The 919767-nt window shown below is 55.2% G+C and carries 855 protein-coding genes, 6 tRNA genes, 3 pseudogenes and 4 riboswitches (2 of these 868 cut by a window edge); of the genes and pseudogenes, 401 read left to right on the top strand and 463 right to left on the bottom strand.

All coding sequences use genetic code 11. The features are described from left to right. A protein-coding gene (locus ACOOFE_RS17470) for a tetratricopeptide repeat protein (protein WP_420411229.1) crosses the window boundary here: on the top strand, positions 1-1323 show its 3' portion. The gene continues 66 nt to the left of window position 1, outside the view; only the last 1323 of its 1389 coding nucleotides appear in the window; its start codon lies off the left edge, out of view; the stop codon is at positions 1321-1323. A 56-nt stretch (positions 1324-1379) separates the two neighbouring features. Here ACOOFE_RS17470 and ACOOFE_RS17475 read toward each other — a convergent pair whose 3' ends face one another. From ACOOFE_RS17475 to ACOOFE_RS17520, 10 genes are all read right to left on the bottom strand, one after another. Then, positions 1380-1973 (bottom strand): class I SAM-dependent methyltransferase, encoded by a 594-nt coding sequence (locus tag ACOOFE_RS17475; RefSeq protein WP_420411230.1) that lies wholly within the window; start codon positions 1971-1973, stop codon positions 1380-1382. Positions 1974-2035: 62 nt separating this feature from the next. After that, the gene (locus ACOOFE_RS17480) at positions 2036-3217 is read right to left on the bottom strand and encodes an ABC transporter permease (RefSeq protein WP_420411231.1); all 1182 of its coding nucleotides are present in this window, start codon (positions 3215-3217) and stop codon (positions 2036-2038) included. Further along, positions 3214-4239, bottom strand: a complete 1026-nt coding sequence (locus ACOOFE_RS17485) for an ABC transporter permease (protein ID WP_141187496.1) — start codon at positions 4237-4239, stop codon at positions 3214-3216. The genes ACOOFE_RS17480 and ACOOFE_RS17485 overlap by 4 nt, the downstream gene beginning before the upstream one ends. A gap of 71 nt (positions 4240-4310) precedes the next feature. Continuing rightward, positions 4311-4973: an O-methyltransferase gene (locus ACOOFE_RS17490; protein ID WP_420411232.1), complete on the bottom strand. Its 663-nt coding sequence runs from the start codon at positions 4971-4973 to the stop codon at positions 4311-4313. A 50-nt stretch (positions 4974-5023) separates the two neighbouring features. After that, positions 5024-6910, bottom strand: a complete 1887-nt coding sequence (locus tag ACOOFE_RS17495) for an ABC transporter substrate-binding protein (protein ID WP_420411233.1) — start codon at positions 6908-6910, stop codon at positions 5024-5026. After that, the gene (locus tag ACOOFE_RS17500; protein WP_420411234.1) at positions 6907-8799 is read right to left on the bottom strand and encodes an ABC transporter ATP-binding protein; all 1893 of its coding nucleotides are present in this window, start codon (positions 8797-8799) and stop codon (positions 6907-6909) included. Before ACOOFE_RS17500 ends, ACOOFE_RS17495 begins: the two co-directional genes overlap by 4 nt. A gap of 183 nt (positions 8800-8982) precedes the next feature. Beyond that, positions 8983-10863: an adenylate/guanylate cyclase domain-containing protein gene (locus ACOOFE_RS17505; RefSeq protein ID WP_420411235.1), complete on the bottom strand. Its 1881-nt coding sequence runs from the start codon at positions 10861-10863 to the stop codon at positions 8983-8985. 89 nt (positions 10864-10952) lie between these two features. After that, a complete protein-coding gene (locus tag ACOOFE_RS17510) occupies positions 10953-11552 on the bottom strand; it encodes an NUDIX domain-containing protein (RefSeq protein WP_420411236.1) in 600 nt (199 codons plus the stop codon). A gap of 14 nt (positions 11553-11566) precedes the next feature. Continuing rightward, a complete protein-coding gene (locus ACOOFE_RS17515) occupies positions 11567-12745 on the bottom strand; it encodes a CaiB/BaiF CoA transferase family protein (protein ID WP_420411237.1) in 1179 nt (392 codons plus the stop codon). A 25-nt stretch (positions 12746-12770) separates the two neighbouring features. Beyond that, on the bottom strand, positions 12771-13268 hold the full coding sequence (locus tag ACOOFE_RS17520; RefSeq protein WP_420411238.1) for a class I SAM-dependent methyltransferase: 498 nt from the start codon (positions 13266-13268) through the stop codon (positions 12771-12773). Between the two features lie 216 nt (positions 13269-13484). On the opposite strand from ACOOFE_RS17520, the gene pepN reads away from it, so the two are divergent. Both pepN and ACOOFE_RS17530 read left to right on the top strand, forming a co-directional pair. Continuing rightward, positions 13485-16130, top strand: coding sequence for an aminopeptidase N (pepN, locus tag ACOOFE_RS17525; protein WP_420411239.1), 2646 nt, complete (start codon positions 13485-13487; stop codon positions 16128-16130). Between the two features lie 157 nt (positions 16131-16287). After that, positions 16288-18663, top strand: a complete 2376-nt coding sequence (locus ACOOFE_RS17530; RefSeq protein WP_420411240.1) for an ATP-binding protein — start codon at positions 16288-16290, stop codon at positions 18661-18663. A gap of 61 nt (positions 18664-18724) precedes the next feature. Here the strand turns inward: ACOOFE_RS17530 and ACOOFE_RS17535 are convergent, their stop codons facing one another. The 6 genes from ACOOFE_RS17535 to ACOOFE_RS17560 all read right to left on the bottom strand — a co-directional run bounded on the left by ACOOFE_RS17535 (position 18725) and on the right by ACOOFE_RS17560 (position 27344). Then, complete coding sequence (locus ACOOFE_RS17535) at positions 18725-19615, bottom strand: alpha/beta fold hydrolase (RefSeq protein WP_420411241.1); 891 nt, start codon at positions 19613-19615, stop codon at positions 18725-18727. Positions 19616-19738: 123 nt separating this feature from the next. Beyond that, positions 19739-22738, bottom strand: coding sequence for a bifunctional [glutamine synthetase] adenylyltransferase/[glutamine synthetase]-adenylyl-L-tyrosine phosphorylase (locus tag ACOOFE_RS17540; protein ID WP_420411242.1), 3000 nt, complete (start codon positions 22736-22738; stop codon positions 19739-19741). Next, entirely contained in the window at positions 22689-24149 is a 1461-nt protein-coding gene (locus tag ACOOFE_RS17545) for an ATP-binding protein (protein WP_420411243.1), read from the bottom strand. Before ACOOFE_RS17545 ends, ACOOFE_RS17540 begins: the two co-directional genes overlap by 50 nt. Continuing rightward, positions 24133-24819, bottom strand: a complete 687-nt coding sequence (locus ACOOFE_RS17550) for a response regulator transcription factor (protein WP_420411244.1) — start codon at positions 24817-24819, stop codon at positions 24133-24135. Before ACOOFE_RS17550 ends, ACOOFE_RS17545 begins: the two co-directional genes overlap by 17 nt. Positions 24820-24992: 173 nt before the next feature. Next, the gene (locus ACOOFE_RS17555) at positions 24993-26522 is read right to left on the bottom strand and encodes a Do family serine endopeptidase (RefSeq protein ID WP_420411245.1); all 1530 of its coding nucleotides are present in this window, start codon (positions 26520-26522) and stop codon (positions 24993-24995) included. A gap of 177 nt (positions 26523-26699) precedes the next feature. Continuing rightward, the gene (locus tag ACOOFE_RS17560) at positions 26700-27344 is read right to left on the bottom strand and encodes a glutathione S-transferase (RefSeq protein WP_420411246.1); all 645 of its coding nucleotides are present in this window, start codon (positions 27342-27344) and stop codon (positions 26700-26702) included. A 122-nt stretch (positions 27345-27466) separates the two neighbouring features. Here ACOOFE_RS17560 and ACOOFE_RS17565 point away from each other — a divergent pair, with 122 nt between their 5' ends. Together ACOOFE_RS17565 and ACOOFE_RS17570 are read left to right on the top strand one after the other, a co-directional pair. Then, positions 27467-28468 carry a DUF2336 domain-containing protein gene (locus tag ACOOFE_RS17565; protein WP_420411247.1) on the top strand — a complete coding sequence of 334 codons (1002 nt, stop codon included), beginning with the start codon at positions 27467-27469 and terminating at the stop codon, positions 28466-28468. A 166-nt stretch (positions 28469-28634) separates the two neighbouring features. Next, positions 28635-29714: a DUF2336 domain-containing protein gene (locus ACOOFE_RS17570; protein ID WP_420411248.1), complete on the top strand. Its 1080-nt coding sequence runs from the start codon at positions 28635-28637 to the stop codon at positions 29712-29714. 15 nt (positions 29715-29729) lie between these two features. On the opposite strand, the gene ACOOFE_RS17575 is transcribed toward ACOOFE_RS17570, so the two are convergent. From ACOOFE_RS17575 to ACOOFE_RS17625, 11 genes are all read right to left on the bottom strand, one after another. Beyond that, positions 29730-30965: an alpha/beta fold hydrolase gene (locus ACOOFE_RS17575; protein ID WP_420411249.1), complete on the bottom strand. Its 1236-nt coding sequence runs from the start codon at positions 30963-30965 to the stop codon at positions 29730-29732. Positions 30966-31068: 103 nt separating this feature from the next. After that, positions 31069-31557, bottom strand: coding sequence for a cytochrome c-type biogenesis protein (locus tag ACOOFE_RS17580; protein ID WP_420411250.1), 489 nt, complete (start codon positions 31555-31557; stop codon positions 31069-31071). Positions 31558-31566: 9 nt separating this feature from the next. Then, on the bottom strand, positions 31567-33555 hold the full coding sequence (locus ACOOFE_RS17585) for a heme lyase CcmF/NrfE family subunit (protein ID WP_420411251.1): 1989 nt from the start codon (positions 33553-33555) through the stop codon (positions 31567-31569). A gap of 66 nt (positions 33556-33621) precedes the next feature. After that, positions 33622-34071, bottom strand: a complete 450-nt coding sequence (gene ccmE, locus ACOOFE_RS17590) for a cytochrome c maturation protein CcmE (RefSeq protein WP_420411252.1) — start codon at positions 34069-34071, stop codon at positions 33622-33624. Between the two features lie 67 nt (positions 34072-34138). Beyond that, positions 34139-35275, bottom strand: coding sequence for a c-type cytochrome biogenesis protein CcmI (gene ccmI, locus ACOOFE_RS17595; protein WP_420411253.1), 1137 nt, complete (start codon positions 35273-35275; stop codon positions 34139-34141). Between the two features lie 333 nt (positions 35276-35608). Beyond that, the gene (locus ACOOFE_RS17600) at positions 35609-37090 is read right to left on the bottom strand and encodes a hypothetical protein (RefSeq protein ID WP_141187517.1); all 1482 of its coding nucleotides are present in this window, start codon (positions 37088-37090) and stop codon (positions 35609-35611) included. A gap of 176 nt (positions 37091-37266) precedes the next feature. Continuing rightward, positions 37267-37704 carry an RT0821/Lpp0805 family surface protein gene (locus tag ACOOFE_RS17605; RefSeq protein ID WP_420411254.1) on the bottom strand — a complete coding sequence of 146 codons (438 nt, stop codon included), beginning with the start codon at positions 37702-37704 and terminating at the stop codon, positions 37267-37269. Between the two features lie 180 nt (positions 37705-37884). After that, a complete protein-coding gene (locus tag ACOOFE_RS17610; RefSeq protein WP_420411255.1) occupies positions 37885-39306 on the bottom strand; it encodes an ATP-binding protein in 1422 nt (473 codons plus the stop codon). Beyond that, a complete protein-coding gene (locus ACOOFE_RS17615; protein ID WP_420411256.1) occupies positions 39296-39964 on the bottom strand; it encodes a response regulator transcription factor in 669 nt (222 codons plus the stop codon). The genes ACOOFE_RS17610 and ACOOFE_RS17615 overlap by 11 nt, the downstream gene beginning before the upstream one ends. A gap of 58 nt (positions 39965-40022) precedes the next feature. Further along, positions 40023-40277 carry a PepSY domain-containing protein gene (locus ACOOFE_RS17620; RefSeq protein ID WP_420411257.1) on the bottom strand — a complete coding sequence of 85 codons (255 nt, stop codon included), beginning with the start codon at positions 40275-40277 and terminating at the stop codon, positions 40023-40025. Between the two features lie 115 nt (positions 40278-40392). Beyond that, on the bottom strand, positions 40393-40995 hold the full coding sequence (locus tag ACOOFE_RS17625; protein ID WP_420411258.1) for a TetR/AcrR family transcriptional regulator: 603 nt from the start codon (positions 40993-40995) through the stop codon (positions 40393-40395). A gap of 323 nt (positions 40996-41318) precedes the next feature. On the opposite strand from ACOOFE_RS17625, the gene ACOOFE_RS17630 reads away from it, so the two are divergent. Both ACOOFE_RS17630 and ACOOFE_RS17635 read left to right on the top strand, forming a co-directional pair. Further along, complete coding sequence (locus tag ACOOFE_RS17630) at positions 41319-42404, top strand: alpha/beta hydrolase (RefSeq protein WP_420411259.1); 1086 nt, start codon at positions 41319-41321, stop codon at positions 42402-42404. Positions 42405-42568: 164 nt separating this feature from the next. Next, positions 42569-43231, top strand: coding sequence for a DUF1194 domain-containing protein (locus ACOOFE_RS17635; RefSeq protein ID WP_420411260.1), 663 nt, complete (start codon positions 42569-42571; stop codon positions 43229-43231). An 18-nt stretch (positions 43232-43249) separates the two neighbouring features. On the opposite strand, the gene ACOOFE_RS17640 is transcribed toward ACOOFE_RS17635, so the two are convergent. Beyond that, positions 43250-44425, bottom strand: coding sequence for a phytanoyl-CoA dioxygenase family protein (locus ACOOFE_RS17640; protein ID WP_420411261.1), 1176 nt, complete (start codon positions 44423-44425; stop codon positions 43250-43252). A gap of 85 nt (positions 44426-44510) precedes the next feature. On the opposite strand from ACOOFE_RS17640, the gene ACOOFE_RS17645 reads away from it, so the two are divergent. After that, positions 44511-45536: a LacI family DNA-binding transcriptional regulator gene (locus ACOOFE_RS17645; protein WP_420411262.1), complete on the top strand. Its 1026-nt coding sequence runs from the start codon at positions 44511-44513 to the stop codon at positions 45534-45536. Positions 45537-45557: 21 nt separating this feature from the next. Here the strand turns inward: ACOOFE_RS17645 and ACOOFE_RS17650 are convergent, their stop codons facing one another. The 10 genes from ACOOFE_RS17650 to ACOOFE_RS17695 form a co-directional block, all read right to left on the bottom strand. After that, entirely contained in the window at positions 45558-46256 is a 699-nt protein-coding gene (locus tag ACOOFE_RS17650; protein ID WP_420411263.1) for a helix-turn-helix transcriptional regulator, read from the bottom strand. Between the two features lie 12 nt (positions 46257-46268). Then, positions 46269-46649: a VOC family protein gene (locus ACOOFE_RS17655; protein WP_420411264.1), complete on the bottom strand. Its 381-nt coding sequence runs from the start codon at positions 46647-46649 to the stop codon at positions 46269-46271. Positions 46650-46773: 124 nt separating this feature from the next. After that, entirely contained in the window at positions 46774-47172 is a 399-nt protein-coding gene (locus tag ACOOFE_RS17660; RefSeq protein ID WP_420411265.1) for a hypothetical protein, read from the bottom strand. Then, positions 47169-47381 (bottom strand): hypothetical protein, encoded by a 213-nt coding sequence (locus tag ACOOFE_RS17665; RefSeq protein ID WP_420411266.1) that lies wholly within the window; start codon positions 47379-47381, stop codon positions 47169-47171. The genes ACOOFE_RS17660 and ACOOFE_RS17665 overlap by 4 nt, the downstream gene beginning before the upstream one ends. 339 nt (positions 47382-47720) lie before the next feature. Further along, positions 47721-48611 carry a glycoside hydrolase family protein gene (locus tag ACOOFE_RS17670; protein WP_420411267.1) on the bottom strand — a complete coding sequence of 297 codons (891 nt, stop codon included), beginning with the start codon at positions 48609-48611 and terminating at the stop codon, positions 47721-47723. Positions 48612-48688: 77 nt separating this feature from the next. Beyond that, the gene (locus tag ACOOFE_RS17675; protein WP_420411268.1) at positions 48689-49414 is read right to left on the bottom strand and encodes a DUF2793 domain-containing protein; all 726 of its coding nucleotides are present in this window, start codon (positions 49412-49414) and stop codon (positions 48689-48691) included. Next, entirely contained in the window at positions 49407-53294 is a 3888-nt protein-coding gene (locus ACOOFE_RS17680) for a baseplate multidomain protein megatron (RefSeq protein WP_420411269.1), read from the bottom strand. Before ACOOFE_RS17680 ends, ACOOFE_RS17675 begins: the two co-directional genes overlap by 8 nt. Further along, on the bottom strand, positions 53294-53770 hold the full coding sequence (locus ACOOFE_RS17685) for a peptidase P60 (RefSeq protein ID WP_420411270.1): 477 nt from the start codon (positions 53768-53770) through the stop codon (positions 53294-53296). The genes ACOOFE_RS17680 and ACOOFE_RS17685 overlap by 1 nt, the downstream gene beginning before the upstream one ends. Then, positions 53760-54650 carry a DUF2163 domain-containing protein gene (locus tag ACOOFE_RS17690; RefSeq protein ID WP_420411271.1) on the bottom strand — a complete coding sequence of 297 codons (891 nt, stop codon included), beginning with the start codon at positions 54648-54650 and terminating at the stop codon, positions 53760-53762. Before ACOOFE_RS17690 ends, ACOOFE_RS17685 begins: the two co-directional genes overlap by 11 nt. A gap of 39 nt (positions 54651-54689) precedes the next feature. Next, entirely contained in the window at positions 54690-55325 is a 636-nt protein-coding gene (locus ACOOFE_RS17695; RefSeq protein ID WP_420411272.1) for a phage distal tail protein, Rcc01695 family, read from the bottom strand. Between the two features lie 98 nt (positions 55326-55423). Between ACOOFE_RS17695 and ACOOFE_RS17700 the strand changes: the two genes are divergently transcribed. Further along, entirely contained in the window at positions 55424-55678 is a 255-nt protein-coding gene (locus ACOOFE_RS17700; RefSeq protein ID WP_141187535.1) for a YdcH family protein, read from the top strand. Between the two features lie 22 nt (positions 55679-55700). On the opposite strand, the gene ACOOFE_RS17705 is transcribed toward ACOOFE_RS17700, so the two are convergent. From ACOOFE_RS17705 to ACOOFE_RS17715, 3 genes are read right to left on the bottom strand one after another with little or no spacing between them, the layout of a single operon-like run. Next, complete coding sequence (locus ACOOFE_RS17705; protein ID WP_420411273.1) at positions 55701-56234, bottom strand: phage tail tape measure protein; 534 nt, start codon at positions 56232-56234, stop codon at positions 55701-55703. A 15-nt stretch (positions 56235-56249) separates the two neighbouring features. Next, complete coding sequence (locus ACOOFE_RS17710) at positions 56250-56441, bottom strand: phage tail assembly chaperone (RefSeq protein WP_420411274.1); 192 nt, start codon at positions 56439-56441, stop codon at positions 56250-56252. Further along, entirely contained in the window at positions 56441-56788 is a 348-nt protein-coding gene (locus tag ACOOFE_RS17715) for a gene transfer agent family protein (protein ID WP_420411275.1), read from the bottom strand. Before ACOOFE_RS17715 ends, ACOOFE_RS17710 begins: the two co-directional genes overlap by 1 nt. Positions 56789-56884: 96 nt before the next feature. On the opposite strand from ACOOFE_RS17715, the gene ACOOFE_RS17720 reads away from it, so the two are divergent. Then, positions 56885-57895 (top strand): DUF2235 domain-containing protein, encoded by a 1011-nt coding sequence (locus ACOOFE_RS17720; RefSeq protein ID WP_420411276.1) that lies wholly within the window; start codon positions 56885-56887, stop codon positions 57893-57895. Positions 57896-57904: 9 nt separating this feature from the next. On the opposite strand, the gene ACOOFE_RS17725 is transcribed toward ACOOFE_RS17720, so the two are convergent. The 10 genes from ACOOFE_RS17725 to ACOOFE_RS17770 all read right to left on the bottom strand — a co-directional run bounded on the left by ACOOFE_RS17725 (position 57905) and on the right by ACOOFE_RS17770 (position 65265). Next, positions 57905-58318 carry a phage major tail protein, TP901-1 family gene (locus ACOOFE_RS17725; RefSeq protein ID WP_420411277.1) on the bottom strand — a complete coding sequence of 138 codons (414 nt, stop codon included), beginning with the start codon at positions 58316-58318 and terminating at the stop codon, positions 57905-57907. A 161-nt stretch (positions 58319-58479) separates the two neighbouring features. Continuing rightward, a complete protein-coding gene (locus ACOOFE_RS17730) occupies positions 58480-58896 on the bottom strand; it encodes a DUF3168 domain-containing protein (protein ID WP_420411278.1) in 417 nt (138 codons plus the stop codon). After that, the gene (locus ACOOFE_RS17735; RefSeq protein WP_420411279.1) at positions 58893-59213 is read right to left on the bottom strand and encodes a head-tail adaptor protein; all 321 of its coding nucleotides are present in this window, start codon (positions 59211-59213) and stop codon (positions 58893-58895) included. The genes ACOOFE_RS17730 and ACOOFE_RS17735 overlap by 4 nt, the downstream gene beginning before the upstream one ends. Further along, complete coding sequence (locus ACOOFE_RS17740; RefSeq protein WP_420411280.1) at positions 59210-59779, bottom strand: head-tail connector protein; 570 nt, start codon at positions 59777-59779, stop codon at positions 59210-59212. The genes ACOOFE_RS17735 and ACOOFE_RS17740 overlap by 4 nt, the downstream gene beginning before the upstream one ends. A gap of 148 nt (positions 59780-59927) precedes the next feature. After that, positions 59928-61157: a phage major capsid protein gene (locus ACOOFE_RS17745; RefSeq protein ID WP_420415602.1), complete on the bottom strand. Its 1230-nt coding sequence runs from the start codon at positions 61155-61157 to the stop codon at positions 59928-59930. A 98-nt stretch (positions 61158-61255) separates the two neighbouring features. Beyond that, positions 61256-61771 carry an HK97 family phage prohead protease gene (locus ACOOFE_RS17750; protein ID WP_420411281.1) on the bottom strand — a complete coding sequence of 172 codons (516 nt, stop codon included), beginning with the start codon at positions 61769-61771 and terminating at the stop codon, positions 61256-61258. Positions 61772-62027: 256 nt separating this feature from the next. Beyond that, positions 62028-62225, bottom strand: a complete 198-nt coding sequence (locus ACOOFE_RS17755) for a hypothetical protein (protein WP_420411282.1) — start codon at positions 62223-62225, stop codon at positions 62028-62030. Next, positions 62218-63426, bottom strand: a complete 1209-nt coding sequence (locus ACOOFE_RS17760; RefSeq protein ID WP_420411283.1) for a phage portal protein — start codon at positions 63424-63426, stop codon at positions 62218-62220. Before ACOOFE_RS17760 ends, ACOOFE_RS17755 begins: the two co-directional genes overlap by 8 nt. 92 nt (positions 63427-63518) lie before the next feature. Continuing rightward, positions 63519-64835: a DNA-packaging protein gene (locus ACOOFE_RS17765; RefSeq protein WP_420411284.1), complete on the bottom strand. Its 1317-nt coding sequence runs from the start codon at positions 64833-64835 to the stop codon at positions 63519-63521. After that, the gene (locus tag ACOOFE_RS17770; RefSeq protein ID WP_420411285.1) at positions 64792-65265 is read right to left on the bottom strand and encodes a hypothetical protein; all 474 of its coding nucleotides are present in this window, start codon (positions 65263-65265) and stop codon (positions 64792-64794) included. The genes ACOOFE_RS17765 and ACOOFE_RS17770 overlap by 44 nt, the downstream gene beginning before the upstream one ends. A gap of 409 nt (positions 65266-65674) precedes the next feature. On the opposite strand from ACOOFE_RS17770, the gene ACOOFE_RS17775 reads away from it, so the two are divergent. After that, entirely contained in the window at positions 65675-66124 is a 450-nt protein-coding gene (locus tag ACOOFE_RS17775; protein WP_420411286.1) for a hypothetical protein, read from the top strand. Positions 66125-66527: 403 nt separating this feature from the next. Here ACOOFE_RS17775 and ACOOFE_RS17780 read toward each other — a convergent pair whose 3' ends face one another. After that, positions 66528-67073, bottom strand: coding sequence for a hypothetical protein (locus tag ACOOFE_RS17780; protein ID WP_420411287.1), 546 nt, complete (start codon positions 67071-67073; stop codon positions 66528-66530). Positions 67074-67241: 168 nt separating this feature from the next. Between ACOOFE_RS17780 and ACOOFE_RS17785 the strand changes: the two genes are divergently transcribed. The 3 genes from ACOOFE_RS17785 to ACOOFE_RS17795 all read left to right on the top strand — a co-directional run bounded on the left by ACOOFE_RS17785 (position 67242) and on the right by ACOOFE_RS17795 (position 68910). Next, positions 67242-67586 (top strand): hypothetical protein, encoded by a 345-nt coding sequence (locus ACOOFE_RS17785; protein ID WP_420411288.1) that lies wholly within the window; start codon positions 67242-67244, stop codon positions 67584-67586. Beyond that, the gene (locus tag ACOOFE_RS17790; RefSeq protein WP_420411289.1) at positions 67573-68058 is read left to right on the top strand and encodes an ImmA/IrrE family metallo-endopeptidase; all 486 of its coding nucleotides are present in this window, start codon (positions 67573-67575) and stop codon (positions 68056-68058) included. The genes ACOOFE_RS17785 and ACOOFE_RS17790 overlap by 14 nt, the downstream gene beginning before the upstream one ends. Positions 68059-68157: 99 nt before the next feature. Next, the gene (locus ACOOFE_RS17795; protein ID WP_420411290.1) at positions 68158-68910 is read left to right on the top strand and encodes an SDR family NAD(P)-dependent oxidoreductase; all 753 of its coding nucleotides are present in this window, start codon (positions 68158-68160) and stop codon (positions 68908-68910) included. A 9-nt stretch (positions 68911-68919) separates the two neighbouring features. On the opposite strand, the gene ACOOFE_RS17800 is transcribed toward ACOOFE_RS17795, so the two are convergent. Next, entirely contained in the window at positions 68920-69345 is a 426-nt protein-coding gene (locus ACOOFE_RS17800) for a secondary thiamine-phosphate synthase enzyme YjbQ (protein ID WP_420411291.1), read from the bottom strand. A 56-nt stretch (positions 69346-69401) separates the two neighbouring features. Beyond that, positions 69402-70145, bottom strand: coding sequence for a substrate-binding periplasmic protein (locus ACOOFE_RS17805; protein ID WP_420415603.1), 744 nt, complete (start codon positions 70143-70145; stop codon positions 69402-69404). Between the two features lie 212 nt (positions 70146-70357). Here ACOOFE_RS17805 and ACOOFE_RS17810 point away from each other — a divergent pair, with 212 nt between their 5' ends. Beyond that, a complete protein-coding gene (locus tag ACOOFE_RS17810; RefSeq protein WP_420411292.1) occupies positions 70358-71680 on the top strand; it encodes a glycosyltransferase in 1323 nt (440 codons plus the stop codon). Between the two features lie 41 nt (positions 71681-71721). Here the strand turns inward: ACOOFE_RS17810 and ACOOFE_RS17815 are convergent, their stop codons facing one another. Beyond that, a complete protein-coding gene (locus ACOOFE_RS17815) occupies positions 71722-72486 on the bottom strand; it encodes a substrate-binding periplasmic protein (RefSeq protein ID WP_420411293.1) in 765 nt (254 codons plus the stop codon). A 234-nt stretch (positions 72487-72720) separates the two neighbouring features. On the opposite strand from ACOOFE_RS17815, the gene ACOOFE_RS17820 reads away from it, so the two are divergent. Beyond that, positions 72721-74370: an FMN-binding glutamate synthase family protein gene (locus tag ACOOFE_RS17820; protein WP_420411294.1), complete on the top strand. Its 1650-nt coding sequence runs from the start codon at positions 72721-72723 to the stop codon at positions 74368-74370. 106 nt (positions 74371-74476) lie between these two features. Here ACOOFE_RS17820 and ACOOFE_RS17825 read toward each other — a convergent pair whose 3' ends face one another. From ACOOFE_RS17825 to ACOOFE_RS17835, 3 genes are all read right to left on the bottom strand, one after another. After that, on the bottom strand, positions 74477-75289 hold the full coding sequence (locus ACOOFE_RS17825; RefSeq protein WP_420411295.1) for a substrate-binding periplasmic protein: 813 nt from the start codon (positions 75287-75289) through the stop codon (positions 74477-74479). Between the two features lie 126 nt (positions 75290-75415). Continuing rightward, the gene (locus ACOOFE_RS17830) at positions 75416-76054 is read right to left on the bottom strand and encodes a 2-hydroxychromene-2-carboxylate isomerase (protein ID WP_420411296.1); all 639 of its coding nucleotides are present in this window, start codon (positions 76052-76054) and stop codon (positions 75416-75418) included. 71 nt (positions 76055-76125) lie between these two features. Then, a complete protein-coding gene (locus ACOOFE_RS17835; RefSeq protein WP_420411297.1) occupies positions 76126-76905 on the bottom strand; it encodes a helix-turn-helix domain-containing protein in 780 nt (259 codons plus the stop codon). A gap of 376 nt (positions 76906-77281) precedes the next feature. Here ACOOFE_RS17835 and ACOOFE_RS17840 point away from each other — a divergent pair, with 376 nt between their 5' ends. Further along, a complete protein-coding gene (locus ACOOFE_RS17840) occupies positions 77282-79291 on the top strand; it encodes a putative bifunctional diguanylate cyclase/phosphodiesterase (RefSeq protein WP_420411298.1) in 2010 nt (669 codons plus the stop codon). A gap of 333 nt (positions 79292-79624) precedes the next feature. Beyond that, positions 79625-81658, top strand: coding sequence for a putative bifunctional diguanylate cyclase/phosphodiesterase (locus ACOOFE_RS17845; protein WP_420411299.1), 2034 nt, complete (start codon positions 79625-79627; stop codon positions 81656-81658). A gap of 16 nt (positions 81659-81674) precedes the next feature. On the opposite strand, the gene ACOOFE_RS17850 is transcribed toward ACOOFE_RS17845, so the two are convergent. After that, positions 81675-82301, bottom strand: coding sequence for a helix-turn-helix transcriptional regulator (locus ACOOFE_RS17850; protein ID WP_420411300.1), 627 nt, complete (start codon positions 82299-82301; stop codon positions 81675-81677). A 107-nt stretch (positions 82302-82408) separates the two neighbouring features. On the opposite strand from ACOOFE_RS17850, the gene ACOOFE_RS17855 reads away from it, so the two are divergent. The 4 genes from ACOOFE_RS17855 (at position 82409) to ACOOFE_RS17870 (ending at position 85063) form a co-directional block, all read left to right on the top strand. Next, positions 82409-82726 (top strand): DUF2293 domain-containing protein, encoded by a 318-nt coding sequence (locus tag ACOOFE_RS17855; RefSeq protein WP_420411301.1) that lies wholly within the window; start codon positions 82409-82411, stop codon positions 82724-82726. 104 nt (positions 82727-82830) lie between these two features. Beyond that, positions 82831-84150 (top strand): alpha/beta hydrolase family protein, encoded by a 1320-nt coding sequence (locus ACOOFE_RS17860; protein WP_420411302.1) that lies wholly within the window; start codon positions 82831-82833, stop codon positions 84148-84150. A 202-nt stretch (positions 84151-84352) separates the two neighbouring features. Continuing rightward, a complete protein-coding gene (locus ACOOFE_RS17865; RefSeq protein ID WP_420411303.1) occupies positions 84353-84763 on the top strand; it encodes a transporter substrate-binding domain-containing protein in 411 nt (136 codons plus the stop codon). A gap of 63 nt (positions 84764-84826) precedes the next feature. After that, a complete protein-coding gene (locus tag ACOOFE_RS17870; RefSeq protein WP_420411304.1) occupies positions 84827-85063 on the top strand; it encodes a hypothetical protein in 237 nt (78 codons plus the stop codon). Between the two features lie 69 nt (positions 85064-85132). On the opposite strand, the gene ACOOFE_RS17875 is transcribed toward ACOOFE_RS17870, so the two are convergent. Continuing rightward, positions 85133-85525: a RidA family protein gene (locus ACOOFE_RS17875; RefSeq protein WP_420411305.1), complete on the bottom strand. Its 393-nt coding sequence runs from the start codon at positions 85523-85525 to the stop codon at positions 85133-85135. A 14-nt stretch (positions 85526-85539) separates the two neighbouring features. Next, on the bottom strand, positions 85540-86160 hold the full coding sequence (locus tag ACOOFE_RS17880; protein ID WP_420411306.1) for an MOSC domain-containing protein: 621 nt from the start codon (positions 86158-86160) through the stop codon (positions 85540-85542). A gap of 163 nt (positions 86161-86323) precedes the next feature. Between ACOOFE_RS17880 and ACOOFE_RS17885 the strand changes: the two genes are divergently transcribed. From ACOOFE_RS17885 to ACOOFE_RS17900, 4 genes are all read left to right on the top strand, one after another. Further along, positions 86324-87112 (top strand): substrate-binding periplasmic protein, encoded by a 789-nt coding sequence (locus ACOOFE_RS17885; protein ID WP_420411307.1) that lies wholly within the window; start codon positions 86324-86326, stop codon positions 87110-87112. A gap of 240 nt (positions 87113-87352) precedes the next feature. After that, positions 87353-88144 (top strand): substrate-binding periplasmic protein, encoded by a 792-nt coding sequence (locus tag ACOOFE_RS17890; protein ID WP_420411308.1) that lies wholly within the window; start codon positions 87353-87355, stop codon positions 88142-88144. Positions 88145-88306: 162 nt separating this feature from the next. Next, entirely contained in the window at positions 88307-89017 is a 711-nt protein-coding gene (locus tag ACOOFE_RS17895; protein ID WP_420411309.1) for a type IV pili methyl-accepting chemotaxis transducer N-terminal domain-containing protein, read from the top strand. A 190-nt stretch (positions 89018-89207) separates the two neighbouring features. After that, complete coding sequence (locus ACOOFE_RS17900; protein ID WP_420411310.1) at positions 89208-90593, top strand: hypothetical protein; 1386 nt, start codon at positions 89208-89210, stop codon at positions 90591-90593. A 60-nt stretch (positions 90594-90653) separates the two neighbouring features. Here ACOOFE_RS17900 and ACOOFE_RS17905 read toward each other — a convergent pair whose 3' ends face one another. Together ACOOFE_RS17905 and ACOOFE_RS17910 are read right to left on the bottom strand one after the other, a co-directional pair. Then, the gene (locus tag ACOOFE_RS17905; RefSeq protein ID WP_420411311.1) at positions 90654-91820 is read right to left on the bottom strand and encodes a hypothetical protein; all 1167 of its coding nucleotides are present in this window, start codon (positions 91818-91820) and stop codon (positions 90654-90656) included. A 152-nt stretch (positions 91821-91972) separates the two neighbouring features. Further along, on the bottom strand, positions 91973-92755 hold the full coding sequence (locus ACOOFE_RS17910) for a hypothetical protein (RefSeq protein WP_420411312.1): 783 nt from the start codon (positions 92753-92755) through the stop codon (positions 91973-91975). Between the two features lie 242 nt (positions 92756-92997). Between ACOOFE_RS17910 and ACOOFE_RS17915 the strand changes: the two genes are divergently transcribed. The 3 genes from ACOOFE_RS17915 to ACOOFE_RS17925 all read left to right on the top strand — a co-directional run bounded on the left by ACOOFE_RS17915 (position 92998) and on the right by ACOOFE_RS17925 (position 95565). Beyond that, positions 92998-93564, top strand: a complete 567-nt coding sequence (locus tag ACOOFE_RS17915) for a hypothetical protein (RefSeq protein ID WP_420411313.1) — start codon at positions 92998-93000, stop codon at positions 93562-93564. A gap of 209 nt (positions 93565-93773) precedes the next feature. After that, complete coding sequence (locus ACOOFE_RS17920; protein ID WP_420411314.1) at positions 93774-94535, top strand: substrate-binding periplasmic protein; 762 nt, start codon at positions 93774-93776, stop codon at positions 94533-94535. A 277-nt stretch (positions 94536-94812) separates the two neighbouring features. Beyond that, the gene (locus ACOOFE_RS17925; protein WP_420411315.1) at positions 94813-95565 is read left to right on the top strand and encodes a substrate-binding periplasmic protein; all 753 of its coding nucleotides are present in this window, start codon (positions 94813-94815) and stop codon (positions 95563-95565) included. Positions 95566-95801: 236 nt separating this feature from the next. Here the strand turns inward: ACOOFE_RS17925 and ACOOFE_RS17930 are convergent, their stop codons facing one another. From ACOOFE_RS17930 to ACOOFE_RS17945, 4 genes are all read right to left on the bottom strand, one after another. Then, positions 95802-96944 carry a glycine cleavage T C-terminal barrel domain-containing protein gene (locus ACOOFE_RS17930; protein ID WP_420411316.1) on the bottom strand — a complete coding sequence of 381 codons (1143 nt, stop codon included), beginning with the start codon at positions 96942-96944 and terminating at the stop codon, positions 95802-95804. Between the two features lie 655 nt (positions 96945-97599). Then, positions 97600-99249, bottom strand: a complete 1650-nt coding sequence (gene ettA / locus ACOOFE_RS17935; protein WP_420411317.1) for an energy-dependent translational throttle protein EttA — start codon at positions 99247-99249, stop codon at positions 97600-97602. A gap of 146 nt (positions 99250-99395) precedes the next feature. Further along, positions 99396-100448 (bottom strand): hypothetical protein, encoded by a 1053-nt coding sequence (locus ACOOFE_RS17940; RefSeq protein WP_420411318.1) that lies wholly within the window; start codon positions 100446-100448, stop codon positions 99396-99398. A 452-nt stretch (positions 100449-100900) separates the two neighbouring features. Then, on the bottom strand, positions 100901-101770 hold the full coding sequence (locus ACOOFE_RS17945) for a LysR substrate-binding domain-containing protein (RefSeq protein WP_420411319.1): 870 nt from the start codon (positions 101768-101770) through the stop codon (positions 100901-100903). A 128-nt stretch (positions 101771-101898) separates the two neighbouring features. On the opposite strand from ACOOFE_RS17945, the gene ACOOFE_RS17950 reads away from it, so the two are divergent. After that, positions 101899-102561, top strand: coding sequence for an FMN-dependent NADH-azoreductase (locus ACOOFE_RS17950; protein ID WP_420411320.1), 663 nt, complete (start codon positions 101899-101901; stop codon positions 102559-102561). 339 nt (positions 102562-102900) lie between these two features. On the opposite strand, the gene ACOOFE_RS17955 is transcribed toward ACOOFE_RS17950, so the two are convergent. Beyond that, positions 102901-104067, bottom strand: a complete 1167-nt coding sequence (locus ACOOFE_RS17955) for a sirohydrochlorin chelatase (protein ID WP_420411321.1) — start codon at positions 104065-104067, stop codon at positions 102901-102903. 260 nt (positions 104068-104327) lie between these two features. On the opposite strand from ACOOFE_RS17955, the gene ACOOFE_RS17960 reads away from it, so the two are divergent. Next, entirely contained in the window at positions 104328-105284 is a 957-nt protein-coding gene (locus tag ACOOFE_RS17960; protein WP_420411322.1) for a 2-hydroxyacid dehydrogenase, read from the top strand. Between the two features lie 76 nt (positions 105285-105360). On the opposite strand, the gene ACOOFE_RS17965 is transcribed toward ACOOFE_RS17960, so the two are convergent. Then, a complete protein-coding gene (locus ACOOFE_RS17965) occupies positions 105361-105669 on the bottom strand; it encodes an EthD family reductase (protein WP_420411323.1) in 309 nt (102 codons plus the stop codon). A 335-nt stretch (positions 105670-106004) separates the two neighbouring features. Between ACOOFE_RS17965 and ACOOFE_RS17970 the strand changes: the two genes are divergently transcribed. Beyond that, entirely contained in the window at positions 106005-108440 is a 2436-nt protein-coding gene (locus tag ACOOFE_RS17970) for an EAL domain-containing protein (RefSeq protein ID WP_420411324.1), read from the top strand. Between the two features lie 23 nt (positions 108441-108463). On the opposite strand, the gene mnmD is transcribed toward ACOOFE_RS17970, so the two are convergent. Next, the gene (gene mnmD, locus ACOOFE_RS17975) at positions 108464-109216 is read right to left on the bottom strand and encodes a tRNA (5-methylaminomethyl-2-thiouridine)(34)-methyltransferase MnmD (RefSeq protein WP_420411325.1); all 753 of its coding nucleotides are present in this window, start codon (positions 109214-109216) and stop codon (positions 108464-108466) included. Between the two features lie 74 nt (positions 109217-109290). Between mnmD and ACOOFE_RS17980 the strand changes: the two genes are divergently transcribed. Continuing rightward, positions 109291-110445 carry an NAD(P)/FAD-dependent oxidoreductase gene (locus tag ACOOFE_RS17980; RefSeq protein WP_420411326.1) on the top strand — a complete coding sequence of 385 codons (1155 nt, stop codon included), beginning with the start codon at positions 109291-109293 and terminating at the stop codon, positions 110443-110445. Positions 110446-110489: 44 nt separating this feature from the next. Here the strand turns inward: ACOOFE_RS17980 and ACOOFE_RS17985 are convergent, their stop codons facing one another. Next, positions 110490-110681: a hypothetical protein gene (locus tag ACOOFE_RS17985; protein ID WP_420411327.1), complete on the bottom strand. Its 192-nt coding sequence runs from the start codon at positions 110679-110681 to the stop codon at positions 110490-110492. A 244-nt stretch (positions 110682-110925) separates the two neighbouring features. Between ACOOFE_RS17985 and ACOOFE_RS17990 the strand changes: the two genes are divergently transcribed. After that, the gene (locus ACOOFE_RS17990; protein WP_141187584.1) at positions 110926-111399 is read left to right on the top strand and encodes a YbaK/EbsC family protein; all 474 of its coding nucleotides are present in this window, start codon (positions 110926-110928) and stop codon (positions 111397-111399) included. 90 nt (positions 111400-111489) lie between these two features. Here the strand turns inward: ACOOFE_RS17990 and ACOOFE_RS17995 are convergent, their stop codons facing one another. The 3 genes from ACOOFE_RS17995 to cysD form a co-directional block, all read right to left on the bottom strand. Continuing rightward, positions 111490-113334 carry a PHA/PHB synthase family protein gene (locus ACOOFE_RS17995; protein WP_420411328.1) on the bottom strand — a complete coding sequence of 615 codons (1845 nt, stop codon included), beginning with the start codon at positions 113332-113334 and terminating at the stop codon, positions 111490-111492. Between the two features lie 186 nt (positions 113335-113520). Then, positions 113521-115455 (bottom strand): sulfate adenylyltransferase subunit CysN, encoded by a 1935-nt coding sequence (gene cysN, locus ACOOFE_RS18000; protein WP_420411329.1) that lies wholly within the window; start codon positions 115453-115455, stop codon positions 113521-113523. Beyond that, positions 115455-116384 (bottom strand): sulfate adenylyltransferase subunit CysD, encoded by a 930-nt coding sequence (gene cysD, locus ACOOFE_RS18005; protein WP_420411330.1) that lies wholly within the window; start codon positions 116382-116384, stop codon positions 115455-115457. The genes cysN and cysD overlap by 1 nt, the downstream gene beginning before the upstream one ends. 403 nt (positions 116385-116787) lie before the next feature. Here cysD and ACOOFE_RS18010 point away from each other — a divergent pair, with 403 nt between their 5' ends. From ACOOFE_RS18010 to ACOOFE_RS18020, 3 genes are all read left to right on the top strand, one after another. Next, the gene (locus ACOOFE_RS18010; protein WP_420411331.1) at positions 116788-117288 is read left to right on the top strand and encodes a PilZ domain-containing protein; all 501 of its coding nucleotides are present in this window, start codon (positions 116788-116790) and stop codon (positions 117286-117288) included. A gap of 590 nt (positions 117289-117878) precedes the next feature. Next, a complete protein-coding gene (locus tag ACOOFE_RS18015) occupies positions 117879-119429 on the top strand; it encodes a PAS-domain containing protein (RefSeq protein ID WP_420411332.1) in 1551 nt (516 codons plus the stop codon). A 59-nt stretch (positions 119430-119488) separates the two neighbouring features. Then, the gene (locus ACOOFE_RS18020) at positions 119489-120355 is read left to right on the top strand and encodes a response regulator transcription factor (protein ID WP_420411333.1); all 867 of its coding nucleotides are present in this window, start codon (positions 119489-119491) and stop codon (positions 120353-120355) included. A 122-nt stretch (positions 120356-120477) separates the two neighbouring features. On the opposite strand, the gene ACOOFE_RS18025 is transcribed toward ACOOFE_RS18020, so the two are convergent. Together ACOOFE_RS18025 and ACOOFE_RS18030 are read right to left on the bottom strand one after the other, a co-directional pair. Continuing rightward, a complete protein-coding gene (locus tag ACOOFE_RS18025; RefSeq protein ID WP_420411334.1) occupies positions 120478-121281 on the bottom strand; it encodes an SDR family NAD(P)-dependent oxidoreductase in 804 nt (267 codons plus the stop codon). Continuing rightward, positions 121278-122810: a class I adenylate-forming enzyme family protein gene (locus tag ACOOFE_RS18030; RefSeq protein ID WP_420411335.1), complete on the bottom strand. Its 1533-nt coding sequence runs from the start codon at positions 122808-122810 to the stop codon at positions 121278-121280. The genes ACOOFE_RS18025 and ACOOFE_RS18030 overlap by 4 nt, the downstream gene beginning before the upstream one ends. Positions 122811-122893: 83 nt before the next feature. Between ACOOFE_RS18030 and ACOOFE_RS18035 the strand changes: the two genes are divergently transcribed. The 9 genes from ACOOFE_RS18035 to ACOOFE_RS18075 all read left to right on the top strand — a co-directional run bounded on the left by ACOOFE_RS18035 (position 122894) and on the right by ACOOFE_RS18075 (position 135384). Further along, positions 122894-123439, top strand: coding sequence for a LuxR C-terminal-related transcriptional regulator (locus ACOOFE_RS18035; protein WP_420411336.1), 546 nt, complete (start codon positions 122894-122896; stop codon positions 123437-123439). After that, complete coding sequence (locus ACOOFE_RS18040; protein ID WP_420411337.1) at positions 123436-123615, top strand: hypothetical protein; 180 nt, start codon at positions 123436-123438, stop codon at positions 123613-123615. Before ACOOFE_RS18035 ends, ACOOFE_RS18040 begins: the two co-directional genes overlap by 4 nt. Before the next feature lie 638 nt (positions 123616-124253). After that, positions 124254-126407, top strand: a complete 2154-nt coding sequence (locus ACOOFE_RS18045) for a multiheme c-type cytochrome (RefSeq protein WP_420411338.1) — start codon at positions 124254-124256, stop codon at positions 126405-126407. Further along, entirely contained in the window at positions 126404-127894 is a 1491-nt protein-coding gene (locus ACOOFE_RS18050) for a hypothetical protein (protein ID WP_420411339.1), read from the top strand. Before ACOOFE_RS18045 ends, ACOOFE_RS18050 begins: the two co-directional genes overlap by 4 nt. Before the next feature lie 43 nt (positions 127895-127937). Beyond that, on the top strand, positions 127938-129215 hold the full coding sequence (locus tag ACOOFE_RS18055) for a 2Fe-2S iron-sulfur cluster-binding protein (protein WP_420411340.1): 1278 nt from the start codon (positions 127938-127940) through the stop codon (positions 129213-129215). A 50-nt stretch (positions 129216-129265) separates the two neighbouring features. Beyond that, positions 129266-130285: a cytochrome c family protein gene (locus tag ACOOFE_RS18060; RefSeq protein ID WP_420411341.1), complete on the top strand. Its 1020-nt coding sequence runs from the start codon at positions 129266-129268 to the stop codon at positions 130283-130285. A gap of 365 nt (positions 130286-130650) precedes the next feature. Then, complete coding sequence (locus tag ACOOFE_RS18065) at positions 130651-132018, top strand: cyclic nucleotide-binding domain-containing protein (protein WP_420411342.1); 1368 nt, start codon at positions 130651-130653, stop codon at positions 132016-132018. Beyond that, a complete protein-coding gene (locus ACOOFE_RS18070) occupies positions 132015-132842 on the top strand; it encodes a hypothetical protein (protein ID WP_420411343.1) in 828 nt (275 codons plus the stop codon). Before ACOOFE_RS18065 ends, ACOOFE_RS18070 begins: the two co-directional genes overlap by 4 nt. Before the next feature lie 979 nt (positions 132843-133821). Next, a complete protein-coding gene (locus ACOOFE_RS18075) occupies positions 133822-135384 on the top strand; it encodes a hypothetical protein (RefSeq protein ID WP_420411344.1) in 1563 nt (520 codons plus the stop codon). Positions 135385-135404: 20 nt separating this feature from the next. Here the strand turns inward: ACOOFE_RS18075 and ACOOFE_RS18080 are convergent, their stop codons facing one another. Beyond that, complete coding sequence (locus ACOOFE_RS18080; protein WP_420411345.1) at positions 135405-136718, bottom strand: tetratricopeptide repeat protein; 1314 nt, start codon at positions 136716-136718, stop codon at positions 135405-135407. Positions 136719-137170: 452 nt separating this feature from the next. Here ACOOFE_RS18080 and ACOOFE_RS18085 point away from each other — a divergent pair, with 452 nt between their 5' ends. From ACOOFE_RS18085 to ACOOFE_RS18095, 3 genes are read left to right on the top strand one after another with little or no spacing between them, the layout of a single operon-like run. After that, positions 137171-137878: a methyltransferase gene (locus tag ACOOFE_RS18085; protein ID WP_420411346.1), complete on the top strand. Its 708-nt coding sequence runs from the start codon at positions 137171-137173 to the stop codon at positions 137876-137878. Positions 137879-137892: 14 nt separating this feature from the next. Further along, the gene (locus ACOOFE_RS18090; RefSeq protein WP_420411347.1) at positions 137893-139500 is read left to right on the top strand and encodes a transporter substrate-binding domain-containing protein; all 1608 of its coding nucleotides are present in this window, start codon (positions 137893-137895) and stop codon (positions 139498-139500) included. 4 nt (positions 139501-139504) lie between these two features. After that, on the top strand, positions 139505-140143 hold the full coding sequence (locus ACOOFE_RS18095; protein ID WP_420411348.1) for a hypothetical protein: 639 nt from the start codon (positions 139505-139507) through the stop codon (positions 140141-140143). Here ACOOFE_RS18095 and ACOOFE_RS18100 read toward each other — a convergent pair. Then, positions 140140-142236, bottom strand: a complete 2097-nt coding sequence (locus tag ACOOFE_RS18100) for an adenylate/guanylate cyclase domain-containing protein (protein ID WP_420411349.1) — start codon at positions 142234-142236, stop codon at positions 140140-140142. The genes ACOOFE_RS18095 and ACOOFE_RS18100 overlap by 4 nt on opposite strands. A 427-nt stretch (positions 142237-142663) precedes the next feature. Between ACOOFE_RS18100 and ACOOFE_RS18105 the strand changes: the two genes are divergently transcribed. Together ACOOFE_RS18105 and ACOOFE_RS18110 are read left to right on the top strand one after the other, a co-directional pair. Continuing rightward, positions 142664-143425, top strand: a complete 762-nt coding sequence (locus tag ACOOFE_RS18105) for a UDP-2,3-diacylglucosamine diphosphatase (RefSeq protein WP_420411350.1) — start codon at positions 142664-142666, stop codon at positions 143423-143425. Further along, positions 143422-144453 carry a glycosyltransferase family 4 protein gene (locus tag ACOOFE_RS18110; RefSeq protein WP_420411351.1) on the top strand — a complete coding sequence of 344 codons (1032 nt, stop codon included), beginning with the start codon at positions 143422-143424 and terminating at the stop codon, positions 144451-144453. Before ACOOFE_RS18105 ends, ACOOFE_RS18110 begins: the two co-directional genes overlap by 4 nt. Positions 144454-144462: 9 nt before the next feature. Here ACOOFE_RS18110 and ACOOFE_RS18115 read toward each other — a convergent pair whose 3' ends face one another. After that, positions 144463-145992: a B12-binding domain-containing radical SAM protein gene (locus ACOOFE_RS18115; RefSeq protein WP_420411352.1), complete on the bottom strand. Its 1530-nt coding sequence runs from the start codon at positions 145990-145992 to the stop codon at positions 144463-144465. 278 nt (positions 145993-146270) lie between these two features. On the opposite strand from ACOOFE_RS18115, the gene ACOOFE_RS18120 reads away from it, so the two are divergent. Next, positions 146271-147365, top strand: coding sequence for a cyclic nucleotide-binding domain-containing protein (locus ACOOFE_RS18120; RefSeq protein WP_420411353.1), 1095 nt, complete (start codon positions 146271-146273; stop codon positions 147363-147365). A 165-nt stretch (positions 147366-147530) separates the two neighbouring features. After that, positions 147531-147671, top strand: a pseudogene (locus ACOOFE_RS18125) (transposase); the annotation flags it as partial. Between the two features lie 485 nt (positions 147672-148156). Here the strand turns inward: ACOOFE_RS18125 and ACOOFE_RS18130 are convergent. Next, positions 148157-148231: transfer RNA gene (locus ACOOFE_RS18130), tRNA-Gln, on the bottom strand. A 339-nt stretch (positions 148232-148570) separates the two neighbouring features. Here ACOOFE_RS18130 and ACOOFE_RS18135 point away from each other — a divergent pair. After that, a tRNA-Pro gene (locus ACOOFE_RS18135) sits at positions 148571-148647 on the top strand. Between the two features lie 28 nt (positions 148648-148675). On the opposite strand, the gene ACOOFE_RS18140 is transcribed toward ACOOFE_RS18135, so the two are convergent. Beyond that, a complete protein-coding gene (locus ACOOFE_RS18140; protein ID WP_420411354.1) occupies positions 148676-148855 on the bottom strand; it encodes a hypothetical protein in 180 nt (59 codons plus the stop codon). Between the two features lie 3 nt (positions 148856-148858). Beyond that, positions 148859-149629: an IclR family transcriptional regulator gene (locus ACOOFE_RS18145; RefSeq protein ID WP_420411355.1), complete on the bottom strand. Its 771-nt coding sequence runs from the start codon at positions 149627-149629 to the stop codon at positions 148859-148861. Positions 149630-150134: 505 nt separating this feature from the next. On the opposite strand from ACOOFE_RS18145, the gene ACOOFE_RS18150 reads away from it, so the two are divergent. From ACOOFE_RS18150 to ACOOFE_RS18185, 8 genes are all read left to right on the top strand, one after another. Beyond that, positions 150135-151115, top strand: coding sequence for a sialic acid TRAP transporter substrate-binding protein SiaP (locus ACOOFE_RS18150; RefSeq protein WP_420411356.1), 981 nt, complete (start codon positions 150135-150137; stop codon positions 151113-151115). A 61-nt stretch (positions 151116-151176) separates the two neighbouring features. Further along, complete coding sequence (locus tag ACOOFE_RS18155) at positions 151177-151704, top strand: TRAP transporter small permease (RefSeq protein ID WP_420411357.1); 528 nt, start codon at positions 151177-151179, stop codon at positions 151702-151704. A gap of 4 nt (positions 151705-151708) precedes the next feature. Then, entirely contained in the window at positions 151709-152989 is a 1281-nt protein-coding gene (locus tag ACOOFE_RS18160) for a TRAP transporter large permease (protein ID WP_420411358.1), read from the top strand. Positions 152990-153099: 110 nt separating this feature from the next. Further along, entirely contained in the window at positions 153100-154215 is a 1116-nt protein-coding gene (locus ACOOFE_RS18165) for a mandelate racemase/muconate lactonizing enzyme family protein (RefSeq protein ID WP_420411359.1), read from the top strand. Positions 154216-154344: 129 nt separating this feature from the next. Further along, positions 154345-154656, top strand: a complete 312-nt coding sequence (locus ACOOFE_RS18170; protein ID WP_420411360.1) for a UxaA family hydrolase — start codon at positions 154345-154347, stop codon at positions 154654-154656. After that, entirely contained in the window at positions 154649-155851 is a 1203-nt protein-coding gene (locus tag ACOOFE_RS18175; protein ID WP_420411361.1) for a UxaA family hydrolase, read from the top strand. The genes ACOOFE_RS18170 and ACOOFE_RS18175 overlap by 8 nt, the downstream gene beginning before the upstream one ends. Positions 155852-155865: 14 nt before the next feature. Continuing rightward, on the top strand, positions 155866-156594 hold the full coding sequence (locus ACOOFE_RS18180) for an SDR family oxidoreductase (protein WP_420411362.1): 729 nt from the start codon (positions 155866-155868) through the stop codon (positions 156592-156594). 24 nt (positions 156595-156618) lie between these two features. Continuing rightward, a complete protein-coding gene (locus ACOOFE_RS18185) occupies positions 156619-157458 on the top strand; it encodes a fumarylacetoacetate hydrolase family protein (RefSeq protein WP_420411363.1) in 840 nt (279 codons plus the stop codon). Between the two features lie 169 nt (positions 157459-157627). On the opposite strand, the gene ACOOFE_RS18190 is transcribed toward ACOOFE_RS18185, so the two are convergent. The 6 genes from ACOOFE_RS18190 to ACOOFE_RS18215 all read right to left on the bottom strand — a co-directional run bounded on the left by ACOOFE_RS18190 (position 157628) and on the right by ACOOFE_RS18215 (position 162380). Next, entirely contained in the window at positions 157628-157849 is a 222-nt protein-coding gene (locus ACOOFE_RS18190) for a hypothetical protein (protein WP_420411364.1), read from the bottom strand. A gap of 113 nt (positions 157850-157962) precedes the next feature. Beyond that, a riboswitch (cobalamin riboswitch) is annotated at positions 157963-158173 on the bottom strand. 86 nt (positions 158174-158259) lie between these two features. After that, positions 158260-159156, bottom strand: coding sequence for a metal ABC transporter solute-binding protein, Zn/Mn family (locus ACOOFE_RS18195; protein ID WP_420411365.1), 897 nt, complete (start codon positions 159154-159156; stop codon positions 158260-158262). Continuing rightward, the gene (locus tag ACOOFE_RS18200) at positions 159153-160055 is read right to left on the bottom strand and encodes a metal ABC transporter permease (RefSeq protein ID WP_209010791.1); all 903 of its coding nucleotides are present in this window, start codon (positions 160053-160055) and stop codon (positions 159153-159155) included. The genes ACOOFE_RS18195 and ACOOFE_RS18200 overlap by 4 nt, the downstream gene beginning before the upstream one ends. Continuing rightward, the gene (locus ACOOFE_RS18205) at positions 160048-160806 is read right to left on the bottom strand and encodes a metal ABC transporter ATP-binding protein (RefSeq protein WP_420411366.1); all 759 of its coding nucleotides are present in this window, start codon (positions 160804-160806) and stop codon (positions 160048-160050) included. The genes ACOOFE_RS18200 and ACOOFE_RS18205 overlap by 8 nt, the downstream gene beginning before the upstream one ends. Next, the gene (locus tag ACOOFE_RS18210; RefSeq protein WP_420411367.1) at positions 160806-160943 is read right to left on the bottom strand and encodes a hypothetical protein; all 138 of its coding nucleotides are present in this window, start codon (positions 160941-160943) and stop codon (positions 160806-160808) included. Before ACOOFE_RS18210 ends, ACOOFE_RS18205 begins: the two co-directional genes overlap by 1 nt. A gap of 202 nt (positions 160944-161145) precedes the next feature. Further along, a riboswitch (cobalamin riboswitch) is annotated at positions 161146-161377 on the bottom strand. A 319-nt stretch (positions 161378-161696) separates the two neighbouring features. Continuing rightward, the gene (locus ACOOFE_RS18215) at positions 161697-162380 is read right to left on the bottom strand and encodes a TetR family transcriptional regulator (protein WP_420411368.1); all 684 of its coding nucleotides are present in this window, start codon (positions 162378-162380) and stop codon (positions 161697-161699) included. Between the two features lie 74 nt (positions 162381-162454). Between ACOOFE_RS18215 and ACOOFE_RS18220 the strand changes: the two genes are divergently transcribed. The 5 genes from ACOOFE_RS18220 (at position 162455) to ACOOFE_RS18240 (ending at position 167727) form a co-directional block, all read left to right on the top strand. Continuing rightward, the gene (locus tag ACOOFE_RS18220) at positions 162455-163801 is read left to right on the top strand and encodes a flavin-containing monooxygenase (protein WP_420411369.1); all 1347 of its coding nucleotides are present in this window, start codon (positions 162455-162457) and stop codon (positions 163799-163801) included. Further along, a complete protein-coding gene (locus tag ACOOFE_RS18225) occupies positions 163798-164700 on the top strand; it encodes a bile acid:sodium symporter family protein (RefSeq protein ID WP_420411370.1) in 903 nt (300 codons plus the stop codon). The genes ACOOFE_RS18220 and ACOOFE_RS18225 overlap by 4 nt, the downstream gene beginning before the upstream one ends. Continuing rightward, positions 164697-165623 (top strand): SDR family oxidoreductase, encoded by a 927-nt coding sequence (locus ACOOFE_RS18230; protein ID WP_420411371.1) that lies wholly within the window; start codon positions 164697-164699, stop codon positions 165621-165623. Before ACOOFE_RS18225 ends, ACOOFE_RS18230 begins: the two co-directional genes overlap by 4 nt. Beyond that, positions 165620-166432 (top strand): SDR family NAD(P)-dependent oxidoreductase, encoded by an 813-nt coding sequence (locus ACOOFE_RS18235; RefSeq protein ID WP_420411372.1) that lies wholly within the window; start codon positions 165620-165622, stop codon positions 166430-166432. The genes ACOOFE_RS18230 and ACOOFE_RS18235 overlap by 4 nt, the downstream gene beginning before the upstream one ends. Before the next feature lie 98 nt (positions 166433-166530). After that, positions 166531-167727 (top strand): OmpP1/FadL family transporter, encoded by a 1197-nt coding sequence (locus tag ACOOFE_RS18240; protein WP_420411373.1) that lies wholly within the window; start codon positions 166531-166533, stop codon positions 167725-167727. Between the two features lie 92 nt (positions 167728-167819). On the opposite strand, the gene ACOOFE_RS18245 is transcribed toward ACOOFE_RS18240, so the two are convergent. Continuing rightward, entirely contained in the window at positions 167820-168143 is a 324-nt protein-coding gene (locus tag ACOOFE_RS18245) for a helix-turn-helix domain-containing protein (protein WP_141187668.1), read from the bottom strand. Between the two features lie 122 nt (positions 168144-168265). Between ACOOFE_RS18245 and ACOOFE_RS18250 the strand changes: the two genes are divergently transcribed. Beyond that, on the top strand, positions 168266-169705 hold the full coding sequence (locus ACOOFE_RS18250; RefSeq protein ID WP_420411374.1) for a helix-turn-helix domain-containing protein: 1440 nt from the start codon (positions 168266-168268) through the stop codon (positions 169703-169705). 122 nt (positions 169706-169827) lie between these two features. On the opposite strand, the gene ACOOFE_RS18255 is transcribed toward ACOOFE_RS18250, so the two are convergent. From ACOOFE_RS18255 to hmgA, 8 genes are all read right to left on the bottom strand, one after another. Then, positions 169828-170034, bottom strand: a complete 207-nt coding sequence (locus tag ACOOFE_RS18255) for a DUF2783 domain-containing protein (RefSeq protein WP_420411375.1) — start codon at positions 170032-170034, stop codon at positions 169828-169830. Beyond that, positions 170034-171650, bottom strand: coding sequence for an FAD-dependent oxidoreductase (locus ACOOFE_RS18260; protein ID WP_420411376.1), 1617 nt, complete (start codon positions 171648-171650; stop codon positions 170034-170036). The genes ACOOFE_RS18255 and ACOOFE_RS18260 overlap by 1 nt, the downstream gene beginning before the upstream one ends. Further along, positions 171647-172198, bottom strand: coding sequence for a DinB family protein (locus tag ACOOFE_RS18265; RefSeq protein ID WP_420411377.1), 552 nt, complete (start codon positions 172196-172198; stop codon positions 171647-171649). The genes ACOOFE_RS18260 and ACOOFE_RS18265 overlap by 4 nt, the downstream gene beginning before the upstream one ends. A gap of 1 nt (position 172199) precedes the next feature. Next, on the bottom strand, positions 172200-173159 hold the full coding sequence (locus ACOOFE_RS18270) for an MBL fold metallo-hydrolase (RefSeq protein ID WP_141187672.1): 960 nt from the start codon (positions 173157-173159) through the stop codon (positions 172200-172202). Between the two features lie 19 nt (positions 173160-173178). Further along, positions 173179-174051: a penicillin-binding transpeptidase domain-containing protein gene (locus tag ACOOFE_RS18275; RefSeq protein ID WP_420411378.1), complete on the bottom strand. Its 873-nt coding sequence runs from the start codon at positions 174049-174051 to the stop codon at positions 173179-173181. Between the two features lie 158 nt (positions 174052-174209). Further along, complete coding sequence (locus ACOOFE_RS18280; protein WP_420411379.1) at positions 174210-175217, bottom strand: fumarylacetoacetate hydrolase family protein; 1008 nt, start codon at positions 175215-175217, stop codon at positions 174210-174212. Between the two features lie 18 nt (positions 175218-175235). Continuing rightward, positions 175236-176105 carry an MBL fold metallo-hydrolase gene (locus ACOOFE_RS18285; RefSeq protein WP_420411380.1) on the bottom strand — a complete coding sequence of 290 codons (870 nt, stop codon included), beginning with the start codon at positions 176103-176105 and terminating at the stop codon, positions 175236-175238. A gap of 249 nt (positions 176106-176354) precedes the next feature. Continuing rightward, positions 176355-177725, bottom strand: a complete 1371-nt coding sequence (gene hmgA / locus ACOOFE_RS18290) for a homogentisate 1,2-dioxygenase (protein WP_420411381.1) — start codon at positions 177723-177725, stop codon at positions 176355-176357. Between the two features lie 204 nt (positions 177726-177929). Between hmgA and ACOOFE_RS18295 the strand changes: the two genes are divergently transcribed. The 4 genes from ACOOFE_RS18295 to ACOOFE_RS18310 all read left to right on the top strand — a co-directional run bounded on the left by ACOOFE_RS18295 (position 177930) and on the right by ACOOFE_RS18310 (position 182191). Next, complete coding sequence (locus tag ACOOFE_RS18295; protein WP_420411382.1) at positions 177930-178241, top strand: hypothetical protein; 312 nt, start codon at positions 177930-177932, stop codon at positions 178239-178241. 122 nt (positions 178242-178363) lie between these two features. Continuing rightward, positions 178364-179905: an acetolactate synthase large subunit gene (locus tag ACOOFE_RS18300; RefSeq protein ID WP_420411383.1), complete on the top strand. Its 1542-nt coding sequence runs from the start codon at positions 178364-178366 to the stop codon at positions 179903-179905. A gap of 296 nt (positions 179906-180201) precedes the next feature. Then, a complete protein-coding gene (locus ACOOFE_RS18305) occupies positions 180202-181608 on the top strand; it encodes a hypothetical protein (RefSeq protein ID WP_420411384.1) in 1407 nt (468 codons plus the stop codon). Between the two features lie 157 nt (positions 181609-181765). Then, entirely contained in the window at positions 181766-182191 is a 426-nt protein-coding gene (locus ACOOFE_RS18310; protein WP_420411385.1) for a GFA family protein, read from the top strand. Between the two features lie 56 nt (positions 182192-182247). Here ACOOFE_RS18310 and ACOOFE_RS18315 read toward each other — a convergent pair whose 3' ends face one another. The 3 genes from ACOOFE_RS18315 to ACOOFE_RS18325 form a co-directional block, all read right to left on the bottom strand. Beyond that, positions 182248-182796: a hypothetical protein gene (locus tag ACOOFE_RS18315; RefSeq protein WP_420411386.1), complete on the bottom strand. Its 549-nt coding sequence runs from the start codon at positions 182794-182796 to the stop codon at positions 182248-182250. 364 nt (positions 182797-183160) lie between these two features. Continuing rightward, a complete protein-coding gene (locus ACOOFE_RS18320) occupies positions 183161-184063 on the bottom strand; it encodes an N-acyl homoserine lactonase family protein (RefSeq protein ID WP_420411387.1) in 903 nt (300 codons plus the stop codon). A 234-nt stretch (positions 184064-184297) separates the two neighbouring features. Further along, on the bottom strand, positions 184298-184894 hold the full coding sequence (locus tag ACOOFE_RS18325) for a LysE family translocator (protein WP_420411388.1): 597 nt from the start codon (positions 184892-184894) through the stop codon (positions 184298-184300). Positions 184895-184984: 90 nt separating this feature from the next. Here ACOOFE_RS18325 and ACOOFE_RS18330 point away from each other — a divergent pair, with 90 nt between their 5' ends. Continuing rightward, complete coding sequence (locus tag ACOOFE_RS18330) at positions 184985-185893, top strand: LysR family transcriptional regulator (RefSeq protein ID WP_420411389.1); 909 nt, start codon at positions 184985-184987, stop codon at positions 185891-185893. Between the two features lie 115 nt (positions 185894-186008). On the opposite strand, the gene ACOOFE_RS18335 is transcribed toward ACOOFE_RS18330, so the two are convergent. After that, positions 186009-186479: a DM13 domain-containing protein gene (locus ACOOFE_RS18335; RefSeq protein WP_420411390.1), complete on the bottom strand. Its 471-nt coding sequence runs from the start codon at positions 186477-186479 to the stop codon at positions 186009-186011. Between the two features lie 268 nt (positions 186480-186747). Between ACOOFE_RS18335 and ACOOFE_RS18340 the strand changes: the two genes are divergently transcribed. Further along, positions 186748-187155 carry a GFA family protein gene (locus tag ACOOFE_RS18340; RefSeq protein ID WP_420411391.1) on the top strand — a complete coding sequence of 136 codons (408 nt, stop codon included), beginning with the start codon at positions 186748-186750 and terminating at the stop codon, positions 187153-187155. 34 nt (positions 187156-187189) lie between these two features. Here ACOOFE_RS18340 and ACOOFE_RS18345 read toward each other — a convergent pair whose 3' ends face one another. Further along, positions 187190-188662: a helicase HerA domain-containing protein gene (locus ACOOFE_RS18345; protein WP_420411392.1), complete on the bottom strand. Its 1473-nt coding sequence runs from the start codon at positions 188660-188662 to the stop codon at positions 187190-187192. Between the two features lie 294 nt (positions 188663-188956). On the opposite strand from ACOOFE_RS18345, the gene ACOOFE_RS18350 reads away from it, so the two are divergent. Further along, a complete protein-coding gene (locus ACOOFE_RS18350; protein ID WP_420411393.1) occupies positions 188957-189769 on the top strand; it encodes a substrate-binding periplasmic protein in 813 nt (270 codons plus the stop codon). A gap of 116 nt (positions 189770-189885) precedes the next feature. Further along, on the top strand, positions 189886-190545 hold the full coding sequence (locus ACOOFE_RS18355) for a cupin domain-containing protein (protein WP_420411394.1): 660 nt from the start codon (positions 189886-189888) through the stop codon (positions 190543-190545). Here the strand turns inward: ACOOFE_RS18355 and ACOOFE_RS18360 are convergent. Further along, a complete protein-coding gene (locus ACOOFE_RS18360; RefSeq protein ID WP_420411395.1) occupies positions 190542-191144 on the bottom strand; it encodes a nitroreductase family protein in 603 nt (200 codons plus the stop codon). The two genes, ACOOFE_RS18355 and ACOOFE_RS18360, sit on opposite strands and share 4 nt — an antisense overlap. Positions 191145-191361: 217 nt before the next feature. On the opposite strand from ACOOFE_RS18360, the gene ACOOFE_RS18365 reads away from it, so the two are divergent. Beyond that, positions 191362-192726, top strand: coding sequence for an MFS transporter (locus ACOOFE_RS18365; RefSeq protein WP_420411396.1), 1365 nt, complete (start codon positions 191362-191364; stop codon positions 192724-192726). A 96-nt stretch (positions 192727-192822) separates the two neighbouring features. Beyond that, a complete protein-coding gene (gene trhA / locus ACOOFE_RS18370; RefSeq protein ID WP_420411397.1) occupies positions 192823-193491 on the top strand; it encodes a PAQR family membrane homeostasis protein TrhA in 669 nt (222 codons plus the stop codon). A 25-nt stretch (positions 193492-193516) separates the two neighbouring features. On the opposite strand, the gene ACOOFE_RS18375 is transcribed toward trhA, so the two are convergent. Beyond that, entirely contained in the window at positions 193517-194257 is a 741-nt protein-coding gene (locus tag ACOOFE_RS18375; protein WP_420411398.1) for a L,D-transpeptidase, read from the bottom strand. Between the two features lie 172 nt (positions 194258-194429). Between ACOOFE_RS18375 and ACOOFE_RS18380 the strand changes: the two genes are divergently transcribed. After that, entirely contained in the window at positions 194430-195482 is a 1053-nt protein-coding gene (locus ACOOFE_RS18380; RefSeq protein WP_420411399.1) for a dipeptidase, read from the top strand. A gap of 317 nt (positions 195483-195799) precedes the next feature. Beyond that, the gene (locus ACOOFE_RS18385; protein ID WP_420411400.1) at positions 195800-196642 is read left to right on the top strand and encodes a GntR family transcriptional regulator; all 843 of its coding nucleotides are present in this window, start codon (positions 195800-195802) and stop codon (positions 196640-196642) included. A gap of 17 nt (positions 196643-196659) precedes the next feature. On the opposite strand, the gene ACOOFE_RS18390 is transcribed toward ACOOFE_RS18385, so the two are convergent. The 5 genes from ACOOFE_RS18390 to ACOOFE_RS18410 form a co-directional block, all read right to left on the bottom strand. Further along, positions 196660-198285, bottom strand: coding sequence for an ABC transporter ATP-binding protein (locus ACOOFE_RS18390; RefSeq protein WP_420411401.1), 1626 nt, complete (start codon positions 198283-198285; stop codon positions 196660-196662). 12 nt (positions 198286-198297) lie between these two features. Next, positions 198298-199425, bottom strand: a complete 1128-nt coding sequence (locus tag ACOOFE_RS18395; RefSeq protein ID WP_420411402.1) for an ABC transporter permease subunit — start codon at positions 199423-199425, stop codon at positions 198298-198300. Positions 199426-199439: 14 nt separating this feature from the next. Then, entirely contained in the window at positions 199440-200363 is a 924-nt protein-coding gene (gene oppB / locus ACOOFE_RS18400; protein WP_141187696.1) for an oligopeptide ABC transporter permease OppB, read from the bottom strand. A gap of 92 nt (positions 200364-200455) precedes the next feature. Next, positions 200456-202042: a peptide ABC transporter substrate-binding protein gene (locus tag ACOOFE_RS18405; protein WP_420411403.1), complete on the bottom strand. Its 1587-nt coding sequence runs from the start codon at positions 202040-202042 to the stop codon at positions 200456-200458. Between the two features lie 216 nt (positions 202043-202258). Further along, on the bottom strand, positions 202259-202798 hold the full coding sequence (locus ACOOFE_RS18410) for a BA14K family protein (protein ID WP_420411404.1): 540 nt from the start codon (positions 202796-202798) through the stop codon (positions 202259-202261). 185 nt (positions 202799-202983) lie between these two features. On the opposite strand from ACOOFE_RS18410, the gene ACOOFE_RS18415 reads away from it, so the two are divergent. Then, complete coding sequence (locus tag ACOOFE_RS18415; RefSeq protein WP_420411405.1) at positions 202984-204795, top strand: ABC-F family ATP-binding cassette domain-containing protein; 1812 nt, start codon at positions 202984-202986, stop codon at positions 204793-204795. A gap of 462 nt (positions 204796-205257) precedes the next feature. On the opposite strand, the gene ACOOFE_RS18420 is transcribed toward ACOOFE_RS18415, so the two are convergent. The 6 genes from ACOOFE_RS18420 to ACOOFE_RS18445 all read right to left on the bottom strand — a co-directional run bounded on the left by ACOOFE_RS18420 (position 205258) and on the right by ACOOFE_RS18445 (position 210224). After that, positions 205258-205998, bottom strand: a complete 741-nt coding sequence (locus ACOOFE_RS18420; protein ID WP_420411406.1) for a hypothetical protein — start codon at positions 205996-205998, stop codon at positions 205258-205260. Positions 205999-206348: 350 nt separating this feature from the next. Then, positions 206349-206936: a GNAT family N-acetyltransferase gene (locus ACOOFE_RS18425; protein ID WP_420411407.1), complete on the bottom strand. Its 588-nt coding sequence runs from the start codon at positions 206934-206936 to the stop codon at positions 206349-206351. Then, complete coding sequence (locus tag ACOOFE_RS18430; RefSeq protein WP_420411408.1) at positions 206933-207490, bottom strand: helix-turn-helix domain-containing protein; 558 nt, start codon at positions 207488-207490, stop codon at positions 206933-206935. Before ACOOFE_RS18430 ends, ACOOFE_RS18425 begins: the two co-directional genes overlap by 4 nt. 182 nt (positions 207491-207672) lie before the next feature. Continuing rightward, a complete protein-coding gene (locus ACOOFE_RS18435) occupies positions 207673-208245 on the bottom strand; it encodes a rhodanese-like domain-containing protein (RefSeq protein ID WP_420411409.1) in 573 nt (190 codons plus the stop codon). A 155-nt stretch (positions 208246-208400) separates the two neighbouring features. Beyond that, positions 208401-209663 (bottom strand): beta-ketoacyl-ACP synthase II, encoded by a 1263-nt coding sequence (fabF, locus tag ACOOFE_RS18440; protein WP_420411410.1) that lies wholly within the window; start codon positions 209661-209663, stop codon positions 208401-208403. Positions 209664-209756: 93 nt separating this feature from the next. Continuing rightward, positions 209757-210224 (bottom strand): MarR family winged helix-turn-helix transcriptional regulator, encoded by a 468-nt coding sequence (locus ACOOFE_RS18445; protein WP_420411411.1) that lies wholly within the window; start codon positions 210222-210224, stop codon positions 209757-209759. Between the two features lie 80 nt (positions 210225-210304). On the opposite strand from ACOOFE_RS18445, the gene ACOOFE_RS18450 reads away from it, so the two are divergent. Both ACOOFE_RS18450 and ACOOFE_RS18455 read left to right on the top strand, forming a co-directional pair. Beyond that, positions 210305-210868 (top strand): HdeD family acid-resistance protein, encoded by a 564-nt coding sequence (locus ACOOFE_RS18450; RefSeq protein ID WP_420411412.1) that lies wholly within the window; start codon positions 210305-210307, stop codon positions 210866-210868. A 261-nt stretch (positions 210869-211129) separates the two neighbouring features. After that, positions 211130-212239, top strand: a complete 1110-nt coding sequence (locus ACOOFE_RS18455) for a TauD/TfdA family dioxygenase (RefSeq protein WP_420411413.1) — start codon at positions 211130-211132, stop codon at positions 212237-212239. Between the two features lie 200 nt (positions 212240-212439). On the opposite strand, the gene ACOOFE_RS18460 is transcribed toward ACOOFE_RS18455, so the two are convergent. From ACOOFE_RS18460 to ACOOFE_RS18475, 4 genes are read right to left on the bottom strand one after another with little or no spacing between them, the layout of a single operon-like run. After that, positions 212440-213138 (bottom strand): pseudouridine synthase, encoded by a 699-nt coding sequence (locus ACOOFE_RS18460; protein ID WP_420411414.1) that lies wholly within the window; start codon positions 213136-213138, stop codon positions 212440-212442. A 1-nt stretch (position 213139) separates the two neighbouring features. Then, a complete protein-coding gene (locus ACOOFE_RS18465) occupies positions 213140-214183 on the bottom strand; it encodes a class I SAM-dependent methyltransferase (protein ID WP_420411415.1) in 1044 nt (347 codons plus the stop codon). A 57-nt stretch (positions 214184-214240) separates the two neighbouring features. Next, on the bottom strand, positions 214241-214819 hold the full coding sequence (locus ACOOFE_RS18470) for a GDYXXLXY domain-containing protein (protein ID WP_420411416.1): 579 nt from the start codon (positions 214817-214819) through the stop codon (positions 214241-214243). Next, entirely contained in the window at positions 214816-216165 is a 1350-nt protein-coding gene (locus ACOOFE_RS18475; RefSeq protein ID WP_420411417.1) for a DUF2157 domain-containing protein, read from the bottom strand. Before ACOOFE_RS18475 ends, ACOOFE_RS18470 begins: the two co-directional genes overlap by 4 nt. Positions 216166-216532: 367 nt before the next feature. Between ACOOFE_RS18475 and ACOOFE_RS18480 the strand changes: the two genes are divergently transcribed. The 4 genes from ACOOFE_RS18480 to ACOOFE_RS18495 all read left to right on the top strand — a co-directional run bounded on the left by ACOOFE_RS18480 (position 216533) and on the right by ACOOFE_RS18495 (position 219751). Beyond that, the gene (locus tag ACOOFE_RS18480; protein ID WP_420411418.1) at positions 216533-217543 is read left to right on the top strand and encodes an ABC transporter substrate-binding protein; all 1011 of its coding nucleotides are present in this window, start codon (positions 216533-216535) and stop codon (positions 217541-217543) included. Between the two features lie 156 nt (positions 217544-217699). Continuing rightward, positions 217700-218407 carry an ABC transporter ATP-binding protein gene (locus ACOOFE_RS18485; RefSeq protein ID WP_420415604.1) on the top strand — a complete coding sequence of 236 codons (708 nt, stop codon included), beginning with the start codon at positions 217700-217702 and terminating at the stop codon, positions 218405-218407. After that, positions 218404-219168 carry an ABC transporter permease gene (locus tag ACOOFE_RS18490; protein WP_420411419.1) on the top strand — a complete coding sequence of 255 codons (765 nt, stop codon included), beginning with the start codon at positions 218404-218406 and terminating at the stop codon, positions 219166-219168. The genes ACOOFE_RS18485 and ACOOFE_RS18490 overlap by 4 nt, the downstream gene beginning before the upstream one ends. Positions 219169-219484: 316 nt before the next feature. Further along, complete coding sequence (locus ACOOFE_RS18495) at positions 219485-219751, top strand: GIY-YIG nuclease family protein (protein ID WP_420415605.1); 267 nt, start codon at positions 219485-219487, stop codon at positions 219749-219751. Between the two features lie 133 nt (positions 219752-219884). Here the strand turns inward: ACOOFE_RS18495 and ACOOFE_RS18500 are convergent, their stop codons facing one another. The 4 genes from ACOOFE_RS18500 to katG all read right to left on the bottom strand — a co-directional run bounded on the left by ACOOFE_RS18500 (position 219885) and on the right by katG (position 227523). Next, positions 219885-222497, bottom strand: coding sequence for a DUF3141 domain-containing protein (locus tag ACOOFE_RS18500; RefSeq protein ID WP_420411420.1), 2613 nt, complete (start codon positions 222495-222497; stop codon positions 219885-219887). Positions 222498-222509: 12 nt separating this feature from the next. Beyond that, complete coding sequence (gene fabI / locus ACOOFE_RS18505; protein WP_420411421.1) at positions 222510-223271, bottom strand: enoyl-ACP reductase FabI; 762 nt, start codon at positions 223269-223271, stop codon at positions 222510-222512. A gap of 446 nt (positions 223272-223717) precedes the next feature. Then, positions 223718-225241, bottom strand: a complete 1524-nt coding sequence (locus ACOOFE_RS18510; RefSeq protein ID WP_420411422.1) for a vWA domain-containing protein — start codon at positions 225239-225241, stop codon at positions 223718-223720. 110 nt (positions 225242-225351) lie between these two features. Beyond that, positions 225352-227523 (bottom strand): catalase/peroxidase HPI, encoded by a 2172-nt coding sequence (katG, locus tag ACOOFE_RS18515; protein ID WP_420411423.1) that lies wholly within the window; start codon positions 227521-227523, stop codon positions 225352-225354. Positions 227524-227718: 195 nt separating this feature from the next. On the opposite strand from katG, the gene ACOOFE_RS18520 reads away from it, so the two are divergent. Beyond that, a complete protein-coding gene (locus ACOOFE_RS18520; RefSeq protein WP_420411424.1) occupies positions 227719-228615 on the top strand; it encodes a LysR substrate-binding domain-containing protein in 897 nt (298 codons plus the stop codon). 105 nt (positions 228616-228720) lie between these two features. Then, on the top strand, positions 228721-229086 hold the full coding sequence (locus tag ACOOFE_RS18525; RefSeq protein ID WP_420411425.1) for a hypothetical protein: 366 nt from the start codon (positions 228721-228723) through the stop codon (positions 229084-229086). A 20-nt stretch (positions 229087-229106) separates the two neighbouring features. On the opposite strand, the gene ACOOFE_RS18530 is transcribed toward ACOOFE_RS18525, so the two are convergent. Continuing rightward, positions 229107-229778, bottom strand: a complete 672-nt coding sequence (locus tag ACOOFE_RS18530; RefSeq protein WP_420411426.1) for a class I SAM-dependent methyltransferase — start codon at positions 229776-229778, stop codon at positions 229107-229109. 120 nt (positions 229779-229898) lie between these two features. Next, the gene (locus ACOOFE_RS18535) at positions 229899-230045 is read right to left on the bottom strand and encodes a hypothetical protein (protein WP_168206472.1); all 147 of its coding nucleotides are present in this window, start codon (positions 230043-230045) and stop codon (positions 229899-229901) included. An 86-nt stretch (positions 230046-230131) separates the two neighbouring features. On the opposite strand from ACOOFE_RS18535, the gene ACOOFE_RS18540 reads away from it, so the two are divergent. Together ACOOFE_RS18540 and ACOOFE_RS18545 are read left to right on the top strand one after the other, a co-directional pair. Further along, complete coding sequence (locus ACOOFE_RS18540) at positions 230132-231022, top strand: LysR family transcriptional regulator (RefSeq protein WP_420411427.1); 891 nt, start codon at positions 230132-230134, stop codon at positions 231020-231022. A gap of 146 nt (positions 231023-231168) precedes the next feature. Beyond that, positions 231169-233922, top strand: coding sequence for an EAL domain-containing protein (locus ACOOFE_RS18545; RefSeq protein ID WP_420411428.1), 2754 nt, complete (start codon positions 231169-231171; stop codon positions 233920-233922). Positions 233923-233935: 13 nt separating this feature from the next. On the opposite strand, the gene ACOOFE_RS18550 is transcribed toward ACOOFE_RS18545, so the two are convergent. Continuing rightward, positions 233936-234841, bottom strand: a complete 906-nt coding sequence (locus ACOOFE_RS18550; RefSeq protein ID WP_420411429.1) for an alpha/beta hydrolase — start codon at positions 234839-234841, stop codon at positions 233936-233938. Between the two features lie 385 nt (positions 234842-235226). Here ACOOFE_RS18550 and ACOOFE_RS18555 point away from each other — a divergent pair, with 385 nt between their 5' ends. From ACOOFE_RS18555 to ACOOFE_RS18570, 4 genes are all read left to right on the top strand, one after another. After that, a complete protein-coding gene (locus ACOOFE_RS18555; protein WP_141187725.1) occupies positions 235227-235931 on the top strand; it encodes a ParA family protein in 705 nt (234 codons plus the stop codon). A 146-nt stretch (positions 235932-236077) separates the two neighbouring features. Further along, entirely contained in the window at positions 236078-237031 is a 954-nt protein-coding gene (locus ACOOFE_RS18560; RefSeq protein ID WP_420411430.1) for an HlyD family secretion protein, read from the top strand. A gap of 2 nt (positions 237032-237033) precedes the next feature. After that, the gene (locus ACOOFE_RS18565) at positions 237034-237960 is read left to right on the top strand and encodes an ABC transporter ATP-binding protein (protein WP_420415606.1); all 927 of its coding nucleotides are present in this window, start codon (positions 237034-237036) and stop codon (positions 237958-237960) included. Then, the gene (locus tag ACOOFE_RS18570; RefSeq protein WP_420411431.1) at positions 237957-239102 is read left to right on the top strand and encodes an ABC transporter permease; all 1146 of its coding nucleotides are present in this window, start codon (positions 237957-237959) and stop codon (positions 239100-239102) included. Before ACOOFE_RS18565 ends, ACOOFE_RS18570 begins: the two co-directional genes overlap by 4 nt. Before the next feature lie 98 nt (positions 239103-239200). Here the strand turns inward: ACOOFE_RS18570 and ACOOFE_RS18575 are convergent, their stop codons facing one another. Further along, positions 239201-239788, bottom strand: a complete 588-nt coding sequence (locus ACOOFE_RS18575; RefSeq protein WP_420411432.1) for a TetR/AcrR family transcriptional regulator — start codon at positions 239786-239788, stop codon at positions 239201-239203. 95 nt (positions 239789-239883) lie between these two features. Between ACOOFE_RS18575 and ACOOFE_RS18580 the strand changes: the two genes are divergently transcribed. The 3 genes from ACOOFE_RS18580 to ACOOFE_RS18590 all read left to right on the top strand — a co-directional run bounded on the left by ACOOFE_RS18580 (position 239884) and on the right by ACOOFE_RS18590 (position 243994). Then, positions 239884-241032, top strand: coding sequence for an aromatic ring-hydroxylating oxygenase subunit alpha (locus tag ACOOFE_RS18580; RefSeq protein WP_420411433.1), 1149 nt, complete (start codon positions 239884-239886; stop codon positions 241030-241032). A 348-nt stretch (positions 241033-241380) separates the two neighbouring features. Then, complete coding sequence (locus tag ACOOFE_RS18585; RefSeq protein ID WP_420411434.1) at positions 241381-242460, top strand: OmpA family protein; 1080 nt, start codon at positions 241381-241383, stop codon at positions 242458-242460. Beyond that, positions 242447-243994, top strand: a complete 1548-nt coding sequence (locus ACOOFE_RS18590) for a caspase family protein (protein ID WP_420411435.1) — start codon at positions 242447-242449, stop codon at positions 243992-243994. Before ACOOFE_RS18585 ends, ACOOFE_RS18590 begins: the two co-directional genes overlap by 14 nt. A gap of 59 nt (positions 243995-244053) precedes the next feature. On the opposite strand, the gene ACOOFE_RS18595 is transcribed toward ACOOFE_RS18590, so the two are convergent. Then, the gene (locus tag ACOOFE_RS18595; RefSeq protein ID WP_420411436.1) at positions 244054-244515 is read right to left on the bottom strand and encodes an Lrp/AsnC family transcriptional regulator; all 462 of its coding nucleotides are present in this window, start codon (positions 244513-244515) and stop codon (positions 244054-244056) included. A gap of 138 nt (positions 244516-244653) precedes the next feature. Between ACOOFE_RS18595 and ACOOFE_RS18600 the strand changes: the two genes are divergently transcribed. Then, entirely contained in the window at positions 244654-244887 is a 234-nt protein-coding gene (locus ACOOFE_RS18600) for a hypothetical protein (protein ID WP_420411437.1), read from the top strand. 59 nt (positions 244888-244946) lie between these two features. Here ACOOFE_RS18600 and ACOOFE_RS18605 read toward each other — a convergent pair whose 3' ends face one another. Beyond that, complete coding sequence (locus tag ACOOFE_RS18605) at positions 244947-245522, bottom strand: TetR/AcrR family transcriptional regulator (RefSeq protein WP_420411438.1); 576 nt, start codon at positions 245520-245522, stop codon at positions 244947-244949. A gap of 124 nt (positions 245523-245646) precedes the next feature. On the opposite strand from ACOOFE_RS18605, the gene ACOOFE_RS18610 reads away from it, so the two are divergent. Beyond that, positions 245647-246378 carry an antibiotic biosynthesis monooxygenase family protein gene (locus tag ACOOFE_RS18610; RefSeq protein WP_420411439.1) on the top strand — a complete coding sequence of 244 codons (732 nt, stop codon included), beginning with the start codon at positions 245647-245649 and terminating at the stop codon, positions 246376-246378. 70 nt (positions 246379-246448) lie between these two features. Here the strand turns inward: ACOOFE_RS18610 and ACOOFE_RS18615 are convergent, their stop codons facing one another. Continuing rightward, positions 246449-246967, bottom strand: coding sequence for a DUF2585 domain-containing protein (locus ACOOFE_RS18615; protein WP_420415607.1), 519 nt, complete (start codon positions 246965-246967; stop codon positions 246449-246451). Between the two features lie 198 nt (positions 246968-247165). Here ACOOFE_RS18615 and ACOOFE_RS18620 point away from each other — a divergent pair, with 198 nt between their 5' ends. Both ACOOFE_RS18620 and ACOOFE_RS18625 read left to right on the top strand, forming a co-directional pair. Beyond that, positions 247166-248236 carry an alpha/beta hydrolase gene (locus ACOOFE_RS18620; protein ID WP_420411440.1) on the top strand — a complete coding sequence of 357 codons (1071 nt, stop codon included), beginning with the start codon at positions 247166-247168 and terminating at the stop codon, positions 248234-248236. A gap of 8 nt (positions 248237-248244) precedes the next feature. Next, a complete protein-coding gene (locus ACOOFE_RS18625; protein ID WP_420411441.1) occupies positions 248245-249501 on the top strand; it encodes an MFS transporter in 1257 nt (418 codons plus the stop codon). A 14-nt stretch (positions 249502-249515) separates the two neighbouring features. Here the strand turns inward: ACOOFE_RS18625 and ACOOFE_RS18630 are convergent, their stop codons facing one another. The 3 genes from ACOOFE_RS18630 to ACOOFE_RS18640 all read right to left on the bottom strand — a co-directional run bounded on the left by ACOOFE_RS18630 (position 249516) and on the right by ACOOFE_RS18640 (position 252299). Then, positions 249516-251318, bottom strand: a complete 1803-nt coding sequence (locus ACOOFE_RS18630) for a putative bifunctional diguanylate cyclase/phosphodiesterase (RefSeq protein WP_420411442.1) — start codon at positions 251316-251318, stop codon at positions 249516-249518. After that, on the bottom strand, positions 251315-251899 hold the full coding sequence (locus ACOOFE_RS18635; protein WP_420411443.1) for a heme NO-binding domain-containing protein: 585 nt from the start codon (positions 251897-251899) through the stop codon (positions 251315-251317). Before ACOOFE_RS18635 ends, ACOOFE_RS18630 begins: the two co-directional genes overlap by 4 nt. 121 nt (positions 251900-252020) lie before the next feature. After that, positions 252021-252299 carry a hypothetical protein gene (locus tag ACOOFE_RS18640; protein ID WP_420411444.1) on the bottom strand — a complete coding sequence of 93 codons (279 nt, stop codon included), beginning with the start codon at positions 252297-252299 and terminating at the stop codon, positions 252021-252023. Between ACOOFE_RS18640 and ACOOFE_RS18645 the strand changes: the two genes are divergently transcribed. Continuing rightward, the gene (locus ACOOFE_RS18645) at positions 252289-253887 is read left to right on the top strand and encodes a peptide chain release factor 3 (RefSeq protein ID WP_420411445.1); all 1599 of its coding nucleotides are present in this window, start codon (positions 252289-252291) and stop codon (positions 253885-253887) included. The two genes, ACOOFE_RS18640 and ACOOFE_RS18645, sit on opposite strands and share 11 nt — an antisense overlap. Before the next feature lie 23 nt (positions 253888-253910). After that, positions 253911-254372 carry a GNAT family N-acetyltransferase gene (locus ACOOFE_RS18650; protein WP_420411446.1) on the top strand — a complete coding sequence of 154 codons (462 nt, stop codon included), beginning with the start codon at positions 253911-253913 and terminating at the stop codon, positions 254370-254372. A 157-nt stretch (positions 254373-254529) separates the two neighbouring features. Here the strand turns inward: ACOOFE_RS18650 and ACOOFE_RS18655 are convergent, their stop codons facing one another. The 5 genes from ACOOFE_RS18655 to ACOOFE_RS18675 all read right to left on the bottom strand — a co-directional run bounded on the left by ACOOFE_RS18655 (position 254530) and on the right by ACOOFE_RS18675 (position 256663). Continuing rightward, positions 254530-254961, bottom strand: a complete 432-nt coding sequence (locus ACOOFE_RS18655) for a CopD family protein (protein ID WP_420411447.1) — start codon at positions 254959-254961, stop codon at positions 254530-254532. A gap of 6 nt (positions 254962-254967) precedes the next feature. Beyond that, positions 254968-255300: a DUF3817 domain-containing protein gene (locus ACOOFE_RS18660; RefSeq protein WP_420411448.1), complete on the bottom strand. Its 333-nt coding sequence runs from the start codon at positions 255298-255300 to the stop codon at positions 254968-254970. Beyond that, a complete protein-coding gene (locus ACOOFE_RS18665) occupies positions 255300-255563 on the bottom strand; it encodes a hypothetical protein (protein WP_420411449.1) in 264 nt (87 codons plus the stop codon). The genes ACOOFE_RS18660 and ACOOFE_RS18665 overlap by 1 nt, the downstream gene beginning before the upstream one ends. 12 nt (positions 255564-255575) lie before the next feature. Next, positions 255576-255914: an ArsR/SmtB family transcription factor gene (locus ACOOFE_RS18670; protein ID WP_420411450.1), complete on the bottom strand. Its 339-nt coding sequence runs from the start codon at positions 255912-255914 to the stop codon at positions 255576-255578. Between the two features lie 182 nt (positions 255915-256096). Further along, a complete protein-coding gene (locus ACOOFE_RS18675; protein WP_420411451.1) occupies positions 256097-256663 on the bottom strand; it encodes a hypothetical protein in 567 nt (188 codons plus the stop codon). Between the two features lie 344 nt (positions 256664-257007). Here ACOOFE_RS18675 and ACOOFE_RS18680 point away from each other — a divergent pair, with 344 nt between their 5' ends. Beyond that, complete coding sequence (locus ACOOFE_RS18680; RefSeq protein ID WP_420411452.1) at positions 257008-258498, top strand: sensor domain-containing diguanylate cyclase; 1491 nt, start codon at positions 257008-257010, stop codon at positions 258496-258498. A 12-nt stretch (positions 258499-258510) separates the two neighbouring features. Here the strand turns inward: ACOOFE_RS18680 and ACOOFE_RS18685 are convergent, their stop codons facing one another. Continuing rightward, a complete protein-coding gene (locus ACOOFE_RS18685) occupies positions 258511-259428 on the bottom strand; it encodes a DMT family transporter (protein ID WP_420411453.1) in 918 nt (305 codons plus the stop codon). Positions 259429-259492: 64 nt separating this feature from the next. Between ACOOFE_RS18685 and ACOOFE_RS18690 the strand changes: the two genes are divergently transcribed. Further along, positions 259493-259888, top strand: a complete 396-nt coding sequence (locus tag ACOOFE_RS18690; RefSeq protein WP_420411454.1) for a winged helix-turn-helix transcriptional regulator — start codon at positions 259493-259495, stop codon at positions 259886-259888. Between the two features lie 68 nt (positions 259889-259956). Then, entirely contained in the window at positions 259957-260196 is a 240-nt protein-coding gene (locus ACOOFE_RS18695; protein ID WP_420411455.1) for a CDGSH iron-sulfur domain-containing protein, read from the top strand. Between the two features lie 42 nt (positions 260197-260238). On the opposite strand, the gene ACOOFE_RS18700 is transcribed toward ACOOFE_RS18695, so the two are convergent. The 8 genes from ACOOFE_RS18700 to minC all read right to left on the bottom strand — a co-directional run bounded on the left by ACOOFE_RS18700 (position 260239) and on the right by minC (position 266151). Beyond that, positions 260239-260868: a hypothetical protein gene (locus tag ACOOFE_RS18700; RefSeq protein ID WP_420411456.1), complete on the bottom strand. Its 630-nt coding sequence runs from the start codon at positions 260866-260868 to the stop codon at positions 260239-260241. Further along, positions 260865-261692: a carbohydrate ABC transporter permease gene (locus ACOOFE_RS18705; RefSeq protein WP_420411457.1), complete on the bottom strand. Its 828-nt coding sequence runs from the start codon at positions 261690-261692 to the stop codon at positions 260865-260867. The genes ACOOFE_RS18700 and ACOOFE_RS18705 overlap by 4 nt, the downstream gene beginning before the upstream one ends. Next, positions 261685-262545 (bottom strand): carbohydrate ABC transporter permease, encoded by an 861-nt coding sequence (locus ACOOFE_RS18710; protein ID WP_420411458.1) that lies wholly within the window; start codon positions 262543-262545, stop codon positions 261685-261687. Before ACOOFE_RS18710 ends, ACOOFE_RS18705 begins: the two co-directional genes overlap by 8 nt. A 42-nt stretch (positions 262546-262587) precedes the next feature. After that, positions 262588-263625, bottom strand: coding sequence for a M56 family metallopeptidase (locus ACOOFE_RS18715; protein WP_420411459.1), 1038 nt, complete (start codon positions 263623-263625; stop codon positions 262588-262590). After that, on the bottom strand, positions 263622-264008 hold the full coding sequence (locus ACOOFE_RS18720; protein ID WP_420411460.1) for a BlaI/MecI/CopY family transcriptional regulator: 387 nt from the start codon (positions 264006-264008) through the stop codon (positions 263622-263624). Before ACOOFE_RS18720 ends, ACOOFE_RS18715 begins: the two co-directional genes overlap by 4 nt. Before the next feature lie 188 nt (positions 264009-264196). Beyond that, the gene (minE, locus tag ACOOFE_RS18725; RefSeq protein WP_141187750.1) at positions 264197-264460 is read right to left on the bottom strand and encodes a cell division topological specificity factor MinE; all 264 of its coding nucleotides are present in this window, start codon (positions 264458-264460) and stop codon (positions 264197-264199) included. Continuing rightward, positions 264457-265278 carry a septum site-determining protein MinD gene (minD, locus tag ACOOFE_RS18730; protein ID WP_141187751.1) on the bottom strand — a complete coding sequence of 274 codons (822 nt, stop codon included), beginning with the start codon at positions 265276-265278 and terminating at the stop codon, positions 264457-264459. Before minD ends, minE begins: the two co-directional genes overlap by 4 nt. Before the next feature lie 54 nt (positions 265279-265332). Then, complete coding sequence (gene minC, locus ACOOFE_RS18735) at positions 265333-266151, bottom strand: septum site-determining protein MinC (protein ID WP_420411461.1); 819 nt, start codon at positions 266149-266151, stop codon at positions 265333-265335. Positions 266152-266496: 345 nt separating this feature from the next. On the opposite strand from minC, the gene ACOOFE_RS18740 reads away from it, so the two are divergent. Next, on the top strand, positions 266497-266829 hold the full coding sequence (locus ACOOFE_RS18740) for a hypothetical protein (protein ID WP_141187753.1): 333 nt from the start codon (positions 266497-266499) through the stop codon (positions 266827-266829). 849 nt (positions 266830-267678) lie between these two features. Next, positions 267679-268641 (top strand): DMT family transporter, encoded by a 963-nt coding sequence (locus tag ACOOFE_RS18745; protein ID WP_420411462.1) that lies wholly within the window; start codon positions 267679-267681, stop codon positions 268639-268641. A gap of 21 nt (positions 268642-268662) precedes the next feature. On the opposite strand, the gene ACOOFE_RS18750 is transcribed toward ACOOFE_RS18745, so the two are convergent. The 4 genes from ACOOFE_RS18750 to ACOOFE_RS18765 all read right to left on the bottom strand — a co-directional run bounded on the left by ACOOFE_RS18750 (position 268663) and on the right by ACOOFE_RS18765 (position 272317). After that, the gene (locus tag ACOOFE_RS18750; protein WP_420411463.1) at positions 268663-269328 is read right to left on the bottom strand and encodes an imm11 family protein; all 666 of its coding nucleotides are present in this window, start codon (positions 269326-269328) and stop codon (positions 268663-268665) included. A 4-nt stretch (positions 269329-269332) separates the two neighbouring features. Continuing rightward, complete coding sequence (locus tag ACOOFE_RS18755; RefSeq protein ID WP_420411464.1) at positions 269333-270607, bottom strand: amidase family protein; 1275 nt, start codon at positions 270605-270607, stop codon at positions 269333-269335. Positions 270608-271472: 865 nt separating this feature from the next. Then, positions 271473-271880, bottom strand: a complete 408-nt coding sequence (locus ACOOFE_RS18760; protein ID WP_141187757.1) for a DUF4332 domain-containing protein — start codon at positions 271878-271880, stop codon at positions 271473-271475. A gap of 44 nt (positions 271881-271924) precedes the next feature. After that, positions 271925-272317: a DUF2780 domain-containing protein gene (locus ACOOFE_RS18765; RefSeq protein ID WP_420411465.1), complete on the bottom strand. Its 393-nt coding sequence runs from the start codon at positions 272315-272317 to the stop codon at positions 271925-271927. A 209-nt stretch (positions 272318-272526) separates the two neighbouring features. Here ACOOFE_RS18765 and ACOOFE_RS18770 point away from each other — a divergent pair, with 209 nt between their 5' ends. From ACOOFE_RS18770 to ACOOFE_RS18785, 4 genes are all read left to right on the top strand, one after another. Then, positions 272527-274086 carry a helicase HerA-like domain-containing protein gene (locus ACOOFE_RS18770; protein WP_420411466.1) on the top strand — a complete coding sequence of 520 codons (1560 nt, stop codon included), beginning with the start codon at positions 272527-272529 and terminating at the stop codon, positions 274084-274086. Between the two features lie 17 nt (positions 274087-274103). After that, on the top strand, positions 274104-275054 hold the full coding sequence (locus ACOOFE_RS18775) for a cation transporter (protein WP_420411467.1): 951 nt from the start codon (positions 274104-274106) through the stop codon (positions 275052-275054). 105 nt (positions 275055-275159) lie between these two features. Then, positions 275160-276548, top strand: coding sequence for a dipeptidase (locus tag ACOOFE_RS18780; RefSeq protein ID WP_420411468.1), 1389 nt, complete (start codon positions 275160-275162; stop codon positions 276546-276548). Between the two features lie 144 nt (positions 276549-276692). Further along, a complete protein-coding gene (locus ACOOFE_RS18785; RefSeq protein WP_420411469.1) occupies positions 276693-277274 on the top strand; it encodes a TIGR00730 family Rossman fold protein in 582 nt (193 codons plus the stop codon). Positions 277275-277315: 41 nt separating this feature from the next. Here ACOOFE_RS18785 and ACOOFE_RS18790 read toward each other — a convergent pair whose 3' ends face one another. Beyond that, positions 277316-278041, bottom strand: coding sequence for a hypothetical protein (locus tag ACOOFE_RS18790; protein ID WP_420411470.1), 726 nt, complete (start codon positions 278039-278041; stop codon positions 277316-277318). 197 nt (positions 278042-278238) lie between these two features. Here ACOOFE_RS18790 and ACOOFE_RS18795 point away from each other — a divergent pair, with 197 nt between their 5' ends. Continuing rightward, positions 278239-278826: a DUF1131 family protein gene (locus ACOOFE_RS18795; RefSeq protein ID WP_141187764.1), complete on the top strand. Its 588-nt coding sequence runs from the start codon at positions 278239-278241 to the stop codon at positions 278824-278826. Positions 278827-278888: 62 nt separating this feature from the next. Here ACOOFE_RS18795 and ACOOFE_RS18800 read toward each other — a convergent pair whose 3' ends face one another. Then, positions 278889-279254, bottom strand: coding sequence for a YybH family protein (locus tag ACOOFE_RS18800; RefSeq protein ID WP_420411471.1), 366 nt, complete (start codon positions 279252-279254; stop codon positions 278889-278891). 130 nt (positions 279255-279384) lie between these two features. On the opposite strand from ACOOFE_RS18800, the gene ACOOFE_RS18805 reads away from it, so the two are divergent. The 3 genes from ACOOFE_RS18805 to ACOOFE_RS18815 all read left to right on the top strand — a co-directional run bounded on the left by ACOOFE_RS18805 (position 279385) and on the right by ACOOFE_RS18815 (position 282002). Continuing rightward, complete coding sequence (locus ACOOFE_RS18805) at positions 279385-280323, top strand: GlxA family transcriptional regulator (protein WP_420411472.1); 939 nt, start codon at positions 279385-279387, stop codon at positions 280321-280323. A gap of 63 nt (positions 280324-280386) precedes the next feature. Beyond that, positions 280387-281385 (top strand): methylmalonyl Co-A mutase-associated GTPase MeaB, encoded by a 999-nt coding sequence (meaB, locus tag ACOOFE_RS18810; RefSeq protein WP_420411473.1) that lies wholly within the window; start codon positions 280387-280389, stop codon positions 281383-281385. Between the two features lie 8 nt (positions 281386-281393). Next, on the top strand, positions 281394-282002 hold the full coding sequence (locus ACOOFE_RS18815; protein ID WP_420411474.1) for a peptidase C15: 609 nt from the start codon (positions 281394-281396) through the stop codon (positions 282000-282002). On the opposite strand, the gene ACOOFE_RS18820 is transcribed toward ACOOFE_RS18815, so the two are convergent. Then, positions 281965-282597, bottom strand: a complete 633-nt coding sequence (locus ACOOFE_RS18820) for a TetR/AcrR family transcriptional regulator (RefSeq protein WP_420411475.1) — start codon at positions 282595-282597, stop codon at positions 281965-281967. The two genes, ACOOFE_RS18815 and ACOOFE_RS18820, sit on opposite strands and share 38 nt — an antisense overlap. A gap of 311 nt (positions 282598-282908) precedes the next feature. Between ACOOFE_RS18820 and ACOOFE_RS18825 the strand changes: the two genes are divergently transcribed. Next, positions 282909-283382: a YHS domain-containing (seleno)protein gene (locus ACOOFE_RS18825; protein ID WP_141187770.1), complete on the top strand. Its 474-nt coding sequence runs from the start codon at positions 282909-282911 to the stop codon at positions 283380-283382. A 70-nt stretch (positions 283383-283452) separates the two neighbouring features. Here ACOOFE_RS18825 and ACOOFE_RS18830 read toward each other — a convergent pair whose 3' ends face one another. Further along, entirely contained in the window at positions 283453-283743 is a 291-nt protein-coding gene (locus ACOOFE_RS18830; protein WP_420411476.1) for a hypothetical protein, read from the bottom strand. Positions 283744-283996: 253 nt separating this feature from the next. On the opposite strand from ACOOFE_RS18830, the gene ACOOFE_RS18835 reads away from it, so the two are divergent. Further along, the gene (locus ACOOFE_RS18835) at positions 283997-285289 is read left to right on the top strand and encodes a TIGR03808 family TAT-translocated repetitive protein (protein ID WP_420411477.1); all 1293 of its coding nucleotides are present in this window, start codon (positions 283997-283999) and stop codon (positions 285287-285289) included. Between the two features lie 44 nt (positions 285290-285333). On the opposite strand, the gene ACOOFE_RS18840 is transcribed toward ACOOFE_RS18835, so the two are convergent. Both ACOOFE_RS18840 and ACOOFE_RS18845 read right to left on the bottom strand, forming a co-directional pair. After that, positions 285334-286896, bottom strand: coding sequence for a diguanylate cyclase (locus ACOOFE_RS18840; RefSeq protein WP_420411478.1), 1563 nt, complete (start codon positions 286894-286896; stop codon positions 285334-285336). Positions 286897-287129: 233 nt separating this feature from the next. Next, positions 287130-287927: a dimethylarginine dimethylaminohydrolase family protein gene (locus ACOOFE_RS18845; protein WP_420411479.1), complete on the bottom strand. Its 798-nt coding sequence runs from the start codon at positions 287925-287927 to the stop codon at positions 287130-287132. Between the two features lie 13 nt (positions 287928-287940). On the opposite strand from ACOOFE_RS18845, the gene ACOOFE_RS18850 reads away from it, so the two are divergent. Further along, positions 287941-288405, top strand: coding sequence for a GNAT family N-acetyltransferase (locus tag ACOOFE_RS18850; RefSeq protein ID WP_420411480.1), 465 nt, complete (start codon positions 287941-287943; stop codon positions 288403-288405). Positions 288406-288417: 12 nt separating this feature from the next. On the opposite strand, the gene ACOOFE_RS18855 is transcribed toward ACOOFE_RS18850, so the two are convergent. The 3 genes from ACOOFE_RS18855 to ACOOFE_RS18865 all read right to left on the bottom strand — a co-directional run bounded on the left by ACOOFE_RS18855 (position 288418) and on the right by ACOOFE_RS18865 (position 291495). Beyond that, the gene (locus ACOOFE_RS18855; RefSeq protein WP_420411481.1) at positions 288418-289452 is read right to left on the bottom strand and encodes an asparaginase; all 1035 of its coding nucleotides are present in this window, start codon (positions 289450-289452) and stop codon (positions 288418-288420) included. A gap of 39 nt (positions 289453-289491) precedes the next feature. Next, positions 289492-290670 carry an aminotransferase gene (locus tag ACOOFE_RS18860; protein WP_420411482.1) on the bottom strand — a complete coding sequence of 393 codons (1179 nt, stop codon included), beginning with the start codon at positions 290668-290670 and terminating at the stop codon, positions 289492-289494. A gap of 129 nt (positions 290671-290799) precedes the next feature. Then, on the bottom strand, positions 290800-291495 hold the full coding sequence (locus ACOOFE_RS18865) for a hypothetical protein (RefSeq protein WP_420411483.1): 696 nt from the start codon (positions 291493-291495) through the stop codon (positions 290800-290802). 373 nt (positions 291496-291868) lie between these two features. Between ACOOFE_RS18865 and ACOOFE_RS18870 the strand changes: the two genes are divergently transcribed. Together ACOOFE_RS18870 and ACOOFE_RS18875 are read left to right on the top strand one after the other, a co-directional pair. Continuing rightward, the gene (locus ACOOFE_RS18870; protein WP_420411484.1) at positions 291869-293650 is read left to right on the top strand and encodes an SPFH domain-containing protein; all 1782 of its coding nucleotides are present in this window, start codon (positions 291869-291871) and stop codon (positions 293648-293650) included. Between the two features lie 441 nt (positions 293651-294091). Next, on the top strand, positions 294092-295111 hold the full coding sequence (locus ACOOFE_RS18875; protein ID WP_420411485.1) for a caspase family protein: 1020 nt from the start codon (positions 294092-294094) through the stop codon (positions 295109-295111). An 85-nt stretch (positions 295112-295196) separates the two neighbouring features. Here ACOOFE_RS18875 and ACOOFE_RS18880 read toward each other — a convergent pair whose 3' ends face one another. Then, positions 295197-295937, bottom strand: coding sequence for a substrate-binding periplasmic protein (locus ACOOFE_RS18880; RefSeq protein ID WP_420411486.1), 741 nt, complete (start codon positions 295935-295937; stop codon positions 295197-295199). A 31-nt stretch (positions 295938-295968) separates the two neighbouring features. Next, entirely contained in the window at positions 295969-296709 is a 741-nt protein-coding gene (locus ACOOFE_RS18885; RefSeq protein ID WP_420411487.1) for a substrate-binding periplasmic protein, read from the bottom strand. 289 nt (positions 296710-296998) lie between these two features. Between ACOOFE_RS18885 and ACOOFE_RS18890 the strand changes: the two genes are divergently transcribed. The 6 genes from ACOOFE_RS18890 to ACOOFE_RS18915 all read left to right on the top strand — a co-directional run bounded on the left by ACOOFE_RS18890 (position 296999) and on the right by ACOOFE_RS18915 (position 305874). Beyond that, positions 296999-298597: a SulP family inorganic anion transporter gene (locus tag ACOOFE_RS18890; RefSeq protein WP_420411488.1), complete on the top strand. Its 1599-nt coding sequence runs from the start codon at positions 296999-297001 to the stop codon at positions 298595-298597. Between the two features lie 144 nt (positions 298598-298741). Next, positions 298742-300571, top strand: a complete 1830-nt coding sequence (locus ACOOFE_RS18895) for an adenylate/guanylate cyclase domain-containing protein (RefSeq protein WP_420411489.1) — start codon at positions 298742-298744, stop codon at positions 300569-300571. Positions 300572-300743: 172 nt separating this feature from the next. Further along, the gene (locus ACOOFE_RS18900) at positions 300744-302807 is read left to right on the top strand and encodes an EAL domain-containing protein (RefSeq protein ID WP_420411490.1); all 2064 of its coding nucleotides are present in this window, start codon (positions 300744-300746) and stop codon (positions 302805-302807) included. A gap of 94 nt (positions 302808-302901) precedes the next feature. Further along, complete coding sequence (locus tag ACOOFE_RS18905) at positions 302902-303663, top strand: Stf0 family sulfotransferase (RefSeq protein WP_420411491.1); 762 nt, start codon at positions 302902-302904, stop codon at positions 303661-303663. Positions 303664-303808: 145 nt separating this feature from the next. Then, positions 303809-305215, top strand: a complete 1407-nt coding sequence (locus tag ACOOFE_RS18910; protein WP_420411492.1) for a selenium-binding protein SBP56-related protein — start codon at positions 303809-303811, stop codon at positions 305213-305215. Then, positions 305215-305874 (top strand): hypothetical protein, encoded by a 660-nt coding sequence (locus tag ACOOFE_RS18915; protein ID WP_420411493.1) that lies wholly within the window; start codon positions 305215-305217, stop codon positions 305872-305874. Before ACOOFE_RS18910 ends, ACOOFE_RS18915 begins: the two co-directional genes overlap by 1 nt. Positions 305875-306042: 168 nt before the next feature. On the opposite strand, the gene ACOOFE_RS18920 is transcribed toward ACOOFE_RS18915, so the two are convergent. Next, positions 306043-307428 carry a homospermidine synthase gene (locus ACOOFE_RS18920; protein WP_420411494.1) on the bottom strand — a complete coding sequence of 462 codons (1386 nt, stop codon included), beginning with the start codon at positions 307426-307428 and terminating at the stop codon, positions 306043-306045. On the opposite strand from ACOOFE_RS18920, the gene ACOOFE_RS18925 reads away from it, so the two are divergent. Continuing rightward, on the top strand, positions 307403-308323 hold the full coding sequence (locus ACOOFE_RS18925) for a hypothetical protein (RefSeq protein ID WP_420411495.1): 921 nt from the start codon (positions 307403-307405) through the stop codon (positions 308321-308323). The two genes, ACOOFE_RS18920 and ACOOFE_RS18925, sit on opposite strands and share 26 nt — an antisense overlap. Positions 308324-308483: 160 nt before the next feature. On the opposite strand, the gene ACOOFE_RS18930 is transcribed toward ACOOFE_RS18925, so the two are convergent. Next, complete coding sequence (locus tag ACOOFE_RS18930) at positions 308484-309614, bottom strand: type III PLP-dependent enzyme (protein ID WP_420411496.1); 1131 nt, start codon at positions 309612-309614, stop codon at positions 308484-308486. Positions 309615-309655: 41 nt separating this feature from the next. Here ACOOFE_RS18930 and ACOOFE_RS18935 point away from each other — a divergent pair, with 41 nt between their 5' ends. Further along, positions 309656-309862 (top strand): hypothetical protein, encoded by a 207-nt coding sequence (locus ACOOFE_RS18935; RefSeq protein WP_420411497.1) that lies wholly within the window; start codon positions 309656-309658, stop codon positions 309860-309862. A gap of 437 nt (positions 309863-310299) precedes the next feature. Further along, positions 310300-310902 carry a YceI family protein gene (locus tag ACOOFE_RS18940; protein WP_420411498.1) on the top strand — a complete coding sequence of 201 codons (603 nt, stop codon included), beginning with the start codon at positions 310300-310302 and terminating at the stop codon, positions 310900-310902. Between the two features lie 146 nt (positions 310903-311048). Here the strand turns inward: ACOOFE_RS18940 and ACOOFE_RS18945 are convergent, their stop codons facing one another. Next, the gene (locus ACOOFE_RS18945) at positions 311049-312023 is read right to left on the bottom strand and encodes an EF-hand domain-containing protein (protein WP_420411499.1); all 975 of its coding nucleotides are present in this window, start codon (positions 312021-312023) and stop codon (positions 311049-311051) included. A 224-nt stretch (positions 312024-312247) separates the two neighbouring features. On the opposite strand from ACOOFE_RS18945, the gene ACOOFE_RS18950 reads away from it, so the two are divergent. Both ACOOFE_RS18950 and ACOOFE_RS18955 read left to right on the top strand, forming a co-directional pair. Further along, entirely contained in the window at positions 312248-312976 is a 729-nt protein-coding gene (locus tag ACOOFE_RS18950; protein ID WP_420411500.1) for a response regulator, read from the top strand. Continuing rightward, positions 312973-314406 (top strand): ATP-binding protein, encoded by a 1434-nt coding sequence (locus ACOOFE_RS18955; protein ID WP_420411501.1) that lies wholly within the window; start codon positions 312973-312975, stop codon positions 314404-314406. The genes ACOOFE_RS18950 and ACOOFE_RS18955 overlap by 4 nt, the downstream gene beginning before the upstream one ends. Before the next feature lie 16 nt (positions 314407-314422). Here ACOOFE_RS18955 and ACOOFE_RS18960 read toward each other — a convergent pair whose 3' ends face one another. Continuing rightward, positions 314423-315601, bottom strand: coding sequence for an alpha/beta fold hydrolase (locus ACOOFE_RS18960; protein WP_420411502.1), 1179 nt, complete (start codon positions 315599-315601; stop codon positions 314423-314425). 168 nt (positions 315602-315769) lie between these two features. Between ACOOFE_RS18960 and ACOOFE_RS18965 the strand changes: the two genes are divergently transcribed. The 4 genes from ACOOFE_RS18965 to ACOOFE_RS18980 all read left to right on the top strand — a co-directional run bounded on the left by ACOOFE_RS18965 (position 315770) and on the right by ACOOFE_RS18980 (position 318823). Beyond that, on the top strand, positions 315770-316030 hold the full coding sequence (locus ACOOFE_RS18965) for a hypothetical protein (RefSeq protein ID WP_420411503.1): 261 nt from the start codon (positions 315770-315772) through the stop codon (positions 316028-316030). Positions 316031-316169: 139 nt separating this feature from the next. Next, a complete protein-coding gene (locus ACOOFE_RS18970; protein WP_420411504.1) occupies positions 316170-317192 on the top strand; it encodes an ABC transporter substrate-binding protein in 1023 nt (340 codons plus the stop codon). A 49-nt stretch (positions 317193-317241) separates the two neighbouring features. Next, a complete protein-coding gene (locus ACOOFE_RS18975) occupies positions 317242-318009 on the top strand; it encodes an ABC transporter ATP-binding protein (RefSeq protein WP_420411505.1) in 768 nt (255 codons plus the stop codon). Then, positions 318002-318823 carry an ABC transporter permease gene (locus tag ACOOFE_RS18980; RefSeq protein WP_420411506.1) on the top strand — a complete coding sequence of 274 codons (822 nt, stop codon included), beginning with the start codon at positions 318002-318004 and terminating at the stop codon, positions 318821-318823. The genes ACOOFE_RS18975 and ACOOFE_RS18980 overlap by 8 nt, the downstream gene beginning before the upstream one ends. Before the next feature lie 7 nt (positions 318824-318830). On the opposite strand, the gene ACOOFE_RS18985 is transcribed toward ACOOFE_RS18980, so the two are convergent. From ACOOFE_RS18985 to ACOOFE_RS19000, 4 genes are read right to left on the bottom strand one after another with little or no spacing between them, the layout of a single operon-like run. After that, positions 318831-319253: a (R)-mandelonitrile lyase gene (locus ACOOFE_RS18985; protein WP_420411507.1), complete on the bottom strand. Its 423-nt coding sequence runs from the start codon at positions 319251-319253 to the stop codon at positions 318831-318833. After that, positions 319250-320170 carry a DMT family transporter gene (locus ACOOFE_RS18990; protein ID WP_420411508.1) on the bottom strand — a complete coding sequence of 307 codons (921 nt, stop codon included), beginning with the start codon at positions 320168-320170 and terminating at the stop codon, positions 319250-319252. The genes ACOOFE_RS18985 and ACOOFE_RS18990 overlap by 4 nt, the downstream gene beginning before the upstream one ends. Continuing rightward, entirely contained in the window at positions 320170-320523 is a 354-nt protein-coding gene (locus ACOOFE_RS18995; RefSeq protein ID WP_420411509.1) for an antibiotic biosynthesis monooxygenase family protein, read from the bottom strand. The genes ACOOFE_RS18990 and ACOOFE_RS18995 overlap by 1 nt, the downstream gene beginning before the upstream one ends. Continuing rightward, positions 320520-320864 (bottom strand): NIPSNAP family protein, encoded by a 345-nt coding sequence (locus ACOOFE_RS19000; RefSeq protein ID WP_420411510.1) that lies wholly within the window; start codon positions 320862-320864, stop codon positions 320520-320522. The genes ACOOFE_RS18995 and ACOOFE_RS19000 overlap by 4 nt, the downstream gene beginning before the upstream one ends. Positions 320865-321012: 148 nt before the next feature. Between ACOOFE_RS19000 and ACOOFE_RS19005 the strand changes: the two genes are divergently transcribed. Then, on the top strand, positions 321013-321702 hold the full coding sequence (locus ACOOFE_RS19005; protein WP_420411511.1) for an ArsR/SmtB family transcription factor: 690 nt from the start codon (positions 321013-321015) through the stop codon (positions 321700-321702). A 116-nt stretch (positions 321703-321818) separates the two neighbouring features. On the opposite strand, the gene ACOOFE_RS19010 is transcribed toward ACOOFE_RS19005, so the two are convergent. From ACOOFE_RS19010 to ACOOFE_RS19030, 5 genes are all read right to left on the bottom strand, one after another. Continuing rightward, the gene (locus ACOOFE_RS19010; protein ID WP_420411512.1) at positions 321819-321950 is read right to left on the bottom strand and encodes a hypothetical protein; all 132 of its coding nucleotides are present in this window, start codon (positions 321948-321950) and stop codon (positions 321819-321821) included. A gap of 244 nt (positions 321951-322194) precedes the next feature. Then, positions 322195-325923, bottom strand: a complete 3729-nt coding sequence (metH, locus tag ACOOFE_RS19015; RefSeq protein ID WP_420411513.1) for a methionine synthase — start codon at positions 325921-325923, stop codon at positions 322195-322197. A gap of 150 nt (positions 325924-326073) precedes the next feature. Beyond that, positions 326074-326985 (bottom strand): methylenetetrahydrofolate reductase [NAD(P)H], encoded by a 912-nt coding sequence (metF, locus tag ACOOFE_RS19020; protein ID WP_420411514.1) that lies wholly within the window; start codon positions 326983-326985, stop codon positions 326074-326076. 1 nt (position 326986) lies between these two features. Next, the gene (locus ACOOFE_RS19025) at positions 326987-327997 is read right to left on the bottom strand and encodes an ArsR/SmtB family transcription factor (protein ID WP_420411515.1); all 1011 of its coding nucleotides are present in this window, start codon (positions 327995-327997) and stop codon (positions 326987-326989) included. Positions 327998-328130: 133 nt separating this feature from the next. Then, positions 328131-329009: a LysR family transcriptional regulator gene (locus ACOOFE_RS19030; protein ID WP_420411516.1), complete on the bottom strand. Its 879-nt coding sequence runs from the start codon at positions 329007-329009 to the stop codon at positions 328131-328133. 255 nt (positions 329010-329264) lie between these two features. On the opposite strand from ACOOFE_RS19030, the gene ACOOFE_RS19035 reads away from it, so the two are divergent. Both ACOOFE_RS19035 and ACOOFE_RS19040 read left to right on the top strand, forming a co-directional pair. After that, a complete protein-coding gene (locus tag ACOOFE_RS19035; RefSeq protein ID WP_420411517.1) occupies positions 329265-329558 on the top strand; it encodes a hypothetical protein in 294 nt (97 codons plus the stop codon). A 273-nt stretch (positions 329559-329831) separates the two neighbouring features. Beyond that, positions 329832-331943: a PQQ-dependent dehydrogenase, methanol/ethanol family gene (locus tag ACOOFE_RS19040; RefSeq protein ID WP_420411518.1), complete on the top strand. Its 2112-nt coding sequence runs from the start codon at positions 329832-329834 to the stop codon at positions 331941-331943. A 118-nt stretch (positions 331944-332061) separates the two neighbouring features. On the opposite strand, the gene ACOOFE_RS19045 is transcribed toward ACOOFE_RS19040, so the two are convergent. The 3 genes from ACOOFE_RS19045 to ACOOFE_RS19055 form a co-directional block, all read right to left on the bottom strand. Next, entirely contained in the window at positions 332062-334461 is a 2400-nt protein-coding gene (locus ACOOFE_RS19045) for a mechanosensitive ion channel family protein (protein WP_420411519.1), read from the bottom strand. 151 nt (positions 334462-334612) lie between these two features. Further along, positions 334613-335698, bottom strand: a complete 1086-nt coding sequence (locus tag ACOOFE_RS19050; RefSeq protein WP_141187809.1) for a DUF2336 domain-containing protein — start codon at positions 335696-335698, stop codon at positions 334613-334615. A gap of 810 nt (positions 335699-336508) precedes the next feature. Continuing rightward, the gene (locus ACOOFE_RS19055; protein ID WP_420411520.1) at positions 336509-340030 is read right to left on the bottom strand and encodes an indolepyruvate ferredoxin oxidoreductase family protein; all 3522 of its coding nucleotides are present in this window, start codon (positions 340028-340030) and stop codon (positions 336509-336511) included. A 145-nt stretch (positions 340031-340175) separates the two neighbouring features. On the opposite strand from ACOOFE_RS19055, the gene ACOOFE_RS19060 reads away from it, so the two are divergent. Beyond that, positions 340176-340655 carry an Lrp/AsnC family transcriptional regulator gene (locus ACOOFE_RS19060; RefSeq protein WP_141187812.1) on the top strand — a complete coding sequence of 160 codons (480 nt, stop codon included), beginning with the start codon at positions 340176-340178 and terminating at the stop codon, positions 340653-340655. 86 nt (positions 340656-340741) lie between these two features. Beyond that, positions 340742-341506 carry a substrate-binding periplasmic protein gene (locus ACOOFE_RS19065; protein WP_420411521.1) on the top strand — a complete coding sequence of 255 codons (765 nt, stop codon included), beginning with the start codon at positions 340742-340744 and terminating at the stop codon, positions 341504-341506. A gap of 279 nt (positions 341507-341785) precedes the next feature. On the opposite strand, the gene ACOOFE_RS19070 is transcribed toward ACOOFE_RS19065, so the two are convergent. From ACOOFE_RS19070 to ACOOFE_RS19080, 3 genes are all read right to left on the bottom strand, one after another. Further along, positions 341786-342361, bottom strand: a complete 576-nt coding sequence (locus ACOOFE_RS19070) for a helix-turn-helix transcriptional regulator (protein ID WP_420411522.1) — start codon at positions 342359-342361, stop codon at positions 341786-341788. Positions 342362-342506: 145 nt separating this feature from the next. After that, positions 342507-342815 (bottom strand): PepSY domain-containing protein, encoded by a 309-nt coding sequence (locus ACOOFE_RS19075; RefSeq protein ID WP_420411523.1) that lies wholly within the window; start codon positions 342813-342815, stop codon positions 342507-342509. Between the two features lie 188 nt (positions 342816-343003). Beyond that, positions 343004-344269 carry an NAD(P)/FAD-dependent oxidoreductase gene (locus tag ACOOFE_RS19080; RefSeq protein WP_420411524.1) on the bottom strand — a complete coding sequence of 422 codons (1266 nt, stop codon included), beginning with the start codon at positions 344267-344269 and terminating at the stop codon, positions 343004-343006. Positions 344270-344380: 111 nt separating this feature from the next. Here ACOOFE_RS19080 and ACOOFE_RS19085 point away from each other — a divergent pair, with 111 nt between their 5' ends. The 3 genes from ACOOFE_RS19085 to rpe all read left to right on the top strand — a co-directional run bounded on the left by ACOOFE_RS19085 (position 344381) and on the right by rpe (position 346928). Then, a complete protein-coding gene (locus tag ACOOFE_RS19085; RefSeq protein WP_420411525.1) occupies positions 344381-345355 on the top strand; it encodes a sodium:proton symporter in 975 nt (324 codons plus the stop codon). A 51-nt stretch (positions 345356-345406) separates the two neighbouring features. Continuing rightward, positions 345407-346144, top strand: coding sequence for a DUF2259 domain-containing protein (locus ACOOFE_RS19090; protein WP_420411526.1), 738 nt, complete (start codon positions 345407-345409; stop codon positions 346142-346144). 112 nt (positions 346145-346256) lie between these two features. Beyond that, a complete protein-coding gene (gene rpe, locus ACOOFE_RS19095) occupies positions 346257-346928 on the top strand; it encodes a ribulose-phosphate 3-epimerase (RefSeq protein WP_420411527.1) in 672 nt (223 codons plus the stop codon). Positions 346929-346994: 66 nt separating this feature from the next. Here the strand turns inward: rpe and ACOOFE_RS19100 are convergent, their stop codons facing one another. Beyond that, on the bottom strand, positions 346995-348623 hold the full coding sequence (locus ACOOFE_RS19100; protein WP_420411528.1) for a hypothetical protein: 1629 nt from the start codon (positions 348621-348623) through the stop codon (positions 346995-346997). Positions 348624-348733: 110 nt separating this feature from the next. Beyond that, positions 348734-349213: an NUDIX hydrolase gene (locus ACOOFE_RS19105; RefSeq protein ID WP_420411529.1), complete on the bottom strand. Its 480-nt coding sequence runs from the start codon at positions 349211-349213 to the stop codon at positions 348734-348736. A 152-nt stretch (positions 349214-349365) separates the two neighbouring features. Here ACOOFE_RS19105 and purB point away from each other — a divergent pair, with 152 nt between their 5' ends. Both purB and ACOOFE_RS19115 read left to right on the top strand, forming a co-directional pair. Continuing rightward, positions 349366-350694 (top strand): adenylosuccinate lyase, encoded by a 1329-nt coding sequence (gene purB / locus ACOOFE_RS19110; RefSeq protein WP_420411530.1) that lies wholly within the window; start codon positions 349366-349368, stop codon positions 350692-350694. A gap of 200 nt (positions 350695-350894) precedes the next feature. Then, on the top strand, positions 350895-351644 hold the full coding sequence (locus tag ACOOFE_RS19115; RefSeq protein ID WP_420411531.1) for a metallophosphoesterase family protein: 750 nt from the start codon (positions 350895-350897) through the stop codon (positions 351642-351644). Positions 351645-351707: 63 nt separating this feature from the next. Here the strand turns inward: ACOOFE_RS19115 and ACOOFE_RS19120 are convergent, their stop codons facing one another. The 3 genes from ACOOFE_RS19120 to cysQ all read right to left on the bottom strand — a co-directional run bounded on the left by ACOOFE_RS19120 (position 351708) and on the right by cysQ (position 354103). Next, entirely contained in the window at positions 351708-352004 is a 297-nt protein-coding gene (locus tag ACOOFE_RS19120) for an Imm53 family immunity protein (RefSeq protein WP_420411532.1), read from the bottom strand. Between the two features lie 93 nt (positions 352005-352097). After that, complete coding sequence (gene galE, locus ACOOFE_RS19125; RefSeq protein WP_420411533.1) at positions 352098-353129, bottom strand: UDP-glucose 4-epimerase GalE; 1032 nt, start codon at positions 353127-353129, stop codon at positions 352098-352100. Between the two features lie 125 nt (positions 353130-353254). Next, positions 353255-354103 (bottom strand): 3'(2'),5'-bisphosphate nucleotidase CysQ, encoded by an 849-nt coding sequence (gene cysQ / locus ACOOFE_RS19130; RefSeq protein WP_420411534.1) that lies wholly within the window; start codon positions 354101-354103, stop codon positions 353255-353257. A gap of 323 nt (positions 354104-354426) precedes the next feature. Here cysQ and ACOOFE_RS19135 point away from each other — a divergent pair, with 323 nt between their 5' ends. The 22 genes from ACOOFE_RS19135 (at position 354427) to hypF (ending at position 376318) form a co-directional block, all read left to right on the top strand. Further along, positions 354427-355506, top strand: coding sequence for a hydrogenase small subunit (locus tag ACOOFE_RS19135; RefSeq protein ID WP_420411535.1), 1080 nt, complete (start codon positions 354427-354429; stop codon positions 355504-355506). Further along, the gene (locus ACOOFE_RS19140; RefSeq protein ID WP_420411536.1) at positions 355506-357305 is read left to right on the top strand and encodes a nickel-dependent hydrogenase large subunit; all 1800 of its coding nucleotides are present in this window, start codon (positions 355506-355508) and stop codon (positions 357303-357305) included. The genes ACOOFE_RS19135 and ACOOFE_RS19140 overlap by 1 nt, the downstream gene beginning before the upstream one ends. Positions 357306-357320: 15 nt before the next feature. Further along, entirely contained in the window at positions 357321-357887 is a 567-nt protein-coding gene (locus ACOOFE_RS19145) for a HupE/UreJ family protein (protein ID WP_420411537.1), read from the top strand. 9 nt (positions 357888-357896) lie between these two features. Further along, on the top strand, positions 357897-358652 hold the full coding sequence (cybH, locus tag ACOOFE_RS19150) for a Ni/Fe-hydrogenase, b-type cytochrome subunit (RefSeq protein ID WP_420411538.1): 756 nt from the start codon (positions 357897-357899) through the stop codon (positions 358650-358652). A gap of 355 nt (positions 358653-359007) precedes the next feature. Further along, positions 359008-359700, top strand: coding sequence for a HyaD/HybD family hydrogenase maturation endopeptidase (locus tag ACOOFE_RS19155; protein WP_420411539.1), 693 nt, complete (start codon positions 359008-359010; stop codon positions 359698-359700). After that, positions 359700-360050 (top strand): HypC/HybG/HupF family hydrogenase formation chaperone, encoded by a 351-nt coding sequence (locus ACOOFE_RS19160; RefSeq protein ID WP_420411540.1) that lies wholly within the window; start codon positions 359700-359702, stop codon positions 360048-360050. The genes ACOOFE_RS19155 and ACOOFE_RS19160 overlap by 1 nt, the downstream gene beginning before the upstream one ends. Further along, a complete protein-coding gene (locus tag ACOOFE_RS19165; protein WP_420411541.1) occupies positions 360019-360453 on the top strand; it encodes a hydrogenase-1 expression HyaE in 435 nt (144 codons plus the stop codon). Before ACOOFE_RS19160 ends, ACOOFE_RS19165 begins: the two co-directional genes overlap by 32 nt. 23 nt (positions 360454-360476) lie before the next feature. Beyond that, complete coding sequence (locus ACOOFE_RS19170) at positions 360477-361346, top strand: hydrogenase expression/formation protein (RefSeq protein WP_420411542.1); 870 nt, start codon at positions 360477-360479, stop codon at positions 361344-361346. Continuing rightward, positions 361343-361567, top strand: coding sequence for a rubredoxin (locus ACOOFE_RS19175; RefSeq protein ID WP_420411543.1), 225 nt, complete (start codon positions 361343-361345; stop codon positions 361565-361567). Before ACOOFE_RS19170 ends, ACOOFE_RS19175 begins: the two co-directional genes overlap by 4 nt. Continuing rightward, complete coding sequence (gene hybE, locus ACOOFE_RS19180; protein ID WP_420411544.1) at positions 361568-362212, top strand: [NiFe]-hydrogenase assembly chaperone HybE; 645 nt, start codon at positions 361568-361570, stop codon at positions 362210-362212. Further along, positions 362202-363308 (top strand): nickel-dependent hydrogenase large subunit, encoded by a 1107-nt coding sequence (locus tag ACOOFE_RS19185; RefSeq protein WP_420411545.1) that lies wholly within the window; start codon positions 362202-362204, stop codon positions 363306-363308. The genes hybE and ACOOFE_RS19185 overlap by 11 nt, the downstream gene beginning before the upstream one ends. After that, complete coding sequence (gene hypA, locus ACOOFE_RS19190) at positions 363308-363649, top strand: hydrogenase maturation nickel metallochaperone HypA (protein WP_420411546.1); 342 nt, start codon at positions 363308-363310, stop codon at positions 363647-363649. Before ACOOFE_RS19185 ends, hypA begins: the two co-directional genes overlap by 1 nt. Beyond that, on the top strand, positions 363649-364506 hold the full coding sequence (gene hypB / locus ACOOFE_RS19195; protein WP_420411547.1) for a hydrogenase nickel incorporation protein HypB: 858 nt from the start codon (positions 363649-363651) through the stop codon (positions 364504-364506). The genes hypA and hypB overlap by 1 nt, the downstream gene beginning before the upstream one ends. Positions 364507-364515: 9 nt before the next feature. Continuing rightward, positions 364516-364770 carry a HypC/HybG/HupF family hydrogenase formation chaperone gene (locus ACOOFE_RS19200; protein WP_420411548.1) on the top strand — a complete coding sequence of 85 codons (255 nt, stop codon included), beginning with the start codon at positions 364516-364518 and terminating at the stop codon, positions 364768-364770. Further along, complete coding sequence (hypD, locus tag ACOOFE_RS19205; RefSeq protein WP_420411549.1) at positions 364767-365921, top strand: hydrogenase formation protein HypD; 1155 nt, start codon at positions 364767-364769, stop codon at positions 365919-365921. The genes ACOOFE_RS19200 and hypD overlap by 4 nt, the downstream gene beginning before the upstream one ends. Continuing rightward, the gene (hypE, locus tag ACOOFE_RS19210; protein ID WP_420411550.1) at positions 365918-366955 is read left to right on the top strand and encodes a hydrogenase expression/formation protein HypE; all 1038 of its coding nucleotides are present in this window, start codon (positions 365918-365920) and stop codon (positions 366953-366955) included. The genes hypD and hypE overlap by 4 nt, the downstream gene beginning before the upstream one ends. A gap of 3 nt (positions 366956-366958) precedes the next feature. After that, positions 366959-368653, top strand: coding sequence for an enoyl-CoA hydratase-related protein (locus ACOOFE_RS19215; RefSeq protein ID WP_420411551.1), 1695 nt, complete (start codon positions 366959-366961; stop codon positions 368651-368653). After that, complete coding sequence (locus tag ACOOFE_RS19220; protein ID WP_420411552.1) at positions 368650-370146, top strand: sigma-54-dependent transcriptional regulator; 1497 nt, start codon at positions 368650-368652, stop codon at positions 370144-370146. The genes ACOOFE_RS19215 and ACOOFE_RS19220 overlap by 4 nt, the downstream gene beginning before the upstream one ends. 3 nt (positions 370147-370149) lie before the next feature. Further along, positions 370150-371517 (top strand): sensor histidine kinase, encoded by a 1368-nt coding sequence (locus ACOOFE_RS19225; RefSeq protein WP_420411553.1) that lies wholly within the window; start codon positions 370150-370152, stop codon positions 371515-371517. After that, positions 371498-372526 (top strand): HupU protein, encoded by a 1029-nt coding sequence (locus ACOOFE_RS19230; RefSeq protein ID WP_420411554.1) that lies wholly within the window; start codon positions 371498-371500, stop codon positions 372524-372526. The genes ACOOFE_RS19225 and ACOOFE_RS19230 overlap by 20 nt, the downstream gene beginning before the upstream one ends. Then, positions 372523-373971 carry a nickel-dependent hydrogenase large subunit gene (locus ACOOFE_RS19235; RefSeq protein WP_420411555.1) on the top strand — a complete coding sequence of 483 codons (1449 nt, stop codon included), beginning with the start codon at positions 372523-372525 and terminating at the stop codon, positions 373969-373971. Before ACOOFE_RS19230 ends, ACOOFE_RS19235 begins: the two co-directional genes overlap by 4 nt. Position 373972: 1 nt before the next feature. Further along, entirely contained in the window at positions 373973-376318 is a 2346-nt protein-coding gene (gene hypF, locus ACOOFE_RS19240) for a carbamoyltransferase HypF (RefSeq protein ID WP_420411556.1), read from the top strand. 65 nt (positions 376319-376383) lie between these two features. Here hypF and ACOOFE_RS19245 read toward each other — a convergent pair whose 3' ends face one another. The 3 genes from ACOOFE_RS19245 to yegS form a co-directional block, all read right to left on the bottom strand. Then, positions 376384-377160: an SDR family oxidoreductase gene (locus ACOOFE_RS19245; RefSeq protein ID WP_420411557.1), complete on the bottom strand. Its 777-nt coding sequence runs from the start codon at positions 377158-377160 to the stop codon at positions 376384-376386. Beyond that, positions 377157-378143: a D-erythronate dehydrogenase gene (denD, locus tag ACOOFE_RS19250; RefSeq protein WP_420411558.1), complete on the bottom strand. Its 987-nt coding sequence runs from the start codon at positions 378141-378143 to the stop codon at positions 377157-377159. Before denD ends, ACOOFE_RS19245 begins: the two co-directional genes overlap by 4 nt. 241 nt (positions 378144-378384) lie before the next feature. Beyond that, positions 378385-379278 (bottom strand): lipid kinase YegS, encoded by an 894-nt coding sequence (gene yegS, locus ACOOFE_RS19255; protein ID WP_420411008.1) that lies wholly within the window; start codon positions 379276-379278, stop codon positions 378385-378387. A gap of 299 nt (positions 379279-379577) precedes the next feature. On the opposite strand from yegS, the gene ACOOFE_RS19260 reads away from it, so the two are divergent. The 11 genes from ACOOFE_RS19260 (at position 379578) to ACOOFE_RS19310 (ending at position 392147) form a co-directional block, all read left to right on the top strand. After that, positions 379578-379769, top strand: a complete 192-nt coding sequence (locus tag ACOOFE_RS19260) for a hypothetical protein (protein WP_420411025.1) — start codon at positions 379578-379580, stop codon at positions 379767-379769. 116 nt (positions 379770-379885) lie between these two features. Beyond that, on the top strand, positions 379886-381454 hold the full coding sequence (locus tag ACOOFE_RS19265; protein WP_420411026.1) for an arylsulfatase: 1569 nt from the start codon (positions 379886-379888) through the stop codon (positions 381452-381454). A gap of 58 nt (positions 381455-381512) precedes the next feature. After that, a complete protein-coding gene (locus tag ACOOFE_RS19270; protein ID WP_420411559.1) occupies positions 381513-381749 on the top strand; it encodes a hypothetical protein in 237 nt (78 codons plus the stop codon). A 2-nt stretch (positions 381750-381751) separates the two neighbouring features. Next, on the top strand, positions 381752-383443 hold the full coding sequence (locus tag ACOOFE_RS19275) for an alkaline phosphatase family protein (RefSeq protein ID WP_420411560.1): 1692 nt from the start codon (positions 381752-381754) through the stop codon (positions 383441-383443). A gap of 27 nt (positions 383444-383470) precedes the next feature. Beyond that, positions 383471-384481 carry an AAA family ATPase gene (locus tag ACOOFE_RS19280; RefSeq protein WP_420411561.1) on the top strand — a complete coding sequence of 337 codons (1011 nt, stop codon included), beginning with the start codon at positions 383471-383473 and terminating at the stop codon, positions 384479-384481. A 23-nt stretch (positions 384482-384504) separates the two neighbouring features. Next, the gene (locus tag ACOOFE_RS19285; protein WP_420411562.1) at positions 384505-385500 is read left to right on the top strand and encodes a DUF58 domain-containing protein; all 996 of its coding nucleotides are present in this window, start codon (positions 384505-384507) and stop codon (positions 385498-385500) included. 4 nt (positions 385501-385504) lie between these two features. Next, positions 385505-385975 (top strand): DUF4381 domain-containing protein, encoded by a 471-nt coding sequence (locus ACOOFE_RS19290; RefSeq protein WP_420411563.1) that lies wholly within the window; start codon positions 385505-385507, stop codon positions 385973-385975. Continuing rightward, on the top strand, positions 385972-386955 hold the full coding sequence (locus tag ACOOFE_RS19295) for a VWA domain-containing protein (protein ID WP_420411564.1): 984 nt from the start codon (positions 385972-385974) through the stop codon (positions 386953-386955). Before ACOOFE_RS19290 ends, ACOOFE_RS19295 begins: the two co-directional genes overlap by 4 nt. Beyond that, positions 386952-388493 (top strand): VWA domain-containing protein, encoded by a 1542-nt coding sequence (locus ACOOFE_RS19300; protein ID WP_420411565.1) that lies wholly within the window; start codon positions 386952-386954, stop codon positions 388491-388493. Before ACOOFE_RS19295 ends, ACOOFE_RS19300 begins: the two co-directional genes overlap by 4 nt. Then, entirely contained in the window at positions 388490-389794 is a 1305-nt protein-coding gene (locus tag ACOOFE_RS19305) for a hypothetical protein (protein WP_420411566.1), read from the top strand. The genes ACOOFE_RS19300 and ACOOFE_RS19305 overlap by 4 nt, the downstream gene beginning before the upstream one ends. Before the next feature lie 832 nt (positions 389795-390626). Next, complete coding sequence (locus tag ACOOFE_RS19310; RefSeq protein ID WP_420411567.1) at positions 390627-392147, top strand: M10 family metallopeptidase C-terminal domain-containing protein; 1521 nt, start codon at positions 390627-390629, stop codon at positions 392145-392147. Between the two features lie 615 nt (positions 392148-392762). Here ACOOFE_RS19310 and ACOOFE_RS19315 read toward each other — a convergent pair. The 12 genes from ACOOFE_RS19315 to ACOOFE_RS19370 form a co-directional block, all read right to left on the bottom strand. After that, positions 392763-392838: transfer RNA gene (locus ACOOFE_RS19315), tRNA-Phe, on the bottom strand. Between the two features lie 299 nt (positions 392839-393137). Next, on the bottom strand, positions 393138-396239 hold the full coding sequence (locus ACOOFE_RS19320; RefSeq protein ID WP_420411568.1) for a FecR domain-containing protein: 3102 nt from the start codon (positions 396237-396239) through the stop codon (positions 393138-393140). 16 nt (positions 396240-396255) lie between these two features. Then, positions 396256-397614 (bottom strand): tetratricopeptide repeat protein, encoded by a 1359-nt coding sequence (locus ACOOFE_RS19325; protein WP_420411569.1) that lies wholly within the window; start codon positions 397612-397614, stop codon positions 396256-396258. A 239-nt stretch (positions 397615-397853) separates the two neighbouring features. Next, complete coding sequence (locus ACOOFE_RS19330; RefSeq protein ID WP_420411570.1) at positions 397854-399461, bottom strand: bifunctional metallophosphatase/5'-nucleotidase; 1608 nt, start codon at positions 399459-399461, stop codon at positions 397854-397856. A gap of 307 nt (positions 399462-399768) precedes the next feature. Then, the gene (yacG, locus tag ACOOFE_RS19335) at positions 399769-399972 is read right to left on the bottom strand and encodes a DNA gyrase inhibitor YacG (protein WP_420411571.1); all 204 of its coding nucleotides are present in this window, start codon (positions 399970-399972) and stop codon (positions 399769-399771) included. A gap of 57 nt (positions 399973-400029) precedes the next feature. Further along, complete coding sequence (locus ACOOFE_RS19340; protein ID WP_420411572.1) at positions 400030-400650, bottom strand: Maf-like protein; 621 nt, start codon at positions 400648-400650, stop codon at positions 400030-400032. A 41-nt stretch (positions 400651-400691) separates the two neighbouring features. Continuing rightward, positions 400692-400910 (bottom strand): translation initiation factor IF-1, encoded by a 219-nt coding sequence (gene infA, locus ACOOFE_RS19345; protein ID WP_006939340.1) that lies wholly within the window; start codon positions 400908-400910, stop codon positions 400692-400694. A gap of 111 nt (positions 400911-401021) precedes the next feature. After that, positions 401022-401627 (bottom strand): GNAT family N-acetyltransferase, encoded by a 606-nt coding sequence (locus tag ACOOFE_RS19350; protein ID WP_420411573.1) that lies wholly within the window; start codon positions 401625-401627, stop codon positions 401022-401024. 320 nt (positions 401628-401947) lie between these two features. Continuing rightward, positions 401948-402352, bottom strand: a complete 405-nt coding sequence (locus ACOOFE_RS19355; RefSeq protein WP_420411574.1) for an arsenate reductase ArsC — start codon at positions 402350-402352, stop codon at positions 401948-401950. Positions 402353-402405: 53 nt separating this feature from the next. After that, positions 402406-402909 carry a UPF0262 family protein gene (locus ACOOFE_RS19360; RefSeq protein ID WP_420411575.1) on the bottom strand — a complete coding sequence of 168 codons (504 nt, stop codon included), beginning with the start codon at positions 402907-402909 and terminating at the stop codon, positions 402406-402408. 30 nt (positions 402910-402939) lie between these two features. After that, entirely contained in the window at positions 402940-404247 is a 1308-nt protein-coding gene (hisD, locus tag ACOOFE_RS19365) for a histidinol dehydrogenase (RefSeq protein WP_420415608.1), read from the bottom strand. 36 nt (positions 404248-404283) lie between these two features. Beyond that, entirely contained in the window at positions 404284-404721 is a 438-nt protein-coding gene (locus ACOOFE_RS19370) for a DUF2948 family protein (protein ID WP_141188912.1), read from the bottom strand. Between the two features lie 240 nt (positions 404722-404961). On the opposite strand from ACOOFE_RS19370, the gene ACOOFE_RS19375 reads away from it, so the two are divergent. Beyond that, complete coding sequence (locus ACOOFE_RS19375) at positions 404962-405444, top strand: DUF3124 domain-containing protein (RefSeq protein ID WP_420411576.1); 483 nt, start codon at positions 404962-404964, stop codon at positions 405442-405444. Positions 405445-405495: 51 nt separating this feature from the next. Here the strand turns inward: ACOOFE_RS19375 and ACOOFE_RS19380 are convergent, their stop codons facing one another. The 4 genes from ACOOFE_RS19380 to ACOOFE_RS19395 all read right to left on the bottom strand — a co-directional run bounded on the left by ACOOFE_RS19380 (position 405496) and on the right by ACOOFE_RS19395 (position 408345). Continuing rightward, positions 405496-405774: a hypothetical protein gene (locus ACOOFE_RS19380; RefSeq protein ID WP_420411577.1), complete on the bottom strand. Its 279-nt coding sequence runs from the start codon at positions 405772-405774 to the stop codon at positions 405496-405498. Positions 405775-406274: 500 nt separating this feature from the next. After that, the gene (locus tag ACOOFE_RS19385) at positions 406275-406688 is read right to left on the bottom strand and encodes a toxin-activating lysine-acyltransferase (protein WP_420411578.1); all 414 of its coding nucleotides are present in this window, start codon (positions 406686-406688) and stop codon (positions 406275-406277) included. 34 nt (positions 406689-406722) lie between these two features. Continuing rightward, complete coding sequence (gene murA, locus ACOOFE_RS19390; RefSeq protein ID WP_420411579.1) at positions 406723-408012, bottom strand: UDP-N-acetylglucosamine 1-carboxyvinyltransferase; 1290 nt, start codon at positions 408010-408012, stop codon at positions 406723-406725. Positions 408013-408165: 153 nt separating this feature from the next. Next, on the bottom strand, positions 408166-408345 hold the full coding sequence (locus tag ACOOFE_RS19395) for a hypothetical protein (protein ID WP_420411580.1): 180 nt from the start codon (positions 408343-408345) through the stop codon (positions 408166-408168). A gap of 419 nt (positions 408346-408764) precedes the next feature. On the opposite strand from ACOOFE_RS19395, the gene ACOOFE_RS19400 reads away from it, so the two are divergent. From ACOOFE_RS19400 to ACOOFE_RS19415, 4 genes are all read left to right on the top strand, one after another. After that, a tRNA-Thr gene (locus tag ACOOFE_RS19400) sits at positions 408765-408839 on the top strand. Between the two features lie 494 nt (positions 408840-409333). Further along, positions 409334-409612 carry a hypothetical protein gene (locus tag ACOOFE_RS19405; RefSeq protein WP_420411581.1) on the top strand — a complete coding sequence of 93 codons (279 nt, stop codon included), beginning with the start codon at positions 409334-409336 and terminating at the stop codon, positions 409610-409612. After that, positions 409612-409818, top strand: a complete 207-nt coding sequence (locus ACOOFE_RS19410; RefSeq protein ID WP_420411582.1) for a hypothetical protein — start codon at positions 409612-409614, stop codon at positions 409816-409818. Before ACOOFE_RS19405 ends, ACOOFE_RS19410 begins: the two co-directional genes overlap by 1 nt. Before the next feature lie 12 nt (positions 409819-409830). After that, positions 409831-410370: a hypothetical protein gene (locus ACOOFE_RS19415; RefSeq protein WP_420411583.1), complete on the top strand. Its 540-nt coding sequence runs from the start codon at positions 409831-409833 to the stop codon at positions 410368-410370. Here the strand turns inward: ACOOFE_RS19415 and ACOOFE_RS19420 are convergent. Continuing rightward, positions 410288-410971, bottom strand: a complete 684-nt coding sequence (locus tag ACOOFE_RS19420; protein ID WP_420411584.1) for a hypothetical protein — start codon at positions 410969-410971, stop codon at positions 410288-410290. The genes ACOOFE_RS19415 and ACOOFE_RS19420 overlap by 83 nt on opposite strands. A 162-nt stretch (positions 410972-411133) precedes the next feature. Between ACOOFE_RS19420 and ACOOFE_RS19425 the strand changes: the two genes are divergently transcribed. Further along, a complete protein-coding gene (locus ACOOFE_RS19425; RefSeq protein WP_420411585.1) occupies positions 411134-411343 on the top strand; it encodes a hypothetical protein in 210 nt (69 codons plus the stop codon). Between the two features lie 102 nt (positions 411344-411445). Here ACOOFE_RS19425 and ACOOFE_RS19430 read toward each other — a convergent pair whose 3' ends face one another. The 4 genes from ACOOFE_RS19430 to ACOOFE_RS19445 form a co-directional block, all read right to left on the bottom strand. Next, complete coding sequence (locus ACOOFE_RS19430; RefSeq protein ID WP_420411586.1) at positions 411446-411757, bottom strand: hypothetical protein; 312 nt, start codon at positions 411755-411757, stop codon at positions 411446-411448. A 138-nt stretch (positions 411758-411895) separates the two neighbouring features. Beyond that, positions 411896-412123: a transcriptional regulator gene (locus ACOOFE_RS19435; RefSeq protein WP_420411587.1), complete on the bottom strand. Its 228-nt coding sequence runs from the start codon at positions 412121-412123 to the stop codon at positions 411896-411898. Continuing rightward, positions 412120-412608 (bottom strand): inadl protein, encoded by a 489-nt coding sequence (locus tag ACOOFE_RS19440; protein ID WP_420411588.1) that lies wholly within the window; start codon positions 412606-412608, stop codon positions 412120-412122. Before ACOOFE_RS19440 ends, ACOOFE_RS19435 begins: the two co-directional genes overlap by 4 nt. A gap of 53 nt (positions 412609-412661) precedes the next feature. Beyond that, positions 412662-413426 (bottom strand): N-acetylmuramoyl-L-alanine amidase, encoded by a 765-nt coding sequence (locus ACOOFE_RS19445; protein WP_420411589.1) that lies wholly within the window; start codon positions 413424-413426, stop codon positions 412662-412664. A 127-nt stretch (positions 413427-413553) separates the two neighbouring features. Here ACOOFE_RS19445 and ACOOFE_RS19450 point away from each other — a divergent pair, with 127 nt between their 5' ends. Both ACOOFE_RS19450 and ACOOFE_RS19455 read left to right on the top strand, forming a co-directional pair. Further along, complete coding sequence (locus tag ACOOFE_RS19450; protein WP_420411590.1) at positions 413554-414072, top strand: hypothetical protein; 519 nt, start codon at positions 413554-413556, stop codon at positions 414070-414072. Positions 414073-414084: 12 nt separating this feature from the next. Then, positions 414085-414294, top strand: coding sequence for a hypothetical protein (locus ACOOFE_RS19455; RefSeq protein ID WP_420411591.1), 210 nt, complete (start codon positions 414085-414087; stop codon positions 414292-414294). Here the strand turns inward: ACOOFE_RS19455 and ACOOFE_RS19460 are convergent. The 24 genes from ACOOFE_RS19460 to ACOOFE_RS19575 form a co-directional block, all read right to left on the bottom strand. Beyond that, complete coding sequence (locus ACOOFE_RS19460; RefSeq protein ID WP_420411592.1) at positions 414291-416543, bottom strand: hypothetical protein; 2253 nt, start codon at positions 416541-416543, stop codon at positions 414291-414293. The genes ACOOFE_RS19455 and ACOOFE_RS19460 overlap by 4 nt on opposite strands. 3 nt (positions 416544-416546) lie before the next feature. Beyond that, a complete protein-coding gene (locus ACOOFE_RS19465; protein WP_420411593.1) occupies positions 416547-417500 on the bottom strand; it encodes a hypothetical protein in 954 nt (317 codons plus the stop codon). A gap of 157 nt (positions 417501-417657) precedes the next feature. Next, positions 417658-418287 carry a hypothetical protein gene (locus tag ACOOFE_RS19470; protein WP_420411594.1) on the bottom strand — a complete coding sequence of 210 codons (630 nt, stop codon included), beginning with the start codon at positions 418285-418287 and terminating at the stop codon, positions 417658-417660. 101 nt (positions 418288-418388) lie between these two features. Next, entirely contained in the window at positions 418389-418994 is a 606-nt protein-coding gene (locus ACOOFE_RS19475) for a hypothetical protein (protein ID WP_420411595.1), read from the bottom strand. Positions 418995-418997: 3 nt separating this feature from the next. Further along, on the bottom strand, positions 418998-420899 hold the full coding sequence (locus ACOOFE_RS19480) for a hypothetical protein (protein WP_420411596.1): 1902 nt from the start codon (positions 420897-420899) through the stop codon (positions 418998-419000). Further along, positions 420900-421301 (bottom strand): toxin-activating lysine-acyltransferase, encoded by a 402-nt coding sequence (locus ACOOFE_RS19485; RefSeq protein ID WP_420411597.1) that lies wholly within the window; start codon positions 421299-421301, stop codon positions 420900-420902. It abuts the gene before it with no gap. Continuing rightward, positions 421298-422095: a hypothetical protein gene (locus tag ACOOFE_RS19490; protein WP_420411598.1), complete on the bottom strand. Its 798-nt coding sequence runs from the start codon at positions 422093-422095 to the stop codon at positions 421298-421300. The genes ACOOFE_RS19485 and ACOOFE_RS19490 overlap by 4 nt, the downstream gene beginning before the upstream one ends. After that, positions 422092-422544: a hypothetical protein gene (locus ACOOFE_RS19495; RefSeq protein WP_420411599.1), complete on the bottom strand. Its 453-nt coding sequence runs from the start codon at positions 422542-422544 to the stop codon at positions 422092-422094. Before ACOOFE_RS19495 ends, ACOOFE_RS19490 begins: the two co-directional genes overlap by 4 nt. A 14-nt stretch (positions 422545-422558) precedes the next feature. After that, entirely contained in the window at positions 422559-423866 is a 1308-nt protein-coding gene (locus ACOOFE_RS19500; RefSeq protein WP_420411600.1) for a hypothetical protein, read from the bottom strand. Between the two features lie 71 nt (positions 423867-423937). After that, positions 423938-424420, bottom strand: a complete 483-nt coding sequence (locus ACOOFE_RS19505; RefSeq protein ID WP_420411601.1) for a hypothetical protein — start codon at positions 424418-424420, stop codon at positions 423938-423940. Continuing rightward, positions 424421-425122, bottom strand: a complete 702-nt coding sequence (locus ACOOFE_RS19510) for a hypothetical protein (RefSeq protein ID WP_420411602.1) — start codon at positions 425120-425122, stop codon at positions 424421-424423. Then, the gene (locus ACOOFE_RS19515; RefSeq protein ID WP_420411603.1) at positions 425122-427644 is read right to left on the bottom strand and encodes a hypothetical protein; all 2523 of its coding nucleotides are present in this window, start codon (positions 427642-427644) and stop codon (positions 425122-425124) included. The genes ACOOFE_RS19510 and ACOOFE_RS19515 overlap by 1 nt, the downstream gene beginning before the upstream one ends. Continuing rightward, positions 427641-428333 carry a hypothetical protein gene (locus ACOOFE_RS19520; RefSeq protein WP_420411604.1) on the bottom strand — a complete coding sequence of 231 codons (693 nt, stop codon included), beginning with the start codon at positions 428331-428333 and terminating at the stop codon, positions 427641-427643. Before ACOOFE_RS19520 ends, ACOOFE_RS19515 begins: the two co-directional genes overlap by 4 nt. After that, complete coding sequence (locus ACOOFE_RS19525; protein WP_420411605.1) at positions 428330-430405, bottom strand: hypothetical protein; 2076 nt, start codon at positions 430403-430405, stop codon at positions 428330-428332. Before ACOOFE_RS19525 ends, ACOOFE_RS19520 begins: the two co-directional genes overlap by 4 nt. A gap of 4 nt (positions 430406-430409) precedes the next feature. Next, positions 430410-431108: a hypothetical protein gene (locus tag ACOOFE_RS19530; protein WP_420411606.1), complete on the bottom strand. Its 699-nt coding sequence runs from the start codon at positions 431106-431108 to the stop codon at positions 430410-430412. A gap of 15 nt (positions 431109-431123) precedes the next feature. Next, positions 431124-431630, bottom strand: coding sequence for a hypothetical protein (locus tag ACOOFE_RS19535; RefSeq protein ID WP_420411607.1), 507 nt, complete (start codon positions 431628-431630; stop codon positions 431124-431126). 59 nt (positions 431631-431689) lie between these two features. After that, positions 431690-432691 (bottom strand): N4-gp56 family major capsid protein, encoded by a 1002-nt coding sequence (locus tag ACOOFE_RS19540; protein ID WP_420411608.1) that lies wholly within the window; start codon positions 432689-432691, stop codon positions 431690-431692. 29 nt (positions 432692-432720) lie between these two features. Then, positions 432721-433821, bottom strand: a complete 1101-nt coding sequence (locus ACOOFE_RS19545; RefSeq protein ID WP_420411609.1) for a hypothetical protein — start codon at positions 433819-433821, stop codon at positions 432721-432723. A 68-nt stretch (positions 433822-433889) separates the two neighbouring features. Continuing rightward, a complete protein-coding gene (locus ACOOFE_RS19550) occupies positions 433890-434069 on the bottom strand; it encodes a hypothetical protein (protein ID WP_420411610.1) in 180 nt (59 codons plus the stop codon). After that, the gene (locus ACOOFE_RS19555; protein ID WP_420411611.1) at positions 434069-436303 is read right to left on the bottom strand and encodes a hypothetical protein; all 2235 of its coding nucleotides are present in this window, start codon (positions 436301-436303) and stop codon (positions 434069-434071) included. The genes ACOOFE_RS19550 and ACOOFE_RS19555 overlap by 1 nt, the downstream gene beginning before the upstream one ends. Before the next feature lie 2 nt (positions 436304-436305). Further along, positions 436306-438339: a phage terminase large subunit gene (terL, locus tag ACOOFE_RS19560; RefSeq protein ID WP_420411612.1), complete on the bottom strand. Its 2034-nt coding sequence runs from the start codon at positions 438337-438339 to the stop codon at positions 436306-436308. Next, positions 438299-438766: a hypothetical protein gene (locus ACOOFE_RS19565; RefSeq protein ID WP_420411613.1), complete on the bottom strand. Its 468-nt coding sequence runs from the start codon at positions 438764-438766 to the stop codon at positions 438299-438301. Before ACOOFE_RS19565 ends, terL begins: the two co-directional genes overlap by 41 nt. 325 nt (positions 438767-439091) lie before the next feature. Next, positions 439092-440015: a hypothetical protein gene (locus tag ACOOFE_RS19570; protein WP_420411614.1), complete on the bottom strand. Its 924-nt coding sequence runs from the start codon at positions 440013-440015 to the stop codon at positions 439092-439094. Then, a complete protein-coding gene (locus tag ACOOFE_RS19575; RefSeq protein WP_420411615.1) occupies positions 439999-440715 on the bottom strand; it encodes a ParB N-terminal domain-containing protein in 717 nt (238 codons plus the stop codon). Before ACOOFE_RS19575 ends, ACOOFE_RS19570 begins: the two co-directional genes overlap by 17 nt. Before the next feature lie 227 nt (positions 440716-440942). Here ACOOFE_RS19575 and ACOOFE_RS19580 point away from each other — a divergent pair, with 227 nt between their 5' ends. Continuing rightward, positions 440943-441197: a hypothetical protein gene (locus tag ACOOFE_RS19580; RefSeq protein WP_420411616.1), complete on the top strand. Its 255-nt coding sequence runs from the start codon at positions 440943-440945 to the stop codon at positions 441195-441197. A gap of 71 nt (positions 441198-441268) precedes the next feature. Here ACOOFE_RS19580 and ACOOFE_RS19585 read toward each other — a convergent pair whose 3' ends face one another. The 21 genes from ACOOFE_RS19585 to ACOOFE_RS19685 form a co-directional block, all read right to left on the bottom strand. Continuing rightward, positions 441269-441499: a hypothetical protein gene (locus tag ACOOFE_RS19585; RefSeq protein WP_420411617.1), complete on the bottom strand. Its 231-nt coding sequence runs from the start codon at positions 441497-441499 to the stop codon at positions 441269-441271. A 4-nt stretch (positions 441500-441503) separates the two neighbouring features. Next, positions 441504-442373 (bottom strand): hypothetical protein, encoded by an 870-nt coding sequence (locus ACOOFE_RS19590; RefSeq protein ID WP_420411618.1) that lies wholly within the window; start codon positions 442371-442373, stop codon positions 441504-441506. A 14-nt stretch (positions 442374-442387) separates the two neighbouring features. Further along, positions 442388-442693, bottom strand: coding sequence for a Gp49 family protein (locus ACOOFE_RS19595; RefSeq protein ID WP_420411619.1), 306 nt, complete (start codon positions 442691-442693; stop codon positions 442388-442390). 166 nt (positions 442694-442859) lie between these two features. Continuing rightward, positions 442860-442936: transfer RNA gene (locus ACOOFE_RS19600), tRNA-Met, on the bottom strand. A 307-nt stretch (positions 442937-443243) separates the two neighbouring features. Next, complete coding sequence (locus ACOOFE_RS19605; protein ID WP_420411620.1) at positions 443244-443567, bottom strand: hypothetical protein; 324 nt, start codon at positions 443565-443567, stop codon at positions 443244-443246. A 13-nt stretch (positions 443568-443580) separates the two neighbouring features. Then, a complete protein-coding gene (locus ACOOFE_RS19610) occupies positions 443581-444111 on the bottom strand; it encodes a DUF6362 family protein (RefSeq protein WP_420411621.1) in 531 nt (176 codons plus the stop codon). A gap of 19 nt (positions 444112-444130) precedes the next feature. Then, a complete protein-coding gene (locus ACOOFE_RS19615) occupies positions 444131-444328 on the bottom strand; it encodes a hypothetical protein (protein ID WP_420411622.1) in 198 nt (65 codons plus the stop codon). A gap of 197 nt (positions 444329-444525) precedes the next feature. Then, the gene (locus ACOOFE_RS19620; protein ID WP_420411623.1) at positions 444526-444801 is read right to left on the bottom strand and encodes a hypothetical protein; all 276 of its coding nucleotides are present in this window, start codon (positions 444799-444801) and stop codon (positions 444526-444528) included. After that, positions 444798-445265 (bottom strand): hypothetical protein, encoded by a 468-nt coding sequence (locus ACOOFE_RS19625; protein ID WP_420411624.1) that lies wholly within the window; start codon positions 445263-445265, stop codon positions 444798-444800. Before ACOOFE_RS19625 ends, ACOOFE_RS19620 begins: the two co-directional genes overlap by 4 nt. 186 nt (positions 445266-445451) lie before the next feature. Continuing rightward, positions 445452-446849, bottom strand: a complete 1398-nt coding sequence (locus ACOOFE_RS19630; protein WP_420411625.1) for a DnaB-like helicase C-terminal domain-containing protein — start codon at positions 446847-446849, stop codon at positions 445452-445454. Then, positions 446846-447940: a DUF7146 domain-containing protein gene (locus tag ACOOFE_RS19635; RefSeq protein WP_420411626.1), complete on the bottom strand. Its 1095-nt coding sequence runs from the start codon at positions 447938-447940 to the stop codon at positions 446846-446848. The genes ACOOFE_RS19630 and ACOOFE_RS19635 overlap by 4 nt, the downstream gene beginning before the upstream one ends. After that, positions 447937-448110 carry a hypothetical protein gene (locus ACOOFE_RS19640; RefSeq protein WP_420411627.1) on the bottom strand — a complete coding sequence of 58 codons (174 nt, stop codon included), beginning with the start codon at positions 448108-448110 and terminating at the stop codon, positions 447937-447939. Before ACOOFE_RS19640 ends, ACOOFE_RS19635 begins: the two co-directional genes overlap by 4 nt. Beyond that, on the bottom strand, positions 448107-448844 hold the full coding sequence (locus tag ACOOFE_RS19645; protein ID WP_420411628.1) for a hypothetical protein: 738 nt from the start codon (positions 448842-448844) through the stop codon (positions 448107-448109). The genes ACOOFE_RS19640 and ACOOFE_RS19645 overlap by 4 nt, the downstream gene beginning before the upstream one ends. Continuing rightward, positions 448844-450670: a DNA cytosine methyltransferase gene (locus ACOOFE_RS19650; protein WP_420411629.1), complete on the bottom strand. Its 1827-nt coding sequence runs from the start codon at positions 450668-450670 to the stop codon at positions 448844-448846. The genes ACOOFE_RS19645 and ACOOFE_RS19650 overlap by 1 nt, the downstream gene beginning before the upstream one ends. Then, positions 450667-451245 (bottom strand): MT-A70 family methyltransferase, encoded by a 579-nt coding sequence (locus tag ACOOFE_RS19655; protein WP_420411630.1) that lies wholly within the window; start codon positions 451243-451245, stop codon positions 450667-450669. Before ACOOFE_RS19655 ends, ACOOFE_RS19650 begins: the two co-directional genes overlap by 4 nt. Then, positions 451242-451484, bottom strand: coding sequence for a hypothetical protein (locus ACOOFE_RS19660; RefSeq protein ID WP_420411631.1), 243 nt, complete (start codon positions 451482-451484; stop codon positions 451242-451244). Before ACOOFE_RS19660 ends, ACOOFE_RS19655 begins: the two co-directional genes overlap by 4 nt. Continuing rightward, entirely contained in the window at positions 451481-451633 is a 153-nt protein-coding gene (locus tag ACOOFE_RS19665) for a hypothetical protein (protein WP_420411632.1), read from the bottom strand. The genes ACOOFE_RS19660 and ACOOFE_RS19665 overlap by 4 nt, the downstream gene beginning before the upstream one ends. Then, positions 451630-452190 (bottom strand): hypothetical protein, encoded by a 561-nt coding sequence (locus tag ACOOFE_RS19670; protein WP_420411633.1) that lies wholly within the window; start codon positions 452188-452190, stop codon positions 451630-451632. Before ACOOFE_RS19670 ends, ACOOFE_RS19665 begins: the two co-directional genes overlap by 4 nt. Positions 452191-452672: 482 nt before the next feature. Then, positions 452673-453221 carry a hypothetical protein gene (locus ACOOFE_RS19675; protein WP_420411634.1) on the bottom strand — a complete coding sequence of 183 codons (549 nt, stop codon included), beginning with the start codon at positions 453219-453221 and terminating at the stop codon, positions 452673-452675. Between the two features lie 21 nt (positions 453222-453242). Next, positions 453243-453731, bottom strand: a complete 489-nt coding sequence (locus tag ACOOFE_RS19680) for a hypothetical protein (protein ID WP_420411635.1) — start codon at positions 453729-453731, stop codon at positions 453243-453245. Positions 453732-453960: 229 nt separating this feature from the next. Next, positions 453961-454212 (bottom strand): carph-isopro domain-containing protein, encoded by a 252-nt coding sequence (locus ACOOFE_RS19685; RefSeq protein WP_420411636.1) that lies wholly within the window; start codon positions 454210-454212, stop codon positions 453961-453963. 103 nt (positions 454213-454315) lie between these two features. Here ACOOFE_RS19685 and ACOOFE_RS19690 point away from each other — a divergent pair, with 103 nt between their 5' ends. The 21 genes from ACOOFE_RS19690 to ACOOFE_RS19790 all read left to right on the top strand — a co-directional run bounded on the left by ACOOFE_RS19690 (position 454316) and on the right by ACOOFE_RS19790 (position 468366). Beyond that, complete coding sequence (locus tag ACOOFE_RS19690; protein WP_420411637.1) at positions 454316-455065, top strand: LexA family protein; 750 nt, start codon at positions 454316-454318, stop codon at positions 455063-455065. 430 nt (positions 455066-455495) lie between these two features. Continuing rightward, on the top strand, positions 455496-455825 hold the full coding sequence (locus tag ACOOFE_RS19695; protein ID WP_420411638.1) for a hypothetical protein: 330 nt from the start codon (positions 455496-455498) through the stop codon (positions 455823-455825). Then, positions 455822-455959, top strand: coding sequence for a hypothetical protein (locus ACOOFE_RS19700; protein WP_420411639.1), 138 nt, complete (start codon positions 455822-455824; stop codon positions 455957-455959). Before ACOOFE_RS19695 ends, ACOOFE_RS19700 begins: the two co-directional genes overlap by 4 nt. A 313-nt stretch (positions 455960-456272) precedes the next feature. Next, positions 456273-456548, top strand: coding sequence for a hypothetical protein (locus ACOOFE_RS19705; RefSeq protein ID WP_420411640.1), 276 nt, complete (start codon positions 456273-456275; stop codon positions 456546-456548). A 95-nt stretch (positions 456549-456643) separates the two neighbouring features. After that, positions 456644-457054, top strand: coding sequence for a helix-turn-helix domain-containing protein (locus ACOOFE_RS19710; protein WP_420411641.1), 411 nt, complete (start codon positions 456644-456646; stop codon positions 457052-457054). Between the two features lie 106 nt (positions 457055-457160). Next, entirely contained in the window at positions 457161-457580 is a 420-nt protein-coding gene (locus ACOOFE_RS19715; protein WP_420411642.1) for a hypothetical protein, read from the top strand. Between the two features lie 350 nt (positions 457581-457930). After that, positions 457931-458221, top strand: coding sequence for a hypothetical protein (locus ACOOFE_RS19720; protein WP_420411643.1), 291 nt, complete (start codon positions 457931-457933; stop codon positions 458219-458221). Then, positions 458218-458463, top strand: coding sequence for a hypothetical protein (locus ACOOFE_RS19725; protein WP_420411644.1), 246 nt, complete (start codon positions 458218-458220; stop codon positions 458461-458463). Before ACOOFE_RS19720 ends, ACOOFE_RS19725 begins: the two co-directional genes overlap by 4 nt. A gap of 2 nt (positions 458464-458465) precedes the next feature. After that, entirely contained in the window at positions 458466-459440 is a 975-nt protein-coding gene (locus ACOOFE_RS19730; protein WP_420411645.1) for a PD-(D/E)XK nuclease-like domain-containing protein, read from the top strand. Then, complete coding sequence (locus tag ACOOFE_RS19735; protein WP_420411646.1) at positions 459437-460444, top strand: recombinase RecT; 1008 nt, start codon at positions 459437-459439, stop codon at positions 460442-460444. Before ACOOFE_RS19730 ends, ACOOFE_RS19735 begins: the two co-directional genes overlap by 4 nt. Beyond that, on the top strand, positions 460437-461429 hold the full coding sequence (locus ACOOFE_RS19740) for a DUF5131 family protein (RefSeq protein WP_420411647.1): 993 nt from the start codon (positions 460437-460439) through the stop codon (positions 461427-461429). Before ACOOFE_RS19735 ends, ACOOFE_RS19740 begins: the two co-directional genes overlap by 8 nt. Beyond that, complete coding sequence (locus ACOOFE_RS19745; protein ID WP_420411648.1) at positions 461426-462034, top strand: exonuclease domain-containing protein; 609 nt, start codon at positions 461426-461428, stop codon at positions 462032-462034. The genes ACOOFE_RS19740 and ACOOFE_RS19745 overlap by 4 nt, the downstream gene beginning before the upstream one ends. Continuing rightward, positions 462034-462228, top strand: coding sequence for a hypothetical protein (locus ACOOFE_RS19750; protein ID WP_420411649.1), 195 nt, complete (start codon positions 462034-462036; stop codon positions 462226-462228). Before ACOOFE_RS19745 ends, ACOOFE_RS19750 begins: the two co-directional genes overlap by 1 nt. Continuing rightward, the gene (locus ACOOFE_RS19755; RefSeq protein WP_420411650.1) at positions 462228-462668 is read left to right on the top strand and encodes a hypothetical protein; all 441 of its coding nucleotides are present in this window, start codon (positions 462228-462230) and stop codon (positions 462666-462668) included. The genes ACOOFE_RS19750 and ACOOFE_RS19755 overlap by 1 nt, the downstream gene beginning before the upstream one ends. 229 nt (positions 462669-462897) lie before the next feature. Next, on the top strand, positions 462898-463269 hold the full coding sequence (locus tag ACOOFE_RS19760) for an HNH endonuclease (protein ID WP_420411651.1): 372 nt from the start codon (positions 462898-462900) through the stop codon (positions 463267-463269). Further along, positions 463269-463655: a hypothetical protein gene (locus ACOOFE_RS19765; RefSeq protein WP_420411652.1), complete on the top strand. Its 387-nt coding sequence runs from the start codon at positions 463269-463271 to the stop codon at positions 463653-463655. The genes ACOOFE_RS19760 and ACOOFE_RS19765 overlap by 1 nt, the downstream gene beginning before the upstream one ends. Before the next feature lie 129 nt (positions 463656-463784). Further along, positions 463785-463964, top strand: coding sequence for a hypothetical protein (locus ACOOFE_RS19770; RefSeq protein ID WP_420411653.1), 180 nt, complete (start codon positions 463785-463787; stop codon positions 463962-463964). 125 nt (positions 463965-464089) lie between these two features. Beyond that, complete coding sequence (locus ACOOFE_RS19775) at positions 464090-464308, top strand: hypothetical protein (protein WP_420411654.1); 219 nt, start codon at positions 464090-464092, stop codon at positions 464306-464308. Between the two features lie 205 nt (positions 464309-464513). Continuing rightward, the gene (locus tag ACOOFE_RS19780) at positions 464514-465569 is read left to right on the top strand and encodes a tyrosine-type recombinase/integrase (protein WP_420411655.1); all 1056 of its coding nucleotides are present in this window, start codon (positions 464514-464516) and stop codon (positions 465567-465569) included. Positions 465570-466036: 467 nt separating this feature from the next. After that, entirely contained in the window at positions 466037-467146 is a 1110-nt protein-coding gene (locus ACOOFE_RS19785; protein ID WP_420411656.1) for a hypothetical protein, read from the top strand. A 230-nt stretch (positions 467147-467376) separates the two neighbouring features. Next, positions 467377-468366, top strand: a complete 990-nt coding sequence (locus tag ACOOFE_RS19790; protein ID WP_420411657.1) for a hypothetical protein — start codon at positions 467377-467379, stop codon at positions 468364-468366. 116 nt (positions 468367-468482) lie between these two features. Here ACOOFE_RS19790 and ACOOFE_RS19795 read toward each other — a convergent pair whose 3' ends face one another. After that, on the bottom strand, positions 468483-469031 hold the full coding sequence (locus tag ACOOFE_RS19795) for a helix-turn-helix domain-containing protein (RefSeq protein ID WP_420411658.1): 549 nt from the start codon (positions 469029-469031) through the stop codon (positions 468483-468485). Positions 469032-469194: 163 nt separating this feature from the next. On the opposite strand from ACOOFE_RS19795, the gene ACOOFE_RS19800 reads away from it, so the two are divergent. The 3 genes from ACOOFE_RS19800 to ACOOFE_RS19810 are packed head-to-tail and all read left to right on the top strand — an operon-like array spanning position 469195 to position 470995. Further along, entirely contained in the window at positions 469195-469947 is a 753-nt protein-coding gene (locus ACOOFE_RS19800; protein ID WP_420411659.1) for an AzlC family ABC transporter permease, read from the top strand. After that, a complete protein-coding gene (locus ACOOFE_RS19805) occupies positions 469940-470236 on the top strand; it encodes an AzlD family protein (protein WP_420411660.1) in 297 nt (98 codons plus the stop codon). The genes ACOOFE_RS19800 and ACOOFE_RS19805 overlap by 8 nt, the downstream gene beginning before the upstream one ends. 12 nt (positions 470237-470248) lie before the next feature. Beyond that, a complete protein-coding gene (locus ACOOFE_RS19810) occupies positions 470249-470995 on the top strand; it encodes an alpha/beta fold hydrolase (protein WP_420411661.1) in 747 nt (248 codons plus the stop codon). A gap of 67 nt (positions 470996-471062) precedes the next feature. Here the strand turns inward: ACOOFE_RS19810 and ACOOFE_RS19815 are convergent, their stop codons facing one another. Beyond that, positions 471063-472148, bottom strand: a complete 1086-nt coding sequence (locus ACOOFE_RS19815; RefSeq protein WP_420415609.1) for an acyl-CoA dehydrogenase family protein — start codon at positions 472146-472148, stop codon at positions 471063-471065. 140 nt (positions 472149-472288) lie between these two features. Then, positions 472289-473317: an AraC family transcriptional regulator ligand-binding domain-containing protein gene (locus tag ACOOFE_RS19820; RefSeq protein WP_420411662.1), complete on the bottom strand. Its 1029-nt coding sequence runs from the start codon at positions 473315-473317 to the stop codon at positions 472289-472291. 273 nt (positions 473318-473590) lie between these two features. Here ACOOFE_RS19820 and ACOOFE_RS19825 point away from each other — a divergent pair, with 273 nt between their 5' ends. The 3 genes from ACOOFE_RS19825 to ACOOFE_RS19835 are packed head-to-tail and all read left to right on the top strand — an operon-like array spanning position 473591 to position 477072. After that, positions 473591-474517 carry a TAXI family TRAP transporter solute-binding subunit gene (locus ACOOFE_RS19825; RefSeq protein WP_420411663.1) on the top strand — a complete coding sequence of 309 codons (927 nt, stop codon included), beginning with the start codon at positions 473591-473593 and terminating at the stop codon, positions 474515-474517. Positions 474518-474559: 42 nt separating this feature from the next. Continuing rightward, positions 474560-476479, top strand: a complete 1920-nt coding sequence (locus ACOOFE_RS19830) for a TRAP transporter permease (protein WP_420411664.1) — start codon at positions 474560-474562, stop codon at positions 476477-476479. Positions 476480-476496: 17 nt separating this feature from the next. Beyond that, positions 476497-477072, top strand: a complete 576-nt coding sequence (locus tag ACOOFE_RS19835; protein ID WP_420411665.1) for a cupin domain-containing protein — start codon at positions 476497-476499, stop codon at positions 477070-477072. A 9-nt stretch (positions 477073-477081) separates the two neighbouring features. On the opposite strand, the gene ACOOFE_RS19840 is transcribed toward ACOOFE_RS19835, so the two are convergent. Further along, complete coding sequence (locus ACOOFE_RS19840) at positions 477082-477990, bottom strand: response regulator (RefSeq protein ID WP_420411666.1); 909 nt, start codon at positions 477988-477990, stop codon at positions 477082-477084. After that, positions 477983-481375 carry an ATP-binding protein gene (locus ACOOFE_RS19845; protein WP_420411667.1) on the bottom strand — a complete coding sequence of 1131 codons (3393 nt, stop codon included), beginning with the start codon at positions 481373-481375 and terminating at the stop codon, positions 477983-477985. The genes ACOOFE_RS19840 and ACOOFE_RS19845 overlap by 8 nt, the downstream gene beginning before the upstream one ends. 507 nt (positions 481376-481882) lie before the next feature. Here ACOOFE_RS19845 and ACOOFE_RS19850 point away from each other — a divergent pair. Further along, a complete protein-coding gene (locus ACOOFE_RS19850; protein WP_420411668.1) occupies positions 481883-483379 on the top strand; it encodes a 3-keto-5-aminohexanoate cleavage protein in 1497 nt (498 codons plus the stop codon). 114 nt (positions 483380-483493) lie between these two features. Here the strand turns inward: ACOOFE_RS19850 and ACOOFE_RS19855 are convergent, their stop codons facing one another. Further along, positions 483494-485086, bottom strand: a complete 1593-nt coding sequence (locus tag ACOOFE_RS19855; protein ID WP_420411669.1) for a BCCT family transporter — start codon at positions 485084-485086, stop codon at positions 483494-483496. Between the two features lie 373 nt (positions 485087-485459). Here ACOOFE_RS19855 and urtA point away from each other — a divergent pair, with 373 nt between their 5' ends. From urtA to ACOOFE_RS19890, 7 genes are all read left to right on the top strand, one after another. Then, a complete protein-coding gene (gene urtA / locus ACOOFE_RS19860) occupies positions 485460-486749 on the top strand; it encodes an urea ABC transporter substrate-binding protein (protein WP_420411670.1) in 1290 nt (429 codons plus the stop codon). Between the two features lie 301 nt (positions 486750-487050). After that, a complete protein-coding gene (urtB, locus tag ACOOFE_RS19865) occupies positions 487051-488670 on the top strand; it encodes an urea ABC transporter permease subunit UrtB (protein ID WP_420411671.1) in 1620 nt (539 codons plus the stop codon). Beyond that, on the top strand, positions 488667-489899 hold the full coding sequence (urtC, locus tag ACOOFE_RS19870) for an urea ABC transporter permease subunit UrtC (RefSeq protein WP_420411672.1): 1233 nt from the start codon (positions 488667-488669) through the stop codon (positions 489897-489899). The genes urtB and urtC overlap by 4 nt, the downstream gene beginning before the upstream one ends. A 3-nt stretch (positions 489900-489902) precedes the next feature. After that, positions 489903-490649 carry an urea ABC transporter ATP-binding protein UrtD gene (gene urtD, locus ACOOFE_RS19875; RefSeq protein WP_420411673.1) on the top strand — a complete coding sequence of 249 codons (747 nt, stop codon included), beginning with the start codon at positions 489903-489905 and terminating at the stop codon, positions 490647-490649. A gap of 190 nt (positions 490650-490839) precedes the next feature. Then, a complete protein-coding gene (gene urtE / locus ACOOFE_RS19880; RefSeq protein ID WP_420411674.1) occupies positions 490840-491535 on the top strand; it encodes an urea ABC transporter ATP-binding subunit UrtE in 696 nt (231 codons plus the stop codon). A 242-nt stretch (positions 491536-491777) separates the two neighbouring features. Continuing rightward, positions 491778-493085, top strand: coding sequence for a UDP-glucose dehydrogenase family protein (locus ACOOFE_RS19885; protein WP_420411675.1), 1308 nt, complete (start codon positions 491778-491780; stop codon positions 493083-493085). A 504-nt stretch (positions 493086-493589) separates the two neighbouring features. After that, positions 493590-494180: a sugar transferase gene (locus tag ACOOFE_RS19890; RefSeq protein WP_420411676.1), complete on the top strand. Its 591-nt coding sequence runs from the start codon at positions 493590-493592 to the stop codon at positions 494178-494180. A gap of 35 nt (positions 494181-494215) precedes the next feature. Here the strand turns inward: ACOOFE_RS19890 and aroQ are convergent, their stop codons facing one another. Then, positions 494216-494665 (bottom strand): type II 3-dehydroquinate dehydratase, encoded by a 450-nt coding sequence (gene aroQ, locus ACOOFE_RS19895; protein ID WP_420411677.1) that lies wholly within the window; start codon positions 494663-494665, stop codon positions 494216-494218. A 202-nt stretch (positions 494666-494867) separates the two neighbouring features. Here aroQ and ACOOFE_RS19900 point away from each other — a divergent pair, with 202 nt between their 5' ends. Beyond that, on the top strand, positions 494868-495089 hold the full coding sequence (locus ACOOFE_RS19900; RefSeq protein WP_420411678.1) for a hypothetical protein: 222 nt from the start codon (positions 494868-494870) through the stop codon (positions 495087-495089). Positions 495090-495106: 17 nt separating this feature from the next. Here the strand turns inward: ACOOFE_RS19900 and ACOOFE_RS19905 are convergent, their stop codons facing one another. Next, entirely contained in the window at positions 495107-495586 is a 480-nt protein-coding gene (locus ACOOFE_RS19905) for a response regulator (protein ID WP_420415610.1), read from the bottom strand. 311 nt (positions 495587-495897) lie between these two features. Here ACOOFE_RS19905 and ACOOFE_RS19910 point away from each other — a divergent pair, with 311 nt between their 5' ends. Next, on the top strand, positions 495898-496077 hold the full coding sequence (locus ACOOFE_RS19910) for a hypothetical protein (protein WP_420411679.1): 180 nt from the start codon (positions 495898-495900) through the stop codon (positions 496075-496077). Between the two features lie 203 nt (positions 496078-496280). Here the strand turns inward: ACOOFE_RS19910 and ccoS are convergent, their stop codons facing one another. The 11 genes from ccoS to ACOOFE_RS19965 form a co-directional block, all read right to left on the bottom strand. Then, the gene (gene ccoS, locus ACOOFE_RS19915; RefSeq protein ID WP_420411680.1) at positions 496281-496433 is read right to left on the bottom strand and encodes a cbb3-type cytochrome oxidase assembly protein CcoS; all 153 of its coding nucleotides are present in this window, start codon (positions 496431-496433) and stop codon (positions 496281-496283) included. Positions 496434-496436: 3 nt separating this feature from the next. After that, entirely contained in the window at positions 496437-498686 is a 2250-nt protein-coding gene (locus ACOOFE_RS19920) for a heavy metal translocating P-type ATPase (protein WP_420411681.1), read from the bottom strand. 10 nt (positions 498687-498696) lie between these two features. Further along, entirely contained in the window at positions 498697-499209 is a 513-nt protein-coding gene (locus tag ACOOFE_RS19925) for a FixH family protein (RefSeq protein WP_420411682.1), read from the bottom strand. Positions 499210-499345: 136 nt separating this feature from the next. Beyond that, on the bottom strand, positions 499346-500809 hold the full coding sequence (ccoG, locus tag ACOOFE_RS19930) for a cytochrome c oxidase accessory protein CcoG (protein ID WP_420411683.1): 1464 nt from the start codon (positions 500807-500809) through the stop codon (positions 499346-499348). Between the two features lie 164 nt (positions 500810-500973). Then, positions 500974-501852, bottom strand: coding sequence for a cytochrome-c oxidase, cbb3-type subunit III (gene ccoP / locus ACOOFE_RS19935; protein WP_420411684.1), 879 nt, complete (start codon positions 501850-501852; stop codon positions 500974-500976). A gap of 3 nt (positions 501853-501855) precedes the next feature. Next, positions 501856-502011: a cbb3-type cytochrome c oxidase subunit 3 gene (locus ACOOFE_RS19940; protein ID WP_141187900.1), complete on the bottom strand. Its 156-nt coding sequence runs from the start codon at positions 502009-502011 to the stop codon at positions 501856-501858. Positions 502012-502016: 5 nt separating this feature from the next. Continuing rightward, a complete protein-coding gene (gene ccoO, locus ACOOFE_RS19945; protein WP_420411685.1) occupies positions 502017-502751 on the bottom strand; it encodes a cytochrome-c oxidase, cbb3-type subunit II in 735 nt (244 codons plus the stop codon). A gap of 14 nt (positions 502752-502765) precedes the next feature. After that, entirely contained in the window at positions 502766-504421 is a 1656-nt protein-coding gene (gene ccoN / locus ACOOFE_RS19950; RefSeq protein ID WP_141187902.1) for a cytochrome-c oxidase, cbb3-type subunit I, read from the bottom strand. Between the two features lie 189 nt (positions 504422-504610). Next, positions 504611-505414, bottom strand: coding sequence for an outer membrane protein (locus tag ACOOFE_RS19955; protein ID WP_420411686.1), 804 nt, complete (start codon positions 505412-505414; stop codon positions 504611-504613). A gap of 134 nt (positions 505415-505548) precedes the next feature. Beyond that, complete coding sequence (locus ACOOFE_RS19960) at positions 505549-506607, bottom strand: AbrB family transcriptional regulator (RefSeq protein ID WP_420411687.1); 1059 nt, start codon at positions 506605-506607, stop codon at positions 505549-505551. 187 nt (positions 506608-506794) lie between these two features. Then, a complete protein-coding gene (locus ACOOFE_RS19965) occupies positions 506795-508663 on the bottom strand; it encodes an Ig-like domain-containing protein (protein WP_420411688.1) in 1869 nt (622 codons plus the stop codon). A gap of 334 nt (positions 508664-508997) precedes the next feature. On the opposite strand from ACOOFE_RS19965, the gene hemN reads away from it, so the two are divergent. Further along, on the top strand, positions 508998-510374 hold the full coding sequence (gene hemN / locus ACOOFE_RS19970) for an oxygen-independent coproporphyrinogen III oxidase (RefSeq protein ID WP_420411689.1): 1377 nt from the start codon (positions 508998-509000) through the stop codon (positions 510372-510374). A gap of 82 nt (positions 510375-510456) precedes the next feature. Here the strand turns inward: hemN and ACOOFE_RS19975 are convergent, their stop codons facing one another. From ACOOFE_RS19975 to ACOOFE_RS19995, 5 genes are all read right to left on the bottom strand, one after another. Then, positions 510457-511170 carry a Crp/Fnr family transcriptional regulator gene (locus ACOOFE_RS19975; RefSeq protein WP_420411690.1) on the bottom strand — a complete coding sequence of 238 codons (714 nt, stop codon included), beginning with the start codon at positions 511168-511170 and terminating at the stop codon, positions 510457-510459. A gap of 229 nt (positions 511171-511399) precedes the next feature. Continuing rightward, complete coding sequence (locus ACOOFE_RS19980) at positions 511400-511741, bottom strand: response regulator (protein WP_420411691.1); 342 nt, start codon at positions 511739-511741, stop codon at positions 511400-511402. A 138-nt stretch (positions 511742-511879) separates the two neighbouring features. After that, positions 511880-512491 (bottom strand): response regulator transcription factor, encoded by a 612-nt coding sequence (locus ACOOFE_RS19985; protein WP_420411692.1) that lies wholly within the window; start codon positions 512489-512491, stop codon positions 511880-511882. Between the two features lie 43 nt (positions 512492-512534). Continuing rightward, a complete protein-coding gene (locus ACOOFE_RS19990; RefSeq protein WP_420411693.1) occupies positions 512535-513689 on the bottom strand; it encodes a two-component system sensor histidine kinase NtrB in 1155 nt (384 codons plus the stop codon). Positions 513690-513763: 74 nt separating this feature from the next. Further along, positions 513764-514936 carry a pyridoxal phosphate-dependent aminotransferase gene (locus ACOOFE_RS19995; protein ID WP_420411694.1) on the bottom strand — a complete coding sequence of 391 codons (1173 nt, stop codon included), beginning with the start codon at positions 514934-514936 and terminating at the stop codon, positions 513764-513766. Positions 514937-515220: 284 nt separating this feature from the next. Between ACOOFE_RS19995 and ACOOFE_RS20000 the strand changes: the two genes are divergently transcribed. Beyond that, positions 515221-518748 (top strand): PAS domain-containing hybrid sensor histidine kinase/response regulator, encoded by a 3528-nt coding sequence (locus tag ACOOFE_RS20000; protein ID WP_420411695.1) that lies wholly within the window; start codon positions 515221-515223, stop codon positions 518746-518748. A gap of 65 nt (positions 518749-518813) precedes the next feature. Here ACOOFE_RS20000 and ACOOFE_RS20005 read toward each other — a convergent pair whose 3' ends face one another. Further along, positions 518814-521309 carry a putative bifunctional diguanylate cyclase/phosphodiesterase gene (locus tag ACOOFE_RS20005; RefSeq protein ID WP_420411696.1) on the bottom strand — a complete coding sequence of 832 codons (2496 nt, stop codon included), beginning with the start codon at positions 521307-521309 and terminating at the stop codon, positions 518814-518816. Positions 521310-521672: 363 nt separating this feature from the next. Then, entirely contained in the window at positions 521673-522353 is a 681-nt protein-coding gene (locus tag ACOOFE_RS20010) for a response regulator transcription factor (RefSeq protein ID WP_141187913.1), read from the bottom strand. A gap of 468 nt (positions 522354-522821) precedes the next feature. On the opposite strand from ACOOFE_RS20010, the gene ACOOFE_RS20015 reads away from it, so the two are divergent. Next, positions 522822-523691 (top strand): acyl-CoA thioesterase, encoded by an 870-nt coding sequence (locus ACOOFE_RS20015; RefSeq protein ID WP_420411697.1) that lies wholly within the window; start codon positions 522822-522824, stop codon positions 523689-523691. Positions 523692-523755: 64 nt separating this feature from the next. On the opposite strand, the gene ACOOFE_RS20020 is transcribed toward ACOOFE_RS20015, so the two are convergent. The 3 genes from ACOOFE_RS20020 to ACOOFE_RS20030 all read right to left on the bottom strand — a co-directional run bounded on the left by ACOOFE_RS20020 (position 523756) and on the right by ACOOFE_RS20030 (position 528485). After that, positions 523756-524295, bottom strand: a complete 540-nt coding sequence (locus ACOOFE_RS20020; RefSeq protein WP_420411698.1) for a hypothetical protein — start codon at positions 524293-524295, stop codon at positions 523756-523758. Positions 524296-524415: 120 nt separating this feature from the next. Further along, positions 524416-526080 carry a cisplatin damage response ATP-dependent DNA ligase gene (locus ACOOFE_RS20025; protein WP_420411699.1) on the bottom strand — a complete coding sequence of 555 codons (1665 nt, stop codon included), beginning with the start codon at positions 526078-526080 and terminating at the stop codon, positions 524416-524418. Between the two features lie 83 nt (positions 526081-526163). Next, positions 526164-528485, bottom strand: a complete 2322-nt coding sequence (locus ACOOFE_RS20030; protein ID WP_420411700.1) for a methyl-accepting chemotaxis protein — start codon at positions 528483-528485, stop codon at positions 526164-526166. A gap of 306 nt (positions 528486-528791) precedes the next feature. On the opposite strand from ACOOFE_RS20030, the gene ACOOFE_RS20035 reads away from it, so the two are divergent. After that, positions 528792-530924 carry a DEAD/DEAH box helicase gene (locus ACOOFE_RS20035; RefSeq protein WP_420411701.1) on the top strand — a complete coding sequence of 711 codons (2133 nt, stop codon included), beginning with the start codon at positions 528792-528794 and terminating at the stop codon, positions 530922-530924. Positions 530925-530977: 53 nt separating this feature from the next. Here the strand turns inward: ACOOFE_RS20035 and ACOOFE_RS20040 are convergent, their stop codons facing one another. Continuing rightward, the gene (locus ACOOFE_RS20040) at positions 530978-531826 is read right to left on the bottom strand and encodes a MipA/OmpV family protein (RefSeq protein ID WP_420411702.1); all 849 of its coding nucleotides are present in this window, start codon (positions 531824-531826) and stop codon (positions 530978-530980) included. A gap of 281 nt (positions 531827-532107) precedes the next feature. On the opposite strand from ACOOFE_RS20040, the gene ACOOFE_RS20045 reads away from it, so the two are divergent. After that, complete coding sequence (locus ACOOFE_RS20045) at positions 532108-532743, top strand: TetR/AcrR family transcriptional regulator (protein ID WP_141187920.1); 636 nt, start codon at positions 532108-532110, stop codon at positions 532741-532743. Positions 532744-532747: 4 nt separating this feature from the next. Here ACOOFE_RS20045 and ACOOFE_RS20050 read toward each other — a convergent pair whose 3' ends face one another. Beyond that, positions 532748-533191, bottom strand: a complete 444-nt coding sequence (locus tag ACOOFE_RS20050) for a DUF4440 domain-containing protein (protein WP_420411703.1) — start codon at positions 533189-533191, stop codon at positions 532748-532750. 39 nt (positions 533192-533230) lie between these two features. Continuing rightward, on the bottom strand, positions 533231-534268 hold the full coding sequence (locus tag ACOOFE_RS20055) for a ligase-associated DNA damage response exonuclease (RefSeq protein ID WP_420411704.1): 1038 nt from the start codon (positions 534266-534268) through the stop codon (positions 533231-533233). 63 nt (positions 534269-534331) lie between these two features. Here ACOOFE_RS20055 and ACOOFE_RS20060 point away from each other — a divergent pair, with 63 nt between their 5' ends. Together ACOOFE_RS20060 and pdeM are read left to right on the top strand one after the other, a co-directional pair. Continuing rightward, positions 534332-536845 (top strand): ligase-associated DNA damage response DEXH box helicase, encoded by a 2514-nt coding sequence (locus ACOOFE_RS20060; RefSeq protein ID WP_420411705.1) that lies wholly within the window; start codon positions 534332-534334, stop codon positions 536843-536845. After that, positions 536842-537579, top strand: coding sequence for a ligase-associated DNA damage response endonuclease PdeM (gene pdeM, locus ACOOFE_RS20065; RefSeq protein WP_420411706.1), 738 nt, complete (start codon positions 536842-536844; stop codon positions 537577-537579). The genes ACOOFE_RS20060 and pdeM overlap by 4 nt, the downstream gene beginning before the upstream one ends. Here the strand turns inward: pdeM and ACOOFE_RS20070 are convergent. The 4 genes from ACOOFE_RS20070 to ACOOFE_RS20085 form a co-directional block, all read right to left on the bottom strand. Continuing rightward, positions 537576-538676, bottom strand: coding sequence for an AI-2E family transporter (locus ACOOFE_RS20070; protein ID WP_420411707.1), 1101 nt, complete (start codon positions 538674-538676; stop codon positions 537576-537578). The two genes, pdeM and ACOOFE_RS20070, sit on opposite strands and share 4 nt — an antisense overlap. A 237-nt stretch (positions 538677-538913) precedes the next feature. Continuing rightward, the gene (locus ACOOFE_RS20075; RefSeq protein ID WP_420411708.1) at positions 538914-539693 is read right to left on the bottom strand and encodes a TIGR02186 family protein; all 780 of its coding nucleotides are present in this window, start codon (positions 539691-539693) and stop codon (positions 538914-538916) included. Then, complete coding sequence (locus tag ACOOFE_RS20080; protein ID WP_420411709.1) at positions 539690-540619, bottom strand: sulfite exporter TauE/SafE family protein; 930 nt, start codon at positions 540617-540619, stop codon at positions 539690-539692. Before ACOOFE_RS20080 ends, ACOOFE_RS20075 begins: the two co-directional genes overlap by 4 nt. Positions 540620-540876: 257 nt before the next feature. After that, the gene (locus ACOOFE_RS20085) at positions 540877-544938 is read right to left on the bottom strand and encodes a peptidoglycan-binding protein (protein ID WP_420411710.1); all 4062 of its coding nucleotides are present in this window, start codon (positions 544936-544938) and stop codon (positions 540877-540879) included. A gap of 424 nt (positions 544939-545362) precedes the next feature. Between ACOOFE_RS20085 and ACOOFE_RS20090 the strand changes: the two genes are divergently transcribed. From ACOOFE_RS20090 to ACOOFE_RS20125, 8 genes are all read left to right on the top strand, one after another. Next, the gene (locus tag ACOOFE_RS20090; protein WP_420411711.1) at positions 545363-545827 is read left to right on the top strand and encodes a MerR family transcriptional regulator; all 465 of its coding nucleotides are present in this window, start codon (positions 545363-545365) and stop codon (positions 545825-545827) included. Between the two features lie 340 nt (positions 545828-546167). Continuing rightward, positions 546168-547964, top strand: a complete 1797-nt coding sequence (locus ACOOFE_RS20095) for an acyl-CoA dehydrogenase C-terminal domain-containing protein (protein WP_420411712.1) — start codon at positions 546168-546170, stop codon at positions 547962-547964. Positions 547965-548069: 105 nt separating this feature from the next. Beyond that, positions 548070-548708 carry a glutathione S-transferase family protein gene (locus tag ACOOFE_RS20100; RefSeq protein ID WP_141187931.1) on the top strand — a complete coding sequence of 213 codons (639 nt, stop codon included), beginning with the start codon at positions 548070-548072 and terminating at the stop codon, positions 548706-548708. A 27-nt stretch (positions 548709-548735) separates the two neighbouring features. Further along, complete coding sequence (locus ACOOFE_RS20105) at positions 548736-549944, top strand: acetyl-CoA C-acetyltransferase (RefSeq protein WP_420411713.1); 1209 nt, start codon at positions 548736-548738, stop codon at positions 549942-549944. 21 nt (positions 549945-549965) lie between these two features. Continuing rightward, positions 549966-552176 (top strand): 3-hydroxyacyl-CoA dehydrogenase NAD-binding domain-containing protein, encoded by a 2211-nt coding sequence (locus ACOOFE_RS20110; RefSeq protein WP_420411714.1) that lies wholly within the window; start codon positions 549966-549968, stop codon positions 552174-552176. 162 nt (positions 552177-552338) lie between these two features. Further along, entirely contained in the window at positions 552339-553454 is a 1116-nt protein-coding gene (locus ACOOFE_RS20115) for an AraC family transcriptional regulator ligand-binding domain-containing protein (protein ID WP_420411715.1), read from the top strand. Between the two features lie 605 nt (positions 553455-554059). After that, positions 554060-554335 carry a DUF6460 domain-containing protein gene (locus ACOOFE_RS20120; RefSeq protein ID WP_141187934.1) on the top strand — a complete coding sequence of 92 codons (276 nt, stop codon included), beginning with the start codon at positions 554060-554062 and terminating at the stop codon, positions 554333-554335. A 319-nt stretch (positions 554336-554654) separates the two neighbouring features. Continuing rightward, positions 554655-555476, top strand: a complete 822-nt coding sequence (locus ACOOFE_RS20125) for a hypothetical protein (RefSeq protein WP_420411716.1) — start codon at positions 554655-554657, stop codon at positions 555474-555476. Here ACOOFE_RS20125 and ACOOFE_RS20130 read toward each other — a convergent pair. After that, on the bottom strand, positions 555473-556420 hold the full coding sequence (locus tag ACOOFE_RS20130) for a histone deacetylase (RefSeq protein WP_420411717.1): 948 nt from the start codon (positions 556418-556420) through the stop codon (positions 555473-555475). The genes ACOOFE_RS20125 and ACOOFE_RS20130 overlap by 4 nt on opposite strands. 118 nt (positions 556421-556538) lie before the next feature. On the opposite strand from ACOOFE_RS20130, the gene ACOOFE_RS20135 reads away from it, so the two are divergent. Continuing rightward, positions 556539-557888 (top strand): MATE family efflux transporter, encoded by a 1350-nt coding sequence (locus ACOOFE_RS20135; RefSeq protein ID WP_420411718.1) that lies wholly within the window; start codon positions 556539-556541, stop codon positions 557886-557888. 2 nt (positions 557889-557890) lie between these two features. Here the strand turns inward: ACOOFE_RS20135 and ACOOFE_RS20140 are convergent, their stop codons facing one another. Both ACOOFE_RS20140 and ACOOFE_RS20145 read right to left on the bottom strand, forming a co-directional pair. Beyond that, entirely contained in the window at positions 557891-558985 is a 1095-nt protein-coding gene (locus tag ACOOFE_RS20140) for a quinone-dependent dihydroorotate dehydrogenase (RefSeq protein ID WP_420411719.1), read from the bottom strand. Further along, entirely contained in the window at positions 558982-559326 is a 345-nt protein-coding gene (locus ACOOFE_RS20145; RefSeq protein ID WP_420411720.1) for a DUF952 domain-containing protein, read from the bottom strand. The genes ACOOFE_RS20140 and ACOOFE_RS20145 overlap by 4 nt, the downstream gene beginning before the upstream one ends. 218 nt (positions 559327-559544) lie before the next feature. Between ACOOFE_RS20145 and ACOOFE_RS20150 the strand changes: the two genes are divergently transcribed. Further along, the gene (locus tag ACOOFE_RS20150) at positions 559545-560183 is read left to right on the top strand and encodes a S24 family peptidase (RefSeq protein ID WP_420411721.1); all 639 of its coding nucleotides are present in this window, start codon (positions 559545-559547) and stop codon (positions 560181-560183) included. 18 nt (positions 560184-560201) lie between these two features. Continuing rightward, entirely contained in the window at positions 560202-561110 is a 909-nt protein-coding gene (locus tag ACOOFE_RS20155; RefSeq protein ID WP_420411722.1) for a thermonuclease family protein, read from the top strand. Positions 561111-561196: 86 nt separating this feature from the next. Here ACOOFE_RS20155 and ACOOFE_RS20160 read toward each other — a convergent pair whose 3' ends face one another. Further along, positions 561197-562855: a lysine--tRNA ligase gene (locus ACOOFE_RS20160; RefSeq protein ID WP_420411723.1), complete on the bottom strand. Its 1659-nt coding sequence runs from the start codon at positions 562853-562855 to the stop codon at positions 561197-561199. Positions 562856-563113: 258 nt separating this feature from the next. On the opposite strand from ACOOFE_RS20160, the gene ACOOFE_RS20165 reads away from it, so the two are divergent. The 3 genes from ACOOFE_RS20165 (at position 563114) to ACOOFE_RS20175 (ending at position 565139) form a co-directional block, all read left to right on the top strand. Beyond that, positions 563114-563485 carry a tellurite resistance TerB family protein gene (locus tag ACOOFE_RS20165; RefSeq protein WP_141188918.1) on the top strand — a complete coding sequence of 124 codons (372 nt, stop codon included), beginning with the start codon at positions 563114-563116 and terminating at the stop codon, positions 563483-563485. Positions 563486-563499: 14 nt separating this feature from the next. Continuing rightward, on the top strand, positions 563500-564579 hold the full coding sequence (locus ACOOFE_RS20170; protein WP_420411724.1) for an alpha/beta hydrolase family protein: 1080 nt from the start codon (positions 563500-563502) through the stop codon (positions 564577-564579). A gap of 152 nt (positions 564580-564731) precedes the next feature. Continuing rightward, positions 564732-565139 (top strand): hypothetical protein, encoded by a 408-nt coding sequence (locus ACOOFE_RS20175; protein WP_420411725.1) that lies wholly within the window; start codon positions 564732-564734, stop codon positions 565137-565139. 20 nt (positions 565140-565159) lie between these two features. On the opposite strand, the gene apaG is transcribed toward ACOOFE_RS20175, so the two are convergent. Further along, positions 565160-565561 carry a Co2+/Mg2+ efflux protein ApaG gene (gene apaG / locus ACOOFE_RS20180; RefSeq protein WP_168206480.1) on the bottom strand — a complete coding sequence of 134 codons (402 nt, stop codon included), beginning with the start codon at positions 565559-565561 and terminating at the stop codon, positions 565160-565162. Positions 565562-565707: 146 nt separating this feature from the next. On the opposite strand from apaG, the gene ACOOFE_RS20185 reads away from it, so the two are divergent. Beyond that, positions 565708-566316 carry a CDP-alcohol phosphatidyltransferase family protein gene (locus ACOOFE_RS20185; protein ID WP_420411726.1) on the top strand — a complete coding sequence of 203 codons (609 nt, stop codon included), beginning with the start codon at positions 565708-565710 and terminating at the stop codon, positions 566314-566316. A 2-nt stretch (positions 566317-566318) separates the two neighbouring features. Here the strand turns inward: ACOOFE_RS20185 and ACOOFE_RS20190 are convergent, their stop codons facing one another. Then, entirely contained in the window at positions 566319-567212 is an 894-nt protein-coding gene (locus tag ACOOFE_RS20190) for a LysR family transcriptional regulator (RefSeq protein WP_420411727.1), read from the bottom strand. An 88-nt stretch (positions 567213-567300) separates the two neighbouring features. On the opposite strand from ACOOFE_RS20190, the gene ACOOFE_RS20195 reads away from it, so the two are divergent. Further along, on the top strand, positions 567301-567912 hold the full coding sequence (locus ACOOFE_RS20195; RefSeq protein ID WP_420411728.1) for a LysE family translocator: 612 nt from the start codon (positions 567301-567303) through the stop codon (positions 567910-567912). A gap of 15 nt (positions 567913-567927) precedes the next feature. Here ACOOFE_RS20195 and ACOOFE_RS20200 read toward each other — a convergent pair whose 3' ends face one another. Further along, the gene (locus tag ACOOFE_RS20200) at positions 567928-569127 is read right to left on the bottom strand and encodes an O-succinylhomoserine sulfhydrylase (RefSeq protein ID WP_420411729.1); all 1200 of its coding nucleotides are present in this window, start codon (positions 569125-569127) and stop codon (positions 567928-567930) included. Between the two features lie 43 nt (positions 569128-569170). Then, a riboswitch (SAM riboswitch) is annotated at positions 569171-569250 on the bottom strand. Between the two features lie 127 nt (positions 569251-569377). Here ACOOFE_RS20200 and ACOOFE_RS20205 point away from each other — a divergent pair. From ACOOFE_RS20205 to ACOOFE_RS20230, 6 genes are all read left to right on the top strand, one after another. After that, positions 569378-570514: a 2'-deoxycytidine 5'-triphosphate deaminase gene (locus tag ACOOFE_RS20205; protein WP_420411730.1), complete on the top strand. Its 1137-nt coding sequence runs from the start codon at positions 569378-569380 to the stop codon at positions 570512-570514. A 171-nt stretch (positions 570515-570685) separates the two neighbouring features. Beyond that, on the top strand, positions 570686-571234 hold the full coding sequence (locus ACOOFE_RS20210) for an IMPACT family protein (RefSeq protein ID WP_420411731.1): 549 nt from the start codon (positions 570686-570688) through the stop codon (positions 571232-571234). A gap of 148 nt (positions 571235-571382) precedes the next feature. Continuing rightward, positions 571383-572660 carry a caspase family protein gene (locus ACOOFE_RS20215; RefSeq protein ID WP_420411732.1) on the top strand — a complete coding sequence of 426 codons (1278 nt, stop codon included), beginning with the start codon at positions 571383-571385 and terminating at the stop codon, positions 572658-572660. Between the two features lie 639 nt (positions 572661-573299). Then, positions 573300-573770: a hypothetical protein gene (locus tag ACOOFE_RS20220; protein WP_420411733.1), complete on the top strand. Its 471-nt coding sequence runs from the start codon at positions 573300-573302 to the stop codon at positions 573768-573770. Positions 573771-573794: 24 nt separating this feature from the next. Beyond that, positions 573795-575234 (top strand): hypothetical protein, encoded by a 1440-nt coding sequence (locus ACOOFE_RS20225; RefSeq protein ID WP_420411734.1) that lies wholly within the window; start codon positions 573795-573797, stop codon positions 575232-575234. A 114-nt stretch (positions 575235-575348) separates the two neighbouring features. Further along, the gene (locus tag ACOOFE_RS20230; protein ID WP_420411735.1) at positions 575349-576521 is read left to right on the top strand and encodes a glycoside hydrolase family 3 N-terminal domain-containing protein; all 1173 of its coding nucleotides are present in this window, start codon (positions 575349-575351) and stop codon (positions 576519-576521) included. A gap of 90 nt (positions 576522-576611) precedes the next feature. Here the strand turns inward: ACOOFE_RS20230 and ACOOFE_RS20235 are convergent, their stop codons facing one another. Then, positions 576612-577406 (bottom strand): ion transporter, encoded by a 795-nt coding sequence (locus ACOOFE_RS20235; protein WP_420411736.1) that lies wholly within the window; start codon positions 577404-577406, stop codon positions 576612-576614. Positions 577407-577751: 345 nt separating this feature from the next. On the opposite strand from ACOOFE_RS20235, the gene ACOOFE_RS20240 reads away from it, so the two are divergent. Together ACOOFE_RS20240 and ACOOFE_RS20245 are read left to right on the top strand one after the other, a co-directional pair. Beyond that, positions 577752-578465 (top strand): substrate-binding periplasmic protein, encoded by a 714-nt coding sequence (locus tag ACOOFE_RS20240; RefSeq protein ID WP_420411737.1) that lies wholly within the window; start codon positions 577752-577754, stop codon positions 578463-578465. Between the two features lie 95 nt (positions 578466-578560). Next, a tRNA-Gly gene (locus ACOOFE_RS20245) sits at positions 578561-578634 on the top strand. A 506-nt stretch (positions 578635-579140) separates the two neighbouring features. On the opposite strand, the gene ACOOFE_RS20250 is transcribed toward ACOOFE_RS20245, so the two are convergent. Both ACOOFE_RS20250 and ACOOFE_RS20255 read right to left on the bottom strand, forming a co-directional pair. Next, complete coding sequence (locus tag ACOOFE_RS20250) at positions 579141-580505, bottom strand: putative bifunctional diguanylate cyclase/phosphodiesterase (protein WP_420411738.1); 1365 nt, start codon at positions 580503-580505, stop codon at positions 579141-579143. Beyond that, on the bottom strand, positions 580506-581690 hold the full coding sequence (locus tag ACOOFE_RS20255; RefSeq protein ID WP_420411739.1) for a PAS domain-containing protein: 1185 nt from the start codon (positions 581688-581690) through the stop codon (positions 580506-580508). Between the two features lie 619 nt (positions 581691-582309). Here ACOOFE_RS20255 and ACOOFE_RS20260 point away from each other — a divergent pair. After that, the gene (locus ACOOFE_RS20260; RefSeq protein ID WP_420411740.1) at positions 582310-584745 is read left to right on the top strand and encodes a methyl-accepting chemotaxis protein; all 2436 of its coding nucleotides are present in this window, start codon (positions 582310-582312) and stop codon (positions 584743-584745) included. A 477-nt stretch (positions 584746-585222) separates the two neighbouring features. Here ACOOFE_RS20260 and ACOOFE_RS20265 read toward each other — a convergent pair whose 3' ends face one another. From ACOOFE_RS20265 to ACOOFE_RS20320, 12 genes are all read right to left on the bottom strand, one after another. Continuing rightward, entirely contained in the window at positions 585223-585810 is a 588-nt protein-coding gene (locus ACOOFE_RS20265; protein ID WP_420411741.1) for an ATP-binding protein, read from the bottom strand. 21 nt (positions 585811-585831) lie between these two features. After that, entirely contained in the window at positions 585832-587040 is a 1209-nt protein-coding gene (locus ACOOFE_RS20270; RefSeq protein ID WP_420411742.1) for a PP2C family protein-serine/threonine phosphatase, read from the bottom strand. Beyond that, complete coding sequence (locus ACOOFE_RS20275) at positions 587041-587352, bottom strand: STAS domain-containing protein (RefSeq protein WP_420411743.1); 312 nt, start codon at positions 587350-587352, stop codon at positions 587041-587043. It lies immediately after the preceding gene. Positions 587353-587450: 98 nt separating this feature from the next. Then, positions 587451-588614, bottom strand: a complete 1164-nt coding sequence (locus ACOOFE_RS20280) for a methyl-accepting chemotaxis protein (RefSeq protein ID WP_420411744.1) — start codon at positions 588612-588614, stop codon at positions 587451-587453. A gap of 86 nt (positions 588615-588700) precedes the next feature. Beyond that, entirely contained in the window at positions 588701-589771 is a 1071-nt protein-coding gene (locus tag ACOOFE_RS20285) for a protein-glutamate methylesterase/protein-glutamine glutaminase (protein ID WP_420411745.1), read from the bottom strand. Between the two features lie 14 nt (positions 589772-589785). Then, positions 589786-590427, bottom strand: a complete 642-nt coding sequence (locus ACOOFE_RS20290; RefSeq protein WP_420411746.1) for a chemoreceptor glutamine deamidase CheD — start codon at positions 590425-590427, stop codon at positions 589786-589788. Next, complete coding sequence (locus ACOOFE_RS20295; protein WP_420411747.1) at positions 590427-591281, bottom strand: CheR family methyltransferase; 855 nt, start codon at positions 591279-591281, stop codon at positions 590427-590429. Before ACOOFE_RS20295 ends, ACOOFE_RS20290 begins: the two co-directional genes overlap by 1 nt. A 75-nt stretch (positions 591282-591356) precedes the next feature. Next, the gene (locus ACOOFE_RS20300; RefSeq protein ID WP_420411748.1) at positions 591357-594533 is read right to left on the bottom strand and encodes a methyl-accepting chemotaxis protein; all 3177 of its coding nucleotides are present in this window, start codon (positions 594531-594533) and stop codon (positions 591357-591359) included. A 31-nt stretch (positions 594534-594564) separates the two neighbouring features. Then, on the bottom strand, positions 594565-595086 hold the full coding sequence (locus tag ACOOFE_RS20305) for a chemotaxis protein CheW (protein WP_420411749.1): 522 nt from the start codon (positions 595084-595086) through the stop codon (positions 594565-594567). A gap of 20 nt (positions 595087-595106) precedes the next feature. Beyond that, entirely contained in the window at positions 595107-597329 is a 2223-nt protein-coding gene (locus tag ACOOFE_RS20310) for a chemotaxis protein CheA (protein ID WP_420411750.1), read from the bottom strand. Between the two features lie 19 nt (positions 597330-597348). After that, positions 597349-597717: a response regulator gene (locus ACOOFE_RS20315; protein WP_141188017.1), complete on the bottom strand. Its 369-nt coding sequence runs from the start codon at positions 597715-597717 to the stop codon at positions 597349-597351. Continuing rightward, positions 597717-598010: an STAS domain-containing protein gene (locus tag ACOOFE_RS20320; RefSeq protein ID WP_420411751.1), complete on the bottom strand. Its 294-nt coding sequence runs from the start codon at positions 598008-598010 to the stop codon at positions 597717-597719. Before ACOOFE_RS20320 ends, ACOOFE_RS20315 begins: the two co-directional genes overlap by 1 nt. A 317-nt stretch (positions 598011-598327) precedes the next feature. Here ACOOFE_RS20320 and ACOOFE_RS20325 point away from each other — a divergent pair. Together ACOOFE_RS20325 and ACOOFE_RS20330 are read left to right on the top strand one after the other, a co-directional pair. Beyond that, a pseudogene (locus tag ACOOFE_RS20325) lies at positions 598328-598582 on the top strand (hypothetical protein); the annotation flags it as partial. Between the two features lie 132 nt (positions 598583-598714). Then, positions 598715-600709: an ATP-binding protein gene (locus ACOOFE_RS20330; RefSeq protein WP_420415611.1), complete on the top strand. Its 1995-nt coding sequence runs from the start codon at positions 598715-598717 to the stop codon at positions 600707-600709. 68 nt (positions 600710-600777) lie between these two features. Here the strand turns inward: ACOOFE_RS20330 and ACOOFE_RS20335 are convergent, their stop codons facing one another. From ACOOFE_RS20335 to ACOOFE_RS20365, 7 genes are read right to left on the bottom strand one after another with little or no spacing between them, the layout of a single operon-like run. Continuing rightward, positions 600778-602031: an ABC transporter substrate-binding protein gene (locus tag ACOOFE_RS20335; RefSeq protein WP_420411752.1), complete on the bottom strand. Its 1254-nt coding sequence runs from the start codon at positions 602029-602031 to the stop codon at positions 600778-600780. After that, positions 602028-603008: a branched-chain amino acid ABC transporter permease gene (locus tag ACOOFE_RS20340; protein ID WP_420411753.1), complete on the bottom strand. Its 981-nt coding sequence runs from the start codon at positions 603006-603008 to the stop codon at positions 602028-602030. Before ACOOFE_RS20340 ends, ACOOFE_RS20335 begins: the two co-directional genes overlap by 4 nt. Further along, on the bottom strand, positions 603005-603919 hold the full coding sequence (locus tag ACOOFE_RS20345) for a branched-chain amino acid ABC transporter permease (protein ID WP_420411754.1): 915 nt from the start codon (positions 603917-603919) through the stop codon (positions 603005-603007). Before ACOOFE_RS20345 ends, ACOOFE_RS20340 begins: the two co-directional genes overlap by 4 nt. Continuing rightward, entirely contained in the window at positions 603916-604644 is a 729-nt protein-coding gene (locus ACOOFE_RS20350) for an ABC transporter ATP-binding protein (protein ID WP_420411755.1), read from the bottom strand. The genes ACOOFE_RS20345 and ACOOFE_RS20350 overlap by 4 nt, the downstream gene beginning before the upstream one ends. Beyond that, positions 604637-605410, bottom strand: coding sequence for an ABC transporter ATP-binding protein (locus ACOOFE_RS20355; protein ID WP_420411756.1), 774 nt, complete (start codon positions 605408-605410; stop codon positions 604637-604639). Before ACOOFE_RS20355 ends, ACOOFE_RS20350 begins: the two co-directional genes overlap by 8 nt. Continuing rightward, positions 605403-606485 (bottom strand): aldo/keto reductase, encoded by a 1083-nt coding sequence (locus ACOOFE_RS20360; protein ID WP_420411757.1) that lies wholly within the window; start codon positions 606483-606485, stop codon positions 605403-605405. The genes ACOOFE_RS20355 and ACOOFE_RS20360 overlap by 8 nt, the downstream gene beginning before the upstream one ends. Then, a complete protein-coding gene (locus ACOOFE_RS20365; protein WP_420411758.1) occupies positions 606482-606904 on the bottom strand; it encodes a TIGR04076 family protein in 423 nt (140 codons plus the stop codon). The genes ACOOFE_RS20360 and ACOOFE_RS20365 overlap by 4 nt, the downstream gene beginning before the upstream one ends. Positions 606905-607004: 100 nt before the next feature. On the opposite strand from ACOOFE_RS20365, the gene ACOOFE_RS20370 reads away from it, so the two are divergent. Together ACOOFE_RS20370 and ACOOFE_RS20375 are read left to right on the top strand one after the other, a co-directional pair. Next, the gene (locus ACOOFE_RS20370; RefSeq protein ID WP_420411759.1) at positions 607005-607655 is read left to right on the top strand and encodes a GntR family transcriptional regulator; all 651 of its coding nucleotides are present in this window, start codon (positions 607005-607007) and stop codon (positions 607653-607655) included. Positions 607656-607666: 11 nt separating this feature from the next. Continuing rightward, positions 607667-609148 (top strand): aldo/keto reductase, encoded by a 1482-nt coding sequence (locus tag ACOOFE_RS20375; RefSeq protein WP_420411760.1) that lies wholly within the window; start codon positions 607667-607669, stop codon positions 609146-609148. Positions 609149-609282: 134 nt separating this feature from the next. On the opposite strand, the gene ACOOFE_RS20380 is transcribed toward ACOOFE_RS20375, so the two are convergent. Next, positions 609283-609813, bottom strand: coding sequence for a TRAP transporter large permease subunit (locus tag ACOOFE_RS20380; RefSeq protein ID WP_420411761.1), 531 nt, complete (start codon positions 609811-609813; stop codon positions 609283-609285). Between the two features lie 44 nt (positions 609814-609857). On the opposite strand from ACOOFE_RS20380, the pseudogene ACOOFE_RS20385 reads away from it, so the two are divergent. Further along, a pseudogene (locus ACOOFE_RS20385) lies at positions 609858-610007 on the top strand (carboxymuconolactone decarboxylase family protein); the annotation flags it as partial. 780 nt (positions 610008-610787) lie between these two features. Further along, positions 610788-612881, top strand: coding sequence for a peroxidase family protein (locus ACOOFE_RS20390; protein WP_420411762.1), 2094 nt, complete (start codon positions 610788-610790; stop codon positions 612879-612881). 113 nt (positions 612882-612994) lie between these two features. Here ACOOFE_RS20390 and ACOOFE_RS20395 read toward each other — a convergent pair whose 3' ends face one another. Both ACOOFE_RS20395 and ACOOFE_RS20400 read right to left on the bottom strand, forming a co-directional pair. After that, on the bottom strand, positions 612995-614695 hold the full coding sequence (locus tag ACOOFE_RS20395; protein WP_420411763.1) for an AMP-binding protein: 1701 nt from the start codon (positions 614693-614695) through the stop codon (positions 612995-612997). Positions 614696-614985: 290 nt separating this feature from the next. Continuing rightward, a complete protein-coding gene (locus ACOOFE_RS20400; RefSeq protein ID WP_420411764.1) occupies positions 614986-616245 on the bottom strand; it encodes a urate hydroxylase PuuD in 1260 nt (419 codons plus the stop codon). Between the two features lie 103 nt (positions 616246-616348). Between ACOOFE_RS20400 and ACOOFE_RS20405 the strand changes: the two genes are divergently transcribed. The 3 genes from ACOOFE_RS20405 (at position 616349) to ACOOFE_RS20415 (ending at position 619265) form a co-directional block, all read left to right on the top strand. Next, a complete protein-coding gene (locus ACOOFE_RS20405; RefSeq protein WP_420411765.1) occupies positions 616349-617266 on the top strand; it encodes a LysR family transcriptional regulator in 918 nt (305 codons plus the stop codon). Positions 617267-617364: 98 nt separating this feature from the next. After that, positions 617365-618780, top strand: coding sequence for an allantoinase PuuE (gene puuE / locus ACOOFE_RS20410; RefSeq protein ID WP_420411766.1), 1416 nt, complete (start codon positions 617365-617367; stop codon positions 618778-618780). After that, the gene (locus ACOOFE_RS20415) at positions 618777-619265 is read left to right on the top strand and encodes an ureidoglycolate lyase (protein WP_420411767.1); all 489 of its coding nucleotides are present in this window, start codon (positions 618777-618779) and stop codon (positions 619263-619265) included. Before puuE ends, ACOOFE_RS20415 begins: the two co-directional genes overlap by 4 nt. 41 nt (positions 619266-619306) lie before the next feature. Here the strand turns inward: ACOOFE_RS20415 and ACOOFE_RS20420 are convergent, their stop codons facing one another. The 4 genes from ACOOFE_RS20420 to ACOOFE_RS20435 form a co-directional block, all read right to left on the bottom strand. Then, positions 619307-620290 (bottom strand): type I glyceraldehyde-3-phosphate dehydrogenase, encoded by a 984-nt coding sequence (locus ACOOFE_RS20420; protein ID WP_420411768.1) that lies wholly within the window; start codon positions 620288-620290, stop codon positions 619307-619309. 278 nt (positions 620291-620568) lie between these two features. After that, the gene (locus ACOOFE_RS20425; protein ID WP_420411769.1) at positions 620569-622338 is read right to left on the bottom strand and encodes a B12-binding domain-containing radical SAM protein; all 1770 of its coding nucleotides are present in this window, start codon (positions 622336-622338) and stop codon (positions 620569-620571) included. 384 nt (positions 622339-622722) lie between these two features. After that, positions 622723-623538 carry a bifunctional allantoicase/(S)-ureidoglycine aminohydrolase gene (locus ACOOFE_RS20430; protein WP_420411770.1) on the bottom strand — a complete coding sequence of 272 codons (816 nt, stop codon included), beginning with the start codon at positions 623536-623538 and terminating at the stop codon, positions 622723-622725. 135 nt (positions 623539-623673) lie between these two features. After that, a complete protein-coding gene (locus ACOOFE_RS20435; RefSeq protein ID WP_420411771.1) occupies positions 623674-625527 on the bottom strand; it encodes a glycosyltransferase family 2 protein in 1854 nt (617 codons plus the stop codon). 143 nt (positions 625528-625670) lie between these two features. Between ACOOFE_RS20435 and ACOOFE_RS20440 the strand changes: the two genes are divergently transcribed. Continuing rightward, positions 625671-626468 carry a transporter substrate-binding domain-containing protein gene (locus tag ACOOFE_RS20440; RefSeq protein ID WP_420411772.1) on the top strand — a complete coding sequence of 266 codons (798 nt, stop codon included), beginning with the start codon at positions 625671-625673 and terminating at the stop codon, positions 626466-626468. Here ACOOFE_RS20440 and ACOOFE_RS20445 read toward each other — a convergent pair. Beyond that, positions 626465-627226 carry a sterol desaturase family protein gene (locus tag ACOOFE_RS20445; protein WP_420415612.1) on the bottom strand — a complete coding sequence of 254 codons (762 nt, stop codon included), beginning with the start codon at positions 627224-627226 and terminating at the stop codon, positions 626465-626467. The genes ACOOFE_RS20440 and ACOOFE_RS20445 overlap by 4 nt on opposite strands. 177 nt (positions 627227-627403) lie before the next feature. Here ACOOFE_RS20445 and ACOOFE_RS20450 point away from each other — a divergent pair, with 177 nt between their 5' ends. Beyond that, positions 627404-628045: an alpha/beta family hydrolase gene (locus ACOOFE_RS20450; RefSeq protein ID WP_420411773.1), complete on the top strand. Its 642-nt coding sequence runs from the start codon at positions 627404-627406 to the stop codon at positions 628043-628045. A gap of 2 nt (positions 628046-628047) precedes the next feature. Here the strand turns inward: ACOOFE_RS20450 and ACOOFE_RS20455 are convergent, their stop codons facing one another. The 5 genes from ACOOFE_RS20455 to ACOOFE_RS20475 form a co-directional block, all read right to left on the bottom strand. After that, positions 628048-631449, bottom strand: coding sequence for an efflux RND transporter permease subunit (locus ACOOFE_RS20455; protein WP_420411774.1), 3402 nt, complete (start codon positions 631447-631449; stop codon positions 628048-628050). Between the two features lie 11 nt (positions 631450-631460). Next, positions 631461-632873, bottom strand: coding sequence for an efflux RND transporter periplasmic adaptor subunit (locus tag ACOOFE_RS20460; RefSeq protein ID WP_420411775.1), 1413 nt, complete (start codon positions 632871-632873; stop codon positions 631461-631463). A gap of 194 nt (positions 632874-633067) precedes the next feature. Next, on the bottom strand, positions 633068-634042 hold the full coding sequence (locus ACOOFE_RS20465; RefSeq protein ID WP_141188060.1) for an Hsp33 family molecular chaperone: 975 nt from the start codon (positions 634040-634042) through the stop codon (positions 633068-633070). Between the two features lie 12 nt (positions 634043-634054). Then, positions 634055-634984 (bottom strand): ornithine carbamoyltransferase, encoded by a 930-nt coding sequence (gene argF, locus ACOOFE_RS20470; RefSeq protein WP_420411776.1) that lies wholly within the window; start codon positions 634982-634984, stop codon positions 634055-634057. Further along, positions 634981-636180 carry an aspartate aminotransferase family protein gene (locus ACOOFE_RS20475; RefSeq protein WP_420411777.1) on the bottom strand — a complete coding sequence of 400 codons (1200 nt, stop codon included), beginning with the start codon at positions 636178-636180 and terminating at the stop codon, positions 634981-634983. Before ACOOFE_RS20475 ends, argF begins: the two co-directional genes overlap by 4 nt. A gap of 424 nt (positions 636181-636604) precedes the next feature. On the opposite strand from ACOOFE_RS20475, the gene ACOOFE_RS20480 reads away from it, so the two are divergent. Further along, entirely contained in the window at positions 636605-637141 is a 537-nt protein-coding gene (locus ACOOFE_RS20480) for a GcrA family cell cycle regulator (protein WP_420411778.1), read from the top strand. Positions 637142-637554: 413 nt separating this feature from the next. Further along, the gene (locus ACOOFE_RS20485; RefSeq protein WP_420411779.1) at positions 637555-639204 is read left to right on the top strand and encodes a vWA domain-containing protein; all 1650 of its coding nucleotides are present in this window, start codon (positions 637555-637557) and stop codon (positions 639202-639204) included. Between the two features lie 61 nt (positions 639205-639265). On the opposite strand, the gene phoB is transcribed toward ACOOFE_RS20485, so the two are convergent. The 6 genes from phoB to ACOOFE_RS20515 all read right to left on the bottom strand — a co-directional run bounded on the left by phoB (position 639266) and on the right by ACOOFE_RS20515 (position 645548). Then, positions 639266-639961 carry a phosphate regulon transcriptional regulator PhoB gene (phoB, locus tag ACOOFE_RS20490; protein WP_420411780.1) on the bottom strand — a complete coding sequence of 232 codons (696 nt, stop codon included), beginning with the start codon at positions 639959-639961 and terminating at the stop codon, positions 639266-639268. A gap of 88 nt (positions 639962-640049) precedes the next feature. Next, a complete protein-coding gene (gene phoU, locus ACOOFE_RS20495; RefSeq protein ID WP_420411781.1) occupies positions 640050-640745 on the bottom strand; it encodes a phosphate signaling complex protein PhoU in 696 nt (231 codons plus the stop codon). 31 nt (positions 640746-640776) lie between these two features. Further along, a complete protein-coding gene (gene pstB, locus ACOOFE_RS20500) occupies positions 640777-641574 on the bottom strand; it encodes a phosphate ABC transporter ATP-binding protein PstB (RefSeq protein ID WP_141188067.1) in 798 nt (265 codons plus the stop codon). 13 nt (positions 641575-641587) lie between these two features. After that, entirely contained in the window at positions 641588-642937 is a 1350-nt protein-coding gene (gene pstA, locus ACOOFE_RS20505; protein WP_420411782.1) for a phosphate ABC transporter permease PstA, read from the bottom strand. Beyond that, positions 642937-644409 (bottom strand): phosphate ABC transporter permease subunit PstC, encoded by a 1473-nt coding sequence (gene pstC / locus ACOOFE_RS20510; RefSeq protein ID WP_141188069.1) that lies wholly within the window; start codon positions 644407-644409, stop codon positions 642937-642939. The genes pstA and pstC overlap by 1 nt, the downstream gene beginning before the upstream one ends. Before the next feature lie 83 nt (positions 644410-644492). Continuing rightward, complete coding sequence (locus ACOOFE_RS20515; protein ID WP_141188070.1) at positions 644493-645548, bottom strand: substrate-binding domain-containing protein; 1056 nt, start codon at positions 645546-645548, stop codon at positions 644493-644495. Between the two features lie 631 nt (positions 645549-646179). Here ACOOFE_RS20515 and ACOOFE_RS20520 point away from each other — a divergent pair. Further along, positions 646180-646866: a substrate-binding periplasmic protein gene (locus tag ACOOFE_RS20520; protein ID WP_420411783.1), complete on the top strand. Its 687-nt coding sequence runs from the start codon at positions 646180-646182 to the stop codon at positions 646864-646866. A gap of 42 nt (positions 646867-646908) precedes the next feature. After that, positions 646909-647547, top strand: coding sequence for a hypothetical protein (locus ACOOFE_RS20525; RefSeq protein ID WP_420411784.1), 639 nt, complete (start codon positions 646909-646911; stop codon positions 647545-647547). Positions 647548-647583: 36 nt separating this feature from the next. Here ACOOFE_RS20525 and ACOOFE_RS20530 read toward each other — a convergent pair whose 3' ends face one another. Together ACOOFE_RS20530 and ACOOFE_RS20535 are read right to left on the bottom strand one after the other, a co-directional pair. After that, on the bottom strand, positions 647584-648726 hold the full coding sequence (locus tag ACOOFE_RS20530; RefSeq protein WP_420411785.1) for an ATP-binding protein: 1143 nt from the start codon (positions 648724-648726) through the stop codon (positions 647584-647586). 359 nt (positions 648727-649085) lie between these two features. After that, entirely contained in the window at positions 649086-649571 is a 486-nt protein-coding gene (locus tag ACOOFE_RS20535) for an SRPBCC family protein (RefSeq protein ID WP_420411786.1), read from the bottom strand. Between the two features lie 176 nt (positions 649572-649747). Between ACOOFE_RS20535 and ACOOFE_RS20540 the strand changes: the two genes are divergently transcribed. Further along, positions 649748-650650 (top strand): MBL fold metallo-hydrolase, encoded by a 903-nt coding sequence (locus ACOOFE_RS20540; protein WP_420411787.1) that lies wholly within the window; start codon positions 649748-649750, stop codon positions 650648-650650. Between the two features lie 10 nt (positions 650651-650660). Here the strand turns inward: ACOOFE_RS20540 and ACOOFE_RS20545 are convergent, their stop codons facing one another. Next, positions 650661-651647: a DUF1499 domain-containing protein gene (locus ACOOFE_RS20545; RefSeq protein ID WP_420411788.1), complete on the bottom strand. Its 987-nt coding sequence runs from the start codon at positions 651645-651647 to the stop codon at positions 650661-650663. A gap of 776 nt (positions 651648-652423) precedes the next feature. Between ACOOFE_RS20545 and ACOOFE_RS20550 the strand changes: the two genes are divergently transcribed. Further along, positions 652424-653398, top strand: a complete 975-nt coding sequence (locus ACOOFE_RS20550) for a CorA family divalent cation transporter (RefSeq protein ID WP_420411789.1) — start codon at positions 652424-652426, stop codon at positions 653396-653398. A 13-nt stretch (positions 653399-653411) separates the two neighbouring features. On the opposite strand, the gene pdxH is transcribed toward ACOOFE_RS20550, so the two are convergent. Further along, on the bottom strand, positions 653412-654047 hold the full coding sequence (pdxH, locus tag ACOOFE_RS20555) for a pyridoxamine 5'-phosphate oxidase (RefSeq protein ID WP_420411790.1): 636 nt from the start codon (positions 654045-654047) through the stop codon (positions 653412-653414). Between the two features lie 82 nt (positions 654048-654129). On the opposite strand from pdxH, the gene ACOOFE_RS20560 reads away from it, so the two are divergent. Together ACOOFE_RS20560 and ACOOFE_RS20565 are read left to right on the top strand one after the other, a co-directional pair. After that, positions 654130-654612, top strand: a complete 483-nt coding sequence (locus ACOOFE_RS20560; RefSeq protein ID WP_420411791.1) for an RT0821/Lpp0805 family surface protein — start codon at positions 654130-654132, stop codon at positions 654610-654612. Positions 654613-654798: 186 nt separating this feature from the next. Continuing rightward, positions 654799-655800, top strand: a complete 1002-nt coding sequence (locus ACOOFE_RS20565) for a DnaJ C-terminal domain-containing protein (protein WP_420411792.1) — start codon at positions 654799-654801, stop codon at positions 655798-655800. Between the two features lie 15 nt (positions 655801-655815). Here the strand turns inward: ACOOFE_RS20565 and ACOOFE_RS20570 are convergent, their stop codons facing one another. The 3 genes from ACOOFE_RS20570 to ACOOFE_RS20580 form a co-directional block, all read right to left on the bottom strand. Beyond that, positions 655816-656709, bottom strand: coding sequence for a DMT family transporter (locus tag ACOOFE_RS20570; protein WP_420411793.1), 894 nt, complete (start codon positions 656707-656709; stop codon positions 655816-655818). Positions 656710-656897: 188 nt separating this feature from the next. Further along, complete coding sequence (locus tag ACOOFE_RS20575) at positions 656898-657401, bottom strand: SRPBCC family protein (protein WP_420411794.1); 504 nt, start codon at positions 657399-657401, stop codon at positions 656898-656900. Then, entirely contained in the window at positions 657394-657768 is a 375-nt protein-coding gene (locus tag ACOOFE_RS20580; RefSeq protein ID WP_420415613.1) for an ArsR/SmtB family transcription factor, read from the bottom strand. Before ACOOFE_RS20580 ends, ACOOFE_RS20575 begins: the two co-directional genes overlap by 8 nt. Positions 657769-658005: 237 nt before the next feature. On the opposite strand from ACOOFE_RS20580, the gene ACOOFE_RS20585 reads away from it, so the two are divergent. Continuing rightward, positions 658006-658536 carry a MarR family winged helix-turn-helix transcriptional regulator gene (locus tag ACOOFE_RS20585; protein ID WP_420411795.1) on the top strand — a complete coding sequence of 177 codons (531 nt, stop codon included), beginning with the start codon at positions 658006-658008 and terminating at the stop codon, positions 658534-658536. After that, positions 658533-659216, top strand: a complete 684-nt coding sequence (locus tag ACOOFE_RS20590; RefSeq protein ID WP_420411796.1) for a GNAT family N-acetyltransferase — start codon at positions 658533-658535, stop codon at positions 659214-659216. Before ACOOFE_RS20585 ends, ACOOFE_RS20590 begins: the two co-directional genes overlap by 4 nt. Positions 659217-659219: 3 nt before the next feature. Here the strand turns inward: ACOOFE_RS20590 and ACOOFE_RS20595 are convergent, their stop codons facing one another. From ACOOFE_RS20595 to ACOOFE_RS20605, 3 genes are read right to left on the bottom strand one after another with little or no spacing between them, the layout of a single operon-like run. Beyond that, complete coding sequence (locus ACOOFE_RS20595; RefSeq protein ID WP_420411797.1) at positions 659220-659726, bottom strand: ClbS/DfsB family four-helix bundle protein; 507 nt, start codon at positions 659724-659726, stop codon at positions 659220-659222. Positions 659727-659764: 38 nt separating this feature from the next. Next, a complete protein-coding gene (locus tag ACOOFE_RS20600) occupies positions 659765-661084 on the bottom strand; it encodes an NAD(P)/FAD-dependent oxidoreductase (protein ID WP_420411798.1) in 1320 nt (439 codons plus the stop codon). A 4-nt stretch (positions 661085-661088) separates the two neighbouring features. After that, complete coding sequence (locus ACOOFE_RS20605; protein ID WP_420411799.1) at positions 661089-662414, bottom strand: NAD(P)/FAD-dependent oxidoreductase; 1326 nt, start codon at positions 662412-662414, stop codon at positions 661089-661091. Positions 662415-662618: 204 nt separating this feature from the next. Here ACOOFE_RS20605 and ACOOFE_RS20610 point away from each other — a divergent pair, with 204 nt between their 5' ends. Beyond that, positions 662619-662840: a hypothetical protein gene (locus ACOOFE_RS20610; RefSeq protein WP_420411800.1), complete on the top strand. Its 222-nt coding sequence runs from the start codon at positions 662619-662621 to the stop codon at positions 662838-662840. A gap of 2 nt (positions 662841-662842) precedes the next feature. On the opposite strand, the gene ACOOFE_RS20615 is transcribed toward ACOOFE_RS20610, so the two are convergent. Next, positions 662843-663727: a LysR family transcriptional regulator gene (locus ACOOFE_RS20615; RefSeq protein WP_420411801.1), complete on the bottom strand. Its 885-nt coding sequence runs from the start codon at positions 663725-663727 to the stop codon at positions 662843-662845. Between the two features lie 440 nt (positions 663728-664167). Between ACOOFE_RS20615 and ACOOFE_RS20620 the strand changes: the two genes are divergently transcribed. The 3 genes from ACOOFE_RS20620 to ACOOFE_RS20630 are packed head-to-tail and all read left to right on the top strand — an operon-like array spanning position 664168 to position 668491. Further along, complete coding sequence (locus ACOOFE_RS20620) at positions 664168-665784, top strand: GMC family oxidoreductase (protein ID WP_420411802.1); 1617 nt, start codon at positions 664168-664170, stop codon at positions 665782-665784. After that, positions 665781-667268 (top strand): aldehyde dehydrogenase family protein, encoded by a 1488-nt coding sequence (locus ACOOFE_RS20625; protein ID WP_420411803.1) that lies wholly within the window; start codon positions 665781-665783, stop codon positions 667266-667268. The genes ACOOFE_RS20620 and ACOOFE_RS20625 overlap by 4 nt, the downstream gene beginning before the upstream one ends. Before the next feature lie 11 nt (positions 667269-667279). Beyond that, positions 667280-668491, top strand: a complete 1212-nt coding sequence (locus ACOOFE_RS20630; protein WP_420411804.1) for a mandelate racemase/muconate lactonizing enzyme family protein — start codon at positions 667280-667282, stop codon at positions 668489-668491. Between the two features lie 34 nt (positions 668492-668525). Here ACOOFE_RS20630 and ACOOFE_RS20635 read toward each other — a convergent pair whose 3' ends face one another. From ACOOFE_RS20635 to ACOOFE_RS20660, 6 genes are all read right to left on the bottom strand, one after another. Next, on the bottom strand, positions 668526-671354 hold the full coding sequence (locus ACOOFE_RS20635) for an EAL domain-containing protein (protein WP_420411805.1): 2829 nt from the start codon (positions 671352-671354) through the stop codon (positions 668526-668528). A gap of 807 nt (positions 671355-672161) precedes the next feature. Then, the gene (locus ACOOFE_RS20640; RefSeq protein ID WP_420411806.1) at positions 672162-672650 is read right to left on the bottom strand and encodes a c-type cytochrome; all 489 of its coding nucleotides are present in this window, start codon (positions 672648-672650) and stop codon (positions 672162-672164) included. Positions 672651-672892: 242 nt separating this feature from the next. Then, positions 672893-673363, bottom strand: coding sequence for a DUF411 domain-containing protein (locus tag ACOOFE_RS20645; RefSeq protein WP_420411807.1), 471 nt, complete (start codon positions 673361-673363; stop codon positions 672893-672895). Beyond that, positions 673356-673565: a hypothetical protein gene (locus ACOOFE_RS20650; RefSeq protein ID WP_420411808.1), complete on the bottom strand. Its 210-nt coding sequence runs from the start codon at positions 673563-673565 to the stop codon at positions 673356-673358. The genes ACOOFE_RS20645 and ACOOFE_RS20650 overlap by 8 nt, the downstream gene beginning before the upstream one ends. A gap of 168 nt (positions 673566-673733) precedes the next feature. Further along, positions 673734-674111, bottom strand: coding sequence for a hypothetical protein (locus ACOOFE_RS20655; RefSeq protein WP_420411809.1), 378 nt, complete (start codon positions 674109-674111; stop codon positions 673734-673736). Positions 674112-674260: 149 nt separating this feature from the next. Beyond that, entirely contained in the window at positions 674261-676423 is a 2163-nt protein-coding gene (locus ACOOFE_RS20660; RefSeq protein ID WP_420411810.1) for a malate synthase G, read from the bottom strand. 245 nt (positions 676424-676668) lie between these two features. On the opposite strand from ACOOFE_RS20660, the gene ACOOFE_RS20665 reads away from it, so the two are divergent. Then, positions 676669-677583: a DMT family transporter gene (locus ACOOFE_RS20665; protein ID WP_420411811.1), complete on the top strand. Its 915-nt coding sequence runs from the start codon at positions 676669-676671 to the stop codon at positions 677581-677583. A 101-nt stretch (positions 677584-677684) separates the two neighbouring features. Beyond that, positions 677685-680369, top strand: a complete 2685-nt coding sequence (locus ACOOFE_RS20670; protein ID WP_420411812.1) for a cation:proton antiporter — start codon at positions 677685-677687, stop codon at positions 680367-680369. 464 nt (positions 680370-680833) lie between these two features. Here ACOOFE_RS20670 and ACOOFE_RS20675 read toward each other — a convergent pair whose 3' ends face one another. Continuing rightward, positions 680834-681829 (bottom strand): L-threonylcarbamoyladenylate synthase, encoded by a 996-nt coding sequence (locus tag ACOOFE_RS20675; RefSeq protein ID WP_420411813.1) that lies wholly within the window; start codon positions 681827-681829, stop codon positions 680834-680836. A gap of 216 nt (positions 681830-682045) precedes the next feature. On the opposite strand from ACOOFE_RS20675, the gene ACOOFE_RS20680 reads away from it, so the two are divergent. The 5 genes from ACOOFE_RS20680 (at position 682046) to ACOOFE_RS20700 (ending at position 688121) form a co-directional block, all read left to right on the top strand. Continuing rightward, positions 682046-683827, top strand: coding sequence for an acyl-CoA dehydrogenase (locus ACOOFE_RS20680; RefSeq protein ID WP_420411814.1), 1782 nt, complete (start codon positions 682046-682048; stop codon positions 683825-683827). Positions 683828-683850: 23 nt separating this feature from the next. Further along, positions 683851-684597 carry a crotonase/enoyl-CoA hydratase family protein gene (locus tag ACOOFE_RS20685; protein WP_420411815.1) on the top strand — a complete coding sequence of 249 codons (747 nt, stop codon included), beginning with the start codon at positions 683851-683853 and terminating at the stop codon, positions 684595-684597. A gap of 32 nt (positions 684598-684629) precedes the next feature. Beyond that, positions 684630-685493 carry an SDR family oxidoreductase gene (locus tag ACOOFE_RS20690; protein WP_420411816.1) on the top strand — a complete coding sequence of 288 codons (864 nt, stop codon included), beginning with the start codon at positions 684630-684632 and terminating at the stop codon, positions 685491-685493. 180 nt (positions 685494-685673) lie between these two features. Beyond that, positions 685674-687206, top strand: a complete 1533-nt coding sequence (locus ACOOFE_RS20695) for an ankyrin repeat domain-containing protein (protein WP_420411817.1) — start codon at positions 685674-685676, stop codon at positions 687204-687206. A gap of 129 nt (positions 687207-687335) precedes the next feature. Beyond that, complete coding sequence (locus ACOOFE_RS20700; RefSeq protein ID WP_420411818.1) at positions 687336-688121, top strand: mechanosensitive ion channel family protein; 786 nt, start codon at positions 687336-687338, stop codon at positions 688119-688121. Between the two features lie 94 nt (positions 688122-688215). Here ACOOFE_RS20700 and ACOOFE_RS20705 read toward each other — a convergent pair whose 3' ends face one another. Next, on the bottom strand, positions 688216-688989 hold the full coding sequence (locus tag ACOOFE_RS20705) for a substrate-binding periplasmic protein (protein ID WP_420411819.1): 774 nt from the start codon (positions 688987-688989) through the stop codon (positions 688216-688218). 250 nt (positions 688990-689239) lie between these two features. Between ACOOFE_RS20705 and ACOOFE_RS20710 the strand changes: the two genes are divergently transcribed. The 19 genes from ACOOFE_RS20710 (at position 689240) to ACOOFE_RS20800 (ending at position 708108) form a co-directional block, all read left to right on the top strand. Continuing rightward, positions 689240-690169: a histone deacetylase family protein gene (locus ACOOFE_RS20710; protein ID WP_420411820.1), complete on the top strand. Its 930-nt coding sequence runs from the start codon at positions 689240-689242 to the stop codon at positions 690167-690169. A gap of 121 nt (positions 690170-690290) precedes the next feature. Then, positions 690291-690545: an exodeoxyribonuclease VII small subunit gene (locus ACOOFE_RS20715; protein WP_420411821.1), complete on the top strand. Its 255-nt coding sequence runs from the start codon at positions 690291-690293 to the stop codon at positions 690543-690545. A 331-nt stretch (positions 690546-690876) separates the two neighbouring features. Then, on the top strand, positions 690877-692064 hold the full coding sequence (locus tag ACOOFE_RS20720) for a helix-turn-helix transcriptional regulator (protein WP_420411822.1): 1188 nt from the start codon (positions 690877-690879) through the stop codon (positions 692062-692064). Between the two features lie 374 nt (positions 692065-692438). Beyond that, positions 692439-694358 carry a 1-deoxy-D-xylulose-5-phosphate synthase gene (dxs, locus tag ACOOFE_RS20725; RefSeq protein WP_420411823.1) on the top strand — a complete coding sequence of 640 codons (1920 nt, stop codon included), beginning with the start codon at positions 692439-692441 and terminating at the stop codon, positions 694356-694358. A gap of 194 nt (positions 694359-694552) precedes the next feature. Beyond that, a complete protein-coding gene (locus ACOOFE_RS20730; protein WP_420411824.1) occupies positions 694553-695998 on the top strand; it encodes an MFS transporter in 1446 nt (481 codons plus the stop codon). A 108-nt stretch (positions 695999-696106) separates the two neighbouring features. Next, positions 696107-696493 (top strand): hypothetical protein, encoded by a 387-nt coding sequence (locus ACOOFE_RS20735; protein WP_141188109.1) that lies wholly within the window; start codon positions 696107-696109, stop codon positions 696491-696493. Positions 696494-696532: 39 nt separating this feature from the next. Beyond that, complete coding sequence (locus ACOOFE_RS20740) at positions 696533-697048, top strand: copper chaperone PCu(A)C (protein WP_420411825.1); 516 nt, start codon at positions 696533-696535, stop codon at positions 697046-697048. A gap of 21 nt (positions 697049-697069) precedes the next feature. Beyond that, positions 697070-697696, top strand: coding sequence for an SCO family protein (locus tag ACOOFE_RS20745; RefSeq protein ID WP_420411826.1), 627 nt, complete (start codon positions 697070-697072; stop codon positions 697694-697696). Positions 697697-697721: 25 nt separating this feature from the next. Next, a complete protein-coding gene (locus ACOOFE_RS20750) occupies positions 697722-697856 on the top strand; it encodes a hypothetical protein (protein ID WP_256370138.1) in 135 nt (44 codons plus the stop codon). Positions 697857-697859: 3 nt separating this feature from the next. Continuing rightward, positions 697860-698600 (top strand): TlyA family RNA methyltransferase, encoded by a 741-nt coding sequence (locus ACOOFE_RS20755; RefSeq protein WP_420411827.1) that lies wholly within the window; start codon positions 697860-697862, stop codon positions 698598-698600. Positions 698601-698676: 76 nt separating this feature from the next. After that, positions 698677-699303 (top strand): LysE family translocator, encoded by a 627-nt coding sequence (locus tag ACOOFE_RS20760; RefSeq protein WP_420411828.1) that lies wholly within the window; start codon positions 698677-698679, stop codon positions 699301-699303. A gap of 116 nt (positions 699304-699419) precedes the next feature. Continuing rightward, positions 699420-699947 (top strand): DUF805 domain-containing protein, encoded by a 528-nt coding sequence (locus ACOOFE_RS20765; RefSeq protein WP_420411829.1) that lies wholly within the window; start codon positions 699420-699422, stop codon positions 699945-699947. A gap of 68 nt (positions 699948-700015) precedes the next feature. Continuing rightward, on the top strand, positions 700016-701248 hold the full coding sequence (locus ACOOFE_RS20770) for a class I SAM-dependent RNA methyltransferase (protein ID WP_420411830.1): 1233 nt from the start codon (positions 700016-700018) through the stop codon (positions 701246-701248). Between the two features lie 3 nt (positions 701249-701251). After that, the gene (locus ACOOFE_RS20775; RefSeq protein WP_420411831.1) at positions 701252-702370 is read left to right on the top strand and encodes a class I SAM-dependent methyltransferase; all 1119 of its coding nucleotides are present in this window, start codon (positions 701252-701254) and stop codon (positions 702368-702370) included. A gap of 74 nt (positions 702371-702444) precedes the next feature. Next, complete coding sequence (gene ribB, locus ACOOFE_RS20780; RefSeq protein WP_420411832.1) at positions 702445-703764, top strand: 3,4-dihydroxy-2-butanone-4-phosphate synthase; 1320 nt, start codon at positions 702445-702447, stop codon at positions 703762-703764. 24 nt (positions 703765-703788) lie between these two features. Then, positions 703789-704352 carry a hypothetical protein gene (locus ACOOFE_RS20785; protein ID WP_420411833.1) on the top strand — a complete coding sequence of 188 codons (564 nt, stop codon included), beginning with the start codon at positions 703789-703791 and terminating at the stop codon, positions 704350-704352. 141 nt (positions 704353-704493) lie between these two features. Beyond that, the gene (locus ACOOFE_RS20790; protein ID WP_420411834.1) at positions 704494-705642 is read left to right on the top strand and encodes a patatin-like phospholipase family protein; all 1149 of its coding nucleotides are present in this window, start codon (positions 704494-704496) and stop codon (positions 705640-705642) included. Positions 705643-705677: 35 nt separating this feature from the next. Then, positions 705678-706565, top strand: a complete 888-nt coding sequence (locus ACOOFE_RS20795) for an alpha/beta fold hydrolase (protein ID WP_420411835.1) — start codon at positions 705678-705680, stop codon at positions 706563-706565. Between the two features lie 19 nt (positions 706566-706584). Then, entirely contained in the window at positions 706585-708108 is a 1524-nt protein-coding gene (locus ACOOFE_RS20800; RefSeq protein ID WP_420411836.1) for an MFS transporter, read from the top strand. A 29-nt stretch (positions 708109-708137) separates the two neighbouring features. On the opposite strand, the gene ACOOFE_RS20805 is transcribed toward ACOOFE_RS20800, so the two are convergent. After that, positions 708138-709001 carry a LysR family transcriptional regulator gene (locus ACOOFE_RS20805; protein ID WP_420411837.1) on the bottom strand — a complete coding sequence of 288 codons (864 nt, stop codon included), beginning with the start codon at positions 708999-709001 and terminating at the stop codon, positions 708138-708140. A gap of 87 nt (positions 709002-709088) precedes the next feature. Between ACOOFE_RS20805 and ACOOFE_RS20810 the strand changes: the two genes are divergently transcribed. Then, positions 709089-709847, top strand: a complete 759-nt coding sequence (locus ACOOFE_RS20810) for a sulfite exporter TauE/SafE family protein (RefSeq protein WP_420411838.1) — start codon at positions 709089-709091, stop codon at positions 709845-709847. Between the two features lie 158 nt (positions 709848-710005). On the opposite strand, the gene yghX is transcribed toward ACOOFE_RS20810, so the two are convergent. Together yghX and aroC are read right to left on the bottom strand one after the other, a co-directional pair. Beyond that, complete coding sequence (gene yghX, locus ACOOFE_RS20815; RefSeq protein ID WP_420411839.1) at positions 710006-710911, bottom strand: YghX family hydrolase; 906 nt, start codon at positions 710909-710911, stop codon at positions 710006-710008. A gap of 119 nt (positions 710912-711030) precedes the next feature. Further along, a complete protein-coding gene (gene aroC, locus ACOOFE_RS20820) occupies positions 711031-712116 on the bottom strand; it encodes a chorismate synthase (RefSeq protein ID WP_420411840.1) in 1086 nt (361 codons plus the stop codon). Positions 712117-712553: 437 nt separating this feature from the next. Here aroC and ACOOFE_RS20825 point away from each other — a divergent pair, with 437 nt between their 5' ends. Continuing rightward, positions 712554-714656 (top strand): putative bifunctional diguanylate cyclase/phosphodiesterase, encoded by a 2103-nt coding sequence (locus tag ACOOFE_RS20825; RefSeq protein ID WP_420411841.1) that lies wholly within the window; start codon positions 712554-712556, stop codon positions 714654-714656. Here the strand turns inward: ACOOFE_RS20825 and ACOOFE_RS20830 are convergent. From ACOOFE_RS20830 to fabI (ACOOFE_RS20840), 3 genes are all read right to left on the bottom strand, one after another. Then, a complete protein-coding gene (locus ACOOFE_RS20830; protein ID WP_420411842.1) occupies positions 714638-715828 on the bottom strand; it encodes a DUF3095 family protein in 1191 nt (396 codons plus the stop codon). The two genes, ACOOFE_RS20825 and ACOOFE_RS20830, sit on opposite strands and share 19 nt — an antisense overlap. A 121-nt stretch (positions 715829-715949) precedes the next feature. Beyond that, complete coding sequence (locus ACOOFE_RS20835; protein ID WP_420411843.1) at positions 715950-716600, bottom strand: histidine phosphatase family protein; 651 nt, start codon at positions 716598-716600, stop codon at positions 715950-715952. A gap of 92 nt (positions 716601-716692) precedes the next feature. Beyond that, complete coding sequence (fabI, locus tag ACOOFE_RS20840) at positions 716693-717511, bottom strand: enoyl-ACP reductase FabI (protein WP_141188129.1); 819 nt, start codon at positions 717509-717511, stop codon at positions 716693-716695. A 171-nt stretch (positions 717512-717682) separates the two neighbouring features. On the opposite strand from fabI (ACOOFE_RS20840), the gene ACOOFE_RS20845 reads away from it, so the two are divergent. The 3 genes from ACOOFE_RS20845 (at position 717683) to ACOOFE_RS20855 (ending at position 722404) form a co-directional block, all read left to right on the top strand. Then, entirely contained in the window at positions 717683-719095 is a 1413-nt protein-coding gene (locus tag ACOOFE_RS20845; protein WP_420411844.1) for an FAD-binding oxidoreductase, read from the top strand. A 1055-nt stretch (positions 719096-720150) separates the two neighbouring features. Continuing rightward, the gene (gene dnaA / locus ACOOFE_RS20850; protein ID WP_420411845.1) at positions 720151-721611 is read left to right on the top strand and encodes a chromosomal replication initiator protein DnaA; all 1461 of its coding nucleotides are present in this window, start codon (positions 720151-720153) and stop codon (positions 721609-721611) included. Between the two features lie 358 nt (positions 721612-721969). After that, positions 721970-722404: a glyoxalase superfamily protein gene (locus ACOOFE_RS20855; RefSeq protein ID WP_420411846.1), complete on the top strand. Its 435-nt coding sequence runs from the start codon at positions 721970-721972 to the stop codon at positions 722402-722404. Between the two features lie 10 nt (positions 722405-722414). Here the strand turns inward: ACOOFE_RS20855 and ACOOFE_RS20860 are convergent, their stop codons facing one another. Beyond that, entirely contained in the window at positions 722415-723284 is an 870-nt protein-coding gene (locus ACOOFE_RS20860) for a class I SAM-dependent DNA methyltransferase (RefSeq protein WP_420411847.1), read from the bottom strand. Between the two features lie 79 nt (positions 723285-723363). Further along, on the bottom strand, positions 723364-724119 hold the full coding sequence (locus tag ACOOFE_RS20865) for an SOS response-associated peptidase (RefSeq protein WP_420411848.1): 756 nt from the start codon (positions 724117-724119) through the stop codon (positions 723364-723366). Positions 724120-724236: 117 nt separating this feature from the next. Between ACOOFE_RS20865 and ACOOFE_RS20870 the strand changes: the two genes are divergently transcribed. The 5 genes from ACOOFE_RS20870 (at position 724237) to ACOOFE_RS20890 (ending at position 727267) form a co-directional block, all read left to right on the top strand. Next, positions 724237-724749, top strand: a complete 513-nt coding sequence (locus ACOOFE_RS20870) for a hypothetical protein (RefSeq protein ID WP_420411849.1) — start codon at positions 724237-724239, stop codon at positions 724747-724749. A gap of 42 nt (positions 724750-724791) precedes the next feature. Beyond that, entirely contained in the window at positions 724792-725211 is a 420-nt protein-coding gene (locus ACOOFE_RS20875) for an NUDIX hydrolase (protein ID WP_420411850.1), read from the top strand. 96 nt (positions 725212-725307) lie between these two features. Continuing rightward, positions 725308-726351 (top strand): DUF3179 domain-containing protein, encoded by a 1044-nt coding sequence (locus tag ACOOFE_RS20880; protein WP_420411851.1) that lies wholly within the window; start codon positions 725308-725310, stop codon positions 726349-726351. Positions 726352-726389: 38 nt separating this feature from the next. Continuing rightward, positions 726390-726803: a TIGR02301 family protein gene (locus tag ACOOFE_RS20885; RefSeq protein ID WP_420411852.1), complete on the top strand. Its 414-nt coding sequence runs from the start codon at positions 726390-726392 to the stop codon at positions 726801-726803. A 191-nt stretch (positions 726804-726994) separates the two neighbouring features. Further along, the gene (locus ACOOFE_RS20890) at positions 726995-727267 is read left to right on the top strand and encodes a hypothetical protein (RefSeq protein ID WP_141188139.1); all 273 of its coding nucleotides are present in this window, start codon (positions 726995-726997) and stop codon (positions 727265-727267) included. Positions 727268-727354: 87 nt separating this feature from the next. Here the strand turns inward: ACOOFE_RS20890 and ACOOFE_RS20895 are convergent, their stop codons facing one another. After that, positions 727355-727993: a LysE family translocator gene (locus ACOOFE_RS20895; RefSeq protein WP_420411853.1), complete on the bottom strand. Its 639-nt coding sequence runs from the start codon at positions 727991-727993 to the stop codon at positions 727355-727357. 174 nt (positions 727994-728167) lie between these two features. Between ACOOFE_RS20895 and ACOOFE_RS20900 the strand changes: the two genes are divergently transcribed. After that, a complete protein-coding gene (locus tag ACOOFE_RS20900) occupies positions 728168-728854 on the top strand; it encodes a hypothetical protein (RefSeq protein WP_420411854.1) in 687 nt (228 codons plus the stop codon). 8 nt (positions 728855-728862) lie between these two features. Here the strand turns inward: ACOOFE_RS20900 and ACOOFE_RS20905 are convergent, their stop codons facing one another. The 3 genes from ACOOFE_RS20905 to ACOOFE_RS20915 all read right to left on the bottom strand — a co-directional run bounded on the left by ACOOFE_RS20905 (position 728863) and on the right by ACOOFE_RS20915 (position 732695). Continuing rightward, positions 728863-729519 (bottom strand): class I SAM-dependent methyltransferase, encoded by a 657-nt coding sequence (locus ACOOFE_RS20905; RefSeq protein WP_420411855.1) that lies wholly within the window; start codon positions 729517-729519, stop codon positions 728863-728865. A gap of 17 nt (positions 729520-729536) precedes the next feature. Next, the gene (locus ACOOFE_RS20910) at positions 729537-730799 is read right to left on the bottom strand and encodes a DUF3419 family protein (protein ID WP_420411856.1); all 1263 of its coding nucleotides are present in this window, start codon (positions 730797-730799) and stop codon (positions 729537-729539) included. 654 nt (positions 730800-731453) lie between these two features. Next, complete coding sequence (locus ACOOFE_RS20915) at positions 731454-732695, bottom strand: L,D-transpeptidase family protein (RefSeq protein ID WP_420411857.1); 1242 nt, start codon at positions 732693-732695, stop codon at positions 731454-731456. A 963-nt stretch (positions 732696-733658) separates the two neighbouring features. Here ACOOFE_RS20915 and ACOOFE_RS20920 point away from each other — a divergent pair. Then, positions 733659-733898, top strand: a complete 240-nt coding sequence (locus ACOOFE_RS20920) for a DUF2061 domain-containing protein (RefSeq protein WP_420415614.1) — start codon at positions 733659-733661, stop codon at positions 733896-733898. Here ACOOFE_RS20920 and ACOOFE_RS20925 read toward each other — a convergent pair. Further along, entirely contained in the window at positions 733825-735156 is a 1332-nt protein-coding gene (locus ACOOFE_RS20925) for a dihydroorotase (protein ID WP_420411858.1), read from the bottom strand. The genes ACOOFE_RS20920 and ACOOFE_RS20925 overlap by 74 nt on opposite strands. A 173-nt stretch (positions 735157-735329) precedes the next feature. Between ACOOFE_RS20925 and ACOOFE_RS20930 the strand changes: the two genes are divergently transcribed. From ACOOFE_RS20930 to ACOOFE_RS20955, 6 genes are all read left to right on the top strand, one after another. Next, positions 735330-736220, top strand: coding sequence for a YgfZ/GcvT domain-containing protein (locus ACOOFE_RS20930; protein ID WP_420411859.1), 891 nt, complete (start codon positions 735330-735332; stop codon positions 736218-736220). A 26-nt stretch (positions 736221-736246) separates the two neighbouring features. Beyond that, positions 736247-736909, top strand: coding sequence for a YfbR-like 5'-deoxynucleotidase (locus ACOOFE_RS20935; RefSeq protein ID WP_420411860.1), 663 nt, complete (start codon positions 736247-736249; stop codon positions 736907-736909). 55 nt (positions 736910-736964) lie between these two features. Next, on the top strand, positions 736965-737468 hold the full coding sequence (locus tag ACOOFE_RS20940; protein WP_420411861.1) for a tyrosine phosphatase family protein: 504 nt from the start codon (positions 736965-736967) through the stop codon (positions 737466-737468). A 17-nt stretch (positions 737469-737485) separates the two neighbouring features. Beyond that, on the top strand, positions 737486-738469 hold the full coding sequence (locus ACOOFE_RS20945) for an NUDIX hydrolase (protein ID WP_420411862.1): 984 nt from the start codon (positions 737486-737488) through the stop codon (positions 738467-738469). Between the two features lie 297 nt (positions 738470-738766). Then, a complete protein-coding gene (locus tag ACOOFE_RS20950; protein WP_420411863.1) occupies positions 738767-739873 on the top strand; it encodes a cell wall hydrolase in 1107 nt (368 codons plus the stop codon). A gap of 261 nt (positions 739874-740134) precedes the next feature. After that, positions 740135-740650 carry a GNAT family N-acetyltransferase gene (locus tag ACOOFE_RS20955; RefSeq protein ID WP_420411864.1) on the top strand — a complete coding sequence of 172 codons (516 nt, stop codon included), beginning with the start codon at positions 740135-740137 and terminating at the stop codon, positions 740648-740650. Between the two features lie 3 nt (positions 740651-740653). Here the strand turns inward: ACOOFE_RS20955 and ACOOFE_RS20960 are convergent, their stop codons facing one another. Beyond that, on the bottom strand, positions 740654-741709 hold the full coding sequence (locus ACOOFE_RS20960) for a GlxA family transcriptional regulator (RefSeq protein WP_420411865.1): 1056 nt from the start codon (positions 741707-741709) through the stop codon (positions 740654-740656). 40 nt (positions 741710-741749) lie between these two features. Next, positions 741750-742256 (bottom strand): YqhA family protein, encoded by a 507-nt coding sequence (locus tag ACOOFE_RS20965; RefSeq protein ID WP_420411866.1) that lies wholly within the window; start codon positions 742254-742256, stop codon positions 741750-741752. 210 nt (positions 742257-742466) lie between these two features. On the opposite strand from ACOOFE_RS20965, the gene ACOOFE_RS20970 reads away from it, so the two are divergent. Continuing rightward, the gene (locus tag ACOOFE_RS20970) at positions 742467-743060 is read left to right on the top strand and encodes a HupE/UreJ family protein (RefSeq protein ID WP_420411867.1); all 594 of its coding nucleotides are present in this window, start codon (positions 742467-742469) and stop codon (positions 743058-743060) included. Here the strand turns inward: ACOOFE_RS20970 and nadC are convergent. The 3 genes from nadC to nadA form a co-directional block, all read right to left on the bottom strand. After that, positions 743053-743913, bottom strand: coding sequence for a carboxylating nicotinate-nucleotide diphosphorylase (gene nadC / locus ACOOFE_RS20975; RefSeq protein WP_420411868.1), 861 nt, complete (start codon positions 743911-743913; stop codon positions 743053-743055). The genes ACOOFE_RS20970 and nadC overlap by 8 nt on opposite strands. A 14-nt stretch (positions 743914-743927) precedes the next feature. Next, complete coding sequence (locus tag ACOOFE_RS20980; protein ID WP_420411869.1) at positions 743928-745532, bottom strand: L-aspartate oxidase; 1605 nt, start codon at positions 745530-745532, stop codon at positions 743928-743930. 99 nt (positions 745533-745631) lie between these two features. Further along, complete coding sequence (nadA, locus tag ACOOFE_RS20985) at positions 745632-746714, bottom strand: quinolinate synthase NadA (RefSeq protein ID WP_420411870.1); 1083 nt, start codon at positions 746712-746714, stop codon at positions 745632-745634. A gap of 416 nt (positions 746715-747130) precedes the next feature. Between nadA and ACOOFE_RS20990 the strand changes: the two genes are divergently transcribed. After that, positions 747131-748366: an MFS transporter gene (locus ACOOFE_RS20990; RefSeq protein WP_420411871.1), complete on the top strand. Its 1236-nt coding sequence runs from the start codon at positions 747131-747133 to the stop codon at positions 748364-748366. Between the two features lie 42 nt (positions 748367-748408). On the opposite strand, the gene ACOOFE_RS20995 is transcribed toward ACOOFE_RS20990, so the two are convergent. The 9 genes from ACOOFE_RS20995 to ACOOFE_RS21035 all read right to left on the bottom strand — a co-directional run bounded on the left by ACOOFE_RS20995 (position 748409) and on the right by ACOOFE_RS21035 (position 761081). Next, positions 748409-749047 (bottom strand): hypothetical protein, encoded by a 639-nt coding sequence (locus ACOOFE_RS20995; RefSeq protein ID WP_420411872.1) that lies wholly within the window; start codon positions 749045-749047, stop codon positions 748409-748411. Positions 749048-749498: 451 nt separating this feature from the next. Continuing rightward, complete coding sequence (locus ACOOFE_RS21000) at positions 749499-749939, bottom strand: 6,7-dimethyl-8-ribityllumazine synthase (protein ID WP_420411873.1); 441 nt, start codon at positions 749937-749939, stop codon at positions 749499-749501. 60 nt (positions 749940-749999) lie between these two features. Continuing rightward, entirely contained in the window at positions 750000-752087 is a 2088-nt protein-coding gene (gene glyS / locus ACOOFE_RS21005; protein ID WP_420411874.1) for a glycine--tRNA ligase subunit beta, read from the bottom strand. A 558-nt stretch (positions 752088-752645) separates the two neighbouring features. Continuing rightward, positions 752646-753866 carry a sodium/glutamate symporter gene (gene gltS / locus ACOOFE_RS21010; protein ID WP_420411875.1) on the bottom strand — a complete coding sequence of 407 codons (1221 nt, stop codon included), beginning with the start codon at positions 753864-753866 and terminating at the stop codon, positions 752646-752648. A 415-nt stretch (positions 753867-754281) separates the two neighbouring features. Then, positions 754282-756231 (bottom strand): DUF2207 domain-containing protein, encoded by a 1950-nt coding sequence (locus ACOOFE_RS21015; RefSeq protein ID WP_420411876.1) that lies wholly within the window; start codon positions 756229-756231, stop codon positions 754282-754284. A gap of 21 nt (positions 756232-756252) precedes the next feature. Next, positions 756253-756810 carry a LemA family protein gene (locus ACOOFE_RS21020; protein ID WP_420411877.1) on the bottom strand — a complete coding sequence of 186 codons (558 nt, stop codon included), beginning with the start codon at positions 756808-756810 and terminating at the stop codon, positions 756253-756255. A 365-nt stretch (positions 756811-757175) separates the two neighbouring features. Beyond that, entirely contained in the window at positions 757176-758141 is a 966-nt protein-coding gene (locus ACOOFE_RS21025) for a glycine--tRNA ligase subunit alpha (protein WP_420411878.1), read from the bottom strand. 210 nt (positions 758142-758351) lie between these two features. Further along, positions 758352-760199, bottom strand: a complete 1848-nt coding sequence (locus ACOOFE_RS21030) for a putative bifunctional diguanylate cyclase/phosphodiesterase (protein ID WP_420411879.1) — start codon at positions 760197-760199, stop codon at positions 758352-758354. An 18-nt stretch (positions 760200-760217) separates the two neighbouring features. Next, positions 760218-761081, bottom strand: coding sequence for a PstS family phosphate ABC transporter substrate-binding protein (locus ACOOFE_RS21035; RefSeq protein ID WP_420411880.1), 864 nt, complete (start codon positions 761079-761081; stop codon positions 760218-760220). 514 nt (positions 761082-761595) lie between these two features. Between ACOOFE_RS21035 and ACOOFE_RS21040 the strand changes: the two genes are divergently transcribed. Together ACOOFE_RS21040 and ACOOFE_RS21045 are read left to right on the top strand one after the other, a co-directional pair. Further along, positions 761596-762048: a GNAT family N-acetyltransferase gene (locus tag ACOOFE_RS21040; RefSeq protein ID WP_420411881.1), complete on the top strand. Its 453-nt coding sequence runs from the start codon at positions 761596-761598 to the stop codon at positions 762046-762048. Positions 762049-762322: 274 nt separating this feature from the next. Next, positions 762323-762712: a VOC family protein gene (locus ACOOFE_RS21045; RefSeq protein WP_420411882.1), complete on the top strand. Its 390-nt coding sequence runs from the start codon at positions 762323-762325 to the stop codon at positions 762710-762712. Positions 762713-763123: 411 nt separating this feature from the next. On the opposite strand, the gene ACOOFE_RS21050 is transcribed toward ACOOFE_RS21045, so the two are convergent. Then, positions 763124-764068 (bottom strand): alpha/beta hydrolase, encoded by a 945-nt coding sequence (locus ACOOFE_RS21050; RefSeq protein WP_420411883.1) that lies wholly within the window; start codon positions 764066-764068, stop codon positions 763124-763126. 128 nt (positions 764069-764196) lie between these two features. Here ACOOFE_RS21050 and ACOOFE_RS21055 point away from each other — a divergent pair, with 128 nt between their 5' ends. After that, positions 764197-764787, top strand: coding sequence for a TetR/AcrR family transcriptional regulator (locus ACOOFE_RS21055; RefSeq protein WP_420411884.1), 591 nt, complete (start codon positions 764197-764199; stop codon positions 764785-764787). A 307-nt stretch (positions 764788-765094) separates the two neighbouring features. On the opposite strand, the gene ACOOFE_RS21060 is transcribed toward ACOOFE_RS21055, so the two are convergent. The 3 genes from ACOOFE_RS21060 to ACOOFE_RS21070 form a co-directional block, all read right to left on the bottom strand. Beyond that, positions 765095-765328: a hypothetical protein gene (locus ACOOFE_RS21060; protein ID WP_141188170.1), complete on the bottom strand. Its 234-nt coding sequence runs from the start codon at positions 765326-765328 to the stop codon at positions 765095-765097. Positions 765329-765532: 204 nt separating this feature from the next. Continuing rightward, positions 765533-766954 carry a phosphatidylserine decarboxylase gene (locus ACOOFE_RS21065; protein WP_420411885.1) on the bottom strand — a complete coding sequence of 474 codons (1422 nt, stop codon included), beginning with the start codon at positions 766952-766954 and terminating at the stop codon, positions 765533-765535. 233 nt (positions 766955-767187) lie between these two features. Beyond that, the gene (locus ACOOFE_RS21070; RefSeq protein ID WP_420411886.1) at positions 767188-768135 is read right to left on the bottom strand and encodes a helix-turn-helix domain-containing protein; all 948 of its coding nucleotides are present in this window, start codon (positions 768133-768135) and stop codon (positions 767188-767190) included. Positions 768136-768272: 137 nt separating this feature from the next. On the opposite strand from ACOOFE_RS21070, the gene ACOOFE_RS21075 reads away from it, so the two are divergent. Together ACOOFE_RS21075 and ACOOFE_RS21080 are read left to right on the top strand one after the other, a co-directional pair. Further along, complete coding sequence (locus tag ACOOFE_RS21075) at positions 768273-769547, top strand: arginase family protein (protein ID WP_420411887.1); 1275 nt, start codon at positions 768273-768275, stop codon at positions 769545-769547. Positions 769548-769870: 323 nt separating this feature from the next. After that, complete coding sequence (locus ACOOFE_RS21080; RefSeq protein ID WP_420411888.1) at positions 769871-771274, top strand: MATE family efflux transporter; 1404 nt, start codon at positions 769871-769873, stop codon at positions 771272-771274. A 35-nt stretch (positions 771275-771309) separates the two neighbouring features. On the opposite strand, the gene ACOOFE_RS21085 is transcribed toward ACOOFE_RS21080, so the two are convergent. The 4 genes from ACOOFE_RS21085 to ACOOFE_RS21100 all read right to left on the bottom strand — a co-directional run bounded on the left by ACOOFE_RS21085 (position 771310) and on the right by ACOOFE_RS21100 (position 774374). After that, positions 771310-771495, bottom strand: coding sequence for a hypothetical protein (locus ACOOFE_RS21085; protein ID WP_420411889.1), 186 nt, complete (start codon positions 771493-771495; stop codon positions 771310-771312). Positions 771496-771543: 48 nt separating this feature from the next. Continuing rightward, positions 771544-772401 carry a S49 family peptidase gene (locus ACOOFE_RS21090; protein ID WP_420411890.1) on the bottom strand — a complete coding sequence of 286 codons (858 nt, stop codon included), beginning with the start codon at positions 772399-772401 and terminating at the stop codon, positions 771544-771546. An 87-nt stretch (positions 772402-772488) separates the two neighbouring features. Further along, on the bottom strand, positions 772489-773133 hold the full coding sequence (locus tag ACOOFE_RS21095; RefSeq protein ID WP_420411891.1) for a PilZ domain-containing protein: 645 nt from the start codon (positions 773131-773133) through the stop codon (positions 772489-772491). A 317-nt stretch (positions 773134-773450) separates the two neighbouring features. Next, positions 773451-774374, bottom strand: a complete 924-nt coding sequence (locus ACOOFE_RS21100; protein WP_420411892.1) for a uracil-DNA glycosylase — start codon at positions 774372-774374, stop codon at positions 773451-773453. A gap of 412 nt (positions 774375-774786) precedes the next feature. On the opposite strand from ACOOFE_RS21100, the gene ACOOFE_RS21105 reads away from it, so the two are divergent. After that, on the top strand, positions 774787-776463 hold the full coding sequence (locus ACOOFE_RS21105) for an electron transfer flavoprotein-ubiquinone oxidoreductase (protein ID WP_420411893.1): 1677 nt from the start codon (positions 774787-774789) through the stop codon (positions 776461-776463). Between the two features lie 177 nt (positions 776464-776640). Next, on the top strand, positions 776641-776952 hold the full coding sequence (locus tag ACOOFE_RS21110; protein WP_141188180.1) for a hypothetical protein: 312 nt from the start codon (positions 776641-776643) through the stop codon (positions 776950-776952). A gap of 911 nt (positions 776953-777863) precedes the next feature. Here ACOOFE_RS21110 and ACOOFE_RS21115 read toward each other — a convergent pair. Further along, entirely contained in the window at positions 777864-779156 is a 1293-nt protein-coding gene (locus tag ACOOFE_RS21115; protein ID WP_420411894.1) for a DEAD/DEAH box helicase, read from the bottom strand. A gap of 440 nt (positions 779157-779596) precedes the next feature. Between ACOOFE_RS21115 and ACOOFE_RS21120 the strand changes: the two genes are divergently transcribed. After that, a complete protein-coding gene (locus ACOOFE_RS21120) occupies positions 779597-781171 on the top strand; it encodes a putative bifunctional diguanylate cyclase/phosphodiesterase (RefSeq protein WP_420411895.1) in 1575 nt (524 codons plus the stop codon). Between the two features lie 12 nt (positions 781172-781183). Here ACOOFE_RS21120 and ACOOFE_RS21125 read toward each other — a convergent pair whose 3' ends face one another. The 5 genes from ACOOFE_RS21125 to ACOOFE_RS21145 all read right to left on the bottom strand — a co-directional run bounded on the left by ACOOFE_RS21125 (position 781184) and on the right by ACOOFE_RS21145 (position 787524). Beyond that, complete coding sequence (locus tag ACOOFE_RS21125; protein WP_420415615.1) at positions 781184-782287, bottom strand: PQQ-dependent sugar dehydrogenase; 1104 nt, start codon at positions 782285-782287, stop codon at positions 781184-781186. Positions 782288-782648: 361 nt separating this feature from the next. Next, positions 782649-782972 (bottom strand): chorismate mutase, encoded by a 324-nt coding sequence (locus ACOOFE_RS21130; protein WP_420411896.1) that lies wholly within the window; start codon positions 782970-782972, stop codon positions 782649-782651. A 237-nt stretch (positions 782973-783209) separates the two neighbouring features. Next, complete coding sequence (locus ACOOFE_RS21135; RefSeq protein WP_420411897.1) at positions 783210-785504, bottom strand: NADP-dependent malic enzyme; 2295 nt, start codon at positions 785502-785504, stop codon at positions 783210-783212. 110 nt (positions 785505-785614) lie between these two features. After that, entirely contained in the window at positions 785615-786259 is a 645-nt protein-coding gene (locus tag ACOOFE_RS21140; protein ID WP_420411898.1) for a hypothetical protein, read from the bottom strand. Between the two features lie 38 nt (positions 786260-786297). Further along, positions 786298-787524, bottom strand: a complete 1227-nt coding sequence (locus ACOOFE_RS21145) for a PLP-dependent aminotransferase family protein (protein ID WP_420411899.1) — start codon at positions 787522-787524, stop codon at positions 786298-786300. A 126-nt stretch (positions 787525-787650) separates the two neighbouring features. Here ACOOFE_RS21145 and ACOOFE_RS21150 point away from each other — a divergent pair, with 126 nt between their 5' ends. The 3 genes from ACOOFE_RS21150 to ACOOFE_RS21160 all read left to right on the top strand — a co-directional run bounded on the left by ACOOFE_RS21150 (position 787651) and on the right by ACOOFE_RS21160 (position 789035). Then, a complete protein-coding gene (locus ACOOFE_RS21150) occupies positions 787651-787830 on the top strand; it encodes a hypothetical protein (protein WP_420411900.1) in 180 nt (59 codons plus the stop codon). 141 nt (positions 787831-787971) lie between these two features. Then, positions 787972-788529, top strand: a complete 558-nt coding sequence (moaB, locus tag ACOOFE_RS21155; RefSeq protein WP_420411901.1) for a molybdenum cofactor biosynthesis protein B — start codon at positions 787972-787974, stop codon at positions 788527-788529. Positions 788530-788534: 5 nt separating this feature from the next. Beyond that, positions 788535-789035 carry a GNAT family N-acetyltransferase gene (locus ACOOFE_RS21160; protein ID WP_420411902.1) on the top strand — a complete coding sequence of 167 codons (501 nt, stop codon included), beginning with the start codon at positions 788535-788537 and terminating at the stop codon, positions 789033-789035. Positions 789036-789221: 186 nt separating this feature from the next. Here the strand turns inward: ACOOFE_RS21160 and ACOOFE_RS21165 are convergent, their stop codons facing one another. The 3 genes from ACOOFE_RS21165 to ACOOFE_RS21175 all read right to left on the bottom strand — a co-directional run bounded on the left by ACOOFE_RS21165 (position 789222) and on the right by ACOOFE_RS21175 (position 791257). After that, positions 789222-790073, bottom strand: a complete 852-nt coding sequence (locus tag ACOOFE_RS21165; protein ID WP_420411903.1) for a nuclear transport factor 2 family protein — start codon at positions 790071-790073, stop codon at positions 789222-789224. A 116-nt stretch (positions 790074-790189) separates the two neighbouring features. Continuing rightward, positions 790190-790765, bottom strand: a complete 576-nt coding sequence (locus tag ACOOFE_RS21170) for a TetR/AcrR family transcriptional regulator (RefSeq protein ID WP_420411904.1) — start codon at positions 790763-790765, stop codon at positions 790190-790192. Between the two features lie 66 nt (positions 790766-790831). Beyond that, on the bottom strand, positions 790832-791257 hold the full coding sequence (locus tag ACOOFE_RS21175) for an Lrp/AsnC family transcriptional regulator (RefSeq protein WP_420411905.1): 426 nt from the start codon (positions 791255-791257) through the stop codon (positions 790832-790834). A gap of 410 nt (positions 791258-791667) precedes the next feature. Between ACOOFE_RS21175 and ACOOFE_RS21180 the strand changes: the two genes are divergently transcribed. Next, on the top strand, positions 791668-792726 hold the full coding sequence (locus ACOOFE_RS21180; RefSeq protein ID WP_420411906.1) for a saccharopine dehydrogenase C-terminal domain-containing protein: 1059 nt from the start codon (positions 791668-791670) through the stop codon (positions 792724-792726). Between the two features lie 69 nt (positions 792727-792795). Here the strand turns inward: ACOOFE_RS21180 and ACOOFE_RS21185 are convergent, their stop codons facing one another. From ACOOFE_RS21185 to ACOOFE_RS21195, 3 genes are all read right to left on the bottom strand, one after another. After that, positions 792796-793434, bottom strand: coding sequence for a VOC family protein (locus ACOOFE_RS21185; RefSeq protein WP_420411907.1), 639 nt, complete (start codon positions 793432-793434; stop codon positions 792796-792798). A 163-nt stretch (positions 793435-793597) separates the two neighbouring features. Continuing rightward, positions 793598-794344: an SDR family oxidoreductase gene (locus ACOOFE_RS21190; protein ID WP_420411908.1), complete on the bottom strand. Its 747-nt coding sequence runs from the start codon at positions 794342-794344 to the stop codon at positions 793598-793600. 67 nt (positions 794345-794411) lie between these two features. After that, positions 794412-795104, bottom strand: coding sequence for a glycosyltransferase (locus ACOOFE_RS21195; RefSeq protein WP_420411909.1), 693 nt, complete (start codon positions 795102-795104; stop codon positions 794412-794414). 106 nt (positions 795105-795210) lie between these two features. Between ACOOFE_RS21195 and ACOOFE_RS21200 the strand changes: the two genes are divergently transcribed. Beyond that, positions 795211-796347: a PA0069 family radical SAM protein gene (locus tag ACOOFE_RS21200; protein WP_420411910.1), complete on the top strand. Its 1137-nt coding sequence runs from the start codon at positions 795211-795213 to the stop codon at positions 796345-796347. An 11-nt stretch (positions 796348-796358) separates the two neighbouring features. Here the strand turns inward: ACOOFE_RS21200 and ACOOFE_RS21205 are convergent, their stop codons facing one another. Next, positions 796359-797138: a substrate-binding periplasmic protein gene (locus ACOOFE_RS21205; RefSeq protein ID WP_420411911.1), complete on the bottom strand. Its 780-nt coding sequence runs from the start codon at positions 797136-797138 to the stop codon at positions 796359-796361. A gap of 188 nt (positions 797139-797326) precedes the next feature. On the opposite strand from ACOOFE_RS21205, the gene ACOOFE_RS21210 reads away from it, so the two are divergent. Then, positions 797327-797977, top strand: coding sequence for a ribonuclease HII (locus tag ACOOFE_RS21210; RefSeq protein ID WP_420411912.1), 651 nt, complete (start codon positions 797327-797329; stop codon positions 797975-797977). 7 nt (positions 797978-797984) lie between these two features. Beyond that, entirely contained in the window at positions 797985-798959 is a 975-nt protein-coding gene (locus ACOOFE_RS21215; protein WP_420411913.1) for a GNAT family N-acetyltransferase, read from the top strand. Between the two features lie 239 nt (positions 798960-799198). Here ACOOFE_RS21215 and ACOOFE_RS21220 read toward each other — a convergent pair whose 3' ends face one another. The 8 genes from ACOOFE_RS21220 to ACOOFE_RS21255 all read right to left on the bottom strand — a co-directional run bounded on the left by ACOOFE_RS21220 (position 799199) and on the right by ACOOFE_RS21255 (position 806872). Next, positions 799199-799678: a F0F1 ATP synthase subunit B gene (locus tag ACOOFE_RS21220; RefSeq protein WP_209010822.1), complete on the bottom strand. Its 480-nt coding sequence runs from the start codon at positions 799676-799678 to the stop codon at positions 799199-799201. A gap of 10 nt (positions 799679-799688) precedes the next feature. Further along, positions 799689-800234: a F0F1 ATP synthase subunit B gene (locus ACOOFE_RS21225; protein WP_141188201.1), complete on the bottom strand. Its 546-nt coding sequence runs from the start codon at positions 800232-800234 to the stop codon at positions 799689-799691. Positions 800235-800312: 78 nt separating this feature from the next. Continuing rightward, positions 800313-800540: a F0F1 ATP synthase subunit C gene (locus ACOOFE_RS21230; protein WP_008191441.1), complete on the bottom strand. Its 228-nt coding sequence runs from the start codon at positions 800538-800540 to the stop codon at positions 800313-800315. Positions 800541-800622: 82 nt separating this feature from the next. After that, positions 800623-801372, bottom strand: a complete 750-nt coding sequence (locus ACOOFE_RS21235) for a F0F1 ATP synthase subunit A (protein ID WP_141188202.1) — start codon at positions 801370-801372, stop codon at positions 800623-800625. Between the two features lie 64 nt (positions 801373-801436). Continuing rightward, entirely contained in the window at positions 801437-801826 is a 390-nt protein-coding gene (locus ACOOFE_RS21240) for an AtpZ/AtpI family protein (protein ID WP_420411914.1), read from the bottom strand. Between the two features lie 207 nt (positions 801827-802033). Then, complete coding sequence (gene smc / locus ACOOFE_RS21245; RefSeq protein ID WP_420411915.1) at positions 802034-805492, bottom strand: chromosome segregation protein SMC; 3459 nt, start codon at positions 805490-805492, stop codon at positions 802034-802036. 87 nt (positions 805493-805579) lie between these two features. Beyond that, on the bottom strand, positions 805580-806215 hold the full coding sequence (locus tag ACOOFE_RS21250; protein ID WP_141188205.1) for a DsbA family protein: 636 nt from the start codon (positions 806213-806215) through the stop codon (positions 805580-805582). Between the two features lie 171 nt (positions 806216-806386). Continuing rightward, the gene (locus ACOOFE_RS21255; protein ID WP_420411916.1) at positions 806387-806872 is read right to left on the bottom strand and encodes a DUF721 domain-containing protein; all 486 of its coding nucleotides are present in this window, start codon (positions 806870-806872) and stop codon (positions 806387-806389) included. 234 nt (positions 806873-807106) lie between these two features. On the opposite strand from ACOOFE_RS21255, the gene mutY reads away from it, so the two are divergent. From mutY to bcmE, 6 genes are all read left to right on the top strand, one after another. Beyond that, positions 807107-808171: an A/G-specific adenine glycosylase gene (gene mutY, locus ACOOFE_RS21260; protein WP_420411917.1), complete on the top strand. Its 1065-nt coding sequence runs from the start codon at positions 807107-807109 to the stop codon at positions 808169-808171. A 383-nt stretch (positions 808172-808554) separates the two neighbouring features. Beyond that, entirely contained in the window at positions 808555-809037 is a 483-nt protein-coding gene (locus ACOOFE_RS21265; protein WP_420411918.1) for a fasciclin domain-containing protein, read from the top strand. 236 nt (positions 809038-809273) lie between these two features. Beyond that, positions 809274-809759, top strand: coding sequence for a bacterioferritin (gene bfr, locus ACOOFE_RS21270; protein ID WP_141188209.1), 486 nt, complete (start codon positions 809274-809276; stop codon positions 809757-809759). Between the two features lie 288 nt (positions 809760-810047). Further along, positions 810048-811142, top strand: a complete 1095-nt coding sequence (locus ACOOFE_RS21275; protein ID WP_420411919.1) for a PKD domain-containing protein — start codon at positions 810048-810050, stop codon at positions 811140-811142. Next, positions 811133-812146, top strand: a complete 1014-nt coding sequence (locus tag ACOOFE_RS21280; protein ID WP_420411920.1) for a TRAP transporter substrate-binding protein — start codon at positions 811133-811135, stop codon at positions 812144-812146. The genes ACOOFE_RS21275 and ACOOFE_RS21280 overlap by 10 nt, the downstream gene beginning before the upstream one ends. 296 nt (positions 812147-812442) lie before the next feature. Beyond that, positions 812443-813927 carry a thiamine pyridinylase gene (bcmE, locus tag ACOOFE_RS21285; protein ID WP_420411921.1) on the top strand — a complete coding sequence of 495 codons (1485 nt, stop codon included), beginning with the start codon at positions 812443-812445 and terminating at the stop codon, positions 813925-813927. A 65-nt stretch (positions 813928-813992) separates the two neighbouring features. On the opposite strand, the gene ACOOFE_RS21290 is transcribed toward bcmE, so the two are convergent. Beyond that, complete coding sequence (locus tag ACOOFE_RS21290; RefSeq protein ID WP_420411922.1) at positions 813993-815504, bottom strand: AMP nucleosidase; 1512 nt, start codon at positions 815502-815504, stop codon at positions 813993-813995. Positions 815505-815699: 195 nt separating this feature from the next. Here ACOOFE_RS21290 and ACOOFE_RS21295 point away from each other — a divergent pair, with 195 nt between their 5' ends. From ACOOFE_RS21295 to adh, 7 genes are all read left to right on the top strand, one after another. Then, positions 815700-816500, top strand: a complete 801-nt coding sequence (locus ACOOFE_RS21295; RefSeq protein WP_420415616.1) for a transporter substrate-binding domain-containing protein — start codon at positions 815700-815702, stop codon at positions 816498-816500. A 378-nt stretch (positions 816501-816878) separates the two neighbouring features. After that, positions 816879-817685, top strand: a complete 807-nt coding sequence (locus ACOOFE_RS21300) for an amino acid ABC transporter permease (RefSeq protein WP_420411923.1) — start codon at positions 816879-816881, stop codon at positions 817683-817685. 18 nt (positions 817686-817703) lie between these two features. Beyond that, entirely contained in the window at positions 817704-818108 is a 405-nt protein-coding gene (locus tag ACOOFE_RS21305; protein WP_420411924.1) for a hypothetical protein, read from the top strand. A 75-nt stretch (positions 818109-818183) separates the two neighbouring features. Beyond that, positions 818184-818870: a DNA-3-methyladenine glycosylase I gene (locus ACOOFE_RS21310; RefSeq protein ID WP_420411925.1), complete on the top strand. Its 687-nt coding sequence runs from the start codon at positions 818184-818186 to the stop codon at positions 818868-818870. A gap of 131 nt (positions 818871-819001) precedes the next feature. Continuing rightward, entirely contained in the window at positions 819002-820141 is a 1140-nt protein-coding gene (locus ACOOFE_RS21315) for a site-specific DNA-methyltransferase (RefSeq protein WP_420411926.1), read from the top strand. Positions 820142-820684: 543 nt separating this feature from the next. Beyond that, on the top strand, positions 820685-821599 hold the full coding sequence (locus ACOOFE_RS21320) for a helix-turn-helix domain-containing protein (protein ID WP_420411927.1): 915 nt from the start codon (positions 820685-820687) through the stop codon (positions 821597-821599). 105 nt (positions 821600-821704) lie between these two features. Then, the gene (gene adh, locus ACOOFE_RS21325) at positions 821705-823225 is read left to right on the top strand and encodes an aldehyde dehydrogenase (protein WP_420411928.1); all 1521 of its coding nucleotides are present in this window, start codon (positions 821705-821707) and stop codon (positions 823223-823225) included. A 777-nt stretch (positions 823226-824002) separates the two neighbouring features. Here adh and ACOOFE_RS21330 read toward each other — a convergent pair. Next, positions 824003-824395 (bottom strand): winged helix-turn-helix transcriptional regulator, encoded by a 393-nt coding sequence (locus tag ACOOFE_RS21330; protein ID WP_420411929.1) that lies wholly within the window; start codon positions 824393-824395, stop codon positions 824003-824005. A gap of 153 nt (positions 824396-824548) precedes the next feature. On the opposite strand from ACOOFE_RS21330, the gene ACOOFE_RS21335 reads away from it, so the two are divergent. Genes ACOOFE_RS21335 through ACOOFE_RS21345 form a run of 3 tightly spaced genes read left to right on the top strand, consistent with a single transcriptional unit; the run spans position 824549 to position 825759 of the window. Further along, positions 824549-825163: a glutathione S-transferase C-terminal domain-containing protein gene (locus ACOOFE_RS21335; protein WP_420411930.1), complete on the top strand. Its 615-nt coding sequence runs from the start codon at positions 824549-824551 to the stop codon at positions 825161-825163. Continuing rightward, positions 825160-825546 (top strand): nuclear transport factor 2 family protein, encoded by a 387-nt coding sequence (locus ACOOFE_RS21340; protein WP_420411931.1) that lies wholly within the window; start codon positions 825160-825162, stop codon positions 825544-825546. The genes ACOOFE_RS21335 and ACOOFE_RS21340 overlap by 4 nt, the downstream gene beginning before the upstream one ends. 3 nt (positions 825547-825549) lie before the next feature. Beyond that, a complete protein-coding gene (locus ACOOFE_RS21345) occupies positions 825550-825759 on the top strand; it encodes a tautomerase family protein (RefSeq protein ID WP_420411932.1) in 210 nt (69 codons plus the stop codon). Between the two features lie 59 nt (positions 825760-825818). Here the strand turns inward: ACOOFE_RS21345 and folE are convergent, their stop codons facing one another. From folE to ACOOFE_RS21360, 3 genes are all read right to left on the bottom strand, one after another. Further along, entirely contained in the window at positions 825819-826472 is a 654-nt protein-coding gene (gene folE / locus ACOOFE_RS21350) for a GTP cyclohydrolase I FolE (RefSeq protein ID WP_420411933.1), read from the bottom strand. 243 nt (positions 826473-826715) lie between these two features. Continuing rightward, a complete protein-coding gene (tyrS, locus tag ACOOFE_RS21355; protein WP_420411934.1) occupies positions 826716-827993 on the bottom strand; it encodes a tyrosine--tRNA ligase in 1278 nt (425 codons plus the stop codon). A 277-nt stretch (positions 827994-828270) separates the two neighbouring features. Then, positions 828271-828720, bottom strand: a complete 450-nt coding sequence (locus ACOOFE_RS21360; RefSeq protein WP_420411935.1) for a MarR family winged helix-turn-helix transcriptional regulator — start codon at positions 828718-828720, stop codon at positions 828271-828273. Between the two features lie 95 nt (positions 828721-828815). On the opposite strand from ACOOFE_RS21360, the gene ACOOFE_RS21365 reads away from it, so the two are divergent. Continuing rightward, a complete protein-coding gene (locus ACOOFE_RS21365; RefSeq protein ID WP_420411936.1) occupies positions 828816-829514 on the top strand; it encodes a glutathione S-transferase family protein in 699 nt (232 codons plus the stop codon). A gap of 5 nt (positions 829515-829519) precedes the next feature. Here ACOOFE_RS21365 and ACOOFE_RS21370 read toward each other — a convergent pair whose 3' ends face one another. The 7 genes from ACOOFE_RS21370 to ACOOFE_RS21400 all read right to left on the bottom strand — a co-directional run bounded on the left by ACOOFE_RS21370 (position 829520) and on the right by ACOOFE_RS21400 (position 835275). Beyond that, entirely contained in the window at positions 829520-830176 is a 657-nt protein-coding gene (locus tag ACOOFE_RS21370; RefSeq protein ID WP_420411937.1) for a cysteine hydrolase family protein, read from the bottom strand. A 24-nt stretch (positions 830177-830200) separates the two neighbouring features. Beyond that, entirely contained in the window at positions 830201-830683 is a 483-nt protein-coding gene (locus tag ACOOFE_RS21375; RefSeq protein WP_420411938.1) for a MarR family winged helix-turn-helix transcriptional regulator, read from the bottom strand. Positions 830684-830783: 100 nt separating this feature from the next. Next, positions 830784-831731 carry a glycoside hydrolase family 18 protein gene (locus tag ACOOFE_RS21380; protein ID WP_420411939.1) on the bottom strand — a complete coding sequence of 316 codons (948 nt, stop codon included), beginning with the start codon at positions 831729-831731 and terminating at the stop codon, positions 830784-830786. Positions 831732-832226: 495 nt separating this feature from the next. Further along, positions 832227-832712: an OsmC family protein gene (locus ACOOFE_RS21385; RefSeq protein ID WP_420411940.1), complete on the bottom strand. Its 486-nt coding sequence runs from the start codon at positions 832710-832712 to the stop codon at positions 832227-832229. 3 nt (positions 832713-832715) lie between these two features. Further along, a complete protein-coding gene (gene gcvH / locus ACOOFE_RS21390; protein ID WP_420411941.1) occupies positions 832716-833087 on the bottom strand; it encodes a glycine cleavage system protein GcvH in 372 nt (123 codons plus the stop codon). Between the two features lie 26 nt (positions 833088-833113). Beyond that, complete coding sequence (gcvT, locus tag ACOOFE_RS21395) at positions 833114-834268, bottom strand: glycine cleavage system aminomethyltransferase GcvT (RefSeq protein WP_420411942.1); 1155 nt, start codon at positions 834266-834268, stop codon at positions 833114-833116. 184 nt (positions 834269-834452) lie between these two features. Further along, a riboswitch (glycine riboswitch) is annotated at positions 834453-834545 on the bottom strand. A gap of 145 nt (positions 834546-834690) precedes the next feature. After that, a complete protein-coding gene (locus ACOOFE_RS21400) occupies positions 834691-835275 on the bottom strand; it encodes a hypothetical protein (protein ID WP_141188940.1) in 585 nt (194 codons plus the stop codon). 177 nt (positions 835276-835452) lie between these two features. On the opposite strand from ACOOFE_RS21400, the gene ispH reads away from it, so the two are divergent. Genes ispH through ACOOFE_RS21420 form a run of 4 tightly spaced genes read left to right on the top strand, consistent with a single transcriptional unit; the run spans position 835453 to position 838817 of the window. Beyond that, on the top strand, positions 835453-836427 hold the full coding sequence (gene ispH / locus ACOOFE_RS21405) for a 4-hydroxy-3-methylbut-2-enyl diphosphate reductase (protein ID WP_420411943.1): 975 nt from the start codon (positions 835453-835455) through the stop codon (positions 836425-836427). A gap of 16 nt (positions 836428-836443) precedes the next feature. Continuing rightward, entirely contained in the window at positions 836444-837409 is a 966-nt protein-coding gene (thrB, locus tag ACOOFE_RS21410; protein ID WP_420411944.1) for a homoserine kinase, read from the top strand. Continuing rightward, a complete protein-coding gene (gene rnhA / locus ACOOFE_RS21415; RefSeq protein WP_141188239.1) occupies positions 837406-837855 on the top strand; it encodes a ribonuclease HI in 450 nt (149 codons plus the stop codon). The genes thrB and rnhA overlap by 4 nt, the downstream gene beginning before the upstream one ends. Before the next feature lie 35 nt (positions 837856-837890). Beyond that, a complete protein-coding gene (locus ACOOFE_RS21420) occupies positions 837891-838817 on the top strand; it encodes a diacylglycerol/lipid kinase family protein (protein WP_420411945.1) in 927 nt (308 codons plus the stop codon). Positions 838818-838822: 5 nt separating this feature from the next. On the opposite strand, the gene ACOOFE_RS21425 is transcribed toward ACOOFE_RS21420, so the two are convergent. The 5 genes from ACOOFE_RS21425 to ACOOFE_RS21445 form a co-directional block, all read right to left on the bottom strand. Next, entirely contained in the window at positions 838823-841735 is a 2913-nt protein-coding gene (locus ACOOFE_RS21425) for an EAL domain-containing protein (RefSeq protein ID WP_420411946.1), read from the bottom strand. A gap of 31 nt (positions 841736-841766) precedes the next feature. Beyond that, positions 841767-842405, bottom strand: a complete 639-nt coding sequence (locus tag ACOOFE_RS21430) for a GNAT family N-acetyltransferase (protein WP_420411947.1) — start codon at positions 842403-842405, stop codon at positions 841767-841769. Between the two features lie 19 nt (positions 842406-842424). After that, entirely contained in the window at positions 842425-843714 is a 1290-nt protein-coding gene (locus ACOOFE_RS21435; RefSeq protein WP_420411948.1) for a M16 family metallopeptidase, read from the bottom strand. A 4-nt stretch (positions 843715-843718) separates the two neighbouring features. Continuing rightward, on the bottom strand, positions 843719-845125 hold the full coding sequence (thrC, locus tag ACOOFE_RS21440) for a threonine synthase (protein ID WP_420411949.1): 1407 nt from the start codon (positions 845123-845125) through the stop codon (positions 843719-843721). Positions 845126-845471: 346 nt separating this feature from the next. Then, positions 845472-846068 carry a YqgE/AlgH family protein gene (locus ACOOFE_RS21445; protein WP_141188244.1) on the bottom strand — a complete coding sequence of 199 codons (597 nt, stop codon included), beginning with the start codon at positions 846066-846068 and terminating at the stop codon, positions 845472-845474. Between the two features lie 188 nt (positions 846069-846256). On the opposite strand from ACOOFE_RS21445, the gene ACOOFE_RS21450 reads away from it, so the two are divergent. Both ACOOFE_RS21450 and ACOOFE_RS21455 read left to right on the top strand, forming a co-directional pair. Next, positions 846257-847078 carry a protein-disulfide reductase DsbD domain-containing protein gene (locus tag ACOOFE_RS21450; RefSeq protein WP_420411950.1) on the top strand — a complete coding sequence of 274 codons (822 nt, stop codon included), beginning with the start codon at positions 846257-846259 and terminating at the stop codon, positions 847076-847078. 153 nt (positions 847079-847231) lie between these two features. Then, on the top strand, positions 847232-847714 hold the full coding sequence (locus ACOOFE_RS21455) for a peroxiredoxin (protein WP_420411951.1): 483 nt from the start codon (positions 847232-847234) through the stop codon (positions 847712-847714). On the opposite strand, the gene ACOOFE_RS21460 is transcribed toward ACOOFE_RS21455, so the two are convergent. The 8 genes from ACOOFE_RS21460 to coxB all read right to left on the bottom strand — a co-directional run bounded on the left by ACOOFE_RS21460 (position 847711) and on the right by coxB (position 854336). Continuing rightward, complete coding sequence (locus ACOOFE_RS21460; RefSeq protein ID WP_420411952.1) at positions 847711-848478, bottom strand: SURF1 family protein; 768 nt, start codon at positions 848476-848478, stop codon at positions 847711-847713. The genes ACOOFE_RS21455 and ACOOFE_RS21460 overlap by 4 nt on opposite strands. Before the next feature lie 14 nt (positions 848479-848492). Next, entirely contained in the window at positions 848493-848894 is a 402-nt protein-coding gene (locus tag ACOOFE_RS21465; RefSeq protein WP_420411953.1) for a DUF983 domain-containing protein, read from the bottom strand. 92 nt (positions 848895-848986) lie between these two features. Next, the gene (locus tag ACOOFE_RS21470) at positions 848987-849841 is read right to left on the bottom strand and encodes a cytochrome c oxidase subunit 3 (protein ID WP_141188248.1); all 855 of its coding nucleotides are present in this window, start codon (positions 849839-849841) and stop codon (positions 848987-848989) included. A 48-nt stretch (positions 849842-849889) separates the two neighbouring features. Further along, entirely contained in the window at positions 849890-850477 is a 588-nt protein-coding gene (locus tag ACOOFE_RS21475) for a cytochrome c oxidase assembly protein (protein ID WP_420415617.1), read from the bottom strand. A gap of 28 nt (positions 850478-850505) precedes the next feature. Next, positions 850506-850673 carry a DUF1129 domain-containing protein gene (locus ACOOFE_RS21480; protein WP_141188249.1) on the bottom strand — a complete coding sequence of 56 codons (168 nt, stop codon included), beginning with the start codon at positions 850671-850673 and terminating at the stop codon, positions 850506-850508. Continuing rightward, positions 850673-851608, bottom strand: coding sequence for a heme o synthase (locus ACOOFE_RS21485; RefSeq protein WP_420411954.1), 936 nt, complete (start codon positions 851606-851608; stop codon positions 850673-850675). The genes ACOOFE_RS21480 and ACOOFE_RS21485 overlap by 1 nt, the downstream gene beginning before the upstream one ends. Before the next feature lie 150 nt (positions 851609-851758). Beyond that, positions 851759-853354 carry a cytochrome c oxidase subunit I gene (gene ctaD, locus ACOOFE_RS21490; protein WP_141188251.1) on the bottom strand — a complete coding sequence of 532 codons (1596 nt, stop codon included), beginning with the start codon at positions 853352-853354 and terminating at the stop codon, positions 851759-851761. Between the two features lie 79 nt (positions 853355-853433). Beyond that, positions 853434-854336, bottom strand: coding sequence for a cytochrome c oxidase subunit II (gene coxB / locus ACOOFE_RS21495; protein WP_420415618.1), 903 nt, complete (start codon positions 854334-854336; stop codon positions 853434-853436). Positions 854337-854873: 537 nt separating this feature from the next. On the opposite strand from coxB, the gene ACOOFE_RS21500 reads away from it, so the two are divergent. Then, a complete protein-coding gene (locus ACOOFE_RS21500; protein ID WP_420411955.1) occupies positions 854874-855425 on the top strand; it encodes an invasion associated locus B family protein in 552 nt (183 codons plus the stop codon). Between the two features lie 44 nt (positions 855426-855469). On the opposite strand, the gene ACOOFE_RS21505 is transcribed toward ACOOFE_RS21500, so the two are convergent. From ACOOFE_RS21505 to tldD, 3 genes are all read right to left on the bottom strand, one after another. Next, entirely contained in the window at positions 855470-857260 is a 1791-nt protein-coding gene (locus ACOOFE_RS21505) for a monovalent cation:proton antiporter-2 (CPA2) family protein (RefSeq protein WP_420411956.1), read from the bottom strand. Between the two features lie 235 nt (positions 857261-857495). Next, complete coding sequence (locus ACOOFE_RS21510; RefSeq protein ID WP_420411957.1) at positions 857496-858125, bottom strand: glutathione S-transferase family protein; 630 nt, start codon at positions 858123-858125, stop codon at positions 857496-857498. Positions 858126-858311: 186 nt separating this feature from the next. Next, positions 858312-859736, bottom strand: coding sequence for a metalloprotease TldD (gene tldD / locus ACOOFE_RS21515; RefSeq protein WP_420411958.1), 1425 nt, complete (start codon positions 859734-859736; stop codon positions 858312-858314). 296 nt (positions 859737-860032) lie between these two features. Here tldD and ACOOFE_RS21520 point away from each other — a divergent pair, with 296 nt between their 5' ends. The 3 genes from ACOOFE_RS21520 (at position 860033) to ACOOFE_RS21530 (ending at position 860811) form a co-directional block, all read left to right on the top strand. Then, the gene (locus ACOOFE_RS21520; RefSeq protein WP_420411959.1) at positions 860033-860260 is read left to right on the top strand and encodes a hypothetical protein; all 228 of its coding nucleotides are present in this window, start codon (positions 860033-860035) and stop codon (positions 860258-860260) included. Beyond that, entirely contained in the window at positions 860257-860484 is a 228-nt protein-coding gene (locus ACOOFE_RS21525) for a hypothetical protein (protein WP_420411960.1), read from the top strand. The genes ACOOFE_RS21520 and ACOOFE_RS21525 overlap by 4 nt, the downstream gene beginning before the upstream one ends. 108 nt (positions 860485-860592) lie before the next feature. Continuing rightward, a complete protein-coding gene (locus ACOOFE_RS21530; RefSeq protein WP_420411961.1) occupies positions 860593-860811 on the top strand; it encodes a DUF2093 domain-containing protein in 219 nt (72 codons plus the stop codon). A gap of 11 nt (positions 860812-860822) precedes the next feature. Here the strand turns inward: ACOOFE_RS21530 and lpxK are convergent, their stop codons facing one another. The 6 genes from lpxK to ACOOFE_RS21560 are packed head-to-tail and all read right to left on the bottom strand — an operon-like array spanning position 860823 to position 866276. After that, positions 860823-861845 (bottom strand): tetraacyldisaccharide 4'-kinase, encoded by a 1023-nt coding sequence (gene lpxK, locus ACOOFE_RS21535; protein WP_420411962.1) that lies wholly within the window; start codon positions 861843-861845, stop codon positions 860823-860825. After that, on the bottom strand, positions 861829-863148 hold the full coding sequence (locus tag ACOOFE_RS21540) for a 3-deoxy-D-manno-octulosonic acid transferase (protein WP_420411963.1): 1320 nt from the start codon (positions 863146-863148) through the stop codon (positions 861829-861831). Before ACOOFE_RS21540 ends, lpxK begins: the two co-directional genes overlap by 17 nt. Further along, positions 863141-863839 (bottom strand): lysophospholipid acyltransferase family protein, encoded by a 699-nt coding sequence (locus ACOOFE_RS21545; RefSeq protein WP_420411964.1) that lies wholly within the window; start codon positions 863837-863839, stop codon positions 863141-863143. Before ACOOFE_RS21545 ends, ACOOFE_RS21540 begins: the two co-directional genes overlap by 8 nt. Positions 863840-863871: 32 nt before the next feature. After that, complete coding sequence (locus ACOOFE_RS21550) at positions 863872-864111, bottom strand: DUF4170 domain-containing protein (protein ID WP_420411965.1); 240 nt, start codon at positions 864109-864111, stop codon at positions 863872-863874. Positions 864112-864145: 34 nt separating this feature from the next. Then, the gene (locus ACOOFE_RS21555) at positions 864146-864946 is read right to left on the bottom strand and encodes a 3'(2'),5'-bisphosphate nucleotidase CysQ (RefSeq protein WP_420411966.1); all 801 of its coding nucleotides are present in this window, start codon (positions 864944-864946) and stop codon (positions 864146-864148) included. Further along, positions 864933-866276: a TldD/PmbA family protein gene (locus ACOOFE_RS21560; RefSeq protein ID WP_420411967.1), complete on the bottom strand. Its 1344-nt coding sequence runs from the start codon at positions 866274-866276 to the stop codon at positions 864933-864935. Before ACOOFE_RS21560 ends, ACOOFE_RS21555 begins: the two co-directional genes overlap by 14 nt. Before the next feature lie 290 nt (positions 866277-866566). On the opposite strand from ACOOFE_RS21560, the gene ACOOFE_RS21565 reads away from it, so the two are divergent. Continuing rightward, complete coding sequence (locus ACOOFE_RS21565) at positions 866567-867157, top strand: DUF6101 family protein (RefSeq protein ID WP_420411968.1); 591 nt, start codon at positions 866567-866569, stop codon at positions 867155-867157. A gap of 77 nt (positions 867158-867234) precedes the next feature. Here ACOOFE_RS21565 and ubiA read toward each other — a convergent pair whose 3' ends face one another. Further along, positions 867235-868185, bottom strand: a complete 951-nt coding sequence (ubiA, locus tag ACOOFE_RS21570) for a 4-hydroxybenzoate octaprenyltransferase (RefSeq protein WP_420411969.1) — start codon at positions 868183-868185, stop codon at positions 867235-867237. 180 nt (positions 868186-868365) lie between these two features. Further along, complete coding sequence (locus ACOOFE_RS21575) at positions 868366-868896, bottom strand: GNAT family N-acetyltransferase (RefSeq protein WP_420411970.1); 531 nt, start codon at positions 868894-868896, stop codon at positions 868366-868368. 108 nt (positions 868897-869004) lie between these two features. Here ACOOFE_RS21575 and purD point away from each other — a divergent pair, with 108 nt between their 5' ends. The 6 genes from purD to ACOOFE_RS21605 all read left to right on the top strand — a co-directional run bounded on the left by purD (position 869005) and on the right by ACOOFE_RS21605 (position 877278). After that, complete coding sequence (gene purD / locus ACOOFE_RS21580) at positions 869005-870282, top strand: phosphoribosylamine--glycine ligase (protein ID WP_420411971.1); 1278 nt, start codon at positions 869005-869007, stop codon at positions 870280-870282. Positions 870283-870366: 84 nt separating this feature from the next. Continuing rightward, the gene (locus ACOOFE_RS21585) at positions 870367-871272 is read left to right on the top strand and encodes an alpha/beta fold hydrolase (RefSeq protein ID WP_420411972.1); all 906 of its coding nucleotides are present in this window, start codon (positions 870367-870369) and stop codon (positions 871270-871272) included. 275 nt (positions 871273-871547) lie between these two features. Beyond that, the gene (locus ACOOFE_RS21590) at positions 871548-874754 is read left to right on the top strand and encodes an EAL domain-containing protein (RefSeq protein WP_420411973.1); all 3207 of its coding nucleotides are present in this window, start codon (positions 871548-871550) and stop codon (positions 874752-874754) included. 131 nt (positions 874755-874885) lie between these two features. Beyond that, positions 874886-875740: a patatin-like phospholipase family protein gene (locus tag ACOOFE_RS21595; protein WP_420411974.1), complete on the top strand. Its 855-nt coding sequence runs from the start codon at positions 874886-874888 to the stop codon at positions 875738-875740. Between the two features lie 114 nt (positions 875741-875854). Beyond that, on the top strand, positions 875855-876196 hold the full coding sequence (locus tag ACOOFE_RS21600; protein ID WP_141188273.1) for a hypothetical protein: 342 nt from the start codon (positions 875855-875857) through the stop codon (positions 876194-876196). 293 nt (positions 876197-876489) lie between these two features. Further along, a complete protein-coding gene (locus tag ACOOFE_RS21605) occupies positions 876490-877278 on the top strand; it encodes an MBL fold metallo-hydrolase (RefSeq protein ID WP_420411975.1) in 789 nt (262 codons plus the stop codon). 2 nt (positions 877279-877280) lie between these two features. Here the strand turns inward: ACOOFE_RS21605 and rsmD are convergent, their stop codons facing one another. Both rsmD and ACOOFE_RS21615 read right to left on the bottom strand, forming a co-directional pair. Continuing rightward, positions 877281-877850, bottom strand: a complete 570-nt coding sequence (gene rsmD, locus ACOOFE_RS21610) for a 16S rRNA (guanine(966)-N(2))-methyltransferase RsmD (RefSeq protein WP_420411976.1) — start codon at positions 877848-877850, stop codon at positions 877281-877283. Continuing rightward, a complete protein-coding gene (locus ACOOFE_RS21615; protein WP_420411977.1) occupies positions 877847-879184 on the bottom strand; it encodes a pseudouridine synthase in 1338 nt (445 codons plus the stop codon). Before ACOOFE_RS21615 ends, rsmD begins: the two co-directional genes overlap by 4 nt. A gap of 162 nt (positions 879185-879346) precedes the next feature. Here ACOOFE_RS21615 and ACOOFE_RS21620 point away from each other — a divergent pair, with 162 nt between their 5' ends. Further along, positions 879347-879814 carry a nucleoside deaminase gene (locus ACOOFE_RS21620; RefSeq protein ID WP_420411978.1) on the top strand — a complete coding sequence of 156 codons (468 nt, stop codon included), beginning with the start codon at positions 879347-879349 and terminating at the stop codon, positions 879812-879814. A 145-nt stretch (positions 879815-879959) separates the two neighbouring features. Beyond that, positions 879960-881132, top strand: a complete 1173-nt coding sequence (locus tag ACOOFE_RS21625; protein ID WP_420411979.1) for a porin — start codon at positions 879960-879962, stop codon at positions 881130-881132. An 89-nt stretch (positions 881133-881221) separates the two neighbouring features. On the opposite strand, the gene ACOOFE_RS21630 is transcribed toward ACOOFE_RS21625, so the two are convergent. Continuing rightward, positions 881222-882106 (bottom strand): alpha/beta hydrolase, encoded by an 885-nt coding sequence (locus ACOOFE_RS21630; RefSeq protein ID WP_420411980.1) that lies wholly within the window; start codon positions 882104-882106, stop codon positions 881222-881224. A 57-nt stretch (positions 882107-882163) separates the two neighbouring features. Next, positions 882164-884059: a DNA mismatch repair endonuclease MutL gene (mutL, locus tag ACOOFE_RS21635; RefSeq protein WP_420411981.1), complete on the bottom strand. Its 1896-nt coding sequence runs from the start codon at positions 884057-884059 to the stop codon at positions 882164-882166. A 112-nt stretch (positions 884060-884171) separates the two neighbouring features. Between mutL and ACOOFE_RS21640 the strand changes: the two genes are divergently transcribed. Further along, positions 884172-885047, top strand: coding sequence for a TIGR01459 family HAD-type hydrolase (locus ACOOFE_RS21640; protein WP_420411982.1), 876 nt, complete (start codon positions 884172-884174; stop codon positions 885045-885047). 813 nt (positions 885048-885860) lie between these two features. Here the strand turns inward: ACOOFE_RS21640 and ACOOFE_RS21645 are convergent. Both ACOOFE_RS21645 and ACOOFE_RS21650 read right to left on the bottom strand, forming a co-directional pair. Further along, a complete protein-coding gene (locus ACOOFE_RS21645; protein ID WP_420411983.1) occupies positions 885861-888077 on the bottom strand; it encodes a molybdopterin cofactor-binding domain-containing protein in 2217 nt (738 codons plus the stop codon). After that, positions 888074-888544, bottom strand: a complete 471-nt coding sequence (locus ACOOFE_RS21650; RefSeq protein ID WP_420411984.1) for a (2Fe-2S)-binding protein — start codon at positions 888542-888544, stop codon at positions 888074-888076. The genes ACOOFE_RS21645 and ACOOFE_RS21650 overlap by 4 nt, the downstream gene beginning before the upstream one ends. Positions 888545-888775: 231 nt before the next feature. Here ACOOFE_RS21650 and ACOOFE_RS21655 point away from each other — a divergent pair, with 231 nt between their 5' ends. After that, complete coding sequence (locus ACOOFE_RS21655) at positions 888776-889339, top strand: Crp/Fnr family transcriptional regulator (RefSeq protein ID WP_420411985.1); 564 nt, start codon at positions 888776-888778, stop codon at positions 889337-889339. Positions 889340-890033: 694 nt separating this feature from the next. Here ACOOFE_RS21655 and ACOOFE_RS21660 read toward each other — a convergent pair. Beyond that, on the bottom strand, positions 890034-890735 hold the full coding sequence (locus ACOOFE_RS21660; protein WP_420411986.1) for a chemotaxis protein: 702 nt from the start codon (positions 890733-890735) through the stop codon (positions 890034-890036). Between the two features lie 172 nt (positions 890736-890907). Continuing rightward, positions 890908-891291 carry a response regulator gene (locus tag ACOOFE_RS21665; RefSeq protein WP_006935666.1) on the bottom strand — a complete coding sequence of 128 codons (384 nt, stop codon included), beginning with the start codon at positions 891289-891291 and terminating at the stop codon, positions 890908-890910. Between the two features lie 251 nt (positions 891292-891542). On the opposite strand from ACOOFE_RS21665, the gene ACOOFE_RS21670 reads away from it, so the two are divergent. From ACOOFE_RS21670 to ACOOFE_RS21680, 3 genes are all read left to right on the top strand, one after another. Beyond that, the gene (locus ACOOFE_RS21670; protein ID WP_420411987.1) at positions 891543-891989 is read left to right on the top strand and encodes a MaoC family dehydratase; all 447 of its coding nucleotides are present in this window, start codon (positions 891543-891545) and stop codon (positions 891987-891989) included. 141 nt (positions 891990-892130) lie between these two features. Next, on the top strand, positions 892131-893129 hold the full coding sequence (locus ACOOFE_RS21675) for a bifunctional riboflavin kinase/FAD synthetase (protein WP_420411988.1): 999 nt from the start codon (positions 892131-892133) through the stop codon (positions 893127-893129). Then, positions 893126-894046 (top strand): DMT family transporter, encoded by a 921-nt coding sequence (locus ACOOFE_RS21680; RefSeq protein WP_420411989.1) that lies wholly within the window; start codon positions 893126-893128, stop codon positions 894044-894046. Before ACOOFE_RS21675 ends, ACOOFE_RS21680 begins: the two co-directional genes overlap by 4 nt. On the opposite strand, the gene ACOOFE_RS21685 is transcribed toward ACOOFE_RS21680, so the two are convergent. Continuing rightward, on the bottom strand, positions 894009-895250 hold the full coding sequence (locus ACOOFE_RS21685) for a glycosyltransferase family 87 protein (protein ID WP_420411990.1): 1242 nt from the start codon (positions 895248-895250) through the stop codon (positions 894009-894011). The genes ACOOFE_RS21680 and ACOOFE_RS21685 overlap by 38 nt on opposite strands. 407 nt (positions 895251-895657) lie before the next feature. On the opposite strand from ACOOFE_RS21685, the gene ileS reads away from it, so the two are divergent. From ileS to ACOOFE_RS21710, 5 genes are all read left to right on the top strand, one after another. Then, on the top strand, positions 895658-898618 hold the full coding sequence (gene ileS, locus ACOOFE_RS21690) for an isoleucine--tRNA ligase (RefSeq protein WP_420411991.1): 2961 nt from the start codon (positions 895658-895660) through the stop codon (positions 898616-898618). A 21-nt stretch (positions 898619-898639) separates the two neighbouring features. Beyond that, positions 898640-899176, top strand: coding sequence for a signal peptidase II (gene lspA / locus ACOOFE_RS21695; protein WP_420411992.1), 537 nt, complete (start codon positions 898640-898642; stop codon positions 899174-899176). 74 nt (positions 899177-899250) lie between these two features. Continuing rightward, entirely contained in the window at positions 899251-899964 is a 714-nt protein-coding gene (locus ACOOFE_RS21700) for a hypothetical protein (protein WP_420411993.1), read from the top strand. A 201-nt stretch (positions 899965-900165) separates the two neighbouring features. Then, entirely contained in the window at positions 900166-901560 is a 1395-nt protein-coding gene (locus ACOOFE_RS21705; protein ID WP_420411994.1) for a M16 family metallopeptidase, read from the top strand. 2 nt (positions 901561-901562) lie between these two features. Next, a complete protein-coding gene (locus tag ACOOFE_RS21710; protein WP_420411995.1) occupies positions 901563-902897 on the top strand; it encodes a M16 family metallopeptidase in 1335 nt (444 codons plus the stop codon). Between the two features lie 33 nt (positions 902898-902930). Here the strand turns inward: ACOOFE_RS21710 and ACOOFE_RS21715 are convergent, their stop codons facing one another. Continuing rightward, positions 902931-904445 (bottom strand): EAL domain-containing protein, encoded by a 1515-nt coding sequence (locus ACOOFE_RS21715; RefSeq protein WP_420411996.1) that lies wholly within the window; start codon positions 904443-904445, stop codon positions 902931-902933. A 254-nt stretch (positions 904446-904699) separates the two neighbouring features. On the opposite strand from ACOOFE_RS21715, the gene ACOOFE_RS21720 reads away from it, so the two are divergent. The 5 genes from ACOOFE_RS21720 (at position 904700) to groL (ending at position 910287) form a co-directional block, all read left to right on the top strand. After that, on the top strand, positions 904700-905638 hold the full coding sequence (locus tag ACOOFE_RS21720; protein ID WP_420411997.1) for a hypothetical protein: 939 nt from the start codon (positions 904700-904702) through the stop codon (positions 905636-905638). A 146-nt stretch (positions 905639-905784) separates the two neighbouring features. Beyond that, a complete protein-coding gene (locus tag ACOOFE_RS21725; RefSeq protein WP_420411998.1) occupies positions 905785-907275 on the top strand; it encodes a sigma-54 dependent transcriptional regulator in 1491 nt (496 codons plus the stop codon). A gap of 146 nt (positions 907276-907421) precedes the next feature. After that, positions 907422-907997, top strand: coding sequence for a hypothetical protein (locus ACOOFE_RS21730; protein ID WP_420411999.1), 576 nt, complete (start codon positions 907422-907424; stop codon positions 907995-907997). A gap of 302 nt (positions 907998-908299) precedes the next feature. Beyond that, positions 908300-908587, top strand: a complete 288-nt coding sequence (gene groES, locus ACOOFE_RS21735; protein ID WP_141188295.1) for a co-chaperone GroES — start codon at positions 908300-908302, stop codon at positions 908585-908587. Between the two features lie 53 nt (positions 908588-908640). After that, positions 908641-910287: a chaperonin GroEL gene (gene groL, locus ACOOFE_RS21740; RefSeq protein ID WP_420412000.1), complete on the top strand. Its 1647-nt coding sequence runs from the start codon at positions 908641-908643 to the stop codon at positions 910285-910287. A 205-nt stretch (positions 910288-910492) separates the two neighbouring features. Here groL and ACOOFE_RS21745 read toward each other — a convergent pair whose 3' ends face one another. The 3 genes from ACOOFE_RS21745 to ACOOFE_RS21755 form a co-directional block, all read right to left on the bottom strand. Beyond that, complete coding sequence (locus ACOOFE_RS21745) at positions 910493-911197, bottom strand: glutathione binding-like protein (protein WP_420412001.1); 705 nt, start codon at positions 911195-911197, stop codon at positions 910493-910495. Between the two features lie 158 nt (positions 911198-911355). Beyond that, positions 911356-913056 (bottom strand): methyl-accepting chemotaxis protein, encoded by a 1701-nt coding sequence (locus ACOOFE_RS21750; protein ID WP_420412002.1) that lies wholly within the window; start codon positions 913054-913056, stop codon positions 911356-911358. Positions 913057-913143: 87 nt separating this feature from the next. After that, positions 913144-913602: a cache domain-containing protein gene (locus ACOOFE_RS21755; protein WP_420412003.1), complete on the bottom strand. Its 459-nt coding sequence runs from the start codon at positions 913600-913602 to the stop codon at positions 913144-913146. Positions 913603-914265: 663 nt separating this feature from the next. Here ACOOFE_RS21755 and ACOOFE_RS21760 point away from each other — a divergent pair. The 6 genes from ACOOFE_RS21760 to ACOOFE_RS21785 all read left to right on the top strand — a co-directional run. Continuing rightward, on the top strand, positions 914266-914478 hold the full coding sequence (locus ACOOFE_RS21760; protein ID WP_420412004.1) for a SlyX family protein: 213 nt from the start codon (positions 914266-914268) through the stop codon (positions 914476-914478). 152 nt (positions 914479-914630) lie between these two features. Then, complete coding sequence (locus tag ACOOFE_RS21765) at positions 914631-915635, top strand: NADP-dependent oxidoreductase (RefSeq protein ID WP_420412005.1); 1005 nt, start codon at positions 914631-914633, stop codon at positions 915633-915635. 159 nt (positions 915636-915794) lie between these two features. After that, on the top strand, positions 915795-917129 hold the full coding sequence (locus ACOOFE_RS21770; RefSeq protein ID WP_420412006.1) for an NAD(P)/FAD-dependent oxidoreductase: 1335 nt from the start codon (positions 915795-915797) through the stop codon (positions 917127-917129). Positions 917130-917299: 170 nt separating this feature from the next. After that, positions 917300-918313 carry an efflux RND transporter periplasmic adaptor subunit gene (locus ACOOFE_RS21775; RefSeq protein WP_420412007.1) on the top strand — a complete coding sequence of 338 codons (1014 nt, stop codon included), beginning with the start codon at positions 917300-917302 and terminating at the stop codon, positions 918311-918313. Continuing rightward, positions 918310-919548, top strand: a complete 1239-nt coding sequence (locus ACOOFE_RS21780; protein WP_420412008.1) for an ABC transporter permease — start codon at positions 918310-918312, stop codon at positions 919546-919548. Before ACOOFE_RS21775 ends, ACOOFE_RS21780 begins: the two co-directional genes overlap by 4 nt. Before the next feature lies 1 nt (position 919549). Then, positions 919550-919767 carry the 5' portion of an ABC transporter ATP-binding protein gene (locus tag ACOOFE_RS21785; protein WP_420412009.1) on the top strand. 499 nt of this gene lie beyond the right edge of the window, so only the first 218 of its 717 coding nucleotides appear in the window; its start codon is at positions 919550-919552; the stop codon falls past the right edge of the window.

Below are 919767 nucleotides of genomic sequence, written 5' to 3' on the forward strand. Positions count from 1 at the left end.
GCGCTGAATGATGTCTTGTCCAGTTCAAGCTTTGCCAATGCCGATCGGCTGAAAAACTTTCTTGAATATGTGGTGCAAGAAACCCTCAAGGGCCGCGCCGAAGCCATAAAGGGCAAAACAATTGCCCAAGATGTCTATGGACGCAGCGCGGCAACGGATGGTGATCCGGAGAATGTCGTCAGGGTGGATGCCCGCAGGCTGCGCCGCAAGCTCGCCGATTACTACAATTCCGAAGGGAAAACGGCTGCAATCCGCATTCACATCGACAGTGGCGGCTATGCGCCCCGCTTCGAAACCGTTGATAGCGTCGAAGATCCACCGGAAGAAACCCAAGCAGATGCAGCCACTCCGGCCCGGAAACATCTCTCTATTCCGACTTCAAGACTTATGGTCGTGGCGTTGCTTGGTGCCATCTTCGCTGCGGTCCTTGGCTCTGGATTTCTGTTTCTTTCCAAGCCGGTCGAGAAACAACAGGCCGCAAGTGGCACCGGCGATTTGTCTTTGGAGCGCCAGGCCCTCTTGGAAAAATCCCCGGCGACGCTGCAAGCATTCAATATGATCGAGCAGGCCCGCCAACTGCTCTTTCCAATTTTCGATCTGGAGCGGCAGCAACTGGCTTTGGGTTTCTTCAAGAAAGCGATCCAGCTAGATCCGGGATATTATCGCGGTTATGCAGGCGCAGGCCTGACAATGGGTACCCTAGCGTTGTTAAGCCCTGGCGGCCCGCAAAAGGAAGAACTCAGGGCATCGGCAACCGAATATGCGCAAAAGGCCGTCGAGCTGAACCCGACAAGTGCCGTGTCTCAATCATCGGCCTCCTGGGTTGCACTAGCAAATGGACAACACGAAGACGCACTACGGTTGTCCAAACGGGCACATGCCCTGGCACCGGATGATCTCAATGTGCTCGGGATTTACGGGATCATTGCGCTTGCCAATGGAGACCCTCAGCTGGCATTCGAGCTCTCCAAGAAACCTATTGAACAAGAAGTGGCGTTGCAAAGGACTGCCATTCGAAATGTCTATGCGGTGGCCAACTATTTCCTTGGCGATTATCACGAAACTTTAGAGGCACTCCAAATCGCTGCGGAACGCGGCGAACCGGTCAGTTCAGGCATGTTGGCCTTTCGGGTCGTTGCTCATCATGCCCTTGGCGAGATGGAAATGGCCCACAAACATGCCAAGGTGCTGCAGGAAAACTGGCCAGTGGCAATTGACAAAGCCTTTGAGCGGATTCTCCGCAACCCAGAACAATCCGCAGACATTGCCCGCCGGCTGCGGGCCTCCGGGTGGAGCCCGCCCGCCAGCGGCACAACTAACTAGCCTGTATCAGTCTGCAAGACTCGGACGGCGCCTTTAAGCAAACCTGACCGGAAAAATCAAACAACCGGCTTCACCAGTCGCATGCGCCAAGTCACATTCTTCTTGTCAGACTGAAGCCGGTAATCGTCCAGAACGTCCCATTTACTGTTATCGCTGGTGGCGTCCCACAGCTTGGCGATCAGCTTGTTGGCACCGGACTCCGGCTTGTTCGGTGCATACATGGAAAGCGCAATGACACCGTCCTTTTTCAAGAAAGGCACATAACGGGAAACAACTGCAGCAGGATCTTCAGCAAAATGCAAAACTTCGTTGAAAACAATCGCTGAGAACTGCTCACCTTCGTTTGGTTCAAACGTGTGCATATCGCCCGCGCGCAAAGAGGCAATCGCCGGATCGACGTCTGCGATTTCCAATGAGGCCGGTGACAGGTCCATACCGACATACCGTTTGACACCCATCGGCTGAAGCCGCTCATAAAGCAAACCTTCGCCACAGCCGATATCCAACACTTCATCCATGGAGTTGGTCAGCGTCAACCACATGCCGATGATGCCATAACGGCCGCTTTCCGGCAGCGAGCGCAAAAAGGCCCAGCGCCCGGCCTCGTATTCTTCATCCCAGCCTTCGGCAGTGCTCGCGTTTTTCGACATGTCTACTCCAATGGACAGAGCGGGCCAAACCGGCCCGCCAGTACAAATCATTTCTCAAGGGATCACTTATAGGGATCGGCGGCGTCGCGCAAACCATCCCCGAGGAAATTAAACGCCAAAACCACAATGATGATCGGGATCACCGGCGCCATCAGCCAGGGATAGACCGTCACAACAGAGATGTTCTGCGCTTCGTTCAGCAGAACACCCCAGGAGATCGCAGGACGGCGAAGCCCCAGATTGAGATAGGACAGCGCGGTTTCACCCAAGATCATCGCCGGGATCGACAGGGTCGCCGACGCAATGATGTGGCTGGTGAAACCTGGTAGAAGGTGTCGTGTTATGACCCGCTTCGGCTTAGCCCCCATCATGACGGCTGCCTTGGCGTATTCTTCCTCGCGAAGTGACAACAGTTTGGAACGCACGGCCCGCGCAAGCCCCGGCCAGTCGAGCAGCCCCAAAATAATGGTCAGGCCGAAATAAACCCACACCGGGCTCCAGGTGACCGGCAGTGCCGCCGACAGTGCCATCCACAAGGGCAATTCCGGCAGGGACCGCATAATCTCGATCAGCCGTTGGATCAGAGTGTCGGCAATACCGCCGAAGTACCCGGCAATGCCGCCAAAAAACAGGCCCAAAACAATCGAGATGGTCACCCCAACCAGACCGATGGTCAGCGAAAGTCTGGCGCCATAGACAAGGCCGGAGAATTGATCACGCCCAAGCCGATCTGTGCCGAGGAGAAAAGCTGTGCCCCCTTCGGCTGCGCAGAACAGGCGGAACTTGGCCGGAAAGAGCCCCCAGAATTCGTAGGTATCTCCACTACAGAAAAACCGTAGTTTTTGAACTTTTTCCGGATCGGGAGAATATTCCCACTGCAGGGTTTCCATATTGATTTCGGACTTCAGGCCGTAAACGAACGGGCCGACGAATTGGCCCTCATGGAACAGGTGTAGCGGCTGCGGCGGCGCATAGAGGTGATAACTGTCCCGGCTGTTCGGCGTGTAGGGCGCAATCACTTCGGCAAACGGAACGCAGAGGTAAAACAGCAGTAAGACCACACCAGACCAGACGGCCAGTTTGTGGCGTTTGAACTTCCACCACATGATCTGCCACTGGGAGGCCTGATAAAACCGCTCCTGCTCCGGGCTCAATTCTTCGACAACGGCCGGATTGAACGGCGCCGGATCGACATAGTGGCCGGCCTCGCGCGTGCCGTCCTTGGTTTTGACATCCTCCGTCATGACGCTGCCCCCCCGCCAAGACGGATCCTTGGATCCAGCACCGCCAGGAGGAGATCGGAAATCAGCATCCCGATCAGAGTGAGTATGGCAACGAACAGCAGCACAAATCCGGCCAAAAACTGATCTTGCGATTGCAAGGCCGACAAAAGAACCGGGCCTACAGTCGGTAAGCTCATGACAACCGAAACAATGACCGAACCGGAGACCAGAGACGGGATCAGGTTCCCGATATCGGCAATAAAGGGGTTGATCGCCATGCGCAGCGGATATTTCACCAACAGCTGGCCTTCCTTCAAGCCTTTGGCCCGGCCCGTAGTGACATATTGCTTGTGAAGTTCATCCAGAAGATTTGCGCGCAGACGCCGGATCATGCCGGCCGTACCGGATGTTCCGATCACGACAGTTGGCACGATCAGATGGGCCAGAACCGACATCGCCTTGTCGAAACTCCAAGGTTGATCGATGTATTCGGGGGACATCAGCCCTCCGACGGACAGGCCGAACCAGCGATTGAAAAAATAAAGGAGGATCAGCGCCAGCAGAAAGTTGGGTGTTGCCAGTCCAACATAGCCGATGAACGTAAACCCATAATCACCCCAGGAGTACTGCCGGGTGGCCGAATAAATCCCGATTGGAAACGACACCACATAAACAAACAAGATGGTCGCGAAATTGAGAACAACGGTCAGCGGCAGTGTCGGGCCGATCACGTCAGCAACGGGTTTGTCGAATTCAAATGACCAGCCCCAATTGCCTTGCAAAAGGCCGTCAAAACCGTGCGGGCCCGGCCACATGCCGATCCAGATCAGGTACCGCTCAAAAAACGGCCGATCGAGGGAAAATTCCTTACGCAAAAATTCCAGCTTGGCGATGGAGGATTGTTCACCAGACGTCTTCAGCGCGGCGATCTGATTGGAAATGTAATCACCGGTTGGCAATTCAATAATGAAGAACACCAGAAAGCTGATCACGAACAAGGTCGGGACCATCATCAATATCCGGCGCGAAATATAGTACAGCACCTACAATTCCCCTCAGCCCAATCCCTGCACGGGTTTCGCCAACCCGCGCACAGCACCTTACAGCCTTATCTCTAAGACGTCTTTAGAGCGAGCGTCAGCCCATCAGAAAACGGCAGCATTGATATTACGACCCGTTCGTCCTGATTGAGTTTCTGGTTTAGCTCGCGGATATCGTCAACAGCCGGATCGCTCACCGATGAATTGATGACGTCGCCAAGGCGCAACATATTGTCGAAAACCAGGATCCCGCCAGTGCGCAGCAGTTTCAACGCCAACTCGTAGTAGCGTGTGTAACTCTTCTTATCGGCGTCGATAAAGATCAGATCAAAGGTGCCGCCTTCTCCCGCATCGAGCAGCGCTTCGATCACCTTTTCTGCCCGCCCGACGCGAAAGTCGACCTTGTTCCGAACCCCGGCTTCCTGCCAATGGCTTTCAGCAATCGTCTGCCAATCCGGGCGTTTGTCGATCGCGATCAGTTTGCCGTCGTCGGGCAGCGCAGACGCCATCCACAAGCTGCTGTATCCGGTGAAAACACCGAGTTCCATGACCTTCTTTGCGTTTAAAGTCCGGATCAGGAAATGCAGCAGCTGCCCCTGCTCCTGCGGCACACGCATATCTGCCTCTTGGAGGCTTTGCGTGCGTTGCCGCAGTTTGGCCAAGGCCGGCGTTTCTCGTGTGCCAACCTCACACACATAGTCAATCAGCTCTGACGTCATTTCCAGCCGGTCAGCCATAGTTCGCCCTTTGGAGTCGCGTAGGGGTGGATCCAGGTCTCGTTCAGACCTTACTTAGCCATATAAAACTCATCCATGCGATGAATTCCATAATGCGCACCCGGATCCCAGCCATAGATGCCTTCAAGCGGAACGTTTTTGACACCCTTGACCACCACAGGCTGGCGCACCCCAGAAACCAAGCCTATCCGGATGGTTTCGTCCGCATGGATCTGGAGCATTTCCTGCCAAATCGCCGTGCGCTCGTCCGGTGTCTTGGAAACCAGCCAGGCTTCATAAAGCTCCATCAACCGCTTGGCGGGCGCCCAATCCATTGGTTCACCGCCAGATCCCTTGGTTTCATAGTGATCGCCCCAGGCATGCCAAGTCAGGCTTTCCGATTGCACCGGAGCAAGCTCTTCTGGGTCCATATCAGCGGTCGGAATACCATTATCCATGCCCCACCAAACCGACATCACCAGATCACCGGTGATCGCGCGTTCACGCAGATTGTCGCGCTGGCTCGGCTTGGCAAACAGTTTGACGCCGATGTCTTTCCAGTTCTCAGCAATCAGTTCAAGAGCATCGGATTGGGTTTCGCTCTCGCCGGACGTCTCAACAATGATCTCCAGCGGCCGGCCGTCGGGCATCAGGCGGATACCCTTGCCGTTCCGCTCCGTGAGGCCAATTTCATCCAGCAGCGCATTGGCTTTTTCTGGATCGTATTCGGCCCACTTCCTGGTGTATTCCGGCAAATAAAGCGGGCTCATGGTCAACACGGTGTCGTTGCCCGGTGTTCCGAGGCCGAAAAACAGAACCCGGTTCAGGAGGTTCCGGTCGATCCCGATCGACAGCGCATGCCGGAAACGGGTGTCGCGCAAAAGCTTCCGCCAAACCGGGTCTTTAACCGTCAGATTGGGCAGGATCGACATTTCCGACCCCTTGGCATTGGACCAGAGCGCGGTCACATAATCGTTCAGCTTTTCACCCTTTTTCAGCACGGTGATGTCAGAAAAGCTCAAATTACGCGCCTGAAGATTGCTTTCACCGGCTTGGGTCTTTGCCGGGATCAGCTTGCCATCGGCAACAGTCATAATCACTTCGTCAATATACGGCAGTTGCTGACCGGTGCTGTCGATGCGGTGGTAGTACGGATTTCGTTCCAAAATGAACCGCAGGTCGCTGTTGTCATTGCTGCGCACCCAAGGCTGAAGTGTCGGCAGGTCCACATTGCGGGCGCTGTACATTTCGTCTTTCTTGCCGTGCAGAGGCGCCCAGCTGCGGGCTTTTACCTTGGCAGCCTCGGAGGCAATGAAATCCGGGTCGCCGTATTTCTCATGGTATTGCTTCAAATAATGCGCCGGACGGTAGATGAACGGCGGACGCGCCTTGGCAAGATGCGGCAAGAACAAGGGATTGGGAGCATCCCAAGTAAAGCGGACAGAAGTCTCGTCAATTACTTCGAATTTCGGACCTTTGCCATCCGCCAGAAGAAACGGCGGCAGGCCGGATGGAGTCAGCTTCTCGTTGGTGACAACATCTTCAAAATAGTAGCGGAAGTCTTCAGCCCCAAAAGGATGCCCGTCAGACCATTTGTGGCCTTCCCGGGTATGCAGCGTAAAGATACGCCCGTCCTCGACTTCAACACTCTCCAGCAGATCTGGAACCAGTTCCAGCTTGTCATTGTAGCCCATCAGACGGGCATAGCCCCAGACATTGATCAGCCGAACGTCTTTAGCACGCCCAATCAAAGTATTCAGAGAACCGCCATGTTTGCCGATGGTGCGCCCTTTGGCTTCCAAATCCACGACCAGCGGTTCAGTTGGCACACGCTCAGCAACAGGCGGCAAGTTCGGATCGAGCCCCGGAATTTCTTTCAATTCCAAGGCGGCCACAGGCCCGGCGAGCGCAAAGGCAGACAGGAAGACACCTGACGCCAAGGCTTTTTTAAAGTTCATGCTGCAGTCCCCTCAAGCGCCCCGGCATTCTTAAGGCCAGGTGCGCAGACATAATGTTCTGGTTCTATTTCAAAGAGCGACGGACGGTCACCGCCGGTCAGCCGGAAGGGTTCCGGCCAAAGGTGCGGTTCAGATGCGCGATTGGCATCGAGAGCCGCAAAATCTAAAGGCGCCGACAGATCTGGCTCCGGAACAGCCGACAACAGCGCCTTTGTGTAAGGATGAAGCGGATTGGAGACGACTTCCCGGGTTTCTCCAAGCTCCACCAGCCGGCCTCGGCACATCACGGCGATCCGGTCGGCGATGTAGTCGACGACCGCCAGATTGTGACTGACGAACAGGTACGTGAGATTGAGGTCCCGCTTCAGATCTTGAAGCAAGTTCAAAATCTGCGCCTGTACCGACACGTCCAGCGCGGACGTCGGCTCATCGCACAGTATAAATTCCGGATTGAGCGCAAGCGCTCGGGCGATTCCGATCCGCTGACGCTGGCCGCCGGAGAAGGAATGCGGATACCGGCGCAGGAACCTTGGATCGAGCCCTACGAGTGTCATGAGACCGCGGACACGCTCGGCCCGTTCTTCCGCGGTGCCGATGTTATGCACCTCGAACGGTTCGGACAGGATGTCGTTGACGGTCATACGCGGGTTCAGCGAGGAAAACGGATCCTGGAAAATCAGCTGAACCCGGCGGCGGTAATCCATCAGATCCGCACCGGACAGATCAGCAATGTTTTCAAGCCCATGGCCGCGATTGTAGACGACTTCGCCGTGCTCCAGGCCAATCGCCCGCAGGATCGCCTTAGCAGCCGTCGTTTTACCCGATCCCGATTCACCAACCAAACCAAGGCATTCGCCGCGTTTGATGGTCAAATTGATGCAATCCAGCGCTGTCAGGGTTTTGGGTTTCGACCCGAAAAAAGATCCCTTGCGAAGGGTGAATTCCTTGGTTGCGTTGCGCATTTCGACCAGTGTCTCACCCGGCAACACATCACACTTCGGCCGGTTTTTTGTCAGGTCATCCGACTTTACTTCAATTGGACGGATCGGCACCAGCCGCTCGTTTTTGTCCATATGAAAGCCTGGAACCGCGTTCAAAAGCGCCTTCAGGTAATCATGCTGCGGGTTGGAAAAGAGCTGCTCTGCGGTGCCTTTTTCCATGATCCGGCCGTGATAAATCACGGCAATCTCGTCTGCCATGTTGGCGACCACACCAAAATCATGGGTGATCATCAGAACTGACATCCTGAGTTCTGATTGCACATCGCGGATGAGTTTTAAGATCTCCGCCTGGATCGTTACATCAAGAGCGGTGGTCGGCTCGTCAGCGATCAACAGCGCTGGCCGGCAAATCATGGCCATCGATATCATCGCACGTTGGCGCAAACCGCCAGACAATTCGAACGGATAGGTGTCCAGAGCCCGTGCCGGGTCTGGAAACTGAACCAAACGCAGCATTTCTTGTGTCAGTTCACGGGCTTCGGCTCCAGAAACGTTGCGGTGGAGCATGGCCGCTTCGCCGATCTGATCGCCAATCGTATGCAGCGGCGACAAAGATGTCATCGGCTCTTGGAAAATGATCGCGACCCGATTGCCGCGCAGATGGCGCATTTGCGGACCCTTACGGTCCAATGCAGCAATGTCGATTGGCTGCTCGGCGCCGGTAGGATCAGACAGGATTACTTTGCCGGCGGTTACTGATGCCGCTTGCGGCAGCAATCCCATGATTGTCTGGGAAATCACAGTTTTTCCGGAACCTGACTCTCCCACGAGAGCTACGGTCTTGTTCTCCGGCACAACGAAAGAGACATCGTCGACGGCCTGCGTCCGGCCTTCGGCAGTATTAAACTCTACTGTCAGCCCCTCGATGGAGAGAACATTCACCGTCATTTACCTCCCAGCGCCCGGATTGTCCGCGAGACCTACTAAGCCCATGTTGCAAAACAAAGACAATCAAATTCGTGCTGCATTAGCAACGCAATAATCCAGTATCGGGCGCTGTGATCTAAATCACATGTTCAGAATAATCTTTTGAAAGGCATATTATGCCCACAGGTAAGGACAAAATCGCCCTTACTCTGCGGCGGAAACCGGGGCAATGCCGGGCTCTTCTTCCTGCGGAGACACCGCTCCCACTGGGTCGAGCCAATAGACATCCATTCGACCGCTGCGGCCGCGCAAGTGGTGCGCACCCACTTCTTTCTGGCTCCGCTCATTGGGAAGGCGGCGCACGGTTTCAGCGCTGGCAAGAATCGTGACCTCTGGATCCCCTGCCACCTCGCGGCCCAAATGCTGCAGCCGTTCAGCAGCATTCACCGTATCGCCCACAACCGTGTAGTTCCAGCGATCAAGGGCGCCGACATTGCCGACCAAGGCTGGACCAGTGTGAATACCGATACGCATGCGAATCTGCGGCAGGCCTTCCGCTTGTGCCGCTTCATTGGCCTCTTTCAACGCAGCCGCGATCCGGCGGGCCGTCCGCACAGCCGCTTCCGCATGATCCGGCTGGTCATCCGGCGCGCCCCAGAAGGCAAGCATACCGTCGCCCAAGAATTTGTCGACAGTCCCACCTTCACTCTCAACCGCTTCCACCAGGATCGCAAAATGCTGGTTGAGCAAAGCAGCTGCCTGCTCAGCGCTCATGTTTTCAGAAAGCGCGGTGAAACCGACAATATCGCTGAACAGGATCGTCAGCTCCGCTTTGCGGGCTTCAGCAGCCTTCTCTCCCCCAAGCCGCATCAACTTGATGAACAAAGACCGGGGCACATAGGTGTTCATGGCTTTTAGGCCTTCAACCATCGCGTTGAAAGCCGACGCCACCTGATCCATTTCGGCGATCCGGCTCCTCGGCAATGGCTCAACGTCATGCAGAGACAACGTTGCCACCTTTTCAGATTGCCGCGACAGGTTCCGCAAAGGCCTTGAAAACCGGCGGCCGAGCCAGATGGCGATCAGAACAGAAACAACAAGCGCTCCAAGTCCGACAAATCCGGACCCGGCCAAACGCTCGACTTCCCGTGAGACGGTCGCGCCCAAATAATACTGTCCGACGGTCAACGGTTCGGCACTGAAACCGGAAACCATACTCCGCATCATCAGGTAAACATCGGCTTCCGTCTCGATAACCGAAACTTCGATTCCAAGTTCCGAGGCGCGCCCAAATTCATCCAGCGGATCTTCTTGGCCGATGGCTGCTAAAACCGGATCCCCAACGGTTTCCCAGGATCCAGGCAAATTTTGAGATATGCTTCCGCCGGTCTGTATCCAGTCGGCGTCAGAGTGCATCAGCACCTCGCCATCACCACCGAGTATGAAAACCGTGTTGTCGACACCCTCATCTTGCCCGGCAACAATCTGCGCCAGGTTTTCCATCGAGCTTGCAGCGGTTAAGGCGGCAAACATTTCGCCTTCATACACCAAAGGCACCGTCACATTGGCGAACAAGCCCACCTCGTGGCGCATAATCGGGCCCCAAACCGGACCGCTTTCTGCAGTGATCTCCGGAAAATTCTCCGGTTTCATTCCCGGTGCTGGCACATCGGAATTGATCCGCCACAGTTTTCCGCTTGGAGCACGGTAAACACCAATTCGCCGCCCTTCACTGTCTGTAACGGCAAGAGTGGTCAAATCCGTGTTGGTTTTGAGGGCAATGGAAAAGTCCTCAAAAATGCGCTTGCGATCTTCAAGGGATAGAGTGCCGTCTTCAAAAAACGGCTTGAGCCCAACCACTGCATTTTCAACGGACTGAAAATGGGTCTGGATTTGGCTTTCAAGCGCTTGGGTGCTCAAGATCGTCTTGTCGTTCAACAAAGAGAACGTATTCTTGATATTCGCCGACACTGACAAGGCCAGCACAAGCCCGATAGCGATAGCAACAAAACCGCCAAAGCCCAGCCCGACGATCGTCGCCAGCTTCAGCCGAAACCGGCTGGGTTTGCGGAAAATGCGCACCATCGGGCTTTGTCCTTTCATAACTTCAGTGTTTCATTGCCTGACAGTTGCCGTCAAATTATGGCAATCAACACAACAAAGCCTTGCCAATTTCACTTCGCACCTGAGGTAGCGAGTGTTTTGCTCAGTGCAAGATCTTGCAGGAGAATCACGGTTTTTGCATCCCGGATCCGGCCGTCGCCGATCATTTTGAGGGCGTCCTTCAGTGGAATATGAAGCACTTCAATATCTTCGCCTTCATGTTCCGCACCGCCGCCCTCTCCCTTTTTGTGGCCATCGTGGTAGTTGCCACGGAAGAAGGATAGAAATTCGGTGACCGACCCGGGGCTCATTTGCAAGTCATAGAGATGTTCTAACTCTGACACCTCAAAGCCAGTCTCTTCCATCAATTCCGACCGTATACGCTCTTCCGGATGAGCCCCTTCCAAGAGCCCGGCGGGCGCTTCGATGAAGGTTTCCGTGCCGTCGACCAGCCAAACCGGCAGACGGAACTGGCTGGTTAGAAGAACACAATCTGTCTCTGGATTATGGAGCAAGCAGACTGCGCCGTGGCCTCGGTCGTAAACTTCGCGGGTTTGCTGCTGCCACGCGCCGTCCCGCCGCCGGTAATTCAGCGTGTAGTTGGTCAGTTTGCCCCAGTTTTGCGACAAAACCTCGGATTGGAGGATTTTCAGTTTTTCTTCATTGCTCATGAAAACTCCAAAAATCAGTCCTTTTCCGCCAAACCCAATTCCTTGAGAATTTCTGCCGTGTGTTCTCCAAGCGCTGGTGCGGCTCTTTCCAGAACAAGATTGCCGTTTTTGAAACGGATCGGCGAACGGACCGACGCCACAGAACCACCCTCAACATCAGTGGCAGGCAGTTCCACTTTCATGGCGCGATGCTGGATCTGCTTGTCTTCGAAAACGTCTTCGACAGAGTTGATCGGCCCGGCCGGCACGCCTTCCAGTTCCAACGCCGCCAAAAGGTCGTCGCGCGTCCTTGCCGCGGTCTCAGCGACCAGAATCTCAACCAGCTCAGTCCGGGAAGCGACACGTGCCGCGTTTGTGGCGTACTTTGGATCTTCAGCCAGCTCCGGCCTTCCAAGCACGCCACACAATCGCCGGTATTGGCTATCATTGCCAACTGCAATGATCAGATGGCCGTCTTTTGCCGGAAACACCTGATAAGGCACGATGTTGGGATGGGCATTGCCAAGGCGCTTTGGCGTCTTGCCGGAAACAAAATAATTAAGGGCCTGGTTCGCCAGAACACTGACCTGCGCATCCAATAGCGCCATGTCGACCCATTCCCCTTCACCGGTTTCATCCCGGCGGCGGAGCGCAGCCAGAACCCCGATCACGCCATAAAGGCCGGTAAAAATATCGGCAAAGGCAACGCCGATTTTTTGCGGATCACCGTCCGGGTCACCGGTGAGGTCCATAATCCCCCCCATGCCCTGGATCATGAAGTCATAGCCGGCCCGGTGCGCATACGGCCCCTCTTGGCCAAATCCGGTGACCGAGCAATAGACCAGCTTCGGGTTGACGGCAGAAAGATGCTCGTAGTCGAGCCCGTATTTCGCCAGGCCGCCGACCTTAAAATTCTCAACCAAAACATCTGCGTCCGCGACGAGTTTGCGGACAATTTCTTGCCCCTCCTCGGTGCGGAAGTCGACCGTAATCGAGCGTTTGCCGCGATTGCACGAGTGAAAATAGGCTGCATCGCCTGCTTCGCCCTCGGACGTTGTCAAGAAAGGCGGGCCCCAACCACGGGTATCATCGCCTTGTGGACTTTCAACCTTGATCACTTCGGCGCCGAGATCAGCAAGCGTCTGACCAATCCAGGGGCCGGCGAGAATACGGGCCAATTCTACGACCTTGATGCCTTTGAGCGGCGCAGTCATTCGTTATGTCCTTGAAGTTCCGGTATCAGGCTTCGGATGTCTTGCGATAGATGAAGTTGCGGTCTGCCTTGATCCCTTCCGGGTTTTCCAAAAGTTCGAAGTTGGCCAGTTTCAACTCCAGCCCCGTTAAAACATAGCCGCCAACCGCCATGCGGTCGTTGATCAAGGGCGCCAGCCAATGAACCGTTGCAAGATCCGTTGTCGGGTCGCCGGAGCCCAAATCAATGTGGGCAAAAGACGCCTTGCCGCCGACACGCGGCTCGCAGAAGCCCAATGTGTCGCGGATATCTCCCTGGATCATATGCTCGGCATCCGGCGCGCAGCTCGGATGGCACGTCAAAGCATGATCAAAAACGAAGATTTCCTTATTTGGATAAATCTCGCGCAGGTGATCATAGGTCCGGCCGTTGCCCAGTCCCAATTCAAGGATTGGGCCTTCGACCTCGTTCACCTTGTCGACAAGGTATTCAAGGATGATTTTCTGGGAAGTCATACGGCGGATGAAGCTGTCCAAACGGCTCATTTAAAAAAGTCCTGACTGTGCAACACGGTTGCACTGCATAGACCGTGTCCTGCATCAGGTCAAAGCCGATAAGGCGCAGTTTTCTAAGTATTGCTCCGCAAACACTTCAACTGCAGGGTAAAGGCAGCCTTGCCCCGTTGACGAACCGCCACAATGTCTGCAAACGGGACAGCTAACAAAAACCGCACGCATGCGGAGCACTTCGGGGAGACATCGATGCAATCCAAAACGGCGCCCGCCATCCGCTTGGAAGACTATCAGCCGCCGGCCTACCGCATCGAAACCGTTGATCTCGATATCCGTCTTGATCCCAAGGCCACGATCGTCGTCACAGAGCTGTCGGTCATCCGTCAGCCGGAAACAGCCGGCCATGTGCCGCTGGTGCTGGATGGCGACAATTTGAAATTGCTGTCGCTTGAGCTAAACGGCAAAGCCGTTCCGGAAGACCACTACAAAATATCAAAAACGGCGTTGGAACTGGCCGCGCCGGAAGAAGATCGTTTCACACTGACGATCACCACAGAAGTCAACCCGGATGCCAACACCCAGCTGATGGGGCTTTACCGCTCGTCTGGAACCTATTGCACCCAATGCGAAGCTGATGGGTTCCGCCGGATCACATACTTTCCGGACCGTCCGGATGTTCTGTCGGTCTACACCGTGCGCCTGGAAGCGCCCAAGGATAGCTGCCCGGTTCTGCTCGCCAACGGCAATTTGAAAGAAACCGGAGAAATCGCCGGGACCGGCAATCATTTTGCCATTTGGCACGATCCGCACCCCAAACCGGCGTACCTGTTTGCGCTGGTCGCGGGTGATCTCGCCAAGGTACCAGACAGCTTTACAACGGCGTCAGGAGATACCGTTGAACTGAACATTTATGTCGAACACGGCAAAGAAGATCTCTGCGATTGGGCGATGGATTCGCTCAAACGGTCCATGCGCTGGGATGAAGACGCCTTCGGGCGCGAATATGACCTTGATGTCTTCAACATCGTTGCCGTCTCGGACTTCAACATGGGCGCGATGGAGAACAAGGGCCTCAACATCTTCAACGACAAATATGTGCTGGCCGACCCGGAAACGGCAACAGATCAGGACTATGCCAACATCGAAGCGGTGATCGCCCACGAATACTTCCACAATTGGACGGGCAACCGCATCACCTGCCGGGACTGGTTCCAGCTGTGCCTGAAGGAAGGCCTGACTGTCTTCCGCGATCAAGAATTTTCAGCGGACATGCGCTCGCGCCCTGTAAAACGCATTTCCGATGTCAAACTTTTGAAAATGCATCAGTTTCCGGAAGACGCCGGTCCGCTCGCCCACCCGGTCCGGCCGCGCGCCTATCAGGAAATCAACAACTTCTACACGGCCACGGTCTATGAAAAGGGTGCGGAAATCATCCGCATGCTCAAAACCTATCTTGGAGCGGAGAAATTCCGGGCTGGTCTTGATCTATATTTCGACCGCCATGACGGCGAAGCAACAACGATCGAAGCGTTTCTCACCTGCTTTCAAGACGCCACAGGGACCGATCTCGACCAGTTCTCTCTCTGGTACGAGCAGGCCGGCACGCCTTTGGTCACGGCTGACACCAAATACGATCCGGACAAGCAAACCCTCACTGTGTCGCTCTCTCAGGAATTCCCGCCTCTTCCTGGCCAGAAGAAAGCAAGACCATCTGTCATTCCGCTGCGCTTTGGACTGATCTGCGCCAATGGCCAGGATCTTGAGATTTCCGAGTGCGACGGCGCCGACGTTTCAGGCGATGTGTTGGTGCTCAACAAGGCGCGCCAGAAAGTCACTTTTAAACAGATCCCGGACGCCCCGGTTTTGTCGCTCCTCAGGGACTTTTCAGCACCTGTCCGCCTGACCCAGACCCTACCCTCAGAGGATCTGGCGTTCCTCGCCCGTCATGACACTGATCCCTACAACCGTTGGCAGGCGGTCCAGACCCTTGCGACACAAACTCTGATTGCCCGCACAGAGGCCATGCAGCAAGGCACCCGTCATACAGACACGGACAGTTTGATTGATGTTTTGCGGGGCATTCTCGACGACCAGCAGCTGGACTCTGCCCTGAAAGCCCAGGCACTAACCCTGCCGACCGAAGCCGACATTGCCCAGGAAATTGGCAAGAACGTTGACCCGGACGCCATTCATAAGGCGCGCAACAGCCTGCGCTCCGACATTGGGAGCGGCTTGAGCCAGCATTTCCGTACGATCGCTGAAGATTTTTCTGCAACGGATAAGTTCACTCCGGACGCCGAATCTGCCGGAAAGCGCGCCCTCTCTAACCGCGCACTGCACTATTATGCGCTGTCCGGTGATGCATCCGCCAGCGCATTGGTCTCAGACCGGTTTGCGGCCGCCAACAACATGACCGACCGGCTGGCCGCTCTCACCATCCTGGTGCATGAGGCGATGACTGGGTCTGCGGAGGCTTTGACGGCCTTCCGCAACCGGCACCAATCCAGTGCATTGGCGATGGACAAGTGGTTCATGACCCAGGCAACGGCGCCGCAAGACGGAACGCTGGATGCGATTTCCAAGTTGAGGACTGATCCGCTTTATGAGGCGACCAACCCCAACCGGGTTCGTGCTGTCTTACATTCTTTTGCCACCGGAAATCCTACCCAATTTGCCCGCCCTGATGGCAAAGGTTTTGAGCTCATTGCCGAATCAGTTCTTGAAATCGACAAGCGAAACCCGCAGGTCGCCTCCCGACTTTTGACAAGTTTCCGCTCTTGGAGGGCTTTGGAGAACCACCGGTCAGCCCTTGCAGAATCTGCGCTCCTGAGGATTTCATCAAGCGAAGAACTGTCGAGAGACTGCCGCGACATTGTCGACAGGACCCTGCAATAAACTTCAATACTGAAAAGTGTTAATGTAGCCGCTCGTATAAGACGGCTTTGTTAACCATTTTCTTCTTGGCCGACTCTAGACAAATACTGGCGTATTGATTCAAATGGAAGTGATTCGGGGCCTTGCTCCGGACCGGCGGTATTGAGGCACACTTCCAATGTCAAGAGCACTGGCTGGCTCCACTTCAGAGCGGAGCGGCACTAAGGATTCAGGAAGCAAAACAGAGGCAGTCGCACCAAAAGCGGCTTGGCCGGATCTGTTGAGTGCGGCCCGCTTCCAGCTCGAACGCTCCGACGGCTTGATGCGCCGCCTCATCCCTGCTCTGGCAATCTTCTTTCTCCTCATTCTGGCCGCTTACCGCATCGCCGAATTGGCGGGTGATTACACCGACACCCGTATCGAAGCCGAAACAACGCTCGAACTGATGGCGTCGGTCGCCGCAGCCCCTCTCAATGCAGCCAGTACGGAGATGCCGGAGGCGGGGTATCAAACCACGTTAAAACGCGTCCTGGCCGACAGCTTACCGGCAGGCGCGACCAGCAGCGGCCGGGTCTTTCTGATTTCAGGTGCTGACGGCAAAATCGCTGCCTCCGCGCCCTTGCAGCCATCTCTGGAAGGCCGCCCTCTTACGGACCTGCTCGGCCCATCCCAACCGCTGACCGTCTTTGGTGCCCGTGCCGGTGTTTTGTCCATTCCGATCGACCTGGATGGCCGGGACGACGCGGAGCAAGTTCTGGCGACCGTGCGCCACCTGGATGGCCAGTTGGGCATGATCGCCGCGCTTCAGCCTGAAGCTGCCGTGTTTGCCAAATGGCGCAGCGCGCTTTCGGCCAATGTGACCATGTTCGTCGGCACATCGCTGGTGCTGCTCGCGGTCATCTACGGTTTCTTCAGCCAGGCAACCCGGGCCGAACAAGCGGACGAGCACTACGCTGCAACACGGGCCCGCATCGACACTGCACTGACCCATGGCCGCTGCGGCTTGTTTGACTGGGATCTGTCGCGCGGACGGATCTTCTGGTCGTCTTCGCTGTATGAATTGCTCGGCCGCGAACCCAAAGACGATATTTTGAGTTTCGCGGATGTCGCGGACATTACCCACCCGGACGACATCGACCTCTTGGGCCTTGCCGAACATCTTCTGGAAAGCGGCGAAACCCTGGTCGATGAAACTTTCCGCATGCGCCATGCCGACGGCAGCTGGATCTGGCTGCGCGCCCGCGGCGAAATCCAGCCGGAACCCGGCCGCGCCGAACCTCATCTGATCGGCATCTGCATCGACATCACCGAACAGCATCAACTGGCCGAACAAAGCCAGATGGCGGACCTGCGCCTGCGCGATGCGATCGAAACGATCTCCGAGGCTTTCGTGCTTTGGAACGCCAGCAACGAGCTGGTGATTTGCAACTCCAACTATCAGGCCTTGCACAATCTACCCGCCCATGCGGTCAAGCCGGGCACGCCCTATAAGACCGTCATGGCATCGGCCGAAAACGGCGCAGTTTCTCCGCAGCCGGTTCAAACCAGCCAGCGCCCAGGCGGCCCGGAAGGCGCTTATGAAGCCCAATTGGAAGATGGCCGCTGGCTGCAGATCTCGGAACGCCGGACCAAAGACGGCGGTTTCGTCTCGGTCGGCACGGACATTACCGCACTCAAAAAACACGAAGAGCGGCTGACAGATTCCGAAAAACGCCTGAAAGCCTCCGTTGCCGATTTGCAGCGCTCCCGGAAAACGCTGGAAACGCAGACACAGCAGCTGTCAGAAATGGCGGAGAAGTACCAGGAAGAAAAGACCCGTGCGGAAGCTGCCAACCAGGCAAAATCCGAGTTCCTCGCCAATATCTCCCACGAGCTTCGCACACCGCTTAATGCGATCATCGGCTTCTCCGATATCATGACGCAGGAGATGTTTGGACCGGTTGGAACCGATCGTTACGCCGATTACTGCAAGGATATCTATTCCTCCGGCACATATCTGCTCAATGTGATCAACGACATCCTGGATATGTCGAAGATCGAAGCCGGCCGCATGCAAATCGAAACGGAAGTCGTGAACGCCTTCGAAGCGACCCTGGATGCGGCCCGGATCGTCACCGGAGCGGCGACCGAAAAGAACATCACCGTCATCACCGATGTCGCCGAAGACCTTCATGTCGATGCAGACAAACGCGCCCTGAAACAGGTGCTGTTGAACCTTCTGGCCAACGCCGTGAAATTTACGCCGGACAATGGCACCGTCAGCCTGAAAGTCCGGCCACGTGGCGATAAGCTGCGGTTTGAGGTTACCGATACCGGCATTGGCATTTCCGAGCGGGATATCGAACGGCTGGCGCAGCCGTTTGTGCAAGTGGAAAACCAGTTTACGAAAACCCACCAAGGCTCCGGACTTGGTCTTGCCATTGCCCGCTCTCTGGTGGAAATGCACGGCGGCAAGCTGAACATTCAGTCTGAGGTGAAAAAAGGCACCGTCGTCAGCTTCTCCTTGCCCTTGGTGGACGAAGACAGCTGCGAAGCAACTGCCCAATCCGCCTGATCTCTTTTTTCAAATACTTTTCAGACCACCTAGCTCCATCCGCGATCTGAGGTGCCGAAACCTAATTCTCGTTAGTCGCCACAAGATCTGACAAAATGTCCCGGGCACGGGTCCAGAGCAGGGAGCCGCCCTCGTCTTCAAAGAAGTGCCGGGAGGCGTTTTGGAGCCGGGTTTCCAAGAAGGCACCACCGTCCGGCGAGTGCACCGGGCTGGCATCCTGGCCGCCATACCAGAGGCTGACCGGGCATGAGATGGCCTTCCATTCAAACGTCCAGGGCGCCATCGCCGCAACGGTGTCCAGCGCATAACCTTTCGGGCCTTGCTGAAAACCGGCTTTGAGCCCTCGTCTGAACGCCGACAGGAACGGTTCGGCGCTATAGAACGCCTTATCCAGATCCGAACTTGTCGATACGATGAACTCCAGAAAGCTCTCAGGTTCGGCGAAACCTTCCAGCATCGCGATCAATCCGGCCGGATCGGCTTCGGCTTGCTCGACCATCTGGCGGAGCTGATCGGGCAGTCCGGACAAGAATTCCGGCCGGCAGAGTTCATCCTGCCCGGAGACAATTGCCAGTTTGCTCACCGGACCCGTCGCGGCAAGCGCCAGGGCAAAGGGCACACCTTGGGACACCGCCGCAACCGGGGTCTTTGCCGGGCTCAACCGGTTGATCAGTTCAGAAAAATCGCTGGCAACAGACAGCAAGGTCTTGTCCGGATCGAAGTCAGAACGTCCAAGACCGGGCCGGTCTGGCGCGATCATGCGGATGTTCAATTCCTCCAAAGCATCCAGGCCAAAGGCAAATACACCCGCCGTCCCGGCGCCAGATATATAGAGAACGGGTTGTCCGGCCTCCGGGCCCCATTCGGACCAAGCCAGAGTGCGGCCATCTTGAAGAGTCATTTCAGCTATGCGGTCCGGCTGGCGGACGGCTTCGAGAGAGAGGGAATTCATTGTAAATCTCCGGGCAACAGAAAAGGTTCACTCGCTAGGAGTGATCAAAATCAATATTCAGGCCGCCGGCGCGGTGTGCTTCTACACCACTTTTCGATTCACTTCACCTGTAATAGTTATTTTTTACGAGGCTTCCACCACCTCAACAGGCCCGACTAGCCGTTCAAACACCGCCCTCACCTGCTGCTGCAACTCGCCCAATTCGGCTTCAAGCCGCTCAAAAGCCGGACTGCCGGAGGCCTGGAGCAACAGATCCAGAACGCCGCGCGGCGCGTCTGCCGGAACGAATTTGCCAGACAGTGCCAGCCGGAGAACCTGGGTCAAGCGGTGATAGAGGCGCAATGCCTCCAGAAGCAGGCCGGAATCACCGCTCTCCAGACACCCGGCATCGCGAAGGTTTTCCAGAGCCTGTTCCGTGCCCTGCGCCAGAACCTCAGGATGATCATGAGCATGGGCCAGTTGCAAGTACTGAGCTATGAACTCGATATCGACGAGGCCTCCGGCCACCTGCTTCAAATCCCAGATGTCCTTGGTGCCTTTTTCCTTCTCGATCTTGGCCCGCATGGTCCGGACATCATCTGCAAGCTTTGGAATGTCCCGCGGCTGAACCAAAGTGCTGCAAATGCTGTCGTGGATTTTGTTTGAATAGGCCTCAGAGGTGGAGGCGATCACCCGCCCTCGGGTCAGAGCCATATGTTCCCAGGTCCAGGCCTCGTTCTTCTGATAGGAAATGAAGCCGTCAAGGTTGGTCGCCAAAGGACCGGCATTGCCGGACGGGCGCAGCCGGAAATCAACTTCATATAGCGCGCCCTCTGCGGTTGGCGCTGATAAGGCCGTTACCAGCCGCTGGGTCAGCCGGGTGTAATACTGACTAATCGCCAGCGGGCGCTTGCCGTCCGATTGTTTGACCTCTTCCGGCGCTTCATAGAGCAAGATCAGATCAAGGTCAGACGCCGCCGTCATTTCACGGCCACCAAGTTTGCCCATGGCCAAAACCGCGACCTCTCCCCCCGGCACCGAGCCGTGGCTTTCGCCCACATGATCAACTACCTGGGTCATCAGCCGGTCGACGACAACTTCCGCAAGCCGGGCAAGCGCGAAGCCGACCCGGTCTGCAGACAGGGTGTCAGAGATCAGACGGAGGCCAATCAGGAACTGCTGCTCCTGGGCAAAGATCCGCGCCCGGTCGAGCGCTTCTTCATAAAATTGGGATTGAGAAAGCGTTCGGTCGAGCCCCACCCGGAACTCCTCCACGCTTGGCATGGCGCCAAAAAACGCCGGATCCAAAACGGTGTCGAGCACATGGACACGCTTTGACACAATATCAGCCATCCGAGGCGCAGCGCCCATGGTCGTTGCCAGAAGCGTCAGCAGTTGCGGGTTTGATCTGAGCAGCGAGAACAACTGCACGCCCGCCGGCAGTTTGGCCATGAAGCTGTCAAACGCCCGCAAGGCAGCATCCGCGTTGTCCGTTGCAGCGAGCGCGTTAAGCAGGACCGGGTGCATTTCGGTCAGCCGTTCACGTGCTTTTGTCGACCGGGTGCAGGGATAGCGGCCAAAGTGCCAGGATTTAACGATTCCCGCCGCTTCGGCTGGTTGCTGAAATCCAAGTTTCGACAATGTTTCCAGTGTGTCCGGGTCATGATCATCGCCGGTGAAGACCAGATTGCCGGTTTCGGATGCAAGCGCCGGTTCGTCTTCAAACAATTCTGAATAATGATGCTGGACCTTGCGGAAATGGCCGAGAAGTTCCGTTTCGAAAGCGTCCAGCGTATCGAACCCCATCAGGGCGGATATCCGATTCAGGCCTTCCTCATCCTTCGGCAGAAGCTGCGTTTGTTCATCGTTCAGCATCTGAATTCGGTGTTCGACGGTGCGCAAAAATGTATAGGCGGCGCCCATTTCATCCCGAGCCTGCGGCCGGATCCAATCTGTCTCGGTCAGTGCGTCCAGCATGTCGAGCGTGCGCCGTCCGCGCAGGGCGGGATTGCGCCCGCCGGCAATCAACTGCTGGGTTTGGACGAAAAACTCCACTTCGCGGATACCGCCGCGGCCAAGTTTGACGTTGTGGCCCGCGACCGCAATGGCGCCATGGCCTTTATGCATATGGATCTGCCGCTTGATCGATTGCACATCGGCGATGGCAGCAAAGTCGAGATATTTGCGCCAGATGAACGGTGTGATTTCCTTTAAAAAGGCCTCCCCGGCCGGGATATCGCCTGCACAGGGCCGCGCCTTGATCAAGGCTGCCCGCTCCCAGTTCTGGCCGAGAGACTCGTAATAAACCAGCGCCGCAGGCATCGACATGGCCAGCGGGGTCGCGCCGGGGTCCGGGCGCAGCCGCAGATCCGTGCGGAAGACATAACCGTCCGCAGTCCGGTCCTGCATGATCTTGACCAGCCGCCGGGTCATGCGCACGAATTCCACCGGCGCTTCGGCAGATCCGGCCATCGGCGCCTTGTCCGGGTCGTAGAGCACGATCAAATCGATATCGGAAGAGTAATTCAGCTCATTGGCGCCGTGTTTACCCATGGCCAGCACGATCAAACCGGAGTCGAGTTCCGGCTTCTCCGGATCTTTCGGTTCGAATTTTCCCCGCCGCGTCAGATCGCTGAGGCAGAACCGGATTGCGGCGGTCAGTGCCGCATCTGCAAATCCCGCAAGGGCTTTTGTGACCCGGTTAAGGCCAATCGCGCCGCAGATGTCGGCAAGGCCAAGCGTCAACGCCAAATCCTGTTTCAACAACCGAAGATCCCGGGTGATTCCGGCTTCATCATCGGCCTGGGCATTGCAGGCATTTTCCAAAATAGCCGCCAGGCGGCGTTCCGGCGCATCTGAAACGATCTCCAGCAGCCGGACCGGATCCGCCATGATCAAATCGCGCAGATAGGAGGAGTTGCAGATGATCCCGGCCAGCAGCTCTTCCAGCTCCGGCGTTTTATTCAAAAGGGTTTTGAGGGGCTCACCGGATTCGGGATGCGCCAAAAGATCGGCTATGAAAAGACTGGCCCGGTCAAGGTCCGTCACCAGCGGAATGATCGCGATCCGGTCGGCAAGCGAACCGGCCTGTCCGTCATCCGTCTGTTGATGTGTCCCGTCCGTCGCCATGCCCGTCTTGTCCATTACTGTTTCCGCCGCTTCCCGGCTCAGCCGGGGAAAGATCAATCCGGGCTATCAGACCCGGGTTTCCATTTGTGAAACGCAAGTTTCCACCATGCAAGCGGGCAACGGCTTTGACTAGGCTCAATCCCAAGCCAGTTCCAGGTTCTGAACGGCTTTCGTCCAGGCGCACGAACCGGTCCTGAACCCTTTCCTGTTGCTCATCGGGAATACCGGAACCATTGTCTTCAACACTCAAGACGATCCGGGCGTCTTTTTCTTTTGCGGACAGACGGATCTTGAGATCGCCTTCTGACGGCCGGCCATATTTCAAAGCATTTTCGATCAGGTTCACCAGACCTTGAACAACCAGTTCTTTCTGACAGCTGGCAAACACTCCATCTGTGACATTGATCTCCAGAACACCACCCTCGTCTTCGATCAGCGGTTCATAAAGCTCAGCGATTTCGCTGACCAAACTCTTGACGTCAACACGTTCCAGACCGTCGCCCGGTGCCATGGCTTCGATGCGAGCGATACGCAGAAGGGCATTAAAAACCCTGAGCAATTGATCGGTTTCTGAGAGCGTATCCTCTAGAGCTGCGCGGTATCCTTCACCGCTCTCCGCATCGCGCAAGGCACTTTCGACCCGGATTTGCAGCCGGGTGAGTGGCGTCTTCAAGTCGTGCGCGATGTTGTCGGTCACGTCTTTCATGGATCGCATCAGGAGTTCGATCCGGTCCAGCATCGTGTTCAAACTGACAGCAAGCCGGTCAAATTCATCATCATTTCCAGCGACCGGAAGCCGTTCGGTCAGATCCCCGGTCATGATGGTGCGGCTGGTATCGGTGATTTCATCGATCCGCTTCATCACCCGCCGGCTGACAAAAATCCAGGTGATCGCGGCCATGACAACAACCACGATGAGCCACAATCGCAAAGCATTTGCCAACAGGTTTGAGAACCTGAGCTGCTCGCCCAAATCGCGCCCGACCAACAGGCGGAAACCACCCCGCAGCTCGAAAGTGCGAACCATGGCCTGGCGTTCAACATCGGAGATATCCTGCCCTTGCCGTGTGTAATGCACTCGGCGCAAACCGCCATCAGCTTCTTCCAAAACAAGCGTAGGCAGACGGGCGATGTTGCCGGCCAGGGCATTTCCGGCAAAGTCGACAAGAAGGTAGAGGCTGGCATCGGGATGCCGGGAGCGCCGGTCGATGGTTTGCACCAGATCCCGGACACCGCCGCGGACATAGATATCCGACAGGCCGTTGAGTTCGGCATCGATGGTTTGCACCACTTGTTCCGACATCAGATTGTCGGTGTTCTGGGAAATATAGACCAGCAGGAACCCGGACAGCAGCGTGAACACTGCGATATAGAGCAGTGACAGCTTAAAAGCTGTGGTGCGGGTTACCCTACTGAGCCGCGTCACGGATCGTATATCCAGCACCACGGATTGTGTGTAGCAACGGCGCTCCGAACCCTTTGTCGATCTTGCCGCGCAGCCTTGAAATATGCACGTCGATCACATTGGTCTGCGGATCGAAATGATACTCCCAGACGTTTTCCAACAGCATGGTCCGGGTGACCACCTGACCGGCGTTCTGCATCAGATACTCCAGCAGACGGAATTCGCGTGGCTGCAATGGAATTTCAGTTTCGCCGCGCCGGCAGGAGTGGGCCATGCGGTCCAGCGTCAAGTCACCAACCGTATAGGTCGTTTCTATCTGACTGGCTGTTTTCGGGCGCCGTGCCAGCGCTTCGACCCGTGCCTGAAGTTCGGTAAACGCATAGGGCTTCGGCAGATAGTCGTCTCCGCCTGCTTTCAGACCTGTCACCCGATCATCGACTTGCCCCAGCGCAGACAGGATCAGAACCGATGTGTGATTGCCGCTTTTACGCAGCTCCTCAATGACTGACAGTCCGTCGCGCTTAGGCAGCATGCGATCAACAATCAGGATGTCATATTCGCTCTCAAGCGCCATTTGCAGGCCGGTTTCGCCGTCTCCGGCTTTGTCGGCCGTATGCCCCAGCTCGCTCAATCCCTTGACGAGATAGTTCGCAGCTTCGGGGTCATCTTCAATTACAAGAATCCGCAACATGGCTTTGTTGTACCGTGTGAGCGTTGAGAAGAAAATGGGCTGGCAACAACGTGGATGTGAAACGCTGCTGCCAGCCGTCATGCGCAAGACCGGCCCGTCGGGGTTGGGGGCAGAGGGCAGACCGGCCTTGCTCTCAAGAGCGGGAACAGGACCCGCTCCTGATCAGTGTTGGTTTACGCCAGCTTCATAGGCAGGGCGACGAACCTTGTGGTTTCGTTGGTCTCGACCCGGAACAGCACCGCTTTACGGCCGTCCTCTTCCGCTTTCTTGACCGCTTTCAGAACGTCTTCCGGTGAGTTCACCTTCATGCCTGCGACTTCCAGGATCACATCCCCTTCACGCAGGCGCTTTTCTGCTGCCGGACCATCTGGATCGATTTCAGCGATCACCACACCGTTGCCATCAAGACCAGCTTCGGCTTTGGTGGTCAGGACAAGGCCCATGTCATCAAGACTGGTTGTTTCCTCCTCAACAGCCTCAGATACGGCGGCAGCTTGCTGCTGATCCTGTAGGCGGCCAAGAGTTACGGCAATGTCCTGTTCCTTCCCATCGCGCCAGATAGTGAGGTCAACCTTGGTGTCCGGGCTGAAAGCAGCGATGATCTTGGACAGGTCCCGAGGGCCTTCGACTTTTGTGCCTTCAACGGCCAGGATTGTGTCTCCCGAGCGCAGGCCAGCCTTCTGAGCCGGGCTGTTATCCTGCGCCTCCGCGACAATAGCACCGCGGGTCTCGCCTAGGCCGAGGCTCTCTGCGATGTCGTCAGTGACGTTCTGGATCTGAACCCCAAGCCAGCCACGGACAACAGTCCCGCCGTCTTTGAGTTCCATGATGACGTCTTGAGCGGTGGACGCCGGGATCGCAAAGGCAATACCGACATTGCCGCCGGATGGTGAGAAGATCGCGGCATTCACACCAATGACTTCACCGTTCATGTTGAACGCAGGACCACCGGAGTTGCCGCGGTTTACCGGCGCGTCGATCTGAATGAAATCGTCGTACGGTCCGGCACCGATGTCACGGCCGCGGGCAGAGACGATGCCAGCTGTCACAGAGCCGCCAAGACCGAAGGGATTTCCGATCGCCACCGTCCATTCACCAACGTCCGGCGCCTCATCGGCAAAGTCGACATAGGTGAAATCCTTGCCGCCTTCGATTTTCAACAGCGCCAGATCTGTGCGCTTGTCTGCACCGATCAAGACGGCATCATACTCTTCACCCTCATGATCAATAACTGTGAACTCAGTTCCCTTTTCGATCACATGCTGGTTCGTGACGACATACCCATCGCCTGTGATGAAGAAGCCGGACCCTTGCGACATGCCATAAGAACGCGGAGAGCGTTTGTTTGGACGGGCGTCATCGCCGCCGCGGCCGCCGAAGTCACGGAAAAACTTTTCAAAGGGATGGCCATTCGGCAGATCTTCAAAAAAGTCGCGGAAGTTGTTGCGGCCTTCGAAGTTCATCATGCGCGGTTCGGCAGCCTGCTTCACCCGGACGCTAACCACCGCCGGGCTGACCGCACCAACGACGTCAGAGAAATCGACCGGGGCGGCTGCATCGACCCGGACCGGGGTTGCCTGCGCCAACTGCGCCGGAACAACGGTTTGCAGGGTCATCAAGCCAGCTGTGCCGAGCACAACCGCACCTGCCAACAGTTTGGCGCGGCGGGAGCGCAGCGGAGAGCGAGACGGACGGTTTTCCATATTATCTTCCTTTTTCGACGTCTTGACTGGAGGTCATCTCTGTCCGGAACACGCGGGGACATGTTCCCTTGTCGAATAGGAAGATAGGAAAGCCTGCCTTACAGGCGCCTGACGGTGAGATTACGGTTTTGTAATCTGGCTATTTTTCATCCCGATTGAGCTGATTGCATACCGAATTTAGGGGAAAACAATTGGCTCGTCCCCTGCCTGCCACTTTGCAAATTTCGGCATGATGGCAGCAAAATCCGGTGACTGTTCAAATCGAACCAACCAGTCTCTCAACGCCTGCCAGTCTTGTGTATCGAACCACTCACGGCCTGCATTTGCGAACTGGCGGACAAAGGGCAGAATCGCAAAATCCGCGAGACAGGGCCGCGATCCGAACAGCCAATCAGACGCCTCCAAACGCGTGTTGAGGCCGCAAAGAAACTCCGATGCGGCCGTCCGCTCAGAGACTTTGTCAGCATCGGCGTAGCGGGTATCATACTTGTAGCGGTCCAAATGGGTTTTAAAGGGGCCATCACACGCTTTGATCAGCGAAAACATGTCTTCCACACCACCCGTTTCCGGCTTCAACCAGAGTTCCGGATCGGACCTCTCTAAAACCCACAGCATGATGTCGAGGCTTTCGTCGATCACCAGATCGCCAGATTTCAGGCATGGAACGGTGGCAGAGGGCGACGTCTCCAAAAACTCCGGCGCTTTGTCGCGCAGAACAATCTCGCGCAATTCCACTTCTTGGCCGCTCGATAAAAGCGCAAGGCGGGCCCGCATGGCATAAGGACAGCGGCGGAACGAATATAGGGTCGGTCTATTGATCATACCGATCCCTTGGCGCATCCGCTCGCCGAGGTCAACCAAAGCCCCAAAACTAACGCAACGGAAGATCTCGCTTAGACATTTTTTTACAACTTCAGGCAATAATCCTGGCAACAGGTATTGTAATGGACAACTCACTTCTCAAACTCGCAAAAGCAAGTTCTTCGGAAAAGAAACACGAGCTAGCAGCCCATATGACCGGGCTTCTTGCTGCCCGTGACGGTGATGCTACCGATTCCGAAGAATCTCAGCTAATGAACTCGATGCTGGAAGGCGTCTACACATCCCTTTCTGATGAAGCCAAACAGCAAATGTCAGATACCCTGGCAGATGCGACCGCCATGTCCGCGGGACTTGCTGCGGCCCTTGCGAATGAAGAGTTGCCAATCGCCAAAGCTGTTCTGGAACGCTCGGGCTCCCTCACCGAAAAAGACATCCTCAAACTCGCGGAAACGAAGGGCCAGGACTTTCTGCTGGCGCTCGCCAAGCGGGATCATGTCAGTAAGGATGTCACCAAGATCCTACTCAATCGGGGCGGAAAGGAAGTTAAACACACCGTTGCCGCAAATCTTGGTGCTGAAATCGAGATGCCGGAGTTCGAGGCCCTGGTCAAGGATATGCCCAAGCAATTGGGTGACCGGATCCGGCACTTGCGCAAATCCAATGAAGAGCTGCTTGAGGACTTGTTTAAGGACGACGGCGAAATTGCTGCCGGGACAGAACTCGAACCGAAACAGGCAAAAATGAGCCCCAAAGGCTGGCTGGTGGGCATCAAGATGGGCAAGACCACGCTCAATAAAGCTGTCTACCAGTGTGCTCAGGAGCACAATCTGCTTGATGCCGTTGCTCTGCTCGCTTTCTTCTCTGGAATGCAGACCAAATACGTCCACAACTTGATGGTCCGATTCGATTCCACCGGGATTGCCACCATTTGCCGGGCAACCGGTATTGGCGCCATGGAATTTCAGGCGATCTGCAAAGAGCGCTGTAAACATCTGAAGTTTCCGGAGACCACTGGCAGCAAATGGCTGACCAACTATCACATGTTGGATGAGACCGACGCTAAGCGGCTGCTGGCACTGATGAAGATTAAACTGAAGGCAACCGCACGCGCCGAAGCAGCATGATTAAAGTCCTTTGCGTGGACCTCACCCGGAAAGAAGAACAACTCAGTAAATACCATTGACACTATTACCAATCACCAAAATCTATTACGCTTTTCTTTGTTTCTTTAGACAAGTGTAAACTGTCCCCGCGGTAGCTATTGTAAGCCCTCAAGAGAACGGTCCGACAATGCTTAAAGAACTTATCGAACTGGCCAATGGCAGCACGCCGGAAAAACGGCATCAGCTTGTCGAGCATGTCACCGATCTATTCATCAATGGTGCTGACAGTTACCAAACCGAGGAAATCACGCTCTTCAATACGCTTTTGGAAAACATGCTGCCGACCATGGAGGCAGAGCAAAAGCAGAAAGTCTCTGAACAACTTGCGCCAATCCCGTCGACCTCACATGATTTGGCGGTATCGCTCGCCGGAGAACAGATCGAGATTGCCCGGCCGATGCTAACGCAGTCGGAAGTTCTGAAGAACGAAGATATTCTCAAACTGGCCAAAACCATGGGCCAAAGCCACTTACTTGCAATATCTCAGCGCAAACATCTGGAATCCAACGTGACCGACGTTCTCTTGGAACGCGGCGAACAGCCGGTCAAACGTTCGGTCGCAGCCAACACCGGCGCGGAGATTTCAGACTGGGGTTCTCGACTTCTGGTGAAACTTGCCGAAAGTGACGACCAAATCCGCGATTCCATGATGGAACGCTCCGACATAACTGAAGCAGAGCTCGAAAAACTCATCAATCAGATGCCCGGCAAACAACAAGACGCTGTCCGGCTCTTGCGCAAACAGAACGAAGACCTGGTCAACGAACTTTTCCAGAAAGCCAGCCGCGCGGTGGCGGCGACCAAACTGGAACGCAAAGCGACGCGGATTGATGCCAAAGTGATGCTCAAGGATATCCGGGCAGAAGAGATGCAGCTTGGCCAGGCGATCACCCAATTGGCCTTGTCCAACAACCTGTTTGATATCTGCTTTCTGTTATCCGAGCTGTCCGGGCTGGAGCAGAAGTATGTCACCAATGTCATGGTGCGTTACGATGCAACGGGCATTGCCGTCTTGTGCAAATCTCTTGGGATTACAGACAACGAATACTCTGCTGTTTGCAAGGCGAAAGCGACACACAACAAGCAGCCTGCAACTACGGTCAATAATTGGATTGCCGATTACCAAACCTTGTCCGACCGCGATGCCCGCAGACTGTTGTCCTTCATGAAGATCCGTCTCAGCACCCTTGAGGAACAAGCAGCCTGACGATACCGGAATTCATCAGGTCTCCACTTCCCGGGTGACAACAGCTGCGCCGGCTTCCAATGTCCGGTGGACCGGGCATTTGTCCGCAATTTCAAGCATCCTGACCCTTGTTGCCGCGTCCAAGTCGCCCTCAAGTGTGATCAGGCGTTCAAATCGGTCGATCCGCCCACCTTTGGCTTTCACCTCATCGGAACAATCTTCACAGTCCGCCGCATGCACCTTGCCGTGCAGCACCTTGGTGCCGATCCGGTCAACATCCAAGCCCTTCCGGTCGGCGTACATGCGCAGGGTCATCACGGTACAGGCGCCTAGTGCGGCTGACAAATACCCGTAAGGGGACGGCCCGCTGTCCAACCCGCCGACACCAACCGGCTCATCCGCCAGCAGCCGATGCGGACCGCTGGCAACCATCGTCTGGAATTTCCCCTGCCCTGTCTCGATTACTTCGACGCCGTCCCCACCTGAACTCGCTTCCGGCTCCGCCATTGGATCCAGATAGCCGCTTGCCCAGCCTGCAATCACCTTGGCCGCGTAGGCAGCATCGCTGGCCCTCGACAGCAGGTGATCGGCCTTATCGAGCGAAACAAAACTCTTTGGGTGTTTGGCCGCTACGAAAATATCGGTGGCATTGCCGACCCCCACCGTTTCATCCAGCGGTGCATGCATCACCAGAAGCGCTCTTCCAAGTTTTGACGCGTGATCAAGGACTGATTGCTGTTCAAGATCCTCCAAAAACTCCGGGCGGATGGTGAATGGCCGTCCGGCAAGACTGACTTCAACGGCGCCACTTTCTCGAATGTCCTCAACTGCAGATCCGAAGTTATGGGTGACATGGGCAGCGTCGGACGGTGCGCCAATGGTGACGACTGCGCGGGCCTCTGGGATGTCGCCGGCAACAGACAATACAGCCGCACCACCCAGCGAATGGCCGATGAGTAGCTGAGGCGCTTCATAGTTCCGACGCAGGAAATCCGCTGCTAGCTTTAGATCTTCTAGATTTGAGGAAAAGCCAGTTGAGGAAAAGTCGCCGCCGCTGCCGCCGAGGCCCGTGAAATCAAAGCGCAGGACCGCAATGCCTTCCGCACTCAAGGCGCTGGCAATGTGGCGAGCAGCCGCAATGTCCTTTGAGCATGTAAAACAATGGGCGAACAACGCAAAGGCTCGAATTGGACCAGCTGGCAGATCTAGCCGCGCCGCAAGTTTTGCACCGAGCGATCCGTCAAATTCGAGTTTTAATGGCAGCCGTGACATCTTAATCCCTCCAGCATCGTCTTTGCCAGAGGTAAGCCTGCAGCTGCCCCATGCAAATCACGCCTTGGTGTCTGCGGCGTGACTTATTTGATCAAAATGCGTGTTAGTTTTGCTCGTCAGACTTGAGCAACTCGCTTAGGCGTTTTTCTTCCTCTGGCGACAATTTCCCGCCGGTTGGTGCGGCCGCATCAAGTCGGCTTCCAGACCGTCGGCGCAGCGCAATTACAACGGCCGCTAGCCCTGCAATCAACGCCAACGGGCCTGCCGCCCAGAGCACCAGCGTGTGCCAGGCAAACCGCGGCTTTAGAAGCACAAATTCGCCATAGCGGTCGACGAGATAGTTGATCACCTGGCTGTCACTGTCACCAGCCACCAAACGTTCGCGCACCAAGACCCGCAGATCCTTGGCCAACGGGGCATCGCTGTCGTCGATCGACTGGTTCTGACAGACCATGCAGCGCAATTCGGCCGACAGGGCCCTCGCCCGGGCTTCAAGCGCCGGATCTTTGAGCACCTCATCCGGTGTCACAGCCAGAACCGGCGCTGCGAAGAGCGAAACCAACAATGACAGGATTGCAAGAAAACGTGTCATGTACCCGCCCTACTCTGCCGGAACGCCGGAAGGGATCTTCTTTTTAGCCGCGGGTTTCGGAGCCCCGACCCGCAAGCGCCGATCGGCTACGGAGAACACTGCGCCAATCGCCATGATCACACTGCCGATCCAGATCAACGTAATCAGAGGTTTGAAATAAACCCGAACGTCAACGGCGCCATCGCCGCGGCTTTCGCCAAGCGACAGATAGAGCTGGGAAAACCCAACAGTATGGATTGCCGCTTCTGTGGTTGGCATCTGACGCGCGGTATAAACCCGTTTCGACGGTTCGAGATCGGTGACCAGAGCTCCACCCTGACGGATGGTGAAGTGGCCAACTTCCTCGGTAAAGTTCGGCCCTTGGCGCGGCGCGGCGCCATCAAAGGTCACTTCATACCCGGCAAGGTCGACTTGATCGCCGGGGCGCATGGTTTCAATGCGCTCTTCCTGAAAGGCGGAGGCAGTCACAATGCCAAGCACGGTTACCCCGATGCCGAAGTGGGCAGTCGCCGTTCCCCAAGCGGACCCAGGCAAGCCAACCAGCCGGGAAAATCCGCGTTTCGGACCGATTTCAAAGAATTTCACTCTTGTGAGAATTTCGGCAATCGCCCCGGTCATGACCCAAACAGCCAGTCCCACACCGAGAGGTGCCAGTACCTTTTCCATGCCCCAGAGCCAGAAGGTGAACAGGGTCATCAGCAAAGCCAGGCCCATGGCCGCATAGAGCCGTTGGCAAGCAGCAAGCAAATCACCGCGTTTCCAGGAAAGCACCGGCCCAAAGGGCACAGCGATCAGCAGTGGGATCATCAACGGACCGAAAGTCAGGTTGAAGAATGGCGCACCGACGGAAATCATTTCACCGGTGATCGCATCCAACACCAGCGGATAAAGCGTGCCGACCAGAACCGCCGCCGTTGCTGCCGTCAGGAACAGGTTGTTGAGCACAAGCCCGCCTTCCCGGCTGATCGGCGCGAACAGGCCGCCTTGTTTCAGCATTGGGGCCCGCCAGGCAAACAACGTCAACGAACCGCCGATAAAGAGCATCAACAAGGCCAGGATGAAGACGCCACGAGCCGGGTCAGTGGCAAAGGCATGAACGGAGGTCAAAACGCCGGAGCGAACCAGGAAGGTGCCAAGCAGCGATAGGGAGAAGGTGAAAATCGCCAGAAGAACGGTCCAGACCTTCAACGCCTCGCGCTTTTCCATAACGATCGCCGAATGCAGCAAGGCAGTACCAGCCAGCCACGGCATGAAGGAGGCGTTTTCCACCGGATCCCAGAACCACCAGCCACCCCAGCCGAGCTCGTAGTAAGCCCAGTAAGAGCCCATGGCGATACCAAGGGTCAGGAAACTCCAGGCGATCAAAGCCCAGGGCCGCACCCAGCGAGCCCAAGCTGCATCCGTCCGCCCCAGAATGAGCGCCGCGACCGCAAAAGAAAAGGTAATGGAGAAGCCGACATAACCGACATAAAGCAGCGGCGGATGGATCGCCAAGCCGATGTCCTGAAGGATCGGGTTGAGGTCATTGCCCTCAATCGGCGGATTGGGAATTCGAGCAAACGGGTTCGAGGTCGCAAGAAGAAATAGCAGGAAACCAGCGCTGATCCAGCCTTGGACCGCGAGCGCTGTCGCCTTTAGATCCTTCGGCAGGTTCGCTCCGAAAACACCGACCAAGGCACCAAAAAACACCAGGATCAACACCCACAGAAGCATGGAGCCTTCGTGGTTGCCCCAAACACCTGTGAATTTATAGAGGAGTGGTTTGGCGGAGTGGGAGTTTTCCCAAACATTGGCGACCGAAAAATCCGAAACCAAATAGGCCGCTGTCAAAGCTATGAAGGACAGAAGCACAAATCCGAAAATCGCGATCGAAGTTGGTGCTGCAACCGCCATCAGCCGGTCGTCGCCTGTCAGCGCCCCCCACAAGGGCACGACCGACAGAATGAGCGTCAGCGCAAATGCCAACACAAGCGCGTAATGTCCGATTTCGACAATCATGGTGTCTCGCGTCCCGTCCCTCGGTTTAACTGGCGCAGGCTCCTACTGCGCCAGACCTATTCAGCTCTAGTTGGCGGCGCCCTCTTCGCCTTGCCAATGGCCTTGATCTTTCAAGGCTTCTGCCACTTCTTTGGGCATATAGTTCTCATCGTGTTTTGCCAAAACACTATCGGCCACAAACGTGCCGTCAGCGCCCAAAACACCCTCCGTAACCACACCTTGCCCCTCGCGGAACAGGTCTGGCAGAATACCTTTATAGGTCACGGAGACTGCATTGGCAGTGTCGGTGACCCGGAACGTCACTTCCGCATTGTCAGACCGCTCCACAGAACCTTCTTCGACCAATCCGCCCAAACGGATGCGCTGGCCAGAAGGAATGTCCTTGCTGGCGATGTCTGTCGGGCTTTGGAAAAAGACGATCTGATCGTTGAGAGCAAATAGGATCAAGCCAAGCGCCACGGCCAAAACCGCGCCTGCGGATCCAATCAAGGTCAACCGCCGTTGCTTGCGTGTCATTTTGTGTTCCGTCCTATATTAACGTCTTGCGTTTTCCGTCCTCCCCCTCAGGACGGGAAAGCTCGGATTAGGAGCCAGTTAGTCCTAGGTCTATGGCTGCGTCCTTGATCCGTGCCAAGTCGGCGGGCTTTTCAGCAAAAACTTTTTCCGCACGCTGGAGAGTTTCATTTGCTTTGACCCGATCGTCGAGGACCACATAGGACCTCATGAGCTGTTCCCATTCGGCAACCGTTCCGCCATTGGCATCAATGCGGGCGGCAAGACCGTGAACCATACTCTTGATCATGATTTGGCGATCGCCGGCGCTCATTTCGCTGGCTGCGGCTACTTCTTCCTCGCTCGGCCCGCGCAGCGCTGGCATCAATGCCGGAGTTTTACCGGTTAAATTGGCAAGCTCCCGCCGGGCAACAGCCACCCAGGCTGCTTGAGGATCGGCGCCCTCCAGCAGTGTTTCCCAGGCCGAAATTGCCGCATCATTGCGGCCTTCCTGACCGAGCGCTATTGCAAGAAAGAAATGCGGTTTGACAGCGCGCGGCTCCAATTCAACTGCGTGTTCGAAGGCTGATCTTGCCCGGTCGGTAACCACGCCCTCATTCGCAACGGTCAGAGCTTCACCCAAATCTGTCAGCCAGTCGGCACGTGGACCAAGCAGACGAATCGCATTGGCGTAGGCCTGCGCTGATCGTTGCGGCTGGCCAAGCCTCATATAAACCGGCGCGATCACAGCCCAGCCTTGACCATCTTCTGGATCGTCTGCCAGGTGCCGTTCCACCCTGGCAACCAGCACCTCAACCGGCTGTTCTTCTGCCGGCTGATCGAAACGGGCAGCCAAAGGCTGATCTTCAAGTTCCGGCGAGCCGATGGCGAGATAGAGACCAAGCGCTGCGGCCGGCAATGCAATCAATGCAGCAAGCTGGACGGACCGGGTTCGCAGTTTGGAAACCGTTTGATGCGCGCCCGCTTCCGACCGGTCGTGGACAGATAGGAGCCGCCGGGCTGTTTCTGTGCGCGCTGCTTCAGCCGCTTCCGGGTCTATCAAGCCTTGTGCAAGTTCCCGGTCAATCGCAGCAAGCTGCTCCCGGTAAACGGCTTCGTCCGCATTGGCGTTGGCTTCAGTGGCTGCGGCCCGCGATCTGGTCAGCGGAACAAGAACAGACAATGCGGCCAGCGCTGTCAGGACAGATATGAGGATCCAAAAAATCATGGGCGCATATAGACAACTGAATGTGTCGAAATGCAAGCAGCCCACTGTGTGACCGGCGGTCGCGGGATGATCCCTTGTTTATTTCTTTTCACGTTTGCTGCTCTGTTGCTTTCTTAAGGCCCGTTTCTCAGGCCGTGTGGACGCATTAGAGATATATTTCTCCGGCACCGCATTGTTCAAGGTCAAGGACGACCGGTATTGGTGATGCTGGCGCATCATCCAAGTGGATATGTACTGGGATGTAGCGATATAGGTCCAAGCCTCAAAACGCGAAAATGAGCTCCCTCATGCCGCTCGCTGATTCACGAATTGGGTCCTGGCCGTCCGAACGGCCTAAGCCCGCCTGAGCGCTTTGTTGATCAACCGCCGTTCTGGAGTTGACTTGGCCAACTCATCGCTCGCCCGGGTCTTGGCTTTGGCGAGGGCGGCATGACGGCTACGGCGCAATTGAGCGGCGTAATCCGCGCCGAAGTAAATCTCCGACAACATGATTGCCACATCGGCGGCGGCTTGATGGGCCTCCAATTGCTGACTGTTCGACTTTCCAAGGTCGGTAATCAGAGACCGAGTAACAATCTCCAGGGTCTGCTCGACTGCCTGGCGCGTGCGCTTGCTGACATCATTGACGGCAAACGTTTCCGATCCGCTACGCACCATGGTCACCACACGCAACGCCCGGACTGCATCATCAATCGCTGATTGATTGACGTTCAGTTTTCCGTCCTGGCCGACCTTGGGCACCTGCAAGGCCCGGCGCACAGCGCTGTGCGCATTGTTCAACTCGCGCGTTACCACATCTGAGATGCTCCGCTTGGTATCTGCCAAGCGCCGGTGCCATTTCCCGGTGACCGATAGGTCCATATCCCGCTCAATGCCTTTGACGAGCGTGTTGTAATCCGACAAGGCGTTGGAGAAAGCAACTGGATCCGGATTGTTGTTGCGATGGTCGATCGCCAGGATGTTCAGACGCTCCGCTTCACTCATGACCACATCGACAAACGGAGCGAATTGGGAACTGGCAATTGCCTTGGGATCATCATCACCTGCCAAACGGCCAGCAAAAGAACACAGCGCCGACGGTGTATCCGCCCGGTCGACCAGGGCAGCCGCCAGAACCGGAACATGATCCGGGAAACGGGCCGTACATTTGTCCACCATTCGCAGGACGTCGTGATCTTGTTTCAGCCGCCGCTCATTGATCCGTTCTGGAATGGCCTGCAGAAACGGCATAAGCCAGCGTTCTGAAGAGAAAACCTTCTGAATGTCCCGCAATTCGGAAATGCCGCGTTCGCCGCCAAGCTCAATGCCCATGCGGCGATGTTCCTTTTCCTCGATCTCTCCACGCCGCAAGGCTTCGCCGATCGCGTCCACAGACCGGGTGCGCAAAGCCTGAACCAAGGTGTCGACACGTTCACCGCTCACCGCTGCATTGCTGGCTTGTTCCAGAACCAACTGAACGTCCATCGACATGACATCACGGCCGAGCCATTTCCAGACCTTATCGAGCATGTCCCGGTTGATCCGGCCTTCCTGACGGATCGGCAAAAACTCGTCGATCAGAAACGCATCCAACGGCGAAAAGAACATGCGCTGTATCTGGCCGCGCCGGATTTCTCCAGCTTCGATGTCCAAACCTTTTGGAAGCGGCTTGCGCAGGATTTCCAACGCAGACGCCAAAACCAATTCTATGTGCGGATCACTGTTGTTCTGAATCTTGGCGCGCTCAAGATTACGCACCAGCGCCTCAATCGCTCTAGGGCTGAGGCTGCTCAGATAGGTCCTGATTTTGGTTTCAATCTGGTCCGGTTGAGTCATTCACGTCATTCTGCGCGCAAGGTTTCTTGCGGCATGGTAAATGCCGATCCTTAAACAAGTATGTAGAAAAACGGTGGAATTAACGGATTGATATCCATCATCTGACTGCGCGAGAGCACTGCTCTTTTGCATCTGGAAGGCATAATACAGACTAGACGCTTCGAAATTCGCGGTTATTAGCCGATGACCTTCCATCTGCCTTGTTTGACTTCACACGCCGTCCCGCGCGCTTGCAGAACCCGGCCTTGCAAAACCATTTCATGCGTGAATTCCCGGCACCGGGTTTCGTTAACCGAATAAACCGGCCCTGGCCGGACTTTGCCGCTCCGGCCAGTCCGTTCGTTTTGCCAGGCGACAGAAACCCCAACGCCCCGTGCCTTCAAAGCCCGGTCTTGCGCTTTTTCCGCTGCCTTTTTATCGGACGGTTCCAGCGCTTCTCCAAGTTCATTATTCACAAAAACAGAAATTGCTTTGTTGGCTTCCGACCCGGCAACGCTCGCCCGCGGATCGCCAAACGACGATCCCCAGCCTCCGACGCCATTTGCCCCGGAAGCAATGGAACATCCACCCAAAAGGACGGCGGTCATCAGACAAATGGTATTGCGCAACTTCATGCGGCTGCACTCCAGAACGGCTTTGCGGTCCGAGGACCCCGGCAGGTGAATCAGTCGTAACGTGACTTTGTGGCCGAACTTGGCCACAAATGAGAATCACAGCCTGTGATTTGCATCACATATAATCATGGACTGATTAAAATCATCCTCCCCATCCACAGGGGCCTTGTTTCCAATCACTTAACTGTCACCCAGCAAGGGTAAGACCAGCCGGGCTTTTAGGCCGCCAAGGTCTGACCTGTCGAGCTCCAGGCGGCCACCATAAAGGGCGGCAAGATCGGCCACAATCGACAGCCCCAAGCCAGTCCCCGGCACGGTTTCGTCCAAGCGGCGGCCGCGTTTGACCGCTTCGGCCCGCTCTTCCTTGGTCAAGCCAGGACCATCATCTTCCACCAGGACTTCAAACATCTCCCGGCCGCTTACCGCACCAGAAATTGGCCCAGCGGTGACCTGAACCGATGAATGCGCCCATTTGCAGGCGTTGTCGATCAGGTTTCCGCTCATTTCCTCAAGGTCTTGGCTTTCCCCCCGAAATCGCAAATCCACATCCTGAGGACAATCCATATGGATGTCGCGTTCGCGGTAGATCTTGGTCATGGCGCGCACCAATCGCTCCAGAACCGGCCGTGCATCACAAGATACACCGATGACCCGGCGCTGTGCCGCCATGCGGGCCCGCTCCAGGTGGTGCTGGATCTGGTCCGACATGATGCCGGCCTGTTCAGTAACTTTGTCTGCCAAAGGCCCGTCTGTCGCCCGAGCTTCATTGGAAATCACTGACAATGGGGTTTTCAGTCCGTGGGCCAGATTGCCGACATGTGTGCGGGCACGTTCAACGATCTCGCGGTTGGAGCCGATCAGTGAATTCAATTCCACAGCAAGCGGGGCAATCTCACGCGGCAGTTCCTCGTCAATCCGGTCTGCCTCACCCTGGCGGACAGCACTCAAGGAGGCCCGCAACCGAACCAGTGGTTTCAAACCGACACGGACCTGCAGAAATATCGCCAGGATCAATCCAAGCCCGACGATGCACAGCGTTAGAGCAACAAGCCTGGCAAATTCGTTGATGTCTGCCCAAAATCCCGCGGTGGCGGCTCCAACCGCAATGACATAGGGCGTATCGCCAACGGAAATCCGCTGCTGCATGACCCGGATTTCATCACCGGTCGGCCCAGCAACAAAGCCGGCAATCTTCTCACCCGACCCGATCTCCGGCACTGGCAAGGGATCACCAACAAGAGACTCTGAGGCATAGAGAATGTCCGGGCTGTCCGCACGCCGGACTGTCCAGTACCAGCCAGACAGTGGCAAGGAAAATCGCGGATCCCCTTGGTAACTTGGCTGACGGACAGAGGGCACGGACCGCACCGTCACCTCTTCGCCGCTTTCCAGCATTTCAGAAATCAAGGCTTTGATGTGGATTTCCAGCTGGGCATCAAAGGCACGTTCACTGGCGCGTTGATAGAGGCTGACCAGAAACACACCGGCAACAGCCAAAGCCACGGTTGACCACACGGCTGCGACCAAAACCAAACGCCCGGCCAGCGACCGCTGCGGTTTGGGCTGGCTTGGCTCCTCCCGTTCAGACGGGTCAGTCGTCACTTGCATCCCCCAGGCGATACCCAAGGCCGCGGATGGTCTCGATCAGGTCAGCGCCGATTTTCTTGCGCAGCCGGCCGACAAACACTTCGACCGTGTTGGAATCGCGATCAAAGTCCTGATCATAGAGATGTTCGGTCAGCTCGGTGCGCGAGATGACCTTTCCCTGGTGGTGCAGCAAATAGGACAAGAGCCGGTATTCATGAGACGTCAATTTGATCGGTGCACCATCGACCGTAACCCGCCCGGCACGCAAGTCCAGCCGCACGCCGCCGCACGTCAATTCATTGGAAGCATGTCCGGCCGCCCGGCGGACAAGCGCCCTCACCCGGGCTAGAACCTCCTCCATGTGAAAGGGTTTGGCGACATAATCATCTGCTCCAGCGTCGATTCCAGCCACCTTGTCCGACCAGCGGTCACGCGCAGTTAAGATCAAAACCGGCATTGTGCGTCCGTCGCGGCGCCATTTCTCCAATACCGACAAGCCATCAAGGGTCGGTAAACCGAGATCAAGCACAACGGCGTCGTAGGGCTCGGTATCTCCAAGGAAATGGCCCTCTTCGCCATCAAAGGCGCTATCGACCACATACCCGGCTTCTTCCAATGCCGTGACAAGCTGGCGGTTCAGATCCTTGTCGTCTTCAACAATAAGCAGGCGCATTTTTCTATGATTTCAACTGACATGAGGGCGGGGTGGATTAAACTAGGCCATGTGGACACTACCGGCTGGCATTGACTGTGACGTTGGTCACCTTCCCGTTTTTTAAAACCGACAAAACATAGACATAACCTCCGCCCTGGCGGCACAATTGGGCTTTGATGATCTCACCACCCGCCTGCCCAGCAACCGAGCCAAGCGATTTCGCCTGACCGCTGGCCACCACAGAGCGCGCCTCGGCCTGCGACAAGCAATTGGCGCTCGCAGGGCCAATGGCGGCCAGAAACAGGACAATGGCGGCAATCAACACTTTCACAGAACGAATCCTTCAGACGGCGGCATTTGATTTGGAAAGGTGTAATCAATTGTTCCTGAACGCAAGCTGAACCACATGCCAGACGGCCACCAGGAATTCTATTCCAATTCGCTATTTAGCGGTTCCGATCCGGCCCAATTGCCCGGCCCAAGAATTCAAGCATTGTTGAATACAACAGAGTTTGCTGGGCCTTTTTTTGGCCAATTGCATTCACACCTGCACCTTCAATCAGATCCACGATCAATCCTGCGGTCACTGATGGATGGGGCAAGTCAGCGGGCAAATGCCGTGCGACTGCAGAAATCACACGGTGTCTGGTTTCCAGAAAATCATTCGCGATTGACGGGTTTCGGAACACTTCTGCCGTGATTTCGGCAGCCAAGGCTGCATAAGCCGGTTCAGCGTTCAACTGATAATATGCTGTTGCAAACTCTTTCAGCGCCCCAAAGTCTCCTGGCTCTGCCTGCAAAAGCTTTTCGAGAAGAGGTGTTAAACCATCGGCCTCCAGCTCGCTGATGGCCGCAATAATCTCATATTTTCCTTTGAAATGATTATAGAGGTTGCCGAGACTAATTCCCGCCTCGCCGGCAATGTCGCGCATGCCGGCCTGATGGAACCCTTTCTCAATAAAGAGCTTCGCGGCCGCTTCAACAATCTTCAACCGGCGTTCTTTTAGTTGCTCGGACCGTTTGACCGGTTTTTCCCGTTTATCAGCCACGCATCCACCTTCAGTACACTTGTGCAAATCGTCCTTGGACAGAAACGCCGTTCCCTTCTTGAAATCACCGATTTCAACGTCAAGAACAGTGCTTTCTGTTGCCAATTAAACACGACACGCTTTAATCCAAGCGGCAAGATCCCCAGCCAGCCCTTTCATTGTCTTTTCAGGTTCCGCTCTCACTTGCAATCATCAACTCAATTCACATATTACGAACGAACGTTCATTCATATAAGATTGAATATCGATGTACGCGGATGTTGAGGCGCATTTGGCGGTACTGATACTCAATCCTTCATTCCCCTCAAAACCATAGAGGTCACATGAGACTTGATGCGCTCTTTGCCACCCTGTCTGGATATCTGGCAGTGTTTGGTGTTTTGGACCGGCCACAAACACCTCAAACACGAGATTACGTGGTTGAACATGTCCGCATCCCGGGCGGCGAAAAAGGCGTGGTGCTTGATGGAGAACTGACACTCCCCAAGGGAAGCGGAAAGGTTCCAGGGCTCGTTCTGATCACCGGTTCTGGTCCGCAAAACAAAAACGAAGAAATTGTCGGCCACAAGCCGTTTCTGGTGCTGTCCGATCATCTGACAAACGCGGGTTATGGTGTTCTGCGGTACGACGATCGCGGTGTTGGAAAGAGCACCGGAGATCATTCAGCAGCGACACCGACCGATCTGGCGGCTGACGCCGCTGCTGCCATGACTTACCTGAAGTCCCATCCTAGGATCTTACCCACAACCACCGGATATCTCGGGCATTCAGAAGGCGGATATCTCGCGCCGAGAGCCCATGAAGTGAGCCGATCAGCCTTCCAGATATACCTCGCCGGCCCGGCGCTTCCACTTGTACCGGATGTGATGCTGGCCCAGACGGTCGATATCACGCTGGCCGAAGGCGGCACACAGGCGGATGCGGACCGGGAAGAACGCTTGGTGAGAGCGTTGACCGAGCTCCTGAAAACGGCAACCAGCCCGGAGGAGGTACGGGTCAAACTGACGGAGAGCTTGAAGCAACATGGCGCCAAGAAGAAAGATATTCAGGCAAATCTTTCAGTTTGGGCCACGCCCTGGGCGCTGGAATACGCGCATTATCAACCAGCCGAAACCTTCAAGGAACTGGAAGTTCCGGTTCTGGCGCTCTTTGGCGGAAAAGACCTTCAGGTGGCCGCGAACGCCAACGCAGATAAGATGCGGAGTTTCTTGACTCATCCGGTTTCCGAAGTCGACATTTTATCGGGTCTCAACCACCTCTTTCAGCCGACAAAGACCGGCAAGGTTTCTGAGTATTTGACGATCAAAACCACCATTGATCCACTGGCTCTCAACCGGATCACCAGCTGGTTGGATTATGTCACGGGAAAGTCCGGCGATCTGAAAAGCGGTGCCAAAGACGCAAACTGAACTGACCAGCCCTCATTTGGGAAGCACAAGCGAACGGAAAAATGTCTTCACCTCCGCTCATTTGTTGCTAGGCTGCAAAAATGGCAGAGGCAAAACTCCAGAGGTTTCATTCGAAGTATCTCCGATCCGGGCGCCGGAAAGGTCCTCTATCCTTCTGGAAAACGATGATCGGTGGATTGGCCATCCTAGTCTCGTCTACTACCGGCCATGCCTGTTCTCTGGCTTTGGTTCTGGCGATGGACAGCTCCGCCAGTGTCGATGCACGAGAATATCACTTGCAGATCAACGGCTTGGCGGATGCGGTTCAAGATCCGGATGTGATCAACGCAATCGAAGCCGTTGGCGGGATTTACCTTACAAGCTTTGAATGGAGCGGGCGGTATCAACAGGTGGAGCAATTGGGCTGGCGTTTCCTGGATAATAAGGACAGCGCCCTCACAGCGGCATCCATCATCCGCCAGGCCCCTCGCGGGTATACGGAGTTTCCAACAGCGCTTGGGTACGCCCTGGGCCATGCGGCAGTTCTCATGCAGCGGGCGCCAACCCATTGCCGGCGGAAAGTCATCGATGTTGCAGGGGACGGCATCAACAACGACGGTTTTGGCCCGGACAGTGCCTACAAGGCCTTCGACTTTGAAAATGTGACCGTCAATGGCTTGGTAATTGGCACCCCAGACACGATCCCCGTGGACTATTATTACCGTGAAGTCATCAAGGGCCCCGGAGCCTTTGTTGAGATTGCCAGCACTTTCGATGACTACGCGGACGCGATGAAACGCAAGCTGATCCGGGAAATCATCGGCAACGGACTTGCCGCTGCCGATTAAGAATTAGCGTTGAGCCACTCACGGTTGACGGCGGTCCGCTTGTTCCAAGAGCGCGATTCCAAATGCTTCACTGGTCCATTTTTCCCTCAAAGCGCGCAGCATCAACTGCTTCTGTGTTTCCGGGGCCAGGCCTCCTGCCGGAGGATCGCGATCCAGATTGGTGGGAAATGAATAGCCTTCCGCGCAGGCCGACACGGCCGCTTCCAGCAACTTACTATCCATGCCGCCTGCCATCACTCTTTCGAGCAACACAGGATAAAGCGCCCGGCACATTGCCAAGCGGTCCAAGGTCTCCATCGCCCGGCCGAAAGTGGATGAGACCTGCAAGAGGTTCGCCATCCTCTGAATATTCTGGCTGGAGTTTGCCCCGGCGGCATGAAACAGAGCAGGATTGAAGAACACCGCATCGCCTTTGGACAAAGGCAGTTGGACACAAGTATCTTCAAAATAGTCCGCAAAGGCCTGCAGCCTGTAGGCGGCGTATCCAGGCCTGTAAAGCTGAGAGAACGGCAGAAGTTTCGTCGGGCCACTTTCCACCGGCATATCAGTGTGCGCAACAGCCCCCTGCAGCGTCATGACAGGCGAAAGGTCGTGGACATGCGCCGGATAGCGCGCGCAATCCTCCGCTGTCTGAAACCCAAGGTGATAATCCCGGTGGGCTTGTTGTGCAGCCCCACCCGGCCGGACCAGATTGACCTGGGCGGTCATTTGATAATTCGGGCCGAGCCAGGCTTCACAAACCGTATCAAGCGCCGGGTTTGCAAAATAATCCGCAAAGACATCCGGAGCCGCCAGACACAGTTTTTGCAATGAATTCCAAATCCGGTCATTCGACCCCGCGGCTGCAAAGTGATCCGCACCGCCGCCGCGTGCCTTTTCATCGGCAATAATCCGATTGTAGACGTCTGTTGCCCGGTCGACCGATGAGGTATCGGCAAACGCGCCTTCGAGAACCAGAACGCCAGACAGGTCTTTGAGAACGCGGGCCCATTCGGCCATCAAACCCCGGCGTTTGTTGGGATCGGAGAGCATGGACTGCAAATTGGTCAGCCGGTAGATCGGGATATTCGCCACAATGCGGTCCGCATACAAAACGTCTGCTGCAGCAAGTCTGCGCTGTGTCAGTGCCTTAAATGCTTCCAGGTCGCAGCTGGTTTCATCAAAATAATCACTTGGCCCGGCTTGAAGATCCATGATGCCCTCCCTGATCCGATCTTTCATCGACCGTAGCAGAGACAGGTCTTGCAAGCGGACACAAAAACCATCAAGAATCCATCAAATGACACATCGCTTCCCAGTCAAGGAAATCGCTCTTCAATCCGGACTCAGTACGGCAACCGTGGACCGTGTCCTCAACAATCGCGCCCATGTCAGTCCGCAGACCCGCCGCCGGGTACAAGATGCGATTGAGGAGCTCAGCCGTCAGGAGGGGCAGCTGGCCGCCCGAGGCCGGCGGGTGTTTATTGATGTACTTGTCGAAGCACCCAACCGTTTTAATCGCGAAGTTCAAAATGCTTGCGAAACCATCCTGGGTGAATTCAGACCGCTCGCCATCCGGCCACGGTTCAAGCTGTTTGAGACGATGACACCAGAAGACTGCGCTCTGGAACTGGACAGGGTCAGCAAACGGGGCAGCCAAGGCGTTTGCCTCAAGGCCCGCGACACCGAATTAACCCGGTCGGCGATAGACAATCTGCTGGCAAAAGGCATTCCTGTCGTAACCATCTTCACCGACAATCCGGGATCCAAGCGTTTGGCCTATGCCGGGCTCAACAACAAAAGGGCTGGGGAAACTGCGGCTTATTTGATGCATCAATGGCTTCCGCTTCAAGCCCGCACAGTACTCACCACCTTGAGCCAGCACAGTTTTCAAGGCGAAGAAGACCGGTACTCCGGGTTCCGCTCCAGTTTGCTTGCCTTGCGCCCCGGCCTCTCTCTCATCGACGCAAGCGGCGGCGGGGGCCATAATCCGGCCACTGGCCGGGAAGTCGCCGGCAAGATCCGGCCAGGCCATCCAATTGATGGTGTCTATTCCATGGGCGGTGGCAACCGTGCGATCCTCACCGCGCTAAACGATGCAGGTATCTCACCTGCGGTCTTCATCGCGCACGATCTGGACGAAGACAATCTCGATCTGTTGAAGCAAGGAAAGCTATCGATCGTGCTCTACCACGATCTCGAAAGCGACATGCGGGCGGCCTTCCGGGTATGCCTTGCCCATCATGAGATCGTAGAAGCACCGACACAAACGGAGAGCGATATCCAAATCGTCACGCCGATGAACATTCCTGCCCGCAGTTTCTAACCACCGGGCCGGGTACAGTCCTCAATACTCCGGCTTGCCGTGCTCCTCTTCCATTTGCCGGTAAAAATCCTTGAGTGTGGTGCCCGGTTCCGGGCGGAACTTGTCGCCGGTTTCCTTCACATCCGTCATCCGGTCGAGCCGGAACATGCGAAAATCGTTCCGAAGTTCGCACCAGGCGACCAGGGTCCACACCTTGCCCCAGAACCACAGGCCGAGCGGCCGAAGCACGCGTTCTGATGACTGCTCCTTGGCATCGATGTAAGTGACCGACAGGCATTTGCGCTTGTCGGAGGCCAATTCCAGAAAATCGATCAGCGCCCGGACCTCTTCGGTCATTTCCGGGGCAAAGGCGTGGATCTCCACTTCGTTCTGCCGCACCCGCATTTTTTCCGGAATCACGGCATCGATTTTGATCATCGCCTCTTCCGCAGAACGGGCCATCGCCGCCCCGCCCCACGCCCGAATGAGCCGGGCGCCGGCAAGAAGAGCAACGATTTCGTCCCGGGTGAACATGAGCGGGGGCAGATCATAGCCATCACGCAGGATATAACCGACCCCGGCCGCGCCCTCGATGGGCACACCAGAGGCCTGCAGATCGGCGATATCCCGGTAGATGGTCCGTTCAGAGACTTCCAGCCATTCAGACAGCTGGCGGGCCCTGACGAGGCGGCCGCCGCGCAGATACTGAACAATCTGAAACAGGCGGTCGGCGCGCCTCATGGCAAAAGCACCTTACGCGTTGACGGCAAACATGCCGATGGAATTGCCGTCCAAATCTTCGCCATAAGCAAAGCGGCCGGCTGGAATCGGGATCGGATCGGACAAAACCTCACCGCCCGCCTTGGCAAAGCGCTCCATGGTTTCTTCCAAAGTATCCGGGCAGGCAAGATGGATGGTTGGGCCAGTGCCCTTTGGCGCAGGTTTGCCGGGATAGAGATGTCCGGCAATTCCGTTTTCACAGTTGCATGGGAACATGGCAATGTGGTTGGGGCCCATATCGGTGATGAGATTGAGTTCGGTCTTAAAAACGTTGTTGTAGAACTCGATCGCCTTGTCCAGATCAGAAACGGGGATTTCCATCCAGACAGTGAAATTGTCGGGCTTGAAGGTCATGGGTAACTCCTGAATTGCGTTAACAGGAGGGACACTAGCAGCCCCCTCCTGACAGCTTCCTGTCAGGAGGTTTCAGGAAATATCTGTTTTGTTTTGACCACAGCTTCCGATTTCCAACCCTTGATCATTTTCGGATGGACAATCCACGCGCAAGGCTCGTTGCGCCATCAACCAGGAAGAGGCTGGTGACAATCGCCCCACCCCAATCGCGCAACACCGGCACTTCACCAATCTGCCAGCCAAAGTGAAACACACTGTCGAAGCAGACCGCCGCCCACCACAAGCCAAGCGGCAGAACAAAGACCAGCCGCCCCAACCGGCCAGCCGACCAGAAATGGCCGGTTCCTGCGATGAGCACCGCGCGGGCCTGCTGGCGCGCGGTAATTTCGGCCCGGATTTCTTCCGCCGCAAGATCTGCCTCGATCCGGCGGGTTTCTATTTGGGTAGCCGTCCGTTTTTCCAGATGCCGCAGCAAGCGGTCCAGAAATCCGGAACTGAGAATTTGCAGCAGACAGCCGATCACTTGCCGTTGTCCTTACGCCAGCCAGCCGGGCCGGACGTGACGTGGCGCAGCACAATATTTGCCAGTCCAATCCCCAGCATCACCAGCGCCGCCCGTTCCGGTGGCAAGATTGCCTTCCAGTCGGCAGCCCCCAAAAATGTCAGCATCTCAAGAAGCACGACAGCCGCACCAACAGCGCCGTTCAAGGCAAGCGTTTTCCAGCCACGCATAGGGATCTCCGGTGTTTTTGAAGGGAAGGGATTTGATTTATTGGCGGATATAGCTGCGGCACAAAACAGTGCGCCCCAGCTTTCACATCTCCCGAGGCGGAGATGTCGCGGCACCCAGCCAGTGAGTTCTTAGTAAGATTTTGTTGGTTGGATCTCTTCGACACGGTCATCCCTGCCCCAAGAAGCCGAAGTGGGCGGGAAACTACTCGCGATCCCACTTGCCGCAGGTTATGCGCGTTTGAAGGTAGGCTCTGCAAACGAGTGGATCCCCGGTCTACGCTGCGCTGCGCCGGGGATGACCGCCGTAGAAGGTGGGAAACTTGATCAAAGACACACGTGTCAAAACCGGCCGAGCCGGTGTTTTAATTCCAGAAGGAGTGCCCCGCGCTGGGTCCAGAGCCACAGCATCGCGGCGCCGGTTGCCGCCACGCCGGCGAGTAGCAGCAGCGTCAGCGGGCCCGGCACCTTTTCCAGCAACAGACCGCCGCCGGTTAGGAGGGTCAGCACCCCGACAAGGCCGGTGCCGTTGCGCAGGGCGCTGGTCCGCTCTAACGCCGCGCGGGTTGCTGGGCCGGGAATACCGTCCACCACCAGGGGCGGATTGGCTTTTTGAAAGGCGCGCACTGCCGCCTTCGTCAGAGGCCCAAAATAGCCATCGATCGGGCCGGGATCACAACCAAGGGCTTTCAAGGCGCGTTGCAGGTCGATGATATCGCTGCCGGGGGCGGGCGCGGACGCAACTGCTGCCAGGCCATAATCGCCGTGCTCCAACAATCTGGCTTCAGCGGCCCGGCGTTTGACGAGGCCTTGTAGCCGGCGCCCGCCTGCAGTGGTTCCCGTCTGGCTCAAGAGGCGGGCTGCCTCACCGGTGCGGCCGTCTTTTAGTTTAACGGCCCAACGCCAGGACAGCGCCCGGGAACCGAGATTGTAGACCACCGACACACAGGCATCGAACTGCTCCTGGGTCAACTTCGGCAGGGTCTTGCGCACCGGCGGAGCGTATTCCTGGTCCAGCAGGGTTAGAAGCAGTTTGTTGGCCTGTTCGCGGGACAACCGGTCCCCCACGGCCAGACGTTTGCCGTGGCGTTTGCGCCACCAGCCGGAAAAGATCCGGCTGCGCATGGTAAACCCATACCCAATCGTGACAATCCCGGCGGGGTCGAGATATCCGCGGGACACAAACCCTTCGTGCGCTGCTAAAAAGGCAAGCCCCTGATCACTGACCTTCATAAAAAGCCCCCTCCTGGACTGTGCAGTTGGACATAAAGACGCGATGAAGCTGCGACTGTGATCGTGCACGCCGCGGCCTAAGCCGAGGGCGCTACCGGTACAAAACAGTGGACCGCCAACCGCACGGTGCCGCCTGAAAAACTGCCGCCATTGGCGGTGAGGCGCACGGCAGTATCGGAATAAAAAGCCGTCGGGCCGATCACCCCAAGATTGCTGCTGCCAGCGGCGGCGCCAAGAGATCCGCCGAATTTGGATTGTTCACCAGCCAAGCCGCAGTCGTAGGATGTAGCCCCGGTTACGGTAGCGATGGTGCGGGTCGACACACAAAAGACAATGGCCCGGTCCGGGATGATTGCAGCCGTTTCCACATAAGTGCCTGACAGCGCCGTGAGTTCTGCTTCAATCACCCGGTGTTCGCTCTGCGCACCAAAACTGCCGCGCGCCAAAAGACGTGTGTCAGAGAAGACCCCATCCATCTCTTGCCAGGCACCGGATAGATATTTCAGGCCAATGCCTTCCACGGTTACATGGACAGCCAGTCCCTCAAAGGGAGCATAAAACTCCCAAACGCCATTGCGCCATTCAGCGATTTGACCATCCCGGCCTGCCCATTCGGCTGTTGCAGAAGCTGCCACCAAATAAAGATCGCCCTCTGTCGCGACTGGCGGCACTGTCAGCGTGCGCGATTTCACAGCAGGATGGCTGAGTGCATCCATTCGCAAGAGGGATTCATTGTGGGTGACATGCTTTTGGGCTTGGGCGGCAGCCAGCAGCGGCAGCGCTAGGCGGGATGTCTCAGACATGACAGGTGGCCTTTCGTTCAAAGCCGCGCCCGGTGCTGCGGGACAGCTGGGCAACGGCGAAATTCAAACTGGTCACCGGACTGCCGAAATCCAGGAGTTCATCTGCCGCGGAATAAAGAACCTCGGACGTTCCGCTGGTCAGCGTCCGCAAAACGGCATCAGCCGGTGATAGAATGTCGACCTCATAGGCTTCCAACTCTTCACCGAGCGGTACATCGCTTTGCTCCCAGCTGACGCCACCTTTTCGCGTTTGGCGGATCCAGGACAAAGAAACACCGCCCGCTGTCCGTCTGGCTTTCAAATGCACCGGCGCCAGCGGTTTAGCCGCCCGCTGAGTGCTGGTGTGCGAGAGCGCAACGGCCGCCGGGTCATCCAGCGCGCGGCCTTGCGGCACGAGCCGGTAGTTTAGGCTAAGCCCCGACTGCTCCGCTGAGAGCGGCACCAACGGCACACGGTCTTCGGACAAGATAACGACATCCGCGTCGGAGGCTGCGCCCGATAGCATCTCAGTCTCTGTGCCACGCTGCGCCCGCAACAATGTGCTCAGCCGGTAGGTGATTGTCCCCGTGAGTTCCGCGGTTTGGAACTGCAGGACTTCCCAGCCGCCATTTTGACAGCGCACGGCCAGCGCATTGGCACCTGCCAGAACATCGGTTTCCGTCCGGCTCTGCAGCTGACCTTCAAAGAGGTCCACGTCCAGCAGATTTGCCCGGTCGAAGACCCAAAGTGGACCAGCGCTCAAAGGCGCGGTCAATTTGCCCATCACGGCGGGCGCATCGAGTGTCATGACCGGGGCAAATCCGCTTGCCGAGGCACTGCGCATCACGTTCAAGGCTCCAGGCCAGGGTTTTGCGCGCGCGGCCAGTCGCACCGCGTCGTCCGGATCGCTCTCTTTGAGCTTCGGCAGATCCAGAAAGACGGCATGAGCTGGACTGAGATCGCTGTTTTGAAAAACGGTTCCGGGCCTGTCACTGGCACTTGCTGCAGGCGATAAGTCCGCCGCAACCCGAACCGCCTCAATCCGGCGCAACCCGGCGTCTTCGATCGCGGTCACCCGCACCATCAACGGCGGATCGAATGTGGCCGTTGGCGTGCCGTTTATCGCAACAACATCGCCTGGCTCCAGGCCGATCCGGTCCGGTCCGACGGCAAAGGTCACCCGCTCACGCTCCGACCAGATCCGGTAGAGCCGCCTGTCAGCAGCAATATGCAAAGGCTCGGTCATGGAACTGGCTGGCAGGTTCCGCGTTTCAACCTGCCGGCTGCCGCCTTCGAGCCGCCGGGAGGCGGCAACCCGGCGCCGGAAATCACTTACCGGATCATCCGCCCCAAGCCGGATTTCGGCGGACAGTTCATTGGCCTGCGCCCGTGTCCGCGACAAGAGCGGTTCGTCTTCGCTCGGCTCGGCCAGATCCGCGGCGTTTAGAGCAATCGCGGCTTCCGGCGGTATGGACGAGAGCTCCACATGAGTGCCCCGGTCGGACGCCAATCCGGAAAAGGCGGTCAGAACCGGTTCCAGAACGTCGCGGGCGCTTACCGGACCGCTCAAGAGATATCCGTCAAGACTTCCCCCAAGCCCGGTCACTTTTACGTCTGCATCAGAAATACCGTAGTCGGCCAGCACTGCTTTGCAGAGCCCCTGAATGCTGATCGCACCAAAACGCCCGGAAAGCCAATGGCCAAGCCGCCAATTGCCGCCGTCCGCCCAGACATCTGAAAACATCGGAAATGCCGGAAACGGCCGCGCATCCCAGGTCCAAAGGTAAATCCCGTCCGGATCTACCATTGGCCCGCCATAAACGGCGGACACCGGATTGTCACCAGCAACCACTTCCGGATGGCTGTTGGACCACCAGCTCAAAGAGGCTTCCAGCGCCCGGCGCTGGCTGACGTCATCACGAAAGCCCCTGGAAAAATGCGGCACGGCACTTTCCGAAGATTTTGGATCCACAAAGACATTCGGTTGATTGGAGCCCCGGTCCACCGCCGGAAACCCCAGTTCGGTCATGCGGATCGGCTTGGATTGAGGCACCCAAGCTGTCGGCGATCCAACTTCGGTGCCGCCGGTACGCTCATAATGGAGATTTTGCCAAAAGCCCCAAAGATCCTTGGTCCGGTAGACCCAAGGTTTGTTATGCGCCCCATCGGTAATGGCGGTGCGCTGGCCAGAAGTGCGGTCAGCCTCAGAGGCGTAATACCAGTCATAATACTCACCGCCTTGAACACCTGCGCGCAAGTCGTTGAGATCATAGGGGTTGACGCCGCCTTCCGGATCACCGCCATCGCGCACATCTGTGAGCGGCAGGTAGTTGTCGATGCCTATGAAATCGACGTCCGGTGAGGACCAGACGGTATCAAGCGGAAACCGCAATTCGGTTCCCGACACCTGATGGGCACCATACTCGGACCAATCGGCGGCATAGGAGATTTTCGTGCCACTGCCCACGAGTGCCCTGACATCTGCCGCGAGCGCCCGCAAAGCATCGGCAAACGGATAACTGCCGCCGCCCGCATGAGATCGTGTCAGCCCGCGCAGTTCCGATCCGATCAAAATGCTCTCCACCCCGCCCGCCGCCTTGGAGAGCGCGGCGCAATGGAGGATATGGCGGCGGAAGGACCATTCGGCCGGACCTGAATAGGAAATGCTGCTGCCGGAAATGGAAAAGTCGGCCGCCGTTGCCGTGCCAACAAAGTTCGCAACATCCGCCGCGACTGTTCCGCTGGTCATGATCCGGCCCCGCCAGGGGTACGGCGCTTGTTCGGCACCTCCGTGGGGATCCGGCAAGCCGTTGCCAGCCGGAACATCCATCATGATGAACGGATACAGCATCACGTCCAGTCCGCGGCTTTTCAGGTCCTGAATTGCGGCAATGACCGTGTCGTCAGCCGGCGTTCCGCCATAGGAGGGCCGTCCATCAATTCTTGAAACTTCGTCTGCATCTGCCCGGCTGAGACCGGCAACGCTCCAGGTGGCGCCTTCCGTGACCGTGCCGTTGGCTTCCACCTTTGGACGAACGGTGCACTGGCCCGCGCGCAAATCATCGCTGAACCAGGAGACAACCAGAGCCACCCGTTTCAAGTTCGGACAGAGCGCTTGGAGCTCATCTATGCTTTCACGCCAGTCAGACTCTGCGGCCACCACATGGTGGTTGATCGAGCGCTGTTCTCCGGGCCCCAAAACTTCAGAGACCACGGTCGGCGAATAAGCAAATTCCCCGGCGCCCGGAATGATGGTTATGGCCCGAACCTGCGTTTCAAGCGGCTCCACCGGCCGGATCACCTCAAAGCTCAGCTGCGGCAAGCGGTTGCCGAATTGCTCCAGCGCCAACCGCTCAAACACCACATAGGCAGTGCCCCGATAGGCTGGAGCGGCCGTTTGATGCGCCGAGATCAGCGGATCGGGCATTTGATCCTCCGATCCATTGTAGACCCGCATCACAATCTGACGGGTGTCGAGCACTTTTCCGTCGGCCCAGATTCGGCCGATACGGGCGACCTTTCCGGAGCACAGGCCGACAGCGAAATTGGCAAAGTAGCTGTAGGTGGTGACCGTTGACGTGCTGCGGCTGCCGCCGGCCTTGCCGCCCTGTTCTTCCGTCGTGATGACTTCCTCAAAACTGGTCGCCCAGATCAGCTGGCCCGCCAGCCGGACCCGGCCATAGACTCTCGGCAAGGACGCGCCTTCACTCGACGATTGGACGGAGAGATCAGCCAGCCGCGCGCCTTCAACATTTCTGGACGCCCCGCCTCCAAACAAGGATTGGTCAATAAGATTGCCGGCAAGCGACCCTGCAGCCTTGCCGATGACACCGCCAATACCGCCCAAACCAAGGGCACCGCCGACGGCCTTTCCGGCCGCAGCCAAAACAAGTGTTGCCATCAGATGTCCCCTTTGGAAAAGGAAAATACGGCCGCGATGCGCCTGCCCCAGGTCGGCACCAGCGGGCTTTCGATGACACCGACGCGCTCATAAGCGTGGATGATCGCCGGGCTCGTTGTCAGCGATTTGCTTAAGATGCCGACATGTTTTGCCGGAACGCCATCGCGCCAGCGGAACACCAGGACATCCCCGGGCCGAGCAACTTCAAGCGTGATTTCCTGCAGCCAGGTCCGCCCGGCTTCTATCAGGGTCTCCGCGCCACCGGTTTCCGCCCAATCGGCCGAATAGCTCGGGAGATCCTGCGGCTCAGAGCCGTAGAGCGTGTGCCAGATGCCACGGAGCAATCCAAGACAATCGCAGCCTCCCCGCTTGCAGCTCGCCTGGTGCCGGTATGGGGTTCCAATCCAGGTCCGGGCCTCGGTAAGAACGGCAGCACGAACTGTCTCGGCGGCAACGCTGCTTGGTCTAGGGAACAAGGGCACTGCCATCATTTTCCCCTGTGTTGCTGCCCGGATAAGACAAGGCAAAGTCGCTGCCCGGCATGTGCGGAAAACCTTGGTAATTCAGATGATTGGCAAACTTGGCTCGACACGTTTCCAAGTCTTTCGCGCAGCCGGCCCGGACTTGAACCTGTGTGCCGGGTTCCAAAGACGTTGGTGCAGGCTGGAACAGGGATAGCACGGCTGCGCCATTTTCCATGCGGTGGCTGGCGACTTCCGAGGCAAATCCTGTCCAATGTCCGCTTTGAACCACGATCCGGCCACGGCTGAACCAACCTTCGGAAAAAGCTTCCAAACCACTGACGCGAAGCCATTCGCGGGCGGCCGTCAGCACGGTTCCTGTGCCCTGGTAGGCGGCAGTCTCCAAATTGACTTTGCAGCGGCTGTCGCCAAGATCCGCATCGCAGCCCCGGGCAAACACCCGGCCCTGCCGGGCTTCCAGAAGATGGGCCAGCCCGCGCAACTCGGACCGGAACACATCGCCGGACCGGCTGACTTCGCCGATCCGGGCGCGCCGCATCAAGAGATGGTCCGCAGGAGATTGCCAGTTGACCCGGTAGACTTGAACTTCGGCGTTGTCCCAAAGCCCAGCCTCCAGATCGATCTCCGATAAGACGGGGCTGGCAATTGTTCCGGAGACATCTCCTCCCCCGGTTGCCAAATCCGGGCCATCCGTAGTCGCCGATGCGGTCAAACCGTTTTGCGGTTCACATAAAACACCTGAGACCGTGAGCGGCCGGTCGTGATCGGTAAAGCCGAGTTTGACCGCATCCTGACGCACTATGATCCAGCAGGATGAAAGCGTGGTAATCCGGCCAGCGACATGCGCAGCCAGGCTTTCAGGTAGAACTTTCATGTGGGTTCTCTAGATAAAGAGCTCCGCAGACAGTCCGGCCTAGAGCCGGATTTCGATCAGCGGAATGGACGGAATGTCGCCGGCTTCAAAGTGGGTCAGACTGAGGTCCAATCGGTCGGTGTCGAACCGGACCGGCACATCGAACAGGAATCCCCCGGTCAAGACGCTGTCAGTGGCAGGCGCCAGGTTAAAAACGATGTCACCAGTGGCTTCCTCCACCTGAAAATCGGTCCCTTCTGACTGCTCAATGCCATCAAGCGCCACCCGGACGGTTCCTGTCACCGGCAAGCGGATGTCGCGGGAATAGGCCAGAACGCCCGATCCATACGTCTTGATCAGAGGAAACCGGGCAGCAGTCCCGTCACCGGATCCCAGCGATTGGTCGAAAACACCGGGTGCCGCAGTTCCTGGGGCCGTGCTGTGGTCAAAGGGATCACGCAGGCGGAAGCCATATAAACGGCCGCGCGCCTTTTCAAAAAGCGCGACGACCGCTTTCAGATCGTCCAGCGATCTGATCCCGGTTGCCGCATCATAACGCCGCCGGCTGTCAGCCCAGCGCGCATTGCGGGTCTCATAACCGGTGGCCAGCTGGACAATTTCCGTCCGCCACTCAGGCCCTCCCAACACGCCAAAGGCGATCGCGCCGGGAAAATTCTCGTTCAAGAAGGCTTCCATTGAATTCTCCGGCGCAAATCAGACCGAGATTGATCTTGCTCAAGGAGTTTAAAATCGCGGGGCGGCACTTTGTGAGCCTCTAAAGGAGGCAAATAAGAATGAGTCACGTTCCTCACGAACTGCATGAAGAATTCCCGGAAGCTACGGAAGTGCTTCACACCCTGAAAACCAGCGATGCGCACTTCAGCCGCCTTGCTGACGAATACCACACGGTCAACCGCGAAGTGCACCGCATTGAAACCGACGTCGCGCCAGCTTCCGATGAAGTTCTGGAAGATCTGAAGAAGAAACGTCTTCACTTGAAGGATCAAATCGCCGCCATGATTGCGGCTGCGGCAAACACCGCGTCCTGAGCCCCTCCTTTTCAGGCCGGTGTTAGAGCCCGCGTCGTCCCCGTCCGACGGCGCGGGCCACCATCGCCGAGACCTGTGCTTCAGATCTCCGGAAGCTCTCCGCGTCCTGTGTATTCACTGTGATTTGCACAGCTGGCATGGGGGTCTGCCCGCGTCCCGCGGACCTCACCCCCAGGCGCCCATCGGCACCGCGCGCGAGCGGCAAGATCGCTTCGGCTCCGGCTTCTCCCATTAGCCCAGAAGCCCCATTTCCCAGACCGAACATCGTTGGCGCCGTGACGACACCCCCCTTGGCAAACGGCAATATGGTGTCAAAGAGGTTCCCGGCGGCCCTTTCCAGCGGCTGTAAAGCCGAATTCAAAAGCCGGGACGAGGCCGATAGGGCAATTTTCTTGAATACGCTTTCAAGGGATTTTCCATCGACTAAGGCAGATCTGAGCCCACTGACCAGGCTGCGGGAAATATTCTGCGCGCTCCGGTCGATGTCTTCCATCTGAAGCCGGAAGTCTGCGATCTCCTGCAAAGGAATATCGAACTCTAAAGACCGGTCCGTCATATCCTACTCCCCAACCTATCCGGCTGTCTCGATATCATCCGGGTGCTGTTTCATCAGTGTTGTCAATTCATTCCGGTCCAATAGCGTTATCCGGCCGCACAGGCCGAGCGCCAGGTCCAATTCTTTTGGTGTTGCACTCCAGAATACTTTGGGAGGCCAGAAGAGCTTTTGCGCCGCAAGCTGAAAGAGAAGTGCCCAGGGAAGCATCAGTATCCGGCGCCCTCTTCGCTCTCATCTGACACGTCCTGATCGCCGAAGGTCGCACGCAGCAAATCCGCAGCAATTGCGGCAAACCCGGCCGCTCCCCCCGCCGTTTGCATCATAGCGACCTGATCATCAGAGACATCATTGCCTGCGCCCCGCAACCCCGCCCCCAAAAGGGTGATGATGTCCTTCGCCGATAAGGTTTCCGCGGAAAACCGAGAGAGCAGGTCAGTAAGGCTCTTACAGGAAAACGCCTCTTCCAATTCCGCCAATGCGCCCAATGTCAGCACCAGGGTCCATTTGCGGCCATCCAATGCGGCCGAAATCTCCCCCCTCAACCGGTTCACCATCGTTTTTTCTCCTTCACGGGAACGGATATTCACCTACCCTCATTGGTTGAATTAAGGTATTCTTCCACTCATTGTTAAAGTTGTTGGGAGGATAGAATGAAGCGTCTTATTATCTGCGCAGATGGAACCTGGAACAAACCTGAATCCGAAGGAGCCGAAAGCGGCAGTTCCACAAATGTCTTGAAGATCATGCGGGCAATCAAAACCACCGCGTCTGAAAACATCCCCCAAATTCGTTATTATTGCCAAGGTGTTGGCACTGGAAACTTCATTGACAAGATCAAGGGCGGCGCTTTTGGCGTTGGCCTTAGCGCCAATGTGATCGAGTGCTACCGGTTCTTGGCCAACAACTACAATGAAGGCGATGAAATCTACATCTTCGGATTTTCACGCGGGGCATTCACGGCTCGGAGCCTTGCTGGGTTCATTGGCACGATCGGTCTTGTTCATCCGCGAGATCTTGGCACATTACCAGAAGGCTGGGCTTACTACCGGATTCCACACCCCGAGCGCGATACCGCAAAGGCAAAAGCCCACTTGGCTGCCCTTGGAGAACGGGTAACTGATGTGCCGATCAAATGCATTGGCGTCTGGGACACTGTTGGGTCCATGGGCATTCCCGGAACGCTCTTAAACGGATACCGGGCAAGCGACTTTCAGTTTCACAACACGGAACTTGGCAAAGACGTTGAAGTTGCTCTCCATGCTGTGGCGATCGACGAGCGGCGCAAGAATTTCGCACCGACATTGTGGGACGAAGATAAAAAGCTCTCCAACCGGGTTCTCGAACAGGTCTTTTTCCCTGGCGTCCATTCCAATGTTGGCGGCGGTTATCCCGACCAAGGGTTATCGGACGGCGCCTTGGCCTGGATGACCGAACGGCTTCAGAGATATACAAGTCTGGAGTTCGACCCGGAATATCTACAGAAACACATTGATCGAAACCCACGAGGAAAACTGTATGATTCCAAAGGTGGAAACATATTGTGGCGTTTCCTTCCGGAACATATCCGGAATATTCCCGGGGATGCCGAATTGCATGAATCGGTACAAGATAGGATGAACGCCGATTTGGATCCGCCCTACCGGCCGAAGCAGCTGAATTGACGGACTTTGTCACTCGGCCGTGAAGCCCAGCTCCCCGGCCGACGACAGGGCGATCTCAAAGGTCACCTCGCTGTCGTGGCGCCCGGCATATTCCAGGGCTGTGACCTGAAACAGGCCTTCTAAGGTCCCGAAATCGGGAATGACCACCTGCCAAGGACGGATGGCGCCATCGAAGAACAATTGGCGCACGGCGGCATCGCTGGCGCCATCGCGGAAGAGACCGGATCCGGACAGGCTTGCTGCCCGGGTTCCGGCACCTTCCAGCAATTCCCGCCAACGCCCAGCGCTTTCGGACGTAGTGATGTCGACACTGGTGGCGTTGAGGGCAATCTGGCGCGCCCTCAAACCAGCAACTGTGACAAAAGATCCGTTCGGTTCCGCATCCAGTTTCAACAACAGATCACGTCCGCGCTGTGCGCCCATCTCGGCTGCCTCCCATTTTTCAAATTCAGGTACAAGAATCGCCGATGCCAGGATTTGCGACCTTCGCGTGGCCGTCCCGGCCTCGAGCCGGGATCTGCATCCCAAAGGCCCTCACGCGAAGCCCTGGGTGGCAACGACGATCGCCTGTGTGCGAACACAATTCAGGTCAGCGGTTCGGTGACCGCGCGCAGGGAACTGGTCGCTCTATAGCCACGGCCATCGCGCAGCCGGCGGCTTGAAATCGTGGTCATGGTTAGGTTGACCAGTCGATGGCCGGTGAGCGCAATTGGCCCGTTCATCAGAACCTCTGCGGCACGACCCGCGGCTGACGCGGCTTCATCCCGGCTACGCTCACGGGAAAAAACGCTCAAGCTTAAAGCATGGACAGCCCCCTCACCGATTTCGGCGAGCAGCGGACGGGTCTCCAGTGCTTCCAAGACCAAATAGGGAAAGGCTTCCGCCCGTGGCGGGGCTTCAAAAATCCGGTCACTGCCCAGCAGGCTTTGAAGCACTCCATCGGCTACCAACAGGCTGAAGAACCCCGCCCGGAGCGCCGTTTGTACATCGGCAAGGCTCATGGGCTCTCCTCCTCTGCATCACATAGAAGCTCGCGGCCGCGGCCATCCGGGTCAGAAACAGACAGCACGCGGAAAACTCTTGTCCCGGACACGATCCGCCAGCCGCCGGTCATGCTGGAAAAGGGCCGCAGCCGGATTTCCCAAAGTTTCCTAGACAATAGGCGCTCACCGTCAAACCGCTCGGCCTGACTTTTGAGTCGAAGAGCTGCAAAGCCAGTCCCGGCGGTCTCAAACGTGAGCGTGACTTCGCCGGACGCCGCACGCACCTCCACGGGCCTTTGCAAGACGATGGGCAGCCGGTAATCGCCGGCCCTCATAGGAGCGGCACCCGGGCTGTCGACAAAAGCCGGTCGAGCCCTTGAGGCAGGCTCGCGACCGCCAGATCGCTTCCCGCTTCCCGGTGTTCGAACCAATGTCCGGCAAGCAAACGTACCGCCTGACGGAACTCTTCCGGGATATCAGCGGCAGTGGCGCCATATCCGGCGGTGAAGTCGATTTCCGCCGCCATCAACTGGTTCACCGGTAGCCCGGCGCCGAGCTTGATCTTCACCCGTTCCGGCTGCACCGACCGGTCGAGCTGCCAATCGTCCGTTGCCAGCTGGGACGCATTGCCGTCCGTGTCGTAGACCGTAATTTGGTCAACCGACAGCACCGGGCACACCGGCAGGCGGACAATCCGGCCGCCCGGCCAGCCATCTAGGTAAAGCCGCCACGTTTGTGAAATCAGCGCACGGCGGGTGGATTGCTCAATGTGGCTGCGGGCGGCTTTCAAGAAACCGGCAAGACTGTTGTCTTCGTCTGAGCCGTTCAGCCGCAAATGGGCGCGCATTTCTTCCACGGTCACCGGCTCGGTGGCCGGGTCCGTCAAACGGATCGATGTCATGGGAGGCTCCCAAAAAAGAAGGCGCCGCGTACTCAACATGGAGCGCGGCGCCAGTCTGGGGAGGAACGACCCTCATCGTTCATAAGAACATGTGGGTCTGCGAGTTAAGACTTACAAGGCACCATTTTGTGACCCCGGCGTGAGACAATCACGCAGAGAACATCAACAATTTGATCGCATCGAAGTCTTGAACGCCACCGCCGACACGCTTGGTGGTGTAGAACAAGACGTAGGGTTTGGCCGAATAAGGATCGCGCAGGAGGCGCACGCCCATGCGGTCAACCACCAGATACCCGCGCCGGAAATCACCGAACGCAATCGCCGGAGCATCCGTCGCAATGTCCGGCATGTCTTCGGCTTCGGTAATCGGGAAATTGAGCAAGGTTGCTGCGCCCTCAGTTCCGGCTGGCGGCTGCCAGAGGTAATTGCCGTCACCGTCCTTGAGCTTGCGGATTTCGCTCTGGGTCTTGCGGTTCATGACAAACCGGCCGTTTTGCCGGTAACCGCTCTTAGCCGAATAGATCAGGTCAATCAGCGTGTCCGCTGGAGCAGAGGCAGGAAAAGCCCCGGCTGCGCCCGTCGACACCGTTCCAAGGGATCCCCAGGCCCAGCTCGCCTCTGCGACGCGCGGTACTTGCAGAAATCCAACCGGCTTGTTGGTGCCATCCCCGTTGATGAAGGCGGCGCCCTCCTGTTCGGCAAAGACGGTTTCCACTTCTTCGGCAATCCATTGATCCATATCGATGGCCGCATCGTCCAAGAGCGAGGAGGTCGCCGCCGGCATGGCGTAAAGCTCCATCGCCGGGAAAGTCAGTTCAGCCAGTTGCGGGCTGGTGGTCTGAGGCCGAACATCGGTTTCCCCAACCCAGCCTGATTGCGGCCCAGAGACGGCAAAGGGTTTTTTATAAGTCGATGACGACACTTGGCGGTTTCCGGCAATCGCCCGGATTGGCGAAACCTGGGACAAGCGCCGCATGATCCCAGCTTCGGTTTCTTCCGGAACCAAATACCCGCCGTCCGGGTCAGATCCGGCCGACAGGGCTTTTGTTTCCAAGGGGCGCAGGATCTGCTCCTGTCCGGAGCGGACGTAGGCTTCAAATGCAGCTTTATGCTCCAATGCCGCAGAGGTGAGCTGACGCGGCTCGCGGGTTCCAATCTGCGGACGGCGGCTTTTGAGCGTGAGATTATCAAGCCGCCGCTGGGTGGCATCAAGTGCCGCATCCAGCCGGTCGAGCTTTTCCAGCGAGATCACATCCGCGCTGCCCCGGTTTTCGATTTCGGCAAGCCGCGCGTCATTCACCGCCCGGTAGCTCTCGAACGTGCGGAAGAATTCATCAAACGTGCGCGCCACCTCGCCACCATCAACACCATCCGGCATCGCGGGCGGAATCGGTGCTGCCGGTGGCAGGCTACCTGGCAAATCCGCCTTGATTTCAAAAGGCTGCGCCTGCGCTTTCAACTCAGAAGCTCCTGTCATCATGCATACTCCCTGGATCTGGCTCGAACTGATTGCGGCCAATGGGCCATTGTGGGTGGCGATGGGGATAAAAGACGCACGCGCGCCTCATCGGCTTGCGGAAAGGTCACCAATGAAATTTCCCAAAGATCGATGTCCTGAAGGATCCGGCCAGCGCAGTAAGCAGTGGTCCGTCCCAGGCCCCGTCCCATGTGGCGGGCTTTGCGCGCTTTGAAGCCGATGGACAGCCCGCTTAAGGCACCAGAGGCAATCAGGCTGGCAGCTTCCTGTGCCGCCTTAACCCCGGCGGTCAATTCGCCTTCGGCCCAGAGCCCGTGACGGGTTTCCAGAAGCCTCGTCCAGCGGCCGATGGGGCGGGTGGGATAGTGCTGCCACAACAATGCGATGCGCGCGGGCGGACGTTGGGCCAAGGATCTGCGGAATGCGCCGGGAACAACGGTGTCGCCCGCACCGTCCGGTTTGCCAAACACGCTGGCATAGCCAGCGATCCGGATTTGGTTGGTGTCGCCGCTCACGTTTGGCGGTCCTGAGCGGGGCTAAGTGCATCTGCCTGAACAGAAACGGCGAGCTGATAGAGGCGGCCGGAGAAATCGCGGAATACCGGCAGATGTTCCGTACGGCGGTTTTCCCACCCAGTAAATGACCGCTGCGAAACATCCCTTGCGCGTAAACGGTGCACGCAGTTACCCGTCCGCACGCTCCTTATGGACCTGCGTTGAAGGCTCATTCGGCCCTCCTTCTCAAATGTCAGTGTTTTCGGCAGTCTTGGATCTAAAGAGTACTCAACTCGGCCAGATAGCGGTTCAGCCGAGCGACTTCGCTGACGAAGTCAGAAAAGCGCCGATTGGAGAGGCTCAGTTCGCGCACTAGAACGAGACCGATCAGCGTAGCGGTCACGGCCCAGAGAAACAGAGCCAAATGCGCCAAATCCCCGCGGGTGAGGACGCTGGCCACAAGGTCGTCAAGCATTTCCGGCTTCCCCTCCGTCTGGGTCCCGCGCGCCATATCCGACGGCGATGCGTTTTTCATCCTTTGAGAGGAAGCCAGCTTCCCCAACCCGGCGCCATAAGGCTTCGCGTTCGGACGACAGCGCCTCAATGGCATCGAGATCCGGCTCCAGCCTGAGCTCCTCGCCGAAAGCTGGTCCGAGCCAGGCCGCAAGGTGGGACGCCGTCCGGCGGACCAGCGGCAGAACGGCGCCACGCCACAACGCCCGCCCTGCTTCCTGATAATTGGCGTAAGTGTTGTCGCCCGGAATTCCGAGCAGCATGGGCGGCACCCCGAATGCCAGCGCGATCTCCCGCGCGGCCTGGTTTTTGGCTTCTATGAAATCCATGTCCTTGGGTGTCAGGCCCATCGGCTTCCAGTCGAGCCCGCCTTCCAGCAGCAAGGGCCGGCCTGCGTTGCGCGCGCCCTGATAACCATCCTCAAGTTCCGCCTTTAAGCGATCGAACTGATCGCTTGTCAGATTGAGAGCATCGCCAGCGCCATAGATCAACGCGCCAGACGGGCGGGCCGCATTGTCCAACAGCGCCTTGTTCCAGCTGGCTGCCGCATTGTGAATGTCGAGCGCCATTTGCGCCGCTTCCACCGGGGCAAAGCCATAATGATCGTTGAGCGGATGAAACAGCTTCAGGTGCCTCACGGCAGATACTCCGCCGTCGCCGTCCGCAGGAAGGCGAACCGTGCGTCCGCCCACGGTGTAGTCAAACGCCTCCGGCCAGCCTTCCGTGCCCGGCACCACCTTCACCCGGTCGGGCCGAAGCGCATAAAGCTCTCTGGGCACACCATCGACCGGGACTTGTTCCAGATAAGCGTTGCCGGAAACCAGCAGATAACCGTAGAGCGCTTCCAGAAAATCCGCTCCGGTTTCATAGGCATTAGGCCGGGCCAGCAGCGACAGCAGCGGGTGCCTGGTCAGTTCTTCATCGTCTTCGAACAGCAGCAGCGGCACGGCAGCTGCCGTTTCCGAAAGCAGCCGGACGGCCCGGTGCACCACCGGGTTTTTGGCAAAACCTTCGCGCGCAAGGGCTGCATAGTCCCGCGGGCTCCAGACAGGCTGCGCGGTGCCTTGAATTGCCAACAGCGGCCCGGTGCGCGATGCCTTTTCCTCAAGTGCCGCAACGGGAATTGTCCGGAAAATTGATTCAATTGCTTGTCTTAAGCGCATGTTTTATCGGCCCTTTCAGCGCCCGTTAAAGCGCTCCCTCAAGACTTTCAGAAACGGATTCAATTTCTTGGCAAAGTGATACAAATAGAACCTCACAGCCCCCGCACTTTTGGCTCAGCTTTCGGACCCAGCATCAACTCGGAGACCGCCCAAACCAGCGCGTCGAGCCTATCGGGGGAGCGGCGCGAGGTGAGCCCGCCAGGGCCGAAGTCGGCCATCTCATCTTCGAGTTCGGGAAAGGCACCGGCATGAAACACCTTGCTCTGGTCATAAAGCATGGCGACCGGCTCAGCCCTTGAGAACTTGCCACGTGTTGCCCGCACTTGTTTGACGGGAACAGACGGATCGGCACTGGCAATGACTTCGGACACCATGTCGCCGCCCTGATTGACCTCGGCGATCAGGCAATCGGCCTTCAGTCCATGCCACAGGCCAATCGCCGCTTCCGCCCAGTCGGACGGTTTGGCGGGACGGCGGCTGCGGTCGGCCAGAACATAGGCCTTGCCGTCCGCGCCCAGCCCTGCGGCGACAATGCCGCACGCATCGGAAGTCTTGTGTGCGGTCACTGGCGGATCGATGGCGATGACGATCCGGGTCAGGCTGTCCGGCGCCGCGTCCACCCGAACCGCTTCCAGACGTTCCCGCAACCAGAGTGCATCGGGCCGGTCCTCGATCAATTCGCCGTCAAGCTCCTGACGGCCAAGGCGCGTGCCGCCATAGCGGCCCACCACCGTTTCCAGAAATCCGGGCGCCAGAAACAACGCATTTGCCTTGGTCGGCGCATGAGTGATCGCGGTGCCCGCCTGTTTCATCAGGCGTTTGAGGAGCGGCACCGGCTTCGGGGTGGTGGTCACCAGCTGGCGGGGTTTTTGGCCCAATCTCAAGCCGAATTGCAACATATCAAAAGTCTCCTCGGCATAGGTCCATTTGGCAAGTTCATCACACCAGGCGATGTCGAATTGCGGGCCTCTCAAGGCCTCCGGGTCTTCAGCGGAAAAGGCCTGCGCCACCGCGCCGTTCGGCCATTCCAATCTGCGCCGCGTCGGGGTCCACTGCGGCCGTTCTTCTTTCGGATGCACCGTCAAAAGGCCGGACACGCCTTCCACCATCACCTCGCGCACATCAGCAAAGGTTTCGCCGATCAAGGCAATCCGCCCGGCAAACTCAGGTTCGCACCAGCCATGGCCCAAGGCCCGTGCCCGGATCCATTCCGCACCGGCCCGGGTTTTGCCGGCGCCGCGCCCGCCCATGAGCAGCCACAGCGACCAGTTGGTTTGAGGGGGCAGCTGATGCGCATGGGCAAACACCGGCCAGTCAAACGCCAGAAATCTCAGCTCTTCATCCGACAGTGCGGACAGAACCTCTTCAATCTTCCGATCGTCCGCCCAAGCGCTCAAGACGGCACGCAAGCGCCGCGCGCAGCTCCTCCCGGTCGTCAAGGTTTTTGCCCTCCCCGTCCGGTTCGGTGTCCGATTTCAAATCCATCAAGGCTCCAAGCGTTTTGGCAAGGCTTGCGAGCGTTTTGACGGTCTTGTCGATCTCCTGGAGACCGGCCGCCCCCTCCCGGCCTGCCTCAGCAAAGAGATCCTTCAGGTGGGCCTCAAGCTGGTCTATCTGCCCGGCGAAGGCCCGGTAGAGCCTAATGGCCATATCGCGCGGGCTCTGCGTATCCAAGGGTTCCTCAAGTGGCGGACTGGCAGACGGCGGTTCGGCGCATGGCGCTGGTTCCCATCGCTTCTTCTCTTTGCGCGCCTGCGCCCTTTCCCGCTTGAGCGTATCCACCAGCCCCTGCCCGGAAAACCGCTGTTTAACCGATAGATGCTCACGTTCTGCTGTCAATGAGACCTCCAAACCGAAGAGTGAGCCAGGGCGGTCAAAACCACTCCTGCTGTCCTCCCCGGCGCGACCGGGGTTCCACGCGCTGTTCCACATTCCGAAGCGTCGGCCAATTTCACTTTATGCTCTTCACGTGAGGAAGCCTCGGATCTCTGATTTCCAGCTTCCGGGACGACGAAATGTGTTCTGACACCTCGATACTCCCACCAACGTCATCCCATGGCTTGACCATGGGATCCATGCCGTTCTCGTGCCTCACGATGGGCGGTACTTGATGCAAGGTTACGGAATGGATTGCCGGATCAAGTCATCGCAAGACGGAAGACGCGGCAGAGAAGAACTACCCCATTTCTCTTGACGGTTCGGCCTCAGCTCCGCCATTCTTCCGCAGCGTCATTCATCGGATTTCATCATGCTGACCTTCCGCATCCCCCAACTTGTGCTGGCTGCCCTTCTTTTCACGGTCCCAGGTTCATGGGCGGCAGATCACTGCGCGGCGGTCAATTCGCAAATAGGCTGGCAGACGCTCAATCTACCAAATGGCAAAATTCGAAAGGTCGGATATTCCGGCAAATGGACCGTGATCAACGGGCTCTATAAGCCCGTCGGCCCGCGCGGGTACTCCGGCAAGGACGCCAAGGCGCTTGGCCCGCTTTACGGCTACAAGTTCGATCAATCCTATGCCTTTGGCGAGATGCTGGTGCGCGATCAAGCTGGCCGGATCGTTCCCTTCGCCGAGTTCGCCGCCTTGGCGGTCAACGCCCGCGATCCTGAAGGCACCTACGCGTTCCGGATCAACGACAAGAACATCGCGCTTTGGGATAACAAGGGCACCATCCGGGTCTGCATCTCCATGCGCTGAACTCCTTGCCTCCTGCGACCCAACGGTCAGCGCCGGGTACCCACGTGCCAGTCAGCCGTGATCAAATCTCAAAAACCTTATCCACGCCCCCGCCGCCGCATGCGATACTGCAGTTCTGGTGCGACGGGTAGTTAGCCCTTTGCCTGGCGGTTCAAACTCAGGTGCAACACAGGATTTCACCGGCCAGCTCCTCACCAGAGGCCAACAAAAAAGGCCTCCATGCCATCGCCGGAAGCCTTGCCCGATCCGCAACTATCGGATCATGACAAAACCATGCCACATCACCGTTACGGTGTCAAGGAATTTTTTCCTATTTTTTGCATGACGCAAGAGAAACATGACAGATGAAGAAAAGCAGGCAGCTCCCGAAAAAGAGGAATTGGTTAGGAAGGTGGCTAGGCGCCTAACCCAGTGGGAAAATAGTGATGTCCTCCCCAGTGAGTTCGCTGAGGATCTTATCAATCTCATCCTTGGAGCCAATATTGAGAGCTTGGATTCCGAGGAAGAGTAGGTTGAGAGACAATGTCAGGGCGTCATCTGCGGTCTCGTAGATATCCTCAATCGAGATACCTTTAGAATTAGGCGACTGATCTGAGCGCCAAGAATACTTGATGAAGGTAGCGAGATTGCCGGTAAGTTCAGGGTGGGAGAGCATGGTCCCATGAATGACCCAGTGGCGTTTATCGGAGAGGGCGGAAACCTCATGAAGGTCTTGGTCTAAATGGTCGTAAAACGGTAAGAGCTCATGGTGCGCTTTAAATGCCTTTCTAAGGTATGGGCCTTTCCTGTTTAAAGCTCTTGGTCGCTCAGGCTCTATTTTATCACCGGAGTAGTTGTCGTGAACAGCTTCGACCATTCTGTCCAGCAGAATTTCAACCGCTGCCCACCTTGTGGCAAGATAGCCTATAGCGCAGTACCAACTTAATTGATCTTCAGAGAATTCCCGCATGTCAGACACCAATAAAAAACCAGATCAAGAAAAGGCGATGAGATCTTGAAGCGAATGCTTAAGACACCGCCGGACCAAAAACCAATCGACGAGGACTAAAAACACCTTTCGTCGCAAGAAGAAGAATGGTTAGTGTATCCGCATCTCTCTACCAGAAATGGTACATTTATGGAAAATGCGACACAATCAGCAATCCAGTTCGCCGCCGAAACCGGCAGGCTTGATTTTATTTCTGCTTTGTTAGCAATCATTGCCCTAATTTGGGCAATATCTGCAATTCCTGTATTTTTGTTCTTAAAGTACAGAGCTGAAACTGTTGCACGTAAAGCTGCTGAAGAAGAGTTGGAGACACTCAGAACAAAAGTCGAGAATTTGGCGATTGAGCGCCTGGAAGGTCTTCTCCCAACTCTGATTAACGAATATATGGAGTTAGCGCAGAATGCTGTGAGCGGTGACCAAGCTGACGAAATAGCGCACGCTGTATCAGAGACCTATGAAGATGATGATAGTTGACGCAATCCGCAGAGCACAACGGCAATACCCGGTCGATGTCATTGGTTTGTGCCGCGATTTAGGGATTTCGGTACACGAAGCCTACCTTGCCGATGATGTCTCAGGTGAGCTGGTGCCTATTGCTGGCGGGCATTATCAGATCAATGTGAATGCCAGCCACCCAAAGACCAGACAACGCTTCACGATTGCGCATGAGCTAGGTCATTTCGTCCATCACCGAAATCTGATCGGCGCTGGAATTGATGACGACAGAGCCTATCGAAGCACAAATGCTGGGCGGTATCACAACACTATGATTGGCCCAGCCCAGGAGACGCAGGCCAACCGCTTTGCGGCCAATCTTTTGATGCCCCAACACCTGATCGACCGACTTCAGCAGGAAGGAAAAAGAACGCCAAACGAGCAAGCATATGCTCTAGGCGTATCTCGTTCAGCCATGCGAATTCGTCTCGGAGTTTCAGAACCGGTATAGTGTAAGAAGTAACGGTGCCTGTGCACTGTAGCGGTGTCTTCCGATTACTGAGTATTTATTTCCCACCTCTCCTTCCCTCCAAACCCAAGTTTCAAAAAAATGACCGAAAAAATTGCTCTAGTGACCGGCGCGGCGCGCGGGATTGGTTTGGCGACCACCAAGCTGCTCATTGAAAAAGGCTGGAAGGTTGCGATGATCGACCGGGACGGTGCGGAGCTGACAAAAGCCGCTGCCGGGATCAACGCCGGATCCGCTTTCATTTATGACGTCTCGATCGAGACCCAAGTCGATGAAATGATGACCAAAGTTATCGAACACTTCGGCCGGCTGGACGCGGTGGTCAACAATGCGGGGGTGGCGAATTTCGGGCCGATCGAAGACGCCGATTTGAACCTGTGGCGCACGGTTATGGCGACCAATCTGGACGGGGTGTTCATGGTCTCTCAGGCCGCGGTGCCACATCTTAAGAAAACCAAGGGCGCGATCGTCAACATCGGCTCGATTTCAGGCTTACGGGCGTCCACTTTGCGGGTTGCCTACGGCACCTCGAAAGCCGCCGTCATTCATCTGACCAAACAGCAGGCGGCAGAACTTGGCGAATATGGCATCCGCGCCAATTGTGTTTGCCCGGGACCGGTGCGGACCAAACTGGCGATGGCGGTGCATTCTCAGGAAATCATCGACGCCTATCACGACGCCATTCCGCTCAACCGCTATGGCTCGGAAACCGAAATCGCCTCGGTCATCGTCTTCCTGTGCTCAGAAGAGGCAAGCTATGTCACCGGCCAGGTGATTGCCTCCGATGGCGGTTTTGACTCAACAGGCGTCGGCCTGCCTGCCCTGAGGCAATAGTTTTCCAGGTCACCGATCAGACAAAAAATGCGCGGCCACCTGGCGCTGATGCGGCCGGTCGCGGTGTTCAAACAGATAAATCCCTTGCCAGGTGCCCAAGAGCATCTCGCCGTTCGAAACCGGGATCGACAGCGATACCGGCAGAACCGAGGCCTTGATATGCGCAGGCATATCATCCGGCCCTTCATAGGTGTGGATCAGATACCCCATCGACGGGTCTGTCGTGGGCGGCACCAGCCGGCTGAAAAAGGCCTTGAGATCGACCTGAACATCCGGATCGGCATTTTCCTGGATAAGCAGCGAACAGGAGGTGTGACGCACCAGAAGGGTCAGCAGCCCGTCGGCGGCGCCCTCTTCCGCCAGCCATGTGCTGACGTTTCGGGTGAACTCATAAAGCCCCTGACCGTTGGTTGTGAGCGAAAACAGCGTTTGCATACGAAACAACACCTGACTGCGGGAAAACGGATGAACTGTCCGACAGGTGGCGAGGTCTACCGGTACTTCCCATGAATGGCATCATAGGTGCCATCTTCGCGCATCTCTGCCAAGGCGGCATTGAAGTGTTCCACGAGGTCTTCGACGCCCGGGAAATTCCGCGAAAAGCAGAAATGGAAATCCTTTGTGGTCAGCGTAATAAATTCGAACTGACCGGTTAAACCCTCTTGGCGGATGGTGTATTCAATCTGCTCACGGGCACCGAGCAGGTAATCGAACCGGCCGGCAGCGAGCATCCGCAAACCGATCTCGGTCGTTTGCGCCTCGATCGGATCTGCCCCGATGTTCCGCAGAACCTGCAAGCTCTCATACCCGGCCATGGAAGCTACCGGCTGGCCAATCACATCGTCCAACTTTGTGATCTCTGGTCCAGCATGTGCTGACCTTAAAAACAATCCGTCAGTAAAAGAGCTGATCGGGTCGGAATACAAAATGAACCGTTCCCGCTCCTCCAAAAAAGCGCAGGTCAATATCCCGGAAGTCGTGCCGTTTTCGGCCTCACTCAAGGCCCGTTTCCACGGCAGGAACCGGATATCTGCATGATATCCCATCCGCCGGAACGCTTCGACAGCCACCTCATAATCAAATCCGCGTAAACCATTGTCGGGTTCTGCCATTTCATAGGGCGGGTAGTTTTCCGTAACGATATCGATGCGCGATGCAGCCTGCCCTGGTGCACCCAACACCCAGACCAGTCCCGCTAGAAAGACGATCAGCTGAAAACTCTGCCCCTTGACCATCGTCAACCTATTTCATTCCAGATATCATTAAGCTTTCTATCTCATAGCCCCCTAACAAAGTCGCAATTTGCACGGTCAGCATGCCCTAAAAACACCAATTCCCCTGCGCAAAAGTAGACTCGCAAATTATTCGCTACTCCCCCACCACTCACAGATTGCATTCTCCGATCAAAACAGCCACAAGAAGGATCTTCTTGTCCAGAAAACCGCCTATGGCATCAACAAAACCAAAAATCTTGATCGCGACACTGGGCACCCGTGGTGATGTCCAGCCCTATGCTGCGCTTGCCGGTGAGCTGGTCCGTCTTGGTGCACAGGTGGTCGTTGTCACCGGACACGGATTTGACAGCATGATCGGGAAAGCCGGCGCCCGGCCCCGCTCTGTTCCGGTTGATTACGAAGCGCTCTTGCGCGCGCCGGAGGTCCGCGAAGCGCTTTTCACCGTCCGGGGCAAAATCCGAGTGGCGCGCAAAAGTGTTTCCGAACAACAAGAGGTCACCCGGGCGTTGTGGGCGGCCGCGCTCGAAGAAAAACCGGATCTCATCCTGTTCAATCTCAAAGCGACAGTTGTAACCCTCGCCGCCCGGCGGCTGAACGTTCCGGCTCTACCGACCGTTCTCCAGCCAGTATCCGCCGCAACCGGTGACTTTCCGGTCCCGCTGTTTGGCCTGCCGGACCTTGGCCGGACACTCAACCGGGCGGGCTATTCGGCGGCCCGCAAGCTCATGCGCCTTGGCCTGGCGCCGCTTCTCAAACCGCTCAAATCTGAGATTTCTAATGATATTCTGGGACAGAAAGATCCACTCGACGGTCATATGCCGGATGGCTCAACAGCGCTCAGTCTGCAGGGATTTTCAAGTGCCCTCATCCCGCGGCCGGAGGACTGGCCGGACCATGCCTGGCTGACCGGCTATTGGTTTTCCAATCCAGACAGAAAATATCAACCAAAACTCGACTTGCTCCAATTTCTGGATAGCGGCCCGGCGCCTGTTTACGTCGGCTTCGGCTCAATGCCGAGCCGCAAACCAGCCGAATTGACCGGCCTGATCTTGAGCGCTCTAAGCCAAACGGGACAACGGGCGGTTCTTGCGCGCGGCTGGGGCGGTCTTAATGCCAGCGAACTGCCTGACGTCCTCAAAGACAAAGTTTACCTGATCGACAAAGCACCACACAGCTGGCTGTTCCCGCGTTGCAGCGGCATAATTCATCACGGCGGAGCAGGGACAACCCACGAAGCGCTGCGCTGGGGCAAACCCTCATTGGTTTGCCCGGTCTTTGCTGATCAACCCTTTTGGGGAAGCCGGGTCCATAAGTCCGGCGCAGGTCCCGCACCCATTCCGCAGCACAAACTAACCACCGGACAGCTGATAAAAGCTCTCTACGCTCTTGATGTGCCCGCCTATGCTGACAATGCGCAAAAGGCGGCAGAGGTCATGCAGAACGAGCCCGGCGCCGAGGGGGCTGCAAAACGGATCATGAAGCATCTTGAAACAGCAAAACGCGTGACTGCCGAAAGATCGATAGCCGCTCAATAGGCGCGATGCGTCTGGTTCACTCTGATAACCGAATAAATTCCTTACTTGAACAAGCTGGCAAAGTACTTCTGATAGTCTTCAGACTGCCGGACCTTTTCAATCTCATCATATAATGCGGCCGCCAACACTGGTTTGTCTTGCGCCAATTTGTGCGACAACATCAAGTAATAATGCTTTTTAACCAAGGGAACTTCGACTTTGCGTATCACGTGTTGAAGATCGGGATTGCTCTGGATGTAGTAGTCGGCCTTAGAGGTCAAGGAGGCAACGCCGGACAGGTTGCCAGCAATCAACATCTTGAAGAGCTGATCCAAGTCATCCCCTTCAAAAACTGACGCATTGTTTTCTTTCAAAACATCAATGACAGAATAGCCGTATATAGCCCCAACATCGCCGTCCAGGTTCTTGAATGTCTGTCCTGTCCAATCGGCAAGCGAAGACTTAAGTGTATATAAGGAATAGCTTTCTGTATGGGTGCGTTTGGCCGGATCAGGTTTGCCATCCGCCATGGGATACACCCCAAACCCCATCCGCTCTGGCTTGAAACTTGCCGAGTAGCATCCATCGAAATTGTTGTTGGCAATTTGGTTCAGGCATCGGTTCCAGGGAACTTTTTTGAACTCAATCGCATAGCCCAAATTGCGCGCAGCGGTTTCGATCAAATAGGTATCAGCTCCCATCCCATCCATCAGCTGCCACGGAAAGTTCACTGTATTCTCACGGGCAACAATTAGTTCACCTGCTGAGACAGCAATCGACTGTCCCAACAGCAAAAGAGCGGCCGCACTTCCTCGTATCAGTTTCATTCGGATTGGCTCTCAATCACGGCGAACACCAAAACACACACTCAGCGCTAGATAATCCACACACCTAAAGTCCAGAAATACTGGATCAAGGCAATCCATAGAGCTTTGCCGATTGTTGGAAACAAGATCTTAAGGCTCGCGAACTTTCTTCCTTGCACTGAGTGACATAGGCCCCTTCCCTTTTGATCATCCGCCTGACAAGACTAAGAAGAGGTCTAAGGGAGAGGTCCAAACGTGTTTCCAGCCCGCTATAGTGTTTTTGTTATTTGCATCATTGTCCTGCTTTTCAGTCTTCTTCTGGCAATCACGGTCAATGGACATTTCCTCTGGGCGGCCGCCGTCTCCGCCGTGCTAGTCGGGGTCGGTGTGACGGACCTTCTGCAAACCAGACATGCTGTCTTGCGCAATTATCCGGTTTCCGGCCATTTCCGGTTCTTGTTTGAGGCCATCCGCCCCGAACTGCGCCAATACTTTTTTGAAAGCAATCAGGATGGGCGACCGTTTTCGCGCGAGCGCCGGTCAATGGTCTATGACCGGGCGAAGAACAGCGAAAGTGTTCTTCCCTTCGGCACAGAACTGGATGTTTATGACCGCGCTTATGGCTGGGTCAATCATTCTGTTTGCCCGCAGCCGCACCATCGGGAGGACCTGCGGGTCACCATCGGCGGACCGGATTGCACACAGCCCTATTCCGCCTCGCTGTTCAACATTTCGGCGATGAGTTTCGGCTCCCTGTCCGGGAATGCCATTCTCGCGCTGAACAAAGGCGCAAAAGCTGGCAACTTCTATCACGACACGGGTGAAGGCAGTGTCTCGCGGTATCACCGGCAAGGCGGTGGCGACCTCGTTTGGGAGCTCGGCAGCGGCTACTTTGGCTGCCGTGCGGATGATGGCGGGTTTGATGCGGCCAAATTTGAAAAACAGGCTGCCGATCCGCAAATCAAAATGATTGAGATCAAGATGAGCCAGGGCGCAAAACCCGGCCATGGCGGCGTGCTCCCAGGGGCGAAAGTGACCGAAGAAATCGCGGAAGCTCGCGGCATTCCCCTTGGCAAGGAGTGTATATCTCCTGCCAGTCATTCTGCCTTTTCATCTCCTCTGGAGCTGCTGGATTTCATCCAAAGGCTGCGCCAACTGTCCGGCGGCAAGCCGGTTGGCTTTAAACTGTGCATCGGCCACCGCTGGGAGTTCATGGCTATCGTCAAGGCGATGCTAAAAACCGGTATCAAACCGGATTTCATTGTCGTGGATGGTGCGGAAGGCGGCACGGGCGCTGCGCCCGTTGAATTTGCCAACCGGCTCGGGACCCCGCTGCGCCAAGGCCTTTTGTTCGTACACAATTGCCTCGTTGGTGCGGGCTTGCGCGAAGACATCAAGATCGGCGCCAGCGGCAAGCTGATCAGCGCGTTTGATATCGCCGGCACGATGGCCCTGGGGGCGGACTGGGTGAACTCTGCGCGCGGCTTCATGTTTGCAGTTGGCTGCATCCAGTCGCAAAGCTGCCACACCAACAAATGCCCGACAGGTGTTGCGACCCAGGATCCGAAACGCCAGCAAGCACTGAATGTACCGGATAAAGCCCAGCGCGTTGCCAACTTTCACTGCAATACCATGAAATCCCTGATCGAATTCACAGCAGCAGCTGGCCTTGATCACCCGAAGGAATTCCGGCCGGAACATTTTTATTTGCGTGCAGGCCAACGGGAAATCATGCCGGCCAGCGCCGCGCTCACCTGGGTCAAGACCGGCGCCTTGTTAGACCCCAGCCACGACATTGCCGGCTATTCCACCTATTGGGCGATGGCCGAAGCGGACAGTTTTGCACCGGCCAAACCACTCGCCGTCGCAAAGGCGGAGTTCCGTCACCATCTGAGCCATCATTGAGCTTTTCCTGGTTAGGCGCTGCTCGAACTTTACATCGATGTCAGAGGACGGAAAGATAGCCTGATGTTCTGATGGAGCCGCCGCATCACGATCAACATGGATGACGCTATTTGGAATCCACGACCTTTTTGTTCAGCTCGTAGTTCCTACTGTTCAAAATCCACCTGCCGACGTTGTCCGCCAACAGGCGGGCTGCGGTGCCATCAGATAACAATTCGCTATAGCGTTGACTGACGTATGGATTGAGTTGGACGCAAGCCGATGTCCGCGCAAAACCACTATGAACGAAACCATTCATGACGTTCCAATCGAGCGGCACAATGTTTTCGCCGCCATCGATGGCCCCAAACTGGGCCTGGCCCACGTACCGGCCGTGAATGATGTAATCCACGCGCTCAATCAAAAGGCGGTTTACATTCTCAAGAAATGAAAAATTGTCGGACAGCGCAAGGACATTCAAGACATAGGTGTCGAACGGTTCGCCATATCGATCCCCGGCGTTTTTTGCGCCGAATTTTCCCTTTAGATCGGTCCACGTCAGCAATGGAAACTGTTTTGTTTTCAAGGTGAAAACCGTAAAGGGATTTTCGAAGGCGGGTGCCTCTGTATAAAGAAGAAACTTTGACCGCTGCGGTGTCTTTTTCAGCGACATCAAAAAATCCACATCGCCACTTTCGGCAGTTTTTAAGACCCGCTTCCAAGGGCCTGTGTAGATCGCTTCAAACGGGATGCCGATTTCGCCGAAAATCATTTTGTTCAGGTCTACGCTCGCACCAACAATCCGCCCGCCTTCGCGCCAGTGATAGGGCGGATAGTCGGGGTGTGCGGACGCAATAACGCGGTCGCAAGCCGAACTGGCTGCGTAAGCTCCGCTGATACTTCCTAACAGGAAAATCAGCCCGAGCCGGAATGCCAACATGCTTTCCTCCGAGACCGCGCCGTAAAGGTGTGGCTGCGCCTACCTATTCTAAGAGCGGACCACGATATTGCAAAACACTTAAGGCTCCCCAAACAGCCGTCGGGAGTTCGTCAGGGCCGCTGTTCGCTAATCCACGGACGGATTAGTCCAGCGCGCTGGACCGAACGGCTGTTGAAGCGCCCGCTCCACCAGCGCCAGATGATCCTGACCGTAGAATGGATCGCCATCGACGATGTAAGTGGGCGACCCGAACACATTCTTCTGTTTGGCCCATTCCGTGTTTTCCTGAAGTTTTGCTTGAACTTCGTCAGACGCAGCCTTTTCCAGCAGCGTGTCCGCATCAAATCCCAGCTTCGTTCCGATGGCTTTGAGTGCAGGAATATCGGAAAGGTCACAATCTTCGTTCCAATGGGCTTCAAACAAGGCGTGCGCCAATCGATCGGGATCAGCGCCAGTATCGCCAAGCGCGATAATCATTCCTGACGCGACGCTATAATCGGCGTCGTGGAAGGTCGGCCGTTTCGAAATGATCGGAACAGATCTGTATTCCGCCCACCGTTCGATTTCACGTCCAAAAAAATAGTCCACATGGGCTTGTGTCCGGCCGCGAAACCCCGCGCCTCTCTGAGCCTCAACGACCGGAGACAAAAGCACCGGCCTATGAACCAGCGTGGCATTATACGCCCTGCAAATCCGTAGAATTTCCGCTGATCCGAGGTAAGCAAATGCCGAATGAGCGGAATAAACATAATCAATGGTTTGCATGCGATAACCGATTAGCTTGAAGGTTTCGGGACTTGGAAAGGAATTGCAAAAAACACAGGAAGTGGCCCGTGTCAGAGGCCGTCCGCCAGCTTTTCCGCAAATTCCCCGGCCTCATGAGACCGCACCAGTGCGTGGCGGACGAGATCGTCAAAATGTTTGGAAAACAGCTGCACATGACGGGTGTTGGAAAAGGCGAGGTAGCGCTGACCGAGATAAAGCGCTGCCCATTTCTGGCCAAACACCGTGAAAGGCGCGGAATACCGGTCGTTTGCACCAAACAAATGCAGGCGCAGCGACGGATAGTGCTCGGCCAAAGTTTGGCCCATCACTTTCAGCTGTTCCTTCCGGCAGTTGGTGGACAGGCCAGACCACATGCCCTCGCCCCGCGCAAAAGCCTCCAAGGCTTCCTTGGACAGACAGATTTCCATATCCGTTTCAGCACGGCTCAACAACGCCCGCTGGTCGCGTGTTCCGGTAATTGCTTGGCCTGCGGTGCGCAAGGTCTCGCCCGAGTACTCGTGCGCTAAAACCGCCTCGGTTTTCAGAACATCGGGCAAGTTCGCCGGCACATGCCGGATTTTCGCGCCCACAGCATCGCGGTACCAAGCCAGTAGGTGTTCATCGACCGGATGCCGGTCGGTTTCGGCCACCTGCACTGCCTGATCCAGGATTTCCGCAGCTGCGCCCTTGTGCGCCGATAGTCCCAGTAGCCAATCGGCCGAGACACCGAGGGCTGTGGCAATCGCCGCCAAAGCCTGACCATTGGGCAGCCGCGGGCTGTCCTCTGACAGCAACTGGGAAACCGTTGACCGGTCCAGGTCCGCGCCGCGCGCCAAATCGGATCGGTTCATTTCCCGCTCCCGCAAGGCGGTGCTCAAACGCTCGCGGAACAATTCTGCTCGGTCTCGCTTATCCATTTGCGAGTATTGTCACTGAAGTTTTGAAAAATCAATCAATGGGATATTTTAGCATCAAAGCACTCTACTCGGACGGAGCTTGGCCCGCTCTCGGCGATGTGCATGCAAATTCCGACGAATAATGCGCCTAAGTATAATTCACGATAAAATGGGGAAAACAGGAATTTTGGAAGTGAATGCCTCCCTCAAAACATAAATCATTAGATCTGTCCCGTTGCGTTAATTCAATATAGTCTAGCTCCAAGATGCATCTATACAATTTCAATAATTGCAGTTGAGGCTAGCATCGTTTGGTGGGGTATTTTGAGTTTTGCGGATATTCATTGATAAGGCCAAAGATTTTGCCCGCTGGACGCTCGTCCGGGACTGCGATCCTGAACTCGCTTTGGCGCAGTGCAAAGAGCTGAATTTCCAAATTCCGCTACTCTATGTGCTTTTGATGTTGAATGCGATTGCAGTGTCATTTACCCATCGCGACGTAGCGCCGACGTTTTTAACGATCGGCATCCTTGTACCAATCCTCTTGTTAACGATCTTCCGCCTACTGGTATGGGTCCGCTCGCGCCATGACCAACTCACGCCGGACCAGGCAATCAATAAATTGCGCAGAACTGTGATTATGGCGAGCGTTATCTCGGTCATCTACATCACTTGGTCTCTCAGTCTCGACAGCTATGGAAGCCCTACCGAACGGGGCCATGTCGCGCTTTTTATCGCGATCACAGTGATCGGCTGTATCTTCTGTCTGATGCACCTGCCCCAGGCGGCCATTATGGTCATGCTGATAGTGACGGTGCCCTATCTTGTTCACTATCTCGGCCAGAATGAAGATGTTTATACGGCGATAGCGCTGAATATCTTTCTCGTCTGTCTCGTTATTTTGAAAGTGCTGTTCAACGGCTATTTTGCGTTTTCTGATCTGATAAAATCCAGATCCGAGCTCTCTGCCAAGCAACGGGAAACCGAACTGCTGAATGCGGAAAATGAGCGTTTGTCCCAAACCGACTATCTGACTGATCTGCCGAACCGCAGGCATTTTTTCAAACGGCTGGATCAACACATAAAAGAGGCCTCCAGTTCAGATAGCGTTTTTGCTGTTGGCGTCATCGATCTCGATCAGTTCAAACCGGTCAATGACACCTATGGCCATCAAGTTGGTGATCAGCTTTTAACCGCAGTCGGCGCGCGGCTTGAAGAGCTTAGCCTCCCCGGACTGGAAATCAGCCGTCTGGGCGGCGATGAATTCGGCCTATTGTTTCCAGGCGGGCCGGAAACTGCACCTTTGGCTGCCAAAACCGTTTGTGATGGCCTCCAGCAACCCTTCCAGATCGGAGACCTCTCAATTTCCATAGGTGCTTCTTGCGGCCTAGCCTTTTATCCAGAGGCCGGTGAAACAGCGCACGCCCTTTTCGACCGCTCCGACTATGCGCTTTACAATTCCAAGGCGTCATCGCGCGGCAGCCTGACAATCTACTCGGCAGACCACGAAGCCAAAATGCGCTCCACAAAAGCTATTGAGAGCGCGTTGCAGAGTGCAAACATAAGGGAAGAGTTCGAAGTCCATTTCCAGCCGATTGTAGCCTTGCCGGACCAAAAAGTGATTGGGTTTGAGGCGCTTGCGCGCTGGACCAGCCCCAAACTGGGCTCGATTCCACCTGATGTTTTCATTCAAGTGGCGGAACGCACGGGTCAGATCCAGCGCTTGACAATCCAGTTCTTCACCATGGCGGTCGAACAGATCAATAATCTGCCAGACCATATCAAACTTGGATTCAATCTGTCGGCTCATGACATCACCTCGCCCGAGACGGTTGCCAAGCTTCTGGACATCATCAAGACCAACAAAATCAATCCCAAACGGGTCACATTCGAACTTACGGAAACATCTGTCATCGGCAGTTATGATGCCGCTGTTTCGTGCCTTCATGCTTTGCGGAATGCGGGCTGCCGGCTGGCGCTGGATGACTTTGGCACCGGTTATTCAAGCCTCAGTTACTTGCACCGATTGCCAATCGATTGTGTCAAGGTCGACCGCAGTTTTGTTGCAAACCTGAGCGATCCCGTCGCCAATGGCGTTATCACGTCTATCGTAAACCTGTGCCAATCCATGCAGCTGGTCTGTGTGGTGGAAGGGGTCGAACAAGAAAGCCAGGCAAACGTGCTGAAAGACATGAATTGCCAGCTTGTTCAGGGTTTTCTATTCAGCCGCCCACGGCCATTTTCAGAAATTGAAACCAGTATCGGTAACTCCGGGACGGTCGCTGGATTGCCGCTTACATCAGAAATCCCAGAAGACCTCCTGCGCCGCTCAGCAATGTAGAAGCAGTATAAGCAGCCGCCAAAACCGGATTTCAGGCACTACAGCCACATGTCAAACTGAAATATAACGCCCGTCCATACATTACGCTCAGCGTATAAAAACAGCTCATGATGTACAGTTTTGATCTCAAGGGTGTTTATCAGAACGAATAACTACAGCCCGCGAAATTGCTCTGCATAGGTATTTATTACAATCCTCAAATCAAAAGACACAATTGAGAAACAATTCTTTTGGCAAATTCCAAATAGACTTACGCCACCGTTACGTAATTTAAACAATTTCCCTCTCAGAGTGATCCAATCAGATTTTTACAATAATCTACCTGAGATTACTATGAATTTTCACCCATACTTTAAGATGCAAACCATTGTCGAAAAATTGCGGTACTTTATTCGCTGGTTTTTGATTGATACACTTGAGCCAGAAATCGCACTCGCAAAGTGCAAAGAACTGAACTCCCAGATCCCGCCGCTTTATCTACTCATTATTTTGAACGCAGTTGCAGCGGCTTATACCTACCGTGATTTGGCTCCGGCTTACCTGACAATCGGCACCCTCACACCAATCCTTGCTTTTACAGCATTACGGCTTATTTCCTGGGTCCGCTCCCGCCATATTGAGCTTACTCCGCAACAAGCAATCCGCAAATTGCGCCAGACTGCTGTGTTGGCCGGTGTGATAGCGGCTCTGTACGTTTCATGGTCTTTCGCTCTGAAAAGCTATGGCGGCATCACAGAACAAAGTCATGTCGCAATCGTCATCACAACGACGGTCTTTGGCTGTGTCTTCTGCCTCATGCATTTGCCGCAAGCTGCCATCTTGGTCATGCTGATTGTAACTGCGCCATATCTTGTTTTTTTTCTCAGCAAAAATCAGGAAGTTTATGCGGCAATCGCCTTGAACCTTTTCCTAGTGTCCCTTGTTATCCTGAAAGTCCTGTTCAACAGCTATAACGCTTTTGTAAACTTGATAAAATCCCGGACTGAGCTGGCAACCAAACATCAAGAAACAGAACGGCTGAATAGAGAAAACGAGCGGCTGTCCCACACCGACTTTCTTACAGATTTGCCCAACCGCCGGTACTTCTTCAAGAAAATAGGTAAGCACTTGGACACCGTGAAAGACAGCAGGGAACCCTTTACGGTCGGTGTGATTGACTTGGACCACTTCAAGCAAATCAACGATACCTATGGCCACAAAACTGGCGATCAGCTTTTGGTGGCGGTTGCGTCCCGTATTCAAAACCTTGATCTACCGGACCTTGAAATCTGCCGGCTCGGCGGTGATGAATTTGGATTGTTGTTTTTAGGCGCGCCACACACCGCGGCCTCGGTCGCTCAAACAATCTGCGACCGCCTTCAGCGCCCCTATCAAATCAGTGAAATGAGCATCACCATCGGCGCCTCTTGCGGGCTTGCCAAATTCCCGGAAGCGGGTGAGACCACACACGAATTGTTCGACCGCTCAGATTATGCGCTCTACAATTCCAAAACCACGGTCCGTGGCAGCGTTACGGTTTATTCTGCCGATCACGAAGCCAAGATCCGCTCCGACAGAGCCATCGAAAGCGCTTTGCAACGGGCTGATGTTTACGAGCAATTCCAGGTACATCTTCAGCCTATTGTTGCCGTTCCGGACCGGACGATAACCGGTTTTGAAGCGCTCGCACGCTGGACCAGTCCAGAGCTCGGCCAAATCTCTCCGGATGTTTTCATTCAAGTCGCGGAGCGTACCGGCCAGATTCAACGGCTCACCGTCCAGCTGTTTGCTATGGCCGTTGACCAAATCAGCGCTCTACCGAACAACTTGAGGCTGTCTTTCAATCTTTCAGCCCACGATATCTCGTCCCCTGAAACCGTTGGCCGATTGCTGAAGATTATCAAAAACCACCACATCGATCCGGCTCGGATTACCTTTGAAATCACAGAAACATCGGTCATTGACAGTTATGAGGCAGCCGAAACCTGCTTGAACAAACTGCGGGATGCGGGTTGTAGATTGGCGCTGGACGATTTCGGCACCGGATACTCCAGCCTTGGCTATCTCCATAAACTTCCCATCGATTGTGTGAAAATCGACCGGAGTTTCATAGCAAATCTCGACGATCCGATCTCAGGTGGTGTTGTGACATCGGTTTTGAACCTTTGCCGCACCATGCAAATGGCTTGTGTCGTAGAAGGGGTTGAAAACCTCAGTCAATTGGACGCTTTGGAAGAACTGCACTGCCCATTCGTTCAAGGCTATCTGTTCTGCCCGCCAATGCCGTTTGATGAAATCTCGGAAAGTCTTGCGCGCTCCGATGCTATTGCCGGTTTACCGCTCGCCTCAAACGACAAAACAGAGCACCGGCACCGGGCCGTAGTTTAGAGTATGGCCTACCAACTCAGCTGGTTTTCGCAATCCGGTAGACACAGCGGCGATCCCCCGACAATAGATGCTCTTGGCGCTCCACCGCGACTCCGCCGCCCAACACAGCCTTAAACAGACTAAGTTCGGACCGGCAGAAGCCCTGACAAGCTGTGGCAGCCGCGCAGATCGAACAATGGTTCTCAATCAACAAGAACCCGTCCTCGTCCGCTTCCACTTCGGCCATATAGCCTTCCCGGCTGCGAAGGGCCGCCAGTGCTTCAACCTTGCCACCCAGATCATCGTTCGCGCTAACAGCCTCTGAATATAGCTGTCGGCTTTGCTCTTCGCGCCGCGCAATCAATTTGTCGAGACCGTCCTTGCCATAGAGATCTGTAACACCGTTCAACAACCCCAAAATCAGCGCCGCATGATTGTCGGGAAACTGACCATGGCCTTGCTCGCTCAACGACCAATTCCGTTTTGGCCGGCCAACCGTGCCTTTGAGGTCTTCAAAAACGACCAGCTTGTCCTCCAAAAGCCCATCGAGCTGTTGGCGGACCGCAACGGAAGTGACCTCCAGCGTCTTGGCAAGTTCGGCTGCGGTCTGCGGGCCGGACACCTTCAGGGCATTGAGCAATCGGGTACGTGTGCGGTCTGACATAACTTATGAATATAACGACGCTTACGATAAAGAAAAGGATCGCTTATCTAATCTTTGGAACAATCGCGTTCGTTTTCTTATGCCGTCCTTTGTGGTACCGGACCCAAATGACAGGTGGCACCAAACGGCAGAAAGACATGCGCAAGGCGCTCCGCATTTTGCTGCCACGGGTACCGATGGCCGATGCAGAAGCGATTTTGGCCTTGGCTCTGGCCGGTCACTTGCGTCATCTGCCGCCCTCCATTGCCGTTTGGCAGGCAACAACCAGCCGGATCCGCCACAATCACACGGACTATGATACTTTATTGGACGAAGGCTATGATCGGGATGCTGCGCGTTTTTTTGTCATCGATGCCATGAATTTGGTTTTGGAAAACTGGGGCTGCCAGAAACGGCTTTCGGCTGACGACAACAGTCCTGACTGAGTATAACGTCATCCATTCCTCTCCACCTTGAACCTTGTCATATTTGCCAATTATCCTAGGTGAAAAGATACCTATCAAAGATCGGGCCAGGGAGGTCGCCAATCGTGTCCCATTCATTGCTAAAAGCGCTTGTTCTTACCGCTTTCTCCTCAATTTTGGTGCCAGTAGAAGCCATGTCTGAAAACCGGATCGACCTCATTCGCCCGGATGCCCCGGAGCTCGCCGCCCACGGACCACACAGTGTTGGCCGGCTGACACTGGAGCTGACGAACCCTGATCAATATGACATTGTCCGGATCGCAGCGGACGAAACACCGAAACGATACGACCGCCCCTTAACAGTAGAAGTGTTTTATCCGGCTGAGCCTCATGATGCCCCGGAAGCGATGCGCGTGATTTTGCGCGATGGCCAAAGGCAAGCCGATATACTCGGGCTTTCCAAACCAAATGCGGCTGCCGACCGGAATACTGCCCCCTACCCGCTTGTTTTGATTTCTCATGGCTATCCCGGCAACCGGTTTTTGATGAGCCATTTGGCAGAAAATCTTGCAACAAAGGGCTATGTGGTCGCTTCGATCGATCACACCGACAGCCTCTATCATGATAAGGCGGCTTTTGGTTCAACGCTGGTCAACCGGCCGTTGGATCAGATGTTTGTCCTGAATGAAATTGACAGGCTGTCAAAGGCCAAGGAGACACCTCTCGCCGGTCTCATCGACACCGGGCGGACAGCCTTAATCGGCTATTCCATGGGCGGTTATGGCGCCATTATTTCCGCCGGCGGCGGGGTGACCGACAAGGCGATCGACTACGACTGGGGGGCTCCTGACGGCTTGCTTGGCGTACATAAAGCCGGCAGCAACAGCCATGAAGCCCTATTGGATCCAAGGCTAAAAGCCATTGTTGCAATTGGTCCCTGGGGCCGGAACAGGGATTTCTGGGATGCTAAGGGGCTTTCGGGTGTCCGCGTCCCAGCGCTCTATGTTGCCGGCAGCGTGGATGATGTTTCTGAATACGAAACCGGCATCCGCAGGATCTGGGAGGAAAGCACAGGCACGGACCGGCATCTATTGACGTTTGTCAGCGCCAACCACAACGCAGCCGCTCCAATGCCGGCACCGGCAGAATCCTATGCTTTTAGTGAGGAGCTTGGCTGGGGCCCATTTGATCATTACGCCGATGCGGTTTGGGATACGGTGCGCATGAACAACATTTTGCAGCATTTCACGACCGCCTTTGTCGATCTGCATCTGAAACACGACACCGACAAAGCCGCTTATCTCGACCTTGTACCGACCGCAGAAGATGGTGTCATGGCCAAGAACGACGATGGGACGCTGTCTCCGGATCACACCTATTGGCACGGTTTTCCGGACCGGACCGCCAAGGGGTTGAAATTCGAAACGCTTGGCAAAGACAAATAGCGGACGGCACGAGCATTGTCTTTAAAGACCAGCTGCCATTAACTGGTTCGGAAGGCCCGCCTTTCCCTTGCGTCATATTTTGCGATAAACTGGCTTCCTTTGATCGTTCTTTTTGGGGTAGAGGGAAGTCTTGGCCTGGTTCCAGCAGTGTCCAGCGGTAATCTTGCACTCTGTGAGACAGCGCGCACTAAAAGCCGTTTGTTTGGTAGCTGCGCTGGCTAACGCGGTATCAACCGTTTATGCAGATGAACGGCCTGTAGTCCTGACGACACATAACCTTTCGCCCTATGGATCTTACCAGGAAGATGGACGGTTTGACGGCATAGCAGTGCGCGTCGTCGCCTGTGTCTTTGAGAAAATGAACCGCCCGCTCGAAATCCGGGTGATGCCCTGGAAGCGGGCCCAATTGGAAGTTCAAAGCGGCAGCGCGGACGGTTTTTTCGCCGCCTCCCGAAACCATGACCGGGACACTATGGGGGTAGCCAGCGCCGTCATCGCCCGCCAAACCTGGACCTGGTATCTGTTGAAGACGAAGATCGGCAGCCCCAGAGATCCTGGTTCCAAATCTGACTTCCTGGTGTCCAGTTTTCTAGGCGCCAATATGCAGTCCTGAATACAGCGGAATGAATACCGAACCACAGAGTTCCCGCCGCCCGACTCCAAAGGGTTGCTGGAAATGCTGCTTGCCCGACGGTATGACGCGATCCTTGCCAACGACATGGTCATGGGGCAACTGCTCAAGGCACGCCGAGTTGAAGATCAGGTCCGATCCGAGATCGAAAAAGACAAACCGCTCGGCGTTTATTTTTCAAAAACTTTTCTGAAGCCAGATCCAGGATTTCCGGTGGCCTTTGACAAGGCCGTCCCCAGCTGCCGCGGGCAAGTGAACACCAACGACAAGCTGAGTTTTTGAAGTTTCCTTGGTACTAACGGCCAAACCGGAGACAAACTGGGTTTTGCCTCCGTCCTCGGTGTCGGGCCTTTAAGGCCGGCGGGCGATCAGATCGATCTCAACCAAAGCACCAACGGCAAGACCGGTCACCCCAATACAAGTGCGGCCCGGCAACTTGCCGTCTTTGAAGAACGAGCGATAGGTCTCGTTCATCTCTTCGTAGTCCCGTTCGAATTGTGTCAGATATACCCTTGCGAAGGTGACATTCTCCAGCTCTAGTTCCAGCCCACCCAACACGATCTTGAGGTTCTCCATAACCCGTTCGGTCTGGGCGGCCACCCCATCCGGCAAAGGCGCATCAGGAGCATCTGGATCTGTCGGCATTTGCCCGGTGACAAATATCCAGCCGTCAACTTCCACCGCGTGAGAAAATGGGGCAACTGGTCGTGGACCTCGATCGATCATGTGATGGATTGGCAGCATAGGGGTCTCCTTAATCAACTATCAGGCTGATAGATCCATTGCTCCGGAATGTGAGCGGTCACAGCCTCGCCGACAAGAACCGCGCCAGGTTTTTCAATGTATCCAACGAGCCCGCGCAGACGGCGCGCCTTTTGCGCAAACAGAAGATCCAAGCCGCCGCGGTCAGGATAGTTTTTCGCAATGGCCGCCCCGGCGAAGCGGCACGGCGCGTTATCGCCATCGACCCGGATCACCAATCCACCTTCAAACACGAGCCGTGTTCGTGGCGGCACCAGCGACAGATTGGGAACGCCGGACAGGGTAATGTTACCGCCGATCCATTCCGATTTCAGGTCAGGGATCTCCATCCGTTCAGCAATGATGCCGAGCTCCTCAACAGACAGGATCGAAATCTGGCGCTCGTTGCACATCTCGGTGCCGCGCGGATACCAAGGCTCCCGTCCACCGGACTTGCGTGTAAACCCTGCATGCCGGTCGCCCGGAATACCTTCAAAAGTCAGTTCAAGGCGGTCTACTGGCAGGGTTTGAAAATCATCGATGGCCGGTGTGCCAAACACGCCTTCCACCTGTCCGGAGAGTTTGAATTTGCGGGTTACCCGCAGATCATCAGGAAGACTGACAAGATGGTCGGCCATGAATGTATCCTATTTAATCGGTCGTGATGATCTGTTTAGGCGAAACAGCCTCCGACAACCAGCAAATCCCGTTGATGGAAACATTTGATTTCTTGATACATTTGGTAAGGTGACAGCGTCAAAATGATGAGAGTGGTTTCTGAGTGACTTGAAAGGATCAGCGTTGGATAAACATCCAAAGACATCTGTTCCCAAGGTGTTCGGCATTTTGGCGGGTCTGGCTCAAGTGTGTTTTGCCAATTCTGACGCATTGGCGGACCGGGTATTGTTTGTGCAAGACAACGCCTATCCACCTTATATGACTGTAAAAGACGGTGCGGCCGGTGGTCTTTACGCGGCAATCTTAAATGAGGCCAAAGAACGCCTCGGGTCGAGTGAGTTGGAAATTCTAGCGGTTCCCTGGACAAGGGCAACGGTTCTCGTCAAAAACGGCAGTGCGCAAGGCTTGGTTGGAAGCTACTACAAACCGCAGGACCGCCCCTGGATCCGGCATTGGTCCGAGCCGATTTTCCATGAAGAAGTCAGCATTTTCTGCCGGTCCGGTATCGCGCAACCTGGCTGGATTTATCCTGATGACTACAAAGGCCTGCTGTTTGGCAACGTCGCCGGATATAGAGCCCCGGGTGACCGGTTTTTCGAGTTGGTCGCTCAAGGCCAGATCAAATTGGAAGAAGCCCAGACCACGGAACAAAACTTGAGCAAACTGGCCCTCGAACGGATCGATTGTTACGTGGTGGAGCGTGTCGCAACGGAAATTCTAATCCGCGAAAAGAACATCACCAATGTCGACAACGTCGGCACCGCTTCCATGGAAGCGGCTTACATCGGCTATTCAGATAAGTGGATCGGCCCGGAAGCAGACGCATTTATCGAGGCGATGGACGCTGTAATAAAAACCATGAAAAACGATGGAACGATTGACAGGATCGTCTCCCGTTATCCGGAAAGTTGACAATAACTCTTCAAAATTCTCTTTACACATGACGTAAGGACACCCCCCCTTTTTCCCTGTTTTCGGCCATGTTTTGCGCACATGGATTTGTCTTTGATTAAGTTTCCTTAAGTAGCTTACCTAATCGACATCAGTGGAAAGGACCGTCAGATTGCGGGCTCGAATTTCGTGGCATTTTACCCCGCCGTGGCAAAACCTTTTTTGCCGCGTGGAAGGAGACGCGGTATCCAAGCGAAGCGCATGACGATAAAGAAAACTCTCACTGTTCTGGTTTCGGCCGTCTCCATCATCTGGCTTGGTAGCTACCAGTTGAGCGCCAGCGGAGACATCAAAACAGTTACACTGGTTCAGGATTCCGACTATCCCCCATTTATGATTGCTGAGCATGCTGGTCCAGCCGGAATTTATGCGGACATTGTTCGCGCGGCCGACGAACGTTTGCCGGGCTACAACATTCTGTTAACAGCTTCTCCCTGGCCGCGGGCTAAATTCTTGGTCGAAACCGGCCGAGCCAATGGTCTTGTCGGAACTTATCACAAACCGGTACGCCGGCCGTGGATCCGGCACTTTTCAACGCCTTTGGCAACCGAAACGATTTATGTCTATTGCCGAGATGGGGTCGCTAAGGAGACCTGGAACTATCCGCAAGATTATGCGGGCCTTCTGTTCACCAACAATGCCGGATTTGCAACTCCAGGCACCGAGTTCTTCGAGTTGGTCGAGCAAGGCAAGATCGAAGTCATTGAAGAACAGACAACCGATGAGAACCTTCGCTTACTGCATATCGGGCGTGCCGATTGTTATGTGCAGGAACAAGTTGCCGTTGAGATCTCCTTACGCTTGAATAAGTTTCACAACATCAAACCGATCCGCAAAGTGCTGAAAGAACCGGCGCATATTGGCTATAGCGAGCATTGGAGCGCGTCGGACGGGGATGCATTTATCCAAGAGATGGACCAAGTTCTGGAAGAGATGGCCCAAGACGGAACAATCAGCGACATCATCATGAAGTGGACCGACGGCACGATCTAGCGCCGCAGTTCTCCCGTTGCCGGACTGGTTTTCTGCCAGCACTTGTTATGCCCCAAATTGAGTGCATACCAATATTTATGCAATCTGCACAAGATTTCCCCTTCGCACTGCACAATACGGGATTGTAAACTTACCTTGAGAAAGCAAAGGTGAGCCTGTCCGATGACGCAGCCGGAGTTGAACGAAAATACATTTGCCAGATTGATTAACATCGCCGGCCGGCAACGCATGTTGTCCCAGCGTGTCGGTTTTTTATCGGTGGTTCTTAATTCCGCTCAAAAACAAACAGAAGATCAAGAATTGCGGCAATCCGACAGCCGTCTTGAAATGCTAAAGATTGCCGCTGCCGATTTTGAACGCGGTTTTGCGATACTTCGCCAGGGAGACCCGGCTCAGGACCTGCCATTTTGGGATTCAGATGGTATCCGCGCCATATTAGCGGGGACCGGCAGTCAAAAGGGCCTGCGAACAATCAGTCACTTTATGACTGAAACCCGGCATACAATCAGCGTTTTGGAAAGTGGTAAAACCCGGCCAGATCAGGAGCTTGAGGCATTCTCCACATTCGTATTGACCGATGTACTTGGCGTTTTGCAGCAAATTGTCACCGCCCTTGAACACGACTTTCAAATAGAAACGGCAAAGCGGCAGAAACAGCGTGACCAGGAAATCGACAGGGTCCGGGCGGCGGTCGAAGAAATCCAGCGCGCTTCGAAGTTCTCACGCCTAATCGCCCTGAATGCCAAAATTTCGGCCAACAGGGCCGGCCAACATGGTAGCGAATTCCGGGCGTTGACCGATGAAATCAAACAGATTTCAGACGATATTACGGAAAGCTCTGATGATATCATCCGCTTTCTTGCCTTCGCCTGACACAGCGAAATTCTAAATGTTATTGCGCCCGAACAATACCCCCCAGCTCGCTCAGGCTGGTTGCAGCAACCTCATTTGTGAGTCCGATCCCGGGTCTATCCCGCCCAATAATACAGACATCTCGAATTTTACGGATTGAATTGCATGTCAATACAATCATTAATTGCATATTGTTGTTTGGGAGACGGTCATGGCGATTACGATAAAACTTACCAATGATACGGGTATGAGCGCGGGCAATGGGACAGTTTGGGTGGCCGGCTGGATCAATGCCGGTGCCAGCAGCAGTTTCAAAACCTTGCAAAAAGGTGGCAGTTTTGCTGCCCCGGCAAACCCGTCCGAACTGCCATTCCACAGTTTGCCGGATGTCGCTACGGTTACGCTCGACGAAAGCACCAACGGCAATGACCGCTTGTTGTTCGTGGTTGCGCAAAACCAGCCTGAGGCCCTTGCCATCAGTAACAACGCCCCAACTCAATATGCGCAGTACCCCTATGCGGCAGAACCGGGGGACGGAGTGCAGCCGGCCGGGCCGTACGACGTGTTTGAATTCGGAATGGACGCACAATTCAATGTAACCGCAGTCAGCGGTTTCGGCCTGAATTTGCGGTTTTCAGCCACCAATCCAGCAACCGGCCACCTGCAGTACTATGGCATTGACGCCAGTGTCAGCCGGGAACAAATTGGAGCAGCCTTTACCGCATTTGTTGCCAATGAGGCCAAAACCTATGCACCTGCTGCAGATTTTGCAGAGCTTTTGTATTCCGCGCCGCTTCCAGGCACCACTTATATGCCGCCGATGATCGGCAATGAATTTTTTGCGCTTTGCGATCCCAACGACATGCTCGCGGCCAAAAGCGGCAACTACACCGGCAGCACGTCCGATCCACTTGCAAGTTATTGGGACACGGTCCTGGGCCAGTTTTTTGCCGAAGGCAACCGGATCAGCCTCAACTTAAGCGCAAATCCGGCGGCTCCAGAAATCTATTCTGGAATTTGCGGACCAAAAACCAACCCCGAAACTGGCTATGCCACACAGGCCTACAGCTTGAGCAACGGGACCAATTCCTATGACATCTACAAACCGAAACCTGGACTTCAAAGCGCGCAGTATGTTTTCCAGCAAGCCTTCGGAAACCTGACCCCAGCAGGCAGCGCGGGTGACGCTGGCTTGTTGCAGGACGCCATTTGGGAAGCTCTTTGCAGGGGCGTCGCCATGTCTGGCGTGCTTCTTCCGACAACACCGCTTGAGCTGGAGCCTGGTTTTTCAACGCTGGCCTGGAACAATGCAGCGAGCTGGTACCGGGCAGGCAGCACCTGCCACTATTACGCAAAGTTCCTGCATTGCAGCGATATCGATGGCAACGACTGCCGGATCAGCGGAAAATCGCCGATCTACTATGGCGGCGCGGCCTATGGGTTTTCCATGGACGAAGACCCACTTGGCCCCTATTCCGGCCCGAATGTCCCCTCCAAGACGCCCTTTTATGTCTCCTCAGGTACCATCAAACTGTCCATTGGTCCGTGGCTCGGCACCACTCAAGCATCCTTTGCTCCGAGTGCGGCAGTTAGATAGTGGGGGTTCGCCTAGGCAATTGTTTTGATCCCGGCTCCACGCCCGGACCGGACTGAAGCTTTAGTCGGCCGGATCCCAATCTGCGATCGGAGCACCGAGAGCTGCAGCCATACGGCCGATCGCCGCGATTTGAGGGGCGTCTTTGGATAGGAAATCTGAATCCGCATAACCCCACCAATCCCAGCAGCCTTTCGGATTGCCGCCAATTGCGCCAAACCAATTGAAAATATCACCTGGAATAACGGCGGCCTGCGGATACAACACGACGATCCGGTTGCTTTCTGCCCAGCGATTGTACTGGGTCAAGCGCGCATATTTTTCGCCGATCAGCCCACTGAACTGCTGGCAGCCGTGAAGCGCGATATGAAGGCGGCAGCTTTCCCCATCCGCGCAAGCTGTTGGAATATAGGCATACCCGGTATTCCCCATTCCCGGCACGCCATCCGCATAGAGTGTCTGATCAAAGGACTTCAAGTTGGTTTCGACCGGTCCTGCCTGAGGCTCAAGCGGACCATAAAGCCAGGATAAGATGTCCTTCGCTTGCTCGATCTTCTCCGTCGCCCCTTGCGGCGCGGCGCAGCTGTTCAAGAAGTCCGGAGCCGTAATGGCACAATCGACCACCCCACAAGAGAGATCCTTTTTTGCGTCTTGCCGGTTGGCTGGGCAGGCGTTGGTTGCATCAGACGCGGTCAGAAACCCGTGACCGGCGTCGACATCCCGCACAAACCGAATGTTTTCCGGCGGGACATTTAGCGCGGCATAGACGTCAGCGAGCGCCGCAATGGTTGGCCGGCGCACCGTTTCATCCGCTGACCCGTGAAACAGATAAATCCGGTCATCGGCAATATGTGCGATCGGATCAATTTCTTCCTCAAGTTGCTGCATCACCACCAGCGACTGCGCCGGCTCCGGCGGGTTCGGAGTGTTGTCCATGCACACGCCGACCGCTTTCACCACCCGGTAGTGGCGGACCATATTCCACCAGGACTGCACCACAGCACAGCCATAGGGCCCGCCGGCCACAACCCCGGCCCCGGCAATGTTTCTGGAAAAGGCTGTTTGCAGCTGAACCGCCATGAAGGCCCCGCTGGAGAGCCCCGAAACTGTCGTCTCGGTGACATCCAGGGTCAACTTGGGCAATGGCTCGGCCGCCACAGACGTGCACATAGCCAATCCGAGCATCAAACAACCGGCGGAATTTGCAGAAACCCATCTTGAAAAGCGCATTGCAATCACCCCAATAAACAATCATTGATTGAATTTACCAAGGTCGTCAACTTCACGCAACGGCAACGCACAATTTCCTATCGCAATGCAATAGAAATACCCCTCTCCCCTCACCGGCACGGTTTGCGAGGGGAGCTAGACGATCCAAATCGTTACTGGATTGGAACCGGGCAAACCATCTGAGTGTGCTGCGAATTGATCCAGCAGTTCGGCGGAAGCGGTCCAGATGGGATCGGATAATAGTAGTACACCGGCTGCTTGTTGGCATTGGCGATCGCCGCGCCTGTTGCCACACCAGCAGCATAGGCAGCACCCGGGTGATAATAGGGACCATAGGGCGGATATGGCGGGTAGTATGGGTGATAAGGATGATGCCAGGCCCGGCACTTCGGATCTTGTGGTGCGTGGTAACAATAAGGTCCGTAAGGCTCGAACCCGACCGCGCCCTGCTGAGGTGCTGCAGCCATATGCCGATGCCGCGGCTTCGAGCCGTGGTCGATGAATAGAGCAATGCCAGTTGCGTTTTCCGGCAACTCACCGCGCAGTACTTTTACGCCGTAAACGACCGTCGAGCCTTCGGTTGTTGCTGATGTCAGTTCGACCATTGCCGGTGGCTTGTCAGTTCCGCTCAAGACACTCACCACCGCGTTGGGCGGAACTTGATTGAACGTGTTGCCGTCTTCCCAATAGACCGAAAAGTCAGAGTTCGAGATCTGGCCACCCACCCGGTAGGGCCGTTCACTGAAAAACAAAACACCGGTATTGGCGTCCTTTAAGGTGAGCGTTTTCCCGTCGAACGTCATCGACCCGGCCTGCTGGACATAATCATAGGCCGGCGGCGGGGCGGGGTCGCCTCCGGTTGCCGTCTGAGCCGACGCAGCCCCGCAGGTAAAACAGATGGCCAAGACGGCCGGTAGTGCAGACGAGATTTTCATGAACCCCTCCTCCCAATTTCAAAATGACTCCGATGCCGGTCGTGCGAGATTGGCATGTGCCACCTGCAAGCCGTGTGACGTGGAACACATTTTCAGGCAAATGCATCGGAAAGACGGCGCCAGCATGAAGCTTTTGTTAGGTAAGCATCCGCAGATCAGCTGGCTGTTCTGCAAACAGACTTGGCAATTTCCGGCGAACACGCAAGACTACGGTCCTATCGACAGCCACCGGAAACGCGATCATGATCCTTCGCAGCTTTTGCATCACAGCCCTGATTCTGCTGCCAGTCACGGCGCACAGCGGTGATTTAACCGTCAACGCCGGCGACGTGATTTCTGCGGTCAGCGGGTATCAGAATGGCGACTATTACCGGGCTGTGCTGGTCAACAACGACGGCGATGCGGATCTTTATCTTTTCAGCCGGGACATCAATGAAATTCACCTGGAGGCCGCAGCACCCGGCATTGCCGTCACCGGGATCGGTGGCTCCGATGCCAAGCTCACCGCCACGGACAAAGGCGCCCTCAAGGTCCAATCAGAAAACATCGCCATCGGCCGGCACCGCTGGCAGCAAACGCTGACGATCGTTCATCGCAATGGCCGGTTTGTGGTCGCCGGCTACACGTATTCCTTCTATGACACGTTGGCGGTGGACGCCAATGGGGAGGTCCTGACCGGCGAATGCGACGTCAACCTTTTGACCGGAAAAGGCTTCTTGGACGGCAAGGCAATCCGCACCAACCTGAAAGCGCTGCCCGTTTCTGAGTGGTCCATGGACACCAGCCCGGTAGAGTGTGCATGGGAATAAAAAGGGGAGACTTCTTACATTGAAAGTTGTCTCAGGCGCCAAAAATCACGCTGAAAGTATGCACAATGAAAATCTGAACCAGGATCACATTCTGAGGCTATCTCTATTAATTCTTTCAAATAGTCATAGGCTCAGCTTTCAATCCAATACATTTTTAAGAACCAGAATAGACCATCTGAAATATCTCCCAATATTTGGAGGACTATCGGATGAAACAGCATCTTATTCTCGCAAGCCTTGTACTTGCTCTTGTTCCTGCCTCTGCCTCTTCTCAAAACGTCCTGCTGGTCCAGGACGAGGCCTACCCACCGTTCATGGATAAACAGGATGGCAAACCGGCCGGGATCCTGGCAGATATCATCCAGGCAGCAGCAACCAGGATGGCAAATCAAGGAGCCTTCAAACTGGATACGGTTCCCTGGTCCCGCGCCGTAAAGCTTGTGGAGGGCGACCGGGCCCATGGATTGGTTGGAACATACTACAAGCCCGAGGCGCGTCCTTGGATCGGAACCTACTCTGAACCATTGATGACAGAAGAAGTTGGCATCTATTGCAAGCCTGGCGTCGCAAACGCCAGCTGGGCCTATCCAGACGACTATAAAGGCCTCACATTCGGCAACAACACAGGTTTCCAATCGCCCGGCGCAGCGTTTTTTGCCCTCGTCGACGCCGGTGACATCAAACTCGAAGAAGCCCAAACAACAGCGCAAAACTTGAAGAAACTATCGTCCGGCCGGATCGATTGTTATGTGCAAGAGCGGTTGACGACGGAAATCGCGATTAACAAACACAAACTCGATAACATTGAGTTCGTGGCGAATGCGAGTGAAGAAAAATCCTTTATCGGTTTCCGGAAGTCCTGGAATGGACCAGAGGCTGACGCCTTTATTGAGGCGATGGATGCAGCCATTGTGTCCCTCAGGGAAGATGGGACCATAGACAAGATCATTGCCAGCCACGTCGGCAGTTAGGTCAGACAATAGATGTAAGTCCCTTGAGCGTGCCTTGGGGGACTTTCCATTAGTCTAGAGACCCGAGGCAGCCTTTTTCATTTCGTGGACCGAAAGAGGCTCGATTTTAGGGCAAAACTCCCTAATCGACTTTTATGTTCCCCCAAAAACAACAATTTCTTCGTTGCTGATTTTCAAACACCGCTAGCTAAACATCTTGTTCTAGTATCCTTGCAATCGTTCCTTAAGTTTTTAAAACGACCATCTTTTGATCTCGGCACATGGACGAGGATAACTCGTGCGACAAGTATTGCTTGCGGCCAGTCTTCTACTCACTTCATCTTCGGTGTTTGCTGAAGTCCGCTTCGTGCTGGACGAGGCCTATCCACCCTACATGACGAAATCGGACGGCGAACCTGCAGGCATACTCACAGACATTGTCCGTGCAGCAGCGGCACGCATGGAGACAAACGAGCATCTGCGAGTTGACGCGCTGCCCTGGCCAAGAGCGGTAAAACTGACTGAAGTCGGCAGGGCACAGGGTCTTGTCGGCGCATATTACCAGCCCGAAGCACGCCCCTGGATTCAAGCTTACTCCGAACCCTTGCTGATAGAGCAGGTCGGCATCTACTGCAGAAAAGGTGTTGCGAGCCCGGACTGGTCGTACCCAACTGATTACAAGGGATTGATTTTCGGAAACAATTCCAGCTTTGAAACACCGGGCCATCAGTTTTTTACAATGGTGGACGCTGGCGACATCACTCTGGAAGAGGCGCTAACAACCGAGCAAAACTTGATGAAGGTCGATCTTGGCCGCGTTGACTGTTACGTGCAGGAACGTTTGGTTGCCGAAAAGGTCATTAGAGACAGCCAGCTGGACAGCGTAGACTTCATCAGCATCGCCAGCGAAGAAAGGTCAATGGTTGCCTATCCAAAAGCCTGGGAAGGCCCCGGTGCGAAGGCTTTCATAAAGGCCTTTGATGCAGCCATCGTTGAAATGAAACAAGACGGCACGATCGAAAAGATCATAGCCGGGCACACCGCCAACTGACCGACTAATGAATATGTAAACACAAAACCCCTGAACGTGTTTCCGGGGTTTATGAGTGTATGCAGCCACTGCATTACCGCGTCAGCGGCTTATACTTGATGCGGCGCGGGTCGGCGGCGGTCGATGCCAGCTCGGCGGAGTGCGGATGGGAGTGATCAGTTGGAACACGTTGCAATTCAATGGTTTCATGTGACCGAGGTACATGAGGCCAACTCCTCTCAGGTGTGAGTTATCTCTCAAGCCACGGCGATCATCTTGCGCGGATCATAAAACGGCTTTTCGACAATGACGGCGCGTTCCGGCCCCTCTGGAATGTCGATCTGAAACTCCGCTCCAAGACAGTCACAATCGGCAGAAATCATCGCTAGAGCAATATTCTGCTGTAGCCGGGGCGAATACACCGCCGATGTTACCTTTCCGATCACTTCCCCACCTTTGCGAACCGTCCAAAAGGTGGTGTTCGGACCGCGCAACGGGGCGCCGCCAATGACAAGGCCAACCTGTTTGCGGGCAACACCGGCATCGCGGATCCGCTGAAGTGCGGCTTTGCCGATGAAATCAGCATCCATCGACAGGTCCACCAGGCGATCCAAACCTAATTCAAACGGATTTGTCTGAAGGTCCGCATCGGCATGATACGACAGCATGGCGCCCTCGATGCGGCGGATCGACGATGTGTGGCCCGGCTTGAGGCCAAGCGGCGCACCCGCTGCCATGATTTTTTCCCACAGCTCGCCGCCGCGGCTGCCATCGCGCAGAAATAGTTCATAGCCGAGTTCGCTGGACCAGCCCGTGCGGGACACGATCAACGGAATTCCGTCCAACTCGACCTCGCGATGCCAATAGTAGCGCAGGTCCATGATCTCTTGACCAAACAGAGCCTGCATGATCGTCCCGGATTTTGGGCCTTGAAGCTGCAGCGGCGAAACGTCCGGCTCGGAAATCGAGACATCCAATCCCGAATTCACCGCAACGCCCTGCGCCCACAACAGGACATCGCTATCGGAAATAGAGATCCAGAAGTGGTTGTCGCCAAGCCGCAGGAGGATGGGATCATTGATGATCCCGCCATCGGCATTGGTGATCAGGATGTATTTGCACTGGCCAACCGCCATGCTGGACAGGTTGCGCGGTGTCAGTTTCTGGACAAAAGCCGCCGCATCCGGACCGGTGATCTCCACCTGCCGTTCGACAGCTACATCACACAGGATGGCATCCTTGACGAGGTTCCAGAAGTTTTGTTCAGGGTCGCCAAAGTCGCGCGGAATGTACATGTGATTGTAGACGGAGAACGCCTTAGCGCCCCAACGCACCGTCGCCTCGAAATAGGGCGACTTTCTGATCTGCGTCCCGAAACCGAATTCAGCGGCTGCGCTCACGTGTTCCTCCCACGCTTGATGAGATGTTGTTTGACCTTCGGCAGATCGTTGCCGGCAGCTCTCTTCCGGCAAAATTGGACGTCAAACATCAGGCCTGCTTGACGCAAAGTAATAAATACAGCTGCGAGCTAAAAGCCAAAGAGGGTCACCCCCTGTCACAAGTGCGACATTGGAAAACCCTTACACATGTTTCGGATCCAGACACGGTTGAGCTCGTGAAGGAATTGTACGCGGCAAATAGTTCTGTCTTTTGTCACCCCAGCGAAGGCTGGGGCCCAGTACCTCATGAAATAGCGTAAAGTTCCGACCGCCAACGACACGGGGTACTAGATCCCAGCCTGCGCTGGGACGACAATCGAGAGTTCTCACAGCATGTCTGGGCGTTTTCATAAGCCGAAACACTGAAGTGATTTCAATCGTTTGTAGCGCACTCACCAGATCCAAACCGGATAGCAATGGGCTTGACCGGGTCATCCAGACCGTTCCCCCCTATTTTTACCCAACAGTGCGTGGGGCAATGAAACGGAATGGATCCTCAGGTCACGCCCGACGATGACGGGGCAGAGGCAAGGCCGAGTGCGCAAAAAGCCTCTCTCTCAAAAAAAAAGGCGGCCCCGCAGGACCGCCTTTTCAAATCGCTCAATGAGGTCAGAACTTACCGCGTCAGCGGCTTATACTTGATGCGGCGCGGGTCGGCGGCATGGGCGCCGAGGCGGCGGACCTTGTCTTTCTCGTAGTCCTCAAAGTTGCCTTCGAACCACTCGACATGGCTGTCGCCTTCAAAGGCGAGCATGTGTGTGGCAAGACGGTCGAGGAACATACGATCGTGCGAGATCACGACGGCGCAGCCGGCGTAGTTTTCGAGAGCATCTTCGAGCGCGGCCAAGGTCTCGGTGTCGAGATCGTTGGTTGGCTCATCGAGCAGCAGCACATTGGCGCCTTTTTTCAAGACTTTCGCCAGGTGCACACGGTTGCGCTGACCACCGGAGAGATCGCCCACTTTCGCCTGCTGAGCTGGGCCCTTGAAGTTGAAGGACGAGCAATAAGCACGCGAGTTGATCTCCTTGCCGTCGAGATAGATGATCTCGTTGCCGTCGGAAATCTCTTCCCAAACAGTCTTGTTCGGGTCGAGCTTGTCGCGGGACTGGTCAACATACCCAAGATGCACACTGTCACCGACGGTGATGTTGCCCTTGTCCGGGTTTTCCTGGCCGGTCAGCATTTTAAAGAGCGTCGATTTACCGGCACCGTTCGGGCCGATGACGCCAACAATGCCACCGCGCGGCAGCTTGAAGGACAGATCTTCGATCAAGAGCCGGTCTTCAAAACCTTTGGAAACGCCGTCGAGTTCGATGACGTTGGCGCCGAGGCGCTCACCGACCGGAATAAGGATCTGCTCAATGGTCGGCAGGCGCTCTTCCTGCATGGCGACCAGATCCTGGTAAGCCTTGATACGGGCTTTGGATTTGGTCTGGCGGCCTTTAGGCGACATGCCCATCCACTCGCGCTCACGCTCGATCGCCTTGGAGCGGGCCATGTTTTCACGGCCTTCCTGCTGCATGCGCTTGGTCTTCTTCTCCAGGTAAACGGAGTAGTTGCCTTCATACGGAATGCCCTGACCGCGGTCGAGCTCCAGGATCCAGCCGGTGACGTTGTCCAGGAAGTAGCGGTCGTGGGTGATGATCAGGACGGAGCCTTTGAACTCACGTAGGTGGCGTTCCAGCCAGTGAACGGTTTCCGCGTCCAAGTGGTTGGTCGGTTCGTCAAGCAACAGAAGGTCCGGCTCGGAAAGCAGCAGTTGGCAGAGCGCCACCCGGCGGCGCTCACCACCAGAAAGATTTTCAACGGAGCTGTCTGACGGCGGGCAGCGCAGGGCTTCCATCGCCATTTCCACCTGGCTTTCCAGGTTCCACAGGTCCTGGGCGTCGATCTCGTCCTGAAGAGCAGCACCTTCGTCGGCGGTCTCTTCGGAGTAGTTCATCATGAGTTCGTTGTAGCGGTCGATCTTGGCTTGCTTGTGGGCGACGCCTTCCATGACGTTTTCCAGAACCGTCTTGCTCTCGTCGAGCTTCGGCTCCTGCGGCAGATAACCGACTTTCGCGCCTTCCGCGGCCCAAGCCTCACCGGAATACTCGGTGTCGAGACCGGCCATGATCTTCAAAAGTGTCGACTTACCGGCGCCGTTGGGCCCTAAGATACCGATCTTGGCGTCCGGGTAGAACGACAGGTGGATGTTGTCGAGGACTTTCTTGTCGTTATAGGCCTTGGACAGGCCATGCATGTGATAGATGAACTGGCGCGCCATGGGGCTCGTCGTCTCCGCAAGTTGGAATGTCGGGATTCTTATCTAAAATCTGGCGCCCTTTTACGCGAAAGGGCTCTTTGGGGCAATGGGGGGATTTTTTAAGAATATCCATCACCCGAAATCCAAAATTGAAACTTCAAGAGCGACTATTGACTATTGAACAAGGTGTCAAAGTCAGGATTGCTTTTCTTCAAACATTGAGCCCTTAGCCGTTTCTTTGTCGGTTCGATTTGTTGGATTTGCTCACGCATATCGTCATTAAACGGTACGGGTTCTATTTTGCGCGCAGCATAGGATGTTCCATAAGCTACAAGCTCTAAACCTGTTCGTTTGGTGACTTCAGATTCCAGTTTTTCCAGATTTTCTCCACCGTAACAGTGAAAGGTTCCGGCCACACAGTGGCATTTAAGTTCGGACTTTGAGTGCACCCCGATAGGTTTTTTGGTGAATGAGATCGGAGTGTTCTTGTCTAGGCCCAAAACTCGACTACCGGGCGCATGAGAAGCGACAACTACTGACTTTACCTTGCCAGCATCAACAATTCTCCAATCTATAGGATCGTAGGAATCTAACCACAGAATATTACCTTGCGATACTTCTCCAACGTCAACCGTAACATCCGATGTTCCGTTAGCAGCTTCATATAAACCCACATAAATAATTTTATCGTCAATATTCAGATTTTTTTTACTATGACTCAACAGATCTGAAATCGAATAATAATCAATCACATCTTCAATTACGACCTTAAAAGTAACAGTGTGCCAATTATTTATATAGAACACTTCAATTTCATTTACCCCCTTAGAAAAGGTATGTTTTATTTGAGTATTTCCACCGCCATTGAGAATTTCTTTCCCGTTCACAAGAATTTTAGCTGTACCCCAACTCTGTTTGACGGAAATCTGTTTTACTTTTGGCTCATCAAATGACATTCGCCCGACCCATGACGCAGCTAATCTACCCGGCGGGATTTTGTTGAATACGCGTTCAGGACCAAAATTAAGCGCGATGTTGGATACAGTTTCACTTCTTTTGGCCACGCCAGGTTTGGCACGATCATAGTATGTTAACTGATACGTCTGGCCATCGGGTTTACTTTCGAGAATTTCCTCAATTGGCACCACACTAGCGCCCCAAATAATAAGCCCAGCAAGAACAAGAGTAGTTAGATATAAAATCACCCAAAAAATCTGCATGCGAAATACCAGAATTGACAACAATCAAAAGTTACACATTCGAGTGAGTGCCACGTATTTTTCTACCATCCGGTTAACGCAGAATTTTAACGATGGGGATGCAAGTCGGGATGAGAATGTTAACTGTGGGCGAAAGCGAAGCACTTCGATTTCTGGTGCTTGGTGCCAGATGCCAACCAGTCGAGTCAGAGATAACTGCAGGGGCGTCACCTCTTTCGTCAAAGCCGCAACTAAGGTGCCTCTTACTCAGCTCGATCGAGTAGCGGCCCATGCAGTGACTTCACCCCAAAACACCACTTCGCTAGTCGCTCAAGAGTGGTGTTGATCCTCGCGCAAATCCAGGGAGGAAAACACAGGAATATCAGCACTTGCGACGCGAGTAGCTTTGGACCCGTTTAGGATCCGCGTGTCCCAAGCCCGCTTGAGCACAAAGTTGCTAAACGACCCGCACTTCATTCCGTCCCCATCTCGGCACAAAGCCATTTTGTGAACTGGCGGACTTTTTTCGTCTCCTGACGGTCCGGCGCGATGATCAGGCGGTAGCTCAGGCCCTTAAGAGTTGTTTCCGGATCCACCGGCACAAGCCAGCCGCGCTGGACGAAGTCGCCAGCCAGAACAGTGCTGACCAGTGCAACCCCCTGCCCGGCAAGGCAGGCGTTGATCACATGGTGTTCGTCCTGGAACCGGCGTATCCCTGCCGTTCCCCCCAACTCTTCTCCGCGCGCTTCGAACCAGGCCTGCCAAGTGATGCCAGGCAGGTTTTCCGATTGCCATTCCGTTTCGATAAGAGTGTCAAACAGTCTCTCTTTTGAGGCTTCCAGATAGGCGGGCGCGGCATAGGCCCCGAACGTCTCGGTAAAGACCAACCCATCTTCCTCTGGAGGCTGTCCATATCGGATCGCAAGATCGAAACTCCGGTCCCGGCGCATATCTGATGCTCGCACAGACGTGTCGACATGAACGACAATCCCCGGATGCGCTGCCTCAAAAGCACGAAGGCGCGGGATGAGCCAAAGCGCGGCAAAGGCCGGCGTTGTCGTCAAAGACAACTTCTGTCCCTCACCGGCAATCTCCTCGACCGCCATCTCAAGCTGCTGAAATGCCGGACCTGTCGCGGCGAGCAACCTCTGGCCGGCGGATGTCAGGACCACCTTGCGGGTGCTCCGCTCAAACAGGCCGGTGCCCAGATGTGTCTCCAACCCGCGGATCTGATGAGACACGGCGGCGGGGGTCACATTCAAGGCGCTGGCGGCAGCCTTAAAGCTGCCCAGCCGGGCCGCTGCATCAAACACCCTGAGGGCAGTCGCGGATGGAAAAGCCATGAGCCTCATAGATTAGTTTTTCTTACTTATATGTAAGAAAGATGCGTTTGTTCTCAAAGAATTTCAATGCAATTTTTTGCCAAGAAACACATTAGCCTAATCTATCGAGATCATTGGACACGCTTATCATGACCACCATTCTCAGACTTGACGCTTCCACAAGGGTCAGCGGCTCGCTCAGCCGAGCTCTTGCCGATACCTTTCAAGAAAACCTTGCCAAGGACCGACAAGACCTTACGGTCATCCGCCGCGATGTCGGCAAAAATCCGCCATTCCTCATCGACGAAGACTGGATTGCTGCGGCGTTCGAACCTGAAACCACACGCACGGAAATACAAAAAGGACGCCTGAAGCTCTCCGACACGCTGATTGAAGAGCTTCAGGCCGCCGATCTCATCCTAATATCGTCCCCGCTTTACAATTACGGCATACCGGCAGGCCTCAAGGCCTGGGTCGATCAGGTGATCAGGATCGGCAAGACATTTACCTTTGATCTTGCGCGCGGCGACCGTCCGCTAGAACCGATCTTCTCAGGTAAGACGCTCGTTCTGGCGAGCGCCTCCGGTGAGTTTGGCTTCGGCCCTGGCGAGCTCAATGACGGCCGCAATCATCTGGTGGCGCACCTTCAAACCTTGACCGGGTATTTGGGGGCGCGCGAGATGCATCACGTTTCTGTCGAATACCAGGAATTTAAGGACGCGCGCCACGCAAAGTCGCTTGAAAGCGCCCATCATGAAGCGCGGGAATTGGCAAAAAGGCTATCAGGAGACATCGATGCGGCAGCCGCCTAGGCCGTGCGGTCAGGACCTTTACCGGGATGACGTTTGAGGGTGTGGCGTAACCTTTCACAAATTCAGGCGGTTATCCCCGCCCCTTGAAGTGGAAATGTACGGGGATCCATTCCAACACGCCACTGTGGCGCGCTTGGCCGTATCTATTGCCGCCAGTTCTCTGGAAATGAGTAGATCCCCGCATGAAGCGGGGATGACCGGGTTTCATGTAGCAGGCCCAATCCCGATGACGTCCCGGCCTTCGCACCGGGACCAAACCACTGCAAACAGCCCAGGATCAGGTCCGGGGTGGGCTCTTAGTATCAGCTCCGGGGTCTGTGCCCCAAGAATCTGCCGTGATTAGCGCCCTGGCGCGCAGGCCGGCAATTGTTCAGGGTCTTCTAACTGAAGGCCCGCCTCTTTGCGCAAGGCCCGTTCCTCGTCGATGACTTCCTTAGGAAATTGACCCATGAAGCAACAGCAAACGCCCTGATCGATCATGGTGCGCGGGCCGTTCGGGTGGGCGATGTGCTTGTAGACGCCGTGGCTGTGACCGTGATCGTGGCCATGCCCGTGGTGATGGTGGCCGTGCCCATGCGAGTGCCCATGCCCATGAGAGTGGTCATGATCGTGGCTGTGGCCAGCGTTCGGCGCTTCATCATCGTCCGGATCGCGGTATTCGGCGTGGTGGTGATGAACATCAACCTCGCCGCGGGCCAGGCGCTCCTTGAAGGAGGCCATCAGGTCGGTTGTTTCCACCAGAGAGCCCTCGGCCGCTTCCGTGATCCGCTCGACAAACGTGTCGATCACATGCGCCTGATCGGCCAGGTAATGGGCTTTCAGGAAGGTGACATCCGGCGCAGTTGCCGCAACGGTGTCGACATAATTGTAGATCCGGTCGATCAGCTTGCCCGAAAACAGGAAATACGGCGCCACAACGATTTTCTTGTAGCCGAGCTTCAAGGCCATCTCGAGCCCGCGGCCAACCGACGGAAAGGTAACGCCGGAATAAACGGTTTCCGACCAGCCAAAACCGAGATTTTCGGTGACAATGCGAGTGAGGCGCGCAGCCTCTGCATTGGCGAGAGTGTCAGACGTGCCGCGCCCCACAACGATCAACATCGTGTCGTAAAGATCACCGTCATGGACGTGATCCACGCCCAGCGCCTCCAGAATGCGCGATTCAAAAGCGGCAATCATCTGCGGATGCAGGCCGAGCTCGCGGCCATAGCTGACGGTCAGACCAGGGTTCTTTTCCTGATACGTGGTCAAGACAGAAGGAATATCATTCTTGGCGTGGGTGGCCGCAAACAGCATGCCCGGCACAGCCAGGATATGCGTCACGCCCTGATCGCGCAGGGAATCAAGGCCCATGTGAATGTTCGGCGCAGAATATTCCAGAAAGCCATACTCCACCGGCATATCCGGATACCGGTCGCGCAAGCCTTTGGCGAGCAATGCAAATTCTTCTTCGGCAATTTTGGCGCGGCTGCCGTGCCCGCAAATCATAATGCCCGTCTTCGACATAAGCTGCCTCTCTTTGTTGCGCCGTAGATAGCCCGCAATGCCAGCCGGTTGAAAGCAGAATTTTCAGGGCCGGTGTTCTGTCAGGTTTCGCCGCCGGTTTTCGGCTCTGTCTCCTGACTTTATCGGTCCGGTGTCACCAGCACCTATCTTCCAATGTCCGGGTCCACCTTTGAGCGATCCAACAAAGACACCTCGACGCGAAGTCTGAATCCATTTACCAGTGGGCGCTCCTGTCCAATAACCCATTTCCGGATTTCTCCATGGCCAAACCCGACATTCTGATGCCGTACCGTCTGCTGCCGATCGCGGAAGCTGAGCTTGAAAAACGTTTTACCGTTCACAAGCTCTTTGAGGCGGACGACAAGGACGCGCAGCTTGCGGACATCTCTGAAAAAATTCGCGGGGTTGCGCTGGGGTTTGGGCCGTTTGGCCCAGAACTGCTTGAGAAACTGCCGAATGTGGAAATCGTTGCCGGCTTCGGTGTTGGGTATGACCACATCGATGTGCCGGCCTGCCTCGGCCAGAACGTCATGGTGACCCACACTCCGGATGTCCTCAATGAGGAGGTTGCCGATACCGCCATCGGCCTGATGATCATGGCGATCCGCGAGCTCGGCCAAGCCGAACAATGGGTGCGAGAGGGCAAGTGGGCTGAGCGCAAACCCTATCCGACGACCCAAGCCACGGTGCGCGGCCGCACCCTCGGGATTTTTGGGCTTGGCCGGATCGGAAAGGCGATCGCCAAACGGGCGGAAGCCTTTGGTTTGGACATTCACTATTACGGCCGCTCAAAACAGGACGGTGTCGACTACACCTACCACGCAAGCCTGAAGGAGCTGGCCGCAGCCTGCGATACGCTCATGGTGGTGGCGCCCGGCGGCCCGGCCACAAATCATGCGGTCAACGCCGAGGTTTTGAAAGCGCTCGGCCCCACCGGAGTTGTCATCAACATCGGCCGTGGTTCGGTCATAGATGAGACCGCGCTGATTGCGGCCCTTGAAGACGGCACCATCTATGGCGCCGGGCTGGATGTCTTTGAAGACGAGCCTAATGTTCCGGATGCCCTGCTAAAGCTGCCTAGGGTGACGGTCCTGCCTCATGTCGGCTCGGCCAGTCAGGCGACCCGCGACGCCATGGCCTTGCTTGTCGCCGACAACATTAAAAGCTGGTTTGAAACCGGCAAAGCCATCACGCCGGTTCCAGAGATGAAAAAGTGAGTTATAGACGGCCCGACAACTCCGTTGGGCCGATGCACCTGACGCAAGAGCCCCCTACCCTAAATTACATTAACCGCTAGCCGATCACTTCCCCGATCAACAACTGCGGCTTGGTGTTGGTGTAGTTCGGAATATCGGCGGTCACGGGACCGGCCGCAGCTGATGCGGCCTGAAGTTTTTCCTGGTTTTCAAACACCATGGTCGCCACGGCATAAAACTCCGGCGGTGTGTCCGGACCGCCTGCCAAGCCTTTGACCGCCTGCACGCTGACAGCGTGCGGCCCCATGTGCTCGGCGACCAACGCCATATGGGTCTTCGCGTAATAGTCGTAATCAAAACTCGTTTCCGGACCAACGGGATAAAGCACTTGCAAAGAAACAGCCATTTCGAAAATCCCCTTTAATTGCGGCATCTTGATGAAGGCCTGCCAATAGCAAAGGACACTTATCCAAACGTCAAGGCTCGAGTTATTGAGCGAGAGTGTTTCTGTGAAACTAGAAACAAAACATATAAATCGCGCAACAAATGCAACTACTGATAGGAATTCATGGCAAATCTTACGCAATTGATTTTGAAATGAAATTGCACCCCACTAAATAAACCAGAATTTATCTTATTGTTCATCTATTCATGTGCATGTTTTAGTCTGCTTGAAAGCCTCCGCCCGATCTACCTGGCAAGTAAAGATCCGAACCGGGGCACAAAAGACCGGACGAGGATATGGCACGACACGCGTTTGGCATAGGTTTCCTGATCTCGGCGGCTGCAGCGCTGATACTTCTGACGTTCCCTATCGCTGGCAACGCGGCAGTAGATATCAACGCCTTACCTAACATCACTACTGCCCAAGTTGATGCCTCTTCGGCCCTAAGTTGGACAACCGGACCAACAGCCTTAATCCTGATCGCCTTGGGTTCGATAATAACTGCCGCTTTTGCTGGCTGGCGCTACATGAACGCGCTGTCTTTAAACCGCGAACTGCGGCAGTCTCACAAGCGGCTGGCAGACAAGAATGAAACGCTTGAATCCCAGGTCGAAAGACGCGCGCTTGAGTTGTCCAGGGAAGTTGAAGAACACAAACACAGTCAGCAATTTGCCGAAACTTTTTTCAAGCAATCTCAATCCTTGAATATGATTGCCGAGTTCGACGGCAAGATCCTCCGGTTAAACAGCGCTTGGGAGGATACGCTTGGATATGATCCTCGGAATCGGACTGACGTTGCCCCCAGCAATCTCCTCCATCCCGATGACCGCCAAAACACGGCCAATCAATTCAAGCTGCTCATTGCCGGGAAAAATGTCGACGGTTTTGAAAACCGTTGGATTTGCAAGGATGGCGGCTATAAGCATTTGCGATGGTCCGCTCGAACCGACCCAAACCGTCAGCTTATCTATGCTGTCGCGCAGGATGTGACTGAGAAGAAGACCGCGGAAAATGCGCTGAAGCTCAACGCCAGTGTTTTCACGTTTGCCCATGAAGGGATCTTTATCACGGACGCGATCGGCCGCTTCCTGGATGTCAACGGTGCCTTCACCGACATTACCGGGTACGGTCTGTCGGATCTTCATAACAAGAACGCAGGTGTGCTTCATTCGGAAACCGACAGTGCATCAGCCTATCGGGACCGCTTGGAGGCCGTCAATGCCAACGGCGTTTGGCGCGGAGACGTCAACATCCGGAAAAAGGATGGCCAATCTTTTCCCGCCTTGCTCACGTTGAGTGCTGTAGAGGACGAGAGCGGCCAGATTGCCAACTATATTGGCCTGTTTTCCGATATCACAAAACTCAAGAACAACGAGAAGGCCCTGGAAAAACTCGCTCGGCACGACAAGCTCACAGGGCTGCCAAATCGGGATCTGCTGGCTGACCGGCTCACCCAAGCGATGGCGCGGGCGCGCCGCCACGATCTTTTCATTGCTGTAGCTTTCATTGATCTTGATGGTTTTAAGGCCGTCAACGACACCTATGGACATTCCACCGGCGATGCGCTTTTGGTGGCGATCGCCCGGCGGCTCAAGGCAGCTTTGCGGATCGAGGATACGCTGGCGCGGATAGGTGGTGATGAATTTGTCGCCATCATTACGGACCTGCACCACGAACGTGACTGCGTCGGTACCTTGGAGCGGATTTTAAATGCTGCTTCCGAGCAATTTATTCTCGGCCCAATTACCACCTCCGTCACCGCCAGCATTGGTGTGGCCTTCTATCCTCAAGACAATGCCATATCTGGGGAGCAATTGGAGCGGCAAGCGGATCAAGCGATGTATGAAGCCAAATTGGCTGGCCGCAACCGGTACCGCTTTTTTGATCCGGACAAGGATAAGGCGCTGGCGACCTACCACACACAGGTTGCCGAAGCACAGACCGCTTTGGAGAAGAATGAATTCCGGTTGTTTTATCAGCCAAAGGCGGATCTCGAGACTGGCCTGATCATCGGATGCGAAGCACTCTTGCGCTGGCAACATCCGGATCGCGGCTTGCTCGTCCCGCAAGAGTTTCTTCCGCCCATCCGCAAGCACCCCGCCTTGGCCCTCGCGATTGGCAACTGGGTCCTGGATCAAACCTTGCGGCAACTGCAGGACTGGCAAAAACAGGGCCTTGACCTGAATGTCAGTGTCAATTTGAGCGGACTTCAGGTTATGGCGCCAGATTTCAAGGAGGTTCTTCACGGGCACCTTGACCGGCATACCGATATCTCGCCGGAGCACCTGGAAATCGAATTTGTTGAATCCGATGTCTTGCTTGATATCAGCACGATGAAGTCTGTTATCGAGAACTGTCAGGACCTCGGTGTACGCTTCGCCCTGGATGATTTCGGCGCAGGCTATTCATCTCTCACCTGCTTGAAGCATCTTCCAATCAACACCTTGAAAATACATCAAGACTTGGTACGTGGCAGCCCAGAAAACCTGCGTGATCAGGAGATCTTGAAAACCATCATCTCAATGGGCCGGGTGTTCAATCTCGACATTCTCGCAGAAGGCATCGAAACCGATGGCCATGCCAGCTGGCTGCGTAAACATGGCTGCCGATACGGCCAGGGGAATGCCATTGCCGAACCGATGGCAGCACAGGAACTTCCAGATTGGTATTCCAGGCAGATCAACAGCCAATTTGCGGGCCAAGATCTGCACAAGCACTCGTCAGCGAGCTAGGCCGCTTGTCCCTGCGCTGAAGTTTAAGCAGTCTTGCGGCCAACCACCATTTCCCGCTTACCGGCATAGCCTTTGACCTTATTGATCTCAAATCCCGCAGTTTGCAGGTTCCGGCGCACCCAGCCAGCGGCGGTATAAGTTGCCAACGAACCATCGTCGGCGGTTAAGTCTGCCGCGGATTTCAACAATTCGGCGTCCCATAGCTCCGGATTTTTCGCTGGACTGAACCCATCCAGAAACCAGGCATCCACCGGCGGCATCGGCCGGTCGAGAAACGGGGCAGCAGTCTGGTCTCGAAAGTCGCCAATAAGGAGGCGCGCATCGCCAGTTCCAAGAACAAGCTGTGCGCCACCGACGGTCATAATGCTCCAACCGGGTTTTGGTTCCCAAACATCCGCCAATAGACCGGGCAGCTCACCGAGCTCGGGAAATGCAGCCAAAGCCCGCAAAAGCTGATCTGCTGTCATTGGGCGAAGTTCAAACGACACAAATGTCAGAGCGGGCGCCGGATTGACATCTTTCAAGGCCAAGAGCGTTGCCAGGAAATTCAGGCCGGTGCCAAAACCAAATTCTGCGATGGTGAAGGCCTTGCGCCCTGAAAACCGGTTGGGGAGATCATTGCCGGACAGAAAAACATGGCGCGTTTCGGCCAATCCACCTGCCTTGGAAAAATAGGTGTCATCGAACCCTTCGGCGCGGGGCACATCGCCGTCCAGCCACTCCAGATCCGGCGGTCGAATGGCCGCATCTGTTTTTCTTTGCTCTTCGTCCGTCACAGCACTAAACCAAGCCTCTGTTCAATGGCCCCTCATAAGGGAGCCTCCTGCCCCGATCAAGCTTGAGGACCAACGTGGCTCCGACCTCCAACACTTATGACCTGGCGATTGCCGGTGCCGGGATTTTCGGCCTTTCAGTCGCATATTTGGCGCTCAAGGCTGGCCTCAAGGTCGTGGTATTCGACGCCAAACATGTTGGCGCAGGGGCCAGCGGCGGCCTGCTCGGCGCCTTGATGCCGCATATGCCAGCCCGCTGGAACCCAAAAAAGGAGTTTCAGTTTCAAGCGCTCTTGACCCTGCCCGATCACATCAAGGAGCTTGAAGCCGCAACGGGTGTCAGCTGCGGATACAAACGTTTGGGCCGGGTCTTGCCGTTGACCACACAAGATAAGCTGGACCATCACCTGGAGCGGGCGGAAGAAAGCAAATTGCGCTGGCACCCGGGCGAAACTGGATTTTCCTATACTGTAGAACCTCAGGGCAGCCGCTCGGATTGGCTGAGCGCAGACGCAGCACCGTTTGGCATCGTCTTTGAAACTCTGGCGGCCCGGGCTGCACCGCGTCTTTATCTGAAAGCGCTTGCCGCCTATATCGCTGCCAACGGTTCGCTTGTGGAAGGCACACGCGTTACAGATTTTGAGGAAACAACGGGAACTGTTCATCTGGCCGATGGCGCGACAGTCCAAGCCAGCAATTTTGTCGTTGCTGGAGGCCATTCGGCGTTCACCTTGATTGAAAAATTCACTGGCGAGAACATTGGCCGGGGCGAAAAAGGTCAGGCGCTGTTGTTAGACGGCCATGGTCTGGAAGACCGGCCGGCAATCTATTGCGATGGGCTTTATGTGGTTCCTCATGCCGACGGCACTGTCGCAATCGGCAGCACATCGGACCGAACGTCCCAGGATACAGACGTTGATGCGGAGCGATCAGCGGATCTGATCCGCCGGGCAACGGCCTTTTGCCCCTCTCTGATAGGCCGGAAGGTTTTGACAGAATGGGCCGGGATCCGTCCAAGGTGCAACAAGCGCGACCCGCTCATCGGCCTGCTTCCCGGCCACACAAAAATCTATGCGGCAACAGGCGGTTTCAAGATTTCTTATGGCATAGCGCATTTGGTGGCCGATGCGCTGGTCTCAGAAATGACAGGCAGGCGGGCGGTCGCCGATCTGCCGGAAACATTCCGGCCGGCGCATCATTTTGGCGTCAACAGGCTCGACGCGGACAGCTAGGCCCAAACCGCTCTTCGCTTTTTGGAGGGACCTGGAGCCAGGCGTTAGAGAATAAGTGAAACTGCAGCGTAGATTGCCGCCATCGACAACGCCATTGAGCCCCAAAACAGACTGTTCTTGACTACAAGAAAGAGGACGCTGTCAGGATCTCCGTCCGGCAATTTGCGCTGACGCGCGGCATCCGCCTCAATGCGGCGCTGCCGGTCTTGTGCAAATGCTGGCATGGCTTTAGCCATTGGCGTGTCCTATTTACCTCTTGGTATGTGCTATCTACCGCCTTGGATGACGGGTTTCAGCCACCATACGCTGTTCTCCATAAAACCGGCTCAGGTTATGAAATCATAGTGAACGAAATCTTGACGATCACCACACTGCCTGTGAACTTACACACAAACAATGTAGGGTTGCCCAGAATTTTGGAAAGCCCGCATAACTTCCCCTTAGGTATCAGCCCCCAATTACTCCCGAAAAGGTTCTCGAATGTCGCTTGAGTCTGTCCGTTCTCATCTGGCGGAAGCTGCGCCCGATCTCGAAGTTCTCGTCACAAAAGACAGCAGCGCCACGGTGGATCTGGCCGCCGCGGCCCATGGCGTTGAGCCGGGGCAAATCGCCAAAACGCTCTCTTTTCGCGTGAAGGACACTGTGTTTTTGCTGGTTGCCCGCGGAGATGCCCGTCTCGACAACAAAAAGGCAAAAGCCGCTTTTGGCGGTAAAGCCAAGATGCTGAGTGCCGAGGACGTTGTCGACCTGACCAGTCATCCGGTCGGTGGCGTCTGCCCCTTCGGCCTGCCCTCCCCGCTCAAGGTTTACTGCGACATCTCGTTAAAGGACTTTGACGTGGTTATTCCTGCGGCCGGTGCGACCAATGCAGCGGTACGCATAGCGCCTGATCACATGGCAGAGATCACGAACGCGGAATGGGTGGATGTTTGCCAGGCGGTGGTTGCAGCCTGAGCTGCCGCGAGCCGATCCGGCTAGATCATCCTGCGTTCAGTTGAAAACAGGATGATCTAGCTGCCAATAATCGATCAGCTTTTGACTGCTCTAGGTCTGATGGACATACGTCCCTGGTGCGTCACACAACACAAAATACGGCGCGGCCGCGCCGCCCATAGAAGGGGGAGTTGTCTGTTCTCCTGAAAGTTCGTTGATCCAGGTTTGCCACGCCGGCCACCAGGATCCTTCTTGACGGGGTACTGTCTCGATCCATTTGGAAGGATGGATGTATTTGGCGTTTTCGGCCTTCGACGCGATCTGGTAGTGGCGTTTGGGATTACCGGGTGGATTAACGATGCCAGCGTTGTGCCCGCCGCTTGTGAGCACGAAGGTCACATCCGTATCTGTGTAGAGATTGAGCATGTAAACCGATGTCCAGGGGGCCACATGGTCTGAGATCGTGCCGACGGCAAAAATCGGCACCTTGATATCCCTCAGCGCGACCGCCTTGCCCTCGACTTTGAAGTGCCCTTCGGACAGTTCGTTGTTCAGATAGAGCTTGCGCAAATATTCGGAGTGCATGCGGTATGGCATCCGCGTAGCATCAGAATTCCAGGCCATCAAATCATTCGGAGGCCTTCGCTCACCGATCAAGTAGCTGTGGATCAGACGCGACCAGATCAGATCGTTGGATCGCAGCATACTGAACGCACCGGCCATCTGATGTTTGTCCAGATAGCCTTGTTCCCACATTTGATCTTCTGTGTAAGCCAGCTGGCTGTCATCGGTGAACAGCATCAATTCACCTGCTTCCTCAAAGTCCACTTGCGCGGCGAACAGTGTGATGGATTTGAGGTCATGTGCCGGACGTTTGGCCAGCGCAGCGGCTGCCGCCATCAGCAACGTGCCGCCAAGGCAATAACCGACCGCGTGAATTTTCTGGTTCGGGACAATGTGGCTGACAGCTGACAGACCCTCCAGCACCCCCATTTTGATATAGTCTTCGAACCCGAGATCACGATCCGCAGCCTCCGGGTTCCGCCACGACACCATGAACACCGTATGGCCCTTGTTGACCAGGTATTTCACCAGTGAATTCTGCGGCGTTAGATCGAGAGTATAATATTTCATGATCCAGGCCGGGACGATGAACACCGGCTCGGCATAAACTTTGTCCGTCGCCGGGCTGTATTGGATGAGCTCCATCAGGTGATTTCGATAAACCACCTTACCTGGTGTTATCGCGACTTCCTTGCCGGGCCGGAAATCTCCATTCCCGGGCGGCAAACCGCCATCGGCCAAAAGCCTCATATCCTCCAGGAAGTTGCCAAATCCCTTGACAAAATTGGCGCCACAGTGCGTGCGGGCAGTCTCCATCACCTCCGGGTTCATCCAGGGGACATTGGATGGTGACAGCGTATCGACCAGCTGGCGCACCGCGAAATTCACCACATTGCTATGATGCCTAGATACGCCGTGAATGCCTTTTGTCGCTTCGTCCCACCATTGTTCACCAAGCAGGAATGCCTGCTGATAGGCGTTGAAGGGCCATACCGACCAGCCTTCATGTTTGAACCGGCGGTCACGGGGTTCTGGTTCCGCGACCGGCACCGCCTCTTGGTCCGCAGCGGCTTGGCAGAGATAGGCCAAATACGCCAGCCATTTGTCCGCCGCGCAACGCGCTAGTTCCGACCGCCTGGATGGATACACTGCCAGATGCGCGGCCCAATCAAAAAACGCCATGGATACGGAGATGGGCGAGATACCCGCGGTCGCTCGGGCCATCGTTGCATGCAACAGCCGATCAAAAGGATATGGTTTCTTGAGCTCAGCCATCTCCGGCTTATACAGCTCAGGAGTTCCGGCTGCCTTTAAGAGCCCCACATCCGGATCAGGCGCCAGTGCGTTGAGATCATTCGGTGAAAGTTCTATGCGTCCGGCAATATCGGCCACCGTCCTATCCTCGCAGCCATTCAGTGATGCCAGGACAAGATACCCCTTCGCGGGAAAAGATGTTTGACCCCGGTCAAAACGCCGTCAAACACAGACAAATTCGGCTGGATGCCTCAATTGAAATTCATGCCCCCCCGGACCACAGCAAAACTGGGTCCGGAAGGGCGTTTGATTGCACCTTAGGACTTAGATCCCGTCACCATACATCCCGAACACACTCAAGAAGCCGCGTTCTCTTAAAAAGTCGACGATCTCGTCCGCCACCTCTTCGGGGGGACGGCCGACGTTTTGGATGCGGATCTCCGGGTTTTCCGGGGCCTCATAGGGGCTGTCGATCCCGGTGAAGTTCTTGATTTCCCCGCGCTCGGCCTTTGCATAAAGCCCCTTCGGATCGCGCTTCTTGCACTCCTCGATCGGCGTGTCGACAAAGACTTCGATGAAGCTGCCTTCGGGGAGAAGATCGCGGGCCATCTGCCGCTCTGAGCGGAACGGCGAGATGAAGGAGACCAGCGTGATCAATCCGGCATCAGCCATCAGCTTGGCGACCTCGCCGACCCTTCGAATGTTCTCCACCCGGTCCGCATCGGTAAAGCCGAGATCCCGGTTGAGCCCGTGACGGACGTTGTCGCCATCCAGCGTATAGGTGTGCCGGCCTTCGGCGTGGAGTTTCTTTTCAACGAGCGAGGCGACGGTCGATTTGCCGGAGCCCGATAGCCCTGTGAACCACAAGACCGCCGGCTGCTGGCCCATCTTGTCAGCGCGCGCCTTCTGGTCGACCTCCAGCGCTTGCCAATGGATGTTGGTTGCCCGGCGCAGGGCAAACCACACCATGCCTGCCCCGACCGTTTGGTTGCTCATCCGGTCGATCAGGATGAAGGATCCCGTCGTGCGGTTGGCTTCATAAGGGTCAAAGGCAACCTCTGAGGATAGGCTGAGATTACAGAAGGCAATCTCATTGAGGTCCAGCGTTTTGCCGGCAATATGCTCAAACGTGTTGACGTTGATCTTGTGTTTGATCTCCGTCACCTGGGCGTTGACGGTTTTCGCTCCGATCTTCAGGAGATAGGAGCGGCCCGGCAAAAGCGCGTCTTCCGACATCCAGATAAGATGTGCCGCCATCTGGTCCGCCACATCCGGACGGGCGGACGGCGTTGCCAGCAGATCGCCGCGGGAGATGTCGATCTCATCTTCGAGCGTCAGCGTCACCGCTTCCCCGGCCCGCGCGGAACTCACATCCCCTTCAGGTGCAATGATCTGTTTGATCCGGCTGGTTTTCGCGGGACCTGCCACGACGATCTCATCACCAACGGCCACCTTGCCGCTGGCGATGGTGCCGGAATACCCACGGAAATCCAGGTTCGGCCGGTTCACCCATTGCACCGGGAAGCGGAACGGCGCGTCGAGTTCATGCTCGCCGACCTCAATCGTCTCCAGGTGTTCCAGCAACGTTGGGCCGGCATACCAGGCGAGGTGATCACTTTTGGCGGTGACATTGTCGCCGTAACGCGCCGACATCGGGATCGCCTGCAGGCTTTCAAAGTCAAAGCCATTGGCAAAGGTTTCGAATTCCTGACGAATCTCGTCAAAACGCTCTTCTGAATAGCCCACAAGATCGATCTTGTTGACGGCCAGCACCACGTGACGGATGCCAAGCAGCGAGGCAATGAAGGCATGCCGGCGGGTCTGCACCTGCAGGCCATTGCGCGCGTCGACTAAGAGCACGGCAAGATCGGCGGTTGAGGCACCGGTTGCCATGTTGCGGGTGTATTGCTCGTGGCCGGGCGTGTCGGCGACGATGAACTTGCGTTTTTCGGTGGCAAAGAAACGGTAGGCGACATCAATGGTGATGCCCTGCTCGCGTTCCGCCTCCAGGCCGTCGACCAGCAGCGCCAGGTCGATGTCCTCACCGACGGTGCCGTGTTTCTTGCTGTCGCGTTCCAGGGCGGCCAGCTGATCTTCAAAAATCAGCTTGGTGTCATAGAGAAGGCGGCCGATCAGCGTCGACTTGCCGTCATCGACCGAACCGCAGGTCAGGAACCGCAGCTGGTCTTTTTGTTCCTGGGCCGCGACATAGGCAGTCACAGCGTCGGCACTTGTCAGGGTCTCTTCCAGAACGCTCATCAGAAATACCCCTCACGCTTTTTCTTTTCCATCGAGGCGCTTTCGTCCTTGTCGATCAGGCGGCCCTGGCGCTCGGACGTGCGGGCAATCAGCATTTCCTTGACGATTTCCGGCAAAGTGGCGGCGTCCGATTCAATCGCCCCGGTCAGCGGGTAACAGCCGAGCGTGCGGAAACGGATCATCTTTTCTTCGATTTTTTCGCCCGGCTGCAGAACCAGGCGGTCGTCGTCGGCCATGATCAGCATGCCGTCGCGCTCCACCACTGGACGCTTTTTAGCGAAATACAGCGGCACCATCGGGATGTTTTCCGTCAGGATGTACTGCCAGATATCGAGCTCGGTCCAGTTGGACAGCGGGAAGGCGCGGATGCTCTCGCCCTTGGCGACCCGGGCATTGTAAAGGTTCCAAAGCTCCGGACGCTGGTTCTTCGGGTCCCAGCCGTGGTGGGCGTTCCGGAAGGAAAACACCCGCTCCTTGGCGCGGGATTTTTCCTCGTCCCGGCGTGCGCCACCAAAAGCGGCATCAAAGCCGTATTTGTAGAGCGCCTGTTTCAACGCCTCGGTTTTCATCACATGCGTATGAACGGACGAGCCGTGGGAGAACGGGCCAATGCCCTTTTCCAACCCTTCCGGATTGGTGTGCACCAAGAGATCAAGCCCAAGGCGCTTGGCCGTCTCATCCCGGAAGGTGATCATGTCCTTGAACTTCCACGTGGTGTCGACGTGAAGCAGCGGAAACGGCGGTTTTGACGGATAAAACGCCTTCATCGCCAGGTGCAACATCACGCCGGAGTCCTTGCCGATGGAATATAACATCACCGGATTGGAGAACTCCGCTGCAACCTCCCGGATGATGTGTATGCTCTCCGCCTCCAAACGGCGCAGATTGCTCAGGCGGTCTGGCGTCAATTCTATCGGCCCAATATCCATAATCGTTTCTAGTCCCGACCCCGAATAACGGGGTTTCGCCAAATAGTACTGGTTGGTCCGGCACATCCCAGGTCTTCAGATAGTAGATCAATTGACCTTTTCTGGAGCTGGTAATGTGCGGCTTTCTTGCTTCAAACGGGCAGAAACTCTGCGCTTCAGGCCCTGGTTCGTGACCATAGAGATAGAGACCTACCGATAATCAATTCAAGGAATGACATTCCACGATCAGCGCAGATCATAAAAAGCGTTGGTATTTTTCATCGGCCCCGACAACCGGCCTGTCAAAAACAGCTGACAACATCCTATCGTTGTATTCAATCAGATTCACGGATTGGAAAGCATTCCTTAATAGGATGCCACGTGAGCCGTGTGCGCGACTTTCGAAATGCCGGATCAAACAGTTATGTCCGATGAAAAACAAGAACAGGCACTTATGAGTGGCCAGGAGACCGGGGCGCCTGAAGACCGTCCGCGGCGAACCCGCGTTCTGAAAAAGGGCAAGATCGTTTTTCAAGGCGGCTTGCGTTCGTTCCCGTGCATCGTCCGCAATCTTTCCGAAGGCGGCGCCCTTTTGCAATTTGAAACCGCATTCATGTCGCCGCCGCAGTTCGACTTGCATATCGATCTTGAAAATTTTGAGGTCAGCTGCGAGAAGCGCTGGGAAGATGGCCTAAAGATTGGCGTCCAATTTATCACCGAAAAGCGGACCGTCAGTGCTCAGCGCGCACAGACACTAAAAACGTCAGAAGAAGCGCTGAAGTCCGAAATCGACATCATGCATGACAGCCCGGACAATTTCTTCACGCGGCAGCACATGGTCGATGATCAAAAACACACTCGGCAACCTGTCCGCAGAACCCGTCCGGCTGGTAGTGGAAAATCGGGTTTCGGCAAGCGTAGATAATTGTCTTCACTTCCGCCAATGCACCAGATCAGATGACATGCAATAGCCCCCTCACCGGGAGCGCTCAATTTCCGCTTGGGCAGAAGCAGCTCCTTTGGTCATCGGGCCGGGAGATATGGTTTCTTCAATCTCAGTGGTGGACCAGTCTCCAAAACAAAACGTATTTGGACATTTCACAGCACTTGTTTCGGATCCTCAAGTTGTTTTCGATGTCCCTTGGCTGAGAATGGGCTGTCAGTATCGATACCCTTGGCCGCTTTAAACGGCCTAAAGTCACGTCATCACAATCTGCGCCCGATGTTGATGACAAAACCGCCGCGGTTATGCGACCAAGCCCCATACACAGCACAACCCTTACGTTCACCCTTGTATTTCTGAAGGTCAAAATCAACCCACACCCAAATAAGTATTACTACTATATTTAAGACAAATCTCGAAAATATTCGCACATATCACAATATTTTTCTGTATTCGAACCCAATTTCAATTGCAGAAAAGAACAATGAACACCATTTAACTTTTCTTTCCTTTTAGTTGCTACAAATTTCTTGATTGCGAAACTAACAGTTACTGCTCAATTTAGGTGGCTGATGGCACATTATGTAAATCGCGAATGTGATGCTTGGGCCTTGCTCGAGTGCCTCGTCTCATCTGTCCATCAGGGCATCACCGTCGTCGATAAAGACTTGAACATCGACTTGTTTAACCACGAAGCTATTCGATTACTTGATCTTAGCGCGGAGATTGTTGCCCAGACGCCGACCTTTGAAGGTTTGATACGGTACAACGCTGAACGCGGAGATTATGGCCCAGGGGATCCGGATGAACAGGTTGCCGAACGGATCGCTATAGCCAAAAAATTTGAACCTCATGATTTTGTCCGCGAGCGCCCTGATGGCACGCGCCTCCGGATTCAGGGTACCCCAATGTCCAATGGCGGATTTGTTACCATTTATACAGATGTCACCGAAGAACACCGACAGAAGATCGAGCTTGAAAATGCTCACGAACGTTTGGAAGGACGGCTTTCAGAGAGTTCAAAGGAACTGAATCGCAGCCGTAATCTCTTATTAAACGCAATCAACGCCATATCCGACGGCCTTGGCGTTGCCAATCCTAGAGGTGAGATCATCCTCGCCAACGACAAGATGCGCAAAATCTATCCGCGGATTGATGAGTTTATTGACAGTGGGGGCAGCGCTGTTGACGTCATCCGAACCGTTTTCCCTGACAAAACCGGGCGTAATTTCGAAAACGAAGACGAAGGCCCGTTTGGAGACGGCGAGTGGCGGTTTCCGGATGGCCGCTGGTACAAAGTCACCCGAACCCGGGCCAGCGATGGCAGCTTGATCTCCGTCTATTCAGACGTCACGTCCTATAAAGAACAACATGCCGTTTTGCAGAGCCACACAGATGAATTGATCCGGCATCTGAGAAAAGAAAAAAAACTCACCGAGATGCAGCGGGAATTTGTCTCGATGGCATCGCATGAATTCCGGACCCCGCTGGCGATTATCGACAGCAACGCGCAACGCATGGCGCGAAAAATCGACAAGCTCGAACCGACCATGGTTATGGATCGGATTACGAACATCCGTCAAAGTGTAGAACGGATGCAGTATCTCATTACGCGCTTCTTGAATTTTTCGCAGTCTCAGTCGGGAGAAGTCGACCTACAGAGCGAGGATACAGCAATCCGGGATCTCGTCGAACGGGTTTGCAAATCAATACAAAGTGTCAACAAAGATCACGATATACACATCAATATTTCGGACCTTCCCGAGAGTGCGACACTCGACCCCAAGTTGTTCGAACACTGCCTCAACAACATCATTTCGAATGCGATCAAATACTCGCCAGAAAGAAAAAACATTTGGGTAACGGGCAGCCAAGCGGACGGCAACTTTCAAATTTCGGTTCGCGATGAAGGGGTTGGCATTCCCTCTGACGAAATTCCGAAAGTCTTCAACCGGTACTTTAGAGCCTCAACGTCCAGCGGGATTGCCGGCACGGGGATTGGGCTCAACATGACCGAGATGATCATTCAAAAACACAACGGCAAAGTTGATGTGGACAGTCAAGTCGGGGAAGGAACGACCGTCACCATGACTTTGCCGACAGCCGTCAGGGCTGCAGCTTGACCAATGAAGACGCAATTGGAAACCGCTCTTAAAACCAGGGCCAGCTTTTTGGAGCTACCATGACTGAAAAGGCAACTATTCTGTGTGTCGAAGACGAGAGCTTGCTCTTGGAAGACCTTCGCGATGAGTTATTAGAAGAAGGTTACCGGGTGTTGACTGCCGGAGACGGCAAGGCAGCGCTGGAAGTATTGAGTACAGACCGTCCGGACTTAATCCTCTGCGACATGATGATGCCACGTATGGATGGCCCAAGTCTGCTGAAGGAAATCCGGGACAATCACAAAAAATTGGACAATGTTCCGTTTATTTTTCTAACGGCCAAAGCCACCAGAGATGACATCATCATGGGAAAACGGCTTGGCGTGGACGACTATCTGACCAAACCCGTCGATTACGATCTTCTGCTGGCAACCGTCGATGCCTCGATTGGCCAGATCAAACGCATTGAAGAACAGAACAACAAAAAACTGAGGATGCTATATAAGTCGTTGCAAGATAAGTGGCACAAAGGCCCAGCGACAAAAACGCCACGGCCTTTAAGCATCTCGATTATTACGGCAAAGCCGAACCTTATTCAGCCGCTGACAACGGCAATGCGGGAACTGGGGTGCGAGGTGAGCTTCATTTCCGAAGACCAGCTCGCCAAGCGATCCTTTGATTTACAGAATGTCGACCTCCTGTTCATGATGTACAGCAAAGTCGTTCACTACTACTTGAAATATGTGACGGAAGAACGCCCCCAAAACTGGGATGGTGAGACCATCATTTTAGCCCCTCCGAAAATCACCGTCGAACAGCGCAACATCATTACCGACAGCGGCGTCGATGACTTTATCGAATACCCCTATCCGCCCGTCGACATATTCAAGCTGATCTTGAAGAAAATTAAGGGCGAACCGGCGATGGCCAGCGGAACTACACACTGAGCCCACCGCAGTGCCTGGTACACCGGCAGGCGATGGATGCGGCTGCGTCAAAGAAGACGTCGCAAAGCGCCTTCTTCATCCTGCAGACGATGCTGAGCTTCGTTCGTCTTCATGATCAGTGGTTACTGCGCCGTCCAGCCGCCATCGACCGGAATGGTTGTTCCGGTGACATTATGCGCAACCGGATTACACAGCCACAGCGCCAGTTCGCCGATTTCCGATGGGTCTGATGTCCGTTTTGTGGGTTGTTTTTCGGCTAGAAGGTCGGCAATTCCGAGGTCCCGATCACCACCGTGAAGCGCCGCGCGGGCAGCAACCTGCGGCTCGATCAGCACCGTTTCGGTCCAGCCCGGCGCTATGCAGTTGACGGTGACACCGCCTTTGGCCTTGGTTCCGGCCGCCGCATATTCTAGAGCCGCCACCTTACTCATGCCGACCAGGCCGAATTTGGAGGCAACATAGGGCGCCTTGTTGACTGACGCGACCAGGCCATGCACCGAAGCAATGTTGATTACCCGGCCATAGCCGCGTTCGGCCATCACGGGCAGTGCATGGCGCATGGTGTGAAAGGCGCCGGAAAGGTTGACGCCGATAATGGCGTCCCAGGTCGCCGCATCCAGCTCCGCGTAGCTGGCAGTTTTCTGGACGCCGGCGTTGTTGACCAGAATGTCGGCGCCGCCCCACTCGGCAACGGCCTGCATCATTGCATCGACGGCTGCGATATCCCGGATGTCGGCGTCAAAGAACTTCGCGTCCGGAGCCCCAGCACCTTTGACGGCAGCGACCGCCTCCGCTGCCTGCTCCGGTGTTGCCAGGCCGTGCACCGCCACCCGGGCACCGGCCTTAGCCAGGCAGGTTGCAATCGCCAGCCCAATGCCCTGGACCGAGCCGGTGACCAGCGCTGTTTTTCCTGTCAACTCACTCATTTTTCCTCCTCCTCTGCCACCAGCAGATTGCGCAAGTCGGTTTTCAGGACTTTGCCGTAGTTGTTCTTCGGCAGCGCCTCGGCAAACCGGTAAATTTTGGGGCGTTTGAACCGGGCGATCTGATCCAAGCACAGCGCATCGAGCGCCGCCGCTTCAACTGACAGTCCGTCGGCACAGACGACGAAGGCGACAACGATCTCGCCCCACTCCGGATCCTGTTTGCCGATAACAGCCACTTCATGGACCGCTGGATGGCGTAAGAGTACCTCTTCCACTTCTCTTGGATAGATGTTGGTACCGCCGGAAATGATCACATCCTTTGAGCGGTCTTGCAGGGTCAGATAGCCCTCGTCATCCAACCGGCCCATGTCGCCGGTCCAGAGCCAGCCGTCCCGGATCGTGGCATCGGTTGCTTCAGGGTTCTGCCAATAGCCTTTCATCACAGTGGAGCCCCGCACTGTGATCTCGCCGACTTCGCCGGCGGGAAGCTCGGCGCCCTCCCCGTCCACGACCTTCACCCGGACCGAAGACTGCGCCGTGCCGACGGAATTGAGCCGCGCGCGCCAGCGCTCATGGCTGCGGTCCGAAACCTCTGTGCGCGAAAGGGCCGTGATCCCCATCGGGCATTCGCCCTGACCGTAGATCTGAACAAACCGCGCGCCCATCACCTCGACCGCCTCCAGAATGTCGGCCTCATACATTGGCCCGCCTGCATAAACGACGGTACGGATGCCCTCTCCCGCCCCGCCTGAGACCTTCGCCTCATCGACCATCCGGCGCACCATAGTGGGCGCGGCAAACATGCTGACAGATGTCAGCTCCGGAGCGATGTTCAGAATTTCCGCGGCATCGAAACCGCCGCTTTCGGGTACGGCATGGCGTGCGCCGCGCAAGACATGCATGAAATTATAAAGCCCGGCGCCGTGGCTCATTGGCGCGGCATAAAGGATCGCATCGCCGGACTTCACTTCATCGACATCAACGAAATAATTCAGCGTCATGGAAGCGATATTGCCGCAAGTGATCATCACGCCCTTCGGCCGTCCAGTGGTGCCCGACGTATAGAACAGCCAGGCAAGATCGTCCGTTTCCATCGGCGCAGGCTGGTCCATCGCTGGAGTGCCACGCAGGACCGCATAGTCGGGCCCCTGGCAAGAAATGACAGTCACGCCCTCCGCCACATGTTTGGAAAGATTTGCGGTGGATTTGTCGTCGCAAAACACCAGGCGCGCACCGGCGTCAGAAACCATCCAGGCCGCTTCTTTGCCGTGCAGCTTCGCGTTGATCGGCACCACCGCTGCCCCGGCCCACCAGATGCCATAAAGCACCTCCAGATAGGCGGGGCTGTTCGACATGAACACCGCCACCCGGTCGCCACGCTCTATGCCGCGCTGTTGCAGCGCGGCGGCAATGGCTGCGGCCACATTGGCAAAGGCGGCATAGTCTGCAATCTGCTTTGTGCCGAAAAAAAGCGCCGGAGCGCCGGGCGTCTTGGTCGCGGTGCGGTACAGCCATTCAGCCGGGTTCATTGCTTGCCTCCCTTAGATACCTTTCGGATACTCTTTCAGGGCTTTATCTGGATATACCGTCAAAACACGTAACGGAGACCCACTTGGAGGACATCGCGGCTTTTGCCTTTGAACATGCACCTGTCGGACTGATCTATTCGGAGGACCGGATGATCCGGCGTTGCAACCCGCGTTTTGCGGCCATGTTCCAATACTCGGTTGCCGAGCTGACGGATGTCTCGCTGTCGCAGCTTTATCCGTCCTCGGAAGAATTCCTGCGCATCGGCCAGATCGGCGCGGAAAAGATGCTTGGCACTGGCGCGTATCGGGACGAGCGCATCATGCGCCGCAAATCCGGTGTGCTCTTCTGGTGCCGGGTGCGGGGCCAGTCGCTCGACAAGGATCATCCGTTTGCCCGCGCGGTCTGGAGCTTTGCCGATATTTCCGACGACCGGCCGCTCGCCGAGATGAGCCTGAGGGAACGTCAGGTGGCAACCATGCTGGCAGAGGGTCTCACATCCAAGGAAATCGCCCGCGCCCTCGACATCTCCCACCGCACCGTCGAAGTCCACCGCGCCCGTTTGATGAAAAAATTCAACGCCCGCAACAGCCTGGAATTGATTGCCCATATTGCCGGCGTGCCGGTTTGAGTTTTTTGGCATTTGCCGTGCGCAGGCAAGTGTCCCTGCCCCGCAGTCATCCTGGACTTGATCCGGTCAAACAAAACTATAACAAACGGGAAAAAAATTGGCTGTGCATTACGGTTCGCGACTTTGGCGTTGATCTGGAAGATGCACTTTCGATCTCGGAGAGTGTCGAGATCTAACTAGAAGGGCCAGCGTAAGTCGGCTCCAACCCAAAGTGCATCGAAACAAAAGGGCCGTTCAGAGGCAAAACCGGCGCATAGCAGCCATAGGCAGTGGTCTCAATCAATGGCCGCTTCGGGCCCCTAGTCGGAAATTCAGCGCGTCGCAAGTTTATTCTGGAAGCCGACATTCATTCGAGGCGCAGCTAATTCACGGGATGGGCGGGATCCAGCCGTTCGATGCGGTCCGGTCAAATGACTAAATTGGGCCGGGAAATAGCGAGAAGGGAAAACTTGGCAACGGTTTCGCAAGGCGGGAAACCGTCGTTCGCTGCTGAAGGCGCCAAGGTCTGCTATGTGCTCCCCCATACCGCTCGAAGCTCATAAGCAATTAGGCATTGTAATGGCTAACCTCGTTCTGGACCTTCAGATAAATAACAATCTCTGAGCCAAACTATCAGTTAATAGTTTTGGGAAAACTTGGTCTCCCGAACATTCGGCTCTTGCTACATTAGAATTGTTGTTAAGTCGGGAATCTTATGCCTTACTAGGTGCGTGATCGGTCATATTGCGACCGCAGATGAATTGGGCGGATCCGTTTGGCAATGAAACGTTATTTTCCGAAAAGATTCCGTAAGATATCAGAATATCTAACAATTTTGTCTGTTCTGCCTTTTTTCTTGTCCGGATCAGCTGGTGCCGGGGATCTATATTCTGACAACCTCTCGAATCATAACTTTGATGTTGGCGCGATTGCGCAGCTGAAGAAGTACCTCGCTGATGTCGATGCGCGAGAAAAATGGCAGTCCAACCGTGATCCAAGCCTTATCCTGGCCGCTGGTGAAAACGACCCGCTGTTGTTAGAAACTGACGAAGCGGGGCTGGAGAGTTCCGACAGCCAGGACACTGAGGATGATCTCCTTCTGGAATCGGAAGCCGAAAGCGGCGACCTCCTGGTTTCGGATGACGATGAATTGTTGACCGACGAAGATTCACTTCTGGCAGAGGACGATGACGACAGTCTTCTGGACTCGGATGACGGACTGCTGATCGCCGACGATGATGATGACGATCTGCTGACGGTTGACGGCGAAAGCGCTACGGAGTCAGTCGAGGGCAAAAAGAAAGAAGAGCGGGCAGCAAAACGCCGATCAGCAAACGAGGAACATGAAAAACTGTTCCTGGAGAGCAAGTACCCGTCTGCCAATACCTGTGCGACCTGTCATCCGAAACATTATGAAGAATGGTCTGTGTCGCAGCATGCCTATGCGCAGTTAAGCCCGATCTACATGGCGATGCAGACCACAATCAACATGAAGACCAGTGCCACGAATGGAGACTTCTGCATTCGCTGTCACAATCCGGTCGGGATGAACATCGGAGAGTCGCTCTATGTTTCAAATTTGGAGCGTACACCGACATCCCGAGAGGGGATAACCTGTGTTGCCTGTCATCGGGTGAACAGAAATTATGGCAAGATTAGTGGCCGGTTTGCGCTTGAGGAAGGCGATGTTTTTTCTCCCGTTTATGGCCCCAAAGGCGGTGCGGAGCTGGCACGGGTTTTGAGCAAGCCTGAAGACTATAGGGTTTCCCAATCCCGGGATGATCCGGGGCGGAGCATTCACACCGAAGCCAATCAGTTTTTTGCACTGACGAAACCTGGGTTCTGTGGCACTTGCCATGATGTGACGCTGTTTAACGGCTTTCGTCTGGAAGAAGCCTTTGCCGAATACAAGCAGTCACCAGCCGCAAAACGTGGTGAGACTTGCCAGGATTGCCACATGGGCAAAATCCAGGGCGTTGCCTCAGGGTATGATTATGGCCCTGCAGCCGTCGTTGGAGATGTGCCGACCCGTAACCGGAAATTGACCAATCATTTCTTTGCTGGCCCGGACTATTCGGTGGTCCATCCCGGTATCTTCCCGCACAATGTTGAAGCGGCCGAATTCAAGACGCTCAAGGAGTGGCTGCAGTTCAATTACAAGGCGGGTTGGGGAACGGACAAATTCGAGGACCGGATTACCGACAGTTACAAGTTTCCGAAAGCCTGGGAATCCATCGATGACCGTTATGATGCGCGGGAAATTCTCAAGGTTCAGTTTGAACGTTTGGCCAAAGCTCGTAGGCTGCGCGAGCAAGTTTTGCGCAACGGTTTCAAACTTAGTGACATCACCATTTTGAACAATACAAATGGCAAGTTGTCATTTTCCGTCGATGTTAGCAGTGGCACCGATGGTCATGGTGTGCCGACAGGATTTGACGCCGAGCGTCTTATATTTCTTGAAGTGACTGTAAAGGACAGCCGCGGTAATGTTGTGTTTGTCTCCGGTGACCGTGACCCTAATGGCGATGTGAGAGATGCGCACTCTCTTTATGTCCACAACGGCGAACTGAAATTGGACAAAAACCTGTTCAGCCTTCAATCGAAATTTGTTGTCAGATTGTTGCGCGGCGGCGAAAGGGAACAGGTTCTCGCGGTCAATACATCCTCTGATGTACTGCCATTTGTGCGTCCAGAGCGGCGCGCGACAACAATTTATGGTCGGCCACGAGGTGCTCGAAAACATAAGCAAAACCTTGAACCCGGAGCCAGCCGGACTGCAAAGTACAAGGTGCCTTCCAATAAACTCAAAAAGGGAGAGCGCTATACAGTATCGGTCAAACTGGTTTCTCAGATGGTTCCGGTCAACCTGATTGCAGCTATTCAGGGAGCTGGCTTCGACTATGGAATGAGCCCGGCTCAAATCGCTCGAGAAGTTGTGAAGGGCAGTTCCGTTCTGTGGTCCAGAAAAACGTCGGTGAAACTGAAATGAGCCGAGTTTTGACCAGGGCAGTCCGGCAAAGATCCACGGGTCTCCTGACCGCGTTGTCGCTTGCGGGGCTATCTATTCTCACAAGCGGTCAGCCTTCAGTGGCAGCTGGCAGTGCGCTGAGTGACAAGCCGATCAGGCTTTTGACTGAAGAGGAAGTTCGCAAGGGCAAACGGAATGACGCTCACCACAGCAGTGAGTTGAGCGAAGCGCCGGCTCCTTTGCTTCCCGAAGCCGAACAACCAAAACCGACGCCTCTGATTTTTGAACGGGGTGAGAAGTTTCTTGCTGCGGGAAACCTCAACCCGGGTATTGAGCTGCCGACTGGGGCGATCTGGCAACCGTCTCTTTGGGTGTTCGGGGACTATCGAACCAGCATCGGACATTTTGCAAATGGCAACACCCCAAGCAGACAATATTGGGCAAACCGCCTGGACATTTTCGTAAACCTGAAACTCACACCCACCGAGCGTATTTTGCTTGGGTTTTCGCCGCTGTCTGATGGTGGCAACCATACCGGCTTGCTTCATACGGACGCCGATGGGCTTGAGTTCAACAATGCGCTCAACCCGTACATTACAACCTTGTTTTTTGAAGGTGAATTCGGGGAGATATTCCCAAATCTCGATCCGAACGACACCAAGAGCTACGATTGGGGATTTTCAATTGGTCGGCAGCCAATCCTGTTTCAGGAAGGCATTATGATCAATGACTCGATCGATGCCATCGGAATTACGCGTGACACCATCGTCATCCCAGGTCTCACGCCGGATATGCGCGCCACAGCCCTGGTCGGTTTGCATAACATTCGCCGCAACAACAACGTTCTGGATCATGGAGCCATGTTGTTCGGTCTCTTCACAGAAACAGACCTTAGAAAGAGCACCGTCAATCTCGATGCTACCTATGTCTTCAGCAATGATTCCAGCGGAGGAGATGGGCTCTATTTCGGAGCATCGGCAACGCAGCGCATTGGGCATTTCAACACGTCCTTCAGAGTGAATACATCAACAGCTCTCGACAATCGTGGTTCTGCAGTAAATGACGGCGTTTTACTGTTTTCGGAAGTTTCCAGAACAGCCACCGGATCAAATAACGTTTATTATGGAAACTTGTTTTGGGGCTTGGGAAATTACACATCAGCTGCCCGTGACAAGGGAACTGGTGGCCCGCTCGGACGTGTCGGCGTGTTGTTCGCCGCCCCTCAAGTCAGCCTTGGGGGCGCGGCGCTTTCCAATAGAGCGGACCATGCGTTTGGCGGGTCGTTAGGTCACCAAATGTTTTTCAATGAAGACAAAACCCAGCTGACCCTCGAGATTGGCGGTAGAAAAGACACGGACGGTTCAGGTCAAGGGGCTGCAGCGATCGGCGGCCAGTTTCTTCATGCGCTGAACAATCGAACCAGTCTTCAGGTTGATGGCTTTGTTTCGGCAAATGAGAACCGTCGCGCCGGAACCGGATTTCGTATGGAACTGAGGACAAGGTTCTGATGAAAACCCAAATCCAGGCTCATTTCAGCAAAGAGTGCCGTGCATGATTCAGGTGTTGCAGATCGGCGGCGGGTTGGTTCTCCTAACAGTCTTAGTGCAAGGATGCCTGGCGGTTTATGGACAGTTCTCCCGAATTGTTCAGGAAAGGCGAATGGCAGCGAAACGACTGGAGCAGTTTCAAAGCCAGGCGAAAAACATATTTCAACAAGCTGAACTGGATCGTAGTACGTCCGAGCTCACCTGGTCGGGCAAGCGGAAATTCAGGATCGTTTCAAAAATTCCAGAGAATAAATGCGGCGATATCTGCTCATTTTATCTGGCGCCCCATGACGGCGGCAGCTTGCCTCCCTTTAGTCCTGGCCAGTTTCTGACTTTCGAGCTTCAAATTCCAGGGCAAGCAAAACCTGTTGTTCGTTGTTACTCCCTGTCCAACAGTCCTGCGAATTTGAAAACGTACCGGGTGTCAATCAAACGAATACCGCCACCGCCGGATGCATCGATCGACCTGCCTGCTGGCTTGTCATCCGGTTTTTTCCATTCAAGTCTGAATGAAGGCGATGTCGTCGATGTGCTTGCGCCAAGTGGTCAGTTCGTTCTCAATCTTCGGACCGAAAGACCAGTTGTCCTTATTGCTGGCGGGGTTGGTCTAACGCCGATTCTGTCTATGTTAAAGTGGCTCTCCGATAAGAACAGCCATCGGGAAACCTGGATATTCTATGCTGTGCGCAATGGTGAAGACATTGCGTTTCGAGATGAAATCCGCAAAATCGTTACTCAGCACGACAACTTCCATGCCGTTTTTGCCTACAGTCGGCCGACTGAGGAGTGCGTTGAAGGCGTTGATTTTGATTGTGCCGGGTTTGTTACGACAGACCTTCTTAAGCAATATCTGAATTCATCCAACTACGAATTCTATATCTGCGGTCCGCCGCCGATGATGGAAATGCTGACAGCGCAACTAAGCGACTGGGGCGTGCCGGATGAAGATATCAATTTCGAAGCATTCGGACCCGCATCGGTCAAAAAAACCCAACATGTCAGTTCCGAACAAGATACCGGCGATAAAGAGCTTACTGTCGAATTCGCGAGATCAGGAAAATCAGTAACCTGGACTGCAGCAAATGGTACAATTCTGGATCTCGCAGAAGAGAATGGCGTTACGATAAACTGCGGGTGTAGAGCCGGAAATTGTGGAACGTGCGCGACGGCAGTTAAGAGCGGAAATGTGTCTTATGTTGCAAAATCTGCAAACGCACCTGCGCAAGGAACCGCTCTCGTTTGTATTGCTCGGCCGGAGGGAGATCTGGTGTTGGATGCTTAGAGTGCTTGCAGATTAGCCATGCTGTAAATTGATTTATTGGGGGAGAGATTATGTTTGAGGCGCTTCTGGTCCGGGCGACCAAATTCTGGTTGCTCAAGTTCTTTGCTGCTGCAGTTCTTGTTGGCGTGAGCGGAGCTGGGGCCATAGCCAATCCAGATATGATTGTCGGCCCGAATGAATGTGCTGAGTGCCATAAGAAGGAGACTTCGGCTTGGCAAAACACGCATCACTTCTCGACTTTCAGAGAGTTGCCAAAGAGTAAGGAAGCCAAGGAAATCGCTGGCAAAATGGGCGTTAAGCGCCTGAAAGCAGACAGTCTTTGCCTGGGATGTCATTTCACGGTCAAAACCGAGAAGGACAAACCGAAAGCGATTTCAGGTATCTCTTGCGAATCTTGCCACGCGCCAGGCAAGGACTGGTACAAATTGCATTCCGGCTTTAGCGGGAAAAAAGAAGGCCAGGAGAGCAAAGAAGAAATCGCGTCCAGATGGGAAAAATCGGAAGCCGCCGGCATGATCCGACCTTCAATGACTTATGCGCTGGCGAAAAACTGTTTCAGCTGTCATCTCGTGCCAAATGAGGAGTTGGTCAACAAAGGTGGACATGCGGCAGGGAGCCCGTTTGAACTAGTAAGCTGGTCCCAAGGCGAAGTACGGCACAATTCCTGGTACAACAAAGGCAAAGGCAATCCCGAAGCATCTCTGGAAAGAAAGCGGATGCTCTTTTTGGTCGGGCGGATTGTGGAACTGGAAACCGCTTTGATCGGCGTCAGCAAGGCGACGGTGAAAAAAGACTACGCTCTCAAGATGGCAAAACGGGCCAGCAATGCTCGAAAGGCTATGGGAAGTCTCGCAAAGCTATTGCCGGATGCACCCGAGTTGGCGGAGATTGCAAATGTCTCAAAGGCAGCAAAACTGAAACTCAACAATGAAGATGCCCTGGTGGAAACTGCGGGGAAGATTTCCGTGTTGGGATTAAAATTTGCGCAGACTTACGATGGCTCGACCTTCGGTGCGATAGATAAATACATTCCCAAGTCAGACAAATTCAAAGGAAAGCCTACGAACTAGAAAGTAAGGCTTGGGAGGGCGTGAACTTGTCTCTTGAACAGCGTGATGAGCGCAACAGGCGTTGGGATACAACGTTTGGAGAAGAGCCGTTGGACAGTGCAGCTGTTGCGCGGGTTCTGGCTCTTCCCGCATTTGCTGATGTCCAAGCAGACAGTTTTCCCGCGCATCTTAGTCTGGAAGCGCTAATTGCGAACGAGGGCCGTATTCGAACCTGCAAGCGCGGAGAGGTCATCCTGCGCCAAGGAGATTATGGAAATTCCCTTTTCATAATTCTGTCAGGTTCCGTGATAGGCGTGAATGATCCAGACGTAACAGGGAAGACGGCCGGAAGGCGTTCAAAAAAAACGGCTTCATGGAAGCGGTCGTTGGCACAATTGTTTGCGGCCTACCGGCCTCCAGAGTATCGCCGTGCGAGAAGCCTTGGAGCCAATGACCGGAGGTCACGCGGGGCTGCGGGCGACACCTACCAGTTTGAAGGCATCACTGCCGTTGATGTTGATGAACTGCAGGTGCGCTATACGACTTTCTCCTTTGAAGCCCCTCAAATGTTTGGTGAACTGGCAGCTCTGACACGCAGCCCCAGAAGCGCAACCATATTTGCTGCTGAAGACGATACGCTTTTGTTTGAGATGAGCTGGCAAGGATTGCGTGAAATCCGTGATTGGTCCGAGAGTTTTCGTCAGCAAATAGATAGTCTCTATCATGAACGCGGTCTGGTCATACGCCTCAGGGAATGTCCGGTCTTCGATCATGTCGATGATGAGACACTCGATAAGATCGCAAAAGAGGCCCTATTCGAGACCTACGGAAATTTTAACTGGACCCATCGCTTCAAACGGGAAATTGGCAAAAGCGACAAGGCAGATACCATAATAGGCCTCGAAACGCTCATTTGCGAAGAAGGGGATCATGTTGATGGGCTTTTGCTGATCAACAACGGTTTTGCGCGGGTCAGTCAACGAGTGGATCATGGAGAAAGGACAATTGGGCACCTTTCAAAAAATGATTTCTTCGGCCTGGATGATATCTTTGTAGCCAACAAGGGAGGCGGAACGTCACTTCGTAGCAGCTTGCGTGCAATTGGGTATGTCGATGTCATACGCATCCCGACTTACCTGGTTCATGAACATGTCCTCCCGGGCTTGGATGCCGGCTTGTTGCGCCTTTCGGATGCTGAGGGGATATCAGTCGAACGTGAAGAACTGAAGCAAGGCATGATGGATTTTCTTGTCGATCACCGCTTCATCAACGGTGAACAGGCGATGGTTATCAATCTGGATCGCTGCGTTGGTTGCGATGATTGTGTCCGCGCTTGTGCGGTTGCGCATGACAACAATCCCAGGTTCGTTCGTGCCGGGCCTGCATATGAAAATGCGCTTGTGGCGAATGCCTGTATGCACTGCACAGATCCGGTGTGCCTAATTGGATGCCCGACTGGGGCGATACATCGCTCTTGGGACACAGGTACCGTTGTTATCAACGACAACACCTGTATCGGCTGCGCAACCTGTGCAAACTCATGTCCCTACAACAACATTCAGATGGTTGAGATACGCGGCGAAAGCGGTGATTTTCTGCTGGACCTTGAGGGCAAGACGATTGCCCGGGCGACAAAGTGTGATTTATGCAGTGACCAGTTGACGGGGCCAGCCTGTGTTCAGGCTTGTCCGCATGATGCGCTGATGCGAACCAACATTCGTGACACAGATAACCTCGTGAAGTGGCTCCGATGAGTTTCTTTTTGAACAAAAAGATGCTTGTGAGTTTAACCGCAACTGCCCTGTTGTCGGCTGTGTTGTTTGTTTTGAACAACGCCTACAACATATCTCTGCGTGATGTTCAGTATTTCAATGGGTGGGTTTTGCTCACACTCATCGTGGCAATGCTGTTTCTGACTATCCGCAAAAAGCTCGTTATATTGCCGTTTGGCCGCACCAAGCATTGGCTCCAGTTGCACTATTATCTCGGCCTGATAACTCTTGTGGCGTTTTTGATCCATACCGATCTACGCTTGCCAAATGCGCCTGCTGAATGGGTTTTGTGGCTTTTGTTTTGCCTTGTTGCGGTGAGTGGCTTGTTTGGTGGACTTGTCAGCAAAGTCGTGCCCAAACGTCTTGAAGAACATGACAATCAGATATCGTTTGAGAATTTGCCATCCCTGCGTGCACAGCTGGCGGAGCAGGCAGAAGTCCTCGCAATGAGCTCACTTCAAGGGGGGGATTCCCGAAGCCTGGCAGAGCTTTATGTTGATCGGCTGCATCACTTTTTTGCAGCGCCCCGAAACATCTGGGCACACCTCAGATTGTCTGATTTGCCGCTTGCGCGAATATTGGGCGAAGTGGACTCCATTCAAAGATACCTCGATGACACAGGCCAAGCTCGGCTAGATGAAATGAAATCGTTGGTGAAAGCTAAAAACGCTCTCGATTTCCATTACGCCCATGGGAGTGTTTTGAAGTTCTGGCTGTTCGTCCATGTTCCTCAAACCTATGCAATGATTGTGTTCATCCTTGTGCATGTCGCAATTGCGTACGGCTTTTCTTCGGGTATTGCGTGATATGTCAGATCGGTTCGATCCTACCCGGCAAACACAAGGCTATGCACGCCCGCAAGACCCTTGGATTTGCGGCCGTCTTGCGGAGGGGAAACCCTGCGTCCGCGGACCTGACGAGAAGGGTGGATGCCGAGGCGGATACGAATGTCAGCCATGGCTCAAAAATGACAGATGGGAATGTCGGAGGTCTCATCTGCAGGGTGGTCCCTGTGAACAAGGCCCGCTTTCAGACGGAACCTGTTGCCGGAAGATCGAGACTTGCGTACCGGTCGCAAGTGTAAGGACGCGGCGAAACAGCATTACCAGATGGGCAATTGCATTGGCCGTAGGCTTGGTTGCTGTCATTTTGGCCGGGGGCATTGGCAATGAGTTATTGATGCCCGGGCCATTGAACTCCTCACATGCGAACTTAGGCGATTGCAAGACGTGCCATGCAGTTGTCGGGACAGATAAGCTGGGTTGGGTCCACAATCTGGTCGAAGGTGCGAGTGCTCACGAAAACGCAAAACTCTGCATACGTTGCCATGAAGTGGGAGAAGATGCGTTTACTGCCCACACCCATCCTGTTGCAGACCTCAGGCGTCTTACTGAGCTGAGAGTGTCTTCTGAGCCGAATACACCCTTTCCCGAAGAAAAATTCGGGGATTGGGTCCGATATTCAATTCCTGCGCCGCAATCTAGACCGGGTAAATCCGAAATCTATTGCGCGACATGTCATGAAGAACACCAAGGATCAGCAGGCAACCTGATGGCAGTCCCCGATACGCGCTGCCAGACCTGTCATGTCAAAAAGTTCGGCAAATTCGCTCAATCCCATCCGCAATTCACGGATTATCCGTTTACCCGGCGTACGCGCTTGATTTTTGATCATAAATCACACTTTGCGAAGCATTTTCCGAAAACAAAAGAAACGAATGATAGAGCTATCTCCGCGCCGGGCTATTGCTCTGACTGCCATGTTCAAGGTGAAGACAAGAAATACATGGAGACCGGTTCATTCGATGCCATGTGTTCCCAATGTCATAACGCCGATATTCGCGGTGTGAATCGGGCAAGCGGACCCAAAGGAATACAATTCCTGACAGTTCCAGGATTGGATCTTGCAGTTATTTCAGAGCGTGGTGTCGATATCGGCGCATGGCCAGAGGACTCTGAAGCTGAGGTGACACCGTTTATGCGTTCCCTTCTGGCCTCTATTCTGGATGGCAGGGATATCGTCAGCGAAGTGTCAGATCTTGAACTGCTTGATCTCACGGATGCCAGCGACGCAGATTTGGCTAAAGTTCAGGATCTTGCGTGGGCTGTCAAAAGGCTCTTCTGGCAAACAGAAAACTCCAGCCTTCAGTCCTTTATGAGCTTGCCGCTGAATTCAGAAGGCGATGACCTGGAACACCAACAGATGGGGAATATGAGCGGTGTAATGTCCCGGGATGTCATCGCGTCGGCCAATCGTGAGTGGTTCCCCAGTTTGACTGACGAACTTCAAAAACATGCCGCCGGAGAAAAAACTCACTATTTCGCTGCTCTCATTGAAAAGAATGAGCAAAACACTGAAGCCCCCGAACAAGAAACAGAAGAAAGCGATATCAAAACAACAGACAGTGACATTCTTGAAGAGGGCGACGACGGTATATTGGGCGATGAGTTGGAAACAGAGGCCGATGAACTGATTGTAGATGATCTGCCTCTGGAGGACGCAACTGGGACTGATGATGAAATCTTGAATGATGTAGCGAAAGACGAAGACCTAGAGAGCCTTGACCTAGAGGCGGGCGCAGAAGATGAGGCTATTCTTGAAGAGACGGATGATGGAGGCATTCTCGGCGACAGTCTGGAAACGCCGAACTCCGACCCTCTATTGTCTTCTGACGAGAGTGATGACGTCTTGGTAGTCGACGATTCCACGCTCAACGACCCTTTGGAAGAGAACGCTGCTGAACAAGCGGACGATGTGGCAGGAAATGTAGCGCTTTTGGGATCAGAGAGCCTGGATCCGGAAGCCTGGGCAGCTCTTGGGGGGTGGTATCGACGAGACTATTCTCTCAACTTCCGGCCATCGGGTCATTCTGACAAGTTCCTTTGGGCGTGGTTGACGTTTTCCGGTTACTCCTACGGGTCTCCAAAGGAAAGCCAGTTTGCGCCAGTATTTGAGCAATTGTCGCCTTCAGACGCCGTCGGACGTTGTACCAAGTGCCATAGTGTCGATGACGAAAGCGGCCATAAGCATGTGCAATGGCACGCCTTCAGTTCCGAGCGCGAAGCAAAGCGCTTCACAACATTCTCCCATGGTCCGCACATCGGGACGGAGAATTCCGATGGGTGTGCAATGTGTCATCAAATGACCGAGGGACATCAGGTTTTTTTGGACACATACAATGCAGGCAACGCGAGCGAATTCGTTCTAACGTTCAAGCCAATCGATAAAACAACTTGCTCTTCTTGCCACACCGAACAGGCAGCAGGTGAAGAATGCACTTTGTGCCATCAGTATCATACAACTGACATCGGGCACCCAATGACGAGAACAAGCTTGCCTACCGAGTAGGTGAGCATTGAATGGAGCCGCTATTCAAAACGGCGCCGGTATTTTTCGTGACCGTATTTCACGTTGAGGACAATTGCCTTTTTATAGTCTGACTTCGCGAGATCCGTCATACCCATATCAAACATCAGAGCAGCGCGTTGATAGTAGGCCTTCGCAAAGGAACCATGCGCGTTTATTGCTGCATCAAGGTCTTTTTTGGCCTGTTCCGTCCGCTCTAGCGCGATAAAGGCCAGCGCACGATTGTACAAAAACAAGGGGTGACCAGGGCTCAATTTGAGGGATTGAGTGTAGTCTGAGATGGCTTCCTCGTACAAACCCAGTTTGTTTTTTGAGAAACCGCGATTGAACCACGCGGTTGCATGCCCCGGTTTGAGCTCGATCGCTCGGTCATAGTCTGCGATCGCGGCTTTATATCGTTTTAGCTTCCGGTTTGCGTAGCCGCGATTGTTATAGGCGTTTGCATAATTCGGCGCTTTAGCGATAGCCACGTTGTAATTTAAAATGGCATCCTCGAACCTGCCAAGTTTCCGATAGACGAGACCGCGATTGTTGTAGGCGTGAGGAAAGTTGGGTTTTAGTCGGATGGCAGTGGAATAACGCAGCAAGGCTGCTTTGTAATCACCATTTTGGGAAAGTTTTAAGGCCCGGTTGTAGTAGGTATTGGCAAAACGGCGTTGCAGTGGGGCTTCTATCTGGCGGAATTCCTCACAAGCGGACTGAAAATCCTTTGTTTCATCCAGCGTGTAGTCCACGTCCGGTCCGGTACCCTTTTTCCAAACATTCGCCCGATGGCCCGTGATCGAATAGACGTAATTTCTGGTCTCGGCTGGCAGGCGAGATTGTCCCCGGCGCCAAGCGTCAACACGTTCTTCCCCGGCATTGTAAGCTGCTGCGGCGAGGCCGAGATTGCCATAACCTTTGGCTAGATAGCCGAGTAGTCTTGAAGAGGCCGAAATCGCCTCGAGCGGTTCAAACGCGTTTTCAAGCCCCCAGGTGTCGGCTGTGTAAGGCATAAATTGGGCGATGCCTTCAGCTCCAGCAGGACTAATTGCATTTGGGTCAAACCGGCTTTCTTTCCAGATCAGTTTTGCCAAAAAACCAGCTGGCAATTCAGCTCTTTTTGCAGATTTTTCAATATGAACGCAAACGTCAGAGATGAATTGAGGTGCGCCACTAGACGTGGTTTCCAACTTAGAAGTGACTTGTGAAGTTGGTGTTGGCGGGTTTGCAACAAGAGTATCTTGGGTAAAGGCTGAAACGCTCGTTGGGAACACGCTGATCGCCAACAAGGCGATCAATCGGATACCGCTCATGCGTTGTTTAGAATGCAGCATGTACGACAAATCCAGTTCAACACACTGAAATCACAAACCTGCTAAATTTTACTGAAATGGGAATAGCAGCTCAAGAAAGAATATTGTTTATTCAGCCGGCACTAGGCAGAGTGGACGAATTGGCTTCGCTTCAAATAGCTGATTGTTGGTGGGTTGCGAATACGGTAGATTTCACGAAGTAATTCAGCGTCAGCTTTTTGTTCCTACCGATTAGATCTCCAATGTTTCAATAGATCGAGGGATCGACAACCCAATTACATTGGCAGGTCGCACGGAATTCACTTGATCGGTTGGCGTCATCAGGTGATCGTGCGGTCAAACAACGGTTCATTTGGAGATAACGGGTAAAGTGATTCCAATCGGTCATTATGAAACGGTTCAACAACTTAACTGGGAACAGAATTCGATGTTAGTCCATTGCCAACCTGCGATTTCCGCTATCGGTGTTGTCCATGGCTGATCAGATGGCATTCTCTTCTGAGAATTCGGACTTTCAGAAGTCATATAATGTCTTTTCTCCGACTGAATACACGAGCATGTTGCTCGGCTTTCTGCAGGAAAATGTAGATCAGGTCGAGGGTCGAAGTGTCTGCGAAATTGGCACGGGCAATGGTGTGGTCGCTATGCAGGCTGCCTTGCTCGGAGCGCGGAACGTAACTGTAAGTGATATCGAATGCAGTGCGCTTGATGCTGTGTCAGCTTCTTTTAGCCAACTGCCGCAGGGTACAGTTGATCTGAGGTGCCTGAATGGCCCCCTTTGGCAACCTTACGATACAAGCCGGTTTGATTTGATACTGGCAAACCTTCCGCACTTTCCGACACCCGCTCTGACATTGCCCGGGCGTTTGCCCAGCTGGTCCTCGGGCGGAGATGACGGACGCAATCTGCTCGACCCGTTCCTTGAAGGGCTGCCGAAGCATCTGACACCAGAGGGAGTTGCTGTATTCACCCACAACTGTTTTGTAGGTATCGAGCAAACCCGAAAATTCTTACAAGGACATGGATTGTCACTTGATATCTGCCGCGAAACAATTGTTCACTTGTCCCCGCTTAAGGTCCAGGCATTGACGCACGGCGCGGACGGGTATGGGAACGAAGTATTTACCTTGGGACAGCATGTTTTTGCCCGTGTCTGTCTTGCCGTCGCGAGTTGGGCGTAAAACCAGGATACCCGATGCCAAGATCCTTGCTGTCATTGCTGTTGCTTGCTTTGATGCTTTTAACGCTGCCTTCCTCGGTCACGGCGCAAAGTTCGGCTGAACTAGTGGAACAGGCCAGGGCGAAAGCACGTCCTCTGTGCACTGAGGCTGACCGCGGCGACCGTCTGTATGACATACTCTGCACTGGGGTGATCCGCGTTGGTGTTCGTGGCGGGTATTCCCGATTTGCTACCAACCGCCAAGGCATTCGCGAAGGTTTCGAGATCGATGTAGCAGAACAGATCGGCGCCTTGATGGGCGTTGAGGTCGAATATGTCGACGTCACTCCGGTGACCAGAATTTCCGCATTGTCTGACAATCAGATCGATTTGGTCATCGCAACCATGGGGCACAATTCGACCCGCGATGCCAACGCGCGTTTCATCAGACCGCATTATTATTCAAGCCAAACGGTCGTTATTGGACCCAAGCGGATTGAGGTCGGCTCATGGGACGATATGTCGGACAAAACCGTCTGCACAACAGTCGGCAACTATGCAAACACGCTACTTGTGCCGCGCGTAGCCAGAGTGATGCTGTTCGATACGCCTGCGCGCCTGGTCTCAAATCTCCGGTCAGGCACCTGCACCTTCATTGCGCAGGACGATAGCGTATTGGCCAATGCCATGGCTGATCCAGAGACAGCAGCGGAGTTCGAACGCAAACTCGGGTTTGGTGAGATCCCGTGGGGCATGGCAGTGTCTCTTCAAGGTAGCGATCGACTGGCTGTCCTGCTCGATCAACTTTCAATCGGCATGCACGCGGACGGGCTGCTTCTGGATCTCGCCCAGCCGCATTTAATCGAGACCGAGTTTCTCGTTCGCATGCAAACCCTATGGCAACGGGACGAATGCCTGCAAACGCCGTCAAAATGCTATGCCGCGCCGCTCAAAGCTGAAATCACACCAAGCCCCTTCAAAGCCTTCGTTGAATCGGCCTATGCCTGGGCTCAGGAGTATCTTGCTGTGTTTTACAGCGAAGTTGCCTGGGACCTTTTCATCAATGGTATCCAAGTTTCATTGATCGCTGTCGCCGGTGCACTGATCGTCACACTTGCCATGAGTCTTCTTTTTGCGGTCTGCCTGACATCGGATAAGAAAGTGTTGAAATGGCCTTTGGCGGTCCTGCTGGCGGTTTTCCAAAGCAGTCCGCCCATTCTCATTCTTGTGTTGGTTGCAACCATGGCGAACAGCCTGTTCTCCTATTCGCAAGTTGTGGCTCTTTCTGTTGCGATCCTGTCCATCGCCCTGATGAATGGGGCCTTTGCCGGTCAGGCGATAGCCGATGCCTGGCGGTCCCTTGGGCCAACGTCCGGAAGGGCTGACCGCTGGCAAAAGGCGGTGATCCAATCGGCATCTCAGATCGAGGCTTTCCTGACCAATGCCACACGCGGCATATCGGCGGCCAGTTTCGTGGGGGTGGCCGATCTTACCAATGCGTTGAACGACATCACGTCCTTTTCGCGAAACCAATCTACAACGTATTGGATTTTATTGATTTTCTATATTCTAATCGTCATGGCGGTGGTTCGCCTTTGCCGTAGCCTGCGGGCGCGCATAGAGCTGCTGGAAATGAAGGGTTGATGAAATGATTGGACCTTTCTCGAACGATCTGCCTCTGCGTATTGCCGAAGGTTTGCTGGTGAACTTCCAGATTGCGATTTCCGCTCTGGTCATCGGCCTCCTCAGCGGGGGGCTTTTGGCCTATTTGAGCAATTTCCGAAATCCGGTCGTGAAATGGGGGATTGAGTGGTCCATCTCGATCCTGCGGGCGACGCCGGTATTCATCGCAATGTTTTTTCTCGCAGGCGTTTTGCGGCCGCACTATACAGGTCTTGAGGCCTACTTCACCGATCCCAAGATCATGTTCGTGGCTTTGGCCTGCCTGCCATACATCACGTCCTATGCCTATGATCAGGTCAGCGAAGCTTTGTCGCAGTGGCGCCGCGGCGCCCATCGTGCGGCCATGTTGCTCATCCCTAATATGGCGCGGTCCTTTCAGGTTCTGGTATCTGCATCCTGTTTCGGGGCGGCCATCGGGGTTAACGAGGCGATGAGTGTTGTTCTGTCCGAGGCCGAGTTGCTCGGCGACTCGGCATGGCGGTTCGTTCTCTACGCTTTGACAGTGCTGATGTTTTTTGGGCTTATGCAAACCGTCGTCGCTTCATCCCGCATGCTGCACCGGTTTGTAATAGCCCGTTTTTCGGACGTTCCCCAGACGGGCTAAAGCGCTTCTTCATCTACCCTGTAGTGTTCTATTTCAGCGAGAACCGCTTTGGCGACCGGGTCGTCCGGGTAGTCCCTGAGGATTTGGCGATACGAGGCGATTGCCTGTTTCTCGTTTCCGGCAACGCGCTGTTCGAAAGCGGTGCGGCTCATCTCGGCAAGTTTTAGAACATCCTCCGTCGGTTCATACTCCGCCCCTTGGCCGAACGCGCCAAGCAACTCGTAGACTGTGATGCTCGCGCGCCGCCCCTTGACCTTGACGTCACCAATCGGGCGGACACAAAGACTGTCTCCCGCTTCCTTGTAAACCGAGTGGCTGAGGCAGATATCGGTCCGATAAGTTTTGTTCAGGCCCTCCAGCCGCGAGGCTATGTTCACGCCATCGCCTAGCACTGTGTAACTCATCCGTTCGGCCGAACCTATGTTACCGACAATCACAGCATCGCTATGGATGCCGACGCGAACTTTAAGCGGGCTTTCACCCTCTGCCAGAACCTCGGCGTTCAAGGCATTAACGGCTTTTTGGATATGCAGTGCAGCCATGCAAGCCCGTCTCGCATGATCTTCCATGATGGTCGGGGCCCCCCAGAAGGCCATGACACCGTCTCCGATAAACTTGTCGATTGTACCTGCTTCACGATTTACAGACTTCGTCGCGATGTTGAGGTAGTCCGAAACCCTCTGGACCAGCGCCTTGGAGGGTATTTTCTCCGAAAGATCTGAAAACCCTTCAAGATCTGAAAAGAATATCGTCAAGAAGCGGCTGCTGCCGCCGATTTCCAGTTTTTGTTCTGACTGGAGCAAGTCTCTTACTAGACTGACGGGAACAAACGATGCGAAGGATCGGATCGCAGTATCCAGCGTTTCAACCGCACGGGACAACATCGAGATTTCTCGGATGCGGGTCTTGGGCAGATCAGTCACGGTTTCGTGGCGGAGGTCACGAATACTCTCAACATAACTCGCCAGCCGTTCTAGCGGTGTCGACAGTTTCTGAGCCAGCAGCCAGATGATCAGGATTTGTAGAACTGTTGCCCCAAGGCCCAGAAACAGCATTCGGCGGTTATTGAGCTTTATTTCAGAGTTAAAGTCGTCCATCGGCGCGATGACGAAGATTTGCCAGTCCTTTTCCGAGACGGATTCAATCGGCTTGAGAGAGGCAACATATTCTTGACCGGCGTGATGGACAAAATAGGATTGCTCGCTATTTCCCTCGATCTTGCGTTGACTGTAGACGATGCCAATCAACTGATCGGCCCATTCACTTACGTGGGTTAGTCTGAGCGTGTCCCCGACATTTTGGGTGACCGTACGCTCGTTGGAATTTGCAATGATATTGCCCTGGCTGTCGAGAATGAAACCGACTGAATTCGGACTGACCTTTCGTTCGGCCAAATAACTCGACAGTCCGTCAAGCGTCAGATCGATCGCTACGATGCCTGAGAGCTCGTCTTGCCAATAGATCGGTGCGGCGATCGTGAAACCAACCAAAGACAAAGTCGCAAACAGGTCGGGATCGGAGATGGTAAGTGTATCAGCAGCCTTTGTGACCCTGTACCAGAGACGTTTGCGGGGGTCATAGGTGCTGGTCGCACGGGATGTTCCTGTGCCTTGGTTGTCGGCGTTTAGGAACTCGTAGGTTTCGTCAGATGGTCCATTTGAGTTGGGAAGGATCCAGCGGTGTGCGAACGTTGTACCGGTGGGCAAGGGCTTACCATGGACATCGTGACCTTCCTTCATCCGTCTGGCCTGCAGGAAAGTGCCGTCAGACTCAAGCCCAACGTAGGCGCTTAGAACGTCCGGAGTTCCGCGTGCCACTGCAGCCAGAAAATCCAGCGAACTTAGATCCTGGAAAAGATCCGGTTGGATGTGTCCGGCGCTCGCCATGGTTTCCACACTGGCCGAGACTTCCCGGAAAAGGTTCTCGACACTGGCAGCTGCGTTCGACTGGTGTTGCGCGATCCTTTTTAGAGAATCGCTGCGTGCAATGGTTTCACTGGAAATATAGTTGAAGGCGATGACGCCTACAAAAACGGGAACGGTCAAAATCAGGAACAACGTCAGGATTACGGATTTCAGGCTTAGACTTCGCATTCGTTCTTGCCGTTTCCATCTAAATCCAACCCAGACGGCTGATTGCAGACTGCATTCTCAAAGTATACTGGCGTTCGACGGCAAGATGGCCTGATCATGGCAACGGATCAAGCATTTTCAATGTGGTAACTGACAAGTCATTGCGCCTATCAGTCGTCGACCCAAACTCTTGCCGTGCGAATTTTATGGACACTGGATGTTTGTTCGAGAATTCTGACCGGCTACTAGTAGTTAGCCGTTCGCCGAATGTGCCTTGGAGTAGTAAATCTCAGTTTTGAGCGATAATGGCATGTTCATTAATTTGAGATTGGATTGTATGCAGTGAAAATCCGGAAAATACTTTGTTTAAACCGTTTCGGGAGTTGAAACTATTCGCCAGAAAACAACACCCAGCGGCATTCAGACTAGGGAATTACGGACCTTGTTTTTGTCCGATATTCACTTGGGAACACGAGGATGCCAGGCTGAATTGCTTCTTGATTTCCTGCAGTATCACCACGCGGAAACGATATATCTGATTGGGGACATCATTGATGGATGGCGACTTCGGAGAAAGAAGTACTGGCCAGCCAGCCATCAGGCGGTTTTCGATGTTCTGCTGGAGCGCGGGCGAAACGGCACGAGAATTATCTATTTACCGGGCAACCATGATGAGTTTTTAAGGCAGTCTCACAAACACCGATTTGGCTGTATCGAGATCGTCGATAATGCCCAATATGTTACGGCCGATGGCCGCAGCTATCTGGTTATTCATGGAGATCAATACGACGTTGTCATCCAGAATGCAAAATGGCTCGCATTCCTGGGGGACCGCTTCTATGCTACAGCTTTGGCGCTTAATACTTGGCTAAACATTGTTCGCAGATCTCTGGGATTGAAATACTGGTCCTTAGGAGCTTTCGCAAAAAAGCATGTGAAGCAGTTTGTCAGTATCATCGGCCAGTTTGAAGCCGCGGTTGCCACAGACATAAAGCAACGGCGTCTCCATGGAGTGATTTGCGGGCATATCCATCATGCAGCTGACCGTGAAATGAACGGCATCCACTATCTCAATTCAGGAGATTGGGTTGAGAGCTGCACGGCAATTTGCGAGCTGTATGATGGTACGCTTGAAATTGTCCGTTGGGATGAGACGGGATATTTCGGCGCTTCTACAGGCCTTGATAAAGAACGTATTGTTGCTGCATGAAATCGATTCTCTTTGTTACAGACGCTTGGCACCCTCAAATCAACGGCGTCGTACGTACCATTGAGTACACTGCGCATGAATTGATAAAGCGTGGCATCCGTGTTGAGTATTTAACTCCGCAAAGTTTCAGAACGTTGCCCTGTCCGACCTATCCGGAAATCCGGCTCGCTCTTACCACAAAAGGCACGGTCCGAAGGATCATTCGCGAGCATGATTGCGAGCACATCCATATCGCAACAGAAGGACCACTCGGGTTATTGGCAGCTGCAGCGGCAAAGAAAGAAGGACGCCCTTTTTCAACCAGCTATCACACACGGTTTCCAGAATATGTTTCGGCAAGGGTGCCATTGCCAAAAGCACCTTTTTACATGTGGTTTCGACGGTTTCACAATTCCGGAACCAGCTGCATGGTGGCAACTCCGGAACTTGAAAACTCATTGAAACACTGGAAGTTTCAAAATCTGATGCGTTGGCCTCGTGGCGTAGATACAGATTTATTCCAACCCTATGAAGGCTCGGCACTGCCACCAGACCTTCCCCGTCCAGTGTTCATGAATGTTGGACGCGTGTCGGTTGAAAAAAACATTAAAGCATTTCTAGATCTGGATCTTCCGGGAAGCAAAGTGGTTGTCGGTGAAGGGCCACAATTGGACAGCCTTCGCAGGGCGTATCCCGACGTCCTTTTCACAGGGTCTAAAACGGGTGTCGAACTCGCCCAGCACTATTCCAGTGCCGACGTGTTTGTATTTCCCTCCAAGACAGACACCTTCGGATTGGTGCTCTTGGAGGCCCTTGCATGCGGTGTTCCGGTCGCCGCTTATCCGGTCATGGGACCTATTGATGTCATTGGTGACAGCAGTGCCGGGGTTCTTTCCTCTGACCTACGCACAGCGTGTCTTGAAGCGCTCAATATCCAGAGTGACCTCTGCCGCGCAGCGGCGCTCGAACAAAGCTGGTCTAACTGCACCGATAAGTTCCTGGAAAACATTGATGCTGCCAATCGAGCCCACGGCACAACTTCTGCTTAGAGCTCTACACTAGCTCGCCAAGGATGTGGCTCCAGTCCTGGCTTCCAAAAACTGATCTGTTAAGGCGCCTTTGCTGTCGGTAATTGCGAGCGGGACGAAGTCCTTGGCAAAGTGAGCAGGCATGTGAAAAAGCGGTCGATATGCGCTGCGCAGTTTGTCCGTGGTGGCATTATAGGTCAAAGCTGGTTCTTTGAAGGATTGGAACATCTGGCGCGGATTGCCGATACCCAAATTGCTGTAGAAACGATGGAGGGGACGAACTGCTGCCAGGACAGATTGCTCCCACTCATATTGCTTGCGCCAATGCCAAGCGTGCCGCAGAGAATGGCGGGTGAGTGCAAACTTGCGTCCACGAAACTGCAGAAGGTCTCGCAAGTACGGCACCACTGTTTCCAATGGCTCTTTGGGCCACTCGACAAGTTTTTGGCCATCCATGTCGCTCAAAAGAACATTTGGCATCAGGCGGTCTGAGCGCGCAGCTTCTTCAAAATAAGGTGTGCCGACAATTGGAATTGTCAGCGACAGAAGGCTGGGCAAGGGAATTGTCTGGTCCGCCAGTATCTCTGAAATCTGAGCTTCGATTTCCGCGATGGTCTGTTGTCCAAAGTCGACAATCATGCCGTAGTCAAAAGAGATGCCGTATTGTGCGCAAGCTTCTGTTAGAGATTTCGGATCGGAGGCGAGACTCTGTTTTTTGTTAAAGGTCTTCAGCACCTGAGGGTCGAGATTTTCAACACCTGAGAAAATACCCTTGCAGCCATTTTCCGCCATCAGCTTGAGATTCTCGGGTCGTTTGAAGAAATCTCCGGTCACAAGCGCGCCCCAACCACGAAACTGACCTTGGCGCCAACGTTCTCCGATTAACTTGACCCGGGCCTCAAATGTGGACCGGTTGTTGCCATAAAAATTGTTGTCCAGCACCATGACAGCGAACGCTTTGCCCATGGCGTCTAGCTGGCTCTCGATCGATGCCCTGGAGTGCGCTGTGTAGGCCCGTCCTTCACCGGACAGGGAACAGAACGAGCAGGCAAAATTGCAATTCTTCGTCGTCTCGAGATACCCGACGCCCATTGAAGGGGCCGTCAGATCAAATCTTGGCGCGGCATGATGTGCCCGATGCCCGGGATCAAAAATGCTTTCGATAACCTCGCCAATCTCCTCCACATCGCCTTGGCAGGTGTAGTCGAAGACGTCATTGCAGATCGCCGGTAAAGCGCGCGCAATCGGCCCGCCGATAACGGTTGCGACCTTGGGGCTAAAATGCCGGCAATAGGCGGCCAGTTGCCGTGTCCGGTCAAACGCAGCTGTCAGTCCGGTGAAAACGGCCACATCCGGCCATTCGAACACAGAACGTTGCAAAAGCGCTCCATGGTACATCTCGTCCCAGACCTTGACCTCACAATGAGTCTGGTCGAAGTAACCAGCCAAATAATATGGAGCCATTGCGCGAGGCACGAACAAGCGCGTTGGCGATGAAGATCTCCACGGATCAAAATAGGCGTTCACGATAAGAATGCGTCGTTTTCGACCCGTTGGCATTCCGCCTCCAATTAGCTTGGTCAATCTTCAGAAATTCAACGACTTCGGAACTTGTCCACGCGTTTATTCAAGTTTCAACAAGCGTCTGTTCGCTGCACTGTTGTCTCTTCCGTTCTTCCCTGAGACCAGCAGCATTCTTCAAAAGCTATGTCCCGCGTCACTTACTTCAATTTCGGAAATTCACTTTTTGAGCGGGTAGTATTTTATGAAAGTCTAAACGTTAGATGTGTATCAGATGAAATCCTGCACTTTATACAATTTCCACCGATTGCTGCTCCATGGAAATAATCGAATATCTCAGAGAACACGAAGCATTTTCGCATTTAAGCGATGCCGTACTTCAGCGGATCGTTTCGGTGTCCGAGATTGTTTATTTTGCTGGAGACCATGCGATTGTCCGAGAAGGCGAGGAAACATCTGACTTGTTCCTCCTTGTTGAAGGTCAGGCACGTGTCACCAGGGTTGGCCCCGAAGGCGAAATCATACCTTTGGGCACGGTTTCTGTCGGCGATTGTATTGGGGAATTGGCATTTTTAGACGGAGAGCCTCGGGCGGCATCGGTCATAGCCCAAATTCCCTGCACACTTGTGAAAGTTCCAGAGGAAACGCTGAAAGCCCTTCCAGATGGGGCAGCCGTTGCAGGTGACTTGAAAGCGGCACTTGCAAGTGTCGTTGTGAAACGTGCCCGCAGTTTGAGCGATGACATGTTGTCTGCTCTTCGCGAACAGCTGGCGACCAAGTCATTACAGAACCAGTTCGGCTACTTTCTGGTCTTCACAATCGCGCTCTATTCCATTTCAACAACCCTCTTTTATCTTGTGGCCGAACGCTACGTGAAAGACGTCTACGATCCCGGTTTTTCTTGGCAAACGGTGCTTCTGTTTGCGGTTCCATGCCTGATCATCATTAAAGCCATGAAAATCCCGCCAAGCCAGTTGGGTTTGCGACGAGAGGGGCTGTTCCGATCAGTTGGTGAAGCATTGGCCCTCTGTCTAGTGCTTTCCGTTCCAGCGTTGATCTATTATCTTTTCTTCAAAGTTGCCAAGGCTCCTGAAACTGGTGGCGTCAAAGTGGACGCTTTGTTCCTGGCGCAATACTTCATTCATACCGTTATGCAGGAAATCGGATCCCGCGGCTTGCTTCAGGGGTTGTTCCAGAAGTTTCTGGCGGACACGAAAGGTCATCGTTCGGTACTGCTCACGAGTACAATTTTTGCGTCCCTGCATCTGACTTTCGGTGTAGATGCAGTGGTCATCACATTCTTTGCGAGCATTGTTTTTGGCTATGTTTATCTGCGTCAGAACAATCTGGCCGGCGTTATCGTTCTGCACTACTGGCTCGGCGTTCTTGCGGCCTTGATGGTCGCTATCTAACTCGTCTCACTGCCCGCGCAGCAGCTTCTCTAGCCGGTGGTCCCCGTCAGCAACCACGAGACATATCGGAAAAATTGCTTAAGTAGGATTTCTGGCACAACTAAACCCGCCAAGGGTGGAAAGATGAGATAGAAATCCGGGCCACAGGAAACGGCCCAAGAGCATGTGAAAGATAATCGCCGGAGGACGCGGCGCAAATTCTCTGCGGAGAAGAAGATCCGCATTGTTCTGGAAGGTTTGCGCGGGCAGTATTTGATCGCCGAACTGTGCCGCCGCGAGCGGATTTCTCAAGGCCTTTGTTATACATGATCGAACGAGTTTATGGTGGCCGGCAAGAAACGGCTTTCATCCATTGGCTGCAACGGATCCGCACCCCATCCATCAAAGACCTCACATTCCTGTTCGGCCAAACAGCTTGAGATCTTGGATCTGATTGATATGCCAAACGGCATCTGGTCTTCGGTTCTGGCCTAAAAGCAGAGTTGGAAGGTCCCGAGCGTTCGAGCAACCATCAGCAGACTTCGCGCCGCCGTGTAGCCCTGACCTCTGATTGGCTTTTGCGCCAAACGCTGCCTGGTGACTTTGAAGAACAGCGTACCCTTATTTGTTCTATCGGCTAGCCAGCCACTTCCAAACTCCATGCGCAAAATACGCAAACTGAGACTTTTGCGATTTAGCGCTAGAGTAAACGCGGGAACTGTCCTCACCTGCAAAACAGAGACAGCACAAGGCTTTGAGAAGTCGGGCGATTGCAGACCGATCAGGACAAAATATTGAATTTTTTGAAAAACTGGCTGGGGTGGCTGGATTCGAACCAGCGCATGCCGGTACCAAAAACCGGTGCCTTACCGCTTGGCTACACCCCAACGCCGTGGAAAGGGTGTATACCTATCCCGGTCCTGGAACGCAAGCCTCTGACCCCGGTTTCTTTTGCCCCTGTTTGAGGGTTTTCCCCAGCCCCCTGTCGCGCAACGAGAAATGCGCGGATTTCTTTGGTTTTTACACGCCGTCATTTATCGCCGGCACCGGTAGAACAACGAAAAAATGACCTTAGAAACCTGAAACTATTCACAGTTTTAAAAAAGTCTGATCACCTTCTGCAAAATCCTTGCGCAGCTTGGGAAGCTTTGCTAAATGACCGTCCACGCAGCGCGGCCTTGCCCCGTTGTTCCCGATGGATTTAAATGAAAATCCAAATCTTTTGTCGGAGTGTAGCGCAGCCTGGTAGCGCACCTCGTTCGGGACGAGGGGGTCGGAGGTTCGAATCCTCTCACTCCGACCATTTTCTTCTCTTTGTAAACTTCTGTCTCTTAAAGGTTCCCTGTGCGTGGCGTTACAGCTTGTGGCGTCAGGTAGAACTGCAGATCGACCATTTGCCACTTGCACTCCGGCAAACAACCAAGAATGCCCTGCGTTGATCCGAATTCAATGCCCGCATGGAAATGCGCCTTTAGACCGGAACAGGCCGAGTTGTTTTTTCTTTGTTTCAAGATTCAGGCTCCGGCGATTTGACGGCCGATTTCGGCCGCCGCTTTGCGCATGATCTCCGTAACGTCCTTAAGGTCCGGCGCCGGATAGTTGTCGATCCGTTCAATATAGGGGCAGGTCAGGGCCGCGATTGCACTTCCTGAGGGATCGAGGATCGGAAACGAAATATTTGTTGTGCCGCGAACCGTTCCGGATGCTTCAACGGCGCATCCTTTGGCCCGGAGTTTAGCCAAATCGGCAATGAACGCGGCTTCCTCCAAGGCCTCTTCACCTTTCACCAGCTGATGCCCTCTGATCATCTGCAATTGCTGATCAGGCGATTGAAAGGCAGCCAAAACACGGCCGGACCCCGTGTTGTACAAACCGATAATCGAACCTGTACGCAGGGACTGGCGCCAATTGCCGGGGGCAGAATAGGACGAGACAATTACGATATCGCCATCTTGCCATTGCGCAAGCTGCGCGGATTGCTCTGCTTCGAGGCAAAGAGCGCGCATGAGCGGCTCGGCAATGTCGAGAACACGCCGGCGCGGTGGATGCTGGTTGGCGAGGACCAGAAGCTTCAGCGACAACATGTACCGGTCCCCTTCCGGGGTCCTGGTCACGTAACCACGCCGCACCAAAGTGTCGAGCATCCGGTAATTTTCGTTCGTTGTCCGATCCAGCGCCTTTGCGATTTCCGCCTGGTTTAACCCCCCGGCGGAATTCGCCAAAAGCTCCAATATATCCAGACCCTTATCCAACGCCGGCGCGCGGTACTTGTCGGATTTCTCCACGCCTGATTCCCCACTTGTCCTTCGATTGCCGACACAGTGACCGAAATTTCAGATTGACACAACCTCATCATTCACTAATAAATGATCTCATCAAATATGAATGAACATCAAATTCAGAGGCAAGATCAGCCGTGGGATACCGGGAAAATCGCTGACCTTGGAGGCAACAACAGCGATGGCATCGGACTTCAGAGATTTTGAGGAGGTCCGTTCAGGCGGTGTTACTTGGCAGGCCACAAAAACGCGCTGCTTTGCACGTTCAGCACCTGGTGGGAGGAAATTACAGGTGCGGGACTGAATATGCCTTTCGCCTGAAGGAAGCAGCCGGCCGGCAAATGGGAGCGCCAGGACATCATCAACGGGATCTTCGACAAAAAATCCTGAGAAAGTGGGAGATGACTTCAGATTGTTTGGTCTTGCCGCAGAACGCGGCAGCTAACCGGGGCTCTTCAGAAACCCGCGAACGGCCAGCAATCCCCAATCAGTTGTAAGAGGAGGAATACGAATGAAACTGGGTGGCTTATTTAACTTCGCAGCGGGCGCAACATTGACGCTTGCCGCTTCGACTGTTGCCGTGTCTGCACAAGAAGTGCTTCGTTTCGGGCACGTTTATGAAGCGTCCACGCCCTACCATGCGGCGATGGTCAATGCCGCGGATCTTTTGAAGGCGAAGACCGACGGACGCTACACAATGGAGGTGTTTCCAGCATCCCAACTTGGTAAGGAAACCGCGCTCAACGAAGCTTTGTCGCTTGGAACCGTTGACGCGATTTACACAGGTGTTGCGTTCCTCGGTCAGTCCTACGGCCCGATCTCGATTTCGGACTACCCCTTCACAATGCGGTCCTATGACCATTGGAAAGCCTATGTAAACTCAGACCTTTTTGCTGAGATGGCCGGAGCCTACAAAGACATCTCCGGCAACACGATAGCAGCAATGACCTATTACGGGGCCCGGCATGTGACATCCAACAAGCCGATCCTTCAACCGTCCGACATGGACGGCTTGAAAATCCGGACACCAAACGCCGCCGCTTATCAGATGTTTCCGAAAGCGACCGGGGCAAATCCAACACCAATGGCGTTTGCCGAAGTTTATTTGGCGCTCCAACAAGGGGTCGTGGATGCTCAGGAAAATCCGCTGCCCACAATTCAATTCAAGAAATTCTATGAAGTTCAGTCGAACATCAATTTGACCGGGCACATCACCAATTCACTGGCGGTCGTTGTCTCTCCGGTCACCCTATCCAAGATGGGCGCTGATGGTCCGCTTTTCCTCGAAGCCCTGGTTGAAGCTGCGTCGGCAACATCGGATGAAATCGTTCAATCTGAAGCAGCACTTGTCGATTGGTTCCGCGAACAGGGGGTCACCGTCAACGAAGTTGACCGTAAGCCGTTCATGGACGCTGTGGCTCCGCTACTGTCCGGCAACGATGTTCCGTGGGATGCCGAAGTCTTCGCCCGTCTCCAATCCATCGAAGAATAAGAGCACACTCAGGCCCGGCCAACTGCCGGGCCTGGAAATTATGATGGGCTTGGGGGGAACCATGACCGACACACACGCGCCACCTGATATCGATTTCGAAACACTGGCCTCTGAGGATGATGACCACTTCAAATCCTATCGGATCTTTGCCGCCGACTATGTCCTGATAGCTGTCTTCGCAATGCTGTTCGGAGTGGTGTTTCTGCAATTTTTTACGCGCTACATATTGAACGACTCTGTGTCGTGGACAGAAGAAGCCGCCCGATATCTGCTGATTCTGCTGAGCTTTGCAGGTGCGATCCGGTGCCAGGTCATGGGATCCAATATCGCGCTTGAATTCGTGGACAAATACTACGGCCGTGCGATCACCTTTGTTCATCTATTCGCACTTGCGGCAACCATTGTTTTGTTTGCAGTCTTGGCCTGGTCCGCTTTGGAATTGATCCAAAGGACAGCGTTCCAAAACATGGTGTCCCTACCGTTTCCCAAATACTACCTCTACGCAACCGTCATGGGGCTTGTCCTCGTGAACCTTTGTGTCATGGCGGCCCAATTGGCTCGCCGCACTTTGGCGATAAAAGCGAGCTGACAACATGGCCTTGACCCTTTTGTTCGGGACCCTTTTTGCGCTGATGATCTTGCGCGTCCCAATAGCCTTTTCACTTGCCTTATCGTCCTTTGTTTACATCCTGTATGAAGGATTACCGGCCGTCCTGTTGATGCACACAATGGTCAATGGGATGGACAGTTTTCCGTTGTTGTCCATTCCGTTCTTCATCCTGGCCGGCGCGTTGATGAACAGCGCAGGAATTACCGCGCGGATATTTGGTTTTGCGCGGGCGGTTGTCGGTTGGCTGCATGGTGGACTGGGGCATGTGAATGTCGGCGCGAGCATCATCTTTGCCGGCATGTCAGGGGCCGCAGTCGCAGATGCAGGCGGCCTGGGAGCCATCGAGATTAAGGCGATGCGCGAAGCTGGCTATGACGACGACTTCAGCGTCGGCATAACGGCCGCATCTTCTACAATTGGCCCCATTATTCCCCCGTCCCTGCCGTTGGTCATTTTCGGTGTCATGGCATCGGTATCGATCGGAAAACTGTTTGTTGCCGGTATCGTACCAGGCCTTTTGATGGCCCTTTCGCTGTCTGCAATGATTTGGTGGATGGCCCGCACGCGCAATTATCCGCGCGATGTCGCCTTTAGCCCGAAGACGATCGCAACACGGTTCCGCGCAGCGTTTTTGCCGCTGATGACACCAGTCATAATCGTCGGTGGAATCGTATCCGGTGCGTTTACGCCAACAGAAGCCGCCATATGCGCCGCGGCCTACGCATTGCTGTTGGGCATCGTCGTCTACCGAAGCCTGGACGCTCGAAAGCTGGCAGTGATCTCACTTGAAACCATTGAGACCACGGCCGCGATTATGATGATTGTCGGTGCCGCGACCGTATTTGCATGGATCTTAACGGCAAACCAAGTTGCCGCTCATTTCGCTGAACTTGTCCTCTCCTTTACCGATAACAAAGCCGTCGTACTGCTGCTCATTATGGGTCTGGTTTTGCTGGTCGGATTGTTCATGGAGACGATCGCGGCGATCTCTATCCTCGTGCCCGTCCTGATGCCGATTGCCGCTCAATTCGGGATTGATCCGGTTCACCTCGGGATCATTGTTATCCTCAATCTGATGCTGGGGCTGCTGACACCGCCCGTTGGAATGGTCTTGTTCGTTCTGGCACGTGTTTCAAAGATCCCCTTCGAAGACTGCGTCCGGGCAACTCTGCCATTCCTTGTGCCGTTGCTGGCCGTGCTCCTGCTGCTGACATTCGTGCCCGGATTGGTGTTGTGGTTACCCAATCTTCTCTACGGCAGCTAGGTCTCCATTGAACGACGTTTAACCGGCCTCTCAGGATGCGCCGAAACAAAACTACCGCCTTAAGCTGTCGCAGTCTTGAAACGAAAGACCTGATTTAAAGGACCAACGTAATGGCACGCATCGCTTGCGTTGAAATACTGATGGTGGACTTGAAACCTAAGGTTCTGCGGACGGACGCCACCCAAAGCTTCGTCAGTCAAGAAACCCCTCTCGTGCGGATTACGGACGCCGATGGTGCCGTCGGCGTCGGCTACACCTACACGATTGGAACCGGTGGTCCGTCTGTCGTGGCACTTTTACAAAACACACTCGCTCCCCGCCTCATAGGACAGGAAGCAGACGCCATCCAGGCAATCTGGCGGGACATGCTGTTGAGTACACATGCGACGGCGATCGGAGCCATAACGTCACTTGCTATGGCAGCCGTTGACACAGCCCTCTGGGACCTTCGCTGCAAGCGCGCGAACCTGCCGCTTTGGATCTTGGCCGGTGGCGCCCGTGAGAGTGTCCCGCTTTACACCACCGAAGGCGGCTGGTTGCATATCGAACCGAGTGCTCTGATCGAAGATGCGCTCGAAGTTCAAGCCAAAGGGTTTCTCGGCTCCAAGATCAAGATCGGCAAACCAAACCTGAGTGAAGACCGCGCAAGATTGCAAGCTCTTCGCACGGCGGTGGGTCCAGACTATGAGATCATGGTGGATGCCAATCAGTCCTTCAATCTGTCCGAAGCAATCCGCCGCGCCAGAATGCTCGAGGACTTCAACATTGGCTGGTTTGAAGAACCCCTGCCCGCAGATGACGTTGGTGCACACGCGCAACTGGCGGCGCAGACGACAGTGCCGATCGCGGTCGGCGAGAGCATGTATTCGCTCAGCCAGTTCAAGGATTATCTGAGCACAGGAGCCGCCTCTGTTGTGCAAGCCGATGTTGCGCGTGTCGGCGGCATTACACCTTGGCTGAAAATCGCGCATTTGGCAGAGGCCTACAATATCGCCATTTGCCCGCACTTCCTGATGGAGCTGCATGTGAGCCTTGTCTGCGCCGTGCAAAACGCCCGCTGGCTCGAATACATCCCGCAGCTTGATCTGATCGCTCCGCTAAGCATGCGCATTGACGCCGGCCGCGCCTATCCCTCCCAGGAACCGGGCTTGGGGATCAACTGGGACTGGGATGCCATCGCACATGAAACTGTGATGTCTCCGATCGAAATCATGGAGGCCGCCTGATGGAGCACTCGATCAGGACGACGCATCCGCACCCCATGCGGTCAAATGCGAGCTGGTATCCCATCGGATCGCGGCAGAAACCAGCTGAGTGGCGGTCGGACACGCGATGACTTTGAGCGGATAGGTAAAATGAAACAAACCGAAAAACTGATCTGCTTGCATGATGCCGACAATGTGCTGGTGGCACTTGGAGCAGTTGAACCTGGAGTGGTCGATCTGGCCAATGGCGAACAAATCACCCTGACCACCGCGGTTACGCTCGGCCACAAGGTTGCGCTAATGCCGATCCCCTCAGGGGCGTTGGTCGTGAAATACGGAATGCCAATCGGCATTGCCACAAAGGACATTGCCGCCGGTGAGCATGTGCATGTGCACAACATCGCATCCCGATACACCGCAACCCACTACCGCGATGACGACGCAGGATTGAACAATGACTGACACTTGGCAGGGGTATCTCAGGGCAGACGGCCGCAAAGGTATCCGCAATGTGGTTGCCGTTGCTTATCTGGTGGAGTGCGCCCATTTTGTGGCCGATGAAATCTGCCGCGCATTTCCTCAAAACGATGTCCATCTGATCGGCTTTCCAGGCTGTTTTCCCAACGACTACGCCCAGAAGATGATGGAAAAGCTATGCACCCACCCCAACGTCGGAGCTGTGGTGTTGGTCTCGCTGGGGTGTGAGAGTTTCAACCGGACAAGACTGGCGGAAATCATAGAAGCGAGCGGACGGCCGGTCGAGACCTTCGTCATTCAAAAAACGGGCGGCTCAGCTTCGACCATTCAAGCAGGACGCGACGCCGTCGCCCGCGCCAACCAGGCGATTGCCGGCGTGCCACGCGTTGCGATGAGTGTGTCCGATCTGGTTGTTGGAACCGTTTGCGGCGGGTCCGATGGCACCAGTGGCATTTCAGGCAATCCGGCGGCGGGACGTGTATTCGACCGCCTTGTTTCGGAAGGCGCGGCCTGCATTTTCGAGGAAACGGGTGAACTGATCGGCTGTGAACACATTATGGCCGACCGGGCGGTCACTCCAGAACTGGGGGAAGAGCTTAAAGCGGCCGTGGATAAGGCGGCGCGCTATTACGAAGTTCTTGGATTTGGCAGTTTTGCCGCCGGAAATGCCACTGGCGGTCTTTCCACAATCGAAGAAAAGTCACTCGGAGCTTATGTAAAATCCGGCCATGCACCAATCAGCGGCATCATCAAGCCTGGTGACGAACCACCTTCAGGCGGACTGTTCCTGATGGATGTGGTGCCGGACGGGGATGTGCGTTTCGGTTTTCCCAACATATCCGACAACGCCGAAATCGTGGAGATGATGGCCAGCGGCGCCCATCTCACATTGTTCATCACCGGCCGGGGATCCGTCGTCGGATCCGCTCTGGCTCCCGTGATCAAGATCTGCGCCAACCCGGACACCTACCGGGCGCTGGCAGGCGATATGGATGTCAATGCGGGTGCGATCATCGAGGGGGAGCGAACACTCAACGAGGTCGCAAGCGAGATCTTCGACAAGGTCCTAGCGACTGCGCGGGGTGAGCAAACCGCCTCTGAAGCCCTCGGACATCAGGAATTCATTCTGACCTACAAAAGCTTTGAGCCAATTGGCCCGGCTTGCCTGCCGACGAAATAGAGTAAGGACCAAATATGACACGACTTGAGGGAAAGACTGTCCTGGCCACTGCCGCGGCACAAGGAATTGGCCGCGCTACCGTTGAACGCATGGCAGCTGAAGGCGCCCGCGTGATTGCGACCGACATCAATACCGAACCACTTCAGGATGTCGATGGCCTGGACATCCGGCAATTGGACGTCACCGATCTGGAAGCCGTAAATGCATTGGTCGGCGAGCTCGGCGAGATTGATGTGCTTTTTAACTGTGCCGGTGTTGTCCACGCGGGGTCCATTCTGGAAGCTACGCACGCGGATCTTGAATTTGCATTCAATTTGAATGTGAAAGCGATGTTTGACACGATCCGGGCCGTTCTGCCGGGTATGATCGAACGCGGAAACGGGTCAATCATCAATATCGCGTCCGTCGCCTCCTCAGTCATCGGTGTCCCGAACCGGTTCGTTTATGGCACAACCAAGGCCGCTGTCATCGGCTTGACCAAAGCTGTTGCCGCCGACCATGTCACACAAGGCATTCGCTGCAATGCAATTTGCCCCGGAACCGTAGACAGCCCCTCCCTGCACGACCGTTTGCGCGCCACCGGAGACTATGAGCAGGCGTGGAAAGACTTCAACGCCCGGCAGAAAATGGGCCGTATCGGCAAGCCCGAAGAGATTGCGGCAGTGGCCTGTTATCTGGCCTCGGACGATGCCGCTTTTACGACCGGACAAGCCCTCAACATTGACGGTGGCTGGACTATCTAACTTTCTAAACAAACGGATGAATTAATGAAACTGCTACGTTACGGCCCGGCAGGAGCCGAAAAACCAGGACTGCTGGATAACGATGGCCGCATTCGCGATTTGAGCGGCTTTATAGAAGATCTCTCGGGCAATGCCCTGGCCGACATGTCCTGGCTTGAGGATTTGGATGTTGATGCGCTGCCTCAGGTCGACGGAAACCCAAGGCTCGGTCCATGTGTTGCCGGGACCGGCAAGTTCATGTGTATCGGTCTCAACTACGCCGATCATGCTGCAGAAAGCGGAATGGATGTACCGTCTGAGCCCGTTCTCTTTATGAAGGCAACGTCTGCGATCTGTGGCCCTAATGATCCCATCATCATCCCCCGCGGATCAGTCAAAACCGACTGGGAGGTTGAGCTCGGCGTTGTGATCGGAAAAGCAGCGAAATACGTCGATGAAGCGCAGGCTCTTTCCCATGTCGCAGGCTACTGCGTCGTCAACGACGTCTCTGAACGGGAATTTCAGATCGAACGCCAAGGCCAATGGGCGAAGGGAAAGGGCTGCGACAACTTCGGTCAGACCGGCCCGTGGCTGGTTACGCCGGATGAAATCACTGACCCGCAGAACCTTTCCATGTGGCTCGATGTCAATGGCGAGCGCATGCAGGACGGGTCTACAAAAACCATGGTCTATGGCGTTGCCCATCTCATCAGCTATCTGAGCCGCTTTTTTACGCTGCATCCGGGAGACATTATCTCCACAGGCACGCCTCCAGGCGTTGGTCTGGGGTTCAATCCGCCGCGGTACTTGAAAGCCGGCGACACGGTCGAATTGGGCATCGACGGCTTGGGCGTTCAGCAACAAACCTGCGTCGACGACGACTGATCATCTAGGACCTACGCCTTAGAGCCTAGTCTGACCGAATTGATGGGCTGGCTGAGACCGGCCCATCTGAGCTAACTGCCAATCTATGAAACGAATAACCTCCGGTGCTTTTCGTCCTTCAGATTAGACTGTAACAAAAGCCTGCTGTTATGTGTCGCTGACTTTCAATTCAGCGGAGCCGGTCGCTCAGTTTTGGCCCCCTAAAAAGCCCCGCAAGTGGCTCCTCGGCGGAGTTATCCTGTCCGCTATAAGCGAGGTAAAAGGCGTTTTGGTCAGCATGAGGTTGAGCTTCCCCGCCGTTGGGTTGCATGGCTCTGCGGGCCCGTTCACTCAAGCTTTTGATGTCATTGTTGAAAAAATCAAATGGCTGCTGCGGTATTGTCCGGTCCATTGCGCCCTCCGCGTCGTTGCGAGGCACGCAAGCGAAGAGAGATGGATTTGGGCAACTTGCCCCAAGTCTGGATCCCCATGACGTCCGTCTCCTCCGGGGGCACCCCGCCCGGGTTTGAGTTTAAGAACGATGGCAGGTCTCCTGACTTACGGGTCGCTGCTTCCCTGAGCCTTCCCGGGATATCCCAGTGGCCAGTTCAAGGTCGCTCGCCGCTCACAGTTGCGGGGGCAGTCACGGAATAAGCTTTTTCATAGCCGCACCGTGTTCCCTTTTCATCTTGAACCAAAAACCTTTGATTCAAGAACCATCGCCGAAAGTGTCACTTTTCAGCTGGACTATGTCAATCCATCCAAAGTGTTGAAAGCGACCAGAAGGCGGCAAAAAGCGCCGCCTCCATTCTTTTGCAAGTGTTAGCTAGCTGTGTCTTTGCCGAGAGCTTCGAGCAGCGTGCCGAGATTGTGCTGGAACATCGCCAGATAGCTTGTTGCTGGGCCGCCGCGCTCAGATAGAGCGTCTGAGAACAGACGGCCGCCGATCTCAAGGCCCGTTTCATCGGAAATCTGCTTCACAAGCGCCGGGCTGGTGATGTTTTCAACAAAGAGGGCTGCCGCGCCCTGCTCCTTCAGCTGGCCAATCAGGATTGCCAGGTCACGTGCTGACGGCTCTGCTTCGGTGTCGATGCCGACAGGTGCGAGGAATGTCAGACCATAGGCATCCGCCAGATAGCCAAAGGCGTCGTGGGCGGTGACAACGGTGCGGCGGTTTTCCGGCAGCGTTGACAGTTTCTCGCGGGTTTCTTTGTCGAGGGCCTCCAGCTTTGCTATGTACGCGTCCGCGTTGGCTTTGAAGTCAGCCGCATGATCCGGCATAGCCTTGCTCATCACACTGGCAATGTTTTGCACATAGATCATGCCGTTTGTCAGGGAGTTCCAGGCATGCGGGTCGGTTTCGCCGTCAACCTTGACTGGCGTCACACCTTCAGTCGCAATATGGACGGTTGCCTTTGTGCCGGATTCTTTGATCAGCGTGTCGGACCATGTTTCGAAACCGAGCCCATTGACGAAAATGACGTCGGATTGAGCCACAGCTTTCGCATCGGCCACAGACGGTTGATAGACGTGCGCGTCGGCATCCGGGCCTACGATGGTGGTGACGCTGGCATGATCGCCAACCACTTGTTCCACCATGTCACCCAGGATCGAGAAGCTGGCGACGATCTTGACGTCATCATGCGCGGCGGCCGGCAATGCTGCAAAAATCAGGGATGTTGCGGCGAAGCCCGCAGCCAGTGTTTTCAAAAGGCTCATTGGGTACTCTCTTCAGTATAGGATTGTTCAATAGACAGGTTCTTTGCAGCAGACGGTTTACGGAACCGGCCGCTGAAGCCGAGGGGCCCAAAGAGGGCCGAGATCACGAAGAAACCGCCAGCAACCAAAACAATGGCCGGGCCAGAAGGTGTTTCGGGAAAGAGGTAGGACAAGGTCAGTCCGATCCAGCAGCTTGCCAACGCAAACAGAAAACCAAGAACCAGCTGGCCAGTGATGGTGCTGGCCCAATAGCGGGCCGCCGTTGCCGGTAAGATCATCAGCCCAACGGCCATCAAGGTGCCGAGCGTTTTGAAGGCTGCGAGCAGGTTCAAGACCAGCAACAACATGAACCCCTGATCGACAATCCAGGGCCGCTTTGTCTGAGCTTCGAAGAAAATCGGATCGCAGGTGCTGACAATCAGTGGCCGCAAGAGCACCGCAAAAGCCACCAGAGTCACGGTGGCAACACCGCCGACCAGCATCATCGAGGCATCGTCAATGCCCAGGATCGAGCCAAAGAGGAAGCTTTTTAACGGCACGGCAGATCCGGCGGCCGACAGGATGAAGATCCCCGCCGCAAGTGCAATCAGGTACAGAGACGCAAGGCTGGCATCACTGCGCAGGATCGTTTTTCGCGCCAGCAATGCGGTCAATATAGCGACCCCGACACCAGCAATCAGCCCGCCGACCAGAAGCGACATCACAGACAAACCGGCAGCAACAAAGCCAATCACGATACCGGGCGTGATCGCATGGGCCATGGCTTCCCCCGCCAGCGAAAGCCGGCGCAGGACGAGAAAGGCGCCGATTGGGGCGACGGACGCTGACAGCACGGTGGTCGCCACGAAGGCGCGCCGCATGAAGGCAAAGCTCCACATTTCGGCAAACAGCTCAAACATGGGCGCGCTCCTGTTGCTGTGCCGGTCCCCGGAACATCCAGGATGCCTGGCTTTGCGACAGATAGCCTTGCTCCACAAGCCGGTCGGACGTCAAAACGTCTTCCACGGGTCCATGGGTTGCCATTCCGCCCCCTAAAAGCAGCGCGTGGCTGCAATGGTCCAGAACAGACGAAAGGTCATGAACGACGAGGACCACAGCACGGCCCTCTTCGCGCCAGCGCTTGATGATGGAAAGAAGATGCGCCTCGGTGCTTTGATCAACCGCAGCAAACGGCTCGTCCAAAAGGATCAATGGCGCATCTTGCAAAATCACACGGGCAAACAGAGCGCGTTGCAATTGCCCGCCCGACAACGTGTGGAGCGAACGGTCGGCGAGATCCAGGATCCCGGCTTCATCGAGCGCTGCCGCCACCCGGTCTTTCCCCTTTCGGCCAAGTCCGGACCAAAGGCCAAAACCCTTCCAGGCGCCCATGGCCGCCAGATCCCGAACACGGATGGGAAACCGGCGATCGAACTCGGTGAGTTGTGCCAGATACCCAACTTCATGCGGGCGACCCGCTGGCCATGTAACACGCCCCGCAAGCGGGTCCATGAGCCCAAGCAGCATCTTGACGAAAGTGCTTTTGCCGGAGCCATTCGCGCCAAGCACCGCCAGCGTGGTCCCGGCCTCAATGTCTAACGACAGATGCTTGAAAAGGGTAAGATCCGGGTAACCCAAGGCAAGATTGCGGATTTCGAGAACGGTCGTCATCAAAGCACCGCCAGGATTGCAATCCAGAGGAGACCAGCAAGGCCAAGTGCTCCCGTGACCAGTGCTGTCAGGCCCATCTCGGTCAGGCACGGCAGCCGGCTGTCCGGCAAATGGGTAGAAGAGGCGCGCCGGTTCATTGCCGCAGCCCAAGCTGCGGCGTGATTACCCGGTTTAGGTCTGGCTTACAGGAAGTCCTGCGGCTGCGCGCCGTCAGTCTCTTTTGAATCGCAATTGGCCGCATCGCCACCTCCAAAGAGACGGGGATACGGTGAGACCATATAACTGGACGGCGGTGGCCGCTTGGTACATTGGCTTCTCCCTCCGGGACACCCCGCCCGGCAAAGTTTCGGTTGCGATGGCAGGTCTCCTGACTCGCGGGTCTAAGCTATCCCCATCCTTCCCGGGCCTTTCATCCTTGGATGAAGGCTCAGTGGATCTTTAGGGGTCGCTCGCCGCTCACAGTTGCGGGGGCAGTCACGGATTCAGCGCCCTTTCGGCTCTTCCTCACCGTGTTCCCTTTTCATCTTGCAGCGATCTTCATTCTGCAAGAACCATCTCCGCGGACCATATTTCTACAGTCGGAAATGATCAACACCGTTTTTTGCCAAATTCGCAAACGATGCCTCAAGGCTGAGGAAAACAGTCATTTGTTTACGTGGCTTCGCAAAATGCCTCACCGCATTCAGGAGTTATCTTTTTTGGCGATTTGAGGAAGCAAAAGACCGAATCTCGGCGAAAAGCTCTGTTCTTTTGGTATCTTAAGAATCTTATGCACGCCGCCGTCATCGCAGTAGTCTCCAGAATCGTTCCTGAACCGGTTTTCCAGTTTGGCGTTTCCACCGCGTACTTATGCAAACCGATCGTTTTGGAACCAATGCCTGCAATCGCACTTAAACTGCTGCCGCCTTTTTGCCGCACAGGCGCAAAAAGCCCGCTTCGCTGTAATCGAGCAGCGCCTCGGCAAGATCGGCCTCTTCTTGCTGGCGGGCAACTGCCCCAATCCGCCAGCTGCTGGACGTGAGCGCCAGCATGCCGGATACGGTAAAAACAAAAGCCGCGCTCAAGTTGGTGCGCGAAACATCTGGCAAAAGGGCCGCAATCTCGTCCAGAAAGATAGCTGCGGTCGGATCAAAACATTCTTCGGCAATCGCGCGCCAGCGCTCATCCGCCGACACCAGCGCAATCAAGCGCCCGTAGGACGGCCATTCAGCCTTGTCGGACAAGGTGAGCTCCAGGAACGGCAAAACAAAACAGGACAGGATTTCCCGCAATGTGAGGTTCTCGCGTCCCCGTTTTTGGACGTCTGCCTTTTTGTCCGCCAGAACCTTTTGACGCAACTCGGCCAGCGGTTTGGCTCTCCTGGCCACGACCAAATGAAACAGGTCTTCCTTTGGTCCGCCATGGTGATGCACCAGCGCCACCTGTACGCCTGCCGCCTTCGCGATATCGCGGATTGACGTCCCGTCAAATCCTCTTCTGGAAAACAATTCCTCTGCAATATCCAGGATCTTAGCCTTTGTTTCCAAAGACTTTTTGCTGGGCGCACGACGCCGGACGGCAGTTTTCACTGTCATTTTTTACAGGAACCCTTGTTTATTTTGAACATTCGTTCAATATAACGCTACCACTGACGTGGTTGGGAGGAAACATGCCACAAGTAGCAGGTGCGGCGCCATGCGTCCGCGCGCAGGAATCTTTTGCTTTGATCGGCGCTGGCCCCATGGGGCTGGCCATGGCCAAAGTCTTGACCGAACAAGGTATCTCTTTTCAGGGCTTCGAGCTGCATTCAGATGTGGGCGGCGTGTGGGACATCGACGGCCCGCGCTCAACCATGTATGAAACCGCCCACCTGATTTCGTCCAAAACGATGACGGAATTTGCCGATTTCCCAATGCCGCCGGAGACGCCCGACTATCCCTCGCATAAGGACATGCGCTCCTATTTCCAGGCCTTTGCCCGCCACTTTGATCTTTATAAAAGCTACAAGTTCAATACCGAGGTTCTGAAAGCCGAGCCACTTGGGCAGTCAGGCGCCGGCTGGCGGGTTGTCTGGCGCGAGCCCGATGGTAGCGAACGAGAAGCGACCTTCAAAGGCGTCCTGATCGCCAACGGCACCTTGTCGACACCCAACATTCCGGCGTTCGACGGAAACTTTGCCGGCGAGCTCATTCACGCCGCCAGCTACAAAACTGCCAGCCAGTTCGATGGCAAAAGGGTTCTGATCGTCGGCGCCGGAAATTCTGGTTGCGACATCGCGGTCGATGCCATCCATCATGCCAAAAGCACCGACCTCTCCATGCGCCGGGGCTATTATTTCGTGCCGAAATACGTCTTCGGCAAACCGGCCGACACCCAAAGCCGGACGGCCGCCTTACCCATGTGGTTGCGGCGCAAGATCGACGGCGTTGTTTTGAACTGGTTCGCCGGCAATCCGCAGCGCTACGGCTTTCCAAAGCCGGACTACAGGCTTTATGAAAGCCATCCGGTGGTCAATTCGCTGATCCTGTTTCACGCAGGCCATGGCGACCTCAAAATCCGGCCGGACATCGACCGCTTTGATGGCCAAACCGTTCACTTCACCGACGGCACCCGGGCCGACTTTGACATGATCGTCACCGCCACCGGCTATGTGCTCGATTATCCGTTTATTTCCAAGGACCTGCTCAATTGGACCGGGGCTGCCCCCAGCCTCTACCTCAATTGCATGCACCCCAAACGTGATGATCTTTTTGTACTCGGCATGGTCGAGGCAACCGGCCTTGGCTGGCAGGGCCGCCATGAGCAGGCCGAACTGGTCGCCCGCTACATCAAGGGGCTGTCGTCTGGCAACCGAGAAGCAGACAACATCAAGGCTTGCAAAGCCAACGGCTTTCAGCGCGAAACCGGTGGGGTCAACTACCTGAAGCTGGCCCGCATGGCCTATTACGTCGATAAAAAAACCTACAGGAGATCGGTGACACAAAGGATCGCGGCTCTTAAAGAGGCGGCTCGATGACAGATATCGATGCGGCTGTCCTCAATTTTTCGCCGGACAGCATGCTTCTCCTGAACGGCGTTTTGGCCATTGTTATGTTCGCCGTCGCCCTCGATATTACGCCCAATGATTTTAGGGCGCTGCTGCGCACGCCCAAACCGTTTTTGACCGGCATCCTGTCCCAATTCCTGGTCCTGCCGGCCCTCACCTTCCTCTTGGTGCTGGCCGTTCAGCCTCAAGGGTCTGTTGCGCTCGGCCTCATTCTGGTGGCGGCCTGTCCAGGCGGCAATATTTCCAATTACATCACGCATAAGGCCGGCGGCAACGCGGCCTTGGCGGTGTCTCTTACCGCATTCACCACCATCGGCACGGTCCTTTTCACCCCGTTCAACATTGCCTTCTGGGGCAGCTTTTACGGGCCGAGCCGCGCCTTTATGACCTCCATTCACATCGACCCGTTTCAAGTGGCAATGACGGTTTGCCTCATGCTGATCCTGCCGCTGACGCTCGGCATGCTGGTCAACCGCAACCATCCGGAACTGGCTTGGCATTTACGGCGCCCCTTGCAAAAGCTCTCTATGCTCATCTTCATTAGCTTCATCGTTGTCGCCCTTTATGGAAACTGGGAGTTTCTGGGAGCCTTCGGGCCGGATATCGTCCCGCTGGTCATAGCCCACAACGGCATTGCGCTCTTCGGAGGGTATATGGTTGCCACCGTTGCCGGGCTGTCCCCCTATGACCGGCGGGCGATATCCATCGAAACCGGCATTCAGAATTCCGGACTTGGTCTCATCCTGATCTTTGGCTTCTTCCAAGGCCTGGGCGGGATGGCCGTCGTGGCGGCCTTCTGGGGAATTTGGCACGCGGTATCGGGCCTAGCGCTTGCCAAGTGGTTTTCCCGCACGGAGGCCGCCCGATGAGCCGCATCTTGATAACCGGCGCCGGCGGCATGATCGGACAGCGGCTTGTCAAGTTGCTGGCAGATGACCATGAAGTGATTGCGACCGATGTCGCTCCACTGACAGATCTTCCGGATAGCGTTGAAAGCTTGCCGATGGACGTACGCGGGCCTGATGTCGCTGATATCATTGGTTCGAAAAAGCCGGACGCCGTTGTTCATCTCGCGTCCATTTTGGAACCCGGAGACCGGCAGTTTGCCTATCAAGTTGATGTCGAAGGCACCCGGAACGTCATCACCGCCTGTGTGGCCGCCAGCGTCCGGCGCCTCGTCGTCACCTCGTCTGGGGCCGCCTATGGCTATCATGCCGACAACCCCGCCCGGCTGAAAGAAACCGATCCACTGCGCGGCAACCCGGAATTTGCCTATTCGGATCATAAACGCCAGGTGGAACAACTGCTGGCCGTGGCCCGGCGCGATGCGCCGCAGCTGGAGCAGGTTGTCTTGCGGGTCTGCACGGTTCTGGGTGAAGGCGTTGAAAACCAGATCACTTCGCTGTTTCACAAGCCACGCTTGTTGGGCGTGACGGGCAGCGAAAGCCCTTTCGTGTTCATCTGGACGGAAGATTTGGCCCGCATTGTCGAGCGCGCTGCAACCTCCGGCCCACCCGGCATTTACAACGTTGCCGGAGATGGCACGCTGACAATGTCCGACCTCGCCAAGCGGCTCAACAAACAGCTGATCCGGCTGCCGGTTGGCCTGCTTAAGGCAGCGCTTGCGATTGCACACCCTCTAGGCTTGTCCCGGTTCGGCGCCGAACAGGTGCGTTTTTTGCAATTCCGCCCGGTGCTCGACAATACCGCGCTGAAAACGGAGTTCGGCTACACCCCCAAACGAACGAGCGCGGAAGTCTTCGATTTGTGGCGCCGGGAGGCCGGGCTATGAAACCGACGGCCATCATCTCAGGTGGAACGGGCGGCCTCGGCCAGGCCTTTGGAGCCATCTTGCGCGCCAACGGCTGGTTCACGGTGATCTTATGCCTGCCCGGGCCTCAGCTTGACGGGTTGAAATTGACCCCAGACACACTGGCGATCGCTTGCGACATCACCGATGCAGCCGCCCTACTCGAAGCTGCACGGGTTATTCGCGAGCATAGGCCGTCAATCGACCTGGTGGTCTACAACGCCGGGATCACCCACATCGGCCCCTTCACCCGTCAGACCCTCGCCGACCACCGCAAGGTGTTTGAGGTCAATTATTTTGGCGCCGTCGCCATGGCGAAGGAGTTTGGGCCGGACGTACGCCACTCAAAAGGCACGCACCTGGCGATCTCCTCGGTCGCTGGCTTTTGCCCTCTGGCCCTCAGAACAGCTTATGCCGGCAGCAAACATGCGCTGGAAGGGTTCTTTAAATCTCTGCGCTCAGAAGAACGGCAGCATGGTGCCTCCTGCCTGATCGCCGCGCCGAGCTTCATCGCAACCAACACAGACGCCGGTACACCGAAAAACTCCGGCATCGCCCGCCCCGGGTCGGCGTCCGATCAGGTGGATGCCATCACACCGGCGCAGGCCGCCGAAACGCTCTACCGCGGCCTTAAACGGCGCCGGGACTTCATTCCGATCGGCCGGGTGGCCCGGCTCTCCAACTGGATCAACCGGCTATCACCCGGCCTCTATCAACGTCTTATGGAGCGGGCAATTCTGACGCAAGCATCACAAAAACCGGGAGGGCAAACCACACCGCATGGCTTGTGACCATCAACAGGGGAGAACCACCGCGCATTAGCGGTCAATAGGCCGCGCCTTGGAACAACAGCCACACCGGGCGCAGCACCACTCGTGGAGGGGAAATTATGGGCAAATTTAATCATTTGGCCGCCAATCTCATGATTGGCGGAACGGTCCTGCTGTACCTATCGCCAGCTTATGCCGGTGGTTGGGACACACTTGGGATCGGCTCAAACGAGCTTTTGTTTGACGACAGCCGGTTTGCATTTGAGGTCACCACCAAAGGGGTTGACCGGAACGTTGACTACGAGGTCACCAACGCCCAAGTCGGCGGTGCCCCGGTCATTGGCGGACCGGCAACAAGCCGCGCGACTCCAAACATCTGGAATTATCAGTTTGCCGCCAAGTTCCGGCTCACCGATCAGTTGGAATGCATGGCGCGCGCCAATGATCCCTATCAGATCGAAGAAGACCTGAATGATGCCTGGCAAGGCCGGTTTTCGCTGACGAAGACGTCTGCCGCGGGCAAAGGCTTTAATGGCACTTGCGCTTACAAGTTCCAGGTGCGTGATGGCCATTACGTGCGCGCCATCGCCGGGGCCAACCTGCTGTATTTGAAGTACCGGACCGACAATTTCACGCTTGGCGGTATCATTCCGCCCGCAACTTACGTCTCCCTTCCGACCCGCCTGAATGTGCGCTCCAATGACCCGAGTTTCGGCTGGCGGATCGGCGCGTCTTACGAAATCCCAGAATATGCGATCCGGGCGAGCCTAATTTACGATTCCGCGATTGACGTTGACCTTGACGGCGGCACCGAGGTGACGGGCGTTACCAGTTTCGACAGCTTTGCCTCCGTGACGATGCCACAATCCCTGGAGCTCAATCTGCAAACCGGCATCGCCCCGGATTGGCTGGCAACTTTTGGCATCAAATGGGTCGATTGGTCGAAACTTCAGTCATTGAAGGTCACCAATCCGGTAGGAAATACAGTCGTCAACCGGTTCCTTGGCTATGACGACGGCTGGACCATCCGCGCCGGGATTGCTCACAAGGTCAATGACTGGCTGAAAGTCGGCTCGACCGTCCGCTGGGACCGGGGTGTCGGTCAGTCCTATTCGGACACCTATTCATTTGGTGTTGGAACAGCGCTCAAACTGGATGAGCATGCAGAACTCACCATCGGCACCGCGGCCACTTACAAAACTTCCGGCTCCGGTGACCTGACAAATCTGGCATCCACGTCCGGCGCGACCACCCAATATAAATACGGCAATTCGTGGAACTATACGCTTCAGACCAAACTGAAGTTCTCGTTCTAAGAAACAACAAAAGCCGCATTCCATAGGATGCGGCTTTTTCTTCAGGTCAGGGCCAAGCTACATCTTGCCGGTTGCCTAGCAGCCTATCTTGTTCAGGCACATAGACCCATTTCGACGGCTTCGTCAGGACGGTGAAGCGCGGCGTTGGCGGCGACCATGGCAACTGCATGCACCCGGTTTTTCGCGCCAAGGCGCTTGATGGCAAAACGGATGTGCGCCTTGACTGTGGCCGTGGTGACTCCAAGCTCGTAGGCGATCTGCTTGTTCACCTTGCCCTCACACAGCTTCAACATGATCTCCAGCTGGCGCGGTGTCACGCCTTCCAGAATGTTTTCGCTTGGCACAAAAGCTCTCGTCACAGGCTTTGCCCGGAGGAGCAGGTCCTGGGTCGAATGGAGCGCAAAGTGAGCAGTCATGACGGGGTCCTCTTCCTCTGGTGAATGACGTGAGAGGAGTTTTGTTCAGGACAAGCGAATTGTAAAATGTTAACTTGAGTATTGCTAATAGCTAATTTTTTGCAATTTGACCGGACGAAAGTATGCAGAAGAACCTCTATTCCGGCCACACGCTGCGCCAGATCCGCGCGGACACCGGCCTCTCGCAAGTGGAATTTGCAAAAAAGCTCGGGCTTTCAACGCCCTATATCAACCAGATCGAAAACAACAACCGGCCCATCACCGCCTCGGTTCTGCTTGCCATTCACCGAATTTTCGGCACGGATCTGGCAGCCTTCGAAGACAATGATCTCGATCGCATGACCCAGGATCTGGAGGAAATCTTCACAGATACCCGGTTTCACGGCACAAGAATTAGCAAGCAAGATCTGCACGAGCTTGTCACCCGCGCCCCGGAAGCGGCCAAAGCCATCATGGACATGTACGGCACCATGCGCGCCTATCATGAAAAGGACGCCGGCGAAGACGATCTTCTTCAAATGAACGCCTCTGATGATGGCACCGGCAGCATCGCCAAGTCGGCCTATGAGGAAGTCCGAGACTATTTTCATTATCAGGACAATTACGTAGATGCGATCGACCGGGCCGCTGAACAATTGGCCCACCAGATCAACCTGACAGCGGATACACCAAAACTGACCGCTCTCACAGATTGGCTCTTTGAGACGTATGACATCACCGTAGAGCAGCATGGAGCGGAAGACGCGGCGCTGATCCGGCACAGTGATTTTGACCGCCGTATCTCCATTCACCGCGCCGTGCCGGACAGTTCAAAATCATTTTTACTCGGCACGGTGATTGCCGAACTCCATGCCAAGGACAAGCTGACATCAGAAGTCAAAGCCGCCCGCTTCCGGACCCAATCGGCCGACAGCATTTCCCGGCTCGCCCTACGCAATTATTTCGCCGGCTCCCTGCTGTTGCCGTATGACGCCTTTCTGGACGCTGCATCGGCCTGCCGCCATGACACCCAGCGCCTGTCGCACCAGATGGACGCCAGTATCGAGCAGATCTGCCACCGGCTGTCGACCCTGCAACGCAGTGGCTCCAAAGGCATTCCGTTTTATTTCGTCAAGATCGACAGGGCCGGCAATGTCGTCAAGCGGCACAGCGCGACCCGGTTTCAATTCGCCCGTTTCGGTGGGTCTTGTCCGCGCTGGAACGTGCATCAGGCGTTTGAACAAACAACAGACAAGTTTATATCGCAAATCGCCCAGATGCCGGACGGGGTCAAATACCTGTGCGTTGCGACCAGCGTCACCAAACACACCGCTGACTATAAAACCCAGGCCCGCCGGTACGCCCTTGGTTTTGGCTGCGAAGCGCAATACGCCGATGCGATTGTATATGCCGATGGCCTGGCGATGGACGAACGGTCTGTTCCCGAACCCTTGGGGGTTAACTGCCGGATCTGCCCGCGCGACAATTGCGATCAGCGCGCATTTCCTGCGATCAACACAACTCCCTTTATCGACAGCCGCGAGCGCGGTGTTGTGCCCTATCAGGCGAAGGCTGCGCGGTAGGCTTTCTGCACCATCGAAAAAAGGCCGCCTATCCAGCGCTGTCCCGGACTTGATCCGGGACCTCTAGATCTGCCCCGGCTCGAGACCGAGGCGGCAATGCTTGTTCCTGATTACACATCCTTTTAGGACGCGGAAGCGCCTTGAAGACCCGCCGCCTCCAACAAGGCTTTCAGATCCTCCGGATCGCCAATGCGATTGGCCATCAGGAGAATAAGCCGGGCGTTGAACGCATCGCTTTCCGCCTTGCTGAGGCCTTCGTGGGCAGCCAGAAGGTCGGCATAGAAATCATCCGGATGGCGGAGCTGCGCCTTGGTTACTGTCTGCGCCATTAGGCGGCCTCCCCTTTGCCGATGGCCCGGTTGAGGGCGGTTTCTATTTGGGACCAATCAAGTTCCGTCCAGCGGGCTGCGATATGCTGATCGGGTCGCATCAGGTAAACGGCAGTTTTGGCCTCTCCAAGGTACCGGTCACGCAGATCCGCACCGATTGCCCCCGCCGGAACGCAGATACTTTCAACCGGAATGCCGGCAATTTCGGAGTGGTCAGGAACATCCACGCCCAGCGCCAGAAGCTTGAAGCCGCCATTGAGCATTTTCAAAAGCCAATCTTCGCCAAGCGGAGCATCCGCCGCCGGACTGCCCGGTCGCGTGCGGGCCGGCAAGCCGTCGACATCGTCGCTGTTCAACGGTGACGTTTCATAGACGCACGGCACGGACAGGCGCCCAGAGTTCACCAGTGGGCGGGCAAACTCATAGCCTTCCGAAAGATCCAGAACCGCGTCCCGGAAAATCCGGCTCATCTCGGATTTCGGCGTGATGAAATCGGTCGAGCGGGAGCTTTGCAGGATGTTTTCATCCGCCGCCCACTCGCGCTCCAGCCCATAACTGTCCAGCAAGCTGTCCGGCGCCTTGCCATCCAGAACCAGTTTCAGTTTCCAGCCAAGATTGTCCGTGTCCTGGAAGCCGGAATTGGCACCGCGCGCGCCAAACGGAGACACCTGGTGGGCTGCATCACCGGCAAAGATCACCCGGCCATGACGGAATTTTTCCATGCGGCGGCACTGGAAGGTGTAGATCGACACCCATTCCAGATCAAAGTCTACGTCGTCGCCCAACATCTGTTTGAGACGCGGGATAACGTTTTCCGGTTTCTTTTCTTCTTCCTTGTCGATGTCCCAGCCGAGCTGCAGATCGATCCGCCAAACCCCGTCCGGCTGCTTGTGAAGAAGGGCGGATTGATCCTTGTTGAAGGGTGGGTCGAACCAGAACCAGCGTTCGGTCGGAAAATCTGCCTTCATGATCACATCTGCAATCAGGAAATTATCTTCGAACACCCGGCCGACGAAATCCAGATCCAGCATCCGCCGGGACGGGGACCCAGCACCATCACAGGCAATCAGCCATTCAGCTTCCAGACGGTAAGCACCATCCTGGGTGTCGATAATCAGGGCCGTGTGACCAGCTTTCTGTTCCAGCGAGGCAACCTTGTTGCCGCCGCGGATTTCGACCGGTTTGCCTTCCAGCTGCAGGGCCCGCAACCGCTCGACCAGATAGAGCTCGCAATAATACTGCTGCAGGTTGATAAAGGCCGGACGCCGGTGGCCGTCTTCCGGCAGAAGATCAAAATTATAAACCTGCCGGTCCCCAAAAAAGACACGGCCGTGGCTCCAGACAACGCCCTTGTTGACCATTTCTTCGCCGCAGCCATACCGGTCGAGGATTTCCAGGGACCGTTTGGAAAAACAGATTGCTCGGGACCCGACGCTAACCTTGTCGTTGTCATCCAGAACAACAACAGGCACGTCCTGCTGTGCGAGATCGATGGCCATGGCAAGGCCGATTGGGCCCGCGCCAATCACCACCACCGGATGGCGGATAGGGCTTGACGCATCCTGATCCGGCGACCGCTTGTAAGGGTACAGCGGCGCTTCAAACAACTTGGTCACAGGTTCTCCTCCCTGCCGGGGATTTCTAATTTTCTAACTGCTGCCGGATGGCGCTCGAAATCCAAAAAGAACTCATCGAGCTGCGGCGAGGCGACACCTGTACCGGCCAGCATGGCATGTACTTGCCCGCGATGATGGATCTGATGCTGGAACAGATGCAGCAGCGTGTTGCCAATCGTTTCCTGGAACACGCCTTTTTCGCCCCGATCCTGCTGCACGGTTTGAGTCAAGTCCGCCTCATTCAATTGATCGCAGAATACAATCAATTGGCGGTCGCATTCAGCCTGCGCCGCATTCAACTCAAGGGCCGTCTTTAGGGCCGGAACATCATAAACCGACCGCCCCTGCCCTGCCTCAATCAACGCATCAATATAATACCGGTCGACCTCCAAAATGTGATTGAGCGTTTGGAGGATGGACGGAAAGAAGTTGGTTCTTTCCGCCTCAATCTCCAGCTGGCTCAACCGGCGGCATGCCGCATACAGCTGCTCATTGGCATAAGCATTGTTGCGCGCCATGAGGCGAAGATGGTCGACAGCAAGGCTCATGTTATCCCTGCAGGTCGGCCCACATCTTGGCATCGCGTTCTGCGGTCCAGATGCGCGGCGTATCGATGCCGAGTGCCTCGTCATAGGCACGGGCCACGTTGAACGGCAGGCAGTGCTCGTAGATGGCGTAGTCCTTGAACTTCGGATCACACTCGGCGCGGCAGGCATCCCAAGCGTCTTTCAGCGATCCGCCACCCTGGGCCACGCGGGCCACTGGTTTATACGTCGAGGTGACAAAGTCGGCCGTGCTGGTCAGCGCCTTGCCAACCATTTCCTTGCCAACCAGCGCATCACCGCGGCCCGGTGCAATGGCTTCCACATCATAGGCGCGGATCGCTTCGAGCGTTGTTGGCCAGTCGTTGAAATGACCGTCACCGCAATAACAGGCCGAGTGGTATTCAACGATGTCACCGGTGAACATGACGTTCTCGTCCGGCACATGGATGACGATGTCACCAGCAGTGTGCGCGCGGCCAAGGAACCTAAGATCCACGCGGCGTTTGCCGAGATAGACAGTCATGCGGTCGTTGAAGGTGGTTGTCGGCCAGGTCAGCGGCGGGATTTTGCTGACGTCATCATACCCCATGAACAGGCGCGGGAAACGCATGAACTCGGACTCGCGGTCTTCCGCACCGCGTTCCACAACCATGGAGCGGGCCTTTTGGCTCATGATGATGTTCGGTGCCTGATAGGCGGCTGCACCCAGCACACGGACCGCATGATAATGGGTCAGCACCAAGTGGCTGATCGGCTTGTCGGTCACCGAGCGGACCTTTTCGATCACCTTATTGGCAAGTGCCGGGGTCGCCTGCGCCTCGACGATCATAACGCTGTCGTCGCCGATGATCACACCGGTGTTCGGATCACCTTCTGCGGTAAAGGCCCAAAGATCCTTTCCAACTTCAGTGAAGGAGATCTTTTTTTCTTCCATGTCGCCAACAGAAGCGAATTGCTTGCTCATGAGCCTGTGTTCCTTAAGATTATTTTGAAGGGGTCCAGCCGTCCGGAAGTGCACCGATGTCTTGAAGTGCTTGTTCCGAAAATTCTTGGCGGAAGGATTTGATCGCTCCATAATTTGGAGCGGTTGTGTAAAACGCAAAGACCGTGTCCTTGGCGCCCGGGCCATCGACCCAGCCGACAAACCAGCCTTCCAGTGTGCCTTTTGAAGGGCCAGAGGCGATGCGCCCTGCCCCGGTTTTGGCATGCAGCGTGTAGTCGTCTTGCGTGCCTAAGTTGGACGCGTTTTCAAGTGCATTGAGCGTCTCGGATTTGATCTCGATTTCGCCCTTACGGAGAGCAGAAAGGAAATCGACCTGTTCGCGCAGACTGATTGTCAGGCTGTCACCGCCCAGCCAGAAGTCATTGCTGGCGGCCGGAACGGTTTGATTGCCATAGGAAAACCGCGCCAAATAGTCCTTGTACCGGTCCGTGCCTACATCCGCTGCAACATCCTTGAAATACCAGACGACGGAAAACTTGAACGCGCTGTCGAGCGTGTGATCCCGTTTCCAGATCTTCGGCCAGAAACTCAAAGGCGGATGTTTTGTCTTGTCCCACTGGCGCGTCGCCGCTGCATCTGCAGCCACACCACTTTCAAGCGCGATCAGGTAATTTGGGATCTTGAACGTCGACCACGGAGCATGGCGGGTATCGATGTCTTCTTCGCCGTAGCGATAGGTTTTGCCCGTCTCAAGATCGAGCGCATAAAAGCCAACGGAGCGGCCTTCGGACAACGTCTGAAGCTTGTCTGAGGCGATCAGCTGGCTATCATCGGCTATGACCGACTGCGCAAGGCCAAGCATCAGAAGTGCGGTGGTCAAAATTATCGAGAGACTTTTCAGTGTTCCCTCCATGGCCTCACCTTTCCTTCGTCATTGCCGGACTTGATCCGGCAATCCAATCCGTAACCGAGCCACAAGAACAGTTCCTGGATTTGGCAGGTGAAACGGCCTGGATACCCGGGTCGAGCCCGGGTATGACGGCGATGTTGGGAACAAAGAACCTCACACGTTCACGCCTTCTCGACCGTCTGTTCGATCGCGCCGAAGATGGAGTGGTTGTCAGAATCCATCATCTCGATGCGCACCACGTCTCCGAACTTCAAGAACGGTGTTTTGGCATCGCCCTCATTGATGGTTTCGATCATGCGCAGTTCGGCAATGCAGGAATATCCAGCCCCGCCATCGGCGAGCGCTTTGCCCGGACCGCCGTTCAGCTTGTTGGAGACTGTTCCAGAGCCGATCACCGTGCCGGCCGACAGCGCCCGCGTGCGTGCGGCATGGGCGATCAGCCGGCCAAAATCGAAGGTCATATCTATGCCGCCTTCGGCCCGGCCGAAGGGCTGATCATTGAGGTCGACATGGAGCGGCAGATGCAGTTTGCCGTCTTTCCAGGCATCGCCCAGCGCATCCGGCGTAACAGCAACCGGCGAAAAGGCTGAGGATGGTTTGGACTGGAAAAAGCCAAAGCCCTTGGCGAGCTCGCCTGGAATAAGCCCACGCAGAGACACGTCGTTGACCAGGACAATCAGTCGGACATAGGCCAATGCATCTTCCGCACTGACGCCCATGGGCACATCGCCGGTGATGACGGCAATCTCGCCTTCCATGTCGATGCCAAAGGCCTCGTCCGGCATCTTGATTGGATCGCGCGGAGCGATGAAGGTGTCCGATCCGCCCTGATACATCAACGGATCGGTCCAGAAGGTGTCCGGCATGGTCGCGCCGCGGGCTTTGCGCACTAGCTCAACATGGTTCACGTAGGCCGAACCGTCCGCCCACTGATAGGCGCGCGGCAACGGCGACAGGGCATCGTGCTCATGAAAACGGATTGTCGGCACGGCATCATGAGAGAGGCTTTCCGCCAAGAGTTCCAGTTTCGGTGCGACACGCTCCCAATCATCCAGCGCGGCTTGGAGGGTTGGTGCGATATGGCTGGCATCGGTGCAATAAGTCAGACGCTCGTTGACCACCACCAATATGCCGTCTCGGCTGCCATTCTTCAGACTTGCCAGTTTCATGAAAATTTCTCCCCAAGCCTATTTTGTTATGACCAGCCCATCATGGCCGACAATCGTCTGCCCGGAAAAGCCATTTGCAGCGTCCAGCCACTCTTGTTTTTCAAAACCAGGAAGATCCGCCGGGATAAGGTGATTGAACAGCAGGGTTTTGGCCCCAGCAGTTTCCGCGATCTTCGCGGCATCCGACGCCATGGTGTGGCTGTCGACCAAATGCTGGCGCAGGCGCTCGCCGTTGCCAGTGACTTCGACGATCTTGTCGACGCCGCGTTCCAGCATGGCTTCATGCACCAGCACATCGCAATCCTTGGCGAACTCAGCCAGCGGCGGGAAATAGGCCGTATCTGCAGAAAAAACCACCGACCAATCGTCGGTGTCGAAACGCAAGGCAAAACAATCAACCACCGGCGGATGATCTACTCTCAGCGCGGTCGCCTTCAAGTCTCCGTCTTGAAGCGGAACAGGTCCTTCCTGCAAGAGATGGATCTGCACCAGGTCGCGCAGGTCCGGACGGCCTTCATCCTCTATCCTCAGATCAATGTCATAGCTCATGGAGGACAGAAACCCGTCCCAATAGTCAATGAGATCCGTCGGGCCGACCACACGGACCGTGTGCGCCAGACCGCTTGTCCAGGCGGTATGTAATAGAGGACCAAGCTCCAGGACATGGTCCGAATGCATGTGCGTAATGAAGATGAGATCAAGTTCTTTTAAGGAAACGCCGGCATCAACCAGTCCGCGGGTCACCCCAAGACCGCAGTCGATCACGCAGCGGCGGCCGCCGATCTCAATCAGCGAACTTGTCGGCGATGGTCCACCTGGACGGATCGCCGGACCACCTTTGGAACCGAGAATGACAAGCCGGTCTTCCAAACGCTTTTCTGATGTCATTTTCTCACTCTGTTCAACAAAGTCTGCCAATCAGCCAGTTCCTGCAAATTAGCCCCTCATTCTGGCCGTTGGCCCGGCCTCTCCCGCAGGAAGAAGTTCTTTAGGAGCCAATAGACACTGAATTCACCCGAAGTGCTTGAAATATGTCAAATTTGCCTTTGGTTTCTGACTGGCAGGCTGTTTCAAGACACAATTCGCTCTCTCAAAGGGACAAGGTTCGGGCGAGAGATCATAAACTCTAACAGCCGCCTACTTGTCCCAAGTGCCTTCCGGCGTGCCGTCGAATTTCTTTTCAATCGCGTCCCAGCAGTCGATGTAGTCGTCCTGCAGCGGGGCTTCCTTGGCCGCATATTCGGTCAGGTGTTGCGGGAAGCGGGTCTCGAACATGAAGGACATGGTGTTGTCGAGTTTTTCGGCCTGAAGATCTGCATTGGATGCACCTTCAAAGGCATTGTTGTCCGGCCCATGCGGCAACATCATGTTGTGCAGGCTCATGCCGCCCGGCACGAAGCCCTGCGGTTTGGCGTCATATTGGCCGTAAATGTTGCCCATCAATTCCGACATGATGTTCTTGTGATACCACGGCGGCCGGAAGGTGTTCTCCGCCACCATCCAACGTTCACGGAACAGTACAAAGTCGATGTTGGCTGTGCCCGGCACGCCTGATGGTGCTGTCAGGACGGTGAAGATCGATGGATCTGGGTGATCAAACAAGATCGCGCCAATCGGGCAATACGTTCTGAGGTCATATTTCACCGGCGCGTAATTGCCGTGCCAGGCCACAACGTCGAGCGGCGAATGGCCGATTTTTGTCTCGTGGAACTGGCCGCACCATTTCACAGTAACGGTGCTCGGAGTTTCCTTGTCCTCATACCAGGCGACGGGGGTCTTAAAATCGCGCCGGTTGGCCATGCAGTTGGCACCGATCGGGCCTCGGCCCGGCAGCTCGAATTTCTGGCCATAATTTTCGCAGACAAACCCACGCGCCGGTCCTTCAACCACCTCAACCCGGTAGACCAGACCGCGTGGCATAATGGCGATTTCCTTCGGCTCCAGTTCAATGATGCCGAGCTCGGTATAGAACCGCAAGATGCCTTCCTGCGGCACCACCAGAAGCTCACTGTCAGCGGAGAAGAAGTATTCATCTTCCATCGACTTCGTGGCGAGATAAATATGAGTCGCCATACCGACCTGGGTGTTGACGTCGCCAGCCGTCGTCATGGTGCGCATGCCGGTCAGCCAGGTCAGGCCCTCTTCGCCATGCGGCACCGGATCCCAGCGGTACTGCCCGAGTGAGACAACGTCGTCACAAACGTTTGGTGCGCTTTTCCAGTAGGGCAGATCGATCTTTTGGAAACGGCTGGTGTGTTTGACCGATGGGCGGATGCGGTAACACCATGTCCGTTCGTTCTGATGGCTCGGTGCTGTGAACGCGGTTCCGGAGAGCTGTTCGCCATATAGGCCATAGGCGCATTTTTGCGGGCTGTTCATGCCCTGCGGCAAAGATCCCGGCAGAGTTTCGGTTTCAAAATCATTGCCGAAACCCGGCATGTACTGGAGTTCGTTTTGCATGGTGTTACCGCCTTGACCTGCAATCGTCTGGTGATCGACCTTGTTCATGTTCGCACCCTCCTGGAACACGTTCCGTCAATTTAGTTGCATATGTAACTATTCAATTCAGCCGGGTCAAGAGCGATCCGGATTCGTTTCAGCACATCCCGAATGCGCGCCGTCCCTTGCAACTTTGAGCCATTTGAATTAGAATAGAACATAATAGGAACATTAGGGATTCTCATGCGGTTTCAGGACACTTTTGGTGAGCCAATGCCAAACATACCGGCGATGGCTGCACCCAAGACACATGTACAAGACAAATCCGCTGTTAAGTCCGGGGGGGAGCAACCACAGCCGACAAAGGTCAATGCCGCAGACTTGGAGACCATGATGCTGTTTTTGCGGCGCTCACGCGACCGGGCGTTGACGATCCGGGAAAACTCGCCGGCCGGCAGTTATCTGGAAAGTGTCCTCAACCGCACCATTTCGGGCATCGACCAAGAACTTTCCCAGCTGACATATCTCTTGGCCAAACGCGACTTGCCAACACAAAGGCCCACCAAAATGCGGCCGGCGCTCTAATCACGGCTCTAATCTCTGCAATATTGAATTAGCGCAGCTTACGTTGCGCGATATGGACAAGCCCATTCAACTGAGAAATAGTGCCGCTGGTATTTTTCAGGAGATTTTCAGGAGATTTTCAGATGAATGGTGCAGAGGCGCTGGTTGAAACATTGCTAGCTTCCGGTGTTTCGGTATGTTTTGCCAATCCAGGCACATCTGAAATGCACTTTGTGGCCGCTTTGGACACACACCCGGAAATGCATTGCATATTGTGCCTGTTCGAAGGTGGTGTGACCGGCGCGGCCGACGGTTATGCCCGTATGAGCGGCAACGTCGCCGGCACTTTGCTGCATTTGGGGCCTGGGTTTGGAAACGGTTGGGCCAATCTCCACAACGCCCGGAAGGGCCGCTCCGGCGTCGTCAACATTGTTGGCGATCACGCTGGTTACCATCTCAAACATGATGCCCCGCTGCGCTCGGACCTTGATGGTGTCGCCGGATCGGTTTCGCACTGGATGCAGCGGCCGACCGACAGTTTGATGGTCGCCAGCGCCGGGGCCGAAGCCATCCGACAGGCCCGGAGCGGCCAGATTGCAACGGTTATCCTTCAAGCAGACTGTGCCTGGGGCGACAGCGGCACGGGACCGGAACAGGCACGCAAGCCGGCACCGAAACACCGGCCTGATTCGGACCGGGTTGCCGCGGCAGCACAAGCCCTCACCCAGCCCGGGGCTGCGCTCATGGTCAGTGGACCGGCGGTTTTTGGAAAAGGTGCAGAACTCGCTGGACAAATTGCAGCCCGCACGGGCTGCCGTCTGCTCGCCCCGTATTTTGCCCCGCGCATCGCCCTAGGAGACGGTGCGGTGGCCTTCGACATCCTGCCCTATGGCACCGATGTCAGCGTCGACTTCCTATCGGGCCTGTCCCGCATTGTCCTTGTGGGTGACGATACGCCGGTGAATTTCTTTGCTTATCCCGGCAAGCCGTCGACACCGGAACCGGCTGGCTGTGCCCTGGACCGGCTGTGTTATGGGGACTGGGATGTCCTGTGGACGCTTGACGCCCTGGCGGAAGCCGCCGGTGTCGATTGCAGCGAGCAAGTCACCCGGATCAAACGGAAGGTTCCTGAGACCGGTACCGGCCGGCTGACGGCCGACGGGATCGGCCGCAACTTGGCGAGCGCCCTTCCAGATGGCGCAATTGTCGTCAATGAAGCCATCACCGCTGGAGCGGGCATCTGGCCTCACATGAATGTTGCCGCCGGTCACGACCGGCTCAACAACACCGGCGGCTCTATCGGCCAGTGCCTGCCGAATGCGCTAGGCGCGGCGGTCGCTTGCCCGGACCGGCCGGTCTTTGCCGTTTCCGGAGACGGGTCGGCAATGTATCAGCTGCAGAGCCTCTGGACGGCCGCCCGCGAAAAGCTGGATATCACGATCGTGATCATCGCCAACCGAGGCTATCAGATCCTCCATGGCGAGTTGGAAGCGCAAGGTGCGCCAAAACCCGGCCGTAACGCCAGCGCCATGTTCGACATCGAAGATCCGCTGCTCGACTGGGTGTCCCTTGCTGCTGGTCACGGTGTTCCTGGCGTACGTGCCGACAGCGAAGAAGGTTTTGCCGAAGCGCTTGAAAAGGCAGCGAATACTGAGGGTCCGTTCCTGATCGAAGCGGTGATTTGAGGAGTGTGAAGCACTCGCGACGCACTCTGGGCATGGGCAGTAAACAATTCCAACCTGGATCACGCAGGGTTTGAATAACGTTACTCGCGCCCGACTCTTCTTAAGAAGAACCTAGTCTGCAGTATCGGCTGCCTCTTCATCTTCAAAACGCGACGTAAAACAGTAAATATTGATTCAAATTTTGCGGAATTGGCTTCCCGCACTGATATATATCAATTCTCGAACATATGAATTTTCGTAATCTCCGAAACAGTCCTCCAAATACCGCGTGGTGACAGACTTACGGAGATGCGCAAATGGTTTCTGCAACAGTTGATGAAATCCTCTTAGGCTCCGATATCGCTCCGGACAGCGCAGCAACAGGCGCAGCGTTTTATAGCAGTATCGTCAACACGCCCGGCGCAATCGTTCCAGGCTCGGATGCCACCGGCGGCTACATCCAAATCGGCGCGACCGGAGAAGATGTAAGCCCAGATGCCTACCGGTCCGGTTTACAATCCGGCCGGGAATACATCATCTCGCTGACGATTAACGGCGTTCCCAACGACTTTGACAACCGGGCGGGTTTCACTCTAGCTGATCCCACTACGGGGCAATCCCTTGCTTACTACAACGGCAACAACTTGTACCGGGGAGAAAGCGGCGGCTCCACCATTTGGACTGAACAGTATTACCGTTGGGAAACAAACTCTTCTGTCTATTCGACGGAACCAATCATTGTCGTTTATCCCAGAGGGGAAACAGCCAGTTACACGCTGTCGATTACCGATACGACCCTTCCTGTCGTGACGGCGGTCACTGGATCGACCAAAGGATCCTTAGATGAGACGACCCTTTTGCGGGACGCTCCTGACGGCACATCCACGGACCCAGCGATAGCCACCATTGTTGTCACTGACACAATCTATGGCAGCACTCAAGGGGCATTCGACACGGACGCCTACCAGCTCAATGTCGAAGCCGGCAAGGAATACGTCATTGAACTTTTGCAGAGCGATGTCGGCAACACTTTTGCGTCCGGCACCAATACATCGCTGTTTCTCAAGGACATGGACGGCAATACAGTCGGCACAACGGCCCAAACGGGGACATCAAACACACTTGAGAAGGTCACTTTTACGGCTGAAAACACCGAGACGCTGATTATCCAGAATTGGTTCAGAACGTTCAACACATCCGACGATGCGGCCACTGAAGTAAATTACTACAGGCTGAACGTGGAAGAAGTCTCCGGGACAACAGATCCCGGGACAGATCCTTCGGTTGCAACGCAAGTGTTCCGGTTTTTCAATACTGTCACCGGCACCCACTTCTTCACGTCGAGTGAAACCGAGCGCGACAATATCCTTTCAACATTACCGCATATGACGTTTGAAGGCGCAGCGTTCGGCTCCAACGCAACCGCCAGTGACGGTGTTGCCGTTTACCGGCTGCTCAACACAGCAACCGGCAGTCACTTCTACACCGCAAATTTCCAGGAATGGTTCGACCTGGTGCACAGCAATCCGGCATTCAATGACGAGGGCATTTCCTACTATGCCTATACCAGTGCCAGTGACAGCAACACACCACTCTACCGGTTCTATAACACCCAAACCGGCACGCATGTGTTCACCGCAAGTGACGCGGAGCGGGACAACATCATCTCAACCCTTCCGCAATTCAATTATGAGGGCGTCGCATATTACGTCGATCTTGTTTAGACGCATGGCCTTTTTGAGGGCGTTTCAATACCCTCTGATCGGGTGGACTTGACGGTTTCGGGAGATGACCAGCGGTTTTGTGGTCTTTGGGCGGTCGTTTCTCAGGCGCCTGAGAAATGACCGCTTATCCATACATTGGCGAGAGTGTGAGCCTTCAATGCCATATACGACTTCCTGCCATTGCGGCGCCGTCTCAGTGGAAATGCAGCGGCGGATCAAAAAACTCACCAGATGCAACTGCTCGATTTGCCGCCGGTATGGAGCGCTTTGGGCCTACCAGCAAAGAAAAGCCATCACGGTGACGGCGGACAAGGGGGCGTTAAAGTCCTACGCCTGGGGAAAGAAAAGCATTGAGTATTTCCGCTGCAACAATTGTGGCTGCATCACTCATTACGAACGGACAGACCGCCGTCCCGACGGGTCTGACATGAGCGCGGTGAATATGTGCAACATCATAGATCCCGCAAGTATCGCCGCCGTCCCAATCCGCCTGCTGGACGGAGCTGGCTCCTGGAAGGTGCTCCGCGAGGCGGCCGAGCCAGATCTACTTGGTTCGCCGGTAGAAGAACGCCGGGAAGATTGACCTTCACCACTGCTGTAAAGCGATGATACCGGAGTACCTTCATGAAGCAGCCAAGCCTACAGTTGTTCCTGTGTAGCAGGATCGAATTCTATTCCCTCGAATGAGGGATAGACACCTTCGACAGATCCTAAAAGTCCGCCAAACGCAACAACAGTGATGTACCACTTCCCCTCGTCAAGGAGTGCCAAATACTGTGCCGAAACCCTAGTGCGGCCAAACACGTTTGATTTGCCGACGGTTACAGATGGAAGGATTACATAAGGTGTTCCATCTGCGGTTTCCTTAAATTCTGCGTTGTCCCAACCGAGCGTAAAAGTCTCAATTTTATTTCCGATGTTCTTGTCTATCGCTTCGGTATCCTGCACATAAAGCCCAACCCATCGGTCAGGCTCTAAGTCTGCGAACCCACGTGCAGCCACGTATCGTTCCAAGAGTCGTGGCGGAAAAGCTGCCCCTATGGCCCAATAGTCCTTTTCCAGAACGGCAGCCTCATACCGTACAACCATCCCCGCCAAGGCGCCCCGCTCTTCCGATGTCAAACTACGTGCAAAGGCTGAATAACTCATTGTTATCAATAAGATGATGCAAATTATGCGGCAAGTCATGATGATGCACTCCTCATCTCCGCTTGGGGCACACTCCAACTGAAACTCGAGCGACCGCCCCACCAATATTTTTGATTTCAAGCTCCCTGGAATATGCTTCTCATTCTTCGAGAAGTGGCTAATGGCCCACCAGATAACAGTCGGCGAAGGTCCAGGTAATTTCAAAATACACTAAGGACCCGAAAAACGCACAACCTGCGATTAAATGATTTGTTTGTCGATATCTGTTTCAGACGGTTTCAATGCTACATTACGGTATTGCTCTAATTTTCACGAGCACTTCGCCTCAGTGCAGCATCCAATCGAGATCCCACACAGGACAAGGCTCTCAAGCTGACCTAAACATTGCACAAATATACAGAGATCAATTCCGACAACCCACCGCCTTTGCAACGACCTCTTCGGCGTTGCTGTCGTGCGATGCAACAACGGCAAGTCCAGGTAGTTTTTCCTTCAATCGCCGGACTTTGGCAAAAGAGGCCAGAACCGTCTCCTTGTCCCCGGTCCCAGGGACGACATCTTGCTCGAGGAGACGGGTTTCATAGGTGAGATCCCCCACCAGCAGAATTGGGTCCCATCCGGCTTGCCGAATCAGCAAGGACATTGAGCCAGATGTGTGCCCAGGGGTTGGCAGCAATACCATTGAGCCGTCGCCAAAAACATCATGGGCCCCATCAAAGTCTTCCAGGATCGGGTCGTCGGTCGGTTTGAACGAAATCTGATGCCATTTTGCGGACGGGATTTCTATGTGCTCGCGCAGGATCCATTCCCGTTCCGGGTGGGGTTCGGATAAAATGGCCCACTCCCGCTCATTCACTATCAGATCGGCTTGTGGAATTTGTGCGATCCCGCCGACATGATCAAAATGCAGATGCGAGATGATAGCCATCCGGATATCGCTAGCATCGAAGCCTGCCCGCTTGAGCACATGGTCAACACGGTCACCTTCGCTGATCTCCAGCCGGAATATCCATGGCAGCAAAAACCGTCCGACGGCCTGTTTGATATAGCTTTTGTCCGACAGAATGGCCGGATCAATTCCGGTGTCGAACAAGACCAAACCCTCACGGTGTTTGATGAGGAAAAAATAGAGTGGCAGGGGCACCCACTCGTTTGAAAAGAAAACCCACCAAAGCCGCGGCATCCGGCTGCCGAACCGATGTTCCTTGTGTTGCTCGCCGTGACCGCCGTTCAAAACCTGGACTGAAGTAATCAGTTGATCGGGTTGGCCGGTCGAGGCCGGCGAATGGGAGTTTGTATCGGTCATTGGCGATCCCCCTCAATGCGGCCGCATGGATGCTGGGTATCTTCGGTTCTCTACCAGGTTTTCTGCGGCCGTATTCAACAGGGAAATCATGATCTCAAGACGAATGAAACGCCTTGACTTGCCTCAACGCGTGTTCTGAAGACCGTTACCAAACGCATATCCGAGGCAGCGGGAGATCCCCTATTGCTTCGCCTTTAAAATAGCCCGAAATTTAAAATTAGGGGCGTTCAACACCTACCGGAAGAACTGCTGCCACAATAGAAAGACTGCGAGTAAAATGAGAGTGCCTCCAAGCAACCTATTGAGCAGAATCCGCCGGGTTGGCGTGCGCATATACCGCTCTACTTGGCTGCCAAACACCGCCCAGCTTCCAATTCCAAAGAAGCAAATGACGCAATAAAGGCATACGAAGAAATAGAGCGCCGATGGGTTTTGATCGAGTTCAAACAGGCCAACAGCGGCAATGCAGGCACCCCATGCCTTTGGGTTAAGCCATTGCAGAGCGGCTCCTTGCCAAAAGCTCGGCTTTGTATGGTCGCCCTCGTTCAAATCGCCGCTGGATGTCAGCAATTTGAAACCGAAATAAACAATCAGACCAGCTCCGAGAAACGTCAGCGTATCAATCACAAATCCGTAGCGCTGAGCGATCGCAGAAAGCCCTAGCCCAATCAAAAACAACAACAGCGTAAATCCGGCCGTCGCGCCTGAAACAAACCCAAGAGCATTGCGAACTCCCAGATTCAGGCCCGTTGACAGCGTGATCAAATTCACAGGCCCAGGTGAAATTGACATCGTCAGCGCAAAAAGCGCCATTGCAGCGGTTTGATCCATTTGGCTTTCCCCTTTTCAGCCGAAGGTAGGCAGCCAAAATTCAACAAACAAGTTGAAGTATTTGATCTCATAATTAAATTGAGCTGCATAATGATTGAACATCTAAAGTCCATCGCAGTCTTTACGGAGGTCGTGCGTTCAGGCCAGTTTCGCACTGCGGCAGATCGCTTGAAAATGACCCCATCCGCAATCAGCTATCACATCCGGGCATTGGAAGAAGCTGTCGGGTCGCCCCTGCTTTACCGGTCCACCCGGCGGTTCACCCTAACGGCCAGTGGAGAAAAACTATTCAAATCTGCGGAGTTGATGTTGAATGCGGCCCAGGCGGGATTTTCCAGTGCGCAGTCAAATCAAACCGGGTTATCCGGCCGGTTGCGGATCACTCTGACATCGGCGCTTTCCCACTCGTTTGTATTTGAAAGCATTTCCCGGTTTGCCGTGGATCACCGCAAAATCGATTTGCAACTCCATTTCGACAATCGGGAAACAGATCTTGTGGCTGAGCGGATCGACGTCGCGATCCGGATTGGGAAGCTTCGAGACTCAAGTTTGCTATGCAAGCTGTTGTGGGACATGCCCCGAGTGCTGGTCGCCAGCCCAGACTTTGTTCGCAGGCACGGACCTTTTGAGAAACCGAAGGATCTGCATGGCGTTCCCTGGATCAAGTCTGACGGTATGGAAACCAAACGCGAGATGAAAAGCGCAGATGGCGCGGTTACCCAAATAGAGCAAGCGGGAAACATAACGGTCAACAGCATAGAAGCGATGGTGGACCTAACAAGCAACGGCGCTGGCCTGTCTTCGCCACCGGTGCATTTTGTCGAGAACAAAATCGCATCCGGTGAACTGGTCACCTGTCTGCCCGATTATTGCCTCACCAGCCTACCGGTCTATGCAATCTGGCATCGAACCACCGTGCCAAATCCAATGGCTAGAGCGTTTATTGACCGCCTTTCAGAATCAGCAGCTCGCAGGAACAGGCCATCCAACACCGAGTAACTCGTTCACGACTAAGGTGTTGCACGGGAGAATGGGGCTTTGTCCAGTCGTCTAGGCCGCTTGATTTGGCGAGCAAGCGCCGCTGCGTGTCACGCAGAAGAACGCGGACAGCCCCTCACCGGTATTTCGCCGCCGTGATGAACTCACCAAAGGCTTCGCACCAGACAAGAACGGTTGTGTAATCTTCGAGGTTGATGCTCTCCGGGACATCCAGAATGAAACCATTGAAAGTCTTCACATCGCCGATCCGAGCGGACCTATTCTTAACGTTCAGGAACTGCGCTTCGTCTTCAACAAACTCTTTGACAAGATAGAGCTTATAGTCCGGGCCGGGTGCAAGGCTTCCTTCATGAACAATCTGCCCTGATGAAAGGCTGATTTTGCCCTCGCCCCAATGCAGAAAATCGCTGCCCTTCAAATCCCGTGTTAGCTCTGCCGAATAGACCGCCGATTTGCTTGCTTCGACCAAAGCCGCCTGCTCTGGTCCATCCGGTTCTGTCAGAATGGGCAGGAGATAGATTCCAAGGGCGAAACCAATGGCCAGCATCGCCCCGTGAGAGATGATCAGAGCAAGACGGCGAAACATTTGATGTCCTTCCGAAACCATGTGTGACGCTTAAACGTAAGATCTCAAACAAGTGACGCAATCAAGCCTCGATAACAGTTTTGTGCCATATGCATCCGCGCGATCTCATCAGGATAGTCACAACCTAAACAACCGATTTCAGCCAATCCCATCAACTATTTCTTAAACTCGGTCCTCCTGACCATGGTGGTTCCGTCAATTGACGCCCGGCCGCAATCTCATACGGTGTATTCTCATCAACAACCACTTGAGATTGCGATTCGAAATCATGACCAAACTCCATTCGGGTTCCTGCCTGTGCGGGTCAGTCGAGTTCACTGTCGAGGGCGATTTTGACGGCCTGTTCTTGTGTCACTGCACGAGTTGTCAGAAGGATACCGGGTCCGCTTATGCGGCGATCCTGGCCTCATCGAGTGCCAAGTTGAACTGGCAGACCGGGGCTAAGGATGTGGCAACCTTTACACTTCCGGATAAAAGCCATGCCAGAAGCTTCTGTGCCCAATGCGGCTCGGCCCTGCCGATTTTGAAACACGACGGGGCCCTTTTGACGGTGCCCGCCGGAAGCCTTAAAGAGAACCCTGAAGCCCCGCCTGTCGGGCATATCTTTATGGCTGAAAAGGCAGGTTGGGACGAGAAACTGGAAGATGTTCCGAAATACGATGCGTTTCCGGGTTGAACTCTTCTGGAACTGTTACGGATTCAGGCCGCCCCTAAGCGGCGGCCTCGTCTCCGGGCTCTGTCCGCCATCCGAGGTCGGTCAGTGTAACAATCCGGTTGCCGCGTAGATCCGTGGCACACACTAGAAAACCGCGCTCCTCCATATGGCTGAGCAGCCAGCGGGCACGGCCGGGTGATCGGGTGCCATAGGCGGTCGCAATTTCAATATTTCCCGGACATGGCGCTTTCGCGAGCGCGGCTTTAGCAAGCAGCAGATAAACCCCGCGCATGTCTTCCGGCAGTTCGGAAGCGATCAATTCAGCCTGCTGCCAAGCGCCGTCATCCACCTCGCCTTTTTCAACTCCGGCACGGGCCACCGACAGCTTTTCTCGGAAGGTCTGCAGATCCGGCGTGCCACCGGCCAGCTTGGCAATCCGGCAGCGAACCTGGAAATCCTGATATAGGGTGGCGATCGGCTGAAACGCCGCCTCGTCTTCATCGAGGATTTGACCAATGATCTCGTCGATTTTTTCTTCCCGTGCGCCATGTTCAAACAGGTTGTCGGCCTGCGGTGTATCGGCTTCAGCCGCTTCTCCGGCGCTGGTTAACTGATCCAGCACCTCACCAGTTGAGACGACCGGTTCGGCCACGCGCGAGCGCATGGGTATTTCATCCGGCGAGCGGGTGAAAATCAGGTCCTTGGCTTCTTCTTTCGGCTGTTCCGGCAAGGGCATCAGCTTTGGCCCGCCGCCGCGGCCAGCCGTTTCCACTGGACCGATCTTGACCGGGATTGGGCGCCGCGAGACAGCCGGCCCAAGAGCTATGAAATGGCCGCGGTCCAGGTTGCGGAAACTTTCCGCCTGACGCCGCTCCATACCGAGCAGGTCGGCGGCGCGCGCCATGTCGATATCGAGGAACGTCCGACCCATCAGGAAGTTGGAGGCCTCCGCAGCAACGTTCTTGGCAAGTTTTGCCAGGCGCTGGGTGGCAATGATGCCTGCAAGGCCGCGTTTCCGGCCGCGGCACATCAGATCGGTCATGGCCCCGAGGGACCGTCGGCGCGCTTCCTCCGTGACTTCCCCAGCGGCTGCAGGCGCAAACAGCTGGGCTTCGTCGACCACCACAAGCATTGGGTACCAGAGATCCCGGTCGGCATCGAACAAGCCATCCAGGAACGTCGCTGCTGCTTTCATTTGCCGGTCGGCGTCGAGGCCTTCAAGATTGAGCACGACGGATACCCGGTGTTGACGCACACGCCCGGCGATCATCTTTAAGTCTTTTTCGGTCCCGACCGCATCAACGACCACGTGGCCATATTTGTCGGCCAGCGTGACGAAATCACCTTCCGGATCGATAATGGCCTGCTGCACCCAATTGGCAGATTGCTCCAACAGTCTGCGCAACAGATGCGACTTTCCGGACCCGGAATTGCCCTGCACCAGCAAACGGGTCGCAAGGAGTTCTTCCAGGTCGAGGCCTGCCCGCTTGCCGCCCGCCATGTCACCAATATCGATCTGAACCGTCATGCACCCCTTTGGCGCTTTAGAAGCGCCCTCGTATCTCATGTTCCGAGAATTTGCCGCAGAATGCCAGTCAGCACGATTCCTTTGCCCTTGCAAAGCAGAGGACCGGAATTCGCAGACTTTTCCCAGATATCCAATGTCGAACTGTGCCGCCTCATCCCACGTTGCACGGGATTTTGCAAGATCTGGCACGCAGAAGCATTAACCTGATTTATACGGAAGGTTTTACCGCAGCTTCATAGATTACACATACCGTTGCGTTCGATGACCTAGAAGGCGCCAAGAACCGGTAAACCCATGTCCGTAATCAAGGCTTTTCTTTTTGCTGCTTTGTTGTTGATTGCTTCTCCGGGCAAAGGTGCTCATGCGGACGCACTCTGTGAGACACCGCTAAACATCCGGGTTTCTTCCGACTATTTGCCGTTTAGCTTTAGAGATACATCGGGCGAGTTCCGCGGAATTGATGTTGTCCTTATCCAGGAACTATTTTCGGAGATTGACTGCGAGATCAACCTGGTGGCCATGCCGTTCAAAAGAGCAATCATTGAACTGGCCGCCGGACACATCGACATGATGCCCTTTGCTTCCATCACCAAGAAACGCAAGGCGTTCGCTCATTTTTCATCGCCCTACCGGTATGAAACCGCAGGTTTGATTGTCCGAACCGAAGACCTTCAAAGACTCAAGATCAATTCCCTTCAAGACGTGATCGACAACAATCTCGTGCTCGGTCACGAACAATCCGCCTACAGGGGCGGTGACTTTGAAGCCTTTCTCGCAGACCCCGTTTCCAGGCCGCACATCTACAATGTCGTCACGACAACAGAAGGGATCCGGATGCTGGAGACTTACCGGATCGATGCCTTGGTGGAATCTCCTGCAGCCATTCTGGCAGCGGCCGAGGAAATGGGGCTCGGCAGCAGGTTCGCCGAACATCCCTTTACGTTGATCAGTGATCCGGTCCATTTCATGTTTTCGAGGAAATCGGTGTCCCAAGAGCTTGTAGACGCACTTGACCTCGCGCTAGCCCGCAAGATTTCATCCACGGCCTACCAAACCTCCTATGGCAGTATGGCCCTTCCCCGCGCAGACGGTCCTGCGATGGATTAAGGCTAGTCTCAAGACTGTCGGTCGCACAGCGACTTGTCTCAGGTTTCCTCTTCACATCTCAGGTTGACGCCCCACCTTGAAAGAGACGAGAATTTCATGGGGAGGAAATTGTTCATATGAAGATCCATGCCGACTTGTCCAAACGCGCGCATGTCGATAGCGCCACTCTTGATTGGGTTGCCTCACCCATGGCCGGTGTGGAGCGGCGCATGCTGGAGCGGGACGGCGAAGAGGTTGCCAGGGCAACCAGCCTGGTCCGTTATGCGCCTGGCTCGTCTTTTTCTGCGCATTCGCATGATCTTGGCGAAGAATTTCTGGTGCTCGACGGCGTGTTTTCCGATGAAAGCGGTGATTTTCCCAAAGGCATGTATGTCCGCAACCCACCGGGCTCCAGCCACATCCCCTCCAGCGACCCCGGGGCGGTTATCCTAGTGAAACTGCGTCAAATGCAAACCGACGACGAAACGTTTGTGCGGGTTAACACCCTGGATCCGGCCGGATGGCAGGAAGGGCGCGACGGCGAACACATCCTGCCGCTCTACGTGCGTCCTGACGAAGAAGTCGTCATGCTTCAATGGCAGGCTGGCGCCGCCTTCAATCAGCAGGATTTTCCAGGCGGGGCCGAGTATTTTGTAATTGATGGCGCATTTGAGGATGAAAACGGCCGATATGACCAGGGGACCTGGCTGCGGCTTCCTGCCGGCAGCAGCCAGGCCATAAAAACGGAGCATGGCGCCCGGATTTGGCGGAAAACCGGGCATTTTCAAGAAGCTTAAGCCGCTTCGGAAAGCCGTGCAGGAAAACGCCCGGAAAAGGCAATGTCGCTGAGCGGTTTGCGCCCGCTCGGTGTTTCCTGGGACTTTAGATCGTCTGCCAATTGCGCTTTATCCCCCTGCCGGCCAATGGCAAAGGCGATTTCAGCTTTGAATCGCTCGGGAACGCCAAGGGCTTGATGAATATCATCGCGCCGCAGACCGGCCATGGCATGGCTGTGATAGCCAAGCGAAGTCGCCTGCAAAGCCGCCTGTGCCCAGGCTCCGCCCGCATCAAAAGCATGGAATACGCTTGGCACCGGACCACCCTCGCGAACACCGTCCACTAGCGTGTCTGAAAACAAAAACACAAGCGCAGAAGCCGATCCTGCCCAACCCTGATTGAAATCGTCCAGCAAGCCGAACAGCGTATCGAAGGCTGGTTCACCGCGGCGGGCATAGACGAACCGCCAGGGCTGGACATTAAAGGCGGAGGGCGCCCAGCGGGCCGCCTCTAGAACGGTTTTCAAGTCAGTATCCGGCATTTCCGAGCCGTCGAATGCGCGCGGTGACCAGCGCTTTAAAAACAAATCATCCACCGGGTGGTCAGCGGTACGGGGCATTTTCAACTCCCATCAAATCAGGATTGGTTCGATGCCTCTCACATAATCAGATTATATCTTTATTTCAAGATACTTTTTTTAAAGATATCTCCTTTCGAGTTAAAGCCCCTTTGCTGGTGTCGCCAGGACAGAGCCGAATGCCGAAGAATGAGGTCTGTACGCCGCATCCTGAGCGCACTAGGGTGACCAGGTCCATTGCCTGATCAGAACCTTACATATGCCTTATCTTTCAGAGCAAAAACGTCGGAGCGCCCTGGTTTTTGCTATGGGTGGATTGGGCGGGCTCGTCATGCTGGATGAAACCGTCCTTGGTGTCTCTCTGCCCGCAATCCAATCTGAACTTGAGCTTTCAGCGACAACCGCGCATTGGGTTTTGAACGCCTATATGCTGGCTTTCACCTGTTTTGCTGCCGTCGGCGGAAAGGCGATTGACCTTTTTGGCTTGCGGCCGGCTCTAATTGTGAGCTGTACGGTTTTTGCCGCGACCAGCCTGATTGCGGGGTTCGCTGACAGCGCCGCACTTCTGATTGCGATGCGTGTCATCCAAGGGCTGTGTGCTGCCATTATGTTCCCGATAACATTCGCTGCCGCAACTTTGACGTTCAACGTCGACGAACGCGGGCGGGCACTCGGGACTCTAGCGGGAACTGCAACAATGTTCCTGGCAGCCGGACCGATGCTCGGCGGTGCCTTGACCGAGTTTTTGTCCTGGCGCTGGGTGTTCTGGCTCAATATTCCAATTGTTGCCGCCGCAGGAACGCTGGCGTGTTTCCTTTGGCGGGCACCGGCCCGCGCAACCATGAAACCCGAGATTGACCGCATCGGCCTAGTCCTCCTTCTGGTCGGACTGACAGCGTTGATATTCGGTCTGATGGAAGGACCTGACTTCGGTTGGGGGCACAAACTGATATTCCTGAGCCTGGCCGCCGGGATCATCGTCCTTACCGTGTTTTTTCTCTGGGAAATCCGGCAATCGGCGCCACTCATTGATGTCCGCCTTTTCCAAGCTCCGGCCTTCGTTGCGGGTGTTCTGGTTTTCATGCTCACACAGATGAGCAAGATTGTTGTTGCGGTTTTGGTTCCGCAATATCTCCAAGGCGAGCTTGGCTACTCGGCATTTTGGGCGGGACTTGGAACCGTCATAGCCGTGTTGCCGATCCCGTTTCTTTCTGCTCCGGCAGGAAAGACAGCAGATACGTCGGGTTCGCGGCGGCCGGTGTTGATCGGCTTGTCCGTGCTGGTCGCTTCGAATTTATGTATTGGCGCTGCGATGCTCTTGGATAGCTACCTTTACCTTGCGCCGGTGTTGCTGCTTTGGGGAATCGCCCTGCCCTTTGCAATGATCCCGGCAGGCCGGATTACCGCCAATTCGGTGCCTAAGGAAAAACAAGGAGAGGTAAGCGGGCTGATTATTACGTTCCGCCTGATTGGAGGCACGCTTGGCGTAACTCTCGGCAGTGTGCTTTTAGCTGTTGGAGCCGGGTTTTCAGCCGTTTTCTGGATCATGGCCACATTGTTTGCACTCACCGCAGTCAATTGCCACATCACGCTCCCCCTAAAGCGGGCAGCAACTCCACGATGAAAGCGATGCTAAAGGAATATTGACATTTGGCCGCGACCATCAGTGGAAAGCGTTCGTGGAGGCAAATCTTTCTGCTTAGCTGCAACGGAGCACAACATGACGCAGAACCGGCCGCAACCCAGGCAACAAACCCTTTCCGAACTCATCGCTGACGGCACCATTCATGTGTTGGGGATCGGCCTTGGCGTGACAGCGACCGTCGTTCTGGCAATCACGCTCTGGAACAGCGGCGATTTCGCCCGCCAAATCAGTGTGCTGGTTTATGCCGCTTGCCTGATGGCGATGCTGATTTGTTCGGCGCTCTACAACATGTTTGCAACCGATCACAAAACCGGTGTGCTGAGGCGGCTCGACCACGCCGCGATTTTTTTGATGATCGCCGGAACCTACACACCGCTTGCCGCCATTATCATCGGCGGCTGGACCGGCGGAATTCTGCTTGCGATTGTCTGGAGCGGGGCTTTGGCAGGCGCGATTGTCAAACTCTTGAACTTGCAGGGAATGGACCGGCTGACCGTGCCGATCTGCCTTGCTCTTGGCTGGGTCGTTGTTTTTGTTGCCAAGCCCTTGATGGAGAATGCGTCCACCTTTGGCTTCTGGATGATTGTCGCCGGCGGTCTGCTCTACACTTGCGGCACAGTATTCTACGCCTGGAAGAACCTGAAATTCCAGAATGCCATCTGGCATGCCTTCGTGCTGGCCGCTGCTGTTTGCCACTTCGCAGCCGTGCTGCACGATGTGGCCCTCGCCGCTCCGATGCCTTAGGGAGCACCGGAGCAGAGCATATTTCTTACGTGGAGATATCTTCGTCCTTGGTCAGAACGATCACTTTTGTTCTAAGCGGTACGCGGTTGAACAGGTCAATCACATCCTGCTGCCACATGCGGATACAGCCCGATGATACGCTCCGGCCGATGGAAGACGGCTTGTTGGTACCGTGAATGCGGTAAAGCGTATCGATGCTGCCTTGCCACAGATCCATGGCGCGCGCACCGAGCGGGTTTCTGAGCCCCGCAGGAAAGCCCTTTTCCCAATACCGTTCGAGCGACGGCTTGCGGGCGATCATTTCCCGTGGAGGGCGCCAGATCGGATGCGGCCGCTTGACCCGGATCAAGGCTTCGCCGGTCCAGGCAAATCCGGCCCGCCCGACGCCGATGCCATAACGCAAAGCTTTGTCTCCCGGCAGGACCCAATAGAGAAAATTGTTATGCGGGTCGACGACCACAGTGCCGGGGCGCTCGCGCGTTTCATAATCGACAACCTGGCGCCAGTATTTCTGGTCGAACGCCTTGTAGTTGATCGCGGGCCAAGTGAAATCGCCATCGGGCAACGCTGCATAGGCAGAGGCATAATCAAATTCTTCATCCGGCAGCGCCGGCTGGTCTGGCAGACCCACCACTTGTTCATAGGTCTGGCATCCTGCCAAAGCACCTGCGGCAATCAACAGCCCCCCCTTGATCAGGCTTCTGCGGCTCACTCCTTCCGCCAGCGCGGATGTCCGATCAGCAATCTCAAATGTGTGACGCGTCATAAGGCCTCCCATATTCGGTTTCTTCTTAGGGCCTGCTTCCTGTGCGTTGCAAGTCACTTTCAACAGAGATGCCTTACATTTCAGAATTTAGCCGCTAGAGTGCATCCCTTATTCAAACAGATCCTCTGTTCCCACCTGTTGCCAACCTTCTAGAAAATCGGCCTCAACACACATGACAACGCATATCCCAGCTTTTGACGGACACAATGACACGCTTTTGAAGCTGGAAATCGATGCGATCCAGGGCAAAAATAGGGATTTCTTCGAACGTTCCGACCGGGGTCATATAGATCTGCCGCGCGCCAAAGACGGCGGTTTTGCCGGTGGCTTGTTTGCCATGTTCGTCCCGTCCAATCCGGACCAGGATTTTTCCAAACCCTTTTCACCGGATGACAAGAAAAACTTTCTGCCGCTTGATCAGAAAACCGCTCTGAGTTTCACCAACCGGCTGTTGGAACGCGCTGAGCGTCTGGAAGCAGATTCAGAGGGCAATGTCATCATTTGCCGGTCGCCGGAAGCCATCGGCGAAGCGATGGAAAAAGACCAGCTTGCGATCAGCCTCCACATTGAAGGCGCGGAAGCAATCGACACAAATTTCTATGAGTTGGAGACGTTCTATAAACGCGGCCTCCGCTCCCTTGGTCTCGTCTGGAGCCGGGAAAATGACTTTGGCTATGGTGTTCCGATGGCACATCCGGCCTCCCCGGATATTGGCCCGGGTTTGTCGGAAGCCGGCCGCGACCTGGTCCGCGCCTGCAATCAACTCGGCGTCCTTGTTGATGTCTCCCACCTCAATGAAAAGGGCTTTTGGGATGTTGCCCGGATCACCGACAAGCCGATCGTTGCCAGCCACTCCAATGTCCACGCGATTTGCGCCAACAGCCGCAACCTGACCGACAAGCAGCTCGATGCCATCAAAGAAAGCGGCGGTCTCGTCGGCATCAACTTCTTTGTTGGCTTCTTGCGGCCAGATGGCACCTTCAACCAGGATACGCCGCTGGACGTGGTTGCAGACCATGCGGCCTATTTGGTGGATCGTGTCGGTGAGGATTGTGTCGCTTTGGGCTCTGATTTTGATGGCTGCGCACCACCAAAAGATCTGAGCGATGTTGCTGGTCTGCCAAGGCTCGCGGAAGCTCTTGATGCCCGCGGTTTCACCGAAGAAACGCTGGCCAAGATTTTCAATAAGAACTGGATAAAAGCTTTGCAGGCTTCGGCGAAATAGACAGTCTTCACAGTCATTTCAATTATAAACCAAGCCTGTTCGCCGGTCTCGCGAACTTGTGACTAAACATCGCAATTTAGAGATTGCAATACAAGGCACACAGCGTGAGAATGCATGCATTGTAGTTTTTGCAGATGCTTCTTGAGATATACACTGGGTGGCAGGATAGCTGTTTCGACAATAACTGGCTTCGAATTGGGAAAAAGTCAAACAGCTACAACCACATAAACAAAACAAACAAGAGCATTTGTGTGTAGACATGCACGCCCCATCGGCCGCGCTCTCACCAACAGAGCATGGTTCATCTAGGGAGGACTGTGTGTGGTCGAACAATATGGTTCGATCGCAAGTTCAGCGGTGTGGTGCATTCGATTGATGCCGGTGTGGGGGCTAACTTGGTACTCGATTACAATGCGGTGGATCCGCAACTGCGTTACTTTCCGCAGGAACGAAGGGGACGAAAATCCTCAGCGGTTTATGAAGATATGAAGCGGCAGATCCTTGTAGGGGATCTGACCACTGACAGCACCATTACCGAACAATCCCTGGCAGACCAATATGGGTGTTCGCAAAGCACAATCCGCGAAGCCTTATTGACCCTGCAAGAAGACGGGCTGGTTATCCGCCGCGGCTATCAAGGCACGTTCGTGACCCAAACGACAAATGAAGAAGCGGTAATCCTACTGCGCCTTCGGCTCAACATCGAAATCGGTGCGATCGGGCAAATCGTTGACAATATGACCGCTGCCCGTATGGCCGAGTTGCGGACACTGGCGGCCAAATACGAGACCGCCCGGGAACAACGGTTGATCATTGACCTCTCCGAAGCCGACACTGCGTTTCACATGACATTGTTGCGCATCTCAGGCATGCCTATCCTGGAACCCGTCCTATTGCGCACGATTTTGCACCTTCATCGCTTTGTCATCACACGTCACAAGCACAAGATGGTATGGGTGGATGAAATTGCTCCATCTCATCAGGCTTTGCTGGATGCGATTGAAAGTGGGGACAAGCAGAAGTCCCGGGACATCATGACAGATCACCTGACCACCAATACGTTTGAATTGGCGGAAGATTACCGGACAGAAGTTGTTTCAAAGGTCCGGCAACGCATCACGGATCGCATCCAGGATACCTATGCCCGGCATCCTGGTTAATCTGCAAGTCTCAATGTTCAGGCGGTTTCCATCATCTGCTGCTGGGTGAGCATCGCAGCGCCTATGAGTTCTTTGGTGTAGGCCTTTTGCGGAGCTTGGAAAATATCGTCGACACTGCCTGCCTCCACCACTTGCCCACGCTGCATCACCATCACGGTATCGGACAGCGCCCGGACAACAGCCAGATCATGACTGATGAACAAATAGGTCAGATCGTGGGATTTCTGTAAGCCGCGCAGGAGTTCAACCACCTGTTTCTGAATGGTCCGATCAAGCGCTGACGTTGGCTCATCCAGAACAACCAGCTGCGGCTTCAAGACCATCGTGCGGGCAATCGCGATGCGCTGACGTTGTCCACCGGAAAACTCATGCGGATAACGGTTGCGCATGACCGGATCAAGCGACACCTCCTCGAGCGCCTGACAAGCCCGCAGGTCCCGGTCCTTGGCACTCAAAGAGGGTTCATGGACCAGAAGGCCCTCGGAGATCACCTGGCCAACCGTCATGCGCGGGCTCAACGAACCGAACGGATCCTGGAAGATCAGCTGCATGTCTTTGCGCAAGCCCCGCATGGCCGCGCGGTCCTTGCCGGAGATCACTTCGCCCTGAAAGACGACACGTCCCCCTGCTGGAAGCAGGTTCAAAATGGCGCGGCCAAGGGTGGATTTGCCCGATCCACTCTCCCCCACAATACCGAGTGTCTGCCCCCGCCGTAGAGAAAAACTAATGTCATCGACGGCTCGAAGAATATGCGCCGGGCCAAACAAGCCGGCCTCAAGCACGAATTCGACATCCACCTTCTGCGCTTCAAGAAGCACCGGCGCACTATCAGGCACCGGCGGTTTGTGACCGGTCGGCTCGGCATCCAAAAGCATTTTTGTGTAGGGATGTTCCGGTTGAGTGAAGATCTTTGCTGTCTCACCACTCTCCACCACCTCGCCGGTTTTCATCACATAAACCCTGTCGGCAATCCGCCGGACAATGCCTAAGTCATGCGTGATGAAGATCACCGCCATTCCAAGCCGTTTTTGCAGATCAGCAAGAAGATCGAGGATCTGCGCCTGGGTGGTCACATCCAAGGCGGTGGTTGGTTCGTCCGCAATCAAGACATCCGGGTCGTTGGCAAGTGCCATGGCAATCATCACCCGCTGGCGCTGCCCTCCAGACATCTCATAAGGGTAAGCTTTTATCTTGCGTTCCGGCTCAGGGATGTTGACGAGTTTTAACAGCTCCAACGCCTTGGCTTTGGCCTGTTTCCAGCTGAGTTTCCCATGAACCACCATCGGCTCGGCGAGCTGACGGCCGATGGTGTAAAGCGGATCAAGCGAAGTCATCGGTTCCTGGAAGATCATCGTGATCTTCTTGCCGCGCACCTTATTCAATTGAGATGCTGGTAGTCCAAGGATGTTCGAGTTCTGATAACGGACTTCCCCTTCTGTCCGGCCGTTGGATGCCAGCAGCCCCATCGCCGCCATCAACGTCTGGCTTTTGCCTGAACCACTTTCCCCAACGATGGCAACCGTCTCTCCAGCGCTGACATCGATGTCGACCCCGCGGACAGCATTTACGGTTCCTGTCGCCGTCTCAAAATCGACCTTCAGATCCTTGATCGCGAGGACTGGATTTTTCGTGTCTTGTGTCATGGTCGTCCTCCCCTAACGATCTTTCGGATCCAAAGCGTCACGCAAACCGTCGCCGATAAAATTCAGCGCAAACAGCGTCGATGTCAGGAAGATTGAGGGGAAGATCAGCATCCAAGCTGCACCTTGAAGGTTGCGGGCCCCTTCTGAGATCAGAACGCCCCAGCTGGTCATCGGTTCTTGAATACCGAGCCCTAGGAACGACAGAAAGCTTTCCAGGAGGATCACTTTCGGCACCAGCAAAGTCATATAGACCACCACTGGGCCCAGTGTGTTGGGAATGATATGCCGGCGTACAATACCGCCATCGCCAACGCCCATGGCTTCGGCTGCCTGAACATATTCCTGGCGCTTAATAGTGAGCGTTTGACCACGGACAATGCGGGCCATATCCAGCCATTCCACAGCGCCGACGGCGATGAACATCAAAATGAAATTCCGGCCGAAAAATACCACCAGCATGATGACGAAGAAGATAAAGGGCAGCGAATAAAGGATATCCACCACACGCATCATCATCTGATCGGTCCGTCCGCCGAGATAACCGGATGTGGCGCCATAAAGGACACCGATTGAGATCGCGACCACCGTTGCCAACAGACCGATTGTCAGAGACACACGGCCTGCAATGAAGGTTCGGGTCATCATATCTCGGCCATTGGCGTCAGTGCCAAAATAGAAGTGCAGATAGTTGACATCCGCGCGCACCGTCGCAGACTTCTTGTCGTCTGACATGTCTGTGATTTCGGCGTTCTTGAAGAGGTCACTGCGATCAAAATACCGGGTCGACTTAGGATTGATTTCCCGCCGGGACGTCACCGAAGCGATCACGGCATCACCATCACGCTGGAAACTTTCCACCGTCACACGCGCGCGTTTTGCGGCAGCCAGAAACGCCGGTTCCACTTGTTCTGCACGCGGATAGGCGGTGAGGCTCGCCGGAACCTTCACGTAGTCTCTGTAAACAGTATCAAAGTCATGCGGTGAAAGCATCGGCCCGAAGACGGAAATGATGGCGATTGTCGCCAGCACAATCATCGAAGCAACTGCTGCGCGGTTGGCGAGCAAACGATCGCGCGCATCGTCCCAGAGGGAACGGCCTCTTTCCGGCACATTTGTCATTGGAGTGGCTGCGAGAGTCATGGATCTGTTCCTCCTCAATCGTAGCGCACACGCGGATCAAGCAGCGCATAAAGCAGATCCACGACGAGGTTGAACAAAATAACGAAACAGGCAACGACCACGACGGTGCCCATGACCAGGGTGTAATCGCGGTTAAGCGCCCCTTGCACGAAGTAACGGCCAATGCCCGGGATACCAAAGATCGTCTCGATCACCACAGACCCGGTCAAAAGCGCCGCCGCTGCCGGACCCAAATAAGACACCACCGGCAGGATCGCACCCCGTAACGCATGAACCACGATGATCATGAAGTTGGTCAAACCGTAGGCTCGGGCGGTGCGCACATGGTTGGACCGGAGGGCTTCGATCATAGAACCACGGGTCAACCGGGCAACCACAGCGATTTGCGGCAGGGCCAAGGTGACCACAGGCAAGATAACATTCACAAAGGCTCCGCCATTCCAGCCCCCTACCGGCAGCCAGCCCAACCAGACGCCCAATATCAATGTCAGGATTGGAGCGACCACGAAGTTCGGTATTGTCACACCGAGGGTCGCCGCCGCCATGATGGAGTAATCCGCCGGTTTGTTTTGGCGCAGGGCCGCCATCACCCCCAAAGTTCCGCCAACAACCAGCGCAAGGCACAGAGCGCTGAGACCAAGTTGGATGGAAATCGGCAGGCTCTGGGCAAACAACTCGTTGATGGTGAAATCCCGAAAATAAAAACTCGGCCCAAAATCCAGCTGAGCAATGCTCTTTAGATAGAGCAGATATTGGGCCCAGAGCGGTTCATCGAGATGATAAATCTTGTTGAGGTTCTCCATCACCTTGGCTTCCAGCGGCCGCTCCAGATCGAACGGTCCTCCCGGGGCGATCCGAATCAGGAAAAAGGAGATGGTCACAATCAAAAACAAAGTCGGAATTGCGCCGAGCAGCCGACTGAGCACATAGCGGTGCATGAATTCGTCCCTGTCGTTTTCCAACGGTCTTTCGATGCCGTTGGCTTATGCAAAACCGGCAGAAAATTTCTGCCGGTTTCGATCTTACAAGATTACTGGGAAATACTCATCCAGCGGGACGGATGGACATTGAGGAGGTTGTCCTCAAATCCAGAAACCTTGTCGGAGACCAGGTTCATGGAGCCGTAGTACATTAGCGGGACAAACGGCAGATCGCGCATGAACATTTCTTCGGCTTGCCGCAAGATTCCCGCACGCACTTCCAGATCGACGGTCGCAGCCGCCTTGTCCATCAGCGCATCATATTCAGGGTTTTCATAACGCGCGTAGTTGAAGCCGGTATTGTCGCTTTCAACCATGAACAGGAAGTTCTGCGGATCGGAGTAGTCGCCAATCCAGCCTGCACGCGCGATGTCGAAGTCCTGACGGTCCCGCAGCATTGCATAGTGGGTCTTGGTATCCGTGTTGACCATGGAGATCTCAACACCAAGCGGCTTCCACATGTCGGCAATTGCAACGGCCGTGTTCTTATGGTTTTCCGATGTGTTGTAGTTGATGGTCAACTGCAGCGGCTTATCCGGACCAAAACCGGCGTTTTCGAGGAGCTCCAGCGCTTTATCCTCGCGGTCGATCTGATCCATGTCCTTGTAATCTGCATAGGCGGATTCGCCATAGTTGCCGATCCCTGGTGGCACAAAGGAATACCCGGCGACCATAACACCACCCCAAATTTCTTCGGCAAGAAATTCACGGTCGATCGACATTGACAACGCCCGGCGGACATCCGGGTTGTTCAACGCCTCATCCTCATGGTTCAGCGCGTAATAATAGGTGCCGAGGTACGGCGCGACACGGAACTTGTCGCCCAATTCCTCACGCATAAATGCAACCTGCTCGGTCGGTGCATCGTCATTGGTATGCAACTCGCCAGCCTGGAACCGGCGCAAGGCCGCACCGCGGTCCTCGGTTGGATAGTAGAAGACCGTGTCGATATTCACATTTCCAGCATCGTGGAAATGCGCGTTTTTGGTCGCTTTCACATGAGCGTTCGGAATGAACTCAACCAGGGTGTAGGCACCGTTGGAAACAAAGTTTTCCGGTTTAACAAAATCTGTCCCATGGGCATCGACCGTTGCAGGATGCACCGGCAGGCCGGTCTGGTGAGCCAGCAAATCGACGAAATAAGGGGTCGGCTCTTCCAGGGTGATCTCTAGCGTGGTGTCGTTGACCGCTTTGACACCGAGCTCTTCCGGTTTTTTGTCACCTTTGTTGACAGCTTCAGCATTTTTAATCGGATACAGAATATTGGCGTATTTCGCGCCTGTATCTGGTGTCATGATCCGCTGCAGCGAAAAAACGAAATCGCCAGCAGTCACCGGATCGCCATTTGACCATTTGGCATTGTCACGAAGGTTGAAGGTATAGACCGTGCCGTCGTTAGACAGGGACCAGTCAGTGGCAACCCCTGGAATGATTTTGCCAGCAGAGCTGTATGCCACGAGACCTTCATAAAGATCGCGCAGGATATGCGCTTCATAAACGGTGGAGGTTTTGTGCTGGTCGAGTGTTTCCGGGTCGGCGGTGTTGCCGCGGTGGTAGACCACTTCGGCCATGGCGGTCAGTGATGTTGCCGCCATCAGCGCAGCAGCAAGCGCAGTCGTGCGCAAGGACTTAATCATATCGTTCTCCCCTTAGGATTTTTTCGATTTAAGAAACGATAACGATATTCATTCCACGCCCATAACGTGCATTCAAGATCCGCCCACTACACATTTCGTGCCATTGGCAAATTAGGCAAGATTTTTGCGCCGAACCCGCACAATAAGGAACAATTTCTCACCACCTACCCGGTAAACTAAATAAAACACACCCAGTCAGAGCGGAATTATTCCAGCTTAACGGCAAAAGCGATATTTGCCGCTATAGGCCAAATAGGTGCCTGTATGCGGGTCAAACGATTTGTATTTTCGCGAGCAATAGGCGGTATATGCTGGTGTAAACGGCCTCAACCCGGTTTTGGTGTGCGGCACCCGTTGCGGAGCTCCTCTGTAGGCCGGCGCATAGCGTGGGGCGAGCCGCAGAGGCGGGTTGACGTAGACCCGTGACCGGTACGGATAAGCCCGGCCGTCATAGGGATGGTAGTAGTAGGGATAACCATAAGGCCGATACGGCGGGCCGTAAAACCCGCGTCCGCCATAGAAAAAACTACCGCGGTAGCCATGCCCGCCAAAGGAAAACCCGATGCCTCCGGTCCCGACATAGAACGAATCCGCCTGCGCAGGACTTGGGGCAGCTAGAATTCCAGCACCAGCCACAATTCCTAGAAAACTTAAGGCCGCAGCTGTGTATCTGCCCGCACTGGCGAGTCTGGCCAAGTGTTTGCACACCAGCGCATTAAGGTTTTGAGAAAAATTCCGATAGGCTCGACCAGTCACTTTGACGCCTCCATGGTTTGCCAATTGGTCTGCCCCTGCCTTCAGTTTTTACTATACAAGGTTTTGTCTGAAAAATCGCGGCTCCTACGATCAAAACTGCACTGCCAGCTTTACCTGCGCTTGCCACACCCCGCCGTGCCCCGTAAAACCCGGCGCCAAACCCATCATTACCGGACCGGACGCATATGGCCCCTCCCCCGCTTCTGACCCTTCGCGATGCACATCTAACCTTCGGCGGCACACCGCTTTTGACCGGCGCGGAACTTTCTGTTTCAGAGGGCGAGCGCCTGTGTCTCGTCGGCCGCAATGGGTCCGGCAAATCGACGCTTTTGAAGATCGCCGCCGGAATGGTAGAGATGGATAAGGGGGAACGGTTCTTTCAGCCGGGCCGGACCATCCGCTATTTGCCGCAAGAACCGGATCTTTCCGCTTATGCTTCGACGCTGGACTACGTCAATGAGGGCTTGACCGACGGCGATGATCCCTACCGCGGCGCTTATCTTCTGGAAGTGCTTGGCTTGACCGGCAAGGAAGACCCCAAAGCGCTGTCCGGCGGCGAAGCCCGGCGCGCAGCCCTTGCCCGCACGCTTGCGCCCGAACCCGACATTCTGTTGCTCGACGAGCCGACCAACCATCTGGATCTTCCGGCAATCGAGTGGCTGGAAGAAGAACTGAAAAGCCTCAAATCCGCGATCGTTCTGATTTCCCACGACCGCCGCTTTCTGGAAAACTTGTCCCGGGCCACCGTCTGGATCGACCGGGGCATCTCGCGCCGCCTCGACAAAGGGTTTGCGCATTTTGAAGCCTGGCGCGACGAGGTGTTTGAGCAGGAAGAGATCGACCAGCAGAAGCTGGCGATGAAGATCAAGCGCGAAGAGCACTGGATGACCTATGGGGTCACCGCGCGGCGCAAACGCAATATGCGCCGGGTGCGCGAGCTGGCGGACTTGAGAAAACAAAAGCGGGAACACCGCGGACCGCAAGGCACCGCCAAATTGACCGCCGCCGAGGGCGAAGCCTCCGGCAAACTGGTGATCGAGGCCAAAGGCATCACCAAGACCTATGGCGACCGGGCCATCGTCAAGGAGTTCTCGACCCGCATCCAGCGCGGCGACCGCATCGGCCTTGTCGGCCCAAATGGTGCGGGCAAGACGACGCTATTGAAGATGCTGACTGGCGACCTGTCGCCCGACACCGGCTCCATTCGCCTTGGCACCAATCTGGAAATGGTGACGCTCGACCAGAAACGGGAAAACCTCAATCCGGAGGACAGCCTTTCCTCGGTGCTGACCGGCGGGCGCGGCGACAGCGTGGTGATCGGCGATGAAACCAAACATGTCATGTCCTACATGAAGGATTTTTTGTTTTCCCCCGAACAAGCCCGCACGCCTGTTGGCGTTTTGTCGGGCGGCGAACGGGCCCGTGCTCTGCTCGCCCGCGCGCTCGCCTCAAAATCCAACCTGATGGTGCTCGACGAGCCGACCAACGACCTAGATCTGGAAACGCTCGACCTCCTGCAGGAGTTGCTTGCCGACTACAAGGGCACGGCGCTGATCGTCTCTCACGACCGTGACTTTCTCGACCGGGTGGCAACGTCGGTGATCGTCTCGGAAGGCAGTGGCCTGTGGCGTGAGTATGCCGGTGGCTACACCGATATGCTCGCCCAGCGCGGTGAAGGCGTGACCGCCCACAAAGCGGAAAAAGCAGCTCCCGCAAAGAAAGAAAAAACTGCAAATTCAAACGCTTCTGCCGACAAGCCAAAGAAAAAATCCAAACTCAGCTTTACCCAGCAGCACCTTCTTAAATCATTGCCTGAAGATATCGAGAAACTTGAAGCACAGCTTGAGAAACTTCAGGCCGATATGAACGACCCGGAGCTTTACGCGAAGAACCCAGACAAATTTGCCAAGCTCTCTGCGCAAATCACTGACCTTTCTAAGAAAAAAGATTCCATGGAAGAACAGTGGCTGGAGCTGGAGATGTTGAACGAGGGGTGAGAACAATCTCGAATTGCCGGCGAAAAGCAATCGATTTTGCTTTTTGATTTTAGTACGTCCGATGCCCTAGCGCAGGGTCGTCCCAACTCACGAAGTCATCCCCGCCCCCGAGCGGAGATCTATTGGTTCCCGTATTGCCGATGAAGGGCAGAGCGGACGCTGGTCAACAGAGTGGTCAACAACACGCCTCTGGCCGCATTGTGGAATAAGCCCCATGGTCAAGTCCACTGCTGTCCGGCTTATTTCTAGGGTGTGCATTCCAACTAAACCAAATCAGGTTTTCTGTTTGTATAAGGCCCTCGACACCTTATAGGCACTCTCAATTGTCGTTCCAGCGCAGGCTGGAACCCAGTACTCCGTGCCGTTAACGTTCGAAAATAACGCTATTTGAAGAGGTTACTGGCCCCCAGCCTTCGCTGAGGCGACAATCGAGAGAATGGTATTCTTTGTTTCCGCTTGCCCCTAGCGGGCATCCGAGTCCGCACTGCCTTTAGACAGGCGGAACAGCGGATGGCCGGATTGTTTGCGGGCTTTGACGACCGCGGGAAGAAGCTTTTGATTGATAGAACGGCCGCAGGCATTGCGCGGCAGGACGGCACGGACAGGATAGTTTTCGTATAAGTGCCGTTCAAACGCGCCTTCAAGACCCGCGAGAACAATGGCTTCATCCGAGGGAGGCTCTGCATAGATAAATGCGTCGATCCTTCCAAGGCGCACTTTGTTCAACGAGCATTCAATGCAGCTGCTGCCGTCCACGGAAAACGGAAAGAAGTCTATGTGCGCGCTGTCCGTTTCGATTGTTCTCGTCCCATCCGTCAATTGCGCAAGTGTCAAAGCCGACCCGGCCGCCACGTAGAACTGAAAAGGCACATAGAACAGGACGGCATCGGAATACATCAGCTTTGCATTAACGAACGGGGTGTCGCTATCGTGGAGCAGCGGAATATGCATGTCTGCCCGCCCGGTCTCCACGTTGATCATGGAACGTGCAAATGGGACGACATCATAAACAACGTCAACGTCAGCGAACTCGGCAACCTGTTCTATGAACCGGACCAGACCGCCTTTGCCGCCAATATCGGCAAGGCCTGGAAGATCCGCAATGCTCACCCGCCACGTACTTTCCAATGGACATACGCCAGCGATCGTTTCGGTGTTGGTTAGCGCCAAAATAGCGACCGCAGCTGCGGCTGCACGTATCACATGCCCCTCCTCGGACCCTTGATGATCTTACACCAAATGCAAGGCCCTACTAGGCCGTATGGACGAATTGGAGACGCATTTCGTGTGGCTTAGGGCAAAGGATGACGTGGAAAGACCTGCAGAACGTATCGGTGATACGGTCAAGGGGCAGTCCGCGTCAGATTGCTGCCCTTAGCCGCACCCGAAGGGCTGGGTCTGCAGCGCTCAATCCTCTGCGCAAATCCGCCTAGATGATGCACCAGCATCACCTGCGACAGATTTTCTTGATCTTGAACGCAGCAAACCGCAGCGAAATACATCTCCAATTCGTCCATACGGCCTATAAGACACACATCTTGATTATCAAAAGACTATTTTGGAATAATTTCCCGGAGATCTTTGTAAAACACCGTTGTGTCGTCGAGCCCTTCGTGGCTGCCAGAGGCATAGTCCGGAATGACGCCCACTTTTATGTACCCGCAGGTGGGGTAGAGTTTCTCGGCCCGATCTCCCGTCACAGTATCCAGAACCAGCAACCAGCGGCCGAGTGACAAAGCCAACCCATCGATGGCCGTCATTAACTTGCGGGCAAGGCCTTTGCGCCGATGATCCGGATGCACCATGAGTTTGGCAACGTCTGCCCGATGCCGCCCGTTGTCCTGTGGTGCAAGACACAGCATGACCACGCCAGCAATTTCTGCGCCATCCTTGGCAACCAGCATAAATGCGGTCCCGCTGGCAACAGCTGCAGCACGCTCCTGCCAGAAAACTTCGGCCTTTTCCAGCGTCAGTGGCAAGACAAAGCCAATTCCGGCACCGTCCTCAACGCAATCTTTCAAAAGCTTAGCCAAATCCGGGATCACGGCGCGGGCTTGTTCACCCGAGAGCAAGTGAACCGGTGGCTCGGGAACAAAGGATGATGCAGCTGGTGTCATGGAAGTCGCATCAAAAACAGTCATGGGGTGATCACCGTCAAAAGATACCGCGCGGGATCCGGTCCAGGCGCGTGGTAAGAATTTGGAGAATTCAGGCGGAACCGCAGGCAATCGCCTGTTTGAAGATCATGGCGCTTGTCGCCGAGGGTTACGCAGAGGTTTCCGTCCAGCAGCACCAAGTGGTGTTCCAGATCGGGCAACGGCGGCACTGAATAGGAAATAATGGCGCCGGCCGGCAGAGTTCCCTCGATAACACTGCCGCGAAATCCGGAGACGGCAGGTGACACACTGCGCCGTAAAAAACCTGTTTCCGGATCCTGCCAAAGCGGCTGATCACGAAGACCCACTTTGGCATCGTAGGACGCAGGTCCAAACCCAAATAACTCCGCCATAGATAGACCAAAAGCTTTGGCCAATTGCCCCAGCACCACCGCAGTCGGGCTGGTATCCCCTCGCTCGATCCTGGAAAGCGTTGCCCGGCTGATGTCTGATTTTTCCGCCAGGTCTTCGAGCGACCAGCCGCGCGCCTTACGCACGTCGCTCAGCCTTCTCGCAAGATCGTCCTGTACATCTGTCATTTCGCCCCCTTAATCTGAGAAATTTCTCATATATGAGAAATTTCCTTTTGCATAGGGTGAAAGTGAACAGCTGTGGCCCCCAAATGAATATCTGCAGGGGGGTGACACCCCGGCCTGGTGCCGAGGCTCAATCTTTTCGGGTCCCGGCCTAGGCCAGAGTCAGCGCTTAGTCGGTTAGAGCGCTAAAACATATCCTCGGCTGTGGTCAGCCCCAGAACCATCCAGTCCTGCATGCCGCCTCGGTAGTAGGAAATTTTATCGACCGGATAGCCTTCCCGCGCCATTGCCTTGATCGCGACCGGGCTTTGCGGACAGGCTGGACCGTTGCAAAAGGCAATCACATTCTCGGCCATTGAACAGTCCCAGCTGCCCTGCCCGCCGCTGCAGCCAAATTCGTCGAGCCGCATGGCCACTTCCGTATAAGGAATATGCATGCTGCCCGGAATGGTCGCCTGCGTGCGCCATTCCAACGTGCGCATATCCACCACTTTGGCGCTGCCGGTCTTCAAGGCGTCAATGACTTCCAGTTCACCGACGGGTATGACACCGGGAACCGGCACCATTGGCTGCAACACGCCTCCAATCAGCGCCGCGTCGGTTTTGGTTCGCGTGATGTCGACCGCGCCATCCTCTGTCTGGATGGTCACCACCGTGTCGTCGCCGGAGATTTTAAGTTCCCCTTCCGCGTTCACTGCGGCACCGGTGAACGGCAGCAATAAAAAAGCGGCGGTTAGTCCAAGAAGTTGATTGCGCATTGATATCCTCCCAACTCCATCTTGTGGAGATAAATTTACATATTCATATATTTGAATATTTTTTCTTGGGAGGCAAGCAGTGAAGTTACAAATATCAGAAGAGCATCCCGGCGCCCGCGATGATCCGCCGGGATGCCCTGTTGTTATGTTTGGCCTCAGACCCGCGAGAAAACCGCACTGGCGTTGACACCGCCGAACCCGAAACCATTGGTCAAAACATGATCAACCTGGCGATCGATGGCTTTGTCCGGCACCAGCTCGAATTTGGTCATAGCCTCATCCGGATCGACCAGATTGCGCGATGGCGGCAACTGGCCGGTAGTCAACGCCTTGACGCAGGCAATGGCTTCGACGGCGCCAGCCGCCCCCAGCAAATGACCGAACATGGATTTTGAGGACGACACGGCGAGGTCCTTGCCACGTCCCTCAAACAATGTGTTCAGTGAAGCGACTTCCGCAGCATCCCCGACAGGGGTCGAGGTGGAATGCGCATTGACATAACCAATGTCAGCCGGTGTCAGATTTGCAGTCGCGAGCGCCTGTTTCATTGCCCGCAATCCGCCCTCACCATCAGCGGGAGACGCGGTGACATGATGCGCATCAGCGGATGTGCCATACCCCTTAAGCTCTACGAGGATAGCCGCACCGCGCGCCTTGGCATGCTCATAATCTTCCAGAATGAGAATCCCCGCGCCTTCACCCATGATGAATCCGTCACGGTCTTGGTCAAACGGCCGGGATGCATAGGCTGGGTCCTCGTTGCGCTTGGACGACATCGCCTTGGCAGCGCAGAAGCCAGCATAAGACACACGATCAATGCAGGCTTCCGTGCCGCCGGCGACCATAAGATCGGCTTCGCCACTTCGGATGATGCGGGCCGCATCTCCGAGCGCCTGTAAGCTGGCGGCACATGCCGTCACCGGCGCGCCGATAGGTCCTTTCAGACCATGGCGGATCGACACTTGGCCGGCGGCCAGATTGGCGAGGAACGACGGCACCAAAAACGGCGACGCCCGGCGCGGGCCTTTTTCATCGACAAGGCGGGTTCCTGCGGTCATCGCTGGAAAACCGCCCACACCTGTTCCGATGATCGTTCCAGTCCGGTTCTTTTCTTCATCGGTTTCAGGCGACCAACCGGCCTGAGCCAGGGCTTCACCGGCAGCAGCCAAAGCAAAGTGAATGAACCGGTCGGTCCGCCGTTGTTCGCGGGCATCGAGCGCGGTATTGACGTCAAAACCATGCGCGTCTTCTTCAATTGTCGGCACTTCGCCGGCAATCTGGCAAGCAAGATCACTGGCATCGAATTTGGTGATGCGCCGGATGCCGTTGGCCCCTTCGACAACCCGGCTCCAAAATGCATCTACGCCGGCTCCAATCGGGGACACCACGCCAATCCCCGTCACGACCACTCGTCTCATAATCTCACCTCGCACCTTTCAGCTGTTGTGTAACTACACATTTCAGTTTGAACGTTTGCCCCATCACGCCCTGCAACCTTGATACTTCCAGCCTTAGATTTGCGATAAGCGCTTCAACAGGCGGACAGCTGTCAAAAAATCTTCCTCACCCAACAGGTCTCTCACATGCCCCTGGGCCTCCCGCCACAGCGGCAGCGCACTTTCAACCATGGCATTGCCTTGTCCGGTGATGCTGAATTCTTTGCCCCTTGCATCTTTGGCCGGCCGCGTGAGGAGCAATCCCTTTTTCTCAAGCAGCGCGACATTGCGCACCAGAGTTGTGCGCTCCATGGAGAGCCGCTCAGCAAGTTCAGCCGTCGTCAATCCATCATGCTCGCGCACAGTCACAAGCACCGAAAACTGCCCGGATGTGAACCCAGTCTGGCGCGCCATCTGATCATAATACCGGCTGACAGAGCGCGCGGCTTTGCGGGCATTGGTCAAAACACAGAGGGAAAAATCATCTTCGGCCATGGCACTGTAATGTGCATTTACACACTTCTTGTCAAGAAGCCCGCTCAAGAACCAATGTCATCAATGCGTTGCGTATTTCCTCCAAACCGGTATCGTCAAGAATGACAGTCATGCTTTAGGAGGGCACGATGGCCGACGCTGTTCAGACTATGGAAGACATGAAAACCAAAATCCAGGAGAACTGGGGCTGGTTTCTGGCCCTCGGCATCGCACTGGTGCTTGGTGGAATCATTCTGATTGCCGCACCGCTGGCAACCTCGATTGCGGTAACGATCCTGATTGCCGCCGTCCTGTTCGTTGGCGGTTTGGTGCAGATCTATCACGCCTTTAAAACTCAGGGCACAGCGGCCTTTTTGTGGGATTTGATTACCGGCGTCATCGCTGTCATTGGCGGGATCGTGATATATGTAAACCCGCTGGCCGGCACCTTCGCTCTGACCCTGGTGATTGCGGCGATCTTTGCAGCTCAAGGTGTCAGCCAGATCCTGCTGGCCTTCAAGCTCCGCCCGCATGAAGGCTGGGTCTGGGTCTTGATTGCTGGTGTTGTCTCGCTGGCTGCCGGTATCATGATCTGGATGGATCTTCCAGGCTCAGCTGCCTGGGCGCTTGGTTTGATCGCCGGCATTTCGGTCCTGGTCAACGGCTGGAGTTACATCGCAATCGCCCTGGCCGCCCGTGCCACGAAGTCCTAAAGCGGTATTTTAGATAGCAATTATCTGATTACACCCGGCAAGATCCCTTTTGCCGGGACCTTGTTTCATGTAGTTTGCCTGTTCGTGAAACTCACAGGCGATGCCTGTCAACTGGCTCAAAAAATGATTGCTGTTCTTGGGCGCATGCCCGGACAACCTCATAACAAAGCCCACTGGTGGTGGCCGCCTCCCGCCAGCCGATGACGTTTGCGCGTCAATGCGCAAGGCAAACTCAAAGAAATACGTCAACGGACGACACTTATGACATCTGTAAATTTGCGCGGCGAAACCCGCGTGCTTCATGTTGCCTGGGCGGACGGCACCAGTGCGGACTTTCCTTACCTTTGGCTGAGGGATAATTGCCCAAGCGGCTTTCATCCACAAACCCACGAGCGTCAGTTCGACCTGACCAGCATTCCGACCGATCTTGGCATTGAAAAAGCTGAGATGGATGGCGAAGCTATTTTGATCCAGTGGGATCAGGAAGACCATCAAAGCCGGTTCGATCCGGAGTGGTTGAAAGCACACCTACCGGGAAGCGGCCTAAATGACCCTGCCAATGTCCCACCGACTTTATGGCGCGGTGATCTTGCCCCCTCGACCCTGCCGCGGATCAGCGCTTCAAAACTCATGGACGATGACGGCGCTCTTTTAGACTTTCTGATTGCCGCCAAAAAAACCGGTCTCGCAATTGTTGATGGTATGGCAGATGACCGGGATGCAGGTATGGCAGCCGCCAAGCGGATCGGTTTTCTGCGCGAGACGAATTTCGGAGTGACGTTCGAAGTCCGGTCGATGCCGAACCCGAACAACCTTGCCTATACCTCACATGCTCTGCCGCTGCACACCGATCTGGCAAACCAGGAATTGCCGCCGGGATTTCAGTTCCTGCATTGCCTGGCGAATGATGCAGAAGGCGGCGGTTCAACCTTTTGCGACGGTTTTGCCATTGCCGAAGATCTGCGCCAAAATGATCCTGAGGCCTTCAACCTTCTGTCCCAGACACCGGTCCCGTTCCGCTTTCACGATGACACCTACGACATCCGCCGCCATCAGACCGTGATTGATCTGGATGCCTTCGGCAATCTGCAGGAACTGCATTTCAATGCCCATCTGGCCGGTGTCTTTGATCTACCTGCAGACAAGATGGAGGCTTATTACCGGGCTTACCGGAAGATCATGGCGATGACCCGCTCGGACGACTATGTCATCACAACCCGCCTGGAAGGCGGTGAAATGGTGATCTTCGACAATCGCCGTGTTCTGCACGGCCGCGCGGCCTTTGACCCCAACACCGGCTACCGCCACCTTCGCGGCTGCTACGTAGACCGGGGTGAATTCGACAGCAAGATCCGGGTGTTGAGCAGGTAGCACTCAGATTTTGCAACAACTACGACCGTCATTGCCGGACTTGATTCGGCAATCTATGCCATGATGTTTCCTCGGCGCACATCGGTGCAAACGGAGAAGAAGCGGAATGGATCCCATGGTCAAGCCATGGGATGACGGAGGTGGAGAGCCTTAAAACACTCTGCCGTCCTGGCCTTCTAGCCGGGACGGCGCCTTTGGGTTCAGGAAAAAATCAGCGCCTTATCGTCTTCGGTAAGGATCTTCCAACCGCCATCGTCCAGTCCCTCTACGCTCAGAGCGCCGATCCGGCTGCGGGAGAGGTCGTTGACGTGGTTGCCGGTAGCGGCGAACATGCGGCGGACCTGATGATAGCGGCCTTCGTGCAGGGTCAGACGTGCGTGGGTGTCGTCGATGACCTCGAGCTCGGCAGGTTTTAATGGCTTTTGCTCGCTTTCCAGCATCATCTCGCCGGAGGCAAAGAGCGCTGCCTCATCGCCCTTCAGCGGCCGGTCGAGCGTTACCTCATAGACCTTCGGCACGTTTGATTTCGGTGAAATCACTTGGTGCAGAAAGGTGCCGTCGTCGGTGAAGAGCAGCGCCCCAGAAGTTTCCTTGTCGAGCCGGCCGATGGTTGACAGCACCGGTTTGCGCAGTCGGTAGCGGTCCGGCAGAAGGTCATACACCAGCCGTCCGTGATCCTTGATCGAACAGGTGTAGCCGAGCGGTTTGTTCATCAGGATAACGACACCCTGGGCCGGGTCGAGCGGCTCGTCATCAAACAAGATGCCTTCGTGCGGCGTCTTGCTGTCGGCTTTGAGCGTATTTCCGTCCTTATCTGTTGCCCAGCCATTTCGGATTGCCTGCTGCATTTCTTTGCGGCTGCCATAGCCCAAATTGGCAAGAAGCTTGACCAATCTCATGTCACTTGCCTCCCTTGCCCTTGGTGGCCTTGATCACCTTGTAACCGCCTTCGTCCGCCAGCATCTCCACCCGGTCAAACACGTCCCCGAGCGTCCGCTCATAGGGGAGATGCCGGTTGGCGACCAGATAGAAGACCCCGCCGGAACGCAGCCCCTGCGCCGCAGCGCGGATAAATCCTTGCCCAACATCGGCCCGGTCCGCCTTGCCAGATTGGTGGAACGGCGGATTGGACACTAGAAAATCATATGGCCCTTCGATGCCCTTGGTGACATCCGACCAGAGGCCACTCATGATTTTCTTGCCCTTAAAGGCCGACAGGTTTTCTTCAGCCAGATCAAGCGCCCGTTTTTCGGCTTCATAAAGATCCATAGCGGCGACCTTGAGCGCCTTTTCCAGAACCGTGCGGCTAAGAAATCCGAAACCAGACCCTAGATCCGCCCCACGACCGCTCAAGGTCTCCGGCAGGTGGTCTGCCAGCAGCTTGGACGCCGGATCAATCCGATCCCAGGCGAAAACGCCTGGCCGGCTGAGATAGGCGCCATCCAGAACCGGGCGTGGCGCGTCGAGCTCCTGCCAATCTTTCAACAGCGCCGCGTCTAGAGTGTCCGGTTCGACCTGTCCCCAGACGACCCGACATTTGTTCTTAGAAAGCTTATCTGCACTGCCCAAAAGAGACGCAAAATCCTGCTCTAGGGTTTTGGCGCCTTCCGTATTCGGCGCACAGGCGATAACAAGGCCGCCGGTTTTCGCCTTGGAAGCCGCACGGGCCAGCAGAGCCCTGGCTTCCTGGCGCTGACGGCCGGGCAAAACCAGAACCGCATCGAAGTCTTTTTCTTCCGTTTCCGCCTCGACCTTGTATCCGGCCTTTTGCAGAGCATCCCGGTCCGGCGCAAAACTTTGCTCGCACAAAAGGCTGTGACCGCTAAGCTCATTCAACGGGCGGCCAGCCCTTGCCCGGAGCATCAGCAAACGGGCTGCCTCCGGCAGTTCCACATCGCCGGAGGATATCGGCAGGATGAGTGTTTCTAGGGCGGGATCGGACATGGACGGCCTTTGGGCAAAAAAGAGATTGCGCGCTCTTACCCCCAGATGGCACAGCCGTCAAAAGGCGGCGTCGGATTTGAACGGTTTTCCGTCAACCAGGAGGCGTAGCGGCAAGGAACGGCCGTCGCCGGTTACAGCAACGACCAGCTGCACCCGTTCCCGGTCCAGCCGCTCAATCACCAGCCCCTCGCCTTCCGGCAAGAAGAACGCATCAATGCCATAGTCCACCCGGATCTCTTCGCCGGTTGCGGATTGGACCTTGCCCGCGATGCGCACCAGATTGGATGTGCCTTCATCTTTGCCAACTGAGGCCGCCGCCATCAAACCGTTTTCATCCGGTTCCAACGCCACATAAACAGTGTCCCCTTCCTCCAAGCCGTCTGCACCTGGAAGATCCGCAGCCAAGCGGCTGATCGCGAGGTTGATGATCACATAGTCGCCCCGCAACAGATCTCTCGGATCAATTGGAATGAGTTCCAGCTTGACTTCCTGCCCACCCATCTGGACCTGGAGCCGGTCGATTAGGGGCACGGCAATCAACACCAGCTGGATGAGACCCAGCAGCCCCCATTTGACATAGGGCGGCAGGAACGAAAGTGGCAGCGCCGGTTTTTCAATAGCGTCTGTGGTACTCATCCTTGCACCTCCCCTGCCGGAGCGGGCATAGGTTTCCGGCGCAAAAGGCGCCCTAACCAGAGCGCCATTCCCAAGAGCACAACACCAGCGACCAGGAAGAACACCGATTGCCCAAGAAGCGAGCCGATGGTGACTTCCAAAAGCCACAAGGCGACAGCCGTCAAGGCCAGGTATGCGCAGAGCATCCAGAAGCGGTTGTTATACCATGTGCCGAGCGCGCAGAACCCGATCAAGGCAGCAAGACAGAGCGCCGATACAACCAGGATGTTGGGCAGAAGAATCGGAATCAAACAGGCGATCAGTCCAAGTCCAACGGCGGCAAACAGTGCCAGGGATTTCTCCGTCTTGAAAGACAGCAGCAACCCGGCAATGCAAAGGAGAATTGCGGCGGTCAGCGGCAAGATCGCCGGAAGCGCCAACGCACCCGATAGATGCATTGTATCGTCAAACTCCGGCGCAGCGATCATGGCGAGAAAAACGAGTGCGCACAGCATCATGAAACCGACGTCCTGCAGTGCGCGTAACATCAACCAATGGGCATGGGTTTTGACCGGTTTGTAGCTCGACCATTTGACAAAAAGATCACCAATCGGCCCAGCCTGGATCATTGTTGCGAACAGGCCGCCAAACCCTGCCAAGACCATCGCTCCAACAGCATCATCTCCACCCGGCAACCGCTCGGCAATCTCGCCAAACCAGCGGCCATAAGTCACCAAAAGCAAAGCTATGGCCGCAAACCGGCTGATCCGGGCCGGATAGATAAAGGGATGCAGGAAGACAGTTGCCAGAAGCGCAATGCTGATCAAAGTGTCGGTCGTTGAAGATGCTTCGAACCACATGCGGGAGGTTTGCCAGGAAACGGCAGCCAGCGCGGCCACGACCAGTGACGTGATTGATCCGGTCAGCCAGGCCGCAGCCAGTGCACCCAAGCAAACCAGCAGCGCCCCACCGGCCCAGTCGGACGGTAAATGAAAGATTTGGCCGACCAGCGCCATGCCGCCAACAAAAACCAGAGTCGCAAAGCCAGTCGCCAAATCGGAAAGACCGGAGCGCCCGCGCTTGGCCGCCTCTGCTGCCAAAAGATTGGCACCGATCACCAACACAGCAATGCCGACGAGTTTGATCGTTTTGGGAATGAGCCCCCAATTGGCAGCGATAAAAGCAAACAGGGCCAGCGCCACACAAACCATGCCGATCCCGGCAAGGGCCATCGGCAACTTCGAGCGGCCATCTTCCTGCTCTTGATCGCGCAAAATGGCAGCGGCACCATCGGGGCTCAACCAGCCCTTGCCGACCCACTCTTCAAGGTCGTCCCGCAAGCGTTTTTTATAAGCCCAATCGAACATTTCCGCTCCGCTGCACCAGGACCGATCGGCGGCGTTCATGCCAGGTAAACACGCGCAGGCGCCTTCTGCTCCGACCTGCCAACCAGCAACTACGCCGTGCAAAACTGACCATTTGGTCCAATTCTAGCGCGGATATTGTGAGCACAAGACGCGCCAGCTTTCCACTCATGATGTGGCAATTCCGCTTCGAGCCCGCCACTGCACACAATAAATCCCATAAAATTCAACACATTCTACCCGATTAGCATATATGCCGCATTATTAGGCAAATTCTGATCATGAAATAACCGTGCAAATAATCTGCTTGCTTTTTAATCAGGTGCATTTCACTCTTTGAAGGAACTTCCAAGAAAAGCAGGGGAATAACATGCGTCTTCTATCGGGAGTGGCCCTCGCGCTGGCCCTCACATCCTCGACCGCCTTGGCTGCGACCGACATCAAATTTTCATTGGACTGGAAATTCGAAGGCCCGGCAGCTCCCTTCTTCATCGCTCTCGATAAAGGTTATTTCGCCGACGAAGATCTCAATGTCACCATCGACACGGGCGCTGGCTCCCGGGAATCCATCCCGCGGGTTGCCACCGGCACCTATGACATGGGTTTTGGCGACATCAATGCCTTGATCAAGGTTCTCGACGATCAGCCGGATCTGAAGGTCAAGGCGGTCATGATGGCCTATGAAACACCTCCATTCGCCGTGATCGGCCGCAAAAGCCAAGGCGTGACCGAAGATCCGAAGTCACTCGAAGGCAAGACCCTTGGTGCCCCGCCACCCGATGCCGCCTTTGGCCAGTGGCCAGCTTTTGTGGACGTAACCGGCCTCGACACCTCCGGTATAAAAATCGAAAGTGTTGGCTTCCCGGTTCGTGAACCGATGCTCGCCCAAGGCCAGGTGGACGCCATTTTCGGCTTCTCATTTTCCTCCGTTCTCAATCTGAAGTCCCAGGGTGTCCCGGAAGACGACATCTCGCTCATTCTCATGGGTGAAAACGGCCTCGATCTTTACGGTAATGTCGTCATGACCAACACGGACTTTGCCGAGAAAAACCCGGAGGCGGTCAAAGGCTTCTTGAAAGCGCTCACCAAGGGCTACCTGGATGCGATTGCAGATCCGGCTGCAGCCATTCCTTATGTCATGAAGCGCAATGAAATTCTTGACGAAGCTGTCGAGGTCGACCGGCTGACGATGGCCGTCGAGGGCTCCATTGCAACAGACGCCGTAAAAGCAAACGGTTTCGGCGGTGTCGACATGGATAAACTCACCAAGTCCATGAAATATCTGCAAGGCTCCATGGGCTTGAGCGCCACGCCGCCAGCTGCAGAGCGCGTCTTTGACGCAAGCTACCTGCCGCCGAAAGAAGAGCGCATGTTGAAGTAAACTGATCTTGGATCAGTTCACCGGCCGCAGCCGTCCGGCTGCGGCCCCTTCCCTTTTCAAACGGACCACCTTGTGACCGGATTTGTAGAACTCAGAGACGTCCGCCTGACGTATGGCGGCGCCGCAGATGGCACACTTGCTCTCGACCGCCTGACGATGGGCGTGAAAAAGGGTGAATTTGCTGCCGTCGTTGGCCCGTCAGGCTGCGGCAAGTCCACCTTGATGAAATTGGCAACCGGCCTGATCACGCCGCAAGAAGGCACCATTGAAGTGGCCGGGCATGAGGTTGACGGCCCGGTGTCGGTTGCCGGCATGGCTTTCCAGAACCCCTCCATGCTGCCGTGGCGTTCGACATTGGCCAACGTGATGCTGCCTCTGGAGATCGTTCAACCGCACCGCTCCCGTTTCCGCGCAGAAAAACAAGCTTACACCGCCAAAGCGGAGGCCCTGCTGGATCTGGTCGGTCTGAAAGGGTTTGGCGCGAAATACCCCTGGCAACTCTCTGGTGGCATGCAGCAACGCGCCAACTTGTGCCGCGCGCTCATTCATGATCCTGCACTTTTGATGCTGGATGAACCGTTTGGCGCGCTGGATGCCTTCACCCGCGAAGAACTCTGGCAGGTGATGCGCGATCTTCACGCGGACAAAGGTTTTACGACTATTCTTGTGACCCACGATCTGCGCGAAGCGGTTTATCTAGCCGACAAGGTGTTTGTCATGAGCGCGCGCCCTGGCACCATCATTCGCGAGCGCGAAGTTTCTTTCGAACGCCCGCGGCCAATTGAACTGACTTATGAAAGCGCCTTCAACGACATTGTTCACGAATTGCGCGATCTGATTGCCGACGCGAGGGCTGCAGCATGACGTCTTCACGTTGGATCACCGCCGCCCCATGGCTTTGGGCCATCGGCCTCTTCGTCTTGTGGGAGCTTTCCGTCAAAGCTCTGCAAATCCCTGTAATTATCCTGCCAGCACCGACCGACATCTGGGTTGCGATCCTGAAATACTGGTCACCGATCTGGAAGAACTCTGTCCAGACCCTCTACACAACAGTGGTCGGCTTTGTCATGGCCGTGGTTGGCGGTATGGCGCTGGGACTTGCCATCGGCTGGAGCCGGGCGATTTATGCCGGCCTTTACCCGATCATGATCGGCTTCAATTCCATTCCGAAAGTCGCCGTGGTCCCGATCCTGGTGATTTGGTTCGGCATCGGCACCATTCCAGCCGTCCTGACCGCATTCCTGATCGCCTTTTTTCCGATTGTGGTGAATGTCGCGACCGGTCTCGCTACGATCGAACCGGAGATGGAAGACGTCCTACGGGCACTTGGCGCCAAAAAACACGACATCATGCTCAAAGTCGGCATTCCGCGCGCGATGCCCTATCTCTTCGGCTCGATGAAGGTGGCCATTACCCTCGCCTTTGTCGGATCTGTGATCTCAGAATCCATCGCCGCCAATTCCGGCCTTGGTTATATGATGCAGGCCGCGCAGTCCCAATTTAACGTGCCGCTGATCTGGGCGGGCCTTGTCGCTCTCGCCGTTCTGGGTATTATCATGTACGCACTTATGGCGTGGCTGGAAATGCGTATGACCGGCTGGGCGCACCGCGGCAACCGAACTTGATATAGGTCGGATAAAATACAGGATCAGAGCCAACTCAAAATAAATCCAGGGGGGCTCTGAAGGGGCGTCCGAGAGGCCCGGACGCCCCTTTTTATTTCGCCTACACTTTACTGTCAGGCTTTCCGCGAGTTGTTTTCGATCAGGACCTTGGCTCCCCGATCCCGGATAAGGCCGAGGCCTTTCCGGGATGACGTGAACAGAAATTAAAAGCCAATATAGCTACAGGACAACTTTTCTTGCCCCAATCTACAGCTCGTGGAAAGATAGATTTTCAGCTTCATGCGCAGAGGTAGTCGTGACCGCCTGGGTCTATATAATGGCGTCGCGCCCATATGAAACGCTGTACACCGGCGTTACCTCGAACTTAGTCAGAAGAATATACGAACACCGAAACGGAATTACTAAAGGTTTCACTTCGCGATACGGAGTAAGGTTGCTCGTCTGGTATGACGAGTTTCCTGACATTTCAAGCGCTATTGCTCAAGAGAAACGTGTCAAACACTGGCGCAGGAAATGGAAGTTCGATCTGATTGAGAAACAGAATCCAAAATGGATTGATCTGTATGGATCTTTGAACGAGTGACCTTAAACAATCCGCGTCATCCCGGTCGCGCAACGCGTGAACCGGGATCGGAGAGCCCCAGAAGAATCAACCTAGTACGCATCATTGACTTCTCTTCCGAAGCTCTTTCTGGGTTCATGACCTGAACTGCGATTTACTCAGCCGGTTCCTGGCTTTTTCCAGTATTTGCGGCCGGCTTTCGAGCCGGAGCCTTTCGGGCTGATGATTTACGAGTTGCCGGTTTAGCAGCACTTTTGCGCGCAGCAGGTTTTGCAACAGCTGCCTTCTGCGGTGCCGATGGAGCGGAAACCGGTTCCTCTTTCGGTTTTGGAGCATCAAACGCTGGTAGGTCGGAAGCCACACCCTTGCCTTTGACAAGCGGGTCTTCCGTAACGTTGTCAGATACAGGCGGCAAATCCAGCACGTCCTGGAACCTTTGCATCATCTCCAAGGTGTGTGGTGTCATTTCTTCAATCGCACCCGGCACATACCGCACCACTTTGGAAGCAAGTTCGCGATCTTGCCTAGTTTTCAAGAGTTTCGGCAACGTCGTGACAGCCTTATCTCTGGCAAATTCTACGATCAAAGACTGTTCCTGAAGAATGAAGCTGCGCGCATCCGGTGTCAGCGATTTAAAGGGCTCATCCTGGGTGAGCACCCGGGCAGAGCGTTCCAGCCGGTCACGGCGGACGTTGCCGCGGCTGTCAGCCAGCAGGATCAGCATCCGGATCACTGCTTCGCAGAACCCGCCCTCTTCAATGTGCATCAAAGCAGCCTGAACCGGCGGCAGGCTGCGCAGGTCTTCCTTGCGCTTCAAGGTTCGGCCTGGCTGATGCGTCCGGCCGAACCAGCGCATGTAGGGGGAACCCCAAATGGAGTAGAAGAGGTTTTCATACCAGGTGTCGCGCAGATCGCGGAACAGATCGAGCGACTGTTCGAACATTGCCGCACCAACACGCTCCAGCTCGGAAAACGGGTTGTCCTGTTCGGCCGGAGTGCGGTCTTCTTTGATCTTTTCAGCCATCTCCGGCAATCCGCTCAACATCGGATTGAGGCTCGACATCATCGTGCGCTGTGCCCGGAGCGGATGGGTTTTGCGGCGGAAGTCGGCGCTCTGCTCGGTCACACCGGCCTGCACAAACGGGCGCACACAGACATCATAGAATTCTGCTTGCTGCTCGGATGTCCGGGCAACGGCCGCAAAAGGAATTTCATCATCCCGGCCATCGTCCAGCGCCTTCAGATCCTCCAGCGTACGCTCGTGGAAACTGACCGTGAATTCCCGGTCCAAGAGCCCGCCCTCATAGTCATCAATGGACATTTCATAGAGGCCAGGAGCCAGGGCTTCGATGGTCTTCAAGGTCGAGGTGACTTCAGTATGTTCCTTTTTGGCAATCTTGGACGACACAAAGATGCCCAGGTGGCCGACCTGATCATGAACCATATAGATGATGCGCTGGCCGCGAATGGCGATCTCGCGCTCATCCGTGTAGGTGTCGATGATCCAGTTGAGCGCCTGTTGCGGCGGCGTGATGTTGTCGCCAAAGCTGGCAAAGGCGATGATCGGCGCGCGGATCTGTTTGATGTCGATGTTGCGGCCCGGCTCCAGCTGCGCCTCGTTTTTGGCGAGCTTGTTGCCAACAAACAATTGTTCGACGATCCATTTCATTTCCGCTTCGTTCAAGAGGAAATAACCGCCCCACCAGCGTTCGAACTCGAGGAACCGCTGCGGTTCGGTGTCGACCTTGGCGTAAAGGTCGTAGTACTTGCCAAAATAATTCCGGGCCGGATTGAGCATCTCGAAATTTTGGACGATGTCGGCACCATCGAAGACACCATGACCGAGATCTGAATAGAACATGGCATTCCAGGTTCCGCCCAAGACGCCCCCATTGTAACGCATTGGATTTTCACCAACCCGCCCGGCCCAAGTTGACACCGGGGCACCGTTTAAGATGACAGGCCCGGTTAGATCCGGGTTGGTCGCCGCCAGCAAAAGGGTAGCCCAGCCGCCCTGGCAGTTTCCGGTGACAACCGGTTTGGGGGCTTCAGGGTGTTCTTCCATCACCTTGCGGACAAAGGTGGCCTCAGCATGGGTGACATCGGCAAGTGTCTGGCCTTTTTCCGGCATGCGGCGGAAGGCAACAAAATAGACCGGATGGCCGTCGCGCAAGGCGACACCGACTTGGCTGTCTGGCTTAAATCCGCCTATGCCGGCCCCATGGCCGGCGCGTGGATCAATGATGATATAGGGCCGTTTCCAGAGTTTCATATCCCGGTGGCCGGCATCTTTCGGCGGTTTGATCCGAAGCAGCATATAGTTGCAAGGCCGCGGAAGATCGCTCCCGTCCATGACAACGTCATAATCATAGATAAGCACCGGCGGGCAACCGGCTTCTTCGTGTTCCAGGAAGATATCGCCGCGCTGGCGCAGGACATCCATGGTCAGGACTGAGCGCTGCACGGCATCTTTCCAATAGGACTGCCAAGCATCAAACAAGCTGCCATCCTGTTGCGCTTTGGTAAGGTCCCCCACGGCCTTGCCCATATCGGCAAGCCCTAACTGCCAGCGGCCTTTATGGTCCGCTGAGATCTTTTCGAAGTGTTTAGTCAGCCCCCGGCCCATCAGGTCAGCCAGGTTGGAGAGTTCCGTCCCTTGCGCCTGGAGCGCAGTGAGCCGTTCAGACGGTGTCCAGGCGGTGGCATCGTTCAGGGAATTCAAGAACTCATTCTGACCTTTTTCAAGCGCGTCAAAAATGTCCTTCATCAGGACCTCCTGTCAAAGAATGCTGTAGCCGCCGTCGATGGGATGAACACCTCCGGTGACATTGAAAGCTTCGCGGCTTGCCAGAAAAGCGGCATAAGCGCCGGTGTCTTCGATGGTTGCAAGCTGGTGGGTGGGGGCCCGTTCGGCGGCATCGTTCAAAAGCTCATCGAACTCTGCGATGCCAGAGGCGGCCCGTGTTTTCAGCGGCCCGGGCGACAGCGCATGGACGGATATACCGCGCGGTCCGAGTTCCGAAGCCGCATAGCGGACCGCCGCTTCAAGCGCCGCCTTGACCGGGCCCATGACCCCGTAATTGTCGACCACTTTCTGTGCGCCCATGAAGGACACTGTCATGCAGGTTCCACCGTGCGGCATGAGGGGTTCGGCTCGCCGGATCAGGCGCAGGAACGAATGGACAGAGATATCCATTGCCAGTCCAAAGCCTTCAGCAGAGCAATCGATTACTCGGCCCTGCAGATCTTCCTTTTTGGAAAAGGCGATGGAATGCAGCAACGTATCGAGCCGCCCCCACTTGTCTTGAATGGCGCCGAACAGAGCATCGAGCTGGTCTTCATCGCGAACATCCAGCGGCAGAATAATTTCCGCACCGAGCTCTTCTGCCAGCGGGCTGACATATGGTTCCGCTTTTTCGTTCAAGTATGTGACGGCAAGGTCGGCACCTTGTGCCCGGAAGGCCTTGGCACATCCATAAGCAATGGATTGATCATTGGCGACGCCGACAACCAGCGCCTTTTGACCGGATAAATCGAACACGGGTGCACTGCTCCCATCAAGTGATTGCCAACCAGACCACCAACTGGCCGGGACCGAATGACCACGGGTCTTTTACGTGGCCGCTCCTCACCTTATCGCACTGCAGCATAAACTTTGTGACGTGGCAATGAATTTCAAGGCCTGTCCGGGTTTGTGCGGACATGACGGCTCTCAACAACCCTACTAACCAGTTTTCCGAGTTGGACGCAGTTAGAACGCGACGCCACTCAATGGTTTCATTTGACCGAGGCACATTTGCTCCGGTCAAAATACTCCAAATGGAAGGGTACTAAGAACGGCCCACCGATTGCGTCGCGACGGGCTTCATTACCTGTTACAGTTCCATAATTGCGGAACAAGTGATTTGAGGACACCGTTTGATGCTCTCAAAAAAGCGGCGGCTAATGCCGCTGCAACATCGGAAGTTTCCCTCAGAAAACGCCCAGTCAATTCGCTGCGCTTTTCACTTCGTGAATAGCGAAAGATTCAATTTCCATAAGGACTTCACCGTCGCCATTTAGAGGTTTATCGACCGTGAAACTCAGATCACCAGGAGCGCGCAAGGCGGTAAACTGCTCGGTTTTGACAACGTAAGGATTGCCATCGGCATCCATAAATCCATCAAGTACCACTGCAGTTGTGTAGCTGCGCCCTCTTTTGGAAACCGTCAGGACAACATTCATTTTCTGCAAATCTGCCTGGATTGCCGTCCAGTCTGATTCCCAATTGATCCTGGGCTGCGGGTAACAATCCAAACCGTTTGTTGCACGGTAAAGGAGAGTGTTCTTGTCCAATTTGCCTTTTTGGTTTTTCAAGTTCTGGAGATAGGCCCGGTGGCACCCGCTGGTAAAATTATGCCCGAAGACTCCTGTCAGGTAATTGTCCTTATCCTTACGAAAACCAAAGGAAAGCCTATCTGAAACCGAGGAATAGTCCCCCTTGAAAACCAGGACAGCGTCCCAATTCCCTTTCGGCAATTTGCCGGTGTAGGTAAGGAGATTTTCCGGCTCCTCAACACCAAATCCGCCCTTCGAAGTCGACAACATCGTCAAAACACCGTTTTCGATGATGTAGTTATCCGGGTTTTCATTTGAAATGATAAAATCCTCACCAAGGGTTTCACCATCAAAATCTTCGCGGAAATACTCAGTAATTACGGGCTCGACGTTTTTTGGGGCCGGCTCTGGCTCAGCGACCGGAGCTGCTACAACGGGCGCTTGCGCAACCTCAACAACATCACGCATTGCCTTGGTGAAGCCTTCAGTGTCATCAGCATTGAAGTACTGGCCGCCGCCAGCATTCGCAATACACTGCAGCTGTGCTTTTGCTTCCGCGTCGACATCAAATCCAACAACATGAACTTTCATGTCGATTCCAAGATGCTGTGACATAGCAGCGCTTGTGCACGGATCGGAGTTACACGTCTCTATACCATCGGAAATTAGAACAACTGCTTTTTGCCGGTCCTGTGGTTCAGTTTTTGACAAGGACGCAATTCCTACCGACAAAGACATTCCCATCGGTGTTTTGCCCAGCGGCTTGATGCCAGCAATGGACTCCTTGATCGCCTTCGCGCTTGCACCGACTTCGTTCAGCGTCTGAAAATCAACGCAACTCTCCTTGCTTTGAGTACCATAGGTCATCAGGCCAACACGCGCTCCGTCCGGTACATCGTCGACCAATTTAGTCAACGTTTCTTTGGCAGTGGTGATCTTTGCAACCTTATCGATCTGTCCCCACATGGACCCAGATCCATCCAATATAAAGAGAATATCTGCGTTGCTTGCGTGTACGTTTGTAGCAGATACCCCAATGATAGCTGTAGAGGCTAAAAAACATTTCAGTAGACTTGAAGTTCCACCTTTAAGCATATGCAAACTCCCGGAAAGCTCTAAAATCGTTCGGCACCGGACCGCCCGGCCCTGTCTAAATCGGTATTCTGAAATCCACAGCGGTTCTGTGGCACCCATCACAAACTACATTGTTTGTTTTTACAGGACGTGCGTAGCTTAATATCACAATCAAAAAAGGCGCCCCGGATGTTCGGAGCGCCTCATCATATCTGTTCTGAAGGGATAGATTACCCCAGATCGTAGCGATCGGCGTTCATGACCTTGACCCAAGCTGCCACAAAGTCCTCGACGAACTTCACTTCGTTATCGTCCTGGGCATAGACCTCGGCGATGGCGCGCAACATGGAGTTGGAGCCAAACACCAGATCGACACGGGATGCCGTCCATTTGGTGGTGTCGGTTTTACGGTCGCGGATCTGGTAGGAACCGTCGCCCGCTGGTGTCCAGCGGTAAGCCATATCCGTCAGGTTGACGAAGAAGTCCGGCGTCAAGGTGCCTTCCTGATCGGTGAAGACACCATGCTTGGTATCGCCATGATTGGTACCGAGCACCCGAAGACCACCGAGAAGGACGGTCATTTCCGGCGCGGTCAGCCCCATCAGCTGGGCCCGGTCCAAAAGCAGCTCTTCTTCGCTGACGACATAGTCCTTCTTCACCCAATTGCGGAAGCCATCGTGGATCGGTTCCAGGGATGAAAAGCTGTCGGCATCGGTCGTCGCATCGGTGGCGTCTCCCCGGCCCGCAGCAAACGGCACCGAGATGTCGTAGCCTGCCTCAGCAGCTGCTTTTTCGACACCGACATTGCCTGCCAGCACGATGGTGTCAGCAATCGAAGCGCCAAACTTGGCTGCCAGCGGCTCCAGTACACCGAGAACCTTGGCAAGGCGGGCGGGTTCATTGCCTTCCCAGTCCTTTTGAGGCGCCAAGCGAATGCGGGCCCCATTGGCACCGCCACGCAGGTCAGACCCGCGGAAGGTCCGGGCACTGTCCCAAGCGGTGGACACCAGTTCGGAGACCGAGAGATCGGTGGCGGCAATCGCGGACTTCAAACCACCGATGTCGTAGTTCACCGGACCGGCCGGCACATTGTCCTGCCAGATCAGATCTTCTTGCGGTGCATCTGGACCGATGTAGCGGGCACGCGGTCCAAGGTCGCGGTGGGTCAGCTTGAACCAAGCCCGGGCAAAGGTGTCCTTGAAATAGTCCGGATCCGCCATGAACTTTTCGCAGATGGCGCGGTAGGCCGGGTCCATCTTCATGGCCATGTCGGCATCGGTCATCACCGGCATGCGGCGCACCGACGGATCAGTGGAATCGACCGGCATATGCTCTTCCTTGATGCCAACCGGCTGCCACTGGTTGGCGCCGGCCGGGCTCTTGGTCAGCTCCCACTCGTAGCCAAACAGCAGCTCAAAGAACCCCATGTCGAACACCGTCGGGTTGGTGGTCCAAGCTCCTTCCACACCAGAGGTCACTGCATTGGTCGCCTTGCCTTTGAGGTTCGGGTTGATCCAGCCAAGCCCCTGCTCTTCAATACCCGCCGCCTCCGGCTCAGCACCAAGCGCATCGGCATCACCATTGCCGTGAGCCTTGCCGACCGTGTGGCCGCCAGCCGTCAGCGCTGCGGTTTCTTCGTCGTTCATCGCCATGCGGGCAAAGGTTTCACGGACTTGAGCCGCTGTTTTCAGCGGGTCCGGCTGACCGTTGACACCTTCCGGGTTCACATAGATGAGACCCATCTGCACCGCGGCCAGCGGGTTTTCCATCGTGTCCGGCTTGCCGACATCGTCATACCGCTCGTCGGACGGGGCTAGCCATTCCTTTTCAGCGCCCCAATAAACGTCTTCTTCCGGGTGCCAGATGTCTTCCCGGCCATAAGCAAATCCGAAGGTTTTGAGGCCCATGGATTCATAAGCGACCGTTCCAGCCAGAAGGATCAGATCTGCCCAGGAAATCTTGTTGCCGTATTTCTTCTTGATCGGCCACAAGAGACGGCGCGGCTTGTCGAGGTTGCCGTTGTCCGGCCAGGAGTTCAGCGGCGCAAACCGGATGTTGCCCGTGCCACCACCGCCACGGCCATCGGCCAGCCGGTACGAGCCGGCGGAATGCCAGGCCATGCGGATCATCAGGCCGCCATAATGGCCGTAATCGGCCGGCCACCAATCCTGACTGTCGGTCATCAGGGCTTTCAGATCGGCCTTCAGTGCAGCGACATCCAGCTTCTTCACTTCATCGCGGTAGTTGAAGTCTTCGCCCATCGGGTTCGACTTGGTGTCGTGCTGATGAAGGATGTTCAGGTTCAAAGTCTTCGGCCACCAGTCTGTGACCGACTTGCCCGTTTCTGTCAGGCTGCCATGCATTACCGGGCACCCGCCGGTTTTTGCCACTTTCGTGTCCATTGACCTCTCCCTTATTTTCTAAAATTACCGACCATATAGGCCCAAAAACATCTGCTCTCCAGCTTCATAAACAGCGCACAGCTCCCTCGCGTGAGAACAAACGTGCGGCGAGCCAAAGCCGGAATAGTCCTAAGCTAACAAGGCCAACTAATCAGAGGAAGTTGAATTTTCTGATCGTTTTGATAAGAATAACTTATGACCAACATCACCCTGAAACAGCTCCGCTATTTCGAGGCTTTGGCCCGCCATGGCCACTTCGGCCGGGCGGCCGACGACTGCGCGATTTCTCAGCCTGCGCTATCCATGCAGATCAAAGAGTTGGAAGAAGTCCTTGGAGCCCCGCTGTTTGAACGCACCGCCCGGCAAGTGTCTCTCACCGGCTTCGGCGAAGAGGCCGTCGAGCGCGCCCGAAAAATCTTGAGGTCGGCCGATGAACTGGGGGATTTGGCCAGAGCTTCAAAGGGCAAACTCGAAGGACGCCTAAGGATCGGGGTGATCCCAACAATCGCGCCTTATTTATTGCCACAAGTCGTTGGCCGTCTGGCGCAGCTATATCCCGGGCTCGACATCCATATCCGCGAGACTGTGACGCCAAAACTCATTCAAGAATTGACGGATGGGCGCCTTGACACTGCAATTTTGGCTTTGCCCGTCTCAGAACCGGGCCTGACCGAAACACCCTTGTTTGAGGAAAACTTTGTCCTTGTCCGCCCGGGAACAGAGGCCAACTCGCCCGTTCCCTGCGCCGACAGTTTGCGTGAGATGCGGCTTCTGCTTTTGGAAGAAGGCCATTGTTTCCGGGACCAAGCGCTGTCGTTCTGTAACATCCAAACCGGCCGTCCGCGGGAGGTTCTTGACGCCAGTTCCCTGTCGACCCTTGTGCAAATGGTCAATGCCGGCATGGGCGTCACTTTCATTCCAGAAATGGCGGTACCGGTCGAAACCCGCTCGGCCGATGTCGCCGTCGCCCGCTTTGAACCTCCTGAGCCTGCGCGCACCATCGGCATGATCTGGCGCAAAACCAGTCCGCTGTCGGCTCAACTTTCAGAGATTGCCGAAGTGGTGCGGGAAGCGTCTGAGCTTCAGTCTTAGGTTCTAACTCTGACAAGAGCCTTGTGCTGCACCACCCGGCACCCAACCTATTAGCAAGGTATTCGCAGCCGATCAGGCTGCGGCGAGGCCAAAAGGGTGGATCATATGACACTTCTTCGCATGGCATTCCTGTTGCCCGCTTTGACCGACTTTGGGCTCGCTTTTTTGAACCTCTACCGGATGATTGGCATCACGGATGCAAGTGTGGTGCCGCGGGCGCAGTTTGCCGCTGTTGCTTTTTGCTGGGGCTTGTTTCTCCTCATGGGATTAAGAAGGCCCATTGAGCGCGCTTGGATCCTATTGCCAACCACTTTGGTCATCACCCTAATCGCCGGCGGATACATCTTTGGCTATTCCACCGGTGTTATTGGACCGATCCGGCTCGCCTTCGTGCTGATCTATTCGGGAACGCTGGTGGTGCTCTGCCTGTTTGGCATCAGGCAGGCACGACAGTTGCGGGCTGCCAAATGACAGCCAAAGCCTAGAGAAACTCAGACCTTCCGGGCGACCACAAAATGGCTGCGAGGCGCTGGATAGAGCCCGGTTTCGATGATCTCAAAACCAGCGTTGGTGATCAGATTGTTGACCATCTCCGGCGACATCATGTCGACGTAAGGCGCTTTTCTAAAGAGTTGCATGGCCTTGATCATCGGCCAGTACATCCAGGCCTTGGACCTCAGGCAAACCGTTTTGCTGATGAACAACCCGCCGGGTTTTGTCAGATCGTATATGCGGTTCAGAAGAGCTTCCGGTCCTTCAACCAAATGCAGGAAATTGAAAGCCAGGATCGCGTCAAATCCATCGGCTCCAGCCGCCGCCTTCAAACGGGCATCAAACCCGTCCGCAGCCAAGAATGACAGGCCCTCAGGTGCCTTGCCGTCTACTTTCAAGGCCGCCAGCTTTTCATCAGCAATCTCAATCATGCCGGGCGCAAAATCGGTCGACAGGTAGCTTTTGACGTTACCGGCCAAAAGCAATGCTGTTGATCCGGTCCCGGCTCCAAGTTCCAAAACCGTGTCTTCCGGACCGAGATGCTCGGTGACGCGCTCAAGGGTCTTTTGATAAGCAGCTTCATCGGCGATTTTACTCTTTGCATATTTGCGGGCGATTTTGTCCCAGAAGGCGGTCGAGGGGCTCATCCCACCCGTCAATGCAGTCGTCATCAGGTGTCTTTCCGTATTTCTTGTATGGATCTTCGCGGTCAGAGTTTCACTTCGACATAGGCATCGTCACTGACGAAAGTCAGCGGCACCTGCGGGTCTTTGATCTCGGTTCGGTAGTATTTACTTGCGCCTGGAGGGTCCGCGCCTCAGGCCCGCAATCTTTAAAAACCCATAACCGATGTCCCGGCCGCCAAAAGGTGAGGCCAGCATACCAAGCACTGTCAAAACCACATCGGCCACCAGGCCAGTGAATGAAAAAGAACTCATCTCCGCGCTCCTTTCACTGGGTAATCTACTCTCAAAAAATATGAATATAAATTGCGGAAATTCGCCTAGACGATATACATATTTGTATGAACTGGCAGAGCATTACCTTCGACTGGAACCAGGCCCGTGCCTTCCTCGTCACGGCAGAAGAAGGCTCGCTTTCCGCGGCTGCCCGCGCATTGGGTCTCACCCAGCCGACCTTGAGCCGGCAGGTTGCCGCACTTGAAGAAAGCCTTGGCGTGACCTTGTTTGAGCGAGTCGCCAAATCTCTCATCTTGACCGAAGCTGGGGTGGAACTTGCTGAGCACGTCCGGGCCATGGGAGAGGCCGCCAGCCGGGTTTCCTTGTCGGCATCCGGCCAGTCTCAACAAATTGAGGGGCTGGTCACGATCTCCACGACGGATGTTCTCGCTGTGTACATTCTGCCTGAAATCCTCAAAGGGTTGCGGAAGAAGGCGCCGGCAGTCGAGGTCAAAATTCTCTGTACAAACTCTTTAAGCGATCTGCGCCGCCGCGAAGCCGATATTGCAATCCGGCACGTGGAACCTGACCATCCAGACCTCTATGCCCGGAAAATCATGGACATGTCTGCCAGAGTTTACGCCGCTGCGTCATATCTCGAACGCAACGGAGGCAGGCCGGCCAAAGCAGACGCCGACAAATTGGATTACATCGGTTTTGACAACAATCAGGAACTGGTTGAGTACTTGAGTGCGTTTGGTCTGAAAATCAAAGAAAGCAATGTCAAACTTGGATCTCCAAGCGGTTTGATAAGCTGGGAATACGCCCGCCAGGGGCTTGGTCTTTGTATCATGGCCGATGCTATTGCAGCCAAGTGCCCCGAAGTAAAACCTGCATTTGACAATATGGAACCGGTCTACTTTCCGATCTGGCTGGTCACCCACAGAGAACTGCACACCAGCCGCAGGATCCGGCTGGTCTTTGACCATTTGGCGGAACACCTCCGCCACAGTTAAAGTCCGGTTAATTATCCTGATACTTCTTACAAGGTCATAATCATCAGGGCTTTGTCTCTGATTTATAAATGTTTTCGCAAGTTATCTGTTTTATTTTCACGAACTTGGGGCGTCCTCCCTCTATTACGTCTGAAGAGCGAAACGGAATGCGAAGCGGTGATCTAGACCCGAAGAAGATTGCGATCAGGTTGTTTTTATTGTTCGCGATCCTGCTGCCGCCATTGCAGGCCCGGGCGGACGTCAGCAGCCACCTTTCTCCCGATCTGGAAACCTATTACAACGCTCTTCCAAATGCGATCCTCATCATGGATCCGACAACCGGCAAGATCGCTTTTGCCAATGAGTTTGCGGACACTTTCTACGGCTACGGTCCCGGTGCCCTGGCCACCATGCGGATCCAGGACATCAATCAGCTAACAGCTGAACAAGTCGCAGAAGAACGCCGGCTCGCTAAAGAAGAGCGTCGCAACTACTTCATATTCCGCCATAAACTGGCCGACGGAGATATCAGAACCGTCGAAGTGCGGGCCATTCCGCTCAAATTCGGCGACCAAGTTCTGCTGCATTCCAATATTCGGGACATCACTGGTGAGCGTCAGCAAAATGACAAGCTGTGGCACTATCAATCCCGGCTTGAAGAAGCCGTCGAACTCAAGCGCCAAGAACTTGCCGCCTCATTCGAAAATCAAACCCGCTGGCTTTTCGGTTTTTTGATCGTTGTGGCTGGAGCATTCGGGCTTGTTGTTGTCTATGCTATCCTACTGACCGACTCCCGGCGGAGCCTTCGCCATGCCAACGATGAACTGCGGCTGGCCGATTTGGTGTTCAGACATGCCAATGAAGGCATTCTAGTGACCGATGCTGATGGTGTTGTTATCAAAGCCAACTCAGCGGTAAGCAAGATCTCTGGCGTTGATGCCAAGACGATTTTGGGAAAAAAGCACTTCGATTTCGCTTCCCTGCGCAAAGCACCGGAAACCTTCCGGGAGATGCAGCAACAGCTGGCGGAAACTGGCGAATGGTCGGGAGAACTTTGGAACAGCCGCCCAGATGGTCAGAGGTATGCGCAAAACGCCTCAATCGCTGCAATCAAGGATTCGAACGGCAGCATTCAAAACTACATTGTGGTGTTTTCCGATATCACCGAACTGAAGGCGCACCAAAATGAGTTGGAGAAGATCGCTCATTACGACCCGCTGACAGAACTGCCCAACCGGGTATTACTACGGGAGCGGTTGAGCGATGCCATCGAGCGGGTCAAACGCGACAATTGCTGGGGCGCAGTCTTCTTTTTTGATCTGGACGGGTTCAAAGAAATCAATGATCGCTACGGACACGAACTCGGCGATCAGCTGCTGACCACCGTATCCAAAAGGTTTCTATCGCAGTTTCGATCCACGGACACAGTCGCACGTTTGGGCGGAGATGAGTTTATTGCCGTTGTTTCCGACTATGAAACTCCCGAAGACTACAAGTCTCTAGCCGAACGGGTTCTCGCAGAGACCAGTAAACCCATAGATCTTGGCGACAAGTCGGTTGCGATCTCGACCAGTGTGGGCATCGCGGCGTTTTCTGCCGCTTCCGACACCAACCCGGACCAGCTTCTTCGCCAGAGCGACTCGGCCATGTACCAGTCGAAGCTGGAAGGAAAGAACCGCTATACGCTGTTCAATCCCAAAACTGAGATTGAGATCACCACCTTCAACAACAAGATCAACGAACTGTCCGAGGCGATCGACAATGATCAACTGGTGTTCCATTTCCAGCCCAAAGTGGATGTGATCAGCGGCCGGGTTCACAGTGCTGAGGCGTTGGTTCGCTGGAACCATCCTGAGGAAGGTTTGAAATACCCTGGCAGTTTCCTTGATGCGACTGAGAACATCGGTGTCTCTTTGAAGTTGGACACTTGGGCCTTGGAAGAAACCTTCAAGACAGCCGCGTCCTGGCGCAGCTTAGGTCTGGAAGTTCCGATCAGCGTCAATGTTGACCCAAGAAATCTGACGAGCAATTGGCTCTATGACACCTTGAAACGCCTGTTGGCAGAGCACGAAACCATCGCTCCTTCCTTGCTCGACATTGAGGTTTTGGAAAATGCAACAGCAGTGGGCAATGCGTCGGTCGCAGTTGCCATTAAACGGTGCCAAGAACTTGGCGTCAGCTTTTCGATCGACGATTTCGGCACCGGGTATTCAACGCTGACCCATTTGCGCCACCTGCCGGCCGATCACGTCAAGATCGACCAGACATTTGTGCGCGCCGCTACCGACTCTTTGGACGACCTTGCCATTGTTGACGCGGTGTTGGGGCTTGCAGGCGCCTTAAACAGGGAAGTGATCGCGGAAGGCGTGGAGACAAAAGACCACCAAAACCTTCTGATCAGCCTCGGCACATCAATCTTGCAAGGGTATTCCATTGCCCGGCCATTGCCGCTCCAGAAGTTTCTGGATTGGACCGCAAATTTCACCCCGGACCCTGACTGGGGCAAGCTCCAGCATCTGTCCAAGCGTCATGCCAAACTGCTTTATTTGCAGGTAGAGCTCAGAAATTGGACCAAGATCCTGACCGGCGAAAAGCAAATACAAAATGATTTGCCTTACATGCTCGGCGCGGATCAATTGTCGTCAAATTATTGGCCTTGGCTGAACCGGGAGGGCGCAAAATTGTTCGGTGACAGCGAGCATTTCACGATTTTGTCGACCCAGTGCGAGCACTTGATGAATCAATGCCGCTGGCATGCCGACTCAGCTGCCGATGAACGCAAGCCCTGCTCCCCAGAGGCCTCCAAAGAAATGGCAGAGCTGGCAAGTGCGTGTGTCAACACGATTGACAATTTGCTGCTGGACCACAAACTCGACCGGTCAGGCACGATCCCGTTCGTTCTCGGTGAGCGCCGCGCGTAAGGCATTACTATCCTCAAAGCATCCAGTTCAGCACCAAACGCCAGTCGGTCATGCGGATCGGGGTTCCGTGCGTCCCGGTATCGAACAGGGTGAATTTGATCGGATAATTGGGCGCACGCTGTTTGATTTTCTTGAAGAACTGCGCCTGAGTTTCCCAGTTGTAGACCCGGTCTAGGGTCCCCTGCCCCATATAGATCGGAACGCTTCGAGACAGTGCGCCTGACGAAAATATGTTTGGATCTTTCGGCGAGCCAAGCAACACAATGCCGTTGATCAGGCGGGAGTAGCCGCCATTCTTGACAAGATTCCAGCAGATAATGCCCCCCATCGAACCGCAAGCCACAACAACTTTTGCCTGAGGAGACAACTGTTTTTGGTGCTTTATCAGCGCGGCCACATCGGCTGTACCACGTTTTCCGAAATTCTTGATGTCTACGGTGAGGTAAGCTCCGCCGTTGCGGACCATCAAATTCTGGATCCTATTGAAATTTCCGCCGAAGGACACGTCATTCATGCCCTGAAAGCGGTTACCGCCTTGTCCATGAATGTAGATCACAATCGCTTTGGCACCGCCCTTCCACTTGCCAGTGCCCATGTAGGAAATCGTCCGGCCATTGGCTTTGAGTTCGCCACCGCCCCGGCTGCGCTTCGGTTTATAAGAAACGTAATTGCCATAGACTTGGCGTTCGGGAATCTGATCCCGGCCATGCAGGTCCCGTTGCTTGGAATACTCAACGACAATGAAGTCGCCGTTATATAGCGTCTCAGTCACCTTCTTGTAGCGGAACAACCGGTCCTTATACGGCTTTAAGGCTTCTGCCTGCGCGCTGCCTAAAACTGCAAGAACGGAAATTGGAACAAGAACTGCTCGCAGTCTGGCCAGCCGGACTGAAGTGACCTTCAAAAGTCTGTGCACCATGCCCTATCCTTCGTGCAAGCGGTCTATAGAAGTGAATTTCCAACAACCTACGCAGGCCGTTGAACGCTTTCAATCTTCTCACGCTGAAAAAAGCCAACTGTCGGTAATTCCAGTCCGCCAGGTCACGGTTGGCAAACCAAGCACCGGTAATCGCAAGCGAAAAGCTGCCCTAACTAGAATTACGCGAATGCCGTTCTCAGCACCCTCCGAAATTGTACTTAGGAATTCCTGAAAATTATCCACAAGGCACAGTGGATACTGAATAACTGAATCGCAATTTGCGAATTTAAGAAAATGGTAACCATAAAATCTGAAGACTGGCAGTGCGTTAGGCAGGAATAAGACCGTCATGAAAAGACGTGGCGGCACGTTCAGGAGAACCATCATGCCAGTCATTTCCTTCGCGAATGCAAAGGGCGGCGCCGGGAAAACCACCGCGGCTTTGCTATTGGCAACAGAAGTTGCCGCACGGGGAAAACGCGTCACCATTTTCGACGCTGACCCGCAAAAATGGATTTCTAAATGGCATGAACTGCCGCGGACCTGCAAAAACATTTCCGTCATCAGCGAAATCTCGCCCGCCTCCATCACCGAACAGATCACCCACGCCTCGGAAACATCCGACTATGTGATTGTCGACCTGGAAGGCACGGAAAACCTGATTGTTGCCAATGCCCTTTCGGTTTCGGATCTGGTGGTGATCCCTATCCAAGGTTCGTCCATGGATGCGAGGGGCGGTGCCAAGATCCTTACCTTGATCAAGAAACTGGAAAAAATCGTCCGCCATGACATCAAACACTGTGTTGTCCTGACCCGGTCCAATGCGGCGGTCACAACCCGTGCGATGAAGGCGGTTCAAGACTTCCTGTGTGCCCAGAACATAGATGTTTTGATGACCCCAATCGTTGAACGGGCGGCTTTCCGTGACCTATTCGAATTCGGCGGCGGTCTTGCCAATCTCAATCCAAAGCAGGTGTCGGGCGTCGAAAAGGCCCGTGAAAATGCATCGCTTTACGCAGCAGAAGTTCTGGAACGGGCGATCACTGTTCCGAAAAAACGCTGGTACGACGTCTTTAAACGCGCCAGTTGACTGTTTGACAGCAAACTTGAAGCCGGGCTCTGCGCCCGGCTTTTTTTATGGCCAGACATAGAGGTTTTGGAAAAGGCGCTATAAGCTCGTTCGAAATGATAACTCCATTGACAAGCATCTGCTTGTTCGCACAGGAGGTTTTGACGATGCCAACGTTGAACCGGCTGTTCACGGCCGGTGCGCTCGCTTTAGTGGTTTCCGCCTGTAACGAAGATCCTAAGAATGTCGCGCTCGGAACTCTTGAGCGGGACCGCGTCGCCTTGACGGCAACGGCAGCGGAAGTGCTGATAGAGCTACCAGTGGCGCAAGGGGCCCCCGTAACAAAGGGCACAATCCTTGCCCGGCTCGATACCACCCAGCAGCAGGCTGTCGTCAACCAAGCTTTGGCCGAAGTTCAAAAATCCAAAGCCTACCTTGAGAAACTGAAAAATGGCGCCCGGGAAGAAGAAATCGCCAAGGCACAAGCGGATGTTGCCGGAGCCAAAGCAGAACTGGTGGAAGCCACCAACAATTTCGATCGCTATAAAGACCTGACAGCGCGCGGCACCACAAGCCAAGCGCAACTTGACAGTGCCCGGGCATCAAAAGATGCCGCTGAAGCCACTTTGAACAGTGCGAAACAGCAACACAAGGAGCTGGTAACCGGAACACGGCCAGAAGATCTGGCGATGGCCCGCGCAGAACTCGCAGCAGCAGAAGCCAGCCTTGCCACGCAAACAAAGATCCTCGGTGACCTGACAATTGTTGCGTCACGCGACGGTGTGCTCGATAGCCTCCCATGGAACCTCGGTGAGAGGGTAACCGTCGGCAGCCCGGTTGCGGTTATGCTGGCCGGCAACGCCCCTTACGCCCGGGTTTACGTTCCTGAGCCCCACCGGGTAAAGATCAATGAAGGCGACACACTTGCGGTCCGTGTGGACGGTTTGGAAGCGTCAATCAATGGTCATGTTCGCTGGATCAGCTCCGAACCATCCTTCACCCCGTATTATGCGCTCAACCAATCCGACCGCGCCCGGCTGATGTATGTCGCTGAAATCCAATTGCCTGACAGTGCATCCAACTTGCCAAACGGGGTTCCGGCTCAAGCGGTTTTGCCGTGACCATGTCCGACATCGTCATACAAGCTGATGGTTTGGTGAAAAGCTTCAAAGGGTTCAGGGCAGTCGACGGATTGGATCTGACCATTGAGCGCGGGATGATCTACGGCTTTCTCGGCCCAAACGGATGCGGCAAGACGACCGCTATCCGCATGTTGACCGGATTGCTGACCCCAACCGAGGGCTCCGTCGAAGTTCTCGGACTGTCCGTACCTAAAGATGCCGAGGCGTTGAAATACAAGATCGGCTACATGACCCAGGCCTTTTCGCTTTATGGCGATTTGACGGTCCTGGAAAATCTCAACTTTATGGGCACCGTTTACGGACTGACGCGCAACACGCGCAAAAAACGGATTGCCGAAGTCATGCAACGGTATGATCTGACCGAGCTCAGCGGCCGGTTTGCAGGTAAGATGAGCGGTGGCCAGCGCCAGCGCCTGGCCCTTGCGGCGGCAGTTCTCCATGAGCCCCAGTTGTTGTTCCTGGACGAACCTACCTCCGCTGTCGACCCGGAGTCGCGACGCCACTTTTGGGAACAGCTGTTTGACCTTGTGAATGAAGGCACCTCCATCGTTGTGACGACGCACTTCATGGATGAAGCGGAACGCTGCCACAAGATCGCAATCTTGGAAGCCGGTCAGAAACGGCTGGATGGCACTCCAGCCGATCTCATGGCGGCGATGGGCGCTAATGTGGTTGAGATCGAAGCTCCGGACTTACGTACTATACGACGGCACCTGCTTGGCAGCGACGGGATCGTAACTGCCGCGCAGCTCGGTGCACGTCTGCGCGTGCTGGTCGAAAAGCGTATTACAGATCCAGAAGCATTCCTCAGGTCCAATCCAGAGACCGCAAGCGCGACAGTGGTCGAGCGGGTCCGGCCCAATCTAGAAGACGTCTTTGCCACAGCAACTGGAGAAGGCCGCCAATGAGGTCTATTTCCAGGATCCTTGCTGTCTTCTTTAAAGAACTCGCCCAGTTACGCCGGGATCGGATGACGTTCGGCATGGTTGTCATGATCCCGCTTATCCAGCTGGTTCTGTTCGGCTATGCGATCAACACAAATGTGCGCGACATCCCGATTGCGGTCGTTGATCAAAGCCAGACCGGGATCAGCCGGATCCTGGTACAGATGGTCGAGGCGACCCGGGTCGTGCAAGTCACAGAACGGCATGCAACCACGGAAGCTGCCCAGGAAGCGATCCGCTCGGCACGTGTTCGGGCGGCCTTTATCCTGCCCGCCGACCTGACACAACGTCTGGCCCGGTCTCCGGCCCTTGGCCTCGGCACACCTCCATCGACAGATTGGGAAACCAGCCGTCCTGTTGCGCAATGGATTGTTGACGGATCCGATACGATGATTGCGGGCGCTATCAAAAGTCTGCGCTCCATGCCGCTGTCAGAGATCTACCGGCAAGCGCCCAATCGCTCCACCCCGACCTTTGAAGTCACCCTGTTCTTTAATCCGGAACAACGCACTGCGGTGAATATTGTCCCAGGCCTGGTCGGCACAATTCTCACGATGACGATGATCATGTTCACATCGGCTGCGATTGTGCGGGAACGTGAACGCGGTAATATGGAAATGCTGATCAACACCCCGATCCGCCCGATCGAGCTGATGGTTGGCAAGATCATTCCCTATATCTTTATCGGGCTGTTGCAGGCGGTCATCATTCTCAGTCTGGGGCACGTATTGTTCAATGTGCCGTTTGATGGGAACATGATCGATCTGTTTCTTGGCACCCTGCTGTTCATCGGCGCGAGCCTGTCACTCGGCCTCGTGTTTTCCACGATCGCCCAGACACAGCTCCAAGCCATGCAGATGACAATTTTCGTACTCCTGCCCTCGATCCTGTTATCCGGTTTCATGTTTCCCTACGAAGGCATGCCGGTCATCGCGCAATACATCGCCGAGATTTTTCCAGCGACACACTTCATGCGCATGATCCGCGGATTTGTACTCAGAGACGCCACATTGATCGACGTTCATCGCGACGTGATCTGGATGAGCGGATTTTTCGTCTTAGGGATGGTTGCAGCAGCGCTGAGATTCAAGAAACGGCTGGATTAGCGGGGAGTAAACATCCCATCCAGCGCATCGTAGGGGGTTCTTGCCTGCCCTAGGAGAACAGAGGCTATCTGGGCTTTGACGAGGGCCGTATGTGACTTTCAACCGCCTTCTACAAATGCTCGCACGGCTGTGCTGACATTCTCAGAAGACTTCAGTTCCAAAGCCCGCCGCGCAGCAGGTCCATACATGCCGTCGAGCGCAATTGCCGACACTGACAGATACTGAATTGCGCCGATTAGCTGAAACAATCCTGCGCGAATGGCTTCTGCAGGGGCCCCGCGCCATTTTGGAGTCTGAGCCGCCAGCTCAGTGAGCTTGTCGAGATAAGGTTTCATCGGCCAAAACCGGGCAGTTTCGCTGGTGTCCAGCAAGGCACGCACGACCAGTTTCGCTTCGATCCCTCCGCCATAAGATGTTTTGGCAAGGGTTTCGAAATACTCGATCAATTGTGCGCCAGGCTCCATCGCATTTGAACTCTCCACTTCGGCACACAGCTTATCGGACAATCGTTTCAGTACAGCCCCATACAGCCGTTCCTTGCTGCCAAAAAAATGCAACAGCGCCTGCTTACTAACCCCCGCTTCCTTGGCGATAGCGGCCAGGCTGACACCATGAAAGCCAGCCTCTGCGAATTGGCGCTCCGCGATTTCCAGATACCGGCCTGCGGCCGGCGCTTCCATGATCATGACTGCACTCCTGTTGCTCTGTCATACCGTTTTGTTGACAACTTACCAAATGGTAAGTACCTTACCGATCGGTAAGTCGCTTAAGGAGGCAGGCAATGGACCGGACCACGGAAATTGGATTGATCAAAGAAATCCTCGGCCTGGCGGAACAAAAGTCGGCCTATCTTGATGAAGCAATCGCCCACTCGCCGATTTCACGGTATGCCAGCCCTGAACGCTTCGAGCGCGAGCGGGCGGCGCTTTTCCGCCGTCATCCGATGATCATGGCCCATTCGTCGGAAATCGAAGGACCAGGCGCTTTTCTTGCCAAAGAATTTTTTGGCCTTCCCGTCCTTCTGACGCGAGACGAAGATGGATCGGTGCGCGCTTTTCTGAATGTCTGCCGCCACCGAGGCGCCAAATTGGTGCGGGAAACACATGGCTGCAAACGCCTGTTCACCTGTCCCTATCATGCCTGGACCTGGACCAACGGTGGCGCCCTACACCGGGTTCCGCATGAGGCTCAGGGTTTCCCGGAGCTCTCACGGGCAGATCGCGGCTTGCGCCGTTTGCCGTCAGCTGAAGCCCATGGCTTCATCTGGGTCATTGCAAATCCGGATGCCGGAGACATGCCGGATCTCGGCGCTTGGCTCGGACAGCTCGCAGATGACTTCAACTGGCTCAAAATGAGTGAGCACCGGATTGCGGAAGTTGAGACGCTCGATATTCAAGCCAATTGGAAAGTTTTGGTAGAAGGCGGGCTGGAGGCTTATCACTTCCGGGTCGCCCACAAAAACACTATCGGCCCCTATTTTCAGGACAACCTGTCGACCTACCGGATGTTCGGGCCGCATATCCGGTCTGTCCTGCCGCGCACGTCCATGCCGGACGTTCAAACGGCACCAGAGGACACCTGGGAAATCCGGCGCGATGCCAATCTGCTTTATACTTTGGTGACCAACTCGCAGCTTTTGGTCCAACAAGACCACATCATGTGGTTCCACTTTGAGCCAATGGCAGCGGATCATACGAGGGTTCGAATTGCGACGCTGGCTCCCAGATTTTTCCCGGACACCGAAGAAATGCGGGAAAGATGGGCCAAGAACCAGCTCATCACCAAAACTACTCTTCTGGAAGATTTTGAACTTGGTGAAGAGATCCAGGCCGGCTTTGCTTCAAAAGGCAATCCAAGCCACCTGTTCGGCCGCTATGAGGGCGCGCTCAACCGCTTCAATCTGGTGGTTGAGGAAATTCTGGCCAATTGAGATACGCGCTGCAAGTCGTTCCACGTCATCTTTTGTCCTTTGTCTGACAGAATGCGTCCCCAATTCGTCCACGCGGCCTGGTTTTTGCCGCTAGTTCCGACGCCGAATTCATTGATTAAACTCGGTTAATCACGCCGAAGCGGTCGAATTTTCTTGCCAATTCCCCAGGGTTCGGACAACAATTCGTTTCAACACAGTTTTTTCTACGGCAGGCAGACCCGGCTACAATTTGCATTTCTTGCAAGATCAAGCGGTTGATAAACGGCTTCAGTCTTGCAACACTCTATTTCCGTTACGGAATTTATATGCAACCCATTGATACTGGTGACCGAAAAGGAATTGCTGACAATGGTGAAATGGCCAGTATTCCCCGTTCTCATGCTTGGCATGCTTATGCCTTTGCTTGTCGCTTCGCCTGTACCAGCGCAAGAGAGTATTTTTGCCCCCGGATGGGTTTTGCAACCCGATGCCTCGTCACTCCGGTTTCAATCGGTCAAAAACCTGACCAAAGTCGAGTCCAGTGGTTTTGCCGGATTTTCCGGCGATATTGATGAAGACGGCCTGGCGACTGTCCGGATCTTTCTCGATACGGTTGATACCAAAATCGATCTTCGCAATGTCCGTATGCGTTTCCTGTTTTTCGAAACCTTTCAGTTTCCCGAGGCCGTGGTCACAACCCAAATTGACCCGGCGGCCTTGAGCGACCTGCCACAACGGAAACGCAAAATCATTCCGCTTACCTTTGACATGGATCTCCACGGAGTTTCCAAAACTTTGGAAGCAGAGGTTGCCGTCACCTTGATGAGCGACGATTTGGTCGCTGTTTCAACAACTGCACCGCTATCCGTTGCCGCTTCTGACTTCAACTTGGATGGCGGTATCAAGAAGCTGGAAGACGCGGCTGGCGTGGTCATTGTGCCGTCGGCAACTGTGTCCTTTGATTTTGTATTTTCCCGGCGAACAGATACCAGCAGCACACAAACGGCCGCAGCAACTGCAGATCCCACCCCGGCTGCTCAACCGGTTGCAACCAAGGCGTTGGAGCCGGAAGGAAACTTTGATCTTGCAGCCTGTAAGGGTCGTTTTGAAATCCTGTCACGGACCGACAACATCTATTTCCGCAGTGGCAGCTCCCGACTGGACAATCGCAGCGCTCCACTTCTCGACAGCTTGGTGGATATCATAGCCCGCTGCCCCGGCCTCATCATCGAAGTTGGCGGTCACACCGACAGCGTCGGCAGTGCTTCGGACAATCAGCGGCTGTCCGAGCGGCGCGCTGCTGCCGTCTCCCAGTATCTGATCGCCAAGAACATTGAACGAAAACGAATTAAAACTGTCGGCTACGGCGAAACACGCCCTGTGGCGTCAAATACAACGGCCGAAGGCAAGCGCCGCAATCGAAGGATTGAGTTTGTTGTTATTGACTGATCCGCTCACCCGCCCGCTGCGTTGGCTTCTTCTGGCCGGCCTGATGCTGATCATGGCGGTACAGCCCGTTAAAGCGTCTGACGACGATGATGATGAAGATGACGACCGCCTTGCCCTTGTCATCGGTAATGGCGCTTATCAAAACATCACGGCTCTGGACAATCCGGTTAATGATGCCGTGTTGATGGCCAAGCACCTTACGGAAGTCGGTTTCGAGGTGACCTTGGTGACCGACGCCACCCAAGTCGAGTTAGGACGTGCGATATCTGCTTTTGGCCGCAAACTGCGCGATGAAGGCGATGATACGACCGGCCTGTTCTTCTACGCCGGCCACGGGGTGCAGTCTTTTGGCAGCAATTACCTTTTGCCAATTGATGTAGAAGTGCTGGATGCCGCAGACCTCAGCCTGGTCGGAGTTCCTGCCGACGCTGTGCTGCGGCAAATGTATTCAGCGCGCAACCGCACCAACATTTTTATTCTCGATGCCTGCCGCAACAATCCTTTTGCGGAAATCCCGGACCTCAATGACAACGGCCTTGCAGAAATGAAAGCCCCACGGGGCACGTTTTTGGCCTATTCGACAGCACCGGGTGAAATTGCGGTCGATGGTACCGGCTCCAACAGCCCGTTCTCAGAAGCCCTGGCAAGCAGGCTGTCGGAGCCGGGCGTGCCGATCGAGGCCCTATTTAAGGAAGTCCGCAGAACAGTTCTGCAACAAACCAATGGGCTGCAGATCCCCTGGGATACATCTTCTCTGACCGTCGATTTCCAGTTCTCCCCCGCCGTCGCACCGACACCGGAAGAATTGCAGCTGCGCCAACTCTGGGATTCCGTCAAACTCAGCCAGGACCCGATCCAAGTGCTTTTGTTTTTAAGGGCAAATCCAGACACGATCTTCAACGATGAGGCCCGGGCCCTACTTGCAAAACTACTGCCACAGTCTCTCAACCAAGAAACCGCGGCAGCACCGGCTGAAGCTCCCGCAGCTCCAAAACCAGAGCCTGTTGATCCTGAAGTCGCGGAGCGGGACATGATCGAGGAAGCCCGGAAAACCGGGACAGCCGAAGCCTATAAGGCGTATCTTGAGGCTTATCCGACCGGCGCGTTTGCCGAACTTGCCCGGCTTGAGCTGACAACGATTGAAACAAATGCGCAAAGCCGGGACCCGATCGCAGAACCGGTCGCGCCTGCCATAGAACCTGCCCCGAAGCCTGCCCAAGCACCGCCAGCGGAGAAAGCCTCTACCGAAGTGGCATTCAATGCGCCGCTTGGAATTGGAGGACCGGAAATTGCGACACGGAGCATTGCCGAATTGATCACCGGTTCACCAATGTTCCCACCAGTTGAGGGACTGCCGGAAAGCTTCTGGAAGGATAAAACCTGTGCGGCCTGCCACAACTGGGCACAATCGAACTTGTGTGATCAGGCCCAAACTTATCTTAAGGAGAGTACCAGGGCCTTGGACAAGCAACACCCCTATGGCGGTGCGTTCAAAAAAGCCTTGCAAACCTGGGCTCGTGGCGGCTGCAAGTAGGTTCTTCGAAAATGTAACAACAGAACACTGTGCCAGTTTCCCCAGCTGCCGCCTCGACCTCAGACCGGCAACTTCATATCGGATTTTAGCGTGTTGACGATCAGGTGCATCGATACCTGCCCGACGCAGGAGCGCTCGAACAGGAACTCCGTGTAGAACCGGTTATAGGCGTCCAGGTCCTCACACATCACCAGGAGATGATAGTCTGGTGTTCCCGCAATGGCGAAACATTGCAGGACCTCGGGCCGGTTCCGCACCTCGTCCATGAAGGTCCGCACGTAGTCTTTGCTGGTGCGCGCAAGGCTGACATGGACAATTGCCTGGAAATTCAGCCCAGCTGCAGTTGGATCCGGGATGGCGGCATATTTGGAAATGATGCCAGCCTCCTCCATCGCCCGGACGCGCCGCCAGCACACCGAGGCAGACATGCCAGTCCGCTCCGCCAGCTCCTGATTTGTGATACGGCCGTCTTCCTGGAGGATTCTTAGGAGCGCACGATCCTGCTCAGTAAGCTTCGGCATTCCGGTTACCTCTTTCGCAAAACCGTTTACTTTCGGGTGATCTTGCCAATTTTCGGGTCATTTATAAACAAAGAAATAAGATTGCCCATTGGTTGCGGGATATTTTCTCCAGGTCTTCAACAACACTGGAGAAGCCTTTTGCCGGAACTATTGGAAAAGACACTCGGGTCTGCCGGCGCATTGGCCGCCTTTTGCCTGGTGTTTTTATGGGTGGTCGATTTGGCGCTGATTTATAAAATCGCAGCGACCAGTTTCGCTGGGCTGGCCCTTTCAGGGCTTGGTATGCATTTTTTTCTGAAAGGCCGCCGCCTTACCAAAATCCGGCACCAGCAATTGCAACGCCACCGGTCAGGCCAAACCACAAAGGGGTAAAACGCGGCAACCTAATCTTGGCGTGCAAACTCACTGGCTTCGGATCCAACGCCGCGCCTTTATCGCGCATCAAACAACCGGAGCAGCTGGTCAACGATATCATCCTTATCCGCCTCCTTAGCCGAAATGATGCCGTAGATCGATATCCCGCTATCGGCGGCGACCAGCATTTTGGCCAGTGCGGCAAGCGGTAGACCGGGCGCGACTTCGCCGTTGTCTTGAGCCGCTGTCAAATTGTCGAGAAAAAGCCCTTCGATCTCAGCCATCATCTTTTTGGCTTCATCAAATGCGTCCGGGCTGACGATGTTCTTTTCCGTCAACGTGTTGATCATGAAACAGCCGTGATAGTCACTGCAGAACTCGATCGAACGGAAATAGCCCCGGATGTTATCCAATCCCAAAGGGGCCTTTGCCAATGCGCCCTGATAAGCCTCCCGTGTGCCTTTGAGATAGAGCTCAAGCGCCTCCTTGAAGAGCCCTTCTTTGCCATCAAACTCAGAATAAAGGCCGAACCGGTTCACACCGGTCACTTCGACCAGTTCCCCCAAGTGTGTGCCTTCAAAACCCTTTGCCCAGAAAAGGCGCATCGCCTTTTCCAAGACCTCTTCACGATCATAACTTTTGCGCCGTCCCATGCGCAGATCATAGCGCAGACACCCACCGGCGCAACAATTTAATCACCTACCGTTCAGATATTTCTTGACGGCAGCTTCGATCTCAAATTATTTATCACCTATCGTTCAGAAATAGGAGTTGACGATGATTAAAAAAGCTCTCGCGGCCAGCGCAGTCGCCCTTTCCATGATGAGTGGGCCCGCTCTTGCTGAAGACACGACGGTGTTTGAAATCGCCTGGTTCAAGCTCAATCCAGGAACTGAAAGCGCAACGATGATGAAAGCGGCCCAGCATGTGCAGGATCATTTCCTGCCGAAATTCGACGGCCGGATATACCGCGAACTGATGCAGCAAGATGGCGGCGACTACTGGATCGATTCCATTCATTGGCGGGCTCTCGGCGATTTTGAAAAGGCTGCTGCCGAGATCCTCACCGACCCAAATGGAGCTCCGATCATGGAGCTGATCGACTTGTCCTCAATGGCCTGGTTCCACGCTGACCGGGTCCGCAAATGGGACGGGGACGTGCCACAAGGTGATGGATTTACGGAGATTCAGTTTTTCCGCCTGGTCGCACCGGGGTCAGAAATCGAGTTCCTGGTGCCAACAACTGACGAGGAATTTCTGGAAGCGGCTGAGGCCATTCAGGAAAAGCTGTCAGCCCAATCGGGGTTCGGCGACCGCGAACTCTTCAGAACCGCCGATGGCTGGTGGATTGATCTCATTCACTGGAATTCCAAGGCCGATGCAGACAACGCAAAAGCCATCATCATGGCGGATATGGCCGAACCGGAATCGGTGGCCATGTCCTTCTTTAACAAAATCGATCCGAAAAGCCTGAAAACTTTCAACATGAACCAGAAGAAGGTCTGGTAACCGGTCAGGGCAGCAACCAAATGGACGCTGCCCCACCCGTTTGATCCAGAAATAGGCAACCTTGCCGTCTTTAAGCCGCCTGCCAGACTTTGATGGCGTCAATCGGATAGAGCAGCATCAAGACGTTGAGGGTGAGATTGTCCCGGATCACCCAGAGCGCCAAAAGCTCAAAGAATATGCCGACAGCAACCGTCACCCAGACCGGCATGCGCCAGGCGAAGAAGAACCCAGCGAGCATCCAGAGGATGTCGAACACGGAATTGAGTACGCTGTCGCCGGTGTAGCCGACCGCAATCGTTGCTTCGCGGTAACGGTCGATGATCCAGGGGCTGTTTTCCGCCACTTCCCAGGCCGCCTCAATAAAGATCGCGCCCAAAGCGCGTTCCCCAACAGATCTCTGTTTGAACAAAGCCCAAAGCAACCAGTAAAACAGAAATCCGTGAATGATGTGGCTGAAGGTGTACCAGTCGGCAATGTGCTGTGAGGATCCGGACACATCACTCGCCGGCGTCCAGAAAAGCACATACCCGCACTCACAGATCGGGATCCGGCCCATGAAGAGCAAGATCACGGCTGTGGCTAAGATCATGAGAAGGCCGGTGACGAGGCAAGCACTTTTGGTCAAAGGGGTTTTCTCCTAGGCAACAAATTCTTCAAAAGCACGACCTTTGAGATCGTGGCCATCCAGCTGACTACCGGCAACAACCTGAGAGCAATCTCATAATGTCTTGTAGAACAGAGGTCTGGCTCTTACCCTGCATGTCAGATCAGGAGGAGCAAGTCGAATATGCCGTGCTATAGCCTTAGCAAACTCTGTCTGACAATCGCGCTTCCAATTCTTGCTTCGAGCGTAGCTTTCTCCTTCGAAGTTCCGTCGACTTTTCCAAGCGTGACAACACTCGGAGAACGCACGGTGCCAACACCCCACGGCATTTCTCCGGCAATGAAGGAAATTGTGGAGAAGCGAAAGATCCCGCCGCATATTCCGGCCCCAAATACACCTGAAGCATGGCTTGAGTATCAAGCCCTATTCGATGCGCCAGGAGAAGAAGCCGGTCGGCAGGCAGCAAAAACGCTGGGAGCGTCCTATGAAGTTGGCGAGACTGCTGGAGTTCGCACTTACACCGTGACACCCAAGAAACTATCGGACCGGTTCGCAGACCGTGTCTTTGTACATCTTCACGGAGGAGCCTTCGTCTTTGGCGGCGGAGATTCAGTGTTGCGTGAAGCTGTCTGGCTGGCGGACGGGCTAGGGGTAAAAGTCGTGTCGGTTGACTACCGGCGTCCCCCTCTGGATCCATTCCCGGCTGCTCTTGATGATGCTGTCGCCGTGTGGCGGGAAGTCACCGCACAACAGCCTGCAAACAAGACGGCTCTGTTCGGCACATCCGCTGGCGGAAATCTGACGCTCGCAACAACGCTTCGTTTGAAGGAGCTCGACCTGCCTTTGCCGGGCGCGTTGTTTGCCGGGACCCCTGCCACAGACCTGGAAAACACATCTGATACTTGGCTAACGCTGCAGGGGCTTGACCCGCTGGGGCGTCGTGACGGCCTTATCACCGGAACGTTTGAGTTATATGCTGCAGGACAGGATCTCTCAGATCCACTGCTGTCGCCTGTCAACGGAAATCTCCATGATTTTCCGCCGACGATCCTGATTTCCGGCACCCGTGACCTTTTGCTCAGCGACACCGTTCGAATGCATCGTGCGCTGCGTTCCAATGGTATTGTCGCCGATCTTCATGTGTATGATGGCCAGGCGCATGGCGATTATATTCAGAGGCTTTTTCGGGAAATTCCCGAATCGGAAGATGCATTGCGCGAATTGTTCGAATTCTTTGACCGCCACCTGAAATAACAATCAGTATGCCGAAACAACTCTCCGCGCTTTTCTTCGCATCATTTCTGGTCAATCTGGCGAATGCAGCGATCTCCACCATGCTCGGCATCTTGATCGCGAATGAGGGCGGGTCGCAAGGCGATGTGTCGTTCATCGCCGCAGCCTATTCGATCGGGTTTGGGGTCGGCTGTTTTGCAGCCCCCAACCTTGCCCGCCGCAGCGGGGTGATCCGGACCTATGCCGCAGCTGCCGCAATCGCGACCATCACGATTATCGGTCTGGAGGCCTTGGACAATACCTTTTCCTGGGCAGCCCTGCGCTTTGTCATGGGAGCGTCTATCGCAACCGTTTTGGCCGTCTCCGACACCTGGATCAACCATGAAGCCCCGAAAGACCGGCGCGGGCAGGTGATCGCGCTTTATTCCATCATTCTGGGCCTGGCCTCCATCGGCAGCCAAGTGGTCTTTTTATGGATGGGCTCTGATGCGGAAAGCCTGATCCTCTATTTCGCGGCTCTCATGAACATCTCGGTCGCCGTGATAGCCGTCACCAAATCAGAACAGCCGGTTATGCCGCCTGCGACAGGCTCGAAAACAGCCCTCAACATCCCCTCCCCCACAGCAGGACTCGGCGCATTTGTCTCCGGTTTCTCGGTCAGCTCCACCATCTCTGTGCTGCCGTTTTACCTAACCAGCCACGGATTATCTGTCTCTCTTGTGGCGATTGTGATCATGCTGCTTTACGGCGGGCGCCTATTTGCGCAGTGGCCGGTCGGCATATTGTCAGATCGAGTTGACCGCCGCTTGGTGATCATCAGTCTCGCTATTCCTGCGATCCTCGTTATGATTGCTACGGCCGTTATAGGAGACGGCGAAGGACGGGCTTTTACCGGCGCTCAAGGTTCGGTTGTGCAGATTTTCGCTTTTCTGTCGCCGGTCCTCTTGGGGGCGGCTATTTTCCCACTCTACTCCGTCTCCTCGGCCCTGGCGTTTGACCGGGCTGCAGACGGCACAACAACAGAAGTCTCCTCAACTTTGCTGCTGCTTTATTCAATCGGATCGGTTGTAGGGCCAACCACCGTGATGATCACCAGCTCTGTGATCGGCGACTATGCCCTTCAGGGGTGTGTCGCCGCCGTGAATCTGGTGCTGGTCACCGTTGCCTTTTTGAGGTTGTCGCGGATCCAGGCACCGGAGGAACCCAGCCCATCTGTACCAATCCCGGAAAACAGCCTGAAAATGGTTCAGCAAGCCGGCAAGATCTCGGAAGAAGATACGAGTTGAGCCGAGAACAACGCCTATGAACCAGTAGAGCTCAGAACCTTGGTGTTCCGGCTCGCCATCCACCGTTCCAGATCCTCAGCTTTTCTTGGCGGCGACAAATGGAACCCCTGGAACAGCCGGCAGCCGCAATTTTTTAAAAAAACCAATTCATCTTCGGTTTCAATCCCTTCAGCAACAACAACAAACTCCATCGTTCCAGCCATCTCGATCATGGCGCGCGCGATTTTCTGCATTTTTGGACTGTCGGTCACCCCGGTGATGAACGACCGGTCGATTTTCAAAACGCTCACCGGCGGCTCTATCAAAGACGCGATCGAAGAATGCCCTGTCCCAAAATCATCGAGGGCAAGCGTAATCCCGTAATTCTGCAAGACGTTGCATTGAGCAATCAGATCTTTGTCCCGATTGTCGAAAAGGATCGCTTCGACAAGTTCCAGCTGGATGCGTTCCGGAGACAAACCTGCTTGTGACAATTCATCCAAGAACACCGACACGAACTCGCTGGATCGCAGCGCGGACGCTGTCATGTTCAAGGACAATTTGCCGACATCAAATCCCTGTTCCAGCCAGCTTGCGAACTGCGCAAACGCCTTTTTGCGCACCTGCTTGTCTATGGCCGGCATGATAGCCGCCTGGTTGGCGGTTTCCAGAAAATGCGCAGGCAGCAAAGCAAGTGTTTCGGATGTATCCCAACGGGCAAGAACCTCCAACGCCGCGACTTTTCCGGTCTCAATATCGATCAAAGGCTGAAAAAACGGCACGAATTGGTTGCTGTGAATTCCGCTTTCGATTTCCGACACCAACCGCACAGATTCGTCATGACGCGCCACCATTTCCGGCGACAGAAACTGCACCGCTGATTTGGTGATTTTTGCGTTGTAAAGCGCAATGTCGGAGTTGGAAATCAACCGCTCAACGTCCAGCTTTTCGCATCGATTGAACTGGACCACACCGATGCTTGCCCCGACCCGGCACGCATGGCCAAGATAATAAACCGGCCTTGAAATCTCTTCCAAAAGTTCATGAGCCGTTTCATTCAACGCGCTCTGATCATATACGTCTGAAAGCACCAAGGCGAATTCATCTCCGCCGATGCGGACCGGCAAGTCGCGCGGACCGGAATAGCGGTTTAGAACCGAAGCGGTGTGTACGAGAACCTGATCTCCGGCCGCATGCCCAAAGTTGTCATTCACAGCTTTAAAATCATCCAAATCGATATGCAGCAGCGCAAACCGGCTGGGCGTCCCGGGCGTATGAAGAATTTTGCTCAAATGGTTATGAAGAGCTGCGCGATTGCCAATCCCGGTCAAGGGGTCTTCCAAAGCCCGGCGCTCAGCTTCTTCCTTGGCTGCTTTCAACGCTGACGCCAGCTTCTCACTGTCCTCCAGCAATGTCTTTTGCGCCTCAAGGGAGTAGATGAGATCAATCGTAAAATCGTTGGGCTTGAAGTCCGATTCGGTCAGATGAAATCTCTGAACCATCTGCCTTATGTGCATGCCAAAGGACAGATCGAAGAAAATGCCTGTGCAGGTAGCAACGGCAACGCCGCGAAACTGAAGGCCTTCACCATATTCCGGAAGGACGGCGATCAAAAGACGCACACCCGTGCGCTTTCTTAGTGATCGCATACATCCAACGTTGCGCGGACGCTCGATCTTAAAAACATCAAAAAAGTCACAGCCGACGACTCCCGGTCCAAGCACTTTTTGAAGCGTTGGTCCCAGTTCCGTAATCCGGCCACACTCGCTCACCATCACCTGCAAGGGAAAAAGCGTATCTGTTGAAGATCGCGAGAATTTGACAATGGAATTGCTCAATTCGCATGTCCGGAAGTCATATGATCACTTTGATGATCTACGAGTTTCACTTCGAAAATATCGTGATCTTCCCCGTTGGATTTGAAAGCCGTCTGCTTAACTTCAACATGTTCGCCTGCTTCATTCGCCAAACCGTAGAGCAGTCCGATCACCATTGGCGCCAAACCTTCGCGTTCGGAGTAATAGTGAAGCTGGCATAGACCATCTTCGCCTTCCTCCAATTCAAATGACGGCGGCTTTAAATGCGGCATCGATATCAAAATGCGGTCATGCATGTTGTCGAGCCCTTTGAGCTGCTCCACCAAAGAAGACCCGGATAAGCGCATTAGATTTCCGAAGTTGGATCTGCCGGCAAATTCAACCCAATACTCCCCGAACACCCGCAACACATCATCACTACTCAACCCGGTATGCTCGCTGATCGCGCCCACGAGCTTGTAAGTGACAGAATCGTCATAGCTGGCCATGCGGTCGAATTCGAGATTTTGAACATCTGCATCCGAACAGATTTTCGCCCAAACCTCCTCTCCGTAAGATTTCAGTATATATTCACGCACTCCCTGGTTCACCATGCCGTACATCTTCACACCGCCAATCTATCAAGGATTGCATCGCAGCAATATTCACTTAGTAACAATAACCCAAATTACTTTAACTTATCACCCACACAACCATCAACATCTTTCACTTGGTTAAGCGCATCTAAATCCTCCAAATAATGCGGGAAATCACGTATTTCCAAACAACAACACTTTCGTCGCCGGCACTTATCAAGCTCAATCTCGAACAGGAAATTGCATCCGTATAAACGAAATCCTTCTGGAGTTTTCCCAGAATTCCCTCTAGAACCTTGCGCCAACGAAACATCAATCCGTCTGGCTGATTTGAACGGCTTGCGCTCCCGGGTTCCGGTGTGATGCGCGGCCCCAAAAATGTGGTTTGGCTGGCGGCTTGCTCAGGAGAATTTTCAATGGCGATCAATGGCGCGGCACCGCACCAGACACGGCGCACCTTTGCGATCATTTCCCACCCGGATGCCGGTAAAACAACGCTGACGGAAAAGCTGCTCTTGTCGGGTGGCGCGATCCGGGCGGCCGGTCAGGTGCGTGCACGCGGCGAACGCCGCCGGGCCCGGTCCGACTGGATGAAGATCGAACAGGAACGCGGCATCTCCGTTTCCTCATCCGTCATGACGTTTGAGCGCAAGGGTATCATCTACAATCTGCTCGACACCCCGGGCCACGAAGACTTTTCCGAAGACACCTACCGCACGCTGACCGCCGTGGATGCGGCCGTCATGGTAATCGACGCGGCAAAGGGTATCGAGACCCAGACCCGCAAGCTGTTCGAGGTTTGCCGCCTGCGCGACATACCGATCATCACGTTCGTCAACAAGATCGACCGTGAAGGCCGTCATGCGCTGGAAATTCTGGACGAGGTTCAGGAAGCTCTCGCGCTGGATGTATCCCCGCAGACCTGGCCGGTCGGCATGGGGTCCGATTTCTTTGGTGTCTACGACTGGCAAAAGAAACAATTCCACACTTCAGACGGCGAACGCGGAGGGCCTTACATGGAGACGAAAACCGTCTCCGGCCTCGACGATGACATCCTCACTGGCACGGTCTTTGACCGGATCATGGATGAGCTGACAGAGAACGTGGAACTCGGTGCGGAGGGTTATGCGGAATTCGACAGGGAAAGCTTTCTGGAAGGCCATTTGACGCCGGTCTTCTTCGGCTCCGCCCTCCGGGACTACGGCATCGAAGAAATCCTCGACTTTATCGCCGATTTCGCGCCGCCGCCGCACTCCCAGCCGGCGACCGGCGGACGCACCATCATGCCGGAAGAAGACAAGGTCACCGGCTTTGTGTTCAAGGTTCAGGCGAACATGGACCCGAAACACCGGGACCGCATCGCCTTCGTGCGGCTGTGCTCGGGCACCTTCAAACGGGGCATGAAGCTGAAGCATGTGCGGGCGGGCAAGCAGATTGCCGTTTCTGCGCCAATCTTCTTCTTTGCCGAAGAACGTGAGATCGCCGACCTTGCTTATCCGGGCGATGTCATCGGCGTACCGAACCATGGTCAGCTGCGCGTCGGTGACACGCTCACCGAAGGTGAAAACATCCACGTCACCGGCTTGCCAGCCTTTGCCCCTGAAATTCTGCGCCGCGTCCGCCTTGGCGACACCATGCGCGTCAAACAGATGCGCCAGGGCTTGCAGGATCTTGCTGAAGAAGGCCTCGTGCAGATTTTTAAGCCGGACCTTGGCTCCAATTGGATCGTCGGCGTCGTCGGCGCCCTGCAGCTTGATGTGGTCGTCGACCGCCTGCGCGCAGAATACGGCACGGAAATCGGCTTTGAAACCGTGCCCTATACAACCGCCCGCTGGATCGAAACCGATCAGCCGACCTTGCAGAAAATGCTGGAAGGTCACCGCATGTCGATCGCTAACGACCGCGATGACAAGCCGGTGTTTCTGTTCAAAAACGCTTGGGAAGTCGGCCATGTGACCGAGAAATTCCCGGATGTGACCTTCCGCGAAACCCGCGAGATTGTTTATGAGAGCTAACCGTTTCTAACCGACTGATTGATATGACCGCCACCCTTCGCGCTGTTGTACCGTCCGATTGTGATCTGATTTGCAAGCACCGCCATGACATGTTTTTGGCGGCCGGTGACGCGGACGCTGCGGCGGCAGCGATGAGCCCAGTGTACAAGGCCTGGCAACAGCAAGCGCTTCGATCTGGCGCCTATTTCGGGTTCATTGCGGAAGTCGATGGCACGGCAATTGGCGGGGTTGGTTTGATGGTAGTCAACTGGCCGCCTCATCAGCTCCATCCGGACATCACCCAACGTGGGTATGTCCTCAATGTGTTCGTGGAACCGGAGTACCGGGGCAAGGGTATTGCAAAACAGATGATGGCAGCGGCGGACGCTGAACTCAAACGCCGTGGGGTTACACACGCTGTGTTAACGGCAACCGATCAGGCGCGGCCAGTCTATGAAAAAGACGGTTGGCAACAAACAGCTCAAATGGCGAAGCAGGTTTTCTGACCGGTCCTTCGCCAATCCGGCCAAACTAGGCTGCAGCTCACAATCAAGATTTGCCTTGTTTGACAGTTACATGCTCAGCTCTACTAAGCCAGTCCTGTAATATGTAACGGCGTTTCTTCCAACCGCCCTTATGGCGCGAAAGCTCATATATTCTCTTCTAAAATGGCTTCAGCACAGCCAGCAGAACGATGATGAAAACGGCAGCTACGGTTACAGCCGGTAGCAAGCGCAAACCTGTCGGGAGTTTGATATCTGTATTGGTAGAAAACCTGCGCAAAGTTCCACTCAGCACGCCATGAACCGCTGAAACAGCAAAGACAACCGCCAGCTTGACCAAAAGCCAGCCATCTGGAAACCAGTCTCCGAAGAAAGCCAAGAGAAGGCCAATCGCCCAAACAATGAGCATTGCCGGCGAGGTTACTATCCGGTCCCAAGAGCGCACGGTACTGAGATATCCGGTCAGGTCTGCTTTGTCCTTCAAGGGGCCCATAACTGCAGCAGCTGAGAGCAAAACGGCTACCAAAAGCAGCCCGCCAATCCAGGTGATTGCAGCAGCCAGATGCAGAGCTTTCAACAACTGGTACGTCATCGCCGCTTAGGCCTCTCCCAACAATGCCGCCTGTCGCCGAGCAACGCTCCGTTCATTGAAAAAGCCGCCAAAGGGGATCATGGCTGCCAGCATCATCCACAAAACTTGCCGCCGGCTCCACCCGCCGCCGGAAATTGTTTGAACAAGCACCCAGAAATAGAAGAGGAAAGCCAGGCCATGGACCGGCCCGACGATGGACGTTGCGACCGGATAGCCAGCGATATGCTTGAGCGGTACAGCAATCCCTAGAAGGACAAGCAATGTTGTGCCTTCCAGAAAGGAAGCGATCCGCATGACCGTAAGCTGATTGTATTCGTGACTGTGCCCGACAGACGCCATCACTCGACTTCCTTCAGCACTTTTTCAACTTGCTGCAAACGGCCTTCAATTTCAGACACGCTGGCCTTCAATCCGGACAACATCGCTGCGTTATCTTCCTGGGCCTTGGCCGCTCTCGCGGCGAGGTCCCGGTAAGCAGTGTCGTTGTTCGATTGCAGGCGATTTGAACGGGCTTGGAAATAGTATTTCATGCCGAAGATCAGCAAGATCACCGTCAGGGTGATGATCGTCAGGCTTTGAAACATGGGGGCATGCTCAGCCATATTCATGTCCTTTCAAGATGCGGATTTGGGAGAAGGGGTCAAAGACGGAGCCGCCTCGGCAATCAGCTGCGGCGTCAGTGAAAGATCGAAAGCTTCGGCCTTATAAAAATTTAGGGATTTGCCATCTTCCGAGAACTTCAGCTCACTCGATACCAATCCGGCGGCCTCCAATTTGCGCAAGTGAAGGTGCAGCAAGGGCCGACTGATGCCGATTTCGCGGGCGAGCTGACTGACATAAACCGGGCCCAGCTGGTGAAGCAGTCCGACAATCCTCAGGCGATGCGGATTGGCCAGCGCTGCGAGTTGCTCCAGTAGTCTGTCACCATCGGTTTTCAACGCTATCTCGCTCACTGTTTCCTTCATGTGTAATAATTTTCTTACACATATAGTGAACTGACATCAAGACATGGCACATGAAATATTTTTTTTACATATATGAACCTGATATAAATCTTTGTGATCAAAGCGTTTTCTTAAAAAACTTTCTGAGAAACTTGATGGTTTGGATCCGAAGGTTTGCAGCCTACTGCCGATCAAAACCCATCCGTCTGAGTGTCCATCAAGATGTAGAGGCCTGCCGCGATCATCACCAGCGGGGCAAGGCGTTCGAAGAATTTTTCGGTTTTAGCGGAAGGTTTCAGCAACCGGTTGAGGCCAATGCCAAGGCCGAGCAGGACGGCAACAGCCATCAGCGCCCCGGATAGAACAAAACGATCCAGATCTGGCTTTGTGTCTGCAAAAAAGGCCGCCATAAGAACGAAGGTGTCTGTACTAAGCGCTAAAAAGAGCGCCACAGCCCCGATGATCGATCCAGGAGGTGCTGATTTTTCTTCTGGCTGCTCCGTCCGCCGGCGGTTTCTTAAAACCTCACGGAACCCGAGCGCAACGGGCACGATGCCCAAAAGCCCGAGATCGGCTGGCGCCAGTATGGCCGCCCCGCCGCCAACAACTAGGGCGCCGCCAATCACCACGACTTGTGCCAGCAGAAATCCTGCCACAGCCGCCAACCTGCGACCGGTAGACGCCAATGCCAAAAAGGCAAACAGTCCGTCGATATTGGTTAGAATGTAAGCGGATGCGACAGAGAGCGCGAAGAACATCCAAGCAGCCTGGAATCATGTGTTTTTCGGTTGTTAGATCCCAGTCATAAACAGACAGCACCCGTCTGTCTGCGGCAAATGGCACTGTAGAAAGAATTTTGAGGTAGCCCACTCACCTCATTAAGCGCAATTCTTGCGAAAGCAATTAAAACGTGAGCCCCTCGACAACAGCATAAGCAATATTCAAGTTCATGATACAAATCACATGGGAATTTTTAACAAATTCACAAATTGTTTCCCGAAATACCCTTTAAATAAGAGATCAGCATTGAAACTGCCTCGCATTTATTTGGGTTCAATAATACAATTTTCGAACACCAAACCGATTGAGAGATATCCAGACAGTGTCCACCGCAGAAACTGTGACTGGCCATTCCGGACAGACGACAGATACCGATGTCTATAGTGAAATAGACAAGGGGACGGGAAAGGCGCGTTTAAGGCGCATTCATCGGCTGTCGCGCCCGTTCTGGGCTTCTTTCGTGATTGGCGCTGCCAGTCTACTCATCTTTGCTGCTTTGCTCGTCAATACACTCGACCGCCAATCGATCACATCCAGCGAACGTGTATTTGGTTCGATCCTGGCGGAGAAATTCGATCGTCTGTCGGAAATTACATTGGAATACGGATTTTGGGATGAAGCCGTAACGCATCTTGTCGACCGTCTAGATATGGAGTGGGTCGACAGCAATCTTGTTGAATACATTTATGCTGAACTTGGTGTGATCGGCGTCCATGTTCTGGACGGCCAAAACAGTGATCATCTGCATGTTTACGAAGACATAGTTGCCGATGGCAGCTCCATGACGGCGTATGGCGGTGATGCAACCAGGATCATCAATCACGCACGCCGGTCTCCCGACAATGAAGCTCCAATCCCGGTAACCGGTTTTCTCGGAACTGCCGAAACACTCTTCATGGCCAGCGCCGTACGCATGACGACTTACGACCGCAGCGACACCAACACCAGCACCGACCACGTCATGATGTTTGTCAGGCAACTGGACGATGATGCACTCATTGATCTCAGTCGGAAATTCCAGATGCCCGGTTTGAATATCTCGACGGAAGACCCCGGATATTTTCAAGCAAGTTGGCCCATCGCAAATGCAGATGGGATCGTTTTTGCCCGCTTCGTTTGGGACCCAGAGCTTCCCGGCCGTCGACTGCTGCTTCCTTTGACCCTTGGGTTGCTGATTGTCTACTTGGGAATGATGTTCGCCGCCCGGGCGTTTTTAAAGCAGGCAACGCAGCTGGTTGTTGCACTCGAAAATTCCAGAAGACGAACCGAAGAAGCGAAGGAATTGCTTGCCAGCCAAGCCAAAACGGATTCGCTGACCGGGCTTTGCAACCGACGGCACTTTGAAACCGTTATCGATGAATTGTCCGCCGTCGCAAATGGGCGCCGGGAATTTGCTCTTATGTGCATTGATCTTGATTGGTTTAAGGCAATCAACGATTCAATGGGCCACGAAATCGGCGACGAAGTTCTCAAATACGTTGCTGATGTTTTGCGGTCGCTTATTTATCCGCAGGACAGAGTTTTCCGGCTCGGCGGCGACGAGTTTGTGATTATTTTCGGGTTTGCCGACAAGGACCGTATTGCCGCCGTTGGGCAGGATGCCATTACAATCTTGTCGCGGCCGGCGGTTATCAAGGGCAAGACCTGCACATTCGGAGCAAGTGCAGGCGTTGCCTATTCTGTTGAGCCCGTCAAATTGCTCCGCCGTGCGGATGCCGCCCTTTATAAGTCCAAAAAGAACGGCCGCGGTCAGGTGTCTGTCTATGTCCCGGATGAAGAGGACACACCAACAGCAGATACAACTGTTTCCTGAGACCTTTGCACGTCATTCCGCAGGCTGGCTGGCATCAACGCCATGGCCCGCAATTCGCCGTTCTTTTCGCGTCACCAGATATACGCCAGTGAGGATCATCGGCAGGGCCAGCCAGGTGGTCCATACGGGGTGTTCGCCAAGGAAGAAGATACCGAGCAGCGTGCCGACTACGGGCACGACATAATTGACCTGAGACAGCCGGGCAGCGCCAATCCGCGGGATCAGATAGAAGTAGATCAAGGCCGCCAGGGCCGTCGGACCGAGCCCCAGGTAAACGACCGCCAAAGACGAAACATCCAACAATTCAGGAACTGTCTGCGGTTCAAAGAAGATCAGCAGATAGCCCCCCATCCCTAATGCTCCGGCAAGCACGGAGGCCGCCGCCATTTGGATCGGATCTGAATGCGGAAACCGCCGCGAAAACAGCGCTGTGAAGGAATAACAGAGCGCAGCACAAACAAGAGCGACTTGCGGTAGCAAACTGCCGAGATTGCCTGGTGCGATATCGGGAACAACAAGCAACAAAACTCCGCCAAACCCGGCTACCGCCCCCAAAATCTTAGACAGGCCCAAGCTTTCTTCGTGATGCACCAGAGGCGCTGCGGCGAGTGTCACGATTGGGGCGATCCCCATGATGAGCGCTGCGAGCCCAGTGTCGACCTCTTGCTCGGCATAACTGATCAGCAGAAAGGGAAGAACATTTCCCGAAAAGCCAACAACAGCAGCAATCACCCAGCCTCTCACTCCCAGGGACAAACCACTCCCCCGGATCAAGAGAACAACAGCAAGGATGATCGCACCAATGGCCATGCGGCCGAAGACCAGTGTCTCTGGGCTATAGCTTTCAACCGCCACACCGATGGCCAGGAAAGAACTGCCCCAAAGCCCGGCCAACAGCCCCCACAACAGAAAGTCCCTTGCGTGCATCATTCCATCCTTTAAAGTGCTATTAAAGAGATAGCATGCTATTACTATCATAGCAATAGGAGTTCCTGTGCCAGATAGCCCCTCTACTAACATCCCTGTTCCTGGAAAAGCGGTCCGCGGATCGCGCAGCGGCAGCCCGATCATGGCTATGTTCGATCTCTTGGGGCGCCGCTGGGCTATGGGGGTTTTGTGGACCTTGAGTGAGCGGGGACCCAGCACATTCCGCGCGTTACAAGAGGCGTGTGAGACGATCTCACCTGCTGTCTTGAACGCACGCATCAAAGAGCTCAGAAGCGCCGGCTTTGTTGAGCAAGGCAAAGGCGGTTATCAGGTAACGCCGTTGGGCCAGGACGTCTATGACGCGTTGTTACCGCTTTCGAAAGTCTCCAAGGTCTGGGCAGATGAACTTGCCAAAGGGTCTGGTGACACGGCTGATGATGATGACGGTCCGATAAACGAATAGTTCAAAAGCCTTGGCGCTGCCCGCCGCCACGCTATGTCCTTCCTGAGAGGTTAAATGAGGGAGACGTCATGGCAGAGCCTGAGATTGCACAAAAAGCACCGTATCCGGTCGAGGTGGAATCAGAAAAAAACTATTTCTGGTGCGCCTGCGGGCGAAGCAAAAACCAACCCTTTTGCGACGGCAGCCACAAAGGCACCGGGTTGGCTCCGGTTAAATACACGGCGGACAAGACAGGTAAGGTTTTCTTTTGCGGCTGCAAATCAAGTGCCAAATCTCCGTTGTGCGATGGCAGTCATAACAGGCTTTAGCGGCAGTTGAGCATCCGGTTGATGCTGCAAATCACGTAAAGCTCAATCCAAGATGAAACGGGCAATCACTTGGTCCAGAAGCTTGGCATGCGGGCCGGAGAGCATGTCTTGCGCATGCAGGCTTCCGGGCAACTCCAGAAGCGTCTTTGGCTCCGCAGCCTTTTCAAACGCTTGAACGGCCCGGCTCCGGTAAAAGTCCTGGCGGGTGTAGATGAACAGCTTTTCGGTTTCCGGATTAGCCAAAGCCTTGCCAGGCGATGGCGCCAGCAAAATAACCTTTTGAATACGGCCAGAGGGCAAATTGGCGACGGCTTGCTGCACGCCGCCGCCACCCAAACTGGCTCCAATGAGGGTTATGTCTTCAAACCCTTTGCCTGTCAGAAAATCAACGGCAGCCTCTATGTCTTCGCCGGAGATACCAGACGTCGCAATTGAGGCGATATTCTGGGATTGCAGCTTTTCAGCGAATGGTGCCCAGCTCTTGGCTGTGGCCCCGGACTGATGCGCAAGAACGGCCGCCTTTGAGCCCTCTGCCTCAAACCAAAGCGCATTCCGCTCAATCACGTCCCGAATGGTCAAAACAACAGTTTCTGGTTCATTGGAGCTTGTTTGCGCTTGAATGGCAGAACTCCAAACGCTCATGCAGACCAACAAAAGCCCCAGAAACTTCATCCAACCCTCCCCATCGAAAAGCCGCGGGCTAAGTGTTTGCGCAACAGCCAGACAAGCACCAGCCCGGGCAATAGCAACAAGGTGCTGGCGGCTGAGGAAACCCCGATATGCACGAATCCCAACGGCTCCGCGACCAGGCGCATGACAACGCCGATCGGTTTTGCATTTACCGTTGTCAGCACATTCGCGATCGCCAGTTCCACCCAGGAAAACATGAAACAGAAGAACCCGGCCACGCCCAATCCGGTGCGAATTTGCGGCAGCAGGATTTCAAAGAAAAACCTGACCGGACCGAACCCATCCACCGCAGCAATTTCCTCCATCTCAGACGGGATGGCGGAGATGAATCCTTCCAATATCCAGATGGCGATTGGCAGGGTGAACAGGCAATGGGCGATCGCGACAGCAAGATGGGTATCGATCATTCCCAAGGTCGAAAACACTTGTACCATCGGGATTAAGATCACAGCTGGCGCGATCATTCGGAAAATGAAGACAAAAAAGAAGGCGTGATCACTGCCGGCGAAGCGGAACCGGGAAAACGCATACGCCGCCGGCAGGGCCAAAGAGAGTGTCATCGCCGCGTTCATGACGACATAGATGATCGCATTCACATACCCATCGACCCAGGCTTCTTTGGAGAAGATGTACCCGTAGTTTTCCAACGTGACGGGTCCGGGCAGCAGGTTGGCGCTTTCTTCACTCACACCATTTGGCTGAAAGCTCAGGACAACCAGCCAATAGACCGGCAGAAGGACAAACACGGTATATCCGAAAACAACTTTGGACTGCCGTTTGGTGGAATTTGAAAAGCGGTTAGCCATTGAGCGGTCTTAAGCTCCGGTACAAGATCCAGGCAATCGTCACCATCATCGCGAGATAAACAATGGACAAGGCGCCAGCCTCGCCAAGGTTAAACTCCTGCATGGCTGTCTTGATCAATTCCTGGGACAGAAATGTTGAGGAGACATGCGGGCCGCCGCGGCTGATCATCAGGGGTTCGGTGTAGATCATCAGACTGTCAGCCAACCGCAACAGCAGTGCGATCAAAAGAACTTTTTTGAGTTTCGGCAGCTCAATGTAACGGAACACAGCCCAGTTGCTGGCGCCATCGACGGCGGCCGCTTGAAAATAGGGCTGCGGGATCGAAAGATACCCCGCGTAACACAGGATCACCACCAGGGGCGCCCAATGCCAAGTGTCCATGGCGAGGATCGTGAACCACACCCACAGAACGGAGTTCAGATCCGGTGCAAATCCAACTACTGAACCAAGAGCGCCGATGAGGCCGGCCTCCGGGCTCATCGCGTGGCGCCAGACAAAGCCGACAACAATCCATGGCGTTAACAAGGGCAGCGCAATCAAGGCAATGAACAACTCTCCGCGTTTTTGGACGTGAAAGAGTTTCCGGGCGACATAAATTCCCAGAGTGAACTGAAGGGTCAGAGCAAGCGCTGAAAACAAAACTGTGCGGCCCAGCGCGCCCCAGAACTCCGATGACCGCAGCATCTGCCGATACCAATCGAGCCCCACCCAAAAGAACTGATCGCCGGCGAAGCTGTCCTGAACCGAGTAGTTTACGGCCGCCATAATCGGTGCAAAACCGACCAGCGCAAAAAACAGCGCTGCTGGCAAAACAAGAAGCCAAGCTGAATTGTTGTATTTTCGAATGACCATGCGACCTCCTTGGCGGCACGATCAATTACTACATATGTAGTTTTAATATGCAAGCATCAATCCGAACGCCGGCAATTGCTTGGCCTCAGCCATCCGGTGAAGGTTCTGGTACATAGAGATTTCTAGCCCCTCAATGGACCATGGACGATAGGAAAAATGGACGGAAGCCGCCGCCAGATTGATAGCAACAATCAAGCCTGTTACGGCGCTGTAGAAACCCCGGCGGCATGGTGATACGGGCTCTTCGAAAAGCAGGCCAAGACGCAATTTGAGGTCTGTTCTCGCTGACAAAGACTGGCCTAAAAACGCAACAGCTGCTTGTGGCAGTTGCCGGCGCGTTGAAACCAAAGCAGCGACAGCAACCAAGCTTTCTGCGTATGCGACTGGTGAAATCAGGCCACGGTTCAGTGTGTGGCGGTCGCAGGCATGTTCACTGAGTTGCCTGTGCCAGCGGCACCAAACCCAAAAGGCGGGGTTCCAACCGCAGAACAAGGAAAAGCCGGCTCGGATCCAGTTCCAATGAAGGTCGCCATTTCGAAGGTGCGTCCCTTCATGCAGCAAGACTGCCCGCCGGGCCTGAGCAGACAGTCCTTTTGGAACAAAAATCTCCACGCCGCAGGGATGCAAAAAAGCGCAAGGCGTTTGATCCACCGCCCCACACCGCACGGTCACCCGCCCCCGCTTGGTCATCAACGGCGCTTTATGGATCATTAGCCGCAGACGCAATATCTCGATCATCAGCCACGCGGAGAACATCAAGGCCGCGCCCGCAACCACTAAGATTGTGACCCCGGCATCTTCGGCTTGTTCAAAAATCCTGGCTCCCAAAACGCCGAACCCACCAGACGGATCGACGGGTATGGTCAGAGAGAAAAATTCGAAACCGGCGGTCAGTTTCGCCACCTGCAATGACAGCGGGATAATCGCCGATAGAGCCAACGCAGCGCGCAACAGCATCACTTCAGAACGCGCATCAAATCGGACGTTCAGCCGTTTCGATAATATCCGGCCGCATCCCAGAATTGCCAGCGTCAGCAGCAACGCACCGTTTATGGCGATGACAGTTGCCACGACGGTCATGATTGTTTCTTCTCGTCAATCAGCCGCCGCAACTCATCCAGCTCTTCTGTTGTGAAGGAGTTTTGCTCGATAAACTGAGATGCCAGGGACGAAGGACGGCCATCAAAAAACTGACGCACCAGCGCGCTGAGACGCGACTGGCGGAAATCACTTCGGTCCTCTGTCGGTTCAAAGACAAGGCTTCGCCCTTTCTTTGTGGCGGTGACCGCCCCCTTTTCAAGCATCCGGTTGAGATGGGTCGCGACGGTCGTATAGGCAAAGGCCTTGTCATCCGGCCGGTTGCGGCCGAGTTCTTCCTGCACTTCAGACACTGTTGCACGGCCCAGCTGCCAAAGTACAGCCATCACATCCAGTTCGGATTTCGACAGGTTTTCCGATTTCATCGCCCACCCCGGCACCACAGTAATGAGGCAGCTTGCCCGCTCATACTATATTTGTAGTACATCATCTAAGGCCGGTTTCGCAACGGTAATGACCTTGATTGGTATCGGCTCAGATTTATCCGTTTCGGCAGAAGCTCATAGGCACAAAAAAGCCGGCCCATCGGCCGGCTCATTCAGTCTCGAGATGATCAGGAGGCTTTCGCGGTTGGCGGCAACTCAATGTCGATACCAAGCGTTGTGACATCGCCGTTGCGGTCCATTTCTAGGCGCACCGAATCCGGATCAATATCGATCCGCTTGGCAACAACCGCCAGAATGTCTTCACGAAGACCGGAAATCAGCGCCGCGTCGGCACTGCTGCCGGCCCGTTCATGCGCAAGAAGGATCTGCAGCCGGTTCTTGGCAACTGAAGCACTCTGATCTCTTTTGCCAAAGAGGCTCAGGATGTTCATGCCGCCCTCCCCTTGAAGATCTTGCCCAAAAAGCCCTTCTTTTCTTCCGGAATGGTGACTGGGATATTCTCGCCCAGCAGGCGCCGGGTGGCTTCCATATAGGCGCGGGCCGCCGGTGAACTCTCATCAGCCAGGGTCACCGGCAATCCGACGTTGGAAGCTTTTAGGACATCCTTGCTTTCCGGCACCACGCCGATCAGCGGCACGGAGAGGATGTCCACCACATCGTCGGTCGCCAGCATGTCACCGGTCTTGGCACGGGCCGTGTCATAGCGGGTGATCAGAAGGTGCTTCGGCATCCGCCCGCCTTCTTCGGCGACCTCAGTCTTGGCGTCAAGCAAACCAATGATGCGGTCGCAGTCGCGCACGGAAGACACTTCCGGATTGGAGACGATGATCGCCTCGTCCGCATGGCGCATGGCCAAGGTCGCGCCGCGCTCAATGCCCGCCGGACTGTCGCAGATGATCCAGTCGAAATAATGCCGCAGCTCACTGATGACGCTGGCAACACCTTCCTCGGTGAGCGCATCCTTGTCACGGGTCTGGGAGGCAGGCAGCAGGAACAGATTGTTCAGCTTCTTGTCGCGCACAAGCGCCTGTTTGATGGTGGCTTCTCCGCGCACCACATTCACCAGATCGAACACAACGCGGCGTTCCGCACCCATGATGAGGTCGAGGTTGCGCAGTCCGACATCAAAGTCGATAGCACAGACCTGATACCCTTCCTTGGCAAGCGCCGAGGCGAGAGCCGCGGAGGTGGTTGTCTTGCCGACCCCGCCCTTGCCTGACGTGACCACAACGACGGTTGCGTTGCTCATGGTGTTCGTCCCGTTTGTTGCCGGAAGGTGCTCCCCTGAGACACCTGCCCGAAGTTAACTCAGTTGTTCAAAAACAAGGCTTTCGTTTTCAAACCGGATCTGCGCAGGCGTGTTGCGCAGATCCGTGTCGAAATCATCGGCAACCTTGTAAAGCCCGTTGATGGAGACCAGCTCCGCGTCCAGCTTGGAGCAGAAGATGCGCGCATTGTCCTTACCCGCGACGCCCGCCAGCGCCCGGCCACGCAGGGCGCCGTAGATATGGATCGAGCCGCCCGCGATGATCTCAGCGCCCGAACTCACCGACCCGATGATGGTGACATCCCCGTCCGGATGCAGCACGCTTTGGCCCGAACGCACATGTTCGGTGATGACTATTGACGAACCATCGGCAGCGGAAACCACAGGTGAGGATTTTGGTTTGGCCTTTGAACCTGCAGATTCCGCCGGATCATCAGATTTTTTGGCTTCGCTGCTGGCGGAGCGCTTTTTCGCTATCTTAGCGGGCTTTTCAGCTGCCTCCGGTTTTGCAGCCGGCTGCTCTTTTGATTTCGTGGCAGCTTCTTCGGTTTCCGGAATATCCACTTCCGCCGTCAAACGGCCACCGCCGAAGCTCGGCGGCATACCTGGCTTCAGCCGCGTTCCGGAAATCCCGTCGATGCCAAAGACCCGGACAGAACGCTCGTTCAAGCCCTCAAGCAGCCTCTCCAGATCCTCAATCGGGATCTTCGTGCCGCGAACGTCCAAGACAATCGGGCGGTCGATGAAAAACCCCGGGGTGCGCGCAATAATCCGGTCGATCTCCTTGAACCAGTCCTCGTAAGGCGGCTCGGGAGACAACACGATCGCGATAAAGGATTTTCCCTTGAATTTCATCAAAGAGGCCCGGCGGCTTTCTCAAATCGGAGTGCTAAGTTTCGTAAACTTATCATCAACCGGACCGGACAATGGGGCAGCGATCCGTTTTCCACGGATATCCAAATTCTTCCGAAATTTCAGATAATTGCCCCCGCAAAAGCCCCTTCTTTCGGCGGCAGACCTGACAATCCTGATAAAACTGCTGATAAATATTGCAGGAATCACCGGGTTTCACCCTCCAAAACAGCTCCATGACCGGGTAGCGGATTAACTGAGATCGCGCATTCCGCTTCACTTTTGCCGTATTGCAGTGCAAAATAAATTCTCAGACGACCATCACCATCAGCAAGTCGCGACCTTAACATGAGTAATTTCAGTGATGTAATGGACTATCTCGGCTTGTCGGAAGACGAGGCCGCGGCCGTTCTATACACGTCTAGAGATGAAATTGTTCGCTGGCGCAACACGAACGAAGCCCCGCCGCTGCACATCTGGCAGGGCCTTGTGCGCATGCTGGACGACGTGCGACGCTCGGCCGAAGAAGCCGCCAAGTCGGCGGACCTCGATCACCTGGACGCCTCGGATCTCAACCGGGTTAATCTCGACGTTCCGACCCGGTCGTCTTCAGACCTCGCCGGACCCAAACGGGCCGCCACCGCTCTTGCCGTTGCGACCCTCGCCCGGGTGTTTGTCTGACGCCTTAGATGTCGGTGTGCCACGGTTTTACAGGACGGCCTTTTCAGTCCCTCACCGGCAGGCAATCGCATCGGAACGGTGCGTCATCCGGACAGAGGGTCTATCCTAGAAATTCAACGCTCGGACTCTTCCTCCACAGTCCTCCCCGCCCAAAAACACCTATATGAGCGGGGATCTACTCGCACGTCCGCTCGCCGCAGAAAAAGTACCTTATACCGAGGCGCTGCAAACGAGTGGGCCCCGGAACAGGTCCGGGGTGACGATTTTCTGCTTGGCGAACGCGGTATCAACTCACTTCGGCTATCACGCCCACCTTCGCCAAACAGTCGTGAATCAGATACGGCAAGGCCGGCTCAGCTGCTCTCAGCATTGTCATCCCCGCCCCCGAGCGGGGATCTACTCGCGCGTCCGCTTGCTGCAGCAAAAATAATCTTTTGCCGAGCTCTGCAAACGAGTGGTTCCCCGGTCTCCGCTACGCTGCGCCGGGGATGACTGCCTTGGGTATGGTTAAAGCCGGTTCTCTTACAGCGCCGATGATAATCATTACCTAAAAATACAAATGGCTGCTCATAGGTAGAAAAGAGCGTTTTGGAGCGCCGCTCAACTGGAAAATGGCCGGATCAAATCCAAACTGGCTAGCTATGATGTCCAAAAGAACCCTTTAAATCGTTTTGCACAGGTGTGCTGCGATACCAGAACCGGTCTTTGGCAGCGCCCGGTTTTCTGCTAACACGTTTTGGGTTTCCACCGTCTGGCTGGATTTTCGGCCGCCCCAATACCACCAGCGTCCGCGGCCGCATCCGCAAAACCGGTCGGTGGCCCCTTGAACAGAAAAAGAAGGCACTGCCCATGTCAGCCACACTCAGAGGCTTTCTGTTTGCCCTTGCGGCGTTTGCCTTCTTTTCAACCCACGATGCCATCGTCAAAACGCTGGGCAGCAGTTATTCGGTCTTCCAGATCATCTTCTTTTCGATGCTCTTTGCCTTTGTGCCGATGTCGATATCAATGCTCGCCGACCGGGCTGTCGACAATTTCCGGCCGCATCATCCCTGGCTGGTTCTGTTGCGCTCGAGCCTGTCGATCATCTCCATGTCGAGCGCGTTTTACGCCTTTACCGCTCTTCCGCTCGCTGAAGTGTATTCCCTGCTCTTCGCAACGCCTTTGCTGATCACAGCGCTTTCCGTGCCAATCCTGGGCGAGACGGTGCGCGGTCAGCGGTGGGCGGCGGTCATCATCGGCCTGCTAGGGGTCATGATCGTTCTGAGACCCGGGGTTACGGAATTGTCGCTCGGCCATCTTGCGGCATTGCTGGCCGCCTGTGCCAGTGCGCTCGCGTCAATCTTGATCCGGAAAATCGGCAGCGAAGAACGCTCCGCCGTCTTGATCCTTTACCCGATGCTCCTGTCGTTGATTGCCATGTCGCTGGTCATGCCGGAGGTCTATCAACCGGTTGGCTTGTCAGACCTTTCCCTGATGGCGGCGATCGGGTTCTTGTCTGTGATTGCCCAGCATTGTGTCATAGGTGCTTATCGGGCGGCCCCGGCTGCTGTCGTTGCCCCCTTGCAATACAGCCAGATCCTCTGGGCAACGTTTTTTGGCGCGCTGTTTTTTGCCGAAACGCCGGACCTTTATGTGGCCATTGGCTCCGCCATCATCATTGGTTCGGGCCTCTTCGTCGTCTGGCGCGAAAGCAGAGAGAACGTTTCGGCCCGCCGCCCGGTCACCAAAACCGCCAACATGCGCTTCGACACCGGCCCCTCTCCTGCCCCAAAACTGCACCGGCAGGAGGAGATTTCTGGGAATGGATCTTAGACACGCCGTTTGGGCTGCAGTTTACTCCGGCACTATACGCGTCTTGGCAAAACGGAAATCGATTTTCAGCTTGGCGCCTTCGATCGCGTCGTGAAGCCGGCCACTCATGAAGATTTTGCCGCTAAATTTTGGATCAACCCAGAGATCAGGTCCGCCGAGAGCCGAGGCTGATACCGCGATATCTTCGCCTTTCGGTTCAATTGCGCGCCAACGCCTAAATCCGGTCTTGGGGTTTACCGGCCCCGCCGACAGGTTACGACTATCTTCGGGCAAAAGGCAGTCTTTCTGAGATCCGAAATTCAGGAAGTAAAACGGGCCGGGAAGTTGCGTGGTCTTGTCCATCTCATGGATCGGAAATTCGACAAGCTCGCCATCGCCAAGATCAAAGTCTTTGAGCAACTCGGCCAGTTTCCCTTTGACGGCGAAGAACCCATCTACGGCAAAGAAGTCTTTGACGCGAGACCACCGCTTTGGATCAAATACGTAGGCGGCCTCCACAAACTCTTCCCGCTTTAGCTTCTCGCCCAGAACATGCCTTCGGGAATTGTTCGCCTGCTCTTTGGTTGGCGCGTCGTGTTCAAATTTTGGTGGCGCCCAATCTTGCCCATAGTGTTTTTCGCGGATACCCGGCTTGTTAAACAGCTGCGAGTTGCTGCCGACACTGCTGACCCAGATTTCCTCTGCCACGGACCTAAGCTCCCAGAATCGCTTCCACCGCCTTGGCGCAGGCGAGCAGGTTTTCATCCTCACCGCCCGGCGCGATCAGCATGGCGCTCAAGGTTTTGCCAGCGTTTTGATACGGCAAAGCAATGCCGCAAGCGTCACAGACATTGGCGAGTGAGGGATTGCGCAGGGCCAGTAGATTGAGCCGGTTGAAGGTACCATCATCCGCCAGATCCTCGATTTTCGGCGGCAGAATGGGCGTTGTCGGCAAGAGTAGAATGTCGCTGCCAACTTCGTCAGCAAAGGCCTTGATCAGGATCTGCCGCCGGTTCATTGTCTGCCGGTACTCGACCGCAGAAATTTCTTCCGCCCGGCCCATGCGCGCATGCACCCGCGGGTCGAAGTTTTCCGGCGTTTTTTGGAAATGATCTTCGTAATGCGCGCGTGATTCCACCGAGGTCATGTGCCAGGGCGGAACCTCTGAATAGAGATCAATGACGGCGAGATCCTTTTCAACGACCTCGAAGCCCGCCTCCGTCAGCTTTTCGACGACGGTGTCAAATCCGGCCGCGACCGGTGCTTCAATCTCATCAAACCCAAAGTTTTTCAGAACCACCAGCCGCGCTTTCTTCGGCTCCACCGCTTGGACCGTGCGGCTGGCCATCACCTGCCAGGCGAGTTCACATTCCGCAACGCTTTTCGCCATTGGGCCAAAACTGTCCAGACTGTCGGAAAGCGGTTTGCCGCCCTCCATCGAAACAGAGTTTTGGGTCGGTTTAAATCCGGTGATGCCATTGAAGGCAGCCGGGATGCGCAAGGACCCGCCGGTGTCACTGCCAATCGCAATGTCGCACAGGCCCAGCGCCACGGCGACCGCGCCGCCGCTGGTAGAGCCACCCGGCGCACAGCCCGGATAACAGGTGTTTTGCGGCGTGCCATAATGCGGATTGAGACCGAGCCCGGAATAGGCAAACTCGGACATGTTGGTGAGGCCGGTAAAGACGGCCCCGGCGGCCTCGAGCCGGGCAATGGCAACCGCGTCTTCTGTTGCGGGCGGATCGTTTTTGAGAACGGTGGTCGCCGAAGTTGTCACCTCACCGGCGACATCAAACAACGCCTTGACGCTGACCAGCGCTCCGGCCAGCGGGTTTTCCGTGCCTTTTGCGCTGGCGGCCTGCTCTTTGGCGCGATCCTCAAGAAGCTTGATGTAGACGTTTTCGGCCGGGTCGCTTTTGGCCTTTTCCAAGGCCGCCTCCAGCCGCTCAACCACCGTCGTCACGTCCCAGGGAAACGCCGCTGCCATTCTACTCAATCCTTGCAAAAAATTCGTATGGTCCGACCCTGATAGCACGATTGTCTTCTGCGAACAGGAGTTTTGAAACCCGGAGATGTTTCAAATGGATGGGACGGCAGGCGTGATGGCCAAAGTGAGTTGGCACCGCCGTCGCCAAGCAGAAAGTTGTCACCCCGGACTTGATCCGGGGCCCACTCGTTCACAGAGCGTCACCAGATAAAACTCTTGGCCTGCAGCAAGCGGAACAGCGAGTAGATCCCCGATCGAGTCGGGGATGACAATGTTGAAAGGCGCTATGTAGCATGCCCGTCTCGTCGTTGCCGGACTTGATCCAGTTTTAGCTCGTCGATGTATTTCAACCTTTAGAAAAACCTTTGAAAACAAGTCTCCGCGAAAATGGAGACACAAACCCAGCAGTGCACTCCGGTTTTTCTCCCCCCTTGAGGGGGAGATGTCCGCATGTGCGGACAGAGGGGGGCACTACAGCAGTTGAAACGGAAAAGCTAATTTTGAGGAGAGATTTATACCCCCCTCTGCCTCCTTCTGGAGGCATCTCCCCCTCAAGGGGGGAGAGAGGTATTTGCTACACCGCTCGAGCAAAACGGCCAAGTCAAACCTTTACCGGACAGCTCGTCATGACCGGACTTGATCCGGTCATCCATGCCGTTTGCCCTCCATACGATGAGCCTGACATTTTGGGATCAATCACGGAATGGATTGCCGGAACAAGTCCGGCAATGACGGAGGGAGTGTGGCTCCAACATCATTCTTTGGAATAGCCGAGAGCGACCGAGAGACTGAATTAGTCCAAAAAACAAAACGGGCGCGCTTTTGGCACGCCCGCTTGCAGAATTTGAAAGAAAAATCCGAAGGATCAGTAGGTCATCATCGGGGCCAGTTCTTTGGCCTGGTCGACCCATTTGGTAACCTGGCTTTCGCTCGGCACCTGGCGCACGAGGCTTTTTTCCTCGTTCACTTCCTTCATTTTGGCGGCAAGGTTGGCCGCATTGCGGTGCTTGAGTTCCTTGACGGTGTCCACACCGGCCGCTTCCAGCAGCTCGGAGTATTCTTCGCCCACACCGCTTATGCGCATCAGATCGGCCATGTTGGCCCATTTCAGGATGCGCTTGCCCTCGATGCCGGTTTCCTCTTCCAGAGCCTTGCGGCCCTTGGGATCCTTAGCCCGCTCAAGATAAGCTTCTGTAGTCTTGATACCGGCTTCTCCGAGTTTGGCCGCATAAGTTGGACCGATACCCTCAATCTCATCGATGGAATAAGACATCCGCAATAAACTCCCGTTGTTCCGAAGCTTGAACCTTGGGGCAGTTAGACGATTTGGCTCAAGCCCGGAATTTTCGCAATAACCTCATCAACCACGTCATCCCCTGCTTTTTCTTTAGCATAAGAGACGAGTTCTTTGACAAGCCCTTGAATCTCCCCCATGCCAAGCCCGGCCTTGTTGAGTTCATTGAGGGCCGCCATTGCGCCCATTGTGCCGCCCATCATGCTGCCAAGGCCGCCCAAAAGGCCGCCACCAGACGCTGCTCCGGCGCGGGCCGCAAGAAGATCACCGGCACCTGGCAAAGCATCCAGGACCATCTGCATCTTTTCAGCCGGCGCTTCCTTGTTGAGAAAGCCAAGGATGATCCCGAGACCGTCCTTGGCCACAGTCTCGTCCACACCTGCCCGCGCAACGATGCGGCTGATCAGTTCTTCCATTTGTCCTGTCCTGATGATTGCGCCGGTATCACGTCCGGCTGAATGAGAGTTGCCTCCCTATACAGGCATCAGGGCGGAGCCGTCGACGGCAATTGGTCTTAAGCGCGCATTTTTCGCACCCTCTGTCGCCGCCCGGCAAACAGAATGCTTCAATCCAGCCGTGAACCGCTCTAGGTTACTGCCGTAAGGGACGGATTCGGGGGACGAATGTGAGTAAAGGCAGTCAGATTTTTGTCGGTTTCAGCGGCAAGGACGAAACACTTTCCTTAAAACTGGCCAATCGGCACGGCTTGATCGCCGGGGCCACCGGCACCGGCAAAACCGTTTCCCTTCAAATCCTGGCCGAAGGGTTTTCCAAAGCCGGTGTTCCGGTTTTTTGCTCCGATATCAAGGGCGATCTCTCCGGCCTGGCGTCGGCCGGCAAGTCCAAAGATTTTCTGGAAAAACGCGCCAGAGACGTCGGCATCGACAAGACTTACGCCTATGAAGCCGTTCCTACCGCTTTTTGGGACTTGCTTGGCGAACAAGGCCATCCGATCCGCACCACCGTCTCAGAAATAGGTCCGCTGCTGCTCGCCCGCCTATTGGAACTCAATGACACGCAAGAAGGCGTGCTCAACGTTCTGTTTGAACTTGCCGACGATGAAGGCCTGCTGCTGCTCGACCTGAAAGACCTCCGCGCCATGCTCACGCATGTGGCCGAACGGTCTTCGGAACTTTCCACCATCTACGGCAATGTTTCCAAAGCCTCGATCGGTGCCATTCAGCGCCGCCTTCTGGTTCTGGAACGCCAGGGCGGTGACAATTTCTTTGGTGAACCGGCCCTCGACATCCGCGATTTCATCCGCACAGCGCCCGATGGACGAGGCCTGGTCAACATTCTGGCCGCAGACAAATTGATGACAGCGCCGCGTCTTTATGCGGTTTTCCTTCTGTGGCTCTTGTCAGAACTGTTTGAAGAGCTTCCCGAAGTGGGCGACCCGGACAAACCCAAGCTGGTGTTTTTCTTCGATGAGGCCCACTTGCTGTTTAACGGCGCACCAAAAGCGCTTCTTGAAAAGGTGGAACAAGTCGTCCGCCTGATCCGCTCCAAAGGTGTCGGGGTCTATTTTGTCACACAGAACCCACTCGACATCCCCGAAACCGTACTGGCCCAGCTCGGCAATCGGATCCAGCATGCCCTCAGAGCCTTTACCCCCCGGGATCAGAAAGCAGTCCGTGCGGCGGCTGAAACCTTCCGGCCCAATCCGGATTTAAACACCGAACGGGTGATCACCGAACTCGGTGTTGGCGAAGCACTGGTTTCGACACTGGAGGGCAAAGGCATCCCGTCCATTGTCCAGCGCACCTTGATCCGCCCGCCAACCTCCAAACTTGGTCCTGTCACCAAGGCCGACCGGCGGAGCCTGATCCAGTCCAGTCCGGTTTTTGGGCTCTATGAGCGTCAAAAAGACCGTGTCTCCGCTTATGAAGTCCTGTTGAGCCGGGCTGATGAAACCCAGCGGCTGGAGAAAAAACAGACGCAAAAGGATGACAAATACGCGGACAAACATGGCGAACCGCGGCGCACGCGAACCGGTTTTCAACTGCCGGATTTTGGCCGCGATGACCGGCCGCGCCGGGATAGCCGCGCGCGGCGGACCAAACGGCGCAGCCAGCGCGACACGGCCTTCGAGGCCGGTTTAAAATCGGCCGCCCGCAGCTTCGGCTCGTCCCTTGGACGGGCCCTCGTGCGCGGGCTTATGGGATCCTTGAAACGCGGAAACTAAGGCGCATCTAACCTGCCATGGCCTCACCAGAACTCCTCGTCGAGCAGCGCGCTCTCACCATCGGCAAATGGGCCAATTTGTTCATGGCCTTCGCCGGAATATTTGCGTCCTGGCTCTCCCGTTCCGACGCCATGATGGTGGACGGCCTCTATTCAGCTGTGAATTTTGCCTCCGCAATTGTGGCGGCCAGGATTGGAAGCCGAGTTGGGCTTCCTGCTACGCGGCGCAGGCCCTGGGGAAACGACTTCGATGAAGTTCTTTATGTCACCTTCCGCAGCCTGGTGCTGATTGGGGTCTTGGTCTTTGCCGGATTTGTTTCCGGATCGAAAATCTGGACGTTCTTTACGGGCGGCGATATCCCGCAATTGGTGTTTGGCCCGATCGTCATCTACTCGGTGGTGATTGTTTCGATCTGTCTTGGTCTGGCGTTCAACTACCATCGGGCGTACCGGAAAACCGGCAAACGCAGCGCCGTCCTGAAAACCGAAACAAGGGCTGCACTGATCGATGGTGCCTTGAGTGTTGGAACCGGGGCAGCTCTTTTATCCTTGCCGTTTTTGCAGGACACACCGCTCGGTCCCTATGTGCCCATTGGGGATGCGGTGATCGTGGTCGTTCTGGTCCTGGTGATCGTTTGGCAACCGCTGTCGGCTTTCCGGGGAACACTTGCGGATCTTGCCGGCGTCAGCGCGCCAGGCACCACATACGCCAAAGTGTCACGAACCGCCCGGGATCTTGCCAAGGAACACGGCTATAAACTCCACCGCGCCGCGGTTCTCCAGGCCGGGCGCATGCATTTTGCCGCCGTCTATCTGGATCCGCTCAAGCCCATCGAAGCGGAAGAAATCGACCAGTTCAAAGAGAAGGTTGCCGCCCGCCTCGAAGACCTGGTTGGCCCGACACGTGTGGAGGTTATCGTGACGGCGCAAAACGGCCTTTCTTTTGCCGCAGGGGAACCCACAAATTGAGCAAAACACATTGCGCTCGAGCACGTCTTGTGGCCTGTTAGCGCCTTCTTGAGGCTGAAATTCTGTTCGGCCTTTGCATCTAATTTCTCAGATTAAGGAAACGTCATGAGTTCCATCGACAAGGTATTGGCTCGTATTGATGCCGATCTGGATAACAGCCTTGATCGCCTGTTCGAACTTCTCAAAATCAAGTCGATTTCGACCGATCCGGAATTCAAGGCACCGTGCCGCGAGGCCGCCGAGTGGCTAGCGAAGGAATTGACGGACATTGGCATCGAAGCCTCCGTGCGCGAAACGGATGGTCACCCGATGGTGGTCGGCCACCGCAAGTCCGGTAAACCTGGCCCGCACGTTCTTTTTTATGGCCACTATGACGTACAGCCTGTCGATCCTCTGAATTTATGGAACCGGGATCCGTTCGACCCGGCTATTGAGACGAAAGAGGACGGCACCAAGATCATCGTTGCTCGCGGCGCGGCAGACGACAAAGGCCAGCTGATGACCTTCGTCGAAGCGGCGCGCGCGTTCATTGCAGAAACCGGCGACCTGCCTGTCGACGTTTCGATCCTATTCGAAGGCGAAGAGGAATCCGGTTCGCCGTCGCTGCACCCCTTCCTGGAAGCTCACAAGGACGAGCTGTCCTGCGACATGGCGCTGGTTTGCGATACCGGCCAATGGGATGCGGAAACGCCAGCTATCTCCGTCATGCTGCGCGGCATGGTCGGCGATGAAATCATCGTCAAGGCGGCCAGCCGCGACCTGCATTCCGGCTCATATGGCGGGTCGGCTCAGAACCCAAACCATATCGTTGCCAACATCATTGCAGGTCTACACGACGAGAATGGCAGGATCACTCTCCCTGGCTTTTACGACGGAGTGATCGACATGCCGGAAGAGGTCACCGCCATGTGGGACAAACTCGGCTTCGACGTTGAGGAGTTTCTTGGCGAAGTCGGTTTGAAATATCCGCGCGGCGAGCATGACCGCACGCCGCTGGAACACCTGTGGACCCGCCCAACTTGTGAAGTCAACGGCATGTGGGGCGGCTATCAAGGCGCAGGCTCGAAAACGGTCATCCCGTCAGAGGCGCATGCCAAATTCACCTTCCGTCTTGTTGGCGATCAGGATCCGGACAAGGTCCAGCAGGCCTTCCGTGCCTACGTGCGCTCCAAAATTCCTGCCGATTGCTCGGTCGAGTTTATTGCCAAGGACGGTAGCCCTGCCCTTAGGCTCGACTTCACAATGCCGGTTCTTGAAAAGGGCCAAAAAGCCCTCAAGGACGAATGGGGCAAAGAGGCTGCGCTCACCGGCATGGGCGGCTCCATTCCGATCGTCGGCGACTTCAAGCGCATGCTCGGGATGGATTCCCTTTTGATCGGTTTCGGCCTGGAAGACGATCAGATCCACTCGCCGAACGAGAAGTACAATTTGACCAGCTTCCACAAGGGTATCCGGTCCTGGGCGCGGGTTCTGGATGAGCTGGCCAAGGATTAATTGTCAACGACCAGCTGACAAACACTGATTAGCCAATAGGGTTTTGGCCGGCTTCATTCCGGCCAACCACCTGCTTTTCCGTCTTCTTGGTCCAAAGCTACGTTCTGGTTTGTTTTGCAGAAATTATTAGAATTGGAGCCTGATATGAAATCAATTTGCGTATTCTGCGGGTCCAGTTATGGCGCACTGGAAGACTACAGCGATGCGGCCAAAGCGACGGGCACTGCGATCGCAGAACAAGGCATGCGGCTGGTCTACGGCGGCGCCCGGGTCGGCCTGATGGGTACTGTTGCTGACGCAGCTCTTGCAGCTGGCGGCGAAGTGATCGGCGTATTGCCAAACTCTTTGAAAGAAAAGGAAATCGAACACCAAGGGCTGACCGAATTGCATCTCGTGGGGTCTATGCACGAACGCAAGGCCATGATGGCCGATCTGTCAGACGGCTTTATTGCCCTGCCAGGCGGTGTCGGGACATTGGAAGAAATATTTGAAGTCTGGACCTGGGGTCAGCTCGGCTATCACGAAAAGCCCTGCGGCTTTCTCAATATTGCTGGCTATTATGATCACTTGATTGCGTTTCTGGATCACCAGGTGCAAGAAGGCTTCACCAAGACTGTCATGCGCGACATGGCTCAGATTGCAGAGACACCTGAAGAACTGATCGGCCTGTTCAAGGCTTATTCTGCCCCTGCCACGCCGAAGTGGATCAAAAAAGACGAGACTTAGTCAGATCTCGGGTTCCAGCTTTGACAGCGCGTCGACCTGACTTATCCGTTTAGAACAGTATGGATTGCCTCGGAAAGGTCTGCGAGGGTCTTGTCTATCAAACGCGCATCCGCTTCAGTGGGATCGCTGTCCTTTCCGATGATCTTATCGAGTGCATCATAAAAAGCGCCATCAGCCTTGGAGATCAGGGCATCCTCAGCTGCCGTTAATTCGCGGCCAGCAAGCCCCTCTTCCAGGTCTTCAAACAAGGCGTCCAATTCATCCATGGATTCATCGAAGAATTCGCCCTGCTGCTCGCTCAAGTCCGCTCCAAAGACATCGTCAAAAGCATCGAAAAACGCATCTTCGGCCTCTCCAAGACGATCAAGGAATTCTTCTGCGGCTTCACCGTTGAGCGGCCTGCCGGCAAAATCATTAAAAAGAGCCTCAATCTCTTTAGCGAACAACTCGCCGGCAGCTAGGATGGATACTTGTTCCTCGAAATCAAGATCATCTCCCAGCGCAAAATCAACGGCTTCACTGATGTCCTCGACAACGCCTGTCAACTCCCGGCTCAAGCCGGACGCAAGCGTGTCAGACCCGGTGAGGGATCCTGTCGAGGCAGCTGCCAAAAACGCTCTTGCTTCTTCCGAAATGGAAATGGAGACAGCATCACCAAAGTTGGAGGCGCTTTTCGTATCTGGAACATTTTGGGCCGGCCTATCTGCGGCTAGTGCCTGGGAAATCGCACTGACGTGAGATGAAGGTCCAATACTGTCAATCGCCATGGTCACTCGGCCTTGCCCTAAAAGATTGAGGAGGACTGTCGCCGATCGTGGTTAACAGGGTGTTAAGAATGATTAATGCCGAAGATGTTGAGAGCCTGTTAAAACTGCTAATCAGGTGCTTTTCGTTCAGGCGTGTGAATGCTAAGACCCTTCTGTCGAAATTAACAATCCTTACCGGTTGGCGGAGTTTCTATTTCATGCGTTTGCCGCTTCTCGCGTGTCTAGCCCTTGCAGCTGCCTTAAGCACAGCCTGTTCCCCAACTGCAGACATAGATGCACCAGTTAGCGCAGTTCGCACGTCGAACGTCACGCTCCTGCAGATCACTGAAGACCACGTCGGCGGCATCACCAAGGAAACGGCCTACGCCCCGAAGGCGATCGAAGCCTCGTTGCCTGGCTTCACCACCGAAGGCATTCAAACTGCCGTTGAAAACAAGACCGAATGGGCGCTGGCAGCCTTCAACACCGATGGGTTTCAAGTCTTGCAGGTGTTCAAAGGTCAGAATGGCAAAGTCCGCACAGTTCACGGTGTCACCCACCACCTGCAAGGCCCGAACGGCGAACGCATCGGTATGACCTTTGCCGAAATTGGAAGTGCCCGGGCCGATTGCCGGGTGGGTAAAAATCTCTGGCGCGGTATGGCGATTTGCCGTTCTACCGGACACCCAAACGTGGAACTGGTCTATGCCATTCCCGGCTACACCGGCCCTTATCATGAGCTTCCGCCCGCACAGGACCTCTTCGATGCGCAGCTGCAGCGCATCTTGTGGACCCCGAAGACCTGACCAAGAGTGCCATCACCTGGTTTTAGATGGACTGGCGCAAACCGCACCAGTCCACTCCAGAATTAGGTAGCTACTTCGAACTCATCTTCTATCAACAGCGCGGCCCCATCCGGCTGCAAGACCCAGAGTTCGTTGGTGATGACACCATGCGCCTTATTCATGCGCCAGCGTGACTTAAGGTGTACGGATTGATCGTCGACTGCGGTCAATTCCGGATCAAGATATTCAACATCCGAAAATCCGTCGGAGATGATTTCCTCCCAGAACTCCTGAATTTCCTCGCGGCCGCGGAATTCACCAAACGGCGTTACTTTCATCACCGCCTCGGGGCTGTAGAAATCAGCGCAGCCTTTGGCATCCCCGCGGTTGAAAGTTTCCTGCCAAGCCCGGCTGGCCGTCTGAGCGGCAGTGACTGCGGCGTTAGACATCTAAGTTTCCTTCCATCTTGGACCGACGGCCAAATCGCGACTGCCGGACTGTTCCGATGGCGAAACACTATTCGTCATACAGGCTGAAGGGAGGTGGCGCTATTGCCATATAATATGCATATACTGACAAATGAGCCGACCGCATCATATTCAACTAATTTCATTGGGTGAAGCACGTGCTTCAGTCCTTCACGGCCTGCTTGAGCTGTTTGAAACGGCCAGCTCCAAAGCCGAGGTGATCGGTCAAACTGGTCTGAGTGTTGATTACGATAGCGGGATGCGAACCGCCAAGGTCCTCTACTGCAATCCCAAACCTGATGCTATTGTGGTTTTGCCCTCCAACGCGACCGAACAAGAGGATGAACAAGCGATCCTGGACGGTTTGGTTCACGCCCATAAAAGCGGAACGCTGATCGGGTCCATCTGTTTGGGGGCTTTTGATCTGGCGCGCAGCGGTTTGTTGGATGGCCGGCGGGCAACCACCCATTGGAACGAAGCCGACCGCTTCGCCAGCCAGTTTCCAAAGGTCTGCCTCGACAGCAATCAAATCCTAATTGACGATGGTGACTTGGTAACAGCCGGCGGCATGACGGCTTGGACGGATCTGGGGCTTAATCTCGTGAACCGGTTTTTGGGGCCTTCGATTATGCTGGAAACGGCCCGCATGCTGTTAACAGACCCGGGCGGTCGCGAACAGCGGTTTTATGCGGTCTTTCATGCCAATCTAAAACACAAAGACCCGGCGATCCTGTCCGTCCAACACGACATTCACGCTGCTCCGGAAAAACGATGGACTGTGCCGGAGATGGCCAGCCGCGCCCGTTTGGGAGACCGGACCTTCTTACGCCGTTTCAAATCCGCCACCGGCGAGACGCCGGTCCGCTATGTCCTGTTGATCCGGATTGCCCGTGCACGGGAGCGGCTTGAAACCAGCGTAACTCCGGTTTCTGAAATTGCTTGGGATCTTGGATATGCTGACGTGAATGCGTTCCGAAAGGTGTTTTGGGACTTGGTCGGATTGACCCCATCAGATTACCGCAGGCGGTTCTCACCGCGCTCATCCGGTTGATAAGCCCCTCGTCCTAACGTTGTTGGTGACCTTTTCTGATTCTTGGCTTAAAGCGGGAAGATCATGACCCAACGGACCGCTCCCCTCGACCCAAAACATCTCGCTGAACAGCTTAAGGCAGGCAATCGGGCGGCCCTTGCCCGCGCCATTACGCTCGTTGAATCGAAAAAACCGGATCACCGCAAAATCGCGCGCGAGCTGGTTCAAGAAGTTTTACCCCTGACTGGTAAGGCCTTGCGCGTCGGGATCACAGGTGTGCCCGGCGCCGGCAAGTCAACCACCATTGACACTTTCGGGTCCAACTTGACGGCAGAAGGTCATAAGGTTGCGGTGCTTGCGGTTGACCCCTCCTCGACCCGAACTGGCGGCTCAATCCTAGGCGACAAAACCCGAATGGCGCGGTTGGCCGTTGATCGCAATGCCTTTATTCGCCCGTCTCCGTCAGCAGGCACCCTTGGTGGGGTTGCCGCCAAGACCCGGGAAACCATGCTGCTGTGTGAGGCCGCCGGGTTCGATGTCATCCTTGTCGAAACTGTTGGTATCGGCCAGTCGGAAACGACTGTTGCCGACATGGTCGACTTCTTCCTGGTCTTGATGCTGCCGGGAGCTGGCGATGAGCTGCAGGGCATCAAAAAAGGTGTCCTGGAAATCGCAGATATGATCGCCGTCAACAAAGCCGACGGGGAAGGCGCAATCCGCGCCCGGGCCGCAGCCAGCGAATACCGGGCCGCGCTTCATATCCTTGCTCCTAAAACCCCCACATGGACACCGCCGGTAATCACCATCTCCGGACTAGCCAATGAAGGCTTGGATCATATGTGGGACCAGGTCACGGTCTACCGCGAGCGCATGACAGCCAGTGGTGAGTGGCAAAAGAGACGCGCAGATCAGCAGGTCTCCTGGATGTGGGACACCTTGCAACAACGCTTGATGGACTCACTCAAAACCAATGAAAAAACAGCCGAACGTTTAAAAACACTGGAAATTGCTGTTCGCAATGGTACAACCGCGGTTTCCGTTGCTGTTGACGAACTATCCGGCCTAATGGGCCTTACTGACTAAAGACTTTTATGAACAATAGCCAAAAAACCATTCTTGTGACTGGCTTCATGCCGTTCCCCGGAGCCCCGGTCAATCCGACAGAAATGTTGATCAAGCGCCTGCCGAAACGGCTTGGCCAGCATCAGCACGGTGTTGGATATCGTTTTGATGTTCTACCAACCACCTGGGAAGCACGGAAAACTGTCACCGACGCTTTGCGCCGGGAGGTGCAACCCGATGCCATCGTGCATTTTGGCGTAGATGGCACCCGAAAGGACATCAACATCGAAAGCCGCGCTGTAAACCAGGCCATTCGTGTCCGGCTCGACAGCACCGGAAAGTCCCCAGACAACCCAGAACTCGATCCGGCGGGAAAACGCGCGCGATCTGCAACTTTGCCTGCCGCTCCCCTAGCTGTGGCAGCCCGGTTGTCCGGCGCCCGGGCAAAGGTGTCTATGAACGCCGGAACATACCTATGTAATGCGACCCTTTGGGATTCGATAGGATCCGGTATTCCAAGCATATTTGTACACGTTCCGCCCTTGCCGCGTACAAAATGGGATCCACGGCCCTCCTTTGCCGTTTTGGAAAACTCAGCCGTCAGCCTTTTGCAGGATCTTGCGCGGCGTTTGCGGTAACGGCGGTGTCGATCAATTGTTCTGCCTGAGAAACGCAATCCCGAGCCATGCGTGCTGCAAGGCCGGCGCGGCCGAGAACCCGCATGCCAAAATAGAGCGCCAACAGGCCCCGGGCTGTTTCTTCAGTCCAATTGTCTGGAGCCTGGCTGAAGCCTGAACCATAACTGTCCTGCAAGGCGTTACGGAATGCGGTTTCCAATCGCAAGGTCATGGCTTGCAGCCGCTGTTCGATCTCACCGCCCTGCGCGGCCTTGTCAGCCATGGCGTTGCATAAGAAACAGCCGAGGCGGTCGCCATCGTTTTCCGCCACTTCGGCGATCTTATTGAAGAGATTCAGGATCCGCTCGCGGCCACTGCCGTTTTCCGGGTTCCCCAAAAACGCCACAGTCGCTCCGACTACCTGTTTGTCGTAACGCTCAAGCGTGGACAAATATACAGCTTGTTTGTCCTTGAAGGCCTTATAGAACGACCCCCGGGTGATTTTCATGGCTTTCAAAAGGCGCGCGAGCGAAGCCTCTTCATACCCAAGATCCCAGAACAGGCCCATTGCCCGCTCCAGCGCCCTATCCGTTTCAAATTCCCTTGGTCGTGCCATGGTCTGGATCAATCGCTCCATATGCCTTTGCCAAGATTGGTTTTCTTAAAACGGTTTGCAAGTCTTCAAACCGTTTCGTGTGCGCTGTCCAGCGCTGACACTCCCATTCAGTAGGGTCCAAAAAGGCGCGCTCTCAAGGTCTCACAAAACGCTCACCCCTTCGTGTTTTGCAGATGAACAGCCCACTCCCCATTTCCTCATCACCAGGCAGGGTTGGTGAATTTGCGCCCAATTAGGAACTGATTGGTTCCTTACTTGCAGATCTTAACTTCGGCCTTGGCCAACACGAATATCCTTGGAGTTCAAAAACTATGTTTGCAAATCTGATCCGCGGTTCCGTTGCCGCTTTGGTTGTCGTCTCCGGCCTCGTTTCCAGCGCATTTGCTGCCGGCGTTGATGTCAATGCGACTGTGACTGGCCTTGCTCTTCGCGGCGTCGATCCAGTGTCTTACTTCACCAAAGGCGCTCCGGAAGATGGCGATTTCACCATCACTGCGGTCCATAATGGTGCGACCTACCGCTTTGCGTCTGAAGAAAACAAAGACCTGTTCGAGCAGAATCCTGAAAAGTATCTCCCAGCGTACGGCGGTTTCTGCGCGTTCGGCACAGCCATGGGTGTGAAGGTTGATGGCGATCCGGATCTTTGGAAGATCGTTGATGGAAAACTCTACCTGAATCTGTCTGAAAGCATCCAGGAACGCTGGAACAAAGACATTGCCGGCAACATTGCAACTGCCGACGACAAGTGGACAGAAATCGAAAACGTCGATCCGTCTGAACTGTAAGATCTACACGATAAAACATTCTCGAAGGGCGGAGATGGGGTCATCTCCGCCTTTTGGCGTTTGGCTCAAGCTATCGGCTCTGAACGGCTTCCACAGAGTTCAACTCGCCTTGATGCTCATGCATAAAATGCCGAAGTGCCATGAACAATTCCTTGGCATGATCCTTATCATCTCGCTCCAAAGCCGACCGAATATCGTCCTCGATCATCTGCGCGATACTTTTCGCCCCTTCGGGCTGCTCAAGAAGATAAGCTCCGAGTGCAGTCGCTGCGATTTCTGAGATGTGCTCATGTTCCGCCAAGGCCAGGATTTCCGCTTCGTCCAGGCCAGACATATCGATGCAGTCTTGAATACTGATCATACCGGATCCTCCACCAGCAAGGGTTTGAGGCTATCAATCCGCACCCAATGCGTCAAAGCCGTGCCCCCTCGCCGTGGCGCTAACAATTTCCCATCCGGCACGGCGCTTGCTCTGTTGCTTTCCAAGACAGTCCGTTTTTCCGTTTTGGAGCAATTTCGTGCCAAAAACCGCCAGAAACACACGTTTTCCCGCAGCAATCTCACGGCGGGCGTTCCTAGCCGGGACAGGTTTGTGCCTTTCTGGGACAGCGGCGATGGCGTCCATGAAGGTGGCGGACCTGCGCGGCTCTATCGATTCCGCTGATCTGGGGCTTTTGCCGAATGCGGCCGATGACCAAACCGCGCAGTTTCAAAACGCCGTCAACCGCGCTGTTGAACGCGGCCGCGCCTTGTTCTTACCTGCTGGCACCTACCCGGTCGCCAATCTCCGCCTGCCCTCAGGCACGTTGATCGTGGGTGTTCCCGGGCGGACCCGCCTTGTCTACCAGGGCGGCGGCGGTCAGCTCATTCGCGCAGAAGGCGTCAGCAACATTGGCCTGACAGGATTGACCTTTGACGGTGCCAACCGCTCCATTGGCGACTTCACAGACGGTCTGTTGCATTTTGTCGGTGTCCGGAACCTGTCGATTGATCAATGTGAAGTCGCAGGCTCGACAAAATCGGGCCTGCTGCTCGATCGCTGTTCCGGCCGGATAGAAAACTCCAGAATATCCGGAGCGACCGAGGCCGGCATTCGCTCCAACGAGGCAACAGGCCTCGCCATCACCGGCAACACGGTTTCAGACTGCGCCAATGGCGGCATCTGGGTTCACCGGTGGCGCAACGGCGAAGATGGCACAATTGTTTCCGGCAACCGGGTCGAGCGGATCGGCGCACGTTTCGGCGGCACCGGCCAGTTCGGTAACGGCATTAACGTGTTTCGCGCAGGCGGTGTGGTGGTGTCTAACAATCGGGTCGCCGATTGTGCCTTTTCTGCAATCCGATCCAACGCCGGTTCAAACATCCAGATCATTGGCAACTCATGCCATCGATCCGGAGAAACTGCGATCTACAGCGAATTCGGTTTCCAAGGCGCAGTGATCGCCAACAACATTGCAGATGGCGGAACCATCGGCATTTCGATCGCCAATTTCTCCGACGGCGGCCGGCTGGCAATTTGCTCCGGCAACCTCATCCGCAACATCAAGGACACCGGCCCGTACCCTCCGGAAGTTGCCGGTTTTGGAATTGGTATCGCTGCCGAAGCAGACACAACCCTCACCGGTAACATCATTGAAGGCGCGCCAAAATTCGGATTGATGCTGGGATGGGGACCCTATATGCGCAATGTCATCGCGTCCCAGAACGTGCTGCGGGACTGCAAAACCGGGATTGCGGTCAGCGTGGCTGATGGTGCCGGTCCAGCAGTGATCACCAATAATATCGTTCAAGGCGCAACACGCGGGTCAATCAACGGGTTCCGCTGGCTGGAACGGGCGACAGGTGAACTCAACGGCTCATCGGAATTTGCCAATCTCACGGTCCACAGCAACCAGATTTCCAGCTGACTGAGAGCTCCTGACGCATCGCAGATGTTTCTGGTGTTTTATCCCTATTGTGAGACACCAGTTTCGATCTGCTTCTGCTTCTTCTGTTCTTCCAAAGTATTGGGCGCCTGTCCCATCGACGGGTCGTAAACGACGCTGCAGTTCCGCCCATTTGTCTTAGCCTGATAGAGCGCAAGGTCAGCCCGGCGCAGTGCAGTCGACAAAGTACGGTCAGTCATCAGGATTGGGCTAATCCCAAAGCTGGCGGAATAGTGCAGGTTGTGACGGGATACACACCGTTCCTTAAATGCGAGCCGAAGCTTTTCCGCGACTTCGAAAGCGTCAGCCTCGATGGTTTCCGGCAACAGTAACGCAAATTCCTCACCGCCAATCCGGCCAAACAAATCGTAATTCCGAAGGTGTTTCATGGTGACTTGGGCACAATCTCTTAAGACCTGGTCGCCAATCGAGTGGCCATAGGTGTCGTTGACTGATTTGAAGAGATCGAGATCGAACATGATTATGCAGGCATCATCGTCATTGCGCGTCGCACGATTAAGCTCTTCGTTGCCACGCTGCAGGAAAACGCGCCTGTTAGGTGCGCCGGTCAGGGTATCTGTGGAGGCCAGCCGTTCTGCTTCCCGTTTGGCACATTCCAGTTCGGCAGTCCGTTCCCGAACCTTGACGTCCAATGTGTCCCGCGCCTCCTCCAGGCGCTGAACATGAAGTCGAACTTGTTCCCGGCTGGCATGCAGCATGAGCAGCAGCACACCGATCACACCAATCATGAGCTGCGCGTTGATCAAGGCGGTGTTGAGTTCGACTTCTCGAAGCGGCCCGTATCCAAGGGCTGTTGGAACAATAATCCCGGCAGCCAGATAAAAAATGACTATAGAGACATAAAGCCCGCTCAACCTGAGCGCGGCCCACAACAACAATGTTACGGTTGCCACCAACTCAAAACTCAAGACCAAGCCAGCTATCCCTCCCCAGAACGCTGCGAACCCAGCTATGCTAACAAGCGCGAAATTGGCAATCGCCTCGAAAGTGGGAAAACCACCTCCCTTGAATTTTTCCTTGCGCAGGATTGCAATTGCCAGAGGAGCGATTGTCAGCACGCCCAGCGCATCGCCGGTAAACCAGGTCGCAAAAACATACCCATAGCTGGCCACTGGTATGATGCCGGCGAACACCAATCCGGAGGCCCCGAACAATGCACTCGCAGCAGATCCGCCAGCAACACCGATAGCCAGAAACGCCGATGCTGCCGAAACGCTCTGAAACAATCTGAAAGGTCGAAAATGCTTGTGCAGGAGAGCCGCCGCGCCGACAGAGGCTAGAGCATCGCCGATGCCATTTGGTATGCCGGCTAACAGGGATTGCATCATGCTAAGTGCGGAGCCGGGGTCGAAATAAGCCCAGACATTACCCAAGTAAGCACCTAGAAAAACACCCGGCCAAATACCCGGTCCTCGAACAAGGGCCCAGGCAAGCATCAGGCCGGAGGGGATCCATACCGGAGTGACATTTCCCGGCGGGATGGCGAGGGTTTGGCCAAGTCTGGCGGTCAGGATGTAAACCACCGCCACCAGGGCGACTTCAACAACTCTTGTCCTGAGGATCGGCAATCATATATCTCCTTGAGGACCTCACCCCAGGGGTCAAACACCAATTAGTTCCCTTCTCTAAATCAGTATTTGCAATTCATGCCCGCTTCGCATCTGTGGCATTACTTAGAAATGCACCTATAGGTTTATTATTACTAAATATAAAGTAACCTACGGATGCATTCACAATTACGCACCCACCATTTAAGCAATCCGCCTCGTCAATCCTGACAAGGCGGCTGCAATGAAGTTAGCTATTTCGCGAATCTCAAGGACAGGCAGGACAGCCCGCCGTCAACCTTGCGTGCCTCATGGGTCGGCAAGACGACGGTTTTGAAACCGGCTGCTTCGATCGCCGCAAGAGTTTTTGGATAGCCCTCCGGGACAAGAACGACGTCGTTCACCCGGATGACATTGGCCGCGTAATCTTCGCCGTCCGGAACGACGACAATTCTCCGGTCACCGAAGAACCCGCTCTTGGCCATCACCTCGGTTGCCAGAATGACACCTTCACCAAGTGTCGAACACGCTGTCTTGAAGTGAAGCACACCCTCAGGGGTCTCGCAGACTTCGGCGTTGTAACCCCACTCGCCCAGAAGCTCGGCAAACGCATCAGCGCCTTCGCGGCTTGTCCGGGCAGACAGACCAATCAGGATGACATCATCCAGCATCAAGATATCGCCGCCGTCGACATAACCGGACCCCGGTAGTTCCACGACTTTTTCGAACCGCGTATCGAGCGCTGTACGGATTTCCGTGCCCTCACCTTCCCGGCTGGCAGTGCCCGGGCGAAGCTGGATGGCGCCTTCCGGCAGACAGAACGCCGGATCTTCGACAAAGCAGCTGTCTGGATAGCTTTCCAGCTGCGGCAGAACGTCAACGGTCAGTCCAGCCTCTTGTAACGCCTTGACGTAAAGCTCATGTTCAGCACGGAATGCCGCGCCACTGGGATCACCGGTATCGACCGCACGGATACCGTTGGCCACGCTGTCGGCAGGCTTGCGGGTGATGGCATGAGTGAAACGATAAGACAGTCCAGCACGTGCCGGCATTTTTGGAACTCCAATGAAAACCACAAGCGATAAACCAGCCATTCGCCGCGCTATTTTGCAAGATGCAAATGCTATCAAACAGTGTATTGACCGTGCCTATGCACCGGTAAAAGAGCGCTTGATCGATCTTCCAGATGTTTCCGCAGGGGTAGAAAAGGAGATTTCTGAGAAGCTCGTGTTTGTTGCTGAGAACAACAACTTCGTCGCTGGGTGCTTGATACTCGCGCTTCAGGGGACCCATGCACACCTGGTCAATATCGCGGTTGACCCTGAGTATCACGGGCGCGGGATTGCGCGCCTGCTGATCCATACCGCCGAAGACTATGCCCGCCGAGATGGAGCAAGCGAACTTCGGCTCGCAACCCATTCCGGCATGCCGGAAAATGTTGCCCTTTATACGCATCTGGGCTGGTCGGAAACCGAGCGCACCGGCAACAAAGTTCTGATGACCAAGCGGCTTAAAGGCACGACCTCATAACTGAGCACATGCCTAGCTTGCTGGAAGGGCCGTTTTCAGAGAATTCAAGAACTCCGCGCGCGGTCGGATATGTCCTGCTTCTGTGCCCCTGCGGGTGAGGACAGATGGATTTACCAAAGTATCCAAGAGCTTTGCTTCCTCCTCATCAAGGTCCAGCATCGCTTCCAGAACAGTCGCCATCATGACTTCTGCGGCCCGCGTCGCACCGTCATCGCATTTCAGGGCAACGCCAAACCCGAGCTCAGGCACAGAGGCACAGAAAACACCTTCTGCGCCTGTTTTGACGAAAACCCGGCCGTGGAAGCCCTCCATGACTTTGGTACAAAACCGGTCGGCTCCGGCAACCATGTAAGGCTCGTTGATACAGGCGTCGAAGATCCGCTGAGCCGCGTCCTGGCGCAAGGGTTCCAACCCCTCTCCGGTTCCAAAGGCAGCGAATGCGCGGGCAAAGCCGACAAGGGGAGATGCATAAGTTGGAATCGAACAGCCATCTGTTCCGCAAACATCTTCCGACACGATGTCACCGGTCAATTGTTCGATGACACTCCTGACTTCAAGCTGCACCGGGTGGCTCGGCTTAATGTAGCCCTTGGTCTCGACCCCCATCACTCTGGCAAGCCCCAGAAAGCCGGCGTGTTTGCCTGAACAATTGTTGTGAAGCCCACAGGGCGTTTCGTCGTCCAGAATTAGCTTGGCAGCATCTTCCATCCGCTTCGGCCATTGCGGGCCGCATTCCAGATCATCTTCCGTTAGGCCCGCCTTCATCAGCATCACCCGCGCCGAATTGGCATGCACCTCTTCACCGTTGTGCGATGAACAGGCAAGCGACAACTCGGCATCGGTCAAATCGAGCGCGTCCGCTGCCCCGGATTCCACCATTGGAATTGCCTGCAATCCCTTGATCGCGGACCGCGGAAACACTCGGGCGTCGACATCGCCAATGCTGCAGACCAATTTGCCGGAAGCATCAACAATCGCAACGGTCCCGCGGTGCAGGCTTTCGGTCAGTTGGCCGCGGGTCACATCCACCAAAGCAGGATTGGTCATGAGGCTCTCATCTCGCTCATTCGGAACTGAATTGAAAACTTAAGCGGATTCGGCCCGGGCCGCAGTTAAAAAGCGGTCCAGACGCTCGAGCGCTTCATCAATCACCACATCCTGTTTGCAGAAGCAGAAGCGGATGAAACCAGTCGGCGCATCAGAACCATAGAACGCAGAGACGGGAACCGCGGCCACACCGGCGTGTTTGACCAAGGTTTCGCAGGCCTCAACATCGCTCACCCCAAGCCCAAGTCCGGAAAATCCGCAGGTGAGGAAATAGGTCGCCGCACAAGGCAGAACGTCAAAGCCTAGCGCCTGAAGCCCTTTGGCCATCCGGTCCCGCTTGTTGCTCAAATCGCCCGCCAGCCCGTCATAGTAGCTGTCATCCTTGGCAATGCCATAAGCGACCGCCTTTTGCAGGTTGGGCGGCGTTGTGAACGTGGTCCACTGATGCGCCTTCGCAATCGGGTCCAAAAGCGCGGCCGGGCCGGTGATATATCCAACTTTCCAGCCTGTCAGCGAAAACGTCTTGCCGGCCGAACCGATGCGGACCGTCCGTTCGCGCATGCCGTCGAAGGTCATCAGTGGTCTGTGTTTGCGGCCATCAAAAACCAAATGCTCATAGACTTCGTCACAAATGGCATAGGCATCATACTGCCGGCAAAGATCCGCAATGCGCCCAAGTTCAGCATCCGAAAACACCTTTGCCGTTGGGTTCATCGGATTGTTGATGAGAACGGCTTTGGTCTTATTCGAAAATGCTGCGGTGAGTGCATCATCGTCGAGGTGCCAATGCGGCGGGGTCACCCGAACCCGCACGGGAACACCGCCTGCCCGTTCCACCAGAGGCAAATAACAGTCATAAAGGGGCTCGATCAGGACAACCTCGTCGCCCGGAGAGACGAGAGACATGATGCAATCTGAAAGGGCTTCAGTTGCACCGGAGGTCACCAAAACTTCGGACTGAGGATCGATTTTAAGACCATAAAACCGGTCATTGGCATCGGCCACCGCTTGACGCAGCTCGGGAAGACCGAGCATCGGCGGATACTGGTTGGGTCCGTCAATCAGCGCTTGTGCCGCAATTTCCCGGATGTCCTCCGGGCCGTCAACATCCGGAAACCCTTGCCCCAGATTGATGGCGCCATGCGCCATTGCCAAGCGCGACATGGTTTCAAAAACAGTCGTCTGGATGCCGGTGAAAACCGGATTTGTCGGCTTCATGCTGTCTCCCATTTTTGTAGGTTTTACTTCGGGATCCAATCACCGTCGAGGTGTTTTTAAGCCGTCATCGCTACAGTTCGCGACCGCAAGTCAAATCACTCGGTCTATAGCGGCTATTATTCGGAAGGGTTACCTTTCCAGATAGACTTCGGCGTTTGCACCACCATAAATAATTTCGGCCAATGCTCGTTCCAATCGCGGCACCAAAGCGGCGTGCCGTCGATTCAGGTAGTGGTAGAAGTCGATCAAGCGCAAATGGTTATCGCCCTTATAGACAGGTCCGTGAGCGGCGGTCTTAAGCAAGCGGTCGCCGGGATTTTCAGCCGCTATCGCAATATCCAAACGTTGCCTTTGCAACATATTAAACAAGACTTCGGGTGTCTCAACAGTCGTTACATTCGGCAGGTCCGCAGTCATTTCTTCTGCAAACTTGGCGCCAGCGACATAACCAACCCGGACGTCCTTCATCTCGCCCAGTGTCAGACTGGTCATCTCCTCATCACTGGCGTAGGCGTATATCGGCAAGGAAATAACAGGAACATTCACGCGGATGATTTCCGTAAAATGGTCTCCGATCTGCTTAATACGCAGCAATTCACCGTCTGCAGCGCCGTTTTCAACCTCCTGGATCGATCGGTGAGGTGTCAGGTAAACAACTGAAAAACTAATGCCGAGCACGCTGTAAGCTCTCTGCAACAATTCAAGAGCCTGTGTGTTGTGGCGCATCCCGTCGACTGCTGTAAATCGCAGTTGCATTTCCGCAGCCGCCGTTCCGCCGAAACAAACCAGATAAATCAGGATTAGAGTAGAAAATTTCCGGATCATCACATCAAACTCTTTTCCGTCAATTGAATAGCAAATCAAAGGCTTTGTCTGGCACGCCTTAATAACACAGCCTCATCAACCACAATCCAGGATAAAGTAACCTTACGTAATTACTCGCTCTCTTTCCAGAAACCATTTTGCCGTGCCCGGTACATTTTTCACTTCGGCAATTCGCGGCCGAAACATATGGTGATTACCCAGAGCGCCTAGAGTAAAACTGCATTGCAACGCATTGCGCTCGTTTCAAAACGGCGCAAAGCTCTGGTTTTTCTTGGACTTTCGTTTAACATCGCTCCAAAGAGCGCCTTTTGGCACGGTTCATTTTTGTATTTAGCACTGCATTGGTTCAGCGTTTCGGGGGAGTTAAGGGATCATGCTTGGCGTCATCATAGGCCTTTTGATTATCCTGATTGGTGCCAGCGCCTTGTTGCGCCGGGGCAGCCCCGCATCAGGCGGCTCACGCCTTTCCCGGATTTTGGGCAGCAAAGTCATGGGCATTGTGCTGATCTTGATCGGCACCTTCATGCTGGCGTCGTCCTCCTTTGTTTTTGTTGACGCTGATCGCGTTGGCCACTTGAAGCGGATTTACGCATTCAAGGAACTGCCGGAAGGCCGGATTCTTGCACTGGAAGGCGAAAAGGGCCCGCAAGCTCAGATCCTCGGTCCCGGCTTTCATTTTATTCCCTTGGTGCGGGTACTCTACGACTTCGAAGAATGGGACGTGGTCACCATTCCGGAAGGCTATTATGGCCAACTGACCGCCCTTGACGGCAACGCCATGCCCTCAGGCATGTTTATGGCACCGGCCATTTCGGATGCCGAAGTTGGCGACATGCTCAAGGCCGAAAGTTTTCTGACCAAAGGCGGCCTGCGCGGTCCACAGGAAACAGTCCTGAAACCGGGACAGTACCGCCTGAATCGCTACTTGTTCGATCTTCGGCTTGATGAAAACACAAACGCTACAATCATTCCGGCAGGCCATGTCGGTGTGGTCAAATCCAATGTCAGCCAGCCAGGCATCAATTGTGTTGAGGAAGAAGTCTCAGCGTCAACGGCCTCTCGCGAAGCCCTGACCGTTCCGTTGGTGCCGCGCGGCTGTGTTGGCATCTGGAAAGAGCCATTGTTCCCGGGCGCCTACTATCTCAACCGGCAAGCCTATGAAGTGACACTGGTTGATACCCGGGTGCAGACTTGGGAATACAAGGGCGGCTATACCAAACGGATCATCGATCTCTCCGTAGATCAGCAGGGCAATATCCAGCAGAACGAGCGCTCTGTCCAAGAACAAATCCCGAGCGATGCGGCCGACCGGGCTGTTTATGTCAAAGTTGAAGGCTGGGACATTCCCCTCGAACTGCGTGCACTGGTCCAGGTGGATCCGTCCAATGCTCCGGTCGTGGTCGGCTCGGTCGGTGGTCTCGGTGAAATTGAAAACCGTATCCTGACCCCGGCAATCCGCTCGATCGTGCGCAACGTCGCCGGTGCCTCAATTCGTGTACCGGACAAAAACGCGGACGGCACCCTGGTGGAACCACCAAGCTACACCGTGCGCCCGACACGCGTCTTGGATTTGATCGAAAACCGGGATGCTTTAGAGCAAACCATCGAGCAGCAGATCAAGGTTGAGGGCAACAAGGCCGGCGTCAACATCCGGGAAATCCGTCTTGGCGAGCCAGCCATCCCACCGGAACTCCTGGTGTCCCGGTTGCGGGTCCAGCTCGCGGATCAATTGTCGACCGCCTATGAGCGCGAAACGGACGCCCAGCAAAAACGAATTGAGACCGAGCAGGCCCGCTCTACGGCCGATGAACAACCGCGCCTGGTTGAAGCCCAAATCGCGGTACAAGTGGCCACACAGCGCGAACAGGAACGGGCCGCGCTTGGCCGTGCCGAACGGCAATATCTGGAAGAATTGGCCCGCGGCCAGCGCGCTCAGGTCGACGTGCTTGGCCAGGACCGGGTTGCGTTGCTACAGGCGCTGGAAAAGCTGCTAACCTCTCTTGAACGCAAACCGGAGCTGGTCGGGCTTGTCGGCAAACTGGTTCCCAACACCGTTGTCAGCAGCGATGGCGCGGGGCTGGCCGGCGCCGCCGCCCTTCTTGGCTCAAGCCTGGCGAACACAACGGCGAAACCGACCGAACAAACCAGCCGGTAAATTGTCGTTTCTAGTTTATGAACTGAAAACGCCAATTTCGCTGATCTGGAAACATATTGCCAGGTCGGTTTGCTAGGTCTCAAACTCGCCCCGTGCCACAACCCAGCTACCGGCTGCCACGCTAAAACTCTACAAAAACGATCTGAGCTCAACTAGACTTACACGCAAAAATTGCAATTCTATAAATATCCTCACAACAAAACACACCTCAATCAGATCATTTTCTTATTTCTATTCAATAATTAAGCAATAACAACTGCCCAAACTTGGCAGTTGTTAAAATAAAAAGTATAATATTAACATAATAAATACAGCCATCTACACAACCTTTCGTAGATCGCCACCAAAAACAAATAATAAAATTGATTGGCCCCACACATGGACCGCCAACTCAGCCCTGTATTTTCTACAGGTTACTATTTATTACTTTAGGAGGATATTATGGCCAAGAAAACCATCAAGCAGAAGTCCATTAAAGTCCCGGTCAAAGGGCAGAAGATAGCCATTCCGAAAAGCCTGATGCTGGAGGACGGCGATACAGTAATAATCACGATCGAAGATGATGGCGATGATCCGCGCGATACCGACGACGGCATGCCATATGGCGAGGAAATAGACACGCTTTTGGAAAAGCGACTCGTTTCTGTTGGCATCAATGATTACCGGGACAACCGGATTAGTGATTTGACCGGGTGTGTACCGGATGCAACGAACTTTTCACGGAAACTAAACAGTGATTTCGGGTTCAGCTTCGATCGCGATCACTTTCGGTTCTTAACCGATGATGCGGCAACAAAGGCGAACATTATCAGTCAGTTGTCCTGGCTTGTGGCTGAAACCGGTCCTCATGACGTTGGTGTGTTCTATTATTCGGGGCACGGTTCCCAAGTTCCAGATCAAAATCCACCGAACGACGATGAACCCGACCGGCTTGATGAAGTGATTGTCCCGCATGACACAAACACCAGAGCCAGCAATCCAATCTCAACCGTTATTCGCGATGACGAAATCGCCGCTATCCTGGCAAACATCAATCCCGAAGCCCATTTTGTTGTGGTCTTTGACAGCTGCAATTCCGGTACGGGAACCCGCCAAGTTCCGCTGCAGCCAGACGATGGCCGAGCCCGCGTGGCGGAGGTCAGCAAACATGCCACAAATTTGAAGGGGCTGTTTGCCAATGCGGCCAATTCAGGACTTCGTGGCGCACACGCCTTTTCCGGTCCCAATCACCTGCTTTTGGCAGCAGCCCATTCTTCGCAGCTTTCCTGGGAGTTTGGCGGGCAAGGCGCTTTCACAAGTTCCCTGAACCAGAACATGCGTCCAGGTAGAACGTACAAAGAAGTCATGGATGCTGTCGCGCCTGCTGTAGACCGGCGTGTCATGCGGGCAAAAAGCGTTCATCAGACGCCTCAACTTGAAGGTTCCCCGCAAAACAATCCGCTCTTTGCCATCGTAATCTAAGTCACTCATTGAAGCCTGCTGCAGAGGCTATTTGGTCTTCTGCAGCAGTTCTTCTGCCAAGCAACAAGGGCCTCTCCTGTAGCGCCTAATTCGCAGCCACATCCCGATGATCTGCAACAATGCGGTCCAGAACCCCACTTGCAATCGTTTGGATGTCACCATTACGCCGCATATCAGCCAAGACAGCTGCGATCTTGGGCACAAGATGGCTGTTCTTTTCATGAAGATAATGAAACATTGGCTCCACCTTAAACGGCGGCCCCAGTGGTACGACATTGGTCAGGCCGAGTTTGGACATCGCCAACACTCCATCTATGTCATCGCTGACCACCGCGTCTAGCTTTCCGGATGCCAGCAATTGAAACAGTTCCGTTTCGCTTTGCCCCACCCAGAGGTCTTCAAACCCGTCCGTAAACTGAATGGCTTGGACAACACCATCAAGATAACCAACATGCAGCTTAGACAAATCGCTTTCCGCGATCCGGTCCCTGTCTTCTTCGCGGACAAAAACGATGCCTTTCAGTTCCATGTTTGGAACCGGGACCTGTTTCAAAGCCGGATAAAGGTTTTTCACAGCGCCGATGCGTACGAGCTCCCCACCAACATGCCCAGCGGAAGAAAGGGCAAGAGCCCGTTTACCAGACGTGAAATAGACCTCAACCGGGATTCCAATCTTCTCATATGCCGTGGTCATGATCTTGCTGGCAATTTCGGTTAGGGCGGACCCTTCAATTGTCGAGAGTACAAGACGCTCTTCTGCCGCAAACGCCGCGGTCGCTATTGAGAGCCAAGCGATCAGACACGCTGTATAAATACGAGATAGCATTCACCTACGGCTTTCACTTGGGCCTCTGCCGTTACTTCGCAGCCACGTTCCGGTATTCGGCAATCATACCTGCCATCTCAGCTTCTGTGATAGCGTCAATTTCACCACTGTTGCGCATCTGCATGAGGACCTTTGCGACCTTCGGAACCAAGTGGCTGTTTTTCTCATGGATGTAGTGAAACATAGGTTCAACTTGGAATGGCGCCCCGAGCGGCACAATGTCTGCGAGACCCAATTTGGCAATGGTTAGCGGGCCATCAAACCGGTCACTGACAACGGCATCAAGTTTACCAGATGATAACAACTGGAACAGTTCATCTACGGATTGGGCTTGCCAAACATTCTCAAAACCAATCGTGAACTTTTGGGCTTGAACGACGCCTTCCAGATAGCCGATGCGCAACTTGGCGAGATTGCTGTCGGATAACCTTTCTTTGTCTCCTCGGCGAACATAGACAAACCCTTTTGCTTCCAGGTTCGGTACCGGCACTTGTTGTAGAGCCGGAAAACGTTCCTTGACCACGCCAATGCGCACGAGCTCGCCATCCACATGCCCGCCCGAAGAAACAACAAGCGCCCTGTTCCCTGATGTGAAATAGATCTCTATTGGAATTCCCAACTGATCGTAGGCCTTGCCCATAACGGCGCCGGCAATTTCAGCCAAGGGCGACCCTTCGATCGTTGAAAAAACGAGCTTTTTCTCTTCAGCCACAACTAAAGAGGCTAGATTAAGCCAGATCATCAGAAAAGCTGTACAGAAACGTATCGACATTTTCCTTTCCAGCGAAATGGCAAGTCCATGTCATATTAATAATATTCAAAATAATGCAGATGTAAACGCCAGCAGATACCATACTCTTTTAAATACTGCCTCTTCTTCCCATCGTATTCTTTACAAGTAACCATCACCGATCTGGCGATATCCAACACTCTGCATGGCAGACCAGCGGTCAGAGCCTTGCTGCGGCGCAATAAATCCAGTAAAAGACCGCCAGCTTGATTTAGGTCAAATTGCCGGTGCTCGAATCGCGTGCCGAGACCTTCTGAACCACACTCTAAATATGTTGGAGCTTGCCTTGACCGCACGCGCCGGGGCCGTTGCGCCTGTTCAATCGACGAAACTGGATGCATCGCGCATCAAAACCGAACTTTTGGCCGGGCTGACGGTTGCTCTTGCGCTTGTACCGGAAGCCGTTGCTTTTGCTTTTGTGGCCGGGGTCAACCCTCTGGTTGGGCTTTATGCGGCCTTTTTTGTCGGCTTGATCACGGCCTGTATCGGCGGCCGTCCGGGGATGATTTCGGGGGCAACCGGTGCGCTTGCCGTTGTGATGGTGTCCCTGGTCGCGCAGCATGGTGTGGAATATCTCTTCGCTACCGTGGTTCTGATGGGTCTCATCCAGATCGCCGTTGGCCTTTTGAAATGGGGCAAATTCATCCGCATGGTGCCCCATCCGGTGATGCTCGGTTTCGTCAACGGCCTTGCGATTGTTATCTTCCTGGCTCAGCTCGGCCAGTTCAAGGTTCCCGATGGTGCTGGCGGACTAGAATGGATGACCGGCTTGCCGCTTTATCTTATGCTCGGCCTGATCACCCTGACGATGGCAGTCATCTGGATTTTGCCGCGCTTCACCACAGCGTTTCCTGCGCCCTTGGCGGGCATTCTCGTTGTTACCGGTTTGGTCCTTGGGTTCGACCTCGACACCCGCTCGGTCGGCGACCTTGCATCCATCGCCGGGGGATTGCCGCAGTTCCACATTCCGATGGTCGAACTCAATCTGGACACCCTTCAGATCATCCTGCCTTATGCCATCATTCTTGCCGCAATCGGCCTGATTGAATCTCTCCTGACCCTGAACCTTGTGGCCGACATGACGAACACCAAGGGCGGCGCGTCCAAGGAGTGTTTTGCTCAGGGAACGGCCAATGTGGTGACCGGTTTCTTTGGCGGTATGGGCGGCTGCGCCATGATCGGCCAATCGATGATCAACGTGAAATCCGGCGCACGCACGCGGATTTCCGGCATTGCAGCTGCACTGTTCTTATTGTCCTTCATCGTTGTTGCTTCGCCTTTGATCGAACAGATCCCGGTCGCAGCCCTTGTCGGCGTGATGTTCATGGTCGTCATCGGCACCTTTGCCTGGGCCAGCTTGAAGATCATGCACAAGATCCCGCTGACCGATGCGCTCGTCATGATCGTGGTCACCGGCGTGACCGTTTATGCGGACCTCGCGGTTGCCGTTGTTGTTGGTGTGATTATTTCCGCCCTCGCCTATGCCTGGAATGCGGCCAGCCGGATCAACGCAAAAATTGGCAAGAGCAAAGAAGGCTGGAAGGTCTACCGTTTGGAAGGCCCCTTGTTCTTCGGCTCTACCACAGGCTTCGTCGACTTGTTCGACCTGCAGAACGATCCGGACGATGTCGTCGTCGACTTCCTCGACAGCCGCGTGGTGGATCATTCTGGCTTGGAAGCCATCGACGCACTTGCTTCCAAATATGAAGCTGCCGGCAAACGCCTGCACCTGCGCCACCTATCTCCGGACTGTCAGAAACTTCTTCATAAAGCCGGCAATCTTGTCGAAGTGTCCGTCCTCGAGGATCCGGACTACGAGGTTGCTGTCGATTACGGCCATACGTTCGACGCACCCGAGAAAGCGGGCTAAAGCCCTTCTGGGCAAGCAGTCAGGCACCGAAACAGCTCAAGCAAAAGCCCGCAAGGTCATTGACCTTGCGGGCTTTCTTGATTCTAACTCAACGAAAGAGCAGCTGCACTCACACTACTTGAAACAGAAAGTCGTCTCTCCCCTGTGTCCAAGCCAACAAAATTCCGGATCACCCCAGCACTGACAACGGTCTTGGGAGTGTTCGTACTTCTTACCGCTGGCGCAGTCTTTCTCGTCCAGGCCGTTGTATCCCGGGAAGTGGTTCGAGAGCTGGGTGGACAACTGATTGACGCCGGCATGGATGGTCTAGAGGCCGCCGTTGCAGAACAGCTTTACTCCATTCGCAAAACTGCATCTTACACTGCCCGCGCGCTGGATACAGAAGCGGTGACCCTGGATGATCCTGCGGGCCTGGAAAGCTATCTCTTCGGGGCTCTGGCGCCGCTTGATCAAGTCTCGTTCGCGTTGATAGTCGACGCCACCGGCAACGGCATTCGAGTTGATCGCGGCGGCGGCGACGGCTCTCTGCTTTCAGAAGAAGTCTCACTAGACTTGGATGAACCGCTGGTCTCACCAGTTTTTGATCGGGCTAAAAACACCTTTTCGCCCTTCTGGAGCGATCCGATGTTTATCCCGCGGCGCGACAATACCTATCTGCTTTACGTTAAGCCGCTGCATAAGGCGGGCACCTATCTGGGCACCATCATACTTGGAATGTCGCTACATCGTATGTCGGAGATCACACGCCACCTGTCTGATGACGACATTACAGTCTTCTTGATGCAGGTCGGCACCACAGAAATCATTGCGCACCCCGATCTAAGCCACCATTTCGCCGATCTGCACCCAGAAAACATCCTGGTCGATGTCGATGACGTTCCTGATCTCTTTCTCGCAGGCTTTACGAAACTCAAAAAAGTGGGAAATCGTGCCTTTGATCTCAATCCCAGGGACGCACTCTATTCAGGATATGATGAAACGGGCGAAAAACGGTTTCTGGTTCTCGAAGACAGAAACCGAAGCTTTCGAGGTCTTCCTGTCCGCGTCGGTGTTCACTTCCGCGCAGAATATCTTGAGCACTCGGTCAATGAGTTGACAGGAGCTGCTGCGACAGGTCTTGGGCTGCTCGGGTTATCGTTGTTGGGTGCTGGCCTGTTGGCACGGCGGATTTCCGTTCCTGTCAAACGGGCCTCCATCGCTGCAAATGAGGTTGCCGGACTCAATCTCGGTGATGTTCAGGACCTGCCCCCAAGTTCAATCCGCGAGCTTGACGATCTTGCCCGCGGTTTCAACGCGATGGTCTCGGGTCTCAAAGCCTTCAACCGGTATGTTCCAACAAGTCTCGTGAAACGCCTCATTCAGGAAGGACGGACCGAAACTCCGCCGCAAGAACGTGAAGTTGCTGTGCTTTTTACGGACATTGTGGGTTTCACGTCCTTGTCCGAGGGTTTGACGGCGACCGAAACGGCGGACTTCATCAACCATCATTTGTCGCTGCTTGGGACCGAAATCACCAAAGAAAACGGCACCATCGACAAATATATCGGTGATGCGGTCATGGCATTCTGGGGGGCTCCGGAAACCCTGGACAATCCGGCAGCGTCCGCCGCCAGGGCAGCGCTTGGTATCGCCAAGGTCCTTAAATACGATAACAATCAACGAATTTCCCGCGGTGAAGCTCCGGTTCGCATCCGGATTGGCATCCACCTAGGTCCCCTTGTTGTCGGCGATATCGGTGCACCTGAACGGGTCAACTACACCGTGATTGGCGACACAGTGAATATTGCTGCGCGCCTCGAAAGTCTTGGCCGGGACATCGACCCTGATGCAGATATCATTATTACCGTTTCCAAGGAGGTAGCCGATCGTCTGCCGGAGTCCATGTTGGTCGATCAGATCGGCAACCAAAAGGTCAAAGGCCGGGACAACCCGGTCGAAGTCGTGCGTTTGTGGAGCGAAAACCAGACGTGTTGAAGATTGCTTGGCAGTGCATCCAGACACTTCACACTCACAAACGCAACTTAAAGGACCCCTATCCCAAAAAGCATACCTAGACTTTACATCAATGCCTGTTACTTTTCTCCGTATTGACCTTAGGCAATGGCCATCGCCATAGTTTAAGTCTCTTTCCGGCTGGGAGGGAATCGTGTCAGCGACATCGCAGCAGGTGTTATTCGGAATATACGGTCTTGCATTTTTTACCTTCGGCCTGGTTATGGCCGTTAGGACTGTGGGTCACAAGGGCTCAATGCTGGTCAACCGGATGCGACTGCTTGCAGTGTTTGGTTTGTTACACGGGGTATTTGAGTGGCTGGTGATGTACGGCGTTAGCGCGACGTATCCCAAGTCGATTATCACTCTGGCAGTGTTTTCGTTCCTCCCTTTGATATTGTTCGCCTTTTGGGAATCTAAAGGCCTTGCAGTCATAGGGAGTATTCTCTGTGCCGTTTTGGCCGCATTTTGGCTGTTTGCGGCAAGCCTGTTTGATTCACCCGCAATTCTAGAATTCATCGGAAGGTATTGTTTCGGTGTTCCAGCAGCTTTGGCCGCCGGCACCACTTTTCTTGCCGATAAATCTTTCCGCCACCGAAATGGCCCCCCGTCTGGCGCGCTGATACTCGCCGGCGGCTGTTTTCTTGTTTACGGCGCCTCTCAACTCGTCTCATCTCCCGTCGGTGTCATTGGATTGCCGCTCATAGAAACGGATACCTTTATGGCCTTTACTGGGGTCCCGGTTTTCGCGATCCGGACCATCATCGCCGTTCTTCTGTCGTTGGCCGGGGTGATGTTGATGAGTGAATTCGAAACCATCAACCAGCGAAACCTTGAAAGCGAACTGGAAAACGCAAAGACAGTCGCAGAAAACCGGAATGAGGCACTGCTAGAAGCATTGGCCCGCAATGAACACCTGGCAACTCATGATCACCTCACAGGACTTGCCAACCGGCGCGGTGTTGAGCGATTTCTGGAAACCGCCCACGAAGATGGGATTTACGAAAATGGCATCGCGGTGCTCCACATAGATCTCGATGACTTCAAACAAATCAACGATACTTTAGGGCACGCTTCCGGTGACAGTTTTTTGCGCCACATCGCCGATACACTAAAGGCTAATACCCGGCCCGATGATTTCGTCGGGCGGATTGGTGGCGATGAATTCCTTGTCATAGGCCGGCTAGACCGGAAAGACACCGACATTCGGGAACTCGGTCAAGAACTCATCAAGATACTGCGGGAACCGTTGATGATTGAGGGCCGCCCGTGCCGTTGCAATGTAAGTATTGGTATCGCTTTTGAGCGCAACCCCGATTTTGACGTCGACCATATGCTGCTGCACGCCGACACGGCCCTCTATCGCTCCAAACGGAACGGCAAAAACCGGATTGAATTTTTCTCCAAGGAAATCCAGAACCAAATTATCAAAAAGAAACAACTCGCTGATGAGATTTTCGTTGGGCTGGAGGAATCTACCTTCTTTCCTGTCTACCAGCTGCAGTTTTGCGCTAAGTCCCTCAATGTCGCCGGTGTGGAAGCCTTGGCCCGCTGGCAACATCCGATCTATGGCATTGTTTCACCAGCTCATTTTTTGAAGCTAGCGGAAGAAATCCATGTAATTGCACAAATTGACCATCAAATCCTGCTCAAGGCACACCATGACTTTGCGTCCTGGATCGACGACGGTGTGTCGATTCCTAGGCTTGCCGTCAACATTTCGGCCAACAGATTGCGCAACAACTCTTTAATCGACGCCATTTCGGATCTCTGCGGTCACTCGGAGCGCTTGTCCTTCGAACTGCTGGAATCGATCTTTTTGGACGACCCGGACGAGCGGATTTCGAACAACATCCGTAGATTGCGGGAGATGGGAATTGAAATCGAGGTAGATGACTTTGGCACCGGCCACGCCTCTATCATAGCCCTTATGAAACTATCGCCGACCCGGCTCAAAATTGACCAGGCACTGGTCGGGCCGATCACCCAATCAAAGTCTCAGCGAAGCCTTGTAAAATCAATCATCGACATTGGCACGGCACAGGGAATTTCGGTCACGGCCGAAGGCGTGGAAACGATGGAACACGCAAAGATCCTGACCGACCTTGGCTGTGATGTATTGCAAGGTTTTGCCCTTGCCCGGCCAATGCCTGCCGACGATCTTCTAGCATTTCTATCCGCGGGCTCCTGGCGTGACAGGGCACAGCAGTCCGCTTAGGTTCGACGCCACTCTTGACGCCAAAGGCCCTCAATTTTAAACACAGCCTCCACCGCCTCACCACTTCTATTTGAAGATTTTACGCAATACCCAAATGCCCACTTACCAGTCTTATGTTCTTTGCACATCGCCGAGGAGCGGCAGTACGCTCTGCTGCAGATTGCTGAAAGCCTCCGGTGCCGCCGGTGATCCCCAGTCCTATTTTCACAAACCATCTGTCAGTTCATGGCAGGCAGAACTCGGAGTGGTGCCGGATCCTTCCCATTCAGACCGGGAAGCCCTGAAGGCTGTTTTTGCAACCGCCCGCCAAAAGGGCACGGCGAATACCGGACTTTTTGGCCTTCGCCTTCAACGGCACAGTTTTGAGTATTTCTTCAAGAAACTCGCTGACTTTCATCCTCAACTGCCAAGTGATCGCGCGCGGTTTGAAGCGGAATTCGGAACCACGCTGTTCATACATCTAACCCGGCAGGACAAGATCCAGCAGGCAGTATCCTATGTGAAAGCTCAACAAACGGGGTTGTGGCATCAAGCCCCTGACGGAACTGAGTTGGAACGGCTCTCTGCACCACAAGATCCGGTCTATGATCCCGAAGCACTTCGCAGTACCTACGATCAATTCCTGAAATATGATCAGGACTGGAGCGACTGGTTCGCCAAAGAGAAGATCACTCCATACCGTGTGACTTACGATCAGCTGTCTGCCGATCCTCAAGGGACATTGCGGGAGATTTTAAGGGCACTTGGCAAAGACCCGGTCGCCGGGGAAGGGGGTGATCCTGGGATAGCAAAACTGGCTGACGCGACAAACCGCGATTGGGCAAACCGGCTGCATAGACAACTTGGGTTAGTGTAGGCCACGGGGACCTATTGGAAACAAGCTATTGCGTCTGACTTGACGCAATAAATGACGCTCTATTTACTCTAAATTGCGCCTCATCTTACTCACAACTCCCACCAATGTTTCGGGAGCAAGACAAAGGCGAATTGGGAGGAACATTATGAACGTCAGACCTGACCCGACTTTTTATCCATCACCCAAGATTGCTATGGAGGCGCCAGCCGAAACCCTGGCCTTCACCTTGATGCTCAGTCCCGACTTCTCACAGCCGGATGGCCTTGCTGTGGTCGATGTGGATCCAAAGTCAGAGACATACGGACAAATCCTTCATACCGTGATGATGCCCAATACGGGTGATGAGTTTCATCATTTTGGCTGGAACGCGTGTTCCTCAGCCCTGTCGCCGCTGTCCGGACATGCGTTTTTAGAACGCCGTTATCTGATCGTTCCCGGCATCCGCTCGAGCCGCATTTATATTATTGACGTGAAAGAGCCGCTTAAGGCCAAGATCCATAAAATCATTGAACCAGAAGAGGTCTTTGAAAAGACTGGGTATTCCCGCCCGCATACCATTCACTGCGGCCCGGAAGGCATTTACGTCTCGACCCTCGGCGGCGGCGGTGAAGACGGGACGGACGGCCCTCCTGGCATCTTTATCATGGACTGTGAGACGTTTGAGATCATCGGCCGCTATGAGATCGAACGCGGCGTCCAGTCAAAACACTATGACTTCTGGTGGAACCTGCCGCGCGACTACATGGTGTCGTCCGAATGGGCCCTGCCGCCGCAATTTGAAAATGGCATCGTTGCCGAAGACCTGTTGAGCAACAAATATGGCCACAAGATCCACTTCTGGGATCTGCGGGCCCGCACCAACATTCAGACCATAGATCTGGGTGAAAACTATCAAATGGCGCTGGAAATCCGCCCCGCTCATGATCCGGTCAAACAGCATGGTTTTGTCGGTGTGGTCGTCGATACCACAAACCTGGAAGGTGCGATCTTCACCTGGTGGCGCAATCCCGATGGTACGTTTGACGCCAAAAAAACCATCACCATTCCCCCGCAACCGGCAGATCCAGAGGACCTGCCGCCACTTCTCGCCGGCTTTGGTGCGGTACCAGCTCTGGTCACAGACATTGATCTGAGCCTGGACGACCGTTTTCTTTACGTCGCCTGCTGGGGCCAGGGCGAAATGCACCAGTATGATGTATCCGATCCGATGAACCCGAAGCTCTCCGGCAAGGTTGAGATCGGCGGTATCGTCACGAAGACCAAGCACCCGAATGGCAAAGATTTTGGCTATGGCCCGCAAATGGTTGAGATCAGCCGGGACGGCAAGCGGGTCTATTGGACGAACTCGCTTTATTCCACCTGGGACGACCAGTTCTATCCGGGCGAGCGCGGTGCTGCGATGGTGATGGCGCGTGCCGGCGAAAATGGCGGGCTGGAGCTGGAACAGGATTTCTGGGTGGAATTTCCAGACGGCTACCGCAGCCATCAGATCCGCCTTGAGGGCGGCGACTGCTCCACTGACAGCTTCTGCTATCCGTCCGCACCGGCTTGATGGACGCGCTTCCGGCAACGGCGGGCCTTTGGCTCGCCGTTGTTGTTTCCGGCATATATCACGGCCTCAATCCCGGCATGGGCTGGCCGCTGGCAGTGTCCGCCGCATTGTTCGAGCAACGCGGCGCGGCGCTTGCTCGAGCTCTAAGCGCTCTTGGTATTGGCCACTTTGTTGCCATGCTCGGCGTGCTTCTTCCCTTCGCTCTGATGTTTGTACTTGTGGATTATCAGCGCGAAATCCGCATCGGAGCATCCATTTTGGTCATCGCCATGGGGCTCTACCTTGTTTTCCAGAAACGGCATCCGCGGTTTTTATCCCGTGTCAAACCCACGCGGCTGGTCTTGTGGTCTTTTCTAATAGCGCTGGCCCATGGCGCTGGCCTGATGCTCGTGCCGATTTATCTTGGGCTGTGCGGCCCAGGTCAGGCAGGTGCTGGATATGAAACTGGATCTGTCCTCATCAATCAGAATATTGGCACAGCGCTCGGTGTTGCTGTGCTCCATACGGTCGCAATGATCGTCTCTGGCGGCGGACTTGCTTATGCGGCCTACCGCATTCTCGGTTTGAAATTCGTTTCCCAAAGCTGGTTCAACCTGGACTTAGTGTGGGCTGGAAGCCTCATTCTGGTTGGTGGAATCGGGCTTTGGACAGCGCTTTAACAAGTCCGCAGCCGTAGATAGGTTCGGAAATGTCTGTATTACTTCTACTGGTAAGGATCCACCTTCCCTGCCCGGCCGTCCTGGTCTTGAGCCGGGATCAGCTAAGGGATTGACCCCGGATCAAAGCCGCGGCCAAGGCAACGGATTGCAAGGTTGGCCCAGCCCTAATCAGCGGACCAAAACATTCTTGAACTGCCAGGGGTCATTCTCGTCCAGATCTTCTGGGAAGAAGCCCGGGCGGCCCTCCAGTGGCGTCCAATCGGTGTAATAGCCTTTCACCGGACCGAGATAAGGCTTCTGGATTTCCAGGCAGCGCTTGTAGTCCATCTCATCGGTTTCCACGATCCCGGCTTCCGGATTTTCCAGCGCCCAGACCATTCCGGCTATCACAGCCGAACTTACCTGAAGACCTGTCGCATTCTGGTTGGGTGCCAGCTTACGGGTTTCCCCGATCGAAAGCTGCGACCCGTACCAATAGGCGTTTTTCTTGTGGCCGTAGAGCAGCGCTCCCAGCTCATCAGTACCATCCTGGATCTCTTTTTCCTCCAGGACATGCAGCGTGCCTTGAACCTTCCCAGCCGCACCAAACAGCTCGTGCAAGGACAAAACCGCATCATTGGCCGGATGATATGCGTAGTGGCAGGTTGGGCGGAATTTCAGCTTCTTGCCGTCATCCAGCGTGAAATAATCCGCGATCGAGATTGCTTCATTGTGAGTTACCAGATAGCCGAATTGCGGACCTGATGTCGGACACCATGTGCGCACGCGCGTGTTGGCCCCGGCTTGATCCAGATAGATCGAGGCGCGGCAGCCTTTGTCATGTTCTTTCGCGTTTTTGGGTTTCCAAGTTTCATGTGTCCCCCAGCCAAGTTCTGCAGGCTGAAATCCTTCAGACAGAAACCCTTCAACAGACCAGGTGTTCCAGAATGTGCCCTGCGGTTTTGGCTTCTTCGCCCGCTGAGTGTCCCGCTCGGCAATGTGGATGCCTTTGACACCGGTCTTGCGCATTAGCTTGGCCCAGCCTTTACGGTTCTTCGGCTCCTTGACCTTCACACCTGTTTCGGTAGCAACGTCAATCAGGGCCTGCTTGACGAACCAGGACACCATGCCGGGATTGGCTCCGCAGCAGGAAACGGCCGTTGTTCCGCCCGGGTTCTTTTTCTTTTCCCGGCGCACGGTTTCGCGAAGCGCGTAATTGGTCCGCTCAGCAGCTTTCGCGGTTTCATCGAAATAGAAGCCGAGCCAGGGTTCAACCACTGTGTCGATGTAAAGAACACCAAGTTTGCGGCAGAGTTTCATGAGATCAAGCGAAGACGTGTCCACCGAAAGGTTTACGACAAACCCCTGCCCTTCCCCCTCGGTCAGCAGAGGCGTTAGAATTTCTTTGTAATTGTCGGCAGTCAACGCGATCTTTTGGAACTTGTAGCCTTTGTCCGTCACCATTTTCGCATCGGTGTCCACCGGATCGATCACGGTGACGCGGCTTTTGTCGAAAGCAAAATGCCGCTCGATCAGCGGCAAAGTTCCCTTGCCGATGGATCCAAGGCCGATCATCACCAGTGGCCCGGTGATCGTTCCGTGGACCGGCCATTTCTTCGCAGCAGTCGTACGCCGTGGCGCTGCCTTGCGGGCGGTAGATTTACGCGCTGGGGTTTTGGCAGCCGTAGTGGGTTTCGCCTCAGCCGGTTTCGCTGCAGGTTTGCGCGCCGCGGGTTTCCTGGCAGCCGGCGTTTTAGCTGCAGCCGCTTTGCTGGCAGAAGCTTTTGCAGCTCCCGGTTTGGTGGCTGAGCTGGCCGCCGCCCGTGCAGCCGCCGGTTTTTGCGTCGACGGTTTGGCTGCTGACGTTTTCACGGTTGCCGTATTTGTTGTTCTGGAAGAGGCCGACGCAACCCTCGGCGTGCGCGGTTTTCTGGCAACTGATTTTACGGCAGTGGGTTTTGCAGCAGCCGTCTTTGCTGCGGGCGCCTTTGAAGCGCTCGCGGTAGCAGATGGTTTTGCCGCTGTTTTTGGAGCGGCAGCTCTGCGCTGCGCCGCCGGCTTGGCAGTCGGTGCAGTTGCCTCAGGTTTCGCTTCGACAGATTTTGCAGCTGTCCGGGATGACGGTCTCCGTGCCGGTGCCTTGGCTGTTGGAGCTTTTGTTGCTGCCGGTTTCGCAGCTGCAGCCTTTGCAGGCGGTTGCGCTGGCGTTTTGGGCTTTGTAGTTCCGGACCGGGTCGTTCTGGGAGGCTTGGCTGCTGCACGCGTTGCGGTTGGTTTAGCAGTTTCCGATTTTGCAGCAGCTGGCTTTGTAGCCGGAGTTTTGGACGCTGCGGCCGATTTTGATGCTGTGGGCTTGCGCCGCGTTGCCGGTTTGCGGGCCGGTTTTGCAGCCTCTTGTTTCGGCGCATCGCCATTGTTCTCGTCGGTCATTTCCAAAACTCCGAATTTATATGATCCGCCCGGCACTTGAACGCGGTCCGGTTGTCAAATCTCCCAAAGTCAAAAGCGCACTCAATGCGCATTTCTAGACATGCCGCGTTTTTTGCCAGAGCGCAAGCATATCCAAAAAAAAGAGCGGCGGGACAAACCGCCGCTCTCTCAGAACTGGATATGGAAACTATTTGGCTTTGTCAGATGACGTAGGACGCCAACGGCGCAAAGCCGTTGAAGCCAACCGACGAATACGTGGTTGTGTAGGCGCCACAGGCCTCGATCAGAACCTTGTCTCCTATCGATAAGCTGACAGGAAGCTCATAAGGTGTCTTTTCATAAAGCACATCGACACTGTCGCACGTTGGACCGGCCAAAACGCACGGAGCCGTTCGGTCGCCGTCCTTTGGGGTTTTGATCGGGTACCGGATTGCCTCATCCATGGTCTCTGCCAGTCCGTGGAACTTGCCAATGTCGAGATAGACCCAACGCACGTTGTCGTCTTCATGCTTCTTGGAGATGAGGACGACCTCTGCTTCGATCAGGCCGGCATTTCCGACCATGCCGCGGCCTGGCTCGATAATCGTACATGGCAGCTGGTTGCCGAAATGCTTGGAGAGCGCCTGGAAAATTGCCTCACCATAACGCGGCACGCCCGGAACATCTTTCAGGTAACGGGTCGGGAAACCGCCGCCCATGTTGACCATTTTTAGCGCGATACCGCGGAGCGCCATTTCCTTGAAGACATCTGCCGCCATGGCGAGAGCGAAATCCCAGGCTTCGAGGTTGGCTTGCTGGGAGCCGACGTGGAAGGAGACGCCATAGGCTTCAAGCCCGAGCCGGTGGGCATGTTCAAGGACGTCGGGTGCCATGGCCGGGTCGCAGCCGAATTTTCTGGACAATGGCCATTCGGCGCCGATGCCGTCACACAGGACGCGGCAGAAGACTTTGGATCCAGGGGCAACGCGGGCGATTTTTTCAACTTCTTCGACGGCGTCGACCGCAAAGAGCCGGACACCAAGCGCAAAGGCACGTGCAATGTCCTTCTCCTTCTTGATCGTATTGCCATAGGAAATGCGCGACGCATCGGCGCCGGTTGCCAAAACCATTTCCACTTCAGTTGGTGAAGCGCAGTCAAAGGACGAGCCAAGGCTCTCCAGCAGGTCCAGAATCTCCGGAGCCGGATTGGCTTTCACCGCATAGTAGACAGACGTGTCCGGCAAGGCCTTGGCGAAAGTTTCAAAATTCTCGCGCACGATGTCCAAATCGACAACAACACACGGGCCGTCATCGTCGCGTCGTCGCAAAAACTCGCGGATCCGCTCGCTCATGGGGATATCCCCTTTCCAATTTTCAGCTGCAGCTGCGCATCATGTCAGCTTCAAGCGCGCTGCAGGTTCACGTCGCAGGGGCTGCAAAGACAATTGCCGACCGCTCCGGGATGGAACCGGAGAGCGGATTGCGCTTCACAGCAACGGTTGGGCAATGCGCAGCTGAAGATCAGGCGCAAAGCTTTCCCGCGTCGGGAATGCCGTTGATTGGATCGGAAAACCGAACCGCACGTCGGGCAAGGATGTAACAAGTGCCTCTTCTGTTACCCCGGAGGTTGGACACCCCGGCAGAGACCAAAAGGGCCCTCTTTACGTCGTTGCTTTCAAACCGTCCGGATCGGCTGCCCCGCCCCTTGGCGGTGTTTATTGGCAGCTACCCCTTAAGAGGCCTCCTTCAAGAAGGGACCCCATGAACGGCCTCGGGCACGTGCGAATTTGGGCAGGCGCTATATGATCGAATTTGCTCTTCTGCGCAAGAGGTTTTTGACCACGCTGCACGAAGTTTTCCAGATGGGTAAACAGCAACCTTTCTGATGAACAGATCAAGTCTCTGCCCCGGAAAAGGCGTGGTCCAACCGCGAACCAAATCCGCGGATCTGTTGCCGGCCCTTCAAAGCGCCTTATGTCTTGAATTTGAATGCTTCAGCTGGCCGTCGGCGCTCCAATTTCACAACGAGGACCACACATGAGGAATGCTCCTACTTGCCTTTTGGCATTCTCAGCTTCAGCTGCTTTCTTCTGGGCTTCCTTCGTAACTCACGCCGAACCACACCGGTATGAGCTCGACCCGGCCCACACCACGATCGCCTTTAAGGTCGATCACTTGGGCTATGCCGATACGCTTGGGTTCTTTTTGACCTTCAATGGCGGCTTTACCTACGACATGGAGACACAGGAGCTGTCAGACCTGAACGTCACGGTGAGGACTGCAAGTATCGAAAGTTTTGACAAGGCGCGCGACAATCATCTGCGCAGGAAGGATTTTCTGAATTCAGAGGCCCATCCGGACATGGTGTTCATCGCGGATGGCGGCAAGGCTCTTTCGGAGACCTCCGGCACTGTCGCGGGCACTTTAACGCTGCTCGGACAAAGCCAGCCGCTGACACTGGAGGTGACCTTAAACAAGGCCGCCAAATACCCCTTCGGCCATGGCCGGTTCACCCTCGGCATCAGCGCCTCGGGCACCGTCAAACGCAGCGACTACGGCATGATGTACGCGGTTGAAAACGGCTTTGTCGGCGATGATGTGGACCTCATCATCGAAACGGAAGCCATGCGGGTGGAGTAGCCGAAAACGGTTCGAAAACTTCTGGTAAAATAAGAAAAACCAGGGAGCCATAGTCGGCTCCCTGGGTCATTCCGGGCCCCGGAGATTGGTGGGTGAGGCCCGATTAACGTCCGGAGGCGGGCTTCCGGACGCTATTCTCATTAAGCTCAACCGCGATTGTGGCCCTTGCCGTGTTTGCCCTTATGGCCACGCTTGAAGTCGGACTTGGTGATCACACCGTCCTTGTTGCGATCCGCCCGGTCCAGCATTTTGGTCATGGCTTGTTCGTGCTCTTCAGCTGTGATCGACAAGCTGCCATCGGCATCGGCGCGCTGGAACATGTTGACGATACGCGCGTCATTCACGGCCAGCCACAAAGGCCCGAAGTCATCCAGGGTGAAAGACCCGCTGCCGTTGGTGTCGGCCAGAGCAAACAGGTCTGCCCGTTTGGCATCGAAGTCTTCGCGGGTCACCGAGCCGCTGCCGTCCGTGTCAAAGAGGGTCATGAACATGCGTGCAGGCCCGCCACGGCCGTGATGTTTGCCGTGTCTGCCGCGTTTTTCGTTGCGCGCTTCTTTTTGCTCGCCTTGTTTGCCAGCTTTCTGGCCGCGCATTTGATCCTTTTGACCGCGGACGATTTCCACAACACCGTTGTCATCCCGGTCAAGCCGGTTGAACATCCGGTTCGCAACCCGGTCAACCTCTGCCTGGGTTACCGTGCCATCTCCATCGCGGTCGAGGCGCTGAAATGCCCGCACCATGCGGTCGTTGGTGCGCTCCAGAAACGCTGCCTTGAATTCGTCTAGGCTGACGTTTCCATCTCCATTAGTATCGGCAGATGCAAAATCCGCAGTCCGGACTTCGGAAATCTCAGCTTTTGTGATGACGCCATCTTTGTCGGTGTCGTAACGCTCAAACATGCGCTTGGCCGCACGCTTACCGCCGCGCATACCATAACCGCCATCAAAACCGCCGCGTTTGCCCATATGCGCAAAATTCTGTTCAGCCATTGCTTGGCCAGTTTGCCCCCCGCCCGCGCTTGCCGCGCCGGACTGGGCGTAAGCAGGCAGGCCAGCAGTTAAAGCAGTACCGGCAACACTTGCAGCCAAAGCAGCGATTGCAATCGTCTTGAACGGTTTCATTCCAACAACTCCTTGGTTCGTTGATGAGCTGAAGGTAGGTGGCAATTGTCGCAAGAATACCGGCAGATTTAGCCTCAAGTGTCGCAATTTGTCCCGGTTTCAGCGGCTGATACAGTCTGTTACAAACTCTGCTCGCGCTGGGGCGGTCTACCACCTATTTTGACCGTAGAAACAAAGTGATCCGTACCGCCAGAACACCTTCAGGCGATCAATTGGAGACTGACGTGAGCGATCCGAGCCCACATATTCTTGTTGTCGACGACCACCGCGATATTCGCGAGACGTTGGCGCGGTATCTTGTCAAGAATGGCCTGCGTGCGACAACGGCTGAAAACGCAGCCGCGGCCCGCAAGGCGCTGAAAGCCGCCTCGGTGGATCTGGTCGTTCTCGACATCATGATGCCGGGCGAAGATGGTTTGTCGTTGTGCAGGCATCTGGTGGAGACCGGTTCCCTTCCGGTTATCCTGCTGACCGCCATGGCCGACGACACCGACCGGGTGATCGGATTGGAGATCGGCGCGGACGATTATGTCACCAAGCCTTTTAACCCGCGCGAACTGCTCGCCCGGATCCGCGCAGTCCTTCGCCGGACGTCGCTAGCCCCCAAGGACCGGGATCCGATCGAGCAAGACCGGCTGCACTTCGAAGGCTGGTCGTTAAACGTCACACGCCGCGAATTGACCGACCCGGATAGCATAGCAGTGGCGCTCTCCAGCGGCGAGTTCCAGCTCCTGTGCGCATTTTTGAAGCGACCCAAAATGGTCCTCAACCGCGACCAGCTCCTGGACCTGACCTCAGGACGGACACCGCAGGTTTTTGACCGATCCATCGACAACCAGGTCTCACGCCTCCGCCGTAAGATCGAAGCAGATCCAAAAGATCCCAAACTGATCAAGACAGTTTGGGGGGGTGGCTACATATTCACAGCCGATGTGAAAGATCAGGCAGAATGACGGATCAGCCAGTCAAACCTGCACTCTACACGTATTTGTGGCCGCAGAAACTTGCGTCACAGCTGATCCTGCTTTTGCTGATTGCAATTGTCGTGGTTCAGGCGGTCTCAATCTTCATGTTTCATGATGAACGGCGGATTGCCCTGGTGGCGCTCGCACGCGACAGTATTCTGTCGCGTGCCATCTCTACCGCCGGGCTTTTGGAAGAAACACCTGCGTCCCTTCACGCGCGCATACTGGAAGCCAACAGCACCCGCTATGTTGCCTTTTGGACAGGAGATGTGCCGCTCGCTCCAGAACCGGGCAAGAGCCGGTTCGAGCAACGGGTTCAGCATTATGCCGCCAAGCGGCTCGGCGCAAAGCAGACCATCCATATCAATCTTCATTCCGATGAAAAACGCGGCCCTTCCTGGCGGGATCGAACCAAAGCGGAGCGGGAAAGCTGGCGCATGATACCGAAATCCGAACGCCCACGGCACTGGAAGCGGATCATGAACAAACCGGAAGATCTGTCCGTTTCCATTCAACTGGCAGATGGCAGCTGGCTCAATATGGCGACAAGTTACCGCCCGCCACCCGGCGCCTTTGTGCCTTTGGTTGTCCAGATTTCGCTCATGGCACTCGCCATCATCGGGATTGTTGCCTTTGCGGTGCGGCGGGTGACCCGTCCCCTGCTCAACCTGTCAGAGGCCGCAAACCGGCTCGGGCGCGGCGAGGATGTCGATGAATTGCCGGCAACTGGGCCTAAGGAAGTTCGCGCTGTGACACAGGCCTTTAATGACATGCAGGAACGGCTGACACGGTTTGTGCGCGACCGCACCCGCATGCTGGCAGCCATCAGTCACGACCTGAGAACACCGATCACTTCTCTGCGGCTGCGCGCAGAGTTCATCGACGATGATGAAAACCGGGAAAAGATGATCGAAACCCTCGATGACATAGCGGCCATGGCCGAGGCCGCGCTTCGTTTCGCTAAGGATGATGCCCGCCAGGAAGCTGCCGAACAGGCCGACCTCGGCGCCATGCTGCAAAGCATCGCGGACGATCAGCAGGACATGGGACATGCCTGTCAGGCAGACATTTACGAACGTATTATCCTGACCTGCCGTCCGCTGTCGCTTAAACGTGCGTTCAGAAACCTGATCGAAAACGGCATTCGCTATGGGGAAGCTGTTGCTGTAACTGCTGAGCGGCAAGATGGTGATGTTCTCATCCGCATCCACGATCAAGGCCCGGGCATTCCCGAGGATAAACTTCAGGACGTGTTCGAGCCGTTTGTGCGCCTGGAAGAAAGCCGCAGCGAAGAAACCGGCGGTATTGGCCTTGGCCTTGCCATCGCCCGCTCAATCATTCATGCACACGGTGGAACGATTAATCTCAAGAATGCGCTCGGCGGGGGACTGCTGGTAGAAATCCGGCTGCCTGCTTGATTTACATACCCGGGGACTATGTTGAGATGAAATTGAGCTGAGCGTCGACGATCTGCCGCCAGACGGGATCGGATGGCAAATAAACATGATTGCGGCTGTCGACTTGCAGAAACTCAGCACCCGGTATTGCGCCCGCAATTAAACGCCCTTGTGAAACCGGATGCAGCGCGTCGTTGCTTGCATGAATGACCAATGTTGGCGCAGTTACGGCTTGCAACCGATCTAGAACATCAAATTGATCAATGGCTTCTCGGATGCGCGCTGCATTTTCCGGCGAACACGATGCGAGCTGAATTTCGACGAGATTGTCTAATTCCTCTTTAGAAGCTTCCGGGCAAAAAACCGATGTAAACGCAATCATAAATGCGCTCTTTGGATTTCCCCATCCTGACCGGATCAAAGAAAGCAATGCCTTTGCCTCGTCATCGGCGTAGTCGTGGTCGCGCTTTGCTCGCCCTTGAGCAAACCCGCCGAACAGCACTAAATGGCTGATACGGTCCGGGTGATTGGCAGCCACATTAATGGCAACCGGCACTCCTTGAGACGATGCAATCAATGGAAATCTGTCGAGTCCTGCGGCATCAGCGACTGCCAAAAGGTCCTCCGTGTACGCGTTGAGGCCCGTGTCGCGGAGCTGTGGATCAGATAATCCCGTACCGCGCTGGTCAAAACGGACAAGACTATGATCGGCGCTCAACGCTTCGAGATAGGGTTTCCAAACCGGGCTCGACCAGTCCATTTCCAAATGGGTGAGAAAGTGGCCCGCACGCATCACTTTTGCCCCCTCACCTGACACGGCAAATGCCAGCTGAGTTCCGTCATTGGAGGACGTGAAGCGAATTGTCTGTTTCAACAGAGAGTTTTGACGTGTCCAGGGTTTTAAATCTTCAGAAGACACATCCGCGATCAGTTCGATTCCACGCCGCGGGATTGTCTTTATTACACTTTGAGCCTTTCCCGTATCCCCGACAGCGGTGCGTGCTGCGCTGATCCGGGCGCTGATCGCCGCTTCAGAAACAATCCGGCCACTCCAGACTGTATAGATCAATTGATCCTTGGTAACCAAGGCTCCTGCATTTTCCACCAAAAGCTTTATTAGATCAAAGACTTGAGGCTCCACTGAGACCGGTTTCCCAGCCTTTTCCAAACTATAGCTTTCTGTATCCAGAACACAGTCTGCAAAGTGATAGCGCATTCCACCTTCCCTGAATGAGTAGTTCAAAATGACCAAGGCGGGGACCAACTGCAATCAGTTAGGTTCAGAATAAAGGAAGACACAAGGTTCTCTAAAGACCGCCTTCAAGCGAGACGAACCAATTGAAGCAAAAGTTCTTCCGGTTAGATGCAATCCGGGAGAACCAAAATGACCATTGATCACACAGCTCATAAAACCTTGAAATCCGGTTCAATAGACTATGCCTATTACGACCGGAAGGCACGAAAGCTGCGTAGTCACGACACCATAGTAATCTGCTCTTCCATAAAAACCACATTGCAACAGGCAACAGGTGCCGTTCGCCGATTTGTCACCAAAGCAGTTTTGCGGATCGTGCGTCTTTATCAACGCATTGGCTGTTTGAAATTATTGCACCAAACAAAACAAATGCCGCACCCAAGTCACTAAGCGGGCTTGCCAAATGTGGAAATCCCTTGTTTCAATCTGCTTTCGAAACCAAATCAAATTTGAAACTATAAATGCCACAGGAAATGAGCCCGTGCTGCGTTCGGCCGGGCTCATGAAAATAGAAATCTGGGAGGACCCAATGATCACCATGAACCGCCGCAAGGCCTTATCCCTTATTGGCGCTGCTGCCGCCACCTCGACCCTGAGCGCCCCAGCCATTGCGAGCAATCGCAAGATCAAAGTTGGTGCGCTACGGTTCACCTCTCATTCCGGCAGTTTTGTTGCCTTTGAGCGCGGGTATTTCGCGGACGCCGGTCTGGACGTGGAGTTCAAGTTCTTCCAGGCGGCTCAACCGATGGCCGTTGCGATCGCTTCCGGAGATATCGACTATGCCGTGACTGCGGTTTCCGGTGGCCTGATTTCACTTGCCGGCAAGGGCGCGATCAAGGTGATTGGTGGCGCGCTGTCCGAGAAGAAAGGCATCGACGGCCAGAAGATCCTGGCATCCGATGCTGCATTTTCTGCAGGCCTGAAAACACCGGCGGACCTCGGCGGTAAGACATTCGGCATTTCCACTGCGGGTTCTTCTTTCCACTACATGGGTTCCAACATCGCCTCGGCAGAAGGCGTCGACGTCAAGTTCAAGCCGCTACAGAAGGTCGGCGCGATTATTGGTGCCCTTAAGTCAGGGCAAATCGATGCCTGGTCGATCGTTCCGCATATTGCCAAACCGCTGGCCGGCTCCGGCAAGGTCCATATCATCGGCAATGTCGTTGACTACCTGCCTAACTATCAGGTCACCACAGTGTTCACGTCGTCTAAAAACGCCGATAATGAACAGGCCATGACCAAGGATTTCCTGGGCGCATATTCCAAGGGTGTTGCCGACTATGATGCTGCCATGGTCCAGAAATCAGGCGGTGACGACGGTATGAACCAGATGGTCGATCTCATTCACAAATATGTCTATGTCGACCGCCCGCGCGAGAAAGCTGCGCCGTCGATCATCAACGGCTCTATGTATCTGAACGAAGGCGCGGCACTGAACATCACGTCTATCGAAAACCAGCTTGCCTGGTTCCAGTCTGAAGACCTGGTGTCCAAGGAAATCTCCATCGACACGCTGGTCGATCCGTCCTACGTCGAGATCATCAAGTCTTGATTTGAGATATTAAGGTGGGCGGCTCCGCCCGCCTTTTCCGGAGAAATTTATGGACTTGCGTCTTCAGGGCGTCGGACATTCCTACGATGATGTCACTGTCTTAAAGGACATCACGCTGGACGTGCCGCGCGGCCATATCGTCTGCATTGTCGGCCCGTCCGGCTGCGGCAAATCCACTTTGCTCCGCTTTATTGGTGGATTGGAGCAGCCAACGGAAGGCAAGGTTCTTCAGATTGGGACACCTCCGGCCGACAGCCTTAATCCGCTGACCTATGTCTTTCAGGATTTTGCACTGCTGCCCTGGCGCTCCGTTGCAGGCAATATCTCGCTGGTTCTGGAAGATCATGGGATCCGCGATCAGGCGGCAAAAGAAATCATCGATGATGTTCTTGCCCGGACCAACCTAACCGGCTTTGAAAAAGCACTTCCAAAACAGCTCTCCGGCGGCATGAAACAGCGTGTTGCGATTGCTAGGGCCCTCGCCGTCCGCCCGGCAGTTATGCTGATGGATGAACCGCTGTCCGCACTCGACAGCCAGACCCGCGAACTGTTGATGGACGATTTGGTCGGGCTTTGGACACGCTCTCCGTTCACAGCAGTTTATGTAACTCACAATTTGGCCGAAGCGGTCCGCCTCGGGCATTCCATCGTTGTTTTGTCACGTCGCCCGGGCAAGATCCGGGAGATCGTCACCTTGGACAAACCCTTGCAGGATCGCCAGATGGGTGACGCTGATCTGGAAGAAAAACAGAAACACCTGTGGTCGCTCCTGCGTGAAGAAGCCCGCACTGCGGATACGGAGTTGCTCGATGGCTGATGCAACGCAATCTGAAAACCTATCGGCCGGACAGCAAACTGTGCGGTTCCGCGGAGGTGGATTTGCTCCGAAACCCCGCCGCTGGACCGGTCTCGTGGTGTTCGCGCTGCTGATCCTGGTGATGGAATGGGGAACCCAGACCGGCTGGATTTCCGCGCTAACTCTACCCAAACCATCCGATGTTTTTGCGACCCTGATCGAACTCTACCAATCCGGCCAGTTCACCGCCCATATGGTACCGTCTCTTACGCGCCTTGCCGTCGGCGCCTTTCTCGGTGCGGTCGCGGGCATCGGGACGGGCATCCTGATCGGGCTCTTTAGTTACTTCCGGTCGGGCCTGGTCCCCTTGGTTGCAGCGCTGTTTCCAGTTCCCAAAATCGCGCTCTTGCCTCTGTTTGTCATCTGGTTCGGCATCGACGAGGGGTCCAAATACGCGCTGATTGCTTTCGGAACCTTCACCCCGACTGTGGTTGCGACCTATGGCGCTGTCGATAACGTTGACCGAACGCTCATCCGCATGGGCCAAAGTTTCGGCCTCACCTGGTTGTCGATCGTCCGGAAAATCATCCTGCCTGGGGCGATGCCTGGCATCCTATCGGGCCTGCGCATTTCGCTCGCCATTGCGATCATTCTGCTGACTGCGGCAGAAATGCTCGGTGCAGAATACGGTATCGGCGCCTATGTGCTCCAGGCTGGATCACTTTATGACCTCGACCGTCTGTTTGCAGGCGTGGTGATCCTGTCGCTGTTGGGTGTGATCATCAACGCACTGATCGGAGCGATCGAGCGGCGTCTCTTAAGCTGGCGCGTCTAACCGCCGGCTACCGCCTCACTTCCAATTCACCGGCATAGGTCTTGTCATCAACCGGCTCCATCCACTCGGCAACGGAGCCGTTTTCAGCTTCATGGATTGCCAGATGTACCATAGAGACATGCCGGGCAGCGCCATGCCAGTGTTTGACAGCCGGCGGGATCCAGATGACATCGCCGGGCATGATGGACAGTTTTTCCTGCCCCCAAAGCTGGACAAATCCGGCGCCGCTCAGGATCTGCAACGTTTGACCGAGCGGATGCGTGTGCCAATGGGTGCGCGCACCGGGTTCAAAAGTGACTTGGACCACCTGCACCCTGCCCGGTTTGGGCGATTCAATCACCGGGTCTTGCCAAACCGCGCCAGTAAAATAATCCGGATTGGCCCGTTTGGTCGGCCGTGACCCGGCCTCATAGACCGTCAACACACTCATGAAGCACTCTCCTGCGCGGCCTCTTTCGCCGCAGGCTTGGGGTTGCGCTTCCAGTTGATCAGAAGAACACCGAATATGGCAAGGCAAATCCCGGCAAAGGTTTCCAGGTCGAGCGTTTCATTCAAAAAAACGACTCCCAGTACAACACCGACCCCGGAGCGCAAATAGGCCTGGCTCGCCGTGCCCATCGACCCGATCGTGTTGATCAGCCGGAAGTAAATCAAAAAAGCAAAGGCGGTACAAAAGACGCTCAGAACCCCGGCAGCAGTCAGGCTTTCATTGGAGATTTGCAAGGCCCATGGCTGATCCAGAACAAGACTGAAAGGCAGAAGTGTTGCCGTCGCGCAGATCAAGGTGCCGGCGGCCGTGACCATTGGCGGCAAATGCGCAAACCGGCGCCCGCGGATTGCGGCAATGCCATAAAGGGCTGCACCTGCAAGGACCGCCACCTGCGGCATGAATGCACCGCCAAGGCTTTCCAGCGCGCCTGTGCCGACGATCAGTACAATCCCAGCAACACCTGCCAACGCTCCAAACAACTGCTGAATTGCCGGCCGCTCGCTGCCCGACATCAAAACCAGCGAAAAGAAAAAGACAAATAGCGGTGACGTTGAATTGAGGACACTGGCAACAGCGCTGTCGACCGACTGTTGCCCCCAGGCCAGTAACATCCAGGGGCCAGTACTGTTAACGATCGACTGAATGAAAAACAGCCACCAGGTTTGCCTGTCCGTCGGCAGTTTGAGGCCGCACAGCGCCAGAATACCAAGCAGAACCAGGGACGCCAAGCCGACCCGCAGTGTGATCAGAGTAAACGGCGGAATGGTGTCCAGCGCTACGCTGATCCACATGTAGGAGGAGCCCCAAAGGAGCGCGAGCAATCCCAGAAGGCCAAATTCAAAGACTCTGCCGGACATCATTCCCCCTGATCATGAAGGGCGCGGCTGTCAGCCGGTGCCTGCTCCCGATCCTCCATGCCATAGTCCCGCAGAACGGTGCAGACCCGCAGGCGGTAGTCCTTAAAATAGCTGTTGCGGCCCGCGGCTTGCGCTTTCCGGTGCTGGGTAAGCTGACGCCATTCGTTGAGGGCTGCCTCATCGCGGAAAAACGACAAGGACAAAAGCTTTTCCGGGTTGGTCAGACTCTGAAATCGCTCCACTGACAAAAATCCATCAATCTCCTCGACCAATGGCCGCATCTCAGCGGCCACATCGAGATAATTCTGTTTCTTGTCTTCATGCGGCGTGACTTCAAATATGACGGCGATCATTGGTTCTCTCCCTCAAACCCAACCAACTTGCTGTGCGGCGCGGAGGCCAGTTTCAAAAACGTCCGGTCTTCTCTCAAGATAAATTTTTCCCGCATCGCAAATTCATAGTTTTCCTTGCCCAGAGGATCGGCAGAAAGCCGCGCACGGTAAGCCTCATAGGCGGCGAGGGTCTCAATGGAATAAACACCATAGGCCAGTGTGGTAGAGCCTTCGTGCGGGGCGTAATAGCCGATCAAGTCTGCGCCGCACCGGGGAACCGCTTCGCCCCAATTTCGGGCATAGGTTTCAAATTGCGCCTTTTTTGTCGGGTCGATGTGATAGCGGATAAAGCAAGTGATCATTCGGAACCTTCTTTCTAGGGAATTGCGAAGGCCCTTTCTCTGCCACGGTTTGTCGTGCCAATGCTTCGACGCAGGCCGAAGTGTTTTTGATGGCGTTCGAAGTGGGTTCGTGGCACCATCGCAAGAATACTTCGATGGAGGACGAGGCATGAAAGATGGACCGGACATTGCCCGTATAGGTGCGTTAATCGGCGATCCCGCCCGCGCCAACATCCTCTCGGCTCTTATGAGCGGTAAGGCACTGACAGCAACGGAATTGGCAGTTGAAGCTGGGATTACCGGACAGACCGCCAGTTCTCATTTGAAGAAACTCATGGAAGGCGGCTTGCTGACCCAGGCCAAACAAGGCCGCCACAGATATTTCGCTTTGGCAGGCGCCGACGTCGGATCAATGCTAGAAGCCCTAATGGGCCTTGCCGCGAAAAAGGGGCACCTGCGGACACGAACTGGGCCGAGAGACCCTGCCATGCGAACCGCCCGCGTCTGTTATGACCATCTGGCCGGTGATATGGCCGTCAGGATATATGACAGTTTTCAATCCCGTGGTTTTCTCCAGGCGGCCTCAGGCGAAAGCAGCCTCGGGCTGACCGCTGGGGGCGAGGACTTTGCAAGGTCATTAGGGATTGATCTGGACCAGTTGATAGCTGCCCGCCGGCCGCTCTGCCGCGCCTGTTTGGACTGGAGCGAACGGCGCAATCATTTGGCAGGCAGCCTCGGCGCCGCGCTCCTGACCCGCTTTCAGGACAACAGATGGCTGAGAAAAGAGCCGGACAGCCGCGTTGTGCATATCTCGCCGAAAGGGGAAACGGAGCTAATAAAGCTGTTTCCGGTCACCTGACCAAAGCACACCCGGCCAACGCCGGGTGTTTTGCAAAACCGCCTCCGCAGATGGAATTTTATTGCCAAGTTCTGGGCTGCTGCCGGATGAGGCCTATGGGGCTACAGGTGGAAACTCTACCGCGCTTTGCGGCCCTGACGGGCTTCGCGGAAACTGCGGTATAGGCGGGCTGGCAGCCAGGGCAGCCGGTCCCGGTTGTAGTCTTGGCGTTGGTTGATCAAAATAGTTTTCGCAACTTGCACAATCATTTTTATCTCCTTGCCCGGACAAAAGACCCGGTTCCTTATTGCTTGATTTAAAAATAGCGCACCAAGTGCACTTTTTCAAGAGCGCACCTGGTGCACATTGTGCAAAATTTCTTTTTATTTCCTTACGCCTTGCCCATCCAAACCGGGTCCATATTTTGTTAGCCGGATTAGTACGGACGACAAAAAAACTCCCGCGGCAGTGCCGCGGGAGCAAAGAAGTTCTGCAACACCTTGTAGTAGAAGGTTATTCGGCCGCTTCCATCCGCGCCGGATCGTAGTTGAGGATCGGAGCGAGCCAGCGCTCGGCATAAGAAAGATCCCAGCCCTTGCGCGCTGCATAATCTTCGATCTGATCCCGTTCGATCTTGCCGACACCAAAATAGTGGCTGCCAGGATGGGCAAAATAGAGCCCGGAGACCGAAGACCCAGGTAGCATCGCTCGGCTTTCGGTGAGCTGGATGCCCGTCAGCTTCTCCGCATCGAGCAAACGGAACAACGTGTCCTTTTCCGTATGGTCCGGCTGAGCCGGGTAGCCCGGTGCCGGCCGGATACCTTGGTATTTCTCGGCGATTAGATCCTCGTTGGAGAGTGTCTCATTCGCCGCATAACCCCAGATGTCCTTGCGAACGATCTGATGCAGTTTTTCTGCAAAAGCTTCAGCCAGACGGTCGGCAAGCGACTGAGCGAGGATTTTGTTGTAGTCGTCCGCTGCATTTGCATAGCGTGCGACCAGCTCATCCTCGCCGTGGCCCGAGGTGACGGCAAAGCCGCCGAGCCAATCGCCAACGCCATCGGATTTTTGCGCAATAAAGTCGCTCAAAGCGACATTGGCACGCCCGCCAGCTGTGCGCGCCATTTGCTGGCGCAGAGTATAAAACGTTGCTGCAATGTCACCGCGGTTTTCACCGGTATAAACCTCAATATCATCACCTACGGCATTGGCCGGCCAAAGACCCACAACACCGCGCGCGGTCAACTGCTTCTTCTCGACAATTTCGTCCAGCATCCGCCGGGCATCGTCATAAAGCGCCTTGGCCGCAACGCCGTAGCGGTCATCGGTGAGAACTTGCGGATAGCGGCCCTTGATCTCCCAAGTGGAAAAGAACGGCGTCCAGTCGATCACCGGAACCAGTTCTTCCAGCGGAAACGCGTCGAACACTTTGGTGCCGAGATGCTTCGGTTTCACAATGGTTTCGGCTGCAAAATCGGCCTTGAAGGCATTGTCCCGCGCATCCTTTAAAAGCACACGTCGTCCCGCTCCCCGGCCTGCGGCGTGCTTTTCGGCAATATCGGCATATTCCGTACGAACCTCACCGTAATAAGGCGCCCGCCCGTCCTCACTCATCAGTTTCGAAGCGACACCAACTGCCCGGCCCGCATCGGTCACATAGATAGCTTGCCCCTTGTCGTAGTTCGGGTGGATCTTGACTGCTGTGTGGATCTTCGACGTGGTCGCTCCACCGATCAGCAGTGGGATGTCGAGACCTTCCCGCTCCATTTCAGCGGCCACATGACACATTTCATCGAGGGACGGCGTGATCAGGCCTGAAAGGCCAATGATGTCGACCTTCTCTTCAAGGGCCGTTTGCAAAATTTTGGCAGCAGGAACCATCACCCCGAGATCGATGACCTCGAAGTTGTTGCACTGGAGCACAACGCCAACGATGTTTTTGCCAATGTCATGGACATCGCCCTTCACGGTCGCCATCAAGATCTTGCCGGCAGAAGAATGGCCCTCAAGTCCCTGCTCTTCCTTTTCCTTCTCCATGAAGGGCATCAGGTAGGCGACGGCCTTTTTCATGACGCGGGCGGATTTCACCACTTGCGGCAGGAACATCTGGCCGGAGCCAAAGAGATCGCCGACGACATTCATGCCATCCATCAACGGGCCTTCGATGACGTGGAGTGGGCGATCGAAGGCTTGGCGGGCTTCTTCGGTATCTTCTTCGACAAAATCGGCGATACCATGGACCAGCGCATGCTCCAAACGCTTGGCAACGTCCCAGGTCCGCCAGGTAAGGTCGGCTTCCTTTTTCTTGCCGCCCTCGCCTTTCCAACGTTCGGCCGCTTCCAGCATGCGGTCGGTTGCGTCAGACCGGCGGTTCAAAACGACGTCTTCACAAAGCTCACGCAGTTCTGCGTCTAGGTCGTTGTAGACCGCCAACTGACCGGCATTGACGATCCCCATATCCATGCCTTTTTGTATGCAGTGGTAGAGGAACACCGAATGCATCGCTTCGCGCACGGCCTCATTGCCGCGGAAGGAAAAGGACAAGTTCGAGACACCGCCCGAGACGTGAGCATGGGGCAGGTTTTCCCGGATCCAGCCTGTTGCCTCGATAAAATCGACGCCATAGTTGTCGTGCTCTTCGATACCAGTGGCCACTGCAAAGATATTCGGATCGAAGATGATGTCTTCCGGCGCAAAACCGGCTTTTTTGGTCAAGACCTCATAGGACCGCGCGCAGATTTCAGTCTTACGGGCAAAGGTGTCCGCCTGGCCTTGCTCATCAAAGGCCATGACAACAACAGCTGCGCCATAGCGGCGGATCAGCTTGGCCTGTTCCAGAAACGCTTCTTCGCCTTCCTTCATTGAGATGGAGTTGACGACGCCTTTGCCTTGAATGCACTTCAGGCCAGCTTCGATGACGCTCCACTTGGAACTGTCGATCATCACCGGCACCTTGGCGATATCAGGTTCTGCTGCCACCAAATTCAAGAACGTGACCATGGCTTCTTCGGAGTCCAGAAGCCCCTCGTCCATGTTGATGTCGATGATCTGGGCGCCGTTTTCGACCTGCTGGCGGGCAACATCTAGTGCCGTCGCATAATCCCCTTCCTTGATCAACTTGCGGAAGCGGGCCGACCCGGTGACGTTGGTTCGCTCCCCAACATTGACGAAGTTGACTTCCGGAGTGAGCGTGAACGGCTCCAGGCCGGAAAGACGCATATGCCGGTCCACCTCAGGAATCACACGTGGGGCCTTGCCTTCAACAGATTCGGCAATCGCCTTGATGTGCGCAGGCGTTGTGCCGCAACAGCCACCAACAACATTCACGAGACCAGCTTCAGCAAATTCCCCAATGAGACCGGCCATATGTTCCGGGCTCTCGTCGTATTCGCCAAACTCGTTCGGCAAACCGGCATTCGGGTAAGCACAGACAAGCGTATCGGCCACCCGGCCGATTTCATCGACGTGGGCCCGCATTTCTTTCGCACCGAGCGCGCAGTTGAGCCCGATGGTCAGCGGGTTGGTATGGCGGACGGAATTCCAGAAAGCTTCCGGCGTCTGGCCAGAGAGCGTCCGACCGGAAAGATCGGTGATCGTTCCCGAGATCATCACCGGCAATTCCTTGCCGATTTCCTCAAAGACTTCTTCAATTGCAAACAGCGCCGCCTTGGCGTTCAACGTATCGAAGATCGTCTCGACCAGAAGGATGTCCGCGCCGCCTTTGATCAATCCACGCACCGCTTCACCATAGGCTATGCGCAGATCGTCAAAAGACACAGCCCGGAACCCCGGGTTGTTGACGTCCGGCGAGATCGACGCCGTCCGGTTGGTCGGCCCAAGGGCTCCGGCCACAAAACGAGGCCGGGATGGATCCTTGGCCGTCACCTGATCACAGGCCTCGCGCGCAAGACGCGCACTTTCAAAGTTTAGCTCATAGGCCAACTCTTCCATGCCGTAATCGGCCTGGGCGATCGTCGTGGAGGAAAAGGTGTTGGTCTCAACAATGTCCGCGCCCGCTTCCAGGTAATCGACGTGGATCTGCCGGATGGAGTCTGGAAGAGTCAGGCTGAGAAGGTCGTTGTTGCCCTTCACATCGGAGGACCAATCCTTGAACCGATCCCCGCGATAGGCAGTCTCATCCAGTTTCAACAGCTGGATTTCGGTTCCCATGGCCCCGTCCAGCACCAGAATGCGTGACTTGGCTATATCTTGAAGGCGCTTGAAAGCGTCTGACTTGATCACGGGATGTCCTAACTTTTTAGCCTTGGTCCCGGCTCATAGGCCAGGACGGCGTCTTTTTCTACAGTGCTGCCCCGGGCCTGATCCGGGGTCAAAACGTTTTTGATGGTGAGGTCCCGGCTCAAAACCGGGACAGCATCACGGAACCTTTGGTCAAGCTGCAACTTGTTGGTGTTCGGGCTTGCCCATGCCGAGCATGTGGCAGATGGCGAAGGTCAGATCCGCCCGGTTCATGGTGTAGAAGTGGAAGTCCGTGATGCCACGATCGACCAGATCCATGACCTGTTCACAAGCAATCGCCACACCGACCAGCTTGCGGGTATCGGGATCATTGTGAAGACCTGAAAAGCGGCGGGCGACCCATTCCGGGATCGAGGTGCCGCATTTTGCGGAAAACACCATGGTCTGCTCGAAATTGTGGATCGGCAAGATGCCCGGGATCACCGGAATATTGATGCCGGCAGCTGCAATCCGGTCCAGATAATCGTCAAACAGATCGTTGTCGAAGAAGTACTGAGTGATGATCCGGTCTGCACCGGCGTCCACTTTCCGCTTCAGATTGTCGATCTCTTTTTGCCAGCTGCCGCTTTCGGGGTGCTTTTCCGGGTATCCAGAAACGGAAATGTCGAAGTTGGCGATTTTCTTGATGCCCGCGACCAGGTCTGTCGCATAGGCATAGCCTTCCGGATGCGGCTCATAGAGCGCACCGATCCCAGCAAGCGGGTCACCGCGCAGCGCCACCAGATGGCGGACACCAAGATCCCAATAGTCTTTGACGATCGCATCGACTTCTGATTTCGGCGACCCCACGCATGTCAGATGCGCGGCCGGGGCAAGATCGGTTTCCTTCAGGATACGCTCAACGGTTTTATGAGTGCGCTCGCGGGTCGAGCCACCGGCTCCATAGGTCACCGATACAAAAGAGGGATTGAGCGGCGCCAGACGCTGGACCGTAGTCCAAAGTGTCTCTCCCATCTTCTCGGTTTTTGGTGGGAAGAATTCAAAAGACGCGGTGATCGGCGTCTTGGAAACACCTCGGGACAGTCTGGAGGACAATGGGGACATGTCAGGCAACCTCTCGGGAAGGGTCGTGGGCAGGCACGTCGGTGATGATCCGCCGGTCACGTGCAAGCCAAAGGGTAACGGTCAGTTTGCTGTCATCGGCCTCGCCAGGGACGAGGTCGGTTGTTTTTTCAAGATCGAGATTCAGGGCGTCAAGCCAGCGTTCCATCTGGTCGCTGGTAAATCCGAGACGCCGGTGGGCGTGTTGATCTCGCAAGAATTCCAGTTCATGCGGAGCAAAATCAACGATCAGGAGGCGTCCGCCTGGACGCAGCGCGCGTGCAGCTTCTGCGAGCGCTCGGGCTGGATCGTCGAGGTAATGTAGCACTTGGTGAATGGCAACAACGTCGAAAGACTTTGGCGGCACATTGAGCGCATAAACGTCGCCGTGACGCACCTGGGCATGATTGAGCCCCGCCTTCGACAGATTTGCCCGGGCCACCGCCAGCATGTCATGAGACGCATCGACGCCCAGCGCCGTGACGTATTGATCGGCAAAGACTTCCAACAAACGGCCAGTTCCAGTCCCAAGATCCAGGAACGACTGGAACGGAGTGTCGCCAAGGGACGCCCGCATTGCTGCTTCCACATCAGCTTCATGAACATGAAGAGAGCGTTCGCGGTCCCAATTCAGCGCGCGGGCTGCAAAGAAGGCCGCTGCTTCTTCCGCTTTTGCTTTGCGGATCGCCTGGAAGCGCTCCTGATCGGCGGCCAGAACCGGATCTTCCTTGGAAATCCGAGCCACGATGTCACGCGCCAAAGCGCCTTCTGGGCCATCGGACAAGCGGTAATAAACCCAAGACCCTTCAGGGAAACGCTGAATGAGATCCGCTTCGGCAAGAAGCTTCAAGTGACGGGAAATGCGCGGCTGGCTTTGACCAAGAATTGCGGTCGCATCCTTTACGGTCAATTCACTCTGCGAGAGCAGCGCGATCAGGCGGATGCGGGTTGCCTCGCCGACCGCCCTCAGGGCCGCCAGGGTGTCGTCTACGGAAAGAGTATCTCGGTCAGTCATTCGCAAGCCATCAATATCGATATAAAGATATCTTTATATCAAACATGAAATCGATGCAAGTCCATTAGAAAGAAACCGTCACGCTTTAGCTTCAAAGCGACAAAAATGGCAAAGCAACGGTTAACAGGACGGTTCACGGACCGCCCGCCGCCTCTTCCCGCAACCAATCGAGAAACGCTTTAGCCAAACGCTTGGGCCGCTTTTTCTGAGACACGATGGCCCCAAAACCGCATTCAATCTTCTCAAAACCGAAAGGAGCGACCAGCCGGCCATCGGCCAGCTCGTCAGCAACGATGCGCTTTTCGACGAGAGCAGCGCCAAAACCTGCCAAAGCGGCTTCGATCACGAGAAATGTATGCGGATAAGGGACCGCACTTTTAGCTTCTACAGAGACGCCGGTGAGATCCTGATAGCGTTGCCATACATCTCCTGGCAATTCTTGTACACAGCGGGTTTTTACGCGCAGCTGTTTGCCGTCGATCTCAACATCAAGGCCGGGCGCGTGAACAATGCCAAAGGCGACATCTCCTAAAACTTCAATGTCCGTCCGGCCGCCAAATTGCCAGCGCAATCTGTCCCAGGTCAGGATCGCATCCATTTGATCCTCCTCAAGCCAGTGTTTTCCGGTCATGCGGAAATTGACCTGTGCATCCGGGCATTTTTGATAAAAGCGCGGCAGGCGCGGCATCAGCCACCGCATTGCAAACGTCGCGCTTATACCAATGTCGAGCGACGGACTGTCTGCATGTCGCGTCAGCTTTTGCCAGGCCGCCTCCATATCGTCCAGAGACCGGCCAATAGATCGGGCAAACTCTTCTCCCTCCGGGGTCAAAGTCACACCCTGCCCGTCCTTTCGAAACAAGGGAACACCGGCTTGCTCCCCCAAATGCGCGAGCTGTTTGCTGATGGCACCATGGGTACGTCCGAGTTCATCCGCCGCAGCACTCATCGACCCAAGCCGCGCGGTCGCCTCAAAGGCAGGCAAGGCGTTGAGCGGCGGCAACTGTTTCATGAGATCTCCTGGGCGTCAGTTTTATATGTTCCATTTTCTCACATATAAATGACAACTTCTCCTTCGACAAAGTGGAAGCTCAACGCCATTGTGAAAACCGATAACGGAGATCGTCTGCTGGTTTCTCAGGCGCTTTTAGCTACAGCTCAGGGAAACTGCACCACGACTCTCTACACTTCGCTCGCCGATCTATCACATTTCAATTTTCAATGAGATTATCCAATGCCTCACATAAACAGAGTTTGGGCACGGCTTATGGCCCGACTTTCTGCCTGGCAACTGAAGGCACAGAACACAAGAGAAGAGCGCAGGCTACTTTATGAGGAAGCCGACAGCGTTTTGGAAGATCTCGGCATCACACGCGATCAGCTGCGCGGTCCCGCTCTTCGACGAGCACACCAGCCGCCGAAAGAAAAATCGACATGCAATGCGGACATCCTGATTTTTCCGGGTTTCTCTGGAACTGATCCAAACATTCTACAACAATTGGAAGACCAAGTTGCCGCTGCACAGACGAAAGAAAAAGTAGTCAAAAGTTTAGAACCATAAGCATCGTTTTTGCTGCCCTCACTTCCGCATCCAATCAGCAAAACTGAAGGCATCCCGCAAAAATTGCTCCTCCTACTTTAGCACGAAATGCTTGTGCGCAGTTGCGTACATCTTAATTCGCATTAGTATTATTCACTAGCAATAGACTTAATGGCTTCTTCTCCAAAAGAGGCACCATAGACCCGTTAGGCAGTTGAAAGAGGTCGCGTTCAAATCGGGCGCGTCGGTAGGAGTTACTGAAAAACAAGTGAATTTCTGAGGGAGGAGACACTGATGAAACGCTTTATAGGGGCTGCAGCCGGTCTTTTGGCCGGGCTTTGTGTGGCTCAAGCGGAAAATGTCAACGAAGACAGTATTCGGGAGGCTGTAGGCCGTATCGATACCGCTGCAATCATCAAGAACGATATGACCGATCGTAACTGGCTGAATTACGGCCTCAATTATGCCGAAACCAGGTACTCACAGCTCAACAGCATCACAGCAGAAAATGTGAGCGAGCTCGGACTAGAGTGGTCCTACAACCTTGAATCACGCCGGGGCGTTCAAGCCACCCCAATAGTTATCGACGGCGTTATGTATGTCACGGCGTCTTGGTCGATTGTTCATGCGATCGACGCGATGACTGGAAAAAAGCTCTGGGTCTACGACCCTGAAGTCCCTGGGGAATACGCGGCCAAAGGCTGTTGCGACGTCGTCAATCGGGGTGTCGCTGTCTATCAGGGAAAGGTTTTTGTCGCCTCTTATGACGGCTATCTCCACGCTCTGGATGCAGCGACTGGAGAAGTTCTCTGGAAAATCGACACCATCGAGAACAGGGAGATGTCCTACACTGTCACAGGGGCTCCGCGGGTGATCAACGGAAAGGTAATCATCGGAAACGGCGGCGCGGAGTTTGGTGTGCGCGGTTACATCACTGCTTATGACACCAAGACCGGCGATGCAGCGTGGCGCTGGTACACGGTACCAGGTGACCCGGAAAAGCCATATGAAAACGCGGCTATGGAAATGGCGGCAAAAACCTGGGATCCATCTGCCAAATACTGGGAAGCCGGCGGCGGCGGAACTGCCTGGGACGCTATGGCGTATGACCCAGACCTTAATCTGCTTTACATCGGCACCGGCAACGGATCTCCTTGGAATCAGCATTTGCGGTCACCGGCAGGCGGCGACAATCTGTTTCTGGCTTCGATTGTTGCGCTCAACCCGGACACTGGAGATTATGTCTGGCACTATCAGAATACACCTGGTGATACCTGGGATTATACGTCGACCCAGCACATCATTTTGGCGGACCTGGAGATCGACGGCAAAATCCGCAAGGTGCTGATGCAAGCGCCGAAAAACGGCTTTTTCTATGTAATCGACAGGACCAACGGAGAATTCATCTCTGCCAAGCCGTTTGTAGAGACTACCTGGGCAAAAGCATACGGCGAAGACGGGCGGCCCATTGAAAACCCAGATGCGCGGTCCAAGGACAAACCATTCGAGACTGTGCCGTCGGCCTACGGCGCTCACAACTGGCACCCGATGAGTTTCAATCCGGATACCGGCCTGGTTTACATACCGGCGCAAGGTGTACCGCTCGTACAGGCAACCGATCCGAATTGGCAGTTAAATTCCCATAAGCCAATGTCGACCATGTCCGGTGTGGGCTGGAATCTCGGTTACCTTTTCAATGTTGTTGCACCCAAGGCAACCCCATTCGGTCATCTGCTCGCCTGGGATCCGGTCAATCAACGTGAGGCCTGGCGAGCGGAATATGTTTCTCCTTGGAACGGCGGCACGTTAACAACAGCTGGTAACCTCGTCTTTCAGGGGACTGCCGACGGCCGTTTCATCGCATACAACGCAACAACAGGGGAAACACTCTGGCAAGTTCCCATGACATCCGGTGTCATTGCTGCGCCCATGACTTGGCAACGAGACGGCACCCAATATGTAACCATTGCCGCCGGTTGGGGCGGCGTTTACGGCCTGATGCAGCGGGCAACGGAAAAGGTCGGACCAGGCCGCGTCTTCACATTCCGCATTGGCGGTGAAGAAAAAATCCCGGCCGCCGAAATCTCAGACCGTACCGAGCTGGTCTCTGGAGTTCCATACCAACCGGAGCAGGTTACCGCAGGCCTTGCAACATATGTCTCAAATTGCTTGTTCTGCCATGGCGTGCCTGGCGTCAACAATGGCGGGGCTGTTCCAAATCTCGGCTATTCGACGCCAGAGGTTTTGACCAATGCAGAGGCTTGGGTCTTAAAAGGGGCCGGACTACACAACGGAATGCCGCGCTTTGATGCTCACCTGAACGACACGGATGTGCAGAACGTCCTGGCCTTCATTCAAGGCACTGCGGATTCATTGCGAGCGGCAGCTACTACAAAAACAGAATAGGGAATAAGCTGCTTTAAAGCGCAAAATACTACAAGCACTTGAGACTGAAACAGGGTTCTGAAGCTTTCGCTGCAGAGCCCTGTTCTTTGTCCTTCAGAAATCGTTGGTGAAGAGGACGTTAGATCTGTTCTCCGCCATTTTGATCCGACTGCGCGTCTTCGGCTTCGATCATGCCTGAGGCTGCCGCACCAGCAGCGGCAGCCTTAGCCAATGCATCGCTGTTCAGCTTGTCATCGTTCTCACCATCCTGATCGGATGCCACATGTACGGTGACCTGGCGGTGCGCGAACTTGATTCCGTTCTCGCGGAACAAGTCCTGCAGCCCGGCATAGACCACTTTACGCAAGATGAACTGCTTGCCGGGTTTGGTCATGAACTTGACCCGGGCGACCATGGCAGAATCTTCCATCGACAGAATGCCCTGCGACTTCAACGGCTGCAGGAACATCGGACCGTATTCTTCGTCCTCCATAAGCCGTTGACCATACTTCTTGATGATCTTGCGCATTTTTTCGACATCCGTGTCGTACGTTACCCGGAAGGCAAGCTTCATCATTGCCCAGTCACGGGAGAAGTTCTCCACGACCTGGATTTCACCGAAGGGAATGGTGGTCAGCGCTCCACGGTGATGGCGCAACTGCATTGAGCGGATCGAAATCTTTTCGACCGTGCCTTTGGCGGATCCAATGTCGATGTATTCGCCTTTGCGGAAGGCATCATCAATCAAATAGAACGCCCCGGAGAAAATATCCCGGATCAGCGTTTGGGCCCCGAACCCGATAGCCAGGCCGACCACACCGGCACCGGCGAAGAGTGGAGCAATGTTCACGCCGAGCTCGGCCAAGACCACCATTGCCGCAATGACCACGATGGTGATCAGCAGGAAATTCCGGAAGATCGGTAGAAGTGTTGAGATCCGGCTTTCTCCGGTTCCGCCAATTTCGACCTCTTCATCACTTTCGGCTGGAGATTCTTTGGCGATCTGCCGGTCGATCAGGATTTTGACCGCCTCGTAGGCCATGTAGCCCAGGAACACCACCAGCAGAACCTCAACAAAGTCTCCGATCATGGACCCGTTGCCGGACATGTTCAGGCCCCACAAAGACGTCAGAAGATCCAGCGCGCCGAAAACAACCAGGATCGCCGCCCCCCGATCAAGCAAGGCCCGGAACGGGGACCGTTCCGCTTCCCTGTCGGCGGCCTCGGCATGGGCTTGCGCACGAGCACTGTCCGCATCCTGTTCGACACCCTCGCTTTCTTCCGCCCGCTGAATGTCTTCCGCAATCTCTGCCTCAATCTTCGCCGTATCGAGGCGCGGCAGCAGGATCCGGTCGATCAACAGAATAAGCAGCCCATAGGCTACAGCAGCAACAAGAAGAACTTGAATTGGCGCGGCAACCAGGCCTGTGGCGGCCGGCAAATCCAACAAGATCCGCAACGCCGAAATCGCCCAAGCAATCACAAAATAAATCACCGCAACCAAGTGCCAGACGGAGGCCAGCACCCGCCGCCACATGGTTGGCTGTTCTTCGTTCTGGCCCCGGATCAAGCGGGCGACAACCTTGCGGTAAGCGACCGTGATCGCGCTCAAAAGGAGCATAGATACTGCGGATGCTCCGATCAGAGCCATCTTGTGAATGTCCTGCGGGAGCCCGAGCCGTTCCATCCAGAGACAGAATGCAAATGCAATGATCGACACGCCACTGCCGATCAAGAGAAACCGGTAAAGGCCCTTCGCCTCTGTATTGGAGAGCGCTACCAACCTGTGGCTCTCAGCGTCTGGCGCCAAGACATTCATCCATATGATCCGAAGAATCATGAAGGCCGAACTCATGCTGAAAACAACCAGCGCCGTCTCATTGGCAGCTTCCAGCCCGGTTCCGATCAGCAGGTAAACGAGGGTGGCCACGATGAAATAAAGGCCAACCCCAACGATCATCAAAATAGCCCGCAAATAGAGGTAAATGATCTTGTCCGAGCGGGTATAGACATCAGGTTTGTACATGCTGGCGAATTGCCGACGTCCCCAGCGGGCGAGCAGGGTCGATGCGGCAAGGCCAAAAAGAACAGCGATCACCACATCGATCAGCGCGGCAGCAATCCAGCTCAGCCCCCGATCGCCCCCTTGATCCTCTAGGGTTTCGACCATAGCGTCTTGGATGGTCGGAATTTTTTGAACAATTGACTTCAAGATGTCCCTGGCTCGGATCGCTTCGTCGGCGAACTCATCCATGGTTTCCATCATCTCGCCGCCAGCTTCAGCTTCTTCGCTGGCGAGGGTCTCTGACTGCGCTTCTACAGAGTTTGACCCCGCCGCATCTCCGTCACCGGCACCGGATGTGACTTTGGATAGAAGGCTCGCCGCGCCTTGCGCGTGGGCCTGTTGCATATCCGCAGCCCCGACCACCAAAAGCCCGAGGACCAAGAATGACAACATAGGCAGCCGGCACAAACGCTCGATCACCACCGCACCTTGTTGAGCTCTCAGGAGATGTCTGAGTGGATTGCGCATTCTCATACCGTGCTGCCTTGTTTCAGAATCGGGTTCATTCTGTAAAGCACGGTTCCTCTAGGGAAAAAAGGCACTTACCTGCCGAACAAAGAACTAAACAAAAAAAGCCCGGCACAAAGGCCGGGCTAGCAGGTCACGCACAATGTGCCAGCAGGGATCAGTTTAAGACATTGTAGCTCCAATGAGCGACTTTACGCTTGGCCTCTCCAGCGGTCATGCCTTCGAAAAGCCGCATCGCGTCGCTGCGAGCTTCCGGTGTCAGGCGGTGGCGCCATGGGCCGATTGCCAGCAAGGATCTGACTGTGATCGCCGAGAAACCGGACGCTTTGGCCAGGATTACAAAGGGCTCCGGATCGGGGCGCACCATCCAATGGCTTGCAACTTCAACGCCGCAGCGGACCAGCCAAGCAAACGTCGCAACAGCTTCGGCGAAGCGGTCTTCAGAGGCAAAGCGGCGGAGAGAGGCCTCATTCACCATGCCTTTTTTGGCAAGAAGCAATACGCGGCTGCGGGCCGTTTCGAAATCATAGCGTCCCAGCCAGTACTGGTTGGACATGCGGCGAGCTGCGATATCGGCCGCTTCATTCAATTTCTCTGCTTCGCTGTTGCGGCCAGAGGCCTGTAGCTTTTTCCGGACTTCTTCGCTCGCAATAGAGATCAGGCTGGAAATCTGCGCCTCGGCGAGGTCTCCACGATCACTTAAGCTCAACTGTAGTGTTGCGTCGGAAGCGGAATCGGAAATCAACAATTCAACCGAAGAGGTCGACAGGCTTGCGCCCTCATTACCGGCAATTTTCCGTTTGACCTTCAGATCCCCCTGACGCACCAGGATGTCGGTCACGTCTTCTGACAACACTTCCCGTTGCGCGATTGCAAACCGGTGATCATTGCCTTGCTTTTCTGCAATGGCCATCAAATCGGCATCCCGCAAAACGGTTGAGCACACCAGGATCGGCTCAGAAACTTCAATAACGTCATTGGCCAGCCGCCGGATTGTTTCCTCTGGGCCGCGCCGTAACGTGCTCATTTGTTCGGCTACGAACCGGCGAACTTCAGCTTCGACCATATCTACCAATCGCAGCAACACTGAATCGTAGATATCGACTTGCTCGTCTGAGCATCTGTCTGAAGTCAACGCAAAGAGCGTCGCCACATGACGGGCTAATTCTGCCCGCCGGGCGCTGCCCGCTTCCCCGGTCAGCTCCGAGAAGTTCACCAGTTCTGTTTTCAACGCTTCACTCATTGTCGTTACCAGTTCAAGATTGGTTGCCGTTCGGCGGCTCTGGTACCGAAGATGAGGGGGAGATTTAAAGAAGACAGAAACAGGTATTTGGAGAATGTAATCGTGTTTTTATAAATTTTGCCTAGAATTCTATGTATATTTGCCACATCCTCTATAGGATTTTGTTTTCATTCAATTTCTTTGGCTTTCTTCCGGTCTCTTCAGCAATAATACCAGCTTGAGAATATGCGAATATTTTTTTGGAGATCTGCAAATTCGATCGCAAACATGGGCTCGAAATTGGCTGCAGATTAATGGAACCGTTTACAAAACCGCCCTTTCCAACCTGAGAATTCACGTTTTCCCTACGTCCAAGTGAGGCAAGACAGGCTGTTTAATGAATGAACCTTAGGGCATCCGCCTTTCGCCAGCCTGAAACCACACCTTCCTATTAAATAATTTTTTCTTTCTTTATTGACATCATAGCCACTGCCTCCAATTTAATAGGATATTTCTTTTTAAATTGGAGGCAGTGATGATCTTGAAGTTCCCCATTTCCCAAACACGCCGGAAAACTCAATGGCCGGGGCAGAATCTCCTCCGCCAAATAGGTGGATACTGGCGGGCACGCAGGTCCAGACACTCCCTCGACAAAGTGCCGGATCAGATCCTCAAAGACGTTTTGTCAGATTATGGGTTGCAGATCCGAGAAGAAAGCAGACGGCGGAGGCACTCAGACTTGCCCTTTGATCGGTAAAAAACGCTAAATAAAGAAATACCGGCGCAGCTAGGCGCCGGTTCTTTTTTTGATCGGTCAGCTATCGAAATCTATTATTCGGCAGCTTGCAGGAAATCGGCCCCACGCTCGTCACTGTCGTTGCCACCGTCCTCCCGTTTGTTGAGCTGTTCCAGCAGAACACGGCGCTTGTCCGAAGCTTTTTCCAAATTGGCTTCTTTCACCGGACCGTAGCCCCGGATCAGATCCGGTACCCGAGCCAGTTCGACAAGCAAGCCGTAATTGCCATTGGGCAAACGGTTTAAGATATCGGCGATATCCTTTTCATATTGCGCGATCAAAGCCCGCTCTGCTTTCCGCTCGGCGGTCCGGCCAAACGGGTCGTACCATTTCCCGCGCGCGCCCTTAAACCCGGCCAGCACTTTGAAGGCGGAGAAAATCCACGGTCCAAACGCCATTTTCTCTGGACGGCCGGTCTTCGGATCCATGCGATGAGCCAACATCGGCGGCGCAAGATGTACCTTCAGCTTTTTCGGGTTTTCAAACCGCTGCGCAATTTTCTCTTTAAAAGCAGGATCGGAATAAAGCCGGGCAACCTCATACTCATCCTTATAAGCCATTACCTTGTAGAGCTGGTCAGCAACTGTCCATGTCAGGCGCATCGGGCCCGGGCCATGGGTCTCGTCTGCAGCTTTGATTTTCGCCACCAAATCCCGATATCGGGAGGCATAGGCGTCATCTTGGTATTTGACCAGCTCCTCCGCGTTAAACGCGATCTTCTCATCCAAGGTGAATTCCCGGGGTTTTTCTGTAGCGGGCAGCGCCTTGAGCAGAAGCTCTGCATTTTCCGCCAACACCCGACCGGCCCGGAACGCTTTGATATTGCCGGCGACGGCCGCGCCATTGAGTTCCAGAGAGGTTTCAATCGCATCCCCGGAAACAGGCAAAGCGCCAGCCTGATACGCCATACCGACAAGCAGCATGTTGGCGAAGATCGCATCCCCCAACAGCTTCTCTGCAATCCCAGCCGCGTCCATCGCGATATAGGTGGCTGAGGCTTCCTTGAGAGCCGTGTCCATCTTGATTTCATTAAACGACAAGGTTTGTTTCAGGACGAACTCAGCCGTTGGAGCGACTTTTGTATTCGCAACTGTGACCATGTTGCCACGATGAGCAAGCGCAAGCTGCTCCGCGTTGGTTGCAACCACCATGTCACTGGCGATCAACAGATCGAGGCTGGCCGCTGGAACCCGAGGCCCCTCAATTGCCTTGCCGCTATCAGCAAACCGGACATGCGACGTAACGGGGCCGCCCTTTTGCGCCAGGCCGGTCATATCCAGGGTCGAGGCTTGCTTGCCGTCGATATGTGCAGCCATTGCAAGAACCGCACTGATAGTGGTGACACCCATACCTCCAATGCCCGCAACCAGAGCATTTTGCGTGCGTTCCAGAGACGGCAGAACCGGATCTGGAAGGTTTGCGACCAAGGCATCGATGTCGACGTCGGCTTTTTTCGGCTTCTTCAGAGCTGCACCATCAATTTCTACAAAGGATGGGCAAAAGCCTTTGATGCAGGAAAAGTCCTTGTTGCAGCTCGACTGATTGATCACCCGTTTTTCGCCAAATGGTGTCGCAAGAGGCTCAACGGACAGGCAGTTGGATTGAACAGAGCAGTCGCCACAGCCTTCACAGACACGATCATTGATGAACAGGCGCTGATCTGGGTCCGGATAAAGGCCACGTTTACGGCGGCGGCGTTTTTCTGCGGCGCAAGTTTGATCGTAGACGATCACCGAAACGCCGTTGAACTCCTGCAGTTCCTCCTGCACATCCATCAACTCATCGCGGTGATGGATCTTGGTCCCCGCTGCGATCGGCACCCAGGAGCCAAAGGCTTCCGGATTTTCCGAAACAATTGCAATGCGTTCAACCCCTTCAGCTTCCAGCTGGCGGGTGATTTGTGGAACGCTCAGCTGGCCGTCATGCTTTTGGCCGCCGGTCATGGCGACCGCATCGTTAAACAAGATCTTGTAGGTAATCGGCACATTCGCGGCGATCGACTGCCGGATCGCCAGAATGCCGGAGTGGAAATACGTTCCGTCGCCAACATTTGCAAAGACGTGGCTGTCGCCAGAAAACGGCTGTTGACCGATCCAAAGCACACCTTCGCCGCCCATCTGGATTTGACCTTCCGTGGTCCGGCCAGCCATTTCCGTCATGGCGTGGCAGCCAATCCCTGGCATGGAGCGGGACCCTTCCGGCGTTTTCGTAGATGTGGAATGCGGACACCCGGAGCAGAAATATGGAATGCGTGACGCCCGTTCAGCATGACCTTGGGCCCACATGGCCTGTTTGGTCATGCGTGCGGCCACAGACCGCATTTCTTCGGTGATGGCCTCCGCTGGCAACCACTTCATCAGACCGTCGATCAGTTCTGCAACGGAGATTTCTAGAACATCCGTCAGGAACGGTGCACCATCCGGCCGGCGTTTGCCCCAGATCTCCGGCCGGCTCATGTCCGGCCAATGGTAGGAGATTTCCTTGATCTGCGGCTCCATAAAGGCCCGCTTGTGCTCAACGATCAGCAGTTTTTCAGCGCCACGGGCAAATTCCCTCAGGCCAAGCGGTTCCATTGGCCAGGTGAGCGCAACTTTGTAGATGCCAAGGCCCAGCGCTTTTGCTTTTTCTTCTGTAAGGCCCATCAGGTCGAGAGCCTGCAAAAGATCCCGGTAAGCTTTGCCTGTCGAGACAATGCCGAGCTTCGCGTTCCGGCGCGTGCCAAAGGTGACGCGGTCGAGCCCGTTGGTCCTGACATAGGCTTGCGCTGCTGGGATCCGCAGTTCCCGCACAAGACGCTCTGTTTCAAGCCGATTGCCAAGAAGAAGGTCGCGGTTTTGATGATAGTCTTTACGCGGATCACCATCCAGTGGCCGCACTAGCCGGAGCCGGTCCGGAGAAACATTGATGGTCGCAGAGGCATCCATTGTATCGGCAACACAAATCAGAGCGCTCCACAGGCTGGTGAAGCGGGACATCTCCAAACCGTGCAGACCATAATCAAGCACATCCTGGATATCGGCCGGATTGAGAACTGGAATTTCCGCATGCTCGAAGAAGAATTCGCTTTGCGCCGGAAGGATTGAGGACTTTGCAAGATGATCATCACCGGCAAGAGCTAGGACGCCGCCATTGCGATCGGTTCCGGATGCATTTGCCTGGCGCAACGCATCGCCTGCCCGGTCGACACCTGGTGCCTTGCCGTACCAAACACCAAATACTCCGTCATAATCTGTTGGACGGCCAACACCGCCCTCACCGCGCAATTTCTGACTGCCCCAAACGGCGGTCGCGCCGAGTTCCTCGTTTACACCCGGCTTGAAGACTACGTCGTAGCTGTTGAGATGACGGTCCGCTCGGCCCAATTCGGTGTCGTACCCAGCCAGAGGCGACCCCCGGTAACCCGAAACAAACCCGCCGGTTTTCAGCCCGGCTTGCCGATCCAAACGAGCCCGGTCTAACAGCAGCCGGACAAGCGCCTGAATGCCGGTTAAGTAGACGCGGCCTTCCGTAGCGGTGTACTTATCTTCAAGGCTGACATTGGACACGTGCACATTCATTCGACATTCTCCTCCTACGCCGAAAGCGGCCCATTGCGCCCGGGCCTACCACTTCAGAATAATATCGTTCTTTCCAAAGGCAATTTCTGTGCTATCGTCACACTAATTCGTCACTAGGCAGCATAAAATATCCCGTTTATACCCAATGACCGAAAAATATCTACTCGACCCATCCGACATCCGCGTATTACGAGTTCTGCAACGGGACGCTTCGTTATCCATCGCGGAAGTCGCTAAAGAAGCCGGTATGAGTCAAACGCCTTGCTGGCGGCGCATCAAACGCCTGAAAGAACAAGGCATCATCAAACAAATCACCGCTATCATCGACCGCGAAGCGGTCGGCTTGGGATTTGTTGCTTATTCCTTTGTCAAACTTGCCGTTCCCAGCCGGGAAAACATGGAAACGTTTGACAAGCTCGTCCACCATTGGCCGGAAGTCGTTATTTGTGAACGTATCACTGGGGCTGTCGATTACCTAATCAAGGTCGTGACCGACGATATAAAAACCTACGACAACTTCCTGCGCTTGAAACTGCTTGATAATACACTGGTTTCCGACGTCCAGTCACGCATTGTCGTCAATACAGTAAAAGACACCGCCGCATTGCCCCTCAGAGAAAGCTGATATCAAGGTTTATGGTATCTTTCCGTTTCTGTGAGAGGATCCGCACGGCTTAGGGTAGCTATAGTTTGCGGTCACGGAGACATAAAATGCAGCGCAAAAGCTGGCTGGCAGGCTTGTATTTCCTTGCGGCGGCGGTTTGGGCAACCGCTGCTCAATGCCAACCGTTGATACTTGCGGCCAATCCCCAAGCTCCCTTCAAGTTCGAGCAAGACGGCCTCCTTTTAGGTATCGACTTGGACATCATGCGAGTGGTGCTCGGCCGCCTCGGAATTGAATACGAAGTCCAACTGATTAAATCGGACAAGCGGCTTCAAATTGAAGCTAAGGCCGGCCGTATCGACATGTTGCTGCTCTACTCAAAAAACGAGGCCAGGCAGACATATCTTGACTACCCGGAAGAATCTTATGTCGATCTCACCTGGAATTTCTTTATCCGCTCCGCTGATCAAGGCAAATTCACCTACTCGACCTTGGACGATCTGAAAGACCTCAGGATCGGCGCAACAGAGGGAATTTCCTATACAGAGGAATTCTGGAACGCAGGATTTAAACTTGACCTTGAAGCCGAAAACTCGCTGCAGATGAACAAGCTCTTGGCTGGCCGGATAGATGCCGTTCCTTTGAACACGATTGCGACACTCTACCGGGCGCAAATTGGCGGCTATCGTGATCAGATCTCGTTCCTGCCAAAACCGATGAAATCCAAAGCCTATTTCAATGTATTTTCAAAAGCGTCGACCCATCCGGACATGGACCGGTTAAAATCGAACTACGACGATATCATCCGAAAACTGAAGAAAGACGGGACGATTGATGAAGTGAAACAGCGCTATATCGGCTCATCAAGTTAGGGTCAGGACCCACTAATTTGATTGGAATGGCACGGCAAACGGCGATGAGCTGCAAGGAAAAACGCAAAAAGCGGGCTTCTGCCCGGTTGAACGGTTAGACGCCGCAGATCGAAGCCGTTTTCATGTCTTTTCAAGATAGGATGAATTTGCCCGGCAACGTCGTTGCACCCCTTTGGAAACCGGACGGTTTCCTACAGATTTGCGTCTCGTATCCGAACAAATTCCTTCCTACCATTTCAAACAAATTAGTGGGTCCTGCCCCTAACCTGCCGCACGGCTTCAATGAACCGGTGAGGGTTGAACGATCCCTCCCAAGAGTTCATCGATAAACAGGGACAGAAGCTGCGGGCGCCCTGACACTCCCGCCTTCCGATAGATCGCATTGCATTGCGCCTTGACGGTTCCCTCAGCGGTTTCGCGATAAGACGCAATTTCGGCAATAGAAAACCCTTTGAGCGCCAACAATGCCACATCGGCCTCCGACGGCGTGAGTTTCCAAATTTCAAAGTGTTCTTCCAAAAGCTTGGCAAATGCGCCGGATGCCACTTTGACCTGCTGCTCCATCCGTTTCTGACGAGTGATGTTTTTCCGGATTTCAAAACCAGATGCGATCAATCCGACCACCAAAGCGGCGAGGATCAAATACTCCAGAATATTGCTTTCCAGAATGCCAATTGCCTGTTCTCCCAAAAGAGCGCCGGCGACTTCCTCTGTCACGATGAATGAAACACAGATGGCTTGGAGGCTGAAGAGCGCCCAAGGGGCAATGACTTTCCAGTTTGTGATGGGCTGCATAGCTATCCGTTGTTCTGAAACGTTTGTTGCTGCGGTATCGGTTGCACCACCGTAACGCATGCCAAGACCTATCTAACATAGGCGGGAATCATCGAGAACCGCATCAGATTGGGCGCCCTTTCTTTACAGCCTTATTATGTCCCCCGGCTGGCAGGAGCCGGGGAGCTCCGCAGGCGGTGCCAGCCGGGGTTAGCCAGATTAGATGTTAATCGTCGTCGTCTTCGTCACTGTCGGCCCCATCTTCCAGTTCCATTTCCAGAACTAGACCCGACGTGGTGTCGATCACGATTTCCATCTCCTGGCCATCCAAAACAACTTCTGCTTCCAGTTCGCCGTTTTCGGTTTCAATTTCGGTGATTGTGTAGCCCTGAGAGGTCAAGGCAGCGCGGACTTCCTCTTCTGTTGTACCCAGGTCGTCACCCAGGGTGACTGCAGCAAGCGCCGCGCCCGCACCAGCCAAACCGATGGCGCTTGCAAATACCGTTACTGCTGTGTGCTTGATAAAAGTCGTCATTGGAGTTGTCCTGTGATTGTTGGAGGTCAGTTGGCCAGCTGTTGTGCGGCTGGCTTGACCTCATCTGGTGGCAGGACACCACCTCAAACCATCACCCTAAGGCTTATCGACCCGTCTATAAACCAAGGTTTAGACAAGTTTTTAGCCACCTAAAGCAAGGTTTATGGATGTTTTGCTTGTCCGCGGGTTCACTCTTGAAAACGCACGGGAGACACGCCCGACACATCGGCACAGGGTGTTTTTCCTATCAGGAGTTCCGCAATAACCCGCCCGGAAACTGGTCCCAAGGTGAACCCGTCGTGACCGTGGGCAAAATTCAACCACAAACCTTTTATTGTCGGTGACGGACCGATGATCGGTAAGGAATCTGGCACACACGGCCGGCTGCCGAGCCATGGTTCGTCCTGCAAAGCCCGGCCAAGAGGAATGATTTCTTCCGCCCTGCGCTTGACGAGCTTGACGATCTGCGGATTTGGTGGCGCATCCCGGCCTGCCAGCTCAACCCCAGTCGTCAACCTGATGCCAAAGTCGGTGGGTGTCAGCGCGAACCCATTATCTATATCAACAATCGGACGGGAGATTGATGCGCCCGATAGCGGTCGATAGTGCATGTGATAACCGCGCTTGACCGCCAGAGGGTAGCGCTCGCCAAATTTCTTCAAGACATCCATGGACCAGGCGCCCAGACACACAACCGCGTGACGCGCAAAAATTGGTCCGCGCTCCCCCTCAAGGGACCAGCCGCCCCGTTTGCGGATCGTCTTTTTCGCATCCGCCCGAAAATATTGCCCGCCATCGCGGATGTACCCGCGCCAGAAGGCCTCGACGACGGCCGCCGGATTGGAGACCGACCGGCTTTCAGTCCAATGAACAGCCCGCTTACCCGACACAGTAAGGCCGGGTTCCAGTGCCTTGACGGCTTCACCATCCATTTCCCGATAGTCGACACCATATATGCGAGCGTAATAGCGCTCCAGGTCACCGGCATCAAAACTTGTCTGGCCACGAAAGAGATGAAGCCAACCGCCCTTCCGGTAAAACCTCCCGGCATTAGAGGTCTCTGCCAGTTCCAAGTGAGACTGCACGGCCAGAGCGCGCAGCGGCATGATCGCTTTGCAATAGGCCTCGGCGGCTTCTCCATAACTTGACTGGATGTATTTGCGGATCCAGGGCAGCATGCGGATCAGAGTGAGCGGCCGATAGGAAAAGGGCCCGCCCAGATTGAAGGACGACCTGAGGAACCCCACCGGATCCTTCGGCAACCCAAAGGGCAGAAATCCGTTGTGTTGAATGACGCCGGCATTACCGGCGGATGCTTCTTGCCCTGGATGTTTTCGATCGATCAACGCGACATCCAAACCAAGGCGACGCAAATGCGCGGCAGTTGAGACACCTACGATCCCAGCCCCCAACACCATCACATCAAATGTCTGCGTCGATTTCTGTGCAGTCATAGTCCACTGAGCGGCGCCAAACCGCGATCAAGATTGGCAAGTGCGGGCAGTTCGCATAAAAATGATCCGCAAGTGTCTGCCCAGACGCGAATTTTCAGGAGTTAAGTTTAAATGATTCGGATGCTCGCGGTAGCTGTGGCATGGGTCGGCCGCCATGGAACGGCCGCCTTGGCTGTGAGTATCTTCATTGGGATGGCCCTGCCCGCGCTATCGGAGCATTTGCGACCCTATCTTGGCGTCTCAGTCTTCAGTTTGCTTGTCCTGGCTTTCTTGCGGGTCGATACGGCGGCGATCAAGTTGAGGCTCAGGCGTCCCACTCTTCTAATTACTGCTCTTTTATGGATGATGCTCGGGGTTCCGCTGATCGCTTTCGCCGGAATTTCAATGATTGGCCCAGACGTCCTCGGCCCGGAAATGGTGCTGGCGCTATACATTGCGACCGCCGCTCCGCCTGTCTTGGCAGCGCCGGCATTCCTGTACCTTTTGGGACTGGACGGGACCTTGAGTTTGGCGCTCTCGGTGGCCGCAATGATCGTCACACCGCTCAGCGCTCCTTTTATTGGCGAACTAATGCTGGGTGAAGCCTTGCCGCTCAGCATCAGCGGCCTTGCGGCCAAACTGTCGCTGCTCTTGGCAGGCGCGCTTTTCGTGGCGCTGATCATTCGCCGGATTGCAGGCCTGGACCGGATCTCGCGCGGCGCCAATTTGATCAGCGGGTTCAACGTTCTTTTGTTGCTGATATTCGCCATCGCTGCCATGGACGGTGTAGCAGCAAGCTTCGCCGACAACCCAGTCTTTACCTTAGGCCTAACGGCCCTCACCTTCTGTCTGGCATTTGTTCAGATCGGGGTTACGCTGGCCTTGTTTTCGCCAGCCAACCGCGAAGATGCTTATGCCATTGCCCACACCTGCGGCACCAGAAACATGGGATTGATGGTGGCTGCCTTCGGCGGCACATTGCCAGAACTGACCTGGCTCTGGTTCGCTGTCGGCCAATTCCCAATATATATGCTGCCGATGATCCTAAAGCCCTATGTCCGCTGGTTTTGCCGCCTAAACCTGAAAACTGCGTCACAGCAGACCTGACAGCTCGTGTGTGCAAGGATAGTCTTCTTCTGGTTCTTAGGGAGGATGATCATGCGCTGGTTTCAAATAGCCGCAGCTGTTTGTGTCGTATTGGCAACGTCGGTCCTATCGGCTTCTGCAGGAGACGAGGCACAACTGGAAATCCTCGGCTTTTCCGGTGACGGCCGTTACTTTGCCTTCGAACAATTCGGTATTCAGGATGGGTCAGGATTTCCCTACTCCGAGATCTTCGTCATCGACGTTCATGCAGACAAATGGGTAAGCCCCTCGCCGTTCCGCCGCCGCGACAACGTTGACGACGCCAACGGCTTCGATCCCGCAGCCCTTTTGAAAACTGCGAGGTCCACCAACCGGGCAGCTGCCGAGCCGCTGCTGACTTCCAAAGGAATTGCCGGTCACGGTCAGACCGTCGGCAGCAATCCGGTTACGGAACTATCGGCCAACCCTTTCAACATGAAAGTTAATCTCCGCCACATTGTTCCACCAGCAGACGACCCGATGGAAGTGCAGCTGATGGAATATCCGCTGCCCGATGAAACCTGCGCCGGTTTTGGCGCTGCCACCAAAGGATTTCAGCTCAACACAATATACGGCGGTGAAGCCCGCGTCCGGCATTTGGACAAAACCCTCCCCAAAAGCAGAGGGTGTGCGACGGGCTACCGGATCGGTCATGTGATCAGCTTTTTCCCGGACCGGCACCCGCCTGTAATTGCGGTTCTTGTTCACCTAGCCACACATGGCTTTGAAGGACCGGACGGACGCTTTCTTGCAATTACCGGCAGGCTTTGAACATATAAACCGATTAGGGTCCTGTTTCCTGACTTGCCGGTTCGGCAGACACGTGCTAGCGCGGCGCCAACATAAGATGACCGGCGCTCATCCCGCCCTCAGGAGATCCGACATGCCGCGCGAGATAAAAATTGCCCCGTCCGTTCTTGCTTCCGATTTTTCCAAGCTCGGCCAGGAAGTTCGCGATGTTGTCGAGGCTGGCGCCGACTGGATCCATCTGGATGTCATGGACGGCCACTTCGTGCCGAACATCACCTTCGGCCCCGATGTGATCGCCAAGATGCGCCCGCATACCGATAAGATCTTCGATACCCATTTGATGATCGAACCGTGTGATCCTTACCTGGAGGCTTTCGCCAAAGCCGGATCGGACATCATCACGGTACATGCGGAAGCGACCACCCATTTGGACCGTTCGCTTCAAGCGATCCGCGCCCTTGGCAAAAAGGCGGGCGTTTCACTCAACCCGGCCACACCGGAAAGTGTTCTAGAATACGTTCTCGACCGGCTCGATCTGATCCTGGTCATGACCGTGAACCCGGGTTTTGGCGGCCAGAAGTTCATCGAAGCGATGGTTGAGAAAACCGCACGCATCAAACAGATGATTGGTGACCGTCCGATCGATCTGGAAATCGATGGCGGTGTCACTCCGGAAACAGCACCGCTGGTCGCAAAAGCGGGCGCGAATGTTCTTGTCGCCGGATCTGCAGTTTTCAAAGGCGGAACGCTGGACGCCTACAAGGCGAACATCGATGCGATCCGGACGGCAGCTGAAACGGCCTAATCCAGATTCCTTTTGATTGGCGCTTTCCCGCGCTGCATAAAACGGACTGCCGAAAAACCCTTAAGATCAGGGCTTTTTTCGGCCGGTCAGAGCTGCCGTCAGACGGGCATCCTCCAGATATGGATCGTGGCCAAACCGGATCGCACCACGATGCTGTATCCAGACGGACTGATGGGTGGCCACAGCCATCAATCCGGAACGCGCAGGAAAAGTGATCGTATCTCCACGGGCCAACCGGTCTTCTAGACCTCCAGTTGGCAGAACCCGCGGCTCAATGACCATTTCCAAGAGGTCGAGGCCATCAACAATGCCAAAGGCATTCTTCGGCAAATAGGGATTGCAGTAGATGTCATCCTCAGGCGCGCTATCCAGATGAAACAGAGCCAGCTTTTGATCCTGCCGCAGCCGGAAGGCATAGTTTCCGAGCGGATTTTCTTCTGACGACGGCAGATACAGCCTAAATTCCTCGCTGAACTTTTTGATTGACCGTTCAGTTGCTTGACGCCAGGGAAGAGATGCCAAAGGGACGTCGGCTCCGCTGCGCCTTAAATAATACCCGGCGCTTTCCACCTGTTTCGGATCATTCTTCAACCGTGCCAACAGCTCTTTGCCGAGATATTCCCACGGCACCTGCCACGTGGGATGGAAGGTAACAGCCTCCACCGCAGTCGCCGTATTGGCATAATTCCGGTCCGGGCAGTTGGCATAGGCCGCCCCTTCCATCACCACACGGCCATTTTCAGAGAAAAGGAATTGGTTCTCGCCCTTGTTTATGAAGAGCTGTACTCGCGAGAACTCCGGTGGGACCCAGCGAATGCGTTCCATCGCATTGCTGACCTGTTCGATCCGCCGATCAATCGGAAGGTTGAGCGCCCAAACCAGTTTGCCGGTCACTTCGCTGGAAACTGGCAGGACATACCGGTGTTTTGCTTGGGCTACTGCAAAGGCCAACCGCTTGTCGAACAGCTCCGAGCCAGTGTCTTCCTGCAAAAGATTGTCTTCAAAAAGCCTTTTGCGGAGCAGTCGCACACCCTCTCCTTCAGCGCCTGGGATTAATTCCTCATCCGTTTCTAACGTGGTGAAACCGCCCTCGGCTTTGATACCGTAAAGATGCGCGAGATGCCCTTGCAGCAACCGGTAGGTATCGTCCGGTGGTTGCCAACTGGATAGAAATTCCGCCAGATTTTCTGCAGCTTTCAGCCGCTCAAGCGCGTCTGTTCCGTTGATCGTGTGAAACGGCATATAGGCATCGGGATAAAGCACCCTGGGCGTCACCCGGCCGGCTCTCAGATCATTGGCGAAATCCAAAAAATGCCCAGTGAAGAGTAATTCCACCCAGGCCGTTTCTGCCGGGCTGAGCCCTGCACCCAATGACCTGAGGCCGGTTTCAAGAAGCTCATACGGGTAGTCCTCGGATCGCAGGCCATGAAGTTGCGCGCTCTTCATCACGTCTATGAGCAATGCGGCGCGGCCGGTGTCCAGCCACAAGACGTCCCCGTCTTCGGCGTGGTAAAAAGCGCTGATTTCCCGCCTGCGCTTTTCAACGATGAGCGGCAACCGGTCCGGCTGGCTCAGCGTATGCTGAACGTTTTGAAGGATATTATTGGCCACAGAAGGACTAGCGGTGGTCAAGACAAAAGCCAAAACGCCAATGAAGACCGAGCCCATCCGGAGAAAAAATCGCTTAGGTGCCAATGTGCTATTTCTCCCTAGAAAAAATGCTCACCCTACACCTAGCACTCTCAGCGGTTGTTTCCAGTATCAAAGAAAGTTCTGCGACTTCTAAAGCCTGAACAGAGAACACCTCAACTCAAACGAATGCTCGACGTTTTCTGCGCAGGTTCGATAAGCCTTTCCCACAAACCTTCCGGATAGAGCTGAATCCCTTTCGCATCCAACTCGGCAAGAGACATCCAGCGCGCCAGACATTCCGTGTCATCATGTTCCAAAAACGGAATCGCATCCTGGCGGTAGAGATGGTTGTCGAAAAAATGCGCATGGCATAGGAAAACAATCTCATGGCCGGTCTGGCCATAATGTTCATAGATGTTTTCAAGCACAAAATGCTCGTTGCCGAGCGTGATGCGGGTACCGAGCTCTTCCAAAAACTCCCGCTGGAGCGCGTCCTGCCAAGGTTCGCCGAACTCTACGGTGCCCCCCAGAGGGCGCATCCCTTTAACATTCCCGAGGTCATCATAGATTTCGGTCAAAAGCAGCGCATCGTCCTGCCAGATCAGGGCAAGGGCTTTGACGGTGATGAAATTGGCAGGGCGCCAGATGGTCATGTAAGGCTCCGGCTGATCAAAACGGTGGGTTGTGCGATAATCAGTCATATTGTCCGCTTTGCTGCAAGCAAAAACGGCGGCTTTGCATTGAAGGCTCCGGCGCGCTCTGCTATCCCGCAGCCAACGCTTCCCAATACGAGGACTTTTTCGCGATGATCCCGCGCTATTCCCGCCAAGACATGGTCGATATCTGGTCGCCTGAATCCAAATTCCGCATCTGGTTTGAGATCGAGGCCCATGCCTGCGACGCGCTGGCCGAGCTGGGTGTCATCCCTGAAGATGCAGCAAAGACCATTTGGGAAAAAGGCGGATCAGCCGCCTTCGACATCGACCGGATCGACGAGATCGAACGGGAAACCAAGCACGATGTCATCGCGTTCCTGACGCATCTGGCGGAAATCGTCGGCCCGGACGCGCGTTTCGTGCACCAGGGCATGACCTCCTCCGACGTTCTGGACACCTGCTTCAACGTGCAGCTGGTCAAAGCCACCGACCTTCTTCTGGAAGACATGGACAAGCTTCTGGAGGCCATCAAACGCCGCGCTTACGAGCACAAGGACACGGTCACCATCGGCCGTTCCCACGGCATTCACGCCGAACCGGTGACCTTTGGCCTCAAAATGGCCCAGGCCTATGCCGAATTCGACCGTTGTAAAGCCCGCCTTTTGAATGCCCGCGAGGAAATCGCAACTGGTGCGATTTCCGGTGCTGTCGGGACCTTCGCTAACATCGACCCGCGCGTTGAAGAACATGTTGCCAAGGCGCTTGGTCTGCAGGCCGAGCCGGTTTCAACGCAGGTGATCCCGCGCGACCGCCATGCGATGTACTTCGCCACCCTCGGCGTCATCGCCTCCTCCATCGAGCGCCTGGCGACCGAAATCCGCCACCTGCAGCGCACGGAAGTTCTGGAAGCAGAAGAATTCTTCTCCAAGGGCCAAAAGGGCTCCTCGGCGATGCCGCATAAGCGCAACCCGGTTCTGACCGAAAACCTGACCGGTCTTGCCCGTCTGGTACGTATGTCCACCATGCCGGCCATGGAGAATGTCGCCCTCTGGCATGAGCGCGACATCTCGCACTCTTCTGTGGAACGCATGATCGGCCCGGACACGACCGTTACCCTCGACTTTGCGCTGGCGCGTCTTACAGGTGTTATCGACAAGCTGGTTGTCTATCCGGAGCGGATGATGGGCAACATGGATCGTCTCGGCGGTCTGGTGCATTCTCAGCGCATCCTGCTGGCTCTCACTCAAGCTGGCTCTTCCCGCGAAGACGCCTACCGTCTGGTTCAGCGCAACGCCATGAAGGTCTGGGACAGCTATCAGGTGTCGGGCGATGCGAAGGTAGACTTCCTGACCGAGCTCCTCAACGACGAAGACGTGCGCAATTATCTCTCCGAAGAAGAGATCCGCGACCGCTTCGACCTCGGCTATCACACCAAAAACGTTGATGTGATCTTTGAGCGGGTGTTCGGCGAAAGCTGATACATGTAATTGAAGGAAGGCAATTCGTCCTTCCTCTTTGTCATCCCAGCACCCGCCTTCGCGAGCGTAAACTCCGGCTGGGATCCAGTAGACACGCGACTATCAGGGTTCACTAATAAGGGCTCATAAGTCTACTGGATCTCGACCTTTCGCTTCGCTGCAGCTGGGATGACAAGCCTCTGGTTCTGGAGTGGCTATCCATGAAAATCGCTGTTGTTTCCGACATTCACGGCAATGTTCTGGCTCTAGAGGCTGTGCTGGCGGACCTCAAACAGGAAATGCCGGATGTGATCGTCAATCTCGGCGATTGTGTCTCCGGGCCGCTGTGGCCGGAGGAAACGGCAGCGATCCTGCGCGAGACCAATTGGCCGACTGTGCGTGGCAACCATGACCGGTTCCTGATCGAAGATCCCATTGAAAAACTGGGGCCAACGGATGCCTTTACGGCAGAGCGCTTGTCATCGGATAGCTTCGACTGGCTGAAGACCACACAAGCGACCATCCGCTTGAGCGACGAGGTTTTCCTCTGTCACGGCACGCCGGATGACGACGACCGTTATCTGTCGGAAAAGGTAGAAGGGCCCAAAGGCCATCTGCCGGACGAAGACACTCTGCTCGCTGAGATCAATGGCGAAACATCCCCGATCATCTGTTGCGGCCACACACATATTCCGCGTGTCATCCGCCTGCACAAGACCGGACAAACCATCCTCAATCCGGGAAGCGTTGGCCTACCGTCATATGAGGACACCCATCCGAACAAACACAAGATGGAAGCCGGCAGCCCGCACGCACGCTATGCGCTGATGACCAAGGGGGCAAACGGCTGGAGTTTTCAGGAGAAAATGCTGCCCTACGATTGGGAAGCGGCGGCTAAGCAAGCGGAAATGAACAAACGGCCTAGCTGGGGCCGGTCGCTGCGCCACGGATTTTACGGAACGCTGTCGTAGGTTTGGAATCCAAACAACTTATTCATTCGCGTTGACGAATAGAGATCCGACTGTTGAATAAAATTATTTATTCAAGACTCTCTCAAACAATATTGACAGTGCTTGTGATAAATTCCGAACACCACAGATGACCCTTATTCTGTTTTCACTTTCGTCATAATAAAATTTTACAAAATCAAGCTCAGAATCTTTTTCAGCAAAACTTGATATTTCACGATAACCATCCCCAGCAATTGTATCTAAGTCGACCTCAATAAGCCACCCTGGATTATCTAAAGTGGTAATATTGATACCACCCTGATGCTCCCAGTCTCCATTTAATTGATCTGAGAACCACTCTTCCATTCTTTCAGTAGACATCAGAACCTATATAAAAACTGCTTTGATTATGAATGGATTTTATTTATCTGAGCTTACTGGACTTCTTTGGTAGCAGTGCTTGTCCAAAATACGTCAGGTACCAGAAGCCTCATAGCCCTTTGGATTCTTGCAGGCCCAGTTCCAGGTGTCGGAACACATGTCTTCTAGGCCGCGCTCAGCCGACCACTTCAATTTGGCTTCAGCCGCTTTCGTATCTGCATAGACTTCAGCAACATCGCCTGCCCGCCGCGGCGCAATCTCATAAGGGATTGTTTGGTTGGACGCCCGTTCAAAGGCTTTCACCATCTCCAGAACGCTGTAGCCGGTACCGGTCCCAAGGTTGACGGTGAAGCTGTTGGTTTCGTTTGTTAGAGCGGCCAGAGCTTCATGCGCCCGCAAATGGCCTTCGACCAGATCAACCACATGAATGTAATCGCGCACGCCGGTGCCATCGCGCGTGTCATAATCGTTGCCGAAGACCGACAACTGTTCCCGCCGGCCACTGGCCACCTGAGAGACAAACGGCATCAGGTTGTTCGGAATGCCGCGTGGATCTTCTCCAATCAATCCGCTCTTGTGGGCACCAACTGGATTGAAATAGCGCAGAATGCCGAACCGCCAGCGCGGATCGCTTGCTGCCAAATCCCGCAAGATTTCTTCGATCATCAGCTTGGTGCGGCCGTAAGGATTGGTTGCGCTCAGCGGATGATCTTCGGTGAGCGGCAAAAACTGCGGTTCGCCATAGACCGTGGCAGAAGACGAAAAGATCAGCTGGCGGACATCACAAGCATTCATGGCCGCCAGCAGCTCAAGCGTGCCGGTGACGTTGTTGGCGTAATAGTCTAGAGGAACTTCGGTGGATTCACCGACAGCCTTCAAACCCGCAAAATGGATAACTCCACTGCAATGATGGTTTTTTAGAATGCGTTCCAGCGCAGCCTTATCCCGGATATCGGCCTCTTCGAACGCGATCTTGCGGCCAGTGATCGACGCAATCCTATTGAGGCTTTCCGGGCTGGAATTTGAGAAATTGTCGACTATGACGACATCATGGCCAGCTTCCAGGAAGGTGACGCAGCAATGGGACCCAATGTAACCGGCCCCGCCCGTAATCAGGATCGTCATTTCAGAACTTACCTTTCCGGGTTAATGCCCGCGCCTCTTTAGAGCGGACAAGCCGCCCTCCTTCCATTTGACCTTGGCATCTTTGCCTATAAGCGGTTCAAGTTTCGTTACCCGGCCCGAATGTCTCAAGGCAGCAGCGCAATATCACTGACGGCGATGAAATGCGGATTGCGCAGATCATCCTTGGTTGCCCCAGGAGGTACCTTATAAACAAAGTCTTCGCCGGTTTCGGCCAAGACAACCCGGCCGCCCGCAGCCCGCACAAGCGCATCGCCCGCCGCGATATCCCACAGCATGGTCGGCGCCATGCGCGGATAAAGATCAGCACGCCCCGCCGCGACCCAGCACAATTTCAAGGACGAGCCGACCGAGAGTTTTTCCGCGACATTCAATTTGGCAATCAGTGCTTCGGTTTCCTTCGACAAATGCGATCGGCTGGCCAATACGCTCAACCCAGCATCCGGGGCGCAGCGAACCGAGATCTTTTGTGCCTCAAAGATCTCTGTCCCTTGAACCCGGGCCTGGTAAGCGCCCGTATCTTTATCTCCACCGGGAAGCGCACCACCCCAAAAAATCTCATTCAGCGCTGGCGCATAGACCACGCCGAAAACCGGTGCTCCATGTTCTATCAAGGCAATATTCACGGTGAATTCACCGTTCTTTTTCAAGAACTCCTTGGTGCCGTCCAGGGGATCGACCAGAAAATACCGGTCCCCGCCCTCCGGCAGACGGCCGGCTTCGACGGATTCTTCCGCGACCACCGGTACTCCGGGGAACTGAGCTTCAAGACCTTTTAAAATAACATCTTCGGCGGCCTGATCCGCCACAGTGACCGGCGACCCATCGCCCTTGACCATAGCGCTGAAATCTTCTGCATAGATTTTGAGGATTTCTTCGCCAGCCGCAATTGCCAGGTTCAAGAGGCCTTTCATCCGGTCCCCGCAAGGTCCGGTCAACTCAACAGCATCGCTCATTCGTCACGCCAATTATTAGAAATGAAAATGGTGCGATCTTCTTGAAGCACCTTGGCCACCGGATCAAGGGCACAGGATAGGAAACACCCCGCGCTGGACCACAGGTATTAAGCCTGAATGTCCAATCATTCTGGCTGGATAGTTTTCTTCCACCTTGGAAGGCCAGAACGGTTGACCGGTTACTCCACGTCGCTGTCACACGCTAACAACAACTTATAACCTAAGCTATTTCAGACACTTACCAGTTTGGCCCGCTTTGTGCTTTCCCTGACCCAAGTGTTGGCTTGTGCCCGCACAGGAAACCATGGGGGAGGAAAGAAGGTATGACCGAAACCTTCTATGATGTGATGCGGCGTCAAGGCATCACCCGGCGCAGCTTTTTAAAATTCTGTTCACTGACAGCGGCAGCCTTGGGGCTGGGCCCGAGTTTTGCGCCCAAGATCGCCGAGGCGATGGAGACCAAGCCGCGCATACCGGTTCTCTGGCTGCATGGCCTGGAATGCACCTGCTGTTCGGAAAGCTTCATCCGCTCGGCCCATCCGCTGGCCAAAGACGTCATCTTGTCGATGATCTCGCTCGACTACGACGACACGATCATGGCCGCCGCCGGCCATCAGGCCGAGGCGATCATCGAAGAAACCATCCAGAAATACGACGGCAACTACATTCTGGCTTGCGAGGGCAATCCGCCGCTGAACCAGGAAGGCATGTCCTGCATCATTGCCGGCCGGCCGTATCTGGAACAGCTGCAGCATGCTGCGGCTCACTGCAAGGCAATCATTTCCTGGGGGTCCTGCGCCTCCTGGGGCTGTGTCCAGGCAGCGCGGCCGAACCCGACGCAGGCCGTGCCGATCCACAAAGCACCTGGCATCCCCATCGACAAGCCAATTATCAAGGTGCCCGGCTGCCCGCCGATTGCGGAAGTCATGACTGCGGTGATCACCTATCTGCTCACGTTCGAGCGGTTCCCGGAACTCGACCGGCAGGGTCGGCCGAAAATGTTCTACTCCCAACGCATTCACGACAAGTGTTACCGGCGGCCGCATTTTGACGCTGGTCAGTTCGTTGAGAGTTTCGACGATGAAGGCGCCAAGAAAGGCTACTGCCTCTACAAGGTCGGCTGCAAAGGTCCGACCACCTACAACGCCTGTTCAACCGTGCGCTGGAACGGCGGTCTCTCCTTCCCGATCCAATCCGGCCACCCGTGTTTCGGTTGTTCCGAAGACGGCTTCTGGGACAAAGGCAGCTTCTATGACCGGCTGACCGACATTCAGGGCTTCGGCATTGAAGCTAACGCCGACAAAATCGGCGGAACCGCCGCAGCTGTCGTCGGAGCCGCCGCTGCTGCTCATGCGGCCGCTAGCGCGGTCAAGCGCGCCCGCCAAAAGGGAGGAGATGAATAATGGCCACCATAACAACCCCCAACGGCTTTGATCTGGACACCTCCGGCAAGCGCGTTGTTGTCGATCCGGTCACCCGCATTGAAGGCCACATGCGCTGCGAGGTGAATGTTGACGAAGACAACATGATCCGCAATGCGGTCTCCACCGGCACCATGTGGCGCGGCCTGGAAGTCATCCTCAAGGGCCGCGACCCGCGCGATGCCTGGGCTTTCACCCAGCGGATATGCGGTGTGTGCACCGGCACCCATGCGCTGACCTCCGTACGTGCGGTGGAAGATGCGCTCAACATCGATATCCCGGAAAACGCCAACTCGATCCGCAACATCATGCAGCTGTCGCTGCAGGTGCATGATCACTTGGTGCATTTCTATCACCTGCATGCGCTCGACTGGGTCAATCCGGTCAATGCCTTGAAGGCTGATCCGAAAGCAACCTCCGCCTTGCAGCAACAGGTTTCACCACGCCATGCGAAATCTTCTCCAGGCTACTTCCGCGATATCCAGAACCGGCTGAAGAAGTTCGTTGAATCCGGCCAGCTTGGACCGTTCAAAAACGGTTATTGGACCAATCCAGCCTACAAGCTGCCGCCGGAAGCCGATCTGATGGCGGTCACTCACTATCTGGAAGCGCTTGATTTCCAGAAGGAGATCATGACCACCCGCACGATTTTTGGTGGCAAGGACACCCATCCGAACTGGCTGGTGGGCGGCGTTCCTTGTGCGATCAACATGGACGGTGACCAGTCGGCTGGCGCCCCAATCAATATGGACCGGCTGAACTATGTCTCCGGCGTCATCGACCGCACCATTGAGTTCGTTGAAAACGTCTACATTCCGGACCTGATTGCGATTGCCGGTTTCTACAAGGACTGGCTCTATGGCGGCGGCCTGTCCTCCCAGAGCCTCTTGTCCTATGGCGACATTCCGGACCGGGCCAACGATTATTCGGCAGCGAACCTGATGATGCCGCGCGGCGCGATCATCAACGGCAAGCTATCGGAAGTACACGAAGTCGATCTGCGCGACCCAGAGCAGGTTCAGGAATTTGTGCCCCACTCCTGGTACAAATACGCCGATGAAGCCAAGGGCCTGCATCCCTGGGATGGGGTGACAGAGCCCAACTACGCGCTTGGCCCGAATCTGGTCGGCACGTCCACCAACATCGTCAACATCGACGAGAACGCCAAGTACTCCTGGATCAAGGCGCCCCGCTGGCGCGGCCATGCCATGGAGGTCGGCCCGCTCGCCCGCTATGTCATCGGCTATATGCAGGGCCATGAGGAGATCAAGGACCAGGTCGACAAGACCCTGTCGGCGCTAAATGTGCCGATTGATGCTCTGTTCTCGACACTCGGGCGGACGGCGGCCCGCGGTCTTGAGGCCCAATGGGCGGCGCACAAGCAGCGCTACTTCATGGACAAGATGATCGCCAACATCAAAGCCGGCGATTCATCGACTGCCAATCAGGAAAAGTTTGATCCCTCAACCTGGCCCTCAGAGGTTAAGGGCGTCGGCTTTACCGAAGCCCCGCGCGGTGCACTGGCGCATTGGATCAAGATCAAGGACACCAAGATCGACAACTACCAATGCGTGGTGCCGACCACCTGGAACGGCAGTCCGCGGGACAATGACGGCAACATCGGTGCCTTCGAAGCCTCGCTCCTCAACACCAAGGTGGAACGCGCCGAAGAGCCGGTGGAAATCCTCAGAACCCTGCACAGCTTCGATCCCTGTCTTGCCTGCTCAACCCATGTGATGGGTCCGGACGGGGAAGAACTGGCCGAAATCAAAGTGCGCTAAAGCGGGAGGACGATCATGAAAATTCTGACCAAAACGGCCATCCTCGTCGGCGCGGCCACTCTCGCAGCCGGGCCTGCTATGGCGCACACGGGCAGTCAGCTGACCGCTTTGGGTGGGCTGCTGCATCCGATTGCAGGTGTTGACCATTTGCTAGCTCTCGTCGGGGTTGGCATTCTGGCTGCCCAGCGCCCATTGCAAACAAGCTGGACTCTACCGGCCGCATTCTTGGCTGCGGTCGCAGCAGGATCTCTCGCCGGATTCGCAGGTTTGACGACATCGATTGCGGAACCGGGCACATTGGTCTCGCTTGTGGTGTTCGGATTGCTGATTGCAGCAGGACGCGGGATTGGCTTGCCACTCACCCTTGGTGTGACTGCGCTCTTCGGGTTGGCCCATGGCACCGCTCACGGCATGGAAGCAGCCGGAGCATCAGCAGTCTATCTGACAGCTTTCCTAGCCAGCTGCGCCGCACTTCACGGCCTTGGATATGCCCTGGGGCGGAAGCTGGAAGCCGTCAGCCATGGCCGTCTGGCTGCGGGTCTTGCTGTTGGAGCAGGCGGCCTTGCTATGGCGCTCACCTAGGAGGCGGATATGAATGTAAATGTCAGCAATCCTTCCGCCGATCCAGCGGCGAACTCAATGGGTCCTTCGACCGCGCCCCACAAGGAAGAAGCCATCTACATCTACCAGGCGCCGGTCCGGATCTGGCACTGGGTCAACTTCTTCGCCATTCTGGCGCTTGGGATCACTGGATATCTAATTGGCTCCCCGCCACCGTCTGTCGGCGGAGAAGCCTATTTCAGTTACCTGTTCGGCTGGATCCGGTATCTGCATTTTGCAGCTGGTTATATCTTTGCCGTGGCCTTCCTGTTCCGGATCTACTGGGCGTTTGTCGGCAACAAACATGCCCGGCAGATCTTCCTGCCGCCAGTTTGGCGCGCCAGTTTCTGGACCGAGCTGCTCCACGAAGTGAAATGGTACGCCATGATCACCAAGGAGCCGATGAAATACGCGGGCCATAACCCGCTGGCGACCCTGACGATGCATGTCATGTTCGTTTGGTGCACCGTGTTCATGATCCTGACCGGTTTTGCGCTCTATGGCGAAGGCACTGGCATGGGCAGCTGGCAGTTCGAGTATTTCTCCAGCTGGATCATCCCACTTTTCGGCCAAAGCCAAGATGTGCATACCTGGCACCATGTCGGCCTCTGGGTGATCGTCTGTTTTGCCATCACCCACATCTATGCGGCCATCAGAGAAGACATCATGTCCCGGCAATCGATCATGTCATCGATGTTCTCCGGCTGGCGCACCTTCCGCGATGACAAACCGATCGCGGACGAATGACATGTTTGCCGCGTGTACAAGGCTCGCGGCCCCTCCCATCCCTTTCAGCGGGCGCTTGCGCCCGCTTCTTTTTTGCCTGCTTTCCAAGACAACATCCGAGCTGACAGTTCGCATGGAAAACTGCCATTTCCTATTCGCGCCCGCCCCTGACGCGCAATCTTTTTTCCAATAATCAAACATTATGGAAACTTATCTTCCACCTTCCTTTGAGCATCAAACTTAAAACACTGATAAATCCGCCACTTCTGCCAGTGCTGCGAATTGGCACAGCGATTGCTCCATAGAAAGGAAAGGACGCATACAGTTGCATACAACGCCAGCAGCCGATCCGGCGGCTTGGCGCGGGAGGAATACCATGGGAGAGGCAACTCCCGCCGTGCTGGTTCTCGGGATCGGGAACCTGCTCTGGGCGGACGAAGGGTTTGGCGTGCGCGCCGTTGAAATCCTGCACCAGCATTACAGTTTCAGTGACAACGTTAAAGTGATGGATGGCGGCACGCAGGGCGTTTATCTGGTCCAGCACATCCGCGACGCCGACATCCTGATCGTTTTTGATGCGGTCGACTACGGCCTTGCGCCCGGCACCTTGAAACTCGTTACCGGCGACGAAGTGCCGAAGTTTCTCGGCGCCAAGAAAATTTCCCTTCATCAAACCGGATTTCAGGAAGTGCTCGCCATGGCGGAAATGCTCGGCGACTACCCCAAACATCTCCTCTTGATCGGTGTGCAGCCTTTGGAACTGGAAGACTACGGCGGCAGCCTGCGCCCGGCTGTCAAAGCACAAATCGCCCCTGCCATTGATGCCGCCCTGACCTTTCTGGAAAAACACGGCGTCTTTGCAGAAATGCGCAGCGACCAGCTCGGCGAAGACGACACCATCGCCAGCCTGGAAATGACCCTTGGCCGTTATGAGGGCGGCCGGCCGGACGCCGTCGATGCCTACCGGCATGGAGACAGCCGGGTTCTTATCGGCGACGGCTGGTCGGGGCCGGACGACTTCGATGCCGAGGTCGCCGAGATGGTGTCGCGCACCGGGGAGCCGCGCTGATGTGCCTTGGCATCCCCATGCAGGTGATTTCGTCGGACTTTGGCTTTGCCCGCTGCCGTGCAGACGACGGCGAACATGACATCGATGTCCGTCTGGTTGGCCCTGTCGAACCCGGCACTTGGGTGTTGACGTTTCTGGGCGCGGCCCGCGACATTCTCGATGCGGAGACCGCCAGACGGACAGCCGACGCACTGGAAGCGCTCCGGCTGGTGGCGGACGGCCACACCGATGTCGACCATTTGTTTGAAGATCTGATCGCCCAGCGCACTTCGGCTGCCGAAGACGCTCAGGCCACGAAAGATAGGGAAGGAACCGGCAATGTTTTCGCCGCTGCTGACGTCCATCATTGACCGGGAAGGTCTCAAAGTCGTCGACGAGACCAGTCTGGACGAACGGGCCGAGCAGACCGTCTTGTCGATGGTGTTTTTTCCAGGTGATGCCAACCGGCTTTCCGAAAGCAACGATGTCGCCGTGATCCTGCCGGAGTTGGTCAAGGCCTTCGATGGCAATGTGACGGCCTTCGTCGTGGCCCGTAAAGCCGAACGGGAGCTGCAGCGCCGCTACCGCTTCAACAGTTTTCCAAGTCTCGTTTTCCTGCGCAAGGGCGACTACCTCGGCACCATTCAGGGCGTGCGCGATTGGGCCGACTATCTGTTGGAGATTTCCGAAATCCTGACGAAAGACCCGACAGACCCGCCGCCCTTCAAATTCCCGGAAGGTTGCGGTGTGGCGCCTCCGGCCCAAGCCCACTGACCTGGCTGTTAGGAGATAAGCACATGAGCAATCCTATCGACCCTTTCAGCCCGTCCCTCCTCGGGCCGCTTGTCGGCCCGGGGAGCCAACCCCAGGATGCCGATGGCGGCACCTTGGAATACATGCAAATGCCGGAAGGCATGATGACCTTCGCTGCGCCCGACCTACCGGAACCGGAAGAAACCACAGGTCTGGAAAACGGATTGGCGGTACTGGACCAGCTGCTTGAAAGCCTTGAAACCTTCACCACAACCGATGCACCGGCACGCCATGACCTCACGCATCTCGACCCAAAGAACCTGGATCTGGTCAATCAGGTTCTTGGCGAGGGAGAAGTCTCGGTGATTGGCGGCAGCCAAATTCAGGCCCAGGAAGCGGTTTTAGCCGGTGTTTGGCGAGTGCGGCGGTCGGCGGACGGTGATCAGCCGGGAGCCGACTATATTGAACCGGGTGTTTTTCCCTCAGAAATCCTGGAAACGGTTTTCAAGGGCGCCCAAGACCACGTGGTGATGCCAGAAAAAGCCGGGCCAAACATCTTCAACGCACCGCCCTTGATCCCTGAAATCAACGAGCATCTCGGTATTCCACGCAAGACCGGCGTGCCGCATGTGATCAACTTGTCGCTTCTGCCGCATACAGAAGAAGATCTTGCCTTTCTGACCGAGAGGCTTGGCCGAGGCAGCGTGACGATCCTATCGCGCGGATATGGCAACTGCCGGATCACCTCCACACAAACGGCCGACTCCTGGTGGGTGCAATATTACAATTCCCAGGACAGCCTGATCCTCAACACGATCGAAATCAGCCCGGTGCCCGACGTTGCTTGTGCGGCTTCAGAAGACATCTCCGATTCAGCAGAGCGTCTCGGCGAGATCCTGGAGGTCTACCGGTGAGTGAAGGCTTCTTTGGCGGATCTTATGGCGGTGACAACGGCAAGATTGGACCGGCGACACGGCTGGAATGCAAGATCTGCTGGCACGTCTACGATCCGGCGAAGGGCGATGACTATTGGCAAATCCCGCCCGGAACCCCGTTTGCCAGCCTGCCCGATCACTGGAGCTGCCCGGAGTGCGACGCGCACAAGGACGGCTTCATGGTGCTGGAGGACGCATAAATGCGGGATGCGGACGAGCTAACGGCCATTGTTGAGACCACCTTTTCCACCATCCAGCGGACGCGGATGGAAGGCGTACCGGTCTTGAACACGGCTTTGGCTGTCCGCCTTCTTGGGGTGCGCGCCTGGCAGGGTTTTCAGCTCGGAACGCTTTTGACGCCGTGGTTCATGAACCTCATTTTGGTGCCAAAAACGCCGGATGACGTTCTTCTGGCTTCTGGAACCAAGCGCACGTTTCGCTTCCCCGCAGGGTCCTTTGAATTTATTCGCGGCCACGAACCTGCCATCGACCCCTTTTGGATGTGTTCTCTGTTTTCGCCAGTGTTTGAGTTTTCTGATCAGGAAACAGCGGAAGCTTGCGGTCTGTCCGCGCTTGACGAACTCTTTGAAGCCGCTGAAGACCTAAGTGACACTGAGGCGGGCATGGCCGCAGTCTGGCGCGGAGATTTGTCCGAAGTTGCTGAGTTGGCTCAAAATGCCGAACATCCGGACGCTGTTAGCGCGGAAGATGTGCCAACTGATCACTCAAAAGAAGGCCTCTCATCTGAGACAGGTTCAAACGAAGCTGAAACTACCCCTGCCGGATTGAGTCGCCGTGGCTTGCTTACTGGCAATCGATCTGCCGAGGTTCGTCATGAGCCTTGAAGGACATTTGAACATTGTACTGCCACGTGACACCGATGCTCCTATTAGTATCGACTTAAAGGAACCGGCTGATATCACGAAGCTTTTGATCGGCCGCTCGCCAGAAGCAGCCAGTCTACTCATCCCTTCGCTGTTTAGCCTGTGCGGAACAGCCCATGCCGCAGCCGCTATACAAGCGGCAGAAACGGCTAAAGGAATCGAACCCGACCTAGCGACACATCAGATACGAAACTGCTTGGTCTTGATGGAACGGGCACGCGAGCATCTTTTGCGGATTAGCCTCGTCTGGCAAAAAATTGTTGGAGCAGAACCGGATACGGAAACGGCACAGGCCGCGCTGAAATTGCTGCCGGCGTTCCGTCAGGCGATAGACCAAAACGGGTGTGCGTTTTCTGAGCCGCTGAGCAACTGGCGGGCCTCCGATGACGGCAGCGCGCTGATAGCCTGCCTCATCAGCCTGATAGAAAACCGGATCCTCGGCGAGACGATCCCTATCTGGCTAGACAGGCACGACGGCAGCGCGCTGGCTGGCTGGACAGAGCAAATTCCGACAGGCGCTGCCCGGTTTTTGGGATCTGTGCTCAGGCGCAACCACGATGAACCGGCACCGGACCGCCCGCTCTTCCTTTCCGAAAGCGGTCTCACGGAGCCTCTGGAGACGGTGAAAGAAGTTCCAGAGACCTCTTCATATGAGCGTCGCCGGTCTCATCCCATTCTCACACAACGAGGAATGCCAACCCTCGCCGACCGGTATCTCGCCCGATTGATCGATTTGGCGGAAACGGCACAGGAGCTCTACCAGGTATTTCTGGAGGTCGATGCGCCGGTTGCAAAGACGGGTAACACGACAAAGCCTGGTGTCGGATTTGCAGAAACGGCGCGCGGTCGTTTGACTCATGTCGTGGACCTTCAAGACGGCAAGGTGGCAAACTACAAAATCATATCGCCGACCCGGTGGAATTTTGCCTCGCGTGGTGTTGCAACACGCTATCTCGATGCAATCCCTGAGGGGCCAGATTGCGCACGTGTTAAACATGCGGATCTGGTTGTCGGTGCCATTGATCCCTGTGTTGCCTATGAGGTGAGGATCCACTGATGCATGAGATGTCGCTGTGTGAAAGCATCCTCGGGATCTTGCAGGACCAGGCGGTGAGCCAGAAGTTCTCAAAGGTGGACCGGGTCTGCCTGGAGGTTGGGCCGCTGTCTGGCGTGGAAACCGAAGCTCTGCGTTTCGGCTTTGATGTGGTCACGCGCGGCAGCCTGGCGGCCGGGGCTAAGCTCGACATTATTGAACCGCAGGCGGCCGCCTGGTGTCTGCCCTGCGAAAAAACAGTTTCCATCAACGAACGCTTTGATCCCTGTCCCGAGTGCGGCTCGCATCAATTGCAAGTCACCAGCGGCGAAGAATTGCGGATCAAGGAACTGGAGGTGTCCTGATGTGTACAGTGTGCGGATGCGGAGACGGCGAGACCCGGATTGAAGGCGTTGATGCCAAGGATCACGGGCATCCCGACAGTCATTCCCATGACGGACATCATCACGCCCATGACCACAATCATCATTACGGCAAAGGCGAAGCAGGGGCGTCGGTTCCGGGAATGAGCCAGTCACGGATGATCCAGCTGGAGCAGGACATCCTGTCGAAAAACAACGGCTATGCCGACGCCAACCGGCGGTATTTGTCCGAGCGCGGAATTTTTGCCCTCAACCTTGTGTCTAGCCCGGGCTCCGGCAAGACAACCCTATTGGTGGAGACCTTGAAAACCCTGGCCGGAACCCGGCAGTGTTATGTCATTGAGGGCGACCAGCAAACGGCCAATGACGCCGACCGAATCCGGGAGACCGGCGTTCCCGCGCTTCAGATCAACACGGGCAAAGGCTGCCATCTTGATGGACATATGGTCGGCCATGCTCTGGAAAAGCTCGCCCCGCAGGACGGTAGCTGCGTTTTCATCGAAAACGTCGGCAATCTCGTCTGCCCCGCCGCCTTTGATCTTGGCGAAGCCCACAAGGTGGCGATCCTGTCGGTGACGGAAGGCGAGGACAAACCGCTGAAATACCCCGACATGTTCGCCGCCGCGGATCTGATGCTTTTGAACAAGGTCGATCTGCTGCCCTATCTCGACTTCGATGTTGAGGCGGCAACGGAAAACGCCCGCAAAATCAACCCGCGCATCAAGGTGCTGACAGTGTCCGCCAAGACCGGCGAAGGCCTCGACGGCTGGATCAGTTGGATAAACGCGGCCCGCGCCATGCAGCTCGCCGGTAATCCGGCCCTCAATGCAGCGGAATAGGAGAGACAAATGTGCCTGGCGATCCCAGCAAAGGTGGCTGAACTCTCCGGTGACGACATGGCCGTCGTTGCCCTGGAAGGCGTCAAAAAGAAAATCTCGACCGCGCTCGTCGAAGATTTGGAAGTCGGCGATTACGTGCTGGTTCACGTCGGCTACGCGCTTCACAAGGTCAGCCCGGAGGAAGCGGCCCGCACGTTGAAGATGATGGCCGCAGCCGGTGTACTGCAGGAAGAGCTGGAAGAGATCACGGGAGGTTCCCAGTGAAATATGTAGCTGAATACCGCGACAAGGAACTCGCCAAATCGGTTGCTTCTGCAATCCAACGTGAAGCCAAGCCAGACCGCACCTACAACATCATGGAGTTCTGCGGCGGGCACACACATGCAATTTTCCGCTATGGCGTGCAAAACCTGATGCCGGAGAATGTCCACTTCGTGCATGGCCCCGGCTGTCCGGTCTGTGTTTTGCCGGTCCGGCGCCTGGACGATGCGGTGGAGATCGCCGAACGCCACAATGTGATCCTATGCACCTATGGCGACATGATGCGCGTTCCTGGCACCAAACAGCGCAGCCTGATCCGGGCGAAGGCAGACGGCGCCGATATCCGCATGGTCTATTCCACACTGGATGCGCTGAAGATCGCGCGCGACAATCCGGAGCGCGAGGTTGTCTTTTTCGCCATCGGCTTTGAAACGACAACCCCGCCGACTGCGGTTGCGATCAAACAGGCGCAAAAGGAAGGCCTCAAGAATTTCTCCGTCTTCTGCAATCACGTTCTGACGCCGTCTGCCATCGGCCACATCCTGCAATCGCCGGAAGTCCGGGACCTCGGCACCGTGCAGATTGACGGTTTTCTGGGCCCTTCCCATGTCAGTTCTGTCATCGGCTCCGAGCCTTATGAGTATTTCGCCGAAGAGTTTCAGAAACCGGTCGTGATCGCCGGATTCGAACCGCTTGATGTCATGCAGTCGACCTTGATGCTGATCCGTCAGATCAACGAGGGGCGCCATGAGGTCGAGAACGAATACACCCGCGTGGTAACGGCAGAGGGGAACCTCAAGGCCCAGGCCTTGGTGTCCGACATCTTCGAACTGTGCACCAGCTTTGAATGGCGTGGTCTTGGCACGGTGCCCTATAGCGCCCTGCAAATCCGTGAGGACTATGCAGATTTCGACGCAGAACGCCGGTTTGAGGTTTCGCCCAAACAGTCCCGTGAAGTGAAATCCTGCGAGTGCCCGGCAATCTTGCGCGGGGTCAAAAAACCGACCGACTGCAAGCTCTTCGGCACGGTCTGTACCCCCGACAATCCGATGGGCTCCTGCATGGTGTCTTCGGAAGGCGCTTGTGCGGCCTATTGGACCTATGGCCGCTATCGTGAGAAAGCTGTCCGCCCGCAGAAGGAGGCAGCGGCATGAACGCCATCGACACCACTTTTTCGCGGCGGAAAGGCACGATCGACATGGCCCATGGCGGCGGCGGCCGCGCCATGACCGAGCTGATTTCCGGTCTGTTTCAAAAACATCTTGGCAACCCGATCCTGGCGCAGGGAAACGATGCAGCCCTGCTGGAAGCACCACAGGGAAGATTGGTGATGTCGACGGATGGCCATGTGATCTCGCCGATCTTCTTTCCGGGCGGCGACATCGGCTCGCTCAGCGTCCACGGCACTTTGAACGATGTCGCCATGGCCGGGGCAAAACCGCTTTACCTCACAGCCGGGTTCATCCTGGAGGAAGGCTATCCGCTGGCGGATCTGGAACGGATTGTCGTCTCCATGGCCCACGCTGCGCGGGAAGCGGGTGTTCCTATCGTGACCGGTGACACCAAGGTGGTCGAAAAGGGCAAGGGCGATGGTGTCTTTATCACCACGACCGGCTTGGGCGTGGTGCCGGAGGGCGTTCATGTCTCCGTTGAGCGGGCCAGGCCCGGCCAGGCCATTCTTCTGTCCGGAAGCATTGGCGACCATGGCGTTGCGATCCTATCAAAACGCGAGAATCTGGAATTCGAGACCGAAATCCGTTCAGACAGCGCCGCTCTGCACACACTGGTGGCTGATATGGTGGCCACGGCACCCGGCATTGCGGTCTTGAGAGATCCGACCCGGGGCGGTTTGGCTGCAACCTTGAACGAAATCGCCCGTGCCGCAAAAGTCGGCATGCATCTGGATGAGACGGCCATCCCGGTCAAACCGGATGTGGCCGCGGCCTGCGAGCTGCTGGGCCTTGATCCGCTTTATGTCGCAAATGAAGGAAAACTGATCTGCTTGTGCGAGCCGGACGATGCCGAACCACTTCTGGCGGCCATGAAAGCCCATCCGCTCGGCAAGGACGCCGCACGGATCGGCACCCTCACCAAGGACGATGCCCATCTGGTTGAGATGGAAACCGGTATCGGCGGTCTGCGGGTTGTCGACTGGCTCTCCGGCGAACAGCTTCCGAGGATCTGCTGAGCCATGCGCATTCTGCTTCTCTGTCATGGCTTCAACTCCCTCACCCAACGCCTTCATTGCGACCTGCGCGCAGCCGGGCATGAGGTGTCGGTAGAGTTTGACGTCAATGATGCCGTGACCGCAGAAGCCGTCAGCTTGTTTCAGCCCGATCTCATTCTGGCGCCTTTCCTGAAACGGGCGATCCCGGCAGAGATCTTTGAAAAAACACTGTGCCTGATTGTGCATCCCGGCCCTGTTGGCGACCGTGGGCCCAGCGCGCTCGATTGGGCAGTCCTTGAGGACGAGAACGAATGGGGCGTGACCGTTTTACAGGCAGTCAAAGACCTGGATGCCGGGCCAATCTGGGCACATCGGAGTTTCCCGCTTCGAAAAGCCACCAAGTCGAGCCTTTACAGACACGAAGTCACCGATGCGGCCGCTTCAGCCGTGTTTGAAGCCTTGGAGAAGCTAGAAGCTGGCGTCCAGCCTGAGCCTCTGGATCCGGCGTGTTCCCGCTGGCGGCCGACGCTCAAACAAAGCGAACGGGCCATCAACTGGGAAACCGACACAACGGCAACCGTCTTGCAAAAGATCCGCTCAGCAGACGGCATGCCGGGTCTTTTGGACAATCTTTTCGATGAACCCGTGCGCCTGTTCGATGCACGGCCGTTTGACGGGCCCATTCCCAGCTCCCTCACACCCGGCACACCCTTCGCTCGTTCCGGCCCAGCGCTCGCGCTGAAGACAACTGATGGTGCGCTCTGGATTGGGCACGGCAAGAAGACCTCAGAAAAATCGATCAAACTGCCGATGACGCAAATCTTTGAAGACGAATGCGTGGATCTTCCAGAGCTTGCAGATGGCTACAAGGACATCCTCTTTGAGATCGAAAACGGCGTCGGTTATCTGCATTTTGATTTTTACAATGGCGCAATGGGGACAGAGGCTTGCCGCCGTTTGAAAGCCGCTTTTGAGAAGGCGGCTGCAAGCCCGGCCAAAGTGCTGGTACTTATGGGCGGCCCGGATCATTGGTCGAACGGCCTCAATCTCAATCTGATCGAGGCAGCCCGGAGCCCGGCAGAAGAAAGCTGGCAGAATATTCGGGCAATCGATGATTTGGCTGAAGCCGTAATCCGGACAACGGGCAAGTGGATCATTTCCGGCCTGCGCGGCAATGCAGGTGCAGGCGGGGTCTTTCTGGCACGCGCGGCCGACGCAGTCTGGGTCCGGCCGCAAACGATCCTCAATCCGCATTACAAGGATATGGGCAATCTCTATGGGTCGGAATACTGGACCTACCTCCTGCCGAAATATGCCGGACCGGACAACGCTGCCCGCATCAGTGAGGCCCGCCTGCCCATGGGTGCAGAAGAAGCGCTCTCCCTTGGCCTCGCCGACCAGGTTCTAAGGGCGGACCAGAAAAGTTTTGAGGCCGAAATCCGTGAAAGGGCCAGCGCACTTGCAAAGACAGATCTCACAGATCGTCTTCAGCAAAAAGCAGAAACGCGGCAACGGGACGAGGCTGTCAAACCGCTGGAAGCCTACCGAGCCGCTGAACTTGCCAAAATGCGTAAGAACTTCTTTGGATTCGATCCGAGCTATCACGTCGCCCGGTATAATTTTGTCCGCAAGGTGGTGAAGTCGCGCACGCCCCGCTCCCTTGCCCACCACCGTTCTGCCACGCCTGGCCCACCAGCAACAAGAAGGGTTTTGTCATGACCGACCTCCCGACAATTCTGGTGATTGATGACGAAATCCGCGCGCTGGAATCCATTTCGCGCATCCTGGATGAAGATTTCGATGTGAACACCGCCTCAACGGTCGGCGAGGCAACAAAAATCCTTGAGGACGAATGGGTTCAGATCGTTCTGTGTGATCAGCGCATGCCCGAACAGACGGGTGTGGAGTTCTTGAAAACCGTGCGCCAGCGCTGGCCCGATGCCATCCGGATGATCATTTCCGGATATACGGATGCCCATGACATCATCGACGGGGTCAACGAAGCTGGCATCTATCAGTACATCACCAAGCCGTGGCATCCCGAAAACCTGATCCTAACGCTGAAAAACGCCTGCAAGCTCTATACCCTCCAGCGGGAGAACGAGCTGCTGGCCGTGGAATTGAAGATGTCACCCTCGGGAGCCTCAAAGAAGGTCACCAGGGACAAGGAACGCCTCCGCCAGGATTACGATTTCGACGACGGCATCATCCGCAGCGCCGGTAGCCCGATGGATGAGGTCTGCAAGACCTTACGCCAAGTTGCACCCTACGACGTGCCGGTGCTCCTGTCCGGTTCTTCCGGCACGGGCAAGGAATTGGCCGCCCGCGCGCTGCATTACGGTTCGCTGCGCTGGAACAAACCGTTTGTCGTCGAAAACTGCGGCGCTCTGCCGGACGAACTTCTGGAAAGCGAGCTTTTCGGCCACAAGCGCGGTGCCTTTACCGGTGCAGTTGAAGATCATACAGGCCTGTTTGAACGTGCGGATGGCGGCACGGTATTTCTCGATGAGATCGGCGAGGTCTCTCCTGCCTTCCAGGTCAAATTGCTCAGAACGCTTCAGGAAGGCGAGATCCGACCGGTTGGTAGCGCCAAGACCCGCAAGATCGATGTCCGGGTGATTGCTGCGACCAACAAGAACCTGGAAGACGAAGTCCGGGCCGGGCGTTTCCGGGCTGACCTTTATTACCGGCTTGCCGGGATCGTTGTCCGCTTGCCTGACTTGAAGAACCGCCCAGGTGATATTCCGGTGCTTGCACACGCCCTCCTTGATCGGGCAATGTCCCAGCTTGGAAAGACCGTTTCGGGACTGTCAGAGGAGGCGATAGATTGCATGCAGGCCTATGGCTGGCCGGGCAACGTCCGGGAAATGCAGAACGAAATTCAGCAGATGCTGGTGATGGGGGATGAGGACAGCGAATTGGGCGCCGACTTGTTGTCACGGCATATCCTGCAAGCCGATCCAGTTGGCAGCGATGAACCGGATATGCTGCCCGGTCTGATCTCTCTGGAAGGGTCCTTGAAAGACCGCATCGGGGAATTGGAAGCCCGGATCATCAAGGAAACCTTGATCCGTCACCGCTGGAACAAATCTAAAGCTGCCCGCGAACTTGGGCTTTCCAGAGTTGGACTGCGCGGTAAACTGGAGCGTTACGGGCTGGAGAACGTCAAAGCCCTGCCCGAAAAGCGCAAGAGCGCTGCCACAACGGGATAAACCATGGCCGTTAACCGTTCCAAATCCGCAATTCTTCCCCCAGCGGCCCCGCCGGGAAATCTGGCTTCCGACGGCGCCAGCGAGGATGTCTGGATCGATGTGATCCAGAAGATGGATGAGGTCTATTCCGATCTGGTCGATTCCCAGACGGAGCTGGAAGAAAAGAACGCCAAGCTGGAAGAAGCCGATACCTTCATCCAATCGGTCTTAGGCGCGATGACCGATGTCCTGATTGTTTGTGATGCCAGAGGGCGCATTCAACAGGTCAACCGCCAACTTCTAACGATCACGCACCGCGAAGAAAACACACTCCTAGGCACCCGATTTTCCGATCTCTTCACCGAGGACAGTCAACCGACCGTCGCAGGGTTTCTGGACAGTCTGATCAGTGGTCAGGACGTGGCACCTTGTGATGCCGCAATCACGGTTCCAGATGGACCTCCGGCCGTGGTTGCCCTCAGCTGCACCCCGCGCCGCGATCCGCGCGGGCGCTTAGCGGGTATGGTCATGGTGGGCCGCCCCATTGGCGAATTGCAACGGGCTTACCGGGCTTTGGACGCCGCGCAGGAACAGTTGAGCGAAACTCAGCAACGCCTGTTGGTCTCAGAGAAGATGGCAGCACTCGGCCGGCTGGTTGCTGGCGTGGCGCATGAATTGAACAATCCGATCAGTTTTGTCTTTGGCAACATGTACGCCCTCAAGCGCTATGGCGCGGCGATCCGGAAGTATCTGACCGCTTGTGATGATGGCCTTCCGCGGGCGGACTTGGATGATTTGCGGAAAGACTTAAAGATCGACAAGGTTCTGCGGGACATTGAGCCATTAGTTGACGGCACTCAGGAAGGCGCCGAGCGAGTCCGCGATATCGTCGAAGATCTGCGCCGCTTTTCCAGCAACCAGGAAGAAGCGCCGGAAACCTTCAACATCATCCGCCTGGTGCACACCGCCGTCGATTGGGTGATCAAGGCCCAACGGATCAAACCCGCCATCGAATTCGTCAGACCGGACCGCCTAGATGTCACCGGCCATAAGGGGCATATCCATCAGATCGTGGTCAATCTGGTGCAAAATGCCGCCGACGTTCTTTCAGGGCGTTCTGACGGCAAAATCCGGGTGAGCTGCGAAAACGACGACGGCATGATCGCGATCAAGGTTGCGGATAATGGATCCGGGATTGAACCGGCGGCGATGGACAAGTTGTTCGAACCCTTTTTCACCACCAAGCCGATCGGCAGCGGTACGGGGCTCGGTCTTTATGTCAGCTACAACATGGCCTTGAAACAAGGTGGTGATCTGATGGCTGCCAATTGCCCTGAAGGCGGGGCGGAATTTACCTTAAGGATCCCGGTACATGTCTCTTCGCCCCAATGACCAAAAGGCGCCGGTGAGCCTCTTCTGGCTGCAATCGGGCGGCTGCGGCGGCTGCTCACAATCGGCTCTAGGCGCTGAAAACCCGGATCTGATGACCTCCATGGAGGCCGCCAACATCGACGTCCTCTGGCATCCATCTTTCAGTCAGGCCAGCGGCCGCGAAGTTGTCTCGTTGATGGAAGAACTTAGCAACGGCAGCAAACCGCTCGATATTTTGTGCCTGGAAGGGTCGGTGATGTCCGGACCGAATGGCACCGGCAGATTTCATATGATGCCCGGCACCGGCAAACCGATGATGGCGTGGATCCGGCAGCTCGCGGAAAAGGCCCGCTATGTCGTCGCGGTTGGTTCCTGTGCCGCCTATGGGGGGATCACGGCCGCTGGCGAAAACCCGGGCGATGCGGTCGGGCTTGCCTATGAGGGGCGCAAACCGGGCGGGCTTCTGGGCGGTGATTTCCGCTCTGCGGCCGGGCTGCCGGTGATCAACATTTCCGGCTGTCCGATCCATCCAGGCTGGTTATGCGAAACGCTGTACCAGATCGCTGATGGCAGCTATGACGCCGAAGATCTGGACGAATGGACCCGGCCGCTCTCCTACACCATGCATCTGGTGCATCACGGCTGCGCCCGCAACGAATTCTACGAGTATAAGGCCAGTGCCGAACGCCTGTGCGATCAAGGCTGCATGATGGAAAACCTCGGCTGCAAGGGTACCCAGGCCCGCGCGGACTGTAACATCCGCGCCTGGAACGGCTCCGGGTCATGCCTTGATGGCAATTATCCTTGCATCAATTGCACAGCACCGGAGTTCGAGGAACCGGGACACGACTTCCTGGAAACACCTAAAGTTGCTGGCATTCCCATTGGTCTTCCCACTGACATGCCCAAAGCCTGGTTTGTTGCGCTGGCTTCTCTCTCCAAAGCCGCGACACCAGTGCGGCTGAAACACAATGCAACGGCGGACCGCCTGTCCGTGCCGCCTTCTGACAAACGGAAACCGCGCTCATGAGCCGTCTGGTTGTCGGTCCCTTCAACCGCGTCGAAGGAGACTTGGAAGTCCGCATCGAATGTGGTGATGGCACGGTCACCAACGCTGAGGTTGTTTCGCCGCTTTACCGGGGTTTTGAGCGCATTCTTTTAAACAAGCCACCGCTCGATGCCTTGGTCTATGCGCCCCGGATCTGCGGGATCTGTTCTGTTTCCCAATCCGTCGCCGCTGCCCATGCGCTCGCAGATGCGATGGATATTACACCGCCGCGCAACGGAAGCCTGGCGGTTAATCTGGTGCATGCGGTGGAAAACATCGCCGATCACCTGACCCATTTCTATCTGTTCTTCATGCCGGATTTTGCCCGGCCGGTGTATCAATCCGAACCCTGGTTTGAAGATATTTCCAGCCGCTTCACCGCCATGAAAGGGACTGCGGTGGAAACGGTGTTGCCGGCCCGCGCGCAGTTCCTGCACATCATGGGGATCCTGGCCGGCAAATGGCCACACACACTGTCCATCCAGCCCGGCGGTTCTACACGCACAGTGGCAGGTGCGGAAACGGCCCGGCTGAAAGCTATTCTGGTCGCGTTCCGGCGCTTTCTGGAACGAACTTTATTTGGAGCTCCACTTGAACAAATTGTTGCTCTTGAGACCGAAGATGCTCTTCTTGCTTGGTCCTCAGACAAGGCCCCGAATACGTCCGACTTTGGCCGGTTCCTTCAGGTATCGGAAGCTCTCGGCTTGTCTGAATTGGGACGATCCTCGGGCAACTTTCTGAGTTACGGCGCGTATCAGATGGGAGGTGCCCCGCTCTTTGCCCAAGGTGTCTGGCGAAATGGTGATCTGACAGATTTTTCGCCCCAATCGGTCGCCGAAGACCTGACCTCCAGCTGGTACAAGCCCAATGGCCTGGAAGCTCCCTCAGTGGGCACCACAGACCCGGATGCGGACAAGGAAAGTGCCTATTCCTGGTGCAAGGCGCCCCGGCTGGATGGCGAGATCATGGAGACCGGTGCGCTCGCCCGCCAGCTGATCGACGGCCATCCCATGATCTGCGATCTCGTTGCCCGTCATGGCGGTTCCGTTCACACACGGGTTGTCGCCCGGCTTTTGGAGATCGCACGTACTGTCCTGGCCATGGAAGACTGGATTTCTCAGCTGGAGCCAGGCGGGGCGTTTATCGATCACACGGCCATACCCGACCAAGCAGAGGGCATCGGCCTGACGGAAGCTGCCCGTGGCTCGCTCGGGCATTGGCTTAGCATCAAAAAGGGTAAGATCGCCAACTATCAGATCATCGCGCCAACAACCTGGAATTTTTCGCCACGTGACCGGAACGGTAACCCCGGCCCTCTGGAACAAGCGCTGGTCGGCGCACCGGTGCGCGAAGGAGAAACCGATCCGGTTGCCGTTCAGCATATCGTGCGCTCGTTCGACCCTTGCATGGTCTGCACTGTGCATTGAGATGACTGGCCGAACCTCTCCCACGACAGCGCTCCAGGTCCGGATCACGGGACTGGTGCAGGGTGTCGGGTTCCGGCCCTTCGTCTGGCGTTTGGCAAATGAAGAATGCCTCACGGGCCATGTGCTCAATGATGCTGCAGGTGTTTTGGCGGAGGTCTGGGGCGCGCCAGTTCATGTCGACCGGTTTCTCGACCGGCTGAAAAGCGACTGTCCACCGCTTGCCCGGATAGACAGCATCGAGACCAAGCTCTTGCCGGAGGACTCAGGACCGCCGCCCCAGGATTTCCGGATCATCTCCAGCGCCAGCGGGGCTGTCGCGACCGGCATTGTCCCGGACGCGGCCACCTGCCCCAATTGCGTTGCAGAAATCTTTGACCCCGCCGACCGCCGTAGCGGCTACGCCTTTACCAATTGCACCCACTGTGGTCCCCGGCTCTCCATCGTCACCGGCATTCCCTATGACCGCGCCAGCACATCAATGGCGCCCTTCATCATGTGCACCGAGTGCCAAAGCGAATACGACAATCCGGTGGACCGGCGCTTTCACGCCCAGCCGAACGCCTGCACCACTTGCGGACCTAAGCTTTGGTGTGAGGTGGGCGGCGCGAACGTCAAGACGGACGATCCGATTGCTTGGGCGGCCGATAGAATTGCAGCTGGTGATATCATTGCCATCAAGGGCATCGGCGGCTTTCATTTGGCGACAGACGCAACAAGCACGCAAGCAGTCGACCGCTTGCGAGACCGAAAAAACCGCCCGCACAAACCGCTTGCCGTGATGGTTCAGAACCTGGAGCAAGCCCGCACCTATTGCCACGTGAGCGATGATGAGGCCGAGCTCCTCAAAGACAAAGCCGCGCCGATTGTGCTCCTGCGCGTTCGGGACGATCTTGAAGTTTTTCCTGGCCTTTCTAAAAGTCTGGCACCGGACCTCACCCAGTGCGGCGTCATGCTGCCCTATACCCCGTTGCACCATCTCTTGATGGCCGCCGTGCCGGGACCAATCGTCATGACCTCGGGTAACCTCTCTGAAGATCCTCAGGTCATCGGAAATCAGGAAGCGGCTGCCAAACTGGCGCAAATCGCCGACGGTTTCCTGTTGCATGACCGGGAGATCGTCAACCGGCTGGATGACAGCGTCATGCGCGTGGACCGGTCCGGTCCAGTGATCCTGCGCCGTGCCCGCGGCCTTGCCCCTGCCCCGCTACGGCTTACCGATGCCTTCAAAGGTGCGCCCTCGGTTCTTGCCCTGGGCGGTGAACTCAAATCGACCTTTTGCCTGCTGCGGGACGGGCAAGCCGTCGTCTCCCAGCATATGGGCGACCTGGAAAACCGCCGGGTGCTGGAAGATTTTGAGAAAAACCGCGATCTTTACCGGCAGATCTATGTTTTTGAGCCAAATCGGATCGCCATTGATGCGCACCCGGATTATCTGTCGTCGCAAATCGGCCGGAGGTTGGCTGCCGACAAAAACATCCCATTGATCGAAGTTCAGCACCACCACGCCCATCTGGCTGCCTGTTTGGCTGAACATGGCATTTCGCCAGAAGCCGATCCGTCCCTTGCCATTGTCCTCGATGGCTCGGGCCTTGGCAGCGACGGTACGATCTGGGGCGGCGAAATTTTAGTGGGCGATTACAAGGGATTTGACCGTGCCGGCCACTTTCTTCCTGTGCCCCTCCCCGGCGGTGCAGCGGCCGTGCGTGAACCCTGGCGCAACCTGGCCGCCCATTTCCATGTGGCCTTTGGTGATGATTGGCAGAATCAGCCGGGATTTGCCTGGCTACGGCAGCGGTTCAAAGACAAGAACCTTTCCGTGATCTCCCAGATGATCCGCAATGGTCTCAATGCTCCGTTATCCTCGTCCGCCGGACGGCTGTTTGATGCCGTCGCTGCCGCGATTGGCGTCTGCCCGGACCGGCAAAGCTACGAAGGCCAAACCGGCGCGCTTCTCGAAACCCTCGCCCGGCCGTATCTAACAGATTGCGCCCCTTATCCCGTGGACGTTTCAAATGGTAATCCCGCTGTTTTTTCCTGGGCATCGTTTTGGGAAGCACTTCTCAAAGACCTCCAAAACGGCGTTGCACCCGGACAAGTCTCAGCCCGTTTTCATCTCGGATTGATCCAAGCCTTGAGCCGCACTGCCGCGAAACTCGCGGGCGAGCGCAGCATCTCCCGCATCGTTCTCTCGGGCGGTGTCCTGCAAAACGCTATCCTGGCCGATGGGCTCATAAAAAACCTCACCGAAACAGGTTTTGAGGTTCTCTTGCCCAGGCAATTTCCGGCAAACGACGGTGGGCTGTCGCTCGGCCAAGCAGTGATTGCGGCGGTCAAACCTTGGCAATGATGACCGCATGAAGATGTAGAAATGACCGAATTGGTATCGGCGATAACAAAGAGCGTCGTGCCAAGTCACCCCCGGCCAACAAACGGCATATTAGTCGCCATAACAGTCATGGTCAGCACGTTGGCATCAAGCGGCAGCCCGGCCATATAGACGACAGCGTCCGCGACATGCTGCGGGTCGATTGTCGGTTCCCGGGCAATCTCACCATTGGCCTGAGGAACCCCGTCGTTCATCTTGGCTGTCATGTCACTGGCCGCATTGCCGATATCGATCTGACCGCAGGCAATGTCAAACGGACGTCCATCCAGCGCTGCCGATTTTGTGAGGCCAGTGATCGCATGTTTCGTCGCGGTATAGGGCGCTGAAAATGGCCGGGGTGTTGTTGCCGAAACGGATCCATTGTTGATAATCCGACCGCCGCGTGGATCTTGTGCCTTCATCACTTGAAATGCGTGCTGAGTGCATAGGAACGCACCTGTGAGATTGGCGCCAACAACGGCACTCCAATCCTCAAATGAAATGTCTTCAAGCGGTACTGGAGCGTTGGAGATACCCGCATTGTTGACCAAGAGATCCAACCGGCCGCAGGTTTGCCTGATGTGCTCAAACAACGCGGTCACTGACGCAGGGTCGCTGACATCGGCCACAATTGGCAAAACATCCGCGCCGGTCTCTTCAGATAGTTTTGCCGCGGTTGCTTCAAGCACATCTTTGCGACGCCCTGTGATTGCTACCCGCCAACCATCCGCACCCAGTCCGCGGGCAATTGCTTTGCCAACGCCTGTGCCGCCGCCGGTGACAAGGGCTACTTTTTCCGTGCTGAAGGATCCTGTCATCGTCATTCCTGCGCGCTTTCCAAATCGTCTTCTAGATGGATACGAATAATCTCATCAAAGCTTGTTTCCGCTTCAAATCCCAATTTTCTAGCCCGTTCGGCGGTAAAGTCCATTGGCCAGCCGGCGACGATATTCTGAACGCCGGGATCTGGTTCATGGCGGATAAGGCGCACCGCTTTTTCCCCTGCGGCCCGACGTAAAGCCTCAATCTGATCTCCAACACATGCGGAGAGCCCTGGCATCGTGAGATTGCGCCGCGGGCCAATCAGAGCGGTGTCCAGCCGCGCGGCTTGAATAAAAAATCCGGCAGCGGCACGAGGGCTTGCAAACCAATGCCGTACGCTTTCGTCCACGGGCAAGACGGCCTCCTGGCCTGCCAATGGTTCACGCAGGATGTTTGAAAAGAAACCCGATGCCGCCTTGTTAGGTTTGCCTGGCCGGACGCAGACCGTCGGCAGCCGCAAACCGATCCCGTCGAAAATACCTTTGCGCGTGTAGTCCGCCAAAAGCAGTTCTGTGATCGCTTTCTGTGTGCCGTAGCTGGTCAGCGGTGTTGTGAAAAACGTATCGTTGATTTTCTCGGGAAAGGGCGCCCCAAAAACGGCAAGCGAAGATGCAAACACGAGACGCGGATAGTAGGGCGCTTCAAGTGCAGCCGCGCGGATAGCCTCAAACAGCTGCCTGCTTCCATCCAGATTAACGGCATATCCTTTTTCGAATTCTGCTTCCGCTTCGCCGGAAACAATTGCGGCCAGATGAAAGATCAAATCCGGCCGGTCTGCAATCAAAGCCTCGGCAGCTTTTGGCTTTGCAAGATCCACAACCATTGTCTTGGCGACATCGCTCAGACTTGCAGGTACTGTTGGAGCGATGGCATCAGTCACCGTTAAACGGCTGATCTCAGCCCCAAAGACAGCCGGGTTGTCCGCCAGCCGTGCCAAAATTTTCTGCACCACCATGCCGGCCGCGCCGATTACCAGCACATGCATGCCTGCATTCCTCCCGCATCATTTGCTTAGCTCAGAGTATTAGTCGCAGCTTCGAACCCAGAATTGCAAGTCAGTGCCATTCAGTCGATGGCTTGCCAGCATCGAAAACAGCTTGTTTCGGAGGGGGGCAGGTGAGCAAGTCATCATGTTCTAGGCGCGCACTGATTTACTGGAATAGCCTATGGCATCTACTCTGGCTCCACGAAAACCGGAGTGTAGTCGCTGAACTCCGGATAAAGGCTCAAAAGACATTCTGCAGAACCATTCTCAGAGCCTTTGGTTTAATGCCAAACTCAAATCGCGTTTCTAGCATGGGCTCGCCGTCCAAATTTAGTGGCAACGGCTGTTTTGTCTCAATTACAAACTCGTTCAGCTGCCGATAGTGAAGCGATCGATTGTTTTCGTTGAACGGATCGTTCAACTCCTCAACGAGTTGATCAAACCCTTCATTCTCCGGCTTGGTGACAACGGCAAGATCCAGCAAACCATCCGTGAGGCTTGCTTTTGGCGCGACTTCGAACCCACCACCAGCATACTTGCTGTTGCCAATGGTAATGACGAGCACCTCTCCATCGTCGGTTTGCCCGTCCGGAAGCGAGATCCGGGCACTATAAGGCTGAAGTTGGGTGGCTTTGATCAGCCCCATTATCGAATAGGCCGCACCGCCCAAAAGACGTTTGAGTTCAACAGGTGTTGTTGACGTGATTTCCGCGCCAATGCCGCCGCTGGCGACATTCACGAAATGACGGCCATTGACCACTCCGACATCAATTGCGTGTTCGCCGCCGGAAACCGCCAAACGCAAGGAGCTGGTTAAATCATTGCTCGGTATACCCACGCCTCTTGCAAAATCATTTGCCGTCCCAAGAGGCAGGAGGGCTAACGCGACTTCACGTTCTGCGCCACGGTCCAAAATCAGGTTTGTCATTCCGTTTAGCGAGCCGTCGCCACCAGCAGTCAGTATCCGGCTGGCCCCTTTTTCCATGGCATCATCGAACAACTTGCCGATATCCGTGATGTCCCAGGGAATGGAGATGTCCAAATCATAACCTTCGGCCCGAACTTGTTTGATGGCCACCGTAAGATCTTCGCGCATGCAGTGTTTTTTATTCAGCAACAGGACTGACTTTGACAAAATTAAGGCTCCCCAATGGTCACGCTCATGTAATTCAGCTTATCCTCACCAGACAAATTGGAAAACCGAATATGTGGCTGACAATTGGCGCTTTGGTTGTGGCAGATAAACAGGTTACGTTGATTGAAAGCGAACCGGTTGATTGCCAGCGTAGCCGCTTGTGGCGCTGCCCAAAGCAATAACAGCTATGTGCCGCGAGCCCTGCGACTGATGCCAATCCAACTGTAGTTGGAGAATTGCGCGCCGAGCTTGAGGCGTTGAGAGAGAAAGACAAGGCCCCGAACTAAAGCAGGTACCTCATGAATCTCAGAGACACGATGATCACGTTGATTATGCTCCTCGCCTTGGCCGGGATGTCAGTGCTCCTGTTCAATATCCCGGTCGGTATTGAGACCAAAAAGTTCGGTGCCATTGTTTTCGGAGCCATTTTGGTCTTTGGCATTATCAACATTGGTTTGGTCGTCTTGGACCGGCTTCAAAATCGGCAATAATAGCGTTTGACCTTATCCATTGACCTAAAGCTGATTTGATCATCTGATCTTCTCATAAACTTCAAAAATATCGCATTTACATTTTCGGACGGACATAACGCAGCCTGGAGGACCCAATGATGACATTTGGAATGCGTTTTCTGGCCAGAGGGTTGACCGCGGGTCTTGTTGGCGCGATTGCGCTCGCAGGGGCCGTGCCAGCTTTGGCACAAACAGACAAACCAAACATTTTGGTGATCTGGGGGGATGATGTCGGGCAATCCAACATCTCCGCCTATACCTTCGGCCTGATGGGATACCGGACCGACAATATCGACCGGATCGCCAAGGAAGGCATGATGTTCACCGACTATTACGGTGAGCAGTCGTGCACTGCCGGCCGGTCGTCCTACATCATGGGTCAAAGCGTGTTCCGGACCGGCCTTTCCAAGGTTGGGCTCCCCGGTGCGGACCTCGGCATGCAGGTTGAGGATCCAACGATTGCCGGGCTGTTAAAACCCCACGGCTACATGACCGGCCAGTTCGGTAAGAACCACCTTGGAGACAAGGATGAGATGTTGCCAACGAACCACGGCTTTGATGAGTTCTTCGGCAATCTCTATCACCTCAACGCGGAAGAAGAGCCGGAAAACCCGGATTATCCGAAAGATCCGGCGTTCCGGGAGCGCTTCGGTCCGCGTGGTGTGATCAAGTCTTCGGCTGACGGCACGATCGAAGACACCGGCCCGCTGACCAAAAAGCGGATGGAAACCGTTGACGATGAAACCATCACGGCCGCCATCGACTTCATCCGCCGGGCGCATGATCAAGGCAAACCGTTTTATGTCTGGTGGAACGGCACCCGGATGCACTTCCGCACGCATATCAAGGACGAGATCCGGGGCATTTCGGGCCAAGATGAATATGGCGATGCCATGCTGGAGCATGACGGTCATGTCGGCCAATTGCTTGATCTTCTGGATGAGCTCGGCATTACGGACAACACCATCGTCCATTATTCGACCGACAACGGCCCGCATATGAACACCTGGCCGGATGCAGCCTCCTCACCGTTCTTTGGCGAGAAGAACACCAACTGGGAAGGCGGCTGGCGGGTGCCCTCCATGGTTCGCTGGCCTGGGCGGATTGAAGCCGGCTCGATTTCCAATGAAATCATGCATCATATGGATTGGTTGCCGACGTTCCTGGCAGCTGCAGGTGATGCGGAGATCAAGGAAAAACTAAAAGCGGGCGGCGTTCAGGCCATTGGCCGCGAATACAAGGTTCACCTCGACGGTTATAACTTCCTGCCGCATCTGACCGGCGAGACTGACGAAGGGCCGCGCAAGGAAATCTTCTATTTCGCAGATACGGGTGAACTGACTGCGCTTCGCTACGAAGACTGGAAAGCGATCTTCCTGGAGCAGAAGGAATACGCGACACTTAGGGCCTGGATCGAGCCATGGACCCCCTTGCGCGTTCCGCTCATCACCAATTTGCGCCGGGATCCTTATGAACGGGCTCATGTCACATCCAACACCTATTATGATTGGATGATCGACAGAATATTCTTCCTGGTTCCCGCTCAGGCCTATGTCGCGAGTTTCCTCTCAACCTTCAAAGAGTTCCCACCCCGGCAAAAGCCGGCAAGTTTCTCCATCGATCAGGTGATGGACATGATGGTGAACTCAACTGGCTCAAAATAACATCTGAGAAAAAGGGGCAGCGTTTGTTGCCCCTTTGCTCGAAAAGGAAGCGCATCTCATGACCGATATAAACGCATTGATCAACGAACTGAAACAGACCCGCGATGAGGTCAAACTCAAGATCCATCTGGGCTCCAAGGAGCTTCAGGACGAGTGGAATGAACTTGAAGGTAAGTGGGACGCCTTCGAAGCCAAGGCAAAGCTTGGCGAGTCCGCCGAAAACATCGGGGAAGCAACCTCCCTGCTCGGCGACGAGCTGGCGAAGGCCTTCAAGAAGATCAAGTCAGCGCTCTAATCATGATAAGGCGTTGGGCGGCATTGGGTACAGTGGCGGCATGTGCGCTTGCGCCTTTACAGGCTGTGGCTGAAGAGCTGCCCAAGCTGGTGTTGCAGATCACCGTTGACCAGCTTCGGGGCGACCTGATCGACCGCAATAGCGCCCACTTTGGAGAAAAGGGCTTCAAACGTCTGCTTCAAAACGGCATTTATTATACCAACGCCCATCACCGGCACGCCAACACCGAGACAATTGTAGGCCACACCACCCTTGCGACTGGCACGGATCCCGCAGTCCACGGTATGGTGGCCAATCTTTGGTATGATCGGGCCACCGGCAAACCCTTCTACAATGTCCAGGATCCCGACTATCCGCTTTTAGCGAAGTCAGGCGTTGACCAATCGACCGAAATCGATCCGACCCAACGGGCTGCAACGTCCGATGGGCGTTCGCCCGCCTCGATCCTGTCCTCAACCCTGTCCGATGAAATCGCGATCGCCAATGCGGGTGTGTCAAAGGTATTTGGTGTTTCGGTCAAGGACCGCGGTGCCATTTCCATGGCTGGACACGCAGGCACCGCGTACTGGTTTTCAAAAAGCGAAGGCCGCTTCGTGACATCCAGCTACTACATGGATGCCTACCCGGGTTGGGTGGACAATTGGAACGAGGCTGGCCATGTTTTGGCCTATGCTTATACCGATTGGAACCTGTCCGGTACCGACGATAGCTATCGGTTTTTCGAATTTGACGATGCGGACTGGGAAACTGATTTCCCTGGGTTCGGCCGCACATTTCCCCACCCGTTCGGAGCTTGGGACAGCAAATATTACACAACGTTCCTGACGCTCAGCCCGGCCGGCGATGAGCTGACGGCATCGTTTGCTAAATCGCTGATCGACAATGAAGGGATCGGTGCGGATGATGTCACCGATTACCTGTCAGTCAGTTTTTCGTCGACAGATTATGTCGGCCATATCTTTGGCCCATCTAGCCTGGAGGCAGAGGACAATCTCCGCCGGCTGGACCAGACAATTGGCCAGCTTCTGGATCACGTGGATGAAAAAATCGGCTTGGAAAATACGCTGGTCGTCTTGTCCGCCGATCATGGCGCAGCCGAGGTCCCCGGCTACCTGGAATATCTTGGTATTCCGGCCGGCTACTTCAATTTCGATAACATCGACAAGGAACCTGCAGCCCAAGCTCTGATTAACGAGTTTGACGTCGCTCAGGAGCTTATTGCTTCCTTTTCACAGCCCTACGTCTATCTCAACGATCAGCTGATTATGGACAAGGGGCTGAAGAAAGCGGATGTTGCGAGAGCTCTTGCACGGGAGCTGCAAAAGATGCCAGCGATTGCTTACGCCATCTCCAGCGAAGATCTGGCAAGCTCGGCAATTGCCAAGACGACTGTCAGCGATGCGGTTCTGGCGAATTTTCATGCTGCGCGGTCCGGCGACATCTATGTGGTGTTCGAGCCCCACTGGTTTGTAGGCGATTTCGACGGCCTTCATGTCGCCTCCCATCATGGGTCCCCCTGGACCTATGACACACACGTTCCGATCATCTTTTCCCGGCCTGGCATGGCGGCGAGCCGCGTATCTACCCGGGTTGAAACCGTCGATCTGGCGCCAACCGTTGCAGCCTACCTGAGGATCAAGGCGCCCAGCGGTGCCCGCGGTACCGTCCTCGACGAGGTTTTGCAGTCACAATAGTTTTTCAGATCAATCGCGGACCGTTCGATGACAACTCCACTTCAACAAATTCAATCGCTTAGAGAACGGATGCAGCAATCCATCATCGGTCAGCATGAGGTGATCGAGCGGCTGATCATCGGGCTCTTGGCCAACGGAAATCTGCTTGTTGAAGGCCTGCCGGGGCTGGCAAAAACCCGCGCGATCAAGGCAATGGCAGAGAACCTGGAAGCTGATTTCAGCCGCATCCAGTTTACCCCAGATCTCCTGCCGTCTGATGTCACCGGCACCGAGGTCTATCATCAGGCCGGCGGTGAAGGCACGTTCCGCTTCGAACAGGGACCGATCTTCGCCAACATCGTCCTGGCTGATGAGATTAACCGGGCACCTGCCAAGGTCCAGGCTGCGCTTCTGGAAGCCATGGAAGAACGCCAGGTGACGGTTTCCGGCACGACCCACAAGATGGAACCGCTGTTCATGGTCATGGCGACACAAAACCCGGTGGAACAGGAAGGCACCTACCCTCTCCCCGAAGCCCAGATGGACCGGTTCTTGATGCATGTTCTGATCACCTATCCGCCGGTTGAAGACGAAGTCAAGGTGATCGAACTGGTCCGGGCTGAGGAACAAAAAGCCCTCGCCAGCACATCGGAGAAATCCACTGGCGGAAAGACGGACCAACCGGAGGAGCGGAGCGCAATCCCTCAATCCGCAATCTTCGATGCCCGCGCTGAAATCGCAGCGATCCATGTGTCCGAGGCAATCGCCAAATACATGGCCGATCTTGTCTATGCCACGCGGACACCGGCTGCGTACTCCGACGACCTGGGACGCTGGATTGAAATTGGCGCCAGTCCGCGTGCATCCATTGCACTGGACAAATGCGGGCGCACCCATGCCTGGCTGAACGGGCGTGATTACGTCGACCCGCTCGACATTCAGGCGATCGCGCCGGATGTCTTTCGCCACCGTCTTACCTTGTCATTTGAGGCGGAAGGCGACGGCGTCACCCCGGACAAAGTGATTGAGGAGATCATCAAGACCGTCGCTCTGACATAGGGGACAGAGAGAGGAAACGGACGATGCACGACCGCGTGGCCAGATCACGGTTAGGTTTAAATTCCAAACCGCCTGCCAAGGCAGACGGTGCGGACCCGCGCATTCATGTTACCCTCCCCCAACTCCGCGCCCTTGAAAGTCAGGCACACGGTTTGCGCTTTCTGCCGCGCCAACCGGCCGCTAGCGTCTTCAACGGCAGGCATGCGTCACGCCTGCGTGGCCGGGGTCTCAACTTCGAGGAACTGAGGAATTATCTGCCAGGTGACGACCCGCGCACCATCGACTGGAAAGTCACTGCGCGCACCGGCAAGCCTCATGTACGTGTCTACAGCGAGGAAAGAGACCGGCCTGCCCTGATCCTTGTCGACCAGCGCATGTCCATGTTCTTTGGAACGAAGCACGCCATGAAGTCGGTCACTGCTGCGGAGGCTGCGGCATTGGCCGCTTTTCGCATTCTCGACCAAGGCGACAGGATTGGTGGAATAATCTTCGGTGACGAATTTGCCGCAGAGATCAAACCGAAAGCCAGCCGCTCGGCACGCGACCGGTTTCTGACGGCAATTGCACGGGCAAATCAGATGTTGCAGGCGGACGCCCCGGCCATCGACACACTGCTGTCCTTGAACGTACCGCTTCGGACAGCCGCCCGGATCGCCCGGAGAAATCACCTCGTCATCGTGATTTCCGACTTTGACGGCGTAGACGATGAGACGGCGTCCTTGATCGGCCGGATCGCGAGTGCCAATGATCTGATCCTCTGTCCGGTGACCGATCCGATGGCCGAAGAAATCCCGTTAGATCTCAAATTGGTCGTTTCCGACGGCGAGCTCCAAGTCGAACTCGACACGGCCAGCGGCGAGACCCACAAACGTCTTGCCGAATTCTCCTCCGGCCGCCTCTCGGAAATCTTCAACTGGCAAAAGCGCTATGGGCTCCCGGTTCTGCCGTTGAACTCTGGTGAAGAAACCGTTCCTCAGATCCGCCGGTTGACCGGGCTGACCTCTGCAGGCAGGCGGTAAGTCCATGAAAGATGACTGGGAAGGCCTGAACCTCGCCGAACTGATCGATCTGCTAGAGCCAGTGCCTGATCCCGCGCCCATTTCCATGCTGCCACAAACGGCCGGATGGCTTTGGCTGGGCGCTATTCTGCTTGTGATCATTGGAGTTGGCTGCTGGAGATTTCTGCTCTGGCGCCGGAAGACGGCCTACCGCCGTGAGGCGCTGGCCGAACTCGCGTCCTGCCCAAACGATCCGCAGCGGCTTGCCGAGCTGCTGCGCCGGACAGCCCTCTCAGCTTATGTGCGTCAGGACGTGGCCGCACTGCATGGCCCGGATTGGCTCACCTTTCTGGATCATGCGTATGGCGGAACTGGCTTTTCGGACGGACCGGGAAAGGCCGTCGCCGAAGCGCCTTACAAGAAAACCAGTAATGGCGCCGATCTGAAGCCGTTGATCCGGACCTGGATCAAAAGACATAAGGGTGCGGCAGCATGATTGAATTTGCCCATCCCTACGCCTTTTTTCTGCTGCCACTGCCGCTTGCCGTCTATGTCCTTGTGCCGCCCCATCAGGAGCGGGTGTCCGCCTTGCGGTTTCCATTCTTCCGCCGGCTTGCGGAGGCTGCCGGTCAGGCGCCAAAAGCCGGTTCGGTGATTTTCCAGCGCACAACTTTGCAGAACCTTGCCGCCATCGCGATTTGGGGGCTTTTGGTCACGGCGCTCGCAGCACCAGAACGTGTCGGCGAGCCGATCATTCAGGAAAAGGCGGCCCGTGATGTCATGCTCGCGATCGATATCTCCGGCTCGATGGATCAGGTCGACTTCATTTCGCAAGACGGCGAGCGCACGCAGCGCCTGGATGCTGTCAAACGGGTTGTTGGTGATTTCATTTCCGAACGCGGTGGCGACCGGATCGCCCTGATCGTCTTTGGCGCCAAGGCCTTCGTCCAGGCGCCCTTTACCGAAGACCTTGCTTCGGTCCGTGCGCTGCTTGAACACACCGAAGTCGGCATGGCTGGGCCGCACACGGTTCTGGGCGATGCGATCGGCCTGTCGATCAAGACCTTTGAGGCGAGCCAGATTGAAGACCGGCTGTTGATCCTGCTGAGCGACGGCGCTGATACCGGCAGCCGCATGACCCCGGTCAATGCAGCTGCGATTGCAGCCAAGGAAGGAATTGAGATCATCTCCATTGGTGTCGGCGACCCGGAAGGAACCGGCGATCAGCGGCTCGACGAACGTACCTTGAAAAGCATTTCGGATGCGGCAGGCGGAACCTACTACTTTGCGGGAGATGAGAACGGCCTTGCCGAGATTTATGCCCGGATCGACGCGCAAAAGCCGCGGGAAGTGGAAACCCGCTCGTTCCGCCCGCGAGAACCGCTCAGCCATTTGCTTCTGATATTGGCAGCGCTGATCGGCATCGGCACGCTGGCTCTCCTCCACACCCGCAAGGCGCGGCGGAGGGCCACATGAACATCGCCCATCTGGCTGACATCCTCGCCGTCTTTCATTTCATCCGCCCCTTGTGGCTATTGATGCTGGCCCCAATCGCAGTCCTTTTGTGGCTGGTGCGCCGGGCGGCTGCGAAGGGGATTGACCTGCCCGATGTTATTGCTCCGCATCTGGCCGCAGCCCTCACCGTTGGCAGTCAGGAACACCAACGCCTGCGCCCGATCGATGGTGTTGCCCTGCTGCTCGCTCTTTTGGTTCTGGCCGCAGCTGGGCCGACCTGGTCGCGGATCGCAAACCCACTTGTCGCGGACACCGCGCCTCTCGTCGTCGTCCTGAAGGTTTCCAAATCGATGACGGCAACGGACATCCCGCCCAGCCGGCTGGAACGCGCCAAACACAAGGTGCTGGACATTCTGGAAGACCGCGCAGGTGCCAAAACCGCGCTTGTCGCCTACTCAGGAACCTCCCATCAGGTTGTGCCACCAACCGAAGACCCAGACGTCACCAAACCGTTCCTGGAAGGTCTCGAACCACGTGTCATGCCGAACGAAGGTGAAGCCGCACGCGAAGCCCTTGCCATGGCAACCGCAATACTCGCAGATCAGGCCGCCCCCGGGGCAACCTTGTTCCTGCTTGACCGGATCACCGACGCAGACCTGCCGGCCTTCAAAACGCACGTCGCTGAAGGCGGCGCTCCGGTCCTATTCTGGCTTGCCAACCGGGACCCGGGCGCGGCCGATAAACTGAAACAGATTACCGGGACAACTGTTGTCGAGCTGACGGTTGACCGCACCGATGTCGCAACCGTCCATCGCCAAATCAAATCCGCCTATGAGGCCGCACTTGCTCAGGACGAACGCCAGCAATGGCGGGACGAGGGGTGGATCTTTGCCCTGCCCGCTGCTGTCCTGCTGCTCTTCTGGTTCCGCCGGGGATGGACCATGCAATGGGCGGTGGTCTTGGTTGCGGTCGGTTTTGCATTTTCCGGCGTAGAGGCCCGGGCTGAGGGATGGAAAGACTGGTTCTTCACTCCCGACCAACTGGGGCAAAGGGCCTTCGACAACAAGGACTATCAAACAGCAGCAGATCTTTTTGAAGATCCATTATGGAAGGCGACCGCGCTCTACCGGGCCGGCAAATATGAAGAAGCAGCAGAGCTCTATGCCTGGCAAGAAAGTACGGATGCCGCAATGGGCGAAGGTCTCTCACTGATCAAATCCCGCTCTTACCGGCCTGCCATTGCGGCTTTCAAAAAAGCCGTAGAACGGGATCCGGACAACAAGTCAGCGCAGCACAATCTGGAACTTGCGCGTTACATTCTCGACTACATCGAAACGACGCGCGAACAGTCCGATACCGGCGAAGAAAGCGGCATTGGCGCGGACGATGTCGTCTATGACAATGAAGCGGGACGCGGCACAGACAGCCAGCAGCCACCGCAAAGCACATCGGAAACCGTTCCGGAAACCGCCGAACAATGGATGCGCACGGTGGACACCAGCACGGGCGACTTTCTTCGGTCCCGGTTTGCGCTTGAAGCCGCACGGGGGCAGAAATGATCCCCGCGCTCGTCATACTTTGTTTTCTGTTCTTGCCTGCGATCTCCCAAGCACAGGAGGCACCGCAACCGATCGTCCGGACGACGCTTGAACAGGACACTGCAATCCCTGGCCAGCCGCTGATCTTCCGGATCACGGTCCTGGTGCCGACCTGGATGCCGACCCCGCCGGTGTTTCCGAGTTTCGAAGCGCAGAATGTTGTCGTCCGGCTGCCCTCCCGCGCTTCAAGCCCAACCAGCGAGCGGGTCAATGGCGATACTTGGTCCGGGGTTTCACGCGCCTATCGTCTTTATCCCATGGTGCCCGGAACCTTCCATATCCCCGGCGGTCCAATCACAATCACCTATGCGGATCCGAACACGCGCCAGCCAATCAAAACGGAGGTTGACGTCGCACCTTTTGCGATCACTGGTGAAGCACCAGAAATCGCCAGGGACCTGACGCCCTTCCTGGCCGCAAACGCCCTGACACTGACCCGGCAGGTCGACGGAACACCGGAGGATCTGGCCGCTGGAGATGCGCTGACCCTGACCACCACCATCAAGGTCACCGGGGCCGCTCCAATGTTTGTGCCGCCCGTTGGTGCCGGAGTCCCGGTTGAGGGCCTCAGCTACTATCCCGCATCCCCGGTTCTCAAGGAAACCGAAAACCGGGGCCAGATATCCGGCACCCGCACAGAAACCGTCACAATCGTCGCTGAAAACGCCGGCACCTATCGGATCCGTGAACAGAAACTCTCCTGGTACAACCTCACCAGCGAAAAGGTCGAAACGGTTAGCGTTCCGGCGATAGATCTGACGGTGACCGGGCCGCCGGTGGCGGCAGAACCGCAATCAGAGGCATTGAACTGGCGATCCATGGCTTATTGGGGCGCTGCCGCGCTGCTTTTATCTGGCACCTTCTTGGGATTGTTGCGCAAATATGGCCCAACGGCTGCGGCTTTCTTTCAGGCAGCGAAAGCAACATACGAAGCGACCGAGTATTTTGCTTACCGGCGCTTAAAAAAAGCCATCAACTCCCAGGATTATTCCGCGGCCATGGCAAAGAGCCTCGACTGGCAACACCGGCTGGATGCCGCCGGGGCTCAGCCTGACTGGACGGCGCTTGAACATGCTTTTACTTCTCTGGGCAGGGCCCTTTATGGCAGCAAAAGTCCGGCATCCAGCACAGAAATCCGGAATGCCTGGTCCCAGATCCAGACCTCTGCCGCCGACGTCCGTCATCAAGCGAAAACGCAGGCCCGGCGAAGGTCCAAAACACCTCTGCCACCTCTAAATCCGGTTGATGCAACGAAGTTTTAGCAGGCAAATGCCCCAAAAGCCTTCACTATCCAAGAGTGCTCAAACGACAAAGCCTATCGTAACCAACTGAAACCTCTGGATGCCAAAATCAAATCATGCGCCTAGGCGAGATCACAAAACGCGATTTGGTTGAACGAATGCACTGAACGGAGCGCCTTGAAGGCACTGCCACCATCCACGGTTAGCTGATTTAGGACGAACCGGTACGTGTGTGCCGCAGGACTGCTCGACACCTATGAACCATTTTGGCACCGCAAACGAACGGCACATTGGGAGTGTTGTGGCAGTCAATATTAGCCTCTGGACGGATGCCAAATAAAGTCGCGCGCGAAAAGGCAAGAATTGCAATCGAGAAACACCAGCAATTTCAAGAAGAAGAGTGGTGCCCAAGCAGCAAACCTCCCGCGTGATTTTGTTACCAACTCAACACCGGCTTTGCTGTCTGACGGCATCCGTATGAGTTTCCGGCCGTTTTCCACTCACGGTCCCTTCACCGAATTTTCCAGTGTTTCCGGGCCGATATCGGCCTACGAGCTTCGCCTGAGAGGTGTTCTGGTTCTGGATCGGCCGCGTATAGTAAATGCCGCTTTTACTATTAATTTCCGTTTACAATAACGAACACCTAACACGAGTAGTAGATTTTTAAGTTTATTTTCCGTTAATTCACAATTCAAATTATATTAACGACAACTTCCAATACGTATTCTATATGTTTTTTGTTCACTTTTATTTTCCCTGCATCTGTCATGATGAGATCATCAGAAATTAATCAGGAATTTACTTAAACAATTCCAAGGCAGGGACGGAGAATACTTTCTCCGAATGATGGCTCATGTGTGGATTTTGTCACCATCCGGTTTGTGATGGCGTCGATCATTTCCGGGCATCTTCCGGAAATAACAGCGAGAAATCTGCGTCCAATTCCGGAACGCCAATCGACCAGATAATCAATCAGTTAAACCGGGGAGGCTATTCCTGGACAACAACCGATCCTATTACGTATTCCTTTGCGGCATCCTTACCGTTCTATGCGTTTGGCGAAGATCAGTATGCTGGTTTTCAGGCTTTTTCCGAGCAACAGGAAGTCATGGCTCGATTGGCCTTGTCGACCTGGAGTGATGTTGCTGACATAACCTTCGAAGAGAATATCTATGGCACTGGTGCCATCAGGTTCGCGAATTCTTCAAGCCTTGCTGATTATTCTGCTGCGCACGCTTACCTGCCCGGCACCAAAGGCTGGTCTGGCGACGTATGGGTCAACAGCACCCTTGGGTTTAATGTTAGTCCTGAAGTCGGGAATTACGGCTTTAAGGTTCTGGTCCACGAACTCGGCCACTCGATCGGGCAGCTGCATCCGGGCGACTACAACGCCGGAAGCGGCCGGTTGTCCTACGCCCGGAACGCTGAATACGCGGAAGACAGCCAGCAGTATTCCATCATGTCTTATTGGGATGAAGACAACACGGGTGCCGAGTACGGCGTCTCTTATGCACAGACCCCAATGCTTCATGATATTGCGGCGATCCAGGCCAAGTATGGCGCCAACATGGACACGCGCACCGGGGATACTGTTTACGGCTTTAACTCAAACACGGATTCTCCGTTGTTCGACTTTGAGCAAAACAAAAATCCAGTCCTCTCGATCTGGGACGCGGACGGGATCGACACGCTCGATTTCAGCGGGTTTTCGGAAGATAGTGTCCTTGATCTCAATCCCGGCGGATTTTCCAGCACGGCAGGCCTTGTCAACAACATCTCGATCGCTTTTGGCGCAGATATAGAAAACGCGGTGACAGGCAGAGGCAATGACGTCATCCTCGGGAACGCGTTAAACAACGTCGTTGATGCCGGTGCAGGACGGGACACCTTTGTCCTCCAAGCCGACCAGAACGCTGCCACGGTTTATGTCTTTGATACGCGCCCCATTGTCATTCACAGCGCTCAAGGCACTGATCAACTCACAAGTGTCGAGACCATCTCATTTGCAGATATCGATGTGGACGTTGCCAGCCAGACCAGCATCTCGCTTCTGGAGTATGCGGCCAGTCATGCGGACGTTGCTGAAGCGTTTGGTACCGATGAGGACTTGCTCTATACCCATTTGGTGGAACATGGGCTTAATGAAGGCCGGACGATCGACTTTTCCGCTCTGGATTATATCGCCTCCCACCGCGATCTCATTGAGGTTTACGGCGCAGATATAGAGGCCGGTGTGCTGCACTATCTGGAGTTCGGCTTGGCTGAGGGCCGCGGGGTCACCTTTGATGCGGCCGCGTTCCTGGATGCAAACCCGGATCTTGTCGACGTTCAAGGCATGAGCCTCTCCGCCGCACAGCTCTATATTGAGATGTGATCGCACGACCTGCAGATAAAACAACTGGCGGATAAGTTAATCGGCGGAAGTGCACCTTGCTTCCGCCAAACGTCCAGGTCCCGACAAACCCTCGTCGCCAGATCCGATTAAATCAGCGGCAGTGGCATGAACTCTATGGCGCTGGGATCAGTCACGCCAATGAGCGTGAGGCTGGATCCGTCGTCAAAGCTGATCAAGGTGTCTTCACCGGCTGTCTCAACGACAGCGGCCGCCTGAAGATCGCAAAGTCATGGACGGTTGGCGGCTTTCGCGCATCCTGGAACAAATTCCGGATTGACGTTGAACGCAGCGAACTCATCGCGCCGGGTTTTACTCTTTTATGGCCTCCGCCACACCGTGGCGACGATCTTAAGAGAAGTGGGAATGGATGACCGAAGCATTGCGGACGCCCTTGCACAGACCACTGAAACCATGGCGCGGCACTATTCAAAGCGCGCAGACATCACCTCAAAGATGGATCGGGTTGCGCAAGTTTTCGCTGCAGAAATCGAGCGTCGGGATGCACAAATGTCAAACCGCTCAGAAGAAAATGTCAAACCCGAAAGGAGCAAAACACATGCAATCGAGAAACACCAGAAATTTCAAGAAGAAGAGTGGTGCCCAGAGGCGGAATCGAACCACCGACACGCGGATTTTCAATCCGCTGCTCTACCAACTGAGCTATCTGGGCGCGCTTTGATTTGGGAGGAGACAGGCCCCGTCCGCCGAAAGCCCGGCCCTTATAGAAGCTCGTTTGCCCCTTGTCCAGCACCCCGGCAAAGTTTTTTCACAACTTGCAAAAATGCCGATGGATAAATCCGCGCTTCGCCGGCCTCATTGCAATTAACATCAGTTTTTAAGAACTTAGCCTGGGCATAAAAAACTATCCCTTCAGCACCTGTTTGCTGCTTGACGCTGTGATTGACGGGCACACCAGTCCGGCGGAACCGCACAGACCGGCTCGTTCTGTTTGAGCACAGCAATCACTCCCTACTGCATCTCTCCAGCGACAATCCCGGTCGCCGACCAAGCTCCATCGGCTGCATTGAAATTGCCGATCACACCCTGATGGTTTGAATTGGGGCCGCCAACAATCGATGTGTTCACAGTTCCTGAATATGTGCCTCCCGCAAGGGCACCGGAAAACTGGTTCCCGGACGCCACAGTTTGTTCGGTGAGATCAGCACCGAATACCCGGCCGTCAAAATTTGCAATGTTCGCCGAACCAGTCCGGCGCGCAAAATCGACGGTCATGTTGAAATTCCCGGCCGCCAGATATTGCGCTCCATTGTTTATGACGTTGCCTGCTGCGTGACCGGAATAACTTGCACTCCCGGTTGTCGGTAAGTTGGCTGAATTTGTGACATCGCCCGCGACCCAGGTCCCCAGATGCACAGCATCCTGCCGTTGACCGGTGCCAGATAGGACGCCGCCAGTGTCGTCGTACGACATTTTTGTGCCCCAATAGCCCCACTCCAAAAAAGCGCAGGTGCATTCTGTAACTCCGGCCATTATGGCGTCATCGCCGGCACCAACCAGAGTATTGGGCACAAAATAAGTGGTTGGCGTTTCATTCGGATTTGCTTGCACCGTTTGTGCACCGGCGCTTGTCAAATCGGAAACGGCCGGGCTTGCGGCATCTCGAACGACATAAAAGCCGCCTCCGCCCGCCGGATCTGAAATATCTGGCGGATCTTGAATGGGAATCGGGTCAGGCGTTTGCACCGTATCAACAGTCAGATAAGTCTCTGCCACATTTGTGGCATCGCGCGCAGCATAGGTGTCATCGTCGATAAGGGCCGCACGGTGTGTCCCTGATTTATCATCGTTGAAGCCGAAGCGAACCGTGTAACTTCCAACTTCCGGATCGATCTGCCGCGTATCGCGAACCGTCAGTTCCCCGCCCAGCGAATGCTCCGAACCGTCAAAGGAAACCGAAAGATCGGACGCGCTGCTGCTTGAAAACGCGATGGGGCCTGTGCCTTGACCGAGCAAGTTGACGGTGCTTTCAACAACACCAGCAGCATACCCGCTCAAAGTCCGGTCCGTGCGCGACAGGTTTGTTTGATCGGTCCCATTGAGACGGCCGACATGCAGGCTTGCGGACACCGTATCACTGTTTTCAAAGACATTTGGGCGGCTGATGTAATTGTCGTTGTAAGGGTCGTCCAACGCCTCCCCGGACATCACATTACCAAATACAAAGCTCTGAGCGTTGCTGCCGAAAAAATGCCCGCCATCAGGGCCGGCAATGGTGCCAACCGGCCCGCTGTAAAGCGCTGCGCCCTGACTTCCATTGATCCGGTGGCCGCCGCGGCGGCCGGTGTCCATGACAACCACACCATCGCTTGCTTGATAAGCTTCCCCGACAGCGACAGAGATCAAGGATTTCTGATCGGTCCCTGCGCCGTCAATATGAAATGAACTTGCCAGGTAATGCGCCCCGTTCAAAGTCGACGGACTGTCTTCGATCATCTTCAGATCGCTGGATCCGACCGCCGACATAAAACTGTTGCCAAGCTCCGCAGCGGCCAATGGATTGACGAACAGCGCGTTGCTCATGAGCGGTGTGAAGGTCGTGCCACCGCCAGCCGTCCCCAGTGAGAACATCAAGCTCGGGTCTGATGCCAAGTTATAGATGCGAACAGCGGGTTCGCTCGCTCCCTGACCAAAATTGGAAAAATCTGTTCCAAACCCATGGAGGCCAAAAACCATATCCTCAATATTGAAGGGTGTGGCACTGCCGGGGGTTACATTGGGAAGGTGCGCAAAAGCCGCAAAGTTTTCATGGAAAAACTGCGCGCCCCACGCATAGGAACTGACATTTCCTTCGGTATCTGGATCAACTGCCGGAGCCACCGGGATAAAGCCATTTTCACCCAATTGGGCAACATGGTCCTGATCGGTGTAGGTCTGCGCGTAAAAGTACTGCCCATCACCATCAAAGGCGAATTGATAGATCTTGTTGCCTTCAACCTCGGCTTTATAAAGCCCGGTGGCATTGCCGGAGATGACTGTCGCAAACGAAAAAGCGACGGTCTCATCGACGCCTGAACTTCCCCCAATCAGTCCTTGCCCCCCTGGCGCGCTCACCGTCCGGTTGGCGTCCCAAGTGGGTGAAAAGCTTGATCCTGCAGTCAGGATCCGGGCATTCGCTGTCGTGGTGACAGTTTCATTATCTGTATTGTCTTGCGGCGGCGTTTCAGTGCTATCCGATGTTTCCTTGTCGATCCGGTCCACGGTGCGTTGCTGTTGAGTCTTTTGAACCTGCACCAATTTGGTTTCCGCACGCTGCAGCTCGGTCGACTGGATCCCCTGCGGTTTGGGGATTGGCGCGGTGCGAACATGGCCAAGGTTTGAATTGACGTTTGGAACACCGGACTTCGCGATTTGTTGTCCGGTTGGCGGGTTTGGATTTCCGCCCGTTTGTCCCCCGCGCGCAGCAAGTCCCTTTTGAACAGCAGACAGATCAGACGGTGTTGTGCGGCGCACACCGCCGCTCAAACCAGTAGAATCGACTTGTAAGGAATAACCGGCCTGATAGATCCGCTGGCGCGCACCACTTCGGCTTTCAAACGTCAGATCATCGCCAAACAACAGGGAGAAGACCGGGTTGCCACTCTCGAGGTTCAGGTTGGCAATGCCGCCACGAATACCGATGGTGCCGACCGGTGTCTTGACCGCGACGCCCCCCTTTTTCTTGCTGACTTTCCCGCCAACAAAGCGCACCACACCTTTGCCGAAGGATGCAACGAGCTTGCCGGTCCCCGCATCCGGATCATAAACGAATTCGTCGATCACCAAATCCGAATTGGCACCAACTGTGAATGTCGAGCCATCGTTAAGCAGAACTTGGACTAGGCCCGAATTCGAGGTTTGGATACGCTCATTGTAGACGACGTTGTCGCCGATCAGCTTGACTTCACGGACCGCGCCGGGCGGCGTCCCAAAGGCATCTGTGTTGACGGCGGCGGCGGTCCCGACTTTTGTTGCTGCCTGACTATTCGAAAGGAAGCATGTTACAGCTGCGGCGGAGCATAAGAGAGCCGCTACTGTTGTCCGAAATCTGAGAGTAGGCAAAACGCTATCCATATTGTCTCCCCCCTTATCAAAACGCTTTTCGCAGCGAGAACATCGCAGATGCATTCGAATAGCTGCTCAAATCATAGTTCGAATATTGGCGCCGGAATTCGCCGACCAAACCGGCAGACACATTGTATTTCAGCGGAACATTCAGCGCAGCACGTATCCAGCCTTCATGGTCTTTCTGCTTTTCCGAAACATTCACCAGCGGGTCCGGCGCTGCATAGGCCCGGTAAATGTAGCCAGCTTCCAAATCGAAAGACCAGAGGTGCGGCAGTTGTTCGATCGGCGAGGCGAATTGATAGGTCGCACCGATCCCCGCGCCCGCCTCCCAGCTTTGCTGAAACTTCGCGCTTGTTTCTTCAAAATCCGCCAATGCCAGGACCCGCGTCCGCAACGCCTTGGTCAGTTGTCTGGAGATTTTTGACGCGAATTGGAGGTAGTAACCATTCCGGTCAGAAACCGTCGGATATTCGGATGTGTCATTGAACCAACGCTGCCGCCATTCCACCTTCGCGGTCACTTCCGTTTGGATGTCCGGACGGGCCACAAGCCGGGAGCCGAAACCAAGTGCCCCATTATAATTGGCATGATTGAGCCGGACTCCGGAGGCAACGGCATACAAACCGAGCTGCGCATTGTCCCAATTAAACCGCGCCATATTGAAAGACGGCCCGATGGTTACTTCCGCCAATCCGGTATCGAGCCGGACCTGATCGGAAAAACGCGCAGCATAAAAGACAAGGTCTGTTTCTATCAGATCTCCTTGGGTGCCAAGATCATAAGATCCATAGGCCCGCCCCGCAGCAAACGCATTGAAATCCGCCTTGCCGGTTGCCGTATCATCGAGAATAAAATCGCGTCCATTAATGGTCACTCGGCGCCCGCCCGGTGCCGCATTGGCGTTGGATTGATACCGCGCCCCAATGATGAGATCCGCACGAAACTGAGTTGGTTGTTGCTTGGCCGCAATCGCGGCCAAATAGGTTTCCACCTTCTGCTGAACTTCCGGCGGAACCTTCGGGCTTTCCTGGGCAGCTTGGAAATAGTAGCGCGCTGTCTCCAGAGATCCCAACCGGTAATACAGAACACCAAGTTCCAGTTTCACACGCGGTAAGTTTGGCGCGAAAATCAACATGCGTTCAAATGTTGAGATCGCAGCTTCATAGTCGCCTACCAAAACGGAGACAGTTGCGTATTCGAAAGCCAGGTCCAGATCGGCCGGGCGCTCCAGAACTTGCACCAGAAGCGCGGTTTGACGGGCCAGCAGGGCATCAGATGATTGCGGTGTCTCGCCGGCGTCTTGCGATTGAACGAGGGCCGGAAACAATGTCACCCCTGCAAACACCAGGAGAGCAGCCAGATTTTGCAGCCTAAATAACATTACTGACAACCACAACCCCAGCTTCCACTGCCAAATTTCTAAACATTAAAAATACGTTAACACACCTACCGCAGGCCACTTCCCTTGTCCATGCCTGGTAGCCGCTCAACGCGTCTCATTGCGTTTGCTCTCAGCTTGAAAGCTCAATTAGATTGGATTTCCGGACATCCAAACAAAAACGCTGGTTTTGAGATCCTCTCAAAACCAGCGTTTTTTTAGTAGCGCTTCAAAAAATGAGGTTATTTCACTGTGATCCGGTCGTCGGTGTATGGAGTGTAACCGCCTGTTTCCGCAAGGAACTCGGCGACCACGTCGGCCAGATCCGGTCCGAAATCATAGGCTTTCATGCCGTTGGACGCGAAGATCTTGTAACCATCACCACCGCCGCGCATGTAGTTGTTGGAAACAACGCCGTAGACTGCCTCTGAGTCCAATGCCGCAAAACCATCCCCATCGGCAACCATCACATCGGAAATCCGCTCTCCGGCCGGTTTTGACGCATCAAAGGTGTATTTCAATCCGGCAACCTGCGGAAAACGCCCTTTGCCGTCTTCCACTTGGCTCACACCATTTTCGAGCGCAGCAACCACATCTGCGCCTTTCAGCTGGAAGGTGGACAGGGTGTTCTGGAACGGCAGAACGGTCAGAACTTCGCCCATCGTGATTTCACCTTCATCAATGGCTGCGCGCAGTCCACCGCCATTTTGAATGGCGATCTGAATGCCCTGATCCTTCACCCGGTCCAGCATGGCATCGGCAACCAGAACACCCATTTCACAGACCTGCGCCCGGCAGACTGACCGGTCCGCACCAATCGGCGCGGCCGCAGACCCGATGACTTTCGCCTTCAGGCCTTCGATCGGCGCCGCCAATTCAGCCACACGGTCAGCAAACCCTGCATCCGGGGTTACACTGGCGTCCAGCAGGATCGGTTCCCCTTCGGCGGAAACTACATTCCCGGCGTCGTCCCAGGTGACATTAATTTCACCCAGGAATTTGCCATAAGCGTAGGCCTGGACGATCGGGACTTCTTTTCCTTCCGGGTTTTTCACCAGCACAGGATAAGGCCCTTTGGCTCGCTCTTGGGTATTAGACAGCAAAGTGTGCGAGTGTCCGCCGACAATAAGGTCAATTCCGGATACAGCCGCTGCGATTTCCATATCCCGTGGCAGTCCCATATGGGTGACTGCGATGATCTTGTTGACCCCGGCAGACTCCAGCCCTTCGACAGCCCCCTTGAGGTAATCTTCCGCCTGAATGAAGCGGACATTCTTGCCTGGAGAAGATGTTTCGGTGGTGTCCTCGGCCAATGCTGAAACAATGCCGATTTTTTCACCGCCCACTTCCAGGATCAGAACGCCCGGAACATTTCCCTTCAGAGACGGTTCATTGCTGACATCAATGTTGCCGGACAGAACTGGGAAATTCGCTTTTCCGATGAAGTTGGCAAGGACTTCAGGCCCATTGTCGAACTCATGGTTTCCGACGGCCATGACATCGATCTTCATGTCGTTGAGAAACTCAACCGCCGCCTCACCTTTGTAGGTCGTATAGAACAGGGATCCCTGGAACTGGTCTCCAGCGTCCACAGTCAGGACATTCATTCCCTCACCAGCCAAGGCATCACGGCGTTCGTCGAGCTTCGTCTTGATCCGCGCAATACCGCCGAAACACTTCCCTTCTGCTTCAGATTCAGCATTGCAGGTGGAATCGTATTTGTTAATCGACTCGATCCGGGAATGCAGATCGTTCAAATGCAGAATTGTCAGGGAATAGTCGGCAAAAGCGGTTGCTGGAAAAGCTGCTGACAGCGACAGCACCGCGGCACTCAGGAAACGTTTGTTCATCTGACCCTCGCCCATTTTGAATGGTGTTTTTGTTGCCTGAACCTGCTGGATCAGACTGTGCGGCTGGCTCTGCCCTTTTTTGCTGCCTCCCGCGGCACGGAACGCAAAGCCGACCCGGCCGGCAGTTGTTGGCCGTCCCGGGTTCCACTCTTCAAATAGTGATCGAGATTTTTAACAGCTGCAAGATGCTGAGAGCTCAAAAGTGAAAAAAATTTTGCCAGGTAAAGAATTTTGCAGAATTTTGAACAGTCACGGACGTGATGGCGCACCTACTTTGTCTAAATCGAGTGATATTCTGCGCAGGCCGTTATGCTTCATCCGGGAAATCATTTTCATCGAGATCATCTGTCTCAACGACCGGAATGGAATATCCTTCGGAGAACCAGCGGTTCAGATCGACCTTTGCGCAACGGTCGGAACAGAACGGATAGTCACCGGGTGTGGAAAGCTTGGAGCAGATCGGGCACGGCCGCATCCGCCGTTCCGGTTTTTGATTGGTCGGATCGGACACTACAGCCTCCTTTTATGATCAATTGAAATGCTTGCCGGAACCAATCCCCAAGAACGCTCAGGCGCTCGCCCAACTCTTGTGAACCGGATATCCAGCTGATTGCAGCAGGTTCACAGTTTCAGCAAGGGGCAAACCAACCACCGCGGGATAAGAGCCGACCAGTTTTACCACAAAGCTGCCGGCCAGCCCTTGGATGGCATAGCCCCCGGCTTTGCCGCGCCATTCACCGGACGCAATATAATCATCCATGTCCTGGCGGGACAGGCGCTTGAAACGGACGCGGGTTTCCACCAGCTTAGTACGCAGTTTGCCATTTGGCTCGGCAATCGCAACACCGGTGAATACTCTATGGCCGCGTCCCGACAGCATGGACAGGCACATCAAAGCCTGGTCGGTCACTTCGGCCTTTGGCAGTATGCGCCGTCCAACACCGACCACCGTGTCGGCTGCCAGCACCACCCCGTCGCGCATCTCTTCTGATGCATCGACCGTCTTGCGCACGGCTTCTGCTTTGGCGCGTGCCAAGCGAAGTGCCAACGCCCTGGGCGTTTCATGCTTTTTGGGTGTTTCGTCGACATCTGCAGGCAGGAGATGATCCGGCTCCAGCCCAACTTGCTGCAACAGCGCGAGCCGGCGCGGCGACGCGGATGCCAAAATCAACTGCGGGGCATTCGTCATGGATGCGCGTGCTTTCCTGCCGGCGTAATGCGACCAGCCGCTTATTTAAAGCGGTAGGTGATCCGACCTTTGGTCAAATCGTATGGGGTCATTTCAACAAGAACCTTGTCACCCGCCAAAACGCGAATCCGGTTCTTGCGCATACGTCCAGCCGTATGAGCAATGATCTCATGATCGTTTTCAAGTTTTACGCGGAACGTCGCATTCGGCAACAGTTCTGTTACGACGCCCGGGAACTCCAGAGCTTCTTCTTTAGCCATTTGATATCCTGATTGTGGCGAGTCTAGCCCGCAGGTGCCGCGGAACCTAACGGATTAGGCCCAGAATGTGAACCTTTCTTTCTTGCCAAGTCAAAGAAACTATCGTTCCGGCTACTCGCCTCCGGCCAGGACCGGTTTTGCTTCCATTTGCAGCGCCCTATCGGGAAATGACTGCCACTCTCGAGCCAGGATCGCATAGTAGAATTCTTCGTCCCAGCCGCCTTTGAAGAGAGCGTGTTCGCGAAAGTGCGCCTCCCTGCGCATCCCCAACCGCTCCATCAGTTTCCAGGACCCGGTGTTACGGGCATCACAACGCCCGAAAATGCGGTGAAGTTTGCGCTGTTCAAATCCGAATTGCAGATAAGCGCTGGCAGCTTCAAATGCATACCCACAGCCCTGGAATTCCGGATTCAGTGAAAACCCAATTTCGGCCTGCCCGGCTTCGGCGTCCGTCACGCACAGAGAAAGATCGCCAATCAGCCTGCCATCTTCTGCCAGACATATCGCGGACGCATGAGTTCCCTCCCCCTCTAAGGATGTCATCGGAATCCAGTCATCCAGCTTTTTATGGATGTCCTCCAGGCTTCGCGGTTCCCAGAAATGATACCGGGCAATGTCCTCGCGAGACTGGTATTCAAAAAGTGCTTCGGCGTCACTCCGCTCAAAGGGGCGTAGAATAAGGCGCTCGGTTTGCAATGGAGATAAAGAACGGGACACTGTAACTCCTAACAATATTGTAATTCCTAACAATAATAGGCCGTGTGGACGTATTGGAGATGTCTTTCGCTGGGAAATGCTGCGTTCAAGACCAAGAAAATCTGCCGCAGGTGATGCTGGTGCATCATCAAGGCGGATTTTCGCCGAGGATTGGGCGCTTCAGGCCCAGCCCTTCGGGTGAGACAAAGCGCAGCAATCTGACGCGGACATCCCCTTGACCGTATCACCGATACGCTCTGCAGGTCTTTCCACGCCATCTTTCGTCCTTTGTCTCACGAAAGGCGTCCCCAATTCGTCCACACGGCCTAGGAGCCCGCTTATCACCCGCTTGGCGGCGGTGTCCAGTTGAGCCGTTTCTTGATCCGCATCATCAACATGTCCCGGACTGCACGGTATTCGTTGAGGATCTGCTCGCGGGACCCGGTCGCAAGCGTCGGATCCATCGTCGGCCAGTATTCAACATCGACCGCATCCGTACGGGTCAGATCGAGCGCCCAGTGATGGGCTTCCGGCGCAAGCGTGATGATCAGATCAAAGCCGCTCTCTTCCAAATCCAGATAGCTTTTCGGCCGATGCGCACTCATATCAACCCCGATTTCGGCCATGACCGCATCAACAAATGGGTCAAGTTTGCCGGCGCGAACGCCTGCCGATTTGACGTAAATCTGGCCGGGAAAGAGTTTTTGCGTCAGGGCCTCAGCCATCGGCGATCGCACGGAATTCATCCCGCACGCAAACAAAACCGCAGTCGGACGCAGGTCCGGCCCGGCCACCTAATCTAGCCTTTCCAGTGCAAGGCGTAGACGAGGGTGAACAACCGCCTGGCGGTCTGCATGTCCACCTCGATTTTTCCTTCAAGGCGCTCCATGAGGATCGTCGAGCCTTCATTGTGCACGCCGCGGCGCCCCATATCGATCGCTTCTATCTGGCTCGGCGTCGCATGACGGATGGCCTCGTAATAGCTTTCACAAATCAGATCGTAGTCTTTCACGATCTTCCGCAGTGGCGTCAGCGACAGAACATGGGTGACAACGTCCCGCTCATCCTCGGTCTGGATTTGAAAAACGAGTTTTTTCTCAATGACAGAAAGATTGAGGACGAATTTGGCGACCGGATGCCCAACGGGTTGAAAGGCATTTTCTTCAATCAGGTCGTAGATCGCTACAGCGCGGTCATGCTCCACTTCCGGTGTGGAGCGGGCGATTGAGGCTTCATCCAGCACAACATCCACCAGGCGGCCGCCTGACGTTTGTTGAGGGCATTCCGATTGTGCATCGTTCATGCTGTCAAAGCCTCGCCGTTGATTCTCTGCCTACATGTTCAGTCTGATGGAAACAGACCGGGCATGCGCCGACAAGCCCTCTGCTTCACCAAGTGCAATCGCGGCCGGTCCGAGGACGCGCAAATTCTCCGCATTACACTTCAAGATCGACGTCCGTTTGACAAATTCCAAAACGGACAAACCGGAGGAAAACCGTGCGGAACGCGCCGTCGGCAACACATGGTTCGAGCCGCCAACATAATCGCCAATTGCTTCCGGCGTGTGATGGCCCATGAAGACAGCCCCAGCATTGCGGACCTTTTCCAGAAGTGCATCTGGATCGGCCACGGCAAGTTCCAAGTGCTCAGGGGCCAACCGGTTGGCAAGCGGCATCGCATTGTCCAGATTGTCGACCAGAATAATCGCCCCAAAATCCTGCCAGCTTGCGCGTGCCACCTCTTCGCGCGCCAAGGTTTTCAATTGGCTTTCGACGGCATCTGCAACCCGGTCCGCGAGGTCAGAGCTGTCAGTAATCAAAATCGATTGCGCAACTGGATCATGCTCAGCCTGGGCCAAAAGGTCTGCTGCAATCCAATCTGCGTTGCTGTCCTTGTCAGCCACCACCAGAACCTCGGACGGGCCAGCGATCATATCGATGCCAACAGTGCCGAACACCCGGCGTTTTGCGGCCGCAACAAAGGCATTGCCCGGCCCGACGATTTTGGCAACCGGCTGAATGGTTTCTGTGCCAAAGGCAAGAGCCGCAACGGCTTGCGCCCCGCCAATGCGGTAGATCTCGCTAACGCCGGAGATCTTCGCAGCTGCCAAAACCAGCGGATTCAAAACGTCGTCCGGGCTCGGCACCACCATGACGATCCGCTCGACGCCCGCCACTTTGGCCGGAACCACGTTCATCAGAACAGAGCTCGGGTAGCTCGCCAGTCCGCCCGGCACATAAACGCCTACGGCTTCGACAGCTGTCCACCGCGAGCCAAGTTCAACTCCGATTGGATCCGTGTACCGGTCATCAACAGGCAGTTGGCGTTTGTGGTGCGCATAAATCCGGTCATGCGCCAGCTGTAGCGCATCCAAGGTATCCTGGGGAACCTCGGCCATAGCCGCGTCAATCTGAGCTGCGGACACTTTCAGATCCGCCATCTCCTTGGCGTTCAACCGATCGAATTTGGCGGTATACTCCAGCACCGCCGTATCACCGCGCTTTCGAACATCTTCCAGGATGTCCCGGACGATCTGATCGACATCTTCCGATGCCTCCCGCTTACCGGCAAGAAGAGCGGCAAACTGGGTTTCAAAATCGGCGCTGGTATTCGACAGGCGTAGAACCACGCAATTCTCCATCATGATTGGCGCAGTGCGCCGGCAAACGTAGTTTTGTCAGGTAAGATCGTGCTGCGGCAGGTTGGGCGTCGACCAGGCAGCACCAAGATCGGACAGTTGCGCCTCAATGCATTCCACGTCGAGTTGAATGCTGGCCCCGCCGGCAAACGCCAGTTGGATCTGACCAGCAGGCGTTTCGCCTTCTTCGAAGGTCACCGCCAACAACTCCAGAACAACACCCTTCGCATCCTGCTGAATGTTCTGCGCTTTCATACCGCTGACGCGAGACACGGCCAAAGCAGACCGGCGCCGCTCGTGTTCTTTTGAGCGTTTGTCCGCTTCTTTGTCCCAGACAAAGCGGTTCATGATGAAAACGGCTTTGTTTTCTTTCGGCAAATAGCGGATGTCCGCAACCGTTATGACCGCATCTTGAAGATGAGCAGAAAGAACCTGAAGGTCTTCCTCATCCAGGGCGGCGAGTTTTAGCTGATCCATAGTGCTCAATTGGTCGTCCAAGTGTTGTTTTGTCACAGCCCGCATGTAGGACTGGCGAGGGCCAACTCCAAGGCTGATGACCTAACCGGGATTGAGGTCTTTGGCAACAAAGGAACGCGTTGCCATACGCTTCAATGCAACGCAGATCCAAGGCTCTGCCCGTTTCTCCCTATGGAAGCTCTTCTCAACCACTGGCAAACCTGCAAGATTGCGATTTGCCTGAGATGATTGGATCCATAGATGCGCCTTATCGCAAAAATTCTCGTTCTTGCAGTCTTGTCTGCCGCCGCCCCATCCCACCACGTGTTGGCTGCGGAGCTGGAGCGGGCTCGGGGCGAACTCATCTATGTCCCGGCGTATTCGCGGATTTTCTCGTTCCCAAACCGCTCGGAATTGCTGGCCGCCACTTTGACCGTCCACAACGTTGATCCGGAAAACAGCCTGACGCTGGGCCGAATTGACTACCACGACGAAACAGGGACGTTGCTGCGGTCTTTCCTCGAAACCCCACGAGCTCTCAACCCACTGGAGTCCGCCAGTTTTTTGGTTCCCAGCAATGACACCACCGGCGGAGTTGGCGCGAACTTCATTGTCGAATGGACAGCGGACACGGCGGTGCTCAGTCCTCTGACCGAGGCCATTATGGTGACTGGCCCCGGCACACCTGGCCCCTCGTTTACGTCCCGAGGGCGTGTCATCGACCGGACAGTTGGAGCTCAGTAATAGACGTAGTCCCCACCCCTTCCGAGGAAGGACGCTCACCGACAGAGACCCTTAGATAGCCTTCAACAAAACAATATAAACACAAATCGCAACAAAAACTATAATCGCATATTTTCTTACTCTATTGCATTCACGCTCAATTATAATCATCTTTTCTGGTATATTTTCTTTTGATCTATCTATTAGCGACCCACCCGCAATATTTTTTATGTGATATCTATTTTCAGGGTCAATTCGCCACAAAAGGTACGTCTTAACCCATCCAGCAATTACAAATATTGAACCAAGAAAAATGACTGCTTTTGCTAACAGACTATCTGCAAAATCCATGACGAGTTTCGCCTACCTTGGGCTTTTGACCGGGCAAATACAAATGATGAAGTAGCCCAATCCAGAATACTGATAAGTCCATCTCTAAATTCAAACCCTTCCTCACCGGAAAAAGGGCGCCCACCCACATAATACTCAGTATTTGTCATCACACCACCTAAAGGCTTGCAATCAACACAGAAACAAAGACCAACGCGCCAACTATTAAAAAAGTTAGTCTTGATGTAATTCTATATATTTTCAACATCTCACTCGGAGAATTAGGATCTCCTGGATCAAAGTGAGAATAACCGCGCCAATTAACTCTATGATAACGACGATCCGGATCAATTTTACTAAATAGATGCGTACGAACGAACCTGACACCAATCTGTAAAAGCGCCAATACTATCAGCGCAATCACAAGCAAGGACTGTGTTGAAAACATTAAGTGCCCCACATACCCTGATTAAGGTCCACCACTATATCTCGGCCAACCAATGGCTGCGCGGACGGCGCCATTAATCCCATATTGTTGCCCCCGCACCCAGCACACTGCGAAGTTGCCCTTCCAACTTCAATATGAATTCCTGCGGCCCGGTGATCAGCAGCAGCCAGGAAATCTCGCCGCTAGTCCAGTCTTTCGGGGCAAGGCGCAGCCGGGCTCTTGCCTTTCGCTGGGCGTCCAGTTTCTGATCGACCTCATCGGACACTTTTGCCCACAGCGCCAGACACAGCGGCACGCTGAGGCCGTTTTCCTGGCCGTCTTTGTCCTTCACCTTGCCGCGCAGGGTCAGAACCTGATTGGCTGCCAGCGGGGGCAGCACCAGCCACTCCAGATCGCTGAGCGACAGATGTTTGAATTTGGGATCGCGCGCTAGCCTACCGGTGGTCTCCCCGAGACCGGCATTCAGGTTTTTCACCGCGTTAAACACAGTGTCAGTCCGGGTTTTGCCGGACGACTAGCGATTAACCCGAAATCCGCTCAATTTTGGCGCCGCAGCGGGTCAATTTATCTTCCAGGCGTTCAAAGCCCCGGTCCAGGTGATAAACCCGGCTGACGGTGGTTTCGCCTTCCGCCGCCAATCCAGCAATCACCAGCGATACGGACGCGCGCAGATCTGTCGCCATCACAGGCGCACCGCGCAACGTGGAGACGCCTTCGACGGTGGCCGTCCGGCCATCAATGGAAATCTGCGCGCCGAGGCGGGCCAGTTCCTGGACGTGCATGAACCTGTTTTCAAAAATGGTTTCCGTGATCTGGCTGGTGCCGCCCGCCTTGGTCATCAAAGCCATGAATTGTGCCTGCAGATCGGTCGGGAACCCCGGAAACGGCTCTGTGGTGACATCCACCGGCTGAATGCCGTTGCCATTGCGGTAAACCCTGATGCCGTCTTCGGTATCCGTGATCTCCGTGCCCGTCTGGCGCAAGGTGTCTAGAGCGGCATCCAGAAGCTCGGTGCGCGCGCCCTGAAGCAGAACTTCACCGCCGGTCATGGCAACCGCCATTGCATAGGTTCCGGTCTCGATCCGGTCCGCGACCACCGCGTGATGAGCTCCATGCAAACGCGGAACACCTTGAATGCGAATGGTCGACGTGCCCTCACCTTCAATCTTCGCGCCCATGGCCTTCAGGCACTTGGCAAGGTCAACCACCTCCGGTTCACGCGCCGCGTTGACGATTTCGGTTTCGCCCTTGGCAAGGGTTGCCGCCATCATGATGGTGTGGGTCGCGCCAACCGACACCCGCGGAAACTCAACGCGGCCGCCTTTCAGGCCGCCTGGGGCTTTTACGACGACGTAGCCGCCATCGATCTCGATATCAGCACCCAGCGCTTCCAGCCCCTGGATGAAGAAATCCACCGGCCGGGTGCCAATGGCGCAGCCGCCCGGCAGCGAGACACGGGCTTCGTGCATCCGCGCAACCAGCGGGCCAACGACCCAGAAACTGGCCCGCATTTTGGAGACAAGCTCATAAGGCGCCGTGGTGTCGACAATCTCCCGGGCAGTCAGGTTCAGCGTCTGTCCGGCCAAATCATCCTGGCCGGACCGCTTGCCGTTGACCGAATAATCGACCCCGTGATTGGACAGGATCTGCATCAGCTGGGCGACATCGCGCAAGCGCGGCACATTCGACAAGGTCAGGGTTTCATCGGTCAGCAGCGCAGCAATCATCAGCGGCAAAGTGGCATTCTTGGCGCCGGAAATCGGGATCACCCCATTCAGCTCCGCACCGCCGGTGACTTTAATACTGTCCATACTTATCCCCGAACCCAAGCCGCAAAAATCGCGGCATTCCCTTAGAAATTCACATCAGCCGATGCGTCTACACCCAACTTATGGCCCTTGCAAGGCACAGATATCGCTGATTTTTGGGCAAACTTGACGCAGCCCCAAAGCAGAAAAGCCGGATCAATCCGCCTTGCTCTTGCGGGCTGCGGACTTGCGCCGCCGCAAATTCGCCCGCAAGGCCTCAGCCAGCCGGTCTTCCCGGCTTTGCCCGTCATTTTTTTGGCTGCTGCGCGGGCGCGATGCTGCCGTTTTAGCGTCACCCTCTGCAAGATCTTGGCTTTTTTTATCTTTTTCGCTCATGACCGTATCTGAACCATTCAATTTGAGCTGCAACCTATCAACTGAACTCCGGTCCGGCAAAGAGAAACCCACCAGAGTTTGAGCTTTTGAGGTCAAGCCGCAAACATTGCCCGCCTTTTCTGCTTGGTTCGGGCCACGAGACAAATTGAGCTGGCCTGATGGCTGCATTTAGGAACTATCCACAACCTTCAGAGTGCGGCAAACGGCGGGATTTCTTGAACCTTCAAGACAAATTCGTGCCCAACCTCAAATACCGGAAATGCGGGAAACAAAAAAAACCAAAACGGCGCTTGCGTCCTGAGACCTGTTATGGCAAAAGCCCCCTCATTCCGGACGGCATCGCCGCTCGGGACAAGCATTGACGTCCCAAAACAAACTGTTTTGCAGACGCGGGTCCGCCGAAAAGGCACCCACCAGATGCTGCCGTAGCTCAGGGGTAGAGCACTCCCTTGGTAAGGGAGAGGTCGGGAGTTCAAATCTCCCCGGCAGCACCATTAAAAATCATTACAATTCAAAGCCTTACCGACCATCACTGCTTTTCGCATGGCCGTCACCTTGCAGCTTCTTGCAGGAACATGCAGAGAACAGACTTGATTTTGTGACAATTCTCGAACAAAACCCGTACAGTTTTGTCTAGGGTTTGTTCTCATGCCACTCAATCGCAAAACCTTCCCAGACCCGGTGACAGTCGGAACGATCAGAGCAAAAGGCCACCGCCTCATCATGTGCTGTTTTGGATGCGGGCGGGATGTTGTTGTTGATCCGGACACCAAACACCCGAAGACCGGTGATCGTCTATTTCAGGATCATGAAGCTGTTCCCGAGCTGCACGAGCGTCACCTGCTCAAGTGCGCAAAATGTGGATCTCGGAAGGTAGAGATGCGCCCCAAGTATCCCCCGGCCCACGGGACAATCTGACTGGCACGCGACCTATTGACCCAGAGGAAGACCTAGGCGAACCTGTAAAAAATTACCAGTAGGCATTGTTATGGATGATTTTTTATCTGCGGAAGATGACATCTTTGGTAGAATTGCCGAGGAAATAGTCAAAAACAAAGCCGATCTTTCACGCCTATATCACGCCGAGACTCTAGGTAAAGAAGGTTTCAAAAACCGAGTTTCGGATATGAGTGAACAAGAGCTATTGACCCTAATTTCCACAAGAGCACAACAGAAGTTGAAAGCACACGGTGATAAGATGAATGCAGTCCAGTTTTTTAAGGCTGTCACCCGGTGCGCTCGTATCGTGCGGCAAGAGGCAACCTAATGAAAAACAAAGGGTTTGGAGAAACCCAGCTGCCAGACAGCGGAATTGATCTGGACAGTGATGCAACAGATGAATTCTTCGAAATGTTCATCGAAATGCTGTTAGGTCCGGAACACAAGGACAAGAACATCGATGAACTAACGGATGAGCAAAAAATTCAGGTCATCCAGGCCATTGCGCAGATCTCTGGCGAATTTCACGAATAGATTGAAAGACTGATGCATATAACGCCCATCGACCCGGCGAATATGACTGGTAGAGCCGGCAATAGAATAAAAGCCTTAGACGGATACTGGACAAAAAAGAACGGTCTCTTCACCCGGGAGATGCCGTTTAAGCAGCAGCAGCTGTGGTGCAGGACCGGTGGCGATGGCGAAACACCGCCCCACATGATCTACAAAGGATCTCAGTCCTTCCTTCATCAAATTATGGCTGGAAAGTTTGGAGCCGACTATACAGCTTCGGTGGTCGCTCAAGATCCGCGTTTTGCCAGGACAATTGCAGCGGGTTATCCGATCGCGTCCAGTGGCTATACGGTGGCAGAAAAGCTGGAACTAGAAGTTCACCCGCCAGGATCTCTTAAGCCGGTTTTTGTCGAATACTACCGGCTGATGCGTAAGGTCCAGATCGGTTTTGTCGGCCTCCGGACACCTGTTTATGCAACGTCTGTTTACGTCACTCCGACGGACGATTGGCTATCACAGTTTTTGCTGTCCATAGAACATCCTTACGGGACGAAAGGACGATGGCTGCATTAAGCTTGCCGCGTCCGTCCTCCGGCATCACTTCCCAATCTTCGGACATCGCATAGCAGCGGTTGCCGCCATAGGCCCAGCCAAGGCCCCTCTTAATGTTCTTGTCCGGAATCGTGCCGACGATCCAATTGACATCATCCCAATAGGTCAACGTGTAGAAGAGCGACATTCGGGACACCAGTCCGAGGGTCCTCAGAGAGAAGCCGCAGCTGCGAAGATCCGGGTGCGTAACAGCATCGCCGGAATAGGCGACAACCCCAGTCACGTCCTGCAACGGCTCACAGGTCCAGGATTCGTCCAGCTTGGCGGTCTTGTCATGGCTATAAAGAGCCTTCAGACGCTGGATATAGGCCTGCTCAAGTGTCCTGGCGCCGAGATCCATCCGCTGGCTACAAATATAGGCAAGCCCCTGCCCGTCTTTTTCCAAGACCATGCAAAACGCATTGTGACCGTTGAAATCGTATTTGTCTGCCCAGAACCATGGGCTGAGCGGCTTACCCGTTTTGGTAATGTCTTCCTTTAGCCGATCAAAGTCCGTTTCGACCCGGCAACTAAACCCAGCTTCAGCAATTTCAAGATCGACTTTAGAAAAAGCCCGCATCATTGTTTGATGCTGTTCCGGTGTAAATATCATTCTTTACCTATACTATTAACCAAGCGTTAGTATTTGGATTGAACGCGGAAGCTTACGACCCTAGATTGGTTGCGACGAATATTTCGTCCTGTCAAACAACCATAGGTCAACGAGATTTCCTTAGGTGCTGTAATGGTACATTTAGCAGCGTTAAAAGCTTCCATCATTGCCAATGGTGATGTGCCATTTGTCGTCACCCACGTCGGAAATGACGTCGTAATTATGGCCCGGATGTCTGCCGAAAAGTTCGATGAGATTTGCGCAGAAAGCGCCCACTTTGAAGACTTTGAGGACAACGGGGATGTTGAAGCCGTGGAAACGACAGACGGTTATTCCGCGTAGCCGGTCATCTCATCATTTGACGCTTGTGCGAGGCTGAACAGGCAGGAAACAGCGATTGCTGCCCAGATGTATGGCCAAGTGTAAGGCGGCATGGCCGACCTCCTAATCAGTGTCAGATATCGCTTGCTGGATTATCCGGCTAAGACGGTCCGGCATGGTGTCGAGCTTGTCAGTCAACTTGTCGATCGCGTTGACAAGCCGGTTTTCAACCTCTTTCAAGTGATCGACTGAAGCGTAGCGCTCAGCCACTTCCAGCTTGTAGGCGGCAAGATCCTGACGAAGTTGTTGGGTTTCCTTCTGGCACTCGCGACGGGTAGCCAGGTTTGAAGAAAAGAGAAACCACCATGCCCCGGCCACAGCGCCGATAATGACGGTTAAGGCTGTGATCTGTTCCCAAGTGATCGCCCCGTTCATGTACACCCGTGCTCCTGTTCGATCTCAAGAACCCGATCGAGAGACATGGCCAAATCATCGGAAACATGGCCTGCGTCTTCCGCTCGCCATTTGATCTGAGCGAGAGCAGCGCAGACATCTCCGACCTCAGGTGAAGGGTTACCGCTTCCCGGCGCGCTCACGCAGCCGGTCACGAACAGCGCCAAGATCACGGCGCTCAGAGGTTTTCTTGGCACGGTCAATGGCCTTTCGGGACCGGATTTGAGATTTCAGGAGGGTGTTTTCGCCTATCGCCTTGTCATGACGGCGCTGGCGAAGGAACTCGCCGGCCAAACCGGCGAGAACCTTTTGCGCAATGGTGGCCAGAAGGCCGAGGAAGGCAGTCACGAAACCAACTGGACGTTCGGGTTTTTGTCCGGCTCACCGCCAATAGCGCCGTCACCGTCCAGGTCCATGCCAAGCCGGGCCTCAAGCATGTCCAAAAGCCGATCCTGACTGATATCGAAATGCTTCAACGCATCGGGGACCGATTCCATCGCATAGTTGATTGCGTTCGCCAGAAGCTCATTGCGAATATCGATCTTGCCGTGTTTCGCGAGGGTTTCTTGGGCCTTCACTTGCCCATAGTTGATCGCGTTCCAGAGAGCCCCATCAAGGCGCCGGGCGTACTGATCATCCAGTTCGATACCTGTTCGTTCCTTGAACGCATCAAGGGCCTTGTTCAGGAGCCAGACGGCAGCAACACCAACAACGGAAAAGACCCCGCCGATCACCTGTTCAATGACAGGAGAAAAATCGACTGTGGTTTGCGCGAAGGCAGGCAGCGGGAAAAGAACAAGCGCTATCAGCGCCACAAATACATTGCGGATCATGGGGAGATCTCCGGTTTTAGGAAAGGTGCCGGTTCGACCGGCGAAGGCCGCGGTTAAGCGGATCCAAGTGCAGCCTGAGCTGCGTTTAAGTGGCGCCGAACCTCATCAAGATCCGGTTCCGTGGTGGCAAGTGCCTGATACGGCGGCTTGCCGTTCAGTGCCCGATCCATTTCATCTTGGGTCTGCGGTCCAACCTTGCCATCGGCAAAGATGCCCCGCTGCTTCTGGAACCAGATCGTCACCAGTTCCAGGGTGTGATCGAATGGCCCTTCAATCGGGATTGGGTAAGGGTGCTTGATCATGCGCCGGTATGTGGCGAGGTCCTGACGCCAGTTCCGAACCATCGGCCCGATGTCTCCACGTTCCAGGGTCAAATCCTCTTCGGTCTGCATAAAACCACCCTCAGGGAACAGGTGATCGTATTCCTCTGAGGCATTAAAGCAGGGACAGGCTTTCGCAGCATACTCGTTGTGACCGCTGACCTTCTGGATTCCGAACCGATCACGAAGCTCTGTGAGCTCGTTTATCAGCGAAGCTTTCTGTGCGGCTGTGCGGGTGTCTTTTGGTGTCCGGCCGTCGACTTCCACGCCCCCGACATAGACCACGCCGATGGTCCGACTGTTTCGGCTGGCGCAGTGTGCCCCAACCTTCGACAGCTCCCGACCAGCGAACCGTTGTCCATTGAGGCCTATGACGCGGTGGTAACCGATGCCTGACCAGCCACGAGCTTTATGCCATTCATCAATCTCACTGCGGGCCACATCCCGCCCCTCTGGGGTCGCAGTGCAATGAACAATGATCTCGTCAATCTCTCTCATTTGCCTTTCCTTTCAGGCACAAAAAAACCGCCTCTCGGCGGTGTGGGTTCTTTTGAGGTGCAACGGCACCCTTTTCAGATCAGAAATTGCCCGCTAGGCTGCGTGCCAAAGTTGGGAGCTTTGGCAGATGCAATCAAAATGGGTCTTGGCAGTCGCGGTGGTTTTGGCGCTGCCGTTCGCTTCATCTAGCCCTGTATCTGCTGGCTCCACTTCGGAATACGAAGGCCAATGCACCTATAGAAACGGCCAAGACAAAATTGACTACAACGGCCCCTGCGAAATCAATGCCGGAATTATTGGCCGGAGTTCTTGCGAACCCGGAGATTTCCGCGAGCGGTTCATTCTTACTTATCCGGCGAGCGGAGAAGTCTGGATTTACATTCGCTGTGATGGCACGGGTACTGCGAATGGCATAGGTGCCGTGGCTATGAAGAGCCCAGGCACGATGAGACTTCTTTTGACAAATGGCGAATCCTTCAGGTTCACCGATAAGAGTGAATGGCGTTGCGAAAAGGATTGCGCATACTACTACCCTGAACTGTACAAAGCTGCCTATGAACAAAGCCAAAAAGAGCCCGAGACACACAGCACCGTAACGTTCGAAGCTGACCGCACCCCCGCTCCCGTCCCGAAAAAAACTCAATAAAAGAGTACCAGCATGGACACGCCAATCACAGATCTGACAGCGTTTCAGCTCTTTTGGCTCATCGTCGCCGCGAACACCTGGTTTTTCGTTGTGTTGTTTCTGCTGCGTTTCCTCTTAGGCACTCCGGACGCGCTGGACCCTAAGAAACTTCGTTTGATTTGGCTCTCGACTGCCGGGCTCATTCTTGTGCCCAGCATTTGGATTATGCTCAAGCTGCACTAACGCATCTCACTTCCAACATGCGCGCCTGCTGCTGCAGATGATCCAGTGACCATTTCCCTGACGATAGGGCTCACAGGGATCCGCAGAACCAGTGACCGGGTCGCGTTCTCTGCCGCCCTGCGGCTTGAGGCCTTCGAAGCGGTCTTCATGGCTTCACCTGCAGCAAAGGTTGTCACTCCGCCTCCGGACAACATGTCCACAACCCCTGTCCCGCGAAGCAATCTTTGTGTCAGGTCATAGACTGCTCTCAAATTGCCCTGATCCGAACCGGATATTGAGGCAATCGTCTTGTCTCTCGTGAACTTCTGCAGTTCATCTGCATAGGCCGCAAGGTGCTTGAGATTGTCGCCATGAAGGGTCTTGGCGTAATCGGTCTTGAGATAGGTCTTGATATCCCGTGCCAGGGTGCCAATCGCATCATTTGAAAGCATCGGCTGCCCGTTTTGATCCAACCTGACCCCGCGCAGCATCCCGCCCTTGCCCGATAGCAGATTTCGAATTGCCCCCCCTTCCAGAAGTTCCCACTCTTCAGATCCCCGTCCGAAGATGGTTTCAAGACGTTTGACAACGCGGGTGCTGGTTCCGCTGCTGCGCGTTCCCTTTTCAAACAGTTTGGCCGCAAGCTCAGTGTTTGTCAGGTCACCCACGACCACTTTTTCGATGAAAGCGCCGGCATCATCTGTCATTTGGCCTTGGGCTCTCTTTGTGTTGTTCTTGCCAAACTTCTGACCGTAGTCCTTCCTGGCCTGCCGGGCTGACGTTACGACCTTCTTGATCTGGTCATAATCCCCTTTAACCAGGGCTGTTCGCAGTGCCTTGTCGTACCAAGCATCGACAGCGCCGATCGCAGATCCGAAGACTCTTTGATCTTCGGGCCGGGCGGCTTTCTGCGCCTTTAGAAGTTCCTGTCGAGCGATTTCTATGCGTTTGATGGTAACACCGCGAGCAGGATTTTTTGACACATGCCCTGGAATGGCCTTCTCCAATATCTTGGTAGCATGGGCGACAGCCTGATTGTTCTGAACGTCCAGGCCCTCGAAGGCGAAGCGCTTCTTCAAGGTCCGGTCTACAAAGGTCTTGTAGGAAGTCGCATGGAAAGCGCCGGGTGTCTGTCGAAGCTGCTCATAGGCTTCATCGACAGCCTGCCAGGCATCACCAGCTCGTTCTTTCAATGAACTTCCGACCGTTCCAGCGGCATCTGCCGGTTCCATAACGCCGCGGGACAGGTCATCGGAAGCCGTGACCATGGAAGACCCCTGTTTGCGCCGGAACTCTTCCATGATGGCCCGAGCTTCTGTGCCGCGCCCGCCCGATTCCATAGCAGCTTCAGCGGCCATCTGAGCACGGGCGCCAGTCTTTTCGCCCAGTGTTGCCGGAATGCGTTTCGGGTCAATGATTTCCCCGGCTGCTGCGGCTTGAGCATCGTCAGTGAAATCAAGTCCTTTGCGGGCCATATCATCCAGAGTTGTTGCGATTTCAGGGGTGATCTGGTCCGGATCAAGCCCGGCTGCCTGTGCTGCCGCTCGCCCTTTCTGGTTCAAACTTCCTTTACCGATATCGATGAGGCCTTTTTTCCAGGGCATGGCCCGCCAGGCTTTACCTGCCAGAATAGCTAATGGTTCTGAAAGGCCGCCAAATGCGGTGGCAAACGCGGCTTTGACCGGATCAACCCCTGTTTCCGAGCCCATCGCATCGGACAACGCATCTTCAGTTGCGCTTGTGAGGCCGCTCAAACCCCCGGTAACTCCAGCCTTGGCCAATCCCCCTGTGAACAACGCGCCTCCCCTGGCTGCAGGAAGATACTTCAAAACCTCGGCCACAACTGTGTTAAAGTCCTGCATGGATAGACCGGGCTTGTTGATATAGCCCCATTCCCCATCAGGCAGTCTGGCCATGACGTTTCCGTCCCGGTCCTGTTGAACCTCAATATCCGGATTGATCTTCTGAAGAATGTTTGCACGGGCTTGATCATCCGGTGTGGTGATAAACCCACCGGCCGCCCGCAGATTGCCGCCAAAGCTGCCGGTGTCGTCAAACTCACCAGCCTCCGGATATTCAGTATCCACATTCCCGGTCAGCCAGTTCACGCCGCCTTTGACAGCGTTCCAGACGGCACCACCTTCGGAAGCATCCGCTTCAGCCGGTGCATTCAATTGCGCCAGGATCTCTGGATCACTCACTTTAGCGCGGCTGGATTGCTCGCTTCCGTTGAGCTGAGCCAGCAGGTTTGGATCTGATACGGCCTTCATGAGTTATTCCTCAAACCAGTTACCGTGCTTGTCCTGAATGTAGGTTTTCCCGCCAACCACCTTGCGCTGAACGATGTCAGCAGGCAGGGGTTTGGAGGTGTCAGCCGTACCATCTTGTTCAATCGCGCTCGGCGGTGTTTCCCCGCGCTGACGGGCATAGAGATCAAGCTTCTTGTCAATCTCGGCAAGGGCGCCGTCGAGTTTAGCCTTGAAGGCGATGGCGTCATCTTCAAGACCGGGCAGAGATGCCATGATGCGCTTGGCTTCATCGACACCCATCGCTGCGCCGGTCAAGCTTTGGATGGTCAGATTGACGTTGGTAAGCGTGTTCTGCTTCCATTGGGTGTAAGCGGTGTAGTTTTTCCTGTCTTCATCAGACAGGCTGTTTGGATCGATCTTTGCCCGAAGCCAGTTCGCCCCGTTTTTGAGATCCCCCGTCCAGGTCAGATACTCGTCCTTGACTGAATCTCGAATGGAGTTGAGCCGCAGTCGTTCCTCCTGAACATTCAGGATTTTCTCTTCAACGGCCTTGTCCCCTGTGGCGCTTAACCTCTTTCCACCGGTCGCAATGCGAACGCCACCTTTGCCATCAGATTCCAATTCCAGACCAGAGGGAGCTTTTGAACCGCCAATCGGCGTAAACTTGGTTGGGTCATTCGGGTCTATGATGACTTTCTGTTCTCGGCCGTCTTCAGTATAGATGGTCTGAATAATGGGCTTCGCGGGCTTCGTGTTCTCAAGCTGGAACGCCTGCGCCGCTTCCCGTTCGGCTGTCTGATGCGTCCGGTTTGCCTCAGCACGCTCATCAAGACGGTCCTGCTGCATCTCCATGCGCTCGATCAGGCCTTTGTCACGCAAAGCTTGCAGGGTCGCGGACCGTTTCGCTTTTGCCTGTTCCAGGCCAGCATAACCGACGCCCTTGGCCAATCCAGCCAAAGCATATCCAAAACCAGTCATATCGTGTGTCCTTGATTTAGGCGCTTTCTGAGCTTATCTTCAGGCAGCCCTGCCAACCCAGCGTGTGATTGTGAGCCCCGGCGAATTGGCTTGCATTCTGAATGGGACCGCTTGCCGGAAGTGGCCGATGGAGAGCTGACCATCTCAGGGCGTTTTTCTAGTCTTTCGACCAGATCACTTTCCCACCCTTGCGGTCGATTTCACGATTTAGGTAGATCCGTTTGGATTTGCCGACGTTGCCACGTTGCTCCGGGAAGGTTGTCGTCATCCCGTAAAAGGCGTCCGGGCCCTCTTGCAGTTCAACAACCGCGTACCGGTTTGAACCGTTCTGTTTGACCAAAAGCAGACGGCCATTTGTCATTTCAACAATCGTGTCATAGTTCCGGGAAACATCTTCCATCATATGGATCGCGTCCCGATACCCAAGTTCACGCGCTCGTTCGTGTCGTTCAGGCGCTAAGTGATCGGCGCCAAAACCCTCTTTACCTTCCTTCCCTTCTTCAACCCGAATAGGCTTGTGAGGGAGCGGAGATCCATCGGTTTTTGCGATCCCTTTTCGCAGATAGCCAAAGTCGATTGTGCCGTTTGAGGCTGTAAGAAACTTCCGCCCACCAGCTTCAACAAGCTGCCCTGCGGCCTTCTTGAGGGCGCTAATCCCCTTGAATGGCGGGAGCAAACCTGCAGCCGCTAGCAGATAATCCCCGAAACCTTCAGCTTCATCAAAAGCGACAGCATCACTGAAACCCGGTAGGATGGCTGCTGCCGGATCTACAATTTTCCGGCTCATGCTTTGCGCGCCGCGCTCATTTAAGCCCAGCCACTCAAGGCCCTTGGCGGCGAAGTCAGTTGCATGCTCATGCAATGTCGTATCCCGGTTCCGCCACTCGGCTACCGGCTCAACATCACCCCCGCGGGTAGAAGATCCGGAAAAGGGGCGCCGGCTTCCCCTGCCTGGCCTCCCTGATCGTCCGAGGCAGCGAGCCCCCTCAAGACTTGTTCAAACTGGCCGGAACCATCCATCTTTTGAAGCCGCGCCAGATCTTCTTGGTGGACCTTCGGATTAATCCGGCCGTTCTGTTGCATCATCAGGCGAAAATCATCGACTGCTTGGAAAAAGGCCCCATCGAGCGCATCCTGGTCCTGTTCATAGTCCTTGATACGGGCCTTGGTCGAAAGCTCAGCCAAGTCCTCTGTGATTTCTTTGCCTGCCTGGAACAGGACATTGCCGGGCAACTTCTGACCGCCATTTTCGGCTGCTTGCGCAACCCTTGCGACTGTATGAGCAACAGCATTGGCGAGCCCTTTGTCAGGGTTCCCGCTGCCCTTTAGCATCTCCAGATAACTGCCAACCGCCTGATCGTCATAAATCAGGTTGTAGGCCTTCGCGACAACCTTCTCCAGAAGGGTCTGCTCTTCAGGTGTGGCCCGTTGTGGGCTGATGCCTGCCCCCTGCGGAGCCGGGGCAAGGCCAGTGGACTGCATCGGTTGATCCATGGGTTAAGCTCCTCGGTACTGCCGGGCGTTAGCACCCCAGCGCTCAGCCGGGGTCGGGAACATGTAGGTGTTCTCCAACCGTTGAATTGTGTTTGATGGGCTGGCTGCCACAGCCGCCACGGCTGCTGCTTCTGGTGCTTCAATTGTTTCATTGACGAATTCCGACGGGTCGGTTTCCGTCGGCGCCGCAGGATCGGTCCCTGGAGACACATTGCCAATGTTGTCAGCAACGAATTCACCGACTGACGGGATACCCGTATCGAAACCAACAATTTCACCAAGCGCATTAACACCGGCAATGACGCCATTCACAATCCCGACACCCGGGACCATGCTGACAGCGGCATCAACGCCCGTGGTTACAATTCCCCGGCCAACTGGTCCCAAGCCCTGATTTGTTTCTTCAGTTGCCTGTTCCGGTTGGCCGGTCTGCTGCGCCGTTGTTGTGGTTGATGGGGCTGCGGCGCTTTGGTTTGGCTGATTTGGTGTTCCGGTGACGGTTACCGTCTCAACCGTATTTACTTCAGGGTCCAGATAGGTGGTTTCCAACCGTCCGAGAGCGGTTTGTTCCGGGTGTGGGTTTACCGTTGGGGCTGTGGTTTGTGTGGTTTGCTCTGGCTCGACAGAAATGGTTGAGGTTGTGACTTGCTGAGCGTCTGGCGCGGCCCGTTCCTTGCCCGTCGGTGTTGATGGGTTATGAGAGGCAAATGCACTGCCCGGCATATCAATCGGATCAAGTTCGACACCGGCAGGAGCAAGGGCCACGTCCAGATCAAATTCTGGTTCAGCCGTCACCGCTGCCATCACGTCCGCGCGGGAAACCGTCGCCTTGTTGCTCCCGACACCTTCATAGTGCGATTTGCCGTTTGCTTTCGCGAACCCTGCCCATTCTTTTGCAAGATTGTCCGCAAATTGGTCCGCAGAAATCCTACCTGCTTTATAGTCGGGGAAACCACGACGATCCGCGAGTGCCGCGCCGATCCGGTCTTGCGTGTTTGCATCAAAAACGGTCGTGTTGGGGTCTATGCCAAGCTTATCGACCGTCTCCCGCAAAGTATCTGCCTTGACCTGATAACCGCCAACAACGGTCGTCTCATGCCCGGCCTTCAACATGTCTTTTTGAAAGGCCATAACCTCGGCAACGGTCATGGAAGTTAGATCCGTGTGGGTAGGCGTCTTTCTGCCTCTTTGGGCTGGTGCGAGAGAATTATAGGGGTCTATGGCATGGGCCTCTGCTGCTCGAACTAGGCCTAGAATCGCCCCATACTCCGTCAGATCGGTTGGAGAAAGAGCCTCCTTCGAAAACCGCCCTGCCCGCTCGAGTGCTTGTGCCCCAAACCCTCTTGGAGACGCATAGGCGTTCAGTGCCTCGACCTCACGCGCAGCCGGTGGCGCTGTATAGGTCAACGTGTCTGTCAACGTTGATATGCGGTCAGGGCTGAGGGCACCGGGATAGGTTGCAGCTACATTCGGGTCATAGGGCTGCATGAGATTGCCCTGCGTGGATAGGGCCGTGCTGCTCAGCGCAGCAGTGAGATCCGGCCCCAGACCTTCAGAAAAGCCACCTGGCCCCGAAGCTTCCCGCCCTGATGAGCTGACACCCAGACCTGAACTGCGCTCTGACGTGCCGGTACTGGTCGCTGCCGCAGATGCGGTTGTGCCGGTTGATCGGCCGGTTGACGGGCTGAAGGTATCGGTGCCCGACAGGTTGGAAAACCCGGCCTCTGTCAGTGATGCTGCGGCTTCAGATCTGGCCGCCGCTTCACGGGATGCGCGGCCCGTTTCAGCAGCTACATCTGTGACCGCCCCGAGCGCACCAGAAAAGGCATCAGAAATCGTGTCTGCGATTCCGCCAAAGCCGCCGAGGCCGTCCTTATCGCTGTCAGAGTCACCATCTTTGCTCATTTAAAGAACCACCTCAGAAATGCGCCGTTCATCCCCTTTCACCCGGACAAATGTCACCCGGCGCCCCTTGAAACCCTTCTCAATCAGGGTATCCCGCAGTAATTGAGCGAGCTCGGTTCCATGACCAAGCGGTGCCAGGGAGTCAACAATCCAGATGTTATCGCCGGCCTTCCAATCATCCGGCTGGAGCTTGCGTGTCCGGTCAGAAAACCCCTGACCGGCCTCCTTCGTCAGGAACCCGAAAGTGCCAAAACCGACCAGTTTCCCACCTTCACGCAATTCAACAAATTGCCGATGCAGTAGGGGCGGCCCCATCAGCCGGAGAACGTCCCCGATCGCCCATTTCTGGTGAAGGTCAGAGCGCCCCATCAAAGTGACGATTTCGCCCAACAGCTTGATCATGCGATAGCCTCAAGCTCGCCTGTCTGGCTGTTGTAATTGAAGAACGGAAAGCCCCCCTGCTTCCGCGGATTGGATTTCGCTGCCTTGTGCTGGCTCTGGTGCGCATCAGGAGAGACGTTGTAGCTATCCGTGATGCGCCTATCTCTGGCATCGTGCCAGGCCCGCTCAGCACCCCGTTCTTCACGGAGGGCATCGACTTCCATTTTCTTCATCATACCTTCGCCAAGACCGCCGAGCGCGCCCATTAGCAGCTCGTTGTCCATGAGGCCTTTCAGACCGGCCCCAAGGCCCGTTGAAGCTGGCGCAGCCGTGGCTGGTGTTGCAGGCGCTGCCGCTACGGCTGGGTCTGCAATGGCAAGCTGTGTGGGATCTTTCCAGCCTGTTTGACCCGTTGGCGCGTAACCGGTCGGCGTCACTGCCGGGGTGCTCCCGCCAGTTGGGAGAGCGCCCTGGTTCAGGAGTTCCCCAAAACCACCGGTCAGCGCCCCGCCAGCTGCGCCAAACAAGGCCCCCTTGCCTGCTCCGGCGCCTGTCAATGCCCCTGTCACAGCACCAAGGCCAGCTCCAACAACGGCCTGTTTGACAGCGCCAGTCAGAACATTGCCAAGCACACCGCCGCCTGTGACCGACTGAATGACACCATTGAGCCCACCAGACGCCATGGAACCGGCAGACGTTGCTGCACCGGCAGTGAAAGCGGCCTTGCCAATCCCGACAACGGAAGATGAGATTTTCGCGGCTGTGCTTCCAACAGCCTTAAAGACCGTCCCGATTCCGCTCGCAATTGCGCTCATCGCTTGATCTCCAATCTAGAAAACTGCCCATAGGGCTTGAAACCCAAACGCTTCAACATCCGGGCCGCCTTTTCAGGCTCTTGAATAACGGGGGTGGTTCCACAGCGGATCTCAACGGCATGCGGACGGGTTTGGCCCCATTCCACCATTCCGGCCATCAATTGACGTGGATCGCGAGGATTGACACGAGACGTTGCGACCCAAAACAAGTCAGTCACCAGCGATTTGTCACCGATCAGGTAAAGCGGTTCCTCAACCCCGAGAATGAAGCCCTCAACCTGCCCCTGCACTTCTGCAACGGCTGCATAGGCCTCCCCGTCAAAAGAGGCTCTGATAACCTCCATGAGCAAGGTCTTGGCCCGGGTGCGATCAATCCCGCAGACATCCGCATAAATCGACCGGGAATGGGCATCTGCCAGGATCTCAAGCAGACGGGGGATGTCCGTCATTTTCGCTGGCCGGATCATGCAGCGTCTGCCCAATTCAGGTCGACCCGGTAAATCTGTTCGACCAGGAACATCGCCATATCGAAATCAGCACGGGCCTGTGCGATCTGGTCAGAACGCTGCTGCGCGGTCAGGTTCGTATTGGCGTTGATGTTGACCAAGGTGTTTTGCAGAAGGGTCTGGGCTGAGTAAGCCTGACGGGCTGCATTGTCTGCTTCCGTGGCGTTCAGGTTCCAGGTCTGCAAGCGCTCCTGAAGTTCCCGGTCAAGGCTGGCTTCAGCTGAGCGGAACCCAATTTCACGGTCCTGCTGCGTAATTTGGTGTTGTCGATCGAGGCCTGCCTGATCACCACGCCAATTCAGCTCTTGGGTCAGCAAATCGGTCTGGTGGTCAAAGGCGCGCTGGTTCTCGTTTGTCTGCCAGTTCTGCGATGCCTGCTGGCTGCCAATCGGCATCGCAACGTTAAGCACAGCGTCTTGGGCTGCGGTTTCAGCCATGGTGCTGTTCAGCATGCCGCGGGAGTTGGCAACCTGCAGGGCACGGCCAGCAGCCAAGCGCATAAGCGGGCTGTCTTCCGCGTACACTTGAGCAATGTTGTCTTGAACGTTGTCGTTCAGGATTTGGTCGATTTCGTTCCGGATCTCATCAGCAGTTGACGCGCTCTGAGTGCCACCAGTCAAACCGCTTCCAAGCCCGGTCCCAGACGATTCCCAATTGGGTGTCTGGCCCATGGCCCTCAGGGCGTCGGCTATCGGATCAACGCCTGCCGCTGCTTGTTCTTGGGTCTGCGTGCCATTGACGTAGATCGGAGCATCAACACCCGGCGCACGGCCTTCTCTCCAGCCGTGGGTAGCGTAGTGCTCAACAAGCTCATCAGCCGTATCAATCCCTGCTTCCGCAAGATCTGAATATCGAAATGCATAGTTGTCTGGGTTGAACCGGACCTGACCTGCCTTAATCGCATCAATCAAGCGGCTCGGGTCACCGTCCGGACCAATGTAATGGTGGGCATTCTGGAAAGGCGCCGTTGAAACCGGAGAGTTCGTATAGTCAACATCCGGACCGCCAAGGCCAGTTCCTCGCATTTCGTTGTAAAGCGATGGATAGCGAGGCGCCGGCGGATCATCGACAACCTGTTGCGGTGCTGGCTGCGGCGGAGCGCTAACAGAGGTTCCAGGTGTCGTGCCTGGAGCAGACCGGCCTTCAGTTGATCCATGCCTGGTGAAATGACCCAACGCGCTATCCATCGTACCAGCACGGATAGCAGCCGCCACATCCGGATTATCCGACAGGTATTGATCCGTTTGCTGTTGTGTCCAAGCCATTCAGATGTCTCCGGGCATAAAAAAACCGCCCTTGCGGACGGTCATGAATTCGGTTCGGTTTTTGAGAGGCGTTAGCCAGGCCAGCCGGTCGTTATGTCGATGGCTGCTAGCGCCGCTTCATCAGGCGCCGCACTGATGGCGTCCTTAAGGGTCCAGCTGTTGTTGAGGATCGCGTTTGCGTAATCACCAACAGCCGAAATAGCAGCCGCAGCCGCCTTGTATGAGAGGCTTATATTGATGTTGTCTGCAGTCCGGATTTTCGCCCCGACGACATCCCCATTTCCTGCTGCAATATGGCCCTGATAGATCAGCATGCCACCGATCCAATTAACCCGGTCATTAACGTTCCGGGTATCCATCACTTTGACGCCGTGCGGTTCGCCAAAATCATGGGCAAAACCGGCCTCAAGTTTGGTATCTCGAAGCTGGTTTACTTCCGCCTTTAGATTGGCCTTCAGATCCTCAAGCGTGATTTGCGGGAGTGCGTCAACCTCAACAGTGGTTAGCCGGACACGCTTCCCATTTCGAATAGTGTAGATATCGGAAAGGTTCATTTAGAGGCTCCTTGTCCGCTCGTAGATCGACACAAAGGCCTTAACGCTGGTACCCATATGTTGGGTTTTGCCTAGCTGGTAACTGGCATTGCTTGGGGTGTTTTCATAGAACCGGAAACCTGTGACGCGTTCACCGTCCCTGCCTCGGCAACCGCCCGTCCCCCAAACGGTTGCACCACCTGTCCGACTGTATGAGACGTTCTTTGCAAACCAATGCAGCGCGTGAGGGTAATCCGCCTGATTGGAAACCGCCCCCTGCACCAATTGCGGAAATAGCAACTCCCCACGCCAAACCGCATATCCAGCGGCATTGCACAAAGTAAAGTTGCTGAGTGAGATAGAGCCGTTGCTCCAAGCGCTGGTGCTGGATTGGAAGCCATCCGCATAACACCAATAATAATTACTCGCGCCGCCGCCAGTGATCCATTGCCCCTCTATCTCCAATTCCAAATGGAGATTTTGCGTTGAGGTGTGAATTCCGCCGAATTGAAACTCGACGTAATACTCATTCCCGCTTTCCGCCATTTCCTCAGTAAACACGCCGGAAAATTCCAACGTGTTCGCGGTTTCGTTGATGTCGTACTGAGCAATGAGCTGGTCTTTGTGGTACGATGCGAGCTGACCTAAAGTCAGTCCACCGCCCCCGACAGCGCCAGCGGCTAGCCCGCCGCCTGAGCTGCTGTACTTCGTTAAGCTAACCATTAGTCGGAAGCCTCAATTGTTGTCGCCATCGCTTGGATTGCACCAGCGGCATCCGCTTTCAGTCTGAGCTGTTCGCCGGGTGTGATGACGGTCCCTGCATCGAGCTTGAAGACTTCGCCAACCGCGATCTGCTGGCCATTCACGAGCGTGAATGACTTGGTTTGCCCATCGCCTGTTTTTGAAAGTTCAACAGTCCGAGTGCCCGGCACAACGCCGAAAACCCGGTTTACAGTCACGCCGTCCGGACTGAAGTAGTTCACCCCCGTATCCGGCCAGCCAAACATTGGGCTGTATTTAATGTCATCACCAGCTGCGTAAGCGACTTGCGTTACTTGCTCTAACGTCGCCCCGACTTTCCATAGACGGTAACCGTTTGCTTGATCGGCGGTGGCTACGTACGGGGTCGTTCCTTGAAGGAAAAAGGCGTTGCCGTAGTAGTCATTTGCAGTGGCCGTGTTCCAGAAGTGATAGTTACTGGGGGCGTTGATGTTTAAGCAGTGCGCGCCGCCGTGACCGTGCCAAAGACTCGCCATTCCATCGCGAGTAAATTGGTCATAATGAGTAACCCCGTTTGCAGCACCATTCCCCTTTAGGTTGCTGCGCCCGCTTGTCGTGTTTTGAGCCGGTGACACATTGTCATTCCGGTCAATCCGGGTGTTGTTCCCGCTAAGCAGGTAGCCGTCGATAATCGCGTCTGTGCCGACCCGAATTGCGGCGTGGTCACACGGTCGGCCATAGCCGGACGTGGTGGTGTACCTGATATTGCTCATGTCTGAGCCAGAGTTTGTCCACGTCCCGCCAGTTCCGCCAAAGGCCGTATACCAGTAGTTACTTGAATAACGGAAGTAACCAATAATGACCCAAGATCCACCGGGGAAGCACATCGGCTGGATATTAGACCCTTGCGCGCCGTAGTTATTGTTATGCATGGCCTGCAGGCTCCATTCGGCACTATAGGCCTCATTGAAGCTTGTCGGGACTTTGAACTTATCGAAGTAGGTGTTGTTCTCTTGGCTTACGGTATAGAGATACTGGTTCTGGTAAAACGTGACGAGCACATTAGTGTCATCGTCTTGCCAGATATCAATTTTGTGGCCAGCATAACCCGTGCTTTTTGCCAACACAGATCCGCGCGGGATCAAATCTGCATCAAGTGCATAGATGCAGTTGTTTTTGCAGACCACGTACCGGCCAAGGCTGGCAGACCACCTAATGCGGCTCCCGTTGTACCGGCCAACGTTCAAGAACACACCGTTCTGGTCGAGAGTGCTGGCATCTTTGGTACACAGATAGTCAGCGGCCCCCTTGTTGTGCTGGCCTAAGACAACATCCTTAAAGCCGACTTTCACTCTATGAGCGTTGAATTGACCGGCAGAAACCTGATCAATGTCAGCCGCAGTGCCATTCCGCTTAACCCGGTGTGCAACGCCGTAACTTGCCGGACTGCTGCCGCTCAACGTGTAGATATACATACCTGGGCCGCAGCGCTTAATGCTGGGGAATAGGTTTGTCGTTGCGCTGGCCAAAATCGTTTGCGTCAGATTGCTTCCGGTTTTGTCAGAGAACACAGTCAGCCGGACAGGGTAGGAAGATTGAGTGGAAACAATGTTCCAAGCAAAGCCGTAGGTACCATCATCACGTAGTTCAACGAGGTTCCAGAACTGACCACTTGAGTTGGCGTTACTCTCTACATATTGCGTGTAAGTCGTGCTCGACATCGACTGATCATTTTCAGTGTAGTCAAACAGAGCCATCCGGAAATCGCCGTTGCCCTCGGCGTACATATGGGCAAAAGACAAGTCAGTATCGTGTGCTCTGACCATGTAGCCGTGTTTATTGGACCCCTTATCCTGGAGAAGGGTGAAGGTCAGATCGCCGCTGTCCGGAACCCCAACTTCATACAGGCCAGAACTGGTGCCGTAGATATGGGCCAGAACCTTACCCTCACTCACATACGCAGCCGAGAACCGGCCCGGAACGTAGCCAGCGGAATAGCCAGAAGGGCCTGCGGTAGATGAAATCGGCGTGATGATCAGTGTAACCGGATCAACCTTGTAGCTGCAGATACGGGAGCTGGTGCGGCAGCTAGTCATGACAAACTTGGTCGCGCCAGCCTTTCCCATATGCAGGCCGTCAGGCAGGTAGTTCGCCTGATACGATCCGATGTACACAGCCGGTCCAGAGTAGGTGCACTTATTCGCCGCATCATACTCCACGGCCTGCACATAGATCCTCGCGCCGGTTGTGCTGGAGCTAAAGTCACAGAACTTCACGATGCTGAGCGTGTCGCTCATGTTGAGCGTTTCACAGCCGTGGTAAAATAAGCTGTTCTGGTGCGTTTCCTGCCACATCGTGCCGATGTGCTTAGGGCGCTCGCCGGTTACCGGCGCAAATTCATTCGGCAGGTAGCTACCCACGTTGGAAACGCTGAGGTCTTGAACCACCAGTTTCTTGCCGACCGCAGCCGACGCAACAGCAGTATCTGTATCGCCAATGTTGAAGATTTTCGTTTCGCTGCTCATAGGGCCAGGCTCCACCAGATGATGTCATTAGAAACGTCGATCGCATCAATTCGTGCGTTGACGGCAGTCAATCCTGGAAGGATCTGTTCGGCTGCTGCGTTGATGTTTTCGAGGTTATTGGCGACAGTTGTGAAGGTCGCCATATTCGAGTGAAGGCTGACTAGGGCCGCCAAATTGGCATGCACTTCGACCAACTCGGTTGAGATGGAACCAATGGTCACGATCTCGGTTCGCAAGGTTTCAATGGTTTGGGCGGCGTCGATCGCTGCCTGAACATCAGCGACAATCATCGCGGAAACTGTCCAGTAAGAGCCTTGATACCTTGCCTCGACTTGCTGACCGGCCTTGATGTCACCACTAAAAAGCTCGGTGCCATCCAGGCGGCGCAGCGCCTTGGGGTCCCATGAGCCATATTTCAGGGTTGCCGCGCCTGTATTGCCATTGCCGGCATAGAACGAAACAGCCGTGCCCTTGGTTGGCGTGGTGGGGCCATTCTCGACCTCGACCACATAGGCGTTGGCTGTTCCAACATCTTCAAAGTAGGTAACAGCGCCGGAGCTGAGGGCCGAAGGAGGCGGGAGCTTGTCGAACCCAGCAACAACGCCATCCAGCTCGCGGCTAATCTGATCAGGCCTTGCCCCGGTATTTCGGGTTAGGTTCTCTGTGCGGCCGTAATAATCGTTGCTCATGGGTGCCTTAACCTGCGCGGGTTGAAGTACAGAGTGAGGGTCGAGAGCGTGTGTGGCTTCTCGTGAGTGGCGTCAGAGCGGATCGCAGTTGAGATGTTGGAACCAAAACCCTTGATGTAGGCGACCGCTTCACCAACGAACTGAGCGCCCCAATAGAATTCGTTCCAGTTGTCGACATCCCAGAAGCCGCCGCCCATGGAGACATCAAAAATTTGCTCTGCGGTCGGGATCAGATCCGGGTTTCCATAGGAGTAATCCGCCATGATTGAGAGGGTCGCCGGCTCATCGCCTTTGACTTCCAACACCACCTTTTGAAACCGCTTGTTGATCGTCGGAGCGCCCAACGAATTGAACGGGTGATGGGTGTAGGCGTTGATTTCCGCACCATCGAAGGATGTCCCAACATCCAACTGGTACACCCAGCCATCCTCGGTCCCGACCAAGATCAGCTCATTGCCGTCAGCATCTACGCCTGAGTGGGCGCAAGACACCTGAAACGGAAGGGTCATCGGCATGCATTCCGGCTGTTTCCGGCCCATGTAAATGGACGTGACGGTTTTGTCGGACCAGAACAGGCGATAGATATCCCGGCTCTTGACCCGAACAGATGTGACCGGCGTGACGCCCTTCCGCTTTTTGGCCTCAAAGAGCGGTTCAATCAGCTCGGTCAAGGTGGCCGTGCGGAAGTTCCCGAAGGCCTGAGTGGCTGACAACCGCCGAACACCTTGCAAGTCCTGATAGATCACACCGCCGATGTTCTGGGCCGTTCCAGGCCGACCACCGGGTTCGTCCGTCAGGTCGTTGACGCTGAAGTCCTGATTACTGGTCCCGGTCAGATAAGCAATCTTGGACGTGCCGATGATGATCATGGCCGTGGCAAAGGACGGGATCAGATCTGCAAAATCGCTCCCAAAACCTTTCTCAGCGGCTCCACCGGTTGTTGTCCATTGGAGAGGATTACCGGTTTCCGAGTTCTGAAGGGAACCACCTCTGAAGCCGAGAAAGATATGCTCTGCATGCTCGGCAATATGGGTCGGTTTGTCCTTCTCAAGCTCAACACCGGTCCGCATGGGCGCGGCCACAACCCCGTCGAAGTCGTGGGCCTGCCCAACACCGTTGGCGAAATAGACCCGCTTCCAGTCCGATTTGCCGTAGAAATTATGCACCAGCGATTTGTAGTTCCCGCCAGCAGGCAGGATCGTTTCAACCGGTGCCCCGGAGGCTGTCGCTGAAGCGGTAGAATCCGCCCCTGTGATCGTTTCGGCCTGGAATGTACCTGTGATGTCCGTAAGGACAAGAAAGCCGTCACCGGTCGTTGTGCCGCCGTCTGTAAGCGCTTGGCGCCGGACTGTGGCCTTTGCCCCCGATGTTGTCCCAGTGATCTCTTCACCTTCCTGGAACAGCTTGTTGGTAGCTGTGTAATCAAGAACGAAGCCGAGCGTCTGCGCTTCCCAACCAAGCAAGGTTGCCTTGTGGATGTAACCGTTCGTTCCGGCAACATCATCCCGAACAGCGTAGATATCACCGTTGTAGGTCCAGATCCCGCGAATTGGGCCTGATCCAGGCGCTTGGGTGATGACCGACCGGCGTTCAGCAACAGCGGCCTGACGCCATGTGGCATCGTCTGTGTCGTTCCCTGCCCCGCTCTTGATCGATTCTCCGTTCGCCGTCGCAACGGTTGCTGCGGAAACCTGCAAGGCTTCATCGTTTTGGAACGTGCCGGCGACTTCAATCAGAACCAGATAACCGGCCGCATCAGACGAGCCATAGGCGCCACTTTCCAACACGCCATCGATCAGCGCGATTCCTTGGGCCCCGGATGTGGCTCCTGTGACCGTCTGGCCAGCCGTGACAGCCGTTGTGCCTGCGTCATAGGCCAACACCCAATAAGCGGCTTGAGACGGCTTAGGGCGCCCGTCCAGGCGCTCGTAACCCGCAAATCGCGTATATCCACTGACATCGGCCTCATAGCCTTCAGAGGCGATCACCATACCCGGTGGCATCGCCATAGCAGGCGTGACCAGGTTCAGCCCGCCGCGAAGCAGGATCGAAGATGTTTGGGTTCTTGGCATCAGATCAGACCAGCGGGCCAGCGACTTTTATGCGGGGCAGCTCAACACGCTGCAGATCGCCAAGCATGTTCGTATAGTTCGTGTGCCAGAACTGCGGCTGATCGATAGACTCGTCATGGGCCGCCAGCAGCAGAAGCGCTTTCCAGACAATGATCATGTGATGATCTTCATGGACCTCGGGCACATCGTCAGATGCCGTCAACCGTTGCGCGGATCTCCGGCAGAGGCCGCGCACTGTGTATGACCCATCTGGGACCGGCCAGAACCGCAAACGTTCCTGAGTGTCGACCGTATAGACGAGTGGCTTTTCCGTCCGGCCTGCGTTTGCGCCTCTGTCATAGGTCCGCCAAAACCGGCCCCAAGTCATGTCATAGATCGGTGCTTCTTGAGCGCGGTCTTCATTGGCGCCCTGAACGGTGAAGTTTGCAATACCTGTTTCCGGGTCTTTTCCGGGCTTCCATTCGCGGAACCGGGTCAGGCCAAAGTCGCTGGCCTCATAAGTCGAAATACCGGCAAGAAGCGTCCCCTCGAACCTATCCTCCAACCACAGCCATTCTGCGCGGTCGTTCTGGATATCGATCCAGGCCTGTTGAACCCAATTGGCAATGTCCAGGGGTCGGCCATTCAAGCCGGATACAGTTCCCGGGAAGGAGCTGGTGCCGCTTTCATGAGCCGTGCGCCGGCAGAGTTGGAGGTAATTCAAGGGGACGCCTCCGGATTACTGCTTGGAATGAACGACGTATGAGAAACGTGGCGTTTCCATCGGGTTGCTAAGGGCCGGTTCGCCTGGTTCAGTGCCGACGGTGTAGGAGATCTTTTTGGCGTTCTCCAAAACCTCGAAATAGCGGATGGGAATGGTTACCGGTTTCCCGCGGGGGATGAGCATGCATTCGCCGTTGCAATACAGGTCCAGATTTGCGCGTTCGCCTTCCTGTCGAGCAATTGTCAACGTCACCGTTGTGATCTTTTGTTCTTCATCTTCGGTGTCCTGGTCCTCATCGTCAGGAAACGTTTTGTCTGCAATCACCTCCGGCTCTTCGTCAGCATCCACGGGTGTCATAAGGGGGATGCTTGGAGCAATGGTGAAAGTCTCCGGACCTTTGTGTTCGCGGATCAACTCCCGAATGTCTTTTGCGGTTGCACCTTGCGGGACTTCAAGGTTCATCAGCCCTGCTTGGGTTAACAGCTGGGGTTTAGTGGCTTTATCGAGTTCGATCTGTGCCATGGGGTACCTCATAAGAAAGGCGGCAGGCCGAAGCCCACCGCCTCAAAGTTGGGGATGGTTTAGAGGGCGCTCGCGGCCACTTCCAAACGCACCATCCAGGCATCGTTCAGAATTTTGGCTACGAACCAGGTTTTCCAGCCCGCATAACCAACCTGGCCGAGCGGATCGGACTTGTCTTTCTTGTTTACCGGGATGATCGACGGTTCGAGCGCATCTTCTCCTGCCAGAGCCACAAAAGAGTAGGCGTCTTTCGCGAGATAGATGATTGGATACACATCTGCCTGAGTTCCACCGTTTGATTTTACAGTGCTGCCAGGAGCCCCACCTGCATCCAGATATGGATCCAGATCAGGCGAACAGACGTAGCGAACTTCTTCAACAGAGCCGAGTTCCTGCGGGCAGATCCGCGTCATGGTGCCGTAGCGAGCCACTGGGGTGAAGCCGTCAAGCTTCCGGATATCAGCTTCGTTGTCTGTATGAGCTACGGCTATGAAGGAGTCCTCGATACCGTAGGTTTCATAATCCGGGCTTGGTTTGAGCACCTCGCGCAGCTTCCGAGCCTTCTGGTTTTTCAGGGCGCGGATAACTTTGCTTTGCAGGTTGATGCTCAGCGGTGTGTTAACCTCAGCACGTGAGGCACCATTGGCATACATAACGTTGGTGCCGGAACGAAGCTCAGCCCAAAGAAGGGCTTCTTTCGTGCGGCCGATGTTATCACCCAGCAGCTCGACAATGTCCTGAAGGACCGGGTCTTCATGGGTGTCTTCGATCACATCTGTGATCTTGGTCACTTCACCGTGCTGCCGCAGGGTGGCAGGAACATTTTCATATTCCATCGCGCGCGGTGTCGGTGTCACGCCTTCTGTCAGCGGTGTGGTCGCCGCATCAAACGGTACTGGACGGCGCCACGTCAGGTTGACGCCCTTATTTTTGGGCATCTTGTACGGCTTGCCGAACTTGTCGAGAATGGAGACATGCGCAGCATACCGAAGCATTTTGCGCATAGCCCAAGTGTTCGTGCGCTGGCTGATGCCAGTCGCAGTCGAAAGGATGGTAGTCATGGGATCTGGGTCCTATTCAGACCCGCCCGTTAGCCTCGCTGTGCTTCGTCCTGACGTTCCTTGTCGCGCCAATATTTCCAATGCGTTGAGATATCTTCGCTATCTGCTGGCGGCATGGAAGACATTGGAGGATGGGTGTTGCCAGTCGTGCTTGTCGCGCCGTCCAGTTGTTTCTGGCGGCGCTTGGCGTCCGGGTCGGGTTGTGTGACTTGAGTGGTTTGATCCACAGTCTCGGACGGAGCGCTTGTCACAGCGGACTGATCACTTGGAGGATCGGCCGGCTTCCCCGTATTGGGGATCTCGGTCGTTTGTGTGGTGCTGGCCGCCTTTGCAGCCTTGTATTCTTTAAAGGCGTCCATGAAAATTTCGGCTGATGCAGCATTACTGACAGCGGAATAGTTTTCTCGGAAACCTTGTAGGGCAGCGCGTGAAATGCCGGGGGAATTAACAAATTCCACGATATCAGCGCTGTTTTTTGCAACGACATCCGCGTAATCGGGGTGTTTCTTTTCAAGTAGCTCTTTCTGCTCTTTGAAAAGTTGCCCGAGGTCTTCGTTGATAGAGTTTTCGCGAGCCGCCAAAGCATCGTCTTGGCTCTGACGCTGTTGCTCCAGCTGCTGGGCAACCTGCGGGTATTCTTCCCGGAACTCGGCCCCCTGAGTGCCGTCATCTTTCACCTTGAGATCTTCGCGGCCTTTTCTCAAAGCGGCGAGTTCGTTCAGGCGGGTTTGAACGCGAGCGCGGACTTTAGCGGCCTCATGGTGGCGGCCATCGCGTTCATGTGCAGCAATGCGACCCTGATCTGATGCAACTTTGTGTTCGAGTTTCTCAATCCGCTCATCAACGGGCGTTTCAGATGCGGGATTGGCATCGTCTTGGCCGGTCTGCAGATCGGTTGTCTGGGTGGCTGCCTCTTGACCCTCTTGCGCAGACGGTGCGGCAGTGGCGTCTGCGGCTGTCTGCTGGTCTTGGGGTTCTGTAGCAACCTCTTCAGCTGGCTCGGTAGCGGCTGGTTGACCGTCGTCAGCGAGCGATTCACCGAGCTCTTCAGCTTGAAGTTCGGCCCAGATTTTGGACACAGATTCTTCTACCGCACCGGCTTCAGCGGGTGCGCTGGTTTCATCAGTCATGTTTGCTCCGGAGAGATGGGCGGCCATAAGGCGGCCCGGTTGGGTTCAGGGCACGGAATGTGCCGTGATCAGCGCTGGTCTTCTGCGAGGCCCTGGATCATGTCCAAGGCATCCAAATACCCACGCTGGTATTCTGTTGTCGGGTGATCAGTCCCGTGCTTACGCAGCTTTTTCATTGGGCGATCACGGTGTTTCTCGTCGGCCTCCAGGATGGTCTTCCAGGTTGGAGAGTGCACATCGATCGGCATCAGACCAAACCTCCTGCCGTCTGGCCGGTGGTGAGCGTCATATATTGCTCAACCTTGATTTTCTGTGCCTCAAATCGGCGTTCTTCACGCTTGTCCTGAAGTTTGGCGGCGATCTCTTCCATCGCCACATTTGAGTTCGCAGCAAGCGTCATCATGGCGGTCTGATGGTTGAGCTGTGCCACCCGTAGTGTTGTCATGTTGTCCATGTTGGCCTTTTCGGCTTCAAGGCCCATTTGGTTCTGCTTCAATTGCAGTTCCATCTGCTTGATCCGCATTTCTTCAGGGCTCATGCCCTGGCTAGCGGCCTCCGCTTTCATCGCCTCTTCGGCCTCTTTGCGCCGCTTGTCTTCGTTCGCCTGGATTGTGTCGTTGTCCAAAACGACCTCATCAGCCGGAAGCATCAAGGCCTGAACGGTCTTGCGGAGCATTTCCGGCTTTTTCAGCATTGGGCCGTATTCCGGATGCGAACCGAACTCCAGAGCAAACAAGCGCAGGTTCTGGGCCTGCATTTCACGCGCCAGGAGGACGCTAGAACCACGGGCATCAACCTCGTAATCACCCTTGATGTCTTCCCGGTCGCTGAACTGCATATTCCAGTCATAGAGACGGCGCATGTTTGGAACAGTCATGTCGTCGTCAAAATTCTTGACGATCCGCCGAAAGATCACGTTCGTGGCGTTGATCAGGATTGCCATTCCTTGGGCAGTCTTGGTGACGCCCGAACCCTGATCGCCTTGCGCAAGCGCTGTCAGGCCGGTTTCATCATCCATATGCTTTTGCGCAATCGCCATGATCGCCGCAAGTTCGGCCTGATGATTATCGATGTTAATGACGCGGATCGGGTCTTCATCTTTGGGAATGCCGTCCTTGGAATAAAAACGTTTGAAAGGACGGATCGTCCAATCGTTGTCGTCTACTTCCAATTGGCTCTTGTCGATCACAAAAATAGGACCTGAAGACACTCCCGCGTTGTTCATCATCTGCCGGGCCGCAGCATTCAACATGTCCTGTGCATGTTTGCAGATATGCGGGACACCAAAACCAAATACGCAGCCCTCATCCTTGCGGATGTTGAAGACCGAATACATCGGCTCGCCACTGTCATACGGGTAGATAGCGAACTTCAGAACCTCGCCCTGGCAGAACCAGACACGGGCCTGGACCTCCTGCAGAGCATCAAATTCGGTTTCCAGCTCCTCGGCAGACTCTATGTCTTCGCCATGAATATGGAGATCCCGCATTTCTTCGGCCGTCAACGGGCCGGAGTATTCCCAAACCTGATACAACTTGCCGGTGGATTGAGAACCTTCCCCGGTGATGGACCTCAGATCCTGGAAATAGCTCGGAACGCTGTCACGGGCATCTGAGTTCAACAACCGGCGCAAAGCGTCTTTGTCAAAGCCGGATTTATGCTGGAGATTACGGAGTTTGGCCTCGCTCATCAGGTGCCGCTCAAGGACGGCATCACCAGCCGACAGGTGCGCGACATCAAGGGGCGGAAAGAACCCCCACGGGTTGACGTGTTGGAAACCCACTGCCGTTTGTGCTTCTTCCCCCATCGTGAATTTGCCATTGCTCAGTATCCAACGGCGGCGGGCTTTGTCTGTTTGAATTGGGCCTTTGGCGACACCAGTCCCGATCTTGCCGGAATCCTCCAAACTGTCACGCATGGCAGCCTGATAGCCGCACTCTTTCAACTGGTCGTGCATGAGATCTGCCATGCGACCCGACCGGCTCTTAGCTTCCTCCACATGCTGCCGTAACTGAGTATCGATCGATTCCAGGCTTTCGATACGCTTCTCAATTGCTGGCAATTTGGCCCGTGCTTGTGGGTCTCCCGCCTCTGCCGCTGCCCGCAGCTCTCCAACCTTATCCTTGAGCTCTGAGACGTGGCCGCGGGCCTTCTTCGCCTCTTCTGTCATCTCAGGGATTGGTGTTGGTTGAATGCCCCAATTCCGATCATCAGTTGGAAACAGGAGGTCCTGGAGCTTGGCAACCATCGCGTCCGTTTTTGGAGCGGTTAGGTTGATAAAGATCTCGGACTGGTCCTGCTCGCTGAAGCCCGCAATCTCCTTGGCCGTGTACTGGCCATGATACCGGCGCAGATCGTCCAGCCAGCGCTGCTCGATGGTGGATCGCTTAGACACACGGTCCTTTGCAATGCCTTCCAGGCGCGTCACAATAGCGCCGAGCTTTGCCTTCAGTGCCTCTTTCGATGCCGGACGTTCTTGCATTCTTAAAACCCTGAAAGTGTTGCTGAAGAACGCCCTGAGGACGTATTGAAACTATTGGGCTTGACCTGTGCCCGTTTGCGGCCGGAAGCGACCAGTGAGCGCATGGCGTCCATGTAAAGGGACGGCTCTGCAGGCTGGCCGGTCTCATCCATGTAATAGGTGCGGTAAGCGTCCTTGAGCCGTTCCAGGTTCGAGAAGATCTTGACGAACCCCTTGGCAAGGGTGGACTTGACCTCAACGATACCGGCATCCGGGCTCTTGTCGTCAGGCTTCACGTAGATGTTGTGACGGCGCAGAGCTGCCTTGTATTCCTTTAGATCGGCAAGGTTCATCTGGCTGGTCTGGGCCAGAACACCCCGAACCCAATCGCCTCTTGCTTTCACCGCGGCCCCAAGGTTGGCGTGATCGCCACTGGAGAACTCCGATTCCGCATAGATGTGGCAGGCCCCGTATTCATCCCAAGCGCCCCACAGGGCCACGACACGGCCAGCGTCGGCGGCCAGCGCATAGGATTTCGGCCAGTGGCCTGGAAGAGCCATCGGAGGGATTTCAAGTTCTGCCATGTCCGGATCAAACACCCTGCCAGCGCCAAGCGCGCATTCCGAGAAGGCGCGAGAGGCTGCATCAACAATGTCTTTCAGTTTCCCGCTCGGGAACGCTTCCATTTCATCAAGAAACGCCTCATTCCATGGTCCTTCGACCAGGTAGACGTTTCCGGCTTCAACCTGCGCTGCAAAGGGCTCGGCCCTTGTCACCTTGTCGCCGGTTTCCCTTGATGCCCTAACCGTGTAGCCGACCAGCATCTTGACCATTTGTTCGGCTTGGTCTTTGCCTGCCTGCCCTGGATCTTGAGGCAAGGAAATCCGTGTTTCGACACCGTCAGCCTGCGCAGTGGTCTTGACCAGATTCCGCACCCCTAATGGGCCGGCACGTTCAACAACCGTATGAGCAACGATCACCCGGCCATCTCTTGCGATGCCAATCTTGACCCCGGCAGTTCGCGCCGCGGTTATGTCTTCGCCTGCCGCAAAGTCCCAGCCCCTGACGAACTGGACCAGCGCAGGCGCTTGCGGGATGGTCTTAAAGTCCGATCGGCGGAACAAGCCTCCATCCCGTGGCGACGGGCGCTGCTGATACTGTCCGGCGTAGGCGTAAGAGCCTTTGGCCTTCTTCAACCGGTCAACGTCACTTGCCGGGAAACGCTCCGGAAAGAGCAATTCACCGTCCGTGGTTCTCGGGTCTTCAAAGAACAGCTCACCGTCAACGACAGTCCGGCAACGGCTTTCCGGTTCAAACTCCATCGGCAAGTTCAGATGGACGAACCCGATATCAAGCTCGAGCGCGACAGCCGCAACATCCTGCGCATGAAGCCGCTGCATGATGATCACGATTGCCGACGTTGCCACGTCATTCAGGCGGTCAGAAATGCCCTCTCGGAAGATCCGGACAGCTGTTGCCCGTTCCGTGTCGCTTTCCGCCGTTTCTGTTGAGTGCGGGTCATCGATCTTGACCCGGTCGCCACGGCCACCCGTCATGGAGCTGAACGGGCGGGCTTCACTGAAACCGTTGCCGGTGTTCTCGAACTTCCCCTTGGCGTTCTGGTCGGCTCGCAAGCGCATCGGCCAGAGCATCTGGAACTTCGGACTTTCCACCAAACGGCGAAGCTTGATGTTATCCCTTAGAACGTTTGGCTGGCTGTAGGAGGTCGCCAAAACCTGAATGTCAGGCCGTGCACATGGCCCCCACTCCCAAGCGGTCCAAAAGACCATCAGGAGCGATTTCATCATGCCCGGTGGGACAGTCATCAGGAGGAACTGAATACGCCCCTCACTGACAGCTTCCAGGTGCTTGCACATGGCGAGCAGGGCCCAGCCGAATTTCAGTTCCCTCTTTGGCTCCAGAATGGGCCAAAATTCCTTGATGAACTCTGCCAGGGTGCTGCACCGTGCCCGGATGCGTTCGGACTCCCGCGCAACACGGTCAAGCTCGACCTGTTCAGCCCTCCGCTTCCTCTCCGCCCGGATCGCCCGCATCATCGTCGCCGGATCCGCCTGCAATTGGACCGAAGAAGGCTTCGAGGGTTTCAAGCTGTTCATCCGTTGCTTCGCTAAGATCAATGGTCGGGATGGGGCCGCCGTTTGGTCCGCTGATCTCCTTGGTGTCCCGCTGTCCCAGCAATTGCTTGCCGAGCCAGATCAACATGGCGGCGTTGCCCTTTTCAGCGGCCTTGAACTGCAACCGGCGCAAGGAAGCCCGCCCCTCATGCTGACCGAAGTCGAGGGCTTCAGCGGCTTCCGGGTTGTCCTTCTTGAACTTGATGAAGGTTGGTTCTGACACGCCAAGAACAGCGGCGCATTCCTTGGTGGTGGCTTGGATCTGGCCGAGGCCCTTGATCTGCTTCAGCGTCTTTTCATTGGCCTCAAGGGCCGGAGGGCGACCGCCCTTGTTCTTCACATCTGCCATTTGCTCTTTCCGGCTCAGGCCTTTTCAATGACGATCTGACGTCGCTCTGACATCCTTGCGTTGCAAAGCCCGAGGTGTTTCACTTGTCATTTCTAATAGGGAGTACTGTGATGGCTGATGACCCAAAAGAGCCCGAAACCCAGGACCCGGATGAACCTGCCCCCGAAGGAAAACAATATCGCGGTTGGTGTGAGACCGAACAGACGTTTACCAGTCTCTGGCACAGCCGTCGGCACGATGCTGAACTTACGTTAGTAAAACACATAGACAATGGTCACAGAGCTTGGATAAAAACGCGAGGCTAAGCACACAGCATTGTCAGTATCTATTCGGCCCCATCAATCACCTTTAGGCTCATGCCGTAGTTGTCCACGCCTTGGCCCACCTCGACCCCTTCCCGCTTGATCAGCCGGTTCTTTCGGAAAGGCCTGTAATCAACGTGGTGGTGGACACGGCCAAAACGCCAGGCCAGACGCGACACATCCGGGTGGACCTTCACAAGCATCTCTGACTTGGCTGTCGTGCCGCCTGAGGCGTATTTCTGCCCCGGCTGAACGTCACCTTCGACGTGGTAAAACTCGGCTGTGTTGCCACCCCCAATCTTCTGGGTTTCGATCTTGTCTTGCAGGAATGCGTTGAACTGAACCGTGCACCAGCCCGCTTTCAGCATATCCAGGGACAGGATCGTGTCTTCATTGTACCGGCCACGCCACCTGAACGGGACATCGTTCCTGATCAGGTTGCAAGAATAGATCCGGGTGTTCGGAATGAAGGGCGGCGCCTTCTGCTTCCTCGGCGCGAAACTCTCATAGGCAGGGCCAGCCATGGCCACGTTGCGGTACCGGAGACAGAAGTCCTCCATCACCTTGAACAGCGTTCCATCCCCCACCGGTATCTTCATGTTCCGGTTCAGCCGGTAGAAGTTGGCAAGGTTGTCATCCATCACCCAATGCCAGTCATGGCCCTGAGCTATGGAATGCTCCCATATGAAGTTGCGCGCCGGTCCCGGCCCTGTGCTCTTGGTTAGGCCCAGATCATCACACAGCTCGTACCGTTCCTTATAAGACAGGTCGAGCACAACGATATCGCAGAGCAGATCCTTGGCCGCATTGCGATAGTCATCCACTTCCTGAGGCTCAACAACAACTGAGTGACGCACACCTATTCTGGTCAGCGCCTTGGATGTCATCATGTACTGAGCCCGCCCCTTGGAAGGGATGTAAAGCGGGAACTCAGGCTTCGGCCACATAACGCTTATCCGCGTAACGGGCGATTTCTTCCTCAGGGTGCCAGATCGATCGAGCCTTTGGCGTGATCTCCTGGCCGATCAGTTTGGCGAAGTCCGCAACGGCCTCATCATCCTTGAAGTTGATAATGATCTGGCGATGTGCCGTGGCGTCCGGCTGATTGAATTCCGGCATGCCCTGCCACTCGGCCTCAGGGTCGTTTTCCCCTTCGCCGGCCAGCATCTGAAGGCCTTCAACTTCTTCAAAGCCCATGGAGACAGGTTCAAACCCGCCTTCTGTCAGGTCCTCCAGCTCGATCTTGAGCAGATCCGCATCCCAGGCCGAGTCTTCACCAACCCGGTTGTCTGCGATCCGATAGGCCTTGATCTGTTTGGCGGTCAGGTTCTTGGCAACGTGAACCGGGACCGACTCCATTCCCAGCGCTTGGGCGCCCATCCAGCGGGTATGCCCCACGACTATGACGCCTTGCTTATCCACAACGATGGGCTGGCGCCACCCGAACTCCTTCAGGCTCAGGGCCACCTTATCAACCGCGGACTGCGGGATCTGGCGCGGGTTGTTCTTGTACGGCTTTACCTTGTCTGTTGACCAGGTTTCAACTTTTAGATTGTGCTCTTGCATGACCATTCGATAGAAACGATCCCGCCCTGCGTAGGGTGGCGGGATGGCCGTTACCGGCCAATGACGGTCATGTGAGGTCAAGTCTCACGGTTCACGGTGTTACAGCACCGTGGCCCCCGCCCGGTCGGCAGGGAATTTCGGATTGTTGGCAGAGCCTTTTAAAGGCGCTTAAGAAACGTCACGAATTGCCCGTTGGATTTAGTCACGATTGACAGACTGATACGGGAAATCACGGACCTATTTTAAGTTGATGAACCACCCTCCGCACCAGTAACCTCAGATTGCTATAGTTCTATGAGGTACTCAAAATGAAGTTCATCAGATTGAATGTTACTGGCGGGACAAGAGACTTCCCGATTGTTCTCAACACCGCCCACATCGTCGCGGTCTTTAACCATGGAACCAACACTATTGTTGAAACGACCAGCATCGCCACAGGGCATACTGGCCCTGGTCAAGTGAGATATACCGTTAGCCAAACACCTGAAGAGATCTTTGAATCCCTTGGGCCTGATAGGATCGACCTTGCCCCGGCCGATATTGATTTAACCCAAGCTGAGTAAACGATCTGGGCGGCGCCAGCTATCTGCAACTCGCGCCGTTCCCTTTCCAACCGGATGTGGAGTTGTATTGCTCACACCTCAATGCGTGCAGTGCAGTCACCCTTGACGATGGTCAGAACGCCGTCGGCAATCTCGATGAGGTCAACCCTCGGAAAGCACAGCCGCAGCATTGTCTTACCCACATAGAAGTGCCGCATGTGCTCCTGTTCGACATCAGCCATGAGAATGTAGGTTTCGGTTTCAGCCGGGAGGTGGAACCGTACCCAGCGATTGAAGAACCAGTTCCGGATTTCTCGGATCATCGGCTCAGTTCTCCATGCCGTTTTCGCGGAGGACATTCCAAATCCGGTCCATAATGCTATTGAATGTATCTACGTTGAACGGGCCGTCCGGCAGATCATCGCCGCGGCGCCAATCTTCGCCAGGGCGCGCTGGGAAGCTGGTGCTTGCCTGCATGTAGCTTGAGATGCTCAGTGGATCTGACCCATCCTTCGGCCGAAAACTGATCTTGATGTATGCGGGCTCATGGAGCAGATACTCCCTTTCACTGAAGGGGTAAGCCTCTCGCATTTCACAAGCGACATCGTCGTTCGGAGATTGCTGGCCGCAAGTCCCGGCTGTTTGTTGATCAGCGGTTGATGGCTCAAGGAAAGGCGGCAGCGATCCTTTACCTAGCCTGTACAACCACCACCGGTTACGCACATAAGCTTCGGCCCAAGACACTCCGGCGCCCGAGCCCGTTTGCAAGATTTCTGTCGCCTGCTTGTCAAGGTGTGCTTCACACTCTAGCGGCATCGGCGCCAACGCCTCATCAGCAAACCGGATCTGATCCGATTTTTGATAGGCTCCTCTTGTCTGGGACGCGATGGCTGCCTCTTTCTGGGCAAGCTTCTCATGTTCGCGAACCAATTTTTCTTGGGCGGCCTGGATGTATGCGTCAGTCCCAAAAACAGATGCCGGGTTGAAGTCGTCACCGACGTATTGCGAAGCGTCAATCAACGCCGCCACCGGCGTAAAATAGCTCCAACTGCCAGCGGTAAAAACAGAAACGACTTCATTCGCTCCGTCGCCCTTCCGATGGAAGTGCAATTCGCCGCCGCAGATCTCAAAACCATCGGCGTCCAACTGGACAGCGCTATCTTCAGGGCTTTTCAGTGAAACGATAAAGGTTTTCATTGGCATCGCCTCCCTTACGACTGGGACAGGCGCTCGCGGAGCAGATAGCCCTCAAGCATCCAGATCTTATTCCGGGCATTTTCCCGGGCAATCTTCCGGCCAATGGCTGCATCGAAGTTTTCAGGAGAAGCAGCCGCGCTCTCGCCCGTAACGATGTAGCCGTTGCGCAGTGTCAGGGCGCAGACCGTCATCGTGGTACCGGGGAACACGTGATACTGCTCCGAAGCAATTGCCGCATCGATCAGATCCGGCGTAAGACGTGGAGCGTTCAGCCCCTTGCCTTGGATTTCCTTTTCAATCTGCTGTTCAGTCGGGTTCATCAGTCTTACCTCTGTCTCAAAGAAAAACCCGCCACCAGTGAAGGTGACGGGCTTGGAAACTGCGGGGCTTGTGGCCGCAAACACGTTAGCGCGCCAGATCCCCGACCAGGTCTACGGCTCCCCGTGCGGTCATGCCTGGAATGACACACGGATCAACGCGTGGAACTGGTTGCAGGAGCAGGATTTGAACCTGCGGCCTCTTGGTTATGAGCCAAGCGCGCTACCGGACTGCGCCATCCTGCCGAAATAAACCGCTGTTTCTTCCACCGGAAACCTCTATGTGGAAGTGGGGCTTCGGGCTTGCTGATGGGGTTGCCATCGTCTGCCGCTCGCGGTGCTCCCCGCTCTAATCTGATGCCGGTCGTACCCCCGTCCGTGTTACCCCGTCCCCTCTTGCAATTACCAAGAGCTGGGCGATCTCGCGATCTTCCGGCACGCCCCACCTCTCCACACCGGCATGAGGTGGCCAAACTGTTGGCCCGGCTTCATAGCAATCCGAGGGGCGACCTCAGACCCCATCCACCGGGCCTCTCTCGCTGTTTATTCTGCTTTAACCTTGGGCTTGGAACGGCGTCGGGCGTCCAAACCTGATCGTTTTAGCGCTGGTTTCTGGCATTCTCTTCGGACGAAACACGCTGTCCTTGCTGCTTCCGTCGCAATAGTCGCTGTCTTTGAAACCCTGTTCCTGACTAAAGACAACCTCGTTGGTTTCCCGGTCCACGACTTGAACGCTGTCTATCCAATTGCCTTTGGTTTCTAACAACGTGCCGACGTGCGCGCGGGCTTCTTCAAGGCTTTCGAATTCGCCCTGGAAATCTTCCCAGCCACCACTTGGTTCACAACGGAAAAACCCAAAAGTCAGATACCGCTTCATGGCGCCGTTCCGTTCAAGCTGCACTTGCTGCGATGTTGCCACTACGTATAGCCTGATTTGGCCGAAACTGATGCACCAAATCTTCGTCTGCAGGCTCGGGGAAAACGCTTGTTTTACAGAACCTTGCCATCAGTTCTTCCATTCCCGCGTTATATCTGCGGTTTAGGGTCACTCTATTGATCCTCATGTTCCTGGCAAGGGTGCTTGTTGAAACTTTATGAACCCAAGCAAACACTTTGATGGCCACCGCTTTGCGGGCGTTTTCGTTGTCGATCCCGGCGAGCCATTCCCATGTTTCTTCCATGCGGGTGATCGCGGCGGCCGGTGGCGGGGTTCGGCGCGGCTTTAGAGGGTCATCGGTCTTGATGCCCTCTATGAGCTGTTCCTTCACCACCTGCCAGCGCTCGCTTTCGTTGGTTTCTGTTTCCGGCCAGAAGGTGGACGGCAGGCCAGGACGAACACCGGTCACCCGCAATGCCTTCATACAGACCTGCGCTTCTAGGAGCCGGTCGAGGATAAGAAGTTCAAGGTCAGCAAGGTTCATCGATGGGGCTCCTACTGAGTCACTGTTGTTTTTCGACAAGATCTGCTCGTACGTATCGGACAGTTTTCCAATCCGGTTTGTCCGGCAGATCGATGTAATCGTATTCAAGGCACGGATCTGAACCGTCTGCCATAACTGAAAATCCAAGATAGATTTCAGCAGGCGCTTCATGCTTGTTCTCTTCACCGACTTCGCGGCGGCACTGTTCAATCCTCATTCCCGTCTCCTTCATTGAACGAATTGCATAGTCCACACGGCCAAACTCCGGCCGATCTTTTCGCCGAATAACTTGTCCAAGATGAAAAGAGGCGTTGAAACAGCCACGCAAAACCAGACGCCTTTCCAGCCCATCGTTTCGTACACCCAGGCGCCTAAGATAACTCCAAGAATACCCATCACTGGCTCCGTATCCTGTCACACCAAAAACCTGTAATTCTGTTTGACTGTGAAAATCGCGTTGTCTCCGTCCTTCGTGTTCTCAAACTCGACCGGGTAGAATTCAACGATTGGCTGGCCATCTATCAGGTAGACCTCGGCGCCACCTGGAAACTGATGCCTTGCACATCTGCCAGCGAGCGCAGTCAATTCGAACTCAAGTAGCCCGAGATGTTTCCGGATTGCGGTTGCCAATATGCCGTCTTTCTTTGTGGCCATACCCGCAGCTGCCTTGTAAGCGAGGTCATCAATCACGCCACCAACTCCTTCTGCGCATCCATCTCCATCAGATCCCACAACAACACTTGAAGATACCCGGCCAGCAGAACCCGCTGTTTCGGCGAACTGCCATCAATCCCCGGCCCTTTCTTGGCCATGGCCCGAAGGCCTGAGAGGTCCATACGATCCAATGCATCACAGAACTCACCCAGCCTTTCGCGCCATGTCGGGAAGCCTAAGAAGAGGTCGCTGATGGCCCCGATCATGGCGCTGGTCAGATCGCACAGATGGTTTTCGCTCTGTGTCAGCGCATAGAGAACCGCCCATGCGTGTTGTTCCCCGTGCAGATTGATCATCTTCTGAATGGTCACTTCCGCGTTGGTCTGGGCACCAGAAGTTGGCGAAGTCCTGATCGGCACGTTCCCTGGCAGACAGACGATGTCCAGGCTGTCGCACAGTTCCTTGGCCTGTCTGGTGTCGGTGATCGCTTGGGCCGGCATCTCTCAATCTCCGCTGCAAGATCATGTTTTCGGCTTTGCTGAGTTTCAGTTCGGCGTTGAGCAACCGGGTGCGGGCGCGCTCCAGGTCGAAATCTTCTTCAAGGCCAGATTCCGGCCTGTTGGCGATCTGGATACGGATCGCGAGAACACGCTCTGCCTCTTCAACGGCTTCCTGAAGGTGCTTGGTCATCGGAAATCCTCGTCAAAGTCGCCTTGGGGGTCATCGTCCAGGTCGAAGAAGCTTGTCCGCGGGCCAGACCAGCCGATTTTCAAGACACGACCATCCCGGCCCCTGCGACGCTTGGCGCAAGTCACTTCGGCCTTGTCCTTCCATTCTTCGTATTGGGCCTTCCGCTGATCGCGCTCCTTGTCACTGGTCGCTATCTTGAACAGAACGTCGGAAAGCTTCTTTTGAGGGCGGTGCATTAAAAGCACCCAGTTTGCCTTATTCCGAACGGCTTGCCCGCCGTAGGAGTCTGATAATCTCAAGCTGATGTCCGGGCGCTCGTTGTAGATCGTCTTGACCTGCCCCAGTCCGATTATGGGCACTTGCAACCTGGTCGCCAGCTTGTCGAGCTTCCGGCAAACAAGCGTCACGGTTTCGGCCGAGGAATGGGAGCCTTTGACCTCCGGGTCCACGTCATCGATCGTATCAATAAAAACCGCCCCGCAGCCGCCATTGGTATGCTTGAACGCCCGGATACAGGCCTCGATGTTCGAGATCCGCATGTCATCGGTGTATTCAAAGAAGGACGGCAGGCCGTGCTGCGCCTGATTGGCAACGGCTAGGGCTTCGATTTCCGAGAGGTTCACCGTGTTTTGCTCCAGCGCTTCACTGGAAACACCGGTTCGGGAAATCAGATCCTTTGCCGCGATATCCTCCGGGGTTTCCTCTGCCGAGATCGTCAGCACCGGTTCCCGTTTGGCAATGTGGTTGGCAAGGTTCCGGGCAAGGGCTGACTTGCCGTGGCCAGACGGGCCGATGATCAGGCCAAAATCCCCCATGACAATGCGGCCCATGAGATCATCCAAGGTCCGGATGCCCCAATCATGCCCCCTTGGCTCCCCGCTCACCTGCGCTTGCCTGAGCTGTTCCATATAGGCTTGACCGGCTTCATGGATGGATTTGCCAACTTGAGGGCGCCGGGCAGCTGCCAGATTGGCAAGGGCGCTTGACCCTTCCAGAGCAATTTCTTCAGCGCCTAACCGGCCCTCATTGACCTTTTTCATCAGATCGCTGGCAAAGGCTGTGATGTGGGCTTGTAGGGCGCGTTCACACAAGATTTCGGCCAGGTCTTTCAAACCAAGATCGCCGTTTGCCTGACTTACACAGGCCATGAGGAACGACGGCACATTTGGAATACCGGCTTGTTCAACGTCCAGTTTGACCACTTCCCGAAGGGCTGGAATGGAGATGTCTGTTCCCGCTTTGCCGAGCCGCAGCATGCCGTCCCAAACCGCCCGAGTGGTCAGATTGGTGAAGGCATCCAGGGGCACGCGGGACCGGTAGCCGTGAAAGCTGGCAGGTTCCTGAAGGATAAGCCCCAAGAACTCACATTCGTTTGCCGGAAACCCGTTGATCATGCGGCGATTGCTCCATGCTTTTCATAAAGTTCATTCCAGACTTCCAGGGGATCGGTTCCATTGGCCATCGTGGGAAAGGTGCCGGTGGCGACTTGTTCAGCCCGCATGCGTTCCTCTAAGGAGCGCCATGCCTTGAAACCTGGAGGTTCGCGAAAAGTCTGTTTCTTGGCGTCAAAGTCCCGGTCGCCGTCGGGAAAGCCGACCACGCGGGAGACACCAAAAGGTTTCTGGAAATTGACCATTCCCGAGGTTGCCATCATCGGCCAGATCGGGATTTCACGGGCTGCAAGGTTCCAGGCCCCGTATCCACTTTCAACGCCCTCACAGGCGCCAATGGTGCCATCTGTGACCGGTTGAAGCCGGATTGCCCCTCCAAGCTCCATGCAAGGCCCGAGACCCTTCTTGACCTTCTTGCCTGTTTCGTCCCGGTAATTGGTGCCGTCCTCGTTCAGATAGATCCGCCAGACGCCGACAGGATTGCCGTCCGGCCCGGTGACCTGACAGACGATGCAGGGCAGTTTCAGATCCTTGGTGTAAAAGGCCTCTGGGTGGAACCGGATCTGATCAGTGTGGAAACCGTCCCAGCCCTTCACCCGGTTTTTGAAATAGACCTCGGCAGGCGTTTCTTCCGGCCGGGTAGCATGCTGCCAAAGGTCAGCGGCCAGCTCTTCGCGATAGACGCGGGCTTTGGCTTCCTTGGCGGCGTGCTGTGCCTGTTCTCTTTGGCGCCGCTCCTGTGCACGCCTGGCCGCGTCCTGGTCGACTTGCCCTTGATCCATCCCGAGGAACACGCGCGCCTCTTTGAAGGCATTGGCAAGGTCCGATTTCGACGGCTCCGAGGTACAGCCGTTCAGGAGATAAGCAAGCAGCGAGACAGGCCCTCCGCCAAAGCCTTGACTGTGGCGGTACCAGTCCCCCCGGTGACTACCCGAAAGATGGACTTGGAAACTGCCGAGCGCCTTCGGCGATTTGGGTGCCAAATAGGCTTTGCCCTTATGATTGACCCAGCCGGGATTGTACTGATCAAGCAACTGCTCAATCCGGTCCTTGAGCTGACCAACAATCAATTCCGTGTCGTCATGACGGGTCATTTCTTCACCTCGCGCGCATCGGCCGGCAGCCGGTTCCAGATCCAGGATTCCGGTACGTTCATGATTTCGGCCACCTCAGCCGTTGAGCCATACCGTTTCACCAGATCCCGCATGGTTTGGGCGGTCTGTTCAGCGGTACCGGGTTCGGGCTTCAGAGACTTGGGGTTCATTCTGCGGCCTCAGATTCAGCAATGTGACAAAGGAAGTCACAGGCCGGAGCGATCGGTTCTGTGGTCGGCCAGTCTTCTGGAATCTCATCGATGAAAACACGCTCGCCATGTAAACGGGTGAGCTTGACATTCAGGTCCCTTGATAGTTTGGCCATCCGAAAGAACCGGTCGGGGAAACACTTACGCACTAGAGCCCAATAATTGGGACTAGTTGCTTTAGGGCATGGGATGCAGTTGTTGTTCCAAAATCCCAACAAATACATAGCTGGAAGCTTAATTCCGGCACGTTCTATCAGAGCTAAACAGGCTGCTTTGTTTATGCCACGATCAATTAGCGGAGTTTTTATAACTAATTCAGGGTAGTTTGCGCGCAGCCGTTTAGCCCTGGCAATGTCGGGTCCATCAGCGGTGTACCCAAAAACATGGATGTCATCGGGTTTTTGGTAGACGAGGCGTTGTTCCACCTTGAGAACGCCGGTGCAGTGAGCGCCTTCAATCCCGGCGAGCCAACGCTCGCGCTGCCACACATCCCAAGTGTCGACGTACTTTTCCGATTTGAGAACTGTTACTTCCCGATTAAGCCACAACTCCACGTCAGCCAAAAACCGAACGTTGTCTGTATGCTCTGATCCCGTGTCGCAATAGACGAGTTCCCCTGTAGGTTCGAACTTGGCGGCGACTGCGCTAGCAGCTCCACAAGAGAACCAACACAAAGTGCGTTTGGACAGGCCCATTACTCCGCGGCCTCCAAAAACTCAGCTTTCGGCGCTGCATCAGCCAGGAGGGCCGAAACACATGCTTTCATCTTGGCGACTGAAACGGCGTTGCCGATCTGTTTGATTTTGTCGGTCTTGGTTCCGGCAAATTCGTATCGAGCTTCTTCAGTGTTGAACCCCATTGCGGCGGCCAGTTCGTGGGGCTCCAGCATCCGGAAAAGAATGTCGAACTCGGCATCTGGCTCGACCATTGCCAACTCTCCACGGTTGGCCCCTGTGACCGTCGGCAGTGGATCGGAAACGTTTTGAATACGGCCTTCACCGCCTGCATGGGTTACTGGCAGGACAGCGGCGAACTCTCCGCCCCGCGCCGTTGTCATGGTGGGCAAAGGATCGGTTTCAAGGTTGCGGGCTTGCGCGCCACCGTTCGAATTGGTGACAGGCACCACCATCCCGAACCGGCCCTTTGATGTGACTGTCGGGAGAGGGTTGTCGGTGGTGTCGCAGGTTTCACCCGATCCAGACCCGTAATAGGGCGAGATCAGAGCATGAGCTGATCCGTTGCCCCCGGTTGTCTGGGTTGGCATTGGTTCAGAAACGCCGCGCGGTGAGCCTCCAGAGGCTTGCGAGAGCATGAAGGGCTCGACCAGCATTGGCCGAGCGCACCCGGGCCGCTCATTGGTGCCTGCCCCGCCTGTTGTGATCGTTGGAAGCGGGTCCTCTGCCGAACGTGGCGCCCCGCTGGAATGCTGAGACAAAACCACCGGCTCGGCCAGCCAAACACCGCCTTTGGTGTCCAGGGTCGGTACCGGTTCTTGTGATGCCGGTTTGGCTTGGTTCCCTTTGCGCCCGTTCATAATGACCGGTTCAGCTATTCCTATGTGGCTTGCAGCGGAAGTCAGAGTCGGGAGGGGCGCTTTAGGGGTTGCTGGAGCTGTGGCCTTCTTCATATTGACCACCACCGGCTCAGCAAGCCCGATATGCGTTCCATTGGCCGCTATGGTCGGTAAGGGAAGGTCCAGGCCACGGGCGGCCATGTGATTGCGCAAGATGACCAGATAAGGTTCTGGCCAGTTAAACTTGACCGCGCCCGCATAAATCCGGGCCATCGTTTTGGGTGCCAAATCTTTCCTACGGCCAAAAATCGACTTGCCCTTGATTGACCAGTCGATGATGTCGCGGGCTGGCCGCCAGGGCTTTTCCGTGGCGAACATGTCGTCTTTCAGATCCTTGGGGCGGCGGTGCGTCGGCATTGGCCAATGCACTTTCTTGCCGTCCGACCGGCCCATGAGAATGAACCGCTGCCGTGTGGTGGCGTCCCCATAATCGGCGGCGTTCAGCTTGCGCCATTCCAGATCGAAACCAAGGCCCTTAATGGTCTGGATCCACGCATGGAAGTATTCACCCTTGCGGGACTTAACCGGCTTGCCTGTCTGCCGGTTGACCGGCCCCCAGCTTGTGAACTCCCAGACGTTTTCAATGATGATCCGTTTGACCCGGAGTTCGGTCAGCCAGGTTACGATGTGCCAGGGATCGCTGCGCTGCTGGTCGCTGGTCGGCTTGCCGCCTCTGGCCACGGAATGATGGGTGCATGTTGGCGAGGCCATCAACAGATCAAGGTAACCTTCTGGTACCACCAGATGCGGACGCACGGTGGAGATGTCTTGAACATAGTGGCGGGCCTCTGGATGGTTCTTCTGGTGGGTTTCAATGGCTGTGGGCCAGTGATTGAGACAAACCAGCTCCATCTCAAGGCCCATTTCGGCCAGCGCCCGTTGGCACCCGGTAGAAGAACCGCCAGCACCACACAGAAGATCAGCGACAAGCATTTTTTTCTTTTTCATGCGGCCTCGAATTTGTCTGTTTCGTCTCCAAAGGCATCCCATCCGGGCCGGACCTGACGGCTGAACAGATCCGCGCGCCGGTTGGCGTTCGGCATCAGCCTTTCCGCTTCAGCGTAGGCTTCATCTGGTTTTCTGGAATGTTCTCTAATTGGCCCTTCAATGACCGTGCGGACAACCGGCACAGTCTTTGGATTGCCCATGGTAAAAAGAAGGAACGGCTCGGATGCAGAGCGCAGCCGGTAGCCGGTACCGAAAGCCAGTTTTCCGTTTTTGGTTCGCTTTACCCAGACACCGGAGGTCACGAACTTGAAGCCCCAAGCACGGCCAACCGCTATCTGCTGGTCAATCATCGGGTGCGTTCCCCAGAGCCAAAGCAGACATGTCTCGCTGGCAAGATCCCCGACCGGAAAGTCTTCGATAATTTTCTTGACGGATTCCGTCTGGTAGTGGCGATCCGGCCCCTTGGTCATGCGGCCCTTTTCGGACCATGTTTCAAACCGCCAATGCGGGTCCGCCATGATGAAGTCATAGCCAAACATCGGCATGTCTTTCCAAGGCCAGGAATTGCCGCTCATGCCGCCGCCCTTCCTTTGGCCGAAGCAATAGTTTCGAAGAGCTGGGCGGCTTCCTCCAAAACCCGAGCTTCGGCCAGATAGGTGTTTGCCGTGATCATGTGCGGCATGTCCAAACGCTTGGACTTCACCAACGTTTCAAAGGTTGCGGCTGTCTGTTTGCGAAGGCTTGCCGCTTTTCCGATGACCTCGGCAAACCGCAACAGGTCTCGGGCCGTGTATTGCTTGAGGGATTTGGTCATGCGCCCGCGCCTTGCTTTGGCGCTTCAGAACGTCGGATCAGCTCTTCAACAGCCTTCGGATCTGAAATGTGTTTGAGGACGGCAATTTGCTTCCCGTCAGCAACCAGTGCGGAATCTTGATGCGTGATCTTGATGACTTCGAACTTCATGCGGCTTCTCCTTCAAAGAGAGGACCGGCGCTGCCTTGCAAACGTTCGGTTTTGGTGTGGATCTGAGCCCAGAAGGCAATGCCGGCCGCATCAGCCGCATCCTTCGACTTCACCGCGATTTTCATCATGCCGCAGACGCGCCGGGTCACATCCTTCTGGTCTTCGCCTTCAGCCGGTTTCTGATCACCGTTGAAGGCCGCGCGCCATGTCTGGACAGGAACAAGAACAAACGGGATAGACAGGCTGTGGCAGACCTCTTGAGCGCATCCGTTGAGGTAGGCAGCTGTGGCCTTGGCGTGATCGTTTGAAACGGATTTCCGTATTTTCTTGCCGAACTTGTCCACCTCGACCCGGGTCATCTCACCCTTGATGCGATCCTCGATCGCAACGAACTCGATTTCCTTGATCTTCAGGAAGGTCCAGAGCCATTGACGGAACCTGTAATTCCGCTCTGCCTCAGACTTAGACTTGCTTCGGAACACGCCGGTTTCAAAGCTTTGGCCTTGAGCGATGCACCAACCTGTGTTGGTGGCGATATCCAGTCCTGCGATTTTCACGAAATGGCCTCCCTATTTTACGCGAGAGCCTTTGGCCAAACGCCCATCCAGCAGGACAACCCGTTTCCGAACAACTGCATTGCGAGGCCGCATGTGCACTGCGCCAAGTCCCCATGCTCGAGCGCGGGACCTTCGCTTTTGCAGCGGGGGCAGATTGTTACTGAATCTGTTGGATCTTCGACCATCTGGTTCGGGTCAAACACCGAAGGCTTCATCCCCGTTCGGCTGTTGTGGTGATAAGCGAGGTTTTCTGCTTTGCTTGGGGCAAAGTTCGCGTAGCGACCACCGTACTGAACATTCTGTTTGTGAAGCTTCCAGGTTTTCATGGGTTTCTCTCCCTGTTTAGGTCGCTGGCTTGCAAAGGGTTGGCGGCTGTCAAATAGGACCGAAGCCCCTGCCCGCACCGCCTTTGACCGTTTCCGGCATCCCCCGCCTTTTGACCGCCCGTTGCCAGCTCGGCTGCGTCAGGAAAACGCGGGCAATCAGGTGTCGTCTTCGATGTCCGTCTGGGTATCGTCATCGCCTGGAATGACTTCGGCCTGTTCCTCGGCGTCTTCCTCGTCGGCTTCTTGCTTGAATTGTTGGAAATTGGCCGAACCTTCGTGGAAACCTTTGATCCATGAATTGCTGGCGTCTGTGCCAAGAGCATGCGGGTTGTCATCCATGCCCTGCCCCATGGCGCCGGTTAGGACACCCATCCGGAAAGCACGGTCTTCAAGCGGCTCTTCGTGGGAGACAGAAGGAAACAGGTCGAGCTGATTGTCTTCAATCGGCAGGTTGATCGCGGAAAGATACTTGAACAGCTTCTTGATCCGCTCGACGTAGGCCGTAACTTCAGCCGGGCCCTTTTTCTTGATCTTCAGGGCTTCCGAGACAGCCCACTTGTCCATGCCATTGGATTCCAATTTTCCCATAGCAGAGGCAAATGCGCCCTTTGCGCTTTCGGCCTGCTTTTGAAGATTGGCCGCCCGCGTGATTTGAAAGGCGGTGAACTGTTGGTCTTGGGAAATGTTGTGGGCTGGATTGCTCATGTTTGATCTGCCTTTGTTCTCTTAGTCGCTTTCGGCTTCAGCACCGGCTAGGCTTCCAAGGGCTTCGGAAGCCGCATGGATGACCTTTTGAAGATCTGCGATGCATTGCTGTTTTTCGTCGGCGTCGATTTCACCGTCTGCAATAGCTTCGGTGATCGTTTCACAGGCTGCGCCCGCCTGTTTCATCAGGGAGCCGACTGCACAGATGGGGCTACGTCCGCTTGCCGCGTCTGGTCGACGGACAAGATCGAAACCGTATATGTCGGCCAGCGCCCGCGTGATTGGTGGTACTTCACCATCACTGGCAATCTCGCTTTCAACCTCGACAATCCGGTTCAACGGGATCCAGCGCACATCGCAGTTTTCGCTTCTGCGATACCACCGCTCGATGTTTTGGCGCGGAATGCTCAATAACTCGCCAGCACTGTAGGCCCCGCCAATCGCCTTAACTGCCGACTTCGTCGCGGCTGCAACTCTCAAATAAACATCGGTGTGAAGGTGGTTGCCCATGGGTTCTTTTTCCTTTCGAAAGCAGCCTTTACCGCTGATTAGCTGGCTGCTTTCATCCCGGTATGACTATCCGGCTCCAAAAGTTTCAGGTTCTCGACGGTGGTTTGACAGACCTCGCAGACCACCCGCTCCGCGTCCTTTTGCGTCCAACTCTGCGACTGGTCTGGGACCGGGATCGAATGCTTGATCTTGCAAGGACAGAGACCGAGGACAGTGAGACCCGCCATGATTAAGCGGCCTTTCTGGGAAAGACCTGCGGGTCAATTGTGTGAAAATCGCTGTGTTCCAGAGGGATGCCGTGCTTTTCAGCAGCTTCCAGAATATCGCGATAGTAGACCGGGCGTATCCATCCCGCCGCGTCCCACCGCTGGACTGTACTCCGGCTCTTGTGGCCCAGAGCGTCTGCCAATTTCGACTTGCCACCAAACTTAGCAGCGATAACTCGCGTCTGATTGATGAGGAAACCTGTTGTGTCAGTCATACTCGAACCAAATGTTAGCAACTTGAGTACACAAATGCGTAAATTGCGCACGAGCAATTGTCAACGTGGAATACGAACATATTTTTCGGATATGACGTTCCTCATGAACGCACAAAGCGAAAAGTCCTTGTACGACAAGCTTCAAGACTTGAAAGAAAAGTCAGGAATGTCCCTGCGGGCAATCGCACGCGCAATGGGATATTCTCAAGCTTCTTCGATCCAAAGGTACTTTTCTCAAGACTACCCGCACGAATCTCTGCCAGATAACTTCATTAAAAAGCTTCTGGAGGTGCTGCCAGGCAAAGGAAACCCGGCGATTACCCGGGAAGATGTGCTTGCCCTGTCAGATGGCGTCCTGCTCCCGACTGGTGCAGCGGCTGAGATCAAAGCCCCTGCGCCAAAACCCCAGCCTGCTGGAACGGTCCCGATCCTTGGCGAAGTGGCGGCCGGCATCTGGATGGAAGCCTCGCTTTTTGAAAACGAGAACCAGGAAAACTCGCACATTCCCTTTGATCCGCGGTTTCCCGTGGAGTCTCAGTTCATCCTGAAGGTACGCGGGGAATCAATGAATATGGTCGCGCCGAATGGAGATTTCATCCTCTGCGTGGATTACTTCAAGGCCATGATTACGCCGAAAGCCGATGACTTGGTTCTCGTTGAGCGATCCAAAGACGGCGGGATGACGATCGAACGGACGGCTAAGGAATTGGTTCGCAAGAACGGCCAGGTTGAACTGATGCCGAAGTCAACGGATCCGCGTTTTCAGGAGCCGATTTCCTATCGGGAAGGCGATCCGGAAGCGACCGAAGTTCAGATCCGCGCGAAAATCATCATGTCCTATAGACCTCTCTGACTCTCTAACTACCTAAGTAGTTATTATTTATTTCTTTTTTTAAGTCTTGTCAGGTGGTGAGGGAGGGTTCTAAAGCCACAGACCCCCCTACCCCCAGAAAGAAAAAATCTTCCTGAGAGCGGGGAATCTATGGCTCGTCCTGTCAGCCGGAGCCGGGATGGGACATAAGCCAGGACGCCTTTCAGCTAATCCGTCCTCTGTTTCCGGTAGCACCGTAGGATGATCTAACCCCCGCGCCTGCAGTTTGTTCCGGCAAGGGGAATTGCACCCCCGTCACTGCAAAAAACTACGCTGTTCACGTAGGATGCAGACCCTAAACGCACCCCCTCAAGATCGTCAATACGCATTTTAGGAACATTTTTTACCTCACCCGCTTGACGTGTACGCATTTTGATAATACCTAATATGCGTACAACGGAGGGCAAGACCGATGAACACCACACCGAACTTCAACTTGGATCACGCTATTTTTTCCGTCGCCATGAATTGGGGCGGTGACGTTGAGCTGGCCGACACAAAGGCCTTTGCATCCGTCGATGAAATCCAAGAGCTAGTTGATGACCGCAAGGAAGACATTGCCTTCATCATCGAGAGCAACCCGGTTGAGGGTTATTGCCGCGATGTCACAGAAGACTTCTTCAACGGCACCATGAGCCGCAATTACCGGCCGCTCCGCAAAGACCCCAACCACGAACACCGGATCAGCAACTTTGAAGCTGGCACCGGGCAGTTCGGTCCTTTCTCAGGGAGGGCAGCATGACCGGCAATCCCTTCATTCCAGGCAAGCAGACCACACCGGAGCCTGACCCGTTCCTGAAGGCTCTCAGAGGCGCAATCATCGTGGTTGCAGCGCTCCTGATGGTCAGCGCCGGGGCTTGGTTCACCGGCATCTAGAACACGCTTCGGGGATGGCCTCAGGTCCGGCGTTCCACATCCCCGATTGCCCCCGGCAGGGTCTTTTCCACCCACCCGAAGGCCCTGCCGGGACTTCTCAAAAAGACCAAGACCGGGACAACCCGGCTGGCCCCATAGACCGAACCGAAGAGACAGAGCTGAGACCCAAAGCAGGAGGCGGAGATGTGAAGGAAGGGCAGACAGGCGGCGCTGAGCACATCGCTAAAGCTCGGTACTCGTAACAATTGCCGCCCGCCCCACCGAGCCCAGCCGAGCGTTGGGTTCCGTTGGACGACAGACGGAAGGAACGAACATGACGAGCAAGACAGTCAAAGAGCAAATCGAACAAACAGATCAGGTCATGAAGCTGCTCAACGACGGCAATGCCTTAGCAAATAAACTGGCAGGTGAACTCAAAAAGTGCCGCCAGAGCTTCGAATTGCTCCGGGCTTTTCAACCGAATGATCAGTTCAAAGTCGATTTGCCTTACTCGATGAAAACCAAGAACGGCGATCAGCAGTTTTCAATGCGGGAAATCATTGATCGGCAAGTCACCGAAATCAACAGCATCCTTGGCGATCGCGCTTAACCCTCCTCCCCAACTAGGCCAGTTCGCTGGCCGTCTTTTCCGCACCTCCCGGGTGGAGATGCGCAACAGGCAAACCAGAGAAAGAGGAAATAGAAATGCCATCGAAGAAAGCCCCGAACCCGACAGATATTCACGTTGGTTCCCGTGTCCGTTTGCGCCGCATGATGCTCGGCATGAGCCAGGAAAAGCTGGGAGAAGCCCTCGGCATCACGTTCCAGCAAATTCAGAAGTATGAAAAGGGCACGAACCGGATCGGCGCCAGCCGGTTGCAGCACATCGCAACAGTCCTGAAGGCCCCTGTCAGCTTCTTCTTTGAAGACCTTCCAGAAGGCGAGAACACAACCGTCGCAGACATCAACACTCTGGCGACACGTTCACCCGGCGCAATGAAGCTTCTGCAAGTCTTCAACTCTTTGGACACCCAAGGCCAGCAAGGCCTGCTCCGGATTGCTGAAACCATCGACTCCCTGCGGCCAATCCAAGACCAGATCGCGGACGCCGCATAACCGAACCTCCCCCAACTGGCCGGGCACAGCACATCCAGCCCGGCCCCTTTTTCAAGCCGCTACAGGCGGTTTCAGAAAGGCAAGCTCAGAAGGAAAGGTAATTGCCATGAATTACTCGAAGTCAATCTTCCTGCTCAATGAGCAGGTTCGAGCAATGAACGTTTGTTACAACGACGGGGAAAAGTCCTACCCGTTCAAAACGATGGACCCGAGCATTGAAGTGGACGATCTGGTTATCGTTCCTACCGATACCCGGCACGGCTTCACCGTTTGCAAGGTGACCGAGGAAGACGTTGAAATCGATTTTGACGATCACGTCCAGATGAAATGGATCGTGGGCCGAGTCGATCTGGACGCTTTCGAAGAGGTTCTTGCTCAAGAAGACAAGATGATCGAGGCCGTCAAATCCGCTGAGAAGAAGAAGCAGCGCGATGAGCTTCGGAAAAAGCTTATCGCTGATCACGAAGAAAAGCTTCAGGGCCTGGACATCGTCAACTACGGGGCAGCCCAACTCCCTGCTGAATAATCAACAAGCTTAGGCCGTGACCTGGCGCCTGACCCCACAGGAGCGGCCCAAGGATCCATGCGGATCCTTCACGAACTGAATCAAGTTCACTTCGTGAAAACTGCAAACGGCGGTCCAGCGTGGGGTTGAGAAGGCGAAGCTGGGCCGCCCGTTGTGCAGATTTGAAAGGCTACCCAAATGGCAAGTTGCCCGAAATGCGGAAAGACAAAGCTGCGGAAAGACGCCTTTAAACGGCGGTTTTGCCGACACTGCGGTTTGATGCGTGGGATCCAGAACATGGATCGTTCCGGCGCTCTGCCAGTGTGTGAACCGGTCAATCAAGAACCGAAAGCCGCTGAGGTTCGTCCAGCATGACCACTAAACCTCACATCACACGGCACAGCCCGGACAGCTTGCGCGAGTTCGCAGCGCGGCGCCGGAAGTGCGCGAACAAGCTTTTGCAAGAAATCAACACGATCCGCAAACAGGCCCGCGGCCTTCGTCAGGTCGGCAAAGCCTTTCACGCCCGGAACCTTGAGCAGATCGCGGACGCCAAACAACGCAATCACCTCACAATTTTGAAGGCAGCCGCTTCCGCTGAAGTTGAAGCCGACCGGATGGAAAGGGTTGGAGAGTTTGAACTGAAGGAGGCAGCCCAATGAGCGATCTGGAAAAGGACGGCGGAGCGGCATTTGCAGCGGCAGCCGGGACTGCAACGGACATGGATATTCAGAAAGGCATGTCTCTTCGCGACTGGTTTGCGGGTCAAGCGTTGACCGGCATTGGAACTTGGATAGTCGGCGATGATCCCAGCGGGAAGCTGGCCTCTGAGGCCGAGCTAAATCAACGCGCTCATTGGGCCTACCGCCAAGCTGACGCGATGCTCAGAGCGCGGGAGGAATAACTATGAAAGCGATCAAATGGACAAAGGGAATGCAAATTACCGAGCCCGGTATTTATGAGGGCATTCCCCTCGAAGAATACCACGGCAACCGGAACCTGTTTGATGGGCCATCTATCAGCAAGAGCAGCCTGAAATGGCTGTTGCCCCTGCATGGTGGCAGCCCCAAGGCCTTCTTTGGCCGGTGGAAGTGGAATCCGGATCGGGTCGAGCCGACCAGTTCAGATGCCCTTGTCTTTGGCAAGGCTGCTCACTGCCTCCTGCTTGGCGATGAAGTCTTTTCCGAGCAGTTCATTGTGGAGCCGGAGAAGTACCTCAACGAAAAGACAAGCAAAGAGGTTAAGTGGTCGAACAACGCCAATTTTTGTAAGGATTGGCACAAGGCACAAGCCGACGCTGGCTTATCGGTCATCAAGGCCGATCAGCTCAAGATGATCCGCAAAATCGCAGACGATGCCGCCAAATATGACCTTGTGAAGCAAGGCATCCTGAACGGCGAGATCGAACGCACAATGTGTGTCCGAGATCCGGAAACCGGGATCTGGGTCACGGTGAGACCTGACGCCCGCCCGATGCCAGGGATTTACTCAGACCTCAAAACCACGTCGAGCCTTGATGAAGAGTTCCTGTCACGGCAGCTCTTTGATGCCGGGTATTACCTGCAAGGCGGATCAACGAAAATGGTCTGCGAAGCGCTCGGCCTGCCGTTTGAAGAGTTCTATCTGGTCTACGTCCTGAAAGACGACGTTCCGGACACCACCCACGTTCCAATATCAGGTACCGCCATTGAACGCGGAGAGCGAGCCGTTCGTTGGTGTCTGAAGACAATCCGCCAGTGCCTGGATGCCGGCGAGTGGCCCGGAGCCCGCCCGTTCAACGAGGGCAACCAGCCCATTTTCATGAAGCCATGGGCGGCCGACCGCCTTGATGAGTTCCTTGACCGAGAAGAGCGGAGCTATCCGCAGGAGGAAGCCGCATGAACCAGCAAACCGCCCCACAAAACGCCCTTGAACTCGCTGTTCAGAACGGAAAAGCTGTCAGTATTGCATCGGCCAAAGGTGCAAAACTGGCCCCGGAATCACTCGGTGAAGTCGTCCGCTTTGCCGAAATCATGAGCCGGGCCCAGAGCGCTATTCCAAAACATCTCAGGGACAACCCCGGCGCCTGTATGGCGGTTGCTATGCAAGCCCTGGAATGGGACATGAGCCCGTTTGCTGTGGCTTCCAAGTCCTACGTGGTCAACGATGTGATTGCCTACGAGGCCCAACTCATCACCGCCGTGGTCAACACGCGGTCGGGCATTGATGGGCGGCTGAAATACAAGTTCGAAGGCGAAGGTCCGGATCGAGTTTGCATCGTCACCGGCATGATTGACGGCGATGAGTTAGAATATCGCTCTCCCCGCTTTGAGGATATCAAACCGAAGAACTCGCCTCTTTGGATGAACGATCCAGACCAGCAACAGTGCTATTTCTCGGCTAGGGCATGGGCACGGCGGCACACCCCCGAGGTGATCCTTGGCGTTTATGACCGAGAGGAAGCGCAAGGCTTCCAAGGTCCAGACGGCGCAAAGGATATAACCCCCAGGGTTCCCCTTTCAGAACGCCTTGCAGCTGCCAACGCGGCAGAGTCCGGCGAAGGCTTCAGCCAGGATCATGTTGAGGCGGAAACGGCTGAATACACCGAAATTGAAGACCAACCAGACCAGTCATTCGGCGCAGCGGGGCAGACCTCCGCCAATGCCGAAGACGCGCCGGGGGATGACGGCTTGCCCTCCGAAGACGCCCCCGGCGCTCCTGAACAAAACGCGGCAGATGAGTACATCGAGCAACTGCGTTCCATGGGCGATGCAGACGCTCTGCAGGAGCTTACGAACGAATTTATGAACGACATCATGAAGCTGCCGAAAGCCGATCAGGACCGGGCCGAGGCCGCCCGTCAGAAGCGGCGCCAGGAAATCGCGGAGGCCTTAATCAATGGCTGAAAACAGCAACATTGAGTGGTGTCATCACACGTTCAATCCATGGATTGGATGCACGAAGGTCAGTCCGGCCTGTGATCACTGCTATGCAGAAGCCCAAAACGAGTTTCGTAAGTGGAACAAGGAAGGCTGGGGTCCAAAAGCTGCACGAAAAAGGACATCCGATTCCAACTGGAAGAAACCGCTCAAATGGGACCGGGAGGCTAAGGCCGCCGGCGAACGGCGCCGGGTCTTCTGCGCATCTCTGGCAGATGTCTTCGACAATCATTCATCGATCCTGCCGGAATGGCGTGCAGATCTTTGGGAGTTGATTGCAAAAACCCCAAATCTCGATTGGCTGCTGCTGACCAAACGGCCGCAGAACATTGCCAAGTATCTGCCGAACGACAGTTCAAAACCCTGGTACCGACCGTGGAATATGAAATGGCCTTGGCCAAACGTCTGGCTGGGAACAAGTACCGAAAACCAAACTGAATGGGACCGGCGCTGGCCAATCTTGGCAAGCATTCCTGCAGCAGTTCGATTTATCTCAGCAGAGCCTTTGCTCAGCCGTATCGTATTGCGCGGCCCTGGCAGACTGGACTGGTTGATCGCGGGAGGCGAAAGCGGATCCAGCGCGCGGCCGATGCACCCCGATATCGTGCGCACTCTCCGCGATGAATGCGCCAGTGCAGGTGTCCCCTTCTTGTTTAAACAATGGGGGGAATGGGCTCCGGCTACAATTGAAGACCTGCCGGCCCGCTTCACTGATCCAGAGTGCGAAAGATTCAGATGCATCAGCAGCTGTGGTTTCGTGGGAGACCTTTCTATTGGATCGGCCTTCCTTCACAAACCGGATCGGTTTCCTGACTGCTTTCCCAACGGAGCCGATGGAGATGCGATTTGCAAATCTGCCTTCGTCAGACGGGTAGGAAAAAAGGCCGCGGGGCGCCTGCTCGATGGTGTTCTTCATGATGGGTATCCGAATGTTGTCGAGGTGGCGGCATGAGGATTCTTTCTGCCATTGATCTGGAGACAACCGGGCTTCCCCGTGACATGCCCTTAGAAGATCCGGCTTACCCCCGCATGATCCAGATCGGCGGCGTCACCTGGACCTCTGACAACAGAACCCATGGCCGGATCGTGAACTATGTGCGTCAGGAAGGAAAACGGACTTCCAAGACCGCCGAAAAGATCCACGGCATCAGTGACCGGCTCGCTGGGAGCCAAGGCATACCCGAGCCTGTTGCCCTAGCCTGGATCACCAACAGCTTGCGAAATTCAACGGATGTGGTCGGCTGGTCCTTGGGATTTGACCTCGATATCGTCCGCTCGGCCCTGATCCGCTACGGACGGAATCCAGACGAAATCATTCGTCCAGGCATCCAGAAGCATGACCTTCAGGACATCATGACGCCGATGGTCGGCAAGACGCAGGAAGACGGCAGCCAGTGCTGGCCGAGCCTGTCAGAGGGTTATGAATACCTATTTGGCAAGCCGCTCTATCAGGACAAGGAATTCCACGATGCAGGGCGGGACGCTGAGGCTTGCCGGGACATCTTCATGGAGCTTTGGCGCAACGGACACCTGCACGACATGGAGGCAGCGGCCTGATGAAAGAAGTCACCATCAAATACGGTGCTGGGGATGGATACGAGGTCATTCAGGATGGAAAGACCAGCGGCAAACTCACCTTTGGCGAACTGATCGAACAGCTCGCGTCACTTTCGTTTGCAAGTGAACGGTTGGATTTGTTTGCCACCGGCCGCCCTTGTTTCGCGATGAAACCTGTCGAGGAGGAAGCCTGATGTTTGTAATCTTCGATCTAGACGGCACCCTTTGCGACATCACGCACCGGCTGCACTTCATCAAAGGCAAGAAAAAGGACTTCGATGCGTTCTTTGACGCCTGTGTTGACGACACCCCGAAGTGGGAAATCCTGCATGTCCTTGAGGGGCTGGTATCGGGCGGCCATAGGGTCGAAATCTGGTCCGGTCGCGCCGAACGCGTCAGGGAACAAACAATTGAGTGGCTGGACAAGAATGCAGGAATTGGCAAGCACCTGCGGTTCATGCGCCCGTTTGGTGACTACCGGCCTGACGTGGACCTGAAACGTCACTGGCTCATGACTGAGCGCGCCCGTGGCCACTTCCCAAACCTGACATTTGATGACCGGCAACGTCTTGTCGACATGTGGCGGGCTGAAGGCATCACCTGCTGCCAGGTCGAAGCCTGGGAGGAATCCTGATGGCTTGGCGATACATCTTCAAATGCGACGGCTGCGATGAGGAAAAGACCATAGAGAGTAACCATGTACCTTGCGGATGGGCAGAGGTCACGATCCGCATCAACGGCTTCAGCAACATGGGCATTCCCAGTCAAAAAATCGAAAGAGAATGCACCCTCTGCGGCACATGCCAGCAAGAGCTCTACTACAAGGGCGATCCAACAACTTGGGTGAGGTCGAACTTATGCCAATGATCGACAATCCCCTTGGAGGCCGCGATGTGCAGGAGTGGATCGGAAAGACACCAAACACCCCTGCCCCGCAAAGGGTCATAGACCGGGTGTTTCTGCGCCACAAGGGCCGCTGCCACCGCTCAGGCCTCAAGATCCATGCCGGTGACAAGTGGGACGTGGACCACGTCAAACCGCTCGGCCTTGGAGGCGAAAACCGGGAAACCAATCTAGCGCCGATCCTGCGGGAAGAGCCGCACAAGGAGAAGACTGCGGAAGAGGTCAAAATGATGCGCAAGGCGGATCGGATGGGCCGGAAATTTCGGGGGACTTGGCCCAAATCCAAAGCCCAAATCAAAAGCCGCGGATTCGCTAAAACGAGGGACATCTGATGAAGATTTTCGGCCTGTCCTGCATTGAAGCCACCAAAAAGATCGATGTTCTCCAATCAGCCGGCACTGGCGCTCCACTGACCAAAGACCAGAAAGCGCTCTTGATGGCCATAGCCGACGATTACCGGCCTCTGGTGGACCTGGGAACAGGTCAGCCGGTGATGAAACAGCATTGTGTTGAAGCCTTCCGGCTTCTGAAGGTGGAGGTGCGTGTCATGGTAGGAGAAAACCGGAAACGCTGCATAGCCCTGTTGCATGACGTTAAGGCCAGAGGCTTCGAACATGCGTCAGTGCTTCAAGCTGAAGATCCAAGTGACCCGAAATACATCCTTGAGGCTGGCAGGGATGTCACGCCTCAGGAAATAGCAGACGTAATCAATGGCTGATCGTGGCCATTTCTGAAAATGCAAATTGAGTTTCTGAAACAGGTCACAAGCTCGTTAAATCAACGGTTTTCCGCTGTTTGCCGCAACAGGTTGAATAGCAGAAAATGAGAGAGAAAGGACGCCCGGAAGATGCAGTTGAAGTTTAAACAGGTCGGCTGGCGCCATACGATTACGTTTGAAACTGGCGAACGGCACAGCAAGTTTTCGGACAACGATGAAAGCCCATTCGGCACGCCCGGCGTAGACCACGATATTGAATATGTAGTTTGCAGCGAGCCGATTTTTGTCATGACCCAGAAACAAAAATAGAGGCCCGAAATGTCCCCAAACGCATTCGATGGACTGCCAACAGCACTCGGCATCATCGCGGCTGTAATCGCAGTTTTAGCGTTCGGCCTGGGTGCTTGGATTTTTTGAGAAAGAAAGGCCGTTTTATGAACAAGGCTTTCACCCCCGATCCACGCATTGAAACCCTGCGCAATGCGATCACAGAGGCTCAGAGGTTCATCCGCTTGGCCACGATAGCCAAGGACAGCCTTGCCAAAGAGCAACAGGGCGGCAACGGCAACAAGGACCATGCAGCTGCCAAGCGATCGAGCATGGACCTGACGAACGCCCTTGTGCCTGTCAGGAACCCAAACAAGACGCGCTAGGAGAAACACCGGTGACCGCCTTGCCAAAAATCTTAGAACTCGGAAAAACCCCTGAAGAATGGGTTGCAATCTTCGCTGAACGTGGCGTTGAATTGTCCCCTCGCACACTCAGGGAAAAGGCGCGTCAACTGAATGCCTTCTGTTCTCTTGGCAATGCCATGCTTTTGAAGCCGGAGCACATCGACCGAATATTTGAGGAATCGTCATGCCACTTGAAATCTATCAACGAGGCCGAAAATGGTGGATCAGGGGAAGAACTGACGGCATCGACGGTTACATCAACCGAAGCCTTGGCACACTTGATGAAGCAGTCGCAAAAACCAAGCGCATCGAAATCGAGAGGAAAGCGCAACAACGTGCGATCCTTGGAAGCGAAGCGCCGACAGAAGCAGACGAGCTAACCTTCTCCGGCGCCGCTGTCCTCTACGACGCCAAGCCAGCAGACGCGAAGTTTCTCGTAAAAGTCATCCCTGAAATCGGAAACATGAAGATCAAGGACATCAAGCCAAAACTTGTCCGTGATCTGGGGAAGAAGCTCTATCCGAAAGCCGCCTGTGATACCTGGCGCCGGCAGGTCGTGACGCCGGTCTGTGCCGTGATCAACAACGCACACCACGAAAAAGGCACACCGCTAATCCGGGTGAAGGCCTATACCGCCAAGGAACGCCAGGAACAGGACAGAGAACGGGGAAAGCAAAGCCGGGTCGAAAAAACTCCGGGCTCTTGGGAATGGCTGAACGCCTTCCGTGCCGAGGCGAACCGTTACCAGTCAGCCCTTGCCTTGTTCATGTTCACAACAGGCGCTCGCATCACGCAAAGCGTCTTGATCGAACCAAAGCATCTCGACCTTCAAAACGGCCGCCTCTGGCTACCGGAAGCCAAGGGTCACCCTGCGCAGTGGGTGGACCTGACGACAGAGGTTGTTGTCGAGCTTGCCAACCTGCCACCACGCAACAAACGGGTTTTTGGGTATCAGCACAGGTGGGGTGTCTACAAAGCTTGGAAGACGGCCTGCAAGAACGCCAACATCGAATACATCCCGCCGCACTCAGCGGGCCGTCATGGGTTCGGTACGGAGTTGATCGTTCGCCAGGGTGTGGACCCGGCTACCGTGGCCAAACATGGCCGCTGGCATAGCCCCCGCGTTCCCCTTGACACCTACACTCATTCTGACAAGGATGCGGCGTCTGTTCACGATGCGTTTCAACGCGGAAGAGAGGCAGAATTTACAAAACCCAAACAGTCCAAATCTGGCAAGTAGGTTAAGGTCTTGGGAGGGTTTGATTTTTTTGAATGTGCAAACTCCCTTGGTAAGGGAGAGGTCGGGAGTTCAAATCTCCCCGGCAGCACCATCAAAAATCGTTCCAATTCAAAGCCTTATCAAACGTAACCTCCTTCTCGCATGGCCGTTACCTTGCAGCTGCTTGCAGGACCATGCAGAGAACAAACTCCGTTTGCGACAAAACTCGAACGAAACCGGCACAGTTTGTTCAAGCATTGCTCTTTCGAGCCTCAATCGCAGCGCTTCTCTTGCCATCATAAAAAGTCGTGTAACCAGCCCACCGTCTCAAATTCGCCGGAATTGAAACCCTAACCAACTGCAAGTTCTGGTAAGTATAAAGATCAATCCTTCATTTTTTTATTTCGTGAACTCAATAACCTTGAGAAAAATCAAGGACCTAAATTCACATCCCTGAAAATAGAACACGTATAACAGTGGGGGAAAATATGGTCGAAATTTTTAAGAATGACACGCCTGGAACGGCTACGGATCTTGGAACACTGGCTTTTGCCAGCAATCTGCCGACAGACGTCATTGCAAAAACAAATGTCTGGGAGACCGACGGTGTCTTTGGGGTTACATCCCCGCCGATCAGCGACGACATCTACGATTATTACTCGTTTAATCCTTATCAGCTTGCTTCTGTCCGGGTGTCTTTTCATGGAAGAACGGTCGGGGATTACGCAAACTTTGTGTCCGTCTTTCCTGTTCAGGGTGTTTCAAGGATTGAGGGCGACATCAGCGGCGTATGGACCGGCGGCGAACACACAGATTCGTCCTTCGGGCAAACCACTGTCCAATTAAGCGAACTGCTTGCAGGAATATTTCAGTCCGAGTATTCGCAGATTGACACCTCCGCGGTGACTACCGCCCGTGACGAATTTCCTGATTCAGAAGCAATCTGGCATTTGACCGGCGAAACTGTGATCCTTCAGGTAAGCGGTTATGAGTACGATGGCTCAACTGCTCAAATCATCTCCAACAACGGCTTGCCTGGCGAGGTTGATTTTCGCTTGGCCATTGATCCCCATGTTGGGGCCATTCCAGAGGTGCCGGACGAACCAGACACTCCGGACGTGACGCTTCCGGTGGATACACCTGATGCCGACAGCAGCCCCTATCAGGTCTACCGGTTCTACAACACTTTGACGGGGTCGCACTTCTTTACGACCAGTATCGAAGAACGCAACTCACTCATTACCAACTCGCCGACCATGTCCTATGAGGGCAATACGTTTGATTCCAATGCCACGGCGTCAAACGGCGGTACCGCGGTCTACAGATTCTACAACACCAGCACTGGGACGCATTTTTACACCGCGAGCGCAGATGAAGCGGCCAACATCCGAAGCAATCTTCCTCAGTTTAATGACGAAGGCATTGTTTACTACGCTCATACGTCTGCGGATAGCGGCGGCACAGCGCTCTACCGGTTCTATAACACTCAGAACGGCAGCCATTTCTACACAACGTCCGAGACAGAACGGGACAATACAATCAACACCCTAGGCCATTACAACTACGAGGGCGTGGCCTACTACGTTGATCTGGCATAGCAACACCAACTTCCTGACCGCTCTCACTTAGCCTGACGCAGTTGCAGACCGCCTTGCCTTTCCCGCATCTGCTCCACCGCTTTAGACAAACACTTCTGGCAAAAAAGCCTTTCGGTAGGCTTTGCTCTCCTCCGGCTGTATGATCTGAGTGTGGTGCTAGAGTATCCGTTTTGATCAAGCCGGGTACTCTAGGATCACCACTCAGACCAGCAGAGCGGAGCCGGAAGGATATGGAAGAACGTCAGACTGCTACACAGGCGTTGTCAGATCCGGCGCCCGGCACCACAGACCTATCAGGCCTGTGGGCCTTTGGCCTCATCAGCGCGCGTACGGGTGAACCGCTGATCTTTGAAGGTGGCGAACACCAACTTGATACCAGCCTGATCTCTTATGGGTTCAACCAGGTCACCGACAGCAATGGCACCGTGCAAGCCGCTGCAGCAGCGCCATTTTCCGGCGGAGAACAACTCGTCCTGCTAACGACACCGCTGACCGACACCAACACAATTGAATACGCCCGGACCTTGGCGATCATGGCACCGATCCGGGATGCCATCTTGTATCAGTACGAGCAAACCACCCGCGTTGAATGGGAGGTTCTGACCTCGGTTTTGACCCTCAACGGTCTCAAGACAACAGCTGCCACGTCATCAAGCGCAACATTACTCTCGGCCCGTGAAGTCTACGATTATGTCGCCACCGGTCCAACAGACGGCAACCCGGTTCTGCAATTTCTTGAAGAAGCCGAGCTGGAATTAAAATGCCTTGGGTTCACCAATTTCAATTTCACCAATCCCGAAGGTACCAACCATTGTGAAGAAACCGGCCTGACGCAAGGTGCTGGCATCCGCACGTCCGCGGTTCTGGACAACGGCGTTGATGAAGTCTTCTACCTTCGCGAAAATGCGGACCTTGCAGCAGCTGGACTGGACGGCCCTAACCACTATGCGGCGCATGGGTGGCGCGAAGGGCGCGATCCGAATGGCTGGTTTGATACAGACTGGTATTTGCAACAAAATGCAGATGTAGCGGCCGCAAATCTCAATCCGCTTGAGCACTATCTGGCTCACGGCTGGAGTGAAGGCAGAAACCCGTCAGAGCATTTCGATGGCGCCGCTTACCTTCAAAAAAACACTGACGTTGCCCTGGCCGGCCTTGATCCTTTAAGCCACTGGCTCAGTTTCGGCATTGCAGAAGGACGTGACTGGATCTTGGGGTAACTTGCATCTGATTTCTGGATGCAGCGCCAGCTCGTCCCGAACCAGTGATGTTTCATCTCGTCGGCTCCCTGTCCTCGCCTAGCCTCGTTCGGAAAAGGAGGCTCGAAAGCTGAATTCTACATAACACTTTCCATCACCAGCAGAACCGTTGCCTTGTCCGTCAAGGCTTCGTAGCTGTGCGCGACATCGCCTGGAAAACGGTAATAGTCGCCAGCGTCCAGCGTCTCTAGTTCGTTGAGAGGTCCGACCCGCACTCGCCCCTGAGCCACAAAGACATGTTCGACGGTTCCCGCGGGGTGTGCCTCCGCCTTCCGGATGGAGCCTCCGGACAGATTTGTCCGGTAAAGATCCCGCCGACGTCCGGGCGGACAATTTGACAAGAGCGTTGCGCAAAAACTCGCGCTTTCTGAAGAGACAGGCTCGCCTTCTCCGGACCGAATGAGCGTCTTATCCGGCGATGCCGTCTCAAACAGGAAACTGAAAGGAACGTTCAGGGCATTGGCAATCGCCCACAACGTTTCAACGCTCGGATTGCCTTGCCCGGCCTCCAATTGAGAGAGGGTCGATTTGGCCAGTCCTGCCTCTTTGGCAAGGGCAGACAGACTCATGCTTGCCTTTGCCCGTTCCCGCTGGATGGACTTGGCAATCAGATCAATTGGCGTCATCTCACTCCGCTCTCTTCAACAATCGTTCATTTTATCGATCAATCGTTCGATTTGACAAACGCTTGAAAATCGTTCATTTCTATGAACATCGTTTCTTATAACGAACACCTCGACGCGTTTGTCAACCGTAACGGTAGCGCGCCACGATCAAATAGCAGATATCATGAACACAGATTGCGAAGAAAATGGGGGCCATCTTATCACCGGCAAACAGGTGGACACCTTCCGCACTGACATCACCGACGGTTTAAAGGATTCCCTGCCGATCCTGTTTGCCCTTGTTCCATTTTCCGCCGTCTTTGGAGCCATTGCACTGGAAAACGGCTTATCCTTCCCGGAACTTCTTTTGGCCTCCATGTCGATATACGCAGTCGCCAGCCAGTACGTGATGGTGGACCTGCTGGTCCAGGGAGTTCCAGCTTGGTCCATTGTTCTGGCTGTTTTCGCCGTGAATTTCCGGCATATGCTTTATTCAGCTGCCATTGGCCGCCACATGGGGAAGTTTTCCCGGCTCCAAAAGGCCCTTGCTTTCTTCATACTGATTGACCCGCAATATGCTGCGGCTGAGCGCCGTGCCGGCAATCAGGGCCTTAGGCCCGCTTACTACTTCGCCTTCGCCGGATCGGTCTATGGAACCTGGATTGCTTCGAATTGCCTTGGAGCAGCATTTGGATCCTTGATCACCAACCCGGAGGCTCTGGGGCTGGACCATATCTTGCCGCTTTATTTTGCTGGCTTGGTGGCAGGCTTTCACAAACGGCCCGGGTTCAGTGTCATTTTGCTGACCAGCGCTGTGACCTCAATCCTTGCTTACTACACTGTCGGCAGCCCGTGGCACATCACGCTTGGCGGCGCTGCAGGACTGGCCATAGCAGCCGCAACCAGCCGCCCGAAAGGAGAAGCTTCCCATGGATAACACAGTCCTGATTATCTGCCTTTGTGCCGCGGCAACTTATCTCACACGGACCGGCGGGCATTTGCTGCTTTCCAATTTCGGCACATTGCACCACCGCGCTGAAGCCGCGCTCAACGCCGTGCCTGTGGCAGTCCTGACGGCGCTTATTGCTCCGGCAGCAACGACCAAAGGCCCGGCTGAAGCCATCGCGATTGCGGTTACTGGATTGTTGTCGCTCCGCTTTTCCCTTATCGTCAGCGTTTCCGCGGGGCTGGCCAGCGTTGTGCTGCTACGGATGGTAGGGATTTAATCAAGAAGCGATATGCAGGCAACAATTTACGGCAAAGGGTCTCCGGTCATTATATTGCATGAATGGCTCGGAGATCACCGGAATTGGGAACCCATGCTGGAGTTCTGCAATTCTGAAGGATTTGAATTTCACTGTTTGGACCTCCCCGGATACGGCAACTCACGGCCTCATTCACCCGAACCGTCAGCTGCCGCAATTGCGGAGGAAATCCTGAAATATGCAGACAGCCGGGACCTAGCGGCGTTCTCTCTTGTCGTTCACTCCATGAGCGGCTTGATCGGTCACCAGCTTGGCGTGACATCGCCGGAGCGTCTGAAAAACCTGATCTTCTTTTGCCCGGTACCGCCGTGCGGTTTCCAAGCGTCCGCAGCCGACCAGGAAAAAATGCAAGAGGTCTCTAATGACCGGTCTGCAATTCGCCAGGCGATCTTGGCGCGTGGCGGACATCTGGAAAGTAACGAATGGCTGGACCGCAAGGAAGAAATCGCCTGGACGGCTTCGAGCCCGGAGACCAAGCGCGCATACTTGAAAATGTTCCTTGCGCCCTTCTCGACACCGCCACATAAAACAGCATTGGAAAAGGCGTACATCTTCTGCGGAGAGGCAGATCTTCCGTTTTACCGGAAACCCTCGCTCGAGAAAGAATTCGCACCCTATTATGCGAACCTCGAAATCGTTTCGCTAGAGAACTGCGGCCACTATCCCATGTTGCAAAGGCCAAAGGACGTGGCCGCTGCACTTTTCAAGTGCTTGAGCTAACTTGCATTCGCAGCAGGCTTTGCTTCACCTGCTGCCAGCTCTTCGTGCGCCAAGAGAACCACCTGGCTTAGATGTCGATCGAGCGGGCGATCAGTTCCTTCATGATCTCGTTGGTCCCGCCGTAAATCATCTGCACCCGGGAATCGGCATAAATCCGGGCAATCGGATATTCCATCATATATCCGTAGCCGCCATGCAGCTGCAGGCATTCATTGGCGATTTCGTTTTGGACTTGCGTACTCCAGTATTTGGCCATGGAGGCGGTTGCCGCATCCAAAGTACCTTCGTCCATGCGCGCGATACAGTCATTGACGAAGCTGCGCAGCACCTCTGCCTTGGTCTTGCATTCGGCCAGTTTGAAACGTGTGTTCTGGAAATCCATGATCCGTTGACCAAAGGCCTTACGATCTTGCACGTATTTGACGGTTTCATGGATGGCAAAGTCGATCACGCCGAGCGCGAGGCAAGCGATAATCAAGCGCTCCCACGGCAGCTGTTTCATCAGCTGATAGAATCCCTGCCCCTCTTCACCGCCTAAGAGATTTTCCGGCGGTACACGGACATCTTCAAAGAAGAGTTCCGAGGTGTCATTGGCTTTGCAGCCGAGTTTTTTGAGATTGCGGCCACGGGTGAAGCCGTCCGCCCCGTCCGTTTCAAGGACCATCAGCGACACGCCCTTGGCGCCTTTGGTCTTGTCGGTCTTGGCCACAACGATAATCAGATCAGCTGTCTGTCCATTGGTGATGAAGATTTTCGAACCATTGAGAACGTAATCGTTGCCGACCCGTTCAGCTACAGTTTTGACGTTCTGAAGGTCGGATCCGGTGCCGGGTTCCGTCATGGCAATCGCACCGACAAACTCTCCAGACGCCAATTTCGGCAGCCAACGTTCTTTCTGGCTCGGAGTACCGTATCCAGCAATATAATGATTGACGATCGATTGGATCGAGAACCCCCAGCTGCTTTCGCCCTTTCGGCCCTGCAAATAAGCGGTCACCGCATCGAAACTGACCGGACCGCCGGCACCACCAAATTCTTCAGGAAGGGCCGCCCCCAGAATACCCGCTTCGCCCGTCTTGGTCCAAAAAGAGCGGTCGACAACGCCCTGATCGTTCCAGCTTTCGATATTGGGCACCATTTCATCGTCCAGCATGCGGGACGCTGCATCATAAAATAGGCGATGCTCTTCCTGAGGCCAGGATGCGGTGGCGGAAAAAACGGACAAGACAACCTCCCAAGTCGAAACTGACGTTTGCGGCAACCTAGGGCCAGCTGTTATATTTTGTCAATTTTCTAATTGAAAGTTCGATGAGCCGAAACGCTGATCTGCAGCAAGCCTGCCTGACGATAGGTTCGGGGGGTGACACCGATCCAATCCTTAAATGCACGGACAAAAGCGCTTGTTTCGCTAAACCCCAACTGAGCCGAAATGGTCTCAACACTTTGATCCGTTTCGGCCAACAAACGGCAAGCGTGATCCCGTTTGACCTGAAGGCGAATAGCGGGAAGTGCGCAGCCTTCCTTTTTCAGGCGCCGGCGCAACGTATAGACGGGCATCTCCAGATGTTCTGCCAAATCCTCCATGGAGGGCAGCTTTCGGCTTTCTTTGATCGCATTCTCTAGCAAGCTGGAGATTTCCAAAGACGTCCCTAAATAATGCTCGACAGGAAAAAACGCATCCATTGGTGTTCGCCGGGCCCAAGCCTTGGCCGCAATTTCGGTTCTGCAAAGCGGCCTGGATAGTTCATCCAGTGGAATTGAAAACCCGCTTGAAGAGGCTGCGAATGCTGGCTCCGCATTCGGAAACAGTAGCGAATAACTCCCGGCCCAATCAGGCCTGCCATAGTCGAACCAGATAGAATTTACCGGCAACGAAGATGCTGACATCCACTCCAGAAGCCGGTGCATCAAGATCAGAACCGCTTCAACTCCAAACTCTGATCTGGGGAATCTCGGATTAAGGCGTTTAAGCTGAAATCTGCACTCGGCCCCGTTTGTATAGAACGAGACTGAGAATGTGTTGTCCAACATGTTCATGAAGTCGGACAAACGCTGAAACCCGTCACCTAAAGTTCGTCCGTGGGAGACATGCGCAGCTAGAAGTGCAAGTGTTCCAACTCTTTGCGGCCGTTCCATCTGGCCGGCGTATTCATCATTCATCAGCAGAGATACTGCGCGGCTCAGGCGGACAAAATCCTGCACTGTTGCTTCCGGCGATATCCTATCAAACTTTGCAGCGCGCAAAGCATCAGCCAAATCAAATCCGGCTTCCTGATAACCGCTCATAAGATTGGACACCATACCGGCGTAAAGTGACGTCATATACGATTGTTAGTTTATGTCTGTTTTTTCGAAGTGAGCTTGCCATGATTTCGTTCACCTGTCGACCCGCCTGCCTCCTCAACTGTTAGATGGAAGACGGATGAACAACGCCCGCTTCCCTTTTGCAACGAGCTGTAATCACCCCCACCCGTCCAAACAAACACGCCCCGCTTAGATTTAGACAAACCTCTCTCATTCTTAAAAATATCGATATAATTGTTGATTGAAATCAAATATCGCATATTCTGAAGAAAATTTGCGGGAGGACACACCATGTACAAGACTTTGAAAACAACAACCCTTGCGATGGGCATGCTGGTTGTAGCGGCGGCTGCACAGGCGGAAGAGTTGCGGATCGGTACTGCGAGCTTGGGCGGCGCTTTTTATCCGATGGGCCAAAGCATCTCGAACATGGTCAACAAATATGCTGGCGGCGATCTGTCCATGGTTCCGGTGGTCACCGGCGGTTCGGTTCAAAACCCACGCCTGATCGACAGCGGTGAAGTCGAAATCGCTATTACCAACAACAACCTGGCTGTTTTGGCGACCAAAGGCAAAGGCCCCTACAAGAGCGGCGCTATCGATATGAGCGCTGTTGCAGCGCTGCATCCTAGCGTACTGCACATGATCGTTTTGGATGGGTCTGACATCAAAACAATCGAAGACCTGAAGGGCAAACGCGTCGCTGTTGGTCCAGCGGGTGGCGGGACCCTTGGTTTCATGAACTTTGTTCTGCCGCTGCACGGCATGTCAACGGACGACATCGTCCCCAGCTTCCTGTCCTATTCGGATGGCTTCAGTCAGCTGAGCGATGGAAATGTTGATGCAGCTTTTGCCCTATCAGGCTACCCAGCCGGTGCGGTCATGCAGGCAGCAGCGGGCAACAAACTGCGCTTCATTACCTTCTCCAACGGCATGCTGGACAAGGCGCTTGAGAAAAACGCAGCCTTCAAAGCTGTCGAAATCCCCGCGGACATTTATAGCACGGCCCAAGCGGGCAACATGATCGGCGTCAACAACATGCTGATCGCGCCGAATTCCCTGCCTGCCGATACCGTCGAGAAGATCGTCGCCGCCGTCTTCGATAATCTTGGCGAGCTTCAAGAAGAGAACGCCAACGCAAAGCAGATCGATCCAGCCAACTCGTTGAATTTGGCCATCCCGCTGCATGAAGGCGCAGCACGCTACTTCAAAAAATAACTCCCAGGTACCACTTGAGCACGTCTCCAATTGGCGGGAGGCGTGCTCCTTTTTTTCAAAGGCAATCTCGTGCCGAGTATTTTCTCCAGACTCTCAGCAGTGAATGGGACCAATCTTATCGCAGCTGCGGCTTTCGGCCTTGGAGCGTTCCATCTGGCCGCTGTTTCGGGTTTAATCTCTATTTCGACCATGCCCTTGCGGCTCATTCACGTGGCCCTCGCGTTTTCACTTCTGTTTGCGCTGAAACCGGTCAGCGAGCGTTTGAGCGGCACACGCGTAAACCAGGTTTTGTCGGCCGGTTTGATCGCGGCAGTCTTAGCTGCAAGCCTGTGGCTGATTTCCCGCTGGAAAGCGATTGCCTTCAGCGGTGGCCTGACGACTGACGGCGATTTTTATGCTGGAGCTGTCATTCTTGTTCTGGTCTTTGAAGCCGCACGGCGCGGCATTGGCCTCATTCTGGCTCTGATCACTCTGACCTTTTTCTGTTATCCCTTCCTCAGTCCCTACCTTCCAGGGCTCCTTCACGGACGTGGATACAGCTTTGAACGGATGGTCCTTTTCCTGACAACGGACACCCAAGGCGTCTACGGCATTCCGATCGGGGTTGCCGCCACTTACATCATTGTCTTCACGATCTTCGGCGCGATGTTGTCACGTTTGGGCGCCAGCGACTTTTTCTTCGAGATTTCCATTCGTTTGACGCAAGGCTTGCGTGCTGCCAGTGCCAAGTCGGCCGTCCTCTTCTCAACCCTTATAGGTATGGTCTCCGGCTCAGCCGCCGGAAATGTTGCCGTAACGGGCACAGTCACAATTCCCATCATGAAGCGCGAAGGTTACGCACCGCATCAGGCAGGCGCTATCGAAGCCGTCGCATCCACCGGCGGACAGCTGATGCCACCGGTCATGGGGGCCGCCGCATTCATCATGGCCGAGATTGTCGGTGTTCCCTATACCTCCGTGATGGCAGTCGCCATTCTACCGGCGTTGTTGTTCTTCGGCTCTGCGTTTTTTGTCGTTCACATGCAAGCGGTCAAATCCGGCATCGAACCGGCCGATACCGATCAAAGCGATGGCCGCCCAATATCAGCAGTGCTTCTGCAAGGTGCACCGTTCATCGGTGCTTTTGGTATGCTCTTAGCGCTGATGCTTTTCGGGTTTTCTCCCTTCAAAGCGTCCCTTTGGGCGATGGGTGTTTTGATTGCACTGGATATTGTTCGATCCCGGAAGGTTGATCTGGAGCTGGTCAAAAAGATTGCTCAAAGCGTTTCAGATGGTGCACGCAATGTCATCACGATTTCAGCGGCCTGTGCTGCCGCGGGCATCATCTCCGGAACGCTTGGCATCACAGGCCTGGGATCGAAGATCGCGCTGTTAATTGACATTGCCGCCAACGGTCAATTGTTCCTGGCACTACTCTTCACGATGGTTGCCTCAATCATCTTAGGCATGGGACTGCCGACGACGGCGGCCTATCTCATTCTGGCAACAGTCGTTGCGCCCGCTCTGGTGAAGTTCGGCGTGCCGATGCTGACAGCACATTTCTTCGTCTTTTATTACGGCTGCATCTCGACGATCACACCGCCCGTCGCCCTTGCCTCCTATGTTGCGGGCGGTATCGCGGGTGCGGATGTCAATAAGGTCGGCTGGACAGCGGCCTCTTACGCAACAACAAGTTTCGTCCTGCCGTTTGCCTTTGTCTTTGGCCCAGGTCTTTTGATGCAAGGTGGATTTGCAGACAATATCAGCGCAGTGGTTACTGGCTTTGCCGGTGTCGCCTGTGTAGCCGCAGGTGTCGTTGGTTGTTTGCTTTCCCCACTCAGCCCACTCAACCGGACCATAGCGATCGCCGCCGGACTTTGCTTACTGATGCAAACGATACCGACCGCAGCCGTCGGCGTCGTTCTGCTTGGCTGGCTGTTGTTTCAGCAACGGTCTGAAAAACAAGTTTCACTTAAATCCTGACGATACACGGAATAAACATGGCGAGAGAATTCAGACGCGTTGTCACCGGGCATGATGAGAACGGAGTGGCAGTTGTCGAAAGCGATAGCATTGCGACCCATCGGCTGCAGCGGCCCAACCGGCCCGGCGTGACACTCACCAATTTTTGGCTGTCCGATAGCACACCTGCGGAATACGACGGACCCACGGAAACCTGTGACGGGCCCTTTATCCTGCACCCGCCGAAAGGTGGCAGCGTATTCCGGGTGGTCGAATTCATGCCGGAAGACCCGGAGGTTCTTGCCAAACTGGATGGCAAGGCTGCTTTTGCGGAAATGGGCGCCGGCGCCAACATCGTCGAGGGTGCGCGCCATCCGTTCATGCACCGTACCGACAGCGTCGACTACGCTGTTATCATGACTGGCGAAATCTACATGTTGCTCGACGAGGACGAAGTGCTTTTGAAGGCGGGCGACGTTGTGGTCCAGCGCGGCACCAATCACGCTTGGTCAAACCGGGGAACGGAGCCCTGCTCCATTGCGTTCATTCTCGTGGATGGTGTCACCCAGCGAGATGCAAAAGCAGACAAGCAAAAAGGTATTCCAGCCCGCTGACAGGTTGTCTCACAATGCAAACATCACTTCGGCGGCTCTGACGGCTGCCGAAGCCCGGTTTTCAACACCGAGTTTCACGAAAATCTGCTCCAGATGCTTGTTCACCGTGCGTGGGCTCAGGCTCAGGATTTCACCAATATCCTTGTTCGACTTGCCCTTCGCAATCCAGATGAGAACTTCGGATTCCCGCTGTGTCAGCGTGAATTCCTGCTGAAGTGCGTTTACCTGCCCATCTTCATCATCCGCTGTCACCCGGAAGAGGTTCTCATCCGGGCCAACCCGGCCGAGCGGGTGGAGCTGGACAGCCAGATCCTCAGACAATCCGAGCATGAAGTTGGTGCGCCGGGATGCCTCCTGGCCGCTGTCCATCCAATCGCCCAATGCCCGGCCCAGCTGAAACAGGCTCGCATCGGCATCTCCGGTGCGCGCTAAGAGTGTCTGAATTTGTGGAGTTGTCCAAAGAATTGCGCCCTCTGAAGAGACCGCAACCAGATGGCGCCCGGAAGCGTCCATGGCAACATGCGCGCTTTGCACTGAGCGTGCGTTTTTCAAATGAACCTTGATCCGTGCCTTCAATTCGTCAACGTCGATCGGCTTGGTGAGAAAGTCGACACCGCCGCATTCCAGCGCTTTGACAATGTGTTCGGTTTCAGAAAGGCCGGTCATGAAGATCACCGGTACGTGCTTGAGGCCGGGGTGGTCTTTCAGTTTTCGGCAGGTTTCAAATCCGTCCAGCCCCGGCATGACCGCATCCATCAAGATGGTGTCCGGTGTCACCCTTTCGCAAACCGACAAAGCCGCCTCCCCACTGGTCGCAACCAACACGGCAATTCCGGTTTTCTTCAGGGCTTCGGTGACGAAACCGAGGGAGTCTGGACTGTCGTCCACTACAAGCACCGTGTCTCGGCGGTTATCCATCCTGCTCCTCCAATGCGCCCAAGACGTCCTTGTATCCGTCGAAATCAAACCGGCTGAGATGTTCTTGCAGCGTATCGACTAATGTTGAGTTTTCGGGATCACCGGCAAGTTCAGTCAGTTTGGCCTCAATGCCCTCGACGTACCCGATCTCTGCCAGGTTCAACAGATCAGCAATATGGCGCCCCCCCGGCGACTGGATTGTTTCGTTTGACGGCTTTGACACTGCCGGCTCACTTTGAACCTTTTCCGACCATTCCACCCCAGTGTGTTTCTGGATGAGATCTAGAAGTTGGTGAATGTCGAAAGGCTTGGCCAAGGTGGCTGTGTGATGGTCAGGCCCCTCCGGCCGGAGCGCCTGATCGCCGATATTTGCCGACAACATGATCACCGGCGCCGTTTCTTTTTGGGTCCGGAGCTTTGCCACCAGCTCCCAACCGTTCAGCCCGGGCATCAGAATATCAACCAGGTAAAGATCTGGATGGAGGGGCAGGATCGCTTCCAGACATTGCTGCCCGCTTGCAGCTTCCAGGACGGCAAACCCGAGCGGGTCGAGTATGTCGCGCACCAGCGCGCGGTGATCGGGGTTGTCATCAACCACGGCAATCAGCCTGCGCGCTCCGGCATAACCACTGATCCGTTTTTCCCGGCGCACCGCGTCAACAGGTTTGTCGACCGCAGCCAACATCAGGCGCACCTCAAAACGCGCTCCCGCACCTTCGCTGCTCGACAATGCAAGTGCACCGCCCAGCGTTTCGGTCAGGAGTTTCGTGATGGTCAACCCAAGCCCAAGACCCGGGGTCCGGTCTGTCTTGGCGTCTTCGCTGCGCCCGAAAGGCTCGAAGATTTTTGTCTGCTCGCACAAGGCAATGCCCGGTCCGGTGTCTTCAACCACAAAACTCGCCACCTGGGACCGGTAGGACACCTTTAGGGACACACTCCCCTTGTCGGTAAACTTGATCGCATTCGATAACAGATTGACCAGGATCTGGCGGAGCCGTTTCTCGTCCGTGCGTACAATCGCCGGCAGGCTGTCTGACCGTTCAAAATGAAACTCCAGCCCTTTGGCCCGCGCTTGCATCCGAAACATATCGACGATCTGGTCGAGGAAGTCATGACAGTTGATTTCATTAGAATAGACCTGCAGCCGACCGGCTTCGATCCGGGAAATGTCCAGAAGGCCGTCAATCAACCCCGACAAGTGCTCTGCGCTGCGGCGGATCGTGGTAACGGCAGGCTTACGGGCTTGGGGCAGGCTGTCATCACGTTCCAGAACCTGCGCATATCCTAAAACGGCATTGAGCGGTGTCCGCAGTTCATGACTAAGACCAACCACGTACCGGCTTTTGGCCAAGTTGGCGGCTTCTGCCTCTTCCTTGGCAGTCTGTAGAGCTGCGTCGGTCACCCTATGGGCGTTGATTTCCTTTTGCAGGAGAGCGTTTTGGCGGGCGGATTCCTCCTCCGCTACATGGCGGGTATCATGTGCGAGCACAAGAAACCAGGAGGCTATCCCGGCTGCAATTGCAAAAACGAAGAAGATCAGCGCGACGATTTCGGCAAGGATACCGGTTGGATCTCCAAGACGGCTGGCAGCTTGGGAATAGATGATCCAAAGCACAGCCCCAATTGCCGCAATCGCAAACATTGCAGTCAGCGCATAACGGCCGAGACGGGTCCGAAAGACTTCCAACACGGGCACCGGGAATACGGCCGCCGCCACCGTACCAAGCTGGTGGTTCAGGCGGGCTTTGGGCTTGCAGGAATCATGACAACGGGCATCGAGCGAACAGCACAAAGAACAGATCGGCGCCTGATAGGCCGGACAATAGGCCATGTCTTCCGGCTCAAAGGGGTTTTCGCAAATCGAACAGGCGATCTGGTCCATGCTTTGCCAGCTTTGACGTGGTTTTCGCGCCAAATAAAACTTGCCCTTTGTTGCCCAGGCAATCGCCGGCGCGGCGGCAAAGGCAACAAACATTGCTAGGAAGGTCGACAAAGCTGCGGCCGTTTCTCCAAAATGACCATAATGCGCAATAAGCGCGATCCCTGCCGCCAGCAACATCGCACCAGTGCCGACCGGGTTGATGTCATAAAGATGCGCACGCTTGAACTCGATCCCCGGAGGCGACAAGCCAAGTGGCTTGTTGATGAAAAGATCCGCTGAAATGGCTGACAACCACGCCATTGCGATGATGGAAAAGACTCCTAGTGTCTCTTCCAAGAGCCGGTAGATCCCAAGCTCCATCAACAAGAGCGCAATGCCGACATTGAACACCAGCCACACCACGCGTCCGGGATGAGAGTGGGTCAGACGGGAGAAAAAATTCGACCACGCCAGCGACCCGGCATAGGCGTTCATGACGTTGATTTTCAGCTGCGCGACCACCACAAAAGCGGCCATTAGCAACAAAACAACAGTCTCGTTGGGGATCATGTACCCGAAGGCAACAGTGTACATCCGGGAAGGATCATCAGCATGCTCAACTGGAACGCCATGAGAGAGCACCAGAACGGCTAAGAAAGATCCAGCCAGCATTTTGGGCGCCCCAAGCACCACCCAACCCGGCCCTGCCAGAAACACGGCAAGTTTGTGCCGACGGCGCGCATAATCCTTAGGAGGAAGGAACCGAAGGAAATCGACCTGTTCACCGATTTGCGCCATCAACGCGAGAATGACGGCTGATGCCGCTCCGAAACTGACAAGGCTGACACTATCCCAGCCACTGTCCGGAGCTTTCAAGGCACCTGTTGCCGGATCAATACCTGAAAAACTCAGCCAGGTTCCGATGGCCTGCCAGTCGGTCAACACGATGAATACAAACGGCAGGATGTTCAAGATGATCCAGAACGGCTGGGTGGCCAATTGAAATCGGCTGATCCAGGTGATGCCGTGGGTCACAAGCGGAATGACGGCCACGGCGCTGACGATGTACCCCAGCCAAAGTGGCACGCCGAAAGCGAACTCCAGCGCCCCGGACATGATCGAAGCTTCGATTGCAAACAGGATGAAGGTGAAACTGGCGTAGATCAGCGACGTAACCGTTGACCCGATGTAACCGAACCCCGCGCCGCGGGTGAGCAGATCGATGTCCACGCCATAACGCACCGCATAACGGCTGATCGGCAGTCCAACCACCAGCAGTACAAAACTGCCAACAAAGATGGCGAGAAACGCGTTTGCCGTTCCGTGCGACAAGGTAATCGCGCCGCCAATCGCCTCCAGAGCCAGAAATGAAATGGCTCCGATCGCGGTTTGGGAAATGGCTCTGGACGAAAACTTGCGGGCACTTTTTGCAGTAAACCTGAGTGCATAGTCCTCAAGGGTCTGATTGTTGACCCACTTATTGTACTGACGGCGGATCGGCACGATGCGTTGCCGCGCCGTCACTGAGCTGCCTCTTTTTTGTTCAGCTGCCGCTTAGCCAGGCAGTCACCAGACGCCATCACACCAACAATAACCCTTTTGTGTTTCGTCGGCTGAAGCAAAGCAATTTCCGCGCCACGGCCGAAATACCAGTGGTGTAGCGGGCCATATTTAAAACTTTAAAGTTCAGCCCGAGGAAGAGCTAACTATCTCAAGTTGCATTGACAATATTCACAATTAATAACAAAAATTATCTTCTATATTATCCACATACGCTACCTGTTCATGTTTTAAAACTGAATCATGAAACATATTATATGAAAGAAAGAATCAAATGAAAAGTATATCTAAACTGCGTGATAATTATACTTATAAAATTTCACATGATGAATATTTATACTAATTGTATCACAAAAATTATTTTACATGTCAAACGTTATACAAGGAAGAAACAAAAATACGGAATCAATCAACCTAGAGGTGAAGCAAACGCCAATACACTAAAGCAGTAAAGAGAGAGCCGAGGTACACATGCAGAAGTCTATGTTCATCACCGCAGCCCCTGTAGGCGCCGTTCCGAAACGCCTGAACGCCGAAGATCCCAAATTCCTTTCCAAAGGTACCCTTGCGCAACTGGCCGTCGATGCAGTGCAGGCGGATTCCTCTCTGCAAGATCTCTTGACACACAATGGCTGGGAGACGGTCGGCTCTGGTGGTTTACATATCTGCTTCACCCCCATGCATCCGGCAAATGGCCTTCCTGACTCCATCTTTGCAAACATGCCCTACCCTTCGGCATCTAAGCTCGCCTCTTTGCTGTTCACGCAAGGGTGGCGCTCCGACCGCCAGGGAAAACTCTTCTGGCCATGGGGCCGCCCAGGCGGCAGTTCTTACATCCCGCCGTCACTCGCCAACGACATTCGCGCAATTTCAAATGCCGAGGCCGAATTGCTTAAGGCTGGATGGACCGTTTGCGATGCGGGCGTTTGGCAGCCAGGCCGGGGTTGCTCCCCGTACTTGCCCGTTTCGCCGGAGGATATTATCCGGGAATCCCTAGCCTGCTTTCAGGCCGGAGCGGCCATCGTCCATCTGCACACCCGTGATATGCAAGACGAAATCATCCTTCGATCTTCAGACGGCTCGGTAGCTGCGCGGCTATCCCAACAAGCCAATTGTATTGATGTTCCGCAGTACGATCAGATCATTCCTGCGGTCGCCAAACATTTCCCGGAAGGGGTTTTGAACATCTCCACCAGTGTGCGTGGCAGCCGGTCGGATTTTGACAGCCCAAAGAGGCGTTCGGCGCTTAAGCGCTACGATGTCGCCCAGCGTGTTCCTGATATCGCAACCTTCAGTCCCGGCAGTGTGCGGTTCAAAGCCGGAGGCGGGTATGAAAACAATCCCGGTTTCCTTGCTGATCAAGCAGCACATTTGCAGGAGTTTGGCATCCGGCCAGAAGTCGAGGTGTTCAACCAGACAATCCTGGAGAGGGCGACGGGGTCTTGCGCCGGACTTTTGAAAACCTGCGGCGAACCTATCCTTTTCATGCTGGTTGCTGGTGTTGACCAAGTCGGCGAACATGCAGACGGCGGTCTTTACGACGATTCCCTGATCCCAAGTCCGATTAAGGACGAAGCCATCCGGCTTCTGAAAACCTGCAGTGTTCCTGAAGCCGAGCAGGCGGCCCAGTTGCTCATTGATGGTTTGAAACCGGTCGTGCAAAAAATCCGCAGCCGCTTCCCGGACGCATTGATCTCCATCTTGCTGCCCGGCCCGTTGCAGGCTCTCATCGTGGATGTTGCCCTTGCGCTGAACCTCGACGGTATCCGGGTCGGATTGGAAGATTCTCTAACGATACCCGACCCGCTAGTTCCCGGCGGCAGCCGAAAGGCCCTGGGAACTTATGAGCAGGTCGACCTGGTCTATCACCGCCTTTCCTACCGCAATGTCCGGATCATTACGTCGGCGGAATTGAAGGATATGCTAGGCCAGACAAACGCGCCAGCCCCCTTGCAAGAAATCGCTTAGCCGATTGCTGTTACGACTTTGAAGCGGAACCGGCAGGAGAGCCATGCTCTCCTGCCGATCATCTGTTAGTCAAACCTCAGCAAAGCTCGATTACTTAGCTTGAGATCCATGCTCTTATGTTTGCGCCAAAGCGCCAACCTTTGCCCGCTCCTGATGCAGCCCTCTCCAAAGGGCAAAACACATGAGCAGCAGCACGACTGCAAAGGGTATCCCTGTCGTGATTGCTGCCGCCTGAAGCGCGGCCAGGCCGCCAGCAAGAAGCAGAACAATCGCCACCAGACCTTCAAAGACTGCCCAGAATATCCGCTGGACCACGGGCGCATCCAGTTTACCACCAGCTGTGATTGTATCGATCACCAACGAGCCGGAATCAGATGAAGTCACGAAGAACACGATCACCAGCACAATCCCGATAAAGGATGAGACGGCTGCCAGCGGCAGGACTTCGAGCATGGCAAACAATTTCAAAGGCAGATCGACTTCAGTCACGGCAGTATAGCCGTCGTTGACGATCTGGCTCAAAGCTGTTCCACCAAAAGCGGTCATCCACAACACGCATGCGAGCGACGGAACCAAAAGCACGCAGGTCACAAACTCACGCACTGTCCGCCCTCTGGACACACGGGCGATGAACATGCCGACAAACGGAGACCAGGAGATCCACCAGGCCCAGTAAAAGGCCGTCCAGCCGTTGTAGAAGTTGGTGTCGTCCCGGCCGACAAAGTTGCTGAGCGCCGGAAGATATTCGACATAGGCGATCAGGTTCGTGAAGAAACCAGTGAGGATCGCAACGGTCGGACCAACAATGATGACAAACAGCAGCAAGAGCGCGGCAAGGACCATGTTGATCTCACTGAGGCGCTTCACCCCCGCATCAAGACCTGCCATGACCGAAACCAGCGCAATTCCCGTAATCGCAGCGATCAGGACAACTTTGCTTGTTGCAGAAACCGGCACACCAAACAGATGATTCAGACCGGCAATAGCTTGCTCTGCTCCAAAACCAAGGGAGGTAGCCAAACCAAAGAGCGTTGCAAAGACAGCCAATGTGTCGATGAGGTGACCGAGCGGTCCCCAAACAGCTTTTCCGAAAATCGGATAGAAAGCCGAACGGACCGTCAACGGCAGGCCACGATTATAGCAGAAGAACGCAAGCGCCAGACCAACGACCGCATAGATCGCCCAGGGGTGTAGACCCCAGTGGAAGATGGTCGCGGCCATACCAAGCCGCATCGCCTCGGCTTGATTACCAGCAGCGCCTGCCAACGGTGCCCAGCTTTCCGCAGTTCCCGCGTTGTCGGCTACGCTGGATGAATAGTGGGAAATAGGCTCCGACACGCCGAAGAACATCAAACCGATGCCCATACCAGCGGCAAACAGCATGGCGAACCAGCCGGAGTAGCTGTAGTCCGGCTTTGCATCTGCTCCGCCCAGGCGGATCTTGCCATAAGGAGATACGATCAAAAACAGACAGAACAGAACAAATACGTTGCCTGCTATGATCAGCAGCCAGTTGAAATACTCGGTCACGGTCGGGCGCAACCAGCCGAAGAACTCTGTTGCCCCCTCCTGGGCAAGAGACGTGGCTAGCACAAACAAAACGATGACGGCTGCCGAGATGATGAAAACCGGATTGTGAACATCCAGTCCCAGAAATTTCACATTATGCTGACCGGCTCTGTAGCCGGTGTCATTGTCTACAGACATAACTCCCCCTTGGGTGTGTCGCTTTTCCAAAATACTGGGGCCAGTGCACATCCGCTAACTGAAGCATCCTCCCGCTTCCAAGTTCAGCTTCTTAGCTGTTTTAAAGCACGCAGAGCTTACCACGTACCTCTCAGCCTTTTTCTGCAATTATGAAATCACACCGCTGCAACGGCCCCGCAAACCAATGCGACAATAGGCGGTTGAAATACGACCGTTTTGCTGATTGCCTCGTCCCAAGCGGAACGGACTTACGTCAATTGACGTATGTCGCAGCGCAGCAATCCGACGCACGATCCTTTCCCGACAGCGGCACTCCTTCCAGCCGCCACTCACCGGCATGGGCCCGGTGACGTCATAGACGAGGGGAAAATCGATGAAATCCACATTCAAGAAGCTCGCGCTTTCCGGCCTGATGGCCTCCACGATGATCGGGGGCGCAGCCGCAGAAGAGACCATCAAGGTCGGCATCCTGCATTCGCTGTCCGGCACGATGGCGATTTCCGAAACCACGCTGAAAGACGCCATGCTGATGCTCATCGAAGAGCAGAACAAAAAAGGCGGCCTTCTCGGTAAGAAACTGGAAGCTGTCGTTGTTGATCCGGCTTCCGACTGGCCGCTGTTTGCAGAAAAAGCCCGCGAGCTGATCGAAGTGAACGGCGTTGACGCTGTCTTCGGCTGCTGGACGTCCGTGTCCCGTAAGTCTGTTCTTCCGGTCTTTGAAGAACTGAACTCTCTCCTGTTCTATCCGGTTCAGTACGAAGGCGAAGAGTCTCAGCGCAACGTTTTCTACACAGGCGCGGCTCCAAACACGCAAGCCATCCCGGCTGTTGACTATCTGATGAGCGAAGAAGGCGGTTCTGTTGAGCGCTGGGTTCTGGCCGGTACCGACTATGTTTATCCGCGCACGACCAACAAGATCCTGGAAGCCTATCTGAAGTCCAAGGGTGTTTCTGAAGAAGACATCATGATCAACTACACGCCGTTCGGTCACTCCGATTGGCAGACGATCGTCTCAGACATCAAGACCTTCGGCTCCGCAGGCAAGAAAACCGCCGTGGTTTCCACTATCAATGGCGACGCCAACGTTCCGTTCTATAAAGAACTCGGCAACGCAGGCATCAAGGCTGAAGACATCCCGGTTGTTGCCTTCTCCGTCGGTGAAGAAGAACTCGCTGGCCTCGACACCGAGCCGCTTGTTGGCCACTTGGCTGCCTGGAACTACTTCCAGTCCGCTGACACCGACGCAAACGCCGAGTTCATCGAAACATGGCAAGCGTTTGTTGGCGACGAAGACCGCGTCACCAACGACCCGATGGAAGCCCACTACATCGGCTTCAACATGTGGGTCGAGGCCGTCAAGAAGGCTGGCACCACGGACTCTGACGCGGTGATCGACGCGATCGTCGGTGTGTCTGTGCCGAACCTGACCGGCGGCTACTCTGCAATGATGCCGAACCACCACATCACCAAGCCAGTGCTGATCGGCGAGATCCAGGACGACGGGCAGTTTGAGACCGTCTGGGAAACGTCCGGCTTGGTCGCTGGCGACGCCTGGTCCGACTATCTGGAAGGCTCCAAGGATCTGATCGCCGATTGGCGTGCTCCGATGTCCTGCGGCAACTTCAACACCGCAACCGGCAAATGCGGCGGCTCCGGCTCCTAAGGGAGGAAACGGAGTTGGGGCGGGCTTTGATGGGGGGCCGCCCCGATTTTCTTCTAGCTCACACCGTCATGCCATGGCTTGACAATGCCTGCCCTCGGCCTGATCGGGGATCATCCATTCCGTTTCCTGGCACGCTGCGCGACTGAACTTGTGGAACCGAAACGGAATGGATCACCGGATCAGATCCGGTGATGACGACTGAGCGTGAGGCAAGGCTCCGACCTAGCGAGCATCTGAAAGCCAAAACACTTACACGGCCTCTCAGGATGAGGGGCAAATACCTTTCAATCGCGGTGGGTCGATGTCCTTATTGAAATCCTTTCTCGTTCTTCTGTGCCTGCTGACTGGTTTTTCTGCGTCAGCTTCCGCACAGAGTGATGCGGAAACGCTTCGCCCCTTGATCAACGAACTGGCCAAGGGAAAATACAAGGAAACCGAACAGCAGATTGGCGCACTCGCCGCGACCGGTGATCCTGCTGTTGCTCCTGCCCTTGAGGCGCTCGGCGCTGGCAGCCTTTATTACCGGAAATCGGACAATCTGGTCTTCATCGCGGAAAAGGACGGCAAGTCCTTCAACCTGACAGACCCTTTGACGCTGGAATCAACCGGAACCGCTGGCAAGCGCGAGGTCAAGAAGATCAAGGTGAATAACAAGCTGCGCCGGGTCATCCGTGCTGCGCTTGGCTCCTTGACACTGCAAGCGGTTGATCCAGCGGTTCGCATGACCGCCGCCCAATCCATTTTCAAAGCTCAAGATCCTGAAAAAATCGAAGCGCTGGATGTTGCTCTTGATACGGAAACCGACGAAACGGTCCGCACTGTCATGGAGCAGGCCCGGGCGGCGGCCATTCTGAATTCAGATCTTGATGATGCTGACAAACTGGCGGCCGTTGAAACGCTGACAGAAATGGGCAATCGCGACGCCCTGTCCTTGCTGATCAATGTTGAAGCCCGCTCAGAAGGCGCGCTAAAAACGGCTGCAGCTTCGGGCGTAACAAAGATCCAGAAATCCATGGCCACCTGGGATGCCGCGCAGAACGTCTGGTATGGCCTGTCTCTTGGATCTGTTCTTCTTTTGGCCGCTATTGGCCTGGCCATCACCTTCGGTGTGATGGGCGTCATCAACATGGCCCACGGCGAAATGGTGATGATCGGGGCCTATGTGACTTTTGTGGTTCAGGAGCTAATCCGGACTTCAGCGCCGGGCCTCTTTGAGTATTCCCTCTTTATCGCCTTGCCGCTCGCCTTCTTGGCCTCCGGCTGCGTGGGCATCGCCATTGAGCGCGGCGTCATCCGCTGGCTCTATGGCCGTCCGCTGGAAACCCTGCTCGCCACCTGGGGCATCTCTCTGATCTTGCAGCAAGCGGTCCGGTCGATCTTCGGACCGACCAACCGCGAAGTCGGAAACCCGGACTGGATGTCCGGTGCGTTTGAGCTGGGCCAGATGACCATCACCTATAACCGGATGTGGATCATCCTGTTCGCATTCCTGGTCTTTGCAGGTCTGCTACTGGTTCTAAAAAAGACGCCGTTTGGCCTCTACACCCGAGCTGTCACCCAAAACCGGCGCATGGCCGCTTCTATGGGCATCCGCACGCCCTGGATTGATGCCCTGACCTTTGGCCTTGGGTCCGGCATTGCAGGGATCGCGGGTGTTGCCCTTTCCCAAATCGACAACGTCTCGCCCAACCTAGGCCAAGGCTACATCATCGACAGCTTTATGGTCGTGGTCTTTGGCGGCGTCGGCAATCTGTGGGGGACGCTCGTCGGAGCAATGACGCTCGGCGTCGTCAACAAATTCCTTGAGCCTTATGCCGGAGCGGTTCTCGCCAAGATCCTGGTGCTCGTCTTCATCATCCTATTCATCCAAAAGCGTCCACGGGGTCTGTTTGCCCTCAAGGGCCGGGCAGTCGAAGCATGATGACCTCCTTTCTCTTCCGCGCCATGGATGCCCGCGCCGGAATTTTCCTTGGCATCCTTGCGGCAATCATTCTCCTGGTTCCGGCCGGAAACCTGCTGGTTCCGGAAAGCTCACCATTCCATGTGCCGACCTATGCAGTCGCGCTGATGGGCAAATATCTGACCTATGCCCTCCTGGCGTTGTCGGTCGATCTTGTCTGGGGATTTTGCGGAATCCTGTCACTTGGACACGCGGCCTTCTTCGCGCTCGGCGGATATGCCATGGGCATGTACCTGATGCGCCAGATCGGTACGCGTGGTGTCTATGGCGATCCGATCCTGCCGGACTTCATGGTTTTCCTAAACTGGGATGCCCTGCCCTGGTTCTGGTACGGCTTCGACATGTTCTGGTTTGCCGCTCTGATGGTGGTTCTGGTTCCCGGCGCCTTGGCCTTCATCTTCGGCTGGTTCGCCTTCCGCTCCCGCGTTACAGGCGTATATCTCTCGATCATCACCCAGGCGCTGACCTATGCCCTTCTCCTTGCATTCTTCCGCAATGACATGGGCTTTGGCGGCAACAATGGCCTGACGGACTTCAAGGACATTCTGGGGTTTGACGTTCAGGCGGACACGACGCGGGCCGCACTTTTCGCTACCTCCGGGATCGCACTGGGACTGTGTTACCTCATCTGCCGCGCAATCACCCGCTCCAAACTCGGCAAAGTTCTGGTTGCCGTGCGCGATGCGGAAAGCCGGACGCGCTTCCTTGGCTACCGGGTCGAACACTACAAGCTATTTGTCTGGACCATTTCAGCTATGATGGCAGGGATTGCCGGGGCGCTCTATGTGCCGCAGGTCGGCATTATCAATCCGGGCGAATTTGCTCCTGCCAACTCCATTGAAGTTGTGATTTGGGTTGCTGTTGGCGGACGCGGCACGCTTGTCGGCGCAGTCCTTGGCGCGGTCCTCGTCAACTTCGCCAAGACCTGGTTCACAGCCGTCCTGCCCGATGTCTGGCTGTTTGCCCTCGGTGGCCTCTTTGTTGTTGTAACCCTCTTCCTGCCGAAAGGCATCGTCGGAACCATCGGTCAAGGTTGGACAGCCCTAAAGCAACGCAAGGTCTCCGCAGAGGCGGAAAGCGGGTCGGGCACACCGCCGTCAGCACCACCGCAGAGCCCGGCAGCACCTGCCAACATTTCGGCACCATCGAAAAGCGTGCCGCTTTCTGCCGAACCCCAGCCTGCGGAGTAAGTCATGGCCAGAGCAACAAGCCAACTCTATCTCGACGGCGTTTCGGTCTCCTTTGACGGTTTCAAAGCAATCAACGACCTGTCGCTGACCATCGACCCGGGTGAAATGCGCGCCATCATTGGCCCGAACGGTGCTGGCAAAACCACGATGATGGACATCATCACCGGAAAAACCCGCCCGGATGAAGGTGAGGTCTTCTTTGATGGAACCATCGATCTGACCGCCGAGGATGAAGCTTCCATTGCCGAACTTGGCATTGGCCGCAAGTTTCAAAAACCGACCGTGTTTGAAAGCCATACGGTCTGGGACAATCTGGAGCTTTCTCTGAAAGCTCCACGCGGACCGTTCGCGACCCTGTTTCACGTTGTCACTGGCGGGGAGAAAAAGCGGATCGAAGAACTCCTGGACCTGATCCGGCTTGGCGATAAGCGTGACGAACTAGCCGCCAATCTGTCTCACGGCCAGAAACAATGGCTGGAGATCGGCATGCTGCTCGCTCAAGACCCGAAGCTGCTTCTCGTCGATGAACCAGCCGCCGGGATGACTGACGCAGAAACGGCTGAAACAGCGGAGCTCTTAAAGAATATCGCCAAGGACCATTCGGTTGTCGTTGTCGAACACGACATGGACTTCGTCCGTTCACTCGGCGTCAAAGTCACCGTTCTCCACGAAGGCTCGGTCCTTGCTGAAGGATCTCTCGATCATGTTTCCGCCGACGAGCGGGTTGTTGAAGTTTATTTGGGGCGGTGAATTATGCGATTACTCATCCATTCGTCATCCCCGGACTTGATCCGGGGATCCAAGCCGCTCCCTTTCCATACGATCGGCCGTGCCGTCGGAGTTGTAACGGCATGGATTACCGGGTCTAGCCCGGTAATGGGGCAAGAGGTTATCGCTGGCTTCACGTGCCGGCCATTCACAGAAAACTGGGTATAGGTCCATGTTGAAAGTCGACAATATTGATCTGCACTATGGGGCAGCCCAAGCTCTGAAAAGTGTGTCACTCACAGCAGAAACCGGCAAGGTGACCTGCCTCATGGGCCGCAACGGGGTCGGCAAGACCTCGACCTTGCGGGCTGTTGCGGGCCAGCAGGGCATCAGCGCAGGCAGCATTATCTGGAACGGCGAGGACATTTCGTCGCTCGCTCCATATGCCCGGGCAAAAAAAGGCATCGCTGTCGTCCCCCAAGGCCGAGAGGTATTTCCGCTTCTCAGCGTGAAAGAAAACCTGGAAACAGGCTACGCGCCGATCCCGCGCAAGGAGCGTTACATTCCAGAGACGATCTTCGAACTCTTCCCGGTCCTGAAAGACATGCTTCACCGGCGCGGTGGTGATCTGTCCGGCGGTCAGCAGCAACAGCTGGCAATCGCGCGTGCCCTGGTTACACGGCCCAAGCTGCTGGTTCTGGACGAACCGACCGAAGGCATTCAGCCGTCGATCATCAAGGACATCGGCCGCGCGATCTCCTGGCTCCGGGACCAAGGCACAATGGCAATTGTCTTGGTCGAACAATATTTCGAGTTCGCCCGTGATCTGGCGGACGACTATGCCGTGATGGATCGCGGTGAAATTGTTCTGTCAGGGGCTGGAAAGGATCTGTCTGAAACAGAGGTTCGCCGCTATCTGACAGTTTGACCTGGCTCAGCTCCTCAACAAAGTTAAGCAAGAAACAAAGCCGTCATAATATTGTGCCGGAAGGTGCGGCATAAGGGCCGCAGCCTAGCGCAATTGGCACGGATGCAGCCTTCACCGGATTGACACCCGCCAGAAAGCCATTACCAACGCGCTAAGATTTCTTCTTTGGCCAAGCGGACTGCCGCCACTGGCCACTTCTGAGGCGGGACCTACCTCCCGGCCTGGAATAACTGGGAAAAACAATGCGCGTTGCAATGATTGGGACCGGCTATGTCGGTCTGGTGTCAGGAACCTGTTTTGCCGACTTCGGTCACATAGTGACCTGCATCGACAAAGATGCCTCCAAGATTGATGCTCTCAACAAGGGCGAAATCCCGATCTACGAGCCCGGTCTTCAAGAGCTTGTTGCAAAAAACGTTGCCGAAGAGCGCCTGTTTTTCACAACCGATGCTGCGGAAGCTGTCAAAGACGCAGATGCAGTTTTCATTGCCGTCGGGACACCGACCCGCCGTGGCGATGGCCATGCAGACCTCTCTTACGTTTATGCGGCTGCTGAAGAAATCGCCGGACTGATCGACGGCTTTACTGTGGTGGTTACCAAATCCACGGTTCCGGTCGGAACTGGCGACGAGGTCGAAGCGATCATCCGCAAAACGCGTCCGGATGCGGACTTTGCGGTCGTCTCCAACCCGGAATTCCTGCGTGAAGGCGCAGCCATTGAAGACTTCAAGCGCCCGGACCGCGTGGTGGTTGGCACGGAAAGCGCCCAGGCCGTCGATGTCATGCGCGAGCTCTACCGCCCGCTGTATCTCAATGAAACGCCGATCCTGGTAACCAAGCGGCGCACATCCGAATTGATCAAATACGCGGCCAATGCGTTTCTGGCTGTGAAGATCACGTTCATCAACGAAATCGCCGACCTTTGCGAAAAGGTGGGGGGCAATGTCCAGGAAGTGTCCCGTGGCATCGGCCTGGACAACCGGATCGGCGCTAAATTCCTGCACGCAGGCCCGGGTTATGGCGGCTCCTGCTTCCCTAAGGACACACTCGCCCTGTCGAAGATCGCAGCGGAAGCAGACTCTGGGCTGAAAATCGTCGACTCTGTGATTGAAGTGAACGCTGAGCGGAAGAAGAAGATGGCCGACAAGGTTATTGACTTCATGGGCGGGGATGTTGCCGGCAAAACCATCGCTCTTCTCGGACTGGCCTTCAAACCAAACACGGATGACATGCGCGAAGCACCCAGCATCGATATCGTTGAGAAGCTGCAGGCCGCCGGTGCCAAAATCCGTGCGTATGACCCGGCCAGCATGGAAGAAGCAGCTCAAATCATGCAGGGTGTGATGTTCTGCGATGGGCCGTATCATGCCATCGAAGGCGCCGATGTCATAGTCATCGTAACGGAGTGGGATCAGTTCCGGGCTCTCGACCTCGACCGGGTCAAGTCACTCGCCAAAACGCCAAAGGTTGCCGACCTCAGAAACATCTATAAGCCCGACTATATGGCTGAACGCGGGTTCGAATATGTGAGCGTTGGCCGCACTTATTGACCTCTAGTTGCAATACGTTTTCTAGCACCGCAATCCTACCGTAACGGTAGGGCTGCAGCGCTTAACCACGTTGATCAAAAGTTCGGGGAAAAATGCCCCCCGCGAAAGAAAAATATTAGGTAATTTTACGGTAAAAACAATTCATATCCAGCTACTTAGTGACATTCATCACATCGTTAACGCTTTACTAATATTTAATTGGAACGCACCGATTATCTGATCTATGGTCCGGTTTGTTGATGGGCAACATCACAAAGCGAGTGTTGGAGTACAATGGCAGACGAGACGCTCTCGGACGACCGACAGGAACAGCAGGAGCATACACCTTTCAGCCTTACTGTCCCGTCCTCGGCGACACTCAGACAGAAAACTGCGAATAGAGTTCGGAAAGCACGAAGCGGAGCGGCAAAAAGGATCCGTACTGCCCGTAGGCTGCGGAAAGCGGCTTCCTTTTACTCTGTGGATTCGCGGCCCCAGTATCAGGAGCGGCCGCTTCAGATCGCAGTGAAACGTGCCTTCGATGGATTGGCCTCCTTGGCCGGCCTCATCTTATTGGCTCCATTGCTGATTGGCGTGGCAGCAGCAGTTAAGCTGACCAGCAAAGGGCCGGTGCTTTTCCGGCAAACCCGACTGGGCTTGAATGGCCAGCCGTTTTCGATCCTGAAATTCCGGACGATGTATGTGGATTGCTGTGATGCATCCGGCCTCAAACATACGGTTGCTGGCGATCCCCGGGTTACCGCAGTCGGACGCTTTTTACGGCGGAGCAGCTTTGATGAACTCCCCCAGTTAATCAATGTCTTACGCGGACAAATGTCTCTCGTCGGACCCAGGCCTTATGTGCCGGGCATGCAGGCGGGCGGTATTGCCTATGAGTGCCTGGATTACCGCTATTATGATCGGCTTCGCGTTCTTCCCGGGATCACCGGATTGGCTCAGGTCAATGGCTACCGCGGAGATGCTTCAGATGAGGAAGCAGCCCGCATACGCCTGGAATTCGATCTGGCCTACATCGAAAACACCGGTTTGTGGCTTGATATCAAAATCATCACCCGGACGGTCATCCGAGAGTTTTTCAAGGGCAGCGGCGCCTGACCAAAATGCTTGCTATCAAGCAGAGGCAGGCCGTACTAGGATTGTCCCAAACCTAGCTTGGATGCAACATGGCGGAGTGCCAACTCATACCCTTGGATGCCGCATCCCGCGATCACTGCATCGGCTCTTAAAGATACAAACGAGCGGTGCCGGAATTCCTCCCGTTTGTGAATGTTGGAGATGTGGACCTCCACGACAGGGCACTCACACATGTTCAACGCATCAAAAATCGCAACCGATGTATGAGAATAGGCGGCTGGGTTAATGACGATCGCTGCGGCCGTTTCCCGCGCTTCCTGGATCCAGTCGATCAGCATATGTTCTGCATTGCTTTGACGAAATTCGACGGTAAGGGCGCATTCCTTGGCGGTATGCACACACAAGTCACGGACATCATCCAGCGTCTGAGAGCCATAAATCTCCGGCTGCCTTTTGCCCAACAGATTGAGGTTTGGTCCGTTGAGGACATATGCGACAGGCATCATGGCCGTTTCCCTTTTCCGGAGGCAAATTCATCGATTTTGAGTGCATCCGTTTTAGCAAGTTCGCAAGTATCTTGTGAACAACAATCGAATACGTTTTCTGATTGCAAAATGATTAACAACACCCTATTGCCCTTGAAAAGTTTAGGGATTATTAACTACGCTATTGAAGCTGGGTTACGAATCGAGATTGACTTGGAATGTCATGATAAAACTTCGTGAAAGACTAGATACTCTCGAAGCACTCAACGAGGCAATTGAGGGCTACCAGCATCTTTCGATAGACGTCCTCTCGCAGTTCTTATTGGACAATTATACGGTGGATCTGGATTTGCTGGCGCAGTTTGCAGACGCTGTAGGAGGAACTTCTCAAGGAGATGCCTTGAGTGGAAATGGGGCATCGGATTCGGCACAATCTGCTGCCTGACCTAGCGGATCCTATTCTTAACCGACAGCCGTAACATTCTGATCTTCGCCTTCATTGCCTTGCTCGCCGGGCTGACCGGGTGCGCCTTGCCAAATCTTCTGGCGATTGCGAATTTCCCGCGGCGCTGGACCAAAGTAGGTCGCGGTCTTGATGAAATCCCGAGGTTGTAGAATTACGCTGGATACCCGCTGATACAGCGCTTTGGCTGAAATGGGTTTTGACAGCAGTTCATGCACACCTAGGCGGCGGGCTTCGACGATCCGGCTACGTTCGGTGTGCGCCGTCACCATAATAATCGGGATATAGGCAAAAGGATTGTTTGGGCTGCGGATCATCCGCACCATATCCGCACCATCCAGGATCGGCATCACCCAATCTAGGATCAGAATATCCGGATTGGCACGGTCCATGGCTTCCAGACCGGATGCACCGTCTTCGGCTTCGACAATACGGCGTGCTCCGAACCCCTGAAGCATAGTCCGCAGGATGGTCCGCATGTAAGCGCTGTCTTCAACCAGCAAAAACGTCAATGAGGCCAGATCCAGGCTCACCAAATCCTCCTATGTTAATGTATTTTTCTGACATGAAAATCTGAACAATGCGTTAGTTACGATCGCCCGCGCCGTTTTGAGCCTCTAAGGATCAATGAATCATTTTCTTTGGGAACTGGTTAATTCCGGAGCTCTTCTTTTACGTCTTGGTAAAGTTGCGCGGAATTAAGTTTTTTACGGCAGTTGCTTTAACGAGACCTTCAAACTGCATCTTCATGCTTTTCAGTATCTAATTGTCGCAATGAGGGGTCGCACGTTTGACCACCAGATACATGTCCGAAGATGACAACATCGACCAGAATGATGATCAGCTGCCGGAAGAACCACGCATTTTTCTGAACAACAACGGCCGGTACCGCGGCAATCTTCTATTGTTATCAGGTTTGGGCTTGCTGTTGATTGCAACCGGAATGGTTCTATCCAGCATCTTGTCTTGATGTCTTTCAGGCCGATTTCTAACCAGGGCAAATTCTGAGAAATCATTTGAAGCGAACATCTCGGAGGACTTCATGCTGCTGGCGAAGCACCTTATCGAGGCGGTTATCGCAGTGACAGTATTGTCCTGCTTATATGGCAAAATCGCCCCTTAAGGCTTTCGACCGATTTAGGTTCCAAATATGATTGCCGGGGTTAGGACCCATTATTTCTCGGGCAAGTCGTCATCATCCAGAATGCGCCATTTAGCCCCTTCCAGATCATCATACTGACCGCTTTTCAAAGACCAAAGAAACGCCACCAGTCCAAGGGCGCCAAGAAACAGTGCGATCGGTATTAGGAATACAAGGACGTCCATTTTCTATCCCAGTACCTCCTTTTCCTGATCGTGAATGCCTAGTTGGCCACGGGTAGTCTTTTTTCCATCACCAATCCGCAGGCGAAGGGCATTCGCAGTCACCGCGAGGGAGGAAGCCGACATGGCAACTGCCGCCATCAGTGGTGTAACAAAACCGGCAACGGCTATCGGCACGGCGATGATGTTGTAAATCGTCGAAATCCAGAGGTTTTGTTCGATGGCCCGCCGGGCTTTGATCGACAGGCGCAAGGCATCAGCAACAGGCTGGAGTTTGTGCCCCAAAAAGACGGCATCTGCTGCCGCTTGGCTGAGATGTACAGCAGAGACCGGTGACAGCGAGACATGGGCACCAGCCAGCGCCGGCGCGTCATTAAGACCATCGCCAACCATCAGGACCTTGTGACCTGCAGCTTGCAGGACTTCCAACCGTGCGATTTTGGCAGAGGGTGTCATGCCGGCTTGCCAATTTTGGATCTCGAGAACTTCAGCACAGGAACGAACGGAAGGTTCTGTGTCCCCGGACAGGATTTCCAGAGCGTAGCCCTGTTTCGTCAACTCGTTGATGACCGCCTTTGCATCCGGGCGCAGGCTTTGGCGGAACGCCAGCAAGCGCACTGGTTCATCTCCATACCGCACAGCTAGCAGCGTTGCCCCGGGAACAGCGGCAAGGTGGGCTTCCACACTCGCTGTTTCTGCCCCGCAGAACAATGGGCTTCCAAGACGCAGTGTTGTGCCGTTCACCTGGGTTTCAAGACCAGCACCGGACGTCTCGGTGACATCTGGCAGCGGGATCAATGCACCCGTTGCTTTTACCAGAGCCATCGACAGGGGATGACGGCTTGCGAGAGCCAACCGGCCAGCCAAGATCACTACTTCGTCTTCCGGATCAATCGCGCCAACAAGATCCGGCTCGGCAAGTGTCAGGGTTCCGGTTTTGTCAAACAGGATGGTGTCGATCGCGGCCAGGCGTTCAATCGCATCACCGGAATTTAAAAGAATGCCAGATTTGAACAACTGACCTGACACGACCACCTGGACGGCCGGAACGGCAAGCCCAAGCGCGCATGGGCAGGTGATGATCAGCACGGAAATGGCGATCACCAGAGCCGGCTGCCACGCCAGCCCGGCAACCAGCCAACCCAAAAATGTCAAAGCTGCAGCGCCATGAACCAGCGGTGCATATAGCTGGGCTGCTCGATCTGCGATCTGTACGTACTTTGATTTGGCCTGAGAAGCTGCTTCCAGAAGACGATTTACTTCATCCAGCAATGTCGCGCCGGACGCCGCCTCAACGCGGACCTGCAAGGCACCCGCTCCGTTGAGCGTCCCTGCATAAACTCGTTGTCCGGGATTGACCGGCACCAAAACGCTTTCCCCGGTCACCAAACTCTGGTCGATTTCCGAGATACCGGTCTCAACAACACCGTCAACCGAAACACGCTCTCCGCCGGCCACAAGTACCAGGTCGCCCGCAACGATCTTGGATACCGGGACTTCCCGAACCGTTCCATCCAGATTGATCCGCGCAGCGACTTCCGCTTTCAGCGCGGCAATATTCTCGGCAAAGGAGCGGGTCCGGCCCCGCATATTGTGATCGAGATAGCGTCCGATCAACAGGAAGAACAACAGCATTACGGCCGATTCAAAATAGGCATGGTGATGGTGCTGGATTGTCTGGACCAATGACAACGCAACCGCCAGCCCCACTCCGATCACGATCGGCACGTCCATGTTCAACCGGCCGGAACTTAGAGCCCGAAATGCGCTTTTGATAAATGGCCGCCCGGAGTACGCCACTGTCGGCAAGGCGATCAATGCAGAAATCCAGTGAAAGAAATCCCGCGTTTCAGGCGTTATGTCACTCACATTGCCGGACCAAACCGAGACCGACAGCAACATGATGTTCATTCCGGCAAAACCCGCGATGGCCAAACAGCGAAGTAGCTGCTTTCCAGTCTTGTCCTGACGCTCCTTCTGGCTTGCCGGATCAAACGGGTGGGCGGCGTAACCTAGTCTTTCCAGTTCTGCAACGATTTCGTCAGCGCCTGTCTGATCCTCTACCCAATCGACAGCCAGCCGTTGGGACGTCAGGTTGACGCGCGCCTTGCGGATGCCAGGTAGCCGCTTCAATCCACGTTCGATCTCACCCATACAAGCTGCACAGGTAATGCCGTCTACAGCAAGATCCATATGCACCGCGCCGTCCTCGGCGGGGGTTACAAAGGATTGCCAATCGCGCTGATGAACCGTCACGGCGCCAGCCTCAGTCTTTCACAAACACACGGTTTTCGGACTTGAACTTGCGTGTTCCATCCTGATCAATTTCAAGAATCAGATTCCAGCTACCAACGGGGAGTTCTTCCATTTCGGCGATATAGCGACCGCCTCCGTCCGCAGTCAGCGACAGCTCAATATCTGCATTGCCTTGAGCCGGGTGTTTCAGAGTTGCCCGCAAGTCAATACCATAAAGCGGATTGTTGTCCGCATCTGCTGCTGTCACAACAAGCTGACCACCAGCACCGTCTTTTCTGACGACTTCACTGGAAATCTGCCAGTTCAGCTCTTCTTGAGCTCTGGCAGCGGCGATCTCCTGATTGTAGGACTGCCCGGCTTTGTAGGAACTCTCGACGACAACTCCGGGGAAAGAACCAAAAGCCAAGTAAAGAAAAACCGCATTGGCGGCAAAGATCACGCCAAAAAAGCCAAACAGCCAAGCCAAAACGGTTTTGCCTGTAAAGGGTTTCGGTTCTTTTGCGTTCATTTCGGCCATGGCCATACGTATCTCCTTAGAGCGTTACCCGGTCAAACCGTCCTATTGACCGCCAAGATCTTTGTCTCTGGTTGGGTGTTCCGCTCTTGCTTGGTATTTCACCACAAGAGCGGGACTTTTTCATCATTGATCGAGCTCGGGCCTAGTCCCGCTCCGGCGCCTTAAAGGTATCTTGGGTCGTAACCACCTCGCCCATAACACTTTCGGTGATCCGGAAAGTCACCGGAGTGGAATGCGGCAACTCCGATCCGGGTGGAGATGTCACCAACACACGCACTTCACGGGTGGTGTCCGGCCCTACGTTAATGATCGGACGTCCGGCGAAGGTTTCTTCTACCCCAACGGCCTCAACTCTTGTCTCAGCCGGCATACCTTCGACATGCAGCATGAAATGCCGGTCATGACGACGTTTGTTGGACAAGCGAACTGTATAGCCATTGCGGACAGATCCATCGGATTGCTCTACAAAAACCGGGTTACGGTCATGGATTACGCTGATGTCGGCAAATTCCCGATTCAATAGGGTTGCCAGCATGATGACGCCGACGATCGCGATGATTGCCGCATAAATTACGGTGCGGACACGGACGATTTCGTAAACCGGTTCCTTGCCCTCAATGCGGCGTTCGATGTTTTCATCGGTGTCGTAACCGATCAGGCCAGAGGGTTTACCGACCTTTGCCATGATGTTATCGCAGGCATCGATACACAGGCCACACTGGATACAGTCAATCTGCGCGCCCTTGCGGATATCGACACCTGTCGGGCACACCTGGAAACACTGAAAGCAATCAATGCAGTCACCAGCTGGCATGCCCTGAGCTTCCAGTTTCTTGTTCTGCTTTAGTGATCCCCGAGGCTCACCGCGGTCCCAGCGGTAAGTAACATTCAGCGCTTTTTCGTCGGTCAATGCCGCCTGGATCCGTGGCCACGGGCACATGTAAATGCACACCTGTTCGCGCATAAACCCAGCCAATAGATACGTCGTGGTCGTAAGAATACCGATCCAGATGTAGGCAATCATCGGCGCCTGGAATGTCAGCAATTGCCAAACTAGGGTCGGCGCATCGTTGAAATAAAGCACCCACGCACCGCCGGTCCACCAAGCGATCATCAACCAGAAGAAGTGTTTTGTGGCACGTTTGCCGAGCTTGCCGAACGTCCAGCTTTCTTTGTCCAGTGCGATCCGCTCGCGGCGGTCACCCTCAATCTTGCGCTCAACCCACAAAAACAGGTCGGTCCAGACTGTTTGCGGGCAGAGATATCCGCACCAAAGGCGGCCCGCGACAGCATTCATCAAGAACAGAGCAACGGCCGCGATGATCAAGAGGCCGGTCAGGTAGTAGACTTCCTGCGGCCAGATCTCGATGAAGAAGAAGTAACCTCTGCGCCCTTCCATATCGATGAGCACAGCTTGGCTTGGCGCATTGGGACCGCGGTCATAGCGGATAAAGGGCAGGAAATAGTAGATCCCAAGGGTAATGAAGAGCAGCGTCCACTTGATCCTGCGGAACAAGCCATGCGTCGCCATTGGGTAGATCTTTTTAGCAGATGCGAACCACTCGTCGTCGTGGCCGCCCCCCTGCGTATGGGTGTCGGTAGACATACCGTCCGTCCTCTTTGACCGACCCTGCCCCAATAGGATCGTAAATCCAAATGCCATGGTGGTTTGCACCATGGGCATAAACTAATCCGGCACAAAGATCTCCTCTTTGCGCCGGATCAAATTGTCACTGTCTAAGGCACATTTATCGCACCAATCTGAACAATTTACTGGCCGCCACCAAAGGCATGGACATAAACGGCCAGGGATTTCACGGTCGCCTCGTCGAGACGATCAACCCACGGCGGCATGACGCCATTGCGGGCGGTATGCACCTGGGCCGTGATGTCCTCTAGAGTTTTGCCATAGAGGTAGCTGGCGGACATCAGGCTCGGCGCGCCGACCTCCTGGATGCCTTCCAGGTTGTCGCCATGACAGGCCGCGCAGTTGTCCACGTAAAGCGTTTCGCCTGCGGCCAGGTCGACACCGTCCTTGGTTTCAAGACCGGCACGGGAGGCCACAAAATTGGACACTTGAGCAACCTCTTCCTTGTCCAGAAGTTCGTCCTTGCCAAAGGACGGCATGTCGCCGATCCGTGTGTCTTCATGGTCAGACCGGATACCGTAGAGGAGCGTGGTGTGGATGTCGTCCAGCGTACCACCCCAGATCCAGGTATCGTCCTGAAGGTTCGGATAGCCTTCCGCACCTGTACCACCATTGCCGTGGCATGGTGCACAGTTGTCGCCGAAAGCCGCTTTACCATTGGCCATTGCGAACTGCAGCAGCTGCTGATCCTTGGAGATATCTTCCAAAGAGGTCGCAACGATCTTGTCCGCAAACTCCGACCGGCCCGCGATCCCTTCTTCAAGCGCGGCCAATGCCTCGGCTCGCTGATTGGACCCCAGAACACCGGTGGTGTAGCTGGAGATCAGCGGCCAGGACGGATACAGCACCCAATAGATCACAGCCCAGGCGATGGTGACATAAAAGAGGTACAGCCACCATTTTGGCAATGGATTGTTGAGTTCCTTCAGGCCATCCCACTCGTGGCCGGTGGTTTCGACCCCGGAAATTTGGTCGACTTCCTTGTCGTGTATATCAGCCATGAATTAGTCCTCGCGGAACGGGATCTGAGCGGCATCGTCGAACTTTTTGCTGTTCTTTGGCCACAGTGCGTAGGCCAAGACGAAACCGAACAGGATCATGAAGTAGAGAAGGCCCCAAGTTTGCGCGAAGCTCGCGAACGCAGAATATGTCTCATTCATAGCGCTTACCTCAGGTTTGCTTTGTCATCATAGATCGAGAAGTCGACCATGGTTCCGAGCACCTGGAGATAGGCGACCATAGCGTCCATCTCAGTGACTTTGCTCGGATTGCCGTCGAAATCACGGATCAAGGCGCCGGGATAACGTTCCTCGAACTCATATGCCGCGTCGGTGTCCGGAGACGCCTGACCGATCAAGTCCGTCGCGGCATTGTCCACTTGCTCATCGGTGTAAGGCACGCCGACGATGGCATTTGCGGACAGATGGTTCTTGATATCCCGGGTGCTGAGCTCGTTTTCCGCCAGGAACGGATACCCCGGCATGATGGAGGCCGGCACCAGCGAACGCGGGTTGACCAGGTGTTCCACATGCCAGTCGTCCGAATACTTGCCGCCAACACGGGCCAGGTCAGGACCGGTTCGTTTGGAGCCCCACTGGTGCGGGTGGTCGTACATCGATTCCGCTGCCAGCGAGAAATGGCCATACCGTTCCAGTTCATCGCGCATCGGGCGGATCATCTGTGAGTGACACAGATAACAGCCTTCGCGGATGTAGATGTCCCGGCCAGCCAGTTCCAGCGGCGTATAAGGACGCATGCCTTCTGTCTTCTCAATCGTGCTCTTCAGATAGAAGAGCGGTGCGATTTCAACCAAACCGCCGATTGAGATTGCAACGAGAATACCGATCACAAGGACGATGGAGTTCTTCTCGAAGATTTCGTGTTTTTTCCATGCAGACATTCTTGTCCCTCCCCTTATTCAGCCGCAGCCAGGGAGCCAGCCGGCGTGGCTTCCGCTTCTTCAGCTTCGCCATGACGGACAGTCATCCAGAGATTGTAGGCCATGATCAGGGCGCCGAGCACGAAGAGTGCGCCGCCAAGAGCACGGATGATGTAGAAGGGATGCATCGCTTCAACGGTTTCCACGAAGGAGTATTCCAAGAAGCCAAGCTGGTCATATGCACGCCACATCAGGCCTTGCATGATCCCGGAAACCCACATCGCGGTGATATAAAGCACGATACCAAGTGTGGACAGCCAGAAGTGCCAGTTCACCAGCTTCAGTGAATAGAGGCTCTTCTTGTTCCACAGCCACGGAACCAGGCAGTACAAGGCGCCGAAGGAGATGTAGCCAACCCAGCCGAGCGCACCGGAATGCACGTGGCCAATGGTCCAATCGGTGTAGTGCGACAAGGAGTTGACCGAGCGCAAGCTCATCAGCGGGCCTTCGAAGGTGGACATGCCGTAGAAGGCAACGGACACAACCATCATGCGTAGAACCGGATCGGTTCTCAGCTTGTCCCAAGCCCCGGATAGGGTCATAAGGCCGTTGATCATGCCACCCCAGGACGGCATCCACAGGATGATCGAGAAGGTCGCGCCGAGCGTCGATGCCCACTGCGGCAGAGCCGTGTAGTGCAGATGGTGCGGACCTGCCCAGATGTACAGGAAGATGATCGCCCAGAAGTGAACGATGGACAGACGGTAGGAATATACCGGCCGGTCAGCCTGCTTCGGAATGAAGTAATACATGATAGCCAGGAAACCAGCGGTCAGGAAGAAGCCCACCGCGTTGTGGCCATACCACCACTGCACCATTGCATCCTGAACACCAGACCAAACGATGTAAGACTTCGTCGAGTAGATGGAGATCGGGACTGCTAGGTTGTTGGTGATGTGCAGCATGGCGATCGTGACGATGAACGCCAGATAGAACCAGTTTGCCACATAGATATGCGGCTCTTTCCGCTTCCAGAGCGTGCCCATGAACAGAAGCAGGTAAAACACCCAAACGATCGTGAGCCACAGATCGGCATACCATTCCGGCTCGGCGTATTCCTTACTTTGCGTCGCACCTAGCAGATAGCCGGTTCCGGCAATCACGATGAAGGCGTTGTAGCCCAAGATCACGAACCAGGGCAGGATCTTGCCCGGCATACGCGCGCGACAGGTACGCTGAACCACATACATGGACGTTGCCAGAAGCACGTTGCCGCCAAAAGCAAAAATCACCGCGGAGGTGTGCAAGGGGCGCAGGCGGCCAAAATTGGTCCATGGAAGATCGAAGTTCAGCGCTGGCCAAGCCAGCTGAAGCGCAATGATCAGACCGACGGTGAAACCGGCGATCCCCCAGAACATTGCAGCCACGGTGCCGAACTTGACCGGTCCCATGTTGTAGTTGGGTTTGCCATCGATTTCCTGCGGAATCGCCTGTCCGCCGTCATCGAAGTAGTTCTTGAAGATGAAGAACACACCAGCGGCGGCGAACAATGCGCCAACGCTAGCATGAAATGCCATGACCTGATCAAAGGTCTTGCCCGCCACGATCAGGCAGGCGAATGCAAGCAGCACGAGGAAGAAAGCGAAACCGCCCTCCTCGAGCGAGACCAATTTGGTCTTAGTTTGTGCCATTTTTAGCGCCCCAGTTTTAGAAATCGTTACAAGGTGCCAACGATGGCACGACATTGCGCACGATGTGAAAATACCCGCGTTGATCCATATCAAGAATCATATGCTTCCTTTGGCGAAGCTGCAGACCGTTTTTCTCTTTTGGTCATTCGCTTGCCCCCGAAAACGTGACTTCCAGCTCCCGGGTTCTGCTTAAAACCGAGCCACAACCCCAATCAAAGGCCCGTGTGTGATGGTATCGTAGGCAAAACTTGTGGCGCCGGATTTCCCGTTGTCATAATCGACGCTCAGCGCCTTGTATTGTAGGTGAGCAGACCAGGTGGGGTTGAATTGATATCCGACCCCGCCTTGCAAATTCCAACTGAAGTCTGACGCAAGCCCAAAGCCACCGATATCTCCACGCAAATTTGCGGACCAGCGGTCGTTAAAGCGATGCATCGCCCGCGCTCCGATGATCGGGTCCAGCCAATCATCACCCCAATCCTGGACAAAATTTCCAGCGATTGTTCCTGTGGCATTGATATCCAGAGATACATCCCAGTATCGCCCACCGGCAATCGCTTCCACCCAAGTCGCTTCGTTTTGGAACAACCGATAGGTCAGCATGCCCTCGACGATCAGTTGCCGGGCCCCCAAACGAACTCGTCCACCGGAAGTGAGGGGTGTGTTCTTCGCAGCGCCAAGTTTCATATAGGCGATGTCGACCATCGCACCGACTTTTTGCTGATAGAGCGCTTCAAGCCGGATCATGCCGCCGAAATGGAGGTTTTCTAAGATGGTCCCGGTGTCGACATCCAGATCTGTAGCTGGCAGACGGCCAATTTGGGATTCGCCGGTGATATTTACACCGACAAAATAGGGAGCAACTACAAACTCCCATGTTGATGAAATACGTTGTGCAGGAGTTGAAACCGTTGATTGGGCAAAACCGGGCCACGCCCCCCCGACCCAGGCGGCTGCTCCAAGCAAAATCGACGCAAAGCAGCTTGTCTTCACTCGAAGCATACCCCTCAATCAGCCTCAAGAATGACGTTTGGTCATTAGCGCCGAAAATGGCCTTATGATCAAGTGGGCTCGCGGTAAAGTTTTACCGGTCTTGAATCCCCCTCGCGGGCCGCCCTTAGCCAGACCTAGTTTTGTGACGGTGACGTCCGCCAGAAAAACAAGCTGGTCACCCAGGGCAGCAACAGTACCATTCCTGTGAATCTGACGATTTGATGAGCTGCAACAAACGCTGGATCCAGGTCCAGCATAAAGGCCAATAGCGTCATGACCTCCAATCCACCAGGCGCAAAGGCAAGAAGGGCCTGACCGAAGGGGATCTCCATCATGTGCGACACTGCAGTCGCAAACAGAACGGATGTGGCAAAGGCTGCAGTGAATGCAGCAATGGACGCCATCAGAACACGTAAGAATTCCCGGAAAGTCATTTCATTGAACCGGCATCCGATCAGAGCGCCCATCATCATAAAACAGACGAGCATGAGCGGTCCGGGCAGAGCTAAGGTCACCAAACCAGACGCATTCAACCCGGCGCTCATCAAAAACGCCCCGGTCATCCAACCGCCTGGCACACGAGCAGTGACAGCCAGGACACTTGCCAGGACGCACAACGGTGCCCCGATCAGATAATCCTGTAGGCCAGGTTCCAAAACTGTTTCCGCCAACGCCGATTGTGTTCCGTTCGTCGACATGAGTGCATATGGCAGCAGAGCAACCAGCACAAAAAGCCGAACCGATTGTGTCGACGCAATTCGTGGCAAATCGGCGCCACGTTCGGTCGCCAAGGCAATCACATAAGACAGTGTTCCTGGTATCGCGCCAAAGAAGGCGGTTTCCTTGGGCCAATGAGCAATGTAGCGAAGAACTGTGTATCCGGCCGCGGTGATGCAAATGACGGCAACGAGCAAAAACGCCATCGACAACGGCCACTCACCAATCCGGTCGACCACCTCAGGGCGTACACCGGCCCCCATGGAAATCCCCAGAAGCACAAACAACCCGTCCCGGACTTTGACCGGCATCACCGTGGGCACACCCGCAAGTGTCATGACAGCAACGAGAACCATCCCCCCGGATAGCCAGGCCGCAGGAAGACCGGCAAGATGAAACAACCATCCGCCGATGGCCGCGATGGCCACCGTCACCCAAAACCGCCCTGCTGTCATTATTCCGGTGGTTGATTTCATTCGCTGTCACCCTTTTGGTCCGGTGACCGACTATAAACCTCCAGACCGTGCCGTTCATGATTGATTGTATCGATCAAGATATCCTCTTGTCGAAATTCGGCTCTGGGTCCCCCAGCCGAAACAAAAAAGCCCGGCCGTTTCGGCCGGGCTGTTCTTCTCTCAGTATCGCAGGAAGCCAGTCTTGACCTTAGATGATGGGATCATCTTGGCCCACAATCGTGACGGTCATGATCGCTGTTGAAGACTGCCAATTGCTGTCGGTAACGGTGAACTCGAACGTTTCCGTTGCAGTCTCTCCATCATTCAGATAGCCAAAAGCATCAAAATCATTGGCATATCTGAATGTGCCGTCAAAGTTATCGTAGACATCGGTCAACCCGGAAGGTGGATGCGTACCACCCGGCATGAACGTCACCGTGTGATAGTCATTGGCATCCGGGTCAAGGAAATCCGGTGTGAAATTGAACGCCAGATCATCTTCTGAAACCGTAATGCCGAAGTTATTGGCGACAGGCGCATCGTCCTCACCTTCATAGGTGACATAAATCTGCTGGCTTGCACCCTCCACACCATTTTCGATCGGCACGTATTCGTAGATCTCAGTAACCGTTTCTCCCAGCCGGAGGTAGTCGTAGTTCATCTGGCTATCGAAGCCATAGAGCGTCTCTGCACCGCTCGGTGTCTCGGACGGGAAGACTTGGGCGCCGCGCATACCGCCTTCGACCTTATAGAATTCGATCGTGTCGATGCCGCCAGTACCGGCACTCGGTAGCAGCGCACTGGCAGACGTATCGTTTTCGGAGGCCAAGAGATAGATATCGCCTGCAACTGGCGCACTGCCCTCTCCCTGAATGACGATCGTACCAGTCGCCATGCTGCTTTCACCAAAACTATCGGTTACCGAATAGAAAAACGTCTCGATCGCAGTTTGTCCGGCTCCCAGATAATCGTAAAAATCGCCGAAATCGTAGGTGACGGTGCCATTCGGATGAGATGTCAAAGTGCCTGGACCAATTGGCCCGTCCGGACCTGCCCAGGGGTCCACCCAATAGGTCAAAAAATCCCCGGCATCCGGATCAATGCCATTCAGGGCAAAGGTGATCTGACTATCCCCTTCATTGACATTCACCGTCATATCCTGCGCAACCGGCGCATCATTGACACCGTCCCAAGTCACCATTGCAAGCGCTTCTGAAGTCCCGCCTGCTGAATCTGTGACGACGTAGCGATAGGCCTCCGTTACACTCTGCCCTGCTGCTAGGAAGCTGTAGTCCTGCTGCGGGGTGAAGGTATAGAAGGACGGCCCTCCGTTTGCCGGCGTGCCGGTTACGTATTGATCGGCAGACTGGCCGGTCGCCAGATCGAAGAAAGCGACAGTGTGGGTATCGAATTGATCAGCATCGGTGATCAGGAGCGGTATGGAAGCTGTCGCGTCAGAGGCAAGGGCTGATCCAAATGCACTCACTGCAACCGGCACATCATTTTCGCCTGAGTAAACGATGGTCAGCGTATTCGTTGAGCTGGCACCTGAGCTGTCAGTGACGGTGAAATTGAAATTGTCGTACGCGAATTGACCCTCAGTCAGATAATCGTATGAATCATTTGCCTGGAACGTGTAGGTACCATCGCCATTATCCAATACCAGTGTCGCGGACAGGCTAAAGCCGAGATCAAACGTGATGGTGTGCGTGTCCTCGGGATCTGAATCCGTGAAAAGAGGTGTAAAAACAACATCTCCTCCATTTTCACTGACGACAGCCCATGTCGCCTGTGCAACCGGCGCACTGTTGCCCCCAGAAGACATCGCTGCCATGGGCGCCATCATTTCAAAAGCGGCTTCTTCTTCAGCCAGCTCCCCCTCAGTGGCAGTTGCACTAGGTATATACGAAGCCCCTGCCGCCCGCTCCTCGAGCAGCGCCGCGGCATTGCCAGTCATCGCATCCAGACCAGCAGACAAACTCGCCAAATCCAAGCGGTTGTCGATATCGATCAATGCCTCCAAACCCGTCTCGGTCTGTTCGGTTTGGATGCGAAAATCTTCCGAATTTAATGCCATGTTCAGCCCTTCCAATTGAGAATCAAATCAAAAGACGAGCTGAGCGATATCATTCAATTTTTAATTGCAAATATTGTCGATAAATACATAGAGCTGTATAACTTTAAAACTATCTCTCGCTCATTCTTCCAGGCATAATTTTACTGATTGCGTGATATTTCCTCAAAGAAACCGGCACCTTAATGTCACGGCGCTCCAATCCGCCATAGAATGAGGACCTGAGCGAGTGGTCAACTCAATGACAGCGTCCACCAAACTCACTTGAGGAAAACTGCAGCGCGGCCGCTTGAGGGATATCAAGGCGCAGCCTGAGAGATCATCCGATAGTGGCGCCATGACAACAGATACGCTCTCCTACGCCATGCGCAATGTACCGCGCTACACCAGCTATCCAACCGCACCGCATTTTCACGGTGGGGTTTCGGCCGATGTCTATGCCGATTGGCTGCAAACCATCGGACCTCAAGATACGCTGTCCCTTTATTTGCACGTGCCCTACTGCCGGGAGATTTGTCATTATTGCGGCTGCCATACCAAGGCGACCCGTCAGGACGCCCCGCTCAAGGCCTATGCAGATACGCTGTGCCGGGAGATTGAGCTGACTGCAGCGCATCTAGAGCAGAGTGGACCGGTCAAACACATCCACTGGGGCGGCGGCACACCAAGCCTTTTGCCCAGGGAAAGTCTGGTCGAGTTGACTGGCTTGATGCGGAAGTTGTTTACGTTCGACCCAGAACTTGAACATGCTATTGAACTGGATCCGCGCCTGGTTACCCAACCACTTGCAGAAACTTTGGTTCAGGTGGGCGTTAATCGGGCCAGCCTTGGCGTTCAGGACTTTGATCTAGACGTACAAAAGGCGATTGGCCGGGTTCAACCCTACGAAGTGGTCGCAAAAACAACCGGCTACTTGCGAGATGCTGGTCTGGATGCACTCAACTTCGACCTGATGTACGGCCTGCCGGGCCAGAGCGAAGAGACCATACTTGATACGGTCGAAAAGACGTTGTCTCTCAAGCCGGGCCGGATTGCGTTGTTCGGCTATGCCCATGTCCCTTGGATGCGCAAGCATCAGCGGTTGATCGATGAAGCGACGCTGCCGTCTGCCGCTGAGCGGATCGCACTTGCCGACTTGGCACGCGCAAAACTATTGGATGCTGGCTATGTTGCAGTTGGGCTGGATCACTTCGCCCGGCCGGACGACAGCATGGCCATCGCCCTTAACGACGGTTCTCTGAAACGCAACTTCCAGGGATACACAACTGATCAGGGCGAACAACTTATCGGCTTCGGTGTCTCCTCTATTGGCAAGCTAAGCAGCGGCTTTGTACAAAACCTGCCGGATGTCGGCAGCTGGCACCGGGCAATCGAAGCCGGCAATCTGCCGGTTTCCAAAGGTTTGGCGCTCTCCACCGATGACCGTCTGCGCGGCAAAATCATCGAAGAACTGATGACAAGCTATGCCTGTGATCTCGACGAGGTCTGCGCCACCTTCGACACTGGGCTTCAGGATTTGGAATCGTCGCTCACATCCTTGAATGAACTGGCAGCAGACGGGTTGGTGCAAATCGACCGAGAATTCGGCAATGGCACAAAAGTGTGGGTGACTGACCGGGGACGGCCCTATGTCCGGCTCGCAGCCGCCGCATTCGACGCCTATTTGGCGGACAGCCAAGCCAGCGGTACAGCGCGCCATTCAGCCGCAATCTAAATCGTGAGCCGACAGGCAAACAAAAAAAGGGCCGGTGGAAAACACCGGCCTTTTTGATTCAATCAAATAATGAAATCGGAACTTAGTGCATTCCAGTCATTTGGCACAGACCGCACACTTTGTTCAGGTGGATCTTGTCAGAACGGTCGACACGAATAATGCCGCGGCGCTTCATGTCCGACACCACCCGGCTGACGGTTTCAATGGTCAATCCGAGGTAATCGGCAATTTCCTGACGTGTCATATGCAGTTGAAGATCGAATCCATCTGCAGAATCATCATTCGGCCCAACACATCCAAGTCCGCCGCGATCTGGAACAAGGTGTATCAGGAAACTGGCAACCCGCTCCACTGCGGATTTCCGCCCAAGCAAAACGGCATGTTCGTGTAAGAGCCGCATCTGATTGGTGAGGCATTTGGTCAAGAGACGCTGCAATTCAGAAGACTTCTCAACTTGTTTCAGAGAAATCTCGTTAACTTGCGCATCGGTGAGCGTTTCTGCGGTACAATCGTTTTCCTCGGTCCCGGAGAAACCAAATAGGTCACCTGGGCGCAGCACCTCGACAACCTGGCGGCGGCCATCCGGCAAAAGCTTGTAGAGCATCACCGTACCACTCACCAGCTCATAGAGGCGCTTGGCTGGGTCGCCTTCATAGTAGATTACGGCATGCGTCTCGAAATGAGCCCGCTTTGCGCCGAAATCCTCAAATGATGCCTGCTCTGTTGCACACATCGCAGCAGCCGTCCGGCCCGCGCCTGCGCCGTGTCCATAGGTTCCTGCATCGGTATATGCCATCTGTCCCTCCTTCGCGCAGATCCGCGCGCCGTATTCTGGCTATGACAATGGCCGGTGTTAATGACCTGCTCGGATAGTGCCAAGCGGACCGAAGCCCCCAACCATTCTGCAAAACGTCCCGTCCGACGTTCCGCCATTTGCAGGTTGAACTCTATCTATCAGATCTTGAAGGAGAAATTAGGGTGTCTGCGTAAGAGGAACTACATATGAGTAATTCCGACGCAGGCTACTATGACACAGCGTCGGCCAGCGTCTCTATTGACAGCGGCTTGCGGAGCACAGTCATGCCAGGAAGGTTTTGCATATGCCGGTTTAACCGGGCCTGCGGCTTCCCAGATATGGCTATAATACGGGGAGGCACGGTGCGGGAATTAAGCTGTCGGGCCACTTCAACACCGCTCATACCAGGCAAACCAAGGTCAAGAATGACCAAGTCATCCGCCGACACTTCTGCCTCGGTTAAGAACGTTTCGCCATCACTGTAGACTGCTGGATGATAGTTGAGTTCACCGAGCACTATCGCTAGCGCATCCGCGACTGCTTCATCATCTTCAACAATGTGTACAATCACAAAGCAAATTCCTTTGGGACCAGTCCTATTACCATCCCCTATATAAAAATACGCGAATTCCTCTTCAGCTGATGTACGCAGTAATACGCTATCGCACCACTACGTACACTTAACCGGCCAAGTTTTTTAGAACTTCTGTTAACCGGCAGCGCCGTGACCCAAAACTATGCGCACGAGATCGGCAGCATTGCGGGCGCCAAGTTTCTCCATGATTCGTGCCCGGTGAACCTCAACCGTTCGTGGGCTGATGTTCAAGGAACGCCCGGCTTCCTTGTTGGACGCGCCGCCGGTAATTTCCTTCAAAACTTCCTGTTCCCGTCGGGTCAAAAGGTCAGCCCCTTGGAACGAGAATGTTTCTTCACCCGACTGCCTCTGCTTCATGGTTGCAATGCTGTCGCGTACTCTTTCCAGAACCGCATCGGCGGAGAACGGCTTTTCAATAAAGTCGAAAGCCCCATTTCGGATCGCTTCGACAGCCATTGGAATGTCGCCTTGCCCGGAAATAATGAAGATGGGGGCTGGATAGTTTTCTGCGTTCAAAGCCTTCAGAATTTCAATTCCGGACCGGCCGGGCATATGAACATCAAGCATGACACACGCCGGCACCGTTTTGCTGGCCGACTGGATAAATGCATCTCCATCCGTGAAAGTCTCGACTATGTAGCCTTCCATATTGAAGAGAACTGACAAGGCATCACGCACCGCAGCATCGTCATCAACAATGTAAATGGCATCTGCGTTCGCTTTCATCGAATAAATTCCTTTTGTTGCCTTTCGCACCGGCTGACGGCACTTATTCCTGCAAGGTTTCTTCAGACATGACTGGCAGCGTCAAGAGAAAGGACGCCCCCCCGCCAGGACCAGTCTGTTCAAGCCTCAAATCTCCACCGTGATTTTGTGCAATGGACCGGGAAATCGCCAATCCCAGGCCAACACCTTTGTGTTTGCCGCCGCTAAATGCCCGGAACAGCACTTCTGCAACCTCTGCAGGGACCCCTGGGCCGTTGTCCTTCACGCGGAATTCCAATCCTTCACTGCCCAAACGGACAGACAAAGTCACTTTCTTATTTTCTTGATCCGCGATCGCTTCCCGCGCATTGCGGATGAGATTGATCAGGATCTGGCGAATTTGAACCGGATCCGCCATAAGCGGCGGCAGGTTGTCTTCAACCTCTGACGCCAGGACCGAAGTCTCTTCTCCGCTGCCCAGTTCTGCCATTTCCAAGCAAGCCGTCACCAGTTCAGCGACATCAATGGCTTTACGCTCTGGCGCCTTACGTTCTACGAGCTGACGCATTCTTTGGATGATTTCGCTCGCCCGCTCCGCTTCCCGAACGGCTTTCGAAATCACTTCAAGGATTTGCGGCGGAAAACTGTCATCTGACGATGCCTTCCGGGAGACGGACTGCAAATAGAGCATAACGGCGGTGAGCGGCTGATTGAGTTCATGAGCGATTGCTGCGCCCATTTCATCCAGCGCGCTGAGCCGGGTCATATGCACCAGCTGGGCCTGCGCTTTTTGCAATCGATCCTCAATTTGTTTTCGCGGACGCAAATCTCTGAGAATGCCGATGAACTGCCGGCCTTCAGGGGTCGATGCCTCGCCGACGGACAACTCCACGGGAAATACAGTGCCGTCTTTGTGTTGACCCTGCACTTCCCGGCCGATGCCGATGATCTTCTTCTGACCGGTATCAAGATAGTTTTGCACATAGCGGTCATGCGCTTGAGCGTAGTCGAATGGCATTACCTGGGCCACGTTTTTGCCGAGCAACTCTGAAGCGCAATACCCAAACAGCTTCTCGCACGCTTTGTTAAACGCCAAAATCTGACATTTAGCGTTGATGACAATGATGCCGTCGACAGCGGTATTAAACACGCTGTCCAGGCGTGCTTCTGATATTGCCGCGGCAACATCACCTCTGTCGATCACACTGTCTTCAGCCATTCCAAAACCTCGATGGAATTCATATCCCATCAAGCTTTACGGATTTTCACTTAGTCCAGCAACCCGTCTTTAATCTAAATCTCTGGCAACCAAACGCTAATTCTCTGAATAGCTTCCTCAAGGTCACCCCGGCTACGGGCGAAACACAAGCGGATATGGTTTTCGCCACCTGCGCCAAAAGCTGTACCAGGCGCCAGCCCAACACCGGTCTGGCGTACACAATCCATCGCGAATTGACGCGTGTCCGTAATCCCATCAATGGAGAAAAACAGGTAAAAAGCACCCTCTGGTGCAGTCAACTTGATGCGATCCAACGCACCAAGTCCTCTGACAACACAATCCCGCCCCTCACGCGCGAGTTGCACCTGTTTATCCAAAAACGGCTGTCCATCACGCAAAGCGGTTAAGGCAGCTCTTTGGGAAAATGCAGGCACACCGGAAGTTGAATATTGAATCAGATTCTCGATTACTTGCCCGAGTTCCGGTGGCGCAGATATCCAGCCAACCCGCCATCCAGTCATCGCCCAGTTCTTGGACATAGAATTCACGTAGATGATCTGATCATCGTCTTCGGCGATGTCATAAAATGACGGTGCTCGAGGGCCTGCGCCATAATAAAAAAGCGCATAGATTTCATCAGCAATGATCCACAAACCGTGTTTACGGGCAAGATTAAGGACGTCCTTAAGCGACCCTTCATCGGCAACCCAACCAGAGGGATTGCAGGGGGAATTCAAGAAAACCGCGACCGTCTTAGGTGTGATGGCCGTTTCCAGGTCAGTAATATCCAGACGCCAGCCACTGTCTTCCAGCTGCATCGGCACTGATACCGGCACGGCGCCCCGTAATCCTACGGCTGCTTCAATATTGGGCCAGGCCGGAGTTGGAACGAGCACCTCATCGTCGGCCGAGGCCAACGCCTGGACAGCAAGCTGGATGGATTGCATACCAGATCCGGTCACAAAGAAGCGTTCGGCTGAAAACTTGCGGCTGTAGAGTGCTTGATGATAGTCGGCCAAAGCTTCGCGCAGCTCCGGGAGGCCGCGCTGATATGTATAAAAGGTCTCACCAGCGTCCAGCGATTGTTTGGCTGCTGCGCAAATGAACTCCGGTGTCGGTAAATCCCCCTCACCTGCCCAAAGCGGTATCAAATCTTCCCGCCCCCATCCGGCATTGAACACTTCAACAATACCGCTTTCCGGCGCATGCCGGCTTTCAGGGCTCAACTTGTCGAATAGAGCAGTCAAATTGTGGTCCTCTGCAGGTTTGGGCTTCAATGCCAACTTAGCCGCAATGTGCGCAAAGAACTCATGAAATGCTTTGAACTAAACTTCACAAAGGCTGATTGTTCCTAGAAAACTAGAACTAAACTTCAACCGCAACGACTCCTTCGCCGCATGGCGAATAGACATCGCCATCAAGCTGTGGTCCGATCCCGCTGAAAGTGGCAAAAAAAACTTGAATTGTCCGTTTGCGGCAATTCCTAGGTTACAATCGCTCATACGCCACCCGGGAGGAAAACCGCCAGACTATGTTGCACGGATGGCTCGTTATACTGGCTGCAGGAGTTTACATCCTGTTGCTGTTTGCCATAGCAAGTTATGGCGACCGAATGGCAAGAAAGGTGCCCCGTTTGCGCGCAGGCGGGCGGCCTATGATTTATGCGCTTTCGCTGTCCGTCTATTGCACATCCTGGACGTTTTTCGGATCGGTCGGGAATGCCAGCCGAAACGGTATTGAATTTCTAACGATTTATATTGGTCCCATCCTGGTTTTTGCGCTCGGCTATCCCTTGCTGCGCCGGATCATCCATATTTCCAAGGCTGAAAGCATCACATCAATCGCTGACTTCATCGGCGCGCGTTATGGCAAAAGCCAATCCGTAGCTGCGCTTGCCACTCTGATAGCGGTTATCGGCATTATTCCTTACATCGCCTTGCAGCTTAAGGCAGTGTCACTCTCGATCACCACGATGGTCGGGCCCTTGATTTCACCGTCCGATTTTCTAATCCCGGTATTTGATGACATCACCTTGTTGATCGCGCTTGGAATGGCGATCTTCGGTTGGGCTTTTGGCACTCGTCATATTGATGCAACCGAACACCAGGAAGGGTTGATGCTGGCGATTGCCGCAGAAGCCATTGTCAAGCTGATCGCCTTCCTCGCTGTTGGTATTTGGGTGACCTACGGTCTGTTTGGCGGTCCGTTCGATCTCGTTCGCGCCATTACTGAAGCACCAGAAGTTGCCGCTATCTTCGACCAGCCCATCCAAATGAGCAATTGGGTCGTGATGTCGACACTCTCCGCATTTGCAGTCCTTCTGCTGCCCCGGCAGTTTCATGTGACCGTCACGGAGAACAACTCAGATGGCGAACTGCGCCGCGCGATTTGGCTGTTTCCTGTCTATCTGGTTCTGATCAACCTGTTTGTCATCCCCATCGCGGCAGCAGGACTGCTGCGCTTTGGTCAGGACGTCAATCCTGACACCTTCGTCTTGGCTTTGCCAATGGATGCGGGCCAACAATGGCTTGCTCTTTTCGCCTTCATCGGCGGCCTTTCCGCGGCAACAGCTATGGTGATCGTGGCAGCCGTCGCACTCGCCATCATGATCTCCAATGACATTGTTGTGCCCTTGATGCTGCGCGGCCATAGCGAAGAGGAACTGGTAAACGTGCGCGGCCGTGATTTGAGCCAGCGCCTTATGACCATCCGCCGGCTGGCGATTTTCGCGATTCTGCTCCTTGCGTATGCCTACTACCGGGCTGCCGGTGACACCGCGGCTCTTGTCTCCATTGGCCTCTTATCCTTTGCCGCGATTGCACAATTTGCGCCCGCCTTTGTTGGTGCGCTTTACTGGCGCCGGGCAACGGCCACTGGTGCGCTGGCAGGACTAAGCGGCGGCTTTTTCCTGTGGGGCTACACGCTTTTGCTGCCAACATTCGCGCAGTCCGGCCTCATCTCCGACACCATCCTTTTAACTGGTCCCTTTGGTATCAGCGGGTTGAGACCGGAATCCCTGTTCGGCATAGAGGCAGACCCGTTTATTCACGGCACCCTCTGGAGCCTTGGCATCAATCTCCTATTGTTCGTCACAGGTTCATTGCTGCGCAAACCGCTGCCCTCAGAAACATTGCAGGCAAATGTCTTTGTTCCGGCAGAATTAGCTCCCTCTCCTAACCTCAGGTACTGGCGCACATCTGTCACAGCCGGCGATCTCCAGGCCACAGTTGCCCGCTATCTTGGCGAGGAACGCACCGCCCGATCCTTCCGCCGATTTGCGAGAGAGCGTGGCATATCCGTCGAACCCAACACGCTTGCAGATGCCAATCTGTTGCGGTTTTCTGAGCAACTTCTGGCAAGTGCCATCGGTGCAGCCTCCGCACGGCTGGTCTTGACTTTGATGCTCAAGCGGCACGATCCGTCGACGAAAGGCGCGGTCAAACTGCTTGATGATGCTTCCATGGCGATCCAGCACAACCGGGATCTGCTGCAAACTGCACTCAATCAAGTCCGCCAGGGTATTGGGGTTTTTGATCGCGATCTGCGACTGATCTGCTGGAACCGGCAATTCCGCGATCTGTTAGGGCTACCGGCGGAATATGGCCAGGTTGGCACCGCCCTCGATGAGATCTTGCGCTACAACGCCGAGCGTGGAGAACATGGCTCTGGACCGGTTGAAGTGATCGTTGAGGACCGCATTCAGAAACTCGTCATTGTCCAGGAAACATATCAAGAAAGGCTGCACGCGAGTGGGACAGTTCTGGAAGTCCGGATCAGCCCGATGCCTGATGGCGGGATTGTGACTACCTACACTGACATTACCGAACGGGTGATGGCGGAAGAGGCGCTCGCCAAAGCCAACGAAACCTTGGAACGTCGCGTCCGGGAACGCACTGAAGAACTCACGCATGTGAACGACCGCCTTGTTGAAGCAACACAGGCGGCGGAAGAAGCCAATATTGGCAAGACACGGTTCCTTGCAGCTGCCGGCCATGACATCCTGCAACCACTCAATGCCGCACGGCTTTACTCCTCGGTCCTTGTCGACAAGCTTTCAGACGGCGACAACGGCACCTTGGTTAAGAACGTGGAATCGGCACTTGAGTCGGTCGAGGATATCCTCGGCGCGGTGATGGATATTTCCCGCCTCGATACAGGTGCCTTAAAACCGGAACCAACCGTCTTCCGCCTTGACGACCTCCTGAAAGGTTTGGAGCTGGAGTTCAAACCGATCGCCGCGGAAAAGGGACTGGACCTTAAGATCGTGCACACCAGCGCCTCGATCAGGACTGACAGACGCTTGTTGCGCCGCCTTCTGCAAAACCTAGTTTCGAATGCCATCAAATATACGGCAGAGGGCCGGGTTCTTGTCGGCTGCCGAGTTAAGGAAAATCAGGTTTTGGTGGAGGTGCATGATACCGGCCTCGGCATTCCAGAAACCAAACAAAAAGCGATATTCCAGGAATTCCATCGTCTTGACGACGGCATGCGCGTAGCAAAAGGATTGGGTTTGGGCCTATCCATTGTTGAACGCATCAGCCATGTTCTCAAACATAACGTAGATCTGAAGTCGGAACTGGGAAAAGGCTCCTGCTTCACAGTCGAGTTGCCACGCACAGCGCCGGTGCCCGAGCATCAACCTGCTCCGCAACCAGCTGCGAGTGTCAGTCAGCTGGACGGTCTTTGCGTAGTTGCAATCGACAACGAACCAGACATCCTTTCAGGCATGCGTCATTTGCTGACCAACTGGAATTGTAAAGTGGTGACGGCATGTGATGATGCACAGGCCGCAACGCTGCTCAATCATGCCGGTTTTACGCCGGATGTGATCCTGGCGGATTATCATCTCGACAATGGCACCGGTATTGAGGCAATCGTCAAACTTCGCTGGAAGTTTGGCAGCCACATTCCAGCGATCCTGATTACGGCAGACCGAAGCCGGGCCGTACGCACAGAGGCTTCAGATAAGGGTATTGCCTTTTTCAACAAGCCGCTGAAGCCGGCAGCCCTGCGTGCCCATTTGGGCCGCTGCCAGGCTGATCAAACAGCCGCTGAGTAGGTTTCTATTCAAGGAGCTCGGTCAAAAATACCCGGTCTGGGCGCCTGTTCGCACATTGCTGGGGGCTAGTCCTGACTAGCCGTCACCCTTTTGCGATTGCCTGGCGCTGTACTAGGTGCCCTGTCTTCCCAGTCTTCTTTTCTGACGGCGGTGATTTTCATCGGGTTGGCATCCGGTTTGCCGAAGTAATAACCCTGTAAATTGTCGCATCCGAGGGTGCGCAATGCATCTACCTGGAATTGGCGTTCCACGCCCTCGGCCGTTACTTCCAGGCCGATATTATGGGCCAAAGCAATAATCGCCGAGATAATCGCCAACCCTTCACTCTGCTCTCCAATTTCATCAACGAAGGATTTGTCGATCTTTATTTTGTCAAAGTTGTATTGACGCAAATAAAGGAGCGACGAATACCCCGTGCCGAAATCATCCAATGCAATCCGGATCCCCATATCCTTCAACTGCTGCAATTTGTCGGATGCCGAACCAACATCTTTCAGAAAAACGGATTCCGTGATCTCAAGCACCAGCCGCTCTCCAGGAAATCCGGTTTCCATCAATACGTCAGAAATCGTCTCAACAAGATTTGGGTCCATGAACTGGACCGCAGACAGGTTGACCGCAACAGTTTCGAGATCCGGGCAGCGCGCCGCTATTCGACACGCTTTGTCTAGAACCCATGTGCCTAATGGCAGAATTAAGCCTGCATGTTCCGCAATCGGTATGAATACATCTGGTCCGACATCGCCTCGTTGTGGATGCTGCCAGCGGACGAGAACTTCGCTTGAGATAACTTTGCCGGATCGGGCGTCCACAATCGGCTGGAATTCCACATCGAGCTTGCCGTTTTCAAACGCCTCTCGCAGATCTGTTTCCAGCTCCCGGCGCTCGCGCACTTCCTGTTCCATTTCCTCGGCAAACGCCAAAGCCCGGCCTCGACCAGTTTCCTTTGCTTTATAAAGCGCAATATCCGCTTCACGCATCAAATCGTCGACGGTACCGTTTGCATTGCAGAGACGGGTAAAGCCAACCGTCGCGCCTACAGCGAATTCCCGGTGGCAAATGGAAAAAGGTTTGCGGGCAATCTGAACCAATTCATCGGCAAAAGCCTGTGCTTCCTCATCGTTGGCGAAACTACCGAGCGCTGCAAATTCATCGCCACCAAAACGGGCAAGAACCGTCCGTCCTTCGCTAATGGATGTGAACCGTTTGGCCACCTGTTTCAGCAGCTCATCGCCGGCGGGATGTCCGCTTGTATCGTTCACAACTTTGAAGTTATCGAGATCGATAAGAAACAATGTTAGCGATTTATCACCGCTCTTCATTTGTTCGGCGAGCATCTCTTCAGACCGGTTCAAGAACCAGCTTCGATTGGCAATTCCGGTCAGGGAATCTTGTTCGGCCAACTGGGTAATCAAGGCATTTGCCCGGCGAACGTCAGTGATATCGGAGCCGACCCCCCGAAACCCGCAGAAGGTTCCTTGATCGTCATAAAGTGGCGCCCCTGCCAAAGACCACCAACGCTCTTCACCCTTTACGTCAACACCGATTTCCAGCGCTCGGAATGCGGACTTGCTCTCAATTGCAGCCGACAAAGTTTCCGCAGCACAGTGCGCTTCCGGCAAATTTAAGGAACTTGCCAGATCGGTGATTTGCATGGCTCGAAGTTCTTTGAAACTTCGGCCGGCGACTGTTGAGAACCGGATGGAGATGTTGCTAATCCGTCCCAGCGCATTGGTTTCCCAAAGCCAATCGCTGTCTTTTTCTTCAATCTCGTTCATCATCAGCGAGATCAAATCTCCGCGCTGACGGAGTTCGCTTTCTGCAAGAAAATTTGATGTGAAAAGCCAGCTCGTCGATGCGACGCTGCCGATGATAATCAGTGCAAAACTGGTTAGAAGGGTTATCAGCACCCAAGGCTGCGGTATGTCAGCGGTGACGAGACACGCTACACCGACACTGTAAAGAACCAGAAGCCAACGGAAGGCCGCTTGCGGCACAGTCGCTAGGGCAAAACCACCACCACAAATCATTCCGATCGTCACAATGGACGACACCCAGAACTCAAAAACATCTCCAAAGGATAATGCGGCGACCGGGACGACAGCCCACACTGCACTGAGGATCGTTGCATGCCGGACGGCTCGGGCAATGACTTTCGCTGAAGCTTGTTCAATTGGCCGCCGATTAAACTTGCGCCATTGGAGCGCCATCTGAAACAAAATGCCAGCGACGGCCAAGAACCAAGCGAGAACAAGTCCGATTGGAACCGCAGCAAATCCGACGGCAACCAACGCCATTGCGTTGATCAGATTGCCCGCAATCATCAGTGGCGTTAAACGCAAGACGTTGGAGACTTGAGCGGCACGAACCCGCCGCATCACGGCTTCGTCTACGACCGGATATCCGAACGCCATGAGAAACGGCCGAATTGGTGTTTTTCGATAAGGGAGCACCTTGCGCCGCGTACTCCGGCGGCTCAAACGCCAGATTTGTCTTGCCGGGTTCAAAATCGCCAGCAAAATCACCTGGAGAATGGTTTTCCAGTGTGCGGCCAACCGCATGTTTACTCCGCTACTACACCCCAAAATGCCTGCGCTTCCTCAGGCGCATACACAGCCTAAATGGCCGCCTCTGAAATTACGGTAAAGGAAAGCAACCTCAGGAGAATATTTTTGAGTATTCAACAAATAGTTCCGAAAGAGACCTTTGCGGAAACACGGTTGCAGCAACTTAGAAAATAGAAAAACCCATACCTTACCCAAAAGTTGAAAGTATGAGCATTGTATATAAGATGACCATCCCTGCGGCTCTTGCCGCAGGCCAACGACTGCAGTCACAAGTGGCGAAACGCCTACAGCATGTGCTTAAACGGCGAACGAGCCGTCAAATTGCAGGCTTGAATCCGCCAACAATTGATTTCTCGCTTAAAGATCGGCAGCTTCTGAGGTTTCTCCGCCGATTTGCCACTGACCAGCTTCTATTTTGGAGGCGGCAATCACGGCTTGGGTGCGGCTTTCGACACCTAGTTTTTGCAAGATAGCCGACACATGTGCCTTAACTGTCGCTTCAGACACCGACAGCTCATATGCGATTTGCTTGTTCAGCAACCCTTCTGACAACATCATCAGAACACGGACTTGCTGCGGAGTCAGTGTTGCAAGCCTTTGCACCAAGTCGCCTGCGCCATCATCAGCTGTGAGATCGACATCCGGAGGTGTCCAAACGCTTCCGGACATGACCTCTGCAATCGCCTGACGAATGACTTCAATACCATGCGATTTCGGAATAAACCCGGACGCACCGAACTCCATCGACCGCCGGATCGCCTGTGGATCTTCATTGGCGGACACCACCACAACCGGCACACCGGAGTATTGGGCCCGGAGATACATAAGGCCTGAAAATCCACGCATACCCGGCATGGTCAGATCCAAAAGGATCAGGTCGACATCGCCATCTTTTTCCAACAGTGCGGTGACATCTTCAAGCGCGCCCGCCTCAACAATCGAAGCCTGCGGATATTGAGATTCGAGCGTTTGGCGCAGAGCTCCGCGGAACAATGGATGATCATCTGCAATAACAAAGCGATATGTTGGCGCCGACACGTTCTATTCCTCCCAGAGCCGCCTATTCGAAGGCAGTATTGAACAAACCGAAGCTTGCGCATCCTCCTGGCGCAAACAGGTAACGTTCCAATACCGTCTAGTAGGCCGCGTGGTTTGTATTTATTGAAAGTATGTGCCTCATTCAGACCTTGAAAGTCAAACCCTCTATAGGCCTAGAATCTAAGCCACACCGCATGACGCACAATTCACCACACCCAAGGGTTGCTATGCGTTATATAAAATTCAACGCAACTATACTTCCCCTTATACGGGAAGCTCCCTGCGAAACGCAACTGGAGCCTACGATTGGCACAGATTAACCAAGAAGCAAACTGACATAAGCGTTGCGGAATACAACTCATTTTTCCACAGGAGACGAGCCTCTCGAATAAACACTTCAAAAACCATTGAAACTACAATAGCTTCTCAGCACAGAAATTCCTTTTTAAAGATCAAAGCTTCGATACCATGGCGCTGCACCCAACCCTTTATTCCTTCACCAACCGATGGGAATGCGATGAAAATGATCATCTAAACGTTCAGTTCTACTTCAGCCGGTTCGATGAAGCTGATCAGCAGTTCCGGCTGATCACCGGCCTGAGCGATGCTCTGGTAGGCGCCCGCAGGGTTCGGCATGTGCGTTATCACAAAGAGCTGCGTACAGGTGATTTGATCACCGTTCATTCAGGCATCGCGTTCGATGGGCCGCATATGCTGACGGTCGTTCACGAATTGCGAAATGCCGGAACCGGTGACTTGAGCGCAACGGCTATTGACGGCTATGAGCCCAGCGCCAGCACAGTCAAATCTTTGCGCCAAAGGTTCAAGGATCACCAATGTCCCATGAGCGAACTGGCCTCACCTCGCGGTCTGCCTGCAAGTCCGGCGAACAACAAACCGGCTCTGGATAAGCTTTTGCAGAACGGTGGCGGTTTGTGCTTCCGCGGAACAGTGCTTCCACGGCACGTCAATGCAGACGGTAAAGCAGATGATCAATTCGCGCTCGCCTGCTGTACAGATGCAGTCCCTCATGTATGGGAACGCAGCCCACTGACCCACGCCTATCTGAGCGAACATAATCTCGGCCGTGTCGCAATGGAGATGAAGCTGATTTGGCACACGCCACTTAAATCGGGCGACGCTATCGTTGTCGCCTCCGGCTTTACCGGCGCTCAGGCCAAGACGTTCGGCATGCGGCACCACATATATGAAAGCCGCACAAGCCGGTTAGCTGCAACATTGGATGTCGTTGCCCTGGCAATGGATCTGAATGCCCGGAAAGCGATTGAACTGCCTGAGGCAGCGCGCAAGGCGATTGCAAAAATACAGCTAGACTAAAATAGGCGCCTTCGATTGGCTTAATGTTCTGATTTGACCTAAACGTTGAGAAAGCGGCAACTGATTAGTTGCCGCTGCTGTCCATATCCTTTTGCAGCTCACGCACCATACCAAAGAACCGCCGCATGGCCGTTTCAGTAAAACTCAAAACCTTATCAAGCTCTTCTTCGTCTTCTGCAGTCAGTTTTGACGGTCCATCCTCTGGGATCTTTTTGTCCTCGGGGCGGTCGACCGCAGACCCAGGGGGCAATGGGATGCCGCCGTCTTCTTTGCCAGCCTCAAGCGTCTCCAAACGTGCTGTCAGATTTTCCACTTCAGTAGCCAATGCGTTGATTTCGGCAAGATAAGCCTCTTCCGCAAGCGGCACCGGATTACACCTCCAATTGGCATTTTTTTGCCGGCAAATCGAGACAGTTCCATTTTGCCGGTCCACTCGGAGAATATCGCCATCGGCAGCGACCAATGAAAAACGGTCGCTATCCCCCTCGGTTACCGCCTCAACAGCTTCAGGCGTAACTTCTGTTTCCGCCCGAACAGGTCCTGCTGCGAGAACTCCGGCACCAGCTAAAACCAAAATGGCTGCCGAGAAATATGCGCGAGCCATACTACAAGTCTCCTAAAAACAGCTTGAAGATACACGCCGCTTGGCGCGGCCAAACTACCGTTGCCACAATTCCATGGCCAAAGCACGGCCAGTTTGGACGTTTGTCACCGGGAACATACATCAACCTGCCACATCAGACCGGTGATCGAGCAACTTTTCAAGGGCTTCCAGACGATCAGCTTCGCCAGCAGGCTTATCCCAGCGGATCCGTGAAATTCGCGGAAAACGCATCGCCACGCCGGACTTGTGACGGCTGGATTTATTCAAACCTTCAAACGCAACTCCCAAAACCAGCCCGAAATCGTGACCAAATCGTACTTCGCGAACTGGGCCGAAACGGTTTGTCGTATTGGCACGTACAAACCGGTCAATTTGCTGCAGCTCCTCGTCTGTAAAACCAAAATAGGCTTTGCCAACGGGCACCAACTCTTCACCTTCCAGGCCATCCCGCCAGACGCCAAACGTATAGTCGGAATAAAACGATGACCGCTTGCCATGCCCCCGCTGTGCATACATCAACACCGCATCGATAAGATGCGGATCTTGTTTCCACTTAAACCAGAGGCCTTTCGGCCGCCCACCGGTGTATGGAGCATCAAGCTTCTTGAGCATCAGCCCTTCTACTGCTGCGGCATCATCAGGGTCCAGAAATGCGTCAGGATTGCTGCGCGCTTCTGAAATTTCATCCCATGTTTTGACATCTACCAGCGGCGAAATATCGATCTTGGGATGCGATATGTCTTCAACAAACTCTTCCAACCTTGTCCGCCGGTCCGCAAATGATAACCCGCGCAGGTCTTCACCGTTCAGCGTCAGCAGATCGTATGCACGGATTGCCGCGGGAAATTCACGCTGAAGTTTCGGGCCCGCCGTCTTTCTGTTGAGGCGCTTTTGAAGGTCACCAAAAGGTCGGACTTTGCCCTCTGCGATGACTAGCAACTCACCATCGATGCAGCCGTCAAAAGTCAGCGCCTCCAAAACGTCCGGGAATGTGCGCGAAATATCCTCGCCGGTGCGGCTGAAAAGACGGCGGACCGTGTGTCCGTCCCGTGCTTCACCGGCTGCAGCCTGAATGCGGATGCCATCCCATTTCCATTCCACCGCAAAATCGGTTGCTTCAAGCTGATCTGGGTCCCGATCTGCATCAAGAGGGTGGGCCAGCATGACGGGTCGGAAGGGTGCTGGGTCCAGATTGTCCGGGCGCTCCCCTTTGCCCTCGGCCCAGGCAAACAGGGTTTCATAGGGCGGCTTCAGCCCGAACCAAACCTCCTCAATGTCTGAAACATTAAGATCGCCTAGTCGTGCCACGGCGGTTTTTGCAAGACGCGCAGACACGCCGACCCGAAGCCCGCCCGTAACCAGCTTCAGCAGAGCCCACCGGCCGGTTTCATCCAATTGATCCAGCCAATTGGTCAGCAAGCGCGGTACGTCGGTCTTGCCCGCATTTTCCAACGCATCAACAACGTCAGCCAGTTTTACTGCGTCTGTCTTTTTTTCCGTGTCCACACCGGTTGGAGACGGCCACATCAATGCGATGGTTTCTGACAAGTCTCCGACAAAATCATAAGAGAGCGCAAAGAGCTGGGGATCGGAGCGCTCCCCTATGAGCGCCTTCAGAACTGCAGGTTTGGCGTGCTTAAACTTCATATCGCCTGTCAGCGCTGCAAGCGCATATCCTCTGTCGGGATCGGGAACACTTTTGAAATAGCTGACCAGAAGCGCTTCTTTTGCGAGGCGCCTTGGTTCCAGTGACAGTCGGTCCATGAGTTGAGAAAAAGCACGCATAGATTCACATAGCCGGATCAGGGCCTGGGTCAAAACCTCTACCGGCTATATGTTTTTGATGGTCTCCAGATCAAGTGCCGGGATCAGGCCGCATCACTTAAGCCAACCTCGTCTGCAATGCGTTGCAAGCCGGCCGCATCCTCGCGGATCCATTTCACGACCATCGGCACCTGCATACCTGAGAAATCTACATAAGTTAGGCGCATGCCTTCCTTGATCCCCGCGAAGGCTATTACGCCAACTCCACCGTCCGAGCTGTTCACCAGTCGGGTTGAATGCTCCCGCCCATCCTCAGAGATTAGCGTGATTTTCTGCCCTTGTTCCTGCTTGCGGCTCGCCCGGCGGCGTTCTTCGACATCGTGAGCCATTTGTTCAAGGAACCCCTCGATACCGGTCGACATCTGGTCCGCGACATTTTTCACAGCCACTGCAATTTCATCCACCGTTTGCGCTTCACCTGCAGTCGCCTGAATCGCTTGATCCACGGTTTCTGCGCTTGTCACCGCATTTGCGGTCTCACTGGCTGCCATTGTAATACTTTGCGTAATCTCGTGCGTGGCAATGCTTTGCTCATCAACAGCGCTTGTGATGGCGCCTGTGACTTCACTGATGAGCTCAATGGATCCAGAGATCTTGCGAATGGAGTCCACAGCTTCGCTGGTCAGCCCTTGGACCGATGAAATCTGATTGGATATCTCTTCTGTCGCTTTTGCCGTCTGTGTCGACAGTTCTTTCACCTCTGCTGCGACAACTGCAAACCCTTTACCAGCATCGCCGGCGCGGGCGGCTTCGATAGTGGCATTGAGCGCCAATAGATTGGTTTGTTCTGCAATTGCCCGGATCATCTCAACAACCGTACCGATCTTCTCAACCGCGTCCGCCAGACTGGAAACATTGCCATCCGTTTGTTTAGCTATTCCGGTAGCATCGCTGATAACATCAGTTGCCCGTCCGGCTTGATTGAGGATTTCTTGAATGGCTGCCGACATTTCTTCAGCGGCTGCAGCAACTGTTTGCACATTGTTAGATGACGATTCAGATGCCCCTTTCGCTTCACTAGCTGCGGAAGACGCATCCTGGGAGATATGCCGCACGCGCGAAGCAATATCCGTCATCTGACTGGTCTTATCATCAACGTCTCCGGTAACGCTCGCCATCAAATTTCGGAACTTTTCTATCAGCTCCTCGACGTGGTTTTGACGCATCCGTTCGCGATCACGTTCCTTGGCTGCCTCCATTTCTAGGGCAGCTCGTACTCGGGCGTTTTCCTGAAAGACTTCGCCAGCTCGAGCGAGATCGCCGATAACATCGGCCCGGTTCAAGAACGGCATTTTAAAGTCCAAAGCGCCTTCTGCAATGTCCACCAACTTGCCGGCCAATTTAGCCAAAGTGCTGTTTACTTTGCTGATCTGCCAGACACAAAGGCCAAGAGTAAGCAGGACAACAAAAACCGTTTCCCAGACCACCATCATGAAGTGCTGGTTGGCGCTGTCAGCAAGTTCCTGGGCCCGTTTTTCGCCTGCGTAAAGCATCTCAAGAGACGCATTGCGCATCAAATTAAGCCGTTCGGTTGCCTTACCAAACCAGACCGAGCCATCAATACCCTGTCCATCTTTTGTTTCCGGTAAGGTTCGAAGAACCTTGCGCCATTCTACGACTTGAGAAACCGCTGGTCCTGAAACCATCTGGTCGAATAACTCAATATGGTGTGGGAAGGCGATCTCTCTGAAGTCTTTGAGAAATGCGTTTTCAACCGACAAACGGTCGAAATATGCCAAAAATCGCTCTTTTGGCACATCTCCTGTTTTTCCGACAATCGTGAACAGTTGGCCACCAATTGCACGTTCAAGACCCCCTGCTTCAATCGCTTCCGTCAATAGGAGAAACGGTGACATATCCTGCGCGTATTCACTGTCTGCGCTTGCTTGAACGCCAGCCCAAATCAGAGCAACCAGTTGGCGAATGTTGCCTGAATAAAACGCAAGATTCTTCGCGCCATTGATGCTCTTATTATCAATCCCGCTGCGATGTTGACCGATGGCATTAAGGTGATTGGCCATCTCCCGGGCCTTTTCCAAAACCACCTTGTTATGGACAGAGAAACCAGCAACAGCGGTCTGAAAGTCCTCAACAGCCTTGTCCGTCGCTTTACGTTGTTCCGCCAAGAGTTTCTTGGGATTGTCCGCATATCCGGTGGCGATCATCACCGCTGTCCGGCCGCGCTCCTTCTGCAACTCGTGAATCACTGCTTCCGACCGTTCTGCCATCACTGCTTTTGGAAGGATATCAGATGCGATACGGCTTTCATTTTGCGCTTCATAAAGTGCGATGAAACTTTGAAACAAAAAAGCCAACAGCGGAACAATCGCAAGCAACGCGATCTGAGCACGAATTGATTTGAACATGACAATCCCCAAACAGAAATCTCGGCTCAAATAACGCAAGGTAAAGTTAAGAAAATATATAAACCTGAGGATGAAAAATTGTCGCACCGTATACCATTGATATTATCTACGAGGCACAGCTGAAACACTACTAAACAACACTGTTAGTTTTTACATCCCTGCAAATAATTGAGGCAATTCCTGCCAGTAGACGTGGCAGATGAAAGCCTGTATAAGCCGCGCTCCATAAGGGCCGGCATGGTGATGGCCCGATCCGGTAGACTGCTGACTGGTATGCAGATGATCCGGAGCAGTTGAAAGATTCCTATGACTGATTTGATGTCGCTCGCCCCGGCGCTGAAAGCCGCGCTGGCGAAACGTGGCTATGAAAGCCTCACCCCGGTTCAGGAAAGTGTCCTGAACGAAGCCCCCGCCGAAGCAGATCTTCTTGTCTCCGCGCAAACCGGTTCCGGTAAAACCGTTGCCTTTGGCTTGGCATTAGCCCCGACCATCCTCGGTGAAGAAGAAACGCTCGGCAAACCAGGCGCTCCAGTGGCACTCGCAATTGCGCCGACACGTGAACTTGCCCTACAGGTGAAAGAAGAACTTACCTGGCTTTATGGCGAAGCTGGCGCTGTCACCGCGTCTTGTGTCGGCGGCATGGACCCACGCACGGAACGCCGTACTTTGGACCGCGGCGCGCATATCGTTGTAGGCACACCTGGCCGGCTGCGCGACCACATCGAACGCGGTGCCCTGGATCTGTCCGAGCTGCGCGCTGTTGTACTCGACGAAGCTGACGAAATGCTCGACATGGGCTTTCGTGAAGATTTGGAGTTCATTCTGGACGCAGCGCCACAAGAGCGCCGGACCTTGATGTTCTCCGCAACGGTGCCAAAGCCGATCGCCGAGCTTGCCAAACGCTTCCAGAAGGACGCCGTCCGGCTGTCGACGATCAATGCCCGCGAGCAACATGTCGACATCGACTATGTGGCGCATCCGGTTGCTCCGAATGAACGTGAAAACGCGATCATCAACGTTCTGCGCCTGCATGAAGCGGAAAAGGCAATTGTCTTCTGCGCCACCCGCGAAGGGGTCAGCCGTCTTACCGCCCGCCTCGCCAACCGGGGCTTTGCGATTGTGTCGCTATCCGGTGAACTGAGCCAGGAACAGCGTACAGCCGCTCTCACCGCTATGAAGAACGGCACAGCCAGGGTCTGCGTTGCGACTGATGTCGCTGCCCGCGGCATTGACTTGCCGAACTTGGATCTGGTGATCCACGCCGACCTGCCAACTGGCAAGGCTGCGCTTTTGCACCGCTCCGGCCGAACTGGCCGCGCAGGCCGCAAGGGCACCTGCGTGCTGATGGTGCCGTTCCCGCGCCGCCGCCAGGCAGAACGCACGCTGCATTTCGCCAATATCACCGCCACCTGGAAAGGCGCTCCGACCGCGGACGAAATCCGCGCCAAGGACAAAGAACGCCTGCTCGCAGATCCGGTCCTGTCCGCAGAGCTGGAAGACGAAGAACGGGCTGTTGCCACGGAACTGTTGGCGCTGCACAGCGCCGAACAATTGGCAGCTGCATTCGTCAAGCTGCGCCAGTCGCGCCTGCCAGCACCGGAAGATGTTGCCGAACTGAACGAATCCTCCCTCAAAGGCCGTGATGCTGGCGCCCGTGGTGGCCGAAGCGCCGAAATCACTGGCAAGTTCGATGACGGTGTCTGGTTCTCATTGTCTCTCGGACACCGCCAGCGGGCAGAACCGCGTTGGATCTTGCCGCTGATCTGCCGCGCCGGACACGTAACTAAACGTGAAGTCGGCGCAATCAAGATCTTCCAGAACCAGCTCTATTTCGAGATCGAAGGCAAACACGGCGAACGTTTCAACGAGGTGGTGAAGCGTGAGGGCACGGGCGAGGAAAACGTCAACATCACGCTTTTGGATGCCCGTGGCGGCAAAATCCCGCAACCGCCGAAGGAAGACAACTTCCGTGGCGGTGGCAATCGGGATCGAGGCAACCGCTTCCGGGGAGATCGCGGAGACAGAGGTGATCGCGGTGAGCGCGGCGACAGAGATCGGGGCGGCTACCAAAACCGGCGCCCGCGCAAAGGCGATGCCCCAGACTATGAAGAGATGGGCCGGGAAGACACATTGAAACCGGATCGGCCGAAACGCGGCCCGAAGCGCGACTTCGATGGGCCTCGCGGCAAAAAGCGCCGCCGGGACGACGGCGATGCCGCACCACATCATCCGGCCTATGAACCGCTAGATATGAAGGCGCTCTCAGGCGACCGGGACGGTGATGCTCCACGCAAAGCCCGTAAGCCACGCGATACCGACGGTGACGCGCCTCGAAAGGGCAAACCGAAAACCGGTGGCAAACCGGCCGGGGCCAAAAAGAAGGCGCCGAAGAAAAACAAACCGTCCCGCGCCCAGCGCAAGGCGGATCGCGCGAAGTAAGTCAAAGGCCCACCTAAGCGTGGGCCTTTTCTTTTCTTCGGCTTGCTCCTTGCCTAGAAGGCAAATGACAGCCCCATGCCAGCTTTGAACTGATCTGCAGACCCCTCATCCTTGACGATTGGACTGTCCGCCGCATCGCCCAACAAACGCGTATAAGATGCCCGGCCAACAAGCCCCCAGCGATCGGTCATGTTATATGTCATGGTTGCTTGGACACCGACGTCTTTCACACCGCCATTGGCTGTGTAGGCTGCCAGGCCTGAGGTCATCGCACCAGCCCCGGTTACGCCGAAATATGTATTCATGTAGCCATCACTGGCAAAGCCAACTTCTGTTTCCAGCCCAAGACCAAGTCTCTCAGTCGCGGAAAACTGATATCCCGCCCGGACTTTACCGCTCGTCCCTTCATGCACGCCGGAAAGATCGGTCATTAGCTCTGCAGAAACCTCGAAAACATCCGATTGCGAAAAAAGGGAGTTGAACTGATAAGCAACAAAACCACCCGCCTCAAAGGCCCCATCAATTGCATCAAGTCTGTCGATTACAGTGTTCGATACATTGTCCCGCCCCATCCGGTACTTCACGGCGGGACCAAATTGGAAGGGCGCAACTGGCCGCAAGTTCAGACTTGCTTCCGGTCCTTTGATTTCTAGGCCCAACCCCATTGCTCTCAGGTTGGTGTAGAACTGAGGTATTGGAATGTACTCTTTAGCCCCCTCGTATTCCGGCTCAGCTGCTGCGCCTAACACCACAACCCCATGGACACCTTGCGCGGCACGGCCGCCCAGGTCGGCCCAGCCGACCGAATTGCTGTCGCCTAAATCCGCAGCAAGTGCTGGTACATGTGAGCAGCTTCCGACAGTAAATAAGGCCAACGCCCCCAAGGAACATCCCTTGTTCATGAACACAGTCACAACCTCCGTCTGTATCCGGCCGTCTCTCATTCGACCGGCACACGGAAAGTGAACCGCTGCTAAGGGATGCAAAACTCGCGTTTCTGGAACTGGAGGCTACTCCCGAAAAGGGACATAAACTCCAGATAAGCATCAGATATATTGGGGTTATTTTTTGAACACTTGGACAAATCCATTCCTTCGAAATGAACACACTCGCGTTCTGGTCACATTTTTGACCCATCTGCCTCTCTATGTGAGCGCCCAGTGCGGTGGAGGATGTTTTTTACATGGAGTTGAACAATGTACGCCGGCGGCGGCCGAAACAGCAGCGCTCGCGGCAGATGGTCGGGTTCATTCTGGAAGCCGCAACTCAAGTCTTTGATCAAAATGGTTATGAGGCGTCGACTACCAATCTGATTGCCGAGCGGGCGGGCATCAGCATTGGATCCTTGTACCAGTACTTCCCAAACAAGGCTGCTCTGATCCTGGAACTGAAAATCGCGCACCGTGCGCAGATTCTTCACGCCGTGGAGGGAGCTATGGCGTCCTCAGAACATCTGCCGCTTCCTGATGCTATCCGGCGCATCGTCGATGCTAATTTCCAGGTGCACTTGGACGCGCCCCGGTTGAATGCTGCGTTCGAGGAAGTGCTCCCGGCAAACACCGTGCAGTCCGACCAGGAAATGTTCCATCAGAAGATGGATTCCGCCGCCCGCACTTTCTTAAGCAGCAGACACCGGGAAATCGCAACACAGGATCTTGAGGCAGCAGGGTTTGTTATCCGAAATCTCATCCGCTCCGTGCTTCATGGTGCAATATCAGGCGGACAGATTGTCGACGACCCTGACGCTATCAAAGCCCACTTGGTTCACAGCATCATGGGGTGTTTGAGGCCTCCCGCCACAGCGGTTCCGCCACATTGAGCCGCTACTCGTTGACGATCCCGGCAATCATCCAGTCTTCGCCGTCCTGAATCAGCTGATAATGGCAGGTGAACTCGAAGACTGCTTCACCATCGGTGCTCTCCTGGCTCCAATCGAGGGTGACCAAAGCGGTCGTGCCACTGACATGGCTGGAGACCACTTGGAACTCCGAATGACTAACACCTTCTTTTTCTAAGGCTTTCAAGAGCGCTTCAATGTTCTCGATCAGCTCTTCATCGTCGTTGAAGACATGGCCTTTCTCATGCTGCCAGATGATTGCAGGCAGCGCAAAGCAGTCGCAGATGCGTTCCATGTCATAGTCGTTGAAACCGGCCTGATAATCATCGAACAACTGGGCGATGGTTTCTTCCGCTTCATCATTGCCATTCAAGTCCGCCCCATTGCCACCGCCGTTTCCGGTTTGCTGGAAGTCGCCATTGTCTGCCATGTCTGCCCCCTGCGATCCGGCGTTTCAATTTTGTCCGGTTTAAGAAGCTGCCTGCCCTTTCACATCCAGCAAACTGGCGTCAGCCCCCTCTCCGTCATCATAGCCTATCATATTGAGCGGACGGGCCTTTCGTCCATTTAAATCGCACCAATGCACAAGAGCTTCTTCGGCGCCATGAGTGACCCAAATTTGTTCTGCGCCGGTTTCCAGAATTGTCCGGCAAAGGTCGTCCCAATCAGCATGATCTGAGAGGATCAGCGGCAATTCAGCGCCGCGCTGGCGCGCCCTTGCGCGCACGCGCATCCAGCCGGACGCCATGGCAGCAACCGGATCACCAAAGCGCCGCGACCATCGGTCGCTGAGCTGACCGGGCGGGCACATCACGATCTCCCCTTGAAGCTCCTTGCCGCGGTCACCGACCAATTCCAACCGCCCAAGATCCACGCCCTGAGATTGATAGTAGGCGCAAAGTTTTTCCAAAGCGCCGTGCAGGTAGATGGTTTTTTCGTAACTGGCCGCCCGGATTTCGGCGATCACCCGCTGCGCCTTGCCCAAAGCATAAGCGCCAACCAGATGGGTTTGTTCCGGGAACAGATCCAATGAGGAGAGCAGCTTGGCGATTTCCTGCTGTGCGGGCGGGTGCCGGAACACCGGCAAACCAAACGTCGCTTCGGTCACAAAAGTATCACAAGGCACCAGCTCAAACGGCGCGCAGGTGGGATCGGCCTGACGCTTGTAGTCGCCGGATATGACCGTACGTTCGCCGCCGGCCGACAAGAGAACCTGCGCGGATCCAAGGACGTGGCCGGCCGGATGGAGCGACACCTCCACGCTGCCCACTGTCAGCGTCTCGCCGTAGCCGACGACCTGTGCCTGACCGCAAAAATCAGTGCCATAGCGGATTGCCATGATATCGAGGGTCTGCCGGGTTGCCAGCACGGCACAATGCCCGGCCCGGGCATGATCTGCGTGACCGTGGGTGATGATGGCCTTCTCGACAGGCCGCACCGGATCGATGTGCGCTTTGGCCAAAGGACAATAAAGCCCTTCAGGGGTCAGGGTCAGAAGCTCAGTCATTACGCTGACTATAGGCCACGTAATTTGATTGGCCAGCTCTCGTAAAAGCAGGCGGACACACTTATGAATAGGATTATGGATGCCGTGCTTCTTCCCAACCGATTTCAAAGCTGGTTTGCCTCACGGGGCTGGAGCCCGCGCGCGCACCAATTGCAGCTGGTGGATCACCTCAGTGCGGGACAATCGACACTTTTGATCGCGCCGACCGGCGCCGGGAAAACCCTCGCCGGTTTTTTGCCCAGCCTAGTGGAACTGGAAACACAGGGAAAACGTAAACCGGGTCAGGCGGGTGGAATTCACACGCTCTATATTTCTCCGCTCAAGGCGCTGGCAGTCGATATCGCGCGCAACCTCGAAGCGCCTGTCTCCGAGATGGGGCTGGACATTCGACTGGAAACCCGGACCGGCGACACGCCCTCCCACAAACGCCAGCGCCAGAAACTCAACCCACCGGACATTCTGTTAACGACGCCGGAGCAGATCGCGCTGCTCCTGTCCGATCCGGCCTCAGTAAAACTGTTTTCATCACTCAAAACAGTGATCCTGGATGAACTCCATGCCTTGGTCACTTCCAAGCGCGGCGATCTGCTTTCTCTTGGCCTTGCGCGCTTGCGCCAGCTGGCGCCGGAGATGCGGACGATTGGCCTTTCGGCCACCGTTGCCGAGCCGGATGACCTGCGCGCTTATCTGGTTGGCCAGCCACAGGAGGATAAACGCGCCCTTTCCTCCGTCGTTGAAGTCAGCGGCGGAGCGGAACCGAACATTTCCATTCTGGATTCGGAAGAACGGCTACCCTGGTCTGGGCACTCCTCCCGTTATGCGATCGGCGATATCTATCAGCTGATCAAACAGCATAATGTCTCTCTGCTTTTTGTGAACACCCGCAGTCAAGCCGAGATGGTGTTTCAGGAGCTGTGGCGGATCAACGACGACACGCTGCCAATTGCCCTCCACCACGGTTCACTGGACGTCGGCCAGCGGCGCAAGGTGGAAGCAGCAATGGCGTCTGGGCAATTGCGCGCGGTTGTCGCCACAAGCTCTCTCGACATGGGCATCGACTGGGGCGATATTGATCTGGTGGTCAACATCGGCGCGCCCAAAGGCGCCAGCCGTCTGGCCCAGCGGATCGGCCGCGCCAATCACCGGATGGACGAGCCGTCCAAAGCAATCCTGATCCCGGCCAACCGCTTTGAAGTTCTGGAATGTCAGGCGGCCTTGGCCGCATCGAAAAAGGGCGAGCAGGACACCCCGTCTTTGCGCAAAGGCGCGCTGGATGTGCTGGCCCAGCATCTCTTGGGCCTTGCCTGCGCCGACCCGCTGGATCCTTCACAAGCCTTTGATGAAATCCGATCTTCAGAAACCTACCGCTGGTTGGACTGGGAGACCTTTGAAAAGGTGCTCGATTTTGTTGCAACCGGCGGCTACGCGCTCAAGACGTATGAGCAATACGCAAAACTTCGAAAAGGCAAGGACGGACTTTGGCGGATCGCCCATCCGAAGATCGCACAACAATACCGCCTAAATGTCGGCACCATTGTCGAAGCGCCGATGCTGAAGGTGCGGTTAGTCAAATCAAAGGCGGCTGGGCGGCGCGCGCCGATCGGCCGGGGCGGCCGGGTGCTTGGCGAAATCGAAGAGTATTTCATCGAGCAACTGGCGCCAGGCGATACTTTCATTTTTGGCGGCGAAGTGCTGCGCTTTGAGGGCCTGCGGGAAAACGAAGCCTATGTCTCCCGCGCCCAGACCGACAATCCGATGATCCCGTCCTATATGGGCGGCAAGTTTCCGCTCTCCACCTATTTGGCCGAGAGCGTCCGGACAATGCTGGCAACGCCTGAGAGCTGGAAAGCCTTACCGGACCAGGTGCGGGACTGGCTGGAAATCCAGCAAGACAAATCTTTGCTGCCAAGCCGCGATGGCCTTTTGGTGGAAACCTTCCCCCGTTCCAACAAGCACTACCTGATCTGCTATCCGTTCGAAGGCCGGCTCGCGCACCAGACCCTCGGTATGCTGCTCACCAAACGGTTGGAGCGCATGGGGGCCCGTCCGATGGGCTTCGTCGCTAATGATTACGCTCTGGCAATCTGGGGTCTTGGCGATCTGTCTCTGCTGTTTTCATCCGGCAAAATCCCGCTGAATGAACTGTTCGATCAGGACATTCTGGGTGACGATCTGGATGCCTGGTTGGCGGAATCCAGCCTGATGAAACGAACTTTCCGGAACTGCGCTGTCATCGCCGGACTGATCGAACGCCGTCATCCGGGACAAGAGAAATCTGGCCGGCAGGTCACGGTGTCTACGGATCTGATCTACGATGTTTTACGAAGCCACGAGCCCGATCACATCCTTTTGCAGGCAACCTGGAACGACGCAGCGGAAGGACTTTTGGATATCTCGCGATTGGGCGATCTTCTTTCCAGGATCCGCGGTCGAATCACGCATACTAGCCTGGAGCACGTGTCTCCTCTTGCCGTGCCGGTCCTTCTTGAAATTGGCAAGGAACCTGTTTACGGCGAGGCGATAGAGTCCCTATTGGAGGAGGCCGCGTCGGAACTGCTTCTGGAGGCCATGGAATGACTGCCCTTTCGTCACACTTGCGCAAATATACAGCCGCGCCGGTGTGCCATGACATCCAGATCAACGGTCAGCTGGTCGGCCTGCACGATAGCGGAGTCCTGTGGTGGCCGGATGAATCGACACTTATTGTCGCCGACCTTCATATGGAAAAGGGCTCCAGCTTTGCAAAGCGCGGCATCATGCTGCCGCCGTATGACACAGGGGCTACGCTGGAAAAACTGGCCGCTGTCATGGACGCCTTTGATCCGGCCCGGGTCATTTGCCTGGGCGACAGCTTTCACGATGCCGACGGCTCCGACCGCCTGCCCGCGCCCTACCGGGCCATGTTGACCACCTTGCAGCTGAACCGGGAGTGGATCTGGGTGACCGGCAATCACGATCCGATTGCACCTGTGCGCCTGTGCGGCGAAACGGTCGATGAAATCACGATCGGTCCACTGTCCTTCCGCCACGAACCAATCGAGACAATTGGCTCGAATGACACCCGCGGCGAAATCTGTGGCCACCTGCATCCGGCCGCCCGCGTGCGCCGCTTCGGCCGCTCCATCCGCCGTGCCTGTTTTGTCACTGACGGCAGCCGCCTCGTCCTGCCCGCTTTCGGTGCGCTCACCGGCGGGCTGAATGTGACCCACGACGCTTTTGGGCAGATCTTCGAACGCCGGAAGTATTCAGTCTTCATGCTCGGTAACGACCGGCTGTTCCCGTTTACCGCCAGCCGGCTGGTTGGGGATTAAGTTTCCTCCCCGGCCTTCACCCAAGCAATCACCAGCTCATAGAAAACCGCCAGGATGACCGGCCCGAGGAACATGCCGATCAGGCCGTAGGCAAGTGTGCCACCCAGTACGCCGATTAAGATCACCAGCATCGGCACCTCAAGACCGCGCGACATCAACAATGGTCTTAACACATTGTCGACCAGCATCACCGGAACAATCAGCACGGTGAACAGCAGCGCAGGCAGAAACTCCCAGGAACTCCAGGCCCAGATGATCGTGGGCAAGATGATCAGTGCCGGTCCGATTTGGACGATACACATGATCAGAGCGGCGAAGGTCAACAACCCAGCCATCGGCACGGCAAACAGGATCAGCAGCACACCTGTCAAAAGCCCCTGGATCACGGCAACGCCAATCACGCCGCGGGAAACATTGCGGATGGTGGCGCCTGCCAGGTCAACAAACTCAGCGCCGCGCGGAGCGATAATCCGATCGGCAAATCGTTTGGCGCCTGACGCCAAGACCGGGCCTGGAACGAACAAGCATCCGGCCAATATGATCGACACAACGAAAAACAAGACGCTGCCGGTCAAGGATGCGAGGATCGACAAGATCTTGCCACCAGCGGGCGCCAGCAGTGGACCAATCTTGGTCAAGAATTGCTCCAGACTGCGGCCGGCCAGCTGCCAGAATTCGGCGATCTTTTCACCGACAACGGGCAAGTCTGCCAGTTTTGGCGGAATGGGGGGAATAGCGAGGCCGCCGGATGTAATGCCGTGATACAGTCCTTGAAGCGTTTCAACGAGACTCACGACGAGAACAGCGACTGGTCCGATGATAATCGCGAGGCCGATCAACGTAATCACCGTGGCCGAGACGGCCTTCCGGCCACCAAGTTTTTCCGCAAGCCAGGCATAGACCGGATAAAGCGCGACAGTCAGAACCACCGCCCAGAGAAGAAAGGCAAAAAACGGCGCGACAAGCTGCAAGGAGAAATAGGCAAACACACCCAGAACACCAAGCCGGATCGCGATATCGATCACCCGGGCATCGACGGAAGACTCCGTTTTGCTGCCCAAGTTAGATGTTGGTTCTGGAGTAGATTGATCGGTCATGTTGCCCCTGTCGCGATCGAGTTAGAGAACGACACCAACTCTCGTTTTGGCAGCCTACATGACATTCGGCGGTTTTGAAGCCAGTTCTTGCCTCAACGCATTGCGATAACATCGCATACATTTCTGCGCCTCAGGCGCACACGACGATCCAGGGACAGTCTTCTAAATCATCAATAGATACCTTGAGGCCGTCAGGTGCCCGAGACTTTAAGACAAAACCACCGCTTTAGGCCGTGATCAGTCTTTCCGGAAAATCACGCCCGCCAGCCAACCGGTGAAGATGGCAAGGGCCACGGCCAGCAAACCATAGATCAGCGAGTATTCACGGGCGAGTTCAAAGGTCACTTGCTCAAAGCCGATTTTGCCAACGCGCAGCACTTCTTCGGTTTGTGACACCAGCACGCCATCTTGAAACAGAAAACTTTGGACGCTGTAGTTGCCGACCGGAATATTGGCAGGCAGGGGGATGTTTGTCCGGAACATCGTATCTGTCAGGAACTCAATTGATGTTTCTTGCTCGGAAAAAAGCCCCATCTCCTGGCGCAAGCGCACAAAGGCCTTCCGGAAGTCATCCCTGTCGGCCAGCGGCACATTGGACTCCCCCGAAACGGCGAGATTTATATGATTGAGACCGATCCCAAGGTCATCGAGAATGTTTCTTTCAGCCATTGCCCCAATGTCCACAGTGCTGGCAACGGCATAAAAAGAAGGAACGTTTTGGAATGTTTCCGATTCCCGGTTTACCCAGACCCCTAAGAAACGACCTTTCCGGCGGGTGGTGATATCTTGCGGCGGCCCTTCGACGACAATTGCAAGTTCATATCCTTCAGGGTCGTTGTCCAACCGTTGAATATGTTGAGCCTGCCCGAAAATCACGATCTCCGTACCGGTGAAATTCGACTGGATTGACACCACGTCCGAAGACAGCGATGTCACCAGATCCCGGCCGCTTCTCGCTGCCGCCGGATGGCTTATCCAGAACAACAAAAGCGCAAACAGGAGGCAAATGCGGATCACAGCCCTGCCCCCTTGCGGATCACGATGGAATAAAGGTCTTCAGGAACAAGCAGCAGATCGACTGCAAACCGCATTCCCACGCCAAGCACGAGCAGCGCAAGAAGCAAACGCAGCTGATCGCCGCGCAGATTCTGACCCATCCGGGCCCCAAATTGTGCCCCAATCACACCGCCGATCATCAAGGTCATCGCCAAGACGATATCGACGGTTTTGGTGCCCATAGAGTGGAAGATGGTCGCGGCCGCCATGGTGAACAGGATCTGGAATAGCGAGGTACCAATGACAATGCCGGTCGGGACGCGCAGCAAATAGATCAGCGCCGGAACCATCATAAACCCGCCGCCAATACCTAGAACCGTCCCCAGAAAACCGATGGCCGCACCGAGCCCCACCACCGGAATGACGCTGACATAGAGTTTCGATCTGCGGAACCTGACTTTTAGCGGCAAGCCATGGATCCAATTGTGCTGGCCAGGCTTACGGGCGCTGGGAGGCGCGCCGGATTTGCGTCGCCGGATCGCCCGGACGGATTCAAATAGCATCAAGCCGCCGATGGTGCCCAAAAAGGTTACATACGATAGCGAAATCACAACATCGAGCTGGCCGACCGCTTGAAGCATGTCAAAAAGAATTACGCCCACTAGGGACCCGAAAACACCTCCGGCGAGCAAGATACCTGCGAGTTTGAAGTCTATGGCCTTGCGCCGCCAGTAACTGACTACCCCTGATGCCGAAGACGCCACAACTTGGGTCGTCACTGTTGCAACAGAGACCGCAGGCGGAATTCCGGAGAAGATCAACAGCGGTGTCAACAAGAAACCACCACCGATGCCAAACAGACCGGACAGAAACCCCACAGCGCCACCCATAGCAAATATCACAAAGATATTGACCGGAATTTCAGCTATTGGAAGGTATAATTGCACAGGGCTACGCCGGAGAGTTGCAGAAGACTGCATAAATTTACATGTATAATGGTTAAAAACCCGTGGCAGCCAATCTGTCAACTAAGCAATGTTGATCGCGTGTATCTGGACTCATAAATGTCCCTTGGCAGATGATGCCAGATATCCCGTTTCTGACAGCAAAAGACCAGAAAATGCCGAACATCTTCTGGTCTTTCAAATTGTACCATCGGCCCTTTGGAAATCTTTCCCTAAGCCGGGACTTCCACTCGACTTCGTTAGATCGCCTGGCTCTTCAGCTCATCGATGAGGCGGCCATCAACTTCACCGGTTTCGGGAAGTCCTAAGCTGCGCTGGAAGGCCCGGATCGCGCTGCGGGTTCTCGGCCCCATCTGGCCGTCCGGCGTGCCGGTATCGAAGCCGAGATAGTTCAATTTATCCTGTGCCTCGCGGATCATGGCTGAATTGTCGACTGCCTTGATGGAGGCTTTGCTGGCTGGCAGCGACTGGCCGTCTGTCCAATCAGGCTGCAGTGTCACCTTGTTCGCGGCTGCGACCGGTGTCTTCAGCTTGAAGTTTTCAACGGCCAGACGGGCATTGGCCAAGGTTTCCTGATCCATCATGTTGGCGACATCGTCGCGCCGTTTGGCAGCTTCCGGATCACCCTGATCAGCTGCAATCGCGAACCATTTGTAGCTGGCGATGAGGTTCTTATCGACGCCGATACCACCGGCATACAGAATGCCCAGATTAAACAGGCTGTCCTTCACGCCGTAGTTGGCGGCAGCTTCAAACCACTTGGCGGCAGCTGCATAATCAGGCTGGTCGCCCCCGCCTTCCGCAAACAGGACGGCAAGATTGTGCATGGCTTTTGCGTTGCCGGCTTCTGCCGACTTCATGTACCAAGCCTTGGCTTTAGGCAGGTCTTTGGTAACACCCCGGCCCTTTTCATAAAGGCTGGCAAGCCGGTATTGTGCAGGAGCAAGTCCCTTGTCGGCGGCTTTTTGATACCAGACAGCGGCTTTTGCCAGATCCGCCTGCACTCCGTCACCTTCGGTATATTTTACCCCAATGAGGAATTCAGCAGCCGAATTTCCGCTGGCTGCCGCACTGCGCAAAGCCATTGAGCCGACTTCCTCAGGCGGCAAGCTGGCCAGTAATCCAGGGGCAGCTGGTGTCTCGGTTGACGTAGCCGGCTGAGAAGGGGCAAAGCCCCGTGTTGCTCCGGCAGGCGCAGCGCTAAAGCTGTTTTCAACTCCGCTTGGTGGCGCAAAGGCAAGACCGGTTTCAGGCTGTAGCGGCGCAGACGCTGCTGCCGGGACCGGCGCAGTTGTCGGGTCTGTCGCAGCCACCGCTGGCGGGTCGATGTTTGACGGCGTCGCCACAGGCGCATCTGCTGCAGGTTCAGCCGCAACAGAAGCCACTTGTGCAGGCGGACTTTCCCCCACTATGGGCGCACTCGAAACTTCTGGATTATCGGCCGGAGCGGTCGCGGCCGGTGCCGCGTTCATGTCCACGCCAGGCACAGCTGTGCCTTCCGTTGCATTTTCCTGCGGAACTGCAGCGATCTGCGGCGTAGTATCAGACGGCAAGAGGGCACCGCGTGTGACATAAAAGCCAGCCATCAGGAGGACAACCGCAGCCGCTGTATAGAGGATCGCACGGCGGCGGCCGCCTGAAGCTTGAGCCGGCTCCGGTGCGACACGGTCACCTGCCAGGACTGGCGAACGGTCATCGTCCGTTTCGGGGCCAGCTTGATCTGTTCCACCGGCTTCGAATTCGCGGTCCTGCTGCGCTTCGTCGTCAGCTGACGGCGACCGCTTCAAGACATTACGCAACCAGCCAACCCGTGCTTTGCCGCGCTCCTCGTCGGCTTCGTCAGTGGTTTCAGGCTTGTTCTTTTCCAACTGAGCAGCTTCAGCCGAGGCAGCTTGCGCGGCCCGGCGGGCAGCCGCGATGAAGTCTGCTTTGCGGTCACGAGCTGACATTTCAGGAGCTGCGGGCTCCTGCGCGCTGGTTTCTTCCGAACCTCTGATATCGGCCTTGTCTGGCTGCGCCTTTGCAAAGAGTGGCGGGCGCTCGGCAACTTTTATTGGCGAGAACATGTTGTTGCCGCTATCTGCAGCAGGTTCGGACTTGTCTGCTACGGGCCGCTCAACCCGTTCCAGCGTGTCCAAACGTTCGGTGATCGACCCCAGAACGGATTTTACACCATCAAACGTATTCCGGGTCCGCTCATCGCTTCCCTCAGCGGCGTCGAGCAATCGCTTAAGATCCGATTGCAGCGACGAAATGGCCGTATCGTATTGCGGGTTTTTGCTAGCAGGGGTGTTTGCGACAGCTTCTTCGGCAGCCTTTCGGGCAATTCCGGCAACATCAGAGCGCGTTTGCGCTAAACCACTTTCAATCCGCTCCAAAACGGATGCGAACTGATCAGAGTTCTGCGCAGTGCTGGATGTGTTTTCGATCTGCTCCGCAAGAGCGGCGACCTTGGAGCCAAGGATCTCCAGACCTCTATCGTCAGCTGCACCACCACCTTTAGAGACCAAGTTTGCTAGATCAGAAATCCTCTGCTCGAGCGCATCGGTCGAGGCTGGCTCGGCGACCCGCTCCCGCATTGCGGTAATTTCAGCGCGCAGCTTGTCGAGATCAGAGGTGGTTACTGAATCGGACGGCTGATCCAGGCGGTTGGTCAAATCGTTTAAGCGATCCTGAATTTGCGCCATAAACTTGGCATCTGGGCCGTTTCCGGAGCGCATGGCAGCCGCATCCAGTACTGGCACCGGACGGGCGGCACGTTTTTCAATGACATCGATCTTGCCGGAAATGGCCTCCAGCCGTTTTTCGAGAGCCTGAAATGCCCCGCTGTCGGACGACGGCAACGGCGGCGTCTGCTCCATCCGCTCCAAACGGTCGACGATGTCATCGAGCCGTTGATCGACCTGGATCAAGTGCTGCTGATCTGCAGGTGCAGCGCGATCATCGGCCATCATGCCAACGATGTCTTCCAAACGTCCTTGAAGACGATTGATGGTCTCCGGCTCCGGCATCCGTTCTTCCATAGCGGAAAGACGGCTGTCGAGACCACGCTGCTCCTTGGCCAGAGTTTCCAGATCATCCAGACGGCTGGAGACGAACTTCATCCGGTCATCAATGCTTTCGACCAGACCTTTAATATCGATTTTCTGGACGAAACCGCGTACTTCCCGAAGCTCTGTGCGCAGAGGTTCGATTTCCTCATGGTCTTTGCGCTGAAGCAGCTCCTCCATGCGCTCCGCGATCGAAACCACCCGATCTTCCAGAACCATCATGTGTTCGGAGCGCGGCAAAGCTGCAAAGGCGTCTTCGATCTCGTTGAGGCGCATTGTCACGCCGCGCAAAACCCGCGGATCGACCGAGGCGCGCGACAATTCATCAAGCCGCTGCAGGATGTGAGCATACCCGTGTTCCAGGGTCTGCAAAGTGCCTTCGACATTCGTCTGGCCAACCAAGGACTTCAGATCCGCAACTTCCTTGCGAATGTCCTTGGCGAGCTGATCGTTCCGCTTATCGTTACGCAAACGCTCGACCATGTCGGTCAAGCGGCGCAGTTCCGCATTCTGGCGGCTGACGGTTTCATTCGTTCCGTTGGCGAGGCCACCCAAAGCATCGCGCAAGGAACCAAGTTCCTCACGGACATGGGCCAAGGCTTTTTCCTGGGGTTTTCTTAACGCATCAATACGGCGCCCCAGATCCTTGTAGACGTGCATAGACGCGTCGCGGGCAGACGGCCCGGTCCGGCGCGGTTCACGACGGTAGGCATAGTCTTCTTCGTCTTGGTAACGGTGATCCTCATAACCATGATCATCGTAATAACCGACGTCATCACCCATATGATCATGATGATCGTCCAAGGAGTCGATTGCATATCGGCCCGCTCTATGACCGCGAGGCGCGCGGTCGTACTCGTCCTCATAGTCTTCATGCTCGGACAGACCTTGAACCTGCCGGTCAAGACGGTCGAGCGCGCCCATCACATCCTCAAGACCTGCCTCGCGAACTGGCTCTCGCTCGCGGCGTGGCGCATGGCGAGGCCGGCGCTTTTTCGGCGGACGGGCAGCAGGCCGATCTGACCTTTCTGACAACAGGCGGTCGAGTTCATCGGCGACAGCATCCAAATCTTCTTCTGAACCGATGTCGGCATCATGACCCCGGTCATACCCGCCGAGCGCTGTGGCGGTGCGTGTCAACCGTTCAATACGCGCGCGCGGAGCTTCGCGATGAGGCAAATCGTTCCGATCTAGACTGTCATACACTACTCGGCCGCGGCGTCCCGCCTCGTGTTTATTTCTAGCCGGCATATCCTGACCCTGGGCTTATGGTCTTCTGACCGCTGATGGGAGCTGGCAAATTTCGGTCTCCGACGAGGGCCGGAAAGCGGGCCAGCATTTCCAAAGACTTTGTCGACTTAGGGTAAACAGGGCGTTAATTGGCGTTGCCAAATGCGATTCTGGGCCTCTAGCGGGCGTCCGCCAGGTCAAAACTGCTTAGGTTTTGCCCGAATCGTCTGTTGCAAATCTCCGTTTGAGACTTAATAGCGCAACGTCACAGACTAGACCTTGACGCAAACGTAAGCTAAACAGTGAGCAAGAAATAGGAAACAACCCATGCCGGAATACCGGCACTGCAGTCCTCAGGAAGAGTTAAACCTGAGCCTGCCCAGGGACTTCTCAAGGTTTAACGATACTCCGCTTGCAGCGGTGCACAAGACGAGAACAAGGCAAGATGAGCGAAGCGCTTTCAATTCTGAACAACAATGATGAACTTGTCGACGTGGTTTCAGCATCTGATGACGGCAGCAAAAAGACCCAGTTTTCCATCGGCGATCTCGCCAAGGAGTTTGGCTGCACCTTACGGACACTGCGGTTTTATGAAGACAAAGGCCTGATCAATCCGAAGCGTGACGGCGTGAACCGGGTCTATAACCGGCGTGACCGTGCCCGCTTGAAACTGGTACTCATGGGCAAACAGGTCGGTTTTTCCCTGTCCGAAATCCGCGACATGCTTGATTTGTATGACCTTCGCGACGGTCAGGTGACTCAGTTACGTGTTGCTTTGTCGCGCTTCAATGAACAGATCGCTGTTCTTCAGAACCAGCGCCAGGATATCGAAACGGCCATTGAAGAACTGTCCCGAACCGTCGAAATCGTCTCCGGCATGCTGAAGCAGAAGGAAGCCGAAGAGGCCTGATCCTCCGGCAACCCAACATTTTTCATCAGATCAGCCCGGCGCCTCTCATACGGTTGCCGGGCTTTTTTGCACGTAAAACGATTGTTTCTAAATTTTTTTAGCGCAAAAAGCGCAAATCTCATCTATCTGAAAAAATGCAAAAAACGTAGCGTCATGCATCAGTTCTGAGGATTGACCTCCTCAAAATTCCGTCATTTGACCGCTTTCCGGTCCATTTTTGAACTATACTTCCCTTACGACACCACTTGCCGGACTGTGATTTGGTGCGTATATAGATCTCCAAGGTGACGTTTACGGAAACGTCATGCGCAATTCTGACGGCAAATCTGGGAGGATTTCCATGCCGAGTTATTCCGCACCGGTAGATGATACCCTTTTTCTGTTGAAAGACGTGTTTGGGTACGAACGCTATTCAAACTTGCCCGGATTTTCCGATGCACCGCTGGATCTTGTCGAAGCGATTCTGCGGGAAGGTGCAAAATTCACCGAGGAAGTCCTTCAGCCGCTGAACCTGTCGGGCGATCAGGAAGGCTGTACCCGTCACGACGATGGCACGGTTTCTGTTCCAAGGGGATTTCAAGAAGCCTATGACGCCTTTTGTGAAGGCGGCTGGGGCACCTTGTCTGCTGACCCTGAATATGGTGGCCAGGGCCTGCCGCACACTCTGGCAACGATCTTCAACGAGTACGCCTCTTCCGCCAACATGGCCTTTTCCATGTACCCCGGCCTGACGGCGGGTGCGATTGCAGCGCTGACGGTCCATGGCTCTGATGAGATCAAGCAGAAGTATCTGCCGAACATGATTGCTGGAAAATGGACCGGCACCATGAACCTGACCGAACCGCATTGCGGCACCGACCTGGGGTTGCTCAGAACAAGGGCTGTTCCGCAGGCAGATGGTTCCTACAAGATCTCTGGCACCAAGATTTTCATTTCGGCCGGCGAGCACGGCATGTCGGACAACATCATCCACTTGGTCCTTGCCCGGATCGAAGGGGCTCCGGACGGCGTTAAAGGCATCTCGCTGTTTGTCGTCCCGCGCAATGAGATTGCTGAGGACGGCACCTCAGGTGAGCGCAATGGTGTGTCCTGCGGCTCGATCGAACACAAGATGGGCATCCACGGTAACTCTACCTGCGTCATGAACTACGACAACGCGACCGGCTGGCTGGTTGGCGAGGAACACAAGGGCCTCAAGGCGATGTTCGTAATGATGAACGAAGCCCGCCTCGGTGTTGCCGTTCAAGGTCTTTCCCAGTCCGAAGTTGCTTACCAGAATGCGGTAACCTACGCCAAAGACCGCATCCAGGGCCGGTCGCTCACCGGGGCAAAGAGCCCGGACAAAGCGGCTGATCCGATCATCGTTCATCCGGATGTCCGGCGCACACTGATGTCTATCCGCGCCTTCAACGAAGCTGCGCGGGCGTTGATCCTCTGGACAGCGCTCCATGGCGATGTGTCTCACCGGTCTGAAGAAGAAAAAGACCGCCAGTACTCCGACGATATGATGGGCCTGCTGACGCCGGTATTGAAAGGTGTCTTGACCGATCTTGGATTTGCCAATGCCGTCAACGCACAGCAGATGTATGGCGGCCATGGATATATCGCAGAATGGGGCATGGAACAGTTTGTCCGCGATGCCCGGATTGCCATGATCTATGAAGGTGCCAATGGCGTTCAGGCACTCGATCTGGTTGGCCGCAAACTGCCGGCAAACGGCGGCCGCGCTGTGATGAGCTTCTTCAACGAAGTCAATACGTTCCTGAAAGAAAACAAAGACAACGAAGAGCTTTCTGCCTTCACGGGCCCGGTGAAAAAAGCCGTCGACGACCTGCAGGCAGCAACCATGTGGTTCATGAACAACGCCATGAAAAATCCGGACAATGCTGGAGCCGGTTCCACCGACTATATGCACCTGTTTGGCCTGACGGCCATGGGCTACATGTGGGCAAAAATCGCCAAAACCGCCCAGGAGAGCATTAAGTCCGGCGCAAATGGCAAGGAACAATGGCTTACCGACAAATTGTCGTTCGGCACGTTCTACATGGAGCGTATGATCCCAGAAACGGCAACGCTACTGGCGAAAATTTCGGCCGGTTCCGACACCATGATGTCGGTGAGCACCGACGCATTTTAAGCCTTAAGGTCCTGCATTCGCAGGACCTTCACTCCACCCGCGCAAATCAGTTCGGGGCGGTGTAGTGTCGCCCCAGCTTTTCTTGCCAGGGAGATTCTTAACGTTATGGCTGAATTCGTTCTTCACTGCATGGCCCAGTCCGGCCACTCCTATAAAGTCGCGCTGATGCTCGAACTGTGCGGTGCCGATTGGGATACCAGATGGGTCGACTTCTTCAATGGAGAGACACGGAGTGAAGAATTCCGGTCCACATTGAACGAAATGGGCGAAGTGCCTGTGCTGGAGGAAGGGGATAAGCTTCTGACCCAGTCCGCGGTCATCATGGATTATCTCTTCGAACGGTTCGGCAAATTCGGCTGGGACAACGAAGAAGAACGCCGGGAAATCCTGCGCTGGACGATTTTCGACAACCAAAAAGTCTCCGGCATGATCGGGCCGCTCCGGTTCCTGCGCACACTCATCAAGGTTGACGAAAACGACGTCACCAAATTCCTGGAAGGGCGGGCCAAGAGCGCGCTTGCCATTCTAGACAAGCATCTGGCGGACAATGATTTCGCCATCGGCACCAAGCTGACAATGGCCGACTTTTCCCTCTGCAGCTACCTGTACTACGAGGGCGAACTCGGTTTCAGCCTGGAGCAATATCAGAACGTCAATAACTGGCTAGCGCGGATCAAGTCCGTGTCCGGCTGGAAACATCCTTATGACCTCATGCCCGGCCATCCGATGCCGGATGCCGCATGAGGCCTGCCTGATCTCGAGGAGGATCTGATGCCTGAAGCTTATATTTATGATCACGTGCGGACACCGCGCGGCCGGGGCAAGAAGGACGGCTCTCTACACGAAGTGCCGGCCGTCCGCCTTGCCGCTACAGCTTTGGAAGCCATCCGGGACCGCAACGGTCTTGACACCAAAAAGATAGACGATGTGGTTCTTGGCTGTGTCGACCCGGTCGGTGAAGCTGGTGGCGACATTGCCCGCGCTGCAGTGTTCGCAGCCGATTATGACACGTCGGTTCCAGGCATGCAGATCAACCGCTTCTGCGCCTCTGGTCTTGATGCGGTCAATATGGCGTCGGCCCAGGTCATGTCCGGTCAGCACAAGCTGGTTGTTGCCGGCGGTGTTGAAAGCATGAGCCGTGTTGGCCTCGGCGCGTCAGGCGGTGCCTGGCCGATCGAACCACAGGTTGCCATCCCCTCCTACTTCATGCCGCAGGGCGTGTCCGCGGACCTGATCGCGACCAAATACGGCTTTACCCGTGACGACTGCGATGCTTATGCGGTGGAAAGCCAAAAGCGGGCGGGCAAGTCCTGGGACGACGGTAAGTTCGACAAGTCAGTGGTACCGGTGAAGGACATCAACGGCATCACAATCCTGGCCAAGGATGAACACCTGCGTCCGGAAACCGACATGCAGTCGCTGGCGTCTCTCAACCCGTCTTTTGAAATGATGGGCAATATGGGCGGTTTTGATGCCGTCGGCATTCAGGCCCATCCGGAAGTGGAAAACGTCAAACACGTTCACCACGCAGGCAACTCCTCGGGCATCGTCGATGGCTCAGCTGCCATACTGATCGGTTCCAGCACAGCTGGCCGCTCCATCGGCAAGAAGCCGCGCGCACGCATCAAAGCCTTTGCCAACATCGGCTCTGAGCCTGCCCTGATGCTGACCGGTCCGGTGGATGTCACCGAGAAGCTCTTGAAAAACGCCAAGATGGATCAGAAGGACATTGATCTGTTTGAGATCAACGAAGCCTTCGCCTCTGTCGTTCTGCGTTACCAGCAAGCCTTCGACCTCGACCCCGAGACGGTCAACGTCAACGGTGGTGCAATTGCCCTTGGCCACCCTCTGGGTGCAACCGGCGCGATGATCCTCGGCACAGTTCTCGATGAGTTGGAACGCCGTGATCTGAACACTGCGCTTGTCACCTTGTGCATTGGCGCCGGCATGGGCACGGCAACCATCATCGAACGCGTTTAAGGCTTTAGTGGAGGACTAAAAATGACTTACAAGAACTTCACGATCGAAACCGATGAAGATGGCATTGCCCTGGTCACCTGGGATATGCCAGGCAAATCGATGAACGTCATCGACCTCAGCGTCATGGATGAACTGGACGCGGTTGTTGATCAGGTTGTTGGCGATGAGGCCATCAATGGCGCTGTTATCACGTCCGGCAAAAACGCCTTTTCCGGCGGAGCGGACCTAACCATGTTGGAAGGCCTGCTGAAGGACTTCCACCTGCAGCGCGCGAAAGATCCCGAAGCTGCTGCCAAAGCACTGTTTGAAGGCTCCCGAAAACTGACGCTGGTCTACCGCAAACTGGAAACATGCGGCAAACCGTTTGTCGCGGCCGTCAACAGCACCTCTATGGGCGGCGGCACGGAACTGGCTCTGGCCTGTCATGCACGCGTTGCAGACGAAGACCTGAAAATGGGCCTGCCGGAAGTGAAAGTCGGCCTTTTCCCGGGCGCTGGCGGTACTCAGCGTGTCATGCGTATGGCTGACGGCCAGCAAGGCATGCAGTTCCTGCTTCAGGGCAAGACATTGCGCGCGCCGCAGGCCAAGCAACTTAAGCTGATTGACGACGTCAGCCCGTCCAAGAAACTGGTCGCAGCTGCCAAGAAAATGCTGAAAGCCGGTGTCGATCCGGTCAAACCTTGGGACAAGAAGGGTTTCAAGGCGCCGAACGGTAAGGTCTACTCCCCAGCGGGCTTCCAGTTCTGGCCGGCAGCCAATGCGATCTACCGCCGCGAGACGTTCGACAATTATCCGGGTGCCCGCTACTTGCTGCATGCAGTCGTGGAAGGCCTGCAGCTGCCGATGGATCTCGCTCTTCAGGTGGAAAGCCGCTATTTCGCGAAGGTTCTGCAGACCCCGGAAGCGGCCAACATGATCCGCTCCCTGTTCGTTTCGATGCAGGAGCTGAACAAGGGCGCCCGCCGTCCGGTCGACCAACGTCCGAACAATATCAAGAAAGTTGGCATTCTTGGCGCGGGCTTTATGGGCGCAGGCATTGCCTATGTCACTGCCCAGGCTGGCATCAACGTGGTTCTTATCGACCAGACACAGGAAGCTGCGGACAAGGGCAAAGCCCATTCCGATGGCATTTTGTCCAAGGCGGTCAAGCGCGGCCGGTCCACCGAAGAGCAAAAGGCCAAGGTCCTTTCCAAAATCGAAGCGACCACGGACTATGACGCTCTTGCCGATTGCGACCTGGTGATTGAAGCAGTCTTCGAAGACCGCGACATCAAAAAGGTGGTGACGGAAAAAGCCGAGGCAGTCATGAAGTCCCGGGCGATCTACGCCTCCAACACCTCAACGTTGCCGATCACATCTCTCGCCCAGGCGTCCAAACGTCCGAAAAACTTTATCGGCATCCACTTCTTCTCGCCGGTCGATAAGATGATGCTGGTAGAAGTGATCATGGGTAAAAAGACGTCCGACCGCGCACTCGCCATGGCGCTCGATTACATTAAGGCCATCAAAAAGACCCCGATCGTCGTCAACGACAGCCGCGGCTTCTACACGTCGCGTGTGGTCATGACCTACATCCGCGAAGGCCTGATGATGCTGGCAGACGGCATTCCGGCACCGATGATCGAAAATGCGGGCAAGATGGCCGGCATGCCGGTTGGACCGCTGTCGCTCGGTGACGAGGTTGCCCTCGATCTGGCCTGGAAAATCGTCTCGGCCACCCGGAAGGACCTTGGCGTCAAATACGTTGAAGGTCCGCTCGACAACATCCTGGAAGAGATGGTGGTCAAGCGGGAACGCTTTGGCCGCAAGAACGGCAAAGGCTTTTACGATTACAACGGCAAGGACAAGAGCCTCTGGCCGGGCATTCCAGACGTTGTAGGTCAGCCGAAGTCCGCAGACAGTTTCAACATCGAAGAACTCAAGCAGCGCTTGCTCGTCATGCAGGCTCTGGAATCTGCGCGGATCTTTGAGGAGAACTGCCTTACAGACGTTCGTGAAGCGGATGTCGGCTCCATTCTCGGCTTTGGTTTTGCCCCGTACACCGGCGGCACGCTCAGCTACATCGATATGATGGGAACGGCAGCCTTTGTGGATCTTTGCAAGAAGTTCACCCGCAAGTGGGGCCCACGTTTCAAGCCGAACAAACTGCTGCGTGAAATGGCGAAAAACGACGAGACTTTCTACGGCAAATTCCCGCCGAAAGTTGAAGTTGCGGTCAAAGACGCTGCTTAGGTAACGGCTCAGCCACACTGTTTGAACGCCGCCTTGAAATAAGGCGGCGTTTTTTTTGCGCATCAAATAAATTTTGGCGATTTACGACGCTTCTTGATCCTAAATGCGCTCTCATGCAAAGTATGCTGTAAGAAGATGCCGTAAGGTTCACTGGGAGGGGAAATGCCGCTGGAAGGAGAGTGGGCCCGCGCGGATGTTATTCGCGTATTAAAGGACATGTGCCCAAACGCTGGATTGGACTGGTCCCATATCGCCCAGGTCTATAATTTCGATCTGGAAGCACTCGATGACCCGCACGGCATCGTGTCAGTTACGGCGTGGCACGGCGTTTTTGAGTATGTAGCTGAAGCTCTGGACGACGATTCAGCTATGTTCGATCTATTCAATAAAATAGATATCGGTAGTTTTTCTGTTTTTGATTACCTGTTCACTTGTGCTCCCTCCTTGAGGGATGCCTGCCAAGCTTGGATAAAATTTATTCAGATTAGGACCAATGCCTACCACCTGACATACGAAGAAACGGAAACCGGCGCCTATATCGAGTGGCCGAGTTTGGAAGGACGCGGCGAGTGGCGGCAAAACATGTTTGCCCGTATCGGCTGGGCGACACGTCAGCTGGAACATTCCCTCGATATGGCTGTACCGCCTATCCTTATCGAATTGGCCACAAATCCTCCGGCAAAAACGTCAGCATTTCAAAAGAAGTATCAAGGGCGGATAAAGTTTCACGCTCCGGCAAACAGGATTTCGTTTCCCAAAGCATTGCTGAGCCGTCCTCTGCGGCGCAACGATCCACATTTGTACCAGATCATCCTAAAGTCCGCTCTTCAGGAACTGAATGAATTCGGTCAGATGGAATCCCCAATTTCCCGACTTGCCAATGAGATAGCGGCCAGCTTGTCAGAAGGTGGTGCAGCACTGCCAAAAATCGCGGCCAAAATGGGTATGTCACAAAGGGCTATTCAGCGGCTCCTGGAAAAGGAAGGCATCACCTACCGCAAACTCAGTGAAGAGATTCGCAAATCGGCGGCTGAACGGTACTTGCGCTCAACAACTCTGCCAATGAAGGAAATCGCATTCCTTCTTGGCTTCTCAGAACTCAGTACTTTTTCCAGAGCCGTAAAATTGTGGTTTGGTGCCCCACCTCGCAAAGTTCGTGAACGGTTGACGGAACCAGCAAAGAACTATTGCTCGATCGATGAACGCCCAGAAACATCAGAGGAATTACAACTGCCGCCAGAGCCGGAATTCAAGACAACACCTCGGCTTCAAAACTGATTTTGAGACCAAAGTTTTGCAATTAAACTAGTGGAAAATGCCATTCCTAGCCATTTGGAGTAACAAACGGCGGAAAACCGATCAGTGTTCTTGTTGAAAGACTAGAAGTGCACAAAAGAATAAAGCGCGGCAGCAGGTCGGGCTCCCGCGTGCCGCGCTAAACAATCCCTTACCCGGTACCCCATCTGGCGTGCCTGGCACTGGTGCGGACTGACGCCAACCGAAACACGGCCGGAGTGCATCGCCAATCCCCAACTACACCTTGCTGCATGCGTTGTTTGGCAGTCTAGTCTAGACAGCTCAACTGCGGTTATTGTCGTTCGCAACACGGCGTGGAAGCCAAGCGTATGCGGGTGTGGGTGAATTGCACACGCCTAAGTTACTCTTCCAATAACTAGCAATATGCCAGTTTCTCCAGCTTGTCTTTAGCCGGATATGATCGGAAGTTAGCGTTTTGCGACATCAGCTATCATTCAAGCGGATTTCCCCAACATTTATCCAACATATCGCAGTACCAGCAAACAGCCCAATTGATGCCGCGTTGCAATCTGATGGGAGGCTTCCTAAGTTCATGGAATATTTGGAGCCCCGTCTCGGAGTAGAAAATGACAGACAGCAGCTTGAACCGTTTTCTGGGAGGATCTCCCGGCCAGGTACTGCTGCGGCTCGTGTTTCTATCCTTTGTGGTCGGTATTATTTTGGCCGCGCTCAATATGAACCCAATCGACCTCGTTTATATGGCTTGGGACTTTGTTGAGCATCTTTGGAACTTGGGTTTTGATGCCCTTGGGCGCCTTGGCGGATACCTTGTCGCAGGCGCGATCATCGTTCTGCCGGTTTGGGTTGTTTTGCGATTGCTCTCCGTTGGGCGCGGGCGATAACCACCACCAAAGACACATCCTATGCGGGAAATTTAACCAAAAATTTACCAATTTTAATGGAGAGTAAACGTCCTCCCAACGGATGATGCTGTCTATGTCGGTCTTTTCTATTCTCAACAAAGCAAGCCAGCAGCAATTCAATTTGCGCCTGCACAACGGGGCTCAGCCTCAACCCAAGTCTCAGGCGAATGCCGAAGCGCTGGTTACAAATCTGACCGGCACCAGTGCACCGCTTACTGAAAAAGAAAACGAGACCGCCCAGTCTCTTCTGAAAGATTTTACCGAAGCCACGCGGATTAACGGCACGCTTGCCAAATCTGTGAAGGACAGCAAAGACGCAATGCGGAAGGAGAAACTGCAGCGCATTGAGCAACGAATAAAACAGCTGAAAGAGATGATGCGCTTCGCGACGCCCGAACAAGCCAAGCGCCTACTCAAGGAACTGAAACAGATTTCCAAGGAGTTCAGTTCCGCCGCCAAGGACTTGAACAAAGCGGCAGAAAGTCTGGGATCAACCGAGCCGAATTCAGCCGTCACGGCTGCGGCCGATGCATTCAGTTCCGTTATAGACAGCACTCTCGGCAATCAAGCAGCCCCTGCCGCCGTCCCTGCAACAGGCGTTGCCACCAGCGCTTCAGAAGCCTCTCCTCAAGCCTCTTCTTCAACCCAAAGGACAAACTCGGACGCCAATACGGCGAATTCGCCAGAAACACTCAATAAAAACAATATTAATCAGTCAAATGAGGACGAACTTTCCGGAACACAACAGAAAGAACACTACAAGGCTGCCATCTATGCCTACGCTGATCAGCAATACCTCGCTGATAAGACTCATCATGATCAGCGGGTTGAGGGAATGCGGGCAGAACATGAGGACCTACGCAAGATCGCTCAAGAACTTAAGATGCTTGCCAACTGGCTGGAAGCACTTGCTGACAAAGACGATGAAGACCAGCAGGACGACCTGAAGAAAATTAAGGATGCCTTGAAGGCGGGAAACGAAGAACTCAATGATCCGGCACTTCAAGAGACCTTGGGGGTCGGACTAACTGACTTGGCTGAGACCAGCACCGGGCAAGCCACATCCTCAATCAGCATTGACACTTCGGTATCTATAAAAGTGTCGAATATCGTCGTTTAATAGACGCCATCAGCTCCAGAAACCAGTTTTCCTCCCGCCTGGCCAGCAACGCTTAACGCCACTCTATGCAAAAAGACATGACGGTCTGCCAATTCATCAATATCGGTCGAATACCCTCCGCCCAAGACACCGGCCAGTGGAATTCCAACACTGCGCACTGTCTCGATGACATAGCGGTCTCTGTTACGGAGCCCATCTCTGGTGAGCGCCAGCCGACCTAGCCTGTCACCTTCGTAAGGATCCACTCCGGCGTTGTAAAACACGATGTCCCAGGGCTCTCGTTTCAACAAATCCGGCAAAACGTCCTGGAGTTTTTGGAGGTAGGCGATGTCTTCAAGACCGTCGGGCAAGGCAACATCTAAATGGGAGGGTACTTTCCTAACCGGATAGTTCTTTTCAGAATGCATCGACAACGTAAAAACATCCGGATCACCGCTGAAGATGTCCGCGGTTCCATCTCCCTGATGCACGTCCAAGTCAATCACTAATGCCTTGCGGATGGCGCCGTCCGCCTGCAAAACTTTGATCGCAACCGCCACATCATTGAAGACACAAAAGCCCGCTCCATGAGCTCTACGCGCATGGTGGCTGCCGCCAGCCGTGTTGCATGCAAGCCCATGTTCCAGCGCAAGATAACCGGTTAATACCGTTCCGCCTGTTGCACAACGAGCTCTAAGGGCGATATCTGCCCGCATCGGGAAGCCGATTTCCCGGGCGATTTTCTCAGGAACTTCAGCATTGAACACCTGATCGACGTAGTCAGGATCATGGGCAAGTGCGACCCATTCGAAGGGCGCCGGCCGAGGACGGAAAAAATCCCCCTCCCCCAACAAGCCTTCCAAACGGATCAACTCGGCAACAGCGCGGAACTTGTCCATTGGAAAGCGGTGATTTGCCGGCAGATCGGCGCAATAGGCGGGATGATGAACGAATGGAACGAACATTGGCCGCAATATAGTCTTTTGCGGCCTTCTGAAAAGATACATATCCCCAATGCGGATTTGACCCTTGACGCGGCGCCGCCCTACGGCGAAGACAGCATAATCTTCTGAAAGCCCTTTCATGCCATCGCCTAACATTCCCGAAAACGCTGCGGACACCCGCTTTACCGTCACGCACAAAGGTGTGCTTGCCATAGCCGTCCCAATGACGCTCGGCTATCTGTCGACGCCGCTGTTGGGTGTCATCGACATGGCGGTTATCGGGCGGTTGGGGGATGCCGCTCTGATTGGCGGAATTGCACTCGGCGGTATCATCTTCGATCTGGTGTTTACCACTTTCAATTTTCTGAGATCCGGGACGACCGGTCTGACGGCTCAGGCCCTTGGTGCCCGCGATGAAACCGAAATCCGGGCAACGCTTCTGCGCGCCTTTGTGATCGCAGCTTTGGGTGGGCTTTTGCTGATCGCGTTTCATTCTCCCATCCGGAACGCAGGCCTCTGGTTTCTTGGCGGCAGTACTGAGGTACAAGATGCCACAAAGCGCTACTTCGACATCCGCATCTACAGCGCCCCCTTCCTGCTCGCGAATTTCGCCATCCTCGGCTGGTTTATCGGCCTGGGCCGCGCCGGAATTGGGTTGCTCCTGCAGGTCTTTTTGAACGGGCTCAACATTGCCTTGAGCATCTGGTTCGTTATGGGGCTCGGCTGGAGCGTTGAAGGTGTCGCCCTAGCAACGCTCTTGAGTGAACTTGCAACGACCGGCCTTGGGATCATCGTCATCCTGACGCAGTCACAAAACGGCACTTGGCCAGCGGCCCGCGTCGTGTTCGACAAGCGCTTGCTGCTACGGATGATGGCGCTCAACCGCGACATCATGATCCGGTCTTTCGCTCTTCTCTACGCCTTCGCGTTTTTCATGGCCCGCTCTGCTGATCAAGGAGATGTCGTGCTGGCCAGCAACGCGGTACTCCAGAAATTCATCATGGTTTCCAGCTATTTTCTCGACGGGCTAGCAACGGCTGCAGAACAACTGGCAGGCCGGGCGGTTGGAGCGCGTTTGCGTCCCGCCTTCGACCGGGCGCTGAAGCTGACAGCGCTTTGGAGCTTTGCCATGGCCGCGATTCTGGCGATTGTGTTTGCGCTTCTTGGGCAGCACATGATCGACTTTCTGACGACCAACGCCGACGTCCGAGACTACGCCAAGTCCTATCTGATCTGGGTCGTTGTGATCCCACTCATCGGTGTGCTGGCTTATCAGATGGACGGTGTTTACATCGGTGCAACCTGGTCCGGTACTATGCGTAACATGATGCTGGTGTCGTTGGCGGCCTATATAGCGGCCTACTACGCCCTCTTCCCAGTTCTCGGAAATCATGGTTTATGGCTGGCGATTTCGCTGTTTTTGGGATTGCGAGGCCTGACATTGCTGGCGGCTTGCCCGAAGCGCGCCGCCAGAACTTTCAGTTCATAATATCAATCGTTTTCGGACGCCCAGGCATCAACATTGGCGTCCCGAGCTTCCCGCAAGGACCCAAGACCGGTTTCATTGAGCTTGGCAATCAGACCGGTCAGGATTTCGTCAATCAAAGCGGGGCCTTTGAAGACGAGGGAAGAATAGAGCTGCAGCAGGTCAGCACCCGCCGCAATCTTCGTCCACGCCGTCTCCGCGCTGTCGATGCCGCCAACGCCGATGATCGGCAAATCCGGGCCTGCGAGTTTGCGTGCCTTTGCCAGCATGATGGTTGATTTGCGGAACAGTGGCCGGCCGGACAGTCCGCCGGTCTCCTGATAAGGTCCCGTGCCACTCAAACCCTCCCGGGAAATGGTGGTGTTGGAAACAATCAAGCCGTCGACCTTCTTGTCCAGAACCTCATCGACAATATCTTGAAGGTCTTCATCGACCACATCGGGTGCAATCTTCAGCAAAACCGGCACTTGCCGGCCGGACTTGGCAGTGTTTTCGTCTCTCGCGGCCATAACGCCACTCAAAAGATCTGCGAGTGCCGAGCGCGCCTGCAAATCCCGCAATCCGGGAGTGTTGGGAGAGGAAATATTGACCGCGAAATACGACGCGAATTCTGAAAACGCATGTATTCCGGCGACATAGTCTGCAATCCGGTCATCGGCATCTTTGTTCGCGCCGACATTGATACCAAGAACCCCCGGTTTGCCAGCCCGGACAGTGAGCCGGGCGCGCAGTGCATCATGGCCCTCGTTGTTAAAACCATACCGGTTGATCACCCCCTGATCGCCCGGCAAACGGAACACCCGCGGTCTCGGATTGCCGGCTTGCGCCCGCGGGGTCACCGATCCGGCCTCGGCAAAGCCGAAGCCGAGTTTGAGCAACTCATCGGGCACTTCGCCGTTCTTATCGAACCCGGCTGCCATACCAAGCGGATTGGGAAACTTGAGATCCCATAGGTTCACAGCAAGCCGTGGATCTGAAGCGATTTTCCTGCCCGGAACCAGTCCACTCTTTAACCCCAGTACTGTCACGCGGTGAGCGGTTTCCGCGTCCAAAAGCTGAAGACCTTTTTGGGCCGCTTGTTCCAACCAAGTCACACTCATGCATCCAACTCCGGAAATTGATGGGCCCCATCGCCATCTACCGGCAACTCTTTAACCCACAAAGCCGACGTTGGATCGAGGTCTTCGTAAAGGTGGGGAAACAAGGCTCCGCCCCGGGAAGGTTCCCATTTTAGAGCCTCTCCGAAAGCCGCAGCATCAAAGGCTGCGATCAGAAGATCCGTTTGTCCGGCAAAATGCTTGGCGGCGGTCTCCCGGACTTGTTCAGCGCTGGAGAAATGAATGAAACCGTCGGCCAGATCTACAGGAGCTCCTTTAAAAACTCCCGCCGTTTCGGCGTCCTGCCACATTGTTTTTGGCACGATTTTAAAAATCACCGACATCCGCAGCACTTGCTCCATGTACTTTGAGGACTTGCTCGATCGGGTTTCCATCGAACTCGTTCGTAAACGCGCGCAACCTACTCAGCCCCGAAGGGTCAGACAAGCGGGCTTTAGCGCTCTTTGCCGCGGTATTTGCATTTTGACGAAAAAAACATCACCTTCCATACTCCAGAAAAAGGGATTTATTCCTGTTTGATGCATTGTGGGAGATGGCCTGAATGCTGTCGCATGAAAAAGTTTGGGCGGCGATTGACGCTTTGGCGTCTCACAATGGCTTGTCGCCATCAGGCTTAGCGCGGCGAGCTGGCCTCGACCCAACCACATTCAACCGCTCCAAACGAGTTGCAGGAGATGGACGCCCGCGCTGGCCGTCCACAGAGTCCCTTGCAAAAATCCTGGAAGCAACGGGCGAAGGATTGAAAAGCTTCGCGGCACGTGTTGAAACACCGGACAGAGTAACATCGCCGGCACTTCCCAAGGTACCCTTCGCTGGACTTTCGGATGTTACCGAGCAGGCTGCTTTCGATCCCACCGGCCAACCGCAGGGGACGCTATGGGAGACAGTGACGTTTCCGGCAGCGGATAACCAAAGCGTTTTTGCATTGCAAGTCTCCGGCGACAACCTGTTGCCGCTTTATAGGCAAGGCGATGTTATTATCGTTGCGCCATCTTCTGCGGTCAGCCGCGGCGACCGGATTATCATAAAACCTTCTAAAGACTGCCTTGCTGTCTACACTCTCCTTCAACGAACTCCGGAGAGATTGAACGTTCAGACAATCGGGGACAAGCCTGAGAAGATTGCATTTGAACACTCGGCAATTGAATGGACTGCCCGTATCATTTGGGCGAGCCAATAACAGGGTTGAGACCCGGATATGAAGATCCGCCCGCTATTGATCCCCCTTGCCGTTGTCGGCGCTTTTGGAGGCACGGTCGCCTGGCTGGTCTTTACCGATCCGCCACCTCCACCAGACACATCAGGCCGGGTTGACGCGCCACAAGCGGCTGAAAGCAAAGTGGAAGCTCGTTCCTCTGAGCAATCAGAACCCGCGACCGCTCAAGCGGGCACGGCAACGTCAGCAGTCCCGCCACCAGATGAAATCCGGGACGTATCTCCGGACGGCGTTTCTGCGCCAGAAGTCACCGGAAACCTGACACGGATTGAACCTTCTGAGCGCTTCCTGGAACTCATGAATCCGCCGGTCGAACCGGTTCCAGAGGGGCCGTTGAACCTGGTCCATGTCGAAGTTTTGGACGGTGGCCATCTGAAATCCGGACCTTTGACGGTGAAGCTCGCACATATCGACCCGTTGCCTCTGGACGCGACGTGCAAGACCGAGATGGGGGCATCGTGGCCGTGTGGCACACGGGCAAGGACCTTTTTACGCGGGCTGGTCCGGCGGTTTAAAGTGACCTGCTCCAAGGAAGAAGACTTGTCCCCTCAGAAAATCACGGCTGAATGCCTGCGGGGGAAAATAGACCTAGGGAAACAACTCATCCGTTTTGGCTGGGCAAAACCGCTAGACACTGCGCCAGAGGGACTGAAAGAACTGGCCGAAGAAGCAAAGGCGGAAGAAATCGGACAATGGCAGACCGATTGGTATTCCGACCTTCCCGAGAGCAACTGGGCCGATCAAACCGGTCAGGAACCGCTCACGGCCGAAGATCTTGCTCCTGATGTCATCGACTGGAGCCTTCGCACGTTCCAAGGCGATGCAACGACCCTTTTGGATGACCCCGTTCCTGAAGAAGACCTGCTGACTGACGAATTGCCTGAGCAATAGTTACTGGCGCATCATAAAAAGAATGGCGGCCGATCAGAGATCAGCCGTCACTATTTACCACTTCTCATCTCAAAAAGAGTTGGCCGTTAAGCGGACAGCTCTCCGGCCAGAGCCTTGGCAATCATCTCGCGGGTTTCAGAAATACCGTAAAGTGCAACGAACGACCCAAACCGCGGTCCCTTTTCCTGGCCCAACAACAGTTGGTACAGCGCAGAGAACCAGGCCACTGACACACCTGGGCCGCCGTCCGGACCTTTCTTTTTCGGATCCTGGTAACGCTCAATCGCACGGGCGACATCCAGAACCGCATCTTGGATCGCCGCACCATCGGCATCTGCTGGAAGATCGGCAAGCTTGGCGTCAAGCTGCTCGAGCGCCTGCCGCTCGACATCATCCGGTGTTTTGAAGGACTTGTTCGGTTTGACGAAGTCGTCGAAATAACGAATCGCGTAGCCTACAAGCGCATCCAGTTCCGGATGGGTGTCTGCAGTCACACCAGGTGCATAGCGGGAGATAAAGGCCCAAAGCACATCCTTGCTGTGCGCGTTGGAGGCCGACACCAGATTGAGCAGCATGGCAAACGGCACCGGCAATTCAATCTCGGGAATGTTGCCCGAATGGATGTGCCAAGCCGGGTTTTGCAGTTTCTGCTCCACCGGCATCTGCGCGTATTTCTGGGCAAACGTGTAATACTCGTCGACGGCCTTTGGGATCACGTCGAAGAACAGCCGTTTTGCCGTGCGCGGCTTCTGGAACATGTAAAGCGACAGGCTCTCGGTCGGCGCGTAGGTCAGCCACTCATCAATCGACAGGCCGTTGCCTTTCGACTTGGAGATCTTCTCACCCTTGTCGTCCAGGAACAGTTCGTAGACATAATGCTCCGGCGCTGTGCCGCCGAGAACCTTACAGATCTTGTCATAGACGGCCATGTTTGGACCGTGGTCCTTGCCGAACATTTCAAAGTCGACATCGAGCGCTGCCCAGCGCGCACCAAAGTCCGGCTTCCACTGCAGCTTCACATTGCCGCCTGTGACCGGCAGCGTTATGTCCTGACCATCTTCATCGGTGAAGCTGATCGTGCCGTCCTTGGCATTTACCTCTTTCATAGGCACATAAAGCACCCGGCCGGAGGTCGGTGAAATTGGCAGGAACGGTGAATAGGTCGCGCGGCGCTCTTCCCCAAGCGTTGGTAGCATTACGTCCATCAGCTTTTGATAGCGTTCTGCCGCCCGCAGCAGGATCTCATCAAACTTGCCGGATTTGTAATACTCGGTCGCACTGGCGAATTCGTAATCAAAGCCAAACGTATCCAGGAACCGGCGCAGCATGGCGTTGTTGTGGTGGCCAAAGCTCTCATAATCGCCGCCGAACGGGTTCGGCACGACGGTGAGCGGCATTTGCAGGTAAGGCTCCAACGCCGCTTTGTCCGGCACATTTTCCGGAATCTTGCGCATCCCGTCCATGTCATCGGAAAAACAGATTAACCGGGTCGGGATCTTGTCTTCTGTCAAAACGCGGAATGCAGTGCGCACCATCGTTGTGCGGGCCACCTCTCCGAAGGTTCCGATGTGCGGCAAACCGGACGGACCATAACCCGTTTCAAACAGGACCGGTTTCTGCGGATCCCTTTTTTCGATCCGTTTGACCAGTTTTCGCGCTTCTTCGAATGGCCAGGCCTTGGATTTGGCGGCCGCCTCGACAAAGTCTTGCGAAAGGTCAAGCGGAGACAGGGATTGGTCGGTCATGTTCTTCAGATCGTTTCAGTTGTTTTTGAAAGAAAAGCGGGAGAAACCGGCAAACTTTAGGCCTTTGTCCCGCATATTGCGGCGCGACACTAGAAAAGAGCAAGCCCGCCGTCAATCAATTGTCGGCCGCAACATGCTTGAAGCGGCGTCTTTGAGCCGCTACATCGGGGCAGCAAACAATGCCCGGTAGCGGCGAAGGAGATTTTTGAAGTGTCAGGACAAGACCCGATCAGCATCGAGGAAGCCCTCATCTACATCATGGTGATTGTATCGGCCTCCGATAACTCCATGACCGACAACGAGCTGGCAACGATCGGCGACATGATCAAAACCCTGCCGGTGTTTAAGGACTACAATCCGAACAACGTCATTCCAGCAGCGCAGCGCTGTGGCGACATCCTGCAGGAAGACAACGGCCTGTTCCTGGTGCTGGAACTTGTTGGCGACATCCTGCCGCCGAAACTCTACGACACGGCCTATGCGCTGGCTGTTGAAGTCGCAGCAGCTGATTTGCACGTTGAAAAAGAGGAACTGCGCCTACTCCAGCTCCTGCGCGACCGGTTCGGCCTCGACAAATTGACCGTTGCGGCAATAGAACGTGGCGCTATCGCCCGCCACCGAACAGCCTAAGGGGGCAGAGGGCCGTGCGCTTTGCTCGCCGGCGTCTGTTACTTTGGTCCATCGTGTCCCTCGTCGGAGGGGCACTTTTGGTTTTTGGCTTTCTATTTTTATCCGGCCTCGGCGACTTTGATCTGTCCGGGTACGAAACGCAGCCGATCTCGTTTGAATACGATGGCTTCAATGTTTCAGGCACTTTGCACCGGCCGGAAGGAAAAGATCCGCCCGTTGTCTTGATTGTCCACGGTGACGGACCGCAAGACCGGTATTCCGGTGGCGGATATCTGCCGCTGATAAGGGTGCTACTCGACAGCGGAATCGCGGTCTATTCCTGGGACAAGCCGGGGGTCGGCGCCAGCCAAGGCGACTGGCTGGATTTTTCGATGCAAGACCGCGCCAACCTTGCCGACGCAGCGCTTGAGCGTTTGACGTCTCTTCTGGAAATCCAGAATTCCGCTTTTGGTTTCTTGGGCTTTTCACAGGCAGGCTGGGTTTTGCCGCACGTTGGGCAAGCAAATGGACGGGCTGATTTTCTGGTGCTTGTTGGCGGCGCCATTGATTGGCAGAGGCAGGGCCAGTATTTCACCCGCAAGCGCTTGGAGGCGGACGGAACTTCGTCAGCAGATATTGATGCCGAAATCCGCAAACAGTCGGCCCATAACCAGACAGTCTTAGGAGAAAGCGCAGATTTTGCGACCTACCAGCAATCCGAAACCTCGCCGTCACCAATGTCTGAACAGCGCTACCGTTTTGTTCGCAAAAACTGGCGGTCCAACGCTACTGTCCCGCTCACAAGAGCTACCAAACCTTTCCTCACTGTTCACGGCAGCGAAGATCTAAACGTCGACCCGAACTTCAACTCGGCCCAATATCGCGCGTTGTTAGAGAATACCCATCCGGCGAACCGGTTCGAAGTCGTTTCCGGAGCCACCCACGGATTGCTGCGCGCCAGCCTTTTCAATTATCAACGACCCGATCAGATGCCGGGGTGGACCGAATTCGCGTTTATCGCTTTGGGGCGGGAAGCCTATGCCCCCGGCACGCTGGATACCATTATCACTTGGATCCATCATCGTGCTGAGGAAACCCAGCCTGAACGGCAATAGCTTCGCTCAAGCTCCAGTATTCACTATTAAAATCAGAACCGACGGTGCTTTCGCACCGATTGCTCCAAATTGAATGATTGGTTTTACCCGCCCCTAACCGGCGGCCCGCTATGACGCCTCAGGAGCTGGAAACAGTCAGGGCGGAGACGGGAATGAACAAGCCTTCACCGGGCTATCAAGCAACTGTGCGCTACCCTTTAAGGCGCCATCAGCAGCAGGTTTCCCGTAAGGCAGCAAATTCCGCAGGCCGACCGGTCAGGCTCACAGCAAAACCGCTACCCAAAAAACCAAATTGGGGCGTCCGGATGCTAATCGCCATTTCTGGATGGTTGATCGGTGTTGCGGCAGTGTCTCTGGTGATGTTCGCCGAGTACCACTATCCACTTGCGAAGAACCGGGATCCGGACCTCTTCGCGATTGTCATCGGAACAGGGCTCGCTGGCCACGCAATCTATGCGCTGATGGCTGCGCTGGCAGTTGCTTTGCTCACTGCTTTTAACCGGCGCAAGTGGATCTTGTGGGTTTTGATCGGTTTTGCCGGTGGCCTGGTCAGCATTTGACCAGACCTGGCTCTGCAACTTCAGTTTAAGCTGCGGATCGTGTCTGGAAGATCCAGGGAAAAGGCCGGTACTTCGACCTGAAAGGTCGATCCATCTGACCGCTCCATTTCATAGGAGCCTGCCATGATGCCGGAATCTGTCGCCAGCGGGCAATAAGACGAATACTCGTAGGTCTCGCCAGGTTCAATCACCGGCTGCTCGCCGACAACCCCTTCGCCGCGAACTTCCTCAAGCCGGCCTAAGCCGTCCGTAATCATCCAATACCGGCTCAAAAGCTGCACCGGCTGATCTCCGCCATTGTGGATCTCAACCAGATAGGCCCAAATGTACTCTTGCTCTTCCGGCTTCGACTCGTCATCCAGGTAATACGGCTCGACGGAGACTTCGATGCTGTGAGTGATGGCGCGATAACTGCCAGACACGTTTGATCCTTTTGACAATCTGGCCCAAGGGCCGTGTTAAGTTGGCTTATAGGGCGATTGACGCAACCGTGAAAGAGTGTGGCTTGTGAAAAGCGGCCGGATTCCGCATTAACGCCCTAACAATCTCTCTCTAAGACGCTTGATACATGTTAGACGCACGAATTCGCCCACTGATAAATCCACCTTTGACCATGTTCGGGTTGCACTTGGCCCGTGTTGGCGTCAGCGCGAATACAATTACCATCACCGGATTCGGCTTTGGTGTTCTGGCCGCCGTGGCAATCGCCTATGGATATACATTTGCCGGATTTATCCTGATTGCGCTGAACCGGTTCTTTGATGGCCTCGACGGGGCCGTTGCGCGCGCAAACAAAAAAACAGATCTCGGCGGTTATCTGGATATCACACTCGATTTTTTCTTCTATGGCGCCATCCCGATTGCCTTTGCCTTTCTGTCTCCAGAGACCAATGCACTTCCAGCAGCCGCGTTGCTAGCAAGTTTTTACGCCAACGGATCGGCCTTTCTCGCATTCGCCATCATGGCGGAAAAACGACGGCTTTCGACCTCCCGGCATGGTGTCAAATCGCTTTACTACCTGGGCGGCCTCGCAGAAGGCACAGAAACCATCGCGCTGTTTTTGCTGATGGCTCTTTTTCCAGCCTGGTTTCCGGTTCTAGCCTGGACGTTCGCAGCCATTTGCACCGTCTCGGCCTGCGCCCGTGTCTTGATCAGCTACCACGCTCTGAAAGACTAAAATCAGCGCGAAGCCAGCGTTTGGCTTTCGCAAAACTGCCAGAAACTTTGAGCGGCCTTGGATCTGGGGGCCGTTTCCCGCCTTGCCAAAACAATCGACCGCGGCGCGGACGGTGACAGGGGTAAGACTCGCACGCCGACAGGATGTTCCGGCAATGCCAGCTCAGCGATGATCGAGTTGCCCAAGCCGGCTTTGACCAATGCCAGAATGGAATTCACTTGCAGGATCGTATGACTGATATGAAGTGCTATTCCGGCCACGGCAAACCATTTTTCTACCAGCGGTGCACTGCCGCCTTTGGTGAGAATAAAAGGATCCACGCCTAGATCTGCGGCCTGAACTGCCACCTTGTCAGCCAGCTTGTGATGGTCTGGCACCAAAGCAACCAGTTGATCTGCGGCCAGTGGAACAATTTCTAGATCTTCGACGTCTGGATCAGCCAGGATAGCAGCATCAACACCGCCTTCGCGTAAAACCGCCTGAAGTTCTTCATCCGGAAACTCCAGAATTTCGACCGCAATGCCCGGAAACTTGCGCGCGAAGCTTTCCAGAAGTTTTGGCAGGATGTGAAAGGACGCGGACGATCCGAAAGACCCAAGTCGGACGGTACCGGTCCGGTTTTTGCGGACATCCTCCAGATGACGCAACGCCTTGTCCTGTAACAAGTCGGCCTGCTGGGCATATTGCGCCAGCGCACTTCCCTCATCCGTCAAAGTCAGAGGCCGCGATCCACGAACAAGAAAAGCAACTCCAAATCGTTTTTCCAATTGGGCGATGCTCTTGCTGACGGCCGGTTGTGTCACGCCCAGCGCCCGCGCTGCGTCCGATACGCTCCCAGTCTCCGCAATCAACCGAAGCGCGCGCGCAACAACAAGGGGAATGTCCTGTGAGTTCATCGCCTCAATATAACTTCAAGTTATTTTTCTATATTAAACCATTCCCATAGATCATCAAAAAGAGCAATCTCCTTGGACTATCTTCATTATGCCTTTGGAAACCTGGTTGGCCTTTGTCGCTGCCTCCCTCATCCTGACTATGACACCTGGCCCGAGCATCCTGCTCGGTATGGTGCATGCCCTGCGTTTTGGTACACGCAGAACGCTTTTCACCGCGCTTGGTGATATCTCGGCAAACATGATCCAGATGCTTCTGGTCGCCATTGGGCTAGGCGTGATCGTCGCCAACTCGGCGCTCGCCTTTCAGGTGATCAAATGGGCCGGGGTCGCCGTCTTGATCTATATGGCGGTAAAAATGTGGCGCTCAGCGCCCAGTTTGCCGGTACCTGGTGCCCCGGAACCGTCCGCCCACCCAGCGCGCCTTTATGCGAGCGGTTTTGCGGTCGCCTTCGGAAATCCCAAGGCACTGGTCTTCTTCACAGCGTTCTTTCCGCAGTTTATCGACCCGTCCGCGCCATTTGCACCTCAGCTGTCGATCATGTGTCCGACCATGGCCGCACTCGATTTTTCGTTTGTCATGATCTACGCCGTTGGCGCCAAACAGCTGCTTGGCTTTTTACGGCAGCATCCAAAGCTGCTAAACCACGCGGGCGGCGGCACGCTGATGGCCGCTGCCGGACTGTTGTCTGCCGCAAAGTGACGGAGAAGCGGCGATTTAAATCGCCGCCAGGGCCTTCTCGACGTCTTCCAGGAGATCCTGCGGATCTTCCAGGCCGACCGACAGGCGCAAGATGCCATCGGTGATGCCGAGCTCAGCGCGGGCCTCTTCCCCGATCGACTGGTGGGTTGTCGTGGCCGGATGGGTAATCAGGCTTTTGGCATCCCCCAGATTGTTGGAAATCTTGATAAGGTCCAGTGCGTTGACAAACCGGAAGGCCGCTTCCTTGCCGCCCTCAATTTCCAGAGCCAGCATGGTCGAACCACCGCGCATTTGGCGCTTGGCAACATCCGCCTGCGGATGATCGTCCCGCCCAGGATAGATGAGCTGCTTGACCTTCGCTTTGCCAGCCAGGAAATCGGCAATCTGACCGGCGCTGCTTGTCTGCTGAGCCACTCGTAGCGGCAAGGTCTCAAGACCTTTCAAGAGCACCCAGGCGCTGAACGGGCTCATATGCGGGCCAGTGTGTTTGACAAAGGGCATCACCTCCTCGGTGATCCACTCTTCATCCGACAAGACAACACCGCCGAGACAGCGCCCCTGCCCGTCAATGTGTTTGGTCGCGGAATAGACGACAACATCCGCGCCCAGCTCAAGTGGTGACTGGAACATCGGAGTGGCAAAGACATTGTCAACAATCAAACGCGCGCCGACCGACTTGGCAATCTCCGCGACAGCTGCAATATCAATGACTTCCAAAGTCGGATTGGTTGGGCTTTCCAGGAACAAGGCCTTGGTGTTCGGCTTGACTGCTGCTTTCCACTGCTCAATATCGGTGCCGTCAACAAGCGTGCTTTCAACACCAAAGCGCGGCAACAAAGTCTCACAGATGTAGCGGCAGGAGCCAAAGAGCGCCTTGGCGGCGACCACATGATCGCCCGCCTTGACCGAAGCCATCAGCGCCAGATTGACAGCCGCCATGCCGCTGGCCGTTGCCCGGGCCGCTTCGGCGCCTTCCAGCATCTTGATGCGATCTTCGAACATGGCCACAGTCGGATTGGCGTAGCGCGAATAGACAAATCCTGGGTCTTCACCGTTGAACCGGGCTTCGGCGGCTTCCGCGTCGCCATAGACAAACCCTTGGGTCAGATACATGGCCTCGGACGTTTCGCCGAAGGGCGAGCGGGCGGCGCCGCCATGAACCAGCGCGGTTGCCGGACGCCAGTTGGTTCCGGCGGTGTTCTTTGTGTCAGTCATGTCGATGTTCGCTCCAAACGAAAAAACCCCAGCCTCAAGACCGGGGTTCGCACCTCCGGCCTATTTAGCGACTTATTTAACGTGGCTGCAAGCCGGCCGGCCCAAATCACCACGAGTTGGCCCTGACTTAAGCGAAAACGATAGATTGGTCAATCTTGGGCTAAGGATTTCCTACATCTAAGCAGAAAGTCTGTTGGCCTGACCGGCAGCATCCGCTAAGGACGGTAGACGACGAGTGCAGGATGAATTGATGAACGTTACAGCGGACCCAGCCACCACCGGAAGCGCGCTGCTTGAGGCCAGCGGGATTTTGCCCGAGCGCGTCATTCACGCCATGTTCGCGGCACAAGAAATTTCCTCCGATTTGCCGCCGGTCGCTGGCCAGGTTCAGCCGGCCAGCCTGGATCTGCGGCTCGGGTCTGTTGCCTACCGGGTGCGCGCAAGTTTTCTTCCCGGTCCGGACATTAAAGTGGCCGACCGGCTGGAGCAGCTGAAATTGCACACAATAGACCTGCAAGAGGGTGCGGTTCTTGAGACGGGGTGCGTCTACATCGTTCCCTTGCAGGAAAGCCTGGCGCTCCAGGCCGACATCTCTGCAACCGCAAATCCGAAAAGCTCGACCGGCCGTCTGGATGTTTTCACACGGGTCATCACCGACAACGGTCAAGCCTTCGACACCATACCAGCTGGCTATACCGGCCCGCTTTATGCCGAAATCTCGCCGCTTACGTTTCCGATCCTGGTGCGCTCCGGTTCGCGGCTCAGCCAAATCCGCTTCCGGCGTGGACAATCCCTGATCCCGGACGCCGATTTGGAGAGCATCCATCAGGCAGAAACTCTGATGAGCGGCGGCAATGAGCGGATTGGCGGCGGGGTGCAGCTGTCGATTGATTTGGAAGGCAATGGCCCCGGCAGCCTGGTCGGTTATCGCGCCAAACATCACTCCGGCCTGATTGATGTCGACAAAGTCGGCGCGCAGGACCCGCTCGATTTCTGGGAACCGATCTACCGGCGCCAGAACGCCGAACTGATCCTCGACCCGGATGCGTTCTATATTCTCGTCAGCCAGGAGGCGGTTCATGTGCCGCCGGACTATGCGGCTGAAATGGTGCCATTCGATCCGCTGGTGGGCGAGTTCCGCGTTCACTATGCCGGTTTCTTCGACCCGGGCTTCGGCCATGCGGGCGCAGGCGGCATCGGTTCCCGGGCCGTTCTGGAAGTTCGCTCCCACGATGTGCCGTTTATCGTTGAACACGGCCAGACCATCGGCCGCCTGGTTTACGAACATATGGCCGAACGCCCGGCAACCCTCTACGGCGAAGGCATCGGCTCAAACTACCAAGGCCAGGCACTGAAGCTGTCGAAACATTTTCGGGCAGTTGAGTGATCAGCCTTCCATCATGCCTAACCGTCATAGTGCCCTCTCGGGCAAGCGAAGCGCGACCCGGGATCGGCAGGCCACAAATTGTCGGTCGGATGAGCTCGAATCATAGACAATCCAATCAACTCTCCGATCCCGCATCTTCGCTTTCGCTGTGTGCGGAATGACGCGCCAAATATGCCCTTCAAAACCATCACCCGCGAATACGAAGGCTTTCTGGAGGACCGTAAATCCCGATTCCTGGCGTTTCTTGTGCCAGTCGGCCAGTTCGAGGTTCGGTTAGAGGAGCTGCGTAAGGAACACCGGAAGGCCAACCACATCGTCACCGCCCACCGGCGCCTCCTGGGCAATGGCCGGATTGAAGAAAGCGGCAAAGATGATGGCGAACCGGCAGGCACCTCCGGTATGCCGACCTTGCGGGTTTTGCAGGGTGCTGACCTGATCAACTGCGCGGTCTTGATTGTCCGCTATTTCGGCGGCACCAAACTTGGCGGCGGCGGTCTGGCCCGCGCGTATTCGGGCGCTGCACAAGACGCCATCAGCAATGCAGAGCTGATCCCGTTCCAGAAATTTGCGACAAAGACAGTTAGCGCCGATTTTGCATCGAGTTCTGAAATGGAGCAGCAGATCAGCCGCCTCGGCCTGACCGTGGTTTCGCGGGACTACACCGAAGCCGGCGTAAAGCTGACGGTTGAGGGGCCCGAAGATGATCTGGCACGCCTGTAGAAACACCCAGGCGATCTAATCATCACCTTCTCCGGTGACAAACACCCATTCCTACAACCAGTGTGATAGACTCGGGTCACAACACGAAGCAGGTATCGGCGGTGCGGTGCTAAGATCTCCTCGCCGTCACGTGTGTGGGAGTGGCCAAGTGGGACGTTTCGGCTATCTGGTTTTATGTGTTCTCATTTCCCTCTTTTCCGGAGGGGCTGCAGTCTCGGGCGAAAAGGTGGCGCTGGTCATCGGCAACTCGCGCTATGAGCACGTCTCCCAACTGCCCAACGCTGCACAGGATGCGACCGACATAGCACAAACGCTCAATCGCTTAGGTTTCCGGGTCCTCTATGGCACCGACCTCAGCCGGTCTGAAATCCTCAGCCTTGCACAACAAACGCGGAAATCCCTTGCGCCAGATGACATCGCCCTTTTCTATTTTGCAGGACATGCGGTTCAGATTGGCGCTGAGAATTTCATTATTCCGGTAGATGCGCATGGTGAAGATGCGGACACCATCAAACAAACTTCGGTCAAACTTCAGACCATTTTGGCGGAGATGGAAAGCAAGGCAGACCGCAACATTGTCATTCTGGATGCCTGCCGCAACAATCCCTTTGCCATTTCCGCGGCTTCGCGGTCGATCGGCGGTTTTGCCCGCGGACTTGCCAAAGTGGACGCTGGAGTTGGCTCATTCATCGCTTTTTCAACTCAACCCGGCAACATTGCGCTCGATGGCGATGGCCGCAACAGCCCGTTCACAACAGCCCTCTTGAAATACCTGCCCTCCGCGGACGATGACCTTCATGAGGTGATGCGCAAGGTCCGCCGCAGTGTCGTCGAAGCCACAAACAGCAGCCAGATCCCCTGGGAGAATTCGTCGCTGATTGAACGGATTTATCTCGGAGCGCAGTCTTCCCGGCCAAGCACAATTGGCGAGCTTCCAGCACCGTCCCCGCAGCCGCAGCGTATGCCGCAGCCCCAGCAATTTGATCAAACAGCATTTCCTTATGAAGTCGCCGGTCTGAACCCCAACGGCGATGGATTTCTGGCCCTGCGCAGCGGCACAACGTCGTCTTCACAACGGCTCCTCAAGATGCCGGAAGGAACACCTTTGCAAGTTCTGGGACAGGCGGGTGTCTGGTTTAATGTGCGGACAGCTTCCGGGGCGGTCGGCTGGGCTCATTCCAACTGGATCCGGTTTGTCGGCGTCAGAGGCTCATTGCCGCTGGAGAGCTGTGACAGCCTCTGGTATGAGAGGAACGCCATATTTGCGCGCAACGGCTATTGTTTTCGAAGCGCCCGCGGCCGCCAGACATTTTCCAATGCGGGCTGCCGGGTGGGCGTTTCTGCAGGCAACATCCCCTTGAGCGCGGCTGAAAGGCGGGAAGTGGCCCGACTGGTTGCCCGCGAAAAAGCCCTGCACTGCAGATAGTTCGACAAACCGTCACGCGTTGTGCGCGAACCAGGCCATGTAGTCTGCTTGAGCTAGGAAAACTACTGCTCCTACAGGAATGCTCCCTGGCCCAATTGCCTATCTCCCGTGCCCCTGCTCGCGAGTTGGCCAAGCGCCAAAACTTCTATTTGATATAATATTATCTGCCGGACCAGCCACATATCCGCTCTCTTCTTTGTCAGACATCACTCAAACACACTCTTCAATTGCATCTCCTTACGGAATGCATTAAATAGTAGAGATGCGGTAAGCTATTAATTGAATAACTTCAACAACTAACCGTGAGAACGCAAACGCCTATCACGAACATTTAGCTTATCAATACTGATATTTTTTAGACTTAACCCAGAACTGCCGCCTCCTCTTCTCTGACAGAGAAGAATTCGAAAAATATAGCATTACTCATACTCTGCGCTCCTAAATGGAACGCCTGAAACGAACAAAAAACACTTCATTGCCATGGCCCCGTGTCCCAGGACCGGCGGCACCCGATCCACGTCTCCGCCAGGAGATCAACGTGGTTGCCTGACATAAGACCGAATTCCGCTGCGCATTTCGCCTTCCATACAGTGAGGCAACCGGCACCCAAAACAGCAGCGTTCAACAAGGGAGAGAATTATGACACATCCTTTGACACTGACCCTGAAGATCAAGCAAGATCCGCAAACTCTCGCGGCACTCGAAGACCTAAAAAATAGTTTTGCTGAGCACGTTCAACCTTTAATCGAGGCAGCGCTCAGAAAATCTAAGTTGGTGCATTTTGCACGTGTCGCAGTCATTGGTGACAATGAATATATCCAGGTCATCACCGAGTATGATGGTGGCCACCGCGAATACACTGAATTCTTCCGCCGCGAACTGACACCGGTTTTCGCCAAGATCTTTTCGCTGGCCGATGGCGTGCCTGATGTGAACGATCCGGCCGCCTTCTTCGAATTTTCGAAAAACGCCAATGTCCGCACATTAGGCCTCTCCACGGATGGTGCGAAGGACATGAACGGAGACCAATCCGGCTGGCTGTTTTCTGCCTATGACCATGCCGAAGTGAAAGACGTGCTCGGCGCACTCCACGCGGAAGCTGCCGAGTAATCTCAAACAGAGGGGGAGGTAAAAATGCGACCGGAACCGGAAAATGTGCAAAGTCTGTTCATTACCCGCTACCGGCACGAACACAGAGTTATTCTGTTGTTTCGCATCGGCTCCCCCTCTGCGGCTCAATCCTTCTTGAGCCATTGGTCGTCCAACGTGAATGGCGGGCAGGCGCCAAAAGGATCTTATGCCGATACCAGCGGCGGTTCGCTCGCTCCGGTCTACCACTTCGCCTTCAACTGGGAAGGTACATCTCTGCTGTTAAAGGCCCGCAATAGCCAGACCATGGGGCTTGACCCCGATGCTGTCGGCACGGACCTGGAAACCTTCTTCACCCAGGAAGACAACGCACCTTATGCGCCATCAACCGTTGATGACCTCAGCTTGAACGGCCTCAACAAGCCAGAAAACTGGTGGGCAGCTGACACTGATCAATCCGCTTTCCATATTGCCATGCTGTGTTACTTCGATGACGCGGCGCAAAAAACGGAACAGCTGGCCGCCATTCGCACAGCCGCCGCGGACAGCGGCCTTACAGAATGGCAGTTTTCATCATTTCAAGACAAGGCGCTTTCCGGGAAAATTCCGCATAAGGGCATTCTGCACTTCGGCTTTCGTGACGGTATTTCAAAGGTCGACATTGACTGGAACGATATCGGTGAAGCCGGCAAGGTCAACTTTCGGGAAGTCCTGCTGGGCTACAGCAACGAAACCTATCCGACCAACCCAGTGAACCCAGGACCATGGAACGACTTTGTCCGTGATGGCACCTATTTGAACCTGGCCTGGCTTTATCAGGATGTTGCAGCCTTTAACCGGTTCTTGAAGGACAACCGCGCCGCCGCCGAAACTCAAAACGGTGCAGCCGATCCAGAGGAATGGCTTGCGGCAAAACTGATGGGGCGCTGGCGCAACGGGTCGGCACTCGCAACACATCCCAATGAGAGCCCTGATCAAGCGGATCTATCGAATGACTTTGGATATGCCGATGATGGTGATGGCGAAACGACGCCGCTGCATTCACATATCCGGGTGTGCAATCCGAGGGATCAGGCTCTAAGCGCGGCCAATCAGAGCCGGTTCGCCGCGGGCCCTCCCCGCCTTGTCCGGCGTGGCTTTTCCTATGGACCACCCCTGGAAGGCACCGAAGACGACGGTCAGGACCGGGGCCTGATCGGGGTGTTTGCCTGTGCCCGGATCAACGAGCAGTTCTACACCGTGCTCCGCTGGATCCAGCGGACGGAATTCAGCGATCATTTTGACACGATCCGGCGCGGTAACCGGCGGCAGGACATGATGTTCGGGCTAAGAGATAAACCGAGGGCGGAAACCACCAGCTACATCCCTTCAGAAAACGGGGTAGCGCCGTTAAAACTGCCGCTCTCCGACTTCATCCGGTACAAGGGCCTGGCAGTCTTTTTTGCACCCAGCCTGAAAACACTGACCTATCTTGCCGGGCAATGACAGGAAACCACTTCATTCCGCATTCAAATCTTTCTTGATTGCCCCCACTCACAGTAAGCTGATGTGTAATCCGGACATTGGTCCGAACGTATCCGCCCGCCGGGAGACGTCACAATGCAGACCCGCCCAGGCGCACTGATCAGTGGCCTGTTTTTGATCTTTGCCCTTCTTGGCGGTCTCTGGCTCACATTGGACGAAGGTGAGCAGCCGGCAACTCTCCTTTTGGACAGACCCGCGACCAGTGCCCTCGAGCGCAAAATCGGGCACTTGATCATGGTCGGCTTCAACGGAACCAAGCCTACGGACCTCGGCGTCAAGGCCGTCTCCGCGCAACTCGCCGATGGCAAAATCGGCGGTGTTATGCTGCTATCGCGCAACATCACAACAAGCCGACAGCTTAAAGTCCTTACACAGCACTTGGCGCAGCAAAACGAGAGTATGCCGGTTTTTATTGCGGTCGATCAGGAAGGCGGGCGTGTTCAGCGCTTAAGCCGTCTGGGCGGCAACGCATCCTGGCTTTCCGCTGAAAACCTCTCCCACAAAACGGATAACTGTACCATAGGGTCGGTCCGCGCCTACTACGACCGCCATGCTCAAATTCTGCCAGACCATCATATCAATGTGAATTTCGGTCCTGTTGTCGATCTCAACCTCAATCCTGATAATCCTGTCATCGGTAAATCAAAACGAAGTTTTTCCGCAGATCCGGAAACAGTGATCCGCTGCGCTGAGGGGTTCATCGCAGCCCACCAGGCGCTTGGCGTCGCAACAGCGCTCAAACATTTCCCAGGTCATGGCACGACAACCGTGGACAGCCATCACGGGCTGCCAGTCATCGATAGCACTTGGCGGAAGCAAGAACTCACCCCTTACAAGGCGCTCGCTCAAATGGGGCATGCCGACATGATCATGATGGGTCATCTTGTGCACCAAAGGTTTTCTGATGCCGGTACCCTGCCCGCGTCCCTATCTCAAAAAGGTATTCAAGCGGCGCGCACGGCCGCTGGACCCGAAACCGTCCTCATAACCGATGATCTGGAGATGACGGCTGTCTCTAAAGATTTTCCGATTGAAGAGGCGGCGGTCAAGGCGCTGGCGGCCGGCAACGACATTGTCCTGTTTTCCAGTTTCGAGCGCTATGATCCGGGATTGGGAGACCGGCTGAATGCAGCCATTGCCGCTGCGGTCAAAGACGGTCGACTTAAGGAGGATCAGATCAACCGGTCAGTCACACGCATAAAAACGCTGAAACGAAAACTCACACCCCAGCCGCAACCGGCCGGTTGACATTTGATCCGTTCAAATGACCCAGCTGACCGCGGTCTACTTTGGATAGCCGCACGGACATGTCGCATGGGAAGGCGCTTCACCCCCACCTTACGGGGTCATGGCCTGCTGCCGCAGCTCTTTCAATTCAGCCCTGAGCGCTTTGACTTCCTCCAGGATCTGACCCGTTTCATCGTGGATCGCTTGCCGGTTGGCATCAGCCTCGGCTTCATGTTCTTCCTGCATGGCCGAAACGATAATCCCGATGAAGAGGTTCAAAACCGTAAAGGCGGTGCACAGAATGAATGGCACGAAGAACAGCCAAGAGAGTGGGTAAACCTCCATCACCGGCCGGACAATGCCCATCGACCAGCTTTCCAAAGTCATCACCTGGAACAGGGTATAGAGCGACAGACCGATGTCGCCGAACCATTCCGGAAAGGTTGCGCCATAAAGCTTAGTCGCCATCACCGCAAAGACATAAAACACCAGTGCCATCAGCACCATGATCGAGCCCATACCAGGCAAAGCGGCAATCAGCCCACCGATGACCCGGCGCAGTGATGGCACCACGGAAATCAAGCGCAAGGCGCGCAAGATCCGCAAGGAGCGCAAGACCGATAGCGAACCGGACGTTGGCATGACGGCAATGACCACGATGGCAAAGTCGAACAAGCTCCATGGATCTTTGAAAAAGCGCAGACCATGGGCATAGAGCCGCAGAGCCAGCTCAACGACAAAAACCATCAGGATGATTTTATCGAGTGTCAGGAGAAGCGGACCGGCAACGGCCATGACCGCCGGACTTGTTTCCAGACCCAAGGTCACCGCATTCACAACGATTATGCCGATGATCCAGTATTCCCATTTGCGTGAGGTTACGAGGGCCTTGACCAGATCCCGCATTGTCCGTCCTAAATGTTCTGAAATCGCCTTGTGGCGCTTGCGCCGCGCGGAACATGGCGACTTCTCCTCTTGGATGCAAGAGTGAGCGTCAACATTTGCCAGGTTTCAAGCCGCTATTTTTGCACTGGGAGCCGTATTTGCCGTAGAAGGAATTTAGTCTTTCAGACTATTAGTTTAAATGCAGACTGCATTCTTTTGACATTTTCTGAATGTTATAACTCCGCATGAACAATCCCTTTGAACACTCACCAACGCGGAAGAGAAAACACAGTGGTTAGATGGCGCACTCTTTTATGCGCAGTTTTTGTTTTCGCGCTAACGACCGCTCCCAAAGCAGATAATCAGGTGAGGATTTGTTTTGAAAACTGGCCGCCATATTACGCGATCAATGAAGCAGGTGCGGCTGAAGGCGTTGTGACTGAACTCATTCAAAACATTCTCAACAGTGCTGGGCTGCGTGCAGAATTCTTCAACAAGCCCCCCATCCGCTGCCAGGCCGAATTGCGCAGTGGGAAAATGGACATGGGGCTCACTGCCGACACCCCCAAAGATGGAATATTGCTCGGCAACACAGCGCTGACCTATTGGATTATTGCTGCAGTTGTTCCCGCAAATACTCCAGAGAAGCAGTTTTCTGGCTTGGACGCCTATCAGGGAAAACGGGCTTTGCAGATCGCTGGATATGATTATCCAGCCATCATTCAAGATTTCGAACCGCGCTGGAACATTGAAGAGGTGGATTATACACCGGTTTTGGAGGAGGAGGCGGCAATCACGCCCTATCGTATGCTTGAATCTGGTCGCGCAGATCTGCTGCTTGAAGATCTTTATTGGTCGGAATATGTCATTGAAACATACGATCTGAACCTCAAGGCCTTACGCCCAGCAGTGGCCGTTGTGCGCGGGTATGCCGGATATGCGCAGCAGCGGCGTGACCTGAAAGACCTGGTCGAACAACACCTTGCCACCATGGCCGCAAACGGCAAATTATCTGAACTTTATCGCGCAACCACCGGTGTTTCTTGGGATGTTCTGGACAATCAACACCCAGCAAATTGAACAAACCCAAACGTTTGCGAATTTGCTTCTCGAATTTGATATGTTAGATGAAATCGATCGGCGCAGAAACCACCAACCGAAGTGGTTTGGCTTGCGCGGGTGTAGCTCAATGGTAGAGCAGAAGCTTCCCAAGCTTAAGACGGGGGTTCGATTCCCCTCACCCGCTCCATATTTTTCAATGACCTAGAAGATAGCCAACCAAACGGTGGGCCGTTTAATGCGCACTCCGAAAGCGCGCTACTCGCTTTTTGTCGCCAATATCGCAGTCTACATGCTCGTGTCCTGAGGCTGGCATTGCATTTATTCCATTCAACAGAGCTCAATGGCCGGGCGGCAAAGAACAGTTAGGTGTGCCTTCGGTGCCCGCCACTTACGACCAGTTCAGCAAGTTTCCGAATGCTTGCCAGCTTCAAACACCCGTTAACAGCTGCTCGGGAATACTGGGACAAGATGCCCCGGCCGACCCATTTGCAAATCTGGAACCACTTAAGCCCTGCAATAAACGCATCCACTCCCGTCAGCGACAGGCATCCCATTTCTTCCGCGCCGCTATCTGTGAACTTCCAAACGTCAGCTGCTGCGGAAACGCGTTTCCCCAGTGGGCCAAATACAAAAAGGTTTAGCAGAAAACTTACGGCTGGCGGCAAAATGCCATCGCCGCCTCTGACCGGAGTGTCAAACTTGCCCCACCGCAATGGCATCTTTCGCAAATAGTGGGTAGGCCTCGGAAATGATTTGATTAAACTCAGTTTCGGGCATTGGCCGGTAAAACTGATACCCTTGCCCATAGTTGCAGCCGGCAACGGTCAAAAGGCGACGCTGATGCTCTGTCTCAATTCCTTCAGCCGTGCAATCCAGCCCCAGGTTCTGGCAAAGATTCAAGATGGTATAGACCAAAGCGGCACAGGTCTGATCACGCTCCATCGGCATGACAAAGGCCCGGTCAATCTTCAACTTGTCGAAACTGAAGTGATGCAGATAACTTAGAGACGAATAGCCGGTTCCAAAGTCGTCCAATGCGATCCGGACTCCGTGTTTTTTGAATTCCAGGAGTTCTGCGAGCGCTGCTGATTCCTTGTCCATCAGGACATTCTCAGTCACCTCCAACTCCAAGCGCTTCGCATCCAGGTCATGTTCTCTCAGGCACTCCAAAACCTGATTCAAGAACTCACCGGTACCCAGTTGCTTTGGCGACACATTCACCGACACTGTCATGTGATCCGGCCAGCCAGCTGCCGCTCTAATTGAGGCCCATAGAACCTGGCTGCCGATCTCCCGGATCATGCCTACATCTTCGGCCAGCGGAACAAAAGTCGCTGGCGTAACAAAACTTCCATCATCTTTACGCCAGCGAACGAGGGCTTCCGCGCCACTAAGCTCTCCGCTTCCTAGATCGATGACCGGCTGAAAATGGGTTTCCAGTTTTTCTTCCCCAATGACGGTGGCAAGTTCTGCCTGAAGGCGTCTCATACCCCGCAATTCAGCCGCAATGATATTGTCAAAAACCTTGTATTGATTGAGATTTTCGGACTTGGCCTTGTACATGGCCGCATCTGCATTCACCAACACCTCTTCTGCTGAACTACCGGGTTCAATCGGAGCAATGCCAATCGCAGCACCTGATTGCAGGTTGAGATCCCCAATACACATGGGGCGTGCGAACTGTTTTGAGAGCCGGCGAGCCAAATATTCCACGGACCCGGGTTGAGGCGACTTAATGATGACAGCGAACTCATCTCCGCCCAGCCGGGCGGCGAAATCTTCTGCCCGGCAGGTCTGCTTCAGAACATGCGCTGTTTCCTGCAGAACCCTGTCGCCAATGTGATGGCCATATGTATCATTGAGGCTTTTGAAGTTGTTCAAATCCACCAAAATTAGGGAAAATCCACGACTGCCGTAGGACGCGCCGCGCACAACCCTGTCAAGGATCTTGTTGAACGCCAGCCGATTGCCAAGGCCAGTCAGGGCGTCTGTTTCGGCCGCACTCATAATTCTGGCTTCTGCCGCTGCGTTCTCTGTGATGTCCTCGACTGTTTCCACTCAGCCACCGTTTGGTTTTGGGGTCAAAGTGTAAACAACGACACGCCCGGTCTGCAGCTTTGCCTTGGTTCGGATCACTTTACCGGCTTGCATGATTTTCTGGACACGCGCGGCACCGCTCTCAGGATCACCGGCGAAATTTCCGTTCGCCTTATGTTGCGCCAATAGGATTTCAAACGAGGTGCCAAAGGCCAAATCTTCATCTGAAAGTCCAAGTATTTCGGACACGCGGCGGTTGGCGTAGAAAAGTGTACCGTCCCCACCGAACACGGACACTCCCTGCTTCATGGATGAGAAAGTGATCTCGAGCTCTTGGGACCGCTCCCGCGCTTCATGCTCCCGCCGTTTCAGGTCATCGTTCAACCGGACCTCTTTGGTGATGTCCCAATTGACGCCTATGACTTCTGTGGGTTGGCCCTCAGTTGCCGGAAGAAATTTCCCGTGTGCCTGAACCCACTTTTGGGTGCCGTCTTTCAGGACGATCCGGAAACGATACTCAAAAGGCGAGTTGGTTTCCCGCGCAACGTCCAGTGCGTGACTGGCAAGATCCAGGTCATGTTCATACACCCGGCCAGCCCAGTCCGAATAGGTCCCCTTGAACTCCTCTGGTGCGCATCCATAAAGCTCGTACATTGCGGGATCCCACTGCAGCCGGTCCGTGGCGAAATCATAACGCCAAACCGCGATTTTCGCAGAAGCCCGAGCCAAATCCGAAGTGAACAATGCACGCGTGGTCTCATCATAGCCGGTCAGTGTTTTCCTGATCTGTTCGCTCACCAACCCAAGGACCAGGATTCCTGCAACATTGCCCAACAAAAAGACGTACCAAGCCTTGCTCAGGATCGAAAAACCAAACGCCCAACCCTGATCAACAAAGAAAAGAGGCATGACGCAAATCGTCGCAATAGCCGAGAGCCCAAGGAAATCGAATACACCCGGTCTGCGTTTCAAGAGTGTGTCAAAAAGGTAACCGGCAAAGACGCCCACTAAAGCATAGACCAGCGGGCTCAAGGAACCGCCAATGACAACCGGCCCTCCGACATGAAAGCGGGCTGCTCCCGCGATAGCTGCACAGATAACGCCGCCAATGGGACCAGCATAAAATCCGGCTAAAACGGCCGGCGCCGCACGAGTGTCAAAGGTCGCCCCTCCAGGTGCCTGAACAGGAAACTCTACAACCACCATACTCAGGACACCGAAACATACGCCGATGATTATCTTATGCCGCTTGGAAAACTCAGACCTTCCATTGTTCATCGCAATGAAATGTAAAACCAAAGCCCCGAGAGACAACAAACCCAAATTTGTGACAATTCCGACAAGCACCGGCTCGCCTCCACCAAGGATTTTAAATACGCGCTATAGTAGGGGTAAATGAGAGTTACATATTTATTTACAGACACAACCATTAATATACGTAAAAACCCGTACCTTGACGTAAATTGACGCAGAGTAATTTTATTTAATTACATTGAACAATGTAAATTTTCGCAAAAAAACTATTTCAAGCTTTGCAATCTAGAAAATTCCACCATTGATTTATAGGTACTTTTTCATGAAACACGCTGTGGTTTCCCAAGTTAGGAATTCGGAAATAATAAATCACTTTCGCCGAATCGGAGCGAACCACCCCAACGAAATACCCACCAAGTATTAACGCTATGCAATATTACCACTATTATAAATTACAATTATACAATTCACATTCTTTGAAACAATCGAAATCAAATCTCAAATAATTAAGCAATATTTCAAATTCTGACCCTAGGGTAATTCAAGCAAATCCCCGACAGAAGGTCAGCACATGTTTTCAGGTCTCCGTTTGTCAAAAAAAATTCCCGCGCTGGTCGTCGGTGCAGCCGCAATCGTCGGTGTCGGCATAGGGGTTTCGAGCTATGTCACGTCTGTCTATAGCCTCGAAGAACTAACTAAGGAACGGCTTCTAGCAGCAGCCACCACGGGCGCAGACGAAATTCACGCGTATCTGGAAACAATTGAACACCAGCTGGTTCTGGTGGCCGAGCATCCGGGAACTGTCACTGCTGTTCGTGATTTCACGAAGATCTGGAACGAATTGAAACAATCCGGCAACGACCCGGTTGCCAGCCTCCAGGCAACCTACATCACCGACAACCCGCATCCGACGGGCGAAAAAGAAAAGCTTTATGACGCCGGCACCGGCAGCGGCTACGATGCGGCCCATGCAAAATACCATCCCTGGTTCCACAAATTGCAGAAGGATGAGGGATATTATGATGTTTTCCTGTTCGATACAGAAGGCAATCTAGTTTACTCCGTCTTCAAGGAACTGGATTACGCCACGAATTTCAAAGCCGGCGGCGGAAAATGGGCTGCTACAGACCTCGGCACCGTCTACCGGGAAGCTTTGAAGATTACAGAACACAGCGCAGTCGCCTTCACCGATTTCAAGCCCTATGGGCCAAGCCATGATGCCCCGGCCAGCTTCATGGCCCATCCGGTCGTTGAGAATGACGGCACCATAGTTGGTGTGCTTGCCTTCCAAATGCCGGTCAACCGGATCAACGAGTTAATGCGCCATGACCTTGGGCTTGGTGAAAGCGGAGAACTTGCCCTTGTCGGAGAAGACCGGCTGATGCGCAATGACACCAATTACACTCCAGACGTCGACGACATCCTGACGACCGAATTGAATGACCCTGTTATCGACAAAGCCTTTACCGATGGCGAAGCCTTCGGGTACGGCGAGCTTCATCGCGGCGAACTTCTGGACATCGAGGCGATCAAGTTCGATTATCAAGGCTATCACTTCGCACTGTTGGCAATTCAGTCCTATAAAGAAGCGACAGCTCCGACCATTGCCCTGCGCAACCGGATGTTGACCATCGGCCTCCTTCTGCTCTGCATCGTGGCCGCCGCCGGCTATTTCGCCGCGCGCGCGATCACCCGCCCGATCAAGGACATCGTCCGCTCCATGAATCAGCTGGCAACCGGTGACACCAAAGTCGAGATCCTCGGCGAGGACCGCACCGATGAGATTGGAGACATGGCTCAAGCTGTTACCATCTTCAAGGACAACGCCGTTCAACGCGAGTTCCTTGAAGTCCGCGCCCAATCGGACCTGGATAAGGAACGCCAGCGCCAAGTCTTGCTGGATACTTTGATCCAGAACTTCAAGTCCTCCATGTCAGACCGGCTCGGGATGGTCGGAGAACAGATGGAGATGATGCGCGGTGCTGCAGCAACCCTAGATGAACTGGCCAACAACGCGCGCTCTGAATCCGACACCGCTGGATCTGCATCAAAGAGTGCCTCAGAGAACGTCTCAGCGGTTGCGGCTGCAACCGAACAAATGACCGCGACAGTTCAGGAAATTGCCAATCAAACCGAAGCGACCAGTCAAATCGTCACGGAAACAGTCGAAGCGGCCGAAGTCACAAACAGCAATGTCCGGACCTTGTCAGAGGCGGCAGAACATATTGGCAGTGTTGTCAATCTAATTCGCGATATCGCAGAACAGACCAATCTGCTGGCTCTCAATGCAACGATAGAGGCAGCCCGTGCAGGTGAAGCCGGACGTGGATTTGCTGTTGTTGCCTCCGAAGTTAAAGAGCTCGCCGAACAGACTTCTAAAGCCACTGACGAGATATCCGGACAAATCACCGGAATTCAGGGTTCCGTTCGCGATGCAGCTTCTGCGATTGAAGGCATCACGGAAAAAGTTTCCACAATCAAGGACCTGACTACATCGGTTGCCGGCGCCATCGAAGAGCAAAGAGCAGCAAACCAAGAGATCGCCCGGTCCGCCAAATCCGCTGCAGACAGCACTCAGGACGCCGCAAGCCGAATGGAATTCGTGTCGAGTGCAGTGATGGAAACATCCGGTGAGGCAAGCTCGGTCAACACGGCCTCAATGTTCATTTCCCAGAGCAGCGATGCCCTTAGTCAGGATGTGGCAGACTTCTTGGAGGGAGTTTCCAAAGATGTGGAAGACCGCAGACGCGCAACTCGCAAACCGGTCTCAACAGGTGTGAACATTAGTTTAGAAGACGGTGGCTCGCGCACCGTCCAACTGGCGGACATCAGCGTCACAGGCGCGCATATCCTGGACACCTCGGACATCAAGATGGGCATAGGAATCGTGCTCAACTTTGAAAACGGTATTCAGCTAAAGGGAACTGTAGTCCGCGAAACCGGAGCCGGATACGGAATCGAGTTTGCGGAACCCCTTCCGGAAGAACACGAGCTGATTGCGGCCTAACGATCAAAGCGTTTTCTTTCAAATTCTGCCATTTTGAAGACTGCATTTTGCCCCTCGGCAAGAAGCACTTACGGTGCGTCGAGCAAATAGCACTACGAGGCGGACGAACCGAATGCACTCACCCGCAGGGCTGGACTCTTTCGTCCGCAGACAGCATTGGTTCCAACTTATCGGAAGCAACACCAGTGTGCTAAAGCCGGCTTGTTGTAAAACAAACCTGCACCGGTCATATGGTTTTAACTGATCGAAAAATACCCTAGCCGCATCCCCGGCTGAAACACCAAACGACAGCGTTATAAGAGGCATCGCTCAGACGTTATCGGAATATAGTCACTGAGGGGCGCCGTAAACAATCCGCACCCATGTAAAGTTAAATTGGCGCTGGTTGTTTTCACTAAACAACTTTTCGGGATTTGCTCCGATTCAGGGATTCGCACGGCACCTGTTAGCCGAAAGGGCCTCCGCCTCTACTCGGCCCTACTCTTTCGGAAACTGCATTCGCCCTTCGACAACATTGCCATTTCCTTCGTATCTCAAGGAATCGAAACACATTTGCAACGCCATCTGGATCCCGCGGCCATTGGGCCGGTCCGGCGAAGGGTCGAAAGATAGCATCCTCAGATGGTCAAACCCCTCCCCTTGGTCAACCACACGAATCGTGACTTCTGCTGCCCGGGCACAAAAATGAACCCTCACACAACGATCGCAATATGGTTCTTCTAACTGGCGCCGGTCTATCTCTTCCATCAATCGCCCATTGAGCATCAACCTGGCTTTTTCGTCCATGTCGATCCCAAGGTTGCCATGCTCTACCGCATTGGAGAAAAGTTCCCAGAAGCCGAGTGAAGCCCGCGCCGGATCTGGTGTGTTAAGCGCGAGCATACTGGATAGTTTTTCTGCTTCAGCATGGGTCTTGAATTCAAAACACCCCTCCAGCAAACGTCCAAATGACGAGTGATGGGCCGCGACATACTCGCGAATTTCATCCCCGGAGAGATAGGCATCAATTGCCTTCGCAAGCGACGGTCCCGCCGAGATGCTTTCTTGTTTGGGTTTTGGGGTCATAAAATAACCTACTGAAAAGTGTTATGGACAGTAATTCAGACAAACAAGCGTCAGATCATCGTCAGGACCGCTGGCGGAGTTCGACAAAAGATGACTGACAACATCCTCCACCAAACGGTCCGGCTCCAGAACCTCAGACGCCGAGATCAGCGCGCATAACGTGTCGGGACTGAAGATAGAGAGCGGAGGCTCAGGCGTTTCTATCAGGGCATCGCTGTACATGAGCAGGAATGACCCTGGCTTGAAATCAATGCCAAGAGCCTCATAATCGCCATCCTCAACAAGCCCCAATGGGAGGCCTGCGGTCTTCAGAAGTTGCAAATTCCGGTCTGTGCTTTGATCCCCAACCACAACCGGGGGGGCACTTGCTGAAGCGTAACTGAGGGTTTCTTTTGAAAAATCGATGAGGCCGCAAAACATCGTGGCAAACTGACCCCGCGGCAATTGTGTATACAGAAACGTGTTTGCCATACCCAACAAGTGGTTTGGACTTGCACATTTTGGCGCTGCGTTGTTCAAAAACGTCTGAAATCGAAATGTATTCAAAGCCGCGCCAACCCCATGTCCGGAAAAGTCTACCAGACAAACCATCAGCCTTTCAGGACCCAGTTGGTGGATGCTCCAAAGATCCCCCCCCAAACCTATTGACGCTCGATAAAAACTTCCGAATCTGACCGGATATTTGGCCTGCACCTGTTCCTGCACCGCAACACCTGGAAGGATGGCTTCCTGCATTTGGCGAGCTTGAACCAGCTCCTGCGCCATACGGTCATGGTATTCGAAAAGACGTTTGATGAGACGCCGCCGGTCTAAATGAACCCGCAATCGTCCGACCAGTTCAAGATGATCAACCGGTTTGGAGATAAGATCGGAAGCGCCCGCGGAAAAAGCCCCATTCCGGTCCTCCGGTTTAGTGAGGCCAGTCATAAACAAGACAGGCACATCTGGCATCTCGGTGCCGGCTCGAATCTGCCGGCAAAGCTCGTAGCCATCCATAACCGGCATCTGTATGTCCGTCAGGATCAAATCCGGGCGCCAAGCATGCGCAACATGGAGCGCTTCCTCTCCGTTTGCAGCAACTTGTATGTTGTTAAAACCATGAACTTCGAGGTACTTCCGGATCACTGACAACATAACCGCGCTGTCATCAACAAGCAGGATACGTGATGTTGTTAGAGGCTCAATCGCCACACCCTCTTCTGCCATCAATGCAGATGCAGGATCCGTCACCTAACAGGCCTCCCGGATATCCAATATCTTGTCGAATTTCCCGAGTTCCAGAAGCGACTTAACATGGCCGGACGCTCCCTCGATTGCGAGATCCCATCCATTCTGCTTGCCTTGCTCATGAGCGACCACAAACATTCCAAGTCCGGAGGAATCGATCGAAACAAGTTTTTCCAGGTTGAACACGCATTTCCTGGTTCCAAGCTGCGTTATCTCGTCCAGCATCTTTCGAAAGGCAGTGTGATCTGAAAAGGTCAAACGGCCGCCCAATGCAACATAAGTTGCTGTATCGGAAGGCGTGATACTGGCATCCATCTTTAGTGCTCCCTGTGCTTCGGCCCTAGGGTTTGGACCCATAAATGAAATGAAATCGGCGGTGTCATTGGCCACAGAGTGAACATCTGCTCGTTGGCTTAGAACAACTCGATGTCATCATCACCGTAATCATCCCCAGCCTCTTCAGCGGCTGCGGCACTCTCGGAAACAGGCAACTTCACCACGTCCGCACTCTCCGCTTTCATAGCTGCTTCGGGATACCACATCTGCTGAAACCGGATGCTGAGCTCGTTCAGACTAAAGCTCTGTATTATATTTGTTTTCATGACGTCTTCAGGGGGCCGGTCCTGCCAGGGAACCGCCACTGCATCGATCGCCTGTGATCTCAACTTCTCGTTTTCCTGGTTAATGACCTGAAGCGCGCCATTCACATTCTGCAAGACCTGTTTACAACGGTCATGAAACTGCAAACTGACAACTGTGCCTGAGATATCCTGGGTAATTTCCTGCGTGGTTCCTGCAGTCGATTGGAGAACTTCTGAAATCTGCTCGTTTTGCAGCACAAGCTGGTCAATAATTTTCGCAAAGCCCGCATTCACTTCAAGTTTTTCCTCAGAAATCTCCATGGTGGCGATTTCCTCGACTAACCCTTGCGCACCCTGAACACCGTCCGAAATGGATGTAATTTGCGTCTTCAAGCTGGTTGCCAGCGTGTCAACAGATTTGGCTAGTTCGCGCACTTCGTTTGCCACGACCGCAAAGCCCTTTCCGGCTTCACCAGCACGCGCGGCTTCGATTTTCGCATTCAACGCCAAAAGATTGGTTTGACTGTTGATCCTCTCAATACCCGCGACACTTTCTTCAACTTTTTCTAACTCAAGGGTAATGTCTTGCAGCCGGTAGACCATCTTCATGCCGCGCGAAGACAACTGCAGGATCTTTTCAATTAGATCGGAGAGTATGTCTTTTAGACTGCCCGCCAGTTCAGGCAACTTGCGCGGCACACCGTCAACTTCAACGGATTCAGCCAAACCGGCAAGGTTCTGAATCGTGGCAAATTGTTCTTCGGATTTTTCTGCAATGTTGTGAAAACGATCAGTGACGGCTTCGATGTTTTCATCAAGTATAGAATTTGTGCGGTCTATTTCCGCCATCAAACCATCGAGGGCCTGCCGCTGAGACACACTCAACCCTAAATAATCGGCTAGAAGGTCCTGAGCGCGGGAAGACTCGCTATCAGATGCCACGAGCTCCGCATTGTTAAAACCAACAGTATTTCCGTCTGCGGAATGGCTTTTCATAAAATATCCCCTTGCAACCCCTCCACTTATACCAAGCTTAGGTTGAGATTTTGTATATTGAAAACCTCCCCAATACGATTCCTCACTTAAACTCTGATTGCCCCACCTTTTTCTTTTACACAAATATCTAATATTTTTCCCGCAATCTTACCTAGAGGCAATTGAGTTTCCACTCCCCCCGCTTCAAAGGCAACTTTCGGCATTCCGTAGACCACCGATGTGCCTTCGTCCTGACCAAGTGTTTTTGCGCCCGCGGTGCGCATTTGAAGAAGTCCTTGAGCACCGTCTTTTCCCATGCCAGTCAATATTATGCCGATTGCATTTTTTCCGGCAGCATTCGCAACTGAATGCAATAGGACGTCCACGGAGGGGCAATGCCCTGTCACTCTATCTTGTCCGCCGACCGAGCACACATAGTTGGCCCCGCTGCGCGAAATACGAAGATGTTGATCGCCTGGGGCCAGATAAACATGACCAGGAAGAATGCGGGCCCCGTTTGTTGCCTCGACAACGTTTACTGCACATATCCCGTTGAGCCGCCGGGCAAAAGTTGATGTGAAGGAAGCGGGCATATGCTGTGTGACAACCACGGCCGGGCTTGCTGCCGGTAAAGAAGCAAGTACCTCTGTCAAGGCTTCAACACCCCCGGTTGAAGCACCAATGGCAACGATCATCTCCGTGGATGAAAATCCCGCGGCGGGGGTTAGCGTACTGGCCGGCCGGACCTTAGGAGCCTGTTTCACCCGAACCCTAGCAGTCGCTGCAGCCTTTACTTTCTCCGCAAGCTCCTTGCCCTTTTCTGCAAGGCCATGCTGTAGGTCCTGTGTTGGTTTGGCAACATAATCTACAGCCCCCATTTCCAGGGCTTGCAGTGTCGCATCGGCCCCTTGCTGCGTGAGTGAGGACACCATGACAACGGGCATCGGCCGCAACGCCATCAATCGCCTTAGAAATTCGAGGCCATCCATTCGCGGCATTTCTATATCCAGAGTAATGACATCCGGATTCAGCTGTTTGATTTTCTCACGAGCGACATATGGATCCTGTGCGGTTCCAATAACCTCAATTCCGGGGTCTGCCGATAACAACTCGGTCAGCAGCTGACGAATGAGCGCAGAGTCATCAACAATGAGAACGCGTGCGGGATTTGTAGACATTTTCGTGTGCCTCCTCAGCTGAACAACTCAACATCACCGGATTCGACGGGGGTTTCATTGAGGTGCGATTTATAGGTGCGTTCAGTTTGCACCACTTTGCGATCCGCGCTGTCTTTCAGAAACAGTCGCTGTACCCGCCCCGTCGTGGGGTCGTAATGAATGCGCCTGCCGTGTTCGCCACCGAGGTCTCTCGCAACGATCCGCAACCCCTCGCGCTTTAGGTAAGATAGCGCAAACTCCGCGTTTTTCTGTCCGACCATTGTTATCCCCTGATACAAAGTCGCCCCGCCAAACAGCTTGATCTCCAAATCTGATCGCGAGCATCCTGATGCCAAAACATCATTGATCAACGCTTCCATCGCGTGATTGCCGTATCGCAGGGCAGCTGTCACACCGTTCCATTCATGCCCTTCACTTTCAGGAAGCATAAAATGGTTCATTCCACCGAAACCGGTATGCGGATTGCGAATACAAGCTGCAACGCAGGAACCAAGCACAGTGATAATGATCTCATTCGATGCTCCAGTAGTATATGAGACACCCGGCAATACGCGCACGGCGTATTTTTGCAACTTAACATTGAATGTGCGGACAATTTCAGGGCTTGCTGGTTTCGGCGTTCCGGCCAGAGCCAGAGATGTACCGGCAGCCCCCACTATTCGGTTCTCCTGTAAATTGTCCGGCCCATTAGCTGGAAAATGTGCTGACTATCAAGAAGGGTTTCGGAGTGGCCGATATAGAGCCATCCTCCGGGTTTGAGCATTTCGGAGTAACGGCGGATCAACTTCGATTTGGTCGGCTCATCGAAATAGATCATGACGTTTCGGCAAAATATGGCATCAAAAGGCCCCTTCATCGGCCACGCCCCCAGAAGGTTTAACTGCTTGAACGTTATCAGATTTCTTAGCTGGTCTGATGCAGTGACGAATTGCTTGTCAGCACTCAGACTGAAATATCGCTTCCGCAGACTAGCCGGAATGGTTTCCAAATCACTGGCTGAATACTTACCCGATTTACCACGGGCCACCATCGACGTGTCGAGATCCGTCGCCAGGATACGCGCGTCCCACGATCCAAGCCTCGGAAAGGCCGCTGAAAGCGACATGGCGATCGAATAGGGCTCCTCCCCGGAAGAACAGCCTGCCGACCAGATTCGCAGCCGGTTGTTTCCGGTCTTGTGTGCTTCTTCCTGAACCTGCTGAAAGACCACTTCCTTCAAGTGATCGAAATGGTGGGATTCACGGAAGAAACGGGTCAGATTGGTCGTGATCGCATTGATCAGCGTCCCCAGCTCGTCATCCCCGCCAGGGTCTTGAAGAAGACGGCAATACTCCCTGAACGAAGACAGCTCCAATTCCCGTAAACGTCGCGCGAGACGGGAATAGACCATATTCATTTTGTGGTCTTTCAGTACAATTCCGGTTTGCTCGTGAACGAGCGACGCCAAGTACTTGAAATCCTTAAATGAGAATGGAAACTCTCTTTGTTCGGCGACATCAATTGACGCCATGACTCTCCCACCTGATTAACAATCTGTGCAGCAGACCAAGCCGCTGCACAACTTCTAGAAGATCACTCGAGTGACTTAGAATTCTTTCCAATCGTCATCCGCGTCAAAGGCCGTTTCAATATTTGACTGCATGGCCGCCACGGCTCCTCCGCCACCGCCAGAGGCCACCCGGGCTGCAGGCATTGCCACTGGCTGAGGCCTTGTTTGCCGCACCGGTGCTGCAGCTGCTGTTGAAGCCGCATCAACCGAGAAGTAGGACATACGCTGGTGCATACCTTCGGCCTGCTCTTGTAACATCCGGCAGGCGGCTGCATTTTCTTCAACAAGCGCAGAGTTTTGCTGGGTCATCTCGTCCATCTGGCTGATGGCCTTATTGATTTCCTCAACACCTGTTGCCTGCTCAGTGCTCGCCGCTGCGATTTCCGAGACGATGTCGGTAACCCGTTTGACTGAGTCGACAATTTCCGTCAGCGAGCTGCCCGCATTGTTGACCAGATCAACACCATCTTTCACCTGCGATCCGCTTTCGATGATCAGCTGTTTGATATCTTTCGCGGCCTCAGATGATCGCTGCGCCAGAGACCGAACCTCGGATGCGACAACCGCAAACCCTTTACCCGCGTCTCCTGCTCTGGCCGCTTCCACGGCCGCATTCAGCGCTAAAAGGTTTGTCTGAAAGGCAATCTCGTCGATCACGCCAATGATGTCGGAAATCTTCTGGGATGAATCCTCGATCGCAGACATTGCGGTAACCGCTTTACCAACGACTTCTCCGCCGTCCGATGCCACGCTGCGAGCATTGATCGCCAATTGATTGGCCTGCTGTGCATTGTCCGCGTTCTGCTTGATGGTCGAAGCAATTTCTTCCATAGAAGCAGCGGTCTCTTCCAGATTGGACGCTTGCTGCTCTGTCCGCTGCGACAAATCGTTTGTGCCAGTGGTAATTTCGGCCGATGCGTTGGTAACCTCATTTGCACCGACAACCACTTCCGTAACAATCTCGCCAAGGCGCGAAGCCGTGTCATTGAGCTTGTTCTTAAGATCCTCGAAGCTGCCGCTGTATGTCTTGGTGATGCGGCTGTTCAAGTCGCCCTCAGCAAGCGCTCCGAGGTTAACACTGACATCATCCAAGGCCGAGCCGGTTGTATCGCAAAGGCGGTTCATCGCTTCCGCCAAGCTGAGCATGAACCCAGACTTGCCTTCTAACGGCACACGCTCTGCGAAGTTGCCGTTCACCACCGCGTTGACAACGGAGTTAATCTCGTTTTCGACCGCCCGTTCTTGAGTGACGTCTTTCCACTCAACAACCGATCCCAAACGGTTTCCTTCAGCATCGAGGACCGGATTTGCAATCAAATCAAAGACACGACCGGCGACGTTGATGCTTGTCTCATAAGTGGACGAAAGCCGCTCAAGCATTCCCCTCTGATGCGCCGGGTTCTTGTGGAAGACATCAATGTTGGACCCGACCAATTTGTTGACGTCAAACTGAGACAATTCCTTGCGCAGATCGGCTTCAGCATTCTGCATCATCGACGTCACACTGTCGTTCATATAGACGATGTTGAAGTCGTTATCCGCCACCATGACGTTTGTTGAGCAGTTGTCCAGCGCAACACGTATCCGCATGTTGTCTTGGAAGGCCGTTTTGGCTTCACGCTCAAGAGCCACTGCTTTGGTCTTGTCGGTCCATTCAACAACAGTACCCAGCCGTTTCCCCTGATCATCCACAACAGGGGTCGCAATAAGATCAAAGATACGATTACCAATCGTAAGGGTTGTCTCAAACGGCGACGTCAGGGCCTCCAGCATCCCCCGTTGGTGAGCCGGATTTTTATGGAACTGATCCATGTTGGCTCCCATCAGTTTTTTCGCATCAAACTGCGGCAACGCTTCGCGAAGATCAGCTTCAGCGTCGTTCATCATTTCTGAGAGGGATTCGTTCATATAAACAATGTCATAGTCATTGTCGGCGACCATCACGTTGGTCGTACAATTGTCAAGCGCCACACGAATTCGCATGTTCTCGCGCGCGCCTTGATCTGCTTTCTGCAGTTCGTCGCGGAGCCTTTCGAGACTGTTGGCCATCTCTCCGATTTCGCCACCGCTCTCGGTATCCGTTACCGTGACATCCAGCTCCCCGTCAGCAACCTTGCCGATCTGTTCACTCAAACGGATGAGTGGACCGGAAATACCGCGACCGATGACAATCGCCAGACCGGCTCCAATCGCAAGGCCGACAACCAATAGGCCGACCATCAAGAAGATCATGTTCTCCAAAGCAGCATAGGCGTGATTTGCCTCATAAATCAGCTTCTCAGCCTGTTGCTGTTTGAAACCACCAGCCCGCTCACCATCGGCACCAACCTCACCATCGATGAAATCAAGGATCTGGTTCTGCAACGGAATGACTTCTTCGCTGACGCGAAACGCAGCCATGTTCCAGGATGGGGCCTCCCTTAGTGCAAACAATTCACCGGGAACCGGTTCGAAGTCGTCATAGGCGCTTTCAAATTTTGAAAATGCGCTTGCTTGGGAAATGCTCAAAATCCTGGATTGGTTGCGTAGCGACCCCAAACGATCATCCAGAATGGCCCAGCGCTTCTCGAATGCTGCTTTCGCAGCCACATCTCCGGAAATCAGATACAAACGCAGATTAGCGACTGAGTTGGCCAGGTTTCCACGAACATCGGCCATGGTCTTTAGCAAGGCTTTGCGTTCAGGTGTCGCGCTGAGCTTCTGCTCGTCGTCAATCATTGCCGTAATCTGCGAAAACAACTCGTCGGCTAGCGGCGTCGCCTTTTCACTCAGCATCTTGAGTGCCGGAAACGCTTCCGGTGTCCCGATCACTGTCTTGATTTGACGCTGTGCCGCAGTGAATTCCTCAAACGTGGCTTCAAGTTCTGTCCATCGCTGCAGATTGTCAGCGGATAGCATTTCGGCCTTCTTGTGAAACTTTTCCAGATGGTGTTCCAGGCCAGTCAAAGCGGCGTCATGCTCGTCCCGTGTTTCATCACTCGGATCCAGGATGAGGCCACGTAGCGCGGATACAGTTCCCTGAACATCCTCAGAAAGCTGCGCACTGGAAAGGGTAACTGGTGCCCTGACCTGCGCAATATCCCCAACGTCATGTTCAATCGTCTTGCTTTGCACAATGGAGAAAACAACCGCAACAGGCAGCAACAATCCTACAGCACCAAAACCCAATGCCAGGCGCTTGTTAATGCTCAAATTCGAAAGCTTAATGGACATTGTCCAATCCCCCTATTCGCCACCCACCCAATCAGGCAGCGACCTCTGTGCTCGACCCAAAATCCCCACGCTGAAACAACTTCTCGAGCGATAAAAGAACGACCATGTTTTCTTCCACTGGGATGATGCCGGAAAGAAACTCAGCCGCAGCGATACGATCCATGTCCGGGACAGGACGGATCTGATCTTCGTTCACGGTCAAAATGTCGGAGACAGCATCGACGAGCAGTCCCATGGTGCGCTCTTTAACTGTGACGATAATGACTACGTGAAAAGGTGTTGTCTCGGTGCGCCCCAGGCCGAACCGGCACCGCAGATCGAAGGTGGGTACAATCGTACCACGCAGGTTCAGCACCCCGAGATTGTAGTCCGGCTGATTGGGCAAAGGTGCTGTTTGAGTCCACCCCTTAATTTCCCGAACAGCCATTATGTCGATGGCGAATTCCTCATCACCGACCCGGAAGCTGATAAACTGATGCAACTCCCCTTGGTGTACCGGCGCGGCATCCCCCGCCGCATCATTCATGGGGACATTGCTTGCCTGTTCGCTCATCCTTTTTCCCCCGTGTATTGTCACACTGTTGCCGGCGATTGAGAGCCGTCCGCTTTAGTCATCGGTACTGCCGGAGAAGACGGCGATGCGCCGAGGTCTTCCGATAGTTTTGTCCGAGCTGCCACCAACTCCCGATGCGCAGGAACCTGCAGCATCTTCAACTGTTCAATGTCGAGGATCAGTGCGACCCGTCCATTGCCCAGAATTGTGGCGCCCGACACCCCGGGCACCGGATCAAAATTCTCCTGGATACTTTTGATCACAACCTGCTGCTGACCGATCAGCTCATCAATCAGCAAGGCAACCTTGCCGCCATTTGCGGTCTCCGTGACGACCACCAACCCTTTGCATGGGTCACTAATGGCATCGGGTACATTAAACAGCTGATGGATACGGATCAGGCGAATGTATTCGCCGCGCATGGCAACCACTTCACCACCACCTGCCAACGCACGGAACTGCTCTGTGGTTGGCCTGAAACTTTCTACGATACTTGTTAGTGGCAAGATGTAAGTCTCGGCACCCAATGCAACCAGCATTCCGTCCAGAACGGCAAGCGTCAGAGGAATGGTAAGCGTAAATCGAGTCCCCTTGCCGTAAGAAGACTGCACCGAAATACGGCCACCGAGATTGTTGATATTCCGGCGGACAACATCCATCCCGACACCACGTCCAGAGACATCGGTGACAGATTGCGCCGTTGAAAAACCGGGTGCAAAAATAAGGTCGTCGATCTCTTCGTCTGACAGCTTTGCGTCTGACGGGACAATCCCCTTCTCGACCGCCTTCTTGAGCAGAGTTTCCCGGTTGATCCCTTGCCCGTTGTCGGTCACTTGAATGATGATGTTGCCACCAGCGTGACGGGCGGAGAGCTTGATCGTCCCCAGAGGTTTCTTGCCGTTTTCTGTCCGCACGTCCGGATCTTCAATCCCATGATCAATCGCATTGCGGATCATGTGCGTGAGCGGATCGGCCAGTTCCTCGATAACCGTCTTGTCGACTTCGGTTTGCTCTCCCTCCGTGATCAGGCGAACCTGTTTCCCCAGCTTGCCGGAAACTTCCCTGACCAGCCGTGGCATGCGGGCGAACACCGATTTAACTGGCTGCATTCGGATCGCCATGACGCATTCTTGAAGCTCACGAATGACACGGGCCATCTCCTCGTGACCCTGAAGGCTCATCCCAGTTGTGCCCGGCCGACCGTCACTGGCTTGCTGGGCTTGCATGGATTGCATAATCACCAGCTCTCCAACGACATTCACCAGCCGGTCGACACGTTCCAAGTCCACCCGAATTGATGACATGCCGCCTTGAGCAGAAGCTTGTTTGGACCCTGCTTCTGCTGGAGCCTTTGGAGCAGAACTAGACTGTTGTGGAATTGCAGCGGGTTCGACAGGCGCCAGCGTTTCCGGTTTCTGTAGCACCTCTGCCTCTTGCCCGCTCTGTTCCTGAACCGGCGTAGTTTCAACATCTGCGTCAACCGCTTCAGCTTGCGCCACAACAGTGATCTTCAAATCACAGTCGTCTTCGACGAATTCAAAGACCTCTCGGATTTCCGCCTCACCATGATCGGTGGCAAGCAGAATTGACCAAGAGAGATAGGAATCTTCCGGCTCCAGTGACGTCAGGTTCGGTAACCGGGAATAGTCGCATGTCACCACCGCATCGCCTAACCGCTTCAACTCGCGGATCAACAAAAGCGGGTCATTTCCATGGCGAAACAGCACAGAATGCGGACGAAACTCGATTGAGAATGTCTGGCGTGACCCAGAACCTCCCGATTGGTCGGGCGCTGCTTCCTGATGCGCGTTTGTTTCGGCGTTGCCGCCACTTTCAATTTCGGAAAGGATCTGATCGAGATCCGCTCGAACGTCCGCACCGTAGCTGGCATCCAGAGCCACCTCCCCCTGCGCGGCCTCAACCATAGCGGCGAGGATGTCGCCAGCCCGGATCAGAACATCTACTACATGTTTGGTTTGCGAAATTGCGCCATCACGCAGATGGTCCAGTAAAGCTTCATATCTATGTGCGAATTCGACCAGTTGCATGAAACCAAATGCACCGGCCCCGGCCTTTATGGAATGAACCGCACGAAAGATGGCATTCAGAGCCTCACTGTCGGCCACCTCTTCCTGCATGAGTGCAAGTCGCTCATCCAGATCTGCAAGCAACTCGGTACATTCTTCAAAGAACGTCCTCTTGAATTGCGCAAGTTCGTCATTGCCGAAAGATTGGCCAGACATGAAACCTTATCCGTGAGTTTTAGGGGCAGACTTTGTTGACAACCTGAACGAGTTTGTCCGGCGTGAAAGGCTTGACGATCCAGCCGGTAGCTCCGGCAGCTTTGCCATCAGCCTTCTTGGCGTCGCCTCCCTCGGTGGTCAGGACGAGAATGGGGACAGCACGGTGGCTACCGCCCCCACCCCGGACCCGTTTTACGAGCGTTACGCCATCCATATTCGGCATGTTGATGTCTGTAATAATGAGGTCGACCTTGTCCTTCTCAAGGACAGACAGAGCCTGAACACCGTCTTCTGCTTCGACGACATCAAAACCAGCACCTTTCAACGTGAAGCGAACCATGTCTCGCATGGTTTTTGAATCATCTACTGTCAGGACGCGCTTACTCATCAATCTTTGCTCCACTGTTCCATCTGATCGGAGAGGCCCAAATCTTCGAAGACTTGCTGGAAACTTTCGGTTTGGCTGATAACCTCGAATTGCTGTCCATCACTTCCAGCTTGCAGTGCAGCAGCAACCAGCACCTGAGCGGCAGGCGTACCGATCTGATCAACTTCGCCGGCGTCTATTTGCAAGTTGGAGTTTTCCAACTGCGCAGCCCGCAAATCTTCGGCCAATTGCTGGACGCGAGAGAAATCAACACAACTCGGAAGCTGGAATGGACTGTTCGCGTCGCTTGTCATCAGGATCACCGATTTAGTAATTTTTACCACTGAAAGAAAATCAGTGTAATTAATTCTAGACTTACTCTACGTAATAATAGAATGCTCGCCTATTACCATATGGTTAACTCAATCAGAATAAATGTAATCACATGACCACAACCGCATGCAAAATCTCGATTATTTAATATTTTGGAAAATTAAATTTATTATCCTGACTTCGCGCTACTAATGCGTGCGTAAAATCCAAAAGTGACACGATCTGGTAGAATCACTTGATGCCTCACAAAGAATTGCAGTTGCCAAACACACTGGATAACGCTGCGGGCCCCGACGTTATGGAGCATCCGGCCGCGTTGATCAGCGCCCTTTCCGAACCCGATGCGCTAATCTATTGGTGGGTGGATATCGCATATCGGACAGTGAAGTATTCGCAGTGTTTCTGCCGACAAATTGGTGTACAGCGCGACACTTTAAAGACAGAGCCTAATGCTTGGCAGCCTTATGTTCATCCGCAAAACCTTGAAGAACTTAACAACGCTCTTAAAAGTCTTCGAAAAGACTGCTTTGAGGAAAAAACACTACAAATCCGGTTTTGGGGCCCCGGAGGCGAGTGGCAATGGTTCAAAACTCGAATAAAGAAGGTGCAAAATCCTGCAAAACACGACAGGCCCTTCGGACTGATCCTTTTTCAGGACATCACTGCCGAAAAGCGAGCCGAGATTATGCTGAAGGATCAAAGCTCTCAACTTGCCCATGCTTTGAATAACGCAGGGCAAGCCGTCTGGGACCGGGATTTCAGAACCGGCACAACCTTTTACTCTCGGGCTTGGTCTGAAATGTTGGGGTATCGGCCCGAGTACATCACCGACGATCCGAATATGTGGCAGACACTGATGCACCCGGATGACCTGCCAGGTGTACTTGCCGCAGACCGAGCCCATCTTAACGGTCAGACGGAAAGTTTTCGGCAGGAATTTCGAATGCGCCACAAAGACGGCCATTGGGTATGGATCTTGGATCGGGCGCAGGTGGTGGAACGGGATGGCCAGGGAAACCCTCTCCGAATGATCGGCACCCATGCGGACATCACTCAGCGGGTTGAAACCCATGCGGCCTTGGAAGCGTCTCAGAAAAAAGCCGAACAGGCAGCCCAGGCAAAGTCTGATTTTTTGTCCAACATGAGCCACGAGCTCCGCACCCCCTTAACCAGCATTCTCGGTGTTTCGGATTTACTCTTGGAAGAGTTGCGCGGGATTCTGGCGGATCAATACATTTCCGCCCTCACCATGCAAAAGGAAGCAGGATCCGGATTGCTGGCCATTGTAAATGACATCCTTGACTTTACTAAAATCGAAGCCGGCGATCTGCCGATCGAAAATACACCCTTTTGTTTGCCAGAGCAGGTCGCGACCGTCCTGGACTTGGTTGAAAAAATCGCGGAAAACAAAGGCGTTTCGGTTCACCTCAAGATCGCAGACAGTAGTCCGGATCATGTCACCGGAGACCCTTTTCGAACCCGGCAAGTCCTCATCAATCTCGTGTCAAATGCGATCAAATTCACGCCGTCCGGAGGACTGGTTACTGTCAGTATCCGGCAAAAGCCGGAAGGTATAGTCGAGTTTCAGGTCGCGGACACCGGGATCGGGATCGCACCGGATGTCATTCCGAACTTGTTTAAGCGGTTTACACAGGCAGACACATCCACCACACGCCAATACGGCGGCTCGGGCCTTGGCCTTGCCATATCCCACCGGCTCGTCGAACTGATGGGCGGCCACATCGATGTCGAAAGTACCCCAAATGAAGGGTCAGTGTTTACGTTTGAAATCCCCCTAGCAGTGGCAGAACCTGCAACAGCGCCATCGCAAGATACTGTTCCAACCATACCTTGTGAGGAAAAGCTTGACGGTATTCGCGTCCTTCTTGCCGAAGACAATGAGGTCAACCAGGCTCTGATAAAATCACGCCTTGAAAAATCGGGGGCTACGGTTCACGCCGTGTCCAACGGGTTGGCTGCGGTTGACGCAGCTACGAACGAAACGTTTGATGTCATCCTAATGGATATCCAGATGCCCATCATGGATGGAATGGAGGCTAGTCAAGCCATCAAGCAGGACGCAGTTCAACCAGATTGTCCCATCCTGGCGCTGACGGCGAATGTCTATGCCCAAAAGAAAGCCACAAAAGATGGCATTCCAATAGATGCCTGGCTCACCAAGCCAGTGGACTGGTCTTTACTGATCTCTTCAATCGCCAAACTTCGCGGCAGTGGACAGCATGATGAAACACCAAATGCGACCGGCAATGACTCGATAAATCGCGAAAAACAAACTGAAGAAAACGGGTCAGCTTCTTTGACACAGGAGACCGAAGCCGACAATAACCCGCAATTGAAAGAGATGCTGGATCTGGTTGGCGCTGAAGAAACCTTGCGCCTGGCTAAAGTCTTCGAGGAAGAATTGAAAACCCGCCTGGAAGTTGTTCAGGCGGAACGCGAGAACCCTGCAGAACTCTCTCGACAGGTTCATGCACTTGCTTCTGCTGCATACTCGTTCGGCTTCATCGCACTCTCGGATTGTTGCCGTAAGATCATGGCCTTGTGCGAAAACACAGATCCTGATCTAGCCTCAGCCCTTGATGAATTCGACGCCCTAGCTTCGCAAACGTTGTTTTCCATTAGTCAGATATCAAATCGACTAAGTACAGCACAGCGATGAGACCGCTTGCTAGTCGTGCAGGAAGACCGGGACAAAATGCCCCGGCCGTTCCATTTGCAAATCCGGGCCTACTTTAGCGACGCAATAAACGCATCCACTTCCGTCAGCGACAGGTATTCCACTTCTTCCGTGCCGCTGTCTGTGAACTTCCAAACAACAGCCGGTGCGGAAACATCGCCATTGACGTCAAAACGGACATTACCGGTCGCGCCCTGGTACATCACGGTGCCGCCCTCGGACAAAGTGGCTTTTGCAGCTGTGAACCCGGCCGCATCCGCAGTTATTGCTTTGCCTTTTGGATCGGTCACTTTGGAAACGGCCGCTGCGATATCGGCACCAGAGGCATCCTTGCCGGCTGCTTCCATGGCGAGCAGTGCGATCATGGCTGCATCATAGCTGTTCGCCAGTCCCGGACCATTCGGCTCGGAGCCGAATTTCGCCTTGTAAGCCGCCTTGAAAGCGTCCGCGCTCTCAACGCGCGGCGAAGCCGTGTCCGTCCCCAAGGCACCGCCCAGATATTGGAGACCGACATTGTCCCGGAACTCATCGGACTTCAGGGAGTTTGCCAAGATCATGTTCTGTGTGCCGCCAAGTGACAGCCATTCGCGCACAGCGGACGTGCCTTCAGTCGGGTAAAGCGCCAAATAAAGCGCTTCCGGCTGGCTGCCGAGCGCCTCGGTGACTTCGGCACGATAGGATGGCTGGGCATCGTTGATCGCAACAGAGGCCGTGACCTTAACCCCGGCCGCGGCAAAGTCCGCCGCGATCAGTTTGGCCATGTCCTGACCCCAGTCATCGTTCTTGTAGAGGATGGCGACCGATTTGAAGCTCTTGTCTGCAGCAACTTTGGCACCCATCGCGGACTGAACTCCGGTCGTGGCAAAGGTGCGGAACCAAAGGCCCTTGGTTTTGCCCTCTTCCGCCAGCCTGGTGAAGGCCGTTGACGAGGAACAGCAGGACATCTGCATGACACCGCTCGGCACGGTCACTGATGACAGAATCGGCATGGAGACACCGGAAGACACTGCGCCCAGGAGCACTTTCACCCCTTCCAGATCGACCAGCGCCTTGGCCGCATCGACACCAACTTTCGGATCGACCTGAGTGTCCCTCAAGATCATCTCGATAGAACAGCCCCCAGCGCCACCCGCTTCATTGACCTGGTCAACAGCGAACTGGGCAACTTCCGCAATCGGCCGGCCCCAGTCCACAGAGGTCGGCAATGCCGCTCCAATCTTGGTCGTACAATCCTGGGCTTGAACACCGCTGCTCAGAGCCGTCAGGCCCGCGGCGACGGCCGCAAAAACAAGTGCTTTTCTCATGTTAGTCCCTCTGCTTGTGTCTTTTCCCGGTGTCCTCCTCCGGGTTGCGAAACGACTAGCCGCTCGGGGAACAGACCTTGGGGTCTCCAGAGCAGCATGCCGACGATCACCATGCCGATCAGAACGAACTGGATCGAGCCGGTGTAAAGTTGAGCCTCAACAGGTGCGAAGCGGGACAGGGCCCAGCCGGAAAACGTCCAGGCGCCCCAGATCAGAAAGGCGCCCGCCATAGCGCCCTTGTTGTTGCCAGCACCACCAACAATCAGCATCGCCCAGATCTGGAATGTCAGGATTGGCAGAACATCCTGCGGACTGACAAAGGCGTAGAAAGTGCCGTAAAGCCCGCCTGCGAGACCGATGATCACCGACCCGGTGACAAAGGCGGCCAAGCGTACCTTGTCGGGGGATTTTCCGAGCGAGCGGGCGGCTGTCTCATCCTCGCGGATTGCCCGTAACAAGCGGCCGAAGGGTGAGACGGTCAGGCGTTCCAGGAAACCATAGACAAGGAGAAGAAAAATCAGAACCGCGACCAAGAACAGCAGATTGTAGCCAAAGCCGCTGCCAAGAAGGTTTTGGAGCGGGCGTTCGAACCCTCTGATCCCTTGGGCACCGCCTGTGACTGCGGTTGCATTCCGCATCACATTTTCAAAGGCAACGGCAACCCCGAACGTTGCAATCGCCAAATAGTCATGCCTGAGGCGAAGAGTGAGCTTGCCGACCACCCAAGCCAGCGCACCGGCAAAGGCCATGCCTCCAATGAGCGCCAGAGGATAAAACAGCTCGAAACCACCAAGGTGCCCGTCCTGCGGCGTACCGCCGAGGATCAGTGTTCCGTAGGCGCCTGCGCCGAAAGAGGCGACGACCCCGCCATTGAAAAGCCCTGTGTTGCCCCACTGAAGGTTCAGTCCCAAAACGGCAATCGCGAGGATCGCGGCAACGGTCGAAAAGAACACCAGATAGGAGATGACACCAATCATGCCCGTGCCTCCCCAAACAAACCGTTGGGACGCACCAGAAGGACAGCCAAAATCATGAGGAAGGGCACCGATGGGCTATAACCGGAGGGCAGGATCACCAGCGCGAGGTTAGACGCAATGCCGACAATGAACCCGCCGAGCACGGCCCCATAAACGCTGCCGATGCCGCCAACGATGGTCGCGGCAAAGATCGGCAGGACCAGATCCCGGCCCATAACCGGGGTGATCTGATAACTGAGGCCATAGAAGATCCCGGCAACCGCGCCGAGCCCGCCGCCGATGATCCAGACGGCGGCAATCATCCGCTTGAGGTTGACGCCGTGGACTTGCGCAAGGCCTGGATTTTCAGCAACCGCCCGAAGGGAAAATCCAAAAGTGGTCCGTGACAAGACCAGGTGAAGTGCGAGCATCAAAACAAGCGCGGCGATCAAGACAAACACCTGATCCGGTTTTACTAAGAGCAACGGATCCCGCGACAGCACCATCGCAAAGGCGATGTCGCTGGAATAAAGCTCGCCGGACAGACCAAAGATCAACCCGATCACATTGCGGATGATGAGTGCCATGCCGAAGGATGCAAACACCATGGAGAGTTCTTCGCCTTTTTGCCGCACCCTTTGAAAGACGAACCGGTCGATCAAAACGGCGGAGAGGCCGGTCAAAGCCATGGACAGGACGATTGAAATGGCGAGCGCACCCGTCATCGAGAGCGGGCCGATTTTTTCCGCGAGAACGGGCAACACGCTCTCGAACACCTTGTCAAAAACCAGTGCACAATAGGCGCCTATCGACAACAGCTCGGCATGCGAGAAATTCGCAAACCGCAGGATGTGCATGGCCATCGTCAAACCAATCGCGCCGAGCGACAAGAACGACCCGACCAGGATACCGTCGACGAGATGCTGGATCATGCCGGCACCCGCCTTTCCCCGCCCAGATAGATCCGGCCAAGAGCCGGATCCTGAAGCAGATCTGAGGCCGGGCCATCGATCTGGTTGCGGCCTTCGGCAAGCACATAACAATGATCGGCCCGTTTGAGTGCCTGTTTGACATTCTGTTCGACCAAAAGGATGCTTACCCCCTGCCCGGTCAATTGCTTGGCGTGATCAAGCACCTCTTCGGCGGCCTTTGGCGACAGGCCTGCCGACGGTTCATCCATTAGGATGAGGCTCGGATCGGCGGCAAGGGCCATCGCAACGGCCAGAAACTGCCGCTGCCCGCCGGACAGGGACCCTGCCTTGTCGCGCTGTTTGTCTGCGAGTACCGGAAACCGCTCGTAGAGTTCTGAGAGCCTTTGAGAAGCGTGCGAGTGTTTTTGCAAAGCCAGATCAAGGTTCTGGCGGATTGTCAGCGTCCTGAAGACATTGTCCGTTTGCGGAACATAAGCAATGCCGACGCTCGTTATACGATCAGGGGACAGGCCCGTGATGTCTTGACCGTTTGCTGTGACGCTTCCATTGGAAACCGGCAAGAGACCGATAACAGCCTTGATCAAGGTCGACTTCCCCGCCCCGTTCGGACCAATGATGACCGTCAGTTTTTCCCGTTCGGCCATCAAAGATACATCGCGCAGGATCGGCAAATCCGGAACATAGCCGGCGGTCACGTTGTCAACGGAGAGCACAGCATCAGGCATCGACTGGTGCTCCGAGATATGCATCCAAAAGAACAGGATTGGACTGAGCTTCTTCAGCTGAGCCTTCAAAGACGACGCGTCCCTCGGCAAGGGCGATCACCGGATCGCAGTGGCGCATCACAAAATCCATATCGTGTTCAATGATGAGAAAGGTTTTTCCGGACCGATTGAGCTCTTCTATCTTGCCGATCAGCACTTCGGTAAGCGCCGGGTTCACACCAGCGGCCGGTTCGTCCAAGAGGATCAGTTTGGGATCGCCCATCAGGACACGGGCCAACTCCAGCAGCTTCATCTGACCGCCCGATATCTTGCCGGCCGGCTGGTCTGCGAGCGGACGAAGGGTCACAAAATCCAGCACCTCGAGGGCACGTTTTCGAATGACGGCTTCCTCGTCGCGGATCCTTGCACGACCAAAAACCGGAGCCAGCAGCCCTTCACCGCTCTGATCCAGCGGCGCCAGCATGACGTTTTCCAAAACGCTCATGCGCTTGAATGGCCGCGGGATCTGAAAGGTGCGGCCAAGGCCTGCTGCGAACCGACGTTCCGGCGCTAGGCTGGAAATATCCTGACCATCAAAAACCACCCGGCCAGCGCTCGGCGCCAAGTCTCCGGCAACGACGTTGAAAAGTGTCGACTTACCGGCCCCATTTGGCCCGATGAGACCGGTGATCGACCCGCTCCGGATATCCAGCGACACCCCATCCACGGCAAGAAAATCGCCGAAGGACCGGGAAACATTGGTCAGCTTGAGGATCGGCTCAGCCATTGGCCGCTCCTAGAACGGCATCGTCCGGGCGGGTGTTGAGATTGTATTTCATGATCCGCCCATGGCGCCCGTTCCGGTCGCGTTCCAGCCCAAACACATCGCCTTGCGGGCCCGGCGCCGTCTGCAGCAGAGCATCAATGCGCGACAGATCCTCTGCGTCGAGCTCAAACTGGAAAACCTCCAGGGTTTTCGGCAAATGGCGAGCATATCGCGCGCCGACAATGGCCGCTGCGACCTGGGGCTGCTGCAACACCCAGCGGGTCGCAACTGAGCTCAAAGTCACGTTGTGACGGCGCCCAATGTCATTCAGCAAAAGAAGCAGTGTTTGAAACCGGTCCCAGGAACCGAATTCATCGATGATCAAACGGTATTTGATCAGGGAGCGGTTTTCGAATTGAAAACCTGGGTCCGGTTTTCCAAGCCAGTTCTCGGTCAAGAACCCGCCGGCCAACGTGCCATAACATTGAAGCTGGACATCATGAGCCGCTCCCCATGGTGCCAGGACCTTGGCAGCTCGGCGGTCCAGAACGGAATACTGCACCTGTGTCGAGACCAGATCGATCCCCGCATCCAGATAAGGCGCTGTTTCCTTGACGTCCCAGTTGGTGACCCCCAGATGGGCGATCTTGCCCTTTTCCTGACAGCGCTGGAGCGTCTCCATCGCCTTTACCGGCGCACCAATCGACGTATCCCACCAGTAGAACTGCACCAGATGCAGACGGTCGATTTGCAGGCGCTGGAGCGAGCGGTCGACAATCGCTTCCACCTCGTCTGCCGAGAGGTCTTGAAGCCTTTCCAGATCCGGCACCAGTTTGGTGTGCACCTGAACCCGGTCGGCCACATCCGATCCGCGCCGTTTGCGGACATCGCCAATGAAGGCACCGATCATCTCCTCAACACCGGTGTAAATGTCGGCGCAATCGAAAGAGGTAATCCCGGCGTCGAGGAATGCTTCCATATCCGCAATTGCGGCGGCCGGATCTACCGGACCATGATCTCCTGCAAGCTGCCATCCGCCCTTGATGACGCGGGAGATGGCGTAGCCGGGCCGGAGTTCTGCGGTCTCAGCGTTCATTCCACCTCGTCCTTCTGCCAGTAAGGTGTGCTGCGCTGTTCCGGGAGACCCGTGGTCTCGGAATGGCTGAACCAGCGTTTTTTTGTCCGAGTGATCCGGAACCGCCCGCCGCAATGCGGATCTGGACAGGCAACTTCGGCGTCTGTGCTCATCCAATCGTTTGGGCTTGTCGGGCGTTGCTTGGCGGGAAGGAGTGGCAAGACGGCAGCAAGGGCGTACATGGACACCCGCTGGTCTTCTTGGAAAACCAGCGCCTCCCCCTCAACGGCGAAACTCTCGCCTTCGACATGCCTGCAAACCGGCGTGCGGCCGTCCAGAACCGTTTCGACTTTCAAGTCATACAGCCAGAATCCATCGCCGGCTTCGGCCGCTGCATCACGGTCCATCCCGTTTGAATCTTCCGCCACCGCGCTCCCCACTTTTTTGTTTTGGCGCCTTGATTGTGATCTGTGATATTTTATACCATATCTCAAAACCAGATTGTCAAGACAAGAAGCCAACGTGGCCAAAGGCTGAGGGATGAACGAGCCAAAGATTGCCAAGATCGATCAGTCGAAACTGAGAGAAAGCGTCTATGAAGCGCTGCGTGAAGCTTTCACGCGCGGCGCTTTTGCGCCGGGCGAAAGTGTAAGCCTGCGCACACTGGCCGATCAGCTCGGCACCTCAATGACGCCGGTGCGGGAAGCCGTGCGCCGTCTTGTTGCCGAGGGAGCGCTGGTCGACACGCCGAGCCGGACCCTGGAGGTGCCGCCTTTCGATGCCGATCGTATGCGTGAGCTGAAGTCCGCACGCCTGGCCCTGGAAGCCATTTTGCTGGATGAGGCCATGGACCACATGGATGATGCTGCAATCGATGCACTCGCGGCGATCATTTCCCGGCCACGGCCCGAAGGTGAGCTGCCGGATCTGACGCAAAACTACGAGTTTCACTTCACCCTTTACCGACGTTCGCGATCCAGGGTCATACTGCCGCTCGTTGAGGCGTTGTGGCTTCAGTACGGCGCATTTTTGAACCTCGTCGTTCAGGAAAAAGCAGCCTCTGAAATCCCCGAACACATTCACCACGAGGAAATCATTACTGCCTTGCGTTTGAAAGACCGTGCGGCCGCCCAAAAGGCTCTTGCCCAAGATATTGAACGCAGTTTCAAGCTGCTCCTGCCCGAAACCTGAAGGATCTACAGATGCCCCTCCAACCGCCGCGCCAGACCCTAGCTGACGGTCTGGAAATCAGCCGTATTTTAACAGGCCTCTGGCAGGTGGCCGACATCGAAAAGGATGGTGCGCAGCTTGATCCAGAAAAGGGGGCGGATCATCTTGAAGCTTATTTGAAGGCCGGATTTTCCACCTTCGATATGGCTGATCATTATGGCAGCGCGGAGGTCATCTCCGGGCGGTTGCTCGCTCGGCATGAAGGACATGACCGTCCCCAGATTTTCACCAAATGGTGTCCGGAACCGGGCCCGATGACAGCCGACGTCGTGCGCGCAGGTGTTCAGGAACGGTTGGACAGGCTGGGCACAGACTGCATTGATCTTTTACAGTTTCACTGGTGGAGTTTTGAACATCCGGCCTGGCTGGACGCACTTCACGAAATGACGAAACTGAAGGACGAAGGGCTGATCAAGGCCCTCGGCGTCACCAATTTTGATGCTGCGCACCTGCGCCTGGCCCTTTCTGACGGCATTCCTCTGGTCACCAACCAGGTATCGTTTTCCATGATCGACCGCCGCGCACTTGGCCCTTTGTCTGATCTGTGTGCGGAAAGAGACGTCCGGTTGCTTGGTTACGGCACGCTTTGTGGCGGCTTCCTGTCGGATCGCTGGCTCGGCAAACCTGAACCCGCAGACATCACCGACTGGTCAAAAATGAAGTACAAGCGCTTCATCGACGCTGCCGGTGGCTGGGACGGATTTCAGGCGATCTTGAAAGCAGCCAGTTCAATAGCGCAAAAACACGACGTCTCACTTGCGAACGTGGCAACGCGCTGGGTTCTGGAGCAACCGGCCGTCGCTGGTGTGATTGTCGGTGCCCGGCTCGGTGAAAGCGAGCATATGGCAGACAATGCAAAGCTATTCTCTTTTGCCCTCGATGAGGAAGACACCGCGCAGTTGGATGCGGCTTTTTCGGAGACGACGCCTGTCCCTGGCGATTGCGGCGATGAATACCGCCGCCCACCTTTCCTGACCGCGTCCGGCGACCTCAGCCATCACTTGTCTGGAATGCCCCGCGCCCATGACGCTGGTCCTGCTCCACACCGGCCAGACGCAACACATGTGCTGACAGGGTCGGATTGGGAGGAGATCGCCGGCTATTGCCGGGCCCATCGGATCGGCAACCGTATTCTTGTCTCGGGCACGACCGCGGTGGCCGGCGCGTCCCGGGCTGTCGCTCCCGACGATGCGGCTGCCCAGACCACCTTCATTCTCGACAAGATCCTGGCCGCGCTTTCAGCTCTTGGCGCGACTGCCAACGATGTCGTGCGGACACGGATCTTCATCACAGACGAGAACGATGTGTTCGACATCTCCCGCGCCCACGGACGTGTCTTTTCGGAGATCAAGCCCGCCAACACATTAGTTGTGGTTGCCGGACTGATTGGCGACCACAAAGTGGAGATCGAAACCGAAGCTCTTGTACAGGATAGCACGCAAAAACCCGATTAGAATCCGTTCAACCAGTTTGACGGGCCGCTGTTGTGGCTTCCATCGTCTTCTTAAGCAGGGCAAATGTTCCGTTCGGCGTAAGCCAATTCCTCAGCAATGCGCTAAAATGTATTTGGTCAAAGCCTTCGCCGAATCTATAGGCCTGGGAGCCACAGAGCGATTTCAGGAAACAGCACCAGCAGGGCCACCAGCAGAAGCGAGCAGCCGATGAATGGGAAGGCCGACGTATAAATCGTGCGCATGGTTGTCCCGGGTGGAGAGCCCCCCTTCATGACAAAAAGCAGGAGCCCAAAAGGCGGCGTGGTGAAGCTGATTTCCAGTGCCAATAGCATGATTAGGCCGAACCAAATCGGATCGTAACCAAGGTTCATGGCGAGCGGAAAGAAGATCGGCACAGTGAGAAGCATCATGGAGATTTGCTCCATGAACATACCGAGAAGCAACAAGACCGCGAACATCACCATCAACATGGCGATCGGAGCAAGCTCGAAGGAAATGGCCCAATTGACCAGCCCCCTAGAGGCGCCGGAAAAGGCCAGGAGCTGACTGAAAGTCGCCGATCCGAAGACGATCAGATAGGCCATTAGCGTAACCTTGAGCGCTCCGGTCACGGATTTGCGCGTAGCTTCCCAAGTCAGGCAGCGGAAAATCGCTGCTAGAATCAAGACACCCAAAGCGCCGAAAGCAGCAGCTTCTGATGGCGTGACGAAGCCATTGCCGCGGCGCTATCACGAATGGCGCATCCAAGGAGGAGATCCGCGCCATCATTCATGTGATCGGCATCTATTGCGGCGTCCCGCAGGCCCTCGAATGCTTCCGGGTGGCCAAGAAGGTTCTTGAGGAAGAAAATCCAAAATAGCATTGATGAATTTGGTCGATGCTTTTGGCTTGTCGTCCGCCTCGGTGGAAGCCCCTAAGCTCGACATCAGACGTATTTTCCCAATGCTGCAAACCCGCGCTTGCCCATAAGGCGCTTGACCGCTGCCGGTGTTCTTCGATCTTAGTTTCATAAACCCCGACAGACTCTAATGTCTGGCACTGGCCTTTATCCTTAGATTTACATCAGCTCACGCGCACCAAAATGGCGTGAGTTTTCTTCGATTCTTTGAAGTTTCTTCCTCTTTTTCTGATCTAGCCGGATGTTTTTCCCGCGCCACGGGTAGTGATCACAGGGCAGCAGAAACATCAGGATCTGGGGGGAGATCCGCTTCGAGGGAAGCTGAAGGATATGCACTTTTGCGCCGGACCGAGTGTCACGTGCCAGATCCGTTTATATGGCAATTGCCTTGCCGCCGCGGACAGTTTTGCGCTTTTGGGGCGTCATTTTTGTACCCCTGCAAATGACCGGGAACCGCTCCTGCCGATGTTCCGGCTAAACCGCGATACCTACAAAGTGAACTGGCTCAGGCGGTTAAAAACAGCCCTTTCCGCCCGCGACTGGTGTCCTCCGAAGTCAGGGAAATACACAAATACCAAGGGCAAACTTCAATCTTCTCCGGGGACTGCTCCGCAGACTTCCCGTCATATCTACCGCAATCGAAAATCTCAAAAAAACCGAAGCATGTGGCCCCCAGAATTTCTGGCCTCAACACCTTGCTTCACTGTTCCAGCCCCATCCAATGAGAATTAGGAGTCCGTCATGAGACGCTCAGATCAAACGCCTCTGCAAAACCAACCAAATCAAGACCCGGCTCCAGAACAAAATCAAGGTCCCAATGGACCCAGAGGAGCAGACGGGGCTGGCCTGGCGCGAATCCAGGCAAACCTGATCGACAATCTCGCCAACAGGTCCGTTGACGGATCAAACAGCCATGAAACCAATATTGATTGGGGTGCGACCGGCCAGCAATTGCTGCGCCTGACAGCCGCCAATTACACCGATGGGATCGGTACAGTTGCCACCGATCTGCCTAACGCTCGGGCGATCAGCAATGCGGTTGCTGAACAGACCGAAGACGAGCCCAACTCGTTTGGCCTTAGCGACATGTTCTGGGTTTGGGGACAGTTCATTGACCACGACATCACCTTGACCGGCGAAGAAGGCTTCGAGTTTTCGCCCATCACTGTCCCGGCCGGAGACAGTGATTTTGATCCGGCCGGGACCGGTGAAGCAATCATTCCATTCACACGGACCGGCGTTGTCGAAGGAACCGGGACGGATTCCGCCCGGCAATACTCTAACGGCATCACGTCCTTCCTCGATGCGTCCATGGTCTACGGCTCGGATGCTGACACCGCCGCCGCGTTGCGCGGTGACGGCGGCAAGCTTCTGTTGACCGAAGACAATCTGCTCGTTGAAACTGAAGGCGGAGTTCTGGCCGGTGATGTCAGGGCGGCAGAAAATGTTGCGCTGACTTCAATGCACACGGTGTTTGCCCGCGAGCACAATCTCTGGGTCGAGCGATTTGCGCGCCAGGACCCGGGCATGAGTGATGATGAGCTTTATGACGCCGCCCGCATTGTGGTTGAGGCTGAAATTCAGGCCATCACTTTCAATGAGTTTTTGCCACTTCTGCTCGGTGAAGACGCAATCACCGCATATGAGGGATATGATCCGAATGTGAACCCCGGAATATCCGTGGAGTTTGCCACCGCAGCTTTCCGTTTCGGGCACAGCCTGTTGTCGTCCAACATCCAGCGGCTCGACAGCGACGGCAACACCATTGCAGCGGGCGATCTTTCTTTAAGCGAAGCCTTTTTCAATCCGTCGGAAATATCCGAGAACGGCGGCATTGATCCTTTGCTGCGCGGATTGGCCGACAACACGGCTCAGGAATTGGACACACAGGTTGTCGAAGATGTCCGCTCTTTCCTGTTCGGCGCTCCGGGCTCCGGAGGTCTCGACTTGGCCGCGCTCAACATAGAACGCGGGCGGGATCTCGGAGTTGCCAGCTACAACGATCTTCGCGAAGCCCTCGGTCTTACACGGGCAACTAGCTTTTCCGACATCACATCCGACGCCACCGTCGCCGCACAATTGGCAAGCGTTTACACCTCCGTCGATCAAGTGGATGCCTGGATTGGCGGATTGGCAGAAGACCCAGCAGGCAGCGGGATCGTCGGGGAGTTGTTTGCCACCATCTTGCTGGATCAATTCCTGCGCTTGAGGGACGGTGATCCATTTTGGAGCCAAGGTCTCGATTTGCCGCAAGCTCAGATCGATGCGCTCTGGTCGACCTCACTTGCCGATGTCATTGAACGGAACTCCGATATCCGCTCCCTCCAGGACGATGTCATGCTGGCGTATGACCGGATCGGCGGAACAAACGGTGATGATGCACTGACAGGTGCGGATGGCCGGGACCTGATACTGGGCAATCGCGGCAATGACGTGCTGGACGGCGCCGGTGGCGACGATCAGCTGGAAGGGCAAGATGGCAATGACACCTTGTTTGGCCAGGCCGGGAACGATGTGCTTTACGGCGGCGATGGTGCGGATACGCTGGTCGGCGGAGCCGGCAACGACGAGCTTGATGGCGGCCGCGGCAACGATACGTTCGTCTTTGAAGGAGACTTCGGGTCCGACATCGTTGAGCGCTTTGGTACGGGTGACCGCGGCGGCGATGACCTCTTGCAGGTCAGCGTCGATGGGTTTGCGACGGCGGAAGCCGTACTCGCACTCGCGGCTGAAACACAAGCTGGCACGGTACTTCAGTTCTCGGACGACTTGTCGATCACGTTGCTTGGTGTTTCGGTCGCACAACTGGATTTGAATGACATTCAGATCATCTAAAAACTGGCTCTAGAACAAATCCACCGCCGGTCTTAAAAGACGGCGGTGGGTGTTCCGAAGTGGTTTTCCAGCGTCATGAAATCCAGCCAGCGGATATTCTTTTTCGGCGTGAGTTACGCTTCGGCGCGCAGATCCTTCCTCAAAATCTTACCGACGTTCGATTTCGGCAAGTCTTCCCGGTATTCGATAATTTTGGGCACCTTGTAGCCGGTCAGATGTTTCTTGCAGTGCGCCCGGATTTCTTCCGGTGTCAGGCTTGAATTATCAAGAATAACAAAGGCTTTCACCGCTTCTCCTGTGTCCTCATCCGGTACGCCAATGACGGCGGATTCAAAAATCCCTGGATGAGACGCCAAACAATCCTCGACCTCGTTCGGATAGACGTTGAAGCCGGACACCAGGATCATATCCTTCTTGCGGTCGACGACCGAGAAATAGCCGTCAGCATCCATCACGCCGATGTCACCGGTCAGGAACCAGCCGTCGCGCATGACTTTGGCTGTCTCTTCGGGCTTATTCCAGTACCCTGCCATGACCTGTGGCCCTTTCGCCGCGATTTCGCCGCGCTCACCAACCGGAACTGTATTGCCATCATCATCGACACAGCGCATCAGGGTTGAAGGAATGGGCACTCCAATGGACCCATCCCTTACCTGACCCAAGGGGTTGAAACTGAGCACAGGAGAGGTTTCTGTGAGGCCATACCCCTGCAGAACCGGTTTACCAGTGATTTCTTCCCAGCGTTTTGCAACGTCCGCCAGCAGAGCCATACCACCGGCTGAGGCCATTTTCAGATGTTTGGGCGGATTGTCCCGGAACCACTGCTCATTGTTCAAGGCATTGAAGAGGGTATTCACACCGCTCAACCAGGTGATTTTGTAGTTCTCGAACGCCTTCTTCAAATTGCTGATGGGGCGTGGACTGGGGATCAAAATATTGCGCCCACCCAACCAATAGAAGGCGAGCAAATTCAATGTGAACGCAAAAATGTGATACATCGGCAGTGCGGTGAGAATAGTCTCTTCGCCGCGTTTGATCGCCGGGATCATCTCCAGCGACTGCTCCATGTTCATAATGAGATTTTCGTGGGTGAGCATCGCGCCCTTGGCAACACCCGTTGTGCCGCCGGTATATTGCAGACAGGCCGTGTCTCCCGGTTCAACGCTCTGGTGGTAGACATCCACTTCGATGTTTTCGCGTGACCGGCGGGTCCGGCCGGCGGCCAGCGCATCCGGAAAACGGGTATGGGGGACTTCAATCGGCTTGACGGTCTTGTCCTTGTATTTCTGTACCAGACCAATGAGGGTCCGCGGCAGCCAGGGCAGGAATTCAGCCACGCGGGTGACAATGATATTTGGGATCGGATGGCCGCGAGTCGCTTCCGGGATCTTGTCGGCGAACATGTCGATGATCACCAGCGCATGCGGTTCGGCATCCTGGAATTGTTTTGCCATTTCATCCGCGGTGTAAAGCGGATTGACGTTCACCAAAACGCAGCCTGCTTTGAGGATCCCAAAGGCCGCGACCGGAAAGGCCAGTCCGTTGGGCATCTGCAGTGCCACGCGGTCGCCTTGCGCCAGCCCAGCCACTTCCCGCAAGTAAACGGCAAACGCATCCGACATCTCGTCGACCTGCGCGAATGTCAGCGATCCGTTCATGCCGTTCGGCATGCAGGCGGTAAAAGCTGTCGTATCGCCAAAAGTATCGGAGGCGGACCGGATCAAATCACTAATAGTCCGATAAGATGCCGCCTCGATCTCCGGCCGCATGTCAGGGCTATAGAACGCTGTCCACGGACGTTCACTTGAAGTCATTGTTTCCCCCCGGCTTTTTCGCCACCGCCACATGAACAACCTCTGATTGCTTTCCCAGGCAATAGAAGCTGTTGATCAACCATAGTTGTCTGAGAGCTTTAGCAAAACCCCGTAACGCTAGGGCATATGGGAAGAAATTTTAAGTTGCACCGCAGCAAACTAGGTAACTACTTGCGAATGCTCGATAATTTGTTTCCGGTTCGGGAAATCGGGTTTGCGACCTTACTTTATTTCGTCTCGCAAAAAAGTTAGCCGCCAATCGGCGGCCGAGCTGTATTGGCAAATTTATTTCATCGCGCACTAAGCCAAAACGGCTGATCTTTCGTGGCATTGCGGTACCAGGCAATGATCTGCCGCCGCTCGTCTTCTTCCATGAAGGAGACATTCGCCGGCGGCATTGCGTCGGTCACGCCAGCCTGCAGATAAATCTGCTTGGCTGCGCGCGCCACATCGGCCTCGGTTTCCAGAAGAAGGTTTTTTGGCGCCCAGTGGATGCCCTCGTAAAAGGGCTCCCTGGCGTGGCACATGGCGCAACGGCCGGGCACAATGGCCATGACGTCGTCAAAACCCTCGGCGCTGGCAAAGACCTGTTCGGTCTTGGTGAGCGGGCGCGCATCAGAGGCGTCAAAACTGTCTTGCTGAAGCGGTGCCATCGACAACTGAATAATCGCAACAAACAGGATCGCCGTAACAAGCCAGGTCCAGGTTGGATTGCTGGTTCCGGCATGGTTTGAATTGAAATAGTGCCGGATGGACACGCCCATCAAGAAGACAAGTGCAGCAATCAGCCAGTTGTATTCGGATGCAAAGGCCAATGGGTAATGGTTGGACAGCATCAAGAACACGACCGGCAGGGTCAAGTAATTGTTATGGGTGGAGCGCAGCTTGGCGATTTTGCCGTATTTTGCATCTGGCGTCCGGCCCGCTTTCAGGTCAGCGACAACGATCTTTTGGTTCGGAATGATAATGAAGAAGACGTTCGCCGACATGATGGTTGCCGTGAAGGCTCCCAGATGCAGCATGGTCGCACGGCCAGTGAAGATCTCATTGTAGCCGTACCCCATCGCGACGAGCAGGGCGAACAACAGAACCATTAAAAGCGTCGGACTGTCTCCCAGCTTGGATTTGCAGAGGTAATCATACACAAGCCAGCCAATGCTGAGCGAACCAGCGGAAATCAGGATCCCCTGCCACAAGGCAAGATCAGCTTTGCTGGGGTCAATCAGATAGAGTTCACCACTCACCCAATAGACGATCATCAGGAGACCGGCCCCCGACAGCCAGGTGGCGTAGCTCTCCCATTTGAACCAGACCAGATGCTCCGGCATGTTTTCTGGCGCCACCAGGTATTTCTGGATGTGGTAAAAACCACCGCCATGAACCTGCCATTCCTCGCCATGAGCACCCACGGGAAGATGCGGAACCTTCTTCAAGCCAAGATCCAGCGCGACAAAATAAAACGACGAGCCAATCCAGGCGATGGCTGTGATGACGTGTAACCAGCGGACGGCAAATGCGAGCCAGTCCCAAATGATCGCAATGTCTAACATTGCACTCCCTCCAAATTCTTTCGCATCAACCTAGTCGATCCATGAATTTTCTGGTATCCCGACATAATCCAAGCAGTTTCAAAAAATCCGGAACAATCGCCTCATGGCCTATCTGGAAAACATCCGCACCTTCTTACGTGTCTATGAGTTGGGCAATATGTCGGCAGCCGCCCGGGACTTGAGAATCTCCTCAGCCGTCGCCTCCTCTCGCATATCGCAGCTTGAAGAACATTTAAATGTACGGCTGTTTCAGCGGACGACCCGTGCTCTCAGCCCAACTGAACAGGGCAACATTTTTTATCGCGGCGCCACAAAAATCATGGAGGCTGTGGAAGAAGCGGAAGCCGAAATCACCAATATGACCCGATCTCCCCGCGGTACATTGTTTGTGGCGGCCCCGATCGGCATGGGCCAGAGCCTCATTGCACCGGCGATCCCGCAATTCAAGGCAGATCATCCGCTTATCGACATTCGCCTGCGCCTCTCGGATCGCAAGGTTGATCTGACCGGTGAAGGCCTCGATGCGGCCTTCTTCCTTGGTGTTCCTGAGGATTCCAACCTTAAAATCCGGAAGATCGCCGACTGTCAGCGGATCCTGTGTGCCTCTCCGGACTATATCGCCCGAGCTGGGCAACCAGAAACAAGCGCAGACCTATCAAGTGGTAAATTCGACTGCCTGAACATGCGGTATCCAGGTGCGCCTGAATTCCAATGGCCCTTGCAAACTTCCGATGGCGTCAAACGTGTTCCGATCAAAGGTCCGTTTGAATCCGATCATGGCGATGTCCTCACGGGCTGGGCACTAGAAGGTCACGGCATCATTTTGAAACCTGTCTTTGAAATAGCTGATCATTTGAAGAGCGGCCGATTGGTGCAAGTTCTGCAAAACGAACCGCCGATCCCGGTTCAAATGGCCTGCCTCTATACGCACCGGCGCCGGCAGGATCCGAAAGTGCGGCTCTTTATCGAGTTCATGGTTGCCCATATTCAGGAAGAGCTTGCGCGAACAACCTCACTCTAAATGCATATGCAGACGCGTCAGCGGAGCACTTTCAAGAATTATCGAAAACCGCATGCGCGTACTCTGATCTATAAGACGGAAAAATCTGGAGGTCTGTCTTGAAACGCTATCCCCGCAATCTTCGTGGTTATGGTCCCAATCCGCCGCATGCCAACTGGCCCAACGGCGCCAAGGTCGCTGTGCAATTTGTGCTGAACTACGAGGAAGGCGGCGAAAACTGCGTGCTTCATGGCGATGCCGCTTCCGAGGCTTTCCTGTCCGATATTCCAGGTGCCGCCCAGTGGCCAGGTCAACGCCATTGGAACATGGAATCCATGTATGAATACGGCGCACGTGCCGGTTTCTGGCGACTGCACAGGCTGTTCACTAGCGCGAATATCCCGGTTACAATCTATGGCGTCGCCTCAGCGCTGGCCCGCAGCCCGGAACAGCTCGCGGCGATGAAAAGCGCAGGCTGGGAGATCGCCAGCCACGGTTTGAAGTGGATTGAGCACAAGGACATGGACCCGGAGACGGAGCGCGCGGCAATTGCCGAGGCGATCCGCCTGCACACGGAAGTCACCGGCGAGCGTCCGCGCGGCTGGTACACGGGCCGCTGCTCGGAAAATACTGTCCGGCTAGTCGCCGAAGAAGGCGGCTTTGACTACATCTCCGATACTTACGATGACGACCTGCCCTACTGGCTGCAAGTTGACGGCCGGGATCAGCTGATCATTCCCTATACGCTCGAAGCCAACGACATGCGCTTCTCCGTGTCTCCGGGTTGGAGCAGCGGCGAAGACTTCTTTGACTATCTGAAGAATGCTTTTGACGTTCTTTATGCCGAAGGCGAAGCCGGTTCACCGAAAATGATGTCGATCGGCCTGCACTGCCGTCTGATCGGCCGTCCGGGTAAGCTCGCAGCCTTGAAGAAATTTATCGATTACATCCAGGGGCACTCGAACGTCTGGTGTCCGCGCCGCATCGAAATCGCCAAGCATTGGGCCGACACCCATCCGCCGCAGCATTTTGACCGGCCAAGCGAGATGGACCGCGAGACCTTTGTTGCAAATTACGGCAGCATTTTTGAGCACTCTCCGTGGATCGCGGAACGAGCACATGATCTAGAACTTGGACCGGCCCATGATTGTGCTGCTGGCGTTCACAATGCTCTGTGCCGCATGTTCCGGACAGCAACCGAAGACGAACGCCTTGGTGTTCTGACAGCGCACCCGGATTTGGCTGGAAAACTGGCCGCCGCAGGCCGCTTGACTGCCGAAAGCACCAGCGAACAGGCCGGGGCTGGTCTCGATCTTTTGACAGATGAAGAACGGGAAACCTTCACCAAACTCAACGCCGACTATGTCGCCAAACACGGCTTTCCCTTCATCATCGCCGTACGAAATCACACCAAGGCCTCCATTATGGCTGCGTTCCATGAGCGGATCGGCAACGACCGGGCAACTGAATTTGCCGAAGCCTGCCGTCAGGTAGAGCGGATCGCCGAATTCCGGCTGATGGATGTTCTGCCATGAGCACTAAATTGATCCCTGCCCCGCTGACCGCAGATGCCTTTGCATCTTACGGTGATGTGATTGAAGTTTTCGGAGAGCCGGACAAGATCATCAATCAGGGCATGTGCGGCCGCCATCACGATCTGGCAACGCTCGATTTTGGATCGGGACAGGCTGGAATCAGCCTGTTCAATGCCAAAGCCCGATCGTTTCCCTACAGCGTCGATATGGTTGAACGGCATCCTGAAGGAAGCCAGGCGTTCGTGCCGCTCGATGGCGTGCCCATGCTGGTGATTGTCGCGGAAGATCAAGACGGCACGCCGGTGAACTTGAAAGCTTTCGTCAGCCAGCCAGGCCAGTCAATCAACCTCCACCGGGGCACCTGGCACGGTGTTCTGGCGCCAATCGAACAACCCGGCCGCTACATCGTTGTCGACCGGATTGGCGATGGACCGAATCTGGAAGAACACTGGTTCAATTCGCCCTACACCGTTGAGGCGGTTTAGGAGTTAAAGACTGAGGGCGTCGGGACCCATACCGGCGCTTCTCAGCGCGCTGCCATCAGTTTTGCCATATCGATCATGCGGGCCGAAAAGCCCCATTCATTGTCGTACCAGCCGAAGATCCGTACTTGACGTTCACCGACAGACAAGGTTTCTGGCAAGGCTACCACAAGAGATTCCGGCCGGGCGCGCATGTCTGTTGAGACGACCCGGTCTTTTGTGAACCCAATCACCGCACTATCGGAAAAGATTTTCTGCAGACATTCGTTGATGTCTTCCCCAGGCCGATTTTTAAGTGTCAGGGTTACATCGACCGCAGACACGCTGATTGCCGGTACCCGGACCGCTGCGCCGCTCACAATGCCATTCAGCTTGGGTAAGACCTGACCGACCAACTTTGTGGCACTCGTTGTTGTCGGCACCATGGAAACGCCGCCGGCTCGGCTGCGCTCCAGGGGCCCGCGTGGCGCATCCACCATCGGCTGGCTGCCGGTGTAACAGTGGATCGTGGTCATATGCCCGGCTTCAATTCCAAGTTCATCGTCGATTCCGCGCAGCAGCGGCGCCAGAGCATTGGTTGTGCAGGAACCGTTGGAGACGAGGGTCCGGTCTTCAAGTTCTTCTTCGTTTGCGCCCAAGACCAGCGTGATGTCAGCAGCAGCTGAGGGGCCGGAGATCAGAACATTTCTTGCGCCAGCCTCAAGACCTCGGCTGGCAACGTCTTTGGTATCGGCTTTTCCCGTGCATTCCAGAACCACATCAACACCGGATAGATCCAATGCGGAAAGATCAGCTTCACATGAGAACCGGATTTCTTTGCCATCAACAGTCAGCTGATCATCGGTATGCTCAACCGTTCCGGGATATGGACCAAAAACACTGTCATATTTGAAGAGATAGGCGCAGGTTTCCAGCGGTGCGATGTCGTTGATCTGCACCACTTCAATTGCTTCTTCCGGCTGCAACGTCAGAACTTGGCGTAAGACAGTGCGGCCAATACGGCCGAACCCGTTGATAACGATCCGCATATATCGTTTCCGGTTTTGAAAGATGATCAGCTGCGTGAAACCGGGATATGCCAGCGTCCGCCAACACATTTGAAAACCCGATGAACACTAGTCTAGTTTTATCACTGCACTGTAATTTCTGAAGGAAAATATTGTCCCTAGAGACAATTTCCCTAAAAAACACAAGAGGATACTGACTTACCCTAAAGAAAACAAAAAGCAGTTTCTTAAATCACAAAAAAGTACAGGCCCGTTTCTTGAAAACAGGCCTACACTTCGTTCGAAGGGTATGAAACCCGTTAGGCAGACAATTTATCGGAAGCTGCGGTTTCCCGCTTCCTTTTTGGTGCTCCATAGGTGTTGGGGATCGCCTCGCCAAAAGTTTTCATGAGATCTAGTTCGTTCTCATTTTCCTCGGTCACCGGCTCGAGAGACAAATCAGAATAGCTGAGACGGTTGGGATCCTTCACAACTCGCCGGTGGATACGGGACAGCTTCAAATAGAGCGCACCAAAAGACGACATGGTGACGATGACCCCCAAAAGTCGTCTTGGATAGAAAATCAGCGGGTTTTCAATCTTCATTCCCGAGCGCCGCTGCTTCCTGGCCTTCCGGCGCAAAAAACCAGCCTCCAGCGGATGGACCTTTTCATAAAAGATCGATCCATAAAAGGCGCCTAGGCCCAGCATCAGCTGATGGGTTTTCAGTCCGCGCGCCGCGCCGCGCCGCAACACGGTTTCCATATGCTCTGGCGTATAGAACTGTCTCCAGCAATCCAAATAGACCTTTTCCCACTCCGCATCGCTCATGACCGGATGGTGTGAAACCCGGTGGTTGAGGTCGTATTTGTTGATATCCGGGTCCATCCAGACATCCTTGGCGGCCATCTTTTGATGATCTTCCGATCCCGGCAGGGGTGTCAGGAAGAAGAACTCGATCAGATCCAGCGGCAGCTCTTTCTTGATGATCTCGATGTTCCGGTGGATTTTTTCCGGCGTATCGTCTGGAAAACCCAGAATATAGCCGGCGTAGGTGACCACGCCGACCTCTTTCCAGGCCTGCAACATCTTGCGGTATTCCCATATCTTGTTCTGGCGTTTTTTGGCGGCCATCAAAGCATCCGGATCGATGTTCTCCAGTCCGATGAACACACGGTTACATCCGGCTCTAGCTGCCATCTCAATAAAACCATCGAGGCGGTGGCACAGCGTATCCACCTGAATGATGAACTTGAAACGGAGCCCCACCGCTTCTCTGAGGTAGATCAGGCGCTCCAGGATTGCTTTCCAGTTTTTATTCCGGGCGAAGTTATCATCGGTAATGAAAAACCGCTTGATGCCCTGCGTGTGGTTCTGGCGAATGATCGCTTCGATGTCGTCCGGTGAGCGAAAGCGGGACTTGCGCCCTTGCACGTTGATGATGGTGCAGAACGAGCACTGATACGGGCAGCCGCGACCGGAATCGAAGCTGGTATAGTGTCCGGCCGTATCTTGGAGGTTTTCGCTCGGCAAATACGGCAGGGATGTTCCGTCCATTCCCGGCATGTCATGCATGACATTGTAGAGCGGTTTTTGGTCACCGTTCCAAAGGTCCTGCAACAGTTCGGCCATGCGCCCTTCGGTTTCGCCTGCATAGATCGTTGCACCCAACTCCTGGGCTTCAGCAATTTCCGGCGGTATCTCCGGCAACATTGCGAGACATCCAGCAGCATGAAAACCGCCTATGACAACCGGGACATCGCCAGCCCGCAGTTGCCGTGTCAGATCAAGTGCCCTTGGAAACTGATTGGACTGCACGCCGACCAGCCCAACAAAGCCGTTATCGGCGGCCTTGACCCGGCGAATGATCTTCTCGATGTCCAGGACGGTATTGGTTTCATCATGCGCGACCAATTCGATTTCGACATCGGGCCCAAGAGCATTTTTCTCCGCGGCATCGCGAATGAGCCCATAAACGGAGGCTAGGGAATTGGACGGGATTGCGTTCTTCCACCACTGAATGACATAGCCGTCATCATCATAGTGGGACGGCTTGATCAGGACGATTGCAAACTTTTTCTGTGCGGCCATCATTCCCCCCGCGACTGGCCGCATGGCAGGACAATGGTGTGAAGTCACCGGACCGGTGCTTCAAGACTTTTTCAAACTGCATTTTTTGCGGCGTCATCGGCAATTCTGCCCAATGCCGCCGCGTCAATCAAGAAAAGCTGCGGTAACAAAATATTCCCTCGTGAAACACTGAAGCCAGCAATATTCTATTGGTGTGCTTGCCTGTTGAAATCCCACAGGAAAAAAAGCGACCGCCCTCTTTGATCGGGATCAGCCGCTTCTAAAAAGTTTTCCTTCTTGGCAGAAATCCGCAGAAATTCCTCCGGTCGTCCTGCCGCGACCAAACCCTAAATCGCAAAAACCAGATGCGAGCGGCCGTTTTTCGGTCGCCACTTGGACCGTTGGCTAAAGCGCCATGTGCCGGTTAACGTCCTTATAAAGCAGATACCGGAACGGACCCGGCCCACCAGCATAACAAGCTTGCGGGCAGAACGCGCGCAGCCACATATAGTCGCCAGCTTCAACTTCCACCCAGTCTTGATTGAGCCGGTAGACAGCCTTTCCTTCCAGTACATAGAGTCCATGCTCCATGACGTGGGTTTCTGCAAACGGGATCACCGCCCCTGGCTGAAAAGTGACGATATTGACGTGCATGTCGTGCCGCACATCCTTCGGATCGACAAAGCGTGTTGTTGCCCATTTGCCATCCGTACCAGGCATTTCCACTGGTTCAACGTCGTCTTCATGGGTTACGAAAAACTCCGGTGTATCCAATCCGCCGACCGCCTCGTAAGCCTTACGCACCCAATGAAAGCGCACCGGCGCATCACTCTCGTTCTTAAATGTCCAATCCGTCTCTGGCGGAATGAATGCATAACTCCCGGATCTCAAGTTATGACTGGTGCCCTCGACGGTGAGAACTGCCTCCCCCTCCACCACAAATAAGACCCCTTCCGCTTCAGGGTCGGTTTCGGGCCGGTCCGAGCCGCCGCCAGGAGCAACTTCCATGATGTACTGGGAAAAGGTCTCGGCAAAACCTGACAGAGGACGCGACAAAACCCACAAACGGGTGTCATCCCAGAACGGCAGGAAACTGGTCACAATGTCCCGCATGGTCCGGCGCGGGATGACTGCATAAGCATCTGTAAAGACCGCTCGATCGGTCAGAAGTGTTTCCTGGCCCGGATGTCCACCAGTGGGTGCGTAATACGACTTTGGCACTGCCAATATTCCCTTAAACTGTTTGCAGACGGACTATGGCCTTCAATACGCCAGCATGCCAGTGATGTTTAAGATCAGCAGCTTTTGGTTTTTCAAGATAATCAGATCATTAGACCGCTTCCAGCAGACAATGGCTCATTTGAGGGGTGTCTCCTGCTTCATGTCCCAGGAGGGAACTTTCGTACGGTGGCGCGACAAACCGTGTTCAGTCTTGTTCCAATGATAGGGTGCCGATGCCAGCTCCCAAACGGCCCGGTAGAAGGCAACTCCTGCCAGGGACCAGTAGACCAGGACTCCCAACGCATCAATGACATGAACGCCATGATCTCGCCGCCGAGCTCCCATCCATATGGCGAACAATGTGCCTGCATATCCAATTGTTGCTCCTGTAACGAACATAATCGTCAGAGCGACATTCTCAAAAAAGTAACTCTGGTCATAATATCCAGATAGGTAGGATAGAACGAGCGCAAAGAAAAACGGATGTAAGGCAACCAACAGAAAGGTACCGAGAAAAAGCATCGCTAAGACGACAGTCCGAGTAGCCCCCAAATCAAGCAGCAATCGTTTCGGGAACCGGGCATGGACAAATACTGTCTGCAGCCATCCCTTGTGCCATCGGGCGCGTTGTGCAAGCCAGGCCTTTACAGAGACAGGAGCCTCCTCAAGAGTACTGCACGGCAACATGCCAAGACGAAATCCAAGGCGCTCAAGCCGCACGCCAAGATCAGCATCTTCGGTCACATTGTATCTGTCCCACCCGCCAACGGCATGCAGAGCACTGATCCTGAAATGATTGGAAGTTCCACCAAGCGGAAAGGGCCACCGATTGCGGAACAGCCAGGGCAACAGCTGATCGAATAGGCAAGCATATTCGAGCGCAAAATGCCGGGAAATGAAGGTTTCGCCGCCATTGTCGACAACGAGCCTTGCCTGTAGGCAGGCAAATTCTTTCGGCAATTGAGCAAAGAAAAACGCTGCTTTTTTTAGTTGATCCGGATCAGGCCGGTCTTCAGCATCATAAACGGTTACGAATTCACCTGTCGCAGCAGCCAAGCCGTAGTCCAATGCCCTAGGTTTGGTCCTTGGGTGTCCGTCAGGTACGCTTAGAACATCAAAACAAGCTGGCAAGTTTCCAGGTATAGCCGCAGCCGTTTCCACATCATCTTTTTCGATCAGCAATAGGATCTGCAGTTTGTGCCGTGGGTAATTCAGGTTCTTTAAGGCAGAAAGCAATTCAGGAATAACTCGAGCTTCCCTGTAAAGAGGGACAAGCACAGTGTATCGCGGCCATTTGATAAGCCCAGAACTTAATGGTTCCGGCAATCGGTAGTTCAAATCATCGTTCTGCGTTGCAAACGCACTGGCGATACGAACACCTCCGGCACCCAAACACGCCAAGGAGACAATGCCCGTTAGTAAAAAAAGAAACACATCGGACAGCGCATGGCTTAGACCAAATAGAAGAACGGTGGCGGTTCCGATCATCACAAACACAACCGAAAACCGGATGTTCCGGGCGGAATAGGCCGGGAACCGGATTTCTAGCTCACCAGCCGGCGAATTTGTCACAGATGATGCATAACGAATGGCTTCTGGGGTTGCGATCCGAACCTGTTTAGCCAGTTCCGGATAGGACCGTAGATGCCGGTATACGGCTTCAAATTGCCTTGGTTCGGGGGCAATCGCATAGAGTGCTTGATTGTGATAAAGCGACAATAACACCGGACCGAATTCAGCTTCTCCGATATTCAAAGGCTTATCGTTCAATGTCCTGAAACGAAAGCCATTTTCCGGTAGAAAAGGCACATCGCAGAGCTCGGCAAATGCGCTATAAAGGCACTCTGTAGTGACAAGGGCATGGCGAAGCAGGTACTCTTCGGGTTGGATCTTTTGAGCTTCGGCCGTGTCATGCGCCGTTTTCAACACCGACCGGGGAACACCACGTGATAACAGGACCTCAAGTACACCTGGCAAACTATCCTGCATGTCAACGCTCCCCTTACACTCAAGGCACACAATTCTGCCTAAGGGTTACATCAAGTAACTCAGGTAGAGACATTTCCCCCAGCAGACGGGTAAGTGCTGAATTCTTGTTATTTATAGTTGCGCTACTATTTACCATATTCGCAATGGTTGCAACTTCTGATCTTACACACGCAGAAGAGGCGGACATCACAATCCCGAATTTCTGGGATCACAAGGCTGTTTATGACCGGCCCACCGTAATACCAGACAAGATCCAGTTCCTCGCAACAGACAATTATCCGCCTTTTGTTTTCCGCGATCCGCAAGGACGTCTAACCGGGTTCAATATTGATCTGTCGCGGGCGTTATGTCAGGAGCTAAACATCTCCTGCGCCTTGAAAATAAAGGATTTTGAAGTTCTGATTCCTGCGTTGGCTGAAGAGGAAGGCGACGCCATCATTTCCGGCCTGTCCCGCTATACGTCTGGCGCACAGGACCTCCTGTTTACTGACGATTATCTCAAATTGCCGGCGCGCTTGATCATTTTGAATGAAGCGAACACAGACTTCGATGAACAGTCGCTAGCCGGACAAAAGCTGGCCGTAGAATCTGGAACCCGATATGAAGCCTTTGCCCGTAAGTTTTGGCCGGCTGCAGATATCCAGCCGGTCCGGACACCGGCTGAAGCCCGTCAGGCGGTGAAAGATGGAACAGCCGATGCCCATCTTGGAGATGGTTTAAGCCTGTCGTTTTGGTTGCGCAGTCCAGCAGCTGATGGATGTTGCCGCTTTACCGGCGGCCCATGGCTGGAGCCAGGCTACTTCGGCGAAGGTATGGCTATTGCGACCCGCAGCAACGACCCCGAGCGTGCGGCGGCGTTGAATTATGCGCTGCGCCAATTGCACCAAAAAGGCATGTATCAAGAGCTTTACTTGCGATACTTCCCGCTGAGTTTTTACTAGTTTTCCGGGCGCTCGTCCCCGCGTTCGACTTTGAGAAAAGGTATGGCCAGACTGAACGGCAGCTGATGCGCCTTGGGTGTGAGCTCTGGCCCGAGACCGAGCTCCATACCATCGTGTCCCAGCTTCGGTTGCGCTACGTAAGTTCCGAACAAACGGTCCCATACTGACAGGTTAAATCCATAATTTGAATCCGTTTCACTTCGGCGGATCGAATGATGAACCCGGTGCATGTCCGGTGTCACAATGGCCAGCCTCAGCACCCTGTCGAGCCAAAGTGGAAGCGACGCATTCGCATGATTAAAGAGCGCAGCACCATTCAAAACGACCTCAAAAACCAGCACCGCTTCAGCCGGTCCGCCCAGCGCGATAATTATTGCGCCCTTCCAGATAAAGGACAGCAAAATCTCAATCGGATGAAAGCGTAAAGCGGTCGAGACGTCCACCTCAGAATCCGCATGATGCATCCGGTGAATGCGCCAAAAAACCGGGATCTTATGGGAGGCCAGATGTTGCAGCCAGACGGCAAAATCCAGGATGATAAACGTGAGAAGCCAAGGCACGACACCGGCCCAATCGAGCCATCCGAAAAGCCCCCACCCACGATCCTCGGCCAACAGCGCCAGTCCGACACCACCGATCGGAAAAATCAACCGGACCAGTGCCGCATCGATTACAACAAGCGCCCAATTGGTTGGCCAGCGCTTAACCCGCCCTAGCGGTTGCCCCCGTTTGGGCAACGCAAACTCCAAAGCTGCCATCAGAGCAAATATGCCGGCAAAACAAAGCATCCGGACCGTGTTGGTCTCCAGTCCAATCCAATTTCCAGCACTCTCCACGCCAACCTCTTGTCTGTGACTTGCTTTCCCGTTGTTGCATATGTAGTGCACGGGAACACTTTCCAGCAATTCACAAACTGACGCGGCCAGATAAACATCATGACAGACTTCCTTTGGACCCGGCCGGAAACCGATCCATCCGCTACGCTGCTTCTGGCACATGGAGCCGGCGCTCCTATGGATTCGACTTTCATGGACAAATTGGCTGCCGCTCTGGCGTCAAACGGAATTGCAAGTGCCCGGTTTGAATTCGCCTATATGGCAGGACGCCGGACTGGTGGTTCCAAAAGGCCGCCGCCAAAAGCCGACAAGCTGATTGGAGAGTTTCAGACCGCATTACAAAGCTTGTTGAGCCAATCTGAAGGCCCAATTCTGCTAGGCGGGAAGTCCATGGGCGGCCGGGTTGCGGCAATGCTTGCCGGCGGCGGGTCTCTCCCTGGCCGCGTCAAAGGTGTGTGTTGCTTTGGATATCCGTTCCATCCTACTGGAAAACCGGACGCTGACTGGCGCCTTTCACCGCTTGAGGATGCCAAACGCCCGGTTCTGGTCCTGCAAGGTGACCGGGATCCATTCGGCAACAAGGCTGAAATTGATGAAATCACGCTGCCCGGCTCTGTGTCATTGACGTACCTTGAAGATGGCAATCACGACTTTGGGCCTCGTGGCAAATCGCCAGCCACGCTCGACGGCAACATAACAGCCGCCGCCGAGGCCGTTGCAGCCTTCACTTCCGGGCTTTGATGTCACCCAGCTGGCGTCAGATCCCGCCCGCCGCTGCCCGCTCCGTGCAAACGCTTTTTGTGGCGCAGCTGAATTAACCCGGCGATATCATCACCAATCTGCAGCAAGGCTGGGACCAGTACGAGAACAAGAGCCGTTGCGGTTGCCAAGCCAAAGACAATTGTGATCGCCATTGGCAGCAGGAACTGCGCTTGAAGACTGGTTTCAAACATCAGCGGCAGCAAACCACCGATGGTCGTCATCGACGTTAAAAGCACAGCCCGCAAGCGGTCGCAGCTTGAGCTGATGGCAGCTATATCAAGATCTTCTCCGCTGGCCCGGCGTTCTTCAAACCGCGCCACCAGAATGATGGAGTTGTTCACCAGAATGCCGGCCAGCCCAAGCAAACCAATCATGCTCAGGATGGTCAGTTTAAAGCCCATCAGGTAGTGGCCGACAATCGCGCCAACGATACCAAACGGGATAATCGACATCACGATGATGGGACGCGAATAACTGCCGAAGATCGCAGCCAGGATAATGTAGATCCCGGCAACGGCCATCAGAACTCCGGTCATCAGCTCAGAAAACGCATTCGCCTGTTCTTCCGCGCGCCCGGCGAAAGAGTACTCCAAACCATATTTCTGCACGAGATCTGGCAGAAACTGTTGTTCAAGCTCGGCAATGATTTGGTTGTTCGAGGTCACCGTGCTGTCGATATCAGCGACCACCGAAACAACTGTCTTGCCTTCCCGGCGCAAAATCACGGAGAAACCTTGGGAATCCGTTAGATTGACAACTTCTGTCATCGGAACGAAGTCGCCAGCGGGAGTGCGAAGAGACAATTGCCGTAGAGCCGCAGTACCCGCCACGTCGATCTGCTGACGCACCCGGACCGTAACTTCTTCGTCACCTTCTGCGAACCGCCGGGCAATGTTGCCTTCAAAAGCATTGCGGATCTGGCGGGCAGCACTTTCTACCGTGAAGCCAAGCGCCCGGCCGCGTGGTGTCAATTCAACAAGCAGCTCCGGTTTTCCGTACGGCAGATCGTCTTCCACCGCGCTGGTTCCGGGGAAGGCCGAGAGCTCCTGCTGCAATTCCTGCGCAGCAGCCTTTAGGTCCTGCAGGTCAGCGCCAGTCAGCCGGATATCCAGGTCCCGGCCCGGAGGCCCGCCCCGGCGCTCAGCGATCGCAACCCGGGCGATACCAGGAATGTCTGGCACTGCGTCACGCCATGCGCGCACAATCGCAGGCGTACGCACAGTTCGTTCTTCCGACCGGCTGAGCTGGACAGCAATGTTGGCGACATTGTCGCCTCTGTTGTTTCCTGCACGTCCAAGCGTTGCGTAGGTCGCAACGACCAACTGCTCACCGCTGTCGCCGGAAATGGTAGCCTCTGCCTTTTTCAAGGCGTCCTCAATGCGGTTGATCCCTTCAATCGCTTCTTCCTCGGGAATACCGGCATGGAAAAAGATGGAGGCGGTTAAGTTCTCCGCTTCTGGCGACGGAAAGAATGTAAATCCGACCCGCCCCCCCTGGAGGAGCCCCACTGCCAGAACCATTGCTGCGATCGCGACCGACAATGTGACATATCGCCAGTGAACCGCTGCCGTCACGAATGCATGGAACGGATAGTCCCGTATCCAGTTGAAACCCGTATCAAATCCACGCCGGAACCAGCTCGGTTGACCCCGTCGCCCCGCCCGTCGGCGCGACTGCCGCAACATCATCAAGAAGGCTTCAAAACCGAGCGCTACTACGAATGCAACTGCAACGATGATAATTTCGAATGGAACCAGCCCGACCGAATCCCTCAGAGCGCGCAACGGATCATCAATGACATCAAGGAATGGCGGAACCGAGATGTCCGGCTGGCTGACAAGAGCACTTAAGAAAAACGCTGGTGCCCCAGCAATCAAAACAACCCGCCACCAGTTCCAGCCTCGGCGCGTGGCAAGTGCGTGAGACAAATGGCCTGGCAGGACCAGAAAACACTCGATTAGAGACGCGATCACAACGGCGACGACGACCACGGGAAGTGTGCCCATAATCTGGCCGAGCACCCCGCCAATAAGCAAAATCGGCACAAAAGCAGCGATTGTGGTCAGGCTGGCCGCGAATATCGGAGCAAGCATGGTCGTTGCGCCATTGATCGCTGCTTCGTCGGGGTCATCGCCCATGGCCTGACGCGTCGCCGTATGTTCGCCAACAACAATCGCGTCATCGACAATAACCCCGAGCATCATGATCAGGGCGAACATCGAAATCATGTTGATGCTTTCACCCATCAACCACAGGATCCCTAGCGTCGCCATCATGGCAACGGGGATCCCTGCTGCCACCCAGAGGGCAATCCGCGCATTCAAGAATAAAAACAGGATTCCAACAACGAGCACCAATCCGGTGAGGCCATTTTCCAGGAGGAGCGTAATCCGCCCTTTCACAGCATCTGCGCGCACATCATACTTTAAAACTTCAAGGCTTTGCGGCAGCTGCGGCCTAATCTCAGCGAGGTAATCGTCAACGATTTGCGCAGCCTTGAGTGTATCGGTGGTTTCGACCCTCAAGATTTCCAGTTCAATTGCGCGAGATCTCTTCGAAAATCCCTGGTTTTCGCTGTCATCGAAATCACGCAGAACCGTTCCGATATCATCGACTTGGGTCTTTTCACCGGAAGCAAACGATTTGACCTCCACCCGGCCGACTGCTTGCGGAGACCGCTCTTCCGATAGCGCCCGGATTTGACGTTCGACCGCACCATCCAAACTGCCGGCCGGAAGGTCGACTGTATTGCCGGCGATTTGCTGGGCGACATCGGAAATAGTGATATCAAGTCTGCGCAATTCTCGTTCTGGAATTTCAACCAGATATTCTGGTGCGCGGTACCCCTTCAGCTCTACCTTATCGATCCCGCGTGCCAGAAGATCATCGCGCATCTGGCGTGCAAAAACTTTGAGGGATTCTTCCGGAAATGGACCACGTAGGGCCAATGTTGCGACACCGTCGGTAAAGGTTGCCGCGGAAATGATGGGCGTTTCAGAATCCAACGGTAAAGTCGTTATACCGGAAACGGCCTGCTCTACATCCGACAGCGCTTTTTGCAGATCAGTCCCTTCCACAAATTCCATGCGGATTGATGCACTGCCTTCACGACCATAGGATTCGAACTCTTCCAACCCTTCAAAAAACCGGAGTTCCGGTTCGAGGACCTCTAGAATGTTGGACGTGACATCCTCAGCACTGGCACCTGGCCAGGTAATTGCCACGGCAATGGTATCGATCTTGACTGTTGGAAAAAACTGGGTGTTGAGCTTGGCGAGACCATAAGCGCCAAACAGCACCATAACGGCCATAATCAAGTTGGCGGCATTAGAATGCCGGACCAGCATCTCCAAAAACCCGTGAGGCTTCAGGTGTCGAACCATGACTGCCTCCGTTATTGAGCGGTTTGAGTTGCTGATTGATCAGAGGCCCCGGCCGAGTGGCTTGCCACCGGCTGGACCGCATCAACGTCCTTCACAAGAAGGCCGTCACCGGCTTCCGGAATTCGCGTTACCAGCAGAGTTTCACCGGGCTGAAGATCACCTTCGACAAGAATAAAGCCATCGTCTATCGCAAGGGCTCTGACATCTCTCGCTGTGAGCCGGCTATTTTCGATGACATAAACCGTTCCTTCGCCATAGTAAGCGGCTTCTGGGACCCGGAAACTGTCTGCATAAGTTTGATCTGGAATGGAAATTTCAACAAAAGCGCCCGGACGAAGGGGCACTGAAACCGCGCTCATATCAATCGTTGCGATGAGGTCGACACCACCGCGGTTGCTGGCAACATCTGCGCCAATCCGGCCAACTGTTGCCGGATAGATCACGGGCTGATCACCGAGATACCAGGTCACGTCGACCGGACGGCCAACGACCGAGCCAGTTTCTGCAATCAATCGGCCGTATTGATTGTCCGACAATATGAACCGCGCCTCGAATTCACCGCTGTCATAAAGCGAAACAATCGCATCGTTGACACTGACCAACCGTCCTGGCTCGGCTGCCGAAGACCTGACAATCGCGTCAAAGGGCGCTGTTAGGACTGTGTTTTCCAATTGGCGCTGAGCGTTCTCCAGACGCCATTCCAAGCGCTCAACTGAAGCGCGCTGCTGAATGACCTTTGCCTCTTCCAAGGCAAGTGTGTTTTCAGATCGCTCAAGGTTCTGCTGACGTTGGGAGACAAGCAACTTGCGGTCATCCACCGTCCGCTCGGTTGCCGCACCCCGCCCAAGCAGCTCTTCGGCCCGCACAAGATCGCGCTCGGCAAAGGCCAGCTGCTCGCCCGCGCGCACAAGATTGGCCTTTTCCAACGCCACCCGGCCCTCGTTCTCCACCAGAGCCGCCCGCCCTTCAGCTAGATTGGCGCGGGCTTCAGTCACGGCGCCTTCATAATCAAACCGGTCAATCGAGATGAGGGTTTCGCCTTTTTCGACCTTGCCGCCGGCTTTCAGGTTTGGGTGAACCTCGACAATCTCCCCGCCAACGAGCGCTCTCAGATCTACTTCCCGGCCTGCCAGCGTCTCACCGTAGACCGAAATCATCGGCGCATGGTCGCCTTGTTCAACCTCAACAGTTTTGACCGCGTAACTCTTCTCTTGAACTGGCCGCTTGGGAACCTCCGGCCGAGTGGCAATCAAGTGATTCATGCCTTGGAATGCGCCGAACAGGATGGCAAAGGCGATGAGCGCCTGAAGCACGGCTTTCAGGACCAACTTCGTCCGATCAAACGTGGTCGGTTGCCGTCCTACGGGGGGAAGGACTTCCGCACTCGGTGCCTTGCCGGTTTCCGGGTCGACGGATTGCAACATACTCAGTTATCCCACAACGCATTAAAGATGGCTCACGCGACTATATACGTGAACCCTGCGCATAAGATTACTTTGCATTGCGAAAAATCAAGATTTCTGGCAGCTAAATCACGCTAGCACAGGCAGAAATCGTGTAACCAAATGTATCAATGATTACAAATTGCGGACTGGCATTTGCCAGTCCGCAAGTCATGTCATTTGTCGAATTCATAAGCCGTGCTGCAGAATTCGCAGGTCACAACGATCTTCCCATTGACCGTTACATGCTCGACTTCCTCGGCAGTAAAGTTTGCCAAAACATTGGCAACTTTGTCGCGCGAGCAGCGGCATTTGTCCGCAATCGGCTGAGCATCGAATAGGCGGACACCGCGTTCATGGAACAACCGGTAAAGCAGCGTCTCGACGCTCACTTCCGGATCGGTCAGTTCGACATCCTTGACCGTGTCGACCAGCGCCTTGGCTTCCACCCAGGCGTCGTCTTCGTCGACCTCATGGCGTAGCACCCCTTCCGGCGCATCACCGGGATCAATGTCGGCCTGTTTCATCCGCTCAGGAGACTCGGGCAAAAATTGCACCAGGATACCGCCGCCGGTCCAGGACTTGATCGGCGCTTCGCCATCCTGACGGGTGTAGAGCTCACCGACACCCAGACGGACTTCCGTTGGGATCTGTTCAGAGCGCTCAAAATACCGCCGGGCGACCTCTTCAAGCGATACACCATCCAGCTCAACGAGCCCCTGATAGCGCTGCATGTGCTTGCCTTGATCGATCGTCATGGCCAAATGGCCTTGCCCCAGAAGGGTTTCTGGGGACGCTTTACCGGCCTCCATCAGAGCTGCGACACGCTCTGCATCAAACGTCGCGCAAGCTCGGATAGCATCGGGCGTTTCGAAGTCGACAACGAGCATCGACACCGGACCTTCGGTCTGGGTTTGCAGTGTGAAACGGCCATCGAACTTGAGAGACGTTCCAAGCAGGCTCGTCAGAACAATAGCTTCGGCCAGAAGGCGGGAAACCGGCTCCGGGTAATCATGCCGGTCCAGGATCTTCTGCAAGATCGGCCCAAGCGCAACGCTGCGCCCGCGCACATCCAGTTCTTCCACGGCAAAGGGCCGGACAGCGTCCAGCCCTGCGGGCTTGATGCCCAGTTCTTCAAGATTTAGTGCCACTTTGGCTTCGCCTTAAGCTGCGCCGAAACACCAGGCCAGAATGCCCTTTTGAGCATGGAGCCGGTTTTCGGCTTCGTCAAACACGACAGAGTTTGGACCGTCCATGACCTCGTTGGTGACTTCTTCACCCCGGTGCGCCGGCAGGCAATGCATGAAGAGCGCATCTCCATTTGCCTCCGCCATCAGCCGCTCGTTGACCTGGTAGGCGCTGAGCAGGTTGTGACGGCTTTCCGCATCATCATCGCCCATGGACACCCAGCAGTCGGTGATGACACAGTCGGTCCCTTTGACAGCCTCATATGGGTCGTCGGTCACCACAATGGAACCACCCTTTTGACGGGCTGCCTCAATCAGGTCTTGCGACGGGGCCAATTCGCTCGGAGTTGCGATACGCATTTCAAAGTCCAGGCGCGGGGCTGCATGAACCCAAGACGCCAGAACGTTGTTGCTGTCGCCGGTCCAGGCAATGCTTTTACCGGAAATGCCGCCACGATGTTCTTCGAACGTCATGATGTCGGCCATGATCTGGCAAGGATGCGATATTTTGGTCAAACCGTTGATCACGGGAACGGTCGCGTTTTCAGCCAGTTCGTTCAAATCATTGTGGTCCAAGATCCGGATCATAATGCCGTCGACGAAGCGGGACAGGACACGCGCGGTATCAGCGATCGTCTCGCCGCGTCCAAGCTGCATTTCAGCGCCGGTCAGCATCAAGGTCTCACCGCCGAGCTCGCGCATACCAACATCGAACGAAATACGGGTCCGGGTCGACGGCTGTTCGAAGATCATTGCCAGGACCTTGCCCGCAAGCGGGCCCTCGCCACGGCGGATGCCGTTGCGCTCGGCTTTGATCTTTTTGCCAGCCTCGAGGATGGTGCGCAGTTCGCTGCCATCAAACTCGGTCAAATCCAGAAAGTTTCTGAATGCTCCACTCGCGGTCATTCGGCCGCTCCTTCAAAAAGCTTCTTCTCCAGGGCAACGGCCGCCTCTTCCAGGCGTTCAACAGCCACCGCAATCTCGTCTTCAGTGATGGTCAAAGGCGGGAGAATGCGCACGACGTTGTCGCCAGCTGGCACGGCCAGAAGACCTGCGTTGCGGGCAGCCCCAACATATTCGCCGACCGGGGCCACGCATTTGATGCCAAGCATCAAGCCGCTGCCGCGAACAGAGTCAAACACCTTGGGATGGCTGTCGACCAATCCGGAGAGTTTCTGCTTGAAGGACAGCCCTTTTTGCTGAACTTCTTCCAGAAAGCCTTCTGACAAGACAACATCCAAAACCGCATTGCCAACGGCCATCGCCAACGGATTGCCGCCGAACGTTGTGCCATGCGTTCCCGGCGCCAGCGCGGATGCAGCTTCTTCCGTTGCCAAACAGGCCCCCATTGGAAAGCCGCTGCCAATTCCCTTAGCAACTGCCATCAAGTCCGGCTCCACACCGGTCCATTGATGCGCAAAGAGCTTGCCTGTCCGGCCCACACCTGTCTGGATCTCATCAAAGATCAAAAGGGCGCCGGTTTCGTCACACAGCTTGCGCAGGGCACGCAGGAATTCGAAATCGATCTCGCGGATACCGCCTTCGCCTTGAATAGGTTCAATCGCAATGGCAGCGGTCTGCGGGCCAACGACCGCCTTCAACGCCTCAAGGTCGCCATTCGGCACCTGATCAAAACCCGGCGCCTTGGGTCCGAACCCTTCCAGGTATTTTTCTTGGCCACCGGCCGCGATCGTACCAAGTGTCCGACCGTGGAATGCGCCTTCAAAGGTGATGATCTGATAACGGTCTGGCTCGTTCCGGTCATAGTGGTAGCGGCGGGCGCATTTGATCGCCGCTTCCATGGCCTCCGCCCCGGAATTCACAAACAGAACCTTGTCAGCAAAGGTCGCGTCTGCAAGCCGCTGCGCGAGGCGCGCACCATCTGGCATCTGATGCAGATTGGAAATGTGCCAAAGCTTGGATGCTTGGTCCTGCAGTGTCTTGACCAAATGAGGATGGCCGTGTCCGAGCGAATTCACCGCAATTCCGGACCCGCAGTCGAGAAATCGTCGGCCGTCACTCGCAATCAGCCAGACACCTTCCCCGTGATCGAAAGACAAGTTCGATCTTGCGTAGTTTCCAAAAAGCGCGGACGCGGACATAACCTCTTACTTCTCCTCTAGCCTGTGCACGGCGCGTTGATTTCCGCTCAATCGCCAATGACAGGGCGCAACCACAATGGGCTAAAAACGCAACATGCCGCCCAAAAGGCGGCACGTTGCCGGAACCTTATACACCGGCAGGCCTATGGCGTGTCAATGGAAATGGCTGAAACCGGGGCCCGGATCAGATTATGTAAAAGTCTCAATGACCTCGCATCTTTTGGGGAAAAGTCCGTTCATCCCCAACTGACTGCAGCCTGAGTGTTGCTTCACAAATTAACGTTATTGTAACCTTTAGCTAATCAGACACGACATCTCGTCTGGCGTATCAACTAGAGGCACAAGATATGCCATAGCGGACATGCGAGCGCGTGTCCACATTCGAGATTTTGGCCAAACATTGGCCTTGGCAAGGGGTGCGGTTATGAGTTGGACGAACGAACGGGTTGAGCTTTTGAAAAAGCTCTGGGGCGAAGGATTGAGCGCCAGTCAGATCGCTGGCGAGCTCGGCGGTGTAACCCGGAACGCAGTTATTGGTAAGGTGCACCGTCTTGGTCTGTCCGGCCGGGCGAAGTCATCAACGCCAAGCACGAAACCGCGCCGCGCGCGGACTGCAAGCCCGGCAGCTCAGGCGACCCCGAAGAAACCACAGGCCCAGCCGCAGACCCATGGGTCGGCCGCTCTGAAGATGGATCCGACACCAGCACCTGTTGCCGAGATCCGCCCGGAAGCTGAGCCGATTGCCGAGTTGGTGCCGATTTCCAAACGCGCAACCATCCTGACGCTCACCGAGCGGACCTGCAAATGGCCAATCGGTGACCCGGCAACAGACGACTTCTACTTCTGCGGACGCCAGTCCGATGCGGGTGTTCCTTATTGCGCGCATCACTGCAAGATCGCCTATCAGCCGATTGCCGACCGCCGCCGAGGCGCAAACAAGGCTGTTGCTCAAGCATCCTAAAACTCCACCTGCACGGAACACCGACTTTAAAGCCCGCTTCACCTGCGGGCTTTTTTGTTTTTGTTAGGTCGCATTCAAAATATTACTTCAAACCGCAAAACAAATAACTCTCCCACCAGATGAGAATCATCAATTCAACTAAATATATTCCGAAAACCTCATCAAATCACCAGCCTTTAAACTTAATAAAATTCAATCAAAAACAAATTCACTCTATTAACTATATAATTATTCTCAATGTTTTACTTTAAATTTGTGATGTGAATTACAGTCTTTGCGCGATTTTGCGGTTACTCATGAAAGCCTGGCGCCGATCGCCCCCCATGCGGCTTATACTACGCCGCTTCAAATGTATTTGTGGACCCGACTTGGGAACGGAGGTCAGCCCAAACTGTTTTGCCTGGAGACTTAAGATGAAATCCATTTGGAAATTAGGCCTTGCCGCCACACTTGCCCTCTCCGCCTCCGCAGCGCTTGCGGAAGATCGAAGTGTTGCCCTTATCCTGGATGCCTCCGGCAGTATGAACGGCCGCCTTGCAGACGGTACTGTCAAAATCAATGCTGCCAAGAATGCCGTGCGAAACCTCGTCGCTCAGATCCCTGACAGCGTGCGGCTGTCCTTTCGCGCCTATGGACACCAGCACCACCGCAGCAAACACAATTGTACTGACACACAGATGCTGGTTCCTTTCGGCCGCGCGCCAGATGTTCGCGGCGGTGTGGTGAACACATCGGATGGTCTAAAAGCCCAAGGCTATACGCCCATTACCTATGTTCTTGGATTGGCCGCGGACGACCTGAAGCCGGAAAACGGCAAGCGGTCCATAGTTCTCGTCTCCGACGGCAAGGAAACCTGCGAAGGTGATCCCTGCCTGCTTGCCAAGAAACTAGCGGAAGCGGATGCGGATCTGACCATCCACACGGTTGGCTTTGGTGTCGACCCGCAAGCCCGGCTGCAATTGCAATGTATCGCGGATGCCGCCCGTGGCACCTACTATGACGCCAACTCTGCCGTGGACCTTGCGAAAACCATGGAAGAGGCGGTGGAGGCTACCGCTGAGCCTGAAATTCAGGACGAGGTGATCACAATCACCCTTCCGAAAGCTCAGGAAGGGACATTGGAAATTATAGCCCCCTACTTCAACGAAGTCGTTGATGCAGAAACCGGCGAGCAAGTCGCCGTCCTGACCGATAACACCCCGTCCAAAGTTCTCCCGGCCGGGATCTACAACATCAAATTCGGCAAGACCCAATGGTTGAAGAGTGTCGCCGTCCGCGCGGATGAAACCACGACCATCGAACCGGGCCGGCTCAAGGTCGAAGGCCCCTATTTCAATGACGTCCTGGATCCTGAAACCGGTGAGATCATTGAAAAGGCCACTTCTCACCACGCTGAGTTCCCCCTTCTGGCCGGACGCTATGATGTGACTTTCGGCAAAGCCCTTTGGAAGAATGTTGTTGTCAATGAAGGAGAGACGACTGTTCTGAATCCGGGCCGCCTGAAAATCAGAAACCCCTACTTCCATGATGTTCTGGATCCGGCGACTGGTCAGGCTTTGCTGAAGCTGACGAAGTCAAATGACGAACTTCCCCTCCCGCCTGGTACCTATGACGTGCGGTTTGGCAAAAAACTCTGGCGCGGCATCAAATTGACCGAAGGCGAGACCGTGACATTGAACCCGGTCCTGGTTCGTATGGCAGAGCCCTATTTCAACCGCATTTTGGACCAAGACACAGGCGAAGAAGTGGAGAAATTCACCCGGGACCGGACCACGATCCCATTAGCGCCAGGCACCTACACTGTCATGTTCGGCAAAGCTGCCTGGAAAGACTTCTCGGTTGAAGCTGGTGATGATCTGCGGATCAATCCAGGCCGCATCAAAATCGATGGCAAGAAGTTTTACATCAAGGTTTTCGATGAAGCCGGGACGGAAGTCATAATGCTAACCGAGAGCACCAACGACATTCCCTTTCCGCCTGGAAAATACAGGCTCGATGTCAGCGGACAAGAAGTACCGGTGACACTGATCGAAGGCAAACGGCTTGTCCTGAAACTTCAGTAAGTTTCATTGCCTGCAAAGGAAGAAGGCCTGCCGCAGTTTCCGGCAGGCCTCTACAATTGTCTTAGGCAGCTGCAAATTGGTCGTTGAAGGAATAACCCGCACCGCGCACGGTGCGGATCGGGTCCTTGGCTTTGCCCTTGTTCAGGGCCTTGCGCAACCGGCCGACATGAACATCGACAGTCCGCTCATCCACATAGACATCGTGGCCCCAAACGCCATCAAGCAGCTGCTCGCGCGAGAACACCCGCCCGGGGGACGTCATCAAAAACTCCAAAAGGCGGAATTCGGTCGGCCCAAGGCGAATTTCCTTGGTGCTGCGCCGGACCCGGTGTGTTTCGCGGTCAAGCTCAATATCGCCGGACCGAAGCATCGTAGAGACCACTTCCGGGCTCGCCCGGCGCAAGATCGCCCGGACACGGGCCATCAGCTCGGGAACGGAAAACGGTTTGACGACGTAGTCATCAGCGCCTGTTGAAAGCCCGCGGATGCGCTCGGCTTCTTCCCCCCGCGCGGTCAGCATGATGACCGGCAGACGTTCGGTGTCTTCACGGGCGCGTAGGCGTCGGCACAGCTCGATGCCGGAAAGGCCCGGCAGCATCCAATCCAACAGCAGGAGATCGGGCTGGCTTTCGCGCAGACGGATTTCTGCTTCATCACCGCGGACACAAGTCTCTACGGCATAACCTTCAGCTTCCAGATTGTATCGCAACAGAAGGCTTAGCGGTTCTTCGTCTTCGACGATGAGCACCTTCGGCATGAATTCTCGCTCCAATTCCACCAGCCGGCGCTTTACGCCGACCTCAACTTCAGCAGTGCAGTCCCCAAAGGCCACTCTGCTTTACCCGTTAAACGGCACCAGTTTCGTCCACCTTGGCCCGCTCTTCCGGCAGACGCTCGCCTGTCACCATGAAGTAGACGTTTTCGGCAATGTTGGTGGCATGATCACCGATGCGCTCAATGTTCTTTGCGCAGAACAGGAGATGGACGCATTCGGTGATGACCCGCGGGTCTTCCATCATGTAGGTAAGCAGTTCGCGAAACAGCGACGTATAGATCGCATCGACTTCGGCATCGGCTTCCTGAACCTGACGCGCCGCCTCAGCGTCGCGCCGGGTGTAGGCATCGAGCACCTTCTTCAGTTGGCTCAGCGCCAATTCCGTCATGTGCTCAACGCCGATTGCCAACTTCTTACTCTGAAGATCGTTATCAATGGCGATTGCACGTTTTGCGACGTTTTTGGCAAGATCGCCAACGCGTTCCAGATCATGGGCGATCCGGCTTGCTGCAGTAATTTCGCGCAAGTCTTGCCCCATCGGCTGGCGCCGCACGATCATGGCAATCAGATCTTCTTCAACGTCCTGATGCAGGGAATCCAACCGGGCATCTTCGGAAACCACTTTCCGGGCCAAGTCGGTATCTCCAGAAACCAAGGCTGAGACTGCATCGGCAAACGCTTTTTCTGCAAGCCCGCCCATTTCGGCAATCCGGCCGGCCATGGCGTTCAATTCGTCATCATAGGCCGTGACTATGTGTTCAGACATCCTGTGCCCTTTCGAAACTTGTGCAACCCGGTCAGCCGAAGCGGCCGGTGATGTAATCTTGAGTGCGTTTGTCCGACGGATTGGTGAAGATGTCCTGTGTTGGACCTTCCTCAACCAGAACGCCGAGATGGAAAAACGCAGTGCGCTGGGATACGCGGGCGGCCTGCTGCATGGAGTGGGTCACGATAACAATCGTATAGTTTTCCCGCAGCTCATCGATCAGCTCCTCAACCTTCGCCGTCGCGATCGGATCAAGTGCCGAGCAGGGCTCATCCATCAGGATGACTTCCGGGCTCACCGCAATCGCGCGCGCAATGCACAGCCGCTGCTGCTGACCGCCGGACATGCCAGTGCCCGGCTCGTTCAAACGGTCCTTGACCTCATTCCAAAGTCCAGCCTTCTGCAGGCTTGAGCTGACGATCTCATCAAGCTCATCCCGGTTGCGAGCCAGTCCATGGATCCGCGGCCCATAGGCGATGTTGTCGTAGATCGATTTTGGGAACGGGTTCGGCTTCTGAAACACCATTCCAACCTTGGCGCGCAGCTGCACCGGATCGACTTTTGGATCGTAGATGTCTTCGCCATCGATCTTGATGGAGCCTTCGACACGGCAGATGTCGATCGTATCGTTCATCCGGTTGATGGTGCGCAAGAAGGTCGACTTGCCACAGCCTGACGGTCCAATAAAGGCGGTCACTGACCGAGGCTGAATTTCCAGGTCCACATCTTTGATGGCGTGGGTGTCGCCATAATAGACCTGGACCTTTTTCGCTGAAATCTTGCTGTCGGTCATGTCGGCTGCCTGTTCGATTTGCGGCATATCATTCATAGGTCTCGCCTCCTTACCAGCGGCGCTCAAACCTGCGGCGCAGGATAATGGCAATAAAGTTCATTGTCAGAAGGAACAGCAGCAAGACGATAATGCCGCCCCAGGCTTTTTCGTAGAATGCAAAGTCAGCACGAGCCGCCCAGGTATAGATCTGTGCCGGCATCGCAGAATTGGGCTCAACAAAACCGCCAACGAAGCTGTCGGGATATCCACGGGCCACAAAGCCGACCATACCGATCAGCAGCAGCGGTGCGGTTTCACCTAGTGCCTGAGCCAGACCAATGATTGTTCCAGTCAGGATGCCGGGCATTGCCAAGGGCAGCACGTGATGGAAAATCGCCTGCATTTTAGAAGCCCCAACGCCGAGCGCTGCATCGCGAATGCTCGGCGGCACCGCCTTCAAAGACGCCCGGGTCGAGATGATGATTGTGGGCAGGGTCATGAGGGTCAGCACCAGCCCGCCAACCAGCGGCGCCGACTGCGGTAGGTGCATGAACTGAATGAACACGGCCAGACCCAAGATACCGAACACGATGGACGGAACAGCGGCCAGATTGGAGATGTTGACTTCAATCAGGTCCGTGATCCGGTTTTGCGGGGCAAACTCTTCCAAGTAGATCGACGCGGCGACGCCAATCGGCAGGGAGAGGAACAGCACCACCAGCATCATGAAGAACGAACCAACGACTGAGGCGCCGATGCCCGCACCACCAGGATTGTCCACGCCGGAGTCGGCACCGGTGATGAAGTTCCAGTTGAAAACAGATTCAATAATGTCCGCCTTTACCAGACCGTCTACGATATCGAGGTCAGTCTTTTGCAGGAACCGGCTGTCCGTCATGTTGTCGCGTGTGACACGGCCGTTGATGTAGCCGTCAACACGGGAGGCTGCGGCCAATTCAAAACGAACCGGCTCACCGAGCTGATCCTGATTGGCACGAAAATACTCCCGGATAGTGCCGCCGGTCTTGCCAACGATCCGCCCAATGGCAGCACCGTCGAACGGAACTTCCAGGCCGCGGTCATTGAGTTGTTGTTCAAGAGCTCCAATGAAGAACTTTTCATAGGCTTTTGTCTTGAAAAGTTCTTTTTCAGCCGCGTTGAACTGTTCCTGGGTGATAGTGAATTCCACTTTCACCACTGTCCGGGTGAAGGCTGGAATGCCCTCAGATACGATCGAAAACGCGAGGACCACCAGGAAAAACAAGCCGATCCCGACTGCTCCCATCCCATAGGCCTTGAAGCGCTTTTCAGCCGCATTGCGTTTCCGGGTCAGATCGTCCGTTGCATAGAGCGAGCGCGGTTTTGCAGCTGCTTTTTCCGGCATCTTAGCACCGTCCGGAGAAAGTGTTGCGTCGGTCATCAGTCATACTGCTCCCGGTATTTGCGCACGATGTAGAGCGCAATGATGTTGAGACCCAGGGTCACGACGAAAAGTGTCATCCCTAGAGCAAACGCGACCAGCGCCACTGGGGACGCGAAGTCCGCATCTCCTGTTAGCTGACTGACAATTTTCGCGGTCACAGTCGTCATGGCTTCGAACGGGTTGAGGCTGAGCCGTGCGGCCGCCCCTGCCCCAAGCACGACGATCATGGTTTCACCGATGGCCCGCGAGGCTGCGAGCAGGATGGCACCGACGATCCCCGGCAGCGCGGCTGGTAAGATCACTTGTTTGACGGTTTCCGATTTCGTTGCACCCAAACCGTAAGAGCCATCGCGCATGGCCTGCGGCACGGCATTGATGATGTCGTCCGACAAGGAGCTGACAAATGGGATCAGCATGATGCCCATGACCAGACCCGCGGTCATGACGGCGGTTCCGGCCTTCATGATGCCAAGACCGTTGTCACCGAAGACCGAAACCAGCATCGGACCGACAGTCAGCAGCGCGAACAGGCCATAAACGATGGTCGGGATACCGGCCAGAACTTCCAGCATTGGCTTGGCAACTGCGCGGACTTTCGGCCCGGCATATTCGGAGAGATAAACCGCTGCAAAGAGGCCAATTGGTACCGCCACGGCCAAGGCGACGAAGGAAATATAAAAGGTGCCCCAGAGCAGTGGAATGATGCCGAGTTCGGAATCCCCGCCGCGGCCGGAGAAACTTGGTGCCCAAGTGAGACCGAAAAAGAAGTCGAACGCCGGGTAAAGTTTAAAGAACTCGATCGTGTTGAACACCAGCGACAGCACAATCCCGATTGTGGTGAGAACGGCGATGGAGGCGGCCGCAATCAGCAGGCTGCGAACGCCCCGTTCAACGGTGTTGCGGGCACGGAAGTCGGCATGGGACTCTTTGAGCCCCCATAGAGCCCCGGCAATCGCCGCCAGAATGACAACGATCGACATGTAGAACCGGCCAGAAGAACTCAGAACCCGGTAATGCTGGGCCGCGCGCATGATCGGCTGGGTGATATCGGACGTTACAATCTGGCCGGCTTCTTTGAGGCGCGCCGTGATATCTGTGACATCGGCGCGGGCGCTGCGGGCAAACTCTTCCGTCATCAGCTTCTGAGCAATGGCATTATCCATGCCCGTGGCTGCTCTGCGGACTTCAGCAAGAACCAGGCTCCGGGAAGAGCCTTCTGCAATCTCGCTCTCCGGGATCATGCCCGACACCGAGCCGTTGACATAAAACGGCTGCGCCAAAAGCCAGATCACAAGGATCAAGAACGCTGGGACAGCCGCCTTCATGGCAACGTTGGACCCATAATAAGATGGCAGGGAGTGCAGCTGGCTGGGCACCCCTCCGGCGCTTGCCAAAGCTCTTGACCGGCCCACAACGTACCCAACGGACGCAATGGCAAGCACGATCAAGACAAGCCAAAACAAAGGCATCTGCTTCCCCGAGATGTTTAATAGTCACAAAACAAAATGAGGAGCGGCGGTGCAGCCGCCCCTCTTATTCGGCAGATGCCGAATTACTTCATTGTTTCTTCAGCAGCAATAGATGCCTGAGTGGCAGCCAGCTCAGGATCGGCAACCAGGCCGTACTGGGCCAGAGGGCCGTCGCCGCCTGCGATTTCGTCAGCGATGAAGAACTGAGCGTATTCTTTCAGGCCCGGGATCACGCCGATGTGCGCCTTCTTGACGTAAAAGTACAGCGGGCGGGAAACCGGGTAGGTGCCGGAAGCAATGGTTTCAGTGGACGGAGCCACATCACCCATGGTCGCAACTTTCAGCTTGTCGGTGTTGTTTTCATAGAAAGCAAGACCGAAGATGCCGATGCCGTTTGCATTGGAGTCGATGCGGGCAAGTGTTTCGGTGTAGTCACCGTCGATGTCGACAGACTTGCCGTCGGCGCGAACGTCGATACACGCCTTTTCAGCAGCTTTTTTCTTCGCTTTGTCGCTGTCGCCTTCAGCAGCTTCGAGGAACTTTTCGAAAGCGCCGGTTGCCTCACAGCCAGCCAGAAGAACCTTGTCTTCGAAAACTTCACGAGTGCCGTGCTTGGTGCCCGGGATGAAAGCAGCGATTTCAACGTTCGGCAGGTCAGCGTTGAAATCAGACCAGTTGTTGTATGGGTTAGCGACCAGTTCGCCGTCCTTGAGGACCTTGGAGCCCAGAGCGTTGAAGATGTCAGCCGGCTGGAACGCGGTGAAAGCAGGACCAGACTTCTGGGAAGCGAAAACGATTCCGTCGTAACCGATGCGGACTTCGATGATGTCTTTCACACCAGCTTCGGCGCAGGCCTTGATTTCTTTCGCGCGGATTTTGCGAGAAGCGTTGGCAACGTCGATGGTGTTTTCGCCAACACCTTCACAGAAACGCTTCAGGCCAGCAGAAGAACCGCCGGACTCAACAACCGGTGTCGGGAAGTCGGTGTTTTCGCCAAAAGCTTCAGCGACGATGGAAGCGTAAGGCAGAACGGTGGAGGAACCAGCGATCTGAACCTGGTCGCGAGCCTGAGCGGCGCCAACGAATGCGGTGGAAGCAACTGCAACTGCTGTTGCGCTAACGAGGGTCGTAAATTTCACTTGACCACTCCCTTTGAATGTCAAGGTTTGTCTATCCACGCCGGACGCGATTTCGTCCAAGCGCTGCCGGGAAACTAGGCTCGATGGATGAGAGTTCTATGACAGTTTTTATTCAGTTTTATGACAGTATAAATTATTGATTTTTATATCTATTTTTACAAAACCTCATTTCATTGTGTCAAAGAGCATTATTCTATGACACAGAATCCCGAGCATCTCGAACAGACCGGCTCTCCCGGGAACCAACATCAATTTCTTTCAGTAACAGCCCCATGCTGACAAAAACGGCGCATCGCCGTTGTCGGAGGTTTCAGTCTCACGAGCCCACACCCTAAACGGCTCTGCCGATACCCTTGATTTGCAGGACACTACATCCAACCAACCGATAATCGAGCTCCCACTTAACGGTTCGATTAGATTGCAGTCCATCCACCTTCGCATTATGCTCTTAGTCAAATAAATAGAGCAATTTAACACCGCTTGACGTAGCGCTACTCATGAAATTGACACAAGACGCTGCGTATCAAAGATTGGTATTGCTGTGCAGAGAGACGCGAAAAAACGGGATACTTTTCATCTTCTGATCTTTTGCGCCACCATCTGCGCACTCGTTTTTATTGCATTTTTGACAATGACTTCTGACGGCAAAGCGGAAGATCGGAAAAAGGTCTTGAGCGTAGCCCTGTTTGATGGCTGTCCTTTTATTTGCCTGGATGAAAGTGGACCGTTTGTCGATGGATTAAAAGCGGCATTTGCAGGGGCTGGATATGAACTGCAGTTTAAACAAATACCATTCGCGCGGGCTGTTACAGATCTTCAGACCGGACATCTCGACATATTACCGGGCGTTTTGAAAGACGGGATAGACGGCGCCGTTTTTCCTAATAGCTGGCTGTACTTCACCCGCATGTGTTTTTTCTCAGACTCCGGTGACTCTTGGGAATGGCGCGGTGTGGCATCGTTGAAAGATAGGTTGATCGCGGTTGAAAAGGGGATCGTCCATACTCCGGAGTTCTTCGACTACGTGCAGAACAGGAAAAATGTCACACATTTATCGGGAAACGACATCCTGTTTCGGCAATTGCGCATGCTGAAGCTTAGCCGCATCCAATCCTTCACCGCGGAACAAACTGTTTTGGCGCACTATTTGGAACAGAAGGGAATTGCGGCCGATAGCTTAAAAAATGCAGGGTGTTTCGAGCCTGAGTTTGAATATGTCGCCATATCCGCAACCCATCCTGAGGCCGCTGAAATTCGGAAGATTTTGACCGTGGGACTGGCTGACTACAATCGATCGGTCGTGCCAGGCCTGTTCTGAACGTCTCACAAATACAGTCAAAGAATGAGAGAGTTTGTTTCCATGAAAAAAATGCTTTTGGCACTTCTTATTATTGCAACACCCCAAACGGCTTCTGCTGAAACCTGCCATGAGACAATCGCCGGAATGTTCGAGGGCGGTGCCTTGGATCCGTTTGTCCGCCCGCCGCACCGGCTGACAAACACTGTGACCGACGCAGAAGGCAATTTTGTCCGCAGATACTTGACCCGATGGCAAACACCTTTCCGCAGCGTCTCAGGCGTTGAGGGCGGCGGGCTATTTGCTCTGGTGATCGATGCTGACAGTTGGACTGGACCGTCCCTCGATGGTCCTTGGACCAAATCGCCGAACAGCCTGCCGGCAGACCACAACGACGTTCGAAAAGCGCAGCATAACCAGGAAAAAGCGAATCTAACCGACGGAAAATGCCTGGGCACCGTAGACCTGGATGGTTCCAATTATGACGTGGTGTCATATGTCACCAAAACGGACCCGAACCCGAAAATGAACGACATGTGGTTCGGCGCACGGCACACTGTCTACATTGATCCAGAAACAGCCCGGGTCATGCGCTGGGAGTCAACGGATTTTGTCAGCTCCTTTGCGCCAAACATGTCAAAAGAGGTTCAAGTTCAGATCTTTGAATATGACCCGGACCTCGTGATTCCGCGTCCGGAATAGGTAAGCCCAACATAAGATAATTGGGCGTAGTCCAGCCTATTCGGAAATTGTCACTTTGAAAGTTGCGCCCTTGCCGGGCTCGCTGTCCACATCAAGGCGGGCCCTGTGGCGGGTCAAAATGTGTTTGACGATGGCAAGCCCCAATCCGGTGCCTTTCATTGCCCGGCTCGAATCCACATCGACCCGGTAAAACCGTTCCGTTAGCCGCGGCAAGTGCTCTGGCGCAATTCCTTCGCCATAGTCGCGGACCGCCAATTGCCACTCCGTACCGTCCTCACAGGCTTCACCTGGTGTCAAAGTGACATCGACGACTTTGCCTGTGCTGCCGTATTTGAGCGCGTTCTCGACAAGGTTTTCCGTCACTTGGATGAGCTCATCCCGTTCGCCCGCAATCAGCACCGGTGTTTCCGGCAAATCTAGCCGGATTTCTACGTTCATGTCCTGGGCCAAGGGGCTTAGCGCGTCATTGGTGTGTCGGATGATCTCGCAGAAGTCGACCCTCGTTTGCGGCCGGACATGCGCCCTTAACTCAATTCGTGACAACGATAGGATATCGTCGATCAACCGGCGCATCCGGCTGGCTTGATCCAACATGATAGCCAAAAACCGGTCCCGGGCTTCAGTGTCATCGCGGGCCGGACCTTGCAAGGTTTCAACAAATCCCGTTAAGGACGCAAGAGGCGTGCGCAATTCGTGACTTGCATTGGCAACAAAATCTGTCCGCATCCGCTCGAGGCGCCTATTTTCCGTTAGATCTTGAACCACCACAAGCACAAAGTCCGGCAATTCCTGTGGCCGGGTGGTTTCTGCGGTGCCGGGCATATACATTGGTGCGATATGCGCTTCCAGCCAGGTTTCTGTCGGGACTTTTTCGATCCAGCTGATCCGCTCAGCCTCTCCCGAAGAGCACACTCGGTCAAATGCTTCCAAGAGTGACGGCGCCCGCAAGGAAAAGGACAACGGATCACCTGGTTTTGCGCCGGGATAGACCGTCATCGCCTCGGAATTGACATAGCGGGTAATACCGCGGGCATCGGCAACAAAACAGGGTGACGGCAAGGCATCCACGGTTACCTTCATGCCCGTTCCTGGCCACATGCGCCGCATTTCCCGCTGCGCCTTGACCTTGACCCGGCGGCTGGCGGCATTGCGTGGCACCATGATAGTAGCCATTGTCATGGCGGCAAATCCGAAAAGCCCCACCCAATGCGGTATTCCGTAAAACATAACAAGCCCCAAGAGGACAGCTCCGCCTGCCAAAAGCGTCCAGCGTGCATCCCTGAGCCGGCGCTTGGGAGTCTCAGTGCTTTGCAAATTTGCGCTTCCTTCGAAGGGGGGCTGGGACACAGTCATATTGCTTCTGGAGTTTGGGCAGACAGGGACAAAACCGACGCTGAGTATTTCGACGCCTCATCTTACAAGTAGAAGTATGAAGACATGGACCTACAACAGCGGACACATCGCCTAACATAGAATTCATGTCAGCAAAACGACAGCGGACAGCGTTTCGAATTGTCCGATCAAAAGAACCACTGAAGCTAACGCATTGCTTTTGCAGCGTCAGACATATTCTTCAAAATACGTGGCCAGCCGTCCGGCTGCATCATCTCCCGCATATAGTCACCGCCGCTTTCTCCGTGGCGCAGAAACTTGCTGTGAACGACTTCCAGGCGCGTAACCTCGCTTGCCTCCCGGAAATTGATCATCACCCGGCTCGCCGCTGCAGGGTCAGCAATCTGTTCACCCGCTTGCGACACCTGCCAGGCGATCCTGAGATAAAGCGGTTCCTCAATCGAAAGGACCGTGCCCCACACCTGTTGCTGGCCGTTGCCATCAAGCTGATAACAGGCACCACCGATAAATGGATCGATGCTGACGTCAAGGCGTTCACCGCGCGTCTTTTTAAACGGTGATGTCCACCAAAGTTCCGGATGATCAACAACCAGCTTGAACGCTTTTGGCCGCGGCAATGCGATCACGCTTTCAAACCGGCACTCATATTCAGTTGCGGTTTGTTCGGTCATTGCAACATTGCTTTCGATTTCCAGTTCATCTTGTTTGACAAGATCCCATGTTTTGGGCTCGATTGGCGAATTATTTGGCCGTTATCTGATTCAAACGTCAATCACATGACGCCTTGCACCAGCTGCTGGTGACACATAAATCGGATAGAGACTTTGCCAGGAATGAACCGCAAATCATGAAACACGACCGGACTTTTGATCCCCGCTATGGGGAACGCGTTGAAATTTTGCCTGGCCTTTGCCGTTTGACGGCAAACAACCCGGGCCCGTTCACATTTCACGGGACCAACACTTATATCCTGGGCCAAAAGGACCTCGTGGTGGTCGACCCCGGACCAGCAGATCCCGCACATGTGGACACGATCCTGTCGGTAACCGAAGGCGCGCGCGTCGAAGCCATTTTGATCACACACACTCATGTGGATCATTCCCCCGCTGCCCGGCTTCTTCAGGAAAGGACAGGGGCTCCCATCATCGGTTGCGCCCCGCACCGTGCCGCCCGCCCTCTTATGGAAGGTGAAGTCAATCCCCTGGATGCCAGCGGCGACAAAGACTACGCGCCCGATCAGGAAACTGCAGACGGTGAAACCTTCGAAGTGGCTGGCATCACCTTTCAAGCAATCGCAACGCCTGGCCACACGGCCAACCATCTGTGTTTTGCCCTGGAGGGGGAAGACATCTTGATCAGTGGTGACCATGTTATGGCTTGGTCAACGTCTATCGTCGCCGCACCCGACGGGTCGATGCGCGATTATATGGCGTCGATTGACAAAATGCTTGCCCGGTCCGAAACAACATACCTGCCTGGGCATGGCGGCATCGTTCGGGATGCACCGGCTTATGTAGAACAGTTGAAACAGCACCGGCTCAACCGGGAAAGTTCGATCTTGAGCGAACTTGGAGACACCCCCCGCAGCATTCCGGAGATTGTCGCAAAACTCTACGCAGATGTGGACCCCATGCTTCACGGCGCAGCCGGTCTCTCGGTTTTTGCCCATTTGGAGGACCTGACAGAGCGCGGCTGTACACAAGCCGATCCCGGCTTGGCACTCGATGCAAGTTTTCGGCTATCGGATTGAATGACTGCTGTCAGCCTTCGAGGTCATCGAGCTCGAAGGCATCTGCCGACAGACCTTCTTCAGTTTCGAAAAACGGCTTGAAACCAGGAAGCGGCACTGTTTTCCGCTCAGGCTCATAGGTTTCCAGCGGAATTTCATCTTCCAAATCCGCTTCTTCGACCGCCAGACGCTCCAAATTGCCGTAAGTCTCAAGCAGAACCTTGTCGACTTCAGATAACACGCTACGAATAACATCTGCATTGCTGGAAAGTTCCCGCAAAGGGGATTGTGAGCGGGCACGAACATCTAGAAGTGCTCCAACAGGGTCCGGCCGAACCCGCAATGCAACGTCGTGTTTCAAACCAAGTACCTGAGTGGTTTCTTCGGCCCACAAAGCCGTCGGCGCATCCAACAGATCCGGCGGAAGTTCATCAATTATCCGCCATCGCAGGGTTTCAACTGCCTTTTTTGAGGCCGCATGGAGTTCTCCCGGAGAGATCCGGTACCGCCGCGGAACGATATCCGGATAAAGTCCAAACTGCATTTCCGCCAGGGACCTGGTTTGTTCGACCGGCATCTTGATCGACACCCATCCAGTTTCCTGAACAATAGCCATCGCCCAAACAAGGACTGCTTGCTCAGTTTTTGGAGCAAACTCAATTAAAAACGGAGGATCATCCGGATCTGTTGAAACATCTGTCAACTCCGGCTTTACAACCAACATCCCCAGTACGGCCACCGGTGCTGAAAGGGCCAGCAAGCCCAGAAACCCTCCAAGAATAGAAGAGCCAATACCGCTTCCACCGAGGCTCCAAATTCGCAAAAATGCTGTCAGGGCGCATATAAGAGCGAGAACAGCAAGGACGGCTGCGGCTGCCAACGACAAGACAAAGATGTCCGGCGTTACCAAGCCGAACCGCATGCCCAGGACTGTGATCAAGGCAAGCGCAAACGCGACCGCACCAAAGGACCGGCTTGCCGGTGCCGCTCTCGACTTGTGATCTGGATACCGCTTCATCTGACTTTAGAGTTTGATTTCCTCGCCACCTGTCTAGCATCAGACTACGAGTCGGCATAGCAGCATCAGCAGCTTTGCCACGGGCTTCTGACAATCGGCAGACATCACGGAAGGGCTGGCCGACTCTCAGAGGCCAAAAAACGCGGCCTTCGTTAACAAAGCCTTACCGGGTTCGTTCACATTTGAGCTGAAACAGTAACAACTTGACATTGTTTTTGAGTAGCCGAGCAGAAAACGCAGGGGCATTCTAGACTTATCTGAATAAAGAATGCCGGACGGACCTTATTTGCCACTCCAGCGCCTTATTTGGAGACCACATGAAGAGCGCGCGTTGAGAGCTTGGAATATTAGGAACGCGCAAGACCTAGAAACAGTAAAACAAGACGGACCGGAAAAATGTCTGAACAAACTGCCCGCCCTGCGCCTTCTGCACCGGCTGGAGCAAAACTTGAAAGTCTCTATAAGCCTGTTGGTATCGCTGCTTTGAACGCAGCTGCATTGTGCTTGCGTCCGTTCGCAAAAAAGACAGCCGGAAAATAAGCTGGCTGGCTGTTGATCGGCCACACCTTTCTCAAGACATATTTCGACCCTGGTCGTCTAAGGTTTGCTGCTTAAACAGCTGCAGCATAGCTATGACTAAGCTCGCCCGAGTTTATTAGGGCGGCAGCTCAAGCTATGTACCGCCATATCTGTTAAAGCAGTTGCAAGACCGTTTTGAATTTGGGCAAGCTGCCACCTGATGATTGCTTTTGCAATCCGAGGTGGAGCCTGCCCAAATGATTATTGCCTATTGCCCTTCTGTCGACGGACTTGAGCGCATCGAACTGACCGATGGCGCCCCCCTGCCGGCCACATCGATCTGGATCGATCTTCTAAGCCCGACACCAGAAGAACGTGCCGAAGCAGAAAAGCTGATGGGCGCGGTTATTCCAACACAGGAAGACATCACATCAATTGAAACGTCAGAACGGCTCTATTTGGAACCTGGCGCCGTTGTCATGACCGCCCAAATGCCTGGGGCCGTCCAAACCTTGGATCCGGTGGAATCTTCAGTAACCTTTGTGCTGAACGCGAAACGGCTCATCACGGTCCGTTATGGCGAACCGGGCTCCCTAACTTTCCTCGCGCGCAAAGTTCAGTCCGACACGAGCATCGCTCATTTGGGTCCAGCGATAATGTTTGCCTTCCTCGACATCATCGTCGACCGCTGCGCCGATGAAATGGAAACGGCATCAGCAAGCTATGATGGCTTGGCAATGAAAGTTTTCGGGGACGGGCTCAACACCCGAAAGACATCCAGCTATAAGATCGCGATCAAACAGCTTGGCAGAATCGGCTTGAAGGTCGCAAAAATGCATGACGTTTGTGCCAGCTTGTCCCGCTTGCTCCTTTACATGGCCACCCATGCCACGCGCCTGAACCTAAGCGAAAAGCAGATCGAGGACTGCAAGATGTTTGGCCGCGATATTCACTCGATCAAAGAGCACGGTGATGCGCTGGACAACAAACTCACTTTTTTGCTCGACGCCACAGTTGGCCTGGTCTCCCTGGAACAGAACCAGATTTCCAAGATCTTCACCGTTCTGGGGCTGATCTTCCTGCCGCCGACCCTGATTGCCTCGGTCTACGGCATGAATTTCGTCAATATGCCGGAACTGCACTGGGAACAGGGGTTCCTGTTCTCCATTGGTCTCATGCTTACCTCTGTCGCGGTAACGTTCTTCGCCTTCCGCTGGATGCGGCTTCTTTGAACGCTACAGCTTATTACGGATAGAGCCGTTGCTTGCTCCAAGGTTCAGATGGCGCGCTGCGCGTAAATTGGACCCGGTCATGCAGGCGGAACGGCCGGTCGGCCCAGAACTCGATTTCGCTGGGGACCAAGCGCAGGCCGGACCAGTGATCCGGGCGTGGAATATCACTGATACCGAACTTAGCCGTGAACTTTGCAACTTCCTTTTCCAGAGCAAACCGGCTTTCCAGCGGACGGGATTGCTTGGATGCCCAGGCGCCAATGCGGCTGCCACGTGGCCGAGACTGGTAGTATTCATCGGCCTCTTGATCAGAGACCTGAACAATCTCTCCGCGGATGCGAACCTGCCGTCTCAGACTTTTCCAATGAAAACACATGGCAGCTTTTTGTGCCGACAAGAGTTCATGCCCTTTGGCACTTTCCAGATTTGTGTAAAAGACAAAACCTGTTTCATCGAAACCCTTTAGAAGAACCATGCGGACGTTTGGCAGGCCGTCCGGATCGACCGTCGACAGCGCCAGCGCATTCGGATCGTTCATCTCTGAACCCTTTGCGTCTTCAAGCCATTCATCAAACAGGTCAAACGGTTTCTCTGCGTCAACAAAGTTACCCTTTGTTAACTCTTCGTGCGGATTCTTAAGGTCTGTCATTGCTACCCTATCGAAGGATTCGATGGCCGGAGGATCGGCAAGAAAATGCCGCACCAAGAAAGGCTATCTGGTGATGCGCCATATGCGTTCATATACTGCCAGACATAACAAGATCTACCCCTTGAAAAACCGTTCTGTGATGGTTTTTGCTGTTCTTTTGGGGGGAGCACTTGCCGGCTGCGGCCAGATGGGCATGCAGGTCGGCACCGATGACCTCAAAACACCGACGGTTCTGACCGGGTCCATCCCATCTGCCGCAGATGTTGCTTACTCAGACCTCAGCCCGGAAGACCGGCTGGCCATTGCCGCAAATCTCGACGCGCTGAACGCGGACCTTGAACGCGGTTCCAATCTCGATGGGTTGAGCCTGCCATGGCTCAATGCAATCAGCGGCAATTCTGGAACGGTTTCTGAAGTCAGCTCCTCGGCCTTCACACAGACCGGATGCCTGACGTTTAAGACCACCGCCAACACCATTGCAGGGATCAAACTTTATTCCGGAACAGCTTGCCGCGACATCACGCAGAAATTCGCAGTGACTGCCTTGGCGGTTGCCGACGCTTGATCCACCCGAAATTCACTGTAAAAGAACCTTGGTCCGGCTCCAGCCTACTGGAATTTTTTCCTATCCGTAACGATATTCAGGATAACGAAGGCCGGACTGAGGTGTGCAGGCCAAGCCCTACCGGGCTTTGGGACCCGCGCAGGAAGCGGTCCGGACCGGCATAACTAGTGAACACTGGTAAGATGAATGCGTGATCCCTACAGCGTTCTCGGAGTGGCGAAATCCGCCAACGAGGGCGACATCAAAAAGGCCTTTCGAAAGCTGGCCAAAAAATACCACCCGGATCAGAACAAGGATGATCCCGGCGCACAGCAACGCTTTGCTGAAGTCAATCAGGCCTATGAAATCATCGGCGACAAGGACAAACGCGGCCAGTTCGACCGAGGCGAAATCGATGCGGAAGGCAAACCGAAGTTCCAATCGCGGGGCTTTGAAGGCTTTTCCGGTTTCGAGGACTTTGGCGCAGCTGGAGGAAACCGGGGCTTCCGGTCATCCGGCGGTGCAGGAGCCGGAGCTGGAGCAGGCGGTTTTGACGATATCCTGAACGATATTCTGGGTGGTTTCGGTGGCCGGGGCAAACGCGGAGGCCCAGGACAGGGCGCTAGCGGATTTGCTGGTGCTGGCGGAGCCCATGCGCGCAGGCCGTCTGCTGTCAAAGGGAAAAACGCCGACCTGATCGCGGCTGTCTCTCTTGAAGACATCATCAATTCGGGAAAGGCCCAAGTTACACTGCCCAGCGGCAAGACAGTGAATGTCACTCTTCCAAAAGGCGTTGTGGAAGGCGAAAAGATCCGGCTGAAGGGCCAGGGACATCCGGGCGAACAGGGCGGTGCGGCAGGCGATGCCATGATTGAAGTCCGGTTCCGGACGCACAAACTGTTCGAGGTGAAAGGATCCGATCTGCACCTTGACCTGCCGGTAGCCCTTTATGAAGCTATTCTGGGTGCCAAGATCCGCACGCCAACACTTTCCGGCGCGGTCAACCTGACAATCCCAGCGAACTCTTCCAGCGGTAAAACCATGCGGCTGAAAGGCAAAGGCCTGCCGACCAAAAACGGTGGGCATGGCGACCTTCTGGTCAAGCTGCAGATTATGCTGCCGCCACATGGCGACGATGAGCTCGACACCTTGATGAAAGCCTGGAAGGAAATAACCCCCTACCGGGTCCGGGGCGCGGAATTCGACTAAGCGTCCCGCCGGCCTTCAAGTCAAAACAATGATGGCGGTGCCGACCACCGCCAAAACAGCGCCCGAGACCGCTTTTGGTGTCGGGCGCTGTTTTGTTGTTCGCCACAGGATCGGCAATACAAAGATCGGCGACAAAGACCCGAGGACGGCAGCAAGGCCGGCTTCCATGTAAGCAAAGGCATATAGCAGCAGAGACGACGATACGCCGTAACCGATGATACCGGGCAAAACCGTCCGGAAAAGAAGATACGGGCTGCCTTCCGCTTGTGAGCGCATAATCCCTGCCGGCCACAAACCGATCAGCGAAATCAAGACCGCAGCGCCGATCAACCGGATGGCGGCTACAGCAATTGGTTCGGCGCCTTGTTCCAGCATGGGTTTGACCGCGAGAAACCCGCCGCCCTGACAAGCTGCGGCGGCCGTTCCAAGGAGAACGACCTTCCACATGGTCTTTGCGGACCGGTGTTGTTGGTTTTCTTCAGGCGTGGTTGCTTGGATTGCCAGGATAATACCGCCGATGACAACTGCGCCTCCAACCATATCGGACAAGGCCAAGGTTTCGCCGAGCCAGAGATAAGCCATCATCGCCACCAAAGGGGCCTTCAGGCACAGCAGCAGTTCGGTCAGCCTGGGACCGCCCTGGCGCAGACAGGCGATCATGGCTAGATTTCCGAGCAAAACGCCTGCAATCACGCTGACGGCGTAAGCTGGCACGTCAATCGAATGAAGGCCCGGCCAAAGCCCCAGCGCACTTGCAAGCCCTGACATTAACGCCGCACAGGCGATGAGCTGAATGCGGGTAAACTCAAAGGCGCCCAGTTCCCGTGCCGGCCATTGCGCCAGAACTATGCCGGACGCCCAGCCGAAAGACGCGGAAACGGCGGCCAGCGCCGGAATGACCGTGAACATCACTCAAACCTCATGCTATGTTATTGGTAGCATCTAGTTTGCTACACAATAAATAGCAAGAGGTCGATTACACAAAAGTGCTCCCTACCCTAGAGACGTCTCAGTGAGCTGTTTTCGATGCAGGAACCCGTTGGGACGCGGTTCCTGAATTGGGCTGCAGCAGGCTGAAAACATAAGTCCCTTTGGTATCAAGCCGGTTCCTTTTGCAGTTCTGCAAGCAATTCTGTGAGCATTTCCATGCCTTTGCCCCAGCCTTGATCAAGGCTTGAAATGGCTTTGGCAAAGCAGGCGATTTCCGCGTCGGTCGCCTCATGGGGCACCCAGGTGAGCTGGAGCTCGGTGTTTTCACCATCGTCACTGAAGGTTACCGTCGTCATCAAGGTGCGCGGCCAATCCGGCATCATTGGGTTCGCCGAGACATTCCAATCCGCGTCAGAAACGCAATGCAGCCACACCAGCCTATCCGGCTCACTGACCTCCAGATATTCGACCCGCTGATAATGCGATCCACCGCCCATGCGCATTTCGTTAAGCCACAGGCCACCGGGTTTCACATCAAGCTGGTGAATGACTGTTTCAACACCCGGCCCGTACCAGCGGGCTAGCAAGTCCGGATCGGTCCATGTCTTCCAAACAAGATCGCGAGGTGCATTAAATTTCCGGGTCAGGACATATTCAGGCAATTCAGTCATTCACTTCTCCCTTTTGGCCTTGAGCGGCCTTCAAATCTTCCAACAAATCATCCAGTTGATCGAAACTTCCTGTCCAAAATCGCTTGAACTCTTCTAACCAGGCAATGGCAGCTTTCATCGGCTCGGCCTTGAGCTGCGCCGGTCGCTTTTGCTTGTCCATTCCCCGTTCAATCAGCCCGGCCCGCTCCAAAACTTTCAAGTGTTTTGAAACCGCTGGCTGGCTGATTTCGAAAGGCTCAGCGAGCTCTGTGACAGACGCTTCGCCTTGCGCCAGCTTTGTCAGGATTGCCCGGCGCGTCGGATCAGCGAGCGCGGCAAACACCGCATCCAGGTTAGGCGCCGCAGGTATATAACCAACTTGTTCCATAACTTTATGGTTATATATTTTCCTTTCTCCGTCAAGGCCGTTGTTTTGACGTGAGGATAATCCCTTCAAGCAATCGAACTTCGGCTTACTCCCAAGACAAGGAAATTGAGTAACATGCTGTTTTAATGCCGATATTTCGTTTCTTGCGCTGCCCATCTGAAGACCTTCAAGCTCAAATTTGCCTTTTCTAGCTTAAATATGTATTGTTATATAACTTGTTATGTTATCGGATTTGATATGCCAAAAGACATCGTCAGAACGCTTGGCTACGCCACCTTGGGATCCCGGCTCAAGCGCCTCGGCGAATTGCTGCAGGCCCAGACAGCGGAGCTGGCACTGGACGGCTCTCAAGCCCAATTGCCAGTACCGCAGAACCCTGTCCTGGCAGCGCTGGACACAAACGGTCCCATGAGCATCGGCGATCTGGCCAAGGCTTTGGGGCAAAGCCAGCCAGGTGTCACCCGCATGATCAATCAAATGAAAAAGGACGGTCTCGTTCACGCTGCGGCCGACACGCACGACCAGCGCGTCCGGAAAGTCGCGCTGACTAACCGGGGAAATCAACTGGTACAGGAACTGAAAACAAGTCTCTGGCCGGCCATCGCACAGGCTGTCACAGATGCATGCCAAGACCTTTCAGGCCCCTTGCTTGATCAGCTTACCCAATTGGAGAACGCGCTCTCAGTCAAGCCGCTAAAGGTACGAACCAACGCTGAAACCCTTCCTGATTGGGATGCCATACAGACCAACGGAGAACAAAACGCATGACCCCGCTCTTTCAAAAAACCGTCTGGTCCGCCCTGTCCTCCCGTCAATCCCATCTGTCACTCGGGAATGGATTGGCCCGGCGTTTCGATCCGGAGATCTCCCCCTTTGCTGCCAGCAAAGACAATTCTCCGGAAGCGCTGTCTGCGTTGGCGGATCTGATCGCACCGGGTGATGACCGGGTGTATCTGATGCAAGCGGCCGAGATTGCGCTTCCGGGCGCGCTCGAAGCGGAAATGACCACTTTTGGTGTCTTGATGACCCAAAACCACCCGATTTCGCCATCATCAGAGCTCGAAATCACGCCACTAGGCTCCTCTGACGTAGCCGAGATGGTTGCTCTGGCAGACCTTACCAAACCGGGCCCCTTTACCAAACGCACGCCCGAACTCGGCTCCTATTGGGGCATCAGGATCGATGGCAAATTGGCAGCAATGGCCGGGACACGTCTCGATTTCGACGGGTATACAGAAGTCAGCGGTGTCTGCACGCACCCAGATTTTCGCGGGCGCGGTCTGGCATCCGAGCTGTCGCTCTTTGTAGCAGATCAAATCCGCCAACGGGGGGACACGCCGATCCTGCACGCGTTTGCGAACAACACAGCGGCCATCACACTTTATGAAAAACTCGGCTTCGAACTCTGGCGGCAGATCAACGTTGCGGTCGTCAAGCGGACCGATTGAGGATCACGGCCGCTCTGCTTTGGCAGCGCGCATCCGTTTTTTCAAATACTTCGCTGCTGAACGATAGTGGCTTGGCCCGGCGGCTTCGGCAAAGCGCCCCGCCGTCCACTTGCTACGGCTGCCTTTCATAGGACTACCATAGAGGTCTTTGTCAGAGAGATTCTCGATGAGTGCCAAGAGTTCGCTGTGATTGGCTTCGAGCATCGCAGTAACGGAAACCCAGGAAAACCCGGCCTGCCTGTCTCTTAAATCCGCATTGTACCGCGCCGTCTCAGACCATTTGTACCCCTCCGCTGGAATGTGGACCGGGTTTCCCGCTTGCCCGTCGCGATACCAACCGAGGAAGAGTTCGATCCAATGGGCGCGGTGGCCAACAATATCCTTGGCGGAAATTCCATCGGCATCCTTTTCAAGACGCAGGATGGCAGGTAACTCGGCGAGCACATCCAACAATTTCACCCATTCTTTCTGAGTGACCTCAAGCAGTTCTTGCTTGGATGTTGCCGGCATCGGCCTCCCCTTTCCTCTCGCAACGGTTCTCTAAACCATCACATATCCTGGTAGCCGTACCACCAATAGGCACCTTGCAGATAGAGTTTGCGAAGAGATGGAAAGGGAAATCGTTTGAAGGGGTGTTGCAGCGGTTCAGGCAAATCTTCCTGCCGAACTGATCCCATAATCAAACCCGCGACTTTTTCACCGGAAAGAGACGCCATTGCCACCCCGCTGCCGTGCCAACCCATCGCAGCATACAGACCGTCCATACCGGGAATTTGGCCAACAAACGGTGTCAGATTGCGGGACAGGCACACTTTGCCATACCAGTGATACTCGCTTTCAACACCTTTCCAGGCCGGAAACATTGTATTGAAATCGTGCCGGGCCCGTTTGTGCATGGCTTTGAGCGCCGGCTCGTTTTCAAAAATACCGCCGCGTGTGCCGAACAGGAACCGTTTATCGGGCATCAGCCGGAAATAGTGCAACAGGATCCGGGAGTCGGACGCCATTGTGTCCGAGGTCCAGCCCTGGGCGGCCAGTTCCTCATCAGTCATAGGCCGCGTCACGTGAATGGACGACATCACCGGCAAGGTCCGGCCATGAATCCATTTCGGCACGGTTTCTTTGGAATAACCGTTTCCAGCTAGGATGACCCGTTTGGCGCGGACAAAACCGTGCTCCGTGTCCAGCCGCCAGCGGTCCCCGTCACGGCCAACACCGGTTACGGCAGATTTGCCAAAAATCCGACCACCTTTCTTGCGGACTTGGTCCGCCAATCCATAAAGATAGGCCATCGGATTGAGCGCAAAGCCATAGGGCATGTGCAGACCGCCATAAAAGCCTGATCCGCCGTATCCTTCTGCAGTCAACGCACTCTTGTCCAAGATCCGCGACTTGATGCCGAACTTGTCCTTCAGGAATGCCGCTTCAGCTTTAAACGCGTCAAAATCACGGGGCCGGTGCGCCAGGGTAATTTCCCCTTGTGAGTGGCAATCGGCATCAACTCCCCAGGCCTTTAAACGCTGTGCAACCTGATTGATCCCGGCCACCTGATAGGCGAGGAAATTGCGCGCTCCATCCAGGCCGTAGCGCTGGATAAGCTGGTGAATGCTCAGTTTGGTTCCGCCAAGGCAACAAAATCCGCCGTTCCGACCCGAAGCGCCATAACCGACATGTTCTGCTTCGAGCACGCAGACAGATACGCCAGCTTCGGCAAGTTTCATTGCCGCGCTTAAGCCGGCAAATCCGGCGCCTATCACGGCAACATCAAACTGCGCATTGCCGATCAATTGCCGGTCTGCCCGGGGCGGCGGCCTGCTGGCCTCCCAATAACTGCCGGCCAATTGGCGTTGATCTTGCCTCTTCTGCACTGTGCTAGATCCCGAGCCGGTCCCTAAGGGAGAACCAGGTCATGGCCAGCACCAGAAGCGGAAAGCGCAGCTTGTCGCCACCTGGGAAAGCCGGGATGTTGAGCCTTTCGAAGACGTCGAACCGGCCTGCGGTGCCCATAATTGCCTCGGCCATCAACTGTCCGCCCAGTGTTGCCATAGCAACCCCATGTCCGGAATATCCAGTTGCTGTCAGAATATTGGGCTTCAAGCGGGCAAAATACGGCATGCGTTTGGGGGTGATTGCCAGGGTCCCGCCCCAGCCATAGTCGATTTTCGCGTCTTTAAGCTGCGGGAAGATTTCCAGCATGGGCCGGCGAACAAATGATTTTATGTCGTCCGGGAACCGGTAGCCGTAATTTTCACCGCCACCAAACAAAAGCCGCCGGTCGGCGGACAGGCGGAAATAATTGATGACAAACTTGCTGTCTGCCACCGCAACATTGTCCCGGATCAAAGCCTTAGCGTCCTCTTCGGAGAACGGCTCTGTCGCAACGATGAAATTGTTGATCGGCATGACATGTGCGGCCGTTTCCGCTTCCAGCTTGCCGAGATAACCATTGCACGCGAGAACAAGGTGCCGGGCCCGGACAATTCCGTGGTCCGTTGAAACAGTCACGGTCCCGTCGCTTTGTTCGGCAGTTTCGGTGACCTTAGTTTCCTCAAAGATCTTGGCCCCCGCCTTTTCGGCCGCACGCGCAAGGCCGAGGGCATAATTGAGCGGATGCAGGTGCCCCGATCCCATATCCAGGGATCCGCCAAAGTACTTCGGGCTGCCGACCAGATCACCAATCTCATCGCCGTCGACAAATCGGATCTGATCATATCCATATGTGAGACGGAGATGCTCGACGTAGTCGCGGCTCTCCTCGACATAGCCCTCGCGATGGTCTGCATGAAGGATGCCGGGGGTGTAGTCGCAGGCAATCTGATGTTTGTCGATCAGATGTTTGACCAGCGCCTTGGAGTCTTCAGCCAGTTCCCAGAGCAGCCTGGCATGCGATTTTCCATGGCGCTCTTCCAGAACGTCCTGTTCGACGCGTTGGCCCGATCCGACTTGTCCACCGTTACGCCCGGAAGCGCCCCAGCCAACCCGGTTGGCTTCCAGCAGAACAACATTCAACCCGCTTTCGGCCAGATGCAGAGCCGCTGACAGTCCAGTGTACCCTCCACCAACCACAACAACGTCTGCCTGGGAAGCCCCATCAAGCGGCGGATAAGATGTCTGCCAGCGTGCAGTCGCCGCATAATAGGACGGCGGGTGCTGGCCAGGTGTGTCGTTGGCTGTCAGAAGGTCGAGCGGTGTCAGCATATCCTCACGCCGGTATTCATGACGATGGCAGCCTTTTCAGCATCAGGCAGCGCGGCTACCTTGTTATTTTAAGAACAATGATGCAAGACGAAAACTTAGGAAAACAGGCGCGTTTTCCTATATTTCGCAATATCTTGCCACCTTCCCCTAGGAAAGCCTGCCATAGCAGCTGATGGGAACGGCATCTGGTAGAAAGGTAAAGTTGTGTTTGGCGGGTTTGAACATCCCTGGCTCGATCCGCTTTGGCGGCGCGTCCTTATTGTCCTGTTCTGCGCCGGGTGGACCGGTCTGGAGTTTTTCAATCAAGACCAGACATGGGGCTTTATCATCGGCGCAATCACTGCCTATGCCGCTTGGGGCTATCTGGTCGCGTACAAAGTTACGAACACCGACGATACAAAAGATCCTGACGACCATAGAAAGTAACGTCAGGCCCTCATTTCCCGAATGAGCCATTCACAAAAAGTTTGCGCTTCCGGACTTAACGCCTGGCGCGGACCTGAGGTCACGAGATAATAGCTGTGGCGGCTGACAATGTTCTTTTTAGTCGAGCGGACCAAACGACCGGTGTCCAGATAAGGCCGTGCCAGGGTTTCCAGCACCAGGGCGTGGCCGTGCCCAAGGGCTGCCAATTCGAGCGCCGAAAGCGTCTGATCAACCTGTAGGCCCGTGCGGTCCGGAACAGTTTCACCAAAAAGGCGGAAAAAACTCTCCCAGGTGTCGGCCACGCCCATGATATCCAGGCGTTTGGCTTTGCTGAGCTGGACGACATCGCTGTCTTTGCCTGTCAGGGCAAGATCCGGATGGCAGACAGTGATAACCGGATCATTAGCCAAGAGCTCGACGGCGCCATCGCGCCAGGTTCCGTCGCCGAAGCGCACATCGATTTCAAAAAGATCCGGATTAAGGCTTTCGGCCCAAGCAGCGGAAATCATCTGCAAATCAATCCCCGGAAACTCCGTTTCAAAGGCGCTAATCCTCGGGATCATCCAGAGATGGCCAAAACTGTTCAGGCAGCGGAAGCGCACAGGTTTGCGCTCCCGGCCACCAAAAACCGACACCGTTGCAATCGAAAGATCTGAAAAGGCTTTCTCGACCGACGGCAGATACGTCTGTCCGAGACGTGTCAATTTCAGCTCCCGGTGCACCCGGTCGAACAACGGGTAGCCCAGATGCTGTTCAAGCTGGCGAACCTGGTAACTCACCGCGGCAGGCGTGATGAGAAGCTCCTCGGCTGCGCGGGTGAAATTCCCTAACCGGGCCGATGCTTCGAAAGCACGAAGCCAAGGCAGTGGCGGTAAATTGTAAGCCATCGATGTTCCGGTTTAACGGTGAACGGAGCGGCGACACTAGGCCGTGTGGACGAATTTGAGACGCCTTTCGTGAGATTAAGGGCGAAAGATGGCGTGGAATGACCTGAAGAGCGTATCGGTTATACGGTCAAAGGGCAGTCCACGTCAGATTGCAGCCCTTTGTCTCACCCAAAGGGCTGGGTCTGCTGCGCCCAATCCTCTGCGCAAATCCGCCTAGATGATGCACCAGCATCACCTGCGCCAGATTTTCTTGATCTTGAACGCAGCAAATCCCAGCGAAAGGCATCTCAAATTCGACCACACGGCCTAGTCAAAACCCTATTCAGTTCAGCGCTGTCCTTCAAATTTTTTCGAAGTTCTGCCAAATAATTTTTCGTTATAGGCTTCTGGCAAATTTGCGCACAGTTGTAAGACTTTTCGATTTGCGGAGTTCGTAAGACGTGCAAAAGGCCGATTACATCATCATAGGCGCCGGATCGGCTGGCTGTATCCTCGCCGAACGGCTGAGCTCGGATCCAGACATAACTGTGCTGCTCTTGGAAGCCGGTGGCTCGGACCGGTCGCCCTGGGTGTCGCTTCCTCTCGGTTACAGCAAACTCTATACCGATCCGTCCAAGACCTGGCAGTATATGACGGAGGCGGATGATGGCCTGAACGGACGCACCATCTTTTGGCCGCGCGGCAAGCTGCTTGGCGGCTCTGGATCGATCAATGCCATGGTCTATTGCCGGGGATTGCCGCAGGACTATAAGGATTGGGAAAATGCGGGAGCTGCCGGCTGGGGCTGGGACTCAGTCAGGAAAGTCTTTGAGCGGCTGGAAACCAAGACCGGCACAAATGGAGCGGCCCAAGGCGACGGACCAATCAACGTTCAAGACACGTCCAGCCAGATACACGCGTTAAACCGGCATTTTTTTGCGGCCATCAAAGAGACTGGATTGCCGCTGACGGATGATTTCAACGGCAGTCAGCCGGAAGGCGCCGGGACCTATCACATCAACACCCGTCACGGCCGGCGCTGTTCCTCAGCCTATGCCTTCCTGCGCCCGGCTCTCAAACGGCCCAATTTGTCCGTGCGCACCAACACTCAAGTCAAGCAGATCCTGTTTCAAGGCACCTGTGCTGTAGGCGTTGAACTTCTTTCGGGCGAAAAACTCTTTGCTGCCAAAGAGGTTATCCTGTCAGCCGGTGCGATCGCCTCGCCGCAACTGCTTCAAGTATCCGGTGTTGGCCCTGGAAACCTGCTGCAATCGCATGGCATTTCGGTTGTTCAAGACAACGGCAATGTCGGTGCCCACCTGCAGGATCATCTGGCAGCGACCTATACGTTCCGGGCCAAGGAACCAACTCTCAATGCGGTCTTGCGGCCGCTTCTCGGTCAAGCCCGGGCAGCACTACAATATGCGCTTTCCCGCAAGGGACCGCTATCGCTGTCGGTCAATCAATGCGGTGGGTTCTTACGCTCCCGCTCCTGGTTGCCTCAACCGGATCAGCAAATCTATTTCAATCCGATCAGCTACCAAATGAAACGGACCGGAAACTCGTCCCGGTTCGCGCTTGACCCCTTCAATGGGTTCATCATCTGCGCCCAGCCGGCCCGCCCGACCAGCCGGGGCAGGATTGAAATCAAAAGCGCTTACAGCAGCACCGCTCCGGCCATCCAGCCCAATTCTTTGGCCACGGAAGAGGACCAGCAGTCTGTGATCGCCGGCGGTAAACTCTGCCAGAAAATCATGATGGCCAAAGCGCTTCAGGCCATTGTTGAACGGCCTCAAGGCCCCGAGCTTCTGACGATGAATGAAGACGCCCTGCTTGCCGACTTCCGCGAGCGGGCCGGAACCGTCTATCACCCGGTTTCCACCTGCCGGATGGGCAAAGACCAAACCAATTCAGTGGTGGATCCCCGGCTGAAAGTTCACGGCATTGACCGTTTGCGTGTTGTCGATGCGTCCGCCTTTCCCAATATCACCTCTGGCAATACAAATGCCCCGACCATGATGCTCGCGCTAAGGGGCGCCGACATCATTCTGGAAGACCAAAAAAGAGCTACCGTATGACAGTTCAAGACCTCGCAAATTCCTATCTCGACACAGGCTCCTTGCCGGACCTTCCTGACGGCCATTTCATCGGCGGTAAGTTCACCGGCGCCTCAGCACGGAAAATGGAAAGCTTTGACCCGGCCCGAGCTGAGGCTTTTGCCGAGTTTTCCCTTGGCACTGAAAGCGACATGGACCGCGCAATAGAGACCACGGAACTTGCCGCTAAACACTGGCGCCAGGTCACGCCGGGCGAACGCTGCCGCATCCTCAACAATGTGGCCCGCGTCTTCCGCGAAAACGCTGCTCGCCTGGCAGTTCTAGAAGTGATCGACAGCGGCAAGACGTTGGCTGAGGCTGAAGGCGATGTTCAGGGCTCGGCCCGGCTGTTTGAGTATTACGCAGGCGCGGCCGACAAACTCGATGGTCGGTCCGTCAACCTCGGCCCGGCCTACACAGCCTTCACCGTGCGCGAACCGGTCGGCGTGACAGGGCACATCATTCCCTGGAACTATCCCACCTCGACGTTTGCACGCGGTGTTGCCCCGGCGCTCGCGGCAGGCTGCTCTGTTGTTGCCAAGCCTGCAGAGACGACACCCTTCACAGCCCTTGTGATGGCTGAACTCCTATCCGAAGCCGGTGTTCCGGACGGGCTGGTGAATGTGGTAACCGGGCTTGGGTCTGATGTCGGCGCCAAATTGGCGCAAGATCCGCGCATCAAGCAACTGACCTTCACCGGCTCCGTGACCACCGGTATCAATGTAGCGCAAATAGCCGCCCCCAATGTCACCCGTCTGACCCTGGAACTTGGCGGTAAGTCGCCGCTGATTGCCTTTGAAGATGCCGATCCTGAAAAGGTCGCCGACGGCGCTTATTGGGCGATCTTCTCCAATTCCGGCCAGATTTGTTCTGCCGGCTCCCGCCTTGTCTTGCACACATCCCTGCGCGACGAGGTGCTGGCGATCCTGACGGAGCGCGCCAGTAAATTGAAAGTCGGCCATGGCCTGAAAAACCCAGGCATGGGGGCGATCAATTCCGATCTGCATCTTGACCGGATTAAGGCCCATGTTGATGCCGCCAAAGCACGCGGCGCCAACATCCTGACCGGCGGCGATATCACCACCGATCCGGAAACCGGCAAGGGTTGGTTCTTTGAGCCGACCATCATTGCCGATCTTCGTGCCAATGACCCGGCCGTTCAGGATGAGATTTTTGGACCCGTCTTGTCGGTTCAGAATTTCGAAACCGAAGACGAAGCGATCGAGCTTGCCAATGGCACCGAGTTCGGCCTCATGGCCAGCGTCTACACCCGCGACACCGGCCGGGCCATGCGGGTTGCCCATGCGCTCGACAGCGGCCAGGTTTCGGTAAACGACTATTGGGCCGGCGGTCTGGAATTGCCGTTCGGAGGCAACAAAAAATCCGGTTATGGCCGCGAAAAGGGCTGGGAAGGATTGGACGCCTATACCAAGGTGAAAGCCATCACCATCAGCAATCAGAGCTAGGACGCAGGACAGTGAAACTCAGCACCATTGAAACCTTCGTCGTCGGCAATCCGCCGCCCCGCCACGGAGGGCGATACTTCATCTTCGTCAAGCTGGTGACGGCCTGCGGCATCACCGGTTATGGCGAGATTTATAACGCCACCTTCGGTCCTCATCTGGTGGCGCAGATGGCCGAGGATGTGTTTGCCCGCCAGTTTGAAGGCGAAGATCCGCACCACATCGAAAAGCTGTGGCACAAGACCTACGGCGCCGGCTACACCTTGCGCCCCGACGTCACCGTCATGGGTGTTCTGTCAGGTCTTGAAATGGCTTGCTGGGACATCATCGGCAAGGCGGCGGATAAACCTGCCTATGAGCTTTTGGGCGGCAAGGTGCATGAGCGGCTGCGGTCCTACACCTACCTTTATCCAGCTAGCGGCGATGTTTATCCCGATCCGGACAAACCCAACGTCTACAATGATCCGGATATGGCGGCAAAGGCCGCAGCGAAAGCGGTTGAACAGGGATTTACAGCCGTCAAATTCGATCCGGCCGGCGCCTACACCATCTATGACGGCCATCAGCCGAGCCTGGAAGATCTGGAGCGTTCCGAGGCCTTTTGCCGCAAGATCCGCGAGGCGGTCGGCACGAAGGCAGATCTCCTGTTCGGCACCCACGGGCAATTCACCGTTTCCGGCGCCAAGCGCATGGCGCGGCGCCTGGAAGCTTATGATCCGCTTTGGTTTGAAGAGCCAATCCCGCCGGAAAAACCCGAAGATATGGCGGAAGTGGCCCGCTACACCTCCATTCCGGTGGCGACCGGCGAGCGCCTCTGCACAAAATATGAGTTTTCGCGTGTCCTGGAGACGGGTGCAGCCAGCATCCTGCAAATGAACCTTGGCCGGGTTGGCGGCCTTCTGGAGGCCAAAAAGATCGCGGCGATGGCCGAATGCCATTCCGCGCAGATCGCCCCGCATCTTTATTGCGGACCTTTGGTAGCGCTTGCCAACATTCAGCTGGCCACCTGCAGCCCGAATTTCCTGGTGCTGGAATCGATCCGCACATTCGATGGGTTTTATGCCGACCTTTTGAAAACTCCGATCCGCTGGGAAAACGGATACATCATTCCTTCACCTGAACCGGGGCTTGGCCACGACCTCAACGAAGACGTCGCTCGCACTCATCCCTACACCGGCGCCGAGCTCCACCTCGGCTTGCAAGAAACTCCGGCGGCACCGCTTTGAGCCCACCGGCGTAGACTGGGCATAGCTTTCTCGATCAACTGGCCGAAGCTTGTTTGTAAGGTGTTTTCCAAGGGTTGTCGGACATCCAGGCCGCACGCCACCGCATAAACTCTGCTTCAGGAAGCGGTTTGGTGATCCCATAACCTTGCGCCAAATAGCAGCCATGCTCCAAGAGCCAATACCCGTGCGCGTCCGTTTCCATGCCCTCGGCAACAACGTCCAATCCAAACGACTTGCCGAGAGAAATGGTGCCATGCAGGATCTTTTGGTCTGACTGGTCTTTCAAGATCCGTTGAATAAACCCTTGGTCGATCTTGATTTTGGAGACCGGCAGCTCCCGCAAATACGTGAGCGATGAATAGCCTGTTCCGAAATCATCGAGCGAAAAAGTCACACCGAGATCAATCAATCTCTGCATTTGCTGGATAACCACGTCTGGGGCATTGATCGCCGTTGTTTCGAGTATCTCAATCTCGAGTTTTTCGATCAGTTCTGCCGGCTGGTTCGCAACGAGCTTTTCGAATTGTCTTGCAAAGTCCGGGCTTTGCAGTTGCCGGGCAGCAATATTGACGCTGACACCATAGGGAATTTCCTGCTTGTCCCAGGACGCAAGCTGCTTGAATGCCAACTCGATGACGCGTTCCCCGATCTTGATGATGACGTCGTCATCTTCAATCAACGGCAGGAAATCCCCTGGCATGATGATTTTCCCATCCGGTTTCTGCCAGCGAATGAGCGCCTCTACATCGATTATTTCACCTGTCCGCAAATCTATTTTTGGCTGGTAATTTAGTATGAATTCATCATTTATGAGGGCGTTTCCAACTTCCCGGATCATGGCGGAGTTTCGCTGAATTTCCGTATCCTCTTGCGGATCGAAGTGGAAACAGCAGTTCCGACCGTACAACTTCGCCCGGTACATCGCCATGTCCGCCCGTCTTAGGAGTAGGCCAGAGTCCACTTCATTGCTGCGGTCAAAATTGGCGATCCCGATACTTGCCGTTGTCGAAACCACCGCATCAATTAATTTGAAAGGCTCCTGAAATTTATTCAGCAGGCGATCAAAAACGATATCGACCTCATCCTCATCATCTACTTCTCCCAGAACAACGACAAATTCATCGCCCCCTATACGTGCCAGAACGTCATTGTCGCGAAGGTCGCCCGCCAACCGTTCGGCAACAGCAACCAGCAACTGGTCACCTGTTTCGTGACCGTGAATTTCATTTATGCCTTTGAAATCATCCAAATCAATAAAACCGACAGCGACTCTGGCACCGGTGCGCTTTGCCCACCGCAGTTTTTCCCGGATACGCTCAGTGAGAAGCACCCGATTGGGTAAACCCGTCAGCGCATCAAAATGAGCCAGTTGCTGCAATTTTGTTTCATGTTGCTTTAACCGGGAGATATCGGAAAACATTCCGATGTAATGCGACGGTTCTCCGCGTTCATCCCGGACCGCACTGATGGTCAGCAGCTCCGGATATACCTCACCATTCTTCCGCTTGTTCCACATTTCGCCGCGCCAGAAGCCCTGCTCAGCGATACAGTTCCACATCTCTTTATAAAAGTTTTTGTCCTGTAGTCCGGACTGCAAAACCCTTGGGTTTTTGCCGATAATCTCGTCAGGGGAATAACCGGTGATCACTGAGAACGCGTTGTTCACATTGATGATGGTGCCCGACCTGTCCGTAATCACGATCCCTTCCATGGCAGACGTGAATACACTGGCGCTGAGGCGCAGATTTTCCTCAACCTCTTCACGATCGGTGATATCAAGTGCAGCGAAGTAGACGGTGTTTGCGTCAGCGCTCAGGTTTAGCGCACAGGACAGAAGCCGGAACAGTCCATTGCTTGCACGGAACCGGATGTCTACTCGCAGACCTCCTGGCTTTTTGCCAATCTCTATAAGGGCGTCTCGAAGCTTTTCCGTGTCATTTCGGTGGACATAATCATATATATCGAGTCCGCTACTTCCCGCCTCTTCATCAAACAACAGTTGCTGCAAGGCTTTGTTTACACGGACAACCTGTCCATCAGACTTAATTATCATGTGAAAGCTGATGTCTTGGTCGAAAAAGGCACTCACCTTCTCTTCCAAAGACATACGGAGCAGAATTTCTTTCTCAAGTTCTGTTCTTGAAGCGTGCGTTCGTTCCAGATCAGAAGCCATGCGATTGACTTCTAAACAGAACCGACCCAACTCACCGTTGCCCTTGTTTGGCAAACGGCGCGACAAGTCCACACCCAGCTGCTTTATGTCTCCGCCTATTTCTTTCAGCGGCCGCAGGATTAGTTCTTTCGCAAGCAAACCTCCTGCAATAGTCCAAATACAGAAGGATCCGATCAAGATATTGAAAAGGGCATGGACATGGTCCTCGAGCCCTTCAATTTCCCTTTGAATGTCGAGATACCCTTTTCTTAAGACTTCCCTTACTCGCACAAGGGACATCCTTACATCTCTAGCAAATGTTTCTATGTTAATTTCGTTATCAACTTCGTTGAAAACATTTTTTATTCTTTGCTCTATCTCGTTGATTTCCATTGATATTTCAACAAAACCAGAACCGCCAATTATTCCATAAAGTTTTTCATGATTTTTATTTAGATGATAAAAGGTAATCAGCCATATACTTGAAATGTCTTGGGAGGCGTTTTCCACCTCCGCACCAACCAAGACGTCTTGGCTCGGAAAATTGAAGTATAACTCACCAATGACTTTTTCATCTTGCCGAAGTTCAGAAATGCCATGAAGTAACATGGAAAACGTGAGATAGAAGAAAACAAGTGCAACAAACCCGAACGCCCAGGCAAGATGAATAATGAGGCCTATCCGCGCACGTGTATGAAAGCTCCGCACCATCACCGCCACCTATTCCATAAATCTACCTTGCACATGAATTGCACTCACAATTTATTACTTAAAAACTCCCAATTACCTCAAACGGCGGCTGCCTTCCTTACTTACACCTGACTAGTCAGACCGACATTTGCTCGGCCAGCAATGCCTCAGGTCCGTAATTCGGGCGTCCAATATTTTACCTATCGACGCAACAAACCTCACTTCACGATTGTGTATTTTTCACATTTTTTGTTTAAATTGCGCTTGATATTTATCAAAATTCCGTAGAGAGAATTAATTTTCTATTTATATTTATTTTCATTAGCACTAAACATTAGACATTTCTACTTATTCATGTTGCTCTTTTGACTATACGTATTTCTTTCACTTCCAATTCCATTTGAGGCAATTTTTTAACGCAACTGACAGCACGACTGAAATCTGGGTTCACAAGCAACCCAACAACCAGACCGCCTAAATTGAATTCAGTTGAATCAAGCCTTCCTCACCTTGCGACTATCCGGACGCGTCCAGATGGCGCATTGAGTTTAAACGCGAAGGTTCAAATCAACTTGATCTGGCTGATCAAAAAAGACCGATAATGAGAACTAAAAGGGAAGGAAACACGGGACACATAGCCTTCTTCTGCAACACCCGCCTAGGGCTCGCTAAATCAAACACGAAAACCGGTCATTGGCATCGCCGTGCAGCGTTAAGACCCTTAACCAGATTCCGGCCCTGCCTCGAACGTTCTCCGCTCGAACTTACGCTAAAACACCAGCCAAAATCGTGTCAGTTTTGAGCCCGCACCCGCAAATACTCCAGCATCTACCCTCCCCGCGCCAAAGCCGCGTCAAGCTCGTCATGACGGACCTGAATTTCCTTCGGCCAGGTGGATTTGATGAAGGATAAGACAGCGATGATCTCCTGATCGGTCAACACGTCCTTGAAGGCGGGCATGTTCGTTGAATAACCATCGCCGCCAGCGACTTCGTCAAGCCCGTGTTTGGTCAGATCAAACAGCAACTGCGATCCATGGTGCCAGGTATGACCAGTTTCATTGTGCGGCGGGGCAGGCATCGTACCATCTGGATTGGACACCCCCCAATTGGCCTCGCCTTCAAGGTTTTGGCCGTGGCAACTCGCACAATTGTCGCGATATATTTGCTCACCGGCCGAAACAATTTCCAGGTTTTCCGGCTTTAATATGGCACGATCCGACGACCCCATCCACCCAGGGCCGTATCCGCTGACCGCGGCAAAGGCCAGCCCGCCACCAATCGCTAAGGTAATGACTGATACATGCGTCCAGGTCATATCAAATCACATCGATTTATGATCCAACTGGTACTCGATCAAACAAGCTTATCACGTCCGGGTTAATCAATCGGACTCAACTGCAGAAAACTGCCGCTTTGCTCGTCCGGATTTTTGCAGTTGCGTTTTTGCGTAACCGGAGATGCATATTGAGACACTTGGGACCGAACCCCAGCAGTCGGAAACGGCGCCCCCACTCGAGCCCGCCGTTTCCATCAAGACCAGGTCTTCGTACAGGCAGACTATTCAGGCTCACCCATGCGCATATAAACGGTCGGTGCGTCGCCGCGCTTTTGCGGCAAGGCATGCACCAGATACTCGGCGCCCGGATCGTAATCCATACCAAGTGATCCCATTGGCATTCCGGCAACCGCGAGGCCGTGGATATCCGGTCGCTCGCTCATCAGTTTGTCCATCGCCTGAAGCGGCACATGACCTTCCAGTACATATTTGTGCGTCTTGCCGACGACGGCCGTATGGCACGCTTGCATATCATCGGGAACATCAGCTTGTTTTTTGATGCTGGTCAGATCTTCCATGTCATGCACCTTGACCGAATAGCCAGCTTTAGCAACCTCTTCAGCCCATACATGACAACAGCCGCACCACGGCGTTTTGTAGACGGTGACAGACTTTTCTTCATCCGCAAGAACGGGTGTCAATGTCAGTGCAGCCACCACCGCACCGGCATACAGAGTTTTCAGGTTAAACATCGGATCTTTCTCCGTTCTTGTTGTTTTTGCCGAGGGCGGTAAGGGCACATCCGCCCATCATTTTGTGCATGATCAAATGCAGCGCGGCACAGCCAATCAATGGCAGCACGAGCCAAAACCGGTCCGCAAAGGAACTTCCTGCCGGTGCACTGGCAACCACAATCATGGTGCCGCCAACCATTGCCAGACAACAAATCAGCATAAATGCCGCCTGCCAGGAGCGCCTTGACTTTTCATAACCTGAAAAACGGTCCCATCCGGAGTGGGATCGCGCGAATAAATTGGGCATTGGATACCCCTTTTACAGTCAGAGAGAAATTCTGCCGGACGTTAGAATCCGGCCTTTTGCGGGACAGGTATCCCGCTCGTTTCAGACTGTTTGCGGAGGGTGATCGGCAACAGGCGGTGCAGCAGATTTCACCGTCGTGTTTGCGTCTGCGTGCTCTCGTAGAACCCTTGGCAGGGTCACTTTTTGAGCCATCGGCATCAAGGTCACACAGTCGCTCGCGCACTTTGAGCTGGTATGCGTGTTTGCGTCCGCGATGTCGGAACCGCAGCAGTTCATAATCTGCGCCAGGTCATGCACACTTTTGGTTTTTGCAAAAAGTTGCCCAGCACCATGCGCAGTCATGTCCAGTGTCAGGGCATCCATCTTGACCGGCGCAGCCTGCGCGGTTTCAGCCGCAGCAGGAAGGCCATGCACGGCTGTAAAGACAATCATCAAAAGGACGGTCAAGAATGAACGCATGCTTCCGCCGTACCTCAAACTACGGGAAATTGCCAGCCATAGTATCGCCCATTAAATGCAACACCCCATCACACGCAAAGCCACTGAACCAATAAAAAACCCCGCATGGAAGCCATGCAGGGTTTTGATCAGCTAGTCCAACAGCAGCTTTATGCCGCAGTCTTGGCCTTAAACTCGATCCGGCGGCGGTGCAGCACCGGCTCAGTATAACCGTTCGGCTGTTTGGTGCCTTCCAGAACCAGTTCACAGGCAGCCTGGAACGCAACAGACCCGTCAAAGTCATCTGCCATTGGCCGATACAGCGGATCGCCGGCGTTTTGACCATCAACGACTTTGGCCATTTTCTTCATGGTCTCAACAATCTGCTCTTCTGAACAAACGCCGTGATGCAACCAGTTGGCCATGTGCTGGGAGGAAATGCGCAGGGTTGCGCGGTCTTCCATCAGGCCGACGTTGTTGATGTCCGGAACCTTGGAACAACCGACGCCTTGCTCAACCCAGCGCACGACGTAGCCCAGGATGCCTTGTGCGTTGTTGTCGAGTTCTGCCTGGATATCGTCCGGAGCCCAGTTCGGCCGCTCGGCCACCGGGATCGACAGAATGTCATCCAGTTTGGCTGCATCCCGGGTTTTCAGTTCAGCCTGACGGCCGGAAACGGAAATCTTGTGGTAGTGCAGCGCATGCAGGGTCGCTGCTGTCGGCGAGGGAACCCAGGCCGTGTTGGCACCAGACATCGGATGGCCGGATTTTTGATCCAGCATCGCGTTCATCAGGTCCGGCATGGCCCACATGCCTTTGCCGATTTGCGCGTGCCCTGGAAGGCCGCACGCAAGGCCGACATCGACATTGTTGTTTTCGTAAGCTCCGATCCAAGTCGCGGCCTTCATGTCACCCTTGCGGATCATCGGGCCGGCTTCCATGGAAGTGTGCATTTCATCGCCAGTCCGGTCCAGGAAACCGGTGTTGATGAAGAACACCCGGTCCTTGGCCTGGCGAATGCACTCTTTCAGGTTCACCGTGGTGCGGCGTTCCTCGTCCATAATGCCCATTTTCAGAGTGTTGCGGTCCATGCCCAGCGCGTCTTCGACCCGGTCGAAAATTTCGCAGGCAAAGGCAACTTCTTCCGGACCGTGCATCTTCGGCTTAACAATGTAGACCGACCCGGCACGGCTGTTGGTGTTGCGGCCATTGGCGCCGATGTCATGGAGACCAATCAGCGCCGTAATCATGCCGTCCAGAAGACCTTCTGGCACTTCATTACCATCCTTGTCCAACACAGCATCGATGGTCATCAAGTGACCGACGTTGCGCACCAGCAAAAGCGAACGGCCGTGCAGGCTGAGAGCAGATCCATCCGGTGCGGTGAAGTGACGGTCGCCATGCATTTGACGGGTGACGGTCTCGCCGCCCTTTTCAAACGTCTCCTGAAGGTCTCCCTTCATTAGGCCGAGCCAATTGGTGTAGACAACAATTTTGTCTTCCGCATCGACTGCTGCGACAGAATCTTCGCAGTCCATGATCGTGGACATCGCCGACTCCAGAACAACATCGGAGATATGCGCCTTGTCGGTTTGACCGATCGGGTGCTTGCCGTCGATGTTGATTTCCAGATGGAGACCGTTTTTGGAAAGTAAAATCTTGTAAGGCGCAGCAATGTCGCCGGAATACCCAGCAAACTGAGACGCATCAGCCAGAGACGTGCTGCCGGATTCCGTTGCAATTGTCAGGGCTTCGTTTTCAATCGCAAATCCGGTGACATCGGCCCAGCTGCCGCTGGCAAGCGGTGCGGCATCGTCGAGCACCTTGCGGGCGTATGCGATCACCTCCGCACCGCGAGCTTCGTCATAGCCACCGGCCTGCGGTTTGGAGCCCATGGCATCGGTGCCGTAAAGCGCATCATAAAGAGAGCCCCAGCGGGCATTGGCGGCGTTCAGTGCGTAACGGGCATTCATCACAGGCACGACGAGCTGCGGTCCGGCAACAGAGCCGATCTCCGGATCAATGTTGGCGGTGCCGACGTCGAAGTCAGCCCCTTCCGGCACCAAATAGCCAATGTCGCTCAAGAACGTTTTGTAACCGGCCATGTCCGGTGTGCCCGGATTGGCCTTGTGCCAGGCGTTGATTTGATCCTGGAGCGCGTGGCGTTTTTCCAATAGGGCGCGGTTTTTTGGAGCCAGGTCATGGACCAGTGCGGACAGGCTTTTCCAGAAGTGGTCCTGATCAACTCCGGTCTCCGGCAATGCCTTGCCATTCATAAACTCATAGAGTTCTTTCGCCACTTGCAAACCGTGGGCGTCGACCCGTTCCGTCATCATATTCTCCAAAACGCTCTTGGGGCATTCTCTACTAAACTTGATGGGTGTTTTAGCCGTCAAACGCTCTGGGTCAATCGCCAGCAGACCTTCATGACTTTTTCCTTTTCCGAAATAATCCGGAAAACAACCGTTCGCCATCGAACAATTAGCCGTTCAAGGGGGCTTTCCGAACCGCGTCCAATCGGCTACCGGTTTGACCCGTCTTCCCCTACATCTGCTTTTAGCAGAATAGAAGGTCACCTATGAGTTCAATTGCCGCCCGCTTGGGATCCCGTGCCTATGGAAATGCTATCCTGCTTTTGATGGCGACCACCCTTTTGTGGGGCGGCAACACCGTTGCCGGGCGCCTTGCAGCAGGCGAAGTGTCGCCAATGGTCGTGGTTTTTCTGCGCTGGATCATTGTTGCTGGAATTCTTGTGCCCCTCCTCTGGTCGAGGATCCAGGGCGAGTGGCCAGTCATGCGGGGTGCTTTCCTACGCATGGTCCTCATGGCAGCTTTCGGTTTTGTCGGTTTCAACACATTGTTTTACATCGCGGCGACTCAAACAACAGCGGTGAATCTCGGTATCATTCAAGGATCGATGCCGATCGTGGTTTTGATCGGGTCGGTCGTCGCGTTTGGAACAAAAGTCCGGCTTTTGCAGGTGGTTGGCATTCTGGCGACCTTGATCGGTGTCACGCTTATTGCGGCGCAAGGCAGCCTGGAGGTGTTGCTCAGCCTTGCTGTCAATCCGGGCGATAGCGTCATGCTGGCCGCGTGTATCTTGTATTCAGGCTATACGCTGGCGCTGCGCAACCGGCCACAAGTGTCCGGCCTGGTGTTCTTTGCTGTCTTGTCCGGCATTTCGGTGTTTGCCTCTCTGCCGGGCCTTGCCTATGAGATGACCACCAACACGGCTCAGTGGCCAGAAATGAAAGGCTGGCTGGTTGTGCTTTATATTGCGCTCGGCCCGTCTTGCCTCAGCCAGATCTTTTTTATGCGCGGCGTGGAATTGATCGGACCGGCCCGCGCCGGCGTATTTATCAATCTGGTACCGGTCTTCGCTGCCATTCTGGCGGTGAGCATTCTTGGCGAAGCCTTCGAATGGCATCACGGCTTGGCGCTGGCCTTGGTGCTCGGCGGCATCTGGTTGTCGGAACGAAAAGCCACCAGTTAAGCGGTCACTGAACCCCTCTTTTGAGACATGGAGGCCAAATTCGGTCTCCAGTATTTGAATTTGCCATATTCACGGGGCAGATTGGCGTCATGGAAACACCAATGATTACCGCCGCCTTCGCGCTTTTGATGCTGACGATTTCACTTCTTCAGCCTCTCGCCCGGCGCTTAGGATTGGCCCCCAGCGTTCTTTTGGCCATGGTCGGCACGCTGATCGGTATCGGCGCGACATACGTGCTCTACACAGCCGAGACGGACTACTTCAATTCAATCGCCAATATCTTTGTCTATCCGCCTCTGGATTCAGAGAGGATCCTTTACATTTTCCTGCCACTGCTCTTGTTCCAGACCTCTCTCACTCTGGATGTCCGTAGATTGTTCGAGGATTGGGCGCCAGTCCTGATGATGGCGGTCGTTGCCGTCTTCGTTGCCACCGGCTTTATCGGCCTTGCACTTTATCCGCTTGCAGGTGTGCCGCTCATTGCCTGTCTGCTCCTGGGCGCTATCGTGGCCACGACCGACCCGGTTGCTGTTGTCGCTATTTTCCGGGATATCGGCGCTCCGGCCCGGCTTGGACGGATTGTTGAAGGCGAGAGCCTCTTGAACGATGCAGCGGCCATCGTTCTTTTCGTCATTCTGGTTGGAATTCTGACAGGCCAGCAATCCCTGTCCTACAGCCACGCCGCTATCGCTTTTGTCCAATCATTTGTTGGCGGCGTCATCCTTGGCGGCCTGTTGGCCCGCGTTGCCGTCAGCCTCTTGCCATTGATGCGAGATCTGCCACTCGCACAGGTCACCTTGAGTGTAGCCCTCCCATATGGAATTTATGTCCTCAGTGATCAATTTGCAGGTGTTTCGGCGGTTGTCGCGGTCGTTGCTGCAGGCATCGTCTTCAACCTGTATGGTCCGGCGCGGGTCCAGCCGGCACATTGGCGGTTTTTGCATGCGGTTTGGGAACAGGTGTCCTTTTGGGCGGCGTCGCTGATCTTCATGCTGGCCGCCATCCTCATCCCGCGGCTGGTCGCCGGTTTTAACCCGCTCGACATCCTGCTTTTGATCATCGTGATCATAGCCGCGCTCGCTGCCCGCGCCGTTGTGATCTACGGTTTGCTTCCGGTCTTGAGCATTTTGCGCGCCGGACAAGCGGTCAACAACAAGTACAAGATCGTGATGCTATGGGGCGGCATGCGCGGTGCTGTGACATTGACGCTGGCGCTCAGCGTCCTGGAAAATCCTGCATTGTCCGACGAGATTTCGGCCTTCGTTACCAAACTGGCCACCGGTTTCGTGCTGTTCACGCTTTTGGTTTATGGCACCAGCTTGAAGCAATTGATCAAGCTGCTCGGCCTTGACCGGCTGAGTGCCCGGGATGAAGCGTTGCGGACACAATATCTCGCCTTGTCCTTGTCCGATATCCGCCAGGAAATCGAAACCACTGCGAAGGCCTACCATATCGCCCCGCGTGTCGCCGAAGGCGTTATGAACGAGTATGAAGACCGTGCCGCAGCCGCGACAGCTGAGACCAACATGTTGGAGGAGCTGAAGGACAAAGACCGGGTGAACATGGGCCTGATTGCGCTGGCGGACCGGGAACAGCAACTGGTTCTTGATCTCTTTCACAGCAAGACCCTGTCCGGACGGGCCGTCTCCCAGTTTTTAACGATCACCGGCCAGATTGGCGATTTGACGCGAAGCGATGGGCGCAGCGGATATAAGAAAGCAACCCGGCAGCCGCTGAAGTTTAGCGCCGGCTTCCGCTTTGCCCAATTTCTTCAGCGCCGGCTCCGGATCAACAAGCCCCTGGCACTGCGGCTTGCCGACAGGTTCGAGTTCCTTATGGTTTACCGGATTCTGGGCGATGCGCTGGAAACGTTCAATGAGCAGGAAATCCGCCCGCTTCTTGGGGAACGGGTGGCTGACATCTTGAAAGAAACCCTCGCAAACCGCCAATCAGAGACACTGACGGCAATCGAAGCGCTTCGCCTTCAATATCCCGATTATGCGGACGCATTGGAGAACAAGTTCCTGCGCATGGCCGGTGTCCGCCTGGAAGAAACCGCCTATGAAGAGGCCCGGGACCAGATGCTGATCGGTCCTGAACTGCACTCCGATTTGTTGCGGGATGTGGAACGGGTCCGGCGGGCATGTGGGATCCGGCCAAAACTAGACCTGGGCATGAAGACCAAAGAGCTTGTGCGCGCTCACCCGCTTTTCGAAGGCCTGCCCAAAGAACAGCAAAAGGCGATCATGAAAATGATGCGGCCGCAGTTCGCAACGCCTAGTGAAACCTTGATCCGCGTCGGGGAACGCGGCGACGCAGCCTATTTCATTGCATCCGGCGCGGTTGAGGTGCGTACAGCCGGCGATACTGTCCGGCTTGGCCGCGGCGATGTTTTTGGCGAAATCGCTCTCATGACAGGTGGCCGGCGCAGCGCCGACGTAGTTGCCCTAGGCTATTGCCACTTGCTCAGCCTGAATGCTCAAGATTTTAAACTCCTGCTCGACAAATACCCGGACTTGAAAGCACATGTTGCCATGCTTTCGGCAGAGCGGTTGAAAATGAACTCGGAGACAATGACGTCTGAGACCGAGGATCCGGTGGTCCCTCAGTTCAAGGCGACGCCGGAAGAGGACGGTAAGTCCGCTGACAACATTGTGGTGCCGAAGTCCTCACCTTCTGACGAAGAAACTCAAGTCAGAAATGATGGCCAGGAGAAAGCGGAACCCACCCGCCAAAACGGATCAGATCCATCCGGTACTTCCGATGCACCAACAACGTCCGGGTAGCTGTTACGAAGCGATTATTTGGCAACCAGTTTGTTTGGCAAAAAAATGGACCGGCGTTTGGGCCGGTCCGGTCTGAGGTGCGAGCATGGTATGCTCGAGGGGAGGTTCATCGCATCCAAAATCTAATTACATATTACCTGACGTAAACCGGTTTTTTCCAGCTATTTGTTGGAATAAGCACCTCTATGGTGTTGATAAGTTTTAGATGTAGGTCCGTTTTTCTGAAAATGTTGTATGAGTTTCTTAACTGAACGCATGAAATGATTTGCATTATTACGTATGAATATTCACGAAGAACATCGCCATACAACGATTAACTTTAGGTGATTATTTCTTGAATCAAAATCTTAGAAGTGATTTCGAACTCTCTGATTTTTCAAGAATTTATTTTTTGCATCAGCACCTTAGCAAACACAGGTAGGCGCACCAGAAGCCGCCTGTCTCGGTAGGTAGCACTACTGAGCTTAGCCGCGCGGAGCTGCTGCCCGGCGCAAGCGGTCGTTAATCGCCTCACCAAGCCCAAATCTGGGGATAGTTTGCACGCGAATCAATTTTGCACCTGTGGAATCTAGGCTTCTCATGGCCTGAAATAGGTTCGAAGCGGCCTCAACGAGGTCTCCCGAAGGACTCAAATTGACCTCTGAAAGGGCTTTTTCCTTGCCCGGCAAGGACTCAGGACCAAAAGAAAGCAAGGCTTCCCCTGGCAAAACTTCCAATGCCTCCAGCGTCATTTGCGCCTCCGGCGCATAATGTGAGGTCAGCATGCCGGGTGCAGCCGGCGCTTCTGGCTGCTTCTCCGCTACCCGGCTGGTGACAGGAATTTGCAGAACCTGCTCGATCGCCTCGCGGGAGACACCACCCGGGCGGAGCAATTGAACATCCTCCCCGGTCAGCCCCACAATCGTCGATTCAATTCCAACTTCACACGGACCTGCATCAATCACAAAATCCAGCGCATCGCCCAGATCCGCAATTACATCATCGGCGCGCGTCGGGCTGATTTTCCCGGATCTGTTGGCACTCGGGGCAGCCAGCGGACGACCGGTGGTTTCTGCCAGATACCGCATAACCGGACCGGATGGCACTCTCAAGGCGACAGTCGAAAGACCCGCTGTCGCCAAGTCCGATATTTCCGATGCTGATGTTTTTGGTACAACAAGCGTCAGTGGTCCCGGCCAAAAAGCTTCAGCGAGTTTCAAAGCGCGTTCATCGAACACACCATGATGCAAAGCGGCGTCCAGGCTCGGCAGATGGGAGATCAAAGGGTTGAAACTCGGACGGCCCTTGGCGGCAAAGATCTTGGCACAGGCGGTTCCGCTGGTCGCATCGGCAGCCAGCCCATAAACCGTCTCGGTCGGCACAGCGACGAGGCCACCACCGACGAGAGCCTGGCAGATCTCCTTTGCTTTTGGCTCCTGCTGCCAAGCCTTTGTGCTCAGATCGACTGTCCAGCGCTGCATACGCCTCTTCCGTAGTTCGGCAATTCCCGGAATTGACCAAAAAGATAAGTACCTGCCGCTGCGATACGGGTTGACGTTTACGTCAACTTGACTACTTTCCTATCAATCCGCTGTCTCAAGCGCCTTTTGCGGGCAAGCCAACGTCCCGTCAAGTTCTTGACAGCCCGAAACAAGATTTTTGGCCGCAAGTGGCCACCAGTTCGTGGGAGGAACTGAATGTACCGTGCCCCGGTTGACGAGATTGCTTTTACCTTAAAACACGTTTGTGGCCTGTCAGATCTGCAAAAAACCGAGCGCCATAGCGAGCTCGGCGACGATCTGGTGGATGCGATCATCAATGAGGCCGGCCGGTTTGCCGCTGAGGAAATCGCGCCGCTTAACAGCGTCGCAGACCAGCATGGGACGCCTCTTGAAAACCGTGAAGTCACCACACCACCTGGCTGGCGTGACCTGTACCATGGCTGGATCGAAGGCGGCTGGAATGGTCTTTCGGCAAGTGAAGAAGCCGGCGGCCAGGGCCTGCCGCAGATGATGTCGGCCGCGGCCTTGGAAATGTGGAACTCCGGCTCCATGGCCTTTGCCATCGGTCCGACCCTGACCATGGGCGCCGTCGAAGCGCTGGAAAAACACGCGACCGACGAGCTGAAAGCGACCTATCTGGAAAAACTGGTGTCCGGCGAATGGATGGGCACCATGAACCTGACGGAACCGCAGGCCGGCTCTGATCTCAATGCGCTGAAAGCCCGCGCGGAACGCAACGACGATGGCACCTACCGTGTTTTCGGTCAGAAGATCTTCATCACCTATGGTGAGCACGATCTCACCGACAACATCATTCACTTGGTGCTGGCACGCCTGCCGGATGCGCCGGCTGGCACACGCGGTATCTCGTTGTTCCTGGTTCCGAAATTCTTCGTCAATGAAGATGGTTCTCTTGGAGACCGCAATGACGTTCATTGCGCTGGGGTTGAGCACAAGCTCGGCATTCATGGGTCGCCCACCTGTACCATGGTATTTGGTGATGAAGGCGGCGCGACTGGCTGGCTGATCGGCGAAGAAAACCGTGGCCTTGCCTGCATGTTCACCATGATGAACAACGCCCGTTTAGCAGTCGGCATCCAGGGGCTTGGGGTTGCGGAACGCGCCTTCCAACATGCTTTGAGCTACGCCATCGACCGGAAGCAGGGCAAGGCGCCGGGTGACAAAGAAGACGGCATGAGCCCGATTGCCCGCCACCCGGACATCAAGCGCACACTTCTGGCCATGAAGGCCCGGACACAGGTTGCCCGCGCTATCTGTTATTCCTGTGCACACGCAATCGACATGGCGCATGTCGCCGAAGACGCTGAAGCTCAGAAACACTGGAGTGAGCGCGCCAGCTTGCTGACGCCAATCGCCAAAGCGCTGTCCACCGATTTTGGGGTCGAAGTTGCCTCGCTCGGGATTCAGATCCATGGCGGTATGGGCTTCATTGAAGAAACAGGCGCGGCCCAGCACCTACGCGATGCCCGCATTGCGCCCATCTACGAAGGCACCAATGGCATTCAGTCGATCGACTTGGTGATGCGCAAGTTGCCGCTTTCCGGTGGCGAGCACATCAAAGGCTTCATTGCTGAATTGCAGGCGATCGCCGATGAGGCGGCTGCCACCAACCAGCCGGACTTTGGCGCTTTGGCCCACCGGCTGACCGCCAGCATTGCTGACCTGCAAGAGGCCACAGACTATATGCTCAACGCACAGGCTGACGGCCGTGTTGCAGATGCTTTGTCTGGTGCCACACCGTACTTGCGGATCGCAGGCTTGGCGCTCGGCGGCGCGTTGCTCACCAAAGGGGCCTTACGGTCTGCAGAAGAACCGGCCGTCAAGCAAAGTGAACGCACGCTGCTGGCCCGCAATTTCTGCGAAACCACACTTGGCGAAACAGCCGGCCTCAAATCCGACGTGCTGTTATCCGCCGAAGCCATTCAAGCCTTCGATGCTGAGGCGCTGGCGTCCTAAGGGCGCTCTGAGAGGAGACATCCATGATCCGCATTAGCCTGGAAAACGGCGTCCAGACCCTGTGTCTGGACCGGCCGGAGAAGAAGAATGCCCTGACGGGGCAAATGTACACCGATCTTTCAGAAGCGCTGGAACAAGGCAATACGGACGACAAGGTCCGCTGCCAGTTCATTTGCGGCCAGCCGGAAGCCTTCACCTCCGGCAATGATATCGGCGACTTCCTGCAGTTTGCCGGAAAAATGCAGATGTCGGAAACCCCGGTTTACCGGTTCCTGCGGGCTTTGGTTGGTAATCAGAAGCCGATGGTTGCGGCCATCGACGGCATTGCAGTTGGTGTCGGCGCGACGCTCTTAATGCATTGTGACATGGTGTTCGCCAGCCCACGCGCTGTCATCCATACGCCATTCATCGATCTGGGCCTCGTGCCGGAGGCCGGTTCCAGCCTCTTAGGACCCAAAATCATGGGCCACGCCCGCGCATTTGAATTGTTGTGCCTTGGCCGGCCGTTTAGCGCCCAAAAGGCGTATCAAGCTGGGCTGGTCAACGAAATCGTCGAAGATGGCGTCGACGCTGTTGCCAAGGCCTGCGCAGAAGAAATTGCTGCCAAACCGCCGGAAGCCATGGCTTTGTCTCGGAAGTTCTTGTGGGAGGAATCCGCAAACCTGAGCGAGCGGGTCGATGCGGAAGCAAAAGTCTTCGCCAATCGCCTGACATCGCCGGAAGCGATCTCAGCCTTCCAAGCCTTCATGGCCCAAAAATCAAAGGCCTGACCGGTCAGCACTCACTTCTAGAGGAGAAGAGCATGTCCTTGAAAGGCAAAACCCTATTCATCACCGGCGCCTCTCGCGGGATCGGCAAAGCCATTGCTTTGCGCGCGGCCAAAGACGGCGCCAATGTCGCCGTTGCCGCCAAAACGGCAGAGCCGCATCCCAAGCTGGAAGGCACCATTTTTTCGGCAGCCGAAGAGATTGAAGCAGCTGGCGGTAAGGCACTGCCGATCGTACTCGATGTCCGCGACGATGAAGCCGTGAAAGCGGCAATGGACAAAACTGCAGAGCACTTTGGCGGCTTGGATATTCTGGTCAACAACGCCAGTGCCATTCAGCTGACGCCGCTGCAGCAGACAGATATGAAGAAGTTTGATCTGATGCATCAGATCAACACACGCGGCACGCTTGCCTGTTCCAAACATGCGATCCCGCATCTGAAAAAGTCTGAAAACCCGCACATCTTGATGCTGTCGCCGCCGCTCGACATGCAGGAAAAGTGGTTCGCTCCATTTGTGCCGTACGCGATTGCCAAATACGGCATGAGCCAGGTCGTTCTAGGACTGTCGGGTGAACTGCGCTCAAAGGGCATTGCGGTCAACGCTCTATGGCCGCGCACGACTATCGCCACCGCAGCGATCAAAAACATCATCGGCGGCGACAAGATGATGCAGACCAGCCGGACCCCGGACATTCTGGCCGATGCAGCCTATGAAATCTTCAACACACCCTCAAAAGAACTGAGTGGTCAGTTCCTGATCGACGACACGTTCCTCGAAAGCCGGGGCGTTACGGACTTCGACCAATACCGGGTCGATCCGACACAATCGCTGACCCCGGATTTCTTTGTTCCGGACGACAGCAAGGCACCGGCCAGCCTGAAGCCGGTTTCCAGCTGAGCAAAGTTGTTGGGCGCGGGCTTGCAATTTGCGACCCGCCCCTGCATCTTTCCAGTGCCGATGAGGGCGGCAACCGGATCCGCGGACAGCGAAAGCACCCTGACAGCATAAACGAATGCCGGTTTTTCACCTGCGCCCGACACAAGCGGATCGTCCGGGCATGTAACCAGGAGAAAAGCCTTGTCAACACAGACAAATGCTTCCCTTGATGATTTGCGCAAAGCAGCAAAACGGCTGAAAAAGGCGTATGCCAACGGCGACACCATTGCCTTGGCTCGTGTCAGCGCACAGATCTCCGCCGACAAACCGCTCAAACACGCTGATTTTCTGCACGTGATTGCTAAGGAGGCCGGGCAGAAGAGCTGGCCCCAGCTAAAGTTCGCGCTCGAAAGCGCTGCCATGTCCTTTGAGCAACGCGCAGACCGACTCAAGGTTGCTCTTTACGAGGGGCAAGATTGGATGACGGACAGGCTTTTGAAAGATGACCCAAGCCTAAAGCACGCCAACTTTGGTCTCCAGGTTGCCCTTTATGATCTGGAGGCTGTCCGCCAGATCCTGAAATCAGACCCGGATGCTGCAGTCCGGATGGTCGGGATCCGTTCACCGATCCTGCATCTTGCCTTTTCGAAGGAAATTCACCGCACCCCGTCCAAACGCAATCACATGATCGAGATCGTCAAGTTACTCGTAGCGCATGGCGCCGATGTCGATGACGGCTATCTGGCAACTCCGGGAGAGGATCACAAGCTGTCGGCGCTCTATGGCGCCCTGTGCCATGCCGACAATTTCGAGTTAGGAAGCTGGCTCCTGGAAAACGGCGCGAACCCAAATGATGACGAAAGCCTTTACCACAGCACAGAGCTTGGCCATACAAGGGCTCTCGAGTGTCTATTGAAACATGGTGCCAAACCTGACGGCACAAATGCCCTGCCGCGCGCGCTCGATTTCAATGACCAGGAAAAGGTGCGGCTGTTACTGGAGGCCGGCGCAGATCCGAACCTCACTGTTCCGGATCACCCCAGTGGCCAGCCGATGAACACGATCCCCGCGCTGCACCAGGCAGCCCGCCGGGGCCGAACGGCCGATGTTATTGAGCTGCTTGTGGAATTTGGAGCCGATCCCGAGGCGGTTTGGCAGGGGCATACGGCTTATGCCATGGCACGCATTTTCGGAAACCGGCGGGCCGCAACGAAGTTGGAAGAATTGGGGCACAGTGCTCCCCTGTCTCCCATCGAACAGATCCTGGCCGATTGTGCAGATGGCCGCCCCAATCGGGCTCGCCTTGAGATCCAGACGCTGGGCGAGGAAGACCGGCGATTGCTGACGCGCCTTACCGCCGAACCGGGACGGCTTCCACACATCAAGGCACTGATTGCAGCCGAGCTTGATCCGAATGACATGGACGAAATGGATCTGTCGCCTATGCAAATTGCGGGATGGAACGGCCTGGTTGATGAACTCGGTTTCTTCCTCTCGTTAAAACCCGATCTGACCCATAAAAACAAGTTTGGCGGCGATGCTTTGGACACAGTCCTTCACGGGTCCAGCTTCGCCCCAAAACGGGCAGAAACCGACCATATCGAATGCGCTCGCCTACTGCTCGAAGCCGGCAGCCTGATTTACCCGCAATTCCTCAGCGGGTGCGGCAACGAGGATATGGTTGCATTTCTGGAAGATTGGATCGCAGCGCATCCTGAGAGCTTGCCCACTTGATCCCCACTCAATCCAAAACCGGAATTGCCGCAGGCCGCTTGCCCGTGGCAATCCATTCCGCTACGACATTTTTACAACTGCAGAAACACTTTTTTGGGGAGGCTGTCGAAAGACGGCACGGCGGTTCAAATGAGCATCTTCATACCTTTAGCAGTCAATGCAGCCAAAGCGCTAATCGTTCTGATCATCGGTTGGTACGTGGCCGGAGCCCTTTCGGCTCTTATTAAAAAACGCATCCTCGCCAATGAGCGGATCGACGACACCATTGGCGGCTTTGCTGCTTCCATCGTTCGCTGGCTGGTGCTGCTTGTCACGCTGATCGCTGTTTTGCAGCTGTTTGGCATTGAAGCCACCAGTCTTGTCGCTGTTCTCGGCGCAGGTACGCTCGCGATTGGCTTGGCGCTTCAAGGCACACTGAGTGATATTGCCGCGGGCGTCATGTTGATCATCTTCCGCCCGTACAAGGTCGGTCAGTTTGTTTCCATTGGCGGGACGTCCGGCACGGTCAAGGATCTCAACATCTTCGTGACAGAGCTGGTGACCGGCGACAACGTCCAGATCATCATGCCCAATGGCCAGGCCTGGGGCGCTGTGATTACCAATTTCTCTGCGCATCCAAAACGCCGTCTCGATCTGACGTTTGGCATCGACTACGGCGACGATGCTGACAAAGCGATCCAGATTATCTTCGACACGGCCAATGCGGACGAGCGGGTGCATAAAGACCCGGAACCCTGGGTCCGGCTGACGAACCTCGGCGACAGTTCGGTGGATCTCGGCGTACGGCTTTGGTGCGACGCGGGCGATTACTGGGAACTCAAATTCCACATGCTCAAATCGGTCAAGGAAGCATTCGATGCCGGAGGCATTTCCATCCCCTATCCGCATCAGGTGGAAATCCAAAAGTCCGAATGAGTTGTATCGGCAAAGTCCGGCGCATTCATAGGAATCAGCAAACAAAAAGGGCTGGAAGATTATCCGGCCCTTTCTTTGTCAATCGTTTGTCTGGTCAGTATCCCAGATAGGAACTGCCGAGGCTGTCACGGTATTTGTCGACCCATGCTTTATTGATGGCAGCAACCGTGCCGTCAGCTTCAATTTCCTTGAAGCACCGGTCGAAATCCGCGGCGTGGTCCGCATTCCGGAATGCCATGGCATAAGGAGAACTATCAAAGACAGCTTTGAACGTGACCGGCTGGTTAGGATCGAATTTAAGCCCGCTTTGCGACCGGAGCTGCCGATTGTATTCGGCAAACAGCATGCCGTCACCGATAATGGCATCGACCCGTTTTCCGAACAGCGTCCGGCTCTGGGTGATCTGATCGGTCACTTCCCGATAATCGGCAAATGCCCCTGTGTGGTCTGAAAGCCCCGGAATGATGGTTTCAGCTCCTTTGAAACCAATGACCTTTTTGCCTTTCAGGTCCTCGATTTTGCCAAAGTCCGCGCCACCATCAGAAAGGAAGGATACGCCGTTTTGGTAGCGAATGTATTCACCCGTAGCTGTGCCGTCGATCGGCATACCAACTGGCACCGTGGCGACCGCATCGCCTTTGCCGGCTTTGTAGCTTTCCCAGTGCCGGGTAAATGGCTGGATCTTAAATTTTGCAGTGTGACCGCACTTTTCAAGGGCAGCCGTAATGATTTCTGCTTCACGGCCTTTACCACCTTTAAGAAACATTGGCGCAAGATCGCCTGCCATCACAGTAATTTCATCCGCCACCGCAGAAAAAGGAAAAACAGCAACAAATACCCCTGTGAATATTACCTTAGACAGTTTCATTGATTAGCTCCCACCAAAATTTTAAATTCAGGCAGGATTGAATTGCACATACTTTAACAAATTATTACATTATAAATATAATAATTATCACTGTAATTATTTACAGATGAAAGAACTATACTTAAATTCATTAATGAAACGCCGAAAGAGCCCCCTCATGACGATCCTTTTGTACGATTGACACAAACAACCGCAACGCATCAGATAGCGGCAATAAATTTGATAATCACACCGTTTGGAAACGCGCCAAGTGTCAACGCTTCTGCTGCATCACACCTCTTACCTCGACCATTTAACCCCCGTCGGGCACCCCGAACGTCCTGACCGGATCCGGGCAATTGACCGGATCCTCGAGCACGAGAAATTTCAGGCCGTGGAGCGGGATTTGGCCCCGATCGGAGCGTTGGAAGACATCGCCCGGGCGCACCCGATGGCCTATGTCGACCAGCTGCATAGATTGGCCCCCGACGAGGGTGTTGCCCGTGTAGATGCTGACACCACAATGTCGCCGGGCACCTGGGAGGCAGCTCTGCGCGGCGTTGGCGGCGCCTGCCGCGCCGTTGACGAAGTGGCGACCAAGAAAGTCAACAACGCCTTTTCAGCGTCCCGCCCACCAGGCCACCACGCTGAAAAAGACCGGGCCATGGGGTTTTGTTTTTTCAACAATGTGGCGGTCGCGGCCCGATACGCACAAAGCAAATACGGTCTAGACCGGGTCGCGATCATCGACTTCGATGTCCATCATGGCAATGGCACCCAGGATATCTTCTGGGACGACCCCAGCGTCATGTATTGCTCCACCCACCAGATGCCTCTTTATCCAGGCTCTGGCGATGCTTCAGAAACAGGAGAGGCCAACACCATCGTCAATGTGCCTCTGCCTCCGGGAGAAAACGGAGCCGGTTTCAAGGAAGCCTTCGAAGTTGTCCTGCTGCCCCGCCTCGACACATTCGCACCTGAGCTCGTCATCATCTCGGCCGGATTTGACGCTCATGCCCGCGATCCTTTGGGCGGCCTGAATTTGGTTGAAGCGGATTTTGCCTGGGCAACCCGAGCCTTGATGGATGTTGCCGACAAACATAGCGATGGCCGCGTCGTGTCCGTCCTTGAGGGCGGCTATGACCTGGAAGGTCTCGCCCGCTCGGTTGCCGCCCATATGATGACCCTGATGACCGGCTGATCGACGGCAACACCGAAGTTCATCGTGGATCGTTTGGATCAGCGGGCATTGAGCTCTTGACCTTTCGCTGCAGGCTCGCGAGGGTGCCGGACTGTATTGACCGAAATTCAGGACGCTCGACATGACCGACGCTGCAAACAACATCGCCAGCCTGTCTTTTGAAGACGCGCTCAAGCAGCTCGAGACCATTGTGCGCGAACTTGAGCAGGGCAATGTCCCCTTGGAGCGCAGCATTGAGATGTACGAGCGCGGCGACGCTCTGCGGCAGCACTGCGACACACTATTGAAGGCCGCTGAGGCCAAAGTGGAAAAAATCCAGCTAGGCCAAAACGGCGCCCCCAGCGGGACGACCGAGCTGGAGCCGCAAAGCGGCTAATTGCTTCCAAAGAAATCACCGCTGTTTTGCTGCGTCTGAGCCAATTGGTCTGTCAGATTATACACCTGCGCCCAAATTCGGAGATGGAAATCAAGAGCCGTTGACCAACAGGCCACAGGTAGATTAAATTATTTTATGCATCTTAAGGTAGAAATTTCACTCGCCCCCAAACCAAATCAAGAAACTTAAATATTCACCACCGGATAATGACCTTTATTCCTAATACGAATTAACATTCAAATATATCTATTTTTTAAGTTTCTTGATCATCCCCAAATGCTATCCTTCCATAAACAAGTACAGCTAGGGAAATTGCATCGAGCTTCCTGCAATGCCAACACTAAGCAAAGACGCAGAGATCGACCTTCTTAAAGACGCCTTCATGCGTTTTTCCGATCCGTCTGGCTGGCAACCCTTTCTGCGTAAGATTGATGCGTATTTGACTTGCAGCTCCTACGCAGCTGAGTTTTGCAAAAACGGCCTCTCAACCGGGCACTTCTCTGATCAGGAAAAAGTCAGCGAACTGTTTGAATTTCTTCAGGCGACCAAAACCGATCATGGGATGCCCGCATTCGACTATATGCTTCACCACGCCCATCCCGGCCATTGTTACCAATTATCTGACGGGTATTTGACCGATCTGGGGCACGACCCGCCACTAGTTAAGGTCTCGCCTTCTCCGCCACCATTATCAAGTGCAACACATCCTCCAGCTGGAGTGATCAGCGTATTACGGCCCAATTCGCATGCGGCTGTTTTCTTCGGACTTTTCGTACCTGACCAGAATCGGCGTGCTGCACTCACTCCCGAAATCATAACAAGTTTCCGAAAGGTAATTCAGATTGCCGAACTAAGGCTGAACGCTCTTGAAAACCTGCGTTTGGCCTCTGATACAGCCGACGCGCACAAAGCAATGGCTGAGATTTGCGGCTCACCATCGGTCCTGATCAACGGCCAGCGTGACATTCTGGCGGAATTTCCACCGGGGCTAGATGCTTTGGGTTCGCTGGAAGCTGCGTCTGCTAAAAACGGAATACTCCAGCTCAAGAACCGGACGCTGGAAACCCGATTTCAGGAATTATTAGCCAGCGCAAAACTTGAACGCGATCTCGGCATTTCAGCAGAAAAACCAAATCGAACCAAATCAGAACCGGCTGTGCAAGATCAGCGGGACCTGTACCTGCGGGATTCTGCGGGAAGTCTCACGCGGATTACGCTGGAGCGTCTTGATCACAGAAATGCCGGCAACCAGCCTTGGATCCTCGTCCGAGTTCTTCTGCCGGCAGCGGTTCCAGAAACAGTGGAAACAATTCTCTTGGAGGAGTTTGGGCTGTCGCTTTCAGAAGCGCATTTGGCCCGACTACTTGCCGTGACCGGATCGGTTCCAAACACGACCGATCTTCTGAATATTACCAGAAATACGATGAAAACCCATTTGCGCCGGATCTTTGATAAAACCGGCACACGCACCCAGCTAGAGCTTACCCAACTCGTTTATCAGCTAACGGGTCTTGTATAAAATGGATCGCATAAGCTGGTTATTCCGATCCACTCAGAACGTCGCAGTATGCAACTAGACGTACAGCAAAAAGTTGGGGTCGTCGCTCCACGACCCCAAGTTGATCACTGTGCACGTGGCCCCATCGACCACATCTAGTGGTTTAAACCAAATATTTAATGCATGCATCACCCATTTGGGTGATTGGCACAGAAAATCGAGGCATTTCGCGTATAAATTGCACCACCCGTGCCCATCTGCCGAGTCTCGCCATCGTCTGAGCGACATTTTGTACCTGGTTCTGCACCTTACCTCTAACCGGACAGTGTTTGCGCCATACATAAGGTTGGTGTATGCCTGCCCGCCATGTTTTCATTTGTGGAGCGTTCCTGAGCGTGACTGCCAACTCTAAAACCCCTTTGCTTGACCAGGTGACATCGCCTGCTGATCTGCGCCAGTTGGACGAAACCGATTTGATCCAATTGGCCGATGAGCTGCGGATGGAAACCGTTGATGCGGTATCCATTACAGGCGGTCATCTTGGCGCGGGTCTTGGGGTGGTGGAGCTGACTGTTGCCCTCCACTATGTGTTCAATACCCCTGACGACCGGATCATCTGGGATGTTGGCCACCAGAGTTATCCGCATAAGATTTTGACCGAACGGCGCGACCGGATCCGGACCTTGCGTCAAGGTGGCGGTTTGTCCGGCTTCACAAAACGCTCCGAAAGTGTCTATGACCCGTTTGGCACCGCCCACTCTTCAACATCCATTTCAGCAGGCCTCGGCATGGCTGCGGCGCGGGATCTGGATGGCGGCGACAACAATGTAATTGCCGTGATTGGCGATGGCGCTATGTCGGCTGGCATGGCCTATGAGGCCATGAACAATGCCGGCCACCTCGGCTCCCGGCTGATCGTCATCCTGAACGACAATGACATGTCCATCGCGCCCCCTGTCGGTGCCATGTCCGCTTATCTGGCAAAACTGGTCTCTGGCCCGACCTACCAATCGCTACGCGATGCGGCAAAGAACATCGTCAAAAACTTGCCCAAGCCGCTGGCAGAAAAAGCAGCACGCGCGGAAGAGTATGCACGTGGCTTCTGGACAGGCGGCACCCTCTTTGAGGAGCTCGGGTTCTATTACGTTGGGCCAGTCGACGGTCACAATTTGGAACACTTGCTGCCGATCTTGAAAAATGTCCGCGACACCCATCACGGACCGGTCCTGATCCATGCCGTGACCCAAAAAGGCAAAGGCTACGGGCCGGCGGAAGGTGCAAAAGACAAATACCACGGTGTTGCAAAATTCGACGTCGTCACCGGCAAACAGTCCAAGCCGAAGGCCAATGCGCCGAGCTACACCAATGTCTTTGCAACATCCCTGATCAAAGAAGCCGAAGTCGACGACAAAGTCGTCGCGATCACAGCGGCCATGCCGGATGGCACCGGCCTCAATCTCTTTGGCGAAGCCTTTCCGGAACGCACCTATGATGTCGGCATTGCCGAACAGCATGCGGTCACCTTTGCTGCCGGGATGGCAACAGAGGGCTACAAACCCTTTGCGGCCATCTATTCCACCTTCCTTCAGCGCGCCTATGATCAGGTGATCCACGATGTAGCGCTTCAAGGTCTTCCAGTTCGCTTCCCGATTGACCGAGCTGGTCTGGTCGGCGCGGATGGGGCGACACATGCCGGCGCTTATGATACTGCATTTCTCGCGTGCCTGCCGGGCTTCACCGTGATGGCGGCCGCCGACGAAGTGGAGCTGCGCCATATGGTGGCGACGGCTGTGGCCTATGATGAGGGGCCGATTTCATTTCGCTATCCGCGCGGTGAAGGTGTCGGTCTGGACATGCCGGAACGCGGCAGTGTTCTGGAGATCGGTAAGGGCATCATCCGCCGGGAAGGCACCAAAGTGGCTCTGCTTTCCTTTGGCGGGCGCATGGCCGAGTGCCTCAAGGCTGCCGACGAGCTTGACGCGGCCGGCCTGTCGACGACGGTTGCCGATGCCCGTTTTGCCAAGCCCCTCGATATGGACCTGATCCGGCGCCTAGCCCGCGAACACGAAGTTCTGGTGACTGTCGAAGAAGGGTCTGTTGGCGGTTTCGGCAGCCATGTCCTCACACAGTTGGCGCAGGAAGGCCTGCTCGACAATGGTCTGAAAGTGCGTACTTTGACGTTGCCTGATGTCTATCAGGACCACGACAAACCGGCAGCAATGTATGCCAATGCCGGGCTTGATCAGGACGGCATCATGAAGACCGTGTTTGGCGCACTTGGCACCGAGTTTTTGACTGGCACACAGCGCGCCTGACAGCAAAGGCAATCCGGGATCATTGCATGCCGGTTTTGAGCCATCAAACGCCGCAGTCATTAGATTGACAGACTTACCGTAAGCTGATTAACGCTGAATGGTAATTGCAGTTGCGCCGGCCATCCGCCGGCGCTTTTGTTTTCCGCCCTTTTTAGAGCCGTTCACTGCTATTTTGAAACGCTCTGGAGGCAACCATGGCACAGACGCTTCTTTCGGTATCCGCACTCTTGTTGTCGGTCGCTCTGCTCATTTTTGGGCATGGCTTGCAGACGACATTGCTGCCTTTGGCGGCCGACCGGTTTTACTTCTCCGATTTTGAAATCGGTGCGATGTCCTCCGCCTATTTTGTCGGGATGGTTATCGGTTGCCTGGGCGCGCCTCTTCTGATCATGCGCGCCGGACACATCCGGGCCTTTGCCGCGCTCGTCTCTATGATGTCGGCAGCTGCGATCCTTCATCCGGTGATCATCGATCCGATTGCCTGGGTTTTGATCCGCGTGATCTCCGGCTTCGCTCTCGCCGGGTTTTATATGATCGTGGAAAGCTGGTTGAACGAAAGCGCGACCAACCAAAACCGCGGCACCATTATGTCGGTTTACATCGTAATCCTGTTCGGAGCCCTGATGCTCGGCCAGGTGTCGATTGCGACCATGAGCATTTCGTCGTTCATTCCGTTCGTTATTGCGTCAATCAGCGTCAGTCTTGCCGTGATGCCAGTTTCTCTGACCACCTCTGCGCAGCCGGCCCCGATTACCCTTGTGCGGTTCCGACCGGTCCAGCTTTACAAGAACTCACCAGCGGCATTTGTCAGTATCTTCTTTATCGGCATTTCGCAGGGCGCGCTCCTGACGCTGACACCGCTTTACGGATCTCAAATCGGGCTCTCGACCAATCAGTCCGCGTTTTATGCTGCAGCCATCATCGGTGGCGGCCTGCTTGCCCAATGGCCAGTTGGCCGCCTATCAGACAGCATCGACCGGCGTATTGTCTTGATTGTTCTAGGCCTGGCCACCGCGGCCGCGTCCACCGCAATCGTCGTGTTTTCGCCCAATGTGTTCCTGATCGCCACTGGAACGGCAGTATTGGTCGGTATGTTCTCCCAGCCGCTCTATGCGATTGCCGTCGCGCATGCCTTCGACCACGCGGCCCAAGAGGATTTTGTTGAAACCTCGTCCGGCATGCTGTTGTCCTTCGGTATCGGTTCAATTGTCGGTCCTTTGATTGCCTCCATGTTGATGGGGCACATGGGACCATCTGGGCTCTATGTCATGGTCATCGCCTTCAACGTTGCCATGGCCGGCTTCATCTTCACCCGCGTCCTCACTCGCCAGGCGCTGACCGCAGAAGAAAAGACCGACTTCGAATACGCTGCAACGGCTCAGGTCGGTACAGTCATCTCCACAGAAGAACTGGATGCGGAAGCGGAAGAATATGTCATTCCGCCGGAAGAATTCCCGGCTTATGAGGATGACATCTACAACTTCGACACAACGAGCGGAGACACAGAAACCGAGGATGAGGCGGAGGCCGATTCTGTCGCGACCGAGGATACGGCAACATCAGACCCGGCGGAGCCAGGTGAACCTGCCGAAAACGCTGGGGCGAAAGAACCTCCGGCCAAAGACACCAGCTCGTCATAGGCACTCTCAATGCGCTGTAAGTAAAGCAACTTACGCGGGGCCTCATGCGCCATTTCGTCTCTCGACAGAGGCCTCCAATAAGCTTATAGCCGCAGTATGAAGCGGCGTATGAGCATAGTTGAGGCATTGCGGCGGGAGCGCTCACCCCTGGTGGCGCTGACCGTTCTCGCCTTTGTGCTGCGCCTTGGCCTGATGACGCTGGGCACCGCTTTGGCGCCCTCCGGGGCCGTCGCGGCGGAAGGCCTGACAAGCCTCTGCCAATCGGCCGAGACCAATGTGCCATCTGAAGCGATGCACGATCTCTCGGCCTGTCATTGCGGCACAACATGTCCGCACGGCTGTGCTTTCGGGCCCTGTCTTTCGGCAGCCAATGACACACCCAGACTGTCGCTGCTTGTCTCAGCCCCCGACCAATTCCGGTCCTTGGAAAATACCGTCTTTCCACTTGCGGCCAATGCGCTTTCCATCCGGGCCCCGCCCTTTCCTCAAGCCTGAACCACCCAAACCACATTCAGAACTTGAGGAATTATTGACATGAAACTCCTGACCTCCCTTGCAGCTGCCGCTGCCCTTTCGCTTGTCTCCCTGACCGCCATCGCTTCTGACTACAAGGCCGGTGATCTCATGCTTTCCAAAGCCTGGACCCGGGCCACGCCGCCGAAGGCAAAAGCTGGTGGCGGCTTCGTTGAAATCATGAACATGGGCTCAGAAGCCGACCGTTTGGTGGCTGCAAAGTCAGACGTTGCCAAGAAAACCGAGCTGCATGAAATGGCCGTCACGGATGGCGTCATGAAAATGCGGGAAATGGAAGGCGGCATCGAAGTGCCTGCCGGTGAAACCGTGACCTTGAAGCCGGGCGGCCTGCACATCATGTTCATGGGACTGAACCAGTCCTTTGAAGAGGGCAGCAAAGTGCCGGTTGTCCTGACCTTTGAAAAGGCTGGAGACGTTACCGTCGAGCTGGATGTTGCCAAGATGGGCGCAAAGGCCATGAAACACGGTGATCACGATCACGGCGGTCATGATCACGGCAAAAAGAAACACAACTAAGCAACACAGGGAGAGACAGCCATGTCCGGCTTGAAGCTCTTCCGGTACGTGGCGTGGGCGGCAGTCGCCGTCCTCGCCTGCGTGGCCGGTGCACTTGTCTACTTTCAAACCACGGCGAATGAAAATTCCGGCGCCTTGATCAAGCCGCTCGCAGCGATTGGCGGACCGTTTGAACTGGTCAGCGGCACCGGTGAAACGGTGACGGATAAAACATTTGCCGGAAAACCGACGGTGATGTTCTTTGGCTTTACATACTGTCCGGATGTCTGCCCGACGACCTTATCGGAACTGCAGGGCTGGATGGCAGAACTCGGACCAGATGCGGAAAAGCTGAACTACGCGTTTGTCAGTGTAGACCCAGAACGCGACACGCCGGACGTCATGCGTGATTACGTTTGGGCTTTCGACAAGCGCATCACACCGCTCACGGGTTCCAAGGAACAGGTTGATGCCATGCTGAAGGCCTACCGGGTCTACGCCAAACGGGTTCCGCTTGACGACGGCGATTATACGATGGACCATTCCGCTGCTGTTTATCTGATGAACGAGAACAACGAGTTTGTCGGCACCATCGCTTATGGCGAAGCGGAAGAAACAGCGCTGGCAAAACTCAAGCGCCTGATTAAAAATACAGCGGCCTCCTCTTAAGGCCGTTTGAAAGGACCAAAGCGGAATGCGGATGCCGCTCTATCTCGGACTGGCCTTTGGCGCGACAAGCCTCGTCGCGCTGTCCGCTATGCTGTGGCTCTATGCAGGTGAACGGGTGTATGTGGACCGGCTGATTTCCGCCATTGCAGGCTGCTTCTAAGCCGTGTCCAAACAGCGCCTGGATCAGCACCTGGTTGATACCGGACATTTTCCAAGCCGTGCGCGGGCGCGCGATGCGGTCTTGCGCGGCACAGTGACCCTCGATGGGCAGCCGGCCGGCAAACCATCGCAGAAGGTGGCTGCCACAGTCGTAATAAAGGTGGATGATCCGGCCTCCGGATATGTCTCGCGCGCCGCACTGAAGCTAATTGAAGGACTATCCGTCTTTGGTGTCGCCCCATCTGAGAAAATCTGTCTCGACATCGGCGCCTCCACAGGTGGTTTTACCCAAGTGCTTTTGGAGAAGGGCGCAGCAAAGGTTCATGCCATCGATGTCGGCCATGACCAGCTACATGACAGCCTGCGCTCCCATCCAAAGATACTTGCCCAAGATGGCCTCAATGCCCGCGATCTGACGGCAAAAAATCTGGGCGGTGATCAGCCGCAGATCCTCGTCTCCGACGTCAGTTTCATCTCTCTCAAACTTGCCCTTCCCCCGGCTCTCGAACTGGCAGCCCCCGATGCGGAAGGCATCTTTCTGGTCAAGCCGCAGTTTGAAGCCGGCAAGGACAAGATCGGCAAGGGCGGCCTGGTCGATCCGGACGTCGCTGAAGAAACAGCAAAAGCCTTGCAAACCTGGCTGAGCAATCATCCCGGTTGGACAGCTGGTGACCTGATCCCCTCCCCGGTCAAAGGCGGTGACGGCAACACCGAGTGGCTGCTTTTTGGGAGGAAACGGCAGTAGCTGGACAAACGTCGGTGCAGGATCTAGCGTATGCCGGAACAAAATAGCAACACAGGAATCGACGATGGAAAACTTCATGGACTATTTGCCCGGTATTCTGATGTCTTATTCGGCGTTTTTGCTGGCCATTGCCACGCCAGGGCCGAATGTTCTGGCCATCATGGGCATGTCCATGAGCAACGGGCGCAAGCCGGGAATGGCGCTCGGCCTTGGTGTCGCTGCAGGGTCTTTTAGCTGGGCCATCCTGACGATTTTTGGCCTTACCGCCCTGATTGCCGCCTATGCGCCTTTGCTGACCGCTATCAAGATCTTGGGCGGACTTTACCTCCTCTGGCTAGGATATAAATCCTTGCGGTCAGCTGCTTCAAAAACCGATCTGACCATTCCGAAGGATGCGAAGAAGCCACACTCTTTGTTTCATTGTGCCCGCTCCGGCTATCTGATCATGATGACAAATCCCAAAGCCATCATGGCTTGGATCGCCGTCGTCTCGCTCGGCATGCAGGATGGAGCGCCCTGGTGGGTTGGCGCAATCATTGGCGCTGGCATCACAGTGCTCTCCATCCTCATTCACCTGATCTATGCCATCGTCTTTTCAACCCCGATCATGCAACGCGGCTATGCGAAATGCCGACGAGCGCTTCAAACTGCTATGGGCACTTTCTTTTCTCTGGCCGGTATCCGGCTGTTGTCGTCTCCCTAAGCGCCTGACCCAACAGCGGACATTCACCTGTAGTCTAGGCCAGCCAAACAACACAGGCACTTGCCAATCTCACCAATCAGGGGTTTCATAGCTTCTTTGCATAGATTGGCAGGGCCATGGTGCAGATGCTTTCCTTTGACGGGACGATTGGACGCCGAACCTGGTGGCAGCATCAGATTGTGTCAGCGCTTGTGGTGTTTTTGCTTTTGCCGTGGCTGACCGACGCAATTGTCTACGCCTTTTACTGGATCACACCGCCGCCTGGGGAGCTGGCCGCGAATTCTGTCCTTGCGCCCACAGGATACCCGACCAAGGCTTATCTGCTGACATATCCGCTCACTCTTGTTTTGGGAGTTCTGGCGGTCTGGATTGGCTTCGCCGCCACATTGAAGCGTGTCCGCCACAGCGGCAGGCGCCTATGGTGGTCGGGCCTCTATTTAATCACTGCGGCAACGAATTTTACTTACAAACTGCTTCTTGAGGGTGGCTGGCCGGTAGACTGGAGCACACTCAATCCCTTTTCGGTTGTCAGCACCATCTATGTCATCTCCACCATTGTGCTTGTTGTTATGTGCGGTGTCTTGAACGGTACGCCGGCACAAAATCTTTTGGCCGATGAGCAAGAGACGACAAAGTCTTCCTAGGCTATCCGGGACCAGCTACCGGAACTCTCTTCTTGCCCCAACCCGCATTCGGGGTTATCGCTCGCCCCATGACTGAGACGCGATTGGAAATCACCGAGCTGGGCCATCGGGGAGATGGCATTGCTTTGACCGAAAATGGCCCCGTATATGTGGCCGGAGGCTTGCCGGGGGAGAGTGTTACCGCCCGCATCCAGAACGGCCGCGCGGTCAAACCTGAGTTTACCCAAAAATCCCCGGACCGGATTGACCCGGTGTGCAAGCATTATGCGGCCTGCGGCGGCTGCTCGGTCCAGCATTTGGCCGAAAAACCATACCTTGCCTGGAAACGGACGCTTGTCGAAAAAGCTCTGAAAGACCGGGGCCTTGAAACGCACGTTTCTGAGGCAATTGCAGCGACAGATGGTGGGCGGCGGCGAGCCGTTTTCACAGCCACCCGGGCCGGACGTTCCGTGCTGCTTGGGTATCACGAGAAATCCAGCCACAAACTGGTTGATGTTTCAGAATGCCCGGTGCTGGACCCGGCGATCACAGGCGCCCTTAAAGGTTTGAAATCGCTGGCCGCCGATCTCGTCCCGAAAAAGGGCGAACTCCGGATCACGGTTCTTTCCACCACATCCGGTCTCGACGTTGCGTTCGACAAGGCGGACAAGGCCTATGAGCGCAAGATCCCATCCTTGTCCCAAAAGACGGTTGAGCTGGGTCTGGCCCGGTTGACCATCAATGGCGAGATTCTCTTGGAAGTGCGCCCGCCGCTCCTTGATATGGGGGGGGCTGGGCTGCTTCCCCCGCCGGGCGGTTTTACTCAGGCGACCCTGACCGCGGAAGACACCCTTTCCAAGCTTGTGCTGGACGGCGTTGGCAAGACCAAAACCGTCGCTGACCTTTTCTCAGGTGTCGGTACCTTTGCCCTGCGCCTTGCCCGGCAGTCCAATGTTCATGCTGTTGAAGGCGATGCGGCGGCTGTCGCTTCCCTCGACCGGGCCTTGCGCAAACCGCAAGGGTTAAAGAAAGTTACTTTCGAAAAACGCGATCTTTTCCGCCGTCCGCTGGTTCCAGATGAGCTGGAACCGTTCGGCGCTGTGGTTTTCGATCCGCCCCGAGCCGGAGCTCAGACTCAAGCGGAAATGCTCGCCAAATCCAAAGTAAAGACAATTGTTGCCGTCTCCTGTAATCCGGCAACCCTTGCCCGCGACCTGCGCATTCTGATCGATGGCGGTTATGCTCTGCAATCCGTGACACCGGTGGACCAATTCCTGTTCTCGACCCATATTGAAGCGGTGGCAGTCTTGAAACGGGAGTGACCCATGGAAGCGGCGAAACAACGTGATACGGTCAAAGATCAACGGTCTTTTCCCTCCGGCCCGCCGCTTGCCAAGCTTGTCCGCCGGGCCCGCTACGCCGCCCATCAAGGCAGCCGGGTCGCGCTCTATACGCTGCATTCCGAAGCCATGCGGCGGATGAATATACAGCTGAAGAAGACGCTTCCCGAAACACCGGCAATAAAACCGGACGGCCCGGTGCCAAGCCAACGGCGCATGCTGGCTGATATCGTCAAGCTTTTTGCTGACGATCTCAAAGCGGCCGAAGACGGTCTTTATCCGTTGCCCTCCGATGGCACCATGAGTCCTTTGGAACTCCTGCGCACCAGCCAGGCCTTTTTCAAAGACGTGCCCAAGGTTGCCCGCCGCCGGGCGGAGCAAACCCATCAGGAAATCAATGAAGACGGCCCGGATTTCGCCGAAGCTTTGCCACGCTACTACCGGCAGAACTTTCATTTCCAAACCGATGGCTGGCTGTCAGAAGACAGCGCTCGGATTTACGATTTTCAGGTCGATGTCCTGTTCTCCGGTGCAACCGCCGCCATGCGCCGCCGGGCCCTGGTGCCTTTTGCAAGGATTTTGAAGCGCAAAGATCAGCGCAAGCTGGCCTATCTGGATCTTGCGTGTGGCACTGGTGGTCTCTTGCGCCCGGCGCTCACCGCCTTTCCCCGCCTTTCCGGGATTGGCCTGGATCTTTCAGAACCCTATCTCACCGTTGCGCAAGACCGGTTCAAAAGTCGGCGCGCAAGTTTTGTCACCGCGATGGCTGAGGAGCTGCCGTTTGCGGACAATTCGCTGGATGTTGTTTCCTGTGTATTCCTCTTCCACGAACTGCCCCCCAAAATCCGCAGGCAAGTCTTGCGTGAAGTTGCCCGTGTCTTGAAACCAAGCGGATCACTCCTCTTTGTCGACAGCCTGCAAACCGGAGATGTGCCGGAATACGACGGTCTCCTGTCGATTTTTCCGCAGCTGTTCCACGAGCCCTATTATACGTCTTATCTCAAAGAGGATTTTACTAGCCTCGCCGCAGAGACTGGCCTTGAGCAGCGCTGGATGACCCCGGCCTTTGTCTCCCGTGCCGTGGAATTTGTGAAGGGTAGTTAGCGCCTTTCAGTATCCCTGAAATTTTTGTGCTTTCTATCTTGTGACTGAAACCGGATGGGCGTATATCCGATTTCATGAGATTGGATCATTGGCTCTTGCAGACTGGGGAAAGCCGCAGCGCGTTCGCGCGCCGGGCAAATCTCTCGCCTGCCTCCGTCACCGCCCTGTGCAACGACCCGAACGTTTGGGTCTCGCGGGACATGGCGCGCAAAATAGCCATCGCCACCAACGGCGAAGTGACTCCAAACGACTTTCTCGGACTGTCTACAACCAAGGAGCATCCCGTGTCCCAGGCCCGTGTCGCAGAAGCAATCCGCGCATTTGAACGTGGTGAAATGGTGGTCGTGACCGATGATGACGACCGCGAAAACGAAGGCGATCTGATTGTCGCCGCGTCGAAAGTTACTCCTGAACAGATGGCCTTCATGGTGCGCCATACGTCCGGAATCATCTGTGCGCCGATGACCGTGGCCCACGCCCGGCGGCTGCGCCTGGATCCGATGGTGGCCGAAAATGATGCACCGCTCGCAACAGCCTTCACCATCTCGGTGGACTACCGCCAAGGCTTGACCACCGGTATCTCGGCCGAAGAACGCTGCTCAACCGTCCGCGCGCTCGCCAATCCGAACGTCGGTGCCGATGACTTCGTCCGGCCGGGCCATATCTTCCCGCTGGTTGCCAAAGAAGGCGGCGTCATGATCCGCTCCGGCCATACGGAAGCCGCCGTCGATCTTTGCCGCCTCGCTGGTTTGGAACAGGTCGGCGTCATCAGTGAATTGGTCAATGACGACGGCACCGTCAAACGCGGCCCGCAAGTCTCTGAATTTGCGGCCGAACATGATCTGAAAATGGTCTCAGTTTCCGACCTCATCGCCTGGCGCCAGCGCACCGAGCGGCTTGTGGAGCGGGTCAATGAACAGCCGGTGGAGACCATTGCCGGCCCGGCCTATGCGATGACCTATTCGACGCCCTATGATCCAATGCACCATGTCGCCATTGTCTATGGCGACATTCTCGATGGCCGCAGTGTGCCGGTGCGCCTTCAGCTGGAATCGGTGCTCGATGATGTCTTTGGCAACGCTCAGCCGCTTGACGAAATCATGAAACACTTCGCCGACCGCGGGCGCGGTGTTGTGGTGTACTTGCGCGAAGGGTCTGTTGGTGTTGCGCGCCAGTCGACACGGCCTCGAACTGAGTTCGAAGCAGCCGAAACCGAGGACCACAGCTCCGCGCAAGCTAGACAGGAACAATGGCGGGAGGTTGGACTGGGTGCGCAGATCCTCAAGGATCTGGGTGTCAGCTCCATTCGCCTGCTAGCGTCCAGAGAGCGACACTATGTCGGGTTGGAAGGATTTGACATCAAAATCGACGACACCGAGATCCTAGACCTGTGAGACAAACAGATAGGATAGTGCCGCATGACAGCGCTGGCGGAGAACAAAGGAACTGCTGAAACTGAGGGAGAAGAAAAACAACCTCCCTCTCCCTTCACCATCGGATATGAGCGCCGCAACAGCGAAATCATCGTATATGGCTGCGTCTTTGTGGTTTTGATGTTTGCGGTGATCGGATTTGTCACCGGAACTTATTTACTGCTCCTTGCTGCGCTCGGCCCGGCGGCAATCGCCTATTGGCACTTTCCGATGCTGGAACGGCACCGGCCACAACTTGGCGCTAACGAGGAAGGCCTGTTCGTCGACCGGATCGGCTTCCTTGACTGGGCAGCGATCCGGATGATCGATCTGAGCAAGACGACCGTTCGTGGCAACAGTCTGATCAGACTGAATATATTGCTGAACCGCCCCTTGGAAAATGCGGTCACGACAGGTCAACACACCCCCCTTTGGAAAAAGTTCACGATGCGCAACTGGAAGCGCAGCAAACGCGAGCACGGCCGGGAACTGATTGCCATCAACCTGCACACACTCGTCGGTGACCCGGACGAAGTCCTCAGCCGCATCCGGTCGTTTAAGTTCGTCTGACTTTGGTCATCAAAATTTACCCATTAACACGTGTTTTTTCTGCCCCATTAAGACACCGTCCATAAAACTTGATAAAACTGGCAAAAATGATGCGCTGCAGCACTCTCGTTGCGTAAGCCAATTTAGCCAGGTGGATATGTCATGTCACAGACAACCAAGAACGTCGGCCTCGTTCTGCAGGGCGGCGGCGCCTTGGGGGCCTATGAAACCGGGGCCATTCAACGGATCTATGAAAAGGGTTATCGTCCTGAGATTCTGACGGGAACCTCAATCGGCGCCTTGAACGCTGCCGTTCTTGCGGCGCCGAAATACGGTGAAGCCAACGAAACCCTGCAGGACCTTTGGGACTACCTTGGCCACGAACACCCCTTCCCCTTGTTCCAGCGGTACAACACAGCCTACACCAGCCTAGGGCATCCGCGATTTTTCAAGCTTCACGGCAGTATGTTTGGCGCCCAACGTCCGAGCATCTACGATGTATCACCGGCGCTCGACACCATGCGCCGCTTCATTGATTTTGATTTTCTGAACTCCCCAGAAGCGCCGACGGTGGTTGTGACTGCCACGAACATCGTTTCCGGCGAAATCGAACGCTTTTCCAATCGCAAAGACACGCTAACGCCAGAGCACATCATGGCCAGCGGTGCGTTGCCGCCTAGCTTCCCGCCCATCGAAATTGATGGCCAGTTCTATTGGGATGGCGGGATTTACGACAACACGCCGATCCAATCCCTGGTGCGCATTTTGAACGAACATGAAGTCGAGCACTTGCCGATCTTCGTCATCGAGCTCTTCGGCGCGCTTGGGGATGTACCAAAAGATCTCAATCAGTCGATCGACCGCATGACGGAACTCATTTATGAGGACAAATTCTGGAAGACCTATGAAGGTCATGAAAAGGCCTATGAGTTTGCCGAAATGCTTTGGGAACTGGATGGTGTGGTTCCAGAAGATTCCCCGATCCGGGAGCAGGAGGCCTTTACCAAGCTGATGCGGCGGCGGGCAATCTCGCACATTTTCACCATTCCGGCCGAACGTGCAGCGCTGCGCAATGTCATCGACTTCAGCCCGTCAACGATCCAGAAGCGGATTGATGCTGGCTACAAGGCCGCCAACCACGCGCTCGACAAGGATGAATTCCGGATCAACTACATCCTCCACAGCCGATTGAAAAGCGAACGAAATCCGTCGTCTGACGAACCGGCGAAAAAGCGCGCAGCATCGACCAAACCCAAAACGGCCAGCCGCCCGCGAACCAAAGCAGCCAAACCCAGCTCTAAGACATCTTGACGTCCTGAAACTCAATTTATGAGGAAAGGTCTGATATGACCCGTTCAATTGAAGACAAATACGATTCCGGCAAATACGCCGCGCAGAGTTTCAAGACATCTGACGGCTTGTCACTAGCCTATCGTGTGTACGGTGACAAGAGTGCCGGAAAACCTGCAATTCTGGCCCTCCCCGGCCTCACACGGAACGTCCGTGATCTGGATCCGGCAGCGAGCCAGCTTGCCGAAAACTATCGGATCTACACACTGAACCTGCGCGGCCGCGATACCTCCGACAACGATCCGGATTTCAGCAACTACAACACGGTTGTTTACATCCGCGACATCTATGAGTTCTGGCAGCACCTTGAAGAAGAGCCGGTGGTTCTGGCAGGGTCATCCCTTGGCGCGCTCTTGGCGATGCTGATGGTCGAAGATCATCCGGATATGCTGGCCGGGATCATTCTCAACGACCTGGGCGCGACAATCGAGACTGCGGGCATGGCGCGTATTTTCGGCTACGCCGGCAAATTGCCGGATGAATCGGATCTTGCCAAAGTGGTCGCGACATTGAAAGATCATGTCGGCGAACAATTCGAAGGCCTGAACGATGGCGATTGGGAGCGGATGGCTGTTTCCATGTATGGCCTGAAAGATGGCAAGTGGCACCACCGCTATGACGACAATCTTGGCCGGGCGCTGGCTCAAAACAAAGAAACGCCGCGCGATCTGTGGGCGGCCCACAAGAAGGCCGCAGAGTTGGATCTGCCGATCCTCTCCATCCGCGGTGTCTTATCCGATGTGACAGCCAAGAAAACCATCGAACAGATGCAGGCGATGGCACCGAAGATGCAGGCTGCGGAGATTTCTGGCCGCGGGCATTGCCCAATCCTGGACGAACCAGCCTCTCAACAGGCCATTGTCCAATTCATGAGTGATCTTTAACGGAACAAGGCCACGAGCGATGACACGATCCGGGCTGACTCTAATCAATATGAGCGGCGCCATCGGCATGATCATGATCGATCAGACCGTGATTGGGATTGCGATCCCTGCCCTTCAGCGCAGCTTTGATTTTGGTCCGCTCGCTCTGCAATGGGTGGTGAACGGCTACACGCTCGCCCTTGCCGCTTCGTTGATCTGCGCCGGCTGGGCCGGAGACCGCTTTGGCCATTACCGCTCTTTTGCGGCCGGCGTTGCGCTCTTCACTGGCTCCTCACTCTTGTGTGCCCTGGCACCCATTGGCGAAATCTTCATTCTCGCGCGGATTGGACAGGGGGTTGGAGCCGCCTTAATGCAGCCGACAGCCACGGCCATCGTCTTTGGCACCTTTCCGCCGGACGAACGCGGCAAAGCCATGTCGATCTATGTCGGCAGCGGATTGCTGTTTCTAGCGGCCGGTCCGTTGCTCGGCGGCATCCTGGTTGAACGCTTCTCCTGGCACATGGTGTTTTTAGTCAACGTACCGATTGGCTGCGCCACCCTGCTGGCGGCTCTGCGCCTCGGCCGGGAAGCCCCCAAAGGGACTGAAAAGCCCTTCGACTTTATTGGCGCAACTCTTCTGGTATGCGGCATCTTCTTTTTGACATCGGCCATTCAGAGCCTGGGAGACGGTGGCGCAGCCTCCCTTTTATCGCTTGCGCTTGCCGCCATCGGTCTTGGCTGCCTGATTGCCCTGCCATTTAGAAAACCCGGTCACGGCACGCCAATCATTGATTTCGGTAATTTCCGTAACAAGATTTATCTCGGCTGCGGCATTGTCCTGTTCTGCATCCAGTTTGCGATGCTTGGCCAGGTCGTCTTTGGGGCGGTCTTTATCCAGAATGTGCTCGCCTTCAGTCCGTTTCAGACCGGCCTGGCGATGATGCCCGTGGTGCTTGCCATCATCTTGATGGCCCAGGTCTCAGGTTATCTGTTCGACAAGGTCTCTTTCCGTTTGCTTGCGGTCTCCGGAACCCTTGCCATTTCGCTGGGGTTCTTCTCCCAAGCCCTGGTTTTGGAACTTGGCCACATCCTCTGGATGATCCCCGGCATGCTGCTGATTGGACTGGGTCTTGGACTGCTGGCCAGCACGGTGACCACAGAAGGGCTGTCCCAGGTTCCCATGACACAACGGGCAACGGCCTCTGCCATCCTGCAGACCTTGCGGCAAACCGGCGGTGTTTTCGGCATTGCCTGCATCGGCTCCGTCATCAATCTGATCGAAAAAGCCCGCGTTGAGGAAATCGCGCGGCAGCTTGAGCCAGTCGCGGACAAACGTCGGGACCTGCAACTGTTGCTGTTCCAATCCGAACAATCTCAGGCCAAGGCCACTGCGCAGTTGAAGGAGCATTGGCCAGAGGCGCTGGCTGACCTGAAACAGATTACTGCCAAAGCAATTGCGGCCGGCTATTACCTGGGCGCTGCCGTCGTGTTCCTGGCCGCGGTCATTTCACTCTGGGCATTTGCAAAGACCAAGAAGGATGCCGCAGAAGAGTCTTCTTCTTAAAATGCCACCTGGCACCAGAGTAGTATGATCTAGGAAGACCCGAACAGTTCTGCGAGCCAATCACAAACCGTTTGAATACGCATCAACCGGTGGTCTTCCGCCCGGTAGACCAGCCAGACTTCACGTTTGAGATCAGAAACTGGATCTGGCAACCGCTGTAAACGCTGGTCTTGGTCTGCAATCAATCTGGGTAGAACCGATTTTCCCAGACCAGCCGCAACGGCCTCTGTAGCACCGGCAAAGTCACAGACGGCAACGGGCGAAAAGACACCACCATCGTGAGTGACCTTGTTCTGCAGCCAAGCAGCCTGTGGCAAATGGTGCATGGTTTCCTGATATCCAATCCAGTTCATGCCATCCGACGCTGCCAGATCAATGTCCGACGACATGTAAAGACTGTGCACCAAGCTGCCGATGCGCTGCGTTTTTAAGCTGTGGCCGCCCTCTACCGGACGGGCCAAGCGAAGCGCAATATCGGTCTCCCGGTTGATCAGGCTGACGGTCCGGTTTTCGGAATCCAGATTGAGGCGCAGTTCGGGATGGCTCTGAAGAAAGGCGTGCGCTCGCGGGATCAACAGATGATTGATCACCATTGGAACTGATGAAAGCCGAACCAAGCCGGCAATCGAATCTTTCGCATTGCTCAGCTCATCTTCCAAATCACCCGTAATTTGCTCAATCGCCTCGGCTTGCCCGGCCACCTTCAAACCCGTTTCCGTCAAACCGAGCCGCCCCTCGCCGCCGCGCTCGACCAGACGTTGCCCAAAGTGGCTTTCAAGCGAACGGATGCGGCGTGCAATGGTTGTGGCATTGATGCCCAACTTTTTGGCCGCCGCGTCCAGTGAACCGGCGCGCCGGAAGGCAATCACACATTTCAGATCGTCCCAGTCCATATCTGCAATATTGCAGCTTTGATCTGCAATTTCATCTGTTTCGCTGCATATTCGCATTCAGTAGTGTTTGCGTCGGCAAGGAGACACATGCTGATGGACATCATCGCGCTCACAGGTTTGACCGGCACACAATTCTGGATTTGCACAGCTGTTGTGTTCACCGCTGGCCTGGTGCGCGGATTTTCCGGGTTTGGCCTCTCGGCTGTTGTCATGGCAGGAGTTGTGACGATCATTCCGCCTGTAGATCTCATTCCTGTCTGTTATGTTCTGGAAGCGGCGGCCAGCCTCGCGCTCCTGCGCGGCAGTATCCGATCGGCCGACTGGACCCTGGTTTTGCAGTTGGCGCTAGGCTCGGCAATAGGCGTCCCGATCGGCCTTGCGGCCACAACCTATGTCGCCCCTGAAACCTCGAAGATGATCGCGCTTTTGCTGGTCTTGACCTTGACCGGCGCTCAATTGCTCAAGCTGGTGCCACCTGGGTTTGGCGGCCGGTTCGGCACACCGGCCGCGGGTCTTCTGGCCGGTATTGTTACCGGCCTCGCGTCTGTCGGCGGGCTCGTTGTGGCGCTTTATGTCCTGTCCCGGAAGACAGAGCCCCAGGTGATGCGCAGTTCCTTGATCATCTTCCTGCTGGCCGGAATGGTCACCACACTGATTTCGCTGCTCTATTATGAGCTGATGACTGCGCAGGCCCTGCAGCGCGGAACAGTGTTTGTTCCAATTGTTTTGCTGGGAGTGTTTTTCGGGTCCATTCTGTTCTCACCCAAATTCGCCCCCTACTACAAGCGCGCCTGCCTCACCTTGCTGCTTTGCCTGTCCGCTGTCGGCGTATCCCGGTTGCTGTGACATCGGCACCTGCCATCATCAGGCCAGGCCAAGTCACCCCAGAGCATCTTGCGTTCAAGTGAACGCAAGATGCTCTATCAACTTAAGATCGATCAGCTTTGGCTGCTCAAGCGATTCTGCTTGAACAACCGCTGATCTAACCGGCTTTGAAACGGCATCTACTTCAAATGTTCCTTGAAGAACGCGATGGTCCGGTCTTCAGCAAGTTTCGCCGCTGCCGCGTCGTATCTCGGTGTCGTATCGTTGTGAAAGCCGTGGTTCACGCCCTTGTACATATGCGCGATGTAGGTTTTGCCCTTGTCCTTGAGCGCCCGTTCATAGGACGGCCAGCCGGTGTTGATACGCCTGTCCAGCTCGGCATATTGCAGCATCAACGGCGCCTGGATTTTTGCCACATCGCCAACCGGTGGCTGGCGGCCATAAAACGGCACGCCAGCTGCGAGTTCTGGATAGGCCACGGCTATGGCATTGACGACACCGCCACCGTAACAGAACCCGACCGCGCCGACTTTGCCGGTGCTGCCTTTATGCCCGAGCAGAAACTCAAATCCGGCAAAAAAGTCGTTCAGCAGCTTTTCCCGATCGACGGATGATTGAAGTGTCCGGCCTTCATCGTCATTGCCTGGATATCCGCCTACTGACGTCAAACCATCGGGCGCAAGCGCCAAAAATCCAGCTTTGCCGAGCCTACGCGCAACATCCTCGATATAGGGATTGAGACCCCGGTTTTCGTGAATAACCAGAACTGCGGGCAGTTTGCCGGATGCCCCGGCCGGTTTCACCAGATAGGCATTGACCTCCCCATGGCCATTTGGCGAGGGATAGGTGATCCGCTGCGTTTCAAGATCCTGATCATTCGGATCCACTTGCTGAGCCCGAGCATAGTCCGGAGACAGCTGATTGAGCAGCATTGAGGCTGTGAGACCGGCGACCGCAAACTTTGCGGCGCCGTTCAAAAACTCACGCTTGGTGATTTTCCCGTGGGCATAAAAATCATAAAGGTCCAGAAGCTCTTGCGGAAAATCCTTGGCTGTCATCCGGCGGACCGGTGTCATCTCATTCATATCAAAGCCTCCCTGTTGGCACGCCTGTCGGCACCCTCATAACAACTAGGGGCTTTAGCGTGTGGATCTATACCCGCGCACAGGAGACTCGAAGAGAATTACCGAAAACCGCGCTAAAATCAGCCAACTTGGCCACGATGACGGACAAAATGATCGGCCAACACGCAGGCCATCATGGCCTCTCCCACCGGAACAGCGCGGATGCCGACACACGGATCATGGCGGCCCTTGGTCATGACGTTCACTTCCTCGCCTTGGCGGGTGATCGACTTACGTTCGGTCAGGATCGAAGAGGTCGGTTTGACCGCGAACCGCACCACCAGCGGATCACCATTGGAAATGCCGCCCAATACACCACCGGCGTTGTTGGTCAAGAACACCGGCTGCCCGACATCATCAATACGGATTTCATCGGCGTTTTCTTCACCGGTCAAAGTAGCCGCCTCAAAACCGTTGCCAACTTCAACACCTTTGACCGCGTTGATCGACATCATCGCGGCAGTGAGATCTGTGTCCAACTTGCCGTAGATGGGTGCACCCCAGCCGACCGGCACGCCTTCGGCAACAACCTCGATCACAGCCCCGACGGAAGACCCGGCCTTACGAACGTCGTCCAGGTAGTCCGCCCAATGCGCAGCTGCCGCAGCATCAGGTGAGAAAAACGGATTGTTGTCGACTTCACTCCAGTCCCAGTTACTGCGGTCAATCTTATGCGGACCGACCTGAACTAAGGCCCCACGGATCGTCACACCTTGCAAGACTTTACGGGCAACGGCACCGGCGGCCACGCGCATAGCGGTTTCGCGCGCCGATGAGCGTCCGCCGCCACGATAGTCGCGGATGCCGTATTTGGCATCATATGTGAAATCAGCATGCCCCGGCCGGAACCGGTCCTTGATCTCGGAGTAATCCTTGGACCGCTGATCAGTGTTTTGAACCATCAGCGAGATTGGTGTTCCGGTGGTTTTTTGGACACCATCCTCGTCGACCATCACTCCGGACAAAATCTGCACTTCGTCCGGCTCGCGCCGCTGGGTGGTATATTTCGACTGCCCCGGTTTGCGCTTTTCCATAAAACCTTGAATGTCGGCTTCGGTGAGCGGTACCAGTGGCGGGCAACCGTCAACAACACAGCCGATCGCCGGTCCGTGGCTTTCTCCCCAAGTGGTGACCCGGAACATATGACCAAAGCTGTTGTGCGACATTCGAAGCTTTCCAAAAAACGGCGTAAATTGTAGGTGGCCGAGCGATAAGCTATCCGCCTGCGAAGCTCAAGCCCAGGAATTCATGGGAACGGTCATCTTTCAAGTAAATAGAGCCGATCTTTCGCTTCGAACCGGCAATCAACGTAAGTTGCGAGATGACGTACCAATCACACCTGCGTGTGATCGGGCTGTTTTCAATCGTTTCAACGCTCCGGTTTGCCAATCCTTAAGGTGAAGCCAGTACCGTCACAAACCAGTGTTATTAATATCGGGTTCTTGCTGTGCACATCCGGGGCTGGCTCACAGGTCTGTTTGTTTTTTTGCTGGCTCCTTGCCTGCTCTTTGCAACGCTGTGGTTCTACGAGAAATTTGAAAGCGTCCGTCAGATAGAGCGCAGCCAGGAAGGTCTGCGGCTCATAAGAGCGCTTGGGCCGTTGATGGGACAGAAATCCATTGGCGCAGATACCGGCGATGTTCCGGCGGATCTGGAAGCTGACCTCGCCGCATTTGGCGGGCCTGAAATTGGACACCTCTTCGCAGAAAGATTTAATGAATTTATCAATGAAGACAGCACGCCAAAATCTCTTCGCAAAGCGCGGGATTTAACCCTCGCGATTGGTGAATTCGGTCGTCTGACATCCTCGGCATCTTTAGAAGCTATAACACTCCCATATCTTTTGACCGATGTATTACCTTTGGTGATCATTGAATCATCAAAGATGCGCGACAACGCTATGCTTCTGTCCGAACGGGAAACCATCAATGTTTGGGACAAGATGATGGTGCCCGTCCAGGGTGGGCAGTTCAAAGTCGCTGCGGACGGTGCCTCCCGCGATACGGTAGACCATCTTGACGCATTGAGCGGGCCAACCGCCGAAACACTGCGGCAAGAAGCCCAGAACTACCGGAAAGCAAATGTTGCTTTTCAATCCCAGGGCGCCAAGTTTCTCACTTCGACGATCAACGCGAACACGGGCGCGGACATAGTGTCTGCGCCAGTTATCGCCGCCCAGCCCAAACTGGTCGCGGCAACGATCTCGCTTTGGCGCGAGGTTTTGATCTACTTGGATGAAACCCTCGAAAGCCAGCGCACCTTCACCCTGAAGGCTGTAGCCTTAGCCGGCATGACTGGCGGCGCCATCATCCTGATTGCCTTTGGCATTGGCATCGCGCTCGTCCGGGCCCTTGCAGATAGAACGCAAAGAGAATTCGAAGAACTTGGTTTTCACGACCCGTTGACCGGTCTGCCAAATCGCAGAGGACTGCTAAAGGCGCTTAGAAACATGCCTCAAGCGGGCGCCAAGCAAGCTGCGGCCCTAATTGTTTTCGACATCCGCCAGTTCCGGAAGATCAACCATCGTCACGGCGATCAGTCAGGGGATGCAATTCTGCGTGCGTTTGCCGGCGATCTAACGATGCTCACCGAACCAGACGATTTCATCAGCCGGACAGGCGGGAGCGAATTTGTGCTTGTGCGCCCGGTCGTCAAAAACACGCAGCAGTTTGAGAGCTACGTACAAAAAGCCCTGAAAATGCTCAGTAAAGAGCGGCGTATTGACGATCAAGACACGATTATCGACGTCCATGCGGGCCTTTGCCTGAACAAATCCGGTCGGCCATTAACTGAAGAAACCCTGACCGATGCAACATTGGCACTCAGAGCCGCAAAACAAAAAGGCCCGAAGGAGCTGGCAACATTTACGTCAGCAATGAGGGCTTTGTTTGAAAGCAATGCCGACACAGCAAAAGAGTTGCTTCCGGCCTTGCAGAACGGTGAAATCCTGCCGTGGTTTCAGCCCCAAGTCGACATTCACAATGGTGCAATTGTGGGCGCTGAAGCTCTGGCCCGCTGGGTAGAGAAGGATCAAGTTCGTTTTCCGGGTGCCTTTCTCCCTGCAGCGGAAGATGCGGGTTATATGGACCTAGTTGAGACCGCAATCCGGGAAAAAGTTCTGGCACTCGCCACGACGCTCAATGAAATGAGCGCCGCAAACATACATCTGGGTCTGAACCTGTCCGCAAGCATTCTCGGCCAGGAAAATGTTGCAGATGAGATTTACAACAAGATTGTCAGCCTCGGCTTGAAACCGGCAAATTTCAGTCTTGAGATCTTAGAAGCTGTCATGCTTGACGAAGCTGGCGCCTTGCCAGTGAAGAAAAATATCGCCCGGTTATCGGAGCTCGGCTTTTATATAGAGCTGGATGATTTTGGCACGGGCCATTCCAGCATCTCCAGCCTGCGGGATCTGAAAGTCGACCGGGTGAAAATCGACCGCAGTTTTGTCTCCGGTGTCGACACGAATCCAGCACTCCAAAAATTCACCAGCGCTCTCATCAACTTGGCCAAGAGCCTCGATATCAGCGTGTTGGCCGAGGGTGTTGAAACGGAAGGGGAGCGCCTCTGGCTTAAAGCCAATGGCTGCGATGTCATTCAAGGTTTCCTGATATCGAAAGCAGTTCCCGAAGACCAAATCATCGAGATGGTCCTGCGCCAATCGCAGTTACGGTCCGGTACTGCAGCTCAGGCAGTCGGCGCATAATCAGGAGTTTCGCCGCTAAGTGCAGAAATCCTGGCCTTGAAATCCGTTGCCGCCATCGCCAAGCCGCCATCTGCCCCATCGACAAAATGGATATGTTGATTGCTCGCCATATCCTGCAGGAAACAGGTCATCAAGGCAGTGTCGGATACGTGCAGGCCGTACGCGGCCTGTCCTTTATCCGAGAGTTCCTGCAACTGCGCTTTCAGACCGCTGAGTTGCTGAGGCGAGAGATCCAGAACAAGTTGCAAGCTGTCGCCGAGTTTCCGGTGGTCCGTGTTCAGGCTCAGCTCTTTCATATATTTTGCCGGTTCGAGAGGGCCGACGCGCCACCCAGTATAGTAGCTATAGAGAAACAAAACGCTTTCTATAAGCCCGATGAGATAGCCTTTGAGCCAACGCCGTCCTGCCCCGAAGCGAGCCTCCAGCTTGAGTCCGCTTGGCGGAAACCGTAACCGCAACCGCTTCCCTTCGGCAAGGCGCACCGCCTCGTCATCGGTCAATGGATTAAATCCAAGCTGCGCGGTCACTTGCTCCAGGATGCCTGGTAAGGCCTCGTCATGTACTGGTTTGATAATCACCGAAACGATGTGACCATTTTGCGCGGGCAACGGCTCCCATCGGCAGGACAGACCGTCCAAGACAGGTTCACTAGACGTTTTGTCTAACGTGTAAGGCTTAACGGCGACCGGATCCTTCAAAATCCGGTCTGCAATCAATAAGCCATCACCGATGATCATCGCCAGATGATTGCCAGGGCTGAGACGATACTTCCGCACCCGAATATCCCCGCCGTGCTGGCGGATGTCAGTGACCGGAATAGCCGCGGCCCGGAGCTCCAAGCCGACAACGTCCCTTGAAAGGGCAACCACACCTGCAACAGCTTCAGCAGCGGCTGCAACCTGGCACTCCGGCACCACTAGCACGGCACCGTCTCCGCCAAACACAAATGGAATATGGTCCCGGTCAAGCACATTCAGGACAGCGGCAATTACTGCAGCGCCGACCATATTGACCTGCTTATAACGCCCCTCCTCGATGGCATCGCGGGAGCGCACAATATCAGCGGCTATCACGACCCAATCTTCTGGAACAGGCCGGAAATCTCCGTCGAGATTATCTGTATTGAAGTTCTGACAGCTTGGCAGGCCGGAATAAAAGTCTTCAGCAGACATGGGCGCAGTCCCTGACAAATTTCCCTTCATACGGTTCTAAATGTGTATCCGATGACCCGTTTTGGAGGGCGCACGATCACGTATTTGTCAGTTAGAGCCAATCAACCAGAGACAAGTTGCGTCAACTATTAGCAAGGACCGTCATCTTACTGTCCCGCCAGACAAACACCTTGTCCTGCGGCACGTCATATTTCGGTACTTTGGCTGTGTGCCCGCCTTCCAGAAGTCCGCGCAATACGCGAAAGACACCCCCATGCGACACCACAACCGATGGCCGGCCCACTGTCAGCAACCAGCGGCCGATGCGTTCAGCGAGCATTTCATAACTTTCTCCGTCCGGCGGGACAAAACCCCATTTATCCGCACGCCGTTGAGCAACGCGATCTGGATCCACTTCTGCAAGCTCCTCCAGCGTTGCGCCTTCCCAACCGCCAAACGTGATTTCCATGAGCTGGGCATCGAGCCGGTAAGTGTCCGGTGCCAGACCCATCTGTTTGCGCGCCCGCTCCATGGTTGCCCGCGTCCGGCCAAGTGGAGAGGCGACAAAGTCCAGAGACGACGGGTCAATCCCCTCGCTGTCCAGATAACACTTTAAGAGCGCACCATTTTGCGTTGCCTGACCTTCACCGGTCGTATTCAGCGGAATATCCTTTTGCCCCTGCATCCGGCCTTCTGCATTCCAGTCCGTCTGCCCGTGACGGATAAATACGAGAAACTCCGGATCATGGAGCTTCGGCAGCGTTTCGGCATTTTGAGGAAACAAAGCAGTCATTTGTACGTCCAAACAGGAAAACGCTCCGGCATTCGCGGGCCAGAGCGCCTTAACAAAAAAATGGCCGGTTCGAAACCGGCCACTGGAACTTATTAGTCTTTAACAACCGAAATGTCCGGTGCATCGACTGCCTTCATGCCGACGATGTTGTAGCCGCAATCGACATGCTGGATTTCCCCGGTCACACCGCGGCCAAGATCTGACAACAAGAACAGCGCACTGTCGCCAACTTCCTCAATGGTTACCGAGCGGCGCAGCGGCGAATTGTATTCGTTCCACTTCAGGATATAGCGGAAATCACCGATCCCGGAAGCTGCGAGAGTCTTGATTGGGCCTGCAGAAATCGCGTTAACCCGGATGTTCTGCGGACCAAGGTCCATCGCCAGATATTTGACGCTGGTTTCCAAAGCCGCCTTGGCTACACCCATGACATTATAATGCGGCATGACCTTCTCGGCGCCGTAATAAGTCATGGTCAGGATCGATCCGCCATCCGTCATCAGCTTTTCAGCGCGCTGAGTGACGGCCGTCAGGGAGTAACAGGAGATGTCCATGGTCCGGGCGAAATTGTCGGCTGTGGTGTCGACAAAGCGGCCAGTCAGCTCGTTCTTGTCGGAGAAGGCCACCGCATGGACCACGAAATCGATCTTGCCCCATTTGTCTTCAATCGCCTTGAAGACATCATCGATGGACTGGGTGTCGGTGACATCACAATGACCGGCGACAAACGCACCAAGTTCCTCACCAAGAGGCTCGACCCGTTTTTTCAGCGCTTCCCCCTGATAGGTCAGCGCCAGCTCGGCACCGGCATCGGCAAGCGATTTGGCGATCCCCCAGGCAATCGACTTTTTGTTCGCCAAGCCCATGATCAAACCACGTTTGCCGTTCATCAGTCCGCGCGTTTCCGCCATCGTCTTCTCCGATTAGGATTCCAGTCACCACCCGTCCGGGCTGGCTTCCTATGGCACAGGGGATTTTTTCCTTCAAGTGAGGCCAGCGACGAATGAAGCGTCGACGAGGGCGGTTTCAGCCACTATGTTGGCGCCGAAATTTGATCACTAAACTTTACGAGGATCCCGCTCATGGAGCCCTCCCCCCACGCCGAGCGCTTCGCCGAGATGATCGGCGAAACGAATGTTCTGACCTCCACTGACGACAAAGCCCCCTACCTGACCGAATGGCGTGACCTCTACCAAGGCGTCACTCCTATGGTGTTGCGACCAGGGTCCACAGACGAAGTCAGCGCGGTGATGCGTTATGCCTATGAGCACGACTTGAAGGTGGTTCCTCAGGGCGGCAATACGGGTCTGGTCGGCGGCCAAATTCCGCAGGAAACCGGGGACGAGATCGTCTTATCTCTGTCCCGGATGAACAAGGTACGTGCCGTTGATCCAGACGGTTTCACCATCACGGTGGAGTCCGGTGTGGTGCTGGAAGCACTCCAAAATGAGGCCGACAAAGTCGATCGACTGTTCCCCTTGTCACTCGGTGCGCAAGGCTCCTGCCAGATCGGCGGCAACATTTCGACCAACGCCGGCGGCACAGCTGTTCTTGCTTATGGCAACACCCGAGACCTGGTTTTAGGCCTCGAAGTCGTGATGCCAAATGGCGACATTTGGAACGGCCTCAGAACCCTCCGCAAGGACAATACCGGTTATGATTTGAAACAATTGTTTATCGGTGGCGAGGGCACCCTGGGGATTATTACAGCCGCTTCTTTGAAGCTGTTTCCTAAGCCGAAGAAGCTGGAAGCGGCCTTTATCGGACTGGCCAGCCCACATGATGCACTTAAGCTGTTTTCAATGGCAAAAGCACAAGCCGGACCGTTGCTCACAGGCTTCGAGATCATGCCGCGCGTAGGCGTACAGTTTTGCCTTGATCATCTGGAAGGCGCGCGCGATCCGCTGGAAGGCGAACACGCCTGGTATATCCTCATGGAACTGTCCAGTGGTTCGGACGTCTTTCCAGTTCGCGATCTGATGGAGGGAATCCTAGGTGAAGCCTTTGAGGCAGAGCTGGTTGAGGACGCCGCCTTTGCACAGAACCTGACACAGGTGCAGGATTTTTGGCATATCCGTCACGGCATGTCCGAAGTTCAAAAGGCAGAGGGCGGCTCGATCAAACACGATATTTCAGTGCCAGTCGCCTCAATCCCAGAATTCCTCGATCAGGCTATCGCAGCGGTCGAAGCATTTGTTCCCGGCTGCCGGCCGGTGCCATTCGGCCACCTGGGAGACGGCAACATCCACTTCAATGTCAGCCAGCCCAAAGAGGCTGATAAGGAAGCCTATCTTGCCAAGTGGGATGAGATGAATGCCATCGTTCACGGAATTGTCGAGGCGTTTAACGGCAGCATTTCGGCGGAACATGGCATTGGCCGCTTGAAGATGCCGCTGTTGAAAGACGTGAAATCAGAAACTGAACTGGATCTGATGCACCGGATCAAATCCGCGCTCGACCCCAAGGGCCTGATGAACCCAGGCCGCATTCTATAGTACTCAGACCATATATATGCGTGTGAGTGCGCGGGGCATTGCGAACCAATGACCCCGCGCTTTCGTTTACTCTTCCTCATTAGCAGGTCATAGGATCGCGGACGAGCGCTTCTGGCATCGGTTCATACACCGACCACAACAGTTCCAGCAGAGAGCTACCTGCCATCGGGAAGGGCTTCGTAAGGCCGTTTAAGTAGACGATGGAAACTACTTGCCTGCCAGTTGGCAGTACTGCGGTGGAACCGCTCCGGTAACCGGTCAAGAATCAGCTCCACCGCTAAGGTTAATTTGCACACTGAAGGCAATAGCAAAAACTAACAGGTTGCCAACTTTTTCCGCTACACCCGATTTTGAGCACCCGTTCTGAGCCGCAGAGATCTTGACTTTTTAAATTCACGACGCTGACTAAAAACCTGTTTCCCTTGCGTTTTAGAATTGTGCAAATCGTGCGGCGATCTAGGTTCGGGTATACGGCGGTTTTTGATCCACCGAATCTTTTGCCCAAAATCCACTGCAAATGCGAACGCAATGGGTGTTTTCAAAAAAAATCGCCCTTTTTCTTCAGAAACTCAATATGCCTCGCCTCGGGAAAATTCCCATTGATTCTCAGACAGATCGCAGATTTCACCTGAGAACAATTTCCAGTTTTTTAGACCACCTTTTGAAAACTCGTCCAAAACGGTCGAATTAGTTAAAAAATTCCTAAACTCTATCCTCACATCGACGGAATGCGGAAGCAGACCAAGAGAGAATACTGAGGCGGAACTACCCCTATTTTCCAAGCAGAGTAATAGGGAAAGATCGCTGTCTTAATGATAGGAAACGAAAACTCGACATCTACAAAAATTACAATACGAAACGTCTATGAACTCATAAAAATAAGCTATTTGAAAATATGGTAAGTAAATGGTTAACTTTGTTCATAGGCAGAGATAAGCCGACGGTCAAAACAGACCAAAACAAAAGCCTAAAGGCTGCACCAATAAGAATTCGCAGCCAGGCAAGACAGTGCACGTGAGGAAGCGTATGCCCCGCTTCTTTGGATGGAGGCCACAATGCAGGTTCAGACTTTACAAAAAACAGATCAATGGGATCGTGTTAAAAAAGAACTGAGAAATGAACTAGGGGAAGACATCTTTTCCAACTGGTTCGGCCGAGTAAAACACGAAGAAATCAATGGGGACGCGGTTCGCCTATCCGTTCCGACCCCCTTCTTAAAGAATTGGATCCTGAGCAATTACGAAAAGCAACTTGTTGCTCTTTGGAAACGGGAACAGGACGACATCAACCGTGTGGAACTTACTGTGCGCGGGGCCCTTCGCCCACGTCCTGCAGGGGCGCAGCCTCCAAAAGCCATTAAAGCACGCCGCATCAGCGGTCGCGCTGCCCCATTCGCCGCAACCCCGCAGTTTGGTGCTGTCAGCACCGCCGCTGCTATTCCTTGCCTGGCGGATACCGGTGAAGAAGCCGCAGCCGATTTCTTGAACGGTGCTGCGCTCAATCCGAAACTGACGTTTGAATCCTTCGCTGAAGGCACGTCGAACAGCCTTGCTTGCGCCGCTGTCCGTCAAATGGCAGCCGGTCACGACGGAACTCTGGGGCTGCTATATATCCATTCGACCACAGGCATCGGCAAAACGCATTTGCTGCAGGCAGCTGCAAGCGAAGCCCGCCGGGCAGGCCGCCGGGTCGCCTATCTTTCGGCCGAGTTCTTTATGTACCACTTGGTACCAGCGCTGCGGACCCCAGCGTTCCCGGTTCTGCGTCAGGCCATGAAGTCCATTGATCTGTTGCTGGTTGACGATCTGCAGTTCCTGCATGGCAAGCAAGGTCAGGAAGAATTCGCCAAGACCCTTGAAATGCTGATGGAATCGCCGACGAAGATCATCATGGCAGCGGACCGCGCACCAGACGAAATGAGCACTCTGGGCACAAATCTGCGCCAACGCATCCAAACCGGTGAAGTGGTTACCATTCAGGCCACCGATTATGCCCTGCGCCACGACGTCCTGAAGAAACGCATTTTTGCTGCACGCCGGACACATCCGAGCTTCACCGTGCCGGATGAAGTCGTCGACTACATCGCCCGTTACGTGATTTCCTCGGCCCGGGATCTGGAAGGTGCTCTGAATCGCCTGTTCGCACACAACCAGCTGACCAAACAGCCGGTTACTATGGAACTTGCTGAAAAAACTTTGCATGACCTGGTCCGCATCGGCGAACCGCGCTCCATCAAAGTGGAAGACATCCAAAACGTGGTCTGCAAGCATTTCAGTGTCACCAAGGCGGATCTTTTGTCCTCCTGCCGGGCCCGGACTTTGGTTCGCCCCCGTCAGATCGCCATGTACATTGCCAAGGTGATGACTGGGCGCTCGCTGCCGGAAATCGGCCGCCGCTTCGGCAACCGCGACCATACCACTGTTCTGCACGCTGTGCGTAAGATCGAAGGTATGGTCAAAGGCGACGCTGCGCTGGCACAAGAAGTTGAACTTTTGAAGCGTCTTGTCCACGCCTAACAGGTTGCTGGCCTGCGGCACACCAGCTTCAGGCCAGCTTCATCAAGTATCTTCGATGCATAGTGGCAGGCGTATCTGTTCAGCCACCTCAATGTGTAGCGTTGTGTACCTGAGTTTCATCTCTCCTCCCTCCCTTGAAGCCGCATTGTGCGGCTTTCTTTTTGCCCTATTGATTTCTTCGCACAGGCCACCTACATCTGTCGCTGGTTTGAAGGGACCTGCCGTCCGCGGGCGTAAGCCTTGGTGAACTCCTTTGTCGGCCTTAACAGGCTGACTTTATCGTTCCTGACTGAGATATGCAGGCCGATGGTAATGCGGACCCCATGAGACATGCCTGCCTTTCTTGGAAAGGTACACGATGACTTTACCGACACTTATTGACCTCAAAGCCCAGGCCAAACGGTTGCGGCTTGCAATTACCAAATCCAATGACACAGCTGTCAGCCACAGCAAGTCTTTGGAGCTGATCGCCAAGCAATACGGCTACCGCGACTGGAACACTCTGCATGCGGCTGCGCAAAACAATGGCTTCCGGCTCTTTACAGTGGGCGACCGTGTGAACGGCCAATACCTTGGTCAAGCTTTTGAAGGCGAAATCCTTGGGTTTTCGAAAACAGGAAAATCTGGAACTTACCAGGTGACCATCCAATTCGATGCCCCCGTGGACGTGGTGACATTCGACAGTTTCTCGTCCTACCGCAGACGGGTCACCTGTACGATCCGTGAAAATGGTGTGGCGATCAATCGGACATCCGACGGACGCCCGCACTTGATCATGGATTACGCTGCTTAAGCAATAATGATTACCGTTTCCGGGTCATCACCAGATGGCCCGGGACCGGATCGCCCTCTTCCAACCGCACCGTAATTGGGTCCATCGCCAAGATGTCGAACCCAAAAAGGTCAAGTGCGGACCGGATATAAGCCGCTCCTTGCGCAAACCGGCTCTTCGGTCCGACCATGTAGTTCCGGCCGTTCAAGACAGCCTCTGGCAGTGTCTCAGTTGAAAATGCCAGATGACCACCGGACGTCAGTCGTTCTGCCGCGCCTTTTAAAAACGGCTCAACGGCACCGAGATAGGGGAAGACGTCCGTCGCAGCGATGAAATCCCAGGTTGGCCGGCTGCCGTCCTCTTCTTCAAAGTCTTGTAAGAACTCGACTGCCTCGCCGACATAGAGGTCATCGTAGACCCCGCGGTCATACGCGAGCTCGACAATCCGTTCGGACAGGTCGACACCGGTCAGATGATCCGCCTGATCGAAAAAAGCCATCCCGGTTAGTCCGGTTCCACACCCCAAATCCAGCAATCGGCCAAAAGGACCGAGTTTCAACTTGGCGGCAAGTTCCTGAAGCAAAAGCGGAACGCAGTAGCCGAGTTCATCGACCAGAATTTCATCAAAGACATCGGCATGCTGATCAAACAGGGTCGCGACATAGGCATCAGGCATTTTTTCCGGCGCTTCGCCAGCCCCCATTGCGGCAAGACGGACACTGACACCGCCCGGATCGCTCGGCTCCAATGCCAAGGCCTCGCGGTACGCTGCGGCTGCCGCCTTGAGGTCTCCGGCTTTTTCCAACGCCAGCCCCCTGTTATAGGCCTCGGCCAAAGCATCATCTTCGATGACAGACGCCGTTGTGTCCGGGGCGGAGTTGTTGTGTTCTTCGTCGGTCATTGAGATCCAGCTGCCAATTGATGGCCCCTCCTATCGCGCAAAAACAGAATTTGCACGGTAATTCCAACCGAGACCGCGCTCAAAACAGGTCCAATTGACCGCCACCACCAGCGGCTGCCTTTTCAGGCGCTTTTTTCTTTTTCGTCACAGCCGGCGCTTCTCCGGCATCCAAGGGAACCGGGATTTGCAATTCTGCATCGTCATTGGACACTTTATTGACGCGCGAAGACACTGGCACTGCGGTTAGATAGTCGTCTTCGATCGGCAACATCAGCTGTTTCACATCACGGACCGGCACATTGCCCGTATCCAACCATGTTTCGTAACTCTCGGGTTTCAAAATCACTGGCATTCGATGATGGATTTCGGACATCATCCGGTTTGACTGCGTGGTCAGCATCGCACCGGAATCCATATCGCCGCCATCCGGATCTGACCAGGTTTCCCAGAGCCCCGCAAACGCCATTACGCCGCCATCGGCCGGTTTGATATAAAATGGTTGTTTTCCCTCCGGTGTCCGGCGCCACTCGTAAAATCCGGAAGCCGGGATCAGACAACGATGATGTTTCATTGCCGTGCGGAAGGAGGGTTTCGCGGCTGCGGTTTCCGACCGGGCGTTGATGAGCAACGTAAAACTTGCCGGATCTTTCACCCAGGAGGGGATCAAACCCCAGCGGATCAGTTGGAACCGCCGCTTACCATGGCTTTGAAGCACTGTGGCGATTGGCTGTGTCGGAGCAATGTTGTACCGGGCCGGAAAATTCGGATGGTCGATATATCCAAAGAGCGCCCGCACATCCTCTGGAGTGGCAGTTAAGCTGTAGCGGCCACACATGGCAGGCCCTCCTTTCCACGGTCGGCTTGTGAATTGTCATTAAATGACGTGGAGTTAGGCAATTTGAAACGATAAAGAACTATCATCTGAGGAAAGTATCATAATTGGGGGTCGGGTATGGAGTGTTTGGATCCAGTTTTGGGCGCCGGTGATCTGGCCTCCGAACGGCTGGAGCAGGCCAATATCAATCCCCAAACCGGATTGGCAACCGATTATCTCAACCACTTCAATGAAGTCATGATGCTGCTTGAGATGTTGCCAGCCATGCCGGACTGCGCCGAAGATGTCCTGGCATGGGAGCCGCTCGACTATGAGGGACACTTCGAGAATTCGACGTTCAAGGACAAGAAACTCGCTATTCTTGCCTATCACGCTGCCCCGGCATTTTTGCGCGAAACCCTCGAAGCACGGGTTGCAGACATAAACGAACTTGTCGCACAGGTCCAATCCCAGCTGCGCGAAGCACCGGAACCCGCGCTCGTTGCCATGGAAGTTGCCGATTTTGCGACTCACCAGATCAAGCCGCTGATTTCGACAGCCAGTGGTGTTATTCATGGCCATGTTGAACCGGAAGCCGAACAGCCCGAAGGCGATGCCGCTCAGGCCGAGATCGACGCTCTGTTTGCCTGACCTACTTGTTCCAGGAATGCAGCTTGGAGCCTGTCGCATCTGATGTCCCGCCATTACCCGTCCGCCCCGATCATCAGCGTGAGCGTTTTGTGCCATGCGGATGAAAAAGCGCTCCTGATCAAACGTGGTAAACCGCCCTACAAGGACCATTGGAGCCTGCCCGGCGGCAAAGTCGAGCTGGGCGAAACCCTAGCTGAGGCCGCGACCCGGGAGCTTAAGGAGGAAACCGGCCTAACCGGCAACCTAAACGGGCCGGTCGAGATTTTCGATTCCATTCAACGGGATGAAGCCGGCCGGGTCGAAACGCACTTCGTGCTCGCCGTTTTTGTCGCAGAACGGCCAGAGGGTGTCTTATCCGCCAGCGATGATGCAACAGCCGCAGAATGGGTCCGGCTGGATCAGCTCGAACAACGGCCATCCACACCGGGTACGGCCGAGCGGATCCGCCGTCTTCTAAAGTAAGCGACTTGCCTCACGCATGTGTGCGCTGATGTGACTTTCGAATTGAAGGGTCCGCGCCGACAATCAGCAGAAGCTCATTCTATATGGTTGGTACCAATGACTGCCGTACATGGTCATGGCGGGGTGTCTAACTCCCAGAACTTCCTCACCGCACTTGTTTTCGGCTTTCTGATGGTGATGGTCTCAGCACTGCCTGTCAATGCATCTCCGGATCAATGGAAGCGGGCAGGCTTTACCACCGACTTTTCCAAACACACCATAGCCCTTTCCGAGATACTGTCGGGCGGTCCTCCAAAAGACGGCATTCCGTCAATCGACACACCAGACTTTCAGAAGGCCGAGGATATCGATTGGCTGGAGGATGCCGAGCCAGTGATCCTTTTAGAGTTGGACGGCATTACACGCGCTTACCCGCTGCAAATCCTGATCTGGCACGAGATCGTCAATGATGTAATCGGTACCCGACCGGTCTCGGTCACCTACTGCCCCTTGTGCAATTCATCGATTGTGTTTGACCGTCGGCATGATGGCGCTGTTCTGGACTTCGGCACCACGGGCCTTTTACGGAATTCGGATTTGGTCATGTATGACCGCCAGAGCGAAACCTGGTGGCAGCAGTTCACAGGAGAAGGCATTGTCGGCGCCCACGCCGGTAAATCTTTGAAAATGCTGCCATCGCGGGTCGTCCCGTACGCTGACTTTAAAAAACGGCATCCGGACGCCGATGTCCTGGCGCGTCCAGATCCTGCAATCCGCCCTTATGGGCGCAATCCGTATGAAGGGTATGATAGCCGGTCGGCGCCCTATCCGCTTTTTCAAGGAGAGCTGCCCGAACACATCAATCCGATGGAACGGGTGGTTGTCATCAACGGCCCGGATGGCCGGTATGCTGCAACCTTGTCCCACATCCGAGAGGTGGGAAGCCTCAAACTCTCCGAGACGGCTCTTATCCGATGGAGCGGAGAACAAGCCTCTATTTTGGATGCACGCTCAACCAAGGACGGCCGGCGTATTGGCGCTGTCGAGGCTGTCACGCTCTCAGACGGCACAGAGCAGCCGCTGGTTCATGACGTGACCTTTGCCTTTGTTGTTCATGCGTTTTATCCGGACTTGCCAATTCTTGGGGTCAATCAACCATAGCGCTTGCAGGGCACAGCGGCCCGGCGCATGATCGCCGCATGATTACAAAAACACCACAATTCGGCATCTTGTCCGCCGCCGTTCTGGCGGCGTGTGTTGTTCTGTCATCTGCAAATGCAGCCCCTGCGCAAGAGGCGACCGGCGTGGAAGCGCCACCCTATGAACCGCAGTTGATGCGCCTTTCCGAGATATTCGGAGCCTTGCATTACTTGCGCCCGCTGTGCGGGGAAAGTGATACACCGACCTGGCGCGACAGAATGGAAGACTTTCTGGACGCAGAAACGCGGGATGAAAATAGACGCCGCAGGTTCATTGAGCGTTTTAATCAAGGTTACCGCGGATTTTCCGTTGCGTATCAAGACTGTACTGAGGCCGCGCGTCTCGCCATGGCACAGTATTTGGACCAAGGTGAGGTCATCATCACCGACGTTACCAGCCGGTACGGCCGTTAGGTCCGGCACTTTTTTCCTATTCGTTATCTATTCGTAAACTTTTTGCATCAAATTTGTGGGTGGCCGTTAAGTTTGTGTTCACGGTTGCTTATCAGCCCGGTTCGCCGTGCTAGGATCAGTTCAAGAGATTCGGGAAAGGAGCATGTAGGGGCCTCCCTCTTGCATGCTGGGAAAAACCGGTAAGGGAACGAATGATCAACGACGATTATGCCGAAGCGGCAATGGAAGCCGAATTTGCCGAAGATGAGGATATCCGGCGCGCTGCGCTCGGGTTTATTTCGGAAGCTTGGTCTGAGGCAATTGCCAATGGTGTTGATGCCGACGCCGTTGCACATGCTGCCATGTTTACAGCGCTCGCAGACCTGGTCGCAGCCTATGGCGAAGATGCCGTTGCCAAACTGGCGGAAGGCCTGCCGGACCGCATTCAGCGCGGCGACTACACTGTGAACCGCATCCTTCAATAGGACCGGCGCCAAGTTGAAGTCAGAAGAAGGCCGGATCATCCGGCCTTTTTGAGTCTTTGGTTTTCACCTCGGCTGAACAGGTGATTTTCAAGCCAGCAGATCAAACGCCAGTTTCAGGTAAATCAGGCTGCCGAACAGCATCAAAATTGCTCCGGCAATGTGATTGGCGCGATCTAACCATGCGTCATCAATGCGCGACTTGTATCGGGTTACAAGGGCTGAGATTGTCACCCACCAAGTGCAGGCACCTGCAGCGACACCTGCAACCATCAACAACGCTCCGATGTAATCGCCATGTGCGGGCCTGAAATGCCCCAATCCACCAAAGATCGCTATGAATGCCAGGATCGTTCCCGGGTTTGTAATGGCCATCAAAAACGCGGCCGTAGCATCTCCCAAAAACCCGTGTTCTTTGCCGTCATCACCGCCATTTAGATGCGGATGGGTATTCCAGATCTTCAAACCGAAGATGAACAACAGAGCCCCACCGACGACCTCGATCAGATCAATTTGGCCTTCAATGAAGCCGGTGACTGTCGAAACCCCGAAAATCGCTGCGATAGCGTAAAGCGTGTCAGCCACAACGGCCCCGAGGCCGACATACACTCCGTGCCGAAAACCGCTCTTAATGGCGTGCTGGATCGCCATCACGTTCACCGGCCCGACCGGGGCGGTGGTGATGATGCCAATAAAAAAGCCGATCAGCACATATTCCAGAAACGCCACAGGCTATCCTTGATCTATTTATCGTCGCCCGGATTGGGAAAGTTGAAGTTCGATACCGCTGTGGCTGGAACACCACAAGCGTATGTTTCTCGTACCTTACTGTTTTCACCCTGTCATGAATTGATTATGGAAAGACGGAATATGCGATAGCGCGGATGCAGAGGAGGTCATGCAATGAAATGGTCAACCGTTGGAACTTGCATGATAGTCCTATTGGCCGCTGGCAACGCAGTGGCAAAGACAGTGAATGTCGAAACGATCGAGATCTCACCGGCGCAGGACAACACCGCAGCGACGCCTGATATTTTGCCGCTGCCGGAACTGCCTGGCGGCAGCGATGCCCCGCTCGAAACCGAGGCAGAAGCTTCCGATGAGCCACCGGCAGACCTTGTTGAGAAACCGCAAGTTCTCTACGACACATCCTACCTGCCAAAACCTGTTGCCCGCATGCACTCCCAGATGATGGAAACCGCCCTATCCGGCGATATCAACCGAATGCGTATTATTCTGGAGAGCAACGAGGTCATGCCGACCTTGTCGTTTGGCGAAATCGAAGACCCGATCGATTTTTTAAAAGAAAGCTCCGGTGACGGCGAAGGTTTTGAAGTCCTAGCAATCCTTGCCGATACATTGGACGCTGGTTTTGTGCATGTGGATGTCGGCACGCCGCAGGAAATGTATGTTTGGCCGTATTTTGCCCGCTACCCGCTGCATCAGCTGACACCGGATGAAAAGGTCGAATTGTTCCGCATTGTGACTTCCGCCGATTTTGACGAAATGGAGCAATTCGGTGCCTGGACGTTTTATCGGGTGGGCATCGGGCCGGACGGCACCTTGCATTATTTTGTTGCCGGCGACTGACAGCAATTTCATCCGTCTTTTCGAATTTCCGCCGTCACTGCATAGCCACGGTACAAGGGTGCATAGCGGTAAGTGGCTCCTGAATTTTCTGCTAGGCTTTCCAGTTCGCTTTTTAGATCTGCGCGCGGTGTCACGTGGAATGACGCCAGCCACTTCAACAAAAGACTTTTAAACCAGCCGGGCAGACGTTCCTGCAGACCAAAGTCGACGATGTGAATTCGCCCGCCTGGCGCCAGATGGGTTAATCCGGCGGACAAAGCCTCCCGCCAGATCGGCATCATCGACAAGGTGTAAGAGAAAAACACCCGGTCAAATTCAGTAATGCCCAAGGGGTTGATGGCATCCGGATCGGACGCATCGCCCTGGATCAAGGTAATGCGATCTTCCAGTCCCGCCTTTTCAATGTTTGTCCGGGCTGTCTGCAGCATGTGGTTCGAGATATCGAGACCATAAAATTGGACGGTCGGATAGCATTTGGCTGCTGCAATCAGATTGCGACCTGTCCCGCATCCGAGCTCCAGGACAACACCATCGTCCGGTGGTGCCAGATCCCGGATCAGAAGATCCCGGCCGAGCAGATAATACTTGCGGGTCAGATCATAAAAATGGCGCTGATGGCGGTAAACCGCATCCATCAGATGCGCGGTTTCAGCTGTATCGCTCATGGCTCGCCCGAACCGCTCTATCCGTTGTAAACGTAGAGGTGGAAACCGCCATAGATGGACGAGCGGTCCTGCCGGCCTAGCTCCAGGCTCTCTTCGGCCTGATAGGTCCAGCGGTCCAGGATCGCATCCGCAACGCGGCCGGGCAGCAAACTCGGCTCGGCGGCTGTGCGGAAGACAACCCGGGCACCGGGACGCGCCGTCCGGGTGATTTCGCTCCACAGCGCGTTGAGCTGGTGATCGGTCATCCAATCCTGCGCATCAAGCAGCACATAAGCATCGAGTGTATCTTCCTCGACGCTCTGCAGATGCTCGGTGAAATTCCGGTTCAACACACGCACCCGGCCAGCGCGCTCGCGGATGTCGTCGAAATGGTCTCGCTTTAGATAGGGCGGCAGCGGTCCGGATTTGCCACTGCTCTCACCGCTCTGCGGGGCATAACCGCGGCCGAAGGCCTGCCAGGCGAAGTAGTTATCCGACATGGAGAAATCGCAGGCGAGTTTCTCAAGACGTTCCTTCAAGACCGCAGACATGTTGCCGTCAGCATTGCCAGACACCAATGCATCATATTGCGCAGGCGGAATACCGAGGCCATAGAGTGACATTTTTTTGGAGGTTGCCCAGCGCACCAAACGTTTGTCGAACAAAGGCGCAAGAGCCGTGTCAAAGAAACTGCGCTGCTCTTCCAACGACTTCGCCCGGACCATACGTTTCGGATCAATGCCATAAAGGCGGGCGACAAGGTGACCGGCGCCGATGCAATAGCCCAGGAGACCATGATGATAGAGGTCGCGGGAGAACAGGGTGATGCGCTTGCGGCCCCAGTTGGCAAGATCCCGGCCTTCCCAATAGTGCACCGTTTCCGGATCGAGATTGGCTTTCAAAAAGCGCTCGTAGGCGGCGATGTTTGCCTTTTCGTCGGCCTCGCCGAAAAAGCGATAGAACGTTTCGTAGTTCGGAAAATACTTGGCCGCCGCCAGTTTCAACCGGCCGAGCGCCACATGGGCACGGTTGAGATCAACGGCTGTGATCTCCGCCGGATTGGCTGTCAAATAGGACATGACATTGCAGCCGCCAGAGGCGATGGCCACCATCCGGCTGTCCGGGGTCAAGCGCAAAGCCTTCATGTCGACATCCGGATCTTCCCAGATCTGCGGATAGACCAGGCCTTTGAAGGCAAAAGTGAAGAGGCGCTCCAAGATGCCGTCCCGAGAGGACGCTTCGGAGCGGTGAACCGCATTTTTCAGCCGCTTCTTGGATGCAGTCAACGCGCTTTGAGCCATCTTGCTCTCCCGGATCGCAGTTGGAAAGTTCCCTTGCGATACGGGATAGTGACGACAGTTTGGTGACGTTCTCGGCAGATTTGTCGGGTTATCCGGATAATCGTTTTGCGGCCGAATACGTGGAATTAGGGCACCCGTCTTTTTGCGCCGGACTATCGACTAGAAGAAGATTAAGAGCATAGGCAGCTTTAACAGACCGGAATGTCGCCCACGAAATGGAAACCGATCGCCCCCCCCCGAGCCATAGCTGTCCGGTTAAGCTCTTGACGGAAGGGAGCGCAGAATTCGGGAGCTGTTTTTTTACCCCAGCGAAGGCTGGGGTCTAGTAACCTCATGAAATAGCTTTGTTTTTCGATAGCTCACGGCACGGAGTACTGGGTCCCAGCCTGCGCTGGGACGACAATTGAGAGTGTTTACTGCGTTTCTAGGGTCTTTCAAAAGTCGAAATACTGACATGAATTCAGTCGCTTGAAGGGCTTCACCAGATCCAAACCGGACCGCAGTGCCTCCGAGCGGGGAACCACTCTCATTTCTGCATGTTGAAGGTCTCGCGTTTTTTAACCGCTGCTCTGCGAACGAATGGATCCCCGCACAAGGCGGGGATGACCGGTACGAGCGTGTTTTCGCGACAATCTTTTGCGATTGCTGTGTTTTTTACCGCGTGATGACAACGAAGTCCGTGCCCAGACCGGTGTTTCGCTTGAAACTGCGGTCGGTCACCATCAGGGACGTGCCCGGCGTCAGCAACTTGGAAATGTCAGCGGCCACCTTTTGCGGAATATCCAAACGGTCCAGGATATCGCGGGACGCGCCACCGCGTTCGCCTTCTGCGGAGACTGCCATCCATGCCACCTTAGGATCACCTTGCTCGAAATCGAGCGCGGTGAACACATGAGTGCCGATATCTTTCAAAGAACCGCTCACAGACACCGGAGCCTTGTAGATGTCACGGAATTTCCGGCGTACGCGCAGCATGGCATTGCGTGGTTTTTCGTATCCGGCATCGCGGTAAATCTTTACCTCCAGACTGTCAGTGATCTCACCAGTCAGCGGTAGTTCCAAGTCTTCTTGATAAATGCTGATAGCCGTCCGTGTCATGCGGCCAATGATCCCGTCCACCGGACCTGCGTTATAGCCCATTTCATTCAAGAGGCGTTGCAGAGTCTTGATTTTGTTCGGGGCCTTTTGCGGCGTGATGATCATCCGCAGCGGCTGGTCGAAATGCGGGTTTTCCGGCAGGGCATTCGGCAGCGGCGTCTCCAGAATAGCCGGCTGGATCGCGCCGCGCAGAGCCGGGTCCATGGCGATATTCTGTGCCGACAGGCTGGCAACTTCCGTCGTCGGCAGGAGCGGCTGCGGCAGCACATCGTGGTTGACGAGTGCAGGCGTCGCCAGTGCACGGGTGACAACCACATGATTGCCGCGGGCGGTCATCCCAAAGATCGATTTGGCAAAACTGCGCGGCAGACGAATGCAGCCGTGGGACGCCGGATAACCGGGCAGCTTGCCTTGGTGCAAGGCGATGCCCGACCAGGTCAACCGCTGCATGAACGGCATCGGCGCATTGTCATAGAGGTTGGAAAAGTGCTTGCGCCGCTTTTCCAAAATGGAGAACACGCCGGTCGGTGTGCTGTTGCCACGTTTACCAGAGGAAATCGGAGACGTTTCGACAAGGTCCGTACCGCGATAGACATCGATCCGCTGCTCGTCGAGCGACACCAGAAAATGCAGCGGATGTTCGGGTTCGAGCTCAGCAGGCGCGGTTTTCTCTGTGTCATTTGCAAAAGAGACCGAGCAAGCCGTTGCAGTTAAGAGTGCAGCGCCAGCCAGCCGCGAAATACCGGTCGCTGCCTGACGTGCAGACGCAGTTTTACTATGAAAATAGGACAAAAACATTCTTGAGCTCCCCAACGCAATACCATCCAGCCCTTCGGAAACCTTACAGTTGAGCCGTGTATTTTAGGTTAGGACATAGGGTTACCAATTGGTTGCCTAACCTCATTGTTCTGAATTCTGACATTTTAGGCAGTTTCAAACTGTTATTCACATCACAAATTGTACACGTTCTTCGCAGCCGTCCTGGTTTCGTGTCAGCTGGCCATCTCATTTAGAGTTGGACAGTTTGCAATCACTGAACCTGATAAGTGGCGGCCGCAGACACGTTTGTCATCAACTCACTGCTTTGATGACGGCTATAGGGATGGCAAGCCTCTGCCACACGCACCGTCGTCATTGCCCGGCTTGACCGGGTAATCCATGCCGTGAGGGAGCCGCAAACAGGGCCGTGCTGTTTGGAGACGCAACGGGATGGATCCTCGGGTCAAGCCCGAGGATGACGTCGTGGGAGGAGAAACCTTGCCCGCAATAATGGACCGTCATCCCGGACGAAACGCAAGTGGAGATCCGGGAACCGCTCGTTCGCAGAGCCTCGGAAAAGAACCCTCTATTGCTGCGGCAAGCGGAGGGGCGAGTGGGTCCCGGCTCGATGGCCGGGACGACAGCAGTCGCAAGACCTCTCAGTCTCGAGTTCCCGCATGAGGTACGCGGTCTAGAGCCTGTCCGTACCAGAGCCTCCTCTGTTTCGGCATTTCCCCGGTTCAAGTCCCGACGGCGCGGTTTTGAGTTGTGCGCCGGTTTCATCCCAAGAACGATTTTCAAGCAGGTGCGTTTAGTCAACAAACTTATTTTTTTTCTGCAAACTTTAAAATTTGCAGCGAAGATACGGAATTCTCAAACGTTCAGAGTGAGCGTAAGACGAAGGAAATTTCTTCATTAAGTTCAGACGGCTCCCTTCATATGGAGACACAAAAGCGTACGCTTCTCAAAGCGGTCACTTGGCAGTCGCTGGGTGTTTTGACGATGACACTGCTGGCCTTGCCGCACACCGGATCATTGGCGGCGGCGATAACCGTTGCGACCAGTTCTTGTGCATTGGGCTTTATAACATTCTTTGTGCATGAGCGGCTTTGGAGCCGGGTGAGCTGGGGCACTGCGCATTCGGCACAGCGCCCAACAACCGAGGCCTTTAGCGCTTCAAGCCGTCCTGAAAGACAACAGCTTCCCCCTGAGATGGGGTCGCAAGATCACCGTCCCACATGACCTGCTTACCGCGCACAATCGTGCCTACCGGCCAACCGGTGACCTCTTTGCCATCATACGGCGTCCAACCGCATTTCGACGCGATCCACTCATTGCGGATCGTTTCCTTGCGCTTCAAGTCAACTACGGTGAAGTCTGCATCATAGCCAACCGCAATCCGTCCCTTGCGCGCAGTTTGGAACAGGCGTGCGGGTCCTGCGCTGGTCATGTCGACAAACCGGGCCAGGCTCAAACGGCCGGCGTTGATATGGTCGAGCATAATCGGCACCAGGGTTTGAACCCCGGTCATGCCGGATGGCGACTTCGGATAGGGCTGCTGCTTTTCTTCCAGAAGATGCGGCGCATGGTCAGAGCCGAAGATATCTAGAATACCCTGCTCCAAACCCCACCACAGGCGCTCGGAGTGGCGCGGTGCGCGCACCGGTGGGTTCATCTGCACCAGAGTTCCAAGACGGTGATAGGCCTCATCGGTCAGGGTCAGGTGGTGCGGGGTGACCTCAATTGAGGCGACATCCTTGTGCGGGATCAGAAAATCAACTTCTTCCGCGGTAGACAAATGCAGAATGTGGATCTTGGCGCTGACTTCGCGGGCAATACGAACAAGACGCTCGGTACACTGAAGCGCGGCGATTTCATCACGCCAGATCGGGTGCGAGCTCGGATCGTTTTCAACACGCTCGCCCTGGCGGTCGCGCAGGCGGAATTCATCTTCTGAGTGGAAGGCTGCCCGGCGGCGGGTGGCTGACAGAATGTCCCGCACGCCCTGATCGTCTTCAACCAGCAGATCACCAGTGGACGAGCCCATGAACACCTTGATGCCAGCGGCCGCCGGTAGGCGCTCAAGGTCCGGAATGTCCTTGACGTTTTCGCGTGTGCCGCCAACCCAGAAGGCGAAGTCGCAGTGCATCCGGTGATGGCCGCGTTTCACCTTATCGGCCAGTGCAGTTTCGGACGTGGTCAGCGGATTGGTGTTCGGCATTTCAAACACCGAAGTGACACCGCCCATGACCGCTGCACGGGAGCCGCTTTCCAGATCTTCTTTGTGGTCAAGTCCCGGCTCGCGGAAGTGGACCTGGGTGTCCATCACACCCGGCAGAACATGAAGACCGGTACAATCGATCACTTCGCCTGCCCGGCTGGCGTCCAGCGACCCTATCTCAATGATCCGACCATCGCGGATCCCGACATCACGAAGACCCTCCCCGTCCTGATTGACTACTGTTCCGCCTTTCAGGATCAGATCGAACGCCGCGCTCATCGGGCACCTCCAGATTTGGGATAGAAATTTTAGGATCTGCGGCGCTTATACGTTGCAATTTCCCAAAGGGCCAGAGCTGCTTTTTATTGGCGCACCTTGCCCCCATGCGTGAAAACGCCTATCTGCCGCTGAAAGACATTTTGCTATTCAAAAATCCTAGGAGCGCTTCGCCCGTGACAGCCCCTTTTATTGCCCGTCTCGACGATCGCAGCCTGATCCGGGTTTCCGGTCCGGAGGCGCAGCATTTTCTGCAGAACCTGGTCACCGCGGACATTGATGAGCTGGAGGCGCCCGGAGCGACCCTCTCCGCGCTTCTGACACCCCAGGGCAAGATCCTGTTTGATTTCCTGATTTACAAAACAGAAGACGGCTATTTGATCGATACGCCCAAGGAGACATCTGCCGACCTCTTGAAGCGCCTGACCTTCTACCGGCTGCGCGCCAAGGTGGATCTTGTAGTTGTTGATCCGGAAACCAGTGTCTTTGCCATATGGGGCGGTGAAATCAAAGCACCTGAAGAAGCAGATTTCCTCGTCACCGATCCCCGCGTTGCGGCGCTTGGCCAACGGCTGGTCGGCGGTGCAAACCTAATTGAGAGCAGCGGAGCCGTCACGACAGATCTGAGCGCCTGTGATGCACACCGGATTTCCCTTGGCGTGCCGGAGGGTTTAAAGGACTTCGACTATTCCGACATCTTCCCGCATGACGCGGATTTGGACCAGCTCGGCGGCGTGTCTTTCAAAAAAGGCTGTTATGTCGGTCAGGAAGTCGTCTCCCGGGTCCAGCACCGAGGCACGGCCCGCAAACGGTTCATCCAGATCAAAAGCGCAAGCGCCCTGCCTGAAAAAGGTACAGCCGTGATGGCAGGCGGCAAAAGCGTTGGCGAAATCGGCTCGTCCACAACGATCGCCGGTGAAGGCCGGGCACTTGCCATCGTGCGTCTTGACAAGGTCCATCAGGCAATCGAAAACGGCCTCCCACTGACCTGCGGTGACGTGGCTGTATCCGTGAGCTTGCCCGATTGGGCGGATTTCGGTTGGCCGGAGCCCAGTGCGGCGGATTAAACGTTACGCCATCAAACAGAGGTTCAATGTCCCCCTCCCGTTCCGATGAGCCGCCCCGCGCCTGGCAACGTATGCTGTCCGGACGCCGCCTCAATCTGCTTGATCCCTCTCCGCTCGACGTCGAGATCTCCGACATCGCTCACGGCCTTGCCCGTGTGGCGCGGTGGAACGGACAGACATATGGCGATCATGCGTTTTCGGTCGCCGAACACTCGCTGATCGTTGAAGATATCGCGCTGAGCATAAAGCCGGATCTGTCGCCCGACTGGCGGCTGGCGATCCTTTTGCACGATGCACCAGAGTATGTCATCGGTGACATGATTTCCCCGTTTAAAACGGTGATCGGCGAAGCCTATAAGGCCGTCGAGAGCCGGCTTCAGGGTGCCATACATCTGCGCTTTGGGTTGCCCGCGGAAATGCCGCAAACCATCAAGAAGCTGTGCAAACGGGCTGACATCATCTGCGCGTTTTTCGAGGCGGTGGAACTGGCCGGATTTGACGACAAGGAAGCTGCGAAGATCTTCGGCCGCCCGCGGGGATATCCGCTCAATGAAGATGGCGTGATGCGTTATGGTTTGACACCCTTGCCGGTGGCCAAGGCCGAAACGCTGTTTATGGAGCGTTTTGACGCCATCGAAGCCCTTCGTGAAGCGGGGAAAAAAGAAAAGAACCGCCGGCCCGGCAGGTGACTTTCTCATAAATAAGCCTACCCTATTTGGCACTGTCTATCCGCCAGGTACTTGAATGCTGCATGTGTGTTCCCTCTCAAGATTGAGCGACACGGTTGAAGAAACCGGAGCAAAGTCTCTCGTCACCCTGATCAACGCCGAAATGGAGGTGCCCACCCCTCCCGGTATTTCGCCAGGCCGGCATTTGAACCTGTCGTTCAATGATATTCCCGCTCCCGTGCAAGGGCTTATCCCGCCGGGGGAAGCGCATGTCCGGCAGTTGCTGGAGTTCGTCAGGGCTTGGGACCAGGCATCGCCAATGGTGATCCATTGCTGGGCTGGCATCAGCCGCTCCACCGCTGGGGCCTATGTCACCGCTTGCGCGCTTAATCCGGAAGCAGATGAATATGAAACCGCCAGCACTTTGCGCCGGCAATCGCCGTCAGCAACGCCCAATCCCAGAATTGTTGCCATGGCGGACAAAATCCTAGATCGTGACGGCCGGATGATTGACGCTATTCGCGGAATCGGGCGCGGTGCAAATGCCTTTGAAGGCGCCCCCTTTATCATGCCGATTTGACCGACCCAGGAGCCTTTATGCCGCACCGGCACGCCAGCATCGAAATCGGACTGAATGCCGTCATTGTTTCGGTGGGCGGAGGCATGCCGCAAATCGTGCATGTGGAAGCACCTGAAAAAAGCACGGCCGACAGCTTGCCTTTCGGCCCGTTTGATCCGCTGCATCACCGGACATTTGAAATCGGCCTCAGAGCCTGGGTGGAAAACCAGACGGCTCTTCGTTTGGGATACATAGAACAGCTCTACACCTTCGGTGACCGCGGCCGGCACCGGGTGACCGGGGACGAAGGCCCGCATGTGGTGTCTGTCGGGTATTTGGCACTCACCCGGCAAACACCAGGATCTGAAGACACGCTTGCGAAACATCACTCCGCCTGGCGTTCCTGGTACGACTATTTCCCGTGGGAAGATTGGCGCGCCGGCCGGCCTGAGCTGCTGGACACGGACATGCTGCCGGCACTTGAAGCCTGGGCCGATGAGCCCCCGGAAGACGGCGAACCGCCGCGGCCTCTGGACCGAAATGAACGCATCATGCTGGCATTTGGCACGGGCGGTGCGGATTGGGATGAAGAACGCGCCCTGGAGCGATTTGAACTTCTTTATGAAGCAGGGCTCGTCGCCGAAGCCAAGCGCGATGGACGTCCAACAGCCTTGAAACGGGCTGAAATACCGGCCTTTGGCGCGGTCATGGGTTTTGATCACCGCAGGGTTCTTGCCACAGCAATCTCAAGACTGCGTGGCAAACTGAAATACCGGCCCGTGATCTTCGAATTGATGCCGGCCACTTTCACATTAACGGATCTGCAGAACTCGGTGGAAGCCATTTCAGGACGGCACCTGCACAAGCAGAATTTCCGCCGCCTGGTGGAAAACGCGGATCTTGTGGAACCGACCGGTGCGACCTCTACGGCAACCGGCGGACGGCCCGCAGCCTTGTTCCGTTTTAAACATCAACTCTTGAGCGAACGTCCCGCGCCCGGACTGCGAGTCGGCGGACGCTGATTAACTATATTTTCCGGATTACTGAGCCTCGAACAAAGAAATTCTGCCAATTTCAAGCTTATTAACGGTCTTTCAAGGTTAAGCAGACATCTTCTCTTTCAGAGCTGACGTTTACACAGCGTTAGCAAAATCCGATCCGGCGTATTCGGACGGCGTGTATTGAGTTGGAGTTGGCTGCGTATGTCTGGCCTTAAGTCCCGCGAAGTAAAGCGGTTTTCTTCTCGTCAAATGCGAAGATCTCAAAGCACGCGTAAGCGTGCCCGTGTGTTATCCCGAGCATTGCTTGCAAGCCCGTTTGTGTTTTTCGGTCTCCAAGGATCGGTCGGTGAACAGGACATTTTTGCCCTGATCAACGCCAAACACAATGAAACGCCGCGCTGGATGATGGCTCTGGAACCTGCGCGCTATACATCGCGGATCGCAGCGAAACTGGATCTGGCCACACCGCCTGTGCCCGACCACACCACAGCTCCATTGTTGACTTTGACGTCCGCCGACAAGGACTTCGATGCCAAACCCATTCTTGGGTTGGAAGATATTGCCCGCAGCGTCCGCCCCGACACTGTTCCAGAAGGCATCAAAACGAACACCTCCGCAAAAGGCGATCGCAAAATAACAATGGCGCCTGACCGGCATATGGTCGACCGGGCAGCTGGCAATCTCTACACCATGTCCAATCTGGTCTTGACCGAAAAGAAACACGAAGACCTGCCGCGCGTTGCCTTCGTGAAGCCTGAGCTGGTGAACGACAAGTCTGGTGCTGACGGCACCTCGCCTGGCGCCCCGATCGACCTGCAAGCCTTGATGGCAAGAAACGCGGCGGCTGCGAGCTTCTCTCTGGTGTCCGCTTACGCCCCAGACTCGGTTAAAGAAACCAAAGACCCATTTGACGCGCTGTTCGGCGCAGCAAAATACGAACAAGACCCGCCGCCGGCAGAGGATCCGGACAATCCGCATTGGTGGGCGCAAAAACCATTGCCCCTGTCTGTTGGCACCCGCAAGGAGCAGAAGTGCCTTGCAGAAGCCATTTATTTCGAGGCTCGTGGTGAAGAGGAAGAAGGTCAGGTCGCAGTGGCCCAGGTTGTTCTGAACCGGGTGAAAAATCCGTCCTACCCGAACTCTATCTGCGGTGTGGTTTATCAAAACAAACATAAGCGTAACCGCTGCCAGTTCTCCTTTGCCTGCGATGGCATTCGCGACCGGATCGCTAGCCCGGGCGCCTGGAAAACCGCGCAGCGCCTGTCCAAAGAAGTGCTCGACGGCAAGCGCTATTTGAAGATGGTTGACGCTTCGACCCACTACCATGCGGATTACGTCAACCCGCGGTGGGCAAAGTCCATGGCCAAACGCGGCAAGATCGGCCTGCACATTTTCTATAAGACCTATGCCGGCGGCTGGAACTGATCCAGCCGCACTGGTTTTCCATCACTGCCAGATGTTTTCCGCTTGAGGCTGTCTCAGCCTTATTCCAGCCAATGGAAAAACACAAAACCTGCAATGAGCGGTGTCTAAACTTGTTCTAGCCCAACTGCAGGATGCTCGAAGAGCGCAATTGCGGCAATCTGTATTCACGCGCCAGATGTTAGGCATTTCTGCCAAAAACTCCTTCATTGAATATGTAATCATTGATAAAGTTGACAGTACTGTTCCCATCGGAGATCAATTGTGCCCCCTGTCAGCCCGGTCCAAGCCGCCTCAGACGCTCCCATTATTCCAGGTATTCTGGATCTGGTGCAGCGGTCCTTTGCCTATATGGAACCGCGGATTAACCCACCCTCATCCATGTCCCGGCTGACCGCGGCCTCAATTAAGGAGCAGTGTATGTCGGGTGAAGTCTGGACAATCGGAGAACGGCCAGATGCATGCATTTTTCTAACCGATAAGGAAGACTGCCTTTACATCGGCAAGCTGGCGGTTCGCGAAGACATGCGCGGACAGGGATATGCGAAAAAACTGATCGAGCTTGCTGCCGGCCGCGCCCGCTGCAAAGGGCTGCCGGCCCTGGAGCTCAACACACGGATTGAGCTGGTTGAAAACCACCAAGCATTTCAAAGGTTAGGTTTTGCCAAGATTGCCGAAGGCCGGCACGATGGGTTTTCTGAGCCGACTTACATAGTGATGCGGAAGTATCTTGAGAATTTGCGGTCCAATCAAAATACACCAGCCGCCCAGCAAAGCTAAGGATCATCCTTTCCGGCTGCGGATCCGGCCCGTGGCCTGCCGGTCTTCAATCGGGCTCTTGCCATGCAGGGCCCGGTAGCGCTTTGCGAAATGGGATGCATTTGCGAACCCGCAAGCGACCGCAATCTCAACCATCGGCATCGTTGTCCGGCACACCAGCCGTTGGGCGATATCCAGGCGGAGTTTGCTGTAGTAGCTTAAGGGCGCACATCCGAGATACTGCTGGAAATCCCTTTGAAGCTGACGCGGGCTGACATTCAGTTTGTCCGCCAGCTGTTGTTGCGACAGGGTTTCTCCGACATTTTCCGTCATCAACTCGATACACCGGCGCAGGCGGCGCGGGATCAAGTTCAGTTCGTCCCGCATGAGCGTGTTTTGCCGCTCGCTGCCGGACCTCATGTCCTGGTGGAGAGCAATACTGGCAACGTCGCTGGCAATCGCCCCGCCGTGCAATTCCGCGATGTAACCGATCATCAGATCCAGGGCTGTGGTCCCGCCAGCACATGTTAAGAACCGGCCATCCGCCTGGATCAGGCTGTCCACCAGTCCGGCTTCTGGAAACTGTTCTTTGAAGAGATCAGCATACTCCCAGTGGATCGTGCATTGCCGCCCATTAAGGAGCCCAAGGCCGGCCAGCACATAGGCGCCGGTACAGATACCGGCAATGCGGGTTTGCCGCTGCGCGAATTGGCGGATCATGTTTTTATGGGACGGCTCCAAGACATTTTGTTCAACATCGTCACTGCTGCAAACCGCCAGCAGATCGACATCCGCAACATCTCTTAAGGCACAATCCGCCCGAACCACGCCGCCGGAGCTGGCCAGCGCATCCCGGCCATCGATGGTGCAGCAGATGTAGTTGAACGCCTTGCGCTTCATGATCTTGTTGGCAATCCGCAAGGGCTCAATTGCGGAGGAGAAAGACAACAGTGAAAAATTGTCGAGCAACAAAAAGCAGATTTCAGTGACGGCCGGCTGCTCGCCTTCTTTTATAGCGCTATGGCCTGGAGCTTGTGACCGGGCCAAATCGTCTGGACCATCAATGGGATATTGAGGCATTTGGCCCCCGAATGCTTTTTTCTGACGAATTGGCCTCAAACTATCTTTCGTTCGTTTCGAGCACATTCGTAACGATGTAAGTCGCCAGCAAGACCAGGTGGAAGCCAAACAGAGCGGCAACCTGAAGCGGGGTCGTTTTTGAGAACTCCAATAGCTCCCCCAGTACATGGATCGACGAAATGATGATGATCGTCGACACGATCCGGTGCTTCATGCGGCGGTAGGCCTTCTGTCCCCGTTGCACATAGTCCTCACCGTGGGCCGACGCCTTGATCCGGAAGGTATTGTAGGTGTTTGTCGCCACCATGATCACGAGGTTCGCGATAAACACCATATCCAGCATGTTGAGGATCAAAAGAATGGTCTTCTTCCGATCCATGAATTCATACGTCGCAATCGCTTCATAAATGTCGACAAAGAAGGTGATCAGAAACAGCACCATACCAATCGCCAAACCGATCAACAGGGGGATCTGTGCCGCCCGTGTTAGACGGGTGACCACATCCATGGTTTTATCGGTGTCAGTGCTGTTCTGGGTCTCACTCATGACCTGATTTCCAATTCCTAACTGCCAGAACCCTAATCATGGCGAGCGCTCCGTTCAATCTGAAAAGTAGCGCGCTTATGCCTTGGTAACCCGATTTCATTTGAATTTCCAAAGACCTTGGAATCAGTCATAACCCCATGGGCTCTCAATGCCCGCATGTAAGGTGCGACCCACTCCGGGGCACCTGAAAGACCAAACAAAGGATCACACATGACCAAACGGATTTCCCTTGCCGCGGCGTTCGCCGCGCTTACTGCCTCGCCCGCTTTTGCGCATCTTGACCCTGCGGCTCACGGCTCCTTTGCCGCCGGTTTCACGCATCCGATTTTTGGCTTGGACCATGTTCTTGCAATGATTGCTGTCGGCCTGTGGGCGGCCCTGCTTGGCGGACGCAGTGTCTGGCTATTGCCGAGCACATTTGTCGGTGCAATGTTGATTGGCTTTGCCGTGTCCATGGCGGGCCTGCCCTTGCCCTATGTCGAGCCGACCATTCTTGCCTCGGTCGTGGTTCTCGGCCTTGTCGTGGCGCTTGCGCTGCGCTTGCCCACCTGGCTCAGTGTCGTTCTGATCGCCGTGTTTGGAACCTGCCATGGTCATGCCCATGGCGGTGAAATGGGCAGTGCGGGGCTGTTTGGCTATGCGGCCGGTTTTGTCCTTGCCACAGCTATTTTGCACGCAGCCGGCATTCTGATTGGTTACGGCGCGCATGTTTCGGCCGGCCGCCAAGCTTCGGCAGCCCGCACAATTATTCGTGCCTTGGGCGCGGCAACAGCGGCGGGCGGCGTTCTACTCGCCGTTAGCTGATTTCGATATCAAGACCAAGATCGAGAACCGGGGCCGAATGGGTGATCCAGCCTGATGAAATCAGGTCCACCCCGGCCTCGGCCACGGCTTTCACCGTATCCAACTCGATCCCGCCAGAGGCCTCCAACAGTGCCTTGCCACCGGCAATCGCGACGGCGTCGCGCAACATGTCCGGCGCCATATTGTCCAGCATCACAACATCCGGTCCGGCGCCCAATGCCTGCTTAAGCTGATCGAGCGTGTCGACCTCGACCTCGATCTTGACCAGGTGCCCAGCATAGGCTTTTGCAGCTTCCACAGCTTCAACAACACCGCCCGCTACCGCGATATGGTTGTCCTTGATCAGGATCGCATCATCCAGGCCAAAACGGTGATTGGAGCCGCCGCCGCATTTGACCGCGTATTTTTCAAACGCCCGCAGGCCTGGTGTCGTCTTACGAGTGCAAACAATCGACGCCTTGGTGTGGGCGATCTGATCGGCAAATAGCGCTGTTGCGCTGGCAATTCCGGACAAATGGCCCAGGAAATTCAGCGCGACACGTTCTGCTGACAAAAGAGCCCTGGCGGGACCTTCGATCCGGGCAACAACGTCGCCGGGCTCCAATCTGTCACCGTCCTGTTTGACGACATCAACCGAGAGGTCTCCATCCGTTTGACGGAATGCGCTTTCAGCAAGAGCTATGCCCGCCAGTACACCGGGTTTGCGTGCGGCGATGACCGCATTGGCGGTTGCCGTTGCCGGAATGGTTGCCTGGCTGGTGATGTCCCCGGCCCGGCCCCAATCTTCCAAGAGCGCAGCTTTGACGGCGTCATCCACCATCAGACGTGGCAGGACGGGCAAATTGTTTGGCATTCAAACGCTCCTGATCAAGCGGCCGTTTCGAGGGTGTCGGCCACAAGTGCGTTGACTTCTTTCAAAGTCGTGTAGGACCGTTTCGCCATCGTCGTGTTTTCATCCGGATAATCTGTGCGGAAATGACCGCCCCGGCTTTCTTCGCGTTTCAAGGCCGCGGCGGCGATGATTTTGCCGGTCACCATCATGTTTTGGATGGATTGGCGGATGCAAACCTGCTCAGCCTTCTGGATGTCGGCCAGCGCTTTGGCGAGCCCCTCCCGGTTCCGCAGGACACCAACGTTTTCAGACAACGTCTTGCGCAGAACCGTGATCGCCTCACGTTCTTCAATGTTTCGCTGGCTTGGAAGGCCTGGTGCTGCGTCCATCTCATCCCAGAAGGCGCTGCGCGGCGTTGGCATAAGGCCCTGAATGTCTTCGGCAATACGGGCCGCAAACACAACCGCCTCAAGAAGGGAATTGGAGGCCAGCCGATTGGCGCCATGGGCACCGGTGCTGGCGACTTCGCCGGCCGCCCAAAGATTGTCGAGCGATGTCCGCCCGTTGGCATCCGTCAAAACACCGCCCATGTGATAATGCTCGGCAGGCGCAACCGGCAGCAGATCTTTGACTGGATCCAGGCCGGCGCTTTGAGCCGCGGCAAACACGGTCGGGAAATCATCTTGGAAGCGCGTGCCGATGGTCTCCCGGCAATCCAGGTACGCGCCTCGGCCTTCGGCAAGTTCGTTGTGAATGGCCCTTGCAACAACATCGCGCGGTGCCAGCTCCAAATCGGCATGCTGGCCGTCCATGAACCGCTCTCCGGCCTTGTTGACCAGGATCGCGCCTTCACCGCGCAGGGCTTCTGTGGCCAGCGGCGCTGGATCCGAGCCAACGTCAAGCGCGGTCGGGTGAAACTGCACAAATTCGGCATCCGCAATCACGGCACCGGCCCGTGCGGCCATCGCCAATCCGTGGCCATTTGCTTCGGGCGGATTGGTGGTCATGCCGTAGAGATGACCGATGCCCCCAGAGGCCAGAACAACGGCCTTTGCCGGAAACGCCATCCGCTCCAGCCCCCCCCGGCGGCGGGCCAAAACACCCGTCACATAACGACCTTCACCGATAAAGCTCTCGCCGATGTAGCCTTCGAGAACCCTGATCGACGGCGTGTTGCGCACGGCCGTGATCAACGCATCCATGATCGCCTTGCCGGCCATGTCGCCGCGCACACGGACCACCCTGCTATGAGAGTGGGCTGCTTCACGAGACAGCTGTAACCGGCCTTCCAGATCCTGGTCGAATGGAACCCCGTAAGACAACAGATCCCGCACCCGTTCGCCGCTTTCGCGGGTCATCTGATCGACAATCTTTTCTTCGCAAATGCCGCAGCCAGCGGCCAAGGTGTCATCGCGGTGTTTTTCGACCGAATCCTGTTCGGAAATTGCCGCAGCAATGCCGCCTTGCGCCCAAGCGGACGACGCCCCCTGCCCGATCGGCGCATTGGAGATGATCGTGACCGGTCTCGGGCTTAGTTTCAGTGCACAGAAAAGCCCCGCCAGGCCACCACCCAGAATAACGACGTCATCAACATCCTTACCGGGATAGGCAGGTACAAAATCATCGATCGAGATGGCCATGGAAACATCCTGGATGTGTCTGGGTCAGGCCCAGAAATAGCTTCCGGGCCGAAGCCCGGAAGATGTCGTTTCATTTGTGGCTGACCTATACCCGGACGGTCAGATTTTCAAGTTGATCATGCGCTCGACAGCAACGCGCGCTTTGTCGGCGATGACCGGATCAACAACAACCTCTTCTTTCATCTCCAGAAGGCTGTCGAGGATCTTGTCGAGCGTGATGCGCTTCATGTGCGGGCACAGGTTGCACGGCCGGATGAAGTTCACCTCCGGTGTTTCGCTGGCGACATTATCCGCCATGGAACACTCGGTGATCATCATCACTTTTTCCGGCTGCTTGGTTTTCACCCAATCGATCATATGCGCAGTAGACCCGGCAAAGTCGGCTTCCGCCACAACTTCCGGCGGGCATTCCGGGTGGGCAATGATTTTTACGTCTGGCTCGATCTTACGGTAGTCGCGTAGCTCTTGAGCGGTGAAACGCTCGTGGACTTCACAGGCGCCATCCCAGATCAAGACTTCCACATCGGTCTTGTTGCCAACGTTGGCCGCCAGGTATTTGTCCGGGATCAGGAACACCTTGTCGGTGCCGAAGCTTTCCACCACCTGCAGCGCATTGGAAGAGGTGCAGCAGATGTCGCACTCCGCCTTCACGTCCGCGGACGTGTTTACATAAGTGATAATCGGAATACCCGGGTTGCGTTCGCGCAGTCCGCGCACATCCGCACCGGTGATGGATTCTGCCAGCGAACAGCCAGCTTTCATGTCCGGGATCAACACGGTCTTTTCCGGGCTGAGGATCTTGGAGGTTTCCGCCATGAAGTGCACGCCGCACTGAATGATCACCTCAGCGTCCGTCCGGGTCGCCTCGATGGCCAACTGCAGGCTGTCGCCGACAATGTCGGAAACGCCGTGATAGATATCCGGCGTCATATAATTGTGCGCCAGAATGACCGCGTTGCGCTCTTTCTTCAGCTGGTTGATCGCGTGGATCGTCGGCGCCAGCGCCGGCCACTCGATCGCCGGGATGATGTGCTTGACCTTCTCGTAGATCGGCGCGGTCGCCTTGGCGACCTCAGGCGTGTAGCTGAGATCTGGCCGGGGCAACTTGCCATACCGCTCAAGGGCCGACAGGCCAGTCTGGATCGGTGCGCCAACCGGGGCAGATGTTTGGGCGATGGTCATGGCGACCTCCCTCTAAATCTTTGCAAACGCCGGGTTTTCCTGCCGGCACTCACTTATACTCAACTTGAGCATATTAAGGTCAAAAGAAAACGGGCTTACGCCCATCTCTTTTGCTCGTTCGGAGTTTATATAGGGAGTTTTGCCGTCGAAATCCATCACTTTCTGCCAAAATGCGACACTTCACCCCACAAACGACTGAGTTCTCTCGCCGAATTCAGCAGAAAATCAAGCTGGCTAAAGACTGATGGAAACGTCTCACACCACTCGTTCACGCTCACGTTTTCTGGCGAGGACTACGTTCGAAAACAGTCGGCATCATGATCCATTCCTAAGATTGATGTATTGATCAAAATAACACGTTTGGCTGATCGAAGCTGGCGGACTATTCTATCGTAAATTCACGATACGAGGTTTTGATGTCGTCAGCATCTTCTCAGGCCCGCACCGGCCCCAACATTCCTTTGGTAATTGCCTGCGGCTGCCTGATTGCGCTGATTTCCTTCGGGCCGCGCTCTGCGATGGGCCTGTTCTTCCAGCCGATGACGGAAGCCCGCGACTGGAGCCGGGAGATTTTCGCTCTCGCCATTGCGATCCAGAACCTCGTCTGGGGCATTGGCCAGCCAATCGCCGGCATGATGGCCGACCGCTTCGGAACCTGGAAGACGATGGCATTGGGCACAGCCCTTTATGTGGCCGGGCTGCTGATGATGGTCGACGCGGAAAGCGCTGTTGCGCTTCATGTTTCGGCTGGTCTTCTGATCGGATTGGGCATCGCCTTTTCATCATTTTCGCTGGTGTTGGCCTCATTCGGCCGTACGGTTTCTCCGGAACAGCGCTCGCTCGCCTTCGGCATCGGCACGGCGTCCGGATCCCTCGGCCAGTTCCTGTTTGCCCCGCTCGGCGGCGCATTGATCGCCGGGATCGGCTGGCAGCAAACCCTGATCGTCTTTGCTGGTCTGGCCGCGGTGATTCCGTTGTTGGCGATCGCCTTGAAGGGCAAAGCTGACCAGACCGCTTCTGCCGCACAGCCTGCCGCTGATCAGAGTTTGACGGCTGCCATGGCGGAAGCCTTTGGCACCCGCGGATTCATTTTGCTCACCATCGGTTTTTTTGTCTGCGGCTTCCATGTGGCCTTCATCACGGTGCATCTGCCGCCTTACATCGCCGATCTTGGACTTGATCCAGCCTGGGGCGCGACGGCCATCGCATTGATCGGCCTGTGCAACATCATCGGCTCTTTGGCCTCCGGTTACATCGGCGGGCGCTACTCCAAGCCGATTTTCCTGTCGCTGATTTATTTGGCGCGTGCGGTCGTTATTTTCGGTTTCATCATGCTGCCGGTGACACCACTTACGGTGCTGGTTTTCTCCGGGCTGATGGGCCTCTTGTGGCTGTCAACCGTCCCGCCGACCTCCGGTCTGGTCGCAGTCATGTTCGGCCCGCGCTACATGGCGACCCTCTTCGGTTTCGTTTTCTTGTCCCACCAGGTCGGCTCGTTCCTCGGCGTCTGGCTCGGTGGCAAGCTCTACGATGAAACCGGCTCTTATGACGCCATCTGGTGGATGGGCATCGCCCTCGGCATCGCCGCCGCGATTATCCACTGGCCTATCCAGGAAAAACCGGTTCCCCGGCTCGCTGAGGCAGCGGAATAAGAAAGGGCGGGCTTCGGCCCGCCAACTTCCGCAGTTGAGCAACTATCCGCACCAGTGATCCAGACCAAACCGGGGTTCTGCGCCTTTGCTAGCAGGGACAAATCCAACCCGATTGCCCCGCCTCGGCTTGACAGAACGTACCAACCCAAATCTGCCCAGATATATTAGGTTCTTGTAATACTTAGACGCAGGCATCGATGTGATGTTTTCACCAAGTTGAGACGGTTCAATATAGTTCCAAAGACCCCGCCCACTTGGGTCAAATGCCTCTCGTTCCTTAAAGCCGCTGAGTTTTATGAGCTTTTCACCAAACTCGTTGTGTGCTGGAAGGTCAATTTTATAACAACCACCTTCCATAGTCCCGTCTGCTTCGTTGAACTTGTATGCTCCGTATCCAAGTCCGAAGTAGAATTCTTTGCTATCTGCTGTTCGGTATATCGACACACCAGAATTGTAAGGTTTATCATAGAGTTCGTACCCAACAGTTGTTAGCATCCCTATGGACCATGCTTCAGCTGGTAGGACTTTAAACTTTTGATGCATACTCCGCCCCCAGGACATGCTGTAGGTGATCTCGTATTCAGTTCCCTTCAACGGTATTGTCACCGAATGAGATCTTGTTGGGCCGAAGCATGAATAAAGAAGGCCTGCAACTATCAATAGCCCTATTGCGATCCGCATATGTTTGTTCTTTCAACCGCCTTAAAAGCGGCAGTTGAACTGGCGGTTGTGACGTAATTCAAGCCATTTTTTGAAAAGAGTTGGGTTTTCCGTTTGCGAAAGCTGATCCATGCCCGATCATCACGCTTGGCGTTGTCGCCGCATTCCTCCATTGGCCGATCCAGGAAAAGCCGGTTCCAAGACTGGCCGAGGCGGCTGCAGAATAGATTTGCCACAGTGTTTCTGGAAACACAAAAGGTCATAACCTGCATGAGCTGGTTATGACCTTTGCTTGAGCCACCAATCCAATCGTTCACCCAGCTCATCCCCGACGCAGCCCGGCTGCGAGCGGGGATCCACTCGGTTGCAGAGCCTCTCAAATAAATTCAGAGGTCGCGACAAGTGGGGATGGCATTGGATCCCCGCACAGTGGCGGGGATGACCGCTGAACGTTTTCGGACTGCCCTGCGCCTCAGCCCTCTAGGCTCGCCCGGGTTTTGCCGATCATCAGCGCCGCTTCGGCTGCTTCTCGACCTTTTTCAACGAAGTGGTCCTTATAGATCCCGATGTGGTGCTCGGTCGGCTGGAAATGGTGCGGCGTCAGGGACACCGACAGCACCGGAACATTGCTGTCCATGCCAGCCTGCATCAGACCACTGACAACGGCTTGAGCCACGAAATCGTGCCGGTAGATGCCGCCGTCGACCACCAATGCAGCCGCCACGACGGCAGCATATTTGCCGCTGTTGGCAAGGTCACGGGCCAGAAGCGGCATTTCGAAGGCGCCCGGCACTGTAAAGACATCGACCTGATCAGCCGGGACGGTTTCACAAAACCCGTCCAGCGCGCGGTCGACAATTTCGGAATGCCAGTTGGCCTTGATAAAGGCGTAGCGGGTCGGTGTTGCAGTCACGTCAGTTTCCTTTGGGCAACGAATTTGTATGGGCCATCTATTGTGGCCCGATGAGAAGGCTTAACCGGCCACTTTTGAGAAATCGGCGACCACATGGGTCGCGTCGCGGATTTCGGAGAGGAGCTGCAGGCGGTTCATGCGCAGCACCGGGTCGTCGGCGTTGACCAGAATGTCCCCAAAGAACGTGTCGACCGGTGCGCGCAGTTTGGAAAGTGCTTCCATCGCGCCTTCAAAGTTTTCTTCCCTAATCGCGTCGGCGGCGTCCGCCCGGGCTGTATCGATGGCGGAAGCCAGATCGATCTCGGCTTGCTCTTGCAGATGATCCGCATGCGGCTTGCCGGAAACCGGTTTGCCGTCCTTCTTCTCTTCTGCTTTCAGGATGTTGACAGCGCGCTTGTAGCCGGCGAGCAGGTTGGTGCCATCGTCTGAGGAAACAAAGGCGCCGAGGGCTTCGACCCGCTTGACCACCATCAGAAGATCGTCCTGGTCGTCCAATGCAAAGACCGCGTCGATCAAATCGTGGCGCGCGCCTTCGTCCTTCAGATGGACCTTCAGGCGGTCCGCAAGGAACGACAAGAGATCGGCAACAAGAGCCTCAGCATTGTCTGTCTTTGCTGACTGAGCGTTCAGTGCCGACAGGATCAGCTCACCCAGTTTCAGGCGCAGATTGTTCTCCAGAACGATCCGGATCACACCAAGCGCGGCACGGCGCAGCGCATAAGGATCCTTGGAGCCGGTCGGTTTTTCGTCAATCGCCCAGAACCCGGCGAGCAGATCGAGCTTTTCCGCCAGGGCAACAGAAACCGCGACCGGATCGGCCGGCACGCTGTCTGATGGCCCCTGCGGCTTGTAGTGCTCTTCGACCGCTATTGCGACGGACGCATCTTCGCCCTGTGCCGTTGCATAATACCGGCCCATCAAGCCCTGGAGTTCCGGGAATTCGAAGACCATCGCGGAAACAAGATCGGCCTTGGCAAGTTCTGCCCCGCGTTTGGCTTTTTCTGCGTCTGCCCCAACCAGCGGCGCCAATTCGGCGGAGAGCGCGATCAGACGCTGTACCCGTTCGCCAACGCTGCCGAGCTTTTCGTGGAATTTCACATCCGACAGCTTCGGCAAATTGTCGGTGAGTTTGGTCTTCAGATCGCTCTGCCAGAAGAACTGCGCGTCCGAAAGGCGCGCGCGGATCACCTTCTCATTGCCTGCGATGATCAGCTTGCCATCGTCCGGAGCCACGATGTTGGAGATCAGGACGAACTTGTTGGCAAGTTTTCCGGTATTCGGGTCCTTCAGCACGAAGCACTTCTGGTTGACCTTGATGGTCAGCTGAATGCACTCATCCGGAATTTCCAGAAACGCTTCGTCAAAAGAGCCCGTCAGCACCACCGGCCATTCGACAAGCCCGGCGACTTCTTCCAGAAGGCCCGGATCTTCGACCAGCTCCAGGCCGAGCGCCAGCGCCCGGTCTTTTGCGTCGGCCAGGATGATCTCCTTGCGCCGATCCGCGTCGAGCACCACTTTATGCTTTTCAAGCCCGGTCGCGTAGTCGTCGAAGCGGCGGACCTCGAAGGCTGTGTCAGCCAGGAAGCGGTGGCCGCGTGTGGTTTTACCGGATTGAATGCCGTCAAACTCGAACGGCACAACGTCGGGCTCTTCGGTTTCCGGTCCGAAGGTTGCGATGATCGAATGCAGCGGCCGCACCCAGCGGGTCGACGTTGTGCCCCAGCGCATGGATTTCGGCCACGGGAAGTTGCGCAGGATACCCGGCATGAACTCACCAATGATATCGATGGCGGACCGGCCCGGCTTTTCGATCACGGCAACATAGAAGTCACCCTTTTTCGGGTCGGTCTGGATCGTGGCATCGTCGATGGAGGAGAGCCCTGCCCCACGTAAAAACCCTTCGACTGCCTTTTCCGGCGCGCCAACGCGCGGACCTTTCCGCTCTTCTCGGGTCGCGGCAGAGCCAGCAGGCACACCGGCGACATGCAAAGCCAGACGGCGCGGCGTTGCAAAGGCTTTGGCGCCTTCATAGGGCAAACCGGCATCCACCAGGGCATTGGTCACAAGCGTTTTCAGGTCCTCGGCCGCTTTGCGCTGCATGCGGGCCGGAATTTCTTCGCTGAACAGCTCAAGCAGAAGATCGGGCATAGGGTCAAAAGCCTTCGGTCAAGGCGGCGAAGAGCCACCAGAAATCAGTTGTGCGTCGGTTAGCAAGTCAGCCGCGACTTGTCACCCCCTGATACCGCAGGACTATCACATATGAGCCGAACGGCTTGCCAAAGAGCGTCAAGTAACCTCTTCCATTGGGAGAGGCCAGCGCGTGCGCCGGGTGAGGGATCAGATCTTCCAAAGGATTTTTGACTTTTGTCCCCTCACCCCAGCCCTCTCCCAACGGGAGAGGGAGTGCTGCGCTGACAAGACTGGCCAACCTCAAAGGAGAAGGCTCAAGGTGTTTTAAAAAAAGCTCGGGTTGGCACCAGGGGCCGCCGCACCTCCTCACTGTCATCCCGGACGACTGTAAGGAGAGCCGGGATCTACTCTCATGTCCGCTTGCCGGAGATTTTAAACCCTTTTCCGAAGGCTCTGCAAACGAGTGGATCCCGGCTCTCCGCTAGCGCTGCGGCCGGGATGACAGTGGAGTTGGCGATACCGAGCTCAAAAGTCATTCGCAGCCATGCGCAAAGAAACAACAGCTGAGACGGCCTTTTAGCCGCCCAAGAAGAAAGTGATGATCACCGCGTTGGCCAAATCGACGAAGAAGGCCGAGACCAGCGGCAAGATCAGGAAGGCCTGCATGGCCGGACCGTATTGCTTGGTCACCGCCGTCATGTTGGCGATTGCCGTTGGCGTGGCGCCCAGCGAAAAGCCTGCAAAACCAGCGCCCAGAACGGCAGCATTATAGTCGCGTCCCATCACGGGGAAGAGCACAAAGATAATGAACAGCCCGGCACCGACAATCTGAGCTGCCAGGATCAGCATCATCGGCCCGGCGAGACCGGCAATTGTCCAAAGCTGCAGGCTCATCAAGGACATGGTCAGGAAAATACCAAGCGCCAGATCAGACAAAACCGCCAAGGACCGGGAGCGGGCGGGCCAGGTCATCTTCTTGAAAATCACCGGAACAGTGTTGGACAAGATAATGCCGCAGAACAGGCAACACACAAAGACCGGCAGGTCCAATTCAAAGCCGTAAACAAGAGCTTCTTGCAGAGCCACTCCCAAGGCGATGGCGATATTCAAGACCAGAAGCGAGCGCATCAATCCTGTGTGTGTCACGTTGGTGTCGTCTTCTTCTGCCGTTTCGATCCCGATCACCGGACCTTCATCCGGCCGGTCCGGATCCGGCTTGGCGCCTTTCACCTGGATCAGATAGTTGCCGATCGGACCGCCCAGCAAACTGGCGGCGATCAGACCAAGGGTTGCGGTGGCCGCGCCGATCTCAACAGCGCCGATAACATTGTATTGCTCAACCAGCCGCGGGCCCCAGGCGATCGCCGTGCCGTGTCCGCCGACCAGGGAAATCGTGCCGCCCAGAAGCCCAAATCCAACGGGCAACCCCATGGCGACGGCAATGCCCGTGCCAATGAGGTTCTGAAAGATCATGTAACCAACGGTGAGCACCAGCAGGATCGCCAAGGGCTTGCCGCCTTTGGCCAGATCAGAAAAACGCGCATTGAGGCCGATGGCCGTGAAGAAACAGTAGAGAAGATAATCCCGGGCGCCGAGGGAGAAGCTGATTTCCTTGTCGAAAACGCCGTAGGCGATGAGTGCCAGCGTGGCGACCATCAGGCCGCCGGACACCGGCTCCGGGATGTTGTAGTGGCGCAGGAACGCGATTTTCTTGTTGAGGCGAACGCCCAGAAAATAAACGAGAATTGCCATATTAAAGCTGACAAATTCATCCAGCGTAAGCACGTCGCCATTCATGTTTGAAGAGTCCCCTGTTTGCCCAAGAGAGACCCTAGCGAAGAATACTTAGGATTGCCAGCAAGCGCAGCGGGCGGGACCAAACTCGCGAGTAACAACAGAACAACCCGATTTGAACCAGTTGACGGTCTTACAGAGGACCTCTGGTGAAACGCCGCCGCAGTCACCACGCTCTCTTGTTGTCGCCCCAGCGCAGGTTGGGGCCCAGCAACCTCTGGAAGAAGCTCGTGTTTTCCGCCTCTAGAGGCATCAACCAGTCAGGGAGTACTGGATCCCAGCCTTCGCTGGGATGACAAGAGAGAGGGGGACGAGCTCATCCCTGCGCGCTCCTACTGTGACACCCAAATACAGATTACTGCCCTCCACACGGTCGTCTGGTGTCTCTCTTTTTCTCACTCCAAGTGTGGGCAGCGCGTCACCAGCCGCCACCGCCACCGCCGCCGCCGCCGCCGCCAGAGGAACCTCCACCGGAGGAACCGGAGCTGGAGCTGTCGGAAACGGGGAGCGAAGACTGGAACGAGCCTGCCATGGCGCTGGCGGTCGAGCGAACGCTGCGGCTGATGTCGCGGCTGTCGAAATCCCGGCCGCGATACCAGTGCGGATGATACTCCCTCTCCGCGCGGGTGGCGGTCGTAAGCCAATTCTCAAAGCTTTCCGCCCAAGGCTTCTCAACACCCAGGGAGACCGCATAGGGAAGCAGTTTTTCAAAATGAACGACGCTCATTTCCGGCACGCCGGACATGTTCAGCCGTTCCTTTTCCGCGACAGACAGATAAAGCTTCAAACCTTCGATTTCATCCATGACTTCCCGGCCATGGACCGTCGGGATGTCGATGTACATCGCATAGAAAATGAACATGACCAGAAGCGCGCCCAGGAACAACGGCAGCATCGGAATGAAGACTGGCGTATCTTCAATCAGGGCCATGAGCCAAGCGGAGCCATAAAGACCTGCGCCGCCGATCAGCGCAAACGCGATCCAAAAGACGACCTTCCCTAACAAACCATCATGATCGTCTTTGACCATTACATAGACTACATATGCCAAACCGCAGGAAATTGCGGTTGAGAAGATGGCAAAAAAGCCAAACAGAAATGACAGCAGATATTGCTGATCGCTCAACTCACCGAAATAGAACAAAGCTATGCCGGCCAATACGCTCAAGACAAAACCAATCAAGATGTAGAAACCGTTCGCCCGGAAATAGACGCCTTTGTATTCGTCATTAATGGCCGCACGGAAATTCTCACCCAGCATCCGGATCGTTTCTCCGTTGCTTTTGCTGAGTTTCAAAGAGCTGCCGCGACCGCGCAAATACTGATCAAGCACAGCTTCGCCCTTCGGCAGCGTTTCGTCCGCGCCGGATACGTCATTTGCCGCCAGAACAAGCTTTTTTCCGTCCTTATCGAGGGTCAAGCGCCCCTTATTGGCCAGACTGAGACACGCGGCCGAAAGGGCAATCCACCCCATGCCAGACAGGCCACGATAAAGGATGTAATTGGCAAGAGCTGGTGAAATCCCATCGGGGGCTTTGAAGCGTGGAAAAATGACGCCTTTCTTTGGATCCCGGCCAACGAGAAACCAGGTGATCAAATAATAGAGGGCAAGGACCAGAACACCAGCGCTTCCAACAACAAAGATCCGCTGGTCTTGAAACCACTGCTGCCATTTTTCCGCAGAACTGGGTTCGGCCACATACCCTTTAGTGAATCCGGTCGCGACGGTCAGACCTTCCCCGGCGAACAGCGGCCTGGTTATCGTGACAGTGACCTCTCGCCCGTCCTCGCTGGTTTGAATGTTATGGTCGCTGCCACTGTCACCAAACAGACCGGTATAGGCTGCGCTTTGGGTTGCTCTGGCGCCAATCGGCAATGTGACCCGGGCGACCGCCTCATCAATCGGAAAAATCCACTCGTTGCCGGTGACATTCCAATAAACCTCGTCATACCCATCGAAGAACCGGACCTGCCGGCCCATACGATAGGTGATCGTGTAGGTGTATATGCCAGAGGGTAAGAAAACATCCTCGCGGCCAATATAGATGCGCACACCGCGCCCATTCTGGCGGGTAAACTTGTTCTCCCGCTGACCGTCCCTCAAGACGTCAAGCAGTTCAAAGGGAACGTCATGCTCCCAGCCGCCTGCGCTTTTGGCGCGCAGCGGGATGTCCCGGAAAATGCCGCGTTTGATCTCCTGGCCCTCGGCCCGCATCGTGATGGTTTCCGTCACGATCAGCGATCCATCTTGCTGAACATCGATGTCGGAAACGAACTTCAAGATGCGCTCGTCCGACACCGCGCCGCTGACGGTGACCACCCACAGGATAGCGGCCAGAGCCGCGATCAGGATCTGGTTCAATCTCATGATCTGTTCTCCGGCCTAAACTTAAAACTTAACCTCAGGAACGGCGCGTTCGGCCGCATCCTCGATCTCGAAATACTCTGCTTTGGTGAAACCGAATTGACCCGCAATCAGATTGGACGGGAAGCTTTCAACCGCGACATTCAACCCGCGCACCGCACCGTTGTAATAGCGCCGGGCCATCTGAATGGCATTTTCGATTTCATCGAGGGAATTGTGCAGGTCGGAGAAGTTCTGGCTGGCTTTCAGGTCTGGATAGCTTTCAGCAACCGCAAACAGCCGGCCCAGCGCCTGGCTCAGTTCGCCTTCCACCCGCGCCCGGCCAACAATGTCGCTTCCAGAAACGGAGGCTGCATCCGTGCGCAGCCGAGTGACGGTTTCCAGCGCGTCCTTTTCATGAGACGCATAGGCTTTCACGGTTTCAACAAGGTTTGGAATGAGGTTGGAGCGGCGCTTGAGCTGCACATCAATGCCGCTCCAGCCTTCCTCGACCATCTGCCGCTTTTTCACCAGCGCGTTGTAAAGCAGGATCGCGAAAACCGAGAGCGCGATCAGAACGGCAAGAATAAACCACGTGGCCATGAAACCCTCCGAAACCAATGAAACGGAGGCTATCCGGACTTCTGCCAATTGTCATCGGTAAGAGCCCGCAAACGGCGGCAAAACCGGCAAACTGTGTTCCAGACCACATTTTGGGCGTTCGAAAACACGTTTGCCGGGGTTAAGTCTTTGAAATTTCTTTTTTCAGAGCCGTCGTTCGACCGGCCGTCCTCCCGGGCGAAGCGAGGTGCAGACCCGGGATCTACTCGTTTGCAGAGGGGCCGTTATTTCAATTCAAGGACTTCGGTCAGCAGCGCCGAGAGTAGGCCCCGGCTCTTCGCTTACGCTCGTCCGGGGTGACTAAACCAGGATTGTTACTGATCCCAGAGAGCTACTCTGTTGCTGGCTCATTCAGCTGCTTGATTGTGATAGCCGACACCGCCAGCTTCCGTTTCCAGGAAGGCTGCCCCGCAGGCTTTGGCCAGTTCGCGCACACGCAGAATGTAGCTCTGACGCTCGGTCACAGAGATCACACCGCGGGCATCTAGCAAGTTGAAGGCGTGGCTGGCCTTGATGCACTGATCATAGGCCGGCAGAACCACCTGGTGGACAGCATAGCCGTTGTCATCACGCGCTTTGGCACCCGCGTCCAAAATGGCGCGGCACTCTTCTTCCGCGTCCTTAAAATGCTGGAACAGGGTCTCTGTGTTGGCGTGCTCGAAATTGTAGCGGGAGTATTCCTGTTCGGCCTGCAGGAAAACATCGCCATAGGTGATTTTCTCAGCGCCTTCCTGGCCGTTGTAGTTCAGGTCATAGACGTTATCGACGCCCTGAATGTACATCGCGAGGCGCTCCAAGCCATAGGTCAGCTCACCGGAGACTGGCGAACATTCAAAACCGGCCACCTGCTGAAAGTAGGTGAACTGGGACACTTCCATGCCATCGCACCAGCACTCCCAGCCAAGCCCCCAAGCGCCGAGGGTCGGGCTTTCCCAGTCGTCTTCCACAAAACGGATGTCGTGCACCTTCGGATCCAGGCCGATCGCATAAAGCGAATTCAGGTACAGTTCCTGCAGGTTCGACGGAGACGGCTTCAACAGCACCTGGAACTGGTAATAGTGTTGCAGACGGTTCGGGTTTTCACCATAGCGGCCATCGGTCGGACGGCGGGATGGCTGAACGTAAGCAGCTTTCCATGGGCGCGGCCCAAGGGAACGCAATGTCGTTGCCGGGTGGAACGTACCCGCGCCGACTTCCATGTCATAGGGCTGCAGAACCACGCAGCCCTGGTCGGCCCAATAGCGCTGCAGCGTCAGGATCAGACCTTGGAAGGAGTTTTCAGGGCGCATATGCGCCGGAACGTCGCTCGACATGGATTTTGTTCCTGGGAACCGGGATCATTTCAAATGCAGTGAGGCCCTGCCTCACCTGTTGGCGCGACAGGTGCCATGAGGGCGGCAGAAGGTCAAGGCCCGGATATCGGTTGAGGCGGCTGCGCCTTGCCGGGATGACAGCACTGCCTGTAAGCAATTGCGGACCGCATTTGCTTTTGGCTCACTTTTCAACACACAGGGGCAACCGAACTAGGACACCGCGCTAGCCGCCCATTTTTCGACCTCGTCTGATGTTTGGTCGTTTGCCATTACTTGAAGGATTTGCCCGAACAACATGGGCCGGCCAAAATAATATCCTTGAACATCAACATTGCCTTCCCTCTGGATGAGCTGCAGTTGCTGTTCCGTTTCCACACCTTCAGCGACAATTTTCATACCCAACGCATCGCTCATTGCAATGATCGCCTTCACGATTGCATCGGCTTCCCGCGAAGCGCCGATATCTTTGATAAAGGCTCGGTCTATCTTGATCTTGTCAAAAGGGAATTGCCGCAAGTAGCCCAGGCTGGAGTAGCCGGTTCCGAAATCATCCATGGCAATGCCAACGCCCAGTCTTTGCAGGTCACACAAAGTCTGGACGGCCGTGTCGACATCGTCGATCAAGACTTTTTCTGTAATCTCAAATTCCAGACGGCTGCCGTCCAACTTGTAGGCAGTCAATCTTTCCTGGACAAAGTCTGTGAGCCCCTGCCAGCGGAACAGATTTGGGGACACATTCACCGCGATCTGCAATTGGTCTAGCAGCGTGGCATGACGGCAGGCGGTCTCCAGCACCCATTTGCTGACTGGAATGATCAGATCCGTACTTTCCGCAATCGAAATACACTGCTGTGTGCCGATGTTCGTGAGGAAGGTGTCATCAAAGCGCAGCAACGCTTCGGCACCGACCAGCCGCCTGGATTTGGCATCAAATTGCGGCTGGTAATAAAGCTGGAACCTGTCGTCGGTCAGTGCGCTGCGCAAAGCGCATTCCACCGAGCGGGTTTGTTTTTGTTGAAATTCCATTTCCTCGCGGAACATCCGGCAGATGCCGCGGCCCTCGTTCTTGGCGCGGTAAAGGGCCAAATCGGCCCCCCGCATAATCCGGATCGGATCGAACTCCTCCGGCTCGCGCGCGACAGATATGCCGATGCTCGCGCCGATGCTCGCAACCTGACCGGACACGAGATAAGGTTTGGAAATTTCCTCAATAAGATGTTTGGCCCGTTCGATGAGCGCAGTTTCGTCCACCGGCCTTTGCACAAGAACCACAAACTCATCTCCGCCAATGCGCGCCGGAAGATCCGATTTTGGAATGTTGGCCTTCAACCGGTTCGCAACTTCGATGAGCAGGTGATCTCCAGCTGCATGGCCCAGGGTGTCGTTCACGTCTTTGAACCGGTCAAGGTCGAGCGTGAACACCGCAACAGGCGACTTCCTTGCTCGGCTTTTCTCCAATGTCGATGTCAGCCGGTCATCAAATTGGGTCCGGTTGGCAAGCCCTGTGAGGCTGTCATGAGTTGCCAGATACGCGATCTCGTTCAGCGATTCTTTCATCAATCGGAGCGGCAGGACTTTCAAGAACCAGAACAGTATGAGTGCCAATACCGACGACAACGCAGCCGTCAGGATCGCCTTCAAATAGACGAATTTCAAAGAGTGCGTAATCGACAGCTTGCCAACTTCATGTGCGTAGTCATCGAGGGATTTCTCCACCATCAGCACAGGCCAGACAAACACCGGTTCGGTTTCGGGATATTGCGCCACCACGCTGCCCGACGTTTCTGTCACACTTAAGCAATGGAATTGATCTCGCTTTTTGGTTCTGGAGAGAATTTCGGAAATTCGGATGTCGTTAAACGTCCAGTATTCCGGATCCAGATTGATGATTTCCCGGACGAAACTGCCTTTGAGTTCCAACTCACCGAGCAGCTCGGCTTCCAGACGCGTATACCCTGCATAAAACACACCCGCAGGCGGAAGGACCGCCACAATGAGTGTGAAGGCGATCGAAACCCACCTCGCTAGAGATATGAAAACCGACCATTCCTTTTGCATGCAGGAAGCACTCCGCGCCTATTGGTTGGCCTCAGAAAGAACAGCAAGAAAACCATTTTTCTCCAACACTTCGGCTCCCTTGGCAGAGCGTACGAAGTCGCAAAAAGCAGTTACTGCCGGATCAGCCTGCCCCATCAAGACGAGACGCAGTGTTTTAACGTAAGGATAGTCGCCTGCTTTCAGGTCGGCCAAAACGTCGTTCCGGCCCTGAAATGTTAGGTGCTTCAAATTGCGTTTTTCAGACAGGACCTGACCGTACGAAGCAAATCCAAGTGACCCGGACACATTTTCAAGGGCTTCGGCGTTCTGCTGGTCGTTTGTTGCCACAAACGCCTTATCCTGGCTGACCATATCAACGATCCCCTGATCGATTTCAGCGGACAAGCCCCTTAAGAATTTGGTGTCGGATTCCTTGAGTGGCCGCATCACGACACGAACCGGCATTCCATCGGGCCACGTTGCCGATTGACCGGAATACACCTTTGTCAAAAGCTCAAGATTTATCGCGTCAACCGGGTTTTCTGCGTGTGTCAGAAACACCATAGGGGTTTTGGCAATCTCATATGAGATTGCTCCGGCGGCGATTTCTTTGTCCTTTAGAGCCCGTGCGCTGACAGAAAAACTGAGTTTGCCTTTAAGGACCGCCTTAATTCCACCACCGGACCCCAGGCTGGGCACAACCTTTATCTTCTCACTAGGGACCTGTTGGCTATAGGCCTCAGCCAGCAGCCGGATAATCTCCAGGCCAGACCCGGTTCCTCCGGAGATCAGTGTTTCAGACGGTTCCGCATTCCCGGTATTCGGCGAAGACAACAACAAGGCTGACCAAAGTCCGGCCGCGGCGAGCCAACGAAATCTGGAAAACTGGAAAGTCCGTCGCATTTGCCCCCCTCAGACTTCGCCCGCCCTAAAACTCGGAACAGGCGATCGAGAAACTTAATGTCGATATTGGCGCAAATGTAATTCAACCTCGCTAATCAATAATATAAAAGTTTAAATATGCAAATTCTCACAATACATTATCATTCATGCGCGAAATACTATTGTTAATTCTACCAATCTCACTAGGAGGAAGATTGAACACACTCCGTTCAGAATGCCTTTTTTAAAGAGCTGTGGCACCAAACCATAGGCAAGGCATTTGCCAAACTGCTCCTAGCTTTATTTAAGACGAGAAGAGCGGGACCGGATCATCGGCACCAGATGATCTCCGGCTGTTTTGGTATCATCAAACGACATCGCAGGATCCACGCGGCCAAGCGAAGGCGTCCAAAAATGGTCACAGGTTTCGAAACACCATCCGCAATCCCCTGTCAGTGTGGACGCAGGAAAGAAAAACTGTCTAACTGATGACAAATCCGATTTACTCTGGCCCCTCCCGATATCTCACTTCCCAATGCCGCTAGCCCCAATCAGTATCACCCTTGCCCCGGCTGTACTGTCTGATGGCGATCAGCTTGCAGACCTTCGTCTCAGAGCGATGAGGCCAAGCTTGGAAGCAATCGGCAGGTTTGATCCTATCCGGGCCAGAACGCGTTTCCTGTCAAACTATTCGCCATCCGACACTCAAAAGATCCTGTTTCACGGCGAACTTGCGGGATTTTTTGTTGTCCGAGAGAACCCGGATCACCTTTACCTGGATCATTTTTACATCCGCCAAGAGGTCCAGGGGCGGGGGATCGGCCGGCAGGTCCTGAGTGAACTCAAAACCAGAGCCCAAAGGTCTCGCTTTCCAATCCGCCTGATTGCGTTGGCCGGCAGTGCAGCAAACGCCTTTTATCTCTCGAACGGATTTGAGGCTGTCGGCAGAGATGATGTCGACGTTCAATACCAATGGATTTCTGACTGACCTCGATCGGGTGGACTGCAGCACGCCCTGTCCTCACCTCCGTCATGACTTGGCTTGATCGAGGCATCCCGGCCGTCGCCATACCCATCGCACGGCCGTTGAAGTTACGTGCAAGCCCTATGGATTCTCGGGTCACGCCCACTTCATCCAAAGATGAGCTGATTAGGCGTAGGCTTATAAACAGACCGGGAATATCAAGGGTTGCACAATGGCCAACAACATGTAATGTTCTTTATATGTTTCTTATATGTTCCCTATTTAGGCGAGGCGTGCAATGTCCTTAAATTATGTAATGATCGGTTCTAATGATGTAACGAAGGCGAGGACCTATTTTGATGCCGTCCTACCGCTCATTGGTGGAACGGTGGTTATGGAATTCATGCCGAATGGGTTTTGCTATGGTCTGCGTGGCGGCGGGCGGATTTGGGTAACACCGCCGTTTAATAAGGAAGCGGCAACGCCAGGAAATGGAAACATGGTCGGGTTGCTCTGCGAGAATGAGGCCGAAGTGCAGGCAGCTCATGCAGCGGCACTTTCTGCGGGTGGCACCGATGAGGGCGAGCCAGGTCCGCGTCCACAATATGGGCCTGATTTTTACGGAGCCTATGTCCGCGACCTTGATGGCAACAAGATGAGTTTCGTTTATTTTGGCGGTGCAGACTAATCATTGCTTATGGCGTTCGGCGCGGCCCAAGATTAGATTGCCTCGCCGTTTCGCTGCGCGCAGGAATTTGGCCGTTTGGAGCGACGGGCAGCTTCACTCTTTGAGCTGCAACGGCAGCCATTAGAGCGGCCACTGCAGAGTCACAAGTCGTCGGCTCAGCGGCTATTTGCGCCAAAAGGTGAGGCCTCGCCTCACCTGTTGGCACGCCAGGTGCCATGAGGGCGGGCCAAGGACAAAACCCAGGGAATTGAACGACCGGTTCTGATCTTCTTTAGGCCCTAAATCAACATCCGTGCCGATTGCGGCAAATGTCCGGATCGGGCCCAACTTGAACAATGCTGTACACCTCACCAATGTCCGGACTTTGCAGGAAAATGGTAAAGGTCAAGAAATGACCTCTACCTCATTTGCTCATTTATTGAAGAACTCGGCGACCGCGTCCGTTGAGGCTTTTACGGCCTCCGGCTTGTAGTAGAAGTCCACGTGGCTGAACTCGTCAAAGGCGAGTTCTTCATGGTCATTCGTCAGTTTTTCGACAAACTGGGTCGAGCAGGGCGCTGTAAATGCTGACTTGCTGTAGATGGTCAGCGAGGGTTGCACAATCTTGTCGGCATAGGCTTCGCCGATGGAGATCAGTGACTGCATGGCCTGATCGCCGATATGCATATTGGTATAATTGGGAACCGCAAGCGGCCCCTTGGCGCCATCACGACCGTAATAGTCATAGGATTCGCCAGCCATTGGGTTGACACTGAGGTCAATGAAATCCTGCCGGGACATCTCGTCGTTCAGGCCAAAGGGAGCGACGTAATCCGGCTCTCCAGTTTCATACATCTTCTGCATTGAGGCATTCGAAGCTGTAATCAATTGATTGGCCACGTTGCGGTCGGTCCATTGGAACGCATCAGCCGCCATCATTCCTGAAACCATCGCAATCTTCTTGATCCGATGGTCGGTCACCGCAGCCGATGCGATAATTGAGCCGCCCTGGCACACGCCCAGGCCATATATCTCGTCCACGAATGGAAGTGTGCCGAGGTATGAAACGGCATCCCAGGTGTTTTCAATCAGCCGGAACATGTAGCGAGACTGCTTGAACTCGCCTGGCAGCGCCGGGGAGTCGCCCATGCCGAGGTAATCAAAGCCCAGGTAGATGAAGCCACGCGCAGCCATTTCAGGTCCATAGGTTGCCGGGATCTGATCCTTGACTTGAGGGAACGGGCTGGCGCCCACGATTGTCTTGTATTTTTGGCTCGGGTCGAACCCTTCCGGAAGGTAGAGATCGCCCGCCAGATCCACGCCAAAGGATTTGAAAGTGACTGCGTTCTTGCCTGCAGTGAGAGTTTGGTTCGTCATTTTTCGGTTCTTTCCGATCGAGAAGCGTTTTGGCTTGCAATGTAAAATCTGCATTTTACATTTATGCATGACCTACAAAAAGTAAAGTGATGTTTTTACTTTTTTTCGATCGTTTAGGGGCTAATTCTGTGAAACTAACTGAAATCAAAAGAAAAAATATTATCGAAGCGGCCGTTGAAGAATTCCGCGAACAGGGTTTTCTCGGTGCTAACATCATGCGAATTGCCAAACGTGCCGATGTTTCCAGCCGCACGCTCTACAAGCATTTCGAAAACAAGGAGGCGCTCTTCCAGGAAATCTCCAAAATCATGATCGAGCGCAATTCAGCCATGCTGCCGGTTGGGTATGATCTCGATCTACCATTGGACCGACAGCTCGTGACAGCGCTTGAACGTTATGTGGGCGTGATCACCGAACCGGAGGCAATTGGACTCAATCGCATGGTAATCGCGGAATTACTTCGCGATCTGGATCGCTCGCGGGCCTTTTTTGTCGAGTTTGCTACCCATGACTATCCCATTACCAATCTGATTGCAGAGGCTATGGAAGCGGGTGTCTTGCGAAAGGCCGACCCGGCCTATGCAACGAACCAGTTGCTGGGTCTGGTGAAGACCTTTTTCTTCTGGCCAGAGTTTCTGCTTGGCGATAACCCTGCCACAGATGGTGTGATGGAGGATTGCGTAGCGATGTTCTTAAGTTACTACAAGCCGGATGTTTGACTCGTGAAAGCGAAGGGTAACTTCGTCCGCTCAGCGGCTCTTTGCGCCAACAGTGACGATTGACCGGTCTCCGCCCCCATCTGGGAGTACCGTTCGAGGCATTGGGCTAATCCAGTCATCATGCATTCTGACCGACAACTTGACCTTACGATGTAAAGTGTGCCGAAAGCACAGCCGCTCGGAAGGACATGAAACGGCATATATCCCCGGATCGGTGTCCGGGGCAGGCTCCCGGATCGATGTCCAGGGCAAGCACCTCGATCATGTCCGGTGATGGCGGCGGAGGTTTGCCCGTGGCTGCCGCCCTTCAATGCATGCTCAAGAGCACTTCGATATCGTGTTGGGAGAGCGGGGCTAGAAGGGCCTTTTCCTCGACATGCAAATTGGGATCGCTTTCAAGATGCGCCATGATTTGCACCGCGACTTCACTGGTCGGCTGATAATAAAGATCAGGATTTTCCTTGCTCAAATCGTCCAGAAGCCGCGTGATCAGCTTCCTGCGTTTTTCAGCATCCAATTCACTGCGTTTATCCTGTAACACTGTTTTTCTTCCAATTCAGATTCAGAACGACGCTTTTGACAAGTATAGCACGTAATTTCACGGCACTGAAAGTAACCTCCACCAAAGAACAAGCCCCTTTCATCTAAACCACGGACAGCTGGGGCCACAACGACACTGTGGCCCCTCCCCGGTTCACCGGGGAAAGGCCTGACGCTTCTTTATCTAATGCTCTGACTTGCCCGCTTACTGGCCATCGGGTGGGGATGGTGGCGGAAGTACCGGCTCGACGCTGCAATCAATTCCGCCACCAAAGCAGCCATACCGTTCACCCTGAAGCGATGGCACATAATTGACGCCTGCCCCCGGCGCCGGTTCACGCATATGCGGAACGGTCAGCTGAAAATCCGCTTTTTCCTGGAAAATCACCACGAAGTCCGAGCCGCCGAAGGCGAAATTGGCAAACTCCCAGCCCTTTTCGGCCATAGCCCCTTCCTGAACCCAATCGCGCGGCTGGATGGCACTCACTTGGGCCATGCCCATCGGCGAAATTACCACCACACCATGATCTTCGGTTTCAATGCCGATCACCATGCGGGTCTGACCGAATTGCCAGTCAGCGGTGTCCTGCGGGTCATAATAGGCAATCCCGCCCGGCTCCACGGCTTCTTTCCAACCAGATTTCAGCCGCACCGCAGACTGCAGATGCTTCATATAGATCAGCTTGCCAGCCACTGGCACATGCAGACGGTGATAATTGTTCACGTTGAGGAACTGATGGGTCCAGGTGCCGCCATCAAAGATACTGGGATCAATGGAGCCAAATTCGGCAATCACCTTTTCGTCCGGCTCGCCGGTGATGAAGGTGTGCACATCGCTGTAAAGCTTGCCTTTGATCAGCTGGCCGGCCTGGCTGACCGTGTCATAATCGGTGATCAGTTTGCCGTTGTTGCTGATTGCCCACCAACCGGCAGAGTTGGAATCGCCGATGGAGACCACTGTATTGGGGTCTTTGTAGCCCTGCACGGGCCGAGACCCGGTTGGAAACTGCGTAGCGCAGAGCTCGCGCACAAAGAAATCCTGGAAGGTGGTGTAGCCCCCAGACGGTGGGCAATACCAATCGCCGAAATTGGGGTCGGACGTGAAGTCCGGCACATGCGCCGCCGATGCTGGCGTTTCCAGATAGTCACCCCAGGATTGGGCGATGGTGCGCATCCAGTTGGAAAAGGTCTCATTTTCGAACTGCAGCTGACCACGCGGATCTGTTGTTAATTGCCGGTCGACCAGGAAATAGCTGTACGACAGCATGTCCAGGATGTTCCAGTTGCAGTAGTTTTTGCCGTCCATGCTGACGCGGATAGCACCGTTATGGACATTCGTATCGATGTTCTGCGGATTATAGGTCACCAGCGCATCAACAAAGTCATAATAGTCATTGAGGCTCGCCACTGGATTGGTGTTCGGGTCATCATTGACCCGTTGGCCAAGCTCAATCGATTGCACCAGTGAATTGCGCAGGTTCTTGTCTTCCTCAACCAGATTGATCAAGGCCTGGGTCGCCGGCTGGCGGTCGACCGGTGGGCAGTCTTTCGCTAGGGCCACGCCGCTGCCGAGAAGGGCCAGGCTCACGCCGGCAACAGCAGCACATGTGAGGGAATTCTGTTTCATCAATTCCTCCAACGTCGTTCACAAGTTAACTAAGTGATTATTTTTATTATTAAATATTACGATATCACAATTTGAAGTTGCTGTTAAGCTCATTCACCACCGTAATACTTTTTGGCCGAAATTGTCGGGTTGACTATCGTGCGGATACGCCAACGCTAGACAAGCCTTGCCAAGCGCATCTGCGTCCAGGTCATGGAAAAAGCAGCGGATGAATTTGGTGATAGCGTTCGGTGTCAGACAGACCGTCTCAAAGTTTCACTTGGCGTTTCGCCGAAATGGGTCTTGTAAAGACCCGCCACACGGCCCAGCTGAGTGAACCCATGGGCGTGGGCCAGCTCGGTCACGGTACAGTCGTCCTTATGCAATCGCTTCAGCTCGCGCCGCAGCGCATGAAGACGGCGCAGCTCGAAGTACCGGCGTGGCCCAATCCCCAGAGTTGACTGAAAAGCATAATAAAGCTTGCGCTTAGACATCCCCAGCTGTCCGGCCAGGGTCTCGATATCGCCCTGTACATCGTCTTCACCCAGTTCGAAAACTGTTTCGGCGGATCGGACGATTTTGTGCTGCCGGGAGGCTGGAATTGCGGACACGCTCACAGATTGAGCTTCCATCCACGGCATCAAGACTTCTGACAGAACCTCCAGGACATGGTCCCGCCACATGCGTTTTTGATTGCGGAATTCGGGACTGTCTGAGACCTCCTGCAACCGCAACCACCGGCTTGCTGTCCGGCAGACTTCCGTTAGCCGGTTCAAACGTTCACCTGGAATCCGCCTTAACGGCGCCCCGCGTGGGGTCCATCCAAGCACGTCAACGAGATCTTCTGACACGGAAATCTCAAGGCTCAGAAGCGGGCCATGCAACAGGTAGTCGGTCTCTTGTCCCGGGTGCCAGACAAGCGCGTCTTTCGACCCGACTTCGAGGCCGGAACTCAGAACGGTTCCCTCGCTCTCGATCATATAACCGATATGAAGGCCATCTCCTTCCAGAACATCGCGCCAAAGCTGGCGCCCCTCGCTGCGTACCCAGTTCAAGGTGACTCCTTCAAAATCCTCCGCACGCAGTTCGAAGTTAAGAGGTCCGGCTGTAAGCTGTGTAAGGGAAGGGCTAATGCCCATGGTTTCAAACCAGAACATTTCGATTTCATCAAAGGTTTCGAAACGCACGCAGTCTGAATTCATTGCCCCGTCCGCAATAAGAAAATTGATAAATCTTGCACGATCTGAACAGCCCCTCGTTTTGAATAATGGCAGTGTTTCATCTCCGGTCAAGGACCTGTGCCCTTGCGTCAGAGCTCGTTGTTTTTGGGAGGCTAGAAATGAATTTCAGGAAATGGGGACTGCCGGCGTTGCTCGCGGGCGGCCTGATGACAACATTGGCGACGGCCGGTCATGCCCAAATGCTCAAAGACATCGCCGAAGCTGGGCCAAACGAGAACATCGGGCCAATGCCGCACGAAGTCCCAGGCGATCCGACCAAAATGAACATCAAGCAGGACAAGTCGACCAACATCTGGCGAGAAGAACGCAAGCCGTCAGGACGGCCAGCCGGCCCGATGGACGTCCAGCGTTATCAATTGCAAATGGAGCCGGTTGGTATCCAGACATTTTTCAAACTGCCTGTGGCTCTCACCCCGGAGGATCTCAAGGTCGGAGAGATTGACGTTGCGATTTTTGGCGCACCAACTGGGGCGTTGCCCCATTCGGCCGGCAACATGTGGGCGCCTGCCGAAGTTCGCACGACTCGCGATTATGGCGGTTATGGTGACCCGAAATTCCCGCTGAGCTGGGTGGAATATGAAACCTTGCTGGCGCCGTTTACGATCCTCAATGCGGTCGATTACGGCGATGCCGGGCTGAACGCCTACAATCAGGCTGAAACGCTCAAGGAAATCCGCCGAATGACACGGGATGTCGCTTCGGTCGGGGCCATCCCATTCATTGTTGGCGGCGACCACTCGGTTCCCAACGGCACATTCCGCGGCATTGTCGATGTTTACGGTAAAAACAACGTCGCCTTTGTTCACTTTGACGTTCATCTCGATCGTGATTCCGGCATGGGCAAATTCGGCGCCTATTATCATTCCGGCAGCTTCATGAACCGGGCTGTCTCTGAAGGCATGGTCGAAGGCAAGCATGTCATCCAATACGGGATGGCGACGCCGGTTTTTGGTCCAGAAGAATGGGATCAAGTGGCTGCAGAAGGCGGTAAAGTCTATCACATTCACGAAATCCGCCGGGATGGCGTCGAGGAGACTTTCAACAAAATCTACAATGACTTGAAAGACATCGATCTTGTCTATGTGTCCTTCGATATCGATACATTTGATATGAGTTATGCTCCAGGGACCGGATCATCTTCACCCATCGGATCGCATCCGGAAGACCTGTTCCCAATGCTGCGCCAATTTGCAGCGACCAAAACGATCGTCGGCGTCGACTTTGTGGAGTTCAATCCGTTTTATGACAACAAGGGCCAGCAGACTGCCAGGTTGGTCCGCCGGACGATGTTCCAATTCCTCACCGGCATAGCAATGAAAAAGGCAGGCATGGAACCGGATTACATTCATCCGCGCGTTTCTGGAGAGCCTTGAGCGGCCTGGGCCTTTCTGCCTGACATGATAAGCCCCGGAAGCCTGTTTGACTTCCGGGGTTTTGTTTCTTTTCAGGAGACTTCCGACCCTATCGGCTCGAGGCAGTGTCTTGCAGCTTTGACAATAACAGCAAATGGCGATACCTTTTCGCGCGGGTCCAGCCCCCGCCTCCCGCAGACACTTGTCCTGGTGAAGATCTGGAGTTTTTCGATCATCTGTTCCGCCACACATTTCGTGACGGAAGCAATGCGGGTCCTTCCTGAGAGCCGGTCACTGTTCGTTTGAACTGCTCTTAATTCGAAATGATTGATATGGAGAGCAGAATGTCGACCGGCACTGTTCAAGACAATTTTTTTGTCAAAAGTCCCCTTGGGCCGCTACTGGCCAAAACCGCCCTGCCGATCATCTTTGTCATGAGCATGAACGGCCTCCTGACAGTCGTGGATGCGATCTTTCTTGGGATTTACGTCGGGCCTGATGCGCTGAGCGCCGTGACCTTGATGTTTCCTGCCAGCATGCTGATCATCGCTTTAGCGACCCTTGTCTCAAACGGCATGTCGAGTGTGCTGGCCCGTCATCTGGGGGCCGGCCGGTTTGCCGATGCGCAGGCGATCTACACTGGCGCCCATGGCCTCGCCCTGGCCATCAGTTTGCTGCTTATTATTCTCTTTTTCAGTTTCGGCCAGCCGCTGACGCTGATTGCTGCAAACGGTGCAGTAACGATCGCCGAGATGGGCCACACCTACATGCAGATCAGTATTGTGTGGGCCCCGGTCTTCTTTGTGCTCGCCGTCAATTCCGACGCACTTCGCAACGAGGGCATGGTCGGTTTCATGGCCGCATCGAGCCTGCTGGTATCCTTGTCGAATATCGGGTTCAACTATGTCCTGATTGTTCTGTTGGGGCTGGGTGTCACGGGTTCGGCCTATGGAACCGTGTGTGCGCAGGTACTCGCTCTGGTCATCATGCTGGGCTACAGAGTGGTAAAACAAACACATCTGCCGCCGCGCGTGCTGTTTCACAATCGCATGATCTACGGCTGGCGGGACATCCTGGCGCTTGGGGCTCCGCAAAGCCTGAATTTCCTAGGAATTTCTCTTGGGACCGCCGCCACCATTGCGGCCCTGCAATGGGTGCAGGCGGCCAACTACGAGGCGACCATTGCGGCTTACGGCATTTTGACCCGGATCATGACCTTCATCATCCTGCCGCACCTTGGATTGTCGATGGCCCTGCAATCGATCATTGGCAACAATTACGGTGCCCGGCTCTGGGCCCGGTCAGATGACAGTCTGCGACTCGGTATGATCGTGTCTCTGGTCTATTGCCTCGGAACTCAGGCCTTTGTGAATTTTTTTGGGGTCTGGATCGCAGAGCTGTTCACCACTGACGCCCTTGTTCAAAGTGAAATCACGCGCATTCTGCCGGTCATGACGGCTTTGTTCTTTGCAGCGGGGCCCTTGATGATCATCGCAGCCTATTTTCAGGCAATCGGCGATGCCAGCCGCGCGGCAATCCTCAGCTTGATCAAGCCGTATCTGTTCCTGATCCCTTTGATCTTTGGATTGGCTGCTGTTGCCGGAGAACCGGGTATCTGGCTGGCAGGACCAGCCTCTGAGCTGATGCTCCTCGTGATGACAGTGGTCGTGCTTGCGATCACTGCGCGGAAAAACGACTTGAGATATGGGCTCTTTACATCCCGGCAATATCAACCCGCTCAAAGCTGAGCAGAAAACACTCGGCTAATATAAAAAAACCGGCCTCAGGATTGGGGCCGGTATTTGCCGCTCGTAGGATCAAAAACAAGCTTCTCGCCGCGGCCCGCCGGATCGGCCTTGGCGGCCGCATTTGAAATGTGATTTTCCACTTCGGCCATTTTCCGCTTGATCCGCTGCACGATCCAATACCCGCCAACGGCAAGGGCGGCGGCCCCTATCAACTCTGTCATTTGACGTCCCCTGTTCCTGTTTTCACACAAACCCCGCAATACGTCTTTTTAAAGACCGAAGCGCTGCCACATCAGCCGTTCTTCGGCCGCGGAAATAAGTTCATTGCCAAGCCCGGCGGTCAATGCTGACGGTTCGATACCAACACCCACAGCTGCCTTGCGTCCAAACATACCCCGCGGCGCTGAAATCAGTTTTGCTTCCGCCTTTTCGCCGTAGCGCTTTTTCAAGACACCGCGCAGATCCCCGATGGAATCCACAAGACCAAGGTTCATCGCACTGGTGCCGGTCCAGAACTTTCCAGTAAACAGATCCGGATCATCCGACAGAACATCGGCACGCCGGGATTTGACCATGTCTATAAACGTGTCGTGGATCTCTTGCTGCAGAGTTTTCAAATACTCAATGTCTTCAGCCACTTCCGGCTGGAAGGGGTCTAGTGTGACCTTTTTCTCGCCCGCCGTATAAACCCGGCGCTCGACGCCGATCTTCTTGATCATTTCGGTGAACCCGAAGCCGGCTGCAACAACACCAATGGAGCCCACCACAGAAGATGGATCGACAATGATCTCATCGCCTGCAAGCGCGATCATGTAACCGCCGCTGGCGGCCACATCTTCCACGAAAACAAGGACGTCTTTTTCGTTTTCCTTGGCAAGATCCCGGATCCGCTGAAAGATCAACCGCGACTGGACCGGAGAGCCGCCCGGAGAATTCACAATCAGCGCCACGGCCGGCGCCTTTTTCATAGAAAAGGCCTTTTCCAGCGGCAACGCGGCCGTTGCCAACGTCAGGCCAGGCCGCAGCGGGCTGGACATGCCAATGGCCCCCTGAAGGCGGACAACTGGGATGACCGGAGCATCATTTTTTAAAAAACCGGGCAGAAGGCGGCGCAAGAAAGACAGCACGTAGGATTTTCCCAAGAATTCTGAATGGTCTCCGAGATATAGGGGGTACCTAGGGATATGCCAATGCCGCTCATGCGCCTGTGTGGCTCAGTGCCCTCTTTTCAGGCCAAAGGGGGAGCTCTTTTGGGCCTTCATGACCCGTTGGCCGTTCTCGAGCTGACCCTTTTTATGAAGTCCTGGCGGTTTGATTTTCTCTGCAGCCATAAATTCAGTTTTCCGACTGAACTGCCACATCATCTTCACCCCGGCATAGTTGCCGGACCGCCACATTATGCGCCCGCGAACCGGTAAATCCATGCCCGGAATTTTTAGAATGATTGAATCTGACAGGAATTCCAGATGCTCACAATGAAGTCGGCACCCTGAGAGGCTGGCATCGACGATCTTGCACTTCAGGAATTTCGTTTTCTCGCTCGCCGACACATTTGCCGCAATTGAAACCGGCCGGCGCCGCTCTTTACGCTTTTCGCAGGCAACGTCGTCTTGAAATTCAAAGGCAACTCGAACTTCCTCAGGTCGAACTTCGCGGATCCGGCCCTTGATCATCTTGTCGACCCCGGCCAAACGGAGACCGATCAGTTTGTCCAATTCGGAATGTGTCGTGGATAAGACCCGGCAACCGGAACCATTGATATTGGTTGCAACGGCTTCCTCGCAGTCCAGTGTCTCAAAATCGAGGACCAGAACCAGGATGTTAGAGTCCCCAGAGTATTTTTCCACGATTTCCTTCAAATCAGATCTCCAACTATCTCGCCGCAAATCCCTCCGTACCTATCGTCAGATATTCTAGGGTTATAATTACAAATACAGATTTAACACTGGAAATAAATTGCAACTTATCTGCAAATTTCTTTACAATTCGAGACATTACTTCTTAGGAAGAAACTGCGTTTTCTCTTAAGAAATCAGCAATTTGCTTTTAACTTCCATGAGACGCGGAAGTTTTTTAGAAATTTACATTGCGGAATTGAGAGCTCCTTCTATTTTTTCCTACCAAGCTGCACCTGTGTTCCGGACGGAAGAAATTAGAAGCTTAAAAGAGCGAATTTCTAAATCGCAATTTTTGCGTGTATACTCAAAAAATCCCGCCAGGAGAGGCGTTTTTCCAAAGGGCTGCGCAAAAGGTAAGCTGGATGATATGTCGCCACAGCCGCAATATCCCGCCCGTTTATCGAGTAAGACATCCAACGGCCGCGCATCTTGCGGATTCCGTCTTGAACACCGAGCAGCGTCTTGGCAGAAGCTGCTCCTAAAAACACAAGCACGTCCGGATTGACCAATTCGATCTGTCTTTGAATGAATGGACGGCAGATTTCGGTTTCCTGTGGCGTGGGCGTCCGGTTTCCCGGTGGACGCCAAGGTACTGTATTGGCGATGTAAACGGATGAACGGTCGAGGTGGATTGCCTGAAGCATCCGATCAAGAAGCTGGCCCGACCGGCCGACAAACGGTTTTCCTTGGAGATCCTCGTCGCGGCCCGGCGCTTCGCCAATCAACATGACACGCGCATCTGGGCTGCCATCTGCAAAGACAAGCTTTTTGGCCGTCCGCTTCAAGTTGCAGCCATCGAAACTATCCAAGCAGGCGCGCAAGTCTTCGAGGTTTGCTGCCCCAGCGGCCAAATCCCGTGCCGCCGCAATGGCCGCCTGGTCGGGAATGGCCCCGTGGTCGGTTAAGCTGGCACTGCCCCTTTGGCCTGCTTGACCGGCTGCAGTGGCCCCTGCAAGAACTGACGGCGCCGCAGCGGCTGGCAGGTGTCCCGTTGTGGGGGGCCTCTGGCCCAAGTTGCCCGACCCTGATCCAGCGGGCCCAGCGGGCGGCATAGGAGTCTTCTGTTGCCGCTGTTCGGCATGGATTTGGGTCAATTTAACCCAGTCGACCGGATCATCGCCCAAAGCTGCATCCACGCCCGATGCCAGATAAAAATCCAGCAGAGCTTCTAGATGCCGAGATTGCGGTGGGCTTTGTTGCAAACGGTGTCTCCTGCGTTGCCGGCAACGGCCCTCGCGATCGGTGTAAAGCGCAATCAGCGGTGCTGACGTCCTAGCACCACCCAATGAGCAGTTAAGTGGCCGTCAAACTATGTCATTCCCGAAAGCGTGCCAAGATGGTGAGCTGCGCAGGCATAGGCTAACCACAAGTGCTCCACAACTCAGCCCCATCGGCACAACGTTACGTCACATTATCCACCCTGCGACAATTTACGTTTACGTAAACGTAACTTTTGGGCTTGACGCCCGGCTCTTGCTTTGGTCTATCTGGCCCCAAATACGATCATTCGGCTACAGGTTTCGCATTTTCATATGGAAAATGTCGGGATTTGCCCATCACTTGACGGCAAACCGAGCGAAACCTGCACAGCGACATTGGGCGGAGGGAGACAAGATGAGCGAACAGGACGCGCTGGGCGAACGCGAAAGCATGGATGTGGATGTGGTCATTGTTGGGGCTGGCCCCGCTGGCCTTGCAGCCGCGATCCGTTTGAAGCAGATATCTGCTGAAAAAGGCGAAGACATCAGCATTGTCGTTTTGGAGAAGGGGTCTGAAGTCGGTGCGCATATTCTCTCGGGCGCCGTCGTCGATCCGATTGCTCTAGACCAACTGCTGCCTGAATGGCGTGAAGAAGACAGCCCGCTCAAAACCGCGGTAACGGACGACCAGTTCATTCTGCTGGGGCCGGCAGGTTCCATGCGGCTGCCAAACCTGTTTATGCCTAAGCTGATGAACAACCATGGCAATTACATCGTCTCCTTGGGCAATGTCTGCCGCTGGCTTGCTGAAAAGGCCGAAGCGCTTGGTGTTGAAATCTATCCAGGCTTTGCCGCAGCCGAAGTGCTTTATGACGATGACGGAAAGGTCGTTGGCGTGGCCACCGGCGATATGGGGATTGGCCGGGACGGCAAGCCCAACGCCATGTTCACCCGCGGCATGGAACTGCGCGGCAAATACACATTGATCGGTGAAGGGGCCCGTGGTTCGCTCGCCAAAGAGCTGATCGAGAAATATGATCTCGACCAGGACAGCGACGTTCCCAAGTTCGGGATCGGCATCAAAGAGCTGTGGCAAATTGACCCGGCCAAACACAAACAGGGTCTCGTTCAACATTCCTTCGGCTGGCCCTTGGACCGCAAGACCGGTGGCGGCTCTTTCCTCTACCACCTGGAAGACAACCAGGTTGCTGTCGGCTTCGTGGTTCACCTCAACTATGAAAACCCTTGGCTGTCACCTTTCGACGAATTCCAGCGCTTCAAAACCCACCCGGCAGTCCGGGAAACATTTGAAGGCGGTAAACGCATAGCTTATGGCGCCAGAGCTATCACCGAAGGCGGCTATCAGTCCGTCCCGAAACTGTCTTTCCCGGGCGGTCTCTTGATGGGCTGTTCGGCCGGTCTCTTGAACGTCCCGCGCATTAAAGGCTCTCACAACGCTATGCTGTCCGGCATGCTGGCCGCCGAAGAAGTTATGGCAGCTCTTGGCCGCGGCGAAGCGAACAGCGAACTGACCAATTACGACACCGCTTGGCGCGAAAGCTCGATCGGTAAGGATCTTTGGAAGGTTCGCAACGTGAAGCCGCTCTGGTCCAAGTTCGGCTTGGCGCTGGGCGTTGCCATGGGCGGCCTGGACATGTGGACCAACGAGCTGTTCGGCTTCTCCTTCTTTGGCACAATGAAACACGGCAAAAAGGATTCAGAGACGCTGAAACCGGCCAAGGACTGCAAGAAGATCGATTATCCGAAGCCGGATGGTGTGATTTCCTTCGACAAGTTGTCGTCGGTCTTCCTGTCCAACACCAACCATGAGGAAGATCAGCCGATCCACCTGAAGGTGGCCGATGAGACCCTACAGAAGATGTCAGAACACGACGTTTTTGCTGGCCCGTCGAACCGCTATTGCCCGGCTGGTGTGTATGAGTGGGTGGAAGAAGACGGCAGCGCGCCGAAGTTCCAGATCAACTCTCAGAACTGCGTCCATTGCAAGACCTGTGACATCAAGGACCCGAACGGCAATATCACTTGGACGGTGCCGGAAGGCGCTGGCGGCCCGAACTATCCGAACATGTAACGGCCCGCGTAACAGTTAACAGATCTTGGAAAAGCAGCCGCATGTTTAGATATGTGGCTGCTTTTTCTCTACTATTTCCCTTTGCCGCCGCATTTCATTCAAATATCCGTCACCCTTTGGGATCAAGAGGGCTTCCTCCCGCGGCCTTGCCGCAGATTGTTTATTAAGAGGAAGCAATTGACCCATTCTGTGTTGATGACCTGTACCCTTGCCGCCGCGATGACCCTGGGCTCTGCAGTCCTTCCATCATCCTCCATTTCAGGACCACTCTCGGTCAGCCAGGCACAGGCTGACACTGGCGCTGCCCGGCGAACCGCACGGCGCACGGCCCGCCGCGTTTCAACCCGGCATGCGCGCTATTACCCAAGCCTTCCGGCAAACTGCACCCGCATCATTGTCAACGGTATTGCCTATCATCGCTGTGGCACGGTCTATTACCAGCCGGTCGTCCACCAAGGCGCGAATGTATTTGTCATTGTGACCCCTTAAGCGCTGGCATAAACTTGAAATGACGTTGGCGGAGGTGATGACAATCGCCTGCGCAACAACAGCTGGGGAGCGGGCAATCTGGCCGCTCCTCTGCCCCCCAGGCAAGGAATAAAAGTGTCCGGCAAGCGCTATTTGGAGAATTCGATCCAATCGCCTGCTGCATAAGCATATTTTATGGCTCGATAGTTTTGCAGCGTAATTAGTCAATTGTCATTACTGACAGTGATTCGTCTGAAATTGCGTAATTGCTGCAATATTCTGCAAATCAAAATTATACGGTTGCTGAATAACTTACCGCTCTGCGGCGGAATTTTGCGTTTGCATCGTGAAAATTACGCAAAGTTGTGTAAGGGTTATTCACCCTATAAGCATTATCTATACATCAATAGATAAAGAAAATACAAAATACAATTCATTGAATTTAAAGAGCTTCTTGCACTCCAACAACTTTCACCACAATTAGTAATTGCCCCTATACAACCAAACAAAAACACCATGCACTCTATTTATAATGTTGTTTTTATACAATTATTCTGGAATTTACACACTGCCATTAGTACGATTGGTTGTATTTGCACATTGCAATTGATTAATTTAGCTTACCTCTAGCGGGGCACTCCAAGACAAAAAACAACGCAATGCGAATGGAAGCTTTCGTCCCTGCCGATGGCTCAAAGCGCTTCGGTTAAACGGAGCCAAACGGCTTTGATGCCTTGTGGAACTGGATTTGCCAGCAACGAAAATGAGACGCGGCGGTCTTGTTTTCAGAGCCCGGTAGTTCCTTTTGAAACATCAGCGCGGGACTAACCTGCACTGACCCCATCGACCGCAAGGCATCGCACCGGGAAGGCCACTTCCCGGTGCATTTCATTTCAGCACTCATTCAGATGATTTTGCCGACGGTTGGCGCGTTACGCGGCGGTTTTCCGCGACTGAGGACGGCGGCGGCGGTTTTTATTAAACCGGCGGCCATTGTCGTTGTCGCCTGCTCCAGCGGTCTTGTTGAACCTGGGCCTTCCAGAACCGCCGGACTTGCCGTTTTTACCCCGTTTTGCGCTTTTGGCAGCCGACATTGGCGGCACCTCGCCGCTCGCAACGGCGATATCAATTCCGATCAGTTTTTCGATCTGGCGGAACAGGCCAATCTCTTCCGGTGCGCACAGGGCAATGGCATCGCCATCGGCCCCTGCCCGGGCTGTGCGGCCAATCCGGTGTACATAAGCTTCCGCGACTTCCGGGAGTTCGAAGTTGTAGACATGGCTGACGCCCGGGATGTCGATCCCGCGGGCTGCAACATCGGTTGCCACCAGAACGTTGATGTCACCGGCCCGCAACTCTTTGATGGCTCGGTCCCGCTGGTTCTGGCTTTTGTTGCCGTGAATGGAGCCAGCGGCAATCCCCGCCTGGCTGAGCTTGCGCATCAGCCGCTCGGCACCGTGTTTGGTGCGGCAGAACACCAGAGACATGTCGTCTGGCTGGCCCGCCAGAACATCGACCAAAAACCCGGTCTTGGCCTTGGCATCCATGAAATGCACCGCCTGGCGGATCTTGTCAGCTGTACGGCCAGCCGGAGACACTTCAACACGCGCCGGATCTGTCAGATAAGACTGCGCCAATTCGTTGATCTGCTTGGGCATGGTGGCGGAGAACAGAAGCGTCTGGCGTTCCTTGGCAACCAGGCTGGCAATGCGCCGCAGGGCATGAATAAAGCCGAGATCCAGCATCTGATCGGCTTCGTCGAGGACGAGATAAGACGCAGACCCAAGATCCACCGCCTTGCGGTCGACCAGATCCAGCAAGCGGCCCGGTGTTGCCACCAGAATATCGGTGCCTCTGGACAGACGCTTGATTTGGCCATTGATCGAAACACCGCCGACAACGGATGTGACCCGCAGCGGTGTGGTCTTCAAGAACGAGATCAGGTTCTTGGCGATCTGGTTGACCAGCTCGCGGGTCGGCGCCAGGATAAGCGCGCGCGTGCCTTTGGCCATTGGCTTTTGCGGCTCCGCGAGAAGACGCTCGATCAGCGGCAAGCCAAAAGCCGCAGTTTTTCCTGTGCCTGTTTGGGCAAGTCCCATCAGGTCCCTGCCATCGAGCACAAGCGGTATGGCTTTTTGCTGGATCGGCGTCGGCGCATCGTAGCCGTTCTCCGCAACAGCCTTCAGGAGGTGTTCGGACAGCCCGAGCTCATCAAATTTTGTCAATTCTTATCCTTTGTGGCCAAGGGCCACGCCCGCAATGGAGGTGCAACCGGCCTGGAGTACATTCCGGCTCAGAAACATGGTTGCTCCGTGTGATTGCGCTGGCATCATATGTGAGAAGACTTCCGCACCGCTTTCTCAAAAAGCGTGCATTTCCACTCAGTTTCCTCCTGGACCGGTGTCCAGGATGAGGCGAGCGCCCGATTTTGGCCGAAAGCCCGACTCGGACCTTTCGAAACCGCGCTCCGTATATCTGTCCGGCTCTGGAAAAGTCAAGCGATAGAAGAACCATCGCTGAAATGTGTGGTATCGGTTTAACACATTGTATGCAAAATTGCTTTTTTACTGGATGTTGATTGGCAATCAGCCAGCTAAGGGCCTGTATATTGAGTGAATTACTGTCAAAAGTAACTAGATTATATGGCAGATTATCTAAAGCTCAATTGGAAGCGATCGTAATTTCCGCCACAGCTCTCGCCTTATGGTTGATGGCGGCGGAGGTTGATCTATTCGAGATTGTCGTCGAGTTCATGGAAGACCATGAAGACTTGGAACTCGATGAAATTTTTTTGGCGTTTAGTATTGCCGGACTAGGTGGTTTCATATTTGGCGCACGGCGGCTACAGGAACTCGGCCGCGAACTGAAACTCCGGAAAAAAGCGGAGCGCCGATCAACTTGGCTCGCCCAACACGATCCACTGACGCGTTTACCAAACCGGCGTTATCTCTCTGAGTATTCAAAAACACTTCACGTTTCGAACCATCCGGCCGGAACAATTTCCGTTTTGGCGGTCGATCTCGATGGCTTCAAGAAGGTCAATGACCTGCTTGGCCATGACGCAGGTGACAAACTGCTGGAAGCGACTGCAGACAGGTTGCGGCAATCCTATTCTAACAGCACCGTCTTTCGCCTTGGCGGCGATGAGTTTCTAATCGTTGCACTGAAATCTGAAACGCCAAACACAGACCAGCGGGACGCGGCCGAGGCGCTGGTCCGGCTGTTGAACAAACCGGTCGACCTGTTTGGCGTCAGTGCAGAAGTCGGTGCCAGCATTGGAATTGCGACCAACTCAAACGAAACGGCCAAATTGGAAGATCTTCTGTTTTCAGCAGATGCAGCGCTTTATTACGCAAAACGGGCTGGCCGGAACAACGTCGCGTGCTTTGAATCGTTCATGCGCGAAGATGTGTCCAAACGGGCAGCGCGGCAGGCGAGTGTCAGAACGGCCTTGGAAGAAAACAAACTCGTTCCCTATTTTCAGCCAATCCTTGATCTGGAAACCGGAATGGTGGTGGGTGTGGAAGTCCTGACCCGTTGGCCAGAAAACACCGGCTCCCCGTTTTCAACCCAAGAAATTATCGGTTTTGCTGAAGAGCTCGGCCTCATACTGCCCTTTTCCGAACACCTCCTGCGCCTCTCGATCGCCAATTCAAAAGAATGGCCGCAAGAGCTCGGGCTGTCTTTTAATCTTGGCCCGGCCATGCTGTCCGACAAACGGCTTGCAGAACGCATCGAGAGCATCCTTAGCGAGACTGGATTTGCCCCATCGCGGCTGATCATCGAAGTCTCTGAAGCAGCGTTGCATTTGCACTACAACACCGCCAGCATAACGCTGCCGAAGCTTTCCGCACTTGGGATCAGGATTGCCCTCGACGGTTACGGCGCCGGTCACAGCAACCTCAGGGAACTGGCCAGGATGCCATTTGATATCATCAAGCTGGACCGGCTTTTGCTCGCTGATGCGGTTCAAGAAGACATCGGAACGTCGGTCTTTGAAAGCTATGTCAAAGTGATCAAGGGACTGGAAAAACCGATCGTCGCGATTGGCATAGAAACAGATGCACAAAAGCAGCTCGCACAGAAACTGGGATGCCAATTCGGGCAAGGCCATCTGTTCTCGCCAGCGGTTTCGGAAGCGGACATATCAGCGGTTTTGAAGACCCGCCTTCAAACAGAAAGCTCCGGGCATCAAGACACCAGTCTCAATGGTGAGCCTTCTCCAATACCGCTGGACTGACCCATCAAAACGTCACTTGGGCTGGAGCCGGATCAGCTTGCCATCATCGCTGTCGGTGAGCACATAGAGAAAGCCGTCCGGCCCCTGGCGGACATCCCGGATGCGCTCGCCAAGATCCTGAAGCAACTGCTCTTCGTTCACCACACGGGCGCCATCAAGCGTCAGTTTCGCCAGATGCTGGCCGCGGAGTGCGCCAACCAGAAGAGCCCCGTTCCAATCCGGGTATTTGTCGCTGGTGACAAAAGCCATGCCTGAGGGCGCAATCGACGGATCCCAATAATGGATCGGCTGTTCCAATCCGGCCTTTTCCGTGCCTTCGCCGATCTTGCCGCCGGAATAATGGCGGCCATAAGAAATGATCGGCCAGCCGTAGTTCTTACCAGCCTCCGGAATGTTGATCTCATCGCCGCCCCGCGCACCGTGCTCGACGGTCCATAAAACGCCCGTCTCCGGGTGGATCGCCGCGCTTTGCGGATTGCGGTGCCCGATCGACCAGACCTCCGGCTGGTAGTCGGAGTTTCCGGCAAATGGGTTTCCAGGTGCTGGAGCACCGTCTGACGTCAAACGCAGCACAGAACCGGAATGATCTCGCGTGTCCTGCGCTCGCGGCGCCTCCCCCCGGTCGCCCAGGGTCATAAACAAGTTGCCATCGGCATCAAAAACAAGGCGGGAGCCGAAGTGGCGGCCGCCATATCCGCGATTGTTGCCTCTGAAGATCGTTTCGCCTTCAACAAGCTCAAACTCCGGACCAGCTTGTCCAAGAATGGCCCTATAAAGCGATGTCCCGGCGCCTTCCGGTGATCCTTGGGAAAAACTCATGAAGATTGTTTGATCGGCATCGAAGGTGGGGCTGACCGCAACATCCAGCAGACCGCCCTGCCCTTGCGCAAAGACTTCCGGCGTCCCCCGGACAATTTGCTGGTCACCGTCTTCCTTGACGACTTTCAAAACGCCATCCCGCTCGGTGATGAGATAGCCGCCGCTGGGGAGAAATGCGACGCTCCAGGGATAAGACAGTCCTGAGGCAACGGTCTCCAGCGTCACGGCAGATTGCGCCTGCGCGTTCTGTCCGGGTGCTGACACAAATCCCAACAGAGCAACAACTGCCAGAACCAGCGTCCAGATATGGCTGATAAAACCGTGCCGGGCTTCCTGCCGCCAATATGCGTGTTGCACACCATCCTCCCCAAGCGATTAGCGCGCCGCAAAGCCCATTGGCTCCACAGCCGCAGTCCAGCTTTAGAGATAGGAAGTGTTTTTGGAAGGAACAGGGGGATTTGCTTGCTGAGTTTGAATTGTCGTCCCAGCCCCCGCCTTCGCGGGCATAAACTCAGGCTGGGACCTAGTATTCCATGTAGTGAGTGATGGGAGAAATTTCTTCTCCAAGAGGTTACCGGGCCCCAGCCGGAGCCAGTGCCCGCGAAGGCGGGTGTTGGGGCGACAAAAACGGAGAAAGACATCTGCACCACTGCCAATTTCAGACGTTTTCCTTCACCTCCAGCCGTGCCGCGATCGTCCGCTTTTCGTAGGCCACATTCCAGTCGATCAGCGTGCGCCAGACTTGTTCCACCTGATCGCCTTCCAGGCCAAGATCTTCCGCCCGCTGTTTGATCGCCTCGACCATGGTTTCGATGCGGTCGTGGTCAAAAGCCTCGTCCGGGTGCTGTTTCAGCTGGGCCATCCGCCGGACATACCCCTGCCTTTGTGCAAAGATTTTTAAAAGCTCATGGTCAAGCGCATCAATTGACGTGCGGATGTCTGCCTTGGTCTGGCAGTCGGCGGGGGCTTTTAGGTCTGTCATGCGCCATCGCTTGCAGTTGGCTTTGAAAAACATCAGCGAAGAGGAAGGGTCCGCTGGCTGTATGTTCAAGATAAGGCTCTGGTTATTCCCGGATCATCGGGCTGACAAGGTGCAAATTGCCGCTCTGTTCAGGCCGGACGAACTCGGCTGTTGTCAGCACGGACTCAAAAAAACATCATCCCCGGCATTGGGCCGAGGATGACGTTCGATGGGTCAGAGAACGCTGTCAGCCTTGGCTTATTCCGGAGCCTTTGTTTGCGCCTCGACACTGGCCAGCGCCGACATATTGACCACGCCGCGCGAAGTGACCGACGGGGTCAGGATATGCGCCGGTTTTGCTGCGCCCAAGAGAATCGGCCCGACGTGAAGCGCCTGGGTCGCCACCTTCAAAAGGTTGTGCGCGATGTTGGCCGCATCGAGGTTCGGGAACAACAACAGGTTGGCCTCGCCAGTCAATTTGCTGTTCGGCATGACCCGCTCGCGCAGAGCGACACTCAAGGCTGAATCGCCGTGCATTTCGCCATCAGCTTCCAGCTCCGGGTTGCGTTCCCAGATCATGTCCAAGGCTTCGCGCATTTTCCGCGACGAGGCTGTGTCCCGGGAGCCAAAGTTCGACATGGATAGCAGTGCCACTTTCGGCTCAATGCCGAAGCGGCGGATTTCCTGAGCCGCCAGCTCGGCCATTTCCGAGATTTCTTCTGCAGTCGGATCTTCGGTCACAAAAGTATCGGACAGGAACATAGCGCCCCGACTGTTGATCAACAGCGACATGGCGGAAAGATCCCGTGCTGTGTCGCACACGCCGATCACCTGGCGGATGTCACGCAGATGTTTGGTGAACCGGCCTTCCAGACCGCAGATCAGAGCATCGGCGTCACCGCGGCGCACCGCAATCGCCGAAATGACCGTCTGGTTGGTCCGCACCACAGTTCTCGCCGCATCTGGCGGCATGCCCTTGCGGCCAACACACTCCAGATATTCATCGGCATAGTCGCGGTAGCGCGGATCGTCCTGCGGGTTGACGAATTCAAAGTCGACATCCGGACGGATCTTCAAGCCGAAGCGTTCGCAGCGTGCGGTCAACACGTCCGGCCGGCCAACCAGGATCGGCTGAGCAATGCCATCTTCAAGAAGCACCTGGGCCGCGCGCAGCACCCGCTCGTCCTCGCCTTCCGCATAGATGATCTTCTTCGGATCCCGGGCTGCGTTCTGGATGATCGGTTTCATGATCAGGCCGGATCGGAAGACAAACCGGTTCAGCCGGTCATGATAGGCGTCGAAGTCTTCAATCGGCCGGGTGGCAACACCGGTATCCATGGCAGCCTTGGCCACTGCCGGCGCGATGCGCAGGATGAGACGCTGATCAAAAGGCGACGGGATCAGGTAATTCGGGCCGAAGGTTTCGGTCTTACCGCCATAGGCGCGGGCGGCAACGTCCGAGGGCTCCTCTTGAGCAAGACCCGCAATCGCTTCAACGGCCGCGCGTTTCATTTCCTCGTTGATGGTCGTCGCCCCGACATCGAGTGCGCCGCGGAAGATGTATGGGAAACACAGGACGTTATTGACCTGGTTGGGATAATCGGAGCGCCCGGTACACATGACCACGTCGTCGCGCACAGCTTTGGCGTCTTCCGGCATGATTTCCGGGTTGGGATTGGCAAGCGCCAGGATCAGCGGCCCCTTGCCCATCTTCTTGACCATGTCCGGCTTTAGAACGCCGGCGGCAGACAGTCCCAAGAACACATCCGCGCCGTCGATAACGTCGTTCAAGGTCCGCTTGTCGGTGTCTTGGGCAAAGACTTCTTTCCACTGATCCATCAAGGCCTCACGGCCCTTGTAGACGACGCCTTCGATGTCGGTGACCCAGATGTTTTCGCGTTTTGCGCCAAGCGTGACCAGCATGTTCAGACACGCAAGCGCCGCAGCACCTGCACCGGAGGCAACAATCTTGGCCTCCTCGATCTTCTTGCCGGCCAGTTGAAGGCCGTTGCGAACCGCAGCACCTGCAATAATTGCTGTGCCATGCTGGTCGTCATGGAACACCGGAATGTTCATCTTTTCACGCAAGGCATCTTCGATCATGAAGCACTCAGGCGCCTTGATGTCTTCCAGATTGATACCGCCAAACGTCGGCTCCAGCACGGACACTGCGTTTACGAATTTGTCTACGTCGGTTTCGTCAACCTCAATGTCGAAGACATCAATCCCGGCAAATTTCTTGAACAGGACCGCCTTGCCTTCCATCACCGGCTTGGAGGCGAGCGGGCCGATGTTGCCAAGCCCCAGAACGGCGGTACCGTTGGAAATTACTGCAACCAGATTGCCTCGGGCGGTGTAATTGGCCGCCTTCGTCTCGTCTTCAGCGATTTCGAGACATGGGGCGGCAACACCCGGCGAATAGGCCAGCGCCAAGTCGCGCTGGTTGCCGAGCGGTTTGGTTGCCTGAATTTCCAGTTTTCCGGGTTTGGGGTGTTCGTGAAAGAAAAGGGCTGCTTCGGTCAAATCGCTTTCTGTTTTTATATTATCGCTCATGCCTTTTCCCTGTCTTCCTGACATTCCCTTAGGTCACTCGTCAGATACCGGTATCTGAACCGGATGCCCCCGGCCATGACCTGTTAGACTTTATGATTAATATCTGACCTTTACCCGGCGCGATGCCAAATGAGAACCCGTAATAAACCAAAGAGCACGACGCCATTCAGGATATGCCACAGGAAATGTGTTCCCAGCGGCCATTGATTACATAACGGCCCGTCAAGCGCGCGAATAGTTAGCGAAACGGTAAACAGTATCCCGATTTGGAGGACTTGGCTTCCCAGCCTCCGATCCAAGCGAAAGAGCAGTCCGCCGATCAAGAAGATTGCCAACGCGGCGGGGACATAGGCCGCTGAACCGCCAAAGTAAGGCGCCCAGATTTGCCCAGCGACCGGTGCGAGCATGAAAAACCCAATGACGACTGCGAAACAGATGACCCAATGTAATTGTAGAAGCCGGCGCAGGGCCAACAGCATATATACATGGATGAAAACCGTTATCGGAATGGTGTCCGTGTACACTGCCCATCGGGTCGCGACGGTGTGAAACAGGAATGACCCAGTTCCGATTGCCATGACGACACCGATCAGGAAGAGAACGGGCCAATCCCTTGGGGTGTTGCGCTGCCAAAGCAAAAACGCTGCACCGGCCGCAAGGAAAAAAGCAGCGTTGGTGACTGCATTAATAGGCTCAGACCAGAATTCAGGACCGATCCGTTCACAATAAATGTCCATCGGGTCCGTCAGAGCCATAACTGCCTCCTAATTGGTGTCGGCCGGTATTCAGCCGATTACACCCCGCACCTGTCAGTTTTCGCAAGCATTTCACCGAGGCGAGAGATACCTTCGGTTATTTTTTCAGGAGGTGTTGCCGAAAAGCTTAGGCGCAAGGTGTTGGTGCCGCTGCCATCTGCAAAAAACGCCTTTCCGGGTACAAAGGCCACTTTCGCCTCTTCCACCGCCGTTTTCAAAAGGGCGGCTGCATCAATCCCTTCGGGCAGCTCCACCCAGACAAACATGCCGCCTTCCGGACGGGTCCAACGGGTACCGAAGGGCATATGGTTTTCCAAGGCCGTTAGCATGGCGTCCCGCCGCTCGCGGTAGGTTTTCCGGATTTTGCCGACCTGCGCCTCAAAGACCGTTTCGGCCACATGGGCCATGGCTTCCTGATTGAGGCTGGACGAGTGCAAATCCCCGGCCTGTTTCAAAAGAACCAAGCGGGAAATCACGTCCTTTGCGCCGCAAACCCAGCCGAGCCGTAAACCTGGTGACAGGGTCTTGGAGAAACTGCCACAATACAGCGTACGGGTGTTTTCAATACCGCCGGACCGTTTGCAATCGAGCGCTAAAACCGGCGGCACCGGCTCACCGTCATATCGAAGGCTTTGATAAGCGCCGTCTTCAATCACAGCACACTCCAGCTCGTCCGCCAGACTGAGCAGGCGCGTTCTGCCCGCTTCATCCAGGGTTTCCCCTGTCGGATTGGCAAAGTCCGGAGACAGATAAGCAAACTTGACCGATCCGCCTGCTGCTGCAGCCGCCGTCCGGTAATCGCCGGCAGACCGGTTGGTCATCGGATCCAGGCGGTCGTAATTCGGCTCATAGGCGTTAAAGGCTTGGAGCGCCCCAAGATAGGTCGGCCAGCCGACAAGCGCCGTATCTCCGGCCGATAAAAACAGTTTGCCGATGAAATCGAGCGCCTGCTGGGACCCGGAGGTGATCAGGATGTTGTCTGGAGTACAGTCAATGCCGAGCTTGGCCATTTCACCCGCCAGCCAGGTGCGCAGCCGAACATTGCCCTCGCTGACCGAATACTGCAGGCCGCTTGATGCCCCCTCGCCGCTGAGCACCGTGCCATAAGCTTCTTTGAAAGCCTCTGAAGGAAACAATGCAGGATCTGGAATGCCGCCAGCAAAGGAAATGATGTCTGGCTGATCAAGCAGTTTCAAAAGTTCTCGGATTTCCGAAGCGCTCATCCGCTTAGCGCGTGTTGCCAGTACGGCATCCCAGGTCATCATGTTTGGCTCGATTGTGTTTTGTGACGCTCTATATTTAAGTCAATAATACTGACCTAATTTGAATGCAAGTGTCTCAATATTGTTATTTTTTGTAATTTTATTTCATTTTTATGTAAGATCTGGCGGGTGAAGGGGATCGAAACGCTCGCAACGCGCGACACCGTCATCACCGGACTTGATCCGGTGATCCATGCCGTTCTGTCTCCCTTCGGTCAGCCTTACTTGGGGCAAGGAAACGGAATGGATGCCATGATCAAGTCATGGCATGACGGAGGAGTTGATGGTTATAGTACCCGCAGCGGCTAGGCCCCTTATATACCGCTCACCGTGGCGGCATGACGCATCCTGCCCCTTTCTCTGGCACCAGCTTCCTCAATCGCCTATGTCTAGATTGCGCATCACTCGTGAGATCAGGGTGAGGCGACCAAATGCAAAGAAGAGCCGCCCATGTCCCGTATCGATGAAAGCCGTCCATTCGTATCGCTCAACATTGCCGTTCTGACGGTCTCCGACACAAGGAAACTGGAAGAAGACCGGTCGGGCAACACGCTGGTGGACCGTTTAGAAAAGGCCGGCCACAAGTTGGCCGACCGCAAGATCGTCACGGACGACGTGCCGGCTATTCAGGCGGTGGTGAAGGACTGGATATCCAACAGCGGTGTGGACGTGATCATCTCCACCGGCGGCACTGGCTTTACCGGCCGGGATGTGACGCCGGAAGCGATGGAACCTCTGTTTGAAAAGAAAATGGACGGGTTTTCGGAAGTCTTTCACCGGATCTCCTATGACAAGATCGGCACATCAACCATTCAATCCCGGGCAACCGGCGGTGTGGCCGGAGCCACCTACATCTTCGCTCTGCCCGGCTCGCCAGGCGCCTGCAAGGACGCCTGGGACGGCATCTTGAAGTGGCAGCTCGACTACCGCCACATGCCCTGCAACTTCGTGGAAATCATGCCCCGTCTGGATGAACATCTGAAGCGCGGCAAACTGCAAAGCGCATAACGCAGGTGACATTCCAAACCCGCATTGCGGACCCTTCGGACGAGACTTCTGTCTCTGGCCTACTTAGCCGGAGCTACAGAGCGCTGTTGCCTCAGGTCTATGGCGCCGAACTGCTCAGTGCCGCTTTGCCTCTGATCACAAAGGCGCAACCGAAGCTGCTCACGTCTGGCACCTATTATGTTGCCGAAACAAACAGCGGGAAACTCATTGGTGCCGGCGGTTGGACCAAACACTCACCGACGGCACGAGACGAAACACCGGCGAATGGCAACATCCGGCACTTTGGAACGGACCCGGAGTACACGGGTAAAGGCGTGGCGCGAGCGCTGATGGATAGATGCTTTGAAGCGGCACGTCGTGCTGGGCTCCAGGAACTGAACTGTTACTCGACCCTCAACGCCGAAGCGTTTTACAAGTCGTGCGGTTTCATCACGAAAGAGACTTGTATGATCGAATTGCCCGGCGGGGTACAGTTTCCGTCAGTCCGCATGGAAATCACTCTCTAGGCAATTGGCTCCCGCCCTAAGGTTTCCCGGCCGAGGCCAACGGATAGGGCTTTCCGCTTCAGCCACCTCCCGCTTCCCGGACCGCTGCGTAGCGCAGAACCGGGGCCCTCTTTATTTTCGGCATTACTATTGGTCCGGTTACCGCCTGGGCGGTTTCGCTCTTCAATGAAATGAGGTCTCAAAACCTCACTTTTCCTTGGGCCGGAACGGCTCCAGGATTTCCACGTCCATCGTTTTGATGCGGGCAAAGCGTTCGTTGACATCGTTGGTCACGGCCCATGTGTGCCGAGTTTTGGCAACCAGTTCGCCGCCATTTGGCAAGAGACCAGCCCAATCGAAATCGACTGCCACTGTGTAGAGGCCGTCCTTGCCATTCACAGAGAAATTCTCAAGGACATGGGTGCTGGCCTCAACCTGGGATGCCGGACCTGCCAGCCAGGCCTTAAACTCCTCAAAAGACCGGATCGGGCCGCTGGAAAAGTTCAGCTGAAATTCATCGGCCAGGATTTCACGCATCGGTTTTGGATCGCGATCTGGATCCTCGATGAAACTCAACCAGGCGTGAACCAGGCTGCGCATCCGGTTTTCCGGATAGGCATCCGCATAGTCATCGCCCGGCACTTCTTTGACAGGCTTGATCTCAACACTTGTGATGAGTGGCAATCCGCTGTTCTGCGGCGCAAATGAAACAGAATAGGCGAGCTCCGCCTGGCGGACAGCGTCCTCATCCAGCATGCCCAGGTTTTGATAGATGATTGTAGCGGTCAGGTTCATCGAACCGTCGGCCATATGCGTGATTTTGGAAGATGTCACCTGGTGTGAATTGCGCCAGGTTTTAGGCAACTGGTCGACGCGAGTTTCATATTCCTCATGTCCGTTTGCGGTTCCAAGGGAAGAAGATACCTGGACATCTTTGCTCAGGATATCCAACGCATTCCCTATGCCACCTTCAGGGCGTTCGTATATCTGAAACCAGCGGTAAAACTGCACCTTGGCGGCATGCTCCATGTAACCGTTGCGAATGTCGTTTTCGGTCATGTGGGCATGTCCCTGCGCTGAGGTGCATAACAGAACCACACCCGCGAGAAATTTTGAGAGATATGTCATGGGTCACGGCCAGTCTTAAATTAATGAGCGATTGCTCATTATATAGATCAAGCCGCAACACCCCGCCAGCACAAATCAAAAATTTCTTCTGCGAAATCTGGGTCTGGTGCCACCCCGCTCATGGCGGTCTGCCGGCCTAACCGTAAAGCCGGCGCGGAAAGAACGGTATTAATCGCCCGGACATTTGCTGGCCGCAAAGTGCCGTCGGTGATCGCAGCCTCGATGATCTGTCCGATATCCTGAGCCATTTCCTGGATTACCGCATCTTCTTCCGGCAGCAGGACGGATGTATTGAGGATCACCTCGGCAAAAGCGAAATCTTGAGGATGATTGTGGGCAAAGTCCAACAGGGCAAACCACATCGCACGAAGCTTGTCTTGGGATGTGCTCTGCGCCTTTGCTGCGGACATCAAAAGTCGATGGACGTCGCGTTTGATCTCCAAGAACACCGACCTGAGGACGGCATCCTTGCTGTCGTGGTAACGGTAAACTGTTCCAACTGACAGTCCGGCCCGCTTTGCGATTGTGTTGATCGAGGCTGCCGAGGATCCAACCTCAACAACAACGTTGACTGCTGCTCTGCGGATATCTGCGGGCTTGTCGCCCGTTTTTAAGCGCGCCATTTTTGGTCCTCACCGACACTCGTGGTGTTCATAGTGCCGAACCTAACCTTTGACAAATATCTTAGTTTACGGCTTTGAGGCAGAGGCCAAACGAATATGGCTTTGGGTTTCTGCCACCTCTGGAAGGGCCCGGATTTGGTCCAAGGTCTTGTCGAGAAGCTTCAGCGACCGGACGCGCAGTTCAGCGACCAGATCAAAATTGCCGCTGAGCGTGTGAATATCGGTGATCGCATCGATCCGCCGCAGCGCGGCCTGGGTTGCCCGGCCGTCATCGGCTTTCAGCCGGATCAGGGTAAAGGCACTGATCTGATGATCTTCTTCCGTTTGCCCCAACTCAACCGTGAACCGGTGGATCACCTTCTGGTGCAACAGCTTGTCGATGCGGTTCTGCACCGTTCCTCTGGAGACAGCGAGCGTTTCGGCGAGATCGGTCACCGAAGCCCGCGCATCGCGTGTCAGAAGATGTAATAGCCGATGGTCCAGATCGTCCATTAAGTTTTCTACTTTCGCCAGAGCTTAGTTATCAGCTTTTCCCGACTCAATTTGTCGCCCCAGCGCAGGCTGGGGCCCAGTATCCTATTGACTTGGTTTTGGAAAAGAGATGACACGCTTAAGCGTACTGGATCCCAGCCTGCGCTGGGATGACAAATACCTGCGGAAACTCTTCAAAACCATTTCGGCTTCACCTGGCTAGACAGGCCCAACGACATACCAAATTTTGATTCTCACATTTTGATAAAAAAATCCCGATTTGCAAGAATTATTGCCATTTTGATTGACGCGGACTCAGGACCTAATGAGACATTATGGGCTTCCGGCCAGAGGGAAGCCAGGTTTTTGATACGCGGCGGATCGGGACGCGGGTTTCTCTGACGGGAGATGCGGTCCGCCAAGGAGGACATATGAAAAAGATCGCCGTTTTGGGCCTCGGCAAGGTCGGAGCGCTCGCCGCCCGTCTTTTGCACGACAGCGGGTTTGAAGTTCACGCTTATGACCAGCATACGCCGCGCGAAGACCTGCCGTTTGCGGTTCATTCGGCGGATCTGAAGGCTTACGATGGACTTCTAAAAATGTTTCAGGGGGTGGACGCGGTTCTCTCCTGTCTGCCTTACCAGTTGAACGTCGGTGTCGCGACGGCCGCCCATGCCGCCGGCATCCACTACTTCGACCTCACAGAAGATGTGCCGACCACCAAGGCGATCATTGAGATGAGCGAAACCGCCAAGGGCCTGATGGCGCCGCAATGCGGTCTTGCGCCCGGGTTCGTCGGCATTGTCGGCGCCAGCCAGATTTCCGATTTCGACGAGTGCCGGTCCTGCCGAATGCGCGTTGGCGCCCTGCCGCAGAACCCGACCGGCCTGATGGGCTATGCCTTCAATTGGTCGCCGGACGGTGTCGTCAATGAATACCTCAACGACTGCGAGGTGATCGAAGACGGCGTGCGCAAATGGGTCTCACCGATGGAGTGGCTGGAAACCATCTATATCGACGGCATGAAGCTGGAAGCTTTTACAACGTCCGGCGGGCTCGGCACCATGTGCGAAACCTATCTCGGAAAGGTCGCGAACATTGACTACAAGACCATGCGCTATCCCGGCCATGCGGATCTGATGAACTTCTTCTTCCACGAGCTTTTGATGCGCGAACGGCGGCATGAAGCCGGCGAAATTCTCGTTCATGCCAAACCGCCGACCGACAATGATGTGGTCTATGTGCATGTGGCGTCCGAAGGCACGATCGACGGCCGCCCGCGCCGGGAAGAATTTGTCCGTGCCTATAAGCCGATCGAGATCGGAGGCAAGATGCGCACCGCAATCGCCTGGACCACATCCGCCTCTGTCGTTGCGGTCATCGAAATGGTCCGTGACGGTGCCCTACCGAAAAACGGGTTCCTGAAACAGGAAGACATTCCGCTCAATGCGTTCTTGAAGACGCGGACTGGATCACTCTACGCAGCGTGATTTTTGGTATTATTGGCCGGTGCAACACGCATCGGCCAAAGAGTTTTTGCTACCGAGATACTGAGTGGATTAAGTCAGTTCTTTCAATCCCCTCGGTGTCTCGATTTCCGCCCGATAGCGGACCTCGGTTCCGGTGACGATCCGCGGTGGGCGATCAATCTCCAGTTCATTGTACAGCCTTTCAATTGCCTCAGGCTCGGGATGTTCCAGCGTCATCGACCGGAGAACCGCGCCCCTATCCGGAATTTCCGCTTTTGAGGTCGGTGCGCCGCGATGATCAATCAAGGATGGCGCTGCACCATCGAGAGGCAGGGACCCGCCCTCCGGGATCGCAAAAGCGAACACGGGGTTTTCCGGTGGAAGAGGAACCTCGTTTCCGAAAATCGCGCCATGTTTTGCAAGGACAGATCGCAGGTCATTTGTACTCGCAACCCAGCCCCTGAGCCGCCGGCCCGCGTCCCAACTAGATCTCACGGTTTTCGGATCGTCGAGGCCAAACCAACGCGAATGTCTGGGTGAGATCCCATCCGGGTCAAACGCGACGATTTCCAGGTAAATCCCATCGCCGAGCTGGAGACGGTGATTGTGGGTGCCCATGTATTCGTGACGCGTTCCGAATGGCACCTCTATGTCGAGGCAGTCTTGAACGTGCCGCACCCCTTCAGTCAGCGTTGGCGGGACAACAGTGATGTGGTCGAGTTTGATCATCTGTTAGAATCCTGCGTTTTGATTGAAGATCCAAAATCCTAAGTGTCCCAATCTCCGGGTTACCTCAGCCTATATGGGTATTCGGCGACCAATTTGCGCTGTTCCTTCATAAGGCTGCATGCGAAAACCCAGTGTCGCGCCATGATCGCCTTGCGAGATTTTTCTAAGGCTTCACCGTCTCCCGGACATGGGAAGGTGGCAACGTCGTACCCGCATGTCGCCGGTCTGGATCGTTGTAGAAAACATCCGTCCCGTCGGGCTGAATAATGACTTCCCGGTCTTCTATTCCTTTGGGGGCCGTCGCGACCCGATAATACTCGGCAGCGATGATATCCGGATCGAAGGGCCCGCCCGGTTCCACGATCCCACAGACTGCCAGGACCGAGACATGCACCCCTTTTGGAGATAACTCCTTATAAAGAGATAGGGACAGGCTTCGCAAAGCCGCCTTACCAAGAGCAAGAGAGGTCCATTCCGGATAGGGTTCAAGCGCCAGTCCGCCTCCAGTAAAGAGAATTGCGCCAAATCCACGCTTGATCATTGAAGGGGCGACCTGCTGAGCTGCTTGAAAAGCACCGAGAAGGTTGACTGAAAACTCGTGGCTTAGCTGCTCTGTGGACAGTTCAAGTGGAGACGCGGGCCGCATCACGGATGCATTGTAGATCAAAACATCGATAGGCCCGAGCTGTTCTGTCAATCGCTCAATCGCGTATTGCAGCCTGGGAAGGTCACCTGCATCTGCCGTCTCGAAACACGCCGCCATGCCAGCCGCTGTCAGCTTATTGCTTTGCAGTTCAAGAGCAGAGGCCGACCGGGCCACCAAACCGATTTTGTACCCTTCTCGCCCGAAACGCCTGGCAACCGCGCCAGAAATTCCAGCACCTGCACCAATGATCAAAACAGTCTGCACAGTTGCCTCCAAGTGGTATTTCCTATCGATACCACCTTCCAGGAGAATACGCGCGCGAGTTAATCCATTACCCGTGCAGTTTGACCGCCACGCTGGCCGGTAAACGCAGGGCCCCGATGGCAAACCGGGCAAGAGCAGGACGCAGACCGGAAGACGCCGCCTCGTCTCCCGGTTCGCCGGACAAGACCGCTGCTGCCCTTAAAAAAACCATACGGCCACGGCCGATGCGTTTGGCAATGTCCAAGTCTTCCAGATCCGGCAAGGGCCGGTGGCCGCCGAGCGTTTGGTAAAACTGGCGCGAAATCAAAAGCCCCTGGTTGCCATAGGGCATGCCGAGCAGCTGGCTGCGGACGGAGGCAATCTTCTCAGAAAGCCGTGCGCCCATGCCGAAAGCTTCATACCGCAAGCGGAACGCAGCCGCTGTCTTGGGGCCTTTTGGTGTTCGCGATGCCCGTTCGATGAACGCCTGAACCTCATGATGCCAGCCGCTTTCCAGCAGGGTTTCAGGCTGAAGGAACAACAGCCAGTCACCGCGTTTGGCGATTTTGGCTCCATAGGCAAGACGTGCGCTGCGCGGGCCTTCATGGGTCACGAAGGTGCAGCCAGCGGCATCGGCGACCTTATCGGTGTTATCGGTCGAGCCGCCATCCACAATGATGACTTCGCGGACCACGCCTTCAGCAGCAGCTGGTACCAGCGCGGCTAAAGCGTGAACTAGGTCCACCTCGGAATTCTCGGTCGGAATTATGACACTAATCATGACCCTTTTTATGCCACGAAACTTTTGAAAGTGCGAGCAAGGGGCTTGTTCCGGCGCTGAAACTGACTAATGTTCTCTCTATGTTCTCATAAAGAGTCGGCAGTTTATGACCCTCGCACAGCCTAGCGACCCACTTTCCACCTCAAGCGGTGGTGACGTGACCGATACCAGCCACCTTGCTGCAGACCGGCGCCGGGGACGGGCTGCGGCAACCAACCGGTCCGGCCGGTTTGAGAAGCTCTCCCGCGAGGCTTTTGATGATGGCTGGGACAGTCTCGATGAACTCCCCCCTCTCAAAACGGAAGTGCAAGAAGAACGCGCCCGAACGATCATCACCCGCAATGAATCGCCGGATATTTCCTTCGACCGATCCATCAACCCCTACCGGGGGTGCGAACATGGCTGCATCTATTGTTTTGCAAGACCCAGCCACGCCTTTATGGGCCTGTCGCCGGGGCTCGATTTTGAAACCCGGCTGTTCGCCAAACCAAACGCAGCCCAGCTTTTAGAGCGGGAGCTTTCCAAGCCGGGGTATCAGCCGAAGGTGATTGCGATTGGCACTAACACCGATCCTTATCAGCCGATGGAACGCCGCTACAAACTGATGCCCGAGATCCTGGACGTTCTGGAGGCTTGCGGGCATCCGGTGGCGATTGTCACCAAATCGGCTCTGGTCACGCGGGACATTGAGGTGCTGGCGCGGCTGGCCGAACGCAATCTGGTCAAGGTCGCCCTGTCGGTGACCACGCTGGACAAAAAACTCTGCCGGACGATGGAGCCACGGGCATCTGCACCCCACAAACGTCTTGCCGCAGTCAAAGCCTTGAGCGAAGCCGGTATTCCTACGTCAGTGATGATGGCCCCAATCATACCGGCGCTGACCGACAGCGAAATTGAAGGCCTACTGGAGGCCGCGGCAGATCACGGCGCCAGTGAAGCGGCCTTCATCCTGCTGCGCCTTCCGCTGGAAGTGTCCGAACTCTTTCGCGACTGGCTGCTCCGCAACCGTCCGGACCGCTACCGCCATGTCATGAACCTGATCCGCTCCATGCGCGGCGGCAAGGATTATGATGCCAAATGGGGGGAACGCATGCGCGGACGCGGACCCTACGCCGATCAGATTTCAAAACGCTTTTCGTTGGCCGCCAAACGGTTTGGCCTGAACTTGCGCAAGAAGAAACTCTCAACAGACCATTTCATCCAGCCGCAAAAGGGCGGGGTTCAATTGAGCCTCTTTGAATGACCGGTAAGACATCACTGGAGCTGGGTGCGGTCGCTGATTTTGAAAGAGAAAAAGTCGCGGATGACATCCTGGATTTCTCCGCGAGCCTTTAGCCTCTGCGTCGCTTCCTTCAAACGAAGCACATACCCGTCGCCGGGCAAATCCTTGTTGCACATGAGCATTTTTGGATATTTCTGGGTAACAAGCGGCTCCCCAAAGATCGGCCGCAAAATACCCGCCTTCTTATAGGCGCTGAAGCGAATGCTTTCAGTGGCCCCCATGATCGCGTCGATCCGGCCGTACGCCAGCATCAAGGAACTTTTTTCATAGTCAGGTGTGGGGACCTTGTTAAGCGTAGCATCACTGTCAAACGGATCGCCGATGCTCATTCCACTCGGAACACCAATTCTCAAGCCCTTCAAATCTTCATACGAGCTCAGAATGATTCCCTTGCGCGGCATGATTCCGACATTCAGCATGTGGCCAATCGGCTCCACTTGGGTGAAGGTCTTGCGGGCAAAAGGAGAACTTGCTGCGATTGTGCAATCCGCCGCACCGCTTGAAACATCGCTAATCATGCGTTTGATCGGAGCTATTCGGGCATTTTCAGGATAACCGGCCTCTTTCAGGATCATATTTGCAATCGTGAAGAGATAACCGGCAGTCTCGCCCTTGCCATCAAGGTAGGCATAAGGCTCCTGCTGCATGATCACAAAAACGGGACGCACGTCCTCCGCGTAGGCTTTCACCGCCAGCGTGAAAACCATAATCACCGGCAAAAAGAGGCAAATCCGTCTGCGATACATCTTCATACCATATGTCTCTTTGACGAAGATGAGTCTAATGGGATAGGCGGCCGCAGCAAATTGTGATTTCTGTCCAGATATAAGGGATGGACGAAGGGTCTTGCCATCGGTTTTCTGCCGATGGTTTACTGCTGACGCACACCACTTTTAGACATCCTAAAACTCCAGAACCGGCTTCCGTTCCATCTCCGCCAATGACCGAAAACCTTTCCCTCTTCGACCTCGCCTTTCCGGACGGCCCGGATCTCAAACTTGAAACAACACATGCCAGGTCGTTTGACGGCCTGATCTGTGGTGTGGATGAAGCCGGACGTGGACCCTGGGCCGGCCCTGTTGTGACGGCTGCTGTGATGCTCGACTACAACAATGTCCCAGTGGGTCTGAATGATTCCAAAAAGCTGTCCGAGGCCAAGCGGGAAGAACTGTTTGGAGAGATTCTGGCCTCTTCGTTGGTCTGTGCGGCCAGCGCCTCACCTGCCACGATCGACCGGCAGAACATCCGCACTGCGACCCTGTCGGCAATGGTACGGGCAGTCAACGGCCTGCCGGTGGTACCCAACTATGTGTTGGTCGATGGCCGTGACGTCCCTCCCGGTTTAAAACAGCCAGGACAAGCGCTGATCAAGGGAGACGGGCGTTGCCTATGCGTCGCTGCAGCCTCCATTGTTGCCAAGGTTTTACGGGACAGAATGATGGTCGCGCTTGACGAGGAGTTTCCGGACTACGGCTTTGCCCAGCACAAGGGCTATGGCGTTCCGGCCCATCAGGCAACGCTCAGTCATTTGGGGCCGACGGAGCATCATCGGATGAGTTTCAAACCCGTGCGGCTGGCGGCAGAACAGTGAAGAGCCGATGAGTTATCCCTTGGAAATACGTCAAGCCACTCCGGCCGATAGTGCTGAATTGTTGAAACGTCAAAAGGACGCTTACGTCAGCGAAGCTGAACGTTATCAGGATTGGTCTTTGCCCGTTCTTAATGAAACGGAAGAGGCGTTTTTATCAGCGCTCGAAACCCACACCATTTTGGTTGCCCTTCTCAACGAGCATCTGGTTGGCTCGGTGCGGGCAAAACTTGATGGCGGTGTCTGCCGGATTGGACGGTTGTTTACAGCTCCAGGCTATCAAGGAAAGGGCATTGGATCTTCCCTGCTTCGTGCAGCGGAAGACGCATTCCAAACCGTTGACACGTTCGCGCTGTTCACCGGCAGCGCCAGTCACGGCAACATCAGCCTCTACCGCCGGCATGGGTATGAAATCACCGGCCGTGATCAGATGACAGCAAAAATCGAAATGGTGATCATGGAAAAACCGGCACGAAACACCAAACTTGCAAGTCAGAACAATCGAACACAACCGGAAGACAAAATGAACATCACCATCGAAACAGCAGAAAAGGGCGATGCCGACGCGATCCTTAGCTTGCAAAAAATCGCCTTTCACCAGGAAGCAAAGCTGAATGGCGACATGCTGATTACGCCGATGGTGGAAACGCTGGACCAGCTGACGGAAGCCTTTTCGACCCACCTGTTTCTGGTCGCGAAGGACGGGCCGGAAATCCTTGGCTCAGTTCGGATCCGCTCAGATGGCAACACGTGCCATATCGGCCGTCTGTTCGTTGCGCCCGGGCATCAAGGGCGCGGCATTGGCCGCCGCCTGATGCAGGCTGCAGAAGAGCAATTTACGAAAAGCGGTAAGTTCAAACTGATCACCGGCGGCAAAAGCGCCGGCAACATCCGGCTTTATGAGAGCCTCGGCTACCAGGTGACCGGAGAGGCAATGGACAACGGCAAAACACCGCTGGTGGTCATGGAGAAACAACAAGGCTAATTCCAATTGTTTCCAGGCGCCTGCACCTTCACTAAAACACCTCTCCCATTGAAAGTGGTTGGGTCGAAGGCCAAACATTTCCTCACGCCCAACATCTCTCCTTTGCACATCGGGCACCTTCTTCCTCAGGAAGAGGAAATTGGGCAGCGGTTACCGATTAGTGTGGAGTAAGCTTACAGAAACAAAAAAAGCGGCCCGCAAAGGCCGCTTTTCTGATCTTTATGCCGGAACGCTGAAACTTAGTTCAGCTGCTCCTTCACCTGAGCGATGCTCTTGGTGAGTATGCCGTCGGCCACTTTGTCCTTGACCTTGGAGGTCAGGATCGTTTCAGCAGCAGCGACAGCAACGTCGGCAGCCTTGGCGCGGACTTCGGCGATCGCCTGGGTCTCGGCCTGAGCGATCTTGTCTTCCGCAGCTTTGGTGCGGCGCGCGATCATCTCGTCAAGTGCCTGGTTGGTTTCCAGGGTCAGGCGCTCAGCTTCGGAATTGGCTTCCGCGATGATGGCTTCCGCCTCACCTTCGGCCTCATGACGCTTGCGCTGATATTCCGACAGAAGTTCCTGGGCTTCTTCACGCATCTTGCGCGCTTCGTCCAATTCCTTCTGAATATCGTCAGCGCGTTTGTCCAGCGCCGAGCCCATTTTGCCCGGAACCTTCAAATAAGCGATCAGTGCAAGGAACAGAACGAGACCGACCAGGGCCCAAAAAGTAGCATCCATGATGGTCTCCTCAGTTCATTGCCGACTTCAGCGCCTTGGTCAGATCGGTCTTGGTCGGAGCTTTGCCCATCAGCTGCTCAACGAGCGCTGTGGTTGTTTCTCCGGCAATGTCCCCGATCTGGGACAGGGCTTCGGTCTTGATCCCGGCAATGTGCGCTTCAGCCGCGCTCAGTTTGTCGGCGAGTTCGGTTTCCGCCTTCTCACGACGGGCTTCCTGATCAGCCTTCAGCTTGGCGCGCGTGTCATGGGCGATGCCATGCGCCTTGCTGCGGGCTTCGCTCAAAGCCTGCTCGTAAGCTGCAATCGCAGCGTCGGTTTCTTCCTTGAGGCGGTTGGCCTCGCCGAGATCACCGGCAATGCGGTCCCTGCGATCTTCCAGGATACCTGCAATCCGAGGCACAGCCACGTTCTTCATCATCCAGTAGAAAAAGCCAAAGGTAATGGCCAGCCACAGGATCTGCGAAGAATAGGTCGTTGCATCGAACGGCGGGAAGCCAGCACCGTGCTCTTCAGCCGGAATGTGAACTTCCGTATTAGTTTCGGCGTTGCCTGCCATATCCTATCTCCAAAATCCGATCGGGCGGCGCAGACGCCGCCCCCGGAAACGCGTCATAACTCTCTAAGGATTAGAGAATTAGACAGCGAAGAGCAGGAGAAGAGCGATCAGCAGGGAGAAGATGCCCAGAGCTTCGGTAACGGCGAAGCCAAAAACCAGGCGACCGAACTGGCCGTCAGCTGCTGTCGGGTTGCGCAGAGCGCCGTTCAGGTAGTTACCGAAAATGGTGCCGAGTGCGATAGCTGCACCGCCCATGCCGAGGCATGCGATACCAGCGCCGATGTATTTTGCTGCTTCTGCTTCCATGACACGTGCTCCTACGTAGTGTTTTGCAGATTTCAGATTTCACCAAGCAGCGGCCTTCATGCCGCCGCAAGACAAGTTTTGCTTAGTGTGACGGATGAAGTGCGTCGTTGAGATACATGCAGGTCAGGACCGTGAAGACATAGGCCTGCAAGAAAGCAACGAGGAACTCCAGTGCGGTCAATGCGACCGTCATACCGAGCGGAAGGATTGCACCGGCTGCAGACAGGCCACCAGCGGCGCCCATCGAAACAATAAAGCCGGCGAAAACTTTGAGGGTGATGTGACCGGCCAGCATGTTCGCGAACAAACGAACGGACAAGCTGATCGGGCGGGACAGGAAGGAAACCACTTCGATCGGTGCAACGATCAACAAGAGAACCGGCGGAACTCCTGAGGGTGCGAACAAGTGGAAGAACTTCATGCCGTGCTTCATCAGGCCGTAGATCGTGACCGTTCCGATCACAAGCATGGCGAGACAGAACGTCACGATGATGTGGCTGGTTACCGTAAAGAAGTACGGGAACATGCCGAGAAGGTTGGCAACCAGAACGAACATAAACAGCGAGAACACCATCGGGAAAAACTTCATCCCTTCGGTTCCCGCCGAACTTCGTAACATTCCGGCGACAAACTCATAAGCCATTTCGGAGATCGACTGCATCCGGCTCGGCACCAAGCCGCGGCCGCTGGTCGTGAAGATCAGGAAGGCAGATGCTGCTGCTACGGTCAAAACCATAAACAGCGAAGAGTTGGTGAATGAGAAATCCATACCGCCGACTTCAATCGGGAACAGGGTCTGGATTTGGAACTGATGGATCGGATCGTTCGCCACCGGTCAGCCTTCTTCGCTCAAAACATTTCAAGGGCGCGCTTTAAGGAAATAAAGCGCAAATCTCTCAGTTTGATCCGCCGTCGCCAGCATCGTCACGTTTGACCCGTTGTTCCGGCTCGGCAATACGCCCGGCAGCCCTCATAACGTTCAATACGCCCGCCGCGAAACCAATGAGCAGGAAAACAATCAACCCGAAGGGTGTCGTCCCCAGCCACTGATCAACGAACCAGCCCAAACCGCCACCAACCACAATCCCGGAAATGAACTCAGATGAGAGTTTCATTGCCTGACCATAGCCGGATGAATCGCTTTTCTTGGCCTTTTGCTCCGCTTCTTCAGCTTTGCGCTGGCCATCCAGCATCCGGTTCAGACGGTCCCGCCGTTCCGACAGATCCGCCTCAGAGGCCACCTTGTCCAGGTCATCAGAATTGCCGTTTTGCGAAGAGCCACTCATGTTGTTCCCCGCCCCCGTCAAGCCGTGAGACCCAGCCTCAGGACGCCCCCTTAAGCCGCGCGCACCATAGTCGGGGGCCTTGGACCTGTCAAGAACACTGACATTTCAATTAAATCATTGAAATTTTTGAATAATTACGCCTTTCAGACATTTTCCATGACCTAAGTCTTACGGGAAACTTACGAAGGAGCAGAAATCGACCACAGTTTAGGCACTTTCACGGAATCGTTCCGCGGTCTCCAAATCCACCGAAACGAGCTGGGAAACACCGCGTTCGGCCATGGTTACCCCAAACAGCCGGTTCATGCGCGCCATGGTGATTGGATTGTGGGTGATCACCACAAAACGGGTGTCGGTGTTCCGGCACATTTCGTCCAGAAGATCGCAGTAGCGCTCCACATTGGCGTCATCCAGTGGCGCATCAACCTCATCGAGCACGCAGATCGGTGCTGGATTGGTCAAAAAGACCGCAAATATCAACGACATAGCCGTCAGTGCCTGTTCACCGCCAGAGAGCAGCGTCATTGTCTGCGGCTTTTTGCCGGGAGGGCGGGCGATGATTTCCAGGCCTGCGTCCAGCGGATCATCCGAATCGACCAGCTGCAATTCTGCCGTTCCACCGCCGAACAGATGCGTGAACAGACGCTGGAAGTGACCGTTGACCACTTCGAAGGAAGCGAGCAGGCGTTCACGCGCTTCCCGGTTCAGGTTCGAGATGCCGGTGCGCAAGCGGCGAATTGCCTCAATCAGATCGTCGCGCTCCGATGTCAGCGTGGTTTTCTGCTCGTCCACCTCGCGCAGTTCTTCTTCTGCGCGCAGGTTGACACCGCCCAGGCGTTCACGCTCGGCCTTGAGGCGATCGAGCTTTTTCTCCATAGCGTCCGGATCCGGCAGCGGCGCCCCGTCTTTCAGGCCAGCGATTTCCGGTAGAGCCGCGACGGAGACTTCAAGATCTTCGTCAATCCGCCGCTCCAGCGTCTGTTTGCGCTCACGCGCAGCCTCTAGCCGTTCTTCGGCGCGAATTTTTTGCTCGCGTGCGCCCGCCAGGCCTTCCATGGCCAATTTGGCAGCCCGGTCGACGTCGGAAAGATCCCGCTCGGCCTGGCTCAGCTGATCATCCTTTTCCTTCTTGGCTTCTTCAGCCTTGGCGATGGCGGAAAAAAGCTCCCGGCGCTTGATCTCAATGTCTTCCGGTGCCTCGATCAGTTCCGCGCGCTCTTCTTCCGCTTCTTCCCGGCGCTCGCTCAAGACAGCGATCTGCTGGGCGGCGTTCGCCGCGCGGGTTTTCCAGCTGTCATATTCACGGGCAATGGACTCGAGACGGCGGTCGCGCATCTGCTGTTCGCGGGAAAGGCCTTCCGACACAGCCCGGGCTTCGGCGAGCGCGGCACGGGCCGTCGCGACCTCGCCCTGCAGCTCAGCAATCTGGTCCTGATAGCTGGTGGCGTCAGGCGCAGCTTCCAGCTGCTCCTGCGCTTCTTCCATATATTCGCGAGCCTCGGCGGCTTCTTCGGATAAGCGCTGCGCTTTGTCTTCGGCAGCCGCTTTTTGCGAAGCGAGCTGAGCGACAGCGCGTTCTGCAGATGCTAAAGCTTCGCGCGCCGCTGTTACCTGACGCTGGCCGTCACGAACTTTGCCGCGGGCAGATTGCTCGAACTCCACCGATTGCTGAACGCGGGCAGCAGCTTCTTCTAAAGCCAGTTGCTGCACTTCTACCGATTGCCGCGCAGTTTCAGTTTCATCGTCGAGTTCCGCCAGGCGGTTTTTCTGGGCCAGTCTTTGGGCTGCCGGTGTGGGGGCATTGGCCGCCACCACAAAACCATCCCAGCGCCATAGGTCCCCTTCCCGGCTCACCAGTCGTTGGCCGGGTTTCAAGCTTCCCCGTAGACGCGGTCCATCGCCCTGAGACACCAAACCAATCTGTGACAAGCGCCGATGCAGTTCTACTGGCGCACCCACGACCTCAAGAAGAGGTCTTGCGCCGTCAGGCAGGCTGGGATCCGCCGCCCCCGACAAGGCACTGCCCCATTTGACCGCAGCGGCATCATCGAGCGATGCATCCAGGTCTTCGCCCAGCGCCGCCCCCAATGCGGTTTCATATCCGGTTTCAACAGAGATCTGCTCAACAACCGGTGTGTGATCCGCCTCGCTATGAACATTGAGCACCTGCTCCAAAGTTCTGGCTTCGGTTTGCAGGCCCTGAAGCAGCGCGCGGGCATCACTTAAAGGTGCTCGGGCCGCCTGTTCCTTATCCCGGGCTTCAGCAGTCGCAGCTTCGGCTTCTTCCACTGCGGCTTCGGCCTCGGCCAAAGCCTCGCTCGCGACCTCCAACTCCTCACGGTGTTCCGCAACGCCGTCTTGGGCGTCCATGCGCGCTGTCAGATCCGCCAACGCTTGCTGAGCCTCTTGCGCCTGAGACACGAGCCGGTCTGCGCGCTGACGGCTTTCGGCAACCGCCCGCTCCAACTGACGGCGTTCGGCTGAGGCCCGCGCTTCAGCTGCCGTCAACTCCGACAGCATACCTTCCTTGCCCCGCACCACCTCTTCGGCCTCAGCAACCTTTTCCCGGGCCGCTTCGGTGCGGTCGTGGACCATCTCGTTTTCTTCCAGAAGCTCGGCGCGCTCTTCGGACAGCCGCTCCAACACTTCGTCATTTTCCGAGACCATGGACTGCTCGCGCCGGATGTCCTCGGCAAGCTGCACAAGGCGGCGTTCCAGATCCTGCAGCCGCTCCTTGATCCGGCGTTCTTCGGCATCGAGATCATTGCGGGCGATGACAAGCCGCTGCAAGGCTGCACCAGCCTTGGCCGCATCCTCGCGGAGCTCTGGCAGTTTATGCGCGGCAATGGCCTGAATACGGGCGCTTTCCGCTTGCAAGCCTGTTGCTTCGTTTACCTGTTTCTGGGCATCGGAAAACTGGCTTTCCGCCCCGGCCAGGGCATCCCGAGCTTCCGTCCAGCGGATATAAAGGATGGAAGCTTCCGCACCGCGGATTTCTGACGAGAGGTTCCGGTAGCGCGAAGCCTGCCGGGATTGCCGTTTCAGATTGTCGAGCTGGCTGTCAATTTGAACCAGCACATCTTCCAACCGCTCAAGGTTCTGTTCAGCGGCCCGCAAACGGATTTCCGCTTCATGGCGGCGCGAGTGCAGACCGGAAATACCAGCGGCTTCTTCCAGGATTTTCCGGCGGGACGTCGGCTTGGCGGCAATCAGCTCGCCGATTTGGCCCTGGCGGACCATCGCCGGTGAGCGGGCGCCCGTGGAGGCGTCGGCGAACAACAGCTGGACATCGCGGGCGCGCACATCCTTGGCATTGATCTTGTAGTTCGACCCCTGCTCGCGCTCGATCCGGCGGCTGACTTCCAGAAGATCGGCATCATTGAAGGCCGACGGCGCGGTCCGGTCGTTGTTCTCCAGAAACAGGGTCACCTCGGCCGTGTTGCGGGCGGGTCGGTTGAGGCTGCCGGAGAAAATCACGTCATCCATGCCGGAGGCACGCATGTTCTTATAAGAGTTCTCGCCCATGACCCAGCGCAAGGCTTCGACGAGATTGGATTTGCCGCAGCCATTGGGACCGACCACGCCAGTCAGGCCATTGCCGATGATGAACTCCATCGGCTCGACAAAGGATTTGAACCCGGCAATGCGGAGCTTTGAAAACTTCATCGGCGCCCGCACCTCCCCGGTCCGGACGCCGATAGATAAGTCATTTGTTCAAGGCGCAGGCAAGCTGCCTGCAGCTGAGCTGCAGGATCAGAGGTTTTCCTCGATGATCTTGCCCATTTCGTCAATCGACAGCGCCCCCGAATGCTTTTCGCCGTTGATGAAGAAGGTCGGCGTTGAGTTCACCCCAAACTCATTTGCCCCGCGCTCTCTCACCGCGTTAACTGCGTCAAGCAATCCCTGGTTTGTCAAGCATTCCTCAAACGACTCTTGTGTAAATCCGATCTGCTTGGAAAAGTCGAGCAGGGATTGGTACGGATTGTCGGTGAACGCCCAGGCACGCTGCTGTTCGAACATGATGTCCACAATGTCGAAGTATTTTTCCTGCGGCGCGCAGCGTGCCAGCATGAAGGCAGCAGACGCAACCGGATCCAGCGGAAACTCGCGGAAAATAAAGCGAACCTTGCCGGTTTCAATGTAATCCTTCTTGAGATCCGGATAGGTGCGGCTGTGGAAATTGGCACAATGTCCACAGGTCATGGACGCATATTCGACAATCGTAACCGGTGCGTTCTCATCGCCCAAGATTTTGTCGCCAAGCGGACCCGGTTTCAGGAGTTCGTCTTCGTCGACTGACTGGGCCCATGCGGGCGCTGCAGAGGCGAGCCCAAGCGCGGCCGTTGCCAATGCGGTGGTTTTGAGAAACTGTCTGCGGGTCTGGGTCACGAAGATCGTCCTGTCACAAATGAATTAGCCGCACTCTAGGGTGCCTGTTGTTCCTTCATGTGCCCTTTCGGGCACGGCAGGTCAACACAGCTTGGTAATTGTGGCAGGAGCGAGGACGGAAAAACTTCCAAATTCACAGTGTTGTTATTGGTCCGTGAAAGCTTGGATGCTTCAGGCAGCAGTGTCCGTGCCGCGGGCAATCACTTGCGCACCCAGTTTCTTCAGGGCCGCACGCAAGCGGTCATTTTCAACGGTTTCCAGGCTCGCATCGAGCCTTTGTTCTTCTGACCGTGTCAGAGGTCGAAGGGCTTTTCGCGGCCGGGCCTGTTTCACAGCCACCGGCTTTTGCTGGATCTTGATGCGGCCGATCGCCGCCCAGCCATAGAAGGTGTTGATGCGTTCAATCACTTGAGGGCTGTCATGGGACAGCATCAAAGCGGTTGGTCCATCTGTGTGCACCACAAGGGTTGCCGGCTGCGGTGGGCGCTCCGGATCACTCAACTCCGGCTGCCGTGGCCAGACGAGCCGGTCCGGCTGCACTCTGGTTCCATACCGCTCGCCGACAATGTCAGCCCAGGAGGCAATGATATCGACGGAGGCAAAACCGCGTTTCTTGCAGGCAGGGGTCATCGCTTTGCCGACCAAATCGGCAAGCACTTTCGCGCCCTTTGGATTTGCCTTCTTCGCGGTTATGACCTACCTCCTTTTGTCTGCCAGTCTTGCCTTGAGCCAGATGCAGACACCGGTCCCTTAGCCTATGTGTTTCAATAGAATAAGACAAAATGAAGACGAATACTTTAACTCCCGTCTTGCGCCAAGCTTATCACCGTAATTGTCCCCAGACTATCCAAAGCAGCCGCAGGCTCCGGCGGACCATATGTCTGTAAGACGATGAGCAACACTCCACTTTCTTCAAGTTTGCTTGATTGGTACGACCGCCACGCCCGCTCCCTGCCCTGGCGCGTGAGCCCGGAAAACCGCCGTCTTGGCGAAGTTCCCGACCCCTACCGCATCTGGCTGTCGGAAGTCATGCTGCAGCAAACAACTGTCGCAGCTGTCAAATCCTACTTTGAGATCTTCACCCGGACTTGGCCGACGGTAAACGACTTGGCCGCTGCAGACGAAGAGGACGTGATGAAGGCCTGGGCCGGACTTGGCTATTATTCCAGGGCCCGGAACCTGAAGAAATGCGCAGATCTCGTTGCGCAAGACTATGGCGGCCAATTCCCGGACACGGAAGACGCTCTCCTGAAACTGCCTGGTATCGGCCCTTACACGGCCGCTGCTATCGCCACGATCGCCTTTGACCGGCATGCCGCCGTGGTCGACGGCAATGTTGAGCGGGTTCTCTCGCGCCTAAAAACAATCGAAACACCACTCCCCGGTGCCAAGCCCGAGATCAAAGCCGTGATGGCAGAACTGACACCGGAAGACCGGCCTGGTGATTTTGCCCAGGCCGTGATGGATCTCGGCGCCACCCTCTGCACCCCGAAGAAACCAGCGTGTGCGCTCTGTCCTTGGTGGGAGGACTGTCAGGGTCATGCCTCTGGTCTGGCGGAGACCCTGCCCCGCAAAGCGCCAAAAACAAAAAAACCGACCCGCTATGGCGCCGCCTTTGTCGCAGTTGATCGGACAAGCGGCGCTGTTCTGTTGCGCCGGCGTCCACCGGAAGGCCTGCTTGGCGGTATGAGCGAAGTTCCAGGCACCCACTGGGCAGAGGATTTTGATCTTGAGACCAGTCTAACGCTGGCTCCCTTTCCTGCAGACTGGAGAAAATGCATGGCTGAAGTGAAACACACATTCACTCATTTTCACCTGATGCTGACGGTCTACCAGGCTGAAGTTGCTGCGGCCACAGCCGGTCTAGAGGACTGCTGGTGGTCGTTACCGGAGGCTGTTCCCGGCGAAGCCCTGCCAACCGTCATGCGCAAGGTGCTCGGCGCGGCTTTGGATTGAATCCATCCGAAGCAACTTGTCACCCCGGGCAAACACAGTGAAGACCCGGGGCCCACTCGCAAATCATCTTGCCGTAGCATGCCATTGCGTTTTCTGGACGCTCTGCAAATGAGTAGGCCCCGGCGTTTCGGCCGGGGCGACAGAATGGGTTGCTTGGAACTGAACCGGCATTCACGGCTGCATAACCCGCCCACGCAGACCGATAGCCGCCAGATCACTTCATTTCGCGAATAAATGGAGAAATACTTTTTCCTCATCCAATTCGAAAAGCTGTCCGTAGATCTTCCCGTTGCAAGCAAAGAACTCTGCAAGTTTTGTTTCTGGAAAATCAATTTCCGGAGCGGAGTTTCTTTGGCTGAATTCTAAGTAAGGGAGTCCTCCTCATGAAGCTGATCCAGAAACTCGCAGTCGCACTGCTCCTCGTTTTGCCCTTCTCTGCTGCACAGGCAGGGAACAAAGACATCGTTGACACTGCCGTTGGTGCAGGAACGTTCAACACCTTGGTTGCTGCTGTTCAGGCCGCCGAACTGGTCGACACGCTGAAAGGCGATGGTCCGTTCACTGTCTTCGCGCCGACCGATGAAGCCTTCGCAAAACTGCCAGCTGGTACGGTTGAAGACCTGTTGAAGCCGGAAAACAAAGACAAGTTGATCGCTGTCCTGACCTATCATGTGGTGCCGGGCAAGGTCATGTCTTCTGACATCGCCGGCAAAAAAGCCGACGTCGCCTCTGTTCAGGGCGACACTATCGCAGTTGATGCGACCGATGGTGTGAAGGTTGATGGTGCGAGTGTGGTCACCGCCGACATTGAGACCTCTAACGGCGTCATTCACGTCATCGACAGCGTGATCCTTCCGTCCTCCTAAGACGGTAATTCCTGCCATCTCCTCAGGCAAAGTGCAGGCGCAGTTCACTCTGAACTGCGCCTGTTGCTTTTTTGCAGATTACATCCGGCTTAATGTGATAATTTTCGAAAATCTGAAGAAAATAACTGACACTCTGATTCAACAAATTTCTGAAAAAAAACAACAAATCGCCCCTAGACTTCTAATGTAGAACTATTCTAAAGTACGGAAAATTTCGGCTAGAAGGAGAGATGGCCATGAAAGGGAATGAGAAAGTTATTGCCTGTTTGAACGAGGCACTTTTCCTCGAGCTCGGCGCTATCAATCAATACTGGCTGCACTACCGGATGCTGGCGGATTGGGGCTATGCAAAGCTGGCGAAAAAAGAACGCGAAGAGTCCATCGAAGAGATGGAACATGCGGATAAGCTGGTCGACCGCATCATCTTCCTCGAAGGTCTGCCGAACATGCAGAAGGTCGGTCCGCTGCGCATCGGCCAGGACATCAAGGAAGTTCTGGAAGCCGATCTGGCTGGCGAATATGACGCCCGCACGTCCTACAAGAAGTCCCGCGATGTCTGCAAGGAAGAAGGCGACTATGTCTCCATGGCGCTGTTTGAAGAGCTGCTGAAAGACGAGGAAGGCCACATTGACTTCCTCGAAACCCAGTTAGACCTTCTGGAGAAGATCGGCGTCGAGCGTTACGGCATGCTCAATGCGGCCTCTGCGGACGAAGCCGAATAAGCAGCTTCTACGGCATTGTGCTTAAACAAAAGCGCGGCTCCTCGGGCCGCGTTTTTTTGTTTCTTCGATATGGCAAACTCAAACCCAATTGGCATTACTTAAAAGTCGTTTTTGAGACCGTCTAAAACCAGCAGTAGCCGGATGGTTTTCACTGTCCGGCGCTCGGCAAGGCTAAAGTGAACCGGCTATTTTGCCGTAACACCACAACCAACACCATTGGATGCTTATCCCTTTTTTGCTATAATAAGTTGCGGCAAATAACATCAATTTCGAATTAGGTTATTTCTCGTGGCTGAAGACACCTCTGAAACGTCTTCTGGATCACAATCCAGCGGACAGAACTTATTTTTAGGGCTGGCTGGTCTGGTGCTTGGCGTCTTGGGCGGCTCCGGCGGAATGGCGCTCGGCTTTTATGACCGGATATTTCCGGAAAACAAATCGCCAACCGCAAGTCTGGAAGTTTATCCCGGCAGCGGTGAGGCGCCGCATCGTGCCCTCTTGATCGCATCCGGGTCATCCGATCCCGAGGGGGGAGATTTGCGCTTTGCCTGGAAGATCAATTCCGACAGCATGAACGCATCGGACCCTGTCATAGAACACACGTTCAACGAACCGGGCAGATACGCAGTCAATGTGAATGTCCAGGATACGGCCAACCTAACCGCCACGACAGCAAGGGTAATTGAAGTCAAAGAAGCGTTTGACCGGAACTCATTTCTCCAAACTGTCGACGGTATTGAAGACCGGATTGAGCTCGGTGATTTTGTTGGCGCGATCGATATCGCCAACCCTGTCCGTTATGCCTGCGGCACCCGGGTTCCCCCTCAGGAATGCGCCAAAATTCATCGGCTAGCCGCCGAAGCCCATCGCAATCGCGGTGAGTTTGACCATGGCGTTTCGGCAATGAAAATCGCAGTAAGCCTGCACCCCGATGATGTGTTCTACAAGGTCGAAATGGCGACACATTATCTTTTGATTGGCAGAGGGGACAAAGCGATTGAGCAGTTAGAACCGCTCCTTGCGGATCAAATTGGCGGCACCCCGGTTGTCTATTTTGCGGCCCTCGCCCGCGCAATGCAGTCAGATTACGACAAAGCAATCGAGCTCTTGAGTCCGGTGCGCGGCCGGCTGGGGCCATATCATAAGGCGGTCAATTTTACGCATCAGGTCGTTGACGTCCTGTCCAGCGATGCCAGGGAGTTTCAGGAAGCTGGCAAAGTGCGGACCATCTTGTGCGAAGAGCCCAAGTTCAAACAGGTCATTGCCTCCGGAAAGCTTTTTGGGAACGCGCATCTCCAAAGCCTTCATGTGATGGTTGGCCAGTTGACTATGCAGGATCATGCGCGGTTGACATCAGCATTGGAGAATGCGGCATGCGACTAGTCAGATGGGCAATTGTCCTTTGTCTCACGCTTTCTTCCAGTATGTATTCTTCGGCAACATTTGCCGGGTTTGGCGGTGAAAGTTTGCGGATCGTTCACACCTTTCCGGCGAACCATCCAGTTCATCAACGCCTCACGGACATGCTGCCTGATCTTCAGGAAGAGTCCGATTATACGGTCCGATTTGAGCTCTATTCGGCCGAGGAAGTTGGCGGTTGGCGCCAAGTGGTCCGGGGGCTGGATGGGGGGCGATACGACTTTGTCCTGAGCCGCGCCGACCTTCTCTCAGCCAATGGCATCGATATCGGCCCGTTAGGACGGAGCGATCTCTTCATAGATTTCTCCACGTGGAAAAACCTTCCCGACAGCTCAGGCGAAGACGCCGTCAAAGAGCTTTTTGCGGAAAGCGATCTCGACTTTCTGGGCGCGGCATGGCTTTCGTCGGACTATCTGGTTACACAAACCAATGTCGATGATTTGTCGGACCTTCAAGGCCTCATTGTGCGGACACCACCCGAAACAATGTCTTCAGGCCTTTATAAAATGCTCGGTATGGAACCGGTCACCATTGGGTTGCACGAAACTTTTCTGGCCATGGAACGGGGTATGGTCGATGCCGCTGTTCTGACGGCTTCTGGTTCGTACTGGACAGCCTACTGGGACACCAGTGCCAAGCTAACTGGCCACGGCAACACCCTGATCAGCGACCCGGTCGGTGGCCAAGTCGCGTGGCTGGTGGCCCGCAACAATTGGCAGGAAAAACTGGACGACTTTACAGCCTCTCAGGTCAAGAAGGTGCTTGGTGAGGCGATGCTGCGCCTTGGAACAGACCTGCACGCCTCTCAGCAAAACCTTCTAAAGTCCGTGTCTCAAAAAGGGGCGACATTAACCCAATTGAGCGACCAGGACCGGGACCAAATGATAAATGCGGTCCAAGAAGCCTGGCGGACAAGCTTTTCGCCCCGAGACCGCAGCATTGCCGAGCGGATGGTCGGAAGCAGGTAGCCTAATTAGGTGACTGTACCGCCATGTCCGCGAAACTTTTGAACCTGTGAGGCTGCAGAGGCATCCGTAGCTGGACCTCAAGTAAGCCCAGCTCCTTGAGCCGTTATTATATTGCTGTGATTACTTTTAGCCACGCTGCGGTCAGGCCACCCGGCACCATCGAAGCCCCTATAAATTGTAATATATTTTTCTTATATTTTTGATTGCATAACGTTGCGGCAGCATGCCACACTCAATCCGGTCGATGACATTCGAAAGGGTGAGCAATGCCAGAGCATTTCCGGAACATCGCGATCATGAAAAGCGCCGTAGTCCTCGGCGTTTTGATTTCGACAGACGTCTCAGCCCAGAACTGCGATGCGATCTGCACCAACGGCGAAAGCTGCATCTCGGCTGCCGTATATCCCTATGTGCCTGATATGGGCGCCTTTACCTCCGCCATCTGCTCGGCATGGCAGTCGGCAGGCCAAACCGAAAAGCTCTATCTGATCGCAGATGAGACTGTCTGGGACGGTGGGTACGATTCCAATCCGGTTTATACAAACGGCAGCGGCAGCCAGGTTCCGATCGATGTCTTTGTCTATGACGCGATGTATCTGGAGTACTGGAAAACGCAAACTGCGCAAATTCCGGCAGCGCAGATCACCAATCAGTCGGATTTCGTGCCTTATGCAGAAACCGCACTCAAATTGCCCAACAATGATATGTATGCGCTGCCCATGTTGGGCTGCACCAACATCATGTTCTACCGCAACGGCGATACTGGCATGGGCGGCGTGACGACGCTGTCGGAGTTCGAGCAGGTCAATCCTGATGGCATTTACATCAGCCCGGTGCCTTTCGGTATGACAGGCACGATGATGAATATGGCCGGTAAAACGACCATCGGTGTCAACTATATGGTCAAAGGCTATCTGGACACCGGCACTTGGCCATCAATGAGCCAGCTCGATCAATCGATCATCCAATCTCTTGCGGATATTTCTGAAACAGCAAGCTATTACAATGCATTGACCGGAGCCATCCCGCCTTTACAAGGTGTGGAAGACCAATATGTCCGGGCGGGATATTTCAGTGCTGGCTATGGCCGCACATCCATCGGATTTTCTGAGAGTATGTCTCAGATGTCGGCCTCCACACGCCAGAATTTGCGGCTCCGCGCCTTCCCGTGGACGGACAACACCGCGTCACCGAATATGTTTTATGCCGATGTTGCGGGTGTGAACCGCAATTCGCCGTTCCTTGCAAACAACGGAACGCTACCGTTTGTGCTGGCGAACATTATGACCGAGCAGGCAACTGTGCAAAACGCCATCGCACCGTCGGGTGGTGACCTCTCCTATCTCTTTCCGGCCCGGACCAGTGTCCTGAATGCACTGAGCTCGGTTGATCCGCTCTATGGACAGATGTCGGACATCTTGAACGCAAAAACCACACAGCTCGTCAGCATGCCGACGACCGACCGGACCGCGTTTCACAGTTTCGGCGGCAATGTTCAATCGGCAGTTCTAGGAACCTTTAGCGGGCACTGCGATCTGGAAAGCACAACGTTCCCAGGGGACAATTCTCAAGCCCCTTCAATCTGTTCGCCGCTTTGCCAGTCGGCAGGCGGCTGGGTTGGCTCTTGGACCAACCAATCGCCCCCAGCCTGGCCGGGATACTCGGCATGTGGCTGTTCAAAGTGCATCCAGGCGTCTCCTCTGCCGCAATCCGTTCAAGAGGAAGAAGCAACCACAATGGTGCAATCCGGCCCAGCTCTGAAACGCTATATGCGTAACTAGACTTCGCCGGTCTGAAATCGAAACGCGGCCCCGCAAAGGCCGCGTTTTCTTGTTTGCTTGGGCCGTTACTGAAACGCGGTTTCGGCAAAGCTTCTGAGTTTGCGGGAATGCAGGCGGTCGGCGGGCATGTCGCGCATTTTTTCCAGCGACCGAATGCCGATCTCCAGATGCTGGGCAACCTGGCGCTTGTAAAAATCTGTCGCCATGCCCGGCAGCTTCAATTCGCCGTGCAGCGGCTTGTCGGAGATGCAGAGCAGCGTTCCATAGGGCACGCGGAAGCGGAAACCATTGGCGGCAATGGTCGCCGATTCCATATCGAGCGCAATCGCGCGGGACTGGGAGAACCGTTTGACCAGTTCCGGCTGATCCCAAAGCTCCCAGTTCCGGTTGTCCAGCGAGACAACCGTGCCAGTGCGCATGACACGCTTTAGATCATAGCCGTCATAGCCGGTGATTTCCGCAACCGCATCTTCCAACGCGACTTGCACCTCGGCCAATGGCGGAATTGGCACCCAGGTCGGCAAATCCTGATCCAAAACGTTGTCATCACGCACATAGCCATGGGCAAGCACATAATCACCCAGCGTCTGGCTGTTTCGAAGGCCCGCGCAGTGTCCCAGCATCAGCCAGACATGGGGGCGCAAAACGGCAACATGGTCGGTGATTGTCTTGGCGTTGGATGGTCCGACGCCAATGTTGACCATGGTGATGCCGCCACCATCGGCGCGCTTTAAGTGATAGGCAGGCATTTGCGGCAGTTTGGCCGGTTCCACACCGCTGCACGGCGCGGTGTCTCCTGCCTTGGTCAGCACATTGCCGGGTGAGACAAAGGCCTCATAACCGCTGTCCGGATCTGCCAGGAACTCCTGGGACATGCGGCAGAATTCGTCGATATAGAACTGATAGTTCGTGAAAAGCACATAGTTCTGAAAATGCTCTGCGGCGGTCGCCGTATAGTGTTGCAACCGGTGCAAGGAATAGTCGACGCGCGGTGCGGTGAATGAGGCCAGCGGCATCACACCATCGGCCGGCTCATAGGTGCCATTGGCAATGGAATCGTCCATCACCGTCAGATCCGGCAGGTCGAACATATCCGCCAGCGGCCGGTCCAGGTGCGCGGCTGCCGCACCGCCTTCCACATGAGTGCCGTCATAAAAGGCGAAATGCAGCGGGATCGGCATGTCGCTGTCACCGATCAAGACCGGAACCTCATGGTTCTTCATCAACAGTGACAACTGGTCTTCAAGATAGTGCCGGTAAAGATCCGGCCGCGTAATGGTCGACGCATGGCTCCCGGGACCAGAAACAAACCCATAGGACAAGCGGCTGTCATGGCGGATATGGCTGTCGGTGACGATTTGAACCTGCGGGTAAAACGCCCGCACCCGATGATCGAGCTTTTTCCCGTCCAGAAGATCCTGGAAATGTCTTCTCAAAAAGGCTGTGTTGGCTTCGAAAATCTCAATGAGCCGTTCAACGGCTGCCTTGGCATCGCTGAAAACTTCAAGAGGGTGCGCGGGTGCCAGCCGCGTTGGCCGGGCGGTTTGCTGAAAAGCCCTATGGATCGGGTTGGTCATAAAAATCATCCTTATTGTTGTTATCCTTCAACCCTCTCGCCAGATGCCTCTGCGGTCAATAGCGGAGTGATAATTTTTGAATATTTTTTCAGGCGAAGAAAATATTTTCGCAGCAAGCATTGTAAAACATCGCGAGGTGGACTTTCGCAGTTTCGGGCGAGCCGATAAGCTCGGGGCATCCACCACTTGAGGTTTATTATGTTCCGCTCGATGCAGTCTCTCCTTCTTGGCACATTCGCTCTTCTGGCAGTTGGCAGCGCCCAGGCAGAAAGCCTTCCGGACCTGAAGGGCCGGGAGATCGTCGTCGCCTCTGAAAACACCTACCCGCCGATGCAATTCATCGATCCGGCAACGGGCCAGCCAGCAGGCTGGGAATATGATGCCGTTGCAGAAATCGCCAAGCGGCTGAACGCGACGATTACGTACGAAAACCTCAGCTGGGACGCCATGATCCCAGCCATTTCAGCCGGTGAATACGACATGGCCATGAACGGCATCACCATCCGCGCCGACCGGGCGGAAAAGGTCGACTTCTCTGAACCTTACATCCGCTCTGAAATGTTCATGCTGGTGCGCGCCGATGAAGACCGGTTTTCGAAACCGGAAGAGTTCGCCGCCAACGCCGATTTTCTGGCAGGCGCACAGCCAGGCACCACGCCCTTTTATGTCACCGTCTATGAAGTCCTGGATGGCGATGAAACCAATCCACGCATCAAACTGTTCGAAACCTTCGGCGCGGCTGTCCAGGCACTCAAAACCGGCGATGTTGATCTGGTCCTGACCGACAGCACCGGCGGACAGGGGTATGTGACCGCCAACCCGGACACGTTCAAACTCATTGGTGACCCGATGGGCTCTGAAGACTTCGGTTTTATCTTTCCAAAAGGCTCGGACTTGATCGCGCCCATCAATGCGGCCATCGCCAGCCTGCGGGCCGACGGCACTTTGGAAGCGCTGAACAAGAAGTGGTTCTTTGAATATAAGGCAGCGCAATAGGTCCGATCGTAGGAACACTCACTCAGGCGGCAAAGGATACGCGGTCGCCACAGGCACGACAGTCCTCCCCGGCGCAGCGGAGCGTAGACCGGGGATCTACTCGTTTGCAGAGACTTTCCGGCCAAAGCTCAATGCCTGCAGCAAGCGGCAATGAGAGTAGATCCCCGCACATATCCGGTTTCGGGGGCGGGGATGACATACGGCAAAAATCTTGTTTCCTAATCCCGCAAAACAGAGCGTTAAAGCAGGACAATTTGAATATGCAATTGCCCTGTCCGCAAGCGGAGTTTCCGATAGCCACGACCTAAAACTCAGCTATCCTTTCTGACTTTAGTGCACTCAATCCCCTCTCCGGAACGCCAATCACGGGCACACCTCATGCTTTCAAAAAAGTCCAAGGCGAATGCTCAGCAACAAGACTTTCCCTATTGGCTGCTGGCGGCCTGTCTGATTGCGGTTTTTTTCCTGTTTCAGATCGCCACCGACGACATCTATTCAAAGGTCATGGCGACCGTGTCCCGGGGGATCGGCATTACCATCTTTGTTACGCTGACGGCCTTTTTGTTCGCCTCAATGCTGGGCCTGCTATTGGCGGTTGCCTCCTTGTCCGGATCACTTCTCCTGCGCCAAACGGCCCGCTTTTACATCGAGATCGTGCGCGGTCTGCCCATTATCGTGCTGCTTCTTTACATAGCCTTTGTCGGCACCCCGCTGATCGTCATGGGGTTTAATGCGGTTCTGGAGCCACTCGGAATAGACACCCTCCGCACCCGCGACTTTCCGCTGTTGTGGCGGGCCATCACAGCGCTGACGATCGGCTATTCGGCCTTCATCGCCGAAGTCTTCCGGGCCGGCATTCAAGCGGTGGATACGGGGCAGATCGAAGCAGCCAAGGCTCTCGGCCTTGGCCGCTGGCTGCGTTTCCGACTGATCATCTTCCCGCAAGCGCTCAAAACCATCCTGCCGCCCCTCGGCAATGACTTTGTCGCAATGGTCAAAGACAGTTCGCTGGTGTCTGTTCTGGGCGTCACCGATATCACCCAACTCGGCAAGGTCTATGCCGCCGGATCCTTCCGGTATCTGGAAACTTATAATGTGGTGGCGCTCATTTATCTGATGATGACCATCTCGCTGTCCCTCGCCTTGCGAAAGTTTGAGCGGACAAGGGATACCAAGGCGGGGTAGCTTTTTATGGAAAAAGACATGAAAGGCCCCCTAGTTAAACAAGCCGGGCGCGAGCTCCTGCGCGAGGGGGATCTGCCAAAGATCCGAGGCCCTTTTGCTCAAACCATGATCCGGTTCAACAACCATATGGAACGGGTACCTTTGTCACCGGAGGAGATGAAGCAGTTTCTTTCGTTCCGGCTCGACACGGTATGGAAGGCAAAAAAACGATCCAGCTGGTTGGGAGGCCGCTTGTTCAATTACTTCGCCGTTGGAGATCCTGACTATCTGCAAATGTCAGGTGCAAGGGTCGGGGAAGTCTTGGCATTGGCTGGTTATAATGTCCCCGATGTGCTCGATGCGCTCACCGAATACCATGTCAGACGCGATATCGTTGAAGAAGCCTATTTCAGGTTCAACAAACAGCAAGTCGCAAACAGTTGATTGTTCAAGCCTATTGCTTTCTGATGCTTACCCTGATGATCTCATCACCGTAAAAACAGTTCGTGGATTTTCGGGATGAAATCATTTGAAGAAATTGAAAACCTGGCCATCGAGAAAAAAGGCGGCGCGGACCAGCTTGCCGCCCTGCTTGCGGACAACGACTACATGAAGTCGCCGGAGGAGCTGGAAAAAATCGGAGATGACCGCTGGCTGGCGATGTTCACCAAGACGATTTTCCAAGCCGGGTTTTCCTGGAAGGTGATTGAGAAGAAGTGGCCGGGTTTTGAAGAGGCCTTCGAAGGGTTTGACACTGCCCGCCTCGCCTTTTTGCCGGACGAGGCTTTCGAGGACCTGCTTCACAACAAGAACATTGTCCGCAACGCCATGAAGATCAAATCCGTGCAGGCGAACGCGGTCTTCCTGCGGGATCTGGCGCAAGAACATGGCAGCGCGTCAAAGTTCTTTGCTGAGTATCCGGTCGAAGATCAAATCGGCCTGATGGAGCTTTTGAAAAAGCGCGGCAGCCGGCTTGGCGGCAACTCCGGCCAGTATGCGCTTCGCTTCATGGGAAAGGAGAGTTTCATCCTCTCACGCGACGTGGTTAACGCTCTTATCCGTGAAAATGTCATTGGCAATGAGTCCATGTCGAAAAAAAATCTGAACGCGATTCAGGCCGCTTTTAACCATTGGCGGTCAACTTCCGGCCGCTCGATGAATGAAATCAGCAGAATTCTGGCGTTTTCGGTCGGACCCTCTCATTAACTTCTCATTTAACTTTTACCATTGTAAACAAAGCATTGATTCAAAGAGAATTTTTGTTTTGACCGCTTAACGCCTGATTTACCAAAAGCGGTAACCATGACACTCGAAATTGCGTGAGGTATTGCGTCGCAATGAGAGTACTGCGTACCGGGGTGTCCCCTGTGGCACCCCACCCAACATCTTCAACGGAAGCCAACGCTTCCTGGTTGAACACAATCTTGAAGGGCGACTGCGTAGCCGCCCTTGAGAAGCTGCCGTCCCGGTCTGTCGACCTGGTTTTCGCGGATCCGCCCTACAATCTTCAGCTGGGCGGCGACCTGCACCGGCCGGATCAGTCCAAGGTGGATGCCTGCGACGATCACTGGGACCAGTTTGAGAGCTTTGAGGCCTACGACGCCTTCACCCGCGCTTGGCTGCTCGCCACCCGCCGGGTGATGAAGCCGGACGGCTCGCTGTATGTCATCGGCTCTTATCATAATATCTTCCGGGTCGGCGCGATCCTTCAAGATCTCGGCTTCTGGATCATGAACGACATCGTCTGGCTGAAGTCGAACCCAATGCCGAACTTCCGCGGCAAACGGTTCACCAATGCCCATGAGACGATGATCTGGGCGACCAAGTCGAAGGACGCCAAACCGACCTTTAACTACGATGCTCTGAAGACCTTCAATGAAGATCTCCAGATGCGCTCCGACTGGCACCTGCCGCTGTGCACGGGGTCTGAACGGCTGAAGGGAAAAGATGGCCAGAAGGTGCATCCAACCCAAAAACCGGAAGCGCTGCTTTACCGGGTACTGACAGCCTCGTCCAAACCGGGCGACGTGGTGCTCGACCCGTTCTTCGGCACCGGCACCACTGGGGCTGTCGCGAAAAAACTCGGCCGGAACTATGTCGGTGTGGAGCGCGAGCAAGACTATATCGATGCAGCAACGGCGCGGATCGCGGATATCCAGCCGGGCGACGAAAAAGCGCTGGAGATGCAACAGGGCAAACGGGCCCAGAAGCGTATTCCGTTTGGCACGCTTTTAGAAAACGGCCTTTTGGAAGCAGGTACCGAGCTGACGTGTTCTAAAGGCAAACACCTGGCGATTGTCCGGGCAGATGGATCGCTGAAGTCAGGCGATCACACCGGGTCGATCCACAAGGTGGGTGCTTTGGTTCAAGGTCAGGAAGCCTGCAACGGCTGGACCTTCTGGCACACGAACGAAGGATCAAAAAAGTCGCCGATCGACGAACTGCGCAAGGAAATCAGGTCCCGCCTGCAGGCATAAGCAGGAAACCAAGCAAAAGCGACCTTCGCGTTCCCCGCGAATACCTTGAAACCCCGTCTTCCAAAATGGAAGGCGGGTTTTTTGTTTTGGAGAATGCGAGCGCAGCACCCTCTATTTTCGCCTCGGCCGTAGCAAAGCGGAGAGCCGGGGCCTACTCGTCTACAGAGATCCTGTTTCTAAGCCCCAAAGTTGCGGCAAGCGGGTCTGAGAGTAGGCCCCGGGTCGTCACTTACGTTCGCCCGGGGTGACAGGTTTTTGGGGTTTATCAGCTGCCGTCCCGGACTTGAACCGGGACCTTGTCATATCCGGCCGGTTCCGGCTCAAAGGCCAGGACTGCGGAGAGGAAAGCGGCCACTATCCCTCGACTTAAGACCCTGTACCTTAGGCCAGCTAGCAAAATATCCGCTTCGTTGATAACCTGCCGCTCAGTTGCCGGATGAGGACCGGCAACGCCTTACATTTCATGGGAGGAGCGCTATTTCCGGCGCACAGGAACACGTTGAAACGGTTCTGAGGACCGTTCAATCAGGGTCGGCCCCTGCCTTGTCGCGGATCGCAGCCTCCTGGCGGCGGTCGCTGGATAAGCATGGCCTGGACCCAGCAGCAGGCCGCACCCGGGACCGGATCCCGGCGGACGATCTTCGCCGGCGGAAAGAACGAGCGGCGCCTTTGCTCAAAATCGCAGCTCCGAAACTCGACCAGCTGTTTGGCCTTGTCGGCCATTCCGGCTGCACTGTGGCGCTCACCGATGCCCAGGGCATCGTCATTGAACAACACTATTCCGCGGCCGATGCCGACGCTTTTGACAGCTGGGGTCTGGCCCAGGGCAGCGATTGGAGCGAGGGCGCGGAAGGCACCAACGGGATCGGCACCTGCCTCGCCGAACAGCGCCAGTTGATCATCCACCGGCATGAGCACTTTCTGGCCAGAAACGTCGGTATGAGCTGCATGGACGCTCCGATATACGGTGCGGACGGGACTTTGGCAGGCGCCCTTGATGTGTCTTCGGCAAGGGCCGATCAGACCGAAGCGTTCAACCGGTTGATTGCGGCCATGGCCGTACAGACCGCCCGCCACATTGAAGCCGAGACCTTCCGGGCAGCGTTCCCGAAAGCGCGGATCATTTGCGCCGACAACGACAGTGCGGAAACAGCCCTTTTGCTGGCGGTCGATGAGGACGACATCGTCATCGGCGCGACCAGAGGTGCTCGGGAGGTTTTCGGCCTGGATGTTTCCGGGCCGGTCTCTCCCCTACCCGCATCCGACCTGCTGGGCCAGGAGGATGGCCCCACCGGTTTTGAAAAAGCCGAGCGGGCCGCAATTAACCGTGCTTTGACCCGGGCGAATGGCAATGTGTCGAAAGCGGCCCGGGCTCTTGGAATTGGCCGGGCAACGCTCTACCGCCGGATGAAACGGCTTTCCATCGGTGAATTTTCGAGCAACCTGTCTCAATCCTGAAACACTTCCCGCGGGCTTCGTTTTCCAGGCTGCTGACAGCGACACTCCCGACTTGCAATTTCCTCTCAGCTCCGGTGGAGGACCGGACGAACGGAGGAAAATTTTATGAACGAGATGCCGAAATTCACGCAAGAAAGCGGCGCGCCTTTCAAGACACGCTATGACAACTACATCGGTGGCAAATTCGTTGCCCCGGTCAACGGCCGTTATTTCACCAACACCACGCCGATCACCGGTGCGCCCGTCGGCGAGATCGCCCGCTCTGATGCCGCCGACGTAGAGCTCGCTCTGGATGCGGCCCACGCCGCCAAGGACGCCTGGGGCAAGACACCGGCTGCGGAACGCTCCAACATCCTTTTGAAAATCGCCGATGTCATGGAGGCCAACCTGGATCTTCTGGCGCAAGCCGAAACCTGGGACAACGGCAAACCGATCCGCGAGACGACCAACGCCGACATTCCGCTGGCCATTGATCACTTTCGCTATTTCGCGGGTGTTCTGCGCGGCCAGGAAGGCTCCATGTCGGAGATCGATGCCGATACGGTTGCCTACCACTTCCATGAGCCGCTCGGCGTCGTCGGTCAGATCATCCCGTGGAATTTTTCGATCCTGATGGCCGCTTGGAAACTCGCACCAGCGCTGGCTGCAGGCAACTGCATCGTCCTGAAACCGGCCGAACAAACGCCAGCCGCCATCATGGTTCTGGCCGAGCTGCTCGGTGATTTGCTGCCAGCCGGTGTCTTGAACATCGTCAACGGCTATGGCGCGGAAGTCGGCGCACCTTTGGCCAAATCCGGCCGCATTGCCAAGATCGCCTTCACCGGGTCCACCCAGACCGGCCGCATGATCATGCAGTATGCCACGGAAAACCTGATCCCGGTCACTCTGGAGCTGGGCGGCAAATCGCCGAACATCTTCTTCTCCGACGTCATGCGCGAAGACGATGCCTTCCTCGACAAGGCCGTCGAAGGGTTTGTGCTGTTTGCCTTCAACCAGGGCGAAGTCTGCACCTGCCCGAGCCGAGCGCTCATTCAGGAAGACATCTATGAGGCCTTTATTGAAAAGGCGATTGCCCGGGTGAAAGCCATCAAACAGGGCGATCCGCGCCTGGCCGACACCATGGTTGGCGCGCAAGCGAGCCGCGAGCAGCAGGACAAGATCCTCTCCTATCTGACCATCGGTGTTGAAGAAGGCGCGGAAGTTCTGGTCGGCGGTCAGGAGGCCAAGTTCGACGGTGATCTCTCCGGTGGCTATTACATCCAGCCGACTATCCTGAAGGGCCACAACAAGATGCGGGTCTTCCAGGAGGAAATCTTTGGCCCGGTCGTTTCCGTGACCACCTTCAAGGACGAGGCAGAAGCGCTCGCCATTGCCAATGACACCATGTACGGCCTGGGCGCCGGTGTCTGGTCGCGCGATGCCAACACCTGCTACCGCTTTGGCCGGGCAATTGAAGCCGGCCGTGTCTGGGTGAACAACTATCACGCCTATCCGGCTCATGCGGCCTTCGGGGGCTACAAGCAGTCGGGCATTGGCCGGGAAACCCACAAGATGATGCTGGAACACTACCAGCAAACCAAAAACATCCTGATGAGTTACAACCCGAACAAGCTCGGTTTCTTCTAAGATTTTTTCATTTCATGAATAAAGGAGGCGGCCGTTTTGGCTGCCTTTTTTGCAAGTAGGCCTAGATCATTGACACTGACATTTCCCCCCAAGAAATGTCACCCCGGTCGCAGCGGAGCGGAAAGCTGGGGCCTACTCGTTCGAAAAGCATTTCATTTAGCAGCACAGAACCCGCCGCAGGCACTTGCCCCGGCGTTTTACGTCAGAAATCCGCTCAATCGAACGGGATGGCAGGCGCGCCGGACTTGCCGGGCGATCGGTGGGTAGTGAGATAAGTGGCAAGGCGCCGCGCCTGCCCGAAGGCTTTTCCCGGCCAGCTGTCTTGTCTTTTCTCGGAAATTTGGCACTGTGCCACAACGGGCACTGGCACATCAGAGAAAACCTTCCGGCCTAAGCCGCCTCCGTCTGGAACCCGGATGCAAGCCTAATAACCGGCTGACTGCTGGTGGCGCTCCGTCTGATCCGTTACCTCAGAAACGCGCCAAACCTCCGGCTTCTGCCGCCGCGAACGGACGGTCCACTCTCGGCCCCGTGGGACAGGAACGGGACACAGCATACGGGCGGATTTCCGAGCGTGGATAAGTTTCACCTGTGTCAGGTGGAACAGTGAGGACTGTCATCCCCGGCTCGTCCGGGGATCTACTCTCCGCGCAACTTGCCGCAGCCCAAATTCTCAGAACTCAAGGCTCTGCAAACGCGTGGATCCCCGGTCTCCGCTTTACTGCGTCGGGGATGGCTGAAGTGTTATACGTTTCCCGCCTAAAGTTCCTGCGCCTCTCACGCAGGCTCAAGCGCCTGCGCCAGATAGTCCTCGGCTGCCTGTTCGCTTTCATAATAGCCGCTGCGCTGCTTGAGTTTATGGCCGACACGGACAATTCCTTCGAGCGCCGGAATGAGTTCTTCGCCAATTGCTGTCAGTTCATATTCGACCGAGGGCGGCGAGGTTGGGCGGACATGACGTTGAATAACCTGCCTGTCTTCCAGTTCTTTCAGGCGGGCCGACAGAACCTTGGCCGAGACCGGCGGAATATCTGCTCTGAGTTCACTAAAGCGGCGCGGGCCGGCTCTGAGGCACCAGATGACGTTCGGCGCCCAGGCCCCCGAAATCACCTGCATGCATTCCGTCAAAAGGCAGGGCGCTGGCGGCTTCGGGCTTTGATTCTTACGCATTTTCAACGCCATAGGTCTCGCTCCGGCAGCACGTCAAACAAGCAGAGGTTTCTCCGCGGTAACTCGATATTCTTAGTTACCATTAGTTACCTACTTGTCAATGGAAACTTTAGTCCGCATCTTCCCGTCATCACAAAGCGACGGAGCCAATCCATGAAACTCTTTTACAAATCAGGCGCCTGTTCCATGGCTGCACACATCCTCTTGAATGAGGTCAATGCCACTTATGCTCTTGAGAAAGTGGATACGGACAAAGGTGAAATAGAAAGCGGCGGGGCGTACGCACGGATCAATCCGCGCGGTTATGTGCCAGCCCTGAAGTTCGACAACGGGTCTATCCTCACCGAAAATGTCGCTATCCTGACCTGGCTGTCTGAAACCTATCCGGAATTGTCCGCCGCCAATGCCAACGATCCGCTGCAAAAGTTCCGGATGCTGGAGGCGCTCAGCTTCCTGACCTCTGAATTGCACAAGGCCTTTGGGCCGTATTTCTCCGGCAAGACATTCTCAGACGAGCAGACTGCCCAGAACCTCAAAGCGTTGAAGGCGAAAATCTCTCAATTCGAAGCGATGCTGCCAAAAGACGGCGAATATCTTCTGGGCGGTTCGTTTTCGGTGGCAGATGCCTACGCCTTCGTCATTCTGAATTGGGCGGGTTTTCTCAACATTCCCTTGACCGATTGGCCGCGGACCGAGCGGTACGTCGCGCGCATCAAGGACCGCCCAGCGACCCAGCGTGCGATTCAAGAAGAAGGGCTGGCCGTATGAGCAGCGCATTCAATGAGCTACAGCCGGTGATTTCCGACTATTTCGACGCGCTTTATCACTGCGATACGGAGCTGCTGCAAAAAGTGTTTCATCCAAAGGCGGTCTATGCAACTGCCGATGAAGCCCCCCTGCTGCACCGGACCATGGAAGACTATGTCCCGGTGGTCGCAGCCCGCCAGTCACCGGCCTCGCGCGGAGAAACCCGCACAGATGCCATTGAGGAGATCCAATTTGCCGGTGGGAACACCGCGTTCGCGCGCGTGCGCTGCTCAATCGGCCAGAGCGACTTTGTCGACTTCTTGACCTTTGTGCGCACAGACGGCCGCTGGCAGATCATGTCGAAGATTTTTCAGATCATCCCACGTCAAGCAAGGAGCGCTTGACCCATGCCCTATGTCCATATTCAAGTGACCGACGAAGGGGTCAGCAAAGAGCAAAAGGCCGACCTCATCAAAGGCGCAACGGATCTGCTGGTCGATGTTCTAAACAAGGATCCAGCCACCACGTTTGTCGTGATCGAAGAAGTCAAAATGGAAGACTGGGGCGTCGGCGGCCTTCCGGTTCAAGAGTACCGGGCACAATTGACGCGCTCCTGAAACCCTTCCAAAATAGCCTTTGAGGGCTCCGGGACAAACCCGAGCCCTCAACCTGCTGTTCAGCCAAATGTTTCCTGTGATCCAGCAATCGAGCTCAGAAAATCCCGCCGAAGGTCTTTGTCCGTCGAAAACGCACCGAGCATGCGGCGCGTCATCATGGAAACACCCGGCTTTTTGATGCCGCGAGTGGTCATGCACATGTGCGCGGCCTCCATAACAACGGCAACGCCGCGTGGCTGCAGAGCCGTGTCGATGGCGTCTGCGATCTGGGCTGTTAGCGTTTCCTGAATTTGCAGGCGCTTGGCAAAGACCTCGACGACGCGCGCCAACTTGCTGATACCGACGACCCGTCCGGCCGGAAGATAAGCGATGTGCACCTTGCCGATGATCGGCACAATGTGGTGTTCGCAGTGGGATTCGAACCGCATGTTTTTCAAAACAATCAGGTCATCATATCCATCTGTTTCTTCAAAGGTCCGCTGCAACATTTCGACTGGGTCAGTCTGATACCCTTCGAAAAACTCTTCATAGGCCCGCACAACCCGGGATGGCGTATCAACAAGACCTTCCCGGTCCGGATTATCCCCTGCCCACTCGATCATCACCCGGACCGCCGCTTCGGCATCCTCCCGCTTCGGCCGGCGGTGCGCGCTGTTGCTTTTGTGGTGCGTGTTTGCCGACGATGCACCTTCAATGGCTTCAACCAATGACATTCTTTACTCCAGATCGAAAACCTCACATCTGTAATGTTATAACTTTACTCATTGTAATTGAAAGACATCTGATTGAACCGCACGTTCGTTATGTGCCAAAGATTTTCAGAAAATCGCAGTCGCTTGCCGTTTCCTTCAGAAAATCAGCGGGTTCAAAATGCTGTGTCGACAAGTTGTCGTGGCCAAATTGCATTCTGGGGTGATGGCGGGCCACTCATCCTGCTGTGACCCACCAAACTTAAGTTATTCAAACCCAATCAGCGCTTTACGGCGTTTGCCGACGGACAGTGACAGCCGGTCGTTGGCACCGAGATCGCCGGAAGAAATGCGGCGGCGGGCATCGTCGACCACCCGGTTGTTGAGCCGGACACCGCCGCCTTCCACCAGGCGCCGGGCTTCGCCGTTGGAGGCGGCAAAACCGGCTGCCACCACCAGTTCCAGAAGGCCCAACCCTTCAGCCAAGGTTGGCAGAGCCATGGTGTGGGTTGGTTCGGTCAGCTCCGCATCTCCGGAAAACAGTGCATCGCCCTGCTCAAGTGCCGCCCTTGCTTCTTCCGGGCCATGCACAATGGCTGTCACCTGCGTTGCCAGGATTTTCTTGGCTTCGTTCAGCTCTGCGCCCTGCAATTCTGACAGGCGCTCAACTTCGCGCATCGGCAGTTCGGTGAAGAGCCGCAGGAATTTGGCAACATCAGCATCAGCCGTGTTGCGCCAGAACTGCCAGAAACCGAAGGGCGACAGGTGTTCGGGATGCAGCCAGACGGCCCCAGCAGCTGTTTTGCCCATCTTGGATCCGCTGGCCGTGGTTAGAAGCGGCACAGTCAAGCCATGCAGCTTGCGCCCGTCGCGGCGGCCAAGCTCGACCCCGTTGACGATGTTGCCCCATTGGTCCGATCCGCCGACCTGTAGAACGCAGTCGTGGCGTTTGGCGAGTTCCAGAAAATCAACCGCCTGCAGCATCATGTAGCAGAATTCCAAAACCGTCAGCGGCATCTGCGCTTCCAGCCGGGATTTCACACTGTCGAAGGTCATCATGCGGTTGACGGTGAACTGAGACCCGTAGTCGCGCAGGAATTCAAGGAAGCGGAACTCGTTGAGCCACTCTGCATTGTCGACAAGCAGCGCGCCGTCTGGGCCGTCCATGTCGACGAGCCGTTCCACCGACCGGCGGATGGTGGCGATGTTCGCTGCGATCTGGCGCTCTTCCAGAAGCGGGCGGGCCTCATTTCTAAAACTCGGATCGCCGACCTGGCTGGTGCCACCGCCCAAAACAACAATCGGCCGGTGCCCGAGTTTTTGCAGCCACCGCAGGGTCATCAGCGGCATTAAATGGCCGACGTGCAGGCTGGCGGCCGTGGCATCGAACCCGGCGTAGGCGGTGATCGATCCGTCGGTGAGGCGCTTGTCGAGGGCTTCCAGATCCGTTGCCTGGTGCACTAGCCCGCGCTCCAGCAGCACCGATAGGGCTTCGGATTTGAGTTTGGTCGCCGGTTTTCCGGCTTCGATCATGTGTTTGGTCATTTTCGGCTTCCTGGGTCTTTCGGGAGTTCCCGCCAGGGGCCGGTATCTAAAAACCAAAAAGCCGCCTGACGCGGCGGCTTTTTAGGTTTGATTTGTCAGAGCAAGATCCTACGCAGCCGCCGGTATGTCGGTGACGTAATAAAAATACACGAAGGATGCGGTCATCTTGGTCATGCCAGTTTAGATGCGCGAAGGAGCGCTCAGAGTCAAGCCGCCCTGCCAAAACAATTTTTTTTGGGCGTTCAAGACCAGGCCGCATTTCAGATGCTACCGGCTCCTACTTCGGCAGGACCTTGCCCAGAATTCTCCAGAGATCCGCTGCGTCTTCCAGCGATAGGTGATCGGAAAACTCACGCCGGACAGCGGCCTCATAGGCGGGCCACATTTTGTCGAGCAAATCTGCGCCCTTGGAGGTCAAACAGATGACCTTGCCCCGGCCATCGTCTGGGGCTGCCTGTTTTCCGACCAGGCCGGCGGCGGCCAGCCGGTCGATCAGGCGGGACACGTTGTATTGAGCCAGCAGCACCCGTTTTTCGATCTCGATTGGTCTCAGAGCTTTTTCAGGTCCCCGGCGCAGCTCCAGGAGGACGTCGTACCAGCTCAAAGGCGGAAACCCGTCCGCCTTCAGCTGTGTTTCGACACGATCAAGAACAACTGTGCTTGCCCGTTGCAGGCGGGCCCAAGCGTCCATGAAATCTGGTGTTTCGTGGGCTGTCTTTTCATCCATGCACCCTCATAGGCGTTTAATGCAGATGCATCAATCTTGATTTTAATGCAGCTGCATTTATATATTCATGCATCTGCATGAAACTGGAGTCTCTCATGACCACACCCCTCACCCTCGTCAGCCACACACTTTGCCCCTATGTTCAGCGTGCTGCGATCCTGCTGGACGAAAAGAACCAGGCTTTTGAGCGCATCTACATTGATTTGGCGAACAAACCCGCGTGGTTCAAACGCGTCTCGCCGCTTGGCAAGGTTCCACTGCTCAAGATTGCGGACGGTAGCTACCTGTTTGAATCCGCGCCCATTCTGGAATATCTGGACGAAACCATCGGAGTGCCGTTTCATCCGCAAGATCCGGCGGAACGCGCCCGGCACCGGGCCTATATTGAATATGCGTCGCAGATCCTGAATGCGATTGGCACGCTCTACAACGCGAAAGATCAAGAGGCTTTCCGGTCAGCGGAAGCAAATCTCAGATCGAAATTCGAACACCTTGAAACGGCACTTTCGCCAGATGCCCCCTTCTTCTCGGGCAAGGATTTTTCACTGGTCGATTGTGCCTTTGCACCCGTGTTCAGGTATTTCGATGTTTTTGAAAGCCTCACACATCTGACCGTTTTGGATGACCTGAAGACCACCAAAAACTGGCGCGCCAAACTGTCCAGCCGTCCCTCCGTTCAGCGTGCAGTGAAGGACACCTATGCTGAGGACCTGAAGCATTTCCTACACAAACGTGACAGCTGGATGTCGGAACTGTTGAGAGCTCACGAAACGGCGACAGCGGCTGCCGAATAGGCCTGTTATGCTGTCTGGATAACAGCCCCAAGGTCCTTCAACGCCGTTTTGACAGACGGCCATTTTTCCGGTGTGACCGTTAGAAGTGCCGGTTCAACAATGTCGACCGAATACCCCCGGTTCATCGCCCCTCTGGCGGTGAACTGGACACATTGACAGGCGTCCAACCCAGTTAGGCGGAGGTGACCGATAGTCCGCTGTGCCAAGTAAGCCTCAAGCTCGGGATTATAAAACGCATCGCCAATCGGCTTTTCAAAAACCGGCGCGTCGCCGACCTTGAGATCCCTATCAAAGGCCAGCCCTTTGCGCCCTGGTGTGCCGATGCCGCCCATCAAAAGCTTCATTGCCAAAATGACGGGCCAATGGCGGAAAACCTGCTTGATGAAGATAACATCCTCGCCGTTTTGCCGGGCCGCTTCAATGTCCCTGTTGATCCGGTCAATCGCTTGGGCCCGTTTCTCATCGGGATAGGGTTTTGGGCCGTTGCGGGTAAAGTCCTCCTGCACATCGATCACAAGGAGTGCTGTCTTTGGCCGGGCATTCCGGTCGATCGGTTGGCCCTTTGTGGGGGCGCTGGAGATTTTAACGACCCAGAAAAAATAACCTACCGCCGCCAAAACCGGCGCTGAAAGGGCAATTAAAACAAGCGTTAAAAGCGACATTTTCCGCTCCTGATTTCAAGAGATTCATTCCAGGCCGCGCGGGCGGTCCGGATCGTCTTCAAATTCGGCAAAATGATCGAGCATGGCACATAAGACACGCTGGGAAGCCTGCAGCTCGTCTTTGGAAAAGAGTTCACTGACCGCATCCATGGCATCGTTTTCTTTGGCCCGGATGCCGCCAAAAACGGTGTGCCCCGTCTCGGAGAGACCAAAAAGCGGTGAGCGTTTGTGGGCAGGGTTTGGGCGCCGCTCCACAAGATGCAAACCTTCCAGCTGGTTCACCAACAACTGGATCTGCTGGCGCGCCAAAAACAGCACCCGGCCAATATCCGGCACAGACATCGGGCCGAGTTCCTCCAGCACTTCCATGACGGCGCGCATGCCAACAGAGATGCCAGACCCGTCCAGATTCGCCTCCACCGCCCGCGCAAGACGGCGGTGCACGGGCCGGATCAGCCGCACCAGTTCATAGAGCTCAGCGGATTTTGGTTTGCTTGATTTTATCATGACAATATATATGTCATAATGACAAATATATTGTCAATATATTATAGAGCTGTGGCTGAATGGATCGATGGGGCTGGCTAAATCCCTTAGCAGCCGGAAATCATGCGTCGGCCAAAGCTTGTTCGAGCGCCCCCTGTATCGTCTTGCCCCAACTGTTGGCGGTTTCGGTCGAGCTCACATGCAATGAATACTGCCACGCCATCACACCGCCGAATTTGGCGCCAAAGTGGCTCATCAGAGGCTGAACCAGATACGTAACCGTGTCGGCGGCACTCAAGTATCCGGCCATGGTTTTGTTAAGGCCGGCATTATCCAGGCTGGTGACACGCCCCAAAACCAATTTTTCCACCGGTGTTGCTGCTTGCTCCGACAAAGCCAGGATCGACCAGCCCGGCGGCGTGCTGCCGGAAAGACCTGTGATCTTTTCCTTTTGCGCCGGACCGTCATTGGTGTTGCCGTTGTACCAGGTGCCGTTGTTGTAATATTGGATGTTGAACCAGTCGATGGCATCGCCTGCCGCCGAAGCGATCTGCGAATACGGCGCTTCTTTCCAGGCCGGATCAAAATAAGGCGCCTGCGGCGCGTGGGTCACGATCAGGGTCTTGTCTGCGGGCACGGCCGCCTTGAGCTCCTTGGACAGCGCAATCAGGAACTTTTTGGCGTCATAAGATGCCGCTGCCGGATTTTGAAGTGACGCTGTATCTTCAAAGTCAATATCAATGCCGTCGAAGTCATGTTTCACGGCATACTCAACCAAAGATTTGGCGAATGAGCTGACATTTAGTGAAGCGCTCTTCCAAGCCCCGGCCGGAATGTAATCTTCATCACCGCCCAAAGCGAACAGAACCTTCCGTTTGCCGTTTTCCTTGAGCTTCGGCACGAGCCCGGGTTCAGACAGGAATTTGTCAATGACAGCCGTATCGATGCCGCCGCTGACCGTCGGCACGATGAACGCCAGAATGACATGGGTAAACGCACTTCCAACGATCCCGTCGAGGGGCACATTGTTGCGGTTGTAGTAGATGATGTTGCGGGGTGTACCAGCCATGGCTCAACCTCCCTGCCGGTGTCACAGCGCGGCCTCTAGCGCCACAAGGAACCCAGTCGGCGCCGGCCAGCGCGACACCAAGATAACACAACCATTAAGTGCAATAAATCTAAACAAGCCCCAGCGCTCGAACCTACAGTCCAGCCTCTCTCCCTCGTCGAGATGCCAATAGATGCAGTGGAAGGTTGGCATAGCCGCCTTCGCTTCTCAGGATTAGGGCAAGGGCTTCCACGCGGATGAATGGAAAACGCACAATCAGCGGCACAATGCGCTGCCGGGGTGGCTGCCCCCCAAAATCTCTACGTCGTCTTCCCGGTCAAGCGGAGCCCGAGCCGGGATCGGAGAGCCAAAGATCTGGTGTTTCTAGCAAGATACATACTGACAAGCTCGGATCCACCGGTCCCGGATCTCCGCTTTGCCCTCGTCTGGGACGACGAAAAAAGGACGATGTCAGCAGTCTGAGCGGCGCAATGCGCCGCTCATTGTTTACAGAAACTACGGGGCAACCAGGCGAACCGGTTGCTCGTCCACCACAATCTCGCACTTCACTGAATTCGCGATGAAGCAGACATCGTGTGCCTTTTCATGCAGATCTGTAATCCAGGTCGGGTCAGGTTCGCTGTCTGCAACAAGGGTGATTTCGGGTTTTAAGACCACTTTGGTGATCGCCATTTTACCCCGGGCAATCCGGCTCATTTCGCCCGTGGCGTTGTCCCGGTAGCTGGCGATATTGTAACCAGCCCGCCGGGCAAGATCCAAAAACGACATCATGTGACAGGAAGAAATCGCTGCAACCAGTGCTTCTTCCGGGTCAACCGCTGCTTCAATCGAATGGGGCAAAGGCACCACCGTCGGCGATGCGCTTGCTGGGATTTTCAACCCACCGTCAAACTGCCAGATGTGACCTCGAGAATAGGCGTTGGCGGCATAGTCGCCATCACACGCCCACTCGATCACCGCTGTATAAAAATGCCCCGCCATAGTTCAGAGTGTCTCGACGTAGGCTTTGTAGGCCGCTTCGTCCATCAACTCAGACAGCTGGCTTTCATTGCTAACTTTCATTTTGATAAACCAAGCAGCACCTTCCGGGTCTTCGTTGACCTTCGCCGGCTCGTCGGCAAGCACTTCATTGGCTTCAGTCACTTCACCATCAATTGGCGCGTAGAGTTCGCTTGCCGCCTTGACGGATTCAACCACAGCCGCTTCATCACCCTGGGACAGTTCCTTGCCGGCTTCCGGCAGCTCAACAAACACAACGTCACCCAGCTGTTCTTGAGCATATCCGGTGATCCCGATGGTGGCTGTGTCACCTTCTACTGCAATCCATTCATGGTCTTTTGAAAAATATGTCGTCATTGTGTTTTCCGTTCTCTGGAGTGTTTTTAAGATTTCGGTTTTCGGTAGTAGCGGTTCGGCACAAACGGCATGTCCGCAACAGTTGCCGGCAAGCGGCGCCCCCGTACGATCAGGTCCAGTTTGGTACCGGTGGCCGCATGCTCAGCTGGAACGTACCCCATAGCGATTGGCGCACCGACGGTCGGCGCGAATCCGCCGGAGGTCAGAACACCGATCACCGGGCCATCCTCTGGCAGAGCAATCTCAGCGCCTTCACGGGCTGGGGCCTTGCCGTCGAGGCGCAGGCCAACGCGCAGGCGCGCCGTGCCGTCCGCAAGTTGCTTTTGAATTCGCGCATCACCGGGAAACCCTCCGTTTTCGCGGCGGCGTTTTTGCATACAGAAAGTAATGTTGCCTTCGACCGGTGACGTGCTGTCATCAATGTCATGACCATAAAGACAAAGTCCGGCTTCAAGGCGCAGACTGTCACGAGCGCCAAGACCGATGGCTTCAACCCGGTCATCGGCCAAAAGTGCGCGGGCGATTGCCTCGGCAGCCCCTGCCGGGACCGACATTTCCACACCGTCTTCGCCGGTGTAACCGGCGCGCGCGATGTGGCAGGCAATGCCATCAAATTCCATTGGGGCAGCGGACATAAAGCCAAGGTCCGCAGCAGCAGGTGCATGCGCTGCCACAGCCGCAACCGCTTCGGGACCCTGGACAGCGATCAGGGCCCGGTCCTCAACGATCTCCAGTTTCACATTATCCGGCAATTTGGCGCGGAAATGCGCATAGTCGGCATCCTTGCGTGCCGCATTGACAACCAGGAACAAGCGCCCATCCTCGTCCTCGGAAATCGAGCGTGTGACCATCAGGTCATCAAGGATACCGCCCTCGTCGTTCAAAAGAACAGTGTAGCGTTGCCGGCCAAGTCCAAGTTCAACGAAGTTGGACGGGGTCAGAGCCTCAAGGGCACGGGCCGTTGTCTCATGATCTGGGCCGACCAGAAATGCCTGCCCCATGTGTGAAACATCAAACAATCCCGCTTTTTCACGGGTCTGCAGATGCTCGCCCATGATGCCCAGCTTATATTGAACGGGCATGGAATAGCTGGCGAACGGCACCATTTTGCCGCCGAGCTCAATATGAAGGTCATGAAGGGGCGTTTGTTTCAGATCGGTATCTGCAACGGTGTCCGCCATGAACAGCCCTCGCGTTAGGGATTGCGCACTCGCGAACCATACCGCGAACGGATCCGGTTCGTTTGCACCCCCTCTGTCCGAGTACCTGAGAGATTTCCCGTCAGATCCCAAAAAACCTGGCGGTTACTCCTTCGGTGAGCAGTCCACGCAGTTGTCGGCGCAGATCACTGCTTTCCAGAGCGTTTGAGCCCATGCGGTCCTTTTGCCTGAGAGTTTCCGGGGCGGTTGCTCCTTCGGCGCCAGGAACTTTTCACCTGGCCTCTCCCGCAGTGGCGTTGCCGTGCGCAATACACGATTACCGGGGAACGACCCCGGCAGTTGCGGCAATTGTGGTTGGCCGACTCAACCTTGTCAATATGAGTCAGTGACCCCGCATTGACCCTTGGCTTAGCCTTTTGGCTATAGAGTAATTGGGTTAGGCGTCAGCGTTTTGTTTTGTCGGTAAAGCCGAATTCGATTTTCCGGCCCTGGTCCATCGGAATAACGAATCTCTCATCCACCATGGTCCAGCGCTGACCGCGCCCGCCTGTCTCAATTGACACCGGAATTTGCAGGACTTCAGACACAAGAGGCTTTTCTTTAGGGTCTGTGGAGACCGGGATGTTCACACGCATGGGCAAGACGATATCGCCGCCAGACCAGGCCGGTCCTGGCGTAACATCGCCGGAGAATCCGAGTTTCACACGCCGCTGACCATCATCGGCCCGCGAACAGCTTGCTGCCCAATCTTCAACAAGCGCCTGATAGATCAACGCATCCCGTTCACCTTCTTTGCCCCGCTGGAACTTGCGGATCAAATAGGCTCCATTCTTCAGCTGTAGCGGCGGGCACGGAACGGGCGGCGCGAACGTTTGCGAGGAGACCTGAACCGGTTCCGCACCACCGGAAATTACATTCTCCGCAAGATCACCAGCGGACCCACAGCCTGCAAGAAATGCAGCACAAAGCCCTGCAGAAAGACCCGCTTTATAGTTGACGTTAGACAGCGAAAGGAAAGCCTTGATCATCATCGACCCGTTGGAAACTAAGCACTAGGCGCAGCTTCATAGCAGGTGGCCAGCGGCTTGGCGAGACTGGCACGGGCATTTGTTACTCAGTGACATATATGGAAAGGGTGGGAAGCGGCTTGACAGAACACCCTGCCAAGCCCTTATTGCGCCAAACAAGGCTTATAAACGGGCATCATGACCAACAAACCTTCTTTAACGATCAAGCTGTGTGCGCCTCGGGGCTTTTGCGCCGGCGTTGACCGCGCGATCCAAATCGTTGAACTGGCGCTTCAGAAATACGGCCGCCCGGTCTATGTGCGCCACGAGATCGTGCACAACAAGTTTGTCGTGGATGGGCTGAAAGCCAAAGGCGCCGTTTTTGTCGAGGAACTGGAAGAGATCCCAGCAGAAGATGCTGACCGGCCTGTGATCTTTTCCGCTCATGGCGTACCGAAATCCGTGCCAGCCGATGCCCAGGCGCGCAAAATGTTCTATCTGGATGCGACCTGTCCGCTGGTCTCCAAAGTGCATAAAGAAGCCGAGATTCATTTCCGGCGCGAGCGGGAAATTCTTCTGATCGGCCATGCAGGTCATCCGGAAGTGATTGGCACAATGGGCCAATTGCCGGAAGGCACGGTAACTTTGATCGAAACCGAAGACGATGCGCGAAACTTTTCCCCGAAAACGGATAAGGAACTGGCGTTCATCACCCAGACGACACTGTCTGTTGACGACACCGCAGGCATCGTTGCTGCCCTCAAAGACCGGTTTCCAAATATTGTAGCACCTCACAAGGAAGACATCTGCTACGCCACCACGAACCGCCAGGAAGCGGTCAAACATGTGGCGCCAGATGTTGAAGCGATGATTGTGGTCGGCGCACCAAATTCCTCAAATTCGCAACGCCTAAGAGAGGTCGCTGAACGTGAGGGATGCCGGATCGCTGTCCTTCTGCAGCGGGCCAGTGAGATTAAGTGGTCCGATTTCGATGGCGTCAGCAGCCTGGGCCTAACCGCCGGAGCCTCTGCCCCTGAAACCTTGGTGGAAGAGATCATCAGCGCTTTTGAAAAACGCTTTGATGTCACCGTGGAGATCCATCGAACCGCGGAAGAAACCATCGCCTTTAACCTGCCACGCGAATTGCGTGATATTCCCGCGCAGCCGCAATAAGCCACCGGATAACAACATGGCCGTTTACACGGAAGTCAGCGATGAAGAGCTCAATGCCTTCATCGGGAAATATGATGTCGGACAACTTCTATCCTATAAAGGAATTGCAGAAGGCGTCGAGAACAGCAATTACCTCGTTCAGACTGACAAGGCCTATTTCATCCTCACGCTCTACGAAAAACGGGTCAACCCGGACGACCTGCCGTTTTTCCTGAAACTGAAAGAGCATCTGGCCGGCAAAGGCTTGTCCTGCCCGACACCGGTGGCTTGCAAGGATGGCGAATTGCTGGGAACGCTGGCTGGGCGGCCAGCGGCGCTTGTAACGTTCTTGCAGGGCATGTCGGTCAAACGGCCACGTCCGGAGCATTGCGCAGAACTCGGCAAAGCCATGGCAGCATTTCATCTTGCCGGGGCCGATTATGAACTAACCCGCAAGAATGCGCTGGATCTTTCCGGCTGGCGGCCGTTGTTTGAACAAAGTGCGGAGCGCTGCGACACGGTTCATCCGGGTTTGGGCACCGAAATCACCAAAGAGCTTGATCAGCTTGAAGCCATCTGGCCGCAGGATCTGCCGTCCGGTGTTATTCACGCCGACCTTTTTCCGGACAATGTCTTTTTCTTGAACAATGAATTGTCCGGCCTGATCGACTTTTATTTCGCCTGCAACGATGCCCTTGCTTACGACATCGCTATCTGTCTCAATGCCTGGTGTTTTGAAGCCGACCTCTCGTTCAATGTCACCAAGGCGCGCGCACTGTTGAAAGGCTACACCTCTGTGCGCCCGCTGACAGATGCGGAGTTCGATGCCTTGCCAATCCTGTGCCGCGGTGCCGCTCTCCGGTTCCTGCTGACCCGTCTTTACGACTGGTTGAGCGTGCCGGAAGGGGCCCTTGTGACGCCGAAAGATCCGATGGAATACGTCAAGAAACTGCGCTTTCATCAAACCGTCGACAGCGCCAAAGCTTACGGACTTGAAGAATGAGCCAGGAAAACCGGGTCACGATCTATACCGACGGCGCCTGCTCGGGAAATCCGGGACCAGGCGGCTGGGGTGTCATCATGCGTTTTGGTGAGCACGAACGGGAATTGAACGGCGGCGAAGCGGAAACCACCAACAACCGGATGGAGCTCACCGCGGCCATCGAAGCACTCAACGCCTTGAAGCGCCCTTGCGCGGTCGATCTTTACACCGACAGCACCTATGTGCGCAGCGGCATCAGCGAGTGGATGTACGGCTGGAAACGGAAGAACTGGCGTACAGCAGCCAACAAGCCGGTCAAAAACGCTGACCTTTGGCAGGCGCTGGATGCGGCCAGGGAGCGCCATGATGTCACCTGGCACTGGGTGAAGGGTCATGCAGGGCATCCGGACAATGAACGCGCGGACGAACTCGCCCGCGGCGGTATGGAACCCTACAAATACAGCTAAAGCTGCAGCACTAATTCACGAGGCGAGGATCACTGGTGAACGATTTGCAGCAAACAACACCCGATACAACACGGTCAGGGCAACCCGGTGCTGCCGGAACTGTGCTCATTATGGCCAACCCTACATCCGGTGGCTACAACGGGCCTAAACTCCAGGATCTTAAAAAGCAGCTTGAAGCCGCAGGGCGCCACGTGGAGCTGCGGCTCACAACCCACGCCGGGGAAATCGGTGAAGTCTGCGCCAGTGCAGATTTAACGGCTGGAACACTGATCATTGCCGGCGGCGATGGGTCCGTGAATGAAGCCCTTACCGGGCTTCATGGCAAGGACTTCGTACCGAACCTCGCGGTCGTCCCCTCTGGAACGGCCAATGTCCTGGCCTTGGAACTTGGCTTGCCCCGCAAGGCGAATGATATCGCAGCGACCATTCTGAACCAAAAAACCAGACCCTTGCACTATGGCCTCGCCAATGGCCGCCCCTTTGTACTGATGGCGTCTGCAGGCTTTGACGCCGAAGTCGTTCATGCCGTGCCACTCGCCCTAAAACGAAAGCTGAAAAAACTCGCTTACGTTATCACGGCGTTCAAAATCGGATTGAAGCGGAATGGGACGCCGGTAACGGTCTCCCTTGATGGCGCAGATCCGATTGATGGAAAGTTCGCGGTTGCCAGCAACGCCCGCCATTATGGTGGACCATTTGTAATCTGCCCGGGCGGGGTGACCGATCCGGGGCTGCATATGCTCATTCTGAAACGGGATGATCCGTGGTCGTCTGTCCGTTACAGCATCGCATTGATGCTCGGCCGCATCCACAAGGCGAAGGGGGCAACTGTCCGCCCTTTCAATAAAGCGGTTATCTCAAGCCAGGCTCCGGTGGCCGCCCAAGTCGATGGAGACCCGTTTGGGGTCACGCCGCTGGAAATCCGGTTAGCCGATAAAACGGTGCCAATTCTGGCACCATAAACCTGTTAAGCGGATACGGCTTCTGCAGTGGGCATCTTACGCAGGATTTTTGTGGCTTCAGCTGCGGACACGGCTTCGCCAAAGAAGAAACCTTGCGCGAATTCACAGCCAAGCTGATAGAGCTCCAACGCGTCATTTTCGCTTTCCGCGCCTTCTGCGACGACCGACATGCCCAAATCATGCCCCATGGCCACCATCGTGCGCAAAAGCACTGGCCGTGCAGCAGATCCGTCCGGTTTGACGAAAGTCTGGTCAATCTTGATCGTGTCGAACGGGAACCGCTGCAAATAAGACAAGGAGGAATGCCCGGTTCCAAAATCGTCCAGCGACAGGCCGGCACCCAGGCTGCGCAGACGCTCCAGGACTTTGGCCGAATACTCCGGATTGGACATGACCAGAGATTCGGTCAATTCCAGTTTCAAGGTTCCGACCTCCAGCGAGTTCCGCGACAAAATCGCCTTCACGTCGTTGATCAGATCCTGCTTCAGAAGCTGGCGGGACGAAAGATTAACCGAAGCAAACAATGGATGCGGCATGGGGAACTCCCGCTGCCAGTGAGCCAGCTGAGTGGCGCCCTTGTCGAGCATATACATGCCAAGGTCGTTGATCAGCCCAGATTGTTCTGCAATCGGGATAAATTCCGCCGGAGAAATCTTCCCGCGCTTGGGGTGGTTCCAGCGGGCCAGCACTTCAAACCCGGCAACCGACTGATCTTCCAAACGGATAATCGGCTGGAAGAAGACTCCGAGTGTTTCCTTCTTGATGGCGTCCCGCAGATCCGTTTCCAGATCAACCACATTCTTGCCGAGCGGTCTTAGGATAGGCCGGTAGACTTCCTGACGGTCGCCGCCGAGGCGCTTGGCATGATTGAGGGCAATCTCGGCATTGGTGAGCATGTCTTCAACCGCCTGCTTACCGCCCTCAAAGAAGGAGATACCGACCGAACAGGTCAGGAAAATCTCCCGATCGCTGAAAGTAATGGGAGCACGTACCGCCTTACGCAGAGCATCGGCCAGCGCAACAATCCGGTCGGGTTCCTGCTCGGACAAAAGCATCAGGCCATATTGGTCGCTCGACAAACGGCCCAATGTGTCCTGTTGGCCGATCAGGCGGCCAAGGCGGCGCGCAACAGTCAAGAGAATGCTGTCGCCGGCCGACAGGCCAATGCTGTCGTTGACCTGTTTGAAGCGGTCCAGGTTGATGACAAGAACCGTTGGCTTTGCCGTTTTTTCTGCCTGGGATAGGACCACGCTGGTTTTCAAACGGTCGACAAACAGCTCCCGATTCGGCAAACCGGTGAGATTGTCATGGACGGCATCATGAAGAAGCCGCTCTTCAGCCGTCCGCTCTTCGGTCACATCGAGCAGCGTGCCGACACAACGGATCACTTCACCGTCGGCACCGACGATTGGCCGCGCACGCAGGCGGAACCAGCGGAAATGGCCATCTTCAGAGCGCAGGCGGAACGTTTGCTGGATCTTGCCGCGGCGCTGGTCGATGACCGCATCAAGCGTTGCCCGGAACCGATCGCGATCTTGTGGATGGAGAATTTCCAGCCAATCCCGCGCCGGACCTTCGAGCATTCCGCGTTTCAGATTTAACAGATTCTCGACCTCATTGCCGGTGAAGATCCGGTCACGGTCGATATCCCAGTCCCAAATGATGTCTCCGGATCCTGTCAAAGCGAGCGCTTTGCGTTCAACATCGGAGATAAGGCCCTGCGCAATGGCACCGCCGGCAAAGGCATGCTGCATCACTGTAAAGCCGATCAAGAGCACGATGAGAACCAGACCGCCGCCGAGAGCCGGCTGGACAATGTCATTGGACAGGCGTCCGGTTACGGTCATTGCCGCCCCGACCAGCCAGGCGATCAAGAGACACCAGGTCGGGATCAGCAAGATCGCCCGGTCGTAGGCCTGAAAGGCGAGCACTGCGATGGTAACAAAGCCGAGAAGACCAATGATTGCCAGCGACAAACGGGCAATGCCAGCCGCAATCGATGGATCCCAGACAGCGACCCCCAAAAGCCCCAAAAGCAGGATCAGCGTTGTCAGGGCCAAGTGGGAGTAATGGATGTTCCAGCGATTGAGGTTCAAATAGGCATAAAGGAAGATGATCAAGCTGGCCGCGAGCATCACCTCCGCCGAGGCACGGGCCAGCTGGCTGCCGCCGCCTTCGAGGTTGAACACCATGCCCCAGAAACCGAAGTCGATGCACAAATAGGCCAGCACAGACCAGGCCAGTGCGGCTGTTGCCGGGAACATGACGGTTCCCTTGACCACAAACAGAATGGTCAGGAACAGAGCCAGAAGCCCCGAGATGCCAAGAATGATACCCCGGTACAGCGAATAGGCGTTGACTGTTTCTTTGTAGACATCCGGCTCCCAAAGACGGACTTCCGGCAAATTCGGCGTGGTCAGTTCGGCGACAAACGTCACCACAGAGCCCGGATCGAGCGTGACCAGGAAGACATCGGCCTCAAGGCTCTTCTGACGTGTCGGCGCAATACCCTGGCTTGGCGTGATACTAGCGATCCGCGATGAACCGAGGTCCGGCCAGAACAATTCCGATTTCACCAGCTTGTAATTGGGGGCAACAATCAGCCGGTCGATCTGTTCATCGCTGGTGTTAGCGAGTGCAAAGACCGCCCAATTGGTATTTTGGCCACTGCGTGAAGGCACCTCGATTCGCCGGACAATGCCATCGGCACCTGGCGCGGTCGACACCTGGAGACGTGTTCCAGCGTCCCGATGAATGTCGATGGCCTTGGTGATATCAAGCGCTTCCACATCGAGCGGCACCGGGATCGGCTCGAGCGCAACCGCTGCGCCAGGCACAAGAACCGCTGCCAGAACAACGGCAAAGACGGCGGCGCTTCGAAGGAGATTAAAAAGATGGACCGGTAGTGATATCGACATGGTGCGAAGAACTACCGGTTTGAAGCACATGTCACAAGAAATCTTTCAAAATTCCCTCAACTACCGGAGTCAGCGTTCTGGGGCGCGCCGCAAAATCTTCAGACAAACAAGCCAAAAGCAAGTGATCCTGCCAAGAACCGTTGATTAACAAATAGTTGCGGGCATACCCTTCGCGGCTGAACCCGACGTTTTCGAGTAGCCGGATGGACGGTGTGTTGGTTGGAATACACGCCGCCTCGATCCGGTGAAGGTTTAAAACGTCGAAACAAAACGGCAAGATCATGGCAACAGCGGCCGACATGTGCCCTTTGCCCGCATGGCGCTCGCCCATCCAGTAGCCAAGGGTAGCCGACTGACTGACCCCGCGCCGGATGTTGCTCAGCGTCAGACCGCCGAGCAATTCGTCATTTCGGGCATTGAACAAGAGGAACGACAGGCTGCGCCCTTCTTTGCGGTCTCGGGCATAACGCCGCAGCCGGCGCCGGAATCCGGATTTGGTCAGATCATCGGACGGCCAGAGGGGTTCCCAAGGCGTCAAGAAGGCTCGGCTGTCGCTGCGAAGTACCGACCAGGCTTTGTAGTCCCCCATGATGGGCGGACGAAGGTAAAGGCCACCTGCTTCGATCAGAAGCTCGGCGTCTGGGGGTGGACCTGGGCGGAGCAGTGACATGCCGGTCCCCCTCTCCGCCTTACATAGACGCTGCCTGCTGAACCGGCGCTTGCTGCAGACGCACTGCCAGTTCATCGGCTGTCATAATGCCGTCCACGGGACCAATCGCTGTAAGCGTCGGTGTGGTGCCGACAAAGGTGTCATAAGCGACGCGCCGGACATCAGCCGCCGATACAGCTTCAATCTTCGCCGAAATCTCATCCGGAGCCAGCACCCGGCCATGAACCAGGATCTGCCGGGCGATCTGGCCAGCCCGAGCGGCCGGGCTTTCCAACGCCATCATCAGTCCGGCGCGGATCTGTGCCCGTGAGCGGGCGATTTCGTCATCGGTGATCGTGTGGGCGGCGGACACAAGCTCATCGGCGATCATCGGCATCAACGCCCCAAGGTCCTCATGACTGGTCGCCGCGTGAATGCCAAACAATCCGGTGTCAGAGAACGCCCAATGGAAGCTGTAGATCGCATAACACAGGCCGTGTTTTTCGCGGATCTCCTGGAACAGGCGGGAAGACATACCCCCGCCTAGGACAGAGGCTAGGATCTGGATGGCGTAATAGTCCTTGGCCTTGTAGGGGCGGCCTTCAAAACCAATCAGAACCTGCGCTTCCATCAGGTCTTTGTTGAGCAGCTTCTCACCGCCAGAGTAGCGGGCTTCCGGATCTGGAGCCGCTGGTTCGCTGTTGATGCCGGCAAATTTCTCATTTGCAAGCGCGACCAACTCAGCGTGGTCTACGGCACCGGCGGCAGCTAGAACCATGTCCGGTGCCCGGTAGCGGTCAGCGAGGTAATTGTTCAGGCTGTCACGACCAAAACCGCTCACAATCTGGGGCGTCCCGAGGATCGGACGGCCAATGGCCTGATCGGGCCAGGCCGTTGCCTGGAAGAGATCAAAGGCCTGATCTTCCGGGGCATCATTAGCAGCGCCAATTTCCTGCAAGATGACGTGCTGTTCCCGCACCAGTTCTTCGGCTTCAAAGGTGGAGTTCTGCAGAATGTCGGCCAGAATATCAACGGCAAGCGGCATATCTTCGGCCAGAATGCGCGCATAATAATTGGTGTGTTCGATGCTGGTTGAGGCGTTCAACTCGCCGCCCACGGCTTCGATTTCTTCAGCGATCCCGCGGGCGGACCGAGTGTTGGTGCCCTTGAACGCCATGTGCTCTAGAAGGTGCGTTATGCCGTTCTGATCGGCAGCCTCCGCACGTGACCCGGTTCGAATCCATACGCCCAATGCCGCAGTTTTCAAATGCGGCATCTGATCGGTGACGATCGTCAATCCATTGTCGAGAACTGTTGTTTCTACCTTCATTCAGTTACACCCCCGCCCCGACGGCACGGGCATGTTTTTCAATATGTTGTTCCACCGCGCCCTGCTCCGCTGCCAGAACCTGCTGGCGCTCTTCGGCGAACATCATGTCTTTCAAATTCTCCGGCAAGTCTGGCCGTACACCGCTGGCTTTTTCAACCGCATCCGGGAATTTGGCCGGATGAGCCGTACCCAAGACCACCATTGGTGTTTGGCCATCGTCATGAGACTTGGCCACATGCACACCAATGGCCGTATGCGGATCGAGCAAGTACCCTGCTTCTTTCCAGAGTTCAGCAATCGTTGCTGAGGTTTCAGCCTCATCGCACCGCCCTGCCGCGAACACCTGACGCATTTCGGCAAGCGGTCCGTCTTCAATGGTGAAGCTGCCAGACTGATTGAGTTGGTTCATCATCCGGCGGACGGTCTCGCCGTCGCGGCCGCAGACTTCCGACAGCAGCCGCTCGAAATTCGAGGACACCTGAATGTCCATGGACGGCGAGATCGTCGGCTGGACACCGCGTTTCTCATACCGGCCGGTTTCCAGGGTACGCGCCAGAATATCGTTCACATTGGTGGCTACCACCAGCTTCTCAACCGGCAGGCCCATTTTCATGGCGGCATATCCGGCGAAGATGTCACCGAAGTTTCCGGTTGGAACCGTGAAGGAGATTTTCCGGTGCGGTGCGCCAAGGGCAGCCCCCGCCACGAAATAATAGACGATTTGCGCCAGGATCCGAGCCCAGTTGATCGAATTGACGCCGGACAGCGCGACCCGATCCCGGAACGGGAAATTGTTGAACATACCTTTGACGATGGCCTGGCAGTCGTCAAAATTGCCGGTCAGGGCAAGCGCATGAACATTGTCCTCCGTCGGCGTGGTCATCTGCCGGCGCTGAACGTTGGACACCCGGCCATCTGGGAAGAGAATAAAGATGTCCGTTCGCTCGCGCCCGCGGAAGGCTTCAATCGCCGCCCCGCCCGTGTCGCCGGAGGTTGCTCCAACGATTGTTGCCCTAAGACCGCGCTCTGTCAGGACATAGTCCATCATGCGTCCGAGCAACTGCATGGCGACGTCCTTGAACGCCAAGGTCGGGCCATGGAACAGCTCAAGGACGTAGGTGTTGGACCCAGTCTGCACCAGCGGTGTGACCGCAGGATGCCGGAAGCTCGCATAGGAGTCTGCGATCATCGCTTTGAGGTCGGCATCGGGAATTGCGCCGGCGACAAACGGGCTGATCACCTGAAACGCGACGTCTTCGTAAGGTTTTCCAGCAAACGACGCGATGGTGTCTGCATCGAACTGCGGCCAGGTTTCCGGAAGATAGAGACCGCCATCACGAGCCAGTCCCTGAAGCAAAACGTCCGAGAATTCCAATACCGGTGCATCACCGCGCGTACTGCTGTATTTCACCGCGTCACTTCCCTTTGTATTTCCTGCTAGGCGCCAGACTTTTCAGGTCCTCTTGCGGATTGCAAAGCCTCACCCTACCCGAATTTCGTCCGGTTTTAAACAAACCAAGCCAACCAAGCGACTTACGCGTCATCCGGATTGGACGCAAGCCGCAGACAGGTAAAAATGTCCGAATTCCGGCAAAGCTGTCGGTTACCAGACGCTGCGTGCCGCTGGATTTCAGGCTTTGAGAGTGTCTAGATCAGCTGCTGTTCAGGTGGAATCGCTTGAACAGCCAAAAGCTGATCGATTTTAAAGTGGTAGAGCATCTTGTCTGCGTTCACCTGAACGCAGGATGCTCTAGGGCCTAAGCGTGGCCGGCTTCCGACATTAGAAGCGCCGGATCGATGCCAAGACTGCCAAGGGCTTTGTGCCATTTGTGCTCCGAATCCGGGTCAAACAAGATGTCCGGATCTGCCGGGGCAGTCAGCCAGCCATTGGCCTGAATTTCATCTTCCAGCTGCCCCGGTGCCCATCCAGCATATCCAAGTGCCAGCATAGCTTGACGCGGGCCGGTTCCTTCCGCAAGCGCGCGCAGGATCTCAAGGGTCGCAGTCAGACAAATACCATTATCGATCGCAAGCGTTGACTGATTCAGCTGGAAGTCATCGCTGTGAAGGACAAAGCCACGCTCCACTTCAACTGGGCCACCTTTATAAACATTCATGCCACGCACTTGCGCCGGCAAACGGATGGCGTTGTCGTCGTCAACAATGTCGAGTTGAATGAGCAGCTCTTCCAAGGACAGATGTTTGGCAACCTGATTGACGATCAGGCCCATTGCGCCCTGCTCGGAGTGGGAGCAGACATAAATGACAGAATGCTCGAAGCGGCTGTCGCCCATGCTTGGCATGGCAATCAAAAATTGGCCTTCCAGGGTGTCTGTCGCTTCGGTTTCGGACATACGCACCTCTTTGCATGATTGACGCCCACCGCCTTGTGCATTGTCAGCATAGCCTCATTAAGTCCTGATGTTAACGACTGTATGGGAGAACACCACAATTGAGGGTCACAATGGCGTCACGAGGAAATGACCGCTAAGCATCGCTAGACCTCATGACGGGCGGACAGACTTGGTGTAGCTGTTGTTTCATGATGAAAATCTTTTTTCTGCTGCTGGTGATGGTCCTGGGCGTTGTGCCCGCACAAGCCGCCACGACCAACTGGACAACTGTTCAAGGGGGAGCGGTTCGTCTGATTTCAACTGGGCCTCTTGAAGACGGCCATTATCTGGCCGGGCTGGAATTCAGCCTTGAACCGGGATGGCATACCTATTGGCGTTATCCAGGCGAAGCCGGTATTCCCCCGCAGATCACGCTGACCGAAAAAGACAATCTGAGCTCCTATCAGGTGCTCTATCCGGTTCCGGAACGCTACAATGACGGGTTTTCCAATTCCATTGTCTATCACGATGGGATCGTCCTCCCGATCCGCATTTTCCCCGAAGATCCGGCGGAACCGGTGCGCGTTTCCATCGAGTTGTTCTTCGGGATTTGCAAAGAAATCTGCGTTCCCGGGGATGCAGAACTCACCCTGGATCTTGCTCCTGATACGGAGCCGGACACGCTCGCTTCCAAACTGATCAATCGGGACCTTGCTGCGGTTCCAGGGATCGCACCGATTGGCCAGCTGGCAATACGCAATGTCACCTTCGCGAACCCGGACAAAGGTGTATTGAAAATAGATGCGGCTGTGGGCAGCAGTGACGCCCCTGAGCTTTTTGCCGCAGGACCTTTGGGCTCCTATATCGGGCTTCCTGTCTTGAAAGAAGCCGGTAACGGCACCGCTCAGTGGCATCTTTCAACCAAGGGACTGACAACAACTGACAGTGACAACAACTTGCGGCTTGTTCTCACCGCAAATGGCAATGCCCTTGAGTACCTGGCCCCGATCCAGCCAGATTGGGTTCAATAGGGCTAGAGTATCCGTTTTGGTCAAGCCGGATACTCTAGGCGCAGCTTCAATAGAAAATGTTTTGCCAATCCCCTCGACCTGTGCCGATATTCGCCCTATCTCAGCAGCGGGCTGCCAATGGTCCGGTAGCAGTTTTCAGGAGGGAAGAATTTCATGACACTCAAGGCTGGCGATCGCCTACCCGATGCAACATTCAAAGTCATGACCGCAGACGGTCCTGGCGAAATGACGTCCAAAGACCTTTTCGGTGGCAAGACCGTCGTCCTGTTTGGGGTTCCAGGTGCGTTTACCCCAACCTGTCACATGAACCATCTGCCCGGTTTTGTGGAACACGCTGACACGCTGAAAAGCAAAGGTGTCGATACAATTGCTGTGGTTTCAGTGAATGATGTTTTTGTCATGGATGCTTGGCAAAAGTCCTCCAATGCCGGTGCTATTACGTTCCTTGCCGATACAGCTGCCGAGTTCGTAGAAGCTGCAGGTCTCGGACTTGGCCCCGCACCGATCTTTGGACATCTGCGCTCGCAGCGGTTCGCGCTTGTTGCCAAAGACGGCGAAGTCACCTTCCTCGCGATCGAAGACAGCCCGGGCGATGCCACCAAAACTGGTGCAGCGGCCATTCTGGAAGCACTTTAATCCGCTTCCGCCGAATGCTCTTTCTTACGCGGCCACAGAAGTGTTGCCGCGTAAGCGAGGAATACTCCGATCAAGGTCGCGGCCAGGCCAAACCAGGTCAGGGCATAGCCTAGATGATCGTTTTTAAAACGCACCAGCGTTTCCCCGGCTTGCGGTAAACCGCCCGGCGGCGTGAACTGTTGTTCCGCATCGATGCTGAAAGGCGCTAGGCCTTTCAAATCCACACCCATGCTTTTGGCCATCGCGTCAGTATCGCGCGCAAACCACATACGGGCGTTCAGATCCGGTTCCGGGGTCGTCCACACCGGCGCTTCGCTCAACCGTAACAGGCCGGTCAGAGTTTGATCACCTGCAGGCGGTGTCAGCGCGATTTTCTTCCGATCTTCCGGCAACCCATATGGCAAGAACCCACGATTGACGAGCACAGTCCAACCGGCATCGGTTTCAAACGGGCTATAGACCATCTCGCCGGGACCACCGAAAGTGCCCACGGGGTCGGACAGTGAGATGTAATAAAGGACGTGGTCGTCCTTAAACTGCCCGGTGACAGTTACCCGCCGATAGTCATCCACATCCGACAATCTGCCCCAATCGGCCGGTGCCGGAGCAGCCACAGGGGCCGCTAGCAGCCCGGCTTCGACTTGCTCGATCAGGACTTCTTTTTCCGCAAGACGGCGGACTTGCCAGAAACCGAGATTAAGAAGGATCGTCAGGCCGACAATCGCGGCTAAGGACGGGATTACGAGCTTTCCGAAGCGGCCCATTGGGCGTGTCTCACTTAATCTTGGTTTTCGCCATTATCTGTATCTGCCAACCGGCCTTCTTCGGCGCTGTGGCGGAACTGCAGCGCAATCATCACACCCTTTAAAGGTCGCAGCGTGCCAAGGGCAAGAGCCGCAGTCAAAGGCAACCACAGTACCAGGTGCAGCCAAATCGGTGGCTGATATGACAGTTCGACGATCAACACCAAGGCAACGATGATGAACCCGACGATCATGATGACGAAGACGGCCGGGCCATCCCCGCTGTCCGCAAAGGAGTAATTCAGGCCGCAAGCCGAGCAGTTTTTCTTCAAACCCAGGAAACCGGAAAACAATTTTCCCTGCCCGCACCGTGGGCAATTGCCCGCAAGGCCTGCGGAGACCGGATTGACCGGCGGAAAATGCGCTTTGTCTTCCATTCCTTCAACTCCTGCCCGGCGGACAAAGAAAACGCCCGGTCGGATAACCGCCGGGCGCTTATTTATTATGTTCCTAGAAAACGTCTTCCGGCTCATTCGCCCCAGATGTAGATGGCGACAAACAGGAACAGCCAAACAACGTCAACGAAGTGCCAGTACCAGGCTGCTGCCTCAAAGCCGAAATGCTGTTCTTTGGTGAAGTGGCCAGCAAGGGCACGGAACAGGCAGACTGCAAGGAAGATGGTTCCTACGATCACGTGGAACCCGTGGAAGCCCGTCGCCATGAAGAACGTCGCACCATAAATGTTGCCGTCGAACGTGAAGGCGGCATGGCCATACTCGTAAGCCTGGCAGATGGTGAAGATCACGCCAAGGAAAACGGTCAGGGTCAAACCCCACTTCAGGCCTTCGCGATCGTCATGCAGCAGAGCATGGTGCGCCCAGGTGACGGTGGTGCCGGAACACAGAAGGATCAGCGTGTTCAACAGCGGCAGGTGCCACGGGTCGAAGGTCGCAATGCCATCCGGCGGCCAGTGACCACCAGTTGCCTCGACACGGGCAAACTGGATCGCTTCACCAGCAAACAGGGCCGCATCAAAGTAGGCCCAGAACCAAGCCACGAAGAACATCACTTCAGAGGCGATAAACAGCAGCATGCCATACCGCAGATGCAAGGATACAACGCGGGTGTGATGGCCTTCATGCGCTTCCTTGATGGTGTCGCGCCACCAAGCGAACATCACATACAGAATAATGAGAAGGCCGACTGCAAAGACACCCCAACCGGTCAGGTTGATGCCGAACAGGATGAATTCATCACCCTGGCCGTAACGCATGAAGCCGACAGCCCCCAGCATCATGATGAAAGCGCCGATAGACGCAATAAACGGCCACGGGCTGGGATCAACCAGGTGGTAATCGTGGTTCTTGGTATGTGCCTCAGCCATCGGCAAGCTCCCCAAACACATTCAGTTCCGGCGCAGCGCGCCGATCGCTTATAAGTTCGTTTCAGTCACAGACGTCACCGTCCGCGCTGCAACAGGTTGTTCCGGTTGTTCTACCGGGAAGAAGGTGTAGGACAAAGTGATTTCCTTCACATGTTTCAGCTCAGGATCTTTGTCCATTTCCGGATCGACAAAAAAGACGACCGGCATTTCGACTGTTTCACCCGGTTCGAGCGGCTGCTCGGTAAAGCAAAAACAGTCCAATTTGTTGAAGTACGCGCCAGCGGAAACAGGCGTCACATTGAATGTCGACGTCCCGACCGTGCGGTTGGCGCCGTTGTTAACCGCGATGTACGGCAATTGAGCGGTTTCACCCATTTTCAGGGTCACAGACCGCTCGACCGGCTTGAAATCCCAGGACAGCTTGCCGCTGACATTTCCGTCAAAACGAATTGTGATCATGCGGTTGATCACAACTTCGCTTTCTTGCTCGGCAACCTGGGTTGTCCCGCCAAAGCCAGTGACACGGCAAAACAGGTCATAGAGCGGAACAGCCGCATAGGCCGCGCCAACCATGAAGGCGAACGTTCCCGCACAAGCAATCGCGACTTTGCGATTGCGCCGGGATAGACCATCCATGTGTGTCGGTTCGCTCACGAAACCTCCTCTATAGCGGCCGGTTCATCACACCGGGGCCCATCTTGACGATGGTAACGATGTAGAAAAGGACCACGAGTGCGGCCAGTACAATCGCGATGGCGATCGAGCGTGACCGGCGCTTCTTTTTCTGTTCTTCGGAGAGCATGACGCCCTTGTCCTGTTCCGGATCTTGCATCAAATCCCCGCAACCAGGCTTTCACCCAGCAAAAGGGCGAACAGCGAGAACAGGTAAAGAATAGAGAACTTAAACAGGTTCATGCAGGCTTTGCGAGCGGCATCACCCTCACGCTTGCGCCACAGATCAGCAGCAAAGCCGATGAAGGCAGCGCCAAACACTGCTGCAACGACCCCATAAATTGGGCTCGCAAAGCCAAGGAAGTACGGTGCCATTCCAACCGGTGCAAGCAGGATCGAATACAACAGGATCTGATGCCGCGTCGACGTTTCCCCGGCAACCACCGGCATCATCGGAACCTTGGCCGCCGTGTAGTCGGCGTTCTTGACCAAGGCGAGTGCCCAGAAGTGTGGCGGCGTCCACATGAAGATAATCAGGAAGAGCGCGAAGCTTTCCAAGCTGACACCACCTGTCACCGCGGCCCAGCCCACCATCGGCGGGAAAGCGCCAGCGGCCCCACCAATGACGATATTTTGCGGCGTCGAGCGTTTCAGCCACATCGTATAAACGACGACGTAGAAGAAAATGGTGAAGGCCAGGAACGCGCCGGCGAACCAATTGACCAGGAGGCCAAGGGTCAGCACAGAGCCGACTGACAACATCATGCCGAAGGCAAAGGCTTCATTCGGCGTGATTTTGCCGGCAGGAATAGGCCGTTTCTTAGTGCGCGACATGACTTTGTCAATGTCGGCGTCGTACCACATGTTCAAAGCACCGGACGCACCGGCACCAATAGCAATGCAGAGGATGGCAACCGCGCCAAGCACCGGATGGATGGACCCCGGTGCCATCATCATGCCGACAAATGCCGTGAAGATCACAAGTGACATAACGCGTGGTTTCAGGAGCGCCACATAGTCGCTCACTGATCCTTCGCCGCCGCTCCATACGGCGCTGTCCTGATCCAACATATCCTGGCGCTCTACGAGCGACATGGGCGCATCCTTAAATCTCGTTTCTGCCTTACCCGGCGAGCCGCATCTGGTGGAATTCAGCCTGGCAGAGTGTTTCCAAGGCGGCACCGCGCCAGATCCCGGCGCGGTGCAGTGTTTGATATTGGAAGGACGGACCCTTCCAGCCGCGGATTACTTGATGCGCGGCAGAGTTTCGAACTGGTGGAACGGCGGAGGAGACGTCAAAGTCCACTCAAGGGTCGTTGCCCCTTCACCCCACGGGTTGTTGCCAACCGCGCGCTTCTTCGCAAAGGCTTCCACGATGCCGTAGATGAACACCACGACCGCAAAGGCAGAGATGTAAGAGCCGTAGGAAGAAATGGCGTTCCAGCCAGCCAGCGCATCCGGGTAGTCGACATAGCGGCGCGGCATGCCGTTCAGACCGAGGAAGTGCTGCGGGAAGAAGACCAGGTTCACACCAACGAAGGTGATCCAGAAATGCAGCTTGCCAATGAACTCACTGTACATGTAGCCGAACATTTTCGGGAACCAGTAGTACCAGGCCGCGAAGATCGCGAACACAGCGCCGAGTGACAGAACGTAGTGGAAGTGAGCCACAACGTAGTAGGTGTCGTGGAAGGCGCGGTCGAGACCAGCGTTCGCCAGCTGCACTCCTGTCACACCGCCAACGGTGAACAGGAAGATGAAGCCGATTGCCCAGACCATAGGTGTTTTGAACTCGATGGAGCCGCCCCACATAGTCGCGATCCACGAGAAGATCTTAACCCCGGTCGGCACCGCGATGACCATGGTGGCCGCCACGAAGTAAGCTTGGGTCTCGGTGGACATGCCGACGGTGTACATGTGGTGTGCCCACACGATGAAGCCGACAACACCGATAGCAACCATGGCGTAAGCCATGCCGAGGTAACCGAAGATAGGCTTACGGGCAAAGGTGGAGATGATGTGGCTGATGATGCCGAAGCCCGGCAAAATCAGAATGTACACTTCCGGGTGACCGAAGAACCAGAACAGATGCTGGAAGAGAAGCGGGTCACCGCCGCCAGATGGCGTGAAGAAGGTGGTACCGAAGTTGCGGTCCGTCAGCAGCATGGTGATGGCGCCAGCCAGAACCGGCAGCGACAGCAGCAGCAGGAATGCGGTGATCAGCACGGACCAGGCAAACAGCGGCATTTTGTGCAGGGTCATTCCCGGCGCACGCATGTTGAAGATGGTCGTGATGAAGTTGATCGCACCCAGGATCGAGGACGCACCAGCAACGTGCAGAGCCAGGATCGCGAGATCCATCGCCGGGCCTGGCTGACCCGAGGTGGACAGCGGCGGGTAGATGGTCCAGCCACCGCCAACACCGTTTGCGCCTGGAGGGCCTTCAACGAAGAGCGACAGAAGCAACAGCAGGAAGGCCGGCGGAAGCAGCCAGAAAGAGATGTTGTTCATCCGCGGGAACGCCATATCCGGCGCACCGATCATGATCGGCACGAAATAGTTGGCGTAACCACCAATCATGGCCGGCATGACCATGAAGAAAATCATGATCAGACCGTGTGCGGTGGTGAACACGTTGAACAGGTGGGCGTTTGCAAAGATCTGCATGCCCGGCTCCTGCAATTCCATGCGCATGCCAACGGACAGAAGTCCGCCGACGATGCCGGCAAAGATTGCAAAGAACAGGTACAAAAGACCGATGTCTTTGTGGTTGGTCGAATAGACCCAGCGGCGCCATCCATAAGGATGGTCGTGTGCCGCATGTGCTTCGGTCGCAGCCATTTTGGGCTCCCTCTTTCGTCGTTTTCAGCGGCGCTGCGTGTCAAATCGCGCGCAATCGCCAAATAGGCTTATCGCCGCGTTATTTCGCGGCGACAGAGATCTCATTCAGCTCACCGTTGGCGGCGAGCTTTTTGGCGTCGGCGATGGAAGCCATCAGCTGTTCATTGGCCGTGTCCAGATCGTCCTGTGCAGCAGTTGCCCAAGTCTGGAATTGGTCTTTGGAAACCACACGGACCGCGATCGGCATGAAGGCGTGATCCTTACCGCACAGCTCCGAACACTGGCCGTAATAGACACCTTCTTCGCGGGCATTGAACCAGGTCTCATTCAAACGGCCCGGGATCGCATCGATCTTCACACCCCATGTCGGCATGGCGAAAGCGTGGATCACATCTTCAGAGGTGACCTGGAGGCGAACCGTGGTGTCGACCGGGATGACCAAATCGTAGTCAACAGCCAGCAGGCGGGGCACTTCGGCCAGCGAGACACCGCGTGCATCGGCAACGGCCTGACGCTCATCATCCTGAACCATGATGGAATCGAAGTAGAGCTCACCCATGTTCTCGTCGGTGTACTCATAACCCCAGTACCACTGATAACCCGTGGCTTTGATGGTCATTTCGTATTCCGGAATGTCCAGCTGCTTGAAGAGCAGGCGGAACGACGGGATCGCGATCACAACCAGGATCAGGATCGGAACAACGGTCCAGACGATCTCGATCATCGTGTTGTGCGAGGTGCGGGACGGCACCGGGTTGTTCTTGGCGCTGAACTTGACCATGCAGACAATCAGCAATGCCAGAACGAACAGCGTGATGACTGTGATGATCAGCAAAGTGAAATTGTTGAACCAAGTGATGTCGTCCATCACATCTGATGTCGACGCCTGAAACCCGAGCTGCCAGTCGCTAAATCCTGGTTCAGCTGCCAGTGCCGCTGTGGACACACTGGCAAATGCGGCCACAGTTGTGACCATATTCATGAGACGCTTGAAGACTGCCTTCACGTCCGCGCTCCCTTCCCTCAACCGTCCAGATGACGGCACATGCTTACTTTCCGGACCGTGCCCGGTCGAAATCTTTTGCCGCAGTAATGGGCTTGCCGGAACTCCGCAAGCCAAAAACTGCCCGTTCCGGTCCCGGGCTCCCTGATCAGGATTGCCGGAATATAACCATACTCACGTTTAAAGGGCGATGGTTCCAAAAGGCTAGCGCGGCGATCTGCCGCACATCTCCACCTGCACCTTTGTGCCGCACAAAAACCACAAGACGCCTCAGGCTGCAACGGAATTTCCGCATTTTCACAGCCTGGGGCGGAAAAACCCAGCTTGAGAAAGATCAAGGACAACTGATTTTTGACAAAAAAGCGGCCTATCCAACAGCTTTACATCCACTCTGACTGGAATCGGCCGCAGTCATGCGGCAATGTCTGGCCGGAATACAAGCATGATTCGCTCAAAATACGGCATACCAAAAACCGGCATGCCGGCGGATCAGACCAAATCTGACTGGAGGAATTCTTGTCGACCCAGTTGCCGCAACCGCGCCGTAGCCGCTCGTTCCTGTCGACCTTGCCGAAACTCGTGGCCGCCGCCGCGATTGGCTTGTCTGCTTTTGCCCAAACCCTGCAACCGGCCGCTGCGCAAGGCGAAGTGCGCGCGAACCACGGGGATTGGCAGATGCGCTGCGACACCCCTCCGGGCGCACCGAGCGAACAGTGCGCTCTTGTTCAACACGTCACAGCTGCCGACCGGGAAAATGTCGGCCTATCGATCTATGTGATGTGGACCGCCGAAAAGCAGGACCGGATCTTGCGTGTTCAAGCGCCATTGGGTGTCCTGCTGCCGTTCGGCCTGGGCCTTCGGGTGGGGAATGAGGATTTCGGTCGAGCTGCCTTCGTGCGCTGTTTGCCAATCGGCTGTTTTGCAGAAGTGATTTTGGAAGATGAGCAGCTCAAAAAGCTGAGAGCCGGATCGCAGGCAACCTTTATCATTTTCCAAACGCCGGAAGAAGGCATCGGCATACCGATATCCCTGAACGGGTTTTCCGCTGGTTTTGATGCCCTACCGTAGTTTTCACCAACTGCTTCAAATTAGGCGCCGCTCCGGCGCCTTTTTTATTGCGCTGGCGCGTCTTGATTGTCCGGTTTGGCAGCGCTGCGTGGTGTAACCTGGTGCAGCTTATCGGCACCGGCATACATGCCGCCGGAGAGCTGTTCGGCCAAACGCTCTTCATCGCGAGAGCGAACATCTTCTTCGATCTGATCGATCCGGTCGAGCGGCGTCCCCAGCGCCTCCAGGGCAGCCCGGCCAAACACCACGCTGGATTCGAACGTCTCGCGGATCTGGAAATCAACGCCGAGCTTGGTCAGATCCATCGCATGCGCCCGATCCGTTGCCCGGCAGAAAATCAGGCTACTCGGAAAATCTCCCCGGATCATGTTGATTGCTTTGGCCATAACCTTGTCATTTTCAATGCACATGGCAATCAGCGCAGCCTTCTTGGCCCCGGCCGCCTCCATGACATCAGCACGGGTGGCATCCCCATAATAGACCTTGTAACCCTGCTTGCGCGCATAAGCGATCCGGTCCGGCCGGTTATCGATTGCCGTAATTTCCAGGCCTTCCGACGTCAAAATCTGAGCAACGACCAACCCGAAACGGCCAAATCCGACGACCAAGACAGTCGGGGTCGCCTCTTCAAACGTCTCGATGGAGGGATTCTCGACGCCCCGTGCCTTGGCACGTGTTGCCAACATATCCAGCCCCAAACAGGCCACTGGGGTGAGCAGCATCGTCAGAATGACAATGGCATTTAGCAGATTGACAGTTTCATAGTTGAAAATGCCGGTGCTGACGGCAGCAGTGAAGAGAACGAAGGCAAACTCCCCGCCTTGCGGCAAGGTCACCGCAATACGCATGGCGTCGGAGTTGCTCGATCCGGTGCTCCTGGAAAGCCCCCAGAGAAAGACCCCTTTGATGAACATCACCAAAATCACGCCGGCAGCGATATATAGCCAATTCGCCATGACCAGCGAGAAGTTCAGCGACATGCCGACAGCGACGAAAAACAGCCCCATCAAAAGTGAGCGGAACGGCTCAATATCGGCTTCCAATGTGTGACGGAAACTCGACTCCGCCAGGAGCACACCAGCCAGGAACGCGCCCAGGGCCATGGACAGGCCAGCCGTGTGCATGATCCCGGCACTGCCCAGAGCAACCAGAAGAGCAGCCGACAGCATGACTTCGCGCGCCCGCGTGGCAGCGAGCATCAAAAACACCGGCGATATCAGATAACGCCCAGCCAGGATCACCGCTGCAACCGCAGACAGAACCATCATAACTTCGCGAAAGATCTCGGCCGTGGTCGACGGCCCTTCGCCCGGCGCCAGGATCGCGACCATAGCCAGCAATGGAACAATAGCGATATCTTGCAAAAGCAGAATACCGAAAGCTCGTTGACCGTAATCTGACGACAGCTGGCCGCGCTCTTGCAGGATCTGCAGGGCAAAGGCGGTCGAAGACAACGCCAAACCAAACCCGGCGACGAGAGCTGCTGATTGCCCCATGCCGGAGAGTGTCGCGACGGCAAACAAACAGAATCCGGTCAACACGACCTGGGCCGTTCCAAGACCAAAAATGTCCCGTTTCATTCGCCACAATTTTTGTGGATCGAGCTCCAGCCCGATCACAAACAGCAGCAGTACCACGCCAAGCTCAGCGACGTGCAGAACATCCTCACCGGACCCAAGAAGCTGCAGTCCGTGCGGGCCAATTGCAGCGCCCGCAGCGAGATAGCCAACGACGGACCCTAAGCCAAGCCGTTTGGCTATCGGCACCGCGACAACAGTCGCCGACAGAAAGATGATTGCTTCAGCAAATAGTGGAGGCGCGCTTTCCGCTGCCATACCGTCTCCAGATCCCAGCTCCGATCATACCCTATCCGATCAAACAACGGAAATCTCAAAGGATTTCTAAAGAAATTCGCCGGTCTGAAAATCTTTTTCATTGAAATAGATCATAAGGCCGCCAATTGTTCAGGTAACCTTCAGCAGCGTCCGCCATCTTGCACTGCCTCAATTTATGAAATCTCCAGCATAGATACTGTTGCCGGACCCCAAAATACGAAATGCGTTAAATGCCTCAGGTGAGCGGACTCATGACGCCTTTTTGATAGGCAGGACGTTCTGTCAAACGCTGATACCAGGCTGCGAGATGTGGCAGATCCGGACGCGGAATATCCATGTTGAACCAGGCATAGGCCAGACTGCCGAGCGGGATATCCCCCACACCGCAGGCCTCACCTGAGAGGAACGGTTGGTTTTTCAGCACAGCATCGGCGACAGCAAATTGCTGCGAACAATGCTCAATCCCGAGCGTGATCGCAGCCTGGTCCCGGTCTTCCGGCGCAGTGCGGACCATATTCCAAAACAGATTGCGAAACGGCATGCCGAAGGAGAACGTCGTCCAATCCATCCATTGATCGGCAAGCGCCCAGTCTTCGAGACTTTCGGACACAAACGGCGCTGTGCCGTATTTTTTGGCCAGATACCGGCAGATCGCGTTTGATTCAAAGATTGTGAACTCCCCGTCCTGCAGGCAGGGGATACGGCCATTCGGGTTGAGCGCCAGAAACTCCGGCGTCTCGACAACACCAAAGGCTCCGCCGGCGTCGATTTGCTGATAATCCAGGTTCAGCTCTTCCGCGCACCACAACACTTTGCGCACATTGGACGAGTTGATCCGCCCCCAGATCTTAATGTCCGCGGTCATTTGCTGATCCATCTTTTTTGAAGACTTTGCCCATCCCAATCCCTTTCGGAGGGACGGACTTGCTTTTTCGAATGAGGGGCCGCGCTTTGGCAGCAAATAGATATAGAACCCCTCACCCAGGGTTTTGATTCGACTTCTCCCTCCAAGGGAAAAGCGGTTTTGGCAACTACAAGGTTCCAATAGTGCTCAGAACGCCGTGCCGCCGACGGTCATTTCGTTGATGCGCATGGACGGCTGGCCGACACCGACCGGAACACCTTGGCCCTGCTTGCCGCAGGTGCCCATGCCCGGGTCGAGTTTCATGTCGTTGCCAATCATTTCGACGCGCGTCAGCGCATCAGGACCATTGCCGATCAGCATCGCCCCCTTGACCGGCGCCCCGACCTTGCCGTTTTCAACCTTATAAGCTTCAGTGCAGGAGAAGACGAATTTCCCAGAGGTGATGTCCACTTGGCCGCCACCGAAGGAAACAGCGTAAATGCCGTCCTTGACGGATTCCAGGATTTCTTCTGGGTCCTTGTCGCCGTTCATCATGACTGTATTGGTCATGCGCGGCATCGGGATATGCGCATAGGATTGCCGGCGGCCGTTGCCGGTTGGCTCCATGCCCATCAGCCGGGCGTTTTGCCGGTCCTGCATGTAGCCGGCCAGAATGCCGTCTTCGATCAAGACTGTTTTGGCTGCCGGTGTTCCTTCATCATCAACCGACAGGGATCCTCGCCGGTCGGGAATGGTGCCGTCATCCACGATGGTGACACCGGGCGAGGCCACGCGCTCGCCCATCAGACCGGCGAAGGCAGAGGTTTTCTTGCGGTTGAAATCGCCTTCCAGGCCATGACCAACGGCTTCGTGCAGCAAGATGCCCGGCCAACCGGAGCCAAGCACCACATCCATGGTTCCTGCAGGTGCTGGAATAGCCTCCAGATTGACCAGCGCCTGGCGAAGCGCCTCGTCAACACCGCCTTGCCAGTTTTCTTCCGTGATGAACCGCTCAAACCCTTCCCGGCCACCACAGCCGAATGAGCCGCTTTCCTGGCGCTCATCATTTCCGGCGACAACCGAGATGCTCAAACGGACCATGGGACGGACATCGCGCACCAGATGACCGTCGGCCCGCAAGATTTCCACGACCTGCCACGATCCGGCGAGGGACGCTGAGACTTGACGGACGCGGGGATCCTTATCACGCGCGTAAGCATCAATTTCCTGAAGCAGCTTCACCTTGTCTTCAAAGCTTGGGCCGCCGAGCGGATTGGCATCGGTATAAAGCGACAGGTTTGTGCGCGCCGGTGCAGCAGCATAAGTGCCCGAATAGCCTCTTGAGACCGCGCTGACCGCATCGGCCGCCCGTTTCAGAGCCGCTTCGGAAATATCTCCGGCATGAGCATAGCCAGCCGCTTCGCCTGCAACGGCACGCAGGCCGAAGCCTTGAGCCGTATCGTAGTTGGCACCTTTTAAGCGGCCATTGTCGAAAACCAGGCCCTCGGTCTGGCGATATTCAACATAGAGCTCGCCATCATCCGCTCCGGACAAGGCGTCTTGAGTGATGCGCTTGGCGGTTTCCAATCCAAGGCCGGATGTTTCGATCAGATCAGAACTGGAGAGGGACATCGGAGTTTCCTTGTTGATCCGCCTCTACTGGCACTCTGGCGCCAATCGCCGGATGCCGGTGGACAAAAAAAATTCTTTAAATCCAACATAGGGGTTTGCTGCGACAAATCACCCCAAAAGGTAAGAAATCCACTTGCCAGATTTTTAAGTTGAATATTACACTCCATTTTAATTACCGGATGGAAACTCCGGTTGATCCAGCAGGGCCGCCTTGTTCGAGCCTACGCCAGACCTCCAATTCCCCCAATTTCACCGAGCTGCGGGTTCCACTCCGCAGAACAGGAGACGTGTGTCCAATGTCCAAACCATCACAGCCCCCGCTCCCGTCCACTTTGATTTCCTTTCATGAAGCGACCGCTGCCCGCGGTGATGGCCTCCACCCAAAACTCGCAGCGGCCCTGGCTAAGACCGGGACCGTCTCCGGTCCACCAGCACGGCCGTCCGAGCTGCCAAACAATGTCATCAAGGTCACTTTTTCCGACACCAACAAGGCGGCCTATAAAAGGGGGCTCAGAAGCGCATGACTGCAGTTCTGGTTGCTCTCCATCTGGTCGCTTGCCAGCCGGACCTCTTGATCTGTCAGGATCTATCTGCCTCAAAGGAGCAATGGCATGACATGGGAGACTGCGAGGCTGCGCGCGAAACAGAGATGCAACAAGCAAAAGCCTTGCTTCCCGAAGACGCCGTCGTGATGTCCCGTTGCCGCTATAGGATTGGCCGGGACCGGCGCTCGCTGCAGATTTTCTAAGTATCCCGCGCCTCAGGATTTCTGCGCGGGCTTGCCGAACAGCCCGATTGTGCCATAAAAGACCGCAGGTGGACGCATGACGTCCGAACGCGAACCCATCAGGTCATCATGAACCGTTACGAAAACCCGCGCATTCCAAGCGAAGCCCGCATCCGCTATCTCGACGGAGATTATCAGGTGGAGTCTCCGGGTACTTTTGTGCGCTGTGCCGTAACCGGAACGGCGATCCCGCTGGATGAACTGAAATACTGGTCCGTCGATCTGCAGGAGCCTTATGTGGATGCCCATGCGTCGATGAAACGCTATCTGGAAACCCGGAAAAAGTAAGCCGCTTCCAACTAAGTTTTGAATGTCCGGTTGCGCAGACAATCCTTGATGAGACCGATCAGCCGGTCTTCGTCCGGGATATCCATGCGCACATGCAGGACTTCACTTCTGGCGGCGAGCCAGTGGAAAATCTCGCCCTTCTGAGTTTCAAGCCGGGCCATATCTTTTGCCGTGGTCACCAGTTGAAGCCCGTCGCGTTCTGCCTGTGTGATCAAGGCGCGGGCATCAGCCTCGCTAAATTCATGGTGATCGGCAAAACTTCGGGTCGCTGCCACCTTATAACCCTTGTCCTTGAGTGATTTAAAAAACTTCTGCGGCCGGCCAATCCCGGCATAGGCCAGCAGTTTGACACCCTCGAGCGCCGGGTTTTCTTCGACCGTGATCTGAGCGTGCAGGATCGGCAAGGCCCGCCGGCCGGCCAAATGGGCAGCAGCCTCCGCCCGGTCCCCCTCCCCGATCAGCACCAGGCAATCCGTTTTCAGGATTTGTTTTTGAGCTGGTGCGCGTAAGGGGCCGGCCGGAAGGCACAGCCCGTTGCCGAAGCCAACGGCACAATCAATCAGCACCAGGCTCAGGTCTTTATGAAGGGATGGATTTTGAAAACCATCGTCCATCAGGATGAGATCGACCGGCAGTTTTTCCAGGAAAGCCGCGCCCGCCGGACGGTCAGCGGCAATCACGGTCGGTGCGAACTTGGCAAGCAAGAGCGCTTCATCGCCAACATCCGCTGCTGTGTGTTTCGACGGATCAACCGCGATCGGGCCTTTCAGGCGCCCGCCGTACCCCCGCAGTAAGAATGCGGGTTTGTGGCCTTCGGTTTTGAGACGGTCGGCAAGCTGCAGGGCAAAGGGGGTTTTGCCGGTACCGCCGACTACGAAGTTACCGATGCAAATCACCGGCAAGGTACTTTTGGCTTTGGGACGTTGTAGCATCCGGCGGCCAGCAATCAGACCATAAACCCATGAGACCGGCGCCAAGGCCAGCGCCGCAACACTCACATGCGGTTTCCACCAGAAGTCAGGCGCCTTGCCCATTGTTGTTCTCCGGGGCGGATGACAATTTCTGTCCGGCCAGCAGCGGTTTCAGCAAATCGGCACTGCGCTGCAATGCCCCTCTTCCTTTGATGATCAACTGCATTGCCCGGTCCGCCTGCTCCGCCCGGACCTCGGAATTCTGTAAGAGATCAATCACCGCTTCGGTGAGTTTCTCGGGTTGCATGACCTGAACACCGGCTTTTTCGTCCCACAGATCTTTGTACACAGCACGCGCATTGGCAACCTTGGGACCTGTAATCAGCGCAGAGCCCAGCAAAACAGCTTCCACCGGGTTGTGGCCGCCGGCGTCATTGAAAGACCCGCCAAGAAACGTCACGGGTGCAAGCCGATAGAAAAGTCCCATTTCACCGAGGGTATCGCCCAGATAAACGTCCGTTTGCGGTGCCACCAGCTCGGCCTTACTTCGCCGGGCAAGCGTGTGGCCTCGCGCTCCGACCAATTCGGCGACCTCGTCAGCCCGGGCCGGGTGGCGGGGGACCAAAACCAGCAGCAAATCCGGAACCATCTGCCGAAGCCTTGCATGAGCTGCCAATGCAATCTCGTCTTCGCCGGGATGGGTCAAAGCGGCCAGCCAAACGGGGCGGTCTGCAATCTGTGTTTTAAGCCCGTTGAGAGCAGCGCCATCTGCCGCAGGTTCTGCGGCATCAAATTTCAAGTTGCCCGGTGTTTCAACCTGGCGGCAGCCGAGTTTGATAAACCGGTCTTGGTCTGCGGAACTTTGGGCCAGCACCAAGTCCAGGCAGCCGAAAATGTACTTGGAAATTCGCGGCGCCCGCATCCAATTCCTGCAAGACCCTTCCGACATACGTGCATTCAGAAGTGCAAAAGGGATGGCTCTTTGATGGATCTCATCGAACATGCAAGGCCAGATTTCAGATTCCACGACCATCGCCAGATCCGGACGCCAGTGATCCAGGAACCCGGACACGCAAGCAGGCGTGTCATACGGTGTAAACTGGTGGAAACAGCCGTCCGGCAAACGTTTGTCTGCAAGTTCCGCCGCCGTGACGGTCACACTTGTCAAAAGAACGGAATGACCATCTTCCGCCAGCTTTTGAATAAGCGGCAGGATCGACATTGTTTCACCGACACTGGCGGCGTGGATCCAAACCAGCGAGCCCTGTGGACGCGGCTTCTGGGCAACTCCGAAGCGCTCCCCCTTCCGGTGGGAAATTTCCTTGCCGCCTTTGCTACGGCGGCTGAACAATAGATGCAGGAGTGGTGTCAGCGCCCATCCAAAGGCCCGGTAGATGGAAAGCAGGACAGGGCGCCGCTCAGCCATTCGGCCTGCCAACCAGTTCATAAGCCCGGCGGGTCGCCGCATTGAGGCCGTCTTCGACTTGCTGCCGGTACGTCTCCAGATCATCGTCTTCCAGATCCGACGGCACCCAAATCAAGTCACTGCTGGCGATGCTGCCATTGCCGAAGGGGAGATTGACGCTGGCTTTGTCCCAGCTGTTCAACTCGATGCTGCGGCTGGTTGCGACCGCCACCGGCAAGATCGGACGCCCGGAGTGTTTGGCCAGCTGCACAATCCCTGTACCGGATTTCCGGGCCGGTCCCTTGGGAACATCGGCGGTCATGGCGATGCTGTCGCCGTCCTTCAAAGCTCTCACAGCCTCAATAAACCCACGCATACCGCCACGCTTCTTGATCTGATGTGCCGTCCGGCCACCCGAGGCACGGATCAGCCCCAAGCCAAGTTTGCGGGCTGCGATGGCGTTGATTTCGCCATCGGCTGACTTGGAAATCATCACTTTCGCCGGCCAATGTTTTGGCTTGGCAAACGGCACCATGAAATGCTGGCCATGCCACATGGCCACAATCACGGGGAGGTCTTTCTCCGTGTCGTCGTGCATATCCGCCGGTTCCAGCACGAACCGGTTGGTGTGATAGACAAGCTTCAGATAACCAGCGAGGAACGATCCGATCGCCGACAGGACCAACGGATGGCGGCCAAGGCTTTTTAGCATTTTTCTTTTCGCCTAAGAGTGAAGTGCCAACGTTAGCCGGCAGTATCCGGGTCAAGCAGACGGTGCATGTGCACGATAAAATAGCGCATGTGTGCATTGTCGACGGTCGCCTGAGCCTTGGCTTTCCAGGCCGTGTAGGCTTCGGCGTAGTTCGGATAAATGCCGACGATATCCAGATCATCCAAATCCCGGAACGTCAGACCGTCCGGATTTTCCAATTCGCCGCCAAATACCAGATGCAAGAGTTGTTTTGATGCTTCTGCTTCGCTCATGAGCTTTCCTCGCAAGTCGGAACGCTGCCGGCCGTTAGCCAACCAGCTTTCCTAGTACCGTACAGACCGGTCCGACAAGCTGCTCAGGCGCTGCGACAAGCGCAGGGTGGCGCGTCTTCGGCTGATTGTATTTCAGACCGCGGCCGGACAAGTCGGTCAATTTCCCGCCTGCTTCCTGCACCAAAAGGTCCGCTGCTGCAAGGTCCCAATCACTCGGGCCGCCGCGCGCAGCCCCAACATCAGCGTGCCCGCAAGCTACCATGGCCAAGCGGTAGGCCAGGGAGCGCAACACATCCTGGGCCTCGAAACCAGCAGCCTGAACACCTTTGTTCGCCACGATTGAATAAGGACCGGTAAGACGCGCACCTGCAGTCTCGCCTTTGGACGAAACCGAAATCTCTGTCTGGTTCAGCCGCGTCCCGCCACCTTTCCGCGCCAGGAACATTTCCTTTCGCCGGGGACAATAAACCGCACCTGCGGTCGGCCGTCCGTTTTCAACAACGGCAATAGACACAGTCCATTCGTCGCCTCCAGCGAGAAACGCCCGTGTGCCGTCAATGGGGTCGACGATAAACACCCGCTCGTGTTTCAGCCGCACCGGATCATCGGCGGTTTCTTCCGACAGCCAGCCATAGTCTGGCCGTGCAGAGCACAGTTTGTCAGCCAGGAAGTGATCGACAGCAATGTCAGCTTCCGACACCGGAGACTTGTTGCCCTTGAACCACGTCTCCGGGTCGCGGCCAAAATACGTCAGCGCAAGCTCACCAGCTTCCAGAGCGGCTTCTTCCAGGATCTTCAGATCCGCATCCAGCACCGTTCCATCAATTTCCGGCAAGAGCCAATCCTTCAATCATGATCGACGGTGCAGCAGCAGCATAACGGTTGTCCAGATCACTGCCTGGTACCAGCCGTTTGAACATATCTTTCAGGTTTCCGGCGATGGTGATTTCGCTGACCGGTTTGACGATCTTTCCATTTTCGAACCAGAACCCGGCCGCACCGCGCGAATAATCACCGGTCAGGCCATTCACACCATGACCAATAAGATCCGTGACCAGCAGCCCTTCTCCGGCGTCTGCCATCAGGTCTTCCAATGACCTCTCACCCGGCATCAATGTGACATTCGTCGACCCAGGGGAAGTTCCACTGCCGGCACGCCGGGCCCGGCCGTTTGGCGTCAATCCAAGTTCACGGGCTGACGCACCATCCAGGTACCAATGTTTAAGGACACCGTCTTCGACCATATTGAGCACGCTGGCAGCCGTCCCCTCACCATCAAATGGACGGGTGGCTGCGCCCCGGCGTTTAAAAGGATCGTCGACAACCATCAGCCCCGGCGCCAGGACAGCTTCGCCCATTTGATCCATCAAGAAGCTTGTCTTCCGGGCAATCGAGGCTCCGTTAATGGCGCTGACCAAATGGCCAAGGATGCTTTTTGCGGCTCGGGCTTCATAAATAACATTGGCTGTGCGCGTCGAAATCTTGTCCGGATTCAACCGGCGGACAGCCCGCTCTCCAGCCCGGCGGCCAACGTCGGCCGGCGCGTCCAGATCTTCGAAGAATGTGCGGCTGTCGAAATCATAGTCCCGTTCCATGGCGGTGCCATCTCCGGCCACGGCTGTCATGGACATGCCGAAACGGGACGAAAGATAGGCCCCTTGAAAGCCGTGACTGGTCGCCAGGACCACGCCGGACAGGCGCCAGGAAGCTGATGCGCCACCAGATTTGCTGACGTCCTCCACATCGAGGCCAGCGGCTTCTGCCTCGAGTGCAATGTCTGTTAGCTGACCTGCCGACATCTGCGTTGAATCTAGGAGTTCCAGTTCCGACATGTCCTTGACGAGCAATTCCGGATCGGCAAGCCCCGCGAAAGGATCCTCCGGCGCCACCTTGGCCATGGCCACTGCGCGCTCTGCAAGGTTATCTGGATCATCGAGCTGGTTGGCAGAGACCGCCGCAGTTCGTTTTCCAACAAACACCCTTAAAGTGACGTCGTCACCTTCCGCGCGTTCGGTTTCCTCAACCTTGCCGTCGCGCACTTCAACGCCGAGGGAAACGCCGGTCACCGCAATGGCGTCGCAGGCATCAGCTCCGGCCTTGCGGGCTGCAGCGACCAAACGCTCCGCACGAGATTGAAGTTCTGTTTGATCAATCAATTCAGACATGGATACCGCCTAGGTGTTCGGCTGTTGTTTACGCCCCGGGGCGAATGGGCTGCAACTGTGGGAATCGTCTTGTCCACCTGCCATAGGTCGAAAACCGGTTAAGTGCAAATTGGGTCGGCCGGTTCGGTTTGCCAACCCCGTATCGTCAACAGAACGTTAGCAGTCTGCTTACACTCCGGTAACCCTCTTTAAAATCAGAGTTTTTTAACCTTATCTCTTAAGCAGATGACGACTCACTGAATGCTAGGTTGATCCTATCAAGAGGCCAAAAGGCCCGGTGGAGAGTCATAGTGAGACGTCAAACAGAAAACCAGATGACAATTGCACCCGGGACAAGCGCTGAACCAGCGCTTCATCCTGGGTGCCTCCCGGTTCAATTCCAGCAAAGATTGGAAACGCGCCCGGGAACCCAATCCCTGCCGGCCGATATCCTTCTTGATCGTGATAAGGCAATCATCAAACGTCGTGTCGGTGGTGTTCCAGTCACTATTGTTGTGCCTGCAAATGCCTTTGATGGTGTCATGGTGCGGATCGTTCCCGGAGATGTGCCAGGTGAAATCACTGCAAGCCTGATCCTGAAACATCCGGACAGCGCCCTCTCAATTACACTGGCGGAAACCCAGTCTTCGGATGATCTGGCGACCCTCTGGAGCCGCTGGGCCCAAGTTCTCAAGCTGCCAATGCTGGTCTGTGATCTTGGCGGTGCCGTCAAGCCGATCGAAGCTTTCCAGGCAATGCCGGCATCAGCCCCAGCGCCGCGCCGCAAACTGCGCCTTCTTACCGGCCGCCGTCCGCGGTTTTTGAACCGGCGCCAAGTCGGTGGCTACAAATCATCCCCGGCCAATTTTTCGCAAGAGCGGGAAATCATCGCCCGGGATTGATCCTAAGCACAGTTGATATGTTTGAAGAGCTCGCAAGTGCGGGCTCTAACTCTTTGCGTCTCCTTAAGCGCCTCTAATCAGGCAAACATCCAGGAAATCAGGGCATCAACGGTGAAACCGGCAAACAAGATCCAGCCATAGATCTTGTTCGAACGGAACAGTTCTAGGCACTGTTCGCCGTCATCAATATCAATCACTACGATCTGCCAACCCAGATGAAGGGCACCGAGAAGAATGCCCGCAAACGCAGCAGGCCCTGCATCGGCGAGTGTCGCTGCCAATGCAAATAGGACGGATGCAAGGGCATAGAGCGCGATGAGCGCCGGACGTGTCTTGTCACCAAAGAGCCGCGCTGTCGACTTCACACCCACCAGCGCGTCATCTTCCTTATCCTGATGGGCATAGATGGTGTCATAGCCGATCGTCCAGCAAATGCCGCCAATGTAAAGCAGAACAGGAGCCAAGGAGAGTTCACCAAAAACAGCCGCCCAGCCCATCAAGGCGCCCCATGAAAAGGCAAAGCCCAAAAACAGCTGCGGCCAATTGGTGATCCGCTTCATAAACGGATAAACGGCAACCGGCACTAGCGAGACAACGCCTAGTGCGATTGAGAACGTGTTGAACTGCAGCAGCACGATCAGGCCAACGAGAGCCTGAAGAACAAGAAAAATCTTGGCCTGGGACTTTGTGACCTGACCTGCTGGGATCGGCCGGGACCGGGTGCGTTCCACCTGTTCGTCGATGTCCACATCGACAATATCATTGTAGGTGCAGCCCGCCCCGCGCATGGCAACGGCGCCAACAAAAAACAACAGCATATGCCACGGATTCGGCCAGCCATTTCCAGCTGCAATCGCGGCCAATGCAGCGGACCACCAACATGGCCACAACAGCAGCCACCAGCCGATGGGACGCTCCCAACGGGCCAACCGCGCGTAGGCGCGCAGCCCGGCCGGCAGCCGTGTATCGACCCAATGCTTCTTAACCGCATCGGCAACCGGTCCGGTATCCTTGGTGGAGAAAAACATTCGTGTGGTTCCTGTTTGAAATCCAACGAGCTCTGACTGATACGTGGTTTTCGAATCTCATGTGCAGCTTTACCGGCTCTCTCGTCGAAAATCATCCCCGAGCCGAGTTCGGCAAAAAAGAAATGGAAAATGCCTTCGGCTCGCAGTGGGCGAGGCAGGCCGGCTTTACTCAAAATGTCTTCAAAACACCGGGCCGACGTTTTCGGAAATCTCCTGGTCGGTGAACCGCACAAGCGGAACTGCGGAAAAGCTTTCAAGTTCAAATATTTGAGACAGAGGATCGCCCTCCCTCAAGTAGGCTGTGACAATAGCAGGACCAAAATTTTCCAGGTCTCCAATGATGGCCCGCAAGATCCGCTGAGCGAGACCCCGGCCTTTGTACCCGTTCAGAAGATAGATTTTCTCCAGGATTGCCAATCGTCCCGCCCAAATGACCGATTGCCGGAAAGCCACGCAGGCAAAGCCAGCCGGTTCGCCGCGCACTTCGACCAGATAGATCCGCCCGGCGGAGGCATCAACCAGCATCCGGCTGATGGCCGCTTCATGCTCCTTCTCGCAAGCTTCGCCGCAGTCCTCCCGGCATTTACGGAAGATTTTTAGGATGTCGCGCCGGTTGGCGGGGGATCCGAGTACGATCTGCCAGGACCGGCTCACAGAACCGGGCCCCGGCCGCGCCTGAATCTCGGACTGCACATGCAGAACATCGGCCAATTGCAGCCCTGCCGTTGCCGTGATAGACCGCGCTCCAACGGCGGTGGCCGGTCAGTTTGATCGTGCGACAGCTTTCCTTCCTGTTGATGCACGAGAGATTGGCATTTCATGAAAGTTCTCCTGATCGGATCCGGTGGCCGCGAACATTCTCTTGCCTGGGCCCTGGCCAAATCGCCGAAGTTGACCAAGCTTTATGCGGCTCCTGGTAATGCCGGTATTGCAGCTCATGCAGAGCTTTCTGATCTGGACGTTTCCAACCATGATGCTGTGATTGCCTTTTGCCAGGACAAGCAGATCGAGTTTGTGGTTGTTGGCCCGGAAGCCCCATTGGTCGCAGGGCTTGTTGATGACTTGAACGCTGCCGGGATCAAGGCTTTCGGACCCGCGAAGGTCCCTGCTCAGCTGGAAGGATCCAAGGCTTTCACAAAAGCCGTTTGTGACGACGCAGATATTCCGACTGCAGGGTATGGCCGCTTCGACAATGAGGCCGGTGCACTCGCTTACGTCCGCGAAAAAGGCGCCCCAATCGTCATCAAGGCCGATGGTCTGGCGGCGGGCAAAGGTGTTGTTGTTGCAATGACACTGGCCGAAGCCGAGGCTGCCGTCACAGCTTGTTTCGAAGGGTCTTTCGGGGCGGCGGGCTCCGAGGTCGTCATCGAAGAGTTCCTGGAAGGTGAGGAAGCCAGCTTCTTCGTTTTGTCGGATGGCACCAACGCCTTACCTCTGGCAACGGCCCAGGATCACAAACGCGCCTATGATGGCGATGAAGGCCCTAATACTGGCGGCATGGGTGCCTATTCCCCAGCTCCGGTTCTGACCGATGATCTGATTGCTGATGTGATGAAACGGATCATCGAGCCGACAATTGTAACACTGGCCAAACGCGGCACGCCTTTCAAGGGTGTTTTGTATGCCGGCCTGATGATCACCGCCGACGGTCCCAAGCTGATCGAATACAACACCCGCTTCGGCGATCCGGAGTGCCAGGTACTGATGATGCGTCTTCAGAGTGATCTTTTGGAGCTGATGCTGGCCAGCGCCGAAGGCACGCTCGATCAATGTTCGGCAGACTGGAGCGACGATGTTGCTCTGACGGTCGTCATGGCCGCAAAAGGCTATCCGGGCTCTTATGACAAGGGCACCGAGATCAAAGGCATCAACAATGCGGTCTCGGCCGGAGTGGAGGTCTTTCACGCCGGCACAAAGGCAGACGGTGATAAAGTGCTGGCCAACGGTGGCCGGGTACTCAATGTCACCGCTTTGCGGACATCGGTGAAAGCAGCTCAACAGGCCGCTTATGAGGCGGTTCAGAAAATCGACTGGCCAGACGGATTTTGCCGGACGGACATCGGCTGGCGTGCCGTGACGCGCGAAAACGGCAACTGATCCTCATCATTCAATCGAATCATGGCCATAAGCGCTCTTGGCGCTTACCCTCCTCCCCAATTCCACCAATTTGGGGAGGACGCCATGGACCGCGCGTTACCAGACCTGTTTCCCGGTTTTGAAAGCCGTTTGGCAGAAACCGAACAAGGATCAATATTCTTCCGCACCGGAGGTTCCGGTCCGGCGCTCTTGCTGCTGCACGGGTATCCCCAGTCCCATGTCATTTGGCATAAGATCGCCCCGGAACTGGCTGAGCATTTTACCCTCGTCATGCCGGATTTGCCCGGTTATGGCCAATCCTCCATCCCACCGCTAAGCGCAGATCACGCGGCTTATTCGAAACGCGTAATGGCCAGTACGATGGCCAGCCTGATGGAAAGCCTGGGTCACACACACTTCCGAACGGCGGGGCATGACCGCGGCGGGCGGGTAGTTTACCGCATGGCATTGGACATGCCGGAGCGGATCCTTGGCGCAGCCGTCCTCGATATTCTCCCGACTTTTGACTACTGGAACAAATTGGACCGGGAGTTTGCGCTGAAGATCTATCACTGGGCGTTTCTGGCGCAACCAGCTCCACTCCCGGAAAACATGATCGCGGCTGATCCGATTGCCTTCCTTGAACACAAATTGGCAAGCTGGAGCGCAGCCAAGGATCTTAGTGCCTATTCAGACGGCGCTCTTGAGCACACCCGGGCTTGGTTTCAGGATCCTCAGCGGATCGCGGCGACCTGCGAAGATTACCGGGCCGGCGCACACATTGATTATCTGCATGACGCTGCGGACCGGCAGTCTGGCAAAACCATTCAACCGCCCCTCTTGGCACTATGGGGCACTCAAGGGATCGCGGGAAGTGTTGAAGACCCGCTGGCCGTCTGGCGCGACTGGTGCCCGCATGTACAAGGCAAGGCAATCGCCAGCGGACATTTTCTACCTGAGGAAGCCCCTAGAGAAACCTGCACAGAGATAAAGAACTTCTTTGCCCTGTAAAATCTGCGAATTGGCCGATTTGACGATTTCGTTCAAGTAAAGCCAAATCATGAAAATACAACCGCTTAGAAAAACATATTATTTGCAGGATCTTGCACTTACGTTCCTTAATTTTCTTAACATTTTTATTCAAAGCAATTTAACGAATAGCCGTTATCGATAATTCTGGCAGTGAGTATTCCTAACCGTCGGAACCACTCTTGGCGCGTGCGGAAACGATGGAATGCTCCTGAAAAGTTGCGGCAGAAGCCGCGCGTAGGGGTTGGGTGCAGAACGTGCGTGAACGAATAACACTGGACAAGGAGACGACACGGTCCGGGTATCATTTTCTTGATTCAGAGAAATTCCACCTAGACCATATTGTTTCCCAGTGGAGTGAAGACGGCTCTCGCAACGGACGGCCGCTTAAAGTTGTGTTTGCCGGATTTCTGGCGCTGGTTATTACCGCGCTCGCGTTCCAGAACATCACGACCGAACTCACCATCTTGCAAGCCCCCTACGACCGCATAGAAACCGCATCTCATGAGCTCATACAAAACCAGCGGGCTCAGGTATCCAGCGCGTTAACTGGAGTTGCAGATGAACTGGCCTCCGACCCAGCCTTCGAAGCCGCAATAAGCCGCGATGATACAGACGAAGTCTCCCGCATAGCCGATCACATCTTCTCTCATTTCAACGGAGATACGGGTGTTTTTGACTTAACGATCTACTCGGCCAACCGTTCCATCCTATACAATAGCGAAAATTCTCCGGCAGATTTCACGCCTTCGTCCCCCTTCTTCGAGACTGACCTCGCAGGTTCCCTTTTCCGCACTACGAACAGTTTGGAGTTCGACGCAAAGGGCGGTATCGGTGTAAGTGCTCTCCAACCTTTGGTCGCCGAAGGGCGGTTGTTGGCCTATTTGAAACTCACCGCTGACGTCGAAAAATCAATGGCGTTGCTGAGCTCTGCAGTGAATGGGGAAATCCTGAAGGCGGGCGGCCCTCTAGGGCCTTTGCGTACTTTAGCGCCTGCTGGACAAGCAAAATCACCGTCTGCACTTTCCTACAGGTTACTGGGCACTCAGACCACTTCATCCGCCACGGTTCAAAAAATTCTGCAAACGCGCAGCGCACCATCATGGTTCCATCCCGTTCTTATTGATGGCGACCGGGTATTGATTGCGCAGGATTTGCCTATCGATATCGTCAACGGAGAGGCCGGATCCAAACTGATCCTAATCCGTGACGTTACCGACAATGCGATGGCATTTCTGAAATCCATGGGCATCTCGGTGCTCATCAGCTTGTTGTTCGCCATCGTTGCATGGCGGATTCTGACCCGTCTCCTCAACAAGTTCCAGCAAACGATCATAAGAACGCGGTCAAATCTGGAAGCCGAAGTCTTATCAAACACCCGGGAGCTGGAGCGCAGCCAGGCACAGCTTTTGGAGGCCCAAACCATCGCCTCCATCGGCAGTTGGGATGGCAACCTGATCACAAAGGAAATCTCAGGCTCGCAGGAGTTCTTCCGAATTCTGGACATTCCATCCGATACGCCGCCTGCAAATATTCAAAAATGTTTCTTTGAACAGATCTCTGAACCAGAGCTCTACCACGTCAAATTGGCCGTCAAAACCGCCATCGAACAGTGCGGTACGTTCGACTTTGAGCATACCATCGTACGCTCCGATGGAACCAAAGCCCGCATCCATACTCAGGGCCATATTATTGCCGATGAGAATGGCCAGGCAATCAGTGGCATTGGAACCGTTCACGATATTACCGAGAGGTCAAACACCGAGCGCCAAAACAAGCTGATGGCAAAAATAATGGAGACCTCGCTCAACGAGATCTACCTGCTGAATGCCGAGACGTTCGAAATCGAATATGCCAACGCAGTCGCATTACAGAACCTCGGCTATGCCAACGAAGACATAGAGCAGCTCAAACTCTGGGACATCAGCCAGGAATTCAAAAAGGACACCATTGCGCGAAAACTGGCACCGTTGACCACACAAACACAAGCCAACTACACCGCCGAAACTTATCAGCGCCGCCAAGATGGCAGCGAGTACCCTGTCGATTTCCAGATCCAGCTTGTTCACGATCAGGGCCGGCACCGGTTTGTGGCCATGGCAAACGATATTTCTGAACGTGTCCAGCGCGAGAATGAAACCCGGGATGCCAAGGAACGCGCCGAACGGCTGGCGTATTTTGATCCGCTAACCAAACTCTCCAATCGCGCAGGCTGCCAACGCGATGCCCGAAAACTGTTCGCTGAAGAAGACAAACCGGCATTCCTGATCCATGTGGATATGGACAACTTCAAACGTGTCAATGACACGCTCGGCCACCTCGCCGGCGATTACTGTCTGGCAGAGACCGGACGTCGCCTCAGAGAAGTCAGCCGCGGGCTGGGGACACCGTACCGCTGGGGCGGAGATGAGTTCGTCATTCTCGCCAATTCCGCATCCGCCGATCCGAACGAGCTGTGTGAACGCGCCCGGCGACTGATGCGTTCACCGATGGAATTTAACGGCACGACATTCTGGCCGACTGTGAGCATGGGTATTGCTCTTTGTCCCGATCATGGCATGGAATTCGACTCGCTTCTGGTCAATGCCGATCTGGCGCTTTACCGCTCCAAACACAACGGAAAAGATCGCTTCACGTTCTTCTCGTTGGATATGCAGACACTGAGCGATACCGAAGCCCAGCTCGAGCGCGAGCTGCACATGGCGGCCCAGCGCGATGAGTTCTTCCTGGTGTTTCAGCCGCAAGTGAACATGCGCAGCCATAAGGTCATCGGCATGGAAGCTCTGGTGCGCTGGCGACATCCAAAACGTGGAATAGTGTCGCCAGGAGAGTTCCTTCCAGTTGTTGAGAAAACCGGGTTTGCCTCCGTCTTGGGTGAAATCGTGCTCGACAAAGCGTTTGCCGCGGCCCGGTCCTGGCAGGATGCCGGCTTGGATTTCGGCCGGATTTCGGTCAACATATCCCCTGCCCATTTGTCTTCGGGCGTGCTGCTCGATCAGTTTAAAGACGCTATGGCGCGCCATGATCTAGCCCCAGAGCGGATCACGGCCGAGGTCTTGGAGTCTGTCTTCCTGGATGACGACAGCTCCTGCCACATGACCACTTTGAGAGACCTTTACGAGATGGGCGTTCACGTCGAACTCGATGATTTCGGCACAGGCTATGCTTCTCTGACGCATGTCGTTGATCTGCCGATCAATGGTCTCAAAATCGATCGTTCCTTCACCCAGCAGCTGCTGGAAGACCATCGGAAGGAAATCGTCATCAACCAGCTTATCCATCTGGCCCGGTCCCTGGACATCGCGGTCATTTGTGAAGGGGTTGAAACGGAAGAACAATATGACCGCCTGCGCATGATGGGCGACTTCGCTGTTCAGGGGTTCCTGATCGCCAAGCCCTTGCCGTTTGAAGAGGCCACCAACTGGATGGCAGACACAGCAGAAGACCTCTATTTCGTTTTCTAACGGACCGATCTACCAATTGACCCGGATCTTGATGGAGGGCTTTTGATCCGACCTGGGTCAAACTGCTTCCTTGCACAGAAACCGCCTGACGCCTACCTGTTCTGAAAAGAATTTATAGACACAGGTGAAACATGACCGGACAAGCCGCTTTTCCAAAAAAAATCGGCCTGGCACTCGGCGGCGGCGGCGCCCGCGGGCTTGCCCACATTCCGGTGCTGGAAGCGTTCGATGATTTGGGGATCAAGCCGTACAAAATAGCTGGCACATCCATCGGTTCCATCATTGGTGCTGGCTATGCAAGCGGCCAGTCCGGAGAGGATTTACGAAGAATTGTCCTGGATCTGTTTGCCGACAATAACAAAGTCCTGAACCGGTTGTGGCAACTCAGACCAAAACGGTTCAAGGATGTCTTTCGCGCTGGTCCAGTTCAATTTGATCCTCTCAAAGTCCTAAACGTTTTCGTCTCAGAGTATCTGCCCGACACATTTGACGATCTGCAAATTCCCTTGCGAGTTCTGGCAACCGACTTTTATGGCTGCGAAGAAGTTGACTTTGAAACCGGCCCTTTGCTGCCGGCAATTGCAGCCTCGATCTCGATCCCAGCCGTCTTCCGCCCGGTCCGCCACCAAGGCCGTTTCCTCATTGATGGCGGTGTCGTCAATCCGCTGCCGTTTGATGGTTTGCGCTCTCAGTGCGACATCGTCGTCGCGGTTGATGTCGTCGGCGCTCCGGTCGCCCGCACAAACCCGGCCGATATCAGCACGCTGGACTCACTATTTGGCTCATCGCAAATCCTGATGCAGACAATCACCAGTCAGAAAATCAAGATGGATCAACCCGATATCCTGATTCGACCGCAGAACGGCAATATCCGGATCCTCGATTTTTTAAAAGCAGAGTCTATCTTGGATAGCTCAGAGTCATTGAGAGCTTTGACACGTACAAAACTGACAGAACTGTTAAATACTTCAATGGAAATTACTTAAACGACACTCGCCTTCACTAGAGGTTGCCACTGACTTAATTTGGCGAATGTGGATATTTAACAATCCATTAATCTAATTCCGAGATCCTTCTTGGTGAACGAAGGAGAAAAAGCCATGCAGCTGGCCAAGGGATCAGCCGATTTGGAGACCTGCCCGGTCCGGGATGAGATCTTAAAGAAACTCTTGGACTCAGCGCTGAATGCAACGTCGGAAATTGCCGGCCAGCTGCCGGATGAACAGCGCGCAGCCATGGCGATTTATTGTTACCGCCGCTCTCATCTCCGCCGTATCGGACTGCAACTGGCTGCGCAATGCGAACGGGCCGATTTGGTCAGGGAAGCTGGAACGGCCGGCGAGTTGATCTTCATGCAATCCCGCAACGCGGGCGCTGCAACAGAGGATATGAAAACCAGGTCACGCGGCACCAGACCACCGGTCAGCCTTCATAGCGTTTAACATTTGTTCCCGGGGCAGGTTCTTCCTCCCACCCGCCCCCACCTGGCAACCGTCCGTATGGCCGGTTGCCATTCTTTTTGTGCCAACAGATGTCCGGTTGTTTGCCCTTCCCAACAGCTTCCTGCCGGCAGACGACACGTGCTTTTGAATTTCAGCCTTGCCGGACCTGACCAAATGCCTACTCTATTGTTGTGACAACGGACGGTCCGGGATCAATTGCCATGTCGCATCAGGTCTATTGTGCTCGCTCATTTTTATCGACGAGGTTCCATCATGGTTCCGCGGCGGCCGCCTTGCTCACCATCTTGTTTTGGATCTGTGCCGCAGCACCGGCCTTTGCGATTTGCCAACTCGTCGCCAACGCGCCCTATCAAGCCCCCAACCCTGGCGAAATCCGCATCTGGAAAGCGGCATTGCAACCGGATGAAATCCAGATCCGCTACATCGGCCACTCCACATTTGAGCTGGAAACCCCAAGAGGTGTCCGCATCGCCACAGACTACAACGACAGTGTCCGGCCATTTTTGCCGCCGACAGTCGCAACGATGAACGGCGCCCATAGCACGCATTATTCAATCAATCCTGATCCCAATATCGAACACCTGCTTTACGGCTGGAACCGCAACGGCGGACCGATGGATCATGATCTGACTGTCGATGACGTCCGTATCCGCAACATTCAAACAAACATCCGGGGCTGGGATGGAGAAACCCGGCGGCTCGGGAATTCGATCTTCATTTTTGAGGTTGCCGATCTTTGTGTTGCCCATCTTGGGCACCTGCATCACCGGCTGACGCAGGAAGACCTGAAACGCCTTGGCCAGATTGACGTCATTTTCGCGGCGATCGACAATTCATCGACACTGCGCCTGGACAGCCTGATGGATGTTTTGGTCAGTATCGGGCCGTCGATGGTGATCCCGATGCATTTTCATTTTGCTGGCGCCTTGCCGGCCTTTATTGGCAGAGCAACGGAACAAGGCTATCAGATCGTCCGGGCAGAGACACCGAGCCTCACGGTCAGCCGGAAAACACTGCCCACTCAAAAGACCGTCTACATCATGATGCCGGGCGGCGCTTAAATTTAGGCCAACTCGGTTGAGCCAAACTGCAAAAACAACACCTGGCTGTCACCTGCTTGACGCCGATCGAGTTCGGTGAACCCTTCCGGTATCTCTACACTGGCCGACGCGCGTTCTTCCAAAACACACAGCGCACCGGATTTTAGCCAGCCTCCGGCCGCCGCTGATGCAAGGGCCTTCTCACCCAGCACCTTGTCGTAAGGCGGATCGGCAAAAACCAGGTCAAACGGCTCGATCGTACCGGTTTCACCTAACCGCGTGGCATCCCGCCGGAAGATCTTGGCCGCCCCATTGAGACCAAAACTTTCCATGTTGCGGCGGATCACGCCTCGCGCGTCACTTGCTTCTTCAATAAAGGTGCAATGGCGCGCGCCCCGGCTGATCGCTTCAAAGCCGAGTGCACCTGTTCCAGCGAACAGGTCAAGCACCCGGCAACCGTCCAAGTCAAAGTCCAGCCCGTGAGCCAGAATGTTGAATACGGTTTCCCGCAGACGGTCGCTGGTTGGCCGGGTTGCTGAAGATTTGGGAGCCGCTAATGCCGCCCCCTTGAACCGTCCGGCAACAATCCTCACGAGCGATCTCCGCGCCGCGGCGGACGGCCACCGCGCGACGGGCCGCGCCGGTTGCCCTTATCCTCATTCGAGCGGCGCTCCTGCTGCTTGTCATCGACAAGACCGTCGTCCCCCCAAATCCGCCGTTTTGGTGGTTCCCGGCGTTCTTCCGTTTGATCCCGGCGCAGTTTGGGTTCGGAAGTCATGCGGAAGCGGGAGCGCGGCGAGACCTTTTCGCGGCGCGGGCCTTCGTTCTTGCGCTTGCCCTGCTTTTGGTCTGGCTTGTCACTTTTGGAAGCTTTCTTCCGGTCCGTGACTGACTTGCCTTCTTTCGCAGTCAGCCATTTGCCTTGGGATTGCACCCGGCCTGCCCCACTGTCACGGCCACCGGATTTGGAACCGGTGCGTTTTTTCTCCGGCTCCTGTTTTGGCATATGGAAAATCGGCGCATCAAAATCCGCGCCTGCTTCTTCTGCCAGCGTTTCGCCGAGCTGATCGCGCAGGACACGGCCGCGGATTTCCCGGACATCACCGTCCGCCAGGTCCATCAGCTGAAACGGACCATAAGACAGGCGGATCAAGCGGTTCACGGACATGCCAAGATGTTCAAGGACCCGTTTGACTTCCCTGTTTTTGCCTTCGCGCAATCCGACCGTCATCCAGACGTTGCCGCCCTGTTCCTTGTCGAGTGTGGCTTCGATTGCCCCGTAAAGCACACCGTCGATGGCAACACCATCTTGCAGGGTATCAAGGTCCGCCTGAGTAATCTTGCCAAACGCCCGCACGCGGTAGCGGCGCAGCCATCCCGTAGACGGCAATTCCAAAACCCGCGCCAAACCGCCGTCGTTGGTCAGGAGCAACAGGCCTTCGGTGTTGATGTCGAGACGGCCAACAGTCAAAACCCGCGGCAGATCGTCAGGCAGGCGGTCAAACACGGTCGGCCGGCCTTCCGGATCCTTATTGGTGGTCACCAGGCCGCGCGGCTTGTGATAGAGCCACAATCTCGTGCGTTCGCGCAGGGGCAGCGGCTCGCCATCGACAAGGACTTTGTCATTGCCAGTCACCGTGACCGCCGGTGTGGTCAGCACCTTGCCGTTGAGCTCTACGCGGCCGTTCGTGATCCAGGTTTCCGCCTCGCGGCGCGAACACAGCCCGGCACGGGCCATAACCTTTGCGATACGGTCACCGCGGTCACCATCAACCGGGCTGGCGGTCGGCGTGTCCACTTTCGCTGCCGGTTTTCGGTTGGCTGGTTTCGCAGGTTTGCCAGATCCGCGTTTTTCCGCTGCACGTTTAGGACGGTTCCGGCCGTCTTGCGGGCCAGACCGTTTCGAAGAGAATTTTTTTGTCGTCATGGGGGCGTCATAGCAGAGCCGGGCGCATTCGGGAATCGCTTGTTTTCACCATTTTCGCTTCGATTGCGGTTCTGCAGCAGGTTTTGATACCGGGCAACCCGCATTTGCGGCTGACGGATCGGCAAATTCCCTCTAAATATCAACGCACGTTGAGAGAAGAATATGACCGCCGATCCCGCCCAAACACTCGAAAAAACCTATATGGATCTCGCTTTGGAAGAGGCGGAAAAAGCTGCTGCCCGGGGAGAAGTTCCAGTTGGCGCGGTTCTTGTTCGGGACGGTCAGATTTTGGCTCGCGATGGCAACCGGACCCTGGAACTGAACGATCCGACAGCACACGCTGAAGTACTGGTCATCCGCAGCGCTTGCGAACACTTGCAGTCCCAGCGGCTGCCGGAGTGTGATCTCTATGTCACGCTGGAACCCTGTGCCATGTGCGCGGCTGCCATTTCCTTTGCGCGGATCCGCCGGCTCTATTATGGCGCTGGCGATGAAAAAGGCGGTGCCGTTGACCATGGCCCGCGGTTCTTTTGCCAGCCGACATGTCATCACGGGCCTGAAATTTACGCTGGGATAGGTGAACGTCAATCAGCCACGCTTTTAAAGTCGTTTTTTCAAGGGCGGCGCTGACTAAATCGCGGTTGCACAATTGCCACAGGTCCCTTCTATTCCTTCATCTAACGCTCAGATTTAGTTGCTCGTGCAACCGGCTGTTGGTTAACTGATCTCCAGACATCCACAGAATCGCCGCTTGCGTTCTCCTGGAGAAAATCAGATGAAAAAACTTGTTCTTTTTGGCGCCGCACTTGCACTGTCCGGATTGACATCGACCGTGCATGCTGCCGATTTGCCGCTGGCGCCGGAACCGGTCGATTACGTTCGGATCTGCGACGCTTACGGAACCCGGTTCTTTTACCTGCCAGGCACAGACACCTGCCTTCGGGTCGGTGGCCGTATTCGTGTTGAATATAGGTTCAACAATTACGGCGATGGGCCAAACAACTGGTCAGACAAAGCGCAAACATCCACGGTCTTCCGGTCCCGTGGATACATCTATTTGGATTCGCGCACGGCAACTGAATATGGGCTGTTGCGCACATTCACCTCGATTTTCCACACCAGTGACAGCAGCGCATTTGGCGCAGTAACACCGGAGCTCGAATTCAGCTTCGTCCAGTTCGGTGGTTTCACCTTTGGCCGCACCCAATCATTCTGGGATTATTGGACCGGCTATTCCTGGGGTGCTCAGGTCACATCCTATTCGGATACCAAGTCCAACGTGATTGCCTATACCGGCTCATTCGGGAACGGTATCTCAGCAAGCGTATCGCTTGAAAACGCCGCGTCCAGGCAGGTTCAGCTGATCTCTGCTGGCGGCAACGGATACGGCGGTGACAAACTCCCGGATGCCATTGCCAACATCCGGATCGAACAAGGATGGGGATCTGCTCAGCTGATGGGTGTCCTGCACCATGTCCGGTTTGCTGACGTTGCCGCAGAAGGCAAACTCGGCTGGGCTATTGGCGCCGGCGCGCAGATCAATGTCCCCTTTCTTGGAAGCAAAGACAAAATCGCGATCCAAGTTGCGTATTCCGACGGCGCCAGCCGGTTCCCGCTCGACAGCTGGGATAGCCGCATAACGGATGCAATCAATGTTGCTGGCGACACCAAGACCACCAAAACGTGGAATATCGGTGGTGGTTGGCACCACGCCTTCTCCGATGCCTGGCAGGCCAATCTGGAAGGTGGCTATCACGTTGCCGATGCAGCAACGGATGCCTATGATTTCAGCCAGTGGACCGCCACGGGCAACGTCGCTTGGACCCCGGTGTCAGGCCTCGTCATAGGCGCTGAGATGCAATACCGCAATGTGGATTACAAGGCAGCCTCCGGACTGGCCGACAGGGACGAGATCTACACCACTTTGCGTGTACAAAGAACGTTCTGACAAAGCCGGTATTGCCGACCCAGAAAAAGAAAACAGCGCTTGGTGAAACCGAGCGCTGTTTTTTTGTTTGGGAAATCCCGCTGTCCGGTTCAGCAGGCCTTTCTAACCGTCTCCAGAGCGCAGTAGGTGCGTTGCACTGTTTCCCACAGACCATTCTTCCACAAATCGCTGTGGCTTACTCCGTCGACAATTTCCAAGCTCTTGGGTTCCGGGGCGAGGTCATAGAGGCGTTTGCCATGCTCAACCGGGATGATCCGGTCCTTGGTGCCGTGCAGGATCAGGATTGGGCTTTGAACCTTCTTGATCCGCTCCCGCGTCGGCATGGGATCCTTCATTAGGGCCGTAACCGGCAGCCAGGGATATTGTTCGGACGCGATATCGACCAGCGCTGTATAGGGCGCCTCCAAAACCAGCAGTTTGGCATCGGGTCGTTGTTCGGCAACCGCCGTTGCCACACCTGTGCCAAGGCTTTCGCCGTGCAGGATTACCGGCGCGCCAGTCGCGGTCAGCCGATCATAGTGCTCCAAAGCGTCTGAGATAAACGCGGCCTCGGATGGTGACCCTTCACTGCCCGAATAGCCTCTATAGGTTGGCGCGTATAGACCGTAGCCGCTGTTTAAAACATGTTTGAACCGCTTGTGGCGTGCCGACAAATTGCTGGAGTTTCCGTGAAAATACATGACCGTCGGCGCTCCAGGCCGCGGCTCCGCGGTCCACACCGTGACATTTGTGCCATCGGCCATCGTGACGGTCTCGACAGCAACACCGTCCAGTCCTTTGGATTCCGGGGTTTCAAGTTCACCGGTTGGAACAAAGACGAAGTTGCGCTGATTGAAATACATGTAACCAGCTGCAATGCCGTAGGCGATCACACCGGCCACCAGAACTTTGCGCAAAAACCGTCCGCCCTTGCGCCAAGCACTCACGCTATCCGTTGCCGACGATATAGAAGAATTGCCGTCTTCTGCGCTCATTCAGATCTCCATACGCCATTTTCCAGTGCCGCATCGGTCTGAAAGACCAGAACCGGACTATTTACGGCCAAATAGTTTTTCAATGTCAGTCAGCTTCAGCTCAACCCAAGTTGGCCGGCCGTGATTGCACTGGCCTGACAGGGGCGTCGCTTCCATATCGCGCAAAAGCGCATCCATCTCTTCCGGCCGCATCCGCCGTCCGGCCCTGACCGATCCATGGCACGCCATCGTGGCTGCAACATGGTCCAATTTTTCCCGCAAGCTCTCGGCCGTCTCCCATTCGGCCAATTCATCCGCCAGCGTGCGGACCATGCCCTGAATATCCATGTCGCCAAGCATAGCCGGTGTCTCGCGCACCGCGATCGCACCTGGACCAAAGGCTTCCAAGGACAGACCAACTTTCTCCAAATCTTCCGCCCGTTCCACCAACCGGGCTGCATCTTCTTCCGGCAAGTCTACGATCTCCGGGATCAACAGGATCTGCCGCGCAACGTCTTTTTTTGCCAAGGCTTCTTTCAACCGCTCATAGACAAGCCGCTCGTGCGCCGCGTGCTGATCGACGATGACAACGCCATCTTGGGTCTGCGAGATGATGTAGGTTTCATGCACCTGAGCCCGCGCAGCGCCAAGCGGGAGGTCGGTTTTTTCCGCTTCAACCGGCACATCATGCGCTCTTGCATCGGCTGAGGGCGTTGCCAGACCGGAAAGGCCGGCCTGGATCTCTGTCGCCGGAGCCTCGGCAAACCCATGGGCCGGAGGCATAGCCTGCTCTAACGGCCGGAAAACATCGGGCGCCCAGCGTTCCGCTGTCGCAACCGAAGAATATCCGCCTGCGGGCTGAGGTCCAGGACCGGTTGATCCGTAAGACGACCCGGCTGCTGCGAAAGGACGCTCCCCGCCCGCCGCCTGCGCCCGGATAGCATCGAGCGCGACAGCGGCATTCGAGGTCGAAGATCGATGTCCGGCCTGGACCTGCGCATGTTTGATCGCCCCAACCAAGAGCCCCCGCACCAATTGCCCGTCCCGGAACCGGACATCGGATTTGGCCGGATGCACATTCACATCCACCAAGGCCGGATCGAGATCAATAAACAGAACCACCACCGGATGACGGTCCCGCGCCAGCACATCCGCATAGGCCCCGCGCAGACCGGACAAGAGCAATTTGTCTTTCACCGGGCGCCCGTTGACGAAGAAAAACTGATGCTGGGCATTGCCCCGGTGGTGGGTTGGCAGACCGGCAAAGCCGGTCAGGCGCACGCCTTCGCGGGCCGCGTCGATCTCCATGGCATTGTCGGTGAACTCCTGCCCCAGGATTTGCGCAATCCGTGCCAGATGCGGCTCGTCGCCGCGCGCTGCCGGCCAATTTTGCGGTTGCCGGTCAGCTCCTGACAGAGAGAACCCAATTTCCGGATAGGCAAGCGCGATGCGCTTGACAATTTCTGTGATTGCCGCCGCTTCCGCCCGGTCGGACTTCAAGAACTTTAGCCGGGCCGGCGTTGCGAAAAAGAGATCCCGAACCTCAACCTGCGTGCCTTTGGAGCGGGCGGCCGGGGCAACCGGCTGTTCTTTGCCGCCTTCAACCGCGATTGCCCAGGCATGATCTTCTTCGCAGTGGCGGGTCTGAATGACCAGTCGGGCGACCGAACCGATTGACGGCAACGCCTCACCGCGAAAGCCAAGCGTGCGGATATCGAACAGGTCGTCATCGGAAATCTTGGAGGTGCAGTGACGGCGGATCGCCAGCTTCAGATCCGCCTGGCGCATGCCCGCGCCATCATCTGCCACCCGCATCAGGGTCTTGCCGCCAGCGGCCGTGACGATATCGATCTGCGTTGCCCCGGCGTCCACAGCGTTTTCAACCAGTTCCTTGATCACGCTGGCAGGCCGTTCAATCACCTCACCGGCGGCAATCTGGTTGATCACCTGTTCGCCAAGTTGCCTGACTTGCATGAAATACCCTTTGATTGGTTCCGTTTGCTGCGCTCTTCGGATATGGTCCGCGCCGGATTTACATCGATTCCGCGCAATCCTATCAGACTATATACCATCCGAGTGACCCGCCATGACCGTTTCTGCACCGCTTCTTGTTGACGGGCTTCATGCCCTTGCCCCGCAATACAAGGGCATTTTGTGCGATGTCTGGGGGGTTCTGCACAACGGCATTGCAGCCTTTGAAGAGGCCCACAAAGCGTTGCAGCGCTACCGGGAAGAGACCGGCGGACATGTGGTTCTAATCACCAACGCGCCGCGGCCGGCGAAACAGGTCGCCGAGATGCTGCAAAACTTGGGTGTTCCGAATGAGGCCTACGACAGCATTGTCACCTCAGGTGATGTCACCCGGGACGTGCTGGTCGCCCAAGGCTCCAAAACCCTTCTCCACATCGGTCCGGACCGGGACCAGCCGCTCTACCACAATCTGGAAGCCACCTTCACCAGCGTGGACGAGGATGCTGAGGCGATCAGCTGCACCGGGTTCCGGGACGACGAGACCGAAACGCCGGACGACTACCGGGAGCGCTTGCAAAAACTCGCGGCGCGCAAGCTTCTGATGATCTGCGCCAATCCGGATATCGTTGTGGAACGGGGCGATAAACTGGTCTGGTGCGCCGGCGCGCTGGCGCGGCTTTACGAAGATCTCGGCGGCGAGGTCGCCATCCTCGGCAAACCGCATGCGCCGATTTATGACGCCGGTTTGAAACGGCTGGCAGAGCTTGCCGGACATCCGGTCGAAAAGCAGGACGTTCTGGCGATCGGCGACGGCCTGCCGACGGATATCCGCGGTGCCGTCTCCCAGGACATCGATGTCCTATTCATCACCGCCGGCATTCACGTTTCTGATTTCGGCCCGAGTGAAGCCCCGGAAGAACACCTCATCCGCAAGCGGCTTGTTGAAGAGGGCCTGCGGGCAAGGGCTGCCATTCCGCGGCTGTGGTGGTGAGGGGTTGAAAAGGGCGGGAGGCTGCCGTCTGCTGCGGTCCGGTCAAATGACCGGAATGGGGCCGAAAGCGGTCTGGCAGGTTTCTGCCTCAGCGATTAGCGGAGCGGACTCTAAGAGCGCAAGGTCATCAATTCCAATTCTGGTCCAGTGTCTCCGAAGGCAACTCTCCGTAGACTGTTCGATAGTCGTGAGCAGACTGACCCATATGCCAAACCCCCCAGTTGTTTGCAGTTTCCGAAACCCGCAGTTCTCCCTTCTGACTGGCTGCTCGCGTACTCGGGAGAGCCGCGCACGTTGCAGGTAAGTCTTAGGGCCAATGCCGAAACGCTCCATAAAAGCACGGTCAAGTGTTCTCCAGGAGACACCAGTTGCGGCACAGATTTCACTGATAGTTACGGCATCCGCAGGATGCAGTTCGATGTATTTCAACGTTGTGGTAACAGATCGCGCGCGCACTTTAGGAGCACTCTTATCTGCAATGGCGGAATTCCCCAGACCGGCCAATAGCAAATGCGCCGCTAGAGTTTCCTCCTCTTCGAGAGTGAAGCCAACTTGGTTGATCAGCCTCACTTTAGTGGTCCGTTTTGATTGTTAGTACATGGCGGACCATACCCGGCGTTGACCAATTTCGGGGCGACCTCTGTGGGGACGCTCTCGATCCGCGGGTTCCTGCGTCCGGTAAGTTACCAGAACATGCCAGGAGACCTTGTGAGCGACTTTTGACCGGAGCGTCCAGCCCGGCTCTAGCTTCAATTAGGTGGCAGCTCCAAGGTCCACTACGCTGTCCTTCAATTGAAGGCTGGCTTACCCGTGTCAACTGTCCAAGACAGGCGGAATGTCGTCGAAGTTGACCGGCAATGTCAGCGCTCGATACCCTGTGGCGTCCCGCAGGGCATTGGCAAGAGCCGGCACCAAGGCGATGATCGGGGCCTGTCCAACACCCGCTGGCGGGCTCGAGCCTTGTTCCACGATGTCGATTTCAAATTGCGGAACATTCACCATGGTTGGTGTGGGATAGTTATCAAAACTTTGAGCTGACAACCCACCATCAGAGATCGGTGCCTCCTCCATCAAAAGCTGGCCAATGGCCATCATTGCACATCCCTCAATCTGCGCCTTGATCTGATCTGGACTGATGGCAAGACCAACATCCATTACGAACGTGCAGCGCTCCGCGCGAATGCTTCTTCGTTCATGGTCCACTGCAACATCAAAGGCTGCCGCCACATAGCTATGTTCCTGATAAATGCCGCAAGCATATCCCCGCCCTTTTCCTTTCTCTAACGACCTCGGGTGCCCATCACAGATCTCCTTGAGGCGGGTCAGGCAGTTTTTTAATTTTGTCCTCTCCTTACCCAGGTTTTGCATGCGAAACTCCAGCGGATCCCGCTTCAGAATCCGCGCAAGCTCGTCCATCGCACTTTCAATTGCAAAATTGTTTGGTGCTGCACCAAGCGAACGCCATTCGCCCACATGAAAGGGGAGTTCCACATCGCTCATTTCGATCCGCCGAGCCTTAGCTGAATAGGGGGCCATGAGTTCGCGTGCAGCCCCGAAGTCATGCATCACCAAGCGCATACCGGACAAAAGCGGCTGCGGGGCCATGAGCTCTGTCAACAAAACATAACCGCTGACACACGCGTGCCGCCAATCCGAAATCTGACCCTGAGCGTCCACCCTGATTTGGACGCGGTGAGTAGAAGGGGGACGTGTCCGATCGGCGAGAAACTCGTCCCGCCGAGACCAAGTCACCTTGACCGGCCGTTTGACCTCTTGTGCAAGGAGCACTGCCTCGCGCACAACATCGTAAAGGACACGACCACCAAATCCGCCACCGACACGCATCGCATGAACAGTTACGCGATCGGTTGACCAGCCAAGATCGGCTGCTGCCTTCTTCTGGTTGACGAAAATATCCTGGGTGCCAGTCCAGATGTCGACAACCTCTTGTCCGTCACGCTGGCTGAATTCCGCGACAGCCGTTCTTGGTTCTTGCGCTGCGTGATGCAGGATTGGCTGGTCAAAGCGCATGTCAACTGTCCAGTCAGTCGACAAATCAACATCCTCGTCCACGATGGAATGTTCAAGATCACCCTTTGCAAGCGCCCTGTCGACATCAACCCGCGCTGCGACTTCCTCAGCCGTAAACCGGTCCGGCCGGTCCCATTTTACGTTCAGGCGTTTCAGAGCTTCTTCGAGGCTGCGGGGCGTTTCAGCGACCACACCAACGAGCCGCCGTGGCTTGTCGATGACCACCTTGATCACTCCTGGCACTTTCCCGGCACCTCTGTCGGAAACGTCTATGATCTTCGCATCTGGTGCGGGTGCCTGAAACACTCTCCCGAAAGCCATATGCGGTCGAATAATGTCGGCAGCAAAAGCAGGAGCACCTGTCACGATTTCGCGGGCCTGAATTTGAAGTGCTTCATGACCGATCTGCCGTTTTTCGCGCTTTGCGTCAAATGTGTAACTGGTGCCCTCAGGCAAATTATCTGAGGCAAGCGTCAGCTCACTACCGGCAACCGCATTCGAATAGGACACGAAACGCTTGTTAGGCCCGTAAAACCCACCGTCGGCGTCCACAAGTGCTGTCGGTTTCACACCGGCGATTGCTGCTGCTCTCCGTCTGAGCTCTTCACGCAGTCGCGCCGCCGCGTCTGCAATGGGCCGCGCATGCAAGGTGATCGCCTGACTGCCTGTTGTAAAGCGCATATGGGGCACATCCTGTGTGGAGGGGAAGCTTACCTTTATGTCTGAGCTTTTGACATTGAGCTCTTCCGCCACAATCTGGGCAAGCCCCAGTGAAGATCCCTGCCCCATTTCATGGACCGGACTCAGCATCGAAATCTGACCATCCCGACCGACTGATATCCAGGCAACGCCGTCGATGTCTGGAGTGGCGAGTGAAGGCAGGATCGGAACGAGCCGACGACCTACCAAATAGGTGACTGTCAGGCCTGCTGCCGCAAACCCAGCCCCTTTCAGCAAGCTCCGGCGGGTGAAACGGCGTTTCGCTTTGACGGCTTTCATGATTGCCCCCGCAGTTCACGGGCAGCACGTAGAATTGCCTTTTGAACTCGGGACTGCGTACCGCAACGGCACAGATTCCTGTTCATGTGATCGACAATCGTCTGTTCGTCCGGCGCCCGATTTTCCTTCAGCAGCGCCACAGCCTGCATGATCTGCCCGGCTTGGCAGTAACCACATTGGGCGACACGCTCATCGAGCCATGCCTGTTGTACCGGATGCAAATCGACGCTGGCACCGGTCAGACCTTCGATGGTCAGTATGTCGAGGGTTTCGGCATCTGACGCACGCATTTGGCAGCTTCGGGCGACAATCCCGTCGACGTGGACCGTGCAGGCTCCACAACCACCGTCGCCGCAACCGAACTTGGTGCCGACAAGACCCAGTTGTTCCCGTAACACTGTAAGAAGAGTCTCCTCCTGCCAGTTGTCCGGAACGTCGTACAGGGATCCGTTCACTCTGAGCTGCATTTGGATTACCACCTCCATTAAATACGAGAGGGAAATCTGTGGTTTCCCGTCCAATCCCAATCACCGCGAATGCCCGAAAATGTGCCGAGCATGCGCAACTGCAGGCGAACTTGTGCTCCGCATCAAAATACGGGATTCTATCCGGCCAGTTGGAAAATTGACTTCGCCTACTTAAGTAAAACGGGTCTAACACGGTCAGGCGCCAAACAAATTATCATAGGATAAGAACGAATGAGCTTTCAGCAAACTCTGTCATCTGCAGGCGTGGACATAAGCTCAATTGAAGGTTCTATTGAAACAAGAAGTTTTCAGGCCGGCGACTACATAATCCGACAGGCCGAGTTCAATAAGAATATTTACAAACTCACCGAAGGCTTGATCAAGCTGGTGTATCTCACCAGCGCCGGCGCAACCTATACAAAATCTTTTATTGATACCGGCGGGATTTTCGCCTCTATGACGTGCACCCTGGCAGGCGAGCCAGCGCGCTTCTCGGCTGTCTGTCTAACACCGGTCACCGTTGAGTTTCTGCCGAGTTTCAAGTTTAGGGAGCTTACGGAGAATGATCCCGAAATGCTCCGGTTTTCGAACCAGATGTTTCGCCGGCTTGCGTTAAGAAACGAGGAGCGAGAATATGATTTTCTCTGCTTGAGCGCGGTGGAGAGATACGAGAAATTCCTGAACAACTCACCCGGCCTCGCACAGCGCCTCACGCAAATCGAGATTGCAGCCTATCTCGGGATCACGCCAGTATCGCTCAGCCGTATTCGGGGGAGTCGCGCAGGGGCCGCTTAAACGCTTTGGTTGCGATTACCCGGCGGGCTTTCTTATTCCGTTTTAATGAAATTTTGCTCGCCACAACCAATCCTGTATTCGGTTCGGCGCGATCAGCCCCACTTGAGTGGTCCGTTTTGATTGTTAGTGTATGACTGGACTTTGACAGAGGGGCACACACTTGCGACCTTCATACGGCAAGCTCTTAGTTTCGCGGCCAAACAAAGCCTGCTCTCGCCCCATGTATCCCCGGCACGCACCGTTCTGCGGATTGTCTAGAATATAGTCTTTACCGGTTGGTGCCGATCTGCTGCCATTCAACCTTTTCCAATCAACGTTCTGTTCGTCCGCAATCCCGTAACTCGTTTTGACCGCAACAAATGCCCATTCCCAGCTCATCCTAGAAAATTGTTGCGTCTCAAATGAATGCCAGCTTTCGGGCAGAGGCTCCATCGCGGCGAACGACCGAATTGGGGGCGCGAAGCGGACGTTGATCTAGACCACTGTCTATGGCAGCTAGGGGCCGGAAATTACCGTTACCCAAGCTGGCTATTGGCATTTGTTGGTAAAGCCATTGCGCGGTTCCTGGCACTTTTAATTGGCTTAACGCTCTCATCCGAGTAGCAAACTCGCTTTCCCTCTGGCAAATTTCTGATCGAACAACAAAAAGACCGCCCATGTGAGCGGCCTTTTCAAATTCTGTGTTTGAAGACGATCAGTCGAACAGCTTGTCGATATCGGCCTGGGAATCTCCCAGAAGAGCATCGATATCGTTCTGCGACACACCTTCGCCGCTGTGCTGCGGACCGTGAAGGATCAATTCGCGCTTGCGGCGGTCTTCGTCGCTTTCGTTCATCTCGGCTTCAAAATCGGCCGGAATGCGCAAGTGTTCGATGAAGGAGGACACCCGCTCATCGATGTAGCGCAGCGTGCTGACGACCTTTGAAATCCGCTGACCGGTGATGTCCTGGAAGGTGCAGGCCTCAAAAATGCCGATCATCTTGTTGCTGACGAGATCCTGATAGGCGTCTGTGTCGCTCGGATCCGCCGCCATGATTTCTTCGGCCGCTTCCATGATGGTGTTGGTCGCGTTTTCGGTTGCCTCAACGATGGCATCCAGCTCGCGTCCTGCATCGGGAATTTTGTTGCCGGTCATATCATTGGCACGAAGCGCGGAAATCTCCGTCTTCATGCGGGTGATTTCCTTGGCGATCAAGGTCAGCTCTTCCGTCACCGCCGGCTGAACCGTCGACAGGAAGTCGTGCATCGACCCGGACATCACCTCTGCCAGATGCATCACATCTGTTAGAGAGACCTCCCCTTCCCGAGTCTTGTTTTGTTCCAGGAAATCAATGATCCGCGCGACATTTTCTTGTTTTATTTTGGCCATGAGATCGAGCCTTTCAGTGGTGTCCATTCCTACCGCCGCCTCCAAGCAGCAAGTGTTGTCCCGCTCTTAAGACCGGCGGTATAACACTCTTGGCACGATTGCCGGCCGCAGCCTGCCTGCCCAGCAGAACTGCTCCGCGTAAATCGGATACCGGCACTGGCGGAGAAAGAGACAAATGCCTGCCTCCGCCTTGCCATTCTTAGTCGGAGAAGACAGCCTCGATCTTGCCTTTCAACGTCTGCGCATTGAAGGGTTTCACGATGTAGTTGTTCACGCCAGCTTTCTTCGCAGCGATCACGTTTTCCGTTTTGGATTCAGCGGTCACCATAATGAACGGTGTTTTGCTCAAAGAGCCATCCGCACGAACCTGCTTGAGCAGTTCGTAACCGGTCATCGGTTCCATGTTCCAGTCCGAAATCACAAGACCGTACCGGCGCTGCTTCATTTTTTCCAGGGCTTCGGTGCCGTCCGCAGCATCGTCAATGTCTTCGAAACCGAGCTGTTTCAGAAGGTTGCGAATGATGCGAATCATCGTCTTGTAGTCATCGACCACGAGGACCGGCATCTGAAGATCAAGGGCCATTGTCTACTCCATACTGTCAGTTTGCGCGGCCCCTGGCCGTGGGCCGATGGACGCGTTATGACTTTGAAGGAGAGCAACACATTTCTCTGTGTCCTCACCTCCCCACACTCAAGGCAATTTAAGGGGAGCAACTGAAAAGACCGTTAATAACAGAGACTTTTTTTCTTCACCGAAAGCCTAATTGTCAGAAAACCCCGCCCCGCTTAGCGTCCGGCTTGCCAAAAAACCGGAAACATAAGGCGCGAAAAACCATGTTGGAACTGCAAAAACTCTGTTTCGAAGACTTGACGGTCGGTATGACGGAAGAACTCGTAAAACATGTCAGTTCTTCAGATGTTGTTGGCTTTGCCGAAGTGTCCGGTGACCGGAACCCGATCCATCTGTCGGAACACTTTGCCGCTCGCACCCCATTCAAGACCCGGATCGCGCACGGGCTCTATACGGCAAGCCTGATTTCCGCGGTTTTGGGAACGCGCCTGCCAGGACCTGGGGCTATTTATTTGTCTCAGACCTTGAATTTCAAAGCCCCCGTTAAGATCGGCGACGATGTTACAGTCACCGTCAAGGTGGAAGAACTGATGGACCGCGGTAATCGGGCCCGGCTCTCTTGCATCTGCAGCGTTGAAGATACGGTCGTCCTGGAAGGCGAAGCCCTGGTCAAGGTGCCAAGCCGGTCTGAGGACCGTTCCAGGCTCTAAAAGAAATCCTCATTAGATCTGCTTGACCTTTTTGAGCGTTGGCGGCACGTTCCACGCGGCCCGGAAACCTTCTCCGGGTTTCATTCTGTCCGTTCCGGAACGCCAGCTTTTAAAATGCCACCTTGCGCGAAGGTCAGCCGTATGAGCCGCACATCATCACCTGAGTTCAAAATCGCCGAGTCGCTCGAGGCTTTTCCGAGCGCTCTAAAAGGCGGGATTGTTGCGATCGGCAATTTTGATGGCGTGCACCGGGGCCACCGGGCGGTTCTGGACGCAGCCCTTGGATTGGGCCACGGCACCCATCACCCGGTGTTTGCGATGAGCTTCGAACCGCATCCGCGCACGGTCTTTAATCCGAGCAAGCCTGTGTTCCGCCTGACACCGGCGGTTCAAAAAACGGACATGTTGCGCGTGTGTGGCCTGGATGGTGCGTTGATCCTGCCGTTCACCAAAGAGTTCGCCGCGATGGAGGCCAATGCCTTCGTCCAGGATATCCTCATCGATACGCTCGAAATTTCCCATGCCGTGACCGGCTACGACTTTCATTTCGGCCGGGCGCGCCAAGGCACGCCCGACTACTTGCGCACAGCCGGGGCCACGCACGGTTTCGGCGTGACCATCGTACACCGCGAAGAAGACGAGAGCGCTGAAGTGATTTCATCCTCCCGCATCCGCGAAAATCTCGGCACAGGCGACATTGCCGAAGCCAACGCCCTCTTGGGCTATCGCTGGTTTTTCGACGCCGAGGTACAACACGGCGACAAACGCGGCCGGGATCTCGGTTATCCGACCGCAAATCTGCGCATGCCGGAAGACTGTCCGCTGCTTCAGGGTATCTATGCGGTCAAAGTGAAACTGGGTGAGACCTGGCATGACGGTGTCGCCAGCTACGGCCGCCGCCCAACTTTCGACAATGGCGCAGCCTTGTTTGAAGTCTTCCTGTTTGATTTTGACGGAGATCTTTACGGCAAGAGCCTGCGCGTACATGTGGTGTCCTATCTGCGCGGCGAAGAGAAATTCGATAGCCCAGAAGCCCTGGTTGCGCAGATGGATCGGGATAGCGAAGAAGCCCGGGCAGCCCTTGCCTCTCTCCAGCCACTGTCTGAAATCGACCTGAAGCTACTGGACCTTGCTCCATGACCGCTGAGGCCGGCACCGGCCACATCGAACAGAACCCGCTGCAGGCCCTGCTGCTGATGAGCTGCGCCATGCTGATCGTGCCGGTGATGGACATCATCGCCAAGTATCTGTCGGCCAGCCTACATCCGCTGGAAGTTACGCTCGGCCGGTTTTTCTTTCAGTTTCTGGTCTGTCTGTTTTTGGCTCTGGTTTTGGCGCGGCTGCCGAAGGTCGGCGGGAGCCAACCCGCCATCAATTATCTGCGCGGTATCCTGCTCGCGTGCGCGTCCTTGTGTTTTTTCATCGCGATCAAATACATGTCGGTCGCAACCGCGATTTCGATCTTTTTTGTCGAACCGATGATCCTGACGGTGCTGGCCGCTCTCATCTTGAAAGAAAAGGTCGGGCCGCGCCGGATCGCTGCTGTTGCCGTTGGACTTGCCGGTGCACTGATCATCCTGCGGCCCAATGTTGCCGAATTCGGCCTGGTGAGCCTGTTGCCGGTCGGAACGGCCGTCCTGTTTGCATTCTACCTTCTGCTCAACCGGCTTTATCCGGTCAAAGACGATCTTCTAACGATACAGCTCACAGCCGGGCTGGCTGGGACGCTGTTTCTGTCCACTGCAATGGCGATCAGCACATCCTTCGACATCGGGGACGTCACCTTTGTCTGGCCAAACACTTGGCAAACCGGGCTGCTGGCCCTGATCGGCCTGATTTCCTTTGCGACCCACGGGCTGGTGGTCGCCGCCTTTCAACGCGGCAGCGCCAGCTTGCTCGCGCCTTTGCAATATCTGGAAATCGTCAGCGCCACGTTGTTCGGCTATCTGGTGTTTTCAGATTTCCCGGATGGACTGACTTGGGCGGGCATTAGTCTGATTGTCGGTAGCGGGCTCTATATCACCCACCGGGAGCGGGTGACGCGGCAGAAGGCGTGACAGCCAATCGCTCTCCGGCACTATCTCGGCGCCACTGCTGCCAATACCGGTGGGTTTGAGCGAGCAATATCAGAGCTGGCAGAGCGCCAACAGGAATGCCGGTATGATCGGCAGTAGCCCGCGCTGACAAGATGAACGCCATCACCAGAACATACAGTAGGGTGTCATAAGCGAGCAGCTCTTTGTCGGCTACGAAGCGCCACAAAAACAGCATCGGTACAGCCAGCAAGACATACTCGTAGGTGAGCATATAGGGGGATGTCAGCACACTTGCAGATACCAGCGCTGCGGCTTTGAGATCAAACGGTGCATCGCTCCACCAAATCCGAACGGTCCAAGCCAGACAAGCGCAGCCCACCAAAACCTGTGCAGCCATCGCAATCCCATGCGGCACACCCAGCATACGAAAAGCAGCAAAAGGAGACAGGTACTTCCAGTATTCAACCAACTCGTCATTCATAAGAGTTGCAGCGAATTTGCTCTGCTCCAGGAACGCGGGCCAGATTTCCGGCCCGAACGCTGCAACAGGAAGGGCAGCAAGCACCAGGGTCGTGATCACGGCAGTTCCGAAAGTCGTCCAGTAGCGCCCTGCCAGTAAAACAAAGGGAATGAGAAAGCCGATTTGCGGTTTGAAGGTCAAGCAGCCGATCAAGATCCCAGCCAGCACTGGTTTTTCCGCTCTCAAGGCCACCAACGCCCCACCCAACAAGGCCGTGGTTAGAAAGCTGTTCTGCCCATGGATCAAAACTCCGATAACAGCTGGAAACGCGCAGACAATCAGCGCGCCCGTCCATGAACCCCAAATCAGGCGCCCTACATAGGCAAACAATGCAAGGGACAGGACAAAAAACAGAATGTGAGACACCCAGGCTGAAAACAGTCCAAAAGGGAGAACCGCCAACAAGTATGTCGGCGGATACATAAATGGCAGAAACCCCTCTGCCTCAAAAAATGCGGGCGCGAAGCTGAAGAAGACATCGTTGTTGTAGACATCAAGCGGTGCGCCGGAAAGCGCGACGACCGATGCCAACCAATAGCAGAAGTAATCGGCGAGCAGGACCAAGCCGTGATCCGGATCCTGAATGAGACCACGGTCGACATAGAAAAAGAGCACGCCAATCAGATAGATCGGCGGGGCAAGATGCAAAAAGACCTGAATGCGATCGGCAGTCAGGATTTTTTCCAGATGTCGCAACGTATCCATCGCCAGAGATCACTCAAGTTTCCGGTCGAAACCGGGGCAGGTATTCCGGTCCTGCGCCTCACCGAAAAAATGCAATGGAAACCCTGCACAATTGCTTAAACGTCCAAACATTTTGGAATTTGTTTCGGTTCAGCAGCCATAATAAAGCGCGGAGGCATTTCTTGTTGTCCCTCTTTATTCCTTGCCGAACTGCTGCTATGTCCCATGCCATGCAAAAACTGGTTGTCTTAAGCCCCTGGATAAAGGTGGCGGAAATTAAGCGAATTACCGGCCCGGCCCTCGGCTGACGCACACGCGGCGCCAGGGACCGGGAGAAGCCTCCTTATTCTGCGGCCAGGCAAAAGGCCGCTGCGTACTCATGTTCTATGATTATGGGCATTGGCCCGACTGACCGGATCCACCAAGCGATGACCGAAGCACCAAAACGCGACTATTCAGAAACTCTCAATCTGCCGAAAACCGAGTTCCCCATGCGGGCGGGTCTTCCGAAAAAAGAGCCGGAAATCCTAGCTCGCTGGCAAAAGCTGGATATCTACAAGACCCTGCGCAATCAGTCTGAAGGCCGGGACAAGTTCATCCTGCATGACGGTCCTCCCTACGCGAACGGCAACATCCACATTGGTCACGCACTCAATAAGACCCTCAAGGACATCGTTGCCCGGTCAATGCAGATGACCGGTTATGACAGCAACTACGTTCCGGGCTGGGATTGTCACGGTCTGCCGATCGAATGGAAGATCGAAGAACAATACCGCTCCAAGGGCAAAAACAAAGACGAAGTTCCGATCAACGAGTTCCGCAAGGAATGCCGCGAATTCGCCGATCACTGGATCGGTGTCCAGCGCGAAGAATTCAAGCGCCTCGGCATTGAGGGTGACTGGGACAATCCGTATCTGACCATGCGCTTTGAGAGCGAAGCGGTCATTGCCCAAGAGCTGATGAAGTTCGCCATGTCCGGCCAGCTCTACCGCGGCTCCAAGCCGGTGATGTGGTCGGTCGTCGAAAAAACGGCGCTGGCGGAAGCAGAAATCGAATATCATGACTACCAGTCCGACCAGATCTGGGTGAAGTTCCCGATTGTAGAAGCCGGTGGCACCGATGAAGCGGCCGCCGAACAACTGCTCGATGCTTCTGTCGTCATCTGGACGACGACGCCTTGGACCATTCCGGGCAACCGGGCCGTTTGTTACTCCACGCGGATCAACTACGGTCTTTATGAGGTGACCCAGGACGGTCTGCCAGACGACAACTGGGTGCAAAAGGGTGACCTTCTGATCCTCGCAGACGCTTTGGCTGCGGATGTGTTCAAAAACGCCCGCATAGAAGATTTCTCTCTGGTTCGCGCCGTGTCGCCGGAAGAACTCGGGTCTCTTACACTAGCGCACCCATACCGCGACATGGATCTCGGCGGCTATCAGTTTGATGTTCCGCTTCTGGACGGGGACCACGTCACTGACGATGCTGGTACCGGTTTTGTGCACACAGCCCCAGGCCATGGTGCCGATGACTTTGAGATCTGGATGGCCAACGCCCGTGACCTGGATGAGCGCGGCATCGATACCTCTATTCCGTTTACCGTCGCCGACGATGGCTTCTATACCAAGGACGCGCCGGGCCTTGAAGGCAACCAAGTGATCACTCACAAGGGTGAAAAGGGTAAAGCCAACAAAGCCAACATCGAGTTCTTGAAGGACGCGGGCGCTCTGATCGGTCTCGGCCGCATGAAGCACCAGTACCCGCATTCCTGGCGGTCCAAAAAGCCGATCATTTTCCGCAACACGCCGCAATGGTTCGTCTATATGGACAAGAAACTGTCCGGCGAAAGCGACACACTGCGCACCCGGGCTCTCAACGCGATTGACGAAACTCGCTTTGTACCGGGCTCCGGCCAGAACCGTCTGCGTTCGATGATCGAAAACCGCCCGGACTGGGTTCTCTCCCGCCAGCGCGCCTGGGGTGTTCCGATCACGGTCTTCATCAACAAGGACACAGCCGAAGTTCTTAAAGACGAGACGGTCAATCAGCGGATCTACGACGCGTTTGTCGCCGAAGGCGCCGATGCATGGTTCGCAGAGGGCGCCAAGGAAAGGTTCCTTGGCAATGATTTCGCTGCGGACGAGTGGGATATGGTCATGGACATCCTGGATGTCTGGTTCGACTCAGGGTCTACCCATGCCTTCTGCATGGAAAAACGCGCCGACCTCAACCCGAAGCGTAAACCGCAGGGCGGCAAGGATTATGTCCTTTATCTGGAAGGATCGGATCAGCATCGCGGCTGGTTCCATTCGTCCCTTCTGGAAAGTTGCGGCACCCGCGGCCATGCGCCATACGACGCGGTTCTGACCCACGGCTTCACCATGGCCGAAGACGGCCGCAAGATGTCCAAGTCGCTGGGCAACCAGGTGTTCCCGCAGGACATCATCAAGCAGTACGGCGCCGATATCCTGCGCCTTTGGGCGGCCTCTTGTGATTATTCCGAAGATCAGCGGATCGGCCCGGAGATCATCAAGACCAGTGTCGACAGCTACCGCAAACTGCGCAACACACTGCGCTGGATGCTCGGTTCTCTTGCCCATGCAACGGGCGAAGAGGTCGCCGTTGAAGACATGCCGGAGCTGGAACGCCTGATGCTGCACCGGCTCGCAGAACTCGATGAAATGGTGCGCGAAGCGTATTGGGAGTACGACTACAAGAAGATCTTCCATCAGCTGTTCACCTTCATGACGGTGGAGCTGTCGGCGTTCTACTTCGACATCCGTAAGGATGCGCTTTACTGCGATCCGGCGTCTTCTGTGCGCCGCAAGGCTTCGCTTTATGTCATCGACAAGCTGTTCAACTGCCTGGTGACCTGGATGGCTCCAATGCTGCCCTTCACGATGGACGAGACTTGGGTCTCCCGCTACGGCGAAGACACGTCCGTTCATCTTGAGCAGTTCCCGGCGGTTCCGTCCGACTGGAAAGACGACGCGTTGGCGGCCAAATGGGCGAAGATCAAGACGGTCCGCCGCGTAATCACCGGCGCATTGGAGATCGAACGCCGCGAAAAGCGGATCGGGTCTTCTTTGGAAGCGCATCCGGTCGTTCATGTGACCAATCCGGATCTGATGACCGCACTGGAAGGCCAGGATATGGCCGACATTGCGATCACCAGCCAGTTGACCCTGTCGGCTGACGCAGCGCCCGAGAACGCTTTTGCTTTGGACGACACCAAAGGTGTTGCCGTGGTGCCAGCCATGGCAGAAGGCCAAAAATGCGCCCGCTCCTGGAAAATCCTTCCGGAAGTTGGTTCTGACGCCGACTATCCGGACGTGACGGTTCGGGATGCAGGCGCCTTGCGCGAGTGGGATGCGGCCCACGCGGCCGCATAATTGCCAGAGCAGCATGCGTATATGACAACCGACGGCAACCAGCCCAGTGAACCACTAAAACGCCCCTATATCTGGGGGCGTTTCAGCGGGTTTGTGTTTGCTATAGCCGCCATTTGCCTCATCCTTGACCAAGTAACAAAAGTCTGGATTGTCCACGGTGCCGACGTGGCAACGAATGGGCCAATCAAACTTCTGCCTATCCTGGACCTGATCCTGATCTGGAACCGGGGAATTTCCTACGGGTTATTTCAACAGGACAGTGATTTTGGCCGCTGGCTGCTTGCTCTATTTACGATCGCAGCAACGATCGCCTTGTGGATCTGGTCCACCAGAGTACCGTCGAAACTCCCTGCCCTTGCGCTGGCTCTGATTATCGGCGGCGCCATCGGAAATGGCATCGACCGTGTCGTCTATGGCGCGGTTGTCGATTTCGTCTATTTCCACGTTGGCAGCTTTTCCTGGTACGTCTTTAACCTCGCCGATGTGTGGATCGTTGCAGGCATGGCGGGTCTCCTGTATGACAGTTTCACAAATGGTCCTAATTCAGCCGCAAATTAGCGCTTAAAAGACCAAATACGATCGTGATGAGCATGACCCCGGTCGATAATCCCGGGTCATTATGAGGATATGCTGTGGTGTGGACGCTGGGCGATTTCATCTCCAAGGGTTTTGTTTTGGCTGCGGTGACAGCTCTAGCAGCCTGTCAAGCGGCGGATGGGACGACCGTTGCCCCAGACACCGCCCTTGTGAACAACATCATGGCTGGTCTTGGGGCAGTCGATCCTAATAAGAAAGAGATCGACTACAAGCCTCGTGCCCCTCTAGCAATGCCAGCTGAAGGCAGCAACTTGCCGGAGCCGGAAACACAAGTTGCTGGGACCAATGCTGCGAACTGGCCACAAGAGCGAAACAACGAAGAACTGAATGCGTTACGCGATCGTTATAAAGAGTCATATGACTATAATGGCGACCTTAAGCGGTTGACACCTGAACAGATGGCAGGCTTCGAGATTGTTGGATCAGAGAAGAAGGAATTTAAGCCCGGCAAACTGGATGTTCAGCGTCCAGATGGTTCGACCAACCGCATCTCAGTAGAAGAGATGAAAACAGGTTCAAAACGCTTCGATGAGCTGAAGCAGCAGAAAGACGGATCAAAAAGCGCAGAATTCGCTCTGAAAAGAAACTATCTTATAGAGCCACCTGCAGCATACAGCACGCCGTCGGCGGATGCCCCGATGCCATCTGCGAATATTGAGGTCAAAAAAACATACGCACCGCTCCAACGTGACCATGAATCCAACCGCTTGGATCCACGTTGCTTGGAAGGAAACGCGAAGTACTGTTGATGACATCGGCCTGGCTGGCGTTCAGGCGAAAATAACAAATATTTAATGCAGCCTCCGGACTTCTTAGCCCTATATGGGTCTGAAGGCCGGAGGCTTTTTTATATGGGCAGGAAACAGGAGCCCCTTGTGACTGAATTGCATCGATTATTTCAATCGACATGCCGCTGCTGGATCGCACCCCGGGTGCTTTGCGCGGGTTTGTTGACAACAACCATTCTCGCCGCGTCGGCTACGGTTCCAATCACCGGGCACGCATTCGCGGCTGAAACGGCGCAGGAGGACATCGTCATTGCGCCCAATTTGGAACGTTTCGTTCTCGACAACGGACTGGAAGTGGTGGTCATCCCGGATCGCCGCGCACCCGTCGTCACTCATATGCTCTGGTACAAAGTCGGTTCCGCCGATGAACCGGACGGTCAGTCCGGAGTCGCGCATTTCCTTGAACACCTGATGTTCAAGGGAACGACAAACAATCCGGATGGTGCCTTCTCCAAGATGGTCGCAGACCGTGGCGGACAGGAAAACGCCTTCACGAGCCTGGATTATACCGCCTACTTCCAGCGGGTTGCCAAAGAACACTTGCCCCTAATGATGGAGCTTGAAGCAGACCGGATGGAAAACCTTGTTCTGAGCGATGAGGTCGTTGCGCCGGAACGGGATGTTGTGTTGGAAGAACGACGGGACCGGGTCGACAGCCAGCCCAGGTCGCGGCTCCGGGAAGCAATGAACGCGATCACCTTCGTTAATCACCCCTATGGCTCTCCCGTAATCGGTTGGGAAAGCGAGATTGAGGCATTAAATGCAGAGGCTGCGATCGCATTTTATGATCGTTTCTACACCCCCAACAATGCGGTTCTGATCGTTGCTGGCGACGTTGACCCAGACAATGTGAAAGAGTTGGCGAAGGCCACTTATGGGAAAGTCTCCCGGCGGGCCGAACCTGGTAACCGTGTGCGTCCTGCAGAACCGCCGCTGTCAGGTGAACGCCGAATTGCGGTTACTGATCCGCGGGTCCGGCAGGAATCTGTTTCGCACACCTGGATCGTCCCCAGCCAAACAACCGGTGAAGGCAGAACACCCGAAGCCCTGGATATCCTCGCCTATATCCTCGGAGAGGGACCGACGAGCCGCTTGCATAAAAAACTGGTTCTTGAGACGGAAACCGCCATTAGCTCGGGCGCCTATTATCAGGGTGGTGCGCTAAACCACGGCCGGTTTTATGTCTATGTCTCGCCGCGGCCTGGCCATACCTTGGAAGAAGTTGAAGCGTTGGCAGCAGAAGAACTGCACAAGCTCTTGGAAACGGGTGTCACCGACGAAGAGGTGGAACGCGCCAAACACAGCATGATAGCAAGCTCAATTTATGCGCAAGACAGCCAGTCCGGCCTTGCCCGTCTGTTTGGCTCGGCACTCACCACCGGCCTGGCGGTTGAAAATGTACAAACCTGGCCCAGTCAGGTCCAAGCCGTAACAAAAGACGATGTTCTGGAAGCTGCCCGAACCTACTTATCGGGTGTTCCTGTGACCGGGGAATTGAGGATCCCGCAGCCTGACACCGAAGCAAGCGGCCCGGATAACTCCGGCAAGGAGTCTTGATCATGAATTTTCTGCGCACTCCTTCCAAGACACTGGCCGCATCCGCTCTCCTTGCCTTTATCCTGCTGCTCGGTAGCCGCACATCTTGGGCCGTCGAAATCCAGAAAGTGGTTAGTTCTGAAGGCATCGAAGCTTGGCTGGTGGAAGATCACACCGTTCCGCTGGTGGCTCTGAATTTCTCCTTTGATGGTGGTTCCTCGCAGGACCCTGTGGGCAAAGCCGGGCTTACACGCCTTCTGGCAGCCACCCTTGATGAGGGCTCCGGTGACTTAAGTTCCGAAGACTATCAGGCACGGCTTGAAGAACTTGCGATCAGCGTAGGTTTCAGCACCGGAAAAGACCGGTTTTATGGCAACTTGAGAACTCTGACCCGGACCTTGCCCGAAGCGGCAGAAATGCTTGCGACAGCTTTGAATGCCCCCCGTTTTGATGCTGCCCCAGTCGAACGCATGAAAACCAGCCTTATCACCCAGGCCCGGCGCAATGAAACCAGTCCAGATGCAATTGCAGGGCGCACACTCGCTGAGGCGGTTTTTGGAGACCATCCTTATGCCCGCCCAACCTTGGGAACTGAAGAAACGCTTGAAACGCTGAGCTCTGAAGATCTGGGAGCTCAGAAATCAAAGCTGATTGCGAAAAGCGGACTGAAAGTCGGCGTGGTTGGGGCCATTGATGCAGAAACCTTAAAGCCGTTGCTGGATCAGGTGTTTGGGGGACTGCCGGACAACGCTGACCTACAGTCGATCTCTGATCTGACACCGGAAACAGGCGATGATGTTCACGCGTTTCTCGAGGTGCCACAAACCACGGTGCTGGTCTCTTTACCTGGCCTCAAGCGGGACGATCCAGATTATCAGGCCGCTTACGTGATGAACCATATTCTTGGTGGCGGATCTTTCACTTCTTGGATGTATCAAGAAGTCCGGGAAAAGCGCGGTCTGTCTTATGGCGCCGGCACCTCGCTTTCACCGTATAAACATACGGGACTTCTGATCGGCTCAGCCGCAACAAAAGCGGAGCGGTCTGACGAAACAGTCGAAGTTATCCGCGCACAGCTCAAACGGATGGCCGAACAAGGTCCGACACAAGCCGAACTTGAGAGCGCCAAACGCTACATAACTGGGTCCTATCCCCTGCGGTTCGACAGCTCAGGCAAGATTGCCAGCCAGTTGGTGGCCCTGCAAAATGCAGACCTCGGCATGGATTACTTCGACCGGCGCAACAGCGAGATCGAGGCCGTGACACTAGAAGATGTCAACCGAGTGGCCCAGCGTCTTTTTGCCGGGGTTGAACCCACCATCATTCAGGTTGGTCCCAACGGTCAGGCGACAGACTGACGATCTTTGGGTGGAACAAAAAAAGCGGCGGGCCTAGCCCGCCGCTTTTTTGCGAGGAGCTGGTGTCCCCTGAAGCACTTCGGCTCGAACCGGCCTTGGTGGTGAGAACAAGTTGCCCTGCGCCAGCTTGACATCGAAATCGAGCAGTTCCAGCACCTGGGATTCCGTTTCCACGTGGTCGGTGATCAGTTCCATTCCATAGCGATGCAGAAGATCGCCGAAATCAGCCGGATGAATGTGCCCGTGATTGGTTTCCCGGCGGCCGATCAGGTAGTCCGCGTTCAGCTTGCCATACTTGAAGCCATGGCCTGCAAGACTGTTGAAGTCCATCTTCATATCGTCGATCTGATCGACGGAGAAACGGAAACCGGCGTCATAAAGCGCAGACAGCCTGTCAAACTCGACGGTGCTCATGCCGGCAATATCGGCTTGGGAGAACTCAAACACCAGCGCGCCGGAAAACTCCTTGTTGGACCGGACAAACTCCAGGAAGCCCGGGAAGAAGGTCTCATCCGACAGCGATTGGGAGGAAATGTTGCAGAACAGGATGGCGTTCTTGTTCCGTGACATCAGCCTGCGAATGACCTGGACCGAGCGGAACAGCAGCAAATTGTCGATGCGCGCGATTTGACCGGACCGGACAGCCTCCGGCAGGAAGGACCGGGCCTCGATGGAATCGCCATTGGCGTTGCGCAGCCGTGTGAACGCTTCGTAGTGCTTGACCTGGCGCTGCGGCAGGCTGACGATCGGTTGAAGGTAGAGTTCAACCCGGTTGGCATTGAGAGCTGACGTGATCAGCTCGTTCATCGCGGAATCCGGCCCCGGCGTTTCCACTTGGGCGGCATGCGGATCTGCCGGCAACTCAGCGAATTCCTCTGCGGACTGAGGAAGGCCGGCCGACGGCATCGGCGGCTGACCATCCCGCTGGACGTGCACACCATAGCGGCGGTCCAGCTCCGACATGTCCCGATGCGTCGGGGCGGCACCATTGTTATAAGGTCCAGGTTGCGGCGGCGGCGGGGGCGCAAATGGCTGGTGTGGCGGCACGGCTGGTGCCGGCGCTTGCGGATAGGGCTCCTGATAGTGCTGATTTTGACCGTTCGCGGGAACATAGCCAGGTGCCGGTTGCGGCGCTTGCGGATATTGCGGCAGGCTTTGTACCGGCGGTGGCGGCGCGATGGCCTGCTGGTCCTCAACCTTGGTTTCCAGATCAGACATCGCTTCGGCCATTTGCTTGACCAGCGTGCCCAGAACTTCAACTTCGGCGAACAGTGGATCGATTTCGGCCCGTGTCCGGCGCGGCATGCTGTGCTCCATGCCAGTCAGGCGGCCTTCGAGATTGCCGACATCCTCGTCCAGATCCGTCATGCGCTCTTCCAGACGCTCGACGGCGTCGCTCACTGCGCTTCTGTCCCGGGACCTGCCGATCAGGAGATGGACCAATATCATGGTGCACATCAGGGCAAGGGACAACGATACAGCTTCGCCGAAAGGACGGCCGAACTGGAACACCATCACGGCTGCCGATGACAGCGCGATGATCGCCATGCATATTGCTACAAATATCGTCGCGGTCCGGCCCATTTGGTACTGAATCTACCCGATGCGAATCAAAAAAGACTGGTTAATCATGCCTTAAGAGCGCGCTGGCTCCGAATCCGCAAGCCACTTTCCAGCCTGCTTTTGGCGACTTGTCCCCGACTATGCGCGCTTTCCAACTTCAAAACGACCTGTTTTGGCTATCAGTTGCGACATAATTAAGTGAATGAGCTGTTTGAAAAGCAAAGTCCCAGATCAGGATTTTGACCTATTGGGGATTGAAATTCAACAAACCCTGCGCAATATTACGCTACGTAATTTTTTCATTATTTGAATGCACCTGTTCTAGCAACGAGGCTAAAGCTATGCCCGCTTCCGGGCAATCATCGAGGTGGGAAGACAGGAAAAGCGGTTCCGGTAACAGACAACCTGCTCCCAAATTCTCGTCGCCTTCAAAAAGCGATCAAGGCAGCGCTTTGGATGACCGGAAGACACCGGCCGGGAACGCAAAGCAAACCAATCCGCATCAAGCACGGCTTATCGAAGACTGCCTTGATAAGGTGCTGAATAGCTCTGAATTTAAAACAACACCGCAACTTCGGGCATTTTTACAATTTATCGTCGATGCAGCGCTGAAGGGCCGGAAACAGGACCTAAAAGGCCATATAATTGCGGTTGAGGCACTCGGTCGCGGGCCCGGCTTTGATCCAAATTCAGATCCCATTGTCAGAGTGGAAGCCGCCCGGCTGCGGTCCCGCCTTAGCGACTATTACTCGGGTTCTGGATCTGATGATCCTGTTCAGATCACTGTACCAAAGGGAGGCTATGCGCCGGTCTTTCTTGAAGTAGCTGATCCTGCGGCTACTGATGACCCGGTTGACATAACTGAGACCGAGCCGGACCGGAGTCAACAAATTCAACGCCAAATGACATCAGACACGTCGCCAGCTGGCAGCCGTCCGTCAGTGCCCCAATCTCAGCTAAAAAGCTCGTCTGGTTTTCAAGATCGGCCAACCGCCGGTGATTTTCGGCAACAAGAAATGCCCGCAGCGCGGGAAGGCCCCATTCTCCGGGAAGACAGCACCACTTCGTATTTAGACGAACTTCGCAAAATATTGACGCAGCCGCGTTACGCGCTGCTTTGGGTACTCATTGCTGGCATGGTGTGTTTTCTGGCCGGATATTTGGCTGGCCGGGGATAACTCCACGGTAATTGCGCTCTTTTCGGGTAAAAAATGCAAATTGCTTCATCTGACAACGCTTTGTTTACCCTGTTTGGCGAATTATCCCTTTAGCCGGACTTTCGGCACCCGATTGACCCAGATCGAGCGATGGGAGTTGCCCTGCGATGGGGAGTAATGAGGGCAAAGTTTTGCCTGTGATTGTACGAGTTTTAGATGCCTCTGCATCTGAAGCAGCCCGCACATCGGCTGTCTGCGCGAAACTACCCGCGGCCTGTTCAGAGCCGATCCTCTACACAGAGTCTGCTGCCTGCCTGCAAGACTTGGCAGACAAAACAACCGACATTCTCATTGTTGACCTGGAAACGATAGGGGGCGACGAGGCTCTCGAAGCTTATGCTGTGCGTTGTCCAAAAGCCGTCATCCTCGCCGTATCCGCAAAAGGCTCCGTATCGCGGGCGGTCAGCGCCATGCGCGCCGGTGCTCATGACTTCCTGACAAAGCCTTTTTCTCTGGACGCCCTGGCTTCAAAAATCAGCTTCCAACTTCAGCAGCGCCGGCCTTCAGTGAAACAGGCTGCCGCTCCTGCTGCAGAGATGCCGCTTGCCGATAATCTGCATGCAGCGGCTCCTTCGACGCCACGTGTTGCGCCAGAGCCTAAACAGCCTGCTGGTCTCGGCCGCCTCATCGGTATGTCTGCATCCATGCATGACATCCATGACCAAATCCGCCGCATGGCGCCATCGCAAGCGCCGGTATTCATCACTGGTGAATCCGGCACTGGCAAGGAGTTGTGTGCAGCTGCCGTCCATGATTTGTCCCACCGCCGGTCAGCCCGTTTTGTAACCTTGAACTGCGCAGCAATCCCGCGGGATCTCATCGAAAGTGAGATTTTTGGTTATGTACGCGGAGCCTTTACGGGCGCCACCGACAACCGCATTGGCGCTGCGGAGCAGGCAGATGGCGGCACATTGTTTCTCGACGAAATTGGGGAAATGGACCTGCTGCTGCAAAGCAAACTGCTAAGGTTCTTACAAACAGGTATGTTCCAGCGGCTTGGCGACACCGAAACACGCAAAGTCGATGCTCGGATCATCTGTGCCACAAACCGGGATCCGCTTGCAGAAATTACCGCGGGCCGCTTCCGTGAGGATCTTTATTACCGTTTGCATGTGCTGCCAGTCCATTTGCCACCGCTACGCGACCGCCGGGACGACATTTTACCGCTCGCAGAGGCCTTCCTGACCCGGTATTCGGTCGAAGAACGGCGGAAGTTCCGGGGTTTTGATGCTGATGCGGAAACGCGCATCCTTTCTTATTCCTGGCCAGGCAATGTCCGGCAGCTCGAAAACACCATCCGGCAAATTGTCGTGATGAACGATGGTGCTGCTGTTACGCACGATATGCTGCCGATGATAATTCGAGATGCTTCGGCACGGCCGAGTGGTGTAATCGATTTGTCACGGGAGCGGTCCCGAGCTCAACCGGAAAGCCGTCCGTTTGGTGCGATCGAGCCGCTATGGGCCCAAGAGCGGCGGATTATTGAAGACGCGCTTGATGCTTTTAACGGCAATATTGCGATGGCAGCGGCTGCATTGGAAATCAGTCCCTCGACCATCTATCGGAAAAAGCAATCTTGGGTAGCCCGCTGCGTTTAGCCGGGTCACTTATCGCGCCTCTCCTATCCGACAAAAGTTCAAGCGTTTACCGCATCGCACACATTTCCTTGTCTCAAAGGGAAAGTCGGTCTATATCGGCCAAATCGCTAAGAAAAGACAAGATCTAAGGGCGGGCGGGGAATTATATGACGAAGCAAGTTGGCCGATTTAAACTTGGGTGGATAGCACCTTCTCTTGCTTTGGCGCTTGGGACCTTTGCAATCCCCGGCACCGCAGCGGCGCAATCGCCCGAAATCCAGACGCCAGCTGCTGCCTTTATAGACGCCTTGAACGGTTATGACTCGGCCTGGTCTGCCAATGGCCTTGCCTTTTCTACGGTCACCTTTACCGATGGCACCAGCACCGGATATGGCCAATACACTGCCAAAGACGGAGCTTCGTTTGCCGCAGGCGAACCAATCGCGCTCTATGCTGAACTGGTTGGCTATGCCTTTGACCAATCAAGCGAAGGCTACAGCTACAGGCTGAGTGCCAGTTACAAGCTTCTGAACCAATCTGGTCAGGTTTTGAGCGAGCAAGACGATTTTGCGGCTTTCACCGGCACGGGCCGCTCCAAACAACGGCAGCTGTCCGCCGCCCTCACCTTCCAGTTCGACGGATTGCCCGCCGGGGACTATCAGCTTCTGGCAACTTTCTCAGATGCAATTGGTGGAAAATCCGCCAGTTTCACACTGCCTTTTGCTGTTATCGGTACAAATTGAGTTTAGATATTATCTAGATGAAGTATGCCGCCTACCGTCTCGGCTAACGGCATAGAGGTTTTCCCTGCTGCAGGGCTGGTTAACCTCAATCAAAACCGACGCTTGGTGGTTGCAGAAAATCTGCAGCCCGGCATTGACAACAGCCCCCCCGATACATAAATCCTGTTGCGCTGTTAGCACTCGCCTTGAGGGAGTGCTAGTGGCGGACGGGAGGCAGATGCTCTTCCGTTTCATGTAACCCAATAATCATGTCTCGCGCGCTGCCTATTGCGTGGGGCGCGCTCATGAGAGGAAACAGTTTTATGGCATTTCGTCCACTGCACGACCGTGTCGTAGTTCGCCGCGTCGACTCCGAAGAGAAGACCGCTGGTGGCATCATCATCCCAGATACCGCTAAGGAAAAGCCGCAAGAAGGCGAAATCGTTGCTGTTGGCAACGGCGCCCGTGACGACTCCGGCAACATTGTTGCCCTGGACGTCAAAGCTGGCGACCGCGTTCTGTTCGGCAAGTGGTCCGGCACCGAAGTCAAGATCGACGGTGAAGACCTCCTGATCATGAAGGAATCCGACATCATGGGCGTGATCGCTTAATCAGCGAACCGCTTTTGTCCGACTTCAATTCCAATTTTAGGTGAGACGACCCTATGTCTGCTAAAGAAGTAAAGTTCTCCTCCGACGCACGTGAGCGCATGCTCAAAGGCGTTGACACCCTCGCAAACGCTGTGAAGGTGACCCTTGGCCCGAAAGGCCGTAACGTTGTTCTCGACAAGGCTTTTGGTGCTCCGCGCATCACCAAAGACGGCGTTTCCGTTGCCAAGGAAATCGAACTGGAAGACAAGTTCGAAAACATGGGCGCACAGATGGTGCGTGAAGTTGCTTCCAAAACCAACGACATCGCTGGTGACGGCACAACAACTGCAACCGTTCTGGCGCAGGCTATCGTCAAAGAAGGCGCTAAGGCTGTTGCTGCCGGCATGAACCCGATGGACCTGAAGCGCGGCGTAGACCTTGCTGCTGCTGAAGCTGTGAAGTCCCTGGAAGCTGCTTCCAAGACCATCACCACTTCTGAAGAAGTTGCTCAGGTTAGTACCATCTCTGCAAACGGCGACGAGCAGGTCGGCACCGACATTGCTGAAGCCATGCAGAAAGTTGGCAACGAAGGTGTGATCACCGTCGAAGAAGCCAAGTCTCTGGAAACCGAGCTGGAAGTCGTTGAAGGCATGCAGTTCGACCGTGGCTACCTGTCTCCTTACTTCGTCACCAATGCTGACAAGATGCTGGCTGACCTTGAGAAGCCGTACATCCTGCTGCACGAGAAAAAGCTCTCCAACCTGCAGGCGATGCTGCCGATCCTGGAAAGCGTTGTTCAGTCTTCCCGTCCGCTGCTCATCATTGCAGAAGACGTTGAAGGTGAAGCTTTGGCAACTCTCGTTGTCAACAAGCTCCGCGGCGGCCTGAAAATTGCTGCTGTTAAGGCACCTGGCTTCGGCGACCGCCGTAAGGCCATGCTGGAAGACATCGCTATCCTGACTGGTGGTACCGTGATCTCCGAAGATCTGGGCATCAAGCTGGAAAACGTCACTCTCGACATGCTCGGCACTGCTGAGAAAGTTGCGATCACCAAAGAAACCACCACCATCGTTGACGGTGCTGGCTCCAAGGACGACATCAACGGTCGCGTTGGTCAGATCAAAGCTCAGATCGAAGAAACCACTTCCGATTACGACCGTGAGAAACTCCAGGAGCGCCTGGCTAAACTCGCTGGCGGTGTTGCAGTTATCCGCGTTGGCGGTGCAACTGAAATCGAAGTGAAAGAGAAAAAAGACCGCGTCGACGATGCTCTGAACGCAACCCGCGCTGCCGTTGAAGAAGGCATCGTACCGGGTGGCGGTACCGCTCTCCTGCGTGCCAAGAAAGCTGTAGAAGCTCTGTCTTCCGACAACGCTGACATTGCTGCTGGCATCAAGATCGTTCTGCGTTCTTTGGAAGCTCCGATCCGTCAGATCGCTGAAAACGCTGGTGTTGAAGGTTCCATCGTTGTTGGCAAGATCCAAGAAAACGGCGACGACACCTTCGGCTTCAACGCTCAGACCGAAGAATTCGTCAACATGATCGACGCTGGTATCATTGACCCGACTAAAGTTGTCCGGACTGCTCTGCAGGACGCAGCTTCTGTCGCTGGTCTGCTGATCACCACCGAAGCCATGGTCGCTGAGCTGCCGAAGAAAGACGCTGGCGCACCGGCAATGCCGGGCGGCGACATGGGCGGCATGGGCGGTATGGGCTTCTAAGAAGTCTCAGCTCAAAAAGCTTTGCGGAAAGGGCGGCTCTCGGGCCGCCCTTTTTGTTTCTAAAACCGCCCATCATTTTTGTATGTGCCGCTGTGCGGCACGGGAGGCGGTATGGGCTTCTAAGAAGTCTGAAGCTCAAAAGCTTTACGGAAAGGGCGGCTCTCGGGCCGCTCTTTTTGCATCTAATCTATCTCTTTTGGTGCCGTCACCCGCTTGGCCGAATGTTGATCGCCGCTTGGCTTGCCGGCCGGGCCATGCAGGTTTCAGCCCAGCGCATGACATTCTTGCGGCTTTCCAGCTCGACGTGCTCTCCAGCTTCATAGAAGCCGTTCAGGTTCCGAATCCACGGCCAGGAGGTGATGTCGGCAATGGTGTAATCGTCGCCCATAATAAAGTCCCGACCCTCAAGGCGCTGATCCAAAACCCCCAAAAGCCGTTTGACCTCATCGCGGTAGCGCTCAAACGGGCGGCGGTCTTCATAGTCTTTTCCGGCAAACTTGTTGAAGAACCCAACCTGGCCGGACATCGGGCCAAGGCTACCCATTTGCCACATCACCCACTGGATTGCTTCGTATTTTCCTGCTGCATCTGCTGGAATGAACTTTGCGGTCTTCTCCGCCAAATAAATCAGGATTGCCCCAGATTCCCAGAGCGGGAGCGGTGCTCCCCCAGGCCCATTCGGATCGAGGATTGCCGGGATCTTGTTGTTCGGATTGAGTGACAAAAACTCAGGTGTCAGCTGGTCGCTGGTGCCAAAATCAACCTTATGGGCTTCATAGGAGAGGCCCGTTTCTTCCAGCATTGCAGAGACTTTGATCCCATTCGGTGTCGGCAGGGAATATAACTGAATGCGGTCAGGAAACTGAGCTGGCCACTTTTTCGTAATCGGGAAATCTGTAAGGCTGATCATGAAATGCCATAGCTTGTGAGGACGGAAGAAATGCAGCAGCTGTGCGCCCCACTATAAAGCTCTAATCCCCAACTCCAACACGTCAGCGATAACAATTGCTTCATAGCAAAACAGGCGCCGAATGCGCCTGCTCAGTGTGATCGTTGAAGCCTTGGGGGTTATGCAGCCCGCACTTCTCCAAGGAAGGTTTCAACCTGTGTCCGCAAGGTCTTGGCATGTTCGGACAAGTCAACAGCAACCTCCAGAACCTCCTTAGCGGCATTGCCGGTATCGGAAGCAGCGGTTGCCACATCGTTGATGGTGTGGCCAACTTCCGCCGTCCCGGAAGCAGCCTGTTGGGTGCTATCGGCGATTTCACGGGTGGCAATGCCCTGTTCGCTCATAGCGCCGGAAATGGTGTCGGAAATATCCTTGATCTGGCCAATGGTTTGACTGATGGACTGGATCGCCTCCACAGCTTCCCCAGTGGCCGACTGCATTCCGGAGATCTGTGAGCCAATTTCCTCGGTTGCCCTGGCGGTCTGGGTTGCCAGATTTTTCACTTCCGATGCCACGACGGCAAAGCCTTTACCAGCTTCACCAGCACGAGCCGCTTCAATGGTCGCGTTCAGCGCCAACAGGTTTGTCTGCTCGGCAATGCCGCTGATCAATTCAATCACTTCACCAATCTTGCTGGCCGCATCCGCCAGTCCACGGACGGAGTCATTGGAGCGTTCCGCTTCTGCATTGGCCTGGTTGGAGATTTCGGCCGACTCGCTGACCTGACGGTTGATCTCACTGATGGATGCCGACATTTCCTCTGCAGCCGACGCAGCTGTCTGAACGTTTTGAGATGCACTTTCTGCTGACGTTGCCACAGTAGAGGCTTGCTGCTGGGTTTGTTCCGCAACCGACGACATGGACTGCGCAGTCGACTGCATCCGGTTTGACGAGTCCGTGACCGTATCAACAATGCCCATGAGCGCTGTTTCGAACTGATCGGCGAGCGCATTCATGCTGGCCCGCTTTTCTTCGGCAGCCAAACGCTCCCGCTCGTGTTTTTCCTGCTCCATGCGCTCAACTTCCAGCGCGTTCTCTTTGAACACCTCAAGCGCTTTTTCCATCTGGCCGATTTCATCGCGGCGTCCGGACACCTGCAGCTCCACTTCCGAATTACCGTCTGCGAGCGCGGTCATCGACCCAATGATTTTGGTAATCGGCCGGGAGATCATCCGGGAGATAAACCAGTTCAGCACCAATCCAACAAACGCGACTGCGGCAACCGTAAACAGGAATAGTTGCAGAGCCTCCCGGGCGCCGTTCAATGTCGCTTCGGTTGCACTCATACGTAAGCTATCAACGACCTCATTCAGCTTATTTACATCCGACACCAACGTGGCATGCAGCGAGGTCGCTTCGTTCATGAAGATGCTGGCTGTTGCGACATCAAGGGTCGCCATATCTGCCGTTCCAAGTGCTGCTTCCTGATACTCGCGGGCATGTTTGACCGCAACTTCCTGAAGTGGCGCCAAATCAGCGTTGTTCAGCTTGGAAAGGTCGAGCGTTTCAAAGTCGGTGACAATGGCATTCAGCTTTGCTGTCGATTCCTCAAGCTTGGCATTGACCTTGTCCATGTCCGATTCATTTTGTGCCGTGGTCATCAGATCATAGAGCGACAGCTGAGCACCAGAGAGCGCTTCTTTCACTTGGCTCATGTCGGCAAAAGCCTTGATCTGGACATGGCTCAGGTTTTCGATCGCAGAGCGCTGTTGGTCGATCGCAAAAAACGAGATGATAGAAACAATCCCCAGCCCGACCAATAGAATAACCGGGGTCACGAACATCTTCGTGGCAAGGGCAAGATTGGCAAACCAGTTCATTTTTCCATCCAGTAAATGTTGTCACAGCCGGTGGCCGGAACGGCCACCGGGGTATCTTGGAAGGGTCCCACAGTGGGAAGCTGCGTCTTACTTGTAGATACCGACGCCGCAGATATGGTCACCAGCCGGTTTCACCACCGAAGACTTTTGCTCGATCTTTTTGGAAACCGGGTTCGGCCAGCGGTAGTCGACCCAACCGCCACCACTCTTGCCGGCTGACACAAGGTCCATAACAAATGCTTTGCCGTCGGCGTCTTTCAGCTTGGACAGGTTTTTGCCAATCAGCTTGCCGTTTGCACCATGGGCAACCGTTGTACCTGCTTCATCAAAACAGAAGACATAAAGGTCCCGGTCTTGCCAGCCTTTGTCTGAGGCGGTGAAATCTTTAAGTGCCTGGTCAGCACCAGCCGATGCATAATGGGCGACAGCCTTATCGAGCATAGCGGTCGCTTCATCGGCAGTTCCGCGATCGCTGGCGGATGCAACACTTCCACCAACCACGGACATTCCAGCCACCAAAACCGCTGCGACAGTTGACTTGATCATTCCCTATTCTCCTTTCGAGAATTTGTTCAATGATCTAAAGCTCGGTCGGAATTGCTAATATTCGGATAATGGAACATTCAGTAAGAAATTAAGAAAAATAACGACTTACATCCTATCAGTTTAACAACTCAGTCATACAATCAATCGCATCACGTGCATCGCGAAGCCCATATTACACATCCATATTGCAGCGTTTTTTAAATGGCCTCCAAGTGAAACAATTCTGACGTGTATCTTTTGTATCGATACAAAAATAAGCAATGTGGAACATGCTCAGTGTATCAGCCCAGGAATGATCCTGAAACAAAATGACAAATCTCCCCTCTTGCCTTTTTATATGTTTCCAAAACGCACGCCTGATTTTCAGCTTCAGCCTCAGGTGGCACCTGGCCAAATTTGACACACAACCGGAACGTCATCGGGTAGCTCTCCATAAACCACCCTTTTCCACATAGAACGCGCGCGCGCCAGTTCACTCGATTTGCATATCGAAACCCAAGCTAACCGGCTCCAATTTGACGACGAAGGTATGAGAAAAACTCAAAAATATTTCTCTAGACGCCCGAATCGGGACAACGAACTGGGCACCGATTCTGTTTTCCGGCATAAGACGAGGTAACGGCGAAGCTGTATCCAACCACCAAACGAAGATTGCGGCCCACAATGAGCAAAGAGCTTGAGAGCAGGATCGAGCAACTTGAAATCGACCTGGCTCACGCAAATCATACGATCGACGAGATGAACAGTGTTGTTGTCGAGCAAGGCAAGCAGATAGACCGGTTGACGCGAAAACTCATTAACATGACGGATCAGGTGGAAGAGTTGATCGACAATGTTCTTCCAGGCCACCATGTCGAGAAGCCGCCGCATTATTGAGGGCACAGGCAATCGCGCCTAGGCAGGGCTTTCTGGCCCCCGAAAAAGATTTGAGAAAATTCTCCCAGAACCTTGAACCGCGGCTTCAATCGCATTAGTTCGCATACGTATAATGCTGTGCATATACACAATGCGTTTCTGCCAGAGGACATATGATGCAAAACCTGCGCTTAACATTGAAATCCCGTCCTGTTGGGCGCCTAGGCCCGGAACACTTCGACCGGGTTGAAGAAGACCTGGGGCCTTTGGAAGATGGCAAAGCCCGGGTGCGGGTTGTCTACGTTTCTCTTGATCCGGCCATGCGTGGCTGGGTGTCCGACGACACCAAAAGCTACATCCCGCCGGTGCAGATTGGCGATACCATGCGGTCTCTTGGCGTGGGCATCGTGGAAGAAAGCAAGACCGACGCCTATAAGGTTGGCGATTGGGTTTCCGGGACACCTGGCTGGACCAAATACATCGACGTCGCTCCTGGTGACATCAGCGTTGTGCCGCAACTTGACCGGATAGAACATTATATGGGTGTTCTCGGGCTGCCAGGTGTTACCGCCTATCACGGCCTCGTCACCGAAGGTCAGCCGAAGGACGGTGAAACGCTGTGCGTCACCGGTGCAGCAGGCTCCGTCGGCTCATTGGTCGGACAGATCGGCAAGGCTCATGGGATGCGGGTCATCGGCATCGCCGGCACCCAGGAGAAATGCGATTGGCTGGTCAATGAGCTCGGTTTCGATGCCGCACTCAATTACAAGACCGACGACCTCAGCAAGGGACTTGCAGAGTTTGCCCCGGATGGCATTGATGTTCATTTCGAGAATGTCGGCGGCGCACCCTTCAAAGCTGCCTTCCGCAACATGGCAGCGCATGGACGGATGATATTTTGCGGTTTCATATCTGCCTACAATGGCGAAAAGGATCCCGATCCTGTTGATATGACCACCATTATCCGGCGCCGCCTGAGCCTAAAAGGCTTCACGATGCCCGATCACTATGCTGCCTATCCCATGATGTTTCAGGAACTTGGCAAGCTGTTGATGGCAGGCAAACTGAAATACCGCCTGGATATAGAAGAAGGGCTTGAAAACGCGCCGGTTGCCTTCAACAAGCTGTTTGACGGCAGCAACACAGGCAAGTTGGTGATCAAGGTTTCTGAGCTTTAAGAGCCCACCCTTTGCATGATTTTCGTCCAGAAGACGCAAAATTCTGTGTCTTTTGGACGCAACCTGAACTCTCTCTTGGAGTGTTTCAGGCAACACAGTTAAGTTCCGGGTTTCAAACGTCTGGCAAGCCAGCCACAAAGATCCTTGGAATTTAACTGGATGAATATGATATCCGCCCATACGCCGGCGACATATGAGGATGCCCTTCCCTCAGCGGTCGATTTTGCAATGATTGGCGGTGGCATTATCGGTCTGTCCGCCGCGCTCGCACTCAAGGAGTGCGGCTTCAGTGTGGCCGTCCTTGAAAAAGGCCGGGTTGGCGGAGAACAATCCAGCCGCAATTGGGGTTGGATCAGAAAACTCGGCCGTGACGCGGCTGAGATTCCACTCATGATCCGGGCGGGTCAGCTCTGGCAGGATATGGAAACACGTGTCGGCGCCTCGATTGGTTACCGGGAAGTAGGCATTATCTACCTGAGCCGTAACGACAAAGAACAAGCTGCACGCTATCGGCATTTCGAAACGGCACTGCAGTTTGGGGTTCCAGTCGAACGCCTGTCCGCAGCGCATGTAGAGCAACAGATCCAGGGAATACCGGGCTACTGGAGAGAAGGCATCAAGAGCCCAACAGACGCTCGCGTCGAACCGCTCCTGGCGATGCCGGCCATAGCGCGGCATGCCAAATCCGCTGGCATCGTTATTCGGGAGAATTGCGCTGTCCGGGGTCTGGAAAAATCGGCCGGCAAAATTAGCGGTGTCATTTGCGAAGCCGGAACGGTTCGCGCGGGCGCAGTCTTGCTCGCTGGCGGATCTTGGACGGGATTATTCCTGGAGCGCTATGGGATCCGGTTTCCGCAGCTGAGTGTGCGGGCAAGCGTGGCAAGAACACATCCGTTGCCCAGTGTCTATGCTGGCTGTGCAAGCGATCCAGCCCTTGCCTTCCGCCGCGAGGAAAACGGCGGTTATGTGGTTGCCCTAACCGATCACTCAGATTTCTTTTTGGGTCCAAGCGCTTTCAAAAATACACGTCTTTTTGCCAAATCCGCCTGGGGCTCGCGCGGCAGTCTATATCTCAAACCAGCGGCGCCCTCCGGATTTCCCGACGCGTGGACGACGCGCAGAACCTGGCGGGACGATCAGACTTCACCGTTTGAAAAAAACCGCGTTCTATCGCCCGCCCCCTGGTCAGGGCTCGTGCCCCAACTTCAGAAAAGGATCGCTGAACGGTTTCCCGCTTTGAAGGATGTTGAAATCGCAGAAGCTTGGGCCGGGATGATCGACACAATGCCTGACAGTGTGCCAACGATTGATAGTGTCCCCGACATGGAGGGTCTTTGGGTAGCCTCGGGGTTTAGCGGTCATGGATTTGGAATTGGCCCGGCAGTCGGCGAAGTCCTGGCAAATCTCATGCAGAACCGGGAGACTGGCTATGATTTGACCAGGTTCCGGTTTGACCGTTTTACCGATGGATCGGTCATTGAGCCAGGACCTTAATCAGGCGCTTCCAGAACAGGTTTCCTGTTTGATGATAAGCGCGTCTTCGATCGGAATACCCAGCACCGCTATCCTTCCCTTCCGATAAATGACAATGTTTCACTTGATCCAAAGCATGGCGTTGGCAAAATCACGGCGTAGGTTAGATCGGACACAAGATAAGGTCCGCCATGAGATACGTCCGCTATCTGTTTTTCATCGCATTGCTTGCAGCCCTTTTCTTCGGGTGGAGTTGGTGGTCAGCGCGCCCTCCAAAGATCACAGTCACGGAAGCTTATCTGGGATCTGCGGCTGACGTTGTCTATGCAACAGCCGTGGTTGAACCAGTCAACTGGGCGAAGGTAACCAGCATCCTGCGCGAACGGATCGTCTCTCTGTGCGGCTGTGAAGGCATGGTCGTCAAGAAGGGCGATGAGCTCGCCGAGTTAGACAGCGGCGATGCCCGGGCGACGCTTGCCGAACTGGAAGCCCGCCAATCGCTTGCGCAATCGGAAAGCGAGCGGGCTCTGCAGCTCTTGGAGCGCCGGGTGATCAGCCAACATCTTTATGACCGCGCTCAAAGCGAACTCATCCGGGTCAATGCCATGATGGCAGCACAGACGGAACGGCTGCGCGATTATACGATCATTGCGCCCATGGACGGTGTTGTGCTGCGGCAGGACGGCGCTGTGGGGGAAGTGGCCCAGCCGGGGGAAATCCTGTTCTGGATCGGGCAGCCGGAACCCTTGCAGCTGGTAGCGGAAGTCAATGAAGAAGACATTCCGAAAGTCCAAGTCGGTCAGACGGCTCTCGTGCGGGCCGATGCTTTTCCCGACAAGGATCTTTCCGCAAAAGTCGCCAGAATTACCCCAAAAGGCGATCCCGTCCTGAAAAACTATCGTGTCTACCTAAATCTCCCCGCCGACACACCTCTGCACATTGGAATGACGGCGGAGATCAACATTGTAACGCGGGAAAAACAGGAAACACTGCTGGTTCCGGTCGCCACTCTTGATGATCGTACGGTTCAAATACTCTCCAAAGACAACACTGTTGAAACGACGGAAGTTGAGACCGGGATTACCGGGACGCGCACCGTCGAAATCCTGAGTGGACTGTCTCATGGCGACAAAGTCATCCTGCCCTACCGGGATGACCTCACAGTCGGCCAGAAAATCACCCCGGTCCCTGAGGGTGGGCAATGATCCTTCAGCTCCGCATCGCAGCCACACATGTGCGCAACCGGTTGCGGCAGACAGTTGTCTCCACGCTCGGCGTTGCGCTTGGCGTCGGCTTTTCCATTGCCATGGCATCCTTGATGCAAGGATCCCAACGCGACTTCATGGAAACCTTGATCAACGCCATTCCGCATGTGGAGATCAAAGACGAAAAGCGGACGCCAACAAAACAGCCGGCCAGCAAAGTCTATGACGCTGTTGCCTTTCACGGATTGCGCCCGCTGGAAGATTTACGCGGCATACGTAATCCGACGGAAGCGCTCGCCTCGCTCCGGGATTGGGTTGATGGACACATCGCCCAGCGGCTCACCGGTCAGGCAGTCCTGCGCTATAGCGGTCAGGACATTGGCTTGTCGCTGATTGGTGTCCGTCCGGAAAAGGAATTGATGGTTTCCAATATCGGTGAAGATATCCGGCAAGGCTCCTTTCAGGATCTTGGCACGACGTCAAATGGACTGGTGCTTGGCGACAAGGCTGCAAACCGTCTGGGCGCAGATCTCGGGGACACGGTCACACTGACCTCGGCAAATGGGGTCGCGAAACGTTTCAAGATCGTCGGCCTGTTTCACACGGGCATCACGACCAGCGATGAAGGGCTCGCGTATGCCCCACTGAAAGCAGTTCAGATCCTTTTGGAAAAACCCGACATCATCAACAGCATCACCATCCGGTTGGACAACATCAAACAATCTGTCGAGGTCGCGGCCCGGGCGGAACGTCAACTCGGCTTCAAGGCAATCTCCTGGGAGGAAGCCAACGAGGGCCTGATGGAGGCGTTCTTCATTCGCAACATCATCATGTACACCGCGGTCGGCGGTATTCTGCTGGTAGCCGGATTCGGGATTTACAACATCATTTCCACAATCGTTCATGAGAAGGCCAAAGACATTGCCATCTTAAAGTCCCTCGGATTTCCGGAAACTGACATTCAGCAGATTTTCGTGCTTGAAGGGCTGGTGATCGGCATTCTTGGCGCGCTTGCAGGTTCGGCGCTTGGCTTTGGTCTGTCGAGTTATCTTGCAACGGTGAAATTCGAAGTCACCACCGATATTGAGATGACCCGCCTGCCGATCCATTTTTCTTATCTGCATTATCTGATCGCCAGCGCCTTGGCGCTGGTGTCTGCCGGGGTAGCTGGATTTGTGCCTGCGCGGAAAGCAGCGGCGCTCAATCCGGTCGACATCATCCGGGGTGCGACGTGAGATGAGCGGCGACCTGAAATCCGAGATTGCGCCTCCCCCGCTTCTGGAAACGAGGAACCTGACGCGCATCCTGCCGGCAGTTGTTCCCGTGACGCTGGTCGAAGATATTTCGATGTCTGTTGGCGCTGCCGAGTTTGTCGCGATCACCGGGCCGTCGGGTTCCGGAAAATCGTCACTGCTCTATCTACTTGGCCTTCTGGACCGGCCGACATCCGGCGA

Source organism: Roseibium sp. (genome assembly GCF_965216085.1).
Lineage (GTDB): Bacteria > Pseudomonadota > Alphaproteobacteria > Rhizobiales > Stappiaceae > Roseibium.

Excerpts from the sequence above, each read along its gene's own strand:
- ACOOFE_RS17475 (WP_420411230.1), bottom strand. The coding sequence starts at position 1,973 with ATGTCGAAAAACGCGAGCACTGCCGAAGGCTGGGATGAAGAATACGAG.
- ACOOFE_RS17480 (WP_420411231.1), bottom strand. The coding sequence starts at position 3,217 with ATGACGGAGGATGTCAAAACCAAGGACGGCACGCGCGAGGCCGGCCAC.
- ACOOFE_RS17490 (WP_420411232.1), bottom strand. The coding sequence starts at position 4,973 with ATGGCTGACCGGCTGGAAATGACGTCAGAGCTGATTGACTATGTGTGT.
- ACOOFE_RS17495 (WP_420411233.1), bottom strand. The coding sequence starts at position 6,910 with ATGAACTTTAAAAAAGCCTTGGCGTCAGGTGTCTTCCTGTCTGCCTTT.
- ACOOFE_RS17500 (WP_420411234.1), bottom strand. The coding sequence starts at position 8,799 with ATGACGGTGAATGTTCTCTCCATCGAGGGGCTGACAGTAGAGTTTAAT.
- ACOOFE_RS17505 (WP_420411235.1), bottom strand. The coding sequence starts at position 10,863 with ATGGTGCGCATTTTCCGCAAACCCAGCCGGTTTCGGCTGAAGCTGGCG.
- ACOOFE_RS17510 (WP_420411236.1), bottom strand. The coding sequence starts at position 11,552 with ATGAGCAATGAAGAAAAACTGAAAATCCTCCAATCCGAGGTTTTGTCG.
- ACOOFE_RS17515 (WP_420411237.1), bottom strand. The coding sequence starts at position 12,745 with ATGACTGCGCCGCTCAAAGGCATCAAGGTCGTAGAATTGGCCCGTATT.
- ACOOFE_RS17520 (WP_420411238.1), bottom strand. The coding sequence starts at position 13,268 with ATGAGCCGTTTGGACAGCTTCATCCGCCGTATGACTTCCCAGAAAATC.
- pepN (WP_420411239.1), top strand. The coding sequence starts at position 13,485 with ATGCAATCCAAAACGGCGCCCGCCATCCGCTTGGAAGACTATCAGCCG.
- ACOOFE_RS17530 (WP_420411240.1), top strand. The coding sequence starts at position 16,288 with ATGTCAAGAGCACTGGCTGGCTCCACTTCAGAGCGGAGCGGCACTAAG.
- ACOOFE_RS17535 (WP_420411241.1), bottom strand. The coding sequence starts at position 19,615 with ATGAATTCCCTCTCTCTCGAAGCCGTCCGCCAGCCGGACCGCATAGCT.
- ACOOFE_RS17540 (WP_420411242.1), bottom strand. The coding sequence starts at position 22,738 with ATGGACAAGACGGGCATGGCGACGGACGGGACACATCAACAGACGGAT.
- ACOOFE_RS17550 (WP_420411244.1), bottom strand. The coding sequence starts at position 24,819 with ATGTTGCGGATTCTTGTAATTGAAGATGACCCCGAAGCTGCGAACTAT.
- ACOOFE_RS17555 (WP_420411245.1), bottom strand. The coding sequence starts at position 26,522 with ATGGAAAACCGTCCGTCTCGCTCTCCGCTGCGCTCCCGCCGCGCCAAA.
- ACOOFE_RS17560 (WP_420411246.1), bottom strand. The coding sequence starts at position 27,344 with ATGATCAATAGACCGACCCTATATTCGTTCCGCCGCTGTCCTTATGCC.
- ACOOFE_RS17565 (WP_420411247.1), top strand. The coding sequence starts at position 27,467 with ATGGACAACTCACTTCTCAAACTCGCAAAAGCAAGTTCTTCGGAAAAG.
- ACOOFE_RS17570 (WP_420411248.1), top strand. The coding sequence starts at position 28,635 with ATGCTTAAAGAACTTATCGAACTGGCCAATGGCAGCACGCCGGAAAAA.
- ACOOFE_RS17575 (WP_420411249.1), bottom strand. The coding sequence starts at position 30,965 with ATGTCACGGCTGCCATTAAAACTCGAATTTGACGGATCGCTCGGTGCA.
- ACOOFE_RS17580 (WP_420411250.1), bottom strand. The coding sequence starts at position 31,557 with ATGACACGTTTTCTTGCAATCCTGTCATTGTTGGTTTCGCTCTTCGCA.
- ACOOFE_RS17585 (WP_420411251.1), bottom strand. The coding sequence starts at position 33,555 with ATGATTGTCGAAATCGGACATTACGCGCTTGTGTTGGCATTTGCGCTG.
- ccmE (WP_420411252.1), bottom strand. The coding sequence starts at position 34,071 with ATGACACGCAAGCAACGGCGGTTGACCTTGATTGGATCCGCAGGCGCG.
- ccmI (WP_420411253.1), bottom strand. The coding sequence starts at position 35,275 with ATGATTTTTTGGATCCTCATATCTGTCCTGACAGCGCTGGCCGCATTG.
- ACOOFE_RS17600 (WP_141187517.1), bottom strand. The coding sequence starts at position 37,090 with ATGACTCAACCGGACCAGATTGAAACCAAAATCAGGACCTATCTGAGC.
- ACOOFE_RS17605 (WP_420411254.1), bottom strand. The coding sequence starts at position 37,704 with ATGAAGTTGCGCAATACCATTTGTCTGATGACCGCCGTCCTTTTGGGT.
- ACOOFE_RS17615 (WP_420411256.1), bottom strand. The coding sequence starts at position 39,964 with ATGCGCCTGCTTATTGTTGAAGACGACAAGGATCTGAACCGCCAGCTT.
- ACOOFE_RS17630 (WP_420411259.1), top strand. The coding sequence starts at position 41,319 with ATGAGACTTGATGCGCTCTTTGCCACCCTGTCTGGATATCTGGCAGTG.
- ACOOFE_RS17635 (WP_420411260.1), top strand. The coding sequence starts at position 42,569 with ATGATCGGTGGATTGGCCATCCTAGTCTCGTCTACTACCGGCCATGCC.
- ACOOFE_RS17640 (WP_420411261.1), bottom strand. The coding sequence starts at position 44,425 with ATGGATCTTCAAGCCGGGCCAAGTGATTATTTTGATGAAACCAGCTGC.
- ACOOFE_RS17645 (WP_420411262.1), top strand. The coding sequence starts at position 44,511 with ATGACACATCGCTTCCCAGTCAAGGAAATCGCTCTTCAATCCGGACTC.
- ACOOFE_RS17650 (WP_420411263.1), bottom strand. The coding sequence starts at position 46,256 with ATGAGGCGCGCCGACCGCCTGTTTCAGATTGTTCAGTATCTGCGCGGC.
- ACOOFE_RS17655 (WP_420411264.1), bottom strand. The coding sequence starts at position 46,649 with ATGACCTTCAAGCCCGACAATTTCACTGTCTGGATGGAAATCCCCGTT.
- ACOOFE_RS17665 (WP_420411266.1), bottom strand. The coding sequence starts at position 47,381 with ATGCGTGGCTGGAAAACGCTTGCCTTGAACGGCGCTGTTGGTGCGGCT.
- ACOOFE_RS17670 (WP_420411267.1), bottom strand. The coding sequence starts at position 48,611 with ATGAAGGTCAGTGATCAGGGGCTTGCCTTTTTAGCAGCGCACGAAGGG.
- ACOOFE_RS17675 (WP_420411268.1), bottom strand. The coding sequence starts at position 49,414 with ATGTCTGAGACATCCCGCCTAGCGCTGCCGCTGCTGGCTGCCGCCCAA.
- ACOOFE_RS17680 (WP_420411269.1), bottom strand. The coding sequence starts at position 53,294 with ATGGCAACACTTGTTTTGGCTGCGGCCGGAAAGGCCGTCGGCGGTGCC.
- ACOOFE_RS17690 (WP_420411271.1), bottom strand. The coding sequence starts at position 54,650 with ATGAAAGTTCTACCTGAAAGCCTGGCTGCGCATGTCGCTGGCCGGATT.
- ACOOFE_RS17695 (WP_420411272.1), bottom strand. The coding sequence starts at position 55,325 with ATGGAAGCCTTCTTGAACGAGAATTTTCCCGGCGCGATCGCCTTTGGC.
- ACOOFE_RS17700 (WP_141187535.1), top strand. The coding sequence starts at position 55,424 with ATGAGTCACGTTCCTCACGAACTGCATGAAGAATTCCCGGAAGCTACG.
- ACOOFE_RS17705 (WP_420411273.1), bottom strand. The coding sequence starts at position 56,234 with ATGACGGACCGGTCTTTAGAGTTCGATATTCCTTTGCAGGAGATCGCA.
- ACOOFE_RS17710 (WP_420411274.1), bottom strand. The coding sequence starts at position 56,441 with ATGCTTCCCTGGGCACTTCTCTTTCAGCTTGCGGCGCAAAAGCTCTTC.
- ACOOFE_RS17715 (WP_420411275.1), bottom strand. The coding sequence starts at position 56,788 with ATGGTGAACCGGTTGAGGGGGGAGATTTCGGCCGCATTGGATGGCCGC.
- ACOOFE_RS17720 (WP_420411276.1), top strand. The coding sequence starts at position 56,885 with ATGAAGCGTCTTATTATCTGCGCAGATGGAACCTGGAACAAACCTGAA.
- ACOOFE_RS17725 (WP_420411277.1), bottom strand. The coding sequence starts at position 58,318 with ATGGGCGCACAGCGCGGACGTGATCTGTTGTTGAAACTGGATGCGGAA.
- ACOOFE_RS17730 (WP_420411278.1), bottom strand. The coding sequence starts at position 58,896 with ATGAGCCTTGCCGATGTACAAACGGCGCTCCGGGCGGGGTTCTTCAGC.
- ACOOFE_RS17735 (WP_420411279.1), bottom strand. The coding sequence starts at position 59,213 with ATGAGGGCCGGCGATTACCGGCTGCCCATCGTCTTGCAAAGGCCCGTG.
- ACOOFE_RS17740 (WP_420411280.1), bottom strand. The coding sequence starts at position 59,779 with ATGACATCGATCCGTTTGACGGACCCGGCCACCGAGCCGGTGACCGTG.
- ACOOFE_RS17745 (WP_420415602.1), bottom strand. The coding sequence starts at position 61,157 with ATGCCGGATGGTGTTGATGGTGGCGAGGTGGCGCGCACGTTTGATGAA.
- ACOOFE_RS17755 (WP_420411282.1), bottom strand. The coding sequence starts at position 62,225 with ATGCTTGACGACCTTGTGGCCAGCGTCCTCACCCGCGGGGATTTGGCG.
- ACOOFE_RS17760 (WP_420411283.1), bottom strand. The coding sequence starts at position 63,426 with ATGCGCTTAAGACAAGCAATTGAATCAATTTTCCGGACAATTCCCGTT.
- ACOOFE_RS17775 (WP_420411286.1), top strand. The coding sequence starts at position 65,675 with ATGCTGACCTTCCGCATCCCCCAACTTGTGCTGGCTGCCCTTCTTTTC.
- ACOOFE_RS17780 (WP_420411287.1), bottom strand. The coding sequence starts at position 67,073 with ATGCGGGAATTCTCTGAAGATCAATTAAGTTGGTACTGCGCTATAGGC.
- ACOOFE_RS17785 (WP_420411288.1), top strand. The coding sequence starts at position 67,242 with ATGGAAAATGCGACACAATCAGCAATCCAGTTCGCCGCCGAAACCGGC.
- ACOOFE_RS17790 (WP_420411289.1), top strand. The coding sequence starts at position 67,573 with ATGATGATAGTTGACGCAATCCGCAGAGCACAACGGCAATACCCGGTC.
- ACOOFE_RS17795 (WP_420411290.1), top strand. The coding sequence starts at position 68,158 with ATGACCGAAAAAATTGCTCTAGTGACCGGCGCGGCGCGCGGGATTGGT.
- ACOOFE_RS17800 (WP_420411291.1), bottom strand. The coding sequence starts at position 69,345 with ATGCAAACGCTGTTTTCGCTCACAACCAACGGTCAGGGGCTTTATGAG.
- ACOOFE_RS17805 (WP_420415603.1), bottom strand. The coding sequence starts at position 70,145 with ATGGTCAAGGGGCAGAGTTTTCAGCTGATCGTCTTTCTAGCGGGACTG.
- ACOOFE_RS17810 (WP_420411292.1), top strand. The coding sequence starts at position 70,358 with ATGGCATCAACAAAACCAAAAATCTTGATCGCGACACTGGGCACCCGT.
- ACOOFE_RS17815 (WP_420411293.1), bottom strand. The coding sequence starts at position 72,486 with ATGAAACTGATACGAGGAAGTGCGGCCGCTCTTTTGCTGTTGGGACAG.
- ACOOFE_RS17825 (WP_420411295.1), bottom strand. The coding sequence starts at position 75,289 with ATGTTGGCATTCCGGCTCGGGCTGATTTTCCTGTTAGGAAGTATCAGC.
- ACOOFE_RS17830 (WP_420411296.1), bottom strand. The coding sequence starts at position 76,054 with ATGCAAACCATTGATTATGTTTATTCCGCTCATTCGGCATTTGCTTAC.
- ACOOFE_RS17835 (WP_420411297.1), bottom strand. The coding sequence starts at position 76,905 with ATGAACCGATCCGATTTGGCGCGCGGCGCGGACCTGGACCGGTCAACG.
- ACOOFE_RS17845 (WP_420411299.1), top strand. The coding sequence starts at position 79,625 with ATGAATTTTCACCCATACTTTAAGATGCAAACCATTGTCGAAAAATTG.
- ACOOFE_RS17850 (WP_420411300.1), bottom strand. The coding sequence starts at position 82,301 with ATGTCAGACCGCACACGTACCCGATTGCTCAATGCCCTGAAGGTGTCC.
- ACOOFE_RS17855 (WP_420411301.1), top strand. The coding sequence starts at position 82,409 with ATGACAGGTGGCACCAAACGGCAGAAAGACATGCGCAAGGCGCTCCGC.
- ACOOFE_RS17870 (WP_420411304.1), top strand. The coding sequence starts at position 84,827 with ATGCTGCTTGCCCGACGGTATGACGCGATCCTTGCCAACGACATGGTC.
- ACOOFE_RS17875 (WP_420411305.1), bottom strand. The coding sequence starts at position 85,525 with ATGCTGCCAATCCATCACATGATCGATCGAGGTCCACGACCAGTTGCC.
- ACOOFE_RS17880 (WP_420411306.1), bottom strand. The coding sequence starts at position 86,160 with ATGGCCGACCATCTTGTCAGTCTTCCTGATGATCTGCGGGTAACCCGC.
- ACOOFE_RS17890 (WP_420411308.1), top strand. The coding sequence starts at position 87,353 with ATGACGATAAAGAAAACTCTCACTGTTCTGGTTTCGGCCGTCTCCATC.
- ACOOFE_RS17895 (WP_420411309.1), top strand. The coding sequence starts at position 88,307 with ATGACGCAGCCGGAGTTGAACGAAAATACATTTGCCAGATTGATTAAC.
- ACOOFE_RS17900 (WP_420411310.1), top strand. The coding sequence starts at position 89,208 with ATGGCGATTACGATAAAACTTACCAATGATACGGGTATGAGCGCGGGC.
- ACOOFE_RS17905 (WP_420411311.1), bottom strand. The coding sequence starts at position 91,820 with ATGCGCTTTTCAAGATGGGTTTCTGCAAATTCCGCCGGTTGTTTGATG.
- ACOOFE_RS17910 (WP_420411312.1), bottom strand. The coding sequence starts at position 92,755 with ATGAAAATCTCGTCTGCACTACCGGCCGTCTTGGCCATCTGTTTTACC.
- ACOOFE_RS17915 (WP_420411313.1), top strand. The coding sequence starts at position 92,998 with ATGATCCTTCGCAGCTTTTGCATCACAGCCCTGATTCTGCTGCCAGTC.
- ACOOFE_RS17920 (WP_420411314.1), top strand. The coding sequence starts at position 93,774 with ATGAAACAGCATCTTATTCTCGCAAGCCTTGTACTTGCTCTTGTTCCT.
- ettA (WP_420411317.1), bottom strand. The coding sequence starts at position 99,249 with ATGGCGCGCCAGTTCATCTATCACATGCATGGCCTGTCCAAGGCCTAT.
- ACOOFE_RS17940 (WP_420411318.1), bottom strand. The coding sequence starts at position 100,448 with ATGCAGATTTTTTGGGTGATTTTATATCTAACTACTCTTGTTCTTGCT.
- ACOOFE_RS17945 (WP_420411319.1), bottom strand. The coding sequence starts at position 101,770 with ATGGCTTTTCCATCCGCGACTGCCCTCAGGGTGTTTGATGCAGCGGCC.
- ACOOFE_RS17950 (WP_420411320.1), top strand. The coding sequence starts at position 101,899 with ATGACCACCATTCTCAGACTTGACGCTTCCACAAGGGTCAGCGGCTCG.
- ACOOFE_RS17955 (WP_420411321.1), bottom strand. The coding sequence starts at position 104,067 with ATGTCGAAGACGGGCATTATGATTTGCGGGCACGGCAGCCGCGCCAAA.
- ACOOFE_RS17960 (WP_420411322.1), top strand. The coding sequence starts at position 104,328 with ATGGCCAAACCCGACATTCTGATGCCGTACCGTCTGCTGCCGATCGCG.
- ACOOFE_RS17965 (WP_420411323.1), bottom strand. The coding sequence starts at position 105,669 with ATGGCTGTTTCTTTGCAAGTGCTTTATCCCGTTGGTCCGGAAACGAGT.
- ACOOFE_RS17970 (WP_420411324.1), top strand. The coding sequence starts at position 106,005 with ATGGCACGACACGCGTTTGGCATAGGTTTCCTGATCTCGGCGGCTGCA.
- ACOOFE_RS17985 (WP_420411327.1), bottom strand. The coding sequence starts at position 110,681 with ATGGCTAAAGCCATGCCAGCATTTGCACAAGACCGGCAGCGCCGCATT.
- ACOOFE_RS17990 (WP_141187584.1), top strand. The coding sequence starts at position 110,926 with ATGTCGCTTGAGTCTGTCCGTTCTCATCTGGCGGAAGCTGCGCCCGAT.
- cysN (WP_420411329.1), bottom strand. The coding sequence starts at position 115,455 with ATGAGCGTTCTGGAAGAGACCCTGACAAGTGCCGACGCTGTGACTGCC.
- cysD (WP_420411330.1), bottom strand. The coding sequence starts at position 116,384 with ATGGATATTGGGCCGATAGAATTGACGCCAGACCGCCTGAGCAATCTG.
- ACOOFE_RS18010 (WP_420411331.1), top strand. The coding sequence starts at position 116,788 with ATGTCCGATGAAAAACAAGAACAGGCACTTATGAGTGGCCAGGAGACC.
- ACOOFE_RS18015 (WP_420411332.1), top strand. The coding sequence starts at position 117,879 with ATGGCACATTATGTAAATCGCGAATGTGATGCTTGGGCCTTGCTCGAG.
- ACOOFE_RS18020 (WP_420411333.1), top strand. The coding sequence starts at position 119,489 with ATGACTGAAAAGGCAACTATTCTGTGTGTCGAAGACGAGAGCTTGCTC.
- ACOOFE_RS18025 (WP_420411334.1), bottom strand. The coding sequence starts at position 121,281 with ATGAGTGAGTTGACAGGAAAAACAGCGCTGGTCACCGGCTCGGTCCAG.
- ACOOFE_RS18030 (WP_420411335.1), bottom strand. The coding sequence starts at position 122,810 with ATGAACCCGGCTGAATGGCTGTACCGCACCGCGACCAAGACGCCCGGC.
- ACOOFE_RS18050 (WP_420411339.1), top strand. The coding sequence starts at position 126,404 with ATGAGCCGAGTTTTGACCAGGGCAGTCCGGCAAAGATCCACGGGTCTC.
- ACOOFE_RS18055 (WP_420411340.1), top strand. The coding sequence starts at position 127,938 with ATGATTCAGGTGTTGCAGATCGGCGGCGGGTTGGTTCTCCTAACAGTC.
- ACOOFE_RS18060 (WP_420411341.1), top strand. The coding sequence starts at position 129,266 with ATGTTTGAGGCGCTTCTGGTCCGGGCGACCAAATTCTGGTTGCTCAAG.
- ACOOFE_RS18070 (WP_420411343.1), top strand. The coding sequence starts at position 132,015 with ATGAGTTTCTTTTTGAACAAAAAGATGCTTGTGAGTTTAACCGCAACT.
- ACOOFE_RS18075 (WP_420411344.1), top strand. The coding sequence starts at position 133,822 with ATGGAGACCGGTTCATTCGATGCCATGTGTTCCCAATGTCATAACGCC.
- ACOOFE_RS18080 (WP_420411345.1), bottom strand. The coding sequence starts at position 136,718 with ATGCTGCATTCTAAACAACGCATGAGCGGTATCCGATTGATCGCCTTG.
- ACOOFE_RS18085 (WP_420411346.1), top strand. The coding sequence starts at position 137,171 with ATGGCTGATCAGATGGCATTCTCTTCTGAGAATTCGGACTTTCAGAAG.
- ACOOFE_RS18090 (WP_420411347.1), top strand. The coding sequence starts at position 137,893 with ATGCCAAGATCCTTGCTGTCATTGCTGTTGCTTGCTTTGATGCTTTTA.
- ACOOFE_RS18095 (WP_420411348.1), top strand. The coding sequence starts at position 139,505 with ATGATTGGACCTTTCTCGAACGATCTGCCTCTGCGTATTGCCGAAGGT.
- ACOOFE_RS18100 (WP_420411349.1), bottom strand. The coding sequence starts at position 142,236 with ATGCGAAGTCTAAGCCTGAAATCCGTAATCCTGACGTTGTTCCTGATT.
- ACOOFE_RS18110 (WP_420411351.1), top strand. The coding sequence starts at position 143,422 with ATGAAATCGATTCTCTTTGTTACAGACGCTTGGCACCCTCAAATCAAC.
- ACOOFE_RS18115 (WP_420411352.1), bottom strand. The coding sequence starts at position 145,992 with ATGCCAACGGGTCGAAAACGACGCATTCTTATCGTGAACGCCTATTTT.
- ACOOFE_RS18120 (WP_420411353.1), top strand. The coding sequence starts at position 146,271 with ATGGAAATAATCGAATATCTCAGAGAACACGAAGCATTTTCGCATTTA.
- ACOOFE_RS18150 (WP_420411356.1), top strand. The coding sequence starts at position 150,135 with ATGAAACTGGGTGGCTTATTTAACTTCGCAGCGGGCGCAACATTGACG.
- ACOOFE_RS18155 (WP_420411357.1), top strand. The coding sequence starts at position 151,177 with ATGACCGACACACACGCGCCACCTGATATCGATTTCGAAACACTGGCC.
- ACOOFE_RS18160 (WP_420411358.1), top strand. The coding sequence starts at position 151,709 with ATGGCCTTGACCCTTTTGTTCGGGACCCTTTTTGCGCTGATGATCTTG.
- ACOOFE_RS18165 (WP_420411359.1), top strand. The coding sequence starts at position 153,100 with ATGGCACGCATCGCTTGCGTTGAAATACTGATGGTGGACTTGAAACCT.
- ACOOFE_RS18170 (WP_420411360.1), top strand. The coding sequence starts at position 154,345 with ATGAAACAAACCGAAAAACTGATCTGCTTGCATGATGCCGACAATGTG.
- ACOOFE_RS18175 (WP_420411361.1), top strand. The coding sequence starts at position 154,649 with ATGACTGACACTTGGCAGGGGTATCTCAGGGCAGACGGCCGCAAAGGT.
- ACOOFE_RS18180 (WP_420411362.1), top strand. The coding sequence starts at position 155,866 with ATGACACGACTTGAGGGAAAGACTGTCCTGGCCACTGCCGCGGCACAA.
- ACOOFE_RS18185 (WP_420411363.1), top strand. The coding sequence starts at position 156,619 with ATGAAACTGCTACGTTACGGCCCGGCAGGAGCCGAAAAACCAGGACTG.
- ACOOFE_RS18190 (WP_420411364.1), bottom strand. The coding sequence starts at position 157,849 with ATGGACCGGACAATACCGCAGCAGCCATTTGATTTTTTCAACAATGAC.
- ACOOFE_RS18195 (WP_420411365.1), bottom strand. The coding sequence starts at position 159,156 with ATGAGCCTTTTGAAAACACTGGCTGCGGGCTTCGCCGCAACATCCCTG.
- ACOOFE_RS18200 (WP_209010791.1), bottom strand. The coding sequence starts at position 160,055 with ATGTTTGAGCTGTTTGCCGAAATGTGGAGCTTTGCCTTCATGCGGCGC.
- ACOOFE_RS18205 (WP_420411366.1), bottom strand. The coding sequence starts at position 160,806 with ATGACGACCGTTCTCGAAATCCGCAATCTTGCCTTGGGTTACCCGGAT.
- ACOOFE_RS18210 (WP_420411367.1), bottom strand. The coding sequence starts at position 160,943 with ATGAACCGGCGCGCCTCTTCTACCCATTTGCCGGACAGCCGGCTGCCG.
- ACOOFE_RS18215 (WP_420411368.1), bottom strand. The coding sequence starts at position 162,380 with ATGACAGTGAAAACTGCCGTCCGGCGTCGTGCGCCCAGCAAAAAGTCT.
- ACOOFE_RS18220 (WP_420411369.1), top strand. The coding sequence starts at position 162,455 with ATGCCACAAGTAGCAGGTGCGGCGCCATGCGTCCGCGCGCAGGAATCT.
- ACOOFE_RS18225 (WP_420411370.1), top strand. The coding sequence starts at position 163,798 with ATGACAGATATCGATGCGGCTGTCCTCAATTTTTCGCCGGACAGCATG.
- ACOOFE_RS18230 (WP_420411371.1), top strand. The coding sequence starts at position 164,697 with ATGAGCCGCATCTTGATAACCGGCGCCGGCGGCATGATCGGACAGCGG.
- ACOOFE_RS18235 (WP_420411372.1), top strand. The coding sequence starts at position 165,620 with ATGAAACCGACGGCCATCATCTCAGGTGGAACGGGCGGCCTCGGCCAG.
- ACOOFE_RS18240 (WP_420411373.1), top strand. The coding sequence starts at position 166,531 with ATGGGCAAATTTAATCATTTGGCCGCCAATCTCATGATTGGCGGAACG.
- ACOOFE_RS18245 (WP_141187668.1), bottom strand. The coding sequence starts at position 168,143 with ATGACTGCTCACTTTGCGCTCCATTCGACCCAGGACCTGCTCCTCCGG.
- ACOOFE_RS18250 (WP_420411374.1), top strand. The coding sequence starts at position 168,266 with ATGCAGAAGAACCTCTATTCCGGCCACACGCTGCGCCAGATCCGCGCG.
- ACOOFE_RS18255 (WP_420411375.1), bottom strand. The coding sequence starts at position 170,034 with ATGGCGCAGACAGTAACCAAGGCGCAGCTCCGCCATCCGGATGATTTC.
- ACOOFE_RS18265 (WP_420411377.1), bottom strand. The coding sequence starts at position 172,198 with ATGAGCCTTGCTGTCGACCATCTTCGCCTCATGGCGCGCAACAATGCT.
- ACOOFE_RS18270 (WP_141187672.1), bottom strand. The coding sequence starts at position 173,159 with ATGAGCAAGCAATTCGCTTCTGTTGGCGACATGGAAGAAAAAAAGATC.
- ACOOFE_RS18275 (WP_420411378.1), bottom strand. The coding sequence starts at position 174,051 with ATGGAGGGAACACTGAAAAGTCTCTCGATAATTTTGACCACCGCACTT.
- ACOOFE_RS18280 (WP_420411379.1), bottom strand. The coding sequence starts at position 175,217 with ATGAAACTGGCAAGTCTGAAGAATGGCAGCCGAGACGGCATATTGGTG.
- ACOOFE_RS18285 (WP_420411380.1), bottom strand. The coding sequence starts at position 176,105 with ATGACATCAGAAAAGCGTTTGGAAGACCGGCTTGTCATTCTCGGTTCC.
- hmgA (WP_420411381.1), bottom strand. The coding sequence starts at position 177,725 with ATGAACAAGGTCGATCACCAGACGATTGCAGGTCAAGGCGGTAACACC.
- ACOOFE_RS18295 (WP_420411382.1), top strand. The coding sequence starts at position 177,930 with ATGCCAAACATACCGGCGATGGCTGCACCCAAGACACATGTACAAGAC.
- ACOOFE_RS18300 (WP_420411383.1), top strand. The coding sequence starts at position 178,364 with ATGAATGGTGCAGAGGCGCTGGTTGAAACATTGCTAGCTTCCGGTGTT.
- ACOOFE_RS18305 (WP_420411384.1), top strand. The coding sequence starts at position 180,202 with ATGGTTTCTGCAACAGTTGATGAAATCCTCTTAGGCTCCGATATCGCT.
- ACOOFE_RS18310 (WP_420411385.1), top strand. The coding sequence starts at position 181,766 with ATGCCATATACGACTTCCTGCCATTGCGGCGCCGTCTCAGTGGAAATG.
- ACOOFE_RS18315 (WP_420411386.1), bottom strand. The coding sequence starts at position 182,796 with ATGACTTGCCGCATAATTTGCATCATCTTATTGATAACAATGAGTTAT.
- ACOOFE_RS18320 (WP_420411387.1), bottom strand. The coding sequence starts at position 184,063 with ATGACCGATACAAACTCCCATTCGCCGGCCTCGACCGGCCAACCCGAT.
- ACOOFE_RS18325 (WP_420411388.1), bottom strand. The coding sequence starts at position 184,894 with ATGGATCAAACCGCTGCAATGGCGCTTTTTGCGCTGACGATGTCAATT.
- ACOOFE_RS18330 (WP_420411389.1), top strand. The coding sequence starts at position 184,985 with ATGATTGAACATCTAAAGTCCATCGCAGTCTTTACGGAGGTCGTGCGT.
- ACOOFE_RS18335 (WP_420411390.1), bottom strand. The coding sequence starts at position 186,479 with ATGTTTCGCCGTCTTGCTCTGATCATCTCTCACGGGGCGATGCTGGCC.
- ACOOFE_RS18340 (WP_420411391.1), top strand. The coding sequence starts at position 186,748 with ATGACCAAACTCCATTCGGGTTCCTGCCTGTGCGGGTCAGTCGAGTTC.
- ACOOFE_RS18345 (WP_420411392.1), bottom strand. The coding sequence starts at position 188,662 with ATGACGGTTCAGATCGATATTGGTGACATGGCGGGCGGCAAGCGGGCA.
- ACOOFE_RS18350 (WP_420411393.1), top strand. The coding sequence starts at position 188,957 with ATGTCCGTAATCAAGGCTTTTCTTTTTGCTGCTTTGTTGTTGATTGCT.
- ACOOFE_RS18355 (WP_420411394.1), top strand. The coding sequence starts at position 189,886 with ATGAAGATCCATGCCGACTTGTCCAAACGCGCGCATGTCGATAGCGCC.
- ACOOFE_RS18360 (WP_420411395.1), bottom strand. The coding sequence starts at position 191,144 with ATGCCCCGTACCGCTGACCACCCGGTGGATGATTTGTTTTTAAAGCGC.
- ACOOFE_RS18365 (WP_420411396.1), top strand. The coding sequence starts at position 191,362 with ATGCCTTATCTTTCAGAGCAAAAACGTCGGAGCGCCCTGGTTTTTGCT.
- trhA (WP_420411397.1), top strand. The coding sequence starts at position 192,823 with ATGACGCAGAACCGGCCGCAACCCAGGCAACAAACCCTTTCCGAACTC.
- ACOOFE_RS18375 (WP_420411398.1), bottom strand. The coding sequence starts at position 194,257 with ATGACGCGTCACACATTTGAGATTGCTGATCGGACATCCGCGCTGGCG.
- ACOOFE_RS18380 (WP_420411399.1), top strand. The coding sequence starts at position 194,430 with ATGACAACGCATATCCCAGCTTTTGACGGACACAATGACACGCTTTTG.
- ACOOFE_RS18390 (WP_420411401.1), bottom strand. The coding sequence starts at position 198,285 with ATGACACAAGACACGAAAAATCCAGTCCTCGCGATCAAGGATCTGAAG.
- ACOOFE_RS18395 (WP_420411402.1), bottom strand. The coding sequence starts at position 199,425 with ATGACTCTCGCAGCCACTCCAATGACAAATGTGCCGGAAAGAGGCCGT.
- oppB (WP_141187696.1), bottom strand. The coding sequence starts at position 200,363 with ATGCACCGCTATGTGCTCAGTCGGCTGCTCGGCGCAATTCCGACTTTG.
- ACOOFE_RS18405 (WP_420411403.1), bottom strand. The coding sequence starts at position 202,042 with ATGATTAAGTCCTTGCGCACGACTGCGCTTGCTGCTGCGCTGATGGCG.
- ACOOFE_RS18415 (WP_420411405.1), top strand. The coding sequence starts at position 202,984 with ATGGCCCCTCCCCCGCTTCTGACCCTTCGCGATGCACATCTAACCTTC.
- ACOOFE_RS18425 (WP_420411407.1), bottom strand. The coding sequence starts at position 206,936 with ATGACTGTTTTTGATGCGACTTCCATGACACCAGCTGCATCATCCTTT.
- ACOOFE_RS18430 (WP_420411408.1), bottom strand. The coding sequence starts at position 207,490 with ATGACAGATGTACAGGACGATCTTGCGAGAAGGCTGAGCGACGTGCGT.
- ACOOFE_RS18435 (WP_420411409.1), bottom strand. The coding sequence starts at position 208,245 with ATGCGCAATCAACTTCTTGGACTAACCGCCGCTTTTTTATTGCTGCCG.
- fabF (WP_420411410.1), bottom strand. The coding sequence starts at position 209,663 with ATGAGACGAGTGGTCGTGACGGGGATTGGCGTGGTGTCCCCGATTGGA.
- ACOOFE_RS18450 (WP_420411412.1), top strand. The coding sequence starts at position 210,305 with ATGGCCGACGCTGTTCAGACTATGGAAGACATGAAAACCAAAATCCAG.
- ACOOFE_RS18455 (WP_420411413.1), top strand. The coding sequence starts at position 211,130 with ATGACATCTGTAAATTTGCGCGGCGAAACCCGCGTGCTTCATGTTGCC.
- ACOOFE_RS18460 (WP_420411414.1), bottom strand. The coding sequence starts at position 213,138 with ATGAGATTGGTCAAGCTTCTTGCCAATTTGGGCTATGGCAGCCGCAAA.
- ACOOFE_RS18465 (WP_420411415.1), bottom strand. The coding sequence starts at position 214,183 with ATGTCCGATCCCGCCCTAGAAACACTCATCCTGCCGATATCCTCCGGC.
- ACOOFE_RS18470 (WP_420411416.1), bottom strand. The coding sequence starts at position 214,819 with ATGAGTACCACAGACGCTATTGAAAAACCGGCGCTGCCACTTTCGTTC.
- ACOOFE_RS18475 (WP_420411417.1), bottom strand. The coding sequence starts at position 216,165 with ATGTTCGATTGGGCTTATAAAAAACGCTTGCGGGACGACCTTGAAGAG.
- ACOOFE_RS18480 (WP_420411418.1), top strand. The coding sequence starts at position 216,533 with ATGCGTCTTCTATCGGGAGTGGCCCTCGCGCTGGCCCTCACATCCTCG.
- ACOOFE_RS18485 (WP_420415604.1), top strand. The coding sequence starts at position 217,700 with ATGGGCGTGAAAAAGGGTGAATTTGCTGCCGTCGTTGGCCCGTCAGGC.
- ACOOFE_RS18490 (WP_420411419.1), top strand. The coding sequence starts at position 218,404 with ATGACGTCTTCACGTTGGATCACCGCCGCCCCATGGCTTTGGGCCATC.
- ACOOFE_RS18495 (WP_420415605.1), top strand. The coding sequence starts at position 219,485 with ATGGCGTCGCGCCCATATGAAACGCTGTACACCGGCGTTACCTCGAAC.
- ACOOFE_RS18500 (WP_420411420.1), bottom strand. The coding sequence starts at position 222,497 with ATGAAGGACATTTTTGACGCGCTTGAAAAAGGTCAGAATGAGTTCTTG.
- ACOOFE_RS18510 (WP_420411422.1), bottom strand. The coding sequence starts at position 225,241 with ATGGGTGCCACAGAACCGCTGTGGATTTCAGAATACCGATTTAGACAG.
- katG (WP_420411423.1), bottom strand. The coding sequence starts at position 227,523 with ATGGACACGAAAGTGGCAAAAACCGGCGGGTGCCCGGTAATGCATGGC.
- ACOOFE_RS18520 (WP_420411424.1), top strand. The coding sequence starts at position 227,719 with ATGACCAACATCACCCTGAAACAGCTCCGCTATTTCGAGGCTTTGGCC.
- ACOOFE_RS18525 (WP_420411425.1), top strand. The coding sequence starts at position 228,721 with ATGACACTTCTTCGCATGGCATTCCTGTTGCCCGCTTTGACCGACTTT.
- ACOOFE_RS18530 (WP_420411426.1), bottom strand. The coding sequence starts at position 229,778 with ATGACGACTGCATTGACGGGTGGGATGAGCCCCTCGACCGCCTTCTGG.
- ACOOFE_RS18535 (WP_168206472.1), bottom strand. The coding sequence starts at position 230,045 with ATGAGTTCTTTTTCATTCACTGGCCTGGTGGCCGATGTGGTTTTGACA.
- ACOOFE_RS18540 (WP_420411427.1), top strand. The coding sequence starts at position 230,132 with ATGAACTGGCAGAGCATTACCTTCGACTGGAACCAGGCCCGTGCCTTC.
- ACOOFE_RS18545 (WP_420411428.1), top strand. The coding sequence starts at position 231,169 with ATGCGAAGCGGTGATCTAGACCCGAAGAAGATTGCGATCAGGTTGTTT.
- ACOOFE_RS18550 (WP_420411429.1), bottom strand. The coding sequence starts at position 234,841 with ATGGTGCACAGACTTTTGAAGGTCACTTCAGTCCGGCTGGCCAGACTG.
- ACOOFE_RS18555 (WP_141187725.1), top strand. The coding sequence starts at position 235,227 with ATGCCAGTCATTTCCTTCGCGAATGCAAAGGGCGGCGCCGGGAAAACC.
- ACOOFE_RS18560 (WP_420411430.1), top strand. The coding sequence starts at position 236,078 with ATGCCAACGTTGAACCGGCTGTTCACGGCCGGTGCGCTCGCTTTAGTG.
- ACOOFE_RS18565 (WP_420415606.1), top strand. The coding sequence starts at position 237,034 with ATGTCCGACATCGTCATACAAGCTGATGGTTTGGTGAAAAGCTTCAAA.
- ACOOFE_RS18570 (WP_420411431.1), top strand. The coding sequence starts at position 237,957 with ATGAGGTCTATTTCCAGGATCCTTGCTGTCTTCTTTAAAGAACTCGCC.
- ACOOFE_RS18575 (WP_420411432.1), bottom strand. The coding sequence starts at position 239,788 with ATGATCATGGAAGCGCCGGCCGCAGGCCGGTATCTGGAAATCGCGGAG.
- ACOOFE_RS18580 (WP_420411433.1), top strand. The coding sequence starts at position 239,884 with ATGGACCGGACCACGGAAATTGGATTGATCAAAGAAATCCTCGGCCTG.
- ACOOFE_RS18585 (WP_420411434.1), top strand. The coding sequence starts at position 241,381 with ATGGTGAAATGGCCAGTATTCCCCGTTCTCATGCTTGGCATGCTTATG.
- ACOOFE_RS18595 (WP_420411436.1), bottom strand. The coding sequence starts at position 244,515 with ATGCCGAAGCTTACTGAGCAGGATCGTGCGCTCCTAAGAATCCTCCAG.
- ACOOFE_RS18605 (WP_420411438.1), bottom strand. The coding sequence starts at position 245,522 with ATGGGACGGCGCAAAAGTTATGATCGTGAAGAGGTCTTGGAAAAGGCG.
- ACOOFE_RS18610 (WP_420411439.1), top strand. The coding sequence starts at position 245,647 with ATGATTAAAAAAGCTCTCGCGGCCAGCGCAGTCGCCCTTTCCATGATG.
- ACOOFE_RS18615 (WP_420415607.1), bottom strand. The coding sequence starts at position 246,967 with ATGATCTTAGCCACAGCCGTGATCTTGCTCTTCATGGGCCGGATCCCG.
- ACOOFE_RS18620 (WP_420411440.1), top strand. The coding sequence starts at position 247,166 with ATGCCGTGCTATAGCCTTAGCAAACTCTGTCTGACAATCGCGCTTCCA.
- ACOOFE_RS18625 (WP_420411441.1), top strand. The coding sequence starts at position 248,245 with ATGCCGAAACAACTCTCCGCGCTTTTCTTCGCATCATTTCTGGTCAAT.
- ACOOFE_RS18635 (WP_420411443.1), bottom strand. The coding sequence starts at position 251,899 with ATGTACGGCATGGTGAACCAGGGAGTGCGTGAATATATACTGAAATCT.
- ACOOFE_RS18645 (WP_420411445.1), top strand. The coding sequence starts at position 252,289 with ATGGCGATCAATGGCGCGGCACCGCACCAGACACGGCGCACCTTTGCG.
- ACOOFE_RS18650 (WP_420411446.1), top strand. The coding sequence starts at position 253,911 with ATGACCGCCACCCTTCGCGCTGTTGTACCGTCCGATTGTGATCTGATT.
- ACOOFE_RS18655 (WP_420411447.1), bottom strand. The coding sequence starts at position 254,961 with ATGACGTACCAGTTGTTGAAAGCTCTGCATCTGGCTGCTGCAATCACC.
- ACOOFE_RS18660 (WP_420411448.1), bottom strand. The coding sequence starts at position 255,300 with ATGGCGTCTGTCGGGCACAGTCACGAATACAATCAGCTTACGGTCATG.
- ACOOFE_RS18665 (WP_420411449.1), bottom strand. The coding sequence starts at position 255,563 with ATGGCTGAGCATGCCCCCATGTTTCAAAGCCTGACGATCATCACCCTG.
- ACOOFE_RS18675 (WP_420411451.1), bottom strand. The coding sequence starts at position 256,663 with ATGTTCTTCGCGCTCTCTGTCGCATCCGCTTACATTCTAACCAATATC.
- ACOOFE_RS18685 (WP_420411453.1), bottom strand. The coding sequence starts at position 259,428 with ATGATGCACGCAAGGGACTTTCTGTTGTGGGGGCTGTTGGCCGGGCTT.
- ACOOFE_RS18695 (WP_420411455.1), top strand. The coding sequence starts at position 259,957 with ATGGCAGAGCCTGAGATTGCACAAAAAGCACCGTATCCGGTCGAGGTG.
- ACOOFE_RS18700 (WP_420411456.1), bottom strand. The coding sequence starts at position 260,868 with ATGAAGTTTCTGGGGCTTTTGTTGGTCTGCATGAGCGTTTGGAGTTCT.
- ACOOFE_RS18705 (WP_420411457.1), bottom strand. The coding sequence starts at position 261,692 with ATGGCTAACCGCTTTTCAAATTCCACCAAACGGCAGTCCAAAGTTGTT.
- ACOOFE_RS18710 (WP_420411458.1), bottom strand. The coding sequence starts at position 262,545 with ATGGTCATTCGAAAATACAACAATTCAGCTTGGCTTCTTGTTTTGCCA.
- ACOOFE_RS18715 (WP_420411459.1), bottom strand. The coding sequence starts at position 263,625 with ATGACCGTCGTGGCAACTGTCATCGCCATAAACGGTGCGTTGCTGCTG.
- ACOOFE_RS18720 (WP_420411460.1), bottom strand. The coding sequence starts at position 264,008 with ATGAAATCGGAAAACCTGTCGAAATCCGAACTGGATGTGATGGCTGTA.
- minE (WP_141187750.1), bottom strand. The coding sequence starts at position 264,460 with ATGAACATCCTGAGCCTCTTTGGCAAAAGAGATCAGAGTGCTTCAGTT.
- minD (WP_141187751.1), bottom strand. The coding sequence starts at position 265,278 with ATGAGCAACGCAACCGTCGTTGTGGTCACGTCAGGCAAGGGCGGGGTC.
- minC (WP_420411461.1), bottom strand. The coding sequence starts at position 266,151 with ATGAAATTCAAGGGAAAATCCTTTATCGCGATCGTGTTGTCTCCCGAG.
- ACOOFE_RS18740 (WP_141187753.1), top strand. The coding sequence starts at position 266,497 with ATGAGTAATTTCAGTGATGTAATGGACTATCTCGGCTTGTCGGAAGAC.
- ACOOFE_RS18745 (WP_420411462.1), top strand. The coding sequence starts at position 267,679 with ATGTCAGCCACACTCAGAGGCTTTCTGTTTGCCCTTGCGGCGTTTGCC.
- ACOOFE_RS18755 (WP_420411464.1), bottom strand. The coding sequence starts at position 270,607 with ATGGCAGCGGCGTTTCCCTGGGACGTGACGACGGTGGTTGAGCGGCTG.
- ACOOFE_RS18760 (WP_141187757.1), bottom strand. The coding sequence starts at position 271,880 with ATGTCTTATTCCATCGATGAGATTGAGGGTATCGGTCCAACTTATGCG.
- ACOOFE_RS18765 (WP_420411465.1), bottom strand. The coding sequence starts at position 272,317 with ATGGAAGAACTGATCAGCCGCATCGTTGCGCGGGCAGGTGTGGACGAG.
- ACOOFE_RS18775 (WP_420411467.1), top strand. The coding sequence starts at position 274,104 with ATGGCCTCACCAGAACTCCTCGTCGAGCAGCGCGCTCTCACCATCGGC.
- ACOOFE_RS18780 (WP_420411468.1), top strand. The coding sequence starts at position 275,160 with ATGAGTTCCATCGACAAGGTATTGGCTCGTATTGATGCCGATCTGGAT.
- ACOOFE_RS18785 (WP_420411469.1), top strand. The coding sequence starts at position 276,693 with ATGAAATCAATTTGCGTATTCTGCGGGTCCAGTTATGGCGCACTGGAA.
- ACOOFE_RS18790 (WP_420411470.1), bottom strand. The coding sequence starts at position 278,041 with ATGGCGATTGACAGTATTGGACCTTCATCTCACGTCAGTGCGATTTCC.
- ACOOFE_RS18795 (WP_141187764.1), top strand. The coding sequence starts at position 278,239 with ATGCGTTTGCCGCTTCTCGCGTGTCTAGCCCTTGCAGCTGCCTTAAGC.
- ACOOFE_RS18800 (WP_420411471.1), bottom strand. The coding sequence starts at position 279,254 with ATGTCTAACGCCGCAGTCACTGCCGCTCAGACGGCCAGCCGGGCTTGG.
- ACOOFE_RS18805 (WP_420411472.1), top strand. The coding sequence starts at position 279,385 with ATGAGCCGACCGCATCATATTCAACTAATTTCATTGGGTGAAGCACGT.
- meaB (WP_420411473.1), top strand. The coding sequence starts at position 280,387 with ATGACCCAACGGACCGCTCCCCTCGACCCAAAACATCTCGCTGAACAG.
- ACOOFE_RS18815 (WP_420411474.1), top strand. The coding sequence starts at position 281,394 with ATGAACAATAGCCAAAAAACCATTCTTGTGACTGGCTTCATGCCGTTC.
- ACOOFE_RS18820 (WP_420411475.1), bottom strand. The coding sequence starts at position 282,597 with ATGGCACGACCAAGGGAATTTGAAACGGATAGGGCGCTGGAGCGGGCA.
- ACOOFE_RS18825 (WP_141187770.1), top strand. The coding sequence starts at position 282,909 with ATGTTTGCAAATCTGATCCGCGGTTCCGTTGCCGCTTTGGTTGTCGTC.
- ACOOFE_RS18830 (WP_420411476.1), bottom strand. The coding sequence starts at position 283,743 with ATGATCAGTATTCAAGACTGCATCGATATGTCTGGCCTGGACGAAGCG.
- ACOOFE_RS18835 (WP_420411477.1), top strand. The coding sequence starts at position 283,997 with ATGGCGTCCATGAAGGTGGCGGACCTGCGCGGCTCTATCGATTCCGCT.
- ACOOFE_RS18845 (WP_420411479.1), bottom strand. The coding sequence starts at position 287,927 with ATGCCGGCACGTGCTGGACTGTCTTATCGTTTCACTCATGCCATCACC.
- ACOOFE_RS18850 (WP_420411480.1), top strand. The coding sequence starts at position 287,941 with ATGAAAACCACAAGCGATAAACCAGCCATTCGCCGCGCTATTTTGCAA.
- ACOOFE_RS18855 (WP_420411481.1), bottom strand. The coding sequence starts at position 289,452 with ATGACCAATCCTGCTTTGGTGGATGTGACCCGCGGCCAACTGACCGAA.
- ACOOFE_RS18860 (WP_420411482.1), bottom strand. The coding sequence starts at position 290,670 with ATGAAGCCGACAAATCCGGTTTTCACCGGCATCCAGACGACTGTTTTT.
- ACOOFE_RS18865 (WP_420411483.1), bottom strand. The coding sequence starts at position 291,495 with ATGATCCGGAAATTTTCTACTCTAATCCTGATTTATCTGGTTTGTTTC.
- ACOOFE_RS18870 (WP_420411484.1), top strand. The coding sequence starts at position 291,869 with ATGCTTGGCGTCATCATAGGCCTTTTGATTATCCTGATTGGTGCCAGC.
- ACOOFE_RS18875 (WP_420411485.1), top strand. The coding sequence starts at position 294,092 with ATGGCCAAGAAAACCATCAAGCAGAAGTCCATTAAAGTCCCGGTCAAA.
- ACOOFE_RS18880 (WP_420411486.1), bottom strand. The coding sequence starts at position 295,937 with ATGCTATCTCGTATTTATACAGCGTGTCTGATCGCTTGGCTCTCAATA.
- ACOOFE_RS18885 (WP_420411487.1), bottom strand. The coding sequence starts at position 296,709 with ATGTCGATACGTTTCTGTACAGCTTTTCTGATGATCTGGCTTAATCTA.
- ACOOFE_RS18890 (WP_420411488.1), top strand. The coding sequence starts at position 296,999 with ATGTTGGAGCTTGCCTTGACCGCACGCGCCGGGGCCGTTGCGCCTGTT.
- ACOOFE_RS18905 (WP_420411491.1), top strand. The coding sequence starts at position 302,902 with ATGCCCACTTACCAGTCTTATGTTCTTTGCACATCGCCGAGGAGCGGC.
- ACOOFE_RS18910 (WP_420411492.1), top strand. The coding sequence starts at position 303,809 with ATGAACGTCAGACCTGACCCGACTTTTTATCCATCACCCAAGATTGCT.
- ACOOFE_RS18915 (WP_420411493.1), top strand. The coding sequence starts at position 305,215 with ATGGACGCGCTTCCGGCAACGGCGGGCCTTTGGCTCGCCGTTGTTGTT.
- ACOOFE_RS18920 (WP_420411494.1), bottom strand. The coding sequence starts at position 307,428 with ATGATCGGCCTTGGATCCATCGGCAAGGGAACTTTGCCGCTGATCGAG.
- ACOOFE_RS18930 (WP_420411496.1), bottom strand. The coding sequence starts at position 309,614 with ATGAGCGAGCGGATCCGCGAGTTTTTGCGACGACGCGACGATGACGGC.
- ACOOFE_RS18935 (WP_420411497.1), top strand. The coding sequence starts at position 309,656 with ATGTCAGCTTCAAGCGCGCTGCAGGTTCACGTCGCAGGGGCTGCAAAG.
- ACOOFE_RS18940 (WP_420411498.1), top strand. The coding sequence starts at position 310,300 with ATGAGGAATGCTCCTACTTGCCTTTTGGCATTCTCAGCTTCAGCTGCT.
- ACOOFE_RS18945 (WP_420411499.1), bottom strand. The coding sequence starts at position 312,023 with ATGAAACCGTTCAAGACGATTGCAATCGCTGCTTTGGCTGCAAGTGTT.
- ACOOFE_RS18955 (WP_420411501.1), top strand. The coding sequence starts at position 312,973 with ATGACGGATCAGCCAGTCAAACCTGCACTCTACACGTATTTGTGGCCG.
- ACOOFE_RS18960 (WP_420411502.1), bottom strand. The coding sequence starts at position 315,601 with ATGCGCTATCACTTTGCAGACTGTGTTCTGGATACAGAAAGCTATAGT.
- ACOOFE_RS18965 (WP_420411503.1), top strand. The coding sequence starts at position 315,770 with ATGACCATTGATCACACAGCTCATAAAACCTTGAAATCCGGTTCAATA.
- ACOOFE_RS18970 (WP_420411504.1), top strand. The coding sequence starts at position 316,170 with ATGATCACCATGAACCGCCGCAAGGCCTTATCCCTTATTGGCGCTGCT.
- ACOOFE_RS18975 (WP_420411505.1), top strand. The coding sequence starts at position 317,242 with ATGGACTTGCGTCTTCAGGGCGTCGGACATTCCTACGATGATGTCACT.
- ACOOFE_RS18980 (WP_420411506.1), top strand. The coding sequence starts at position 318,002 with ATGGCTGATGCAACGCAATCTGAAAACCTATCGGCCGGACAGCAAACT.
- ACOOFE_RS18985 (WP_420411507.1), bottom strand. The coding sequence starts at position 319,253 with ATGAGTGTGTTGACGGTCTATGAGGCCGGGTCACGGCCGACCAAACGG.
- ACOOFE_RS18990 (WP_420411508.1), bottom strand. The coding sequence starts at position 320,170 with ATGTCCGGCAGAGTCTTTGAATTTGGCCTTCTGGGATTGCTCGCGCTC.
- ACOOFE_RS18995 (WP_420411509.1), bottom strand. The coding sequence starts at position 320,523 with ATGATCGCCGTCATATTTGAAGTCACGCCGCATGAAGACAAGAAACAG.
- ACOOFE_RS19000 (WP_420411510.1), bottom strand. The coding sequence starts at position 320,864 with ATGATCACTTGCTTTATCCGCTATCACATCGACCCGACAAAAAAGGCG.
- ACOOFE_RS19005 (WP_420411511.1), top strand. The coding sequence starts at position 321,013 with ATGAAAGATGGACCGGACATTGCCCGTATAGGTGCGTTAATCGGCGAT.
- ACOOFE_RS19010 (WP_420411512.1), bottom strand. The coding sequence starts at position 321,950 with ATGATTGTGCAAGTTGCGAAAACTATTTTGATCAACCAACGCCAAGAC.
- metF (WP_420411514.1), bottom strand. The coding sequence starts at position 326,985 with ATGTCCCCATTGTCCTCCAGACTGTCCCGAGGTGTTTCCAAGACGCCG.
- ACOOFE_RS19025 (WP_420411515.1), bottom strand. The coding sequence starts at position 327,997 with ATGACTGACCGAGATACTCTTTCCGTAGACGACACCCTGGCGGCCCTG.
- ACOOFE_RS19030 (WP_420411516.1), bottom strand. The coding sequence starts at position 329,009 with ATGAAACAGTTGCCGCCGCTCAACGCCTTGCCTGCCTTTGAGGCGACC.
- ACOOFE_RS19035 (WP_420411517.1), top strand. The coding sequence starts at position 329,265 with ATGGCCCGACTTTCTGCCTGGCAACTGAAGGCACAGAACACAAGAGAA.
- ACOOFE_RS19040 (WP_420411518.1), top strand. The coding sequence starts at position 329,832 with ATGAAACGCTTTATAGGGGCTGCAGCCGGTCTTTTGGCCGGGCTTTGT.
- ACOOFE_RS19045 (WP_420411519.1), bottom strand. The coding sequence starts at position 334,461 with ATGAGAATGCGCAATCCACTCAGACATCTCCTGAGAGCTCAACAAGGT.
- ACOOFE_RS19050 (WP_141187809.1), bottom strand. The coding sequence starts at position 335,698 with ATGAGTGAAGCGTTGAAAACAGAACTGGTGAACTTCTCGGAGCTGACC.
- ACOOFE_RS19055 (WP_420411520.1), bottom strand. The coding sequence starts at position 340,030 with ATGAATGTGCACGTGTCCAATGTCAGCCTTGAAGATAAGTACACCGCT.
- ACOOFE_RS19060 (WP_141187812.1), top strand. The coding sequence starts at position 340,176 with ATGACCGAAAAATATCTACTCGACCCATCCGACATCCGCGTATTACGA.
- ACOOFE_RS19065 (WP_420411521.1), top strand. The coding sequence starts at position 340,742 with ATGCAGCGCAAAAGCTGGCTGGCAGGCTTGTATTTCCTTGCGGCGGCG.
- ACOOFE_RS19070 (WP_420411522.1), bottom strand. The coding sequence starts at position 342,361 with ATGCGTTACGGTGGTGCAACCGATACCGCAGCAACAAACGTTTCAGAA.
- ACOOFE_RS19075 (WP_420411523.1), bottom strand. The coding sequence starts at position 342,815 with ATGACGACTTTTATCAAGCACACAGCAGTAACGGTATTTGCAAGCGCC.
- ACOOFE_RS19080 (WP_420411524.1), bottom strand. The coding sequence starts at position 344,269 with ATGACTGCACAGAAATCGACGCAGACATTTGATGTGATGGTGTTGGGG.
- ACOOFE_RS19085 (WP_420411525.1), top strand. The coding sequence starts at position 344,381 with ATGATTCGGATGCTCGCGGTAGCTGTGGCATGGGTCGGCCGCCATGGA.
- ACOOFE_RS19090 (WP_420411526.1), top strand. The coding sequence starts at position 345,407 with ATGCGCTGGTTTCAAATAGCCGCAGCTGTTTGTGTCGTATTGGCAACG.
- rpe (WP_420411527.1), top strand. The coding sequence starts at position 346,257 with ATGCCGCGCGAGATAAAAATTGCCCCGTCCGTTCTTGCTTCCGATTTT.
- ACOOFE_RS19105 (WP_420411529.1), bottom strand. The coding sequence starts at position 349,213 with ATGACCATCTGGCGCCCTGCCAATTTCATCACCGTCAAAGCCCTTGCC.
- purB (WP_420411530.1), top strand. The coding sequence starts at position 349,366 with ATGATCCCGCGCTATTCCCGCCAAGACATGGTCGATATCTGGTCGCCT.
- ACOOFE_RS19115 (WP_420411531.1), top strand. The coding sequence starts at position 350,895 with ATGAAAATCGCTGTTGTTTCCGACATTCACGGCAATGTTCTGGCTCTA.
- ACOOFE_RS19120 (WP_420411532.1), bottom strand. The coding sequence starts at position 352,004 with ATGTCTACTGAAAGAATGGAAGAGTGGTTCTCAGATCAATTAAATGGA.
- galE (WP_420411533.1), bottom strand. The coding sequence starts at position 353,129 with ATGACGATCCTGATTACGGGCGGGGCCGGTTACATTGGGTCCCATTGC.
- cysQ (WP_420411534.1), bottom strand. The coding sequence starts at position 354,103 with ATGAGCGATGCTGTTGAGTTGACCGGACCTTGCGGGGACCGGATGAAA.
- ACOOFE_RS19135 (WP_420411535.1), top strand. The coding sequence starts at position 354,427 with ATGACCGAAACCTTCTATGATGTGATGCGGCGTCAAGGCATCACCCGG.
- ACOOFE_RS19140 (WP_420411536.1), top strand. The coding sequence starts at position 355,506 with ATGGCCACCATAACAACCCCCAACGGCTTTGATCTGGACACCTCCGGC.
- ACOOFE_RS19145 (WP_420411537.1), top strand. The coding sequence starts at position 357,321 with ATGAAAATTCTGACCAAAACGGCCATCCTCGTCGGCGCGGCCACTCTC.
- cybH (WP_420411538.1), top strand. The coding sequence starts at position 357,897 with ATGAATGTAAATGTCAGCAATCCTTCCGCCGATCCAGCGGCGAACTCA.
- ACOOFE_RS19155 (WP_420411539.1), top strand. The coding sequence starts at position 359,008 with ATGGGAGAGGCAACTCCCGCCGTGCTGGTTCTCGGGATCGGGAACCTG.
- ACOOFE_RS19160 (WP_420411540.1), top strand. The coding sequence starts at position 359,700 with ATGTGCCTTGGCATCCCCATGCAGGTGATTTCGTCGGACTTTGGCTTT.
- ACOOFE_RS19165 (WP_420411541.1), top strand. The coding sequence starts at position 360,019 with ATGTTTTCGCCGCTGCTGACGTCCATCATTGACCGGGAAGGTCTCAAA.
- ACOOFE_RS19170 (WP_420411542.1), top strand. The coding sequence starts at position 360,477 with ATGAGCAATCCTATCGACCCTTTCAGCCCGTCCCTCCTCGGGCCGCTT.
- hybE (WP_420411544.1), top strand. The coding sequence starts at position 361,568 with ATGCGGGATGCGGACGAGCTAACGGCCATTGTTGAGACCACCTTTTCC.
- ACOOFE_RS19185 (WP_420411545.1), top strand. The coding sequence starts at position 362,202 with ATGAGCCTTGAAGGACATTTGAACATTGTACTGCCACGTGACACCGAT.
- hypA (WP_420411546.1), top strand. The coding sequence starts at position 363,308 with ATGCATGAGATGTCGCTGTGTGAAAGCATCCTCGGGATCTTGCAGGAC.
- hypB (WP_420411547.1), top strand. The coding sequence starts at position 363,649 with ATGTGTACAGTGTGCGGATGCGGAGACGGCGAGACCCGGATTGAAGGC.
- ACOOFE_RS19200 (WP_420411548.1), top strand. The coding sequence starts at position 364,516 with ATGTGCCTGGCGATCCCAGCAAAGGTGGCTGAACTCTCCGGTGACGAC.
- hypE (WP_420411550.1), top strand. The coding sequence starts at position 365,918 with ATGAACGCCATCGACACCACTTTTTCGCGGCGGAAAGGCACGATCGAC.
- ACOOFE_RS19215 (WP_420411551.1), top strand. The coding sequence starts at position 366,959 with ATGCGCATTCTGCTTCTCTGTCATGGCTTCAACTCCCTCACCCAACGC.
- ACOOFE_RS19220 (WP_420411552.1), top strand. The coding sequence starts at position 368,650 with ATGACCGACCTCCCGACAATTCTGGTGATTGATGACGAAATCCGCGCG.
- ACOOFE_RS19225 (WP_420411553.1), top strand. The coding sequence starts at position 370,150 with ATGGCCGTTAACCGTTCCAAATCCGCAATTCTTCCCCCAGCGGCCCCG.
- ACOOFE_RS19230 (WP_420411554.1), top strand. The coding sequence starts at position 371,498 with ATGTCTCTTCGCCCCAATGACCAAAAGGCGCCGGTGAGCCTCTTCTGG.
- ACOOFE_RS19235 (WP_420411555.1), top strand. The coding sequence starts at position 372,523 with ATGAGCCGTCTGGTTGTCGGTCCCTTCAACCGCGTCGAAGGAGACTTG.
- hypF (WP_420411556.1), top strand. The coding sequence starts at position 373,973 with ATGACTGGCCGAACCTCTCCCACGACAGCGCTCCAGGTCCGGATCACG.
- ACOOFE_RS19245 (WP_420411557.1), bottom strand. The coding sequence starts at position 377,160 with ATGACGATGACAGGATCCTTCAGCACGGAAAAAGTAGCCCTTGTCACC.
- denD (WP_420411558.1), bottom strand. The coding sequence starts at position 378,143 with ATGCATGTGCTGGTAATCGGCGCGGCCGGCATGGTGGTGCAGAAAATT.
- ACOOFE_RS19260 (WP_420411025.1), top strand. The coding sequence starts at position 379,578 with ATGAATCTCAGAGACACGATGATCACGTTGATTATGCTCCTCGCCTTG.
- ACOOFE_RS19265 (WP_420411026.1), top strand. The coding sequence starts at position 379,886 with ATGATGACATTTGGAATGCGTTTTCTGGCCAGAGGGTTGACCGCGGGT.
- ACOOFE_RS19270 (WP_420411559.1), top strand. The coding sequence starts at position 381,513 with ATGACCGATATAAACGCATTGATCAACGAACTGAAACAGACCCGCGAT.
- ACOOFE_RS19275 (WP_420411560.1), top strand. The coding sequence starts at position 381,752 with ATGATAAGGCGTTGGGCGGCATTGGGTACAGTGGCGGCATGTGCGCTT.
- ACOOFE_RS19280 (WP_420411561.1), top strand. The coding sequence starts at position 383,471 with ATGACAACTCCACTTCAACAAATTCAATCGCTTAGAGAACGGATGCAG.
- ACOOFE_RS19285 (WP_420411562.1), top strand. The coding sequence starts at position 384,505 with ATGCACGACCGCGTGGCCAGATCACGGTTAGGTTTAAATTCCAAACCG.
- ACOOFE_RS19290 (WP_420411563.1), top strand. The coding sequence starts at position 385,505 with ATGAAAGATGACTGGGAAGGCCTGAACCTCGCCGAACTGATCGATCTG.
- ACOOFE_RS19295 (WP_420411564.1), top strand. The coding sequence starts at position 385,972 with ATGATTGAATTTGCCCATCCCTACGCCTTTTTTCTGCTGCCACTGCCG.
- ACOOFE_RS19300 (WP_420411565.1), top strand. The coding sequence starts at position 386,952 with ATGAACATCGCCCATCTGGCTGACATCCTCGCCGTCTTTCATTTCATC.
- ACOOFE_RS19305 (WP_420411566.1), top strand. The coding sequence starts at position 388,490 with ATGATCCCCGCGCTCGTCATACTTTGTTTTCTGTTCTTGCCTGCGATC.
- ACOOFE_RS19310 (WP_420411567.1), top strand. The coding sequence starts at position 390,627 with ATGTGTGGATTTTGTCACCATCCGGTTTGTGATGGCGTCGATCATTTC.
- ACOOFE_RS19320 (WP_420411568.1), bottom strand. The coding sequence starts at position 396,239 with ATGGATAGCGTTTTGCCTACTCTCAGATTTCGGACAACAGTAGCGGCT.
- ACOOFE_RS19325 (WP_420411569.1), bottom strand. The coding sequence starts at position 397,614 with ATGTTATTTAGGCTGCAAAATCTGGCTGCTCTCCTGGTGTTTGCAGGG.
- ACOOFE_RS19330 (WP_420411570.1), bottom strand. The coding sequence starts at position 399,461 with ATGAACAAACGTTTCCTGAGTGCCGCGGTGCTGTCGCTGTCAGCAGCT.
- ACOOFE_RS19340 (WP_420411572.1), bottom strand. The coding sequence starts at position 400,650 with ATGACGAATGCCCCGCAGTTGATTTTGGCATCCGCGTCGCCGCGCCGG.
- infA (WP_006939340.1), bottom strand. The coding sequence starts at position 400,910 with ATGGCTAAAGAAGAAGCTCTGGAGTTCCCGGGCGTCGTAACAGAACTG.
- ACOOFE_RS19355 (WP_420411574.1), bottom strand. The coding sequence starts at position 402,352 with ATGAATTCCGTGCGATCGCCGATGGCTGAGGCCCTGACGCAAAAACTC.
- ACOOFE_RS19360 (WP_420411575.1), bottom strand. The coding sequence starts at position 402,909 with ATGAACGATGCACAATCGGAATGCCCTCAACAAACGTCAGGCGGCCGC.
- hisD (WP_420415608.1), bottom strand. The coding sequence starts at position 404,247 with ATGGAGAATTGCGTGGTTCTACGCCTGTCGAATACCAGCGCCGATTTT.
- ACOOFE_RS19370 (WP_141188912.1), bottom strand. The coding sequence starts at position 404,721 with ATGGATCAGCTAAAACTCGCCGCCCTGGATGAGGAAGACCTTCAGGTT.
- ACOOFE_RS19375 (WP_420411576.1), top strand. The coding sequence starts at position 404,962 with ATGCGCCTTATCGCAAAAATTCTCGTTCTTGCAGTCTTGTCTGCCGCC.
- ACOOFE_RS19380 (WP_420411577.1), bottom strand. The coding sequence starts at position 405,774 with ATGGATTTTGCAGATAGTCTGTTAGCAAAAGCAGTCATTTTTCTTGGT.
- murA (WP_420411579.1), bottom strand. The coding sequence starts at position 408,012 with ATGGACAGTATTAAAGTCACCGGCGGTGCGGAGCTGAATGGGGTGATC.
- ACOOFE_RS19395 (WP_420411580.1), bottom strand. The coding sequence starts at position 408,345 with ATGAGCGAAAAAGATAAAAAAAGCCAAGATCTTGCAGAGGGTGACGCT.
- ACOOFE_RS19405 (WP_420411581.1), top strand. The coding sequence starts at position 409,334 with ATGGATGATTTTTTATCTGCGGAAGATGACATCTTTGGTAGAATTGCC.
- ACOOFE_RS19410 (WP_420411582.1), top strand. The coding sequence starts at position 409,612 with ATGAAAAACAAAGGGTTTGGAGAAACCCAGCTGCCAGACAGCGGAATT.
- ACOOFE_RS19415 (WP_420411583.1), top strand. The coding sequence starts at position 409,831 with ATGCATATAACGCCCATCGACCCGGCGAATATGACTGGTAGAGCCGGC.
- ACOOFE_RS19420 (WP_420411584.1), bottom strand. The coding sequence starts at position 410,971 with ATGATGCGGGCTTTTTCTAAAGTCGATCTTGAAATTGCTGAAGCTGGG.
- ACOOFE_RS19425 (WP_420411585.1), top strand. The coding sequence starts at position 411,134 with ATGGTACATTTAGCAGCGTTAAAAGCTTCCATCATTGCCAATGGTGAT.
- ACOOFE_RS19430 (WP_420411586.1), bottom strand. The coding sequence starts at position 411,757 with ATGAACGGGGCGATCACTTGGGAACAGATCACAGCCTTAACCGTCATT.
- ACOOFE_RS19440 (WP_420411588.1), bottom strand. The coding sequence starts at position 412,608 with ATGATCCGCAATGTATTTGTGGCGCTGATAGCGCTTGTTCTTTTCCCG.
- ACOOFE_RS19445 (WP_420411589.1), bottom strand. The coding sequence starts at position 413,426 with ATGAGAGAGATTGACGAGATCATTGTTCATTGCACTGCGACCCCAGAG.
- ACOOFE_RS19450 (WP_420411590.1), top strand. The coding sequence starts at position 413,554 with ATGCAATCAAAATGGGTCTTGGCAGTCGCGGTGGTTTTGGCGCTGCCG.
- ACOOFE_RS19455 (WP_420411591.1), top strand. The coding sequence starts at position 414,085 with ATGGACACGCCAATCACAGATCTGACAGCGTTTCAGCTCTTTTGGCTC.
- ACOOFE_RS19460 (WP_420411592.1), bottom strand. The coding sequence starts at position 416,543 with ATGAAGGCCGTATCAGATCCAAACCTGCTGGCTCAGCTCAACGGAAGC.
- ACOOFE_RS19465 (WP_420411593.1), bottom strand. The coding sequence starts at position 417,500 with ATGACTGGTTTTGGATATGCTTTGGCTGGATTGGCCAAGGGCGTCGGT.
- ACOOFE_RS19470 (WP_420411594.1), bottom strand. The coding sequence starts at position 418,287 with ATGAGCCGGAAAATTGTAGATCCGGCAGCAGCCATCCTACCGGGTTTC.
- ACOOFE_RS19475 (WP_420411595.1), bottom strand. The coding sequence starts at position 418,994 with ATGGATCAACCGATGCAGTCCACTGGCCTTGCCCCGGCTCCGCAGGGG.
- ACOOFE_RS19480 (WP_420411596.1), bottom strand. The coding sequence starts at position 420,899 with ATGAGCAAAGATGGTGACTCTGACAGCGATAAGGACGGCCTCGGCGGC.
- ACOOFE_RS19485 (WP_420411597.1), bottom strand. The coding sequence starts at position 421,301 with ATGATCAAGCTGTTGGGCGAAATCGTCACTTTGATGGGGCGCTCTGAC.
- ACOOFE_RS19490 (WP_420411598.1), bottom strand. The coding sequence starts at position 422,095 with ATGAGCGCAATTGCGAGCGGAATCGGGACGGTCTTTAAGGCTGTTGGA.
- ACOOFE_RS19495 (WP_420411599.1), bottom strand. The coding sequence starts at position 422,544 with ATGACGGACATCCCCCGTCTGCTTGAGATCCTGGCAGATGCCCATTCC.
- ACOOFE_RS19500 (WP_420411600.1), bottom strand. The coding sequence starts at position 423,866 with ATGGCTTGGACACAACAGCAAACGGATCAATACCTGTCGGATAATCCG.
- ACOOFE_RS19505 (WP_420411601.1), bottom strand. The coding sequence starts at position 424,420 with ATGAACCTTTCCGATATCTACACTATTCGAAATGGGAAGCGTGTCCGG.
- ACOOFE_RS19510 (WP_420411602.1), bottom strand. The coding sequence starts at position 425,122 with ATGGTTAGCTTAACGAAGTACAGCAGCTCAGGCGGCGGGCTAGCCGCT.
- ACOOFE_RS19515 (WP_420411603.1), bottom strand. The coding sequence starts at position 427,644 with ATGAGCAGCGAAACGAAAATCTTCAACATTGGCGATACAGATACTGCT.
- ACOOFE_RS19520 (WP_420411604.1), bottom strand. The coding sequence starts at position 428,333 with ATGAGCAACGATTATTACGGCCGCACAGAGAACCTAACCCGAAATACC.
- ACOOFE_RS19525 (WP_420411605.1), bottom strand. The coding sequence starts at position 430,405 with ATGCCAAGAACCCAAACATCTTCGATCCTGCTTCGCGGCGGGCTGAAC.
- ACOOFE_RS19535 (WP_420411607.1), bottom strand. The coding sequence starts at position 431,630 with ATGGCACAGATCGAACTCGATAAAGCCACTAAACCCCAGCTGTTAACC.
- ACOOFE_RS19540 (WP_420411608.1), bottom strand. The coding sequence starts at position 432,691 with ATGACTACCATCCTTTCGACTGCGACTGGCATCAGCCAGCGCACGAAC.
- ACOOFE_RS19545 (WP_420411609.1), bottom strand. The coding sequence starts at position 433,821 with ATGACTGATGAAACCAGCGCACCCGCTGAAGCCGGTGCGGTAGAAGAA.
- ACOOFE_RS19550 (WP_420411610.1), bottom strand. The coding sequence starts at position 434,069 with ATGCCGATCGATGTGCACTCTCCAACCTGGAAGACCATCCTGGAGGCC.
- ACOOFE_RS19555 (WP_420411611.1), bottom strand. The coding sequence starts at position 436,303 with ATGCAAGAACGTCCGGCATCGAAAGAGGCACTGAAGGCAAAGCTCGGC.
- terL (WP_420411612.1), bottom strand. The coding sequence starts at position 438,339 with ATGATGCGGGCGATCCGGGCGGAGAGGAAGCGGAGGGCTGAACAGGTC.
- ACOOFE_RS19565 (WP_420411613.1), bottom strand. The coding sequence starts at position 438,766 with ATGGCAGATGTGAAGAACAAGGGCGGTCGCCCTCCGGCCCTTGAGGCC.
- ACOOFE_RS19570 (WP_420411614.1), bottom strand. The coding sequence starts at position 440,015 with ATGTGGCCGAAGCCTGAGTTCCCGCTTTACATCCCTTCCAAGGGGCGG.
- ACOOFE_RS19580 (WP_420411616.1), top strand. The coding sequence starts at position 440,943 with ATGAAGTTCATCAGATTGAATGTTACTGGCGGGACAAGAGACTTCCCG.
- ACOOFE_RS19585 (WP_420411617.1), bottom strand. The coding sequence starts at position 441,499 with ATGATCCGAGAAATCCGGAACTGGTTCTTCAATCGCTGGGTACGGTTC.
- ACOOFE_RS19590 (WP_420411618.1), bottom strand. The coding sequence starts at position 442,373 with ATGAAAACCTTTATCGTTTCACTGAAAAGCCCTGAAGATAGCGCTGTC.
- ACOOFE_RS19595 (WP_420411619.1), bottom strand. The coding sequence starts at position 442,693 with ATGAACCCGACTGAACAGCAGATTGAAAAGGAAATCCAAGGCAAGGGG.
- ACOOFE_RS19605 (WP_420411620.1), bottom strand. The coding sequence starts at position 443,567 with ATGAAGCGGTATCTGACTTTTGGGTTTTTCCGTTGTGAACCAAGTGGT.
- ACOOFE_RS19610 (WP_420411621.1), bottom strand. The coding sequence starts at position 444,111 with ATGAACCTTGCTGACCTTGAACTTCTTATCCTCGACCGGCTCCTAGAA.
- ACOOFE_RS19615 (WP_420411622.1), bottom strand. The coding sequence starts at position 444,328 with ATGAGGATTGAACAGTGCCGCCGCGAAGTCGGTGAAGAGAACAAGCAT.
- ACOOFE_RS19625 (WP_420411624.1), bottom strand. The coding sequence starts at position 445,265 with ATGCCGGCCCAAGCGATCACCGACACCAGACAGGCCAAGGAACTGTGC.
- ACOOFE_RS19630 (WP_420411625.1), bottom strand. The coding sequence starts at position 446,849 with ATGATCAACGGGTTTCCGGCAAACGAATGTGAGTTCTTGGGGCTTATC.
- ACOOFE_RS19635 (WP_420411626.1), bottom strand. The coding sequence starts at position 447,940 with ATGACCCGTCATGACGACACGGAATTGATTGTTGGTCAGCTCAAGGAC.
- ACOOFE_RS19640 (WP_420411627.1), bottom strand. The coding sequence starts at position 448,110 with ATGAACCCCAAGTCTCTGAAGCCCGAACCCGGTACCGCTGAACAGACC.
- ACOOFE_RS19645 (WP_420411628.1), bottom strand. The coding sequence starts at position 448,844 with ATGGGCCTGTCCAAACGCACTTTGTGTTGGTTCTCTTGTGGAGCTGCT.
- ACOOFE_RS19650 (WP_420411629.1), bottom strand. The coding sequence starts at position 450,670 with ATGAAAAAGAAAAAAATGCTTGTCGCTGATCTTCTGTGTGGTGCTGGC.
- ACOOFE_RS19655 (WP_420411630.1), bottom strand. The coding sequence starts at position 451,245 with ATGAGCGGCAATTCCTGGCCTTGGAAAGACATGCCGATGTTTGGCTAT.
- ACOOFE_RS19660 (WP_420411631.1), bottom strand. The coding sequence starts at position 451,484 with ATGACCAAATCCCTCAAGCAATACACGGCCCGAGACCTGTTGCGGTTT.
- ACOOFE_RS19665 (WP_420411632.1), bottom strand. The coding sequence starts at position 451,633 with ATGAAGTTCGAAGTCATCAAGATCACGCATCAAGATTCCGCACTGGTT.
- ACOOFE_RS19675 (WP_420411634.1), bottom strand. The coding sequence starts at position 453,221 with ATGAGCAATCCAGCCCACAACATTTCCCAAGACCAACAGTTCACCGCC.
- ACOOFE_RS19680 (WP_420411635.1), bottom strand. The coding sequence starts at position 453,731 with ATGGGCAACCACCTTCACACCGATGTTTATTTGAGAGTTGCAGCCGCG.
- ACOOFE_RS19685 (WP_420411636.1), bottom strand. The coding sequence starts at position 454,212 with ATGACTGACACAACAGGTTTCCTCATCAATCAGACGCGAGTTATCGCT.
- ACOOFE_RS19690 (WP_420411637.1), top strand. The coding sequence starts at position 454,316 with ATGAACGCACAAAGCGAAAAGTCCTTGTACGACAAGCTTCAAGACTTG.
- ACOOFE_RS19695 (WP_420411638.1), top strand. The coding sequence starts at position 455,496 with ATGAACACCACACCGAACTTCAACTTGGATCACGCTATTTTTTCCGTC.
- ACOOFE_RS19700 (WP_420411639.1), top strand. The coding sequence starts at position 455,822 with ATGACCGGCAATCCCTTCATTCCAGGCAAGCAGACCACACCGGAGCCT.
- ACOOFE_RS19705 (WP_420411640.1), top strand. The coding sequence starts at position 456,273 with ATGACGAGCAAGACAGTCAAAGAGCAAATCGAACAAACAGATCAGGTC.
- ACOOFE_RS19710 (WP_420411641.1), top strand. The coding sequence starts at position 456,644 with ATGCCATCGAAGAAAGCCCCGAACCCGACAGATATTCACGTTGGTTCC.
- ACOOFE_RS19715 (WP_420411642.1), top strand. The coding sequence starts at position 457,161 with ATGAATTACTCGAAGTCAATCTTCCTGCTCAATGAGCAGGTTCGAGCA.
- ACOOFE_RS19720 (WP_420411643.1), top strand. The coding sequence starts at position 457,931 with ATGACCACTAAACCTCACATCACACGGCACAGCCCGGACAGCTTGCGC.
- ACOOFE_RS19725 (WP_420411644.1), top strand. The coding sequence starts at position 458,218 with ATGAGCGATCTGGAAAAGGACGGCGGAGCGGCATTTGCAGCGGCAGCC.
- ACOOFE_RS19730 (WP_420411645.1), top strand. The coding sequence starts at position 458,466 with ATGAAAGCGATCAAATGGACAAAGGGAATGCAAATTACCGAGCCCGGT.
- ACOOFE_RS19735 (WP_420411646.1), top strand. The coding sequence starts at position 459,437 with ATGAACCAGCAAACCGCCCCACAAAACGCCCTTGAACTCGCTGTTCAG.
- ACOOFE_RS19740 (WP_420411647.1), top strand. The coding sequence starts at position 460,437 with ATGGCTGAAAACAGCAACATTGAGTGGTGTCATCACACGTTCAATCCA.
- ACOOFE_RS19745 (WP_420411648.1), top strand. The coding sequence starts at position 461,426 with ATGAGGATTCTTTCTGCCATTGATCTGGAGACAACCGGGCTTCCCCGT.
- ACOOFE_RS19750 (WP_420411649.1), top strand. The coding sequence starts at position 462,034 with ATGAAAGAAGTCACCATCAAATACGGTGCTGGGGATGGATACGAGGTC.
- ACOOFE_RS19755 (WP_420411650.1), top strand. The coding sequence starts at position 462,228 with ATGTTTGTAATCTTCGATCTAGACGGCACCCTTTGCGACATCACGCAC.
- ACOOFE_RS19760 (WP_420411651.1), top strand. The coding sequence starts at position 462,898 with ATGATCGACAATCCCCTTGGAGGCCGCGATGTGCAGGAGTGGATCGGA.
- ACOOFE_RS19765 (WP_420411652.1), top strand. The coding sequence starts at position 463,269 with ATGAAGATTTTCGGCCTGTCCTGCATTGAAGCCACCAAAAAGATCGAT.
- ACOOFE_RS19770 (WP_420411653.1), top strand. The coding sequence starts at position 463,785 with ATGCAGTTGAAGTTTAAACAGGTCGGCTGGCGCCATACGATTACGTTT.
- ACOOFE_RS19775 (WP_420411654.1), top strand. The coding sequence starts at position 464,090 with ATGAACAAGGCTTTCACCCCCGATCCACGCATTGAAACCCTGCGCAAT.
- ACOOFE_RS19780 (WP_420411655.1), top strand. The coding sequence starts at position 464,514 with ATGCCACTTGAAATCTATCAACGAGGCCGAAAATGGTGGATCAGGGGA.
- ACOOFE_RS19785 (WP_420411656.1), top strand. The coding sequence starts at position 466,037 with ATGGTCGAAATTTTTAAGAATGACACGCCTGGAACGGCTACGGATCTT.
- ACOOFE_RS19790 (WP_420411657.1), top strand. The coding sequence starts at position 467,377 with ATGGAAGAACGTCAGACTGCTACACAGGCGTTGTCAGATCCGGCGCCC.
- ACOOFE_RS19795 (WP_420411658.1), bottom strand. The coding sequence starts at position 469,031 with ATGACGCCAATTGATCTGATTGCCAAGTCCATCCAGCGGGAACGGGCA.
- ACOOFE_RS19800 (WP_420411659.1), top strand. The coding sequence starts at position 469,195 with ATGAACACAGATTGCGAAGAAAATGGGGGCCATCTTATCACCGGCAAA.
- ACOOFE_RS19805 (WP_420411660.1), top strand. The coding sequence starts at position 469,940 with ATGGATAACACAGTCCTGATTATCTGCCTTTGTGCCGCGGCAACTTAT.
- ACOOFE_RS19810 (WP_420411661.1), top strand. The coding sequence starts at position 470,249 with ATGCAGGCAACAATTTACGGCAAAGGGTCTCCGGTCATTATATTGCAT.
- ACOOFE_RS19815 (WP_420415609.1), bottom strand. The coding sequence starts at position 472,148 with ATGCTGGACGATGAAATGGTGCCCAATATCGAAAGCTGGAACGATCAG.
- ACOOFE_RS19820 (WP_420411662.1), bottom strand. The coding sequence starts at position 473,317 with ATGACGTCACTTTACGCCGGTATGGTGTCCAATCTTATGAGCGGTTAT.
- ACOOFE_RS19825 (WP_420411663.1), top strand. The coding sequence starts at position 473,591 with ATGTACAAGACTTTGAAAACAACAACCCTTGCGATGGGCATGCTGGTT.
- ACOOFE_RS19835 (WP_420411665.1), top strand. The coding sequence starts at position 476,497 with ATGGCGAGAGAATTCAGACGCGTTGTCACCGGGCATGATGAGAACGGA.
- ACOOFE_RS19840 (WP_420411666.1), bottom strand. The coding sequence starts at position 477,990 with ATGGATAACCGCCGAGACACGGTGCTTGTAGTGGACGACAGTCCAGAC.
- ACOOFE_RS19850 (WP_420411668.1), top strand. The coding sequence starts at position 481,883 with ATGCAGAAGTCTATGTTCATCACCGCAGCCCCTGTAGGCGCCGTTCCG.
- ACOOFE_RS19855 (WP_420411669.1), bottom strand. The coding sequence starts at position 485,086 with ATGTCTGTAGACAATGACACCGGCTACAGAGCCGGTCAGCATAATGTG.
- urtA (WP_420411670.1), top strand. The coding sequence starts at position 485,460 with ATGAAATCCACATTCAAGAAGCTCGCGCTTTCCGGCCTGATGGCCTCC.
- urtB (WP_420411671.1), top strand. The coding sequence starts at position 487,051 with ATGTCCTTATTGAAATCCTTTCTCGTTCTTCTGTGCCTGCTGACTGGT.
- urtC (WP_420411672.1), top strand. The coding sequence starts at position 488,667 with ATGATGACCTCCTTTCTCTTCCGCGCCATGGATGCCCGCGCCGGAATT.
- urtD (WP_420411673.1), top strand. The coding sequence starts at position 489,903 with ATGGCCAGAGCAACAAGCCAACTCTATCTCGACGGCGTTTCGGTCTCC.
- urtE (WP_420411674.1), top strand. The coding sequence starts at position 490,840 with ATGTTGAAAGTCGACAATATTGATCTGCACTATGGGGCAGCCCAAGCT.
- ACOOFE_RS19885 (WP_420411675.1), top strand. The coding sequence starts at position 491,778 with ATGCGCGTTGCAATGATTGGGACCGGCTATGTCGGTCTGGTGTCAGGA.
- aroQ (WP_420411677.1), bottom strand. The coding sequence starts at position 494,665 with ATGATGCCTGTCGCATATGTCCTCAACGGACCAAACCTCAATCTGTTG.
- ACOOFE_RS19900 (WP_420411678.1), top strand. The coding sequence starts at position 494,868 with ATGATAAAACTTCGTGAAAGACTAGATACTCTCGAAGCACTCAACGAG.
- ACOOFE_RS19905 (WP_420415610.1), bottom strand. The coding sequence starts at position 495,586 with ATGCGGACCATCCTGCGGACTATGCTTCAGGGGTTCGGAGCACGCCGT.
- ccoS (WP_420411680.1), bottom strand. The coding sequence starts at position 496,433 with ATGGACGTCCTTGTATTCCTAATACCGATCGCACTGTTTCTTGGCGCC.
- ACOOFE_RS19925 (WP_420411682.1), bottom strand. The coding sequence starts at position 499,209 with ATGGCCATGGCCGAAATGAACGCAAAAGAACCGAAACCCTTTACAGGC.
- ccoG (WP_420411683.1), bottom strand. The coding sequence starts at position 500,809 with ATGTCTACCGACACCCATACGCAGGGGGGCGGCCACGACGACGAGTGG.
- ccoP (WP_420411684.1), bottom strand. The coding sequence starts at position 501,852 with ATGGCTGATATACACGACAAGGAAGTCGACCAAATTTCCGGGGTCGAA.
- ACOOFE_RS19940 (WP_141187900.1), bottom strand. The coding sequence starts at position 502,011 with ATGAATGAGACATATTCTGCGTTCGCGAGCTTCGCGCAAACTTGGGGC.
- ccoO (WP_420411685.1), bottom strand. The coding sequence starts at position 502,751 with ATGTCTGCATGGAAAAAACACGAAATCTTCGAGAAGAACTCCATCGTC.
- ccoN (WP_141187902.1), bottom strand. The coding sequence starts at position 504,421 with ATGGCACAAACTAAGACCAAATTGGTCTCGCTCGAGGAGGGCGGTTTC.
- ACOOFE_RS19960 (WP_420411687.1), bottom strand. The coding sequence starts at position 506,607 with ATGAAATCAACCACCGGAATAATGACAGCAGGGCGGTTTTGGGTGACG.
- ACOOFE_RS19965 (WP_420411688.1), bottom strand. The coding sequence starts at position 508,663 with ATGGCATTAAATTCGGAAGATTTTCGCATCCAAACCGAACAGACCGAG.
- hemN (WP_420411689.1), top strand. The coding sequence starts at position 508,998 with ATGACAACAGATACGCTCTCCTACGCCATGCGCAATGTACCGCGCTAC.
- ACOOFE_RS19975 (WP_420411690.1), bottom strand. The coding sequence starts at position 511,170 with ATGGCATATACCGATGCAGGAACCTATGGACACGGCGCAGGCGCGGGC.
- ACOOFE_RS19985 (WP_420411692.1), bottom strand. The coding sequence starts at position 512,491 with ATGAAAGCGAACGCAGATGCCATTTACATTGTTGATGACGATGCTGCG.
- ACOOFE_RS19990 (WP_420411693.1), bottom strand. The coding sequence starts at position 513,689 with ATGGCTGAAGACAGTGTGATCGACAGAGGTGATGTTGCCGCGGCAATA.
- ACOOFE_RS20000 (WP_420411695.1), top strand. The coding sequence starts at position 515,221 with ATGTTGCACGGATGGCTCGTTATACTGGCTGCAGGAGTTTACATCCTG.
- ACOOFE_RS20005 (WP_420411696.1), bottom strand. The coding sequence starts at position 521,309 with ATGCGGTTGGCCGCACACTGGAAAACCATTCTCCAGGTGATTTTGCTG.
- ACOOFE_RS20015 (WP_420411697.1), top strand. The coding sequence starts at position 522,822 with ATGGCGCTGCACCCAACCCTTTATTCCTTCACCAACCGATGGGAATGC.
- ACOOFE_RS20020 (WP_420411698.1), bottom strand. The coding sequence starts at position 524,295 with ATGGCTCGCGCATATTTCTCGGCAGCCATTTTGGTTTTAGCTGGTGCC.
- ACOOFE_RS20025 (WP_420411699.1), bottom strand. The coding sequence starts at position 526,080 with ATGCGTGCTTTTTCTCAACTCATGGACCGACTGTCACTGGAACCAAGG.
- ACOOFE_RS20030 (WP_420411700.1), bottom strand. The coding sequence starts at position 528,485 with ATGTTCAAATCAATTCGTGCTCAGATCGCGTTGCTTGCGATTGTTCCG.
- ACOOFE_RS20035 (WP_420411701.1), top strand. The coding sequence starts at position 528,792 with ATGACTGATTTGATGTCGCTCGCCCCGGCGCTGAAAGCCGCGCTGGCG.
- ACOOFE_RS20040 (WP_420411702.1), bottom strand. The coding sequence starts at position 531,826 with ATGAACAAGGGATGTTCCTTGGGGGCGTTGGCCTTATTTACTGTCGGA.
- ACOOFE_RS20045 (WP_141187920.1), top strand. The coding sequence starts at position 532,108 with ATGGAGTTGAACAATGTACGCCGGCGGCGGCCGAAACAGCAGCGCTCG.
- ACOOFE_RS20050 (WP_420411703.1), bottom strand. The coding sequence starts at position 533,191 with ATGGCAGACAATGGCGACTTCCAGCAAACCGGAAACGGCGGTGGCAAT.
- ACOOFE_RS20055 (WP_420411704.1), bottom strand. The coding sequence starts at position 534,268 with ATGACTGAGCTTCTGACCCTGACCCCTGAAGGGCTTTATTGTCCTTTG.
- ACOOFE_RS20060 (WP_420411705.1), top strand. The coding sequence starts at position 534,332 with ATGAATAGGATTATGGATGCCGTGCTTCTTCCCAACCGATTTCAAAGC.
- pdeM (WP_420411706.1), top strand. The coding sequence starts at position 536,842 with ATGACTGCCCTTTCGTCACACTTGCGCAAATATACAGCCGCGCCGGTG.
- ACOOFE_RS20070 (WP_420411707.1), bottom strand. The coding sequence starts at position 538,676 with ATGACCGATCAATCTACTCCAGAACCAACATCTAACTTGGGCAGCAAA.
- ACOOFE_RS20085 (WP_420411710.1), bottom strand. The coding sequence starts at position 544,938 with ATGCCGGCTAGAAATAAACACGAGGCGGGACGCCGCGGCCGAGTAGTG.
- ACOOFE_RS20090 (WP_420411711.1), top strand. The coding sequence starts at position 545,363 with ATGAGCGAAGCGCTTTCAATTCTGAACAACAATGATGAACTTGTCGAC.
- ACOOFE_RS20095 (WP_420411712.1), top strand. The coding sequence starts at position 546,168 with ATGCCGAGTTATTCCGCACCGGTAGATGATACCCTTTTTCTGTTGAAA.
- ACOOFE_RS20100 (WP_141187931.1), top strand. The coding sequence starts at position 548,070 with ATGGCTGAATTCGTTCTTCACTGCATGGCCCAGTCCGGCCACTCCTAT.
- ACOOFE_RS20105 (WP_420411713.1), top strand. The coding sequence starts at position 548,736 with ATGCCTGAAGCTTATATTTATGATCACGTGCGGACACCGCGCGGCCGG.
- ACOOFE_RS20110 (WP_420411714.1), top strand. The coding sequence starts at position 549,966 with ATGACTTACAAGAACTTCACGATCGAAACCGATGAAGATGGCATTGCC.
- ACOOFE_RS20115 (WP_420411715.1), top strand. The coding sequence starts at position 552,339 with ATGCCGCTGGAAGGAGAGTGGGCCCGCGCGGATGTTATTCGCGTATTA.
- ACOOFE_RS20120 (WP_141187934.1), top strand. The coding sequence starts at position 554,060 with ATGACAGACAGCAGCTTGAACCGTTTTCTGGGAGGATCTCCCGGCCAG.
- ACOOFE_RS20130 (WP_420411717.1), bottom strand. The coding sequence starts at position 556,420 with ATGTTCGTTCCATTCGTTCATCATCCCGCCTATTGCGCCGATCTGCCG.
- ACOOFE_RS20135 (WP_420411718.1), top strand. The coding sequence starts at position 556,539 with ATGCCATCGCCTAACATTCCCGAAAACGCTGCGGACACCCGCTTTACC.
- ACOOFE_RS20140 (WP_420411719.1), bottom strand. The coding sequence starts at position 558,985 with ATGAGTGTGACTTGGTTGGAACAAGCGGCCCAAAAAGGTCTTCAGCTT.
- ACOOFE_RS20145 (WP_420411720.1), bottom strand. The coding sequence starts at position 559,326 with ATGTCGGTGATTTTTAAAATCGTGCCAAAAACAATGTGGCAGGACGCC.
- ACOOFE_RS20150 (WP_420411721.1), top strand. The coding sequence starts at position 559,545 with ATGCTGTCGCATGAAAAAGTTTGGGCGGCGATTGACGCTTTGGCGTCT.
- ACOOFE_RS20155 (WP_420411722.1), top strand. The coding sequence starts at position 560,202 with ATGAAGATCCGCCCGCTATTGATCCCCCTTGCCGTTGTCGGCGCTTTT.
- ACOOFE_RS20160 (WP_420411723.1), bottom strand. The coding sequence starts at position 562,855 with ATGACCGACCAATCCCTGTCTCCGCTTGACCTTTCGCAAGACTTTGTC.
- ACOOFE_RS20165 (WP_141188918.1), top strand. The coding sequence starts at position 563,114 with ATGGTGATTGTATCGGCCTCCGATAACTCCATGACCGACAACGAGCTG.
- ACOOFE_RS20175 (WP_420411725.1), top strand. The coding sequence starts at position 564,732 with ATGAACAAGCCTTCACCGGGCTATCAAGCAACTGTGCGCTACCCTTTA.
- ACOOFE_RS20185 (WP_420411726.1), top strand. The coding sequence starts at position 565,708 with ATGTTAGACGCACGAATTCGCCCACTGATAAATCCACCTTTGACCATG.
- ACOOFE_RS20190 (WP_420411727.1), bottom strand. The coding sequence starts at position 567,212 with ATGAACTCACAGGACATTCCCCTTGTTGTTGCGCGCGCGCTTCGGTTG.
- ACOOFE_RS20195 (WP_420411728.1), top strand. The coding sequence starts at position 567,301 with ATGCCTTTGGAAACCTGGTTGGCCTTTGTCGCTGCCTCCCTCATCCTG.
- ACOOFE_RS20200 (WP_420411729.1), bottom strand. The coding sequence starts at position 569,127 with ATGACTGACACAAAGAACACCGCCGGAACCAACTGGCGTCCGGCAACC.
- ACOOFE_RS20205 (WP_420411730.1), top strand. The coding sequence starts at position 569,378 with ATGAACGTTACAGCGGACCCAGCCACCACCGGAAGCGCGCTGCTTGAG.
- ACOOFE_RS20210 (WP_420411731.1), top strand. The coding sequence starts at position 570,686 with ATGCCCTTCAAAACCATCACCCGCGAATACGAAGGCTTTCTGGAGGAC.
- ACOOFE_RS20220 (WP_420411733.1), top strand. The coding sequence starts at position 573,300 with ATGACACATCCTTTGACACTGACCCTGAAGATCAAGCAAGATCCGCAA.
- ACOOFE_RS20225 (WP_420411734.1), top strand. The coding sequence starts at position 573,795 with ATGCGACCGGAACCGGAAAATGTGCAAAGTCTGTTCATTACCCGCTAC.
- ACOOFE_RS20230 (WP_420411735.1), top strand. The coding sequence starts at position 575,349 with ATGCAGACCCGCCCAGGCGCACTGATCAGTGGCCTGTTTTTGATCTTT.
- ACOOFE_RS20235 (WP_420411736.1), bottom strand. The coding sequence starts at position 577,406 with ATGCGGGATCTGGTCAAGGCCCTCGTAACCTCACGCAAATGGGAATAC.
- ACOOFE_RS20255 (WP_420411739.1), bottom strand. The coding sequence starts at position 581,690 with ATGGTGGTTGTAGAGTTTCCTGTTCAGGCACCTGGAGGGGCGACCTTT.
- ACOOFE_RS20260 (WP_420411740.1), top strand. The coding sequence starts at position 582,310 with ATGTTTTCAGGTCTCCGTTTGTCAAAAAAAATTCCCGCGCTGGTCGTC.
- ACOOFE_RS20265 (WP_420411741.1), bottom strand. The coding sequence starts at position 585,810 with ATGACCCCAAAACCCAAACAAGAAAGCATCTCGGCGGGACCGTCGCTT.
- ACOOFE_RS20275 (WP_420411743.1), bottom strand. The coding sequence starts at position 587,352 with ATGGATGCCAGTATCACGCCTTCCGATACAGCAACTTATGTTGCATTG.
- ACOOFE_RS20280 (WP_420411744.1), bottom strand. The coding sequence starts at position 588,614 with ATGAAAAGCCATTCCGCAGACGGAAATACTGTTGGTTTTAACAATGCG.
- ACOOFE_RS20285 (WP_420411745.1), bottom strand. The coding sequence starts at position 589,771 with ATGTCTACAAATCCCGCACGCGTTCTCATTGTTGATGACTCTGCGCTC.
- ACOOFE_RS20295 (WP_420411747.1), bottom strand. The coding sequence starts at position 591,281 with ATGGCGTCAATTGATGTCGCCGAACAAAGAGAGTTTCCATTCTCATTT.
- ACOOFE_RS20300 (WP_420411748.1), bottom strand. The coding sequence starts at position 594,533 with ATGTCCATTAAGCTTTCGAATTTGAGCATTAACAAGCGCCTGGCATTG.
- ACOOFE_RS20305 (WP_420411749.1), bottom strand. The coding sequence starts at position 595,086 with ATGAGCGAACAGGCAAGCAATGTCCCCATGAATGATGCGGCGGGGGAT.
- ACOOFE_RS20310 (WP_420411750.1), bottom strand. The coding sequence starts at position 597,329 with ATGTCTGGCCAATCTTTCGGCAATGACGAACTTGCGCAATTCAAGAGG.
- ACOOFE_RS20315 (WP_141188017.1), bottom strand. The coding sequence starts at position 597,717 with ATGAGTAAGCGCGTCCTGACAGTAGATGATTCAAAAACCATGCGAGAC.
- ACOOFE_RS20320 (WP_420411751.1), bottom strand. The coding sequence starts at position 598,010 with ATGACAAGCGACGCGAACAGTCCATTCCAGCTTCCGAGTTGTGTTGAT.
- ACOOFE_RS20330 (WP_420415611.1), top strand. The coding sequence starts at position 598,715 with ATGCTGAAGGATCAAAGCTCTCAACTTGCCCATGCTTTGAATAACGCA.
- ACOOFE_RS20335 (WP_420411752.1), bottom strand. The coding sequence starts at position 602,031 with ATGAGAAAAGCACTTGTTTTTGCGGCCGTCGCCGCGGGCCTGACGGCT.
- ACOOFE_RS20340 (WP_420411753.1), bottom strand. The coding sequence starts at position 603,008 with ATGATTGGTGTCATCTCCTATCTGGTGTTCTTTTCGACCGTTGCCGCG.
- ACOOFE_RS20345 (WP_420411754.1), bottom strand. The coding sequence starts at position 603,919 with ATGATCCAGCATCTCGTCGACGGTATCCTGGTCGGGTCGTTCTTGTCG.
- ACOOFE_RS20350 (WP_420411755.1), bottom strand. The coding sequence starts at position 604,644 with ATGCCTGATGCTGTGCTCTCCGTTGACAACGTGACCGCCGGCTATGTT.
- ACOOFE_RS20355 (WP_420411756.1), bottom strand. The coding sequence starts at position 605,410 with ATGGCTGAGCCGATCCTCAAGCTGACCAATGTTTCCCGGTCCTTCGGC.
- ACOOFE_RS20360 (WP_420411757.1), bottom strand. The coding sequence starts at position 606,485 with ATGAACGCTGAGACCGCAGAACTCCGGCCCGGCTACGCCATCTCCCGC.
- ACOOFE_RS20370 (WP_420411759.1), top strand. The coding sequence starts at position 607,005 with ATGAACGAGCCAAAGATTGCCAAGATCGATCAGTCGAAACTGAGAGAA.
- ACOOFE_RS20375 (WP_420411760.1), top strand. The coding sequence starts at position 607,667 with ATGCCCCTCCAACCGCCGCGCCAGACCCTAGCTGACGGTCTGGAAATC.
- ACOOFE_RS20390 (WP_420411762.1), top strand. The coding sequence starts at position 610,788 with ATGAGACGCTCAGATCAAACGCCTCTGCAAAACCAACCAAATCAAGAC.
- ACOOFE_RS20395 (WP_420411763.1), bottom strand. The coding sequence starts at position 614,695 with ATGACTTCAAGTGAACGTCCGTGGACAGCGTTCTATAGCCCTGACATG.
- ACOOFE_RS20400 (WP_420411764.1), bottom strand. The coding sequence starts at position 616,245 with ATGTTAGACATTGCGATCATTTGGGACTGGCTCGCATTTGCCGTCCGC.
- ACOOFE_RS20405 (WP_420411765.1), top strand. The coding sequence starts at position 616,349 with ATGGCCTATCTGGAAAACATCCGCACCTTCTTACGTGTCTATGAGTTG.
- ACOOFE_RS20415 (WP_420411767.1), top strand. The coding sequence starts at position 618,777 with ATGAGCACTAAATTGATCCCTGCCCCGCTGACCGCAGATGCCTTTGCA.
- ACOOFE_RS20420 (WP_420411768.1), bottom strand. The coding sequence starts at position 620,290 with ATGCGGATCGTTATCAACGGGTTCGGCCGTATTGGCCGCACTGTCTTA.
- ACOOFE_RS20425 (WP_420411769.1), bottom strand. The coding sequence starts at position 622,338 with ATGGCCGCACAGAAAAAGTTTGCAATCGTCCTGATCAAGCCGTCCCAC.
- ACOOFE_RS20435 (WP_420411771.1), bottom strand. The coding sequence starts at position 625,527 with ATGCAGGATAGTTTGCCAGGTGTACTTGAGGTCCTGTTATCACGTGGT.
- ACOOFE_RS20440 (WP_420411772.1), top strand. The coding sequence starts at position 625,671 with ATGGTTGCAACTTCTGATCTTACACACGCAGAAGAGGCGGACATCACA.
- ACOOFE_RS20445 (WP_420415612.1), bottom strand. The coding sequence starts at position 627,226 with ATGGCAGCTTTGGAGTTTGCGTTGCCCAAACGGGGGCAACCGCTAGGG.
- ACOOFE_RS20450 (WP_420411773.1), top strand. The coding sequence starts at position 627,404 with ATGACAGACTTCCTTTGGACCCGGCCGGAAACCGATCCATCCGCTACG.
- ACOOFE_RS20455 (WP_420411774.1), bottom strand. The coding sequence starts at position 631,449 with ATGGTTCGACACCTGAAGCCTCACGGGTTTTTGGAGATGCTGGTCCGG.
- ACOOFE_RS20460 (WP_420411775.1), bottom strand. The coding sequence starts at position 632,873 with ATGTTGCAATCCGTCGACCCGGAAACCGGCAAGGCACCGAGTGCGGAA.
- argF (WP_420411776.1), bottom strand. The coding sequence starts at position 634,984 with ATGACCGCGAGTGGAGCATTCAGAAACTTTCTGGATTTGACCGAGTTT.
- ACOOFE_RS20475 (WP_420411777.1), bottom strand. The coding sequence starts at position 636,180 with ATGTCCGCGTCCGCGCTTTTTGGAAACTACGCAAGATCGAACTTGTCT.
- ACOOFE_RS20480 (WP_420411778.1), top strand. The coding sequence starts at position 636,605 with ATGAGTTGGACGAACGAACGGGTTGAGCTTTTGAAAAAGCTCTGGGGC.
- ACOOFE_RS20485 (WP_420411779.1), top strand. The coding sequence starts at position 637,555 with ATGAAATCCATTTGGAAATTAGGCCTTGCCGCCACACTTGCCCTCTCC.
- phoB (WP_420411780.1), bottom strand. The coding sequence starts at position 639,961 with ATGCCGAAGGTGCTCATCGTCGAAGACGAAGAACCGCTAAGCCTTCTG.
- phoU (WP_420411781.1), bottom strand. The coding sequence starts at position 640,745 with ATGTCTGAACACATAGTCACGGCCTATGATGACGAATTGAACGCCATG.
- pstB (WP_141188067.1), bottom strand. The coding sequence starts at position 641,574 with ATGAATGATATGCCGCAAATCGAACAGGCAGCCGACATGACCGACAGC.
- pstA (WP_420411782.1), bottom strand. The coding sequence starts at position 642,937 with ATGACCGACGCAACACTTTCTCCGGACGGTGCTAAGATGCCGGAAAAA.
- pstC (WP_141188069.1), bottom strand. The coding sequence starts at position 644,409 with ATGCCTTTGTTTTGGCTTGTCTTGATCGTGCTTGCCATTGCGTCCGTT.
- ACOOFE_RS20520 (WP_420411783.1), top strand. The coding sequence starts at position 646,180 with ATGACTTCTGACGGCAAAGCGGAAGATCGGAAAAAGGTCTTGAGCGTA.
- ACOOFE_RS20525 (WP_420411784.1), top strand. The coding sequence starts at position 646,909 with ATGAAAAAAATGCTTTTGGCACTTCTTATTATTGCAACACCCCAAACG.
- ACOOFE_RS20530 (WP_420411785.1), bottom strand. The coding sequence starts at position 648,726 with ATGACAATGGCTACTATCATGGTGCCACGCAATGCCGCCAGCCGCCGG.
- ACOOFE_RS20535 (WP_420411786.1), bottom strand. The coding sequence starts at position 649,571 with ATGACCGAACAAACCGCAACTGAATATGAGTGCCGGTTTGAAAGCGTG.
- ACOOFE_RS20540 (WP_420411787.1), top strand. The coding sequence starts at position 649,748 with ATGAAACACGACCGGACTTTTGATCCCCGCTATGGGGAACGCGTTGAA.
- ACOOFE_RS20545 (WP_420411788.1), bottom strand. The coding sequence starts at position 651,647 with ATGAAGCGGTATCCAGATCACAAGTCGAGAGCGGCACCGGCAAGCCGG.
- ACOOFE_RS20550 (WP_420411789.1), top strand. The coding sequence starts at position 652,424 with ATGATTATTGCCTATTGCCCTTCTGTCGACGGACTTGAGCGCATCGAA.
- pdxH (WP_420411790.1), bottom strand. The coding sequence starts at position 654,047 with ATGACAGACCTTAAGAATCCGCACGAAGAGTTAACAAAGGGTAACTTT.
- ACOOFE_RS20560 (WP_420411791.1), top strand. The coding sequence starts at position 654,130 with ATGCGTTCATATACTGCCAGACATAACAAGATCTACCCCTTGAAAAAC.
- ACOOFE_RS20565 (WP_420411792.1), top strand. The coding sequence starts at position 654,799 with ATGCGTGATCCCTACAGCGTTCTCGGAGTGGCGAAATCCGCCAACGAG.
- ACOOFE_RS20570 (WP_420411793.1), bottom strand. The coding sequence starts at position 656,709 with ATGTTCACGGTCATTCCGGCGCTGGCCGCCGTTTCCGCGTCTTTCGGC.
- ACOOFE_RS20575 (WP_420411794.1), bottom strand. The coding sequence starts at position 657,401 with ATGACTGAATTGCCTGAATATGTCCTGACCCGGAAATTTAATGCACCT.
- ACOOFE_RS20580 (WP_420415613.1), bottom strand. The coding sequence starts at position 657,768 with ATGGAACAAGTTGGTTATATACCTGCGGCGCCTAACCTGGATGCGGTG.
- ACOOFE_RS20585 (WP_420411795.1), top strand. The coding sequence starts at position 658,006 with ATGCCAAAAGACATCGTCAGAACGCTTGGCTACGCCACCTTGGGATCC.
- ACOOFE_RS20590 (WP_420411796.1), top strand. The coding sequence starts at position 658,533 with ATGACCCCGCTCTTTCAAAAAACCGTCTGGTCCGCCCTGTCCTCCCGT.
- ACOOFE_RS20595 (WP_420411797.1), bottom strand. The coding sequence starts at position 659,726 with ATGCCGGCAACATCCAAGCAAGAACTGCTTGAGGTCACTCAGAAAGAA.
- ACOOFE_RS20605 (WP_420411799.1), bottom strand. The coding sequence starts at position 662,414 with ATGCTGACACCGCTCGACCTTCTGACAGCCAACGACACACCTGGCCAG.
- ACOOFE_RS20615 (WP_420411801.1), bottom strand. The coding sequence starts at position 663,727 with ATGGCTTACAATTTACCGCCACTGCCTTGGCTTCGTGCTTTCGAAGCA.
- ACOOFE_RS20625 (WP_420411803.1), top strand. The coding sequence starts at position 665,781 with ATGACAGTTCAAGACCTCGCAAATTCCTATCTCGACACAGGCTCCTTG.
- ACOOFE_RS20635 (WP_420411805.1), bottom strand. The coding sequence starts at position 671,354 with ATGGTGCGGAGCTTTCATACACGTGCGCGGATAGGCCTCATTATTCAT.
- ACOOFE_RS20640 (WP_420411806.1), bottom strand. The coding sequence starts at position 672,650 with ATGACCTGGACGCATGTATCAGTCATTACCTTAGCGATTGGTGGCGGG.
- ACOOFE_RS20645 (WP_420411807.1), bottom strand. The coding sequence starts at position 673,363 with ATGTTTAACCTGAAAACTCTGTATGCCGGTGCGGTGGTGGCTGCACTG.
- ACOOFE_RS20650 (WP_420411808.1), bottom strand. The coding sequence starts at position 673,565 with ATGCTGATTTGTTGTCTGGCAATGGTTGGCGGCACCATGATTGTGGTT.
- ACOOFE_RS20655 (WP_420411809.1), bottom strand. The coding sequence starts at position 674,111 with ATGCGTTCATTCTTGACCGTCCTTTTGATGATTGTCTTTACAGCCGTG.
- ACOOFE_RS20660 (WP_420411810.1), bottom strand. The coding sequence starts at position 676,423 with ATGACGGAACGGGTCGACGCCCACGGTTTGCAAGTGGCGAAAGAACTC.
- ACOOFE_RS20665 (WP_420411811.1), top strand. The coding sequence starts at position 676,669 with ATGAGTTCAATTGCCGCCCGCTTGGGATCCCGTGCCTATGGAAATGCT.
- ACOOFE_RS20670 (WP_420411812.1), top strand. The coding sequence starts at position 677,685 with ATGATTACCGCCGCCTTCGCGCTTTTGATGCTGACGATTTCACTTCTT.
- ACOOFE_RS20675 (WP_420411813.1), bottom strand. The coding sequence starts at position 681,829 with ATGCAGCGCTGGACAGTCGATCTGAGCACAAAGGCTTGGCAGCAGGAG.
- ACOOFE_RS20680 (WP_420411814.1), top strand. The coding sequence starts at position 682,046 with ATGTACCGTGCCCCGGTTGACGAGATTGCTTTTACCTTAAAACACGTT.
- ACOOFE_RS20685 (WP_420411815.1), top strand. The coding sequence starts at position 683,851 with ATGATCCGCATTAGCCTGGAAAACGGCGTCCAGACCCTGTGTCTGGAC.
- ACOOFE_RS20690 (WP_420411816.1), top strand. The coding sequence starts at position 684,630 with ATGTCCTTGAAAGGCAAAACCCTATTCATCACCGGCGCCTCTCGCGGG.
- ACOOFE_RS20700 (WP_420411818.1), top strand. The coding sequence starts at position 687,336 with ATGAGCATCTTCATACCTTTAGCAGTCAATGCAGCCAAAGCGCTAATC.
- ACOOFE_RS20705 (WP_420411819.1), bottom strand. The coding sequence starts at position 688,989 with ATGAAACTGTCTAAGGTAATATTCACAGGGGTATTTGTTGCTGTTTTT.
- ACOOFE_RS20715 (WP_420411821.1), top strand. The coding sequence starts at position 690,291 with ATGACCGACGCTGCAAACAACATCGCCAGCCTGTCTTTTGAAGACGCG.
- ACOOFE_RS20720 (WP_420411822.1), top strand. The coding sequence starts at position 690,877 with ATGCCAACACTAAGCAAAGACGCAGAGATCGACCTTCTTAAAGACGCC.
- ACOOFE_RS20730 (WP_420411824.1), top strand. The coding sequence starts at position 694,553 with ATGGCACAGACGCTTCTTTCGGTATCCGCACTCTTGTTGTCGGTCGCT.
- ACOOFE_RS20735 (WP_141188109.1), top strand. The coding sequence starts at position 696,107 with ATGAGCATAGTTGAGGCATTGCGGCGGGAGCGCTCACCCCTGGTGGCG.
- ACOOFE_RS20740 (WP_420411825.1), top strand. The coding sequence starts at position 696,533 with ATGAAACTCCTGACCTCCCTTGCAGCTGCCGCTGCCCTTTCGCTTGTC.
- ACOOFE_RS20745 (WP_420411826.1), top strand. The coding sequence starts at position 697,070 with ATGTCCGGCTTGAAGCTCTTCCGGTACGTGGCGTGGGCGGCAGTCGCC.
- ACOOFE_RS20750 (WP_256370138.1), top strand. The coding sequence starts at position 697,722 with ATGCGGATGCCGCTCTATCTCGGACTGGCCTTTGGCGCGACAAGCCTC.
- ACOOFE_RS20760 (WP_420411828.1), top strand. The coding sequence starts at position 698,677 with ATGGACTATTTGCCCGGTATTCTGATGTCTTATTCGGCGTTTTTGCTG.
- ACOOFE_RS20765 (WP_420411829.1), top strand. The coding sequence starts at position 699,420 with ATGGTGCAGATGCTTTCCTTTGACGGGACGATTGGACGCCGAACCTGG.
- ACOOFE_RS20770 (WP_420411830.1), top strand. The coding sequence starts at position 700,016 with ATGACTGAGACGCGATTGGAAATCACCGAGCTGGGCCATCGGGGAGAT.
- ACOOFE_RS20775 (WP_420411831.1), top strand. The coding sequence starts at position 701,252 with ATGGAAGCGGCGAAACAACGTGATACGGTCAAAGATCAACGGTCTTTT.
- ribB (WP_420411832.1), top strand. The coding sequence starts at position 702,445 with ATGAGATTGGATCATTGGCTCTTGCAGACTGGGGAAAGCCGCAGCGCG.
- ACOOFE_RS20785 (WP_420411833.1), top strand. The coding sequence starts at position 703,789 with ATGACAGCGCTGGCGGAGAACAAAGGAACTGCTGAAACTGAGGGAGAA.
- ACOOFE_RS20790 (WP_420411834.1), top strand. The coding sequence starts at position 704,494 with ATGTCACAGACAACCAAGAACGTCGGCCTCGTTCTGCAGGGCGGCGGC.
- ACOOFE_RS20795 (WP_420411835.1), top strand. The coding sequence starts at position 705,678 with ATGACCCGTTCAATTGAAGACAAATACGATTCCGGCAAATACGCCGCG.
- ACOOFE_RS20800 (WP_420411836.1), top strand. The coding sequence starts at position 706,585 with ATGACACGATCCGGGCTGACTCTAATCAATATGAGCGGCGCCATCGGC.
- ACOOFE_RS20805 (WP_420411837.1), bottom strand. The coding sequence starts at position 709,001 with ATGGACTGGGACGATCTGAAATGTGTGATTGCCTTCCGGCGCGCCGGT.
- ACOOFE_RS20810 (WP_420411838.1), top strand. The coding sequence starts at position 709,089 with ATGCTGATGGACATCATCGCGCTCACAGGTTTGACCGGCACACAATTC.
- yghX (WP_420411839.1), bottom strand. The coding sequence starts at position 710,911 with ATGAATGAGATGACACCGGTCCGCCGGATGACAGCCAAGGATTTTCCG.
- aroC (WP_420411840.1), bottom strand. The coding sequence starts at position 712,116 with ATGTCGCACAACAGCTTTGGTCATATGTTCCGGGTCACCACTTGGGGA.
- ACOOFE_RS20825 (WP_420411841.1), top strand. The coding sequence starts at position 712,554 with ATGGGACAGAAATCCATTGGCGCAGATACCGGCGATGTTCCGGCGGAT.
- ACOOFE_RS20830 (WP_420411842.1), bottom strand. The coding sequence starts at position 715,828 with ATGTCTGCTGAAGACTTTTATTCCGGCCTGCCAAGCTGTCAGAACTTC.
- ACOOFE_RS20835 (WP_420411843.1), bottom strand. The coding sequence starts at position 716,600 with ATGACTGCTTTGTTTCCTCAAAATGCCGAAACGCTGCCGAAGCTCCAT.
- fabI (WP_141188129.1), bottom strand. The coding sequence starts at position 717,511 with ATGGCGGAAACGCGCGGACTGATGAACGGCAAACGTGGTTTGATCATG.
- ACOOFE_RS20845 (WP_420411844.1), top strand. The coding sequence starts at position 717,683 with ATGGAGCCCTCCCCCCACGCCGAGCGCTTCGCCGAGATGATCGGCGAA.
- dnaA (WP_420411845.1), top strand. The coding sequence starts at position 720,151 with ATGCAGGTTCAGACTTTACAAAAAACAGATCAATGGGATCGTGTTAAA.
- ACOOFE_RS20855 (WP_420411846.1), top strand. The coding sequence starts at position 721,970 with ATGACTTTACCGACACTTATTGACCTCAAAGCCCAGGCCAAACGGTTG.
- ACOOFE_RS20860 (WP_420411847.1), bottom strand. The coding sequence starts at position 723,284 with ATGACCGACGAAGAACACAACAACTCCGCCCCGGACACAACGGCGTCT.
- ACOOFE_RS20865 (WP_420411848.1), bottom strand. The coding sequence starts at position 724,119 with ATGTGTGGCCGCTACAGCTTAACTGCCACTCCAGAGGATGTGCGGGCG.
- ACOOFE_RS20870 (WP_420411849.1), top strand. The coding sequence starts at position 724,237 with ATGGAGTGTTTGGATCCAGTTTTGGGCGCCGGTGATCTGGCCTCCGAA.
- ACOOFE_RS20875 (WP_420411850.1), top strand. The coding sequence starts at position 724,792 with ATGTCCCGCCATTACCCGTCCGCCCCGATCATCAGCGTGAGCGTTTTG.
- ACOOFE_RS20880 (WP_420411851.1), top strand. The coding sequence starts at position 725,308 with ATGACTGCCGTACATGGTCATGGCGGGGTGTCTAACTCCCAGAACTTC.
- ACOOFE_RS20885 (WP_420411852.1), top strand. The coding sequence starts at position 726,390 with ATGATTACAAAAACACCACAATTCGGCATCTTGTCCGCCGCCGTTCTG.
- ACOOFE_RS20890 (WP_141188139.1), top strand. The coding sequence starts at position 726,995 with ATGATCAACGACGATTATGCCGAAGCGGCAATGGAAGCCGAATTTGCC.
- ACOOFE_RS20900 (WP_420411854.1), top strand. The coding sequence starts at position 728,168 with ATGAAATGGTCAACCGTTGGAACTTGCATGATAGTCCTATTGGCCGCT.
- ACOOFE_RS20905 (WP_420411855.1), bottom strand. The coding sequence starts at position 729,519 with ATGAGCGATACAGCTGAAACCGCGCATCTGATGGATGCGGTTTACCGC.
- ACOOFE_RS20910 (WP_420411856.1), bottom strand. The coding sequence starts at position 730,799 with ATGGCTCAAAGCGCGTTGACTGCATCCAAGAAGCGGCTGAAAAATGCG.
- ACOOFE_RS20915 (WP_420411857.1), bottom strand. The coding sequence starts at position 732,695 with ATGTTTTTGTCCTATTTTCATAGTAAAACTGCGTCTGCACGTCAGGCA.
- ACOOFE_RS20920 (WP_420415614.1), top strand. The coding sequence starts at position 733,659 with ATGACACTGCTGGCCTTGCCGCACACCGGATCATTGGCGGCGGCGATA.
- ACOOFE_RS20925 (WP_420411858.1), bottom strand. The coding sequence starts at position 735,156 with ATGAGCGCGGCGTTCGATCTGATCCTGAAAGGCGGAACAGTAGTCAAT.
- ACOOFE_RS20935 (WP_420411860.1), top strand. The coding sequence starts at position 736,247 with ATGTCCCCCTCCCGTTCCGATGAGCCGCCCCGCGCCTGGCAACGTATG.
- ACOOFE_RS20940 (WP_420411861.1), top strand. The coding sequence starts at position 736,965 with ATGCTGCATGTGTGTTCCCTCTCAAGATTGAGCGACACGGTTGAAGAA.
- ACOOFE_RS20945 (WP_420411862.1), top strand. The coding sequence starts at position 737,486 with ATGCCGCACCGGCACGCCAGCATCGAAATCGGACTGAATGCCGTCATT.
- ACOOFE_RS20960 (WP_420411865.1), bottom strand. The coding sequence starts at position 741,709 with ATGCCTCAATATCCCATTGATGGTCCAGACGATTTGGCCCGGTCACAA.
- ACOOFE_RS20965 (WP_420411866.1), bottom strand. The coding sequence starts at position 742,256 with ATGAGTGAGACCCAGAACAGCACTGACACCGATAAAACCATGGATGTG.
- ACOOFE_RS20970 (WP_420411867.1), top strand. The coding sequence starts at position 742,467 with ATGACCAAACGGATTTCCCTTGCCGCGGCGTTCGCCGCGCTTACTGCC.
- nadC (WP_420411868.1), bottom strand. The coding sequence starts at position 743,913 with ATGCCAAACAATTTGCCCGTCCTGCCACGTCTGATGGTGGATGACGCC.
- ACOOFE_RS20980 (WP_420411869.1), bottom strand. The coding sequence starts at position 745,532 with ATGGCCATCTCGATCGATGATTTTGTACCTGCCTATCCCGGTAAGGAT.
- nadA (WP_420411870.1), bottom strand. The coding sequence starts at position 746,714 with ATGACCATCGCCCAAACATCTGCCCCGGTTGGCGCACCGATCCAGACT.
- ACOOFE_RS20990 (WP_420411871.1), top strand. The coding sequence starts at position 747,131 with ATGTCGTCAGCATCTTCTCAGGCCCGCACCGGCCCCAACATTCCTTTG.
- ACOOFE_RS20995 (WP_420411872.1), bottom strand. The coding sequence starts at position 749,047 with ATGCGGATCGCAATAGGGCTATTGATAGTTGCAGGCCTTCTTTATTCA.
- glyS (WP_420411874.1), bottom strand. The coding sequence starts at position 752,087 with ATGCCCGATCTTCTGCTTGAGCTGTTCAGCGAAGAAATTCCGGCCCGC.
- gltS (WP_420411875.1), bottom strand. The coding sequence starts at position 753,866 with ATGAATGGCGACGTGCTTACGCTGGATGAATTTGTCAGCTTTAATATG.
- ACOOFE_RS21015 (WP_420411876.1), bottom strand. The coding sequence starts at position 756,231 with ATGAGATTGAACCAGATCCTGATCGCGGCTCTGGCCGCTATCCTGTGG.
- ACOOFE_RS21020 (WP_420411877.1), bottom strand. The coding sequence starts at position 756,810 with ATGGCCACGTGGTTTATTCTTGCCGTTCTGATCGCGCTCTCGGTTTTC.
- ACOOFE_RS21025 (WP_420411878.1), bottom strand. The coding sequence starts at position 758,141 with ATGTCGAGCGACGTTCCGGCGCATATGCGCCCTGAAAACTCCTTCCAA.
- ACOOFE_RS21030 (WP_420411879.1), bottom strand. The coding sequence starts at position 760,199 with ATGCAAAAGGAATGGTCGGTTTTCATATCTCTAGCGAGGTGGGTTTCG.
- ACOOFE_RS21035 (WP_420411880.1), bottom strand. The coding sequence starts at position 761,081 with ATGCGACGGACTTTCCAGTTTTCCAGATTTCGTTGGCTCGCCGCGGCC.
- ACOOFE_RS21040 (WP_420411881.1), top strand. The coding sequence starts at position 761,596 with ATGCCGCTAGCCCCAATCAGTATCACCCTTGCCCCGGCTGTACTGTCT.
- ACOOFE_RS21045 (WP_420411882.1), top strand. The coding sequence starts at position 762,323 with ATGTCCTTAAATTATGTAATGATCGGTTCTAATGATGTAACGAAGGCG.
- ACOOFE_RS21050 (WP_420411883.1), bottom strand. The coding sequence starts at position 764,068 with ATGACGAACCAAACTCTCACTGCAGGCAAGAACGCAGTCACTTTCAAA.
- ACOOFE_RS21065 (WP_420411885.1), bottom strand. The coding sequence starts at position 766,954 with ATGAAACAGAATTCCCTCACATGTGCTGCTGTTGCCGGCGTGAGCCTG.
- ACOOFE_RS21070 (WP_420411886.1), bottom strand. The coding sequence starts at position 768,135 with ATGAATTCAGACTGCGTGCGTTTCGAAACCTTTGATGAAATCGAAATG.
- ACOOFE_RS21075 (WP_420411887.1), top strand. The coding sequence starts at position 768,273 with ATGAATTTCAGGAAATGGGGACTGCCGGCGTTGCTCGCGGGCGGCCTG.
- ACOOFE_RS21080 (WP_420411888.1), top strand. The coding sequence starts at position 769,871 with ATGTCGACCGGCACTGTTCAAGACAATTTTTTTGTCAAAAGTCCCCTT.
- ACOOFE_RS21085 (WP_420411889.1), bottom strand. The coding sequence starts at position 771,495 with ATGACAGAGTTGATAGGGGCCGCCGCCCTTGCCGTTGGCGGGTATTGG.
- ACOOFE_RS21105 (WP_420411893.1), top strand. The coding sequence starts at position 774,787 with ATGAGCGAACAGGACGCGCTGGGCGAACGCGAAAGCATGGATGTGGAT.
- ACOOFE_RS21130 (WP_420411896.1), bottom strand. The coding sequence starts at position 782,972 with ATGACAGACCTAAAAGCCCCCGCCGACTGCCAGACCAAGGCAGACATC.
- ACOOFE_RS21135 (WP_420411897.1), bottom strand. The coding sequence starts at position 785,504 with ATGAGCGATAATATAAAAACAGAAAGCGATTTGACCGAAGCAGCCCTT.
- ACOOFE_RS21140 (WP_420411898.1), bottom strand. The coding sequence starts at position 786,259 with ATGGCTCTGACGGACCCGATGGACATTTATTGTGAACGGATCGGTCCT.
- ACOOFE_RS21145 (WP_420411899.1), bottom strand. The coding sequence starts at position 787,524 with ATGATGACCTGGGATGCCGTACTGGCAACACGCGCTAAGCGGATGAGC.
- moaB (WP_420411901.1), top strand. The coding sequence starts at position 787,972 with ATGTCCCGTATCGATGAAAGCCGTCCATTCGTATCGCTCAACATTGCC.
- ACOOFE_RS21165 (WP_420411903.1), bottom strand. The coding sequence starts at position 790,073 with ATGACCGAAAACGACATTCGCAACGGTTACATGGAGCATGCCGCCAAG.
- ACOOFE_RS21170 (WP_420411904.1), bottom strand. The coding sequence starts at position 790,765 with ATGGCGCGCTTAAAAACGGGCGACAAGCCCGCAGATATCCGCAGAGCA.
- ACOOFE_RS21175 (WP_420411905.1), bottom strand. The coding sequence starts at position 791,257 with ATGGACGATCTGGACCATCGGCTATTACATCTTCTGACACGCGATGCG.
- ACOOFE_RS21180 (WP_420411906.1), top strand. The coding sequence starts at position 791,668 with ATGAAAAAGATCGCCGTTTTGGGCCTCGGCAAGGTCGGAGCGCTCGCC.
- ACOOFE_RS21185 (WP_420411907.1), bottom strand. The coding sequence starts at position 793,434 with ATGATCAAACTCGACCACATCACTGTTGTCCCGCCAACGCTGACTGAA.
- ACOOFE_RS21195 (WP_420411909.1), bottom strand. The coding sequence starts at position 795,104 with ATGATTAGTGTCATAATTCCGACCGAGAATTCCGAGGTGGACCTAGTT.
- ACOOFE_RS21200 (WP_420411910.1), top strand. The coding sequence starts at position 795,211 with ATGACCCTCGCACAGCCTAGCGACCCACTTTCCACCTCAAGCGGTGGT.
- ACOOFE_RS21205 (WP_420411911.1), bottom strand. The coding sequence starts at position 797,138 with ATGAAGATGTATCGCAGACGGATTTGCCTCTTTTTGCCGGTGATTATG.
- ACOOFE_RS21210 (WP_420411912.1), top strand. The coding sequence starts at position 797,327 with ATGACCGAAAACCTTTCCCTCTTCGACCTCGCCTTTCCGGACGGCCCG.
- ACOOFE_RS21215 (WP_420411913.1), top strand. The coding sequence starts at position 797,985 with ATGAGTTATCCCTTGGAAATACGTCAAGCCACTCCGGCCGATAGTGCT.
- ACOOFE_RS21220 (WP_209010822.1), bottom strand. The coding sequence starts at position 799,678 with ATGGATGCTACTTTTTGGGCCCTGGTCGGTCTCGTTCTGTTCCTTGCA.
- ACOOFE_RS21225 (WP_141188201.1), bottom strand. The coding sequence starts at position 800,234 with ATGGCAGGCAACGCCGAAACTAATACGGAAGTTCACATTCCGGCTGAA.
- ACOOFE_RS21230 (WP_008191441.1), bottom strand. The coding sequence starts at position 800,540 with ATGGAAGCAGAAGCAGCAAAATACATCGGCGCTGGTATCGCATGCCTC.
- ACOOFE_RS21240 (WP_420411914.1), bottom strand. The coding sequence starts at position 801,826 with ATGAGTGGCTCTTCGCAAAACGGCAATTCTGATGACCTGGACAAGGTG.
- smc (WP_420411915.1), bottom strand. The coding sequence starts at position 805,492 with ATGAAGTTTTCAAAGCTCCGCATTGCCGGGTTCAAATCCTTTGTCGAG.
- mutY (WP_420411917.1), top strand. The coding sequence starts at position 807,107 with ATGAGCAACACTCCACTTTCTTCAAGTTTGCTTGATTGGTACGACCGC.
- ACOOFE_RS21265 (WP_420411918.1), top strand. The coding sequence starts at position 808,555 with ATGAAGCTGATCCAGAAACTCGCAGTCGCACTGCTCCTCGTTTTGCCC.
- bfr (WP_141188209.1), top strand. The coding sequence starts at position 809,274 with ATGAAAGGGAATGAGAAAGTTATTGCCTGTTTGAACGAGGCACTTTTC.
- ACOOFE_RS21280 (WP_420411920.1), top strand. The coding sequence starts at position 811,133 with ATGCGACTAGTCAGATGGGCAATTGTCCTTTGTCTCACGCTTTCTTCC.
- bcmE (WP_420411921.1), top strand. The coding sequence starts at position 812,443 with ATGAAAAGCGCCGTAGTCCTCGGCGTTTTGATTTCGACAGACGTCTCA.
- ACOOFE_RS21290 (WP_420411922.1), bottom strand. The coding sequence starts at position 815,504 with ATGACCAACCCGATCCATAGGGCTTTTCAGCAAACCGCCCGGCCAACG.
- ACOOFE_RS21300 (WP_420411923.1), top strand. The coding sequence starts at position 816,879 with ATGCTTTCAAAAAAGTCCAAGGCGAATGCTCAGCAACAAGACTTTCCC.
- ACOOFE_RS21305 (WP_420411924.1), top strand. The coding sequence starts at position 817,704 with ATGAAAGGCCCCCTAGTTAAACAAGCCGGGCGCGAGCTCCTGCGCGAG.
- ACOOFE_RS21310 (WP_420411925.1), top strand. The coding sequence starts at position 818,184 with ATGAAATCATTTGAAGAAATTGAAAACCTGGCCATCGAGAAAAAAGGC.
- ACOOFE_RS21315 (WP_420411926.1), top strand. The coding sequence starts at position 819,002 with ATGAGAGTACTGCGTACCGGGGTGTCCCCTGTGGCACCCCACCCAACA.
- adh (WP_420411928.1), top strand. The coding sequence starts at position 821,705 with ATGAACGAGATGCCGAAATTCACGCAAGAAAGCGGCGCGCCTTTCAAG.
- ACOOFE_RS21330 (WP_420411929.1), bottom strand. The coding sequence starts at position 824,395 with ATGCGTAAGAATCAAAGCCCGAAGCCGCCAGCGCCCTGCCTTTTGACG.
- ACOOFE_RS21335 (WP_420411930.1), top strand. The coding sequence starts at position 824,549 with ATGAAACTCTTTTACAAATCAGGCGCCTGTTCCATGGCTGCACACATC.
- ACOOFE_RS21340 (WP_420411931.1), top strand. The coding sequence starts at position 825,160 with ATGAGCAGCGCATTCAATGAGCTACAGCCGGTGATTTCCGACTATTTC.
- ACOOFE_RS21345 (WP_420411932.1), top strand. The coding sequence starts at position 825,550 with ATGCCCTATGTCCATATTCAAGTGACCGACGAAGGGGTCAGCAAAGAG.
- folE (WP_420411933.1), bottom strand. The coding sequence starts at position 826,472 with ATGTCATTGGTTGAAGCCATTGAAGGTGCATCGTCGGCAAACACGCAC.
- tyrS (WP_420411934.1), bottom strand. The coding sequence starts at position 827,993 with ATGACCAAACACATGATCGAAGCCGGAAAACCGGCGACCAAACTCAAA.
- ACOOFE_RS21360 (WP_420411935.1), bottom strand. The coding sequence starts at position 828,720 with ATGGATGAAAAGACAGCCCACGAAACACCAGATTTCATGGACGCTTGG.
- ACOOFE_RS21365 (WP_420411936.1), top strand. The coding sequence starts at position 828,816 with ATGACCACACCCCTCACCCTCGTCAGCCACACACTTTGCCCCTATGTT.
- ACOOFE_RS21370 (WP_420411937.1), bottom strand. The coding sequence starts at position 830,176 with ATGTCGCTTTTAACGCTTGTTTTAATTGCCCTTTCAGCGCCGGTTTTG.
- ACOOFE_RS21375 (WP_420411938.1), bottom strand. The coding sequence starts at position 830,683 with ATGATAAAATCAAGCAAACCAAAATCCGCTGAGCTCTATGAACTGGTG.
- ACOOFE_RS21380 (WP_420411939.1), bottom strand. The coding sequence starts at position 831,731 with ATGGCTGGTACACCCCGCAACATCATCTACTACAACCGCAACAATGTG.
- ACOOFE_RS21385 (WP_420411940.1), bottom strand. The coding sequence starts at position 832,712 with ATGGCGGGGCATTTTTATACAGCGGTGATCGAGTGGGCGTGTGATGGC.
- gcvH (WP_420411941.1), bottom strand. The coding sequence starts at position 833,087 with ATGACGACATATTTTTCAAAAGACCATGAATGGATTGCAGTAGAAGGT.
- gcvT (WP_420411942.1), bottom strand. The coding sequence starts at position 834,268 with ATGGCGGACACCGTTGCAGATACCGATCTGAAACAAACGCCCCTTCAT.
- ACOOFE_RS21400 (WP_141188940.1), bottom strand. The coding sequence starts at position 835,275 with ATGATCAAGGCTTTCCTTTCGCTGTCTAACGTCAACTATAAAGCGGGT.
- ispH (WP_420411943.1), top strand. The coding sequence starts at position 835,453 with ATGACCAACAAACCTTCTTTAACGATCAAGCTGTGTGCGCCTCGGGGC.
- thrB (WP_420411944.1), top strand. The coding sequence starts at position 836,444 with ATGGCCGTTTACACGGAAGTCAGCGATGAAGAGCTCAATGCCTTCATC.
- rnhA (WP_141188239.1), top strand. The coding sequence starts at position 837,406 with ATGAGCCAGGAAAACCGGGTCACGATCTATACCGACGGCGCCTGCTCG.
- ACOOFE_RS21425 (WP_420411946.1), bottom strand. The coding sequence starts at position 841,735 with ATGTCGATATCACTACCGGTCCATCTTTTTAATCTCCTTCGAAGCGCC.
- ACOOFE_RS21430 (WP_420411947.1), bottom strand. The coding sequence starts at position 842,405 with ATGTCACTGCTCCGCCCAGGTCCACCCCCAGACGCCGAGCTTCTGATC.
- ACOOFE_RS21435 (WP_420411948.1), bottom strand. The coding sequence starts at position 843,714 with ATGAAGGTAGAAACAACAGTTCTCGACAATGGATTGACGATCGTCACC.
- ACOOFE_RS21445 (WP_141188244.1), bottom strand. The coding sequence starts at position 846,068 with ATGTCCGAAACCGAAGCGACAGACACCCTGGAAGGCCAATTTTTGATT.
- ACOOFE_RS21450 (WP_420411950.1), top strand. The coding sequence starts at position 846,257 with ATGATGAAAATCTTTTTTCTGCTGCTGGTGATGGTCCTGGGCGTTGTG.
- ACOOFE_RS21455 (WP_420411951.1), top strand. The coding sequence starts at position 847,232 with ATGACACTCAAGGCTGGCGATCGCCTACCCGATGCAACATTCAAAGTC.
- ACOOFE_RS21460 (WP_420411952.1), bottom strand. The coding sequence starts at position 848,478 with ATGGGCCGCTTCGGAAAGCTCGTAATCCCGTCCTTAGCCGCGATTGTC.
- ACOOFE_RS21465 (WP_420411953.1), bottom strand. The coding sequence starts at position 848,894 with ATGGAAGACAAAGCGCATTTTCCGCCGGTCAATCCGGTCTCCGCAGGC.
- ACOOFE_RS21470 (WP_141188248.1), bottom strand. The coding sequence starts at position 849,841 with ATGGCTGAGGCACATACCAAGAACCACGATTACCACCTGGTTGATCCC.
- ACOOFE_RS21475 (WP_420415617.1), bottom strand. The coding sequence starts at position 850,477 with ATGGATGGTCTATCCCGGCGCAATCGCAAAGTCGCGATTGCTTGTGCG.
- ACOOFE_RS21480 (WP_141188249.1), bottom strand. The coding sequence starts at position 850,673 with ATGCAAGATCCGGAACAGGACAAGGGCGTCATGCTCTCCGAAGAACAG.
- ACOOFE_RS21485 (WP_420411954.1), bottom strand. The coding sequence starts at position 851,608 with ATGTCGCTCGTAGAGCGCCAGGATATGTTGGATCAGGACAGCGCCGTA.
- ctaD (WP_141188251.1), bottom strand. The coding sequence starts at position 853,354 with ATGGCTGCGACCGAAGCACATGCGGCACACGACCATCCTTATGGATGG.
- coxB (WP_420415618.1), bottom strand. The coding sequence starts at position 854,336 with ATGAATATGGTCACAACTGTGGCCGCATTTGCCAGTGTGTCCACAGCG.
- ACOOFE_RS21505 (WP_420411956.1), bottom strand. The coding sequence starts at position 857,260 with ATGGCAGCGGAAAGCGCGCCTCCACTATTTGCTGAAGCAATCATCTTT.
- ACOOFE_RS21510 (WP_420411957.1), bottom strand. The coding sequence starts at position 858,125 with ATGACCGCGGACATTAAGATCTGGGGGCGGATCAACTCGTCCAATGTG.
- tldD (WP_420411958.1), bottom strand. The coding sequence starts at position 859,736 with ATGTCCCTCTCCAGTTCTGATCTGATCGAAACATCCGGCCTTGGATTG.
- ACOOFE_RS21520 (WP_420411959.1), top strand. The coding sequence starts at position 860,033 with ATGTCCAAACCATCACAGCCCCCGCTCCCGTCCACTTTGATTTCCTTT.
- ACOOFE_RS21525 (WP_420411960.1), top strand. The coding sequence starts at position 860,257 with ATGACTGCAGTTCTGGTTGCTCTCCATCTGGTCGCTTGCCAGCCGGAC.
- ACOOFE_RS21530 (WP_420411961.1), top strand. The coding sequence starts at position 860,593 with ATGAACCGTTACGAAAACCCGCGCATTCCAAGCGAAGCCCGCATCCGC.
- lpxK (WP_420411962.1), bottom strand. The coding sequence starts at position 861,845 with ATGGGCAAGGCGCCTGACTTCTGGTGGAAACCGCATGTGAGTGTTGCG.
- ACOOFE_RS21540 (WP_420411963.1), bottom strand. The coding sequence starts at position 863,148 with ATGGCTGAGCGGCGCCCTGTCCTGCTTTCCATCTACCGGGCCTTTGGA.
- ACOOFE_RS21545 (WP_420411964.1), bottom strand. The coding sequence starts at position 863,839 with ATGCTAAAAAGCCTTGGCCGCCATCCGTTGGTCCTGTCGGCGATCGGA.
- ACOOFE_RS21550 (WP_420411965.1), bottom strand. The coding sequence starts at position 864,111 with ATGAGCGAAGCAGAAGCATCAAAACAACTCTTGCATCTGGTATTTGGC.
- ACOOFE_RS21560 (WP_420411967.1), bottom strand. The coding sequence starts at position 866,276 with ATGTCTGAATTGATTGATCAAACAGAACTTCAATCTCGTGCGGAGCGT.
- ubiA (WP_420411969.1), bottom strand. The coding sequence starts at position 868,185 with ATGTTTTTCTCCACCAAGGATACCGGACCGGTTGCCGATGCGGTTAAG.
- purD (WP_420411971.1), top strand. The coding sequence starts at position 869,005 with ATGAAAGTTCTCCTGATCGGATCCGGTGGCCGCGAACATTCTCTTGCC.
- ACOOFE_RS21585 (WP_420411972.1), top strand. The coding sequence starts at position 870,367 with ATGGACCGCGCGTTACCAGACCTGTTTCCCGGTTTTGAAAGCCGTTTG.
- ACOOFE_RS21595 (WP_420411974.1), top strand. The coding sequence starts at position 874,886 with ATGACCGGACAAGCCGCTTTTCCAAAAAAAATCGGCCTGGCACTCGGC.
- ACOOFE_RS21600 (WP_141188273.1), top strand. The coding sequence starts at position 875,855 with ATGCAGCTGGCCAAGGGATCAGCCGATTTGGAGACCTGCCCGGTCCGG.
- ACOOFE_RS21615 (WP_420411977.1), bottom strand. The coding sequence starts at position 879,184 with ATGACGACAAAAAAATTCTCTTCGAAACGGTCTGGCCCGCAAGACGGC.
- ACOOFE_RS21620 (WP_420411978.1), top strand. The coding sequence starts at position 879,347 with ATGACCGCCGATCCCGCCCAAACACTCGAAAAAACCTATATGGATCTC.
- ACOOFE_RS21625 (WP_420411979.1), top strand. The coding sequence starts at position 879,960 with ATGAAAAAACTTGTTCTTTTTGGCGCCGCACTTGCACTGTCCGGATTG.
- ACOOFE_RS21630 (WP_420411980.1), bottom strand. The coding sequence starts at position 882,106 with ATGAGCGCAGAAGACGGCAATTCTTCTATATCGTCGGCAACGGATAGC.
- mutL (WP_420411981.1), bottom strand. The coding sequence starts at position 884,059 with ATGCAAGTCAGGCAACTTGGCGAACAGGTGATCAACCAGATTGCCGCC.
- ACOOFE_RS21640 (WP_420411982.1), top strand. The coding sequence starts at position 884,172 with ATGACCGTTTCTGCACCGCTTCTTGTTGACGGGCTTCATGCCCTTGCC.
- ACOOFE_RS21645 (WP_420411983.1), bottom strand. The coding sequence starts at position 888,077 with ATGAAAGCCGTCAAAGCGAAACGCCGTTTCACCCGCCGGAGCTTGCTG.
- ACOOFE_RS21650 (WP_420411984.1), bottom strand. The coding sequence starts at position 888,544 with ATGCAGCTCAGAGTGAACGGATCCCTGTACGACGTTCCGGACAACTGG.
- ACOOFE_RS21655 (WP_420411985.1), top strand. The coding sequence starts at position 888,776 with ATGAGCTTTCAGCAAACTCTGTCATCTGCAGGCGTGGACATAAGCTCA.
- ACOOFE_RS21660 (WP_420411986.1), bottom strand. The coding sequence starts at position 890,735 with ATGGACACCACTGAAAGGCTCGATCTCATGGCCAAAATAAAACAAGAA.
- ACOOFE_RS21665 (WP_006935666.1), bottom strand. The coding sequence starts at position 891,291 with ATGGCCCTTGATCTTCAGATGCCGGTCCTCGTGGTCGATGACTACAAG.
- ACOOFE_RS21670 (WP_420411987.1), top strand. The coding sequence starts at position 891,543 with ATGTTGGAACTGCAAAAACTCTGTTTCGAAGACTTGACGGTCGGTATG.
- ACOOFE_RS21675 (WP_420411988.1), top strand. The coding sequence starts at position 892,131 with ATGAGCCGCACATCATCACCTGAGTTCAAAATCGCCGAGTCGCTCGAG.
- ACOOFE_RS21680 (WP_420411989.1), top strand. The coding sequence starts at position 893,126 with ATGACCGCTGAGGCCGGCACCGGCCACATCGAACAGAACCCGCTGCAG.
- ACOOFE_RS21685 (WP_420411990.1), bottom strand. The coding sequence starts at position 895,250 with ATGGATACGTTGCGACATCTGGAAAAAATCCTGACTGCCGATCGCATT.
- ileS (WP_420411991.1), top strand. The coding sequence starts at position 895,658 with ATGACCGAAGCACCAAAACGCGACTATTCAGAAACTCTCAATCTGCCG.
- lspA (WP_420411992.1), top strand. The coding sequence starts at position 898,640 with ATGACAACCGACGGCAACCAGCCCAGTGAACCACTAAAACGCCCCTAT.
- ACOOFE_RS21710 (WP_420411995.1), top strand. The coding sequence starts at position 901,563 with ATGAATTTTCTGCGCACTCCTTCCAAGACACTGGCCGCATCCGCTCTC.
- ACOOFE_RS21715 (WP_420411996.1), bottom strand. The coding sequence starts at position 904,445 with ATGGCGATCATCGCGCTGTCATCGGCAGCCGTGATGGTGTTCCAGTTC.
- ACOOFE_RS21725 (WP_420411998.1), top strand. The coding sequence starts at position 905,785 with ATGGGGAGTAATGAGGGCAAAGTTTTGCCTGTGATTGTACGAGTTTTA.
- ACOOFE_RS21730 (WP_420411999.1), top strand. The coding sequence starts at position 907,422 with ATGACGAAGCAAGTTGGCCGATTTAAACTTGGGTGGATAGCACCTTCT.
- groES (WP_141188295.1), top strand. The coding sequence starts at position 908,300 with ATGGCATTTCGTCCACTGCACGACCGTGTCGTAGTTCGCCGCGTCGAC.
- groL (WP_420412000.1), top strand. The coding sequence starts at position 908,641 with ATGTCTGCTAAAGAAGTAAAGTTCTCCTCCGACGCACGTGAGCGCATG.
- ACOOFE_RS21745 (WP_420412001.1), bottom strand. The coding sequence starts at position 911,197 with ATGATCAGCCTTACAGATTTCCCGATTACGAAAAAGTGGCCAGCTCAG.
- ACOOFE_RS21750 (WP_420412002.1), bottom strand. The coding sequence starts at position 913,056 with ATGAACTGGTTTGCCAATCTTGCCCTTGCCACGAAGATGTTCGTGACC.
- ACOOFE_RS21755 (WP_420412003.1), bottom strand. The coding sequence starts at position 913,602 with ATGATCAAGTCAACTGTCGCAGCGGTTTTGGTGGCTGGAATGTCCGTG.
- ACOOFE_RS21760 (WP_420412004.1), top strand. The coding sequence starts at position 914,266 with ATGAGCAAAGAGCTTGAGAGCAGGATCGAGCAACTTGAAATCGACCTG.
- ACOOFE_RS21765 (WP_420412005.1), top strand. The coding sequence starts at position 914,631 with ATGATGCAAAACCTGCGCTTAACATTGAAATCCCGTCCTGTTGGGCGC.
- ACOOFE_RS21770 (WP_420412006.1), top strand. The coding sequence starts at position 915,795 with ATGAATATGATATCCGCCCATACGCCGGCGACATATGAGGATGCCCTT.
- ACOOFE_RS21775 (WP_420412007.1), top strand. The coding sequence starts at position 917,300 with ATGAGATACGTCCGCTATCTGTTTTTCATCGCATTGCTTGCAGCCCTT.
- ACOOFE_RS21780 (WP_420412008.1), top strand. The coding sequence starts at position 918,310 with ATGATCCTTCAGCTCCGCATCGCAGCCACACATGTGCGCAACCGGTTG.